This is a genomic window from Pseudomonas sp. AB6, assembly GCF_034314105.1.
Classification (GTDB): Bacteria; Pseudomonadota; Gammaproteobacteria; order Pseudomonadales; family Pseudomonadaceae; genus Aquipseudomonas.
Genome location: NZ_JAVIWJ010000001.1, coordinates 1,693,672 through 2,616,417 on the forward strand (window position 1 = coordinate 1,693,672; position 922,746 = coordinate 2,616,417).

Genomic DNA, 922,746 nt, shown 5'->3' on the forward strand with positions numbered 1-922,746 from the left:
CATTGCAGGCTTCAGCCGTGACAGTAATGGCAATACTTGGGCGGTGGTGGCAATTCTCAATGGATCGCAAGTCGGAGGTACGGCGTCCGTTTTAGACACCGTACTGCTTGATCTGTATCGCCAACCGAAATTGGCCAATACCTCGATCTCACTGCAACGGCCTTGATGGTCCGCTAAGCCGCCGGGCCGCGCCAACACCTGACCCATTCAGCCAGATGATGGGGCGACGATTACTTAGCGCGCAGTAATGCGCCAAGCCCGGTGGATCTTGGTGTTGCGGGCGAAGTCCGGGTCCACGGTTTGTGCGGTAATTTCTTCCACGGAATAACGCTCGCTCAAGTTTTCATCGAGCTGAAACTTGCGGAAGTTGTTAGAGAAATACAACACGCCACCAGGTGCCAAACGCGCCATCGCCAAATCAAGGAGCTGCACCTGATCTCGTTGCACGTCGAAAATCCCTTCCATACGCTTGGAGTTGGAGAACGTCGGCGGATCAATAAATATCAGGTCATATTCATCACGACTCGCGTCCAGCCACGCCATGACGTCGCCCTGCTCAAGTCGGTTTTTATCTGAGAAGCCATTGAGCGACAGATTGCGCCGCGCCCAATCCAGATACGTCTTCGACAGGTCTACGCTGGTGGTGGTCCGTGCTCCGCCTTTGGCCGCGTGCACGCTGGCGGTGCCGGTGTAGCTGTAAAGATTGAGAAAACGCTTACCTGCCGCTTCACGTTGAATACGCATGCGCATCGGACGGTGGTCAAGGAACAGCCCAGTGTCCAAGTAATCCGTCAGATTGACCAGCAACTTGACGCCACCTTCACTGACTTCGCGGAATTGGCCTTGGGCACTTTGACGCTCGTACTGCTTAGTGCCGCTCTGACGCTCGCGGCGCTTGATGACGACACGGCTCTTGTCGATGTTCAACGCTTGGGGAATGGCTGCCAGGGCATCAAACAAACGTGCCGAGGCCTTTTCCGGGTCAATCGACTTAGGCGCGGCGTATTCCTGAACGTGTACCCAGTCGTGATAGAGGTCGATAGCCAGAGAGTATTCCGGCATGTCGGCATCGTAAACGCGGTAGCAGTCAATGCCTTCACGACGCACCCACTTACCTAGCAATTTGAGATTTTTCTGCAGGCGGTTTGCGAACATCTGCCCGCCTTCGCTCAGGCGCGCTTGCTCAACGACTGGCTCAGGAGTTTTAATCGGATTGCCATTCTTGTTGTACTTCTCATATTTACCCGGTGCCTCGACTTCGGCTGACTCATTGGCGTCAGCTTCAACCTGATCGCGCTCGACCTGACGCTGCTCGGGCGTTCGGCGCTCTCCAGTGACGAATTGATCGGGCACCACCTTGATCAGCAGCAATTTGCACGGCAATGCACCGTTCCAAAACGCGTATTGCTTGTGACTGCGGATGCCCATGCGCTTGCCCAGGTCAGGCGCACCGGTAAACACCGCAGCTTCCCAATTTAGGCACGCCTGACGCAAACGCTCACCAAGGTTCTGGTAGAGATAAAGCAGGCTGGCTTCATCGCCCAAACGTTCACCGTAAGGAGGGTTGCAGATCACCAGACCTTTCTGGTTCTGGTCAGGACGCGGCTCAAAAGTCGCGACTTCACCTTGATAAACCTTGATCCATTCGCTTAAACCCGCGCGGTCAATGTTATTGCGCGCAGGCTGGATCAAACGGGGATCAGCTTCATAACCACGAATCCACAAAGGTGGCTTGGCCAAGCCGATGTCAGCCCGTGCCTGTGCTTCGTCGTGCAGTTTTTTCCATGTCGCCGGAATGTGCCCCAGCCAGGCAGAAAAGCCCCAGCGTTCGCGCTTGAGGTTCGGCGCGATGTCCGCCGCGATCATTGCACCTTCCACCAGGAAGGTTCCGACGCCGCACATCGGGTCAGTCAACGCCCCGCCTTGAGCAGCGATGCGCGGCCAACCGGCACGAATCAAAATCGCCGCCGCAAGGTTTTCTTTCAGCGGTGCGGCCCCCTGCTGCAAACGATAACCACGTTGATGCAGGCTGTGCCCGGACAGATCAAGCGACAAAATAGCTTCGCCGCGATCAAGGCGCAGGTGAACGCGTAAGTCCGGATTGAGTTTATCCACCGACGGGCGTAGGCCTGAGGGCGTACGCAGTTTGTCAACGATCGCATCCTTGACCTTTAATGCACCAAAGTGGGTGTTATCAATCCCCGAACCGTTTCCGCTGAACTCCACCGCAAGGCTGCCTTCGGCGTCCAGGTGATCTTCCCATTCAACGTCCAGCACACCGTGATACAAATCCTCGGCGTCTTTCATGGGAAAACGCTTGATGACCAGCAACACGCGGTTAGCCAAGCGCGACCAGAGGCACAGCCTGTAGGCAGTTTCCATGTCTGCCAAGCCGCGAATGGCCGAAGTATGTTCGCGGGTTTCCTCTAGACCAAGCCCAGTCGCTTCTTCAGCGAGCAAGCCCTCCAGGCCTTTGGGACAAGTAAGGAAGAGTTCAAAACGGTCCGACATGATAATCCAACGCCTTTGGCGAGTAGCGGTGAGCAACGCGTTGCTTCACCAGATTTTAAACAAGCGCCTTTCTTGGAGAACGCCTGCCAGGCACACAAATTGTGCCGATCCACCCTGCAGAAACGAATTCATTCGCAAGGCAGTACTGCTGTATATCAGATAAACCGCGTCGTCCGCTTACCAATAGATTCGATTGCGTCGACCCAGCGAAAACTAAAACGTTGCAGCAATACCTTATATTTCGTGACCCTTCGTCGATTAAAAATTGGCGTCGATCCGACATCTTTTAAACGATAAAAGCGCCTCCCATTCCCAATCAAAGCCTCGGTTCAGGGGGGCTGTGGAAAAAATACAGTGCCAGCAACTGGGCTGCTTATGGCCCGAACACCCTTTTCGTTACGTTGTTATGACAAAACGGTCATTCACAGCGTCTTACGCATTCGTTAGAACTCAACACAGGTTGTCACCGCAATGGCGACAGCCCTAAGCCCGCGACGCCGGCAGCGGGTACTCACGGCAGAAGATTCTGCCCGACCTCGACATGAGGTCTCCAGGGACATAACAGTCAACAGACGAGGGCAATACCCTATGAGAAGACTTAAGCGTGATCCGTTGGAAAGAGCATTTTTACGCGGATATCAATTTGGTGTTCATGGTAAATCCCGTGAGCTTTGCCCCTTTACTCTACCGTCAGTACGCCAAGCCTGGATCAATGGCTGGCGAGAAGGACGCGGCGACAACTGGGACGGTATGACCGGCACTGCGGGCATCCACAGACTTAACGAACTTCATGCGGTCGGCTAACCAGGCACACTCCGACCAGATTTTTTAAATATGTTGCACATTTGACTAAACATGCACGCCCCATCCGGGCGGCGGGCTTGCGCCCAGGGGCTCCTTCTCAGGAGTCCCTATTTTTATCCGGCGTTGACCTCGCACTACTGATCAGCGGCGATTTATTGCCGCAATCGCATCAACCGACTGCCCAATTAGCGCCGGCCCTTTATAAATGAAACCAGAATAAATCTGCACCAAACTCGCCCCTGCCGCGATTTTTTCCGCAGCATGCCTGCCTTCGGTAATCCCGCCCGCGGCGATGATTGGTAATCGTCCAGCCAGTTCCCCTGCCAAAACCTTGACCGTATGGGTACTTTTTTCGCGAACCGGCGCTCCCGACAGTCCACCGACCTCATCGGCGTAGGGCATGCCTTCCACCCCTTTGCGGCTGAGCGTAGTGTTGGTAGCAATCACCGCGTCCATGCCCGAATCAATTAACGCAGCGGCCACTAGAACAGTTTCTTCGTCGGTCATGTCCGGTGCGATCTTGATCGCCAGCGGAACACGGCGGCCGTATTTCATGGCGAGGTCTTCCTGGCGCAGGCGCAGTGCTTCGAGCAATTGTTTTAGCGAATCTCCAAACTGCAAACTGCGCAGGCCTGGGGTGTTAGGCGAGCTAACGTTTACCGTCACGTAACTCGCGTGCTCGTAGACCTTATCCAGGCAGATCAGGTAGTCGTCCACGGCCCGCTCGACGGGCGTGTCAACGTTCTTGCCGATGTTGATTCCGAGTATTCCGCCGTACCGAGCGGCCTTGACGCGAGTGATCAGGTGATCGACGCCCAGGTTGTTAAACCCCATGCGGTTAATGATTGCCTCGGCGTGAGGCAAACGAAAAATTCGTGGTTTCGGATTACCAGGCTGAGGGCGTGGCGTCACTGTACCGACCTCAACAAAGCCAAAACCTAACTGCGCAAAACCAACGATGGCCGTACCGTTTTTGTCCAGCCCCGCTGCCAAGCCAACCGGATTCGGAAAGTTCAGACCCATCACCCTGACAGGCAACTGCGCAGGCGCCTTGCTTAACAACCCATTGAGACCCAACCGCCCACCCGCGCCTATTAAATCCAGCGACAGGTCATGGGAAGTTTCCGGGGAAAGTTTGAACAATAACTGGCGGGCCAGGTTATACATGGGCGGGAGTGGCTCGTGAGCGGCTGAATTCAGGGACGAGATTATAGACGGACCCGGCATAGGAGGCGAGACATGCCGCAATGTTTGCCGACGCTCGCGCCGAGAGTGGCATATGCATTGCTTCAAGACGCGTATGAATAAAGAGACGCGCTATGAATAAATCACCTAATAACGCTCTGGATTGGGTCGCAGGCAGCGATGCACCGGAAAAAAACACTATCGACTTAGGCTTTATCGCCCTGACTGATTGCGCACCGCTGGTAGTCGCTGCCACTCAGGGATTCGGTCAACCTTATGGACTCACGATGAACCTGAAACGGCAGTCATCGTGGTCCAATCTACGCGACAAGTTGGTTAACGGTGAACTAGACGCTGCCCACAGCCTCTATGGGCTGATCTACGCCGTACAGTTGGGGATCGGCGGCACCGGCCAGGTCGACATGGCGGTACTAATGGGCCTGAATCAAAACGGACAAAGCATCAATCTTTCAAAGGCCCTAAAAGAAGCCAACGTGGTCAGTCCTGACGCATTAGACAAACGCGTGCACCAAAGCCGTACAAAACTGACCTTCGCTCAAACTTTCCCCACTGGCAATCATGCTATGTGGCTGTATTACTGGCTGGCAAGTCAGGGCATCCACCCCTTGAATGACGTTGACAGCGTTGTGGTGCCTCCTTCGCAAATGGTCGCGCATTTGCAGGCCGGGCGTATTGACGGCTTTTGCGTTGGCGAGCCCTGGGGTGCTAGCGCGGTTAATCAAGGGCTCGGATTTACCCTTGCAACTACTCAGGCCATCTGGCCGGATCACCCGGAAAAAGTTCTGGGTTGCACCCGGGAGTTTGTCGAACAAAATCCGAACACCGCCCGCGCGCTAGTAATGGCGGTGCTCGAAGCCAGCAAGTTCATCGAACAAAACGACGAAAATCGACGTAGCACCGCTCAACTGCTCAGCGGCAGCGACTACTTGAATACGCCAGTGGGCCATATCGAGCCGCGGTTGATGGGCGATTACACAGACGGCCTCAACCATGAATGGCACGATCACCACGCGGTGCGCTTCCACGGCGCTGGCGAGGTAAACATGCCTTACCTGTCGGACGGAATGTGGTTCATGACGCAATTCCGTCGCTGGGGTTTGCTGCGCGAAGAACCTGATTATGTGGCGATCGCCACTCAGGTGCATCGACTAGAGCTCTACGAACAGGCCGCCGAGGCAGTGGGCGTCAAGGTACCTGAGTCGGCCATGCGCAGCAGCCAACTGATCGATGGAAAAATCTGGGATGGCAGTGACCCGACGGCATACGCCCACAGTTTCAAACTACATGCGCTGGTTGATGCTGCCCCCACTTTCATCCGTCGTTGAAGGAGCCTGCGAACATGCTGCGTATCCTGCTGATAAACGACACGCCCAAGAAAGTAGGTCGCCTCAAGGCCGCCCTTATAGAGGCAGGTTTTGAGGTCATTGATGAGTCCGGTTTGATTATTGACTTGCCCGCCCGGGTAGAAGCAGTTCAACCCGATGTAATTCTGATTGACACCGAATCACCGGGCCGCGACGTCATGGAGCAAGTGGTGCTCGTCAGCCGTGATCAGCCCAGACCCATTGTGATGTTCACTGACGAACATGACCCGCTGGTAATGCGCCAAGCAATAAAATCCGGCGTCAGCGCCTACATCGTCGAAGGCATTCTCGCTCAGCGCCTGCAACCGATTTTGGATGTGGCAATGGCCCGTTTTGAGAGCGATCAGGAACTTCGTGCCCAGATACAGGCACGGGATCAGCAGCTGGCTGAGCGCAAGCGCATCGAATTAGCCAAGGGCCTGCTGATGAAGATGAAGAATTGTAAAGAAGAAGAGGCCTACACCCTGATGCGTCGCCAAGCCATGAGCCGTCAGCAAAAGCTTATCCAGGTGGCTGAGCAAATCATCGCAATGAGTGAGTTACTGGGGTAGAAACGTGCCCTATAAGCGACTGAAATGGAAAGATAACTCAGTAAGAGCGCGTCTGGCAGTGATCAGCTACATAACCCTCGAAAATGGGCGATTCGGTTTCTTAGTTGATATCTATTTGAATATTTTTAGACCTTGTTGCCCTTCATTGCGCAAAAGCTCGCCACCTTGGATCGTCGTTATGGCTCGCAACTTGCTTATATCCTCGCACCGGTAGCCAAAGGCGGTTACCCCTTACACGACAAAGACGTCGCATTCCCTTCTCGCTCAGGCGAATCGGGTAGCGGCGTTTTTTGCGTTTTGGCCCATAGGCCGCGATTCTTTGTATGCAGATGAGGTGTTCTATGAATGCAAGCTTCTGGAAAGCGGGTCACCGACCAACGCTGTTCGCAGCCTTTCTGTATTTCGACCTGAGCTTCATGGTCTGGTACCTGCTTGGCCCAATGTCGGTGCAAATCGCCGCGGACTTGCACTTGACCACTCAACAACGCGGCTTAATGGTTGCTACGCCGATTCTGGCCGGCGCGTTTTTGCGAGTGCTGATGGGTCTGTTGGCGGACAAACTGTCGCCAAAGACCGCCGGAATCGTGGGCCAGGTCATCGTAATTGGCGCGTTGCTTGCTGCCTGGCAACTGGGGGTTCACAGCTATGAGCAAGCGCTGTTGCTGGGCTTGTTCCTAGGAATGGCTGGCGCTTCGTTCTCTGTCGCCCTTCCGCTAGCTTCACAATGGTACCCGCCAGAGCATCAAGGCAAAGCGATGGGCATCGCCGGTGCAGGCAACTCCGGCACCGTGTTCGCCGCACTGATCGCGCCGGCATTGGCCGTGGCATTTGGTTGGACCAACGTCTTCGGTTTTGCATTGATCCCACTGGCACTTGTTCTGATCGCCTTCAGCTTAATGGCGCGCAACTCACCACAGCGAGCAAAACCTAAATCCATGGCCGACTACTCAAAAGCGTTGGGTGACCGCGACACTTGGTGGTTCATGTTCTTTTACGCAGTGACCTTTGGTGGCTTCATCGGTTTGGCCAGCGCCCTGCCCGGCTACTTCAACGATCAATACGGCCTGAGCCCCGTAACAGCGGGTTATTACACGGCAGCCTGTGTGTTCGGCGGCAGCATGATGCGCCCTTTGGGCGGCGCTTTGGCGGACCGTTTTGGCGGGATTCGGACCTTGTCGGGCATGTATGGCGTAGCCGCAGTCTGCATCGCTGCTGTTGGCTTCAACCTGCCAAGCTCCTGGGCCGCGCTGGCGCTGTTTGTTGCCGCGATGCTTGGCCTTGGCGCGGGGAATGGTGCAGTGTTTCAATTGGTACCTCAACGCTTTCGTCAAGAGATCGGTGTCATGACCGGCCTGATCGGCATGGCAGGCGGCGTCGGTGGTTTTCTACTGGCGGCGGGTCTGGGTGCAATCAAACAAAACACCGGCGGCTATCAAATGGGCTTGTGGTTATTTGCCAGCCTGGGCGTCTTGGCCTGGTTCGGCTTGCACAACGTTAAGCGTCGCTGGAGAACCACTTGGGGTTCGGCGGCTGTGACCGCTGCTCGGGTATAACCGGTCAATGAGCTTGCAACTGAGTTTCGCCCATTTCAGCGCCAACGGTCCTCGCGCCGAGAATCAGGACGCGAGCCGTCAGATAACTCCGATGCCGGCGCTGGCCGCGAGCAAGGGTTACTTGTTCGCCCTCGCCGATGGGGTAAGTCAGTGCGTCGATGGCGGATTGGCGGCGCGCTCGACCTTGCAGGCATTGGCGCTGGATTACTACGCAACGCCTGAAACCTGGGGCGTTGCACAGTCCCTGGACCGCTTGCTGCTGGCGCAAAATCGCTGGCTGCAAGCCAACGGGTTACTCACTACGTTGAGTGCATTAGTGCTGCGCGGGCGCCGGTTTACCCTCGCCCACGTTGGCGATTGCCGAGCCTACCGTTGGCATGCTGGCCAATTGCAACGAGTGAGCGAAGACCACGTCTGGGATCAGCCCGAGATGCAGCATGTGCTCAAGCGCGCGCTGGGGCTTGATCAGCATTTGGTCATGGACTACCTGGACGGGGAATTGCGCGAGGGTGAACGCTGGTTGCTGCTAAGCGACGGTGTGTGGGCGACCTTGGGTGACGCCACAATTACCTCGATTCTGCGCGAGCAACATGACCTGCAGAGCGCAGTCAACACCTTGGTCGCCGCTGCGCACCTGGCGGGCAGTCAGGACAACGCCAGCGCGCTGCTGATTCAAGTCGACGGCTTGGGTGAAGATAACCTCGGCGATACCTTGGTCCAGTTGCAACAATGGCCGCTGCCCCCTGTCCTGCGACCGGACCAGCTGTTCGAGGGCTGGCAGGTGGAAACCCTGCTCGCGCAGTCGCGACAGTCGTTGTTGTATCGGGTGCGTGATCGGCAGCAGCAACCCTGGCTGTTGAAAACCCTGCCCGCCAGCCGTCATGCCGAAGCTAACGCCGAGCAAAGCCTGTTGCTGGAAGAATGGTTCTTACGCCGGGTCGCGGGGCGATACTTCCCGCAAGTTCATACCGCCACCGAACGTCAGCACCTGTATTACCTGATGCGCCAATACCCCGGCCAGACCTTGGCAGAGCTGTTCAGTAACCATGGCCCGCTGCCAATGGCTCAATGGCAAGGCGTAGCGACCCACTTGTTGCGTGCCGTGGGCTTGTTGCATCGGCGCAACATTTTTCACCGCGACATCAAGCCGGAAAACCTGCTACTCGACGATAACGGCGACCTGCGAATTCTGGATTTTGGCTTGGCTTTTTGTCCAGGGTTGTCGGTGGACACCGCTAACGATCTGCCGGGCACTCCGAGCTTCATTGCGCCCGAGGCGTTCGGCGGTGCCGCTCCCAGCGCGCAACAGGATTTGTACAGCGCCGGGGTGACGTTGTACTTCTTGCTTACCGGGCATTACCCCTACGGCGAAATCGAAGCGTTTCAACACCCGCGCTTCGGCAACGCAGTACCCGCCAGCCGCTACCGACCGGACGTGCCGGACTGGCTGGAACATTGCCTGAGCAAAGCCCTGCAAACCGACCCGGCGCAGCGCTATGAAACCGCCGAAGAGTGGTTAATAAACCTCGAAAAAGCGGAGTTAAACCCTGCCAATACCCGTCCGCGCCCACTGCTGGAGCGAGAACCGCTGAAGGTCTGGAGGACCGTGGCGTTAGTGTCGTTGTTGGTGAATTTGGTAGTGGTTGTGATGATGTTGCATCGGTGATCCCCTGAGGGATTAAACTTGCGCAAGAAGTTGCGCGATGCAATAAAACAAAAGCTGCGCAACATGCGCTCGAACAATCAAGGCAATATAAGTCTGGTTTTATTCTGCAATTGCTTGATTTTCAGACGCGTCCTACATCCTGCCGGATTCACTTTCCAATAAACTACCCTCCCATCAAAAGGAGAGGTAGTTATGGCTAAGCCTGCATACATGACAATTACCGGCAAGGCTCAAGGATTGATTTGGCAGGCTGCTCCAGTAAAGAGTCGATCGGCAACAAACACCAGTCAGCACATACCGACGAAATAATGGTGCTTTCTTATACTCGTAACCTGGCCAATTTTGAAAATAACAACCAGTCAACTCATGGCTTTATCATTATCTCCAAATACATTGATAAATTTTCGCCCTTATTGGAACAAGCACTGACCCGAAGAGAAGAGTTGGACTGCACGTTTGATTTTTATCAAACAACGCCCGCGGCTACCAGCGGCTATAGCTTTTGGGGTGAATAACGATGAGCGCCAGCCGTGATGATATCTGGGATGTCCACCAAGCAGCAGGACAACTGCAAGGACAAGCCATTAGTGTTAGCGCCCGACACCTTGATCAAGGTAATGGGCGCGTGTGGTTTATTCGGGAAGTGTCCTATTACGCCAAGCATATTATTGATGACGTTGAACTCGGTCGTAAAACCCCCACCCAGGGCATAGACGCCCTATTGAAAGAGCACCGCAGTCTCGCGAGTCAATCGCAAGCGTTGGCGCGCAATCGCCAGCGTGCCATAAGCGACAGCGTCAAACGCATCCCGGGGCCACGGCTCACCCAACCGGTTATGCGACCTGATCCCGAGCGCTTACTGCGTTATGTCTTTGCTCAACATCTCAAGGTGAGCAATGAAAAGACCCTGGCTACCCTGCACCTGCCCGTCCCGACGTCCATTTATAAACGTTACAGGCTTTTTCCTCCAGAGCTGCAATCAGAACCCATCGAACTGCACGACCCCGGGTTCTATATTGTCCCCAGAAGCACCACGGTTGAACGACTGGAAGCGCAGTTGTTCACCTCAGCCAGTTCTGCGGTCATTGCTAAATTCAGGATCCTAAACCCTGGGTTGGATCAGATAAAAGCCGGGCAAATGATCGTGCTCAGTGATCCCAATAATGGACAATGCACTGAGGAAGAAGCGCGCCTGATGGACGCGGCAAAAGTGGTGAATATGGCGTTGGAGGATCTTAGTCCTGAAGAAGCCGACTTCATGGTTCGCCACCGCGACGAAATCGAGTCTTTAATCAAGTACGGCTCTATTGGGACCAGCATGGCGGCGGCGGTTTACAAGGACAACATAGACGCGGTAGGAGAAATCCTGGAAGCCATTGAAGACCTGCACAAGCGCACCTTCAACCAACACGGGCACCTGCGATCCCCCGAGTTCTTTGCTGAACGCAAAGAACTGTTTGCTCAACTCGACACCCACCTCACCAAGCTGACCAAAAATACCATCGACTACCCTGACCACCCGAAACTGAAAACCGCCCTGGGTATTTCCAGCCGTAGTTTGGTGCATCGCTGGGGCCGGGCCGGTGCCCATGACATGAACCCTGGATATGCCACTCATCTGGCCAAAGTGGCCAAGGCCTCCAAGTACATAAATTACGGTGGTTGGGTGGGCACCGCTATTGGCGGCGGGGCTTCTTATATGAAAGTGCAGGATGTATGCCGGGCGGGGGATGCTGAGGCGTGTGAGAAGGTGAAATATACGGAGACCGGAGGGTTCGCAGGAGGGGCTGCGGGCGGTTTTGTCGCAGGCGGAGTTTTAAGCGCCGTCGGGACTGGAGCGATCTGCTTTGCTATCGGGGTTCCGACTGCTGGTGAACTGCGCCCCAAATGTTGGACACCCATCCAACTACCGGGGTGTTTTTCATGGGTAAATATTCAACGCAGTTCAAGCGGTCCGCCATCAATGCTTTCCTTGAGCGCGGTCAAGGTTTTCGTCACATAGCCGCTCAATTTCAGATGGACCCTACGTTGCTCCGTCGTTGGGTGGCGGCCTACGAGCTGCACGGGGAAGCCAGCCTGCAGGGGCGTATGAAGGAACATGGTCCCGAGTTCAAACTGTCCGTTGTCCAGCACATGGAGCGTGAGAAGTTGTCATTTCGGCAAACGGCTGCGATTTTCAATCTGGGCAATTCAACGCAGATAGGCAGATGGCAGCAGCAATATTACAGTGGCGGCATCGAAGCCCTGACGTCAGGGAAAAAAGGCCCACGTAACGTTATGCCAAAGCCCCCCGCCAAGCCCCGCAAACCGGCAGTGCTCACCGACGAAGAGCGCGCCCACAAAGAGTTGCTCGACGAACTTCAGTACCTGCGCATGGAGAACGCCTACCTAAAAAAGTTAAAGGTGTTAGGCGAGGAGGCGATGAGGCGGGACAAAGAAGCGAAGAAAAAGCCTGGGTAGTCACTGAGCTGAGGAGCGATTTTCCAATCGACGCCCTGCTCAAGCTGGTCGGCTTGGCACGCAGTACTTACTACTATCAGGTCAAGGTACTGGCTGCCGGGGATAAATTTGCTCCGCTGAAAGCCTCTATTCAGACTATCCAGGACCAGCATAAGGGCCGCTATGGCTATCGCCGGATGACCGCCACGCTGCTCAAGGGCGGGTGGATAGTGAACAGCAAAACGGTACGCAGGCTGATGGCCGAACTAAACCTCAAGTGCACGGTGCGAGCCAAGAAGTATAAATCGTACAAAGGCCCTGAGGGGCAGGTAGCACCTAACACGTTGGCTCGGCAATTCGAGGCCGACCAGCCGAATGAGAAATGGGTGACCGACGTTACCGAGTTCAAGGTAGCCGGTGAAAAGCTCTACCTGTCGCCGATACTGGACTTGTACAACGGAGAGATCGTGGCGTACCAGACAGACACCAGCCCTCGCTACGCCTTGGTGGGCAACATGCTGGAAAAGGCGTTGAAGCGCTTGCCAGAGGGCGCCAAACCGATGGTGCACTCGGATCAGGGCTGGCAGTACCGCTACCACATCTACCGAAATCGTCTGGAAGAAATGAGCTTGGAACAGAGTATGTCGCGCAAGGGTAACTGCCATGACAATGCCACGATGGAGAGCTTTTTCGGCACACTGAAATCAGAGTTTTTCTACCGGGAGCGCTTCGACAGCGTTGCTCAGTTAGAGGCTGGACTGGATGAATACATCCATTACTACAACCACGAACGTATCAAAATGAAGCTCAACGGCTTGAGTCCAGTGGCATACAGAACTCAGGCCGCGTAGCTTATTCAATCACTGTCCAACATTTGGGGCGCAGTTCATGGGGTGGGAGCGCTTGTATGCGGTGTTGTGGTCGTGGGGGGAGTTTCTTTCGCCTCAGGTTATTTAGGGGGAATGGGTGGTGAAAAGGCAGGCGAGTTGATTTACGAGGTCAGAAAATGAGCGTTAGTACCGCCGATAAAATTTACCTCTGTATTTGGTTAGTTTATTTTGCAAGCATGCTTGCTTGGATTGGGGCAGCGATGTATCTCGCCTACACCAAAATGGACCTGATGTTGGGCCACATGAAGAATAGTCCGATAATTATGATTCGCAGGTTTCTGATACACGCGGGTCCTTGGGGGCGGATGCATCTCTTTGGGGTAATAATGGGGATGATGGTCACGCCTGGTATGGCTCTTCGGAGGGGGGCGGTTAGCGCCGAGGATCTGAAGAATTTTCCTGCCGATCTGAAGCGCAAACTGATTGTGATGCAGTGGCTTGGTTGGGGGCTGCTTTTGGTTATGTGTGCACTTGCAGCATATGCAAAATTCGGTAATGCCTAGCTTTGCGGTTAGTTACTCGCCCTCGTCAACCGCGTTGAAGCGATAAGCGAAGTGAATTACGAGATCAGAATGAGCTTGGGTACTGCTGACAAAATATTCCTCACTGTTGGGTTAATAGATTTCAGTGGAGCTGTGATTTGTATTGGGGTTGCAGTACATATCGCCTATACAAAAATGGATATGCTATTGGATTGCTTCAGAAATAGCCCTGCTGTCAAAGCTCTAACGCCTCTACGTTTCGGAGGGGTGGGGGCGACTATTAATAGTTGGAGGGATTTCTGGCTTCGTTACCTTTTCCGATTTTTATATTAAGCGAGGCAGTATTAGTGCTGAGGATCTCAGTGGGTTGCCCGCAAATATTAAATGGAGACTATAGAGGAGCGTTTGTAGGTGGCGTTTTAATTATTGGCGAGGGGGCTTTGCAGCACAGATCTGCTGGAAAGGGATTGAAACGGCAGGCAAAGTGATTTACGAGGTCAGTAAATGAGTGTGAGTACCGCTGACAAAATTTTCCTTGGTGTCGCTCTGGTCGACTGTTGAGATGTTTCTGTTTGATAAGAAGGGTCACCACGTCTTCGACAAGGGGCCCGTCGCGGGCGAGCGCGCTCATCCAGTCCAAGTGTCGATATTTCAATAAATGTCTTGTTTGATGAGAGGGCGTTTTTATTCGCACCAACTCCGCGCAGTGGGCTTCAAAAAGGTGCAAAAAATTGCGAAAAATCTATCACCCGCCCCAATAAAAATAGGATAACCCGACTTGGCACAACCGCTGCATAGGTTGCAGTAAGTAATTACATCGTTGCAGCTTTCAACGTCGAAGGCTGCACTTCCCGAGAGAACGGGACCGGACAAAGGTGTCCTCGCCATTAACTGGCGGGACGCCTTTTTTTGTTTGCGCGGAATTGTCGAGCTTACCCCTAGCGGTTCTCGGAGGCCACATGAAACGACTCAAGCTGGTGATGATTGGGAATGGTATGGCGGGTGTCCGCACCCTTGAAGAGCTGATCAAACTGAGTCCGGACCTATACGACATCACCGTATTCGGCGCCGAGCCGCACCCAAACTACAACCGAATCCTGCTGTCGCCGGTCCTGGCCGGTGAGCAAAACTTTGAAGACATCGTGCTCAACGACCTGAGCTGGTACTTGGAAAACAACATCCACCTCCTGCTAAACCGCAAGGCCGTGAAGATCGACCGGACCAAACGCTTGGTCATCGCCGACGATGGCACCGAGGCCCATTACGATCGCCTGCTGATTGCCACCGGCTCGATACCATTCATATTGCCGATCCCGGGCAACACCTTGCAGGGCGTGATTGGCTACCGTGACATCGCCGACACCCAAACCATGATTAATACCGCCAAAACCCACACCCATGCCGTGGTGATTGGCGGCGGGCTGCTGGGTCTTGAAGCAGCCAACGGCCTCAGGTTGCGCGGCATGGACGTGACCGTGGTGCACATCGGCGAATGGCTGATGGAGCGTCAGCTGGACAAAGTTTCCGGGCAATTGCTGCAAACTGAACTGGAAACACGCGGACTGTCGTTCCGCCTGGAAGAATCGACCCAAGCGTTGCTCGACGACGGCAAAGGCCGCGTGAAGTCAGTGCAATTCAAAAATGGCGACGTGATCCCCGCAGACCTGGTGGTCATGGCGGCCGGTATCCGCCCCGCCACCGAACTCGCTGAGCAGTCAGGCATCCCGTGTAATCGCGGCGTCTTGGTCAGCGATACGATGCAAACCTACGACCCACGGGTCTACGCCATTGGCGAGTGCGCCAGCCATCGCGGCATCGCATACGGGCTGGTCGCTCCACTGTTTGAACAGGCAAAAGTCTGTGCGAACCATTTGGCGCAGCTAGGCTTTGCCCGTTACCAAGGCTCGGTTACCTCAACCAAATTAAAAGTGACAGGCGTCGATTTGTTTTCCGCTGGCGACTTCATGGGCGGCGAAGGCACAGAAACCATCACCCTCTCTGACCCGATTGGCCGGGTCTATAAAAAACTGGTGATCAAGGATGACGTGCTTGTAGGCGCCTGCTTGTATGGCGACACGGCAGATGGCGGCTGGTATTTCCGGCAAATTCGGGAAAACGCGCAGATCAATGAAATTCGCGATCACTTGATGTTTGGTGAAAACGCCTTGGGTGACGTCGGCCACCAAGGCCAAGATAAAGCCATGGGCATGGCAGACACCGCTGAAGTCTGCGGCTGCAACGGCGTGTGTAAAGGCACCATCGTCAAAGCGATTCAGGAACACGGGCTGTTTAGCGTCGACGACGTGAAAAAACACACCAAAGCCGCCAGCTCCTGCGGTTCCTGCGCAGGGCTGGTGGAACAGATTTTGATCAACACCGTCGGCGGCGCAGCGGATGTAAAACCGAAAAGCGAAAAAGCCATCTGCGGTTGCAGCGACTTAAACCACGGCCTGATCCGCGCGGCGATCCGCGAGCAGCATTTACTGACCATCGCCAGTGCGATGAGCTACATGAACTGGCGCACTCCCAACGGCTGCGCTACCTGCCGCCCAGCGCTGAACTACTACCTGATTTCTACTTGGCCGGGGGAAGCGAAGGACGATCCACAGTCGCGCCTGATCAACGAGCGCGCCCACGCCAACATTCAGAAAGACGGCACCTACTCGGTGGTTCCACGGATGTGGGGCGGCGTGACCAACCCGTCCGAACTGCGGCGTATCGCTGACGTGGCCGACAAATACAACGTGCCTATGGTCAAGGTCACCGGCGGTCAACGCATCGACTTGTTGGGGATCAAGAAGGAGGACTTGCCGGGAGTCTGGAAAGACCTCGACATGCCATCCGGCCATGCGTATGGCAAATCGATCCGCACGGTAAAAACCTGTGTCGGCAGCGAGTTTTGCCGCTTCGGCACGCAGAACTCGACGCAACTGGGCATTGAACTGGAACACGACCTGTTCAACATGTGGTCACCGCACAAGGTCAAGCTGGCCGTCTCCGGGTGCCCACGCAACTGTTCGGAAGCCGGCATCAAAGACGTCGGCATCATCGGTGTCGATTCCGGTTGGGAGATGTACATCGGCGGCAACGGCGGGATCAAAACCGAAGTCGCGGAGTTTTTTGTCAAACTCAAGACCGCCGAAGAAGTCCGCGAATACAACGGCGCGTTCCTGCAGCTGTACCGCGAAGAAGCGTTCTACCTCGAACGCACCGTGCATTTCCTGCAACGCGTCGGCATGGACTACATCAAGAAAGCCGTGCTGGAAGACGCTGATAAACGCCAGGCGCTGAACGCGCGCTTGCAGTTCTCGCTGTCGTTCGAACAAGACCCTTGGAAGGAACGCATTTCTCAGCCGCTGCTGAAGAAAGAATTCGAACGTATTCCCGTGGAGCTGCTGGCATGAACTGGTTTGACATCTGCGCCCTTGAAGACATCAACCCACTGGGTTCGCGCATCGTCGAAGGCCCCAAGGGCGACATCGCCATCTTTCGCACCAGCGACGACGACGTTTTTGCCCTCGACGACCGTTGCCCGCACAAGGGTGGTCCGCTGTCCCAAGGCTTGATCTACGGCAAGCGTGTTTCGTGCCCGTTGCATAACTGGCAAATCGACCTGGAAACCGGTGATGCACAAGCGCCTGACATCGGCTGCGCACACAAGCACTTGGCCCGAGTTGAAAATGGCCGGGTGCTGTTATCCCTCAAGGAAGCGGGCTGATGCGCCCGCCAGCTGCGACAGAATCCGCCACGCAGATTACGGCCTCGACCTGCTGCTATTGCGGTGTCGGTTGCGGCGTACTGATCGAACACGATGGCGAGCGCATTCTCGGTGTCAGCGGTGATCCGCAACACCCCGCCAACTTCGGCAAGCTCTGCAGCAAAGGCGCGAGCCTGCACCTGACTGGCGACGTCACGGCCCGAGCGCTGTACCCGGAATTGCGCTTGGGCAAAACCCTCGCGCGCAGCCCAACAGATTGGGACACCGCACTGGAGCATGCGGCCAATGTCTTCGCCGAGACCATTCGTGAGCACGGCCCAGACAGCGTTGCGTTCTATGTGTCAGGGCAACTCCTGACCGAAGACTATTACGCATTCAACAAGCTCGCGCGGGCCTTGGTCGGCACCAACAATATCGACAGTAATTCGCGGCTGTGCATGTCCTCCGCCGTGGTCGGCTACAAGCGCAGCCTGGGCGCGGACTCACCGCCGTGCAATTACGAAGACATCGAACTCAGCGATTGCGTGATGATCGTCGGCAGCAATATGGCCTACGCCCACCCGGTGTTGTTTCGCCGGTTGGAAGAAGCAAAAAGCTTACGGCCCGAGATGAAAATCATCGTCGTTGATCCGCGCCGCACCGACACCTGCGATTTGGCCGATATGCACCTGGCGATTCAGCCCGGCACCGACGTCGCGCTGTTTCACGGTATTTTGCACTTGCTGCTATGGGAAGACTGGGTTGACCGCAGCTTCATCAGTGCCCACACCCAAGGCTACGCCGAGCTGAAAAGCCTGGTCCGCGATTACACCCCACAGATGGTCTCGGAGATATGCGGTATACCGGTTGAGCAACTGCACGCCTGCGCACAATGGGTCGGCACCGCGCCAAGTTTTTTGTCGCTGTGGTGCATGGGATTAAACCAGTCCACCTCAGGCAGCGCGAAGAACAGCGCGCTGATCAATTTACACCTTGCTACCGGTCAGATCGGGCGCCCTGGCGCAGGGCCGTTCTCACTAACCGGTCAGCCTAACGCCATGGGCGGACGCGAAACCGGCAGCCTGTCGAACCTGTTGCCGGGCCACCGCGAAGCCGGCAACGCCGCGCATCGCGAGGAAGTCGCAGCCTACTGGGGCGTCGATGCATTGCCCGAAACACCCGGATTGTCAGCTATCGAGCTATTCGAACAGCTGCAAACCGGCAAAATCAAAGCGTTGTGGATCGCCTGCACTAACCCTGCACAGTCGCTACCGGATCAGCAGAAAATCCGCGAAGCCCTGACCACCTGCCCATTTGTGGTCTTGCAAGAAGCGTATAGAACTACCGAAACCTGCACGTTTGCCGACCTGCTGTTACCCGCCGCCAGTTGGGGCGAAAAAGACGGCACTGCGACTAATTCGGAACGACGCATTTCCCGTGTCCGCAAAGCGATAGCTGCGCCGGGTCAAGCACGCTCGGACTGGGCAATTACGGTTGATTTTGCTCAGCGGCTAGAGCAACGCCTGCGCCCTGGAAAAACCAGCCTGTTTGCTTTCGATGGGCCTCAAGCATTGTTCGATGAATACAAACAGCTGACCCGTGAGCGCGATCTGGACCTGTCAGGCATCAGCTATGCGCTGCTTGAACAGCGTGGCCCCCAACAATGGCCCTTCCCGGTGGGCGCCGAAACCGGGACAGCGCGCTTATACCTTGATGGGATTTTCCCGACGGAGTCCGGCCGCGCCACGTTCGTAACCGAACCCTACCGTGCAGCAAAGGAGCTGCGTGATGCGCGCTTTCCGCTGACCCTGAACACCGGACGCCTGCGTGATCAATGGCACGGCATGAGCCGCACCGGCACCGCTGCGCAGTTGTTCGGCCATGTCAGCGAAGCGGTTTTAAGCCTGCACCCGGATGAATTACGCCGCCATCGTCTACAGGCAGGCGATCTGGTCAGTCTGAAAAGCCGCCGTGGCAGCCTGATCGTGCCGGTCACCATTGATGACAGTATTCGTCCCGGCCAAGCATTCTTGCCCATGCATTGGGGTGATCGTTTCCTCAAGGGCGGTGTGAACATTCTGACCCAACCGGCCTTCGACCCCTTGTCGAAACAGCCGGAACTGAAACACACCGGCGTGCGCATCGAAGCCGTGAGTTTGCCGTGGCAGCTGTTTGCATTGGTGGAAGGTGACGTGCAAACCAAAATTGAGGCACTCAGACCCCTGTGTGAGGCATTTGCCTACGTCAGCCTCAGTTTGGCCGGACGTGAACGTCCAGCGCTGCTGATTCGAGCCGCAGGCGCTCAGGCACCCGACAATCAATTGCTGACCCAGATTGATCAACTACTGGGCCTGAATGAAGGTCCGGTGCTGTCTTACGACGACCCTCGCCGCTCGATTGGCAAGCGGGTGCGGATTGAACACGGCCGCATTATTGCCATTCGCTTGGCCGGAGAGACCATCGCCCGGCATTGGCTGCAAAGCCTTTGGCTCGAAGGCCGCGCCGACGAGCAATTACGCCGCTGGCTGTTGGCACCGATCAGCACTCCACCCGGTAACGCCGCCGCCATGCCGCACAGCAGCAAGGTCGTGTGCAACTGCATGAACGTCAGCGAAAGCGCGGTAGTGGGGGGCATTGGTCGCGGGCTGGATTTGATTCAACTGAAAACACAGCTGGGGTGCGGCAGCCAATGTGGCTCCTGCGTACCGGAAATCAAACGGCTGCTGGCGGTCAACCCGCTAGCGGTCGCGGTCCACCAATGAGGGGTGACGGCATGAGCGCAAAAGTCTGGCTGGTAGGTGCAGGTCCCGGCGACCCTGAGTTGTTGACACTCAAAGCTGTGCGCGCACTGCGCGAAGCGGATGTGGTACTGATCGATGATCTGGTCAACGTCGCGATCCTTGAGCACTGCGCTTCAGCCCGGGTCATTGCGGTCGGCAAACGCGGCGGCTGTCGCTCTACGCCGCAAGCGTTCATCCACCGACTGATGCTGCGTTACGCCCGCCAGGGTAAATGCGTGGTCCGACTGAAAGGGGGTGATCCATGTATTTTTGGACGCGGTGGCGAAGAGGCTGATTGGCTTCGGGCTCAAGGCATTGAAGTCGAACTGGTCAACGGCATAACGGCCGGACTGGCGGGGGCAACTCAATGTGGTATTTCACTGACACTGCGCGGCGTTAGCCGGGGCGTTACGCTGGTCACGGCTCACACTCAGGACGGCAGCAGCCTCAACTGGCAGGCCTTGGCGCAAAGCGGCACCACGCTGGTGGTATACATGGGCGTCGCCAAGCTCTCGGAAATCCGCGACAACCTGATGGCCGGTGGCTTGTCGGCGAACACGCCGGTGGCAATGATCGAAAACGCCTCGCTGCCCCATCAGCGCGAATGCCGTAGCACTCTGGCCGAAATGCAAACAGACGCCCTCGCTTTTGAGCTCAAAAGCCCGGCGATATTAGTGATTGGTGAAGTCGCGGCGAGTGCGGCGGCAGTGGTCGAACAGGCTCAGTTTGGTTAATGCGTCCATAACGTCTTGCGGGACGATTCTATAGCCAACCTGATGGCGAGGCGGGCACCACGGCGTGCTTGAAGCGCTGCGGTGTTTGTTATATCGCCAACAAATTGCAATTTGGTTGGAGACCCTTTACCCGCTTCCCGAATAAATTCGGTCCCACAGATGATGGCGATGCACAGATTCTGTAGGAGTTGTCGAAGGCTGCGATAAGTCCGCAGTACCTTTGTATTCATCAAATCGCACGCAAAGAAAAGCCCGGCCTGAGCCGGGCTTTTCTACGAGGCTTTAGCTACAAATTACTGAGCAGCTTTTGCTTCGACTGCAGCTTCTACGCGACGGTTGATTGCGCGGCCAGCTTCAGTTTTGTTGTCTGCAACTGGACGGGTTTTGCCGTAACCAACCGAGCTCACGCGACCAGCGCCAACACCGTACTGGCTAACCAAAACTTGTTTGACAGCGTTAGCGCGCTTCTCAGACAGTTTTTGGTTGTAAGCGTCAGGACCGACGGAGTCAGTGTGACCTTCAACAGTGGTGCTGGTTTGTGGGTACTGCTTCATGAAGTCAGCGAGGTTCTTGATGTCGGCGTAGCTGTTAGGCTTAACGACAGCTTTGTTGAAGTCAAATTTGACGTCCAACTGAACACGTACGACTTGTGGAGCAGCTTCCATTGGAGCTTCTACAGGCGCTTCAGCAACTGGCTGTGGAGCCGGTGCTGGAGCCGGTGCTGGCTTGGAGCCACCACCAAAGTTAACGCCCAAGCCGATGGTAGGAGCGTAGTCCCACTTGCCGTTATCCAGCTTGTAGTCAGCGTCTACGCCAGCACGTGCATACAAGTTGTCTGTGATGTACCACTTGGCACCAGCACCGATGGTTGCGAAGGTGGACGAGTCACGACCCTTGTAACCGTCAGCTTCAACGCCGGTCATGCTCTGGTGAGCAAAGCCGCCGGAAACGTATGGACGGATAGCATCACCAACGGTACCGAAGTGGTACATACCGGCCAGGGAGCTAGTGTCGCCATGAATCTTCTGGTTGCCGGTATCGCCGTTGGAACGCGTGTAATTAGTTTTGCCATAGCCCAGGATAACTTCAACGTCGTCGGTCAAGAAGTAGCCGATGGAAGCACCAGCGGTGCGGCCGTCTTCTACGTGGTTGACGCTGTCGTTGTAGTTCTTCTGGTAGAAGGCCTCACCCTCGACCGCGCCTTGGCCTTGCGCCAGAACGCCGAACGAAGCTACGGCAACAACAGAACCAATGGCAATGCCCAAGGTGTTTTTCAGTTTCATCCGTTAAATCCCCATCTGGTGATTGTTAAGAAGCCCTTCGTACTGAAGGACAACTCGACGACAAGTCTATCAGAACTTGTCTGCACGTTAGAGATATTTGCCCCGAGTTAAGTTTCGGTAATGCCCGCAAATTTCTCACGTAGTTTATCAAGCGCGCGTTTGTAGCGCATTTTTGTGGCACTCAGGCCCATGTGCATGATGTCCGCAATTTCTTGAAATTCTAGCTCTGCGACAAATCGTAGCACCAGAATTTCCCGATCGATTGGATTCACATGCACAAGCCAGCGATCAAGCCCGCCCTGCTCTTCAGGTGCAGGCGACTTGTCATCTGCCGCCTCCTCAAGTGGGTCCAGACTCAACGCGTCCATTAAGCGACGCTTCCGCCGTTCCTTCCTGTACTGCGTAATACATTCGTTGTAAGTGATGCTGTAGAGCCAGGTTTTGAACTTCGATTTTCCTTCGAAATTTTTCAAGCCATACAACACTTTAAGCATCACTTCCTGACAGACATCATCAGCATCGCGATCGTTCCCTAAATAACGTGCACATACGTTAAAAAGTGTTCGCTGGTAGCGTCGCATCAACTCTTCATATGCCCGAGTCACATGAAACAGCTCGACGTGCGACCGCGCCACCAACTCCTCATCAGAGAGTTCGCGGGGATCGTAGCGCATGGACAGCGATTGGGGCTTATTCAAAAAAACTCATGCCGACAGTAAGGTCTATCAGGTCAATGTCCGCCACTGCCATACTTCCAGCAATTTGTGGCGGCACAGGGTAGCAGAATTTGCCGGGTTAGCGGCTGAACACTTGCTGTTCGAGCAGAATTCGGTTGGACAAGGATACCAACTCCCCTTCATCGGTCAGCAGCGTCGTTTTTACCGTACCCATTTCTTCAATCTGCCCTTCGACTTCACCCACCCGCACTTGTTGCCCCACTTGATATAACTCACGCACATATATTCCCGCAAGAATTTGGCCTGCAATTTCACGACTGCCCAAGCCCATTGCCAGCGCGAATGCCAGACCAACGGTAATCAAGCCGATCACAATTACATGGTTGAGCAGGTCGGTTTTAACCTCTAACTGACTGATCGCGACCGAAATACTGATGATAATAACGAGCCCTTGGGCGATTCGTCCCAAGCCAGCGGAGTAATCAAGCCCTACACCCTCAGCGGCACCGCGTACAAGTCCATTGGCCAGTTGGGCCAAGAGTACCCCTACCAGCAATACCAACGCAGCGCCGAATACCTTTGGCAGATACAACGCCAACATATCCAACGTCGCCGATACCCGTTCAAGACCGAGCGACTCAGCAGCCGAGACAAGGAAAATAAGCAGCACGAACCAATAGACGATTTTGCCAATCAGCGTTGATATCGGCACCTGTACGCCAGCTCGCGCAATCAACTTGGTCAGGCCTGTACCGCCCATCAACCGATCAAGACCGAGTTTAGCCAGCAGTTTCGATAGCAGGGTGTCCAGCAGCTTGGCGACAACAAACCCGAGCAGCACCACAATTAGGGCGCCGAAAAGGTTTGGAATGAAATTAGCGACTTTAGTCCACAACACCGTCATGGCGGTGACTAGGCTCTGCGTCCAGAGGTTGAGTTCCATGTTCAATCAGCCTTATCAGCAGGGCGAGCAGAAGAAAGGGTACGGCGGGAAACCGGACTTACATGCGGTGAACCATTGTTCACTCCAATCATTAGAGCTTGGGACCAGCGACCTAACAGTTTGAATAAATCACCAGCACCTATCTGACGGTTCGCAGTTTTCAAAACGCGGCCCAGGCAAGCATCGTCATCCCTGTTAGAGGATGAGGCGTTGAGCATGTCGCGCAGTGATTTTTCGAAAGGGTCGTGCATAGGTAACCTCACGCAATGTCACTGAATGACGCAATGGAATTTGTTTGAGTCACAAATGGGTCATTCGGTAGCGAAAAAAATCGAACATTTACACCCAGCGTAATCGCCGAAATAGCCAGTACTGACCAATTCCCACGGCGCCCATAATTGAACAGGCGATCAGAAACCCGTAAGGATTAGTTGAGCCGGGAACACCCCCAACGTTCACGCCCAACAACCCTGTCAGAAAGCTCATCGGCAGAAAGATTCCGGTAATAATACCGAACCGGTACATGACCCGATTCATGCGCTCGCTGAGGCGCCTGTCCTCGGTTTCCAAGACCAATCCCACACGCTCGCGGGTCAGTTCAAGCTCTTCAAGGTAGCGAGTCAAACTGTTGTTAAGTTCGTTCCAGTAATTAGCATCATCTACGACAAACCACGGCACTTTATTGCGGGTCAGTTGCGCGTACACCTCGCGTTGCGGCGCTAGAAACCGGCGCAACCCCGCAGCGCGACGACGGATATGCAACATATCGCCATGGTCAGCTGAATACCGCTCGTCAGCGTCTATCTTTTCTTCCTCCACATCGACCAGCTCTGACAACTCGCCGATGAGTGCCTGAACCTTATCGGTGAGGTATTGAGCCAGATAGAGAATTAATTCGGAGGCGGTTTTAGGGCCAACACCAGCAGTGAGGCATTCGATTAGTTCATCGGTGGCGCGCAATTGACGCAGCCGTAGCGAGATAACCTGCTGTGGCGCGGCAAAAATACGGACCGACACCATGTCTTCGGGCTCGGCGTCAGGATTCAGATTGACCCCGCGCAAAAACAGCAGAAGTTCGGCGTCAGGTAATGGCACCAGACGCGGACGGGTATTTTCTTCCAATAACAAGTCACAACTGAACTCACTCAAACCGCTGGCAGTACGCAACCAGTTTTGGGTCTGCGGGTGCCCGCGATCCCAATGCAGCCACACACTTTCGTGCGGCTGCAACTGAAGACCTTCCAACTCGGTTCGAGCAATGAAACGCGCTCCACCCTGACCATCTAGCACCAGGGCATGTACCAGTCCCCACTGCGCGTTTGTTTCGTCGAACATTCGTTGTCCCGTTATTCCGGCATTTTCAGCATAGATGGCGAAACGATCACGCCATTGTTGTCAGCGTACACGTATTCGCCTGGTCGGAAGGTCACGCCAGCGAAGGTCACCGCTACGTTCAGATCACCGATACCGCGTTTGTCGGTTTTCATCGGGTGGCTGGCCAACGCCTGAACACCCAGATCGGTTTGCGCAATCACGTCAACGTCGCGGATGCAGCCATAAATGACCAAACCTTCCCAGCCGTTTTTTGCGGCTTTTTCGGCAAGCATGTCACCCAGCAACGCCCGACGTAGCGACCCGCCGCCGTCGACCACCAACACTTTACCCTTTCCGTCGAGTTCGACCTGGTCCTTGACCAACGAGTTGTCCTCGAAGCATTTTATGGTAACGATCTGGCCACCAAACGAATCACGACCGCCAAAATTGCTGAACATCGGCTCAACGACCTGCACCAGTTCCGGATAGGCGTCGCACAGATCAGGGGTGATGTAATGCATGGGTGAACTCCTTTCAGTGAAAGAACGACCATTTCATAGGATATGGAATGACGAATTAAACATCGACGCCGATCCGATCGCCGTCGTAGCTAAGGGCAAACATTTTCAAGCCCGGGCATAAAGCTCCCAAGGCTTTCCCGCTGGGCAACAGGAACTCTATGCCATGGCGCTGGCACCGCAATACCCTACCCACGAGCGTTCCCGTTCTCAACGCCGCGCCTTGATGCGGGCAGCTGTCTTCGAGCAGTAGCGGCTGGTTGTCGACCACCAATAACAACAGGTCGCGTCCGCCGACCTTAAACGTTTGCCGGTAACCGTCGTTTAGATTAATCAGGCGCTCAAGTGGCACAAACATAAAAAGGGCCGCGATTCGAAAATGAATGAATACCTAATGCGCCATAGCTTAGCCGCATCTCCGCACTGGCGAAACGATTCAAATGCCGACGCCGACCTCGCTTGCGGCAGATTGCGGCTGTGCCTGAGCGGCTAGCGGGACAATCTGGTCCTGCAACCAGCTAACCACCAACGGCCAAACCTGGGTTTGTGCGCCTTTGCTCACCAGCATGTCAACATGACCGAAGTCATCGCTAAAACCCTGGGCGCGACCGAGGCAGAGGAACTGCCGTTGCGCAGATCCGAATTGTTCATACAGTGCGCGACAGGCCCAGGCTGGATCTTGCTGGTCTGCAACAGCAGCAACAACCAGCACTGGCACCTGCACGTCGCTCAAGCCCGACCACCAGTTGCGGTCTTTGTCGCCGAAATGCTTGAACAACCCGAACCAACGCATGCTTTCCACTGCTAGGCCAATAGGCTCATCTTCCGGACCGCGCTTTAAGCGCGAACCGGAAATGTGCGCAAAACGGCTAAGTATCAAGCGAGCGCCCCATTCCACCAGCGGCACTTTCAGCGGCCAATGAACGCGACTGATTTGACTGCCGAACAATGCCACCGAGGCCACGTCCTCTGAACCTAGGTAATGACCACCCAGCGCAGCGGCGAGCGTGGTGCCACCCAGGGAATGGCCGATCCAGTGCGGGACCTGCCCGGTTTGCTCGCACACAAAAGCCGCGATCGCTGGCAAGTCGTAGCGTGCGTAATCCGCCACACGATTGTGTCGGTAGCGCTGATTGCGCGACGAAAGACCGTGACCGCGCATTTCGGGTATCCAGACGTCGAAACCCGTTCGGGCCAAATACGCCCCCAGGCCGACGCCCTTGGGCGAATACCAGAAACGTCTATTGGAAAAACTGCCATGTAACAAAATGACCGGCACGCCTCGCACGTCCGTGCTGTCGGCTCGGCCGAGACGGGTCACGGCCAGCTCGACGCTGATGTCCGGGCTATTGGCTGGTTTTAAACGGTAAACATCCTCGATAAGATCGCCACGACGTTCGGCGCTGATCAAGGCCACAGGAAAGAGGTCGCTGCTGCTTTGCATATTGCTCTTGCACAAAAAAGGCGGCTTCGAGGAAACCGCCCTGCTGAAAAATGACCGACCCACCGAAGTGGGTCAGCGCTTTAGCGTTTCACATCAGACCGGCGCTTGCGCCTCGGCGAGGAAGAACCAGGTTTCCAATACCGAATCCGGGTTCAACGATACGCTTTCAATGCCCTGATCCATCAGCCAACGAGCCAGATCCGGGTGATCGGATGGTCCCTGACCGCAGATGCCGATGTATTTGCCGGCCTTGTTACACGCCTGAATCGCGTTCGACAGCAGCTTTTTCACTGCGGGGTTACGCTCGTCAAACAGGTGCGCGATGATCCCCGAGTCGCGGTCCAGACCCAACGTCAGCTGGGTCAGGTCGTTGGAACCAATCGAGAAGCCGTCGAAGAACTCAAGGAACTCTTCAGCCAGGATCGCGTTGGATGGTAATTCGCACATCATGATGATGCGTAGACCATTTTCACCGCGTGTCAGGCCATTAGCGGCCAGCAGGTCAATGACCTGACTCGCTTCACCTAAGGTCCGCACGAACGGCACCATGATTTCGACGTTGGTCAGGCCCATCTCGTTGCGTACACGCTTGAGGGCGCGGCATTCGAGCTCGAAGCAATCGCGGAAACTTTCGCTGATGTAACGCGATGCGCCACGGAAACCCAGCATTGGGTTTTCTTCTTCCGGCTCGTACAACTTGCCGCCGATCAGGTTGGCGTATTCGTTGGACTTGAAGTCCGACAAACGCACGATGACTTTCTTCGGCGTGAACGCTGCGGCCAAGGTGCTGATGCCTTCGACCAGTTTTTCCACATAGAAACCTACCGGATCGTCATAGCCAGCGATGCGCTTGTCAACGCTGTCTTTGATGTCCTGCGGCAAACCGGCGTAATTCAACAACGCCTTGGGATGCACGCCGATCATGCGGTTGATGATGAATTCCAGTCGCGCCAAGCCGACACCGGCATTGGGCAACTGGGCAAAATCGAAGGCACGGTCAGGATTGCCGACGTTCATCATGATTTTGAACGGCAGATCAGGCATGGCATCGACAGAGTTTTTCTTGATGTCAAAGCCCAGCTCACCTTCGAAGATGTACCCGGTATCGCCTTCTGCACAAGAAACAGTGACGCCCTGCCCGTCTTTCAACAATTCAGTCGCGTTGCCGCAGCCCACGACTGCCGGGATACCCAGCTCGCGAGCGATGATCGCCGCGTGGCAAGTACGGCCACCACGGTTGGTGACAATGGCGCTGGCGCGCTTCATGACCGGTTCCCAATCGGGGTCGGTCATGTCGGACACCAGCACGTCGCCCGGCTGAACCTTGTCCATCTCGGACACATCTTTGATGATCCGCACTTTACCCGCGCCGATGCGCTGGCCAATGGCGCGACCTTCCACCAGCACCGTGCCGGTTTCCTTAAGAAGGTAACGCTCCATGACGTTGGCCGAGGTCCGACTTTTCACCGTTTCAGGACGGGCCTGAACGATGTACAGCTTGCCGTCGTCACCGTCTTTGGCCCACTCAATGTCCATCGGGCACTTGTAGTGCTTTTCGATGATCATCGCTTGTTTGGCCAGCTCGCTGACTTCCGCATCGCTCAAGCAAAAGCGTGCGCGATCTGCGGGGGCGACATCGATAACCTTCACCGATTTACCGGCTTTGGCTTCGTCGCCATAAATCATCATGATCGCTTTGCTGCCCAAGTTGCGGCGCAAGATGGCTGGGCGACCGGCTGCGAGGGTATTTTTGTGAACGTAGAACTCGTCCGGGTTAACCGCTCCCTGGACAACGGTTTCGCCCAGACCGTAAGCACCGGTGATGAACACCACGTCACGGAAGCCGGATTCGGTGTCCAGGGTGAACATCACGCCGGCCGTACCGGTTTCAGACCGGACCATGCGCTGCACGCCCGCCGACAAGGCGACCAACTTATGATCGAAGCCTTGGTGCACACGATAAGAAATGGCACGGTCGTTGAACAACGACGCAAATACTTCCTTGGCCGCACGGATGACGTTTTCAACGCCGCGGATATTCAGGAAGGTTTCTTGCTGGCCGGCAAACGAGGCGTCCGGCAAGTCTTCGGCGGTGGCTGAAGATCGCACAGCTACGGCCAAGTTGGGATTACCGGCCGACAATTCAGCGAAAGCCGTGCGAATTTCCGCGTTGAGCTTCTCGGGAAACTCGGCTTCCATGATCCAGGCGCGGATTTGCGCACCGGTCCTGGCCAATGCGTTGACGTCATCGACGTCAAGCGCATCAAGCGCGGCATGGATCTGATCGTTCAAACCGCTTAACTCAAGAAAATCACGATACGCTTGAGCCGTAGTGGCGAAGCCACCGGGAACCGAAACGCCGGCGCCCGCGAGGTTGCTGATCATCTCGCCGAGGGATGCGTTCTTGCCCCCCACGTGCTCTACATCATGGACGCCGAGCTTATCGAGGGAAACTACGTACTCTACCAAGGTGATCTCTCCACTAACTGTGTTGGGAAAAGCTCAGGGCGCTGAAACTACAGGAGCGGTCTCGAGCGTGTGTGGCCTGGACCTGCAAAATGAGTGAAAATGCCGGCTCTCAAGGACCGCCAGCGGGCCTATCATATCTAACATTCATCATCAGCTTAAGGCCCCGGCGCAAATGAAACGATCTGCCTTCTTTATCTCCGACGGCACAGGTATCACCGCTGAGACCCTCGGCCAAAGCCTGTTGGCTCAATTCGAAAACATTACGTTCAGCAAGTTCACGCGTCCTTATATCGACAGTGTCGAAAAGGCGCGCGCAATGGTACAACAAATCAACGCCGCCGCCGATAAGGATGAACTGCGACCCATCATTTTCGACACCATCGTCAATCAGGAAATTCGCGAAATACTGGCGACATCTAACGGCTTCATGATCGATATTTTTTCGACATTCCTTTCCCCGTTAGAGCTGGAGCTTAGTTCACACTCGTCCTATTCAGTGGGAAAATCCCACTCCATTGGTCACAACTCAAACTATATGGAGCGCATCGAAGCCGTGAATTTCGCCCTCGATAACGACGACGGCGCTCGTACTCATTATTACGACAAGGCTGACTTGATCCTGGTCGGCGTCTCACGCTGCGGAAAAACCCCTACCTGCCTGTATATGGCAATGCAATTCGGCATTCGTGCCGCCAACTATCCGCTGACCGAAGACGACATGGAGCGCCTGCAATTACCCGCTGCGCTCAAGGAACATCGCAACAAATTGTTCGGTCTGACCATCGACCCGGATCGTCTCACCGCCATTCGCCACGAGCGTAAACCCAACAGCCGTTATTCCAGCTACGCGCAATGCGAGTTCGAAGTACGGGAAGTAGAAAGCCTGTTCCGTCGTGAAAATATCCCGCATATAAATTCCACGCATTTTTCGGTAGAAGAAATCTCCGCGAAAATCCTCGTTGAAAAAGGCGTGGAGCGCAGATTCAAATAATTTTCTCGGTAGGAGCCAACGTGTTGGCGAGAAGGCCCGACGCGGTATGTCAGACCTGACGCCTAGCCAACAAGTTGGCAACCGATTAAATAACAAATAAATCCACAAACCTATTCACCGGTGTCGCCTCTAACGTCGCCTGGTCTTTGCATAGCGCCACTATTTCAGCGCTGCGCTGAGCGGTAAACCGTGTCGCCAGGTTGGCTTTGAATTTGTCTTCCAGCAATGGAATGCCGTCCGCCCGACGGCGACGGTGGCCAATTGGGTATTCCACAACCACCTTCTCGGTGCTGGTGCCATCCGTGAAAAAAACCTGAATCGCGTTGGCGATTGAACGTTTGTCGGCTTCGAGGTATTCACGGGTGTAAAGCGGGTCTTCGACGATCACCATCTTCTCGCGCAACTCATCGATTATCGGGTGAGCCGCATGAAAGTCATCCTCATATTGCTCGGCAATCAAGTTGCCAAACACTAAAGGCACAGCGGTCATGTACTGGATGCAATGGTCACGATCCGCCGCATTGGCCAAGGCGCCCTGTTTTGAAATAATTCGAATCGCTGATTCATGGGTAGTGATAACGATTTTATCGATCTCATGCAGACGATTCTTCACCTGCGGGTGCAGGGACACTGCCGCTTCACACGCGGTTTGCGCGTGAAACTCTGCCGGGAAGCTGATTTTGAACAGCACGTTTTCCATCACGTAGCTGCCGTAGGACTGGGACAGGCTAAATTGGCGCTTGTCCTCGGCCTTAAGCGCCAGGTCTTTGTTGGTGTGACTGAACAGCACGTCGTAAAAACCCCATTGCGGCGCGCTCAATACGCCCGGAATGCCCATCTCGCCGCGCATAGCAATGTCAGCCAAACGCACCCCTCGACTCGAAGCATCGCCCGCCGCCCAGGATTTACGCGAGCCGGCGTTCGGCGCATGTCGATACGTCCGTAGCGCCTGACCGTCGACAAACGCGTGGGACAGCGCGACCAACAGTTGTTCTCGATTGGCCCCCATCAGTTTGGCGGTCACCGCCGTTGAGGCCACTTTCACCAGCAACACGTGATCAAGGCCAACACGATTAAAGGAGTTTTCCAACGCAATCACGCCCTGAATCTCATGGGCCATGATCATCGCCTCCAACACCGCGCGCATCGTCAGCGGCGCCTCGCCGTTGGCTACCCGCTTCTGCGAAAGATGATCAGCAATGGCAAGAATTCCGCCGAGATTATCGGAAGGATGGCCCCACTCCGCTGCCAGCCAGGTGTCGTTGTAATCGAGCCAACGCACAATACAACCGATGTCCCAGGCGGCCTTGACCGGGTCCAGACGAAAACTGGTGCCCGGCACACGGGCGCCATACGGTACAACCGTGCCTTCAACGATCGGTCCCAGATGTTTGGTGCACTCCGGAAAACGCAGCGCCAACAACCCACAGCCCAAGGTGTCCATCAAACAATTGCGCGCGGTGTTCAGCGCTTCGTCGGAATCGATCTTGTAATCCAGTACATAGTCGGCAATGTCCTGCAGGACCTTGTCGTAGTCAGGACGGTTGTTCAGTTCAACGTTGGCGCTCATTGCAAGTTCTCCGCTTAGTTGGAAATAGCAAAGTTCAAGTGACAAGCTACATGCGGCAAGCAAGAGCACCGCGCGTCATCTTATAGCTTGCAGCTTGAAGCTTGCCCCGGTGGCACTCGAACCGTGCCTTCCATCAACACCCGAGCACTACGGCTCATGATGGCTTTAGTGACTTTCCATTCGCCGTTTTCCTGGGTGGCTTCGGCGCCGACGCGCAAAGTGCCGGAAGGGTGCCCAAAACGCACGGCGCTGCGCTTAATGCCACCCGCAGCGAGGTTGACCAAAGTGCCGGAAATCGCCGCCGCCGTGCCGATAGCCACGGCCGCCGTGCCCATCATCGCGTGGTGCAGTTTGCCCATGGACATCGCCCGCACCAACAGGTCAACATCACCGGTCGCCACGGGTTTACCGCTGGACGCAGTGTAATCGGCAGGCGCCGCGACAATCGCGACCTTGGGCGTGTGCTGGCGTTTGGCGGCTTCGTCGAGGTGCTGGATCAGCCCCATGCGAAGCGCGCCGTGGGCACGAATGCTTTCGAACATCGCCAGTGCCTTGGGGTCGCTGTTAATGTCGCCCTGCAATTCAGTGCCGGTGTAACCGATGGCTTGAGCATTAACGAAAATCGTCGGAATGCCGGCATTGATCATCGTTACTTTCAGCGTGCCAACGCCGGGCACTTCGAGTTCGTCGATCAGATTGCCGGTGGGGAACATCGCCCCCCCCGCTCCGTCTTCCTCAGCTGCCGGGTTCATGAATTCGAGCTGCACCTCGGCGGCGGGAAAGGTCACGCCGTCGAGTTCGAAGTCACCGGTTTCCTGCACTGCGCCGTCAGTCATTGGCACGTGGGCAATAATCGTCTTGCCGATGTTGGCTTGCCAGATGCGCACAATGGCCACGCCGTTCTGCGGGATACGGATGGCGTCGACCAGACCATTGCTGATGGCAAACGGACCGACCGCGGCAGACAGGTTGCCGCAGTTGCCGCTCCAGTCCACGAATGGCTTGTCGATGGAGACCTGACCGAACAAGTAATCGACATCGTGATCCGCTTTGAGGCTTTTCGACAGGATCACTGTCTTACTGGTGCTCGATGTTGCCGCGCCCATGCCGTCGATTTGCTTGTCATACGGATCGGGGCTGCCGATTACCCGCAGCAGCAGTGCATCCCGCGCCGCGCCGGGAAACTGCGCCGCTTCGGGTAGGTCTTGCAGGCGAAAGAACACGCCTTTGCTGGTGCCGCCACGCATGTAGGTGGCGGCTATCTTGATTTGCGGTGCATGAGCCATGAAGTGGTGTCCTGTTGGCTTAAGCCGTGGCCGATTCTAAGAAGTCTTGTGCAAAACGTTGCAGCACGCCGCCCGCTTCGTAGATCGATACTTCTTCGGCAGTGTCGAGGCGGCAGGTGACGGGCACCTCGACTCGCTCGCCATTCTTGCGATTGATCACCAAGGTCAACGTGGTGCGTGGAATACGTTCGCCGATCACGTCGAAGGTCTCGCTGCCGTCGATACCCAACGTGGTGCGATTGACACCCGGTTTGAACTCCAACGGCAATACGCCCATGCCCACCAGATTGGTCCGGTGAATACGCTCGAAACCTTCTGCGGCGATGGCTTCTACTCCCGCCAAACGTACCCCTTTGGCCGCCCAGTCCCGGGACGAGCCCTGACCGTAGTCAGCGCCGGCAATGATAATCAGCGGCTGCTTACGCTCCATGTAGGTTTCGATGGCTTCCCACATCCGCGTCACTTGGCCTTCAGGCTCAATGCGCGTCAGTGAGCCTTCCTTGAGCTTGCCGTCGACGATCGCCATTTCGTTGCGCAGGCGAGGGTTAGCAAACGTCGCACGCTGCGCGGTCAAATGGTCGCCCCGGTGGGTGGCGTAGGAGTTGAAGTCGACTTCCGGCAAGCCCATTTTCGCCAGGTACTCACCCGCCGCGCTGTCGAGCATGATGGCGTTGGACGGCGACAGGTGGTCAGTGGTGATGTTGTCCGGCAACACCGCCAGTGGGCGCATGCCCGTGAGGGTGCGCTCGCCGGCCAGTGCGCCTTCCCAATACGGCGGACGGCGGATGTAAGTGCTCTGCGGGCGCCAGTTATAAAGAGGGCCGACTTTGATGCCGTCGTCTTCCTGGATGGCGAACATAGGGATGTACACCTGATTGAACTGCGCAGGCTTGACGCTGGTCTTGAACACCGCGTCGATTTCTTCGTCGGCCGGCCAGATGTCTTTCAGGGTGACTGGATTGCCCTGTGGGTCGATGCCCAGTACATCTTTTTCAATGTCAAAACGGATGGTGCCGGCAATGGCATAGGCCACGACCAACGGCGGCGAGGCAAGGAATGCCTGCTGCGCGTAAGGGTGAATCCGCCCGTCGAAGTTGCGGTTACCGGACAACACGGCGGTGGCGTAGAGCTTGCGCTCCACCACTTCCTGTTGAATGACCGGGTCCAACGCGCCGGACATGCCGTTGCACGAGGTGCAGGCATAGGCCACGACACCGAAGCCCAGCTGTTCCAGTTCCGAGAGCAACCCGCCTTCTTGCAGGTACAACGTTACGGTTTTGGAACCTGGCGCCAGGGAGGTTTTCACCCACGGCTTACGGGTCAGGCCCAAGCGGTTCGCGTTACGCGCCAGCAGCCCGGCGGCAATCATGTTGCGCGGGTTGTTGGTGTTGGTGCAGCTGGTGATCGCGGCAATGATCACCGCGCCATCCGGCATCAGGCCGGGTTCATTTTCGACGATGCCGCTGATGCCGCGGGCAGCCAGTTCGGAAGTAGGAACGCGGCTGTGTGGATTCGACGGCCCGGCAATGTTACGCACCACGCTAGAAAGGTCGAATGAGATCACGCGCTCGTATTCGGCGCTCTTTAAGCTGTCAGCCCAAAGCCCGGATTCTTTGGCATATAGTTCGACCAAACGCACTTGTTCGTCATCGCGACCGGTGAGTTTCAAGTAATCGATGGTTTGTTTATCGATGTAGAACATGGCCGCCGTGGCGCCAAACTCCGGGGTCATGTTGGAAATCGTTGCACGGTCGCCCAAGGTCAGGTGTGCGGCGCCGATGCCATAGAACTCCAGGTAGGAGGACACGACTTTTTGACTGCGCAAGAATTCTGTCAGCGCCAGAACAATGTCGGTAGCAGTAATGCCTTCCTGCGGCTTGCCGCTGAGTTCCACACCAATGATGTCCGGCAGGCGCATCCACGAAGCTCGGCCGAGCATGACGCTTTCAGCTTCAAGGCCGCCCACACCGATGGCGATCACGCCCAATGCGTCAACCATGGGCGTATGACTATCGGTTCCGACCAGCGTGTCCGGGAACGCCACGCCGTTGAGCACCTGAATCACCGGTGACATTCGCTCCAGGTTGATCTGGTGCAGGATGCCGTTGCCCGGTGGAATCACGTCGATGTTCTTGAACGCTTTTTTGGTCCAGTTGATGAAGTGAAACCGGTCCTCGTTGCGACGATCTTCGATCTGGCGGTTCTTTTCAAAAGCGTCTTTTTCGAAACCACCGTGTTCGACCGCCAGTGAGTGGTCAACCACCAACTGCGTCGGCACTACCGGGTTGACCAACGACGGGTCTCCACCTTGGGCAGCAATCGCGTCACGCAAACCGGCGAGGTCGACCAGCGCGGTCTGGCCCAAAATGTCGTGGCACACCACCCGCGCCGGGAACCACGGAAAGTCGAGATCACGCTTGCGATCAATCAACTGACCCAGCGATGCCTTCAGCGTAGCCGGGTCACAGCGGCGCACCAGGTTCTCGGCAAACACGCGAGAGGTGTACGGCAGCGTGTCGTAGGACCCCGGCTTGATGGCCTCAACCGCAGCACGCGTGTCGAAAAAATCCAGGCGGGTGCCGGGCAGGGATTTGCGGTATTCACTGTTCATGGCAATGGGGACTCGATCACGGGCTGTTCAAAGGGTCGGGGGACAAAAAATCAGGGAGTGGTGAAACCGGTGTCCACTCCCCCTACTCCTGATCAGCGTTGTTCGATTGGCACGAACTTGCGCTGCTCGACGCCGATGTACTCGGCGCTCGGACGGATGATGCGGTTATTAGCGCGCTGTTCAAAAACGTGCGCTGCCCAGCCAGTCAGGCGCGAGCAGACAAAAATTGGCGTGAAAAGCTTGGTCGGAATACCCATGAAGTGGTAAGCCGAGGCATGGTAGAAGTCGGCATTCGGAAACAGCTTTTTCTGTTCCCACATGGTTTTGTCGATGGCTTCGGAGACCGGATACAGCACGGTATCGCCGGATTCGTCAGCAAGCTTCTTCGACCAACCCTTGATCACCTCATTGCGCGGATCGGACTCCTTATAGATCGCGTGGCCAAAGCCCATGATCTTGTCCTTGCGTTCCAGCATGGCCAGCGTGCCTTTGACCGCATCTTCAGCCGAGCTAAACCGCTCGATCATTTCCATGGCCGCTTCGTTAGCGCCGCCATGCAACGGACCGCGCAAGGTGCCAATGGCCGCTGTCACGCAGGAATACAGGTCCGACAGGGTTGATGCGCAGACCCGCGCGGTAAAGGTTGAGGCGTTGAATTCATGTTCGGCGTACAGAATCAGTGATACATCCATGACTTTGCAGTGCAGTTCGCTGGGTTTCTTATCCAGCAGCAGGTGCAGAAAGTGGCCGCCGATAGAGGCTTCCTCGGTCACGCAATTGAGGCGCACGCCGTCGTGGCTGAAACGGTACCAGTAACACATGATCGCCGGGAACGCCGCGAGCAGACGGTCGGTGCTGTCAAGCTGCTGGTCGAAGCTCGCTTCAGGCTCCAGCGTGCCGAGCATTGACGCGCCAGTACGCATCACGTCCATAGGGTGGGTATCGGCAGGAATGCGTTCCAGCACTTCCTTCAAAGCATGCGGCAAATCACGCAGACCTTGCAGCTTCTTCATATAAGCAGCCAATTGGGTGTGGGTCGGCAATTCGCCGTAGAGCAGCAGATAAGCCACTTCTTCGAACCGCGCCTCAGCGGCCAGTTCGCGAACGTCATAGCCGCGATACGTCAGCCCAGCGCCTTCCTGGCCCACCGTCGACAAGGCCGTTTGGCCGGCAACCTGACCACGCAGGCCAGCGCCGCTCAATACTTTTGCTTCAGCCATTGCTTTCTCCACTCTTGAAATTATTGGGGAGCACCATCGAACTGCATGGCAATTGCCGTCCAGACAAGGTTAGGCCTGGATCGACATCAGGATCACTTTTTGTTGGCAAACAACGCATCGAGCTTTTGCTCGAAGGTGTGGTAATCGATGGCGTCATACAACTCCATGCGGGTTTGCATGGTGTCCACCACGTTCTTTTGGCTGCCATCACGGCGGATCGCGCCGTAAACGTTTTCAGCCGCTTTGTTCATGGCGCGGAATGCAGACAGCGGGTACAGAACCAGCGAAACATCGGCAGAGCGTAATTCGTCGACAGTGAACAGCGGCGTCGCGCCAAATTCAGTGATGTTGGCTAGAATCGGCGCCTTTACCCGAGCGGCGAACAGTTTGTACATGTCCAGCTCGGTGATCGCTTCCGGGAACACCATGTCGGCACCGGCTTCGATACAGGCCGCAGCCCGATCCAATGCCGATTCCAAGCCTTCAACAGCCAGTGCATCGGTCCGCGCCATGATCACAAAGCTGTCATCGGTACGGGCATCAACCGCCGCTTTGATGCGGTCGACCATTTCTTGCAGTGAAACGATTTCTTTACCCGGACGATGGCCGCAGCGCTTGGCGCCGACCTGGTCTTCGATATGGATAGCCGCAGCGCCGAATTTGATCATTGACCGAACCGTGCGCGCCACGTTGAACGCCGACGAACCAAAACCGGTATCGACATCGACCAACAGCGGCAGATCGCAAACATCGGTGATGCGACGCACGTCAGTCAGCACATCGTCCAGACCGGTAATGCCCAAGTCTGGCAAGCCCAGCGAACCTGCTGCCACACCGCCACCCGACAGATAAATAGCTTTGAAACCAGCGCGTTTCGCCAACAAGGCATGGTTAGCATTGATGGCGCCAACGATTTGCAGTGGATGTTCACTGGCAACGGCATCACGGAAACGCTGGCCGGGAGTAGTTTTATTGCTCATTTTTCACCTCGGGCGGTCGATGGGGGAGCGGCCTGATAATGGCGCTCAATATTACGTTTCGATGCGCCGATATGGCGGCGCATCAACAGTTCGGCCAATTCGCCATCACGCTCGGCGATGGCATCTAGAATTCGGTGGTGTTCGGCAAACGCCTGACGCGGGCGATTGGGCGTTGCGGAAAACTGGATGCGGTACATCCGAACCAGTTGGTACATGTCACCGCAGAGCATCTGGGCCAGGGTCTGGTTGCCGCTGCCCTGAATGATCCGGTAGTGAAAGTCGAAGTCCCCTTCCTGCTGGTAGTAGCCGACACCCGCCTGGAATGCCGCGTCACGCTCATGGGTGTCGAGCACCCGGCGCAGCTCATCGATTTCTTCAGTGGTCATGCGTTCAGCGGCAAGGCGGCACGCCATGCCTTCCAGCGATTCACGAATCTCGTACAGCTCGATAAGCTCGGCATGGCTCAGGGAAACCACCCGAGCACCCACGTGGGGAGTACGCACTAACAGCCGCTGACCTTCTAAGCGATGGATAGCCTCACGCAAGGGGCCGCGACTGATGCCATAGGTGCGCGCCAGTTCGGGCTCGGAAATTTTGCTGCCCGGCGCGATATCGCCTTTAACGATAGCCGCCTGGATGCGTCGGAAGACGTTCTCGGATAACGTTTCGGAATCGTCCTGCACCGCGCCTGCTGTTTCGACTGCATCCAACATATTGTCAACACCTTGGTCGCGACTGGCGTTAAAACTAGCCAATAAGCCTGTATACGTCAACAAATAATAAGATACTGTCGACAATCGTCTAACATAGCGTTTACTGCCGAAGAAATTTCCTACAACACCTGCTGCTTAGGTACTTAGCGAAAAAGCTAAAACCTTCATGCTAGAATGCCGCCCGCATTAACCGACTGGAACCGGTTCCACGGCCCGCCTTAACCGCATCTCAGGCCAGCGAGGTTGCGCAAATGTTGCTGCAAGTGTTCGTCATTTATTGCCAGGACTTATGAGACTCAAACCTCTTCTTTTCTTCTGTTTAGCACTGCCCTGCGTTAGCTTGGCCGCTGATAAGACCCTGTACGGCCTCAACGAGTACGCAGCCCTTTCCGATATTGATTTGGAAGTGGCCGCAAAACTCGATACCGGTGCCAAAACCGCTTCCTTGAGCGCTCGGGATATCACACGGTTTAGACGTAATGGTGAGCGCTGGGTGCGCTTCTATCTGGCGATTGATGACGCCCATACACATCCGATTGAAAAACCATTGGCGCGGGTCAGCAAGATTAAGCGCCGTGCCAGTGACTACGATTCTGACGATGACAAGAAATATACGGCGCGCCCGGTTATCAGCCTCGCTGTGTGCATGGGTACTGCGTCACGAACCATCGAAGTGAACTTGACTGACAGAAGTGCATTCCAATACCCGCTTTTGATTGGCTCAGAAGCACTGAAGCATTTTGATGCGCTGGTTGACCCTAGTCTGAAATACGCAGCCGGCAAACCTGCCTGCGCTACCGACGCTCATACTGCAGAGTAATACTGATGCGCTCTATCACCCTTCATCTAAAAATTTTGATCGCCGTGCTGGTGGCGCTCGGGATAGCGATCACCGCGTATCAAATTTTTGTGCTTGGCATTCCGGTGACTGAAAACGAAACCGACAACTTGTGGAACATCGACGCCAAGGTCGAGTTCATCGCCAACCCCAAAGACCCGGTCAAGATTCAAATGTTCGTGCCGCCGCTGAGCCACGATTACGTCAGCCTCAACGAGAGCTTCATCTCCAACAATTACGGCTTCAGCGTTAACCGCGTAGACGGCAACCGTAAAGTGACCTGGTCGGCCCGTCGGGCTACTGGCAACCAGACCCTGTATTACCGCCTGGTGCTAACCAAACGTTACATTAGCGACAAACTCAAGATCAAAGGCCCAACATTTCGGGACAGCATCGCCATCGAAGGTCCAGAAAAAATCGCAGCTGAAGCCTTGCTTGCGCCCATTCGCCAGCACTCTGCGGACACTGAGACGTTCATCACTGAAGCCATAAAGCGGGTCAACAACCTCAGCGACGATAACGTGAAGCTATTGCTAGGGGGTGACACCACCACCTTAAACAAAGCACGAATCACCGAGTTACTACTGTCGATTGCCCATGTCCCCATTGAAAAAATCCATACGCTACTTCTAGTGGCCGGGCAGCCACAAACCCCGGAACTGTGGTTACGAAGTTTTAACGGTAAGGCCTGGCTGTATTTCAACCCGGACACCGGCGAGCAGGGCATGCCGCCGGACCGACTGCTTTGGTGGATTGGCGACGAAAGCCTGATCAGCGTCGAGGGCGGGAAAAAAGTCACGGTCAAATTCACCTTGAATAACAGTGAAATGAACGCCATTCGCCTGGCGAAGATGACAGACGCCAATACCGATGCCAACTTTCTCAGCTATTCGCTTTACGGATTGCCACTGCAAACCCAGCAGACATTCATGATTATGGTGATGATCCCGATTGGCGTGCTGGTTATTTTAATCCTGCGCAACTTGGTTGGCCTTGAAACCCTAGGCACCTTCACGCCGGTGCTGATCGCGCTGGCGTTTCGCGAGACACAACTGGGGTTCGGTATTGTCCTGTTCACAATCATTACTGCGTTAGGCTTGTCGCTGCGCTCTTACCTTGAACATCTGAAACTGCAAATGCTGCCACGGTTGTCTGTGGTACTCACCTTCGTTGTGGTGCTGATTGCCGCGATCAGTTTGTTCAGTCATAAACTGGGTCTGGAGCGTGGCTTATCGGTGGCACTTTTCCCAATGGTGATTCTGACCATGACCATCGAACGGTTATCGATTACTTGGGAAGAGCGCGGCAGCGGCCACGCAATGAAAGTCGCCATCGGGACACTGTTCGCCGCCTCCCTGGCGCACATCATCATGAGTGTGCCGGAGCTGATTTATTTCGTGTTTACCTTTCCCGCCATGCTGCTGATTTTGGTGGGCTTCATGCTGTCCATGGGGCGTTATCGCGGCTACCGTCTGACTGAGCTGATCCGTTTCAAAGCTTTCCTTGGTAAAGAACTCAAGGACGAGAAGGACCAGGTTAAATGATCGGCCTCTGGAAGACCTGGCAGGCCCTTGAAACCCGTGGAATCATGGGTATTAACCGTCGCAATGCGGATTACGTACTCAAGTACAACAAACGTAGCCTGTACCCCATTGTTGACGACAAGATCGTGACCAAGGAGCGGGCAATCCTGGCGGGTATTCATGTGCCCGAAATGTATGGGGTGATTTCCACCGAGAAGGAAATATCGCGCTTGGATGACATCATCGGCGATCATGACGACTTTGTAATCAAGCCTGCCAAAGGCGCAGGAGGAGACGGGATTCTAGTAATTGCCGACCGCTTCGAAGAGCGCTTTCGCACGGTCTCAGGCAAGATCATCAGCCGTGAAGAAATCGAATATCAGATTTCCAGCATTCTCACAGGCCTGTACTCCCTGGGTGGCAATCGAGATCGCGCACTGATCGAATACCGGGTCAAGCCGGACCAGATTTTCAAGAGCATAAGCTTTGAAGGTGTACCCGATATCCGGATCATCGTACTGATGGGTTATCCCATCATGGCCATGCTGAGGTTGCCGACACGTCAGTCCAACGGCAAAGCCAACCTGCATCAAGGCGCCATTGGGGTAGGTGTCGATTTGGCGACGGGTTTAACGCTGCATGGCACTTGGCTCAACAACATCATCCGCAAACATCCCGACACTGCTAATGCCGTGGACGGCGTGCAGCTTCCAAATTGGGATGGCTTCATGAAGCTTGCCGCAGGCTGCTATGAACTTTGCGGGCTAGGCTACATTGGTGTCGACATGGTACTGGATCAGGACAAGGGCCCGCTTATTCTGGAAATTAACGCCCGTCCCGGTCTGAACATTCAGATTGCCAACGACTGTGGCTTGACCCATCGCGCCCATGCCGTCGAAGAGCGTCTGGCCCAACTCGCATTGAACAAAGAGCATGAGTCACCGCAAGAGCGCGTGCGCTTTGTACAAGAGCTTTTCGGTCATGTACCGGCAGCTGCCCTCTAGGAGCCGGCTCTGGGGAAGATTACAATCCCGGCCCCAAGCCGCTGACTGATTCTCTACGCATGCCCATTTGCGCCGTACATCCACTGCCCTATTGCCCCGACCCCGCTGAGTATTTCTCACGTGTGCGCCATGCACCGGGTGCAATGCTGCTCGACAGCGGTCGACCGACCGCCAACCGGGGACGCTTCGATTTACTCAGCGCTTGGCCCTGCGCGGAATTGCTCCCGCAACCCAACGAAACCGGGGGCGACTTTCTCCAGCGCCTGCGCGATAGTCTCGCCGCCTTGGGTCACGCCGAATTACCCGAAGAATCGCAGCTGCCGTTCGCGGGCGGGCTTATGGGGTATCTCGCCTATGACTTCGGCCGACGGTTGGAACCCTTACCCGCGCACGCCCACAATGACCTACAACTACCTGATGCACGGTTGGGTGTTTATACCTGGGCCCTGATGAGCGATCACGTGCTGTGCACTAGCCAACTGGTTTTCCATCCGACGGTGGCTGTCGGAGAACGTCAGCGTTTATTGGCGCTTTTTGCCGAGCCATTCGTCCCAGAACCAAGGGCCTTCACGCTCACATCCCCGTTTGAGGCCAACCTAAGCGCCGATGATTACCGCAGCGCGTTTTTGCGTATCCAGACCTACATTCAGGCCGGGGATTGCTATCAGGTTAATTTCGCCCAGCGTTTTCAAGCGACCTATGCAGGAGATCCATGGGCGGCCTATTGCGCCTTGCGTAGCGCTTGCCCAACACCTTTTTCCGGTTTCCAGGCTCTACCCGAGAACAATGCTGTGCTCAGCCTTTCGCCGGAACGATTCGCCCGTGTCACTGGCAAATACGTCGAAACGCGCCCGATCAAAGGCACCCGCCCCCGCGGCTCTGATCCTGCTGAAGATGCGGCCTACGCCGCCGAGTTATTAGTCAGTACCAAAGATCGGGCGGAAAACGTGATGATCGTCGACCTGCTGCGCAATGATTTGGGGCGAACGTGTCGTATTGGATCGGTGAAAGTGCCGGAATTGTTCAGCTTGGAAACTTATCCAAATGTGCATCACTTGGTCAGCAGCGTTACCGGGGAGCTGGCAGAGGGCAACGACGCGCTGGATCTTATTTCAGGCAGTTTTCCCGGTGGCTCCATTACCGGAGCCCCTAAGATTCGGGCCATGCAAATCATTGACGAATTGGAACCTACGCCCCGTGGGGTGTATTGCGGGTCGTTGCTATACCTGGATGTACGCGGCCAGATGGACAGTTCCATCGCTATTCGCAGCTTGCTGGCTAAAGACGGGGCCGTGTCGTGCTGGGGCGGCGGCGGAATCGTGGCCGATTCAGACTGCGAGGCGGAATATGAGGAATCGATAACTAAAGTGCGGATATTGTTGACGACGTTGCAGGAGCTTTGAACGCTGGTTGGTTCACTGGCACTTTCGCGAATATTCGGTCCTACCGGGTTCAGATCATCCTGTGGGACCGACTCATTCGGGAAGACGTCTTACAGACTCAACTCGCGGTTCGATGCCTTGATAAATTCTTTTTTCAAGTCTTCAAACGTATGCACCGCCGGGAATTGCGGGAATTCTCCAATCACGTTCTCGGGCGCATGGAACAAAATCCCTGCATCCGCTTCGCCGAGCATCGTGGTGTCGTTGTAGGAATCACCCGCCGCTACCACCCGATAGTACAAGCTCTTGAAAGCCAATACTGACTGACGCTTTGGATCCTTCTGACGCAATTGGTAGCTCACAACCCGATCTGTCTCGTCCGTAATCAGGCGATGACACAGCAGCGTGGGAAAGCCCAGCTGACGCATCAACGGCTGTGAAAACTCATAGAACGTGTCGGATAGAATCACCACTTGAAAGCGCTCACGCAGCCAATTGACGAATTCGACGGCCCCGTCCAATGGTTTTAAGGTCGCAATCACGGCCTGAATATCGGAGAGTTTCAAATCGTGTTCATCGAGAATGCGCAGACGCTGCCTCATCAGCACGTCGTAGTCGGGAATATCCCGAGTAGTCGCCCTCAGCGACTCGATCCCGGTTTTTTCGGCAAATGCGATCCAGATTTCAGGGACCAAAACACCTTCAAGGTCGAGACAGGCAATTTCCACAGATCACTCCTAGCACTTCAATTAGGCCACTTCATCCGGCGACTTCAAAACAAGCGGCACTCTAACGGCTTGATCACGGCGACGCCAGCCCGTCAAACCGGGAACTAATGGAGGGTTTTTGTTACTATCGCGCCCATACGAGCGCGCCAAGCGCCACCACTACAGGAAGCCGCCTGATGAGCCAACCCTTCGATGTCGCCGCCCTCGCTGAGACTTACGCCAAAAAGTCTGCGCAGGATATTTTAAAACTGGCCTTTGAGCATTTTGGCGACGACGTCTGGATCTCATTCAGCGGTGCCGAAGATGTGGTGCTGGTGGATATGGCCTGGAAGCTGAATAAAAACGTCAAGGTCTTCAGTCTCGATACTGGTCGTCTGCACCCGGAAACTTATCGTTTTATTGAACATACCCGCGAGCACTACAAAATAGACATCGAGCTGATGGCGCCGGATCAGAAGGCGCTCGAGCCGTTTGTCAAAGAGAAGGGGTTGTTCAGCTTCTATAAAGATGGGCACGGCGAATGCTGCGGTATCCGCAAGATCGAGCCGTTGCGTCGTAAACTTTCCGGGGTCAACGCCTGGGCTACAGGCCAACGCCGGGACCAGAGTCCGAGCACGCGCAGTGACGTGGCGGTGGTGGAAATAGACAGCGCGTTTTCGACGCCGGAGCGCCTTTTGTATAAATTCAACCCGCTGGCGCAGATGACCAGCGAGGAAGTTTGGAACTACATCCGTATGCTGGAGCTTCCATATAACAGCTTGCATGAGCGAGGTTTCATCAGCATCGGCTGCGAACCCTGCACCCGCCCGGTACTACCAAATCAACATGAGCGTGAAGGCCGCTGGTGGTGGGAAGAAGCCACGCAAAAAGAATGCGGGCTGCATTCTGGAAATTTGATTGCCAAGGTGTAAGAAGTTGCTGCAATTTTTGTAGGGCCAACTTGTTGGCGAGAAGCTCAATGCAGTGGCGCTATGCACATCGCTTCGCTAACACGTAAGCCCTACAAAATTCATATCCGGCCGGAGCTGTCAATGCACGGGCAATTCCACCCCGGCGAACAGTTCTTCCAACTCCTGCTTGTTATGACATTGAATCGCTTTTGCCATCACTTCCCGCGTCAAGTGAGGTGCGAATTTTTCGATAAAGTCGCACATGAAACCGCGCAAAAACGTACCGCGACGGAAGCCAATCTTGGTTACGCTGGCTTCGAAAAGATCGCTGGCATCCAGCATCACAAGATCGCTATCGAGCTTGGCATCTACCGCCATTTTCGCCACGATTCCAACGCCAAGGCCCAAGCGCACGTAAGTTTTAATCACGTCGGCATCGGCCGCCGTAAACACCACTTTCGGAGTCAGCCCCCGGTGACTGAACGCCTCGTCCAACTTCGAACGTCCGGTAAAACCGAACACATAAGTGACAATAGGATATTCGGCGAGGACTTCAAGAGTGAGTTTCGAGACCTTGGTCAGCGGGTGGCCATGAGGCACAACGACACAGCGGTTCCAGCGGTAGCAAGGCATCATTACCAAGTCGCCGAAGAGTTCCAGCGCTTCAGTAGCAATAGCAAAATCTACCGTGCCGTCAGCGGCCATTTCGGCAATCTGCATCGGCGACCCTTGATGCATGTGTAACGCCACGTCTGGGTATTGCTTGATGAAATTGCTGATCACCGGAGGTAACGCATAACGAGCTTGGGTGTGGGTGGTGGCAATCGACAGCGTGCCTTTTTTCTCATTGGAAAATTCTTGAGCGATCTGCTTGATGCTCTCAACCTTGCGCAAGATCTCGCCTGCAGTTGTGATGATTCGTTCACCGGCCGGGGTCACGCGCGTCAGGTGTTTACCACTGCGAGCAAATACTTCAACACCCAGTTCGTCTTCGAGTAGACGGATCTGTTTGCTGATGCCCGGCTGAGAGGTGTACAGACTCTGAGCAGTGGCAGAAACGTTGAGGTCGTGGTGCGCCACTTCCCAGATGTAGCGCAATTGTTGAAGCTTCATATGTGTCCCTCAAAGCAGTAGACGCCACGGTCGTCAGCGACGGTATATAACTATATTAAAGGTCAGAAGAATAAAGCTAGAACTTTTCTATCAATTTTGAAAGTCGGATCACGCGAGTTCGCTAACGTACCCGACGCTGGAGCATCGGGACCATGTACACCGGAACTTCGGATAGCTGCAGAACCTTCGCGGCTGTACGCCCCAAAGGGGTGTCGCCTTGAGCGCCGTGACTGTGGCTGCCAACAATCAATAAATCTACTGCCAGCTTCTGAGCCTGTTCCAATATCATGTTTGATGGGTCTCCCTGAATGACCAGAACTGCGCGAATTAGCGCCAGATCCTGATGCCCTTCACCCAACTCATCCCGAAAACCATCCAGCACCCGCTGTTCGATACCCTGCATGACGGTATTCAGCCCCTGACTGCGCAACTCCTTCAAGGCTGCCTCATCAAGATAGCTCTGCAAGACTGACTCCGCGAACAATCCCATAGGCTCGACAACATGGATGACATACAACTCAGCGTTAAATGTTCTAGCCAGCGCCAACGCATGTTGTAAGACGTACGGAGCATAAATACCGAGGTCAGTGGCATAGAGCATGGAGCGAATCATATGACCTCCTCGAGTGCCAATATGGCGGAGATTGACTCAGCTTAGCAGTGCGTTAGCGACTGCGACGGCTGTTACCTCATGAGGCGTCAATGGTCAGATTTTTAGCTCATTGCTGATCCCGTGTGGCACGTGGCCCGTCGCTACAACCTCCCGGGACTTTTCACAATGCCCTGGTTGATCATCAAAAAAAACGTCTGCCGCGAACGCTTCTAGAAACGCTGACTTTTCCAGGCCGCCGAGAAATAGCGACTCATCCAGCCGAATATCCCACTCGCGCAAGGTGCGAATCACTCGCTCATGGGCCGGCGCAGATCGCGCTGTCACCAGCGCCGTGCGAATGGGGCAAGCATTCTCAGGGAACTCGCGCTGCAACAGATTCAGTGCCGCCAAAAAAGGCTTGAATGGACCGCCTCCTAACGGCTCACGTGCTGATTCCCGTTCGCTCGCCTGAAACGCTTCCAGCCCTGCGGATTGATAAATTCGCTCTGACTCATCGGAGAACAACACCGCATCGCCGTCGAAAGCGATACGCAACTCAGAGCTTGCGGCACGCCGTGCTCCTCCCGACAAAATGGTGGCGGCGGCAAAACCGGCATCCAGCGCGCTGCGCACATCATCGGCGTGGGTCGAGAGAAACAGGTGACAGCCAAATGCAGCTAGGTATGGATAAGGGCTGCGTCCGCCAACGAAAGCTGCCCGGGTAATATCCAGGCCGTAATATTGAATCGAATTGAACACCCGCAAGCCGGTATCAGCACTGTTGCGCGATACCAGGATCACTTCGACGCGGGCTTTATCTAACTGCCCATTAAGGCTTAAAAGTTTTTCCACCAACAAGTAAGCGTCACCTTGTTCGAGAATCTCCTCTTCGTGCTCGATTTGATATTGCCGATACGCTTCCACCCCATCGGCCACATAAACCGCATGACTTTCGCCCAAGTCAAAAAGTGCACGCGAAGAAATGGCCAATACCAATTTGTTGCTTAGCCCGATGGTCATGTCGCCCCCTGGGTGATTCAGCCGTTATGCGTATCAATAAATGCTAACGCCTGATGGAGCGCCCGAACTTTAGGCATGTCATGTCCCGCAGTCAGCGCCGCCAAAAGAGGCCTTTCGTAAATCGAAGTCAGCTCCAATGGTCGCTTCTCCTGATAATCGAGATACATGCTAGGCCAGTAATCGGGCATCTTCTCTGTCGCGGCAAACAGTTGCTCGGCGTAACCGTCAGGTAACATCTGCCCGCACGCCAACGCACCTTGCACGACTTCATTCATAAGCGCCTGAACCAGATCGCGGCTATTTGGATCACCCATCAGCCCAGCAGTACTGGCCTTTAGTAATACCGACAAACCGTTATAAGGAATATTCCAAACCAGTTTTTGCCAACGCGCCAAATGCACGTTGGCCATCGTGCGCGACTCAAGACCGGCCTTGCGAAACAATTCAGCGCCCTGCTCGGCAATCATTTGCCCGGCGGCCGGATCGGACACTGAACCGCTGTGATAGCCAAGCGTGACCGCACCAAACGCCTGATGCATCACAACGCCAGGCGCAGTGCGATGCACACAGATAAAGCACAACCCGCCTAGCAAATGCAGTGAATCCGGTAGCAATGGACGCAAGCTGTCCTCAACCTCCAGACCGTTTTGCAGCAGTAACACTTTAGCGCCAGGCGCTGCTGCCTGGATGATCAGGGGAGCAAGACTGGCATTATCGGTGGTTTTGGTGCTCACCAGCAGCCAGTCGCAAGGCGGCATATCCGCAGCCGAGGAATATGCCTGAACGGGATTGAGCGTTAAAACGCCATGCTCGGCGCTATTGATTGTCAGACCTTTTTCCAGCACCACATTGAACTCGCCACGCAGCAGAAAGTGCACATCAAACCCGGCGCGTGCCAGCATCACACCGTAAAACCCACCAATGGCTCCGGTACCAATGATGCCAATCCTAAGCTTTTCCGTTTCAGTCGTCATGCGCACTCCTATCAAGGCAGTTCGTCAGAATTCAAGTTAAGTGCCTGCTGCACTCCTGCGCTCAGCTCGGTCACGGTAAGCCGTGATTGCAACTCTCCATAGAATTTGCCGTCTCGGACCACGAACATTGCGGGCAAACCAAACACCTGATAACGCTGTACCGCGCCGCCGTTGTCCGCAGCATCAATCCAACATAAACGATCTATGGGCAAGTTGAAGACAGGCAACTCACGTCGCGCCCAACGGCAACTAGCGCAACCTGCCGCGGTAAAAATCACTAGTGAAACGCCCGGCAGCGCAAGTAAACGATGGTCTATATCGAAATCTGTCAGTTCCAATGGGCTCACACAGAAAGTTCTGAAGTTGGAATACACACTATCCGTTTTCGCTGCCTCATTTGTAAAATGGTTGACGGCGGTGATGCAAATAAACGACGGAGGGGTATTTGTAGGCCCGCCAGATCTCACAGATTTGGCATCGAATCTTCTCTGGTGAGGTCGAATTGCCGATGAGGTCGAGGTAGCTCGCATCACTGAAAACGGCATAAAACCCGCGTTTACCCATTGTCGAACAACCGAGTAACGCGCTAAGGTTCCTCCCCCGTCGCACTCAATCATGCTCGGCTCCGCCGCACGGGGAATCGTTGGGGGCCGGCACCCGTGACCTGATGAGTAACACGATGGCTGATTTACCGATTGACGACCTCAACGTTTCTTCCAACGAGACTCTGATCACGCCGGATCAGCTCAAGCGCGAAATTCCGTTCTCTGCCGCTGCCTTGCATACGGTGACCAAAGGCCGCGAGGTGATCCGCAACATCCTCGACGGTAAGGATCACCGCCTGTTCGTGGTGATCGGCCCTTGCTCTATTCATGACATCAAAGCCGCTCACGATTATGCCAACCGCCTTAAAGCATTGGCTGCCGAAGTCGGCGACACTTTGTACCTGGTGATGCGCGTGTACTTTGAAAAGCCGCGCACGACCGTCGGCTGGAAAGGTTTGATTAACGACCCGTATCTCGATGACTCGTTCAAAATCGAAGATGGCTTGCACATTGGTCGTCAGCTATTACTTGATCTGGCGGAAATGGGCCTGCCAACCGCCACCGAAGCGCTTGACCCCATCTCCCCACAGTATCTACAGGATTTGATTAGCTGGTCGGCCATTGGTGCGCGCACTACTGAATCGCAAACTCACCGCGAAATGGCTTCAGGGCTGTCTTCTGCTGTTGGTTTTAAAAACGGCACTGATGGGGGTTTGACAGTAGCGATCAACGCACTGCAATCGGTCTCCAGCCCACATCGGTTCCTCGGTATCAATCAGGAAGGTGGTGTGTCTATCGTCACCACCAAAGGCAACGCTTACGGTCACGTGGTGTTGCGCGGTGGCAACGGAAAACCGAATTACGATTCGGTCAGCGTTGCGCTGTGCGAACAAGCGCTACACAAGGCGGGCATTCGTCCAAACATCATGGTCGATTGCAGCCACGCCAACTCTAACAAGGACCCGGCGCTGCAGCCGCTGGTTATGGAAAACGTCGCCAACCAGATTCTCGAAGGTAATCAGTCGATCATCGGCTTGATGGTTGAGAGCCATATCAACTGGGGCGCGCAGTCTATACCCAAAGATTTGGCAGAGCTGCAATACGGCGTGTCAATTACGGACGCCTGTATTGATTGGGAAAGCACTGAGAAAACTCTGCGCAGCATGCACGTAAAACTCAAGGACGTGCTGCCACAGCGCCAACGCGGATAACTTTCCAAGTGGTCTTGCAGCGCACACAAAAACGCCGAGCATATGCTCGGCGTTTTTCGTTGTGGCATAACAAACTGCTTCAATAGCCGATCAGATTTTGGCCATGTGGCGCTGATGGCGTTCCATGTAGCGCTCGACATAGGAACATGAAGGAATCACCGTATAACCCACGCTGTCAGCGTACGCGAGCGCTTGCTCGGTTAAAGCGGCAGCAATACCCCGACCTCTAAGCGCGTTTGGCACGAAGGTTCGATAGATATCCAGAGTCTGCTTACCCAGATCCATATAGGTCAGGTAAGCACGATGACCGTCCACGTTGGTCTCGAATTGATGACCGGCCTGGTCATGGTGGATGGACAACGCCTCGCTCATCACTACTCCTCGCGGGTCTTGAAATTAGACCTCTACCTTACCGATGTTTTTCCGGCGAAGGAACCTCTACGCCACCTGTGCTGGTTATGGATACCGAAATCGGACTGGTTACTTACCAACACAAGCACTCCCAAATAGTAGGCGTCATTGCTGTGTTTGCTCAAGCAGCTTGCAAATGGCCCGACAAAAAGTCCGGAACCACACTGCAATAGTCACAATTACACCGGATGATGCTGACACTTCTGAGGCTCATAGCCGGCTGCTGAGTTTGAGACGAGCCCGCGATGAAAAAGTCACCTCTAATTGTGCGCATAGAAGCAGACTTGTGAAGGGCCAGGGATAATCAACAATTGCCAGGCACAATAGACTCGACAATAAATCAACTATCCTTTTTAATCGTCGGTAAAGGGTGCGCTTGAGCCTTGACCCGAGCGTGAACAGCGACTGGAAGTTGATGCGGTGCTGGCGAACATTTTTCAAAAACGTGGAGAAGTGGGACGCAATAGTTTCAAACCTGAGAAATTTGTCCACTTCTTGCGCTTCCTCAGTTTACTTACTACAAACAATGGGTAGTATGTACGCCGGTCATTTTCTCACTTTCGAGAGATGGCTATTTTTAGAAAGTCCTTTAAGGGGAACACGATGAACAACGTTCTGAAATTCTCTGCTCTGGCTCTGGCTGCAGTATTGGCCACCGGTTGCAGCAGCGTATCCAAAGAAACCGAAGCTCGTCTGACTGCTACTGAAGACGCAGCAGCTCGTTCGCAAGCACGTGCTGATGAAGCCTATCGTAAGGCTGATGAAGCTATGGCTGCTGCTCAAAAAGCTCAGCAAACTGCTGACGAAGCCAACGAGCGCGCTCTGCGTATGTTGGACAAGGCTAGCCGCAAGTAATAATCTCTCGAGATTATTGATAAGCCGATCCAGTTCTGGATCGGCTTTTTAGGGTCTGGACTTTAGCCCAGACACTAAAAAGCCCGTCCGCTCAGCCTTGATATTCATGGCGGTGCGTGCGGGCTTTCTAAAGGACTAACTATTGCGCCACGGTTGGAGCCTTTGAGACTATCGCACTGCTGCCCGGCACCGCTATTTCAACCGGCATACCGTTCTCAGCAGCGACCACGTCCCGCACGACATCCCAATTCATCTGCAGATTTGCAGCCAGGTCGTCACGCTTAAGTAGCGCGTTGATCACTGCGGTGTGCTTGTCATCCGCAGATGGATTGCCATTGCCGTCAAGGGGCGCGTGCGCCTCAAGGTAGACTTTGCCGGCACTCACACCGAACTTGTAAGGGTCGCTCATGATCCGCACGGTGGTGCCGATTGGCACGATGCCGGCTAACTCCAGCACATTGTTGTTGTACATGCGGAAGCAACCGTGGCTGGTACGCATGCCGATACCGAATTTCTTGTTAGAGCCGTGAATCAAGTAACCAGGCAGACCCAGACCGAACTTGAACGGCCCTAAAGGATTATCCGCACCTGCCGGCACCACGTTAGGCAATGGGTCACCGTCCGCCAGGTGCTCAGCCTTAACCGAGGCCGGTGGGGTCCAGGTCGGGTTCGGCGTTTTTGCCGTAATCTTGGTGACTGCGACCGGCGACCCCCACCCCTCACGACCGATACCAAGCGGGTAGGTATCGACAACGTTTTTGCCTTTCGGATAGTAATACAACCGATACTCAGCCAAGTTAATCACTATCCCTTCACGGGGGCCGGGAGGCAGCACGAAGCGGGTGGGCAACACAATTTGAGTGCCTGCACCCGGTAACCACGGATCGACGCCTGGGTTGGCTGCGATCATTTCCAGGTAACCCAAATCGTACTGAGTTCCAAGGTCGGCAAACGTGTCTTCGTATTTGGCGGTGATGGTCTGTACTTGACCCACGATGTCTTCGCCAGGCGGTGGGAGAGGGAATTCTAATGCAGCGACAGGGCCCGCCGCACAAAGCGCAGCAAGCAAAAAACAGCGGGCGACGGCGGGAATACGCGACAACATCCGGAAAATCCTTGGTGTATGCGACGGAAAAGTAGCGCAATTGTACACTGCCACCCTTGAAATCGGGAGTTGCCTAACGATTAGCCGTTTATGCCCTGTTTATTGACTAAAACGCAGTTCTGGCCAGATTGGTCGCGTGCCACGTTTCTGTGCTTCAAGGATCGCGCGACACAGCGAACACAGGCGCTCGTCCCGCAGACTCACTCGATTGACCCCTAGCCAGCGTGGATGCGCAGGCAGCAAGGTTCCGCACAAGGTTCGGTCAATCGTGCCGCCTAACTCCAACTGTCGCGCAACCAGATGTACTCGCGCCTCCTGACACGCGAACAGGTCAAGCTGGTCATCAGGTTCGATGAGTTGGTAAGCAAATAAAGACCAAGCGGGACGAGGCATCGGGCGCTCCAAATCGGGGCGCCACCTTAGCCCAAAGCCTGCAGTTAGAACAGCATCAAAGCAGCGGTCTTAGCGTCGGCCAAACATTGTCCAATAACTTGCCTTGAGCTGCGACCGCAGGATGCAGGCCATCGGCCTGCATCAGCTCCGGGATCCCGCCCACGCCTTCAAGAAAAAACGGTACTAGAGCGACTTTTTTCTGCTTCGCTAAATTGCCATACACCGCCGCAAATGCCTCGGTGTAACGCGGGCCATAATTGGGTGGTATACGCATGCCGAGCAGTAGGACCTTGGCACCCGAGGCTCTAGCGCTATCGATCATCGACGAAAGATTTTGTTGCAAATTAGCTGGTGGCTGCCCGCGCAAGCCGTCGTTGCCGCCCAACTCCAGAATAACTAACTGGGGTTTATGCTCTAAAAGCAGCGCTGGAAGCCGTGCCTGCCCTCCCGCACTGGTGTCGCCGCTGATGGACGCATTGACTACTTTATCGGTAATCCCCTCTTTACGCAGACGCTGATCCAGTAACGATACCCACCCCAAGCGGGTATCCAGCCCGAAAGCTGCGCTGATACTATCCCCAACGATCAGAACAGTGCCTGCCGCAGCTCCTTGAGAGATCAACAACAAACCCAGGCCAGCACATAAAAGCCACGCACGCATCGGATTCTCCATGAGCGAAAGTATTCTTAGTGCTTGGAACCTCACCAAAGTGGTCCCCAGCACAGAAGGTGACCTGACTATCCTGCACGAACTCTCCCTGGAACTGAACAGGGGCGACAGCTTGGCGATTGTTGGCGCCTCAGGTTCTGGCAAATCTACCCTCCTCGGTTTGCTAGCCGGACTGGACCTGCCCAGCGCTGGCACGGTGACGCTGGCGGGGTGTAACCTCAGCGAACTGGATGAAGATCAGCGCGCCCGCATCCGTGCTGAACATGTGGGTTTTGTGTTCCAGTCGTTTCAGTTGCTCGACAGCCTCAATGCATTGGAAAACGTCATGCTGCCTATGGAGTTGGAAGGCCGCAAAGATGCGCGTGCGCAGGCTCGACTGTTGCTTGAGCGGGTAGGCTTGGGCCAGCGACTGACCCATTCGCCGCGTCAGCTATCAGGCGGCGAGCAGCAACGCGTAGCCATCGCCCGCGCCTTTGCTGCCGATCCCGACGTATTATTCGCTGATGAGCCTACCGGCAATCTTGACAGCCACACAGGTGAACGGATCAGCGATCTGTTGTTCGAACTGAACAAGGAGCGGCGCACGACCTTGGTCTTGGTGACGCACGACGAGCGTCTTGCTCACCGCTGCCAACGCCTGATTCGTCTCGAAGGTGGCCGATTGGTCGCCCCTCTGGAGCCTTGATGGCACGTTTGCCGCTTCTACGTCTGCTAAGCCTTGCCACACGACAACTCTTGCGTGACGCACGTGCCGGAGAGTTGCGGGTGTTGTTCTTTGCCTTATTAATTGCGGTGGCGGCTAGCACTGCCATCGGCTACTTTGGTGCCCGCCTGAACGGTGCGATGCTGCTGCGAGCCACCGAGTTTTTAGGCGCTGATTTGATTCTCGAAGGCACCAGCCCTGCGCTACCTGCTCAGATTGAAGCCGGCAAAACGCTAAAACTGGACCACGCTCAAGTCATCGAATTTTCCAGCGTAATCGCCACCGATGCCGGTATTCAGTTGGCGAGCGTAAAAGCCGTGGACGACGAATACCCGTTGCGCGGCGAGCTGAAAAGCGCCGCCGCACCCTATCAAGCAGAAAAACCGGGCAGTAGACCTCAACCGGGCGAAGCCTGGGCCGAGTCGCGGATGTTTGCGGCATTGAATTTGAAAGTCGGCGACAACATCGACGTCGGCTCAAAAACCCTGCGCCTAAGCCGAGTGCTGACCTATGAACCTGACCGCGCCGGAAATTTTTACAGTCTGACGCCACGCGTCATGATCAACTTGGCAGACCTCGCCGCCACAGGCGTCGTCCAGCCTGGCAGCCGGGTCAGTTACAAGGAATTATGGCGCGGCAGCTATAATTCGCTGGAAGTCTACCGTCAACAGATCACCTCGGGACTGGCCCCCAATCAACGCCTGTTGGATGCCCGCGACGGTAATCGGCAAATCGGCGGGGCGCTGGGCAAGGCCGAGCGTTACTTGAACATGGCAAGCTTGGTTGCCGTGTTGTTGTCTGGCGTGGCGGTGGCGCTCTCAGCCGCACGCTTTGCTGCTCGGCGCTTTGACGCTAGCGCACTGCTGCGTTGCCTGGGCTTGTCACGCAATGAAGCGCTGGTGTTGTTTAGCCTTCAATTAGCCATACTCGGTCTTCTGGCCAGCCTCAGCGGCGCTTTATTAGGCTGGCTTGCGCAGTTGGGTTTATTTGCGCTGCTGCAGGATCTGCTACCGACCGATGTCCCCCCAGGAGGGGTACTCCCCGCCATTGCCGGGATCGGCACTGGTCTTGTGGCTCTCGCCGGTTTCGCTTTACCGCCCTTGGCTGCACTTGGCCGGGTTCCGCCGCTGCGGGTGCTGCGTCGAGACATGCTCCCCATTCCGGCCAGTTCATGGCTGGTATATGGCGCAGCGCTACTGGCGTTAGGCTTGATCATGTGGCGTCTGAGCCTGGACCTCATATTGACCTTTGCCCTGCTCGGCGGAGGCATTATCACCGCCGTGTTGCTGGGGGCCGCGTTGCTGTTGGCGCTGCAAAGCTTGCGTCGTCTACTGGCCGGTGCATCGTTGCCTTGGCGATTGGGTTTAGGGCAACTGCTGCGTCATCCGCTGGCCGCCGCGGGGCAAACCCTGGCGTTCGGACTGATTCTGCTGTCCATGGCGCTGATAGCGCTGCTGCGTGGAGAGTTGCTCGACACTTGGCAAAATCAGCTACCCAAAGATGCACCCAATTACTTTGTACTCAACATCCTGCCAGCGGACAAAGACAACTTTACCCAACGCATAGCGGGTCTCTCTACTCACGCGTCGCCGCTGTACCCAATTATCCCTGGGCGCCTGGTCAGCATTAATGAGGAGCCCGTACGCAACATTGTCAGCAAGGACTCCCGGGGCGAAAACGCCACCGAACGAGACCTCAGCTTGACCTGGGCTGCCGAGTTGCCTCAAGGCAATAGCTTGAGTGCTGGCACCTGGTGGACAGCCGACGGCAACGTCGCCGCCGACAAAATCCCTGGTGTGTCAGTAGAATCCAAACTCGCCGAAAGCCTAAAGCTTAAACTCGGCGATCACATGAGTTTCGTGGTCGGTGGTATGACACGCGAAGCTCAGGTCACCAGCTTGCGCGACGTCAGCTGGGATAACTTTCAGCCGAATTTTTTCATGATATTCCAACCGGGCACGCTCCAGGATCTGCCGACCACCTACCTCACCAGTTTTTATCTGGCACCGGGTAACGACCAACAAATCGTCGAGCTATCACGCGCGTTTCCGGCGGTCACCATCCTTCAGGTCGAAGCCTTACTGGAGCAACTACGCAGCATCCTCGCCCAAGTGACGATAGCCGTGGAATACGTGCTGTTATTTGTCCTTGCGGCCGGGCTTGCGGTGTTATTTTCCGGCCTACAAGCGACTCTTGACGAACGTATCCGCCAAGGCGCCCTGCTCCGGGCGCTGGGCGCCGAGCGAGCGCTACTGATCAAGGCGCGACGCATTGAGTTCGGTTTATTAGGTGCGGCAAGCGGTGTGTTGGCGGCGTTGGGTTGCGAATTGGTAAGTTTTGCGCTTTACCGTTACGCCTTCAGTTTGCAATGGCACCCACACGCTTGGCTGCTGTTGTTGCCGGTGATCGGCGCGGCGCTGGTGGGCGGTGCAGGTGTATTCGGCACCCGCCGTGCATTGAACGTCAGTCCGTTGACTGTACTGCGGGAAGGCTGACTAAAAAGCGCCTATCTGAAGTCCGGGAGGTCATATTCCCGGACTACAACATGCGCTGAGGGCAACGCAACTATGTGATGTCGTTTTCCTACGGAGGGATCATTGCAGTTTTAGGCAATTTTAATAATATTGAACGAGTCAAGACACAAGCTGATTGCAGCTTGAAAACAACTGACTGTTTGCCTAAAACCCCAATCAAGGATGATTGAACAATGAACGTGAACCCCAACACCCGTCTGCACAGTTGGATGGGACAGAACGCGGCCTTTGCCACGCTGCGCATCGATCAATTGATACTTCCCGGCTCCCATGACTCTGCTGCCGATAAGATGGCACCGGGTGGTTATTTTTTCGAAACGACTCAGGATGTATCTCCTATCGATCAAGTGAAGGGCGGCGTACGCGTGCTTGATTTGAGGGTAGAATTCCTTCCGCAACATGAGGTTGGCCATCCAAAACGCTTCACACTTTTTCATGTCACCTATACCGGCAGGACCCTGACGACTGACATCTTCGAGCCACTCAATGAGTTTTTAAACGGGGTGAAAAAAGCTGGTGATACCGCGAGAGAGATCATCATTCTGGATTTCCACACCCTCAAAAATTTCACCCCGGACGCTCACGTCGAGCTCAACCAATTAATCACCCACAGCATTGGTCATCGAGTGATTCCTTGGGATTTACGCAAACAAAGCGTCAGTCAGCTTTGGTACAAACACCCGGGTAAAAATATTGTGCTGGCTTATTCTGGCAGACTCTCACCGCAGTTCTGGCCTAGCGTTCAACACCAATGGATAGGAGAGAACTTCCCGAATACGACGACCTTGAAAGCCTTCATGGATACCCGCGCCAACGCACCTAAGTCCGATTACTACTTGCGCTCCATCCAATGCGCCAAGTACGTCATCGCTCCAGATGACTTCAGTCCGTCCATCGATGAGTGGTTTGAATCCGTTGATGAGAACAGCTACATCCAGGGTTTCCACATCATCAACACCGACTGGACCCTGCGCAGCTCAATCGTAAAAAACTGCATACATGCTTGCCTGGTACGAGCGTTAAACCGCTAACGCTTATTTCAGATACTCAATCACGTTGATCCACCAACTCATGGGACCACCCGGAGTCGGCACGATCACATCGTCGCCGACTTTTTTGAGCAGGGCGCGGGCCGTGGGTGAATCGATGGAGATGTAATCCATCCGCCCATAAATTTCACCCACCCCAGGAAAGCGCCCTGTTCGTTTTCGATTTCGATTCGATTCAATCACCGAAATAGACCCGACTTTCTTGCTCGGGCGAATACAACTACCCGCATGTACTCTGACGCTTGCGCAAAAGTCTGAGCAACGAAAGACCCGGGAGTTACTGCCCCGAAATAGGGTATATGAGGTTGATGGGCGGTCTGCCTCCACCGCGACCTTCAAGCTCACAGACGGCGAGCGCGACGCGTTGGAAGACCTGAATTCAGATAGTTTCACAGCAAACATAATCTGAAACGCGGGTCACGGAGCGACATTCTGGGCCTAATGATGAATAACTGTTCTGGCCTGGCACCTTAAGGCTATGGAGAAAGCCCTGAGCATCTTTAACTCAAGAAGTGGGCCGACGCCACGACCATATTTATTGATTAGGCCTCCCGGGGTTTTGGCATAACCCTCTCCCTCGCAGCGTCTTTCATTGGAACTTTGCGCTATAAGCGCCAGGCAAACTTCGGCACGAATGGGCTTAGGTTGTTACGACCAAGCCCCTGCATGTTAGCCTCAGCTTACAGTTCCTGCGCAGGCACCCGATCTGACATGAATTATGGCCCCCTGGCATTGCGAACGCATTGACCTGTGAAAGTAGGCCAGCCCTAATTACTTTGGAGCTAGTATTGCCAACTAACATCATCACTCGCACCGGCTACAACGCATTAAAAGAGGAGTTGGATCACCTCTGGCGCATCTATCGTCCGGAGATCACTCAAAAGGTAGCTTGGGCTGCCTCCCTTGGTGATCGAAGTGAGAACGCAGATTATCAATACAATAAGAAGCTCCTTCGAGAAATTGACCGTCGGATCAGATACCTTCGGAAGCGGTTGGAGGATGTTCGAGTAGTCAACTATGCCCCGGAACAAGAAGGGAGAGTGTTCTTTGGTGCCTGGGTAGAGATTGAAAATGACAAAAGCGAAAGCAAGCGATTCCGAATCGTCGGCTACGATGAAATCTATCACCGAAACGACTATATCTCGATTGACTCGCCAATGGCTCGCGCTCTTCTGAAAAAGCAAGAGGGGGATGAAGTAGCGGTACAGACGCCTTCGGGCGAAGCCGTCTGGTTTATCGAAAGCATAGTTTACGAAAAGACTGACCTAGCATGACAGCAGTGACAATGAAATAAATTACCCTGTCTGATGGCAGTAGTCGCTTGCGCTCAGCATCCCCGAAGTAGCCACTACCGCTTACTACCAGACAATATCTCTACCCTCATCCCTAATCTCATGCCAATGAACATCAACCACGCGCACCAAATTGGTGTCGCTGACGGAGTGGTCGAAACTTTGGGGAAGTAAGGTGCTCTTCCCCCGATGTTCGCTTTGAATGAAGCGTTCATGGGCAATTCTTACGAGCGGCAGCTCGGGCCGATTGCTGCTGGTCTGTCATACCACCAGCGCAACGGACTCAATCACCTCCCTGAACCATTGTTGAGCCGGATTCAAATTGCCACGACGATGCCAGATAAGATGAAAAACGATCTCCGGTAATGCTACTGGCGGTGGGAACAGGGCCAGCTTGCGCCCGGCAGGTGAACTGAAGGCGATTCGTTTCAGGACGGTAGCGGTCATTTGCGAAGAGGCAATGATTGCTGGTACCGCGAACATCTGTGGCAGGGTCAGTGTCAGCTTGCGTTTTTTACCTAGCTGCGCCAGTGCTTGATCCACCAGGCCATAACGCTCGCCTTCAGGAGAGGCCAGCACGTGGGAGAGCGTAAGGAACGTATCCAGGTCCATCCCGCGCCGGGCGGCCGGGTGGTCGTGGGCGATAAGCGTGACGAAAGTGTCGCGCAGGATCGGCCGCGTCAGGATCCGGCCGTCCTGATGGCTCGGCAACACCCCAATCGCTGCATCTATGACGCCGGCATCAAGCAGGTCAACGGCATGGTCGCGGTCGTTGTAAGCGTGGACGTTGATCGTCAGGCCCGGCGCGTGCTCCCTCACCGCCTGCAACAGCTTGGGCAACAACACGAAAGCGGGATAATCCGACAGGCCAAGGTTCACGGTGAGCACCGCCTCTGTCGGCACAAAGTCAGGCCTGGTCACCAGCGCGTTTTCGATTTGCCAGAGTGCCAAGGCGATGGGCTGGGCAAGTTCGCGCGCCCGCGGCGTAGGCAGCAAACCATCGGCGCTGCGTAAAAACAGCGGGTCGCCTACCAGCTTGCGCAGCCGGGAAAGGGCCGCACTCATCGCGGGTTGGCTCACACCGACTTGAGTCGCTGCCCGGGTCACGTTGCGCTCAATTATCAATGCGTTGAAAGCGGCAAGCAGATTCAAATCGATGCCATTAAAATCCATAAATCAAATAAACACCTATATCAATCATTTGTTTTACGGATGTTACCGCACCACTCACACTCTCGCCACACCACACTAAACGACGAGAACAACGCCATGACCCCCAACGAACTTACTGCCCGCCTGCACACCGAGCGCCAAGCAGTAGAAACCCTGTATCGCGCCTTTAGCGAAAAAAATCCGGACCTGGTCGACAGCATTCTGTCCGCCGACTGGGACGATATCCCATTGGCGCCTGGGCAAGTCGCAGGTCCAGAAGGCATTAAGCCAATTATCCGCAGCTTCGGCGAAGCTTTTCCGGATGTGCACATCGTCATCCACGACATGATTCAAGTTTCTGGTCAGATAGCTGTTCGCGCTGAAATCACCGGCACCCATCTGGGCGAATTGTTTGGCATCGCACCCACCGGCAAGCACGTCAGCTTCCGTCTGCATGAATTCCATACGCTGGACGGCGAACGCGTCACCTCCACTTGGCACATGGAAGACTGGTTCGGCCTGTTCCTTCAACTAGGCCATTTCCCTGCCCAACCTTGAGCACTCCACGAGGTTTATCATGAAAGCAGCATCCATTAATGTATTCGGTGGCCCAGAGATCGTCACTGTCGACAACGTTGACTTGGGTCAGCCAGGCAGTGACGAGGCGGTCGTGCGGGTCGAGGCTGCCAGCATCAATCCGCTGGATTTGAAGATGATCGCCGGGTATATGCAGCCAATGTTTCCGGTTGAGTTGCCCTATATTCCGGGCACTGATTTCAGCGGCGTGGTCAGCAGCGTCGGTACGCAGGTCACGCATCTGAAGCCGGGTGATCGCGTGTTCGGTCGCAGCGCGCCCAGTTCTGGAGGCGCATTCTCCCAGCAGTTGCTGGTCGCTGCTTCGGACCTGTGGGTGATTCCGGCCGCCATGAGCTTCGAACAGGCTGCGGCACTACCCACTGCGTTTGGCACGGCCAGCCAGGCATTGTTTGAGGTCGGTCAGCTGAAGCGCGGCGAACGGGTCTTGATCCATGCAGCGGCGGGTGGCGTAGGCAGCATGGCGGTGCAGTTGGCTCATTTTGCGGGCGCCCATGTCATCGCCACAGCCTCCGCGCGCAACATTGAACTGGTCAAAAGCCTGGGCGCGGACGAGGTGATCAACTACCACAATGAGGACTTCACTGCGCTACGTGACATCGATCTGGTGCTCGATACCTTAGGCGGCGACGCCATGGAAAATTCGTGGTCGGTGCTCGGTGCTGGCGGGCGTATCGCGACTTTGGTGGAGTTCGACATCGAGTCCCGCGAGGAGCATGTCGGCCAGTTTGTCTTCTTTGCCAGCGCGACGCCTTTTCTTCAGGAAGCTGTGCGGTATTTCAGCGCTGGGCAATTGCAGATCATCACCGACTCGATCTTTGCACTGGAAGAAACCCGCGCCGCGCTGGAGAAAGTCGCCACTGGTCACGCACGCGGCAAGGTCATCATTCGTACTCGCAACTAATTCGGGAGCCGCACCATGGCACACGATGCACAGCAGGTGGTTCTGGTCACAGGCGCAGGTTCGGGCATCGGCAAAGCAATTGCTTTGGCGCTGGCCCGCGCCGGGCACCACGTCTATGCCAGCCAGCGTGACCCCAGGAAGAAGAACCGGGAGCGCAGCCAGGCTCTGGAGCAGATAGCCCGGCAGGAAAGCCTCGCGCTGGAGGTGTTGGAGCTCGATGTTCTGTGCGAAACCGCCTGCCGTGCAGCGGTCGATCAGATCCTTGCCCGGCACGGCCGTCTGGATGTGGCGGTCAATAACGCCGGTATGTTGATGGCCGGGTTGACCGAGGCGTTCTCAGTGGAGCAGGTCGCGCGAATTATCGACACCAACGCGTTGTCGTGGTTGCGGGTCAATCGCGCGGCGCTGCCAGCGATGCGGCGCCAGGGGCACGGATTGTTAATGTACGTCGGCAGTACGACCTCCCGGCTGCACGAACCTTTCCTGGGGCCCTATATTGCCAGCAAGGTGGCGGGTGATGCTTTGGCCGAAGTTATGGCCATGGAGGTAAGGCCTTCAGGTATCGAAAGCGTGATTTTGGTACCTGGTGCGTTTACGTCTGGCACCGAGCATTTTTCCGATGCGCAGTCTCCTGCTTACCAGGCGATTGAGCAGCAATACGGCGAGCTGTCCAAGCGTATGGCCGGTCTGGAAAAAAAGCTGAATGCTATTGACCTAGCCAATGGCGGTGCGCTGGATGTTTCAGCGGTCGGTCTGGCAGCCGCCAAGGTGCTGGCCATGCCACGTGGTCAGCGACCGTTACGAGTCACTGTTGATGGTCAACACAAAGGCACCGAAGCAATTAATGCGGTGTATTACCAGAAGCAGGCGCAGTTTCTGCGTCAGATGGGTCTGGAAGATTTGATTCTTCCGGTATGAGGGATGGGCGTTTGAACCTGTCAGTCGCTATCCTATCCAGGATAGCGGAGCGTCCATTCTTACTGATTGGAGTTCGTGAAGTAAGCGAACAGCGACGCAGCACCTCGTTGTTTTGAGCGAAACAACGCAATCTTATTAGGTCGACTCAGGGCTGGGGTGCTTGGCAACCACCGCCTGGGACTGCAACGAACACGTGGTTAAGCAGGCTTGAAATCTTATGGTTAGCCATTGAAGGCAAACCAGCTCAGAAAGCTAGGGCGTAAAGCCCTAGCAAATATTACTTTCCCTTTTTCGCTGGCTTTTCTGCCTTCTCTGATTTCTTAGCCTTTTCTGGCTTGCTATCAGCTCTTTTTGCGGATTTTTTTGGTTCGGCATCTTTCTTCTGGTCTTTCTTGTCGGAAGATTTCGAAAGAGCCGATTGCGAAGCTGATTTCTTTGCTGGTGATAACTTTTTGTCTTTCAATTCCTTGCTGGCTTTCGATGTTTCACCTTTGCTTTTTTTCTCGTCTTTAGCCACTTTGACCACCTTTTGGAGTATGCCGGTATTGGCATCGCCTGTGGATGATCCACAAGCTGATCATTAGGCTAGCGCGTCCAAAAGCAGTTCAATTTTTTTATACGTCGATATATGCATCTGGGTAATGCGCCCATAAGTACTGAGGGCCGGGTAGCCTAAATAGGTCATCAGTTATGCCTCAGAGGCGGATGGCTGATCCCAAGTAGAAACTAGTCTTGTTAGATCGACTGGAACCCTACTGGAAGCTATCTCATACATCGTGATTATTCTGTCAGAGAGCGAGAGCTAAAAATTGGGGCCGACAATTTCAGGCAACAAACCTAGCGTGCATTCTGGTACGGGGCGAGCCGGCGCCAGGCCCGGCAGAAGACCGCTCTTGCGGGCAAAGTAAAGCCCGCACCATCACTTCCTGCGTGTGTAAATGAACACTCAACGCGCCATGGGAATCAGGCCTCCTTCGTCGGCACGAAAGTACCCACTGGAGCCTCGTGCGGAATTGACCAACCAAAATAAACCTCGACGTCGGTGATGAGGCCGTTTTTGATCGTCAGCAACTCAGTGTTTCGGAATCGGCGGCTGTTGGCGCGACCCTCGTAGGTGACGAAAACTCGCTCCCCATCGCTAACGAAATGGATGAAGTCGAAACCCTCAGTCGATTCGCTGTTCGGCCAGCAGCGCGTGAAGTACGTCTCGCGGTCTATCCGATTGTCAAGCGGGCTGGTGAAGTGGAAATCGTCGGCGATCAGCGCCTCAATTGCCGCACGGTCTTTCTTGACGTAGGCGTTGTAAGCTATACGCGCAATATCGACAATATCTGCTGCCATGATCACATCCTCACTAGGGCATTTTTACTGAACGTCTCAACGCAAAGATCAGACGGATCTATCGGGATGGCCGGGATCCGGATATTTCGGTGGGCGGAGCTAGTTACCCGGAGCGTTTGGAATTTTTCCCAAACATTTCGAGATGCCACACCTCAGTAAAGTCGTCTGCGGGAAACATGCATTCGACACGCAATTCCTGAGCGGAGATGGTTTGGGGCGTACCCACTGTTGACACCATCGAAAAGTAATTCAGCAGTTTTCCATCCTTGATAAAACCAACCGGTATCACTGGTGAGATGTCGGGTAAATCTGCGGTGCTCCAACCGATGTCCACATCTGGATAAGAAAGAAGTTCGCTCATCAGACGTCTGGTTTTTTCGTCGATCATGCCGCCGACAGCTTCACGGCTAATTCTCTCGAACAATCCTCTTGCGACGGCATCCCAATTATCAATAAACGGTCGCATCCCATCAGGATCAAAAATCAAATGCAGCAGATTGCGTGGTTTTTCTCTTTTTGATAAGTCAATAAAACTTCCAAAAAAACGTGAAGCAAATTCGTTGTTTAGAAGTACATTCCAATACCTATCCATAACGACCGCCGGGTAGGGCTCATGCTGCTTGAGCATGCGTTCCAGTGCTCTATTAACGATCCGCATTTCTGCCGCATTCCATGCAGGATCGGCGTAAATGGGTGCGAATCCAGCGGCGAGAAATAGATTATTCCGGTCGCGTAAGGGAATATTCAACGATTGTGCCAGGGCCATCAGCATCGCCCTGCTCGGTACGCTTCTGCCGCTCTCGATGAAGCTGATGTGCCGTTGAGATACCCCGACCTCAAGCGATAGCTCCAGCTGACTACGGCCATACTTTTTACGCCAGTCACGTAGCAATGCGCCAATAGAATTTCCAGAACTGGCAACGTTATGGTTTGACATGTAATTGAGATTCATCTAATCAGATCCCCGGTACAGATGAGTAAATATATCTTGCACCTTGAGCGGGCGACGTATGAACGATAAACACTTCATCAGTCATTAGTACCCTGCCCATGATCATGATCATGAGTTTTGCATGGAAGTGTGCATCCGTTCTTTATCTCAAATTAATCACTGAAATCCCGCACAGATGCATAGCACAAAGGCCACAAATTATTCATGCCGTTGCTGATATTCATTTGCGGCATGCAGCAATGATTACTGACTCCATGTGTGCGCCTGAAATGATTCTTCCAGGGGTGGATTCGCTACATTTGCGACGTAATTGGTAATGGTCGATGCGGCAATAACATTAATCAGTTCCAAAATCTGTTCTTTATTGAAGCCGGCTTCATAGAATGCTTGCAGAGCTTGTTCACCGGCGTGGCCACGTTTCTCAATAAAATTTTTGGCCAAACCGGACAGTGCTGCGTGCTTTACATTTTTCAGAGCATGGCCAGCGCGAATTGCCTCTACGTCTGCTGGATCTAAGCCTTCTTTCAGCGCTAGGAATGTATGAAAAGCAATTGGCCAGGACGATGCGTTCGTTACGGCATTTGTCAGCAGCACCGCCTGGATTTGATCTTCCGTGAAACTGCCGCTGTGTGCTTTTTGGAACACACCGATGAAACTGCTGATCAATGTCGGAGATCCTGCCATTGCACCCGCGATGTTTGGAATGAAGCCAAAGGTTTCTTGCAAAGCTTCCAGAACAGGTTTCGATTTTTCTGGGGCAGATTTGACTGTGTAAATTTCAAAAGTAGACATTTTTTAGCCTTTAGTAGGTAACAGCACGAGTCATGATTGAATCGCTTGAACTGAATGTTAAAGATTGCATTCGCGCTCATCAATTACGTCAAAGGTAATGATATCTTGCGCGACAGTTCAGTTACCTGATGATGGCTGAGCACGTTCTCCTACCCGTTGGGTGAAGCTTCGACTGCAACTTCGAGCCGCAACGCTATGTTGCATTACCTCTCGACGAGCGGGGAGCACATCAATCTGAACGGTTACTACCAGAGACGAAGCCGCGCCAAGGTTCGCGTAGACAAGTGCAGACCATTGCGTCCTATTCCACCCGCCTAAAGTGCTCTATGTTCCGTTTTCTGATACCACTCAACTACTACATCACCAAAACCCCAAACGGCTGGGCGCTTAGCAAGCAAGGTGCAGAGCGCGCATTTAAACCGCCGCCACTAAAGACGAGATTACGAAGCTCGCAATTAAGTTTCTGAACGGTAAGACGGCTTTGCTCAAAATCTATAAGGAAGATGACACGATTCAAGAGGAACGTACCTACCCACGCACTGCTGATCGACCAAGGCCAAGGGCTAGGGATAGGCGGCTTGGCCCGAATCAGCATCTCCCTCCTCCTTCTATCGTAAGCGCCCAGTAACCGCGAACCGCTACAGAAAACATCTGCTGCAGGGTCTGCGTCACACATGGGACGCCGCACTCAACGGCGTCCCATCGCTTCAAATCGTACTTGACAGTACTTTCTCTGGCGGTTGAGTGCGGCGGCCCAATATTCCAGCTCCAGCAGCCACTACGCCTGAGATCACCAGTGTGATCAACAGAATCCAACTAGCCTGTGAAACTCGCTTGGCTGCCATATCGGCTGCTTCACGCGTTTTCTGCTCAGCATCAACTTTGAGCTGCTGATACTTAGCGTAAGCATCTCGATAGCTCTGTTGGGCCTGATCGACCATTTGATTTGCCTCTTGATCGGATTTGCCTGTTCGCGCTTTTATGAGATTAACCACGGCCTGCCGATCAGCCGCGTCCCATGCTTTATCTCCTTTAGCTTTGATTTTATCCAGCAGACCACTCAAGTTACCCTGCGCCTGCTGCGGTTTGGCCGCGCTATCCTGTGCTGTTTTTTTCGCATCTTGTTGCACATCCTGCGCGTCCTGTTTAACCGCTTCCGGTTGCAGCTCAGGCTTACCTGTCTGCCTCATAGCGGTCTCCAACTGACCCTGGATATCGTCAAGATTGAAATCGATACCCTGTTGGCGGAGCTGATCCTGAATTTTGTTGCCCATGGCGGGCGCAACCTGTGCGATTCCGCTGCCAACGGCAGATAGGCCACTGCCAGCGATATTTAAACCGCCCCTTACAACACCGGTAACAGCACTGGACACTAAGTAAACGGTAATCAAAGAAACGGTAGCCCAGACCAGTAGGCCATGGAGACCACCCTCCCGGTGGGCAAGCCTGCCCGCAGCCCATCCGCCGATAAACAGCGAAAGAACACCGCTTACGACCACCCATATTCCAGCGGACGTACCCATGCCTTGAACCGGATTACCCTCCTGAAGTGGCTCAATCGCAGCGGAGCCAATTGCCGTACCCAACAGGCCTAAAATCAGCGAAACGATCATGGACAGAACAACCCCGGCAAACACGGCACTCCAGGATATTCGTTTAAGGAGAGGAGCGAACGTCTGCGTTCGGTCGTACACGGGTGGTGAAGTGTAAGAAGGTTCGGTAGGTATCATTGTTCTATCCTTTGGAAGCGGTTTTTCCAGAACTACAGCTCTGAAGAGTGTGCTGAAAATGCACGTATCAGGGGTTACTGAGGAGTGCCCCTTACACTGAGTCGACCCGCTTTAAAACGTCGTTGTTTCTTCTAGAACGATGAATGGTCTGAAATCGGCCTACAGCCCAGCTGCGTTGAATTTAAACCGCCGTACCTGTCTTAAAAAAATGTAGATACGGACCTCTTCCCGTTTCATTCATGCATCTACTGATAAAGCTCTTCACCGATTGCACCATTGATCCCCAAGCTGATCGAAATCACTGAACCAAACTCATGATTCAGCGCTCCTTTCTCTAGAGAATAAATTAAAGGCGGATACTCGTATGAGAGCACTTACCTGTCACGGCGCCTATAACGTCAAAGTAGACACTGTTTCAGATCCTGGATTTTTGTTTGGAGATGCATTCGACAAACGGCTGACATTTAAAATGAGACCGATCCATGTTCAGCATTCCTTCCCGAGCTATCGGATACATCGCAACGGGACGGCCCTTTCCAGAGGAGATTATCAGCCATCGAATGTTCCTGGAGCAGGCAGCAGGCGGGTACAAGATTTTTGACAAGAAGCAAGAGAACTGTCGAAAGTTCTTTTGACTCCCCGCTGTGGGCAGTATGTACCTCGCGGGGCACAAACAACGGTTGAGGATGGCCGATTCTGAACGTACCATACGCGACTGGGCCCGCCTTAAACCAATATCTACGGACGCGACGCGATTTCTTCTAAATGATTAAGTAAGTCGAGAGGATCTTCATAAACTCTCAAGGCTCCGGCTCGCTCTAACTCACTGATATCATACCCACCAGATAACAAACCAATGCCCGTTGCCTTGCACCGCCGAGCAGCCAGCATGTCCCAGACTGCATCGCCTATTACAAGGCATTCTTCGATTGCAACATCCATTTTTCCAGACGCAGCCAAGAACAGATCAGGATCGGGCTTACCGTATTTCACGTCATCGCGAGTGATGACATTGATTTTATGGAAGTCCAGGTTCAGAGCTTTTAAATTGATCTTTACCGTCTCGCTACCCCCACTCGATGCAATACACCATTTGAGGCTATTCTCGCTGAGCGCGTCAAGAAGCTGAACCGCACCAGGTAACGCTATGATCTGGCCTTGAAGCCTGTCGTACGCCTTGGCATGCTTCTCGCTGAGCCTGTGCCCTTGATCCGTACTGATATTCAAACCAGTTTCACGTGATAAAGACTTCAGCATTAGCCCACCGCTCATGCCGATTTTTCTATGAATTCGCCACATCGCAAGGTGAATATTTTCAGAATCGAGCGCTTCTTTCCACGCGGCCACATTTTGATAGACGCTATCGGTAAGTGTGCCATCAAGGTCAAATATGAACGATGTTTGCCGTCGCATAAGAATCTCCGGATATGAAATCGTTGTGGCAAGTCTATAAAGGCAAGCCTGCTCAGGTTTTACGTTCCCGTGGCCATGCGCAAATACAGCAAAAAATAACGCTGATTTTCAAAATGTCCGGCGCAAGCCAGGTGGCCAAAACTCGCCCGCTTCTTTATTGATTAAGATTGGCATCAGGCGTTCCCTGTTTCGTGCACATACTCGATACCTAAAGAGAATCGGTGAACGTCCAGGCAACCCGACTTGCAGCGCTCTGCTAGTAGCCAACGATAGTTCATAGTCGTCGTACCCCTTAAAGTGGTACCGGCACACGGATGGCTCAAGCGCCCGGTAGCGGTTCGAGTTTGGCCAAGAGGATGTATATGTGACTCTTCGTTTTAGTACTGCTCTGTAGTACCGGGATTAAACCTGCCGTCAGGGTTGGCCCAATCGACGCCGCCAAAGTTACCTTTTGCTGTGTCCGGGCGTTTAACAGGCCGGAGATAGTCAAGCTCCTGCTTCAGGGCTTCATGACCTTCCTTTGTGATGATTTGTGTACTCAATAGATCGCTTGCTTATGTCAAACAGGCAACTCAAGCCCAGTAGTTAACCGCTCCTACCCGCGAGTTATCAGTCCCTGCCGGGCAATTCGCACCAAATGTTTGATGAATACTTCGGCTTTGTCGGCATTGGGCGATTGCACCACCGCGATGTCGAAACGATCATCGGGAAAGTCTGTTAGGGATTCATTCTGGTCGATGAACTGGACAAGGAACGCAGCAGGCTTGCCGTTGCGCTTGGGCCAGCCTTCCAAATAGCGCAGCAGCGTCGGTTGATGCGAACCACCCAGTAGAATCCTGGGGTTGCGACGCGTCAGGGGTGATGTGAACGGTGACAATCTGATAAGGGGATGCGAACAGCTCATGGTGTTTTGTCTCAGCCTCAGAAATCCCGCTGGGCAGCGGTGAGAGGCAACACCGAACCAGCGCTTTAGCGGTATTTAGAGGTCTGTTCAGACCTCAGAATAGACGAGGATTCAATCCTTGCCTGGCGCCCCGCAAGTAGCTGTTTAAATCGGCGCATGGGCAGCATCCTAGAGAAGCGGCGTAGCCACTGTCAATAAGCACTTAGACTAAAACAACCACGCCCGCACTCAGCGGGCGTAGTTCATGAGGACAAGCTCAGCCGATAATGGCTCGGTCCATCGACACTCTGCCGGCACCTTCGATCAGGATCGCAACTAATGCCCCCAGTAATGCCAACGCGAATTCAAAACCGTTGTTGGCCATGAATAAACCATTGTGAATGTGCACCGAAAGAATGGCGACAATCGTCATGATCGATAAGGCGAACGCCGCCGGACGCGCCAGCAAGCCAATGATTAACCCCAAGCCGCCGAAAAATTCAGCGCCTCCAGACAACGAAGCCATGAGATAACCCGGTGTCAAACCCAGGCTTTCCATGTACTGCGCGGTTCCGGACAGACCATAGCCGCCAAACAGCCCGAAAAGCTTCTGCCCGCCGTGAGCAACGAAGATGATGCCGACGAGTATCCGTAAAACCGTCACGCCGTAACCAGCACGGGTTGAGAATACCGTTTTCATCAGGGTGTTCATCTCAAGCATTCCTTTTTATGAGTGGGCGAATTGGCCGCTATATTAATCACTATTTTTTTAATAAAAAGCGCGCGATACACCGCATAACCATCAGGATTATCGATTATTTTTTGAGACAATCTTTGGTAGCCGTGATTTGGCAGCTGGCCCTTCCAGAGAATCGCGCTCGTGGTCAAACGCCAGATAATACTTGTTCACACTATTAACGTAGCTCACGACACCCATCCCCACCTGCTCCATAGCGATTCTCTCAACCTGAAAAAACCACTGGTTCGGGTTCAGCCCTCGGCGTTTTGCTTCGGCGCGCATAGCTTCTACCCGTTCCGGGCCCAGGTTGTAGGCGGCCATTACAAAAGCCATGCGCTCACGCTCGTTGACCTTGGGACTGGAGAAATACTTGCGTTTGATCATCGCCAGGTACTTCGCTCCGGCAAGCACGTTGCCATCCACGTTGTGAATATTATCGACGCCGACCCGTTGCGCGGCAGAGGGGGTGATTTGCAGCAGTCCTGTGGCTTTCCCCCCGCTTTTAACGCTGGGGTCAAGCGCCGATTCCTTGAAGGCTAACGCGGCAAGGTTCAGCCAATCCATGCCCTGCTCCTGCGCACACCGCTGTAAAACGGGCCGCAGCTTTTCTAGACGCTGACGGTCTTGGCTGGCCAACGGATAGTGCAATTGATACTGACCCTGGTAGGCCTGTTCGAACGCAAAGTCTTCGCCGGCGGGCGCCTGATACTGCTTGATAAACCGGTCAATACTGGCGCGCAGCATGGTGGCGTCCTGACGCACATACCAATTCATGTCGCCACTGTTACTGAGTACCAAAGAGCGCTCCACCCGCAACTTGGGCATGACTTTGACCCATCGCTCGGCAATGGGTTGTTCGACCACGGTCAGGTGGTAAACCCCGGCCTGAACCATCTCCAGCACGTCTTCCACAGCGAGACTGGGATCAACCCATTCAATTTTAACCGGCGGCAGTTTGCGCAAGCCCAGCTTTTGGTTGAGTTGATCAACCGCGTTATCTGCCGCGCTGCCGGTAGCTAGAGTGATCGTTCGGCCCGACAGCTGCTCAATGTGCTTGAAACTGCGGTCGCCCTTGATGCCGACGACAATCAGTGGCACATGACTGACAATAGGCGCGCTGGCATTGACGGCCCGAGCCGCGCTCATGTCGAGTAGTTCACCGGGTGCTACCAAATCACCCTCCCCGCGCTGCAATGCGGCCAGCAACTGGTCCTTGGATTTAGGAATGATCTTTAACGTCAGTTGTTTCCCGTCGCGGGAGTGACTGTTGAGGTACTGCTCGAAAGCACTTAGCCGATGGTATTCAACACCAATTTCTTCGCCCGGAACTTGGCCCGAACTGTTGCGACTTTGATTGACCAGAACACGCAATACTTTGCTACTACGAATCGCCGAGAGGTCTCGCACCTGACTCTTTTTCACTACTACCGGCGGCCCTACAAGGTCTGCAAGTGCTGGCAATGGCGCCAAGGCCAGCATCAACATCACAAGATAAAACGTGGGTCGCATCATGCGGTTTTCCAAGGGAATGCGTGCCAAAAATAAGCCGCAAAGAATCAAAAGCCCAGCGTAGAAGCGAGTAACCAAACTCCTCACTTCTAACAAAGCACCTCAATATCGTGTTTCAACTCACTGTAACTGCGGAGTTTATTTATATCAGTCCAGGTCTGATATTCTCTTCAGCCTTCGGCCCGAGGTAGCACCATGCAACTCATCGACATTGGCGTCAACCTGACCAACTCAAGCTTTGCCCATAAGGAACAGGCGGTCCTCGATCGCGCTTACCAATCCGGCGTCGGGCAGTTAGTGTTGACCGGGACACACGTTGAGAGCAGCGAGCAGTCGCTGGAACTGTGCCTCAGGCTCGACGAGTCCGCCCAGCGGCTGTTTTCCACCGCAGGTATTCATCCGCATTCGGCCAGTGACTGGACCTCTGATAGTGAACGCCAGTTACGGGCGCTGCTGAAGGAAGATCGAGTCCGTGCCGTGGGTGAATGCGGGCTTGATTTCAACCGAGACTTCTCCCCTCGCTCGCAACAAGAAAAAGTGCTCGAAGAGCATTTAGCGTTAGCGGTCGAGCTGCAAATGCCGGTGTTTTTGCACGAGCGCGATGCCAGTCAGCGGCTGTTGGAAATCCTCCGCGACTACCGCGACCGACTGCCAGCTGCCGTTGTCCATTGTTTTACCGGCGAGCAGCGTGCGCTGTTTAGCTACCTCGATCTGGATCTGCACCTCGGTATCACCGGCTGGATTTGCGACGAGCGTCGCGGCACCCATTTGCACCCGTTGGTGAAGGACATCCCCAGGGGCCGGTTGATGCTTGAAAGTGATGCGCCGTACCTGCTGCCACGCAGCTTGCGACCAAAACCGAAAAATGGCCGTAATGAACCGGCTTATCTCACCGAAGTCTTGCAAGAAGTTGCGCTGCACCGCGAAGAAAGTCCGGAAGACGTCGCCGCGCACACCACTGATTGCGCCCGGGCGTTTTTTGGATTGCCGATTGTTACCGATATACCATGTCGTGATATCCCCGAATAAATTCGGTCTCACAGGGAGCGCGGATTACCGGTGGGATTCACCTGACACTCCGCCCTGATCGCCTCGCCAACCCGATGAAGCCTGGCAATTGGCGGCCATACCTCAACGTTCCAACAACCGGTATCCAACCCCCGCTTCGGTCACGATAAACCTGGGATTGGTCGGGTCATCCGCCAATTTCTGCCGTAAATGTCCGACGACTATGCGCAGGTAATGGCTGTCCTCAGTGTGGGTCGGCCCCCAGATATCTTTGAGCAACTGCTGCTGAGTAATCACCCTCCCAGGGTGCCGGGCCAGTTGCGCCAGTACCGCGTACTCCTTACGCGTCAGCCCGACTTCAACCCCATCCAGTAGCACTCGCCGATACGCCAGATCCACTGTCAACGGGCCGAAAATCAGAGCGGCTTCTTGCTGTTCGCCAGCTGGCGCCTGGCGCAGTAACGCCCGGACTCGTGCGAGAAACTCTTGTATCCCAAACGGTTTGGTCACGTAGTCATTGGCGCCGCCATCAAGTGCCTGAACTTTCTGACCTTCGCTGGCACGCACTGAAAGCACCAGCACCGGGGCTGTGGACCACTCACGAAATTCGCGCAACACCTCTTGGCCATCCATGTCTGGCAAACCAAGGTCGAGCACCAGTAAATCGGGCTTGTTCAACGCGGCCTGGCTCAGACCTTCGCTGCCGGTGCCGGCTTCCAGTACCTTATAGCCTTGGGAGACTAGGCTGATGCGTAGAAACTTTCGAATCTGCGGCTCATCATCGATCACTAGGATGGTCGAGGTCTGACTCATGGTTGTCTTGCCATCTCAAATGAAGTGCTGAGCGTAACGCACTGCATGATCAGAGGGTGTGCTCCAATTCAGTTTCGGGTTGCGTTTGCAACGGAAGATACAAGGTTATGCACGTGCCGCGCCCTTCAATGCCCTCGGCGACCGTGATATGCCCGCCATGGGCACCGACCATCCCCAGGCAGATGGCCAATCCAAGACCTGTGCCCTGCCCACCGCGATCGCCTCGGGACGCGGTATAGAACATGTCAAAAATCTTCGCTCGCTCAGCTTCAGGTATGCCGGGGCCTTCGTCACTGACCGAGAAAAACAGCTCGCTGTCGGTCGTCCCCGCGTTAACCTGCAAGCGCCCTTGGGACGCAGAGAAGCGCGCAGCATTCTCCAGCACATTGACCAAAGCCTGCTCGATCAAGGCAGCGTGCACGTAAAGCAATGGTAGTTCCAACGGCACATGAGTGCTGACCTGCAGCGGCGCCAATACTGCGCGCAAGCGGTTAAGTGCGCTGCCGACGATATCGCCCGGTGACACCCAGTCCCGCGCCAGTTTCAACGCACCGTGACCCAGACGAGTCATGTCCAGCAAGTTTTGAATATAACGATCCAGGCGCTCGGCCTCGTCACGGGTGCCTTCGAGCAATTCACGACGATCTTCCAGTGGGATCGCTTCACCTAATGCCAATAGACTGTCGATGCTGCCGCGCATGGCCGTCAGTGGTGTGCGTAAATCGTGTGATACCGACGCCAGCAACGCACTGCGTAATTGCTCGGTTTCACCATGCAATCGCGCGGCCTCCAGCTCTTCTGCCAACTGGGCTCGGGCCAATGCTTGGGCCAAGGGTTGACTGAGTGCGGTTAATAGCCGACGACGCTGATCGGTAAAGGGCTGCCCTTCATGCGGACATACGCCAAGTAGCGCTAACGGCCCCTCCTCCATCGACAACGGCCACCACCACCAATGGCCCAGCGGTAACGTGCCCGTGCCAAAGCCTGCGGCTTGATCATGTTGCCACGCCCAATCGGCTGCCGCTCGTTCGGCTTCGGACAGCTGCAATGCGCTCCCGACTTCGACTTTCCAGGCACCTTGATCGTCGCGATCCAACAAACAGATGTGCAACTCTCTCCAGCCACTGAAATGCTGTTCAGCAGCGCTTAACATCGCCTGCCGATCAGTCGCCGCCGTGAGTTTTCGCGAAAGGTCTAGCAACTCACTTGTTTCCTCCTGGGTATCGCGCAGGGCACGAAGTTGCTGGCGTTGCCGGGCCGCAAGGTTGCCGGTCAAGGCGGCCATCAATAAAAAAAACAGCAACGTCAGCACGTCTTCTTCGCGCTGGATGCTGAACGAAAATTTCGGTGGAATAAACAGAAAATCGTAGGTCAGAAAAGATAACGCCGCGCAGGCCAGCGCAGGGCCGAGACTGCTGCGCACCGCCACCAATAATACGGCGGCGAGAAACACTAGCGAGATATTGGGTAGCGCCAGGACGCTCGATACCGCCCACGCCAAGGCAGTGGCCAATATCGTCGCGATCAGCGCCAGCCCATAATCAAACCAGACTAACGCCCGTGCCGAACGTGAGCGGGGTTGATCGTGCTGCGCTTCACTATCGAGCACATTGATTTCCAGGCCGTGAGCATCTCGCAACAATCGCGCCGCCAGCCCACCGCCCCACAAGCGCCTGCGCAAGCGTGGGCGCGATTGTCCCACCAGTACCAAGCTGGCGCGTCGCTCTGCGGCGTGTTGAATCAGGGTTTTAGCCACCTCTCCCGCCCGCAACAGCACCACTTCGCCACCTAAGCGTTCGGCCAGTTGCTGTGCGCTTTGTAAACGCATGCGCGCCTCTTCATCAACTACCCGACCATTATCGACGTGCACCAAGCTCCACGGCAGATGGCGACGCTGCGCGACGCGACTGGCGTGTCGCACCAGGCGCTCGGCTTGAGGGTCACCGTCAATCCCCACCAACAAGCGGCCTCGAACGGCGGGCGCGGCCTGGCCCAATTGGCGATACCCTTGGGCCAGGTCGTCATCAACCTGCGCCGCCGCGGTTTGCATCGCCAGCTCGCGCAATGCCGTGAGGTTGGTTTGGGTGAAGAAAGCGTCGATGGCAGCCCGAGCTTGTTCGGGCACGTACACTTTGCCGTCACGCAGACGTTCCAACAGCTCCCGAGGAGGCAGGTCGATCAGCACCAGCTCATAGGCTTCCTGCAACACCCAATCGGGTAGGGTTTCGCGAACCTGCACCCCGGTGATGCCGCGAACCTGATCGTTAAGACTTTCAAGGTGCTGAACGTTGACTGTGGTGTAAACATTGATACCGGCCGCCAATAACTCTTGAATATCTTGCCAGCGCTTGGCATGGCGACTACCGGGTGCATTGCTGTGAGCTAGCTCGTCGACAAGGACCAGTTTCGGCGCGGCCATGAGCAGGCCGTCAAGGTCCATTTCTTCCAGGGTCACGCCCCGGTATTCCGAGCGTAATAAAGGTTGCTGAGGCAAGCCGCTGAGCAAAGCTTCGGTTTCAGCCCGGCCGTGGGTTTCCACTACGCCAGCCAATACGTGCGAACCTTGACGCAGTTGGGCGTGGGCCGCCTGAAGCATGGCGTAAGTTTTGCCGACGCCTGGTGCAGCGCCCAAAAACACCTTGAGCCGCCCACGGCCGTCCCGCGGTAGATCGGCTAACAGTGCATCGGCGCGGCGGGTGTCACTCATGGTTCGTACTCAGTGTGTGCAGCAAATTTGCTTTCTGTGGGAGCGAATTCATTCGCGAAGGGATCAACACGGTCCTTCAGATAAACCGCGCCGCCCAATTCCCGAATGAATTCGGTCCCACAGGATTTCGGCATCTGCTCAAAGCTGCGCTGACGGTAACTCATTCAGCGTTTGATTCAAGATCAAAACATTAACCACCGGCGGACCTATCAACGGCCGGTAGGTATTTTCATTGACTAAGCGTTGCACCGTGGTCACCGGCAAGTTACGGGCGTTGGCAACACGGGCCACTTGATAGGCCACGGCTTCTGGTGGCAGGTGTGGATCGAGACCGCTGCCTGAAGTGGTCAGTAACGATAAAGGCACTGCGCCCTGGCCAGGAACCACTTCTTTGGCGACGTCAGCGGCGACCCGTGCAGCCAGTGCCGGATTGCTTGGAGAGAGGTTGCTGGCGCTGCTGGCGACCGTAGCAAAAGCCCCGGCAGATGGCCGCGAGTGGAACCAACCGTCACCGGTAAAACTTTGGGAGATCAACTCAGAACCACGCACCTTACCTGCCTTGTCATACACCAGGCTGCCGTTGGCTTGCGAGGGAAATGCCACTTGGGCGATACCGGTCACTACCAGTGGATATGCCACGCCAGTGATCAGGGTCATTAATACAATCAGGCTCAGGGCCGGACGCAATACGCTAGACATCATCGAATCCTCAATCAGGGTGATCGTCACGCTCCAGAGAGCGTGATGAAAGTGTGCGTTTAGACCAAGTGCAAGCCAGTCAACAGCATATCGATTAGCTTGATGCCTACGAACGGCGCGACAATTCCGCCCAAGCCATAGATCAACAAGTTGCGGCGCAACAGCGCGGCGGCACTGGCGGCCTGAACCCGGACACCACGCAAGGCCAGTGGAATCAGCACCACGATGATCAAGGCATTGAAAACAATCGCCGAGAGTATCGCGCTCTGCGGGCTGGCCAGGTGCATGACGTTCAGCACCCCCAGTTGCGGGTAGATAGAGGCGAACAGCGCGGGCAAGATCGCGAAGTATTTGGCTACGTCGTTAGCGATGGAGAACGTAGTCAACGCGCCACGAGTCACCAGCAACTCTTTACCGATTTGCACTACGTCCAGCAACTTGGTCGGATCGCTGTCGAGGTCCACCATGTTCGCCGCTTCACGGGCCGCTTGAGTACCATCGTTCATCGCCATACCGACGTCGGCCTGGGCCAGTGCCGGGGCGTCATTGGCGCCGTCGCCACACATCGCCACCAGACGACCGTCGTTCTGCTCCAAACGAATCCGCTCCAGTTTTTTCTCTGGGGTGGCTTCGGCCAGCACATCGTCGACCCCCGCTTCAGCCGCAATCGCAGCCGCTGTCAGAGGGTTGTCCCCGGTGACCATTACCGTGCGAATTCCAAGTTTGCGCAGTTCGGCAAACCGTTCGCGAATGCCGGGCTTGACCACGTCTTTGAGGTGGATAGCGCCCAACAGTTTGCCGTTCATGCAAACCAGCAGCGGTGTACCACCGGTTTTGGCGATTTTGTCGACTTCCCGGGCCAGTGCAGGCATCAAGTCGCTACGGGTCATGTCAACGAACGCCAGGACCGAATCCACGGCACCTTTGCGATACACGCGGCCTTGGTAATCGACGCCGGACAGCCGAGTTTCCGCACTGAACGCCACCGGAGTTAATGCCGACGCAGGCGGCTCGGTAATCGGATGCAGCTCACGAAGGTACTCAACAATGGATTTGCCTTCTGCGGTGTCATCTGCCAAAGAGGCCAGTAGCGCTCCCTCGCCCAGCTCCAGAGCGGTAACTCCCGGCGCGGCATACAAGGCCGTGCAGCGGCGGTTGCCGAAGGTGATGGTGCCGGTTTTGTCTAGCAACAACACGTGCACGTCACCCGCAGCCTCAACCGCACGACCGGATTTGGCGATGACGTTGAGGCGCACCAGACGGTCCATGCCAGCAATACCGATGGCGGATAACAAGCCGCCGATGGTGGTCGGAATCAAGGTCACCAACAGCGCCACCAAAAACACCAGCGGCAGACTGCCGCCGGAAAAGTGAGCGAAAGGTTGAAGGGTCACGACCACCAACAGAAAGATCAGGGTCAAGCCGATCAGCAGAATATCCAGCGCGATTTCGTTGGGGGTTTTTTGCCGTTTAGCACCCTCCACCAACGCAATCATGCGGTCCAGTGTCGATTCACCGGGATTGGCGGTGATCCGGATCAGCAGCCAATCGGACACCAGACGTGTGTTGCCCGTAACCGCCGAACGGTCGCCGCCTGACTCACGAATCACTGGCGCTGATTCGCCGGTAATCGCGGCCTCGTTAACCGCAGCAATACCCTCGATGACCTCGCCATCACCAGGAATCATTTCCCCGGCTTCAACGCGGACCACATCGCCACGGCGCAAGCTGCTGGCATTGACCACCCGAAGGCTGCCGTTGTCATCTCGACGGCGTGCCTTCAGGCCTTCGCTGCCAGCTTTAAGGCTGTCAGCGCGGGCCTTACCACGACCTTCGGCCAAGGCTTCGGCGAAATTGGCGAACAACACGGTGAACCACAACCAAATGGCGATCTGTACCGCGACCGAGGTCGGCACCGCCGGGTCAGGCACCAAGCAAAGAATGCTGGTCAGAATAGCGGTCAATTCGACCACCAACATCACCGGCGCGCGCTGCAGCTGACGGGGGTCGAGTTTGATGAACGCTTGCACCACGGCCGGCCGCCACAGCGCAGAGAGCGAGGTTTTGACCGATTCTGGAGCGCCTTGAGGCGCTGCGGTTTTTGAGACAGGAGTCTGCATATGATCTTTATAAATAGACATCATCTAATCCTCAGAAGCCCATGCTCAAATGTTCGGCAATCGGTCCCAGTGCCAGCGTGGGCAGGAACGACAAGCCACCCACTAGCAAAATGGTCATCGTCAGCAACGTCACAAACAACGTGCCGTGAGTCGGGAAGCTATTGAGGCCCAGCGGCGCGGTTTTCTTCGCCGCCAGACTGCCTGCCAGTGCCAGCACCGGCAGGATGTAGCCGAAGCGCCCGAGGAACATAGAGAGGCTGAGCATCAGGTTGTGGAATAACGTGTTAGCACTGAAGCCACCGAAGGCTGAACCATTGTTAGCCGTGGCCGAGGTGTAGGTGTAAAGCAACTGACTGAAGCCGTGGGCGCCAGGGTTGCTGATTCCCGCCGCCGGACCCGGCAAGCTTGCTGCGAGCGCGCCAAATACCAGTACACCGACAGGCATGACCATCAAGGTTGCGACCAGCAACTTGACTTCATAAGCTTGCAGCTTTTTACCTAGGTATTCCGGGGTGCGGCCAATCATCAATCCGGCCAGGAATACCGCAATCAGCACGTTAAGCAGCATGCTGTACATGCCGGCGCCGACACCGCCGAAGATCACTTCACCGACCATCATGTTGGCCAGTGTCACCATGCCGGTCAGTGGGTTCAGGCTGTCGTGCATAGCGTTAACCGAACCGTTTGACGCCGCTGTGGTTGCCGTAGCCCAGAGCACAGTAGCGGTAGTGCCAAAGCGGGTTTCTTTACCTTCAAGGGGTGCAGTCTGCTCAACCGAAGCGATATTCAACGTCGGATTCGGCTGATACTCAGCCCACATCGCCGTTGCGCCGCCCATCAGGAACAGCGTCAGCATGCAGGCCATGATGGCCCGGCTTTGGCGCAGGTCTTTGACGTAGTGTCCAAAGGTGAACACCAGCGCAACCGGGATCAAGATGATCGACACCAGCTCTATAAGGTTGCTCCAGGCCGTCGGGTTCTCGAACGGATGCGCCGAGTTAACCCCGAAAAAACCACCCCCGTTGGTGCCCAATTGTTTGATCGCAATCTGGCTGGCAGCAGGCCCCATCGGCAAGCTTTGATCCGCACCCTGCAATGTCACGGCATCAATGTAATGGGCGAAGGTTTGTGGCACGCCCTGCCAAACCAGGAACAGCGCCAGGATCAGACACAACGGCAGCAGCCCGTAAAGGGTCGCGCGGGTAATATCCGCCCAGAAGTTACCGAGGTTTTGCGTTGAGCGACGGCTGATGCCACGGCAAAACACAATCAGTACCGCGATGCCGGTGGCGGCGCTGACGAAGTTCTGTACGGTCAGGCCGACCATCTGGCTTAGGTAGCTGAGCGATGCTTCACCGCTGTAGCTCTGCCAGTTGGTGTTGGTGACAAAACTCATGGTGGTGTTGAAGGCCAGAGACCATTCCATGCCTGGCAGTTGCTGCGGATTAAGCGGTAAGCTGCCTTGGAACAACAGAATCGCGAACAACACGATAAAGCCCACCAGGTTAAAAGCAAGCAAGGCCAGGGTATAGCTTTTCCAGTTTTGTTCGGTTTTTGGATCAACCCCACACAGGCGATAACAAACGCGCTCAATCGGCCCCAGCACCGGGGTCAAGAAGGTTCGCTCACCCTCCATGACGCGATAGTAAAATCGTCCCAACCAAGGCGCTGGCAATAAAACCAACGCAAAGAAGGCGACGATGAGTAGATAGTCATAACTGTGCATGGCGGCTCCTAGTGCTGGTCGGCGCGTAACAGCGCCACCATCAAGTAAATGAACAACCCTGCGGCCAGTAGCAGTGACACCCCGTCCAGAACGCTCATGAAAATTCTCCGTCGTACGGCAATTGCCGCGTGTGAGTAATTGTCGGTATTGAGGGCGTAAAGGAACGAGATCGACGACTGCTTCTGGGCATAAAGAAAATGTAAAAAGAGGCGTAAAGCGAGGGTTTACAGGCTTGAGATCGCTGGGTGGCGAGACAAATTGATCGGCGCGGTGATTGGCGAAAGCCAGCGACGTATCGCCCTGACATCAAACCGCCAGGTGTGTCAAACCCGAGACATATAGACGATTCCCAAGCCCCGCAGACAGAACAGGCTTCCTGCGTTCTGTATGCGAGTCAGGTCGACGGATCAGAGAAGGGTTGGAGTGCCGGGACGTTTGTTTTTTGAAGCGGTCCAGTCGATCAGAAGGCTGTAGGCAACCGCCAATAATGTTGGACCAATGAACAGCCCGATAAAACCGAACGCTAACAACCCGCCAAATACTCCCAGCAGAACGATCACCAACGGCAAATTTCCTCCCCTACTGATCAAATAGGGCTTGAGGACGTTATCGACGCCGCTAATGATGAACGTGCCCCAAATGCCGAGAAAGATCGCCATGCCGTATTGGCCTTTCCAGGCCAGCCACGCGGTGGCGGGAATCCACAGCAGCGGCGGGCCCATCGGCACCAGGCTGAGCAAAAAGGTACCAATCCCCAGCACCATCGCGCCCGGAACGCCGGCAATCAAAAAGCCAATGAACGCCAATACTGCTTGGGCAGCGGCCGTACCGATAACCCCATTCACCACTCGTTGAACCGTACCGGCCACCAGATCCAAATAATAATGAGCTCGGTCACCAATCAATCGCTCTAACAAGCTGAGGATAAAGGCGGCCAGTCGCGGGCCGTCGCGGTAGAAGAAAAACACGAACACCAGACTCAACGTGGTTTCGAGTATCCCGCCACCGATCTGCGCACTGCGCGCCAACAACCAGTTCCCGACCTGACCCAGGTAGGGCTTGATCGCAATCATTGCCGCAGCACCTTGCTCGTCAATGGTGTTCCAATAACCTACCAGTCGTTCGCCGATGATTGGCAGCCCGGCCAACCACAAGGGAGGCTCTGGCAGGCCATCGACCTGCACATCTTTGATAAAGAGCGTGGCATCACGAAGGTGGTCAGCCAGGTTAAAACCTAGCCATACCAATGGAGCCGCCACCAGCAACATCCATATCAGCGTCAATAATCCTGCCGCCAATGACTCGCGTCCGTTAAGCCAGCGGGTCAGCACACGCATCATTGGCCAGCTGGCGAATGCCAACACCGCGCCCCAGAACAGCGCCGACCAGAATGGCGCCATCACCCAAAGACATGCACCCAGCAGCGCCAGGAGCAGTATCTGCACCAACAGGCGATCATTATTGAGCATGGGTTATCCCGAATAAGTAAGCGGAGGCTGTAAGCATAACGGCGAACACCAACAGCGCCAGTGTTCGAGAGGGGAATAAGGGTTTCAGCGAATAAGCTCGACAACCAAACCCTGTTTGTCAGCGCTACCTGTCTCAAGACGTGCCGCACGGACACTGTTGGCAATTAACGCCTGACGCCAAACCTCACCATGTGCTCCGGATACCGTGACCCGCAAAGTGCTGTCCAGATTGAGCGCACGGGAAATCAAGATCGTCCAAGGGTCCTGCGGTTCACCCTTCAGTTTCGGAAACTCTAGTTTTCCGGTGCTTTTCAATTGACGCAGCAAGGTCGCGGAGGTGGGTAGCAACTCACCCAACGGTGCGTCGGAATCAAACTGTTCAACGTGTAGGTACGCACGACGATTGCCACGGGTAATGCCATACAAGGCCACTAAGGTGTCGTCCTTCGGGGCAGCAAGGCGTAGCAACAAATACGCCTGTTGATCATCGGCACCGAACAACTTGGAGTTACCAAATACTTCATTGGCCCACAAGCTGCTTTCGCCACAATCTCGTGCCTGGCACCAATACAGCAATTCGGCGCCTTGCTTTTGCAACCCCTCCCGCGCGGCGGTGAAAGCCTCGTCGGAGGTATGTCCGGCTGGTAATTCATACGTCACGGCAGTCGCAAGACCTTTGGCGGCGACCTGCCCTTCGAAGCGTAACTGACCGCTAACCTTACGAACGGAACCCAGCGGATAAATCCGCTGCTGGTCCATGGGCGGACGGTAGTCGACGATTTCCGAATCCAGAACCCGTGGAACGATCTCCAAGTCATGGCTGCCCGGAACATCGGCGGCAAATAAAAGGGTACTTAGCAATGAACTGCTGATCGAGGCGGTAAGAACACTCAGTAAACGCATACGTGCTCTTCTTGGGTCGCTAAGGCGGGGGCGGACTGAAAGGGGTTGCAAGTAACGACGGGGCAGTGGTCCATCAAGATCATCTCCTGTTTCAATCCGCCCAGCCTCGGCAGTTGCCTGCCGCAAGTCAAGGATCGGCGTAAAAGCGATTGAAACAGTCTGCAACAGAGCGTGCGCCCTCTTCGTCATTCAAATGCAGATGGTGACCGCCCTCAAGGGTCATGACTTCAAACGGGAGTTGCGACAATAACTCAGGATGTTGCGCGAGCATGCCCTGCCCGGCCACCACCAATTGCGTCGGACAACTAACACGTTTGACGAAGGCCATCGCCTGATCACGGGTCAAACGCATCGGTGACGCCAAGGTCAAGCGGCTGTCACTGCGCCACGTGTAACCGCCGGGTACCGGCATCAATCCACGCTGGGCGAGCAGCTCTGCGGCCTCCCGACTGACGGCCACCACCCCTTTCATTCGGGCCTGTACTGCGCTGTCCAAGTCAGGGTAGACGGGCTTGCGTTTGGTAGACAGATTCAACTTTGCCTGCAACGCCATACCCATTCGCTCGGCGGTGCTGTCCGCTTCGCCGGTGGGCGGGATCACCCCATCAATCAAGGCCAGGCGCGTGACCCGCTCAGGCAGCGCACCGGCCAGTACCACTGAAATAATTGCGCCCAAGGAATGCCCCATGAGCGAGAAGCGTTGCCAGCCGAGCTGTTGTGCCACCTGCAAAACATCATGGGCGTAATCCCACAACGTATAGCCGGAACCCAGCGGACGGTGGTCGGAGTGCCCGTGCCCGGCCAGGTCTAGAGCAACGATGCGCAGCCCTTTTAGGTGCGGCGCCAAGCGCGCGAAACTATTGGCGTTGTCTAGCCAACCGTGCAGGGCAATGACCGGCTGACCGTCCTGCGGCCCGAACAGGTGGGCGGCCAATTCGATATGGGGCAAGCTTAGGCGGACTTCTTCAACAGGCATACTCATGCGCTGGCCTTCGCGGGACGCGCCAGATTCCAACGTGTGAACACCTGCTTAAGCAAGTCAGCGGTTTCCTGAGGACGCTCCAGGGGAAACATGTGACCGCCAGGCATGGATAACGATTCACCCAGCGGCAGGTATTTTACCGAACGGGTGTGGTGACGCATGACGACTCGGCTGTGTTTGCCGCGAACCACGGCAAGCGGCACTTGCAGCTGCTGGGCACGGCCGGGGCTGGTGTGTGGCACGCTGCGGTAAATACTAATTTCCGTTGCCGGGTCGAAACGCAGGCGCAATTGCTCACCGTCTTGCTGTAACCCATGTAGCAGATAGGCATCGAAACATTCGGGATCAAAACGTCGAAAAAGTGTTTTGCCCGCAAAATACTGGCGGGCAGCGGCCATGTCAGCGAACGCTTCCCGACGACCTAGGGTGCGTCCCGCCGGCGTAATGCGATCAATGAAACCAAAGCGTTTAGCCGCGCGGATCATCAGTTGATCGGCCAACGTGAGCACCGGGGAGTCCAGCATCACCACACCGCGATACAACTCAGGACAGCGCAACGCCGCGTGAAAATGCAACACACCACCTAACGAGTGTCCCACGCCCCAAACCGGTTCTGGTTGAAGTTGCAGGTGATAAATCAGCTCATCGACCAAATTCAGCCAGTTGTCGTCCACCGGAAATCGGGGGTCGTGTGCGTGCTGCGGCAAATGCGAAACGACGAACTCCGGGCCCAGCGCGGAAAACAGTTTGCCGTATGTGGCCGACGGGAAACCGTTTGCGTGAGCGAAAAATACCTGTTGCGGCATACGAGCGCGTCCATAACGAAAACCCAGTGGCAATTGTGCGCACCCGCCACGCGCGCGGCAATGACTGTATCCGCCAGGAAGAGTGACAGTTAGGACAGGATTGCACGTTGGGTTAACGAACCGGTGGTTGCTCGCCTATCGGCACTATTGCCATGGTCAAGCGCGAGATACAACTGGCCTTGCCTTCGTCGCTGGTCAGGCGGATGTCCCAGACATGAGTCGTGCGACCTATGTGAACGGGATGGGCGACTGCCGTGACTCGACCGCTGCGTAAACCGCGTAGGTGGTTGGCGTTGATTTCAAGACCGACACAAAAAAATTTGCTCGGGTCGATGCACAGGTAGCTGGCCGTCGAACCCACGGTTTCAGCCAACACCACTGACGCACCGCCGTGCAACAGTCCATACGGCTGATGAGTTCGGTGATCAACCACCATGCTTGCAGTGATCGAATTGTCATCGAGACTTTCGAACCTAATGTCCAACAATTCGCCGATGGTATTCTTCTGCATCGCATTGAGGTGTTCGATATCCGGGGTCTTAAACCACAAGCTCATGTTAAATCCTTGAGTCAGGGCGCTTGATTGACGAGCGCCGAAAATGGAGTCGATTGCGCATAGTAGCGTTTTCGAACGCTCGTTTCATTCTGCAACAATGCCGTTGATTAAGGCCGGTTGTTGGGCCGCATGCCCAGTGCAACACCGATCTCCGCCAGAATGGCTGTATCGTCAATGGTCGACGGCGGTGTAAACACCTCTCCATCGGCAATTTTGCGCAGAACCGCACGCAGTATTTTTCCGGAGCGGGTTTTGGGTAGACGCTTGACCACCACGATCCGTTGCAAACAGGCTAGGGCACCGATTTTTTCACGCACCAGGGCAACCATTTCGCTCTGGAGCTGCGCGCTGCTTTGCTCGACACCGTCCTTGAGCACAATCATCCCTAACGGCACTTGGCCTTTGATCTCGTCATGCACGCCAATCACTGCGCACTCGGCGACGGCCGGATGTTGACCAACCAAGTCCTCCATCTCCCCGGTAGACAGCCGATGGCCCGCGACGTTAATCACATCGTCAGTGCGGCCCATGATGTAAACAAAACCTTCGTCATCAACATAACCACCGTCGCCGGTATGAAAATAACCGGGAAAGCTTTGTAAATAAGCCTCAAGGTAGCGCGAATGATCGTTCCACAGGGTCTGGCTGCAACCCGGAGGCAGCGGTAAGGCAATGACCACTGACCCTTGCTCACCCGGCCCCACCAATTGCCCGTGCTCGTCCATCACTCGAACGTCGTAACCCGGCACCGCGCGGTTGCTTGAACCAGGGCCAGGACGGTGGCCGTCAAGACCCACGCAGGGTGCCGTGACCGGCCAACCGGTTTCGGTCTGCCACCAGTGGTCGAGGACTGGCTTGCCGGTCAGTTGCTCGAGCCACTCATGGGTGCTGGAGTCGAGTTTTTCTCCCGCCAGGAACAAATGGCGAATCGAACTCAGGTCGCGGTTTTTGATCAGCTCGCCGCCGGGGTCGGCCTTGCGAATCGCTCGCATGGCAGTCGGCGCACAAAATAAGGCGTTGATCCGATATTCCTCGACCATCCGCCAGTAGCTTCCCGCATCCGGCGTGCGGACCGGTTTGCCCTCATACAACACCGTCGTACACCCGGCCATCAACGGCCCATAAACAATCAGTGAATGACCCACGACCCAGCCGACGTCGGAAATTCCCCACCAGACATCGCCTCTTTGCATGCCATAAATTGAGGCCATGGTGAAGATCAATGCCACGGCATTGCCGCCGTTTTCGCGCACAATGCCCTTGGGCTTACCCGTGGTGCCTGACGTGTACATGATGTAGAGCGGGTCGGTACTCGCGACAGGCACCGGATCAACCGGCTCAATACCCACTAACGCAACGTCCCAATCCAGGTCACGCCCAGCCTGCAAAATTGCCAAGACCTGCGGACGTTGCAACACCACTACCTGACACGGCTGATGACGGGCTAGCTCTAACGCTTTGTCGACCAGGGGTTTGTATTCAATCACCCGGTCAAATTCGAGGCCGCAAGATGCGGTCAGCAGCAACGTGGGTTTGGCGTCGTCGATGCGCAGCGCCAGTTCATTGGCAGCAAAACCGCCAAAGACCACCGAGTGAACCGCACCCAACCGAGCGCAGGCCAGCATCGCCATTACCGCTTGCGGCACCATTGGCATATAAATAATCACGCCGTCGCCTTTTTCCACACCCAACTGACGCAAGAGTCCGGCCAAACGTGCCACTTCATCGCGTAATTCGAGGTAGCTATAACGAACTTTGTTGTAGCTAACCGGCGAGTCGTAGATCAACGCCGTCTGCTCGCCTCGCCCTTGCTCGATGTGATAATCCAGCGCCAGGTAGCTGCTATTAAGTACGCCATCGCCGAACCAGCGGTGCGTGCCGTCGGCCAAGGTCTCAAGGATATTGCTGGGCTTGCGATACCAAGCCACCTGCTGCGCTTGTTCGGCCCAAAAACTTTCGGGATCGGCAATCGAATGCGCGTGACTTTGGACGTAGTTCATCGGCTGCTGGCTCATCGGTATCCCTGTGATTGTTCTTGTTCTGGGCTTGCGAGAAAGGCCTTACACAGATGAACGTAGCAGATACCCGGCGAATTTCAGCTACGACTTTTGTCGGTCATGTAAGCCGCACTGCAGGGAACGGGTGTTTGCCAACCGTTGGATGAATAAACCGAGTAAAGCCAGGGCCGCCAGCACAATAACGACCAAACCATAGACGTTTGCGGTGGCTATCAGGCCGAAGCGGTGCGCAGACAAGCCTGCAACCAATGCAGGTAGACAAAATGCCAAGTAACTCAGCACATAAAACGTCGACATCAACCCTCCGCGCTCATGGGCATGAGCCAGCGGCATCAGTAAGCGCATGGCACCCAGAAAACCAGAGCCGAAGCCACAGCCAGCGATCACAGTGCCGACGAAAAACAACCACAGCCAACCGCTGTTAATCGCCAGCAAAATCACCGCCACGCCGATGCCCAAGCAAATCGCGCCAACGAACAAAGCCAGTACCGGCGGCCGTCTGCGCAGATTAAGAATTGCCAACACGCCACTTAAGGTGAGCGCTGCCACGGCCAGTCCACCATTCATCACTGAGGTTGAACCCGTTGCCGCCGCCAAGAGCGACGGTGTCAAGGACAGGTAGAACCCGCCCAGTGCCCATGCAGCGATGTCGACTGGGAGAATCAGCCAAAGGGTACGCCGTGCCTGCGGCGGCACACTCAGCGTCGGTTTTAGCGAGGCGAACACCCCGGGTTGCGGACTCACCGTTTCCGGCAATCGCCACAGGTACACCGCTTGCAGCACAAAGGCGGCTAAAAGCACGATAAATGCCAGCGTCAATGGCATCGGGGCGTAGGCCACCAACACGCTGGTTCCTAACGCACCGCCTGCCATCCCCAACAACGGCGCTACGCTATTGACCAGCGGGCCTTGAACCTGATCACAGTCGAGCAACGCAGCTCCCAGTGCGCTGGCCGCCATTCCCGTGGCAAAACCCTGAAGCAACCGCGCCAACAGCAACCAGCTCACGTCTGTAGCGCCGATAAATAACGCCATTGATAGAATTTGTAGCAATAGCGCAGCGAAGATCACCGGACGTCTGCCGAGATAATCCGATAACGAGCCCACTACCAATAATGCAACCAACAAGCTCAATGCATACGCGGCGAATATCAGGGTCAGCATCGCCGCCGAGAAGCCCCAATTTTGCTGATACAGGTGATAAAGCGGGGTTGGTGAACTGGATGCGGCGAAAAAGCTCAGTGTGGTAATGGCCAGAAACCCTAAACTGCTACGACCGCGAGCTGCGTCAGATGGGTTTTGCAAAGGGTGGGACATGGTTACACTCTCCAGACAAATCACGGCACAAAAGCAAATATTTAGCTTTTGTGAGTGTGCAACGCAACACCTCTTAAAGCAAATTCTTTGTGTTAAGGTCTGCCGTATGGCTATTAAAGAAGGTATTCGCACGGGCGGCCGCAGTGCCCGTGTTCAAGAGTCGATCCACGCCGCTATCCGCGATCTGTTGCTTGAGCATGAACGTTCAACTCTTAGCGTACCGATGATTGCGGCCCGCGCAGGGGTGACGCCATCCACCATATATCGGCGTTGGGGCGACCTGACCAGTTTGCTGGCAGACGCTGCGCTAGAGCGCTTGCGCCCGGACGTACCGGTTAATTGCGGCAACCTCCGCGACGATCTGCAGAGCTGGACCGAACAATATTTAGACGATATGAACTCCGTTGCCGGGCGGGAGATGATGCGGGACGTTGTCGCGAGCGCTGCAGGTCGTTCAGGCAAATGTGCGACTATTGTCCGCGATCAGCTTCAAATCATTGTCGATCGTGCAATCGCACGCGGCGAGGCAACACCCCCTGCCGAAGACCTTGTGGACGCGATTGTGGCGCCGATGATTTACCGAATCCTGTACGCAGAGGCGCCCCCCGCCATAGACCGAATGTTTCAGTTAATTGATATCTGTCTGGTCCGGCACTGCTGATGATGGATGCCGATCGTCGACCACACACCCTTGAACGCCTTCGTGCAGGCCAACTTAACGGCATCAAACGCCTTGATTTGTCCTGTGGGCTACTAGAGTTTCCTGTAGAAATTTTCGACCTTGCTGACACACTTGAAATTCTCAACCTGAGTGGTAATGCACTCCGTAATTTGCCAGCGGACCTCTACCGTTTACAAAAACTGCGTGTCTTGTTTTGTTCGGAAAACCAGTTCACCGAGCTGCCGCCGTGTATCGGTCATTGCAGTCAATTGCAAATCATCGGGTTCAAGGCCAATCAAATTCGACACATTCCGGCCCAGGCATTACCACCACTGCTGCGCTGGTTGATCCTGACCGACAATTGCATTGAAACCTTGCCCGAGGCTATCGGTGACTGCGGCGCCTTGCAAAAGCTAATGCTTGCGGGCAACCAGTTGCACACATTACCGGCGTCCCTTGCTCGCTGTACGCAACTCGAATTGGTGCGCATCTCCGCCAATCAGCTAACCGCGCTTCCCGACTGGCTATTAAAATTGCCTGCACTGGCTTGGCTGGCCTACGCGGGTAACCCGCTGCCCACCTACCACGCGGATACGCCCATCCGGCAAATCATTTGGTCGCACCTGGCCGTGCAGCAACTATTGGGCGAAGGCGCTTCCGGAGTTATCCAGCAGGCGCTGTGGCGAGCACCGGAACAACTGGAGACGTTGGTGGCGGTGAAACTTTATAAAGGCAGCATCACCAGCGACGGTTCCCCACTGAACGAGATGGCGGCCTGTATCGCGGCGGGTTCGCACCCGAATCTGATTGGCGTCGAAGGGCAAATCGCAGAACACCCTAGCGATCAAACCGGTTTAGTCATGCAACTCATCGCCCCACACTTCGAAAACCTCGCCGGGCCGCCGAGCCTTGAGTCCTGTACGCGGGATGTCTATCCATTGAATACCGTCTTCACCTTGGAAACCGCGCTACGGCTAGCCCGGGGTATAGCCTCGGCCGCTGAACACCTCCATGCCAGCCACCTCAGCCACGGTGACTTGTACGCTCATAACATTTTGTTCAGCCAAGACGGCGATTGCCTGTTAGGAGACTTCGGTGCAGCGTCATTCCACCCCACTGGACAGACAGAGCAACCGGCACTGCTGGAGCGGATTGAAGTTCGGGCATTTGGAATTTTACTGGATGAACTGACGAAACGCTGCGGATCGCGGGAAGTGGCAGGACTGAACGCTCTTCAACACAAGTGCACTCAGCCAGACGTTCTGGCAAGGCCGTCGTTCGCAGAGGTTAACCGGGTATTGCGAGAGCTTTAATATAGCTGCCTTGCAGCGTTGCGATTGGCAAGTGGGTAAAGCAGCGATCGGTTCCTGGTCGATCGCAGCCTTCGGCAGCTCTTACAGTTATTTTTTAGTCAATAATTTATGCGTCGTTTTCAAATTACGAACCCGGCTGAGCAGCTTAACCGGCCAACCCTACGTACACGTTCTGCACATCGTCATGCCCATCAATCGCTTCAAGAAACGCCTCGACATCCGCCATTTCCTCATCACTTAAGCCATCAACCGTGCTTTTGGGACGATACCCCAACTGCGCCGACTGCACGGTGAAACCAAACTCCGGTAGCGCCTTGCACACAGCGTCCAGGTCGGTTAACTCAGTGAGAAACAGCGTAGCGCCTTCTTCGGCTGGTTCGAAATCCTGAGCACCTGCCTCAATGGCAGCTAATTCAGCGTCGGCGTCCGGCGTCGCGGGCACAGCTTCGATCATTCCCAGATGGTTGAAGTCCCAAGACACCGAGCCTGCGGCACCTAGTTGCCCCTTGCGAAACAACACACGAATTTCAGACACCGTGCGATTAATGTTGTCGGTCAGGCATTCCACGATCACGGGCACCCGATGCGGCGCAAATCCTTCGTAAGTCAGGCGCTCAAATGTAACGCCTTCGCCCAGAAGCCCAGCGCCTTTTTTTATCGCGCGCTCAAGTGTTTCACGTGGCATTGATGCTTTCTTTGCCTGCTCGATGATTAACCGCAATCGTGGGTTCATGTCGGGATCAGCACCGGTTCGGGCAGCGATCATGATTTCCTTGGACAGCTTGCCAAAGATTCGACCTTTGGCATTCGATGCCGCTTCTTTATGCTTGACCTTCCACTGTGCGCCCATGTTTTTCTCTTGGTCCGTGGCTGATAACTACCGCCTTAGCTGTCAGCAGGCAGCTGACGATACGTTGGCAATACGCTGAAATTGGCGCTCATTTTATACGCGATCACGCTAGATGAAACCCCTTCCTGCCCAGCGAGGGCCAAACAGAGTCGGTACGCAAGAAAAACCTGTATTTCATCAAGAACAGTTACGTTTACTTGTAGTCCTTTTCCGAAAAACTGCGCAGCTCTGACGTTCGTCATCGGCATTCCGTACTCTCTGCCGAGGTTTTTTAGAAGTAAGGATGAGCAGTTGAGCCAAGAAAAGGAAACATTGATCACCTTGACCGTCGCCAACGCGCCGTTGGAATTACGCGTCACCCATTTCAGAGGCTGTGAAGCACTAAACCGACCTTACTGGTTTGAAATTGACCTGGTTAGTCCAAACGTTTATCTAGAGGTCAAACTGCTGAAGTCGCGGAGCGCCTTTCTTTGCATAGGTGAAGAGCAAAATGGCGTCCATGGCTTGATAGGCAGCGTCCTACCGCTATACGTTGGTAAAACTATCAGCCATTTTCGGGTAACCCTTGAACCACGCTTGCAAGCGTTGCAGCAGCGGTACCATCAGCGATTGTTTCAAGGTTTGAGCGTACCCCAAATCATTAAGCAGATCCTCGAAGAGCACGGTATCGGGGATGACCATTATCGTTTTGAACCTCTAGTGGGGCTCTATCCACCACGGGAAACCTGTGCTCAATACGACGAAAATAATTTGCACCTCTTACAGCGACTCTGTGCAGAGGAAGGCATTCATTTCCGTTTTGAACACCACCGCAACCAGCACGTTGTAATTTTTGGCGACGATCCGGCCAACTTTTCCGAGTTACCGCGACCAGCCCGTTACCAGAAAACCGGCGATCGCGACGCGACTCACCCAGCCATCAGCCACATGGTAGAAACCTATGCCTTTGACGCGCGTCCTGAACACTGCACGCCCTTTGCGCACCAATCGCCGCACGACGCCGAGGAGGACAGCCTTCCGTCACCGGACTACGGCCATGCAGCCAACCAATCGTGCGATACGTTTAAACCCAGCAAGCCGCCGGAAATAGCCGAAACCAGGCTTCGTCAACTGAGCGAACGCACTTTAGAGCGCATGCGTTGCGAGCGGCGGTATGTGCATGGTGTTAGTAATCAGCCCATGTTGAGCAGCGGACGAATACTGTGGGTGATCGCTCATCCCAATGGCATGTTCAACGATCATTGGTTACTCACTGAACTTCACCACGCGGGCAAGCAACCCCAAGTGTTGGATGGGCTCGACCCACTTGACACTAAAGAGCTCATCGAACAGGCGTCGTTGGACCATGACCAGTGGCCACCAACTTTCGATCTTGAATCTAACGACAGGGGCGTTAAGGATCTTGCACCGCTGACTCGCGGCTATCGAAATCACTTTCGTGCTATCCCATGGGCCATGTCTTATCGCCCGTCGCTTATACCTTACGCGCCAAAAGTTTCCGGTCACCACACTGCCACCTTAATGGGCGAAAACGGCCTTCCGATAACCCGCGACGCGTTAGGCCGTGTTCAGGTGAAGCTACGTTGGCCACAGATTCAGTCAGGTAACGAAGCTTGTGTTTGGCTGCCATTGGCCATTGGAGCTCCCTCGACCAGAACAACGTCAGACTTACTGGCAGGCACCGAAGTGATGTTGAATTATTTCGACGGGGATCTAAATCGACCGGTAATTGTCGACACCGTCAGTGGCCAAGCGACACCGAGGCCGGAGCCGTCGATATGTATCGATGGCCAATCACTGGGCCGCTTGGTGGAGCGCATCCATCTAAGCGCTGGGCAAACGCTACGTGCTGATGCGCCATCGCCCATGACTCTGGCCACTGCAGATACGCGCATTGAGTTGCACACGGATCACATTCGAATCTCTAATCCCAAACGCCTGAGTCGCAGCATCTGCGAGGAAGAACCCACCCTTTACGAGAAGACACCGGAACCTGACCAGCCCGATCCTTCGCCAACCCGGCCCGACTTCAGCGCACTGTTTCAATGGGTGAGCCGGTATTAGCAAGATCCTTCTTCATCAATACCCTTTGAAGTGCGGCTCGCGTTTTTCAATGAACGCTGTCATGCCTTCTTTTTGATCGCTCGTCGCGAAGGCCGCATGGAAAACCCTGCGCTCAAAGCGGATACCTTCGGCGAGACTCACTTCAAAGGCACGATTAACACTTTCCTTGACCATCATCGCCACGGGCAAGGATTTTGCGGCGATTTCAGCCGCTACTTTCAACGCCTCATCCAACAAGTGATCAACCGGCAGCACCCGGGACACCAGCCCAGAACGCTCAGCTTCCACTGCGTCAATCAAACGTCCACTCAGACACATTTCCATGGCCTTGGCTTTCCCCACCGCACGTGTGAGCCGTTGGGTGCCGCCCATGCCGGGCAATACACCCAGTTTGATTTCCGGCTGACCGAATTTTGCGTTATCGGCCGCGAGGATAAAGTCGCACATCAGTGCCAGCTCACAACCTCCGCCCAAGGCAAATCCGGCAACCGCGGCGATCATCGGTTTACGCCGGTTAGCAATGCGATCACTGTCGGAAAACAGATCGTCAAGGTAGATCTGCGGATACGTCAACTCAGACATTTCCTTGATGTCTGCACCTGCGGCGAAGGCTTTTTTAGAGCCTGTCAGGACGATGCAGCCAATGTCACGATTCGCGTCCAATACATCCAGCGCCTGGTTCAACTCATGGACCAATTGAGCGTTCAAGGCATTCAACGCGTGGGGACGGTTCAAGGTAATCAAACCTACACGACCTCGAATCTCTATCAGAATAGATTCATAACTCATTGATTTAATTCCATTTTTAAAATAAATATAAAAAGCGCCATATTCCATAAATAACATTAGATTATCAATTTAAGTAGTTGATAATTAACGATAAAAACTTCTTGAAATGACTATTCGTTGAATATCGCTAGTGCCCTCATAAATCTGGCAGACCCGCACGTCTCGGTAAATACGCTCCAGGGGGAAATCATTCAAATAGCCGTAGCCACCCAAAGTCTGTAAAGCACTGGAGCAGACCTTCTCGGCCATTTCCGAAGCAAACAGTTTGGCCATAGATGCCTCAACCAACGCCGGCTTGCCACTGTCCCGCAGCGCTGCCGCGTAATGCACCATTTGCCGGGCGACCGCTATCGAAGTGGCCATGTCGGCCAGTCGAAAGGCCACGGCCTGGTGTTCGGTCAATGACTTGCCAAAGCTAGTCCGCTCCTTGGCGTAATCACGAGCGACTTCAAACGCCGCGCGGGCCATGCCGATCGATTGAGCAGCGATGCCCACGCGACCGCCTTCCAGATTGGCCAGCGCGATTTTGTAGCCCTCGCCCTCTGCGCCCAGGCGCTGATCAATCGGAACCTTGACGTTTTCAAACAGAATTTCACAGGTATCAGAGGCGTGTTGGCCGAGCTTCTCTTCAACCTTGGCGACGGTGTAACCCGGTGAGTCGGTCGGCACGATAAACGCTGTGATACCGCGCTTACCGGCAGCGGGGTCGGTCACGGCGAAGACGATCACCACCCCGGCGTTTTTCCCGGACGTGATGAACTGCTTACTGCCATTGAGCACGTAATGGTCACCCTCCAACCGCGCGCGGGTGCGCAAATTGCTGGCGTCGGAGCCTGCCTGAGCCTCGGTCAGAGCGAAAGCACCCAGCATCTCGCCGCTGGCCAACGGCGTCAGAAAACGCTGCTTCTGTTGTTCGGTGCCGAACCTGAGGATCGGCACGCAGCCCACTGAGTTGTGCACACTCATGATGGTCGAACACGCGCCATCCCCAGCGGCGATCTCTTCTAACGCCATGGCGTATGCGAGGTAACCCGTATCGCAGCCGCCCCATTGCTCGGGCACCAACATGCCGAAGAAGCCGAGTTCAGCCATTTCACTGATGGCCTGGCGCGGAAAAGCATGATCGCGGTCCCATTGAGCAGAGAACGGCCGGAGCCGCTCTTGGGCGAACTGCCGGGCCGCATCGCTGATTTGTTGTTGTTCTTCGGTGGGAAGCATGTTCGTTTCCTTATTTAACGCTTCAATACAGGCACTCAAGTGCAACCGCTGTCGCCTCGCCGCCGCCAATGCACACCGCTGCTACGCCGCGCTTAAGCCCCTTTTGGCGCAGTGCTGAGATCAGCGTGACCAAAATCCTCGCCCCCGACGCACCAATCGGATGCCCCAACGCACACGCGCCACCGTGGATATTCAACTTGTCGTGAGAAATTTCCAGCGTGCTCATGGCCACCAACGCCACCACGGCGAACGCTTCGTTGATTTCAAACAGGTCTACGTCTGTTAGCGACCACTCGACCTTACTCATCAACTTTTTAATCGCACCTATGGGCGCTGTCGGAAACAACCCTGGCTCATCGGCGAAGGCCGCGTGACCGTGAATCACTGCGAGCGGCTTCAAGCCACGCCGCTGGGCTTCGGAGCGGCGCATCAGTACCAGTGCCGCAGCGCCATCGGAAATCGAACTGGAGTTGGCGGCAGTTACCGTTCCACCTTCGCGAAACGCCGGTTTCAGAGTAGGAATTTTGTCTATACGAGCCTTGGGCGGCTGCTCGTCTTCGCTGATCAGCCGCTGTTCCTTGCCGACGGTAACCTGCACCGGAACGATTTCGGCCGAGAAACGGCCGTTGCTGATGGCCTGTTGGGCCCGCATCAGCGAGTCCACGGCAAAGGCATCTTGCATCTGGCGGCTAATACCATTGAGTTCAGCGCAGTCTTCGGCATAGGTACCCATCAATCGGCCCTTGTCGTAAGCATCTTCCAATCCGTCAAGAAACATATGGTCGAGCACCCGGCCATGCCCCATTCGGTAGCCGCTGCGGGCCCGGTCCAGTAAATACGGGGCATTGGACATGCTTTCCATCCCTCCAGCCACCGCGACCTGGGCGCTACCGGCCAGTAATGAGTCGTGAGCCAGAATGGCTGCCTGCATGCCCGACCCACACATTTTGTTAAGCGTGGTGCACACCGTAGAACGACTCAGACCCGCGCCCAGCGCCGCTTGCCGAGCGGGCGCCTGACCCAACCCCGCCGACAGCACGCAACCGAATAACACTTCGTCGATGTCCTGGGCTTCAACGCCTGCACGCTCGACGGCAGCACGAATTGCCGCAGCGCCCAGTTGTGGCGCGGTCAGACTGGCAAGCACCCCCTGAAACCCACCCATGGGGGTGCGGACAGCACTTACGATGACAATTGGGTCTTGGATAGACATCTCTGGCTTCTCAGTGATGGGAGAATTACTTGGCGGCCATACGCAAGGCACCATCGAGACGGATAACCTCGCCGTTAAGCATGCTGTTTTCAATGATATGCCTGACCAACGCCGCGTACTCTTGCGGCTTGCCCAAGCGCGGCGGGAATGGCACGCCGGCGGCCAGTGATTCCCGCACTTGTTCAGTCATACCGGCCATCATCGGTGTTTCAAAAATACCGGGGGCGATGGTCATCACACGTATACCAAACCGCGCCAGCTCACGCGCAGCGGGCAAAGTCATGCTGACGATAGCGCCTTTAGACGCCGCGTAGGCAGCCTGACCGATCTGACCATCATAGGCCGCCACGGAAGCGGTATTAATAATGACGCCGCGCTCACCACCTGCGTCGGCTTCAGTCTCGGCGATGGCGACGGCGGCTAATCGAAGCAGATTGAAGCTGCCGATCAGATTGATGTTGATCACTCGGCTGAAGCTGTCCAGTCCATGGGGGCCGCTTTTGCCGAGAATCTTCTCGGCGCCGACCACGCCAGCGCAATTAACCAAGCCATGAAGCCCACCAAACGCGGTCACCGCCGCCTCCACAGCAGCTAGTGCCGCCGACTCCTGGCTGACATCGGCCACGGCATAGCGTGCCTGAGCGCCTAATTTTTGCGCCTCAGCGGCGACGGCGGTTTCGTTGATATCCACCAGCATGACCTTGGCGCCAGCGGCCACCAGCATCTGCGCGGTAGCCGCACCTAGCCCCGACGCACCGCCACTGACTAAAAAAACCTTGCCTTCGATCTGCATGAAAATGCCTTCGCTTTTTGGAATAGCGAAATAATCGACGCACAGGAACGTTCGGACAATGGTCAAAGCGCTCAAGTTGGATGACTGGTTTGGCCAATGGCGGCGTTAAGGGGCTATATCGAGATCATCTGTGGGGGCTGCCGCCCGTCTTACAGTGAATACCAGACGTGCAGGAGCATGCTTACGAAGAACCTATGCTTTTATTCAATAAGTTATGTGTTGTTTATAAGGTGATTTCTAGAAAAAAGCGCCTTAAATCCCCACGATTAAACTTCGATAATGCCCCGGGTTAGAGCCGGACCATTTGCGGAAGGCTTTATAAAACGAGCTGGTGTCGGCAAACCCCAGTCGTGCAGCAATGTCGGCAAAGCTGACGTCTGGATCGGCTAACCAGACAATCGCCAACTCCTTACGCAGGCTGTCTTTGATCGCTTGGTAGCTCTGGCCTTCTTCTGCCAAACGCCGCCGCAGGGTAGATGCTGACATGTGCCAAGCCTGGGCTAATGCTTCGGTCTCTGGCCAGGATTCGGCGGGCTGGGTGCGCAGCTCATTTTTGATCCGCTGGGCGACGCTTTCCGGGTCGCGATACTTAACCAAGATATTGCCCGGCGCCCGCGCCAGAAACTGGGCCAATTCCTCGGCACTGCGCTTGATCGGCAGGTCCAGACAGTCGGCAGCGAAAATCATTCGGGTGCGCGGACGGTCGAAGCGCAGGTTCTCAGAAAACATTACCGCGTAGTCTTCGTAAAAATCCGGCTTCGCGCAGCGCAATTCAATGGCCAGGATCGGAATTCTTCGCCCCGCCAGCCAACAGGCTACCCCGTGAACAATCATCCAGTAGGCGAAATAGGTGAACGCCCGCCGGGGAGATTGATCGCGCTCTTCGAGCACAATTTCAGCCAAAGTTTGCTGACGGACCAGGCTCGCCTGAAAACCATCCAGCATTAGCGATAAAAAGCTCAAGCCTGACTCAAGCCCGCACGACACGGTCAACTGAGCCATGGACGAGCGGCACAGAAACGCCAAGCTGCCAGACCGTAACCGGCGTGGGTCCATGCCAAAAAACTCATCATCCAAACGCCGCGCCAGCAAACGCCACAACCGAGCGTAAGCGCTCGCCGATACCCGCGCATTCGGCTGCGCAAAGGATTCAAGCGCAATGCCAACCTTGTTCAGCACCTCATCGGTGGCCGCGCCTGGCGTGCAACACTGCAACAGTGCCTCGCGCACCAGTTGCATGGAGATGGTGTCTTTTTCCGACATGGATGAAGAGTGCCCTGCTAGCCGTTTAGGTGTGTTTGAGAGTCGCCGTTTATCTTAGGGCGCAAAGTTTAAATAGCCAGTACCACTGCAGGAAACGAACCTATGACTGCACGAAGGGTCGCACAGTTGAGCCGATAAGCTTTCACTTTGCTCAATGGAGTGACACTAATGCCGCTACGCCCAGTTCGCATGCTGCTGACTTCTTTATTGATCGTTATGCTGAGCGCTTGCGCGCTATTACCCAACCGCGATCCGCTGAACATCAATGTGGTCGGGATTGAACCGTTGCAAGGTCAGGGCTTGGAGGTGCGCTTTGCGGTCAAACTTCGGCTGCAAAACCCTAATGAAACGGCCATCGAGTATTCCGGGGTCGTCCTCGACCTGGACGTAAATGGCAAGTTATTGGCGTCGGGTGTCAGCGATCAACGCGGCACTATCGGACGATTTTCCGAGGCAGTGCTCGTGGTGCCAGTGACGGTCTCAGCGTTCGCCGCGCTGCGCCAGGCTTTCGGCCTTAGCCAAAGCGAAGGCATCGAGAACCTGCCGTATGTACTGCATGGAAAGCTGGCAGGCGGATTGTTTGGCACGATGCGTTTCAGTGACAGCGGCACCCTCAGCCTACCCCGCGCCGACGGCAGCTGGTAAGCCTATTTGGTCGCCGCTACCAAGCGATTTACTTCACTGCGCACCATATTGGCGTATTCCGGTGGGGACATAAGGTCGAGCTCTGAACGTACCCACTCGGACCATTTGCCCTTGCGCTTGGAGCGTTCACCCATCAGCCTAGCGGCATCACTCTTGGCTTTACCCAAGTTGCTCTGCCAGAGGTCAAACAGTCTGGATTTTTCATCTTCAAGCGCTGTGCGCTCGCTGATAGGCCGGTTGGCAAGGTTGAAGCTCATACGAATCACCTGTGACTGAAAACGGCTGCATCTTACACTGCCGCAGGTTGTTTCTGAGGCGACATTGTTTGTTCAGTTAACAAATGAAAGCAAAAACGCTGCAACTTTTTTGCTCAGTGGAGCTCAATTGCTCACTGTAGTAATTAACTGAAAGGAAGACATCATGGCCCGCAAAACTGCTGCTCAAAACACCGCCGAGCAAATCAAGGATCAGGCATTTAGTGAGTTGCAGGCGCTGATCGAGGAATCAGACAAATTGCTCAACGACAGCGCCGCACTTGTAGGTGACGAAGCTGCAACTTTGCGCAAGCAATTGAGCCAGAAGCTTAAACAAGCGCTGGATTCGGTATCCAGCGTGCGCGAACGCACCAAACCTGCAGTTGATGCTACAGAAACTTACATTGGTGGGCATCCATGGCAGACCGTCGCTGCATCTGCAGGGTTTGGTTTGGTCATCGGCCTGCTGCTTGGGCGTCGTTCTTAGGTCATGCGTTAGCGGTGTGCCCGGCACACCGCTTTGTTATGAGCGCACAGGAACGAGCTGCCGCACAATACTCAGGCTGGATGCTGGGGCACTAATGTTTGCAACTGGCGAGCAAAGTAATCGGCGGTAAATTCATGAGTTGCCGACTCTTTGACTCCGATACGTCGGGTCATCTGCCATTCGCTGGCACCCGCCGCTAATGCTAACGATACCTGCTCCTGCGCATGGACACTCAGACCCGTAGCAGAAATCGAGATTAAGCCTTTAGGGCCCATTGCGTCAGGCACAAATACCACCTGCCGCCCGGCAAATGACAGCGTCATGCGCTGAGTGCGGAACGGCGAGTTTTCGTCCGGGTAACCCTTGCTTTGCGCTTGGTGCGGCTCATATTCAAATTCCATCTGCCCACTGCTTTTAAGCGGAGTCATCCAGCTTTCGATTTGTTCGTATAAGCTCAAAATGCTGGATTCCCAGCGCGCAAGGTCGGTATGGAACTGCTGGTGCTTGTGTTCTTCGTTGCGTTGGTTGGCGCTCAGCAGCTCGCCTAATCGTTGTACTTCGTCCATAAAATTGCTCCCGCAGTCGCTTGCTTGATAAGGCGCAGGTGATAAAACACCCGCCATTGAGTGTCGCGTTGCAACTGAATGTAAACAGGGTATCGAACGCGAGCCAAGTTAATGGCTTATAGCGTGTGATCAACGATGGAAGACTGGTAACTCATCTTAAGTGCCAGTTGCGCGCGTTTCTCTTCGGCAGCGGCCCTGGAATTGAAGGGGCCAAGCAACACGCGCTCTTTTCCGTCACGGACTGCGACGAAAGACGGAAAACCATGCTCGACGAGCCGGTCGGTCAAATCACTGATGGCCTTGGGGTCTTCTACTAACACGTCCCACTGGGGCGCTGAGACCTGAGCCACGGTTGTCGCCTGCACTTTTGCCGGTTTGTCCGCCGCACCTTCGCCACACCCTGCCAACATCAAAACAGCCACCACCATGAGCAATCCGCGCACAATTTTCCCCTCGCGTGTTAAGTGGCAGGAGTTTAACACTCCCACGCTTCCTACAGGCGTGATCGAAACGGCGGTTTTTGTTTGAGCCATTAGGTTTAGCGGACATGCCGACGTCCGTGCGTAAGGCTGACGGTCATCCCTGAGCACTCAGGACCGCCTGGCGGGCAAACAACCAAAACATCGATTTTTAGCACCGTATCAGCGAACCAAAGCATTACCCACCGGGCTCGAACTTGAACACAGTGGCAGAGCCGCGAACATCATGGGCGCTGCGCTATCAGGCGCCCTCACCCGACTCGCGCATGACCGCATACAACGCCGATTTGGCTTCAAAGCCAACGCCTGGAATATCCGGTAGCCCGACGTAACCGTTTTCAACCCCAATACCATCATCGAAGCCGCCAATGGCTGGAACATGTCTGGGTAGGATTCGTGCCGCCCAAATGCAAACCCGTAGCGATGTTCAGCGACATTTGGTGGCCGCCATGGGGCACGACGCGACGCGCTTTCCGAAATGATCAATCGCGGCCAAAACTCGTCAAACGCCTCTTGCATCTGGCTTTCAGCTTCTCAACTTTGTTTCATTTTCACGCGGCATTGAATCAACTTGGCACGGCGCAGAAGCAGGCTTTTGAGCTGTGTATAGGCTTTTGGAGGCGGGCTCCAGATCCTCAGTGTATCGGACCAGTCCGAGTGTTTCGATTATTGATCAGGCCCTTCACTTGGCGTTCTTAACCAGTAACGCGCAGGCATCAACGAAGTTCATCTTCTTTTTACGCATTGCGTCTTGAACGGTTAGCGTGGCTTTTTCCAGGGCTGCGCTGGGTTTGGCCCACTGTTCGGCGGGAATGGGTTGGGACCAACGCTGCACTGCTTCAGGCAAAACGGGCGAACCGGCTTTATGGCCCCATTCTGCGAGCAAGTAAGGCATTTTCCAGAAGGTCAAAACGCGGCGCACGTACCACCAACGCAGTGGCCAGCGGGTGCGGGGTTCCAAGCCTATTTCGGCCATGCGTTCATCACTGATCGGCATATGTAAGCTGCCCGTGTCTTCTTTGATTCGTCGCTCCACGTTCCATGTATGCAGTCCTTCATACGGACGCAACTCATCTTCTGTTAAATCACGGCCTATCATCCATACCGACAGGTCATCCGCCTGGCTTGGTATGCCTTGTTCCATATACCGGCGAATTGCCTCCCACGTACCAATGGCATGAGCTTGGCTGGGCTTACTGGCCAGGACGAACTGCACGGTGTCGTTCTTTTCATCCTCAAGTCCCATGCCGAACTCGAAAAGTTGAACGCTGCCGTATTGACTAATCATTTCAGATTGGGATACCCAAGCGACCACGCTCTCCCATGGCACGATCAACACTTCATGGGTGTCGCTGTCGACAAAACAGACTTCGCGGCGTTGGCGGTTAAAACGTATTGAGTATTGTTTGGCACTTGTGCGGACGCCTTGAAGAGTGGCGTGCCAACATATCCCTAGCAGGGATACTGCCGTCAATACACGCGCTTCAATATGAACCTGAAATCCTAGGCCGACTATTTGCCAGAAATCACGCTCTATATCGACGGGGGAAAAAACCACTACGAACGCTGCCATAAAAAATGGAGATATCACTGTCATGAACAACACAATCCAGATCACGAAAGCCAGCATTTTCCCCTGCTCAACCATGCCATTATTATTCCCTCCTATCTGCAAATATTCTTCGTTCATCTCCGAGAAATTCTGGGTACTAATGGCCGGCTGCCCAGTGAAGACCGGTAGCGGGGACAGGTACAATATTTCTTCCGCACCGTTTTTCCGAACCTCTCCAACGCGGGGCCTGTTGTTTTTTATGTCTGGCTTCGCTAAGGACGGCAGTTTGTTTGGTTTGCGCCGGTACAGTTTATTGAGCATTTTTTTCCAACAGCGCGCAGGCATCAATGAAGTTCATCTTCTTTTTACGCATTGCGTCTTGAACGGTTAGCGTGGCTTTTTCCAGGGCTGCGCTGGGTTTGGCCCACTGTTCGGCGGGAATGGGTTGGGACCAACGTTGCACGGTTTCAGGCAGAACGGGCGAACCGGCTTTATGGCCCCACTCGGCGAGCAGGTAAGGCATTTTCCAGAAGGTCAAAACGCGGCGCACGTACCACCAACGCAGTGGCCAGCGGGTGCGGGGTTCCAAGCCTATTTCGGCCATGCGTTCATCACTGATCGGCATATGTAAGCTGCCCGTGTCTTCTTTGATTCGCCGCTCCACGTTCCATGTATGCAGTCCTTCATACGGACGCAACTCATCTTCTGTTAAATCACGGCCGATCATCCATACCGATAGGTCATCCGCCTGGCTTGGGATGCCTTGCTCCATATACCGGCGAATTGCCTCCCACGTACCAATGGCATGAGCTTGGCTGGGCTTACTGGCCAGGACGAACTGCACGGTGTCGTTCTTTTCATCCTCAAGTCCCATGCCGAACTCGAAAAGTTGAACGCTGCCGTATTGACTAATCATTTCAGATTGGGATACCCAAGCGACCACGCTCTCCCATGGCACGATCAACACTTCATGGGTGTCGCTGTCGACAAAACAGACTTCGCGGCGTTGGCGGTTAAAACGTATTGGGTATTGTTTGGCATTTTTACGAATATCCTGTAGCGAGCCATGCCAACATATGCCAATCAAAACAACTCCTGAAAAACAAATTACATCGAAATTTGCCTGAATGCCTATCCAAAGAAGTTCCCAGAAGAAACGCTCAATGTGCGGAGGTGAAAATACAAGTACCATCGCTGCCATAATCAGCGGAAATATAAACATTGCTATTAATATCAGCAGCATCAACCACGCGAGCAACTTCCCCTGCATTACCATACCAATATTGCTGCCTCCCATCTGTACATAGACCTCGTTCATTTCGGAGAAATTCTGGGTACTAATAGGCTGCTGCCCGGTAAAAACCGGCAGCGGGGCAAGATATAATGTTTCTTCCGCACCGCTCTTCCGAACCTCTCCAACGCGGGGTCTATTGTTTTTTATGTCTGGCTTCGCTACGGACGGCAGTTTGTTTGGTTTGCGCCGGTACAGTTTATTGAGCATTTTTTTCCAACAGCGCGCAGGCATCAATGAAGTTCATCTTCTTTTTACGCATCGCGTCTTGAACGGTCTGTGTGGCTTTTTCCAGGGCGGCGCTGGGTTTGGCCCACTGTTCGGCGGGAATGGGTTGTGACCAACGTTGCACGGTTTCAGGCAGAACGGGCGAGCCGGCTTTATGGCCCCACTCGGCGAGCATGTAAGGCATTTTCCAGAAGGTCAAAACGCGGCGCACGTACCACCAACGCAATGGCCAGCGGGTGCGGGGTTCAAGGCCTATTTCGGCCATGCGTTCATCACTGATCGGCATATGTAAGCTGCCCGTGTCTTCTTTGATTCGTCGCTCCACGTTCCATGTATGCAGTCCTTCATACGGACGCAACTCATCTTCTGTTAAATCACGGCCTATCATCCATACCGACAGGTCATCCGCCTGGCTTGGTATGCCTTGCTCCATGTACAAGCGGATCGCTTCCCATGTACCAATGGCGTGGGCTTGACTGGGCTTACTGGCCAGGACGAACTGCACGGTGTCGTTCTTTTCATCCTCAAGCCCCATGCCGAACTCGAAAAATTGAATGCTGCCGTATTGACCCATCATTTCTGACTGGGACACCCAAGCGACCACGCTCTCCCAAGGCACGATCAACACTTCATAGGTGTCGCTGTCGACAAAACAAACTTCGCGGCGTTGGCGATTGAAACGTAAGGGGTATTGTTTGGCGCTTGTGCGGACGCCTTGAAGAGTAGCGTGCCAACATATACCAAGCAAAACAACCCCCGTAAGTATAACCGCTTCGAGATTAGCCCGAATTGCCATCCAAAGAAGCTCCCAAAAAAAACGCTCGATATCAGGTGGAGAAAACACAACCATCATCGTCGCCGCGATTAGCGGAAATATAAATAACATTATCAAGATTATCCAGATTGTCCACGCCAGTAACTTTCCTTGCATCACCATACCAATATTACTGCCTCCCATCTGCAGATAGACCTCATTCATCTCCGAAAAATTCTGCGAGCTAACAGCTGGTTGCCCTGTGAAGACTGGTAGCGGGGACAAGTACAATGTTTCTTCCGAGCCGCTTCTCCGAACCTCACCTACACGAGGCCGATTATTTTTAATATCAGGATTCGCCACGGGTGGTGCGCTAATTTTTTTGCGCCGAAATAACTTATTCAGCATCACGGTTCCTCAACTCTATAGCTGTTAACGGCCAAGCGTCAGTGGCTTGCAACTTGAAGGGAAGTTCCGTCTCTGGTTTGTATTTAAACACGCCCTTGTGATAAAGGGCCCTACTGTGTACATAGGATTTGTGTATGTCGAGGATAGGGAAAATAGTTCGATGGCGTAAAGGTTGGTGGTCTTCCAGCTTGTAGGACAGCGCAATAACCAAACCGAACGGGTCGGTCAATTCGTATTTTGAAAACGAAAGGCTTAATACCAACGCTTCATGGTTTTGGCTGACGATGCGAAGCTGGCTCGCAAAATACTCACTGCGCCCCTCCCAGTAAGGCGGGATATGTACCGGGCGACCCCACCCCTTCTGTGATTGCTCCCTCTCACGGCGCTGATGCACTTCGATAGACACCTCACGACTGTCCAATTCTGCAGTGCTGACGCCGGGCAATGCGAAGCGGAACTCGGTCACGTCATCGTCTTGGCGGATCATTTCGCACAATGGCTGCTGGACGGCGGTCGCCAACGCGATCCAATCGTCTTCCAGACTGCGGTTGAGGTTGTCCAAACCCCAAACGCTGTGGTGCAGCCATTTTTTTGTATCATCCAAATTAAAGTAGTTGTAGATACCTTGCCCTGCCATTTGCAGCGCCATACCAATGATACCGATCAGGTTGGCACGGGCAGCAATGTTAACTAAGAGCGGGCTTTTTTCAGCCCAGGCCATGGCGCGCAACTCTTTGGGTAAGCGCAGGATGTCTTTGGCTATCAAATAAGTGTGCTTATATCCCCATCCATTCGCACCCATCAATACCGCATCGCCACTCATTTGCATCGATGTTGCTGCGAGTTTCTTCCAATCACCCTCCGCTAGTGCTCGCCCCCATTGGTGGCTATGTTTTATTGAATCAAAAGCGGCTGCAGCAAAACCAAACCCAAAAGCACCAAGCCCAGTTAACGTCGCCCACTTACCCAACCTGCTCATCGCATTAAGCTTGCCTGATGCACTTTCCATTTCTGCGATATGGGCTTGCAGCGCACTAATTGCCAAGCCTTGACTTGTAGAAAATCCGGCTGCGGACATTCCAACAAAGGTATTAAATAAAGGGCCAAAATCACGGAACAAAACTGAACTACGGCTAAGTAGCTCATCCGCAGCACTCACAAAATTAACCGCCTGAAAATAAAACACAACCACCGCAATCTGATTACCTTTAGCCGTCAATGCACCTGCAATCGGTTTTTTAAACGTGCCCGTACTTCGATAATCCCGAACCGTGCGCTGCATCTCGTCGCTTAGCTCGGCGTCCATGTTGCCCAACACCAATCCAATCTGGCCGGGGCCTTTACCGCCAGGCGTAAGCCCCTGAGTAAGACGATCCTCCACAAGTGTAAGATTATTTTTTAGATTAGCGATCTGGCTATTTAAATGATTCGGGGCATGGTGGCGAATCAAAACAAGGCGGCGCTCTTTGTATAGCTGCTTCAGTTCTCGTCGCATTCCGATTGCGATACTGCGGTCGCGGTTGAAGTTTTCAATTTCAAACGACGTCGCTGCTCGAAGCGTCAGCCCACTGGTGGCATACGTACGGAGCAAGCGCAGCCGTGCAGCTGGACCGATGTTACGAATAAAACTGTTGAGATCAATGCGTGTGCCTCGTTCAAAGTCCTGCTTAAAAAGCTCCAATTGATGAGCCGTGGTCATCTGCAGCGCCGGGTCATATGCCCCACCCAACAAACTGTTTAACCCTTCAAACTGGCTCGTCAACGCCATGTAATTAGGCAAGCGCTGGCGCATGAGGCTGTTGAACTGGTTGGCCAACGCATCCATTTCCGCGACAGCGGCTGGGGCGTCGGCGATTTTGATGGAAATATTACTGAGGTCCGCGAGCTCTTTTAATGTCGCGTCCTGTTCGGCACTGCCCAGGGTGTCCAGACCTGGCACTTGTACCAGTGGGTTTTTCTCCAAGTAGGTTTCCAGTTGCTGCCAAGCATCCTGGTCGTCGCAGATGGCGGCAACGCAGAGCAGTTCAGTTTCCAAGCGGTGCTTGATCTGTTCGCTTTGTTGAAAGTCGTAATACCAGGCGGCACGGTGAAAATGCCCTTCGACGATCATCTTCAGGCGGTCGGCGCGGATGCGCTTGAGTTGACCTTGCCAGTGCTGCAACAGGGTTTGCTGCTTGAGCACAAAGGTCTGCATGGCTTGGCGCTGGACTAAATCATCAATACCGCGCTCGCCGGGCTCTGCCCCATGAAGCGATTCATAGGTTTGAAGATTAATTTCGGCGATGGTTTGTTCGTGCTTTTGCCAGCGTTCGCCCCCCAAAGCATCGCGCAAGGCCAATATGGATTCGGCGAACGGAATGGTTTTCGCCATCTCGCGCCATTTGAGCTCGTCGCCATACAGCGTAGGCCCTTGGTACTCACGCTTGTTGTGCAGGTAGCTAACCAGTGTTTCCTGCTCTGATTCGTTGATGTCTTTAAGTAATTCGGTGACGCCCGAATTATCGCGGGCCAGGTCCACAAGGCGTTTTTGATTGACGGTGTACAGAGACTGAATGTAAGAGCCGGTCACGTATTGACGCTGAATGATGTCATCGTCGGCCCATTCACCCATCCAATCGGCAACCTTGAGTTGCGCGGCTGCCAGGTCGCGCATGATGCCAATGTCGTCGCGAACGACCAGAAACAAGAAGTCATTTTTGTGCGCGCCACCGACCTGACTGGTCAGCTCCTCAATCCAGGTATGACGAAACAACGGCGCCTGTTCCCAGAGGTAAGCAGTGTTTTCTTCCGGGTTGGCGCCTTCGGGCAGTTGCGCTGTGGGTGCCTTATCAACCGGACCGCGACCGCCCGCCTCGCAACGATTTTCCGCAACTTCTGCCAACCAGGCGCTGGCTTGGCTCTCGGTCAGTAGATGTTTGGCGGTGCGTTCACTGCTTGCTGAAGCGAGATTCACGCGTTGCATGAACCGTTCACGCTCAGTCGCGGACTGGATCACTTGCGAGCATTTATAGGCGGTCCACTGGATTTCCGAGTAGGCGACATAGACCGCATTGTTTCGGGGGACTATCAGCGTACTTTCATTGCCAACGGCATGTTGACGTACATCACTCGCCACCTCGGCTCCGTCCCAAAGCAGCTTGGAAAGGGAACCCTGCTCAATCAAATACTCATGGAGGAACCCGCTGCTGCTGTCGACAACATACAAGTAGCCATCGCGCAACAATCGAATGCCCATGGCCTTGCTTTGCAAAGTATGGGGCATGGGCAAGTCGGAAGGTGGCGTGAGGTGTTCCACCAATCCGTAGCGCAGCGGCAACAACTGAATCGTGGTTTTGGTCAGCGGGCATGCGCCGCCAGCGCTGGCGCTGTCATGGCTGCGTGACTTGGCAATCAAATTGGCCAAGTGGCCACGTGGGGTCATCAGATTTGTCATGGGAAGCATTTCCGCTCGGCCAACGAGGAGATAAGGTGCATGCGCCGTTCAGGAGACGGTTGCTCCGGCGCCAATAACTGGAGGATTTCCGGGTCTTCACCCATGACCTGATCACCTAGCAACCCGTGAGCGTTGGCGTAAAGCCAGATGTCCGCTTCGCTGTCATGCCCATAGGCCGCCGCGCGTTTGGCTAACCGGTACAGATGGTCCCAGCGTTCGTGCGCGGTCAGGGTTGATTGGTATTCCGGAAAAAACTCGCTCATGTGCTGATAGAGTTCTGACACCATTTTGCTAAAACTGGCGCTTTCCAGCAGCGACCACTGGTGCTCGCTCAGTTGGTACAGCGCCGAGTGGTCCGCACTGGGCGCCTCGCTATGGCGGATGAAATAATCCCAGCCATTGCTAGCCGGATTGATCACAACCACCTGTTGGCAAGGACCGAACAGCCTGACAGTCGATGTTTGTGTATCGCCTAACAGCGCGCGAGCCACTGCCGGATCGGCGATGCGCAATAGCATGTCGGCCCCTGACGGGTGCTTTATGCTTGCCAGCCAACGCAGGTGAGCGACCATTTCCGCCCATGGCGCCTCGCTGCACACGAGATAGCCCCAATGCTCATCAGCGTGGGCCAGAAACTCAATAAGCACCGGATCACTTGGACTTCTCACCCGCACCAGACAGGGTGAAAAATCTCGGAGCTGGGCGAAACGGGTTTGCAGGTAAAGGGGCTCTACCTTCACGGTGCAATCCCACGCGAACAGCTTCGGCAGCAAGTTCTCGACCTGTACGGCGTCAAGCAACAAGCCAACGTTCTGCTTCCACGGAAGATCATCGGGTATTTTCAGCGGGGTCCGTTTAGCCGTTGTCATGGGTTTGCTCCGTGTTAGCTAGTTCGCACACTGGGCAAACCAAGGATTTGTTTTTGAGCGCTTTGATCAGGCCCTCGGGGGCCAACGCCACGCCTGTATCCAGAGGCTGAATGCTCCCAGGAGATAACGGCGCTGCAGGCGTTCCCGGCAGCGGAACCCCACCCAACACAATCGGCACGCTGGAGAAGATTCCCGCAGGGTTGAGCACCAGATGCTGACCATTAATGGACAGGGTCAGGGTGATGCCGCCGTCGATAACGATGTTCTCGCCAGAAATATGTACTTCTTGCGCCGCTTCGATGACCAACGCGCCGCCGACGCGGGTATGGCTGGAGCCGGCCACTTGCAAATGATCCGCCGCTGACAACTGCACCTTACGTGCGCCGGTGACCGTGAGGTTCTGCTCGGCTTTGATAACGGTGGTGCTGTTGCCCTTGATCGTTTCCAAGCGCTGGCCACGCACTTCCAAGCGACTGTCGTTCTGAACCAGTTGCTCCATGTCGCGTTGGGCACGCAGGTAGACCAACTCAGCGCCATCGCGATCTTCAAAAGAGACTTCGTTAAAACCCTGACTGGCCTTGGAGCTGCGGCTACGGAACACGCTTTTGGTTTTGTTCGCCGGTAACTCGTAAGGCACTGGATTTCGGTTGTTCGGCAAGCAGCCCATGACAATCGGCCGGTCGGCGTCGCCTTCCAGGTAGGAAATCAACACTTCCATACCGACCCGAGGCAGGGTCACCGCGCCATGATTGTTGCCTGCCCAGCTTGATGCCACCCGCACCCAGCAACTGCTGGTTTCGTCATCCGGCGTGCGGCGATCCCAGTGAAACTTGACCTTCACCCGGCCGAATTTATCGCAGTGAATTTCTTCGCCTTCAGGACCCGTGACCTTGGCGGTTTGGGTGCTGTGGATCAGCGGTTTGGGATGGCGCAGGGCGGGACGAAACTGGATCGTTTCCGGGATGGCGGTAAAGGAGTTCCGATATCCCTGAGCGATTTTTCCGGCGACGACCGGAACATCCGCGCCCAATTCCTCCAACACCTGCGGCTGACGTCCTTCGTGTCGGATCGAAATCAGCACCCACGGGTTATTCCATTTGAACTGCGGATGCTTTTCTAGCTGGATCACCGTCCCGCTGCGCAACAGCGGTTGATCGCTGGTGCCATCAGCCAGTTGAAAATCAGTGCGATGCCGTTGCAGGTCGTGGGTGGATAGTTTTTTACCGTGATCGTCCTCCAGAAAATGCCCGGGATAGACGTAATGCTCAAGTTTCGGCTCGACATGCAGGACTTCACCCCTTTGCGCTTGGGCTTGCGTCGGCCAGGGTTTTCTCGAGATTTCCAGTAGAGAACCGGCTTTCTGGAAATCGTAATCCCGATGCACCACATGGCTGGTGCGTGCCGCTAAACGCACGCCAAACTCATGGATCGAATACGTTTCGGGCACCATGCCGTTCAGCGGTTTGAACGGCAGCGCCACCTTTGCTTTATGGGGAAACATCCCTTCGTCATCGGCGAAAATCAACCGATGGCCGTCGGCCGAATGCTCGAAACGATAAAACCAGCCGTCTTCTTCGCACAGTCGATTCACGAAGTGCAGGTCGCTTTCGTCGTACTGAACGCAGTATTCACGTGGCGTGGCGCGGCTCACGTCACCGTGGAACTGCACATCCAGGCCGCTAAACAGGCCGTGTTCCTTGAGCACTTCAAGGATGATGTCCGGCACACTCATCTGTTGAAACGAACGGCGATGGCTGCTGTGTTCCAGGTAGGCCAGATAGGGTTTCAGCACCGCGACGTAGTGCGTCAGCCGCGCGCAGGAATTGCTTTTATGGATCGAGTGGATGTGCCCATGCAGACCTTCGCCGTCCGGGCCGAAGCTGAGAAAAGCCGCTTTGTGCAGCACGTCTGAAAGCTCAATATCCCCCACCCGGCTGACCAGTTCGACGCTGATGGCGTAGGGCGTGCTGACGGCTTCTGCGCCCTCAAACGCCAATACCTGCAAGCGAGGATCTTCGAGACCTTTGATGCTTAGGGTGAAGGTCGGGTAAGTGGTCTGAGGCATTGGCAGAGTCTCCGCATCAAAAGATGCGGCAACTTTGCAGGACTGTAACGCGGAGGACTATCGGGCGGCGCCAACAGAAGATGTAGGACGCTTCCCATGACCAAGTAATCCGAGGCCTACCTAGCAAACTTAGGCTTTACCCTCATAAGCCGACACTCGATTGCGACCGCCTTCCTTCGAGACGTACAGCGCCTGGTCGGCCCATTCGATGAGTTGTTTGTACTCTGGAGCCGGCTTGCTTAAGTCTGCAACACCCAGGCTAATGGTGCAGCGGATCGACTTTCCGTCATGCACCACTTCTTGTGCCTCGACCGCTTCGCGCAGGCGTTCGGCGAAGACCATGCCACCCGCCTTCGTCGTGCCCGGCAATAGCACTGCAAACTCTTCTCCGCCGTAACGTCCGGCGATGTCGACATCGCGAATATGCTCAAGCACGGTTTCAGACATGCACTGGATAACTTTGTCACCCGCTTGGTGGCCGTAGGTGTCGTTCACACGTTTGAAGTGATCAATGTCGAACATCACGAGCGTCATTGGTGTGTCGTAGCGACAATGCCGGGCGTATTCAAGCTTGAGCGCCTCTTCCCAATGGCCCCGGTTATACAGGCCGGTAAGTCGATCAGTGCTCGACAGCAGTTGTAATTGACGGTTGGCGGCTTGTAACTGATGGGAATTGGTCGCTACGTCGGTCACGTCGTAAATCACCAGGCAAATGTGACTGATTTCGCTGTTGGTCGAGCGCAACGGAAATAAGGTGGTGTTCTGGTACATAAAGTCTTCCTGGCCAGTGATTGGCTGGTAACTCTTGAAATGCACCAAGTACGGACGTTGCTCCCAGATGGTGAACGCCGGTGTGCCGAGGGTCAACACGCTCTCGACTTTCTTGCGAAACCACGCTTGATTGATCTCGGGAAACAAGTCAAAAAACGATTGGTCATGGGCCACACTTGGCACTACACCGGAGCGGTTTTCCATAAAGGTGTTCCAGACTTGCACCTTGAAATTTCGGTCAAATACCACCACGCCGACGTCGATGCTCTGTGTGATGGTCAGCAGCCAATGAAGTTCTTTAATGTCGATGCGTTCGTTCATGGTCAGCTCATCACGTAGGCGAGTTTTTTTGTGAGCCGCTCTACCGAGTCTTCGGTGAATAACAGCAAGAGATCGAAATGGATATTGTGGCCCTCAAGGCTGTAACTGATCTCCACCGCCAGGGTTTTCTTCCAGCGGCGCTGGTTGGTCTGAATCAACTCTTCAATGCTGCCCAGCACTTGCGGGTGTCCTTGAGAAAAAACCACGTCGATTTGCTCAGCGATTCCGGTCAAACAGGCACCGATCAAAATCGTCGACAGGTCCAGGAGCATTTCCATGTCGGAATAGTCGGTGGAGTCCTGCTCCATCAACTTGGCCATGTCGGCGAGTTCAGAGCCGTGAAAGATCAACAGCGCCTCACCCGCGATGCCGCCACCGATATAGCCCTGACAGACCGCCGTCAATTGCTCGCCACTCTGAGCATCGGCCAACGCCATGTGCAATTCGCCCACTTCCAGCATGTTCACGTTGGGCACAGGCAAATGAACAAACACTCCAAGTACTCGCGCCAAAAGCGCAGCCGCACGGCCCATGGCGACGTTAATAACTTCACGAAATGCATCTTGAAAACTGGTTGCCGACTCAACAACGGACTGCGCAACGGCCACGGAGCGGTTCGACTCGCTCAGTATCCCGAGGTCTTCAAGGAGGCTTTTCAACTGTTCCGGTTCCACCGGCTTTTTCAAAAAAGCCAGTGCACCCAACTCTAAGACACGCCGTACAGCCTCAGCCTGTACATCGCCGGAAACGACGATGACCCGGGCTTTCAGTTGCTCTTCGCGAATAGTTGCCAGTACCTGATAGCCGTCCATTTCCGGCATGGTCAGGTCGAGCAAAACGACTTCCCCAAGCCCTCGGCGTATAGCCTCAACCCCTTCTTTACCATTCGTTGCCAAGGTTACCGAGACATTCAAATCGTCGGGTAACGCTCGCAGTAACTGCTTGCGCGCCATATTGGAGTCGTCGCATATCAGCAGGGAAATCGTGGGCATTGTGTTCTTTTCTCACTGCGTAAAGAGTTTAAGGCCCAAGCCGATGTGCCCATGCACTTTTAAAGTGCGCAGTCGTCGCTCGCCTACTAACGAGAGCTGAGGGAAACGCCCAAATTCCGTATAAGCGCGTGCGCCATCGCCATGCAATTTTTGTGCAATATTAAAAGCTGTTTAACACCCAAACCAGTAAATGCGTCACAGCAACCGTATCCTTTGTGCGCAAGACCAATAAATCCGCCGTCATAGCGAGTGTCCATTTCTCCAGTCGCACTTGGCCGTCGGTCAGAATGTTATTTAGGTCTAAAAAATTGGCTATGCCGGCAACAATACCGTCGGTTATTTGTCACAACGTTAAGCTACTATGCCCAATATTGTAACTGGACTGTTACTTGACGGAACGCGAAGCGAACTTTCGTCACTGCTCGCATGCTGTCCGCCGTATCGAAAACGTGAGATTGTGACCACGTTTGTCTGAGGCACGTTGGCAAAGCACAGTACTCAGATTGAATTTTACCTATACCAACGTACGTTCGAATTTTGCTGACGCTCAGTACCATTCTCTATAACGCGACGTGTTACAACGTCCAAGCGCACAGGCACTTCATAGGCCTGCTACACACCCCCACCCTGCGTCTCCATGATCAAAGTTCCCATCTTCAGTTAAGGGTCATGCATGCCTGGATTCGATCCAAACACCGTCATCTGGATCACCGCTGCCCTGGCAACCTGTTGCGTGATTTTTCGGCCATTTGGCCTACCAGAGTATGTTTGGGCGGTGAGCGCCGCCGTGGTGTTAACCATTTTCGGGTTCATACCTTGGCCCTCTGCATTGGGGGCGATTGCCAAAGGCACCGATGTCTATCTGTTCCTGATCGGCATGATGGTGCTGGCCGAACTGGCGCGTCAGGAGGGCCTTTTCGACTGGCTGGCCATGTACGCCGCGCAGCATGCCAACGGGTCCGGTCAGCGGTTGTTCGATCTGGTGTTCCTGGTCGGGACGCTGGTCACCGTTTTTTTGTCCAACGATGCTACGGCGGTTGTGCTGACGCCGGCGGTGTACGCCGCCGCAAAAGCAGCTAAGGCCGAGCCACTGCCTTATCTGTTTGTCTGCGCTTTTATCGCCAATGCGGCAAGTTTTGTGCTGCCGATTTCCAACCCTGCCAATCTGGTGATTTTTGGCAGCCACATGCCACCGCTGTTGGCTTGGTTGTGGCAGTTCAGCCTGCCGTCGATGGCCGCGATTGGTCTGACCTACATCGTCTTGCGCATTACTCAGCGTAAGCACCTGCGTCAACCTTTGGAAACGGTCATCTCCCTGCAGCCCTTGTCCAGTGGAGCACGGCTGACGGCATTTGGCATCATGCTGACGGCCGCGATATTGCTGCTGGCATCGGCGTTCGACCTGCAACTGGGTTTGCCGACGTTTTGTGCAGGTGTAGCCACCGCCAGCCTGATTCATCTGCGTCAACGCATGAATCCGATGCCGGTGCTCAAGGGAGTTTCCTGGAGCGTATTGCCGCTGGTAGGCGGCTTGTTCGTTTTGGTTGAAGGGCTTGCCCAAACCGGAATTATTAATTCGTTGGCGCATATGTTGGCCTCCCTGGCCGACCATTCCAGCAGCCAGGCAACCTGGGGTGCCGGGATAGTTGTGGCAATTGCCAGCAATCTCATCAATAACCTGCCTGCGGGTTTGATCGCTGGTTCTGTGGGGCATATCGCTCATCTGCCAACGCCTACCATCAGCGCGCTGTTGATCGGCGTTGACCTAGGGCCAAACCTATCGATTACCGGCTCTTTAGCCACGCTGTTGTGGCTGATCGCTGTGCGTCGCGAAGGTGAGCATGTCAGTGCCGTCGACTTCCTGCGGGTCGGGATTCTGGTGATGCCGCCCGCCTTGATCGGCGCACTGGCGGCGTTATTCCTAAACGCGGGTTAGTCGATCATTTGATACAGCGGATGCGGTAAAGCCCGTCTTCTACCTCGACCCCATGAGTATCGTGGGTGAACCCTGGAAAATGCCGGTCGTATTCTTCCAATGCCCTGAGATAGCCGAGTATCGGGCCATCTGCTGCACCCGCGCTTTCGCCGGGCATCAACAGCGGAATTCCGGGCGGATATGGCACCACCCCAGTGGCCACGGTACGCCCGGCCATTTGTTCCAACGTAAGCACTTCAACATTGTCACGGACCAATTGCTCGTAGGCAGCCACCGGGCTGAACCGAGGTTCCGGCAGGGTTGAAAATGCCTGAGACAATGCGTCAGTGGTGCGCAGCTCGGCCATCTTCTGGAACATACTTTCGCACAACGCTCGCAGACCCATGCCTCTATAGCGTTGCGGATGCGCCGCCAACAACGCTGGCAATACGCTGTCCAGCGACGCGTTGGCGTCATAGTCGCGCTTGAAGTCGAGCAGCGTATTGACCAGCGTGCCCCATTTGCCTTTGGTGACGCCGATGGAAAACAGAAACAGAATCGTGAAATCAGTGGTTTTTTCTACCACTATGCCTTGGCGATCCAGATAAGCGGTGAGCACCACAGCCGGAATGCCCTGTTCGCTCATGCCGCCACCGGGCAAAATTCCCGGCGTGATGATCGACACTTTGATCGGGTCCAGCATGCAGTAGCCGTCTTCGATGTCACCGAAGCCATGCCACGCTGCGTTCGGTTTAAGCACCCAACACGCCGGTTCAGTCGACAGCAATTCCTCGTCAGCGGCAAAAAACGGCAGGACCTGAGCGCTTTTCGGGTGGGTGACGGTGTCCGGCTGCCAGACGTTGAAGAACCATTCGCCCTTGGTCTGGAACTCGCTGTTGAGTCGCGCCAGCATTCGCCGAAACGCAATCGCCTCGCGGATCGAATCACCGGTCAGGGCTTTGCCGCTGGGGCCGTCCATCATCGCCGCACTGACGTCGTTGGAGGCGATGATCGCGTAATTGGGCGAGGTCGAAGCATGCATCATGAACGCTTCGTTGAACCGCGCATGCTCAATCGGCCGCCGACCATCGCGGACGTGGATCATCGACGCCTGGGACAGCGCCGCCAGCAGTTTATGGGTCGACTGAGTGGCAAACACCGTCGGCCGATCAGCCGCATAATCAGCAGGTTCGCCATGCATCGCGAAGCGCTCGCGGTAAATCGGGTTAAAGCGTGCGTAACCGAACCAGGCTTCGTCGAAATGCAACCGGTCGACGCTCTGACCCAGCAGCGCTTCGACCCGGGTCACGTTGTAGCAAAGGCCGTCATACGTCGAGTTGGTAATGATCGCGTGCATTGGCGTCGGGTCCAGCCCTTCGCGTAACAGCGGATTATTCGCCACCGCGCTGCTAATCGCCTCGGGGGTTAAGCGCTGCGGTGGAATCGGACCGATCAGACCGTAGTGATTGCGTGAGGGAATCAAATAAGTCGGAATCGCCCCCGACATGGTCATGGCGTGTTCGACTGACTTGTGGCAATTGCGATCACACAGCGTGACCTGATCGCGGGTCACGCTGGCCATCAAGATCACTCGATTGGAGGTCGAGGAGCCGTTGGTCACATGGTAGGTACGGTGCGCCCCGAAAACTCTGGCGGCATACACCTCGCTGGCACCAATTGGGCCGGAATGATCAAGCAGTGATCCCAACTCACCCACCGAAATCGACAAGTCGGAGCGGAATAGGTTTTCGCCAAAAAAATCAAAAAACGCGCGCCCCACAGTGGACTTCAAAAATGCCGTGCCTCCGGTGTGCCCCGGCGTGTGCCAGGAATACTCGTACACCTGGGAAAACCGCACCAGCGCGCCGAACATGGGTGGCAACACCGCCTCACGATAACGCTGAATCGCGGCGACAATCCGGCCGCTGATAAAGCGCGTGGTGTCTTCCAGCAGCCAGATGAAATCGTCGGACTTCTGCATCGCTTCCAGGGGAATGGTGGCAGCGCTACTGCGGTCGGCCAAGAGAAAAATCGGCACGCCTTCGCTGCGCTCGCGCACGGCGTCCAATACCCGGTTAGCGATGGCATGGCTGTCGTCCAGCGCCAGCTCCCAGTCGAGCAACACGCATTGCAGCATCGGGTCCGAATGGATCAGGACAATGGCATCCTCGGCCGACTGGGCCAACAGGACTTCCACTTGGCGCTCTTCCAGCTCCTCAGCGAGTTGTCGGACGGCGCGACCGGCCTGGCTGTTAGCGGCAAGTTCTTCATGAATAAGCAACGCTTTCATGCCGAGACGATGGTGCTGATGAACGGACATGGTGTCCTCCAGACTCGTAGGAATGCGGGTCGACACGCGCTATGGGCGCGTCGAGTCTCGCCTTTTAGGGGGCAGAAGCTGGAGCGGGGGCGACTGCCGGTTGCTGAAGCTCACCGGGCAACGGTACCCGGCGCTGCAAGTTGAGGTCGTCGCGGTTGCCGATAGATACCCAGAACGTGCCAATCAACGCAGCAATGACCATGGTCAATGCCATATAGCGAACCCAGGTAGGCGATATACCGCCGGGATGCAGGTGGCCTTCCTCGATTTCACGGCGACGGGTAATGGCGCCGGAGTAAAAGACAATAGTGGCAATAACGAAGATCAGCGCCCAGCGGGTTTGTGCACCGTCGGAGCCGACCATTGCCCAAATGCTGTAAACCGCACCCACCAGACCGATGAAGGTGTACAGCGCATATTGGTTGGGCGGCATGGCCTTGTAGCCCAGCACCTTGATCGAAATACACGAGTAGATGTAAGGCAGCAGCGTCATGATTACGGCAATCGACGCGATCTTGCCGAACTGTTCACTGGCGGTGGGAGACATGGTCACCAACACCTGGACGCTCATGATCGCCGCAACAATCGCCAGCCCGGCCGCCGGTACACCCTTGGCGTTGACTCGGGAAAAAACGTTTTGGAACAGACCGTCATCCGCAGCGGCTTTGGCGGTTTGTCCTACTAGCAACGTCCAGCCTGCCAGCGAACCGAGGCAACCAATGGCTGCGCACAGGGCGACGATATTGGCGGCGGTGTTGCCAAGTGCCAGCCGTGCAGCATCGGCAAACGGAGCGGAGGACGAGATCAATTCCTTGTTCGGAATCATGCCCATGATCACTGAAGAACTGAGGATGTAGCAGACCGCCGCGATGATCACGCCGCCCACTGTGGCTATGGGTACATTGCGGCGCGGGTTGCGCACCACTGCCGCCGAGACCGACGCACTTTCAACGCCGATAAACGCCCACAGGGTGAAGTTCAGAGTCATGCCGACCGCAGAGAAGTCAGTTTTGCCACTCACGTTCCAGCCGGCCATGTACACATCGCCGCTGAACCAGAACCAGCCAAACAAGGCCATGCCGACAATCGGAAACAACGCAAAAAGGGTGGTGACTGACTGCACTCGACCCACCAGCTTCGGCCCGAGGATGTTGGCGTAGGTCAGCAGCCAAATGACAAAAATCTGCGCAGAGGCAAACACCAGCGGCTCTTTCAGCGACGGAAAGAAATGCGTCAAGTAACCCAACCCGGCAACCGCCAGACCAACGTTGCCCAGCACATTAGCCAGCCAATACACCAGATTGGTCTGGTAGCCCATGTAGTTGCCGAAGGCTTTGCGGGTGTAGGCGTAAGGCCCGCCCGCCGCAGGGTCAATGGAGGCCAGCTTGGCAAAGGTCAGTGCAAGGGCCACTGAACCGACAATGGTGATCAGCCAACCGTACAACGCAATGCTGCCGATACCGGCGAGGTTGGCCGGGAGCATGAATACCCCCGAACCCATCATGTTGCCCGCGACCATCAGGATCGCGGGGGTAAGGCCCATTTTGTTGGAGTCGTCATCTATAGCTGCCATAAACCAGACATCCTTGATAAGGCCAAAAGAGGGAATCACTGCGACCCGCTGGCCGTCTCTCTTGCGTTGTAGAAACCCACAACGGGAGCAGCACAGAGCGTAGTCGAGTTTTTGCGGGGTTCTTATACCAACGATCACTATTACGACGACTGCGCTGGATCAACGAAGCCGTTCGTCAGCTCTTCCAGATAATCAGTCCGACCTCCAGCGGTACGGCCAGACCTGCAGAATCGTTGGCGATGACCCGCGCCGTGTACTCAGCGGCAGGCCGGTCATCGGGCACTTCAACCCTGTAGAGCAACAGCCCGTCCGCCTGAGCCTGCGGGTCGATCTTCAAGTCGACGCTGGTGGCGTCCGCGCCATCCACGCCGTCAACATAGAGCTGCACGCGCACTTGAGACGGAGAAAGGCTGCCCAGATCCATGTGCAGCGCCACGGCATAGCGGCCCGCCTGTCGCTGCAGGTCTAATCGCAGGAAACGAATGTCGTCCCAGTGAGTGCACAACTGTTCATGGTCCTGAGTCAGTTGCAAGGCCAGTCGACTGCCCTCAGCACTGCGTGCGTGGTAGGCGATGGCGGCTGGCAAGTAATAGCGTTGGGTGTATTCACGTACTGCCCGGTCCGCCGAAAACTGTGTCACCAATGTCCCCATGCTGGCGCGCATGCGGCGAATCCATTGGCCTGGAATACCGTCGGCGTCACGCTCATAAAACGCAGGCACCACTTCGCTTTCCAACAGTTTGTAGAGCTGATCGGCATCTGCAGCGTCGTACTCCGCGCCATGTTCGGCACCATCGCCGATGCCCCAGCCCACTTCATCGGTGCAGGCTTCGGCCCACCAACCATCGAGCTGAGACAAGTTCAGGCCGCCGTTAGCCAAGACTTTCATGCCGCTGGTGCCGCTGGCTTCCCACGGCCGACGCGGGGTGTTGACCCACACGTCTACGCCCTGCACCAGATGCCGCGCGACGCGCATGTCGTAGTCTTCGAGAAAAGCCACACGCCCGTTGGTTTCTGGACGTCGTATAAAGCCGTGCCAGTCCCGAATCATTTGCTGTCCGATACTGTCAGCCGGGTGAGCTTTACCAGCAATAAGCAACTGCACGGGTCGAGTGGGGTGGTTGAGAATTCGAAGCAGACGCTCAGGGTCTTGCAGCAATAAATTGGGCCGCTTGTAGGTGGCAAACCGTCTAGCAAAGCCCAAGGTCAATACCTGCGGATCGAACGCCACACCCGCTGATTCGATGGCGTCCAGCGAAGCGCCGTGCACGGCCTCGCTGCGCGCCAAATGAGTACGTACGAACTCAAACAGCAGCGCCCTCGCCTGCCCGCGCAATTGCCACAGATCGGCATCGTCGACCTGTTCTAACAATTCGCTGACCCTGGATTCACTGGTGCCACGCCACGGTAGATCATCACCGTGTAGCGCTTGCCAATGGGCTTCGGCTTCCAATGAGACCCAAGTTGGCAGGTGCACTCCGTTGGTGACGTGACCGATGGGCACAGCGTCATTTGGCCAGCGCGGAAACAGCGGCTGAAAAATATGCCGACTGGTCGCTCCGTGCAAGCGGCTCACGGCGTTTACCGCGCCCGCACAATGAGTCGCCAGAAACGCCATATTGAACAGTTCATCGGCGTCGTTGGCATGTTGCCGGCCTAACGCCAAAATCTTCCCTAGCGGCTGACCCAGCTCATGCTCGACGTACAGGCCTAAGTATTTACTGATCAACTCAGCGGGAAAACGATCAAACCCTGCCTCGACCGGGGTATGAGTGGTAAACAGATTTCCGGCGCGAGTAGCTGTGAGGGCTGCGTTGAAACCTACCTTGTTGGCCTGCATGTAACTGCGGGCTCGTTCCAGCACTGCAAACGCCGCATGCCCATCATTCAGATGAAGCACGTCCGGCGTGTAGCCGGCGGATTCCAACAGGCGCCAGCCGCCGATGCCCAAGACCAGCTCCTGACGCAAGCGCATTTCTACGTCGCCGCCATACAACTCGCCCGTTAGCAAGCGCACTGGAGGTGGATTGGCCGGGTCGTTGCTATCGAGCAGCAATAACCGGTTGCGCCCAACCGTCGCCTGCCAACCGCGCAACCAAACGGTCAATCCAGGCAACTGAATCGCCAATCGCAACAGGCTGCCGTCGGGACGCAGCAGCGGTTCGATGGGTAATTGCCGAGTGTCGTTGACCGGGTACAAAGCCTGTTGGTGCCCGTCGACACCGATTTCCTGGCGGAAATAACCGTGCTGCCACAACATCCCGATGGCAACCACTGGGACGCCCAAATCACTGGCGGCTTTGAGTTGGTCGCCAGCGACATTTCCTAGCCCGCCCGAATAGATGGGTAGTGCTTCGCTGAGCATGTACTCCATGGAGAAATACGCCACTTGGTGCAGCGCCGCATCCGCATGCTCACGCTCGAACCAGGTAGGTTGCGCCAAAATCGAGCGGTGAGTTTGCGCGATGTCGATAACGCGGCCATGAAAGTGACTGTCAGCGAGCAAGACATTAATTCTTTGCTCGGAAACGGCGTTGAGCACCAGGCACGGATTGTGAGTGAGTTCCCACAGTTCGCTGTCGAGGCTGCGCCAGATATCGTCGTTTAATCCTGACCAGCGAACGGTTTGATCGAATGCGAGTCGGCGCAAGGTTTCGATGTTGGACTCAAGCGGCGTGCGATGAAATGGCATGAACTGACCCTATCTCAGTGAAAGCGAATTTATTCGCGAAGCCGCCTGCACATTCAGCAGATTGGGTGCGTAGTAGTCAGCATTCGCAAATAAATTCGCGCCCACGGGGAATTTACCGCGCCTTGTTTCAGGACACATTACGCATCCGTGAAGGTCTGGCCCCTTGGATGTCCTTTGGCCAGAGGCGGTGGGCCGTCCGGTTCGCTGAAATCGGAGGTCCAGTGCCAATTGCGGATCTCGGGCATGTCCTCGAAATGCTCACGGATGTAGGTGTGATGCCGACGCAACTGGCCTTCGAAGTAACTCATGGCGTCGAGGCTGTGGGAGCGCAAGCGTGGCACGTGGCTCAAGGCGTCAATGGCGAGTTGGTAGCGGCTCATGTCATTAAGCACCACCATGTCAAACGGCGTGGTGGTGGTGCCTCGGTCAGAGAAGCCCCGGACATGAAAACGGGCCTCGTTGGCGCGGCCGTGAACCATGGAATGAATCACCCAGGTCGAGCCGTGAAACGCAAACATGACCGGAGCTTCCCGAGTAAACAGCGCGTCGAACGACACATTGTCCATGCCGTGTGGCCGGGTTTGTGGACTGCTGAGGATGCCTAAATCCACCACATTGACCAACCGCACGCGGATGCCGGGCACGTGTTTTTGCAGTAACCAGGAGGCCGCCACCGCTTCGGTAGTGGGTACGTCACCGGCGCAGGCCAGTACGACGTCCGGGTCGTCGCCTTCATCGTTACTGGCGAAGTCCCAAATTGACGCACCTTGGGAGCAGTGTTTAAGCGCCGCGTCGAAATCCAGCCATTGGAAATCCGGTTGCTTGCCGCAGGTCACGACGTTCACGTAATTGCGACTGCGCAGGCAGTGATCGAACACGTTGACCAGACAGTTTGAATCCGGTGGGTAATACACTCGCACCACGTCAGAACGGCGTTGCAGTACATTGTCGACGAAGCCGGTGGATTGATGGCTGAAGCCGTTATGGTCATTGCGCCACGCGTGACTGGTGAGCAATATGTTGAGCGAGGCCAAAGGCCGACGCCAAGCAAACTCGCGGCTTTGCTGCAGCCACTTGGCGTGCTGCGTCACCATAGAGTCAACGACCTGGGCGAACGCCTCATAGGTCGACCACATGCCATGACGGCCGGTGAGCAAATAACCCTCCAGCCAGCCTTCGCATAAATGCTCGCTGAGGACCTCCATGACCCGGCCATCAGCCGCAAGGTGATCGTCGATTTCCAGGACGGGTCCCGCCGCCGTGCGATTGGTGGCCTCGAACACCGCATTCAGACGGTTGGAATTGGTTTCATCCGGGCCGAATACCCGGAAATTGTCGGGGTTTGCACGAATCACGTCCCGCAGGTATTCCCCCAGTTTGCGCGGTGCCTCGGCGATGACTTCCCCCGGGCCCGGCACGTCCACAGCGTAGTCGGCGAAGTTCGGCAGGTCCAACGTGACCAATACGCGGCCGCCATTGACGTGGGGTACGGCGCCCATGCGCAATGCCGACGGCGGCGTCAATGCACGCAATTCAGCCACCAACGTGCCATTCTCATCGAACAGCGTCTGCGGCGAATAACTGCGCATCCAACGTTCAAGTTGAGCCAGATGTTCCGCGTTCTGAATGACATTGGCCAGCGGCACCTGATGCGCACGAAACGTACCTTCCACCGGCATCCCATCGACTGCTTTTGGCCCTGTCCAGCCTTTGGGGCTGCGCAAGATGATCATTGGCCAGCGCGAGCGTCTAACCACACCCTGCTCTCTCGCTCGATGCTGAATATCCCGTATTGCGGCGTAGCAGGAATCGAGGGCCGCCGCGAAACGTTGGTGCATACCGGGCACATCATCGCCAGCTACGATTATCGGCTCGTAGCCACGGCCCTGATACAGCGCAATCAGGTCGGCATCGTCAGTGCGGGCTTCCACCGTAGGGCCGGAAATCTTGTAGCCGTTGAGGTGCAGAATCGGCAGCACCGCGCCGTCGTAGACTGGATTAAGGAAGCGGACACTTTTCCAGCTACCTTCTAGCGGGCAGGTTTCCGCTTCGCCATCACCGATGACACAGGCCACCACCACCTGCGGGTTATCGAACGCGGCGCCGAACGCATGCACCAGTGAATAGCCCAACTCGCCGCCTTCATGCAAAGAGTTGGGGGTATGCGGCCCACAGTGGCTCGGCACACCACCCGGCGTGGAGAAACTGCGAAAAAAACGTAGCATTCCTGGCTCATCAGCAGTGATTTCTGGATGAACGTCACTGTACGTACCTTCCAGCCAGGCACATGCATTTAGTGTCGGGCCGCCGTGACCGGGGCCGGAGATGTAGATCATTTCTATGTGTTGTTCGCTGATAAGCCGGTTCAAATGCACGTAGATAAAATTTTGACCGGCCGACGTACCCCAGTGGCCCAACAGCCGAGGCTTGATGTGCTCTGCGGTCAACGGCTCGCGCAATAACGGGTTAGCCTTGAGGTAGATTTGGCCGACACACAAGTAGTTGGCGGCGTACCAATAGCGGTTCATCCGCTCCAGCAGCTCCGGCGCCAGCGGGCCGGTTTCAATGGAAGGCGGCTCGATAATCGGTGCGGTGGATGGGTTGTCGGCGCTGGACAGCAGTGGGTTGAAGATATACATGGCGACTCCAGTGGAATGGGCGATGTAAAACCCTCGGGCCCAAGCCCGAGTCTCAACTAATGGCTGCTGGTGTCCAGCAACTGCAAGGTATGGCGGGCGATCACGTGATCTTCATCGGTGGGGATCATCCAGGCGGCGACGCGGCTGCTGGACTGGGACAGAAACGGTCCATCAACTTCATTGGCCTGCTCGTCGATTCTCATGCCAAGCCAAGCGCAACCTTCAATTATTCGTGCGCGAATACTGGCTGCGTGCTCACCGATGCCGCCCGTGAACACCAACGCATCAAGCCCACCAAGGACGGCGGCGAATGCGCCAATTTCCCGCACGATGGTGTGAACATACAGATCTATCGCGTCTTTGGCCGCTGGGGCCTCGCTGACCGACAGCTCACGCATGTCGCTGGAGATGCCACCGGACACACCCAGCAAACCACATTCGTGATAAAGCAAGTGCTCAAGTGCCTCAGCGGTCATGCCGCGTTCGCGCAACAAGTACAGGAGAATGCCTGGATCAAGGTGTCCGGGACGCGTACCCATGAGGATGCCGTCGAGCGTCGTAAACCCCATGCTGGTGGCGCAACTGCGGCCGCCGCGCAAGGCACACAGGCTCGCGCCATTGCCCAGATGAGCAACGATAGTCCGGCCCGCCGCCGCTCGTCGATCATAGGCCGGCAAGACGCTCGCGATGTACTCGAACGACAAACCATGGAAGCCATAGCGACGAATGCCTTCCTCGCTCAACGCTCGGGGCAATCCATACAGGGTTTCCATTCGATCCAGCGAATGGTGAAAGGCGGTATCAAAACAGGCCACTTGTTGCAAATGAGCGTGCTCCCGTGCGAGGAAGCGCACCGGCGCCAAGCAGGCTGGTTGATGCAACGGCGCAATGGGAATCAACGCCTCCATTTCGATCATGACGCAGTTGTCGATCAATGCCGCGACCTGCGCGCGCGCCCCGCCATGAACGATTCGATGACCTGCCGCAGAAAGTTTGTCGCCGGTGTGCCGCTCAATCCAATGAATCAGCCGCCCCAGAGTCTCGTCGGATATCAACTCTTCCGACTGTGGCCATTGCTCCTCAATATCCGTCTCACTATTGGCCTCGCGAAAACACAGCCAATAGTGATCCGCGTGTTTTTCCAGGCTGCCGTAGCCGCGAGCAACGGGTTGGCCGTAGTCGTCCAGGCTGGCGCAATAGATCGAAAATTTGATGCTGGACGATCCTGCGTTCACTACCAGAAGCAGCCCGGCGGCGGTTTTATCCAGCGCAACGCTTACCGGTTCAACTAACTGCTCAACCATTCGATCTCCCCGATCGCGAATGTCAGCGCGAACCGCCTAATCAGACAGTTTCACTTCGGCCATGGCAGTTAGTTATAGCAGGGTACTTTTTTTCGACCATTGATTTGGATCAAGGGTCATTCGCGGTATCTCGCGACGACGAAGGCGAAGACTTGTAGCCATAAGGCTCGGTGGTTTTCAGACGTCCACGAATCAGCGCCTCGGGAGGTTGCGTTTGAAGCTGGGCTGGGCGTGGAGTTCGAGTCGTCACGCATGGCAAACCTCGGCATCCCAGACGAGTAAAATCAAATGGACAGGCTAAGGACAACCTACGCCGGGATCTTGTGCCCATTTGCGTGCGGTTACCGCGATTATAGCCGCCAACTGCGCGATGACTTGTTGATGCGCCATGACCACGTCTTGCACCTGTATTCCTGCTGGCTGTCGAAGGGTTGAGCTGCACGTCAAGCTACGACGTTGTTCGGTATCAAGCCTGCGACTGATGCTCCATACCACGTCGATCAGCGCGTACTGACCGGGTATTGAATCGAATCGTCGTACGTCGGTTTGCAGTGAAATGACCGGACGACCTGACACTTTAGGCAAGCCTTCAAGGTTTCGAGTACCGAGTCGCAGTTCCATTTGGTTGGCCAAGGAGTCGTGAAATTCATCAGCAAGCGGCGCGCTCCAGCGTTCGGTTTCAAGGATCGACAACGCCCCGCTGCTGAGCCTCACCACCACCTGAGGCTGATCAACTTGCACCGGTATCAGCACCGGTTGCATCTCGAATTGAAACGCTGGCGCGCCGTTGCTAGGCCGAGCGTCGTTAGCAGTAGGTACCAACGTGTAGTAATGCGTCGGCGCCGACACGCATGCAGCCAAACCCAGCGAAGCGAAGAGGGCAAACAAACGACTTTTCATTGGAATCATTGCGGATCAATCTCTCGAGAAGACGTAGGCGAGGATGTGTAGCCATCAGGCTGAGCGGTTTTCAAACGTCCACGAATCAATGCTTCAGGATGCCGACCGAGGAAATCGGTCAGCACCCGCACCGATCGCGCGGTGCGCTTCACTTCTTGCATGGCCTGACCTAATTCCTGACGCTGCGGAGAATCCTCAGAAAAACTATCGTTGGCCGAAGCCAGGGTTTTTTTGGTTTGCTCCAGGGTGTCGCGCATCTGCGGCAATACGTTGCCATTGACTTGTTTCAAGGTTTTCTGAAGTTCGGTCAAGCTACCGTTGAGATTGTTGGCAATCTGATCAATGGGCAACTTGCTGATCTTGTCGACAATCTGCTGTAACTGCTCCTGAAGTTTGTCCAGGCTTCCGGGTATGGTCGGGATATCCAACGTTTGCGCAGTTGAGTCAAAAGTAACCGCTTTGGCGTTAGGGACGAAATCCAGTGCGATGTACAGTTGTCCGGTTAACAAGTTGCCGCTCCGGGCCTGCGCACGCAGCCCCTGTTTAACAAATTCAGCGATTAACGCTTGGGTTCGAAGGTCGTCAGCTGTGTCAGGGCCAGCCTGCTTCAATAGCGTCTCGTGGGCCTTACCCAGCCTATTGGGGTAAATAACCGCACCGATCATGGTCGGGAAGTCTTTTTTCGCCGCGTCATAATCAAGATCTACGGATACGACACGACCGATGTTGACCCCATGGAACTCAACCGGTGCGTTGACCGATAGGCCACGTAGTGGTTGATCAAAACGCATACGGATAAAGTGCGGATTTCCGTCAGCCGGCGCCATAGCGGTTTGCTGATCGGCAAACAACGAAAACGTGGCATCTTCCTCAGCGACCACCGGATTAGGGCTGTATTTTGGTTCGACGAAAGCGATACCGCCGGCCAGTATCGATGAAACCGATTCGGTATCTACCTTAAGGCCGTTGGCGTCCAGACTGACATTCACACCACTGGCATTCCAGAATCGTGTGTCTTTGGTCACGAACTGGTCATTTGGCGAGTGGACGAAAATTTGCACGTCGACGCCTTTACCATCTTCGGACAACTGATAGGAGACAACCTGACCTACCGCGATACGGCGGTAATAAACGTCCGAACCAATGTCCAGCGACCCTAGGGTGTCGGTGTGTAAGGTATAGCGTTTGCCCTTTTCGCCGTAGGTCACTGGCGGCGGTGTCTCTAGGCCTACAAAATTCTTTTTGGTCTGATCTGAATCAGGCTCGCCCGCGTCGGCACCAATAAAGGAGCCGGACAGCAACGTATCAACCCCCGAAATACCATTCGCGCCAATGCGAGGCCTTACGACCCAGAAGCGTGAACCTTCTGTGGCGAACGACTTGGCAGATGCATCCAGATCAATGGTCGCATCAACGCGATTGCGGTCTTCGCTCAGAGCGATGGCGGTGACTTTTCCAATCACCACATTTTTATATTTGACTTGAGTTTTGTTGACCTCAAGCCCTTGAGCAGTCTGGAAACTGACACTGATTTGAGGCCCCGCCGAAATGATATTGTGCGCGACCATGGACAACCCGACCAACGCCGCCACAATGGGTACAATCCACACCAGCGACACGTTAAAGTTTCGATGTTTAATCTCCGGAGCACCGGGAGACGGTGAGCCCGACGTCGGGTGAACGGTGGAGCGTGGGTGATCAGACATCTTCAACCTCTGTATCCCATATGAGCCGGGGATCAAAACTAATGGCGGCTAACATGGTCAGGACCACCACCAAACCAAAAAACAAAATACCCATGCGCGGGTCAATGGTGCTCAACGAGCGAAACTGCACCAAGGCAGCGATCAAAGCCACCACCAGCACGTCTAGCATCGACCAGTAACCGACTATTTCGATCAGCCGATAAAGCTTGGCTCGCTCCCGCCTGGCCCAGTGACTGCGGCGTTGGCAGGTAATCAGCAGCGTGCCCAACACTAGAAACTTCACACACGGCACTGCCACGCTGGCAATGAAAATCAACAACGCAAGGTCCCAAGAACCGTCGCTCCAGAACTCCATAATGCCGCTAAAAATCGTGTTTTCACTGCCGCTGCTAAAAATGTTGGTGTACATCACCGGCAATAAGTTGGCTGGGATATAGCAGATCAGACTGGCCAGCAAAAAAGCCCAAGTTCGGTTCAGGCTATTAGGTTTGCGTCGATGAACGTTTGAATTACAACGAGGGCAGCGTGCATCGTCCACCGAGCAGGGGTAGCCGCAGGTATGGCACAGGACCAGATTCATTTCGCTGGCATACGGCGGCTGACTCATGGGATGACACCTTCGAGGTCGTTCCACAGCCGGCGAATGCCTTTGCCCGAAATCAGAATGATTAGTACGGTCAATATGCCTAAAGCCCATAGACCAACGCCAGGGTGGACATCGAGCATGCCGGACAATTTAATGATTGCCACCAGAATGCCTAATAAACACACCTCAAGCATGCTCCAGGGCCGCAGGTGTTCCAGCGTGCGCATGCACGCTTTAAAACCAGGTGCCGCTCGCCCGACCAAGGCGAAACCAAGTACCCAGCAGAGCAGGGAAATCTGCAGAAAAGGCGCAAGAATAATCGTCAGTCCTGCCACTGCCGCCATCGGGCTTATTTGCCCTTGCGCCAAGGCTTGCACCGATTGCCACAAGGTTGCTTGATTACTCAAGCCTTGCAGACTGATGGATATGACCGGAAAAGCATTGGCGAAGATAAACAACACTGCGGCGCTGATCGACAATGCCAACAGTTGTTGAATGCTCAGTTGGCCGCCGCGTCCAAGAATGGCAGCACAACGTGTACACCGCGCGGTTTGGCCTGCGGCCAGCGTTGTGAACTCATAAACCGAGTCGCAGTGTTCGCAGATGATCCAGGCTGGGGACGATGTCATAGGCTCGACTGATCATAATGCAAATCCAATCCTTGGAGCCGGGCATTGCCGGCTAGTTCAAGGGACAATTTGCCACAGATGGAATTTCATCCGCGGGCGCTGATTATACCGGCCTAATCACGACTGCCAACACTCAAAAATAGTACGAGACAAAGCCCAACATCTTTGAAGCGAATTCATCCGTGACAGCGACCGTGCATGCAGCACCTTGGGCACCTGACAGACTATATTCGCGCTCAAACGACCTGCGCAGTAAACGTGCTCACACCTATTGAGCCACCGCCACTATCCCGAAGCCGCTCACTGAGTCACTGACGATTCGAAAATATTGACTGGCGCCGCTCTTCAATTGAACAGCCAGCTCACGGTGCAATCGACCTTTGCTGCACATAGAGCCGTCCTGTTCGTCGAGACCAATACCGACAATACGAGCACCGGCCGGTGCTTGAAAGTGGGCTTCTTCGCCGATGCCGATTCGCGCAGCGACTGTGCGGTCAATCGAGAATGCCACGTAGCAGCCGCCACCGAGCATGCCAATGTCACGGTTGACTATGATCTGCCCTCCTGCGCCTTCCACCGGTTGTTGAAACGCGAGTAAGCGCTCTGCTGGCACATGGGTCACTTTGTCTGGATCGGCAGTGAATGAGGAGCAACCCGCCAATAAAAGAGGAATCGCGAAACAGATCAAGCGCATTGAAACTTCCTTGGACAGATGCCAGCAGAGAGGTTGCTGCAACTGTAGCTGACGGGCGCTCGCCGACAAGCCTGACTAACTAAAAACCGCGAACGACCTGCATCAGGTTGATGATGCTGGCGTCGGTCGCTAAGGAGGTGGCGCTTGTCATCCCGTTCAATGACTCGATGAATCAGCCGCAGTAACTGCAGCGCCAGGCGTTTGGCCAGAACCAGGGAATGCCGACGACAACATCAACACTCCCTTCGCTGATTAGCTGCCTTTGGGATAGTTAAACGGGAACAACGCACGCCGCGCTTCCTCGTCCATCTCTTTTTTGAACACATGCTGGTTGCCGACTGCACGGGCGCGTACTACCGCTGGGCGCGCGTCGATGGCCTGGAACCAGCGTTTGAGGTTAGGGAATGCTGCCAACGGATCGGCTTCGCCTTTAAGCACGCGCGAAGCCATGCCCAACCAGCCCCATGCCGAGATGTCGACGATCGTGTAAGTATCACCGACGAGGTAATCACGCCCTGCCAAGCGCTCATCTAATACCTGATAGTGCCGCTCAATTTCACGCCGGTAGCGATTGATCGCGTATTCATTACCTTCTGGCGCCGCGTATTGAAAATGCACCGCTTGGCCCGAAAAAGGTCCCACGCCAGTGCCAATGAAGAACAACCAGGACAGCAGTTCTGGCCGGTCTGCGGGCGAACCCATGAACTGAGCGGTCTTTTCGCCCAGGTAAAACAGAATTGCGCTGGAATCAAATACCCGCGTTTCAACGCCACCCGGTCCATCCGTGTCGACGATGGCGGGAACCTTGCCATTGGGGTTGATGGCCAGATACTCGGCTGTGTGCTGCTCGCCTTTGCTGGTATCAACCGGAACCACCTCGTAGGAGATTCCGGTTTCTTCTAGCATCAGCGCGACTTTTGCCGGATTCGGTGTCGGGTGGAAATAGAAACGGATCATTGCTTCACCTTTGTATTTTAGAACGATTGATTTAGAATAATCGGTAACGAAAAAAGGGGCAACGGCTTCGTTCCCAATGCGAGGAAATACTTAATGGCTCGGCCAAGAGAATTCGACGAAGCCGCGGCACTAGACGCAGCGACTTTGTGCTTTTGGGCCCGTGGCTATGAGGCTACCTCCATTCGAAACCTCACGCAAAGCATGGGGATCACCGGCGCCAGTCTCTACAACGCCTTCGGCGACAAGCGTTCGCTTTACCAGCGCGTGCTGGATCGTTATGTCGAGTGCGGGTCACTGGACTGGATCAAACAACTTGAAGCGCAATTGCCACCGCATCAAGCAATTGCAGCGTTCTTCGAAGAGATCATTGAGCGCTCGCTCGACGATCCGCAGCGCAAAGGCTGCTTATTGGTCAACGCAGCGGTTGAAGTCGCCCCACATGATCTTGGTTTCCAGCAAATCGTTGCGGATGTTCTGATTCAGATCGAAGCGTTTTTCTGCCGCTGCGTCGCCGCCGGCCAACGTGCCGGTAACATTTCTATCGTGCAAACCGCCGAAGATTTGGCCCGCTTGTTATTAGGTCTGTTGTTAGGCATTCGCGTGCTGGCGCGCGTCCGGCCAGAGCGAGACTTATTACAAGGTATGGTACGACCGGCCTTTGCGTTACTCGACTGCCAATTCACTGCACAGGAAACACCTGACCATGATTGAGCTCTACTATTGGCCAACCCCTAACGGCCACAAAATCACGATTTTTCTCGAAGAGTCGGGCCTGGCCTACAACCTTCATCCAATCGACATCAGCGCTGGAGATCAGTTCAAGCCCGAGTTTCTGGCGTTTTCACCCAACAACAGAATGCCAGCGATCATCGACACCGAACCTGCTGACGACGGCGAACCGATCACCGTGTTTGAATCCGGCGCGATTTTGCTGTATCTGGCCGAGAAAACCGGACAGTTTCTGCCCACTGACGTACGGGCACGCAAGACCGTGACTGAGTGGCTGTTCTGGCAAATGGGTGGCCTAGGGCCTATGGCTGGGCAAAATCACCACTTTGGTCTCTATGCGCCCGAAAAGCTTCCTTACGCGATCAATCGCTACGTCAGCGAAACCAATCGTTTGTACGGCGTGCTGAATCGGCGATTGGTGGGCCGTGAGTTCATTGGCGGCGATCACTACAGTATTGCCGACATGGCCGCTTACCCGTGGATCGTGCCGTGGAAAAACCAGCAACAGAACCTGGATGACTTCCCCGACTTGCGCCGCTGGTTCGATGCTATTCATGCCCGACCAGCAACGGTTCGTGCGTATGCCAAGGCCGAACCTTTTTCAAGTCGTCCAGCAGTGACCGAAGAAGGCAAAAAAATCCTGTTTGGACAAACTTCAGTGCCGCGTGCGTAAGCATGTAGGTGCCAAAGGCTGCTATAGAACCGCAGATCGCGGCCTGCGGCAGCGAGCTACAAAAGAGGTGTGAATCGCCCGATCCCTGTGGGATCCGAATTTACTCGGTCCCACAGGAAGCGGCACAAAGCGTTAGCGAGCTGTCGGCATGGCCTGGAATGGCGCTTCTTTATCGGTGCGTTCTTTACTGCCCCATGCCGCTACGCCGACCTTGATCGCGTAGAACAGAATGGCGAACACCACGAACAGGAACAGCGCGGTCAACGTGGCGTTGGTGTACGCGTTGAATATTACGTGCTGCATCTGGTCAATAGTCTTGGCCGGAGCCAGTACCTGGCCTGCATCTAGTGCCGTTTTGTATTTGCTCGCCAAAGCGAGGAAACCCAGCGCCGGGCTTGGGTCGAACAGCTTTATGTAGCCTGCGGTTGTGGTGCAGATTAGCAACCAAACCGCTGGCAGCAGTGGCACCCAAATGTAGCGCTGGCGTTTCATTTTGATCAGGACCACGGTGGCGAGCATCAGCGCGATGCCGGCCAGCATCTGGTTCGAGATACCAAACAACGGCCACAGGGTATTGATCCCGCCCAATGGATCAATCACGCCTTGGTACAACAGATAGCCCCACATCGCGACGCAACCGCCGGTGGCGATCAGGTTGGCTGGCCAGGAATCGGTGCGTTTAAGCGCCGGAACAAAGGTGCCGAGCAAATCCTGAAGCATGAAACGACCCGCTCGGGTGCCAGCATCGACTGCCGTCAAAATGAACAGCGCTTCAAACAGAATCGCGAAGTGGTACCAGAACGCCATGGTGTCTTTGCCTGGCAGCACTTGGTGCAGGATCTGTGCAATACCCACCGCCAGGGTCGGCGCGCCGCCCGCTCGGGCCAGCACTGTGGTTTCGCCGATGTCTTTTGCTACAGCGATCAACGCATCCGGTGTGATGGCAAAGCCCCAACTGCTGACGGTGTGCGCAACAGTTACTACGTCACCGCCGACAATCGCTGCCGGGCTGTTCATGGCGAAGTACACGCCAGGATCGATAACCGAAGCTGCGACCATGGCCATGATGGCGACGAACGACTCCATGAGCATGGCACCGTAACCGATGTAACGGGAATTGGCTTCACTATCGAGCAGCTTCGGCGTAGTCCCCGACGCGATCAGCGCGTGGAAACCCGACACCGCGCCACAGGCAATGGTGATGAAAAGGAATGGGAACAAGCCACCTTTCCACACCGGACCGGTGCCGTCCGTAAACTGAGTCAATGCCGGCATTTTAAGCTCCGGAGCAAGAACCAGGATGCCGATAGCCAACGCGAGAATGGTGCCAATTTTCAGGAACGTCGACAGGTAATCCCGTGGCGCCAACAATAGCCAGACCGGTAATACCGCGGCGACGAAGCCGTAACCCACCAACATCCAGGTGATTTGGATACCGGTAAACGTGAACGCTTTGGCCCACACCGGATCAGCAGCCACGTGACCACCCGCCCAGATCGACGCCAGCAGCAAAACCACGCCGATCACTGAAATCTCACCAATTCGCCCGGGACGTATGTAGCGCATGTACACGCCCATGAACATCGCCAACGGAATGGTTGCCATGACGGTGAACATGCCCCACGGGCTGTCCGCCAGGGCTTTGACCACGATCAGCGCCAGCACCGCGAGGATGATGATCATGATCAGGAAGCAGCCGAACAGTGCAATGGTACCTGGGACTTGGCCCATTTCCTCACGAACCATTTCGCCCAGCGAACGACCGTTGCGCCGGGTCGACATGAACAGCACCAGGAAATCCTGCACCGCACCTGCGAATACCACGCCGGCAATCAGCCACAGGGTTCCAGGCAAGTAACCCATTTGCGCGGCAAGCACCGGGCCGACCAAAGGGCCAGCGCCTGCAATGGCGGCAAAATGGTGACCAAACAGGATGTGTTTGTTGGTCGGCACATAGTCCAGACCATCGTTATTGAGAACTGCGGGGGTGGCGCGATTGGGGTCCAGCCGCATCACTTTCGTAGCGATGAACTTGCTGTAATAGCGGTAGGCAACCAGATAGATTGCGACTGCAGCAACCACGATCCAGAGGGCATTGACGGCTTCACCGCGGCGCAGCGCGACGACACCCAGTGCGAATGCCCCCAAGCAGGCAACGGCAAACCAAGCAAGATGTTTGGTCAGTCGGGTCATTGTGGGTCTCCTGCCGAGGACCGTAATCCTGCGGCGATAATTGTTATTGTGTGCTCTGTGAAATGAGCCCGACTACTATCCGCGCACCGTGCCTGCATAGACATCCGCAATACTACCGGCGCGCCTACGTAGTACTACGTGGATAAAATGCCGGCATATGCAGCTACCTTGTGCCCCTTCACGGCCTATCACCCGGACTTCACCCGTCATGCAGCTCAAACACAAAATTGTCGCGCTCGGCATTCTGCCGCTGATACTCGCCGTCGCGATTATCAGCGCCTTGGTGATTTTTCAGAACCAACGACTGGGCGAGCAGCAAGCGCAATTGATCGAAGACAGCATCCTTGCCAGCAAACGCGCAGAGCTGAAGAACTACGTAGAAATGGCCATGAGCTCACTGGCACCGTTATATAAAAGCGGCCGCGACGACGAGCAAACCAAGCAACAAGTGCTCAACGAATTGGCAAAGCTGAGTTTCGGGATCAACGGCTATTTTTTCGTTTACGACCACAACGGCCGCAGCCTGATGCACCCTCGGCAAGCCGATCTGGTGGGCCGCGATCTGTGGAATATGACCGACCCGCATGGGCTGCTGGTAATTCAGGCGTTGCTGAAAAGCGCACAAAGCGGCGACGGTTTTCAGCCCTATGCGTGGAAGAAACCGTCTACCGGCCAAGTCACCGACAAACTCGCCTACGTGGTCATGCTCGACCGTTGGGGCTGGATGCTTGGCACCGGGATTTACCTGGAAGACGTCGAACACGCCACCCGCCAAACCCGTGAAGAAGTGGCGCGGGGCATACACACCACGATGCTGGCCATCGGCATTGTGGCGTTGATCGCGGTGCTGCTGGTATTTGCCTGCGGCCTGACCTTGAACGCCAGTGAACATCGCTTGGCGGATAAAAAACTCCAAGGCTTGACCCAACGGATCGTTAGCCTGCAAGAAGAAGAGCGTTCAAGACTTTCCCGCGAGCTGCACGACGGCATCAGCCAAGTGCTGGTGTCGATCAAATTTCAATTCGAATTGGCTGGCCTTGAACTGGAAGCGGCGAGCGGCAAAGGCCCGGATATTTTGCGCCAAGGTATAGACCGGCTGGCCGATGCGATCGGCGAAGTCCGAAGTATTTCCCATGATCTGCGCCCTTCCCTGCTGGACACCCTAGGGCTTGCTGCGGCCATCGCGCAGTTGGTGACCGAGTTTGAAGCCCGCAGCGGTTTGACTGTGCATTATCAAAACAACCTCGGCGACTTTCAGTTGGTGGACGGTGCACCCGTGGCAATGTTCCGTATCCTTCAGGAAGCCCTGACCAACATCGAACGCCATGCCCAAGCCAAGAACGTCTACATCGACCTTGGAGGTGACTCGATCCATGTAAAATTGTCGGTCTGCGACGATGGGGTCGGTTTCAAGATCAACCGTTTGGAGTCGATACAGGGGGGCATCGGCTTACGTAACATCCGCGAGCGGGTTGACCATTTCGACGGCCAGTTCAGCCTGACGTCGGTGCCTGGCAGCAGCGAACTGAGCGTGACCCTGCCCACTCGACCCCGTTCATCGTTTCCCCCAACCCGAGTTTACTCATGACCCCTGCACACCCCATTCGTATTGCCCTGGTGGACGATCATGCGTTAGTTCGTGACGGTATACGCGCGCTGTTGGCCGTAAGGCCTTCGTTTAACGTGGTGGGAGAAGCGGAAGATGGCCCCGAAGCCATCGAGCTGTGTGGCCAGGTATCGCCAGATATAGTGCTGGTAGACATCGGTTTGAAGGACATGAACGGGCTGGAATTGACCCGACTGCTGCGAGCCCAGTACCCGGCTATCAAAATCCTGATTTTGAGCATGTACGACAATCAGGAATATATCGCCACCTCAATCCGAGCGGGCGCCAGCGGTTATGTATTGAAAAACGCACCCTCCCGTGAAATCGTCGCCGCCATTGAAGCGATTGCGGCAGGTGGAACGTTTTACAGCGCTGAAGTCGCGCTAAAGCTGGCAAGCAAAAAGCCGGACGAAACGGAACTTACGCCCCGGGAAAGCCAGGTGTTGGTGGGTTTGGCTCGGGGCCTGGACAACAAGACGATCGCCCGGGAACTGGCGATCAGCGTGCGCACCGTCGAGACCCATCGATTGAGTATTCGACGCAAATTGAATGTTGATAAGCCAGCAGGATTGGTCAAATACGCTATGGAGCATGGGTTGCTTTCGCGCTGAAAAGCGCTAAGCAACTTTCGTAACTCCCATCAGGAGCCATAACCTCGTCAACATGTCCGTTGTTGGCATTCACCCCATTTACCGTTCTGAGGTATCACCCCTTTACCACTGCCGTTCGTCGTCATCTCAAGCACTAATTTGATAGCGCAGCACCCAAGTCATGTAACGATCGATAATCACCGGAGACAACTCATGACTGCCAAATATGTGACAACTTTTGCACTCACTGCCCTACTGTTGACTGGCTCGCTGCAGGCGATGGCACAAACAACCGGCACGGCCGATCCGATGAACAAAACGCCGTCAACAACCGGCATGGGCGCTGACCCTACCAATGATGAGGGCACAGTTCCATCGGACAGGACCTTAAATCCGCCCAGTAAGATGAATCAGAACTCCACTCATGTTCCCGGTACCAAAGGGTCGAATAACAACGGCGCAGATCAATCAACATCAACCGGTGTAGGCAAAGGCAGTGGAGCGGACGGCGACACGACTAACGAAATTAAATAAAATTTGGCCCACGCCTAGTACCCCTAAAAAATAATGTTAGTTCCAAGAAATAAGGTGTCTGCGCATTCGGTATAAGGAGTGCCACTTTGCTTAAATGCAAGCTTAACCGATCAAATAAAATGTGCAGATGCCGTTTCTATCCAGGGTCTATGGCACAGTGCCGGATCAATAAATCCTAGCGCTAATCCGGCTCCTTGCCCGAGTCAAATTATTCTGAGCGATCGGTTTCATTGGATTCATCATCATCAGCGCTAGCCACTGATTTTGAATGATCCAAATGTCCGAGTGTTTGAACCTCTTGTTCTTCTTGGTGTTGCTGCTGCATCGCCGTATCGTTCAGCGCCAACATCCGCGCCATGGCCCGGTCGCCGCCACCTTCGGCCATTGCACTTACAGAAGTGCCGAGCAAAGCGATGATAAATAATGTTTTCAAAGTGTTCATAAGATTGCCCAATTAGGTCTGCCGACACCGTTGTGCCAACAGGAGCTTTAAGCTCGATCCCATATTGGGGGCAAAGGGTGTTCAGCCCGATCCCCGCTACATGAATTTTTTGACAGGTTTGTAATTAATTGACCCAGCTGCCGCCGCGCCAGTGCCAGCCATCGGGACGGTGTTCCCAATGCGGGTGTACATAACGATAACCCGGACGCAACGCTTCCCAGTGTCCGCCGATGGCTACGTAACGAGCCCCATCCCATCGCCAATAACCATGTGCCCAGATGAAACCTTCACGACGAATTGGCACCGCTTCGATGATACGTTCAGGAGGGGGTTGTGGCGCGATGACTTCAACGTATTCGGGCTGTACCGGACGCTCGTGAACGACGCGCTCATGGACGACACGTTCAACGCAACCGCTGGTTAAAGCGACCACAGCCATAACGGCAACACAACGTAAAAACATAGCGATCCCTCGATCAAATCTTCAATAATTTTAAGACACAATTTGAAACGTACCGCACTCTGCTCGTCAGTAACAGAAGCTTTACCGGACCATTACATTCGGCTGCAAGCCACGTCTAACGGGCGTGCCAGGCCGCTTGCCGGTGCGTGAATATACGACCACTATGTTTCCAGATGCGCCTGTGATCGTCGGTTCGACGGTACGAAAAACTTATCTGGGAAACTTCTAAAATGTCTGCATCCAGCACCGCGTTACGCCCATTGTGTGTGTCGGTTTGCTTGTTGCTTGCTCCCACCCACGTCACGGCAAGCGCCCCGGTTGCGTTGAATACTGGCGACATCGCATGGCTGCGGCGGGACGGTTTCGATCTTGATGCAGCAAGCTTGGCGCGCTTGCGCTCGATGGGACGTACGGGCCTGCTGGAAGCACAGTTGAGCGACCGCATTCCTGACTCTTTACCATCGGCTATCAATACGTTGCTGCACGGCTACCCAGCCCTGACTTCCTCGCTCCAATCTTCGTTGCTCGCACGCAAGCAGGAGCAGGAGCAGCTCAACGCGATGCCTGACGGCGACGATAAAGTAGCGGCCAAGAATGCCGCGCAACAAGCGGCCAATGAGTTCGGCCAGCAAGCACAGGAAATCGTTATGTTGCGGGCGGTTTATGGCCCTAATCAGTTGAAGGAACAGCTGATTAGCTTTTGGCTTAATCACTTCAGCATCTACATGGGCAAGGGGCGCGTGCGCTGGATGGCGGCGGATTATGAGGAGCAAGTTATCCGCCCGCATGCACTCGGTAAGTTCAAGGACTTAGTGATGGCGACGCTCAAAAGTCCGGCGATGTTAGAGTTTTTGGACAATGCCCAAAACGCGCAAGGTAAAGTTAATGAAAATTATGCCCGTGAGCTGATGGAGTTGCATACGCTCGGTGTGGGTTCGGGATACACCCAGCAGGACGTGCAGCAACTAGCACTAATACTGACCGGCGCCGGACTTGCACCGCTTGATGGCAAGCAACAAAAATTTCCACCTGCAATGGCGCCGTTCGTGGTTCATGAGGGCCTGTTCGAGTTCAATCCTAAGCGTCACGACTTCAGTGACAAGGTTCTGCTGGGGCAGCCCATCAGAGGTTCAGGTTTCAACGAAATCGCCCAGACTGTTGAGCTGATCACTCGCCAGAAAGCGTGTGCCGTGTTTATTTCTCGTCAGTTGGCTCAGTACTTTGTAGCTGACAATCCACCGCAAGCGTTGGTCGACCGCATGGCTGCAACCTTCCAGCGTACAGATGGCGACATAGCCCAGGTTATGCGAACGCTGTTTCAATCCAAGGAGTTGCAGCAGACGGCCGGGACGAAGTTTAAGGATCCGATCCAGTTCGTTGCTTCATCGGTCCGACTGGCATACGACGGTAAACCTCTGGCCAATGCCAGGCCGATGGTCAATTGGCTTAACCAACTGGGTGAACCCGTGTTCGGGCGTGTCACCCCGGACGGATGGCCGCTTAACTCCAGCGGCTGGACCAGTTCGGGGCAGATGTCTAAACGGTTTGAAATTGCCCGAATTATCGGCAGGGGCGACAACCGGCTGTTCACCCCCGACGGCAGCCCAAAAGCAGGTATAGGATTTCCGATGATCACTACCCGACTTTTTTACGACGCGGTGGCCCCAGGCTTGAGTACTGCAACACGAGGGGCGCTGGAACAAGCAGCTTCACAACAGGAATGGAACACGTATTTGCTGTCCTCGCCCGATTTCAACAGCCGATGACAACGCCGATCACCCGAGTATGGCCATGGCAGACTGAATCATTGAAATTCCACCACGACCCATTGCGTCAGGAGGTGCCTAATGAACCGTCGAGAATTCCTGATTGCGACTGCCGCAGCTGCGGCGTTGCCGAGCTTGTCGTTTTCCGGAAAATTATTTGCCGCGCCGCCTTCCGCGCCCCGGTTTCTGTTTGTGTTTCTACGTGGCGGCTATGATTGCAATAACCTGCTAGTGCCGTACAACAGCGATTTCTATTACGAATCGCGGCCAACACTGGCCATTGCCCGACCTGACACAGGCAACCTCGACAGCGCCATCGCCCTCGACTCTAATTGGGGTCTAAACCCAGTGTTGCGCGACTCGATCTACCCGCTATGGCAACGTAAACAAGTCGCCTTTGTCCCGTTTGCAGGCACCGACGACCTATCGCGCAGCCACTTCGAGACCCAAGACAACATCGAATCGGGTGAGCCGAGCCAGCAGCGCAACGGTTACGGCTCGGGCTTTCTCGCCCGACTGGCGCAGGCCGCTCCCGGCAGTGCACCGATTGCATTCACTGACGCATTGCCCCTGAGTTTTCAAGGCGGTAAAGACATCCCGAATCTGTCGTTGCGAGGTGTTTCGAAACCGGCTTTCGATGATCGACAATCCTCGATCCTCGCCAGTATGTACAAAGGCACCCCACTCGCCGCATCGGCGTCTGACGGCCTTGAGCTACGCCAGCACGTGTCAAAAGACCTTGAGGAAGAGATGATGCGGGCCAATCGCGGCGCAGCCACGGCGAAAAATTTCGCCGCCGAAACTCAACGTATTGCCACCTTGATGCGCGACCAATACCGGTTGGGTTTCGTCGATGTCGGTGGTTGGGATACCCACGTTAATCAAGGTAGCACCACGGGCAATCTCGCCAACAACTTGGCCAACCTCGGCCAAGGTTTGGTGGCGTATGCCCAAGCACTGGGTGACGAGTGGAACAACACTACGGTAGTTGTGGTGTCCGAGTTCGGTCGTACGTTTCGCGAAAACGGCAACCGCGGAACCGATCACGGTCATGGCACGGTGTATTGGGTGCTTGGCGGTAGCGTTCGCGGCGGGCGAATCGTTGGTGAGCAAGTAGCGGTGAATCAAAAAACATTGCTGCAAAACCGTGACTATCCGGTGCTCAACAATTACCGCGATTTGCTCGGGGGGTTATTGGGGCGCACTTGGGGTTTATCTAATTCGCAGCTTCAAGCCGTGTTCCCAGGCGCACGACCCAATGCGCTGCAATTGGTCTGACGATGTGTATGTCCGCCAACCCCCAGACCGCAAAAAGCCCGGATCAACCGGGCTTTTTTAGCGTTGAGTCGATCAATAACGCTGATACTGAGAACCGAATTCTTTACGATTTTCTGCAACGATAACGTTGCTGTGCAGGTCGCTGCTCAGACGATCAAAGGTCTTGCCCGAGTTGTCAGCGACGCGAGCCTGTGTCGCTTCAGCAACTGCCGGCTTGGCAACTGAGGTGGTGGTCTGAGGGCTGGCGAAAGCTGAGGTTGCGGCCAGAACCGAAAGGGCAAAGCCGAAAGCAAGGGTACGTTTCATGGTTAAGCTCCAGTAGGTAGTTCAAAGGAAGGTGGGTTCGAGTTGATGGCGCTAAGTTACTGCCAGCACCCTGAAATGAAAAACCACCCGCATAGATACCTACTATCGACGGCGATGATCTGATACTAAAGTCTGAGCAAACGTTTACCGACTAAAGCACCTGCAGCCGTCAAAACAAGCCCATCTGACCACCAATCAACGTGCTGAAGTCGTCATTCACAAACGGCAAGATCGCGTCCGCCACAGGTTGCAGTTGGCGGGTGACGTAGTGGTCGTAGTCGATGGGTGCAGCTTGGGTTTCCAGTGGCTCAGGGCCCGCAGTGGTCATCAGATAGCTGATCCAACCGCCGCTTTGATATTGCCGCGGTCGACCTTGCCGGGCGTTGTATTCGTCGGCGATCCGCGCCGCGCGGACGTGGGGTGGCACGTTACGTTGGTAATCGTCCAGTTTACGCCGCAGCCGCTTACGGTAAATCAACAGGTCATCAAGCTCGCCTTTTAGAGTTTTGCGAACGTAATCGCGAACGTAGTCTTGGTACGGTTGCCGGTTGAAGATTCGCTCATAAAGCTCCTTCTGGAACTGCTGCGCTAATGGCGACCAATCCGTACGGACGGTCTCCAGCCCCTTGTAAACCATCTCGTTGCGACCGTCCGCTCGCGTAACCAAGCCTGCGTAACGTTTCTTACTGCCCTCCTCGGCACCACGAAGGGTCGGCATCAGAAAGCGCCGAAAGTGCGTCTCGAATTGCAGCTCAAGCACGCTCTCCAGTCCAAAAGCCTCCCGCACATGCTTACGCCACCACTGATTCACACGTGCGACCAACGCCCGGCCAATCCGGGCGGCATCTTCCTCGGAGTGGGTGCTACGCAGCCAGACGAAGGTCGAGTCGGTATCGCCATAGATCACGGCATAACCTTCAGCCTCAATCAGCTCGCGAGTCCTGCGCATGATTTCGTGACCGCGCAAGGTGATGGACGACGCCAAACGCGGGTCGAAGAAGCGGCAGCCGCTGGACCCGAGCACGCCATAAAATGCGTTCATGATGATTTTCAGTGCCTGAGACAACGGCGCATTACGCTCACGCTTCGCTATTTCGCGGCCTTCGGACACGCGCGCAATGATCGAAGGTAAACAATGCCGCGTGCGAGAGAAACGTGCGCCACGAAAACCCGGCACCGACTCGGTATCACCGGGGTGGCGCAGGCCTTCAACCAGCCCCACCGGGTCAATCAGGAAGGTGCGGATAATTGACGGGTACAGGCTTTTGTAGTCCAGGACCAATACCGATTCGTAAAGACCCGGTTTCGAGTCCATGACAAATCCCCCAGGGCTGGCTTCAGGTGGGCGCTCACCCAGGTTTGGGGCAACAAATCCTTGGCGGTGCATCAATGGCATATAGAGGTTACTGAAGGCCGCAACTGATCCCCCGCTGCTGTCGACAGGCAAACCCGTCACAGAGGCCCGTTCCAGCAAAAACGTCAGCAACTCGGTTTTGGCGAAGATTCGCGTCACCAGTTCGCAGTCCTTGAGGTTGTAGCGCGCCAACGCCGGCTTGTCCTCGGCAAACATGCGGTTTATTTCGTCCATCTTTTGGTAGGCGTTGTTGATCGCTTTACCCTCACCCAACAAGGTTTGGGCGACGTTTTCCAGGCTGAACGATGGAAAGCTCCAGGTCGCCGAACGCAGCGCTTCAATGCCATCGATGATCAAGCGCCCGGCCGCAGACGCAAAGTAATGATCGTTACGCGTTCCGTGCTCACGCCAACCCATTTCCTCGCCGCCGCGTCCGAGGCGTAACGGCACTTTCAGCCGTTGCGCATGTTCATGCAGCACTCGCAGATCGAATTGCACCAGGTTCCAGCCGATGATTGCGTCAGGGTCGTGTCGGACCAACCACTCGTTGAGTTTTTCCAGCAACTGCGCCCGGGTAGCGCAGTACTCAAACAGAAAATCGACCTCATCATCCACCCCATTGGGTGGCCCGAGCATGTAAACCTGACGCTGGCCACACCCCTCTAGCGCAATGGAATATAGCTCGCCACGGGCGGTGGTTTCGATGTCCAGAGAGACCAGCTTCAGTGACGGTCGATAGTCGGTCGCGGGTTTCATCTGCGCATTGAGCAGCAGGCCCTTAGCGTCTGGCTCTCCACTGAACGCCACGGGTGCAGTGATAAACCGTTCCATCATGTAGCGTTCCGGCGGCCGAACATCCGCCTCGTAAACATCGACCCCGAAAGCGCGTAATTGCTTATCGATATTCATCAACTGCCGGTGCTGCTGGCAATACAAACCGAGCACAGGGCGGTGGCGAAAATCACACAGGCCTAACGGCTTGAATTGGAGGTTAAGTTCGCTGCGCAGTAATGAGGAGGCTCGCTCTTGTTGCTCAGCCGGAATGAACGCCACCGAGGGTTGGTGCGGTAGGCGAAGGTGCCGAGGGCCATCATCGGTAGCCAACCAGAACTCGACTTCGGTACCGGAGGGCGTATCGCGCCAATGCCGGGTCAGAACGAAACCCTGCTGTAAATCCACTGTTGCAACCTCGATCACTTGAATCCACGATGTTTCTCATGCGCTGAGTCATCTGCGTCATAAACGGCCACACTATAAAGATTCGTTACGATTGTGACTGCGTTTTGTTTACTGTGATGCCTTTGCGAACCCATGGAGCGAAACACATGCCGACTATTTCCCACCCAGTGAACATCGCCCAGGCCTTGGCTTCGCTGACCGCGCATTGGTCACCCAAAGTTGTCGGCCGGGTCAACGATCAATACATCAAGGTCGCCAAGCTCAAGGGCGAACTGATGTGGCACGCTCACGACGATGAAGACGAAACATTCATGGTGGTGTACGGCAGCTTGAAAATTCAGCTCCCGGACTCGGAAGTCGTTATCAATCCCGGTGAGTTCTTTACCGTTCCGCGCGGGGTTCGCCACAACCCGGTGGCCGAACAAGAGTGCGGGGTGATGCTGATCGAAACAGTTACCACGCTCCACACCGGCACCGAAATCACTTCACGCAGCGTGCCCATCGACGCGCAACTTTAATCCTGAGGCCCTCCTGCCAACCATGAACGCCCTGCCCCTCGAAACCTTCCTGACCGGGAATACCGTCGAACTTCAACCTTTGCAACTGAGCCACGCCTCGCGATTGCTGGAGGCCGCAGCCGATGGCCAGCTCTGGAACATGACCCTTACCGTAGTGCCCGGACCGGGCACGGTCGAGCAGTATGTTTCGACGGCGCTGGAGGGACGACAGGCTGGCACGGTGATGCCCTTCGCGATCATTCAGCGCGAAACCGGCAGGCTGGTGGGGAGTACACGGTTTTGGAAAATTGACCGCAAGAATCGAAAGCTGGAAATTGGTCACACTTGGTTGAGCGAGTCAGTGCAGCGCTCGGGGATCAATACCGAAGTGAAGCACCTGCTGTTGATGTACGCCTTCGACGTCATGCACTGCGTGCGGGTGCAATTTACCACCGACGAACTAAATGAAAAATCTCGGGCGGCTATCTTGCGCATTGGTGCGACGCAGGAGGGAATCGTCCGTCATGAACGCATCATGCCCGACGGTCGCAAACGCAATTCGGTGCGATTCAGCATCATCGATTCGGAGTGGCCAAATGTGAAAGCATTGCTGGAAGCAAAGATGCGTCGTTAAACATACGAACTGCACTATCGCGCTACTGGCTCATTTAACACCGTTAATTCTTCAGGTCACAGAATTGGAAGTGACTGCAGATCTCAAGCGTTGCGCTGGTGCGGTGCGGCTGGCAGCACCGCATCCAGGCATGCATGCACCGGCAATCCGGCCCTCGATCAGGGCGGCAACCAAGTCAATTTCATTGACCCATTTACCGCCACCATTTCCAGAGCAGGCAAGCGTTCCATCATTGCCTTGGTGATCCCGGTATGGCCGCCGGAAATAACGCCGCGAATATTCGCCGCGTGTTCTTTCAAATAAGCTTCTTTATAGTTTTAGCCCAGTTGCCGCCTAAAACTGAACAACCCCTCCCCCGACGGGTCAGACCCTTCGTGAATGAAACTGCCCTTACACAGGAATTACCCATGATCATCGTCCATCACCTGAACAACTCGCGCTCGCAGCGCATCCTTTGGCTGTTGGAAGAGCTGGCAATTCCTTACGAACTCAAGTGTTACCAACGCGATCCGAAGACCAACTTGGCGCCCCCAGAGCTGAAAGCAATCAACAATCTGGGTAAGTCGCCAGTCATCGAAGACGGTACAAATGTCCTCATCGAGTCTGCTGCGATTATTGATTACTTGATTCGGCGCCACGGCCACGGGCAGCTTCAGCCAGACCCGTCGACAGCGGCGTATGACACATACGTGCAATGGCTGCACTTCGCCGAAGGGTCGGCGATGTTGCCGTTGATGCTTCACCTGTACGTCGCTCGTTTAGGGGGAGCAGGCAAGCCCTTGCACCCACGTATTGATTCGGAAGTGACCAACTACCTGAGCTACATCGACGATGCGTTAAGCCACTCTAACTACCTGCTCGGCGATGAGCTGACCGGCGCCGATGTCCAGTTAAGCTTTATCGGCGACGTGGCCAAGCAATTCGGCAAATTGGGCGCTTACCCACACCTCGCCGCATGGGTAGACCGCACTCAGGCGCGCCCTGCTTATCAAGCCGCGTTGAAGAAAGGCGGCGAATACGTCTTCGCGCGCCGCTGATCAGTCGCAAAGCCGCCGCAAACATGAGTGGCGGCGTTGCGCATTTGACGCGGGTTCCCTGATTCTCCAAGCTGATGCCTTCAAATTTCACCAGGAACACATCGTGTGATTGATTTTTGCTGCCGCTGGCGCCGGTTTTTGTTTTGCGTCGCGCCTCTTTTTGCCCTGCTGGCTGCCTGCGATAATGGCGTCCCGAAAGTCACCCCGCCCGTGGTCACTACCTATGTCAGTGTCAAGTGGGAGGACCTGCCAGCCACCAGCGATGACGACCTGCTCGCGGGCTTCAATGCTTGGTATTCGGCGTGCGCACGGATGGCCAACGATAAAGTCTGGAAAACCACTTGCAGCGCCGCCGCCCAGATTCCACCTAACGCAGCAGCGGTTCGTGAATTCCTTAAGTCAAACCTGCAGGTGTATAGCCTGCGGTCGGCTGACAAAGGTACCAAGGGCTTGATCACCGGTTATTTCGAACCCATTTATAAGGGCAGTCTTGAGCGCACCGATACGACCACGGTGCCGGTATATGGCGTGCCAGATGACCTTGTGGTGGTGGCGCTCGATAGCATTTACCCCGAACTCAAGGGTAAACGGCTGCGTGGACGGCTTGAGGGTCGCACACTTAAGCCGTATGACGACGCCGCAACAATTGACCGTCAGGGAGCAAGCGCGCCGGTCTTGGCATGGCTAAGCAACCCGATGGACTTGCAGTTCCTACAGATCCAAGGTTCCGGCCGCATCCAATTAGACAGTGGCAAACAATTGCGCATAGGTTATGCCGACCAGAATGGTCATCCTTACAAACCCGTAGGACGTTGGCTGGTCGATCATGATCAGCTCAAGAAAGAAGAACTGAGCATGGGCCGCATTCGGGACTGGGCAACGGCCAACCCGGACCAGGTTCCAGAGTTGTTAGCGAGTAATCCAAGCTATGTGTTTTTCGGTATACGGCCCGAGAGCAACGAAGGCCCACGCGGCTCTCTTAACGTGCCTCTGACAGCCGGCTACAGCGTGGCGATTGATCGCAAAGTTATTCCACTGGGCAGCTTGCTTTGGCTCTCGACCACTCGCCCCAACGGCGGCGGCCCTATCGTACGTCCCGTTGCAGCACAGGATACCGGCGGCGCAATTGCCGGCGAAGTCCGCGCGGATTTGTTCACCGGTACCGGTGTGGAAGCAGGCGAACTGGCGGGAAATATGAAACAGGCTGGGCAAATCTGGTTGCTGTGGCCAAAAGACACGGCGATGCCTACGGTTCAATAAGACAGGGCGAGCGCATTGGGACAGCGTTGAACAGGTGCCTCTTCTCGAGTTCAACTCCCAATGCACCAATACCAAAAGGCAAAACCCCATCCTTGTAAGAACAAATCATTCGCGGAGCGTCGTGCCCGACGCACCGCGAAGGATCCTTTGCCAACGCGCTAGCTGCTACTGAGAGCGACTACTACCTGTTTTACTTCAGTGCCCTTCTGGAAAATCAGCGCCCAGTGTGGTGTTTTCCCACGTGTCGAAATCATGACGCAACAATTCGATTTTTTTGCGGGCCAATTCCAGTGCGGCTTTGCCCAGCAGCAAGCGCAGTGGTGGGTTTTTCGAACTGGCAGCGTCGATGATCGCTTGGGCGGCTCGCACCGGATCGCCTGCCTGGCTACCACTGCGTTTAAAGGTCTGGCGGCGGCGTTCTCCGGCGGTGGCGTCATAATCATCAATGACCGTGGCCGATGCCTTGATTGATGGACCGGCCCAGTTGGTGCGAAACGGACCGGGCTCAACGATTAATACATCAATCCCCAACGGTTTGACTTCAATCGCCAGCGATTCGGAAATGCCCTCTACCGCAAATTTGGTGCCGTGGTAATAACCAGTGGCGCCAAAACTGGTGAGGCCGCCGATAGAGGATACGTTGATGATGATCCCACTGCGCTGCTTTCGCATCGTAGGCAACACCGCTTTGATCATGTCCACCAAACCGAAAACGTTGGCCTCGAACATTGCCCGTACGGGCTCGTCCTCGCCCTCTTCAATCGCAGCCAAATAGCCGAAACCGGCATTGTTAACCAGCGCGTCAATGCGGCCAAAGCGTTCGTTCGCTTGGCTCACCGCCTCAATGACCTGCTGTCGATTAGTAACGTCGAGCGCAAGCACCAATGAGGAATCTTCATGGCCTTTGACAATATCAGCAAGCGTCGAGGGATCACGAGCCGTCACCACAGCACGCCAGCCACGCGCCAATACCAACTTCGCCAGTTCGCGACCAAAACCGGTGGAGCAACCCGTAATCAGCCATACGGGCTTATCTTTAGTCATCATAAATTATGGTCCTATAAAATTTCCGTAGCGCTCAAAGGGCGCCGGGTATTAAAAACCTGTATCGGTGGCCGTTAATTGCGTGGACACCCTAAGTAGGCTTGATAGTCAAAACAACCAGAAAGTTCAAAAACAGGCTTACTCTGGTTCCATTTTCTTGCGCAGTACGTAGACCCGCCACATCGCATATAACGGAAGAAAATTCAGGCGATTTTGAATGTCGAAGCCCGCTTGCACGAACTCAGATTCCGCTATCTTTATAGGAATCACGAAGCAGTTTTGATGACCACTTTGTTTTCCCTGCGCCAGTCGTAATTGCTCTTGACGCTTACGCTTCCATGCGCTGAAGTTACCGTCAACCCATAACGAAATGATCACGGTGTCACGAGTGACACGGTTCAATTGTTCAAGTAACGCCGCTCTGTGTCTGGCATCGCCAATGTGATGCAGCAAGTGCATGCAAAAGATACAGTCCACCGAGTTTTCGGGCAGTTCAATATCGAATAACGATATCTGTAATGTACGTATTCGCTTTACCACCGCCAACGGTTGTGAATCGCAGGCCGTTTGCAATATTACTGCCGAACTATCCGCCGCAATAATCACGCGGTTGGCTTTCTCTGCGAGTAACCGCCAGGATCTGCCTAAACCACATGGGAGGTCTAGAACGGTAGTCGGCTCACCCGCTAGCACAAGGGCTTTACGGGCAAGCTGCTCGTCTCGCCAGTGCGACAATCGCCGTACGGCGTCGCCCTGACATCTGCGAAAATAATGCTGCGCATTGGCTTCGCCGTACTTTTGGAGAACGTTGAGCTTTACCGGATTAGTCATGATTCTTCTCCGCTAGTCATTGATAAAAACCGTAACTAACGGAGCGTCACAAAGGAGTTAATCCAGTGTGAAAATTTCATAGAATGACAATCAATTATTTCAAAACGTTACATGAACCTGAAAAACAATACAACTAGGCTGAGGTGTGAATTCTGTAACCGACCCCGTGATAGTTATGCAGCAACGGAATATCGAACCCTTTATCGACAACTTTACGCAGCAAGTAGATATTGCTTCTTAAACTGTCACTGTCCGGCAGATCGCTCCCCCAGACTGCCTCTTCAAGCTCCTGCCGGCGAACGATAGCCGGACTTTTTAGCATCAGAACTGCTAATAATGTGAGGTTTATCGGATTTAACTTTAACGGTCGCCCGGCACGGGTAACCTCAAGCGCGTCCAAATCGTAGATCAAATCATGGATTTGGATAACGCGCTTCTGCACGCCCTTTTTGCGCCGCGCAATGGCTTCAATACGTGCCAACAACTCTGACAATGCAAACGGTTTGACGATGTAATCATCAGCTCCGGACTTGAACCCCTTAAGGCGGTCAGGCAAATCATCTCGGGCAGTCAGCATCAAAATTGGCGTGTCCAATCGCGCATGCTCCCGAAGATTCCTACACAGCTGATTCCCATCCATCCCGGGCAACATGACGTCGAGAATAATCGCGTCAAACGTCTCCGTTGCCGCAAGGTGCAAGCCGGTCAAACCGTCCGCCGCCCCTACTACTTCACAGCCTTTGAGCACCATGTACTCAGAGATACTATCTAAAATATCTTTATGGTCTTCGACAACAAGAATTCGCATGGTTTTTCCTACACTGCTCGTTATACAAGCCACCTTGACGCTTAGTGTTCAGGGTGGCTAATGAAAATAACGTCAAAACTCTTCTTATTTTAGTAATAGGACCGTTGCAAGAGTCGACCACCCCTCCTAAATCAAGCGCTTATCAAGCAGTAGCGGTCCGGTAACGGCAGCACGACGGCGGCGAAAACGATCAAACCAAAGATAAACAACTGGCGTGGTATATAGCGTCAGTACTTGGGATACCAGCAAACCACCCACGATGGCGATGCCCAACGGTTGGCGTAATTCCGAACCAGCTCCGTGTCCGAATGCCAGCGGCACCGCGCCCAGCAACGCCGCCAACGAAGTCATGAGGATCGGCCGCAATCGTAACAAGCACCCTTCGCGCACTGCGTCGGCCGCAGACATCCCTTGTTTTTCGGCTGCCAACGTGAAGTCGACAATCATGATGGCGTTCTTTTTCACGATGCCGATTAACAAAATGATCCCAATCATGCCCAGCACCGATAAGTCTTGACCACAAATGATGAGCGCCAGGAGCGCTCCAAATCCGGCCGATGGCAAGGTGGAGATAATCGTTAGCGGGTGGATGGCGCTTTCATACAGCACTCCCAACACGATGTAGACGGTCAGGATCGCTGCGAGAATCAGCCAGGGTTGGGACTTCAGGGAATCCTGAAAAGCTTGGGCCGTGCCTTGGAAACCGCCGCGAACATTGTCCGGCAAAGCCACTGCTAACGACGCCTGCTGGATAGCATTGACGGCCTCGCTCAATGCATGTCCTGGTGCTAGGTCAAACGACAGGGTGATGGCCGGAAAGATGCCTTGGTGGTTGATAATAATCGGGACCAACTCACTTTTGAGGTCAGCTAACAAATTCAACGGCACCAATGCGCCACTGTTCGACCGCACGTACAAGTGGCCAAGCGTTTCCAGCGACAATTGCCACTTCGGATCGAGTTCCAGGATGACGTGATTTTGGTCCAGCGCAGTGAACATGGTCGCGATCTGGCGCTGACCGAATGCGTCATACAACACGTCATCAATGGCTTGAACTGTGACGCCCATCCGCGAGGCGGTGGCGCGATCGATGACCAATGTCGCTTGGGTAGTGGCGCGTTGCTGATCAGACGTTACGTGTTGCAACTGCGGCAGGGTCTTGAGTTTGGCCAACAATACGCCGCTCCAGTGATCCAGCTCTTGGCTGTCCGGGTCTTGAAGTGTGTATTGATATTGGGTCTTGCTGGCCCTGCCACCAATCTGGATGTCTTGGTTAGCCTGCATGAACATCTTGATGCCGGGAATCTTGTCCAGTTGTGGCTGTAAACGTGCAATGACTTGTTGCGCCGAAGCGGTACGCTGGGCAAATGGCTTGAGGTTGATCATCACTTTACCCTGACTGATAGTCGGGTTAGGCCCTATCCAGAAATAGACCTTTGCCACCGCCGGATCAGCACCCACGATATTCGACAGCAGCGCTACCTGATCACGCATGGCTTTGGGTGATATATCCGGCGCCGCCTCCGCAATGCCCTGAATCAGGCCATTGTCCTGTTGCGGAAAAAAGCCCTTGGGTATGTAAACATAAAGCGCTGCAGTGGCCAGAAATGTCGCCATCGCTACGGCCAGAGTGAGCCGTTGGTGAGCTAATACCCAATCCAGGCTGCGGCTGTAGCTGTCATGAACGCGGTTAAACGCGCTTTCACAAATCCGCGAAAAACGCCCTGGCTCAGGCTCTTCCTCTTCGCGTTTAAGCAGCCATGCACAGAGCATCGGTGTGACCGTCAGAGAGACAATGCATGACATTAAAATGGCAACGCTGACCGTCACCGCAAACTCGCGCATCAGCCGGCCGACAATGCCGCCCATCAACAGAATCGGTAGGAACACGGCAATCAGCGAGATGGTCATTGAAATAATTGTAAAACCTACTTCTTGTAGTCCTTCCACTGCCGCCTGTATTTTCGTTTTGCCCATTTCCAGATGACGAACGATGTTTTCCATCACCACGATGGCATCATCGACCACAAACCCGACTGCAATCGCCAAGCCCATGATCGAGAGGTTATCGAGGCTATAACCCAGCAGATACATAACGGCAAATGTTGCTACCAGCGACAACGGAATAGTCAGCGTCGGTATCAACGTCGCTGTTGCCTTGCGCAGAAATACAAAAATAACTACCACCACCAAGGCGATCGATAGCAACAGCGTAAATTGCACGTCGTTAACCGAGGCCTCGATGGTTTGCGTGCGGTCACCCACCACCTGAACATGGACGTCTTTTGGCAACTGCGCGGTTAAAACCGGCAGCTTTGCTTTGATGGATGCGATGGTTGACAAGACGTTGAAGCCAGGCTGCTTGTGAATGTCGACGATGATGCCGGGTTCGCCCTCAATGGCCGCAGCTTGTTGAGTGTCTTCTGCACCATCAATGACGCTCCCCAAATCGCCCAGCTTGATCGGCACTCCGTTTTTATAAGCGACCACTTGTTCGCGATAGCCTTTGGGATCTAGCAACTGATCGGTTGCGCCTAAGGTGATCGAGCGATATTCGCCATCCAGGCTTCCCTTAGGCTGATCCAGGGTGCTGACCCCTATGATGCTGCGCACGTCTTCAAGTGTCAGACCGCGAGCAGCCAGTGCATCAGGATCGATTTGCACCCGTACTGCAGGTTTTTGTTCGCCATGGAAATCGATCAAGCCGACTCCGGGCATTTGCGACAACTGCTGCGCCAAGTAGTTATCAGCGTAAAGATCCAACTGGTGCAAGGTTTTGGTCGGTGACGTCAGGGCCAATGACAAAACCGTAAATTCAGCAGGATTGACCTTGTTGAAGGTCGGGGCGCTGGTCATGGTTTTCGGCAAGTTAGGGGTAGCGGTGTTGATTGCCGTTTGAACATCTAAAGCAGCACCGTCGATGTCACGGCTCAAATCGAACTGCAACACGATCTGGGTTTTGCCGGCAGCACTGGTCGAGGTCATTGAAGTAACCTGCGGCACTGCTGAGAACGCTCGTTCCAAGGGCGTCGCCACCGAGGTCGCCATGGTGTCCGCGCTGGCGCCGGACAACTTGGCCGTAACTTGAATGGTCGGAAAATCCACCGTCGGTAGCGGTGCAACCGGCAGTTGGAAGTAAGCAAAACCACCGAGCAGCATGATCCCGATAGCCAGAAGGCACAGGCCCACGCGGCGCTTGATCAAACCGGCTAAGGCGTTCATCGACTGACCTCTGCATTGGCCGGAGGTTGAGCGGTCACCACATCAGTCTTTACCACTGAGACTTTCACCCCTGCGGCAATTCTTGACTGACCTTGGACCACCACGGTTTCTCCCGGCGCCAGGCCTTTACGAATCCATTGCTGGCCATTAACTACCGAAGAAGCATCCACCAAGCGTGGTTCTACACGCTGATCGGAATTGACCACGTATACGAATGAACCTTTTTGCCCTTGTTGCACCGCATTGACGGACACAACCGTGGCATCGCGCTGAGTGTGGAGCAAGACTCTGGCGCTCACCAATTGACCCGGCCACAGTTGCGAGGTGTCGTTGTTGAACTGGGCTTTGAGCTGGATTTGGCCGCTGCCGGCAGCGACCTGACTGTCGATAAAGCTGAGCTGGCCGGTTGCAATTTCCTGCTTGCCGTCGCGACTCATTGCAACTACCTGCAGCGGATGACGGGTGTTCTCTTCGAGAATTTCAGCCAAGGCATCCTGGCTGACTGAGAACGCCACGGAAATGGGGTTCATCTGGGTGATGGTGACCAATCCAGTCGCGTCAGCGCCATGGGCGATGGAGCCTACGTCAAGCAAACGCTGGCCGGTGCGGCCGGTCAGCGGTGCGGTAATTTGGGTGAAACTCAACTGTAACTTAGCGTTGTCCAATGCAGCCTGATCGGCCTGAACCGTGGCTTGTTGCGCCGCCAGCTCGGCGCGAAACGTATCAACATCTTGAGTCGGCCCCGCCTTCGCCGCTGCCAGCTTACTGGCCCGGTCCAGATTGACGCGCAGATTGGCAACTTGTGCCTGGTCTTTGGCGACCAACGCTTGGGCTTGCGCCACCTGAGCCTGATAAACCCGTGGGTCAATCTGCGCCAACTGCGCGCCGGATTTCACTATCTGGCCTTCGTTGAAAAATACTTTTTGCAACTCTCCATCGACCCGGACCCGTACGTTGACGGTGTTGAGAGCCTGAACGTTACCAATGGCATCAAGCCAGATCGGTAAGTCTTGCTGCTGCACCTGTTGCTGGGTCACCGGAACCACCGCATCAGCGGGCACGCTTGGGATAGTCTGGACCCTGCCTGGCCAGAACTGGCGAACCAAGACCGCGATGATCACCGCAACGATCAGTGCAATAAGTCGAAATCGACGACGAGAGGAAACAGGTTGCACCGAAGTCATGGACGGGAGGCCTGAAGAGAGGAAAAGGAAGTGGATGGCGTGACGTCGCTAGCAACGCTGGCGGGGCTGAAATCACCGCCCAGAGCCCTAAACAAGCCTACAGCGGCTTGCAAGTGTTGCAGCCTTACTTGCAGCAAAGTGTCTTCAGCTTGGTATTGGGTGCGTTCGACGATCAGCAATGTTTGGAAGTCAGTCGATCCCAGGCGATAGCGAACTTGCGCCAATCTCGCCGCTTCTCGGGCGGAAGTGACGGCCGCCACATTTAACGTATAACTCTGGTCGAGCTGATGTGCCGCGCTCAGTTGAGTCTGTACGTCCTGCAAGGCCTCAATCACCGATTCGCGATAGCTGGAGGTCAACTCCTGAACATGAGCCTGATCCAAATGCAATTGTCCCTTGAGCTGTCCTCCGGCAAACACCGGCTGACCCAAGGTGCCGAGCATGCTCCAGATGTTGCTGCCGCTGAGGGTGTCGATACCGCCTTGAAGATCGAGTGAAAGATTGGGTAGAAAGGCTGCTCGTGCGACGCCGACATCAAAGTTGGCGGATCTCAAACGCGCTTCGGCCGCTTGAATGTCGGGGCGTTGACGCAACAGGCCGACCGGCAGGCCAGCGCGGGGGTTAGGTACGGCCAAATTGTTAAGACCCACTTGAGTGACCTTGAAACCCTGTGGCGGTACCCCAACCAAAACTGCGAGCTGATACAGCGCCATGTCACGTTGCTGCCGCAGTGGTGGGACTGCAGCTTGAAACGTCTGGAGCGCATTACGTTGCTGTTCGACTTCCAGGTTCGAAACGGCGCCTTGGGCCGCTTGAACGTTCACCAGATCCAGCACCTGTTGCGCGTCACCGGCAATCGACTGGGCCAAGCGCAGCCGATCGTCTAGGGACAACACTTGGAAATACGTATTGGCAATATTCGCTCCGAGAGTCATGCGTAACGTTTGAGCATCGAAAGCACTGGCATGGGCTAACGCGGTCGAGGAATCTGCGGCGGCCCGTTGTTTACCCCAGAAATCGACCTCATAGGTCGCATCAGCAAACGCGCTGCGCTTTTGCGTGGTGCCGTAGTTATTCTGGCGCTGAAAGTTGCCGCCCAAGGACAGCAGTGGGTATTTCGCGGCGCCCGTAACTTGAGCTAAGGCTTGCGCTTCGTCGATCCGACTGACCGCCGCCTTAAGCGTGTAATTGTCCGTTAACCCTTTAGCGACAAGGCCATTGAGTTCGTCACTGTGAAACTCTTCCCACCAGGGACCACCCGGCGTCGAGGCGCCAGTCAAACCTTGTACAGCATCCCAAGCGGGTGCAATCGGCACCTGGGGCTGATGATACGAAGGCACCAACGAACAACCACCGAGCAATAATCCTGCGGTGAACGCCAGTGACCTTGGGACTCGCCCTGACGCTAAACGCGTTACAACTCTCGACGGCATAGATGCACCTGACATGTGCTGATCATTCCCAATTTCTTAGTGGGACATCCCACCAACGAATGAAGGATAACCAGCCGCGACTGTCACTGCAGTCCTCGGAACCTAAACATTTATTTAATAAGCCAAGGGCCTAAGTACGGACCTCACAGGCCACAACACTGGAGACTTCGGATGGCCATAAAGGGTCTCGCGCTCGCCCAGACAGGTTTTTAATTCTTCAATCCCACGCTTTTTGTAAAACGCATGCAGCGGGGCATGGCAGAAGAAGCCGACACTCCCAAAGCCGCTGAAAGGGAATATCACCCGTTCAGGTTGCCTCTAAAAAGACTTGATCACTCGTCACACGATTCAAATAGATACCCCGCCCCCGCTACCGTTCGGATCAGAGAGCGGTCGAACCCCTCATCCAGCTTGCGACGCAGGCGATAAATATGTTTATCGATAACATTGTCATTAGGGTCAAACGCGTAATCCCACGCGCTCTCCAATAGCATGTCGCGTGTCACCACTTGGTCGGCATGGCGCATGAGTTTGGCCAAGATCAGCGACTCCCGATATTGCAAAACGATCACCCGACCCTGCCGCGTTACCGAACGCGTGGCGCAGTCAAGCTGCACCTCCCCAACGGATACGATTTGCGAGCTTGGAGCAGGTCTATCAGCGGTGCGGAGCAACGCATCAAGGCGCGCCAATACCTCAACGAAGGCATAAGGTTTGGTCACGTAATCATCGCACCCAGCCTGCAAACCCTCGACACGGTGTTGCGTCGAACCTTGCGCACTAAGCATCAGGATTGGTGTACGCAGGCCCCTATCTCGTAACGTGCGAACTAGTACCAGACCGTCCACGCCCGGCAAACGCCGATCAACGATCAAAGCGTCATAAATACCTTCCAGGGCCATGGCCAAGCCGCTGACGCCTTCGTCGGCAGCATCGGCAACATGCCCGCTCTCATTCAAGCCACGCACCAGGTAAGCCGCAGTGCGAGCGTCGTCTTCAATTACCAGTATCCGCACAATGACCTCAATGGAACCGCAGCTAAACTTTTGTTCATGTTGACGCGACCTTCCCGTTCATCGCGCATTGGCACACTATGCCACCACTGAGGAAAACTGTACCCAATCCTCACCGCCCATCTATCGAGGACGGCATCGCCCATGACCCACGTACTCATCGTCGAGGACGACGCACCTACTGCCAACGAAATCAAGGCCGCGCTGCAAGACCATGGGTTCGAAGCGACCTGCGTTGAAAATGGTCGTGACGGGCTGATGAATGCGTTCAGTGGCGATTTCGACATCATTGTGCTGGACCGAATGCTGCCCGGAGCAGTGGATGGATTGGGTGTGCTAACCGCTTTACGCGCCGCAGGTATTGCCACGCCGGTGTTGATTTTGAGCGCGTTGAATGCGCTGGATGAGCGCGTCCGCGGGTTACGGGCGGGCGGCGATGATTACCTGACCAAGCCCTTCGAGTTTATCGAGCTGACCGCGCGCTTGGATGCTCTGATCCGTCGTCGGGTCTCGCCGCCAGGCCAAGAGCGCGAAAGTCGGTTGAAGGTCGGTCAACTTGACGTCGATCTGTTGGCCCGTACGGTACGGCGGGGCGAGAGAACTATCGACTTGTTACCTCGCGAGTACGCCCTGCTTGAATACCTGATGCGCCATGCTGGGCAAGTCATCACCCGCACCATGCTGTTTGAGGCGGTTTGGAATTACAGTTATGACGAGCGAACCAATGTCATTGAAGTGCATATCGGTCGATTACGTCGAAAGGTCGATGGCGAAGGCGACGATCCAATGATTCATACCGTACGTGGAGCTGGCTATGTTCTCCGTTCACCTGAGTGAAATTCCACGCACTATCAGCTTTCGCACTGGCCTGATGTTTCTGGGTTTGTTCGGCTTTTCGTTTCTGGCGCTATTTGGCTACATCTACTGGCAAACTGCGGTCTACCTCAAGGCCGAGGCGGACACCGCCCTAATACGCCAAGTTGATAATCGAAGCCGACAGACGCCTGAGTTGCGTGAGCAGGAAATCCGCAAACACGACCTTCAAGACGTTAACGCACGCCTCCCCCACTCGTTGTTCGATGGACAAGGCAATCTCATTGCAGGCGCCATAGAAACACTGCCCGCGTTCAAAGCGTACGACCAACCTGACGAGTTTCTCTGGGAAAAACCTAACGGCAGTAAACGCCCCATTCGCTTCATGGTTCATAAACTTGAAGACGGTAAGACGCTTCTGGTCGCCCAGGACATGCACGACATTCATGAATTTGACGAACTACTGGTCAATGCACTGGTATCCGGTGGATGCCTGTTGCTGGTCGTGGGCCTGATCGGATCGATTGGGTTGGGGTACATGGCTCGTCGCAGGCTTGACACCCTCAGCTCCTCGATTAAACAAATCGTAGAAGGTGACCTTAGCCGACGCTTGCCGACCCGGGGCAACCGCGATGACATCGATCGCTTGGCCAATGTGGTCAACGGCATGCTAGATGAGCTAGAACGACTGATGAGCGAAGTCAAGGGTGTCTGTGACGACATTGCTCATGACCTGCGCACGCCATTGACACGGTTGATTGCCGGACTGGAAAGGGCCCAACGACGTGGCCTATTGGAAGAGGATTACGCATTGACCGTGGACTCGGCGCTTAATGAGGCCCGCGGGTTGCTGCTCACCTTTCGTGCGCTGCTAAGGATCTCCGAAATCGAAGACAGTGCACGCCGCAGTAGTTTCGCCAAGGTCGATCTAAACCGCATCGGTGCTGACGCCGCCGAGTTCTTCGAGCCACTGGCCGAAGAGCGAGGTATGACCCTAACGTTCGAACCCGCACCAACGCCTGCAACTCTAGCGGGCGATGCGCAACTGCTATTCGATGCGGCGTGTAATTTGTTGGATAACGCCATTAAGTTTTCACCCGACAACAGCCGTATTCGGGTCACCGTGGGAAGTGCTGTTGGCGGCCCGTGCTTGATCGTCAGCGACAACGGTCCCGGCATTCCAGAAATCGAACGAGAAGCTGTATTCAGGCGGTTGTACCGTTCTGAATCCAGTCGGCATACGCCGGGCAACGGCCTGGGGCTAAGCATGGTCGCGGCGGTGGCTCGTTTGCACGATATGACGCTTGAGGTGTCTGATGCCAAACCGGGGTGTCAGATTATCTTGAGAGGTGCCAAGCGTTAGACGCTTTCACTTTCGCCCAGGTGTTTTTTCAAACGGCCTCACATTTTTTTGACAAAGACTAGAGGATGATTGCGCACGCGATGAATCGCGTTGTCCGCTCGCCTGCATTAATCGTGATTTAAAGGCTCTAATCCGGGCCTCTCGCAACAACTAATCGGTTCAAACGGATACCGATTAGCGATGGACGTTAGTACGAAATCGTTAACGGCTGATTCTTATCCCATACGCGCGAGTCTTTTAATGTCATCGAATTGCACCATGCTCACGCCGCAACAATAAAAAGCATACCCTCCTTCGAATTAGTTATTCGAGACACCCTTGGCGTTGCACAACGTCAACGCCATGCGTAAGGAAACAACAATGCGTGCTTCTCACACCGCACCCCTCCGCTATTTATTCTTATTGACCGCTACCTGGTTCGTGATTTTTTTAATTACTCGCGGCGTGCTCTTGGCCACGCATTTACACGAGGCTGGCAACGGATTCGTGTCTATCTTCGGGATCGGCGCTATTTATGACATAGCGTTCCTTGTGTACGCAGCATTGCCCTTGGCTTTTTATGCGCTTTTCTGCCCTCCGGCTCTGTGGCGCACCCGCGGACACCGTTGGTTTTTGCACGGCGTCATGACCGTCAGCATTTTCGTCATGCTATTTGTTTCAGTGGCCGAATGGTTATTTTGGGATGAGTTCGGCGTTCGCTTCAACTTTATTGCCGTGGATTATTTGGTTTATTCCAAAGAAGTTCTGAACAACATTCTTGAGTCTTACCCCATTGGTGCATTGCTCGGCATTCTTGCTGTCGCTGCTATTGGCCTAAGTACTTTGTTGTACAAACCGGTCAAAGCTGCCGTGAGTGCGCCCTTGCCTAAAGCACGGCAACGGCTGATCAGCTTTGCGGTGCTTCTGGTGCTCGCCGGGCTGAATATGCAGTTCATCGATCAAGAAAGCCCACGCGGCGAAGGCGGCAATGCTTACCAACATGAATTGGGTACCAACGGACCGTTTCAGTTCTTCGCGGCGTTCCGGAATAACGAACTCGATTACAAACAGTTTTTTGCAAGCCTGTCTAACGAAGAAGTCGCTCATCAATTGCGCGCTGAATTGGCTGAGCCCAATGCCACGTTCATTGGCAAAGACCCGCAGGATATTCGCCGCAACATTGCCAACCCCGGCACGCCTCGAACGCCAAACATTATTCTGGTCACCATCGAAAGCCTTAGCGCCAAGTACATGGGCAGCAACGGCGACCCGCATAACTTAACGCCCAATCTCGACGAATTACGAAAGCACAGCCTCTACTTCAATAATTTCTACGCCACCGGGACGCGTACGGATCGCGGGCTGGAAGCCATTACCCTGTCCATTCCACCGACGCCAGGCCGTTCTATCGTCAAGCGTATCGGTCGTGAGAGCGGCTACGGCAGCTTGGGCCAACAACTTAACGCGGTAGGTTACGACAGCGTATTCATGTACGGCGGCCGTGGTTATTTCGACAACATGAACGCGTTTTTCAGCGGCAACGGTTATCGCATTGTTGATCAGAGCAGTATTAAGGAATCAGACATCCACTTTAAAAATGCCTGGGGCATAGCCGACGAAGATCTTTTCCAGCAATCGCTGAACGAGGCGGATGCCGGCTTCGCCAAACACAGGCCATTTTTCCTGCAGTTAATGACGACGTCGAATCACCGCCCTTACACTTATCCTGCGGGTCGGATCGACATTAAATCGGGTGACGGTCGCAACGGTTCGGTGAAATACACCGATTACGCCATTGGCAAATTCCTTGAAGAAGCGCGACAGAAACCTTGGTTCAACAACACTATTTTTGTGTTCGTGGCCGACCATACCGCTGGTAGCGCAGGCCGAGAGGACTTGCCGATCACCAACTATCAAATCCCGCTATTTATTTATGCGCCCACGTTGATAAAAGCGCGCGAATCATCGCAACTGGCAAGCCAAATCGACCTGGCGCCAACCCTCCTCGGGCTATTAAATCAGAGTTATCAGTCAACCTTCTTTGGCCGTAACTTATTACAGGACAACCCGCTGCCCCCTCGCGTGCTAGTAGGTAACTATCAGCATCTTGGGCTGTTTGACGGTACTAACCTGGCCATCCTCAGCCCTCAGAAATTGCTTCGCCGTCATGACCAGGCATTGACCGAGAGCCTAGAGTCAAGGGTCAACGATACAGACCCATTGATCATTCGTGCTATCAGCTATTACCAAGGCGCTAGCTATGACTACAAGCAGCGCTTGCTGAACTGGGTACCCCACACCGCCGCACCGTAAAATATAAAACCGTCGCCACTTGTGACTCAGTGGCGTCGGTTTTTTTATGGACAGTAATAAACTTTCGCTGGACGTTAATGACTTGGCCAGCTTCGCTAAATTTTCACATCTTTTTTACCGCGAAACCACGTCGCACACCCTACGATTCTTGCTATAACGAACTGCACACATTTCCCTTGAAAGCCGACTAACAAGCTTTCAGGGTCGCAAAACCTACGCATCGTAAAATCATTCTCTCGGAGCACTAAGCAGATGAAATCATCAGCTGAAGTACCTGCATCGTCATTAACAACGGCGGCCGCAACTAGGCTTAAAAAGATCGTGGTCGGCATAGTTCTCGTACTGTGCATTGCATTAATTGCAGGATTTTTCTGGTGGCCTAAATCTCCAACAGATCTGGGCAAGCACGAAAACATGATGACTTCTGGCGTCTACAGCCATTGGCAACAAGGTGACATTGTTGCTCTCGTGCGACATGCCGAACGCTGTGATCGGTCTGCTAATCCATGCCTGGGCCCAGAAGACGGCATCACTAAAGCAGGCAGCGACACCGCAGCTTTGGTTGGCAAGGCTTTCAACAGACTGGGCATGGCAAATACAGACGTCATGAGCAGCCCCCTTCACCGCACCCAGCAAACCTCATTCGCCATGTTTGGCAAAGCCAGCCCTGATGAAGAATGGCTGGCCAAGTGCGAGCACGCCATGCTCGACGACTTAGTGGCCCACAAGACCGCTCATCGCAACATGGTATTGGTTACCCACAGCGGTTGCATAAGCACACTGGAAAAAGAATTGGGTTTTGCCCACCCTAAGACCAGCGAGTATGCCAGTACGTTATTTGTGTCCATTAGCGCCGACGGCCACCCGAAAGTGCTCGGCTTGATTAACTATCAGGACTGGGAAGCCACTCTGAATAAGAAACCGTAAGTTTTCAGCGATCAACATCGAGCACGACGTGATGCCCAATTTCATGGTCAAACCCCAGGCCGTTATTCTGTTGTTGCTGGCCTTTGTTATCTTTTATTTGCTACCACTGACGACTCACGGCCTGTGGATACCTGACGAAACTCGCTACGCACAAATCAGTCAGGAGATGCTTCTAAGTGGTAACTGGGCCTCTCCCCATCTGATGGGTCTGCGCTACTTTGAAAAACCTGCGCTTGGCTACTGGATAATTGCCCTTGGCCAATCCCTGTTTGGCGACAACCTATTCGGCGTTCGTATTGCCTCGGCAATAAGTCTCGGACTGAGTACCGTGCTGGCCTACCTGATTGCCCAGCGGTTGTGGAACTCGCCACGCACAAGCTTGGCGTGTGCGACGGTGTACATGAGTTTTGGGCTAATCATTAGCCAAGCCGGTTACGCCAACCTAGATCCGCAGTTTGCCTTATGGGTAAACCTCAGCATTGTCGCGCTGTGGTATGCCATCGACGGTGCAGCACGCCGAACAAAAGTTATTGCGTGGGTCGTGTTGGGATTGGCTTGTGGCATGGGCTTCATGACTAAGGGGTTTCTGGCGCTGTTGCTTCCGGTGTTGATCGCGCTGCCTTACATGATCTGGCAGAGGCGCGTTAAAGAACTGTTGCGGTATGGTGGCATCGCTGTGCTGGTCGCTACGTTAATCTCACTGCCGTGGGTATTGACTATTCATGTGCGCGAGCCTGACTTCTGGCGATTCTTTTTCTGGCACGAACACATCCGCCGTTTCGCAGGCGATGACGCGCAGCATGCCGAGCCTTGGTGGTTCTATGGTCCGCTGCTCATTGCATCGAGCTTGCCATGGGCGCTGCTTTTACCAACCACGTTGAAGCACGCCTGGCAAAACCGACAACAACCGAAGACCGTTTTTCTGCTGATGTGGCTGTGCATACCACTGTTTTTTTTCAGCCTGAGCAAAGGAAAACTCCCACCCTACATCTTGCCGTGCATGTTGCCGTTAGCTTTACTAATTGGCGATGCGCTGATCAATTGGCTCGAACAGGCCAAAACCCTCGCTATACGCACCAATGCCGTCTTCAATTTGGTATTAGGTTTGGCCGCTGTAGTAGCGGTGGTTTATCTGCAAATCAACCATCCCCTCTTCGTCCATGAACCACTGCATTTGGCTCTGCTGATCGTTGCACTGGCTTGCTGGATACTGGCCAATGCGTTGCAAATCAGTAAGCCTGAAATTTTTTACCTCGCCCCGGCGGTAGGTATGTGGTTGGCAGTCGCGCTATTGCCTACGGCGTTGCCTGACAACGTCGTCGACAACAAGACGCCTGGCAAGTTTATAGCCGAGCATGCGCAGGCACTTCGCCTAAGCCACTCGTTGATGAGTAACGATTTGGCTGTTGCGTCGGCACTGGCCTGGAGGACAGCGAATCCCAGAGTGACGCTCTACAACACGGTAGGTGAGGCCAAATATGGCCTTGCCTACCCGGACGTTGCGGACCGAACCGTCAAAACTGCCAATGTGCAGCAATGGCTGACGCAGGCGCGACGTGAAGGGTCAGTTGGTGTAGTGATGCGGGTCAAGAGCGAAGATGAGCGGCATGAGTTCGAACAGCTACCCACCGACGCAACGCGTTATGAGCAAGGCACCGAAGTGATCTTGCTCTACCCGCAAACTGACCCTGCTCACATCACCATAAAGTAATAGGCGCGGTTGCCCACTACAATTTTCTTCAAGATTTTAAGTGGCGCGACCGGGTCAGTCTGACGTTCCATCACCGCGACATTGGTGGGTGACTCCGCGAGGAAGCTATTGAGCTGATCCTCGGATTGAAGAGCCACTAACAAGGTTTGGGTGTAAAACACTCCCGCTCCCGCCAGTCGTTCACTGGGTGTGAACAATACAACCCGTTGACCATTTGCCTGCAACGCCCGGATCTGCTCGGTGATCGGGGTGAAAGCTTCTTTACGATCTTCCCGTGGAATGACCCAGATCGCCACTGACAGATAACTGACAACGATCAGGCCCAGAAGACCCAATATCAATGCGCGCTGGTGATGTACGAGCTTCTGCGCTCTTAATGACGTAGCGGATCGTTCACGCAGTCGCTCCAACAGCACTGACGTGTACTCAGCCGCGATGACCGCGGCAGCTGGTGTCAACGACATCAGATAAACCATGCGTTTGCTGGACGCTAGCGTCAGCAAGGTAAACTGCGCCAACAACCACAGTCCGAAAAAAAGCAGATACGGACTGGCGCGCATTTTTTTGCAAAAGTGCCAGAGGCCGACATAAACCAGAATATTCCAAGGCAGAAATGACTGTGGCAACTTAGCCAAGTAGTAATAGAACGGCTCGAAATGTCCGGCCGCTGAGAACCCGCCACCGAAACGCCCTACGCTGTTAGCCCAGAGCACTTCGTTAATCGCTGATGAACCGCCGGCCTGATACAAAAATCCGAGCCATACCGCCAATGGCACCAAGGCAACCAAGGTAACGCAAGCCGGCCATACCCAATCGGCAAGCACAAAGCGTTTATCGATCAGGCTTTGCGCGACCAGAAACGCAAAAATTACCGCGCCCGGCAGCGCCAACCCCAGTACACCTTTGCTCAAGGTAGCGACGACTATCCCCAGCGCGAACATGGACCAGCGCGCAATCGAATGACGACGCTGCGAAGTCCAATGCCGGTTAGCGAGAAAAAACCCGAGCAGCGCCAAGGTGACGCCTAACGAGAGCAACGAATCTTCCCCGACCTGCCGAACATTGCTCCAGTAGCTGCCCATGGTTGCCAGTAAAACGGCCGCCCCAGCCGATATCATCACCGGACGTCCTAATTTACGCAGCGCGCCATAAAGCACCAGTATGCTCAGCAATCCCGCCAGCGCAGAGGCCAACCTAACCGACCATGTGTTTGCACCGAACACTTTGATGGCGCCCGCGTCCAGCCATAAACTCAGCGGCGGCTTTTCGAGAAACGGTTCTCCGTTTAGCTTCGGTGTCACCCAATCGTTATCTAGGTACATTTCCATGGCGATGCCAGCGACGCGGGGTTCGGCGGAACCTTGCAGTTGGTGATTACCCAACCCGACGAAGAACAACAGACAACCGAGTACAAACAACAGGAAGACGGGACGAATTGACATAGGCGTGTGCGACTCACAAAGACGATCAGCGAAGGATACAGGGGTTTAGCGTAACGCAAAGTGGCTGGATTACGGCGACATCATTGCCTCCACTGGCGATACTGACCCAGATCGGCTCCGCTTGACCGGGCCGATCACTGCCCAAATGCAGCGGCAAACGTTGTCAGGCACTTGCCTGCGGTCTAAGCGCATCTTCCGGTGGCTGTATCCAACGTTTAGCTTATGGGCGGGTGTGTGAAAAAGCGGTGAAGTCCATATGAAGACGATCTGGTCAGGTGGCTTTCTGTTCGGAGGCAGCGACCATATTGAACATAAACCACTGTCTCGACCGCTTCATACTATTGAGCAAGCGAACCCAGTAAATTGCTTAAACCCGGGCTGCTGCGGATTTCGTGGTGAGAACGACATCCTATTGCCAGATAAACGTCTAATCAGATTTTTCTATCCCCTAAGTATCCGTTTCGACCTTGCCCAATTGGCCATACTCTACGATTCTGTAGCGACAATTCGGGCGATTCGCGGTCGCCTCCTTGAAGCCTGCTGGAGAGACCTTAATGAAGACCGTCGCGCAACTACTGAATGCTAAAGCCGAAAACTATCGCCAGGTGTACACCATTGCTCCTCATCAGACTGTATTGATGGCGCTTGGCCTGATGGCAGAGAAAAATGTCGGCGCGTTGCCAGTGGTCGAGAATGACCAAGTGATCGGGGTTATTAGTGAACGCGACTATGCGAGAAAAGTGGCGCTGAAGGGCCGCTCGTCAGCCGATACGCTGGTAAGCACGATTATGAGCGAGCGCATTATTACCGTCAGCCCCAGTGAGAACATCGAAACCTGCATGGGCATCATGACCGATAGCCACCTGCGACATTTACCGGTGGTGAAGGACGGGCAACTAGTAGGATTGTTGTCGATCGGTGACTTGGTTAAGGAAGCAATTGCCGAACAGGCTGATTTGATTCGGCAGTTGGAGCAGTACATTCGGGGTGAATAGAACTATTTTTCTCACCATCAATTTCCAAGTTTATGTTTCGGTCAGGCCTAGCGACAAAACATAATCAGACTGCTGGCGAAACTGAAAAAACGTGCAAATGATATCGGCCCTCGGATTTGCGGTAATACGAGACGCAACCGCTGCGCCGATCATTGCCGATGGCGACTGATACCTGGCCGCACTTATTAACTTCCGCTCTCTTGCGAATGCGTTGTGAACAACTGAAGTGACAGTCGCACACCCCTGCACAGCGCACTAAGGTTCCTATCAAGTTGTTCTCACTTCTTGAAAGTCACCACGGGCTAAAAGCAGACGCCCCACTCGAGGTCATCGGGCGGGGCGCTGAGAAAGTCAGCCAGTTTTAGGCAGGCGTTTTCACGCTTGGACGTTCGCCAACTTTGGCGTTCCACGCGATGAGCGCCGTGCATTCTTCCGGCACTTTGATTTGCGCGTAACCGGCGAAGATCAAGCCAGCCCAGACCGTAATATCCGCCATCGAGAATTGGTCGCCAGCCACGTAAGGCTGGGTTTTCAATACCGAATCAAAGTACTTCATGCCTTTGATGGCCTTGTCCCGATGCATCTCACCCCAGACGGTGCGATCAGTCCACTCAGGACTTTTGTACGGTTTCAAACCCTCGCCCAGGCCGTCCGTGGCGTGGTGAAAGTAGATGCCGATTGCGTCGATGAGTTGGTCATCCGCACGTTTTTGCATCATGTGGATGATGCCCTTTTCTTTTGGCGTGGTGCCGGTAAGCGTCGGGTTGCCATCCAGGTTGTCGAGGTATTCGGTGATGGCAGTGCATTCCGACAAGTAGAAACCGTCGTCAAGTTCCAATACTGGGACGGTGCCGGCCGGGTTCATCGCCAAGAAAGCCGGTTGCTTATGTTCAGCGCCCGGCAAATTAATGTTGATGAACTCGACTCTCGACGCCAGACCTTTTTCGGCCAATACAACTCGGATACGCAAAGGACTAGGGAAGCCGGGGATATCATAAATCTTCATGTGAGCACCAGTTGGTATCTACCTATCGAGTGATAGATACTAGGCGGCGCCTTACACATCGTCAACGATTATCTATCACTAGGTAGGCTTATTTTCATGATTCCATGGGTAGGAGGTGAACCTCCTTAGAAGGCCGACAGCGAAGCCCTGCAGCAGGGCTTCGTCTACACATTTAATATCCTAGCGAAAGCCCCGTGTTACGACGGGGGTCATTTGCACCATAGAACCGATTGTTACCGACCGGCTTGCCACCGAGAGAGGGAGCTCCTACTAGAATGGCTGCCACGTGGTTAGAGGGCTGCGCGCCCGAAAACTTCTGCCCCCAACTCTCGAGAATTTTTTGGGTATCCGGGCTGATCGCGAACGGCTCCAAGTTGGTCTCTTCAGGCAACCACTGCTGATGGAAACGGGGAGCATCGACCGCTTCCTGAATGTTCATCCCGTAGTCAATCACGTTCAGCATTGTTTCCAGCGTAGCCGTGATAATCCGGCTGCCGCCTGGCGTGCCCACCACCATGACCGTCTTCCCGTCTTTGGTAACAATAGTGGGGCTCATTGAAGACAGCGGGGTTTTTCCTGGAGCAATAACGTTGGCCTCTCCTTGCACCAGACCGTACATATTGGGAACACCGATCTTAGACGTAAAATCGTCCATTTCGTCGTTGAGCATCACCCCGGTCTTGCTAGCCATTACCCCTGCACCAAACCAATTATTAAGCGTGTAGGTCACCGAAACGGCATTACCCCACTTGTCTACGATTGAATAGTGAGTGGTGTTCTTACCTTCATGGGGTGCGACGCCAGGTTTAATCTCGCGAGAGATACCGGCTTTATGTGGGTCAATGGCCGCCCTGATTTTTTCCGCATAGTTCTTATCAAGCAAATGCGCGACCGGGTTCTTGATGAAATCCGGGTCGCCCAGATAGCTGTTGCGGTCGACATACGCGTGACGCATGGCTTCGATTTGGTATTGCATACCTTGGGCCGAGCGGAATCCTAGATCCGCCATCGGGTAGCCTTCAAGGATATTCATGATCTCGCATATAACCACCCCTCCCGAACTCGGAGGCGGCGCTGACACTACATGGTAACCACGGTAATCGCACTCAATCGGCGCCAATTCTCGGGTCTGGTATTTATCCAGGTCTGCCTGAGTAATCAGTCCTTTACCGGCATGGCTTGAGGACACGATTGCTTTCGCTACCCAGCCTTTATAGAAGCCATCCGTGCCTTTGCTGGAGATTTCCCTTAGCGTCCTGGCCAAGTCTTTTTGCACCAGTTTCTGGCCAACCTTCAGCGGCTCGCCGTTGCTCAGGAAGATAGAACCCGAGTCGTGGATGTCCTTTTTGAATTCGTCGGTGGCCGTTTCAAGCATATCGACGTCGCCCTGTTCGAGCACGAAACCCTCATTAGCGTATTTGATCGCGGGCGCGATAACTTGCTCGCGCTTCATGGTGCCGTATTTCGTTAGCGCCAATTCCATACCCGACACAGTGCCGGGAACTCCAACCGCCAAGTAGCCCTTGGTGCTTAAATCCGGGATAACGTTGCCGTTTTTATCGAGGTACATGTCCGCAGTGGCCGCCAATGGCGCCCTTTCCCGGAAATCCAAAAACGTCTTACGACCGTCGGCCATCTGGACAGTCATGAATCCACCACCGCCAAGGTTACCCGCTGCGGGATAAACCACCGCCAGCGCATAGCCGACCGCCACTGCGGCATCAATCGCGTTGCCACCTGCCTTCAACACATCAACGCCGACGTGGCTCGCCAAGTGCTGGGCTGTGACCACCATGCCGTTTTCAGCGGCGACTGGGGCTTGTGACGCTGCTTGAACGCAGGTGTAACTAACGGCGAATGCCGTCGCAATAAGCGATTTGGCGAAGGGCTCGAATTTCATGACGTCGATTCTCTTGTTTGAAAATTGGAGTAGTCGTAAGGCAATTCATGACCTGCGATGGTCGGTGCTTGAGACACGTGCTTCAAAGTACCGGCTCTTAGACGCCGAATACAGTGCCTATTCGGAGAAGTGACCGATATCAGGCCCTGTGAGGAATGCCTTTATGAAAATGAAATCATGGGACCGGCAGCCAAAAAACTCTCTATCAGTAGATAGCTATTGACGTTTTAACCTACCAAACTTAATCTACGGCTATCTATCTGTAGATAGAACATCGCTGGGCCGTGGCCCGGGGATCGGCTCTTAAGCCCACGCTCTTTGTAGGCTTTTCAACTTGGCGAATCGCCATGAGCCCTTCCAACTAACGGTAGTTGCGCCTGGTTACTCAATCGCTCCTACTGCCATCTCTACTGGCAGCAGGGTTTATTTTTGATCAAGGAAATCCAATGAAGCGCTTTGTTTTCCGCGCCACCGGTGAGCCGTCAGCAGTCCTCATGCTGGAGAATGCGGAAAAGCCAATTCCGGCGCCCGGCGAGGTTCGGGTACGGGTGCATTTGTCACCGGTTCATCCGGGTGATCTGCACGTGCTGCGGGGTAAATTCGGACGTCAACCTGTGCTACCTGCAAGCCCGGGACTGGAATGCATGGGCACTGTTGATGCGCTCGGCGCCGGGGTGCTCAGTCCAGCCATCGGCACCCGCGTGATTCCACTTAATGTTCCAGGTACGTGGCAAGAGTTCATCGTTGTCCCGGCAGAACGGCTGGTGGTTGTGCCCGACACAATCTCGGACGACGACGCGGCGCAAGCCATGATCAATCCCTTTACAGCACTGGCATTGACTCGGCATTTACGTGGTTTCAAAGCCAGCGACTGGTTGGTGCAAACTGCTGCTGGGTCAACCGTGGGACGCATGGTTTTACAACTGGCACGCAGCGAAGGTTTTCGCACCATCAATCTGATCCGACGCAAAGAGCAAATGGTTCAAATCATTGCCTTGGGTGGTGACGTAGTTATTTGTACCGAAGACGAAGATTGGCCGCAACAGCTACTGGCGGCGACCGCAGGCACAGGCCCGTCATTCGCGATTGACTCGGTGGCTGGGACCGTCGGTGCAACCATTGCCCGCCACTTGGCGCCAGGCGGTCAAATGCTGGTCTACGGCGCACTTTCATCGCACCGACAAACCGAACTCAGAGCATTTGAATTACCGCTCTTCACGCCGCAACTCATCTACAAGAGCATCACCGTTGAAGGCTGGTACCTTTTCCATTGGTTGGCCGTCACGCCCATCGAGCAAACTCGATCACTGCTTGAAGATGTGCTCAACAGGATGGCAACCGGACGTCTGCAACTTCCTCCGGCAAAACGTCACTCGATCAATGATATCGGCCAGGCACTGACTGATGCCGCAAGCAGCCACCGGGAAGGCAAACCCCTGCTGGAGTTTTTCAATTCAGGTTACCAACCGGCATCGCGCGAAAATCGATAGCCCACCGAGTAGATTCGCTAGCGAGCCTCTAGCTTAGGCCCTCTGGCCCGCCTTCGACGGAGTGTAAAATTATGTAGTGCCTTAAAAAAAACACTACATAACGGTTGACGACCCCTATTCGTCCCGGCATGATGGCCCTGTCTCCCCGATCGGGAGCGCCGGCAAAGGTATTCCAAACACACTCGACGAGCCGTCGAGTCGTTAGCGGATGTGTACTGCCCACAAGGCAGATTGATGAAGTTGACTGGCAGGATCGTTCCGCAAGGACGAGATAGCTGGCGAAACGTTCTCATGATGCTTGTGGTTGACCGTATTACTGTCGCCCATCATCTATTTGAATTTCCGCTTGCCCTCCTGCCCTCATCAAACCCCTGCCTGATGTGCCTTCGATCGACCATAGGGTCCATTGAACTAACCACTGACAGATCAACGAATGGTCTAGGGGAATACCGATGAACTTGAACAATCAGCCTACTGTTGACCAACTCGCCCGACTGTTCGCATCACAAAAGGACAGTTTGGACAGCCACATTCTTTGGGTTGGCGAAGCCGGAGACGTTCACATCGACCGGCTGTCGAGTAGCGCAGGGGAAGGTGAATTCGAGCAATGCAACCCGAGCATGCGCGCCAGGCTGAAGATGTACCGCCGGGGCCAAGGTTATGTTGGTAAGAAAGCCGCCGCTGATGAGCATTTCATGGGACAGGTTCTGCAAACACTGACCCGGGAATGGCAGTCCTTAGGTAAAACTGCAGAAGTTCGTGTTGTTGACAGCTACTGCTAAAGCTTGAACTTCGCTTCGCCGGTAACCGCCCCAAGCGCTTACCGGCGAAGTTTTTTTGAGTGTTTGATGGCGCAACTGTAAACCTGATTTCAGGCTCAACCTTCATTGCTGGCACGCTGACTGCCGAGCCTTGTGCGCGACGATCACAAGACGCATGAACTTAAAGAAAATTGACTAAAGCCACGTCGTTTCTCGCATGCAATAAAAAACCCGCCTGAGCGGGTTTATCCAAGACCATCCCAACATCCTGTCGGTGGCCATCCGAGCCATGGTCGACCATCCTTGATCCACTGGCGCTCCAAGCGCCTGCGTTGATGAGTTAATAGTATCGCTCACAGCGGCAACGTGGTTAGAGCGAAATTCCCTTCTTCGTGTAAGCCTTTCGCTATAAAAAAGCTTAAGAAGCGATCTTTTAAGATGTTAGCTCTGGCCTCTTCGACCCACGCTATCGACTGGCCACGATAAATAATCTTGGAAATGGCAACAACACTTTGCCGTCCATCGAAACCGGATAGGCTGCTTCCATGGCAGCCAGGTATTGCGCGAGGAACGCCGCTTTTTCGGCATCGTCCAGCGGACCGAGATACGGGCGCAACGCCGATCCTTTGAACCACTCGACAACCGCTTCTGCGCCGCCAGCAAGTGGGTGGTAATACGTGGTTCGCCACACATCAACCTTGCTGCAATGCTGCGTCAACAGGTTGTAGTAATACTCGGCTTCATGGCGGGGAGGATGCATTTGGCCACTGATTTTTCCGGCCCACGGGCCGTTCGCGGCAATTTCTCGGGCCATTCGGTGAGCGGGTTCTTCCAGGTTGTCCGGGGTTTGAATGGCGATGCTGCCACCGGGTGTAAGCTGTTTGACCAAAAACGGGTATAACCGCTCATGGTCCGGCACCCACTGCAAAGAAGCGTTCGCCAGAATCACGTCGTACTGACGAGTCGGCTTCCAGCCCGCGATGTCGCTGACCTCGAACTGCACTGAGGGCAGTCGTTTATTGGCAGCGGCAACCATGTCCTCAGAACTGTCGATGCCACTTACAAAGGCATCGGGGTAGCGCTTGGCAAGTACTTCGGTTGAATTTCCCGGCCCGCAACCCAAGTCGATGGCGAAACGCACTTCATGGTGTGGAATCGCAGCAACAAGATCACGCACAGGGCGGGTACGTTCACGTTCAAAAGCAGAATATTGTTTGGCTGACCACGTCATCATTGAGCACTCAACTGCGGATCGACTTCGCATCATGCTCATCGTCCTGACGGACCATCAACATCAGAGCATCGCGCTTTTCCAACAAATGAGCTCGCAAGATCGAGCTCAAGCGCTTGCCATCACGAGCCTGAAGCGCTTCGATCATTTGCTCATGATCGTGGACTGCTCGGTCCCATTTTGGGGCTTGGTAATTTGACCGAAACCGCAATGCCTGCAACTTGGAATTAAGCGATTGATAGGCCTGACACAGCGCCGAGTTACGCGCGGCCTGATTGATCAAGTCGTGAATAGCACGGTTGCGTTGGTAATAGCCCGGCAAGTCGTTTTGGTTCTTGCAAACAATCATGGCGGAATGCAGCGCTCTGATTTCCGCCAGTTCTCCATCAGTAATTCGCTCACATGCCAGCTCCCCGGAAAAACCTTCCAGGCCGCTCATCAACTCAAAGGCTTCACGAATTTCCAGCTCCGACATGCGCGCAACACTGGCTCCTCGGTTAGGCGATATTACAATTAGCCCTTCTGCGGCCAATACCTTCAACGCCTCACGCAACGGCGTTCTTGAAATGCCGAGGGTTTCACACAGATCACGCTCGTTCAGTTTCCTGCCTGCTTGTAGCACCCCTTCGGTAATGAAGCTGCGCAGATGCTCGACGACGGTGTCGTGCAAACGCTGACGTTCGACCTTCGGTAACTGCTTAACCTTGTCCTTTTCAGTCATGAAATCTGGATCTTGCATACAGAGTCCTCAAATGGCGGGATGAATGTTAATTCATTTTCAGCGCTTTAAATCGATGACTGCTGACCAAAAACCCGTTTCCATTAAAATTGACGCGACGCAAAGCCCTGCTATTGTATTTTGAATTCAAAATACAATAGCGAGATGATGACAATGGTAAAACTCGATTTTCACCCTGCCGGTCGCCATTTTTTACAGATTCCCGGCCCAAGCTCAGTCCCTGATCGGATTCTTCGTGCGATAAGTTATCCGACCATCGACCACCGTGGCCCTGAGTTCTCAGAGCTTGGCAAGAAGGTGCTGGACGGCATTAAACAGATTTTCAAAACTAGACAACCGGTGGTTATCTACCCGGCCTCAGGCACCGGTGCCTGGGAAGCAGCGCTATGCAACACCCTGAGTACCGGCGACAGCGTATTGATGTTCGAAACAGGCCATTTCGCCACCTTGTGGAAAAAAATGGCAGAAAGCCTTGGCCTGAAACCCGAATTCATTGGGTTGCCCGGTGTTGAAGGATGGCGCCACGGAATCAAGCCTTTCATGATTGAGGCGCGTCTGCGCCAGGATTTGAACCACAGCATCAAAGCCGTCTGCGTTGTGCACAACGAAACCAGTACCGGCGTCACCTCAGACATCGCCGCCGTGCGCAAGGCCATTGACGCCGCCGGCCACCCAGCCTTGTTGCTGGTGGACACAATTTCCGGCTTGGCCTCGGCCGACTATCGCCACGATGAATGGGGCGTAGACGTCACTATTTCCGGTTCGCAAAAAGGCTTGATGCTGCCGCCCGGTATCAGTTTTAACGCCGTCTCGCCCAAGGCTATTGCTGCCAGTAAAACCGCTGGTTTGCCGCGCAGTTTCTGGGCATGGGACGACATCATCGAAATGAACCAGACCGGTTACTGGCCGTATACGCCCAGCACCAACCTGTTATATGGCCTCAGCGAAGCATTGGACATGATTCTGGCCGAAGGCCTGGACAATGTTTTTGCCCGACACAATCGCCTGGCCGAGGCTTGCCGAATCGCCGTCACCGCGTGGGGCTTGAACATTCAGTGCGCCGACCCGAGCGTCTATAGCCCGGTATTGACCGGCGTCATGACCCCTGAAGGCATCGATGCCGACCAGGTGCGCAAGCTCATCTACGAACGCTTCGACATGTCGCTGGGCACCGGCTTGGGCAAAATGAAGGGCCGTATGTTCCGTATTGGTCATTTGGGCGACTGTAACGACCTGACGTTGATGGCCACGCTAACCGGCTGCGAGATGGGCCTGAAAATGGCGGGTGTGAAGCTCAACGGCAGCGGTGTAGTTGCGGCGATGGACTTCCTCGGCGCCCAGGATGTCCCGCTGCGTCGCTCTTGAAGCTCACCGAAAATCTGTGGAGCCAACGGGCTGGCTCCTTGGGAAGCTCTAATTAACAACAAAATTCCCAATGAGTAGAACAATAAAGATCTATCCCGACCTATGTGCATCGGTGCACGGAAAATAAGAAACTGGAGATAGCGTCATGAAACGGTTCCGCTTACGCCCGACGAGTCTGGTGTTACTCATGCTCTGCGTCATGTACTTCATCACTTATCTGGACCGCGTTAACGTCAGTACCGCAGCGTCCGGTTTCGGAGTCGAATTCGGCCTGTCCAATACCCAAATCGGCCTGGTCTTTTCCGCCTTCGCTTACCCTTACCTGGTGTTCCAGGTGATTGGCGGTTGGATAAGCGACAAATACGGCGCTCGGCGCACGCTGATTTTTTGCGGCGCCTTATGGGGTGTGGCAACCATTCTGACCGGCTTCGCTGGCGGCCTGTATTCCATGCTCGCCGCGCGCTTGTTATTGGGTCTGGGCGAAGGCGCAACCTTCCCTGCCGCTACCGCCGCGATGTCGCGCTGGGTGGCTAAAGAAAAACGCGGTTTTGCTCAAGGCATTACCCATTCGGCAGCCCGTATCGGCAACGCGGTTGCACCAACGGTCATCGTTGCCGTGATGGCCACGTATAACTGGCGCATGGCGTTCTATGTGTGTGGCGCCATCAGCTTGATCTGGGTAGTGGTCTGGGCTTTCGTATTTACCGAACACCCCAAAGATCACCCACTGATCACCCAAGCAGAACTGGCAGTGTTGCCAGCACCAAAAGGCCCTGCACCTAAAGTGCCGTGGAAAGCCCTGTTCAAACGCATGGCACCGGTGACCATTGTTTACTTCTGCTATGGCTGGACGCTCTGGTTATTTCTGTCGTGGATCCCTCAGTACTTTTTGCACAGCTACAACATGGACTTGAAGAAATCGGCGGTGTTTGCATCGGCAGTATTCTTCGCCGGTGTGATCGGCGATACGGTGGGTGGCGTCATTACGGACAAGCTGTTGATCAAAACCGGGTCGCTGAAGAAGTCCCGCAGTTGGATGGTTGCGATCTGCATGTTCCTGACCTTGGCGTGCCTGATGCCCGTGATGTTCAACCACAACATGTACATCTCAATGGCCTGCCTGGCGGGTGGTTTCTTCTTCGCCGAAATGATGATTGGTCCAATGTGGGCGATCCCGATGGACATCGCGCCGGAGTTCAGCGGCACCGCGAGCGGCATCATGAGCACCGGCTCTGCCGCCGCCGCAATCCTTTCACCAGTGGTTTCCGGCTATTTGATCGACCGCTATGGCAGCTGGGATTTGCCCTTTGTCGGCAGCATGCTGCTGATGGCCATCGGCGTTATTCTGGCGTTTCGCATGAAGCCCGAGAACAAGTTTGAATGCGTGAGCAATTTGCCCATCGATATTGACGAGCAGCACCCGCAGCGGCCATCGGTTATTGTCGGCGAGTGATCCGAGCGTCTCATCCCCTCGCAGCCTTTGATCGAATCTGCGCGGACTCCACATTCAAGAGTTGAAGGACTGCCCCTCATGACTGATAACGCTCATGCGTCAAACATCGCTCAACTGATTGTCGACGCCGGACGTCATCGTCAGCCCATCGCCCAAGTGTCGGCGGACCAAGTGCCGGGCGACGCGGCGGCGGCCTATAGGTTGCAGCAAGAAGTTCTAAGGCTGCGGGGATCAACCGTCGGCGGCTGGAAGATCGGTTCAAAATCCCATACCGGACCGATTCAGGGCGCGCCTCTTCCCATTGAATGCTTGTTGCCCAGTGGCGTCAGCCTCGAACGTGCCGCGTATTTTCCGCCGGGCCTGGAGCTGGAAATCGCCTTTCGTTTTAACCGCGACTTCGCACCCCGCGCCGACGCCTACTCGGATGAAGAAGTACGTCAGGGCATCGGTTATATGGCGGCGACCATCGAACTGGTTGCTAGCCGATTTGCGGTCTGGCCAAAGGTCGAGCCGCTGTTGCAATTGGGCGACTTGCTGAACCACGGTGCCTTGATCGTGGGCGAATTTGTCGAGTACAGGGAAGATTTCCCGTTTGCCGAACCTGAGATGACCTTCACATACGCCGGCCAAAACATCGTGCCGGGTAAAGCCGCCAACCCAGCCGGGGATCCCCGGCGGTTGCTGGTGTGGTTGGTTAACCATCACACCGGTCAGGGCCTGACGCTGAGCCAGGAAACGGTTATCACTGCCGGTTCTTTTACCGGTATGTATTTCGCCGAAGGCCCGGGTTTAGCCGTTGGCGAGATCAAAGGTTTGCCCGCCGTGTCGTTGAGTCTTACCTGAAATAACCGGCGGTTCGTCAGAATGCAGCGAACCGCCAACGCTCAGGATTGGACCCAGTAATTGGGGCGGTTGTAGACCTCCTTCAAAAAGGCGATGAAAAACCGAACTTTGGCGGGCAGATAATGCTGTTGCGGATAAACCCCTTGAATGTCGTAGCTGGGCAACGCGAATTTATCCAGAACCGTCACCAACTCGGCGCTTTCCAGCGCACTTTGAATTTCCCAGACCGAACGCCAACTGACGCCAAGACCGCGCTTGGCCCAGTCAAACAACAGCTCACCGTCGTTGCAGTACAGATTGCCAGCAACCTTCACCGCGACTTGGCGCCCGTCGCGCTGAAAGGTCCAGCCTCGGTGTTGGCCGCCCTGAAGGTTGAACGTCAGACAGTTGTGCTTCGCCAGGTCTTCCAAGGTGAGCGGGTAGCCGTGGCGATGGAAGTACTGCGGCGCACCGCACACCACCCGTTGATTGGAAAACAATTTAATCGCCACGTAATTGGGGTCCAGCACTTCGCCAATGCGAATCGACAGGTCGTAACCCTCGCGGACCAGATCGATCACGTTGTCGGTCAGATCAAACGACAAATTAAGCTCTGGGAACCGCGCCTGAAACTCCGGCGCATGGGGCGCTACGTGGCGTCGACCAAAACCGGCGGGCGCCGAGACCATCAAGTGGCCACGCACCGCGCTTTGGTTCTCGCTGACGCTTGCGTCGAGTTCCTCGAAGGTTCGCAACAACGCCTTGGCGTTCTCCAGGTAGGACTCGCCCAAGTCGGTCAAGGTCAGGCCCCGGGTGGAACGATGAATCAGCTTGATGCCCAATCGGTCTTCAAGTGCAGTCAGACGACGGCCCATAATGACCGGCGTCACCCCTTCAACCAGCGCCGCGGCCGCGAAGCTGCCCTTGGCGGCGACCAGCACGTAGCTGTGCAATTCGGTGTAGCGGTCCATTCGATACTCCTGATACCGATAGAGAGGATTAAAGCAGCAATTCTCAACGTTATCTTGAAGAAGCAGGATAGTCAGGTACTCAAACTATCGACTTCAGGAGACTACCAAATGACTGTCATGCGCGCTATCGAAGCGGCCGTTCTGGTGATGCAACGCGAGGGAATCGACACTGCGTTCGGGATTCCCGGCGCCGCCATCAATCCTTTGTACGCCGCCCTGAAGAAACTCGGCGGCATCGACCACGTGCTGGCACGTCACGTCGAAGGCGCTTCGCACATGGCAGAGGGTTACACCCGCGCGGTCGCGGGCAATATTGGGGTGTGCATCGGCACCTCAGGCCCGGCCGGAACCGACATGATCACCGGCCTGTACTCCGCCTCGGCAGATTCGATTCCGATCTTGTGCATCACCGGCCAAGCACCCCGCGCCCGCCTGCACAAAGAAGACTTTCAGGCAGTGGACATCGCTAGCATCGCCGCACCAGTGTGCAAATGGGCGACGACGGTCATGGAGCCGGGGCAAGTGCCTTATGTATTCCAGAAAGCCTTCCAACTGATGCGCAGCGGACGGCCTGGTCCGGTGCTTATCGATTTGCCGTTCGACGTGCAAATGGCCGACATCGAATTCGACATCGACGCTTACGAGCCGCTGCCCATCGTCAAACCCAAGGCCAGCCGCAAGCAGGTAGAAAAAGCCTTGGCGATGCTCAATCAGTCCGAGCGCCCGCTGATCGTGGCCGGTGGCGGCATCATCAACGCCGACGCTTCGGCAGCTTTGGTTGAGTTCGCCGAGCTGACCGGTATTCCGGTGATTCCAACGCTGATGGGCTGGGGCACTATTCCTGACGATCACCCCCAAATGGCGGGCATGGTCGGGCTGCAAACGTCGCACCGTTACGGCAACGCCACGATGCTCGAATCGGACCTGGTATTAGGCATCGGCAACCGCTGGGCCAACCGTCACACTGGCACTGTTTCGGTGTACAGCGAAGGCCGTAAATTCATCCATATCGACATTGAACCAACGCAGATTGGTCGAGTGTTGATGCCGGACTTGGGCATCGTTTCCGACGCGGGTGCGGCCTTGGAAATGTTCATCGAAGTCGCCCGGGAAATGCACGTTGCCGGAACGCTCAAGAACCGCAGCGCGTGGTTGCACAGCTGCCAGGAACGCAAGCGCACCCTGCAACGCAAGACCCACTTCGACAACGTGCCGGTCAAGCCGCAACGGGTCTACGAAGAAATGAATCGCTACTTTGGCAAAGACACCTGCTACGTCACCACCATTGGTCTATCGCAAATCGCCGGAGCGCAGTTTCTGCACGTTTACAAGCCACGTCACTGGATCAATTGCGGTCAAGCCGGGCCGCTGGGCTGGACTATTCCAGCGGCGCTGGGCGTGGCCAAAGCTGATCCTGATCGTCAGGTTGTTGCGCTGTCCGGGGACTATGATTTCCAATTCATGATCGAAGAGTTGGCCGTGGGTGCGCAGTTCAAACTGCCGTACATTCATGTCGTGGTAAACAACTCGTATCTGGGTTTGATTCGTCAGGCGCAGCGTGGTTTTGACATGGATTTCTGCGTGCAATTGGCCTTCGACAATATCAACGCACCGGAGCTGGAAGGTTATGGCGTAGACCACGTCGCGGTGGCTGAAGGCTTAGGCTGCAAAGCCATCCGCGTCACTGACCCGGCACACCTTCAAGCGGCGTTTGCTGAAGCCAGCGCCTTGATGCAGCAGCACCGCGTTCCGGTAGTCGTCGAAGTGATTCTGGAGCGAGTGACCAATATCTCCATGGGCACAGAAATTAACGCAATCAATGAATTCGAAGCGCTGGCAGAATCCCGCGCCGATGCCCCTACCTCCGTCAGCCTGATGAACTGAAGCTGATTGACCGACAACCGTTTCGACTGAGGAACGCACCATGCCACGCTTATGCGCCAACCTGTCCATGCTGTTCACCGAACACGACTTCCTGCACCGCTTCGACGCTGCGGCGGCAGCGGGTTTCACCGGTGTTGAATACCTGTTCCCTTACGAGTTCAACTCGGCGCAAATCAAGGGCCAACTGGACGCCAACGGGCTGACCCAAGTGCTGTTTAATTTGCCTGCGGGCGACTGGGCCAACGGCGAACGCGGCATAGCCTGTCATCCGGACCGAGTGCAAGAGTTCCGCAGCGGAGTCGATCTGGCCATCGCTTACGCCCAGGTTCTGGGCAATACACAAATCAATTGCCTGGCCGGGATTCGTCCGGCCGAGGGCAGCGCCGAGCTGATCGAAAACACGTTCATCACCAATCTCAAATACGCCGCCGACAAACTAGAAGCGGTTGGCATTCGGTTGGTCATGGAGATGATCAACACCTTGGATATTCCAGGTTTTTACTTGAACACCACCCGCCAGGCCCTTGATATTCGCGACAAGGTCGGCAGCAAAAACCTGGCACTGCAATACGACATCTACCATATGCAAATCATGGAGGGCGACTTGGCCCGCACGCTGGAAAGCCATCTGCCAGTTATTGAGCATGTGCAGCTAGCCGACAACCCGGGCCGCCACGAACCCGGCACTGGGGAGATCAACTATCACTTTCTGTTCGAACACCTGGACCGCATCGGCTATCAGGGCTGGGTCGGCTGCGAATACAAACCGCTGACCACCACCGAAGCGGGATTGGGCTGGCTGAAAACATACAACGCGATTTAAAGCACAGCTTGTTCCCACAGAATCTCCATGTGCCTGACGCGTTCAAATGGAATCCAGGCGATCAACAATAAAAGGATCACTACCATGGCAACAATCGGATTTATTGGTACCGGCATCATGGGTTTGCCCATGGCGCAGAATCTGCTCAAAGCAGGACATGCACTGATTCTGTCAGACCATCATAGCGCCCCTCCCGGCTCACTGACCGAAGGCGGCGCCCAGGTGGTGCACAGTCCGAAAGCCGTAGCTGAAGCCTCAGAGTTCATCATCGTTATGCTGCCCGACACCCCGTACGTCGACGCCGTGCTGTTTGGCGAAAACGGCATCGCCGAGGGTGTATCAGAGGGCAAGGTCGTTATCGACATGAGTTCGATCTCCCCGTCTGCCACCAAAGTCTTTGCCGAGAAAATCAACGCCACCGGCGCACAATACCTTGACGCGCCGGTGTCTGGTGGTGAGGTCGGCGCCAAAGCAGCCACGTTGAGCATCATGGTCGGCGGCAACCAGGCCACCTTCGACCGCGCCCTGCCGCTGCTGCAAACCATGGGTAAAAACATCACTCTCGTGGGTGGCAATGGCGACGGTCAAACCGCCAAAGTCGCTAACCAGATCATCGTCGCCCTGAACATTCAGGCGGTGGCTGAAGCGCTGCTGTTCGCCGCTAAAAACGGTGCTGATCCCGCTAAGGTCCGTGAGGCACTCATGGGCGGTTTTGCAGGCTCGAAAATCCTCGAAGTACACGGTGAGCGGATGATCAAAGGCACGTTCAACCCCGGCTTCCGTATCGCGCTGCACCAGAAAGACCTGAACCTGGCACTCGAAGGCGCTCGCGAACTGAACCTCAACCTGCCCAACACCGCCAATGCCCAGCAAGTGTTCAGCACCTGCGCCGCCATCGGTGGCAGCCAGTGGGACCATTCGGCACTGATCAAAGGCCTTGAACACATGGCGAATTTTTCTATTCGCAGTGCGGAACTCAACGCGTGAAATGAAAAAAGGTCCGCTCGCGGACCTGGTACCTCTGTTGGGCGTATGCTGCACCCCTGCGCTTTCGCTCGCCGACAAAGGATACTATCAATGTCACAGGCTCCGCTGATAACGCTGAACGATGGTGTACAGATTCCTCAATTGGGACTGGGCGTATGGCAGCTCACCGACGAGCAAGCCTTCACCTCATCGGCTGCGGCACTCGCCGCTGGCTACCGACATATCGACACCGCGATGATTTACGGCAATGAAGCCGGTGTCGGGCGTGCCATCGCTGAAAGCGACGTGCCGCGTGAAGATATTTTCATCACCACCAAGTTGTGGAATGCCGACCACGGTTTCGACAAAACGCTGCGAGCTTATGACGCCAGCCTCAAGCTGCTCGGGCTGGAAAAAGTTGATTTGTACCTGATCCACTGGCCGCTGCCGAGCAAGAATGCTTACCCCGCCAGTTGGCGTGCCTTGGTTCAATTGCAGAAGGAAGGCCGAGTACGTTCGATTGGGGTGTCCAATTTCAACGCTGATCACCTTGAAAGGATTATTGATGACAGCGGCGTAAAACCCTCCGTCAACCAAATTGAGATCCATCCGGATTTCGTGCAGCAGAACTTACTGCAGTTTTGCCAATCCCTGAATATTCACACCGAATCCTGGAGCCCGCTGGGCCAAGGCGGTGAGTTGCTTAACCAACCGATATTGAGGCGTATCGCTGCACGTCAGGCGCGGACGGTGGCGCAAGTGGTTCTGCGCTGGCACTTGCAGGTTGGGCACATCGTCATACCTCGCTCAAGCAACACAGATCGAATTGTCCAAAACTTTAGCGTATTTGATTTTGAGCTGAGCGCTGAAGACATGGCCGAGATCGCCGCCATCGAGCAAGTTAAACGCTTGGGACCTGATCCGGCCACATTCAACTTGGGGGCTTAATATCATCCAAGAGCCGACACATCACTCAAACGCGGTTATGAGTGCATTCTCAGGTAGTATGCAACGCACAGGCGTGTACTAACCTGAACCCAATTATGCCGAGCGAGCCCCAGTCTTCAGCCCGCTCCACTCTCAGCGCCTATTTCCCCGGTAATCAAACCGATGCCTCGCTACAACAATAATCTCAATGAATGTGATCGCGAACCCATTCATAGGCTTGCTCGGGTCCAAACGTTCGGGTTTCTGATAGCGGTGTCCCATGACTGGCAGATAACGCACGCCTCCGTCAATCTCAGCGATTTTCTTCCTTTCACTGCTGAAGCCGTGCTCGGAAGATCCTTGGGCGATATCATTTCATTGTCGACGCTTCACGACCTGCGTAACGGTTTGCAATTCATGGCGACTTCTGATTCGGTCGAGCGCATCTTCGGCAAGCCATTGCTCACTAATCAGCTGTTTGACTTCGCCATTCACTACAGCGGATCAAGTATTGTGATTGAAGCGGAGCCCGCAATCGGCCTTCGCACGGATTCAGCGCCCACGCTGCGCGCAATGATCATGCGCCTTCAGCGACCAGGAGATTTACTGACGCTGTGTAAAGAAGCAGTGCGCCAGATAAGGGCGTTAACCGGTTACGACCGAGTGATGGTGTACCGCTTCGATCAGGACGGGACCGGAGAAGTCATTGCTGAAAAAGCAGCAACCGGCATGGAAAGCTTTCTGGGCCTGCGCTATCCCGCGAGCGATATCCCGCAACAAGCCCGCGCGCTCTACGTGCGCAACAGCCTGCGCATCATCGCGAACGTCAGTGATTCAGGCGCGATGATTCTACAAGACCGCGATAACTCGCCGCTTGATCTGTCACTCAGCTTATTGCGGTCAGTCTCGCCGGTTCACTTAGAGTATTTAGGAAATATGGGCGTGGCGGCCTCGTTATCCATTTCAATCATTCACCAAGGACAGTTGTGGGGCCTCATCGCCTGTCATCACGGGGTATCAGGCCCGCTACCATTGGAGATTCGGACGACGGCCGAGTTGTTCGGGCAAATGTTTTCCCTGATGCTTGAAAGCCGCGAGCGTGATACCGAACTTAAACAATCGTTATATAAGCGCGCGTTGCACGACCAGTTGATTGCGAAACTGGGCACCGTTACCCCAATCTTCAAAAGCCTTAGCAATGCCGTCGATAATTTCGCAGGCCTGATCGATTGCGATGGCGTTGGGTTGTGTATCCACGGCAGGGTTCGCGTCAGCGGCAATATGCCTGACGAACAGGCCTTTTATGCCATGACAAGTTTCCTTAACCAGGTGGGGGCGGCTAATGGATTTTCTACTCACGCGCTGCCAAGCGTCTACCCCGAGGGCAAAAACCTCGTGGACAGCGCCGCAGGCATACTGGCGATTCCGCTATCGCTAACTCCAGGCGATTACCTGGTTTTCTTCCGCCGTCAGTGGCGCCATTCGGTGAATTGGGGGGGTAACCCAGATAAAAATGCCGTGGCTTTAGTTAATGGTGAACGGCTCACGCCTCGTAAAAGTTTTGCGGTGTGGAGCGAACAGGTCGACGGACAGAGCCGCCCGTGGACGGATAGCGATCATGCAGTCGCTCAGCATCTGCGCGCAGCGCTTTTGGAAGTGATTCTCAGGGTCAAAGATCCCAGTAGCATTGAGCGCCAACAAGCCAATGAAAAGCAGGAATTGCTGGTGGATGAACTTAACCATAGGGTGCGCAATATCCTGACCCTGATCCGCGCCGTTGTTGGACAAAGTCGAGATACCGAAACAACTCTTGAACACTTTATTCAGTCGGTTAGCGGCCGGATCCAGGCACTGTCATTGGCCCACGATCAAATTACCGCCGACCAGTGGAGTGCGGCACCTCTGCGCGCCCTTATAGACGCCGAGGGGAAGGCTTACCTTTCCCAAGGTCATGAGCGACTCAAGATTGATGGTCCCGATGTGCTGCTCGATCCCCAAGCCTTTTCAACCGTAGCGCTGGTGGTTCATGAGCTGATGACAAACTCGACAAAGCACGGCGCATTATCAACCGCGCAAGGTGGAATCCACATTGACTGGAGTCTTGATCTGGCCGGACGCTTGACGTTGTCGTGGAAAGAGCATGGCGGACCGGCAGTTTCACCACCTAGCCGTCGCGGCTTCGGCAGTACCATCGTCGAGCGCTCGATACCTTTTGACCTGAAGGGCACTGCCGAGGTGATTTATGCACGGCATGGTCTTGAGGCGAGTTTTGTCATTCCATCAGCTTTTGTGAAACTGGCCAGCAGCCGACCACTGGTAAAAGCGCCTTCACAAGCAGCCTGGCCGTCCACCTATCAAGGGCGGGTATTGGTTCTAGAAGACAATATTATCATTGCACTTGAGGCCGAAGATATTTTGCTCAAGCTAGGCGCGCAGGAAGTCGATATTACGTCCCGGGTGGCTGACGCGCTGCGCATTATTGACCAGACGCCACCTAACTTTGCGTTGCTCGATTTTAATCTGGGGAGCGAAACCAGCTTGCCGGTCGCGCTGATCCTCAAACAAAAAAACATACCGTTTGCGTTCGCCACTGGTTATGGAAATGAGCTTCGTGTACCGGCCGAACTTGCCGACGTCGCTATCATCAAAAAACCATACAGCGTCGAGTCGTTTTTGGTCGCAAAACCCGCTGAGGAGTAACCCTGTAATCATCAAGCCCAGGCCGGTGATCGCCGCCCTCAGCGTGAAAAATTCGATTAAGTTACTCCCGGCATACAACGTTTCAAGACAGAACAGCTGCCGTCAGAGTTCGCTTAGTTGCGGACTTTGACGGCATTAATCCACGTGGGGTCAAATCGAGTCTGATCGGTGTTGATCGCCAGCGCGTTCATCCGCAGTTGGTGTTCATCAATCTCTTGGATCATCTGCAGATGAGCACTGGAATTGGCATCCAACTGATGCATTTCACTAATGCCCAAATGGTAAAACCGCAGCAACTTCATCGCTGCGGGATCATTAACCGCTACGCCAGCGGTCACGTGATGCATCACGTTAGTGACTTTCATCAAGGTGCGTTTAAGCTGCCAACCGTAGACCGCTGGTGCCATCCAGGCTTGCGACCAAAATTTATATCGCACCAAGGCGATGGTCAATAACAGGCCCGTGAAAACGCCCGCCACATTCAAACGAAAATTATCGCCACCCGTTTCGCCAAATAGGTTCACGGCGACGCTGGACAACACAACGGCCAACACCGCAAACGTCAGAGCAATCACTAACGTGCTGCGCCGGGTTTGTCGGCGATAGGTTTCAGGATTCAGGTGTTTTATCTCGAACATGACGTCTGCCGAACTCCAAGGGTAAGGTGAATACAAAATGACAGGGCATTATCGCCTGTACAAAGGGTCACACACACAGTTAATCAATTTCCGGCGCATGCCGTTTGATCCAGTGCCGGAGTAAGATGCGATACCCGCTCGTTTTCACCGCTCAAGGGGCCAAAGACCTTTAGCTGCGGCGCTCACTTATTTGATGTAACTGATCCCTTTCTGGCTTGGTTGCATCGTTTTCAGGAATTCAGAATGGTTTCAAGACACGTAATTAACGCCTCGGTCAGCCCAAAGGGCAGTCTGGAGACATTGTCCCAGCGTGAAGTTCAGCAACTGAGCGAAGCCGGGTCAGGAAGCATTTATAAGTTATTTCGCCAATGCGCCTTGGCTATTCTCAACACAGGCGCCCATGTCGATAACGCCAAGACAATTCTCGAGGCGTATGAAAGTTTCGAAGTTCGCATCCACCAGCAAGACCGTGGAGTGCGCCTGGAATTGCTCAATGCACCGGCCGACGCCTTTGTCGACGGAGAGATGATCGCCAGCACTCGCGAAATGTTGTTCTGCGCCTTGCGCGACATTGTCTACACCGAAAACGAGTTGGACAGCCCGCGCATCGATCTCGAAAGCTCCCAAGGTATTACCGACTATGTTTTTCACCTATTGCGCAATGCACGCACCCTGCGCCCGGCGGTAGAACCAAAGATCGTCGTGTGCTGGGGTGGTCATTCGATCAACACCGAAGAGTACAAATACACTAAGAAAGTCGGCCATGAATTGGGCCTGCGCAGCCTGGACATCTGCACAGGTTGCGGCCCTGGCGTTATGAAGGGTCCGATGAAGGGTGCGACCATTGCCCACGCCAAACAGCGCATCAGCGGCGGTCGCTATTTGGGCCTGACCGAGCCCGGCATCATTGCTGCCGAAGCGCCTAATCCAATTGTCAACGAGCTGGTAATTTTACCGGACATCGAGAAACGTCTGGAGGCCTTCGTAAGGGTTGGTCACGGGATCATCATCTTTCCGGGTGGCGCAGGCACCGCTGAAGAGTTCCTTTACCTGCTCGGCATTTTGATGCACCCAGACAACCAGAACTTGCCGTTTCCGGTGATTCTGACGGGCCCTAAACATGCGGCGCCGTACCTGCAACAGCTGCATAATTTCGTCGGCGCCACCTTGGGCGAAGCCGCACAAAGCCGCTACAAAATTATCATCGACGACCCCGTTCAGGTGGCGCGAGAGATGAGTCTGGGGCTCAAGGAAGTGAAACAGTTCCGCCGCGAGCGCAACGATGCGTTTCACTTCAACTGGCTGCTTAGAATCGACGAAGGCTTTCAACGCCCATTTGATCCGACCCACGCCAATATGGCCAGCTTGCAACTGAGCCGTGACCTGCCGCCTCACGAGCTGGCGGCAAACCTGCGTCGGGCCTTCTCTGGAATTGTGGCTGGCAATGTCAAAGATAAAGGCATCCGCCTGATCGAAGAACATGGCCCGTATGAAATTCATGGAGACGCTGCTGTGATGGAACCGTTGGACCATCTGCTGCAAGCCTTTGTCGCTCAACATCGGATGAAACTTCCCGGCGGCGCGGCGTATGTGCCGTGTTATCGGGTGGTGACTTAAAAAAAGATCCACTGTCAGGCCTAGCGGCCTTAGTGCATGGCACCGAGGCCGCCTCATTCGCCGAGGTCGCCTCCAACTTACGGGCGCCCAGCAAAGAGCAAGAAGCCATCTGGCGGCAGTTACTGGGTAGATTGCGTCACTAAGAGACTGACACATGTCCCATTATCGGGAACGCTTTGGACCCTAAGCAGAACACCTAATTGTTCGGCTATCCGCTTAGTATGGGCGAAGCCAAGGCCGAACGAGTCGGTGTTGGAGCGGGAGTCGTCTGCTCGGTAGAAGACCTGCCCTAACCGCTCCAATTGTTCGCTAGACATTCCAATGCCATTGTCAGTCACGCAAATTTTCACCTCGCTCTGAGAGTAAGCGTGAATCGAAAGCACTACGGTTGCACCATCGGGTGAATACTTGATTGCATTGTCTAGAAGATTGCCCAGCATCACTTCCCAGAGTTCGGCCGTTCCTGGTACATCCACAGGCTTATAGACACTGATGTCTGCCTGAATTGTGATACTGCGAGAGGCTGCATGGCGTTGCCAGCGTTCGACTACCGGATCGGTCACCGTTATTAAATCTATTAAACCGGTGTATTCCACATTGGCGTCCAAACGAGCTAAGTCCAGCAGCGCGATAGACAAACGCTTGAGCGTTTGCATTTCCGCCAGTACATCCTCACAAGTGGCGATGTATTCTTCCAGAGGGCGCCGACGTGCGAGTATGACTTGTAAGGCAGAAGTAACCGCTGCAATAGGTGTTTTAAGCTCGTGAGAGGCGTTGGCAATAAATAATCGCTGGTTCTGAAGCGCATTGCGCACCTCCGCTTCCATTTGCCTGTAGCTGTCGAATAACAGCATTTCTTCTTTACTGTGCGGCTCCGGTGGCGGAACCCCTTGGAAATGTGGAGGCTTGAGCAATCGCAGTTGATGAGCGAATAGCCGCAAATTCCTGGTACTCGCCGATACGACGATGAAGCCTCCTAATGAAGTGAGCAACAGAAGCGCTATCCCGACTAATGCCAAGACTCTTTGGAGGCCCGCGACAGAATTGAGCACGGGTTGCGCGTTGATCGCTACGCGCACATCCACGAGCACTTTGCGCCCGTCTAGCTCGCGGATGATATGGCCAATTTGCAACAACCACTCTCGTTGATCCAATCGAATGAGCCGGGTCTCATCTGAACCCAGCTGAGCAGTGGACAATCGATGTTGCAGTGCTCGGCGATGTTCCGGCTGCGGGCCTTCGGAATCAAAAAGCAGCTGGCCATCCTCGTCGTAGACTGCGAAATAGAGTTCGGGATCATGATCCAACTCGGCGGCGAACTCGCCATGTCGTCGATACACCAGACGACCATTCTCTACCATGATCAACGATTCAATAAAATCCGACTGAGTGTCCAGTCGCTCGGCTAACTCGTTCAGGCGAGCCTGCTCAATCCAATTTGAGAGCCAAAGCAGACTTCCTCCCAGCAGCAGAGCTTGCATCAGGATTAAGAACAGGGCGATTTTGACGTTTAGCGGCCATTTAGACCACATGGAGAATGAACCCTTTGCCACGCACGGTCTCGATCTCTACACCGGAACCAGAAAGCTTGCGTCGCAGGCGTACGAGCAGCACGTCGAGACTGTTGCTATCGGGCTCCATGTCAAATGGATAAAGCAGGCCCAGCAGAGCCGTTCGCATCAACAGCTGCTCTGGCTTGGCGGCAAGTGCTGCCAACAGGTCGTATTCCTTGCCGGTCAGCTCCAACACCTGCCCGTTTCGAGTAACCCTTGCGCTAGATAACTCAAGGCTCAGTTCGCCGAGCCTCAGGATGGATGACCCACGACCGGCAGCGCGGCGATAAAGAGCGTTCACTCGGGCGATCAGCTCCGGCATGTCGAACGGCTTCACTAGGTAGTCGTCGGCACCGCGCTCTAAACCTTCTACGCGGTCGGCAAGCTCACCGCGCGCGGTCAGCATCAGCACCGGCAACTCGCTGCCGGCGGCGCGCAATTGGCGCACCAGATCCAAGCCGGAGAGCTTGGGCAGCATCCAGTCGAACAGCGCCAAATCGTATTCGCTCGACTGCAACAGGTACTGCGCTTCTTCGCCGTCGGTGGCCAAATCAACGATCCAGCCACCCTCCTCCAGACCACGCTTCACGCTCTTTCCCAGCAGAGCATTGTCTTCGACCAGCAGCGCCTTCATGCCTACCTCGCAAGCGAAAATTCCACAACACAATAGCGCAAGGCGAGGTTACGACAAAGCTCACAGATGACCTTAAACAACTCGTTCATGCGCCATTCATTCGCACATCACTATCATTGGGCCATCTTAACCCCGGCCCTCCCGATGCCGCTCTTGAGGAAATCATCTGCATGTCTTCGACCATCTCGACAAACCGTCCAATAGCGTCGGCAAAGCCGACCGAGGGGCTGCATGCGCTGGCCTATCCGGCGCTCTTTATAGCCTTCGCGCTGTTCTTCATTTTCCCGCTGGGCCTCCATGGGCTTTGGGTACCCGATGAAACCCGTTATGCACAGGCGGCTCAGGAGTTGCTGCACAGTGGCAACTGGGTAGTGCCACACTTCTTGGGTCTGCGCTATTTCGAGAAACCAATCGGCGGCTACTGGTTAATCGCAATCGGCCAAGCGGTGTTTGGCGACAACCTGTTCGGCGCGCGAATAGCCTCGGCGCTGACCACCGGTGCGACAGTTCTACTGGTGTATTTATTGGCCCAGCGGATATGGAATGATCCACGCAAAACCTGGACCGCCTGTCTGCTGTATATGACATTTGGCCTTGCCGCCGGACAGGCCGGTTACTCCAACATCGACCCGCAATTGGCGCTGTGGACCACTCTCAGCGTGGCTTCGGCTTGGTTCGGGCTAGAAGGCCGCAATGCGAGAGAGCGCGGCTTTGGCTGGGTGATGCTGGGTGTTGGATGCGCATTGGGCTTTATGACTAAGGGCTTCCTAGCTTGGTTATTGCCGATGATCGTAGTCTTACCGTACGCGGTGCTCAAAGGTCGCTGGCGGGTATTGCTCAAGGGGGGGACGTTGGCGGTTCTGATTGCCATCCTACTCAGCCTGCCGTGGATTCTGGCGGTCAACCATCGCGAGTCGGATTTCTGGAATTTCTTCTTCTGGAACGAGAATATCCGCCGCTTCTCCGGTAACGATGCTCAGCACGCGGCACCCTTCTGGTTCTTCCTGCCTATCCTGTTCGCCGGCACCCTGCCATGGCCTTTGTTGGTAATCCCCAGCCTGAAGCGAGCCTGGGCCGAGCGGAGCGACAGAAATATCGTGTTTTTAGCGTTGTGGTTTGCCATGCCGTTCCTGTTTTTCAGTCTGAGCAAGGGCAAGCTGCCGACCTATATTCTTCCATGCTTCACGCCGTTCGCACTGCTGATGGCCAATACGCTAGTGGACAAACTGCGACAGGGCGACCTGCGAGCCTTGCGCGCCAACGGCTTGTTCAACGTGGCCCTCGGCAGTCTGTCGCTGCTTAGCTTGATCGGTCTGGAACTGGTGAATCCGGTATTTGAAGGTCATACCCTGCGCTTGGTTGGCGCGGCAGTCGTCTGCCTGGTCTGGGCATTGTGTGGTTTTCTACAATGGAAGCGAGCCGCTAAGCATTGGTACGCGCCAGCGCTGGCCATCTGGGTATTGATCGCTATCCTGCCAAACTCGATGCCACAAGTAATCGTCGACAACAAAATGCCAGACCAATTCATTGCTCAACACCTGGAACAACTGCAAGGCACCAAGTCCCTGCTTAGTAATAGCCTGGGAACTGCATCGGCCTTGGCCTGGCGCCTGAACCGGACTGATGTGACTCTGCTTGATGTCGAGGGTGAGCTACGTTACGGGCTTGGATACGCTGATGCACAAGACCGCCGCGTCTTATCCAAAGACGTAGCTGAATGGCTGAAAAAGCAGATGAAGCTGGGCTCTGTCGGGATAGTGCTGAAAGAGTCCGATAAAGCTGATAAAGAGCAGCTCCCGTCATGGCTTCCCGATGGTGCGAAGCTCTTCCGAGAGAATAATCTGCTCATCGTAATCACTCCCTAGAGCCATCCGAGGTTTATTCGAACTCTACCGAGTCTCACGCATATCGAACCTACTGAGTTCGAGCAACTGAAGGGGGCGGGAGCTGGCTAGTTTGTAGCCTGCTCCCGCCCGAATTCGTGATGCGTAGGCGGTATTGCGACAGTTAGAGATTAAGGCTACTTCAAGTACGCCTTAATCTCTCAAGGACGTTATTTAATATTTTGCAGTTTGTGGCCCGCATTAGTTAAACCATCCAGGATCAGATGCGGTTCAACTCCCCAGGGATCAAACTGCACCGCCGGGTCACGATTCACCCACGCACACTTCAAGCCTGAATGCATTGCCCCCAAAACATCAAAAGGATTACTCGACACCAAACAGACTTCTGCGGCTGGCAGTTTACAGATGCCAATGAGATGGTCATATACTTCTGGAGCCGGTTTAAAAGAGCGTACTGACTCCACACTTACGATACCCGTGAAGAATTCGCGGACGTGGGCATGCTGTAGCAGCCGCTCGACAGCTTGCTGACTACCATTTGAAAACGCGTACAAATGCAAGCCACTGTTTACCATCTCTTCAAGCGCGCCGCTTACATCGGCGAAAGCTTCAAGTTCTGAGTAGGTGTCCATAAGCAATTGGATGCTAACACTATCAAGTTCTATCGACTGTTCACGACAGGCGAAGATCAATGCTTGGCGGGTACAGATAGAAAAGTCGCAGTAATCACGCATCAGTCCTCTGCGGAAGCTGTATTCCAGCTGTTTTTGTCGCCAGGTTTTCGCCACAATTAGCGCTTTTTCACCTATCAACTGGGTCAATTGACCTAGCACACCTTGAGTGTCGATCAACGTTCCGTAGATATCGAATGCAATTGCCTTGACCATGGTCGGCTACTCCTGCGTTGAATAAATTAAGAACCTATAAGTGTAAAAACAGTGGGCATGACAACTCGGGGGGGGGCGTGCGTAGACTATCCATTGTGCGATGCTTTAACGTCCCACCCTGTGCAAGTGCCTTATCCGCCAGTGATTTGTTAAAGATTCATACCGGCATTATGGACTGGATAGGAATGGACTGGCCGGATATTTTTAAAGCCTGACCAAGGCAGGCATGATCACTTACCGAATCAGCCTCATTAACCGCAGCCGCTAGGCTCGCGTGATTTGATCAGGACCGCAGATCGACTGATAGGGAGCCATGAGCTGATTAGAATTGTACGGGTACCTAAAACCACATCCGGATGCCCGCCACAAATCTCGTCTGGTTTGAATCACCTCCTTCGTTATTAATCAAGTCGGCCGTGTTGCCATAAGAACGATTCCAGGTCACCCCGATATACGGAGCAAACTCGCGGACAACCTCGTAACGCAGTCGAAACCCTAACTCAGTATCAGCCAATCCTGAACCTATGCCCCGCCCAGGGTCGTTTTTCCCATAAAGGTTCATTTCCAGCCTGGGCTGCAAGATCAGATGATTGGTGAGCAGAATGTCATAGTCGCTTTCTAACCGAGCGGCGGTATGGCCATTCTCGCCGATATAGGCAGTGACCTCCGATTCAAGGTTATACAGAGCCATACCTTGGATGCCGATGGCGCCCCATGTCTGTGGCGAACCAGGTTTGAAGTCTTGACGCACTCCCGTGACAACCTCCCACCAAGGACTTATTGAGTGCCCCCACAGTGCTTGGAGTTCAGCGTGCTCAGTCACCCCGTTGGTGCGTTCACCTTCTGACCGCAGCCATAGCCGATCAACGTCACCGCCGATCCATCCTTTTGCATCCCAATTGAGCGTGCTGCCGCTCATAGAGTCCTGGTACTCAAACTGATCAAGCAGGAAGAAAGTATTGAGTTTTTTATCATGAACACCGTGGCCGGCAACATCGGGAAACGCAGCTTGGCGATCCGCATCGGAAAGCACCGGGATGGGTGTTCGGCTGGTGCTGCGCGATTTCGAGTCGTTCATTTTACTGTGATCCATCGTGTCCATCTGGCCCGAGTCCATATTGTCCATCGAACCATGATCCATCTTTGAGTGATCCATCTGACTGCCGTTGGGCGCTATGGGCGGATTCACTTCCTCAGCTTTTAACGCCGAGCTTAAAAAGGCTGCGCTAACTGAAACAGAGAGTGCAATCAAATATTTACTCATAACCAGCATCCTTTACTCATCAACCCGGACTTCACGGAACATGCCCATTTCCATGTGAAACAACAGATGGCAGTGATAGGCCCAACGCCCTAGCGCGTCGGCGGTTACGCGATAACTGCGCTTAGTACCCGGTGGCATGTCGATGGTGTGTTTGCGCACCATGAAATTACCGTCCTCATCCTCAAGGTCGCTCCACATTCCGTGAAGGTGGATGGGGTGAGTCATCATCGTGTCATTCACCAGTGTGATTCGAACGCGCTCGCCATATTTAAGACGTATAGGCTCCGCATCAGAAAACTTGATGCCGTTGAACGACCAAGCAAATTTTTCCATATGGCCTGTGAGATGCAGCTCGATGGTGCGGCTGGGTGTGCGGCCGTCGGGATCTGGAAAGGTGCTTTTCAGATCGGCATAGGTGAGTACGTGACGTCCATTGTTCCTCAAGCCAATACCAGGATCGGTGAGCTTGGGCGTCACATTCATGGCTTGCATGTCGACTAAGGGATTGTTGGTTTCGGAAGCCGGGTGGGACTGCATTTCTGCTTCCATTCCAGCCATTCCAGCCATTCCAGCCATCCCGGACATCCCGGCCATATCACTGTGCTGCATACTACCGCCGTCCATACCCGTCATCTGGCCGTGATCCATCCCAGACATCGCGGACATACTTCCCGGCTTCATGCCACCGTCGCTCATACCGGCCATGCTGCCGTGATCCATCCCTGCCATACCGGCCATTCCCATGTCATCCATCGTAATGAGTGGGCGTGGATCGGTAGCAGGGACAGGTGCGCTCATTCCTTCGCGCGTTGCCAAGGTTCCGCGTGCATATCCGGTTCGGTCCATGGACTGCGCGAAGATGGTGTAGGCATCTTCGCTAGTCGGCTCGACGATCACGTCATAGGTTTCTGCCACGGCAATGCGGAACTCCTCGACGCTGACAGGATTAACGTGCTGACCATCGGCGGCCACCACGGTCATTTTCAACCCTGGTATACGGACATCGAAGTAACTCATGGAAGAGCCGTTAATGAAGCGAAGACGGAGCTTTTCGCCGCGTTTGAAAATTCCTGTCCAGTTACCGTTGGGCGCCTGACCATTCAGGAGGTAGGTATAAGTGTTCCCGCTCACGTCCGCTAAGTCAGTGGGGTTCATTTTCATCTCGGCCCACATCTTCCGATCAGCCACCGTAGCGGCCCAGCCCTTCTCGCTGACATCCTCAATAAAATCACCAACGGTGCGTTTGTGATGATTGTAGTAATCCGACTGTTTCTTGAGTTTGGCCATGACACGATCGGGCGCTTCATCGGTCCAGTCAGTTAGCATCACCACATAATCACGGCTGTATTGAAACGGTTCGGGCGCTTTCGCATCGACTACGATCGGCCCGTAAACGCCTGCTTGCTCTTGCAAGCCAGAATGGCTGTGGTACCAATACGTACCGTTCTGATGGACCTTGAACTTGTATTCGTACATGCCATCGGGTGCTATGCCATGAAAACTCATTCCTGGCACGCCATCCATATTCGCTGGCAGGATAATTCCGTGCCAATGGATAGAGGTGTCTTGGTCCAGACGATTTTTCACCCGGATCGTGACTGTTTCGCCCTCGCGCCAGTGCAGCAACGGCCCTGGCAAAGAGCCGTTGACCGTCATGGCGGTGCGGGGTGATCCGGTTATATTTACCGGGGTTTCACCGATGAAGAGATCAAATTGGTTGCCGGTCAGTACGCTGGGCATATCGGGGCTGGTCACGGCCCATACAGGCGTGCGCCAGAGGCCAAAGCCGCCGAGAACTCCACCAGCGGCCAAGCCTTTGACGAACGTCCGCCTAGAAGTTTTGGAATGCATACTGTTTATGTCCAATCAGTCAAAGAGAAACCCTGCGAAACAGCCACTTCGGTGCTCACAGGTTGATAGCGCGGTATCGAGTGCAGAAATTGCCACAGTTTAATCACTGCCGCGATTACATTTCTGTCAGCTTAGGGACCAACGCAGTTGCGACGAAGCCACGCGAGAATGACCAAGACCCAGACTGCTCCGACGTGCCGGATGTATGAAATAAGCTTCAGGAACAGTGCTCATGTGGGGCGATGGGGGTAAGCGACCTGTGCCTGAAGCTTGCGAAGCGAATACAGATGTCCTTCTTGTGCTGAGCGGGCTATTTAGCCGTAAAAAACAAGCATCAGCCTTGACTTGGCGGGAAGGTCAAGGAGTGTCTAAGGTTGTGGGTCGAGCAGTTTTTGCTCACTCTATATGGGTGTTCTTCAGTCTTAATGCATTGAAAACGACGGATGCAGAGCTAACGCTCATGGCGATTGCCGCGATCATCGGCGATAACAGATGTCCCGTTATGGGGTATAGCAAGCCCGCCGCGAGAGGGATTCCCATCGAATTGTAGATAAAAGCAAAGCCCAGATTCTGCCGCATGTTTTTTACCGTCGCGACAGAGAGCGCCCGCGCTCGGAGAATCCCCATTAAGTCACCCTTTACTAGCGTGAGCTGTGCACTATTCATCGCAACGTCTGTGCCTGTTCCCATGGCAATGCCTACATCTGCTCGGGCCAGCGCAGGAGCATCATTGATTCCATCGCCGGCCATGGCAACGCGCCTTCCCGATTTCTGCAAGTCTGCGACCAGACGCTCCTTATCCTGAGGTTTCACCTCGCCATGAACCTCTTCAATACCCATTTCCCTGGCAACAGCACGGGCAGTGGTAAGGCCATCTCCAGTGGCCATAATGATCCTTACATGGTCTGCTTTAAGTTTAGTAACAGCCTCCCTGGAAGTCGGCTTGATCGGATCTGAGACTGCCAGCAACCCTGCCAATATTCCATCCACTGCCACGTAGATGATGCTGATCCCCTCAAGGCGCAACTGCTCCGCGCGAGCTTCAAGCGAATCGATGCTTACCCCAGCCACGGCCATTAATGCCGTGTTGCCAAGCTGAATTTTCTTACCATCTACCAAGCCGCTGACACCTATTCCTGAACCGGATTCGAACGACTCCGGTTTGGTCAAAACAAGGTTTTCAGACCGGGCATGATCAACAATTGCATGGGCTAATGGATGTTCACTGCCTTGATCAAGACTGGCAGCGAGTTGGAGTACCTCATTGGCCGCGAACTTGTGGGTGACCTCCACGCTGTGAAATACCGGACGTCCTTCTGTGAGGGTGCCGGTCTTATCGACGATCAGCGTGTCGATCTGGCACAGATTCTCGATAGCGCCAGCATCTCTGAACAGCACGCCCATACTGGCGGCTTTGCCGGTGGAAACCATGATTGACATCGGCGTCGCAAGCCCCAGCGCGCAAGGGCAGGCAACAATTAACACTGCAACCGCGTTTATCAGTCCAAAAACCCAGCTGGGCTCAGGACCAAACAACCCCCACCCCAAAAGAGTGAACATCGCAATAAAAATGACTCCCATCACAAAATAACCGGCAACGGCGTCAGTCATTCGCTGCATCGGCGCTTTAGAACGCTGAGCCAAGGCCACCATTTGAACAATTTGCGACAGCATGGTCTCGGCACCAATTTTCTGCGCCTCCATGATCAAGCTGCCATGGGTATTGAGCGTTGCACCCATGAGGCTATCACCGCCCCTTTTCATTACGGGCAAGGGCTCGCCAGTGAGCATCGATTCATCTACTGCGCTTTCGCCCTCCAGAACGGAACCATCGACAGGAACTTTTTCACCCGGTCTTACCCGCAAATGGTCGCCCTTATGCACATGGGTAAGCGGGACATCTTCCTCTTCGCCATCGGCATTGATCCTGCGCGCGGTTTTCGGAGACAAGCCAAGCAAGGATTTAATCGCCGAAGACGTTTGTGATCGAGCTTTAAGTTCAAGCATCTGTCCGAACAAGGTCAGCGAGATAATCACGGCGGCGGCTTCGAAATAGACGCCAATGCGGCCTTCTCGCACGAAAGCGACGGGGAAGCTCTCAGGAAACAGTGTTGCTGCGACGCTATAGAGATAGGCTGCGGATGTGCCTAGGCTAATCAAGGTCCACATATTGGGACTGCGATGGCGAATCGAATCGATGCCTCTCACAAAAAAAGGCCAACCCGCCCACAAAATGACTGGCGTTGCGAGGCTTAGCTCAATCCAGTTCTGAATAGTCCCGTGAAATAACTGCCATACATGCCCCGTCATCGCGAGTACTGTCACGATTACAGTTAAGGGTAATGAACACCAAAAACGACGGGTGAAATCCTTGAATTCAGGATTTTCATCCTCCTCTAGCGTGGGCATGACCGGTTCCAATGTCATGCCGCATATCGGGCAGGTACCGGGGCCAAGCTGACGTATTTCCGGATGCATAGGGCAGGTGAACTGAGTGACCTCTTGTATTTCAGTGGCTGGGCCGGTGTGACTGGGATAATCGCTATCCAACTGTTCAGGCGCGTAGCGACCAGGTTCCGCTCTAAACTTCTTTTGGCAATTCAAGCTGCAAAACTGATAGGCGTGCCCCTGATAATTCTCGCTGAAAGAGCCCGGAGAGGTAATAGCCATGCCACACACCGGATCGCACCGACTTTCATCCTCCACCCTTGCAGAATGAGTATGACCATGGTCGTTTTTTTCGGTAGGCATGGCTATTTTTCCTTTTTCAACTGGGTGGATTGTGCCAGATCAACAGGTTGACCATGAACCGTGTGCATGTCCGAAAGTAGGCATCCGCCTTAAAAAAAAAATGAAGTATTCATAGTCAATAAAACGCAGCCATTGCAACCAATTGGATAATCTTGATCGAATTGAATACACCTCTTGCTAGACGAATATAGTCTAATCACTTCTGCGGGCCGATCATTTATTGAAGGCCCCTGTGGGCTAAAAGCCGACAGGCGTTCAAGCGGACGAACATTTACCTGACGCAGAGATTACATTTATGTAAGTTTCAAATCAGCGAGACTTATTTGATGCACACTCAACTTAATGGTCCCGTTGAGATTCACCTCATGAAACTTTTAGTCGCTGAAGATGAACCGACATTGGGCATTTATCTACAGCAGGGCCTGACTGAGGCCGGATTTACTGTTGATCGTTTTACCGACGGCGTTGAGGCCCTTCAACACGCGTTAAGCGAGGCCTATGACTTACTGATTCTGGATGTGATGATGCCGGGAATGGATGGATGGGAACTCCTTCGAAAGGTCCGTAAGTCAGGAAAAGAAGTGCCCGTGCTATTTCTGACGGCGCGAGACAGCATTGAAGATAGGGTCAAGGGACTGGAGCTTGGGGCAGACGATTACCTGATCAAACCATTCGCCTTCTCTGAGTTGCTGGCTCGCGTTAGAACCTTGCTACGTCGCGGTAACAGCACCCCTGCGCAAACCCATATAAAAATGGCTGACCTTGAGGTCGACCTGCTCAAACGCAGGGCAATTCGGGGAGGAACGCGCATAGACCTGACGGCTAAGGAGTTTGCGTTGTTAGAGCTACTGCTGCGTCGTAGAGGCGAAGTGCTCTCAAAATCGCTCATCGCCTCGCAAGTCTGGGATATGAATTTCGACAGCGATACCAATGTGATTGAAGTGGCCGTCAGAAGGCTCAGGGCGAAAATTGATGACGACTTCGACGTTAAGCTGATCCAGACCGTCCGAGGTATGGGTTACATGCTCGACTCACCGGACTTGGATCAGAGATGAACCGCCTCTCCCTCACCACCCGCCTGAGCTTGATGTTCATGCTTTCGGTGACCGTCGTGCTGACTGTTGCCGGCGTCAGTTTCAATCATCTAAGTCAGCATCATTTCAAGATGCTGGATCAACAAACCCTGGACGAAAAACTCAGCTCAACCCAACGAATTTTGGGAGAGCTGCACAACATCGATCAATTTAGTGAGTTAAAACCACAACTTGAGGCGTTGCTGGGGGCCCACCGAGATTTGACGGCAATCATCCTGAACAGCGAAGGAAAGTTGTTTTTCGCTAGTCCCGGGCCCGTCACTGTGCCAGAGCAACTGCGCACGCTCGATAGTCAAACAATGTGGGAATGGAAAGACCATGAGCAGACTTACCGCGGCGTGACCGCCCCGGCAATGGTTTCCGGACAGATTAAACCGCTGACCGTGATCTTGATCTTTGATGTGACGCAGCACATGTCTTTCTTCGAAACGCTTCAGCAATGGTTCTGGACAGGATTGGTCATCAGCGCACTGGCCAGTGCCGCACTGGGGTGGATGGTAGCACGCAGCGGTATGCGACCTATTCGGCAGTTGACCATGGTCGCGGCATCTATGTCCGCCGGTTCGCTGAAAGACCACATACCATTGGCACCCGTGCCAAAAGAACTCCAACAGATGGTGACATCGTTCAACGCCATGTTGTCTCGTCTGGACGATGCGTTTGTTCGGCTTTCAAATTTTTCCGCAGACATTGCTCATGAGCTGCGAACGCCCGTCAGTAATCTGATGACGCACACTGAAGTCGTGCTCTCACGAAAAAGAAACATTGAGGACTACGAAGACAATCTGTTTTCAAATCTCGAAGACTTGAAGCGTATGTCTCGCATGATCGATGACATGCTTTTTCTGGCCAAGTCCGACAATAAATTGATCAAGCCAGAAAACACCCAGATAGAGCTGCGGGAGGTGGTGGGAACATTGCTCGAATACTATCGCCTGCTGGCTGACGAGCGAGGCATTGAGCTTCGCGTATTAGGTGCTGGAAGTGTTAGCGGCGACGTATTGATGCTGCGCAGGGCTATCTCGAACTTACTGTCGAATGCGCTACGTTACACGCCAGAGGGAGAAACCATTTGCGTGGACATCTGCCAGACAAAAACCTCGACGGTGCTGACGGTACAAAACCCCGGGACGACTATTGCGCCCAAGCACCTAGATAAACTTTTTGATCGTTTTTACCGCGCAGATCCTGCGAGACGTGAAGGGAGCCCCAGTAACGCAGGACTGGGGTTATCGATTACTCGATCCATCATTGAAGCTCATGAGGGCAGGATATGGTGCACTTCAGCCGATGGAACAACTGTTTTTCATATTGAACTCTCTAGTGCCGGTACCAAACGTGCCTAAGAATGACGATGCTTCGAGCCAACGTTTAGCCCAAGAGCCGATTCCTGAAGTACCAGTAGTAACGGGAGTGCTGTCATGTTTGACGTATATCAACAATCTCCATTCAACCAGCGCTATTGTTTACAGGTGGCCGGGTGGTCAATCAACCAAAGTAGGTTAAGTGGGAAGTAACCTCATCTTGGAAAGCGCTGTTACGGTTGATCCTAGAGTCGGCTGCCATACCCTCTACGCATACTGCTCGACTGCATACTGATTCAGCGCGGTCCAACCGTGCGAACGTTCCCCTTAGTCTGGAGATTTGCCATGCAAGCACCACTGAAATTAGTTTTAGCCGCTCTAATCGCAGCCATCGCCATAGTCGCCAATGCCACGGAAGCTCACCCTCCGGCTGAAGCCCCGCTACCCACCACCGAGACAAGCACTCAGCCCCAGTCTGATGCCGATCATGCCATGACTCAGCAAATGCAGAAGATGCAAGCCGCCCGCGACAAAGTTTCCGCCGCCAAGACGCCTGCCGAGCGCCGGGCCGCTATGCAGGAGAGCATGCAGACCATGAAAAACTCCATAGCCATGATGCGGACTATGCACGCAGGCAAAGGTTGTAATGAAATGGGCATGCCAGGCTCAGCAAATGGCGGTACAGGAATGATGGACATGATGATGAAGATGATGGATCAGCAGTCCAGCATGATGAATATGCAGATGTCCAAATGAAAACTTACTTGATGCAACGGCGCACCTTTCTTGGAGGGTTAGCGTTGACCGGGCTAGCTGGCCCCTGGTTACAGGCATGGTCGGCAGACACCATGACCGCCTCGTCCACACCTCTTGGACTACCGTTGCTGGCACCAGAGCTGCTACCGACTGGCAGCTCACTGCGAGAAATTCCCAAATTAGCCAACACCAGCAGCGTACCAGGCTACTTTGAGGCAACTCTGACCGCTGCGCCTGTCTCAGTTCCCTTTGTTCCCGGAAAAACCGCGACCGAATTCTGGGCCTACAACGGGGGCCTGCCTGGCCCGCTGATCGAGCTGTTTGAGGGGGACAAGGTCGCAATCACCTTCGTCAACAATCTTACACAGCCATCCACTATTCACTGGCACGGCTTGCCAGTACCGTCGGACCAGGACGGTAATCCGCATGATCCTGTACCGCCAGGCGGGCGCCGTACTTACAGTTTCAATTTGCCCGAAGGCAGCGCAGGCACTTATTGGTATCACCCGCATCCGCACCAAAATACCGCGGAACAAGCGTTCCGAGGCTTGGCAGGTCCACTGTTGATAAGGTCGCGGCATGACCCTCTGGCTCATTTACCAGAGAGGTTGCTGGTGGTTTCAGACCTCAAACTCGACAGTTATGCCACCATCGCACCGAACGAAGCCAACGACTGGATGAATGGTCGCGAAGGTCAGTTCGCCTTGGTCAATGCCCAGCACCAACCCGTTTTACCATTCGCCGCCGGAGGTCGTGAGCGCTGGCGCGTCGTGAACGCCTGTAGTGCTCGCTATCTGCAACTCGCGCTGCCCGGTAGCACGCTAACGTTGGTCGGCACCGACGGTGGTCTGCTCGAAAAGCCACAGTCGGGGTTGACCGAATACCTGCTGGCCCCAGCTCAGCGGATCGAACTGATAATCGACGCGGGCAGCCGTCGCGACCGAGTGGAATTGAACGCTAATGTCTATGCGCGCGGCAAGATGGGCAAAGTGGCGCCCGATCACATCATGCCGCTGCTGACAGTTGATTTTACGACAGTCACAGCCACTGGCCAGGCAGCCCTGCCGCTTAAGCTCGGCTCAGTACCCGACCTTGGTGCGGCCACCGCAAGCAAACAGGTGGTATTCAGCGAAAAAATGAGTATGGCCAACGGTCGCCATAGCGTGCAGTTTCTGGTCAACGACCAAGAATACGACATGCAACGTATCGATCTGGTGAGCCGAATCAACGAGGTAGAGCTCTGGGAAATCGTCAATCACTCTGACATGGATCATCCCTTCCACCTGCATGGCAATCAGTTCCAAGTGGTTGAGCGGGAGTTTGACGGCGTTGTCACACCGGTATCTTTCCGTGCATGGCAAGACACCGTCAACCTGCGTTCAAGTGAAATCGTACGCATTAAAACCTTACAGCGATTGCCTGGTCTGCGGATGTTTCACTGCCACATCCTCGAACACGAAGAGATGGGCATGATGGGGCAACTCAATGTGGTTTGATCACGAACGACAATAAAATCTTCGGCCGCAGTCGCTCCAGACGCGAACACACTGAAAGATTGCTCGGACCGTTAGAAGCGTGCACTCCTCGTCGGTTAGCTCGGTCATCGTTCAAAATAAGGAACTGACCGAGCTCGACGTTAGATAAACCTGCGGTTAATCAATGGAAATGCACTTGATATCCAACGAGTGGACGATCGCATCAGTGACATAGGCTGAAACCTGGCGCAGGCGCAAAGCTTACTGAATTGTAATCGACCAACACGCTGTCGTGTGGCATCGTGTCACAGCTTCAGTAAGCAGGCATATTTAATCTATCACTTGAGCCAATCTTTATAATGCGGCAGATACAAAAGCTCGTCTGTTGACGCGAACAAAACCGAACACTATAAATCCAGATAATCCATATAAAATTAAACGACGGCCTGTGCCGTGAGGAGTCTTGCATGTCATTGTTTAAAACTTCAACTCTGGGGGTGGCACTTACTGCCGGAATGCTTTTGAGCGCGGTAGCCCTGGCGCATCCAAAGCTCATATCTTCAATCCCTGCTGATGGTGTTGTCTACGCAGCACCCGCTAAAATTGAACTCCACTTTTCGGAAACCCTTTCGACTCAGTTTTCAGGCGCCAAACTGATAATGACGGATATGCCCGGCATGCCTAACTCACCGATGAGTATTAAAGCTAATATCTCTGGCAGTGGGGATCCTAAGGTCATGATCATAACACCCTCGTCCCCGCTCACCACGGGTTCTTATAAAGTCGAATGGCGGGCAGTTTCTTCCGACACTCATCCAATGACTGGTCACTTTTCTTTTAAAGTGAAATGATACATGAGCGACTCAATCAATATTATTCTTCGCTTCGCTCTTTATATGGACCTGATGCTGTTATTCGGCCTGGCAGTCTTCGGCTTGTATAGTCTTAAGGGAAAAGAGAGGGTATCCGGCGCTGTTCTAAACTTTGAGTCGCTCCTGTTCGGCACCGCCATTATCGCTATACCCCTATCCCTTTTCGCCATGTTATTGCTCGCTAAAATGATGAGTGGCGTCTCTGATTTCATGGAGCTTCATCATCACATTTTCCAAATGATTCTGATGGGCACTGATGTTGGATTGAGCTGGATGGTTAGAATAATATCCCTGACACTGGCGTGCATAGCCGTCGCGTTGAATAGACGCTTCGCGACTCCAAGTTTATGGGCAGTTACCCTATTCAGTGCTATCGCCCTGGCAACTCTCGCATGGACAGGGCACGGCGCCATGGATGAAGGCAGCCGTCGTTACCTGCATTTCACCAGCGATATCCTTCATCTTTTGGCAGCAGGTGGCTGGTTAGGTGCCATCGCAGGATTCTTCCTATTGCTGCGAGCAAAGCCGCTTATGGGCGAACAGGAGGTGCGGATTTTGGCGAGAGCCTTGACCGGATTCGAGTCCGCGGGTGCATTGATTGTAGTGACCCTAGCCCTGTCCGGAATAGTGAACTATCTTTTCATCGTCGGGCCTGTTTTTGACCACGTCATATTTAGCATCTACGGGGTGCTGTTACTTATAAAAATATTACTGTTTGCAGGGATGATTGTATTGGCAATCCTTCATCGTTTTCATTTGAGTCCTTCATTAGCCCGCTCTATTAAAGAAGGCGAATACACCGTTGCCGTTAATGCCCTTAGACGCAGCATGACCTTGGAATTCACATTAGCGATAGTCATTGTGTGCTTGGTTGCGTGGTTAGGAACGTTGAGTCCTGACATGGAACCATTAGCTAACTGAGAAAAAAATCTGAGGTGTGCAGGCGTGGTCGCGAGCTGCTTGCTCCGACCATAAAGCGAAGTTAACGTTAATAAGGATCATTGAATATTTTTCAGGGCATTGGGAATATCTTGGCTTCGATCAGTTGCAGCACCTGAACAGATTTTGTTAGGGACGTAAGTCGGAAAAATTACTTTCACTCTCAGTCCGATACCATTTGGCCCTGTTTCAAGTAAGACCTTGGCACCGTGTTGTTCGGCAATAGTGTTAACAATTGACAGCCCCAGCCCACTGCCAGGGCCTATTTGGTTGCTACCGCGATAAAAGCGCTCAAGCACCCTTTCACGATCCACTTCACTTATTCCTGGGCCATTGTCACTTACTTCAAGGATGACCCCTTGGTCGGTTTCCTTTACCGCCAAGTCGATTTTTGCAAGAGTCCCCGCATACCGAATCGCGTTGTCCACTAAGTTGTTAAGCAAGATACGTAGCGAATCGCTATCCCCCAGAATGCTAAATGACGCATGTTCGGTCAGCCCGAGATCGATATTTGAAGCCTCGGCCCTGCGAACCTGATCAGTGATCACCGACTTGCAAAGAGCGGATAATTCAACAGCCTGCATAGGCGGCGATTGCGCATCAGGCTCCAGGCGAGCCAATGTCAACAACTGTTGTGTCAGATGAGTAAGACGGGTGACGCCCGCCTGGACTTGCGACAGCGATTCCCGACGGTCTACATCTAGCGTAGCCCGCTGCGCCAACTCCACCTGGATGCTAAGCGCTGCCACGGGGGTGCGTAGTTCGTGTGCGGCATCAGCAATAAAGTGTTTTTGCATCATGAAAGCATTTGCCAGGCGCTTTAGTAGGTCGTTGAGGGCGTCAACCAGAGGTTTAACCTCGTCAGGCAGATCTGTCGAAGCAATGGGTTGGAGACTGTTCACGTTGCGCGCCGACAACTCTGTCGCGACAGTTCGCAGCGGTTTAAGTCCGTAGCTGATACCAAACCATAAAAACAGGGCCAGAAAAGGAACCAGCGATACGACCGGCCACAGTAAGTGCAAGGCTAACCCGGCGAGCTCTTCCCATCGTTTATTTTGCGCTTGGGCTACACGAAAAATCTTATCGCCGCGCTGGCTTACGAATGTGTGCCACGTACTGTCCCCGACTCGAACATCACTCAATCCAGTTTCCAGCGGTGGAGGGAGCATGAGTGCTGAGTCGGTCGTGTAGTTCAAGACTCCTGCACTCCAGACCTGAAGCAATACCTCATCAGTATTATCGTCACGCAATGGACTGGGTTTATTCCTCGTCAGCACAACCCGTTCACCAGGGTCCACATTAATGTGTTCTGCGAGATAACGCATTTGCTCATCGAGCAGATCGTTCAACTCAAGTACGGCGCCCCAATAAGTACCGGCGCTTGCCAGCAGTCCTGCCACAAAAGTGGCTGGCAACAGCCATAACAGCAAGCGCCGACGGATCGAACTCATGAGTCTTCTCCTATGTGATAACCGACCCCTCTAACGGTTCGGATCACCTGCGCCCCAAGCTTTTTACGAAGATTGTGAATGTGAACTTCCACCGCATTACTGCCCACTTCGTCTCCCCAACCGTACAGGCGATCCTCCAGCTGCTCGCGGGAGATCACCGCCTCCGACTCTTTCAGCAGTTCGTGCAGTAACGCATATTCCTTGGCCGATACACTGACGGGTTGATCGCGAAGCCACAGAAGGTGTCGCACAGGATCAAGGCGCAATGGGCCGCCTCGAAGTTCGGTCTGCACACGCCCGGATTGACGTCGACTGACGGCGCGGATGCGTGCAACCAACTCCTCGATGGCAAACGGTTTAACCAGGTAATCGTCAGCTCCGTTATCAAGGCCCGCTACACGATCTGGTAGAGAGTCTCGGGCGGTGAGTATGATCACCGGCAAGCTCTGGTCGTGCTGACGTAAAACCTTGAGCACCTGCATTCCATCCTGACGCGGCAGTCCCAGGTCGAGTAACAGCAACCCATAAGGGGTGGTTTCCAAAGCGAGGACAGCGGCCTTGCCGTCCGTGACCCAATCCACTGTGTAACCTTCTTGGCGCAAGCCTTTTTGCAAGCCGCTGCCGATCATCGGGTCGTCTTCTGCCAGTAGTATTCGCATTGCCTGATCCCTTCCCTACATCATTCAGCGCTTCGCCAAATTACCGCGCAGTGTGCCGAAGTCTTGGCTGCGCACATACGGTGCGCAGGTCATAGATGAGTCTGACACAACAAGGCCAGTGCTGAAGCGCGAACTCTGACCACTTCTAGATTGATAAGACTGCCAGCGCCATCCTTAAGGTGGACTTAAGGAAACAACCACTAAGGTGCTCATCATCGGCACCGTGATCACACGTGATGCTTTCAAGTTTCCTGACTGGATCGCCCTATGGAAGAGCTCAATCGCACTTTATTTTTGGCCATCAGTGCCAGCGTGCACTCCTCGGTGGAAATGCGCCTAGTGGCGACTTTTCTGGCGCAGTGGCTCATCACAGTTGTACCGCTTTTGTTAATTGGATTGTGGCTGCGAGGCACACGCCAATACCGAGTTGCTGCAGTAACCGCCACCCTGAGCGTCGTGTTCGCGCTTGGATGCAACCTGCTTATCAGTACCCTTTGGTTCCATCCGCGCCCCTTCATGGTCGGACTAGGACAAAACCTACTCCAGCACGCCCCAGAGTCCTCATTCCCAAGCGATCACGCCACGGTGATGTTCACGCTGGCCTTGGCTCTGATATGGGCATCGCTGCACAGGCTTGGCGTATTGATTTTGCTGCTGGGCACATTGGTCGGCTGGGCACGTGTCTATTTAGGCGCGCATTTCCCATTCGATATTGCCGGGTCGTTGCTGGTCTCGTTGATAAGCGCGTGGCTGATCCCGCAGGCGCTGAGGTTCGGACATCTTGGCGAGCGTTTGCTCGACACGCTTGAGCGCCTTTATCAACGGATGGTCCCACTGGCCAGTCGCCGCAACACTTATTGATACGGGAAACGGTAATGCCTTATCCGCAAAGTCTTACGAGCCCTGCTGCTCGTTCTCAAAGAATATCCCATGCATAAACATTGTTTTATTTCAGTGGTAGTGCTGTTGGTGGGTTGCGTGAGTTACCACCCACATCCGCTAGCGCCCCTGGCAATGATGGGTTCCTATGAAGAGCGGACGCTAACGAATACGCAGCTTCAGCGCTTCATCACTGCACACGACAGCAAAACCACTGGCGTCTGGGGACTGAGCAAATTAACGCTGGCGGCCTATTACTACAGCCCTGAACTGGACGCAGCACGCGCCAAATTTGCTAGCAGTGAGGCGGCGGTAGAAACGGCTGATCAACGAACCAACCCGTCTCTGTCGTTGCCCTTGCAGTATGCCGATCAGCCGATCAAGCCCTGGACTTACGGACTGGCCCTCGACATCCCGATTGAGACTGCGGGTAAACGTGGGTATCGAGTAGCGCAAGCGCAACAGCTTTCAAACGTTGCCCGTCTGAATATCGGCCAAACCGCTTGGGAGGTCAGAAGTCGTCTTCGTAGCGCATTGCTCGATCTTTACGGTGCCAGCCAACACCATTCAATCATCGAGCTTCAGGTCAGCATCCAGCAAAGCATAGTTACCATGCTGAAAGAACAGCTTTCGCTGGGTTCGGTCGCTACGTTCGAGTTGAGCCAGGAACAGATCATTCTGGAGCGTGATCGTAGCGATTTGGCTCAAAGCGAACGGCAAATGCTGGACGCCAAAGCGCTCATCGCTACGACCGTTGGGGTCACTCTAAAAGCGCTTGATTCCATCGATATAAATCTGAGCGATTTCAATAGCCTTACTCTACAGATCCCTGCAAGTACCGCGCGCCGCCAAACCATTCTGAATCGCATGGACATCCTCGGCGCGCTAGCCGACTACAACGCGAGCCAGGCGGCTCTCCAATTGGAAGTTGCACGGCAATATCCGAACCTGTCACTCGGGCTTGGATATTCGTTCGACCAAGGGGTAAACAAGTACAGCATGACACCCGCTGGCTTCACCCTGCCCCTATTCAACCGAAATGAAGGCCCTATCGCGCAAGCCGAAGCGCACCGCAAGGAAGTCGCCATCCATGTCGAAGCACTTCAAGACCAAGCGATCAATCAAACAGACAACGCCCTAAAGCACTATCGCTTGGCCATCGAGAACCTCGCGCTTATCAACACACAAGAGAAGACGCGAACAGCCGTCTTCGATGCTGACCAACGTTCCTTTAATTTAGGCGCGATCAGCCGAATCACACTATCAAGATCACGTCGTGCGGTGAATGTCGATGCAATGACCCACGTCGATGCGGTGGTTCAGGTCCAGCAAGCCATCAGCCAACTTGAAAATGCCATCCAGCAACCGCTCGATGAAACCCCGTTGCACGCCCAGCCATTAGAGGCGGTCATTCGAAAATGAATACACTCCTTCGTAGCAAAACCTCACGAGTCGCGTTGTTGGTGACAGCCCTCATCGGATCAGTTGCTGTAGGTTTTTTTTCTAGCCAAGTCCTGACCGCCACGCCTGCAACTTCGGCCACACCCCCTTTGAAAAGAGTCACGACCGAAGGAGGTCTGACCATCGTCACACTGGATGAAGCAACCCAGACGATCAGCGGTATTCAGAGTGAGCCGATCATTGCGTCAAAGCATCCGGTGGAACGGTTGGTATACGGCACCGTGCTTGATGTACAGGGGCTGAATGATTTGAGCGCTCGTTACGCTATGGCTCAAGCAGATTCAGTGACGGCAAAGTCTGCCATTTCAGCTTCCGGCCAGGATTACGAGCGCAATCTCGCGTTGTTTAAAAGCAACCAAAGCGTGGCGTTGAGTGTGCTGCAAACTTCGCAAGCGGCGTGGATTGCAGACAAGGCCAAATTACAAGTGGCTAGTGCAAGCCTTCGGTCGATCCATAACAGCGCGCGGCAACAATTTGGTGCGCCCTTGGCAAGCATGATTGAGGCGCAGGACGCCCCACTCCTGCAAAAACTGTTAAGCCGCGAGGAAATGCTGTTGCGCATTGCGCTTCCCCTTGGTGCTGATTTAGTGGCCCCTGTACTGATCTCGATTGAGTCCGGCAAACACCTTCGGCAAGCAGCTCAGCTCATTTCAGTCTCCCCTCAGATCGATTCTTCGACTGAAGGCCGCGCATACCTTTACCGAGCGGCAGCAACCCTTCCGGTCGGCAGCAAAGTAGTTGCGTACTTACCGTTGGCCACTCCAGAGAGCACCAGCCTCCTCATTCCTGACGCTGCCATTTTATGGTTTGGCGGTCAGCCGTGGGCCTATGTACAAATCGCAAAAAAACGATTTACCCGCCGCCCTGTCGAAGAGCAAACCCCCTACGAAGATGGGTACTTGGTTAGCTCCGGGTTCAGATCTGGCGATCGCGTCGTGGTACAGGGCGCTCAGCTGCTGTTATCCGAAGAACAGCGGCCATCCGTCACTGCGTCCGCGTGCAAAGACCCTGAATGTGACGACTAATCAGACGACAGCGAATACATCATGTTGAATTCAATTATCCGCTTCGCCGTACGATTGCGCGGGGTCGTTATTGCCCTCGCTTGTTTATTGGCAGGTTATGGCATCTTCACCCTAACCCAGGCCCGACAAGATGTTTTTCCCGAGTTTGCGCCACCCCTTGCGGTTATTCAGACCGAAGCGCCTGGATTATCTTCCGAACAGGTTGAAATGCTGGTTACCCAATCGGTAGAAAATGCAATGGGTGGCACGCTGGACCTTGCAAGCATGCGGTCCAAGTCGCTACCAGGGTTATCGATGGTGACGTTGACCTTCAAGGATGGAGCCGATATTTACCGCGCTAGACAACTCACTGCAGAACGACTCAGCACGCTAACCGGTATTCTTCCTCATGGGGTCAAACCTCCTGCGTTATTACCGCTAACCTCATCGACCAGTGTCACTCTTGTCGCGGGTATCACCTCTGAGACTCGCTCGCTGATGGAACTGCGTACACTGGCGCAGTGGACGATCAAACCGCAATTGTTGCGCGTGCCCGGCGTCGCGGACGTAATCGTATTCGGCGGCGATCTAAAGCAATTTCAAATTCAGGCAAACCCCGAAAAGCTGGTGCAGTACGGTTTGTCTCTCCAAGACATATTGGGTGGTGCGCAGCGCGCAACCGGGGTCAGTGGCGCAGGCTTTCTGGAAACTGCCAACCAGCGCATTGTCTTGAATACCGAGGGTCAGACCGTTACACCAGAGCAGTTGGCTCAAACTGTACTCAACTACCGCAATGGTGTCGCCGTGCGCCTGGGCGACGTCGCCTCGGTCGCCTATGGGGCTGCTCCTGCAGTGGGCGCGGCGGCCATCGAGGGTAAGCCCGCGGTGTCGCTGATGGTCGAAAGCCAATACGGCGCCGATATGATGAGCGTTTCCAGTAGTGTGGAAAGCGCCCTGAACAGTTTGAAACCTGCGCTGGACGCAGAACAGGTGAGCCTACATCCAGACATCTTCCGCCCAGCCAGGTTTATCGAAACCGCGATTGGTCATTTGCAGACAGCACTGCTATTGGGAGGCGTGTTAGTTGTGCTGGTGCTGTTTCTGTTTTTGCTCAATATCCGCACTGCGATCATCTCGGCTACGGCGATTCCGCTGTCCTTGTTAACAGCAGTGATCGTACTCCATCACTTTGGTGTGAGCCTTAACACCATGACCTTGGGCGGCCTGGCCATTGCCTTGGGAGAGGTGGTGGACGATGCCGTGGTCGACGTGGAGAACATCTTCCGTCGACTGCGCCAAAATCAAGCGCTGGAGCATCCTATCTCAGCGGCCTTGGTGGTATTGCGCGCCTCATACGAAGTCCGCAGTGCTGTGGTGTATGCCACTCTGGTAGTTGTGCTGATTTTCCTTCCGGTACTGGCGCTGTCAGGGATCGCTGGAAAACTGTTCGCGCCCTTGGGGCTCGCCTATATTCTGGCGATTTTGGCCTCCCTCGTGGTAGCCCTAACGGTCACGCCAGCACTGGCATTTATGTTGTTGACCACTAAGCGACTCCAATCGGACGAACCAAAGTTGGTGCAGCGACTGAAGACCCGCTACCTGAAATTACTCGCCAGCATCGAATCGCACTCTCGCCCAATCGTCTGGATGATCGTCATTCTCTGCACAATGGCGGCCAGCGCGCTGCCGTTTTTTGGCGGTAACTTCATACCGGAATTGAAGGAGGGACATTACCTGATCCATATGGCGTTGGCCCCAGGCTCCTCTTTGACCGAATCCATGCGTGTGGGCAACCGTGTGGCACAGGAGCTAAGCAAAGTCCCCGGGGTGCGGCTGGTAGCGCAACGCGCAGGGCGAGCCAGCGAAGTAGTCGATCCAACCGGTGTCCACGTCAGTGAGTTCGAGGTGGATTTGAATAGCGTGTCGGCTGCTGAGGAAACCAAAGCCGTGGCGCGCATCCAACAAGTGCTGGCCAGCTTCCCGGGATTGACGACGTCAGTAAACACATTCCTGACTGAGCGGGTGGACGAAAGTATCTCTGGCGTAACAGCACCGGTCGTCATCAATGTCTTTGGTCCTGATCTCGATGTACTGGACAGCAAAGCCCAGGAAATCGCTCAGGTGATAAGCCAAATCCCAGGCAATATCGGCCTGAGAGTTGAGTCCGCCCAGCATGTGCCGCAATTGACAATCAGGCTGCGGCCTGAGCAATTGACGCACTGGGGGTTCGAGCCGGTCGACGTCATGGACGCGATTCAGGTCGCCTATGACGGAGTGACCGCCAGCCAAATCTATCAGGGTAACCAGACTTATGATGTCACCGTCTCGTTGGCTTCCACGGCCCACCACACGATCGCGACTGTCGGGTCACTGCTGCTGCGTAGCAAAACCGGAACAACGGTACCTTTGGATCAGTTAGCGGTAATCACTCAAACCACCAGCCGTTATCAAATCATGCACAGCGGTGCACAACGCCTGCAAACAGTGTCGACCGCCGTGAGGGGTCGGGCGGTGAGCGACTTTGTTCAGGAGGCTAAGCGGCGAATTAACCAAGAGGTTACTCTTCCCAAAGGCACCTACGTTTTGTTTGCTGGGGAAGAGCAAGCACGTGTTCAATCTCAGCAGGATCTAATGGTTTACACCGCGGTTGCTATCGTCGGAATCATCATCCTGCTATTCCTTGCGCTCAAAAGCATACGCGCATTAATTTTGGTGCTTGTAAATCTACCCTTCGCACTGGTAGGTGGCGTCCTGACAGTCCTGATCTACGGTGGAAACCTCTCACTGGGCTCCCTTGTAGGGTTTGTTACCCTGTTCGGTATAACGCTGCGCAACTCGATCATGCTCATCTCGCATTATTCACACCTCGTGAATGAGGAAGGCATGACATGGGGCCCGGAAGCGGCTCGGAGAGGCGCCGCTGAACGCCTGGTGCCGATTCTGATGACGGCCGTTGTGACCGCGCTGGGACTGCTACCTTTGGCGCTCGCCAGTGGTGCAGCGGGTAATGAAATCGAAGGGCCTATGGCTATCGTAATCTTGGGTGGGCTAGTGAGCTCGACCCTACTCAATCTGTTGGTATTACCGACCCTGGCGTTACATTTTGGACGCTTTGAACGGCGCGTTGAAGAATTTCCCGCTGCCGTCGCCACCGCTTCGTAACGCTCGAGCGATTTATCCACAAGACACAAAACATGATTGCTTCATCACCAACATTGCACAGGTAACCTGCTCATGATGACGTCCATGGTCTCATCGGTCATCGAGTTCCTCACGGTGAATCCGCAGGTTGCCTATCTGGCGGTATTTCTTCTGGCACTTTCCGAGTCAATCCCGATTATCGGTGCCGTCGTTCCCGGCACAGCCGTGATCCTTGCGCTCAGTGCCTTGGTACCAAGTGGGGTGCTTTTACTCTGGCCGTTGTTAGTCGCCGCCACGTTAGGTGCAATTGCCGGTGATGGTCTCTCGTTCTGGCTCGGACATCGATACCACCGTGCGATTCTTGGTTTCTGGCCCTTAAACCGCTACCCCGGATTAATTCAGAGCAGCGAGGTCTTTTTTAAGCGTCATGGTGCCAAGAGTGTGTTTCTCGCCCGCTTCGTACCGGGCGTGCGCGCCTTCATCCCACTTCTTGCCGGGATGATGGGAATGGCGGTCAATCGGTTCTATGCCGTCAATGTTGCCTCGGCACTCGCATGGGCTGCGTCGCATATCCTGTCAGGCGTACTGGTAGGCGCAACGTTCAGCATTCTCGGGGCAACCGCCAAGCCACTCGCGATCCTGCTGGTCTTACTACTTGCGGCAGGCTGGGTACTGCTAAATATCGTGCGCTGGGCGTTGCGGCGCGGTGTTCCTTACTTCATCAATGCATGGGGGCGGCTTCGGTGCTGGGTCAGCACCCACGATTCTTGGTTGAGCCGCAGTCTCACGCCCTTGCTCGATCAAACTCGGCCCGAGGCGCGGACGCTCGCAGTATCGGCAGTACTTCTCGTCAGCGCAGCTTGGCTGTTCTTCGGCACCCTTGAAGATGTTGTCACCGGTGACCCATTGCTGCTTGCCGACAGCGCGATATACCGTGCGTTGCAAGATCTTCGCACAGCTCCCGGCGATGCAGTAATGATCGCTATTACTGAACTTGGCGACACCAAGGTCGTGGTGCCGGTCACTGTAGTCGTCTTACTCTGGCTCATGTGGAAACGCGCCCGGCGCACTGCTGCCTATTGGCTGATTGCGATTGCTGGTGCATCGATTCTTAATACAGTCATAAAAGTTGCGTTGCATCGAGCTCGACCTGATGAGCTTCTTTATTCAGGGTGGAGCGCCTTTTCCTTCCCAAGCGGCCATAGCACAGTCAATGCCGTGCTCTACGGTTTCCTGGCGTTTCTCATTGCGCGTGAGATGCGCCCGACATGGCGCCTGGCGATCGCCCTCAGCGCGGTAACCCTGGTATTTCTCATTGCGTTCTCACGTCTTTACCTAGGAGCGCATTGGTTTTCCGACGTGCTCGGGGGACTGGCGTTCGGGTCCGCGTGGCTGGCACTGCTCGGACTGTCCTACTTGGGACGCCCAGCAGGATGCATTGAGCCAAAGGGCCTGCTTGCCGTCGGATTCTCGGCACTGGTCGCCGCTGGAGGATTCAATATCTATCGTAACCATGCGACCGACAGTGTTCGATATGCCGCCTCCGACAGAACTCCATCAATGGCCGCCACCCATTGGTGGGTCTCGGGTTGGCAGTTACTGCCGACGCGGCGTATCGACCTAACCGGCGAGACGAATGAAGCATTAACGTTCCAGTGGGCAGGAGACCTTAATGGCTTGCAAGATGTCCTGCAGCGCAACGGGTGGCGCAGCTCGGCGGACTGGACGCCCTCTAATGCGCTGAATTGGCTTTCAGTCCAGACTGACCCGGCAGCTCTTCCAGCTATTCCACTTTTCGCCAGTGGTCGTCTCCCCAGTCTGACGCTCGTCAGACCGAGTAGTAATGACGCACCCGCCCCCTCGCGCCTCGTGCTTCGAGTGTGGGCCGTCGATTTCAAGCTCACGAACGAGCGTGCGTCAGCGCTGTGGATGGGCTCGGTTGTGGAGGAACGCTTTTATCATCCCCTATCCCTGGTCACGTTGACATCAACCCAGCCCGGAGTGAATGCACCTCGGAGCACGCTAGCTGAGGCGTTAGACGACTCGCGGCTCCTACCTCGCCCCCCTGGAACCGCAGATGAGGATTGGGATGGTGAAGTTCTGTTAGCACGCCGAGGCGGACCCACGTGTTGCGGTCACCCCTTGTAAAACCGGTGACTCGTTCGATCAAAGCGAAACTTCTCCGCTCTTCGCCTGATGAAATGACTGTTTCTTAACAAGCAACAAGACCAGAGCTGTTGCAGCCAGCAATGCCCCCATCAGAAATGTGCTCTCTGACCCAAGGCTTTGCCATAGCCAACCCGCAAGAACGCTGGCGATCAGCATGCATACGCCACTAACCAGATTGAAGATACCGAACGCGGTGCCCTTAAGCTTTCCAGGCGTTTTATCGGCGACCATTGAGGCGAGAATACCTTGGCTGAATCCCATATGAAGCCCCCATAACGCGACGCCTAGCATCATCGTGATGACGGAGTTGGACTGGGCAAGCAGCAAATCCGCGAGGACTAGTAACCCCATACCCACACAGAGCAGCTTCGTGCGACTGATACGGTCAGATAACCAACCGGCAGGGTACGCGGACAACGTATAGAAAAGTGCCATCACTACCATCACCAGCGGAACCCAGGTGGTCGACAAACCTATTTGTTGAGCCCGTAATATCAGAAACGCTTCACTGAACCTGGCAAGTGTAAATACCCCCCCAACAACTACCACCCACCAATATTCATAGGAAAAGTCGTCCAGCACTTTCCAATGAATGGGCGATCGAGGGCTGCCCCCTGGAGAGGTGTGTATGGGCTCTTTTACACTGGTAACAATGAAAACCACCGCTATCGCCGCCGGGATCACTGCAAACCACAGTACAAGCTGGACATCTGCGAGCCATAACATCAACAAAATGGCTAGAGCCGGGCCAAGGACAGCTCCCACTGTATCCATCGATTGGCGCAAACCAAAGCAGGCGCCTCGGATCTCCGGGGGCGAAACATCCGCGATTATGGCATCTCGCGGCGCGCCCCGAATGCCTTTGCCGATGCGATCCAAAATGCGTGCGGCAAAGACCACTTCTACCGAGTGGGCCAGCGGAAAAAGCGGCTTGGTCAGCGCAGCCAGGCCATACCCAAGCAACAGTAGCCCCTTGCGTCGTCCTATCAAATCGCTGATAGCGCCAGAGAAAATCTTCACGATCATTGCGGTTGATTCGGCAATACCTTCGATCACCCCGACGGTCAATGCACTCGCACCTAACGTAGTAACTAAAAATACAGGCAGTAAACTGTGCACCAGCTCAGACGAGAGGTCCATAAACAGGCTGACAAAACCTAACGCCCAGATCGTGCGCGGAATACGAAGGCCCTTAGCGTTAGTGTGTGGACTTTCACTGTTCAATATTTTCATCCTAAAACGCAGACATCGCCCGAGGCGTTGCTAAATTCCTCGAGCTCGATATCAATTGGATTTCGGGAAATCTTTGCCGACCAGGCAGATATAAGCGAGAAAGCAGCGATGTTCGACTCGTCTGCGCCAGATGCACGTTACAGCATCAATAACGCTTCATGCACCTCAATGGAGGGTATCGGCACATCTGAACGCTGCGCATCAAGCCACCTTCGCATTTTTCCCGTGTCGAAAATTTGACCCTGCTCCATAAGTGTCAATACCAAGGCCTGCGAAATTCGGTAGGGGCCGCAATGGGGACAGTTTCGTTGCTCCCACCCCTCTGCACACTCGATAGTTTCAGCATGACCGGCACAAATCAGGCAGCTCATGAGGCCTCCTTTTACTTTGATGTTTGCCTGCAGCAATCAAGTCGAGAATTAACGCTATCTCTATATCCCACGCTATAGCCCGGACGTGTAAAAGCCAAGCCAACTCCCGATGAAATGACAAATGGATAATTTCGGGCTAACGCCAATGTTTGCAGAACAGATCTTCGAAACTTGATGATGCCGCAAAAGGAGATCGAGATCCCTCGCATCGACTGTTACTATTCCCTAATAGTTTGGTGGTAAATTGCCACCACGCCATGGTAGGAATATGAGCAGTGATCCGCCGATCCTTTTCGTCCCTAAACTTTTTAAAGCTGCTGTTGATGACACTGTGCGCAGCCACGTTGGTTTTTCTCTGGGCGTTGTATTTCCAGCAAAAAGCAACTTCCCATCACCAAGCCCTGGCGGCAAAAGCCGCAGAGCATCTGAATCTGGCAACCATCGCAGCGGAGAATCTGAATCAGTTAGTTGATCGGGCTCAAGCTATTGGCAAAGTTACGCGCGGTGACATGGAAGACCCGGTACAAGGTCATCGGCGATTGGTAAGGCTATTTGCCGAAGACCCGGTGTTCAAACGCATGAGCCTCTATACCAATGATGGCCAGCTACTGGTTTCTAGCCACTCGGATGAACCACGTCGGATGCCACCGGCATGGCTGAAGCAGTTGCAACAGCATACTGATCATTACGGCTTCAAAGCGCTTCTGCCCAGCTCGATCCCATCTCAAAGCAGCTCATTGTCCCCACGCTTGCGATTACCGTTCCTACTGCCCCTGCTCAACTCAACGACCGGGCAAATGGATAGCATTCTCGTCGTCCAGCTCGATGTGGACTATCTGGCCGCTCTTTTTGAACATATAGATTTCGGCCAAAGCGGTATGATGCGAGTTCTCGACAGTGACGGTCAGGAACGGTTACGCATCAGCAGCTGCGGGATCGTGGTCCCTGAAATAAGGCTAAGTCCCGAACTGACAAATGCCGGAGAACCATCCGGCTTACTCATCCAGAATACTTCTGCTGGCGAGTATCAGAGTATGTATCTGCGGGTGCCACAACGAGGCTTTAGCGTGATGGTAAGTCAGGCATGCGATGAGATCCTTGCCTCATCCCTGCTTTTCTACCGACAACAACTCTGGTTAAACCTGTGCATGACCTTGCTGCTGCTGGTGAGCCTTTTTTGGACGCTACGTGTATTGCGCAATCGCCAACAGGCCTTCGACGCTGTAGAACATGCTCATCAGGTTAACCAAGAGCTCATTGGTCGACTGGAAGAAGAGCATCAGCGAAGTAGCCACGCTGCTGCAACCGATCATTTGAGTGGCCTGCACAACCGTCGCCAATTTCTCGATATGGGTAAACGGGCGCTGGCCAGTCAGCGCGGCAAACGTCGATTATTGGCGATTCTGTTCATCGACATGGACCGCTTCAAATCGATCAACGACTCTTTGGGACACAAGATAGGCGACATGCTGTTGCAGGCGGTTGCCGGACGAATCAGGCGACTGTTAGAGCCCGGCGACGAAGCGGCGCGCTTCGGGGGTGATGAATTTGTCGTGCTGCTGGCTGGAGATCGCAGTGAGGATCAAATCGACCACTGGGTACGAGCACTGGTACAAAAGCTATGCGCGATTTATTCCCTTAACGAACACGAAGTCAGGACCAGCCCGAGCGTCGGAGTCAGCATTTGTCCACGTGACGGCCAGAATGTAGAAGATCTGATTCGCAGCGCCGACACAGCCATGTATTCGGCCAAGCGAGCGGGCCGTGGCCAGTATCAGTTCTTCGATCCGTCGTTAAATATTGTGGATGTCGAGGAATTCACTCTAGAGCAAGCACTGAGCGCAGCATTAACCGAGCATCAGTTCATTCTCCACTATCAACCGCTAATCCGCCTGGATTCAATGCTTGTGGATGGCTACGAAGCACTGGTTCGCTGGGAACACCCTGAGTTCGGTCTGCTTTATCCAAATCGTTTCATCTCACTGGCTGAGCGCAGTGGATTTATTATTGCGCTTGGTTGGGAAGTGCTTCGTCTTGCCTGTGCGGACCTGGCACTTTGGACGACACAAGGGCGCGAGATACGGCTTGCGATCAACGTATCAGTGATTCAGCTACGTCAGAATGACTTCAGTGAACGGGTGCTCAGGGAGCTTGCGTTTCACGCCATCGAACCGCGCTTTCTGGAGCTGGAAATCACCGCATCTACATTGCTGAATAAGGAGGTGATAGCCATTAACCACCTTGAACGCCTGCGCGATGCAGGCTTGATCATCAGCCTTGATGACTTTGGCAAGGGACACGCAGACTTTGCTCATCTGCAATTGCTGCCGCTAACCAAACTGAAGATCGATCGCGAGTTGATCGCTAGCTTGTCCAACAGCCCCGATGACAGTCCCATTGTTTCGTCCACCATTATTCTGGCTAAACGCTTAGGGCTGGTGGTCGTAGCCGAAGGTGTAGAAACCCGAGAGCAGGTGGTCTGTCTGAAACTGGCTGGCTGCGACATTGCCCAGGGTTATCACTTCAGTCGGCCGATGTCTGCGCAACAACTGCGTGAATACCCGCCCTTCATAAATGCGGCGCAATACAAATAAGCGCGGTGAAAATATCTGGCTGTCAACCTGACGGCCTGGCGACTGACACCCATTAGGTGTCGCAGCCAGGCTTTCAGTCAGACCCTCTCGCCGAGCATCGCAGCAACACCCTGCTCGCCAAGCGCTGGACCTACACTCATACCCACCCCACTGTGCATCAGCGCTACGCTCAACCCCGGCGCGACGTTCAGCAATGAGAACGGGGCTGGTCCCTGAGCTCCGTAGACGCCTTGCCAACGCTCAAGCACATCAAGCTTGCAGCCAAGCGTGTTCTCGGCCAGTTCGAGCAGCCATTTGTCCACCGGTTCGACGTTGAACGGTGAGGCGTCGGTTCCGTAGTCGTGGGAATCTCCGATAATCAACTCGCCGTAGGGAGTCGGACTGACTAGCAAGTGAATTCCATGCTGCTCAAAATGCGGCGTTTCCCGCTGAATCTGCGCGCGAATGGCATCAGCCTCCGGGAGGTCCGAGAAAGCCCCGTAATGAACACAACTTAACCCGGTAAGTATCGAGTGTTGGAGATTCAGCGATGCTTGCGCACGAGCACGAAGCATCTGCAGACGGCATATCTTCGGGTTCAGAGCGGCTATCGGCTCGGCAAGCAGCGTGAGGTAATCATGCCCGGAGCAGACCACGATTTGCCGGCCATGGAAGACGCCGGCGGTGCTTTGCAACCGCCCAGGCTCGACATCACGGACCAGTGTCGAAAAGTGAAACTCGACTCCGAGCTCGCGCTGAAGATAGCTGATCAACTTAGGAATCGCTTCGCGTGAGTACAGTTGTTGATCATCGAAACCATGTAGAGCCGCCCGATGATGGCTAAATTGACCTTCATACAAATCGTCCAGTTGCTGGCCCCGCAGCAGCTCTACTCGGTAGTCAAACGCCTTGGCCCGACCAGCGCAAAAAACTTCTAGCAGGTGTTCTTCCGCCTCGCTGCGAGCGAATAGCAACGAGCCTTTTCGCTTCAGTTCAAAGCCTGCTGGCATACTCCAATCAGCCCAGATATCGCGGCTGGCGCGGGCCAAATCAAGCATCACACCGGGCGGCTGCCCGGTGACCAAGGCTTGGCCGAAATTACGAATCGAGGCACCTACCGGGCTTGCCGAACGCTCAAACAGCCGAACCTTGAGACCGCGCTTTGCCGCCGCGTAAGCGTGGGACAGACCGAGAATCCCGGCCCCTACCACCAGAAAGTCACCGTCGTACTGACTCATGTGCCACTTCCTTATTATTGCTTCGCCGATTTGCCGTCATAGCGCTTGCGCCATTCGGTGAGAATGTTGTCTCGCTCCTTCGACGCCCATGCAAAGTCGTTCTTTATCAGGTGTTGTTCGTAGTCAGCCGGCAACTCGGCAGGTGGTTTGGCAATGCCTGCCTGGGCGAGAACAGCAAAATTCTGCTTGTACAAGTCCATCGCAGCGGTGCTTGCGGAGAAATCGGCCAGGCGTTTTGCGGCGTCGGCATGAGGGCTGCCCTTGATCACAGCAGTAGCTTCGATTTCCCATCCCAGACCCTCATTGGGCAGGATGATGTCCAGCGGTGCTCCTTGGCGCTTCAACTGAATAGCCGGATATTCAAAAGAAATACCTATTGGGAACTCACCGGCCGCTGCCATCTTGCAAGGTTTAGAACCCGAATGAACGTACTGGCCGATGTTTTCATGCAGGGCATCCATGTACTTCCAACCTTTGGCTTGGCCGAAGGTCTGAAGCCAGGCACTGACATCCAGGAATCCGGTGCCAGATGAAGCCGGGTTAGGCATTACGATCTTTGCGCGATATATCGGATTGGTCAGATCTTGCCAACTAACGGGCCGGGGCAAGTGCTGCTTTTCGGCTTCAATGGTGTTGAAGCAAATGGTCGCAGCCCACACATCCATGCCGACCCAAGCTGGCGGATTAGCCGGATCACGGTATTTCGCGCCAATTTTGCTCAGTTCTTGGGGCGCATAAGCGTCCAGCATCCCTTGCTGATCGAGTATCGCCAAGCTGGATGCGGCCAGCCCCCAGATGGCGTCGGCTTGAGGGCGAGCTTTTTCGGCGAGCAATTTAGCGGTAATGATCCCGGTGGAATCACGCACCCACTTGATTTTCACGTCGGGATTCGCCTTTTCGAAGGCCTCTTTATAAGGCTGCAACTGTTCGGCTTCGAGGGCCGTGTACACCGTCAATTCGGTAGCAGCGTTGGCATGCAGACTGAAACCTGCGAGAACAGCGGCAGCAAAGGCTAGAGGCTTGAACATGGTCTATTCCTGAAGGTTTTTGGGTAGGGTTGGTGCGAAAGTTTGCAGGCATTGACCGCTGGGCGTTTCGCCACTGGCCAGGCGTGCATTGATCTGCTCGATTACAGCGGGTAAGTCGGCGATGGTGTCGATCAAATAATGCGCACGCGCCGGAGCAAACAGCGCATCAATGCGCGCTTGATGGTCCTCGCGCTGAGCATGAGTGAGGGTTTGATAGGACGGATAATCCAGCCCTAGAAAATTGCCGGAGAAGCGCAGACCGACAGTCCACATCCCCGCGCTACGACCTTCGAGAATGCCGGGCAAGGTATCGTCGACTTTTACACACGCAGCCACATCGCTGACGCCTAGAGCAATCACGTTAGCCAGTGCTTGTGCCGGCCCGGGGCGGCCGGTAGGTAACTCATCGGCCGCCACCACGTAATCTGGTCGATAACCGGCCACCGCAGCCAGAGCGACAACGTGGTTCATCACCTGTTTCGGATACCCGGACGTGGTGCCGATTTTCAGACCGGCCTGACGTAGTTGATCAATGGCCTGTAGGGCGCCCGGGATAATCGCGCTGTGCTTACCGACGTTAGCAATTTGTAACGGCATGAATAGCTCATAGATCGCGGTCACATCGGTATCGGTGGGCACATGGCCAAAGCGCTGGGCAAACCGCTCGGCGATCGCCGGCTGATCGCACAAACTGCGGATATGCTCCCATTTGCCCATGCCCATTGGACCCCTGGCTTCCTCAAGGCTTAACTCGATATCAAAAGTAGCGAACGCCTCGACAAAGATTTTGGTTGGCGCGAAGGAACCGAAATCGATGACGGTTCCGGCCCAGTCAAGAATGGCGGCCTGCAAGCGCAGTGGCTGTTGGTAGTGCATGATTGATCTCCAGAAAATCAGTGGGACAGTGCTGTTTGGCGCCAGACTTGAGAGCGACGTAACAGACCCCGTGAAGCCCAGGCCAGTAGCAAAGAAACGACCGCGGACGTCAGCAGGATCAAGGTCGACATGGCGGCCGCACCGCCCACATTGCCGGAGTCATCCATGTTCAAGACGGTCACGGCGGCAAGAATGGTGTCAGGGGAATAAAGGAAGATCGCGGCTGAAACAGTGGTCATGGCCGAGACGAACAAGTAGCGAACAATGTCCAGCAAAGCCGGCAAACAGATAGGCACGGTAACTCGCCAGTAATGCTTAAAAATTGGCGCCTTTAGCGACAGGGCGGCGGCTTCGAACTCGCCGTCTAGTTGTCGCAACGCGGTGGTTGCAGTCATTAGAGCGGTCGTCAGGTAGTGCGCGATGGTGCAGAGCACCAGCAGTGCCATGCTGCCGTAGAGGCCGTGCAGAGGATTGTCCGGCAAATTAAAGAAAAAAACGTAGCCAAGGCCTAACACGAGGCCGGGTACCGCCATGGGTATAAAGCTGAGCATGCGTAGCGTCAGATTAAGCCACAGCGGTCCGCGGGTTTTTTCCATCAGATAGGCGCCGGTAAAGATCAGCAGGCTGCCAAATACAGCACTGCTCGTCGCCAACAGAAGGCTGTTGCGATACGCCAACCAACCTCCTCCTGCTGTCTCGTTAAACAGGTAATGCTTGAGCGACAACGACAAGTTATAAGGCCAGAATTTTACCAGCGACGAATACACAGCCATTCCCAACACCACTAACAGCGCCGCACAACTCAGCACAACAATGACCAGATACCAGCTATCGCGCAGCGTTGACGGTTCGGGTTCAAAGACCTGGGCTCGGCCGCTCATGGCGCTACTTTGACGCCGACGTAACCAGGCGTCGACTGCGAAACTTAACAAAGCCGGGATTAACAGCACCATGCCAATCAATGCTCCGCGGCCGAACTGTTGCTGACCAACTACGGCTTTGTAAGCTTCAAGTGCCAATACCTGGTAGTCCCCACCCACCACAACAGGCACGCCAAAATCAGTGATGGTCAAAGTGAACACCAGGCAGAAAGCCGCAAACACTGCTTGGCGGGTAGCGGGCCAGGTAATGCTATGAAACGAGCGCCAAGGTCCGGCTCCCATGCTGGATGCGGCGTCAAACAAACGAGCGTCCGCCAGCGTCAGCGCTGACAGCAGAATCATCAGTGCATGCGGGAAGGTGTAGATCACCTCTCCAACGACGATGCCCCAGAAACCATAGATGTTGTCCGTCAGCAGACCACGTAGCAGACCCTGATTACCAAACAAGTAAATCAACGCAATTCCCGGCAACATCGAAGGCGCCAGTAACGGCAGTAGAGAGATTGCTCGCCACAGGCTTTTGGCCGGAATCAAGGTGCGTTGCAAGGCATAAGCAAACACGTATGCCCACGGCACTACAATAGCCGCGACACTAAATGAAACTTTTAAGCTATTACCCACCAACCATTGAAAATTTGCGCTAGAGAGCATTTCTTTTGCGGCGCCTAGCCCCCCACCCTGACCTGCGTCAGCGCTAAATCCTCGCCAGAAAATCGCCAAGAGTGGAAAGAAGACCGCAACTATCAAAAGGACCAAAAACAGAACTTTACCGCCGCCGACGAACACGCGGTCGCCCCATTCAGCACGGGAAACTATTGGCACTTGGGCTTGGCTGCTCAGCGGCAAACTTGAAGTCGCCATGCTAGGCGAACACCTGCAAACTGTGCGGAGGCAACGCTACCTGAATCTGTCGGGTGCCTGTACAAGGAAGCTGCCTCGAACTGATTTCAGCCCAAAGCTGATGGCCCGGCAATTGGTCGAGCTCGAAGCTCATGCGGCAACGGTTACCCAGAAAGGTCACCTCGCGCATTTGTGCCCTAAACAGATTTTCTTCAGGGGTTGAAGGGTTAACGCTGATCGACTCGGGACGACAAAACAGTCGACCACTAGAACAACGCTGGTCCGTGTCGGTCAGTCGCAGACTCAGCCCGCCCACTTGCACATGACCGTTACCTGTGCGTTTGAACGGTAACCAATTACCTTGGCCTACAAAATTGGCGACAAAAGGGGTTTTAGGTTTCTCATAGATGGTCTGTGGGTTGGCGTACTGCTCTACTCGCCCCTCATTCATCACCGCGATCCGGTCAGCCATTAACATGGCCTCTTCCTGATTGTGGGTGACCATCAATGTGGTCACTCCCAACCTTTGCTGCAGGTCGCGCAACTCTCTACATAGATGCTCGCGCACTTGCGCATCCAACGCCGACATCGGCTCATCCAGCAGTAACAATGAAGGCGCGGGCGCCAAGGCCCGAGCCAGAGCGACACGTTGTTGTTGCCCTCCGGAAAGCTGACTGGGAAACTTCTTCTCACTGCCTGTCAGGCCTACCAGCTCGAGCATCTCGGCAACACGCCGCCGAACAATCTCGCGAGCGCTACCCGCCAACCCGTAGCCGATATTTTGCTCTACGCTCAAATTGGGGAACAGTGCATAGGACTGGAACACAATTCCATAGTCACGGGCTTGCGGCGCCAGGTTTGACACGTCCCGCGAGCCGATGTGGATTACGCCACGGTCTTGTCGTTCGAGGCCGGCGATGCAACGCAATAACGTCGTCTTACCGCACCCGGATGGCCCCAGCAGGCAAATTAACTCCCCAGGTGCAACGTCCAGCGACACATCATCAAGCGCTTTAAATGTACCAAAGCTCTTGTTCACACCGGTGACCCGCATCTGCAGACCAGGATTAGCCTGGGGGATTTGAGTGGAGCGCAGCATGAACACACCTCATTGAGCGATTGAGCATGCACCGCGCGGTGAGCGCGGCCTGTCTCGATAAGGTCAATGTTAGGCAGTAAATGCGAACGAGATGTGGCAAGAAGGCAAAAGCGGGCGATAGTGTCATAGGTGAATTTGCGAAGCACTTTATCGGGCGAGGCTTTCTCGAGCGACCTCTAGAAAAACGGCTGGCAAGCGTGCTTGTCGACGCTCCTTCAGACAGTAGAGGTATTCGGCGATCTGCGGCGCGCCTTCAACGACTATTACCCGCAAATCTGGAGTAACAGGTACTTCCTGGCGAGCAATTATACTAATGCCGATGTTGCGCAATACCGCTTCACGAATTGATTCACGACTGCCAATTTCCAACTGCATGCCAGGGGTGACATGGTGATCACTCAATAATTTTTCAGTGAGCGTACGCGTAGTCGAGCCATGCTCGCGCATTAAAAGACAATGCCCAGCCAGAGCACTGGGCGGTACCGAAGCATGCACTGCCAAGGGGTGTTGGCGATGTACCGCAAGTACCAACGGATCAGTGCCCAATACCAGTCGGGTTAAGCGCGGATCGTCCAGCAGTTGTGACGATGCCGCAAGGTCGACGCGGTAGTCCTCCAAGGCTTCGAGAACCTGCTGCGAATTGCCGATTTCTACAGAAACCTCAATCAGCGGCAAGCGTTCGCGAAAGGCTTTTACCAGGTCAAGAATGTAATAAGGTGCTGTCGCACCAATACGCAATGCACCCTGCATTTGGCCGCAATTACGCAGATGAAATTCGATATCCGCTTCCTGCTGCAGCAGTGTTTTGACTAGAGGAAGCAGGCGTGCACCTTCATCACTGACAGTCAGCCGCCGGCCACCCCGATAGAACAATTCCACTCCATAGTGACTTTCGAGTTGACGAACTTGTGTGGTTACCGTGGGTTGGCTTAGCCCCAGTTTTTTCGCCGCTTGAGTAACGCTACCCAGCCGGGCAACCATATGGAAAGCCTTGAGTTCGGCACTGAGCATGGTCAGGCGCGGACCTCTGACGTATGAGCAGCCGCTTCATTTTTCTCGTTCATCGTTGAACTCCAGGCGTCGTTGCGCAAGTTTATCCATTGGACCAGACAAAATGCAGCGAAATGATTCAACCACCCCCACACCTGTTTAACGGCGGTTCAAAAAGCAGTCTATTGCAGCGGTAGCAAGACTTCTTTCACTCAGTTTTTAATTCTGCTCAATTGCATCCGGCGCAGATTTTAGCCACGGCCCTCCGACGTCGATATCACGGGCGCCTAAACGCTCGGGATGGGCGGCGTAATGGATAACGAAAATACAAGGGCACCGAATTTCGAGGCGTTGGATCATTTCTTTCAATGAGCACATTCATTCATCAATGACTCGGCCACCCTATTGCCTCTGGAGATGCGTCCCAGTAATCTCTAAAACACAAACAAATCATAAAGTCTTATTGTTTTTTGAGATAGGTAATCGTTATGGACGTTGCAGATTTGAAGGTCGTAGACGCAGTCGCTCGACACGGCAGCATGAATAAGGCTGCAAGCGAACTGAACACTGTGCAGTCCAATGTTTCCGCCAAGATCCGATCCTTGGAAGATGAGTTGGGGGTAGCACTGTTTCAGCGCAGTGCCAGAGGCGTGCAGATAACTCCTGCTGGGCGCCGTATCCTGCCGTTTGCCGCGCGGTTGTCGAAACTGCTGTCCGATGCCTCTACCGCTGCGCGCGATGACGGTAATCCGAAGGGTATGTTGGAAATAGGTACCCTTGAGACCACGCTAGCCTTGCGTCTTCCAAAACTAATTGCCAAGTTTGCCAAGGCTTACCCAGAGGTTCGCCCGGTGATTCGTACCGGGACCACTTGTAGCCTGATCCAAAGGGTGGTCGACGGTGAGCTTGAGGGAGCCTTCGTCGTGGGGCCAGTCAACCATCCGCACTTGATAAGCGAAGAGGTATTTCGTGAAGAGCTGGTTTTGGTGACGTCCAGTATTACCTATCGCCTAGAGGATGTAGCCGCGATCGAAAATTTGAAAACTTTAGTGTTTCGCATCGGTTGCTCTTACCGACAACGCCTTGATGCTTTATTAGCCAACCTAGGCATTCCTGCCCCTGAACCATTGGAGTTTGGTTCGATTGAGGCAATTATTGCCTGCGTTTCAGCGGGCATTGGAGTTACGTTACTGCCCAGGGGAGTAGTCACCAACGCCGTGCATGAAGGTTTGGTCAATGCTCACGAACTGCCGACCGAGTTTTCAAAGGTTGACACTGTTTTTGTCCGGCGCAGTGATAGCTATTGCTCTAGCGCACTGATCATTTTTCTCGACAGCGTTCGGCGCAATGAGCTCCTTTTTTTAAGGCAAAAAGATCAATCAAAAACGCCAGCAATATGGCTAAAGAGCCGATAACGAATAGTAAACTGTAATTGCCACTGCTATAGGAAAACAGGAAAGAAAACCCGTAAGCGGCTGTCGCTTGAAATAGGGCAAAACCTACTGTCGCTGTCTGCCACGCCGGAGTTTGTTGAGCAGGATGGTGAGCCAGTATCTCGTGCACGCGCCCCAGCACTAACGGCACAGTGCCGGTCACAAACGCCCCCACGCAAATGCTGGATATAATTAGCCAAACGGTTCCTGGATCAAGAGCCGGAATAGCGACGCAAATGGCTTCAATAATAAAAGACACCCGCAAAGCTCGACTGAAGCCAATTCGATCGGCTAATACGCCTGCTAGTAACGGTCCAACGGTGGCGCCAACGCCGAACAATACCCAGTACTGAGCACCTACTTGTAGTCCCTGCCCTTTACCTCGCGCAACAAAATCCACGAGAAACATCATGTGCGGAACCCAGCCTGCGGCGTTGAGTGCATATTCCACATACAGTGCGTTAAGAGCGCCATTTGGCGTTGGGCTACGATGCTGAGGGGTGAGAACCTGAGCCCCCCGCACGTTTTCCTTTGGCCAAGAGCACCAGGCAATTGCCGTCAACACCAATGACACGATCCCCAATCCGAACCACGTTTGCCGCAGGTCTTGTTGCAGTAAAAGGGGTACGAGAGTTCCGGAAGCTACGATTCCAACACCGACGCCCATAAAAATCACTCCACCGACCAGTCCACGTCGCGACGGAGAAACGTGAGCCAACACGGCGGGGGCTGCCAGCACCATCAGCGCGCCGCCGGAGACACCTGACAGGAATCGCCATGAAAAAAACCATGCAAACGATACCGGATAGGCACAAGCAAAAAACGCCAGACAGGCTAGCAGCATCATGGCTCTGAGAATAAATAGGGTCGAGGTTTTAGCTGCCATTTTACGCCCCGTTAACGCGCCCCCCAGATACCCAGCCAAGTTGGCTGCGCCCAAATACGCAGCCATTGAGGGATCAAACCAGTGAGCCGCGATGATCGCTGGCAACAAGGGTGTATACGCAAATCGCGCAAGTCCAATACCAACGAGGCTAGCGCAAAAGCCTGCTACCGCTGCCCATCCAGACTTGGTTTTTCTCATTGAAGGATCTGCTTCGCCTATTGTAGGCTTAACACCTTTCATCATCTGTCCTTCTCTCTTCAGTTAAGAACAAAGTACTCGAGATCAGACGACTTCAGAAACGCATTAAATAGATAGGGGTATCTTTATTTACGATACCCTACCGTACTTCAATTGCCCTTCAACCGGTTTTTTTTAAACTAAGAGCGGGTCAACAATCGACCAAGGCGAGCAGCTATAAAGTTGCCGATTTATTCTTTCATTAGATATGAACGCCGCCAGCTACTTCTATACGCTGGGCATTGACCCATCCAAACTCGTCAGATAACAGTCCCGCAATAACAGGCCCTACATCCTGAGGTTCACCCGCTCGGCCAAGAGCAGTATGGCTGGCCACCGCTTTATTAACTTCAGGGTTATCTCGCACGATGCCACCGCTAAAGTCAGTGGCTATTGCACCGGGTGCGACCACATTGGCGCTGATTCGGCGAGATGCCAACTCAACAGCCATATACCTTGTCAGCGATTCGACTGCTGCTTTGATTGAACCATAGGCCGCACGGTTGGGCATGGCGAAGCGGGCCAAGCCCGATGAGATGTTGATGATTCTGCCGCCGTCATTCATCAATGGTACAAGCGTCTGCGTAAGCAGAAACGCGCCCTTGAAATGAACGGCGAAAAGAGAATCCAACTCGGCTTCCGTTGTCTGTGCGAAGCTTGAGTTGGAGGAGGTACCCGCGTTGTTAACGAGATAATCAAAGCGGTCAGCCCCTAACTCCGCCAACGCAATCTGAACGTCTTTGGCGAACGCGGCAAACGACTGGGCGTTCCCGACATCCAAGTGTAGAGCAATAGCCTTTGCTCCTGCTTTAGCGGCAAGGGCAACTACTTGATCGGCTTCCCCACGATTTGATTTGTAGGTAAAGATCGAAGTTACTCCGCGCTTCGCAAGGCATAACAGAGTATTGCGACCAATGCCCCGGCTACCACCGGTGATGATGGCGATCTTACCGGTCTGCTTTTCGATATATTCTGACATCAGGATACGCTCTACTTTGAGGGTCAAAAGTCATCATAGGGGGTTAGCCCTCTCGATTTGCATACCAAAACACGCCTTTTATTTGCCTATTCTTCCTCCACTATTTAGGTATCACGCCGTGACGCTTGAAAAGAACCGCTCAATGGCGGAGCAATTGATAGACGCCGTAGTACGTTACACAGAGAGTCAAACGGGAGAGAGCCCCTACTCAACGCCTGTCGATGGTGTGGTGGTCTTGCGAGCAGACCAGAAGAAGCCGCCCGTTCATAGAGTATTTGCCCCGGCAATATGTTTCGTTGCTCAGGGTGCCAAGTGGGCTATGTTTGGCGAAAGCAAGTTTGAGTACAAAGCAGGTGAAGCGTTGGTCGTAGGCATCCAGGCGCCCTCGCTGGGACGTGTCACCCAAGCCAGTCCGGATAAACCGTGTCTCGTACTGGCTCTCAGCCTCGACCTGACTCTCATGAGAAACATCGCCCAAAGGTTAGATGCGTTCCCTCAAACAAACAGTAGGGTCGGGTGTGGGGTTTTTGTTACGGACTTCGATGGACCGCTGACGGATTGCGTCCTGCGTCTGTTCCGACTTTTTGATACCCCAGCAGCTATTCCAATACTTTACCCACTTGTCATGCAGGAAATTTGCTATTGGCTCCTCACAGGGCCACATGGTGCCCAAGTGGCACGACTGACGCTTTTGAATCATCCGTCTCTTCGCATTAAAGATGCTCTTGACACACTTCGCGATCGATTTGCAGAGACCCTTCATCTCGACGAGCTAGCAGCTATTGCGCAACTGAGTCCTTCAGCTTTTCACCGACAATTTAAAGCACTGACGTCCCTTACTCCGTTGCAGTATCAGAAAGAGCTCCGCCTGCTGGAAGCACGTCGCTTAATGGTGTCGCAGGGCGCTAATGTAGAAACGGCAGCGTTCAAAGTCGGGTATGAAAGCCAGTCCCAATTTAGCCGTGAATACAGTCGGATGTTTGGCTCACCCCCCAAAAAGCATCTAAAAAGCAGACTACCCTCAAGTGCAAATTGACACCCATCCCATGTATTCCTAGTGCCCAATCTGCCGACTCAACCCCGGCGGGACACCGTTAACGTCGGTGTCTTGCCACGGTCCACGGCGGGCGGTTGACCAGCTCCAGCCGTTGTCCCAGCGGTAGTAGGTGCGTTGTCGGTAGAAGGTGTCCGGTTGGTCGTCCAGCACATACACCCCGAGCTTTGCGTCCCAGTGACTGTCGCCACCCGGCGGTGGGGCAAAGTGGGCGGATGTTTGCGGTGCGGCAGGTACTGGGCGTTGTGGCGCCTTGTACGGCGAGCTCGGTTCTGACATACCGGGCTGCGGCGCAATCGGTTCGCTGCTCTGCGGCGCCGGTGGCTGCACCGCACACGCACTCAAGCCCAACACCAGACTTAACAAGGTAATGCGTGCGACGGGGTTCATGGTTTTCTCTTTTAGTGATCCGGACTGTCAATGGTCAACGCTTGCAGCTGAGTGGTACTGCTGGCCAGCGGCGCGCTGCGTCCAATCCACTCCCCCGTTGTCGCTTGGCCTGCGCGGGAGATGCGCGCAACCAGTTGGACTTCGGGAAAGTTCGACAGTTTCAGTTGCGGCATCATCGCATCAGCATCAGCCAGTTCGACGTCAGCGGGCAGGTCGGCCACGGTCAGGCGCTTGACCGCCAACGGCATGGGCGGGCCGGACGTGGCGCGGGCAAAGATAAACACGCTGTCGCCGGGTTGGACCTTGGTTTTGAGGGCTTCGGCGAGGTCAACCCGCACTTTGATCAGTGCCGCCACCTTGCTTTCAACCGCTGGCGTCTCCGGCGTTTTGACCGCGACCACGGGTGTCGCAACCACTGGAGCGCCACTGCCGAGCTTCTCCGCAGCACGGGAAATGCCACCTTCCAGCGCTGAGCGGGAAGGATCATCAGTCGGTAACACCGCTAGAAGGCGCTTCCAATAATCCATGGCTTGCTGATAGCGCTCGCCCTCGAAGGCAGCGATGCCCAGCAGCCCGAGGCTGGTAACTTCATTTGGGTCAGCTTTAAGCGCCTCGGTGGTCAGCGCCTGAACTTGCGGCGAGAACTTTTTATCACCGGCAAAATATAGCGCCTGCGCCCACTGCCCGAGGAGCTCTGGTTGACGCCCGGCCAAGCCCACCGAACGTTCAAACAAACCCGCCGCGTCCGCAGGCCGGTCCTGAGCCATGTAAGAACGCGCCAGGAAGTACAGGCCTTCCGCTGAATCCGGCTGAGCCTTCACCGCACGCTCCAAGCGCGTGGTCATTTCCTGAAGGGACGATGGCGCCTGAGCGAATTCGCGGCTCAGTTCGACCTTGTCACTGGCACCGAAATGCAGGTAAAGCGCCATGCCCACTATCGGCACCAGCGCCGCCGCCAATAGCGGCAATGATTTACCCAGACGCGCCGTGCGTGAAACATCAACACCTTCGGTGTCGGCCAGTAACTCACGCGCGGCCTCGGCACGGCCGGAATCCATTTGCGAGACAGAGAGCACGCCCTCCTCCTGCTGACCCACTAGCTCGGCTACACGCTCCTGATATAGGGCAACGTTGAGCGCGGTACGATCCTCTTCACTTTGAGCCCGACGGCCACGCAGAACAGGGATCAACAAAAAACTCAGGGCCACCAGCAACAGCAGGCCGGCAGCTAGCCAGAAATCAATCATTCGTGGTTTTTATCCAACAGGTGGGCGAGGCGCTGACGCTCCTCGTCAGAAAGAACGTCTGTATCGTCCGCACGTTTGCCGCGTCGCCGCGTGACCATGACCCCTATCACCAGCACGCCGCCCAGCAGCAATCCAGCCGGGCCAAACCACAGCAGCCAGGTCCCCGAATTGAGTGCCGGTTTGTAGCGCACGAAATCGCCGTAGCGATCGACCATGAAGTCGATGATCTGCTGATTGCTTTGACCTTCGCCCAGCATCCGGTAAATCTCTTTACGCAGGTCGGCGGCGATGGGCGCATTAGAGTCGGCAATGTCTTGATTCTGGCATTTCGGGCAACGCAGCTCTCGGGTCAGGTCGGCGTAACGCGCGCGCTGAGCTTCGTCCTTGAATTCATATGAATCGATTGCGGCCTGGGCGACACCCGCCAGCCCTACAATGAGAACCCCTGCGGCTAACCAACGCTTCATGGTTTGGCCTCGTCTACCAAGCCCTGATACAAAGCAGCTAGCTGTTCATGCCAAACCACGTCGTCGATCACGCCAACGTGCTTGTAACGAATCACACCTTTGCTATCGATCAGGAAGGTTTCCGGCGCGCCGTACACCCCCAGGTTCAGACCAAGGCTACCGGTCTCATCATTAATGTTGATTTGGTAAGGGTTATGGAAGTCCTTCAACCATTTCAGCGCATCAACGTTGACGTCTTTGTAGTTGATGCCATAAATCACCACGCCTTGCTGCGCCAACTTATTCAGCACTGGATGCTCGACGCGGCAAGAGATACACCACGTACCCCAAACGTTGACCAGCGCCGGTTTACCGAGCAAATCGGCCTGAGTGACCACCTTGCCGCTTTGCACTTCAGGTAGCGAAAACGCCGGGAACGGCTTGCCGATCATCGCGGACGGCAGCTCGGCAGGGTCAAGGTACAGGCCGCGATAAAGGAAAGCCGCCACACCCAAAAATAACGCCAGCGGAATTAACAGAATCCAGCGCTTCATGCGGGGGCCCCTGTCAGACCCAACGCGTCACGCACTTTGCTTTTGACTTTGACCCGATAACGGCGATCCGACGCTGCCATCAGGCCGCCTAACCCTGTAAACAACCCGCCGAACCAAATCCACCGCACGAACGGCTTGACGTGTAAGCGAACCGCCCACGCGCCATTTTCCAATGGTTCGCCAAGGGCCACATACAGATCCCGGCGGAAACCAGCGTCGATACCGGCTTCAGTCATCATCGATTGCTGCACGGTGTACAAACGTTTTTCCGGGTGCAGCAGCGCAACTTGCTTACCGCCTTCGAGCACGCGAATAGTGCCTTGATCAGAGGTGAAGTTCGGACCCTGAATGTGTTTGGCGCCCTCAAACTGGAACACATAACCGCCCAGGTACAACGAATCACCCGGTGCCATGCGCAAATCGCGTTGAGCACTGTTGGAACTGGAGAGCACCACGCCCAAGGCGCACACAGCGATGCCGATGTGCGCAACCTGCATGCCCCAATAACTGCGGGTCAAACCACGAACACCTTTGATCAAACCTTTGTGGCGAGTTTTGTCCAGGATATCGCGGACCCCGGCCAGCAAGACCCAAGCCGCCAGCATGAAGACCGCGAGCGAACCCCATTGCGTGTCATGCAGCACGAACGCTGCGAGTCCCGCCAGCAAAGCGCTACCGACCAATACCGGCGCCAACATGCCCAGCAACCATTTCACCGGGGTGTCTTTCCAGCGCACCAACATGCCCACGGCCATCACCGCCATCAGCAGGGCCATCAACGGTACGAACAGCGCGTTGAAGTAAGGTGGCCCCACCGACATTTTGGTGCCGCTCATCGCGTCCACCGCCAGCGGATACAACGTACCCAACAGGATTGTTGCTGCGGCAACGACCAAGATCAGGTTATTGCCTAACAGCAGAGTTTCTCGGGACCATAACGAGAAACCTACGTGGCTTTTTACCACGGGTGCGCGCAAGGCGAATAACGTCAGCGAACCGCCGACCACGATCAGCAGGAAAACCAGAATGAACACACCACGGGCTGGGTCAGAAGCAAATGCGTGTACCGACGTCACCACCCCGGAACGAACCAGAAAGGTGCCCAACAAACTCAGTGAGAATGCGGCGATTGCCAGCAGCACGGTCCAGCTTTTGAACACGCCGCGTTTCTCAGTAACCGCCAGCGAGTGAATCAGCGCCGTGCCAACCAGCCATGGCATGAACGAGGCGTTTTCCACCGGATCCCAGAACCACCAGCCGCCCCAACCGAGTTCGTAGTACGCCCACCAGGAGCCGAGGGTGATACCCACGCCAAGGAACGCCCAGGCGATAATCGTCCACGGTCGTGACCAACGCGCCCATGCCGCGTCCAGACGCCCGCCGAGCAGCGCAGCGATGGCAAACGCGAACGCTACCGAGAAGCCGACATAGCCCATGTACAGCATCGGCGGGTGCACGATCAGGCCGATGTCTTGCAGCAAGGGGTTAAGATCGTGGCCATCAGCTGGAATTTGCGGGAGTATCCGCGAAAACGGATTAGAGGTAAGAACCAGAAACAGCAGAAAGCCAACGCTGATCATGCCCATCACGGCCAATACCCGCGCCAACATGACCTGCGGCAGTTGCCGAGAGAAGATGGATACCGCAAAGGTCCAACCGCCGAGGATCAGCGCCCACAGTAATAATGAACCTTCATGAGCGCCCCACACCGCACTGAACTTGAAGTACCACGGCAACGCGCTGTTGGAGTTATTGGCCACGTACCCAACCGAAAAGTCATCGGTCATGAACGAATACGTCAAACAGCCGAAGGAAAACACCAAGAAGGCAAACTGCCCCCAAGCGGCTGGCTGGGCCAGGCTCATCCATTGACGATCGCCGCGCCAAGCGCCGATCAATGGCACGCTGGCCTGCACGATGGCAAGGCACAGCGCCAGAATCATGGCCAGATGGCCGAGTTCGGGAATCATGGGTCAGCCCTGTTTCGATGGTAGGGAGGTAGACGAAGACGAAGACGAGACGGGCGCCGACTGGCCGCTGTCTTTCAGCGCTTTCTGGACTTCAGGCGGCATGTATTTCTCATCGTGCTTGGCCAGTACTTCATCGGCGACTACTACGCCATCGGCATTGAGTTTGCCCAAGGCGACGATGCCCTGCCCTTCACGGAACAGGTCAGGAAGAATGCCGCGATAGGTAATGGTCACTGACTTGTTGAAATCGGTAACGATGAATTTGACGTCCAGGGAATCGCCGGAACGTTGCAGCGAACCTTTCTCCACCATGCCACCGGCACGAATACGGGCATCAACGGGCGCCTCGCCGTTGGCGATCTGAGTCGGGGTGTAGAACAGGTTGATGTTCTGTTGCAGCGCACTCAAGGCCAAGCCGACGGCGACACCCACTCCGGCCAGTATTCCGACGATGATCAACAGACGCTTTTTACGAACCGGATTCACTTCTGATTCTCCCAGCGCAGACGTCGCGCCTCTTGTTGCAAGTAACGCCGACGCGCCAAGATCGGCAGCGCCACGTTTAGAGCCAATACCGAAAGGCAAATACCATACGCCGACCAGACATACAGGGCATGGCGACCCATTGCCAAGAAATCACCGAACGAGTCGAAACTCACTGTACGACTCCTTTGACGGGTACCTGATTTAAGCTTTTCAAGATTTCGTCCTTGACCCAACTGCTGCGCGCTTCGCGCTTTAGCACTTCAAGGCGCATGCGCAACAACAGCACTGCACCAAAGAAGCAGTAGAAACCCACCACCATAAACAGCAAAGGCAGCCACATCTCGGCAGGCATCGCCGGTTTTTCCGTGAGGCTAAAGGTCGCGCCTTGGTGCAGGGTGCTCCACCACTCCACTGAATACTTGATGATTGGAATATTGATCACGCCCACGATGGCCAGCACGGCGCAGGCTTTGGCGGCGCTGTCGCGGTTAGTAATGGCGTTGCCAAGGGCAATCAGGCCGAAGTAAAGAAACAGCAAAATCAACATCGAGGTCAGGCGCGCATCCCACACCCACCATGAGCCCCAGGTAGGCTTGCCCCAGATTGCCCCCGTGACCAGCGCCAAGGCGGTCATCCAGGCGCCAACCGGGGCGGCACATTGCAGCGCGACATCCGCAATTTTCATCTTCCAGACCAGCCCGACCACACTGGCCACAGCCAGCATCACGTAGCAGGACTGGGCAACCATAGCGGCCGGGACGTGGATATAAATGATGCGAAAGCTGTTGCCCTGCTGATAGTCGGGCGGCGCGAACACGAGCCCCCATACCAGGCCGATACCGATCAGCAATACAGCGGCAATGCTCAGCCAAGGCAGCATGCGCCCGCTGATGCCGTAGAACCATTTAGGTGAGCCCAGCTTATGGAACCAGGTCCAACTGATGTTGCTTTTCATCACGCTGCCTTTCATCACAGTGCTTTCAGGGGCTTTACTGACCACTGCCATCAGACAGCAATGATCCAACCTCAATTATTCGCCGACGCTGATCTTCAGGCCAGCGGCTATTGCAAAAGGTGTCAGGGTTACTGCCAAAGCGGTCAGGCTGCCAAGCCATAGCAAGTAACCAGTCGCGGGCATGCCTTGCAGCGCCGCTTGTAACGCGCCGCTGCCCAAAATCAAAACCGGGATGTACAACGGCAATATCAACAACGCTAACAACAATCCGCCGCGCTTAAGACCTACAGTCAATGCCGCGCCTACTGCGCCGAGCAAGCTTAAAACCGGTGTGCCCAACAATAACGAAAGCAACAAGACAGGCAGGCACTCGCCGGGCAAACCCAGCATCAATGCCAATAACGGTGCCAATAACACCAAGGCCAGTCCCGAAAACACCCAGTGTGCCAGCACTTTGGCTGAAACGAGAAGAGCCAGGGGGTGCGACGAAAGGACCCACTGTTCCAGCGAACCGTCTTCAAAATCACTGCGAAACAGGCCGTCAAGCGAGAGCAGGACTGACAATAGTGCCGCCACCCAGACTAACCCCGGCGACAAGGTTTGCAACAAATGAGTCTCCGGGCCGACCGCCAGCGGAAATAGGGCGATTACGATCGCAAAAAAAACCAGCGGGTTGGCCAGCTCCGCCGGACGACGAAATAATAACCGCGCTTCACGGGCGACCATCAGGGTAAACACATGACTCATACCGCCCACTGCCCCAGGTCAAGGTCTCGATAACCATCAGGAATGTGACCCAACGTATGGTGAGTGGTCAATACGACCATGCCTCCGCGTTCGCAATGCGCTGCCAGATGCTTTTCCAGTTGGGCCACGCCTTGTTTGTCCAGCGCAGTGAAGGGCTCATCGAGAATCCACAGCGGCGGGCTATCCAGATACAGACGCGCCAACGCGACCCGCCGTTGCTGGCCCGCAGACAGGGTATGGCAAGGTACGTCTTCGAAACCGCGTAAGCCGACCGACTCCAATGCACGCCAAATGTCATCGCGCTGTGCCGGCCGGTGCAAGGCACACAACCAGGTCAAGTTTTCCTCGGCGGTCAGCAAGTCCTTGATTCCAGCGGCATGGCCAATCCACAGCAGATTGCGCGCCAGCTCGGCCCGTTGTGTCGCTAATGGCTGGCCGTTAAGCAGCACATTGCCCGCTGTCGGTTGCATCAGCCCGGCCAATAAACGCAACAGACTGGTTTTGCCGCTGCCGTTGGGGCCGCTTATTTGCAACATATCGCCGGCCGACAGACGCAGTTCGAGGTTCTCGAAGAGCATCCGCCAGTCACGCTCGCAAGCGAGCGCCACGGCTTCTAGAAGCGGGCTGGACATGGCTGACCTTTCTTTGATGATCAAGGGCTAAGCGGTTCAAGTCGGCTAAAAACCGGCCGTTATACTGATGACGTTTAAACGTGTCACCCACCCGAAAGGATGGGTGACCGATATTTCTATCCGCACCTTCGCAGACGGGGCGGCATTATACATGTCATGTCCTACTTTCAAGAGGGCAATTTCGACAGGTTGTAACTCTCCATGACTGGCGACATCAGTAGCCTCCCACCGCTTACCCCCTCCACCGCTCTGATCAAGGCTGGTGTTGCACCGACTGATGTTCTCAAATTGCTTCAACCGGCAGCAGGGTTGTTGGCGGCTGGCGAAACGGTAACGGCGCAAGTCGTCACCACAACGCCAATAGATCAGACGTTTCAGCTGCTGTTACGGCTTAATCTGGCAAGCGGTGGACAAACCCTGATACAGGCCTCCAGCCCGCAGCCGTTGGCGGTAGGCTCCAATTTATTGGTGTCGCAACCCACGCCCAGCAGCCTGGCAATTACCGTGCAACAGAGCTTGAATTCGGCAGTTGCCAGTTTGTTGGCAATCGACACCAAACAACTACCGGTCGGCACCTTGCTGCAAGGCACCGTACAGAGCAGCCAGGCATTGCCCCCCGCCCTTGGCCAGCCTGCGCTGTTTCGCACCATCATCACCTTGATCAACACCGTACTCGCTGGCACTAGCCTGACGATTGACAGCCCTCAGCCGTTGGCGGTTGGCAGCCAGCTCAACGCACAGGTACAAGGTCCGCAGTCCCTGAGTTTCGTGCAATTGAGCTCACGTCTGGATCAGATGGCAGTGTCCCAGCAGCTCAGTACTCAGCAAAGCCGCCAAGGGTCGCTAGACGGCTTGTTTAAGGTGCTGCAAAACGTCCAGCAAAATCAAAGCCTGCCACCGGCCTTGCAGGCGAGTATCAATACGTTATTGGCCAACCTTCCCAATATTCAGCAATTGAGCGACCCCAAAGTTGTTGCGCAAGCGTTGAATGGCAGCGGTGTATTTCTTGAAGCCAATCTCCTGGGCAGCCGAGCCGTGGCGGCCGGTCCAGACCTGAAAGCCAATCTACTGCGGCTGATTTCGCAGATCATTGCGAATGTCCCAGACAACACCGATTACGACGCCGCAGCGGCCGCCAATACCATGGCTCGGGTTATGCCGAGCTTTATCCGCAACGCGCTAGGCACACTTGGCTTAGTCGGCGCACGCCCACAGCACCCCAGTAGTTTTCCTATCCCTTCGCGTTACTTAGGGTCTGAAAACGCGCAAGACCTGGAGACCATCCTGAAGCTCGCGGCGGCAGCCATCTCCCGCCTGCAAAGTCACCAATTGTCTGGACTTGAACAGACCCGAACTACCGCGGACGGCAGCCTGCTGACCACCTGGCAATTGGAAGTCCCGATGCGTAATCTGCAAGACATCGTGCCGCTACAGGTCAAAGTCCAGCGTGAAGAAACATCGGATCAGGATGAGGCTGCTGAGAAATACGACAACCCGAGCAAGCCCGCGAAAGCGAAGCTATGGCGGGTTGAATTAGCATTTGATTTAGAGCCGCTGGGGCCGTTGCAGGTTCAGGTACAGCTGGTACGTGGCAGTCTGTCCAGCCAGCTTTGGGCCGAGCGTTCAGAAAGTGCCGAGCTGATCGCGAGTGAATTGGGTTACCTGCGCGAACGTCTGGTGGCATCGGGCATCGATGTCAGCGAGTTGGCCTGCCATCGCGGTACGCCGCCGCAAGGCCCGCGCACCGCCCTTGAACAACGCTGGATCGACGAGACCGCCTGATGACCCAATCCGAACACCACCCGCGTCAGGCCATCGCCCTCAGCTACAACGGGCAACAAGCACCGACCCTCACAGCCAAAGGCGATGACGAATTGGCGGAGACGATCCTGGCCATCGCCCGGGAATACAACGTCCCTATCTACGAAAACGCCGAGCTGGTCAAACTGCTCGCCCGCATGGAATTAGGCGACAGCATCCCGGAGGTGCTGTACCGCACCATCGCCGAAATAATCGCGTTCGCTTGGCACTTGAAAGGTAAGTTTCCGGAGGGCCGTGACCCGGACGCCGAGCCGGTGGAGCGAGACATCACGCCGACCGCCTGACAAACCGCATTGATCTCTTCGCCCATGAGTTGGCTTCCAAAAAATCGGGGGCACACATTTTCTGCGTAAGATTTTTCAGGTCTCCGACGCCAGCATATGATCAAACAGCAACCGCGCAGTGACCGACAACGCCTCCCGAGAACGCACACACATAATCAGTTCACGGGTGGCCCAGGGCTCGTCCAGCGCGAGGGTTTTTGCATGTTCAATGGCATAAATATCGACGCTGCCCTGAGGCAATATGCCGATCCCGATTCCCGCTTGAACCATCAAGCACAAGGCGTCGTAACTGGACACCTCCATGCGCAGCTTGAGCGATCTGCCTGCATCGCTGGCCGCTTTGATCATCTGAAAATTTAAATGGGTGCCGCTACGTAACGCCACATATTCATAATCAAGGGTGTCGGCGAAGGTCACGCTGTCGCGGGCGGCCAAAGGATGACCATCGGGCACCAGCAATACCAACTGATCCGTGCGGAACGGATACACCTCGACGTCCGAGCCATGCGGTAATCGGGTGAATACCCCAATGTCCGCAAGGTTTTCCGCGATGCCCTTGGTAATCGCCAGACTTTGCTTTTCTTCCAGGGTGATCTGAATCTGCGGATAAAGGTCCATGAAAGACTTTAGCAGCGAGGGCATGAACTGAGTGATGGCCGAGATGTTGGCGAGCACATGGATAGAGCCGCGTCGACCGTGGGAATAATCGTGCATCTGCACGACGATCTCATTCAGGTTGTTGAGCACGCTACGGGCCATGTACAGCAAAGAAATGCCTGCGGCCGTCGGGGTGATGCCCTTGTTGGTGCGTACCAGCAACTGCGAATTGAGCAGCTCTTCCAGCTCACTCAAGCGTTTGCTGACCGCCGCTGCCGCGATGTGTTCGCGCTTGGCGGCGGCGGCAATCGTGCCTTCTTCAATGACACTGACAAACAGGCGTAACGATACGGGATCAAGTTTCATGGGGGCCAGCAGGCTCAACTGTTTGGACTGCGCCGATGGTACCCCTTTACGTCTGTATCAGAACGCGCCTGAAAGCAGATAACCCGCGTTTGGCACTTGGGCTTTGAGGCCCAGGGTTTTCAGTATCTGGTAAACGGTGGCGACTGACGCCGACAGCACCGGCATGTCGATACGGTCTTGAACCACCTGGATAGCCGCCAGCGATGGCATTTGCACACAGGCCGAAAGCACCACGCCGTCCGCTTGGCCGATGTTCAGGCGGTCGGCGTGCGCCACCAGATCCATCGGGTCCAAACGACCTACCGCGAGGTTGTCGGAGACTTCCAAACTGATCGAATCGGTGACTTCAATCCCGGCGGCTTCAATGTAGTCGATCACTTGTTGGGTAAGCGGCTTCATGTAAGGGGTGATCAGTGCGACTTTTTTGTAGCCCAGCACATTCAAACTGTCGATCAGCGCGCCGGCCGAACTCAGCACCGGAGTCGGCGCATTGTTGCTCTTAACGGTTTCGCTCAGACGTGCCTGGGACACTTTGTGATAACCGGCGCCTTGGCACATGATCGCTACCAGGCAGGCATAAGCCATGACGTCGACCCGAGCATCGCTCAGTTCCAGGGCACAGCGATCGCTGTCGACGTCCATTCTTTTAAGCTCTTCAGGGCTCACATTCATCATTCGCATGCGCGCGGAGTGAAAGGTGAAATGCTCCTCTGGGAATAACGAATAACGCGAGGTCAGCATCGCCGGGATTTCGGTTTCCATGGTGGTGTTGGAGCTTGGAACGATTTGGCCGATACGAAAATTTTTCATGGTTCAGTCCTTTTCTAGAAGTCAGTTTCCGCTGGTCAGTTGAGCGCCCTTGGTTTCCTGAAGCGTGAACACCATGACGGCGGCGATCGCATAAGAAACAGAGGCCAGAGAAATGGTCGCGGTGAAGCCCACAAGCGGGATCAAAATAGGCACCAACTTGATCCCGGCAATGGCGCCGACACGACCGAAGTTGAAGCAAAAACCTGACGCGGTGGAGCGAATGCTGGTCGGGAACAGTTCCGAGTACCACGAGCCGAAGCCGCTGAAGTAGCCAGTGAAGAAGCCCAGTAATGCGGCCAGGGAGCCGAGGGTGATTACGTTCTGGGTGGTGAACAGCAGTTTGCCGTCGGTCAATGGCATCAGCGTCGCCGAGTAGGCAAACACCGGCACCATGATCGCCATGCCCGCGAAAAAGATCGCAAATGAAAGACGTCGGCCAATTGCTTCGGCCAAATAGCCATACGCCAGGTAACCAATAGTCGCGCCGATGCCGATCCAGATCACAAACACCGGCGCTTGATCAATACGCACGTTGAGGATGTTCTGCAGATAGGCCGGCATAAAGGTCATGATGATCCAATAGCCATACATACCCAGCACCGAAATGCTTAAGCCCAGCAGGGTCATTTTCAGGTATTGCGGGGTGAAAATTTCCATCAACCGGCCTTTGCTGGCGTTCTTACTCATGAATTCGCGATTGGCCAGCCAGACAGGCGACTCTTTGACGAAGAGCATGATGAATACCAGCGTGAAATAGGCTGGGATCGAGGCGTAAATGAACAGCGAGCGCCATGACTCCGGATCGTTGGTCTTCAGAAAGGTCCAGGCGAATATTGCTGCCAGCAGACCACCGCCCGACCAACCGGTTTGCATCACCGCGAAGGCCTTGGCCCGTCCGGCCGGCGGCCAGATTTCCGATACCAGTGCCGCAGCGGCGGACCACAGGCCGCCTACGGCGATACCGACACAAAAGCGGCAGACGTTAAGTTGCCATAAGCTGTCGGCGTAACCACAGAGCAGGGTTCCAGTACCGTATACAAACACCGACAACAACATGGTTTTTTTTCGGCCTATCTTGTCAGCAAGGTTACCCAGGAAAAAGCCACCAATCCCGGTCGCCAGCAGGAACCAGGCAACGGTGGAAACGACATCACCCATACCGACCGAAAAACTTTTCGCCACGGCCAGCAGGACAAAGCCAAACACCGTGGCGTCCAGCGCGTCGAACAACCAAGCGGCCCAAGAGCCTCCCAGCGTCAGGTAACGTTCACCTTGTGTAAGGCTGTTAACGCCCGTCGTAGCAGAGGGTGCTGCAATCGGTCTCGCGGTCATGGTTTTCATCGCATTCTCTCGTCGTGATCGACTTATTGTTTTTGCGGAATCACTCAGCTTCAGCGGTACTGAATGAGCATTCATGTGAGAGGGATACTAAAAGCGGGGATTTAGCGCGTATATCAGGCATTGACGAGCTTGCCATCGCGTATGGCGATGGCAAGCACTTGAAAAGTATTTTTTGCAGAAGAATTCGAAGCTTTCTAGGCCGTAAAGGTGTGCCCTACCCGCGCCGCGGCGCCTCGTGCATTTTGCTCATCAACTGAGCTTCCGCCTGAGTCAATCCGCAGGATTGGGTCAGTTCGTCGACGCTGGCACCCATGCCGACCAAACGGGCAGCTTGGGCGAAGGACAACGTGGACGGATCACGCTGCTCAAGTTGGCTCAACTTGTCCGGTAACGGCGCTACGATTGAGCGCAATTCATGCAAGTCTTCACCCATACGAACGGTGCCGCTCTGGTAATTATCCAGACGTCTGCCTAAGTCTCGGATGCGTTGATCTCGCACCGCGTCGCCCTCGGCCTGCTGCGTCAGCAATAACCGCTGGCGCTTGGCGTCGGACAAGAACAACACCAACGAGAGCACCCAAAGGATGCCCAGGAAAATAACAGCTGCCTCAAGAATCAATCAGATGTTCTCCAGGTCCGACCACTCTTCTTCCGACATCATTTTGTCCAGCTCAACAAGGATCAGCAGCTCACCGTTCTTGTTGCATACGCCCTGGATAAACTTGGCGGACTCGTCATTTCCTACGTTTGGTGCGGTTTCGACTTCAGACTGACGCAGATAGACCACTTCCGCCACACTGTCGACCAGAATCCCGACCACTTGTTTGTCCGCTTCGATGATCACGACGCGGGTGTTGTCGCTGACTTCAACCGGGGCCAGACCGAAACGCTGGCGGGTATCGATCACGGTCACCACGTTACCGCGCAGGTTGATGATACCCAGCACATAGCTTGGTGCTCCCGGAACCGGTGCGATTTCGGTATAACGCAGCACTTCCTGAACCTGCATCACGTTGATGCCATACGACTCGTTATCCAAGCGGAACGTAACCCACTGCAGGATAGGATCTTCGGAACCTTGTGCTGACGACTTATTCATACCCCTAACCCCTCAAGTGTTTGCTGTACAGACGGCACTGAGCGCCGCCCTATGATTATTTTATAACGCCCATTTGCTTGACCGCGCCACTGGCTATCAGCTCGGCCAATTCGGAAACATCCAACAATGCGCACATGTGTTCAATCACTGTGCCCGCCAACCAAGGGCGTTGGCCACGCTGGCTGCGCCATTTTATTTCGTTGGGGTCCAGGCGTATCGAGCGGCTAACGTGATGCACGGCCAACCCCCACTCATAACCCTGAACAGAAATAACGTATTGCAAGCCCTGGCGGAAATCATCGCGATAGCGGTCCGGCATTACCCAGCGCGCGGTGTCGAGTACCTTCAAGTTGCCGCTTTGGCTGGGCAAGATCCCCAGAAACCAGTCCGGCTGGCCAAACAATGGTGTTAGCTCAGCCCCGGCCAAGGAATAGATCGAGCCCAAGCACACTAACGGCACGGCCAGTGTCAAGCCGGCAACATCGAACAACAAGCATTCGAAGGGCTCGGCAGCCCACGCGGGGCGGTCGTCTTTGGCCAGCGCAGGTGGTGTGCCGTGACCCGAAGGGAGAGAGACGTCCACTGCGGAGTTGAACATGGTCACCGAACGCTCAACAACTGGCTTCGCTTCGATCACCTTGGGCACAAGCGCCACAGGTGCGGGCAACGCCACCTCATGAACCACGCTCGGCACAGGCACGGCAACGACAACCGCCGCCAACGCCGCGCTAACCACCGCATCACGAGCTTGCTCTTCGAGCACCGCAGCCTGGAACTCATCCAGGCCGGAACTGACCGTCAGCTCTTCAGTGGCGTCTTGAAGCAACGCATCCAAATAAGACTGCAGCGCCAGTTGTGGCCGTGTTGCGATATCGACAGGGCGGTTCATGACTCAGATCCGAAAATATTACCTTTATGGTTTATCGGCCGTGCCGGCATCCGACTTGAATGTGTCGGCAACTGAGCCATACGCACCTCAGGCGACCTGCGCGACAAGTTGTTGGGACAGCAAATCTCTGAGCAGCGCTCGATACGCCAGCACGGCCCGACTCTTATTGTCGAACTGCGAAGGGGTCAAGCCCACCCTGCTGGCATCACGCAGTCGGGTATCAATCGGCACATAGGCTTTCCAGATATGTTCCGGGTAGCTGTCGCGCAGCACTTTTAGCGTGCCCATGGACGCCTGAGTGCGGCGATCAAACAATGTCGGGACGATGGTGTAAGGCAGCGCGACTTTGCGTGATCGGTTAATCATTGCCAAGGTGTTAACCATCCGCTCCAAGCCTTTAACGGCGAGGAACTCGGTTTGCACTGGAATCACTAATTGCTGACTGGCCGCAAGAGCATTGACCATCAACACACCCAGCAGCGGCGGACTATCGATGATCGCGTAATCAAAATCTTGCCAGAGTTGCGCCAAGCTTTTGGCGATCACCAGGCCCAAACCACTTTGGCCCGGTGATTGGCGTTCAAGCACCGCTAGGGCAGTGCTCGACGGCATCAATGAGATATTGTTATCGCTGGTAGGTAGCAGCAGTTGACCGGGCAAGCCGTCCGGCACCAACCCCTTGTGTAAAAACAGATCGTAAGCACTGTGCTCGAGCGTGTCCGGATTGTGTCCGAAGTAGCTGGTCATGGAGCCATGGGGATCAAGATCTACAACAACCACGCGCTTACCCGCCTCAGCCAGTAAACCCGCTAAAGCGATTGAAGAAGTGGTCTTACCGACGCCACCCTTTTGATTGGCTACTGCCCAAACTCTCATGGTGCTTTTTCCTCCCGGCATTCCATTGACCCTACCGAGAATTGACTATAAGGCGGGCGGCGGAGAATTGACGGCGTTCGCGCGTACCGGCGGTGTTATTCGGGGCTTTGCAGTTTGTGTGCCAGCACGCCTCAGTGCCGCGTCGGGCTTGGCATTGGCGCTGCCAGAGCCGGTGAGGCTGCGACGAACTTCCAGATTGCGGGAAATAACCAAAACCACCCGACGATTGTGGGCACGTCCTTCAGCGGTGGTGTTGGACGCCACCGGCTGAAACTCTCCGTAGCCGACCGAAGCCATACGAGCCGGATTGATCCCGTCAATCGCCAGCATGCGAACGATGCTAGCTGCTCGGGCGGACGACAACTCCCAGTTCGTTGGGTACTGAGCGGTTCGGATCGGCTGGTCATCGGTGAAGCCTTCGACATGTATCGGGTTGTCAAACGGGCTGATGATCTTCGCAACTTTTTCGATGATATTGAACGCTGCGTCACTGGGCATCGCATCACCGCTGCCGAACAACATACTGGAATTGAGCTCGATCTCGATCCACAACTCGTTGCCCCTGACGGTCATCTGATTTGATTTGATCAGGTCACCAAAACCGTCGCGCACGTCGTTGGCAATGGTTTGCAAGGGTGTAATAGAACTCTGAGCAAGGCCGGCGTCGACCTCCTCGCTGTCTTTGATCAGTGGCAAGGAGGGCGTGATCGTCAGTGGTTTTTGGTCGCCAACAGGAATTGGCTTGAGGCTGCGATCAGGCTCATTAAATGCGCCGATTAGCGCCTGTGACAGCACCTTGTATTTGCCTTCGTTAAGTGAAGATATCGAATACATGACCACAAAAAACGCAAACAGCAAGGTGATGAAGTCCGCGTAGGACACCAGCCAACGTTCATGATTATCGTGCTCTTCAACTCGACGCCGACGGGCCATGGCTAATCCATCACTCCATGAAGCCTTGCAGCTTCAATTCGATCGAACGCGGGTTTTCACCTTCGGCAATAGACAAAATGCCTTCAAGCAACATTTCACGGTACCGTGACTGGCGAATAGCAATCGCTTTAAGCTTGTTGGCAACCGGTAGAAGGATCAAGTTGGCCGAGGCCACGCCGTAAATCGTGGCGACGAAGGCCACTGCAATACCGTTACCCAATTGGCTTGGATCAGCCAAGTTACCCATCACATGGATCAGGCCCATAACCGCGCCAATAATGCCGATGGTCGGCGCGTAGCCGCCCATACTTTCAAATACCTTGGCGGCCTGGATATCACGGGTTTCCTGAGTGATGAAATCCACCTCCAGAATGCTCCGGATCGCTTCGGGCTCAGCACCGTCAACCAGCAACTGCAGGCCTTTGCGCGCGTACTGATCCGGCTCTGAGTCGGCGATGGATTCCAGCCCCAGCAAGCCTTCCTTGCGTGCGGTTAGGCTCCAGTTGACGACGCGATCAATACCGCCAGATAAATCAATCCGTGGCGGAAACAGAATCCAGCCGACAATTTGGATTGCGCGCATGAACGCACTCATTGGCGCCTGCAACAATGCCGCTGCCATGGTGCCGCCTAACACAATCAGGGCTGCTGGACCGTTGAGCAATGCACTCAGGTGGCCGCCTTCGAGGAAGTTACCGCCGATGATCGCGACAAAAGCAAGGATGAGACCAATAAGACTCAGTACATCCATCAGATGCACGCCTCAACGAGGTGCTTGCCAATTTCATCCAAACCGTACACCGCATCGGCGAGGTTAGCTTTGACGATGGCCATTGGCATGCCATAAATCACACAACTCGCCTCGTCCTGCGCCCAGATATGGCTACCACCTTGCTTGAGCAGCCGAGCGCCTTCACGACCGTCAGCGCCCATACCCGTGAGGACCACCGCCAGCACTTTGTCTCCGTAGGATTTGGCTGCAGAACCGAAGGTGATATCGACACACGGCTTGTAGTTCAGACGCTCATCGCCGGGCAGAATCTTTACCGCGCCACGGCCATCAATCATCATCTGCTTGCCACCAGGCGCTAATAAAGCCAGCCCAGGGCGCAAAATATCCCCGTCTTCTGCTTCTTTCACGCTGATCTGGCACAGCTTGTCTAAACGCTCGGCAAACGCCTTGGTGAATGCTGCGGGCATGTGTTGAATCAATACGATCGGTGCCGGGAAGTTCGCCGGCAATTGCGTCAGCACACGCTGCAACGCCACGGGACCACCGGTTGACGTACCAATGGCCACCAACTTGTAGGCTTTGCGCTTGGGGGCAGGTGAATAATGAGCCGCAGGCGTGTGAGGAGTTACCGCCCTAGCCTGCACGCTACGAGGGGCAGCGGATGCGTTACTGAAACCGCTGGCCGTTGAGGTTGAGCCGGACGACGATGAAACAGCCGACCCAGCGGTTGGCGGGGTCGGTGAGCTATAGCCATTAAACCGACTGCGCGACAGAGTGTGGATCTTTTCGCACAGCAGTTGTTTGACCTTCTCTGGATTGCGCGAGATGTCTTCGAAGTTCTTTGGCAGAAAATCAACCGCACCCGCATCCAGCGCGTCCAGGGTGACGCGAGCGCCCTCATGGGTCAGCGAGGAAAACATCAGGACTGGTGTCGGAATGCGCTGCATGATGTGTCGCACGGCCGTGATGCCGTCCATCATTGGCATCTCGTAGTCCATGGTTATCACGTCAGGCTTGAGCACCAGCGCTTGTTCGATTGCTTCCTTGCCGTTAGTTGCAGTACCGACAACCTGAATATTGGGATCAGCAGAAAGAATTTCCGAGACGCGGCGGCGGAAAAAACCAGAATCGTCCACCACAAGCACTTTAACTACCATAAACACTCCGTAGGGTATTGCGGGCGTTTATCACCACCCGCAAACCCAGAATCAAATACGCCGAGCGGCGTAGCGCTTGAGCATGCTCGGTACATCGAGAATCAAGGCAATCCGCCCATCACCGGTAATGGTGGCGCCCGACATGCCCGGCGTTCCCTGTAGCATTTTGCCCAGCGGCTTGATCACCACTTCCTCCTGGCCCACCAGCTGATCGACAACGAAGCCGATGCGCTGAGTACCCACGGAGAGAATCACGACATGACCTTCCCGTTGTTCTTCATGGGCAGCCGAAGCGACGAGCCAGCGTTTGAGGTAGAACAACGGCAAGGCTTTTTCACGAACGATGACCACTTCCTGGCCATCGACGACATTGGTTCGCGACAAGTCGAGATGGAAAATCTCGTTGACGTTGACCAATGGAAAAGCGAATGCCTGGTTGCCCAACATCACCATCAGGGTCGGCATAATCGCCAAGGTCAACGGCACCTTGATGACGATTTTCGAACCTTGGCCCTTGGTCGAGTAGATATTGATCGAACCATTGAGCTGGGCGATTTTGGTTTTCACCACGTCCATGCCCACACCACGCCCTGACACGTCGGAAATCTCGGTTTTGGTCGAAAAACCCGGCGCGAAAATCAAGTTGTAGCAGTCGGTGTCGCTCAAGCGGTCAGCGGCATCTTTGTCCATCACGCCACGCTTCACGGCGATGGCACGCAAAACACCAGGGTCCATACCTTTGCCGTCATCGGAAATCGACAGCAGGATATGGTCGCCTTCTTGTTCCGCCGAAAGAATCACGCGACCGCAACGCGCCTTACCCGACGCCTCTCGCTCCTCCGGGGACTCGATACCATGATCGACCGCGTTGCGCACCAAGTGGACCAACGGGTCTGCAAGCGCCTCAACCAGGTTCTTGTCCAGATCGGTTTCTTCGCCCACCAGTTCCAGGTTGATTTCTTTCTTCAACTGACGCGCAAGATCTCGGACCAACCGCGGGAAGCGTCCGAAAACTTTTTTGATCGGCTGCATCCGCGTTTTCATCACCGCGGTCTGCAAATCTGCGGTAACCACGTCCAGGTTCGACACTGCCTTGGACATGGCTTCATCGCCACTATTGAGGCCCAAACGAACCAAGCGGTTACGCACCAATACCAGCTCGCCCACCATGTTCATGATTTCGTCGAGGCGTGCGGTATCGACTCGCACGGTGGTTTCAGCTTCAGAGGCTGCAGGTTTTTCCGGCGCGGCTTTGGCCGGGGCAGCGACTGCCCTGACAGGCTCGGGCACATGCGCGACAGGAGCAGCGACGGGCACGGGGGCAGCGGCGGGCGTCGATGCGGCGATCTTCGCGACCGCTTCAGGCTCGAACTTGCCCTTGCCATGCAGCTCGTCCAGCAGTGACTCGAATTCGTGATCGGAAATCTGATCGCCACCGGGCGCTTTGTTTGGCGCAGCGACGGCTGCCGGTGCCGTGACTGCCAGTGCATCTGCAGCGAACGCCCCCTTGCCATGCAACTGATCGAGCAACGCTTCGAACTCGTCGTCGCTTATGTCATTGCTAACGGGGGCGGCGACCATAGCCACAGGCGTGATAGGTTTTGCATCGGCGGCAAACTTGCCTTTGCCATGCAACTGATCGAGCAGCGAATCAAATTCAGCGTCGCTGATCTCGTCGCTGGCAGCAGAACCACCGGCATACGCTGCGACCGGAACCGCCACTGTTGGAACTGATGCCGAGGCTTCCGCTTGCGCTTTGACCGCATTGAGCGAATCGAGCAATTGTTCGAATTCGGTATCGGTGATGTCCACAGGGGTGTCGGCCGGTGTCGGCTCAACACTGACTGGCACGGCGGCAATACTTGCTTTGGCGACCGGCTCAGCCAGACGTGCCAATGCGGCGAGCAATTCTGGAGTGGCCGGGGTCACATCGGTACGTTCACGCACTTCGGTGAACATCGCGTTGACTGCATCCAACGCCTCCAAAACTACGTCCATCAATTCCGAGTCGACGCGACGCTCGCCCTTACGCAGGATATCGAAGACGTTCTCGGCGATGTGGCAGCACTCCACCAACTCATGGAGTTGGAGGAAGCCGGCGCCCCCTTTTACAGTGTGAAAACCGCGAAAAATCGCATTGAGCAACTCCGCATCATCAGGACGGCTTTCCAGCTCGACCAGTTGCTCGGACAATTGCTCGAGAATTTCGCCGGCCTCTACCAGAAAATCCTGAAGGATCTCTTCATCGGCGCCGAAGCTCATTGGGTGCTCCCTAAAAATTCAATCAATCGACCTAGAAGCCCAGGCTGGATAGCAGATCGTCAACATCATCCTGACCGGATACAACGTCTTCACGCTTATCGGCATGAATCTGCGGACCTTCACCCTGAGACAGATTTTTTTCTTGATCTTGTTCTGTACGGATCGATTGATGGTCATGTTCGATCCCTGCAAAGCGATCGACTTGGCTGGCCATCAGCACCAGTTTGAGCAAGTTGCTTTCCACTTCCGTAACCAGTTGCGTAACGCGCTTGATCACCTGACCGGTGAGGTCCTGGAAGTCTTGAGCCAGCAAAATATCGTTGAGGTGGGCGGAGACTTCGCGGCTGTCTTTCTCGGTACGCGCCAAGAAACCCTCGACACGTCGAGCCAGTTCGCGAAACTCTTCGGCACCGACTTCGCGACGCATAAAACGCGCCCAATCCTCACTCAAGGCACTGGCTTCAGTACTCAGCCCGCTCATCAGTGGCGTGCTTTCTTCTACCAGATCCATTGTGCGGTTAGCCGCATTTTCAGTCAGCCGGACCACATAAGACAGACGATCAGTAGCATCAGTAATCTGAGAAACTTCTTTGGCTTGCGGCATGTTCGGGTCAATTTGAAAATTGACGATCGCATTGTGCAGCTCACGGGTCAGTTTGCCGACTTCCTGATACAGGCCCCGGTCACGTGTCTGGTTTAGCTCGTGAATAATTTGTACCGCGTCGCCAAAGCGCCCTTTTTCAAGGCTTTCGACCAACTCGTGTGCATGTTTCTTCAGGGTCGACTCGAAGTCGGCCTCGGTTGAATCTGTGTGCTCCATAGAGCCCCCGCGGCGGACATCAGCTATTGACGCGCTCGAAGATCTTTTCGATCTTTTCTTTCAGCACTTGGGCCGTGAAGGGCTTGACCACATAACCATTAACACCAGCCTGAGCGGCTTCGATAATTTGGTCACGTTTGGCCTCGGCCGTCACCATCAATACTGGCAAGTGTTTGAGACGATCATCTGCGCGTACGTGGCGCAACAAATCGATACCGGACATGCCAGGCATATTCCAGTCAGTCACCAGAAAGTCGAAGTTACCGCTTTGCAGCATCGGCAACGCAGTAGTCCCGTCGTCCGCTTCTGCCGTGTTGGTGAACCCAAGGTCACGCAACAAGTTTTTAATGATCCGCCGCATCGTTGAGAAGTCATCAACGATGAGGATTTTCATGTTTTTGTCCAAGTCGACCTCCAAGCAGTCTTTAACGCATTCAGCACCTGAATACGCTGTTCAATCAAAACCGGCACAGCACACCTGGGCTGCACGAAAACGACGACGGGCTTGGTAAATCAACACGCCGGAATCGGCACAGAAAGGCCCAAGGGACTTTCTGACCGGCTTCCGCCTAGTCTTATGCTTCGCACGCAACGCTTTGCACAGCCGGCTTACGGACAATCCGCGACCAATAGGGGTCACGCTTTGCCCATCAACGCGCTCGCCATTCTCCCAAACGCCCTCGCAAACGAGCTGCGCACTGGCTGTGTAACTGACTGACCCGCGATTCGCTAACCCCCAATACCTCACCAATTTCTTTGAGGTTAAGCTCTTCGTCGTAGTACAGCGCCAACACCAGACGCTCACGCTCCGGCAAATTGGCTATGGCATCCGCTAACGCGGCCTGGAAGCGTTCATCCTCCAGATCGCGTGATGGCTCAAGCTGAGCGCTTGCGCCATCCTCGTGCAGCCCTTCGTGTTCGCCGTCCTGTAAAAGGTCGTCGAAACTGAACAATCGACTGCCCAAGGTATCGTTCAAAATCCCGTAATAATCATCAAGACTCAATTGGAGTTCGGCCGCAACTTCGTGATCTTTAGCGTCACGACCTGTTTTAGCTTCAATTGATCTAATCGCGTCACTGACCATGCGCGTATTGCGGTGCACTGAACGCGGGGCCCAATCGCCCTTTCGCACTTCATCGAGCATGGCGCCACGGATACGAATCCCGGCATAAGTCTCGAAACTTGCGCCTTTGGTGGCGTCATATTTGGTCGAAACTTCAAGCAAACCAATCATGCCGGCCTGGATCAGGTCTTCAACTTGTACACTGGCTGGCAAACGGGCCAGCAAGTGATAGGCGATACGTTTCACCAGCGGCGCATACCGCTCGATCAGCTCGTACTGGGAGTCCTTGGACGCCTTGCTGTACATGCGATAGCCGCTGGCTGTCATAGGACCGGTCCTGCACTCGTCTGATGTACGAGCCGTTCAACGAAAAACTCAAGATGTCCACGCGGATTGGCTGGCAACGGCCAGGAATCGACTTTCTGCGCGATGGCCTTGAAAGCCAAGGAGCATTTGGAACGTGGAAAAGCCTCGTAAACTGCCCGTTGCTTTTGCACGGCCTTGCGTACGCACTCGTCGTAGGGCACCGCGCCGACGTATTGTAAGGCAACGTCGAGAAAGCGATCTGTGACCTTGGTCAACTTGGCGAACAAATTGCGGCCTTCCTGAGGGCTTTGTGCCATGTTGGCCAACACTCGGAACCGATTCATGCCGTAGTCGCGGTTCAGCAGCTTGATCAATGCGTAGGCGTCAGTAATAGACGTTGGCTCATCGCACACCACTAGCAGCACTTCTTGAGCTGCGCGCACGAAACTTACCACTGACTCGCCAATACCGGCTGCTGTATCAATCACTAGTACGTCGAGGTTGTCGCCAATATCGCTGAACGCCTGAATCAGCCCGGCGTGTTGCGCAGGCGTCAGGTGAACCATGCTTTGAGTGCCTGAAGCCGCTGGCACGATACGAATCCCGCCAGGACCTTGGAGCAACACATCACGCAGCTCGCAACGCCCCTCAATCACGTCGGCCAGCGTCCGTTTGGGGGTAAGACCCAGCAAGACATCGACGTTTGCCAGACCTAAATCGGCGTCCAGCAACATGACACGGCGGCCAAGCTCTGCCAGCGCCAGTGATAGATTCACTGAAACGTTTGTCTTGCCAACGCCACCCTTGCCGCCGGTTACTGCGATGACCTGTACGGGATGCATGCTACCCATTTTAGTTCTTTACCTTGACTTGCTTAGACCGAGGCCACATCAACGATTGCGCTTGCGTTGTAGGAACAACGTCGGCGCCCCTTGATGCAGGTACATTCCAATGTCTTGCCTTACCCAACCCGCTTGTTCGGGCTGTGATAAAGATCCGCGAACATATCCGCCATAGCTTCTTCGCTTGGTTCTTCCTGCATTTGCACGCTGACCGCACGACTGACCAGCTGGTGCCTACGCGGCAAATGCAAGTCGTCCGGTATACGCGGTCCATCCGTGAGATAAGCCACTGGTAACTCATGACTTATCGCCAAACTCAACACCTCTCCCAGACTGGCAGTTTCGTCCAGCTTGGTGAGGATGCAGCCCGCCAGCCCACAGCGTTTGTAGCTATGGTATGCAGCAGTTAGAACTTGCTTCTGACTGGTAGTTGCTAACACCAGATAATTACGTGCTTTGATACCCCGACCCGCAAGACTTTCCAGCTGCATACGCAGGGCTGGATCGCTGGCTTGCAGGCCGGCGGTATCAATCAACACCACTCGCTTGCGCAATAGTGGTTCCAACGCTTGGCCCAACGACTGGCCAGGGTCAATATGAGTCACCGACACATTGAGGATCCGACCCAGGGTTTTAAGCTGTTCCTGAGCACCAATCCGGTAGCTATCCATGCTCACCAATGCAATGTTCTGAGGACCGTATTTCAAAACATAGCGTGCGGCCAGTTTCGCCAGGGTCGTGGTCTTGCCCATACCAGCCGGGCCTACCATGGCGATCACACCACCTTCTTCCAGCGGCTCTACATCCGGGGTCACAATCATCCGCGCCAGGTGCGCCAACAACATGCGCCAAGCTTGACGCGGCTCTTCAATGTCAGTGGTCATCGCCAGCAAGTCCCGCGACAGCGGACCCGACAAACCAATGCGTTGCAGGCGACGCCACAGGTTGGCCTGCTGCGGCCGACTGCCTTGAAGCTGATTCCAAGCCAGCGAACCAAGCTGCACTTCGAGCAATTCACGCAGGCCGTTCAGCTCTGAACGCATCGACTCATAAGCTTGTAGCCCGATCATCGGCTCGCTGGCAGCGCTTGCCATCGGTGCCGCAGTAGCGCGTCGAGGCTCTTCGAAGGTCGGTTCTATGTGCGTCTCGCCAGAATCCGAGGATGCGCCGGTAAACAAATGGCGGTTGATCAACGAATCATTGTCACCACGGTTACCCAGCTCAGCCTGAGCAGAGACAATGCGCGACTGGGTCTTACGCAATTCGTCTTCAAGCTCAATGTTCGGTACACGTGGCGCCAGTGCGGAAAGCTTGTAATCCAAGGCAGCAGTCAGCTCCACGCCACCCGCAATGCGGCGGTTACCAATGATGGCGGCGTCAGCGCCCAGCTCATCACGAACCAGCTTCATGGCTTGACGCATATCGGCGGCGAAAAAACGCTTAACTTGCATGACTCACTACCTCAGCCGTTTGGCCCGACAGTCGCGACGATCGTGACTTGTTTGTTGTCGGGAATTTCCTGATACGCCAGCACATGCATGTTCGGTACAGCCAGCCGTCCAAACCGTGACAGCATTGCGCGAACCGGTCCTGCGACCAACAAAATCACCGGTTGCCCTTGCATCTCTTGGCGTTGTGCAGCGTCTATCAACGACCGCTGGAGCTTTTCAGCCATGCTTGGCTCAAGAAGAACACCCTCTTCCTGCCCCTGACCAGCCTTCTGAAGACTATTGAGCAATATCTGTTCCAACCTTGGCTCAAGGGTGATCACAGGCAGCTGCGGCTCAGTACCTACAATGCTTTGCACGATTGCGCGGCACAACGCGATGCGTACGGCGGCCACTAGCGCGGCGGTATCTTGACTCCGAGGGGCCGCATTGGCGATCGCTTCAGCGATGCTACGGATATCCCTGACAGGAACCTGTTCCGCCAACAATGCTTGCAGCACTTTGAGCAACGCAGAAAGCGACAAAATTCCCGGGACCAGCTCTTCAGCCAATTTCGGCGAACCTTTAGCCAGCAATTGCATCAACTGCTGCACTTCCTCATGGCCGATCAGTTCATGGGAGTGTTTATACAAAATCTGGTTAAGGTGGGTCGCGACCACGGTACTAGCGTCTACCACGGTATAGCCCAACGATTGCGCTTGGCTGCGCTGACTGACCTCGATCCACACTGCTTCCAGACCAAACGCAGGGTCTTTGGCGGTGATACCGTTGAGCGTACCGAACACTTGCCCAGGATTGATTGCCAGTTCACGGTCCGGGTAGATCTCAGCTTCGGCCAGGGTCACGCCCATCAATGTCAAGCGGTAGGCGCTGGGGGCCAGGTCGAGGTTGTCGCGAATATGCACAGTGGGCATCAAGAAGCCCAACTCTTGCGAGAGCTTCTTACGTACACCTTTGATTCGCGCCAGCAGCTGACCACCTTGATTACGGTCCACTAACGGAATCAGGCGATACCCCACTTCCAGACCGATCATGTCGATGGGCGTAACGTCGTCCCAACCCAACTCCTTGGAGTCCTGCGCGCGCGTCGGCGAAGGCAACAGCTCCTGTTGCCGCTGGACCTCCATCAAGGCATTGACCTTGACCATGTTCTGCTTCTTCCACACCAAGTAGGCAGCACCGCCGGCGATCAGGCCCAAACTGATAAACGACAGGTGCGGCATGCCCGGCACCAAGCCCATTACCACGATCAAGCCGGCAGCCACCGCTAACGCTTTAGGTGAGGTGAACATCTGCCGATTGATTAGCTTACCCATCTCTTCCGATCCGGAAGCACGGGTCACCATGATCGCGGCGGCCGTTGACAGAAGCAGTGACGGCAATTGCGCCACCAAACCGTCACCAATGGTCAACAGGGCGTAAACCTTACCCGCATCAGCAAAAGACATGTTGTGCTGGAAGACACCGACTGCAACACCGCCAATTAAATTGATGAACAGAATCATCAAACCGGCAATGGCGTCGCCGCGTACGAATTTGCTGGCGCCGTCCATCGAACCGTAAAACTCAGCTTCTTGGGCGACTTCCAGACGACGATGCTTGGCTTGAGGTTGATCAATCAAGCCGGCGTTGAGGTCGGCATCAATAGCCATCTGCTTACCGGGCATAGCATCGAGGGTGAAGCGCGCGCTCACCTCGGAAATCCGCCCGGCACCTTTTGTCACAACGACAAAGTTGATGATCATCAGGATCGCGAAAACCACTATACCAACCACATAGTTACCGCCGATTACCACCTCGCCAAACGCTTGAATCACCTTACCGGCAGCAGCGTGACCCTCTTGACCATGAAGCATGACCACGCGGGTAGATGCGACGTTGAGCGCCAATCGCAATAGCGTGGCCACCAACAGGATGGTGGGAAATACCGAGAAATCCAGTGGTCGCAGAGCGTATACGCAGACCAACAAAACCACGATCGACAGCGCAATGTTGAACGTGAAGAATACGTCGAGCAGGAACGGTGGGACAGGCAACATCATCATTGCCAACATGACCAACAGCAGCAGCGGCACACCCAGGTTGCCGCGACCGATGCTAACCAGGTTGCTACGCGCTGCGTTGATTAATTGAGAGCGATCCACCAATTCTTTTCCTGCCCGCTAAATCAAACTTTTGACGCCAAACGCGCCATGGCAAGGGCACTGCAAGAAGCTTTCCAACTATTGGGAATCAGGGAAAAACAAGCTGCTATCGGAGGCCGCGAGACATATTCCAGCCCTCGCCAGCCCTTACAATTGACCAGTGCTTAAACCCAGATCTACCTGGCGGTGAAGTTCGCAGGCATGTCTGACTGGCACAGAGAGAGAGAGTACTCAGTGCTAAGAGTCGCGCTGAAGGTCGGACGGAATCGGCAGGTCGCCGAGGGGATCGGGGCGTTTGCCTTTACCGGCGCGGTATTGGCGGATTTGATAAACGTAGGCCAACACTTGCGCCACCGCCAAGTACAGCCCGGCGGGTATTTCCTGATCCAGTTCGGTAGAGTAGTAGATCGAGCGTGCCAGGGCGGCTGACTCAAGCACCAGAATATTGTGCTCACCCGCAATTTCGCGGATTTTAAGCGCTAGAAAATCATTTCCTTTAGCCAGTAACATTGGCGCCCCGCCCTTCTCGGGATCATATTGCAGCGCCACGGCGTAGTGGGTCGGGTTGGTGATGATGACATCCGCCTTGGGAACTGACGACAGCATGCGTCGCTGAGACATTTCTCGTTGTAACTGACGAATTCGCTGTTTGACCTCAGGTCGACCTTCGCTGTCCTTGTGTTCGTCGCGTATCTCCTGCTTGGTCATCATCAGTTTTTTGTGGGCTTCGTATATCTGAAACGGAACGTCCACCGCCGCAATAATAATCAACCCGCACGCCATCCATAGAGCACTCCAGCCCAACAATACGATGCTGTGGATAATGGCCGACTCCAGAGGTTCGTGGGCGATAGAAATCAGGTCGTTCTTGTCCTTCTCCAACACGAATAACGCCACCATCAGGGTGATGGAAAATTTCGCAATGGACTTCAGGAGCTCGACCAACGCATGAGTCGACACCATCCGTTTGAGGCCCGATAACGGGTTCATTCGGCTAAACTTGGGCGCCATCGAACTGCCCGAGAATATCCAGCCGCCCAGCGTGATAGGGCCTAATACTGCCGCTAACACCATCACCAGCATCAACGGCTGAATGGCGACCAGCGCAGCTTTACCAGCGTTGAGAAAATATAAGCCCATGAAGTGATCGTCCATGATCACTTCGCGCGACAGAGTGAAGTTGGTACGCATCAGATTGAGCATCATTTGTGCGATCTGGCCACCGAACACCAGCAAGCTCCCTGCGCCAGCCATCGTAACGATTAAGGTGTTTAACTCCTTTGAGCGGGCCGTCTCGCCTTTTTCGCGGGATTCTCTGACCCGCTTATCCGTAGGGTCTTCTGTCTTGTCCTGGCCATTCTCGTTCTCAGCCATATCAGCGCGCCCTAACCAGACCGCGTAACAATTCCAGCGCGTTGGCGACTAGCGGCGGAAATTGATTAAGCATGTCGCCTAGGGTCATCCACAGGATCACCATCCCCAGAACCAGAGTCAGCGGAATGCCAATGGAGAACATGTTTAGCTGCGGTGCCGCACGGGTCATGACGCCAAACGCAACACTGACAATCAGCAAGGCGGTAATGGCAGGCAGCACCAGCAACAACCCCGCGCCTAATACCCAGCCAAAACGACCGGCCAGCTCCCAGAGGTGTCCGACGTCAAGGCCGCTGCCAACCGGCAAAGTAGTGAAACTTTCCACCAAGACTTCGAACACCACCAGATGACCATTCATGGAAAGAAACAGCAGGGTGACCAGCATGCTGAAAAACTGCCCGAGAACCGCTACCGAAACGCCGTTAGTGGGGTCCACCATTGAAGCAAAACCCATACCCATCTGGATCGAGACAATTTGCCCGGCGATGACGAAAGCCTGAAAAAACAATTGAAGGGACATGCCCAACATGGCACCGATGATGATCTGCTCCGCAATCAGCAGCAGCGCACTGAGGTCCAGCGCGTGGACTTGCGGCATGGGTGGCAGGCTGGGCGCAATCACGACGGTAATTGCCAGCGAGAAATATAACCGCACCCGCGCTGGCACTAACGTCGTGCCAAAAATCGGCATGGTCATCAACACAGCCGCGACCCGGAATAGCGGAAGCATAAAGCTCGCCACCCAAGTCCCGATCTGCGTGTCGGTCAGGGCAAGTACAGAGGGCATGTCGTCAACCAATCACAGTAGGAATGCTGCCGTACAGCGATTGGATGTACTCCATGAACACCCGAATCAACCAAGGTCCGGCGACAATCAGCGTGATCAACATCACCAGCAAGCGAGGGAGAAAGCTCAAGGTTTGTTCGTTGATCTGGGTCGCCGCCTGGAACATAGCCACCAGCAGTCCGACGATCAGGCTCGGGACTACCAATACCGACACCATCATGGTGGTCAGCCATAACGCGTCGCGAAATAAATCGACGGCAACTTCTGGCGTCATTGCAGGCTCCTTTTTCTCATGGCGATACACCCCCGAAACTGCTGGCCAGCGTGCCGATGATCAAGGCCCAACCATCCACCAGTACGAACAACATGATTTTGAACGGCAATGAAATAATCAGCGGTGACAGCATCATCATCCCCATTGCCATCAACACACTGGCGACGACTAGGTCGATGATGAGAAACGGGATGAATATCATAAAACCGATCTGGAACGCGGTTTTAAGTTCGGAGGTCACAAACGCCGGAACCAAAATCGTTAAGGGCGCCTGATCCGGGCTGGCGATATCGGTGCGTTTGGACAAACGCATAAACAGGTCCAGGTCGCTCTGACGGGTTTGTGCCAACATGAAGTTCTTGATAGGCACTTGCGCCTTCATCACTGCGTCTTGTGCCGTAAGTTTTTCGGCTAGATAAGGCTGCAACGCATCGACGTTCACCCGATCAAAAACCGGCGCCATGATAAATAGGGTCAGGAACAGCGCCATGCCGGTCAAAATTTGATTCGACGGCGTCTGCTGCAAGCCTAAGGCCTGACGCAGAATTGAGAAGACAATGATGATCCGGGTGAAACTGGTCATCAGCATAACGAACGCCGGGATAAAACTCAGCGCGGTCATGATCAGCAGAATCTGCAGATTGACCGAATATTCCTGCGCGCCGTTGGCACCGGTGGACATGCTGATCGCCGGGATCGTCAACGGATCTGCAGCGAACACCAAAGGCGCGGCCATTACCAGCAGCAGCGTCAATACGATGCGCAACGCGGTCATTACTTCTTATCCTTATAATCCTTGCCCAGCAGCTCCATCAGACGCTGGGCGAATTCTGGCGTGGCGTTTGTGCTGTCAGGCGCCTGTACTGGCTCTTTAAGCACATGTAATGGCGTGATTCTCCCCGGTGATATCCCAAGTAAAATCTGTTCCTTGCCGACTTGCACCAACACCAACCGATCACGGGGGCCAAGTGCCCGCGACCCGAGCAATTCGATCAGTTGACCATTGCGCGGACTGGCACCCTGAACCCGACGCAATAGCCAGGCGAGCCCGAAGATCAAGCCGACAACCAACAACAGGCCAAGTACCAACTGCGTCAACTGACTCCCAATGCCGCTGCTGATCATTGTGCTAGCGGGCGTTGCAACCGCCGGCATGACCGGCTCGGCCGCCCACGCACCCACTGTTGTTACCACACTGAGCAACAGGCCGGACGTCACGCTGAGAAGCTTGCTCACTAGCGTAACTTCTTGATGCGTTCGCTAGGGCTGATCACATCCGTCAGGCGGATCCCGAACTTTTCGTTGACCACCACCACTTCACCGTGAGCGATCAACGTGCCGTTAACCAATACGTCCAGCGGCTCACCAGCCAAACGGTCGAGTTCGATCACTGAACCCTGGTTAAGCTGTAGCAGGTTACGAATGTTGATGTCGGTACTGCCCACTTCCATGGAGATGGAAACCGGGATATCCAGAATTACATCCAGGTTCGGACCATCCAGAGACACGGCGGCATTGCTCTTAGCCACGCTGCCGAATTCCTCCATCGGCATGCGATTTGAGGCTGAAGCACTACCGGCATCGGCAGCAAGCAGGGAGTCGATATCGTCTTGGCTGGCGTCACCGGATTCTCCCAGTGCAGCGGCCCACTCATCGGCCAATGCCTGATCTTCAGCAGAGGTTATTTCTTTTTCATCGGCCATCGGTTGTCCTCGGCGAGCTTTGTTTCGTTAAAACAGCACGTAGTTCTGCTGAAATTGATATCAGCGGCGTTCGATCGGTTCGATCACTTGCAACGCCAGGTGTCCTTTGTGTGTTCCCAGTTTGACCTTGAACGCAGGCACGCCGTTGGCGCGCATGATCAGTTCTTCAGGCAACTCCACCGGAATCACATCACCCGGCTGCATGTGCAGGATGTCGCGCAGGCGTATCTGACGACGGGCGACGACGGCGCTCAAAGGCACGGCGACATCAAGCACGTCTTCTTTAAGAGCGTTGACCCAGCGCTCGTCTTGGTCATCCAAATCAGACTGGAAGCCGGCGTCGAGCATTTCGCGTACGGGCTCAATCATCGAGTAAGGCATGGTCACGTGTAAATCGCCGCCACCGCCGTCGAGTTCGATATGGAAGGTGGAGACCACCACCGCTTCGCTCGGGCCAACAATGTTGGCCATGGCCGGGTTAACTTCGGAATTCATGTACTCAAAGCTCACATCCATGATGGCCTGCCAGGCTTCTTTGAGGTCTATAAACGCCTGTTCAAGCACCATCCGCACGACACGTAATTCCGTCGGCGTGAATTCGCGGCCTTCAATTTTGGCGTGTCGCCCGTCGCCACCGAAGAAGTTATCCACCAGCTTGAACACCAGCTTGGCGTCCAGAATAAATAAGGCTGTACCACGCAAAGGTTTGATCTTGACCAGATTCAAACTGGTCGGAACGTACAGCGAGTGCACGTACTCCCCGAACTTCATCACCTGAACGCCGCCCACCGCAACATCGGCCGAGCGCCGCAACATGTTGAACATGCTGATTCGGGTGTAACGGGCAAAACGCTCATTGATCATTTCAAGCGTTGGCATCCGCCCACGGACGATTCGATCCTGACTCGTCAGGTCATAACTTTTTACACTGCCGGCTTCAGCGGCGCTTTCGGTCTGGACCAGACCATCGTCGACGCCATGCAACAGCGCATCAATCTCTTCCTGTGACAGCAGGTCTTGCACGGCCATTGTCGTGGTCCTACTGCAATACGAAGTTGGTGAAAAGCAATTGTTCCACTACGACTTTACCGACTTCTTTCTGCGCCACTTCCTGCACACTGGCAAAGGCTTTTTGCCGCAACAGCTCTTGTCCGATCGGCTGAGTCAGCGATTCGAATGGCTGACCGGAAAACAGCATGACAAGGTTGTTGCGGATGACTGGCATATGGACTTTCAATGCATCCAAGTCAGCCTGATTTCGGCCCAGCAAGGTAATGCTGACTTGCATATAGCGTTGACGGCCACCTTGATTGAAGTTGACCACAAAGGCAGGGGCCATGGGTTCGTAAATAGATGGGAGCCTGACATCGGCCGCTAGCGCCGCATCGGCAGGCTTGGCTTGCGACTTGTGCAGAAAAAACCACGTCGCGCCTACCGAAATACCGACTGCCAACAGCAACCCAAAAATCACCAGGAGAATGAGCTTGAGTTTGCCTTTTACGGCGGGGTCTTTAACTTCTTCGCTCTGCGCCATGCCAATAATCCGTCACTATTCGGGGAGTTCTTAATACGTGACGGAAGAAGAGCAAGTGTTATGCCAGATATACGAGAGCTGTTGTCTAGGGGGCATCGCGGCAGTGGGCGAAACCGCTGCCGCGACAATCAAGCGTAATAATCGACCTGGCTAGTGCCAATGACGGTCATCGGTTGACTTGTGACAGCCACATCTTGAATTGCGCCGTCGTCATGCCCATCATTGCGGTCAGAGCCCATACTGGCAACGCCGCCACTGCTCTGCCCATGGTTTGCCTGCTGTTGGTTTTGACCTTGGCCCTGCCAACCCCGTGACTGATCAAATACACTCACATCGACCTGACCCAAACCTTGCTGAACAAACGAATCTCGCAATTTGGACATCTGTCCTTCCAGCGCTTCGCGCACGCCAACATGCGCGCTCATAAACGTGATCTGCGTCTGCTGGTCCGCAGCCATGTTGATGCGAATATCCAAACGACCCAGCTCAGCCGGGTCCAATTGGATATCTGCAGATTTCAAGTTCTGGCTAGACAGGTACATAACTCGATCCACCACGGCCTCACTCCATCCACTCTGGTGCATTGCTAGCGGTTGGTTCAATGGCGACGCCCCCGTGACAGCTACCGTCTTAGGCTGCACCGCTTGACTCAACGCTGCCAAGCGATTGGCGAAATCATCGATTCGCGTATCAGACGCCACACTTTTAGTGTCTTTCAAACCCTCCTCGATCAGCCCCTTAAAAGCTCTGTCACCGCTTCCAGTGCTGGCGCTATCGGCAGCCAGTGGCTGCGCAGGAACTGCCAGGTTATTGGCGACTGCCAACAACGGGTCAGCATTAGCTTGGGTGGCTGACGTTTTCTTGTCAGCAGACGTCGAGGTTGCACCCTCCGTGGCACTAGTAGTGGTCGTCGCAACTTTAGTATTAAGCTGCACAGCAACTTGTACGGCGGCCAATCCCGCTAACGGGTCCGATGCAGGGTTGAAAACAGGCGCGGTTGCTGGCGTTGATGAGCCAGTGGAACTGACAGAACTTGCAGAGCTTACCGGGATTGCTGGCGGCGCAACTACCAGTGCAACCATGGTCGCCGGGATTTCAATGGGCGGCGGTACGACGGCAACAAGTAGCGCAGGGTCCGGGACGGGCGGCGCAACGGCGGCCGCAATCAGCGTTGGATCAGCAATCGGAATAACGGGCGCAGCGGCTTGCGCCAAAGGATCAGGCGCCTTGTCTTTCGAATCATGACCAGCAGCGCTATTGGACGCATCGTTCTTTTTGCTGACGTCGCCGGCAGGCAACTGTTTGCCGCTATCGGCAACCGCTGGCTTGGAGCCGGCAGATTTGGTGTCCGGCGCAGGCTTGCTGTTGGCGGCTACAGTTTTGTCTTTTACCGGCTTTTGGCGAGTCTCATGGATCACCGCAGGCCTTGGACTCGCCTGTTTGGCGTAAACGTGAGCGAAGCTGGGCGTGCTGTCCTTGCCGGTCTCAACGGGTTTCATCACTGGGGTGGCGACCGCCGGTTGGGATTTGGCTACAGGAGTAGCCAACAGAAGAGGATTAGGGGCAAGGGGCATGGCGATCTCCGTACGGGCGCTAGTACAAAGACACTAAGCAAACGACGGGCCAGCTTTCTGTCCGGCTCTGATTATTCGGTGTACCGCTTGCGCTCTTCACTGAATAAACGGCGAACGGTGGCGAATTCGCGCGCTATCTTACTCACCCACTCCGGCGCGTCATCAATTTCTCCACGTAAGGTGCGCTCTTCAAGCTGCCCACACAGTTCAGCAAGCCGAAGTGCACCCATATTCCCGCAGCTGCCCTTGAAGCTGTGCGCGGCCATGCCCAGTGCTTCCAGGCAAGAGATCCGTGCCAGGAGCGCACGCTGCAACTGCACTAGCCGCTGCTCTGAATCATCGAGAAAGGTATCGATCAGTATCGGGTATTCACTTTCCATTACGTCTTGCAAATTACTCAATACACCGTAGTCCACATGAATGACTGCCACTTGTTCGCTCCTTGATCAAGAATCGGGGAATTATGCCTGAGCCCCCCAGGAAAATTCCACGCATGCCGTGCGCCCGTCCTCAGACCAATGGCAATGTTGACTTAACTTACGCACCAGATCGAGACCGCGTCCCGAAAGCTCATGGTCATCTGCCGATAACGCCATTACACGGTTGACGTCAAACCCTTCGCCACTGTCTTCGATGCGAACACTCAACTGGCCACCGGTTCCTCGTGGCACAACACGCAAATGCAGGCGTACATAGCCGTCTTCAAGATGGGACAAGCGGCTATTACGCTCTCGGTAATATTCGGAAAAACCCGTGGCATCGCGCTTGAGCCCGGAGTCGAGTCCGAGCACCCCATGCTCCAACGCGTTGGTATATAACTCCGCCAGCACACTATAAAGCGCTCCACTTTGACTCCGCAGCCCATGCACCTCCAACAGCAACTGCAACAAATAGGGTAGCGGATCGAATCGTTTCAAGGTCGCCGCGCGGCATTCAAAACTTACGGACCAGTCCAATGGGCTTGACTCGCCACTGTCGGAGTAGGTGACGATTGGGCAGCCCAGCAACCCGGGCTCGACTAAGGTGATTTCGACCATGCTTACGTCATCCCGAACGTCTCCACGGAAATCACTCAACGCCTGCTGAATTTCATCGATCAGCGCATCGGGCTGACGATTGGCGGCAAATACGCGGTTAAGGCGTTCTACACCAAACAGCCGGTCATCCACATCGCTGGTGTCAAGTACACCGTCCGACAGTAGAAAAACCCGGTCGCCTATCTCCAGCGGATGGACTTCGGTCTTGTCGTCAAAACGGCTAGGGTCTAACACACCCAGCGGCAGGTGCCGCGATACTAAAGGCGTGCGCCGCCCTGTCGCAACGTGATGCAGGTAACCGTCGGGCAAGCCACCGTTCCAAACTTCGACTTGATGCAGGTTGAAATTGACGCTTATCAACGTCGCGCAGCAAAACATGTCCACCGGCAAAATTCGCTTGAGCTTAGCGTTCATCTCTCTCAAGGTTTGCGCCAGGCCGTAGCCTTTGGCGGTCATCCCATAAAACACCTCTGCCAATGGCATCGCGCCGACAGCGGCGGGCAGACCATGACCGGTGAAGTCGCCTAGTAAAATGTGCATGTTTCCGGCCGGCGTATAAGCCGCGAGTAGCAAGTCGCCGTTGAACAGCGCGTAAGGCGACTGGAGATAACGAATATTCGACGCATTCAGGCAGCCGGAGTGCGCAACCTGATCGAAGACCGCCTTCGCGACCCGCTGCTCATTAAGCAAATAATCGTGGTGCTTGGTGATTTGGTCGCGCTGCCGCAGCACTGTTTCTTGCAAGCGCCGCAAGCGGTCCATGGCGTTTATTTTGGCGGCAAGGATCACTTGATTGTAGGGCTTGGCAACAAAATCATCGCCCCCCGCATCAAGGCAACGCGCCAACGCTTCGCTTTCGCTCAGCGACGTCAGGAAAATAATTGGCACCAAAGACTCGCCCGCCATGTGCTTGATTCGGCGCGCTGCTTCGAACCCGTCCATGACCGGCATCAAGGCGTCCATCAAGACCAACTGTGGACGTTCCCTTTCAAAAACATCCACCGCTTCTTGCCCGTTGCTGACACTGATTACGCGATGGCCCTGCCGCCGAACGATGGTGGTCAGCAGCAGGCGATCACTGGCATTGTCGTCAGCAATCAAAATGCACAAGCTTTCGGCTACGCCGGTCATCAGTCAGGCGATCTTGAAGAGTTTGGAAAAGTTGGAGATGGTCAGGATGGTACCCACGTCCTTGTTGCAATTGATCAGACTTATCTTTGAGTTTTCTCCGCCGGCATGGTCACGCAGGAGCAGCAACATGCCGAGTGCCGAGCTGTCCAGGTAACTGGTGTCCTTAAGGTCGACCACAAAACGCCGCGGCGTGCCTTCAGACCCTTCATAAGCCCCACGAAAGTCTTGATGCGCGGCGAAGTCAAAGCGGCCCGTGATAGTAATGGTCAGCTCTTCCCCGTCACGGGAGAGCTCGGAGGTAACGGACATGGTTGAATTCCTTCGGTCAGCTAGGGGCGCAATACAAAAAGGCTTTTAGCATTTCTAACGACCTTGCAGCAAATTCCATATCTAGCGGCAACCACGAACCTGGCGCTATAAGGAGTCGTGGCGGGGCAACCGCTGGGACAATTCGTCGAGCAATTTCTGCTCACGTTTGTCCTCCAATTGCCGAGCCTCGTCGATGTAGCGTTGCACTAATTTTCGCAGACCTTCTACCCGCGCGTAGCATTGCTGCCAAGCGCCGCGCGCTTTATCGAGGTTTGTTTGGTGCCAGGTCAAGCTTTGCCGCTGCTGAGACACGGCCGTTTCCAGTTGGTTGAGGAAGTTCTGATAGTTCATTAGCCATTGCCCTGAGACGCCGGTCGCACCCTTTTCAATCCACTGCATTTGGTAGTCAGTACGGAAACGCTCAAGGTCACCAAGCTTGGTCAGCGCTAACTGGACCTGCCCCTGAAAATGCCCGAGACGCTGGACCGCTGCGCGCTCGGCTTTTTCCGCCATGTCGACCACCGGTGCCAAACGCACTGCACGGGGCTGAGCCATGACTAGCCTCCGCCGGCAATAGGATTAAACACCGCCGCCAGCTGCGCGCCACTTTCTTGCAGGCTTTCATTATCATCTAGCCCTTGGCGCAGGTATCGCACCAAGGCGGGCTGCAGGGAGATCGCCATGTCGGTTTCACGGTCGCCGCCTGCCACGTAGGCGCCGACGCTGATCAGATCACGGCTCTGCTGGTAACGTGACCACATCTGCTTGAAGCGCTGTGCCTGCTGCATGTGCTCTGGAGTGACTACCGAAGGCATAACCCGACTGATGGACGCTTCGATATCGATGGCCGGGTAATGACCTTCTTCGGCCAACCGCCTGGACAGCACAATGTGCCCATCGAGCACGCCCCGTGCCGCATCCGCGATGGGGTCTTGCTGATCATCGCCCTCGGACAACACGGTATAGAACGCAGTGATCGATCCACCGCCCGCCTCTGCATTACCGGCGCGCTCAACTAGTTTGGGCAGCTTGGCAAACACCGACGGTGGATAGCCTTTGGTGGCGGGCGGCTCACCGATGGCCAGCGCAATTTCACGCTGGGCTTGCGCAAATCGAGTCAAAGAGTCCATTAACAGCAGTACATTTTTGCCTTTGTCACGGAAATATTCGGCAATTCGCGTGCAATACATAGCCGCCCGCAGCCGCATCAGCGGCGCATCATCAGCAGGCGAAGCAACCACCACCGAGCGCTTGAGGCCTTCTTCGCCAAGAATATTTTCGATAAATTCCTTGACCTCGCGACCGCGCTCGCCAATCAGGCCAACCACGATGATGTCGGCCTCGGTAAAGCGGGTCATCATTCCCAACAGGACACTTTTACCGACACCCGTACCCGCAAACAAACCCAGGCGCTGGCCACGGCCGACCGTCAATAATCCGTTGATGCTGCGAATGCCTACGTCCAACGGCTGGCTAATAGGGTCGCGCTTGAGCGGGTTGATAGTGGGGCCATCCATTGGCACCCAATCTTCGGCTTTCATGCCGCCCTTACCATCGAGTGCACGGCCTGCGCCATCGAGTACCCGACCCAGCATGCCGATGCCCATAGGCAAGCGACCGGTATCGGCCAACGGCACAACGCGGGCCCCGGGCGCAATGCCCGCGACGCTGCCGACGGGCATCAAAAATACCTTAGAGCCGGAAAACCCCATGACCTCGGCTTCGACCTCTACCGGGTGATGGCTGTCGTCGTTGATAACAACACAGCGACTGCCCATGGCGGCGCGCAGGCCTTCGGCTTCCAGGGTCAAGCCGACCATCCGCAATAAACGCCCTTCCACCACCGGCTGCGTTGCCAATTCTATGGCATCGGTGTAAGAGCTCAAACGCTTGCCGAAGCTGGTCCGCTCAAGATACATCGCGGGCTTCTGTATTAACCAAGGGCTCAACAGGCGGCTCGATAACAGCCGGATCAACGCTGGTAAACGCTGGAACCGCGTCGAGATCAATACTCACGTCGGCCGCTGCCGGATGCAGCGCTTGATCGTGCAACTGGTCGAACATCTTCGCCAGCGCTTGGGAAATACGAGTTTCGATGGTGGCGTCAATTCGACTGAATTCAGTTTCAACCCGGCAGCCTCCGGCCTCCAAGGTATCGTCTTCAACGATGCGCCAAGTTTCTTCGTGGCGCTCGCGCAACGCCTTGACCTGCTCGAAGTCTTGAGGGTTGATGAAAATTCGAATGTTTTGCGCGCCCATGGGCAACAACTTCAACGCGTCACGCAGGACCCGGCCGATTTGGCGGGAGTCAGTGACCAGTTCGCGCTGAATGACCTGACGGGTAATGTGTCCAACCAGCTCGATCAGGGATTTTTCAATCTGCGAGTCCTGCTCGGCAATCGGCTCAAGCAAATGAGTCATCAAGTGTTCAAGGCTGTCCAGTTTGGCGGCCAGGGCGACTTCGGCTTCGTGCCGGACTTTGAGTTGCGTGCTGTGGAAGCCTTCCTTTTCGCCGGTCGCAAAACCTTCGTTATACGCCTCCTGGCGAATACCTTCCAACTCTTCGAGCGTCAACGGCTGAACTTCGTCCAGCGGCACTTCTTCCATTTCAGCAGGGGTTTGCAGAGCAGGTTCAGGGGCCGGTGGCGGCTCTTGATACGGGTCGAAGCTGGGCAGCGACCAAATATCAAAACCGCCCACGTCCTTGGCACGAATCAGTTCGCTAGGTGGCTCTTTTTTTGGAGTAAACATGTGTCGATCCTCAGATCATTTCTTCGCCGCCCTTGCCACCGAGAACGATTTCTCCGGCTTCGGCCATACGGCGAGCGATGGTGAGGATTTCTTTCTGGGCCGTCTCAACATCACTGACGCGCACCGGTCCTTTGGCCTCAAGGTCATCGCGCAACAGTTCGGCAGCGCGCTTGGACATGTTCTTGAAAATCTTTTCCTTGATGGCTTCGTCGGAGCCTTTGAGCGCCAACACCAGCACATCGGAAGACACTTCGCGCAGCAACGCTTGGATGCCACGGTCGTCAACATCAGACAGGTTGTTGAAGACGAACATCAGGTCTTCAATCTGCGTCGACAATTCGCCATCGATTTCGCGGATCGCGTCCATCAACTGGCCTTCAATCGAGCTGTCGAGGAAGTTCATTATATCGGCAGCACGCTTGATACCACCCAGGGTGGTGCGCGATGCATTGGAGTTGCCGGAGAACTGCTTCTCTAGAATCTGGTTCAATTCTTTGAGGGCCGCAGGCTGCACTGTATTAAGCGAGGACACGCGCAAAATGATGTCTAGGCGCACTTTTTGATCGAAGTGACCCAGCACTTCACCGGCTTGGTCCGGGTCCAGATAAGCCACTACAATCGCCTGAATCTGCGGGTGCTCGTAGCGAATGACGTCAGCAACGGCTCGAGGCTCCATCCATTTAAGGCTGTCCAGCCCGCTGGTATTTCCGCCCAACAGGATGCGATCGATGAGGCCGTTGGCCTTATCCTCACCAAGAGCCTGGGTGAGCATTTTGCGAATGTAGCCGTCGGCACCCACGCCAAGGCTCGTCTGGTCACCGACGATTTCGACGAATTCGCTCATGACTAGTTCAACTTCCTCGCGGTGTACATTGCGCATTTGCGCCATGGCAACACCGACCCGCTGAACCTCTTTAGGACCCATGTGCCGAAGCACTTGTGCTGCGTCGGTTTCACCGAGGGAGAGCAGTAAAATCGCGGCTTTGTCTACCCGTGTCAGTTTTGTGGGAAGCGCTCGAGTCTCACTCATCTGCATTAATCCACTCTTTCACGACCTGAGCCACACGGCCCGGGTCTTCAGCAACCAGACTCTTGATCGCATTTAATTGCGCGTCGTAACCCTCAGTCGGGCTAGGCAACATTATGCTTTGCGGGCCACCGAGGCTGACGCGGTCGTTGGCCAGTTCGCCACCTAGACCGCCCATGCCGCCAAGCTCGGCATCACCATCAGAACCAAGCTGTTGTCTGCTCTTGCCGCTAGTGATGTTGTTGAGCACTGGCCGCAACACGCCAAACACCAACACCAGAATAAACAGCACGCCTAACACTTGTTTGACGATGTCCCAAAACCAGGGTTGTGAGTAAAACGCGATATCGGGAATCACTTCGCCACGATCGGGGGCGAATGGCACGTTGACCACGCTTACGCTGTCGCCACGGCTGGCGTTGAAACCAACCGCGTCTTGTACTAATCGGGTAAAGCGCGCCAACTCATCGGCATTCCACGGTATGTGGGTGACTTCGCCCGTCTTGGCATCGACCTTGGACTTATCGTCCACCACCACGGCAACGGACAAGCGATTAACGCGACCCTGCTGCTGCTTGGTATGGCTGATGGAACGGTCCAGTTCGAAGTTTTTGGTGGACTGTTGACGCTTGTCTGCCGGGTAAGGAGCAAGCATTGGCTGGCCGGTCGCCGGGTCCATGATTTGCTGGCCATTGGCATCAAGCAACGGCTGGCCTGGCTGAATCGATGCGGTGGCGGAACTGCTCGCCGCACCAGCGGCTTGTGGCGCAGTCGCCGGGCCTGGCGGTTGATTGCTCAGGGCCCCGGGAACACCTGACGATCCTGAACTGGACGTGCGCTGTTCGCTGACCGATTGCTCGCTGCGTAAGGCAGGTTGATCCGGGTTGAAACTTTCAGCGGTGGATTCAACGGCGCTGAAATCTACGTCAGCAGACACTTCAGCCTTGTAACGGTCATTGCCCAAAATCGGCTGCAGGATGCTTTGCACACGCTGTGTCAGCATACTTTCCATGCGACGACTGTAATCAAACTGCTTGCCGGCCATGCTCAATTCGGAGTTCTGGTTCTGATCGGACAACAGCGTGCCCTTCTGATCGACCACAGTGATTTGCGATTTGCTCAATTCAGGAACGGCAGTTGCCACCAAATTCATGATCGCCAGCACTTGGCCTGGCTCCAGTGAGCGGCCAGCATACAACTCGATCAAAACCGAAGCGCTTGGTTTACGCTCATCTCGAACAAACACAGAGCTTTTGGGAATCGCCAAATGCACCCGCGCACCTTTGACGTTGTTCAAGCTGGAGATGGTCCGCGCCAGTTCACCTTCCAGACCACGCCGATAACGCGTGGCCTCCATGAACTGGCTCGTCCCTAGTCCTTGGTCTTTGTCGAGAATTTCGAAGCCGATGTTACCGTCGCTTGGCGCAACACCGGCACCGGCCAGTTTGATCCTGGCGCGCTGCAAATCGTCGGACCTGACCAACAAGGCGCCGGAGCTTGGCTCGACAGTGTATGGAATATCCGCTGCGGACAGGGTTTCCATGACCTGTTTGGTATCCATGCCTGCAAGGCTTGCGTACAGCGGTTTGTAATCAGGCTGTTGCGACCAGAGCACCACGGCAAAACCGATCGCCACACTGGCTGCCAGACCGACCATGAGGCCGACCTGGCGCAGCATGGTCATTTCGGCAAGGTTCTCCAGAAAAGACAAACCAAACAAAGGCGACTTGCCCGCAGCGCCCGACTTAGCGGGCAGGTTGTCGCCGACTGATTCAGCCATGACTCAAATCGTCCTTAAACCGGCATCTGCATGATGTCTTGATACGCTTGAACCAGTTTGTTACGAACCTGGGTCAGCGCGGTGAACGACACGCTGGCTTTTTGCGAGGAGATCATCACGTCGGTGAGGTCTATGCCGCTTTTACCGACTTCGAAAGCACTTGCCAATTGATTGGAGGCTTGCTGGGTATCGTTCACTTTGTTGACCGCCTGGCCGAGCATGTCCGCAAAGCTGCTAGTGCCTACAGCTGGAGTGCCTGCAACCTTCGGCATCGACATGGCATCCATTTGCATGGAACGCATATCCAACATCAAGCGATTAAATTCAACACCTTGGCTCATGACGTCTCTCTCAAAGGGGCCGCAGATTTTTGACACTCAGTGAGCGGTTATCTAAGACTTAGCAACAAGAGTGCCAGATGAGTAATGGCCTTTTGGCATGAAATGCATTGAAGACGATTGAGCTGCCAAATTCTCCTTCAACGGCCAAATCGGCTAACCGCCTCGTCGCCATAAAACAATGCCAACCCACGCTTTTCTGGATTCAAGCGAATAAATACGCTTCGACATCCATCCCGGCATCTCGCATTTGGGCCAACTTGTAACGCAAGGTCCGAGGACTGATGCCCAGCCGTTCGGCAGCCTCTTTGCGACGACCGCGTTCAGCGCGCAGAGTGTCGATAATCATTTGAAACTCACGACGCCGCAGGTCGTCACCCAGCGCACCGGCGGACTCGCTTGCAGGCGGATCGGGTAGCGAACCTTCCAGTGAGGTACGCGCCACCACAAGCAGCCGAGGCTGAGTGGGTACGCCCAACGCCGGCATCGGCGACGCCGTTATCGGACCGGCCAAGCAGAAGTCTTGAGCCTGAATCACTCCGCCCTGTTGCAGTATCAATGCGCGTTGAATCGCGTTGTCCAATTCACGCACATTGCCCGGCCACGGGTAGCTGACCAAGCATGCCTGAGCGTCCGCCGACAATCGAACGCCGGCATGCTTCATTTTATTGACGTGTTTAGACAGCAGCCGCTCAGCCAGCGGCAGAATGTCGGCGGTCCGTTCCCGCAAAGGGCGCCACGCCAAAGGGAATACCGAAATTCGATAGTAAAGATCTTCCCGAAAACGCCCAGCCGCCACTTCGCCAGCGAGATCGCGGTTAGTGGTGGCCAACACACGGATGTCCAAGGTAATGGGCTTGCGCGCACCGACGCGTTCAACTTCTCGCTCCTGCAGGACTCGCAGCAGTTTCGCTTGCAGACCCAAAGGCATTTCCGAGATTTCGTCGAGCAGAATAGTGCCGCCTTCGGCCTGCTCGAACTTGCCGGCCTGCGCCGCTATAGCGCCGGTGAAAGACCCTTTTTCGTGCCCGAACAAAGTCGCCTCAAGCATGTTGTCTGGAATCGCCGCGCAATTAATCGCAATAAACGGCTTGGTGGCGCGAGTCGACTGTTGATGAATGTAGCGGGCCAGCACCTCCTTACCCGTGCCAGATTCGCCGGAAATCAACACCGTAGAATCACTGCGCGCCACACGCGCCGCCAAGTCCAGCAATTGCGCGCTGGCAGGTTCGGCAGCCACCGGCCCTTCACCGTCGACCGGCCCCGGACGTCCCAGTGCATGGAGCGCAACCAGTTCCATCAATGCTTTGGGCTCGAACGGCTTGACCAGATAGTCCACTGCGCCCTGACGCATGGCATCTACGGCACGATCAACCGTCGCGTGCGCCGTCATCAGCAATACCGGCAACTGCGGATGGCGACTGCGCAGCGCAGTCAACAATTGGTGGCCGTCCATGCCGGGCATGTTGACGTCACTGACCACCAAACTGAACAGCTCTTCGGCCGCCGCCTCCAGCGCTTCCTCGGCAGAACCGACCGCGCGAAAATCATGACCGGCCAGCAACAGGGTTTCGCCCAATGCTTCACGCAGCGACGGGTCATCTTCGACCAGTAATACTTTGATCGCCATCAGTTGAGGCCTGTAACGATGGCAGCGGGTATCAATGGCAGGGAAATAATCGCGCAAGTGCCACGGCCCGGACGGGAGAGAAACTGTAACTGCCCCTGATGCGCACGCGTCACTGCATTGACAACCGCCAAGCCCAAACCGGTACCGGTCGCTTTGGTGGTGAAAAACGGCTCGCCAATCCGTGCCAATGCCGCGGCATCAATACCGCTGCCGTTGTCACTGATGCAGACACGAAGGGTATCGCCGCGCCCATACAGGTGTATTTTCAAGCGGGCCTTACCGGCACTGGCTTGGATCGCGTTTTCAATCAGGTTGAGCAGTGCACCCACCAAGGTGTCGCGATTGCAGAGTAATTCGCCCTCAAGCGGATCGCATTGCCAGCGCACCGGCATATCTCGCACCTGATTCTGGGCCGACGCCTGCAAGGCTTGAAACAGCTGTTGCGGTGCAAGGCGGTCGGTCATCGGCAACTCACCGCGAGCGAACACCAGCATGTCGCGCACCTGATGCTCAAGCTCGTGCAAACGCTCTTTCAAGCGGCCGGCGAACCGCTGTTGAGTCGCCACCGGCAACTCTTGCTCAGTCAAATGACTGGCGTAGATCAACGCGGCGGACAGCGGCGTGCGAATTTGATGCGCTAAAGAGGCAACCATTCGGCCCAAGGATGACAGGCGCTCGTGGCGAGCCAGCTGCTCTTGCAAATGGCGGGTTTCAGTGAGGTCGGTCAGCAGCACCAACTGACCTGGTTCAGCGTCGAGTGAACGCGTAGCAATTGACAGTCGCCGCCCGTCTTTGAGCGAAACTTCGTGACCGTCATCGTCACGCGGCGCGAAACAACGACCGATCACTCGCCACCACAATTCGCCAACCAAGGGCTCGCCCAACAAATCGCCAGCCGCCGGGTTGGCTTCACGCACTCTGCCATGGTCGTCGATGACGATCACACCGCCGGGTAACAGCGACAACAGGTTTTGCAAACGATTGGCCAACAACTCTTTCTCAGCTAACTCCTGCATCCGCTGGGCGCTGACCACGGCCAGCTCGCCTTTCAGCTCGGCAACCCGCGCTTCAAGCAAACCGTAGGAATCACTTAATTGGTTCGACATCTGATTGAACAGCGAGAATGCCTGCTCAAGACCGGCCCGACTTTCTGCTTCTAGGGACGGCTGCGCTCCGAGAGGAACGGCAGAAGACAACTGGGCGGCCTGGGGCATAGTGATCTCTCGCATGGCGAACCGTCATTAAACGGTGTGTAGCCAGTGACCTAGCAATACCCATGCCGAAAAAAAACCCCTGTATATTCAGGGGTTTAGTTATCAGGCCAAAATCCGCGCGTCAATCATCTGCCTGCTCATCGCCATCACGACGGCTCATGCCGTACTTACGCATCTTTTCCACCAATGTGGTGCGGCGTATGCGTAGCCTTTCTGCAGCACGGGCCACGATGCCATTGGCGTCGTCCAGCGCCTGTTGAATCAAGCCCTGCTCAAGTCCGCCCAGGTAATCCTTGAGGTCTAAACCTTCCGGCGGCAACAGCGCGCTGGAGGCAAAATTCGGCGTGTGTCCATTGATAGCCACCCGCTCTTCCAGGTCACTGCGCAGGCTGTCAACTAACTGCTCGTCTTCATCATCGACGTAGCGAAACTTCTTGGGCAGCTCAATAACACCGATGACTCCGTAGGGGTGCATGATCGCCATACGCTCTACGAGGTTTGCCAGTTCCCGGACGTTACCCGGCCAAGGGTGGCGGCAAAGCGACATGATGGCGGCGGAATTGAAGCGTATCGAGCCACGCTTTTCATGCTCCATGCGCGAGATCAGCTCGTTCATCAACAGCGGAATGTCTTCTACGCGCTCACGCAGCGGAGCCATTTCGATTGGAAATACGTTCAAGCGGTAATACAGGTCTTCACGGAACGTTCCGACCTCAATCATGCTTTCAAGATTTTTGTGCGTTGCAGCGATGATTCGCACGTCAACACTTTGAGTCTTGTTGCTGCCGACGCGCTCAAATGTGCGTTCTTGCAGAACGCGCAGCAGTTTGACCTGCATGGGCAGCGGCATGTCGCCAATTTCATCGAGGAACAACGTACCGCCATTAGCCAGTTCAAAGCGCCCGGCACGGCTGGTAATCGCACCGGTAAAGGCGCCCTTCTCGTGACCGAACAATTCGCTTTCGAGCAACTCTGCGGGGATCGCACCGCAATTGACCGGCACGAATGGCGCGTCGCGGCGCTTGGAGTGATAGTGCAAATTACGTGCAACCACTTCCTTGCCAGTTCCAGACTCGCCGAGGATCAGCACGCTGGCGTCGGTATCCGCGACCTGCTGCATCATTTGCCGAACATGCTGAATGGCGCGACTGGTGCCTACCAGACTGCGAAACAGGTTCGGCTCACGATGACGACCGCGCTCCCGGGCTTGGTCGTACATTTCACGATAGACCTGGGCGCGGTGCAGAGAGTCCAGCAGCTTGCTGTAGCTCGGGGGCATTTCCAGGGTAGACAGCACTCGCCGACGCAAGTCATCCGGGAGGTCAATAGAGCCCACTTCTCCCATTAACATCACAGGAAGGAACTCATCCCACCCAGCGAGTGTCTTAAGCAGCCCATGGAGAGTACTAGGTGCGCTCACAGCGCCAACCAGCACGCACAGGACTTCGCGGGTTGAGGCAAGAGGAGTAACCACCTGCTGCCAATCCTGGCTTGAACAGGCTAAATTTTCTTCACCAAGAAAATTTAAAATAACCGCCATATCACGGCGGCGCTGGCTATCGTCATCAATTAGTAGAATCTTGATTTCACGCCACATGCAATAGCAACTTCCCTAGTCAACTCAATGCCCATGAAATAAGGCAGCTTGGCGTCTAAAGCCCGTATGACAATTTAGACGTCAGAAAATGGTAAGCATCACTAGTTAAGTCAAAAAACCATACACTGTCAAATTTATGGCGCACTACTTTTCGATCCACCCAGCTTTCAGCCGAACAGATGGTAAACCTTTGTCGCGTTTTTGGCATGCTGGATCTGCGTCATCTCGTCGACTATCGCTTGACGCTCACCCATGGCGACCTCAAGCAGTTGGCGATAAACCCCTAGCAACTCTTCCAAATTACTGCGCACCGCCGTTTCGTCGAGCGGACTTTCGCTGATTACGTCATCGACACAGGCGCGGCACGCCAAGTCCAATTGACCGATAGCATTCCAGTCGCGCTCTGCCAGCGCACCGACCAAGGCTTCACGGGTTTGTTCGATACGCTGCAATGCAAGACTCATGGTGCTTCCCTCAAACAGCAGGCAGTTAGACCGCAATTGCATCCCAGCCATCTTTGACCGTGCGCAGCAGGTCAGTGACTTCATCGAGAATTTTTGGGTCATCTTTTATATTGGCTTCGGCCAAGCGAGTCATCATGTACATGTACAGGTTGTCCTGCGGCCCCAGCAATTGCGCTGAGTTGTGCATGTCCAAACCTTCGCGTAAGCCACCAACAATGTCTATGGCCTTCCCGATCAGCATGCCTTTGCCTGCGGTGTCCTTACGCTCCATGGCGCCCTTAGCCTGGGCAATACGGTCAAGGCCGCCTTCCATCAGCATTTGTACCAGACGGTGCGGACTGGCTTCAGATGTTTGGGCCTGCGCGCCAATTTTCTGATACTGCCGTAGAGCTAACATCGGATTCATGTTCTGCCTCATCACATCTCAAAATGGGTATAAAAGGCTATCGACGCAGCGTGCCGAAACTTTAGACTTCAAATGAAAAACCCGGCATGCGGATTGAACGCAGCCGGGCTTTTTCTTCAAAAGCGAACGATCAGGCTTTTGTCCCGTTCAGCGAGGCAAAGAATGCGGTAATGCTGGTTGCAGTGGCTTTGAGCTGACCAACGATCAAATCCATCGCGTTATATTTCGCGGTCAACTGAGCTGTCAGGCTGGCTGTGCGCGTGTTTAGCGCGGTCTGCCGAGCAGTCAGATCCCTTTGCTCAGAGTTCAAACTGGTAGTACGAGTAGCGAGAATACCGCCCGGTTGTGTGTAAGGCGTGAGGACAGCGGCCATACGTGTCAGCATACCGTTGACGCCTGGTGTACCATCGGCTTTGGGCGTTCCGGAAAACAGGTTCTGAACCTGACCACCCAGATTTTTGTCGTTCATCGCTGATGTAAATTTGGCGGTATCCAAGCTCAACGTCCCATCGGCTTGAGAAGTCTGAATACCCAGCTGCGACAGCACCGACAGCTTGCTGCCCGGCCCAGGCGTTACCAACACGCCCCTAAGAGAGGCAATTAGCGAGCGTGGCAATGGATCGTTCGCCATCGCGCCACCATCGCCCACAGTCCCGTTAGCCGCAATTGCACCAGGCGCTGTCAGCGTATTAATGGTTTTGGTCAACGCGTTGTAGGCACTGATGAACGTTTGCAGGGATGTCTGCAGCCCGGAAGTGTTAGTCGCGACGGCTACCGTTGAAGTTGCACCTGCACCCACCAGCAGTGTCATGCTGATCCCGCTAATAGGGGTTACGGTATTGGTGGCGCTGGACACTGCCAAGCCGTCAACGGTAAATTTCGCGTCCTGAGCAACTGCCCCGATATAACCGGCACTGCCTGAACTGCCATCCATCAACGTAGTGCCATTGATGACCAGCCCCGCAATACCACTGGTACTGAGGTCGCTGCCAGCGCCGGAAGTGGTTGAGCCCAGCACCAGACGAGAGCCATTGGCATCGGTCACGATGTTGGCTGTAACTCCGTTGCTTTTAAGGGTCGAGTTGATGGCATCCCGCGTTGACTGAAGCGTTGAGCCATCCGGAATAGTAACTTTATAAACAGTGCCATTTTGACTGATGTTCAAAGTCCCAGTCGGAATGGCACTGGATGCACCGCCAGAAAATGATGCGCTGGCGACTTTCGATCCAGTAGCCAGTTGCTGCACAGCGATAAGGTAACTGCCACTCACCGCCGTGTTATCCGACTTGGTGGTTAAAGTTGCCGGGGTCGATGAAGTAGCAGAAAAACCGGTAAACGCTGGAGCACTGGGATTGCTAAGACCGGTCAGGGCGGTCTGGAAGGTCGCCATTGCGCTTTTCAGCTGACTAACGCCTGAAAGCTTAGCCGTCACATCAGCGGTTTGAGATTTGATCTGCGTCGTATCGGCAATCGTGTCAGAAGCTACCAATGCAGACACAATCGAGCCAATATCAAGGCCTGAACCAAGGCCAGTGCTGGTAGTAATTGGACTTGCCATGTAGATGGATCTCCTTTCTTTTTACGTACGACAGTCTTTTGACCACTGTGTGGTCAACAGAACTTAACAACACAATTCATGCCAGCTTTATGCTTTGCCGTTGAACAACACGCTGCTCGCATTCTTCAAGCTGTCTGCGAGCTTCAACACTTCTTCCGAAGGGAGCTGCCGGACAACCTCGCCGGTTTCACTGGCAATTACTTTTACCACGATCTTGCCGGACCTTTCGTCGATAGAAAATTTCAGATTACGTTTGGTGGCATCCACAAATTTTTCAATCTGCTGGACGGCCTGCTTCAATTTTTCCGTGTCGGTGCTTTTGTCTGCGTGCACTTCTGCAACAGTAGCGTCCCTTGTAACGACGACCGCAGACGTCGCAGCAGATTTAACAGCGGCCGTAGTAACGGGCACGGGGGTGGGGTAAGTCGAGTTCAGCTTAACGCTCATATCCATGTCCATCACCTCCCTAAAACTAAAAAAGCGAGAAAGCACGTAAACGCACTCCCCCGCCAAAACTCATTCCGAAATTACTGAAGCAGTTTCAGTACAGCGGAAGGCAGTTGGTTAGCCTGAGCCAGAACTGCAGTGGAAGCAGACTGCAGTGTTTGCTGCTTGGTCAGGTTAGCTGTTTCAGCCGCGAAGTCGGTGTCCTGAATACGACCCAGTGCAGCGGTAGCATTCTGGTTTACGTTTTGCAGGTTACGGATGGTGCTGGCTAGACGGTTCTGCGAAGCACCCAGGTTGGCACGTGTGCTGTTGATGGTAGCCAGTGCAGCATCGATCGCGGTGATCGCGTTGTCGATGTTGCCGCTAGCGGTACCCGCAACAGAAGCAGCAGACGCAACCGAAGCAGAAGAGGCGTTTCCGGCGACTGCAGCAGATGAAGGAGAAGAAGCAGTAGATGCTGAGGATGGAACAGCAGCGACTGAAGCACTAGTAGCAGTAGATGCTACGGAAGGAGAACCAGCGTTAGCAGCCGCAGAAGGAGAAGAAGCAGCAGATGCAGCAGATGCAGCAGATGCTACGGAAGCTGAAGACGCTACAGCCTGAGTATCGGAAGTACCCGAAACAGAGACGGAGGCGCTGGCAACAGACAACGAGGCGGCGTCGAACTTGTTACCCAAGGCCAGGTTAATGTGGTTAGCAGAGCCGGTTTCAGAACCGACTTGCAGGATCAGGTTACCCGCTGAGCCGTCCAGCAAATTCTTGCCGTTCAAGCTGGTGCTTGCAGCGATACGGGTCAATTCGTCAGACATTTGACCGAATTCAGCGTTCAGAGCCACACGGTCCGAGCTGCTGTTACTGTCGTTTCGTGACTGAACCGACAATTCACGCATACGCTGCAGAATGTTGGTCGATTCTTGCAGCGCGCCTTCAGCGGTCTGCGCCATCGAGATACCGTCGTTAGCGTTTTTAATTGCTACAGTCTGGCCACGAATTTGGCTGGTTTCACGGTTAGCAATCTGCAGGCCGGCAGCGTCATCTTTAGCGCTGTTGATTTTCAGGCCGGAAGACAGACGAGTCATCGCGGAGGTCAGTGCGTCAGACGCTTTGTTCAGGTTGTTCTGTACTGCCAAGGAGGCAATGTTTGTGTTTACGCCTAACATAATGAATTCCTCATCGATTGGGGTAATGCGGCTTCCGGCCCTGGCAACCGCCGGGTTGGCTAGAGAACCTTCATGATGGTTATCGTCGAGACAGCACGGACCTTGAGGGGTTTTTTAAAAAATATTGCCATTACCCTGACATCCCTACACTTGTCGGGGGCTGCAGCGCTATTTGCCTCGTCGTCCATTACCGGTTCAAACCATCAATTTCCAATCTGTGAGGCCTGACGTCCCAAAAGGACGCCAGGGTTGAAACATATCCGAAGACGTTTTTTTACTGAAGCAACTTCAGAATGGCGGCCGGCAATTGATTGGCTTGCGCCAAAATCGCTGTGGACGCTTGCTGCAGAATTTGCTGCTTAGTGAGTTCGGCGGTTTCTGCGGCGTAGTCGACATCCTGAATCTGCCCCCGAGAAAACGTCGCGTTATGCACCATGTTGGTCAGGTTCGAGATGGTGCTGGTCAGGCGGTTTTGCTTGGCCCCCAACTCGGCGCGGGCGCTGTTGATTTTTTGCAGCGCCGCGTCGATCGCTTTAAGGGTTGAATCCAGGTTGTCGGAAATGGCCTTGTCGATTAAGGGCTTCTTCTTATCCAGGTCAACTTTTAGTGCTGCGTCGGCCACGTTCTTCTCCTCTTGGGCAGCTGCGACTTCGGCTAACTTCGCCTCATAGGCAGCGGCGGCTGGGTCAGGCGCTGGGGGGGTGCCGCCAGGCGGGGTGACGGCTGGCGCGGGCGGGATGGGCAACGCGGCCAGCTCCTCCCTCAGGAGGTCCAGCGCCTTGGTTTTGTCAGCAACAGCGGCCTCCAGCACATCATCGCCCGTGGTCTTGCGACTGCCTTTCCCGTCGATTGAAAACGCCGTGTACTCACCCGCCACGATGCCCTTGGAACCGGTGGTAGTAGCGTCTTCCTGGACCCCAGCGACATTTTTAGCCGCCACAAACAATGACTCTGAGGAAAAGTCGTCGGACAGCGAGAGACTGATCTTCTCGTTAGAACCTGCGTTAGCCCCGACTTGAAAGGTCAAGGTGCCCGCACTGCCGTCCATTACGTTCAAATCGCCACCGAAGGTCACGGACTTAGAAGCCCGGGTGAGTTCCTCCAGATTTTGTTTGAACTCGGCATTAAGGGCGATGCGCTCTTTGGGACCGTTATTGCCGTTTTGAGACTGAATCGTTAACTCGCGCATCCGCTGCAACTGGCTGGCTGATTTGTCCATCGCCCCTTCGGCGGTTTGAGCGATAGAGATGGCGTTGCCTGCGTTTCGGATGGCAACGGTCATGCCTCGAATTTGCGTGGTTAGTCGACTGGCAATCTGCATCCCGGCTGCATCGTCTTTAGCGCTATTAATGCGCAAGCCGGAAGACAAGCGGGACATGGTGGTGTTCACCGAATCAGAGCTCTGGCTCAGACTGTTCTGAACCGACAATGAAGCGGTATTGGTGTTGATAGTTAAAGCCATAGTGATTTCCTCAGATAACGATTGCTGGCGTTCAAAAGCGGGCTGCATCCGGCATGCCCTGAACACCTACAAAGTGTTTATCGGAAGAATAACAAGTGGCTTTAATGTGCTTTTTAAGATTATTTTGGAATTAATAAGCACAAATACCCGACGTATGTAGGGTATTTAGGTTATAAGCACCGATTTTATAAGGATTTATTTTTGGGTGAAAAAATATAAAAAAAGAGAGAGTAAAGCTGGAAAAGGTGAGCTGATAGACACTGATCGATGGTCGCATCAAGCCATTCAAAAATTCATGGGCATAACCCCAACAACTCAACCAATTCAAATTCGAGATAGTCCGCCATACCCAGTACGTCGCGCTTCTCCTGATGGGCCAACATTACTGTCAGCAAAAGGAGCCATTTCTGTTGCACTTTGGCCGGCTCTTCAGAAAACAGCGGCATCAGCCGGGTGAACAGCTCGACCATTTCCGACGCCGCCTCGACATCCCGTCCCAATCGAAACAGCCCAGCGCACTGGCGCGCTGCCAGGATCAGCTCCGGTGCAGCGTTCATTGGCAAAATTCCGGGTCGTAGGTGGTGCCCGCAATCATGGCACCTGCCCTACTGCTGTTGAGAAAGCGCACCTGAGGATGTGCGGCAATGTAACGCTCCAGCACGGCGAGGTAGCCACGGAAGTTGAGCTGCGTCTTGACCCGTTGCCCATGACCATCGAGCACCCAATGTTTGGCCAGGTCCGCGCCGGGGCCCAAATCACCGTCATTCCAACCCGCATGGGTTTTATTCATTGGAAAGGCGAAGTCGGCACCGAACAAAGTGATCTGTGCGGCCCCCATTTTCACCGCCAGGTCCACCGCAGGGTGCATCACGCTGCCGCCCACATTGAGTTGTGCTTTGCTGAGCTGTTGGCGCAGTTCGGCATAGATCGGGCTGACGGAATAGGCGGTGTAGCGCTTCCCTCGCCAGCCCTGCACTACGCTTGGGTTGCTCATGGGCACGTAGACCAGCGGCAGATCGTCTGAGCCCTCTAGCGGCAGATGCCGCAGCGTGATGTTTTTATCGACGGTGACCACCAGGTCCGGCTTGATGCCGTGCTCCAGCAACGGCCGATAGGCCGTATCGACACTGATGAAGAGCGGTCGGGGCGACTGCGCACGGAGAGCCAAGAGCTTTTCAAAGTGCAATTCCAGGGTTGGCCCGGTGCCGATCACGTAAACATCACGCCCCGGCTGCGTAGCGAAAAGCTCAGCGACGTCCGCATCACCGCGCACGCATTCAAGGTTGTCCTGCAAACGCTGGAGGATCTCAGGAGCCTGCGGGTCGAAATGGCGGTTATTGAAGCTCAAGTGCACTTCGCTGATCAGCCGATCGCGAATTCTGGCATTTAGCCCATCCGCCAACTCGAGTTCACCCGGCAACGCAAAGAACGGCAACTGGATATCCGGGCAGTCAGCCGCGTAGCAAAGCGCTACCCGAGGATCATTCAGCCATGCCGTTTGGTCGAGCAGTTCAAGCACCCGCTTGAACAGCCCGCCATTGAGGATATGGACGTGTAAACGCTCAAGGGCTGGACGCTCAAGCAACACCCGTTGCAGATCGCCTAGGCCGGTGCCATAAACGTGCAACAGCGGACTTTCAACAGTAAGGATGGCAGCCTGAAGCCGCGCCTCAGCGTCGCGGTCATGACGACTGGTCAGTTGGATGCCGCCGGTTCTCAGGGTTGAGTCCAGCCCTTGCACCCACTCAATCTGCAATGCCTCACCCTCTTCGGCTACTAGGCGGGACAACACCGTCGGCCAACGACGACCTAGGACTGCGGCATTTTGCTGAAAACATTCGCTCATGCGGCCTCGCTCAAACCCTGCGCAAAAAAATAGCGCTTCAGGTTACCTCACCTGAAGCGCCACTTAGCTGTCGGCTGCCCTTACGGGCGGTGGAGAATCGCCGATCCCCACGACAAGCCCACCCCGAAACCGCTGATTGCCACGCGTCTCCAGGTTGAATTCAATACATGCTTCTCTAGCAACAGCGGAATACTCGACGACACGGTGTTCCCGGTCTCAAGCATGTCCTTGATGAATTTTTCTGGCTCGCCTTCGAAGCGCCGTGCCACGGCATCGACAATGGCCGCACTGCCTTGGTGAATGCAGTAAGCGTCAATGTCGTTGCCTGTCAGGCCTGACTCGTCGAGCAGCTCATGCAAATGCGCAGGGACTTTCACTAACGCGAAATTGAACACTTGACGGCCGTTCATGAAAAACACGCCATTGCTGACTTTCAGATGCGGTGCACCCGAGCCGTCGGTACCAAACTTGGCCTTGCCCAACTGCCAAGCCGCGTCTTCGCCTATCCAGGTCGCGGTGGCCGCGTCACCGAACAGCATGGTGGTGTTGCGGTCTTGCGGGTCGACAATTTTCGAATACGGGTCAGCGGTCACCAGCAGGCCGTTTTTCATGCCCGTGGCCTCCATGAAGCCTTTGATCGCGTAGATGCCGTAGACGTAACCCGAGCAGCCGAGGGAAATATCGAAGGCGGCGACGGTGGTGGGCAACCCCAGCTTGTCCTGAACGATGGCCGCCGTGTGAGGCAGGCCTTCTTCGTCACCGTTCTGGGTGACGACGATCAGTACATCAATGGATTCGCGCTTGAGATCCGGGTTGTTCGCAAACAACGCATTCACCGCTTCCACACACAGGTCCGATGTTTCTTGCTCGGCGTCTTTGCGCGGCAGGAAGGCAGAGCCGATCTTGCCGAGGATGAAGTCTTCGTTCTTATCGAACTTGGCACCTTGTGCGTAGTTATCGACGCCAGCTACGGGCACGTAACTCGCTATGCTTTTTATGCCAATCATTATGGCTTCCCAATCATGAGCTGCTGAATACCACCACTCGCGAATGTCAAGGGTGCTTTCAATCAGAAATTATGTCGTCTCAAGGCGCGACAACGAGAGAGAGTAAAGGGCTACCACTGGACCTTTAGAAGAGCCAGGCGCCATCATCCCCGGTCAATACAATACAGTGAAGATGCGCGTTATGACTCACAGGTCACGCTATTTTGCCGAATGATCGACAAATGCCGTTATTCGACCATCGACCAGTCCAAGGGCGTACCCCGTTTCAACCCATGTTTGGCACGCCGACCGATGACCGCGTCGCTGTGTTTGGGCGCTAATCCGAGGCCGGGGCGGATGGCCCGCAGATTGTCGGCGCTGAACAATTCACCCGCCTCCATGTCTTGGGTGACATACAACGACCGACGATAAACCAGCGACTTACGCTCGGCCTCCGTCACGCCGTAATGCACCTGCCCCATGGCTTGCCAGGCACGCTTGGTTTCAACCACCAGGCTCGCCAACTCCGCCGGTTCCAATGAGAAACTTGCGTCTACCCCGCCCGCAGAGCGATCCAGAGTAAAGTGTTTTTCAATCACCGTTGCCCCGAGCGCCACGGCCGCAACAGAAACGCCAACGCCCATGGAGTGATCGGACAGCCCCACTTCGCAACCGAACAGTTCGCGCAAGTGTGGAATCGTCCGCAGGTGGCTGTTCACTGGCGAAGCGGGGTAAGTGCTGGTGCATTTGAGCAGGATCAAGTCTTTGCACCCGGCCGCACGGGCAGCACGGACGCTTTCGTCCAACTCGGCAACGCTGGCCATGCCGGTGGACATGATCATCGGTTTGCCGGTGGCGGCTACACGACGAATCAACGGCAAATCGGTGTTTTCAAAACTGGCGATTTTGTAGGCCGGAACCTCCAGGCTTTCCAGGAAGTCCACTGCACTTTCATCGAAGGGCGTCGAGAACGCCAGCATGCCCAGCGCTTTGGCCCGGGCGAAAATCGGCGCGTGCCATTCCCAGGGCGTATGGGCTTTTTCGTACAGCGTATACAACGATGAGCCCGCCCACAGACTGTCCGGGTCTTTGATGAAAAACTCGCCGTGATCAAGGTTCAGGGTCATGGTGTCGGCGGTGTAGGTTTGCAGTTTCAGGGCGTGAGCACCGGCTTTTGCCGCCGCCTCAACGATTTGCAGTGCAACCTCCAACGACTGGTTATGGTTACCGCTCATCTCGGCAATGATAAACGGTACCGATCCAGCACCAATCGAGCGTTGGCCAATCTTGATGCTAGTCATCTGAATGATCCTTTAAAACGCGCTCGAAGCGGCAATCGGCTTGGGCGTACCCAGCCTCTCGAAACAGACGGATTGACGCTTGATTGGCGGGCAGTACCCGAGCCTCAATAGCCTGTAATTGAGGCCAATGACACCGAGCGAAGTGTTCACCCTTTAGCAACAGCGCCCGGCCCCAACCGAGCCCAAAGCGGCCGTCGAGCAGATAGACCGAGACCTCGGCTCGCTCGCCAGTGAGATCGTAACGTAAAACCCCTACCGGCCCGTCGCGCGCTTCGGCGATCAACAATACTCGCTGAACATTACTGAGCGTGGCCGCCAGCCAAGCGAGATGTTTGTGCCAGTCGATTAATTGAGAGTGCCCCGAGCGTTGGCGAACAGGCTGCGCGTTGCGTCCGTCAAACAGTAAACGTGCATCGGCCATGGTTGCCAAACGCACCTGCAAAAACTCACCCTCCAGTGCCACCGCGACACGCCTTGCGCCTTGGCCATCAACCATCTGACGCGAGCGCTCGGCAAAGCTCTGGCGTAAGCCGTGATTCGTCACTAGCACACCAATGGCGTCGCGCAGCAGCTCGACCGAAACGCTTTCACACGGCCCCAGATACAAGTGTGCGCCGACGGCGGCCATAGCTTGGGCGTTGGCCTGTTGATTGGCCGCCACCGCAATACAGATAGTCGGCAGCCCTAAAGCCGCTCGCTCCCAACTGGTGCCGCCGCCCGCACCAATAAACAGATCCGCGTGCGCCATTAGTTCAGCAAAGTGCTCGGTATGGGTCTGTAAGCGCCAGGTCGGACGCGTACTGGCCATGGCCTGCATAGAGGACCCTTTTGGGTTGCCGGTGCCTGCGATGAAATCAACCTCCAGCTCATGAAAGTCGACAAGCGCCAACATGGCTTTCCACGTCTCACCCGCCGCATCGAAGCCACCGAAATTCACCAGAATCCGTTTTGCCTGCGGCCGAATCGGTACCGGGGGGCGCTTGAACTCGTCACGAATCATCGCAAAGCGTGGACCCAATAAGCATCGGCATGCGGGGGTAGTCCAGGGATCGTACGCCTCGGGTGTGCCGCTGAAATTCTGGTCGAGCAGTAAATCCGTAGCGTGACGGCGATTGGCCAAGTCATCGATGGCCGCAATTTTTAATCCCCATTGCCGCGCTGCGGTCTGCCACTGATGGTCCAGGCCGTAATGATCGACGATGATCCAATCGAAGCACTCATCCACTGGCAACACCTGTTGCAGCGCTGCAATATCGGCCTGCCAGGGCAATGCAGCTTCAATGTCTTGTCCGGCATCGGACGTTTCGGCATACGCCGCTGGCAAGGCATAGGTGCGCCAACCTTGAGCCGTTAACCGGTCAAGCAAATGCCCCGGCAGTAAACGACAGGCAAAGCTCACCTGCGCACCGCTGTCGCGCAACACCGTTGCCAGGGTCAGGCAGCGCGCAATATGGCCGCTGCCAATGGCATGGGACGCGTCGGCTCGAATCAGGACGTTCACGGCTCCAGCTCCCCGCCCGCAAGCAAGGCGGCGTAAAGGTATTCAGCCCGAGTCCAGTCTTCTTCGTTGTCGATGTCCTGAACCAAATGCCGAGGCAGGATAACCGGCAGACTTTGCTCGGAAAACAACACATCACCACGCAGCCACGCCTCGCTGTGCCCCCAATAAAATTGCCCGGCGTCTTGATAGGCCACGGGCAAATCTTGCGAGCGGGTTTCCCGGAATTGCGGATACATCGATTGCAAGGCGCCCTCCTCGGTCAACCCCAAGGCCCGCTGCACAGCGAAACCAAAACCGCAGACCGAGAAAGCATAGGATTTGTCGGGGTGCTGCTTCAGGAGGGTCAATCCTTCAGCCAGGTAGCGGGCTTGCAGTAACGGCGCGGTGGCATAAATGCAGCACGCATACTCGAAGCGCTGGCCTTGTTCCTGGAGCGTCGTCAGCGAATGAACAATAACCGCTGCCGTGCCCGTGAAATCATCAGCCAGACGTGCCGGGCGCATGAACGGCACCTTCGCACCGTGCCCCCTAGCGACTGCGGCAATCTCTTCGTCGTCGGTGCTAACCACAACCTGATCGAACAACCCGCATTTAAGCGCAGCGCGTATTGACCAAACGATCATCGGCTGACCGTTAAACAGCTTAAGATTCTTGCGCGCAATCCGTTTGCTGCCGCCCCGGGCCGGGATTATCGCCACCGCTGTCATAGGCGTTTTTCCAGCAGAAACCAGTTGATGTCGTCCGTGGGAAATTGCGGATCGCGGTGGTAACTGAAGCCGTAATCCAGCAGTTGCAGATCTGGGTAACTGTCAAGCATTTCACCGGCGAAATCACGCTTGAACAACTTGCCGCTATTGCCGCGATAGGCCACTTCTACCGGCACCGGGTTGTAGTACTCGCAGATTAAAATGTAGCGCTGGCTTAGGCCGTGCAGTTGCGCGTAGGCCGTGGGTAGTAACTCGGGCGCCAAGTGAATCAGCACGCCTTTGCTCAGCGTCAGGTCGAAGGTTCGGTCATGGGGATAGTCGAACAACGAACCGTGCCAGACATCACCAATACCCAGCGCTTGAGCGCAGACGTGAGCGTGTGCGTTGATCTCGACGCCATGCAACTCGCAGCTCGGAAATAATTGATGCAGCGCCTGCAGGTTATTGCCCGTGTTGGTGCCCAGTTCTAACAGGCTGTCGAGCCGCAAAGTGCGCGCCAGCGCCTTGGCGAATAACGCCAGGTTGGCAGCGGTCAGCGGCTGGCCTTGATTGCGCCTCACGTACTGATCACCGAAGTTGCCCTGCCAGAACTGTTCTTGCTCACTCAAGTCACGCATCGATCATTCTCATCAACTAATCGCACAACGCTTAGGCCAAAAGGCGGCGCAGCTGCTCGATTACATAGTCTTGTTGCTCATCGGTCAGATCAGGGAACAGCGGCAAGCTGACTGCTTCACCGAAATAACCTTCGGCCACCGGAAAATCACCCTCGCCAAAGCCTAAGCCTTGGTAATAAGGCTGCAAATGCACTGGAATGTAATGCAAGTTCACGCCGATACCCGCCGCCCGCATAGCGTCGAACAGCTCTCGCTGGCTGAGTGTAAGCCGATCAAAATGTACCCGCACCACATAGAGATGCCACGCTGATTCAGCGCCGGATTGTGAGCTTGGTAATTGCATAGGAAGCCCGGCCAACAGTCGCTCGTAACGAGCCGCCAACTGACGCCGCCGCGCAATAAAACCCTCGATCCGGGCTATTTGCGACAGCCCCAGCGCGGCGTGCAAGTCCGTCATTCGATAGTTGAACCCCAGCTCGACTTGTTGGTAATACCAAAGCCCTTCGCTCGGCACCGACATCTGTGCTGGGTCTGCGGTAATCCCATGGCTGCGCAACCGACGTAAACGCTCGGCCAATTCCGGTCGATTAGTCAGGACCATGCCGCCTTCGCCCGAGGTAATGATTTTCACCGGATGAAAGCTGAAAATGGTCATCGCCGCGTACGCGCCACAGCCTACAGGACGCCCAAGGTACGTCGCGCCGACGGCATGGGATGCGTCTTCAATTAACGTAAATCCATAACGCTCAGCCAGTGCCGCCATCGCGCGCAGGTCACAGCTTTGGCCGGAAAAGGCGACCGCCACCACTACCTTGGGCAATGTCCCAGCGGCCTCGGCAGCGATGAGCTTTTTCGCCAGCACATCCGCATCGAGGTTCCAGGTCAGCGGGTCGATGTCGACAAAATCGACCTTGGCGCCGCAATAGCGTCCGCAGTTGGCGGAGGCCACAAAGGTATTGGGCGTGGTCCATAACCAATCGCCCTCGCTCAACCCCGCAGCCAGACACGCAATGTGCAGCGCTGCGGTGGCATTGCACACCGCCACCGCAAAATCAGCCTCGCAGCGCTCGGCCATTGCCGCTTCAAAGCGTTCAATGGTCGGGCCTTGAGTCAGCCACGGCGATTTAAGAACCGCCACTACGGCGTCGATGTCCGTTTGGTCGATGTTCTGTCGCCCATAAGGAATCGAAAAGGTGCTCATGCCGGTAGCTCGACCGGCAGCTGGGGAGGTGACTCTTCGTGCAGGGCTGAAATCTGCCCCACACTCACAAATTCGGGGTTGATGTCGGAACGGTATTCAAAATCTTCATCCACCGCCACACCCTGCTCGCCCACACCGTCGATGGCAAAATCGACATCGACGCTGGTGAAGCGAATCGACGGTTGAATGGTGTAGTGATCCTTGAACTCTATGGTCATGCGCGCGTCGTCCAACGGCACCATCAGTTCATGAAGCTTTTCACCGGGACGGATACCGACAATCGTGTGCGGCAAATGCGCTGCCATGCCTTTGGCCAAATCCACCACCCGTATCGAGGGAATTTTCGGCACAAACACTTCGCCGCCGTGCATCCGGGCAAAGCTGTCGAGTACAAATTGCACACCATGATCGAGGGTGATCCAGAAGCGTGTCATCCGGACATCAGTGATCGGCAGTTCCCGCGCACCTTCGCTGATCAGCTTGCTGAAAAACGTCACCACTGAGCCTCGGGAACCCGCCACGTTGCCATAACGCACCACCGAGAAACGCGTCGATTGGTCGCCGGCAATATTGTTCGCCGCGACGAACAATTTGTCTGACAGCAACTTGGTTGCGCCATACAAATTGATCGGGCTGGCGGCCTTGTCCGTGGACAAGGCAATCACCCGTTTCACCCCGTTATCAATGGCGGCGGCAATAATATTTTCCGCGCCATTGACGTTGGTTCGGATGAACTCCGTCGGATTGTATTCCGCCGCTGGTACCTGCTTAAGGGCCGCGGCATGTACCACGTAATCGATCCCTCGCATTGCCACCCGCAAACGCTCGGCATCGCGCACATCGCCAAGAAAATAACGCATGCACGGTGCATTGAACGTTTGCTGCATTTCGTACTGCTTGAGCTCGTCGCGTGAAAACACCACGACGCGCTTGGGCTGATACTGCTCTAGCAAGCGGCGAATGAAATTACGGCCGAATGAACCCGTGCCGCCTGAGATAAAAATCGATTTGCCGTTGAACATGCTGTGAGTCCTTCTGCCCGTACCTGACTTAAACCAGCAACGCCGCCCAGTCGACACTGGACGCGTCGCCGAGGGTAAACCCCTTGCCTGTCAGAGACAGGCTGCTGTTGTAGGCTGGGTCGTGGGCAAACTGACTGCTCCACTTATCGCGCAATTTTTCCAGTGCGCCCTCAGACGTCGGCGTCGTACCCGGATGAATGATTTCGACCTGCGGCGTCCAAACGATCAAGTAACCGGCTTGTCCGATTTTCAAGCACACATCGACGTCACTGTAGGCTTCGCTAAAATCGGTTTCATCCAGCCCACCGACCGCGTCGAACAGTTCTTTGCGAACCATCAAACAGTTGGCGGAAACAGCGGAGTAGCTTTGTTCCACGACCAAGCGGTGCAAGTAGCCTTTGGCGTCTTTCTTTTCACCCACAAACGCCGAACCGACGCCGCCGTTCAGGCCTAGAATCAGACCGGCTTGAGTGATTTTTCCGTCACTTTCAATCAGCTTGGCGCCGACGACCCCGACTTCAGGGCGCTGAGCCTGGTTAAGCAGCAGCTCGATCCAGTTCGGACTCACCACCTCAGCCTCGTCCGAGAGCAACACCAGGTACTCGCCGTTAGCCTGACGGCACGCGTCGTTGAGCAACGCTGACGCATTCAGGGCTTGTTCGTTGCGCAGCACCCTTACTCGACTGCCGGCGACATCCTGAAGAGCCAACCAACTGATCGTTTCGTCATCGGTGCTCTGGTCGTCGACGATCAGCACTTCGTAGAACCGGTGGCGGGTTTTCAACAGAACATGGGTCAGGCAACGTTTGAGACACTCAAGATTGTTGTGGCTGTGGACGATGATCGACACCAGAGGTTGCTCGCGGTGACGATAGTCGATTTGATAGGTGCCCGGCACTGCCGAACTCACGTGGGCCTTGTAGCCGCGGCCGGTGAGATGCCGGTTTAACGCCAGGCTTTCATGGCCATTTTCACCGATCCACGGCTGCTCGCAAATGAGCAACGGCTCGTCAAGGTGGGCCAACCAACTCACTCCACCGCGCTCGATAATGCGCAGCAGCAATTCGAAATCCAATGCACTGTCGAAGTCTGCGGAATAACCACCAGCGTCGACAAACACGTCCTTGCGGATCAACCAATGGCGCGACATTAAGGCGGGGAAACTTTGCAACAGATCCAAGTTGAAATCCGGACGGAACACATCGATCAGCGACCCACTCGGCAATCGTTGTACTTCGTCAGCAAATACCGCACGGCAATCAGGCGCTGCTAACAACTCGACACTGGCGCGCAATAATCCGCTGGCGGTGAACTGATCGCCGCCATTGGCCAGTAGTATCCAATCACAGGATGTTTGCCGTGCCACTTGGTTAAGTTTATCGATACAGTTTTCATGGGTGATCTTAACAAAATGCAGCATGTCCTGAGCCGTGGTGGTGGTCGCAGGCATGCCATTCGTAAACACCACGACCTTGAACGCTCTAAACTGACTTTCCATCAAACTGTCGAGGGTTATCTGTAATTTTCTGTTGTCGTTGTTTGCATTCAACAGCAATATACAAACTTGAGGACCACCGTGATGCGCATCAAGGTGTTTAGTAATTAACGTGCCTTGATCCGCACTGGGCGCACGCGCCTCCAGCCAGTTAATCAGGCGACCGGAAGGCATTTTAGCGAGTTGAGTGTTGCGATTCTGAACCGACACCGCGTCCAGTCGCTTTAACCAATCAACCAACGCTCCAGATTCTCCGGGCTCATCCAGTAGCTGGAGATTATGCGAAAGGCTTTCAACGACCTGCTTGTTGAATGGACTACGGTCCATCGCCGGCCACAAACGCCCGGTAATAGTTTTGATGCTATCGGTGTCGTGCTCCAGTGACGCTTCCTGCTGCAATGCCCAGACACCTTCGAGTTCCTCAAGCTGCACGCGGCCAGCGGGCATGGCGTGAAGCAAAAACTCAATCTGCGTCAGTTGGTCGAAAAAAGCCTGGTTGTAGAACGGCAATTCGACGTACTGCATCGGACCGAACTGCCGGGACGGCCCACTGAGCGGACTGGTCCAGCTGGACATAAAGATAGGCTCCATGGTCAAGGCAGTCCCTTTGCACAAGCCGTCCAGCATCTCGTGAAAACTGTCCAGCACTGATTGCTTGATCTGCGCCTGATCGAGGTCAGTAATCGTCGTAGACAGACTGGCGAAAAATTCCGCCTTGTCTTCGCGATCCTGTTCGCCCTTGGCGTCTCTAGGACCCAGCACCGTCGTCACTTCAGTGTTGTGGTCTGACGTAATGTAGTTCAGCTCTCGAACACTGTAAGGAATCGGAAGAATACGAACTTTTGACGAGACTAAAAGATAGTAAGCGTGGCCGATTTCACCCCACTCCACGATGATGTCTAGCGGCGCAGCCTCAAACCACTGGCGCAGCAACTCGGTTCGGGCTACCGAATAGAACGGTGGAATAAATTGGCTAAAGAAGTCCCGAACCCGCTGCTCCGGGTGATCAGACGCGTAATCTTCCTGGACCTTTTTATCGCGACGGTAGTACTGCACAAAGTTGCTGTGTGCCAAGTACATCAAACTGTATCCGTAACAAACACCGTAGTCCGGGTTCGTTTCGAGAAACGCCAACGACTGCCCAATGGCATCGTGCAAAATAAAGTCATCGTCCGCCGCAAACAACATATACGGCGTGGTCACCAAGGTCAGACCGTAGGCTAACTTCCCCTGCAGGCCGGTATACGCAAACTGCGGAAGGTGTTGGTAATTGACATCTGGAAAGCGCTCAGTCAGACCTTCAACAGCATTTGGAGAAGAATCAAGCACGAGGAAGGTGCACGGAAAATCGCTATAGAACTGCAGCGCTCTGAGCAAAAAGGCCGGACGATTATGGGTCATAATCACCAGCGTCAGCCGCTCGGCCAAAGACGAAGGCTCATCAGTACTGTCATTATTTTGCATGCTTTTCCCCAAACGGCGAACGGTCATAAGAAGTTGTATTAATGAGTGTGCAATGGATCAGGGGCCAGCTGGCCGACGCCCCCGTCACAGCATGACCAACTTGGGCACCGCAATGACAAACTGCCCGCCCCACTCACGCACTTGCGCTTGCTGCTCACTGACTTCATTCAATAGATTCCAAGGCAGGACCAACACGTAATCCGGCTTTTCAATGGCCAGCCGCTCAGGCGCCACGACCGGAATCCGACTGCCAGGCAAAAATTTCCCCTGCTTGTGGGGATTGGCATCCGCCACCCATGCCAACAAATCAGGCTTGACCCCGGCGTAGTTGAGCAACGTGTTGCCCTTCGCCGCAGCGCCGTAGCCCACGACGCGTTTGCCGTCGGCTTTGGCCTGAAGCAAGAACCGCAACAGGCCATGTTTGATCCGCTCGGCAGCGGGTGCCAGCGTGGAATAAAACTCCGGGGTTTTCATTCCGGCAGCCAGCTCGACAGCCAGCACCCGTTGCACCGTCGGTTCAATCGTCCGGCGCGGCCCATCGGCACGTTGGACAAACACCCGCAACGACCCGCCGTGAGTCGGCAGCTCACTGATATCAAAAATCGCCAAGCCATTGCGCTCGCATAACAGCTGCACCGCTGTCAGCGACAAATACGAATAGTGCTCGTGGTAAAGCGTATCGAACTGGGCGCCAGCCATCAGTGTCAGCAAGTGCGGAAACTCAAAGGTCGCAACGCCTTCGGGTTTCAACAGCAGAGCAAAACCGCTCAGAAAGTCGTTGATATCAGGAACGTGCGCCAAGACGTTGTTGGCAGCCATCAAGTCTGCGGACCAGCCCTCTGCCACTAACTGCGCAGCAGCCGCCTGACCGAAGAACAGCTCGCGAATCTCCAGGCCTTTTTCTCTTGCTGCCTGCGCCGTGCTGTGCGTCGGCTCGATGCCCAGGCAGGCAATGCCACGTTGAGCCACGTATTGCAGGAGGTAGCCGTCGTTGGCGGCGATTTCCACCACCCGGCTGTCGGTGGTCAAACCAAAGCGCTCAACCATCTCGGCGACGTAACGGTCGGCGTGCGCCAACCAAGTGGTGGAGAACGAGCTGAAATACGCATAATCGGCGTCAAACAGGGTTTCAGCGCTGGTGTAGTCCTCGGTCTGTACCAGCCAACAGGCCTGACACACCTGAACCTTGAGCGGCACCCATTGCTCCGATTGCCCAAGCTGCTGTGGACTTAAATAAGCGTTCGACGGCGGTGCGGTGCCGAGATCGATCAACGGCAAAACCAGTGGAGTGGCGCAACCTCTACACTTCATAGCGAAACTCCAACAAGCCGAGGGTCCAGTGCAGAAGACGAGGGGTCTTGTTCCGACAGCCCTCGATACAAGTTCAATTGGGCCAACGTCACGTCACTCATGTCTGCGCCATTTTTCCAGGCCAGGTGCCAATCCACTGTGTGTTCTAGACACTGTTGTAGGGACCAACGGGGCTGCCAGGCTAACAATTGATGAGCGCGACTGCTGTCCAGGCGTAGCAGGCCGGCTTCATGCAGATCGCTGGGTTCGATGCGCAGCCCTGGCGCTTGCGGCCAGCGTTGGGCGAGTTGATTCACCACTTCACCGACGCTGCACATGTCGCTTTCGCTCGGGCCGAAATTCCATGCCCCGGCAAACTCCGGACCTTTTTCATACAGCGCTGCCGCCAGTTGCAGGTAACCCGCCAAAGGTTCCAGCGCGTGTTGCCAAGGCCTGATGGCCTGTGGATAACGCAACGTGACCGGCTCGCCGGCTGACCATGCTTTAAACACGTCGGGGATTAAACGCTCAGCGGCGAAGTCGCCGCCGCCAAGCACATTGCCTGCCCGCGCGGTGGCTAACGCCAAACCGTGTTCTTCATAGCGACCAGCGGCGAAAAATGACGCCGCATAGGATTGAGCCAACAGCTCGCAGCAGGCTTTGCTGCTGCTGTAAGGATCATGCCCACCCAGCGGCTCGTTCTCGCGGTAAGGCCACAGCCATTCTTTATTGGCGTAAACCTTATCGGTGGTGACCAACACGCAGGCCCGGACGCAGCCGACCTGGCGAATCGCTTCAAGCAGATTAAGGGTGCCCATCACGTTGCTGGAATAGGTGCCTAACGGGTCGCGGTAGCCTTCTCGCACCAGCGGTTGAGCCGCCAGGTGCAAGACGATTTCAGGTTCGACATCCGCCATCACCTCCAGCAAAGCGCCCAAGTCACGCAAGTCACCGCGCCTATCGTTCAAGCCATCGGCAACCCGCGCAAGCGTGTACAGATTCGGCTCGGTCGGAGGTTCCAAGGCGAAACCGGTGACATCGGCACCCAGGCTCTTCAACCACAGCGCTAACCAGCTGCCTTTAAAACCAGTGTGACCGGTCAGCAGAACCCGCTTGCCGCGCCAGAATGGCGGGCTTAGTCCCACTGCTTCCATGGGGCCTCTCCTTTTTGCCACAACTCCTCAAGATGATTCTTGTCGCGCAAGGTATCCATCGGCTGCCAAAAACCGTCGTGCTGGAACGCCATTAAGTGGCCACCAGCCGCAAGGTCGGCTAAAGGTTCAGATTCCCACGCGGTTAAGTCGCCTTTAATAAACGGCAGAACCTTGGGTGAAAGCACAAAAAAACCACCGTTGATCCAACCGCCATCGCCACGGGGTTTTTCGGTAAAACCCTGTACTGAATTGCCTTGGCGATCCAAAGCACCATAACGTCCCGGCGGTTGCACTGCGGTCACGGTCGCTAACTTGCCGTGGGACAGGTGAAAGTCCACCAATGCGCCAATATTCAGATCTGATACACCGTCGCCGTAGGTAAAACAAAAAGCTTCTTCGTTTTCCAAATGGCCGGCAGCCCGCCGTAAACGGCCGCCGGTCTGAGTCTCTTCACCGGTGTCAATCAGCGTCACGCGCCATGGTTCACTGTAATTCTGGTGCACGTCCATCCGATTGGCGACCATATCGAACGTAACGTCGGAGGTATGCAAAAAGTAGTTGGCGAAGAAGTCCTTGATCGCATAGCCCTTGTAGCCGAGGCAGATAATGAAGTCGTTGATACCATGAGCCGAATACTGTTTCATGATGTGCCAAAGAATTGGCTTGCCGCCAATTTCTATCATCGGTTTCGGCTTAAGGTGCGACTCTTCGCTGATACGTGTACCCAGACCGCCCGCCAGAATTACTGCCTTCATCCTGTCCTCTCTTGTTTGGCAAAAGGGCGCACTAAGCGTTATCGACCTCGCGGACCCTATCAATAGATCGCCTGCCTACGACGCGAAGCATTTTGCTACCGCGGCGGGAATAAAGTTTTTTTGGCGATACAGAGAGGTTTTAGCAGGAAGCGTGCCAGCTCAAATTACTCAAGCGGGGATGAGTTTTATAAGAGTTGCCACGGCGTCGGGGAGTGGCTGGGCGTCGGAATTGACGCCCTCCCGAACGAATTGGGCCCTACAGAGAATCACTAAACCCTGTAGGAGTTGCCGAAGGCGACGATAAGGTCGGCACGACCTTCAGCGGTATCACTAAAGCAACCCTTACCCGGTCGAATCGCAGCCTTCGGCAGCGCCTGCAGACTTATGTTTTTGATCCATAAGTTATGCACGTTTTGACAAACTATCGGAATTAATCTGCAATCCAACCGTTTACCCACTGCTGCAAATTATCGCCACGCAACATGTAGTCCCGAAGAACGACTTCGCGCAAGTCATCACCCATGCGGTAGCTGGCATCGGGATCGGACAAATGCATTCGGATAGCCTGCAGCCATTCATCCGTAGTGTTTGTGATGATCCGCGTGCACGGCATATATCCCTGATAGGCTTGGGTGTTAGTGCAAATCACCGGAAAACCGCACGCGCCGTACTCCAACAGCCGCAAGTTGCTCTTACAATCGTTGAAGATATGGAACTCCAACGGAGCCAGCGCAAGGTCCAAGTTCAAACTTGCCAACTTCGCCGGGTACTGATCCATACCCACAATCGGATGAAACTCGTGAAGATAAGGCCGTAGTTCTTTCGGGCACATACCAAAAAACACCCATTCGACCTCGTCCGCCAACTCCCGGATAACCTCAGCAATGATCTCCAAATCACCCGTGTGACTGGTGCCACCGCCCCAACCAATCCGTGGTTTTTTTGACGTCCGGCGATTGCCGCGCAAATTACTCCACAACCGGGGGGCCAACATGTTGGGCACCACTCGAATGTCCGAGTGCATGCTAGACAGTACGTCGCCCAATGCCGCTGTGGAAACAACCACCCGATCGCAATTGACAATACCGCGACGCAGCACCTCGGTCATGTCCGCTGCGGAAGGGGCGTTTCGCATGTGTCCATTTTTCGCCGGGACCTCAATGACGTTGTCATCGAGTTCATAAATACGCCGGGTATTGAAATGCGTCTTCATCGACGCAATTTGCAAAATCCCGCCGTGAAAATACCGCCCTTGAAAGACCGCCACGTCAGGTGATCGACGTTCGATCTCGACCAGCGTAGGCCACTCATAAGATATCTGCCCAACGACCCTGCCTGTCGCCTCCAACCCAAGAAAAGGCTCGCTCATGCGGTAATGCCCAACCGCCGAGGAGTTGATCGGCAAAATCAATAGTTCTGGCAAGCTCGATGAGGTAAATGGACTCCAGCCGGTTCTCAAGCCGGGTTCCAGTCGATAACTGCTACCGTTCATTGAAAAGTTCGGGTTGTAGGCGGGGTCATAGGCGACCAGCGCTAATCGACGATCAAGAAAGGTGGCTTGCTCCAACTCCCGACGATCAAACTGAGCCTGGGTCGGATTCGCGCCACGGCGGCTACCGAGAGCCAATTGCACTTCAGGGGTCCACACCACCAAGTAACCGGCCTCACGCACCCGCAAGCATAAATCGATTTCGTCGAAAATTTGGCTGTATTCGGTGTCGTCCAGTCCGCCAATGCTTTCGAACACGTCCCGGCGCACCATCAGACAATCAGAACCCACCGCACTCAGGTTTTGCGGTATTTGCAGACGGTGCATATAGCCGTTTGCATTCATGTTTTCGCCGTAAAACTGATAACCCGCCGTACCGTCCAGGCCAAGAATAATGCCCGCCTGTAAAACCAGCCCTTGGGGGTTGAACACTTTAGGGCCGACGATTCCGACCTCGGGACGTTGGGCGTGACTGAGCAGACCGTCTAACCATTCAGGCTGAGTGATGACCGTGTAGGTATTGAGGATCAGCAGGTACTCACCCCGAGCATGCACGGCACCGAAATTACGCAACGTAGGAACACAGGCGGCCTCGGGATGATCAAGGATGCGCAACGTGCCCGAGGACATTTTCGCCATGCCACTCAGCCACTCACGGGCCTCAGTGCTAACGCTACCGTTGTCGACAATCAATACTTCGAAATGGGTATAGGCGGTTTTTTCCAGAAGCGTTTCGATGCAACGCTGCAGCGCAAAAAGCTGATCCTTGTGCAGGATAATGATCGACACCAAAGGTCGTTCGGCGTGCTGGTACGTTATTTTATTAACGGACAACTCAACGCCCAACTGAATGTGGTGGTCAATGCCTGAGCGCTGTAAGTGAGCACCCACCACCCGTAGATTTTGCATAACGACTTCTGGCAATGCCAGCCACTGGGAGAAGCTTAACTGCGATTCCAGCACAATCTCGGCAATGTGGTGAACCGAAGTCTCACCTTGTTGTTCATACAATCGCCAGACCAAGTCATGTGGCGCCAACTCCCCGTAGTTTGAATCGAACCCACCGAGTGCCAGGTAACTCTCGCGCTGGAAGGCCACACACCGCCCGATATACGGATAGCTGCGCAGAAAGTCGAGGTTGAAGTCAGGCTTGAATACCGGCTCTGCCGACTCTCCATCACGCAATGCACCTTCGTCAGTGTAAAAACAGCGTGCGGTGTCGTTATTGACGATACGGTCCGCCAACATCAACAGCGCCGACTCGACCAGGCGGTCACCCGCACGCAGCATATAGAACCATTCGGCACCGTCGAGTTGCGCCAGCAGCTCATCGATTTGCGCTATCCAATCGTCCTGCAGCGGCAACGTGCAGACCTTCCCCTCCAAGGCGGTTTCTGTGCAGCTCGCGGATAAAACCAACACCAAATCCGCTGCATAAAGCTGCGTGGCAATACTCTGTAGGGTCATGGCAAGACCGGCACGACTGCCTTTCTCGTCAACGATGATCGGGACGATTTTAGGTCTCTGCTGCCAATGCGTCAGCGTGATCGGTAGCAACTGTCGCTGCCCTACCGATATGGATTTATACGCCAGCCATTCCGCATAGAACTCAGCGAAGCTTTCACTGTAACTACCAACCTTTCCTTGCATGCTGCCCTGTCGCGTGCCCAGGGAACGCATGGTGGCGTGCTCATGCCACGTAATTGGCACTTCATTGGCCGCCGTCAATGGCACATAACGAACATAGCCTTGGGCCGGAGGTAACTCGCCGCCACGGGCCTCTAAAAATTCTATTGCCAGTGGAATCTCGTCCGCCATGGCATCAATCATTAATTGCTGGCGGCTCAACCGATCGTTATGAAGCCGCTCAATAATGAGCACACTTGTAAGGGCGACCATGTTGCCGCGGCGCATCAAACAGCTGTACAGCATCAGATCGAGCAAAGCGACGAACTGGTTACCTTCGGCCAATGTCGGCAGGTATTCCTGCACGACCGAGCTGCGCATCAACGCACTGCTCAAGCCACCAAGGAAGTTGTTCGGGAAATGCTGGAGCACACCAAGCACGTCCTCGCCGTTAAACAGGCTATCGACGTGAGAAAGCGGAATATTACCAATGCGATCCGGCAATTGAACGTCATCCGCGTCCCAAAAATAACGCTGACCCAACACCAAATTAATATTTTTGTAGCCGGTGAAACCCTTCATCTGCGATTCAAGACACAGCGGAAACAACTGATCGTCATCGCATAGAAACTTGATGAACTCACCCGTGGCTTCACTCAGGCATTTAAGCAAGTTAGCGGCAAAACCCAGGCGTTGCGGGTTTTTGATATAACGAACCGGCACAGTGCTGAATCCAGAGAACGAGTCAACCACCACCTTAATCCCATCCGTGCGGCAATCGTCACAAATCACAACCTCGTAATTCGAGTACGTTTGATTCAATGCACTGTGCAATGTCCGCTGAAAAAACCGTGGGTTATAGGCGGGAATCACAATACTGACGAGGGGAAGTGGTTTCACGGCGAGAACTCATAAGCGGCGGGCGCCGCACTTGATCAGCGAGCGCCCTGAACCAATGGATAATGATGACCTGCCTAGTAGCCGGTCGTTACGTTGAGCGAGCGTTTAGACCTTGTTGAACAGACCCAACTGAGAGATTTTGCTGAAGGCCAATTGCGCTGCCGACAACATAGTGGTCTGCAAGGTCAAACGGGTGATAGCCTCAACCGGATCCGAATCACGAATCGCGCCTTGGGCGATTGTGTTGCCTATAACCAAGGTGTCATTGGTAGAACTTTGGTTTGTTAGAATTTTTTGCCGCGCGCCGGAGTTACTGACGGCACTTGATAGCAATGTGTTGGCTGTCGCCAAGTTACCAATGGCCGAGTCCATTGACGCGCTCAGCTTTTGCTGAGCAATGGGGTTGCCGTCGGATGGGACGGCCAATGCAGCCGCCGCAGCCACCAAGGTGTTCAGGATGTTTTGCGATTGATGGGTATTGGCCTGAACCGAAAAAGTGTCAGACGCCGCCGGAGCACCGCTGAGGTTGAAGGTAATCCCGGACGCCGTGGCCGTGATAGTGGTAACAGGCGGCGAACCTGCGCTGGTCGAAGTGACGGTGCCACTTGAAACAGCCTTGCTAGTGCCGGTCATGGGTGCGGCATACAAATCGAATTGGGTGGCGCTGGTGAATTTGAGGACCGCTCCGCCAGGTGGAAAGCTGCTGTTATAAGCGCTGGCGCTGGTCTGAGTCGCACTGGTGATGACTGAAGTCGAGGTGTTGCCAGGGCTGCGTGGTTGTCCGCCGCGCTCAGGTTGGCGTTGAGATTAATTTCAAGCCCACGAAAACCGATGCTTTGGGTGGCCGAACTCGTGGAGCTAAACATACCGTTTCCGCTGGTTTCCGACGTGACGTCGAGGCCAGCACTATCGGCGACGGTGTACTGCGTACTACTAAGGAAGCTGATTTTGTATGGCTGACCACTCGTAAACGCCGAATTGAAAGTCACACTGTTCGTCACCTGACCGGCAGACAGGTTCAACCGACCGTCGTCTGGCGTAGGTGACGTCAAAGTGGTGGCTGTACGGACGGTATTAGTCGCCTGTTCGAATGCCGCCCAACCGGTGGTGTTGGTAGTAATCGACAAGTTGTCGCCGATCGGCACGCTATTGGAGGTTTGGTCGCCGTGGTAACTATAAGTACCGTCTGCGTTTTGGGAATAGGGCGGCGTCGGTGACTTTGAACCAGAAAATATGTACTGCCCGTTGGCATCCTGGCTGTTCATCAATGACAAGACCTGTGCCTGGATCTGGGTCAGCTCTTCGGAGTTAGCCTTGCGGTCGTCGTTGGTATACGTGCCATTAGCACCTGACAGGACCAACTCTTGTGCCCTCGCCACTGCAGTTTGAATGCCTTCCATTGCTGATTGCGACTGAACCATTGTCGCGTTGGCCGCCGTCATGTTGGACGTATACTGACCGAGCAACGAACTCTGTTGACCCAGTTGAAGTAAGCGTGTCGCCCCCGCCGGATCATCAGCGGCCGTATTGAGCTTTACTTGGCTGCTGACTTCCTGGCCAGTGGTAAGCGTGTTGCTGTAGATGCGCTGATAGTTAGCCGCACTCGCGTCGTAAAACTGACCAGTAGAAATACGCATGATGTGTACGACCCCTTAGAGAGCATTGATCAAAGTGGTAAACATCGCTTGTGCAGTCTTGATGATCTGCGAGGAGGCGGTGTAGTACTGTTGATACTTGACCAGGTTGGCTGTTTCTTCATCAAGGTTGACACCCGAGACCGAGTTCCGAGCAGATTTGGCTTGGGTAACGATGGCCGTGGTTGCAGCGCTGTCGCTTTTGGCTTGGGCCGCTTGGGCCCCTACCGCTCCTACCAACTTGCCGTAGGCGTCAGAAAGACTGACGCCGGGGGCGGAACCCGAGACCCCAATCGTCGGCGTCGACTGCAAGGCCGCGGTCGCTGACGCGTTACGGTTATCGGAAGACCCAGCGGCCGTCATCGACAGGCTGTAGCTGTCATTGGCAGCGGGTGTACCAGAAATTGTCATTTGAACGGTGAACGTCTTTTGCACCGGGGGTGGGGCAGTCGTGTTGATCGGATTGCCGCTGGCATCGATCATCGGTACCGTTAGATTCAAAGTATTGGATTGCCCTGGGACGATGGAGCCGGTGCCAATCGAAGTGCCTTGGGCGTTGAACATCGTGTAATTCTGAGAACCACTGGCGACGGCACCGAAGACTAACTTGATCGGCGTAGAGTTGGTGATACCTGTGCGCAGATCGGCGCTGCTTGCGGCGTCGTAGATATTCAGCTGAGTGGTCAAGGTCGGTTGTTGCGAAATCGTTGTGCTGCCTTTGTTGCTGGCGCCCGCCGAAGCCGACAATGGCGCGGCGGCGGCTAGAGCCTGGGGATCGGTCATGGTCGTGCTAATGCCGGAGGCGGCATTGCGCGTTGGCGTCACCTTGAAGCTGTCGCCCGCGCTAAACGCCCCGCCGTTTTGCGCGATGGAAAAACCATCGACAACAAGCGCCGGTTTGGTAGCCAGATCAGAGGAGCCCATAACTTTGCCGTCCGATAGACGTTTAACGTCGTAAGCGGTGGCGCTGGTAAAAGTGACCTGATAGTCGTTGGCCGTAATTTTGCTAGTGTCGGAAATGGTCACATCGAGGTTGCCCGACGGGGCGCTGTTACCCGACGAGGCGATACTGCGCTGGCTGATCTGGGCTGCACTGTTAATGCTGCTAAACAAATTCGAACCAAAGGCGCCGTTAAGGTCCAGGCCCTGATTCAATTGACTGTTGACCTTATCGGAAACCGACAACGCAACACGCCCCAACTCATTCATGGCGGGTGCCAATACGTCACTGCGATAGCGCAACAGGCCGCCAATGCTGCCACCGCTCACTACCGAGGTCACGTCTGATTTACTTTGCCCGTAGCTTACCGACAAGCTGTACTGGGTTGGATCGGTACTACTTGGTCCTGCTGACAAGGTATTGACACTGGTGCCACTGACGAGAGATTGGCCGGTGCCGATAGTGATGTCATAGCTGCCATTGTTGTCGATAACTTTTGCGCCCACCAACGTGTTGAGTTGACGCACAGCTTCGTTGCGCGAATCAAGCATGGCATTAGGGGTCGAGCCAGTGGCTGATGCTTGGGTAATCTGCTTGTTCAATTGAGCAATAGACGCCGACAACGTGTTGACCTGAGTCGCGAGGGTAGTCAATTGGCTGTTGATGTCGGTGTTCTGACTGCCCAGCTGCGATGAAATCGAATTAAAGCGGCTGCTTAGAGAACCTGACGTGGTCAGCAATTGCGAGCGCGCCCCCGCATCGGTGGGGTTGGTCGAGACGGCTTGAAGCTGCGTGAAGAAGGTCTTCAATACACTGGAAACGCCCGTACTGACGCCCGATAGCAGCGTATCGGTAGAACTGACTTGCCCAAGAAAGGCCGTGGTTTCCGAATCCAGGGCAGTACTGCTTTGCAATTGGCTGTCGAGGTAACTGTTATAGATTCGGCGAACGTCCATCAGCGTGGTGCCGGTACCGATGTAGCCGAAACCGAGATTCTGCGGTGATGAAGCACCCGTAATAACCTGCTGACGCGAGTACCCGGCGGTATCAACGTTGGCCATGTTGTTACTGATGGTGTTAAGCGCTGCAGAGTTTGCAGTCAGCCCCGAAAGCCCAATTGAAATCAGTGACATGGTTCAAGCCTTATAAAGTCGTGGAAGAGCTCGCGGCGGCGTAGTTCTGGTAACTCTTCATCTGCTTGGCGATTTGCGAAATCTTGCTGGCGTAGTCCGGATCCGTGGCATAGCCGGCCTTCTGCAGCTCTTTCACAAACTGTTCAGGGTTATCGGCAGATTTCAGCACACCTTGATAGCGATTATTGTTCTGCAACACCGTCACCAAATCGTGGAAGCTGTCTGCATAAGAACCGTATGAACGGAAGTCCGCGGTCTCCTTGATCATCTGCCCGTCACGAAACTCGCTGGTGATCGCTCGCGCTTCTGGACCCTGCCAACCACCTTGGGCCTTGATGCCGAATAAGTTGTGGCTGTTACTGCCGTCCTGCTGACGCATGATTGATTTACCCCAGCCCGTTTCCAGCGCAGCCTGTGCAACCAGAACCGTAGGATCGACACCGATACGCGCGGCGGCGTCCTTGGCCAACGGCAACATGGTGGCGACGAAAGCATCTTGGCTGGCAAAGGTTTTGCTGCTGGGTGCCAGAGGTGGCTGGGCCATCGAGCGACCCAAAATCTGCATCGCGCTCCCGGACGTCGTAAGCGCTGGGTTTTGAGTCCAATCACCATTGCTGAAGTAGGCGGCACCGCTGCGCACCACTGCAGTCGTAGAACCGCTAATCGCACTGCCCGCTCCTGCTTGGCTGAGGGCCGCCGAGGTTGTCGGAACAATGCCAGCCAGCAGGCGATCGGCAAGGCTGCTGGGCAATGCCAGTCGACGGGCATTGAGCTTTGCAACGTCGTTATGCGGGCTCGCGCTGGAGGAGGCCGAAGCTGCCGCCAATCGGTGATCCGCCGCCACCGAGCGCGTCGCCCACAATGGTCGTTGAGTAATTTTCAGCGCCAGACCAGTGACGTTGACAGCGTCAGCATCCGAATCGGTCTTGTCAGCCAAAATGCTCACATCGGGATGAAGCAGGTTCGAGCGTTTCAAGTCGGTATGTTTGCCCGCCAATGCCGTCAGATTGCCAACGGTGTTCGATGGGGCTGTTTCAGAATCCTTGATTTTTGACAACTGCCTCATCAACACGTCTTGCAGACCAATGCCACCGCCCTGCCGGGACATGGTGACCGACAGTTGTTGGTCGTACATTTCTTGGTACTGACGCATTTCCGAGGTATTCATCGGATTGTCTTTGGCCAGCACCTGATTGGCCGAGCGCATGGACTTGAGCATCTGGCTGACGAACAGCGCCTCAAACTCCTGAGCCACTTTTTTCAGGTTACTGGTACTGTCGCGATCACCGGTTTTTAGGGCATTCAGGCGATTAAGGTCAGAGTAAGCACCCGAATCGCTGGCGGTGGGCGCTGCACTGATGGGCAAGTCCATGCGAAGCTCCTTAAATTACAATCAGATCGGCCTGAAGCGCGCCGGCCTGTTTTAACGCTTCAAGAATGGCCATCAAGTCACCCGGGGCAGCACCCACTTGGTTAACCGCGCGGACGATTTCATCCAGCGTTGTGCCCGGACCGAACTTGAACATTGGGTGCAGCTCTTGAGCGGCATTAAGTCGAGATCGGGGGACTACCGCCGTCTGCCCACCGGACAACGCGCCAGGCTGACTGACGATCGGATCTTCAGTAATGGTGACTGTCAAGCTGCCATGGGTAACTGCCGCAGGCGAAACCCGGACGTTCTGACCGATCACGATAGTGCCGGTACGCGAGTTGATGATGACTTTGGCCGAGGCTTGGCCTGGATCGACTTCCAGGTTTTCCAGCACCGACAAGTATTCAACACGCTGGCTCGGGTCCATGGGGGCTGTCACTCGCACCGAACCGCCGTCGAGAGCTTGTGCTACGCCAGGGCCGAGCATGTCGTTGATCTTGTCGACCACCCGCTTGGCTGTGGTGAAGTCAGAACGGTTGAGGTTGAAAGTCAGGCTGTTACCCTGATTGAATCCGCTTGGCACTGACCGCTCGACCGAGGCACCGCCTGGGATACGGCCGGCAGACGGGACATTGACTGTGATCTTCGAGCCGTCGCGACCTTCGGCGTCAAAACCACCCACCACCAGGTTGCCTTGGGCAATCGCATAGACATTGCCATCGACACCTTTCATCGGTGTCATCAGGAGGCTGCCGCCACGTAAGCTTTTCGAGTTACCTATGGACGACACCGTAATGTCGACCATTTGACCGGGCTTGGCGAACGCTGGCAAATCTGCATACACGGCCACCGCTGCAACGTTCTTCAGCTGCACGGTACCGGCCCCCGCAGGAACCTTGATGCCAAACTGAGCCAGCATGTTGTTGAAAGTTTGCAAGGTAAAGGGGGTCTGGGTGGTCTGATCGCCAGTGCCGTTGAGGCCAACCACCAAGCCGTAACCGATCAGTTGGTTAGTCCGCACCCCGGAAATACTGGCGATATCCTTCAAACGCTCGGCTTGTACGCCAAAGGTGGTGCACGAAAGCAGGACCGCCACCCATAAATGTTTGAAATTGCTCATGTCTATCCCGCTATTAGAAAGGGAACAACGGGCTGAGGAAGAAACGATCAAACCACCCCGGCTGACTGGAATCGGCAAATGAACCGGTTCCTGAATATGTGATACGTGCATCCGCAACGCGTGTAGACGACACGGTGTTGTCGGTGGCAATGTCATCGGCGCGGATCAGCCCGGCAATTCGTACCAATTCGTCACCGGTGTTAAGGGTCATCCACTTTTCCCCCCGTACCGCGAGAATGCCGTTGGGCAACACTTCAGCCACCGTCACTGTGACCGAGCCGGTCAAGCTGTTGCTCTGCGCTGCTTTACCGTCGCCTTTAGTTGTACGTGCGCCGTTGTAACCGACGTTCAGGCTCAGATCGGTGTCGCCCACAGGGTTACTAGTGCTCAAGCCCCCACCAAATAATGACGTCAGGCCAATGCTGTTACTGCTGTTTTTTGTGATGCCATTACTGGCCGCTTTACTGGCCGCCGTCCTCTCGGAAAGCGTAATAGTAATGATGTCTCCAATCCGATAAGCCTTGCGGTCGTCGTAGAGGTTTTGCTCAAAACCGGCTTGGTATATCGAGCCGTTATTCGCTGCCGCCGGCAGAGGCGTTCGCGGCAGAACCGGTGCGTAGAAAGGATCATTGGGCTTAGCCACTGGAGCAACACAGCCAGCCACCAATGCGGTTGCGCAAAACGGGGCTACCCACAGAGCAAGCAGTCGGGCAAGTCGTAGTAAAGATAGCCGTTTCATGACACGGTAAACCTCGCGGTGTAACAGGTACTTATCAGGCACCCCTTCCAGGTGATCAAGCAGCATGACAGGCTGAATTGGCGCATCAGGCTTTTACAGATTTTGCGCAATGTGTTGCAGCATCTGGTCGGCAGTGGAGATCACTTTGGAGTTCATTTCATAAGCGCGCTGCGTGGTGATCATATTGACCATCTCCTCAACGGTGCTTACGTTCGACGCTTCCAGGGTGTTCTGCTGGGTAGTACCGAAGCCATTCAAGCCAGGCGTACCTACTTGTGGCGCACCACTGGACGCGGTTTCCAGAAACAAGTTGCCACCTTGCGATTGTAGACCGGCAGGGTTAATGAAATCAGCGGTCTGCACGTTGCCGATGATCTGCGGCGTAGCAGTAGCACCGGCCAAGGTGATTGACACCGTTCCGTCTTGGCCGACAGTGAACGTCTGGGCTTGCTGTGGCACGACGATGGCCGGCTCTAAGGCAAAGCCGTTAGCCGTCACAATCTGACCGTTGGTATCCAAATGGAACGAACCGTCACGTGTGTAGGCAACCGTGCCGCTAGGCTGGCGAATCTGGAAAAAGCCGCGACCGTTGATGGCCAAGTCGAGTGGCTGATCGGTGGTTTGCAAACTGCCGGCGCTAAAGTTCTTTTGCGTACCGACGATACGTACACCCGTACCCAGCTGGAGGCCGGAAGGCAACGAGCTGTCCTGCGTCGACTGGGCGCCCGGTTGCCGCTTGATCTGATACAGCAAGTCTTGAAACTCAGCCCGATCACGCTTGAAACCGGTGGTCGATACGTTTGCCAAGTTGTTGGAAATGGTCGTCAGGTTGATGTCCTGAGCGGCTAGACCGGTTTTGCTGACGTAAAGTGCCGGAAGCATTATTTCTCTCCTCAAGCGCCTGGTAATCGGCGCAAGCTATCAATGGTTAGCTCTGCAAGACTCGCGCCGCCGACTCATCGTTGGTTTCGGCGGTTTTCATCATCTTGATGTGCAATTCGAATTGTCGTGCCAAGGCCAGCACCTGGGTCATTTCTTCCACGGCACTCACGTTGCTTGCGTGCAAGAACCCAGACTCGACTTGAATGGCGCCGTCTGCGGCGGCAACCTTGCCGTCTTTAGTATGAAGCAGGCCATCGGCGCCTTTTTCCATGTTGCCAAGGTCAGGCTTCACCAGCTTGATACGGTCTATCTGCGCCATCACCTTCGGACTTTCGCCCAGCGAGCGAATACTGATGGTGCCATCGGACCCCACTTCAATTTGCTGCTGGGGCGGCACGGCAATCGGCCCGCCATTGCCCATGACCGGCAAACCATTGCCAGTGCGCAGCACGCCTAGTGCGTCGACGTTCATGCTCGCGGTACTTGTATACGCTTCACCGCCGCCAGGAGTTTGCACCGCAATCCAGCCGCCGCCTTTGACGGCGATATCCAGATCACGACCGGTTTCCATCATGGCGCCTTCAGAAAAATCAGTACCTGGACGCTCGCTCAAGGCGTACGCTCGCGAAGGCATTACCTCCCCGTAAACCGGCATAGAACGCGCCTGTTCGAGGTCACGCTGAAAGCCGGTGGTAGTGATGTTCGCCAGGTTGTTGGCGTGAGCCTTCTGCGCTATAGCGTTTTCGGACGCTCCGCTCATGGCCACGTAAAGCAACTTATCCACAGTCTTCCTCCTCTGACAGACGCTTGCCGCCTGTAGCTGTTCTAATCACGCTGAAGCAATATTCGAACCAACTTGTCAGAACAGATACAAAGCATTGATTCATCGTTGGCAACCGGGGGCGACGCTTGTCGTCAGGTGTCAGTGAACGAATACACGTGGCGGTGGATTGCCGCATTTGGCCATCCAGTAAAAAAAACAGCGCCAAAAAAACCTCCTTCAAGTGTGTAAACACGACATTTTCAGGACCGATCAAAAATCCCTACAGGGTTGGAGCGGCCTTGATGAACATCCAACGCCGGCACGGAGCGCTATCCTGGACAGCGGCCACACAAAACTGGACCTAGACCCTTATGCTCTGCAAAACCCAGGTTATTCATTCGTTACTGCTATGCCTGCTAATCGCGTCCGGCGCGGCCGGGGCTGCTCCCGCACCTTGGTATACATGGCAAGGTTCAACGCGAGTGGTTTGCACACAAAACAGCCCTGGACCCGGCTGGGTAAAACTGGGTGGTCCTTTCAAAAAATCCGACTGCAAGGCGTGAACAAAGCAGCACACCCGCTAGAAGCCCCGACGAATCGAGGCTTTTGCCACCTCCCCGCTTAAATGGCTTGTATTAAGGTCTGCATCAATGTCGCCTCGGTCGACAGCGCCTTGGAGTTAGCTTGGTAGGCGGTCTGCGCTTGAATCAACTCCACCAACTCATTAGTCAGCTTGACGTTGGAGCCTTCTAATGACCCAGAGACGATCCCGCCCAACCCTCCCAATCCAGGGGCGTCCATATTGGCTAAGCCAGAAGCACTGGTCTCCTTCCAGCGGGTATTATTATCAGGGACCAGTCCTTGCTCGTTGGCAAATGTGGCAAGCATCAGTTGGCCAATACTCTTGCTTTTACCATTATTGAAACTTGCCTGAATGACCCCATCAGCACCGATGCTGATTACCTCAAGCCGCCCCGCCGCATGGCCGTTCTGTTGCGCGGCAGTGCGGCCCGTCGTTGCGTTATGTTGGCTGATATTATTCAGATCGATAACGGTACCAGCCAAGCTGCCCTGAGCGCCGTTTGTTATCCATTTTTCGCTGCTTTTACCTGCATCAATCAACTTGGCGGGGAGCCAGCTGCTCAGCGTGACCCTGTTATTTTCCACACTCAATCCTTCCTGCGCAGTGATCGATCGAATACTGCCGTTGGAGTTGAAGCTTAGGTTCGCGGTCATTGGCACGTCCCGATCTGGCGATGCTGGGTTTCGCCCGTTGACCAATACATGCATCTTCCAACTGTTGGTATCGTCCTTCACGAAGTACTGCGTCAGTTCGTGCTGGTTACCCAAACTGTCAAAGATTGCCGTGGAAAAAGGCTTGCTGAACGTGGTGATGTCGGCCGCGTTGAATACCGGAGCGCGCCTATTCATCACCACTCCCTTATCATCGACCCCGCTGCCAGCTGCATCGTTGAGCGACAGCACTATTGGCCCATTATTAACGGCAGGACTAGCAGACCAAGTACCGTCAACCTGACGACTAGGCTTCCAGCCAGTCAACGGGAACTCTTTGTCGGAAGTTTTTTTGATCCAGTCGCCTTCGCTGACCAACGAAATACTGCCGTCAGGCTGTTTAGTGATCGTTGCCACCAGCGGTGAAGTTGTGGCGGGATCAATCGGGTGACGACCATTGATCAAGGTGTGCATCGTCCAACGATTCGCGTCGATTTTAACAAAATACTGTTTTAGTTCATGATCTGCCGGAGGGATTGCGGGCGTAGCCGGTATGCGTATCGTCTGATTGCCCTGAACATTCTCTCCTTTGACTTCAGCCTCCCCGGGGGCTCCGCCGTCCTGAATAGTTCTAGTCAGCACACTGGAATAAGTAGCAGGATCACTTGGATTAAAGGACGGCAATGCAGAAAGCGAGGGCAGCGACGCGTCCAGGTTAATAGTCTGGGCAATGGCGGTAGTTACTTTAGCGGGCATGTTACGGGTATCGATTTTCAAATCAGCACGAACACCATTAACAATGACGCCACTGTCATTAACACCGTAGCCCTGCAAACGACTGCCTTCGTTGTCAACAATGTAATCGTCTGTGTCTTTGATAAACGCCCCAGCGCGAGTGTAACTTAATGCCCCATTGTCACTGACCACAAAAAACCCCTTACCCTGTATGCGCAAATCCAATACCCGTTCAGAACTTGAGCCAATTTCCCCTTGACTGAAATCCTGCGAAACATTCGCCAGCCGCACACCGCCGCCTATCGCACTACCGCTATGCCCCAACAGGGCGCCGGAATAGAGCGCAGAGAACTCGGCACGCGATGATTTAAAACCAAGGGTACCAACGTTAGCAATATTATTACTCGCCACTTCCAGTCTTTTATGGGCAGCGTGTAACCCATTCAGCGCAACATTGAATGACATAGAGACTCCCATACCGTCATTGACGGCATTATTGTTAAATGCGTTTTTTTCGCAGTGTCTATCTGCGTTTTTTATTCTCGCATTAACTAAAGTAGGAAATTTCTATAAACATAGTAGGAAATGGCTGATTTATTTACTTGGAAACTCTAAAAAAAAACATAAAAAAAGCCCCTTCGAAAAGAGGCTTTTTAGAGGTAAGTTTAACCAGTCTTAGCCGACCATTTGAATAGTGGTCTGCATAATAGCACTTTGAGTTGATATGGTTTTAGCGTTCGCTTGGTAATTACTTTGCTCACGAATCAAACTCACTAACTCACCAGTCAAGTCAACGTTAGAGTCTTCGAGCGCACTACCGACGATAGAACCCAACGTGCCTGATTCCGGAGCACCCGTGACGGGAACACCGGAGGCGAAAGCTTCTTTCCATCGGCTGCCGCCTACTGAAATCAACCCTTGAGCGTTAGCGAAGTTTGTGATCGATACTTGCCCAATGACTTTGGATTGGGAGTTGGTGTATGTGGCAAACAAAACGCCGGTCGAGTCCACTGACAAACCTGCCAATTGGCCGGTCGCATAACCGTCTTGGCTTTTAGTCGCTACACCGCTGACAGCGTTGGTCTGAGTAGTGGCCAACATATTAATTTTGATCCCGGCGGTATTGGCATTCGCGCCGTTGGCCGCCCATACAACGGGGGTGCCCGATTGCGAGGCGGGTACCCAGTTTTTGAGGGTAAATGTACCGTCCGCGTTAACAACAACATTAGGTGTTGAACTTGTAGATGCAGATGACTTCAACGAACCGTCGGAATTGAACACCAGTTGAGTTTGATCCGCCGTTGGCGGCGAAGTTGCTGGGTTAGCAGCATTTCGACCATCGACCAAGGTGTACATAGTCCAGGTGTTAGTGCCGGTTTTAGCAAAGTACTGGTCCAGTGAATGCTGATTACCCTGACTGTCGAAGACCGGCGTACTGATAGGAAGATTATAGGTAGCAATGTTGGCTGGATCGAATGGAGTAACGGTCGGAATAGTCGCGGTGGAATCCAGGTTTGATGCAATCGTGACCAGACCGCTAGGCTTTGGCGTCAGGTTAGATGAGTCTATAACAAGGTTTGTCGAAACCCCCGTCACCACCTTGCCGTTAGCGTCGACGCTGTAACCCTGCAACTTGTCGCCGCTACTGCTGACGACATTGCCATCTTTATCCGGATAGAACGCTCCGTTACGAGTGTACAACTTCTGGCCGTTGTTACTGACCATGAAAAAGCCATTGCCTTGGATCGCTAAATCTAGGCTGCGGCCGGTACCGGTGGTCAAGTTACCCTGAGTAAACTGCTGCGACACTGTGGCGACCCTTACACCACTGCCAGTGTTGGTAGAGCCCGAAGCGCCACTGATCGCTGCCGAGTATTGGTCCTGAAATTCAGTGCGGGACGATTTGAAGCCCGTGGTCGCAACGTTGGCAATGTTGTTGCCCGTTACGTCGAGGCTTTTATTTGCCGCATAGAGCCCACTGAGACCGATATTGAATGACATGTTTCGCTCCTTCGCCGTCTAGTCGGCTCTATATACCGATCGTTTTAACGTTGGACAGGCCGACGCTAGTGCCACCCGCCAAATTAAGTGTCATTTCCGCGCCAGCCAAGCCCATGGTCACACTGTTGACAGTGGCCGGTAGATAAGTGGTCAACGCGGTAGCCGTACCATCAGCCGTACCTGTGGCCACCACACTGTACTTCCCAGCAGGCGCCACGGAGCCATTACTGGCTTTGCCGTCCCACGTGAAACTGCTTGTGCCTGCCTGTTGGATACCAAGATCAATAGTGCTGACCAGGTTGCCCGAGGCATCATTAATCTTGATCACGGTGGAGCTGGAGGCTGGTACCAAGACCGAGCCTGTCATCCCTTTGGTAGTATCAACCACCGCCGTACCGGTTGCCACGATTACTGACCTTCCTACCAGTGAAGACGCCTGTAGCGCCTGGGAAGACTGGTAAGTGGTAGCAATAGAGCCAACTGACGTGTTGAGATTCTGTGTCGCCTCCAGATTGCTAAACTGGGCTAGCTGGGACACGAACGCAGTGTTGTCCTGCGGGGTGAGCGGGTCTTGGTTTTTCAACTGGGTTACGAGCAGTTGTAAGAACGCATCTTTGCCCAGCGCCGAGGTAGGATTGGTAGTGGCCGAAGTTCCTGATGTTTTTGAAAGCTGGTCCAGGACCGATTGGCCGACGGCGGTAGTAGTTGTCATGAGCTGCGCCTCTTATCACTGACCGAGGGTCAGAACCTTCTGCATCATTGTTTTGGCGGTGTTCATCATGTCCGCGTTGATTTGAAACGAACGACTGGCAGAAATCATGTCAGCCATTTCTTGCACAACGTTGACGTTGGGGTAATAGACGTAGCCGTTTTTGTCGGCTGCCGGATGATTAGGCTCGTAACGCGCGTCGAGGTTACTCTGGTCCTGGACAATACCGGCGACCTGAACACCCTGCCCCGCTTGGTCCTGACTCCCGAATAACGAGCCACTGTCGCCATCGGCTTGACCCTCCATGACGGTTGCAAACACCGGATGACGGGCGCGATAGGTTTGACCGGCGCTCGACGAAACCGTTTCAGCATTGGCAATGTTACTGGCCACAGTGTTAAGCCGTGTGGTTTGCGCACTCATGCCGCTACCGGCAATGCTAAAAACGCTGGCAAGGGACATGAATTACTCTCCTCGCAGGGCTGACATAAGCCCTTTGAATTTGCTGTTGAGAAAGGTAAAGCTAGCCTGAAAGCCTACCGAGTTCTGCGCGTAGTTGGCCTGTTCAACCTGACCGTCAACGGTGTTCTGATCAAGCGAAGGTTGGCTAGGCGTGCGATATAACAAGGTTGCATCCATGCCGCCGGTACCGCCTGCCTCGATGTGTGCCGCATTGGTCGTATTCATTGCAAACGTACCGTTTTTGCTCTTATCGGCTTGCGCCGCGAGCACAGCCGCGAAGTCCAGGTCTCGCGCCTTGTAATTCGGCGTGTCGGCGTTAGCAATATTGTTGGCCAGCACTTCTGCACGCTGGGCGCGGAAGGCAAGCGCCTGCTCATGAATGCCTAGTGCTTTGTCGAAGCTGATGCTCATCTCGAGAAACCTTTAGCGGCTGACCTGTTTTCGTATCAGACACAAAGCAATCAACGTGCCAGTCTTTATATAGCCGTAACTCAAGGGGTTCAGCGATTTGCGCCGGATGGTAAGCCAAAATAGCGGCAACGGATTTCCGCTATCCGCCAGTAAAGCGGCAATTGCGACAGACACCGGTTGCCGCAGGCCTTGATCCCGATCAGTGCTGATTCGCTCATGATAATGGCCTCCGAAAACAAAACACCCTGCGAAAGCGTGGCTCTCGCAGGGTGCAGGGTGACCCTCTCTCTAATGCCCGGTCTTTCGATCAGGTTTTTTCACGCGCCAACCCTTACTTAGCTTGGTAAATAATCCCCGGACTGCATTGCACCATCTGGTAATGGTCCGGCAAACCGTTGAGCGCTTCAGAAGCGCCAAGGAATAGATAGCCGCCCGGCTTGAGCGTGCTATGAATACGCAACAGGATGTCTTTCTTCACTTCTGCCGAGAAGTAAATCAATACGTTTCGACAGAACACAACATCGAACTTACCCAAGCTGGCATAGCTGTCGAGCAAGTTAAATGAGCGAAACTCCACCCGATTTTTAATCGGCGCCTTGATCGCCCAACGCCCTGGTATCTTGACGTCGAAAAATCGTTGCAGTCGCTCAGGAGACAGCCCACGACCGATCGCCAAACTGTCGTATTCGCCCGACTTGCAGTTGGTAAGCATTGCTCCGGATAAGTCCGTGGCAACAATTTGTACGCCACTCTTAAGCTGGCCAATGTTGGTTCTTTCGAATTCGTCTATCGACATTGAGAGCGAATACGGCTCCTGCCCAGAGGAGCATGCCGCCGACCAAATTCTCAGGCGCTGATTGGGACTGCCTTTTATCGCTTCTGGAAGCACTTTGTTTTTAAGCACTTCAAACGGATAGGTATCACGAAACCATAATGTTTCGTTGGTCGTCATGGCGTCCACCACCTGCTCTCGCAAACCGCTTCGCGGCTGTGTCTGAATCCGTTGAATCAGTTCACCCAAGGACTTAATGCCCTGCTGCTCCATCAGTTTGTTGAGACGGCTGGAAACCAAGTATTGCTTATTTTCACCCAGCAAGATGCCACAGGCTTTTTCCAGGAAGACCCGGAACTGTTCGAAATCCAAATTACCCGTAGACAAAGAAACCGCCTCTTAACTTGTATGTATCACCGGAGGCGCTGCCTCCGATAATTATTTCGCTGCGTTAATCCGGGCGACTACCCGGGATGCAAGATCATCAGGTCGGAACTTGGCGAGAAAATCGTCTGCACCGACTTTCTTAACCATCGCCTGATTGAAGACACCCGACAGGGAAGTATGCAGGATGATATGTAATTTTTGCATGCGCGGATCACTGCGAATTTCCGCGGTCAGGGTGTATCCGTCCATTTCAGGCATCTCAATGTCTGAAATCATCATCAAGAATTCTTCTTCGGGCTTCTTGCCCTCCTCAACCATCTTGCGCAGGTAATCCAACGCCTGCCGGCCATCGTTCAAGGCCACTACTTCGACGCCAACTGTTTGCAGACAACGCGAAACTTGCTTGCGTGCGACCGACGAGTCATCCACCGTCAGGACCCTTAGCGTGACTGCTTTCGCCTGGGTCTCAATATCTACCACACCGACAGAAATGTGCTCGGAAGTAGGCGCTACCTCGGCAAGAATTTTCTCCACGTCAATGATTTCAACCAGTTGATTGTCGACCCGAGTCACCGCCGTCAAGTAATGATCGCGCCCAGTTCCCTTGGGTGGCGGATGAATCTCCTCCCAATTCATATTGACGATGCGCTCTACCGAATGCACCAGAAAACCCTGAATCTTGGTGTTGTATTCAGTAATGATCACGAACGTGTTACTAACGTCTTTCAGCGCTTGCGCGCCGGTGGCCATCGCCAGATCAATGATCGGAATGGTCGCCCCACGAATATTTGCAACGCCGCGCACTACTGGATTGGACCTGGGCATGATGGTCAATTTGGGGCATTGCAGCACCTCTTTGACTTTGAACACGTTTATCCCATAGAGCTGTTGGCCGTTGAGCCGGAACAATAAAAGCTCAAGGCGGTTTTGCCCTACCAGTTGAGTGCGCTGGTTCACCGAATCCATTACACCAGCCATGCCGTACTCCTAGACCAAAAGCTTCGAACCGAATCGCACCTACACAAGGAAGCGGCACGGGGCTTGCTTTTTAACTGTTATGAATTCGAAAACGACATTTTCCCGACGCATGGCATCATTTTCCCGCAGCTTACACTGCGCGGTAGCTGCGCTGTGGTTTTTCAGCGTCTGTGAACCTGCGCAGGCCGTGCTTTTAAGCGTGCCTGATCAACTTATCGGCGTGACCCAGGGGTTTCTTGAATTCGCTGTCGAGGACTATCAAGCCACAACCCATTTACAAGGGCGCTATCAGATAGAGGTCAATACACTTGATCCACGTTTGACGCTACCCCAGTGTGACAAGGAATTGACAGCAAGCCTTGAGAGCCCTGCTCAACCCATAGGCCGCGTCACGGTCAAAGTTCGTTGCGAAGGGACGTTGCCGTGGACGGTGTACGTGCCTGCTCAGGTCCATTTGTTTCGCCAAGTCGTGATTGTTAAGCGCCCTCTCAAACGCTCCTCGATCATTGGCGAGGACGATGTTTACATGGCCGAACGGGACATCAGTCAAATGCCTCAGGGCTATATGACCTCAATTGATGACGCCATCGGCCAGAAAATGACCCGGCAAATGATCAACGATCAAATTCTTACGCCACTGCAACTTGAGCAAGCAGAGGTCATCCGCAAGGGCGATCAAGTGATCATTACCGCTAAAAGCGGCACACTCCAGGTACGTATGCCTGGCGAAGCGTTATCCGATGGAGCAATGAGCGAGCAGATCAGGGTACGGAACTTGAACTCACAACGCGTAATCAAAGCTCGGGTAACCGCACCGGGACAAGTTGAAGTCGCCTTGTGATTTGCTGGCGTGTTGGCGCAGAGTTTCCTAGACTGAGTCCAATCTGAGGCGGCCGTCTCCCCCGGTTTATTAAAGCGCTAAAGTTATAGTGGGTTTGGCCGAAAACATGGCAAGCGTCCAAACACCTAGAGGTTTTTAAAAATGGTCATCGACTTTAGTCGTTTAAACAACACAGCTCCCGCTACGAGCAGTTCGCGCTCCGGCACCACTAAGGAGATCGGCACCACCGTTGCAGACTCTTCCAATGCGACGCCCAAGGCCAGTGCCGCCAGCCCGTCCAGCGGAGAGGCTGTACACCTGAGTGACGAGGCTCAGCGATTGCAATCCATTAGCGATAAAGTGCGTAGTCAACCCGTCGTCAATAGCGCCCGGGTCGCTGAGTTAAAGCAAGCCGTGGCCGACGGCAGTTACACCGTCAACAGCGGCCGCGTCGCCAGCAAACTGCTTAATTTCGAAGCCCAGCGCTAGCCAGAGGCTTGCGCCCGGGCTTTTGGACGCCTAAAACCCAGAGCCAGCCATGCACGACACTACTCTGTTGCAACTGATCAACGATGACTTGGCCCCCGCGCAACATTTGCTGGAGTTGCTAAAGTCCGAATCACTCGCCTTACATGGCCGAGACCTGGTTTTGCTGGAGGAAATCCTCGCCCAAAAACAGGCGTTGGTGATCATGCTTGAGCAGCGCGGTCGCAAACGTAGCCAGGTTTTGATCGACCTTAAATTGAGCCCCGACCGCGACGGACTTATTCAACTGGCGAGTCATTCGCCGGTAGGTGAAGTGCTCCTGGCACAGGGCGATTTGCTGGCGAGCCTCATGTCCGATTGCCGAACTTGCAACCAGCACAATGGTGTTTCGATCCAGTTGCAACAGGCAACCACCGCTAATCAGATGAAAATCCTGACGGGGGGAGAGGCTCCAACGCTGTATGACAATCGCGGGTCTACCTCTCGATTCACTAAGCCGCGCCCTCTTAGCCAGGCTTAAATTCCTGTATCAAGGCGTTAAACATGCTGGCAAAATGCTGGCAATTGCGAGCTGTAGTATTTTGCCTGGGATGAATGAACAGTGTTCAATGCCTCAAACGCGGAAGATGCTCCGCAAGCGCCAAAAGTCCTCACTACGCCGCTGGAAATCGCTGCCAATCTGCGCTTACTGCTGGACAGTCATGATCCGCTGATCATCACGTTTCACGAGCGCACCCAGCGTTTCCAAAGCTTTCTGATTGAAGTTGATCGCGACAGCAACCGTCTTGCTCTTGATGAAATGATCCCGCGCGACGGTGAGCGTTTTTTGACCAATGGCGAAGCGTACCGCGTGGAAGGTTTCCATGACGGGGTGCGCATCGCTTGGGAAAGTGTGGACGCTCTAACTATCGACGATGGGGAGCACCGTTGCTACCGAGGCACTCTGCCCAAAGAAGTGGTTTACCACCAACGCCGCAACGCGTTCCGTGCAGCGTTGAAGTTGGCTCAGTTGGTGAGTGTAGAAATCGGTGGCGAAAAGCTTTTGTCACCGATTAATGGAAAGCTGCTGGATATTTCCGCTACTGGGTGCAAGCTTCGTTTTGAAGGTGATATTTCTGATCGACTGCAATTAGGTCAGGTCTATGAGCGGTTTATTGCCGCCCTGCCGTTCGGCAAGATGACTGCGCCTGTGGAGTTGCGTTATCTACACTTCGAGGAGCGCATAGACGTGACGTTTGCCGGTATTCGCTTTCACAACATGAGCGGGCTGGTGCAACGTCAGGTTGAACGCTTCGTGTATCAATTGCAGCGCGAAGCACGGCGATTCGATAAAGACGACGATTTCTGATCAACAACTCGCTAGCAAGTCTGGTGGCCCTGCGTTCCAATCCAACCGCGTGCATGGCCAGTGATTGAACTCGCCCTAACACTGTGCCTAAGCAGTGTTCAATATTATAGGTGCCGCCATACCAAGGACCGGCCTATCGCGCCTACAGGTCGCGAGCTTACTGTCGACACAGCCTCTTTAAACAGTCTCGTTCTCTGGGTTTTCTGCCGGTTGCGGCTCACCCTCGACCGGCGCTTGCATCTGATCTTGAACCACTTGTTCATCCACCCGTGGGTCCAGTGCAACCACCAACGGTGAGCTGGACATACTGTCTGGCATGGCGACGTGGTGCAGCGGAGCATCTTCGACCTGGTGCAGATTGGTTACGGCCTTAGGTCGAATTCTCAATGCCAGCATCAGTGCGGCAAAACAAACGAAGGCGTACAGCATATTGCTGCCAAACATCTTCATCAGCACGCCCGCGACCAACGGACCGATGCTGGCGCCAATGCCGTAGGTCATTAGCAGCATCGCCGTCAACGAAACACGGCGCTCCCCTTCCACGTGATCGTTCGAAAACGCCACAGCCAAGGGATAAAGGCAAAACTGCATCAACGAGGCGAAAAAACCGACGACGAACAGGACTTCCAGAGGCACGTGGGGCATGATCGCCAACGGAAACGCAATCAACGCCAGCGCACCGGCAAAGGCACGAATTAATACAGCTCGATCGTAACGATCAGATAGGCGTCCCAATGGCCATTGAACTAACAGCCCGGCCAGAATACAGCTACCCATGAACAAACCCACCGTCTCGGTAGGTAGTCCCTGCCGGGAGGCGTATAACGGGGCCAAGCCGTAGAACGAACCAATAATTAACCCCGCCGCCAGCACTGTACTCAGCGACTGCGGCACACGCTTGAGGAAAAACCGAGGTTCCAGTGGCGCTGGATGCATGGGCGCCGGGTGGATACTACGGGTCATTGCCACCGGCACCAGGCACAGCGCGAAGCACAATGCGACCAACATCAGCAGCTCAGGCCCCAATGAGGGATGGATGACCAGAATCAACTGACCCAGAACCAGCCCCAGATACGATGCGATCATATAGCCACTGAACACGGCGCCGCGTTGTTTGGCTTGTGCCTGCTCGTTAAGCCAACTTTCGATCACCATGTATTGGCACATCATGCCCAAGCCGACGATCATCCGCAGGAACAACCAGGCCGGTAACCAGTCGATCAGCCCATGCCCCAATACGGCAGCGCTGACGATACCGGCACACGTCGCGTAGGCGCGAATATGCCCAACACGCCCAATCAGTCGGTGACCGATTTTTCCACCCAGTACCAGCCCAAAATAGTTGGCGGCCATCAGCCCACCCACCCAAAGACCGTCGACATTTTCTGCCCCCAGTCGTAGGGCGAGGTAGGTACTTAACAAACCAGAGCCGATTAGCATCATCAGCGAAGCGAAATAAAGCGCTCGAAAAGACTTCCAGATTTGGCGCATTGCGGTCCAGACGTTCCCTAAAAAATGAAGAGTTACCCCCGCGGGGCAACTCTAGAACAATAACCTTTAAGCTTGAGCGGCCAATATGCGCCGTTCCCAAGGCGTGATTTCGTCAAAGAAGCTAGTCAATTCCATACGCTTCGAAGCGACGTATCCATCAATGAACTCAGGGCCAAACAGTTCTTTCGCCAATTGGCTGCGTTTCAGACGCTCCAACGCGGCATGTAAGGTACATGGCAATGACAAGTTATCCGGCACTTCAATTTCACCTTGCATAAACGCTGTGGGTTGCAGCTCATGTTCAATGCCATAAAGACCCGCCGCAAGGCTCGCGGCAATGGCCAGATAAGGATTTGCGTCGGCGCCAGGGAGACGATTCTCTACCCTTCTGGCCACTGGCGCACTCGCTGGAATCCGCAAACCCGCTGCGCGGTTGTCGTAGGACCAACAAGCGTTGTTCGGCGAGGCATAGGGATGACACAAACGCTGATAAGAATTGACGTTGGGCGCAAATAACGCAGTGAAATCGCCCATAGCCGCTTGTTGACCGCCGATAAAATGCTGGAATACCGGTGTCTCGTTGCCTTGTCTGTCACTGAACACGTTGTCGCCTGAGTGCAGATCTACCACGCTTTGATGGATGTGCATCGAGCTGCCTGGGGTATGCGCCAACGGCTTGGCCATGCAGACCACAATCAGACCATGTTTAAGCGCGACCTCCTTGAGCAGGTGCTTGAACAGAAACGTCTGATCGGCCAGCAATAAAGGATCGCCGTGCAGCAGATTAATCTCGAATTGGCTGACGCCCATTTCATGCATGAACGTGTCGCGCGGCAAACCAAGTGCCGCCATGCACGCGTAGACCTCGGTAAAGAAGGGGCGCAAGCCGTTATTGGAACTGATGCTGAAGGCCGAATGACCGTCTTCCCGGCGACCATCTAACCCCGTCGGCGGCTGAAACGGCTGGGCGGGATCGGCATTGGGCGCGAAGACGAAGAACTCTAGCTCAGTTGCCACCACCGGCGCCAGACCGCGAGCGGCATACCGTGCGATCACCCTTTTTAACTGAACACGAGTCGAAAGGCTGGAGCCTCCACCGGCCAAGTCATCAGCGTCACAGATGGCAATGGCCCTGGGCTGCTCGCTCCATGGCAAGCGATGAACCTGGACCGGGTCTGCCACCAGCGCCAGATCACCGTCATCGCTGCCGTAAAACCGCGCCGGTGGATAACCGCCCATGATGCATTGCAACAAGACGCCGCGGGCCAATTGCAGACGCCGGCCTTCGAGAAATCCCTCGGCGGTCATGACCTTACCTCGGGGTACACCATTTAAGTCGGGCGTTACACATTCAATCTCATCAATGCCTGCCAATCGCTCCGCGAATGGACTGTGGTCATTAACTGTCATGATTCAAATCCTTGATAGCGACAAAAGCCGTTAAACGGCAACCTGTATAAAATACGCACCGCCCGTTCGACATTTCAAGCACGCTAAAGAAAAGTTTCAAACGGGCGTGCATCACTGGGCTATGTCAGCTGCGTATAAGATCGTTAATTGACCTATTGATCGACCAGCAGGAGTGAAGTATGGGTCGCCAACACGAACAACATGAAGGTTTTAAATCACTGGGTAAGAACGTGAAGATCTACCCCAGTGCGAAAATAATCGGCCGCGAATACATCAGCGTCGCAGACAACGTCATTATTGATGACTTTGTGTTTATCCATGCTACCGCGCCAATATTTATCGGCAGCTACATCCACATTGCGTCGTTCACCTCAATTACCGGAGGCGGCGTCATCGTCCTGGAAGATTTTTCGACACTCTCTTCAGGCGTGCGCATCTTTAGCGGCTCCGATGATTTTCACGGCGGCGGGATGACCAACTCCACGATTCCAGACAGATACCGCAGTGTCAGCCGAACCCATGTTCACGTCGGCCGTCACGTAATTATTGGTACCAATAGCGTTATTTTACCCAGTGTGAAATTGGCCGAGGGTGTGGCCGTCGGTGCCGGGGCCGTGGTTACCCGCTCACTTGACGCGTGGGGGGTATACGTAGGTTCACCAGCCCACAGGTTAAAGGACCGACCGTCGAAAATTATTCTCGATCATGAACAGGCATTAATAGACGAAGGACTGTTTACCCCGATGAGCGCATCGGTATTTGACAGATTTCTAGCGAGATCGGGTCGCTGAGCCGTTTTGGTCAGCGCCTTCTCATTTACGGATTGCAGCCGATTTTCGTGACTGATAGTGGTAACCGTGATGTCTGAGTACACTGGACGGTCACGTACTTAACGCCGACGCGTATGACGTTGAGCACGGCCGCATGCTTCAAACCCAAACGCTTCTCAGACCCCAAGCGATCCGATGAAAAAAATTCCAGTCAGCATCAGCGACATCGCCAAGCGGGTGAACATGACGCCGACCACGGTGTCACGGGCGTTGAACAAACCTGATCTGGTCAAGCCTGCCACCTTGGCCCGAATCCTTGCGGTGGCCCGAGAACTTGACTACGTGCCGAACGCGTTCGCTCGTGGACTCAAGAGTAGCCAAAGCCTGATCCTCGGAGTTATTACTGCGTCTGTAGATAACCCGTTTTACAGCGTGATGATCAAGGCAATTTCCCGAGAAGCGAAACAGCACGGCTACACCATCATGCTCGTGGACACCGATGGCTTGGATGAGCTGGAAACCAAAGCCGTGGAAACGCTGTTGAGCTACCGAGTGGCCGGGATCATCTTGTCTCCGGTCTCGGATGAACCAGAGTATCAACCGGACTATCTGGCGCGTTTGAGTTCAGGTGAGACACCGGTAGTGTTGCTCGACCGAGTGCTGCACAACACCATGTTCAGCCAGGTGGCCCTGGACAATTATCAAAGCGGCTTCAAGGGCGCACGCTACCTGCTTGAGCAAAACCCAAATATTGAACGCTTGCTGGTATTGACTGGCCCGGAGCACTCGCACATCACCGAACAACGTTTAAGCGGCTTTCGCGCGGGCCTTGAAGGTCACCGCAAACCAGTCCAGGTGGACGTTTACCCCGGTGATTACACTCTTGAGCCTTCCCACCACGCTACCCTCGCCTACTTGGCCCACAGCCGGCCAGATGCGATTTTTGGATTCAATCAGTTGATCACCTTGGGCGCCATGAGCGCATTGCGCGACATGGGTATCGCCCACGACAGCGTTTTGATCTGCGGCATTGACCGTCTGCCGTTCGCCGATATCTTCGGCGTACCGATTGCCTGTATTGCCCATGATGCCGAATTGGCGGGCACCAGCGCCGTGCGTCTGCTGCTCAAACGCATGCACCAGCCCCATGCACCACAGGAACAGGTAGTGATTGTGGGTAAACTTGAAACCGAGATTCAGCGGCTGGTGTAGCCGCCGTCAATGGCAAGGCTGACCCCGCTGATCATCGACGCGGCGTCGCTGAGCAAAAACAAAATCGGTCGCGCAACTTCCGCAGTTTCAGCGAAGCGTCCAAGGGGAATTGCCGCCAAGGCTGGATCGCGTTTTTCCGGGGCACTCCAGACCTGCTGTCCCATAGCCGTCAGGGTTACTGTCGGGTTGACACTGTTGACCCGAATTCCAAACCTGCCCCACTCCGCACATTGCACGCGAGTCATGGCATCCAGTGCCGCTTTTGACGCGCAATAACTCAGATGGTCATCCAGGGCCACCAGTGCCGCCTGGCTTGACACGTTGACGATGCTGCCAGCAATCCCTGCCGAAATCATGCTTTTAGCCACCCGGCCGGCAACGATAGCGGCAGCGCGAGCATTGACCGCCATCACGTGATCAAACGAATCTGCGCAAACTGAATCAGCCGCTTCAAGGCTGGCGATGCCGGCGCAATTGACCAACCCGTGCATCGCCGGATACCTGGCCAGCGCCACTTCCAGGGCCGCGCTGTCGGCGATGTCCAACCTCACGACATGGCAGCCCTGCGCTTGCAACTGCTCCAGCGCCCCAGGTTCGCGACCAATCGCGAATACTTCGGCACCCGCTACGAGAAGCTGCTGGACCACTTCCCAACCAATGCCACTGCTAGCACCTGTCACTAAAATGCGTCGATCACTAAAGTCGAAATGCAATCGATCCATGAGGTAGACCTCTGAGTGGTTTTACTGAGTACCCGATATACGTCCGATGGAGTATTGGCGATGCAATGATCTATATGGATCCTGCCAAAGGCTGCTATACAGCCAAAAATCTTAGCCTTCGGCAGCTCTTACAGAACATCAGCGTACCTGTGACACTCGGTTAAGCCTGTTGCAAACGGTGCATGATCGGTTTAAGAGCCGGGTATAGGTTCAGGTACTCGGCAAATGCAACATCATAGTGGGCGACATTTTCGGCCCCCGGTTCGGCACGAAGACGTAGCTCGATCCACCCTTCATCGACCTGTCGTTCGTCCACCAGACCGACGCTGTGCGCCGCCAACAAGGCTGCGCCCATCGCCGCTTCGACATCCTGAACGATGGTGTAAACCGGGTAATGGGTGATGTCGGCAATAATCTGCATCCACAGATTTGAGTGACTGGCGCCGCCCACCACTATCAATCGAGGGTCCAGGGAATGTGCACCGCGTGCGCCGGCTTCGATGTTGTGCCGCAACGCGAAGCTGACCCCCTCCAGCACCGCTCGATACAGGTGAAAGCGGCTGTGATACAGGGTCAATCCGACGAAACTGCCGCTGGCCTTAGCGTCCCAAATCGGACTGCGCTCGCCCATTAAATACGGCAAGAACAGCAAGCCCTCGCTGCCCGCTGGAATCTTCTGCGCCAAGCGTTCGAGTACTAGGTGGCTGTCTTCCCCGGTGTCCCTGGCCTGTTGCTCTTCGACCTGACAAAACTGTTCACGAAACCAACTGATCGATGCCCCGGCGGTAATCGCGCCGCCGAAGATATACAAGTCCTTTTGACCGTTATAAACATGGGGCATGCTGACCAAGCCATGGCGCGCATCCACCCGCTGATTCAAATAGCCCCAGCACATGCTGGTGCCAATCATCGCCACATGGTTGCCCGGCTGCGTGACTCCAGCGGCAAAGGTCGCCATGGCCGCGTCGACGCCACCGGCCAACACCGGGGTCCCTGGCTGTAACCTCAAACGCTCAGCCCAACCGTCGAGCAATCCACCCACCGCCTCGCCGGAATACAGCAACCGCTCGGGCATCATTTCCGATGGGATGCCCAGCGCCGCGAGCATCTCCTCGGACCATCGACGCTCAGCAACGTCATAAACGCCGCCAATGTTGCCCGCCGAACTGTGGTCCACCGCGATCTCGCCGGTCAGGCAGTAGTTGATGTAACTGTTAGGCGGCAGCAGATAGCGGGCATTCGCCCACACCTCTGGCTGATGTTGCTTGAGCCAGAGAATCTTTGTGAAACCGTAATAACTGTCCACCGAATTACCGGTCACTTCATACAGCCGCTCAAGATCGACGTGTTGCCGAACCCACTCGACCTGCTCTTGCGCACGACGGTCCATCCAGATCAGGCATGGGTGCAAAGGTTCAATATCGGCGTCTACCGCAATCCCGGACCCGCCGTACAGGCTACTGATACACAGCGCTTTGATTTGCTCTTTAGGCACCCCGGCCATTTCCACGCACCGCGCAATGCAGGATTCCACCGCATTGAGCCAGACCTGCGGCCACTGTTCGGCCCAGCGTAAATTTGGCGTGTCGACCCGGTAGCCTTGGCTGTGTTGGGCAATGATCTTGCCCGTGCTGTCGACCAGCAGCGCCTTGGAGCTTTGCGTGCCGATGTCCACGCCGATCACATAGTTCATCATGGCGTTCGCGCTCTAGATTACAGGCTTTAACAGCACTTTGATCGACTTCACAGAGTCGGCCAGGGCGAAGGCTTCGGCGTAGTCATCTAGGCCGAAGTCGTGGGTAACGATGCCTTTGGAAGTGATCAAACCGCGCTCGAACAAGTCGATGGCAATCGGGTAGCAATACGGACCCAAATGCGCGCCACGGACGTCGAGTTCCTTGCGGTCGCCGATGATCGACCAGTCAGCGCTGGTCTCAGCACCAAACACGCTGAACTCAACGAAGCGCCCGAGTTTGCGGATCAGCTCCAGGCCTTGGGTGACGCCCGCAGGTACACCGGTGGTTTCGATGTACACGTCACAACCGTAGTTGTCGGTGAGGCTGTTGATAACCGCCCGGGCGTTGTCCCGGGACGGGTTGATTACGACATCGGCACCGAGTTTCAGTGCCAGTTCCAAGCGCTCGTCGACCATGTCGATGACCACCAGCTTTTTCGGGGTTTTCAGCGCGGCGATCTGCACCATGCACAAGCCAAGGGTGCCTGCCCCAGCGATGACCAGCACGTCGTCGAGTTGAATGTCACCCCGGTTAACCGTGTGAATCGCGCACGACATTGGCTCGATCAGAGCAGAGTCTTCCAAGCTCACCGATTCAGGAATCTTGTGCACGATGGCAGTCTTTGGAATGCGCATATACTGCGCCATGCCGCCCTCAGCCACCTCACGCTGGAAGCCGAAGATGTTGTGCACTTCGCACATCCAATACTTACCGGACTTGCAAAAGCGGCACTTATCGCATGGCACTATCTGTTCAGCGATCACCTTGTCGCCCACCTGCACGCCGAAGAGTTCTTCAGCACCTTCGCCCGCTTCTACTACGTAGCCAAAAAACTCATGGCCCGGCACCACAGGTGCCTTGACCCACGGATTTTCACCGCCCCAAAACATCGCCGCACCTGAATGGCATTTGCAGTCGCTGGCGCAAATCCCGCAGGCGGCGATGCGAATCACCAATTCGTTAATCCGCGCTTGGGGCTTGGCAATTTGCTCCAGACGATAGTCCTTGGGACCGTGGCAGACGACAGCTTGCATGGCATGTTCAGTTTTTTCGTTCATGAGGTTTCTACCTATATCAGCGCGAAGTTGCTAAAAAGTGTTCTGTTGGGAGTTTCTGGAGCCAATGCGCTGGCGAGGCGGCTTTCAGGTAAGCCACATCGACATTCTCGCCAACACGTTGGCGCCTACAATTTGTGTTCTATTTATTTATGCCGTTGGCGGCTGATATAGATTGCCAACAAGATAATTGCGCCCTTGATCACACTCTGGACGTAGGGTGAAACGCCTAACATGTTCAGGCCGTTATTGAGGACGCCCAGCAATAGCGCACCCACCAAAGTGCCGAGAATCACCCCGCGCCCACCGGCGATGGAGGCGCCGCCAAGAACCACGGCGGCAATCGCATCGAGTTCAAACGACACCCCGGCGTTGGGCTGGCCGCTCATTAGACGCGAGGTCAATACCAACCCCGCCACTGCGGCGGTCAGGCCACTGATGCCGTACACCAACAACTTGAAGCGCGCCGCCCGCACACCGGACAAACGCACCGCTTCTTCGTTGCCGCCAATCGCATAGATGTAGCGGCCAATCCGGGTGTGTTGCAGCAGCACGTAGGCCAACAGATAAGTTAGCAACATGATTAAAATCGGTACCTGGACGCCAAACAGACTCTCTCGACCGAAGAAGCCAAACCAGTCTGGCAGGCCGGAAATCGGGTAACCATCGGTGTACATCAAGCCCAATCCGCGTGCGATGCCCATGGTTGCCAAGGTCACAATGATCGGTGGCATTTGCAGGTAAGCGACGAATAAGCCGTTGCCTACTCCGAACGCGATGCCAAGGATTATTCCCGCACCGATGGCTAAAGTCGGTGGCACGCCAGCGGCCATCAGGCCAGCCGTCAAAGTACCGGACAAAGCCATGACCGGACCCACCGACAAGTCGATACCGCCAGTCAAAATCACACAGGTCATGCCCACGGCAATGATCGCGTTGATCGATACCTGACGACCAATATTCGCCAAGTTTGCCGCGGTGAGAAATTTGTCGCTGGCGAAGACCATCACAAGGGTCACGATCACCAGGCCTACAAACGGCAAAAATGCCGGTGAACGCATGGCCCTGGTTAGATTAAGACGCAGCCCCGCGCCACCTAGGGTATTAATGGACGTATTCACGTTGAGTGTTCCCCGTTGCATGACGCATGACCTCCTGCGGATTAACGTCGGACGATTCCAATACGCTGACAATTGCCCCTTTGTGAAACACTGCGACGCGGTCACACATACCAATGATTTCAGGCAGTTCCGAAGAAATCATGATGATTGCGAAACCTTTCTCGGTGAGCTTGCGCATCAGTGCGTAGATCTCGGCCTTGGCACCCACATCAATCCCACGGGTAGGTTCGTCAAACACCAGAATGTCGCAGTGATGGTTTATCCAGCGCGCAATTACGACCTTCTGTTGATTGCCGCCGCTGAGGTTGAACACCCGGCTTTCACAGCTGGGCGCCTTGATTGCCAACTGGCTCATCAGCCCTTGGGTGGTGTGGGTTTCTTTGCCGGTGTCCAGCAAGCCGCCACGGTTTTCGTACTTTTTCAGGTTATTCAGGGAGATGTTTTCGCGGATGCTGAAATCAACAATCAGCCCCTCGCTCTTGCGGCTTTCTGGCAGTAACCCGATACCCAACGCCAAGGCTTCGGCCGGGTCGCGCAATGCCACCGGCTGGCCGCGCAGCAACACACGTTTAACGACGATCGGGATCGCGCCTATGATTCCCAACGCCAGCTCGGTACGCCCCGACCCCACCAGCCCAGCGAAACCCAAAATCTCGCCCTGGTGCAAATCAAAGCGGTTATGCGGACCGCTGCGGGTCAGTTGAATATCCTCCACTTGCAACAGCACCGGCCCCCGCGCGGTTTGCGATTTCGGCGGAAAACTGTTCTCCAGACGGCGACCGACCATCATTTCGACTAAATGATCAATGTCGCTATCAGCCACTTCGGTAACGCCAACGTTCTTACCGTCACGCAGTACACTGATGCGGTCACACACTTGGAAAATCTCTTCCAGATGGTGAGAGATAAATATCACCGCCACGCCCTGACGCTTGAGTTCACGCATGATGTCGAACAGCAACTCCGCTTCGCTGGGCGTCAGGGTGGCCGTGGGTTCGTCGAGCACCAATAACCGCGCATCAAGGTTCAGCGCCTTGGCGATTTCGACAAATTGCTGTTCGGCGACGCTTAGGGCTTTCACTGGGCAGTGCAGATTGATGGTAACCCCCAGGCGTTCGAACAACTCCCGAGCCTTCATCTCCATGTCATGTTTACGCAGCAGTCCGAAACGATTGACCCATTCGTGGCCGAGGAAAATATTTTCCACTGCATCCAGGTAAGGAATCAGACTGAACTCTTGAAAGACGATGCCGATACCAGCAGCAATAGCGTCGTTATAGGTCGCGAACTGCTGCGCCAGACCATCGATCAAAATGCTGCCTTCATCCTGGTGCTCGACGCCTACCAGAATCTTCATCAGGGTTGATTTACCGGCGCCGTTTTCGCCAAGCAAGGCGTGGATTTCTCCACGCTCGACTTGCAGATTTATCGCGCTAAGCGCTTGCACGCCGGGGTAGCGCTTACAGATATTTTCAAGTTTTAGCAGACTGCTCATGCTCAGGTGCTCCGCGCCAATCCTTCGAGGTCGTAAGGCCTTGCTCCGTGAACCGCCACGGAGCAGGCAACGCTTACCAGCTGAAGTCCTTTGCTTTGCTCTGGTCAATCAGCGCGATGTCCACCGGGATAGTGGCTGGCACCTGCGCGCCCCACTTTTTGGCCAAGGCGATACCTAACGCCAGACGCACTTGGTCACGAGGATATTGTGCTGAGGTCGCAATGAACTTGCTGCCCGGTTTGAGGATGGCCTTGATCGCTTCCGGCGCGCCGTCAACGCTCACCAGTTTGACGTCGAGCCCGCTCGCCTCAATGGCTGAAAGCGCGCCCAATGAGCCGGTATCATTGACGCTGAACAAGCCTTTCAGGCCAGGCTGCGCCTGGAGCATGTTTTCAGTTACGGTCAGCGCCTGATCACGCTCTTGCTTGCCGTTTTGGATGCTGACAATTTTGATTTTCGGGTGTTTGGACAGTGCGTCCTTACACCCCTTAACGCGATCAAGAATCGGCACGACCGCAATGCCATCAAGAATACCGACATCACCGGCATCGCCGATGTGCTGGGCCAGGTATTCACAGGCCTGGTAGCCGGCATCAACGTTTTTTGAACCGACGAATGAATCCAGCGGGCCCTTCGCCTGAGCATCTACTGCAACGACTACAACCCCGGCTTTGTGGGCGGCTTCTACAGCCGATTGCACACCTACAGAGTCAGTCGGGTTGATCAGCAGAATATCGATGCCCTGTTGCAGCATGTCTTCGATATCGCTGACCTGTTTGGAGACATCATGACCGGCGTCGGTGACGATCAGCTGCGCACCAATGGTTTTGGTCGCGTCGGTCAACGCGTCCTTCATGGTGACGAAGTAGGGATTGTTAATTTCCTGGAAGGACACGCCGACTTTCAGGGGGCCAGTCTTGCTGTCGGCAAAAGCACCCGTGGCGATGCCACAGCTGATGCTTAACGCCAGTAAACACAGAGCTTTAGGGAGCTTTACCATGGACAATTTCCTTCTTGTTTTTATTTTTTTAGCAAAATGTCATCGTTAACATTTTGAAATAAGGTAGCAAAGGAATTTAAGGTCAGCAAGGTAGAGAAGAGAGGTTTTGTTCGAAAAATAACGGAACCGGGTGAGGTTGCAGCGTGGATTTCAGGATTTTCAACGATTTAGTTTGTAGCGTTAGGGAGAAATATTTTGCGAAATCCGACAGACGCATACGAATGGTGAGCCGCAAAGAATTTATCGGATCGGTTGCGGCTCAGCGTAAAGACAATCGTGGAAAGACGTCGGCTCCGCACACACTAAAATTCTGATATTGCCTGAATTAGTGGACGCGATAACCCTGCGCACAACCTGACTTTCGGTTTCCGGGTTGCTGTCGCATAAATGGCAACCCGTTTAGCTACGCAAGACGGGATGCCCAGACGCATAACGACGTGCTCAATCGTTGATCAATTTACCTGTGCGAATGGGCTCACGCCCCGCCACTTTCGCCAGCCATAAACCTGGCTGCGTATAGCGACCGCGATCGATTGCAAACAGAACGCCGCTGGTACCGGCACAGACCGTTGTGGCGCAATCATTGAGAGGATCGACCACTTCGAACACGGCATCGCCACGTTCTACCCAGTCACCAGCTTCGCGCAGAAAACTGACAACGCCCGCGTGTGGCGGGAACAGGTATTCGGTGCCTTCGAACGGCATGCCTTCGCAGCATTCGCCGGGGGCTTCTGGCCACTGACCATCAATGAATCCATGTTCCGCGAGAAATCCTAGTATCGCTTCTGCATTGGCTTGAGCCTGATCCACACGAGTATCGCCCATGCTCCCCAGTTCCAAAGTAGTCGCCAGACACGCTAAGGGAATCTCGGCGTCAGGGAAGGCCTGGGTGAGGCGCAACCATGGAAGTGAGCAGGACTCGTCAAATGAGCTGCCTCCAGAATCTTCCGCCAATAGCGCCACTCGCGCCTTAAGTCGTGCGGCAAGGGATTGCCATTGCGGCCATTGTTGAGGCAGTGCGTAGATATGGATCGCGGCATCAAAATCGCAGTGCAGATCGAGCGTGATATCGGCATCACAGGCATGTCTTAGCAATAACCGGTGCATAGCCTCAAGCTGCGTCGCAGCGGCCGGTAAACTATCAAGCTCGTCGCGCATGGCTTGGCGGATCAACTCGACGTTAGCCTTGGCGTCGCTTCCAAGCTGATCACCGATCATCGCGCCGACCTGCTTACCAAGTTCGTGGAAACCTCGATTGAAATTTTTGCCGCTGGCCAGTTCGAATCGGCCCAAATGGCTGCCCTGCAGTTGCTGGTCGAGACCCATCGGGTTGGCCACTGGCACCAGTTCGATGATGCCCTTGAGCTGTCCTAGGCTTTCCAATTCGCCTAAGCGTTTCTTGAGCTCCCAAGCGGTACGCATGCCGGGTAACTCATCAGCATGCAAACTCGCTTGAATGTAAACCTTGCGCACTCCACTACCGTAACGGAATACGGTCAGGTTTCGTTGGGTACCTAGATTGCTCCAAGGTAACGAGTGATCAATACGTTGCATGTGAGAACTCCTGCGCAGACAAAACACGCGCAAAAAAAGTGGCATTCGCAGAGCGCTTTATGCGCAGCGAGTGCCACGATTTTCAATCGTTGAGGTTATTTGCCGTACACGTCAAACTTGAAATATTTATCCTGAACCTGTTTGTACTTGCCGTTGGCACGGATATCAGCGATGGCGTCGTTGAACTGCTTCTCAAGTGCGCTATCGCCTTTACGTACGGCAATACCAGCACCGCCGCCGAAGTATTTTGGATCGTTGAACTCTGGGCCGACAAACGCAAAGCCCTTACCGGCGTCGGTTTTAAGAAAACCGTCATCCAGGTTTACCGAATCTGCCATCAAAGCGTCCAGTCGACCAGAGACTATGTCCATATTCGCTTCCTGCTGAGAACCGTAACGCACGACGGTAATACCGGCCGGCGCCAGCACTTCGGTGGCGAAGCGGTCATGGGTGCTCGCACGCAGTACCCCGACCTTCTTACCGTTAAGTTCGGTCAATGGGTCTTTGATGTTACTGCCTTGCTTCATTACGAAGCGCGCAGGCGTGTGGTAGTACTTATTGGTGAAGTCGACGGATTTTTTGCGCTCATCGGTAATGGTCATGGACGACACAATGGCGTCGATTTTCTTGACCTTAAGCGATGGAATCAGACCGTCAAACTCTTGCTCGACCCAGGTACATTTCACCTTCATCTGCTCGCAGAGCGCATCCCCAATATCGACGTCAAAACCGCTCAACTTACCGTCTGGGGTTTTGAACGAGAACGGCGGGTAAGCGGCTTCGATACCAATACGTAGGGGCTTTTCGTTCTCGGCTATTGCGGGCAGGGATAACATCGACAGCGCCAAGGCGCCGACCATTGCTAGCTTTTTCATCTATAACTCCTTCATTTGGGAGAATGTCGATTAGCAGGGATTAAGTGCTCGGCAGTCTAAGACTACGTCAGGTTTGGGAATTACCAAGTTGCGACAATAATTTACGAAATAGTCAGGACTCTGGCAGGTAATCGGTCGAGGGTTATCGCCTCAGCCCGAGGCATCGTAGGCTTGGGTTGTTGGTACCTGTGCGGGTTTCGAAGCCTGCGGTGGCGATTATAATTTTGATCCAGTCGGCACCGCTAATATGGCCAGTTAACAGTTTAAAAGGCACTGTCGTTGTACAGCGGGCCGCGTTCCACGGTTGCTTTCATTTGATACCAATAGCCAACAAGACGAGTACCAGTAATGCGATATAAATGCGTGCATGCAGCTCATCCGGGATTTTTCCTGCGTGAGGCATTGCAAGGCGAACCCCTATTAACGAGCCGACGGTCAACAAACAGAAAGCGGGGAGATAGATGTAGCCCAAAAAAACGTAGCTAAGCTGCTGCGTTTCCATTTGCCCCGTGATCACATACATCAAAGATCCAACAAGCGCTACGGGCATGCTCAGAGGATTAGCCAACGCCGATGATTGGGCCATGCTCAAACCCGTTCTGCGCAACATTGGAACGGTCATTACGCTACCACCTACACCCAGCAAAGTCGCAATTGTGCCAATGGTGATACCTTTAAAAGGTATCCCTCGCAGCGCTTTTTCTGTTTGATCCAAGCCAAGCAGAAAGCCTTTCCGGAAAAGGCAGTCAGTGATAGTCAACAGTAGGTAGACCACAAACGCCATACGAACACCGTCACTAGTCATAAAATTGGCCAGTACTGCCCCAGCCACTGCACCAGTTGCGATATAACCCGACAGCGGCCAGATGTAACCACGGGCCAATTTCTTAGCGTGGTGCTGCTTGAGCGTTGCCATTGACGCGCTAACCACCATGACTGCAGTCGAGGTGGCTACTGCTATTTGCATTGCAGAATCGTAGCCAAAATCACCTGGATTATGGCTGGAAATGAGTAAGTGATAGACCAGAGGAACTACAACAAAGCCGCCGCCAAACCCAAATAGCACGGTAGTAATTCCGGTCATGCAGCCAAACGTTGCCAATATCAAAAGGCTCATCCACTATCTTCCATTGCTCAATATTTTATTGAGCAGGCATCTTAAAGATGCGGCGCTTGAACGACTTCAGCGAACGAGCCAACTGTGTTTTCGTTTCAGCCAAAGCCTCATGGATCATTGACGATGCGTAATGCTTCAATCTCAATTCTGGACTCCACACTTCGTAGCGTTGTGGCAATTGGCACAGATTATGAGTATGGCCATCGCCTACCGATACACAGCCATCGGCGCTCACAATTACTCTATGGATCAAAGGGCGTTATGCAGGTGACTACCGCCCTGGGTACGTGGGTAGTGCCGCCCCAACGTGCCGTGTGGATACCACAGCAGATACCTCACGAAGTGCTATTTCTTGGCGTAACGACTCACAGCTTATACATCGAGCCTGAGGATTCGCCGGTCACAGGAGAAAGATGCCAAGTGATTGAGGTCAGTCAGTTGATGCGCAACTTGCTTCAGGAGGCAGTGGATTTGCCTTTGGAGTACGACGAGGACGGACGGGACGGCGCGATAATGAAGCTCCTGCTACACGAAATACAGCGTGCAAACGAGCTTCCTTTGCATATTCCTATGCCCATGCACGACCGCTTACTGGCAAGCTGTAAAACCTTTCTGATGAAGCCCGACGTCACCCTATCGGCCCAACAGTGGGCTGATTCTATATTCATCAGCGTGCGGACATTTAACCGTCTTTTCCAAGAACAAACCGGCCTGAGCTTTGGACAATGGCGGCAACGAGCTTGCGTGGTCTTAGCTCTTTCGCGGCTCGCCGATGGCAACAGTGTGACGTGTATTGCTCTGGAGATGGGTTATGAAAGTCCCGCTGCATTTGCAACCATGTTTCGCCGAGTACTGGGCTGCGCGCCTTCGACGTATCTCAATAGTTAGCCTTCCTTGCGAACTCGTCCGACGCATTAGCTAGACGAGGAATCACCTTCGCCGTGCTACAAGCAACCGAGATTGGAAAGCCTGTGTATGAGCAAATAGGCTGGATGGGGACCTCGGAAATGGCCAAACCCATCACTTGATAACGACTGCTTTCGGCCGATTCTGTTGAAAAAGTTGAAATTTAAGACTGAAAGACATTGAGGTTGGCTGTCTCTTCAGAACCCATTCGCCACGTTGTCAGCCATACTCCTGCGTCTCTTCGCTCCATTGAAAATCGCTGATAGGGAGGCTGTCGTTCTTGCGTTCGGTTTTGCCCCAAACGGGCACATGTAGCTGGATATTTTTTTCGTCCACCCTCCAGGCCAACATCGGTGCGGTTCAATAAGCGGTCTCGCCGAGTCGACCGGGCTTGATATCGAACTGCTCTTCGACACGCTCAATCATGGTCTTGGTGCTCTCGACCTCGACTGTTCGATGAGCCGGGGTGATTTGCTGGGAAGTGATCTTCAATGTTGAACGAATAAAACAGCTGCTCCTGTCTACTCGACAATTGTCCCATCACGCTGTGAATCCTCCCGCCGGCCGATGACCGTATTTTGCCGCAGGCCAGCAGGATATCTACTTTTTCAACAGAATCGGCCGACTTCTGCCGGTCGCAGTCAGCATCGATAAGTAGCTCCAAGCCGGTCACGGCCAATGACACGGAGGTGTCTTCTAAGCGTACTTGGCAACTAGTGGAGACCATGGTTCTACTTTGACTAGTCTTTGACCTAGTCTCGATGATTAAGCCCCATAAAAGCGCGACAGTTTCGGGAGTCGATACTTCCTTGCTTATATGGCCAGCACGCAAGCTGTTTCATACTGGGCGATTGCCGGACGATCGTTAGCTTTACTTTCTTTGAGAGCTCCTCTCGGGGGAAAAGATCAGAACCAGCGCCGAGGGTAACTACGTTGTCAGCTCCTCTAGGAATGAAGTTCTGATCATTGAAGACGGTTTGTCGAGCCGTGTTGGCTGGTAGATGTATGTCCAATGGTGCTTGAGGCTGCGAGGGCTCGATATCTTGCCTCGGCGACATTTCACTGGCGCGAATCAGCTCCCCTTCTCCCCCGATTGGACTCATCAACCGTTTGTATGCCGAGTCGGTGCTCGGGGCTCGGCTTATCAACTGCAGTGCACCTATCGTGGCTATGCTTCCAACCACCAGACACATGCCCAGGTAAAAAACGCTACGTTTGTGATGTCTTCTGATGACTCGTTCGGGAGCATCGCTGATGTCAGCTTTCATCCATTCTCCGGTTCGCCTTTGAGGAGCGAAAAGCGTCCTTTTCCTACAGGCTTATCTCGCACGATGGCGGGCTTGAGGATGCAGCGGATTTCTCGAACGGATTAAAGCATATAAGAGCGATTCTAAACGACCCACTCTGGCCGACTTTTGCAGCTTGCGACGTGCCGGACTTGGCCAGAAACGGACGGAGACAACAGGCAGAGAACGATCGGGAGCGGAGGGTCGCTCCAAAAAAAACAAGATGCACCGGTGCTTGGGAAAAAGACGAACGGGCTTCTCGCCCGCCCCGGCTTATTTTGACCGGCAGAAGTCGACCCAAAGCTGCCCTTGGCTGACTTACCCAATCACGACCTTACTGTCGGAGCAGACCGCCCCATTCACTTCAGGTTCTGCTCAATCCAAACGGCCATCGTCGTCAGGTCAATACCGTGTGCAGCGTTGAAGGTCTGACTCTTATCCCAAGCGACTCCTTTACCTTCAGCGAATACGGCTCGGTACTTGCTTAGCTGGTCATTCGGAGCAGCATTGAGATCGTCCTTCAATTTGGGAATGCTCCATTCGATGCGAGATACCGTTCGGTTGAGCGTTGCATCAACCGCATCCGCCAACTGTGCGTAGGTCAGGGTGTCTCCGGCCACGAAGACCACCTGATTGGCGAGGCGCGGCTTGGCAAACACAATCTTCGCCGTCAGCATCCCTATATCTTCTGGCGTAGTAACGGTGACCTGAGTATCCCAGCTGCCTAGCGCATGAACAGTATTTTTTGCCAGATCAACCACGCCAAACGCGGGCTCGAATAAGAAGCTTGTAAACATCCCGGTGGAGATGATGATCCATTCGGTAGCGCGTTGCGCACGCAGTAGCTCACGGACTTCAAGTTGCTCATTAAATAAATCCTGCGCACTGCCTTTGCCAATCACGTCGTAGTCCACGCCAAATTGCCACGGCACATAGCGTTTTACGCTCGCCTGAAGCACTGCACGGGTGAGTTTCAGCTGGGTGCCGGCACCGGCTATGAAACCTACGCAACTGATGATCGTGTCGAATCGGGCGAAATGCTCGGCAAGTTCCTCAACTGAATCGTTAATGACGTCAGCCTGCAAAATGTCTATGCCTAGCCCACGGAGTTCTTCAATGGCGCGCGTTTTAGATGCGTCTTGAATCACCGCCACCGGTGGACGCAGAAGCACAGTAATACGAACGCCTGCATCCTTCTTGTTTAACGTAGTCCTAGCCAGCTCGCGTACCACGGACATGCCGAGTTCACCGGCCCCCAGCACCAGAATGTTGTCGGTTTCCACTGGTTTTGGCGTTTGCATAAATTTTCTCCAATGTGCTGATCAAGGTGAGTGAGAGTTATCCTGTCACCATTGGAGCCTGCCCATAAGTAGGTACACGAGTGATCCTGGGGGGCGAATGGATAACGAAGAAATCATTAGGCAGTCGCAAGCTGCGTGCGAAGCACTCAGCGCAGGAGATGATGGTCTGAAGCGGGAAGTTCTCACCCATGCTGGTAATCGTTGGTCGCTGGGAATCGTCCACACACTAGGGGTGGAGGGACGGCTGCGGCATGCGGAGATAGCCAGGCGCATGAGGGGCGTGACGCAGCGGATGTTGACCCGCAGCTTGCGCCAGTTGGAAAGAGACGGCTTGGTTTTACGCCGGGATTACAACGAGGTGCCGCCACGTGTCGACTACGAATTATCCGAGCTGGGGCGGGGCCTACTAGCGCGGATGATTCCATTGTGGATGTGGGTGGCAGAGAATGCTGAAGGTTTTCGCGATGCTCGTATTCTCTACGACTCTGACATTTCGAGTGATACGAAGTGACCGCTTCTGGCCGATGGCTGCGCTTCCTAAATGAGCAGTCATCGGCGCTCTCGCCTCCATTTAGCAACTGGCCAGTCAGACCAGCCTTGCGCCGCCGTCGATATTCAAGGTGGCGCCATTCATAAAACCGTTTCTCATCAGGAAAACAACGGCGGCGCCTGCTTCTGTTGCGCTGCCTAGACGATGCAGCGGCAGCGACTGTTCCAGCGCCGCCACGAACGCATCACGCCCGTCGCCCAGTGCTTTGCTGAAAATGGGGGTGTTGATCGGACCGGGTGACAAGGTGTTGACCCGAATCGGCGCCAACTCCAGGGCGAGGCCCCGCGCCAACGCTTCCATCGCGGCACACGCAGCCGACAACACAGCGGAGCCATTGGCATTGGGTCGCTCCGACAGCATCCCGGAGATAAAGGTGATGGAACCGTCTTTTGCCAGGCGTTCGCCAAGGGCTCGTATGGCATGCACCGAAGCCCATATACGTTCCTCAAATGCCCGGCGCAGGTGGTAAATCTCGGCATCCATTACCTTGCCCACCACACCCCCTACCCACCTCGTGACAACGTTGAGGCAACTTTGCATGCCCTCATCACTGAACGAGACATCTTTTGCGCCTATTCCTTTGCGAAAAACCTTCCCAAGGCAAAGACATCGCCCGCGTACTTGGCGCAACCAAGCGCGGCGACGGGTACCTGATCGGTGATTCGGTCTGCGTGACCTGGTGCATCGGACATTTATTGGAAACTGCGGCTCCTGAGGCCTACGACGCACGTTACAAATCCTGGTCTCTGGACCACTTGCCGATTATTCCCAGCGACTGGAGGGTCCAGGTCAAGCCTAGGACGGCCGCGCAATTCAAGGCCGTGAAAAAACTTCTGGGTGAAGCCAGGGAATTGGTGATTGCCACGGATGCTGATCGTGAAGGCGAGTTGATCGCCCGTGAAATCATAGATTACTGCGGGTATCGCGGACCGGTGCAACGTTTGTGGCTGTCTGCTCTGAACCCTGAATCAATTCGTAAGGCATTAGCTGATTTGAAGCCAGGCGAGGAGACCTTTTTGCTGTATCACGCGGCATTGGCTCGCTCTCGCGCAGATTGGTTGATCGGAATGAACCTGAGTCGCCTGTTTACGCTGATCGCCAGGAGAGGTGGTCATGATCAATTATTCACCGTCGGCAGAGTCCAGACGCCTACGTTGAGCTTGGTTGTGAACAGAGATCGGGCCATATCGGCGTTCGTAAAAAAGCCTTTCTGGGAGGTTGAAGTTCTGCTCTCTGCACAGGGCCAGGCGTTTAGTGCGAAGTGGAAAGCACCACGCGACTTGCTGGACTCCGAAGGCCGCTGTGTGGACCAGGCGCAAGCTCTTCAGGCGTCCCGCCGTATCGCCCAAGGCCAGGCCGTTGTCAGCAATATCGATGTTGAACGCATCACTGAACGACCCCCGTTGCCTTTCGATCTGGCGACGCTGCAAGAACTCTGCGACCGCCAATTGGGCATGGGGGTTGAGGAAACGTTGAACATTGCGCAGTCATTGTATGAAACTCACAAGGCAACACATTACCCGCGCACCGAATGCGCCTACCTTCCGGAAAGCATGCTTGAGGAAGTGCCAGCGGTTTTAGCTGCACTGGGTAAAACCGACCCGTCAATCATCCCGTTGCTACAGAAAATAAATGCTCAGCAGCGTTCACATTGTTGGGATGACAAGAAACTCGTAGGGCCGCATCACGGCATTATTCCGACCACTGAGCCTGCGGACATTTCAAGAATGTCGGACAAAGAATCCAAGGTGTATGACCTCATACGACGTCGGTATATCGCACAGTTCCTGTCCAACCATGAATATGACCGTGCCTCAGTATCACTCTTATGCTCGGACATGGAGCTGCGAGCGGTAGGCAAGCAGATCGCTGTGACAGGATGGAAAACCTTGTTTTCTGGGAATGCCTCAAGCGATGGGACCGATGAAGAAACTATCACCGAAAAAACCCAGCAACTGCCAGTTCTGCATGTGGGCCAAAGTTGTCGTGTCGATGCCGCAGAATTGAAATCGCTGATGACATCGCCGCCACGCCCTTATACAGAAGGTTCACTACTCAAAGCGATGAAGAATATTGCCGAACAAGTCGCACATCCGCGACTCAAGGCCAAGCTGAAGGCCACCACCGGCATTGGTACTCAAGCCACTGGGCGTCGATCATCAAGGGGCTGATGCAACGTGGATATATAGAGAAAAAACGGCGAACGTTGAGTCCTACGGCATCTGCTTTTGCCTTGATCGATGCCATCCCAGCCATCGTCAAAGACCCAGGCATGACCGCAATCTGGGAACAGGCCTCGGATGAGATTGAAGCCGGTCGAATGACTCTGGACAGCTTCCTCAAAAGCCAAGGTCTATGGATCGGAAAACTGGTGGAACAATGCTCGACGGTCACCCTGCGCCTCGATCAACCACCAACACCGCCCTGCCGGCAATGCGGCTCAAACATGAACAATAGAAAAGGCAAAAAAGGACCGTTCCTGTCATGTACACACTACCCAGACTGCAAGGGGGTTTTAAGCATTGGTCCCACCAGCAAGCGGAGCGTTAATCCGAAATCCTACAAATAAATCCCACCTATTGTGTCGGCTGAAGGGAAGGAAAAACGGTATTCCAAGATTCATCGACGTATGAAAGAATCACCCGGCTCCTAATTTTCACCCGCTGGCTACTGGCGGTCATCAGTGGCGTTGGGGGCTCAACACTCCATACCCAAGCACGCTTTACCTCGGGAAGCGCGTGCAGGCTCTCCCTTCGTCTCCCTGTCTGTCCGGGCACGTTGCCGTCACGATCTCCATGCTCGGGATCCACAGGCGTAAAGAGTTCAAGGTCTACTCTCCCTCGGGTCGATGCGCGAAGCACGGCCCCTACTTCTCCTTTATAAGCGACTTTGAAGAGTGCCCTGACCTTCTGCGGTGCGGAATGTGAGGACACCCTTCCGAGGGGCTGATATTCGCTGCCGGTGCCCGCCGGTGAAAAAACGGGCTCCCTTTGTACGCGGATGCGTGCCAGCGAAATTCCGATTCCAGCCACGACAAGAATCGGGTGAGGTGTGAGCAATGACAGTCAATGCCAAGGGGCTGTCGATGCGATCGTTCATAGGTGGTTTTCTGTTCTTGAGCCGAGACGCTGATCTCGGCTTAATTTCCTTGGTCGTTACAACTACAGCGGTGGAATCGGATAAAACTCAACAGTCACGTTCCCATCCCCATCATGAGTGATATCCAAAACCCTATTAAGCATGTCGTCGATGCTGGCCAAATCTTCCAGCACGATATCGAACAGATAAGTTTGTACCTTATAGGTCAATGGCTGTACTGAATTCAGACAGATCAGACCGGGGTGCACGTCCTGAAACAGATATAAGCCGCCAGGGCTGACGTAACCTTTTCCCCGAAAATCCCGAGAATTGGCCGTGACCAAAATAAAATCGTCATTGATCACGCACCTGACCAATTCTGGATCTTTTAAACCCAGCCAACCACGGTCTCTGACGCAGCTGCAATCCAGGCCAGCGTTGTACGCACGTTCGACCAACCTCGGACTCAGACACTCATCCAACAGGAGCCGATGAATCATTTGCCAATCTTAGTGGAAGCGATAACCCTCCGCACAGCCTTACCTTCGGCGGGCTTAGGAACTGAATAAATCTTTGGCCGCCCCCGACGCGGATGCGTCTTCACGTAGATCCGTGCGTCCTCGATAAGCTCAATCGTCAAGAACCCATAGTCCTCTTTAAGCGCCTCGAACGAAGTGCCTTCATCGATCGATGCAATAACGATATCTATCGGTACCCGTGACCCTTTGAAAACAGGGACGCCGCCCATGATGTCCGGGTCTGTAACGACAACAGACTCAGCCTCTCTCAAATGCTCAAGGCGCTCTCTCACGAAGTTCATATGTTTTTCAAAGCTGATTTCGAATAAATCGGTAGAGACACGCAGCGCTTGGGCATCAGGAAACAACTCCATCGTGACCATGCGCTCTGAGCTCGGGGAACTGAGCAATCGATCCGTAAACACCTGGAGAATTTCGACCCGGGTTTTTTTTGAAAATACGTCCTGTGCGGCCCTATTAAAGCTCATGAGTACCGCCGCCAATGGCGCGTAGAGTCGGTACCCCGTCAGCTTCTTTCGATAAACATAGAAAGCCGGCAGGATGTTTTCATCAACCGCTTTGTTGACCTCTTTCTCAGTCAAGCCGCTGAGATAGGCAACCTCGGCCGGCATCATTGACTCACGGACGACAGCGACCATGACGGACCCCTAATAATTATTCCTTAAGCTGGGGAGAATTATAGTCATACCACCGTTCAGCACAACCTAGAACCGACGATCTGTGCCTGCTCTCGCAATCCGTTACTCGTTAGGCTTGACAGGGCATAAGACTTTTTCCACTCTAGCCGCATGTCCGCTGACGTCGTCAGCAGCATGCTCAGGTAGCCAAGATCTTAAAGGCTACGGCGCGATACTCCGCGTTTGATCCCCCCAGAGATCGCCATCAGCATTCGTAATACACAGTATCCGCATCAGTGAATTGATTGATGACAGCACCTTATGTTTGAATTCTAAGGCGTTGGCAGATCGCGATGATCTTGCTCCTGCGTTGAGCAAGTTAGCCGACGCGCTTTCGTGAGTTAATGCTTTCATTGAACTACAGATTCTATGTGTTTATTAAAATAAAAAAGGAGCGCGAAATGGATGTTCCGCAGGATTTCAAACCGTTATTTAGAAGCAGCCCTTTTCTTGATCTTCTAGGCCCCTTCTATTATCGGGAAAATACTGAAGGTTTTACTATTGGGATTCGTGTACAGGAGAAACACGCCAATGCGCGTGGACTCGCCCACGGAGGCCTATTCATGGCACTGGCTGATGTCGCCCTAGGCTACAGCGCAGCTTTCTCGAAAGACCCACCTCTCAAACTTGTGACGACTGCACTGACCACGGATTTTGCCGGTTCCGCCAAGATAGGCGATTGGTTGGAAGCCGTGGTGGATATTCAAAAAACCGGAAGCCGATTGGTTTTTGCTAACAGTTATATTAGCGTTGGAGATGAACGAGTGGTCCGAGCCAGCGCTTCATTTCTAGTGGTTAGCTGAAGCGCGGACGGCGATTATTGATCGAGCTTGTCGATAAAGCTGTCGCGGGTTTCCCTAAGCGCCGTCGAGGACAATTCCATTAGCCCAGAAAACAATGCATCGGGATCCTCATGTACTCGCCCTTTCGGAACGCGCCAGGCTCGGTGCTGCGGGTGGTCTGTCCGGCGAATGAAATAGCCCTGCCGATCCAGAAGCAACCGATTGCTCCCCTCGATGTAAGTCAGCAGCAGGCCATAGTCATAGCCGTCATACACCACTCGTTTCAACAACGTGGGACGTCGTATTTTCATGACGTGGGACTTCTTACTGTGAGAGTTCAACGGAGGATGGTGGTTGGCGATCAGCAGGTAGGACTTTCAGAATGGGCGTCACGACTGCGCGATTTTTTGCTTTGCAGTGAGAGTGATTCCAGTGGAATCATGCTGACAGTTGGGCACTGGCATCAACGCCTTCTGACTCGGATAAGGCGTACTCTTTTGTGGTTCAGTGGTCCAGCCAACGACACGACAACTGCACCTCCGACAAGCCCGAAAGCGCTAAAAGCAAAACCTGCTAGCGACGGCCCTATCACCAATAGAGCGGCCATACCGATAAGCCCCAAGCACACTGACATCCACCCTGATAACGCTGTTAGATTCCAAGCGTTGCTCGTCACTGCAATTTCCTGTTGGTCGTTTTCGTTCATCGGGCTCTCACGTGCCAGCATTGATTTATATTTCGCAGGCTGAACGAGAAGTACAGGTTGGCGATTAGAGGGCAGCTTTCCAGGATCAGCTTCGCGAACAGTGCGATTTTTTTTACCGAAGAGGCTGATTCCAGTGGAATCATGATGGCTAACCACCACTATGATTCCACTGGAATCACCTTGTTCGTCAGCCATCATCCAAACTCAAACTTCTCTATCCGCAACGTTTTTTAAGCTAGCGTTGGTTTCGAGAACGAAGCTTCATACGCCCCAACAGCCTCCCGCATGAGGCGTTTTTTATGCCAACTTATTCTTCATGTTCCGCCGCCGCATGATCAGCCGCTGCGAGCACCACGCTTTCAATCCGGTGCGGCAAGATCCCGATGCGATTGGCCTGCACTTTCATTGCACTGTTCTCTTCCCCGTCGTCGTCCTCCCACTTGTCCATCACCATGCGACCTTGCACCAGCACCCGGACGCCCTTCGCGTACAACTTCGAGTAACGCTCGGCATCCCGATGCCAAAGCTCGACGTTTGCCCAAAAACCACCTCGATCCTCGTATCCGCCGTCGCTCTTGGGTATCGAGTTGTCGAAGTAGACGTTCAGTCGCAGCAGGCGTCGGGGATCCTTGTTGCCGTTTGGGAACTCCTTGAACTCGGGCTTCGTACCAATGTTGCCTTCACCCAGAAATGTTGTGCCCATGGTCAGGCCTCCTTTGCATGGTTGTTATTGATGAGGTCGAGTCGTTGACGGTAGGCAGCTTCAGCCTGACCCATTTTTTTCGAGCACTCCGTCGCTTGCCGGCAGATGCTGTGGGTCAGGCTGATTTGCATATTGATCGCGATCCGCTGCAGTTCTAGCGCGTACAAATCCGCGATCAAGCTGTCAGGGGTGCGTGGGTCGCCGGGAAGTTCGTCCCACAGATCGACCCCCATCTTGCTGCGATCCGTCCGGCTCCATCGCAGGAAGACAGTTCCTGATCCGGTGGACTGGCAGGTCAGTCGAATCGGCAGCAACGTGAAGGGATAACGCTCGGCCTGGGCGAGCACATCACCGACCGCAAGCTGGATCAGGTTGCCTCTCAACTGCCGACACAACAGCGCAAATTGGCTCAGGTCCCCCTTACCCTTAAAAGGTTTTAAAAGCCCTTTAAGGAAGGATGCGTGTTCGAGGGTCGAGAAGGCAGTCTGTTGCAGCGGCAGGAAGGCAGCGTGTTTTGGCCCAGTTCTCGATTTTTGCGACATGTCGTTCGGCTCAGTCTTTTGAAATTCTGACATTGCCTCAGCCCTCCCCGACCTCGGATTCATCAGCGCCTGTTCGCTCTGACGCTTCAACACTGTCGGAGACGGTTTCGATATCCCACTCGCCTGCTGCAGATTGAGCTTTGGCACGGACAATCACCGGTGCGAACTCAGACCGCCGCGTGCCTTCCAGAACATCCTGCGGCAGCTCTCCAAACGCCTCGCGAGCCTCCCGCGCCCTGGCGTTATTGGCCGCAAAGTCGTCTCGCGCAGCACCGGAATATTTGAAGCGCTGTGCCAAGCCAAAGAGGCTTCTCAGCACATGTGCGCCCTCGTTGAGCCAGACCTCCATATCCCGACGGCCAATCAAAGCCGTGTGATGGGCCAACAACAGACGGCGGGCAAGTTCATCGAACTGCGTCAGTAAATAGACGGCCATGAAACCCAGTTGGGCATTGATGAAGAGCGGCAGCTTTACCGGATGGACGCTAAGGTTGTCACCGATATTCAGGGTCGGTGGTAAGCCCGACATGACCTGATCCAGCTTTTCCTGGATCAGGTTCAGCTCCACTTTGCAGGTCGCGATTTTTTCTTCGACTTGGATGATCCACCAATCGGAGTAAGGATCATCAAGCTCGGCACCGCGCTTCATCTTGTTCATTATCCCGACGAAGCCGCTCAGGCCGATGATGCCGTTCTTACCGTCTGAAGCCGTTCGCCCATGCCAAATACGCGCGGCATGGTGGGTATGTAAAGTGAGGTCCATGACGCTACGGAGCGCGCCGAGGTTGAGCTGGATAGGTTCTGCCACGTTGAAGATCCTGATTGGCTTGGATGCAATCAGTGTCGCCAAGGGGTAGGAAGGTTGTCAGCGCTCAAACTGGATCGGGGTGGGTTCTTTTCGGAGGGCGGATGGTGGGAGCTGGTGATTCCAGTGGAATCATAGTGGCAGTTAGGCACCGTGATTCCAGTGGAATCACTTGGTCTGTATCGGCAATCAACTGCCAAAACGGTCGTGTGCTGTCTCGCCCTTTACCGTTGCCGTGATTCTCTGCGTTGCAGGAGCGAGAAAATTTCCAAGTAGCCGCTCATGGCCAAAGTTGCATTGCAACGTGGCACTTCGCAGAAAATATTTAGCTTAAACAGGCTGTTCAGTACGAATGCAAACGGGTAGTTAACTCGATGCAATCTTGTCGGCGAGCAGACACTGGGACAGTCCATGACAGCAGGGCGGCTCATTAGGCTGCATCGCGCCCGTAGCGAATGGTCAGGTGTTTTCTGCTTCTGACAGGGCCTTGGCCACTACGGCAGGTAAGCTTCCGGGCGCCCTTATACGCATCTGCTTGTTCAAATTAAAACGACCGAACACAACCGTGATGTCAGAAACCGAGACGTCAAACTCTCGGGCGAGAAACTTAACCATGTGGTCAGTCGCCCTGCCTGCTACGGGTGCGGCGGTGACACTAATCTTGAGTTGACTTCCTTTCGCCTTGCCGATGGCATCCTTTTTGGCGCTCGGAGTTCCAAGTATGTTCAGAACTAAAATCTCTCCATCCCACCCACAAAACGAGGACATCTCAAACCCACGCCCGGATGATTTCTTTTTGGTAATTGCTTTTGCTGTCTTCACATGGATCCTGCGTAGGTCGGATAAAAAAAGCCTCACTATAATAGACATCAACGGGTGCAGCCCATTTTGGGCGAACGTGCGCTGCCGCTCTAGAGTGAATTGTTTACGAGGAGGGTGGAAGTAAAAAACGGTTGGGCACCATTGCAGCAATTCCTTTTGCGAACGGTGTTTAGCAGGTTCGAGGGTAGCGCATGGCTTGGAGGAAAGACGAACGCCTGATTCTTGCCAGCCCGGGCTATTGTGACAGGTAGAAGTCGACCCAACGCACCCGATCCGGCTCCTTAGATAGTTCGTGGCGTTTCAGCTCAGCGGCAGTACCCCTCGATGGCTTGGGTAAACTTTTTAGACACGCCAGTTACGTAGAGGCCGGTAATATCGATAACTATGTCCGCGCGGGCATTTAGCTCGCTGAGTACGGGCTGACGGAAGTTTGGGTCCAGGGTTTCAAGATCCTCAGCAGTTGCGCCACGAGCACGAAGTTTTTAGGCGCTCCTGCTCGTCGAGCAGAAGTAGGATAGTGATGTCAGGCTGAATCAGGCTTTTGCCGAAAGCCTCCAGGTCGGCTGACACATCGCGAGCGTTGCATAGGCAAGAGTAGAGGCCCAATAGCGATCCATAAAAACCCATTCGCCACGATCCGCCTTATGAGCTTAGAATTTGAATGAAAAAGGATGTCAATATGAGTGGCAATGCCTCCAAGAAGAGCACCCTTAAGCCCCACCCAACAAAAGATGAGATCGTCCTGTTGCCTGCTTTTGAAGGGCTGCAACTTGGTCAGATCGTCATACTTGAATCACATGATCAGTTTACAAACGCCCTGGAATTGATTCAGGCTGCTGGGGTGGTTGGTTTCGATACCGAGTCGAAACCAGTATTTATCAAAGGAGGAAAGAGCGAGGGGCCACACGTGGTGCAGATCGCCCTGAATGACCGGGCTTATATTGTCCCTATCGGTACCAATCCACCAATTGAGTTCCTGACAGCCGTTCTTGGCTCGAAAGACATCGTCAAAGTCGGATTTGGCTTGAAGTCTGATCGAAGCCACCTGAGGCGGAAGCTTGGAGTTCTGATCCAAGGTGATATAGAACTGACTCAATCACTGCGCGCACTCGGGTATCGGCAACGTCTAGGCGCCAAAGCCGCTGTTGCCGTGGTGCTGGGCCAGAACCTGAACAAATCTAAATCTGTGACCACTTCGAACTGGGCAATGTGTCCACTACAGAAGTCTCAGTTGCTGTATGCGGCCAATGATGCTTTCTCAGCACTGAAGATATTCTTGGCACTTGGCTCACCACTTAAACTGAACCACACCAAAACCAAGACAATTCAAGGTACATTTGCGCATGTGATCAGCCCATAGGCCGCAGCCGAACCAAAGCTGCAGATGGTGATAGGCAGAAACCGGCCAGAAGCGGCCATCGGGCTTGATAAGTTTAATCGAGTAAGCCAATCTGAGTTCCCAACAACACAAACATCAAAAATGATCATTTATACACTCTTAAAAATTTTTGAAACGAAGAACTATGCTGAGGAATTCTTGTCGGGCTCCCTTTACATGAATACATTAAAGTATTTCGCGGAGGAGCACGTGGACAACGCTGGAGAGTTACGCGGCGATAGCTATGAAGGACTCATAGGGCACTACCAGCCTAGCCAAATCAGCACTCTATCGGTTAACGAAATTAAGATTTCAGGAGATCAACTTGCGTCGCCGATCCTAGTGCATAGCAACAACCTGCTCGCTAGTAATGTATTCTGCATGTTCGCCGTGAACAGTGGGGCATGTACAGAGCTATCAGATGAAAATCTCGACATTTTTCGTGAGTCGCTCAAGATCCCCCCAGCATGCCATGGCTTAGGTGCGTACTGCGTCGTGCTACTGAACACATCAGAGTTCCTAGCCAGATGTGATGAAGCTCTCGACAAACTGAATCTGCCGTTCCAACGCTCAATGGTCAACTATTTTGATGACCAAACCTTCCATGGCAGAATCCCTGAAGCTGAGCTTGGATTCCACAAAAGAAAAAGATTTTCTGTACAGCAGGAGTACAGGTTGCGAGTAGATCCGGTAAACGAGCTTCCAGGGCCATTGAGGCTAGAAATTGGGAGCCTCAAAGACATTGCAGTGATTGTGACGCCACAACAATTCAATGACGGACTTCAATTCCACCCTGATACGCTGTCAAACACTGAGTAGCAAAAAACGCTGCCAAAATGTGGGAAGCTTTCATCTTCTGAAATTTTATTTAGCGTCTGCTTCGGGTCATGTTCTGCCTCTCACCAAGGGCGGAAAACGGCAAATACCAGTCTGTGGTGTCAACGAAATGTGGCACGATTCATACCGAAGATGGTTGTGAAATTAGGCGCGATTTAGCTAAAAGCCAGATGAAGGCGAAATTAACAGCAATGGAGCAAGGACGCAGCGTGGAAATTACATGTCCAAAATGCAGCAAGTTTACTAATTTTAATGTTACTGATGCGATTAGCTGCGAACACTGCAAAAGTAGTTTTAGTACACTCCGCCTGGCGGTTAAGACCACTTTGCTCCCGGCTGTTGGGGCGCTAGCCATAGGTGGAGCAATTGGCCACCAATTGGACAGTTTTTTTGAGGCGAACCGCTATCCGCTTGAAATCGAGTACGCCCTTGTCGAGAGTTGCGTGCAGGGTGCGAAGCGGTCTGAATACTGGCGGCAGGCTGAACAGAAATTTGTACTGTGTAGCTGCGCGCTCACGCACGCTCAAAAAAATGTCAATTTCAAAAAATTTAAAGAAGCACCAGCCCAATTCAGGCAAGCCATGACAGCGGCAACTCAGAACTGTAGTGCCGGATAGTTATTAGCCCGAGCGCCAACGTTACAGCGCTCGGGCTATCAACAATCAGCCCTTGCTGGGGGCGTTTCCGCGTCCTCCGCCAGACGGATTGCCGGTTGTACTTGGCCAGTTACCACCCTGAGAGCCAGTACCAGGGGCAGTTCCTGAACTGCCCTTGCCGCCAGAACCTTGGCTACTGCCACCTTTGCTGCCGCCGTTACTGCCGTTACCCTTAGCCATATTCTTCTCTCCCTAGTTTTACTTGGTTGTTTTCGGCTTTACTTCTGCCACGGTTTTCTGAACTCGGCTCGTGAACGAGTCAGTACTGACTTTACCGCCATTTTTGATGGCTTCAGCGCTGTGAATTCGGGCAGCGGCCTCTGGTGTCATTGGTGTCTTCTTGCTCATTGATGTTCTCCTTGAGTTAGCACCACGCTTGGTGCAAGGTCGACTTTAAGCAGTGACAAGGGACAAACAGGGACAGCTATGGATGACGTCAGAAAGTTGCAAGCCACGATTAAGCATAAACTCGAAGAGCTTGGAATAAGCCAGGCCGCACTGGCCGAAAAGATTTTTATCGAGGACCATGACGAAGATGATGAGACTGCCTTGGCCCGCTTCACCGAAACCTTAAAAAAGCAGCTGCAAAGAGCATCCACGCCGGCTGAAAAGCTTCATCGTTATCTGGAGATTCTCTTGGCTGATCGACGGGGATTGGAGGCTCGTCACCTGAGCGTTGCGTCATCTTATCTGTCCAAGCAGGTGCTCAACGACATGCACCATCTTTCAGCGTCCATCGATGAGCAACTTCGTAAAAAGCGGCTAACTGAAATTGCGCCCTTTGAAGGAGTGAATCGACCCTGATTTCCTAGACGCTTTTGACTGGCTGCTTTTGGCCGGTTATTGCCTGTCGCGAAGGGCCACAACCGACCCATTGCAGCCAGTCGGCACCGACTGAAGTCGGCCAAAAAATGACACTGAGCTAGCTATGTCACGGTAGACTAAATCGTCACGGATGCGTTACTCCGCGGCACCTGTCGAAAACCATGTGTAAAAAGGAGACTGGATGCGATGAATATTTCCACTTCCTTGGACAATACTTGTATTTATTGCCCTAGCTCAGGGCCGTTCTCAGCCGAACACGTCATACCAGCTGGCATGGGGGGCGACGACAAGCGTTTTATGTTGCAAGATATCGTCTGTAAAAATTGCAATACGAGTATATTTTCACCTCTTGAGGCAGCATTTCTACGGAGTTCACTTGTAGCGATTGGGCGACTATTTATGCAAGGTCAAGGTCGTAATCGAGGTAAAAAGACTACCCCCCCTACACTAGATGCAAAGACAAAGGTTTTAGTGTCCGAGGATGGTTATCCATATGAAATTGAACTTGGTCAAAACGGCAAGCCATTTGTGCTACCACAGTTAATAATTGTTGGGGAAAATGCTGTCAAGAGTACGGCTACGACAAGGGTGGAGCTACTGGAGTTTATTGAGGTTTCTCGAACCCAATTAGATGATTCCGTCACTTGTATTCGGAAAAGTCATGATGAAGTCCCGCCCATCTTCGAGTTAACTCATTTTATATGGCGGGAGGGGGCATATGTTCGGTCCCAAGAGGTAGAGCATTTTGCGAAAGCACCCTCCGGCGGTATTTGGCACGAACAAATGGAAAATTATGAGAGCGAACAGCGGCTTTCTCGTTCTAGACTATTTCGGTCCGCCAGAAATAAAATAGTACTAAGGGTAACAGATGACTTAGCGCTAGAGAAAGCGCTGACTCTTTACAGAAAGTGCCTAGAGCAAACAGACTTTTCAAGTATGGAGGCAGAAGCGCAAACTGTTGAAAATCCCCTTGTGTCTGTAGGTATGTCGGTACGTACCGACGTAACTGATAGAGTTCTGGCTAAAATTGGCATTAATATTTTGGCGCATGTGGCCGGAGCAGCCTATGTTCGTCAGTCCGGATTTAATGAAACTAAGAAATCCATCTTGTCGGGAGAACCAGATCTACATTCAGTAGGCATGGAAGAGCATGATGAGATGCGAAAAATACTTTCACGTTTACCGTCAGGTCACCATTTATTCATGATTTCCGGAGTTCCCCATCCGACTGAAGGAAATATTATGGCGTTGATGGTAAGACTGTATGATTCTCAAATAACGACCATCAAGCTCGGTGTCAACTTGGCCGAGGCGCCAGCACTTTTGCCCATTGTTTTTATTGTTAACTATACAACCCATTCGATCACGCATCTGGGCTTAATCGAGTTTGCAAAGCTCCTTGGGCCATTCGGTAACTCGAAGGCGTGATAGCGGCTCAAAAGACACTCTGACCCCTCGTTGTATGCTGGATGGGCCCGATCTCATAGGGATCGGAGCCCACAGCAGTGTTTACTTTGGGTCAATTTCTGCCAATTGCGAACGACGGCTATGGGTCGAAAGCGGCACTCGCTGACCGACAACTATCATCACCCCATACCGACCAACTGCCACCATGATTCCACTGGAATCACCCCAGCATCAACCACTCCCACCCACCGCCGGCTGACTTCCCACCGTCCCCACTCCCCGCTTACCCATCATCGCCATAATCGCCGCCAATTCCTTGTTCGCTACCGACCTACTTAGCTCAGTCGGTTGATGCTGTTTGAACGCCGGCAAAGGCTCCCGCACTCCGTCATCTGCGACGGCCACCCCTGACGCATCCGAATGAGACCGCCCACCCCCCACCTGACCCACCACATTAAACTCCCCATTCCGCGCTTTCTCGATCATGCCCAGTAAATACCCAAACGGATTCCGTATCTGCCCTTGCCCTACCCGCACATCCCACTGATCAAGCACCGATTGCTGTACCTCTGCCGAAACCAACCCCAGCCCAACCTGCACCTTCCGTCTCTGATCCGGCGCCAAGTTTTCAAACGACGCTGGCCACTTGATTACCGCCCCAGGGCTCGCACGCGGTACAGAGCTTTTACATACAGATGTATTTGTATTAGTACTTGTACTAGATGAGTTCGGATTCCGAACTCGGGGTGCGTAGCCCTGTTTCCGACTGGGTTCGGATTCCGAACGGGGGGCTGCACGATTCCGAACTGGGTGTTTTTTACTGAGTTCGGATTCGCTTTGACTGAGTTCGGATTCACTTGGCCCGAGTTCGGATTGGAGTGGTGCGTCCGAGGGAGGTGTCTGCGTGTTAGATTTGTCATTGAGTGCCTTCGCCCAGCTTTGATTGGCAACCCGCTGCCTCAGGACTTCGAGGTGGCTCGGCAGTGTCTGCTCGCGAAGGTGGGGATCCTGCATGAACTCCTCAAGGGTATTGGCGGCCACTTGGCGTATGGATTTGTTGGCGTGGTCCTGGGAGTTTCCGACCAGTTGCAGGTAGCTGGTGTCCAGCAGCATGGCTTCCGAAATGCTGATGGGTTCGTCATGCAGCAGGTAGATGTTGCCTTTCATTTGTCCGGTGACCTCATCCCGAACTCGCCCGGCCAAGCTCAGCCAGCGAGTCAACCGCAAGGCGGTGAGCGCTTTGGCGACGGTCTCTCGGGATGCAAGCTTGTAAGGCGACGAGGCCAGGTAAGGTCGTAGCTGCTCGTAGGTGGGAAACGACGTCAGGCCGTCATCATTCAGCAAGAGTCTAAAAACCTGCCAGGCGTTGCGCTCCAGTGGCGTCAGCCGGTTATCCAGCAAAAGCCTTCGCGGGAAGGCTTCGTGGGGATTGCCGGTGAACAGGATCCCGGTGTTCTCGGTATCGAGTATGGGCGCCAACGGCTGCGCGCCGGGGCGATCGGGTTTAGGAATTCGGGTCTGCTCTCGACGCTGATCGCTCATTGAGCTGGACGCGGAATCCAGCAACGCGTTCAGCGTCTCGAGATTGCCCGGGGTGAACCGTTTGGAGGCGTGGGGCATCAGATCAAGTCCTGTTCAATCCAGCCCTGAATCGTCGTCCACACCATCGACAGGTTGAGCGCCGGCAGCTTTTCGGTCAGCTGTATTGCCACGTTTAACAAGGCTCGGATTGGTAGATCAGGCTCGCGTCGTTGGTGGCGTCGAGCTTGTTGATCACAATGTTTAACGGCGGCGTATGCACGCCCAGCACCGACAGCGGCTCCAGGTCCTTGAGCAGTTGCTGGGTGCCCCGGTAAAACTCGCGGGTAGCGAGCATGTCCGGGGTGATGGGCGAGATTGCCAGATCGGAACAGAGCAAGGCCATTTCCAACAGCACCGAGCGCGCACCCTGGGTGTCAATCAGAATCAGGTCGAAGTCGTCAGCGAAGGCCGAGACCAGATTTTTCAGGCGTAAGCGCCCGTCAGCGGCATGCAACAGCAGGTTGCTGAGCTGGTTGTAGGGGTCGTTGGAGAGCACCAGTGACAGATTAGGGATGCAGGTCCGGGAAATGATCTGCTCTGACCGGGTATCGTTTTGGGCAATGAGTTGATAGGTCCCGCCTGCCGCTTCGTGGTCGATGCGATAGAACGAGGACAACGACGGTTGTGTGTCGAGATCTATCAGCAGGGTACGGATATTGGCGTCGGCGCAGAACGCGCCCAGGTTTGCGGTCACCGTGGTTTTGCCAGGGCCGCCTTTGGTTGAAACGATTGATGCGATTTTCATGGGTGCTTGCCTCTAAATCAAGTGATTAGAGACAGCGCATTGCTCGCACGAAAACCATATTGAATATCCTGTTACGAGATGTATTTCGAGGCGGTTAAGCGGGTTTTTCGGACCTCAGGTGCCAAATGATCAAAATCATTCGGTCCGGGAAACGTCCTACAACACCCCGCTCAACCCCTTGAAAAATCTGGCTCCACGACCTGGACTCGAACCAGGGACCCAATGATTAACAGTCATTTGCTCTACCAACTGAGCTATCGCGGAATGCGTCGTATGTTACTGATTGAAAAGGCGAAGTCAAGCTTTTCGTAAGCTTGCCTTAGGGCCTTACAATGGGAAATTAGCCTTGAGCGCCGCCAACCCACCTTGATACACACCGTCAAATATTTCAGCGGCTGCTTCGTCAGTAATGCTGGCAGCGGTGAAGGTGCCCGACCAGACAATTTTGGTCGCCTGCTTGCCTGGCACTTCGCTGACTTCTACTTTCGCCAAGTAATCGGTCACCGGAAATGGCCCCTGCTCGATGGAGTAGGTGTACGTCCGTGCGGCATTATCGAAGGTCTGAAGCCGCTCGACAATGACGGCGCCATCGTTGGTTTTCAAGTGACGAACGCGTCCACCCTCGCTCAATTCACATTCCACGATAAACGGCAGCCAATCCGGCAGCGAACCGAAGCCACCCATCAGTTGCCACACTTGGTCAGCAGTTGCCGACACTTCAATCGTTGCAGATGCCTTAGTCACGGTAGATCTCCAAAACTGAATTAAGAATTTAGAACAGCAATGTAAACCAGCCTTTGGACGACTTCATCCCTTTCCGTTGCGCTTAGCCGTTGATGGATCACGCCTCAATAACACTCAAGACCGAGCTTCGGCCAGGCGCGGCGCTCAAACCACCATCCCATCCCTCGCCACAATTACGTTTTCTGGCAACCGATTCCTGGCCTCCATCAACCACGCATCCAGGGTATGGCCGATGTGGGTCAGCACTGCCTGTCCAGGTTTCAAATCGGCAATGCATCCCAGCGCCACATTAAGGTCATTGTGATTACGCGGCGCCTGAGGTTGCGGCGGCATAGAGCAATCCAGCACCAATACATCCAACGCCGTTCCCTGTAGAAACGCCAAGGTCTCCTTGGGCAAACCCACCGTGTCCGTCAGGTAGGCAATCCGCCGTCCCCCACCTTCCAGCACATACCCCAAGGTCGGTTTCGAATGCACCAACGGCACCGCCGTTACACTCAACACCCCAAACTGACGGGTTTCGAAGGCACTGAACGGCTGGCTGAAATCCAGAATCCCCGGATGCTTATACAAATCAGCCAAGCCTTGCGCGTCAACGGGGCCATGCACCGGAATCACCCAGCCCTGCCCCCAACGCAAGTGCAACAATCCTTGCGCATGGTCGGCGTGGTAATGGGTTTGCAGAATGCCGTTGAAGCTGCGGGCTGGGAAACGTTCGGTCAAGTCAGTCAAGCCGGAGTCGATCAACCAGCGCTGATCCCCGCACTCGACCAACGCGCTACAGGGCCGGCGACGCAAGCGTTGATCAGCATGAGCCGCCGCACAGGCCGGGCAAGTGCACCCGTACACCGGGACTTGCCGAGCATCGGCGGTGCCCAGCAATGTCAGGCGCATGCAGGGTCTTTGCCGATTAACGTCATCAAGCGTGCAAGGGTGTGTGCAATAGGCCCGGAGTTGTCCAACAGCCACAGCCCAATGTTCTCGCTGGCCATTAGCGTTGCTGCGAAATCAGCGTTACGCACTAACCGCGCTTCAATCTCGGGCAGGGACTCACGGCCCCGAGCCAACAAGCGTTCACGCAAAATGTCTTGGTCTACTGTTAGCAGCAGCGCGAGCAAATCCGGGTAACGTTGCCGCGCTTGAGCCAAATGCGCACGCGAGCCATTAACGAGCACGTCCAGCCCTGAATCGAGCCAGGTGTTGATCTCGCTGGGAATTCCATAGTGCAGCCCGTTGGCCTGCCAGTTGAGGGCGAATTCGCCCTCAGCCTGCATGGCAATGAATTGATCGACGCTGACGGCTTGCGCCGCCTCGCCAACCGCTTCGGCCGAGCGCGTGATGACCCGGCGCACGATCCGGCAGCCCTGAGCGGACAACGGATCGCGCGCAGCATCCAGCAGGCTGTCTTTGCCCGAACCGGAAGGCCCGATGAGATAGATCAACCTGCCTGCCATCAAAACACCCTCTTCGCTTGTCGCCACACCTGTTGAATGACCGGTAATCCGTCCTGATTTTTTGCCTGAATCAGGTCAGCCTGTAACCCCACGCGGATCTCGCCGCGGTCATCGAGTCCAGCCGCCTGAGCCGGGGCGCGACTGACCATGCCCACCGCTTGCGGCAACTCACAGGCATTGTCTTGCGCGGCTAATAAAAAGGCCGCCTGTAGCAGGCTGGCGGGATAGTAATCGCTGGACAGAATATCCAGTAATCCCTCTTTAGCAAGGTCGGCCGCCGCCACGTTACCCGAGTGAGAACCGCCGCGCACGATGTTCGGCGCCCCCATCAATACCCCCATGCTCAACCGGTGGCTGCCACGCGCGGCTTCCAAAGTGGTTGGGAACTCGGCGATGGTCATGCCGTATCCAGCCGACTCTTCGACGTGAGCCAAAGTCGCGTCGTCGTGACTGGCCACTGACAACCCGCGAGCCAAACAATCTTCAACAATGGCACGCCGATAACGGTCGCTGAACTCGCGAGAGTTCGCCGTCTGAAACACAATAAATTCGTCCATCTGCGTGGTGGTCAGCTGGTATTTACCCATGTAGTACTCGCGGTACTTGGATTCAAGGGCAAATTGGCGCTGGCCCGGCGAATGGTCCATCACCGACACCAATTGCACCAGCGGGTGTTCCACCAAGTCGCGAAACACGCTCAAGGTGTCCGGATGGCAGAGCTCGCAACGCAAATGCAGACGGTGATCGGCGCGAGTCAGGCCCGCTGCACTGGCGCTGGCAATCGCCTCCAACATCCCAGGCAATTTCTTCATGCGATTGCCCTTGGGATTGACGTCGCCGATAGACAGCGCGTCGAACACCGTAGTGATGCCTGCCGCAATGATTTGGGCGTCGTGACTCAGCACCGCCGAGGTTGAGGGCCAGTCCACACCGGGGCGCGGGGTCATGTGTTTTTCCAGATTATCGGTGTGCAGCTCAATCAAGCCTGGTAGCAGATAATCGCCCTGCATGTCCTGCGCCTGGGGCAAGCGACTGCGGCCCTCATCCACCTCGGCGATCATGCCATTGCGCACCACCACCGTTCCGTTGAACACCCGGTCGGCAGTGACCACTTGGGCATTGCTGAGGATCTGTTCAGTCAGCATGGCGCGGTTTCCTGGATGATCACGGCACTGGGCGTCATGTCGAGGTGACGGTCAGCCACCGCTTCACGGGCGGTATGGTCGTGGAATATGCCGATCAAAGCGGCGCCTGCCGCTTTGGCTTCCTGCATCAGTTCCAGCACCACCTGGCGATTTGTGTCGTCCAGCGATGCGGTGGGTTCATCCAACAGCATTACTGGCCACTCGACCATGAAGCCTCGGGCAATATTGATCCGCTGCTGCTCGCCCCCGGAAAACGTGCTGGGCGCCAATTGCCACAGGCGTTGCGGGATGTTCAACCGGGACAACAAATGCTCTGCCCGAGCCTTGGCTTTTTCCTTCGTCCAACCTCGGGCCAGCGCCGGTTCCATCACCACATCCAGACTGGCAACCCGTGGAATCACCCGCAGGAATTGGCTAACGTAACCCAAAGTTTGCTGGCGCACTGCCAATATCTCCCGCGGTTGGGCACCCACCAGTTCCAGCCATTCGCCCGCATGACACAGCCGAATGCTGCCGCCGGCGGGTAGATAATTGCCATACAGCGTGCGCAACAAGGTGCTTTTTCCAGCGCCAGATTGCCCGTGAAGTACCAAACATTCACCGGCACTGACGGTAAAGCTCAGGCCATCAAGAACATTGAGCACCACGCCGTTTTGCTGATGCAGCGTGAAGGTTTTTGAGAGGTCTCGGACCTCAATCAACGTGTTCATCAAGCTCACCTCGAAAAGACGGCGACGACTGAATGCTGACCAGTCGCCAGTTAAATTACGGTTGCAGCACCGACGACACCAGCAGCTGCGAATAAGGGTGCTGCGGATCGTCTAGGATCTGGTCTGTCAGACCCGATTCCACGACGCGTGAACGACGCATCACCATCAACCGATCCGCCAACAGTCGAGCCACCGCCAAATCGTGGGTGACGATCACCACAGCCAGATCCAACTCGCGCACCAGACCGCGCAATAGGTCGAGCAAACGCGCCTGCACCGACACATCAAGGCCGCCGGTTGGCTCATCCATGAACACCAGACGCGGACCAGAAACGAGATTGCGAGCGATCTGCAAGCGTTGTTGCATGCCGCCGGAAAAGGCCCGTGGCAGATCGTCAATGCGCAGAGGGTCAATTTCAACCTGGCTCAGCCAGTCGATTCCGGCCGCCCGCAGCTCGCCGTAGTTGCGAACGCCTTGGGCCATCAGGCGCTCACCAATGTTGGCGCCAGCCGAGACACCCATTCGCAGACCGTCACGCGGGCTTTGCTCGACAAAGCCCCATTCGGTGCGCAGCAACGTGCGGCGTTCGGCTTCGCTGGCGCTATAGAGGTCTAACCAGTCGCCTTCTTTGCGCCGATAAGCGATGGCGCCACTGTCTGGCGGGCAACGGCCGCTTAGCAACGACAACAAGGTCGATTTACCCGAGCCGGACTCGCCGACAATCCCCAACACTTCACCGGGATATAAGTCGAAATCAACACCCTGACAGCCCTTATCCGGGCCATACAAAAACGACAAACCACGGACTTTAAGCAGCGGTTGCGCACGGTCGGCCTGACGGTCGTGTTGAGGCATTTTCGCAGGGCTGTTCATCGGCCAGACTCCTGTTCACGGCTGCGTTGAGCGCAATAATCGGTGTCCGAACAGACGAAGCTTTGGGTGCCTGCGTCGTCGAGGATCAACTCATCGAGGTAGGAATCGCGGCTGCCGCAGATCGCGCAGCATTCATCCCATTTCTGTATTTCGAAAGGGTGGTCTTCGAAGTCCAGGCTCACCACGTTGGTGTATGGCGGGACAGCGTACAGGCGCTTTTCCCGCCCTGCACCGAACAGCATCAGTGCTGGACTCATGTGAAGCTTCGGGTTGTCGAATTTCGGAATCGGCGACGGGTCCATCACGTAGCGCTCATCGACCATCACCGGGTAGGCATAGCTGGTGGCGATATGGCCAAAGGTGGCGATGTCTTCGTACAGCTTTACGTGCATCACCCCATAATCGTTGAGTGCGTGCATCGTCCGGGTCTCGGTTTCCGATGGCTCGATAAAACGCAGCGGTTCCGGGATTGGCACTTGATACACCAGGATTTGATCGAGGTGCAGCGGCATTTCCGGAATTCGGTGACGTGTCTGAATCACCGTTGCTTCCTGCGTGCGCTCAGTGGTGGCAATTCCCGCTGTACGGGCAAAAAAACGCCGAATCGAGACCGCGTTAGTTGTGTCATCCGCCCCTTGGTCGATTACTTTAAGCACGTCATCGGTGTCAAGAATCGCTGCGGTCAATTGCATCCCGCCCGTGCCCCACCCATAAGGCAGCGGCATCTCACGGCCGCCAAATGGCACCTGATAACCCGGAATAGCTACGGCCTTGAGTAGCCCACGGCGAATCATGCGTTTGGTTTGCTCATCCAGGTAAGCAAAGTTGTAAGCCTCGTCCCGCGCCGGGCGGACGTCGGTATGGCTGCTCATCGCTGATTCTCCTGGACGCCGGTTTTGCCTACAGTGAGTGCAACTGCTGCAGGCTTGCGCAGTTTGCGGATCAGTTCGAGTTCGGATTGAAAGTCGACGTAATGCGGCAGTTTCAAATGAGAAACAAAACCAGCCGCTTCGACGTTGTCGCAATGGCTAAGCACAAACTCCTCCTGCTGCGCCGGTGACTCTATTTCTTCGTTGAACTCTGCAGCGCGTAGCGAACGGTCCACCAGCGCCATCCCCATAGCCTTACGCTCGGCTTGGCCAAACGTCAGGCCATAACCGCGAGTGAATTGGGGCAACTCCGTGGCCGAACCGACAAACTGATTGACCATCTCGCACTCGGTGATTTCGATACTGCCGATGTTGATGGGAAAGCCCAACTCTTCAGGGTCTATCCAAACCTCGACCTCGCCGATGCGAATTTCTCCGGCGAATGGATGATTACGACCGTAACCACGTTGTGTGGAATAGCCCAGTGCCAACAAAAAACCTTCGTCACCACGGGCCAACGCCTGCAAGCGCTGGGCACGGCTGGACGGAAACTCCATAGGGTTACGGGTGATATCAGCAATCGCTGCGTCACTACGGGTTTCGTTCTTCACCAAGCCTTCGTTGGCCAGTAACCCCAGTACCCGTGGACAAGGGTCCAAACGTGCCCCGTCTTCCAGTTTTGGCCCCGGATGTTCACCTTCCGCCAATAAGGCAAAGTCGAGCAGACGATGGGTGTAATCAAAGGTTGGGCCGAGCAACTGTCCGCCTGGCACATCCTTGAAAGTTGCCGATAAACGACGGCTCAATTGCATGTCCGAGGTATCAATCGGCAGGCTGCCGGTGAAGCGTGGCAGCGTGGTTCGATAGGCGCGCAGCAGGAAGATCGCTTCAACCAGATCCCCGGCCGCCTGCTTGATCGCCAACGCCGCCAGTTGTTCGTCATAGAGCGAGCCTTCGCTCATGACCCGAGCAACGGCCAGAGGCAATTGCTGACGAATTTGTTCAACGGCCACTTCAGCAATCGAGGTGTCGCCCCGGCGTCTTTTTGCCAACAGACGATGGGCGTTGTCGATGGCCTGTTCGCCACCTTTGACGGCTACGTACATTAGGCAACCTCCCCGGTCACAGTATCGGTTTGCGCCACGCTGACACGGGTGCTTCGCGGCAGGCCAATAACGCCGTTGCCCGCGAGGAAGAACGCGTCCAATCCACGTGGGAAATCATTACGGGCGTCACGTTCGCCCCAGAAGCCGTCAGCCAATGGCAACGCCACTTGGTTTTCGCTTTGAATACCAGGGCCGCGCCAAGTCAGGTGGCGTCCGCCATCCAACTGTTGCAGCTGAATAAAAAGCGTGCAGGACTGATCCGGATAACGATCGTTGCCCAACTCAAAACCACGCAGGTCACCCAATTCGCTGTCGTCGAGCAAGGCAAAGCGCGCCTGCTCGCGGGTGCCGACAATCGGGCAGCCGCAGTGAAAGGTCAGGTTCGCGCGAATGATCGGGGTATCGAAAGCCGGGGCGAGCCATAACGGGGTGTCCACATCCAGCAATGCCAGGCACAGCGCGTAACTGGCCGGCGCCAGGCCTTCCAGCGGCGGAGCATTCATTGGCTGAACAACGCCGGGGCCGGCCAGGGCCTTGAGCGCTGAACGAAAACTGCGCACGGAGTCCAGCACGGAGTCGGCGAACGCCGGTTGCAATAGGGTTGCGTTCATCAGTCTTCTCCTCGCACCAGGGTGAAGAATTCAACCTTAGTGGCAGCGGTTTCGGCCTCTTTGGCGGCGCGGCGAGTGGCGTGCACTTTAGCCAGAGGTTCTATCAACTCACATAACCAGCGCGCCTGTTGCGAGCCCTGCAAATGCGCATCGGCCAGCGCGGCCAGTTCGGCATGTACCTTGTCGCGCCCTGCGACGTAGCTGAAACCGGTGCGGCCATCCGCTAGACGCACTACGCAACGGGTGACAGTCATCTCACCGACGTTGAATGGCGCACCCGTGCCGCCCATGCGACCACGGACCAGAGTCATACCAATTTCGGGAGCACGAATCAGTTGATATTCGGTGTCACGCAAGGCCGTTTCGTGAAGGTTTAAATCGACACGTTGGGCGTGGGCCAGCACGCTGATCCACTGTTGACGGGCAGTGGTCATGGCTAGAGGAGCGGGATTCATTTTCGACATCTCCATTTGGCTCTTCATTTGAACTCTTTATCAGGTCAAGACTTGATACTGAAAACGGTCTGAACGGCTAGTGGATTGTGAGAGCTCCACCGGCTGGCCGGAGTTATCACGGGAAAGGGTCAGGACGCTGAGCACCGGCAAGTGTCGAGGCATCAATAACAAACCCGCCTCTTCACGGCTCGGCAGGCGGGCGCCGATCAGACTGAAAGTACGGGTCAACGGTAGATCATGTTCAGCAAAAAATTTCCGTAGTGAACCGCCGCAGTAGGTTGCTAATAGATCACTGCGGCTGGCGCAATAACGGTGGCGAATCAAGCTCACCGGCTGACCGTCGACCAAACGCAAGGTCTGCAGCTCGATGAGCGGTGCCTGATCAGCCAGTCCTAAATGCGTAACCTCATCGCGATTGGCCAGGCAGATCCGGCGCTGCAATAAACGCGCTTCGACGCCATGGCCCAAGGCGGAAACCGATTGGCTATAGGCGCTTTCGGCAGCCATTGGGTAAATCAATCGACGTTCCAACACCTGCGTACCTTTGCCTTGTTGCCGCAGCAAGCTGCCCTCCAACACCAATTCGTCAATGGCACGCCGTACGGTGTGGCGATTGACTGAAAAACGCGCAGCCAAGCGAATTTCTGCTGGCAGGTATTCCCCTGGCTGATAGTCGTCAAGTTCCCTGCGTAAGGTGTCCGCTAGCTCGCGGTAAACCGGTTCAACTCGTCTAGACAAGTGCATGATTAAAAAAAGCGCCGCCAGGCGCACCCTCTTCGTTAGATGAACTGTTTGCGCAGGCGCTGCGACAGGATGTCGATCACGCTTACCACGAGAATAATGATCAGCAACACAGCGCAAGTTTGGGTGAACTGAAATGAGCGAATGTTCTCCCAAAGAATCACGCCGATTCCCCCGGCCCCGACCATCCCCACCACCGTCGCCGAACGTACATTGGACTCGAAGCGATACAACGCGTATGAAATCCACAGTGGCAATACCTGCGGGATAACCCCATAGATGACTTCTTGCAACGCGCTGGCACCGGTAGCCCGCACACCTTCAACAGGGCCGGGATCGATGGCTTCAACCGCTTCAGCGAACAGCTTGGCAAGCACGCCGGTGGTACCGATCCACAACGCCAGCACACCCGCAAAGGGGCCAAGACCGACAGCCACTACGAACAACATGGCGAACACCATCTCATTGATTGATCGGAACGCGTCCATCACCCGGCGCACCGGCTGATGAACCCACCACGGCGTAATGTTCTCAGCGCAGAGAATGCCCAGCGGCACCGAGCAGATGATCGCCAGTACGGTGCCCCACACAGCGATTTGCACCGTAACCAGCATTTCCCTCAGGTAAGAACGCCATTCATGAAAGTCCGGCGGAAAAAAGTCGGCAGCGAACGTCGCCATGTTTCCGGAATCACGGTACAGCGCCAGCGGGTTCATTTCGGCGCCGTGCCAGGACCAAACCAACAAAGCGAGGACCAAGCCCCATCCTATGTAGCGCGACCAAGTGCGTTTGCCGACGGCGTCGACGTATGCGGCATGGGTAGTCATAAAAAGCTCTCGAACATTAAATATTCAAAGGCAGCGACACGCGACGCCTTCCCTGGCGGTCGGGTCAGCCGCAATTAACCGGCGCTTGCAGTGTTTTTCTTGTCGAGCTCAGTCATGCGCTGTTGCAATTTGGCCAAGCCGCTGTCGATGTCCTTCAAACGTTCAGTTTTTTCCTTGTCGTTCAGCGTGGTACTGGCGACGACTTCGTTGCGTTGTTTGAACAACTCAAGCTGACGAATCGGCAGCAGTTGGTCATCGGAAGACGGTAGGAACTTGCCCAACTGCATGTCTTTAAGAACCGCCTTCTCGTGATCGGTATCGCCATAGGTAGCGAAAAATTCACGGATTTTGGCTTTATCGGCATCAGGCAGACTTTTGCTCCAGACCATTGGATCGGCCGGAATCAAGGGTGATTTCCAGATCACTTTGAGCATCGCGGTCTTGTCCGGCTGCGTAACAGCCAGACGGTCCCAGCTTTCGGTGTTGAAGGTCGCGACATCCAGCTGGCCTTTAACCACGCTCAGGGCATTCACTTCATGGCTTGAATTCAAGGTACGTTTAAACGCAGTGGCCGCATTCACATGGTTCTTGGCGAAGACGTAATAACCCGGGACCAAATAGCCTGAAGTCGAATTCGGATCGCCGTTACCAAAGGTCAGGTTTTTGGCATTTTTCAACATGTCTTCAACGGAATTTATCGGGCTGTCCTTTCGCACAATCAACAGGCTCCAGTAACCGGCGGCACCATTGGCAGCGGCGGTCTGGGCGAAGATTTCACCATTGGAACGATCGACAGCTTCCATCGCACCCTTATTGCCCAACCAGGCGATATCGACCTTATTAAAGCGCATACCCTGAATCAAACCGGCGTAGTCAGAAGCGAAGGTGGCGTTGACTTTCAGGCCGGTTTTTTTCGACATATCGTCGAGAAACGGTTGCCAGATGCTCTTGAGGTTGGTCGATGACTCGGTGGACATAAGGCCGAAATTGATGACTTTCTCTTCCGCCTGAGCAGTGCCCAGACAGAAGGTTGCCAACAAAGCGGTAAACGCGAAAACGCGACCGATACGATTCAACATGGGCAGGTTCCTGAGAGAGAAATAGTCAGTGGGATGGTTTGAACGGCAACATTTCCAAACCCCAATCAAGTTCGGGCAAGGACCAGCTGTGGCGATTTTTCGGCATTGCGCGCCTTGTCGGAGAACAACAGACTGGTGTCCAGGTCTGCGCCGTACAGGCCGTTGAGAAACTCGGTACTGAGGGCCTCGGCGGCGCCATCGAAATGGATTCGGCCACCTTTAAGTGCCACGGCGCGCTGGCAATAACGCACGGCGTAATCCACTTGATGCAAGGTGACAACCACAGTTTTGCCGTCGCGACGGTTGATGTCGGCGAGGATTTCCATGACGTTTCGGGCTGATTCGGGGTCCAGCGAGGCAATCGGTTCGTCGGCCAAAATAACTTCAGCACGCTGGGTCAGCGCCCGGGCGATTGCCACCCGTTGCTGCTGGCCGCCCGATAAGGTAGAGGCGCGCTGATCGGCAAAATCGGCTAAACCTACGCGGTCCAGAGACTCCATTGCCCGTTGTTTTTCCTCAGCGCTGAAAAGCCCTAGATTACCGCGCCAGCCGGGCATGCGACCCAGGCAGCCAAGCAACACGTTGTCCAATACGCTTAGACGATTAACCAGATTGAACTGCTGGAAGATGTAGCCAATATCAGAGCGCAGCCGACGGACATTACCGTTCAAGCGTCCGCATGCCTGCACTTCACGCCCCAAAACCTGAACGCTGCCGCCATTGTGTTTGTCACATCGGGCGAGCCCCGCCATGTGGCGCAATAGCGTGGACTTACCGGAACCAGAAGCACCGATCAGCGCGACCATTTCACCGGGTTGTATAGACAACGCAAGATCGATCAACGCGGTCTTGCGAGCAAAAGTCTTGTTCAGACGGTCGACATGGATAGCGGCTTTCATTGGCTTCTCTCTGTCCGGGTGAACAGCCTTTGCAGGACTGCGTTCGAGTGCGTCAGACATTAGAGAGCCTGTGTTTCAGTCCCATTAACTGAAAATGACAGTACGGTAACGGTTGGCTTACGGTTTGAGATTGGCCCCGATAACGGCGTGCTGAGCCCGTGACTGCCGATCAGCGTATGGTGCTGTAAGGCCCGGCGTACGGGCTTTTTGTCGGAATTGGAGAGTTAGCCACATGTACACCGCGCCGCGTTTCAATGTTCTGTTGGTTATGTTACTGGGTGTTTTCCCTTTGATCGCACAGGCCGTTTCCATGCACCAACCGCCTGCGCAGTCAGCCTCCGAACCGACGTTAGCGGATCGCGGTTCTGCTTATTATCGGTTCGAGCGATTGCACCTCGATTCTATTGACGGCAAACGCCGCTACCGCCTGGAGCTGGCCATCCCCCGACGCGCGCCACCGGCAGCGGGTTATCCGGTGGTCTATTTACTGGACGGCAATAACGTCATGGCTGAACTACGTGACGATTGGCTCAGCGAACTGGATGCGGGCAATCCGCCGCTGCTGGTGATGGTCGGGTATGACATTCAGGGACGCTATGACATGGACCTGCGAACCCGGGATTACACTGGGACCCGTTCGGCAGACTTTTTGAAAACCCTGATCACGCAAATCAAACCGCTGGTTGAAAAACAGCAATCTATCAATCACCTGCAGCAGATGCTGTGGGGGCATTCGTTTGGTGGATTGTTTGTGCTGTATGCGCTGTTTGAACAGCAGGGGGCGTTTCAAACCTGGTTTGCGGCCAGTCCTTCGCTCTGGTATCAACCGCAAACCTACGCTAAAGGTATCGGGTTTGCGGGGGTCGCCCAGGATTCAAAACAGCGGGTAGTGATAATGCGCGGTTCAAAAGAAGGGCGTCCGCCGGTGGCCTCGTTCGATGGCGGATCGTTGGAGCGAAGAAAAGCCATGGCAGCCGTGCCCGCAGACGCTAATCAACAGGTTGCTGAGCACTTGGCGACGTTGCCTGGGATGACAGCGAACTACAAAGAGTTTGAGGGGCTGGCCCATGGCCATATGTTTAATGCCGCCCTTTATCCGGCACTCAGAATGGCGGCGGGGTTGAAATAGCTGTCTCGAACAAGTTCGGTCCCACTGATAAACCGCGATTCTTCGTGGTACCGAATTTATTCTGGAAGCCTTGCCCCTGACGCGAGCAAACGAAGCGGGCTATCAGATCCGAAATGTCCCGACCAAATGCTGCAACTTCGTTGCTTGCTGCTCCAAATCAGCGCACGCCTCCAGCGTCGATTTCAAGTTATCGACCCCGGCTTGATTCAGTGTGTTGATTTGGGAAATATCAATATTGATCGACTCCACTACGGCGGTCTGCTCTTCCGTAGCAGTCGCCACCGACTGGTTCATGCCGTCGATCTCACTAATGCGCCCCGTCACGCTGCTCAACCGGTCACCGGCTTGGTTGGCGATGGTAACGCTGGTTTCACTCTGACGCTGGCTTTCAGTCATAGTCACCACGGCCTGCCGTGCGCCGACTTGCAGCTCTTCAATCATCTTCTGCACTTGCTGCGCCGAATCTTGCGTACGGTGCGCCAAATTCCGCACTTCGTCAGCGACCACAGCAAATCCACGACCTGCTTCACCTGCCCTCGCCGCCTCGATGGCCGCGTTTAACGCCAGCAAATTAGTTTGCTGGGAGATGCTGGTGATCACCTCAAGAATCTGCCCGATGTTAACTGTCTTGTCGTTCAAGCTTTCGATGGTGTTGCAAGACTCGCTGATGTTGACTGACAGCAAGTTCATTGCCTGTATTGTCTGCTGCACTACCTTCTGACCGTCGCCAGCGAGCTGACTGGCGTCGCTGGAATGCTGAGAAGCCAAGGCTGCGTTTTGCGCAATTTCCTGCGCGGCGGCCCCTAGCTCGTTGATGGCGGCGGCAACACTGCTGGTTCGATTGGCTTGTTCGTCCGAGTTGACCATCGACGAGTTCGACGCACAGACCACGCGCGCAGCGACTTCACTGAGATGCGCAGCCGTACCCGCCACTTCTCGAATAGAACCATGGATGCGTCCGACAAAGTGGTTGAACGACTCCGCCAGCGCGCCGAACTCATCCTGAGCCTCGATGGCTAAACGTTTGGTCAAATCACCTTCTCCGTCTGCAATGTCGCGCATGGCGCGACCCATTTGATGCAACGGTTGCATCAGCACCCGGATCAAAAAGCCCAGCAATAACACCACCACAACCACAATGATGATCATTGCCGTCAGTGCGGAGGTGCGAAACTCACTGAGCATCGAATATGCGGCGTCTTGATCGAGCACCAGCGCTACATACCAGTTCGCCGACGACAGGCCCTCAACGTGGGTGAACGAGATAAATTCAGACTTGCCTTGCGCTGTGACCTCGACCACTCCCGGCGCGATTTTCGGGGTGCCGACGGGGTACGCATCGCTAAGATTCTTCAATACCAACTTGCTGTCGGGGTGAATCAATATCTTGCCGTCGCCACTGACGATGAAAGCATAACCATGACCGCCAAAGTTCAGGGCGTTGATAGTGCTACTGATGCTATCCAGCGCGATATCGGCGCCTGCTACACCGACGAACTGGTTGTCATGCTTGACCGGTAACGCCAAGGTGACGACCAACTTGCCAGAAGATGCCGCGATGTAGGGTTCGGTCACAATAGTGCTTTGAGCACTCACCGCCGCCTTATACCAACCGCGCTGGCGCGGATCGTAATCACTCGCGCGATTGCCCGCAGGAACTGAAAACATTACGCCGTCACTGGAACCGAAATAACTTAACTGGAAGTTGTCGGCATACGCAGGCAGACCCACCGCGCGCTGAAGAGTAGGCGTCGCAGTGCCATCGACGGCAATTTGTTGCGCCATGGATTGCAGCAGCTGGGTCCGGCTTTCCAGCCAAGTCTGAATGTTGTGGGTGGTTAGATTGCCCAGCTGTTGCAGTTCCAAAAACACATTGGCCTTCAGCGTTTCGCGTTGTCGGAAGTCGTTCACGACAATGAAAGCGGAAAAGGCGACCACGATAATTAACGTGGCGGCCAGCAGAATTTTCTTGCTGAAGCCCAAATTTTTGATCATACGAAACGTATCCGGCATAAAAGACAGCAATGGCGAGCGCACAAACCATGCGCACACGGAGATTGCGATGCAGCGTTGTACGGCTTTATGTCAACAAAAGGAAGAGTAATCGTCGTTCCCAAGAGGTTCATTCACAGAGGGTGCTTTGGCGCGACCAACACCGTCCTTGCAATCACTTCAAACGGATACGGTGCAGACCATGTGAAAGACGGTCGAGAGTGAATAATTCAATGCGCCACGTAGGATTTAGCACGCCTCAAACGTGCGGATCATTGGGCGGTTTGACGGCTGGAACTGCATATTGCGGTTTCAGCTTGCCGTCTTTGTCGAGCAACCAGGCGTCCAGGATTTGGCGCACCACGGGCCCCGCAACACGGCCCCCGGCCTCACCGTTTTCAATCATCACCGAGACCACTATTTTCGGTTTTTCAGCGGGGGCGAAACCGACGAACAAGGCATTGTCACGGTTACGTTCCAGAGTCTTCAAGCGGTTGTAACGCTCACCCTGTTTGATCGCAACCACTTGCGCTGTACCGCTTTTACCAGCAATTCGATATTGCACACCCACGGCCGCCGCACGGGCGATGCCTCGTGGATCGTGCATCACCATCTGCATACCGTGATTGACCTGCTCCCAATCGGCACTATTGTGCAGGACGATATTGGGCATCGGGTGCTCGTCAATCGGCATTACGCCGCCCACGGTTTTCGCCAAGTGCGGGCGGATCCATACGCCTTTGTTAGCGATGAGCGAGGTGGCCTGAGCCAATTGCAAAGGAGTGACCTGCATATAGCCCTGTCCGATACCAAGAATGACCGTTTCACCGGGAAACCAAACTTGTCGTCGAGTAGCCCGTTTCCATTCACGGGACGGCATCAAGCCCGGCGCTTCTTCGAACATGTCCAGTGAGACCTTCTGTCCAAGGCCAAACATTGTCATGTAGTCATGCATCCGATCGATGCCAAGCTTGTGAGCCAAGGTATAAAAGTAGGTGTCATTGGAGCGCATGATCGCCACATCCATATCCACCCAGCCATCCCCGCTGTGGTTCCAATTACGGTATTTATGGTCGTAATCCGGTAGCTGGAAATATCCGGGGTCAAACACTCGAGCCTGTGGCGTTATTACACCGCTATCGAGTCCGGCAATGGCCACCTCAGGTTTAATCGTCGAACCTGGGGCATACAAACCGCGCAGCACACGGTTGAACAACGGCCGGTCAACCGAATCGCGCAGCGCTGCGTATTCCTTGAAACTGATACCGGTGACGAACAGATTCGGATCGAAACTAGGCTTGCTGACCATCGCCAGCACCTCGCCGGTCTCAGGTTCCAGTGCCACCACCGATCCACGGCGATCGCCCAACGCCTCTTCGGCGGCTTCTTGCAAATGCACGTCCAGGCTCAAAACAATATTTTTGCCGGGGATCGGGTCCGTGTGTTTAAGCACGCGCAGCACCCGGCCTTGGGCATTGGTCTCGACTTCTTCATAGCCCACTCGCCCGTGCAGCTCAGACTCGTAGAATTTTTCAATACCGGTCTTACCGATGGATTGAGTGCCTCGGTATTCAACAGAATCCAGTTGTTTGGATTCTTTTTCGTTGATCCGGCCCACGTAACCAATCGAGTGGGCAAAATGCTCGCCAAACGGATAATGCCGAACGAACTGCGGCTCGACGTCTATACCTGGCAGCCGGAATTGGTTGACGGCAACTAACGCTATTTGCTCTTCGGTCAACTCATACAGCAGTGTCACCGGATCAAAATGGTGGCGCGCCTGCTTCAGGTCTTTGTCGAACAGAATGCGGTCTTCTTCCGGCAAGCTGAGAATACTGATCAGCGAGTCCAATACCTGACTCCAATCCCCGGAACGCTCACGGGTCATGATCAGGTTGAAACTCGGTCGGTTGTCGGCCAGCACAGTACCGTTACGGTCGTAGATGACGCCCCGCTCTGGGGTGATCGGCAGCACATGAACCCGGTTGTTTTCGGAAATGGTTGAGTGGTAGGCGAATTCGGTGACTTGGAGAAAGTACATTCTGCCGACCAGAATGCAGCTCAAAATGGTGACTAACAGACCACAGGCCGCCAATCTTTTATTGACCAGCTGCGTTTCTTTCTCATGGTCTTTTAAAGGAATCGGATCGGGCATTGCTACAGCTTCTCGTATAAAAAGGGGCATTTATCACAAATTGTGACGCACGATACCAAGAAGTACGGACCAATATAGATTCATCTGCCGGACGTATCCTTTGGACGTGGTGCGCCAGCGTGTAAACCATCGTAGTTTTTTGGTTTACACGCACGGTTACGGATGCAGGAACGGTAGGGTGTGGCGCGAATGCCCACGCGAGGATTGTAGGAGTTAAACCGTATTTTAAATCCGTGCTTGCAAATGAAATCTGAAGTTTAAGATCAGCGCCGTTTCATTCGGTCGATGATCACTGCGATCAGCAGAATCGTTCCGCGAATGACGTATTGATAAAAGGTGTCGATGTTCTTCAAGTTCATTGCATTTTCGATGATCGCAAGAATCAGCACCCCGGCGATGACATGCCGAATCATGCCAATGCCGCCGCTCAGGGACACCCCGCCCAGCACGCATGCCGAAATCACCGTCAGCTCAAAGCCTTGACCAATCATCGGTTGACCGGAGGTCATGCGCGAAGCCAATACCACCCCGGCCAACGCACCGATTAAACCATGCACCGCGAAGATGATGATTTTGGTTCGATCAACGTGTACGCCAGCGAGCAGCGCAGCTTCCTGATTACCCCCAATGGCCATGGTGTTGCGCCCGTAGGTGGTGTAATTCAGCAGCCAACCAAAGAACAAGAAGCACAACACGGTGATCACAATCGGCACCGGAACCCCATAGATTTGGCCATTACCAAAAACGAAAAAACCCTCATTCATCACTCCCACCGCTTTACCGTTGGAGAAGATGTAAGCCAAGCCGCGTACGATTTGCATGGTTGCCAACGTCGCAATCAGCGCATTTATGCGCAATTTGGCGATCACAATGCCGTTAACCAATCCCACCACCAAGCCCATGGCGAGGGCCGCGCAAACGCCCAGGAATACGCTGTTGGTGTCGCGAATAACCAAACCCGCTACCACCCCCGCACAGGCAATGACCGACCCTACCGACAAGTCAAAATGTCCGGATGCCAGGCAAAACAACATGGTGCACGCGGCGATCCCGACGGTGGACACCGCCAACCCTAGGCCGCGCATGTTTAAGGACGACATGAAGTTATCGATGAACAGTGCACAAAGCACAAAGATGGTCAGCGCAGCGAGAAGCATGACCCAGTCGTCGAAAAAACGACGCAGATTCAGTCGTAGTCGAGGAGCGGGCAGGCTATTTTCTTGTGACATATGTACCTCGTTTATATTTTTTCTAGTCAGCCACATAAGTAATTACCCGCGTGAGCGCGGAAGTGCCAATTGCAACAACCGCGACTCATCCGCTTGGTCACGAGACAGTTCGCCAGTGATAGCCCCTTCGCTCATCACCAAAATACGGTCGGAAATCCCCATAACTTCCATCAAGTCACTGGAGACGACAATCACTGCGATTCCGCTTGCAGCGAGCTTGTGAATGATTTGGTAAATTTCAGCTTTGGCCCCGATATCGATTCCGCGCGTCGGTTCATCAAGCAGCAATACTTTCATCGGCATCGACAACCAACGGCCCAAAATCACCTTTTGCTGATTGCCACCTGATAGATAGATTATCTGCTGGTCGGGCGATGGGGTTTTGATGTTCAGAGCACGAATTTGTTTGTCGGCGTTTTCACTTTCCCAACGCCCCTGAATCAGGCAACCCAAAGTGGCGTGGTTGCGACGTGCGCCCATATTGATGTTTTCGGCCACACTGGACAGCGGCACGATGCCTTCTTTTTTGCGGTCTTCGGGGCACAACAGCACGCCTGCGGCAATCGCATCGCGGGGCGAGTTCAACGTCAACGGCTTGCCTTCCAGCTGCAATTCGCCGCTTTTGCTGCGGGCCAGCCCTGAGAGTAAACGCAGCAGCTCGGTGCGCCCCGCTCCGACCAGTCCAAAGAAGCCTAGTATTTCGCCCTTGTCCACCGAAAAGCTAACCGGCTCCTGCAAGCCATGGCCCAGCAGACCTTTGACCCGGAGCGCCGTCCCTTGATGCTCCCGAGGCCGATAGTCGTAAATATCCTGAATATCGCGACCCACCATGCAGGTCACTAGTTGGTCATGGCTCAAGTCGCTCATGTGTTCAAAGGTGCGGACGAAACGGCCGTCCTTGAACACCGTAACAGCGTCGCAAATGCGGAAAATTTCTTCCATCCGGTGCGACACATACAAAATCACCCGCCCTTCATCACGCAGCTTGGCGATGATGGCCATCAAACGTTCGATTTCACGCGCCGACAAACTGCTGGTCGGTTCATCAAAGGCGATGACGTGGGCGTTGTGCGACATGGCTTTAGCGATTTCAACCAACTGCCGCTGCCCCAGTGACAAATCACCGAGCCGGGTTGATGGGTCAATTTCATCCGCCAGGCCTGTGAGCAATTCCCGTGCCCGACGCAACATGGCGCGTCGATTGACAACGCCGAAGCGCGACGGCATATGACCCAATAGCAGGTTTTCTGCCACGGTCATTTCCGGAACCAGTTGCAACTCCTGGTGGATCACCGCGACACCGCCAGCAATGCTGTCCGCTGCCGACTTGAAATGCATGGTGCGGTCACCGATCTGCAAGTTACCGCTGTTGGGCTGATAGGAACCGCCGAGAATTTTCAACAGCGTTGACTTGCCCGCGCCATTCTCGCCCATCAGTGCATGTACTTGATGAGGCCGAGCGACAAAACTGATTTCAGAAAGCGCACGCACACCCGGGAAAACCTTGCCGATATCATTGAACCGCAGACTTTCGCCCGCTTGCTGTTGTTCCAACATGAAACCACCTCTTACCTCGCTCCGGCGGCCGGAACGAGGTCTTACAGATGCCAGCCTGAACAGCCAGGCGCGCCAGGACAGAACAGACTCGGCTTACTTATAGAGGCCGATTTTGGTCAATACGTCTTTGAAGTTGGCGCGCGTAATCAGCGTGACATCGGCCAGCGCCGTGTATTTTGGCGGTTCTTTGCCAGTCGTCACCCACTCATACATCGACAGCGCGGTGCCATAGCCTTCTTTGTCCGGGCTTGGCAGCATCGAGCCGAAGAAGCCACTCTCTGGCTTCTTCAATTCGTCGATGGCATCAGTGCCGTTGATACCTATACCAATTACGTGTTTGGCATCGAAACCAGCGCTTTCAGTTGCCCGTACGCCACCCAAAACGGTGTTGTCGTTCATGCCGCCAACGATCAGGTTCTTCGCAGTATTTGGGAGTTTGACCAGTGCCGAATTGGTGGCATCCATGCTGCCTGGAACGTCGAGGGTTTTTTGCGCGGTATAGAGAACATGATCAGCAGGCAGGCCCGCTTTGGTTAGCGCATCCACCGAGCCGTCCGTGCGCTTCTTACCGGTGTCCAACTCGTTGTAGGTGTTAATCACAGCGTAGGTTTCTTTCCAGTCCCAGTTGCGATTTTTCGCTTCGGCTGCCATCGCGTTGCCCTGTTTCTGGCCCACCTCAAACGCAGCCATGCCCAGGTACGGCACGTCTTCCATGAACTTGCCATTGCCATCAACAAAACGGTCATCGACCGTCATGACTTTCAAGCCGTTGCGCTTGGCCTTGGCGACAATAGCGCTACCCAGCCCTACATCAGGTGCGCAGATGACGAAGCCTTTGGCACCGTTGGCGGCCAGACTGTCGATAGCAGAGAGGGTTTTTTCACCGTCGGGGACGGCGATTTTAATGACCGTAAAACCGTGTTCTTTACCGGCTTTTTCAGCGAAGGCCCATTCGGTCTGAAACCAAGGCTCTTCTGCCTGTTTGACCAAAAAACCGATTTTGACTTCTTCAGCAGATGCTGCGGAACCGAGTCCTACTATTGCAGTAGCGACAGCGGCACAGCACAGGGAACGAATCCCGTGACGACTCAACATAGCTAACTCCTTATTTTTATTGAATAGCTACAGCGTGAACGATTTTGGCGCAGCGGCTACCGACCCTCGAAGGGGAGACTGGACCCTTGAGAAAAGTCACAGCCAGAAGCCGATAAAACAGTCATATCATAAGATGAATGAAGCAAAGGTAACGTAGTGTCACCTGCGCTCAACCATCAGCCTGCCGACATCCATGACGAGGTCACCCATTAACCCGCAAACCGATGACAGGCCATACCCGCCACTCCGACCTGAGCCATGAGCAGCGCACCAGCAAGCACACCGTTAGCCGACGCCGGAGCCGCGCTGGTGACGTAAAGCGTAGACAAGTCCGGACCGCCAAAGACGCAACTGGTGGGGTGGCTGACGGGCAATTCCACTACTCGGTCAATGGCGCCGTCCGGGGCGAAACGAATCAGACAATGGCCATCCCATCGCGCGTTCCAGACGTATCCTTCAACATCCATGGCCGAACCATCAGGGTCACCGCGAGAGTGTGCGGCAGCCCAGATGGACCGCGCGCCCAAACGGCCATCGGACGTAATAGAGTAACGATAGATCACGCCATCAAGACTGTCGGCGCTGAACACTGCCGTCGCTTCACTGTTCCAAAGCAAGGTATTGACGATACCCTGCTCCGAAAGCAAGGGCGTGACGCTGGCGTCTGGATCGACGCGAAACAGACCGCCGGAGCGACGTATTACCGGCAGGTCACCGCCATAGGCATCCAGGTTATTTTGCATGCTACCAAGCCATAACCTCCCCTGCGCATCGCAACGCGCTTCATTGGGGCGATTACCCGCCACAGGGTCCACTAAACAGAATAAGGTCAGGTGCGGCTGATCCGACGGGGAACAAAGGTCCAGGCGGTAGACGCCGCTGGCCAGGGTGACTAATGCATCGCCCGATTCGCAGGGGATAAAAGCCGAAACCGGTTCAGCGAAGCGCCACTGGTGGTAGCGGCCATGGCTCAGGCGACAGGCTAGAAAACCCGCGATGTCGACCCAATACAAAGCCTCATGCTCGCGGTCCCAAAAAGGCCCTTCTGCCAGTTTGAAGCGCTTTTCAGACACAGGTAGCCAGTGCATAAATTGTCCTTATTCTTATTTTTTTTGCTGCTTCGTTTACAGCGTCTTCAGCGATCAATCAGCTAGGCTCCATCAAAACCGTTTGAGGCTCCGCAGGGCTTTTATGCGCAGCGTAATACCGCGAAATAGTCACTGAGGCCTGCTCGATCAGGCTCATACACGCCCAAACGCCCCGCGCGGCATCACGTGCGGCAATCGCGTCAGCTAATTCCTTGTGCAGCGGCAATGTTTTACCCAATTCCTGGGGCGCCGCTGACGTCACCTCAAACGACACTGCCAGCAAGGTTCCTAACGCCGGCAGCATTTGCTCGATGAATTGATTATGGCTGGCAGCCAGCACTGCTTCATGGAAACGTTGGTCGGCACGGTTGTATTCCCCCTTGTTATCCAACGAAGCCTCCAGCGCGCGATAGGCCTGCAGGATTTCGACAATCTGCTGCGGGCTTGCACGTTCACAGGCCCACCGCACCGCCATTGGTTCAATGGTGCGTCGCAAATCCAGCAGGTCCAAGACGAAGTTTTCCGGCAACCCTTTCTTTGCCAGCCAACCTACCACCTGCGGATCAAACAAATTCCAACTGCGTATCGGCAGCACTCTGGTCCCGACTTTCGGCCCCACTTCCAGAATACCCTTGGCGACCAGCGTCTTGATAGCCTCGCGGATTACCGTGCGGCTGACCCCCAATTCCTCACACAGCGCGGCTTCAACTTTAAGGGTTTGCCCTGGCAAAACATGGCCCGCTGCAATCCACGTACCCAGCCAATCCACGGTCGACGCATGATAATTACTGCTCATCCCCAGCGCCTCTGTCTGCGGCTACTTCCGCAAATTTAGGCTAATCATCATACGATTAGCTGTCAAACGACTATGCTGCTTTGTCGATGGGCGCTTAGCGTAAGATCGATCACTGCCGAACACTAAATAGTATTACGATTGATTTTTCAAGTGGTGTCTTTTGAGCTATAAAACTCGAATAGTGATTTTATAGAGCTGAATAGTCTGACCAATAGGAGGCGATATCCCCAAAGAAACCGAAACAACCGTCAGGAAAACTGCGTTTTCAAACCCTACTCTGTTCAAAAATAAAAAAGGAAAGGTAGATATGATGCATCGCACATTCACCCTCAGCGGCCTCGGACTGTCCTTGATGATCGCCACTCTTTCTGCGCACGCCGCTGGCCTGACCAGCGAACACAGCACCTTCGGCACCACCACCGACGGCGCGCCCATCGAGAAATACACGCTGCGCAACAGCCACGGCATGCAAGCCAGCATCATTACCTGGGGCGGCGTTTTGCAATCGCTGATCGTTCCGGATAAAAACGGCAAGGCCGACGATGTAGTGTTGGGCTTTGATGATATCCAGGGCTATCAAGCCAACCCAACGGTGTACTTCGGCGCGACAATCGGTCGTTTCGGCAACCGAATCGCCGGGGGCAAATTCTCACTGGACGGCAAGCAATACCAAGTGCCCACCAACGATGGCCCGAATTCGCTGCACGGCGGCAGCCAAGGCTTTGACAAGCGCGTCTGGAAAGCCGAGGACAGCAAAGAAAAAGGTTGGGTAGGCGTCACGTTGACCTACGTTTCTCCGGACGGCGAAATGGGCTTTCCCGGCAAACTGGAAACCCACGTCACCTACAGCCTTAACGAAAAAAACGAGCTGCGCATTCAATATCGCGCCACTACCGATAAACCGACTGTGCTCAATCTGACCAACCACAGCTATTTCAATCTAGCGGGCGCGGGCAACGGCGATGTTCTGAAACAAGTAGCGACGGTGCATGCAAGCACTTACACACCGGTCAACGGCACGCTGATTCCGACTGGAGAATTGGCACCGGTCGCTAGCACCCCAATGGACTTTCGCCACCCAACGGCGTTCGGCAAAAACATTCACGCCGACCACCCGCAGTTGAAATTCGCTGAGCCCAAGCAAGGTGGTTTTGACTTTAACTGGGTACTGGACACTAAAGGCAACGTCGGCAAACTGGCCGCCGAAGTACGCGACCCCCAATCTGGGCGGCATTTGCAGCTCTACACCACAGAGCCCGGTGTGCAGCTTTATACCGGCAATTTTCTCGACGGCACGATCAAGGGCAAAGCAGGAAAGATTTATCCACACTGGGGTGCGTTTACCCTGGAAACCCAGCACTATCCAGACGCCCCGAACCAGCCTGACTTCCTGAGTACACGTCTGGACCCTGGCAAGGTTTACACCCAAACCACGCTGTTCAAGTTTTCAGCCAAATGAAACCGGCTCATCCCGGCTAAACAAGCGTCGAGCTTAGGCATCGCGACCCATCCGCACCGCGATGCCTTACGCGCGCACTAGCAGCTTGGACGCCAGAAACCGATGATCCGCCGAAAACAGCCGTCGATAGGTGAGTAACACCGCGAGTACCGTTCCTAAACCGGAAGCGGCCGCGATCAAAAACATGATGATGATTTGATAGCGTACCGCCTGAATCGGCGACTGGCCCGCCAGTACCTGCCCGGTCATCATCCCCGGCAAGCTGACCAATCCCACCACCGTCATTTGATTCAGCGTCGGAATCATGCCGGCCCGTACCGCTTGCCGAGCGGGGCCTTGCGCCGCTTCCCAGCGCGATGCACCCAGCGCCAAGCTCATCTCCACCACCGTTCGCCCGGCCGTCAATTCTTGGGTCATTCGTTCGATGCCCAGCGAAACGCCGGTCAGAGTGTTGCCCAGAATCATGCCGAGGATCGGGATCGCATACTGCGGCTCATACCACGGATGAATCCGAATGATCGCGAATAACCCCACCGCCGCCACCAGCCACGAACTGAGCCAGATCGACACTATGCTGTCGAGGCGTTGGCCCACGTACGTGCGTCTGCCACGCTCCGACGCGGACAACCCGGCAATCAAGGTCATTGCAGACATCAACGGCAACACCACGTACCACTCGCCGTGGCCGAACACCCAACCCAGCACGTAACCAACGGCCAGTAATTGCACAACTGTACGAACTGCCGCCACCGCAAGCTTGCGCTCCAGATCAAGCTTTAACATCAGCGACAGCACCCCGTTGATCAAGATCAATGAGGACGCAATAGCGATGTCTATCAACGACAGGTTTTGATAATCCATCATGGGAGTTCCTCGCTCAAAATACCGGCCAGCATCGTCAGCTGACGCCCACTCATTCGCTGTGCCTGCGCTTGATCGTGGGACACCCATAAATAGGCCCGCCCACGGTCTTTGGCTGCGTTGAACCAGGCAGTGACCAGCGCTTCAATTTCTTGCGAAGATTCCGGGTCAAGCGCAGCCGTAGGTTCGTCGAGCAGCAGGACATCGGGTTGCAGTTGCAGCACACGGATCAAGGCCGCAATTTGCGCCTCCCCTCCCGACAATTCGCTTGACTGCTTGTCAAGAAAACCATCATCCCTCCCCGCCTGTTTCGCCAGTCGCACCGCCGCTTCGCGACTAAAGTGCAGGTCGCTGTAAACCTTCAGGGTAAACGGATACCGCAGGTTGTCCTCGACCGTACCTTCCAACATAGCCGGACGCTGGGCGATGTAGCTGACATGACGTCGAAAGGCTGGGATGCCCCCACCACTCACCGGTATGTTGCGCCAAAAAACCTGGCCAGCATCGAGTGAATCCAACAATGCCAAGGCACGAAGAAACACGCTTTTCCCCGACCCCGACGGTCCGGTCACCGCCACCCGGTCACCTGCGGCCAAGCTGAAATCCACGCAATTGAGCAAGTGGGCGTGGCTTTTTGCGTTATAGCGCATTAGCCCGGTGGCCTTGAGAAGAATCTGCGCAGGCATCGATGACGATGGTTTGGGTGGAGAAAGCGTCATTGGATTACAGGTTCTCTGTGGTAATCAGCAAGGGTCGCAGCATAAGCGAAGGCAGGCGTGCGTAGCAGCCAACTTGTTGGTGAGGCATTGGTGCGAACACGTTCGCTCCTGTGAGCGTTGGCCTGTATTTGCTGCGCCCCAGCGCTCCATAGAATCGCGCTCTGACTACCGATACCCCCGAGCCTGTAAGTCAAACAACTGCGCGTAGCGACCGCCCGCCGCCACCAAGCTGTCGTGGTCGCCGCGTTCAAGTACCCTGCCCTGGTCCAGTACCATGATGTGGTCCGCGTTGCGCACGCTGGAAAAACGGTGCGAGATCAACAGCGTCATGCGGCTTTTAGCGTGTTCGCGAAAGTGCTCGAACACCGCCGCTTCGGCAGCGGCATCGAGGGCGGCCGTGGGTTCGTCGAGGATGAGGATGTCAGCGTTACGGCGCATGTAAGCCCGAGACAGGGCTATTTTCTGCCATTGACCACCGGATAGCTCTTGGCCTCCGGCAAACCAGCGGCCTAGCTGGGTGGCAAAGCCGCCGTCCAGCGCTTCGATGAATTCTGCCGCCATGCCTTGAGTCGCGGCTTGGCGCCAGCGGGATTCGTCGTTAAAGGCGTCGATATCGCCGACGCCAAGGTTTTCACCCACCGTTAGCTGATAACGGATGTAATCCTGGAATATCACCCCGATCCGCCGCCGCAATGCGTCTTCGCTCCAGTCGTTAAGGTCGCTGCCATCCAGCAGGATGCGGCCTTGATCGGGGCGATATAGCCGGGTCAGCAACTTGATCAAGGTGGTCTTGCCTGAGCCGTTTTCGCCCACCAGAGCCACGCTAAACCCCGGCTGCAAATGCAAATCGATATTTTCCAGGGTGGCGCGCTGGGCGTCCGGGTAAGTGAAACCCACGCCTTCGCAGCGCAGGCCGTCGCCAGGCAGCACGCCGTGGACCAGCCCACCTGTTTCGATGATCACCGGTTGCGCCAGATACTCGTAGAGGTTGGACAGGTACAGGCCGTCTTCATATAAACCGCTGATAGCACTGAGGCTACTGCTCACCGCACTTTGCCCTTGCTTGAACAGCACCAAGTACATTGTCATTTGCCCCAGGCTGATCAAGCCGTTCACCGTATCGATCACGACCCAGGCGTACGCTAGATAAAACGCGCTGGTACCCAGTAGGCCAAGGAGAAAGCCCCAACTATCACGGCGCAGAGTCAAACGACGGTCTTCGCTGTAGAGCTTGGTAAAGGTGTCCCGATAACGCTGCAACAGAAGCGGCGCAAAGCCAAACAGCTTGACCTCTTTGATGTAGGTCTCATGGGAGAGCAGGGTTTCAATATAGTTTTGGTGGCGGGTTTCCGGGGCGCGGCGGCTAAACAAACGAAAGGCATCGCCGGAGAAATGCGCTTCGGCGAAGAACACGGGCAATGCGCCGAGAATCAATATCGCTAGCGCCCAGGGTGAGAAATGCACCAGTAGCACGGCAAAGCTGATCAGAGAAATAAGGTTCTGGATCAGGCCCAGGGATTTGGTGACCAAGGCCAGTGGGCGAGTCGAGGCTTCGCGGCGAACGCGAACCAATTTGTCATAAAATTCGGAATTTTCGAACTGCACCAGCGATAGGGTTTGGGCCTTTTCCAGAATCAGGGTGTTGACCTTCTGCCCCAGTTGCACCCGCAACAGCGACTGTTGAACCGAGAGGCCCCGTTGTGCGCCCGCCAACAGCGCCAGCACACCTGCTTCGAATAATACGTAACGCAACACAGGCCATAACGGAGCGCTGCCTTGACTCGCGTGCAACTGCATGGCCGCAACCACTGCATCGACAATTCGCTGCCCGAGCCATGCGGCTAATGCGGGTAGCACCCCGGCTATCAGGGTTGCCACGACCAAACCGATAAACAGCCCCCGCGAGGTACTCCAGACCAGTTCCAAGGCACGCTTCGCTTGGTCGATAAATGAGGCGAAGCGTCTGACAACTAGCATGCACATAGGGCTCCGAGAATACGTAGCCGCATTGTGGCGTCATTACGCAGGGACATCCAGTTGCCGAACGCACAGCCAATCGATCTAATCGCTTACCTGCACGGCCCTGAACGTATTGCTCCGCATCTCTTCGCGCAGCTCTTCGATCATATTGGCGACATCATCAGCGTCGTTGAGCCTTTCCATTACGATCCCGGTTACCACCAAATCGACACGTCCGGTAACCGGGTCAAAAATCCGGACCGTGAGCGATGCATCGGCACCCAGCGTGCATTCACAGGCCAAGGGCATAAAACTTTTTTTCAGGCAGCGACTTACATAGGACAGAGCAAACACAGGGGCATGCTCCTCTTGAAAAGAGGTTTAAGATTCATAGACGCAATGGCATCCATGCGCGCAATCGTTCATTTGCTATGGGCGAGAGAGTAAGAAATCACGTCCATGGACAAAACCCGAATTTGCACTGGGCGCCTTAGTGCATTTGCACCTTATGATTTGCCGTTTGTTCGCCGCTCACCGCTAAATAAACCGCGTTCTCGGGACCAAACGATAGCTTCGCTACGACTATGAACGTCAAGTTTTGAATACACCGTTGCCACGTGATTACGTACGGTATTGGGTGCAAGTTTGAGTCGAGCGGCGATTTCCTTATCGGCAAGCCCTTCGCAAATCAACCCCAGCACATCACGCTCGCGAGCCGTCAGTTCGGTAAATGAGGTATTTGGTTGATGGGGTGCTTTAGTGCTTTTTACGTTGGCCAGCTTTTCAATCAACGTCTGGCTGAACCACGATGCATCACGCATTACTTCTTCGATGGCCACAATCAGTTCCAACTCGGAACGCTTGCGCTCGGTGATATTCATCAACACCATCAGGTAACAAGGAGCGTCCTGAATAGTTAGGGTGTCCGCCGACACTACGCAATCAATTAGCTCGCCATCTTTTTTGCGAACTCTAAGGTCCTGCTCTCCCACGCTGCCGACCTTTTCGAGGGTCGCAAATAACTGATTGCAGGCACGGGTGTCGTCAATAAAACCGATTTCTGCCGCCGTTTTGCCCAACACTTCCTCAGGATTAAAACCGGTTATTCTGAAAAATGCTTCGTTTACGTCCACTACTTGCTGGCTCTGCGCACTGCACATCAACGTCGGTACCGGATTTAAACGAAAGGTTTTGGCGAAACGCTCTTCGCTCTGACGCAACGCAACCTCGGCTTTGCGGCGCGGTTCCAGGTCGACAAAAGAAAAAAGCATGCAGACTTCATCGTTGATGCTGAGCGGCTGACCGGCAACGATCACCAACTTGCTGCCCCCCGAGGGGAGCTTAAGCTCCGCGTGCATCTGCGGAACGGTCGCGCCTTCACCTAGCCTCTGAACGGCCAGTTCTTTGTTATCGGCCCCCTCCAGCACGTCAACCTCATAAACGGAACGGCCGATAACCTGCTCTCGGGCATAACCGGTCATTTCCAGAAAACCTGGGTTTACCTTGATGTAGCGTAAATCGCTCAGTCTGCAAATTACTGCTGGCGCTGGGTTGGCACCAAAGGTTTTCTCGAAGCGCTCTTCTGCACTGGCCCATTCGGTGACATCAGTCAAAATAATCACCAGCGACTCGGCCTCGCCAGAGATATCGGCCAACGTCATGCTGCGAACTCGGTGCACCCAGATTTTTTCTTCATTGTTGATGGGTCTGACTTCAACCACCACATCACTGAATGTCTCCCCGGCCGCCGCTCGGACAATCGGGTAGTTGTCGTCGGATAACGGGTGGTGGTTGCGATAACGCAAGGTGAATCGCTTGGCGTACGCCTTCGCGTTTACGCCCAACTCACTGACTTGACTGACCCCATGCATAGCCAACGCGGCGTCGTTGGCCCACGCTATGGTCTGATCCACTTCGATCAGAATCACACCGTCGGACAATCCGGAAATGATCTGCTGCAATTGGCGTCGGTTGGTTTCGGTGGCAAGTACGTCTTGGCTCATCGCTTCTCCTGAAAATGCGGCGCCGCACGGTGGGCCCTGGAATTACGACAGCGGGTGAATGCCATCGTGCTGCGGTCGCGCGGTCGGCAGGGGTGCGCGTTAATAAATAACGCTAAAACTGATCGTCTGGGTGCTAAAGCTCAAGTCAGAAACAGAAGCTGAGGTATCATGCGCCGATCCCCCAACTGCCCGGAAACCGCTCAATGTCCACAATGCCTACCGTCGCCCAACCAAGGGGCCTGTCATTCTGGTGGAAGCCAGTTTTGTTCTTGTTGGTGGCGGTCATCGGCCTCTACTACGTCAAATGGTCGCCCTACTACTTGAAATCGTTCGTCGCTGCCGACAACCACAGCATTGGCGCGTCGATCCTTAACGCCCCGCAAGACAACACGTTCAGCGCCGCGCTGGCCTACGCCCAGGTGTACTTTCTGGCAATTTGGAAAGCCGCTGCTTTGGCGGTCATCCTGGGTTCGCTGATGCAAGTGCTGATTCCACGGGACTGGCTGTTGAGTCTGTTCGGCCGCGCCGGTTTTGGTTCGACCTTACGCGGCGGTTTGTTCGCGCTACCAGCGATGATGTGCAGTTGCTGCGCCGCTCCAGTGGCTGCGGGCATGCGCCGGCAACAGGTCTCCGTTGGCGCGGCGCTGGCTTTTTGGATCGCTAACCCAGTACTGAACCCGGCCACGCTGGTGTTCATGGGTTTTGTACTGGGCTGGGAATTCACCGCATTGCGCCTGGTGGCCGGGGTGGTATTAGTGCTGGGTGTCTCGTTGATCGCTCAACGCATCGCCAGCCCAGAACAAGTACCCGAACAAGCGCTGGAAGCCGTTGCAGACGCAAGTTCGACTGATCAAAGTAATTTCTTCACCCGCTGGGGCCGGACCTTGTGGCAACTTTTTTGGAGCACGATTCCGATTTACGTGGTCGCGGTACTGGTACTGGGCGCAGCGCGAGTTTGGCTTTTCCCCCACATCGATGCGTCCATGGGCAACAGCCTGTTATGGATCACGGCGCTGGCCGCAGTCGGTACGTTGTTCGTGATTCCAACCGCTGCCGAAATTCCGATTGTCCAAACCATGATGTCGTTGGGCCTGGGCACCGGCCCTGCCGTCGCGCTATTGATGACCTTGCCCAGCGTGAGCTTGCCGTCGTTGCTGATGCTGCGCCAGTCGTTCGACACCAAGATACTGGTGACCGTGGGCGTGTTGACGATGGTGGTCGGGATTATCAGCGGGTTGGTGGGTGTGGCTATTTTATAAGCCCTGTGCCGTCTGCGCTTGAAACGCATTTGCGAATGAATTCGCTCCGTTTCCGGGCCAAGCGCAGGGGGCTGGGGTACTCCCGACTTAAGCCACACGCAACTGACGGGCCTTCAAATACTCAATCACCGCCGCATGGTTCCCTGAAAACTCGATGCGAGGGCCTTTGCTGTCACGTTGGTACGCGTACATAGGGTCGTAATATTCGCCCAACATCCCGCTTATCCACTCGCGATGCAGGTCCACCGCACCGGAGTTTTCCTGCTCGTCCAGCGCGGCGTCCATCACTGCTGACAGGCGCTGGTAGCGCTCGCCACCCAAGCGTTTGACGATGCTGGCCAGGCTCCGTCGCAGTTGTGCGGCAAACACGCCAAAACCCTGTTCAAGCCCATGCACCTCAAAAAACTCGGCACACAGGTCGACCACGTAGTCTTTCAAAATCCGCTCTACCCGGTTCTCGAATGGCTCTTCAAGCCACACCAACGGGTAGTGCTGCATGCCCTGAAACAAGGTCAACGGAACCGCCCGACTGCCCACCGCCCGGCCCTCATCTTCGATCACAAATTGCGTCGTGCCCGCAGCCCGTTTCTTGAGGATGTCGATGGACAGCGCGTTTTCAAAACTGATCTGGGCCGGTTGCCCCGTGGCATGCTTGCCGAAGCTTGAACCGCGATGGTTGGCGTGGCCCTCCAGGTCCAGAGCGTTGCTAAGTTGGGTCAGCACCTCGGTCTTACCCGACCCCGTCAGCCCCGCCACCAATATAAAATCACATTCCAACACCGCGCTTTCAGTGACGTCCATCAAGTACGTACGCAGCGCTTTGTAACCGTTGAGCACCCGAGGGTATTCAATCCCCGCCTCGTTTTTGAGCCATTGCTGGGTCAGTTGCGAGCGCAGGCCTCCTCGGAAGCAATACAAAAAACCTTGAGGTTGGGAGCGAGCAAACGCGGACCACGCGTCAATCCGGTCCTGCCTGGTCTGGCCGGAGACCAATTGATGGCCCAGTTCGATGGCCGCCTGTTGCCCTTGTTGCTTGTAACAGGTACCGACCCTCTCCCGCTCAAGGTCATTCATTAGCGGCAGATTACACGCCAAAGGGAAAGCACCCTTGTCGAATTCGACCGGGGCACGGACGTCCATCAGCGGGATGTCGTTGAGAAAAATGTGGCGGTAGTCGGCGCTGTTGTCACGCATCAAAACACCTCGACCGCGTGGCTCTGTCGACCGATGAATTCGCCGATCACCGACAAGTTCAAACCCAGCTCTCCAGCCATCGTCAGGAACGCTTCCTGTGCATCAGTCTCGACAGCCACCAACAACCCGCCGCTGGTTTGCGGGTCGCACAGCAACAGTTTCTGAATGGGTGTCAGCGGCGTAAGGCGGCCGCTGTAGCTGTCGAAATTTCGGTGAGTGCCACCCGGCACGCAGTTTTGCTGAAGGTAAAATTCGACGCTGGGCAAACGCGGCACGGCCGCAAAGTCGATACGCGCCGTCAGTTTGGCGCCGTCGGCCATCTCAACCAGATGGCCCAACAGACCAAAGCCGGTAACGTCAGTCATGGCCTTGACTCCTTCGAGTCGGGCGAAGCGGCTGCCCGGCTTGTTCAGCGTGCACATCAAGTCTCGAGCTACGCCTTGATCCTCGGCTCGCAGCACACCTTTCTTTTCGGCGGTGGTGAGAATGCCAATGCCTAGCGGTTTGGTCAGGTACAGCTTGCAGCCTTCGGTAGCAGTGTCGTTGCGCTTCATAAAACGCTTTTCCACCAGCCCCGTTACCGCAAGACCGAAGATCGGTTCCGGCGCATCAATCGAATGTCCGCCTGCCAGTGGAATGCCAGCAGCATCGCAGGCGGCCCGTCCGCCGCGAATCACGTCGCGGGCCACTTCTGGTGCCAGGAGGTTGATTGGCCAACCGAGGATCGCAATCGCCATTAGCGGATCACCGCCCATGGCATAAATGTCGCTGATGGCGTTGGTTGCTGCGATGCGACCAAAATCGAACGGATCATCGACGATTGGCATGAAAAAATCGGTGGTCGAGACCACGCCACGTTCTTCATCGATGGCATATACCGCCGCATCGTCCCGCGAGGCATTGCCGACCCAAAGCTTTGGATCGAGGTTCTGCGCGCCGCTGCCAGTCAGGATCACTGACAGCACTTCGGGGGAGATTTTGCAGCCACAACCGGCGCCATGACTGTATTGGGTAAGGCGGATCGGCTCGCTCATGGGGCACCTCTGAATTCAAATGCGCCGATACTAACAGAGCAAGCCGTAATGAGCCCCGACCAGGCGCTGATCAGCGCCGATCAAGATTGGCTTTGATCACTCGACACGCTGCCAGATCCCATGCCCCGGTGCCCACAGTTTTGAAGACAATGGGTTTTGAGAAGTCGGGTTTGTTGACTAATGCCGATGCCAAGGATTTCACCCTGCCCCACTCTATGTTGGCCAGAATCAGATCGCCCGCCTCATGGGTGGCGCCCAAGGGATCATCGACATAAACGGTGCTGGCATTGATCAATTTGGCTGAAATTTCGGCAGCGTCAGGCGTGAACGCACCGACACCGATGACCAGACAACCGGGTCGGGCTGGCTCAAGGTACACAGGTGTCTTGCTGGTGGTCAGCGTGATGACTACATCTGCATCCGATTGATTGGCCAGGTCTTCGGCCACCAGATTGGGCGCGCGGGCCTTGAACCGCTCAACGAACGCCCGAGCGCTCTGCACAGAGCTGCCGCGAACCCTGATCACTGCGTCGGGGTACACCTCGGCGATCGCCTCCACGTGATTTCCCGCTTGCTTGCCGCCACCAATAACCAACACCGAATTAGGCGATTGTGGCAATAAACAGCTGATGCCCAGCAGGGTGACAGCGGCGGTTCTTCTGCCCGTAACGGTCGGACCATCTACTTGAAACAACATGACGCCGCTTAACGCGTCACAGGCGACCACTTGCCCGTGAATCGTTGGCAGGCCTTCGTTACGGTTGCGCGGATTGACGTTTACGAGTTTGTGGATGGCGATGTCATCCGCAGTCGCTGGCATCGACAGCATCACGCCGCCGTCTTTGAGCGCCACCACCAGCCGTTCAGGACTGACGATGTCGCCATCGACGACCTGCTGAGCAGCAACCCTTAATGCCGCTATCAATTCGCGGATGGGTAACAGCGCGGCTGTTTCAATTTCGTTGAAGACTTTCATGATTTAACTGCACCTGGCTCTTAGCAGGGTTTTTTTTACGCCTGCCCCCGTGTGCCGTCAATCGATTGGTGGCGAATACAGCACTGCGTCAGCGCCCGGTTTCAAGGGCGTAGCGACGGCAATGTTCGAGGTAGCCCTCCTCATGGCTGCCCACTAGCTGCACGACACTGGTCCACAGCCATGACGGCGCATCCAACGTCTTGGAGCGGTTGAGTTGCAAATCAGCCAACCAGCTTTTACGCATATCGTCATCCATCTGCCGGGCATGAGCGATACCCACTATTCGCGCCAAATACCCAGCAGCGCGCATGGCATCGATTTCGTTCAGCGTGTCCAATTCCAGCTTCATGTCTTGCGGTAACAACTCACGAATAAACACACCGTGATCGAGAAAACGGGTGGCCAGCATCCGCTCGCCCAATGCCGGAGACAAATGACGTGCGCCTTCGACCACCCGCCGGGCATTGTCCCGGGGCATATGGGCGCGGGCGGCACGGGGAGCCGCTGCGGCGATGGCTTCTTTAACATCAATCAGGCAGTAATCCTGCTGCTCATTCCCGCCAACCCCCAGCAGTACTGCATAGCGCATTAGCCCCAAAGAGCTGCACCCTTTGACCCAATATGCTGAATCCAACAGCTCAACGCTCGCATCATTGGGTCGGCCTTTAAGCGAGGTCACCAGTTTATGAATCTCTGGAGTGGCGCACAGCAGTTTGATCTCAGCTTTTTCTGCACGGGACAGAGGCCAGAAACTTTTCCCCAGTGGGATCGTCGGGCGTTCGTTTTCGATACGTTCACGCGCCAAATGCTTCCATGTGCGCTGCACGGCAGTGCGCATGCCGCCTTTTACCTGACTAGGCCGTTCGGGATCCTCGCTCTGCTCTTTAACGAACGCCTGTGCATAGCCGCGCATCATCTCTTCAAGCATGCGTGCGGTGGTGACACCCGGCAAGTCCGAACCACGGGCTGCCATTGCCAGAGAAAGCGCCAGCCGAACCAAGTCATGAACCGGATTACCAATGACTGTCTGATCCAGATCGCGAATATGAATATCGATGCGCCCGTGAATATCCCCGGTAGGCCCCAGATTGCCCACGTGACAATCGCCACAAATCCACACATTGGGTCCATGGGGCAAGCGTCGTCCGCGCTGGCTGTGCAGCCATTCATAAAACTGAATGGTGTTACCACGCACATAGGCATGAGCCGAACGGGCCATTTTTTCATTACGGCGGCTGTCGAGCAGCTCGATCCGATCCTGGGGGCGCGGTAGTTTCATGTCGTGTTCTTTCTGAGTGGTCTTGAATTTAATAGACTTAAACGATGAAGCATTCGTTTCATTCTGCTATCAACGACGGCCGCGATAACCGTCTGTGAGTTCCTGAAAGGAAAAAAACATCCATGGGCATTGAATTAGAAATAAAAGACATCCAATTGGGTGCTGGCAAGGAAGTGGTCAAAGGCGCGTTGATCACCACCCACTACACGGGGTACCTACAAGACGGTACGGTATTCGATTCATCCCACGAGCGCGGTAAACCCTTCCAATGCGTGATAGGCACCGGGCGCGTGATCAAAGGCTGGGATCTAGGTCTGATGGGCATGAAAGTCGGTGGCAAGCGCAACCTGTCAGTGCCCGCGCACTTGGCCTATGGCGAACGGCACATGGGGGCACACATTAAACCCAACTCAGACCTGACTTTTGAGATCGAGCTTTTGGAGGTGCTGACGCGGGATGATTAAGACGCCTTCTTCGCCGTTATGGTCTGAAAGCGGTTTAGCGTTTTAGCTGTATATCCATACAGATAAAGCTTGCCTGATTAGCCAACACTGCGCATGCTGCACGCTCTTCCCGCAGCTATGAAAGATCGATAACCATGCGGCTGTTCCTGTGCGAAAAACCTTCTCAGGCCAAAGACATCGCCAAAGTGTTGGGTGCTACCCGACGCGGCGACGGCTGTTGGCTCGGGTCGGATATCACGGTGACTTGGTGCATCGGCCATCTATTGGAGGCTGCACCGCCCGACGCCTATGACGAGCGCTACAAGCGCTGGGCGCTGGCTGATCTGCCGATTATTCCGGCGAAATGGAAGATGCTGGTCAAGCCAAAAACCGCCAACCAGTTCAAAGCCGTCAAACGCTTGCTTGGTGAAGCTCAGGAACTGGTGATCGCCACCGACGCCGACCGTGAGGGCGAAATGATTGCCCGGGAGTTGGTAGAGCATTGCCGTTATCGCGGGTCGATTCAACGCTTGTGGCTCTCGGCGCTGGACGACGCCTCCATTCGCAAAGCCTTGACGACGCTCAAACCCGGTGCCGAAACCTTCAGCCTCTATCACTCAGCCTTGGGCCGGTCCCGTGCCGACTGGTTGATTGGCATGAACATGAGCCGACTGTTCACCCTGCTCGGCCGTCAGTCCGGCTATCAGGGCGTCTTGCCGGTGGGCCGGGTGCAAACGCCAACCCTGCGCCTTGTGGTAGACCGGGACCGGAGCATTGCTGACTTTGTGCCGGTTCCGTATTGGTCCATCGACGTTCAGCTAGTGAGTGACGGCACCTCATTCACCGCACAGTGGGTGGCCCCGGACGATGCCTGTGATGAACACGGCCGCTGCCAGAACCCGGCACTGGCCAACGAGGCGGCAGCGGCATTGCGCGCCGCAGCCACGGCGCGGGTAGCTAAGCTGAAAACCGAACGGATGCGTGAAGCACCGCCGTTGCTGTTTGATTTGGGTACGTTGCAGGAAGTCTGCTCAAAGAAGCTAGGGCTCGGCGCACAGGAAACCCTGGACATCGCCCAGTCGCTTTACGAGCAATACAAAATCGTCACCTACCCACGCAGCGATTGCGGTTATTTGCCCCTGAGCCAACACGCTGAGGCCCCGGCGATATTGGCCGGCCTGGGTCGAGCTGATCCGGGCTTGGCTGACCTGATGAAGCACCTCGACCCAACGCGCCGTTCTCGAGCCTGGAACGACGCCAAGGTCAGCGCCCACCACGGCATTATCCCCACGGCGGCCACCGTGGACCTGAGCCGCTTGGCCAGCAAACAACGTGCGGTTTACACCTTGATCCGTGCGCGTTATCTGGCGCAATTTCTGCCGAACCATGAATTCGACCGAACCCAGGCTGATTTTGAGTGCGCCGGGCAAGGGTTGCGCGCCGTCGGTAAATGCATCGTCGAACCCGGTTGGAAACGCGCCTTGCCGCAAGCCTTGGCGCCGAGCAAAGGCCAGGAAGCGCCCACGCCTCAAGCATTGCCCCCGCTGAGAAAGAGCCAGGAGTGCGCCGTTGAAAACGTGACGTTGAAGGATTTGTGGACTCAACCGCCCAAGCCGTTTACCGAAGGCGATTTGATCAAGGCCATGAAAAACGTGGCCAAGCTGGTCAGCGACCCCCGGCTCAAGCAAAAACTGAAGGACACCACCGGCATTGGTACTGAAGCGACCCGGGCCGGGATTATTCAGGGATTGCTAGACCGCGGTTACCTGAACAAAGTCGGTAAAGCCTTGGCCGCATCCCCCGCCGCATTCAGTCTAATCGACGCGGTACCCCGCGCCATCGCCGATCCAGGGACAACAGCGATCTGGGAGCAGGCGTTGGACATGGTGCAAAACGGCGAAATGACCCTGGAGGATTTTGTCGCTAAACAGTCAGCGTGGATGGCCAAACAGGTAGCACGCTGCACCGAATTAAAGCTGACCATCAGCGGGCCGGCCAGCCCGTCCGGGCGTACAGGAGCGGCCTGGAAGAAAAAACGCAAGCCGACGGTCAAGCCTTCTGCTGCCAAGCGCGAGTCCGTCAGCCGTTCGTAGTCGGTTAGTCATCCAGCGACTTGGCGGGTGTAGGAGACGCCTTCCCGGCTTTGGTTGATTTGCCGACCTTGGTATTTTGCGGCGCTACCGTGTCAGGGGCAGCCACTGGCGCAGAGTTCGAAGTAACGGGCGCGGACGCCTCTTTTTCGCGCATGGGCATTTGATCGATGGTGCTGAAAATCTCCTTCGGATCAATGGGTCCGGAATGCTCGATTTTCTTCTCGCCGTCCTTGCCCACCAGAATGACCTTGGCTTGGCCGCCAGCGCCAATCTTCAACTCGCGAATCAAAGCCATGGTGGTTTGTGCGTCCATGTTTTTGCCGTCGCGCTGGCCTATAAGATTGATCACGGTATACAGGACCATATTACGTTCGTTGAACGCAGCGCGATTGGCCGGTTCGTCTAACGCCTTTTTCAAACTGACCACCGTAGGGTCAACAGAGCTTGAGGCGATAATGATTAACGGTCGCGACCGGCCGCGATCTTGAGCCAAGGGTTCGTCACTGTCAGCCGCCAATGCGTTGCCAATAACAGCCGTGAATAAAGTGGCCAATGCTAAACACCGGATAAGCATGCACAGTTCCTTTTTTGGGTATTCATGCACTAATGATTGCTTATCATGGCGAAAGGTCCAGTCAGCACCTCAAATTATCTGATCGGAACGGCGTAGCCCGTGGGTTTTTGTAGGGACGGGGTTGGCCCCCGTCCCTACAACTCACTTAGGACTTGCGGGCGCCGCCGTGGCTGCTATCACCGCCTTTTTTTCCGGTTTCAGATGTTTTATCGCGATCTTGAGTCGTGTTGCTGGAGCTCTGACCTCCTTTTTTTCCGGCCTCTGAGGCCTTTTCACGATCGTTTGAGAAATTACCCGAGTTAGAATTTCCACTGTTAGGCATGATGCAATCCTCATATTGATTTAGCGAAGCTGTAACGCCCCGCTTTATCTACGAATCCTCGCTCTAAAAATAGTTTTAAAAAAAAGCGCGTAGCTGACAAATGGCATTTTTCTGCTGCGGTTTCAACTAAACGCGATTTAAGAAGAGCCGTTACGCTCCTCAGCCCACGCATGTAATAACTAACAGTTCCACGTTTAAAACCACAATCAGTAGGGCGACGCCCCAGGCGACAAACGTCAGCCAGCGCCCTGTCACGAAATCGCCCATCAGTTTTCGACTTGAGACGAATCGCACCAGTGGAATGACTGCAAATGGTAGCTGCATCGATAGAGCCACCTGACTGAACACCAACAATTTCGTGGCACCGTTTGGCCCGTACAGACTGGTCACTGCAATCACCGGAATAACAGCCAGTCCCCGGGTCAACAGCCGACGCATCCAGTCCGGCACCCGCAACTGGAGAAAACCCTCCATTACGATCTGCCCCGCCAGCGTTGCCGTAACCGTCGAATTGATACCCGATGCCAATAACGCCACCGCGAATAACGTCGATGCCACGCCAACGCCGAGCATTGGCGAGAGCAAGTGGTAGGCTTGTTCGATGTCCAGCACATCGGTGCGACCGGCTTTGTTAAACACCTCGGCCGCCGTAATCAGAATCGCTGCGTTCACGAACAGTGCGAGCATCAGCGCAACACTGCTGTCCACTACCGCCCAATGTAGCCCGAACTTTCTCCCGTCAGAAGTCCGTGGGTAAGCGCGAGTTTGAACGATGGACGAGTGCAGATAAAGGTTATGCGGCATGACCGTGGCGCCAATGATGCCAATAGCCAAATACAAAGCAATCGGATCGGCGACGATCTGAGAGTGAGGAATAGACCCCGCGACAATCTCGCCGATGGACGGATGGACCAACACCATCTGCACCCCAAAGCAGATGAAAATGAGCGTCAGCAAAGTGATTACAAACGCCTCCAGGGCACGAAAACCACGGCCCATGAGCATAAGAATCAAGAATACATCGGCGACCGAGAGGATTACCCCCCATGACAGGGGTAGACCGAACAGCAGATTCAAGGCAATCGCCGTACCGATGACCTCTGCCACATCGCAAGCGATAATGGCACTTTCACATGCCAGCCATAGCGCGATGCATGTTGGCCTGCTGTATTGCTCGCGGCACGCCTGCGCCAAATCCAGCCCGGTAACGATGCCTAACCGCGCCGCGAGCGCCTGTAAGAGGATTGCGATCAGGCTGGATAACAAAATCACCGACAACAGCAGATAGCCAAACTGCGATCCGCCGGCAATGTCTGTAGCCCAGTTGCCAGGGTCCATGTAGCCGACCGCAACCATATAACCCGGTCCGGTAAAGGCTATCAAGCGCCGCAACCAATGCTGGGCGTTGGGCAACGCAATGCTGCCATTGAGTGCGCCAAGACTTAATCTTCGGGCCGGTACCGCTGGCTCACAACCGCTCACGACGGCTGAATCGTTGTTCTCCGGTACGCTCATTGTCCACCCTGTACAATTCGGCCATCGATGGACATCCATTTGGCGCTCCATCGGTGGATGCCGCTCCAGAACGCGAGTTCCGCCGACCTCTATAGCAACCGTCAGTTTCAGCCACAAAGCGCCCCATGGTTCAGGGCGCCTTTTGCGGTAAGGCCTGGGCGGCCCACAACGCTTCGTACACCCCGCCTTGACGCAATAAATCGGCGGGAGGACCGTCCTCCACGACACGCCCCTCTTGCAGAACGATCACACGGTCAAAATTCGCCACCGTGGATAACCGATGAGCGACCGCCAACACGGTACGATTTTTCATAAGATCGCTCAGTGCAGCTTTGATGAACGCTTCGCAATGAGAATCCAGCGCGGAGGTCGCCTCATCCAGGATCAGCACTGGCGCAGCTTTAAGAAATGCCCGCGCAAGACCCAGACGCTGGCGTTGACCGCCAGAAAGCATCACCCCGCGTTCGCCTACCAACGTTTCATAGCCTTGGGGCAGTTGCCGAATAAACTCATCGCAATAAGCATGGCGGGCGGCGGCCAGCACTTCTTCATGGCCAGCGTCTGGACGACCGTATCGAATGTTCTCGTAGACACTGCGGTTAAACAGCGCCGCTTCCTGCGGCACTACTGAAATCTGGCGATGCAGGCTATCTTGGCTGACAGAGCGAATGTCCAGTTGGTCAATGAGGATAACGCCGCCAGACACGTCATCGAGGCGTTGAATCAAGCCGATCAACGTCGATTTCCCCGCCCCAGAAGAACCGACAATGCCGACACGCTGCCCAGCTGGCACAAACAGCGAGAGATGTTCGAGCACCCGCCGACCGTCTGGGTATTGATAACTGACGTCAACCAGCTCGATATTGCCTTTGGAAGTAAACAACTCGACATTGGCGTCCAGCAACGCGTAGGGCTGGATGATGATTCGCAACGTATCGGCTATCGCACCCATTTGCTGCGCTGTATCCACCAGCGCCAACGCCAGGTCTCGAGATCCGTGCAAAATCCTGAAGGTCAACGCACTGACCATCACCACATCACCGGCCGTTACGCTGCCCGCTTGCCAGTCGAGTAAGGCCCACGCCAACATGCCGCCGGCCATTAGTGAGAGACAAACGTCATGCAACATCCGCGCAGACTCAAGGTAGATCCAGCTACGCCGCTGTGCCTTGGCCTCAACTCCGATGGCTTGGGATAAGCGCACGCCTTCGCGAGCCCTGGCGGAGAACGCCTTGATCGTCCAAACGTTAGACACCAGGTCAACGATTTCTCCACCCACCCTGGCCGATTGAGCGGCGAAGCTCATGTGTCGGCTCCGACCCCCGATGCCGAATAAAGTAATCAACGTCGCCACCACTAGCACGCAGCCAACCAATGCGACCGCCATGCCGACATTCACCAGACTCAGCACCGCCACCGCACCGATAAAATCCACACACGGCGGCACTATCTTCCACGCCAAACCGCCATAAATACCCCCCGCAGCGGCACCGGTGGCAGAGATCCGATTACCCAACGCCCCAGCGAAATGCGCTGAAAAGTAATGCATCGGGTGGCCGGTCAGATGATTGAATAAATCGACACGCAAATCTGCACAGCTGGCGATTACCGTACGAGACCCTAACCAACCGCCAAGGCGCCAGAGCAGATTTTCGATGACGATCAGGGTGAGAAAAAGCGCGAACGGTTTCCAGATCAAATCCGTCGAGCGATTGCCCAAGGTCATGATGTCCACCAGCAACTTCATGCCATATTGCACAGCCACCGCGCACACCGCTGCGCCGATCACCAGTGCGAACAGTCCCCCAAACTGCCAGGGCCGCTGCCGAATATAGCGCAGCAAAAAAGCTAGCGGACGTCCAGGTAACGGTCGGTTCACCTCCCGATCACGGCTCATTTAACGGGACTCATTGTCAAATACGTGAGTCTCCATAGCCGGGTTTGCATCCAGCAACGCGAAATGCCGCTGTTGGGCGTGAAGCTCTGACGACAGTGACTCGTCTATCAACCGCCGCCCTTGCTCGTCGGCAAACCCCAACAGCCCGGCCGGGCAGTGCCGATTGTCATCCCATCCCGGGTAATCGAGTATTGGGTACCAGCAAATGCCTTCAATGGGAACGCCGCGAGCCATCGCCAGTGTCGCTTGCTCGCAGATGTACCTCAGCCAACTCGCCCGTTCGTGGCCTTCCGAGCCGGTTTCAGTAATCACGACCGGTCGTTGATAGCGCCGCCAGGTTTCAACCAACATGCCCGCCAGTGGACGGTAACGTGAGTCGCCACGAAAGATTCTCGGGCCGCTGAGAATCCATTGATTGTGCGGGTAATAGTTAACGCCAACGATGTCCAGGTACTCAGGTTTACCACCCAGGCCTGGCCAGCGCTCACCGATCAATAAATCCCAGGCTTCGAACTGAGACATCCGATAGCCTTCGGCCGCAGCCGTATCTTCATGGCGAGAGCTGTCGGCCAGGACGTGAATGATTGGATCGGTCTGGACAAAGCGTGCCCGAGGTTCCACCGCACGGACTGCTTCTATGGCAGCAATGCTGGCCCGCACCAACTGATGTTTGAGCTCCAGCCCCCGCCCGTGTGCACCTGGCTCAAAGTAGCCGACGTCACCGCCAGCCCAAGCCCAGAAAGACATTTCATTCACCAGAGAATAGAACGGAATCTGATCCGACTCATCCCGGACCACGCTCGCCACGGCCCCGGCAAAACGGGCGAACCGATCAACGAATCCCGGGCGCCAGATGTCCAGGCCGTCCGGGCTGCCGTAGTGCGACAGATCCCAAATAACTTGCGTTTTTTGCGCATTGGCAGCCCGCAGCATCGGTAAAAAACTGCTCCAGTCATACCGACCGGATTGCCGCTCGATCAAATGCCAGCGCAACCCATCCCTGACGGTATGGATACCCGCCGTCGCTAACTGCGCGTAATCCTCACGGGCCCATCGGTCATGGGCACTGGAGCGAATGAGATCGAGGCGTTGTCCGTCCCGCCGACGGTGAGTCGAGCACTCGAAACCACCCATAAAAAAACTCTCGAACAGTTTTGCCTGTTGCATGCTCACTCCCCGACAGTGGCAGGCTGTCCTGCCTGTAGCGCCTCACTGGCACTGGTCTCTGCGTCGGCAATGCGCTTGTATAAAGCCAATGCCTGACCCACGACCTGATCCATGTTGTAGTACTTATAAGTCCCTAAACGTCCAAGAAAAGTCACCTCGGGGGTTTCTTCCGCCAACGCTTTATAGCGCGCATACAGCTCAGCATTTTCAGGCCGTGGGATCGGATAGTAGGGGTCGCCATCGTCACACGGAAATTCATAGGTGAGGCTGGTCAGTGGGTGTTCCTGCCCGGTCAAATGTTTGTATTCGGTAATCCGGGTGTAAGGCACCGACTCCGCGGGATAGTTGACCACCGCCACCGACTGGAATTGCTCCTGATTCACGGTTTCATGGAGGAAGCGCAACGACCGATACGGCAATCGACCCAGGCAGTGGCCAAAGAACTCATCAATGGGGCCGCAATACACCAGGTGTCGATAGCTCACGCGCTCACGCACGTCTTCAAAATCGGTGTCGAGCACAATGTCGATGCTCGGGTGATCGAGCATGCGCTCAAACATTTCTGTGTAGCCGTGCAACGGCATCATTTGGAACGTATCGGTGAAATAGCGATCATCCGTGGTGGTGCGGGTCGGAATTCTCGACGTCACTGATTTATCCAGATCGGAGGGGTCCAGGCCCCATTGCTTGCGGGTATAGCCCTGGAAAAACTTCTCATACAGTTCGCGACCGATTTGATTGATAACCACATCTTCCGAGGTACGGATATCGGCCACCGGTTCCGCGCGGCTGGCAAGAAAATCCCGCGCTTGCTCTTCGGTCAGCGATAACCCGTACAAGCCATTAAGCGTCGTCACGTTAATCGGAATCGGCAGCAGCTGCTCATCGACTTTCGCCAACACCCGATGCTCATAGGGACGCCACTCGGTGAAGTCAGACAAGTAATCAACAATGCGCTGGGCGTTGGTATGAAAAATATGAGGCCCGTAACGATGGACCAAAATTCCGGCGTCATTGTAGTGATCGTAAGCATTGCCGCCGACGTGTTCACGTCGATCAATCAACAGCACACGCTTGCCCAGCCCAGCCGCCAACCGCTCGGCCAACACGCTTCCGGCAAACCCCGCTCCGACAATTAAATAGTCGTAGCGGCAAGTTTGCTCAGCCATTTCCAGGGTTATTTTAGGCATTCAATCTGCTCCTTGATTTGGGTCCAGGTCTGATCCCAAGACTTCCCTTCCAACGCTTGATCCGCGTGGCGGTAAAGGGTTTTAAGATCATGGCGATCAAGCAGCGCCGCCTTGATCGCTTGAGCAAAATCCTCGGCCACACCTGCGATGCGCACCACCGGACTGGAGCCATACATGCGTACCACATCGATGATCGGTGTCGACACTACCGGGCAGCCGCCCGCCAGGTATTCAGGGGTTTTGGTCGGGCTAATGAACCGAGTTGATTCATTAATCGCAAACGGCATCAGCGCCACGTCCCAACCACTGAGGTAATCCGGAAGCTGCGTATAACTTTTGCCGCCCAAGTAATGAATGTTGTTCAAGCGCGGCAGGGAAGCAGGATCAATTTTCACCACCGGGCCAATCAACACGAACTGCCATCGCGGGTATTGCACCGCCAACTCTGTCAGTAGCTCAACGTCGAAGCGCTCATCGATAACGCCAAAAAATCCCAAGCGTGGATGACCAATCTCGCGTTGATCCATCGGTTCGGTCTTTATGTTTCGAGCCTCGGCAAAGTGCTCAATATCGACGCTGCTAGGCATAGGATGGACGTTAGCGTGCTGATCGCGTTTGGCTTCCCACAGGCTATACCCGCCGGTAAATACCACGTCGGCGCGCTCCAGCAACTGACGTTCTTTATCAAGCAAGTCGGGTGGAGCGCCCTTGAACGCCGACAACTCATCCATGCAATCGAACACTGTGACCTGGGCATTAAGATGCTCGGTAAACGCCAGACTCATGGGCGTGAAGTACCACAGTAGCAATTCCAGGGGCGGATATTCAGCAAGATACGTGTCGATTAACTCACGCTGTATTCGAGTCACGGCATCGGCAGTCAAACCGGCCGGGACGCGAGGGATCAGTACCTTGACGCCGCTGGCCTGCAACTGCTCTTCAAGCCAGGCAGTCGCTCGGTCCGAGAGCAACGGTTCTTCAAAAAAAAGCACTTGATAGTCCCGGGTAAATCGCGACATCAAATGTTGCGGACGCTGATAAACAAACCCCCAGCGCAAATGCGACAGGCACAACAAGGTCGGTCGCAGGTTGGCTGTGAGTGCCTTGACGGCTTGAGAAATGTTTTGCTGACTATCAACAGCATCGGGGTATTGCGTCTGGGCTTTTTCCATCTTTTCTTCCTCTGCAAAGACGTCTTTACGTACCACCAAGGGTGAAACACCCAAATGAACTTGCTACGGATATGCAGATACCAATGAAGGCAACAACACTGTCAGCCAGACGCAGGACATCCGGTAAAGCCCCTGGTACTTACTATGGGAGTAGGCATCTCGTATAGCCGTTCAGCGCAAATCAAAACGAAGCGACGAAGCGTCACCACCGGTCAGCAACCTGCGCTGAACTCGCGAAGAACCTGGATTTCCCACCCTCAAGAGCAGCGCGATTTCCTGTACTAACCGTAAGCATTGGTTGTCCGGTACGCAGTGGCGCACTGCGCTCGATCAGGCCGTCACGCGGCTTAACTGTTCGCGTTACCGGTCAATGAGGATTGGAAGGTTCGAGGGATACCCAATGATTCTAGTAACTGGGGGGGCGGGCTATATCGGCGCTCATGCAGTGCTTACATTGCTGCAAAACGGATATGAAGTCGTGGTGTTGGACAATTTATGCAATAGCTCGAGAGTCTCCCTGGAACGTGTCGCCCGACTGGCCGGGACTCGACCGCAGTTTGTGTTGGGGGATGTGCGCAATAGACGTTTGCTGGACAAAGTATTCGCCATGTATCCAATCGACGCCGTGATGCATTTTGCCGGTTTAAAAGCCGTGGGTGAAAGCGTCCGCCAACCCCTTCGGTACTTTGAAAACAATGTCAGCGGCAGCGTGACCCTGTGCCAAGCGATGGCCCACGCCGGGGTGTTCACGCTGGTGTTCAGCTCATCGGCCACGGTGTACGGCGAAAGCGAAACCATGCCTATCAGTGAAAGCGCCGAGCTGGGTTCTCCGACCAATCCCTACGGCCACTCCAAACTCATGGCGGAACATGTAATGCGCAGCGTGGCGCATTCTGATCCGCGCTGGGCCATCGGTCTGCTGCGTTACTTCAATCCCATCGGCGCACATCCGTCCGGTCTGCTGGGTGAAGCCCCAAAAAACATCCCGAACAACCTGTTGCCGTATTTACTCCAGGTGGCTCTGAAGCAACTGCCGGCATTGCGCATCTACGGCAACGATTACCCGACACCGGACGGCACCGGAATTCGCGATTACTTGCACGTCGTCGACTTGGCCGAAGGTCATTTGATGGCTTTGAAACGGCTGCGCAATCAACCGGGGATCTCAACCTGGAACCTCGGCACCGGTCGCGGCTACTCGGTCATGGAAGTGCTGCGTGCTTTCGAAAACGTAGTCGGCACGCGTATGCCGATCAGCGTCGAACCAAGGCGCAGCGGTGACATCGCCCAATGCTGGTCAGACCCCAGCAAAGCGCGAAAGGAGCTGGGTTGGAAATCAACCCGGGATTTGAATTGCATGCTTGAGGATGCCTGGCGCTGGCAGTGCTTGAACCCAAATGGGTATGCAGTGGATGCGGTGGCGGTTTAGGTTGGGGTTTCCCAGATTGGTTGTAACCCGGCCAGCAAATAGAGCAGCCGGGCTAACCCACTATCATGCCTTTCTGGTCACGGTCAGGGCGACTGCTGCGATTCGATCCACGTTCTCGTAGCCTTGGGTTGCCAGTTCTTCGCCAAAGACGTCTGGGTCCAGTTCACGGTAGGTCCAAGTGAACTCTGGTTGGCCCAATAAAAGGTTTAACGAGGCAATAAACGGATCGCTGCCGTTAACCATCGCAACTCCGGTGTATAGCAGCAACGAGCCACCCACGGAAAGCCGTGGCAGCGCCTCGTCGACGATTCGCCGTGACAGTTCAGCGCCCAAATTACCCCCGCCGTGGCGGTACGCACGTTGACTAGGGTCTTTCATATAGGGCGGGTTCGCCACGATGAGATCGAACGTGCCGGTGACATTTTGCAGAACATCGCTGTGCTGACAGAACACGTTGGCGACACCGGCCAACGCGGCGTTCACCGACGTCATGCGCAGCGCCACAGGATTGATGTCCGTCGCGAGGACTTGCGCTTCACGCCGAGCTTTAGCAATCAGAATAGCGCCCGCCCCCGAGCCACAACCGATGTCAATCACATGGTTGATTTCATGAAAACTGCTTTGCAGATGAGCTTCGATCACCTGTGCAAACCGATAGGTATCGGGACCGAAAAATACCGCGTCGCTGGCGGTGGTGGGAAAACCGGAATGTACCAGTAGCAAGTCACTTAAGCTCGACCATCGGACCTTGCTTAGCAATCCATTGGGCCGCTCATCAATAACCCCTGCCTGGCGCATCTGCTGCAATTCGTCGGCGGACATCAGGGAGGGCGAAAAGAGTCGGTTCCAACCGAAGACATCGCGCAAGGTGGCCGCCATAGTGGAACCTGCACGCTCATTGACCCGGCGGTGAGTCAGCGGCGTCACGGTGGTGAAGTGATACCCATCTGCCTGTAGCCGTCGGCCCAGTTGTAACAACGCCGTATCAGCAGCTAATTGCTGGTCATCGGTTTGCATCGCATCTCCCTGTTATGAACCTTATTGCCCGATAAATTCGGCGAACAGCCGGGTAGCTAGCAGCCCCGCAGGGGTCGAATGCCGCCCCGGTGCCATACGCTCGATGAGGTACAAAATTTGATGCCGCTGACTGACGCGTTGCAGTTCGGTGCGTAAGCGATCCATATCGGCGTCGACCGTTTTATCGGGAAGGCTGGTGGACATTTGGTGAGGGGGTGACGCTTCACTGGGATTGAAACCAGAGCGAGCCCTGCCGGGCAGCACCCGTGCGCGAGACTGAGTCTGCGCAGGGCACCAACTGCCTGCAATCCAATCGCGCAGAAGTTGTTTTTCATAGGGACTGAACACCCCGAACATTGACGCCCCGGGACCATCGATCAATTGCCAAAACCGGCTGAGCTCCGGGTCTTGGTCACGCTTGATCCAGCCTTTGTTTTGCAACGCTGCCAAGAACTCGGGGATTTTTCCGGGTACCTGCAACCATTGGTTAACCGTCTGACCTTCGAATTTGCAGTAGTCGGAATGCATGTGCTGACCAAAGCTGCGTTTGCGCTCCAACACCTGAATCACCTCGTGCTCAAGGTCGAAGGATTCAATCACTGAAAGTGTATCTAGCCCTAGGTTGTTAAGCCGATAGCCCAACGCAACTCGTCGGTAAAAATCGGCAGGACTGCTGTCCACCGGCATCAATTCCAGGACTGAATGCGCAGCCCTGCGTGCATGGCCGGAACTGGCGTTGTCGATGGTTACGTGCAGCGTGAAGTAATAAGGATCAATGCCCAGCTCGCTGAGTTCATAGGCGGTAATCAGCAGGTGCAACGGTAACTGTTCATAGCCGAGATTGAAGCCGATCACCTCTGGCAAAAAGTGCCGAACGTTATAACCCAGTGCAAGCTGCAACGCGCCCTGAAGATAGTGCTGATTCTGCAAATCGATTGAGGCCTCACAGCCGTGTTCGGCGAGCAACTTGCGGTAGAGAACTACATGGTTCTGCGCGGGGTCACCGTCGCCCAATTCTTCGAGATACGTGCGAACCAAGCCGTCAAAACGATAATCGTCCCAATGCCGCAGCACTCCGTACAGCCAAGCGCCATCCACGGCCTTGCTCGGCGCAACGCATTGCAGGAAATATAGCGCATGCGCCTTGTTAGTGAAGTAGCGGCGATTGCCGCCGTTTTGCCGTGCTTTAAGGTAACGCGCGTACAGTTCACCCACTTGAGATGCCTTGGATTCGACCCAGGTTTCCAAGGTGGATGGATTCTCAGGAAGATCGCAGGGCTGCTCACCCACCAGCGCCAACTGACGATGCAAAAATTCCCGGGCGTCACTGATAACTTCCCCGCCGGGCGTTTGCATCAGTTGATCGTAAAGCCGTTTTATGTCGTCGTTCTCATGGGCAGAATAAAGCGGCGAGACGCTGTGTAAGGCAGTAGTGCGAAAAGTATTCATAGCAACTCCAATGCAAAGGCGGGGGCCTTTTCGGCGCCTCCAGTCAGACCGTCTTTGGCCTGCGCATGTACAACGGAGCCACAGACGTGGCAAAGATTCATTGAATTTGAAATAAGGTAGACGGATGGAGATTTAGCGCGTTCGAGGGGTGGATATGGTTGAAACAAAGCGGATCACTGACATTGAATGGTGGTGATCCCACCATTGCGCGGCGTTAATCTGAATGTGCGGCGTTATATCAGCAAATCTTCGAAAAAGGCGCCATAGGGTTTGCTTGGATGGGCAATCTGGATTTCCAGAATCCACAGCCCTGCTCCGGGCGTGGTCTCAAAGTCGCCAAGATTTCCGCCCCGGTAGATGGCGTGGGGAAAGTCACTGACGCGATGCCCCTTGATGTTCAAGTTCAATTCCCAGCCCATCTCAACTGCCTGTTCTTGGGCAAATGTGTAGAGGGCCTGGCCTGGCGTTTTGTGAGCCTTCCAATAGTGCTCAACACGCGTAAACAAGGTTTTTGCCGCTGCCGCACAAGTTGCCATTTCTGGGTCGTTGCCGGTGGTAAAGGTCATGCCGGCATCCCCTTCGTGGCCTTGCCAGACCGCTCCCATGTCGACGAAAAAAATGTCGTCTTCACCCAATACCGGATCACCCTCGGACGCTTGCTTGAAGGTCTTCAAGGTATTGGCACCAAAACGAATCAACAGCGGGTGCCAGATGCGCTGCGTACCCAGATCAGTGAGGATTTTTTTGCCTAATTCTCGCGCTTCGGATTCGCGCATACCGGGTTTGATCAACACGCCCATTTGTTCAATTGCCCGCCATGTCATTCGCTGAGCGTGCTTCATGGAATCGATATCGTAGAGGTCGCCAACGGCTTCTTTTGCGGTTACGGCGGTCATGGGTGGCTTCCTGAAAGGTTGCGGTTATCCGATACGAACCGGTCAGGCACAACGCTAACTTACTTCTTACACATCGAGCATCTTGTTTTCGGTTACCGACAGCAATAGACCATGGCCAATCCGCACAACTAAGACCTCTCCACTCGACTACCCTCAAGGTACTTATGCCATCAGAAGGTTTTTCGCGTATGCCCATGATCGCTCGAACGTTGCGCACATTGGTGCTTGTGCTAATGGTAGTCGCCGTTCTTTACCTGTTGGCGTGTGGTCTGCTGTTAGCGTTTCAGCGTTCACTTATTTATTTCCCGCAACCGCGTGCGATGGGCAGCGTCTCTACTGTATTAGATTTGCCGCGACCAGACGCCACTATAAAGGTGTCTATCCGAGCTCATAGTGGTCCCAATGCGATGATTTATTTTGGCGGTAATGCCGAGGACGTTTCGCTCAGTTTGCTGCCGTTTTCGCAAGCGTTCCCCGATCAAGCCCTGTATCTGATGCACTACCGAAGCTTTGGCGGCAGTACGGGTTCGCCTTCTGAAGCGGCTATCACTGCCGACGCCGAGGCGTTGTTTGATACCGTTTACAAAGAACATACCCAGGTTACGGTGGTGGGCAGAAGTTTGGGCTCCGGGGTCGCGATTCACCTGGCCAGCAAAAGACCCGCCGCGCGCTTGGTGTTGATCACCCCCTATGACAGCTTGCTGCAAATCGCGATCAAAAGAATGCCGCTGTTCCCAGTAAAATGGCTGTTGCGAGACACCTTTGAGTCGTGGCGCTATGCCCCTTTGATCAGCGTTCCAACGTTGTTTATCGCGGCGCAGGATGACCGAATTATTCCCCGGTCCAGCACTGACGCGCTTTTTGCTCACTTCAAACCCGGTGTTGCCACCCTGCGGGTAATTCCGGACAGCGGTCACAACACCCTCTCCGATAATCCGGTGTATTTGAAACTGCTGGGGGGCGGCTTGTGACGAGCTTAAGAGGCGGCCTCTACTCTAAGCACCTCGGTTACAAATAGGGTGAGCCGATTTGGGGCGATTCGCCCCGTTATACCGGATCAGACTCACTAGAAACCCTTTTCCAGAGCTACTTGGCTGAAATAAAAACTTTACATCTTAATGATAATGATTACCATTGGCGTCTTGTTAGTGCCATGGAATGAAATCAGTGATCCGAACATCATCTGTTTTTTCCCGTCTAAAACACGGCGAAAACGTCTACGGATTACTTAACTCCGTACCTTCTCCACTTCTGTGCGAAATGATCGGTTTTGCAGGCTATAACTTCGTCATTCTTGATATGGAACACCTGCTGCGCAGCGAAGAAGATCTGATGCATTGCTTGCGGGCCTGTGAGTCCGCAGGCATTTCGGCGTGGCTGCGCATTCCGGCCATCGACACCCAATTGATCGGCCGTGCGCTGGATGCGGGCGTCGAAGCCATTGTGCTGCCCCGAGTTGAAAGCGCCGCCGACGTGGCCCGCGCAGTCGCCGCTGCGTATTTCCCGCCACGGGGGAAGCGCGGTATCAGCGGTGGCCGTATCACCGGTTTCGGGCGCGTGCCTTTATCCGATTACATAGACCTTGCCAACCAGCAAAGCCCAATCGTACCGATGATCGAGTCAGCTGCCGGGCTTCGGGCGTTGCCTGAGATTCTCGCACTGCCCGGCGTTGGCATGGTGTTGGAAGGTGCGCTTGATCTAGCCCTGGATTTGCGCTTGGGCCCTGAGCCTTCGCACCCCGATGTCTGGCTGGCGCTTCAGGCGATGGCCGATGCCTGCGCCGCCGCTAACGTCCCTTTCTGCGCAAACCCACGCACACCCGAACAACACGCCTTTTGGCGCGACCGGGGAATCCGCAGCTTTCTAGCTGGCGAAGACCGCGGCTTGCTGAATAACGCCCTGAAAGCACGTCTGGGCAGCCTTAAATCCTCTAACTGAGCCTGAACCTAGCCCCAATGAAAACAACAATCTGTCTGTTTGCGTTTCCCTTCAGCCTTATTTCCTTGAGCGTCGGCCAAATCGCTCTGGCAGACGAGCAAAATGCTCAGGTTTCCTTGGCCCCCATTACGATTAAGGGTGATGTACTCGGCACTGCAAGCGATCCTGAAGTGCGCACGTATTCCGGCAGCCGAAGCGTAATAGACGCCGCCGATCTGAGAAAAGGTAGCGTGCGCGGCATCGACGATGCCTTGCAGCGAGTACCGGGCATTAAGGTTTTCGATGAAACCGGCACCGGGGCCCTGCCGCAAATTTCCGTACGCGGCTTGTACGAAAGCCGCAGTGGACGTATTCAAGCCCTGTCCGATGGCATCCCATTGGCCTTGGCGCCCTATGGCCAGACCGGCTTATCACTGTTTCCCATGACCCTTGCAACCATCGATAGGGTAGACATCGTGCGCGGCGGCGCGGCCGTGCAGTACGGTCCAAATAACGTCGGTGGAGTGATCAACTTCGTCAGCGCACCGATTCCCCGCGAGATGCACACCACGATCTCCGAGCGCACCACGTTTTCAGCGGGTGGGCATCAACTGTTCGATACCTACCTGGGCACCGGCGGTTATCTGACCGATAACTTTGGTCTGCAACTGGACCTCAACACCATTAACGGCGAGTACGGCCGCGAACATTCAGACACCGACATTCAGAACTATCGACTGCGGGGGCAATGGAACATCGATGACGATCACGACTTCAGTTTCGGTGTTCAACACTACAAAGCTGACATAGACCTTGCCGGCGCCTTGAGCGTCAAGGACTACAAAGACGATTCGCGTCAATCGACTCGCCCGCTGGACCGTTTCGAAGGCGACACCGACCGGGTCTGGGGGACTTACACTCAGCAACTGGGCGCGATGGGCCCATTCGATTCCGTGCAGTTCAGCTGGACCAACTTTGCCCACAACAGTTACCGCAATTTTGTCGTCGGCTTGCCGTTCACCCCGGATGGCACGGCGGCGACCAAGCAAGATGGCCCGAGGGACTTCAGGGTCTGGGGCAGCGAACCGCGCTTGAGCATGACCATTGATGGCGATAATGTCGGGCAAACCTGGTTGTTGGGCGCCCGTTATGTCAGCGAAGATATCGACTATCGGGTAGACCGTCAGGCCCTCAATACGGGCGTGACCAGTGTGTTCCGTGATTGGAAATTCGACGACGAAGCCAAAGCTGCTTACTTGAGCAACGCCATCAGCCTGTTCGACCGTCGTCTGACTATTACTCCCGGAATTCGCTACGAAAATGCGCGAATGAACTACAGCGACAGCGTGACCGGATCAACCCACAGTAATTTGGCCGAACAATGGTTACCAGGGCTGACCGTGGGTTTTCAGGCGAACGACGATTGGTACGTGTACGCCAATGCCCAGCGCTCACTGCGTCCGCCGCAAGTCACGCAGATTATTAAAGAAGGGGCCGTGGGTGCGGAGATTGCCTGGAATTACGAAACCGGGGTGCGCTACACCCCATGGAAAGGGCTACGGGTTGATGTGGGCCTGTACCGTATCGATTTCGATGACCAGATCGAATACAACGCCACCACCGATCGCTACGTGAACCTCGGCAGCACCCGTCACCAAGGGATTGAAACCGAGTTGTTCTGGACCCCTGCTGCGACGCCCAACCTGGACCTGCATGCGAGCTATGCGTACTTGGATGCCAAGCAGCGCACGGGCGACAACAAAGGCAACGAAGTACCGTTTGCCTCGAAAAATCAATTCAATGCCGAAGCGCGCTACCGCTTCGCCGAGCATTGGACCTACAGCCTGGACGGCCTCTATGTCAGCAGTGCCTTCACCGACGCCGCCAACAGCGTCGCTGAAAATGCCTCCGCCTCGGTCGGTAGACTTCCGTCCTACGTGGTGTTCAACACTGCGCTGGAACGCGAATTCAAGCTGGATGACAAAAGCGTACTGACCGCATCAGCCGGCATCAGCAACCTGTTCAACCGCGAGTACTACTTCCGCGGCATCGACACCAGCCCGTGGGGTCGCCAGCCAGCCCCGGAGCGCGCCCTCACCCTTGGCGCCAATTACCGCTTCTAACCGCGCAGCCGCGCCCCTGTAAACCAGTCGCCCAATTCCTTGGGACGGGCGACTGCTGCTCCCAGGAATCTTACGATCATGCAATTTCCACTCGTCATTCTCAGCCATGTCCCTCATACCGCGATCACCGAAGGTTTCTTGTCGGCGGCCCGTAAGCGCGGCTTACCGGTAGTGTTGATCAGCGACCACGCCCAAGAACATAGGCGGGTGCTGGCCGCGTGCGACACGCCAGCGCAGGATCTGCAGATTCTCGAATGCGACGTGTTTAATCCGCTGGCGGTGATCGAGCTGATAAATGCTCACGGCCTACGCCCGGTGGCCGTCTTCTCTAATAGCGATCATTTACAGACCGCTACTGCCTTGGTAGCCGAAACATTCAAGGTGCCGGGCAAAGACTGGCGGCTCTGCTATGCGGCAAAAAACAAAGCCGTCATGCGTGAACGTATGCGTGACCTGGGCTTGCCCGGCCCTTGGTTTCACGTGCTGACGGCAGGCAGCGTGGTTCCCGCCGATGCACCCTTTCCGCTGGTAGTAAAACCCACTCAGGGAGTGGCCAGCCTGGACGTCCGCTTGTGCAACAGCGCCCAAGAACTTAAGGATTACTGCGGCCGATTCTGGGAACAACAACCCGGTCGAGCATTGTTGCTGGAGGCCTACATGCAAGGCCCGCTGTTTACCCTCGAAACCCTCGGTGATCAGCAGCGATTTCAGGCCATTGGCGGTTTTGATGTCACCCTTTCGCCTCCACCGCATTTCGTCGAGTTATCCGCACGCTGGAATGGTCCACTGAGCAAAGCTTATCGAGCCAATGCGCTGGCGCAGGTATCTGCCTTCGGCATCCAATTTGGCGTGTGCCACAGCGAATTCATCCTCACTGCCGACGGGCCCATGCTGGTAGAAATCAATTACCGCAGCATTGGTGATGGCCGCGAATTCCTTCTCGACCGCTTGCTGCCACAAGGTTGGTTCGAGCGCATTCTTGGTGTTCACCTCGGCGAGAAACTGCTCGACGCCGAGCCGGTTCACGCCCAAGCACTTGTTCACTATGTGGTCGCCGACACACCCGGGCGCCTGCAGCAGGCATCCGCCAGCTTCAGTGATCTGCAAGACAGCCACTGGCGCGATTACCGGGCCTTGCGGGAAGTGGGCGACGAGATTCAGCTCAGCCATTCAAATAAGGATTACCTGGGTGTTCTGCGCATGATTTCGCCGGACGCTACCAGCCTCAACGCCCGCTTAGCCACCACGCTGGATGACCTGCGCTGGGTGATGGCATGAACACTTTACCCCTCGACGCTGATCAGGCGGCCATCAGCCAACGCATCATTGACTGCTGCCTGCGGGAAAACATTCGCGGGCTACTGAGCCAAGGTCGAGTTCAAAACCTGCCCCCTGAACTGAGGGGAGCGTGGCCCAACTTCATTGATGAGCACTGGTTGCGTATCACCCATTTGGGCGCAGCTGAATTGTGGCTACCGGTTCACCCCTTCGCGCCTTTACAAGCCTGGAGCACCTCCAGCCCTGCATGGATTTGCCGGCAGGACGGGCAGACATTTATCGAGCAAGGCTATCGACGCTGGCTCGAGCACTTGGGCAACGGGCTGGACGCTGACAGTCTTGAGTTGTTTGCAGCCTATAAAGAAGAAGCGGATTGCGCCGTGCAGCATCGCCGCCTGTGCCAAGTCGCTTATCAAGAACATGCCCCCGCGCTGGAGGCCATTCTTGACCATTCCTCTTGGGCACAACGGTTGATCGGGATCGATCAGTTGGCAAGCTACCTGGACCACCCCTTTTACCCCACCGCACGGGCAAAGACTGGCTTTGACCGCGCAGCACTTGAACGCTATGCACCCGAATTTGCACCGCGCTTCTCGCTGAACTGGCTAGCGGTGCCTAAAGTCGCCATGACAATCAGCAGTGCCCCGCCCACGCACTGGCCCAGTTTTGTCGACTTGGGCCTCAAGCAAAGCCTGAGTCTGAGCCACCACTTGATGCCGGTGCACCCAATGACGTGGCAAGCGCTGGAACAATACGGGCTTCCCGAGGGCACGATAAAGGCACCGCGCAGTGCCATGGAGGTCGAGCCCACGCTGTCGGTACGCACCGTGATGTGCGTCGAGCACCCCCACTGGCATCTCAAGTTACCGTTATTGGTCACCACACTGGGTGCGCGCAATCTGCGCTTGATCAAGCCCAGCACGCTGTACGACGGTTATTGGTTCCAGATCACCCTGCAGGCGTTGGCGCAGCGGGATCCACAACTGGGCAAACGCTACTTGCACGTCGACGAAGAACATGGCGGCCATGCCGACGAAAGCCGTCATCTGGCGTACATCGCCCGTCACTACCCCGCACAACTGGGGACCACTACCTTGGTGCCGGTCGCCGCATTGGCCAGTCCACTGGCAGACGGCCGACTGTTTGTTGAACCGCTGATTGAACGCTTCTACGCAGGTTCAATGCAGCATTGGCTCGACGACTATCTCGACCTGCTGTTACAGGTGCACTTGCGCCTATGGCTGGGTTACGGGATTGCCCTGGAGGCCAATCAACAAAATGCCGTACTGATTTTCGAAACCGGACGCCCGCTACGCCTGCTAATGAAAGACAACGACGCCGCTCGCCTCTGGCCCCAACGCTTTGCAGCCGCGTGCCCGGATCTTGCGCAACGCCCTTTGCAATTGCTCGACGAGCGCATTTGTGTCAACGATCCGCAGGCGCTGGCCGAGATGTTCTGCACCATCACGTTGCAGTTGAACATTGTTGCCGTGCTCGAAGCGATCATTGGCGCAGGCCTGGCGCCACGCGAAGCGCTCTACCTCCCGTTACGTCTGCGCCTGCTGAGCTGCTTTGAACAACTGGAAGATGGAGGCACCGATTGCTCGCAGGCTCGACGCTGCTTGCTGGACAGCCCTACGCTGCCGGTGAAATACCTGCTGAGTGCTGGCAGTTTGTTTAGCAAAGCTCACTCCGGCGCCCAAGACATCAACAAGTTTTACGGTTACAGCGCAGCAAACTTCTTACTGGAGGGAAGTTTATGCGCCGCAGATTAATTGCCAGTGTCCTGCTCGGCCATTACCTGTCGGCGTTTACCGCCCTTGGAATTCCCCTGTACTTGCCTCGTATCCTTGCCGATCTGGCGCCTAACGCGCCGGGGTGGAGCATTGGCGTGTTGTTTGTACTTCCCACCTTGTGTACGGCGTTGGCCGCGCCGCTTTGGGGGCGCTGGGCGGATCGACGTGGTTGTCGGCTGTCGCTGTTGCGGGCCCATGCCGGTTTGTTTGCAGGCTTTTTATTAGCGGGGTTCAGCACCAACCTTCCCATGTTCGTGCTGGCACTGATGATTCAAGGCACCTTTGGTGGGGCGATGGCCGCCTCGAATGCGTACCTGTCGACCCAGTTTAAAGACGGCGACCTGTCGCGTGCCCTCAACTGGACGCAGTACTCGGCCCGTTTGGCGATGATCAGCGGCCCTATTCTATTAGGCCTGTTGACGGCCCAAGGATTGGGCTTGGAGTTATACCGGTATTTGGCTTGGCTACCGCTGTTGGCGTTTGTGATGATCTTGCCTCTGCCGGCCGATACCCCCCGCCAAACAATGCGCGCAGCGAACGCTGCGGATTCTCTGAGTCAATTGCCAACCGACCTGCCGCGCCTGCTAACGGTGCAGTTCCTTTTCAGTTTCGCCATGGTGGTGACGTTTCCCTATTTCGTCCCATACGGCGAAGCGTTGGGCATTGGCAACGATGCGGTAATCGGTTTGCTCTACAGCCTGCCGCATCTGGTTTATCTGTTTGCCCTGCCGTGGGTCCAGCGGCATACCGCCAACCTGCTGCTGCCTGGGCTGGGCCTGCTTGCTGTCAGCAATGCCCTGCAATTCTGGAGCACTCAGCCTGAACCGTTGTTCGCCCTGCGGCTACTCAGCGGCGTCGGCATGCTGTTGAGCTTCGTCGGTTTGCATCGCTGCCTGAGCCTGCGCAGTCGCCACGGCAGCGCCGGTCGTATGTTCGGCTGGTTTGACGCCAGCGGAAAATGGGCCGGAACTGCCGCAGGCGGCACTGCCGGGCTGGTCAGTCAGACCTGCGGCATTGAATCACCCTTCCTCGTTGCTTGCCTGGCCGCGGTCGCTGCGATGGCCGTGGCCCGTCCTCTACTTATGACCTCGCGGGAGATGCCAGCATGACCCTTGCTCTGAAGAATGCTTCATTGCATGAATACGCACTCGATGGTGAGGCTGAACGCCATGCCATTGAATGCCTACTCAACTGTTACCTGCGCGAATACGCCTTGCCACGTAACGAAGCGAGCCTTGATGACCGCACTCAAGACCTGCCGATGAGCCTGCGACAGCATAATGGCCAATGCATCAGCATCCGCTTGCCGAGCGGACGTCTCGCAGTACGGGTCGACCGTACCAGTGCATTGGGCCGCTGCCATTTCGTCAGCGCGCCCTATTTCAAGGGCAGCGCTCAAAGTTGGCGTCCCTTGACCGCTACTGAACTGGCGCGGCTACTGTGCGTGCCATTAAGCAAGCCAGAACGGGTAGGCGAAATGCTGCAACAGGTCGATAACAGCCTGCAAATCACCCGCACCTTCCTTCGGCACGCCACGCATGACTCGCCGAGACCGAAAGACAGTCTGTTGAACTCCGAACAACACCAGATATGGGGCCACGCCCTGCACCCTACCCCGAAGAGCCGCGAAGGTATTTCGCGAGCAGCCCTGTTGGCGTGTTCGCCGGAAGTGGGCGCCTGCTTTGAACTGCATTGGTTTCGCGTGGACCCGGCACTGATCCAGCATCAAGGCGACGACCCGCGCAGCACCCTGCAACACCTGTGTGGTGGACGAGACGATCTTTACCCGTGCCATCCCTGGGAAGTCGAACGTATCCTCGTCGACCCGCTGGTCCAGCGTGTGCAACAAAAGGGGCTACTGGAATACTTGGGTCCGCTGGGGATGGCGCTCTACCCTACTTCGTCGGTGCGCACTCTTTACCACCCGGAGCTGGCGTATTTCCTCAAGTTTTCGATGCACGTGCGCCTGACCAATTGCGTGCGTAAAAACGCCTGGTATGAACTGGACAGCGCGGTGGCCTTGACCCGACTGCTGGCCCCCGTCATGGCCGAACTCGCCCATACAATGCCGGACTTTTTGCTGATGCCGGAGCCCGCCGCCAGCACCCTCGACCTGAGCGCCTTCGGCACGCTTGAACAGGCCCGGGAAGTGACTGAATGCTTCGGCATTCTGTACCGGCAAAACCTTAGTGAAGCCACCCGCGCACGCTACCAACCACAAGTCGCCATGGCGCTGTTCACTTGGGATTTGCAAGGTCGCAGTGTCTGCCAGCGCTTGGTTGAGCAGTGCGCCAAACAGCTCGGCATCAACCAGGCAGACGCAACGCTGCGCTGGTTGGACGGTTACGCTCGGCAATTGCTCGGCGGCGTCATGCAGTGCTTGTTTCGACTGGGTGTGGTGCTGGAGCCACACTTGCAAAACACAGTCATTGGTTTCGACAACGATGGCCTGCCTTGCCGCGTTTGGATTCGCGATCTGGAGGGCACCAAGCTCGTTGCGAGTCACTGGCCCATTGAACGCCTTAGCGAACTGAACGAGCGAACTCGGGCCTCGCTGTACTACGACCAGAACAAGGCCTGGCAGCGGGTGGCGTATTGCGCGCTGGTGAACAATTTGGGTGAGGCTATTTTTCATCTGGCCTGTACCGATTCGGTATTGGAAAGCCGACTGTGGTCGCACATCGCCACCCTCTTGCACGCGCAAACAGCGCTGCTCGATAACCCTTCGCAACTAAGTGATTTGTGTGCCGGAGCGCCACTGCCCAGTAAGGAAAACTTCATGACCCGCCTGATGATGCGCGCTGACCGAGAGGCCGGTTATACCGCCTTACCCAACCCGCTGGTCAACATCACAATGAAGGCCATCGCATGACCCTGCCTGCACGTGTCACCACGGCCATCCGCCAACTGCGCGAGCAACAACAGTCACCACTGTGTGCTTACGTCTACGACCTGATGGCCCTTGAGCAACACGTTCGGCAAATGCGCAAAACAATGCCTGCCAATTGCGAACTGTTCTATGCGGCAAAAGCCAACCCTGAGGCACCCATTCTGCAAACCCTGGCGCCACTGGTAGACGGTTTCGAAGCTGCGTCCGGGGGAGAACTTCGTTGGTTGCACGAGCAGTGTCCTGGCCAGCCGCTAATTTTCGGCGGCCCCGGCAAGCTCGAGAGCGAACTGGAAATGGCCATGGGTTATCAGATTTCAGCGTTCCATGTCGAAAGCCTAAACGAGTTGCGCAGCTTGGCGAAGGTGGCGGCTCGCGTTGGTCGTAAAGCACCGATTTTACTGCGGTTGAACCTCACACTTGCGCACGCCCCGGAGGGTCGGCTGGTGATGGGCGGCAAACCGACACCGTTTGGCCTGGATGATGATGCGTTGGAAAAGGCGCTGGTTTTATTGCGTGACGAGCCATGGTTAGAGTTGCAAGGACTGCATTTCCACTTACTGTCTCATCAACTTGATGTAAACGCCCACTTGGAATTGCTTCGCAGCTATTTCAAAACCTTCCGCCAACTGTGCACCGACCAACGGTTACATCTGCCACTGATTAATGTTGGTGGCGGCATGGGCATCAACTATCAAAATCCTAATTGTTCTTTCGATTGGCCGTTATTTTGTAAAGGTCTCGATACACTTATCGTCGAAGAAAACATGGCCACTACGCAAATACGCTTTGAAATAGGTCGATTCATCAGCGCGGCTTGCGGCTATTACCTAATGCAAGTGTTGGACATTAAACGCAACCACGGCCACTACTTCGCCGTAGGTCGGGGCGGCACTCACCACTTTCGGACACCGGCAGCCCAAAACCACGACCACCCGTTCGTCGTATTACGTAGTTTGCAGCCGGCGCAGCTAACCAACGAGCCCGTGACAGTGGTGGGTCAGCTATGCACCCCGAAGGATGTGCTGGCCAGACAGCAGTTGGTAGCCCACCTGGCTATCAACGATCTTCTCGTATTTCCATTGGCTGGGGCCTACGCCTGGAATATTTCACACCGGGACTTTTTAATGCATGAACCACCGGTCATGTTGTTTTTGAACGAATAATCGGACAATTAGCGTCATTACTTAACGTTTGGCATAAAAACAATTCAGCTCAGTACTTTTTTTACACTTATTGAGTGGAACTCGTAGCGCAAACCGGCTCTAACCCATGTGCCCTTCAACTTTTGATTGGGGCAGCGACATTTGTAACCAACTGCTGGCGTGTTGAGTAAAGTTTTCCAGCGTAGCGCTTCAGGCAGGACTATGCTCGCGGAGCAGTTTGATATGTATGGCGTTGCCTTCGAGCAGCATCAAGGGGTATCCGTATGTTGTCTTTTATCTGAACACAAACGGCCCATGTACGCTCAAATCCAAGCGTACGCGTGCACTTTAGGTTCGACCATCGATGACGCATTTTCGATTTATCGCCCCGTCTCTCGGAGTCCGCGATGAAGACTGCTCCTGTCGCCTATAACCGACGTATTTTGATCATCGATGACACCCTGTCGATACATCAGGATTTCCGAAAAATCCTTTGCCCCGAACTCGACAGCGAGCAATCTCTGGCGTCAGCCGAAGCTGCATTGTTTGGTACGGTGAAACCGTCACGTAAGCTCTTTGAGCTCGATTCTGCTTATCAAGGCGAAGAAGCACTAGCCATGGTCGAAAGCGCTTTAGCTGAAGGTCGACCTTATTCCCTGGCCTTTATCGACATGCGCATGCCACCCGGCTGGGATGGCCTGGAAACCATCGAGCGGTTGTGGAAGGTTGATCCGAAGCTGCAAGTAGCGCTGTGTACCGCTTTTTCTGATCACTCATTGGAAGCCATGACCGAGCGTCTTGAATTCGGCGATCAATTGTTAATCCTGAAAAAACCCTTCGACACTTTGGCTATTCGCCAGATGGCCAGCGCGCTAACGGTCAAATGGCAGCTGGCAGAGGAAGTCGCGGCGAAAATGCTTGGGCTGGAGCAAACCATCGCTGAACGGGTACAGGAAGCGATGAAAGTTTCACACCTGTTTCAGTACGATGTGCTGACGGAGCTGCCAAACAGCACGTTGCTGGCAGGTCAATTGGCCTTAGCCATCGCTTTATCTAAACGGCACGATTTGCAATTGGCTATATTTTTTATTGGCTTGGATAGATTCGAGCGAATCAACAACGCCCTCGGCTATCCCACCGGTGATGAAATGCTTAAACAGGTAGCCCACTGTCTGGTCAATACAGTGCGCCAATCTGACGCGGTATTTCGGTACGGCTCCGATGAGTTCGTGGTGATATTGGCCGACATTCATCACCCCCATCAAACCACCGGCATCGCCGAGAAGCTGTTGGCGGCTTTGCGAGTGCCGCATTACATCGCCGGCCACGATCTGACGGTGACCGCGAGCCTTGGGATCAGTATTTTTCCAAACGATGGCGTAGAGCCTATCGAGCTAATCAAAAAAGCTGAAAACGCCATGCGTAACGTCAAAATCATAGGGCCGGATAACTTCTGCTTTTTTGCTGACAACTTGAATGAGCGCGCACGAGAACACCAATCCATCGAGTCGGGCATTCGACTGGGGCTGGAGCGTGATGAGTTCGTGCTCCATTACCAACCCAAACTCAATCTGAAAACTGGAAAGATAGTAGGCGCCGAAGCGTTGATTCGCTGGTTGAAACCCGACCACGGCTGGGTGTTTCCGTCTGAATTCATTCCGGTGGCCGAAGACACTGGATTGATAGTACCGCTGAGTAAATGGGTATTGCGTGAAGCCTGCCGCCAAGCTTGTGCCTGGGAAGCCGACGGACTGCCGACAATTCGTATATCCGTAAACATCTCTGCCACTGAGTTTCGCCAAAAAGGGTTTCTCGAAAGCATCCGCAGCGTACTTGCAGAAACCGGATTGGGCCCTGCTCAATTAGAGTTAGAGATCACCGAAGGCGTGCTAATGCAGAACGCCGACTCGACCATCTTGGTACTGTTGGCAATCAAGGAAATGGGCATTCGTCTGGCCATCGACGATTTTGGCACCGGTTATTCCAGCTTGAGCTACCTGCGCAGATTTCCCATTGATGTTCTGAAAATCGATCAGTCATTTATTCGAGCGCTGGGAACCGACAGCAATGACGAGGCATTGGTTGATGCAATCATCAGCCTGGGTGAAAGCCTAAAGCTCAATATCATCGCTGAAGGTATCGAGACCCAGGCACAGCTGGATTTCCTTCGGGCGCATAATTGCGAAGAGGGCCAAGGTTATTTTTTCAGCCGCGCCATAGAACCTGTGGCTTTTGCCAAAATATTGAGCGCAGGAAAGATGGAAGCGGAGTTTCAAGGGCCGTCCACATCAACTCACTAATTAACAATAAATCAACCTTGCGCTTTATTGCGTTTCTGGCGCTGCTGCTCAGTCCTTATCTTCCAGCAATTTCAGCACAGCTTGATGAACCGCTGAAGCCTTTGCCGGATGTGCAGGTGCACAACCCTGCTCGGGTCGAGTTGGGTCGTCAGCTGTTCAACGAAAAGCGTCTATCGGGGAACAACTCCATGGCCTGCGCCAGTTGCCATCAGCTGAAAAGAGGTGGCGCCGACGACGTACCGTTTTCTATTGGCTTGGATGGCAAACCGATGGGCATCAATACGCCGACGGTATTGAATGCGAGCCTCAATTTCAGGCAATTCTGGAATGGTCGCGCCGACTCTCTGGAGGCGCAGGTTGACGAGTTCATTCGAAGTCCCGTGGCGATGGGAAACACATGGGAGGCCGTTATCCATACCCTTTCCCACAACCCTGATTACAGCTCAGCGTTTAGCCGCGCATATCCGGACGGACTTACTGCCGCCAACGTACAAAACGCTTTAGCCACCTATGAACGAACACTGCTAACCCCTAATTCGCGCTTTGATCGTTATTTGAAGGGTGAGACGGACATCCTGACTCAGGAAGAAAAATACGGTTACCAACGCTTCAAGCAATACGGCTGCATCGCCTGCCATCAAGGCGTCAATATTGGCGGCAATATGTACCAGAAATTTGGCGTGCTGGGCGATTACATCAGCAACAGGGGCCATCCAACGGAGGTCGATCTGGGGCGGTATTCAGTAACTAAAGATGAAGCTGACCGTAACGTCTTTAAAGTCCCCAGCCTACGCAACGTGGCTCTGACGGCTCCCTACTTTCACGACGGATCAGCAAAAACGTTAGATGAGGCCGTTGCGGTGATGTTCAGATATCAGGTGGGGCGTACCCCCTCAGAGCTGGATAAAAGCCTGATTGTTCAGTTCCTGAAAACCTTGACCGGCGAGTTGGCGGGTAAACCTTTATGAAGCTGTCCCGCCGATTTATATCGCTGCTATTGGGCGCTTTGACGCTGATCCTTGCATCGATTCTGCTTTTCCTCTACGTCAAATCCAGTACCGACAACACCACAAACTATATTGAGTCACGGGATCTGATTAGCCAGATCAAGCAACTGGACGCGCAATGGGAAACCGCAATTCTTGAAGCACGAATTACTGCTAATCAAAACTACGACACACTGGTCGAACCGCTCAATGGCATAAACCAACTCTGGGGACAGTTCGTCCTTATGGAGTTGGGCTATCCACGTCATACCGTAAATAGTTGGCGCGATGGACGTGACGCTTACGTGGACGCGATGACTGAAAAAACTCGACTGGTGGAGCAGTTCAAATCGCATAACGCGATTTTACGCAACTCGTTAGCCTTCTTACCCTTGGATGAGGACGACATCCAGTTTCAACTTCAGCAACTGGACAGGAGCGCGCCGCTGCTGCAACCCACCTTGACGGACATGTACGATTTGCTGCTCGATTGTCTTGAGTTTTCCCAGGTAATTTCTGACGAAAAAGCGGCCGATATTCAGGTGGGACTTAACCGACTGGAGATAGACAAAGAACGCTTACCACTCAAACTGCACTTACCGCTGGAGATCCTGCTCAGTCATGTGCGGTTGATCCTGCGTGAACAACCAGTGGTCAATGATCTGGTAGAGCGTATCGGCGCAGTTCCGGTCGCGGCACGCCTGGATGACATAAACAGCCTCCTCAACGGTTATCAGGAGCAAGCCATCGGAGTTAATCGGTTGTATCACCTCTGCTTGTTGATTCTGTCCGCACTGATGTTCGTCTTGATGCTGTATTTGGGAATTCGTCTTTTGCGCAGTTACGCCGAGATCAACCGCCGCATCAATAACACCTTGCACACAGCCAATGAAAGTCTTGAGCAACGAGTGGAAGAGCGTACGCGGGAATTGAAAGACACCCAAAGCGAGTTATTCGATACCGCGCGCCAGGCTGGCATGGCTGAAATTGCCACCAACGTGCTGCATAACGTCGGGAACGTGCTGAACAGCGTGAATATTTCAGCTGAACTGGTCACTCGTACCCTGGCTAGCAGCAAGGCCATCGGCTTAGGCAAAGCGGTGCAATTGATCAACGAGCACGCCCATGACCTCGGTGATTTCATCAGCCACGACCCTAAGGGGAAGCTGCTTCCTGATTACCTCAACCAATTAGACCAAGCCTTGGTCTCAGAGCAGCAGAGCATCACCGAGGAGTTGGCGCGACTGACCCGCAGCGTTGATCACATCAAGGACATCGTTTCGACTCAGCAGTCGTACGCGGGTATCACTACCCTTGCCGAAAGCCTCAATATCAACGATCTGCTAGAAGACGCCCTGCGTATGAACTCAGGCGCGTTGACTCGTCACCGCGTCAAGGTGATCAAGGACTTCAGCAATGTTCCGGATATCATGGCCGACAAACACCGCCTTTTGCTGATCTTGATCAACCTGATCAGTAACGCTAAATATGCGATGTGCAACATGGATGAGCGCTCCAGGAACATGACCATCGGCGTCAAATTCATCGGCAACACAATCTTGCGAATCAGCGTAAGGGATGAAGGCGAAGGCATTCTTACCGAAAACATGACGCGAATTTTCGCCCATGGATTTACCACACGCAAAGAGGGCCATGGCTTTGGCTTGCACAGCTGCGCCCTGGCCGCTATAGAAATGAAAGGTCGCCTCAGTGCCCACAGCGACGGTCCGGGCAAAGGCGCAACATTCGTCCTTGACCTACCGTTGAACATTGCTGTTGATGAGCGCTAAAGCAGAGTCTGAAAGGTGCACACAACCGTACGCAGCCCGTCATCATTTAGCGTGATCATCTAAATCGTTAAAGGTAATTATTTATTTGCTCGTTGCTCGCCGACTATGGCGATCAATTTAATCGTGCGGATAAAAACAAATGTACCTTAACCTTGCCATCGCCTGGACAATCGTCATTTCGTTTTCCATCGCACTGCTGCATCTCTGATACAAAACCTTCCTCCAGAGTAAAAAGGCCGCTCCAGGGAGCTAACCTTCTCGCCCCCATAGTTCCAAGGCGTAGTCGACAAAACTCCTGAGTTTCGGCAAACGGTAACGGTCCTGCGCGTACACCAGGTGCATTGGGCGCCGCGGCAATTGGTAATCCTGCAACAATGCCACCAGTCTGCCGTCGCGCAGGTCTTGCCTGACCAGCATATCGGGCATCATCACCACGCCCATCCCGGCGAGCGCCGCTTGGCGCAAACCTGGCGTGCTGTTGATCGCCATAGGCCCGGAAACCGGAACCACCTCCTGGCCCTGCGCACCTTTCAAGCTCCATTGCTTCGCAGCGGAACGCCATTCATCGCCCGCAGGGTAAGCGAATGCCAGGCAATCGTGATCCTCTAGATCCCGCGGTTTAAGCGGCGTACCTCGACGCTGAAGATAAGCAGCCGAGGCGCAAATGGTCAGGGTGTAATCCTGCAAAGGACGGGCAATAAGACCAGACGGCTCCAGCGTACCCAAACGTATCGCCGCGTCGAACCCGCCATCAATAAGATCGAGGATCTGATTGTTCAATTCCACGTCCAGCTTGACCTCCGGAAAGCGCTGTACAAACCCGCTCATCGCCGGTGCCAAGCACTCGACGCCAAAGGCTGGCGGCGCGGTAATCCGCAATAGCCCACTGGGCACGCCCTGCGCTTGTTCAGCCAAGCGTTCAGAGTCGGCTACTAATCCCAACACTTCGAGGCAGCGTTGGTAATAAGCACTGCCAAACTCGGTGAGGCTTTGACGTCGGGTGCTGCGTTTGAGCAAGCTGACCCCGAGGCGCTGCTCCAATGCGCGCAGGTGATTACCAACCATGGTGGTGGACATTGAGCACTGCTGCGCGGCGGCAGTCATACTGCCCGCCTCCACCACTTTTACATACACCGTCATCGACTGGAACAGGTCCATTATCAAGCTCAGCTTTAAATTGATTGAAATAGGCAGATGTTTATCCAGCATAAGTTGTTAACGATACTGCATATCTCAACAAAGAAGGAGCTCTAGATCATGACCGCCCCGTGCCTGATGACCACCTATCAACCCTTGCCGATCAGCTTTACCCGAGGTTTGGGAACTCGCTTGTGGGATCAGGAGAACCGTGAATACCTGGACGCTGTCGCTGGAGTCGCGGTAACCAATGTCGGTCACTCCCATCCACGCATTGTTGCCGCGATCAGCGAGCAGGCTGGCTTGCTGCTGCACACCTCTAACCTGTACACCATCGACTGGCAGCAGCGCCTGGCGCAAAAACTGACGCGACTGTCCGGGCTGGACCGGGTGTTTTTCAACAACTCAGGGGCTGAAGCCAATGAGACCGCACTGAAACTGGCGCGGCTACACGGGTGGCAAAAAGGCATTGAGCGACCGTTGATAGTGGTCATGGACAAGGCGTTTCACGGCAGGACGCTGGGCACGCTGTCGGCCAGCGACGGACCCGCTGTGCGCTTGGGTTTTCAAACGCTGCCAGGGGATTTTATCAAGGTCAAATTTGGCGACAGCGCAGCGCTAGAGAAAATCGCCGAGGCCTACGGTGACCGAATTACCGCCGTGTTAATAGAGCCCATTCAAGGTGAAGCCGGTGTGCAGGTAGCGCCCGCGGGTTACTTGCAAGCAGTTCGCGACCTCTGTAGCCGTCGTGGCTGGTTACTGGTGCTTGATGAAATCCAGACCGGCATCGGCCGAACCGGTCTGATGTTTGCTTTTGAGCATGAGCGCATCGTGCCAGATGTGCTGACCTTGGCCAAAGCGCTGGGCAACGGCATCCCCATCGGCGCCTGCCTCGCCCGGGAAAAAGTGGCACAACTGTTCACTCCCGGCAGCCACGGCAGCACGTTTGGTGGCAACCCGTTGGCCTGTCGGGTGGGCTGTACCGTGCTGGACATCATCGAAGACCAAGGGCTGTTGAAAAATGCGAAGCGTCAAGGCGAACGGCTGCTCGCCGCCTTGCGGGCCGAACTGGACGATCATCCGAACGTATTGGCGATACGCGGGTTAGGGTTGATGATCGGCATCGAACTCGCCACGCCGTTTAGGGAGTTGACCTTGATTGCCGCCCGTGAGCACGGGTTGTTGATCAATGTCACCCGAGGTCAAACGATTCGGTTATTGCCGCCGTTGACTATTAATGATGACGAAGTGGAGATGATTGTGGGTGGGCTAGTTCGGTTGTTGCATTGACGCAATCGGGGATGACTGTTCGGCGCTGCTGGTGTTCCGAGGCAACCACGCAGACCACGCCAAGGGCTTTGTCACAGACGCCAAGTCCGTCCCGCGCGATTAGGAACCGGGGTTGGTAAAGTACATTCCGCATTCGCCGATACCGCAGCAGGGCTTTAACTGACTACCAAGACCCGGCTCAAAGGTAACGCGAAAAACCGTACCCGTTTCAGCGTATGCAGCCCTAGCCAGAGGGCAGCCAACAGCATCGCGCAGACACCGCCGCCCCATTCAGGGACTAAGCGATCAACGCGAAGCGCGTGAGGAATACCTGAAGAAAGACACGTCGCTGTCAGAAAAAACGTACCAGTGCAGGATGTTCGGGCCATTCTCCGGTTAATAACTGCCGGGGGCTTTCAGGGCCATAACTATAAAGGCCAGGAATTACGAACGGGATAATTGCGCAATAATCGCCTGTACTTTTAAACATCTCCAATGTCACAACTAAAGGCTGCATTTGACAAATATCAATTGGCCAGCATACAATATTCGACGTTTTTCAATGGTTGATACTTAGATCAATAAGTTCGAGTGTGTATAACCTGCATATGAATCATCAGCGCTGCCACTCTCTAGCCTGAATGATTTCTCAAATACCTCTAGTTCAATCAAAAGCCTCTGACAGTTTCGTTTTATCAGTTTATTAACTAAAACCTCACTACGTTCGCATATTTTATGAGCACAACAAAAAAATGGAATTTATCAAGACTTGGCTGAAAATCAGGAGCACTGCGTCTACTGGAATCTCTGGTGCTAAAGGCCAAGTATTTCGGCGTGATATCAATGGACTTCGCGCTTTAGCGGTCACTGCGGTTGTTCTGTATCACTTCAATGTTGGCCGCATCGTTGGCGGCTTTGCTGGTGTGGATGTCTTCTTTGTCATCTCAGGCTTTCTGATGACAGGAATTATTACCAAAGGACTGCAGCAGGGTAATTTTTCAATACTTTCCTTTTACTGGTCGCGGGCGAAACGCATTTTACCGGCGCTGGTTGTCGTTACCGCCGTTTTACTGGCATTGGGTTGGTTTTTCCTAGCGCCCAACGAATACAAGATGCTCGCAAAACATGCGCGCCAATCCTTATTCTTTCTGTCAAATATAAGTTACCTGAGAGAGTCGGGGTATTTCGACAGTGCGAGCCATAGTAAATGGCTACTGCATACGTGGTCATTGTCGGTCGAGTGGCAGTTTTATTTGGCTCTACCCCTCATGCTGGCCATCGTTTGGAAACTGTTTCCCAGCAAGAAGGCACTGATCGTAGCTCATGTGATGGTGCTAGCTTGCTCCTTTATTACATGTATAGCGCTGACGAACACGGTACCGGACAAAGCTTTTTATCTTTTGCAGTCCCGTGCTTGGGAAATGTTGCTTGGCGGTCTCTGCTTTCTGCTTGGGTCAAATCTGAATCTGTCCCCCCTTGCACGCAAAGCGTTGGAAGCTGGTGGGCTGCTGCTGATTGTAGCTTCAACCTTTTTGATTGAGGCTTCCGACGCATGGCCCGGCTATTTAGCACTCATCCCAACTCTAGGTGCAGTAATGGTGCTGACGGCCAAGTGCGAGAGTTCGCTGTGGAGTAACAATCAGTTCACCGAATGGCTCGGTACGCGCTCTTATTCTTTATACCTATGGCACTGGCCATTGGTGGCCGGATTATTCTATTTTTATCAGCAGGACAATGCCCTCTGGATCGCCGTTGCAATTCTGCTGGCGCTGATGCTGAGCGAGCTTTCTTATCGGGTTGTAGAACAGCCAGTAAGAAGAGGGTTGCAGAAACTGACTCTGCCTCGCGCCTTGGCACTGCTGGTTGGTCTAGTGGTATTGACTGGGGGCGTGGCTCAGTTTGTAGTGACTAAGAACGGCTTATCACAGCGCCTGTCTGCAGACATTACCCAGATGATAGAAAAGGCCCAAAGTGGCAATAATCCACGCAACGGTGAATGCCTCGCTAGAGGGGTTCCCTGTGTGTATGGGGGCCATATGATCAAAGTTATGATCATTGGCGACAGTCATGCCGCTACCTTGGTAACAGTCGCACAAGACGCACTTGCCACGCTTGACGAAGGCATCTACTTTCAAGCCGCTCCCGCTTGCTTACCGGTCGACGGCTTGACGGTCAGAGAACACGCCAACAAAGATCCAGAGGATCCGTGCGTCATCATGATGGAGCAACTCACCAAAACGCTCGGAACGGAAATGAGTAATGTGCCGCTGATTGTGATCAACCGGACATCTATTTATCCGCTCGGATACAACGGTATTGATCAAACCCAGAAGCGTAGTCCACAAGCCTACGCCTCAATGCCTGTTGATAATCCAACTCCTGCCTCGCTGAAAGAGTTTGGGCGACTCTATGTTGAGAGTGCATGTGCCATGGCGAAAAACCGCCCGGTGTACCTCATGCGGCCTATACCCGAAATGAGGGTCGACGTTACGGATGCCATCGGCAGGGAAATGCTGTTGGGCAATCCACGCGACTTCACCCTAAGCCGCGAAGACTATAACGCACGCAATGCTTTTGTCTGGAGCATTCAAGATCAGGCCCACGACCAATGCGGCGTGCATATTCTTGATCCCCTTCCCTACCTCTGCGATGACAAAGTCTGTTATGGCAGCAAGGGTGGAGCGCCGCTGTATTTAGACGATAATCATCTTAATGCGCGGGGTGGTTCGTTGCTGGAACCTATGTTCTCCAAGGCGTTTTCAGCGATGCCTTATATGCAGGCTCACGCGGGAGCAGTTGAAGGGGGTCAGGCTTCGGGCAGCAAGAGTCCCCCGAAGACTTGAGTCCGGCTTGTGCGGATGCTTCCAGAATACGAACTGACTTGTACATGTGGTTATGCCAAACACGTTATCGACGAAGAAATCAGCGAACAGCTAGAGATCGTGCCGATGCAAATTCGGGTGATTAAGCACATCCGTAAATCTACGGTTGCCGTGGCTGTGAACGGCCCCAGTCACTGCTGATAAACCCGCGCAGTTGATTGAAAAGAGCATGGCCAGTCCCAGCGTGCTGTATGCGATCCATGAACCCCACATACCGCAAGATTGCCGGCTCGTTTACCCTGGCAATTTGGGTGCGCAGTTCCACGGCAGCAGTGCTTCGTAGTCTTCTACCGAAGCTGTCTGTGGCAAGCGTTCAAGTACGTGGCGCAGCCACGTATAGGGTTCTTGGCCGTTAGCCTTGGCGGTTTCGACCAGACTGTAGATCTGAGCACTCGCGTTTGCCCCGTTAGGTGTGTCGCTGAACATCCAATTTTTTCGGCCAATAACAAACGGCTTTATGGCTCTTTCAGCCGCGTTGTTATCGATAGGTAAAAAGCCAGCTTCCACGTAGCGCTCAAGACGGCTCCAGTTGCTGGCCAAGTAATTAACAGCACGGCCCAACACGCTCTGCGGCGTGACATGTGGCTGCGTTTTATCCAGCCAACTTTTCAGTTGAGCCAGTACCGGCAGGCTTGATTCCTGACGGCCGATAAAACGCTGCTCATCGCTTGCGTCTTTAAGATCACGCTCGATTCCGTACAGCTTATTAATCATCGCCAGCGCCATATCGGCACGTCCGGTCTTGCCCTTGGGCTGCACTTTTTGGGCTTCGACAAACTTGCGTCGTGCATGGGCCATGCAGGCCAAGCGTTCTACGCCGGGCTGTAACGCCAAGGCGTTATAACCTGCGTAATCGTCTGTCATTACATAACCAAGATAACCTTCAAGCAAGCGCAACGGCACCTCCTGCGCTCGGCTGGACGTGTAATCAAACAGCACCACTTTTCGATCCGGCGGGCCGCTAGTTTGTACCCACATCCAGGATTGGTTCGTAGGGTCTCGACCTGGTTCCTTAAGCACTTGCACCCGCGTTTCATCGCAATGGATGATCGGGCTTTCGAGTAACCGGTCTCGCATCAAGTTGAGCAACGGCTGCAAGTGTTCGCCGCACTGGATCACCCAGCGCGCTAACGTCTGACGCGCAATGTCCACGCCGTGCCGGCTCAACACCGTTTCAAAGCGATGCAACGGGAGACCATCGACATACTTGGTAGTTAACAGCATCGCCAGCACGCTCGGACTGGCCATGCTCTTTTCGATCAACTGGGCGGGTTTGTCAGCAGTGACCGGAGCCGTTTCACAGCTACGGCAACCGTACACTTTGCGGATGTGCTTAATCACGCGAATTTGCATCGGTACGATCTCCAGCTGTTCGCTGGTTTCTTCACCAATGATGTGTTTTGCGCAACCGCATGCACAGGTCAGTTCGTGCTCAGTAAGTTCGTGTATCACTTCAACACGAGGCAAATCGGCTGGCAGCGGCTTGCTTTTGCCACGGCGTTTGGCCGGTGCTACAACTTCTTCGTCAGACTCTACGGCGACCGGAGTCACCACGCTTTCAGGCTCGTTGAAGAGCGCAAGTTGCGGCGTCTGCGGGTTAATGGTTTGCTCGGACTTACGTCCGAATAAACGGTCGCGGAGCAACTTGACCTGCTCTTTCAAATCGACGATCTGACCCTTGTCCGCCTGACGCTCACCCAGCATCTGCACAAGCAGTTGCTTAAGCAGAACGGGATCATCAGGGAGGTTTTCAGGCATCAGATTGTCGGGTAGCCCCAGATCATTACTGATCCGGGGCCCCCTTAGAACCGTACGTGCGAGTTTCCCCGCATACGGCTCAAGCTTACGAAAGCCAGTCTATTACTGGCCGGTCACGCGGAAGGTGGTTTTTGCAAACCGCTATGCTTAAGTGGCTCCTTGAATCCCTGCTTGTGGCACTGTAAGTGGCAGTCGGGATGGAGCAGTACACGGTTATTTAGTTTATCCGGGCCGCCATCCACCCGCCTGACAACGTGGTGATCGTGCCAGCCGGTATCCTTGCTGATGGCATGCCCGCATAAAGCACATTTACCCTGTTGCCGCCTGAAAAGACTCAGTACCTGCCGCCGATACCGGAGCTTATGTAGCATCCGTTGAACCCTTAATGCTTCCCACTTGAACTCCTGTTCTGCATCGTACGGCTGATACGCACCCGGCAAGCGCTTGTGACGAACGATTACGGTATCCGCCAGCATGTATAGCTGGCGAAACTTTACTGTCCCGTCGATCCCCTTTACTGGGTATACAAATGCCCGGTGAATTCCGGAACAGTAATATCGTCGTTTAAGCCAACCAACAGACTTCCTCGGATGCCGACGCTTTGCCCACCTCAAGATCCGCCAGAAGATAAGGTCCAGCTTGTTAAAGGTGGCTTTCGCCACAACCGGGGAGTGATATTGCGCCCACCCTCGCAGCACTGGGTTCAGTCGCCCCATCAGTGCGCCCTGAGTAAGGGTTCCGCTGTTTTTTATAATATCTCGCACTTTCCGATAGAACGTTGAAACATTCTTCTTCGCAGGCTTGATAAACAGCTTTGCCTTTCTGTGCGGCGACTTCGGGACGTACTTCCTAAAATTCCACCCAAGAAAATCAAAGCCTTGATGGATGTGTGCGATGCGCGTTTTTTCTTGCGATAATGCAACCCCTCGTACAGACAGAAATTGCTCTATCCAAGGCTTGATTTCGTTTTCAAGCAACTCTTTCGAGTTTGCCAAAACCACAAAGTCATCTGCATAGCGCACAACCTGAACCTTGGTTTTCTTCGCTTCTATGGTGCCAAAGCGTTTTTTCAAGTGATCTTTCAGCAAAAGCTCCAAACCATTCAAGGTGGCGTTTGCCAGACAGGGAGAGATGATACCGCCCTGTGGCGTGCCTGCCTCCGTAGCAACAAATTGCCCCCGGTCAACAACCCCGGTTTTCAGCCATTTGCGCAGTATCGTCTTATCCATTGGGATATTTTGACAAAGCCAATCATGGCTGATGTTATCGAAAAAACCTTTGATGTCCCCTTCCAGAATCCAGACAGGGGCTACTTGGGCGGCCAGCAAATGAAACAGCTCTACCATTGCGTCGGCCGTCGAGCGATCCGGTCGGAAGCCGTAGCTTCGGGGGTCGCTCTGGCTCTCTACAACAGGTTCAATTGCCAGCAGATGAAGCGCTTGCATGGCCCGATCCAACATCGTGGGAATTCCGAGTGGGCGTTTCTCCTGTTTACCAGGTTTCGGTATCCATACCCGCCTCAACGGTTTAGAACAGTAACCCCGCTTGATCGATAGACACATCACCCCTCGAAGTTTGGCTTGGGGCGTCTCCCACGTTTCGCCATCGCCCCCCCGGCGTCCTGCGACCCCGGTCCTCCGTGACTCGCCGCACAGCTAAGCATCGCCCATGAAACGAGTGAGTCAGCATGCGTTGCAGGCGCTTCACCTTTCGCCAGTCGGCCTTCCTTGTTGCCTGCGCAATTTTCAACTGTGTTTTCCGAACGGAGGTTTGAATTCTGGCCCAATCAAGACCGTACCAATTCATGGCCCCATCCAAGGACGCAGACGTAACCGAAGTCGGTGGTTGCGTATTCATACAGTCCTGCTCGAAGTTAGAAACTGTTTGCACAGGATCTCTTAGCGTGTGCCCGTGCCAACTTCATAGTTCGACGGAATCAACAGTTGTATTTGCGCTCGTAAACCAGATGCACGTCAGCCAGGGTTTCCCCTGCCGGTAATGTTGAAACCGGTATGCCATCCGTTACAGACGGTCCTTTGCTTTTTGCATCCTCCTATTCCCCACACTCATCAACGTCCCTTGCGGAAAGTCTGCCGCCGATGTGGCTGGTAAGGCGAGTGGTCAGGATTGCCACGTTCCCTGAATCGCATCAATTCCCCGTTTAGGCTTCGTCTATCCCCCGGCAGCGCTTCTACTACCGCATCCCATTACATGACAGGAATGGCTGGCTACAATGCCATTTTGGCTGGGGCCGATAATTGCCGTAGGCCCGTCAATCCTTACGAGGGTTCTGTCGACGATTCACATATGTTAGCCATGCGGGTTGGGTCACTAGTCCCCGTACTACCGTGCAATTCGGTTGTGCTGCGCATCCCGTTACCGGGTTGCACTCTCTTGCGGGAGGGACATTGTTGATCGGGCTTCACACCCCAAGATTGGCTCCTGACGCATGCCGATCTAGTGAACTGACGGATACACGTCAGGCTCGTTACTCCAGAAAGCGGAGTTGAGCAATGAGATCCAGAGCTTACGACTCGTGTTTGACTGCTAACCTATTGAAGTTAAACAGTTGAACACGCGATCTCGTGTCGCACCATGCCGAGGATTATACCAACTATGCGACAAATCGCGGCGTCAAAACTTGATGTGGACGGTTGCGCCACAGGTCAAAACCATCCAATAACCAGTTCAGTTCCTGAACGGTCAGCACGATGGCTTCGTCAGTGATATCGGGTGAGGTTTTGAAACGTTCGGACTCCAAACGCTTAAGCCACAGGCAAAAGCCGTTGCGTTCCCAATAAAAAATCTTTACTCGATTGCGAGGCTTGTTAAGAAAGACAAAAAGTACCGGGTCGAAAACCGCCACCTTGATATCCAGTTCGACCAAAGCCGAAAGACCGTCAATGGATTTTCGAAAGTCCACCGGCTTGGGGTAGAGGTAGACTTTTTCAACTTTGGCAGCGGGTCGCATCATGGGTGCAGGCTCCAGAAAGAGATCGGGAGCACAGCGTCAGCTAATAAGTGGCGGCTTTGAATGTGGGTGTGATGGATCGCTTACGATTGTCCGGCACCAGGATCTCGGATGTCCCGCCAAGAAAAGCGAAGCAGCGCACGTGCGAGCCCAGCTAGTCCGGCAGTTTTTGCGACCATGTGGCTTCTGCAAAGGTATAGCTGGAGGCGCCCAGCACGGCGACAAAGATCTGGGTCTGGCGGATCTCGCCTGTGTGCCGGTCGATGACCGACACGGTTTGGCCTGCGTAGTCAACGAACAGCTTTTCGTCGGCACGGTGTTCATGGCGCATGACCACGCATCGACGTCCAAGCCATGATTGCGCTGTGGGTCGTATTGCTGTTGTTGTCTTCCGGCGTGTCGAGTACTTATCGGCAGTACCACTGCCACATTCCCTTTTCTCCATTCATTGATATCGTGCACTTTGGCCTTCATAAATCATCTTCGTAAGGGGCACTTATCAATGTATTGTGCACTTCACTTTCTATCCGCTTTCCCCACTCAACGTCAATTGATGCGACGAGGGATATTAGCTTGGCGAAATACAACCTGCGAAAATCTTCGCCATCTACCCGATTTTGCACTTCGTATTGAAGTGCCATGCGGTTTGCAGCTCTAACCATAATCCAATAAAGCAATTCGTCCAGAGAGTTAGTAGTCTTCCTAGAAAACTCAAACCCTCTTTCAGAGTAGATAAAATTGTATTTACTCTCACGGATTTCAACATAGGGACTACCGTCGACAAACGGCAGAGAACCAACGATTAAAAAACAAGTAGGGGCGCAAATCAACTTCCCTAACTCATAAACCTTTAACTGTATGTCATTTATTGATACGTTCATGTCACGGTACCAGCTTTAAATAGTGATTAGCCACGAGCCATTCCACATTAACCCTATCCGCGAAACTAGGCAATATCTGCACACCCCCGCCAACCTCGTCAAAAGCTGGAGCTATCTTCCCCTGAATCACTGGTAGGGGTTTAATTACCTCATACTGGACTGCCCGGATTGCTGGCTCTGTTGGGCTGTACTGATTACAACGTCCCTACCAGCCGAAAGCTCTACGTTCTGTTGTGCGGTAAGGGTTGCGGCTTTAAGGACGATGTCATTGTCCGCTTGCAGATCGATACTTTGTCCATGTAATTAAGTGCTGGTAACCGTCGTCTGGCTAGAAGAACTGCTGTCCGACTTACTGGAAAAGAAACCCTTTTTCGAACTCGCGCTGGCTTCACTACTGGAATTTTCGGCTGCGTCCAGGTTGATGTCGTGGCCCGCGCTGGCTTGCAGTGCACCTGTTGCACTCAGCGTTGCACCTTGGGCATTTATATCTTGAGCAGCAGAGATGACGAGTTTTGTTCCTGCCTGAATCACAGATCCAACTGCCGTATCACTCTCACTTTCGCTCATCGACGAGCTTTTCTTTCCCCATGAGCCTTTTTTGGTTTTCGACAGGTACGAGTAGTCCGTATCCTCAGCCGCCAGCAAGTTCAGGTCCTTCCCGGCATACAAATACGCTTCGTCCGTCGCGCTGACCTTACTGGCAATCACATCCAGATCTTTGCCCGCACTCAACGCAACGCTTCCCCCCGCCGTCACCACCGTCGACACCTGACTGACGTGATCTTCCTGGGCGGTGACCTTCTTGCTCGTGCCATACGAATGCTGTTCATCCGCCGCCGAGGCCAATGTCAGGGCGCCAGCCGCTGCAACGGACACGTTATTTTTTGCACTGATTTGGCTGGCAACTGCCGTCACATTACGCCCGGCCTGAACCGTCAGGTCATGACCCGATGTGACGCTGGAACCGTTTTGAACAATGGTTTTGCTGTTGTTGTCAGTGCCATGAGCGTCGCTGTTCAGCACTTGAGCTGAAGTGATATTGACGTCGCGGCCAGCGGTGAGGCCAAGGTCTCGACCGGACTGAAATACCCCGCCCGAATTGGTGATATCGCGACCGGCACTTGCGGTCAGGTCGTTGCTTGCTTCGACCCGAGCCGCGCTGTCGGCGAATTGTCGTTCTTGGGTATTAGAGCCGTTGCTTCTGTCGTGCGTGGTCCCTAGGAAAAGGGACTGATTTATTTATTAGGAAAAGGGACTTGTAAAAATAAATCCGTCCCGAATGGCACATTGCCCGCTTGCGCAAAGAACACGGCATCACCCAAACCCAACTGGCCGAACGGCTGGGCGTGTCCCAGCAGACTATCCAAGCCTATGAGTCCGGCAAGCGGCGAATCCAGGTAGCGGCGCTGCCAGAGCTGGCCCGGCTGCTCTCGACCACACTTGAAGAGCTATCTGGTCAGCAGCAGGAAACCACTGTGCGTAAGCGTGGCCCTGCTCCGAAATGGCAACAGCAACTGGAAGCCATCGACCAGCTACCTAAGAGCCAGCAGAAATTTGTGGCGCAGATGCTCGATGCCTTGATCGCTCAGGCCACGACCAAAGCGAGCAGCGAAGGACGGGAGGTTTTGCAGTAAGCAGATACAACAACACCGGCGCAGGGCCGGTGTTGAGGGTAAGCAGTGTTCAAGAGAACTCTATTTTGCAATCTGACAGAGGGATCGAACGACCATCGGAAATAATAAATTGATCACCTTCGATTCGGGCCAACAGCAGGCCAAGGCTTTTTGCACCTACCTCAATATCTTTTCTCCAACCTTCAAGATCGCCGTGATAGGACATTGCGTGAAATAGCGAACCATCAGGAAAAACAACATTACAACTATCCGATACCCTTCCGCCTTTTTTGGCGCTACGTGGATTTACGCCATCTAGCAAAGATTTAAACAGCTTCTTTGGCTTTAGTTTTTTGTCATCCTGATAATAGACAAATTCCACTCCTTCAACAGGATTTAAACCGGGTACAGTTCGTGCCCCCCGCTGCTCAATCTCCCCACCCAGAATGCGTTCCAACACCTCCCGATCACTACTCATGACACACCTCACTTCGTTGCCGGGGTAATTACAAACTTAAAGTTTGTGACACCCGCATCAGTAAATACTTTCGAATAATAACTAGCCAACTCTGGACTATTCGTGTGGTAGATAGCGCCACCATCAAAACCAGAAGAGTATTTCTTCGCCTGATCTACCATTTTCGCCTGTTCAGCTACTGACCAAGGTTTCGAACCTGAGGGACTTTCTGGGTTTCGAATAGAACTAGCCCAGTCATCGACGAACTTGGCCTCAATAGCAGTACTCTTCCCTCCAATCGTGGCTACTTCATCGGCGACGCCATTAACAACTTTCCCATCGACAATTGCTTCAAACTGACGCTCCTCAAATGCTGTTGTGCCGCCATACATTCCACGTACGCCACTTTCGTAACTCTGCGCCTTGTCGATGGCTCGACTACCACTCACAACAACGGGATTGGTTGTTTCCAGCGCAGTACCTGCGCCTTTTGCACCAACAAATATTTAGCCTAAAATTTTGAACTTCTCCACAGCTTCATCACGAGACAGCACTGTCAAGCATGGCGCACCTCCGCCGTGCGCACTGCTATTCGGATAGTTCAACTCCCAATAACGACTATCACGCTTATCCAAATAGAGGACAGACCAACCATCACTGGAAATCCCAAGCTCTGTTAGCTCATTCTTTATTAAATGGTCGATACGCTGAGCTACGGTGTCAGCTACAAGTTTTCCGTTTTCAAGAGTCCACTTGCCGACAATAATAGTTTCAGCCGGTTGAATACTCATCATTGTGGAAACCATTGAGTTGCTCCTGATGGAATTGGACCATTAGGAATCACGAACTCAGCCGCGCCTCCTGCAGTTTTACCACCCTGTACAAAACCGGGATTTGTTCTAAATACTGGCGACGCAATCCCGTCCACGGAAGAGCTTGGAAATTCAATCACCCTAAATCCACCAGGAATTTCTGGGATTGTTAGCCTCTCCGCAATCTGCGCATTAGACAAGCCTCGCAATTCGCTGGCATTGGTAACAAATGCGTCCAAATCCCCAGGCTTCGCGAAGTTAGTCGGGTTAAGACCGCTAGGCACTACGCGAGCCAGCGTATCCGAAACCGGGTTTGCTACTCCCTTTGCACCTATAGCACCGCTGCCTTCCGGCAGTTTGACACCAGCCAAACCGCCATCAATTGCAAGCCCGAGACCAACACCGGCCGAAGTAGAGGCCGACTCATTGCCCCTAATGACGTCCGCACCACCGCCCTGCATGATGTATAGATTGTCCAAGTACCCCTTTAAACGCAACTCTTCAGGGATGCTCAGGACCAAGTTCCAAGCATTCTGAATGTCTTCAGCGGCGCAACTCGGGCAATTGACGGCGCCCATTGCCCAAAGCGCTGTTTTCGATGCGCCGCTAGCGGCGCCTTCCAATCCAAGGACAAATCCCTCCTGACTACCTTCCCCTTTGGCGTTCAGCACTTCCCGCATGTACTTGGCGTCTGTTCGATAATCGAGAGGATCGACCAAGGCAACGTTTTTTAGCACTTTATCCAAGGACGCTTTATCCTTGAACAGATCCACCAAGCCAACACGTTCATTGTTGTAGTCCGCCAATGATACTTGGAACAGGTGATCATTTTTGGCTTGAATCAGCTCTGCTCGGAGAAAATCTGCCGCTTTGGCTGTGTTGCCATCCTTTTCACTTAGGACACTGTTCCAGCCGCGATCTACCATTGACGCCGCCGTGCGCAACAGCTCTTGCTGGGCTTGTTCTGGGGTCAATCCGTTCTCGGCTGCAAACCGTTGAACACGCGCATCGTCGCTCGCAAACTCAATTTCATCGGGATGCAATTGCCGATTGTACAGCGTCCCACTCTGCGCAATCGAAGACCCCAGTTGCAGCTTGCCGATGCCTGCAGTGGGGTCCTGAACGGCTGTCGTGAGCACACCAATCAATTGCGCGTTCATCAGCAGCAACTGATCTTTTTCCTCTTTTGGCATCCCTGCATAGGCCGAAGCCAAGCTGTTAACCAATGCTTCGTTGACCCCGGCCGCCATAGCGCCGGTTTTGAAGTCACCCCCGCCAGCAATGGAGGCCAAGCCGCCCATCAGGGCGTGCAGGCCAATTTTTGCAAGCCCTCCGTCTGGCAGGTGGTTGTCCACCCCGATATCACCAACGAGGTTAAAACCATAGGCGGTAAACGCACTCACCAGGCTATTTTGCAACGCATCGCTAAGACTGCCATCACGTCCCAATGCTTTATTGAGCAACGCCGAAGTGGTGTTTTGCAGCAGTTGGTTTTCGGTAAATTGGGTAACACCTTGCAGGCTGCTCAGGCCACCGGGACTGGAAACGATAACCTTGCCGGTGTTGGCTAACGCCCCCTTGGTCGAGTCAGTCACCGCAGCGCCTGAGCCTGTCGAGGTGCTGGTCCAGTCATTGAACAGGCCGGTGGTAAGACCTGCAGCTCCAGCGGCGACAAGGTAGTTCTTCAGATTATCGACGCTGAAGGTGTCTTTTAATGCCGCGCCGACGTTGCCTTTGTTATTGATGGTGCTGACTGCAGCAGTACTTGCTGCAGAAGTCAGTACGGCAGTCAAGGCCGCATTCGCCCAGCCAGCAGCGACTGCTTGTGTTGTTGCTGTCGCGGCTAGCCCCGCTGACATTGCCGAAGTCGAACCTGCGGTTGCACTGGCAGCAGATCCCAGCGCACCTGAGGCCGCCCCTGCCGTGAAATAGGTCACGATGATAATGATGATCAGCATTGCAGGGCCGCCTAGCCCGGAATGACTTTCATCCCAACTATCGTGCAGCTCTTTTACCTGGCGCCAATCCACGTCGTTGCGAGCTTCGACATCTTTCAGCCAAGCCATGCTTGGGTCAGCTTGCACCATGGCGTCTATCGTTTGGCTTATGCTCTGTTGGTTGATGTCCTTGACATCGATGTGCAAGCCATCAACTGCATTGATAAGGGTTTGGCCTTTAGCACTCAGCTGGCTTTGACGCAGGGTTTCATCAACTTGGCCTTTGCTCCCCATGCTGGTCCATGCCCAGCTGTTGCTACTCTTGTTGTGACTTTCCTGGTGTGAATCCTTGACGGCATCAAACGTAATGCTGCCACCACTGTCGATGGTCAGATTCTTGCCACTTTCAATTTTGGCACCCTGATACAACTGATCCCCGCCGCTAACTATCGTGAGGTCTCCACCGGTCTTGATCTGGCTGCCGATGTTTTTAACGTCGGTGACTTCGTCATGCTGAGTTTCCTTGCTGCCGAAGCTGCCGCTTTTCTTCATGTCATACAGCGAGTAATCGCTGTCTTGCGCTGCCAATAAGCCTAGTTTCCCACCAGCGACGAGATACGCTTCTTTACCTGCATTGACATTGCTGGACACCAGCGTCATGTCGTTCCCTGAGTGGAGAACCACATCGCCCCCCGCCGTCACCACCGTCGACACCTGACTGACGTGATCTTCCTGGGCGGTGACCTTCTTGCTCGTGCCATACGAATGCTGTTCATCCGCCGCCGAGGCCAATGTCAGGGCGCCAGCCGCTGCAACGGACACGTTATTTTTTGCACTGATTTGGCTGGCAACTGCCGTCACATTACGCCCGGCCTGAACCGTCAGGTCATGACCCGATGTGACGCTGGAACCGTTTTGAACAATGGTTTTGCTGTTGTTGTCAGTGCCATGAGCGTCGCTGTTCAACACCTGCGCAGAGGTGATATTGACGTCGCGGCCAGCAGTGAGGCCAAGGTCTCGACCGGACTGCAATACCCCGCCCGAATTGCTGATGTCGCGACCCGCCTGAATCGTCAGGTCATTACCCGCTTCGACCCGAGCCGCGCTGTCGGCGAATTGCCGCTCTTGGGTGTTGTAACCGTTGCTGCTGTTGTGGGTAGTCACGGTGCGCTCGTTGATCACATCACCGCTGACTGCGGTGAGGCTCACGTCGCGTCCAGCGATAATGCCGCCCGCTTTGTTGGTCAGGTCGTTGCCCGCCAGCAAACTAAGCCGACCGCCCGCACTCACCAGGCCGCTGTTGACCAGATCATTTCCGGCCATGGCGGCAAGATTATTAGTCGCCTTAAGCGTGCCCGCGTTGTCGAGGTTTTTACCTGCGATCAGGGTAACGTCAGAGCCCTGAATCAACGCCCCATTGGGCGCTAGACGGTTGTTTGCCTGAGCCAGATACAACACAGGCACCAGCACCGTCTGCCCATCAACGACTTCGCTTTCCATCCACACGATGTCGTGAGTCAGCGCCGCGACCTGTTCCGAGGTCAAGCTGACGCCCACACTCAAGTTCAGCGCGTCTTTGCTGGCGATGGCATTGTCCATCAGGTACTTGAGCTGCGCCTCGTTGGAGGTCTGGCCGTCGATGAACGCCTGGCCGGTGCGAGCGACGATGGCTTGTTCGATAAGGCGCTGTTCATAAAGGCCATCACCCAGGCGTTTGGCGCTGTCGTCCGGGTTGTAGCCGAGACCGGCCAGCAAGTAATCCGAGCTCATGAACTGCTTGAGGTCGGTCAGTGCCGGGTTGGTTTCGATCAGGTATTTTTGCGGCTGGGAGGTGCTGGAACTGGTGGGGCACGCTTTTCACGCGGGCATGGTTTGCGCGCCAATGGATGCGGTGACATCAATCACCGAGGACTGCCCAATATGTCGCGACCTTATCGAGCGGCTACGACCAGTTGAGAGGCTGCAACGCTTATCTTGCGTCGCCCACCTATACCTCGCGCTCGATTGTCATTGAAAACACTACTCAGTTTTATTTATCAACGGGCGAAATCAGGGCGTATAACATTTGGCATATCGTCGTATGCCTTCAAGATCGTTAGCAAAGGCGTTAGGGTTGGATCGTCGTGCCAGTGCACAACTTTTAGCCACATTGCAGCGTACGTATATTGGCCCATTCTAAACCATTCACCCTCCAGGTTATCTTTTAACATCCTACGACCGGCCAGAAGCAAGTCTTGGGCTTCAAACTTATTCTCAAGTTAAGCAAAGTAAGTATCCAATTTCACGAGGTTTCAGTGCTCGCTTAAGCGATAGGAAATTTAGATTTTTAGAACCGCTTCGCTCTTCAAATTCCAAAACACCCTGTTCATATTGCCCCGATTGAAAACACAATGACATGTAATCATCCAAGTAATCCAAACGCAATTTATTTTTTGGATATACATTTGCGTCGTGCCTGCCACATACAAAAATAGCTCTAGCTGCATCCAACCACGTTTCCTCTGAGTTAATGCCAGCTTGCATCCACAAACCTAACGCTTTCGCACGATGCAGTTTGAATTGGTGATAATTCAAGCTCAGACCTAACGTCTCTTGATTTTCAATCGCATAATCTAGCCAACCTAGAGCGCGTGGCGTTACATATACAACATCCAAACTCATTCCGACCAAAGACGCACCAACAACGTCACTAATCATTACCGCTGCGATATTCCCCATTGACTTAAGTGGGTCAAACTCTAAACCTTGAAGAAATCCCAATGTAAAATCAATATAAGATTTTCTTTTTACAACAGGGTCAAAAATTCGCATCATTCCTCCAAAAACCTAACACGGATGTCCGCCACATAGCCTAGAAACTATGGAATTCCGGACCTCTCCCGCACCTGCCGTTATGGTAGTGATGTTTTGTTCCAAAACATTTTGGACTGCTTTCAGCTTAGTGCCTGAGTTCAGGTTAGACGACCTTATGACGTCTAGTGCCTCTTCTAACGCAGCTTCACTTGCAGTCGGACTTGTAAAGGTTGTCGATTCTGGGATCGTTTTTGGACTGCTTCGAAACTTAGAGTCCCACAAAATAACTTCTCCTGTAAGGACGTTTACAGATATTACATCAGAACCGTTTCGTCCTATCACATCACCATACTTCAGTACCGTCTGATTAGGCAAGGCGGCTACCTCGTTAGCCAGATTTAGCTCTGCGACATATCCGTTAAGCTGGGAGTTACTTATATTTAAATTAGCATTGTCATGTATGGTAGGTGTACATCCAAATCCCTCGTCTGGCACTGGTAAGCGAGGATCAAGAGTCACTCCATTAAATACACGAAGCGGCGGAAGGCATGCGCGATCATCCGAGACCAAGATTGGGATCGATCCAGCATTCGTCGATTGCGCAGGAAAATTAATATCCTTATTTATTATCGCTCCATCAAAAACTGATCCGAATAGACCCACGCTATTGAAAACCGCTTGATCAACTGCGACAGTCCCGCAGTGAATAGTTTTGCTGCTCTCCTACATCATTCGTAAACGTCTGTGGTGCGGCGTCGAGAAATAATTTCGCGTTGTCGTCATTACCAGCAGACAACTGGGAGCGCCAATATGTATCAACCTCACGAAGCGCCTGCTGAGTTATACGGCCCGCATAGTCGGCGAAGTCATAACAGGTGGTGAAAGCACAGTTGCTAGCCTGATCTTTGGTGACAGTACGCTCGTTGGGAGAATCGTCTCCGACTTCTTGACCGTTTTGTTTCGGCTGAACGTAGCTCGTAAACGTCTTAGCCAGACCGATTGATGCTGTTGTTGACGTTTTAAATTTTTTCTGCAAACCAATTGTGTTCGAAGTTAGAAAGCGAGTTTGGCTCGTATTAGCTCCAGCAAACTCATAGCTTGTTAACAGAACCTTTAGGCACAACAAGCTTACTCCAATTATCGTACGAACCTCGTAGTCTACTTCCGGTTTTCGAACCACGAGCAATACCGCAAGCAAGCACGTTTGCAACTCTTACAGGATTGATAGGAACGACACCTGGGCCAGATATTACAGGTTGCCCAAAATCAGCAAGCTTCATATTAGCTTTTACCTGTTTCCAACTTAGTTTTGGGTTGTTTTTAATAGCCACTTGCCCATAGTACATCCCAATGAATACTGCCAAAGACTTCGTCTCACTGGTCAACTCCCATGTGGCAATTTCTACCGCACTTGTTATTTCGCTTTTAAGTTCGTCAATTTCTTCTGGGCTCAAGTCCCTCGATTCGACTCTTGCTGCAAACCACTCGCCAAGCATATCCAATGATTCCGGCGAAAAATCCGCACTCCAACCTTCAAATCCGGGCGTTTTCCAAACCGCTTGGATTAATTCATCCAAAAAGTAAGGCAAATTAACAATAAACCAGTTATAAAAATCGCTCAGTTCTGCTTCTGTCATTGACGCGAATTTCATCGTGACAGGGGAATAGCTTGTTGTAAATTTCATAATTAATGAACCAATACTTTTATGCCGGCATCGACGAGAGCCTTGAGCAAACTAGGCGAAGGGCCTCCTTGGCCTGTGACTGGACTGGTGAAAAAATTCCATGTTACACCATTGACCACCTCCGTTTTCAGCAGCTCAGCGTCTTTAGATATCTGAAGTGCCGTATTCGTATCAAGCTTGGTGTAGCCCACTTTAGCTTCATTCGCGATGTTATTCGGATCAAGTTGATCGACTACGCGTATTCCCTGGGTTGTTTGGAAGGAAACTTGAGGGCGTCCACCTAGTTCCTTTAGTGCATTTTCCCCGATCTGACCGGTTTCTCCAATGCCCGAAGGTGGGTTGGGTGAAACAATCCTAGTTGAGCTGTCAGCAGTCAAGGTGTAATAGTTACCGTTTCCACCCAAATATACCTGATTCCCATTAGTATCCAGGGTCCCTGTGGCCTTATAGATACCGCCACCCGGTCCGGTCACGCTTCCATCAAGATTTTGCGTGTATCCTTTGGGTACTGCAAAGCTCGCATCGTTAGCCGCTGGTCTACCGTCGCCTACTATTTTTGTGTCACCGGGCAACAAATCGTTCGCGGATCCTTTTACACCAACAGTATCACCCGACGCGAATTTCGTTGTCTACACGTGCAACGCCAGACGTGGCGCGGCCTGCGCGCCGGTCGGCCCAGCTGATTCACGCTCACTGAATAAAACCACCCCGACGCGGGTTTTGAATCCGTTTCAACACACTCAATGCGCTATTTTAAATCTCTGTCACACGAGCCATTTCCCATGCCCGAGCTACTTATGCCATACGATCCAGCGCACGCCATGACCGACCCGCAAGCGGTGGCCATCTTTCTCACGGATGCGCTTCAGACGGGTGATGCAGGTTATGTCGGCAAGGTATTAGGCATGGCGGTACACGCCAAGGGCATCAGTGTAATCGCCGAAGCAACAGGGCTTACACACGATCAGCTGGAAGGTTTTTTCAGCGCCGGTGACACCCTGCGCTTGGACGCGCTGCTGGTGATCGTGCATGCGCTGGGCGTGAAGCTGACCGTCTGCCCTATCGACTCTGATGAGCCTGCATGCTGTGGCGAAGTACCTGGCTGATGCCCGTTCGGTAGCCCCTGACGATGCGGTGGCGTAGCCGCCGTGTCGGCTGTGGCCAACAAGCGCAGCGCGTTAGGCTTTGGATCTAAGGGGTATCGGGACGCTGCCCTGATCGGGGTTTTGTATGGATGGTCTGCGTGCAGGCCGTCCGTACAAAACATTTCCGGTCCGACAGCTCATTCAGATTTATCGCTCGACTCGTAGAGGCGGCTTCTCGGGATTCAAAGGGCACCCCTTTGGCACCGGATGTGTATACATCCATAGCGTGCCTGTATTTTTGCCGTTGATTGAGGCCGATTCGCGGCCTGCGGGGGTGTCAGGTATTGGTTGGGACTTTGCGGGGAGTTTGCAGGCGATTTGTCAGGTCGCTGGGCATCTGTAGGGGACTTGCGGGGTGTTTGTCAGGCCTTTGCAGGCAAGTTGTCAGGCCAACTCGCTTTCTTCATCCGCTTCGGCGTCCAAGGCCGTCAACAGGGCTTCGACGGGGTCATCTGGCAAGGTTTCAGCCGTGGTTTCACTGGCCGAGTGTTGCCGTTGCAACCGTGCCGGATGAGTCGCGGTGTGAATTTCCTTGAGCGCCCGAATACTGACCTGGGTGTAAATCTGCGTGGTGTTCAGACTGACATGTCCAAGCATGGCCTGGATGAAACGAATATCGGCGCCGTTCTCCAGCATCAGGGTGGCCATGGTGTGGCGGAACAAGTGGCAACTGCCACGCTTGCCGATGTTGGCTTTTTCGATGTGTTCGCGCACCAGTTGCGTCAGGCGGTTGGGGCTAAATCCTTCGCCCTGCTGGGTCAGAAACAAGGTGCCATCGTCCTGACCCAAGACAAAATGGGGCCTGACGTCGTCGCGGTATTTGGTGATCCAAGCCAGAGCCCGTTCACCGATGGGAATCATCCGGTCTTTTTTGCCCTTGCCCTGGCGAATCATCACCGTGCCGCGCTCGTAATCGATAGCGCTCCAGCTCAGGCCGATCAACTCCATGCGGCGCATGCCGGTGCTGTAGAGGGTTTCCAGCATGGCCCGGTCGCGCATGCCGGTCGAGGTTTGGGTGTCCGGCACGTTGAGAATACGTTCGGCTTCGTCGCTGCTGAGGATGTGCTTTGGCAACCGCTGTTCCATCCTCGGTAGATCGAGGTCGGAAGCCGGGTTGTACAGGATGCGGTTGGTTTTGGTCAGCCACTTGAACCACACCCGAATCGGCGTGATACGCACCGTTTGGCTGCGGGCCGACAGCGCTTCGCCGTCGGCTTTTCGATAGAGAAAAAGATGCCGCTGGTAGCGCTCTAAAATCGGGCGGGTGATTTCTTGTGGCCGGGTCAGACCTCGTTCGTCACACCAGCGGATAAACGCAATCAGCAGGCTTTCGCGGTTGCCCACGGTGCGTTCGGAGTAGCTGCGTTCGCGTTGGTATTGCAGGAACTGTTTCATCTGAAAATACAGGCTACCGGGATCGCCCAGCGGGCCGATAATTTGTTCCGACACACGCTGCTTTTTGCTCTCGCCTTTTTTCGGCATAACCACCTCGACTTAGACGGCGCTGGACAACGCGGAGTGGTTTTTTTGTGGCGGCTGGATCAGTGGTTTTTCGTTCTGACCGACCGCTTTCGACTCAAGGCCAGAAACAACGTGGCTTTGCGCATGGTTCAGGGTGTCCGACTGAGTACCGGCCATGGCCCGACCTGAGTCCGACCGCTGCTCCTCTTCCCCCGACCGGGCTGATTTGTTGTCGAGTAGGTCGGCATCAATCAGGCCCATCAAGTGCGGTTGATTACCGCTTTTGCCGTCATACGTGAGGGTATATTCATGGGCCAATCCCTTGCGGTGCAGCAGCAAATATTCCAGCTCGGTCAATCGGCCCAGATGGATTTTCAACTGGGTATCCCCCCAGCCAGTGGCCTCGCGCACGTCCTTGCGACCGAACCGAAACTCATTTTCTTTGAGTCCCTGCGCCTGACTTCGGGCCTCGACCCAACCCTGTAGCAACTCCAGTAACCGCCGTGTTTGCGGCGGCAGTTCGTCCAGGGTGCGCCCAAGAATGTCGTGGGCCAGCCGGTTGGCCAGCACGATGTCGCCCTTCGTGACCTCGATGTAAGCCAAGGATTTGCCGCGATGCTCGACGTGTTTGATCGGGCGTTGATGCTGATGCAGCAAGGCAATGCAGCGAATCAACGTCAGGTATTTCATGTGGTCACGCCGGGTCCGGGTTTTGTCCGAAAGAAAGGTCAGTTGGTCAGCAAACGGATTGACCACAGCCACGGTTTTGATCAGCCGCTGGGCGTTCTGGTGCAGGCGAGTAATCGCCTGTTTTTCAGCGTCGGCCAGCAGGCCGTCGAGGGTTTGTTTTTTACGTTGGGCGGCATGAATCGCTTCAGTTTGCTCGCGGCTTTCGTTGATGGTCAGCACCAAACACCGGTTGAGCAGCTCTTCGTCCACGTCGATGGCCGTGGTGGTGAGCATCAGCATCACCGGGCCTTTGACCGTGTATTGTTTGGTGATCAAGTTGCCGGTGGCTTCGTCCTTACCGGTGCTGGCAATGGTCAATTCGCCGTCCGATTGCAGCAGTTTCAGGGCATAAGCCGCTTGGCGAACGCCCTCCTCTTCGGCGATGGCCAGTATCTTGTGTTGCAGATCCGTTTCGCCGAGGTAAAACAGACTCTGGCCGGTCATGGCGCTGTATTGAATGCGTTCTTCTTCCGGCATCAGGTTCAGCACGGCGTCCATCAGCGAGCTTTTGCCCGCCGCGCTCGATGACTGAATCAATACGGCCAAGGGCTGATCCAATTTTCTGGAAACCGCCGCCAAGTACCCGGCCAGCAAGTTGTAGGATTCACCGACCACCCCGCAGCGGGTCAAATCCGCCTCGATGCGCTCGATCAGGTTCGGCGCACGCAACAGGTTCAACGCGGTCAGTTCATCCTCGGCGCTCAGTGTCGGGGTGGGATTTTTCGGGGCCAGTGCTGCCTGGATTGCCGCTTCCTGCAAGCCTTCGAGCTTGAGCAACAGCTTGCCCAGGTCGCGCTTGATGATTTCTTCCGGCACGCCCAGTTCTATGCTGGCCTGTTTCAAATAGCTATACCGGGCTTTGGCCGCATACAAATCAAAACTGTCCACGTAATAGGCCGCTTCTCGGCCCATTACGTGCTCTTCGGCGACCTCGCGGCGTACCTGCACATTGACCCGCATTTGCTCCGGGCCGAGGTTCTTTTTCCAGCCACGTACCCGCCATCGACGGTCGGCCACGGCCAACAAAAGATCGCCCTGGGCGTTTTCGCTGAAAGTTTCCGATTCGGAAACCGGACCCGCGACCGTCAAAGTTTCCGAATCGGAAACACCCGGCACCGGTGGCAACTCAGCGGTTGCCTGCGGCGCAGCGGCTAAAGAAAAAGAGGTTTCTGGCTCGACCAAAACCGGCGTGCCTTTGCCCTGCCACAGTGCCTGTTGCAACAACTCGCCCAGCGCCTGGGCCGGGTTTTCCACCTGCAAGGCGAAAGCGTTAGCGTCCATGCCTTGCGGAAACAACAAACGAAAAACTTCGATGCCGGCTGAGCGCAGTTCCTCGGCCAACTTTTCTGCTGCGGCGTCTCCCGCTGAATCACGGTCGAAAGCAATAATTACCCGCTGGGTGCCGTGGTGTTTCAGGGCCTGCCAATGGTCTTGGGAAAAACCGTTCACGCCATAAGCGCTGATGACGTTGCGAAAACCCGCACACCAAAAAGTCATGGCATCGATCAGCGATTCACAGAGAATAATTTCCAGGCTGGCCAGCAACGCGGCCTCGTTCCAGACCCCGCGTAACAGCGTGGCCAAGTACAAATGCCGTGGCTGGTTGTGCAGCTTGTTGTTCGGCTGCATCCGCCGTCCGTAAAGCTGCATCACCCGCCCGGATTGCTCTGGCTGGGCACCGTCTTCCAGACCCAGCACCGGCACGACCAGACAACCGTTTAAATGTTCATGCCCGGTGGAACGCAAAACACCCAAGGTCTGCAACTGCTGACGCACCTGGCGACCCGCCTGGGTGTGTCCGGCAGGCAAGCGGTAAGTCAGGGTTTTGTTGGCATAGCCCAGCTGAAAATGCTCGATCAGCTCGGGATGGTTCAAGCCGCGAGATTCCAGATAGGTCAGCGCTTCCGGCGATTGCTTGAAATTGCCGTGGTAGAACTCGACCACCGAACGCAACAGAGCCGCATCTTCGACCGCGGAGGTTGAAACAGTAGAAGAGCCCGCAGCTAAAGAAGGGAGGTGTCGAGCATGGCTGCGCGACACACCGACTTTTTCCGTGTTCTCCAGCGGTGCGTCGTTGCGCAGCAGTTGGACCGCGTGCGGCAACGACACGCCCTGGGTTTTCATCACCCAATCGATCACCGAACCAGCCGCCCCGCAGCCAAAGCAGTGATAGAGATTTTTCTCCTCGGAGACCGATAGGCTGGGCGTGCTTTCGTCATGAAACACGCAGCACATCACCCAATCCTTGCCGCGCTTTTTCAGCTCATGGCCCTGCGACTGGATCAGCCGAACCAGTGACACCTCGCGCTTGAGGCGTTCCAGTTCGGCTTCGGGGATGCGGGCCATCGGGTTTTCTCCAAAATACGTCAACGCTCGTTTGAGGTTTTATTTTAATACCTTATACTGTGTCAAAGTCAAACCTTATCAGAGACAGGGCATACAGTTATGGAATCCGAAACGATCTGGTTCCTACCCATGCATTTCCCAACACGCCTAATCCAGCTGCGTAAGGCCGCCGATCTCACCCAGCAAACCCTGGCTGACACCGCGTCAGTACACGTCAATCAGATTCGGCGTTATGAGGCAGGGACGGCTCAACCAACCTTAGAAGCCCTAATTCGGCTTGCTCAGGCTCTGCACGTCAGTTTGGATGATTTGGTTTTCGCTGAAGGAGAACGCGGGCCGTCCGACGATTTGCGCCTGCGTTTCGAGGCCGTCAGCCATATGCCCGAAGCCGAGAAATCGGTTATCAAGGCACTGCTGGATGGGATGATTCTGAAGTATCAGGCATCGCGGATTATGGGAACCAGCAGTAACAACCAAGCGAGCAGTTAAGAAGAAAGGCTAACGCAGATAAAACAACACCGGCGCAAGGCCGGTGTTGAGGATTAGTAATGATCAAGAAAACTCTATTTTGCAATCTGACAGAGGGATCGAGCGGCCATCGGAAATAACCAATTGATCACCTTTGATTTGGGCGAGTAACAGACCAAGGCCAATTGCCCCTGCCTCAATATCTTTTCTCCAACCGTCAAGATCACCATGATAGGAAATCGCGTAAAAAAGAGGCCCCGAGGGCGGGGTGACTTTGCACCCGCGATCATTTACCCCTCCACGAACAGCATTCGGAGGCTCAGAAAAGCACGTAATGTTATTAAATTGTTTTCGGAATTTGTTTTTCCCATCGTCCGAAAAATAAACAACTTGCTGCCCATCCACAACCGTAACACCAGGTACATTTCGAGAGTTCGACTGCTCGATTTTTCCACCCAGAATTTTTTCTAACGTCTCCCGATCACTACTCATTTCACACCTCACTTTGTTGCCGGGGTAATTACAAACTTAAAGTTTGTGACGCCCGCATCGGTAAACACCTTCGAATAGTAACTAGCTAGTTCTGGGCTGTTTGTATGATAAATAGCACCGCCATCGAAACCAGAGGAGTATTTCTTCGCCTGATCTACCATTTTCGTCTGTTCAGCTACTGACCATGGCTTCGAGCCAGCCGGGCTTTCTGGGTTCCGAATAGAACTAGCCCAGTCATCGACAAATTTGGCTTCATCAGCGACACCGTTGACACGTTGCCCATCGACAAGCGCCGTGTATTGACGTTCAGCAAATGGAGTATCCCCATACATCCCACGCACACCACTTTCGTAACTCTGCGCCTTGTCGATTGCCCGACTACCACTCACAACAACGGGATTGGTTGTTTCCAGCGCAGTACCTGCGCCTTTTGCACCAACAGTATCACCCGACGCGAATTTCGTTGTCTACACGTGCAACGCCAGACGTGGCGCGGCCTGCGCGCCGGTCGGCCCAGCTGATTCACGCTCACTGAATAAAACCACCCCGACGCGGGTTTTGAATCCGTTTCAACACACTCAATGCGCTATTTTAAATCTCTGTCACACGAGCCATTTCCCATGCCCGAGCTACTTATGCCATACGATCCAGCGCACGCCATGACCGACCCGCAAGCGGTGGCCATCTTTCTCACGGATGCGCTTCAGACGGGTGATGCAGGTTATGTCGGCAAGGTATTAGGCATGGCGGTACACGCCAAGGGCATCAGTGTAATCGCCGAAGCAACAGGGCTTACACACGATCAGCTGGAAGGTTTTTTCAGCGCCGGTGACACCCTGCGCTTGGACGCGCTGCTGGTGATCGTGCATGCGCTGGGCGTGAAGCTGACCGTCTGCCCTATCGACTCTGATGAGCCTGCATGCTGTGGCGAAGTACCTGGCTGATGCCCGTTCGGTAGCCCCTGACGATGCGGTGGCGTAGCCGCCGTGTCGGCTGTGGCCAACAAGCGCAGCGCGTTAGGCTTTGGATCTAAGGGGTATCGGGACGCTGCCCTGATCGGGGTTTTGTATGGATGGTCTGCGTGCAGGCCGTCCGTACAAAACATTTCCGGTCCGACAGCTCATTCAGATTTATCGCTCGACTCGTAGAGGCGGCTTCTCGGGATTCAAAGGGCACCCCTTTGGCACCGGATGTGTATACATCCATAGCGTGCCTGTATTTTTGCCGTTGATTGAGGCCGATTCGCGGCCTGCGGGGGTGTCAGGTATTGGTTGGGACTTTGCGGGGAGTTTGCAGGCGATTTGTCAGGTCGCTGGGCATCTGTAGGGGACTTGCGGGGTGTTTGTCAGGCCTTTGCAGGCAAGTTGTCAGGCCAACTCGCTTTCTTCATCCGCTTCGGCGTCCAAGGCCGTCAACAGGGCTTCGACGGGGTCATCTGGCAAGGTTTCAGCCGTGGTTTCACTGGCCGAGTGTTGCCGTTGCAACCGTGCCGGATGAGTCGCGGTGTGAATTTCCTTGAGCGCCCGAATACTGACCTGGGTGTAAATCTGCGTGGTGTTCAGACTGACATGTCCAAGCATGGCCTGGATGAAACGAATATCGGCGCCGTTCTCCAGCATCAGGGTGGCCATGGTGTGGCGGAACAAGTGGCAACTGCCACGCTTGCCGATGTTGGCTTTTTCGATGTGTTCGCGCACCAGTTGCGTCAGGCGGTTGGGGCTAAATCCTTCGCCCTGCTGGGTCAGAAACAAGGTGCCATCGTCCTGACCCAAGACAAAATGGGGCCTGACGTCGTCGCGGTATTTGGTGATCCAAGCCAGAGCCCGTTCACCGATGGGAATCATCCGGTCTTTTTTGCCCTTGCCCTGGCGAATCATCACCGTGCCGCGCTCGTAATCGATAGCGCTCCAGCTCAGGCCGATCAACTCCATGCGGCGCATGCCGGTGCTGTAGAGGGTTTCCAGCATGGCCCGGTCGCGCATGCCGGTCGAGGTTTGGGTGTCCGGCACGTTGAGAATACGTTCGGCTTCGTCGCTGCTGAGGATGTGCTTTGGCAACCGCTGTTCCATCCTCGGTAGATCGAGGTCGGAAGCCGGGTTGTACAGGATGCGGTTGGTTTTGGTCAGCCACTTGAACCACACCCGAATCGGCGTGATACGCACCGTTTGGCTGCGGGCCGACAGCGCTTCGCCGTCGGCTTTTCGATAGAGAAAAAGATGCCGCTGGTAGCGCTCTAAAATCGGGCGGGTGATTTCTTGTGGCCGGGTCAGACCTCGTTCGTCACACCAGCGGATAAACGCAATCAGCAGGCTTTCGCGGTTGCCCACGGTGCGTTCGGAGTAGCTGCGTTCGCGTTGGTATTGCAGGAACTGTTTCATCTGAAAATACAGGCTACCGGGATCGCCCAGCGGGCCGATAATTTGTTCCGACACACGCTGCTTTTTGCTCTCGCCTTTTTTCGGCATAACCACCTCGACTTAGACGGCGCTGGACAACGCGGAGTGGTTTTTTTGTGGCGGCTGGATCAGTGGTTTTTCGTTCTGACCGACCGCTTTCGACTCAAGGCCAGAAACAACGTGGCTTTGCGCATGGTTCAGGGTGTCCGACTGAGTACCGGCCATGGCCCGACCTGAGTCCGACCGCTGCTCCTCTTCCCCCGACCGGGCTGATTTGTTGTCGAGTAGGTCGGCATCAATCAGGCCCATCAAGTGCGGTTGATTACCGCTTTTGCCGTCATACGTGAGGGTATATTCATGGGCCAATCCCTTGCGGTGCAGCAGCAAATATTCCAGCTCGGTCAATCGGCCCAGATGGATTTTCAACTGGGTATCCCCCCAGCCAGTGGCCTCGCGCACGTCCTTGCGACCGAACCGAAACTCATTTTCTTTGAGTCCCTGCGCCTGACTTCGGGCCTCGACCCAACCCTGTAGCAACTCCAGTAACCGCCGTGTTTGCGGCGGCAGTTCGTCCAGGGTGCGCCCAAGAATGTCGTGGGCCAGCCGGTTGGCCAGCACGATGTCGCCCTTCGTGACCTCGATGTAAGCCAAGGATTTGCCGCGATGCTCGACGTGTTTGATCGGGCGTTGATGCTGATGCAGCAAGGCAATGCAGCGAATCAACGTCAGGTATTTCATGTGGTCACGCCGGGTCCGGGTTTTGTCCGAAAGAAAGGTCAGTTGGTCAGCAAACGGATTGACCACAGCCACGGTTTTGATCAGCCGCTGGGCGTTCTGGTGCAGGCGAGTAATCGCCTGTTTTTCAGCGTCGGCCAGCAGGCCGTCGAGGGTTTGTTTTTTACGTTGGGCGGCATGAATCGCTTCAGTTTGCTCGCGGCTTTCGTTGATGGTCAGCACCAAACACCGGTTGAGCAGCTCTTCGTCCACGTCGATGGCCGTGGTGGTGAGCATCAGCATCACCGGGCCTTTGACCGTGTATTGTTTGGTGATCAAGTTGCCGGTGGCTTCGTCCTTACCGGTGCTGGCAATGGTCAATTCGCCGTCCGATTGCAGCAGTTTCAGGGCATAAGCCGCTTGGCGAACGCCCTCCTCTTCGGCGATGGCCAGTATCTTGTGTTGCAGATCCGTTTCGCCGAGGTAAAACAGACTCTGGCCGGTCATGGCGCTGTATTGAATGCGTTCTTCTTCCGGCATCAGGTTCAGCACGGCGTCCATCAGCGAGCTTTTGCCCGCCGCGCTCGATGACTGAATCAATACGGCCAAGGGCTGATCCAATTTTCTGGAAACCGCCGCCAAGTACCCGGCCAGCAAGTTGTAGGATTCACCGACCACCCCGCAGCGGGTCAAATCCGCCTCGATGCGCTCGATCAGGTTCGGCGCACGCAACAGGTTCAACGCGGTCAGTTCATCCTCGGCGCTCAGTGTCGGGGTGGGATTTTTCGGGGCCAGTGCTGCCTGGATTGCCGCTTCCTGCAAGCCTTCGAGCTTGAGCAACAGCTTGCCCAGGTCGCGCTTGATGATTTCTTCCGGCACGCCCAGTTCTATGCTGGCCTGTTTCAAATAGCTATACCGGGCTTTGGCCGCATACAAATCAAAACTGTCCACGTAATAGGCCGCTTCTCGGCCCATTACGTGCTCTTCGGCGACCTCGCGGCGTACCTGCACATTGACCCGCATTTGCTCCGGGCCGAGGTTCTTTTTCCAGCCACGTACCCGCCATCGACGGTCGGCCACGGCCAACAAAAGATCGCCCTGGGCGTTTTCGCTGAAAGTTTCCGATTCGGAAACCGGACCCGCGACCGTCAAAGTTTCCGAATCGGAAACACCCGGCACCGGTGGCAACTCAGCGGTTGCCTGCGGCGCAGCGGCTAAAGAAAAAGAGGTTTCTGGCTCGACCAAAACCGGCGTGCCTTTGCCCTGCCACAGTGCCTGTTGCAACAACTCGCCCAGCGCCTGGGCCGGGTTTTCCACCTGCAAGGCGAAAGCGTTAGCGTCCATGCCTTGCGGAAACAACAAACGAAAAACTTCGATGCCGGCTGAGCGCAGTTCCTCGGCCAACTTTTCTGCTGCGGCGTCTCCCGCTGAATCACGGTCGAAAGCAATAATTACCCGCTGGGTGCCGTGGTGTTTCAGGGCCTGCCAATGGTCTTGGGAAAAACCGTTCACGCCATAAGCGCTGATGACGTTGCGAAAACCCGCACACCAAAAAGTCATGGCATCGATCAGCGATTCACAGAGAATAATTTCCAGGCTGGCCAGCAACGCGGCCTCGTTCCAGACCCCGCGTAACAGCGTGGCCAAGTACAAATGCCGTGGCTGGTTGTGCAGCTTGTTGTTCGGCTGCATCCGCCGTCCGTAAAGCTGCATCACCCGCCCGGATTGCTCTGGCTGGGCACCGTCTTCCAGACCCAGCACCGGCACGACCAGACAACCGTTTAAATGTTCATGCCCGGTGGAACGCAAAACACCCAAGGTCTGCAACTGCTGACGCACCTGGCGACCCGCCTGGGTGTGTCCGGCAGGCAAGCGGTAAGTCAGGGTTTTGTTGGCATAGCCCAGCTGAAAATGCTCGATCAGCTCGGGATGGTTCAAGCCGCGAGATTCCAGATAGGTCAGCGCTTCCGGCGATTGCTTGAAATTGCCGTGGTAGAACTCGACCACCGAACGCAACAGAGCCGCATCTTCGACCGCGGAGGTTGAAACAGTAGAAGAGCCCGCAGCTAAAGAAGGGAGGTGTCGAGCATGGCTGCGCGACACACCGACTTTTTCCGTGTTCTCCAGCGGTGCGTCGTTGCGCAGCAGTTGGACCGCGTGCGGCAACGACACGCCCTGGGTTTTCATCACCCAATCGATCACCGAACCAGCCGCCCCGCAGCCAAAGCAGTGATAGAGATTTTTCTCCTCGGAGACCGATAGGCTGGGCGTGCTTTCGTCATGAAACACGCAGCACATCACCCAATCCTTGCCGCGCTTTTTCAGCTCATGGCCCTGCGACTGGATCAGCCGAACCAGTGACACCTCGCGCTTGAGGCGTTCCAGTTCGGCTTCGGGGATGCGGGCCATCGGGTTTTCTCCAAAATACGTCAACGCTCGTTTGAGGTTTTATTTTAATACCTTATACTGTGTCAAAGTCAAACCTTATCAGAGACAGGGCATACAGTTATGGAATCCGAAACGATCTGGTTCCTACCCATGCATTTCCCAACACGCCTAATCCAGCTGCGTAAGGCCGCCGATCTCACCCAGCAAACCCTGGCTGACACCGCGTCAGTACACGTCAATCAGATTCGGCGTTATGAGGCAGGGACGGCTCAACCAACCTTAGAAGCCCTAATTCGGCTTGCTCAGGCTCTGCACGTCAGTTTGGATGATTTGGTTTTCGCTGAAGGAGAACGCGGGCCGTCCGACGATTTGCGCCTGCGTTTCGAGGCCGTCAGCCATATGCCCGAAGCCGAGAAATCGGTTATCAAGGCACTGCTGGATGGGATGATTCTGAAGTATCAGGCATCGCGGATTATGGGAACCAGCAGTAACAACCAAGCGAGCAGTTAAGAAGAAAGGCTAACGCAGATAAAACAACACCGGCGCAAGGCCGGTGTTGAGGATTAGTAATGATCAAGAAAACTCTATTTTGCAATCTGACAGAGGGATCGAGCGGCCATCGGAAATAACCAATTGATCACCTTTGATTTGGGCGAGTAACAGACCAAGGCCAATTGCCCCTGCCTCAATATCTTTTCTCCAACCGTCAAGATCACCATGATAGGAAATCGCGTAAAAAAGAGGCCCCGAGGGCGGGGTGACTTTGCACCCGCGATCATTTACCCCTCCACGAACAGCATTCGGAGGCTCAGAAAAGCACGTAATGTTATTAAATTGTTTTCGGAATTTGTTTTTCCCATCGTCCGAAAAATAAACAACTTGCTGCCCATCCACAACCGTAACACCAGGTACATTTCGAGAGTTCGACTGCTCGATTTTTCCACCCAGAATTTTTTCTAACGTCTCCCGATCACTACTCATTTCACACCTCACTTTGTTGCCGGGGTAATTACAAACTTAAAGTTTGTGACGCCCGCATCGGTAAACACCTTCGAATAGTAACTAGCTAGTTCTGGGCTGTTTGTATGATAAATAGCACCGCCATCGAAACCAGAGGAGTATTTCTTCGCCTGATCTACCATTTTCGTCTGTTCAGCTACTGACCATGGCTTCGAGCCAGCCGGGCTTTCTGGGTTCCGAATAGAACTAGCCCAGTCATCGACAAATTTGGCTTCAATAGCTGTGGGTTTCCCGCCGATCACTGCCACTTCATCAGCGACACCGTTGACACGTTGCCCATCGACAAGCGCCGTGTATTGACGTTCAGCAAATGGAGTATCCCCATACATCCCACGCACACCACTTTCGTAACTCTGCGCCTTGTCGATTGCCCGACTACCACTCACAACAACGGGATTGGTTGTTTCCAGCGCAGTACCTGCGCCTTTTGCACCATCAAATTTTAGGCACTATCGCAAAAAGCCCCTCCGGCATTAAGTAGCTAAAAATATAACTCTTTGCCTTATCTGAACTGCGCTTAGAAAAAACAGAATCAGACTCATCGGGGCCTTGGTCGCAGTACCAACTGTCGTACGTCTGCTCAGCTTTCTCGCCAACCAATTGATATACATCCCCTCCAAGAATCGCAATTCCGAAAGCATCGAGTTCATAAATAGCATGTAAAGCGTCATCACGACCTAGGGCCCAGTTCCGCACCCCCAAATGGTCTAGAGATATACCTCTACTTAGAATAGGATCAATTTGCTCCGACCATATAATACTCATAGATCACTCCGCCGAGGTCGGTTTGAATAGTCGATGATTGATTGACCCGTCCGACTCCTTTATGAACTCGAAAACGCCTTGTTTCCCACGATACTCACCTGGAATTTTCAGCATGTCTCTTACCACACCATCTCCCCCTGTGATCTTCGTCACCTGTCCGGCCCCTTGGAAAGTTGTGACACTTTCCGGGAATCCATGAAGATCGCCAGTCTTGATCTGACCTAACACTTTATCTGTGTATTTCGTACCTGCAAAGAAATCATCCGCTACCGCACTTCCGCCTTTTGCACCAGTGCTGACTGGCTTGGCAACCGCCAACCCTTTCAGCTCTTGGATTTCCGCCAGTACTGTTCCGCTAGCCCCTATGGCACCTACGTTCAACAGTGGCTCCCACTGCGTTACCACTGTGGCAAGATAATTGAGGCTATCAGCGGCTCGTTGCAGCAAGAGACTTTTGTATCCTGCACAGATCTCGGTCGTGCATTCAAGAGACTGGATAGCCAATAGGCCACCCTTGATTGAATTGACCTCCGCCAGTGCGCCGCCAAGGCCACCAATTTTTAAAGCGTTCTCATAGTCCGCCGCGCTTTCTTTGCCAAAACCATTAGCAACCCAAGTATTGGTTTGGCATTTCTCATCTTTAGCACAGGCATTCATGTCTGTGACAAAGTCGCTCATTGCGTCGTGATTCAAATTATTGTATTGCATCGCATTTGCAGCGATCCATGCCGCAGTTTGTGCGCTGTTTCCATCCGCGTCCGGCGACACAATTGCTGCGGTGATGACACCTAACAACTGAGACGATGTTGTAAGCAGCAAATCTCGATTTGCAGGGCTCAGCGCAGTCATCGTTTGACGCAGCTGATTAGCGAACAACTCCGTTGCGCCAGCAGCAATAGCACCCGCAGCGAAGTCACCTCCCGCAGCTTGGGAAATCAAACCTCCGGCCAAAGCATGCAATGCCGCCTTAGATAGAGATCCGGTTTCCAGATCTAAATCCCCGATTGCATTGAAGCTCGTAGCAGCTACCGTATTCAGTAGTGCAGAGGTCAATGCTCGGCTAAAACTTGGATTTTCACCCAAGGCCTTTTCAAGGATAGCCGCGGTCCCACTTTGCAGAACCTGGTTGGTAGCAAAACCGCCAATTCCTCTTAAGCTACTCACATCTAGGACGACTTTACCGTTTGATACCGTCGTCATGTTAAGTGAGTCAAACAGACCAAATGTCAGCCCGGCAGTCACCCCGGAAACCACATAACCTTTTAAGGCGTCGCTGGAGGTCACATCTTTCACAACAGCCGCCAAATTGCCACGGTTGTCAATAAAACTGATAGTTGCGTTAGTTGCTGCGCTTGAAGCCACTGCTCCTGCTACGGCACCAACAGTTTCGCCACCAGCCATACCTGCGACTGCTGGCCCCAGAAAAGCAGCCAGCAAAATCGCAATAACGAGTTGCGCAGCCACGCCTAAACCAGAGCTGCTGTATTTGAAGGAATCATGGATTTCTTGCACTTGCCGCCAATCTACATCGCCGCGCTTGTCGGCTTCTTTCAGCCACGCCAACTGCGGGTCAGCCTGAACCATGGCGTCGATAGTTTGCGAGACGGTGTTCTGGTTGATCTGCCTGATGTCGATGTTCAAGCCGTTTACAGCGTTGATCGTCATCTGGCCTTTGGCGGTCAGTTCGCTTTGACGCAGGGTTTGGTCGGTGCTGCCCTTGCCGGACATCGACATCCAGGCCATGTCGCTGCTGCTTTTTTCGTGGTCCTCCTGATGAAAGTCTTTAACGCCCTGGAAAGTTACAGAGCCGCCGCTGTTGATGGTCAGGTCGTTGCCACTGTTCAGTTTGGCGGCTTGATACAACTGATCGCCGCCGCTTAGCAGTACCAGATCACCGCCAGTGCTGATCTCACTGCCGACGTTGGTTACTTGGGTAGTTTCGTCTTTCCTGCTTCTTTTACTGCCCCACCCACCCTTCTTTTTCATGTCATACAGCGAGTAATCGCTGTCTTGCGCCGCCAGCAAACTCAATTGCCCACCCGCAACCAGATACGCCTCATTGCCCGCCGTCACCTTGCTAGACACCAACGTCATGTCTTGCCCGGAGCTGAGCACAACATCGCCGCCCGCGTTTAGCGTCGTAGCAACTTGGCTGACGTGATCTTTTTGCTCGGTAACGTGACGAGACTTGGAGTCGAAGTGATCCTCGTCCGCCGCTGAGCCCAGGGTCAGGTTTTCCGTGGCCGCCATGGTGATGTTGCGCTTGGCATCAATCTGGCTGGCTACGGCGGTAACGTCGCGGCCAGCAGTGACGGATAAATCACGACCCGCACTAACGGAATCGCTCAGTTGGGTAATGTGTTGGTCTAGGTAGTTGCTGCCCGCGGTATATTTATTGTCGGTTTGTGCGGAGACCAGATTGACGTCACGCCCCGCGCTGATGGTGGTGTCGCGACCGCTTTGCAGTACACCACCGATATTGTTGACGTCGCGGCCTGCCTGAATTGTCAGGTCGTTGGCGGCTTCGATGCGGCCTGCGCTGTCGGCGAAGTCGTAGCGGGTGCTGACGTAACCGTTGCTGGCCTGGGCCTTGGTAACGGTGCGCTCGTTGAGTACATCGCCGCTGACTGCCGTAATGCTGACATCGCGACCGGCGATAATGCCGCCCGCTTTGTTGGTCAAGTCATTACCCGCCAGCAAACTAAGCCGACTGCCCGCACTCACCAGACCGCTGTTGACCAGATCATTACCGGCTGTGGCGGCAAGATTATTAGTCGCTTTAAGCGTGCCTGCGTTGTCGAGGTTTTTACCTGCGATCAGCGTGACGTCAGAGCCTTGAATTAGAGCCCCATTGGGCGCTAGACGGTTGTTTGCCTGAGCCAGATACAACACCGGCACCAGCACTGTCTGCCCATCTACAACTTCACTTTCCATCCACACAATGTCGTGGGTCAATGCCGCGACCTGTTCCGACGTCAGGCTCACGCCCACACTCAGATTCAGCGCGTTCTTGCTGGCGATGGCGTTGTCCATCAAATACTTGAGCTGTGCCTCGTTGGAGGTTTGGCCGTCGATGAACGCCTGGCCGGTGCGAGCGACGATGGCTTGTTCGATAAGGCGTTGTTCGTAGAGGCCGTCACCCAGGCGTTTGGCGCTGTCGTCCGGGTTGTAACCGAGACCGGCCAGCAGGTAATCCGAGCTCATGAACTGTTTGAGGTCGGTCAGTGCCGGGTTGGTTTCGATCCGGTATTTTTGCGGCTGGGAGGTGCTGGAGCTGGTGGGTATGCCTTGTGCGCGAGCGACGGTTTGCGCGCCAGAGGTGGCATTGGTTGCGCCGACGTTAATCGCCGATGCACTGCCCGATACACCGCTGCCTTGTCGAACGTCACCGGCCAGTTGCTGAGAAGCTGACGACGCCTGGCTGACGTTGCCCGGTTGGATGCCGCGACCTTGGGTATCCGAGGCGGTCTGGTCGCGCTGGGCCAGCGAGACGTTGGCGCCGCCGAGGGTCCAACTTTGTGGTGCGGTGCTGGTTTGCGAAGCGTCTACCGTGCTGCCACCCTGCCCGCTCAGTCGGAACAAACCGTTTTGGCCGGTAGGCAAACTGAAACCCGGAAGTGTCAGCGGGTTGACTTGTTGTTGAGCCAGATCCGGCGGTAATTGCGCGTTGAGGTTAACAATCGTCGGGGCAGCTTGACCGCTGATTTGAGTTGAGCCAACTCTTGATGCGCTTGAACCGAGAACGACACCTTCGCGGACAACGCTATTGGTCAGGTTTTGCGAGGCCGTTATGCTGACGGTGCCACCGGCTTGGACCACAGCGTTGGCGTAGCTCGAGGGGTTATTGTAGATGACAGTGTTTTCCACCGGAGTTGCATTCAACAGTGCAACTGGCACGGGGGCCTGAACACCGGGTTGGTAGTTAGGTGCCTGAATCTCCCAATCAATGGTCCGATCATTTTCGACACGTATGGTGCCGAACCCGGAAAAACCTTGGTGATCCCTCCCTAAAAAGTGGCCACTCATGGCGGTCAATGACTGGACGCCATCCTTGTTCCAAAACTCGAATTTTGGGGGCTGCATGTTGTGGTTGGAGTCATAAGGGCCCGGATCATTAGCGTCATAATTTGGATCACTGACCGAGTTGTACTGCATGGCGCCGATCCAAAAGCCAATGTCGTTGTCGAACGATTCCGCATAGGTGCGCTTAACCGAGTAATCCCCAACCGAGGCCCCTTGGTTGGTGAAGTTGGTCAGGTTTAGCGTGAGATTGTTACCAGCGCTAATCGTCGAGTCGGAGTTCAACAGATCCGTGCCTGAGACCAACATGTTACGACCCGCAGTCAAGCTAGCCGATGCGGAATCCTGGACGATGGTGGATTGGTAGTTCTGGACCCAAACAATATGGCCATCGGTATGTTCATCCTCGACACTGGGCACGAACTCACAGGTGTAGCACCCAACACCAATAGCACTGGAAACCAACCCGCCAGTAGTCTCAAAAACATCCTTCCGATTCTCAATATGACTAGCAGCCAGACTCAAATCACCCACGCTTTCAATCGTCGCCGACACGTTAGCAATCGACGAACTCCAACCATTGCTGTCGTCCTTGGCGATGCTGATGTTGCCGAGGCTGTAAATATCCGCGTAGCGGTTGGTGAAGTTGTCTGTGCGCAGCGCCATGTCGCCGCCGCTGAAAATCAAACCGTTTTGATTGAGGATGGTGCTGGCATTGACTCGCAAAGCAGCGGCACTGCCCAAGGTGCCTTGGTTGTTAAGCGATGCGGCGTTGACGGTCAAATCGCCAGCGGAGGTCAGGCGGCCAAAGTTGTTCAGGCTACCGGAGCTACTGACGACACCGGTCGTACCAGCGGTGATGCTGGCGACTGAACTCAGGTCAATTTGCCCTGCACTCAGACCTAGACTACCAACGCTGCTGACTTCGCCATTGCCGCCATACGTCCCAGTCAGGATAAGGCTCAGGCTGCCGCTACTGGCAATCAACCCATCATTACTCCAATTGCCCCCAGTCCCGACAAACGCACCGGATGCCAACAACTGCCCGGCAGCGGTCTGCGTGAAGTTATTGACGTTAACCGTCAAACGCCCGGCCTGGATCACGCTGCTGTTGGTCCAGGTATCGGCATTGAGCGTCAAGCCACCGCGGGTGACGATGCTGCCGCCCGCATTAGTGACGTTGGGCATCGACAAATCAAAGGTGCCAGTGCCCACATGCAGCAACGTGCCGCCCGTGTTCTGAAAGCTGCCCGCTGCGAGGATCAGGTCGCTGTTGGCGCTTTCGACGGTGCCGTTGCGGTTGTCGAACAGGTTGCCGATCTGAAAACGCGTGGCGCCGCTGGTGCCCAGGGCGCGGAGTTTGCCGGTCTGGTTATCGAGGCTGGCGGCGGTGATGTTGAGGGTGTTGTCGCTTTCGATGATGCCCAGACGGTTGTTCAGCGCACCGCTGAGGGTCAAGTCGATCTGGCTGCCGGCGATCTGCCCGTCGTTGTCGCCGCTGTTGTCGAAGGTGTTGCCGGTGAGGTTGATTTTGCCTTTGGCGTACAGGCCGCCGTTGCGGTTATCGAAGTTGCCGGTGGTGATCAATGCATCGCCGGTTTGCGCCGAGATGCGGCCGCCGTAGTTGTCGATGCCGCCCAGCGCGGTGATGCTCAGGTTTTGTGCCTGGGTGATGCCGCCCTGGCGGTTGTTGTTGAGGTCGTAACCGTTTTTCAGCACGCCAGTGAGGTGCGCGGTGAAAGCCCCTTGCAAACTGGAGAGCACCCCGCCACGGCTGTCGACGTTATTGGCGTTGAGAGTGAGGTCACCGTTTTGCGCAATGATGCGGCCGCTTTGGTTGTCGATGTCGCCCGTAACAGTGAGGCCCAGCGCGCCTTGGCTTTGCAGTGCGCCTTTGCCGTTCGCGAGGCTGGCGGCGTGTAATTGAACGTCGGCGTTTTGGCTGTAGATCAAACCATCGGCGTTGTTTTGCACCGCGCCAGTGGCGGTGAGCAGCAGTTGGCCGCTGGCGGCGACGGTGCCGTGGTTGCTGTTGTTCAGGCCGCCAGTGAGCAAGGTCATCAAGCTTTGGCTGGCGAGTTGGCCGCCCTGGTTGTTGATCTGGCTGGCACGTTGAACCAACAACGCACCGGCGCTGGCGAGTTTGCCGTTGGTGTTGGTCAGGGCGCCCAGCAGGTCGAGGGTGACGGCAGCGTTACTCGCCAAGGTACCGCCGCTGTTGTCCAGATCGCTGCCGGTGAAGCTAAGGTTTTGTTGCGCATTAATCACGCCTGCGGCGTTGCCCAGGGTCATGGCTTGCACGATGAGTGCTGCGCCGCTGTCGATCAGGCCGTGCTGGCCGTTGTTCAGCAGGCCGCTGACGGTCAAGATCTGGCCGCTGCCGCTGGACAGAATGCCGCCGCTGTTGTCGAGGCTGGCGGTGCTGACGGTCAGGGCTTTATGGCTGACCAATGCGCCGTTGTTACTGTTGAGCAGCGCACCACTGAGGGTGACGCCCACATCGCCGCTGCGGCTAGACAGCGTGCCGTTATTGCGGTTATCGAGGCTGCCGCCGCTAACGGTCAAACCTTGCCAGCCGGAGATCAAACCGTTTTGGTTGATCAAGCCGATAGCGTTGAGGCCCAACAGGTTGCTGCTGATCAGTTTGCCGTTGGTGTTGTCGAGGGTGCGCCCGCTCAGGTTGAAGCTTTGGCTGCTGGAGATTTCACCGTTGAGATTATTCAGGTCGCGTAGGCGACTCAGGGTCAGCGGTCCTTTGGCGGTGATCAAACCGCCTTGGTTAGCAATATCGCCGCTGCCAAGGTCCAGAGTGATCCCGGCATCGCTTAACAGACGCCCGCCGTTCTGGGTCAGTGCGCTCAGGTTGAGGCCGATATTGCCCTTGGCCGACACTTCGCCGCCATTGTTGGAATTCAAGCTGTTAGCGGTCAGCAGTAAGCTGCCCTGGCTGTTGATCAAGCCATTGGCGCTGTTATCGATGTTTGCGGCGTTGAGGGTCAGTGTGGTGCCGGCCAACAACAGGCCGGCTTGGTTGTTGATGTTTGCAGCGCCGACATTGAATGCCTGAGCTGCGTTAATCAGGCCGCTGCTTTGGTTGGTCAGCGAACCGGTCACGTTCAGCGCAAGGTCGCCGCGACTGGTCAGGGTGCCGCCGCTGTTGTCCAGCGTGCTGGCACTGGCATCAACGCCCGCTGCGGCAATCATGCCCGTGATGTTGCTCAATGCCTGATTAATGCGCAGGGTCAGGCTTTGGTTGCTCAGCAGTTTGCCGTTGCTGTTGTCCAGGGTTTGTGCGGTCAGGTTGAACGCTTGGGCGCTGGATATTTCACCGCCCTGGTTGGCCACGCCATTGAGGTTTTTCAGCTGCAATGGGCCCGGCGCGTTAATCAAGCCGCCCTGGTTGTTCAGTTGACCATGATTGAGGTCAAGGGTCAGCGCGGTGTTGCTGAACAAGCTGCCGTTTTGTTGATCCAGCCCGGTGACGCTGGCGGTCAGCGCATGGTTGCTGCCGATGCTGCCGCCGTCCTGGTTGGTCAGCTGCGCGGCGGTTAAATCGAGGCTGTCGGCACTGCTGACGCGACCACCGTGGCGGTTGTCAAAGGCACCGGTTTGAATCAGCAGCGGTCCTTTGCCGCTGATACTGCCGTGCTGGCTGTTATCGAGGCTGACGCTGTGCAGATCAAGGCTGCCATCGGTAACCAACTGCCCGCCCTGGTTGTGGACCGCGCCGGTGCTGTTGACGCTCAGGACACCCGCGCTGGAAAGACTGCCCGCGCTGTTGATCAATGCGCCAACACGCACGCCTAAAGTGCCTTCACTGCTGAACAGCCCGAGGCTGTTGTCCAGGGTGCCCAGCACGTTGACGTCAATGCTGTGCAAGCTCTGTACACTGCCGCCGCCGTTGTCCAGCGAAGTGCCGGTCAGGCTAAGCCCGGTGTTGCCGGACAGTAGACCTTTGTTGCGATTGATGACGTTATCGACGGCCAGCGACAGGCTGGTTCGGCCGAGTATGTGGCCGCCGTCGCTGTTGTCCAGTTGCTGGCCGGTCAGGCCGATGGCGCCTTGGCTGGATATTTCGCCGCCGCGATTGTCGATGTTTCCTACCGTCAGATTCAGACCCGAGGTGGCGCCGACCAGGCCTTTTTGACGGTTGTCCAGGCTGTCGCCGGTCAGGCTCAAGGCGCCTTGGGCGATCAGTTGCCCGCCTTGTTGCTGCAAGCTGCCAATGTTGGCAATAACGTCCTTTTTGCCGGCGATTTCGCCGAGGCTGTTGTCTGCCGTGGCCGCGTTGAGCAGCAGATTACCGTCGGCAATCACGGTGCCGTTGTGGTTTACCAAGGCGCCGTCGACGCTCAAGGTCAAGCCGTCATGGCTGCTGAGCAAACCGTCGGTGTTGTCCAGACTGGCGCTGTGGGCGTCCAATGCAGCAGCCGAAATCAGACCTTTGATGTTGCTCATCGCCTGGGCCAGACGCAGCGTCAGCGCCTGGTTGCTCAGGACCTTGCCGTTGCTGTTGTCGAGGCTTTGGGCGTCAAGGGTAAAGGCCTGCGCGCTGGAAATTTCACCGTTCTGGTTGGCAACCCCGTTGAGGTTTTTCAGCAGCAGCGCACCGGGAGCATTGATCAGCCCACCCTGGTTGTTCAACTGGCCGTGGTTCAGGTCCAGGCTCAGGGAGGTGTTGCTGAACAGCTCGCCGCCCTGTTGATCAAGACCCGTGAGGTAAGCGGTCAGGGCCATGGCGCTGGCGATACGCCCGGTGTCCTGGTTGATCACGTTGGTGGCGTTGAGGATTAGCGTGTTAGCGCTGGTCAAACGCCCGCCGTGGCTATTGTCGAAGGCTGCGGTGCTCACGCGAGTCGCGCCTTTGCCCGACAGCACACCGCTGTTGCGGTTGTCCAGACTGGCGCTGGTCAGGATCAGACCGGCATCGGTGCTGATAGAGCCACCTTGATTGTTGAGTCCCCCAGTGGCCGCAACTGTTAACGCCCCGCCACTGGAAAGACTGCCCGCGCTGTTGTTCAGGTTGGCGGCGTTGACCGTCAACACGCCATCACTGCTGAGCAGCCCGGCGCTGTTGTTTACATCGCCAGAGAGATTGAGCGCCAGCTGGGTCTTGCTGGAAAAAGTGCCGCCGGTGTTGTCGAGATCTGAGCCCGCAAGACCCAAGGTAGCGCCAATGATCAGCCCCTTGTTCTGATTGATCAGGTGATCGACGGTGAGCCCCAGCGCGGTGCCAGCGAGCAGCTTGCCGCCGTTGCTGTTGTTCAGGTGCTGAGCGATGACGGTGACGTCGACCTGGCTGGAAATTTCCCCGCCACGGTTGTCGACAGTGCCGACGGCAAGGTTTAGCGCTTTTGTCGCCCCGACCAAACCGCCCAGGCTGTTATCCAGCGTGGCGCCGGTGAGGACCAGATTGCCTTGAGCGACCAACTGACCGGCCTGCTGGGTCAAGGCGCCGATGTTGGCGGTCAGGTCGCTTTGACTGGCGATACGACCTGCGTTGTTGAGCACCACGCCCGCCTGTAATTGCAGCAGCCCTACGGCATTGAGCAAGCCGTTCTGGTTATTCAAAAGGCCAGCGACGTTGAGGTTCAGACCACCGTTGCTCAATACCCGGCCGTTATTCTGGTTATCAAGCGTGCCCGCGGTGATTTGCGTACTGCCCTGCCCGCTGATGGTGGCGCCCTGGTTGAACAACGTCTGCGCCACGGTGGCTTGCAGATTACGACTGGCGATCAAGCTGCCGCCGTTGTTGAAGCTGTTGGCGACGACACTGACGTCGCCCGTCGTGTTACGGCTGTTGTCGGCGTTGACCCCGGCTTCGACGATGCCGAGGTTGGTCAACTGCCCGCCGCTGGACAGGCTGATGCTGTTTCGCGCCGCGAGGTTCTGCTGGACGTTGAGGTCGCCTGTGGTGCTGACGGAGAGACTCGAACCGGCGTACACCGGTCCAGTGGCATCGAGGCTCGCGGCCTTGACGTTAACCGCACCACTGGCAGCGGTTTGCGCCAGGCTCAGGTGGCCGTTGACGTCGAGTTGAATATCCCCCGCGCTGGCCGCCAGGTTGCCCGCCAACCTGACCCCGACACCGGCTTCGGTGCCCACCAGCTTGATCGCGCCTGCATACATGCCGCCCAATGCACTGGAGTCGATGGCCAGTGCCGGAGCATCTGCCGGGTTAGGGCTGCGCGGAGTGGCAGCCAGGGTTTGCGCATCGACGTCGTTGCGGCCAGTGATGATGGTCAGCTGTTTGGCGTGCAATTCGGCGTTAAGTTTGGCCGAGCGGGTGACGATCTCGAAGCGGTCGATGTTGGTGGCGTTCAGGCCCGCGCCATCAAGGGTCACGCTGCCGCCATCGACCTGGTAGTGATCCAGCTTACCGTTGCCGTCGAGTATCGGTTTGCCGGTACTCAGGGTCACTTGCGGGCTGTTGATGAAGCCGCAGCCGTTGCAACTGACGCCATACGGGTTGGCGACGATCACATGGGCGGATTGACCCGCCACTTCGGTATAGCCGTTAAGCTGGCTCGGATTGCCGCCGTTAACTTCGTTAAGAATGGTGCTGGCGGCGCTGCCGTGAAAGTTCGGGTTGCCGAGGATAATCCCGCCCAGCTGGGTCGACTGCGTGCTGTTGGTGCCGTTGTTGAGGATCAGGCCCTGGGCGCCGACGTTGTAGTCCTGAAACTGGTTGTGCGACAGACCGCTGCCATTGGGCGCGGCGATGTTGACGATCGGTACGCCGTTGCCCGCTTGCCCGAGTGTGATGCCCGGCGCACTGACCGTAATGCCATCGGCCTGGGCCAACAGCGGCTGCCAGAACATCGCGTTGGCCAGAATCAGCGCAATGCCACGCTTTGACATCCCCCAGAAATGTTTACGCGGCGCAATTTCAGCCGAGGACTGGCGAGCGAGGAAAGCGTACTGATGAACGTCCATGTAAGGGTCTCGATGCGGTAAACAGGTGACAAGGGAAATTCTTTAAAGAAAGAAATCCATCTGGAAGTAGATCGGCGTTTCGTGTTCGCTCAGGGCGCCGGGGCGCTCCAGGGAATGAGCGAACGTCACGCTGGCGGACAGGTGCTGACCCTTGGCAAACAGCTCCACTGAGTCACTGGACACCCGACCGTGTTCCGCGCCGTTGTAACGGTCGCGGCTGATTACGCCCTGGTCGTAACCGAGGCTAGTGCCGTATTCGGCAAGCACCGGTCGCAACCAGCCCCACGCCACCGGGCGACTCCAGCGCAGGTCGTTGCGCCAGTAACCGCCGCTGTCGCCCGACAGGGTTTGGTCCTTGTAGCCACGGATCGACGACAAGCCGCCGAGACTCATGCGCTGCGGGCTGAACAGTACGTCTTCACTGTGCTGGCCAGTCATCAGGCTGCTAAAGCTCAAAGATTCGTCCCACAGCTTGAACGGCTGCAGGTAACTCAAGGTGCCGGTGTATTTTTGATAACGAGCGTCGGGTTGGCTGCCGCTGGTACGGTCATCGCCTTGCGCGCCGAATGCGCCGACGCCGTGTTGAATGCCCAAGTCGATGTTGATGAAGGCGCTGCCGATGCGACGGCCGTGGTTGATGCCAAACTGGGCTTCGCTGAGGCGGTTGCTGCTGACGTCGATGCGACTGTCTTCGATGTAGTTATTGCTGTTCAGATACGCCAGGCCGACGTTGAGTGAAGTCTTGCTGACCGCGTCGCGGTAGATCACCCGCTCGGCGCGCAACTGATGGTTTTCGCTGTCGCCGTTCTGTTTGAAGCTGAAGGTATTGGCTTGGGCTTCTGAGCGGTAATCACTTTGGCTGTAGCTGTAACTGAAATTCCACCAACCCCACGGCAAGTTGTAATTGAGGAAGGCATTTTTCGAGGTGCGGGTGTGATCGCTGACCACGTCATGGCCACCGCGCAGCATCAATTGATCGGACAAGCCCAGCGGGCTGTCCCACTCCAAACCGACTGACGCTTGCTGCTCGCCGGTGCTGCGCTGACCGTTGTTGTTACGCGACAACGAGGCTTGCCACGGTGCACTCGGGGTGTTTTTTACTAAGACTTGGCTGCCGCCGACTTCTTTGCCGGGCGTCAGCTCCATTTGCGCGTGGTTGTTTGGCAGGCGGTTGAGCTGATCGACCATTTGCTCGATCTCTCGCAGGTTGAGCAGGTTGCCTTCGCTGCCGGGGAAACTCATGGCCAGTTCACGGGCCGATAAACCGCTGCCGTCGTCGGCCTTGAGGCCTTCGAGTTTGCCCTCGACCACCAGAATGCTCAGGTTGCCGCTGGACAGATCCTGTTGCGGTAAATAGGCACGAGTGGTGACCATGCCTCGGTCGAGGTACAGGTCGGTGATGACTTTTAACAGTTCATTGAGCTGGCCGACCCCCAGGCATTTGCCAAGAAACGGGCGCGTCAGTTGCTGGCGGTCGGCCTCGGAAAGATGATCGGCGCCTTTGATGTCGATGTGCTGAATGTTGAAGCAGCGGGTTTCGGCAGGCGCTGTCGGCGCGCTGGGCAGGCTTTGTTTACCCGGCAGTTCTTGCAGGTCATCAAGGCGCTTGCGTTGCTCTTCCAGCAAGCGGTCCTGGCGTTCACGAATCAGGTCTTGTTCGCCGGGGGAAGGTCCGGGGGCGGCCGACGCCACGTTTAGCGCACTCAAATACACCAGTAACGCGAAACCACACAACCTCATCCCGAGGGTGAATACCCACATACTTTTCGTTCCTTCGAAGACATGATCAATATCAATATGCCAGCAAGGGTAATTAGTTAGCTTAATGACGTCAATTTATTGCGTCAAAATATTTCAAACTAGAAATATTCCTCTTCCAGATCATTAGCGCACTAAGCAGTTTCGGAGAAACTCGGCAAAAAAATCTTGGCTCCGCAAAACGACAGAGGGGGTCGAAAGCGGGTGGCCCTCGCCCTGGCTGGAATTTGCTTTGGTCAATTAAACAGTATTAACTTTTATCCATAACTGGCCCTTGTTGCCGCTTCAGGTAGACATGATCAAACATACCCTTAGCTGTCTGGAACCTGTCGACCACCAAAGATAGTTTATAAATAGGGTAGGCATACAACAGCCTTTAGTTTATAGAGAACTAGCAATAGGCCAGAGACCACTTGCCAAGTGGATCGATGAGGCCGTTAAACTATGGATACAACGCGATGAATCTAAGGTCTCTCAACATAGCTCTTCGAGCCAGCCTCTGCTTTACTTTGATTACGCTACTTGTGGTCGGGCTTGGTCTTTTTTCATACCTCCAGATGGGAAACCTTAGAAACGCAGAACAGGCTATCGAGACCAACTGGCTACCGAGTATCAGGACCAGTGACGATATTCAGGTAGCCCTTCTTGAGCTGCGGTTAGCCGCCACCCGCCTGCTAAGCTCGCGCAACAGTGACGAGCGCGCCAGCACCACTCAACAGATCAACAAGGCCCGCGCCACGCTGGCTGATCGTATCAATTACTATCGCGCCAACCTGATCTCTAGTGAGGCAGAGCGCACGCTGTTCAATGACGCGTCCGCACTGATGACACGCTATGTCGATGGCACTGTTCAATTAGAGCAAGTGAGTGCCAGCGACCCAGAGCAGGCTGTTGCTTTTGCCAACAACGAATTACGCGATCGGGCACTGGCAATTCAGGCCAAGTTAACGGAGTTGCGCGAACTTAATGCACGTGGCGCCACTCAATCGGGGGTATCGGCTAAAGACGCATATTCAAAGAGCATTATAGTTGTGGGCAGTGTCGTTAGTGTCTCAGTATTTATGACTATTGTGCTCGCCCTGTTGTTAACCCGAAGTATCGTCACACCCATCAATGAGTCGTTGCAACTAGCACAACGCATTGCCGAAGGCGACCTAACTCAGCCTATTATTATTACCGGCACTGATGAGGCTTCTCGTTTAACGGCGGCATTGGCCCAGATGCAGGCAAGTTTGCGAGATACGCTTCAAGAAATCGCCAAGTCCTCCACCCAATTGAGTGAGGCGGCCGTTGAAATGACGACCATCACCGAAGCCGCCAGCAAAACGTTGCGTCAGCAAAATAGCGAGATTGAGCAAGCCGCCACGGCCGTTAACGAGATGAGCGCTGCGGTGGAGGAAGTGGCGCAAAATGCAACCTCCACGTCTGAGGCTGCACGGGAGTCCACCGAGTCCGCCAAATTCGGTAACTTGCGCGTGGGTGATACGTTAAAGGCCATCAATACACTGACGGCGCAGGTGGAAGTGACTTCAGAACAGATCCAGGGTCTTGCTGGTCAAGCGCAAGACATCAGTAAGGTGCTCAGCGTGATACGTGCGATAGCACAGCAAACCAATCTGCTGGCGCTAAACGCTGCAATCGAAGCCGCCCGAGCAGGGGAGCAAGGACGAGGCTTTGCGGTGGTTGCCGATGAAGTCCGTGCATTGGCTCACCGTACGCACACCTCAACCCAGGAAATCGAAGAAATGATTGCCGCTATTCAGCAGCAAAGTGTTTCTGCGGTAACCGCCATGCACCTGAGCGCTACCTTGGCTCATGAGACCAAACAAGCAGCGGACGAGGCCGGACGCTCACTGGAGTCAATTACCCATTCAGTGCGCCAAATTGACGACCGCAACTCGCAAATCGCCACGGCATCCGAAGAGCAGGCCAGCGTCGCACGCGAGGTGGATCGTAATTTAACCAGTATCCGTGACCTGGCCGTGCAAAGTGATCAGGGCACTCGCCAGACACTCCACGCCAGTAATGAGTTGTCACGCCTCGCCGTGGGACTCAGTCAAATGGTACAGCGCTTCAGGGTCTGAATCAGCGCCTCGCACGGTTCGCAAACAGGCCGTCAATATTCGAGTTGTCATTGGCAAACCGGGTTAGCTTGGTGAGGCTAACCCGCTGTGCGCGCACGAGGCATCCATCTATTGAATTCCCTGTTTTTCCATTAACAGAGGGTTCTAACGGCTGTGCAGCGCAAGCGAATTGAAATTGCTATTGTCCTGACCTAGGCAGCCCCGACCCCGCTGCGCAGTTGGCTTTTATGAGGAAAAATCGGATGTCGATTATCAGCAAGAATACCGTTGCCCTGGCGCTGAGCCTGACGGCACTGTTGGTCGGCATGAGCAGTTTCGCCGCGAACAAACCCGCGCACCCTGCAACTGCAGCCACCAAGCTGTCGACGCTGGAGGGTAAATTCGCGTTTAACTTGCCTAAAGGCTACGTCGCGCGAGCCCTTCCACCCGGCGACGCGAAAAATGGGACGGCGGGCGCGACCGGGACGATGTACGTCAATAAGGACGAAAAACGGGTCATTATTGCGGCGCAAAACGCCTTGCCCAATGGGTTAAAGGCAGGTGACAACGACGATGGATTTCTCGACAGCTCGGTGACCGGCTTCGTTCGTCAGCAGAGCGAAGCCCTGCCTGATTTCAAGCAAACCAATGAACACAGAATGACTATCAAGGGGCTTGGTATCCGTGAGATTGACAGTACGGCCACCATGGGCGGCGGTAGTACTCTGAACACCACGTTCCTGTCGGGCTCGGGCAATCACATGTCGGTTGTTCAAATAGTCTCGCGGGCCGATGATCAGGCCGGGCATACCGCCTTGATCAAGCGAATCATCGAAGATTTGAACGCCCGCTGACCTCAGATAAGCCGCTCAAGATCTGGCGTTGAGCAAGGTGTAAAGCGAGGCATCGAATTGTTGCAACGCGTCAACCTGCACCACCCGTTGCCCGTTGATCTCAGCCGCTACTTCAGGCGCAGACTTACTAAGTGCCCACACTGGCGAGAGGTTTTTGCCAGCGTGGCCTTCGGCTTTACCAATGTAGTTCAGTTGCGCATCAAAAAATTCAGCAACGATACTGGCCTGTACGTCAGGGCTGCGTGGCGTCACAAGCACGTTGCTAGTGTCAAGCAACACGATGATATCGGGTCTTGCGGCCATCAGCGCGTCCAGATTGTCGTAGAAATTAACCGATGCAAATTGAGCCTGTAATGAAGTCTTCAACCAGTCGATGGCCAACGCAGGATCGGAACTGGAGACAAATGCTCTCTGTATTTCTTCATCGAGTTGTTGGCTATTTTGCGCAACCGCGTGGTAACGCTCAAGGTAAGCAAGGTTAGTAACGGTGTTCTCACTGAACACTACGCCAACCGATTGAGTATGTTTTAACGCCAAACCCGAAGCCTGGGTCGCCGATCTGAACACCCCGTCTTGATTGTCAGAAGACTGAGCGGCACCGGTAGCGCACCCCGCCAACATGACCACAAGGGCGAGCAACGCTGCAATTCGAATTTTCATGTCACATCTCCAAAGCCTCGGTTGGCAGATAGCCATCCTGAACCTTCTTTGGATAAATCCCGCGTCCCAAACAGTGATGGTCAGTATCGACTAAACAGATAGTGGTTACGTTTGCAATGCGGCGTGCACGCGCACCGCGAACTACGCCCGGATCAGGACCTATTGGTCAAAGGTCCGCTGGTGCTGACCTTCTACCGTGGCGTCTGGTGCCCGTATTGCAACCTTGACCTGCAGGCAATGGAAGAAACCCGCGCTCAGATAGAAGCATTCGGCGCCACGTTGGTTGCCGTGTCACAGCAAACCGCCGCCAACAGCCGCAAATCCCAGCGCGACAATAAACTCGGCTTTCCGATCCTCGGTGACAAGGGCGGCGACCTCGCAGCCGCCTTCGGTATTCGTTGGGATGTTCCGGACTACCTGAAGCCGATCCACAAAGCGGTTGGCGCTGACATCACCGTGTTCAACGGCGAAGACAGCTGGACCCTGCCGATGCCTGCGCGTTACGTCATCGGTCAGGACGGCGTGATCGCCTACGCCGAGGTCAACGCCGATTACACGATGCGCCCAGAGCCATCGGAAGTGTTTCCGACGCTCGAACTGTTACGGACCCACGCCAACTGATTCTTCTCGCTCGCGATCAATGCATAACTCATTGAATTAGAAATACTAATCAACTCTCAGGATTCTAAGCATGTCAGCTCTCTTTCAACCGTTTACCCTCAAAAGCGTGACACTGCGCAATCGCATTGTCGTGTCGCCGATGTGCCAATACTCGGCCATCGAGGGCGTAACCCAAGAGTGGCACCGCGTTCACTATGCCAGCCTGGCCCGAGGCGGCGCCGCGCTAGTGACCGTCGAAGGGACTTCAGTTTCGCCCGAAGCACGGATCAGCATTGGCGACGCAGGCCTGTGGAATGACGAACAAGCACAAGCACTGCGGCCCATCGTTGCGTCGATCAAACACGCGGGTGCCGTACCGGGGATTCAGTTGGGTCACGCTGGCCGTAAAGCCAGCGCCAACCGTCCGTGGGAAGGCGACGACCACATGGCTAAAGACGATCCACGCGGCTGGGAAACTCTATCTGCTTCGGCCATCGCCCTCGGCGGCAGTCTGCCCAAAGTGCCTCGGGCCATGACCCTCGAAGACATCGCCAAGGCCAAAGCAGACCATGTGGCGGCTGTCATACGCGCCCGTGATGTCGGTTTCGAATGGCTTGAATTGCACTTCGCCCACGGTTATCTGGCAATGGGTTTCCTGTCGAAACACTCTAATCAGCGCACCGATGAATACGGCGGCAGCTTCGAAAACCGCGCGCGATTCATGCTCGAAACCCTCACCGCAGTTCGCGAAGTCTGGCCGCAGCATCTTCCGCTGGCCGTTCGTTTGGGGGTGATTGAATACGATGGTCAGGACGAAGAGCATCTGTCGGAGTCGATCGAACTGGCCAAACAGCTCAAGGCGATTGGCGTTGATTTACTCGACGTGAGCATGGGCTTTTCCATTGCCACCCCCGACGTCCCTTGGGGCACGCCAGCGTTTCTTGCGCCTATCGCCCAACGTTTTCGCCGCGAAGTCGGCTTGCCGGTCACGGCGTCTTGGGGCATGGGAACGCCAGAGCTGGCGGAAAAGGCCATTGCTGAAGGCCAACTAGATCTGGTGAGCATCGGCCGCGTCATGCTAGACAACCCGCATTGGCCGTTGCACGCGGCCCGCAAGCTGGGAGTCGAAAACCCTTCCTGGGTCTTGCCTGCGCCATACGCCCATTGGTTGGAGCGTTACAGCGTCGCTTGATCGATAGCGGTGTAAACAAGGAGGCATCCGCAGTAGCGGATGCCTTTTTTTGCTTTTGCCCATGAGAAAGACCTCGGCGTTCAGGCCATTGCGCTTAAACTGCGCGCTTATGAATGAACGATATTTCTCTATGAATTCGGATGCACTGTCCCTTCTGCGCGCCCATCTGCTTGATGCTTTAAATACCGCTCCCGAAGAAGCGCGGCGCCTGTTCCACGGCCGTGGCCGACGTTGGCCAGGCCTGGAAAATGTGACTGCGGACTGGCTGAAAGGCGTAGTGCTGGTGTCGCTGTTCAAAGAACTTGACGCCACTGAAATGACAGCTTTGCGCCAAATGCTCGAAGCACTGACCGTATCGCCGCAATGGCTGGACTGCGGTGCCCACACGCTGTTGCTGCAACATCGGTACTTACAAGACAGCAGCACCGAGTGGTTGCTGGGTGAGCCGTTTGACCATGGCGTTATCATCGAACACGGTCTGCAATTCAAACTGGACTTTGGCCGAAATCAAAACACCGGTTTGTTCCTCGACATGCGCTACGGGCGCAACTGGGTGAGAGCCCACTCCCAAGGCAAGCGGGTGCTCAATCTTTTCGCCTACACTTGCGGGTTTTCCGTGGCGGCGATTGCCGGTGGTGCGCAACAGGTGGTCAACCTCGACATGGCCAAAGCCGCCCTCAGTCGCGGGCGAGAAAACCATAGGCTTAATCAGCACGATCTGAGCCGCGTAGGTTTCCTTGGCCACGACCTGTTCAAATCCTGGGCCAGGGTCAAGCGAGACGGCCCCTATGATCTGATCATCATCGACCCGCCATCGTTTCAGAAAGGCAGCTTTGTCTTGACCAAGGATTATCAAAAAATACTCCGTCGGCTGCCCGGCCTGCTTAACAACCAAGGCATCGTACTGGCGTGCATCAACGATCCGTCCATCGGATCAGATTTTCTCATCGACCACATGGCCATCGAAGCACCCAACCTGACTTTTCAATATCGCCTGGAAAACCCGCCTGAATTCGCCGACGAACAGGTGGAAGGTGGGTTGAAGGCATTGGTATTTATAGTGGAGGCTATAGGTATTTAACTGTCGGAGCACGCTACTGCGAGTTTGGTTTTTTTTAAAAAAATTCGACCCGCCGTGGTACCCCCTGGCTTGACATAAAGCCCTAAAAACAGACTATCGTTATTCACCTTCCCAACCCTGCGCGCATCGCAACGGAGCGTTCCCATGATCGACAGTCTGACCCGAGATGGCGTGGAGACTCTGTGCCGATTGATGGCCGAACGGCCGTTCATAGTGCTGACCGGGGCAGGTATCAGCACCTCTTCCGGGATTCCTGATTACCGGAATAAAGACGGGGTACGCCGGGGCAAAGCACCCATGATGTATCAGGACTTCATCAACGCCCCCAACGCACGCCAACGCTATTGGGCGCGCGCTATGCTGGGCTGGCCTCGGATCCGCCTGGCGCGGCCCAATGCGGCGCATGAAGCCTTGGCGGAGTTGCAGGCGCGGCAGTTGATTAACGGGGTTATTACGCAAAATGTCGACACGCTGCACGATCAAGCCGGCAGCCGCGACGTGATCGAACTGCATGGCAGTTTGCACCGGGTGGTGTGCCTAGAATGTGGACAGCGCACAGATCGCGATGCGATCCAAGTGATTCTGGAAACCCAAAATCCCTACCTGTCAGGTGTCGATGCGGTTCAGGCGCCAGACGGCGACACGTTACTCGACCCTGCGTTTGAAGCGCGCTTCCAAGTACCGCGTTGCCCACATTGCCAAGGCGATCGCTTGAAACCGGACGTGGTATTTTTTGGTGAAAACGTCGCCCAGTTGACCGCGATCAAAGCCATGCGCACGGTTGAACAGGCTCAGGGCCTTTTGGTAGTAGGTTCGTCGTTAATGGCGTTTTCCGCGTTCCGTTTGTGCCGAGCCATGGCCGATCAAAAAAAACCGTTGATCGCCATCAACTTCGGTAAAACCCGTGCCGATGACTTTCTTGATTTGAAAATCGAGGCATCTTGTGAGGTATTGTTGCCGCTGATTGCCGAGCGACTAGACACTTTCGACTGAGCCAGCCTGCGCTAATGCGACAAGGCAGCGCACCCCCCCAATTAAACCGATCAATCCCTGCTTTTGCGTGTCAGATTAAGATGCTCGGCACTCTATCGGGCACCGTTGTTCAAACAGGGGCTGGCCATGTACGAATACCTTGTAGATAGAATGACTATTGCGGATCTGATCAACGGCTGGATTTTTCGAGATCTTGGGCAATGGGAAAGCTTGCGCGAATTATTTCATCCAGAGGGCACCATTGAGGTGACTTGGTTTGAAGGCCTTTTCAGTGAGTTCGTCAACGCCTCGATGCACATGGGCACTTCGGATTTACGAACCAAGCACTTCATTGCCGCGCCTATGGTGACGTTCAATGCGTGCCGAGCCATTGTGGAAACCAACGCGATCATCGTCGGCGAAAACGTCACCCTGGGATTGGGCTGCAGCGTACACAACCGCTTTTATGACTGGGTCGAACAACGCAACGGTGTCTGGAAAATCATTAAACGCCAGAGCATCTACGACCTGGGTTCGTTCACCTTCCCACAGGGCGTGGTCGACATAGACGCCGAGACTTTAGAGCGTTATCCCCGGGAATATGCGCCACTGGCCTATATGTTGGAAAAAAGCGGTTTCCCGGTAACGCGAAAGTTTGCTACCAAAGGCAGCCAGATGGAGACCGACATGAAAACCGCCGGGTTGGCCTGGTTGGCGCGCTGACACCCGTTCGCAAAGGGGCTGCCAGAGGGCAACCCCACACGTGCTATTTTTCCCACTCAGGCTTGGCAATTTCCAAGCCGTGCATGCCCTTATAGGCCGCGCGTTCCGGTTGCTTCCAGCCGTCCAGCAGGCGGTCGTCAAGTTGATAGATTTCCACCCCCAGCGGCCGGCAAACGGTCAGTGGGTCTTGCGCGTCAGGCCCCCACATGGCCAAGGACAAGTCACCCCCCGGACAGGTAGACAGCGCGCACAACAGGTCGATTTCCGCGAAAAACTCAAGATAATCACCTTTCTTCGCCGGACAAGCTTTCATGAAATACATGTCGTCGTGATTAAGGCCGGTGCACTGAAAGATGTTCAACACATCATGCACATCGAACTCGGTCAGCCCATGAGGCAATATTGCCCGGGTCAAGTTCGAATGGCAGTGGTGATGAAAGTCTTCGCCGGTCAGCATCTTGTTCACGTAGGGGTCGCAACGGGTGCCGAGTAAGTCGTGCAGACGGCCGCCGTGCTCATCAATGCCGTACCCGGCAAGACTGTCGTCGGTGATAGTCGCCATCGGCCGCAGAAACGGCAGGTTCGACCATAGCCGATCATAGGTACTAACGTGGGCACCCTGAAGTTGCCGGGTTCGCGCCGCCCACATCCGCTCGCGGGGGTCATGAGCGTTCCAGATATTGAAATCGCCCACCTGTGGTCCTACCGGGGTTGTCACTCGAAACACCTGCCCTGCTGCGACTTTCCAGGCGTGCCCGGTACGGATCGGCACCTCGAATTGCTCGACCAACCTGCGTGCGTGTGTCTGTTCACGGATACGCTGATAAAAAGCTTTATCGACGTTGAGCGCGGAGCCTTTACTGACCTGATAAGCCGCAGGGTAATCTTTGTACATGGGGCAATAGCCTCTCGTTGGAAGAAGGACTGACAGATTTGGCCGAATGAATGTAACAACTTATCGTGCCGAAAACGCCCCCTCCTTCCGCCGATCTGCAAGGCTTCCCGTATGCACACTCTTCCCGTGCGCGGCGCCCGCCCCTGCGCGTGAGCGTAGCCTTGCACCGGAAAACATCACCCGTTTGCCCTTAACTCTGCGCCCATTCAACGTCCGAAATACCAAAATGCTCGGCGTAGGGGCGCGAAACCCGAGGTACTCTTTCCAACCGATACTTTGGAATCCGGCCAATGCCAGCATCCACACTTGCGTGGTGCCAGGCCTCGGTATTGTCCATAAACTCAGCGCTGATATAGAACGATTTGAAACTGCCATTAAGCAAGTAATCGATTCTGTAGTGTTTGGAATGGTTCATCTACTGGCGGCCTCATCAACTCAATCGTAGAGATCAGATGACACACCTCTGTTAAGAAAAATTCCGTGCTTAGTTCCGAGCGGTATAACAACAACTCAAGCGGATACAGTCGGTTACAGAGTGCAGCCAAATGGATGAGTCAAACGTGACAATTTGTCAGCACGCACTTTTAGCGAATACCTAGACGCTTGGCCAGCCGACTCAAATTGGCGCGGTCTATGCCTAATTCTCGTGCCACCTCGGACCATTTTCCTTGGTGCCGGGTCAATGCTTCGACGATTAACGTGTTCTGATAAGCGTCCAGCGCCTCCTTCAAACCTTCGCCCTGACTGAGTCTGACAGCGTCGTTTTTCACCTCCGGCTCTGGTGGTGGTCGCTGTTCTTCTAGCCCCAGGTTTTGGGCCTCAATGGTTAAAATACGTGGCCGCTCGGCATGGCTTGAAAGTGCCTTTAGGGTGGCGCGACTAATCAGGTGTTCCAACTCACGAACGTTTCCCGGCCATTTATAAGCCACCAGAGACTTCTGCGCTTCAGTGTTCAAACGCAAACTGCGCAGGCCCATACGCGCACGATTTTCTTCGAGAAAAAAACCAGCCAGCAACAACACATCTCGCCCTCGCTCACGCAACGAGGGCACCCGCAGCGGATAAACGCTCAGTCGATGATAGAGGTCAGCCCGAAAACGGCCGGCGCGCACCTCGTCGGCGAGGTCGCGGTTGGTCGCCGCAATAATTCGTACATCAACATGGTGTTCTTGGTCAGAACCTACCCGCTGCAGTTGGCCGCTTTGCAATACCCGCAGCAGTTTCGCCTGTACCGCCAGCGGCAACTCCCCGACTTCATCGAGAAAAATAGTGCCACCGTTGGCCAGTTCAAACTTGCCGCTGCGACCGTTAACCGCGCCCGAGAAAGCACCTTTGACATGGCCAAACAACTCGCTCTCGACCAGCAGTTCAGGCAAAGCAGCACAGTTAAGGCTGATCAACGGTCTCTGCGCTCGGGGTGATTGAAGGTGAAGGGCCTCGGCGACCAACTCTTTGCCGACGCCGGTTTCGCCGGTAATTAACACTGATAAGGCACTATTACCAACCAATTGAATTTCATGCTGAAGGCGTTTGTGGATAGGACTCTGGCCCATCAGTTCTCGCGGCCCCCGGCCGCCCGCCGCGCGCTTGTAGACTTCTGCCAACTGACGTTGATCCTCAACATTTCGTGACAACTGGTTGATTCGCTCGCTGGCCATTACCGTGGCGGCAGCCAGGCTGGCAAAGGCCTCAAGGGTGTCGAGGTCGACCCGGCCAAAGGTAGAGGGGTCCAACGCGTCAAGGGTGATCAGGCCCCAGGGTTTGTCCTGTATATACAAAGGGCAGCCGAGGCAGTCGTGGACTTCAAGGTGTCCGTGGTGGCCTTCGACCAAGCCATCGTAGGGGTCGGGTAGTCCGCAATCCGTTGAAAACCGAGTCGGGCTGCGGTTTTCCAAGAGAACTTTCAAACGAGGGTGTTCTTCAACCTTAAAGCGGCGGCCCAGCGTGTCTGGACTTAGCCCTTCCACCGACAGCGGAACCAGCACATCGCCCTCAAGCTTCAGTAAAGCCACCGCATCGCACGGCAACAGCTGACGCAACGAACATAGCAGCCGTCGATAGCGCTCATCGTCGGGTAGATCCCGTGATAAATCGGCCACCAAAGGCACCAGCGCCAGCAGTAAAGGATTAGTCATTGTGACTCCGTGAGTGTGGTCATCAGGACCGCAGTCGCATTATCAGGCACGGCCTCAAAACGTGGTTATCGAATTCGAGAGCATGGAAAAAGCGCTCGCATGTTACTACTCCCCGGAATATCAGGCCGCTAAACTCCAACGCGATGGCAACGAGGTCGCTGATCTGATGATTATCGAAGGCACGGATAACGATGTCGCGTTCAGCCCTGACATCGTTATCCGGTACTAACCGTCATCCACATCGAGGATTACTGAAAATGACGGTCGTTCACAAAGCTGCTCAGGTGGGTTTTTCCAAGGAACGGGCAGGCACCGCCGAGTCCGTGATCATGAACCGCTTCCTGTCAGTGAGTTTCATCGCGGGGTTGCCGGCCGAGGAAAAAGCACAGGTGGCCGAGCAACTGCGTAGCTTGTCGCAACCCATCCGGCGCTGCGCGGACACGACACCATGGAGTTCCCGTACCAAACCCAGGCTTATCACTGCCAGCGCCTGGATTGAAAAAACAAGGCGTTTACCCTGGGTACACCGGGTAATCGGTGAAGCCGACCTCGGTTCCGCCGTAAAGACCCTTGTGATTAAGTGGGTTGAGAGGCCAGCCGTTGATCATCCGTTCTGGCAAGTCGGGATTGGCAATGTAGGGCCGGCCAAAAGCGATGAGATCAGCCAGACCCGCCTCAATGAGCCGAGCGCCGCGTTCGGCAGTATAACGTCCGGCATAGATGATTCGGCCGCTGAATGCACTGCGTACATCGCGGCGGAATTGCTCGGGCAAATCGGGTGCGTTATCCCAGTCAGCTTCGGCGATGGAGACGTAGGCAACACCCGCGTTCTCAAGCACCTTGATCGCTTCAATGTAGGTGTGATGCGGGTCCTCTTCGACGAGCCCGATATACACACGGTCCTCGTCGGTACTGGTGAACAACGGGGAGAAGCGCACGCCCAGACGGTCAGGGCCTACCACCTCGACCACGGCCTGGATAATTTCCCGCAGAAACCGTAGCCGATTCTCCAGCGAACCGCCGTATTCATCATTACGCTGGTTGGCGTGCTCAGAGATGAACTGGTTGACCAAATAGCCGTTTGCCGAATGAATTTCGACACCGTCGAAACCTGCCGCCAAGGCATTGCTTGCCGCTTGTGCGTAGAGACCCACCAGCGCTTTAACCTCACCCGTGCTTAATGCACGCGGCATGGACGGCTCTACCAGGTCGCCAGTGCCTGGAGCGGTTTCGATGAACGCCTTGACTTTCTGCGCCTGAATAGCCGACGGCGCCACTGGGGATTCACCGTCGGGCTGCAAGGCATTATGCGAAACCCGCCCAACGTGCCAGAGTTGCGCGAAGATCACGCCGCCGTCGGCATGCACCGCCTCGGTCACTTTCTTCCAGCCATCGATTTGCGCCTGGGTGTAGATGCCGGGTGTCCAGGCATAACCTTGCCCGCGCGGCTCGATCTGGGTGCCTTCGCTAACCATAAAGCCTGCCGTTGCACGCTGCCGGTAGTACAGCGACATCAAGTCGGTGGCGATGTCACCGGGCTGGGCGCTTCTCTGGCGGGTCAGTGGCGGGAAAACGATACGGTTTTTCAGGGTAAGGCGACCCAACTTAACGTGGGTAAATAGAGCGTCATTGTTCATGCTGGGTATTCCGGATTAAGAAATTAAACACCTGGCCTTGCTAGGTTGAAATCAGGTCGGCCGTGCGTCTAATCCTGTGACACGCTTCGATGCGCAGTGGGAACTGCGCATCTACTGGGTTGAGGTCATGTGTTTGCACACGCTCATGCGGTAAAACTAAGCCACTGGGCTTAAATCAGCGGGTTCAAGCCAACCGATTTAACAGTGCTTTGGCAACACCCTCGGAACTTGCAGGGTTCTGCCCGGTTATCAATTGGCCGTCTTCGATAATAAACGGCTGCCAATCGGCACCTTTCTGGTAATCACCACCCAGTGCCTGGAATTCGTCCTCGATCAGGAACGGCACCACCTCAGTGAGCCCGACCGCCGCTTCTTCCGCGTTGGTAAAGCCGGTAACCCGACGGCCTTTAACCAAGGGTTGACCATTAGCCGCCTTGACGTGACGCAAGGCGCCGGGAGCGTGGCAGACAAAGCCGATAGGCTTACCGGCGCGCTCGAACGCTTCGATCAAGGCGATTGAGGTGCTCGACTCTGCCAAGTCCCACAAGGGCCCGTGGCCACCTGGGTAAAACACCGTATCAAAATCTGCGGCGTTGACTGTTTCCAGCTTCACGGTGCTGGCCAAAGCCTGTTGCGCCTGCGGGTCCGCCTTGAAACGCTTGGTCATTTCAGTCTGAGCGTCGGCGTCATCACTCTTCGGGTCCAGCGGTGGTTGGCCGCCTGCTGGCGATGCCAGCAGCACTTGGGCACCGGCGTCTTTGAAGGTGTAATACGGCGCGGCAAACTCTTCGAGCCAGAATCCGGTTTTTTTCCCGGTGCTGCCCAACGTGTCGTGCGATGTCAAAACCATCAATACTTTCATGTCTGTTTCCTCGGGGTTAGATTTCGATAGGGTTCGGTGCAGCCCAAAAGCTGACTAGTCATCAACAGCGCTTGCTCAAATGGAACCGAGGTACGGGTGATCTTGGCCATAACGCTCGCCCCCAGCCATAACGAATACAAGCGTGATGCCAGCGCTGCGGGTGCTTCATCACTCGTCAGTGAGCGTTGTTCAATGCCACGAGACACGGCGTCCTCCAGGCACTTGATAATCCGCGAAGTGCCCCGATCAAGTGCCGACCTCATGGGTTCAGAAAGATCGGCGACCTCAGCACCCAACTTGACCGCCAGACACTTGCCCGCATCAGTCCCCTTGGTTTGGTTTTCAATCCAGCGTTGCCAATACAGCATTAACTTGTGAACTTCAGATATATCGGACCGCTGGAAAAGCGCTTCGACTCCTTTCAAATAAGTCTCGAAATAGTCATCCAACAGCGCAACACCGAACGCGTCCTTCGAACCGAAGTAATGGTAAAACGAGCCTTTCGGAACGTTAGCGGCTTGAAGCACCTCGTTCAGGCCTACTGCTGAAAAGCCTTTCTTGCTCACAATCAACTGCGCGGCATCAAGGATGCTCTGTTTCACCGGTTTGCTTGCGCTCGTCGTCGTCATCAATCACCGCCACTAAGTAGACCAGTCGTCTACGCCGTTGAGGTGAATGTTAGAGGCCGACAAAAACCTGCGCAATGTCGTATCCGCAATTATTCCGGACATCGGGGCTGACGTGATTGAAGGTCAGCGAGGTGCTGATGGGGATAACGTTTCATTGATCAAAAGTAAGTTGCCAGTTGCCCGGCAGGGACAGACAATTACCCCTATCACACGTCCACCGGAGCGGTTGAATGCATAGCGTTGCGCTGGTTATTTACCCAAATTTTCAATCGCTTAGCCTCTCGTTGGGCTCGGTGTTCGAGTGTGCGAACTTGCTCCGTGGCGAGCAGGCCTATGAGTTTCACCTGGTGTCAGAAACCGGGGGCGCCGTCATGACCTCCGCAGGCTACTCGGTGAACAGCGAGCCTATGCGCGCTGAGGGCTATGACACACTGATTGTTAGCGGTTACCTGGAATTCCGCTTGCCGGAAAAAAACCTGCTCGACTTCGTCAGAGCCGCATCTGCACAGTCGCGGCGGATCGTTTCGCTGTGCATGGGGGTGTTTATCCTCGCCGAGGCCGGTTTGCTCGAAGGCAAACGCGCAACCACGCATTGGCTTCACGCACCGGCGTTTAAAAAGCGCTATCCGGGCATTCGTCTTGAGGAGGATCGATTGTTCGTGGTCGACGGCCAGGTCTGGACCGGTGCCGGGATGAGCGCCGGCGTTGACTTGGCACTGGCGATGGTGGAAAACGACTTGGGCAGCGACCTGGCCCGCAGAATTGCCCGAAAACTGGTCATCTACCAACGGCGCGGCAGCGAACAATCGCAGTTGTCGGCGCTGCTGGAATTGGACCCTAAATCTGATCGTGTGCAGTTGGCGTTAGCCTATGCGCGAGAGAATTTAACCTACGACCTGTCGGTAGAAGCGCTCGCAGCGGTTGCAAGGCTTAGTCCGCGTCAATTCAGCCGAGTGTTTCGCGAGGAAACCGGGCAAACCCCGGCCAAGGCCATCGAGCGCCTGCGTGTCGAAGCGGCTCGAACGATGATGGAGACCAGCCGCCATCCGATAGAGGTGGTCGCCACTGAGACCGGGTTCGGTGATCGGGAACGGATGCGCCAAGCGTTCCTGCGCGCGTTCGGTCAACCGCCGCAGGCCATGCAGAAGCCGCTGTTTAACGCAGCGGCCGGCGTTACCATGAGTTGAAGACGCCTTCGCGCTGCTGACGAGCCCTACAACGTCCGCCCAAAAATCTCTTTCATAATCTGCGACGTCTCACGATAAATCCGCGCCACCCGGTCATCGACCCATACCCGGCTAATCTATATTCGCTCATGAACCCATAGTCGCCATGCAGACGTAACAGCGGCGATCAGCCATTCGCCACCCTCTCCAACGCTTCTTCTTTGTGCATCGCCAGGTGCCCGGTCTTGTCACTTTTCACTTCATATTGCGGCTGTTCTTCGGAGGCATGTCGGGTTTTCCCCATGAATTCAACTTCTTCCACATGCACTTTGGTGATTTTGCCTATGATATGTCCCGCCTCTGAATTCCAGCGAACGTGATCACCCACTTTAAAAACGTGACTCATGACACTCTCCTTTTATTGTTGTTAAGAGAACCGTTCAGGGCTGCCACTGTGTGTCGTCATGGTCTAATTTGCGGTCGAGGAAACTGGCGGCGCTGATCAACGCCAAATGGCTCAACGCTTGTGGGGTATTACCCAAATGGCGCCCGTGAGTATCAAACTCCTCGGCATACAACCCCAAAGGATTTGCATAGCGTAATAGCTGTTCGAATTCCAGATGGGCCTGTTCCACCCGGCCAGCGCGGGCCAGGCATTCGACGTACCAGAACGAACACGCGGTGAAGGCGCCCTCATCCCCTTCCAGCCCATCGTCGTGCGCGTCATCGTTACGATAGCGATAGACCATGCCGTCGCGCACCAAGTGACCTTCAATTGCATCCAACGTCGACAACCAGCGCGGGTCGCTTGCACCGACGAAACGCACCAATGGCATTAACAACATAGAGGCATCCAAGCTGTGACTGCCAATGTGTTGCACAAAATGCCCGAGATCCTTGTCCCAAAAGTTGCTCCAAATATCGTCGTGAATCGCTTGACGCTCTTTGTCCCAACGATCAAACGGAGCGGGCAGAGAGCGTTTGAACGCCAAGCGCAAAGCACGATCCAATGCGACCCAGCACATTAACCGCGAATGCAGAAAGTGCTGGTCCTGGCCGCGCATTTCCCAAATACCGACGTCTTTCTCGCGCCACTTCTCGCACACCTGATCCACAAGGCGTGTTGCGTTTTTCCAGCCGTCGTAAGAAATCGCTTCGCCATATTTATTGACCAAATACACCGCGTCCATTAGTTCGCCATAGATGTCCAGCTGGGTCTGCTGATAAGCCTCGTTGCCGATTCGTACCGGGCTGGCGCCACCGAAACCGGACAGGTGCGAGAGTTCTTCTTCGGGCAAGTGTTCTCGACCATCCAATGCATAAAGAATCCCCAGGTTTTGCGAGTCGTTACAGCAATCGCCTACGCGGCCACGCACCCAGCGCATAAAAGCGTTGGCTTCATCGATATGGCCCAATCGCATAAAGGCGTAGACGGTAAACGATGCATCGCGGATCCATGTGTATCGATAGTCCCAATTGCGGATGCCGCCGCTGGTCTCTGGCAGGCCAAATGTTGCAGCGGCAATGATTCCGCCGTGCTTGCGAGAGGTTAATAACTTCAGCGCTAATGCCGAGCGATTGACCATCTCCCGCCAGCGTCCGCGGTAACTAGACTTGGCGCTCCACGTGCGCCAAAAACTCAGGGTTTCATCCATGTAGCGCTGGCATTTGCCGGCATCCACTTGCGGATCGTCGACCCCCCCCAGAATGAACTCCACGAACTCGCCCTGTTTTAGTTCGAACGAAGCTGTGGCGCTCGCCCCGTCAAGGTGTAACGCCTGGGTACCGGACAACCGCATGCCAGGCTGGCCGGGCGCAGAAAAACAGACGTCATCGCCTACCATCTGAGCCTGGGTGTGCGCTCGGCTGTAGTCTAAACGCACGGTGCAACGCATATGAATCATGGCGCGGCCATAGCGAACGTTGACCCGACGAACAATGCGCGGTAGGTCATCTTCACTGTGGGTAATAGGCATCAGATCAGTGACTTCAATCACCGCCTCTTCGGCGATCCAACGAGTTTGCAGGATGTTGGTTTCTGGCAGGTAAATTTGCTGGCGTCGGGCATCCGCAAGATCCGGGGCTAACTGAAAGATGCCGGCATCAGGCGTGTCGAGCAGAGCCGTAAAAATCGAAGGACTATCAAAGTCCGGCCAGCAACAAAAATCGATGCTACCGGTGTCCGCCACCAGTGCTGCGCTGCGCATGTCACCGATGATGCCATGGTTCTCGATAGGGTTCTGCGCTTCGTGTCGATCAACCATTGTCGCGAAACTCCGGGTACAAACTCATGCCGCCGTCAATGAACAGGGTCGTGCCGTGGACATAATCAGAAGCGTCGGACGCCAGCCACACCACTGCATTGGCGACATCTTCGGCGTCACCGATTCGACCATAGGGAATCAGCTTGAGCAGTTTTTCCGCAGCTGCGCCGTGGGTCGCGGCTTCGTTGATCGCGGTACGGATGGCCCCCGGGGCTATGCTGTTGACACGAATACGCTGCTGCCCCACCTCTTGCGCAATACTGCGCATCAGCATGTCCACGCCGCCTTTGGAGGCTGCGTAATTGGCATGCCCGGCCCAAGGGATCAGTTGATGCACCGAACTCATGTGAATGATTTTACCCGCAGCGCGAGAGACGCCGGGCCTATCGCCTTGTTTGGCAAATTGGCGCAATGCAGCCCGCGCACATAGAAATTGTCCGGTTAGATTGACCTCAATCACGGTGTTCCAGTCAGCCAGGCTCATGTCGGCAATGGGCGAATCCTTCTGCAACCCGGAATTGGCCACCAAAATATCGATAAAACCAAACGCGTTGATTGCCTCGGCAAATAAATGCTCGACTTGGTCTTCTTTCGACACATCGGCCCCGACAGCGATGGCCTGCCCCCCGGCGGCACGAATTTCGTTCACCAACTGCTCGGCAGGCTCCGCATGCGAATTGTAATTGATCACCACCGCTGCACCCGCGGCCGCAAGAGCCCGCGCCGCGCCAGCCCCCAGTCCGGAACTCGCGCCGGTGATTAAAGCAACTTGCTGTTTGAGTGAAATATGCATGAGCGATTCAGTCTCTCAGTGGGTCCATAAAACTGACAGGTGCGGGCAACCCTAAGTTCATTTATCACTACTACTTAAGGGGTACCGGACTAAAGCCGATATAGACGGTAGGACATCAAGCTTCCTAAACTGTCAGCTGTTTGCGTGCGCGCGTTTTTTTCGTCGTTTGGCCGTTTGGCCATATGTAGATGTTCAGAGGACGGCAATAGATGAATCGCAACGAATTGCGCAAAGCTGACATCAATTTGATGGTGGTTTTCGAAACACTCATGCAAGAGCGCAACGTAACCCGTGCTGCGGAAAAGCTGTTTCTCGGCCAACCTACAATCAGCGCAGCGCTGAACCGCTTACGTACACTTCTCAATGATCCGTTGTTTGTTCGAGTTGGCCACCGTATGGAGCCGACCGCCAGAGCCCTTGAGATTATCCAGCACTTGTCGCCGGCATTGGACGCGATGTCCACAGCCTTGAGCCTGACGCGTGACTTTAATCCCGACGAGAGCAACATGACGTTCCGCATCGGGCTGTCCGATGACGTCGAATACGGCCTGTTGCCTGCATTATTGCGCGCTATCCGTATAGAAGCGCCGATGATCGTGATCGTGGTCAAGCACGTTGATCACTGGAATATGTCGGAACTGCTGATGGCCGGTGAAATTACCGTGGGTATAAGCCGCACCGAAGACCTGCCGGCCAACGCCAAGCGCAAAACACTCAGAAACATGTACCCGAACGTGCTGCGAGCAGATGCCTCATCGACACCCTTGACTCTTGATGAGTATTGCTCACGGCCGCACGTGGTGGTCTCGCACACCGCCAACGTCAGCAGCTTCTCGGACGAGTGGCTGCGGGCAATTGGTCGTAAACGGCATGTGGTGTTGTCGATTCCCCAGTACAGCACCTTACCGGCATTGATGGCTGGCACCGATCTGCTGGCGAGCTTGCCAGATTACACGGCTATCGCCATGGCTGCGGCGTCCAGTTCGATGTTTGCAGAGCAGTTGCCCTTCGTCACCCCTACCATGGAGCTGTCCATGGTGTGGCTCAGTCTCAGTGACACCGACCCGGCAGAACGCTGGCTACGCGGAAGGCTTGAGGCGTTCATGAGTGACCGCCCGCAGACGCTCGCCATTTCCGTAACCGTAAATGTCGCCGTTGATACAGCCCTTAACCGAAGCGCCCTGTGATGTAGTCTTCGGTCTGAGTTTTGCTCGGTTTAGTAAAAATCGTATCGGTGTCGCCGTGCTCAATCAGTTCACCCATGAACATGAACGCGGTGTAGTCCGAGACTCGAGCAGCTTGTTGCATGTTGTGAGTGACGATGATCACCGTGAACTGCTCTTTCAGGTCAGTGATCAGTTGCTCGATACGGCCGGTAGAGATCGGGTCGAGGGCTGAAGTCGGTTCGTCGAGCAACAACACTTGAGGGCGCAGGGCGATAGTCCGCGCGATGCACAAGCGCTGTTGCTGACCACCGGACAAGCTTTGCGCGCTGTGCTTGAGTTTGTCTTTGACCTCGTCCCACAAGGCTGCGCCATGCAGAGCTTGTTCGACGCGCTCTTCCATCTCCCGCCGCGACAGTTTCTCGTGGTGACGTACCGCATAAGCGATGTTGTCGAAAATCGACATCGGGAACGGTACCGGTTTTTGAAAAACCATGCCGACATGGCTACGCAGTCGATTCATCGAATAACCCGGCGCCAGAATATTTTCACCGTTGAGCAGCACTTCGCCCTTGGCCTCCTGCTTCGGGTACATCGCATAAATACGGTTAAACACCCGCAGCAGCGTAGATTTCCCACAACCTGAAGGCCCAATGATTGCTGTGATGCGCTTTTCGGGAATGTCCATGTTGATGGACTTCAGCGAGCGTTGGTCGTTGTAGAAGAACTCTAGGTCGCGCACGCGAATTTTAGTTCTTTCATTGGCTAGGGCGAGGTTATTCATCAGGTCAACCTATTGCGCAAAAGGATCAAACGGGACAGCAAGCTGAGGATTAGCACGAATAGCGTCAGGATCAACGCGCCCGCCCAGGCCAGTGAGTGCCAGTCATCAAAGGGGCTCATGGCGTACTGGAAAATCACGACCGGTACGCTGGCAATCGGCTTTAGCAGGTTGCTGCTCCAGAACTGATTGCCGAATGCAGTAAATAATAGCGGCGCGGTTTCGCCGGTAATTCTGGCCAGAGCCAGAAGCACTCCCGTAACCACCCCGGCTTTTGCCGCACGCAGGACAATTTGCAGGGTTAACTTCCATTGCGGGACGCCCAACGCCAAGGCGGCTTCGCGCATGGTCGAGGGTTGCAGTTGCAGCATCTCATCGGTGGTGCGTACCACCACCGGGATCACCAGTAAGGCGAGGGCCAAAGCACCCGCGAGAGCCGAAAACCCGACTTGATGGTTGGTCAGAACATTCAGCGGCAGAATCACACCGGTGTAGATGAACAAACCCAATACGATGGAAGGCGCCGACAGCAAAATGTCGTTGATGAAGCGGATCGCAGTGCCCAAACGGGTGTAGCGCGCAAATTCGGCCAGCCAAATGCCGGCCATCAAGCCAATCGGCGTGCCAATCACCAAAGCAATACCAGACATCAATGCGCTGCCGTAAAACGCGTTGGCTAACCCCCCTTCAGTACCGGGCGGCGGCGTCATTTGAGTGAACAATCTCAGGTTCAAGGCCTGAAATCCGTTGATGATGGTGGTGAGTAGAATCCAAACCAACCACAACAAACCGAACAAGGTGGCGCCACAGCTAAGGCTCATGGCCAGCCAGTTTTTTATATTTCGACGCCTATAGAGGCGCTCGTTGCTGAGCTTATGAGTGTCGGTAGCGTCTGTCATAGCCCCTCCTTACGCGAAAGGCGCATCAACATAAATCGCGCCAAAGCCAGCACGATGAAGGTCACCACAAATAGTAAAAAGCCCAGTGCAATCAATGCCGAACGGTGCAGGTCGGTGTAGGCCTCGCTGAACTCGTTGGCGATCACTGAAGCGATTGAGCTGCTGGGCATCAGCAATGACGCCGAAAATTGTTGAGCATTGCCCAACACGAAGGTCACCGCCATGGTTTCGCCAAGCGCCCGACCCAACCCTAAGAACACTCCGCCAACCACGGCTGATCGGGTGTAGGGCAGAACGATGTCCCAGACCACTTCCCACGTTGTGCTGCCCAGGGCATACGCGGATTCTTTGAGCGTGGTAGGTACGCTGCGAAACACTTCGTGCATCACTGAAGTAATGAACGGCATGATCATGATCGCCAGGACAATGCCTGCAGTCAGCATACCGATACCCAGGGGCGGACCTTGGAACAAGGAGCCAATCAGCGGCAGTGCGCCGAGGTAATCATTAATCCAAGGTGACAGGTACTCCGCCATGAACGGGCCAAATACAAAAAGCCCCCACATGCCGTAAATAATCGAGGGAATCCCGGCTAGCAACTCGACAGCCGAAGCAATCGGCATCCGCAGCCAAGGGGGTGCAACTTCAGTCAGGAAAATTGCAATGCCAAAGCTCACCGGCACGGCAATCAACAGCGCCAAGAACGAGGTGACTAGCGTGCCGTAAATCGGCACAACCGCGCCGAAGTGGCCGTTTACCGCATCCCATTCGGTGCTGGTAAGAAAATCCAGACCGAAGGTTCTAAACGCCAGACTGCCGCCCCACAATGTTGACCCGGCAATGCTGATCAGCAAAAACAGGACCAGCAGTGCAGCGCCCATCATCGAACGTCGAAACCACAGATCGTGACGTTGATCCCGAGCAGCGCGTTTGTCGCCAAGACTGTCGACGCTGGAATGTTTCGTGGACAGGGTTTGGGTGTGTTCAGTCATCAAGGTCCACTCGCAAGAATGCTCCCTGCCACCCCACCTAGACGGCAGGGCGAGAGGGAGCCAAAGGCTTCAAATCAATGGTTGAAGTCAGATTTCCAGTAGCCTTCAATCCGTTGAACCAAAGAACCCGGCAGCGCGACATAGTCTAGAGCGGCAGCTTGTTGTTGGCCGTGCTCCAGAGACCACTTGAAGAAGTCGAACGCCGCTTTGCTTTGCTCGGCGTTCTTCGCTTTTTTGTACATGATAATCCAGGTAGTTGCCGTGATCGGCCACGCATTGTCGCCCGGTGCGTTGGTCATGATCAGGTTAAAGTCTTTGGCACTGGCCCAATCGGCAGTGTCCGCAGCGGCCTGGAAAGCTTTAGCGTTAGGCTCAATAAACTTGCCGGCAGCGTTTTTCAATTGAGCAGAGTTCATTTTGTTGGTCAAAGCGTACGCATATTCAACGTAGCCGATCGAACCTTTGATCTGCTTGACGTATGCCGCAACACCTTCATTACCTTTTCCACCTACACCAACCGGCCATGGCACTGCGGTACCGAAACCTGGACCCGCTTTCCAGTCAGGGCTGACTTTGGACAGGTAATTGGTGAAGTTGAACGAGGTGCCGGAACCGTCTGAACGGTGAACCACAGTGATGTTGGCATCTGGCAGTTTGATGCCCGAGTTCAACGCAACGATGGCTGGATCGTTCCACTTGGTGATTTTGCCTTGAAATATCTTGGCCAAGGTTTCGCCGTCAAGCTTTAACTTACCGGCTTCTACGCCTTCAACGTTGAACACCGGAACAATACCGCCGATCACGCTTGGGAATTGACCAAGGCCAGCAGCCTGCAGGTCTTCGGCAGACAACGGTGCATCGGAAGCGCCGAAATCAACGGTTGCAGCTTTGATCTGAGCAATACCGCCGCCCGATCCAATCGATTGGTAGTTGATGCGATCCGGCGAAGTTTTGCCATAGTCCTGAGACCACTTGGAAAGCACCGGAAAGACAAAACTCGAACCTGCACCGGTTACATCAGTCGCGTGTGCCATGCCGCTCAGGCACAACGTAGCCAGCAAAAGCGACAGACGGTTTTTAGTCAGCAACATGACGGCAACACCTCAGAAAGGGGGGATTTTGTGGTTAGCCCACAAGTAAGGAGCCGTGACGATTTAATGCTTTAAATATTTCCGCTTGATGACAGTAATTCACGGTAGTGCAAAATACCCGTAGTGAGCGCTCTACGCTACCCAAAACCGCTGGTCGGCTTATTGGCACCTATTAATTGCACAGAAGGACCAACGTTCTGTACCAACCTAAAACTACGAGACTACAATCATGATCCATACAAAAATCACCGCCCTGGTCCTGGCAGCTCTGCTTTCCACTGCGGCTCTCGCAGCCACCAGTTCCTCCACCGGGGCCACAGATCCTGAAGACAACGCGCCTAGAACACCGGCGTCGATGGAAAATGGCAAAGTCCCCAATGGCACCTCTAATGGTTCAGGGGCCAATAGTATGGGGACGATGAAAGGCAATGGCGGCGGTGCCGAGGGCGGCGGCGCAAGTAATGGCAGCGGTATGGGTGGAAGCGGCGGCGGTGGCGCGGGTGGTGGAGGGGGCGCCGGGGGGCTGGTGGCAGCGGTAGCAAGTAACTACTTTGCGGTAAAAACGGGTCACTTTTGCACTAGGGCGACCCGTTTTGAAACGTAGTAGAGATGATCGAGGCTGTCATAAGCGTGTGCAAGAACTGGTGCTTCCAGGTCATTGTCGTAGTGGGCTTAATGAAAAAGAACCGGTGCTCAGGCTGCCGGATATATGGCCAGCGACTCTTTTGCCCATTGCACGTAACACACCACCACTGGCATACCATGTTCAGTGCAGAAATCCAGCCAACGCAACTGATTGTCCTGTAGACGGTCGCCGGGCCCTTTGACTTCGATCATGCGGTAACGCTGCTGGGCCGGATAAAACTGGATCAGGTCGGGCATGCCCGTGCGATTGGCTTTGATGTCCATCAGCAACCGCAGAAACCATCGGCGCAGATGCTCGGCGGGCAAGCACTGCAACGCGTGGTCTAACAGCTCTTCAGTCAATGTGCCCCAAAATACAAACGGCGATTGCAGGCCTTGTTTGTTTTGGAAGTGTTGGCGAACAGTAGTCTGATACGCCCCAGAATCCAGCTGTCGCAGGCAATCGTCAAACAATGTTGCTCGGCGTTGATAGAAATCAGGGCTATACAGATCGCTGGGCGCACTGTGAAACGGGTGAAAAAACGCCCCGGGTAGCGGAGCAAAGATGGCCGACCAACAGAGCAATCCAAACAGCGAGTTAATCAGCGTATTTTCGACGTAGTAAACCGGTCCGGCATCATCGGCCAAGTGCCGCTGAATCATTTGCTCAACGCTTAGCTCCAGGTTCTGAGGCACCGTTATATCAAGACGACTCAGCACATTGGCACGGCGTCGGCGCGGGCTCTGCAAACCCAACCGGCGTTGTAGTCGCGGCAATATGCGTAACAAGCCCTGAGCCTCGGCAGCATTTTCAGGCGCTGTTTGGGCGCTCTCGAGCAATGCCATGGCCCCTAGGACGTCAGCACTGCGTTCCAGCACCCGAATCCGTCGCAGTCGGGCACCGGGGTAATTGCCCTGCTCATAAACCGATAAGGCCAGCGCCCAGTCCTGCAACCGTTCGGCCCGTTGACCTATCTGGAACAGCAGCTTGGCTCGGCGCATATTCAGCCACGGACTGCGACTCTCGACCGCGAGCGCTTGCTGGGCCAAAGTTGTCAGCGTTTCCACCGTCAGTGATAGCTCCAACGTTTGCCGACATAGGTGCAGCTGCAAACAGGTGTCGATGTCTGCGCGTTCATTGATACCGCGAGATTCTGCGCTGAATTCGACTTTTTCGTAGCGGTAAACCCCTAGATCGGCGAGCACAAACTCCGACCATTCTTGGTGCAAATTGCCGAAATACAACAGCCGTAACCGTTCGCAGAGCGCCATGACAGTAAGGCCGTACACCGGTTCATTGAACGTGCTGTGCCACTGATCAATCGTTTGCGTTTCGGGATAAAGGCCATGTAACTGTTCAAGCATTACGGTTTTTTTTTCAGTATTTTTTAATCCATGCGCCTTAAAACACGTAACGACCTCGGCCTTGCGCAACAGCCCGAAGAGCTCATCCAGGCTAGTTAGGGGTCGCGGGTTTACCCAGCCATTTTCCAGCAACGGTTGCACGGCCGCCGCTGGGTCGCCAATCTCTGTGTAGCTCAATTTACTGGCGCGAAACAGTGTGCCCTTGCGCATTACCATTCGTACTAGCAAGCCTTGAGCGTTCTGAGGCAGATCGATAAAGTCGCTGATGAACTGGCGCTCGGCGCTGTCCAGCAAATCGGCGTAACGCTCAGCGACCCACTCCAGCACGCGCTGAAAATTGACGAGGTAATAAAACGGGTTGTCTAGGGGAGTACTGTTCACGGAAGTTATTCACAAAGCTGATTTACATTGGCCGATACTGGTTATCCGTACAGATAACAGCGCACGTCCACGGCGGCAAGCTAGAATCGACGCAAGGCGAAAAATTCAAGGTATTTGATATGAAAAAATTATCGGCACCGCAAATCTATCTAGCGGGCTTCGACGTTTTCAGGCCAGACGCCATTGAGCACGGCCACTACCTCAAAGCTCTGTGCGCGAATCAGGGAATAGAGGGTTTGTACCCCTTCGATAACGAAGTCACCGAAGATCGAACGCCAGAGGCCACTGCACAACAGATCTGTGCAATGAACATCGTCATGCTCAGGCGCTGCGAAGGGGTATTGGCCAATTTAAACGTGTTTCGCGGCCTGGAGCCGGACTCGGGCACCGCATTCGAAGTCGGGATGGCGGTAGCACTGGGTAAACCGGTGTGGGCTTATTTCGACCCGATCGGGTCGCTGCGCGAATTGGTAAGTCATGACCCGCAAGGGTTTGATGCAGATGGGTTTATGGTGGAAGACTTCGGCCTGCCGCGCAATTTGATGCTGGCCTGCAGTTGGGCAGGTGTGAGTGCAACGGCCGAAGAAGCGGTGATCGACATGGCGCGGCATATGGCTAAAGGCGGCGCTGTTTGAAATCGCGTCGTCGCCCAGGCAGCACAACGATCTTAGCTCAATGACGACGACCCAACGTCACCGCCATGGGTCGAGTCGAGTTTGTCTGAGTCACTGAATTCTTCAAGTCTCAGGTCTTCCAGATCAAGATCGACGTCGCCGCCGTAGCCGCCGTAACTGTCGTCTTCATCGGCGTCGGCATCGTTAAGCGGCGATTGATCGCCGCCCAATTGAAAAGGTAATGGCTGGATGTGAGTGTCTGCGCAGGCGTTTGCGTTCATCGGGTGTGTCTCCCTCGATCACTGAGATTTGACCACAGGTTAAGCCCATCAGGTGGCGTTAAAAAGCCCTTTGCTGTTACGCAGCACCTAAAGCATGGACGGTGCCGCCGGTAACAAGTAGCCACCAAAGCGCAAAGTCAACGGCGGCGGCTTGCCTGGCAAGTGTTCACTAACGGACAAAAAGACCGCAATGGGCAGTGCAACGCATTGAATCTCTCGCGGCGGCACCTCAAAGCACTGAGAACCCATCTGAGACACCAGCCCATGAACCTGCTTAAGATCGCTACGTTCAATATCAATGGCATTCGCGCACGCCTGCCCATTCTGTTGGAGTGGCTGGCACGTGAAGCACCGGATGTAGTGTGTTTGCAGGAATTGAAAGCAACCGACTTGGCGTTCCCTATCAATGACGTTCGGGAGGCGGGTTATGGGGCGGTCTGGCACGGGCAATCGTCTTGGAATGGCGTGGCCATTCTCGCCAAAGGGATGGACCCGCTAGAGATTCGTCGCGGGTTACCGGACAATGAAAACGACACCCACAGCCGGTATCTTGAAGCTGCCGTGCATGGGATCATCATTGGCTGCTTATACCTGCCTAACGGCAATCCCCAGCCGGGGGCAAAATTCGAGTACAAATTGCACTGGTTCCAAAAGCTGATCGAGCATGCTGCGGGCTTGTATGACAGCGGCCACCCGGTGGTGCTGGCTGGTGACTACAACGTGATACCCACCGATCAAGACATCTACAACACCCGTTCATGGCTAAAAGATGCGCTGCTACAGCCGCAAAGCCGCGAATGCTTCCAACGCCTGCTGGCTCAAGGCTGGACCGATGCCCTGCGCACCCACTACCCGGATGAACGGATCTATACCTTCTGGGATTATTTTCGCAAACACTGGGAAACTAACTCTGGCTTGCGCATTGACCATCTGCTGCTCAACGCCGAGCTTGCGCCAAGATTGAAAAACGCTGGCGTCGACCGCTGGCCGCGAGACCTGCCCCACGCCAGCGATCACGCGCCAACATGGGTTGAACTGACGATTGATGAGTGACACGCCTCACTCTAAGCGCCCTTGGCGAGCACAGGTCTGGCCAACGAATTTTCGCCTGAAAAATTAAGGTCTTTTGAGCTCACCTAATCCGAGCGAGGCCCATGGCCAGGCTGGGTGTCAGTGCCAGCAAGGGCAACAGCGTCGCTTGGTACGCGTGATACAGGTCTGGTTTGCCGGGCCAGATATCGGCGCTGGGCTGGTTATGTGGGTTTAGCTCGTGAAGCCAGCTGCCATTTATGCGGTCGATGAAGAAGGTTTCGTTGAATTCCCAGAACAGCCGATACCAGTCCTCGTACTGTTTTTCGCCGGTACGCTGCAACAACGCCGCTGCTGACGCGCAGGCTTCAGCGTGAGTCCAGTGCAGACGGTGACGCACCACCGGACGGTTTTGCCAGTCCAGGGTGTAGACAATGCCAGGAGCTCCGTCGACATTCCAGCCATTCTGGCAAGCGCCTTTGAACAATAACGTGGCATCTTCAAGCAACCAATGCGGCGTCGGCAGTTTCGCTTGTTGGCGTGCCGCTTCAAGGTGCAGCAACAACCGTGACCATTCGAAAGCGTGGCCCGGGGTCGTGCCGAAAGGCCGAAAACCGTCCGCCGGGTTGTCCTGGTTGTAATCAGGCAGAGCCTGCCAATTCAGACTGAAATGCTCCACCACTTGAAAGCTGTTGGCAGCAGCATGGGTATGAATCACCCTTTCGACAATACTCAGAGCACGGTCCAACCATTTGCTGTCGCCAGTGACATCGGCCAGTGCCAAAAAAGCTTCGGTGCCGTGCATATTGCTGTTAGCGCCGCGATAGGCCTCTTCATGACTCCAGTCGCGGGCAAAGGACTCTCGCAAGGCGCCCTCTTCTGTGCTCCAGAAATGCGTTTCCAACACATCTATAGCGTCCGCCAGCAATTCAGATGCGCCGGGGCGGTCGGCGACTACCGCCGAGCTGGCGGCCAGTGCGACGAACGCATGCAAATAGGCAGCTTTTGCGTCATCAGCGCCACTGGCCAGCGGAGTGGCGAACCAGCCGCCATGCTCGGCGTCGCGAAGCGGGCCACGGAGCGCCGCAATGCCATGATCAATCAACGCGGCACAGCCTGGAATACCGGCGATGTGCGCCAAGGCAAAACTATGAGTCATGCGCGCCGTGTTCATGGTTTCGGCCTGGGCGTGCTCGGGCAGATGCCCTTCATCATCCAGATTGCCGAAACCTTGCGGTAGTTTTGCGGCCTTGGCAAACGCCAATAGTCGATTGCCCTCCCGCGACAACCAATCCGCGTGGCCCGGCGCCTTCAACCAGCTGCTGAAACCGCGACTAACCTCTTCCATCGACAACAGTGCCTCCGTGACAGCAGATTCGGCAGCTGACGGTAAAGCCGTCAGCAAAGGCCAGATCATGCGTGCCGAGACTGGCCGGGTGCAAGCGCGGGAATGTCACCCAGCGTCACCGTTCAGGTAGGGGCGCTTCTCCGACGAACGTAGCCGAGTTCCAGGCAGGCAACGGTCATTTTCACTGAACCTCACCCAAGACGCTGACTCATAAGGGGAACAACCTCCTGGAGAATGCTCATGGCCCTACATCCAGTCGCCCGTTTCGCCGACCTAAGCCATGACGGGGGTACCCAAGTCGAAATTGGCGAGCAGAAATTTTTGTTGCTGCGGCTTGGCGATGAGGTCCGTGCTTATCAAGCTCTATGCCCCCACGCCGGCGCGCCTCTAGTTGATGGAGCAGTGTGCAACGGCAGGCTGATTTGCCCCTGGCACAAAGGGACATTTGCCATCGAAGACGGCACGTTATGTGAACCACCCGCTCTGGATAACCTGAAGCGCTACCCGGCGTATGTAGTGGATGGCGAAGTGCGAATCGACGACAACCCCCTACTGACGTCCGCCGCCGTTGTGAAGGATGAACGCTGCTTTGCAATTATTGGCGCTGGGGCTGCTGGGACCGCCGCGGCGTCTGCATTAAGGGCAAAAGGCTTTGGCGGTCGCCTGCTGTTGATCGACCGTGAGGCCCAACCCGGTTACGACCGCACCGCGCTAAGTAAGTTTGTCATCGCTGGGGAAATGAAACCGGACAAAATCCCGCCCCTGCGCGATGAAGCTTTTTACCGCCAGCACCGTATCGAGCGAATTCATGGCGAGGTCACCCGGCTGGAGGTTGCCAGCAAACGCTTGACCGTGCGCCTGAATGAGACAGGTGAGCAGCCGTTTGAGTACCACGCTGCGCTGTTGGTCACCGGCGCAGAACCCCATTCACTGGACGTGCCCGGCGCCAAGTTGCCAGAGGTGTTGCTACTGCGCACAAGACAGGACGCAGAGTGGATCTTGCACGCAGCGCCTCCTTGCGCTCAAGCGGTGATTATCGGCGACAGCTTTATTGGGTTAGAAGCGGCTTCGGCGTTGCGCAAACGCGGGATGTCGGTGACCGTAATAGCGCGGCATCAAGCACCGTTCAGCGCGCAATTTGGCGAACGTATCGGGCGCGCTATTCGTCACTTGCATGAACAAAACGGCGTGTTGTTTCGTACCCACGTGGACGTGACACGTTTTGAAGGCGCTGGGCATCTTGCGTCGGTGGTACTCGATACCGGCGAGCGGCTCCAAGCTGAATTAGCCCTGATCGGTATCGGTGTCAGCCCGGCGATTGAATGGGTCGAGGGCGTCAATCGAGAACACGACGGTTCCCTACGAGTGGATGGGGGCATGCAAGTCGCCGAGGGCTTATGGGCAGCAGGCGACATCGTTACCTTCCCATTGTCTGGCAAGCCGCATCGCATCGAACATTGGCGACTGGCCCAACAACAGGCGCGGATCGCGGCGCACAACATGCTAGGCGCTCATGAACAATACGCCGACGTGCCGTTTTTCTGGACCTACCACTTTGGCAAACGCTTCGATTACCTGGGCCACGCCGAAACGTGGGACGACATCGTCTTTGAAGGCTCGCCGGAACACTACAACTTCATCGCCCTGCTAAGCCAGAACGGTATGGTTGCTGCCATCGTCGCCTGCCAATATCAACGGGCGATGGCGTTATTTGCCGAACGAATGAAGCAGCCACTAGCGGTCGATGAAGCGCGGCGATTGATTCGCTCTCTTAGCCAGTAACCACCATAGAGGCTCCTAGCATGATTCAAACGACCAAACGCAGCGGCACTACTCAAACACCAAAAGAGGTCGGTGATGTGGGCGAACACAATAAAAAGCTCAACCAACAGGGTGAAAAACCGCGCCCCGCTACCCCACCCGATCCCAAGGACCTTTCCTCGACATAGGCGGATTGGGATTGTCGGTGAATCGTTGGTACGAAGCCCTGTTGCAGCACGCGGAGTTTCCCCCTCAAACATGATAGTTCCTACAAACCCCGAATCCCGTGACGCTCCGCATTGCCTGGACTTGTCTCAACCACCCCTTCAACCCCTAACCACCAGGCATGCCCGCGGGTGGGATAATCCAGGTAGAACGGCTGGCCCATCTGCGGCGTGCTGATGGCAATATTTTTTTCCCAAGCCAGCGCCAGGATGCGATCGAACGGTTCATGCCAGGCGTGCATCGCCAAATCGAAGGTGCCGTTGTGAATCGGCAAGAGCCAACGCCCGCGCAGATCAATGTGCGCTTGCAGTGTTTGCTCGGGCTGCATGTGGACATCGGGCCAGTCGACGTTGTAGGCGCCGGTTTCCATCAGCGTGAGGTCAAATGGGCCAAAGCGGTCGCCGATGTGTTTAAAACCGTTGAAATACCCACTGTCCCCGCTGAAGAAGATTTTCTGGTTGTTATCGACCATCACCCACGATGCCCATAACGTTCTATTGCCGTCGAGCAACGTACGCCCGGAAAAGTGTTGCGATGGCGTGGCCACAAAGGTTAAGCCACCCACTTCAGTGGATTGCCACCAATCCAGTTGCTGCACTTTCTCTGCCGGCACGCCCCACTCAATCAAGGTGTCGCCCACCCCTGTAGGCGCCAGGAAGTGTTCGGTTTTGTGGATAAGCGCCTTGATTGCCATGTGATCGAGGTGGTCGTAATGGTTATGCGAAAGAATCACAGCCTTGATCGGCGGCAGTTCGTCGAGACTGATGGGTGGCTGATGGAAACGCTGCGGGCCGGCCCATTGCACGGGAGATGCACGCTCAGCGAACACCGGATCAGTCAGCCAGAACTGGTCACGCAGCTTGAGCAATACCGTTGAATGACCCAAACGGAACACACTGTTATTAGGCGCCGCTAGCAGTTGCTGACGGGACAGCGGTTGCACCGGGATGTCGCCCGCTGGGCGGGTGTGCGAAGGCTTTCCAAAAAGCGCCATCCAAAATAAACGCAGGGTTTTCAGAAATCCCAATCGGTGTGTTGGGGCGTGGTTACGGTAGCGCCCTTCCTGCTGAAAAGAATCCAACATAGGGGCGGCGACTTTAACGAATTGCGGTGTCTTGGTCATGAGAAGCTGACTCCAAGGAGCAGGACGGGATTCCTGGATCTTGACGAACGAGGATGACAGGTAGAGTGTCCAGCGGGAACAACTACACTACACAGTGTAGTTTTAAGCTTGCAACAACCCGGGTGACAAGTAAACTGCAAAGTGTAAATTTTTCAATCCGCCCGTCTGAAGCGAATTTTTATGAAAGCTCCCCTGCGCCTGACCGACCGTAAACGTGAAGCCATTGTCTTGGCGGCGATTGCCGAATTTCGCGTCAATGGGTTCGACGTCACCAGCATGGACAAAATTGCCGCAGTGGCACAAGTCTCCAAGCGCACGGTGTACAACCACTTTCCGAGCAAGGAGGAACTGTTCTCCGAAATTCTGCAACGGCTATGGACCAGCAGTACCGATCTGCAAGATATGACTTACCACCCCGAGCGCCCGCTACGCGATCAACTCAAGGCATTGTTGGAATCAAAAATGCGAACGCTGGCTGACAGCAACTTCATTGATCTGGCGCGCGTGGCTATTGCTGCCACAATTCATTCTCCAGAGCGCGCGCAAAACATGGTCTCACGCCTAAATGAACGGGAAGAAAGCTTCACTGCCTGGATCCGCGCAGCGCAACTGGACGGCCGTTTCAAAGCCGTTGACCCCAGCTTCGCCGCGACCCAGATTCACGCCCTGATAAAAGCGTTTGCCTTCTGGCCACAGATCACTCAAGGCGCTGAAACGTTGGCTTCCTGCGCTCAAGAATCGGTGATGGAATCCACGCTGAGCCTGTTTCTGGGGTGGTATGAAATCCCGACAGCCCAGTAATTAAGTCTCCTGCACATACTCGCGAAACAACGCCTCAAGCCATTGCATGAAAATTCTCAGCCGCTCCGGTACGTGCTGCTGCCGGGCGTAGAGCAGCGACACCTCCATTGGCGCGGGCACGTAATCAGGTAATATCGACACGAATTCGCCGCTGGCCAGAAACTCGCGCGCGCCCATCCGTGGAACCTGCACCAGACCAAGGCCCGCACGGCAGGCGGATTCGTAGGTTTCGGTGTTATTGACCGTAATACAGCCCGCCATAGGCAGCCGTCGCACTTTACCGTTGTGCAGGTATTCAAACCCATCGGAGCGTGCGCCCAAAACCCCCACGTAATGAACCAGCCGATGCTGGGCCAAATCTTCGAGGGCGATTGGCACCCCATACGCGCGTAGATAACTCGGGCTCGCGCAATTGATCATCGTGACCCGCCCAATCGACCGAGCGATAACCGATTGATCCGGTTGTGCGCCCACTCTCAACACACAATCAAACCCTTCCCGCACTAGATCAACCCGACGATCGGTGCTGCTGATTTCCAGATCGATTTGCGGATGACGGCGAACGAACTCAGGCAGCCGTGGCATAAACAATTTGCGTGCCAATGAACTGGGCATGTCCACCCGCAAACGTCCGGCCAATACCGCACCCTCCTGTCGAAATAAACCTTCGAGTTCGTCCATGTTCGACAGCAAACTTTTGCTACGGTCATACAGCACCAAACCGTCTTGGGTAACCTGCACTTTGCGGGTGGTGCGGTGCAATAACTGCGTGCCCATCAAGACTTCCAGCGCCTGCACGTGCTCGGAAACCGTTGATCGCGGCAGGCCCAGGCTTTCCCCGGCTTGAGTAAAACTCGACAGCTCGGTGACCCTGACGAATGTTTTCAGTAATTCAAGTTTGTTCATCGCCAACCCTTGGATTGTTCGAAATATTCGATCAGTGATTCCGATTTAGCCCTATTTATCATGAAGCGGCGGATAAATACACTACGTCCACCGCATCACTCTTGCGCAAAAGGAACACACAATGACCCGTAAAATCGCACTCATCACCGGAGCCAGCCGTGGCCTCGGCAAAAGCACCGCCCTGCACTTGGCGGCCCAAGGCATCGACATCATTGGTACGTTTCACAGCAACACCACTGAATCTCAAGCCGTTACCAAGGAAATCGAGCGCCTCGGCAGCCGCGCCGTCATGCTGCAACTGGACGTCGGCGACAGCAGCACTTTTGCTGGGTTTACCTCATTGGTCAGTGACGCGCTCAACAGCAATTTTTCTCGGGATTCATTCGACTTTTTGATCAACAACGCCGGTACCGGTATAGACGCCAGCTTCGCCGAGACCAGTGAAGAGCAATTCGACCAGATGATGAATGTTCATCTCAAAGGTCCGTTTTTCCTGACTCAACGTCTGCTCCCGATGATTGCGGACCAGGGCCGGATTGTTAATATTTCCTCAGGTTTGACCCGCTTTTCCATGATCGGCAAAGCGGCCTACGCAATAATGAAAGGCGGTATTGAAGTGCTGACCCGTTATCAAGCGCAAGAGCTGGGGCCACGGGGTATTCGGGTCAACACCTTGGCGCCGGGCGCTATCGCTACCGACTTCGGCGGCGGATTGGTACGTGACAATCCACAGGTTAATCAACATATTGCCTCTGGCACCGCGTTAGGCCGGGTGGGTTTGCCTGACGACATCGGCGGTGCAATTTCCATGCTATTGGCCGATGGCAACGGTTGGGTCAACGGTCAGCGCATCGAAGCCTCCGGTGGCGTTTTCCTGTGATTGAGTGTTCTTGAGCCCGGCGGCGCTGAAGGCTCAGGCGCTGTGCAGTCTGGCGGCAACCCGCGCTATCACCTGCTGACGGTTGGCCAGCGACGCCGCACCGCGTTTGACGGCCAACGCCAGCACCTCAGCGGGCGCCGTCTCGGGATGCCCTGCATTAAACGGCGGCGCAGGCGCATATTCCAGTTGCAGTTGGGTGGCTTGGGCTTCCAGCGCACCGAACAATTCCCCAGCCAAGGTCAGCGCGAAATCGATCCCCGCCGTGATCCCTCCGCCCGTCATCAGGTTGCCATCACGAACCACCCGCGCCTGCACCGGAACCGCCCCGAGCGCTTCGAGCAATCCGTGTGACGCCCAATGCGTGGTCGCGCGCCGGCCCCGCAACAAACCCGCCGCTCCCAACACCAATGCGCCAGTGCAGACCGAGGTCACAAAGCGCGCACCCTGCGCCTGACGTTGAATGAACGCCAGCGTCTCGGCGTCCTCCATCAACGCATCGACACCCTTCCCCCCAGGAATACAAATCACGTCCAGAGGCGGACAGCTTTCAAAAACAGTATCGGGCATTAGGGTCAGTCCGGTGCTGGAACGAATCGGCGCAAGCGTCTTCCAAACCAGGTGCACGGTCACGTCAGGCAACGACGCGAATACTTCATAGGGCCCGGTCAGGTCCAGCTGTTGCACGTTAGGAAATACCAGTAAACCGATGTGAAGCGCCATGCGATGTCTCCTTCTCTGGGTATGCCGTGGTGTGGGTGATGGACGAAACCACTGTAGTCCGCTAGCCTTTGGCAGATACGCCAGACACCCCACATTTTCCGCCAACATGCTTCGTTGGCGCGGAGCCTGCCATGACCACCCCACTTAAAACCGTGCATCTGCTGGCCTTTCCCGACGTGCAATTGCTAGACGTTTGCGGCCCGCTGCAGGTATTTGCCACGGTCAACGACTTGATGCGCAAGCAAGGCCGTGGCCTGGTTTACGCACTTCAGGTGATCGCCGCCGAACCGAACTCGGTGGTTTCATCGGCAGGCTTGGGATTGCTGACCGCGCCGTTGCCCGGAGCTGATGACCCCTCCGATACTTTGATCATCGCGGGCGGTCGGGGCGTTAATGCGGCGGCTGAAAACCTGGAGTTGCTGAGCTGGTTACGTGGGCAAGCGACAACGGCAAGGCGACTGGCGTCGGTGTGCAGCGGTGCGTTTTTGCTGGCGGCGGGCGGGATGCTGGATGGACGGCGGGTGGTTACGCATTGGAGCCGTTGCGATGAACTGGCGCTGCGCTATCCAGCACTGCGAGTAGAGCCTGATCCTATTTTCATCAACGACGGTATGGTCTGGACCTCGGCGGGGGTGACAGCGGGCATTGATCTGGCGTTAGCGCTAGTGGAAGAGGATCTGGGCCAGGAATTGGCGTTGGCCATTGCTCGACATCTAGTGGTATTCCTTAAACGTCCCGGTGGGCAATCGCAGTTCAGCGCGACCCTTGCGTTACAGAAAAGCGCCGGGCGCTTCGCTGAACTTCATGCCTGGATTGCCGACAACCTCAGCGGCGACTTATCAGTCGCCGTCCTTGCCGAACGGGTCGGCATGAGTGAACGCAGTTTCGTCCGTCACTACCGCGCCGAAACAGCAAGCACCCCGGCGCGGGCTATCGAACAGCTTCGCGTAGAAGCTGCACGGCGCCTGCTGAGTGATAGCGTCCTGCCGATCAAACGCATTGCCAACCGCTGTGGATTTGGCACTGAAGAAACATTGCGCCGCAGCTTTTTAAGATCCGTCGCGATTACACCTCAGGCGTACCGTGAACGGTTTTCGACCACAGGGAGACAGACATGCTCTACGACTTACTGATCCGCAACGTACTGGTCATCGACGGCAGCAACAGTCCGGCCTACCCTGCCGACGTGGCCATCCATGGAGGCCGAATTCAACGTATTGGCAAGCTCGATGATGTGTCGGCCAAGGACGAAATTGACGCCAATGGCCGGGTATTGGCACCGGGATTTATCGACGTCCACACCCACGACGACACCGTGGTTATTCGCACACCTCAAATGCTGCCGAAAATCAGCCAAGGTGTCACCACGGTGATCGTTGGCAACTGCGGAATCAGTGCTTCACCTGTGAGTCTGTTGGCTGAGCCGCCGGACCCGATGAACTTGCTGGGCACCGCCGCTGCTTTTATTTACCCGCGTTTCAGCGATTACCGCGCGGCAGTAGACGCCGCCCGCCCCGCCGTCAACGTCGCGGCGCTGATCGGTCATACCGCCTTGCGCAGCAACCATCTGGATGATCTGCACCGCACCGCCACCCCGGCGGAAATCGCTGCCATGCGTACCCAGTTGCGCGAAAGCCTTGAGGCCGGTGCACTGGGGCTTTCTACAGGTTTGGCTTACGCCTCGGCGTTTTCGGCGGACACCGACGAAGTGCTGCAACTGGCCGAAGAGCTGACCGCATTCGGCGCGCTGTATACCACGCATTTACGCAGTGAATTTGAGCCCGTGTTGGAGGCGATGGACGAAGCGTTCCGCATTGCGCGTCACGCCAAAGCGCCGGTAGTGATTTCGCACTTGAAATGCGCTGGTGCCGGTAATTGGGGCCGCAGTCCGCAACTGCTCGCTGCACTGGAAAGCGCCGCACACACCCACCCGGTAGGCTGCGATTGTTACCCGTATGCCGCCAGTTCCTCGACGCTTGATCTCAAACAAGTCACCGACGCCTTCCGCATTACCATTACTTGGTCGACGCCGCATCCTGATCAAGGCGGTCGCGATTTGATCGACATCGCCAATGAGTGGGGCCTTTCATTGCTGGACACCGCACGCACATTGCAGCCTGCGGGCGCGGTGTATTACGGCATGGACGAAAGCGACGTGCAGCGTATTCTGGCGCACCCGTTATCGATGATTGGCTCTGACGGTTTGCCCGAAGACCCGTTTCCGCATCCGCGTTTGTGGGGCGCGTTTCCTAGAGTGCTGGGACACTTCAGCCGCGACCTGGGCCTGTTCCCGTTGCACACCGCCGTACATAAAATGACCGGTCTTTCAGCGGCACGTTTTGGCTTGCATGAGCGGGGAGAAATTCGCGAAGGGTATTGGGCCGATCTGGTCCTGTTTGATCCAACACGCATCCGTGACGTTGCCGACTTTAATGACCCACAACGCGCCGCCGAGGGGATTGATGCCGTGTGGGTCAATGGTCAGTTGAGCTACGCCGAAGGGCAGGTCCAAGGCAATCGGCAAGGACGCTTCTTGCCGCGCAGCGGGTCGTTGAATATTGGGTTTGACCGCGAGTTTTGATTCCCCTGCTTAGCTCCTTCGCAGGCTGGCCTGCGAAGGCCATTTCAAAAGGCACTCCATTCAAGCGCCGAGCACAACACCTCGACATTCGCCAAAGCCAATCGACGCATAACCTTCACGGTGACAGCGCGCGCGGAAGATCACTTCATCGCCGGTTTCCAGGAAGCGCCGCGATTCACCGCTGGCCAATGCCAGCGCGGTTTTTCCGCCGTCGCTGATTTCCAGCAAGCTACCAAACTGCCCCACGTGCGGCCCGGATAACGTCCCGGTACCCAACAAATCACCTGGCTGCAATTTGCACCCATTGACGCTGTGGTGCGCCACCATTTGTGCGACGGTCCAGTACATGTTTTGCGTATTGCTCAAGGCCAGACGCTGAGGCGCTATGCCTTGCTCTTTCATCTGCTGGGTGAGTAGCAACACTTCCAGTTCGATATCCAATGCCCCGTCCCGTTGATCGCCAGCGTCGAACAGGTACGGCAAAGGTTGCGGATCGCCCGCTGGTCGCGCCGGTTGCGCGGTGCGAAACGGAGCCAAAGCCTCTGCCGTCACTACCCAGGCGGAGATACTGGTGGCAAAGCTCTTGGACAAGAACGGCCCCAATGGCTGGTATTCCCAAGCTTGTAAGTCGCGAGCCGACCAGTCATTAAGTAAGCAAAACCCGGCAATATGCTCGGCAGCATCACCGATGGCGATTGCCTCGCCCAACGCATTACCCGGACCTATCCACACGCCCATTTCCAGTTCGTAATCCAGGCGTTTACTCGGGCCAAACTCGGGAACCGTCGCGCCCGGGGCCAAGGTCTGGCCGTTAGGACGTTTGACCGGGGTCTCTGAAATACAAATGGTCGACGCACGACCGTGGTATCCGATAGGCACGTATTTGTAGTTGGGCAGCAGCGGATTATCCGGGCGAAACAGCTTGCCGACGTTCATCGCATGATGGATACCAACGTAAAAATCGGTGTAATCACCGATGCGCGCTGGTACATGCATCACGCAGTCGGCCATGGGGTGCAGCAAGGTTTCAGCCAAGGGCTGCAAGCGGGAAAGTTGCGGGCTCGCATGGTCGAGTAAGTGCAACAGCTCATTGCGCAACGCCCTACGGGCAGGCGAACCCAAGGCAAAAAAGTCATTGAGCTGATCACGACTGGCGGCTTCTGCAGCATCAAAGGCGACGCCGTTAAAAAAGCCCGCACTTAATGCTGCTCGCAGGTCGAAAATCATTTCGCCGATGGCCACGCCACCGCGCTTGCTCAGACCGTCTCGGCTGAACACACCCAGCGGCAAGTTGTGTAACGGGAAATCGCTGTGGCCGTTGGCCGAGATCACCCAGCTAAGGGTATTCGATGGAGACGTCATGCTTGGGTTCCCGAATCAAAGGTTTTGGCCATGCCTGACCAACAGGCATCGTAGTCAGTTTGCAGTTGCGGGCAGTCGAGGGCATGGCGGCTAGGACGCAGCACTTTGCCGGTCTCGAACATGAACGCCATGGTGTTGTCGATTTTCTGCGGCGTTAATTCGGCAGCGATGGCTTTTACTGCGGTGGCATTATCCGGCCCGTGGGCGCTCATACAGTTATGCAACGACGCGCCGCCGGGGATGAAACCCTCGGCCTTGGCATCGTAAGCGCCTTCAATCAACCCCATGAACTCATTCATTAGATTGCGATGGAACCACGGTGGCCGAAAGGTTTTTTCAGCAACCATCCAGCGCGGCGGAAAGATTACAAAATCGACGTTGGCCTGACCCTGAACTGAACTGGGCGCGGTCAACACGGTAAAGATCGACGGGTCCGGATGATCAAAACTCACCGAACCCACGGTATTGAAACGGCGTAAATCGTACTTATACGGCACGTTGTTGCCATGCCACGCCACCACATCGAACGGCGAATGATCAAGTTGCGTAGCCCACAGTTCGCCGAGAAATTTCTGCACCAGCAGTACTGGCTCCTCTCGGTCTTCGAACTGCGCAACAGGTGTCAGAAAATCCCGTGGATTAGCCAAGCCATTGCTGCCAATTGGCCCCAGATCCGGCAGGCGCAACGCGCAGCCATGATTCTCACAAACATAGCCGCGGGCGCTCGCGTCGAGTAGGTGAACACTAAATTTCAAACCACGGGGCAGCACGACAATTTCTTGCGGCTCGATCTCCAGCACGCCCAATTCAGTGATCACTCGTAAGCGACCAACTTGGGGCACGATCAGCCATTCACCGTCAGCATTGAAGAACGCGCGGTCCATTGAGCGGTTGGCGCAGTAGACATACACACTTACGCCTTCGACCTGATCCGCCGCGGCCGTGCTGGCAAGGTTGATTAAGCCATCAAGGAAATCAGTGGGCGCTGACGGGATTTCGAACGCGCCCCAGCGCAGCCTGTTAGGGGTAATCGGGCCAAGCTGTTGCCCGACAATCTGCCTCAGCAAGCGCTCAAAACGGGGGTGTGCCGCCGATGGCTTGATTCGATATAACCAGGTTCGACGGGCTTCGGCACGCGACACGGTGAACGCTGTACCGGAAAATTGCTCGGTGTACAGACCATGGGAATGTTGCTGCGGGGAGTTCTGCCCGCGCGGTAACGCGCCGGGCAGAGCTTCGCTGCTGAACTCATTACCGAAGCCGCTTTGGTAGGCCAAGGATTCAAAAGAGTGGGCTGTGAGCATCTCGACCTCTGTAGAAGATTCTGTAGATACCGTCTTGTTGGCAAAGCGGCAGAAACTGACACACCGCGTAAGCCCTAGCGCCACCCAGGTGGCTCTCAAGACTTTTAACGTAATTGAATTACGCATAACGTAATTTGAGTTTGTGATGAGGTCAAGCTATAAAGCAGCCTTCCCAGACCGGCGCGTACTTGTTCATGACAGCGGAAATCGAAAGTCCAGCAGGCGCACGTCAGCAAAAAGTCCAAGCGGCTGAAGTCGGTGTTGGCATTCTCAAAGCATTGGCTGAGCTGGCGCCTGCGACCTCATTGTCGAAATTGGCTGAGCATGTGGGCATGCCGGCGAGCAAGGTTCATCGTTACCTGCAAGCGTTAGTCGCCAGCGGTTTCGCCGAACAAAACGCCGTCACCAACCACTATGGCCTGGGGCGTGAAGCCTTGCTGGTGGGGCTGGCGGCGCTCGGACAACTGGACGTATTGAAAACCGCTGCGCCGCACCTTTGCGCGTTGCGTGATGACCTCAACGAAACCTGCTTTCTCGCGGTATGGGGCAATAAAGGACCCACCGTGGTCTACGTCGAACAGTCCATAGGCGCGGTGACGCTGGTCACCCAGATCGGCTCGGTGCTGCCACTGCTCAGCTCTTCCACTGGCTTGGTGTTCAACAGTTTTCTACCGGCCAATGAAACAGCGGCGCTGCGTGAGCCGGAGTCAGCCCAACTGAATGCCCGGCAATTGAAAGACGTCGTAAAACACCTCAAGGACATCCGCAGCACTGGGGTGCATCAGATTCACGGGATGTTGATGGCGGGAGTGAATGCCGTATCGTCACCGGTTTTCGCCATGGGCAACAAGCTGGCGGGAGTGGTTACAGTGGTGGGATCGGCTTCGGGGTTCAACGGAGAGGCGCAAGATCAGGCCGCGCAGAAACTGCTGAAAACTGCCCAGGATATAAGCCTGAGAATGGGTGGCAGTTTTCAGCTTTTAAATCTGTAGGGTGGTTAGCGTGGGGCTTAGTCAGCCGTCAGCACCCCACGCCTGACCTGATCGCGCTCAATGGATTCAAACAACGCCTTGAAGTTGCCTTCGCCGAAACCGTCATCGCCTTTGCGCTGGATGAACTCGAAGAACACCGGCCCCATCAGGGTTTCCGAGAATATCTGCAACAGCAATCGTCGCTCGCTGCCGTCTGACGAGCCATCGAGCAATATCCCGCGGGCTTGCAATTGGTCCTGCGGCTCGCCGTGATTTGGCAAACGCCCTTCGAGCATCTCGTAATAGGTACTTGGTGGCGGTGTCATGAAGCGCATGCCGATGGCTTTCAAGGCGTCCCAGGTTTTAATCAAGTCGTCGGTAAAAAACGCGACATGCTGGATGCCTTCGCCATTGAACTGCATCAAAAACTCTTCGATTTGACCAGCGCCTTTCGACGACTCTTCGTTCAACGGGATACGGATCATGCCGTCCGGCGCGCTCATGGCTTTTGAGGTCAGGCCGGTGTACTCGCCTTTGATGTCGAAATAACGAAGTTCGCGGAAATTGAACAGCTTCTCGTAAAAGTTCGCCCAATACGCCATGCGCCCGCGATACACGTTGTGGGTCAAGTGGTCGATGAACTTCAGGCCGGCGCCGGCCGGGTGGCGCTCCACGCCTTCGATGAAGTTGAAGTCGATATCGTAAATCGAGGTCCCTTCACCGAAGCGGTCGATCAAGTACAAAGGTGCACCACCAATGCCCTTGATCGCCGGTAGCCTCAGTTCCATTGGTCCCGTAGCGATTTCTACCGGTTGAGCGCCCAATTCCAAGGCGCGGCTGTAAGCCTGTTGCGCATCCTTGACCCGAAACGCCATGCCGCACACTGACGGGCCATGCTCGGCCGCAAAATAAGACGCGACGCTGTGGGGTTCATTGTTGAGGATGATATTGATCTCGCCCTGGCGGTACAGCGAAACGTTTTTCGAGCGGTGATTGGCAACCTTGGTGAAGCCCATGATCTGGAACACGGGCTCCAAAACGTTCGGAATCGGCGAAGCAAACTCGATAAACTCAAAGCCCATAAGGCCCATCGGGTTCTCGTATACATCAGTGTTGAGATCAGCCATGACATGGCTCCTTGCAGTAGAGAGAAAAAACAAAAACGAATCGTTCTCTACAAAGGCGGCGCGCAAGAGATGCCGCGTACACTGCGGGCGAGAAAATCGCCGAAAATCAGCTGTAAGCCCAGGACTCTCATGTTGAATGGATCACTCTGGCTTGTCGGATTGCGCATCGGGGTGCGCAGACTGGAAAGCAGTATGTTGCAACGCCAGGCGCTCGACTCGGCAGATCTTCGGATAGCCGGTCAAATCGACGTTGAAGCGCCGAGCGGCGTACAGCTGTGGCAGCAAAAATATGTCGGCTAGCCCCGGTTCACCGAAGCAAAACCCCTCTTCGCCTATAAGCGCTTCGACAGCGCTGAAACCCTCGGTAATCCAGTGGTCGATCCACGCGATCACCTCCGGCTCCGGGCTTCCCGACCCACGCAAGCGCTTCAACACCGAGACATTGTGCAGCGGATGAATATCACAGCCGATCAGGGCCGCAACGGCCCGTTGTTGCGCGCGCTGGATCAAATTTGCTGGCAACAAGGGCGGCTGCGGATAGCACTCTTCGAGGTACTCAATGATAGCCGACGACTGAATGATCACTTCGCCGCTGTCCAACCGCAACGCAGGCACCCGACCCTGAGGATCAATGGCGAGGTAATCAGGCTTTAGCTGTTCACCGCCGTCGCGGATCAAGTTAACCGCAATCGACTGGTACGTCAGGCCCTTCAGCGCTAAAGCGATTCGCACTCGATAACTCGAGGTTGAGCGGTAATAGGTAAATAAGTCCACGGGGCGGCCTGCTTCGTTGCACGTTTTTATGTTCGTAATTTGATTACGCAATGCGTAAGTTGATGGAGACAAGGGGGTGATGTCAAGTTGGGAGAATACTGACCCACCCCGGAAGCGTCGCCAATCACGTCCACCCCTCCAACCGCAACGTCGAGCGCACCAAGCGATCTTCCTCGTTCTCGATTTCCTTGAGGTTCTCGCTGATGCTTTGAATGTGCGCAATCGCCGCCTTGCGCGCTTGCTCGGGAAGCCTTCCTGTAACCGCGTTATAAAGTCGCGCATGCTGGCGGTCGATTTGGCGCTTCTGCGGCTCACGGTGGTACAGATTGTTGACCGAAGCGAACACCGTATTGAGTAGCAGGTCCGTCAGCGAGCGCAGGGTCTGGACCAGCACCGGGTTATGCGACGCTTCACAAATTGCCAGGTGAAACGCATGATCCAGTCGCGCATGCCCCGATGCCTCCAGCGGTTGGCCGTGGGCCGCGATCAACGCTTCGTAGCTACGGGTGATCAACACAAAATCGGCGTCGGTGCCGCGCAAGGCTGCCAAGCGTGCGGACTCCCCTTCCAGCAGGCTGCGCACTTCAAACAGGTCGTACAGCGTGCGCGGCTGCGAACCGAACAGGTGCATCAGCGGCGACGTGGCGGTATGGCCCGACAGCTGCGCGACGAACGAACCTTTACCCTGCTCTGTGTCAATAATCCCCCGCGCGCGGAGCAACTTCAGGCCTTCACGCAGCGCCGTGCGAGACACGCCAAGCTTCTCCGTCAAACGCCGCTCGGACGGCAAAATCTGCCCGGTTTTCAACACGCCGTCGACGATCAAGCGTTCGATACGCTCGCACACAACATCGGCCACCTGCGGCGCACGTGGTACAGAAGACATACTCAATCCTGCTCTCCACTGGTATGACCAGTCATAAACATCACAACACCTTTATCAATTCAGCAAGTTAACCACTTGAAAAACAGCATTTTTTTTAATAAACATTGATTCTCCAGTCAAAAAAACTGGTTCGACCACTTCCGTAAGTCATGGACAGTACTGCGCTCACAGCCAATGATGCAAGTCAGTGGATCAGCCACACGATCTCCAATAAAAAACAACACAGGGTTGTCAGCCCACCATGAACATTCTCTACGACGAACGCGTCGACGGTGTATTGCCCCCTTCTGATAAGGCCGGTCTGTACCTGGCATTGCGCGAACAGATGCCAGATTTGGACATTCTCCACCGCGAAGAAGAGCTCAAACCTTACGAATGCGACGGTTTGTCTGCGTATCGCACCGTGCCGATGCTAGTGGTCTTACCCCAGCGCATCGAGCAAGTACAGACCCTGCTCAAGTTGTGTCACCAACGCCAGGTACCGGTTGTGGCCCGAGGCGCTGGCACAGGATTATCCGGTGGCGCATTGCCGCTGGAAAAAGGCGTATTGCTGGTAATGGCGCGTTTCAACCAAATTCTTGAAATCAACCCTGCTGCGCGCTTCGCCCGTGTCCAACCCGGCGTGCGCAATCTGGCGATATCTCAAGCGGCGGCACCGTTCGACCTTTATTACGCGCCAGACCCCTCCTCGCAAATTGCCTGTTCCATTGGCGGCAACGTCGCGGAAAATGCCGGTGGCGTGCACTGCCTAAAATACGGTCTGACCGTGCACAACCTGCTCAAAGTCGAGATCCTCACGGTCGATGGCGAACGCATGACCCTCGGTTCTGAAGCGTTAGACTCACCGGGCTTTGACCTGCTGGCGCTGTTTACCGGCTCCGAAGGCATGCTTGGGATCATCACTGAAGTCACGGTTAAATTGCTGCCTAAACCGCAAGTCGCACGCGTGTTATTGGCCGCGTTTGATTCGGTGGAAAAAGCCGGCCGGGCGGTAGGCGATATTATTGCAGAAGGCATTATCCCCGGTGGTCTGGAGATGATGGACAACCTGGCGATCCGTGCAGCTGAAGATTTTATTCATGCTGGTTATCCGGTGGACGCCGAAGCCATCTTGCTGTGCGAACTGGACGGCGTCGAAGCCGACGTGCATGACGATTGCGAGCGGGTTCGCCGAGTGCTGGAAAACGCCGGTGCCACCGAAGTACGTCTGGCCCGGGATGAAGCCGAACGCGTCAGGTTTTGGGCCGGACGCAAAAATGCCTTCCCGGCCGTCGGGCGTTTGTCTCCAGATTATTACTGCATGGACGGCACGATTCCGCGCCGTGCATTACCCGGAGTGCTAAAAGGCATCACCGCGCTGTCCGAAGAATACGGCTTGCGGGTGGCCAACGTGTTTCACGCCGGCGACGGCAATATGCACCCGTTGATTCTGTTCGATGCCAACCAACCCGGCGAGCTAGACCGTGCCGAAGCGTTGGGTGGCAAAATTCTTGAGCTGTGTGTCAAGGTCGGCGGCAGCATCACAGGTGAACATGGCGTCGGCCGCGAAAAAATCAACCAGATGTGCGCTCAGTTCAACAGCGACGAGCTGACCCTATTTCATGCGGTGAAAGCGGCGTTTGATCCCAGCGGCCTGCTCAACCCCGGCAAAAATATTCCTACCCTGCATCGGTGCGCTGAATTTGGCGCCATGCATGTACACATGGGCAAGTTGCCCTTCCCAGAATTGGAGCGTTTTTAATGCTCGCTCATAAAGATCACACCCAGCCTGATCTCGACGCCAGCGCCACGCTGCTGGAGCAAGTCAATCAGGCCTATCAAAATGGCACACCGCTGCGGATTCAGGGCGGTAACAGCAAATCATTTTTGGGTCGCGAAGTCTTCGGAGAAATTCTCGATACCCGCGCCCATCGCGGTATTGTGACTTACGACCCGACCGAACTGGTGATCACCGCCCGCGCCGGAACCCCGCTGCACGAATTGAACGCCGCGCTGGAAGCGGCTGGGCAAATGCTGCCATGCGAACCACCCAGCTTCAGCCAAAACGGCATCGGTGACGCAACGATTGGCGGCGTGGTGGCGACCGGGCTTTCCGGGCCACGCCGCCCATGGTCGGGTTCAGTGCGTGACTTCGTGCTGGGTACACGGGTGATAACCGGCTTGGGTAAACATTTGCGCTTTGGTGGCGAAGTGATGAAAAACGTCGCCGGTTATGACCTCTCTCGGCTATTGACCGGTAGCTTTGGCTGCCTTGGCCTGCTGACCGAAGTGTCGCTGAAAGTTCTGCCAAAGCCGCGAAAATGCATCAGTATCGCCTTGGAAATGGACACTGAACATGCCCTGCGCAGGCTTGCCGAATGGGGCCAGCAGCCGATTCCGATCAGCGCCGCCAGCCATGACGGTCGTGTATTAAGATTACGACTCGAAGGTGGGGAAGGTTCGGTAGCGGCAGCCCACGATCGCCTCGGCGGTGAATTGCTCGACACCCAGTACTGGAGCGACCTCAACGAGCAGCGCCTGAGCTTTTTCGATGAAGGTCAAACCTTGTGGCGCCTGTCGCTGCCGAACAATACCGGTGCGTTGGCATTGCCCGGAGAACAGTTGGTCGATTGGGGCGGCGCTCAGCGCTGGTTGAAATCCGATGCCGACGCCGAGCACATTCGCGCCGTCGTCAGTAAACACGGAGGCCATGTGACATGCTTTAGCCACGGCGCCATCGACAGCCCGTTCCAGCCGCTGGCCACGCCTTTGTTGCACTACCATCGCCAGTTAAAAGCTCAACTCGACCCGAAGGGGATTTTCAATCCGGGCCGAATGTACGCAGAGATCTGACCATGCAAACGACATTGAGCGAAAAAGCCAAACAGCTGTCCCGCGCTGAGGAGGCTGAAAGCATTCTGCGCAGCTGCGTGCATTGCGGTTTTTGCAATGCCACCTGCCCGACGTACCAATTGCTGGGCGATGAACTGGACGGCCCACGCGGACGCATTTACTTGATCAAGCAAGTGCTTGAAGGCAATGAGGTCACGGAAAAAACCCAGCTTCACTTGGACCGTTGCCTGTCGTGCCGCAACTGTGAGAGCACGTGCCCGTCCGGCGTCGATTATCACAACCTGCTGGATATCGGTCGCGCGGTGGTTGATCAGGCGGTGCCCCGCCCGCTTAATCAACGGTTGCTGCGCACTGGGTTACGCGCTGTGGTTCCTAATGCGGCGCTGTTTAAAACGCTGATTCAGTTAGGTCGAGCATTCCGTCCGCTAATGCCAAGCGCCCTGAAAGCCAAACTGCCCAAAGATATCCACCCGGCCCGCCTGCGCCCGGCCCCGCAGCATGCTAGGCGTGTGTTAATGCTCGAAGGCTGCGTGCAACCAGGCTTATCGCCTAACACTAACGCCGCCACTGCTCGGGTGCTTGATCGTTTGGGCATTAGCGTTACCCCTATCAGCCAGGCCGGTTGCTGTGGCGCGGTGGACTACCATTTGGATGCTCAGGATGCTGGCTTGAACCGCGCCCGGCGTAACATCGATGCGTGGTGGCCCGGTATTGAAAATGGCGCCGAAGCCATCGTTCAAACCGCAAGCGGTTGTGGCGCGTTTGTCAAAGACTACGGCCATTTGCTGCGGGACGACCCAACCTACGCCAGCAAAGCGCAACGCGTCAGCGCGCTGACCAAAGACCTGGTGGAGGTGCTGCGCGAGGAGCCGCTGGAAAAGCTTGGCGTGAACAGCGATGTGCGCTTGGCGTTTCACTGCCCGTGCACCTTGCAACACGCACAAAAGCTCGGTGGCGCGGTTGAAAGCGTGCTGATCCGACTAGGCTTTAACCTGACCGCCGTGCCCGACGGGCATTTGTGTTGCGGCTCATCCGGCACCTACTCTATTACCCAGCCCGAGTTGTCCAAGCAATTGCGCGACAACAAGATGAACGCGCTGGAAAGCGGCAAGCCGGACGTGATTGTCACTGCTAACATCGGCTGCCAGACCCATTTGGACAGCGCCGGCCGAACTCCGGTCAGGCATTGGATTGAACTCGTCGAAGATGCGCTGCATTAATCGACTAATAACGTTTTATTGGAGAATCAGATGAAAACCAAAGCCGTATTGAGCCAGACCGAAGTTGGCCAGATCCTCGCTGCCGCCCGCGCCGAAGCGCTGAAAAACAACTGGGCTGTGTCGATCGCCGTGGTTGACGACGGCGGCCATCCTTTGGCCATGGAACGTCTGGACGGCTGCGCGCCCATTGGCGCCTACATCGCGATGGAAAAAGCCCGCACTTCCGCGCTGGGCCGTCGCGAATCCAAAGGTTATGAAGACATGGTCAACGGTGGCCGCAACGCCTTCCTGTCCGCGCCATTGCTGACGTCTCTCGAAGGTGGCGTGCCGGTAATCGTTGATGGTCAGGTGATTGGCGCCGTGGGCGTGTCCGGGGTCAAAGCTGACCAGGACGCCCAAGTGGCTAAAGCGGGCGCAGATTGCCTGAAGTAATCATCGTTTAGACCAGTAGGTGCTGTGGGCTGCTGCGCAGCTGAACGCAGCACTCGGCGGCCTCCTACAGGGGTTGCTTACGAATTGAATAAGAGAGCCCGACATGACTGATTTTGTGAACTGCCAACGCCTGAAAGTGGCGGCCAACCTTCAACGTTTTGTCGATGACGAAGTGTTGCCGGGTACAGGCCTGGACCGTGACGCCTTCTGGGCTGGCTTCGATGCGCTCGTGCACGAACTGGCGCCAATGAACCGTGCGCTGCTGGCCGAGCGTGATCGCTTGCAGACCGAATTGGACACTTGGCACCGGGCTCACCCTGGTCCAATCAGCGACATGTCGGCGTACCGAGCCTTCCTGACTTCAATTGGCTATTTGCAACCGCAGCCAGCTCGAGTGGAGGCTAGCACCGCTAACGTTGACATCGAAATCAGCAGCCAGGCTGGCCCGCAGTTGGTCGTACCGGCGGTCAACGCCCGTTACGCGCTGAACGCGGCCAACGCCCGTTGGGGCTCGTTGTATGACGCGTTGTACGGCACCGACGCCATCGCCGAAATCGACGGCGCGGAAAAAGGCAGCGGTTACAACCCCGTACGAGGAGCCAAAGTCGTGGCCTTCGCTCGAGCTTTTCTGGACGAGGCCGCTCCGCTGGCCAAGGGCTCCCACGTAGGCGCCCAGCGCTACGCGGTTGATGCCGGAACACTCATGGTCACGTTGGCCGATGGTAGTCAGACCGCACTCAAGCAAGCTGAAAAATACATCGGCTATCAAGGTGAGGCATCTCAACCTGTCGCCATCCTCCTGAAAAACCACGGCCTGCACGTCGAAATTCAATTTGACGCCTCCAGCGCCATTGGCAAGACCGATGCAGCAGGCGTCAAGGATTTACTGCTGGAAGCCGCCGTGTCGACCATCATCGACTGCGAGGATTCGGTCGCAGCCGTCGATGCCGACGACAAGGTCTCGGTGTATCGCAACTGGCTCGGTTTGATGAAGGGCGACCTGACTGAAGACCTGGTCAAAGGTGGCAAAACCATCACTCGCCGCTTGAACGCCGACCGCGAATACATCGCCGCAGACGGTAGCGCACTGAAGCTTCACGGCCGTTCGTTGCTGTTGATCCGTAACGTGGGCCACTTGATGACCAACCCGGCGATTGTCGACGGCGAAGGTCATCAGATTCCCGAAGGTATTCTCGATGGCGTGATCACTAGCCTCATCGCTCTGCATGACCTGGCCCGTCGCGGCAATTCGCGCACTGGCAGTGTCTACATCGTCAAACCAAAAATGCACGGCCCGGCCGAAATCGCATTCGCCGCGCAGATATTCAGCCGTGTCGAAGACCTGCTCAAGCTGCCGCGCAACACCCTGAAAATGGGGATCATGGACGAAGAACGGCGTACCAGCGTCAATCTGAAAGCCTGTATCGCTGAAGCGTCGGCTCGGGTTGCGTTCATCAACACCGGCTTCCTCGACCGTACTGGCGACGAGATGCACAGCTCCATGGAAGCCGGCGCGATGCTGCGTAAAGGCGAGATGAAAAACACTCCATGGATCAAGGCCTACGAGCGCAGCAACGTGCTGGTTGGTCTGGCGTGCGGTTTACGCGGCCGGGCACAGATCGGCAAAGGTATGTGGGCGATGCCGGACCTGATGGCCGATATGCTTGAACAGAAAATCGGCCATCCAAAAGCCGGTGCCAACACCGCGTGGGTACCCTCACCGACCGCCGCGACCTTGCATGCGTTGCACTACCACAAGGTTGACGTCAGGGCGATTCAGGAAGAACTGGAAAAAGTTGATCTGGCCAGCGAGAGCGATCAAATCCTCAACGACCTGCTGACGATTCCGGTATCACCGACCGCCAAATGGACGCCTGAGCAGATTCGTGAAGAGGTCGAAAACAACGCTCAGGGGCTGTTGGGTTATGTCGTGCGCTGGGTGGAACAAGGCGTTGGATGTTCCAAGGTGCCTGACATTCATAACGTCGGGCTGATGGAAGATCGCGCGACGCTACGAATCTCCAGCCAGCATATGGCCAACTGGATGCGCCACGGGGTCATCAGCGAAGCGCAAACCCTGGACACCCTCAAGCGCATGGCAGCAGTGGTTGATCAGCAAAACGCGGGGGATTCGCTGTACAAACCGATGGCGGCGGATTTCGACGGTTCAGTAGCGTTCCAGGCGGCGTGCGCCTTGGTGTTCAAAGGCCGCGAACAACCGAGCGGCTATACCGAACCGTTGCTCCATGAGTTCCGCTTGGCATTTAAACAACAGTAACTGGCCAGGCGGTGTGCCCTGCACACCGCCTTCGCAGGCTTGCCGACCAAAGCTTCAGCACAGACATTTACGTACTTTCCCGCACGACCAATTCAAACCCGAGATCCACTTGCGGTTCCTGGGCGATGCCTTCGATCAATCCCAACAGCAATTGCGCGGCCCGTTGGCCGACGGCCTCCCTTGGGGTGCGAATCGAGGTCAGGCGCGGGACCATGTGCGCCGACCCCGGCAGATCGTTGAAACCGATCAGCGACACTTGCTCTGGAATCTTAATGCCTCGCCTCAGGGCCTCAAGCGATGCGCCTTGGGCCAAGTCGTCGTTGCAGAAAAAAACCGCATCCACGTCCGGGTGTTCTTCAAGCAATTTCGCGAACAATTCACCGCCCAAACCGATGGATGAAGGCAGCGGCGACATCACTTCCAACACCGGGTCGTAAACGCCAGCATCACGCAGCACCCGGCGAAAACCCTCGCCCCGTTGCAACACCCGAGGGTCGAGTTGCACCGCCATGTACGCCAATCGACGGCGACCACGACTCAGCAAATGCCGAGCCGCTTCAGCACCCGCCTGCTCTTGGGAAAACCCCACGCAATAGGCGCCGCGCAAGGGGTCGAGTTCCATCATGTGCACGCAAGGCACACCGCTGGCCGCGAGCAGTTCACGTACAGCCGGGGTGTGATCGAATCCAGTCAGCAACAGCCCACGCGGACGATTCGCCAAATAGCTGCGCAGTAAGTTTTCTTCCTCTGCTGGCGAATAGTGATAGTTACCAATCACCACTTCTAGACCGCGAGTACGCAAAACAGCTTGAATCGCTTCCAGGGTTTCGATGAACAATTGATTGGATAACGACGGCACCAGCACCACCACGGTCTGACTGTGCGCCGACGCCAATGCCCGCGCGGCAGGGTTGGCGACGTAGCCAAGACTCACCGCCGCAGCACGGACTTTCTCCACCAGTTCTGGCGCAACCGTAGCGACACCTCGCAATGCCCGCGACGCGGTGATAGGAGAAACAGTGGCCAGGCGTGCGACCTCATTAAGGGTCGGACGGCCAGTGGAACGGGAACCAATGCGGGTCATGCGCTGCCAATCATTCAGAGGGGTTGCAAAATGTTGCTAATGAGCTCTAAGGTAGCGCTGTCTCGCGCACCCTCGCAATGATTTTCTCGCTACTTATTCGCACCGAAAAAGGGTACGAGCAATGTATGCCGCGTCTGACGATCGATTTGATCTACCCAAAACAATGACAAGAACTGGAAGCAGCCTGGCCAGGCTTTTATTCAAGCCGCCAAAGATAGCGCTGTCTTCAGCTGAGGTGATTATGAATACTGCTATTTCCGCCCTCGTGGTGATGGGTGTTTCCGGCTGCGGCAAAAGTGTAGTCGGGGCTGCCATTGCCTCGCGCAGTGGCGGTCGCCTGATTGAGGGCGACGCCTTTCACCCCGCCGCTAACATTGAAAAGATGAGCGCCGGCATTCCCCTCAATGACGAAGACCGTGCCGGCTGGCTGACCCGTTTAGGCCAAGAGTTGGCGACTGCAGTGCAGAACGGCGAACTCCCGGTGCTGACCTGCTCCGCGCTTAAACACAGTTACCGCGAGACGTTGCGCCATGCAGTGCCAGCACTGGGCTTCGTGTTTCTTGAGTTGACCAGGGAAGTCGCGATTGAACGTTGCGAACACCGTCCTGGACATTTCATGCCTGCGAGCCTGGTCGACAGCCAGTTCGCAACCCTTGAGCCGCCTAACGGCGAACCTCTGACCCTGGCCGTTGACGCTACGCTTCCCATCGAGACGTTGGGCGAACAAGCTGCGGCCTGGTGGAAAGCCTCGCGGCAGTCATAACGCCGCTATAAAAAAAAATACAACTGGAGAGGCACCCATGTTCGGTATGACCCAAGAAACGTACTTGCTCGTCGATGCACTGGTGACCATCATCGGCCTCGTGCTGTTGATCACCCGTTTTAAAGTTCACCCTTTCATCGCACTGACCCTCGCTTCGGGCTTCCTTGGGTTGACCTCGGGCATGCCGGTAGACAAGGTCATGAAGTCCTTCCAGGACGGCTTCGGTGGCGTGCTCGGGTTCGTTGGTATTCTGCTGGCGCTGGGTACTATGCTCGGCAAACTGATGGCCGACTCGGGCGGCGCCGATCAAATTGCGCAAACCCTGGTTCGGGTGTTCGGCAAGAAGCATGTGCATTGGGCGATGATGTTTGCTGCGTTTCTAGTGGGCATCCCGTTATTCTTCGAAATTGGTTTTGTGCTGCTGATTCCGCTGGTGTTCATCGTCGCCCGGCGTACCGGCCTGTCCATCGTTAAAATCGGGATTCCCTTGCTGGCTGGCTTGTCGGCTGTTCACGGTTTGGTACCACCGCACCCAGGCCCGCTGTTGGCCATTGGTGTATACGGCGCCGATATTGGCAAAACCATTTTTTACGGTTTGATCGTGGCATTGCCAACCGCAATGATCGCAGGGCCAATTTATGGCAAATGGATTTCCAAATACGTACCTGGTACGCCCAACCAGGAATTGATGGACCAGCTCGCTCAAGAATCGAAACGTGACAACCTGCCGAGCTTCGGTATCACCGTGGTAACGATCCTGTTGCCGGTATTTTTGATGTTGCTAAAAACGCTGTCCGACATTGCCCTGCCAGACAACAGCGCGATCCGCGTTTGGATGGACTTGATTGGTCATCCGATTACCGCGCTGTTGGCCGCCCTGTTGCTGGCGTTTTACACCTTTGGCGCGGCGCGTGGATTCTCTCGTCAAGAGATTTTAAAACTGCTTGATCAAAGCCTGGCGCCCGTTGCGGCGATTGTGATGATCGTGGGCGCAGGGGGTGGTTTTAAACAAATGTTGGTGGCCAGCGGTATTGGCGACGTGATCGGTCACATGGCCGTCCGTGCTGAAATCTCACCGATACTACTGGCGTGGCTGGTGGCTGCCGTGGTGCGGATTGCCACCGGCTCTGCCACAGTAGCGACTATCACCGGGGCCGGTATCGTTGCGCCCGTAGTCGGCATGATTCCAGGGGTTAACCGTGAATTACTGGTGCTGGCTACCGGCGCCGGCTCGCTGATTCTGTCCCATGTCAACGATGCGGGCTTCTGGCTGGTGAAGCAGTATTTCAATATGACCGTCGCTGAAACCTTTAAAACCTGGACCGCGATGGAAACCATTCTGTCAGTCGTGGGTCTGGTATTCATCTTGCTGCTGTCGCTAGTCGTCTGACGAGGAGATGATCGCGCCTGCGCTCAGGCGGGCGCGATCAGATCAGCGTCACTTCAACCCCAGCCGTTTACGCATGCCAGCGGTAAGGGTTTGGCGAGTGGTGGAATACTCGACCCATGGGTCTTGGTCCTGATCCGCCATGCGCTCAATGGCGTTATGGATGTTCCAACCATTGGCGCCTTTGAGTTCGGCCACTTCATCGCGGTACACCGGCACAGAAATCGGCAACCCCTCGCGGGTGCGTGCCGAGAACGCGCAGACCGTGGTTGCACCTTGGCTATTGCGCAGGTAGTCGATAAAAATTTTCCCGACACGGTTCTTCGGCCCAGACACCGCCGAAAAACGGTCAGGCAGCAACTTAGCCATGTGCTTGACGATGGTTTGGCTGAACACCTTCACTTCTTCCCAACTGGCCTTTGGCGTCAAGGGCACCACAATATGGATGCCTTTGCCGCCGCTGGTTTTCAAAAAAGAGGTCAGGCCCAGTTCGTCAAGAATCGCCAAGGTCAACTGTGTCGCTTCGACCATGTGCTTCCACGGCAACGCGGGGTCCGGGTCCAGGTCCAGGATGAAACGATCCGGGCGCTCCAGATCGTCTGAGGTAGCGTTCCAGGTATGCAGTTCGATGGTGCTCATTTGCACCGCACCGATCAGCGCTTCGGGGTTGTTGATGATCATGACCGGCTGGCCGGAAATTTCCTTGCTCAAGGTAGTAATGCCCGGAATCGCCAGTTTCTCGCCGTTTTTTTGGAAGAACAGCTCGCCGCCGATCCCTTCCGGCGCCCGAACCAACGCCACGGGCCGGTCCTTCAAGTGCGGCAGTATCCAATGCGATGCGCGCGCGTAGTATTGCGCCAGCTGCATTTTGGTCGAACCGCTGCTGGCATCGATCACCCGCTCAGGGTGGGTGATTCTGATTTTACTGGCATCAGCGACGGGAGCTTTCGTTGTGGACTTTTTTTTCGCGGGGACTTTCGGTTTCACCGGCATCTGCACCTCGGTGACTGGTTTAGGTTTTTCTTCGGTGATTTCCAAAGCTGGCTTGTCGTTACGCAGACCATGAAACACAGAGTGTCGGACTGAGCCGTCCTGGGTGATTTGCGCATACGCCACTTCCGCCAACAGCTCGGGCCGCAACCAATGCACGCCTTTTACTTCAAACCCGGTGGGCGGATTGACCACGGCGGGCTTTTTAATCTCCAGCGGCGTGAGCTGCTTGTGAATGCTGCGCAAGGTCACTTCGTTGAATCCGGTCCCGACCTTGCCCGCATAGCGCAATTGGCCACTGTCGGCATCGTGCAGGCCCAACAGCAAGGCTCCGAACGAATGGCGGCTGCCTTTGGGCTCGCTGTAGCCCACCACTACAAACTCTTGGCGATGCTTACACTTGAGCTTGATCCAGTCGCTGCTGCGTCGCGACACATAGGGGCTACCGACTCGTTTGCCAATCAGCCCCTCCATTTTCATCTGACAGACACTCTCGAGCATGCTGTCGGCCGACTCCGTAAAGTCTTCGGAAAACCGCAATACGTTGTCGGGGCTACGTTCCAGAACCGTCGACAACGCTGAACGCCGCTGTTCAACCGGCACTTCGCGCAAGTCCATGCCGTTCAAGTACGGCAGGTCGAACAGGTAAAAAACGATGACGTCACTGCGCTCACTTTCGAAGGCATTTTGCAGCGCCTGGAAATCCGGCATGCCCTCCTCGTTAGCCACCACCACTTCACCATCGAGCCAAGCGGACTCCAACCCTAGCTTGGCCAACGCTTGGGCCTGCCGGGGCATTTTTGCGGTCCAGTCATGGCCATTGCGGGTAAACAGACGAACTTCGCCGTTGTCGATCCGAGCCATGATCCGGTAGCCGTCGAATTTTATTTCGTAACGCCAATCACCTTCGGGGGCGGTATCGACCAGCGTCGCGAGCTCGGGTTTGATTGACTCTGGAAGAGGCAGCGGTTGGGCACCGCTTAAATCCGTAACTGTTTGTTGAGGTTTGGCGCGTGATGCTTTTTTCTTTGGGCTGGCCACCGGTTTTGGCTCGGCCGCTGGCTTGCCGCGCTTTTTACCAATCAGGGTACGGTCGCTGATCACGCTGTCTGGCTGATCGACAACAATGTCGTACTCGGACGCCGGACGCGCCTGCGAATCGTTGGACTTGATCAAAAACCATTGCTCTTGCTTACCCTTGAGATGGGTACGCACCAGATTCCAGCTGCCGTTGAGTTTCTCCCCTTTCAGCTCAAACTTGAGCCTGCCTTTGGCATAGGCTTCAGCTGGATCGCCTTGGGGTAGCCAAATGCCTCGATCCCAAACGATAACGTCCCCGGCCCCGTAGTGACCTTCAGGAATTTGGCCTTCAAAAGATGCGTAGTCGAGGGGGTGGTCCTCAACATGCACAGCCAAGCGCCGAACGCTTGGATCCAGGCTAGGGCCCTTCGGCACTGCCCAACTTTTCAAGGTGCCGTCCAGCTCCAGGCGAAAGTCATAATGTAGACGGGTGGCGGCGTGCTTTTGAATACAAAACTGTAGCGCTTGAGCTATTTTTTTTCGTGCGCCAGAAAGCTTTCCACGAGGCACGCCGGACGGTTCCGGGGTCGCTTCGAAATCACGCTTACGCTGGTAATCGTCAAGGGAAGAGTTCATGAGATAGTCCGATTCCGCAGTGGAAAGCTCAGAACTAAAGATCAGAAATTGGCGGAATTAGTTCAGAGCATTAGCGCGCACCCTGCACTACACCTGACAGTTATCTGACAATTGCCTTGATAGGCGAACGTCGAGGTTCAAAAAATAGTCCGACCTGCGTAAGCTTCTTTAAGCATCGAAACCACAACTTGATGGCAGGTAAAGCGTTCAAAGGAATTAAATATGCCCTTATGACGTCTTATTGATGGACTCATTTGGACGTACTCGGCAACAATCACCCCGCACGGCGCACGCCACCTCTTGGTAGAGGCGCTTCAAGAGGCCATCAAGGAAAAGATTATGTTGATACTCACCCGAAAAGTAGGCGAAAGCATAAACATTGGTGACGAGATCACCGTTACGATTCTTGGCGTTCAGGGCCTTCAGGTCCGGCTCGGCATTAACGCACCCAAAAATGTTTCTGTGCATCGCGAAGAGATTTACAAACGTATCCAGGCCGAGATCGCTCCACAGCAAGATCCACAATGAATTCGTAATCGTTCACACACCCTCTGAGCCATCTGACTCTGTGTCAGATGGACAAATCCGGCGTCTTGGTGACGCCGTTTTTTTGTCTGCCTCCACCTCCCCACATTCGCCAGTGTTTTGCCAATCGATACCATTTGTCTGCCGCCTCGAACTCCGTCGGAAATCCCTCAGTCCATCTTCTGTAAGCCAGAAGACGAGCAGCCCGAAGTGTGAGCTGAACGTTCTCCTTTACTTTTAAAGGCATAAACGACGGTGAATGATGATGGCCACAACCTACGAGAACTCATCCAGCGGTAGCGACCAAGGCGGCAAGCCAGCCGCTACGGAGCATTTGCAACACTTGCAAGACGATGCCAAAGCTGCCCTTCAGGGCGCTAAGGAACACGGTGCAGCTCAGTTCGAACAGTACCGGGATACCGCGGCGGACCAGATCGATCATTTGGCGCAAACCGCCAAATCGGCAGCGGAGCAGTTTGAAGAAAACGACACCTTGGGCTTGTCCCACTACGTCACTGATATTGCTCAAGGCATGACCAGCCTTGCCGACAACCTTCGCGGAAAAAGCGCTGATGAACTGTTACGCCAGGCCGGCCAACTTGCGCGGGAAAATCCAGCCTTGTTCCTCACCGGTAGCATCGCCGTCGGATTTGGCTTGTCGCGCTTTTTGAAAGCATCAAGCTCGGACCCCTCATCGGGTACAGATGCCTCTAAATCACCGTCAAAAGCGCCTGATGCTCATGGCGGGTCCGGCTATAAATCCGAGTCCGACTCGTCTGCCAGCAGCAAGCAAGGTTTTCCGACCCCGCCGCCTCGCACCGATGACGTTTACCACAGCGCACGACCGGGGGTGCCCGATAGCTTTTCAACGTCACCGCTGAATGAAAAAGCTTTTGGTCCCGGCCATTTATCTGACGATTTGCCCAGAGACGGGCTTTCCAAAGGAGAAGTGTGATGCCCACAAGTCAACAGTTCCCACCGTCCGGCGCACCTGAAAACGAGTCGTCAATCATCAGCCTGATTCGTCAATTGGCCCACGAAGTGCCGGCGTTGGTTACCAAAGAGTTGGCCTTGGCCAAAGCAGAAATCAACGAATCGATCAACACCACCAAGACCGGCATTGCTGCCGTTGCAGGCGGCGCCATGGTGCTGTTTGCCGGGTTGATCATTTTGCTGATGTCGGCGGTTTATGCGCTGGCAATGATAATGGCCCCCTGGCTAGCCGCACTGATTGTTGGCGTGGTGGTCATGGTCATCGGCGTGGTTATGCTGCAATCGGGCAAAAAAACCTTTGACGCCACCCACTTCACGCCCGAGCGCACAGTGAACTCCTTGCAAAAGGATAAGGAAGCCATTCAGAGGAAAGTCTCATGAGTACTGACAGCAGTTTTGAAGACAATCGCTATGACAACACCGGTTACCAGACCAGCCCTCCAGGCGCCAGCAGCCTTGACGTCGAGTCGCACAAGAGCCCGGAATCATTGGAGCGTGAAATAGACGCGCAGCGCTCTAGCATCGGCAGCCTGGTTGACGCGCTAGAAAGCAAGCTTTCCCCCGGTCAATTAATCGATCAAGTGATGTCCTTTACTCGCGGCAATGGCGGTGAGTTTTTTAGCAATTTGGGTAATACCATCAAGGCTAATCCGGTACCTACGTTGCTGACCTCGGTTGGCGTGGTGTGGTTGTTGATGGGTTCGAACAAAAGCCCCAGTTACTCTAACGCGTCATCAGGCCCGTCGATGTTTGACGCATTGGGCAACCGCATCAGCAACATGGCTGATAAGGTTTCCGATACGTTGGGCAATGTCAAAGCGAAGGTGCAGGATAAGGCTCACGACCTCCAGGATGGCGCAAGCCGTCTCAAGGATAAGGCCAGCCACTTGACTGATAGCGTGACAGATAAAATGTCGTCGGCCGGGCATCAGGTGAATATGGGCTCCCATGACGCGACTCACGCATTGCACCAGCAATCTGAAAATATAAAGTCGGGCTTCAATTACCTGCTAAACGAGCAACCCTTGGCATTAGCTGCCATCGGTATCGCGCTGGGCGCGTTAGCAGGTGCCGCACTGCCTATCACGGACAAGGAAAATCAGATGATGGGGCACGCCAGCGATTCGCTGACGGACAAGGCAAAACAGATGGCCAGTGAGGGCTACGACAAGGCCGCCGAAATCGGTAAGGACATGGCCAACGAGGTGAAAAAGCCCGTGGAGGATAACGATAAGGATGCATCGTCAAATGGCGCATCGTCTGACCATCAGGCCTTTAGCAGTCAGCAGCCACCCAACAATCAGTCGACTGACACCCCGCAGTCGAACAACTCTCACAGCAACCCGGGTTCTACTCATGGGTTGGGATAGTCCATGCGCGGTGCCTGAGCGTAATGGATAAAAGCGTTTAAGTTGTAGATGAAAGGCCCTGGAGGGGAACGGGGCCTTGCATTCGGGGCGAACCACCTCAATCACTGGGCTACGAACGCTCGACTCCTGCAAACTCATTCAAACGTTCGCCTAGTTTTTCCTTGGACCACGTAATAAATGCCCGGGAGCGAATCGATACCCGCCTTGACGGCAAGTACACCAATGAGACCGGCAGCGGCTCTGGCTGATAATCGATAAGCACTCGTTCCAGCTTTCCTTCATCAATCAGTTGCTGAACCTGATAAGACAGGAAGAAACCTACGCCCACTCCCGACAGACACGCCGAAATGGCTGCATCGCCATTATTAGTAGTCATCCTGATATTGTTCATTTTCACCGTCACCGGTTTGCCGTGATCCTGCAACGTGAGCTGAGCGCCTGACACCAATCCACCCAAGCGAATGAACGGCGCATTGGCAAGGTCCGCCGGGCTTTTGATGGTTCTCAGTATCGCCAGCAACGTGGGGCTCGCACACAGATAACGGCGCACTTGGCCAACTCGCACGACGACCAGATCAGGTGCCGAGACATGACCGATGCGCACCGCGATGTCGATTCCCTCCTCGAGTAAATCCGTTACCCGATCAATCAGATTCAAAGTCACAGTGACATTGGGGAAGCGGGTCATAAACCCGTTTAACACCGGCGCCACATGCAGGCGTCCGAACAATACCGGCGCCGTGATGTTTAACGCACCACTGGGCTCGCTCTCTCTATCGCGAAACACATCTTCGATGTGTCCGATCTCGCGAATCACGGTGCGACACACCTCGGCGTATAACCGCCCCTCTTCAGTGATACGTACTTGCCGAGTAGTACGCTCAAAAAGTCGCACTCCCAAATGCTGCTCGATAGACGCCAAGACCCTGACGACCGTGGGCAGAGAGACATCAAGTTTTTCCGCCGCAGCCGTGAGGCTACCGTGGTCGACAATTCCAAGCACCACCCGCATTGACTGCATAGTGTCCATGGGCATTCCTTTATTAGTCCGTTATATGGAGTAATGATCTTCCGATTTCAGCATTTATTCAACTTGGCCAGTCCTTTAACATCGATTCAGGCAAAACAAACCCACGCTCCAAACGCTCTGAAGGTGCTCGCTATGAAGCTTTATTTTCACCCGCTCTCAGGTCACTCCCATCGCGCACTACTGTTTCTTTCATTGCTGGGCGTCGACCATTCGTTGACTGAAGTCGATTTACTCACCAGAGCTCAAAAAAGCCCGGAGTTCCTGAACATCAATCCCTTCGGACAAGTCCCTGTGCTGGAAGACGGCGACCAGCTGATCAGTGATTCCAATGCAATCCTGGTGTACTTGGCGAAAAAATTTGGCAGAACCGATTGGCTGCCGGAAACCGCTTTGGAAGCCTCGCGTGTTCAGCGTTGGTTATCAGTGGCTGCGGGGGAAATTAACCGGGGCCCGGCTTCGGCTAGATTGGTCAACGTTTTCGGCGCAAAACTTGACGCAGTGGACACGATCAACCGTTCACATGCCATTTTGAAACAGGTTGAAAAGGCGCTCGAGGGCCTTGACTGGATTGTCCCAGGCCTCCATCCAACCGTGGCTGATATCGCACTTTACAGTTACATCGCCAGAGCACCGGAAGGCGACGTGGATCTGGCGGCCTACCCGCTGATTCTTGGCTGGTTGACCCGGGTTGAAAATCTGCCTGGCTTCGTGCCATTCCAAAAAACCTCTGTGGGGCTGACCGCCTAGGCATGTCAGTTGGTAAACCCACTTAATTAGGGCAATAACGAGGGCGATGCCATGATCACAAAATTGGAGCAACAAACAGAATCGCCTTGGCATGCGGGTGAGCTGGCAATTCAACAAAGCCTTAACGTCGCCGAACGCATGGATGGGCTAGGCCGGCGCAACATCCGCGACCACTTGGTTGAGCAACACCGCAATTTTTTTGCTTTGCTGCCCTTCGTAGTGCTGGGAGCAGTAGATGCAGAGGGCGATGTCTGGGCTACCTTGCGCGCCGGTGAGCCGGGGTTCGCCTCTGCGCCCGACCTCAACAACTTAACACTGCAACTGCCACGAGACCTTGCCGACCCGGCAGAAAGCGGCCTGGATCAAAGTCACAACGTCGGCTTGTTGGGAATCGATATGGGAACCCGACGGCGTAACCGCCTAAACGGCTCGATCAACAGAAGTGACGATTCGGGATTTAGCATTGTGGTCGAAGAAAGCTTCGGCAATTGCCCGCAGTATATTCAGCTACGCCAGTTCGGTTTCAATCGGCCTGCTCAAGCGCTAACGTCGGCCTCGGTGTGCTGGCTAGATCGGCTGGATGACCCTGCTCGCGAACTGATCGGCAACGCCGCTACATTCTTCGTAGCGTCTTACGTTGACCATGAAGACGGGCGCCGTAAAGTCGATGTCTCGCACCGTGGCGGCAATCCTGGGTTCGTCCGAGTCGATGATGACGGCACGCTGATGATTCCAGACTTTGCCGGCAATCTATTTTTTTGCACCCTCGGTAATTTTTTGCTTAACCCCAAGGGCGGGCTGGTGTTTGTTGACTTTGCCACCGGAGAGCTACTGCAGATGACCGGGGACGTCGAGGTCATTCTCGATTCGCCACAAATCGCCACATTCCAGGGTGCTGAACGACTATGGCGTTTCACCCCGCGACGTATCGTTCGCCGAGCGGATGCGCTGTCCCTGCGCTGGACGGCGGGACCGCAGTAATCACACATGACCTGCATCGGGTCGGTGGACAGGAACGTGGTGGGAAGTTGGCTTGCCGATAACAGCGTCAATACAAGCGACCCGAGTTCACCGGCTTAAATCAGCGGAGCATGACAGGCCCCGCTTTTGTTACCCGACAACGGGAAAAATCAGTCTGCCAACGTCAGACGCTGGACGATTTTGTCTTTAACCAACAAGCGTTTTTCCTTGAGCTTTTTAAGTTGATCATCGGTTACATATCCCGAGGCTCCGGACTCAGCTTCGACGACTTCGGCGTCAACTGCTTCATACGAATCAAGCAATTGGCTGAGCCTGTCGTCGTTGCTCCTAAGCGCGGCGACGTCTTCCTTTGTAACGTTAAGATCCTTTAACAAATCGTGTTTGACCGGCATGCCTTCACCTCTCCTGAACCTGTGACGAGTCGTCAGAATATGAGACGGGTTCTTGGGAAAGTTTAGGCATAAATGAACACTCTCTTCCTGCGCACCCAGAACTACACGAACCCCATACTCCTGCAAATTGTAGTTTGCAGGACGCATTGCGCTAGTGAGCGTGAGAGGGAAGCAAGACCCGAATGATCAAGTCAGCGTTGGAGCGTTGGACGTGGCGCTGCTGATTGAAGTGCTGGTGCTAAATTATTTCAGGGTATCCGAGCGTCGGCAGCAGGCTTGCCAAGCTGACGCGCAATCTTAAAAATAATCCAGGAGGCAGTTTGCTGGCGAACATTTCTATCCCCGCAAACGCCTTGCCTCATACGCTTTGAGGTGGGTATAAGCGACCCCCAACATCGACAAACCAGCCGTTCCAACGGCATCTGCATCCCGACGTGCAACCAGATCGCCGAGCACATGGTCAACCTCGACCGGCGCGCCACGCTCTATATCACGCAGCATTGAAGCGGTCATTTTGGAGCCTGGCAACGTCAGCATTTTTACAAAGCGCTGGTACACCTCCGGGCGTATCGGATAACCAGCTTTGTCGGCAACTTCAGCGCACTCCCTCAACAAGTTGAGAATCAACGATTCCCCGCCGGCGACCAGCACATCACCGATGGCCGAACGCATAGAGCCGGTGATGCCTGCGCCCGTCGCTATGAAACACCATTTTTCCCACATTTCCTGAAGAATGCTCAAGCTGAGCCTGGCCTCAAAGCCGGCACCAGCCAACGCATTGGCGATCTGCTGGGCCCGTGCGGTCGATTCACCGCCCAGCTCACCAAAAGTAAGCTGATTGGTCTCGTTGAGGTGCACGATAGTGCCCGATGCGTCTCGGTCCAGTGAAATCAGGCATTGTCCGCCTAACACATTGAACTGGCTGAAACGTACGGCCAAACGATCAAGGTGAGCCATACCATTAAGCAGCGGCAAAATAGCTGTATCAGGACCGACCGCCGCGGCGAATGAATCCATCGCTGCATCCAGATCGTAGGCTTTGCAACTCAGCAATATAAGATCATACGGACCGCTCAGCTCCTGACTCGCAATATGCGGGGGCGCGGGATAGTCGATATTGCCTAGCGGACTTCGCACAACCAGGCCGTCACGGTCGAGCTCTTGAGCGCGGCCAGGTCTGACCAAAAACGTCACGTCACGTGCCGCCTCCAATAACCGCCCACCGAAGTAACCGCCTATCGCACCGGCCCCGACAATCAAAATGCGCATCGCTACTGACCTCCTTGCTGAAAGACACAAAGGCTTAATTTAGGCACAAGCCAAAAATTACCTGAGCCGAGAATAGAGGATACAGACCCACCCTTCTATATTAAATTATCATCATCATCTATTAGAAAGCCATCAAAAACAAAGGCCAAAAAAATCCCGAACAGCGTGTGCTACTCGGGATTAATCAGCTATCGGGCTGATGCGTCTTAGAACTTCGCGGAGACCATACTGGGCCAGAAAAACGGCCCATCATCCTCTTGACGTGCTTGGCGCCGGCGATCAGACACCACCATCTGTGCAACGGGTACGCTGAGCCGGGCCGAGACCGACCCGATTGCGACGCGGCTAGCATCGTTATGAAACTGCCAGACCCCATAAATCCGCCCATCGAACGACGGCTCGCTGCCCAAGCGTGGATCGACACCCAAGCCCGAACCGAGCCCAAAAAGATGCAAGCCGTATAAGCGCTGACCATTGGCGTCCAGTGGGCAGCCGGACGGGTCTGAATCCAGCCCTCCTTTTACCTCACGCAATTGAATCGGACTGCCATCGGCATATTTCAACGCAGGAAGCCGGGGTTGGTAGCCGGTGCATTGCACCACGACGCTCGATTCAGCTAACGCCTGACTGGCGAGTTCGTACTGTTGTCCCAAGCCTGGACCTGATTGCAACAAACGAACACGCACACCATTTGGGCTGATTCGGCCGTTTTGAAGAATATTTCGACCAACCTCCAATGCGCCGTACCGCAAGCCGCCAGAGCGATTCACTCGGCCCGATATAGGGCAAACATCATTCACCGGATCGAACACATAACCGCTAGCCAGTGCCTGCTCAACACTTTCATAGAACAGCCGAATCTGCGACCGATGCACCAGCGTCAACTCTTCAAGACCCACGCTTTGCAGGGCCTTGGCGAGGTTTTCGAGGATTGAGAAGGCGCTGTGTGAACCGCCCACCACCGTGAGGCGTCCGCCCTTGGCAATCGTCGGAGCAAAAAGAGCACGTAAATCATGCGAACTCATGCGCAACAACGTGTCAGCGCTTTGCACACTGGAGGCGGGCGGCAATGCCAGGCCCTGATCAGCCAATGCATTCAGCAAATGCTGAGGATCCTGATGCCCCCCCAGGTTAAGTACCAAGGAGCGGCAGCGAATCACTTGGGAGCGCCCGTTATGCTCAACCCATACCTGATACTCATCGGCGCTGCTGACGACTTCGGTAATCGTCGTACTGCTCCAGACTTCTACGGCGAAATGTTCGACCAGGTGGTCTAGCACTAACTTCGACGCTTCGGCGAGCAACTCACCGACTTCTGACAATAACGGGGCAACAAACGCTTGATTGCGAATACGCCAATACGCTGGACTGCGTTCCAGCGGCTCGAAAATATCCCGTAGAGAAGGGTCACGCAGGCAATCGAGAAATACGTCGCCGACTGAGTTAGCCGTAATCTGATAATCCCCTAGCCGGCCAATTCCTGGAAGTGGACTAGCATCGACGATTATCAAACCTTGCCGAACCAACTCCGGCAGACTGCCACTTTTCAACGCATTAAAAATCAACCCCATGCCTGCGGGGCCGGCACCCCCTACTACACAACCGCAAACAGTTTCCAGTTGGTTTCCAAACATGATGTCGTGCTCCGCATTTGAAAAGGACTGTCGGTTCTAGTTTTTATCGACGACACGCGTTGATTCACAGCAAAGGACTGCCGGAAGGCCATTCGAAGTCGGACGAAAGTTATAACGTGGACGGCTGCGAGCAACGTCAACGAGAACAAACATGAGGGGGATGGAATAATGCCGAGCATGGCTACCGCCGGGCTATCCCAAAAAAGTTAATGAAGTTAAATCAGCGACGTTAAACCTAACTGCGCCATTACACCGTTAGCGCAACCATCTACTCGCACGAAGGGCCCCCTGCAAAACCGTTTCCTTCCCTCAAAACAAGGAAAAGCAATGCGGCTTGGATATCCCCAGTGCCCTTTACCAGCGATAGATTGATAATTTCAAAGTTCATGAAAAGTGTCAAATTTATGGTAATACGTAAAATTGTAGGTTTAAGAGCACTAAGACTTTGATAATTATCATGTAATTTTTTTGACGCCGACAATTAAACGCTCAACCAATACAAGTTTAATTTTAATAATCGATTTTGACACTAGCGCCCCTTCGTGCCGGCGAATGAGGCTGTCACCCATCGTCACTAACGAGAACTTTAATATGCAGCGGTAACAGGCTCCCCATGGGAGCCATTCAACTTTAATACCACCCACTGCTTAACCGCACTTCAGTTCATTCCTCGTCGAAATAACAACTCGCTCAGGATTGCTGCAGCGAATAAATGAAGCGGCGCGGGCTATGTCCTCTCCCAAGGGCCGGTCATCGGCGTATACGGCGATCTCCTGCCGTAGCGCTTGGTAAAGCGCCGCAGTTCGCGGTGCGGGGTGCAGTGCACTGTTCAATAGGTCGTAACTTTGGCTAGCGGCCAGCAGCTCGATGGCGAACACATTTTCGAGATTATCGAGTATCAATTGCGCTTTAAGGGCAGCGGGGGTTGCGTGACAGAGGATGTCTTCCTGCAAACCGGAAGTCACCCCGCCGTCAAGACTGGCGGGTGTTGCTAGACGTCGGTTATGCGCCACCAACGAAACAGCGGTGTATTGGGCAATCATAAACCCCGACTCAACGCCACTCTCCCCCGCCAAAAAAGCCGGTAGGTGGTTGATCAGCGGGTTGACCATACGATCAATTCTGCGTTCTGAGATTGAGCCCAATTGCGCCATGGCGATGCCGAGTTGATCCATGGCCAAACCGATGCCCGCGCTGACCGCATGGGCTTGAGAGTAAATTTCCGGTGCTTGGGGAGTGCCACACACCACCGGGTTATCGGTAACACTCGCCAGCTCCTGATCAATTACCACCGCAACTTGATCAAGGACATCGCGAACCGCGCCGTGAACATGGGGAATACTGCGCAAGCTCAAGGCATCTTGGGTTTGTCGGCCGGCAGCCGCTGCCAGAATTTGCGAATCTTCAAGCCAATGGTTCAAACGCTGGGCCACGTATTTCTGCCCCGGCGACGCTCGCAGCGCCATGGGTGCCGGATGCATTGCCCTAATTTGGCAGCGTTGGGTTTCAAAACTCATGGCTGAAATGCAATCTGCCCAGTCCATTAAGTGCCCGGAGCGCTCCAACAGCAGGCACCCAAGGCCGGTCACACAAGGCGAGCCGTTGACCAGGCACAACCCTTCCTTGGCTTCCAGTACAAACGGTTCCAATCCGAGTCGATGTAACGCAGCGCCGGCAGTTAAACGTTCATTACCAAGGCGGCAGTCACCGTGGCCAATCATCACCAAGCCAATGTGCGCCATGTGACTGATATAACCCACCGATCCCTGATGCGGTACTAGCGGGGTACATCGGGCATTGAGCAGCGCAACAAGGCGCTCCACCAGTTGTAGACGCAACCCGGAATAACCGTGGGCGAAATTATTGATAGCGCACACCATGATTGCTCGGGTCTCACTTACCGATAACGGTGTACCCAAGCCCACCGCATGGCTCATCAAGATATTACGTGACAAGGCGCTTTGCTGCGCGGGCGCAACCACCGTGTTGGACAACGCCCCGACCCCGGTATTTACCCCATAAGCGCGGATATTCTTCTCTACCACCGTGCGCACTATGGCGTTTGCCGCCTCGATCCGTGCTTTGGCCGGTAAAGACAACTCCAGAAGCGCCTCCTCCTTTGCCACCTCTACAACCTGTGTCCAAACCAACGACTGATCGAGGATTACGCGCTTCATACAGCTACTCCCAATGAATTCAAGGTTCGTCGCCACGACCACCTCGTCAGCCTAAGCAGATCCATGCGTGAGAGGCTTTTATTGAAGCGGGGACAAAGTACGTTAAGCTCACTGTACTAAGTAGTAAATGCGGTGAATTCTCATGCAATCCATGCTTTTAGCTCATGCAACGGACAAGCCTAATTTTCAACTGCGATTGCCACCGTTGCGCGGCTTGGAAGTGTTCGCAGCAGCGGCGCGTTACGGTACGTTTAGCCGTGCAGCCAAGGAGTTATTTGTCACCCAAAGCGCGGTCAGTCGGCAGATACAACAGCTGGAGGAGCACCTAGGGGTGATCTTGTTTATCCGCCACAAAACCGGCCTGCGGATGACGCCGGAAGCGGAGGCATTGCTGCCTGTGGTGGATGACGCTTTCGCGCGCCTGACTAACATGTGCAACAGCTTGCGCACCTCGAGCCAAGTATTGACCCTGCGCATGCCGCCGACTTTGGCCACCCGCTGGTTTTTGCCATTGCTGCCCAGCCTGCGCCTGTTAATGCCCGACGTAGACGTGCGGGTGACTACCTACGACGCCTGGGAGCCTCGTTTCGAGGACAGCGACATTGATGCTGCGATTATTCACGGGCGTGGCGATTGGAAAGGGGTCGAGGCCATTGCGTTGATGGCGGAGCGACTCACCCCGGTGTGCTCGCCGGAGATGGCCAAGCGCCTGACGCAACCGGCGGACTTGAAGGCGATGCCGCTGCTGCATTGCATACCGGCAAACGGCTGGAGCCGCTGGCTGGAAGCTGCCGGGGTCGGCAGCATCGCCTCCCATCGCGGCCAGACATTCGACACCCTGGACCTTGCATTATCGGCGGCAACCCGTGGACAAGGCGTTGCCTTGGGCGACCTGAATCTGGTGCGAGAGAGTTTGAAAGACGGGGTGTTAGTGGCGCCGTTTGAAACGGAGCTTAATCAGGGCATAGGCTATTACCTGATTTACCCAGCAGCACGGGCGCAGTTGCCAAAAATACGAGCACTAAGGGAGTGGCTGCTAGATGCAGTTTAAGCACCACGCACCAAACGTTTACCAAATGATCTTAGGAACTCATCTAACGCCTATACACGAAACTATACATTTTAAGCGCGGTCGTACAACTCAAATCGGCCTCAACCTATTAGCGCGCTACCCCGCTTTCGCATGGACCTCGCCCCGAAGTCCGACATTATTAGCCAAGTCATAACGCAATTCAGCTACGAGATCAGATATGTCCCTGCTGGTATTAAGTCTATTCAATGAGATACCAGTAACACATAAATCCACTCGTTCGGAGTCAGCATCGGATATCTGAACTGTCATTGAATAATCGGGTGCCACAGTGCAAATGCAGCGTAACGGTAAAAAGGCGCGTTCAATAATGCCACGCAACTCCAACGTGGATAGCCTGTATGCAATCATCACACCCTCCTCAAACGAGACAGTTAATAGCACTCACCCGCTGCGCTCAAATTATAATTTCTGCGATCACATCTAAACGCCGCCAATTAGTCGGCGCCTTATTAATGAACGAATTCAAACTTTATACCGCACCTCTTTACAGATGCAATGAGCATAGGAGGCAGCTTCTTTATTAAAGTTATACCTTTCATTTACAAAACGTATAGAAGAAACGTTTCATCCATCGTTTAGAACACAGCCGATAAAGATTCAATCTTATTGGATGTTTTTTTAGTGGAGGTGGAAAGCACGTCGCTCTTCCCACTTCCCCTCAATCTAGTCTGGCGAGCGTTACTCAGGCGCCCATTCCGGCTTTTCAACCCGCAGGTTAATCAACGCTACCCGCGCGCCATGTGTGTCCACCCGCTCTTCGATGGAAAACGGTCGAAAACCCAGCTTAGGATAAAACAACAAACCCGGCACATTGTGGTTGAAGCACGACGCCGTCAATTCTCGCGCTTCATGTTTATCAAACGCAATGTCCATCATGCAGCCGATCAAATACCTGCCCACGCCACGGGATCGATTGCCCGGCGCAATAATCACGTTGCCTAATGAACATCGTCCCCGGAACTCCCAACGTGACAAATTGGCGAAGCCGACCACCTGATCATCCATCTCAATGACCGTCGAGTCCGAGCGACTTTCGATAGCATCCCTTAGCTGCGCGGGCGTTAGCGGATAGCGTGCTTTGGGAAACATATAAAACAACTCGTCAGTACTCTGCGGAAAACCGCAGATTACCGCGATGTCTTTTTCTTCTAGGGGACGATGAAGAAACATGGGCAGGAAACCTCTTGAAGAACAGGAGCGAATGCTAACGTAAATCAGATGCGATAGATCGCAAACCCGTGGTTAGGAACCGCTTCGAACCCTCCACGACCGCTTTTGGGTAAATGCAGGTGAATTACCTAGAATCCGACAGGCTTGAGCGCTAAGAATTCAAAACAGCGCTGTCAAAAACCGTGCCCGTCCAAAATGGCAGAAATGTTCAACAATGCATATCGCCCGCAAAAATTTCCCTTTCATTGCAAATTGCATGACCTAAAATATTTTTTATAAATATAAGTGCTTGAATAATATAAATTTATTTTTATGTTGCAAGCTGGCACGACGACTGCATTTCTGGTTTTAGAAAGTTGTAACAATCTTATTCATACATGGAAGAGACAACAATGACCTCATCTTCAGGTAATTTCGCATCAGGCTCGCATGAGTCGGCAAGCGTTTCAGGGGTGTCGTGGGGCGCCATCTTCGCCGGTGCGGCGGGTGCTGCGGCGCTCTCGTTGATTCTTGTCATCTTAGGATTTGGCCTTGGCTTTTCGGCAGTATCGCCTTGGTCAGATAGCGGGATGAGCGCCAAAGGGATCGGCATATCAACGATTATTTGGCTGGCAATCACTCAAATCATCGCATCGGGAATGGGTGGATATATCGCCGGACGTCTAAGGGTCAAGTGGGCAAATATGCACGGTGACGAGGTATATTTTCGCGACACCGCTCATGGCTTTCTGGCTTGGGCAGTGGCAACTTTGGTAGCGGCTACGTTAATTGCAAGTTCCGTCGGCAGTATTGTCGGTGGTGGCGTGCAGGCTGGGGCAAGTGCAGTGTCGGGCGTTGCAGGTGTAGCTACTCAAGCAGCAGGCAGTGCGGCCAGTAATAGCGGCGACAACTCGAGCTACTTTATAGACGCTCTGTTTCGCGATGATCGTGCCGCGTCAGTCAGTGATGATGCCGCACACAGTGTTGTGTTACGCATTTTTGCTAAAACCTTAAATAGCAAAGACGGTCAATTGAGCGCCGATGACCGCACGTACCTGGCGCACCTGGTTGCGCAGCGTACGAATCTGAGCCAAGCCGATGCACAGGCACGGGTTGATCACGTTTACGGTCAAGCACGTCAAGCGGTAGAAGATGCAAAAACCACGGCAAAAAATGCAGCTGACACGGCCGCCAAAGTGGCTGCCTGGACCTCGCTGTGGATGTTTGTCGCGCTGCTCTGCGGTGCCTTCTTCGCCAGCTACGCTGCGACTATGGGCGGTCGCCGCCGGGACGCTGTTGTGTACCTGAACGACTCCTCAACCTCGGGTCGGGAAACTTACACTTCCGCCACTAACATGCCACCGGTTCGTTAAGTCGACTTTGACCATAATTTTTAGCCAAGGAGAATCACCATGCGTTCACTACTTCTTTTGTTTCTCGGGGTACCTATCCCAATCATTATTTTGATTGCGCTTTTCATGCACTGATGTGATGTCAGGCTGAACCAAAAAGGCCGCCTCTGCTGATCACAGAGGCGGCCTTTGGGTATCAGGCGTACTCGCAGAAGCTCTCCGTCCACTTCAACCTTGCCAAGCCCCCTGCGTCATCAAGGCATCCCCAACCAATTCGGCAACGCCAGCGATATAAACGGCACGTAGGTCACCAGCACCAGGAACGCCAACAAGATCGTCAACCATGGCAACGCCGCGCGAATGGTTTCGCCCAGGGTCAGGCCAGTCACCGCCGAGGTCACGAACAGGTTGAGCCCCACGGGTGGGTGGACTAAACCGATCTCCATGTTCACCACCATGACGATGCCGAGGTGAACGGGGTCGATGCCGAGCTTCATGGCGATGGGGAAGAAGATCGGCGCGAGGATCAGCACGATGGCGGATGGTTCCATGAAGCTGCCGGCCACTAGCAGCACGATGTTGACCATGATCAGGAAGCCAACCGGCGTCAGACCTTCGGAAACCACCCAGTTGGTGATTTGCTGGGGTATCTGTTCGGTGGTCAGTACGTGGGCGAAGAGCATGGCGTTGGCGATGATAAACATCAGCATCAGCGTCAGCCGCCCTGATTCAACCAGGACGCGTGGGCAGTCGCGGATTTTCATGTCTTTGTAAATAAACAACGAGACGAACGCCGAATACACCGCTGCCACCGCGGCCGCTTCGGTGGGGGTGAACATGCCGCTGTAGATACCACCCAGGATGATCACCAGCAACAGCAATCCCCAGAACGCCCGTCGCGCAGTACGCAGCCATTCACGGAAGGTTACCCGTGGCTGGGCCGGCAATTTCTTGACCCGGGCGACGATATAAATCACCACTATCAACGCCAGGCCGAGGAGGATGCCGGGGACAATACCAGCGATGAACAGCTTGCCGACCGAGGTTTGGGTGGCAGACGCGTAGACCACCATCACAATTGAGGGCGGGATCAGAATGCCCAAGGTACCGGCGTTGCAAATAATCCCGGCGCCGAACGCTTTCGGGTACCCGGACCGGACCATACCCGCAACGGCGATGGAGCCGACCGCTGCCACGGTGGCTGGCGAAGAACCGGACAACGCGGCGAACAACATGCACGCCAGCACAGCAGCAATCGCCAGACCGCCACGAATGTGCCCGACACAGGCATTGGCAAAATCGATCAGCCGTTGTGCCACACCGCCGGTGGTCATGAACGCACCGGAAAGCAGGAAGAATGGAATAGCCAAAAGCGTGTAGGCGTCAGACGTTTCGAACAGCTTGATTGCCAGTGAACTCAAGGAGTCCGGGCTGAACAGCAGGATCGACAGTGCCCCGGACAAACCCAACGAAATAGCAATGGGTACGCCGAGAAACATGAATACGAACAGCAGCAGGAACAGACAAAGAACCGTCATCAGTGTTGCTCCGAGTCAGGACTGGCCAGCTTGCTGGCTTCTGCGGCCTCATCTGCGAGTCCAAGACCGATTTGGCGATGGGTGTACAGACGCCAAAAAATTTCCAGATAGCGGATCACTACCATGGCAAAACCGATGGGCACGATGACCGCAATATCGGACAGTGTGACCCCGAATTGATCAAGGTCTTCGGCACCGATACTGGCGATAAACAACGCGTTCAACCATTTGAAACTGGCCACCACGAACAAACCGGCATAAGCCAGGCAGCACAAGCAGGCAATCATTGCCAGCCAGCGTTGAACCCGGTGCGGGGTCAGTTTGACCAATGCGTCCAAGCCCAAATGCCCGGCGGTGCGCACGCCATAGGACATGCCAAAGAAAATCAACCAGCCAAACATCGCTTTGGTCAGCGCTACGCTCCAGGTCATGTCCTGGGCGTAACCCATCATGTGATCACCCGCACTGGCGAAGAAATCGCGGCTGAAGGCCCACTTGTCGCTTAACGCATAAAAAAGCGTGTAGACGTTGTTGAGCATCACGTAGACGAATGTCACCAGCGTCATGGCGGCCAGCAGGAAGGCGATGAAGGCTTCCTCCAGGTGCTCCCAGAGTCGCATCAGTGATTGCATAAAATGCTCCGAACGTAGAGAAGGCAGCCACTTATTAGAGCGGCTGCGCAGACATCACTGCCTGATAAGGCTTATGGCGCTTTGTTGGAATCGTCGGCAGCCTTGATCAAATCCGGGCCGATTTGTGCCGAGAACTTGTCCCACACCGGGCGCATGGCTTCGCGCCAGGCCGTCCGCTGCTCGGGGGTCAGTTGGATAATTTCGCTGGTGTGGGTGTCGATAATTTTCTGCTTGGCAGTCTGATTCAGCGCTTCGGCCTGCTTGTTCACCTCCACGGTGACCTCAGCCATGATTTTTTCCAACTCGGTACGAATGTCAGGTGGCAGCCCGCTCCAGAATTTGGCATTGGTGATCACCATGTAGTCGATCAAGCCGTGGTTGGATTCAGTGAAGTACTTCTGCACTTCATTGACCTTCTGGCTTTCATAGTTCGACCAAGTGTTCTCGGTACCGTTGACCGTGCCGGTCTGCAAGCCCTGATAGACTTCGTTGAAACCCATTTTGCGCGGGTTGGCGTGCAGTGCGACGAACTGTGCTTCCAGTACGCTGGAAGCCTGTACCCGGAACTTCAAACCACGGGCATCTTTAGGATCATGCAGCGGTTTGTTGGCAGACAGTTGCTTCAAGCCGTTGTGCCAATACGCCAGGCCGTGAATACCTTTGTCGTCCATTGAGCTGAGCAAGGCGACACCTTGAGGACCGTGTTGAAAACGGTCGACAGCGGCCAGATCGTTGAACAGGAATGGCAGATCAAAGACTTGGGTTTTTTTGGTGTACTGCTCGAACTTGGCCAAGGACGGCGCCAGCATTTGCACGTCACCCAGCAACAGCGCTTCCATTTCTTTGCCGTCACCAAACAGCGAGGAGTTGGGGTAAACCTCCACTTTTACTTTGCCCGCCAGACGTTCTTCGACAAGCTTTTTGAAGAGCAAGGCGCCCTGCCCTTTGGGGGTATTTTCCGCCACGACGTGGGAAAACTTGATGACGATAGGGTCGGCTGCCTGGGTCAGGCTGGCCATGGTCATTGCGGCGGCGCATAGCAGCGCCCGGGATACCTTGAACATCGAGTTCACCTTTTTATTGTTGTGATTATTCTTCTGAGAAACGGTGAAGCAGTAGGTTTGACGGTGGGTAGCGGCATAAGCACCCTGCACAAAATCGCGCGTTTAGGGAATCTGCATTTTCGTAAGCCAGCATTCGGTTTTGGTTAACGCTCGAGGTTTAGCGCCAATGCTAGTAATCGCTGGGCGCGCACTAACACCGGCGCATCGACCATTTGGCCATCGATTTGAAACGCGCCAACACCGTGTGCGCTGGCGTCGACCACCCGCTGGGCCCAAGCCAAAGTTGGAGCATCCGGGGCCAATGCCTGATGGATCACTGCGATTTGTTTTGGGTGAATGCACAAAGCGCCAGCGAAACCCATTTCGTAGGCGTGGCGAATGGAGTCGTGCAAGCCTTGCGGGTCATTAATGGCGGGGTGTACGCCGTCCAGTGGCGGCAACAAATGTGCACTGCGCGAATGCAGTAGTAAGGCAACGCGGGCCTGATCAAGGACAAACTGCGCCGCGTGAGAGCCGCTGTGCAAGTTCAGGTCGAGCGCCAAATCCAATGCACCGAATGACAAACGCTGAACCCCTAGAGCGGCGGCAATGTCTGCCAGTGCCAAAAGCCCGCGAGCACTTTCGATGATCGGCCAAATGGGTTTGCCCGCAGCGGCAACGGCAACGACCTGAGCAGCGCTTTCGACTTTAGGCAGCAGTACACCGGCCACGCCAGCTTGCTGTTGGCAGAACAGGATATCGGCGCCATGTTGCGCGTGCTCGGGTGCGTTGATCCGCACCCAGACCGATGCCGAGGGCGTGGCGTGCAGAAACGCCGCGAGGTTGTCCCGGGCCTGGCGCTTGAGGGGTTCTTCTACCGCGTCTTCAAAATCGACGATCACGGCATCGGCGCCCGCCGCCAACGCCTTGGCAAAACGCTCGGGTCGGCTACCGGGCACGAACAGCGCGGAGCGAATAGTGGAGCCGGACATGGGGGGTTCCTCGTTATTATTCGGTATTCAATTCACAAAAATCTAAAGGCCAAACCCGGTCCCCTGTGGGAACGAATTCATTCGCGAAAGGCCCCGACGCGGTAGGTCAGAAAAAACGCCTTCAACCGCTTCCCGAATAAATTCGGTCCCACAGATTTTGGCGCTGCACACATTTCTGTAGGAGCTGCCGAAGGCTGCGATCAGATATGCCTGCTATTTCATGCATGCCGAAATCCTTGTGGGAGTTGGCTTGCCAACGAAAGCGTCATTGCAAGCGACCCAGGTTCCAGGATCTACAACTGCTCGCTGTCTTCAAATCACGCCGTTTGCCTGTAATCGCGCTTGGTCTTCGGTGGAGAATCCCAGTTCGGCCAATATCCCCAAGGTATGTTCACCTAACCCCGGCACGGCATCCATGCGCGGAGTGAAGGCGCTATTGCGCCCCGGCGGCAATAGCGCAGGCAGTTTGCCGGCTGGGCTGTCGACTTCGCGCCAACTGTCGCGGGCCTTGAGTTGCGGGTGGTCCCATACGCCTTGCATGTCGTTGACCCGAGCGCTGGCAATGTGCGCAATTTCCAGACGGGCCACCACTTCATCGGCGGTCAACTGGGAGAAGCCGTCAACGATGATCTGACGCAACTGCACGCGGTTTTCCGAGCGTTTGAAATTCGCCGAGAAACGTTCGTCAGTGACCAGCGCCGGATCCAGCAAGACTTTCTCGCAAAACAGCGCCCATTCGCGCTCGTTCTGCAGACCCAGCATGACCGTGTCGCCGCCCTTGGTGGGAAACGGGCCGTAAGGGTAAATCGTCGAGTGAGCTGCGCCCGCCCGAGGGGGTGGCGCGGCACCGTCGAAGGCGTAATACATCGGGTAGCCCATCCACTCCACCAGACTTTCCAGCATGCTGACGTCGATCCGACTGCCAATGCCGGACTTATCGCGCAGCATCAGCGCCGATAAAATCCCGCTGTAGGCGTACATGCCAGCCGCGATATCGGCGATGGAGCACCCGGCCTTGGCCATTTGCTCTTCGCCTGGCCCACCGGTGACGGACAGAAAACCGCCTTCGCTCTGAATCAACAGGTCGTAGGCCTTCTTCTTTTCATACGGACCGCCTTCGCCATAACCAGAGATGTCACACACGATCAACCGTGGAAAACGCTCATGCAGCGCTTCGAACGACAAGCCCATGCGCGCCGCTGCGCCCGGCGCCAGGTTTTGCACCAGCACATCAGCCTTGCCGAGCAAACCCATGAGAATATCGCCGGCTTCGTCCTGTTTCAGGTCCAGGGTCAGGCTTTCTTTAGAGCGGTTGGTCCAGACAAAATGCGAGGCCAGGCCGTTTACCCGCTCATCGTAGCCACGGGCAAAATCACCGCTGCCGGGGCGTTCGATCTTCACCACCCTGGCGCCGAGATCGGCCAGTTGACGGGTGCAGAACGGGGCGGCAATCGCGTGTTCAAGGCTGATGACGGTGATGCCATCCAAGGGACGCGGGGAGTGTTGGGTGGTCATGTTTCTGTTCCTCAGATGACACCAATCTGTAGGAGCAGACTTGTTGGCGAGAGGCCCGTGAGCCGAAAACATCGCTTCGCCAACAAGCTGGCTCCCACAGAGGATCGTGTTAGATCAGGCTGTTCAATGATTGGGCACTGCGCAGTTGCCAGACTTTCTCGATCAGCGCCTTACCCTGCTCCACCGTCCGCGCCCCGGAAAAGGCCAACAGACGCTGGAATTTGTCTTCCAGTTCCGGCCGCGAAAGCGTGTTGCCCGGATCGCCTTTTGGCTCGTCGATGCCAGCCGTCAAGCTGCGGCCGTCGGTGGTGGTGACCACGACCCGGCCCAGCCAGCGGGCGGGATAGGCGCTGTCCACTTCGCTGTCGAGCTCCATGCTGACTTTTTCGCGAAAAGCCGCCACGTTGGGATCAGTCAATGCCAACTGCTGAAACTCAATCAACTGCGCACTGCCGTGGACCGCGATCAACGCCAGCACCGCGCCCATGGAAAATTTGGCTTGATGCACGGTTTGTGGCACCACGACCCGGCCCAACACATCGATGGCGGCTTGATGCACCAGGGTTCTAACGCTGGCGATCTGCTCGTGACGCAGTCCGTCGCGCTGCATCAAATGCAGCAACGCATCCGCCGCCGGATGGGTATGACGGCAAGACGCGTGAAATTTGAACGAGGTTTCTGCCAACGCCCAACGAGTGCCCAAACGATCCGATAACTTGCTCGGGTCCGAGTCACTGGACATTCCCGCCGCCAGGCCTTGGTCCCCTTCGAGGATATTGCGCGCACCGGTCAGACCGTCGAGGGTCATGTACGCCGCTAGCAACCCATCGGCGGCGGCCTTGGCCGTGTGCAGTTGTTTGGAGTCGGCAGCGTCGCGCAGGAACTCCCACAGCCCAGCGGCCTGAGTGCCCGCGTTGCCCAGCACGTTGATAAATTGCTCTTTGTCGAAGCCGAGTAATTTGCCGACGGCAACCGCTGCCGCCAAGGTGCCGACAGTCGCCGTGGTGTGGAATACGGTGTAGTGCGAGCGGCCCATGAACTCGCCAATACGAATCCCGGCTTCGTAACCGGCCACCGAGGCCAGCAGCAACTCACGACCGGACTTGCCCAAATCTTGTGCCGCTGCCAACACCGCAGGGAACACCACGGTGGCCGGATGTAACACAGAGCTGTTGTGCAGGTCGTCTTGCTCGACCAGGTGCGAGGACGCCGCATTCACCAACGCAGCGAAATAGGCCGAGGTGCCCCGGCCATTGACCAGCATTTTTGCCGGACCATCACTCGGCCCCATACGCTGGGCATAACGTTCAAACAGCGGGATCGGATGGGAGCCCTGGCTGGCCAGCGCGGAGCCGATCCAATCAAGAAAAAAATCTTCGGTACGGCCGAGGACCGCATCCGGAATGTCATCATATTTCAGCTCAGCCAGGAAACCGGCCAGTGCTTGGGTATGGCTCATGATCGGTTCCTCAGAAGCTACGCGGCAGTTCGAGCAAATGCTCGGCGACGTAGGAAAGAATCAGGTTGGTGGAGATCGGCGCGACTTGGTAAAGCCGGGTTTCGCGGAACTTGCGCTCGACGTCGTACTCGCAGGCAAAACCAAAACCACCGTGGGTTTGCAGGCAAGCGTTGGCCGCTTCCCATGAAGCTTTGGCGGCGAGGTATTTGGCCATGTTGGCGCTGGCCCCGGCGTTGACGCCGCTGTCGTATTCCTCGCAGGCTCTCCAGCGCATCAGGTCTGCCGCTTCAATCTCGATGTGCGCTTCGGCAATGGGGAATTGCACGCCTTGGTTCTGCCCGATAGGCCGACCAAACACCACCCGATCACGGGCATAGGCACTGGCTTTTTCGATGAACCAGCGGCCATCACCGATGCACTCGGCGGCGATCAAGGCGCGCTCGGCGTTCAGACCATCAAGGATGTATTTAAAGCCTTTGCCTTCTTCACCGATCAAGCTGTCGAGGGGCAGTTCCAGGTTGTCGAAAAACAGCTCGTTGGTCTCGTGATTGACCATGTTGGCAATAGGCTGAACCGTCATTCCGTTGCCAATTGCCTTGCGCAGGTCCACCAGGAAGATCGACATGCCTTCAGATTTTTTCTTCACCTCGGCCAATGGTGTGGTGCGCGCCAGCAGAATCATCAGGTCGGAATGCTGAACCCGGGAGATCCAGACCTTCTGGCCGTTGATCAGGTAGTTGTCGCCCTGTTTCACCGCAGTGGTTTTGATCTTGGTGGTGTCGGTGCCGGTGCTGGGTTCGGTCACGGCCATGGATTGCAGGCGCAACTCGCCGCTGGCCAGCTTCGGCAGATAGTAACTTTTTTGTGCGTCGCTGCCGTGCCGCAGCAAGGTGAACATGTTGTACATCTGGCCATGCACCGTGCCCGAGTTACCACCGCAGCGGTTAACCTCTTCAAGGATCACCGAGGCTTCGGCCAAGCCCAGGCCTGAACCACCGTATTGCTCGGGGATCATCGCCGACAACCAACCGGCATCGGTCAGAGCTTTGACGAAGGCTTCGGGAAAGCCTTTTTCTTCGTCGATCTTGCGCCAGTAAGCGGCATCAAATTCAGCACACAAAGCGCGCACGCCTTCGCGGATGGCATTGAGTTCTTCGTTGTTATTAGGGTTCATCAATCGGCTCTCGTGAGGTCCGCAACGGCGGATTTAGTCGAACAGCACTTCTGCGCTCTGGGCGATACCGGCGTGATTGCCGGCCCAGAGTTGCGCCTTGCCGGGTTCAAGGATTCGTCCGCCAACGCTGAACGGTTGCGGCGCTATCAATGGCCGAACGCCGCGATAGGAAAAGTGCCGAACACGCGCATTCGGATTGGCTCGGCAAAATGCACGCAAGCTCAGGGTGGCGATCATCGGGCCGTGAACTACCAGACCCGCGTAGCCTTCGGTACCGGTGACGTAGGGGTAGTCGTAATGGATCCGATGGCCGTTGAAGGTCACGGCCGAATAGCGAAACAGCAGGGTTGGGGTAGGCTCAATGCTTTCGTGCCAGTCGCCCTCCTCCAGCGCCTGGCCGCTGCTCTGCTTCGGCGGGTTAGGCTCACGGTAAACGATGTCTTGTTCTTCGCGGATGGCCAGGCGACGGTCTTGGGAATACTCGTGGCGCACGGTGACAAACAACAACGCACCCGTTCGGCCGATCTTTTCTTCAATGTGGGTGATGGTCGACAGGCGATGGGCATCGGCACCCACGCGCAAGGGTTCGAAAAACTCGATGCGGCCACCAGCCCACATCCGGTTGCGGTTGTCGGCCGGGGGCAAGAAACCACCACGCGCTGGATGACCGTCGCTGCCCAACTGAGATTCAGCCAGCGGTTCCTGGAAAAAGCACCACTGCCACAGCGGCGGCAACGCGGCGCCATGGACAGGTGCGTCTTCACCGAAGGTGGCGGCAATACGCTTGATCAGGTTGCAGCTGAACTGGTCCTGGGCCTCTTCGGTACGTCCAAGCCACGCGGTGAAATCTGCAGCACTCATGCGGGTTCCCTCTTTTTTGGGCCAGCTATTGTTCTGGGAAGGATCATGCAAGGTGCTGGGCATTCTGAGAATTTGCATTTGCGTAACCCGGCGTTCATATATGCTGAACGCCCGCCGCTTTTTCAGGAGACGACCATGCACTTTGATTTGGCCGACTTGCGCCTGTTCATCCACATTGGCGAGTCACCGAGCCTGACCCAAGGCGCCCGTCGTGCGTTTTTGTCGCCGGCCGCGGCCAGCGCTCGCATCAAGGCGTTAGAGAGTCAATTTGACACTCGACTGCTGTACCGCGACAGCCGTGGTGTTGAGTTGACGCCTGCCGGGCAACGCTTTCTCAAACATGCGCGACTGATCATGCGCCAAGTGGATTACCTCAAGTCGGAGTTCACCAGTTACGGGGCAGACTCGGCTGGACACATTCGCATCTTTGCCAACACCACGGCGGTGACTGAATTTCTCCCCGAGGTGCTGGCAGGATTCCTGGCGAAAAGGCCCGGCGTGACGGTTGATCTGCAGGAGCGCTTGTCGCGAGACATCGTCCGGGGCGTGTTGGATGGCAGCACCGACATGGGAATTATTGCCGGGCCGGTGGAGGCTGCTGGACTGCAAATCATGCATTTCAGCACAGACCGGCTGGTGTTGGTGGTGGCCGTAGGGCATGCACTGGCTGGGCCAATGCCAGTAACGCTGAAACAGACCTTGGCGTTCCAGCACATTGGGCTGCACGAAGGCAGCACGTTGCTGAGCTTCTTGCGCGATCACGTCGAGCGTTTGGGACAGAACCTGTCGTTACGGATACAGGTATCGAGTTTTGAGGCAATTTGCCGGATGGTTGAAGCGGGCGTGGGGATCGGGATCATTCCTGAATCTGCGGCACTTCGGCACAGTCGCACGATGGAACTGGCGATTATCGAGCTTGATGAACCTTGGGCGATTCGTGAGCGCAGTATTCTGGTGCGGGAGCTGGATGCATTGCCGGGGACCGTGCGTGCGTTGATCGCCACGTTGATGCCGCAGGTTGCTGTGGAGGGTAAGCCGTCTGTGCCGGCCCCTTCGTTGGCAAGCCAACCCCCACAGTTTTAACAGTTGCTGCTAGTTGTGTAAGCAGCTTCCCTGTGGGAGCAGGCTTGCCTGCGAAGGCCCCAACGCCGCCGTGCAGGCTTCACACCCCGGTTTTACTGCTCATTGCCGGCAATTCAAAGCAAAACGATGCGCCCTTTCCCGGTGTTGACAGCAGGTGTATCTCGCACCCATGCAGTTGCAGGATCCGCCGCACGATTAACAGGCCAAGGCCCCCCGTACGGCGATCACCCGTTTGGCTGAACGGTCGGCGGAACAGGCTTTCAAGCAATTCTTCAGGAATACCGGGGCCGCTATCGCTAACCGTGACGATGACGTTCGCCGCTTCGTGCCGGACTTCGACCTCAATGATGCCGCCGGATGGGGTATGGCGAATGGCGTTGTCGATCAGGTTAGTCAGAACACGTTCGATCAAGCCTAGGTCTGCCGAAACCATCGACGACGAACGCGGCAACACTGCCACTAGCCGCGAGTTTTTTTCCTCGGCCATCAGTTCGAATTTCTGGAACACGTCTTGGATCAAATCCGTCAGCGAGAAGTCTTCGATCACCGGCTGTACACCGCCGTGTTCAAGGCGGGCTAGTTCGAACAGTGCCTGCGCCAGTTGCCGCACTTTGTTGCTCTGGGCCAGCGCCACCGCCAAGTAGCGTTGCCGATCGACTTCACTGAGGCTTGCGCCTTTAACCGAGAGCATTTCCAGGTAGCCGTGCATTGAAGCCAAGGGCGTGCGCAGGTCGTGGGAAATGTTCGCCACCACTTCGCGGCGGTCCTGATCCAATTCCACTAACGTCCGCCATTGCTCGGCGATTCGGGTCGCCATTTGCACAAAACTGGCTTCCAACACCGCTATTTCATCCCGGCGACTGACGCCCGTTACAGCCACCATTGGTAGCACGGTCGGCTCTGCCTCAGTGTCGAAATCGCGCATGGTGTCGGTCAACCGGCGCAACGGCCGAGTGATCAAGCGGAAGGCCATCAACCCGGCCACAAGCCCTAACAGTGAGACCAGACCCATGGACCATAACGTGGTGCGCAACACCGAACTGGCAGCTACCTGAGCAGACAATTGATCGTGAGCCTCGCCCAATAGCACCACGTAGATGTAGCCGAGATCCTGATCACCCACGTGCAAAGCGGCGACGCTGAAGACTTTTTCGCCATCCAGGCTGCGCGGGTCGTCGCCCAAAATCGGCAAAGGCTGACCGGCCAACAACCGATGCAACGGCGCGAGGTCGACGTGATCACGCTTGAGGTGTCCGGCCGGAGCGTCATCAGCCGTGACACGTCCGCTGCTGTCGAGTAAATACACTTCGACGCTAGGATTGACGTTCATCAGCTTGCTGAACAGCCCACGCACCACGTCAGCCTTGGCGCCGATCATGTTGTTGTCCCGGGCGATCGTTTGCGCCAAGCCGAGGGACAGGCCTTGCACCACTTCTTTTTCATGCAGGTCGTTGGCGCGAATTTGCAGCCAGGCCGATGCACCGCAACAGGCGAGCAACAGGATGGCGAACGCTACCGATAAGCGCTGGAGCAGCGTCAGGTTCATCCCGCCAATCTCGCGCGGTCCGGGGAGAAGCGATAGCCTTTGCCCCACACGGTCAGGATGCGTGTCGGTTCGGCCGGATCGACCTCGACTTTGGAACGCAAGCGATTGATGTGGGTGTTGACCGTGTGCTCGTACCCGTCGTGCTTATAACCCCATACCTGATTGAGCAGGTCCATGCGCGAGAAGACTTTGCCGGGGTTTTTGACGAAGAAGTACAGCAAATCGAATTCACGCGGCGTGAGTTCAATATATTTGCCATCAACCTCTGCCTGGCGGGTCACCGGGTCTAGGGCCAAGCCGTTGAGCTCGATTTTGCCAGCGACGGTACGCAGGTTTTTTTCCAGCGCGTCGACTCGGCGCAACAATGCTTTGACCCGCGCGCCAAGTTCCAGCATCGAAAACGGTTTGGCGAGGTAATCATCGGCGCCTAGCTCAAGTCCTAACACGCGGTGCATTTCGCTAGAGCGGGCGCTGGTAATAATGATCGGCGTGTAACGCGCCATGGCCCGGGCTTGGCGACAAATTTCTAAACCGTCTACCCCAGGCAGCATCAAATCGAGGATCAGCGCATCCCAGCCGCCTTGTTCCAGGTGCGCCAACCCGGCATTGCCGTCGGCACAATGGGTCACGGCATAGCCTTCGTCCTGCAAATGCAGGCGCAGCAGGCCGGCAATGTGCAGGTCATCTTCGACGATTAATACGCGCTTGGGCACATCCATTATCAGCCTTCGGGGGTCAGTGGCTCGGCGCACGGGGCATGCGCCAGGACGGCCATTGTGCAAGATTGCAGCGTGGCCAATCTTCACAATTAATTTAACTTTGCGTGAAGACTTGGGGACCGTCTGCGCCAAAGAATAGCAGCACACCCACTCCCTCCAAGTGAACGTTATGCAATCCAGACGGTGGTTTCTTTTATACGGCAGCGCCGGCGTAGCCCTCGCCGCCAGCGGTGTACTCGGTTTACGTGCCTTCGCTGCGTCGCCGCTGCCAGCAACAACGGCCCGTGCCGCTGAGGTGTTTGAGGTGACCCATAGCGACGCCGAGTGGCACGCACGGCTGACACCGGTTCAATACGACGTACTGCGTAACAGCGGCACTGAACGGCCTGGTAGCAGTCCGCTAAACAATGAACACCGCACAGGTCGGTTCGCCTGCGCCGGGTGTCAGTTAGAGGCATTTTCTTCCAGCACCAAATTTGAGAGCCACACCGGCTGGCCGAGTTTCACCTCGCCATTGGCCCGTGCGGTGGTGGAAAACCGTGACACCTCGTTTGGCGTGGAGCGCACCGAAGTGCATTGCAAGCGCTGCGGCGGTCACTTGGGCCACGTGTTCGATGACGGCCCCGAACCCACGGGGCTGCGTTATTGCATGAACGGCGTGGCAATGACCTTCGCGCCGGGACAGGCTTGAGTCAGCCCATGGCTCGCGACAATTGAACGGCCTCTTATAAGGAATTGAAGCAATGTTACTGATCATTTTGTCGTACCTGGGCGGGGTACTAACGATCCTGAGCCCCTGCATTCTCCCGGTACTGCCGTTCGTTTTCGCCCGCTCCGGTGAGCCGTTTCGTCGCAGTGGTTTGCCGTTGTTATGCGGCATGGCGTTGACCTTCGCGCTGGTTGCCACCTTGGCCGCTGTCGGCGGTGGCTGGGTGGTACAGGCCAATCAGTACGGCCGTTGGCTGGCAATCGCGCTGATGGCGTTTTTCGGCGTGACCTTATTGTTTCCGCATTTGGCTGATCGCCTTACCCGCCCACTGGTGTCCATGGGGGATCGGCTGTCCAATTCGGCCCGAACCGAGCCCGGTAAATCCAGCGTCAAATCCTCGTTTGTATTGGGAGTTGCCACGGGGCTGTTATGGGCGCCGTGTGCCGGTCCGATTCTCGGGTTGGTTTTGACCGGAGCGGCGCTGCACGGTGCCAGTGTCGGCACCAGCTTTCTGCTATTGGCCTATGCCGCAGGCGCGGCCACCTCATTGGCATTGGCGTTGTTGATCGGCGGCAAGCTGTTCACCGCGATGAAACGCTCGTTGGGCGCAGGGGAATGGCTACGTCGAGGGTTGGGAGTGGCCATGTTGTGCGGCGTAGCCGCCATTGCCTTGGGTCTGGACACCGGTTTGCTGACCAAAGTCTCAACCGTGGCAACTGCTGGGATCGAACAAAAGTTGTTAGATACGCTGTCGCCATCGCCGATCGCGTCTTCATCGCTGTTGCCCCAAACACAAGGCGGCATGATGAACGTCGGCCTGCAGAACATCGCCAATACGCCGCTGTCGTTACCCGTGGAGGGCACGCTGCCTGACCTCTCCGGCGCAGTGGCCTGGCTGAACTCTGCGCCACTGACCGCTGAACAACTGAAGGGTAAAGTGGTAGTCATCGATTTTTGGACGTATTCCTGCATCAACTGCCTGCGCAGCCTGCCTTACGTCAACGCCTGGGCGAAGAAATACCACGACCAGGGCTTAGTGGTCATCGGGATACACGCACCAGAGTTTGCCTTCGAGCGTGACCTTAATAACGTTAAAAAAGCGGTCCACGATTTGGGCATCAACTACCCGGTGGCGCTGGATAACGACTTCGCCATCTGGAAGGGATTTAACAATCAATACTGGCCCGCGCATTACTTTGTCGATGCCAAAGGGCACATTCGTTATCACCATTTCGGCGAGGGCGATTACGCGCAGTCGGAACAGGTTATTCAGCAACTGTTGAACGAAGCCGGTCAGAAAAACGTCTCAAGCGATGTGGTGGTGGCCGACGCCCAAGGCGTGCAGAAGAGCGCAGACGATGCCCAAATGCATTCGCCTGAAACCTACCTCGGTTATGACCGTACTGAAAATTTCGCCTCGGCCAGTGAGCAAGTGATGGACTCGGCGCATACCTACGCGGCACCCGTGCAGCCTAGCCTCAACCAGTGGGGGCTGATGGGTAACTGGACGGCAAAACCCGAGCAAGTCGTGCTCGAAAAAGCACCTGGACGCATCGTCTATCGCTTTCATGCGCGGGACTTGCACTTAGTTCTCGGACCTGGCGCAGACGGCAAACCGGTGCGCTTTCGGGTCAGCGTCGATGGCGCAGCACCGGGCGACAATCACGGCACCGACATTGCCGCCGACGGTAGCGGCACGGTGACTGCGCAACGGCTCTATCAGTTAGTGCGGCAAAACGGTCCAGTGACCGATCACCTTTTCTCTATTGAATTTCTTGACCCCGGCGTACAGGCGTATGCGTTCACCTTCGGTTGATCACAGCCTGTCTTTAACACGTGAGGATTACCTATGAGTACGTTCAGTTTTGCCAAACATAAAGCATCTGTCGCGCTGAGCTGCGCAGGTGCCGTGGCGTTGATGTTGGGCTTGTCATTGCAATCGGCGAACTCTGCCGAACCAGTGGTGGCCCTCGCCCCGCCAACACTGGATGAAGCGGTCGGCACATCCCACAGCGAAGTCGCGGTATTTGCCGGTGGCTGTTTCTGGGGCGTTCAAGGCGTGTTTCAACACGTGATCGGTGTTGAAAATGCGCTGTCCGGTTATGCCGGTGGCGTAGCGAACACCGCCGAGTACGAGCAGGTTGGCTCCGGCGATACCGGGCATGCGGAATCGGTGCAGGTCACGTATGACCCGACGAAGGTGAGTTATGGGCGTTTGCTACAGGTGTTCTTCTCGGTGGCGCACAACCCGACCGAGCTGAACCGCCAAGGCCCTGATCGCGGCACGCAATACCGCTCGACGATTTTCGCGCAGAACCCTGAACAGGAAAAAGTTGCTCAGGCGTACATCGCCCAGTTAGAGAGATCGAAGGCGTTCAACGCACCGATTGTGACCACAATTGAAGACCACAAAAACTTCTTCCCGGCAGAGGGCTATCACCAGAACTACCTGACCTTGCACCCAACCAGCCCATACATTGCGATGAATGATTTGCCCAAAGTGCAGAGTTTGAAAGAACTGGTGCCGACGCTTTATCGCGCCGATCCAGTGTTGGTGGGCAAGCTTTGAGTGGCGACGCCATGACAATTGGCAGATAACACATCTGATCAAGTGGCGTGGCGAGGGTGCACCCGTCGATTAAAAACCCATAGCCCTATCAAGGTCAGGCCCATGCCCGCCATGCTAAACGAGGTCAGTGCATCACCGAATTGCACGTGAGCCCAGAGCATGGTCACGGGGGGTGTCAGGAACAATGCGCTGCTGATGCGTTGCAGGCTGAAGCGTTGTAAGCAAAGCCAATAAAATCCATAACCACCGAGTGTCGACAGTACGACCAACCACACCACCCCTGCCCCGAAGCCGAGGGTTGCAATCGGTCGCAGACTGCCTTCATACGATGCCAACAACGCAAATACGGGCAACGACGCACACACCTGAATAAACAGCCCCAGCAGTGGTGGCATTTTGCTGGGGCGTTGTTTCTGGTAATGGGTGGCGGCGACCAACGAAAGCACACCGGTCAACGGCAAGCTGTAAGCCCACCGCGCCGCAGTTCCGAGCTCAAACCCCGTGCCGCTGGCGATAATCATGCCCAGCACGCAGGTGCTTAACCCACACCATTGCCAGCCTCGGGTACGTTGGCCTGGGTAAATAGCCGTCATCAGCACGATCATCAATGGCAACAGGTTGGCGATCAATGCCGTCATTCCCGGCGCCACCCCACACTCAATCGCTTTGGCGATGGGCGCAATATAACCTGCAATTGCGAACAACCCCGTTAGCGCCTGTCGCAGTCCATTTCCCCACGCCAGCCTGCGCAAGTCGCCAATCACAAACGGCAACAGCACCAGCGCGGCCAGCACAAAGCGCCAGAAGGTCGCCAGAAATACCCCGCCTTGCTCCGCTACATAGCGATAGCCAATAAAGCCCGAACTCCAACTGAGCACCATGGCGGCCAGTAAGAGCGCCAGGGTAATCCACAACACGTTGAACGGATGTCGCTGGGCGCTGGGCGTCAACAAGGGCGCTGTTTGTCGAACGGTCATGAGCAATACCTGTGCAGGGTGTCTGCAATAGGGTATGAATAGAGCGGTAATGCAATCAAACGATACGATTAGCAGCAGTAATGCAGGATTACTCAATCATGGCCAACACCCTGGACATCGATCTGTTGCGTACCTTCCATGCCGTCGTCCGGTTCGGGCAATTTCTGGCGGCCTCGACGTTTCTCAATCGCAGCCCGTCGGCGGTAAGTCTGCATGTGCGACGCCTGGAGGATGTGGCCGGTGGGCGATTATTTGAGCGCGACAACCAGACCGTGACCTTGACCCCGCTGGGGCGGCGTTTCGCGTTGCACACCGCTGAGCTGCTGAGGATGCATGACCAGGTGCTCGACAGCTTCAGTAATCCAGTTGCCAGTGGCCGCGTGCGCTTGGGGATTTCAGAGGAGTACGCCGGGGCTTTGCTGCAATGCACATTGCCGTCATTGACCACGCATTTTCCGCATATTGAATTAGAAATCGAGACGGGTTCAAGTGGGCGTTTGCGGACACGATTGATCCGTGGCCAGCTGGATCTGGCGTTGGTCGTTGAGCCAATAGGCATGCCTTCACCCGACGACCAACCTGCAAAAACCTTTGGCACGACCCAACCGGTGTGGGTGGCTGCACATCAGTACCGGATCGACAGTACCCGACCCGTGCCGTTGGCGCTGCACGGTAGAGGCTGCCCTTATCGTGCCGTGGCGATTGATGCCTTGGCGCACACCCAGCGGCGGTGGCGCACGGTGGTCATGAGTGCGGGGGTGATGGCGCTGGAATTGACGATAAGCGCTGGGCTCGCCATCGGCATCATCGACCGCGCTCGAATCAGCGATGATATGCGCGAGCTGACCATCGACGATGGCTTCCCGGATTTGCCGCTGCATGAATTAAAACTGATCAAAGCGCCGGGAGCCGCCAGTGCAGCGGTTGAAGTATTGACCCAGTTGATAAGCGAACACTTCCGGCTGTAAGTGGCTACAGGCCGCCGATTTCATCCAATACCTCTTTCTGTTCATGGGGTGAAAGCCGATCAATCTTCGCCGCGAACAATGCGGTGAAGCGACGTTTAATTATTTCTACGGTTGTGTCAAACGCCGCTTGAATAGCCTCTTGCTCGCTTTGGACATCCGATGGATCAGCCAAACCCCAATGGCTTTTAATAGCCGGACCCAAGTACACCGGGCACGGCTCACCCGCTGCTTGGTCACAGACCGTGATCACGATATCGGGCGGCGAATCGGCAAACACTTCTGAGCCTTTGCTGTAGAGCCCGTGGACTGTAACCCCCGCTTTTTCCAACGTCGCCAGCGCGCGAAGATTCAGCTGACCGCTGGGAAAGCTGCCAGCGCTAACCGCCTGAAAACCCGCTGGGGCCATATGATTGAACAACGCTTCGGACAGCACGCTGCGACAGCTATTGGCGGTACACATGAACAGAATTTTCATCGGGGCCTCATAAATTCCATGGCAAAACTGAAGGAAATACCGCCTCCTCGACGCCGCAAGACGTGGCACCGCTCACTTAGCTGCGAAAGCTCAAACGAAGCGCCAACGCGGCCAAGGTGACGATGAGAATCGGCAAGGTCAGGAGGCTGCCGACTTTGAAGTAGTAGCCCCAACTGATACGAATATTTTTGCTGGCCAGTACGTGCAGCCATAACAGCGTCGCCAAGCTGCCGATGGGGGTGATTTTTGGACCCAGGTCGCTGCCGATGATGTTGGCGTAAATCAACGCCTGCTGAACCACACCGCTGGTGTGCGTACCCTGAATCGACAGCGCCCCGATAAGTACCGTCGGCATGTTGTTCATGATCGAGGACAGCAGTGCCGAGGTTATTCCTGTGCCCATCGCCGCGCCCCAAACCCCGTGTTCAGCAAAACGCCCAAGCAATGCAGTCAGGGCGTGGGTCAGCCCAGCGTTGTGCAGGCCGTAAACCACCAAATACATCCCCAAGGAGAACACGACGATTTGCCACGGGGCATTTTTTATCACCTTGCGCACCGAAATCACATGCCCACGTGCAGCAATAATCAACAGTAAAACGGCACAGGCCGCCGCCACAGCGCTGACGGGAACCCCCAACGGTTCCAGCGCAAACAGCCCTATCAGTAACAAACCCAATACCCAACCGCCGGCGCGGAACGTTGCGTGATCACGAATCGCTGCGGCGGGGTCTTCTAGCTGCGCGGGGTCGTAGTTGCCGGGAATGTCTTTGCGAAAGTACAGCCACAACATCAACAACGTTGCCGCGACGCTGACCACATTGACCGGCCACATTACGGACGCGTATTCACCGAAACCCAGGTTGAAGATGTCCGCCGAGACAATGTTGACCAGGTTGGACACCACCAACGGCAGGCTCGCTGTGTCTGCGATAAACCCCGCAGCCATGACGAATGCCAAGGTGGCTGCGGGAGAAAAGCGCAACGCTGTCAGCATGGCAATGACAATCGGCGTCAGAATCAATGCCGCACCGTCGTTAGCGAACAGCGCAGAAACCAACGCCCCCAACAGCACCATGAACGCAAATAAACGGACGCCGCTGCCGCGTCCCCAACGGGCAACGTGCAGTGCAGCCCATTTGAAAAAACCGGCCTCATCCAGCAGCAAACTGATGATGATCACGGCAATAAACGTCGCCGTCGCATTCCAGACAATGGCCCATACCGTTGGAATATCTCCCAACTGGACCACCCCGGCGAGCAACGCCAACACCGCACCGATAGCGGCGCTCCAGCCGACGCCGAGGCCTTTGGGTTGCCAGATGACCAATACCAACGTGAACACGAAAATCAATACAGCCAATAACATCCGAGGCACTCAAACAAAGGGTTGAAGATCAGCAGCACGCCACTATACGAACAGGTCGCTCGCCCATGGCGGTCAGACGTTTGCTGTCACTGGCGATCCAGGCCGTGTTGGCTTCTTGCGTTACCCGCAGCACCTCACGTGCCCACTCAGGCAGCCCGGTGTGCAGGCGGTAATAAATCCATTGGCCTTGACGACGGTCTTCCAACAGACCGCATGCGCGTAACTGCGCCAAGTGACGGGAAATTTTGGGCTGGCTGTCGTCAAGCGCGCAGATCAGCTCGCACACACATAACTCGGGTTCACTGCACAACAACAGCATGATCCGCACGCGGGTTTCATCACCCAGGCACTTGAAAAACACAGGGGGCTCGATGTTCATACACCTGCGACCTCCTCTCTAAATATATGAATATTCGAATATACAGATATACGAACGATAAAACAGAACGGACTCTTGATGCCTGACAGAAAACCGATGAGAAGCTTTGCATTAACCGGGTTGCCACCGGCAGACTGGCGGCCAACGGTCCGGGTGCCAGGACCCGCGTCGAAGCGCTACTCACTCAACCTACAAACCCTCTGCGCCGTATCTACACCGGCGCAAAACACCTAGAGCCTGCGTAACATGCCCGATCCATTGACTCACAACCCGCTACGCGGAGAGCAGACATGCCCACTTCATTTCTTTCGCGCGTCAAGGCTCGCCGCTTGATGCTGCTGCTTATGGCCTTGCTGGTCGTCGGTCTGCCAGCGAGCTGTGCGCTGCTTAAGCATGAGGAACGCAAGCTGCTGTTCCAGATCGAGCCTGGCACCGCCAGTTGGTATCACGGCTTGCCTGCCGACGTTCAGGAACTTGAGCTCAAAACCCCGGCCTTTGGCACGTCGCAAAACATTCACGCCTGGTGGTGGCCTGCGGCACAGGCCGGGGCGCCCTCTATCTTGTATTTGCACGGCACACGTTGGAACCTGACGGGCCAGCTGTTCCGCATTGAACAACTGCACGCCATGGGCTTTTCCATTCTGGCCATCGACTACCGGGGTTTTGGCCAAAGCCAAGGCGCGCTGCCATCGGAGCGCACGGTTTATGAAGATGCCCGCATCGCCTGGGCGCGCTTTAAAATCTTGCAGCCGGACGCCAACAAACGCTTGATCTACGGCCATTCATTGGGCGGTGCGGTGGCAATTGATCTGGCGAAAGAATTGGGCAATGACGTAAAGAGCGACGGCAGCGGCAAGCAGGCGCACGGGTTGATTATCGAATCTACTTTTACCTCCCTCGCCGACGTGGCCACCGCTGTGGCCAAAACCTCATTACCGGTGCGCTGGCTGCTGTCGCAAAAATTCGACTCCGTCGACAAAATCGCCGATATCCGTATGCCGGTACTGATTGTCCACGGTACTGCGGACCCGTTTGTGCCGTCGCGCTTCAGCGAGGAGCTTTACCGGGCCGCGCAGGAACCGAAAAGCTTACTTTTGGTTCCGGGCGGTACGCATAACAACAGCATGAGTTTGGGGCGGGAGGCATACAGCCAAGCCATCAAAACCTTATTGCGCTCGAACATCATGCCGATCCACGCAGCAGTTCCGGCAGCCACACCTGTGGCACCAGCGCAGAACAGCGTTTCTGGTTAAATCGGTAACGCCATTCAACTAACGGCCATGCAAATGTCACGGACGCTCACAAAGCGTGTTGTACTAATGACATCTTCATTCTTTGCCGGTACACCCGTGGACACCAAAAAAACCGACCGTATCAAATTGATTCAACAAGCCCTGCAGGACCAAAAAGCCATCCACCTGCGAGAAATGGCGGCTTTGCTGGATGTGTCGGAGATGACCCTACGTCGCGACCTTGGACGCCACACCGACAAATTTCGCCTGCTCGGCGGCCACATCACTCGCGTTTTCGACAGTACGCAAGCCAGCGATTATCGGGTCACTGAGCAGGACGCACGGCATGTTGAGGAGAAACGTCGAATCGGCAAACTGGCAGCCGCCTTCATCCTGCCGGGCGACACGGTATTTTTCGACTGCGGCACCACCATTCCATTTGTGGTGGACTTCATTGCTGACGAGCTGGAATTTACCGCGGTGTGCAACTCACTGAATGTTCTGCTCAAACTCCAACAAAAACCCAACTGCAACATCATCCTGTGTGGCGGCACGTTTCACCGAAAAAACCAGGTGTTTGAAAACAGTGCCGAAAACGGAATTCTCGACAGTATTCGGTTAACTTGGGCCTTCCTTTCCGCCGCCGGAGTTAGCCAGGAATTCGGCGTGACCTGTTTTAACTTCAATGAAGTCGAAATCAAAAAGAAGGTATTGCGCCAAGCCCAACAATGCATGTTGTTGGCCGACCACTCCAAATTTGACGCCGTACGCACCGCGCACTTCGCCTCGCTGGAAGACTTTCAATACGTCATCAGTGACAAGAAAATCCCTAAGCTTTATCGCGATTTGGTAAGCACCCACGGCATGCAACTGGTGGTGTAAAGGAGACATCTACGAACCTATTCGCGAAAGGCGCACCACGGCGTGCTTCCCGACATGAATTAGGCCCTACCTCGATCGCCGCTGGCCGCTACTGGTGCAGTCCTTGCTCCAGCAATCGCCGCTCACCCTCAGTCAAATACCCGGTGGTGAGGCTGAACTGGGCGCCCTCCCCGGCCGCCAGTGAGCGAACATTGCCCTTGGCAGATTCCGCTTTATAACCTTCAGGCTCGCAGGTCGCAGGCAATATAAAGGCAGCTACTTGCTGATCGGCGTTGTGCAGAACCCAGCGCGCCGCATGCTCAAACTGCTCGGGACGATAGCGGGTATAAAACGCCGAACCCTCAGGGTGGGTCAGCAAAAAATGCGCGTTGCCATGGCTATCGGCGCGCACGCCATCGAAAAAGCAAACAATTTCCGGGTCGTATAGCTCAGGCGTATCCAATACCTGCAAACGCGACGGTTCTTGCGTCAATTGCGCCATATAGCGAGCCCACTCCGGAGTCGGTCGAACATGCGCCGGCACGCTGCTGCGCACCCTGGTTTGATCCATGCCCAACGGTTCGACGAAGCGCGCACCTTCCACGTAGGCGTAATTCATGTGCGCCATGTACATCAGGTCCATCGGCACTCCCGCCAGATTCGTCACGTGCATGCTGATATCGAACAGCGCCGAATTCACCCGCAACGTGATGCCGGGACGTGCCCGGTAATGATCACCAAACCCTTGCACGTATTCGTAGTCGCCGCCCAGTCGAAGGAACGTACCGCCACCGTCTTCACCCACTTCCAGCCACGCGCTGTCCATGGGCGCGCAGGGCATTTCACCGTGCAGCGGATGATCATCTTCCGGGCCGGGGCAGCCGTTACGCAGCAGGCCGCTGTGGAACATAAAGCAGCCATAGGTGCCAATCACATGGGCACTGGGTCGTGGCTGGCGGAACATATTGCGCATGGTCAGATCGCAGCCATCGAACACCGCCGACCAAACCATCTGCCCCTGATACGGCAATACCACCACTCGCCCACGGCTATTTTCCAAAGCAAGGGCCAATACGCCAGACGGGTAGGTCCACGCGCTGACCTTAAAATCAGACGACTCCAGCAAGGTCTTTTCAGCGCCCGCGAACAGCTGTGGAAACAGCGTAACGGTTGTGTGCTTCATTGAGTTGACACTCATGAGACTGCCACCGCACCGACCGGCGCTCGCTCGCTTTTCGAATGACGCATGCAGTGCAGGGCATAGCCGACGATGACCACGAAACACACTAACGGCACGCTGTAGGCCAGTTGCATATTGCCGCCGGTGTAATCGGAAAGCAGGCCTTGGAAGATCGGAATGACCCCGCCGCCGACGATGCTCATCACCAACAGCGAACCGCCGACGCCGGTGTCTTCACCCAAGCCATCGATGGTCAGGCCATAAATGGTCGGCCAGCAAGGACCAAGGAAAATACTGACGCCCACAGCGGCGTATATCGCAGAAATATTGGGCACCAGAATCGTGTAAGCCAGCAATACAATGCACAGCACGCCATATAGCGCCAAGACCTTGGCCGGGTGCAGTTTGCGCATCAGCAAGTTGGCAATCACCTTGCCCACAAAGTAAGCAGCAAAAGTGGTCAGCAAAAACCACGACGCGCTACGCTCGTTCATCCCACCCATCTGCATCGCCAGGCGAATGGTAAAACTCCAAACCCCCACTTGCGCGCCGACGTACAGGAACTGCGCCAATACCCCGAACACAAAACGTGGATTACGGCGCAAGCGCGACAGACTTTGGCCGAGGCTGCTGTGTTTGACTTTGGCTTCGACAATGCCCTTACAAGCCGGAAACTTCGTGACTGCGACCAGAATGAACATCAGTACCAGAACGGCGATCATCCATTTGTACGGAAGCAAGGTCGATTGAATCATCTGAAGCTGTTGGACTGCCGCGTCTGCGGGGCTCATTTGCAACAGTTGCGCATGGCTAGCGTCGGTATCCTTGAACATCACGAAGCTGCCAACGTACACCCCGGCCATGGCGCCAAATGGGTGAAAGGTCTGGGAAATATTCAAACGACGAGTGCCGGTTTCCCTCGGCCCCATCAAGGTAGAGTAGGTATTACAGGCGGTTTCCAGGAATGACAGGCCGGCCGCGATCACAAACAACGCGAGCAAAAACATCCCGTACTTAGCGGTGGACGCCGCCGGGAAGAACAGCAAGCAGCCAAACATGTACAGCAGCAATCCGACGAGAATCGTGGTTTTGTAACTGAAGCGCCGAACCACCAAAGCTGCCGGGATCGCAACAAAAAAATAGCCCAGGTAAAACGCCGACTGGACGAACGCAGTCTGGAAATCGCTGAGTAAAAAAGCTTTTTTGAATTGCGCAATTAACACGTCGTTCATGCTGGCGGCCGCCGCCCATAGGGCAAAAATGCTGCACAACAGCAAGAAGGCAAACCAGGGCGTTCGGTTGAGGTAAAACCCGTCCGGCGTCTGTTGAAGCGCAGGCTTAGTCATTATTGTTCTCCGTGAAAAACAGGGTTGAAACAACACCTTCAGGCTTGGCGTTCCGGCAGGTGGTTGTGCAGAAATTCGGCGAACATCAACCCGTCAGGGTAGGAAGTCTGGGTGCCCAGTCCGGTGACCGAACACGCTGAATAGGCCACGGCCAGGGTCATGGCGTGTTTGATATCGCGGGTTTGCGTCCAGTGATGAGCAAAGCAACCAATGAATGCATCGCCCGCACCCGTGGTGTCCACCGCAGAGACGACGTGTCCGGTGACGCGGAACTCACCCTCTTCTCCAACATATAGCGCGCCCTTTTCGCCCAAGGTCACCACGACATGGCGAATACCGTCCGCCACCAGCAACCGCGCGGCTTGCAAGGCAGACTCGGGCGAGGTCACAGGTTGACCACTGATCAATGCCAGTTCGGTTTCGTTGGGGACCAGAAAGTCGAGTTGCACCAGTTGTGAACGGTCCAGCCCCGCGAGTGCCGGGGCCGGATTAAGCAATACTGGAATGCCCTGCTGTTTGCCAAAAGCAATGGCGTGATAGACCGTTTCCAGTTCGATTTCCAGCTGCAGCAAGATCAATGCGCAGTCACGTAAGGCTGGGCGGGCGGCGTCGATATCGGCAGGTTTGAGGTAAGCGTTGGCGCCCTTGATGATCAGGATACTGTTGTGAGAATCGCTTTTAACGAAGATCGGCGCGACGCCGCTGGAAACACCCGGAACTCGGGTTACGTGCTGAGTATCGACACCAAACAGTTGAAAGTTTGCCAGTGTGTTGCCCGCAAACACATCGTCACCGACCTTGCTCACCATCACCACTTCGGCGCCTAACTTCGCAGCAGCCACCGCCTGGTTAGCCCCCTTGCCGCCACAGCCCATGGCAAAACCAGGTGCCTCGATGGTTTCGCCCTGCAAAGGCATTCGATCAATGTAAGTGATCAGATCCACCATATTGCTGCCAATGACCGCAATCTTGCTCATTGTTCTGGCTACCTCATTAACGCCGGGAGAGACCACCCGATGCATTATTATTTTTGTTACTTTAGTAACATATTTTGTGATTATCCAATCTTTTTTTGGCTGGAGGCGCAGTTGCTCGGGGCAGTCCCTATATGAAATGCCAAAAGGTTGCGATTTTTATGGGGTTTCAGGCAGGAAGCATCGCCCTCACGCGGCAACGCAAAGTTAAGTTGGGCATCGGGCAAGGAGGATGCCTGATCGCTAAGAAGTGCCGCCTTCTAAGTAATATCCCGATCAATACAAGAACCTTTTCTGTAAAGCTCGGGTAAAGCTCGTTCCCTTCTCAGGTGTTTTGGATTAATTACTATCAATCGCTTTTCGTTACGCCGGGAGTACGCCATGAGCAATATTCAAATCGGTATGTTTGCCCTGTTTGCCATAGCCGTGTTGGGAGCCCTCAATTTCTATTTGGACTTCCTCCGTACCAGTAAGCCCAAGAAAGACAAAGTAAGCGCTCCCAAGTCCTGAATATCAGACACAACCCAGAAACGGCAGCACGTGTGTCAGCAGCAGTTCCGGTGCCTCTTCAGCGATGTAGTGCCCTGCGGCAATAGGTTTGCCGCGCACATCAGTGGCAACGAGTTGCCATTCCTTGAGCGGATCAAAGCAACGCCCGACAATCCCCTCCTCACCCCACAGCACCATCAACGGCAGCTGTAGCCGATTGCCTGCTGCTATGTCGGCACGGTCATGATCGAGGTCGATACCGGCACTGGCCCGGTAATCTTCGCAAATGCCACGCGCTGCACCCGGCAGTCTCAGGCAGCGCAGGTATTCGCCAAACGCTTCGTCGGTAAACGGTGCCATGCCTGCGCTACGGCTACCCATTACGCTGCGCAGGAATTGTTCGGGATCAGCTTCAATCAAAGTTTCCGGCAGCGGAGCCGGGCGAATTAGAAAAAACCAATGCCAATAGGCACGAGCGAAAGCCTCGTTGGTTTGGCTATACATCGACAGCGTGGGGGCGATGTCCAGCAGCACCATGCGGTTCACGGTCTGTGGATGATCCAACGCCAACCGATGGGCAACCCTGGCGCCACGGTCGTGGGCCAATATCGAAAACGTTGAAAAGCCCAATTTACCCATCAACTCAACGTTGTCGCGGCCCATTTCGCGCTTGGAATAAAGGCTGTGGTCGGCGTCAGCCAACGGCTTGCTGCTGTCGCCGTAACCACGCAGGTCAGCCGCGACCACCGTGAATCGCTTGGCCAGGGTTTCGGCGACTTTGTGCCAGATCACGTGGGTTTGCGGGTGGCCGTGCAGCAGCAATAGGCCGGGGCCAGAACCGCCAATCCGGTAGGCGATTTCAACGCCATTGACCTGACACGCATGCTTTTCAAATCCAGCGAACATGGATGACTCCTTATGATTGTTAGAGACATCCTAGATTGCTATGCGATAACGGCAAGGCGCGAAACGTGGCGCCCCCGTTCATGAAGTGTGTTTGCTCGGCGGAGCCAATCATGCTTGCTGGACAGCGACGTCCCGCTGGGTTGGTTCAGCTCAGACCCTGAGCAACCGGCCACCCAACGCCACACCCAGCAGCAGCAAGGCAATGCTCAGAAACGCCAGGTTCAAGCTGCTGGCATGGGCGATGAACCCGATAACGGCCGGTCCCGCAAGAATGCCGCCGTACCCCAGCGTGGTGACGGCCGGAACCGCCACGTGCTCCGGCATGACGGTTTGCCGTCCGATGGCGCTGTAGAGCACCGGCACGATATTCGAGCACCCAACGCCTACCAACGCGTACCCCAGCAGCGTCGCTTCCCAGGTGGGAATAACTGTTGCCAGTGTTAATCCTGCTGACGCGCACAGGCCGCCCAATATGATCATCCGATTGGCCCCGACCCGACGTACGATGGCATCACCGAAGAGTCGGCCGAGCGTCATCGTCAGGGCGAATACCGCATAACCTAAGCCTGCGTAAGCAGGGTCGACGCCGCGCATCGAACTCAGAAACACGGCGCTCCAGTCAAGCATCGCGCCTTCAGTCAGGAACACCGTCATGCACAGCAAACCGATAAACAACACGGTGCCGTGGGGAACGGCAAACGCCGGTCCTTTGCTTTCACTGCCATAAGTGAGGAAATGCGGCGAGGCCTTAACCAGCGCGATACCAATGATCGCCACGACCACCCACATGGCGATCAACGGGGAAGCGCCAGCACCGAGCAAGCCGCTGACACTGGCTGCGCTGGCGATCCCGCCGAGACTGAATAAGCCATGAAAACCCGACATCATGGTTCTACCGCTCGCCCGCTCGACAATAATCGCCTGAGTGTTTGCCGTGCAATCTAACGCCCCCATGCTGGCGCCGAACACAAACAGGGTCACAATCAGCAGGGGCAAGCTGGAGACCGTCGCCAATAATGGCAGGCATATACAGACCAATACGCTGGACATCACCAAGACCAATCGGCAGCCAAAGCGTGCGGCGAGTATTCCCGCTAAGGGCATCGCGATGATCGAGCCAACGCCCAAGCACAACAGCAATAGCCCGAGCGCGCCGTCGTTTAATCCCAAGCGCGCCTTAGCATAAGGCACCAATGGCGCCCAAGCGGCGACGCTGAAGCCGGCGATGAAAAAGGCAATTCGAGTGGAAAGCTGCTCGCGCCGAGCGCTGATGGCTGGCGCGAGGATATTGATGGAAGTCATGCAACGTCCTTCGAACACGTCAAGCGGGTAGAACCCGGCAATCGAAGTAGCCTAACAAAGGTGGCGGACTAACCAAATGTTTTGCATCGCTTTTAAAATAGCCTTCTCGAATGAATTCGGTTCCACAGGGATGATTTCTCGGTGGGCGCGAATTCATTTGCGAAAGTTTAGACGCAGTTTTGCAGGGTTAAGCCATCCAAGGGGATGTGCGGATGATTTCGACGAAGTTCATTGGTTTGAACTTAGGATCAACGGCCACCAGTACATCAGCGTTCACGGTACCGAACGTAGTATCTGGTTTGTCTTTGAAGCCGTCGGCGAATGCGCAGATGATGCACTCCTTGAAGCCATTACCACGTGGGTGCGCATGCACGACAGCGTCACGCTGTTCAGCGGAGAAGGCCGCGTATTCCATACCCAGCACGTCCATTTCGACCCCCGCAGTCACCAATGCGACGTTCGGACGCAAATGGCGCACAACGTTCGGTGTGGTGTGCAGGGCAATGGATAACCAGACCTGTTCCATGTCGCCTTCCGACAAGCCAAAGGGCTTCACGAACGCGCGTGCAGCATTGGCACTGTCAACTTCAAAACGCTCGTCAGCGCTGCGATGACCTTCAACCAGACCGAGGTCATGGAACATTGCACCGACGTACAGCTGCTCCGCATCGTACTTGAGCCCTTGGCGTTCACCGCTCAATGCGCCGAACAGAAAAACCCGGCGAGAGTGGTGATACAGCAGGTCAGGTTCGTTATCCCGAATGTATTCAGTGGTGGCTTTGGCCAAGGCACTGTCAGGGATTTTAATACCGGCGATGGTAGCGGTCATAGGGACGTTCCTCAGGCTGTCGCACCTGTACGGCGCGGCTGAAACAAGTCTCCGCCGGTGGGGTATTTGCCACAATCCGTGCGAGGTTACGTTATCTGCCAAACGTCCGTCATATCCTGCCACAAGGGATCGGCTAGACTACGCGCCGCTTCTGCCTTGGCTAAAACCAAATCCGGCGCAGAACATCTGCGCAACTAATAAGAATTCATAAAACGTGAGGAAGTTGTGTCAAAAGGCATTGTGCTGTCGGTTCTGGCCTCGATTCTGTTTGCGGTCATGTATTTTTACACGTCATTGCTCAAGCCTCTGGGCGGCAGCGAAATCTTTGGCTGGCGCATGCTGCTGACGGTGCCATGCGTAACGCTGTTTATGCTCTCCAGCGGCGATTGGCGACTGGTACGTGACATTGCCAAGCGCCTGCGGCGATCACCCATTCTATTAACAAGCATGCTGCTGTCATCGTTTTTGCTGGGCGTGCAGCTCTGGCTGTTCATGTGGGCGCCGCTGCATGGGCGCAGTATGGACGTGTCGCTGGGCTATTTTTTGTTGCCACTGACCATGATCGTTACCGGGCGCATCGCTTATGGGGAACACCTGTCACGCTTACAAACCATCGCTGCGTGTTGCGCCTTGGTGGGAGTTGGCAACGAGCTATACCGCGTGGGAAGTTTTTCTTGGGAGACCCTGCTGGTGGCTTTGGGTTACCCGCTTTATTTCGTCCTGCGGCGCAGGCTGAGCACCGATAACCTTGGCGGTCTCTGGTTTGACATGGCACTCATGCTGCCGCTAGGCCTGTGGTTCATTTTCAGCGGCGATCCCAGCGCCCTCTCCCACTTTCCACGCCTGTATGTGTTGATTCCGGTCTTGGGCATGATCAGCGCATCGGCACTGTGCAGCTACATCATCGCCAGCCGTCTGTTGCCCTTCAGCCTGTTTGGCCTGCTGAGTTATGTCGAACCGGTGTTATTGGTCGGCGTGGCGTTGTTGCTGGGTGAAAGCATCAACCGCGATGAATGGCTGACTTACCTGCCGATCTGGTTCGCGGTGCTGATACTGATCGCCGAAGGCAGCAAACACTTGCTGGCCCAGCGCCGAAAGAATCGCGTCCGCGCTGTTTTGTAGAGCAACGTGTTGGCGAGACGCGCTATACGGGGTATCAGTTACGCCGTCTCGCAAACACGTTCGCTGCTACGGATTTGAAAACCGCTCCAATTGCATTTCCTGCAATCGACTCAACGTGCGACGAAACGCAAAAGCTAAATAGCCTTCGTTGTACAACTCATCTAACGGCACCTGCGCCTCTACATACAGCGGTACTCGGCGGTCATAGCACTCGTCAATCAGTGCAATAAAGCGCCGAACACCGTCGTCATTGACTGATAATTGTGGCAGTTCACGATCACCGGCGGCGACTTGCAGGGCCGCGTCTTCAGTCCCCCGCGCGATTTTTCCTGCACGCTGCTTAGCGCTCAGCGCCGGTACTTCGCTGAGCAAAATCGCTGAAAAGCGGTCGCACACCTCGATGAAATCCATGGCCGCTAAGGGTTGTTCGCACACGTCGCGATAACGACACCAAAGAATAGTGTCGCTGTGCCGAATCACGTTGATATTGCGATGGCCAATCGCAACCGGGTCAGTCGAAGAAGACCGGCCCCCGCTCAGTTTTTCAAATACACCGCCCAGCGCACTCGGGCTGCCCGGCTGACTCACCCAATACCGCCGGTGCAATTGACCTGGATGCAGACGATGATCTTCGCCGCCGTCCACCGCGACCACCGCCATGTGATGATTGATGGCGATGATGGCCGGTGCGAAGCGTTCACGGTTGTAACCTTCGGCATACAGCTGGTCGGGTGGTTGATTGGAGGTAGACACCACCACCACGCCCTCTTCGAACATTACCTGGAACAAGCTACCCAGAATGATTGCGTCGCCGATGTCGCTGACGAACAACTCATCGAAACACAGCACCCGCACCTCTTTGCTCAGTTCCCGTGCCAACGCCCGCAAAGGATTAGGGGTGCCGGTAAGTTGGAACAGGCGCCTGTGAACCCAGCGCATGAAGTGATGAAAGTGCTGACGCCGTGCGGGCACGGTCAAGCTTTCGTAGAAACGGTCCATCAACCAGGTTTTGCCACGCCCCACCGGCCCCCACAAGTAAACGCCCTTGATCGCTGACCGACGCTTGCCGTGGTGCAGTGTCAGGAAACAGTCTTGCAGGCACAGTGCAGCATTCAACTGTGCAGCATCGGGGGTAAACCCGTGCTGGTCGATGGCCCGTTGATAGGCGTCCAGGGGAGAAACAACATTCATCTAAAAGTTACCGGCAGGCTCAAGCCCGCATGTTCACACAAAACGCAACGCCCGTACCCGTCGCCGGTTATTCGTGATGAACGCCGGCGCGTTTAAGCATGTGCTTGCAGCGCTCGGACAAGTGAAGCACGCGCAAGTGTTTGCCCACCTTGAGGTAGCGCTCACGCAATGCCTTCAATGCAGCGATCGCTGAATAGTCGACAAAACTCAATCGTCGACAGTCAAGGATCACAAGGGCAGGATCGTTTGCGGGGTCGAACTGGTTGAGGAACGGTGTCGTTGAGGCGAAGAACAGCGTGCCATGCACGCGATAGAGTTTGCTCCCGTCAGCTTCCAGTGAACTGTCGGCGTAGAGTTCGCGTGCCTGCTGCCAAGCGAAATTGAGCGCGGCAATGACAATGCCGCACAACACTGCGGTGGCCAGATCGGTGAACACCGTGATCACCGTCACCGCCAAAATCACCAGCACGTCGTTCAGTGGCACCTTATTCAGCACTCGTAGCGAGGCCCAGGCAAAGGTTTGCTGCGACACCACAAACATCACGCCGACCAACGCGGCCAGCGGGATATGCTCGATCAGCGGCGAAAGAAACAACACGAACAACAGGATCATGACCCCAGCGACCACACCGGAAAAACGTCCGCGGCCATTGGAGCTGAGATTAATCACGGTTTGACCGATCATCGCGCAACCGCCCATGCCGCCAAACAGACCGGAGACCATATTGGCCGCCCCCAGCGCCACGCATTCGCGATCCGGGTAACCACGGCTCTCGGTAATCTCGTCGGTAAGGTTGAGCGTCAGGAGGGTTTCCAGTATGCCAACCAAGGCCATCAATACCGCGTAAGGGCCCACGATGCGCAGGGTGTCAAGGCTCCAAGGCACCTGCGGGAACGCCAGGTCGGGCAAACCTCCGGCAATGTGCGCCATGTCTCCAAGGGTGCGTGTCGGCAGACCAAGCAGGTACACCGCCAGACCGACGCCGAGGATGGCCACCAGCGCTGGCGGCACGGCGCGGGTCAACCGTGGCAGCAGATAAACAGTGGCCATGGTCAATGCCACCAGCCCGATCATCAGGTAAAGCGCTGAACCACTCAGCCAGGTCTCGCCGCTCTTGAACTGCTCCAACTGCGCCAGAGCGATGATAATTGCCAGGCCGTTGACGAAGCCCAGCATCACCGGGTGCGGCACCATACGCACTAACTTACCCAGTCGAAGCAGGCCGAACGCAACCATCAACAACCCACCGATCAACACCGTGGCGAGCAAGTACTGCACGCCGTGTTGTACCACCAGCGCAACGATCACCACGGCCATCGAGCCCGCAGCACCGGAAATCATTCCAGGCCTCCCGCCAAACAAAGCAGTCAGGGTGCAAATGATGAAGGCGCCGTATAAGCCCATCAGCGGATTGAGATGAGCAACCAGAGCAAAAGCAATACATTCGGGCAGCAGGGCGAATGACGTCGTCAATCCAGCCAGAGCATCGGCGCGTAGGCGATTTGATTTCATGGCTTACCTAATAAGTTGGCCAGCGAAGCCGGTCGCAGGAACGCGGGAAAAGAGGGGGGAGAATGGTACGGAGTTGAGACCGGTCCCGCTAGCGGAATGCCACATAAGCACTCATTTCTCGCCAGGGGCTGCTCCGAAATGACACAGCGCTGATATAGGGTGGCGTGTGGTTTGGTCTTAATCAGATCTTTAAATTTCTTCGAAAAGCCGCTCTAGCTCGGGCCATCGGGACATAGCCCCACCCTAAAGCTGACCAAAAGATCAACTTTATGGCGCAATTATTGCCTTATGCAAAGATTCCCCAGCACTTTTCCGTCGTGGTTGTGCGTCCGCTCGTTTTGGAGTTTCCCTATGCCTGTCTGGCGAAAAAGTATTCAGTGGCAACTCACCTTGAGCATGGGTGCTGCATTGGTGATCAGTAGCCTGATTGTGATCGCTATTTACGCCTTCGCCTTAAATCGGTTGACCGATCGTTATTTGCTGCAACAGGCGATGCCCGCCAGTGTCGAGGCAATCCGTAACGACCTTGAACGGCTCCTTGCCTCCCCTCTCACCGCAGCCAGTGATATTGCCGACAACACACTGGTCGAGGATTGGCTGCGCACGGGCGAAGACCCGGCACAACAGGCAACCTTCGTACGCTATCTGGCCAATATCCAGCAAAAACACCACGCATTGACCACCTTTATCGTCGCCAAAGGCAGTGGCCATTATTTCACCAACAGAGGCGTGGACCGCACGTTGCAGCCTGCAACCAAGGAAAACAGCTGGTTCTATGATTTCCTCGCCAGCGGCAAACAGCGCGCGCTGGAAATCGATATTGATAAAAACACTCGGTTACCGACGCTGTTCATCAACCAGCGAATTGAAAGCAACGGTAGCGTTGTTGGCGTGGCAGGCCTTGGCTTTAGCTTGAGCGCCTTGTCAGACATGGTCCGCAACTTCCATTTCGGTGAGCAAGGCCAAGTCTACTTAGTGAGCCCGGACGGCAAGGTCAAGGTTCACCCTAACGCTGATTTCAACGACCGCCAAACACTGGAGCAATTGGTCGGCCCGGGGCCTGCCCACTCTTTACTGGGCGCTACCACCGGTAAAACCCCGGTCGAATTCGAGCGCAACGGCCAGGCTTTTGTCGCCTTGGCTGCTCCGGTGGACTCATTGGGTTGGACCTTGGTCAGTGAAGTGCCGATGGCGGAAGTCTATGGCCCGGCCAAAGACGCTTTGACGATCATTTCCGCCATCAGTCTGGCCGTAGTGCTGTGTTTTCTCGGTTTCGTAGCCTGGATAGCGCGTGGCATCGTGCGCCCCATTCGTCAGGTCACTACTGCCCTGATCGACATTGGTGGCGGCGATGGCGACCTGACCCACCGCCTGGATGATCACCGGCAGAACGAGCTGGGCGACCTGGCCCGAGGCTTCAATCGTTTCATCGCAAGCCTGCGCGAACTGATCGGCGATGCGTTGCAGACCAGCGAACAATTACGCCAAAGCGTGGGGGACGTGGCGCGGGTGGTGGAGAGCACATCGGCACGGGCGGTGCAGCAACAGCAAATGACTGACATGGTCGCCACTGCGGTACATGAGATGGGCCTGACCGTGCAGGAAATTGCCCGAAATGCAGGCGCCGCCGCCCAGGTGTCGCGCAGCACTCAAGACGAAGCCGTGTCCGCCAAAATCATCGTCGGCCAATCGATTGCTCACATTCAGGCGATGTCCGACGGCGTCGGCAACGCAGCGGGCGCGGTCGAAGCGCTGGCGACCAAGATCTCCAACATTGATCAAGTGTTGACGGTAATTCGTAGCATTTCCGAACAGACCAACTTGTTGGCCCTCAACGCAGCCATCGAAGCGGCGCGTGCCGGAGAACTGGGACGCGGGTTTGCCGTGGTAGCCGATGAAGTTCGCACCCTCGCCGGGCGCACCCAGAGCGCCACCGGCGAAATACAGCAGATGATAGGTGAGTTGAAAGGGGGTGCCAGTCAAGCCGTAGCGTCCATGCGCGCAGGTCAAGCCGCCACAGGCACCGGTGTTGAAGCGACCCGCCGCACTGGTAACTCGCTGGATGCCATAGCAGGGCACGTTGAGGAACTCACGGACCGCAACCATCAGGTCGCCGCCGCCACAGAGGAACAAAGTTCGGTCACCGAAGAAATTAACCGTAACGTCCAGGGCATCGCTGACCTTGCTCAGTCGACGGCTAAAGACGTGCAAATTTGTCGCGAGGACTGCCTAAAACTGTCGAGCAAAGCAGAGCATCTGGCCACGCAAATGGCGCGGTTCAAGTTGTAAGCCCTGCTGGCTACGCAACAGCACGGCATCGCAGGGCGGGGCAATCCCTTTGAGCGTTTGGGCGTGGGCACACCGCGCCTAAACTACCTCTTCTTGCTGCCCATTAAATTGCAACGCCGCCAACCTCGCGTACAACGGGTTGCTGGCAATCAGTTGTTGATGAGTACCGACGGCAATCAAACGTCCTTGATCAATCACTGCAATGCGGTCGGCGTTCTGCACGGTGGCCAGCCGGTGGGCAATGACCAAGGTTGTGCGGCCTTTCATCAAGCTTGGCAACGCCTGCTGGATAAGGTGTTCGCTTTGAGCGTCCAATGCGCTGGTCGCCTCATCAAGCAAGAGAATCGGCGCATCGACCAGTAAGGCCCGAGCGATTGCCAAACGTTGACGCTGGCCGCCAGACAAGCCAAGTCCGCCTTCCCCCAAGTGTGTCTGATAACCATCGGGCATCTGCAAAATGAACTCATGTGCATGGGCAATACGCGCGGCGGCCTGCACCTGCTCAATCGTTGCTTTAGGGTTGCCGTAGCGGATGTTGTCCTCAACGGTGCCGAAAAACAGTGCAGGGTTTTGCGAAACCATGGCGAAACAACGTCGCAAGTCCGACGGGTCAAGCTGTGCGATGGGCAGCCCTTCCACCAGCACCCGCCCCTGCTGCGGATCATAAAAACGCAATAGCAAATCGAACAGCGTCGACTTACCGGCGCCAGAAGGTCCGACCAGTGCCAAGGTCTCGCCGGCTTCGATAGTCAGGCTAAACCCATCGACAGCATTGCGCTCCGGGCGAGATGGGTACGCAAAACTAACGTCTTCTAAGGTGATCTGACCACTGACCCGTTCCGGCAGGTGCAGTAAACCCTGGATAGGCGGCTCAATTTCGCTAGGCGCCTGAAGCAGCTCTGCGATTCGTTCAGCCGCACCCGCTGCGCGCTGTAGTTCGCCGATGACTTCACTCAAGGTGCCCAAAGCACTGCCTACGATCAGGCTATAGAACACAAATGCTGCCAGCTCCCCACCGGAAATACGCCCGGCGATGACATCCATCCCACCGACCCACAGCATTACCCCAACCGCGCCCAACACCAAAACGATCACCAGGGTGATCAGCCAGGAGCGCTGCAATATGCGCTTGCGCGCCGTATTAAATGCCTCTTCCGCCGTCGCGGAGAAACGCACTCTGTCCTGCTGCTGATGGTTGTAAGCCTGTACGGTTTTGATCTGCCCCAATGCTTCGGCGACATAGCTTCCGACGTCGGCAATCCGGTCTTGGCTCAAACGCGAGAGACTGCGCACTCGCCGACCGAAAATCAGGATTGGCGCGACCACCAGCGGCAAGGCGACGACGACGATACTGGTGAGCTTTGGATTGGTAAAAAACAACAAGACAATACCGCCGATCACCATCAGCAAGTTGCGCAGGAATAACGAAAGTGACGACCCGATCACCGACTGTAACAGCGTGGTGTCGGTGGTTAGCCGCGACTGAATTTCTGAGCTTCGGTTATTTTCATAAAACCCCGGATGCAAATTAATTAGATGGTTGAATACCTGTTTACGCATGTCAGCAACCACGCGCTCACCAATCCACGACACCAGGTAAAACCGGGCAAATGTACCCATGGCCAGCCCGACAACCAGTATCAGAAAAAAACCGATCGAACGGTTAAGCATGGCCGGGGATTGAGTCATGAAGCCCTGATCGACCATCAGCTTGATGCCTTGCCCCATGGACAAAGTAATGCCCGCAGTAACGATCAATGCCAGTAGCGCCCCCATGGCGGGCCATCGATACGGAGCGACGTAACGCAGGGCCAGACGAACGGCATTGCGCTGACGACTTGATAACATTGAGGCCATACAAGACACCTGCCTGCCGGAAAGACTGAGCCAGAAAGCCTACACCTGTGGCTCAAACGAAGCTTGAAATATGTAAGGGTCGTAAAATACCGCCATTACCTTCAAATCCCTGTGCTTTTATGAGCTCAATAATTCTACTTATACGGTTCGCTCTAAAAACCTTGCTGGAAATTTTCAGACATTTCTGGTGGACTTAGACGTGTGTTGAACGGGCGTTGAAAGATGTCACAGCGCCGTCATAGAACGAGATTAGTTTTAAGCGCACAACCTGATGAGGAGCCAGGCCATGAGTTTGCAAAACAGCACCAATCACGTATCGCTCGTTCGAGCCACTCCGACCTTGGCTGTCGGTGGCGCCATTCTCGACGACGATGGACGCGAGATACTGATCACTGAAGAAATGGTTCAGGCCGCGTGTCAAGAATGCGATAAAAACTGGGTCAAACCTGAAAAAAAAGATTGATGCTGCAATAAGCATATTTTTAAACCCGGCGTTGATGCCGGGTTTTTTCTGTGTGCCCCTTTCATGCAACATCACGTGACAAGCGCTGGTTTGACACGGTGCGGAAAAGCCAATTACTTCGCCGCAGCTTCCTTAAATTGAAGCGAACCCTATCAAACTAATGGAGTGCCACATGATAGAACCTGCTCGTTATCCTTATACTCCCGCCGATGTGCAGTACGCCTATGACACGCTGTTTGCTGACGTATTTACCCGACCCGCAGTGGTCAATATCTCAACCGTATGGCCACCGAAAATTCTTATTGTCGCTGGGGTGCAAGGGTCGGGAAAAACTTACCTACTCGAGAACGCACTGCTACCCTCGGGCAACTACAACAACTACGTTCGATTGTACTTACCGGCATTCAGGGAGCTTCACCCACACTATCAAGCGATGCGACGTCATGGTGTCTTGCATGCCTACGAACACACAGAGAACTTTGTCAGAGCCGTGTGCGGAAAAATATTCAATCAGGCTTTTAGCTTCAAATATAACGTCATTATGGAATGTGCCTTAGACGACATTAACTTTGCAAATGTTCCAGACATGGTGACGGGGTTGGGGTATCAGTTTGATGTTCATTTAATTGCCTGCAAAAAAGAATTTGCTCATCTATCGACTATCAAAAGGGCGCTCAATAGCTTGACCGACCAAACCCTGGAACGCTTTGTCGACATGACCGCAATTGATGCCAGCATGGGCAACGCTCAGGGAATCCTGACCTCATTCGAAAATGCCTGTATGCGGGCGTCAGGCTCAAAACTTACCTTGTATGAACGAGGTCTTGGGGTACTAAAAAACCGACGCGTTGTGTGCAGCAGTGTGTGCACTGATGGCTTCGAATTACTGCCGCAACCCATAACGAACAATCATGGCGACGTGATAAGCCCGGCACAAAATACGGTCAGTATCATTCGAACGCCCACGCTGAATACTCCGTGCAGTTACTCTCGCTATTGCGAAATAGTGAACGCGCCGATTGAAACCAGAACCGAACGAGGTGAAATGCTTAAAGAATGCCACTTGGCGCTCACCCATACGAACGCCCATTCGGACAACGTGCACTTCTCAGTATTTAACGACTTGTACGCCTATATTGCTAAGCATCTTTACCGATACTGAAAAAACTGCAAGGCTCGCGCGCTGCCTTGCAGATGAATCAAATTTAAACCACACGAGCCCCCAGCGCCGTTACTAATTGTCTTAACGGTTCGGACTCACCATTGATCTGCACAAGTAACCCTTCAATCTCGCGACGCGCAGGATAATGCTTACGTAGCGCATCGAAGGCCAAACGCTGGCTCGCAGTATCGCCGACTAAGCTGCGTCGGAAGTCTGCATCGTCCCGACGTGGGTCATACACCCCACGGCATAGCATGGCCAACGCCCACGTCGGGGAACAGCTTGGGTTCAGGGTTACTTGCGTCAGCCAGGTTTGCGGTAACAATTGCTGCAAACTGATAGCGGGCGCACGTTTTAAGTAAGCACAAAGCGCCTCGTAGATTTGCGCGGTTCCCCGCTGCCGACCGTCAAGGCTGTAGCCGGCGATGTGTGGCGTAGCCAGTACACATAAATCGGCCAATGCTACATCGACTTGCGGCTCGCCTTCCCAGACGTCGAGCACGGCTTGTAAATCTTCGCGCCGCAGCAAAACCTCACGCAAAGCGCCGTTGTCCACCACCGCGCCGCGGCTGGCATTGATCAGCCAAGTGCCCGCCTTGAGCTGACTCAGGCGCTGCTGGTCGAACAAGTGCCATGTACGCATTCCACCGTTTTTGGTCAGAGGCGTGTGCAAACTGATTACGTCGCACTGCTCGATAATCTGTTCAAGGCTGACAAAGTCGCCACCCTCTGCCAACTGCCGAGGCGGATCACACACCAACACATTCCAACCCAAGCCACGTAATACCTCGACCAGGCGGCTGCCAACCTGGCCAGCGCCGACCACGCCATACGTGCGCTGGGTCAGTTCGACACCTTCAATCTCAGCCAAGGTCAACAGACTGCCTAGCACGTAATCCACCACCCCACGCGCGTTGCAACCGGGGGCGCTGGACCACTGAATTCCAGCCTGCTTAAAGTAATCCAGATCCAAATGATCAGTGCCAATGGTGCAGGTGCCGACAAAACGTACCGAGCTACCTTCCAACATTGCCCTATTGACGTTGGTCACCGAGCGCACCAGCAGCACGTCAGCCTCTGCCACCGCAGCACGGTCAATGGAACGGCCCGGCAAACGTCGTATGTCCCCGAATTGGGCGAAAAAGGCGTCGAGCAGCGGGATATTTTCATCGGCAACAATGCGCATGATTGGGCTCCATGGGGTCGGCGGCAGTGTAGGCACAGCCCGCCATCCTGCATGGGATCTACCGCCTACACAACTAGGATTCCTGACCCTAGTGTCAAGCAGGTAGAATGCTCGGCTTTCTGTACCCGCTTTTGGACTGACCGTGAATTGTGCAAAGACACTTGCCCCGCCTAAAGATCTACTGCCGCTCAATCGCACAGCTCGCGTTCGTCTAGAACTTCGCTCGCTGATGGCACTGGCATTGCCAATCATCATTGCGCAACTGGCCTATACCGCGATGGGGTTTGTCGATGCCGTGATGGCGGGCAACGTCGGCCCTCGTGACTTGGCGGCCGTGGCCTTGGGCAACTCGATCTGGGTGCCGATCTATTTGCTGATGACCGGCATATTGTTGGCGACCACGCCCAAAGTCGCGCAGCGGCATGGTGCGGGTCAAACTTCGGAAATAGGCTCCTTGGTGCGGCAGGCATTGTGGTTAGCGTCGACGGTGGGTGTTATCGCCGCGCTGCTGCTGTTGAGCGCTGAACCGGTGCTGCATCTGATGAGCGTTGATCCGGTACTGATCGAACCCTGTATGCGATACCTGCGCGGCATCGCTTGCGGCATGCCCGCTACGGCGTTGTTCTACGTATTGCGCTGCCTCAGTGATGCCCTGGGCCGAACCCGTCCGAGCATGGTGCTGGGTCTCTGCGGCCTGGCGTTGAATATTCCGCTGAATTACATCTTCATCTACGGCCACTTCGGCATGCCGGCGCTTGGCGGGGTTGGTTGCGGATGGGCCACTGCCATTGTGATGTGGGGGATTTTTTTGGGCATGATTGCCTGGGTACGCCGAGCGCCGGTCTATAAGCCGAGCGCCGTTTTTAGCCACTTCGAATGGCCGCAATGGGCAGTGATCAAACGCCTGATCGATATCGGTTTACCTATCGGCATCGCCGTGTTTGCCGAGGCCAGTATTTTTGCCGTGATCGCACTGCTGATCGGCAGTCTAGGCTCGAACGTGGTGGCCGGGCATCAAATCGCCCTCAACTTCAGCTCGCTGGTGTTCATGATCCCGTTTTCGCTGGGCATGGCGGTCACCGTGCGGGTCGGCCAGGCCCTAGGCCGCAATGCGCCACGAGACGCACGTTTTACTGCCGGTGTCGGCATGGCGACGGCGTTGTTTTACGCGTGCTTTTCGGCCAGTTTGATGCTGCTTATGCGTGAGCACATCGCCAGGATTTATACTGCCGACCCACTGGTGATAAAGCTGGCCGCTTCGTTGATTGTGTTTTCGGCGCTGTTCCAGTTTTCCGACGCGATTCAGGTCACCGCAGCAGGTGCGTTGCGCGGTTATCAAGACACACGGGTAACAATGATCCTGACATTGTTCGCCTACTGGGGAGTGGGTTTGCCGGTCGGCTACCTTCTCGGCCTGACCGACGTGCTCGGCCCCGCCAGTGGACCCGGCGGCCTGTGGCAGGGGTTGATTGTCGGCCTATCCTGCGCGGCGTTGATGCTGTCGATGCGCTTGGTCAGCAGTGCGCGCAAGCGGATTCGGATGGCGGCAAGGTAATCCCGGCACTGTGGGACCGAATTTATTCGGGAAGGCTTCAGTCCTGACACCCTGCAACCTCAAACCACACAAAAAGTGCCACACAGTTTGCTGTGCGACAGCGCGGCGTCGAAGACGTGGCGGACCCTCCTACAGAATCTGATCAATCAATCTTCTTGCGAATCCAGTACACATACGTCCCGCCGTCAGCCTGTTGCTCGACCAGTTCATGACCCAGGAACACACAAAACTTGGGAATATCGCGACGGGTTGAAGGGTCGGTGGCGATGACTTTGAGCAAGCCGCCCGCATGTAAATCCCGCACCTTTTGGTGCAGCATCATCACCGGCTCTGGGCAACTTAGGCCGCTGGCGTCAAGAACCGCGTCAACCGGCAAAGTATCGATGAGTTCGGGCATAGGTCTCTCCAAAAGCTGGCGGGTATTGTCACCCAATAAGCGAATGCCGCCAATTTCGCCGGGTAGGCTCAGAATTAACGGCGCTTGCCGTCCAGTCGACGCAAATGGCAGGTGACTTCTTCGCGGTCGTGGTACAGCTGTTTGCAGCCAATGCTGACGTTGATCCCACGATCAGCAAAACCTTCTTCGATGCGTAACAACAGGCGACGCACTTCGGCAAAGCGCTGTTTCATTGGCAATTTCAAGTTAACCACGGCTTCACGGCACAAGCCCTCCCCCAGCCAGGTTTCTAACAACGCAGCGTTGCGCGCAGGTTTTTCGACGATGTCACACACCATCCAATCCACCGGATGACGTGGCTTAAACGTAAAGCCGTCGGCCATCAAATGCTGCACTAAACCAGTGTCCATCAGGCTCTCGGCCATCGGCCCGTTATCGATGGCGGTCACGAGCATTCCACGACGCACCAGTTGATAGGTCCAGCCACCTGGCGCGGCACCGAGATCGACAGCGGTCATCTCACCCGACAGGCGCTCATCCCATTGATCACGGGGAATGAAATGATGCCACGCCTCTTCCAGCTTCAAGGTCGAGCGGCTAGGCGATTCACGGGGGAACTTCAAACGTGGGATGCCCATGGGCCACATCGCCGAATTATTAGCCTCTGCCATGCCGAGGAAGACTTCGCGCCCACTCTTGAAGGTCAGCAACAAACGCGGTTTGCTGGCGTCTTCCGTCAGTTTGCCCGCGTTGGCCAATGCCTTGCGCAACGGCGCTTCGAATTTTTTGCAGAAGTTCGACAGTTCTTTGCCGTCGTTGGTATCGACCACCTCCAGCCACAGGCTGCCGAAGACCGGAAAACCTGCCAGCTGCGCCAAAATCACGCTGATACGGTCGGTTTCCGGCAGATCGAGAAACACCCCCCGCGCCCATTGCCGAGGAAAAATCAACTCGGCAAAGCGCTGCCCCTTCATCAAACGTGCGGCGCCGTCTTCTTCGGTGCACACGAACTCGGCACAGGCCGCGTTGGTTTTGGCTTTGGCGTATCCGGCCACGTTCAGGCGAGCGGCATGCTCGGCAATTTCTGAACAGACTTCGCTTTCGAAGCCCGGCCGGCAGTGCATAAACAGGGTGTTCATCTATTTCTCCTGGGCAGTGGCGAAACATTTAGCCACTGCGCGGCGCTTGAGGTGAGCCTCAAGGCTTAAAAGCGGCGCATGATAGCCCAATCATGAACCACTGGCCCCGTTCTGCGGTCCAGTAATACTCAAGCCATTGGCCAGCACCACCCCTCAGACCGCATCAATGTTGGTTTAAGACGCTGTTCAATTCCAAGGTCCGTACCGTGCGGACTCGTCAAGGAGTTATGTCATGCCCTCCCTCGATAGCCTGAAAAGCCTCAAAACATTAGAAATCGATAATAAGACCTACCATTATTTCAGCCTGCCAGAAGCTGCAAAAACCCTGGGCGACCTGGACACGCTGCCGATGTCGTTGAAAGTGCTGCTGGAAAACCTGCTGCGCTGGGAAGACAACAAGACCGTTACCGGCACCGACCTCAAAGCCTTGGCCGCTTGGCTCACCGAGCGCCGTTCGGACCGGGAAATTCAATACCGCCCGGCTCGGGTGCTGATGCAAGACTTTACCGGCGTGCCGGCGGTGGTCGATTTGGCGGCCATGCGCGCCGCCGTGGCCAAAGCGGGGGGTGATCCACAACGTATCAACCCTCTGTCGCCTGTAGATCTGGTGATCGACCACTCGGTGATGGTCGATAAGTTCGGCGATGCCAGCGCCTTTGGCCAGAACGTCGACATCGAAATGCAGCGCAACGGTGAGCGTTACGCGTTCTTGCGTTGGGGTCAAAGCGCCTTCGACAACTTCAGCGTGGTGCCACCGGGCACCGGGATCTGTCACCAGGTCAACCTGGAATACCTCGGGCGCACGGTGTGGACCAAAGACGAGGATGGCCGCACCTACGCCTTCCCGGACACCCTGGTCGGCACGGACTCCCACACCACCATGATCAATGGTTTGGGCGTGCTCGGTTGGGGCGTCGGCGGTATCGAAGCGGAAGCGGCGATGCTCGGGCAACCGGTGTCGATGCTGATTCCGGAGGTCATCGGTTTCAAGCTGATCGGCAAGCTAAAAGAAGGCATTACTGCCACCGACCTGGTACTGACCGTCACGCAGATGCTGCGTAAAAAAGGCGTGGTCGGTAAATTTGTCGAGTTTTACGGCGACGGGCTGGCCGATCTACCACTGGCCGATCGCGCCACTATCGCCAACATGGCGCCGGAATATGGCGCAACTTGCGGCTTCTTCCCGGTCGACGACATCACCCTGAACTACTTGCGCTTGTCCGGGCGTCCTGCCGAAACCGTAAAACTGGTGGAGGCCTACTGCAAAGCCCAAGGCCTATGGCGCCTGCCGGGTAAAGAGCCAGTATTCACCGACAGCCTTGACCTGGACATGAGCACCGTTGAAGCCAGCCTCGCCGGGCCGAAGCGTCCGCAAGATCGAGTCTCGCTGCCCGACGTCGCACAAGCGTTCAGCGATTTTCTGGGCCTGCAAATCGCGCCATCACATAAAGAAGAAGGTCGACTGGAAAGTGAAGGCGGGGGTGGTGTCGCGGTGGGGAACGCCGACCTGATTGGTGAAGCAGACTACGAGTACCAAGGCCATACCTATCGCCTGAAAAACGGCGCGGTCGTTATCGCGGCCATTACCTCCTGCACCAACACCTCAAACCCCAGCGTGATGATGGCGGCGGGACTGGTGGCAAAAAAAGCCGTGGAAAAAGGGTTGAAGAGCAAACCGTGGGTCAAGACGTCATTGGCGCCGGGCTCCAAAGTGGTCACCGACTACTATAAAGCGGCCGGGCTGACCCAATACCTCGATGCGCTGGGCTTTGATTTGGTCGGCTACGGCTGCACCACTTGCATCGGCAACTCCGGACCGTTGGAGGCACCTATTGAGAAAGCTATCCAACAGTCGGACTTGACGGTTGCCTCGGTACTGTCTGGCAACCGCAACTTCGAAGGCCGTGTACACCCGCTGGTCAAGACCAACTGGCTCGCCTCTCCTCCGTTGGTCGTGGCCTATGCCTTGGCGGGCAGCGTGCGTATCGACATCAGCACCGAATCGCTGGGCGACGGCTCGGATGGCAAACCGGTGTACCTGCGCGATATCTGGCCGAGCCAGAAGGAAATCGCTGACGCCGTTGCCCAGGTCAACACCGGTATGTTCCACAAGGAATACGCCGAAGTGTTTGCCGGTGACGCGCAATGGCAATCGATTGAAGTGCCTCAAGCCGCGACTTATGTCTGGCAGGATGACTCCACCTACATCCAGCACCCGCCATTTTTCGACAATATTGCCGGGCCACTGCCGGTGATCGAAGACGTGGGCGGTGCGAGCATCCTGGCGTTGCTGGGTGACTCGGTGACCACCGACCACATCTCCCCTGCCGGAAATATCAAGGCTGACAGCCCAGCCGGTCGCTACCTGCGGCAAAAAGGCGTCGAACCCCGCGACTTCAACTCCTACGGCTCGCGCCGGGGTAACCATGAAGTCATGATGCGCGGCACGTTCGCCAACATCCGCATCCGCAACGAGATGCTGGGTGGCGAAGAAGGCGGCTATACGATCCATATTCCCACCGAGGAAAAACTACCGATCTATGACGCGGCCATGCGTTACCAGACCGAAGGCACGCCGCTGGTGGTGTTTGCCGGTCTGGAATATGGCACTGGCTCTAGCCGAGACTGGGCCGCAAAGGGCACTAACCTCCTAGGCATCAAGGCGGTTATCGCTGAAAGCTTCGAGCGGATTCACCGCTCTAATCTGGTAGGTATGGGCGTATTACCTTTGCAATTCAAAAACGGCCAAAGTCGCAAGACGCTGAAGCTGAAGGGCGATGAAAAAGTCGACATCAGTGGTTTGACCCACGCCGAGTTACGCCCTGGGATGAGTTTGAAACTGACCATCACCCGCACTGACGGCAGCCATGAAGACGTCGAAGTGCTGTGCCGGATCGATACCCTCAATGAAGTTGAATACTTCAAGGCGGGTGGCATTCTGCACTATGTGTTGCGTCAGTTGATTGGCAATACAGGAGGTCCGCAAGCCATCGCAAGCTGATCGGTTCACGTTATTGACCCAGCGTTTGTCGCCATGCGGGCTGCAGGCGCTGGTATTTTTAGCCAAACGGGCTGGCTGGCCCGCGATGGAGTGCAAAGCACGCCCATCGAAAACGAGCCCGGACCCAACTGATCATAAGTCCAATTTCCTTCCGAATAAGTGAGTGTTAGCGTAAAAGGCCGACGGTGATGGGTGCCTGGCACTCACGTTTTTGTTTGGCCGTCCAAATGAACACCTTGAATTGTCGAACAATATGCAGAAATAAGACCCCGCAAACGGGGGTCACAGCACCCGACTCCCATGTTAACGAGGTAAATTTTGAGTGTTCTTTAAAAAAGACGCTTAATTTTTCTACTATTTGGCCGATACCACGCTATAGCCCAGCGGATCGAACAGCCATGCGTAATAACCAGCCCATCACTCAACGCGAACGGACGTTTCCCGCGCAACAACGGTTGATATCAACCACCGATGCCAAGGGCGTAATCACCTACTGCAATGATGCGTTTGTCGAGATCAGCGGATTTTCCCGCGAAGAACTGCTTCGCGCACCGCACAATACGGTCCGCCACCCCGATGTGCCGTCTGCGGTCTTCGACCATATGTGGAGCACCCTAAAGCAAGCGCAGCCCTGGATGGGGATCGTTAAAAATCGTAGCAAAAACGGCGATTTCTATTGGGTGAACGCCTACGTCACGCCGATGTTTGAGAACAATCAGTGCGTAGGTTATGAGTCGGTACGGGTCAAGCCCACTGCGGAACAAATCCGTCGCGCTGAAGCGCTGTACTTGCGCGTGAATCTGGGAAAATCGGCGGTTCCTGGCCGAGATAAATGGCTGCCTGTGTTACAAGACTGGGTTCCATTCATCATGGTCAGCCAGCTAAGTTTTTTGATCGGTGCGTGGCTGAACTCCAATTGGGGCTTCGCACTGGCGGCCGTATTATCGGTACCGCTAGGCCTGCTCGGCTTGACTTGGCAACAACGTGGCATCAAGCGCCTGTTAAAACTGGCCGAGCAAACCACATCTGACCCCTTGATTGCTCAAATGTATACCGACAGCCGTGGACCACAGGCCCGACTGGAAATGTCCATTCTCAGTCAGGAGGCGCGCTTGAGGACGTGCCTGACACGCTTGCAAGACACCGCCGAACAACTGACTGACCAAGCCAAGCAGTCGGACACCCTCGCCCACGCCAGCTCTTCGGGACTGGAGCGTCAACGCGTCGAAACCGAACAGGTGGCCACAGCCGTTAATCAGATGGCGGCGACCACTCAAGAAGTTGCCAGCCATGTGCAACGCACTGCGGAGGCGACCCAGCAAGCCAATGAACTGACGCGACGAGGTCGTAATATTGCTGGCGAAACCCGCGCCGCTATCCAGCGCCTGTCTGCCGCTGTCGGCGAAACAGGGCTGACCGTGACCCAGTTGGCCAGAGACAGCAACGAAATCGGCAGCGTAGTCGATGTGATCAAGGGCATTGCTGATCAAACCAATCTGCTGGCGCTGAACGCCGCCATCGAAGCCGCTCGCGCCGGAGAAATGGGCCGGGGGTTCGCAGTAGTCGCCGATGAAGTTCGCCAACTGGCACAACGCACCGCCGAATCCACCGGACAAATTCACGGCCTCATCGCTAAACTTCAACAAACGGCTACTGCGGCGGTGCAAACCATGGACGCCGGTCATCGCCAGGCAGAAGAAGGCGTTGCCAGGGTAATGGAAGCCGATCAGGCCTTGGCTGGCATCAGCGACGCCGTGGCCAACATTACCGACATGACCACCCAAATCGCCGCAGCAACCGAAGAGCAAAGCGCCGTCGCGGAGGAAATCAGCCGTAATATCAGCACCATTGCCGAACTCGCGGATAAAACCTCAGACGAAGCGCGGCGCTCGGCGCAATTGAGCGGTGAGCTGACCAGTACAGCACATACTCAGTACTCACTAGTTGAGCGCTTTAATCGGTAGTTGCTAATCGTTGTATCAGAAGCCCCGACAGACTTGTTTGTTGGGGTTTTTTATTGGGTGGAATTTAGATCGTAGGAAATTTCACACACTTAACCCATTTAGGATACAAACCACTTTAGTGAAAATTTTTTCACCACAGATTGAACTTGACTTAGTTAGCAAAACGCTATTGGTTGAATAATGATAGGTAGGCCTGTCAAAACGATCACTAACATTAATTAATCTTAGTCAGGAATAAAAATGACCAATCAACCAAAGCATAGCTTAGAGGCCCCTACTGTTCCGGCAGCAGAGCCAGACGGTTTAATTAAAGTTGCCGATCTTCAAAGCGACATTGTCGTTCATTTACCGGTTTGGAGAGGAGCGATATCTCTCGATAGTTACCAACTGTTGGTGAACGGACTCACTATCGGGGATCCCGTTCAATTACCCACCCCCCTTCCAGACGTCGGTAGTTTGTTGACCCGACTCATTCCCATAGCAACTGAGCTCATGAACGATGGAAATTATTCAATCGCCTATCGAACAATTTCGTTCCCAGGACAAAATATATTCGATTCTGAGATGACTGTAATCAAGATCGATCGTACCGCACCGGGCGCAGCCCTGCTGGCTCCAATCATCTTTCCTAACATTACATTCGGTGACTCCCTCGCAGGCTTGATCCCCGGTTATGCCGGGATGGGACGGGGCGACCGTATTCAAACGGTGTGTAATGGAGTGCATGGACCTGTGATTTTGGTAGAGCCTGAGAACCTCACAACTTCATTAATAAAAATTCAGTTCGATAAAGCATTTTTGCTTTCTTTCGAAACCGATAAACTCGTGATCAATTACTCCATCACTGATCGTGCGGGCAATGTATCCATCACCTCTAAAACCATGGAATTAACCATAAACCAATAGTTTTTTGCATATTGTAAAAAACAGGCAGCTGGTCTGCCGGTTTTTTTATTTTTGTCGACGTTAAGTAGATTCCCATGGGCTTGTAGGAATAAATCCGCCCATGTAAGTTTATTCCTACAGCGAATGTTACATATTAGAAAACCCTACCCAAATGGATACGATACTTGACAAATTTCCCGACTAACATTACTTGTAGATGACTCGTTCATTACCTATCGGCCGGAACACCAGCGCCATCACTCCAACCTCACTTTAACTAGAAAAACACGTACGCAGCAGTTAACCTTTGACTAGACGCCGTCGTGCAGTCACACACGGCAATGTATTTCCCAGGATCAAATGATCACCGTGACCTATACATCCAATGCGGCAAAAATTTCAATCTCACTATTCGGAAGGATTATTAAACATGGACGATAACCAGTCGCCTGGCTCTCCTCCCATCAAGAAAAAAAAGCTGCCGACGGAAAGTAACCGTCCAGCTCGGCGAGACAGCCCTAGCAAACCCGGCTTGCCCGCAGGCCCTCAATTTCCGACAGAAACACAAGACAGCCCTAATTTCACTTCGACAACCGAGGAGATGTCACTTAATTACGATCATGAGACAGCGGTTGAATACGCGGCTGCATTGCCAGCCCTGATTTCCGGGCATCTGGCGGCCCCCTCGCTGGAGGACGTCGATCCAACGTCAGTGTCCCTCGACCAAGCCGGAAAAGGTTTCAGGGTGCTGATACCGGGGTCTGCGCACCTCGAACCTGGTGACGAGTTCAACCTGCTATGGGGAGGGGCGGTTTACCCAAAACAAATTATTGATGCGACGAACGCGAACCAAACGGTCATAGGCAGCGAATGGCTGTTTCACAGCCCAAGGTCTCATCTTCAGCAAGGCAAAGTAGAGGTGTGTTACGACGTTTACCGTAACGGCCAAAGGATCGGCACCTCAGCGATTCTGTACGTCAACCTGCACGAGTCCTACACCACAAACGACAAACACAAGAGCCGTAAAACCTCTTTTCAACGCAGAAGTAGACCGAACCGGAAGAAACCCTGACGGCCAAAATCAAAACCCCCAGTGAGTGATCACCAGGGGTTTTTGAGGTACTCGATGCAGAGTAAAAAGCCTTCGATATCAACCCATCAGAAGGCTAACCTGATACCCACATTCGCCCCCCACGGCTGCTCGACGTTATTGCCTTTCATGTAGTCGAAATCAGCGTGTACTTGCAGATTCTTCGACAGCGATACCGCCAACCCGACGCCCAGCTCGGCACGCGACCCGAACAGGTCATTGTCGAAACTCGTTTCATTGACCGACACCCTGTTACTGCGTGCGAACTCATGAGCCACCGCAGCACGAAGGTAAGGTCGGAGCACACCGCCGTCTTTCAGCGCTATGTTACGACCCACGGAGCTACCGACTTTGCCCAAAATCGATTGAGTGCGGTCGTTCTTGGCTTCCAGACCATTATCGAGGCGGTAGTGATCACCTTGCACCACCACAGCCTCCATCTGCGCGAAGGGTTCAATGAAATAGTCGTCGCCGAGCTTGATGTGCTTACCGACTTCCACCGAGCCACCGACAGCGGTGTTGTTGTAATCGCCTTCGGCCTTGGTCTGATCACTCATGGCAACCTTCGATTCGTTTCGAAATTTGTTGAGCTTAAGCACGGCGTCTACGTAGTAACCCTCCTCCGACAACCATGTGCCATAAGCCCCCACGTAGTAGCTGTCAACCTTGCCCGACGTTCCATGGCTAAGGTCCAAATCAGTTGTGCTGTAGCCACCCAGCACACCCAACAGTAAGTGGCCATTGCCAATAGGAACGGGGGCATCCGCACCGAACGACATTCCGCGTTGTTGCTGTTTATATTTAATACCTGCACCCGTGGCAGCGTCGAAACGGCTGCCATAAGCTCGCATCCATCCCCCGCCTTCCTCGCTGCCGCGCACTTCACCCATGCGGCTGCGCAACGTCGTCAGCTCGCTCATAAAAACAGTCGGCGCCGCATTAAACAGTGCCAATACGCTTTGGGTCGACGGACTGATGGTTTTGCCGGAACCGACGATAAACCAGTCATTGCCCTGTTTTTCCAGCTCGTATGAATACGCACCCAAATCCACCTTCTCGCCCAGCAGGTTAAACTGCGCATCACCGCCTTCGGTGTGGACGATCTGCAAGGGTTGCAGGTCTGGTGACACCGGTTCGGTGCCAGTGTTTTTTACTGCTAATGTGAAATTACCGTTGGCCTGACCGTTCACGTTCAACAGGTCACCCAACCCGGCATCAAGATCGATCTTCATGCCAAATACACCGCTCCCGGATAACTGGCCTAACGACAGCGTATGAAAGCCATCGAGACCGAATCTAACCTGGCTGCCATCAAGGCTCATGGTCTTGACAGCGTTATCGCCAACCATCTGCCACTGCGCGCCAGAATTGACGGCTAGATTGTTTCCATTGATCACATCGCCAGTGAGGCTCGCGTTGTTTTGTAGAGTCACATTGAGAGTGCTGGTGTCATCGGCGACCAAATTGCCGGTGAGAGTGCTGTTATCGACTTTGAGGTTGGCGGTGCTAACGTGTTTGACTTCCAGGAGGTTGCCGTTACCGGACAGTAGAGTGGATTCGTTTTGGACAACTATGTTAGCTAAACCACCAATGGAAACATTACCACTATGAATAATCTCATCAACTGTGATAGCCGACCCATACGTGCTCTGTACAATAGAGTTATCAATGGTGATAGCATCCAACTCCGTACTTCGTCCACCTCCGGGCAACTCCCCAGCCGAGGTCAATAACATTCCGACACTATCACCCAGAACATAACTACCTTCCTTCAAGATAACTGTACCGCCCTTCACATCTATGCCTATCCCTTTGCCTACACCGCTCTGAATTCCTACAACATCAGTATTGCTCAATTCTAGGTAACCCAACTTCCCCACCAAAACCCCCTTGCCAACGCCTGATATCTTACTATCGGTTATATATGCTTTTGACGGACCATTTATAATGCCACCCGCACCAAATTCTAACTTAAGCCCGTCTCCTTTAGAGTTAGAAATAACCGTTCCGCCCGCATTTAGTACGCTGGACCGAAGAATGAGTCCACCAGCGCCATATTGACTGATCGATCCACCTTTAATATTTATATATGAACTATCAACAGCAACACGTCCAACATCGGCGCCGCTGATATTAAAGGTCGCCCCTCCAGAAACTTGAAAATCGTTCTCGGTTGATGCACTAATTTCTGTGACGCCCCCCACGATATATTCAGTTTCTGCCCATGCGGCTCCAGCCACCGACATCCCTAAGGCAACTCCCGCCATACTCAAGTTCAGACGATTCAACTGTCGATTACTTTCCAATATCCATGCTCCCACGCTAAAAAATAGAGTGGGTATTGTCTAAAGTTGTAAACCTCAAATCTCCGCACGATATCTATTTAGTGTGTAGGACTTGTCTTGATCTTAGTAATATTTCTCCTACAGACATTTACTTGACGGCGAGGGATTCCTACCTAATGGACATTCTCAGCATCTGTTAACATTAGATTTTAATCGGATAATCGAATTTTACGATGGGCAACATCTACCAACTACGGCGGAGCGGATCAATCAGTGCTTTTTCGGCACAGAAAAAATTCTGTGCAGCTCGGTGATTATTACAAAAATAAAAAATGAAAATAATCAGCGCATTAATGCAGGACAAGTCTTATATCCAAGTAATACTATTCCGACAATCAAAATATTATATATAAAATATAATATTTATTTACCACCCCCTATTGACACAAAGGACGACTTACGATTAGTTCAACCACAGATAGAGAAACCCTCTACCTGATAGTATTTTTCAAACCTTGGACAATATTTGGCCAAACGTTAATTTGTGAAAAATTATCGGTCTTTTATTGCCAATTAAAAAGTAACGAACATTTAAAAAACCTAATGTCGTCTTTAAACCTGGAGAACTACCATGTGTACATCACACCCGCGCTCATTAATAACTCGCAAACGAAACCGTCCACGGGCATTGAATGCCCCGGTTATACCGTTGTCTGATCCCATCGATGGACTATTGACGCTTGATGACCTACAAAACCCCATTGTTGCAACTTTGGTCGTTTGGGACGAAGCCTTACCTGGAGACACATACCAACTGTTATGGAATGAAATCCCTACGGGACAAATCAAAAAAATTGCCGAGAATGAGGAACCCGGCGCTTCAATTTTTCTCAACGTCCCCGCAGCTCTTTTGGTTAACGACGGACGGTATGCTGTTGCTTATCAAGCCAAAAACTCGGGAGGGGGCCTAAGTAACGACTCTGACCCCACCCAGATCATTGTCGACAGAACCGCGCCAGGTGGCAGACTGCTGGCCGGGCTGGTATTCCCGTCAGTTATCAATGACGGTGTACTAACTTCTGCCGAATTGTCAGCTTTGGGCGATGTATTAAACACGAAGGTGCCTGGGTATACCGGCATAGCGTGGGGCGACTATATTCAAACGTTTTGGGGGGAGAAAGCTGGCCCGACGCATACGGTAATGGAAGATGAAGTCACTATGGATGAGGTGATGATCGACTTTAACCGAGCATTTTTGGAGAGTGTTGGCGATGTTACAGAGCCTGTACACTACATTATCACCGACCGTGCTGGAAACGTATCGATTAAATCCCAGACAAAAACATTTAGCCTGCTTCTAACACCCGTACCAAACAACTTCCCTGCGCCACTCTGCGAACAAGCAGAAGACGGTGTGATTGATGACGCGGACGCACGCGCCAATGTAGCCGTGAGTATTTCTAAATATCCCGATGCTCAATCCGGCGACAAAGTGACCCTGTACTGGGGTAATATTGCTTTGCCAGAAGCTGAGCTAAAGCCTGGCGATGAATCACAAGAGCCAATCTTTGATATCAATGTTCGTTATTCAACTATTGCACTGTCTGGGGATGGAGAGGTCGCGCTTCGTTATGAAGTCTTGCGCAATAATATTTTGATCGGTAGCTCTACTGAGCTAATGGTAAATGTCAATTTGAAATTACCAGGCCCCGTTGACCCGGACCCGGAAACCCCAGAAAATGAGAATCTCGATCTACCGATAATCCGAGGAACCAGCAGTAACGCTAATAACGATGACAACGTAATTGATGAAGAAGATTTTTTACTAGAGGCAAAAGCCGTCATTGGCTGGAAGAGTGATTTCGTAATAAGCGACCAAGTCCACTTATTCTGGGGTTCACAACCAACACCGATTACATTCCAGATAAAAACCATCGATCTAAACAAGGATATTACGCTAACCATCCCCAATGAAGTAATGGCTGCCGAGGGATCAGGCGAGGCGATCAAAGTTTACTATACCGTCAGTCATGACGGTAACCCAAACATATCCAAATCCTTCGCCCAATCAGTCGAAGTTCGATCCGAGGGCGATTTACCTGGCGGCGAAGTTGGCTTATCTCAGCCAGTGTATACAAGTGCCAATGAAAATAACGCTATCAGCCCGGTTTTAAGTCCTGACGGTACTCCCATTTTCATTGCTCCCTACGAAAATATCGAGAAATACCCTCGCGTCACCCTGGTGTTTCATGGGTACAACGCAGCCAACGGAAGCACACCTGTACCGGGCGCAAGTCTAGAGGAGACGCATACACTAGACGTTGACGAAATTGTCAACGGTTATAGCTTCCGCGTTCCAGATACCAAGTTACGGTTAATTTGTACAGGCCATGCAGAAGCTTATTACAAAGTCGATGGTCCTAACGGTCCGGTGAATTCCAGAACCGCGTCGGTTTTGATTCGAATGGCCATCCCTGGCGTAGGCTGCTGATGTAATGAACTGGGCGAGTCCTAACGGCTCGCCCTCTAATGAATTAATAAAACCGGAAAACATAATGACAAATTTTTTAAAAACCTTACTCCCTGCGCCCTCTATGCAAAACCTTCATGATCCTAGTGGTATAGGTTATGCGGATACACTTGACCCCAGAGTACCTCTTCTCGTAAAAGTAGGACCTTACTCAGGCATGGCGGTGGGTGATGTCATCGATCTATATTGCGATAGCATCCCTGTTTTAAACTATACGATCAAAGATGGAGATCTCATCCCTGAAACGCCGTCACATATTGTATTGGGACTGGATCAGCAGTACATTCGTCCTGAGCAGATAACCCTACTTTACGAAGTGACCGAACCTATTGGCGGGTTAAAAAATACATCCCACCCTGCCACCATCAGAGTTAAGTTGACATTACCCGGTGGGACTGACATTAACCCGGTCACACCGTGGGAAAACGAAGCCCTGATCAAAGTGGTTATTTCACCGCCAGGTATTATCAATTCGACCAAAGGTGTAAGCGTTACTATTGCGCCGTATCACAATATGGAATTAGGCGACAGAATTACACTTTCGTGGAACGGTGAATTCGTCAAGTATGAATTGAGTCTTGAATCCGAGATTGGCAAACCCGTCGTACTCCCCATTGCCAAGGACATCATTGATGCCGCTGGCGATTCCGACATGTTAGAAGTACGTTATGAACTTCGCGACGTTGTAAACAATTGGTCGCGCTGGTCTCTTCCCACTTACGTCGAAGTCGAAGTCGGCAACTCGACTTTGCCCGCCCCAGTCGCGCCACAGGCCCTGAATATGGAATTGGATCTGGTGACTCTGGCCGGTGCCGACGTACAGGCACTGGTGCTGTCTTATCCGGGTATCAATGCCACGGATGAAATCACACTAACTCTCGAACGCAGCACGGCTGAAGGCATGGGGCTGGAACCTTATGTCTCGAAAAAGGCAGTAGGGACGTCAGTCGGATTTGTGCAGTTCTTGATTCCGAATGAACAATTCGAGCCGATTGCCCAAGGTCGCGCGCGGCTTAAATATAAGGTTAAGACGGCATCCGGCGATGAGTTGCGTTCCAAAAGCCTGCCCCTGTCAATCGTCGGAGAAACTCAGGTATTGGCGCCACCGAAGCTACCTGCGGCGGAGCAGAATAACGGCGTGCTTGATCCTACCGCGCACAACGTAATCGCTCAGGTGCCGGCCTATTACTTTATGGCTGACGGCAACGATGTCACGTTGGTATGGATGGGCAAGACGGCCAGCGGGGCCAATGTTATCCATGAGGAAGTCAAGAATCTCAATAGTGATGACGTCGGGGTGCCGCTGGCGTTTCTGATCCCCGACGAAAAAGTCAGCGCGTTGGCAGGTGGCACGCTAGAGCTGTATTACACAGTGACTACGTTCGCCCGAGCGTTTTTCAAGTCACCTTCGCTGCATGTTCAAGTGAGCGCAGGTGGAAGCACGCTACTGCCGCCTGCGATTGTCGAGGGACTGGGTGCTAACGGTGTACTCGATCCAGCTGACATCGTGTTGGAAGCACTCGTGCGTATTCGACCGTTCGCAGGCATGGCGCCGTTGGACAAAGTTATCCTTCATTGGGATGGCACATCCCCGGGCGGGGCATACAGCACAAGCACTACGCTTAACAGCGGAACATCGGGGAAGGAAGTGCTTTTCCGGGTCAAAAAAATGTATGTGGACGCCAACCTGAACGGCAATGTCAATGTGTCGTACACGGTGGAGCGCGGCACTCAGACGTTCCCCTCGGACGTACTGCTCGTAAAAGTTGCTGCGCATGGCCCTACTTTGCTCCCCAAACCCACCGTCGCCGGTGTAGATCGAAACGACCTCCTGATCCCGGAAAACATCCCTGATTCCGGCGTCATCGTGACGGTCCCTCGCTACACCGACATTGATGGCAAAGACAGCATTATTGTGAAGTGGGCAGGCAGTTTTCCCTATACGACCGCGCCTCAGGTAGCGGGTGACGCGGGAGAGATCGACTTCACATTGCCCAAGTCGTTAGCGGTGGCGAGTGCAGGCAGTGAGGTCAGCGTTAACTACAGCGTCACTCGTGGCGAAGCCGCGCCGGTTGAGTCACCATCGAAGACCTTTAATGTGCAGGCGCTGGCGCCGCCTTTGAATTTGGGCGCCGACCACGCACTGACACTCGGTGGCTATGTAGTATTCGAAGGGCGGCCACCCGCGAATCCGCCAACCAATGCGGTTTACACGCGCGTCGCGGTCGGTGGCCAGCCACCTTACCAATACCAATCCAGTGCCACTGCGGTTGCGCTTGTGGATAACGATGGCAAGGTTATCGCTGCTGGTAACGGCGTTACGACGATCACGGTTACGGACGCGCTGGGTGCCACGGCTAGTTACACACTGACCACCTCGGGTGCACGGGTTTTCGTGGGTTTCCAAGATGTACGCAAAGACTTCTATGGCTATCGGGCTTTTTGCGATCAGCAAGGCGTTCACTCGATGAACGTTGATGACTTCAAACAACTTCGCGCCGTTTATGCAGAGGAAAACCCGTCAGTAGGCCTCCTATTGGGCTGGCATAACGGTTGGGGCTGGTGGACGAATGAACAAGTATCCAGTGGTTCACTCGGCAACTCTCGCTCCTTCAACCTGGACGGTGGCAGCGTGAACTTGGTGTCGAACAATTTGAAATTGAACTGTTTCGGGATTAGAAAGTAAAATCAAGCGCTGTAACAGGTAGGTCCCGGTTTGGGCCCTACCTGCTCTAAACACGCACCAACAGGTATTTAGCGGCCCTTTAAAAATGTCTCAACGGCCTGCGCCGCGCTGTCCAAGTGCTCCTCATGAGTAAACCCCGACGACTTCAACGGTTTCAGATCATGATCACCGCTCGTTAGCCAATAAAGACTGATCAGCGCTGACAACTCATACCCCTCCACTGTCTGGCGATTACCCAGCGCGTCCCGTTCGCCTTGCACGATCAGCGTCGGCGTTTTCAACCCCGCCAAGTGCGCGACCCGGGGCTTTTGCGGCTTACCCGCGGCATAAAACGGATAGCCCAGGCATACCAACCCATCTACCCCCAACTCATCAGCCACCAGACTGGCCATTCTGCCGCCCATGGACTTGCCGCCGATGGCCAGGCGGCCAGCGACCTGTGGTCGCACCTGCGTGTAGACCTGCCGCCAACAGTCAAGTAGCTGCGCTTGCGGGTTGGGCGGGCGCTTGCGGCTATCAACCCGCCGCTGGGCCATGTGGGCGAACTCGAAGCGCAATACGTTGACGCCCCGTGCTGCAAGGCGTTCAGCGATTCCATTCATGAAATCGCTGTCCATTGGCGCACCCGCTCCGTGAGCCAAAATCAGGGTCGCCATAGGGTCTTCAGCCCGCTTCGAAGCAGGCGTCCATAACCAACCATTGTTGTACGCCAGTTGCGCGCATTGATCCTCGTCAATACCGGCCCTTTGCCCATTGCTCATGCTTGCCTCGCTTTTGATCAGTCTGAATAACTCGGCGCTATGACCCGGAGCTCTGTTCCGGAGCTCTGTTGCGAACAAAGCAAGATAGGAACACACCTAAATGACTACAACGAACAGTACCGCCTACAACTACCGGGTGGTCCGCCAATTCGCCATTATGACGGTGGTGTGGGGGATCGTCGGAATGGGGCTCGGTGTATTTATCGCCGCGCAATTGGTTTGGCCCGAACTCAACTTCGACTTACCGTGGACAACATTTGGGCGTCTGCGCCCCTTGCACACCAATGCGGTGATTTTCGCCTTTGGTGGTTGTGCGCTGTTTGCAGCCTCTTACTACTCGGTACAACGCACCTGCCAGACGCAACTGTTCGCCCCGAAACTGGCGCAGTTTACGTTCTGGGGTTGGCAGCTTGTGATCGTACTGGCCGCCATCTCGTTGCCACTCGGTTATACCAGCTCCAAGGAATACGCCGAACTGGAGTGGCCGATCGATATTCTGATCACCATTGTTTGGGTCGCCTACGCGGTCGTGTTTTTTGGCACGCTGAAAAAGCGCACCACTAAACACATTTACGTCGGCAACTGGTTCTTCGGTGCGTTCATCCTCACCGTGGCAATTTTGCACATCGTCAACAACCTTGAAGTACCGATCAGTTTGACCAAGTCCTACTCAATCTACTCCGGGGCGACGGACGCCATGGTGCAGTGGTGGTACGGGCACAACGCAGTAGGGTTTTTCCTCACTGCAGGCTTTTTGGGGATGATGTATTACTTCGTGCCCAAGCAAGCCGAACGTCCGGTGTATTCGTATCGGTTGTCGATCGTTCACTTCTGGGCATTGATCACGCTGTACATCTGGGCCGGTCCTCACCACTTGCACTACACCGCCCTGCCGGATTGGGCCCAGTCGTTGGGCATGGTGATGTCACTGATTTTGCTGGCTCCAAGTTGGGGCGGCATGATCAACGGCATGATGACGTTATCAGGTGCCTGGCATAAGTTGCGCAGCGATCCGATCCTGCGCTTCTTGGTCGTCTCACTCGCGTTCTACGGCATGTCGACGTTTGAAGGGCCGATGATGGCCATCAAAACCGTCAACGCCCTCTCCCACTACACCGACTGGACCATCGGCCACGTACACGCCGGCGCTCTTGGCTGGGTAGCGATGATCTCGATTGGTGCCCTTTACCACATGATCCCGAAAATCTTCGGTCGTCCACAAATGCACAGCATGGGTTTGATCAATGCGCATTTCTGGCTGGCAACCATTGGCACCGTGTTGTACATCGCCTCGATGTGGGTCAACGGCATTGCTCAAGGCCTTATGTGGCGCGCAGTCAACGAAGACGGCACGCTCACTTACTCCTTCGTCGAAACCCTGGTCGCAAGCCACCCCGGCTATGTGGTGCGGCTAATTGGTGGCGCAATTTTTTTCAGCGGCATGCTGCTGATGGCCTACAACACGTGGCGCACCGTGCGGGCTTCAGTGCCTGCCGAAGCCATCGCCGCTGCGCAAATGGCCTGAGGAGTTCGCCATGAAACACGAAGTAATCGAGAAAAACGTTGGCCTTTTAATGCTCCTGATGGTGCTGGCTGTGAGCATCGGCGGTCTGACGCAGATTGTGCCGCTGTTTTTTCAGGACGTGACCAACAAACCGGTCGAAGGCATGAAGCCTTACACCGCGCTGCAACTTGAAGGTCGCGACATCTATATCGCCAACGGCTGTGTGGGTTGTCACTCGCAGATGATTCGGCCGTTCCGGGCTGAAACCGAACGCTATGGGCACTATTCAGTGGCCGGTGAAAGCGTTTGGGATCACCCATTCTTGTGGGGCTCCAAGCGTACAGGGCCGGATTTGGCAAGGGTCGGCGCACGCTATTCGGATGATTGGCACCGCGCGCACTTGTACAACCCGCGCAACGTCGTGCCGGAATCGAAAATGCCCGCCTACCCATGGCTGGTAACGACTCCACTCGACAGTAGCCACACTGAAATCAAGCTCAAAACCATGCGTAATTTTGGCGTGCCATACACCGACGGCGACATCGCCGGGGCCGTCGAATCTGTCAAGGGCAAAACCGAGATGGACGCGCTGGTTGCCTACCTGCAAGTGCTTGGCACTTCGATCAAGAGCAAGAGGTAAGCCATGACAACTTTTTGGAGCACCTACATTTGCGTCCTGACCATTGGCACGCTGATAGCCCTCACTTGGTTGCTGGTCGGCACCCGCAAAGGCGAAACCAAAGGCAGCACCGATCAGACCATGGGTCACAGCTTCGACGGCATTGAGGAATATGACAATCCACTGCCGCAATGGTGGTTCATGTTATTCGCCGGGACGATCGTATTTGCGATCGGTTACTTGATCCTTTATCCGGGTTTAGGTAACTGGAAAGGCGTTTTGCCCGGCTATGAAAATGGCTGGACCGGGGTTAACGAATGGCAGAAGGAAATGGACAAGGCTGACGCCAAGTTCGGACCCATCTTCGCCAAATTCGCTGCCATGCCGGTGGAGGAAGTCGCAAAAGATCCACAGGCATTGAAAATGGGTGGTCGCCTGTTTGCGTCCAACTGCTCGGTTTGCCACGGCTCGGACGCTAAGGGTGCTTACGGCTTTCCTAACCTGGCGGATAAAATTTGGCGCTGGGGCGGCAGTCCCGACACCATCAAGACCACCATCATGGGTGGTCGCATCGCGATGATGCCGGCTTGGGGTCCGATTCTTGGTGACGAAGGGGTGAAGAATGTGGCGGCGTATGTACGTCACGGTCTTGCCGGTCTGCCACGCTCGGCTGACGACACTGCCAACATTGAGGCAGGCCAACAAACGTTCAACACCACCTGTGTTGCTTGCCACGGCCCTGCCGGTAAAGGTACTCAGGCAATGGGCGCGCCGGACTTGACTCAACCTGCCGGTTTCATTTACGGCAGCAGCGTGGCGCAATTGCAACAAACCATCCGTTACGGGCGTCAGGGCCATATGCCTGCGCAAAACGATCTGCTAGGTAATGACAAAGTGCAGTTGTTAGCGGCCTATGTTTACAGCCTATCCCAAGACAATGCACAGACTGGGGAACAAACAGCCAAGGCAAAATAGTCTTTCTGTAAAGAAAATAACCTAAGGCTAAGAAACTGCCACTCTCTGGACAAGAGCGGCAGTTTTCTTATTTTCCGCGACTAAGTGTCGCACCTATTATGAGAACGGCTTCCCACCCTAGTCATTCAGGACTAAGCTTCCCCGCACAGTGGACGCATAACAGTAGGCCACCGAAAAAGTGATACACATTGTGCATTGCAGATTGTTCGACACTGCGCGCAAAACGCCCGGTAATACGGCTCTTCGCCGCTTACTTTGGTATTAGCGGGTAGCTTCTCGTGATGCACACTTTATTTCACTCGCTTGGAACCGTTACTTTGTATGTCTACCTCAGCATTTCTTCAGGATGCCCGATGGCCTCCTGACCATGCTGTAACGGCCGCAGAATAAGCTTCAGGGAGCAATTGCACGGCTTTGGTCGCGTTGCAATGAAAACCTGCTTTCTCCATACTTGCGACCGCTTTTTTATTCCAAAAAAACACTCCAACCGTGGAACCTTAGAATGAGCACAGCAATCAGTCCGACTGCTTATAACTATAAGGTAGTCCGCCAGTTCGCCATTATGACGGTGGTCTGGGGGATCCTTGGCATGGGGCTTGGTGTCTTTATCGCCTCACAGCTTGTATGGCCCGATTTAAATTTGGGTTTGCCGTGGACGACATTCGGACGCTTACGCCCACTGCACACAAACCTGGTGATTTTCGCCTTTGGTGGTTGTGCATTGTTTGCCACTTCTTATTATGTCGTGCAGCGAACCTGCCAGACACGATTGATCTCTGATGGCATGGCTGCTTTCCACTTTTGGGGATGGCAAGCAGTAATCGTCGGCGCAATCATCACTCTGCCGTTGGGCTATACAACGACTAAGGAATACGCCGAACTGGAATGGCCTCTCGCTATTTTGTTGGCCATTGTCTGGGTTACTTACGCGATTGTGTTTTTTGGCACCATCGTTAAGCGCAAGACCAAACACATTTACGTGGGCCTCTGGTTCTATGGCGCGTTTATTCTTGTGACTGCGATGTTGCACATCGTTAACCACGCCTCGTTACCTGTTTCGCTCTTTAAGTCCTATTCGGCTTACGCCGGTGCGACGGATGCAATGATTCAATGGTGGTACGGCCACAACGCGGTAGGGTTCTTCCTTACCACGGGCTTCTTGGGAATGATGTACTACTTCGTTCCGAAGCAGGCCGAGCGGCCGATCTACTCTTATCGTTTGTCGATCGTGCACTTCTGGGCGCTGATTACCCTGTACATCTGGGCCGGTCCGCACCACTTGCACTACACCGCATTACCGGATTGGGCTCAGTCGCTGGGCATGGCGATGTCGATCATTCTCCTGGCGCCTAGCTGGGGCGGGATGATCAACGGGATGATGACCCTCTCAGGTGCATGGCACAAGCTGCGCACCGACCCGATCCTGCGCTTCCTGGTAGTCTCCCTGGCGTTTTACGGCATGTCGACCTTCGAAGGTCCGATGATGGCCATCAAGACCGTCAACTCGCTGTCTCACTACACCGACTGGACAATCGGCCACGTACACGCCGGCGCTCTTGGCTGGGTAGCGATGATCTCGATAGGCGCCTTGTACCATATGATCCCGAAGGTCTTCGGCCGTCCTCAGATGCACAGTGTTGGCCTGATCAACACCCACTTCTGGTTGGCAACTATCGGCACCGTTTTGTACATCGCCTCGATGTGGGTCAATGGTATTACTCAGGGCCTGATGTGGCGTGCGATCAATGATGACGGCACCCTCACCTACTCGTTCGTTGAAGCGTTGCAAGCCAGCCACCCGGGCTACATTGTGCGCGCCATTGGCGGTGCTTTCTTCGCCAGCGGCATGCTGTTCATGGCGTACAACGTGTTTCGCACTGTACGCGCCTCGGACCCGGTTGAAGCTGATGCCGCCGCTCAGATCGCTGTAGTTGGAGCTCACTGATGAGACACGAAGTTCTCGAGAAGAACATTGGCCTGCTGGCCTTTTTCATGGTCATCGCCGTCAGCGTCGGTGGCTTGACCCAGATCGTTCCCTTGTTCTTCCAGGATGTGACCAACAAACCTGTCGAAGGCATGAAGCCGCGCCCGGCACTGGAGCTTGAAGGTCGCGACATCTTCATCGCCAACGGTTGTGTTGGCTGCCACTCGCAAATGATTCGTCCTTTCCGCGCGGAAACAGAACGCTACGGTCACTATTCAGTAGCCGGTGAAAGCGTTTGGGATCACCCGTTTCTGTGGGGTTCCAAGCGTACCGGTCCTGACTTGGCCCGCGTCGGCGGTCGCTACTCTGACGACTGGCACCGCGCCCACCTGTACAACCCTCGTAACGTCGTGCCCGAGTCGAAAATGCCTGCCTACCCGTTCTTGGTAGAAAACAAGCTCGACGGCAAAGACACAGGGAAAAAAATGGAAGTCTTACGCACGCTTGGCGTTCCTTACACTGACGAAGATATCGCCGGTGCAAGCGCTGCCGTGAAAGGCAAAACTGAAATGGATGCGTTGGTCGCTTACCTTCAGGGCCTCGGCACCATCATCAAAAGCAAACGGTGATAGTGATGGATATCGGCATGATTCGAGGCCTTGGCACAGTTGTTGTGCTGGTGGCGTTTATCGGTCTGGCACTGTGGGTATTTAGCGGACGACGTAAGTCCGAGTTCGATGAGGCGACCTTGCTGCCCTTTGCGGATGATCCCGAAGCCATCAAGCACGTCGAGCAAGAACAAGCGTCCAGGAGTAACAAAGAATGACAACGTTCTGGAGCCTGTACGTCACAGTTCTCAGTTTGGGTACCATTTTTGCCCTGACCTGGTTGCTGATGTCGACCCGCAAGGGCCAGCGCAGCGAGCAGACTGAAGAAACAGTGGGCCATTCCTTCGATGGCATCGAGGAATACGACAACCCGCTGCCTAAATGGTGGTTCATGCTGTTTCTCGGCACCATTATTTTTGCATTGGGCTATCTTGCGCTGTACCCAGGCCTAGGCAACTGGAAAGGCCTGTTACCAGGCTACGGTTACCTGGACAACGACAAAAAGACCGAGTTCGCCAATGGCCAAAGCGGCTGGACTGGCGTTCACGAATGGGAGAAGGAGATGGCCAAATCGGACGCTAGATTTGGTCCGATTTTCGCTAAGTTTGCGTCGATGCCCATCGAAGAAGTAGCCAAAGACCCGCAAGCCTTGAAGATGGGGGGCCGCTTGTTCGCCTCCAACTGCTCGGTTTGCCACGGTTCCGATGCGAAAGGTGCTTACGGTTTTCCTAACCTGACCGACGAAGATTGGCGCTGGGGTGGCGACCCGCAAACCATCAAGACCACCATCATGGGTGGCCGCCATGCGGTAATGCCTGCATGGGGTCCGGTGATCGGTGATCAGGGGGTACGGGACGTTTCTGCATTCGTCACCACACAACTGGACGGTCGTAAACTGCCTGCCGATTCGAACGCAGATCCAGTTGCGGGCCAAAAATTGTTCGCCACCAATTGTGTTGCGTGCCACGGACCAGAAGGAAAAGGAACTCCAGCAATGGGCGCCCCAAACCTGACTCATCCGGCGGCGTTCATCTACGGTTCGAGCTTCGCGCAATTGCAGCAGACTATCCGTTACGGCCGTCAGGGCCAGATGCCTGCTCAGGAATTGCTGCAAGGTAACGACAAGGTTCACCTGCTGGCTGCTTACGTTTACAGCCTCTCCCATGGAGAAAAAGCAGCCACTGCCGACTAACGCTTGAGGGCGGCACGCAACGGCCCCGTCAATAAAGTTGACGGGGCCGTTTTGCCTTTTGAGTATGCTCGCTCATTATTATTAAGTCTGCCCTGTGCGGGTCAACGCTAGTGGATCTTCAGCGTTGCAACGGGACGACGAGCTCGCCAGTCGTTTTTCTCCACCACGCTGACAGTTAACGAGGTTTTGTCGTCGGACAGCGTGGCTATCAGGTAACTTTGTCGAAATGCCGCGCCGCTCAAAAATACCGGCACTTCGCCAAACCGCCGGAGATCACCATCGTATTGACCCAACTCTAAATGCTTATGCCCGGCGAATACCGCTACCACCCCATAGCGCTGGATCATATCCCTGAATCGCTGGACCAAATGATCATCGCCACTCCATCTGCCCGGTTTATGCATATTCAAAATAATGATTTTGCCACTCGCCCGTGCGCCTTGCAGGTCGCGTTCGAGCCAGTCCAGCGCGTGGGTGATTTCATACTCGCGTTTGTTAAACAGTAACGCGTTACCGGCAGTGAAGTTAACGTGGTAAGTAGGCTCGTTATTCAACTGCACCCAATGGACTTGCCCCATGGTGCGTGAATACGCCAGGCTGCCGTAGTAAGACCTGCCAAACGTAGCATCCTTGGCGGCGAGGTCCATATTATCGACCTTGCCCCAGTAGCGATCAATGAAATCGCTCACACTCCCGCCTGCGCAGGCATTGAATAAACAGTCATCCACATTGTTGGCATAGTCATGGTTGCCTAACCCGTAGTCATACTGATTGTTCAGCAAGCTCGCCAACGTCTCACGCACGTAGCTACGCTCGGACGCGTGACCGTAAGCCGTCATGTCACCGTTGATCATTACTGGTACTGCATTGCCGCCACCATGCTGGTCGCGAAACGTTTGAATACTGGTGTATTGCGCAACGATGAAAGCGGCCGATCGAGCATCCCTGACCGAACTCGATTCGTTGCTACCATCCTCTGATTTGTCAGTCCACGGGTATTGAGGATCTGACGCAAACACCATGTGAGTGGGTGTATCGCCAGCGTACGTAGCTGGCACAACAACGGCGCATAACAGCAATGCAATACACGCCAAGCGCTTTGTAGTGGGCGGTAAGTTAAAAGATGAATTGGGCATGGAAATCCTTTTCCTAAAGTTTTCAAAAATACAGAATCAACGGCGTTATCCATTGACTCCAGGACAGTAGATAGATGAGTAACAGCGCCGTCCAGAGACCTATGAAGTTCTCGAAACTTTCATCCCGATCTTACGGCCGACAGGCGACAATCCCTTATTGGATCGGGCAAAGGACTACCAATCGTCCATAATTCATCCATTCATTGACTCAGATCACCTACACCAACATTCGTGTTAGCCCAACGCGACCAAAGGCCGCACACTTAGACTTGGGCGACAGGCGTATCATTGATGCCTTGGCGACACTACTTCTGACCTCGGCTGGCACGCACTGGCCAAGGCATTTTTCCACTGCCGTGGGACGCACTAATGAGCAATCAGATTCCGGTACACAACGTTACTCCGCCGTCTAAAAACGACAACAGCACTGTCGACCTCTACGCCTCGCGGGAAAAAATCTACACGCGCGCCTTTACCGGTCTTTTTCGCAATTTGCGAATGGCCGGCGGGGCCGGGTTGTTTCTATTGTATTTCGGCACGGTTTGGCTGAATTGGGGCGGGCATCAAGCGGTCTGGTGGAACCTGCCGGAACGCAAGTTCTATATCTTTGGAGCAACCTTCTGGCCGCAGGACTTCATTCTGCTGTCGGGCATATTGATCGTCAGTGCTTTTGGTCTGTTCTTCATCACCGTGTTCGCCGGTCGTGTCTGGTGCGGGTATACCTGTCCGCAAAGCGTCTGGACCTGGATTTTCATGTGGTGCGAAAAAGTCACCGAGGGTGACCGCAACCAGCGCATCAAGCTGGATAAAGCACCGATATCATCCAACAAGCTCCTGCGCAAAGCCGCAAAGCACAGCCTCTGGCTATTGATTGGTTTCGTTACCGGCCTGACTTTCGTGGGTTATTTCGCGCCGATCCGGGAACTCACCCTCGAGTTCTTCACAGGGCAGGCGGAAGGCTGGTCGTATTTCTGGGTAGGTTTTTTCACCCTTGCCACTTACGGCAACGCTGGCTGGCTGCGCGAGCAAGTGTGCATCTATATGTGCCCGTATGCGCGCTTCCAAAGTGTGATGTTCGATAAAGACACCCTGATCGTTTCCTATGACCCTCGTCGCGGTGAGAAGCGCGGCACGCGGAAAAAGGACATCGATTACAAAGCGCAAGGCTTGGGCGATTGCATCGATTGTACGATGTGCGTACAAGTTTGCCCGACCGGGATCGACATCCGTGACGGCTTGCAAATTGAATGCATCGGTTGCGCCGCGTGCGTCGATGCGTGCGACACGATCATGGATAAAATGAATTACCCCCGCGGGCTTATCAGTTACACCACTGAACACAACCTGTCAGGGCAAAAAACTTATAAACTGCGACCTCGCTTGATCGGCTATGCAGTGGTGCTGCTAATCATGATGGGGCTCCTTGCGAGCGCGTTCTTCATGCGGTCCCTGGTCGGTTTCGACGTGAGTAAGGACCGGGTTCTGTACCGGGAAAACGCTGAAGGCCGGATCGAAAACGTCTACAGCCTAAAAGTCATGAACAAAGATCAAGTCGACCACAGCTATGTGCTCGACGCATCTGGATTACCCGACCTGAAACTGCAGGGTCGCCGCGAGTTCAAGGTAGCCGCAGGTGAGATTTTCACCATGCCGTTCGAGTTATCGAGCGCTCCGGAGCAATTGCCATCGAGCACCAACGAGGTGACCTTCACCCTCAAAGACGCCGATAACAGCAGCACCCACGTTCAAGCCAAGAGCCGTTTCATCGGTCCACAAATTCGATAAGAGACAATTGTCATGCCCGTAGCAACAGCGTCCAGCCCTTGGTACAAGCACATTTGGCCATGGATCATCATCGGAATCCTTGCGTTTTCAACGACCTTGACGCTGGCGATGGTCACCATCGCCGTGAAGAATCCGGACAACCTGGTCAACGATAACTATTACGAGGCTGGCAAGGGCATCAACCGATCGCTGGACCGCGAAATATTGGCTCAAAACATGAAAATGCACGCGGCGATTCATCTCGACGAAGTGACCGGTGAAACCGTGCTGCGCTTGACCGGCGGTAGCCAACCGGAAAAATTGGAGCTGAACCTCATCTCGCCCACCCAACCAGAAAAAGACCGCAAGGTGGCGCTGACTCGCAGCGCTTCACAGCCGGGTCGCTACATCGGTCAACTGCCCGATAAGATTGAGGGTCGGCGCTTCGTTGAAGTACTGGGCGAAGAGCAAGGTCAGACCTGGCGCCTGTTTGAAGAAGAGCAGATCAACCACGACAAAGACCTGACCTTGGGCGACGAGCCGTTGCAAGGCGCGGAAGACATGAAAAACTGATCCATGTCCACCCTCATCCCCTGCTACCACTGCGCGTTGCCGGTCCCAACCGGCAAGCGCTTCACCGCCGTTGTGCTCGGAGAAACCCGCGAGCTCTGTTGTCCGGGTTGTCAGGCGGTGGCCCAAGCCATCGTGGCGGGCGGCCTGGAAAGCTATTACAGCCATCGCAGCGAGGCGTCGGCCAACCCGTCCGAATTACCCGTGCAATTGATCGACGAACTTGCACTGTATGATCGCCCAGACGTTCAAGCGCCGTTCGTGCGCCATGAGGGTGAGCAGGTCGAAACTACCCTGCTCATGGAAGGCATCAGCTGCGCGGCGTGCGGCTGGTTGATCGAACGCCACTTGCGCAGTTTGCCTGCGGTCACCGAAGCTCGATTGAATTTATCCAACCATCGGCTGCAGGTGCGATGGACCCACAGCGAATTGGCCTTGAGCCAAGTGCTCAGCGAATTACGCAGCATCGGTTACGCCGCGCACCCTTATCAGTCAGACCGCGCGGCCGAACAGCTGGCCAGTGAAAACCGCCTCGCCTTGCGTCAACTTGGGGTCGCTGGCCTGCTGTGGTTCCAGGCCATGATGGCAACCATGGCCACCTGGCCAGAGTTCAACATGGACCTCAGCCCGCAGATGCACACCATCTTGCGCTGGGTCGCGATGTTCCTCACAACGCCCATTGTGTTCTACAGTTGCACCCCCTTTTTTCGTGGCGCCCTACGGGATTTCCGTACCCGGCACCTGACCATGGATGTCTCGGTGTCGCTGGCCATCGGCAGTGCCTACATAGCAGGTATCTGGACAGCCATCACCGGAGTTGGGGAGCTGTACTTTGATGCCGTCGGCATGTTTGCGCTGTTCCTGCTGGCCGGACGCTACCTGGAACGGCGTGCTCGCGAGCGCACGGCGGCGGCGACGGCACAGTTGGTGAACCTGTTACCGGCCTCCTGCCTGAGACTGAGCAATGACGGGCAAAGCGAACGCATTTTGCTCAGTGAACTGCGTCTCCATGACCGTGTATTGGTACACCCCGGCGCGGTACTTCCAGCGGATGGCCGTATTCTTGAAGGTATCTCCAGCATTGATGAGTCACTGCTGACCGGCGAATACCTGCCGCAGCCACGATGCGTAGGCGATTCGGTCACTGCCGGCACGCTCAACGTCGAGGGCGCGCTGACGGTGCAGGTGCTGGCGTTAGGGCATGACACCCGGCTGTCGGCCATCGTCCGCTTGCTGGAACGCGCCCAAGCCGAAAAGCCGCGCTTGGCGGAAATCGCTGATCGCGCCGCGCAGTGGTTCCTGTTGTTGTCATTGGTTTCGGCGGCGGTCATTGGCCTGGTCTGGTGGCAGCTCGACCCTTCGCGGGCGTTCTGGATTGTGCTGGCCATGCTGGTCGCAACTTGTCCCTGCGCGCTGTCATTAGCGACCCCGACGGCCCTGACCGCTGCCACCGGCTCGTTACACAAGCTCGGGCTTTTGCTGACCCGCGGCCATGTGCTTGAAGGTCTCAATCAAATCGATACAGTGATTTTCGACAAGACCGGCACCCTCACCGAAGGTCGATTGGCCTTACGCAAGATTCTGCCCTTGGGAATGTTAGACGCCGATCTTTGCCTTGGGCTGGCGGCCGCCTTAGAGAACCGCTCCGAACATCCGATTGCTCGGGCTTTCGGTCGGGCGCCGGTCGCGGCAGAAGATGTTCACAGCACACCGGGGCTGGGTCTGGAAGGTCTTGTTGGCGAGCAGCGCGTGCGTATCGGTCAACCGGCATTCGTCTGTGAACTCAGCGGTTGCGCTGCTCCATCCTTACCTGACGATGCGGGCCAATGGCTGCTACTGGGCGACACTCAGGGGGCGCTGGCGTGGTTCGTCCTGGACGACCGCTTGCGTGCTGACGCCCCTGCGCTGCTGGAAGCGTGCCGGGCACGCGGCTGGAGGACTTTATTATTGTCCGGCGACAGTTCACCCATGGTTGCCAGCGTCGCCGCCGAACTGGGCATCGACGAAGCCCACGGCGGACTGCGCCCGGACGACAAACTCAAAATTCTGCAAGGACTGCATCAACAGGGCCGCAAGGTGATGATGCTCGGTGACGGCGTAAATGATGTGCCGGTACTCGCTGCCGCCGACATCAGTGTCGCCATGGGTTCGGCCACCGACCTGGCCAAAACCAGCGCCGACGCGGTGCTGTTATCCAATCGTTTGCAGGTATTGGTACAAGCCTTCACGCTGGCACGGCGCACTCGTCGGGTAATCATTGAGAACTTGATGTGGGCCACTCTATACAATGGCCTCATGTTGCCATTCGCCGCCCTTGGCTGGATCACTCCAATCTGGGCGGCGATTGGCATGTCCATCAGTTCATTGACCGTGGTCCTCAATGCGTTGCGCCTGACCCGCGTAAAAGCGCTGCCAGACCAAACACCGCACTTCCATAATCGCCCGCTGCCGACATGATTCGGCAATCGGCTTCGGAGGCTTCATGCCGGCTCTTTATGTGATGATCCCAGCAGCGCTGCTGATTGTTGCGGTTGCCATTTACATCTTTTTCTGGGCCGTTGACAGCGGCCAGTACGACGACCTTGACGGCCCGGCCCACAGTGTTTTGTTCGACGATCAAGACCCACAACACCTGGCCGCCATGGAGCAAGCCCAAACTCACAAGCCGTTACCTGACGCCGATAACGCCAATAACAACGGCGAGAAACCACCTCATGCTTGAGCTGGCGCCCCTTTTAGTGTCAGCGCTGATCCTGGGGCTGCTCGGCGGCGGTCATTGTCTGGGCATGTGTGGCGGCCTGATGGGCGCGCTGACCCTGGCGATCCCCAAAGAACAACGCAGCCGCCGTTTCCGCCTGCTGCTGGCGTACAACCTGGGACGAATTCTCAGCTACGCCACAGCTGGTCTGCTGATCGGGCTGGCAGGCTGGGCCGTCGCTAACAGCCCTGGCGCGATGATCATGCGAGTGATCGCTGCCTTACTGCTGATTGCCATGGGTCTGTACCTCGCTGGCTGGTGGAGCGGTCTGACCCGTATCGAAAGCCTCGGACGCGGCCTGTGGCGCTATATACAGCCAGTTGCCAGCCGATTGCTTCCCGTGTCAAGCCTGCCTCGGGCTTTGCTGCTGGGTGCGCTTTGGGGCTGGCTGCCATGCGGGTTGGTCTATAGCACGCTGTTGTGGTCGGCCAGCCAAGGCAATGCCATCGACAGCGCATTGCTGATGCTCGCCTTTGGCCTCGGTACATGGCCCGTATTACTTGCCACAGGCCTGGCCGCCGAACGCACCACGGCCATTTTGCGCAAACGTGGCGTGCGCATGGCGGGCGGCGTGCTGGTCATCCTGTTTGGCCTCTGGACCTTGCCCGGACCCCATCAGCATTGGCTGATGGGCCATTAGCCTTGGCACGACTTCACGCCTGTTTGATGTATATCAACATCAATAAAACCACTCTTCCCTAGACTCCGGACACTGCCAGCCTTTTCGGGGAAATGTCCGCATGCTCGATGCCATCCATTGGGATTCCGATCTGATCCGCCGCTATGATCTGGCGGGGCCACGCTATACGTCCTACCCAACTGCGGTGCAATTTCAGACAAAGGTTAGCGCTTTCGATTTGCTGCACGCCCTTCGCGACAGCCGAAAAGCCCTGCGCCCTCTGTCGCTGTACGTGCATGTGCCGTTCTGCGCCAACATTTGTTACTACTGCGGCTGCAACAAAGTCATCACTAAAGACCGTGGTCGCGCATTGCCGTATTTGCAGCACTTGGAGCAGGAGATCGAGATGATCGCTTGTCACCTTGACCCTCGGCAGCTTGTCGAACAACTGCATTTGGGCGGTGGTACGCCGACGTTCCTCAGCCATGACGAACTGCGTCAACTGATGGCGCATCTGCGCAAGCACTTCAACTTGCTGGATGACGATTCCGGTGACTACGGCATTGAGATAGACCCGCGCGAGGCCGACTGGGCAACCATGGGCCTGCTGCGCGAACTCGGTTTCAACCGGGTCAGCCTCGGCGTGCAGGACCTCGACCCGGACGTTCAGCGTGCGGTCAACCGCCCGCAAAGCCTGGAAGAGACCCGGGCCATTGTCGATGCGGCACACACATTGCAGTTTCGCTCGGTAAACATCGATCTCATTTACGGTTTGCCGAAACAGACACCCGAGTCTTTCGCCCGCACCGTCGATGAGATTATCGCGCTGCAACCAGACCGCCTGTCTGTATTCAACTACGCCCATCTGCCAGAACGCTTTATGCCACAGCGACGGATTAACGCTGAAGACCTACCTTCTTCCGGACAAAAGCTGGAAATGCTTCAGCGCACCATCGATCAGTTGACCGGCGCGGGCTATCGCTACATCGGGATGGACCACTTTGCCCTGCCGGACGATGAATTGGCCATCGCGCAGGAAGAGTCAACGCTGCAACGCAATTTCCAAGGCTATACCACTCACGGTCATTGTGACTTGGTGGGGCTGGGCGTATCAGCTATCAGTCAGATCGGCGATTTATACTGCCAGAACAGCAGCGACTTAAATGACTATCAAACCTTGTTGGCCAGCGATCAACTGGCGACTAAGCGCGGTTTGTTGTGCAACGCCGACGATCGCTTGCGCAGGGCGGTGATTCAACAATTGATCTGCCATTTCAGTCTAAACTTCGCAGGCATCGAATACGCGTTCAATATTGATTTCAGAGGCTATTTCAGCGAGGTATGGCCACAACTCGATGGCATGGCCAGTGATGGGCTGATCGCTGTTGATCATGTGGGTATAACTGTTTTACCCGCAGGACGCCTGTTAGTACGTTCGATATGCATGGTCTTTGATGCATACCTGAATCCGCATAACCGCCAATTGTTCTCTCGGATAATCTAATAACTGCCCCGCCCCATTTCGAGGCAGCACCCTCCTTCTTCGCCACCTCCTGGCGGACACTGAGCGTTGGGGCGTTTGGCTCTGCCGCGCTCTTGACGAACTACGTGCCAACGGCATATCGGCGGGACTTCTAGAAACTTAATTCAAAGTAAAGTGAATAATCGCATTAACTGTCGCAAGAGATTACATCCGCGCTGGCAAGAATTACTCACGCTGGGTTACCCTCACAACCTATGCGTGTTTCCCAAAAGGATTTTTGCGATGTCAGAGCCAGTCAAACTGCGCGCTCATAGTCAGGCCCACTGCAAGGACTGCAGCCTCGCCCCTTTGTGCCTACCACTTTCCTTGAATATGGAAGACATGAATGCCCTTGATGAAATCGTTAAACGAGGCCGCCCGCTGAGAAAGGGCGAGTTTCTGTTTCGACAGGGTGACCCGTTCGGTTCGGTTTACGCAGTACGCTCTGGCGCACTAAAAACTTTCAGCCTGAGCGACGGCGGCGAAGAGCAAATTACCGGCTTCCACTTGCCTAGCGAACTGGTTGGCTTATCCGGTATGGACACTGAGGCTTATCCGGTCTCCGCCCAGGCTCTGGAAACCACTTCGGTGTGTGAAATTCCATTCGAGCGTCTCGATGACTTGTCTGTGCAACTGCCCCAGTTGCGTCGACAATTAATGCGCATCATGAGCCGGGAAATTCGCGACGATCAGCAAATGATGTTGCTGCTGTCGAAAAAAACCGCCGACGAGCGTATTGCCACGTTATTGGTCAATCTCTCGGCCCGTTTCCATGCGCGCGGTTTCTCTGCCAATCAATTTCGATTGAGCATGTCGCGCAATGAAATCGGTAACTTTCTCGGGTTGGCGGTAGAGACCGTGTCCCGCGTTTTTACCCGCTTCCAAGGCAGCAACCTGATTTGCGCCGAAGGTAAAGAAATCCAGATTCTCGACCCGATCCAGCTTTGCGCACTGGCAGGCGGCTCGCTGGAAGGCTGAAACGTGGGATTCCTGGCGGCTGAGCGTTAGACTAGCGCCCAGCCACCCTGCCCAGGATCCTCTCGATGATTTTCGACGAATTCAGCTTTAAATCTCTTATCCGCCCTGTGTTGGACTTCCCTAAGCCCGGCATTATTTTTCGCGACATCACCCCGCTGTTTCAATCGCCAAAAGCACTGCGACTGGTGATAGACAGCTTCGTCCAACGCTATATCGAAGCTGACTTCAGCCATATCGGCGCGATGGACGCACGGGGGTTTTTAATTGGTTCGATTGTCGCTTATGAACTGAACAAGCCACTGATCCTGTTTCGCAAGCAAGGCAAACTCCCCGCAGACGTGCTGTCCGAAGGTTATCAAACCGAATATGGCGAAGCCTTTTTGGAAGTACACGCCGACAGCCTGTGCGAAGGCGATTCGATCCTGATGTTCGATGACTTGATTGCCACAGGTGGCACCCTGATTGCGGCTGCCAATCTGGTCCGGCGCATGGGTGCGCACGTCTATGAAGCCGCTGCGATTATCGATTTGCCTGAATTGGGCGGTTCACAGCGCCTGGAAGGTATGGGTATCCCGACGTTTTGCCTGACCCGTTTTGCATTGAGCGACAAATAAACCTGTGGGAACTGGATTGGAATTGGATGCGCAGCAGCACCGCGTTGAAAACGGTGCGCCTCTGTTGCTTAGCGTTAACTACAACGCGATGGGCTTACGTCCCGCGAATGAATGCGCCAAGGTGCCGCCGTCGACCAATTCCAATTCTCCGCCCAGCGGAACGCCGTGTGCGATTCGCGAGGTAATCAAGCCTTTATTACTCAGCAGCTGAGCAATGTAATGCGCCGTGGCTTCGCCTTCGACCGTGGGGTTGGTGGCCAAAATGATTTCGGTAAATGAGCCTTGCTCTTCAATGCGCGCAACCAGCTGTGGTATCCCAATGGCCTCTGGACCCAGGCCGTCAAGCGGCGACAAATGACCTTTGAGCACGAAGTAACGGCCACGGTAACCCGTTTGTTCCACGGCATAGACATCCATGGGCCCTTCGACCACACACAGAATCGTGTCGTCGCGGCGTACATCGGAGCATTGTGGACACAAGTCATCTTCAGTAAGCGTGCGGCATAGTCGGCAATGGCCAACGCCTTCCATGGCCTGGCTCAAGGCCAATGCCAAACGCGAGCCGCCACTGCGGTCACGCTCTAGCAATTGCAGGGCCATGCGCTGGGCGGTTTTCTGACCGACACCCGGCAATGTGCGCAAGGCATCGATCAATTGGCGAATCAGGGGACTGAAGCTCATGGAGAAAGGTCCGACAAAACAACGAGACGCGGTTTATACCCGCGCCTCCGGTTAGCGTCAATCAAGCGTCAGCGACCCGGACCACCAGCTTGCCGAAGTTACGGCCTTGCAGCATGCCGATGAACGCTTCTGGCGCTTGCTCCAGGCCGTCCACCACGTCCTCACGGAATTTGATTTTGCCCTCTGTCACCAACGGCACCATGGCCGCAAGAAACTCCGCATGACGATCACCGTATTCTTCGAAGACGATAAACCCCTGAATTCGCGCACGCTTGGTCAGCAATGTTCGCATCAGCAATGGCAAGTAATCGGTGCCTTCAGGTAACGCCTGCGCGTTGTATTGCGCGATCAACCCACACAGCGGAATACGTGCACGAGCATTGAGCAGCGGCAATACAGCGCTGAAAACCTTGCCTCCGACCAGCTCGAAGTAGATGTCGATACCATTGCCACAGGCATCGGCCAACTCTTGGGCAAAGTGCTCACTCTTGTGATCGATACAGGCGTCAAAACCTAACTCGTCAACCACGTAACGGCATTTATCGGGACCACCGGCAATGCCCACCACCCGCAGGCCTTTGAGCTTCGCCACTTGACCCACCACCGAACCCACAGCACCCGAGGCTGCAGCCACTACCAATGTCTCACCGGCTTTGGGTTTGCCAATTTCCATCAGGCCCATATAGGCCGTGATGCCCGGCATGCCCAACACGCCCACCGCCATGGAGGGGCTGGGCAAGTCTTTTGGCAACGGCAGCACTTGGGTGCCATCGCAAATGCTATGGGTCTGCCAGCCAGTCATACCCACAACCAGATCACCCTGTTTGAAGCGGACGTTGCGTGATTGCTCGACACAGCTGACGGCGCCCCCGGTCATGACGTTGTTGACCTGAACCGGCTCGGCATAGGACGGCGTATCGTTCATCCGGCCGCGCATATATGGGTCCAGAGACAGATACAAGGTGCGCAGCAGCACTTGGCCCTCTTCCAGGTCAGGCAACGCTTCTCGCTCCAAGCGGAAATTTTCTGGGGTCGGCGCGCCGTTGGGGCGCGAGGCGAGAACAATGCGTTGATTGAGGATCAGTTCTGGCGGCATCGAAGCGGTTCCTTCAGCAATAAGTTGGATCATAGAAGCAGACCGTTTGGGCGCTTGGGGGTTCGGTTCGATTTTTGTAGCGCCAGCGTGTTGGCGAGGGTGGCATATCGGGCACGCCACGCTTGACCCTTCTGCCAACAAGTTGGCTCTAAAGGTGTTGGAGTCGGCAAAAAATCAAAGAAGCCAGACACTGGGCCTGGCTTCTCATAAATACCAAAGCAACTTAGAACGGCAGCTTCATGCCTGGAGGCAACTGCATGCCAGCGGTCATGCCGGACATCTTTTCCTGGCTGTTCTGCTCGACTTTGCGCACGGCGTCGTTAACCGCTGCGGCAATCAAGTCTTCGAGAACTTCTTTGTCTTCTTGCATCAGGCTGTCGTCGAGACTGATACGTTTGACGTCATGACGACCGGTCATGACTACGCTGACCAAACCAGCGCCTGATTGGCCAGTAACTTCGGCGTTGGCGAGCTCTTCCTGCGCCTTGGCCATTTTTTCTTGCATCTGCTGTGCCTGCTTCATCAGGCCGGCCATGCCACCTTTCATCATGAGAATTCACCTCGAACGTTGTGGGGTTTGTCTGCGCAACACCCTGCGGGCACCACGCGCATTAGTTAAAGGGTCTGAGCCACCGGAGTATCTACAGGTTCAATCGTATCCTCTCGGATCACCGCACCAAACTGTTGCAACATTTGTTGGATGAACGGATCGCAATGGATCGATGTGACTGCTTCGCTTTGGCGCTTGGCGCGCAGGCGCGAACCTGCCTGGGCCGGGGTTTCCTGTTCGGGCTTGATCAGCTCGATAGTGAGGGTCAGCGTGCGCCCATGGTATTGATTCAGGGCGTCATTGAGCCGACGTTGCTGAGTGGTGTTGAACAGCGCGCTGTGGGCCGGGTCCAGGTGCATCAACCAATGATCGCCGTCCACTGCCATCAACGTACAGTTGGCGGCGATACTGCCGGTCATGCCTGAGATGGGCAGCTTCGGAAACAGGTTTAGCCAATCCAGCGCCAGCCCGGTCGCGGGCATTAGCGCAGGTAACTGCTCAGGTTCGACGACGTCCGCCACACTGTCGTGGGCCAACTCATCCAGATAACTGTAGGACGCCGGATCAATATCAAGCTCACCATCGAAATTGTCGTCGTCGGGCGGCTCATCGTCACGCTCCATCGGCGCCAAGACCGACGACGATGCATCTGGAATCTGTTCAAGCATGGCCGGCGTCACTTCTGCGACTGGCGCGGCAGGTTCAACCACATCGGGAGCATCCGGGACTGGACTGGCCGGTGCCTGAGCAGGCATTGGCGTCAGATCGGGTTGCTCAGCGACGGTATCGAGCATTGGCTCGGGTATCGACTCGGCAACCGGTTCTGGTTCTGGTTCTGGCTCGACCGCCACGGGTGGACTCGGCGCGCGCTCGATCCACGGCAGATCAACTTCAATTGCAGCAACCGCGACAGGCTCAACGGCTACCGGCACCATAGCCGGTTCAGGTATTGCCACGACCGGCGCCAGCACAGCCACTGGAGTGGCAACAGTTACCGGTACATCGGGCATCGCACCGACCACGGGTTGTATGGAATCAACCGTGGCCGGGTTGATCCCCACTGTCTTTAGTGGTTGCCTGGGTGCATCACTGCTGTCTGCCGGGCGGAACGCCAGCATTCGCAACAGGACCATTTCAAATCCCCCTCGCGGGTCGGGCGCCAGGGGCAAGTCGCGACGACCAATCAGGCCCATTTGGTAATAAAACTGTACGTCTTCGGCGGGCAACGCTTGCGCCAATGCCAACACTCGATCACGGTCACCATGACCGTTATCAACCGCTTCGGGCAGGGCCTGAGCAATCGCTACGCGGTGCAGTACGTTAAGAATCTCCGACAGCACGCCATTCCAGTCCGGCCCTTGCTCGGACAAATGGCGCACGGCTTCGAGCATTGCCCGCGCATCGCCGTCGAGCAATGCCTGCAACAGGTCATAGACTTGCCCGTGGTCCAGCGTGCCGAGCATGGCCCGAACATCCGCCGCCATGACCTTGCCTTCACCGAACGCAATCGCTTGATCGGTCAAGCTCATGGCGTCACGCATCGAGCCATCGGCCGCACGACCTAACAGCCATAGCGCATCGGCTTCAAACGGCACATTTTCGACACCCAGTACATGGGTCAGATGTTCGACCACACGCTCCGGTGTCATGTTTTTCAGGGCAAACTGTAAACAACGCGACAGGATGGTCGGCGGTAGCTTCTGCGGATCGGTGGTTGCCAGGATAAATTTGACGTAGGGCGGTGGCTCTTCCAGGGTCTTCAACAAGGCGTTGAACGAGCTCGTAGAAAGCATGTGCACTTCGTCGATCAGATAGACCTTGAAGCGTCCGCGGCTCGGCGCGTATTGCACGCTTTCCAACAGTTCACGGGTGTCTTCGACCTTGGTCCGGCTTGCCGCATCGATTTCGATCAAATCGACGAAACGCCCTTCGTCAATTTCACAACACACTGAACAGGTGCCGCAGGGAGTAGAAGTAATACCTGTTTCACAATTCAGGCATTTCGCGATAATGCGAGCGATGGTGGTTTTACCCACACCGCGCGTACCGGTAAATAAATAGGCATGATGCAACCGTTGGCTATCCAGCGCATTGATCAGGGCCTTGAGCACATGGGTCTGGCCGACCATTTCGCGGAATGAGCGCGGACGCCATTTGCGTGCAAGAACCTGATAACTCATCGATAACCATCGCGACTGAAAGCGGAAGACCGCTAATGCTAGCGGAGCAGGGGCAAAATTGCATCCGGTGTCCGGCGCTAATATAGCTACGCTCATCAATTGAATGCGTCCAGGAGTTGGGTCTGACTTGAATAGCATCGTAATGCTCACGCCGATAAACCGAATGCGGCTGCTATTGAGTGTCTTGTTGCTAGCGTCCTGCTCAAGTTTCGCGGCGGATGCTCCGTTGCGCTTCTCGATTGCCGACAGCTGGTCTATGCCCATTGTGCTTATTGACGGCGACAAACCCCGCGGCGGCTTTTTGTTCGACATCATGGAAAGCCTAGGCCGCCACATGGGCTTGCCCACCGAATATCACGTTCTGGCGCGTCTACGCGTGCAAAGCGCTTTGGAGAATGGCGAGGTCGATATTCGTTGCTACGCGGCGCAGTCCTGGGTGCCGAACATGTCCGGCGACTACATCTGGAGCTTGCCGCTGATAACTCAGCGCGATTTATTGATCAGCACCGCAGACAACCCAACGCCAGTCGACCCCAAACAACTCGCGAAAGAAAGCGTCGGCACCGTGCTGGGCTACGTCTACCCTACCCTGCAGACGCTGTTTAATAGCCACCAATTGGTGCGCGAAGATGCTCGCAGCCAAGACCTGGTGTTGCAAAAACTTATCGCCGGGCGCTACCGCTATGCGGTGGCCAATCAATGGTCGATGCGTTGGTTCAACCGCAGCCTTGCACCTGACAAACAGCTACGCGAGGTTGCCATCATTCAGGAACAACCGGTAGGCTGCGTCCTTCGCAACGACCCCAGTGTCCCAGTACAGCGAATTCTGAGAACCTTGCTGCGAATGAAAATGTCCGGCGAGATAGATCAGATTCTAGAACGTTATGGCGCTCCAGCGCCGTTGGCCGTTAGACCCGTGTCTGAGTCGCAATCTCGCTGAATGCCGTGTTTTAGCGTTTATACATCCTCACTCTGCGCTGTAGCATCACCGTCACATTGCCTCGCTACGCTCCTTCGAAATCAGCATTTACGATCTCAGTCAAGTACGCAGGTAACCTGTCATGAGCGACAAAAAAGAAGAAGAAACCTCGCAACCACTTGCTGGCGACAATCCTCCTGACGTCAGCAGACGGCGTTTTCTCGGCGGCGTCGCAGCGCTTGGCGTGAGCGCTACCCTCAGCGCTTACGTCAGCGCGGACGACAAGCCCATCGCACCGGATGCTTCACCGCTAACCGGCGCGGCTCTGGACCAGGCGTTGCGTGACAATGTGAAAACGGTCGTCGTGATCTACGCCGAAAATCGCAGCTTCAATAACTTGTTCGGCAACTTTCCCGGCGTTGAAAAGCCGATGGCAGACCTTGATCCTGTCGAGTACCAACAACGTGACCGCGACGGCAAGGTGCTGGAAGGCCTGCCCCCAGTATGGGGCGGTGTATTGCAAATCGGACCGCAGACCGTCGACGGCGTGACCTACCCCGCCGGCACCCAATTCCAGGAACACCTGCTCAACCAACCCTATGCGCTCCAAGGCCCCGACGGCGAAGACCTGCCACTGAGCCTGGTGACCCGCGACTTGTGGCATGTGTTTTACCAAAACCAAATGCAGATTAACGACGGCAAAAATGACAGCTTCGTCGCGTGGGCGGATTCCGGTGGCTTGACCATGGGCCACTACGGGCAGACTGAATACTCCTTACGTCTGTGGGACGTGGCGTCTGAGTTCGTCTTGTGTGACAACTTTTTCCAAGGTGCTTTCGGCGGCTCGTTCCTTAACCATCAATACCTGATCTCCGCTGCCGTACCGTTCTACCCGGACGTAGCCAACTCCCCGGCTAAACAGCAGATTGCCACGTTACAAACTGACAACCCCCGTGACACTCGACTCAAGCCGTTAGAGAAATCTCCCGCCAGCGCCATGACCGGGCCGCCCCAATTTGGTCCCAGCTTGCTGACGCCGGATGGCTATGCCGTCAACACCATGGCCCCGCCGTATTGGCCGACCTGGATTCGTGACCCCGACCGCCCGCAATATGCGAAAGCGGACGTGGCTAATGTGCTGGTGGCGCAAAACCACGACCACATCGGCGACAAGCTGTCGAAGAAAAACGTCGATTGGGCCTGGTATGCCGGCGCGTGGCAGGCCACCATCGACCAGTTCAAAGATTCGGCGGGCATTCCGAAAATCCCGAGTTTCCAGTACCACCATCAGCCGTTTAATTACTTCAAGAAACAAGGACCGGAAAACCCGGGTGAACGCAGCAAGCGCCTGCGTGACGCAGGCTTAGGCGATGAATCCAGCACCAATAAATTCCTCGCGGATGCCCAGGCCGGCAAGCTGCCCGCCGTCACGTTTTATAAACCTCAGGGCAACCTGAACATGCATGCCGGTTACACCGACGTAGCGGCGGGTGATCGCCACATCACCCGCGTCATTAAAGTGCTGCGTAACAGTCCGCAGTGGGAAAACATGGTGATTGTCATCACCGTTGACGAAAACGGTGGCTGGTGGGACCACGTTGCTCCACCCAAAGGTGATCGCTGGGGCCCTGGCACTCGGGTTCCGGCGCTGGTGGTCTCGCCATTTGCCCGACGGGGCACGGTGGACCACACCACGTATGACACCGCTTCGATTTTGCGCTTGATTACCCGGGTGCATGGTCTTGAAAAGCTGGACGGGCTAAAGATGCGAGACGAAGCGATGGCAACCCGAGGCCAAGAGCCCATGGGCGACCTGACCAACGCGCTGCAATTTTTTGGCTGATTGATGGCAATACCCAAAAACCGCCATGCCCATGGCGGTTTTTTTATGGTGCCTTGCCCCCCGCTTCGTTAAGCTGCCGCCAAACTCATTACTGAATGTAAAGGACTACGATGAATTGCGTGCGCTTGCTGATGGCGGCTGTCGTGTTGTGTGCCTTAACCACACGCGCAGACGCTGCAACTCCCACCTCTGGCGATTCTGCCAAACCTCGGCAAACCGCCGCCCAGTTCATGGCAACGCTGAAACCGCAGCACGGCACTGTTGATCTGCCAGGCGGCGTCGCCACACTCAGCCTGAACGACGATTTCTATTACCTCACCCCGCAAGACACTGAGCGTTTGCTCGTTGAAGGCTGGGGCAATCCACCGGGCCATACAACGTTGGGCATGATCGTACCGCAAGCCACCAGTCCGATGTCCCACGGTGGCTGGGGCGTACTGGTCAGTTACAAAGACGATGGGCACGTATCCGATGAGGACGCCGCCAAGATCGACTACACCGAAATGCTTAAGCAAATGCAGGAAGACGATGTAGAGAACAACAACGAGCGGCGCAAACAAGGCTACGCCGGCCTGCAACTATTGGGCTGGGCCGAACCGCCGCACTATGACGATCAGAGCCATAAGATGTATTGGGCGCGCGAACTGAAAGCTGACAACACCGACGAAAACACTCTCAACTACAGCATCCGCGTGCTCGGTCGCCAAGGCGTGCTAGAGCTGAATGCCGTCGCCTCAATGAGCGATCTTGCAACCATTCAGCGGGAAATGCCTCACGTCCTGGCGTTCACCAACTTCACCGACGGCAATCGCTATGCCGACTACGAACCAGGCACCGACAAACTGGCCAAATATGGCTTGGCGGCCCTGGTTGCCGGTGGGCTAGCCGCCAAGGCTGGGCTGTTCGCCAAAATTGGAGTGCTTTTGCTAGCGGCGAAGAAGTTCTTGGTGGTCGGGCTGATGGTTGCAGTGGGGGTCGTTCGCAAGTTTTTTAACCGCAATAAGTAACCACTTAGAGCGGTCTTGTCATGTGTGACGCGAACCCGGATTATGCGGACAGCGACTTGCTCAGCTTTTTATGCCTGCAGATCGACGTCGAACAAATCGACAAACACCATATCAACAGCCTGCCGGATGTCAGATGAGTTATTCCGGTAGCATCCTCTCATCTTCGGCGCCTGGCCTAAACTGACCAAACGCCGACACACGCCCCACTTACCACGAGTAGTCGCTGCCGCCATGACCGCCTCCTTCCGCGTATCCAGACTCGACGCCGCCCATCGGCAACTCAACCTTGCCATTCGCTTATTATTCGCCAGCGCCGACCCAGTGGCGATCCATACGCTGGTGGGGGCAGCAGCGACGATTCTGCACAACGCCTCGCCTGAACATGACAATGGCCTCGCGCCCCCGGAGTTTCACCGGATGACGCACAAGGCACACAACCTGTTTAAACAGGCAGGGATGGACTTGGAAGCGATGTTCGAACTGGACACCAAAGACAGCGAATCGCTGGCGTTTTGGGCCGTGATGAATGCCAGCGAACTTGGGCCGCTGTCGCTGGAAGAGCAGCTGTATCGGCATTGGTATGTCGCCGCGCACCTGTTACGCGGCGAAGCACACGAAACCTTGCTCAGTGCAGCACTTCAGACCTTCGGCAACTTAAGTGCCAAATCCCGCCGCGAGCAAATACAAGCCGGCGCCCGTGGCCTTGCTGAGCTGGACGCCAGTGGTCCTTCGGATTCGACGCATTGGAAGAGTCAGGGCGATTATCAGTAGCTGCGGGGGTACTCCACAGCACAAGGAATGGAGTCGCTGACGATAAAGCGGTTTTGGTCTTACTTGCTCTGCGACTGCTGTCAAAAAACGACCAGAAAGATGGCAATACGACATCATACCACAGCCCACACTAAACGCATCTGACGGTTTTCAGTTGAGAAGGATTGCAGAAGTTTTTAAAACACTCATTGAGAACCAATGAGTAGCGTTATGGAGGCAACCCCACCAGCCACACCCCGGCACACAATGTTCCCGCTGTGGCTGCTTCCTTCCGGATCTGACCAGGTTCACGGGTAATCGTTGCGGGGGGACCGATAGGGTCACCATAACGACGCTCACCTGACGGTGAACGGCGCCATTGTACCGGTCTGGCGGTAACTTACAACCGTTGCTTGCGATTAAAAATACGAGGGAGCTCAGGCACTTGTACGACAAGGGTTGAGCCAAGACACCCTGCATGTAGACCAGCTGCCGAAAAATCCCGGTAAACTCCCCGTCCTGAGCAAACGTAACGCGCTTTTGAAGGATTTCATCGATGCACATTGAACTGGTCTGCTATCAAGACCTGTCAGACATTCAGCGACAGCAGTTAACGAACGTTAAGGTGATGGACGCCCAGCGGTCGTTTTCCGGTGACATCCACGGGGCATTGAACTCACTGTTAGTCAACGCCACGTCGGACATCCGCGGGTTTGCGTTGCTGACAAACGCGGTGCCGGTGGGTTTTTTGCTGCTCAAGCGCGGCATTTATCTACCGGCGTGGGCGGATGCTGATGCGGCAACGTTGCATGCGTTACAGATTGATCGGCGCAAGCAGGGCCAAGGATTGGGCAAGGCTTGTCTGCAGGCCCTCCCGAACACGACGCGGCGAGTTTGGCCTGATATCAAGCAACTGATGTTGTCGGTGGATGAAGATAATACGACGGCGTTAGGTTTGTATTTGAGCCACGGCTGGGTGGATACCGGCGAAGCGTATCGAGGCAGGATTGGGTATGAGCGGCGGTTGGCGTTGAAGCTTTAGGGTTTCGGTTTGGCCCGCTACTAAAACTACTTCGTTTGCAGCGCCTCATCCGCCTTGCCGCCAGCCTGTTGAATAACCAGGTGAATGAAATGCAGCTTGGTGATCACCGCAGGGGACAGGACGAACGGATAGAAATCCGGTTGACCCATGCTGCGGGACAGTTCGTTGAGCATGCCGGCAAGTTCGATCCAGGCGTTGAGGAATGACAGGAACGCCGGACCACCGGGGTGCAGGGGGTCGTAAAGGGTTTCCAGTGTGAACGGCTGATAATCGAAGTCCATGTCCCGGGCGCTCATGCCGAAGCCGAGCGCGGTGTCGACCGAATCCATCATGTGCAGGTAATGCGCCCATGTTTCTGCCCAGTCTTCCCAGGGGTGCATGGTCGCGTAGGCGCTGACATAGTGTTGTTGCCAATCGGCGGGGGCACCATTCTGGTAATGATGTTCGAGGGCGTCTGCATAACTGGCGCGTTCATCGCCGAACAGGTTGCGAAAATTATCCTGCCAGTGGGTGTCAGCGATTAGCCGGTCCCAATAATAGTGGCCGACTTCATGCCGAAAATGCCCAAGCAAGGTGCGATACGGTTCATGCAGCTGGACGCGCATGGCTTCGCGGTGGGCGTCGTCTGCTTCTTCGATGTTAAGGGTGATCAGGCCGTTGGCATGGCCGGTGGTGGGCAGTTTGCCTTCAAGGTCGACGCCGACGAAATCAAACGCCAAGCCGGTGTCTTCGTCTTGGGATTTCGAAATCACTTTCAAACCCAACGATATCAACTGCGCGACCAAGCGCCGCTTGGCGGTTTCGACTTTGCACCAGCGCCCGGCGTTTTCCGGGATCGAGAGATCGGGGATAGTCCGGTTAAGGCTGCAGGCAATGCAGAATTCGCCCGGTTCACTGTCGGGGAACAGCCAATTACAGGCTGCGGGCGTGTCGACGTTGGCACAGCGCCGATAAAGCCCTGCTTGGGGCTCATCGGTCAGGCGCCAATTGTTGGGCTGCGGCCCGCCCTCCAACGTTACCAACCTGCCCTGCTCTGGCACATAGCCCAAGCAGGCCGAGCAGGCCAGGCACTGAGTATTGGCAAAGAAGATCGGCTGCCCGCAGTGACACTGCCAAACCTTGCTGTTGCGCTTGGTCTCGCTCACAAATGGCGCGCAGATACGTGAGCTGAGTTGTTCGAAAAAGCGGAACATGACGATCTCCTTGTGGGTGCCAGCACTAGATCACGTGTCGCTGCGGGGGTTCCTTGTATTTGATCAAGCGCACGGGTGAGGCCTACGGCACCTACCGTGGGCCGCAAACGCTGATCAATTCACGTCGATACCGTGGGTGTTCAAGAACACCACAAACGCCTCTTCATCCAGCACTTTAAGGCCCAGCTCGCTGGCCTTGGTCAGCTTTGAGCCGGCACCCGGACCTGCAACCACGCACTGGGTTTTTGCCGAAACCGAGCCGGACACCTTGGCACCGAGGCTTTCGAGTTTTTCCTTGGCGATGTCGCGGCTCATCAATTCCAGCGAGCCGGTCAATACCCAGGTCTGACCCGCCAGCGGCAAACCTTCGACGACCTTTTTCTCGCTGTGCCAATGCATGCCGAACGCTTTCAACTGCGCCTCTATTTCCAGCGCACGCTCGGCATTGGTTTTGATATCGAAAAAATCACGTACGGCTTTCGCTTGCTTCTCGGCCAACGCCTGACGCATGTCCAGCCAGTCAGCGTCGAGAATGCCCTGCAAGGTGCCAAATTTGTCGGCCAATTTCTGCGCGGCGCCGGGGCCGATGGCCGGGATGTGCAGCTTGTCGATCATCCCGCCCAAGGTGGTGCTGGCTGCGAACTCCGCGCCCAACTCACCCTGTTCTTGAATCTCCAACCCGCGCTCGAGCAGTTGCTCAATGACCGTGATGTTGTGCGCGTCGGTAAAGAAGCTATGGATTTCGTGAGCCACTTCCAACCCGACATCCGGCAGGTAGGTGAGGACTTCCGGCTGCGCTTGTTTGACCCGCTCCAGTGTAGCCAGCGAACGCGCCAACACTTTGGCCGTCTCTTCGCCGACATCGGGGATGCCCAGTGCGTAGATGAAGCGCGCCAGGGTCGGGCGCTTGCTGTCGAGGATCGCCTTAAGCAGCTTGTTACTGGAGACTTCGGCAAAGCCCTCCAGGTCGACGACTTGTTCGAAGGCCAGCGTGTAAAGGTCTGCCGGAGAAGCCACCAGCCCTTCGTCGACCAGTTGTTCGACGCTCTTGTCACCCAGACCTTCGATGTCCATGGCGCGCCGTGAGACGTAGTGGATGATGGCTTGTTTGAGTTGCGCGCCGCAGGCCAGTCGACCGACGCAGCGGTAGACCGCGCCTTCGCTGATGGTTTCTTTGCCTTTGCTACGCTTGACCAGTTGCGTGCGCTCGACATGGGAACCGCACACCGGGCACTTTTCCGGAATCTGCACCGGGCGAGCATTGTCCGGGCGGCGTTCGAGAACTACTTGCACCACTTGCGGGATCACGTCACCGGCGCGACGGATGATAACGGTGTCGCCAATCATCAAGCCCAAACGCGCCACTTCGTCCATGTTGTGCAGCGTAGCGTTGGCAACGGTGACACCGGCAACTTTTACCGGTTTCAAGCGCGCAACTGGGGTGACGGCACCGGTGCGCCCGACCTGGAATTCAACGTCGAGCAATTCGGTCAGCTCTTCCATCGCCGGGAATTTATGGGCGATGGCCCAACGCGGTTCACGGGCACGAAAACCCAGCTCGCGCTGGGACGCTAAATCATTGACTTTGAACACCACGCCATCAATTTCATAGGGCAACGAAAGACGTCGCTCGCCGATGTCGTGATAGTAATCCAGGCATTCACCAATGCCGTTGGCGAGCTTCAATTCACGACTGACTGGCACACCCCACTGCTTGAGCTTTTCCAAGTTCCCAATATGGGTGTCGGCAAACACGTCAGAGACCTGGCCCAGGCCGTAGCAGCAGAATTCCAAGGGCCGGTTAGCGGTAATCTTCGAATCCAACTGACGCAAGCTGCCCGCAGCTGCGTTACGCGGGTTGGCGAAAGTCTTGCCACCGATTTCCAATTGGCTGGCATTGAGCCGTTCGAAGCCGGCTTTGGACATGAACACTTCACCGCGAACCTCCAGCGTTGCTGGCCAGCCGCTGCCATGGAGTTTGAGCGGGATGTTGCGCACGGTGCGCACGTTGACACTGATGTCTTCGCCGGTGGCGCCGTCGCCACGGGTTGCGCCGCGTACCAACGCGCCATCGCGATACAACAAACTGACGGCAAGGCCGTCGAGTTTCGGTTCGCAGCTGTATTGCACTTGCGCGCCTTCGCCGAACAGATCGCCCGCTGGTAAATCCAACCCCTCGGTCACACGGCGGTCGAACTCGCGCATGTCGTTTTCTTCGAATGCATTGCCAAGGCTGAGCATAGGAACTTCGTGGCGCACCTGAGTAAAAGCCGACAGCGCCGCGCTGCCGACCCGCTGAGTCGGTGAGTCGGGAGTGACCAAATGCGGATTTTCGGCTTCCAGCGCCTTGAGTTCATGAAACAGGCGGTCGTATTCAACGTCCGGGATGCTCGGCTGATCAAGCACGTGGTAACGGTAGTTGTGCTGATCCAGCTCGGCACGCAGTTCGAGGATGCGGGTTTCAGCGGCGTTCATACGGTGTTCTCTCAAAAAGCAAAAGAGCAGCCGAAGCTGCTCAATATTGGTTCGGCTTAGCGGGCCTTGCGGCCCCATCACGATCAGGCCTACGCCTACACAGTAATGCAAAATCCCGTAAGAGCGGGCTTGTCCGCGATCAGACGCGCAGTGCCTGTGCGATCAACGACGATGCGTCAATGCACGACGTTCGAACTCGACGATGCGTTGGCGGTAGTGCTCGATGGTTTGCGCAGTCATGACGCTACGCTGGTCATCTTTCAACTCACCGTTCAGTTCGTGGGCCAATTTACGGGCCGCAGCCACCATGACGTCGAACGCTTGTTTCGGATGACGCGGACCCGGCAACCCGAGAAAGAAGCTCACCGCACGAGTGCTGAAGTGATCAATGTCATCGAGATCGAACACGCCCGGTTTGACTGCGTTCGCCATGGAGAACAGTACTTCGCCGTTACCCGCCATGCTTTCGTGGCGGTGAAAAATGTCCATTTCACCAAACCGCAAACCGCTTTCCAAAATATTCTGCAGTAACGCAGGGCCCTTAAAGCCGCTCTCATCACGACAAATCACGCTGATCACCAACACTTCTTCGACCGCCGGCAAGTCTTCAGTGCGGCGCGCTGGTTCTTCCGAGCGACGTCCGGCCTTATCGTCAGGAAAATCTTCATCGCGACCGGTGAACAGGCTTGGCCCGTCGAGGTCGAGGTTCAGATTGAGGTCGCCCTGATGCGGTTCGTCTTTGCGTTTACGCTTGGCATCACGCGGCGCCATGCTCACCGACGGCAAATCATGCTCGTCCAATTTGGGTTCTTTCTGGTCCAGCACACGCGGCGGACCCAGCACCTCAGCCGATGAGGTTTCGTCGTCGTCTGCGGCGTTTGAGAAACTTCGATCGAGCCTGAATTTCAGTTTTCCTTTGCCGCCGCGCATACGGCGCCAGCCATCAAAAAGTATACCGGCAATGACAATAATGCCGATGACGATCAGCCACTCGCGCAGACCGATTTCCATGTAATCCCTTGCCTCTAATAAAAATGCTGAAAATAAGGGCCGAAACCCCTTTAAAACGTGGCGCCAACTCTATGTTCTGACAGGCGTTTTACCCACGCGAATAGAAAAGTGTTGACTAAGCTAGCACGACCAAAGATAACTTTACACCGTCTGTTTCAGCCACTTGGCCACTGTAACGGATATCAAGCACGCCGCTAGCTGTCAAATAGCCACTCATATGATCGCTTCAGCCTAAAACGCTAGCCTTCAACCAAAGCCATCGCCTCCTCCACGTCTACCGCCACTAACCGCGAACACCCTGGCTCGTGCATAGTCACGCCCATCAATTGATCCGCCATTTCCATGGCAATTTTATTGTGGGTGATGTAGATGAATTGCACTGTTTCGGACATTTCTTTCACGAGACGCGCGTACCGTCCAACGTTAGCGTCATCGAGCGGCGCGTCAACTTCGTCGAGCATGCAGAACGGTGCCGGGTTCAGTTTGAAGATGGCAAATACCAGTGCCAAGGCGGTCAGGGCTTTCTCACCACCAGAGAGCAAATGAATGGTGCTGTTTTTCTTGCCGGGTGGACGCGCCATAATTGTCACACCTGTATCGAGTAGATCTTCGCCCGTCAGTTCCAAATAAGCGCTGCCGCCACCGAAAACTTTTGGGAAAAGGGCCTGCAATCCGTTATTTATCTGATCGAAGGTCTCTTTGAATCGGTTACGCGTTTCTTTGTCGATTTTGCGAATCACGTTTTCAAGGGTGTCCAGGGCCTCCGCCAAATCGGCATTTTGGGCATCCAGATAACGCTTGCGCTCGGATTGCTGCTGGTACTCGTCAATAGCCGCCAGGTTGATCGCACCCAAGCGTTGAATACGTCCGGCGATGCGCTCCAGTTCGTCTTCGGCGGACTTTTCATTGGTGTCACGGGTCAGTGTCGCAAGGACGCCGTGCAGGTCATAGCCGTCTTCCAGCAACTGGTCCTGCAAGGTGTTGCGCCGCACGGTGAGTGCCTGCCATTCCATGCGCTGCTGTTCAAGCTGGCCGCGCACGAGTTGCGATTGCTGTTCGGCTTGACTACGACGTTTTTCGACATCACGCAGCTCGCGGTCGGCGTCTTCCAGCGCCAGCTTGGCCAGACGCATTTCGTCGTCCACCGCCATGCGTTTTTCCAGCAGCTCTTCGAGCTTGAGGCGCAGCTCTTCAAGCGGTGCTTCGCCCTCCTCCAGATTGAGGTTCAGTTGTTCGCGTTTCTCGGTGAGGCGCTCGGACTGCAACTCCAGACGTTCAAGGGCCTGCCGAGTGGAGTCGTGCTGCGCTTTAAGCGAGCCAAGACGCACCGCCAGTTGGTGCGCATGGTCTTTATGCTGCCGGGCATCCTGACGCACCCGATCAAGGCGCTCGCGCAGGCTGTCGCGCTGGGCCAGCAGCAATTCACGTTGTTCGGTGTCCAGGGCCATGCTGTCCAGCGCATCCTGCAAATGCAGGCGCGACTCGCCCAACTGCTCGTGTTCAATGGCGCGCTGCTCCCCCAGCTCAGTCAGTTCTTCATCAAGGCGGGTACGGCGCAGGGTCAATTGCTCGACCTTGGCCTTGCTCGCCGACAGTTGAGCCTTGAGTTCGCTTTGCTGGCGCGTTTCGTCCTGGAGTCGACGACGCAACTGTTCGCGGGCGTCCTCTTGCTGAACTTGCTGTTCGCGCTGTGTGAGGAGCTGTTCTTCGAGGGCGGCCAAGTTGGCTTCACGCTCATCGCGTTCAAGGCCCAGCCGAATCAATTCCTGACCACGGGCCAGCACACCGCTTTGCGCTTCACTCGCCCGGCGTACGCGCAGGAAATGCCGCCCGACCCAATAGCCGTCGCGACTGATCAAGCTCTGCCCTGCTCCGAGCTGCGCTCGCAAAGCCAGTGCATCCTCAAGCTGTTCCACCGGCTGCACATCGCCCAGCCAAGCGGACAAATCAACGGATGTTTCGACCTTGTCCAACAGGCTGCCAGGAATACGCGCAACGTCTATTGAAGGGCTGATCAGGCGCAGGTCGCCTTGCTCAAAACCGGCTAAATCCAGTCCGGCAAAACCGTCCACCAGCACCGCTTGCAGGTCGGCACCGAGCACGGTCTCTACCGCCAGCTCCCATCCGGGTTCAACGCGCAAACCTTCTGCCAGACGCGGCCGCTCAGAAAGGTGCTGGTCACGCAGCCATTCAGCCGTGCCGGTGCCCGGATCGAGGGCCGCCTGTTGCAACGCCTCCAGGGAAGCCAGCCGCCCGTTCAGACGCTGCAGCTCACCTTGGGCCTGTTGTTGCGCTTGGTTGGCGCGATGCAGTTCGCTGCGAAGGTGCTCCAGGCGTTCGACCAGTTGCTCTTCGCTGGCGTGCAGTTCTTCGAGGGTCATTTCCCGGGTGGCAAGGTCTTCGCTGAGCTGCAAGATCGCTGCGTCTTCCGGGTCGGCTGCCAGCAATTGACGCTCTTCGGTCAGTCGCCGTTGCCGTTCGCCCAAGCGTTCCATGCTGGTGTCCAACTGCTGGATGCGCGACTGCTGCACTTCGGCCTGACGCCGCGGCTCGGCGGACTCCAGGTTGAAGGCGTCCCACTTCTCCTGCCAGCCGTGCATGGTGGCTTCGGACTCTTCCAGTGCCACAGCGGATTCTTCAGCAGCTGCGCTGGTGATTTCCTGTTCCGGCTCGAGCATTTCCAGCTCTTCGCCGAGGGTCAAGAGCAACGTGCGGTCGTGGCCTAAATGCGATTCGGTCTCTAGGCGCGAGCGCTCGGATTCGCGCAAATCTTCTTGCAGTTGGCGCAGGCGTTGTTGGCCATGCTGGATGCTCTGCTCGATGCGGGCAATATCACCGCCCACCGAGTAAAAACGTCCTTGCACCACATTGAAGCGTTCTGACAGATCGTGGTGCCCGTCGCGTAAGCGTTCGATGCCGGCATCCGCATTACGCTGCTCGGCGACCAAGGCTTCGAAACCGATTTCCTGGGTGCCGATTACCGCTTCGCGCTGGCCGACCTGCTCATTCAACGCCTGCCAGCGCAAGGCCGACAGTTGCGCTTTGAGCTGACGCTCCTCACCTTTGTATTCCTGGTATTTCTCGGCAGCCTGAGCCTGACGCTGGAGTCGATCGAGCTGGCGCTCCAGTTCGTCGCGCAAGTCGGTCAGGCGGGCAAGATTTTCGTGGGTACGGCGAATGCGGTTTTCAGTCTCGCGCCGACGTTCTTTGTACTTGGAAATACCTGCGGCTTCTTCAATGAAGTTGCGCAGATCCTCAGGCTTGGACTCAATCAGCTTGGAGATCATCCCCTGCTCGATGATCGAGTAACTGCGCGGACCAAGGCCGGTGCCGAGGAAGATGTCCGTGATGTCCCGCCGACGGCACTTGGTACCGTTGAGGTAATAGCTGGTCTGGCTGTCGCGGGTGACTTTGCGCCGAATGGAGATTTCCGCGTAGCTGGCGTATTCGCCGACCAAGGTGCCGTCTGAGTTATCGAACACCAACTCGATGCTGGCCTGACTCACCGGTTTACGAGTGGTGGAGCCATTGAAGATGACATCGGTCATCGACTCGCCGCGTAGATTTTTCGCCGAGCTTTCGCCCATCACCCAGCGCACGGCATCAATAATATTGGATTTGCCGCAGCCGTTGGGACCGACCACCGCCGCCATATTGCTCGGAAAATTAACCGTGGTCGGATCGACGAACGATTTGAACCCGGCCAGTTTGATGCACTTGAGACGCATAGGTCAGTCAACTGCCAGTGCGGACAGAATCAACTTGCAGCTGCGCTCACCATAGCTGCCCAGTACTTCGCGAATTCGCACAACGTCGCGCGCCACCACCGCATCGAGCAGTTGGCCGAAGTGCTTGAAGGATTCCCCCATTTCTGCCTTACGCTGATCCAGTGCCAAGTAATAGTTACGGCTCATGGACGGTTGCAGATTTTCAACAGTCTCTTGCAGGTATGGGTTGTCGGCGAATGGATACGCCGCGCGCATGACGTTAAAGCTGTCTTCGACGAAGGCCTTCACATCTTGGCGTTCAAGGCTGTTTTTGAGGCGCTGTTGAATCTGTACGAATGGCGCAAGATCAATCGGCGCCTCCCAGCGATCAGCCACAGCAAGAGCAAGCAGAATGTACAGCTCACTCATCAGCGTGCAGAGGCTTTGAACATTGTGTGCGGTGATCTCCGTCACCTGGGCACCACGGCGCGGCAGGATAACAATCAAATGGCGGCGTTCAAGAATCAGCAGCGCTTCACGCACCGAACCACGACTCACACTGAGTGAGGTCGTTACCTTTTGCTCTTGAATGCGTTCCCCTGGCTTCAATTCGCCACGGATGATTCTCTCTGCAAGGTGGCGAGCGATTTGCTCGGCGAGGCTGTCCGGCGCCTTGAACGTCATGATCTTCCTTCAACTTCAGCTCAATCCTACGAGCCGCGCAGTGTATCGCATGGCGCACGGCCATAAGACTTGAATCTGGCACGAAATAAGCAATTATTTAAACAGCAGTCAAAAAGCTAACCGCTGGCGTGGCACACCGTTAATCGGCAAATAGGGAAAATTCGGGTTTTCTTGACTTATAGGTCAGAAATTTATTGACCATAAAGTCAGAGCTGATAAATTCACCCCCTGTGTTCGATTATAAAAATAGTGCAGAGAGGCCTCCGTGATCCAATTCTTACTTAATCAGGAACTGCGAACTGAGCACGTCCTGGACCCGAATTTGACGGTGCTCAATTATTTACGTGAGCACTTGGGTAAACCCGGCACCAAAGAAGGCTGCGCCAGTGGCGACTGTGGCGCCTGCACGGTGGTGATCGGCGAATTGAATCTCGACGACGGCCAAGAACATCTGCGTTATCGCAGCCTCAACTCATGCCTGACGTTCGTCGCCTCGTTGCACGGTAAACAACTGATCACCGTTGAAGACCTAAAGCATCAAGGTCAACTGCACAGTGTGCAAAAAGCCATGGTCGATTGTCATGGCTCGCAATGCGGCTTCTGCACACCAGGGTTTGTCATGTCGCTGTTCGCGCTGCAAAAGAACAGCACTGAAGCCAACGGTCATCAAGCCCACGAAGCACTGGCCGGTAATTTGTGCCGCTGCACCGGTTATCGCCCGATTCTGGCCGCCGCCGAGCAAGCGTGCGGCGATCAACGCCAACCTGATCAATTCGATCAGCGCGAGGCCGCGACCATTGCCCGCCTGCGCGCCATCGCGCCGAAGGAAACCGCTGAACTCAACAGCGGCGACAAACGTTGCCTGGTGCCGCTGACCGTCAGCGACTTGGCCGAACTGTATGACTCATACCCACAAGCGCGTTTGCTGGCGGGCGGCACCGATCTGGCGCTGGAGGTGACGCAGTTCCATCGCACGCTGCCGGTGATGATCTATGTCGGCAACATCGAAGCCATGAAACGCATTGAACATTTCGACGACCGCCTGGAAATCGGCGCCGCGACCTCGCTCACCGACTGTTACGTCGCACTCAGTGCTCAATACCCGGACTTCGGCGAGCTGTTGCAGCGCTTCGCGTCGCTGCAAATCCGCAATCAAGGCACCCTCGGCGGCAACATCGGCAACGCTTCACCGATTGGTGATTCGCCCCCACTGCTGATCGCCCTCGGCGCCCAACTTGTCCTGTGCAAAGGCCAGACCCGTCGAACCCTGGCGCTGGAAGATTACTTCATCGATTACCGGGTCACGGCGCGGCAGGACAGCGAATTCATCGAGAAAATCATCGTGCCCAAGGCCAACGCCCGGCAGGTATTTCGCGCGTACAAAGTATCCAAGCGCTTGGACGACGATATCTCCGCCGTCTGTGCCGCCTTCCGCTTGCAGGTGGAAAACGGCGCTATCGTTGAAGCACGCGTCGCCTTCGGCGGCATGGCCGCGATTCCGAAACGTGCAGCGGCCTGCGAACAGGCGCTGATCGGTGCGCCGTGGACGTCGGCCACTGTGGAGCGCGCTTGCGTGGCATTGGCGGATGATTTCACCCCGCTCTCAGACTTCCGCGCCAGCAAGGAATACCGCCTGCTCAGCGCGCAAAACCTGCTGCGTAAGTACTTCATCGAGCTGCAATCGCCTCATATCGAAACGCGGGTGACTTCTTATGTCTAATCACGCCCCGGAAAAAACCCAGACCGAAATGATCGCGCTGTTTCAGCAAGACCTGAAGACCGGCGTCGGCCGCAGCGTCAAGCACGACAGCGCCGACAAGCATGTGTCGGGGGAAGCGGTGTACATCGACGACCGCCTGGAATTCCCCAACCAACTGCACGTGTATGCGCGGATGTCTGACCGTGCCCATGCGCGGATCATCAGCATCGACACCGCGCCGTGCTACGCCTTCGAGGGCGTACGTATAGCGATCACCCACGAAGACATTCCCGGCCTCAAGGACATTGGTCCACTGCTGCCCGGCGACCCGTTGCTGGCCATCGATACCGTTGAGTTTGTGGGCCAGCCGGTGATGGCTGTCGCCGCCCGTGATCTGGAAACCGCACGCAAAGCGGCCATGGCCGCGATCATCGAATACGAAGACCTGGTGCCGGTGTTGGACGTGGTTGAAGCGTTCCGCAATAAGCACTTCGTCCTCGACAGCCACACCCACAAACGCGGTGATTCTGTCAGCGCGTTGGACAGCGCCGAACACCGCTTGCAGGGCAGTTTGCACATCGGCGGCCAGGAACACTTTTACCTGGAAACCCAGATCTCGTCGGTGATGCCCACTGAAGACGGCGGCATGATCGTTTACTGCTCGACGCAAAACCCCACCGAAGTGCAAAAACTGGTGGCCGAAGTGCTCGGTGTCTCCATGAACAAGATCGTGGTGGACATGCGCCGCATGGGCGGCGGGTTCGGCGGCAAGGAAACTCAGGCAGCCAGCCCGGCGTGCTTGTGCGCGGTGGTGGCAATGTTGACCGGACAACCGACCAAAATGCGCCTGCCACGGGTCGAAGACATGCTGATGACCGGTAAGCGCCACCCGTTCTACATCGAGTACGACGTTGGCTTCGATAACAGCGGACGCCTGCACGGGATTCGTTTGGAGCTGGCCGGCAACTGCGGCTGCTCGCCGGACTTGTCCAACTCCATCGTCGACCGGGCGATGTTCCATGCTGACAACTCGTATTACCTGGGCGATGCCACCATCAATGGTCATCGCTGCAAGACCAACACGGCGTCGAATACCGCGTATCGCGGTTTCGGCGGGCCACAAGGCATGGTCGCTATCGAAGAAGTCATGGACAACATCGCCCGTCACCTCGGCAAAGACCCGTTGGAGGTGCGCAAGGTTAACTACTACGGCAAGACCGAGCGTAACGTCACCCACTACTACCAAACCGTCGAGCACAACATGCTCGAAGAGATGACCGCCGAGCTAGAAGAAAGCTGCCAGTACGCCGAGCGCCGCGAGTCGATTCGCACCTATAACGCCAGCAGTCCGGTATTGAAAAAAGGCCTGGCGCTGACCCCGGTGAAGTTCGGTATTTCCTTCACCGCCAGCTTCCTCAATCAGGCCGGTGCGTTGATCCATATCTACACCGACGGCAGCATTCACCTGAACCACGGCGGCACGGAGATGGGCCAGGGTTTGAACATCAAGGTCGCGCAAGTGGTGGCCGAGGTGTTTCAGGTGGACATCGACCGAATTCAGATCACCGCAACCAACACCGACAAGGTGCCGAATACTTCACCGACGGCCGCATCCAGCGGTGCGGACTTGAACGGCAAGGCGGCGCAAAACGCGGCCGAAATTCTCAAGCAGCGCTTGGTCGAATTTGCCGCGAAACAGTACAAAGTCGCTGAAGACCAGGTGGAGTTTCGCAACGGTCATGTGCGGGCCGGCGAGTTTGTGTTGTCGTTCGAATCCTTGGCGATGCAGGCATGGGTCGGTCAGGTCTCGCTATCGAGTACCGGTTATTACAAGACACCGAAGATCTACTACGACCGCACCCAGGCCCGTGGCCATCCGTTCTATTACTTTGCCTACGGCGCGGCCTGTTGTGAGGTGATCATCGATACCTTGACCGGCGAATACAAAATGCTCCGCACCGACATCCTCCATGACGTGGGCGCCTCGTTGAACCCGGCCATCGACATGGGTCAGGTAGAGGGCGGGTTCATTCAAGGCATGGGCTGGTTGACCATGGAAGAGTTGGTGTGGAACGCCAAGGGCAAACTGATGACCAACAGTCCGGCCAGCTACAAGGTCCCGGCGGTCAGCGACATGCCGCTGGACCTGCGGGTGAAGCTGGTGGAAAACCGCAAAAACCCGGAAGACACGGTGTTCCACTCCAAGGCCGTGGGCGAACCGCCATTCATGCTCGGCATCGCCGCCTGGTGCGCAATCAAAGACGCCGTGGCCAGCGTCGCCGATTATCGGCATCAGCCAAAGATTGATGCGCCCGCGACCCCGGAGCGGGTGCTGTGGGGCTGTGAGCAGATGAGAAAATTGAATGCATCGGTTCAGGAAGCATTGGATGTCGCGCACGAATTAATCTGAGTCCAACCTGCCTGTAGGAGCGGACGTGTTGGCGAGGCGGTTCAGACATACCGCTCAGAACCTTCGCAACAAGTTGGTTCCTACAGACGATTGTGTCGCCGCAGATGGTTGTTTGGCGGCGTTGAAAGACGATCAGGAGAGAAACATGGATAACTGGATCAGTGCCCTCGCCGATTTGCAAAATCAAGGCGAGCCCTGTGTGTTGGTGACCATCATCGATGAGCGCGGTTCGACGCCGCGCAATGCTGGCTCGAAGATGGTGGTCAGTGCCGAGCGGATCTTCGAAACCATCGGTGGCGGGCATCTGGAATACAAGGCGATGGAAATAGCCCGTGAGATGCTCGCCAGCGGCAGTCAACACACCCGCCTGGAACGCTTCAGCCTCGGTGCAAGTCTGGGCCAGTGTTGCGGTGGGGTAAATGTGTTGCTGTTTGAGCCCATGGGCCATCCACAAGCGCAGATCGCAGTGTTTGGTGCAGGCCATGTGGGGCGCGCGTTGGTGCCGCTGTTGGCGAGCCTGCCGTGCCGGATACGTTGGATTGATTCCCGGGAAAATGAGTTCCCTGCGCAGATTCCCGAAGGTGTGTCACGCATCGTTAACGAAGAGCCTGTGGATGAAGTCGAGCAGTTGCCCAAGGGCAGTTATTGCATCGTCATGACCCACAATCATCAGCTGGATCTGGAACTGACGGCGGCGATCCTAAAGCGCAACGACTTCACCTATTTCGGCTTGATCGGCTCAAAAACCAAACGCATCAAGTTCGAGCATCGCTTGCGTGAACGCGGTTTCGATACCGCGCTGTTGCAACGCATTCGTTGCCCAATGGGCTTGGCCGAAGTCAAAGGCAAATTGCCGATCGAAATTGCCGTGTCCATCGCCGCTGAAGTAATCGCCACCTACAACGCTAATTTCGGCCAGCACAGCGCCGACGCCGTGCCGATTGCCCACTTGCTGCCGGTCTCCCGCCGCAGCCAAGCACAACAATAAATGAGAGTGTTATGAAGTCCGTGTCTGTCAGTACCCATGCAAGCACCATCAAAAAAGCCTACCGCGCCGCGATTCTGCACAGCATCGCTGATCCGGCGGAAGTTGTGATCGAGGCCTCCTATGAGTATTTTTCCGACGGCTTACTGGTGGTCGAGGACGGCAACATAGTCGCCCTTGGGCACGCTGCAGATTTACTTGGCACGCTCGGCAGTGATGTCGAGGTCACGCAATACCCGGACGCGTTGATCACCCCCGGGTTCATCGATACCCACATCCATTTGCCGCAGACCGGGATGGTCGGGTCCTATGGCGAGCAGTTGCTGGACTGGCTGAACACCTACGTTTTCCCCTGCGAAAAGCAGTTTGCCGACGCGGCGCATTCGGCCGAAGTATCAGAGATTTTCATCAAGGAATTGCTGCGCAACGGCACCACCACCGCGCTGGTATTCGGCAGTGTGCACAAGGCCTCGGTGGAGGCTTTTTTCAGCGCGGCAGAGAGGCTCAACTTGAGGATGATCGCCGGCAAGGTGATGATGGACCGCAATGCCCCGGATTACCTGACCGATACCGCAGAGTCCAGCTACGTCGACAGCAAAGCGTTGATCGAACGCTGGCACGGCAAGGGTCGTTTGCACTACGCCGTAACGCCGCGCTTCGCGCCCACCAGCACCCCGGCACAATTGGCGCTGGCCGGGCAACTGCTCGACGAATACCCAGACGTGTATATGCAAACGCACATCAGCGAGAACCTGCAAGAAGTTGAGTGGGTGAAGGCGTTGTTCCCGGAACGCAGCAATTATCTGGATGTGTACGACCACTTCAAATTGCTCGGTGAACGCTCGGTATTTGCCCACGGCGTGCACTTGTGCGACGACGAATGCGCAAGGCTGGCGGAAACCGGTTCGGCGGTGGCGTTCTGCCCGACGTCTAACCTGTTCCTCGGCAGCGGTTTGTTTGATTTGCCCATGGCGGAGAAGCACAAACTGAACATTGGTTTGGGCACCGATGTCGGCGCGGGAACGAGCTTCTCGCTGCTGCACACGCTGAACGAAGCGTACAAGGTGATGCAGCTTCAGGGCGCCAAACTGAGCCCGTTCAAATCGCTGTACCTGGCGACGTTGGGCGGCGCACGGGCGTTGCGTCTTGAAGACAAGATCGGCACGTTGTATCCGGGAACCGAAGCAGACTTCGTGGTGCTTGATTACACCGCTACGCCGCTCCTCGCCTACCGCTTGAAACAGGCGAAGGATATCGAGGAGAAGTTGTTCGTGCTGACCACCCTGGGTGATGACCGGACGGTGCTGGAGACCTACTCGGCCGGGCAGCGAGTGCACAAGCGCGACTAGTCACCGACGCGGATTTTTCTGAAGGACCGCGGCGTGGTCTTCCCGAATAAATTCGGTCCCACAGGATTTCAACCGGTCGATTCCTCAGCTAACTCCTGATACAGCGCGGATCTGTAGGAGCCAACGTGTTGGCTCCTACAGGGACTCCTGACTTAAACCGCCTGATTCCTACCCGGTTTTTTCTTGGTCAGCATCAAGTGCGAGAACACTGCGTGCAGGTCGTCGGAGGCGCTGTCTTCGTCGAGGTTGAGCTTGCTGTCGATGTGGTCCATGTGATGCATCATCAGGTTCACCGCTAATGCCGCGTCGCGCGCTTCTATGGCATCGATCAACTGGTTGTGTTCATCGTAAGAGCAGTGTGAGCGATTGCCGCTTTCGTACTGCGCGATGATCAATGAAGTCTGCGACACCAGGCTGCGCTGGAAGCTGATCAGCGGCGCATTCTTCGCCGCTACGGCCAATTTCAAGTGAAACTCCCCCGATAAACGAATCCCCGCGCCGCGATCCCCGCGGGAAAAACTGTCGCGCTCGTCGCTGACCATCTGTCGCAGTTCGGCGAGTTGCTCAGGCGTTGCATGCTCGACGGCCAGTTCAGTAATCGCCTTCTCCACCATGCGCCGCGCAAAGAACACCTGACGCGCTTCTTCCACACTCGGGCTGGCCACTACCGCGCCACGGTTTGGCCGTAGCAGCACGACCCCTTCGTGGGCCAAACGTGATAGCGCACGACGAATAATCGTGCGGCTGACACCGAAAATTTCCCCCAGCGCTTCCTCACTCAGTTTCGTACCGGGTGCCAGACGTTGCTCCAAAATAGCCTCAAAGATATGCGCATAAACGATATCGTCCTGGGTTCCGGTGCGGCCAGTCTTGAGGGTACGCGGATGCTTTTTGAGGGGCTGCAACTGTTCGTTCATGGGTTCTCGAGGGCAAGTCACAGAAAAGTACCGGGACATTGTACACAGTGCATTGGCGTTGAATAGCGACAGCTATATCGACAGCGTTATGCATACAGTTCTAAATATTTAGCCAACAGCGTAAAAAACATTATTTGCTTTTTTTGTATACAAAAGCATAATCGGCCTCGTGCAAATTCCTGACTTGATGGTCAAAAAAACCATCAACTCAAACGCACCACCTCACTGCGCTATTACTGGCGTGGGAAAAACAATAAAAGTCTTGAGGAGTACCCCTGCTGTGGAAAGTCGAAAATCCGAAGCAACAACGCTGGATCTTACGCCGCCAAGCACAGGCTTGCTTGAACGTGTCTTCAAGCTAAGTGTGCATGGCACAACCGTCAGAACCGAACTGCTAGCGGGCCTGACCACGTTCATCACCATGGCGTACATCATCTTCGTCAACCCCAATATCATGGCCGACGCCGGCATCGACCACGGGGCAGCGTTCGTCGCTACCTGTATCGCCGCCGCGCTAGGCTGCCTGTTGATGGGGTTGTACGCGAACTGGCCCGTAGGTTTGGCGCCGGGTATGGGCTTGAATGCCTTTTTTACCTACACCGTGGTCGGCACCATGGGCTACAGCTGGCAAACCGCGCTGGGTGCTGTGTTTATTTCCGGCTTGATCTTCATGTTTCTGACCCTGTCGCGCATTCGCGAATGGCTGCTCAATAGCATCCCGATCAGTTTGCGTTTCGCCATGGGCGCGGGAGTTGGTTTGTTTCTTGGCATCATTGGCTTGAAAACCGCCGGTATCGTGGTCGCCAGCCCCAGCACGTTGATCAAGCTTGGCTCGCTGCGTGAACCTGGGCCGTTATTGGCTGCGATCTGTTTTCTGATGATTGCCGTGCTGAGCTACCACCGCGTTTTCGGTGCGATTCTGATCAGTATTATTGCGGTGACACTCGCCGGCTGGGGTTTGGGGTTGGTGCAATACAACGGCATTTTTTCTACCCCGCCGAGCTTGGCCCCGACTTGGCTGGCAATGGACGTCAAGGGCGTGTTCAACGTCAGCATGATCAGCGTGGTGTTGGCGTTTCTGTTCGTGCACATGTTCGACACCGCAGGCACCTTGATGGGCGTTGCTCAGCGCGCAGGACTGGTGAAGCCTGACGGAAAAATTGAAAACCTGTCCAAAGCGCTGAAGGCTGACAGTGCCTCCAGCGTATTTGGCGCCCTGGTCGGCGTGCCTCCCGTTACCAGCTATGTCGAAAGCGCCGCAGGTGTTGCGGCAGGAGGACGTACCGGGCTCACCGCAGTTACCGTTGGCGTGCTGTTTATCGTGGCAATGTTTTTTGCACCGCTGGCCGGGATGATCCCCGCCTATGCCACTGCTGGGGCGCTGATCTACGTCGCGATGCTTATGATGGGTGGCATGGCACACATCAACTGGGACGAAGCCACCGACAGCATTCCAGCCATCGTCACCGTGATCATGATGCCGTTGACGTTCTCGGTCGCAGACGGCATTGCCCTTGGCTTTATCACCTACGTGGTGCTCAAGGTCGGCACCGGCAAGCACAAGGAAATCTCCGTCAGCCTGTATGCGCTGTGTGTGATTTTCATCGCCAAGTTCGTATTCCTGTAAGCAGCACACGACATCGGGTGAAGGCAGATCTGTTAGCCGTCGCCCGATAACTCGAAGCCAGTGACCGTTTTTCGCACCAAAAAAAGCCCGCAGTGTGGGCGGGCAAGAGGAAATGAAACAGATTGACCAGCGGCAGTTAACTACCGCGATAGGTCGAATAGCTGTAAGGCGAAATTAACAGCGGCACATGGTAATGATCTTGCGTAGCGTCGATGCCAAACCGCAGTACCACGACGTCGAGAAAGGCTTGATCGGGCAACGTCGTACCTCGAGCCCGGTAATAATCACCGGCCTGGAACTGCAATTGATAAACCCCAGTGCGATAGTCGTCACCTTCCAACAACGGCGCATCACAGCGGCCGTCGCTATTGGTCACGGCCTTGGCGACTGACTCCAGGCGATCACCTTCGACTCGGTACAGTTCAATTTTGATGCAGCTGCCGGGGCAGCCGTGTGCGGCGTCCAGTACATGCGTCGTCAGTCGTCCCATTGTTTGTCTGCCCTGCGCGGTCTGTTAAAGGATAAATACCGCCCCGTTCTAGTGCGCTGACCGGGGCGACGATGTGGAATTAAGACATTTTTTATAAAAATTGTACACAATAAAAACCACACCTTTTCCTGAGTCGCCTGCTACTTCGACACAGCTGCCGTTTTGGCCTTAAATCAAGCGGTTCAAGCATCGCAGGACTAGAAGCTGATCGATTAGGCAAGTTTCTTGCAAACAGATTATTCTGAAAAAGATGAAAAGTCGGGCTTACAAAACGATCAATAAGTTGTATACAATCGATCCATCGCGGTGGCTCATCCCGGATTGACCCGGCAACCACTGCCACTGACAACACGTACAGAAGGAAGAGCGCAGTGAGTGCTGATTATCCACGCGACCTGATCGGTTACGGCAATAACCCACCCCATCCCCACTGGCCAGGGAATGCCCGCATCGCCTTGTCGTTCGTACTGAATTACGAAGAAGGCGGCGAGCGTAATATTTTGCACGGCGATAGCGAATCCGAGTCCTTCCTGTCGGAAATGGTCTCGGCGCAACCGCTGCAGGGCGAGCGCAACTTGAGCATGGAGTCGCTCTACGAATATGGCAGCCGCGCGGGTGTCTGGCGAGTGCTCAAGCTGTTCAAGGCGTTCGATATTCCGCTGACTGTTTTTGCCGTAGCCATGGCCGCGCAGCGTCATCCGGAGGTGATCCGCGCCATGGTTGAAGCCGGTCATGAGATTTGCAGCCACGGCTACCGTTGGATCGACTATCAGTACATGGACCAAGCCCAAGAGCGTGAACACATGCTTGAAGCGGTCCGCATCCTCACCGAGATCAGCGGCGAGCGTCCGCTGGGTTGGTACACCGGTCGTACCGGTCCTAACACCCGTCGGTTGGTCATGGAGGAAGGCGGCTTCTTGTATGACTCGGACACCTATGACGATGACCTGCCCTACTGGGAACCGAACAACCCCACTGACAAGCCGCACCTGGTAATTCCGTACACCCTCGACACCAACGACATGCGTTTTACTCAGGCCCAGGGCTTTAACAACGGCGAGCAGTTTTTTCAGTACCTCAAGGACGCTTTCGATGTGCTGTATGCCGAAGGCGCCGAGGCACCGAAGATGCTCTCGATCGGTTTGCACTGCCGCCTGATCGGGCGCCCGGCCCGCTTGGGCGCGCTGAAACGCTTCCTCGAGTACGCCAAAGGTCACGAGCAGGTTTGGTTCAGTCGCCGGGTAGACATCGCGCGCCATTGGCACGCTGAACATCCGTATCAAGCGACAGCCTGTAAAAAAGGACAGACAGCGAAATGACTCATTTCCAAACCCTGACACCGTCGACCCTGAGCCGCGATGAATTCGTCGCCGCCTTCGCTGACGTTTACGAGCATTCAGCGTGGGTTGCGGAAATGGCCTACGACCTGGGTCACGACGCCGATCTGGACCAGATCGAAACCCTGCACGCCCGCATGAGCGACATCCTGTTAAGTGCTGATCACGCCCGGCAACTGGCGCTGATCAACGCTCACCCGGACCTTGCCGGCAAAGCCGCCGTGCAAGGCCAACTGACCGAAGCCAGCACCCACGAGCAAGCTGGCGCCGGTATCCACCAATGCTCGGCCGAAGAGTTCCAACGCTTCACCGAGCTGAACGACGCCTACAAAGCCTCGTTCGCGTTTCCCTTCATCATGGCGGTGAAAGGCAGTGACCGGCATCAGATCCTCGCCGCCTTCGAAACGCGCATCCATCACTCGGTCGAGACTGAGTTCGCCTGCGCCTTGGCCGAGATCAACAAGATCGCGATGTTCCGCTTGCAAGCCCTCTGACCGCGCCTATCCCACGCCAATTCTAAAAAAGGCAGACAAGATCAATGAAAGCTTACGCCGCACCGTTCGAGAAGTTCGTCAACCTGGCCGATGCCCGTCTGGGCACCACCATTGTCTCGGTGACCGATGACTGGTTCGCCGACGCCAACCGCTTGTTCCAGCCCACCCCTGCGGTGTGGAAAGAAGGCGTGTTTGATGACAACGGCAAATGGATGGACGGCTGGGAGTCACGCCGCAAACGCTTTGAAGGTTACGACACCGCGATCATTCGCTTGGGTGTGCCCGGCTCGATTAAAGGCGTGGACATCGACACCGCATTCTTCACCGGCAATTATCCGCCATCGGCCTCACTGGAAGCCTGCTTCTTGACCTCCGGCGAGCCGGACGAAAAAACCCAATGGACTGAAGTGCTGCCCGCTGTCGAGCTCAAAGGCGACAGCCATCACTACCACGCCATCAACAATGATCAGGCGTACAGCCATTTGCGTTTCAATATTTACCCGGACGGCGGTGTGGCGCGTTTGCGGGTGTATGGCGTGCCGTTTCGTGATTGGTCAACCGTCGGTGATAGCGAACAGATCGACCTCGCCGCAGCATTGAACGGCGGTCGGGCGCTGGCCTGCTCCGATGAACACTTCGGGCGCATGAGCAACATTCTCAATCCTGGCCGTGGCGTGAACATGGGCGACGGCTGGGAGACCGCACGGCGTCGGACACCGGGCAACGATTGGGTGATCATTGCCTTGGGCCATGCTGGGATGATTGAGCAAGTGGTTGTCGACACCCTGCACTTCAAGGGTAATTACCCGGACACCTGCTCGATTCAAGGCGCATTCGTCAAAGGCGGTACCGACAGTCAGATCGAAACCCAGAGCTTGTTCTGGCGTGAACTGCTGCCGGCACAGAAACTGGAAATGCACGCCGAACACAGCTTTGCCGAACAGATCAAGGCCCTGGGCCCAATCACCCACATCCGCCTGAATGTATTCCCGGATGGGGGTGTGAGTCGGTTGCGGGTGCTGGGTAAAGTGGCGAAATAGCGTCGAGCCCCGCGAATAAATTGAACAAACAACAACGTATTCAGAGATAAAACCACCATGCGCACCTTAGTGATCGAGCCCCTGACCAAAGAAGCTTTCGCCCCATTCGGTGATGTTATCGAAACCGATGGCAGCGATCACTTCATGATCAACAACGGCACGACCATGCGTTTTCACAGGCTGGCAGACGTCGAAACCGCCACGCCGGAGGATAAAGCGATCATCAGTATCTTCCGCGCCGAAGCGCTGCCGATGCCGTTGACCGTGTGCATGTTGGAACGGCATCCGCTGGGCAGCCAAGCGTTCATACCGCTGCTCGGCCACCCCTTTCTGATCGTGGTCGCGCCGGTTGGCGATGCACCTGCATCAGAGTTGGTCCGCGCCTTTGTCAGTAATGGCAGGCAGGGCATTAATTACCATCGCGGCGTTTGGCACCACCCGGTGCTGACGATCGAAAAGCGGGATGACTTCCTGGTGGTTGATCGCAGTGGAACAGGCAATAACTGCGACGAGCATTTTTTCGAGGAGGGTCAGAAATTGATCCTCGCCCACCAATAAGAAAGGCCTGAACACCCGTAGTGGTGGCCGGCAAGATTCAGAGGTAGATACCGTGCAAGCACATTTGATGGAATGGCTGAATCTAAGCGTGCGTTGGATTCATATGATTACCGGCGTGGCCTGGATCGGCGCCTCGTTCTATTTTGTCTGGCTGGAAAACAACCTGAACCGGGTTAACCCGCGTGACGGGCTGGCAGGCGACTTGTGGGCGATTCACGGTGGCGGCATCTACCACCTGGAAAAATACAAACTCGCGCCCCCGACCATGCCGGATAACTTGCACTGGTTCAAATGGGAAGCGTATTTCACTTGGATGTCCGGAATCGCGTTGCTGTGCGTGGTGTTTTACGCCAACCCGACCCTGTATTTGCTGGCCCCCGGCAGTGGCCTGACGGGCATTGAAGGCGTGGCTATCGGCATCAGTTCGCTGATCGCCGGTTGGTTCATTTATGAGGCGCTGTGTGATTCTGCGTTGGGCAAACGCCCTGCCCTGCTCGGCCTAGTGCTGTTCGTGCTGCTGATTGCTGCTGCGTTCGGGTTCAGCAAAATATTCAGCGGACGCGGTGCGTATCTGCACGTCGGCGCCATCATCGGCACGATCATGGTCGGTAACGTGTTCCGCGTCATCATGCCGGTGCAAAGAGCATTGGTCGCGGCCATCGCCGAGAACCGCACCCCGGACCCTGCCCTGCCAGCCAAAGGCTTGCTGCGCTCGCGGCACAACAACTATTTCACCTTGCCCGTGCTGTTCATCATGATCAGCAACCACTTTCCGAGCACCTACGGCAGCCAGTACAACTGGTTGATCCTGGCCGGTATCGCGGTGATGGCGGTGTTAGTGCGTCACTATTTCAACACCCGTCACAACAGCCATAAATTTGCCTGGACCTTACCGGTAGCGGCGCTGGGCATGATCTGCATGGCCTATGTCACGGGGCCGACGCCGATATCGAAAGCCCCAGACGTGGCGGGTCCGGCAAAAATCGAATACCAACCTCTACCAGAAACCGCGTTGGGGGGCCATAGAGCCGATCCTGCTGCAGCCGTCGCCGCAGCACCCGTCGCGACCCAAGCAGTTGGACCCGATTTCAACGCTGTTCACAGCGTGATCAAAGAGCGCTGTGCCGTGTGCCACTCTGCCAACCCCACCAGCCCGTTGTTCAGCGCGGCACCGGCCGGAGTGATGTTCGACACCGCACAACAAATCCAGCAAATGGCCCCGCGCATTCAAGCTCAGGCAGTTATTTCGCAAGTCATGCCGCTGGGCAACATCACGCAAATGACCCAAAAAGAACGCGATCTGCTCGGCGCGTGGATCGATCAGGGAGCAAGGACGAACTGAAGGAGCACTAGGCTTTAAGCTGCAAGCGGCAAGAGCGCTACAGATTGGAACGCTTGCCGCTTAGCGCTCCGCTACCCCGCCACTCCCCAAAATAAAAATAACGAGGTGTTGCATGTCCGAGTCAAATCACGCGCGGATTCCAACCGCGCCGCCACGACAGCCTTTGCCCCTGCTGCAAATGATTCTGGTGGGCTTGCAACACGTCTTATTGATGTACGGCGGCGCTGTTGCGGTGCCGTTGATCATCGGCCAGGCGGCTGGTCTGTCCCGTGAAGAAATCGCCTTTTTGATCAACGCCGACCTATTGGTTGCCGGTATTGCCACGGTGGTGCAGTCGCTGGGCATTGGGCCGTTGGGGATTCGCATGCCGATCATGATGGGCGCCAGTTTCGCCGCCGTCGGCAGCATGGTAGCCATGGCGGGCATGCCCGGCGTTGGCCTCACCGGGATCTTCGGCGCGACCATCGCCGCCGGTTTTTTCGGGATGCTGATCGCCCCGTTCATGTCGAAAATCGTGCGCTTCTTTCCGCCGCTGGTGACCGGTACCGTCATTACCTCCATCGGCTTGTCCTTGTTCCCGGTCGCCGTAAACTGGGCCGGGGGTGGCAGCAAAGCGGTGAGCTTCGGTGAACCGGTCTACCTCGCGGTAGCGGCCTTGGTGCTGGCGACTATCCTGCTGATCAACCGCTTCATGCGGGGCTTTTGGGTCAACATTTCGGTGCTGATCGGTATGGGCATGGGTTATGTGCTCTCGGGTTTGATTGGCATGGTCGACCTCACGGGCCTGGCTCAATCGCCATGGGTCAGGGTGGTCACACCGCTGCATTTCGGCATGCCGGAATTTCACCTCGCACCGATCTTATCCATGTGCCTGGTGGTGGTAATTATCTTCGTCGAGTCCACTGGAATGTTTCTCGCGCTGGGCAAAATCACCGACCGCGAAGTCACCCCCGGCATGCTTCGACGCGGCCTGATGTGCGACGCGGCGGCCTCGTTTCTCGCTGGTTTTCTTAATACCTTCACCCACTCGTCGTTCGCCCAAAACATCGGTCTGGTGCAAATGACTGGCGTGCGCTGCCGCTACGTGACGGTGGTGGCGGGCGGCTTCCTGATCAGTTTGAGCTTGCTGCCGAAAGCGGCGTTTCTGGTGGCATCCATTCCACCTGCGGTGCTAGGCGGCGCGGCCATCGCCATGTTTGGCATGGTGGCTGCGACAGGGATTAAGATCCTTCAAGAAGCCGACATCGGTGACCGACGTAACCAATTACTGGTCGCCGTCAGCATCGGCATGGGCTTGATCCCAGTGGTACGACCGGAGTTCTTCGCGCACCTGCCATTATGGATGGGGCCGATTACCCACAGCGGCATCGCCCTCGCCGCACTCAGTGCAGTGTTGTTGAACTTGCTGTTCAACGTACTCGGGGGGGCTGAGCGCGAAGCCATGAACAAGGCTGCGCACCCGCATTGATCGCCTCTAGCTAAACCACCTGAAACAGATCGCCTCGGCTGACGGACCGTTGCTTGTCCGTCGGTCATGGCGAAGCCATGTCAAAAATTCACCCTTGAAACAGCGGAAAAAAAGCGCCGTCACAGAGCGCTACTTAATAAAAACCAAGCCACTCAACCCCTGGGAGCAACCCGCATGACTCTTATTTTTTCTCGCCTGGTCGCCAGCAGCCTGATCGCTGCCGGTATCCTGTTCGCTGCCGGCCAAACCATGGCCGGCGACCTTGTGCAATGGCAAAGCAACAGCCTGACGTATCTGTGGGGCCAGAACTACGCCGTCAACCCGGAAACACAACAGACCTTCACCTTCGAACATGCTGACGGCTGGAAGTACGGCGATAACTTTCTGTTTGTCGACAACACGTTTTACAACGGCAAACCGGACAGCCAAGTCGGTCATTTCGGGATGTATGGCGAGTTCACCCCGCGCCTGTCACTGGGCAAGATTTTTGGTCAGAAATTCGAGTTCGGTCCGATCAAAGACGTGCTGCTAGCGATGACGTATGAGTTTGGCAAAGGCAACGTCGAGTCCTATCTGATAGGTCCGGGTTTCGACCTGGCGATTCCGGGCTTCGACTACTTTCAACTGAACTTCTTCCAGCGTCATCCTGACGGTACGCGACCGGGGAACAATGTGTGGCAGATAACGCCTGTTTGGTCCTACACCATTCCAGTACGCGGGTCGGACATACTAATTGATGGTTTCATGGACTGGGTCGTGGATAACGACAACAACGCTCGCGGTACTTACCACGCTAACTTGCACTTCAATCCGCAGATTAAATATGACTTGGGTAAAGCCATGAGCCTGGGCGAAAAGCAGCTGTATGTCGGTGTCGAATATGACTATTGGAGCAACAAATACGGGATTGAAAATAGCAAGAATTTCGATACTAACCAAAACACAGCGAGCTTATTGGTTAAAGTGATGTTCTGATTCCTGACGCCATTTCGCAGGTAAGCCGACTCCCACAGGATGCGTGCCATTACGCAAACTGTGGGAAATTCTAAGTTGGGAGCGACGCGCAGTGCCGGGCATTCTTGAGACTGCCGTAAAGCCGGTGCTACCATGCGCAACCGTCGGCACTGGCAAGGAATTTTCTGGTTTATGAGCAGCATTCGCGAGCGAAACAAAGAACTGATCCTTAACGCAGCCAGTGAAGAGTTCGCCGACAAGGGCTTCGCCGCCACTAAAACCAGCGACATCGCGGCTAAGGCCGGGCTGCCAAAGCCCAATGTTTACTACTACTTCAAATCCAAAGAAAACCTCTACCGCGAGGTGCTCGAAAGTATCATTGAGCCTATCCTGCAAGCTTCAACGCCCTTTAATCGGGACGGTGTGCCGGCCGAGGTACTCAGCGGCTACATCCGCTCGAAAATTCGGATCTCCCGCGACCTGCCCCACGCTTCAAAAGTATTTGCCAGCGAAATCATGCATGGCGCCCCGCACTTGACCGCCGAACAAGTCGGGCAGCTCAACGAGCAGGCAAAGTACAACATCGAATGCATCCAGTCCTGGATCGACAGCGGCCAAATTGCCCCGCTGGACCCCCACCACCTGATGTTCACCATCTGGGCGGCGACCCAAACCTACGCCGACTTCGACTGGCAAATCTCCACGGTTACCGGCAAACCAAAACTCGAAGACAGCGACTATGACGCCGCCGCCGAGACCATCATCAGGTTGGTGCTCAAGGGTTGTGAGCTCGACAAATAGGCTTATTGATTAAAAGATAATTTTGTAGGAGCTGCCGACGGCTAAGATTCGAGGCCTTGTGTTTACTGCGTGAACACGCGGTGTTGCAGGCGGGGCAGCATTTTCACAGACAGAAAAATGGTTTGACCAAGGTGACTGGTCGTGAATACACTTCGCCCACGACAAATATTGTATACAACTATAAAAATAATTGATCACAAAAAAATATCTCATGAACCAAATTTCTTGCCCGGACTGGGCTGAAGCCATCCTCAATGGCTTCAGCCAAGTTCTACTACAACGTCATCCTTCTTGCGGACTGCTTTGCCTCCTTGCAATTCTTCTCACCGCACCCGCGTTGCTCGGCGGCGCGTTACTCGGTGCGATAGCTGGTTTACTCACCGCACAACAGCGCGGCTATGATAAAGCCGAGCGCCAGGCCGGGCTCTACAGTTATAACGGAGTGTTGATAGGCGTGTTGCTGTGCCATCAACTGCCTTGGTCACCCCTGGTGCCATTGCTGATTATTGCCTGCGGCGGTTTGAGCGCAATGTTCATGCACCACTGGCTGGAGCACACCAAGCAGGCGCACTGCCTGAAGGTTTACACCACGCCGTTTGTGCTGATCAGCTGGCTGCTACTCGCTTTTGTGATGCCGCATATACCCGCAGAAAACACTGGCAGCACATTACTAAACGCCGTGCCTCAGGGCCTGGGCCAAGTATTTTTGCTCGATCAGCCACTGGCAGGGCTGATGATCGGCGCTGGACTGCTCATTGCTGATCGACGCGCAGCCTTTTGGGCCTTGCTTGGCTGCATCGGTGGAATCGCCGTCGCGCTTTTACAAAATGAACCCTCTAGCGCGCTGTTAGGGCTTGCCAGCTATAACCCGGCACTGGCCGGTCTGGCGTTCAGTCATCAGCGCAATAGACCATGGCTGCCTATATTCGCCATCGCTTTGGCGATTGTCTTGCAGCCGGGATTTTCACAGTTGGGACTACCGACCTTGACCGCTCCGTTTGTGCTTGCCTGCTGGCTGGTTCAGGCAAGCGCTCGCTTGCTGCGACAGTCGGCGTCCGATCACCGCTTGCGCTGGTGAGCCGAAAGCTCCAGGCTTTGCGAATATTCACTTTGGAATTGACCCATGGACAGCAACACCGGCTGGCGGGAACAGCTACGCATCATCATTTTCCACACAGACACTGCCGCGGGCCGTCGCTTCGACACGGCCTTGTTGCTGATCATCTTATGCAGCCTATTCATCGTCATCATCGACAGTATCGACAGCATTCATCGCCACTACATCGATTTCTTTTCCTATATCGAGTGGGGCTTTACCATCGTATTCGCTATCGAGTATGCCCTGCGGTTGTATTGCTCACCGAAACCAATGCGTTATGCCTTCAGCTTTTATGGGCTAGTCGATCTGCTGGCAATTTTGCCGGGAATCCTTGCGCTGTATTACGCTGATGCACAATATTTGCTGATCATTCGAATCATTCGGATGCTGCGAATCTTTCGAGTGCTCAAGCTTAGTCCCTACTTGAAACAAGCCAACTTCTTGCTGCTGGCATTGCGCGGCAGCAAGCAAAAAATCATTGTGTTTCTCGCCACGATTTCCACCTTGGTGATCATATTTGGCACGTTAATGTATGTGATCGAAGGGCCGGAGAATGGTTACACCAGTATTCCGGTCGGCATCTATTGGGCCATTGTCACGATGACCACCGTCGGCTTCGGCGATATCGTACCGAAGACGCCAGCAGGACAAATGTTAGCGTCGCTGTTGATGATTACCGGTTATTCAATCATTGCCGTGCCCACTGGCATTTTCACTGCCGAACTGGCCAACGCCATGCGCGGTGGCGACCTTGAACATCAATGCCCGGTGTGTGCCAAATCCAACCACGAAAATGAAGCGTCGTTCTGCGCTCGTTGCGGCAATGCGCTGTTTCCAAAAGTTGAGGAGCAGGTATAAGCACATTCGTTTTTAATATTTTAAAAGCGGCACGGCATCCAGCTATCGTCGCGCGTATCCACTTTGCGGATGACAAAATTTTCGAAGCCAATGAGCGAGACCCTACGCCGACTGTGTGAAACCGTAGCCCGCGAGGGTCGATTTTGTGCAGGTTATTTGCCCCGCATAGCCGCCGTTAATTTATCCACGTTGTAGCGAAACATCTGTGCATAAGTCGCCGCTGGGCCATCCGCAGGGGATAGTGCTTCGACGTAAAGTTCACCGCCGGGTTGGGCGCCGCTGGCGGCTGCGATTTGTTTGACTAGGCGCGGATCACCAGAGTTTTCGAAGAAATAAGCGCTGACGTGCTCGCTCTTGATCTGACGAATCAACTTTGAAACGTCGGCCGCCGACGGCTCCGCTTCGGTTGAAAAACCCACTGGTGAAAGGAAGGTCACGCCGTACGCATCGCCGAAATAACCGAATGCGTCATGGGAAGTCAGAACTTTGCGCTGAGCCGGAGGAATCGCTCGGACTTGAGCGCGAGCGTAGGCATCGAGCTCTTGCAATTGGGCGATATAACGGTCGCCGTTGGCTTGATACACACTGGCGCCATCAGGGTCTGCCTTCTTCAGCGCAGCAATGATATTGCGTGCGTAAACCACACCATTGGCTGCGCTGTTCCAAGCATGCGGGTCAGTGACGCGCTTGCCGTCTTCTTCCATACTGCGGGTTTTAATGCCGGTAGATAGCACCACAGGCTCACCGCGATAACCAGACGCTTTTATCAAGCGATCCAGCCAACCTTCCAGATTCAAACCACTGACGAACGCCAGATCGGCGTTTTTCAGTGCCTGAGCGGCGGCCGGGGTTGGCTCGTACACATGCGGGTCGCCATTGGGGCCAATCAGCGAAGTGACGTGAACCCGATCACCGCCAACGTTGTGCACCATATCGGCAATGACAGTGAAGGAAGCCACCGCTTCTAGCGGTTTGGCCGAAACGAAACTAGAAAAAACGGACAGCATAATGGCTGCCACGGCGCCCGATAGCATTGGTTGTTTCATGTTGATCCTCGAAGTGCGTTAAGAAACAGCGTTAGGACGTTGGGTTAGTTAGCCAAGTGAGGTTTGGGGAACAATCGGCGCAGAATACCGCTGCGTCCGAACAACAACGAGAAGCCATAAAACGCACTTGCAGTCAGCACGATGGCTGGACCCGAAGCGACGCCTAGGTGATAGGACACGATCAGGCCAATGAGACCGGAGAGCGTCGCCACCAGTGTCGAAATCATCATCAATGCGCTCAAGGATGTGGCCCAGAAGCGCGCCGCCGTGGCCGGAAGCATCATCATTCCCACCGCCATTAAGGTGCCTAGCGCCTGGAATCCGGCGACTAGATTGAGCACCACTAACAGCAGAAAGAGCACATGGTAAAGCGAGCCTCGACCGCCCACCGCCCTCAGGAAACCGGGATCAAAACACTCCAACACCAGAGGTCGATAGATGAGTGCGAGCAGGATAAGGGTGAAGGAGGCAATCGCGCCGACCATGTAGATTGCGTTGGAGTCGATGGCGAGAATGGTGCCGAACAGCACGTGCAGTAAGTCGACATTGGAACCGTGGAGGGAAACGATCAGTACGCCTGCCGCCAGCGAGGTCAGGTAGAAGCTGGCAAAACTTGCGTCTTCACGCAAAGCGGTAAGTCGGCTGACCAATCCGGACAACAACGCGACTGCCAAGCCGGCAATTAATCCGCCAAAGCCCATGGCGGGCAAAGAGAGGCCAGCGAATAAAAAGCCCACCGCCGCTCCCGGCAACACTGCGTGACTCATGGCATCGCCGACCAGGCTCATGCGCCGCAACATCAAGAGCACACCCACTGGCCCCGAGCCGATTCCCAGTGCCAGGCACGCGACCAGTGCGCGGCGCATAAAACCGAACTCAACAAAGGGTTCGACCAACGTCGTGTACAACATCATGACCGACCACCTGCGGCATTATCTTCATGGGTATCGCACAGGTCAGCGTCAGCACTCCAGAATTCGGCCATATTACGGGCCTTACGCAGGTTTTCGACGCTAAGTACTTCTGCGGTGGCGCCCCAAGCAATGCTCTCCCGAGCCATCAATAATGTTTGCGGGAAGTGCTGGCGAACTTGCTCCAGGTCGTGAAGAACAGCAATTACCGTACGTCCTTGCCCGTGCCAGACGCGCACCAGCTCCAACAGATCGCGTGTGGTACGAGCATCAATAGCGGTGAATGGCTCGTCCAGCAGGATTACCGCAGCATCTTGCAGTAGCAACCGCGCAAACAGCACCCGTTGAAACTGTCCCGAAGACAGCGAGCCAACGCTGCGTGTCTCAAACCCTTCCAGGCCAACCGCCAGTAGCGCGTCTTGGGTGAGTTTACTTTGATCGCGACTGAGACCACGGAAAGGGCCAATGCTGCGCCACGCTCCCATAGCCACGGTGTCAGAGACGCTTAACGGGAAACTGCGATCAATCTCGGCCGCTTGCGGCAAGTAACCCAGCGTGCGAGTGGCCACTTTGCCGAGGTCGACCCGTCCCGCCGCCGGTTTCATGGTGCCTGCGATGGTTTTGATTAAGGTCGATTTACCCGCGCCATTAGGACCAACGATGGCCGTCAGGCTGCCTGCCTCGAAGCACCCGCTGATGTGGTGCACAGCTGGACGACGCTCGTAAGCGACGGTGAGATTGTCCAAAACAATGGCGGCGCTCATGGAACGGCCACCGCCCAAACGATGGCCACCCACAACAGCACTAGCATGGCCAGCGCCAGAAGCACACGTTTCCAGGCGGATTGAGCCAGCACAGAGCTGGCAATGGAAGGAGCAAGAGGTGCTTTCACGGAATGAGAACCTGACACGATTTGTTATAGTATTACATAACTTATCGAGTTTGGTTCTTGCTGTTTCAAAAAGTTTTTACACACAGCCGACTGGCACGAAGATTATGCCAATCTTTCGCAGGAGCGCCTGTTCCCACAGAATCCCGGCTAACCGAAAATCTGTGATCCTGTGGGAGCTGGCTTGTCGACCAAAGCGGCGTATTAGACTTTAACGATCCAGCCTTCCGGCGCATCAATATCGCCCGATTGAACACCGGTCAGTTCGTTGTAAAGCTTCTGGGTGATCGGCCCCACCTCTTCCTGGCTGAAGAACACGTGGAGAGCGTCGTTGTATTCAATTCCTCCAATAGGGGTGATAACCGCTGCTGTACCGCAAGCCCCCGCTTCTTTGAAATCGCTTAGCTTGTCAATGAATACGTCACCTTCGACAACGTTGAGGCCAAGACGACTTTGCGCCAGTTCGATTAGCGAAAGACGAGTGATGCCTGGTAATACCGACGGCGATTTCGGCGTTACAAACACATCGTCATGGGTAATTGCGAAGAAATTGGCAGAACCGACTTCTTCGATTTTTGAGTGCGTTAACGGATCCAGGTAAATACAATCGGCAAAATTAAGTTTCTTGGCTTGAGAGTTCGGCAATAGGCTAGCTGCATAGTTGCCACCGACCTTAGCCGCACCTGTGCCGTTCGCGGCGGCGCGGTCAAAACTGGATATCTGGAAGTTGTTAGGCTTCAAGCCGCCTTTGAAATAAGCACCCACCGGCATGCAAAAAATCGAGAAAATGAACTGAGGTGCCGTGCGTACACCTATATTGTCACCCACGCCGATCACGAACGGACGCAGATAGAGGGAGCCACCCGTTCCATAGGGTGGAATAAAACGCTCGTTGGCGCGGACGACTTTTTTACAGGCTTCGATGAAATCTTCGGTCGATACATAAGGCATCAACAACCGCGCACAACTACGCTGCATGCGCAGTGCATTCTGGTCAGGGCGGAACAGGTTGATAGAGCCGTCCTTGCAGCGATAGGCCTTAAGACCTTCGAAACACTGCTGCCCATAGTGCAGAGCCGTCGAGCCCTCACTGATATGCAGCACGTTGTCTTCGGTCAGCGTTCCTTTCTGCCAGGCGCCATCACGCCAATGCGACAGATAACGCAGATCTGTTTTGATGTAATCGAAGCCCAGCTTGTCCCAATTGATGCTTTCGTAACTCATGACACCCTCTACCTTTAAAGACCGCCTGAATAACCCAAGCTCTTCGTTTCTATGATGGCAACAACAATACTTTATTCAGGGGCTGGCTCGCATCTACTCAATGGTGTGCCGGCGTTAATCAGCCTACTGACCATAGACACTCGACGACATCCGGCACACCCAAACCTGACGATAAAGCCTATCCTTCATGGCATGCGCGACAAACTCTCAATCTTGACGGCGGGACGAGAATACTTGCGGATGTCCGAAGCGGACCGGAACGAACCAACGCAAATCAGCAAAACGGCCGCGGCAGAAATATGGGGCGAATACCATGAACATCGATTCGATAAAACGTTTTGTCTTGGTGGGTATGGTGGTGGTCGGTCCGGGCTTATCTGTTCCGGCGGCGGCACAATCCTACGGCGGCGATTATCACGGTAGAGGGAACTACCACGGCGGCGGTCATTATTACCATGGCGGTGGCGACTATTATCACGGTGGCGGCCATCACGGCGGCGGCTGGTATGGCAACGGCGCTTGGCTGGGACTCGGTATTGGCTTAGGCGCGGGCTATGCGGCAGGGACTTATGCCAATTCGTATTATTACCGGCCCTATCCAGTCTATTACTACCCAACGCCAAGTTATTATTACCCTTCGACGATTTATTACCCGGTGGCTCAGCCAGCGCCGATGATCGACCCATACTATTCGCAGCAAGTCTCCGAACCCGCAACAGCAGCAACGCCGCCGGTTTCACAAGCATCGAACTGGTATTACTGCATTCCGACCAAGGGGTACTACCCCAATGTGCGCCAGTGTTCAGAGCCTTGGCGCATCGTGCCTGCCACTCCGCCCGGTCCAATCAACTGAAACGGAGCTAATACGTCAAGTGAGCAAAAGTTAACTGACGCTACGCAGTTACCTCTACCTTCCACGCCTTACGTAACACGTATTTACCGTACCGATAACGGCACAACGTTTCGTCGATGCTGTGCCATATATGCCACAACATCATTGAATGGTCGCCCGGATCGTCGCTTCAAACCCGCCTATATCAGGCCATTAACGGCACTGGCCTGATCCTTGCTGAGTGAGCTGTAAGCGCACCGACGCTTGCTCCGATAAAACTTAAAGCTAAGGAGATCTTTTCTATGCGTTCCATTTCGTTCAGTAACGCACTGCCTCGAAGCTTCAGCCGGGATGCCACTTCGCACGCATAACATCACTTACTGCTACTGTCGTTAAGGATTTCTATCATGCAAAAAACAATGAAAGCCGCAGTCGTCCATACCTTCGGCAAACCACTGGAAATTCGTGAAGTACCTGTCCCCACGCCGGGGTACGGCCAAGTTTTGGTAAAAATTGCGGCTTCCGGCGTCTGCCATACCGATCTGCATGCTGCCGAGGGCGATTGGCCGGTTAAACCCAACCCGCCTTTTATCCCTGGTCATGAGGGCGTTGGTTATGTAGTCGGAGTCGGTCCAGGTGTTAAACACGTCAAAGAAGGAGATCGGGTAGGCGTGCCTTGGCTTTATTCTACTTGCGGCCATTGCGAACATTGCCTTGGCGGCTGGGAAACCCTATGTGAGAAGCAGGAAAATAGCGGCTATTCCGTCAACGGCGGATTCGCCGAGTACACCTTAGCGGACGCCAACTTTGTCGGTAAATTGCCCGACAATGTCGGCTTCATTGAAATTGCACCCATACTCTGTGCCGGCGTAACCGTTTACAAAGGGCTGAAAATGACCGAAACCAAGCCTGGCCAGTGGGTGGTGATCTCCGGTATCGGCGGCTTGGGCCATATGGCGGTTCAATACGCTAAAGCGATGGGCATGAACGTCGCTGCCGTCGACATTGACGACAGCAAGCTTGATCTGGCCCGTAGGCTCGGCGCCGAAGTCACCGTAAACGCCCGTCATCATGACCCTGCTACCTTCTTGAAAGACGCCATTGGCGGCGCTCACGGGGCATTGGTTACCGCGGTCTCGCCGATTGCGTTCAAACAAGCCATGGGCATGACCCGTCGCGGTGGCACCATCGCGCTCAATGGCCTGCCAGCAGGTGAGTTTCCAATTTCGATATTCGACATGGTCCTGAACGGCACCACGGTGCGCGGTTCCATAGTCGGCACCCGACAGGACCTGCAGGAGGCGTTGGATTTTGCCGGAGAAGGCAAAGTTAAAGCGACGGTATCAACCGAGAAGCTGGAAAACGTCAATGCGGTTTTTGATCGCATGCGCGAAGGTCAAATTGAGGGACGCGTGGTTATCGACATGCAGGACTGATTAAAACTGGGTCCAAGCTCGACGTAATGTCGGGCTTGGTCAGTTATCAGTTATTTGGTGGCGTGTTTAACCATTTGGTTATAGACCTTAACCCTTCGGTGATTGCGCGCGTAACCACCCCCTGCTGAGACCGTGCCGCTTTGCAGGTGATCAAGGTAACGAAACATCTTTCTGGGCGAGATAAACCTGATCTTATAACCCAGCGTTACCATTCTGTCCTGTAACTCATAACCAGGGTTGCGGTCATCCATTAAAAACTGTAAGCCATGTTTTTTTATCAATCGGACATTCCAAAGCGCACAAAAACTCTTCAGGTGCGTTTCCATGAACGGTTTTGGCTCTTTGGCATCTATGCCCAACGCGCGAAAAATACAGCGTGAGTAGTGTTTTATGCAGCGCGAAACCAGTCGCCAAGCAGATCGACCCAGTCCGCGATTTAATTGTTCTACGCAACCCACAGCCGCCACTTCGCGGGGGCCAGCGCATTGATTTAGCATCATGTGAAATATCGACGGATCGTGCACGAATGTGTCGGTGTGTAACAAAAATACGTATTCCGTATTCACCTTTCCTAAGGCGAGATCCAGTGCTCGGCCATGCGCAACACTGCCCGCTTCCGGCGCGGACTTTTCTCGCTCAATCAACGTGATCCAGCTCAAAGTGCGTAAATATTCAACACTGGCGTCGGCGGAGTAATTATCCACCACCAAAACTGGAACACCCGCGCTTTGAGCGCCTTCGGACAATAAATCAAGGCATGCCTTGGTCAGTTCGAGCGACTTATAATTAACCATCACAATACTGAAAGATGCTTTGAGAGGTTGCATACTAGTCATAGTCTTTTACCGCCTTCGCAGGTACAACATTTTCCACTACGGTACTTACCGCTTGAGGGATAAACGCAACGCTTCCGGATTCACGCGAATGGAACAGGCGCGCACCATTGTTTAATTGAGTGGTAATGACGGTGTGGTCAGCAGCCAGAAAATTCAGGGGTAACTTGCCGTGGTGGTGATATTGCGCAACGATAATGGTGCGCTCAGGGTTCCAATGCTGACCGCTGGCTTTATCGATCCATGCCATGAACGCGGCACTGTCACCTTCTTGCGGAATATTTTCCGAGCCGGTCACGTAGTAGAAAGCGCCACCCTCATTCTGCAAATACATTGGAAGTTTGTTATCCACTTCGACCAGAACCATTCTCCACTGATCCCAAGGTGCACTTTTCGTAGCCTCACCTCGCACGTCTGCCGAGAACTGAACGACCCCCCCGCCGCCATTGGTCCATGGGTAAATAACGCCGAGCACTAAGAACAACACACCGGCAGCGGCAGCAAACCCTTTTACCCAGCCCGGACCGCTAACCTTGCCAGCCGCGCGTTTTTGGGCGATGAAACGGGTCACCCACCATGCACCAATCAATTGGGCAAAGGGTACTAGCGGCAACACGTAGTAGCTGCGACGACTGCCACTGGCGGTAAAGAACAAGAATAAAAGGCCGAGTCCCATTATCAACCAGCGCGTGTTGGGTTCTATTTGTCGCCATTGGCGAGCGGCGACCCACAGACCCAGAATCCAGCAGGGTGCCCAAGGCAAGGTGTAAACCGGTAGATAAATCAAGTAGGTGTAAATTGGGCCAAGGTTGTCGAACGGATGAAAAAACCGGACAAAGTTCTCTTGAAATACCAGGCCTAGACCGCTCTCCCGATAATTTTGGGCGCCGTAGATATGTGACAGAACGAACGGCGCCATGTAGAACAAGCAAGCAATAATCAACGCAAGACACATTCGCAGGTTGAGGTGACGCTTCCAACGTCCTTCGCTCAGCACATGGGGCAGTAATACCAGCGCCGGAAGAATAAAACCGATTAGTCCCTTGAACAACGACGTTACCGCGAGCAACAGAAAGAACACGGTATAGCGACCAAGCCTAGTGTCGTCCGGTCCTCGCCAATACCACCATACAGAGGCCAGCACACCGCACACGGTCAATATATCTGCGGTCGCGACACGTCCCCAGAAGATAAAAAAGAACGTTGTTGCGAGCATCCAACCCGCAATCAAGCCGGTGCTTTTGGTAAACAATTGTCGTCCGATCAAGTAAATCAACCAAACGCTCAGCCACGCCGCTACTACCGATGACAGGCGCAACGACCAGTGACTGAGGCCACCCATCAACTCGGCAGTGGCGGCAATCAACCAGTAGGACGGTAGCGGTTTGTCGTAATACGCTGAGCCTTTGAGGTATGGGTCAAAATAATCTCCGCTTTGCAGCATTTGCAGCGAGATATTGGCCCAGCGCGTTTCGGCGCCCCACAGCTCTCGAGCCCCCAAACCAAACAATAAAACTAATGCGGTGACGCCGAGCAGCAGCCACAGTGCGCCCTTGTCACTTTTGAAGAACTCGATAGCAGTATTTTTCATAGATCGATCGATCAACCAAAATGTTAGGACGCCTGTATTAATCAGCGCATTCAGAACTTAAACGATCATTCGTCATGGCGGCGTCAGGAAAAAGAGAAAATTGTGTCGTAAAGACATCTATCTACTATTAATGCCCGGCATTTCGTGTCGCGTTTGTTAAAACCGTATTCGAGCCATGAGGAGGTTTTTTTTGAAAAAAAAACGGCCACATATCCTTATTGTGCTTAAAACACGTCAGCCCGCACGGAGCGGGCTGAGCCAATAACTTCTTAAAGTTTTATTTAACTAATGGACGTGGCCCATATTTATACCCTTGAATTATTACATTCAGGAGATTGCCATCAATTTACCGCCGCGAACTCGTGTTATCGCAAATATTTTTCAGCCAGTTCGAGCCGCTCAGCGACTCGCCCGGCTGAGAACGGAGCCGTTTTGCATCATGCCCGACAGAATGCTTCGGACAGCGCTTTAGATGAGTCAAGGTGACTTCCCAAAATTTCAGCTTTATTCACCCGCTAGCTACAAGGTTCTGTAAATCAGTGCTGCTGGACGTAGAAAAGCCCTGACAGGACGAACCTGAGCAGGGCTTCTTTTCATCTGGATTTTTTACACGCTTGCCGAGTCCGACGCGCCGTATTCCAACGATGCAACCGGAGCGGTGTTTACATTGGAGTACGACACGTAGTACGCCAAGCCAACAAAAATCGCACCGCCCACCGCGTTGCCAAGGAACACTGCGACAAAATTTTCGAAGAATTGCCCCCAAGTCAAGGCGTCGGCGAAAATTGCGGCCGGGATTAGAAACATGTTAGCAACCACATGCTGGAAACCGATCGCGACAAAGGCCATAACCGGGAACCACATGCCCAAGATCTTACCGGCGGCTTCTTTGCTCGAGTAAGACAGCCAGACGGCCAAGCACACCAGCCAATTGCAGCCGATACCTGAAATAAAGGCATGTCCGAAATCCGCGCTGACTTTAGCTGTTGCTATGGCGACCGTCTTGGCCAAGTAAGCGCCTTCGGTGAGGCCCAGAAAATGGCCGAAGAAATAAGCGACAAACAGCGCGCCGAGCAGATTGGCGACCGTGACCAGCAGCCAGTTGCGCACCACTGCCGAAAGTGGGATTTTTCCGGCAAACATAGCCATGGGCAGGCTCATCATATTGCCGGTGAGCAATTCGCCCCCCGCCAAGACCACCAGAATCAGACCAATGGGAAATACCGCTGCGCCTAGCAGATTACCAAACGATGCCCATTGGGCCGGAATCATTGTGCTCACGTGAATATCTAGTAGAAAACCAAGCGCTATGAAAGCGCCAGCCAGAAAGCCCAAAACTAGAATTGAGAGCATTGGCAGACGAGCTTTTTTCACACCGGCTTCAATAGTCATTTCAGCAACTTGTGGGGGGGTATTGACGGGCATAGTATTGGTCTCAGGCTGGACGGCGCCCTTGGCACGTGCGGATGCAACGTGACCGCGGTTAAGCGCCGTAAAATTGGTTTTTTTAGAGTCCAGTCTTTATGCGCAACTTGTAGCAACCAAGCGGCATGTCCAAGGTGTAACGGGAGGAGAAACAGACTAAAGGGGCGCCCCGCGCATGCAAGGCAGCAAGACGAGAGGGCGATCAATTCATAGACTGTGTCGATCAACACGCTAACTGAGTCGAATTGCCGCAGTCCAATTGCTTGTGCCGATGACATCATCGACCCGGTCTATGGAGCGAATTTTCTGAGCAATATCAGGGAGCTTTGTAGATGATTTTGCTGGGCCTGCCTGAGATTGCTGCCCGTATAAGCTGATCAGCGGATTGGGATCCGATACGGAAAAAAGGCTGAAAATTCATTCGCGATATCTAGTGACCACATGGAGCAGCGACGTAAAGAACTACGTGAAGGTAGGTCTGTAAACCGTAACCCCTCGCTGAAAATGCTGCAGGCACAGGCATGGATTGGATTAAGTGAAAAAGTATCCCATGCCGCCGACAGTTAATGGCAGCAGCGACCGCGCTGTTCGAATCCTACTCATTTCGCTAATCACGCACTGTGTATTCGGGACTGGCCAAGCTGGACGTAGCCGGCCAAGACTAATCGAGGTTACTAGGCGCGACGACTCGCTGTCGAACAGCTCCGCGCGCAACCCTTATAGGGAGAAGCGCTGGAAGCCTCTAAATATATGGTGTCCCAGGGCAGGTTCGAACTGCCAACCTTCCCCTTAGGAGGGGGATGCTCTATCCAATTGAGCTACTGAGACACTGGTGCCAGCACGCAGATAGAGTGCTAGTTAAGACGGCGAGCATGTTAACGGCAAGGCCCGGTTTTGTCATGTCGTCCGTGGCTTTTTAACCTGTAGTATTTTGCCCGCCGACGCTGCCCAGTCACGCCAACGCTTTAATCATCGTGCAAATTGCACTGTTCCATATTGCCATCATTGCAATCTGCAACGCCATGAATGCCACGAACGACAATAAGCCTATGATTTATATGAATATTTCATAATATTTATGTTTGGCATAGAGGATGCTTACTATTAGGGATGCAGACAATCCCGACAAAAGTTCCCAGCGAAGGTGCTTGACATGAACAACGTTGTTCTTTCAATTCTAAACGTCGCTGCATTGGCTGCCCTAGTGACTTTTCAATTTCAAGGCAGTGAGCAGGAAATCGATCATAACCGTTCATTGGCCCTACCTTCTCATGGGGTGCATGAAACCGCGAAGTTGGCGGTAATTCATCAGCGGCGCGGTATGCAGGCAATACTGGCCACTCAGAGCAAGAACGATGACACATCATTCTCAATGGACCGTTCCGAACGGTGGGTGTTTTAAAAGAAGATTGAACAATCCAAAATTTTGAAACCTTTGCTCGGAGAACTGCCATGTCAAAAGCTGCGTTGTCCTTTCTAATCTTGGCGGTGATGGCACTCGCATTGGATATCTCACTGCCCTACGGCGAAAAAGTAGCCGATATGATACTTAAATCAGCCACTGGAATTTTTTTCACCCTTTTCGTCATAGCGCTGATTGTGGGACGTCGAATTAAGTTCGATCCGCTGCTTCGCTAGATTTAACCTCGTCCATCTCCATCCAAATACATCTGCCCACCACCGTTAATACCATCGAACCGGTCCACCCTCAAAACACCGTTACGTCGTGCCTGTAACAGATTTATCCCTTAAAAACCCCGTTTTGATCATCAAAACCGCAATTCGCTGGAATTCTTTGCAAAACAGTCCACATTTTGGATAATTGGTGCTGGCTAAGCGCCTTTATAGAGTTCAATATTTGTCACAGAATTGGCGCCAAGGAACCGGCAAAATTGAGGCATGATGCTGGCCTCTTAACAACCGAGGTTGAACATTTGCCTAAAAGGACTGTCACAAGAGGACGTCTGGCGGCAAATACTAGAAACCGCTCCCTCTGAACTTATCCGGTTAAACTTATGAGCCCAATGAAACAGGCTATCTACTCCAGCCGAACGGCTGATAAATTTGTTGTTCGATTACCTGATGGCATGCGCGATCGTGTCTATCAAGTAGCAAAAAATCATCATCGCAGCATGAATTCCGAGATTATTGCTCGCCTTGAGCAGAGTTTGATTCAGGAAGGGGCGTTGGGTGATGAGCCTAGCTTACGCCTGGACAGTCCTGAGCTGTCTTTGCATGAACGCGAGTTGCTGCAACGGTTTCGTCAACTTTCTCACCGTCAACAAAACGCGCTTGTTTCGTTGATTGCTCATGACACCGAGCTCGCTGCAGACGATGAGTCCTAACAGTCGGTTTACTATTCAGGCCAGCATTTAGCTGGCTTTTTTTATTGTTGCTTAGTTTTTCTCAAGAAACTGTTTTTGACGGCTCCCTGCCACGCTTTGCATAAGCCTGTCGGAGTCAGTGTTTTGGCAACACGGTGCGTTGGGTACAGTGTTTGTACCCTTCGCCAATATGCAGGTTTTTCTAAAATTCGGTAAGACACAGGTCTGCTTGGTCGTTAAATACTGCCCTCTACATCTTCCAGGCTGAAGGTCTCGGTGTTGTCATTGTAGGAAAAAATCTCTGCGTATCGTCCCCAACTGATGACACTGTCCAATGTCTCTCTAGCGATAGACTCGTTAAGCGAGTCCTCCAGTTCTTGCTCAAAACGTACCCGCGGCGCCCAATGCCCGTTTCGCTCTTGCAACACCTGCCGAATCCGCGCAGCCAACGGCACATGTTTGACAAGATGTTCAGCAAAAACTGTTTTGCGCTCCTGCGTTCCGTACTCAGCAAATAATTTACCGGTTTCTGTCAGCGTAATATCAGCCCCCTTGAGTTCGGCAAATCCCAGGTTCTCAAGCATTTCCGCCACGGGGAACAAATCATCGACCTCCAACAGCAACCGCGCGGAGATTTGGGGCAGTCCCGCATGACCATGGTAGGGCTCCGCCGCCAGCGCCTCGATCAACCCCGCCATGAGGTTGGTGGAGACTTCCGGTAGCGGACTACCCATCTGAAGTTCAGGTTTACCAACGGTGGCATCAGCACTACGACGGTGGGTCATCAAGGCGTAGATATCGTCGACCATGTGCCTGAATGTCGGGTCAAGGCGGTTACGCGGATGGCCAAACGGCACTTTGATCTCCGCCACGACCCGGCCGGGGTTCGATGACAAGACCAGAATGCGGTCGCACATCAACACCGCTTCTTCGATGTTGTGGGTCACGATCAGGATGGACTTGATCGGTAACTGCTTGCCGCTCCACAAATCCAGTAAATCAGACCGCAACGTCTCAGCAGTCAACACGTCCAGCGCGGAGAACGGTTCGTCCATCAGCAATAACGTCGGGTTAACCACCAGACCCCGGGCAAAACCCACGCGCTGGCGCATACCACCCGACAACTCTCGCGGGTAAGCGTTTTCAAAGCCGTCAAGACCAATCAAGTCAATGGCGGCAAGCGCGCGTCTACGCGATTCTTTGGGATCTACCTGCAGCGCCTGCAGGCCGGCCTCAACGTTTTCGAGAACGGTTAGCCAGGGGAACAACGCAAAAGTTTGAAAGACCATGGCCACGCCTTCGGCGGGGCCGTTCAAGAGCTCACCGTTATAGCGGACCTCTCCAGACGAAGGCTCTATCAACCCGGCGATAACCCGCAGCAGCGTCGATTTACCAGATCCGGAACGGCCTAACATGCCAACGATCTCGCCTTCACGCAGCTTAAGGTCAACGTTGCTAAGCACCTGCAACTCATCTTTGCCTTTGCCAAAACTGCGACTGACTTCGCTAAGAGAATAAATTTCCCGGGATACGCCGGTGTGTTCGGTGAAAGTATTCATAAGATCGACTCCAATTAGTTCAGACGGAGTTTGTTTTCAGCGATGGCGTACATAGGGCGCCACACCAAGCGATTGAATGCCACGACAAAAAGCGACATCACTACCACGCCTAGCGTGATTTTAGGGAAATCGCCGGCGGCCGTGGTTTCAGCAATATAAGCACCCAGACCATGAGCGACGACTTTGTCTTGGCCCCAAGAAACGTATTCGGAAACGATACTTGCGTTCCATGCGCCGCCCGAGGCTGTGATTGCCCCGGTCACGTAATAAGGAAAAATGCCAGGCAACATGACCTTGCGCCACCACAACCAGCCGCGAATACGGAAGTTGGCAGCCGCCTCTCTGAAGTCATTGGGGAATGCGCTAGCACCGGCAATCACGTTGAACAGGATGTACCACTGCGTCCCCAAAACGATCAGCGGGCTCAGCCAAATATCTGGGTTCAAGTTGTAGTGCAGGATAACGATCACAAATACGGGAAATAAAAGATTTGCCGGAAAGGCCGCCAGAAACTGCGCAAGCGGCTGAATTTTTTCCGCGAGCCGCGGCCGCAAGCCAATCAGCACACCTAGGGGTACCCAAATCAATGACGCTACTACGATCAGCAAAACAACCCGCAGCAAGGTAATCACCGCCAGACCCAGCACGTGCCACACCTCGCTGAACGTCACCTCGGTGCCAACGTATATCGTGATGCGGTACAACACGTACAGCGTGAACGCCGTAATGAAGCTGCCCCAGATAAAATCGATGATCCGCGACCTGGAGGCACTGTGTTTGACGGGCACTGACTTGGAGCGCGGCAGGCTCAGACGCATATGGCCTATGCGGGTAATCGCCCGCGCAAACGGCCGCAACAGACGCTGAATCACCCGGGTACGCTGGATGAGATTAAGCACCCAGGATTCAGGTGATCCGCCTTGGGAGGCGGTGTCTTCCATGCGAAACTTGTCCGCCCAGGCCACCAATGGCCGGAATAGGAACTGGTCATAAATCAGTATCACCGCCACCATCGCCAAAATCACGTAGCCAACGGCATGCAGGTTCTGCTGCTGAATGGCGGTGGCCAGATAAGAACCAACGCCTGGCAGGGTGATGGTTTTGTCGCCAACGGTAATGGCTTCTGAGGCAACCACAAAAAACCAGCCGCCAGACATGCTCATCATCATGTTCCAGATTAGCCCCGGCATCGCGAACGGCACGTCCAGCTTCCAAAATTTTTGCCACCCGGAAAGCTGAATATTTTGCGCCACCTCCTCCAAATCACGGGGCAGCATTCGCAGAGACTGATAGAAGCTGAACGTCATGTTCCACGCTTGGCTGGTAAAAATCGCGAAAATAGCAGCGCATTCCGCACCCAAAACGCGACCCGGAAACAGCAGCAGGAAAAACGTGACGGTAAATGAAATATATCCCAGCACAGGCACTGATTGCAGGATGTCCAAAACCGGCACCAGCAGTTTCTCAGCACGTCGACTTTTCGCAGCCAAGGTCCCGTAAATCAGGGTAAAAATCAACGACGCAACCATCGCGGCCAACATACGCAACGTAGTGCGTATCGCGTATTCCGGGAGGTTGGACGGATCAAGTGAGATCACTTCGCTTTGCAACGTTGATATCGGCGCCCACGTTTCACGTGCACCGATGGAGAAGAACAGCAAAAATCCGATAACCAAAGGCATGGCTATCAAGTCCCAACGGTTAGGTAGCAGCCGCCGAGCTGTTGACGGGATGTAGTGACGGAATACTTTATTCATATTCGGTGGTTCCAGTAGCGTTCCGGCTGTGATCATTGACCACAATCCAACGTCCTCGAGAGCACAATTGCACGTAATTGCCATCAGACAATTGATACAAAGCAATCTGTATTTAACCGGTAAAACGAAGAAGATTGGCCACGCAAACGAACGCTAGCTGGCATTTCAGAGCGTGATAGCGCTATTCAGTAATCAAATCGCTGAACCGCTCCGCACACTCTCTGCATCCCGTTTGGCATTCCACTGTGTGACCCACCGAGAATGGTCGGGGTCCATGGGGGTCTCCTTTGGTGAGGGTTAATACAATATTAATGCCCTACGCCAGCATCACTTGTTTCAGAGCGACGTAGCGGCTAAACGCCTTCGCGGCCAGATGATACTTATCTATATGTTACATAAACATGAATAAAGCTTAATTATTGCCCAGCGAAACTGTCTACAAGCTGTCGTCCTGCCATGCCGCTGCCAAACAATAGAGGCAAGGTCTAAAGCAAGAAAACAGTCGCCAGTCCCAGGAAGATAAAAAACCCACCACTGTCGGTCATGGCGGTGATCATCACGCTTGCACCCATGGCTGGATCCCGACCAAAACGCACGAGGGTCATGGGAATAAACACCCCCATAAACGCGGCCAGTAACAGGTTGAGAGTCATGGCTGCTGTCATAACCACGCCCAGCGACCAACTGCCGTAAAGCAGATAGGCCACAACACCGATCACGCCACCCCAGACCACCCCGTTTATAAGCGCTACGATCAGCTCTTTGCGCATCAGGCGCGAGGTATTGCCGGTGCTGACTTGATCCAGCGCCATTGCGCGGACGATCATCGTTATTGTTTGGTTGCCGGAGTTGCCACCAATGCCCGCGACAATGGGCATCAAGGCGGCCAAAGCCACCAACTTCTCGATCGAGCCCTCGAACAGGCCGATGACCCGCGAGGCGACAAAGGCGGTGATCAGATTGATTGCCAACCACGCCCAACGGTTACGCAGTGACTTCCAGACTGACGCGAAGATGTCTTCTTCCTCACGCAGACCTGCCATGTTGAGGACTTCGCTCTCACTCTCCTCACGGATTAGGTCAACCATTTCGTCGATGGTCAGACGGCCGATCAGCTTGCCGTTTTTGTCGACTACGGGTGCAGAAATCAAGTCATAACGCTCAAATGCCTGAGCGGCGTCGTAACCGTCTTCATCCGGGTGAAAACTGACTGTGTCATTGGCCATGACCGCAGCAACTTGTTTGTCGGGGTCATTGACCAGCAGACGCTTGAGCGGCAGAACACCTTTGAGCACACCGTCGTGGTCGACAACGAATAATTTATCAGTGTGGCCGGGCAGCTCCTTGAGCCGACGCAGATAACGCAAGACCACTTCCAGGCTGACGTTCTCCCGGATCGTTACCATCTCGAAGTCCATCAGGGCACCGACCTGATGGTCTTTGTATGACAACGCTGAACGCACTCGCTCACGCTGCTGGACGTCGAGTGCTTCCATCAACTCATGAACGACGTCACGCGGCAATTCAGGGGTAAGGTCAGCGAGCTCGTCGGCGTCCATTTCCTTCGCCGCAGCCAGTAGCTCTTGATCGTCCATATCGGCGATCAATGTTTCACGAACTGAATCTGAAACTTCGAGAAGAACGTCGCCGTCACGCTCGGATTTGACCAACTGCCAAACCGTCAGACGATCTCCCAGCGGCAAGGCTTCAAGGATGTAGGCCACGTCAGCGGAGTGCAGATCATCGAGCTTGCGCTGCAACTCGACAACGTTCTGCCGATGAACAAGATTTTCAACACGATCGTGGTGCTGGCCTTCCTGACGATGAGTCAGATCTTCGACCACACGCTGCCGCTGCAGCAGCTCAACGACTTGAGCGAGGCGGTCCTGCAGGCTGTCTTGCGATTTTTTTACTTCTATTTCGGTCATAGGCGAACTCCACTCCCAGCAGCGGAGCACGCCAGGGAGATCAATCAGTCAATTCATGATTGGTGAAACGTGTTGCCGAGTTACTACTGGGTAAGTCCATGGAGGTATTCCACAAGCCCCGACGGAGCTGACGGGCGTAATGATACACGCATGCCGCCATCGCGCCCTACAAAATCTTGGCAAGAACAAGCGCTTGCGGAACATAGCTAATCAACAGTGCTGTGACGTTACATCCTGCGAAGAAAACACGCGGATTACACATTAACTAAACGCTAAGCTTTAAGACGAGCGTCATGGAGGACCTCAAATGCCTGTCACTGCCCGAACAACCTTGATCGCTACCCTGCTCTGCTTTCCACTTCAAACACTGGCCACAACGGTTCAGCGCTGCGAGGACCCCGAAGGGCGCGTCAGTTTCACCTATCAAGGCTGCCCCAGCGGCCACCGCATGCAATCGCAAAATGCGTACAACGCCACACCCGGTAGCACGGCTTATCTTTTGCCTGACGCTGAATCTTTTCGAGGTCGGCGCGTAGTCCCGGCAGATAGTCAGCGAGCCAATAAAGAATTGGTCGTTGTAGGGCAGCATTACGATGGCTGCGCAAATGTGTTGAGCCGTGAGCAACGGCGGCGCGCGATCATCCAGCAGCAGGCCCGTGTCGGCATGACGATGCGCGACGTGGAAAGCTCATTGGGCAAACCGGATAAAATTGTGAGTCGAAACGGAGAAACCCGCTACACGTATGAGCCCAAAAATGGTCGCAGTAGCCAAGTTGTTTTCGATGAGGAGGGATGCGTAAAAGGTAAACCCTAGACAGCAAAAAGCCCGCATCAGATGCAGGCTTTTTGGTGTTTGGTGCACTCGACAGGATTCGAACCTGTGACCGCTCGGTTCGTAGCCGAGTACTCTATCCAGCTGAGCTACGAGTGCATTTTGTGTTTGATAAACCAGGCCACCGCTGGTTGAAGCAAGTTACTTACATTGCTGTAAACAACCTTTTAGTTGGTGCACTCGACAGGATTCGAACCTGTGACCGCTCGGTTCGTAGCCGAGTACTCTATCCAGCTGAGCTACGAGTGCATTTGTTGCCGCGCATTATAGGCCGTCAAATCATTTGGTCAAGAACTTTTGCTAGTAAAATCAAACACTTACCGCTCAAGCCAGATTACAACGTACTACATAAATAATGGCGGAGAAGGGGGGATTCGAACCCCCGACACCCTTTTGAGGTGTACTCCCTTAGCAGGGGAGCGCCTTCGGCCACTCGGCCACCTCTCCGCAACACGGGGCGTATAATAACCAGCTTTCCCCCGTTTGCAAAGCCTAAATTTCAATAAAAATTAATGACTTGGTTCTTCGTCCTTCTCTTTCTTAATACGCAGGTAAATTTCCTCACGGTGAACCGCAACCTCTTTCGGAGCGTTGACGCCGATTCGTACTTGATTACCTTTAACGCCGAGCACAGTCACAGTGATTTCGCCATCACCAATGATCAGGCTTTCTGCGCACCGACGAGTCAGAATCAGCATACCTTTCTCCTCACGCCCTATATTTAGGACAACAGCTTTCAGGGACAACAGTCTGCAAAACCACAGGCGCGTCTTATCGCGCCTTATCGCAACGCATCACTCGCCTTGACGGGCCGGTGCGTCCAATTCAAAAGCAGTGTGCAGCGAACGTACTGCCAGCTCCAGATACTTCTCCTCGATGACCACTGAAACCTTGATCTCAGAAGTGGAGATCATCTGAATATTGATGCTCTCCTTGGCCAACGATTCGAACATGCGACTGGCAACACCCGCATGGGACCGCATGCCGACGCCTACGATCGACACCTTGGCGATCTTGGTATCGCCAACGACTTCCCGCGCGCTGATTTCACGTGCGGTATTTTCCAATACCACCAAAGCGGCCTGATAGTCGTTGCGGTGCACGGTGAAGGTGAAATCGGTAGTGTTATCGTACGCAACGTTCTGCACGATCATGTCCACTTCGATGTTCGCGGCGCTGATCGGGCCGAGAATCTTGAAAGCCACACCAGGGTTATCTGGTACGCCACGGATGGTCAGCTTGGCTTCGTCGCGGTTGAAGGCGATGCCGGAAATAATCGGCTGTTCCATGGATTCCTCTTCATCAATAGTAATAAGGGTACCCGGACCCTCCTGGAAGCTGTGCAGTACGCGCAGCGGGACGTTGTATTTGCCGGCGAACTCGACCGCGCGGATTTGAAGCACCTTCGAACCGAGGCTGGCCATTTCCAGCATCTCTTCAAAAGTGATCTTGTCCAGGCGTTGAGCTTGCGCCACCACACGCGGGTCGGTGGTGTAGACGCCATCGACGTCGGTATAAATCTGACACTCATCCGCTTTCAGTGCTGCCGCCAGGGCCACACCAGTCGTGTCTGAACCGCCACGACCCAGGGTCGTGATATTGCCGTGCTCGTCGACACCCTGAAAGCCGGCGACGACCACTACCCTGCCCGCTTTCAGATCAGCACGAATCTTTTGATCATCAATCTGCAGAATACGCGCCTTGTTGTGCGCGCTGTCGGTCAGGATGCGCACCTGGTTGCCGGTGTAGGACACCGCAGGCACTCCACGCTTGATCAGCGCCATAGCTAGCAAGGCAATGGTGACCTGCTCGCCCGTGGAGACAATCACATCCAGCTCACGCGGAACCGGTTGATCGCTGATTTGTTTCGCCAGGCCGATCAGACGGTTGGTTTCGCCGCTCATGGCCGACAACACAACCACCAGCTCGGTACCTGCATCGTGGAACTTCTTAACCTTGTCGGCCACTTGTTCGATTCGCTCGACAGAGCCAACCGAAGTGCCCCCAAATTTCTGTACGATCAAAGCCATCTTAAAGCCGCCTCAGCCCATGAAGGGCGCCCAATAAACATTCATACCCCAAGCGCCAAAGCCTGCCGCCATTGGGCAGGCCTGGAGGACGACTAGATACCCTGCTCGACAAAAGGCACGGTCAACGCCAACGCCGCATCCAGCGCTCCGGCGTCCACGCCGCCACCCTGAGCCATATCAGGACGACCACCGCCTTTACCTCCAACGGCGGCAGCCGCTTGCTTCATTAAATCACCAGCCTTGAGTTGGCCAGTCAGGTCCTTGGTTACGCCTGCAACCAGTACGACCTTATCTTCATGGACACTGCCAAGCAGGATCACTGCGCGGCCGAGTTTGTTCTTCAACTGATCAACCAAAGCCAACAGGGCCTTACCGTCCTGACCGTCTAGGCGCACGGCGAGAACTTTGACCCCTTTGACGTCCAGCGCGGCAGAGGACAGATCGTCACCCGCAGCACTCGCCGCCCTGGCTTGTAATTGTCCCAGCTGCTTTTCCAAAAGACGATTGCGCTCAATGACTGCGAGAAGCTTGTCCAGCAGGTTGTCGCGGCTGCCTTTGACCAGAATTGCGGCTTCCTTGAGTTGATCTTCGGCAGCATTGAGGTACGCCAGTGCCGCAGCCCCTGTCACCGCTTCGATGCGTCGAACCCCCGCAGCCACACCACTTTCATTGGTGATTTTCAGCAGCGCGATGTCACCGGTGCGATTAGCGTGAATACCGCCACACAGCTCAACCGAGAAATCACCGCCCATGCTCAGCACACGGACGTTATCGCCGTACTTCTCGCCGAACAGCGCCATGGCGCCTTTCTTCTTCGCGGTCTCGATATCGGTTTCCACGGTTTCTACCGGAGAATTCTTACGCACTTCGCGGTTGACGATTTCTTCCAGCGCTTTCAACTGCTCTGGCTTGATCGCTTCGAAGTGGCTGAAGTCGAAACGCAAGCGCTGACTGTCGACCAACGAACCTTTCTGCGTCACATGCTCGCCCAACACCTGGCGCAATGCCGCGTGCAGCAAGTGTGTCGCCGAGTGGTTCAAGGAGGTGGCATGACGAACGTCGGCATCAACTTCGGTGGTCAGCTCGGCGCCTGCTTTTAGGCTGCCGGAAGCAAGTACACCGTGGTGCAGGAACGCACCGCCGGTTTTAGTAGTGTCGCGTACGTCAAAGCGCACATTGGCCGCTTCGAGGTAACCGCAATCGCCAATCTGCCCGCCGGACTCAGCATAGAAAGGGGTCTGATCGAGGATCACTACACCCTCTTCGCCCTCGCTCAGCTGATCAACCGCATGGCCGTCCTTATACAGGGCCACCACTTTGGCTCTGCCTCGGGTAGCGCCATATCCCAAAAATTCGGTCGGTATGTCAACTTTGACCAGACTGTTGTAATCCATGCCGAACGCACTGGCCGAACGAGCGCGCACGCGTTGAGCGTCCATTTCGCGCTCAAAGCCTACTTCGTCGAGGGTCAAGTTGCGTTCCCGGGCAATATCACCAGTCAGGTCCATCGGAAAACCGTAGGTGTCATACAGTTTGAACACGACGTCGCCGGGCACCACCGTACCCTTCAACTCAGCCAGATCCAGTTCCAGAATCTTCAGGCCTTGCTCCAGGGTTTTGGCGAACTGCTCTTCTTCAGCTTTCAGCACCCGTTCGATGTGCGACTGGTTCTGGGTCAGCTCCGGGAAGGCACCGCCCATTTCCGCCACCAGTGCGGCGACGATTTGATAGAAGAAACTGCCAGCGGCGCCGAGCTTATTGCCATGACGACACGCGCGACGAATGATTCGACGCAACACGTAACCGCGCCCTTCGTTCGAAGGCAGTACACCATCAGCAATCAGGAAGCCGCATGAACGAATGTGGTCAGCCACGACTTTAAGCGACGGCTGCGCGTCGTTTGTGCAACCGACAGCCTTGGCCGATGCCGCCAGCAGACTCTGAAACAGGTCGATTTCATAGTTGGAATGCACATGCTGCAGAACGGCGCTAATACGTTCCAGACCCATGCCGGTGTCCACCGACGGCGCTGGCAATGGATGCAGCACGCCATCCGCAGTGCGATTGAACTGCATGAACACGTTGTTCCAGATTTCGATGTAACGGTCGCCGTCTTCTTCCGGCGAACCCGGTGGGCCGCCCCAGATGTCGGCACCATGGTCGTAGAAAATCTCTGTGCAGGGACCGCACGGGCCGGTATCGCCCATGGTCCAGAAGTTATCGGACGCGTACGGCGCGCCTTTGTTGTCGCCGATACGGACCATACGCTCGGCCGGCACGCCGATTTCCTTGGTCCAGATATCGTAGGCTTCGTCATCGCTGGCGTAGACCGTCACCCACAGTTTGTCTTTGGGCAAGCCCAACACCGACGTCAGAAAGGTCCAGGCGAAGGTGATCGCGTCGCGCTTGAAATAGTCGCCGAAGCTGAAGTTACCCAGCATCTCGAAAAAAGTGTGGTGACGCGCGGTATAACCGACGTTCTCCAAATCGTTATGCTTGCCACCAGCGCGCACGCATTTTTGGCTGCTGACGGCGCGAGTGTAGGCGCGTTTTTCTTGCCCCAGAAAGCAGTCTTTGAACTGGTTCATGCCTGCGTTAGTGAACAGCAGGGTGGGGTCGTTGCCCGGAATCAACGAGCTGGAAGCTACACGGGTGTGACCTTTCTCTTCGAAGAAGCGAAGGAAGGCTTCACGGATTTCTGCGCTTTTCATAAGTTCTTCCACGGAGACTGCTGCCAAAGGCAAGTGCAAAACGGCCAAAAGAGGGTGCGACTTGCAAAGGGCCGCATTATATAGGCGTTGGACGCTCGATACAGCGTGTTTGTACATTGTCAGCCGGCAAATGGACTGTCGGCGTGTTTAGCGGCGAGTAAAGTCTGCAAATGCCGCGACCACCCGATCAATCTGTGCGGGCGAAACGTTGAGGTGCGTCACCATTCGCAAACGGGGTGCCGCACTAAGCTTGATCTCCCGCTCGGCAAAAAAGTGTTTAAGCGCTTCAGCCCTCTCATCCATCTGCACGTACACCATGTTGGTCTGGACGGGCTCAACTGAAAAGCCCAGATTGCGCAAGCCTTTGGCCAAGGCCGTAGCGTTTGCATGATCGTCTGCCAGCCGCTCGACCTGATGTTCCAGCGCATACAGCCCAGCCGCCGCGAGCCCACCGGCCTGACGCATACCGCCACCGACCATTTTGCGCAGACGTCGAGCCTTGGCGATCAGTTCGGCGGTACCGAGCAGCACCGAGCCAATCGGCGCGCCCAAACCCTTGGACAGACAAACCGAAACCGAATCGAAATGACGGGTAATGTCCCGGGCATCAATACCCAACTTGACTGCCGCGTTATATAACCGCGCGCCGTCCAGGTGCAGCGCTAACCCTTGTTCATCGCATAGCTTGCGCGCAGCGGCAAGGTACGACAGCGGCAACACCTTGCCCTGCATGGTGTTTTCCAGCGCGAGCAAGCGGGTTCGGGCGAAGTGAAAGTCATCGGGTTTGATCGCAGCCAGGACCTGTTTCAGGTCTAGAGATCCGTCACCTTGTACGTCCAGCGGTTGTGGCTGGATCGAACCGAGCACCGCGGCGCCACCCCCCTCGTATTTATAGGTGTGCGCTTGCTGGCCCACAATGTATTCCTCGCCACGTCCACAGTGAGCCATCAAACCAAGCAAATTGCTCATGGTGCCGCTGGGAACAAATAAACCTGCTGCAAAACCCAAGCGCTCAGCGAGGTAAGCTTCAAGGCGGTTGACCGTCGGATCTTCGCCGTACACATCATCGCCCAGTGCTGCGCTGGACATAGCCTCAAGCATCCCGGCAGTGGGCTGGGTCACGGTGTCGCTGCGCAGATCAATAACCGTCACGATGAAGCTCCTGAAAGAGTTAAGACGTTGATGTTAAGTCCAAGGATGAATTGGAGATAGGTCATTACTGAGGTCTCGGGGGGGCATATTCAAGAACTGCACTGAATGAACCGATGGTTGATATAAGAAATGCGAGGGTCGATAGACGAAAGTGTCCGAGCACAACCGGGAAATCTGTGATAAAAACTCACCGCCGACAGAAAATGCTGTTGGCAACGTTCTCAGGGCGGGGCGCAATTCCCCACCGGCGGTAATGGCGCGCAATGCGTCTAGCCCGCGAGCGCTTGTGGTGCATGGAGCTTCGGACTGTGCACTGACAAGGTCAGCAGACCCGGTTTGATTCCGGGGCCGACGGTCATAGTCCGGATGAAGAGAGAACGGGATTGGTATCACCGGGTCGTATTAAGCGCACCGTCGTGACCTTTTTTTGTTGCGGCCGTGATCTTGACGTCCGTGGCATCCCATTCGATCAAAATGCCCTGTTTTTTTCATAAACAGGAGTCAGAACTGATGCAACCCACAGCAATTGATAGCAAAAGCAAAAGCCATCCCAACGAACGCATTGCGTTCATTCAGGCTTGCTGGCACAAGGATATTGTCGATCAAAGCCGTAAAGGTTTTATTGCAGAGATCGCCAACCATGGCTACGCCGAGACCGATATTGATTTCTTCGAAGTCGGCGGCGCGTTTGAAATCCCCCTGCACGCCAAGTTATTGGCCAAAAGTGGCCGCTATACTGGCATCGTGGCAGCCGGGCTAGTGGTCGATGGTGGTTTATATCGCCATGAGTTCGTCGCTCAATCGGTTATCAGCGCGTTGATGCAAGTGCAGCTAGAGACGGAGGTTCCGGTTTTTTCCGTAGTGCTCACCCCACACAACTTCCACGCAGGCGACGAACACCAGCAGTTTTTCTTCAATCACTTCGTGCAAAAAGGCGCAGAAGCGGCTGAAACCTGTGCAGATACCCTAAACAAAATTCGCAGCCTGCGCCGCAACGAATTACCGCAGCGCGTCGCGGTTTAATTGGCGACGCTTCTTCGCGAATAAATTGGCTCCCACAGAAATTCATAACCCCTGAACTGCGCCCCAAATGTTGGACACCCATCCAACTACCGGGGTGTTTTTCATGGGTAAATATTCAACGCAGTTCAAGCGGTCCGCCATCAATGCTTTCCTTGAGCGCGGTCAAGGTTTTCGTCACATAGCCGCTCAATTTCAGATGGACCCTACGTTGCTCCGTCGTTGGGTGGCGGCCTACGAGCTGCACGGGGAAGCCAGCCTGCAGGGGCGTATGAAGGAACATGGTCCCGAGTTCAAACTGTCCGTTGTCCAGCACATGGAGCGTGAGAAGTTGTCATTTCGGCAAACGGCTGCGATTTTCAATCTGGGCAATTCAACGCAGATAGGCAGATGGCAGCAGCAATATTACAGTGGCGGCATCGAAGCCCTGACGTCAGGGAAAAAAGGCCCACGTAACGTTATGCCAAAGCCCCCCGCCAAGCCCCGCAAACCGGCAGTGCTCACCGACGAAGAGCGCGCCCACAAAGAGTTGCTCGACGAACTTCAGTACCTGCGCATGGAGAACGCCTACCTAAAAAAGTTAAAGGTGTTAGGCGAGGAGGCGATGAGGCGGGACAAAGAAGCGAAGAAAAAGCCTGGGTAGTCACTGAGCTGAGGAGCGATTTTCCAATCGACGCCCTGCTCAAGCTGGTCGGCTTGGCACGCAGTACTTACTACTATCAGGTCAAGGTACTGGCTGCCGGGGATAAATTTGCTCCGCTGAAAGCCTCTATTCAGACTATCCAGGACCAGCATAAGGGCCGCTATGGCTATCGCCGGATGACCGCCACGCTGCTCAAGGGCGGGTGGATAGTGAACAGCAAAACGGTACGCAGGCTGATGGCCGAACTAAACCTCAAGTGCACGGTGCGAGCCAAGAAGTATAAATCGTACAAAGGCCCTGAGGGGCAGGTAGCACCTAACACGTTGGCTCGGCAATTCGAGGCCGACCAGCCGAATGAGAAATGGGTGACCGACGTTACCGAGTTCAAGGTAGCCGGTGAAAAGCTCTACCTGTCGCCGATACTGGACTTGTACAACGGAGAGATCGTGGCGTACCAGACAGACACCAGCCCTCGCTACGCCTTGGTGGGCAACATGCTGGAAAAGGCGTTGAAGCGCTTGCCAGAGGGCGCCAAACCGATGGTGCACTCGGATCAGGGCTGGCAGTACCGCTACCACATCTACCGAAATCGTCTGGAAGAAATGAGCTTGGAACAGAGTATGTCGCGCAAGGGTAACTGCCATGACAATGCCACGATGGAGAGCTTTTTCGGCACACTGAAATCAGAGTTTTTCTACCGGGAGCGCTTCGACAGCGTTGCTCAGTTAGAGGCTGGACTGGATGAATACATCCATTACTACAACCACGAACGTATCAAAATGAAGCTCAACGGCTTGAGTCCAGTGGCATACAGAACTCAGGCCGCGTAGCTTATTCAATCACTGTCCAACATTTGGGGCGCAGTTCACCCTGTGGGAGCCCACTTATTCGCGAAAGCGATTTATCAGGCCAACTGATCTGCCGTTGCCGGCACAATCAAAATCCCCGCCCGCAAGCCGTTCTTGACCATGGGATTAGGGAAGATGATTCGTGCACCCTGCTCTTCAACCACCCAGTGGCTGTCGGCCAGGTCATGGGCTAATACAAAACCCTGCTCCAACTCCGAAAAATTCTCGACGTCCGCAGGCAAATTAAGCTGAAACGCATCGCTGTGCTTGATGATTTCCCGCGCAACACTAAAGAGCTGCAACCCCGTCAACGAGACATCTTCGAGCGCTGGCTCTGTGCCTTCGATCAGCTCTGTCAGGCATATTTTCAGCGACGTCAGATTGACCTGCTGGTTATGCCCAAACGGCCGAGCCTTGCCGAGTTCCAACGTGAAGGACTCAGCATCCAATTTCTCGTAGGTGTAAGCACTGAACACGATGGACGATTTGTTTTGCAGCAATACGGCCTGCATACCGGCAGCCTGTAAGCGCGCCAATTCACGGCGTGAATGCTGGCGGCCTTCTTTCCAGGGGTAGAGCGCGAATTGTTCGATCTTCGAACCGCGAATCGCCGTGTGCAGGTCGTAATGCAGACGATATCGGTTCGGCAGACTGAAAAAGCTGGCGGCCAGACGCTCCAGCTCAAACGCGCGAAGCGCCTCGACGCCGCTGACTTGTTGATGTCGACCGTTAAATAGCCTGTTTACATCCTGCTCAATGTAGCGTTCACCCCGCCGCATGGCTTCAGGGTTACCGAACAGAAACAGAATACGCGCCCGAGGCTTCATATCACCGCGAGCAATTTCCCGAAGCAATTGATCCAGCAGCTCAATGGGCGCAGTTTCATTGCCATGAATACCGGCAGACAGCAGCAAATCCATGCCGTTGTCCGACGCGTCGGGCGGACGAACTTCAAGCGCCCCCTCACTGAGCCAACGCATGCGCACGCCATCGACCGTCAGTTGAGTTTTTTCCGCTGGTTCGCGACCGGCCAGCGTCAGTTCCAGCAGCTTGCCGAGAGCGAGCATAGTCGTGCACCTAATTGAGCAACGTCAAAGACGATTGTTTCAGTCGTGATTGCAGTCAGCACCGTGAACGTGTTCTTCGCCGTCGCCGACGTCTGCCGGCTCCATTTCCAATTGCAGGCTCACCAAATTAGTTGCCAGCGGACGCAGCAAGAGATTGGCGTATTCCGCATCGCCTTCTTCAACGTCCACGCCGATCAATAACTGACCACGGCCATCGTGCTGAATCCACAGCTCCTTGCCCTGCCACAGAACCGCAACGCGGGTACACGTAGTTTCCAGCTGGGTGCCGTCAGTGTCTTCCAAGATTAACTGTAGGGTGTCGCTCATGATTCAAGTGCTCTTTAAAAGAATTGAAAGTCAATTGAGTTGAAAAGGATAGACCGAACCCAGTTTAAGCAGCTGAGTCAATTCATCCAGTGCAGTACGGCACTCGACTAATAATGTTGGATCAGCAAGGTCGCTTTCGCTCATGCGGTCGCGGTAATGCTTTTCGACCCAGTGGGTCAAGGTGTCGTAAAGCGGCGCGGTCATGATAACGCCTTGATTCACAGCTGCCAGTTCGGTTTCGTTCAGGGCGACGCGTAAACGTAAGCATGCCGGACCGCCACCGTTCTGCATGCTTTGCTTAAGGTCGAAGACCTTCACTTCAGCTACCGGGCCTTCATCGGCCAGCAGGCGCTGCAAATATTGCCAGACACGCTCGTTGCTGCGGCACTCTTCGGGAACGATGAGCAACATCGATCCATCGGCACGCGACAGCAACTGACTGTTAAACAGGTAAGACCTCACGGCATCTTCTACCGCGACTTCAGCCCGTGGCACACAGATCGCCTGAAAACGGCCGCCGCGACGGCTAAGTTTATCGTGCAGCTCAGCCAGCATGTGCTCGGTATTGAGGAACGCGTCCTGGTGATAGAACAACACTTGGCCGTTACCCACGGCAATCACGTCGTTATGAAACACACCCTGATCGATCATCGCGGGATTTTGCTGAGCAAAAACGACACCTTCCTCGCTCAAGCCATGCAAACGCACCACTGCCTGCGAAGCTTCAAGGGTTTGTCGCGCCGGGTATTTTTGCGGCACAGGATAACGAGTATCGAACGCACTGCGCCCGAACACGAAAAACTCGACGCCGGGTTGTCCGTAATCGTGGCAAAAACGCGTATGGTTTGCCGCGCCTTCATCGCCGAACTGCGCCACGGCAGGTAGCGCCGCGTGGTGCGCAAAGTGCTGCACATTAGCGAACATTGAGCCCAGTACTCGACTCGTTGTCGGATGCTCGATGCTGCGGTGATATTTGCAATTAAGATTAGCGGCGGTGAAATGCACACGACCATCGGCGGTGTCGGCACTTGGACTGACCGTTGCAGCATTGGCTACCCACATGCTCGATGCCGAGCAGCTGGCGACTAGCAAAGGCATGGCGTTTTTAGCCGCTTTTTCGATCACTTGGGCGTCATCGCCGGTAAATCCCAGGGCGCGCAACCCGGCCAGGTCCGGACGTTCTTGAGGTGCTAGAACGCCTTGGGCATAACCCATTTCCATCAGCGCTTTCATCTTTGCCAAGCCCTGCAGCGCCGCTTCTTTGGGATTGGAAGACTGCTGGCAGTTACTTTGCGACGCGACATTGCCGTAGGACAAGCCGCCGTAGTTATGGGTCGGGCCCACTAAACCGTCAAAATTGACTTCATAGGATTTCATCGGCAAGGCTCCGTGAATTTGTTTTTATGGCGACGCCCCCCTGTGGAAGCAGGCTTGCCCACTCCACAGTTATGTTGCGCATTACGAGAGCTTAATGCCCGGCGTCAATGTCCCGGGCAAACTGATCCGCGACGCTTCCAGTGATGCCACCGGATAGGAGCAATAATCGGCGGCGTAGTAGGCGCTGGCGCGGTGATTGCCCGAGGCGCCAATCCCGCCAAACGGAGCGCTGCTAGCGGCGCCGGTCAATTGCTTGTTCCAATTGACAATGCCTGCCCGACTTTCCAGCCAAAACTGCTGATAACGCGCTTCGGAGTCGGACAACAAACCGGCGGCCAGGCCAAATTCAGTGTTGTTGGCTTCGGCGATGGCCGCCGCAAAATCAGCGTAGCGGATCACTTGTAACAGCGGCCCGAACAGCTCCTCATCCACACGGTCAGTTACGTCACTGACGTCGAGTATCCCCGGCGTGAGCAATGCGGCATTCGCCTGCGGCTGAGTCATTTCCAACAACGCCACCGCCCCATTGGCCAAAAGTAACTCTTGGGCATCAAGCAACGCTCGCGCCGCACCCAATGAAATGACCGAACCCATGAACGGCGCCGGTTGCTTATCGAACTCACCGACCTCGATAGTCGCGGTCACTGCCACCAACCGCGCAAGCAATGCATCGCCCCACGCACCTTCGGGTACCAGCAATCGACGGGCGCAGGTACAGCGTTGCCCGGCAGAGATGAAGGCAGACTGAATTATCGTGTACACGGCTGCTTCAATGTCTTCGACGTGATCAACGATCAGCGGGTTGTTGCCACCCATTTCCAGCGCGAGGATCTTGTCTGGGTGCCCGGAAAATTGTTGGTGCAACACATTACCGGTGCGACTGGAACCGGTGAAAAACAAGCCGTCGATACCAGGGTTCGCCGCCAACGCTACACCGGTTTCCCGAGCGCCTTGCAGCAAGTTCAGTACCCCCTCGGGCAAACCGGCTTCGATCCAGCACTTGACTGTCAGTTCGGCAACTTTTGGCGTTAGTTCGCTGGGTTTGAATAGCACCGTGTTGCCCGCCAATAACGCGGGCACGATATGGCCATTGGGCAGGTGCCCAGGAAAATTGTACGGGCCAAATACGGCGACCACGCCATGGGGCTTGTGCCGCAGCACGGCGGTGGCGTCGCCCAGCGGACCGCTCTTCTCACCAGTTCGCTCGCGATAGCTCTGCACCGAAATCGCGATCTTGTTGATCATGCTGGTGACTTCGGTGGCCGATTCCCACAGCGGTTTACCGGTCTCTTCACCAATGCAGCGAGACAAGGCGTCGGCATGGGTTTTCAGGCTCGCGGCAAACGCTTCCAGTATCACGATGCGTTCCTCCAGCGAGCGCTTGGCCCAAGCCGGGAAAGCGTGCCGCGCGGCCTTGATCGCAGTATCAACTTGCTCAGTGCTGGCGCCTTGCCCAGACCAAACAACTGCCTGAGTGACCGGGTTCAACGACTCGAAAGATTCACCGTGCCCGGCGTGCCAGGCACCCGCGATATACAGCGTGCTCATCACACAACCTCCCTTGCAGCGGACAACGGTACTGCTCGCACTTGATCGCCCGCACTCAGTTGCAAGCGTTTTGCGGTCATAGGGTCCACCACCAGCGTGCCTGCAGCGAACCGCGCCGGGGCGGCAGTGATGCGGCAGTCTTCACGTTTGCGGTTATGAATCAGAAACGGCGTCGCATCCTCCCCCGGCGTACCGATGGCCAGGACCAATGCCTGGCTGTCGTGTACGGCCCGAATCTTCGCGGTTTCGCACTCCACAGCAGGCCCGGCGTCGAATATGTCGACATAACCCTGATAGCTGAAGCCCTCGCTCTTGAGCATCGCCAACGCCGGTTCGGTGTCGGTGTGTACGCGGCCAATGATGTTGCGTGCGTCTTCGGAGAGGAAGCAGGTGTAAAGCGGAAACTTAGGCATCAGTTCGGCGATGAACGCTTTGTTGCCCACGCCTGTCAGGTAGTCGGCCTGGCTGAATTCCATCTTGAAGAAGTGCCGTCCCAAGCTTTCCCAGAAAGGTGAACGCCCGGCCTCGTTGGACATACCACGCATCTCGGCAATGATCTTGTTGCCGAACAATTTAGGGAATTCAGCAATGAACAGCAGCCGCGCTTTAGCCAACAGTCGACCGTTAACACCGGTGCGGCTGTCGCTACGCAAAAACAACGAGCACAGCTCGGAATTTCCGGTCAGGTCGTTGGCAAGGAAGAGCGTAGGAATTTCGCGGTAGATATTCAACTCTTGAGACGCACTGACTGTCAGACCTACTCGATAGTTGTACCAGGGTTCACGCAGGCCGACGGCGCCCGCGATCGCAGAAATACCTACCACGTGGCCATCATCGTCCTCCATAACAAACAGGTAGTCGGCGTCGGCGCGCTCGGCTTCGCCACGGAAGGTTTTCTCGGCCCAATTGATTCGGTGCGCCAAGCGCTGTTCATTGGCGGGCAGCGTGGTCAAGCCGGGGCCAGTGGTGTGCGCCAACTCGATCAACTTTGGTAAGTCACTGCTGCGTACGGGACGAACGATCATGCTTTCTCCTCAACCGGACTCCCTTGGAAGCCCGCGATTCTCGCTAAACCTGCAAACCAGACACCAACGGCGCGCCTGTTACACCGCCACAATACGCACGCTGGCGCCTTCACCCACGCCCAGTGCTTCGGCGGCTTCCAGACTCAGGTTGACCGGTTTGCCCGGTGCCCAATCGAGCTCCAACAGCACCGCGCGATAGTCCTGCAACTGTCCGTTAGCAACCAGATAAAGGCGTCCGCCTTTGCTCGTGTCACCGGTTTTAACCGTGTCCAATTTCACCGGGACCAAACGGCTCTGAGCAATCGAACGGATGCCCGACACTCGCGCGTGCAAGGTCGGGCCACCATCGAAAATATCAATATAATGGTCGGTCTCGAAACCTTCGCGCATCAGGATGTCGAAAGTGATCTGCGCTCGCGGATGCACTTGGCCCATAGCCTCCTGCGCAGCGTCGGGCAGCAACGGAACGTAAATCGGGTAATGCGGCATCAATTCGGCGAGAAAGGTCCGGCTTTTCAAACCACATAGACGCTCAGCCTCGGCGTAGTTCAGATCGAAAAAGTTACGTCCAATAGCGTCCCAGAAAGGGGAATCGCCGTGCTCATCGCTGTAACCGACGATTTCGGTCACCACCGAATCGGCAAAGCGCTCCGGATGGCTGGCAACGAACAACAGGCGCCCGCGAGAATTGAGCTCAGACCAATGAGTGCCGACCAGTTCCGGGATCACATAGAAACTGGCGAGCAGGCTGTTGCCTGTCAAGTCGTGACATTGCGACAGCACGTGAATTTTGTTGTGGATCTTAAGTTCGCGAGAAGCGTGAACAAACGTTTCGTTACGAAAGCTATAAAAGGGTTCCGAATAGCCTGCCGACGCAACGATCCCTGAGCACCCCACAAGACGCCCGGAGTCATTGTCTTCGAGCACAAAAAAATAGCTTTCCTCTCCGTTGAAACTGACTTCAGCCGCGAACGACGCTTCCGAAGCGGCGATCTTGTCGGTCAAACGGTCGGCATCGTCCGGTAGGGAAGTGACACCAATCGGGCTGTCTGCGGCTAGACGTTGTACCTCGCCTAGATCAGCCATTTGCGCGGGGCGCATCACCAGCATGGTGTCACTCCTTACCAAAAATACAGGTCGGCGTCGCCGACACAGAAAAAAACCGGCGTTGGCAAAATGACCAACTCCGAGGGGCGTCTCTAAAAATCAATCAGCAACTCATCACGAGTGTGTCAGCTTGGCGATAGCGCGTTCAAAACGGCTTAGACCTTCATCAATATCAACTTCAGTTATCACCAGGCTTGGCGCGAAACGGATTACATCCGGACCCGCTTGCAGGACCATTACGCCTTCTTTTTCGGCAGCGTTAAAGATGTCTTTGGCTTTGCCTTTCCAGGCATCACTGAGCACACACCCAATCAATAAACCCAAGCCGCGCACTTGAGTGAAGACGCCGTATTGCTTGCCGATCTGTTCCAGACGCGCCTGGAAAAGAGCGCGTTTGGCTTTGACGCCCGCCAGTATTTGCGGAGTGTTAACGATATCGATCACCGCTTCTGCCACGGCGCAGGCCAGCGGGTTGCCGCCATACGTTGTGCCGTGGGTGCCGACAGTCAGGTGATTGGCCAACATTTCTGTGGTCAACATCGCTGCAATCGGAAAACCACCGCCCAAGCTCTTGGCGCTGGTGAGGATGTCGGGGACCACGCCGTAGTGCATATAGGCAAACAGCTCGCCTGAACGGCCCATGCCGGTCTGCACTTCGTCGAATATCAACAGCGCTTTGTGTGCATCGCACAGATCGCGCGCGCCTTGCAGATAAGCCAACTCACCCGGAATAACGCCGCTTTCACCTTGTACCGGTTCCAGCACCACGGCGCAGGTTTTGTCGGAAATGGCGGCTTTCAGCGCATTCAGGTCATTGAACGGTACGTGAGTGATACCGACGATTTTCGGACCGAAGCCATCGGAATACTTGGACTGGCCGCCGACGTTCACGGTGAACAAGGTACGGCCATGGAAGCTGTTGAGCGCGGCGATAATTTCGTATTTTTCCGGGCCATACAGGTCGTGAGAAACCCGACGCGCCAGCTTGAAAGCGGCTTCGTTGGCCTCAGCGCCCGAGTTACAGAAAAACGCACGTTCGGCAAAAGTGGCGTCGACCAACTTCTTCGCTAACCGCAGGGCCGGTTCGTTGGTGAAGACGTTAGAAACGTGCCACAAGGTATTGGCTTGCTCTGTCAGTGCACTGACCAATGCCGGATGGGCGTGGCCAAGCACGTTTACCGCGATGCCGCCGGCGAAATCGACCAGCTCGCGACCCGATTGATCCCAGACGCGGGAACCCGCACCGCGCACAGGGATAAAACCCGCAGGCGAATAATTGGGGACCATTACCTGGTCAAAATCGGTGCGTTGCACCTGAGCATGCTCAACGGACATCGGAGTCTCCTGAAGAGGTACGTCTGCCTGAAACTGGCAAACGATGGGAGGATTGTAAGGACTGATGTAGGTCCGACCTTGCCGCCAAGCGACAACTTGTTACAGCGCCAAACCGTGTTTATCAGCGGCTTTCGGCAATGCGACATATAGCGTCGGAAAAAGGTAGTTTAAACGTATTCATGGATGGTCTGACAGGCAGCCTTCACGCAGATAATAGGGGTATCACCCTCGCTCAGACGGCACCGACGACAATTCAAATGGGCTGCTACTGCGGCGTTGGTTGCGATCTTCGCGGGGCGTGGCGCCGAAGAAATTACGGTAAGCGCTGGAGAAATGCGGCCCGGAGGAAAAGCCGCAAGACAAACCGATCTGGATAATCGATTTACTGGTCTGCATCAGCATCTGCCGCGCCTTGTTCAAGCGCAGCTCCAAGTAGTACTGGCTCGGTACGCGGTTTAGGTACTGCTTGAAAATCCGCTCCAATTGTCGACGCGACACGCAAACGTGCTGGGCGATTTCGTCGGTGGTCAGCGGCTCTTCGATATTGGCTTCCATCAGCAACACGGCTTGAGTCAGCTTCGGATGGCTGGAGCCCAAACGGTTTTGCAACGGAATACGTTGGCGTTCGCCACCTTCCCGAATACGTTCCACCACCAATTCTTCCGACACTGCACCAGCCAGTTCTGCGCCGTGATCACGTGCCAGTAACGCTAACAAAAGATCCAATACCGACAAGCCACCACACGCGGTCAACCTGTCACGGTCCCAATCGAACAGATGGCTAGTGGCAATCACTTTTGGAAAGCGCTCGGCGAAATCGTCCTGCCAACGCCAATGCACCGCCGCCCGGTAACCGTCGAGCAAACCCAGCTGAGCCAGCGGATAGACTCCGGCAGACAAGCCGCCGATCACACAACCGGAACGCACCAGTTGTTTGAGCGACGCGCTCAATGCAGAAGTCATCGATGCTGGCGGCTCATCCGCCAGCAGAAACAGTTTTTGGCAACCTTCCAGACGCCCAGTCCAAGGCTCACCTGGCAATTGCCAAGCACCTTCCACAGGCGGTTCGGCCTGTAAAAAAAGTAATTCGTAAACGACTTCTGGATGAACGCGCTGTGCAACACGCAAGGCTTCCTCAGCCAGTGCCAGGGTTAAGGCTTTGGTGCTGGGCCAAATAAGGAAACCAATTCGATGGGCAGTCATAGCGTGCAGTCCGAAACGTATGGCGGTTGTGGGTCGAGCATCAGTACGCTCGATCTCTATCGGGTGGAGCCAAGTAGTGCGGTGACGCGGAGCATGACGTGTTCTGGAGTGAAAGGCATCGTCAAAAACGTGTCGATTATTTCAAACTACCAGACAGGAACTGCTGAAGACGCTCCGACGCAGGTTTGCTTAGCACCTCGCGAGGGTCGCCGCGCTCTTCGACCAAGCCCTTGTGCAAGAAAATCAGCTGGTTTGACACTTCGCGGGCAAATCCCATTTCGTGAGTAACCACCACCATGGTTCGCCCTTCTTGTGCCAGCGCTTGCATCACCTTCAGCACATCCCCGACCAGCTCAGGGTCAAGCGCCGAGGTCGGCTCATCAAACAGCATGACCTCAGGCTCCATCGCCAACGCCCGAGCAATCGCCACGCGCTGCTGCTCGCCACCGGACATATGCCCCGGATACGCGTGCTTACGGTGTGAAACACCGACTTTGGCCAAGTAATGCTCGGCCTTTTCCACGGCGTCTCGTTTCGACAGGCCCAGCACATGAATCGGCGCTTCGATAATGTTTTCCAAGGCGGTCATATGCGACCACAAATTGAAGTGCTGGAACACCATCGACAACCGCGAACGCATGCGTTGCAGTTGTTTCGGGTCAGCCGCTTTCAAGCCGCCCTCCTTGTTCGCCACCAGTTTCAGCTCTTCGTTGTTCAGGACGATTTTGCCGGCATGGGGCTGTTCGAGCAGGTTGATGCAACGCAAAAACGTGCTTTTACCCGAACCGCTGGAACCGATGATACTGATCACATCGCCAGCCTTGGCCGTCAGGGTCACGCCCTTTAGCACTTCATGACTGCCATAGCGTTTGTGCAAGTCGTGGACTTCAAGCTTGTTCATTGTTGGATTCTCAAAAAACGGTTCGCGATGGTCGTCATGGTCACGCCTTGCGCGGGGCGAGGTAGCCCAGCCAGTGACGCTCGGCCAACTTGAACAACCGCACCAAAATGAAGGTCAGGCACAAGTAGAACGCGCCAGCGGTGATGTACGCCTCGAACGGTAAATAGAACTGGGCATTGACCGTACGCGCTGCGCCAGTGATGTCGATCAGGGTCACGATGGACGCCAGGCTGGTGGTTTGCAGCATCATGATGACTTCGTTGCTGTACTGCGGCAGCGCCCGACGCAATGCCGAAGGCAGCAAGATTCGCCGGTACATTTTAGAGCGAGACATGCCCATGGCCCTGGCCGCTTCTATTTCCCCCGCTGGGGTTGACTTAAGGCTGCCCGCAATGATTTCAGCGGTATAGGCGCTGGTATTGATTGCGAATGCCAGGCACGCACAAAACGTCGCGCTGGACAACAAGGGCCAGAGAAAGCTGTCGCGCACGGCCTGAAACTGAGCCAGGCCGTAATAAACCAAAAACAGCTGCACCAGCATCGGCGTACCGCGAATCACATAGGTGTACAGCCACGCCGGAACGTTGACCCATGGGTTTTTCGATACCCGCATCAACCCCAGTGGCAATGCCGCCAGCAGGCCGAACGCCAGGGAAATCCCCAGTAACTTGAGGGTAATCAGCAAACCACCCACGTACAGCGGCAAGCTCTCCCAGACGACGTTGTAATCGAAGATCATAGGTCAGCCGCCTTAATGCCCACTGAATAGCGTTTTTCTAGGTGGCGCAGCACCAGCAACGACACGCTAGTGATCACCAGGTACATCCCGGCCACCGCAAGATAGAAGGTAAACGGTTGGCGAGTTGCATCTGCGGCCTGCTTGGCTTTGAACATCATGTCCTGCAGACCGACCACTGAAATAAGGGCCGTGGCCTTGGTCAAGACCAACCAGTTATTAGTGAACCCAGGGATTGCCAGACGAATCATCTGCGGCACCATAATCCTGAAAAACACCTTGAAGCTACTCATCCCATAGGCCATGCCGGCCTCGGCCTGGCCCTTGGGGATCGCCATGAACGCGCCGCGAAAGGTTTCTGACAGATAGGCGCCGAAGATAAAACCCAAGGTGCCAACGCCGGCCGCGAGGGGGTTCAAATCGATGTAATCGTCGAAACCCAGCAGCGGTGCGACCCGGTTTAGCAAGTCTTGGCCGCCGTAGAAAATCAGCAGGATCAGCACCAGGTCGGGAATTCCGCGAATCACGGTGGAGTACAGATCACCCAGGCTGGCAAGCCAACGTACCGGCGATAACCGCAACGACACCCCAATCAATCCGAGAACGATCGCCAAAGCCATGGACGCCAAGGCAAGTTGCAGCGTGAGCCATGCGCCATCGAGGATGACAGCCCCGTAGCCGTTCAACATGATTCAGGTCCTCCAAGCTCGAAGATGAACAATGGCGCAGGCCGGCAATTCAGCCACCTACGCCATTGCAATGGGTTACGCGAAGGGATTACTCGCCGTAGATATCGAAGTTGAAGTACTTGTCTTGAATCTGCTTGTATTTGCCGTTGGCGCGAATAGCGACGATGGCCGCGTTGATTTTGTCCAGATCAGCCTTGTCACCCTTGCGCACGGCGATACCAATGCCATCACCGAAATATTTTGCATCGGTGAAAGCCGGACCGGCGAAGGCATAACCCTTGCCTGCATCGGTATTGAGGAAGCCGTCTTGCAGCAGAGTGGCGTCAGCCAGGGTGCCATCGAGACGACCGGAAGCAACGTCCAGGTAAATTTCGTTCTGTGAGCCGTAGGGCACAATTTCAGCGCCCAACGGCTTCAAGACTTCCTGAGCGAAACGGTCGTGAATCGAACCGCGCTGCACGCCGATCTTCTTGCCTTTGAGTTCGATCAGATCCGCGCTGACCACGGCGCCGTCTTTCATCACCAGACGTGCTGGCGTGTTGTAGTACTTATTACTGAAATCCACCGATTTCTTGCGGTCCTCAGTGATAGACATCGAGGACAGGATGGCGTCGATTTTGCGCACTTTCAGCGCCGGAATCAGGCCGTCGAACTCTTGCTCTACCCACGTGCACTTGACCTTCATTTCCTCACACAGCGCATTGCCAATGTCGTAATCAAAACCCACGATGCTGCCGTCCGGAGCCTTGGACGCAAACGGTGGATACGCCGCTTCGATGCCAATTTTCATCGGCTTTTCATCAGCAAACGCCGGCTGCACCAACACGGACAGCGCCAAAGCGCCGAGAAGCATGAGTTTTTTCATTATTAGGGCTCCATCGGCGTGAACCGACTTAAGACAGGGGTGAGCCAGCGGCTCAATGGGCAAAGGAAATGAGGACAGCGACGCCTTGGGCGATTGAGGGGCATTTTAGCGGGAGGTCCGAAGTCGATATTTCTTCAATGCGACAACTAATTACAGATGCACTGAAAAACCACCCTGAAATATTGACAGCTCAGAAAATTCGTGAAAAGCAAAAAAACAGTTAACCTTCTGACACAGCAAAGAGCGCGCCGTTTAGTCAGCCAAGGCTCTAATTCAAGGGTTATAACGTTTATATAGGGTTTTACCTGTAGGAAGATACTGCTTAGGGAGAGAGAAACGCTCCCTGTGACCCCGAAGAAATACTCGGCGGTTACACATTCGGTTACCCGCAAACATCCGGGTAACAATCGATAAATATCCTGTGGACGTACTTGCTGCACAACCGTCCAGCGTCCAAGACTGGGCGACCTCTACGAGAAAAAACGCCCCGCTCAGTAGTCACCGGGCAGGGCGTTTTTTATATGCCTGGAATCAGGCGTTCATGGTCTTGTGCGTGTCGATCAGGTGTTGCACCACGCCTGGGTCCGCCAGGGTGGAAATATCACCCAGGGAATCGTATTCGCCGGTGGCAATTTTGCGCAGAATTCGGCGCATGATTTTGCCCGAGCGAGTTTTCGGCAAGCCCGGTGCCCACTGGATAAAATCTGGCGAAGCAATCGGACCGATTTCCTTACGCACCCAGTTCCTCAATTCCAGACGCAGCGCATCACTAGGCTCTTCGCCACCGTTGAGCGTGACGTATACGTAAATGCCCTGCCCTTTGAGGTCGTGCGGCACGCCAACAACTGCGGCTTCGGCCACTTTAGGGTGAGCAACCATGGCGCTTTCGATTTCGGCGGTGCCCATGCGGTGCCCGGAAACGTTAAGTACGTCATCCACACGCCCAGTGATCCAGTAATAGCCATCCTCGTCGCGGCGTGCGCCGTCGCCCGTGAAGTACATGCCACGGAAGGTTTTGAAATAAGTGTCGACGAAGCGGTCATGGTCGCCGAACAAGGTACGGGCCTGGCCTGGCCAAGAATCAAGAATCACCAGATTGCCTTCGGCCGCACCGTCAATCAGATTGCCTAGATTATCGACAAGCGCCGGCACTACGCCGAAGAACGGTCGCGTCGCGGAACCTGGCTTAAGGGCAGTTGCGCCTGGCAGTGGGCTGATCAAAACACCACCCGTTTCGGTTTGCCACCAGGTATCGACAATCGGGCAGCGCTCTTTGCCGACAGTTTTGTAATACCAGTTCCAGGCTTCCGGATTGATCGGTTCACCCACCGAACCCAACAGGCGCAGGCTTGAACCGTCCGCACCTTCCACTGCTTTGGAGCCCTCGGCCATCATGGCGCGAATGGCGGTCGGTGCGGTGTACAGGATATTAACCTTGTGCTTGTCGATGATTTTCGACACGCGGGTAATGTCCGGGTAGTTCGGCACACCTTCAAACAGCAACGTGGTCGCGCCGTTGGCCAAAGGGCCATAAACAATATAGCTGTGACCCGTGACCCAACCCACGTCAGCGGTGCACCAGTAAACTTCACCCGGACGGTAATCGAATACCCGCTCGTGGGTCATCGCTGCGTACACCAGGTACCCGCCCGTGGTGTGCTGCACGCCTTTCGGCTTACCGGTAGAGCCCGAGGTGTAGAGAATAAACAGTGCTTCTTCAGCACCCATTTCTTTCGGCGCGCAATGGCTCGACGCAACCTTCATCAGGTCTTCGTACCAGATGTCACGGTGTTGGTGCCATGCGATATCACCGCCGGTGCGCTTGCACACGATGATCTTCTGAACGCTGGCGGTTTCCGGGTTGGTCAACGCCAGATCGACGTTGCTTTTCAGCGCTGTGCGCTTGCCACCACGCAGACCTTCGTCAGCGGTGATCACGATTTTCGATTTGCAGTCGATGATGCGGCCGGCCAATGCCTCCGGGGAGAAGCCGCCGAAGACTACCGAGTGAATAGCGCCGATGCGGGTACACGCCAACATGGCGACTACAGCTTCAGGAATCATCGGCATATAGATAGTCACAACGTCGCCGCGATGCACATCTTGGCCACGCAGGGCATTGGCGAACTTACAGACTTCTTCATGCAGCTGGCGGTAGGTGATGTTGCGGTGTTCCGAAGGATCGTCGCCTTCCCAGATGATTGCGATCTGATCGCCGCGCTCAGCCAAATGACGGTCAAGGCAGTTGTAGGAAACGTTCAGGGTGCCGTCAGCGAACCATTTGATATCGACATGGTGATCGTCGAAAGAGGTTTGCTTGACTACGGTGAAGGGCTTGATCCAATCAAGACGTTGAGCTTGCTCGCGCCAGAAACCATCGGGATTGACCACCGATTGCTGGTACATGGCCTTGTAGGTCGCCTCGTCGGTCAGCGTTGTCGCTAAAACCTCAGGGCGAACAGGATATAGGGAAGCCGCACTCATCTTTGGTACCTCGGTGGACAGTTGTTTTTATATGGGTCCAGTTGTATCGCGTTCGACCCCAGATAAGCCATTCGACGATGGTCTTACCGGGGCAGCGCTACACATTATCTTACGCGCTCAGTCGGTCCATGACAGCGCGGCCGCCGCCCGCGCCGGCGGCCACAACGGGACCAATAATCAACCGATATTATCGTTTTCGGCGATTGTTGCAGATTTGATCAATAGCTTTATCAGAACCCCTCGTATATGAAGTGGCATAACCCGCATAGAATCAATCTCGCCAACCGGCAACTGATTAACATGTAACGCCCCCACAAAGGCTTGTTAATCCACTTGTACACTTCGTGACACGCCTGGCTTCACAAGGGCCAGGCTTACCCTCACGTTTAATATAGGAAATTTAGTGATGAACGCTGCACTGCTAGTTCTGGCCATGAGTGGTTTTTGCGCATCAGCCTTTGCCGCCGAAACACCTGACGCAACAGCAAGTTCAAACCTTTCTGTTGAACAATATACTTACGCCACACACTTGGACGTTGCGAAAGTTATTTCCATAAGCCCTGCCTCCGACGCCTGCACAGTAGTACCCGCGCGAATGGACTACCTGGACTCTGCCGGTAAAGAACATGTGATTGAATACCGCGCCATGGGCAATGGCTGCATGCAAGGTTAATTAATCTGCTGCACAGCTAATCAACGCCTCGTGGGAGTTATCCCAACGGGGCGTAGTTTTATCCACGCCCTGAAGAATAACCACTCGCCTATTAACTTGATTACCTCAGTTCTCCCTCTCCGTTTTTTTCAACCACTAATTGATAACTGCGCAACTTATTCGCAATCGTAGTATGAGACACGCCCAATCGCTTACCTAACTGCCGACTACTCGGATGTTGTGCGTACAACTGTTCCAGCACAGCCTTTTCAAAGCGTCCGACAATGTCATCCAATCCCCCCTCCAGTGAAAAGCCCGCCAATGGCTGACGTGCCCCGTAATCGGGAAGTCGGATATGCTCGGCCTTAACCGTCCCGCCTTCGCACAGGGAAACCGCCTGAAACAGCGCGTTTCCCAGCTGACGCACATTGCCTGGCCAGTGGTAATGACTCAAACGCTCCATCGCCGCCGGGGAAAATTTTGGCAATGGACAGCCAATTTGACGACTGGCCTGATCAAGGAAGTGATCCACCAGCGTTGGTAAACCGTCCAGGCATTCTCGCAGCGGTGGAATGTGGAGCGACAATACATTGAGCCGGTGATAAAGGTCCTGACGAAACTCACCTCTGGCGCACAGCTCTGAAAGGTCGACTTGGGTAGCGCAAATTACCCGCACGTCCAAGTAAACCTCTTCATCGCTGCCAACCCGATGAAAACAGCCGTCCTGCAGGAAGCGCAGTAACTTCGCTTGTAAGCGCGGGCTCATCTCGCCCACGCCATCAAGGAACAACGTGCCGCCTGTCGTCAATTCAAGTAAACCGAGCTTGCCCTCGGCCCGTGCCCCTTCGAATGCGCCAGGGCCGTAACCGAATAATTCGGTCTCGGCCATGGATTCCGGCAGCCCGGCGCAATTAAGCGCCATCAGCGGTGACTGCCCGCGCGGGCTGGCCAAGTGACAAGCGCGTGCCAACAACTCTTTACCCGTACCGGTTTCGCCCTCGATCAACAACGGCGCATCCAATGGCGCCATGCGCCGCGCTTCACGAACCACGGCAGCCATGAACTTTGAGCTTTGGAAAATACTGTCGAAGCCACGTAATTCCTGCTTACGCACGTGGTAAATCCGCTCGCCCACACGATCCGCCCGGTGCAGGGTCAACACCGCGCCCGCCATTGCTTCGCTGTCATCGTGCTGGGATTGCAACGGCGCGATATCAGCCAGAAACACATCGCCGCAGACTTTGACCCGCAAACCGTTAATCCGAGATTTGTTGGCCCGAACCAGCTCCGGCAAATCAAAATCTTCGGCATAACGGGACAGCGCAATGCCGGGCACTTCGTCGACCCGCACACCTAACAATTGCGCAGCCGCCCGGTTGGCCGCGACGATAGAGCCGCTCATGTCGATGGATAACACCGGAAACTCCAAGGCGCCGAGCAGGGCATTGAGTTCCATGTGCCGACGTTCACTGGGCATCAATCCGACGCGCTTGACCCCAAACACACCGGCAATAGCTTCGAATTTGGGGCGCAGGGTCTGGAACTGAAGATTGATCAGGTTCGGGCAAAGCAGATAAATCGCGTCGCCGCGCTCACCTCCGACTTCCCCGAGGGCAACGTTGACACCGTATTCGACCAATAAGTTGAGAATGTCGCGAAGGATGCCAATTCGGTTTTGGCAGTGCACTTTGATGCGCATGAGCAGTAAGATCCTCGAAGGGGCGGCTTTTTTTGTTTAGGCGCGTTTAATCGTCAAGATTATGTGACAGCTGGCCACTAAATCCCGCCTCGTCCACCGCCGCCTTTCGGCACAATCAAGACCTATCGTAAACTTTTCGTTACGAAAAGACATTTTAGCTTGGCGTTATCTGCTGATTTCTTGCCACAGCGAGCCTTCAAACGCGTTATTTCTAGGGCATCCATAACAAGAAGCTTCCCCCGAGGAGAACGGCATGACGCAGACCTCGTACGTGGCCCGCGAGCCCGACGCAAACGGCTTTATCGACTACCCGCCAGCCGAGCATGCGGTGTGGAACACATTGATCACTCGGCAAATGAAAGTGATTGAAGGGCGTGCCTGCCAGGAATACTTCGACGGCATCGAGCAACTGGGTTTACCCCATGATCGTATTCCACAACTGGCCGAGGTCAATAGCGTGCTAGCTGCCACCACGGGCTGGCAGGTCGCTCGAGTTCCTGCATTGATCCCCTTCCAAAAGTTCTTCGAATTACTGGCGAACAAACAGTTTCCGGTAGCGACCTTTATTCGCAGTGAGCAGGAGCTTGATTACCTGCAAGAGCCTGACATTTTCCATGAAGTGTTTGGCCATTGCCCGCTGCTGACCAATCCGTGGTTTGCTGAATTCACCCACACCTATGGCAAGCTCGGGTTAAGCGCAACCAAAGAACAGCGTGTTTATCTGGCGCGCCTGTATTGGATGACCATTGAGTTCGGGCTGGTAGATACGCCACAGGGCCAACGCATCTATGGGGGCGGGATTCTGTCCTCGCCTAAGGAAACGGTTTACAGCCTGTCTTCAGCACCGGAACATCAGGTGTTCGACGCATTAGAGGCGATGCGCACACCTTACCGAATTGATATTTTGCAACCGCTGTACTTCGTGCTGCCGAGTATGAAACGCCTGTTCGACCTCGCCCACGAAGACATCATGGAGCTGGTTCGACTGGGTATGCAGCTCGGCCTGCACGCTCCAAAATTTTCACCAAAAATCAAAGCTGCCTGATCAGGAATATTTTATGAGTACGCTCAATCAAGCCCACTGCGAAGCCTGTCACGCCAACGCGCCGCAAGTCAGTGATGACGAATTGCCCGTTCTGATCAAGCAGATCCCGGATTGGAACATCGAAGTACGCGACGCAGTGATGCAGCTGGAAAAGGTCTACGTGTTCAAAAATTTCAAGTTCGCGCTTGCGTTCACCAACGCGGTCGGCGAAATTGCCGAAGCCGAGGGTCATCACCCTGGCTTGCTCACCGAATGGGGCAAAGTGACCGTGACGTGGTGGAGCCACTCGATCAAAGGGCTGCACCGCAACGATTTCATTATGGCCGCCCGCACTGACGAAGTGGCCAAAGGTGCCGAGGGCCGCAAGTAATGCATTTCAACGATATCCAGCGCGTACCAGGCGATCCGATCTTGGGTCTGATCGAGGCGTATGCGACTGATTCGAACCCGAACAAATTCGACCTTGGCGTGGGCGTCTATAAAGACGCTGCGGGCCTGACGCCGATTCTGCGCTCGGTCAAACTGGCCGAGCAGCGTCTGGTGGATCAGCAAACCACCAAGACCTATATCGGTGGCCACGGCCAGTCGAATTTCGGCACGCTAATCAGTGAACTGGTACTGGGCAAGGAATCGCCGTTGATCGCGCAAAAGCGTGTCGGCGCCACACAAACCCCAGGCGGTACCGGCGCCCTGCGTCTGTGTGCGGATTTCATCGCCCGTTGTTTGCCGGGGCGCGGTATCTGGTTGAGCGATCCGACCTGGCCGATCCACGAATCAATCTTTGACGCGGCAGGGCTAAACGTCAGTCATTACCCGTATGTGGACAGCGACAACCGCTTGAACGTCGATGCAATGCTTGCCACATTAAATCAGGTGCCACGTGGCGATGTGGTACTGCTGCACGCCTGCTGTCATAACCCGACAGGTTTTGATCTATCCCAAGACGATTGGCGGCAAGTGCTGGAAATTGTGCGCAGCCGCAACTTAATCCCGTTGATTGATTTCGCCTACCAAGGCTTCGGCGACGGCCTGGAGCAGGATGCGTGGTCAGTGCGATTGTTTGCCGACGCATTGCCGGAACTGCTGATTACCAGTTCGTGCTCAAAGAACTTTGGCCTGTATCGCGAGCGCACTGGCGCATTGATTGTGTGCACTGACACCGCAGAAAAGCTCTTGGATGTGCGCAGTCAATTGTCGTCCACTGCCCGCAACTTATGGTCCAATCCGCCGGATCACGGCGCGGCCATCGTCGCTGAAATCCTTGGCGACCCTGAGCTGAAAGGCCTGTGGATGGAGGAAGTGGAAGAGATGCGCGCGCGTATTGCGCAGCTCCGTGCAGGTCTGGTTGAGGCCTTGACGCCGCTGGGCCTGGGCGAACGTTTTGCGCACATTGGCGTGCAACGCGGGATGTTTTCCTACACCGGACTGAACGACGCTCAGGTGGCCAGATTGCGCTATGAACACAGCGTGTATTTGGTAAGCGCTGGACGTGCCAACATTGCCGGCATCGACGCCTCGCGCCTCGGCCTGTTAGCCCAGGCAATCGCCGACGTCTGTCACGACTGACAGGGGTTTGACCGTGTCATCCATCGCGCCCTTCAAGGGCGCGATTGCGTTATGCAAGCAAGGCAGTCTGTCGCCAAATGGCAAAAGAGTGGCAGATAAAGTCTGATTGTCATTTCCAGTGCTGTATCCTGCCCAAGCTTTACATAAGCACGGATCTTTCCAGCACCTTCAATCAGATCTTGCGCGGAGCGACGTCGATGCACGAAATACCGAACTTCCCTTACCCAAGCCTGCACGAACCACAACAACCCCCAAAGGCCCAACAAGCACCCGGCCGACCAGCCGAATTGAAAGCCAATCCGGTCAAAGCTAAAGAAAGCCAAAGCGCTAAAAGCCGAGACTGACGGCAGTTGTTCAGACCGTATGCCAAACCAGTGTTTTGCGCCTGTTTGTATACGGTCTGTTATGCCCCCCCCCCCGCATTCGTGCGTATGCCTGAACAAAAAGTGAACTCTGAAATGGCCCACCTCAGCGACCCCACTGCCAACGTCGTGATGGAAACCACAGAAAAAATGGTCGAAATCTGGTCCCGCCTCAGCACCGAAAAACAGACGGCTTTACTCCAGCGCTTCGGCACCAAAGAAACTGCGCTCGCCGCACTGGTTACGACCCACCTGCTTAACCCCGCTAAAATCTGATCTGCTCTTTTTTCCGCTGGCATAAACCGGCAGTAACATTTTCCGTATTTTTTTAAGCCAATCTCCAGCAATGCCGAAACCACCGCTATCATAAGCAGCCTTGATCGCGCCTAGAGCTGAAACGCTTCTCTGCAACACGTTGCGCGTCACCACTTTTCGCTGAAACCGTGGATTTTTACCATGCCAGACTCCTCGCCCACCGCCGCAGAACGCCCGATGGCGGTCACGCTGCAGGTCGTTTCCATTGTCCTGTTTACCTTCATCGGCTACTTGAACATTGGTATTCCGTTGGCCGTCCTGCCGAGCTATGTCAACACCGACCTAGGCTTTGGCGCCGTGACTGCCGGGCTGGTGATCAGTGTCCAATACTTGGCGACGCTGCTCAGCCGCCCTTACGCCGGCCGGATCATCGACAACCGAGGCAGCAAGAAAGCCGTGCTCTATGGCTTGGCGGGTTGTGGGCTCAGCGGTGTATTCATGCTGGTGTCAGCTTGGCTGCACAGCGCGCCGATGCTCAGCCTGATCTGCTTGTTCATCGGGCGATTGGTGCTGGGCAGCGCTGAAAGCCTGGTGGGTTCCGGGTCGATTGGCTGGGGGATTGGCAAGGTTGGCGCGCTCAACACCGCCAAAGTGATCTCGTGGAACGGCATCGCCAGTTATGGTGCATTGGCAATTGGCGCGCCGCTTGGGGTGGTGTTGGTCCAGCAATTTGGCTTATGGAGCATGGGGTTCAGCATTATTTTACTGGCGGCTTTGGGCCTGAAACTGGCCTGGAACAAAGAGCCTGCACCCATCGTCCACGGTGAGCGCTTGCCATTTATGCACGTACTCGGCCGCGTGCTGCCCCATGGCACTGGGTTGGCATTAGGTTCGATTGGCTTCGGCACCATAGCCACATTCATCACGTTGTATTACGCCAGCCACAGTTGGCCGAATGCAGTGTTGTGTTTGAGCCTGTTTGGCGCCTGCTTCATCGGCGCGCGCTTGCTGTTCGGAAAATTCATCAACCGACTTGGTGGCTTCCGCGTGGCGATTGCTTGTCTTTCGGTCGAGACGCTCGGTTTGGTGCTGTTATGGGTCGCACCCACACCGACACTGGCCCTGGCGGGCGCTGCACTCACCGGCTTCGGATTTTCCCTGGTGTTTCCGGCATTAGGTGTTGAGGCAGTGAACCTGGTACCCGCTTCCAGCCGGGGTGCAGCGGTGGGTGCGTACTCGCTGTTCATCGACCTGTCACTGGGCATCACCGGCCCGGTCGCCGGGGCCATCGCCTCGGGCTTCGGCTTTGCTTCAATCTTCCTCTTCGCAGCCTTGGCGGCGCTGACCGGATTAATCCTCAGCGTTTACCTGTACCGGCAGGCGGTGCATCTTCGGGATTATAAGCCGTAGGCGTTGCGTCCATCTGTAGGAGCCAACGTGTTGGCGATGCAACAGGCGGCGCGGAGAGTCCGTCGCTGCGCCTCGCCAACAAGAGGAACACCACTGGCAGCACCGACGGTAGCGACCGTCCCTAAAAATTCCCGCCCTCGGCATATTTCACCTTTTTACACGCCTCAGTATTTCCCGCTGCGCACATATCTCGAACCTTCATGTACGAGGCGCCACCGCCGATAGAATTAAACAAGACCGAGCTTGGCAACTATACCCATCCCAATCATTACCAATAGAAGTAACCCGCTGGTCCAGTGCAACATGACAAGTTGCAGTCTTAGGTCAGCTGGGAAATTTTTCAAATCCTCGGCACTGGCCCCTCCATCGCGGATGGTGGACACGAGGCATGGTCATCAATCCCATAATTGCACCCAGAAGATGCAACCGCCCCCATGGACCTGCATGCAATAAAAAAGCTCGAATGGTAATAGTGGGGCAATTTTTCAGATGGTTTAACATCAGTTCGACTCTGTTATATGCAAGATACAACGCTATGCCAATGCAAGTGAATACGCCTACAAAACCGATCAAACTTATGTAGAGATAACCGTTTTCACCAGTACTAAGGCTCATTTACTTTTCTCGTAAATGAGTTCGCCCGCTTTTTCACCCGCCATTCCGAGGCCAATGCCAGCTTCAAAAGAGTTAACGACTTCGCGATTGAACTGGAGTCGCAGAATGCCGTCCGTAAGATGTGCATAGCCTGACAACATAGATTGAGATGACAACACCCCAGCCGTATGCTTTACATTCCAGATGTCATAACGATTCGGGTTCATGACTTGCCGCTCTGTTCGTTGGAATGGCCGATCTGATAGTCGGGGCCAATCGCCTCATAGGTGAGCGTCATGTATCCGTGCATAGTCATAAACCCAATTCCTTTTTCGATAGCTATTTAGGCTACTGAAAAACGGACCGAAGGACTGTAGGACGCTTCTGAAAATGCAGGTTGCTGGCACATTTTTGTGGCGCTAAGTGACCTCCAGCTAAAAATCTACCTTCCCACGCCCAGCCTTGATACTGCCGCGTAGCGTCTTGCCTTCCAAACGGCGTTTCTTTGAACCCAGGGTCGGCTTGGTTGGGCGGCGTTTCTTCTCGACTTTGGTTGCGTTGATGATCAACTCAGTCAAACGTTCCAACGCATCGGCGCGGTTTTGCTCTTGGGTTCGGTATTGCTGGGCCTTGAGCACAATCACGCCTTCGCTGGTGATACGACTGTCGCGCAACGCGAGCAAGCGCTCCTTGTAGAACGGCGGCAAGGACGAGGCGTTGATGTCGAAGCGCAAATGCACCGCGCTCGATACCTTGTTGACGTTTTGCCCTCCGGCACCTTGGGCGCGGATGGCCGTCAACTCGATCTCGGCATCGGCGAGCTGCACGTTATTGGAAATCACCAGCATATGAGCATTACATGGTCCTGAAGCGTTCAACGATCTGCAACGAACGAAGTTAAAACGTGGCGCATTGTACACCGCCGCACTCCACCGATTTATTGCAACCGCCTACATGGACCTGCCTCTAGTTCCTGACCGAATGGATGGGAAACGGTCCACACTCACTTCAAACAAATAGCTGACTGTATTTTGGCGCGAAATAAGTTTTGTTCATTCGGAACTGCATTCGGTCCCCGGCTGCCCGTCAAACCTGCACGCTTCAGCGCCTGTAAGTGACTCATTGGCGTTACACCATTCGAAAAATTTATTGCGCATAAAACATTCATAAACTAGTTTTTCTATTGTCTGCTGACCAATCATGGTTAGCGCGATTTTCGGCGGGGACATTTGGAACCAAGCAATTAAAGGCGATAAATGTGCCCGCCGCTTTCAATCAGTCAGCTTTCTAGCACGCCCTCCGGCAGATGCGGTTTGCTTCACCTACCACGCCTGGCTGCCCCTGCTCGCAACGGGATGGATCCATGGACCAGATCAGCGCAATCGAACATTTTTTGCACGACCTGAAACATCACCCGGCCGTCGAATACACGTTTAAACCACAAGTGCTCATCGGCTACACCGACGCCTATTCAGCGCTCGTCAGTAACATCATCGAAACCGCCCTGGAAGACGACTCTTTTCGCTTTAGTGCAATGAATTTGGATACTTCGTCCACGGACTCGCTGATAAGCGCGATCATAGAAAACGATCTGTACATGCTGCTTTATGACGCATCGATCCAGCCTGACCTGCACTCCAATGGCCTTGGATTCATTCAGGAGTTGAAGACTGTTATGAACGAAAATCCGAAGAAGTGGTTGCCGTTCAAAGATTACGGCCGATTTTTCTAGTGAGGTTGTGACACAGCTGTATGCCCCTGTCGCCCATAAAAAAAACGCCAACCTCTCGGTTAGCGTTTTTTTACATCTGCTGCTAAAGCCAGACGATTACTGCGGTTTGCGACGACCAAAGCCTGGACGCTGGCCAGAGCCTGCTGGCGGACCGTTGCGTTTGCCCGAAGGCTTGCCGTTGTCTACCAGAACAATGCCCGCACGCTGCTGTTTAGGCTTGGCTGGGCGCTTGCTCACGTCACTTGGACGTTCTGCGACTGGCGTGCCGCGGCTGTCCGAACGCCCGTTGGCTGGACGCGGAGTGCGAGGTGAATCACCACGCGGCGCACGCGGCGAACGCTCGGCCGAATCACTGCGCGGAGTACGCGGAGCGCTGGCACCGTCTTCACGCGGTTTGCGTGCAGGACGTTCAGCACCTTCGCTGCGGCCACGCAACGGACGATTAGTCTCGCCGCCTGCACCGGAACGCCCGGTGGCAGGACGCGGAGCACGACCCGACGAGTCGGAACGCGGGCCTGACGGACGCGTGTCACGGTTGCCTTCCGAACGAGGACGGTCGCGCTCGCTACCGGTCACTTGCGGCTGACGTGGCGCACGCTCACCAGTCGGTGCCGGAGCGCCCGGGTTGGCCGGACGCAAGGTACGAACGCGCTCGCCTTTGCCCAATGGGCGCGACGATTGACGCTGAAGACGCTCCATCTTGTCTTTGGTCTTGGCGTTCATTTGCGGCTGAGCAACCGGCGTCAGGCCCACTTCGGCGCTGAGGGTGTCGACTTCGTACTGGCTCATTTCGCGCCAGCGACCCATCGGCAGGTCGGAGTTAAGGAAAACCGGACCGTAACGCACACGCTTCAAGCGGCTGACCACCAGGCCCTGGGATTCCCAGAGACGGCGGACTTCGCGGTTACGACCTTCCATCACGACGCAGTGGTACCAATGGTTGAAGCCTTCACCGCCCGGCGCTTGCTGAATGTCGGTGAAACGCGCCGGTCCATCTTCCAGCACTACACCGGTCTTGAGGCGCAGCAGCATGTCGTCATCGACTTCGCCACGCACACGGACCGCGTATTCACGGTCCATCTCGAAAGACGGGTGCATCAGGCGGTTGGCCAATTCACCGTCAGTGGTGAACATCAGCAAACCGGTGGTGTTGATGTCCAGACGACCGATGTTGACCCAGCGGCCCTCTTTCGGGCGCGGCAAGCGATCAAACACCGTCGGGCGACCTTCTGGGTCGTCACGGGTGCAAATTTCACCGTCTGGTTTGTTGTACATGATGACGCGACGTACCGATTCGGCCGTCTCTTCGCGTTTTATCACGCGGCCATCAACGCTGATGGCGTCATGCAGGTCGACGCGTTGACCGAGGGTCGCGTCTTTGCCATTGACCTTGATTCGGCCTTGGCTGATCCAGTCTTCGACGTCACGTCGTGAACCTACGCCAATACGTGCCAGAACCTTTTGCAGTTTTTCGCCTGCTGGGCCGTCTTCTTTGCTGTCAAGCGTGTCTTTGTCACTCATCTGGGCACCTCCCGGTGTGTCGATAACAGGTCGCGCTGAGAAATGGCGCGAGCTGATTGCTGAATCTGAAGCCTATGGCGATGTATGAAATCGCAAAAGGTCGCGAATCATACGCGCAAGGCGCCTACTGCGCACCAAAGACTAGTGCAATTGCGTAGACCTACCTCTTTTTCCGCCGACCGGCGGCCTTCATCTGGATCAAACGCTTCGCAGAATCGGCCAGCACCGTGCGCCTGTCAGCCTTGTCGAGCTTTTTCCAAGCCTTGATTTCATGTTTGCTGCGGCCACACCCCACGCAGATGTCATCATCGAACTTGCAGACACTGATGCAGGGATTTTTGCTGCTCATGGAAGAGTCCTGAAAAAGTGGAGCCTTGGGCATAGGGTGGAGCGAACCTGTTCGCGAAGCAGGCAACTCGGTCTATCTGAGCACCCCGGTGCTGCAGGAATCTCCGCGAACAAGTTCGTCCTACCGAAAATTTGCGAACTCCCTATGAGGGGTCTTTACCGACTTCGTCTGGCTCAGCGAGATCAATCCGCAATAAATCATCAAAGTCTGTCTTGAGACCCAACTCCATGGAGTCAAGTTCGACCAATAAACTGCGGAAGCTGGTTTCGTCCCTTGGCGGCCCTGGTTCAGCGTCCGGGTCGAGGCTGGCGTCGGCCAGGGCTTGCAGGCTGGCGGGTACTGGAGCGTCGTCGAAATCGAGCATGGGCTCAGGTTCTAGTTCGCGTAGTGCAGCCAAAGGCGGCAAGTCATCAAGGTTTTTCAGGTTGAAATGATCGAGGAACGCCTTGGTCGTAGCAAACATCGCGGGCCTGCCCGGCACTTCGCGGTAGCCGACGATCCTGATCCATTCGCGATCCAACAGGGTTTTGACGATGTGGCTGTTAACCGCTACGCCCCGCACATCTTCGATTTCGCCACGGGTAATCGGTTGACGATAAGCAATCAGCGCAATGGTTTCCAGCATCGCCCGGGAATAACGCTGCGGTCGTTCTTCCCACAAGCGCCCCACCCACGGCGAATATTGCGCACGGATTTGCAAGCGATAGCCGGACGCAACTTCCTTGAGTTCAAATGCGCGGCCTTCACAAGATTTTTCCAGCAGCTGCAGCGCTTTTTTAAATATCGGCGGCTCCGGACGCTCGCCGTCCTCAAACAGCTCAAAGAGGCGCTCCAGCGCTTGTGGTTTTCCAGAGGCCAGCAAAAAGGCTTCGAGCAGGGTGACTAGCTCGCGGGGGTCGGTCAAGTTCATGCTTTGGCTCTTTGCTCGGTTATTCGGCTCTTGCGCGGACGTGAATCGCCGCGAAGGCCTCGTTTTGCACTAGATCGACCAAGGATTCTTTAACCAGCTCCAGAATCGCCATGAAGGTCACGACTACACCGAGGCGCCCTTCTTCGGCCTTAAACAGTTCGGAAAACGGCACGAAACCACCGCCTTTGAGGCGTTCAAGCACATCGCTCATGCGTTCACGGGTCGACAGCGCCTCACGACTCACCTGGTGACTTTCAAACATATCGCCTCGGTGCAGCACTTGCGCCATGGACATCAATAACTCTTCAAGGCTGACGTCTGGCAGCAGTCGCCGGGCCCGGGCTTCGGGCGCGTCCAGTTTAGGCACAACAACATCACGCCCAACCCGGCTTAAACCATCAATGCCTTCAGCCGCCGCCTTGAAGCGCTCGTACTGTTGCAGACGCCGGATCAACTCGGCCCGAGGATCATCTTCTTCGGCTTCAATCTCCGCAGAACGCGGCAGCAGCATGCGCGATTTGATTTCGGCCAACATAGCGGCCATTACCAGATACTCCGCCGCCAACTCCAGGCGCACAGTTTTCATCAGCTCGACATACCCCATGTATTGCCGAGTGATTTCGGCCACGGGGATGTCGAGAATATTAATGTTCTGTTTGCGAATCAGGTATAGCAGCAAGTCTAGCGGACCTTCGAACGCATCAAGAAACACTTCCAGCGCGTCCGGCGGAATATAGAGGTCTTGCGGCATGTGCATCACCGCCTGGCCGTAGACCATGGCGAATGGCAACTCTTGCTGAGCGCCTGCCTGGTTGTCCAGGATTGCCGGTTCCACGTTAGCCGCCGCTGCCATTCAGGCTTCAACCTCGAACGGTCGCGGGTCGCCGCAGCCCACGCGGATTATTTGTGCTTCGCCGTCTGCCAAATTAATCACGGTAGACGCCGAGATGCCACCGATACCGCCGTCAATGATCAAGTCAACCTGATGCTCCAGCAGTTGACGCATTTCGTAGGGGTCGCTCAACGGGACGGTCTCGCCGGGCATGATCAAGCTCACGCTCATCAACGGCTCGCCCAGTTCCACTAACAATGCCTGAGCGATGGGGTGGCTAGGCACCCGCAGGCCAATTGTCCGGCGCTTAGGATGCAGGATCAACCGCGGTACTTCGCGGGTGGCATTAAGAATAAACGTGTACGGCCCCGGCGTATGAATTCTAAGCGCGCGAAACGCTGCTGTATCTACTTTAGCGTAAGTACCGAGCTGCGATAAATCACAGCACATCAACGTGAAGTTGTGCTTATCGTCCAATTGGCGCAAACGACGGATGCGCTCAATAGCGCTTTTATCGCCGATCTGACAACCCAGCGCGTAGGACGAGTCCGTGGGATACACCACCAAACCGCCCGCCTTGATGATCTCAGCTGCTTGCTTTATCAGACGCGCCTGCGGGTTTTCCGGGTGCACCTGGAAAAATTGACTCACGGTATCTTCCTGTTCAGACAGCAGTAGGCTGGTCATGTTTGAATCGACACCAAAGTGGCGGTAAATCCTCGGGCAACGGGCGATAAATGCCAATCTCGGACCACGCGCCAGGGGCATGAAAGTCACTACCGGCAGTTACCAGCAGACCAAACTCACGAGCCAAAATAGCCAGACCGCCGACCTGTATTGCAGGCTGCAGGCCGTTGACTACCTCAATAGCGTGACCGCCGGCCTGAAGATAGTTGGCGACCAGTTTACGGCGTTTACTACGGGTGAAATCATAGTGCCAAGGGTGGGCCAGACTGACCCATGCGTTGGCTTCGCGCAGGGTCGCGACGGTCTCCTCCAGCGTTGGCCAATGTTGCTTGACGTCGCCCAGTTTGCCAGCGCCCAGCCATTTACGAAATGCCTCGGCGCGATCCTTGACGAAACCGGCCCTTACCATAAAGTCTGCGAAGTGCGGTCGAGCGGGCGCATTGCCGCTATCACCGAGCTCTTTCTGGATGGATCGAGCCCCTTCCAAGGCTCCAGGCATACCTTTGATCGCCAATTTTCGGCTTATTTCCTCCGCACGCAACCAGCGGCCATGGTGCAAACGCTCAATAGCCGCGATCAATACGGGGGCCTGTATGTCGAAATCGTAGCCTAAAACGTGAATGGTGGCACCGCCCCAAGTGCAGGACAATTCGACACCATTAACCAACTGCATCCCCAGCGCAAGCGCCGCATTACGGGCTTCTTCGAGTCCTTCGAGGGTATCGTGATCGGTCAGGGCGAGCATCCGCACACCGTTTTCATAAGCACGCGCAACAAGAACCGCAGGCGCTAATGCGCCATCGGAAGCGGTGCTGTGGCAGTGCAGGTCAACATTCATAGGTAGCGCTTTCGCAGTCATTGATGTTTGTTATTATGCCGCCACATCCTGCATCTGGCTGCCATTGTGAAACAATTCATCGACTTCATTCCGCTGCTGCTGTTTTTTATCGTGTACAAAATCGAACCTCGTGCCGTCGACATCCTTGGCCATAGCATCATGGTGGGTGGAATTTTCAGCGCCACAGCGATGTTGATCATCAGTTCGATCGTTGTGTATGGCATTTTGTTCATCACTCAGCGTCGGCTGGAAAAAAGCCAATGGCTCACACTGCTTGCTTGCCTGGTGTTTGGCAGCTTGACCTTGGCGTTCCATAGCGAGGCCGTCCTTAAGTGGAAGGCACCAGTGGTCAACTGGGTATTTGCTCTGGCATTTTTCGGCAGTCATTTCATCGGTGATCGTCCGCTGATCCAACGCATAATGGGCCACGCACTGACCTTGCCGCAGGCGATCTGGACTCGATTGAATATCGCCTGGATCATTTTCTTCGTGTTCTGCGGCGCAGCTAACCTGTATGTGGCCTTTACTTATCAGGATTACTGGGTCGACTTCAAAGTGTTCGGCAGTCTTGGCCTGACCTTACTGTTTCTACTGGGTCAAGGGATATTCCTCGCCCGCCACCTGCACGACGCGGACCCTTCAACGCCTGAAACCAAGGAATGAATATGCTCTACGCAATCGTTGCGACCGACGTCGCTAATTCGCTGGAAAAAAGGCTGACTGCAAGACCTGATCATTTGGCGCGCCTGATTGCACTAAAAGATGAAGGCCGAATGGTACTGGCCGGCCCGCACCCGGCTATAGATAGCAACGATCCTGGCAGTGCCGGTTTCTCCGGCAGCTTGATCGTCGCCGAGTTCGAATCCCTAACAGCAGCGCAAACCTGGGCCGACGCTGATCCTTATGTCGCCGCTGGCGTATATGCCAATGTGGTGGTCAAGCCGTTCAAGCAAGTATTGCCTTAAACCACAGCGCCGACGCCGCGTTTACCAAGCGGCGCCAACCGATCAATTCGGTATTGCTCACGATTGCGCTCAACCTGCCGATAACCCGCCGACACTCAAAAAAAATATAGGCGTTCAGATGCGTTCAGGTTCGATGTGCTTGTTGTTGGTTCTATTGAGCGTTGGCATTAACGCCCAGGCTGAAGAAACCTCTACCCCCGCAGGGTCCATAGTGTTACCGCTAAGTACGGGTAACCGGATCGCCGATTTGCAACAGCGCCTCACGGCGAGCGAGCAACAACGCGAAAAATTGAGCCAACAAATTCAAAACACAAACACCGAACCTGAGAGTTCACAACTGAGTCGCCTGCGTCTCGAAAACCAACGCCTCACGTTGCAACTCAAAGAATCGCTGGCAGCTGCGCCGCTGCGCATGTTCACTGAGCAACAGCAATGGTTCGTTACTGGCGGCGGTGTGGCTATGATTGCCCTTCTTTGCGGTATTTTTGCCAGCGGCTGGCGCAGACAACGTCGGCAGTGGCTAAATTGAGTGAGTCATGAGCGAACTGTTACTAATTGATGATGACGAGGAGCTCTGTGAGCTTCTAAGCAGTTGGCTAAGCCAGGAAGGTTTTCACGTACATTTTTGCCACGATGGCAGCAGCGCCCGACGCGCACTCGCGAAACTACCGCCACCAGCGGCCGTCGTATTAGACGTGATGCTCCCTGATGGCAGCGGTCTGGAGTTGCTTAAACAATTACGTACTGATCACCCTGATTTGCCCGTACTGATGCTGTCAGCCCGCGGCGAACCGTTGGACCGTATTCTCGGCCTTGAACTGGGCGCCGACGACTACCTGGCAAAACCTTGTGACCCCAGAGAATTGACGGCCCGATTGCGGGCAGTCCTGCGCCGCAGTCACCCCACAGCGGCGTCAAGCCAGCTCGAACTGGGGGATCTTTGCTTCAGCCCGGTGCGCGGCGTGGTAACTATCGACGAACATGAGTTCACCCTGACTGTTTCAGAGAGCCGGTTGCTTGAGGCGTTGTTGCGTCAACCCGGCGAGCCGCTGGACAAGCAAGAGCTCGCCCAGCTGGCACTGGGTCGTAAGTTAACGCTGTATGACCGTAGCTTGGACATGCACGTCAGCAACCTGCGCAAAAAAATCGGCCCCCACGCCGACGGCCGTCCGAGAATCGTAGCCCTGCGCAGTCGCGGTTATTACTACAGCGCTTGAAACCCCTGCCGTCTGTAGCAGGTCTCTCAGCAAACCGGATGAAAATTTGTGTATTTTTAGGTTTCAGGGTGTCAGAACTGAGGCCTTCGCAAACGAACTCTGTCCACCGATTTGGCGATAGGCAGATTTTGCTACAGAGGCTGCCGAAGGCTCCGAAAACTCAGAAGAGCCTTTGCCGGTAATCGGCTGTAAAAAATCTCGTTTACAGCACGACTCAAGGGCGCAGTGGTCTCTAAAAGATGATTTTGCATCTTTACCCAAGCTTTACTGTCGCCTGACCGCCGTTGACCTTGCTCTCCCTACACTGGCCTCAACCGGCCTCGAGTCGAAAACGAGACAAGGAGATTCACTATGCGTAAGACTTTAATCGCTCTGCTGCTTGCTGCTGCTCTGCCAACCATTGCGATGGCCATGCCTCCTGTAGAGGGTGGTGGTCACGATGATGAAATGCGTCACCACAGCCCCTACAGCCAACTGAACCTGACCCACGATCAACGCCAACAAATCGGGCGAATAATGTTAGAGCAACGGCATAGCCGCAAAGAAATCACCGAGCGTTATCTACAAATGCTGCCACCTGCTCAGCAGAAGAGCATGCAGGATGAGTTGGATGCCAAGCACCTCAAAGCCCAGAGCGACGTTCGGGTGCTGCTAAAGCCTGACCAGCAAAAACAGTTCGACGTGATCCAGCAACAGGAGGCTCAACGTCGGGCCGACCACACCGAATTCCAGGATTGGAAAGCGCAAAAGTCTCAGGAATCTAAATAGACACTGGCTTGGCCCGCCCGACACATGACAATGCGTCGGGTTTTATCGTCCTGAGGAATCTACGTGCGTTCATTGTTTTGGCGAGTTCTGGCGAGTTTCTGGTTAGCTATAGCCTTGGTAGCAGGGCTGTCGATTTTGCTCGGGCACATGCTTAATCAGGACGCTTGGATCCTTAGTCGGCACCCGGGAATTGCCAAGTTGGCGCAGAACTGGACAGAGCTGTATGACGAAAAGGGTCAAGAAACTGCGCAGGAATATCTGCAACAACGGAAACGGCGTTACCACATTGACGTTCAAGTGCTCAACGAAAGCGGTGAGGCGATGGTACGCGGCACATTCCCACCGCGTGCAGCAGCACTTGAAGCTCGCCAGCATAATGACCCCAAGCAATTGCCGTGGCGTCGTTTGACCACCGAGTACACCAGCACAAAAAGCGGCGAAACCTATTTGTTTATTTATCGCATCCCGCACCCGGAGCTGAACGCCTGGCACCGCAATAGCCTGATTTGGCCCCTTAGTGCCCTAGGTATTGCGCTGGTGGTACTGACACTTTTCAGTTTATTGGTCACGTTATCCATCACTCGTCCGCTCAGCCGATTGCGCGGCGCAGTGCATGATTTGGGACAGACCACTTATCAACAAAACAGCTTGGCGCAACTGGCAAACCGCCGCGACGAATTCGGCGTGTTGGCCACAGACTTCAACCGTATGGGCGCCCGCCTGCAAGCATTGATTGGCAGCCAGCGGCAACTACTGCGCGACGTCTCACACGAGTTACGCTCACCCTTGGCGCGCCTGCGCATCGCATTGGCCTTGGCTGAGCGCGCAGAACCAGCCGAGCGCGAGAAGCTCTGGCCGCGATTGGCTCGCGAATGCGACCGGCTGGAAGCATTGATCAGCGAAATATTGGTGCTGGCGCGTCTGGACGCCGATTTTGGAGAGGCCGAACCAGTCGACTTGGGCGAGATGCTGCACCATTTGCAAAGCGATGCACTGCTCAATGCCGCAGATCAGCAGATACAGGTTAGCGCTCGCAATGACGTTGAGCTGCAAGGTTGGCCGGACATGCTTGAGCGCGCACTGGACAACCTGTTACGTAACGCCCTGCGCTTTAATCCTGTGGGAGAAACTATCGAGCTTCTGGCACAGCGTGAGGGTGATAGGTTGCTCATCAGCGTGCGTGACCATGGCCCCGGAGTATCGTCCGAATTTTTACCGCAACTGGGCGAACCCTTCTACCGAGCTCCCGGTCAGACGACGCCTGGCTACGGCTTGGGCCTGGCCATCGCCAAACGCGCAGCAGAACGTCACGGCGGCAACCTAATACTGACCAACCACCCTGAAGGCGGCTTTGTGGCGAGTATCGATTTGCCGTTGGAACCCATTATTGCCGGTGTTTCTTCAGGCGCGCAGCAATCACAATACGTGTAGCAATCGCATTTGCTACAACGCACCCCACTGACTTACAAAATCAGCGGTATCGCGCTTAGGCGCGGTGCGCGGTTCGTTTTGCGGAGTACCCAGGTAGAGAAATGCAACGACCTCCTCGCCAGATTCCAACCCCAGTCCTTTTGCGACATGCGTTGAATAGGCCAACTCACCGGTGCGCCAGACAGCACCCACTCCCAGAGCGAACGCAGCATTCAGAATTGCGTGGGCAGCACAGGCTGCGGTGATCAGTTGTTCTTGCTTGGGCACTTTAAAGTGTTCCTGCAACCTGGCAATAACAACGACCACCAACGGCGCGCGTAGCGGGCTGAGGCGCGCTTTTTCCAAAACCTGAGCGTTCGGTTCAGCGCCACTGAGTTGCAGCGCCTGTGCCAGCAAATCCCCCATCTGCTGTCGGGCATGTCCTTCAACAGTCAAAAAACGAAACGGTCGCAACTGGCCGTGATCGGGTGCACGCAAAGCCGCAGCAAACAATAGTTCTCGCTGAGCGGCGTCGGGTGCCGGATCAATCAGCCGTGGGACTGATACGCGGTTTAGCAAAGCGTCGAGCGCCTCCATCGGGTTTCTCCTGAAAAAATGATCGGCCATTCTAGATGGCGGACGTAGCTTCTAACGAGCGAGCAGCGGATTTAATTACCACCTCTTATATCCGGGCGCGGTACTCGCCCGGAGTTGTGTCAAACCAACGACGAAAGGCACGGAAGAAGTTGCTGGGATCGGCAAAGCCAAGCAAATAGGCGATTTCCAACAGGGTCATTTGCGGCTGCGCCAGATATTGCTCGGCCAGTTCGCGGCGAGTGTCATCGAGCAATATCTGAAAGCTGGTGCCCTCCTCCTGTAACCGTCGCTGCAACGTGCGCTGGGACAAATGTAAACGATGCGCGACCATCTCACGCTTAGGCTCGCCTTGCGGCAGCAACCGACAAAGCGCTTGCCGAACCTGGTGAGTGACACGGCTTTCAGAAAACCGGGCCAAGTATTCACCGGCAAAACGATCATGCAATTGCGCCATGGCCTCATTGGCCGTAGGTAGTGGCGCCTCCATGTCGGCACGATCAAACACGAGAGCGTCGTAGGGAGCATTGAATGTCATCGGCGCATGGAATGCTTGCCTGTACGGCTCCATATTCTTGGGTGGGTCTCCCTGAATCAAAACCCGACGCGGTTGAAGCGTCCGCCCGGTGAGCCAACTGCAAAACGCCAAGGCCGACGCCATCGAAGCTTCTGCGCTTTGCCGGGTGGGCGGAAGGTGGTCGCCATGCACGGTCAAGATCAGCGCATAGCCTTCAGCCAGCAGACGAAAACTTAAGTCAGCACTTTCAGCAATGATTCGCTGGTACCTTACCAGCCGCGCAAATCCGTCCTTGAGCGTTTGACTCGACATCAGTGCATAACCCGCAACGCTGAAGGAGCCTGGACGCACGACTTTGGCCATGTTTAATCCAATCGCTGGATTACCTGACAGCGCAACCGCTCGCTGCCAAAGCCGGGTCAGCGAGTCCTGGGGAAAGCGTGCATCAGGGTTATCGAGCTCGGTGTAATCCAGCTCGAGCTCTTTGAACAGCGCACGGCAATCCAGACCATCCAGTTCCAATGACCTGACGATACCCGTGGCCCAACTGGCAGAAGTCGTTCTTTCGCTCATGATTTCTTATTCGAAGTAAGCCGCGCCCTGCAGCCAGTGCGGCCAAGGATACGCTTGAGCCTTAAACAAGTACCATGAGATGTTGCTGAGAAAGATACGTTTTTAGGGCCCCGCAGGCCTTCCGCGGCGCGCTGGGCCAGCAAAGCGTCCTTGACGGCCACTGTCGGAAAACTTGCAACGCCTAGACTGGACCCTGTCCACTTCTAATAATGACAGGACCGACAATGAACACTCAGGCACGCTTCACCCACATGCAAGACGGCACTCAAGAAGACTGGATGGTTATTGCCAAGGACTTTGCCGCTTATGCCAAGCAACTTCCGGGACGAATCCTGACTCACCTTAGGCTGCTGGATGGAGACTTTGGCGGTTTCCCGGTCGACCGACTGACCCATTCACTGCAAACTGCCACCCGGGCATACCAAGATGGTCGCGATGAGGAATACGTTGTCTGCGCGCTGCTCCACGACATCGGCGATACGCTAGGTTCCTATAACCACCCGGACATCGCGGCGGCTATTCTCAAGCCCTTTGTCAGCGCGGAAAATCTGTGGATGGTCGAGAAGCACGGGATCTTTCAAGGCTATTATTTCTTCCACCACCTAGGCATGGATCGGCTGTTGCGCGAACAATTCAAAGATCACCCGCAGTACCAGCGGACCATCGAATTTTGCGCCAATTACGATGCCGCGGCCTTCGATCCGGACTATAAAACCCTGCCATTAAGCTTTTTCGAACCCATGCTGGAGCGGGTATTCGCCTTCCCCAAAAATTCGATCTATACATCCGCAGTCGAAGAAAACGCTGCATCGGCATAAGTTTAATCAGGCTAGCTGACTAATCTTGCACGCGATCGTTATGCCCAAGGTCGCGTTGCGGGTCGATTTGATCGCGAACGCGTTGCTTGAGCACTTTGGCATCGGGAAAGCCCCCATCGGCCTTGCGCTCCCAAATCTGCACACTGTTGCAGGTAATGCTGAACGCCCCATTTGTCGCCGGCTCCAGAGAAACCCTGCTCAGATCATCGGAAAAAGTACTGAGCAGCTCTTGAGCGAGCCAAGCAGCGCGCAGCAGCCAATGGCACTGCGTGCAATAGGTGATGACAATTTCAGATTTGGCAATGGGCATACGTAGCCTCAGCTGATTCTCGCTAACAAATTTTGGGCTGTGCGTTGGTGTTCTTCGTCACCGCCCTTGATTACTTCCTGCAGCAGTGCACGCGCATCGTCCAACTCGCCGTCATCAATCAGCACTTGCGCCTGGTTGAGTTTGCTCAGGGGCTCATCATTGGCGAGGTCCAGCAAATCAAACTCTTTGGAATCATTGATGAAGCCGTCAAGAAAATCGTCATCCAGCGAATCGTTATTGGATTGAATATTCGGTTCCGGCTCAGCGAAATCGCTAAGAAACAGCTCATTGGGTATTTCGAGAACCTCTGGAAACTCGGTCAGATTGGATGAAAACTCAGGTTCTATTTCCACTGCGTCATCCGTTACCGATTTACTGCGCATGGCGGGCGGGGGTTCGAACGGATCGACAAGATCCCAACCCGCATCCATCGACAAGTCATCCAGATTCAAATGAAATTCATCAACGGGCTGGGCGATTGGAACAGGTGTTTGAGGCTCAATGAAGCGAGAGTCCGATTGCGGGGCTGCCAGCCCCGGCTTCAACACGATCTCTGCTGGCACCTCGGGTAACGGTACTTCAGTCAGCTCGGGCTTGATGAAAAACTGAGGATAGCGCGCACGAACCTCTTGTACGGAATCGGCACTTACACCGTCATCGAGCAAGGCATGCTCTTCCAGAGCAAAACCATCGACGTCACCTTGCTCCGCCAACAACTCCAGAATTCTCAGCCGCAGATCAGTACGTTGCGGCTGCTTTAGCGATGCTTCACGCAAAATACCTAACGCCTCAGAGAACCGGCCATATGCGATATAAATGCTAGCCCCGTCCAATGCATCAGTTGCGACACCCGCAAGGCGCTGGTTTGAAGCGCTTGATGCAACGAGAGCAGGCGCCACGGGAACGACCGTTACTGCGGGCGACTCGACTACTCGCGCAGTCATGGGTGATGGCGTTGTCGGATCGGGTGTCACGTATGCCGCTTGCGCAGGCGGCAGACTTTGCAGTCGCTTGCGCCGGACAGCGTAAGCCAGCCCTAGCAGAAGAAGCAGCAATAACAAGGCGCCAATCAGCAAGGGGATGCTGATGAATGAATTATCTTCGGGGGCAGTCCTTGAAGGCGACGTCCCTACAACGGGCACAGCAGCACTCGGTGCAACCGGCTTGGCTTTGAGTTCAGCCAGCGCAGTTTGCAAGTCGTTTACTTGCTTGTCTTTACCGGTAATCTGATTCTGAAGGCCCTGCAGTTCAACTTTAAGATCTCCCACAGATTTAGTCAGTTGCTGGTTCTCAATGACATCGGCGGCCAACAGTTCAGCAGTTTTCTGTTCTGCACTGACAATGGGTTCCGATGCCGAGCTGTCGGCGGCCGGCAGTGCAGTAGAAGGCGAGACAGGCCCTTCGGGCGAGCGGGCTAACACCACCGTATCCGGCAGCAACAAGCTTTGTCCGATTTTCAGGCGCGTGCCGCTGCCGTTCGAAAACGCCTGAGGGTTAAGCGCTTGTATGCCGCGGGAAAGGTCATTTGCAGAAGATTTACTGCCTGAATCGTGAAACCGTCGGGCAATGGCGCCCAGATTGTCACCGCTAACGACTGTGTAGTGATTACCCTGCACTGCTTGCGGAGGCGCGACTGGCATGCGCGCTTCTACAGGGTTATTGCCTTTAGGCTCAATCCATCGGCCCCGTGATGCAGTCCGGCCCTGAGATGATTCGGGAGGATCGATCAACAGCGTGTAAGCGTGTACAAGATCGCCATTGGGACGTGCCAATCGCACCAGAAAAATCAAATAAGGTTCGATAACCGGCTTTCTCGACACCACGTGCACGACACCATGGCTGCCATTGATAACCGTCGTAAAGTGCAGATCATTCAAAAAGAACAGTCGGTCGACACCCGCTCGGCTAAAGGCATCTTGCGATGCAAGGCCTACATGGATGTCGTCGGCTGTAAGACCAGCGGTTTCAAGCAGTTCTATGTCGGCGTTAAAGGGTTGATCCAACGCCGAATGCAATGTGATCTCACCCAGCCCCAGGGCTGAGGCCAAGGCCGAATATAACAACGAAATGGCGGCAGCAGCCAAACACCAACGACGCACTAACCGCCGCGACGGACGATTAACCCATGCGAGCGCAACCTGAGAACTCTTCAGCATGAAAATCCCTATAGAAACCAACGCTCGCTTCGCGGCACACTCAACCTCTACACATAGATGGCGCAAGTGTGAAGGCAATTTCCGCGCAATACGCTCACGCGTGAAACAATGCCCAAGCTTATAAGAATCACCCCATCGGTGAATACTCGACGCTCAAGATTTCTCGAGGTTTGAGAGAATTTTTGCGTGAACTTGCATGCAAATGCGCAGTTCCTCCTCGTCAACACCCTCAAACAACTCTTTGCGCAACGCCGTAGCAATTGTTTCAATTTTTTCGATCAAGGGACGGGCCGTATCACTCAGCAGGATTTTTTTTGCTCGACGATCTTCAACCACAGCTTGGCGGCGAACCAGCCCTTGGGTTTCCAGGCTGTCCAGCAAGCGCGCGAGAGTCGGCCCTTCTACGCCGACACTTTGCGCCAGCTCGCGCTGAGTCGGCGGTTCATCAAAGCGTGCGAGGTGCAACAACACCAACCAGCGTGCTTGCGACAATCCAAGATCGGCCAAGCGTCGGTCAAGCTCGGCACGCCAGCCGCGGGACATGTGCGCCAATTGCATTCCGAAGCGATGTTGATCAGTTAAGGGCATAGAAAACTCATGATTAAAGGCTTGTACTAATTATTAGTCAGCTAACCATGACATTCGGATGGAGGCAAGTGGCCCGCTTGTAGCGAATCGTCGCAGGACTGGGTAACGCCTACAGTTCATCGTTGTTAAGTTCAGATAAGTTAGACTTCGAATTCAGATTGCAACGCGGCTCGTACGCAATACAACACGCCTTCCGGTACACGTCCGGTGAACTGTGCCGCCACGGCGGATACCGGAGGCAACTCCCCTTCGCCGTCAAGAAACGCGTCCTGCACTTCACTAAGCAAGTCCTCGGGAAGGTCCAATGCCTGTTCCAGCGACAACTGCTGTTTACCGATAGCCTCTGCCAACATCGTATAGACATTCTTTTCCGAGCATTGCAACTGACCAGCAATTTGCAGCGGGGTCATACCCGCCCGCGCCAGGCTAATCAGTTCATGACGCAGGTCAGCGACTACTCTCGGGGCCTCGGCTGCGCCCCCTAGCACTTCGAGAAACGCCTCACCGTAACGCTCCAATTTACGCGCACCTACGCCGCTGACTTGGGCCATTTCTGACATCGAACCAGGTTTGCTGCGAAGCATTTCAAGCAGCGTCGAATCCGGAAAAATCACGTAAGGAGGTACGCCATGCTCTTCGGCCAATTTGCGCCGCAAGGCACGAAGCGCTTCCCACTGTTCTCGCTCTTCGCCACGGACCAATTGGCTCGCCGGGCTGCCAGAACCGCTTTTCGGGGCGGTTTGTGGTTTCAGATCACGACGTAGTTCCAGCGTAACCTCGCCGCGCAACAGCGGCCGACAAGTGTCGCTCAAGCGCAGGCCGCCATAGCCTTCCAGGTCAATATCAGCTAACCCACGAGCCACCAACTGGCGAAACAGCGAACGCCACTCGCTTTCGGCGCGCGCCTTGCCAACGCCAAACACCGCCAAGTGCTGATGGCCAAAGCTTTTCACTTTGTCATTGTCGCGGCCCAGCAGCACGTCTACTAAATGACCGACTCCATAGCGCTGGCCGGTACGGTAGATCGCAGATAAAGCCTGGCGCGCCGGCTCGGTGGCATCCCAGGTTTGCACACCATCAACGCAGTTATCGCAGTGGCCGCAAGGTTTAGGCATGTCTTCGTCGAAATACGCCAATAACGTTTGGCGACGGCAGCGGGTTTCTTCACAGAGAGACAACATGGCGTCGAGTTTGTGTTGCTCAAGGCGTTTATGACGCTCGTCACCTTCAGAGTTTTGCAGCATCTGCTTGAGCATCAAAACATCTTGCAGACCGTAGGCCATCCAGGCATCGGCAGGTAAACCATCGCGACCTGAACGGCCGGTCTCCTGGTAATAGGCTTCCAGTGATTTGGGCAAGTCCATGTGTGCGACGAAACGCACGTTGGGCTTGTCGATGCCCATACCAAAGGCGATTGTGGCGACCATGATCAAGCCTTCCTCATTGAGGAAACGCTTTTGGTTAGCAGCGCGGATTTCATTGGGCAAGCCCGCGTGATAGGGCAACGCCGGGTATTTGTTTTCGCAAAGGAACGCCGCGACTTCATCGACCTTTTTACGCGACAGGCAATAAACGATACCGGCATCGCTGCGTCGCTCGGACAGGAACGCCAACAGTTGTTTGCGCGGCTGTTCCTTGGGCACGATGCGATAAAAGATATTTGGACGATCAAAGCTGGACAAGAACCGCTCAGCCTTCTGCAAATGCAGTCGTTCGACAATCTCTTCTCGGGTCCGTTTATCAGCCGTGGCAGTCAGCGCAATGCGCGGTACGTCCGGGAAGAGTTCAGCGAGTTGCCCCAGCTTCAGGTATTCGGGGCGAAAATCGTGGCCCCATTGCGATACGCAGTGGGCTTCGTCGATGGCGAACAAGGCAATTTGCAGATTCTGTAGAAACGCCAGCATCCGTGGCTGGACAAGCCGTTCAGGTGCCAGATAAAGCATCTTGATTTCGCCCAAACGAATTCGATTGGCCAAATCACGTTGCTGCTCGGCGTTTAGCGTGGAGTTCAGAGCTGCCGCCGAAACGCCCAATTCTTCAAGTGTTGCCACTTGATCATCCATCAACGCAATCAGCGGTGAAACCACCACGGCCAAACCGTTTCGCAACAGCCCAGGCACTTGGAAACACAAGGACTTGCCGCCACCGGTGGGCATTAATACCAAGGCATCGCCGCCGTTAGCAACGCGCTCAATAATGGCACCCTGACGACCACGGAAACTGTCGTAGCCGAAGATGTCTTTAAGTACGCGTTGAGCCTGTTCGAGCATAAAAACCCCACAAATCGCAGAAACAATCCTGCTACAGCCGGTTGCGACCCTTGGCAGCATCGCAAAGCGCGGGATTATACCCGAGGGTTTCCAAGCTAGGGACGGCAGCCACATCAGCGGTTGAAATTAACCCTGTTACCGCTTCTAACACCTGACTTGCTGGCGCGCAGGCCGTACACAGCCTAGAATTCAGCATCGTTTATTCCCAAGGTAGTCTTTCAATGTCCTTCGCTGAGCAACTAACCCGCCTGCAAGTTTTCCTCGACGCCGACGAGCTGCACGACGAAGCGTTGGACTACGTGGCCGCCCACGGCTACCTGACCGCGCTGTCGATCTGTGCTGAAGCGGTGCCGAGCCGTGAATGGATCGACACACTGTTCTCTGAGGTGCCGCATTACACCGACGACGCTCAGCGCGAAGAAATCGAAACCACGTTGATTCAGTTGCAAGCGCACATCGCGCGCCAGCTGGCTTCGGACGAAGAGTTCGAGCTGCCCTGTGACTTGGATCTGGGCGATGACCCCGACGATTCCGAGCTGCGCGGCTGGTGTATCGGATTCATGGAAGGCGTGTTTCTGCGCGAAAACGCCTGGTTTGAAAGCGCTGAAGAAGAAGTCAGCGAAATGCTGCTACCCATAATGGTCGGATCGGGCTTGTTCGATGAACAACCCGAGTTTGAGGACATTGCAAAAGATTCGAACCTGATGGACGACATGATCGTGCAAATTCCAGAGGCACTCACTGCGCTGTACCTGCTATGTCAGGCACCAGACGAGAAGCCTGCTCCAGCGATCCTCAAACCTCGCCATCACTGATAAAACAAAGCTCGCCAGTTCAAATTGGCTCTACAGGAGATGCACCCCTCTGTAGAACCAATTTGTGGCGAAGCCGCAGATCGAATCACGACAGATCCGTGGGATAGAATTCATTCTCGAAGCAAACGGCGCGGTGTGCCAGACACACCGCGCCGTTAACGTTTTCCCGCCTTAACTCACACCGTATCCACTTTCAACGAATGGTCAGTGATCATCCCGGTAATGATCGAGGCTGCGTCATGGCCGCCTGCAACCATTCCGCCCGCCCCAGGCGTAACGCCGTAGTGGCTTGCCAGATCGACCCCGGCCAAGTCGATGGTTTGAGTGGGGGCCTGGCCAACGATGGAATTGATCTCAATGGTGGTGACTACACTTGCGCCGGCGCCACTGACTTTAAAGTGCAAGTAGTCATCCAGTGAGGCCGCGCTCGAATTTTCACCCTGCAACAGTTGTGACAAATCAAGCTTATCGACGCCGATACTGAAGTCCGTCACCAAGTCATGGCCAAAGTTTCCTTGCTCCCATTTGAAGGTGTCGTTGCCGCTGCCACCCGTCAACGTGTTGTTACCCAGTCCACCGATCAATATGTCATCACCGCCCCCACCGTTGAGAATATCGTCGCCCAACCCGCCATTGATGATGTTGCTGCCACTGTCCCCTATCAGCGTGTCGTTGAAGTGCGAGCCTATAAGGTTGTCGATGTTGGCCAGCGTGTCAGTCCCGGCACCGAGGGTGTTCTGCGCAGTTATTATGCTCAAGTCAACGTGTACCCCCGCTGTAGCGTTAGCGTAGCTGGCAGTGTTGTTGCCAGCGCCGCCGTCGAGCAAATCGTTACCCGGTCCGCTGATTAAAATATCATTGCCGTTGTCACCAAACAGCTCGCTATTGCCGCTACCCGCCTGAAGCACGTCATTGCCATCACCACCATGTAGATGAACGCTGCCCGGGCCACCGATCAAAACGTCATTATGGTTGGTGCCTTGCAACGTGTTGCCCGCCTGGTAATGAAGGGTCACATCGGCAACGCTGGTTCCACCGTGGCCGTCATTGGCGGTGTAGGTGCCGTGCGAATCGGACGTTAGGTCTTGCGCGCCGGAGTAATTAACCGTCATCTGCAGTTGATAGCTTTCAGCTGCCGTTGCGCTTGCAGCAGAACCGCTGGTGTTAACGATGTTGGTCACATGCAAGTGATACACACCATCGTCAGTGGCCGTGAAGGAATGACCATTGGCAACCGTGGAGAACACACCATTGATGTCCTGCCACTGCATTGAAACGTGAGTTTCATCCTGGGAATTATGCAGGGTCACAGTTTCGCCTTTGTGCAAGGTCACGTTGTAGAGATCTTGTGCGTTAGCGGCCACAGCATTGGCCGCACCTAAATAGCCGTTAAGCACCACCAACGCGGTAAGCGCACCTGCGCTGTTAAAGAAGTCACTACGCTCTACGGTTTTCAACTCATTAGCGCTGCTGTTGCTGGTACCACCAAAATTAATGGGATTGGCGTTAAGCGCGGTGAAATCGGCGCCTTTTGCCGCCCAACCTGTTGTGAAGGTAGTGGGCGATGCCGTCAGCTTATCGCCATTGGGATCAGTGTCGTTGGCCAGCAGCAACGCTGCAGGCACCGTGATGGTAGGCGACAAAATGTTAGTGATGACGTTATCAGCCACCGCCACGGGAGGGGCATTAGGGTTAACGTTAACCAGCAGATTGGCACCTGCCAGGTCGCCATCGTTGTCGCTCGCCACAAAGCCAAACGTTTCCGTCAGTGCCGTAGTGCCAACTTTTGGAGGGGTATAAGTATATTCGCCGTTGTCCATGTCAACGACCAAGGTGCCTCCATTGTGACTAGCGACCGTAATGCTATTGGTGGTTGTGTCGAACGTGCCGTGGCTGGCACCCACCACGCTAACCCCCCCTTGTCCATGGTTGGCTTTGGAATCGTAGGAATAGGATGTCCCATCGACGACGATCGTTTTGATAAACCCGCCGTCCGCGCCAAAGGTACCTCCGGTCATCAGGCTACCGGTAATGGGCACGCCCTGCACCGTGCCGCTCAGCACCGCATCGAGTGCGCTCAGGTCGGTGACCAGCACCGCATTGGTGTCGGTGTGAGTACTACCGTCATATGCCAAAGGGTCGAGGTAAGTGTTGCTGATGCCTGAGCCGAGGCCAATTGCGTAGGCCTTGATGTCGTTGGCGTCAAGGAAGGCCTTCCAACTGATTTCATCGGCAGTGCCAATGTTTTCGTTATGGGTCGGGTTACCGTCAGACAGAAAGTAGGCAACATTTTGCGCTCCAACTATTGCACCGTCGGTAGCGAACGCTTGCTTGGCCACCGCGACCGCTGCGTCGTAGTTAGTTTCGCCACCGGCAGTCAGCGTGCTGATGATCGCTTTAGCTGTGGCGATATCAACCCAAACTGGTGTTTTATCGGTGGCACCGTTGCTAAAGGTCACAATCTGAACCCTTACATCGCCCAGCTCCTGATACCTGTCGAACAACGCGCTGATCGCCTGCTTCTCCAAGGCCAGACGAGACAAGCCAGAGACGCCCGACGCATCGGCCATGCTGCCGGATACATCAATCACTAGCAGCAGGTTTGAATCAACACCCACTACTGGCGAAGTGCGCTCACTGCAAACCACCGTTGGTACGTCGTCAACAATGTTGATCGTTAAGGAATTAGTCGCCGTATTGCCCGAGGCATCCGTGGCTCTATAGGTGAAGATGTCGTGCTCGACGTTTGCCCCATCGTTAGCAATGGGTGACGTTTTCGGTGCCGAAGTCAGCGTGTAGGTATAGGTGCCATCGCCGTTGAGGTGAATCTCTCCATATTGACTCACCAAGGTTCCGTTATTGCTGCCCACCAAGCTGTAGTTGACTGTGCCCGCAGCGCCTGACACCGAACCCACCAAGGTGCCCGAAGCAGTTTCCGCAGGCGAATCGGGCATGCTGCCAACCACCGTGCCAGGCGCGAGGTCGTGGCCACTTTGGGTCAAATCCAAAGCATTTTCAAACACGGTGACGCCTTGAGCGCAAACGGCTTTAAGGCAGGAGTCAGTCACATTAATGGAGATAGTCGTGGTACTGACATCACCGTCCGCATCGCGAATTGAATAAGTGAACACATCATGTGCGCCTGAACGACCCACCGAGTCAGGATTGCTGTGATAGGTCGCATTGCCTGATGCGTCCAATACTAACGTGCCGTAAATCCCGACTACGGAGGCGCCCAAGCTTCCGTATGCGGCCTGTGAAGTATCACCACCGGCCCGCACGCCCACCACTGCGCCTCCCGCGCCAGGACCGTCAGCTCCGATGACGTCATTGGTCAACACGTTGCCGTGCACCGTGCCGCCCTCCACTACGCCGACTTTATCAGCATGCGCAGTGGGCACATCGTCAACCACATTGACATCAATCACACCCGAAGCCGAACTGCCTTCACCGTCGTTGGCGACCACCGTAAAGTGTTCGCTGATACTGTTGGCGCCGTCACCGTCAGCTTGCAATGCGTTGTGTTGGAGGGTGTAGCTGTAACTGACCACGCCGGTTTCGGCGTTATACCCGGTGACTGTCAACAAACTGCCGATCACCGTCGAAACAGACGCTGGGAAGCCTTGAATCTCGCCGCCGCTAATAACGTCAATCCCACCTACGTTAAGGCTTTGTAAGCCGTCCGGAGCATGCACCACGAATTCACCGTGCTGAGTCAGCGCCGCCGAATTAGGGCTGGAACCGTTACTGAGGTTTTTCTCATAGACAGTCAGCTCGCCGCCACAAACTTCCAGACCGTTGAGCGTTACCGGGTCATCGTTGTTGTGAACCTGCAACACCAGATTTGCCTGGCTGGTGTCGCCGTCCGCATCCTTGAGGGTGTAGGTGAACGTATCAGTGCCATTGCCTCCATCATGCAGCTTGATGAAACTCGGATCATGGGGATTGAGGGTGTAGGTGTAAGAGCCATCCACCGCCAGCACCAACGTGCCATATGTACCGACAAAAGTACCGCCAACAATCGGACCGCTCGGAATGCGATCAGCGCCTTGGATGTCGTTGGTCAGCACGTTACCGGTCAGGGTAAGCAGACTTTCGGACGCTATGTTTAGGTTGCTGTCGTTGATCGCGGTGGGTACGTCATCCACCACACTGACGTTCAACGAAGCATTACTCACCGAGCCTTCCGTGTCGGTGGCAACCACATTGAAATGTTCGATAAGGCTGTTGGCGCCGTCGCCCGTCGGGTGGGTATCGGCGCCGTTCAAGGTGTAGCTGTAAGTGACTACGCCGGTTGCGGTGTTAAAACCGGTGATGGTCAGGGTGTTACCCAACCCGGTGGTTAACGATTGGCCGACACCACTGGCCACCCCCGCCGCCACCACATTAAGGCCGCCGATGGACAGGCTTTGCAGGCCGTCGGCGGCAGTCACGGTGAACGTGCCGGTTTGCGTCAGCGCAGCAGCATCCGGGCTGCTGCCAGTGCCAAGGTTTTTTTCATAAACCGTAGCGTCAGTGCCCTCGCCGTTCAAACCGGTTATCAGTACCGGGTCATCGTTGTTGTGAACCTGCAACACCAGGTTTGCCTGGCTGGTGTCGCCGTCCGCATCCTTGAGGGTGTAGGTGAACGTATCAGTGCCATTGCCTCCATCATGCAGCTTGATGAAACTCGGATCATGGGGATTGAGGGTGTAGGTGTAAGAGCCATCCACCGCCAGCACCAACGTGCCATATGTACCGACAAAAGTACCGCCAACAATCGGACCGCTCGGAATGCGATCAGCGCCTTGGATGTCGTTGGTCAGCACGTTACCGGTCAGGGTAAGCAGACTTTCGGACGCTATGTTTAGGTTGCTGTCGTTGATCGCGGTGGGTACGTCATCCACCACACTGACGTTCAACGAAGCATTACTCACCGAGCCTTCCGTGTCGGTGGCAACCACATTGAAATGTTCGATAAGGCTGTTGGCGCCGTCGCCCGTCGGGTGGGTATCGGCGCCGTTCAAGGTGTAGCTGTAAGTGACTACGCCGGTTGCGGTGTTAAAACCGGTGATGGTCAGGGTGTTACCCAACCCGGTGGTTAACGATTGGCCGACACCACTGGCCACCCCCGCCGCCACCACATTAAGGCCGCCGATGGACAGGCTTTGCAGGCCGTCGGCGGCAGTCACGGTGAACGTGCCGGTTTGCGTCAGCGCAGCAGCATCCGGGCTGCTGCCAGTGCCAAGGTTTTTTTCATAAACCGTAGCGTCAGTGCCCTCGCCGTTCAAACCGGTTATCAGTACCGGGTCATCGTTGTTGTGAACCTGCAACACCAGGTTTGCCTGGCTGGTGTCGCCGTCCGCATCCTTGAGGGTGTAGGTGAACGTATCAGTGCCATTGCCCCCATCATGCAGCTTGATGAAACTCGGATCATGGGGATGGAGGGTGTAGGTGTAAGAGCCATCCACCGCCAGCACCAACGTGCCGTATGTACCGACAAAAGTACCGCCAACAATCGGACCGCTCGGAATGCGATCAGCGCCTTGGATGTCGTTGGTCAGCACGTTACCGGTCAGGGTAAGCAGGCTTTCGGACGCTATGTTTGGGTTGCTGTCGTCAAACGCCTTAGGTACGTCGTCGATGATGTTAACGTCGACACTACCGGTGGCCACATTCCCATCGTTATTGGTCGCTACCACTGGAAGATGGTCGATTATGTCGTTAGTGCCATTGCCGGGAGCATGGGATTGCGCACCATTTAAGGTGTAGGTGTAGGAGACCACGCCAGTTTGGGAGTTATAGCCGGTCACGGTCAGCGTATTGCCCAGCCCGGTATCAATCGCTTGGGGGAAACCACTCGCTTTGCCATTGGTAATTACGTTAACGCCATCAATGGTCAAACCTTTCAACCCGTCCGCAGCGTTAATGGTAAAACTTCCACTTTGGGTCAATGCGCCAGGATTGGCCGCAGAACCGAGGGGCAAATTGGCCTCGTTGACGGTCAGTTCACCGCTACTCACGTTCAATCCAACAATGCTGATACTGGTATCAGGCGGTGCAACGCCCCCTGGGGGACTTCCCGGGCCGTTATCAGGCGGTGCAACGCCCCCTGCGGGATTACCCGAACCGTTATCCGGCGGTGCAATGACCTCTGCGGGAGTGCCCGAGCCGTTATCCGTGAGGGGAGCGACTTGACCTTCAGGGAATATCGGTGCGCTGCTCAAGCCAGCGGTCGGGAAACCGACTACCGGATCGACACGCCCACCCACTTCAGTTAGCAAAACGAAGGAATGTCCGCCCCCCAATGCGCCCGCTACGTCATTAATAGCCGGACCAGCGGCAGCTGGGTCAGCAATCTTTGTCGGGTCACCGCCGGCCGCGATAGCTTGCTGCAACTGTTGAACATCGGTCAATTGCGCCTCGGTAGGCGCTGTCGTGTCCGGGGTGTCGATGTGTGTCGCATGGTTGGCCAGAATTTCAGGGGTCAGCGGCATGCTGCTGTCACGGCCCAACGTCAGCTCACCACCGTCAGTAAGGTGCACCGCAACGGCACCCACTGGACCGGTTTGCAGGCGCTCACCTGCAAATACCTGATCACCCGCTACCAGAGCGCGGTGGGTTCCATCCCCCGTAACCGCGAAAACTTCGCCCACAACGTGCGTGACGGTACCGATCAACTTGGCCATATCCACTCCTCCGTTACCGACGTCTGTCGGCTACTGGACCTGTAAAAGCACCGCACCTCGAAGAACGGCTTTCTTACAAAATCCGATGTAAATACTACATATCGTTCAAGAACCTGTTCATCAAAAGAAACGCAATATCACTAAGCCAGTATGCAGCGACAATAAAACGTCACCTCGTATAACTTTGTTTTTGACCTTTATTGCAGCGCCGCTTTATTTTTTTAATGGTGTTTGAACTTTTCTTAGAATCGTCTAAAACCCCCTATAGCGTTAGCCATTAAGCGATTTACGAGTGAAACAATGTCTGTAAATCAGAACTACGCATAAGTTTTTTTTGGCATAACCGTTATGAAGAAATCGTCTTAATAAAGCGTCAAAAAGTTGTTAACCCTGTTGTTACAATTCTGATACGTTTTCAGCTAAGTTTTTCGCCAATTTATTGGCGATAACGACACACCATCAAGTATTAGGGAGAAGTACATGCGCGTTTTGAACCCCCTCTGCAGCGCAATTTTGTTAGCAATGACCTGTACAACCGCTCATGCCATGTCAATCACCCAAGCGATCCAAAGCACTATCGAATATCACCCGGAGGTTCACTCCAATTCGAATAGTCGACTGGCCGCAGATCAAGACGTCAAAATTGCAAGGGGCGGGTATTTGCCGACGGTGGATTTAATTGCCGGATACGGCCGTGAAGGCATCGACAGCCCAACGACCAGAGCCCTTACCGGCAGAGGTAGAGAGACGCTTAACTACACCCAGTCCGAGCTACGACTGCGGCAAATGTTGTTTGATGGGTTCAACACACCGAACGAAGTTCACCGTACTCAATCGGTGGTTAATTCCCGCGCTTACTATGTTCAAGGCGTCTCGGAAGATGTCGCGTTGCGGGCGATTGAGGTCTACCTGGATGTGCTGAAACGACGTGAGCTGTTGACCCTGGCTAAGAACAACCTTCAAGCACACTTGCGTATCAATGATCAGATCGGTTTACGCAGCAGCAGAGGCGTAGGCACCAATGCTGACCTTGACCAATCCAAAGCCCGTCGCGCATTGGCGCAGGACAATTTTTATACCGCCCAGGTAGACCTGGCTGACGCAGAAGCGAACTTCTTCAGCGCGGTGGGTCGTATGCCTGACGAACTGGAAACGCCACCGACGATCAAGGGTCAGGTACCCAATAACCTTGTGGATGCCCGCCAATCGATGCTGGCGAACAACCCATACTTGAAGTCTGCCCAAGCGGACGTGCAATCGGCCGAAAGCCAATATGAGGTTGCTAAATCACCGTTCTACCCGCGTTTCGATGCCGAGCTGGCAACGGGCGCCAACGAAAACCTGCAAGGCGAGCCCGGCTACGACAATGAATGGCGCGCGGCCGTCGTGATGAACTACAACCTGTTCAACGGCAACCGTGACAAGGCGCGCTTGCAAGGCGACGCTTACCGAATCAATCAGTCAATGGACATTCGCAACAACGCCCTGCGCACGCTTAACGAAAACCTGTCGCTGGCATGGAACGCAATGAACAACGCGCACATCCAAACACCCATTGCGCGCGAATATGCAGAAACCACGACCAAGGTTCGAGCGGCTTATCAGGACCAGTTTGGCTTGGGTCAACGGACCCTGCTCGACTTGCTCGATAGCGAAAACGAACTCTTCAATGCCGCCCGTCGCTATACCGAGGTGCGTTACACCGAGGAATACTCCATGTACCGGGTGCTAGCGACCACCGGCGAACTGTTGCGTCAGTTACGCGTGGTTTTACCCGCAGAAGCAGTGGCGGTCTCGGACGTCAAAAGCGAAGCCCGTTTGCCAGAAATGAAATAAAGGTTGTCGTCTCGGAGTAGCCTAATTTGACCACCATGGAAAACGTATCAGTCGACCCCCGACTGAGTTTCGACGACCCCTTACTCGACGGTTTGCTGATCCTTTGCAAGCTGCACGACTGCACCGTCAGCCGGGCCAGCCTGAGCGCAGGCCTGCCACTGAAACAGCAGCGACTGACCGTCGACCTGCTGCCTCGGGCTGCGGCGCGCGCGGGTTTGCAAGCACGCCTCTTGCGACGTCAACTCAACGATCTGTCGGCCTTAAATTTACCGGTGCTGTTGCTGCTGAAAAACAACCGCTGCGCCGTTCTCAGGCGTTGGTCCGACGATGATCGCGCATTGATTCTGCCCAGCGAGGCCGAAGGCGGCGAGCAATGGGTAAGCCGCGAGGAACTACTGGAAAACTACAGCGGCCAAGCCTTGTTCGCCCGCCCACGCCACGAACTCGAAGAGCTACGCTCGCCACTGGTGCCGAGGGTAGAAGCCTGGTTTCGCGACACCGTGAAACTTTCGCGCTGGTTATACAGCGATGCGATTCTCGCCAGTCTGTGCATTAACGTGCTCGGACTGATGGTGCCTTTGTTCGTCATGCAAACTTATGATCGGGTCGTACCAAACCAGGCCACTTCGACCCTGTGGGTGCTATCAATAGGGTTATTGGTCGGTACGGTTTTCGAGCTGATCTTGCGAGTGGTTCGCGCACACTTACTGGATCAAGCTGGCAAGAAGACCGACATCATCCTGTCGGCAACATTGTTTGAGCGCATTACTGGTATGTCGATGAAGGCCCGCCCCGCGACCATCGGTGGCTTCGCCCAAAGCATCCATGACTTCCAAGGCCTGCGTGAATTTCTAACGGCAGTCACCCTCACCAGTTTGATCGACTTGCCGTTCGCCGTGCTGATGCTGGGCGTAATCGGCCTGCTCGGCGGCTGGCTAGTGGTGATTCCAATAGTGGCGTTTCCCATCACAATCATCTTCGCGTTGTTGATTCAAGCTCGGCTGCGCGACACCGTGCAGCGAAGTTTGTCGTTGGGCGCCGAACGCCAGGCACTCCTCATTGAAACCCTCGGCGGCCTTGAAACCCTCAAGGCCTGTAGCGCCGAGAGTGAGCGCCAACACAAATGGGAAGCCACCCACGGCGCCCTTACCCGCCTCGACAGCCACGCCCGCAACCTCTCGGCGCTAGCCACCAATGGCACGCTGTTCATTCAGCAGTTTTGCGGGATGGCGACCATCGTGGCAGGGGTCTACAGCATCATCGCCGGCAATTTGAGCGTCGGTGCGCTGGTTGCTACTTACATGCTCGGCAGTCGGGTGCTGGCGCCACTCGGGCAAATCGCCGGGCTCATTACGCGCTATCAACAAGCGCAACTGACAATGAAAAGTACCGACGCGCTGATGGCCCTCCCGCAAGAGCGCGACGCCAAGCAAAGACCGCTGGAACGCACCCAACTCAAAGGGGCCTTAGAGGTCCATCACGTGACTTTTCGCTACAACGGGCAAAGCACTCCGGCGCTGCATACGGTCAATTTCGCGGTAAAGCAAGGCGAACGTATTGGCATCATCGGCCGCAGCGGCTCAGGTAAAAGCACCTTGGCGCGGTTGCTCATGGGTTTCTACGCCCCGGAAGAAGGTCAGCTATTGCTCGATGGTCTGGACCTACGGCAATTAGACGTGGCTGACCTGCGGCAACAAATTGGTTATGTGGCCCACGATCTGCCGCTTCTGGCCGGCAGCCTGCGCGACAACCTGACCTTGGGCGCGCGTTACATCAGCGATGCGCGAATGCTCGAAGTGGCGGACATGACCGGCGTAAGCGAACTGGCCCGGCAGCATCCACAAGGCTTTGATCGGCCGGTGGGAGAGCGCGGACAACTGCTGTCCGGCGGGCAACGCCAAGCAGTATTGATGGCTCGGGCACTACTGCTGGACCCACCGATTTTGTTGCTCGACGAACCCACCAGCGCTATGGACAACAGCAGCGAAGAAGCTCTGCGCCAACGCCTGCACGGCTGGATGCAAGGCAAAACCCTATTGTTGGTCACTCACCGCACCTCGATGCTAAGTCTGGTGGACCGATTAGTGGTATTGGACAACGGCAAAGTCGTTGCCGATGGTCCAAAAGACATCGTCATCGAAGCGTTACGCAAGGGCCGCGTCGGCTCGGCAGCGGTCTAGGAAGCCCTCTCATATGTCAGTGACAACCGGCCAGCGCGGCTACTTTCATTTCGGTAAATCTGCCGACACCGAATTCATGCCCGAAGTGGCTGGCGTTGTCGCGCAGGATTCGCCCCGAGGTTCACGCTTGACCGTCTGGATCGCCGCCGCGCTGATCATTTCAGCATTGGTCTGGGCCAAATTTGCGGTACTCGAAGAGGTCACCATGGGTGAAGGCAAAGCCATTCCCTCGAGCAAAGTGCAGGTCATTCAAAACCTGGAAGGTGGGATTGTCACCGAAATTTTTGTCCGCGAGGGGCAAATGGTGAACAAGGGCGACACCTTGCTGCGCCTGGACGACACGCGCTTTCTCTCCAACAAAGGCGAAAGCGAAGCCGACCGTTACGCGCTAATTGCCCAAGTTGAACGCTTGTCGGCTGAATCAGAGGGACGACCGTTCAAACTCTCAGATGACGTGGTTAAAAAAGCGCCTCAAGTGGCCGCCGATGAGCTTTCGCTGTATCAATCTCGGCAGCGGCGCCTGAGCAGCGAACAGCGCACACTGAATCAGCAATTGCTGCAAAAAACTCAAGAGTTGGCTGAGTTCCGTTCCAAGCAGGAGCAATACCGCAACAGTCTGAGTCTGCTTCAACAAGAAATGAGCATGTCGGCGCCGCTGGTGAACACTGGCGCCGTGTCTCCGGTGGAAATTCTGCGCCTCAAACGCAACGCCGTTGAAGCGCGCGGTGCCATGGACGCAACCACTCTAGCGATCCCCCGTGCTGAAGCAGCAATCAACGAAATAAAAAGTAAGGTCCAAGAATCGGAATTCGTATTCCGCTCTGACGCGTCCAAAGATCTCAACGATAAACGCACCGACTTGTCGAAACTTACGGCCACCAGTATCGCCATTGATGACCGGGTCAGCCGCACTACAGTGGTCTCACCGGTACACGGCATCATCAAAGTAATGAAGGTCAATACCATCGGCGGCGTGGTTCAGCCTGGCAGCGACATGGTGGAAGTCGTGCCTTTGGAAGACAACCTGCTGATCGAGGCCAGAGTCCGCCCACAAGACGTGGCCTTTCTGCACCCGGGACAGCCCGCCATGGTCAAATTCAGCGCCTACGACTACACCATTTATGGCGGTCTCAAAGCCAAACTGGAGCTGATCGGTGCCGACACCATCACCGATGACAAGGGCAACAGCTTCTATTTAATCCAGGTCCGCACCGACAAAAACCATCTGGGCAGCGATGCCAAACCGCTGCTGATCATCCCCGGCATGGTGGCCACCGTGGACATCATCACCGGAGAGAAAAGCGTCATGGATTATTTGCTCAAGCCAGTGCTGAAAGCGCATACCGAGGCTATGAGGGAGCGGTAAAACGTCCAGACAGTCAAATTGAACTGCGCCCCAGTAGTCGGACATAGATCCAACCTCTGGGGCGCAGTTGGGCGTGGGACCGAATTTATTCGGGAAGACGCTCCATCGGTTTACTTCACCGCCTCAAACAACCCCGTAGCGCCCATCCCGCCGCCGACGCACATGGTGACGATGCCATAGCGCAGGTTGCGGCGTTGCAGTTCGCGGACCAAGTGGCCGACCTGGCGGGAGCCGGTCATGCCGAAGGGGTGGCCGATGGAGATGGAGCCGCCGCTGAGGTTGTACTTTTCGTTGTCGATGCCCAACCGGTCACGGGCGTACAAGCATTGCGAGGCAAAGGCTTCGTTGAGTTCCCAAAGGTCGATGTCGGCGATTTGCAGGCCCTTGGCTTTCAAAAGTTTGGGCACCGAATACACCGGGCCGATGCCCATTTCATCCGGTTCACACCCGGCCACGGTGAAACCCCTGAAAAACGCCAGGGGTTTCAGACCCAGTTCCAGTGCTTTCTCCAGGCTCATGATCAGGGTCATCGACGCGCCGTCGGACAGTTGCGACGAATTTCCGGCGGTTACCGAACCGTCCTCAGCAAATACCGGCTTGAGGCTAGACAGGCTTTCTAACGTGGTGTCCGGGCGGTTGCAATCGTCGCGATCAACGATGCCTTCTACCAAGCTGCTGGCGCCTGTGGCCTTATCTTCGACGCGGTAGGTCACTTTCATCGGCACGATTTCGTCATCAAACCGTCCGGCAACCTGAGCCGCCGCCGTTCGTTGCTGGCTCTGCAAAGCGTAAAGGTCTTGCTGCTCACGGCTGACGTTGTAGCGCCGCGCGACGATCTCAGCGGTTTGGCCCATGGGGAAGTAAATGCCCGGCACTTGCTCTTTCAGCAACGGATTGATCAGGTTGTCCATGTTGACGCTTTTCATCGTCAGGCTGATGGACTCAACGCCGCCCGCGACGATGACATCGCTGCACCCCGAGGCAATTTGGTTGGCCGCGATCGCAATCGCCTGCAAGCCCGATGAGCAATAACGATTGAGGGTCATGCCGGGCACGTTAATGCCCAACTTTGACAGCACCGCCACGTTACGCCCGATGTTGTAGCCCTGAGCGCCTTCATTGGAGCCCGCGCCAACGATGCAATCTTCCACCAGCGCCGGGTCCAGACCATTTCGCGTCAGCAGCGCATTCACGCAATGGGCCGCCATGTCATCGGGCCGGGTTTGGTTGAACTTGCCGCGAAACGACTTGGCCAGGCCAGTGCGCACGCTGTCGACAATCACCACTTCACGCATGGCATATCTCCGTTCTTATTGGGGGGGCGAGGAAGGTTGCTAAAACTTCCTTGAGCATAAGTCCAGGTCAGTGCGGTCCGCGATGATCATTCATTGGCTGTATGGAAAATCATCTGCTCACTTGGACTTCTTATCCTTGGCGAAGGCCGCTTCTAGTGCTTCGTTGATCGTGCGCAGCACTTTGACCCGCGCCCAGTGCTTGTCGTTGGCTTCAACCAAAGTCCACGGAGCAATTTCAGTGCTGGTACGGTCGACCATGTCATTCACCGCCGCGCGATATTCAGGCCATTTTTTGCGGTTGCGCCAATCGTCGTCGGTAATCTTGAAGCGTTTGAACGGGATTTTCTCTCGCGCCTCAAAGCGCTCCAACTGGGTTTTTTCATCGATGGCCAGCCAAAACTTCACCACCACGATACCCGCTTCGGTGAGTTGCTCTTCGAAATCATTGATCTCGCTGTAGGCACGCATCCAGTCCGCAGGGCTGCAAAAACCTTCGACGCGCTCCACCAGCACTCGGCCATACCAGGAACGATCAAACACTGTGAACTTGCCCCGCGCCGGAATTTGCCGCCAAAACCTCCACAGGTAGGGCTGCGCGCGTTCGTCTTCTGTGGGTGCGGCAATCGGGATAATCGCGTATTGACGCGGGTCCAGCGCCGCCGCAACCCGTCGAATCGCACCGCCCTTCCCCGCAGCGTCGTTACCTTCAAAGACTGCCACCAACGCGTGTTGGCGCATGCGTTTGTCGCGCATGTTCCCTGAAAACCGCGCCTGCTCGGTGATCAACTGTTCTTCGTAATCGTCCTTTTCCAGGTGTTGGGTCATGTCGAGACTGGTCAGCAGGCTCAGTTCGTCGACGGTTGGGGCTTGGGGCTCCAGGGGTGTCGGCATCGGTTTGGCTTTCCCGTTAGCCAACGCGGCCTGCATGCCTTGAAGCAATAAACGCCCGGTGGTCAGGCTGCGGTAATGCGGGTCAACGCCCTCGATCACATACCAAGGCGCGTAATCCCGACTGGTGCGGCGCAGTACGCGTTCACCATAACGAACGAATTTGTCGTAGGTTTTCGATTGCTGCCAATCCAGTGGGCTGATGCGCCAGCTGTGCAGTGGGTCATCCTCAAGCGCCTTGAGCCGAGCCTTCATCTGCTTCTTGGACAGGTGAAACCAGAATTTGAAGATTAGCGCCCCTTCGTCGACGAGCATTTTTTCCAGCCGTTCAGCGCTATTAATCGCCTGATCAAGCTTGGCATCTTTAAACTCACCGTGAACCCGGCCTTGAATCATCTGGCTGTACCAATTGCCGAAAAAAATCCCCATGCGGCCTTTGGCAGGCAATTGCCGCCAATAGCGCCAAGCCGGTGGATGAGCCAATTCCTCGTCAGTCTGCTGATCGAAGGTGCGCACCTCGATCAGCCGAGGGTCCATCCACTCGCTGAGGAGCTTCATCGTTTCGCCCTTGCCTGCGCCCTCAATGCCGTTGATCAAGACGATCACTGGAAAACGCGCCTGCTGTTGCAGTTCGTACTGCACGTCCAGCAATGCTTCGCGCAACGCGGGCACTTCGGCGTCGTAGGTTTCTTTGTCAATGGCGTGACCGATTTCGGCAGATTCGAACATCCACATATTCCTCTTTCAATATCGCCCAAGACTAACGGATCGAGTGAACCAATGTCGGTTAAGACAGCCAATCCTTGCGATGGGTCAACGGAAACACGATTTCCTTCACCGCACCCTTCGCACGCCTTGGCCCGCACGGCGATTACGTTAATATGTCGCGCTTCTGACCTCAGCCGAGTCCGCCATGACCCTCACCCGCCACGCCCAGATCGAATGGGACGAACAGGGCAACCCCCATTCTCCGGCGTTTTCGGATGTCTATTTCTCGACGCAATCGGGCCTTAATGAAACCCGTCACGTCTTCCTGAAACAGAACAACCTTGCGCAGCGCTTTACAGCGTTGGCGGCGGGGGCGCAGCTGGTGATTGGTGAAACCGGCTTTGGCACCGGCTTAAATTTTTTATGTGCCTGGCAGTTGTTTGCCCAATGCGCGCCGGCCACTGCGCGATTGCACTTTGTCAGCGTTGAAAAATTCCCCCTGACCCAAAGCGACTTGCAACGCGCCCTCGGCTTGTGGCCAGAGCTGACGATTCTTGCCGATCAACTCATGACTCAGTACGTGGCTGTACACGAGGGTTTTCAGCGGTTTGTGTTCGACGGCGGGCGAGTGACCTTGACCCTGTTGATCGGTGACGTGCTGGAAATGCTGCCGCAACTGGACGGGCAGATCGACGCATGGTTTCTCGACGGTTTTGCCCCGGCAAAAAATCCAGAGATGTGGACCGCGGAACTGTTCTCTGAGCTGGCCCGACTCTCGGCACCTGACGCAACCATCAGCACCTTTACCAGCACCGGCTGGGTTCGGCGCGCGTTGAACGCAGCCGGATTCAAGATGAAACGTACACCGGGAATCGGCCATAAGTGGGAAGTGCTACGCGGGATATTTGTAGGCTCGCCGCCAGAAACGGTTAAACCGTCGCAGGTCAAGCCTTGGTTCGCCCGACCTGCGCCATTTACCGGGCAACGTAAAGCACTGGTTATTGGTGCGGGCCTGGCCGGATGCGCGACAGCCGCCAGCCTCGCGGCACGGGGGTGGCAAGTGAGTTTGCTGGAGCGTCACAACGACGTCGCGCAGGAAGCCTCGGGTAATCCGCAGGGCGTGTTGTATTTGAAACTGTCGGCCCATGGCACCGCGTTGTCGCAATTGATCGTCAGCGGTTTCGGCCATACGCGGCGGCTGCTGGAGCGCCTGCAACGCGGCCTCGATTGGGACGCCTGCGGCGTTTTGCAACTGGGGTTCAACGACAAGGAAGCCGAGCGTCAAGCGCAGTTGGCCCAGGCGTTTCCTGCCGAACTGTTGCAACTGCTGGACCTACCGGCGGCCCAGGCAAAGGCCGGTATCACACTGGCGTGCGGCGGTTTGTTTTTCCCCGAAGGTGGCTGGGTCAATCCGCCAGCGCTGTGTCGATTCCAGGCGTGGCACCCGAACATTCAATTGCTGACCCACCACGATGTGCTGGAGCTACGCCGCGACGGCGAACAATGGCAAGCGTGGGCCGGCGAGCAAATGCTGGAACAGGCACCGGTGGTGGTGTTGGCCGGGGCTGCTGAGGTCAAACGCTTTGCAGCCAGCGCCGAACTGCCGCTCAAACGCATTCGAGGACAAATCACCCGACTGACTGAAACCCCGGCCAGCGCGGCGCTGAGTACCGTGGTTTGTGCTGAAGGCTACATTGCGCCCGGCCGTTCAGGCGAACACACCCTGGGCGCCAGTTTCAACTTCAAGAGCAATGACCTGACGCCCACCACTGCCGACCATTTAGACAACCTCCAACTGCTACAGGAGATCTCTGTTGACCTGGTGAAACGCCTCGGCGCGGATACGTTACCGCCCGAGGACTTGCTCGGCTTCGCCGGGTTCCGCTGCACCAGCCCGGACTACTTGCCCATCGTCGGTCCGTTGGCAGACAAAAACGCGTTCGTCGAGGCCTACGCTGTATTGGGTAAAGACGCCCGCCAAGTACCGGATATCGAATGCCCATGGCTTGCCGGTTTGTACGTCAACAGCGGCCACGGTTCACGGGGATTGATCACCGCGCCATTGTCTGGCGAACTGCTCGCCGCCTGGCTGGATAACGAACCGTTGCCACTGCCACGCAGCGTCGCCGAAGCCTGCCACCCGAATCGTTTTGCGTTGAGGGAGTTGATACGAGGTAAAGCGTGAGGCGCGAAGCGGTCCAGAAAATGCTGAACGCAAACGAGCGTTTTGGCTTTATCGCAACCTTGCGCAACGACCGCGGACCCACTGACTTCAGAAAAAACAACGGCCCTTTACCCAGCAACACCAGCTATCCTCTCCCCCACCCAATTGCTCAGGCGAACCTTCATGCTGCACGTGCAGGCCGTGTTCAAAAGTTACGCAACACCGCAAGGTCCATTGGCGGTGTTGCAGGGGGTGGATCTAAATCTTGAACACGGCAGCAGCCTGGCGTTGATGGGCGAATCAGGCAGCGGCAAAAGCACCTTGTTGCACCTGATCGCCGGGCTGGACAACGTTGATCGGGGCGTCATCCGTATCGGCGGGCATCGGCTGGATCAAATGAATGAAACCCAACTTGCCCGGTGGCGGCGCACCGAAATTGGTCTGGTGTTTCAACAATTCAACCTGATCAGCAGCCTCAAGGTTGAAGACAACCTGGCGTTTCAAGCACGCCTGGCCGGGCGTTTCGATCCCATCTGGCAAGCCCAATTGATCGAGCGCTTGGGGCTCGGCGATTTGCTCAAGCGCTACCCGGAACAACTCTCGGGCGGGCAGCAACAACGCGTCGCCCTGGGTCGCGCGCTCGCCTCGCGCCCCGGTTTGTTGTTGGCCGATGAACCCACCGGCAACCTCGACGAAGCCACTAGCGATGAAGTTCTTCAATTGCTCCTTGACCTGCTCCGCGACAGCCCTACCAGTCTGCTGATGGTGACCCACTCAACGCGCATCGCAGCTCGTCTAGCAACTAAAGTAGTCCTGCATGGCGGGCGTTTGGCCGCTGCAGGCGAACGCTGAAATGTCGGTTTTTTATTGGACACTGCGAGCGCTACTGAGTCATTGGCGACGACATCCGGTGCAGTTTTTCAGCGTGCTCACCGGGCTGTGGCTGGCGACCAGTTTGCTCACCGGCGTGCTAGCGCTGAACAGTCAGGCACGGGAGAGCTACGCTCGCGCTAGCCAATTGATCGGCGGTGAGCCCCAGGCCAGCCTTAGCGCGCCCAATGGTGCAAGCTTTTCTCAAGCTCTGTTCGTCAACCTACGCCGCGCGGGTTGGCCGGTTTCGCCGGTCTTGCAAGCGCGGGTGACGCTCAAAGGCCACGAAGACCAACGTCTGCAATTGATGGGCATCGAACCGCTGTCACTGCCCGGTGGCGCGGCGGTGGCTGGCAAAGCCTTGGACATTGAACAGATGGTTGGATTTTTCAGCGCGCCGGGCAGCACCTGGATTGCTCCGCAGACTTTGCAGGCACTGGGTTTTCATGAGGGTGATACGCCGCTGACCGACAGCGGCCGCGCATTGCCGCCGCTGCACAGTCAGGCCGACATGGCCCCCGGTTTGTTGTTGGTGGACATCGGTTTCGCCCAACACTTGTTGAACGCGCCGCAACAACTTTCCCGGCTTCTATTACCCAAGGTATTTGCCGACAGCAAGCCAGTGTTACCGGCCAACGTAATCGGCCAATTGGTGCTGAAAACCAGTGGCGAAGAAAACAATCTGACGCGGCTAACCGAAAGCTTTCACCTGAACCTCGATGCCTTGGGGTTCCTATCGTTCGTGGTGGGGTTGTTCATCGTCCACGCCGCCATCGGTTTGGCCCTTGAACAACGCCGGGGCCTGTTGCGAACCCTGCGAGCGTGCGGGGTCAGCGCCCGGTTGTTGATCATCAGCCTGGCTGTCGAACTGGGTGGCCTGGCCGTGCTCGGCGGCCTCGCCGGGGTCATCAGCGGTTACGTGCTCGCCAGCGTCTTGCTGCCCGATGTCGCCGCCAGCTTGAGGGGTTTATACGGCGCAGAAGTGGCCGGGCAGCTGAGTTTGAGCCCATGGTGGTGGGCCAGCGGCGTTGGTTTGAGCCTGCTCGGTGCGCTACTGGCAGGGGCCAACAGTTTGTTGCGAGCCGCACGTATGCCGTTGTTGGCGTTGGCCAACGCGCAAGCCTGGCATCAGGCGCATAGTCGTTGGCTGCGTCGGCAAGCTTGGGTCGCGGCGCTGGCGCTGCTGGTGGCAATGTTCGCTCTGCTGTTGGGCGACAGCCTGACCAGCGGCTTTGTGCTAATGGGCACCTTATTATTAGGCGCGGCGCTGGGGTTGCCTGTGTTGCTCAACGCCCTGCTCAATGGGTTATTGGGCCGTAGCCGTTCGGTGCTCGGTCAATGGTTTCTCGCCGATTGCCGCCAACAATTGCCCGCCTTGAGCCTGGCGTTGATGGCCTTGTTGCTGGCGCTGGCGGCAAATATCGGCGCTGGCAGCATGACCTCGGGGTTCCGCCAGACCTTCACTAACTGGCTGGAGCAACGCCTGACCGCCGAGCTGTACCTCAATCCGGAAAACCCGGCCCAGGCACGGGACATACAAACCTGGCTCAGCCAACAACCGTCAGTCACTGCCGTGCTGCCTAACTGGCAAGTCTCGGTTCAGTTGCAGGGCTGGCCAGCAGATCTGTTCGGCGTGATCGATCACCCCACCTATCGCCAGCACTGGCCCTTGCTGCAATCGGTATCGAGCGATCCCTGGGATCAACTGGTTCACGACGACACGCTGATGCTCAGCGAACAACTGGCGCGACGATTAAGCGTTAACGTCGGTGATCACCTGACGATTCCGACACCCCTAGGCCAATGGACGCCCCGCGTCGTCGCGATCTACGCCGACTACGGCAATCCCAAGGGCCATTTGTTGGTCAACGCTCAACACTTGCTGCGTTACTGGCCGCAACTGTCACCCAACCGATTCAACCTGCGCATCGCCCCGGCAGCGGTACCGTCACTGGTGCATGACCTTCAGTCTCGATTCAAGCTGGATGACAACCGCATCATCGACCAAAGCCAGCTCAAGGGTTGGTCGACGCAAGTGTTCGAACGCACCTTTGCCGCCACCGCCGCGCTGAACAGCCTGACCTTGGGTGTGGCCGGTGTCGCGCTGTTCATTAGTTTGCTGACCCAGAGCCAAAGTCGTCTCGGCCAACTTGCACCGTTATGGGCGCTGGGCGTGACGCGAAGGCAATTGATGCTGCTCAACCTCGGACAAACCTGGTTGCTGGCGGTGCTAACGCTGGTACTCGCGCTGCCGTTGGGGTTGCTGTTGGCCTGGTGTCTGGACGCGGTAATCAATGTGCAAGCCTTCGGCTGGCGCCTGCCGTTGCAGATATTCCCTGCACAGTTAATGCAATTGATGGCGTTGGCGTTGTTGGCCACCTTGCTGGCCTCGACCTGGCCCCTGATCAAGCTGTACCGCAGCCGCCCGGCGGATCTGTTAAGGACGTTCGCCAATGAGAATTAACTGGCTGCTGCTGGCATTAAGTGTCCTGTTGTTGGGCGCCTGCGATGACGATGACAAAACCCCGGCCAACGGCTTTGCCGGGCTGGGCAACGACGCGGCGGCGTTTGCTCAAGTGGTGCCCGGCAAAGTCTTCAGCTTTCCCGAGGACCACGGCCCGCATGACGGTTTTCGCATCGAATGGTGGTACGTCACTGCCAACCTCAAGGATGACCAAGGCCAGGATTTCGGCGTGCAATGGACGCTGTTTCGCAGTGCGCTAAAAGCAGGGCCTGAGCAACCGGGCTGGGCCGATCAAACGATCTGGATGGGCCACGCCGCCGTCACCTCAGCCAACCAGCATTACGCCGCCGAGCGTTATGCCCGTGGTGGGGTCGGGCAAGCCGGGGTCAGCGGCGCGCCATTCAAGGCGTGGATCGACGATTGGACGTTCGACAGCCAATCGACCCGCGACAACCCGCTGACCGACATGCAACTGCATGCCCGAGGGCCGTCTTTTAACTATCAACTGCACCTCACCTCAAGCCAGCCGCTGGTGCTGCAAGGCGCGCAGGGCTTCAGTCAAAAATCCGAACAAGGCCAAGCGTCGTATTACTACAGCCAACCGTTTTTACAGGCCTCTGGCAGCCTCGACATCGACGGCAAAACCTACCACGTCAGCGGTCCCGCCTGGCTCGATCGGGAGTGGAGCAGTCAACCATTGACCGCCAATCAAACCGGCTGGGACTGGTTTTCCGTGCACCTGGAAAGCGGCGCTCAACTAATGCTGTACCGCATGCGGCAGAAGAGCGGCGAGGCTTACCTCACCGGCACCTGGATCGACACCGACGGCAAGACCCAATTGCTCAACGGTTCGCAGATCCAGCTCACGCCCTTGTCCACCAGCGACGTCGCCGACCATGAAATGCCAACTCGCTGGTCAGTCAAGATCCTGAGCAAACAGCTCGATATCGTCACCAATGCGCTGAATCCAAAAGCCTGGATGGACCTGCGAATTCCCTACTGGGAAGGTCCGGTGACGGTAAGCGGAAACCAGGCCGGGATTGGGTATCTGGAGATGACGGGGTATTAACAGCCGCAGCTACAAGAGGGCAGCTGCAAGCGACAAGCTCGACTGCTTGCAGCATGTAGCTTTTAGCTTGCATCTCTTACAGCTGCCCCCGGGGTTTATAACTGATCGATCTAAAACATTCGCAAACCTCACGGGTCAGTTTCTGGTGTAGGCGACTGATCGTCTGCCCTCCCCAACGGACACCCGGTAAGGACTTATGTGCGGATTAGCAGGTGAGCTACGTTTCGACCATCAACCAGCAGACCTCGCTGCGGTTGAGCGGATTACCCATCAATTGGCCCCTCGCGGACCCGACGCCTGGGGCTTTTATTGTCAGGGGCCCATTGCCCTTGGTCATCGTCGGCTGAAAATCATGGACCTGTCGGACGCGTCTGCTCAGCCGATGGTTGATCATTCTCTGGGCCTGTCGCTGGCATTCAATGGCGCTATTTATAACTTCCCGGAATTGCGTACTGAGCTGGAAATCCTCGGCTATACGTTTTATTCCGGTGGCGACACCGAAGTACTGCTCAAGGGCTACCACGCGTGGGGCGCCGACATGCTGCCCAAGCTGAACGGCATGTTCGCCTTCGCCATCTGGGAACGTGACACCGAGGAGTTGTTCATCGCCCGCGACCGCTTGGGCGTCAAACCGCTTTATATGTCGCACACCGACAAGCGTTTGCGTTTCGCCTCCACTTTGCCCGCGCTGCTCAAAGGCGCAGACATCAGCTCACTGCTGGACCCGGTCGCCCTGAATCATTATTTGAATTTCCACTCGGTTGTACCCTCGCCGCGCACGCTGTTGGCTGGCGTTGAAAAACTACCGCCCGCCACCTGGATGCGCATTGATGCCCGCGGTAAATCGGAGCAAAAAGTTTGGTGGCGCCTGCCCTATGGACCACATGCTGATGAAGCCAACTTGACCTTGAACGATTGGCGCGACCGGGTTCTGGACAGCACCCGTGAGGCGGTAGCGATTCGGCAGCGAGCGGCAGTAGATGTCGGTGTCTTGCTTTCGGGCGGTGTCGATTCAAGCTTATTGGTCGGTCTGCTGCGTGAAGTGGGCGTAGAGAATTTATCGACATTCTCCATCGGCTTTCAGGACGCGGGCGGCGAACGGGGCGATGAATTCCAGTATTCGGACCTGATCGCCAAGCACTACGGCACTCAACACCATCAGTTGCGAATCAACGAAAACGAGATCATCGAACAGTTGCCAGCGGCGTTCCGCGCCATGAGCGAGCCGATGGTCAGTCACGATTGCATTGCCTTTTACTTGCTGTCACGGGAAGTCGCCAAGTACTGCAAGGTGGTGCAAAGCGGCCAAGGTGCAGATGAATTGTTTGCCGGTTACCACTGGTACCCGCAAGTGGACGGCGCAAGCGATCCGTATGCGGCCTATCGAGGGGCGTTTTTTGACCGCACTTACGACGAATACGCCGCCACCGTGCAGCCCAAATGGCTGACCGCCCACGACGCTGCGGGCGACTTCGTTCGCGAGCATTTCGCCCAACCGGGGGCCGACGCTGCTGTGGATAAAGCGCTGCGGCTGGACAGCACAGTGATGCTGGTCGATGACCCGGTGAAGCGCGTCGACAACATGACCATGGCCTGGGGACTGGAAGCACGCACGCCGTTTCTGGATTACCGTCTGGTCGAGTTGTCAGCCCGGGTGCCGGGCAAGTTTAAACTGCCCAACGGCGGTAAACAGGTGCTGAAAGAAGCCGCTCGGTTGGTCATTCCGGCAGAAGTGATCGACCGTAAAAAGGGTTATTTCCCAGTTCCGGGATTAAAGCATCTGCAAGGTGACACGCTGAAATGGGTGCGTGAGTTGCTTCTCGACCCGAGCCAGGATCGCGGCTTGTTCAGGCCCGACATGCTCGACAGTCTGCTGACTGATCCTGCCGGTCAACTGACCCCACTGCGCGGCTCCAAGCTGTGGCAACTCGCGGCGCTGAACCTGTGGCTCAGCGAACAAGGACTTTGACCGATGAAACATAACGCCTCCGTGTTTAGCCACCGGCTGTTGCGCGGTCAATCGCCGTCCTATGAACGCTTGCAAGCGCAACTCGCCGAAGATGGCAGCGACCTCGATGCCGAGCCGCTGGCATTGCATTGCGGCTGGGGCCGGTTGCTGATCGGCCACACTTACCGCGACCCAGCGGCGCTGGCCCACGAGCTGCTCAACGAAAAACCCGGCGAACGCGACATCGCGCTGTACGTGGCGGCGCCGCAGCAAGTCTTGGCGCAGGCGCCTCAACAGCTGTTTCTCGATCCGTCTGACACCTTGCGCTTGTGTTTCACTGACTACCGCCCGGCGCAAAAAGTGTTTCGTGGCTATCGCATCCGTCGCGCGCAAAACGAGGCCGATTGGAAATCGATTAACCATTTGTACCTGACCCGTGGAATGTTGCCGATTGATCCGGCCCTACTGACGCCGCGCCACCAAGGCGGGCCGGTGTATTGGCTGGCAGAGGACGAGAGCAACCACGCGATCATCGGCAGCATCATGGGCCTTAACCACCAGAAAGCCTTCAACGACCCCGAGAATGGCAGCAGTTTGTGGTGTCTGGCAGTCGATCCGCAGTGCACGCGGCCTGGAGTGGGTGAAGTACTGGTGCGGCATTTGATTGAGCATTTCATGAGCCGAGGATTGAGCTACCTGGACCTCTCGGTGCTGCACGACAATCAACAGGCAAAAAACCTCTACGCCAAACTCGGTTTTCGCAACCTGCCGACCTTTGCCATCAAACGCAAAAATGGCATCAATGAACGTTTGTTTCTCGGGCCTGGCCCGCAGGCGAACTTCAATCCCTATGCCCGGATCATTGTCGAAGAGGCGCATAAACGCGGTATCGACGTGCAGGTTGATGACGCCGACGCGGGTATGTTTACCCTCAGCCATGGCGGGCGCCGTGTGCGCTGCCGCGAATCGTTAAGCGACCTGACTACGGCAGTAAGCATGACTTTATGTCAGGACAAAAGCCTGACCCACAGGGCGCTTAAGGCTGCGGGCTTACGTCTACCGGCGCAACAGTTGGCCGGTGAAACGGACAACAATCTGGCCTTTCTTGAAGCGCACAAACACATTGTGGTCAAGCCTTTGGACGGCGAGCAAGGCCATGGCGTTGCGGTGGATTTGTGCACGATTGAGGAGGTTCATGCCGCCATCGAACGTGCTCAGGCGTTCGACACGCGGGTGCTGCTTGAAAGCTATCACCATGGCTTGGACCTACGCGTGGTGGTGATAGGTTTTGAAGTGGTCGCCGCTGCGATTCGTCGCCCGGCTGAAGTGGTGGGTGATGGCACTCACACCATTGGCGCATTGATTGACGCCCAAAGTAGACGCCGCTCGGCAGCCACAGGCGGCGAAAGCAGGATCCCGCTGGACGAAGAAACCGAGCGCACATTGCATGATGCCGGGTACGACTACGCCAGCGTATTACCAGCTAATGAACGCCTGGCGGTTCGGCGCACCGCCAACCTGCACACCGGCGGCTGTTTAGAAGACGTCACTGCAATTTTGCACCCAGTGCTAGCCGACGCGTCGATACGCGCTGCCAGGGCCCTAGACATTCCGGTGGTAGGCCTGGACCTGATGGTGCCTGCCGCCGACCAACCGGAGTATGTATTCATCGAAGCCAACGAGCGTGTAGGACTTGCCAACCATGAACCCCAACCCACCGCCGAACGCTTTGTAGACCTGTTGTTCCCCCACAGCTTGCCCGCGCACAGCTGACCTTCAAGACCACAAATATCTGGCCAATTTTGCCGCGTCAACGTCGTCCCGTATTTGGAGCCACCACATGACACCTGCAAACATCCCCGAACCGGATCTGAAGTACCTGCAGAAAGTCCTGCTGGAAATGCTCGCGATTCCCAGCCCCACGGGATTCACCGACACCATAGTGCGTTACATCGCCGAGCGCCTTGAAGAACTGGGTATTCCATTCGAATTGACCCGGCGCGGGACGATTCGCGCCACATTAAAGGGTAAGCAAAACAGCCCGGACCGTGCAGTCTCTGCGCACTTGGACACCATCGGTGCCACGGTCCGGGCGGTGCAAGACAATGGACGTCTTTCGCTGGCGGCGATTGGCTGCTGGTCCAGCCGTTTTGCCGAAGGCAGTCGCGTCAGCGTATTCACTGACACCGGGGTTATTCGCGGCAGTGTCTTGCCGTTGATGGCGTCCGGACACGCCTTCAACACTGCGGTGGATGAGATGCCGATCAGTTGGGACCATGTCGAATTACGCCTGGATGCTTACAGTGCGACCCGCGCCGATTGCGAGTCTCTAGGCGTCAATATTGGGGATTTCGTGGCCTTCGACCCGCTGCCGGAGTTCACCGAAAGCGGCCACATCAGTGCCCGTCATCTGGATGACAAAGCCGGCGTCGCGGCCTTGTTGACCGCCTTGAAGGCGATCGTCGACAGCGGCGCCGAACCCCTTATTGATTGCCATCCCCTGTTCACCATTACTGAAGAAATCGGCACCGGCGCAGCGGGGGTGTTGCCCTGGGACGTGAGTGAATTCGTCGGTATCGACATCGCTCCCGTCGCACCCGGCCAGCATTCCAATGAACACGCGGTCAGCGTGGCCATGCAGGATTCCGGCGGCCCCTACGATTACCACTTGTCCCGGCACTTGCTGCAACTGGGCCTCGAAAATGAACTGCCGATTCGTCGTGACGTGTTCCGCTATTACTTCAGCGACGCTCATTCAGCGGTCACGGCCGGGCATGACATCCGCACCGCCCTTCTCGCTTTTGGCTGCGATGCAACCCACGGCTATGAGCGCACGCACATCGACAGCCTCAGTGCATTGAGCCGATTGTTGGGGGCTTACATCCTCAGCCCACCGGTATTTGCCAGCGACGCGCAACCGGCGAAAAGCTCTCTGGAGCGCTTCAGCCATCAGATAGAACACGATGCGCAGATGGAATCCGATACCCGCGTACCGGCCGTGGAAAGCCTGGTCGGACAGCGGACAGAAGAGACATAAGGCATCGGACGGCGTGAAATCGGCGCGCCGTCTTAACTGAAAGGTCCTCATGGGCTGTAGCCTGTCGACACCAAGCGCGCTAGCATCGCCTGGAATTCATGTGAGAAAACCATGCTGATCCCCTACGACCAACTTGAAGCCGACACCCTCACTCGCTTGATCGAGGACTTCGTCACCCGTGACGGCACCGACAATGGCGACGAGACGCCGCTCGAAACCAGAGTACTCAGGGTGCGCCACGCACTGGGCAAAGGCCAGGCGGTGATCGTCTTCGAACCGGAAAGCGAGCAGTGCCAATTGATGCTCAAGCGCGACGTACCCAAAGAGTGGCTCGACTGAGCTCAAGGGGTGGGTGGCAATGATGCTTTCTCCGCCGCCAGCCGTCGGGAGATGCGGTAGTGCACCTCCATTCGATTGACCTTCACGTCCTTGGGTGCAGTGATTCCGAGTCGAACTTGATTGCCGTTCACCGCCAGAATCTGCACGGTGATGTTGTTGCCAATGGAAAAGGTCTCGCCAACCTCTCGTGTTAATACAAGCATTTTGCCCGCTCTCTTTGTTACAAAGAGAGAAGATTGCCCTGCCGGATCACCCTCTTCAATCCGTCGAAAGCAAATCAGTAACGCCCTTCGATGGCGCCAGACGGTTCCTACGGATTTGCCCTGTTTTTGGCTAAAGATAAGGGAAAAGTCCGTCTGTGCTGCCGGGTCTAGTCGCCTAGGATTGTGAGAGTCGAGGGCCAAACAGGATGACGCTGGCGCCGATCACACACAACGCCGCGCCCAGCCAATCGGATGTCAACGGCCGAACTCGCTCGATTAATCCCAGCCAGCCAATCGACGCTACGATGTAGATTCCGCCATACGCGGCGTAGGCCCGACCGGCATACGTCGCTTCGACCCGCGTCAGTAGCAAGGCAAACAGCGTCAAGCTGACTAGCGCCGGAATCACCCATAGAACGCTTTTGCCCAACCGTAACCACGCCCAGAACGCATAACAGCCAGCAATCTCGAACAATGCTGCGAGGAAAAACCAAAGGTAATTGAGCACGGCGCAATCTCGCTGGGGTGAGTGGCGGTAACCCTAGCGAGATGGGCGCGGTAGAGCAAGGAATGCACGATTTCGAGTTGTTGTCGGACCGAATTCCAACCAACCGTCCGTTCTCCGTGCCAATTTCCGATTACAACTTCGCCCGCATTTTGTCCGACATCGAGGCCATTTCGTCGTACATCAGCTGCGGGGTTTTCTGCTTCAATTGCCATGCCATGCGCCCTTGTTCGTGGGGCAAAATCATGAATTCGCCTTTGGCGACTTGTTTGAAGATGTAGTCCGCGATATCGCTGGCGCTGATCGGAGAGCTTTCCAGCAACTTGCCCACTTGGGCTTTCATCGCCGGTGTCGGGCCCCGAAAAGAATCAAGCAAGTTGGTCTGGAAAAACGACGGGCACACCACATGCACACTCACATCCTGATGCCGCAACTCAATCAGCAAACTTTCCGACAATGCTACTACACCGGCTTTGGCTACGTTGTAGTTGCTCATGGCAGGGCCCTGCATTAACGCCGCCATTGACGCGATGTTAATAATTTTGCCTTTACTCGACTCCAGCAGCGGCAAGAATGCTTTGCAGCCTTTGACCACTCCCATCAGGTTGATCGCAATCTGCCAGTCCCAATCTTCCAACGACAACTCGGCGAAGAACCCACCGGATGCTACACCGGCGTTATTGACGATGATGTCGATGCCACCGAGTTTCTTTTCACACGCTTGGGCAAAAGCCGTAAGTTGGCTGTAATCGCGAACGTCACAGCGCTGTACAAACCCGTCACCGCCTGCCTCGCGCACTAATTTCAGGGTTTCCTGCAGGCCGGGTTCGCTGACATCCGACAACGCCAATTGCCAGCCTTCGCGGGCCCAGCGCAGCGCGATTTCACGACCCAGGCCCGACCCGGCACCGGTGATCATCATGCGATTTTGCATAAGGGACTGCCTTGTTGTTCTGGGGAAGATGAGCCGCAGTGTAGCGAAGGACTTCGCTGCCGCGCCCTACCATCAGAATGCTGAATGCCAAGGGCAAACCCGCAGGTTATAAGGCTTTGTGCCGAGACCGGTAGGCACATAAAACCCAAACATACACCGCCGCATTTATCACCACTACGATAGCGCCCAACCCTAGCTGTAACTGCGGCGTGAGGCCTGCTGGATATATCAGCGCAATCAAGTAATGCTCGATGAAGTCGCCGTTATAGCCCTGCTCACCGGCCCGCAACCGTAACGCGTTTTCAAGTGGAGTAAGGGGGCAATACAGGTGAAAGAATTCCACTACCGCACCCCACACGACGGCCGGGACGTGTAATGCCATCAACCAGCGCCAACGAATGATCAGCACGCCACCCGTTACCACAAAAGCGATGAACAAAAGGTGTAAGACCATTACCGCGTCGGCCGCCAAGCGATAAACCATATTTCACACTCTTCTAAATTTTTACTTAAAAAGTTACGGACTTTTTTAAAACGCCAAGGGTCGGAATATTCACGCAGTACACGTTTACGCCTTGGGCGGGTAGCGTGCGATCTGTAGAAGCCATCCATCAAGAAAAGAAGGAACTCATCATGGGCATCGGCACTATTCTTATCATCATCCTGATCCTCCTGCTCGTTGGCGGTCTACCAGTATTTCCACACTCCAGAAGCTGGGGTTATGGTCCTTCGGGCATCATCGGTACGGTCTTGGTCATCTTATTGATATTGGTCTTGCTCGGCAGGATTTAGTGCCTGTGGAGTCAAAATCCAGATAAAAAACGAAGTAAAAAAAAGCAGCCCTCGGGCTGCTTTTTTCGTTGCTGCTTTAAAGCGTGTTAGTGAGACACCGCACCGGTAGCCCCCAGACCTGTCTGGGAACGTACGAACTGCGGGAAGAACAAGGCACGTTCGCCCTCTGCCGCTTTCGATTTATCAGTCACCGAGAAGAACCAGATACCGGCGAAAGATATGGCGATAGAGAACAGCGCCGGGTATTCATACGGGAAGACCGGCGTAGCGTGGTGCAGGATCTGCACCCAGATGGTAGGGCCGAGGATCATTAGGCCAACCGCTGTAATCAAGCCCATCCAGCCGCCGATCATGGCGCCACGGGTGGTCAGGTTCTTCCAGTACATGGAGAGCAGCAGTACCGGGAAGTTACAGCTTGCCGCGATGGAGAATGCCAAGCCAACCATAAACGCGATGTTCTGGTTTTCGAAGAGAATACCCAGGCCAATCGCTACGACTGCCAATACGATAGTGGTGATCTTCGAAACTCGAATCTCATCCTTCTCGTTGGCCTTGCCTTCTTTGATCACGCTGGCATACAGGTCATGGGACACTGCCGACGCACCGGCCAGGGTCAGACCCGCAACCACTGCCAGGATGGTGGCGAACGCCACTGCCGAGATGAAGCCCAGGAACAGACTGCCACCGACCGCATCGGCCAAGTGGATCGCGGCCATGTTGTTACCGCCCAACAGAGCGCCTGCAGCGTCTTTAAAGGTTGGATTGGTACTGACCAGCAGGATCGCGCCGAAGCCGATGATGAAGGTCAAGATGTAGAAGTAGCCGATGAAACCCGTTGCGTAGAGCACCGATTTACGCGCTTCTTTAGCGTCGCCTACGGTGAAGAAGCGCATCAGGATATGGGGCAGGCCCGCAGTACCAAACATCAACGCCAGGCCCAACGAAATCGCCGAGACCGGATCTTTCACGAGCCCACCTGGGCTCATGATCGCTTCACCTTTAGGGTGAACTTTGATTGCCTCGGAGAACAGGGTGTTGAAGTCGAAGTTGACGTGTTTCATGACCATGATCGCCATGAATGTCGCGCCAGACAGTAGCAGAACGGCCTTGATGATCTGTACCCACGTGGTGGCCAACATGCCGCCAAAGAGTACGTACATGCACATCAGAATTCCGACCAGGATCACCGCGACATAGTAGTCAAGTCCGAACAGCAACTGGATCAGCTTGCCGGCGCCAACCATCTGCGCGATCAAGTAGAACGCAACGACCACCAGCGAACCGCAGGCGGACAGGGTGCGGATTTCTTTTTGCTTGAGGCGATAGGACGCTACGTCAGCAAACGTGTATTTGCCCAAGTTACGCAGGCGCTCGGCGATCAAGAACAGAATGATCGGCCAACCCACCAGGAAGCCAATCGAGTAGATCAAGCCGTCATAGCCAGAGGCGTACACCAGCGCGGAAATACCCAGGAAGGACGCCGCCGACATGTAGTCGCCCGCGATGGCCAAGCCGTTTTGCAAACCGGTGATTTTGCCGCCCGCTGCGTAGTAGTCCGCTGCCGACTTAGTGCGCTTGGAAGCCCAATAAGTAATGCAAAGGGTGATACCCACGAACAGGACGAACATGACGATCGCCGATACGTTTAAGGGTTGTTTTTGCACAGCTCCAGTGAGGGCCTCGGCCGCCCACAGGCTCGGTGCGAATACTGCCAGGCCAAGGGCCGCTAGTAGACGCCGGATCATTGCTGAGCCTCCTTGAGAATTGCCTTGTTGAGGTCGTCAAATTCACCATTAGCGCGGTGAACGTAGATCGCGGTCAGTACAAACGCTGAAAGAATCAGCCCTACACCGATGGGGATTCCCCACGTGATCGATGAACCAGGACTTATTTTCGCCCCGAGTACATGCGGCCCATAAGCAATTAGAAAGATGAAGGCGGCGTAAAGCCCGAGCATGATCGCCGAGAGTATCCAGGCGAAACGTTCTCTCTTCGAAACCAGCTCCTTGAAAAGCGGGCTGTTTTGAATCGAGAGGTAAATGCTGTCGTTCATTATTTTTATCCTCAGCACAGATTAGATGTAACGCATTGCACTTTAGTCTGCTCTAGCCCGCACTCCAGACGACCTTAGTAGTAGAAACACAATCATCGCGAAAGTCGTCAGTGCATGACCAAGCGTAGTGTCTGGGAGGATTTACGAAGGGGATTGACGCGAAGAATTTCAGAATGAAAGCGAAAGGCCATCTGGCGATAACGACAGATGGCCTTCAAAGGCCCTAGTTAGACGCGTTCAGGCGATTACTTGGTCCACTCAGCAACACGATCCGGATGCTTGGCAACCCAGTCCTTGGCGGCGGCTTCAGGCTTGGCGCCGTCTTGAATAGCGAGCATGACTTCACCGATTTCATCTTTAGAAGCCCATTGGAATTTTTTCAGGAACGCGACCACTTCAGGTGCTTTCTTCTCAAGGCCCAGGCTACCGATGCTGTCAACCGTCTCAGCAGCGCCATAAACACCTTTTGGATCTTCAAGGAACTTCAACTTCCACTTGGCAAACATCCAGTGCGGAACCCAGCCGGTCACGGCGATGGATTCATGTTTGTTTTCCGCACGGGTCAGTTCAGAAATCATGGCAGCACCGGAGCTAGCCTGCAGTTTGTAGCCGGTCAGGTCGTAGTCTTTGATCGCCTGATCGGTTTTGAGCATCACACCCGAACCGGCGTCGATCCCGACGATTTTGTTTTTGAAGGAGGTGTCCGTTTTCAGGTCGGCGATGCTATTGGCTTTTACGTACTCAGGAACGATTAGACCGATTTTTGCGTCTTTGAAATTAGGACCGTAATCGACAACCAAGTCCTTGTTCTTGGTCCAATATTCCCCGTGAGTCACGGGCAGCCAAGCCGAAAGCATGGCGTCGAGTTTTCCAGTAGCAATACCTTGCCACATGATCCCGGTCGCAACTGCTTGAAGTTTGACTGGATAACCGAGCTTTTGCTCAATCACCTGGGCGGCTACGTTGGTGGTCGCAACGCTGTCGGACCAGCCATCAACATAGCCGATGGAAAGTTCGGGTTTTGCATCTGCAAGGGCCAGAGTGGAGCTGATCGCCAGTGCCAAAGCAGCACCTGCGCCAAGGATTAGTCGCATCTTCATCGTTACTTCCCCAAATGCTGCGCCCGACGAGTGTCGGGCATCTTTAACGTTTTTTTAAGGGACCGCTGTTATGCCCGGTTCTGGAGCGCTGCCGCCCCTTTACGTCTCACCTGTTCGCCGCTAGCAACAGTAGCGGTGTGCTGGCGCCCTGATAATCAACCTGCGATGGGAACGTTCCTGCTCTGTCAGCGACCTCAAGGCAGCGAGAAACGACATCGCCATGCTACTAACGACAAACCGACGCAAATAAATGATCAGCTCCGCCCGAACCTTGCATGTCTTTTTGCATTACCCCCCTTCACCAAATGCCCAGGGTCTCTCCAGCCTCAGGATAAATACAGGTAACATGCCGGCCTTCGCCCTATTTCGGCCCCGTCATGCCCGCCATTTCACGCTTTCCCGTTGCACCCTATCTATTCGCCTGTGTACTGGCCCTGATCGCCATGAGTGGCTTTTGGTACGGTTTGGGCAAGCCGGTTATCCTGCCCGACGCCGCCACCCCTACGCATAAATTGCAATGCGCGTCGTACACCCCCTTCGATAAAGACCAATCGCCGTTCGATCAACCATTCAAGCTGCGCCCAGAGCGGATGGACGCCGACCTTGCGCTGCTTGCGAAAAACTTCCAATGCATTCGCACCTACTCAATGACTGGTCTGGAAGACATTCCTACGCTGGCGCGTAAACACGGCTTGAAATTGATGATTGGAGCCTGGGTCAATGCTAATCCGGTGGACACCGCAATAGAGATCAAAGCGCTGATCGCTTCGGCTAATACCAACGCTGATGTGGTGACGACGGTAATCGTTGGTAACGAAACCTTACTGCGTAAGGAAGTGACCGGCGCGCAGTTGGTCAAACTCATCCGGGAGGTCAAAAGCCAAGTCAAGCAGCCGGTCACCTACGCCGACGTTTGGGACTTTTGGCTGCAATACCCGGAAGTCGCTCCAGCGGTGGATTTCCTGACGATTCACCTGTTGCCGTACTGGGAAGACAATCCAAGTGGCATTGATGATGCGTTGCAACATGTCGCGCAAGTTCGTGAAACCTTCGGCAAACGCTTTGCCCCCAAAGACATCATGATTGGGGAGACCGGCTGGCCCAGCGAAGGCCGCCAACGAGAAACAGCGCTACCCAGCCGAGCTAACGAAGCACGCTTTATTCGTGGCTTTGTCGCTATGGCAGAAAAGAACGGTTGGCGTTACAACTTGATCGAAGCCTTCGACCAACCCTGGAAGCGCGCCGCCGAAGGCGCGGTGGGTGGTTACTGGGGATTGTTCGACGCAGATCGTCAAGAAAAAGGGGTGCTCGCAGGCCCGGTATCGAATCTGACGTATTGGCCGTTTTGGCTGTCGATCAGTGGCGCACTATTCGTTTTGACCCTGGTGGTGGCCGGACGGGTGTCGACCACCCGTTCAGCGCTGGTCTTGCCATTGCTGGCCGCGTTGGGCGCTTGCTGCATTGGCACTTGGGGTGAGTTGGCGCGGGTCACCGCCCGCTTTGCCGGGGAGTGGGTCTGGGCGACAGCGTTAGTCGGATTGAATCTGATGGTGCTCGCCCACGCGGCGTTGACGCTTTCGGCAAAAGACGGCTGGCGGGGACGTGCATTCATCTGGTTCCAAGCTCGCGCTGGTTGGTGGGTAGCGGCTACAGGCTTTGTCGCGGCCGTTATGATGTTGGCGCTGGTGTTCGACGCGCGTTACCGCAGCTTCCCAACAGCGGCGCTGTTGCTCCCGGCGGTGTTCTATCTATTTCGGCCGGTGGCAGTGCCACGCAGAGAGATTGCCCTGCTGACGTTTATCGTCGGTGCAGGTATCGCGCCGCAGTTGTACCAAGAAGGGTTGCTCAACCAACAGGCTTGGGGTTGGGCGCTGGTCAGCCTGCTTGCTACCGCCGCACTCTGGCGCTGCCTGCGAGTGCGTAACCGACCTTTGTGAAAATTGTGTTACCGGCCCCACAAAGGCCAATGTTTAACCGGGTAATACGGAAACAAACACTGTTGAGTATGATGAGCTGTTAAAGTCTGAATTTTTTAAGTTATTGATTTATATGAAAATTATAAAGTTGGCATGGGTTCTGCTATCTCTACTGCATAACAAAAACAAGAAACGAAGCAGTACCCAATAAAAACAATACGTATCGGCTCTGACATAACAAGAACAACACGGACAGAGGCGTAGCTAACCGATTTTTTTGGAGTGGAAATGCTTTACCGGGGTTTCGATCCCACAACCGGGTAGAGAACAATAAAACTACCGTCAGGTAGCTCCCGAACTGGTTGGATCACGTGAGTGATGAAAGCAGGACAGCGCTCAAAAAAATACGTTTGCTCTTGATCCCGAATGGGGATCGCACGAACTGCAGTAAGGGATTGGTCGCCAAAAACAATAACAGGCCGCCCTAAAATAATAAAAATAGAGCATGCAATACGATTAGAGGGGAGCTCAGGCTCCCCTCAGTGCTGTCTGGGGTTTGAGAAAGAATTCACCGCGCTGTTACCTATCGCCTACAGCGCTTTGGCTCGACTGGCCCTGACTAATCGCAGCCCCGCAATCACCACCGCAAATACTGCAAGGCTCGCGCTGTAAAGTACCAACGCCGCAATACCGAACAGCATCGCCAGCACCGCCATTGCCCATCCCACGCGACCCGGCAAGAATAACGCGATGAGCGACGTTATCAGTGCCGCCCAGCCCAAAGTGCCAAAGTGAATTATCAACCCAAGATTTGACCGCACCTGGCACTGCCAATCCAATGCTTCATTGGCGCAAATGCCGACCCAGCGAGCGTCCTCCATCAACGAAAAGCGCACCCCGTAACTGGCGGCGAACCACAGTGGCAGAATAATAAGCAGCACAATCAGCGGCAAACGGCGGGACATGCGGCACTCCAAAAAACAGCGAACAATCGCCAAATGGCGCCCAGCATAATCGCCCAACGCCGGGATGCAAGACACTGACGCACGTTTGAGACCACGCGCACTGTTTATAGCGTGGGCGGACCGTGTATCTTCGCGACTTGATTAGGGGGCGTTTTCTTGCAAGTGCGGCACTTTGGCACTACACCCGTGGTCATAGCCTGCGTATCTCAACCTGCACTTTCCTAAGGGATCTAGTCATGCCCCGTTTTCAGCGCTTCGCTGCCTTTGTCGGCGGCCTCGTTTTAAGTGCCTCTGCCTTGGCGGTTGATATTGACCCCGCCACCTATGGCTACCCTTTGACGAACCCGTTTGAAGCAACAATCGCCTCAACCCCACCAGATCTGCAACCAAAGCTCCCGGCCGATGCGGACATCAATCAGTCGGACTACACGCTCAACCTGCGTCCAGAGCGTGAGTTCACCCTACCGGATAACTTCTGGGCGGTTAAAAAACTGCATTACCGCCTGGCGAAGCAAAATCACCCTGCCCCTCTGATTTTTTTGATCGCAGGCACCGGGGCGCCCTACACCAGCACCATCAATGAGTTCCTGAAGAAGCTGTATTACGGCGCGGGCTATAACGTTGTGCAGTTATCGTCGCCGACCAGTTACGACTTTATGAGTGCGGCCTCACGATTCGCCACTCCGGGGGTGACCAAAGATGACGCCGAAGACCTGTACAGGGTCATGCAGGCTGTGCGTGCGCAACAACCGGACTTGCAGATCACCGATTATTACTTGACCGGCTACAGCCTGGGCGCACTGGACGCAGCGTTCGTCAGTCATTTGGACGAGACCCGCCATAGCTTCAACTTTAAGCGCGTGCTGCTGCTCAATCCGCCCGTCAACCTTTACACCTCGATCAGCAATCTAGACAAACTGGTACAGACCGAAGTTAAAGGCATCAACAACAGCACCACATTTTATGAGCTGGTGTTAGGCAAGCTGACCCGTTACTTCAAACAAAAAGGCTATATCGACCTTAACGATGCGCTGTTGTTTGATTTCCAACAATCCAAGCAACATTTGACCAATGAGCAGATGGCGATGCTGATCGGCACCTCATTTCGCTTCTCGGCTGCCGACATCGCCTTCACCTCTGACCTGATCAACCGTCGCGGGCTGATTACGCCGCCCAAATACCCGATCACCGAAGGCACCAGCCTGACGCCGTTTCTCAAACGTGCGTTGCAATGCGACTTCGATTGCTACCTGACCAACCAAGTGATTCCAATGTGGCGCGCCCGGACCGACGGCGGAAGCTTGTTGCAACTGGTCGATCAGGTCAGCCTGTATGCGCTTAAAGATTACCTGCACAACAGCCCGAAAATTGCGGTCATGCACAACGCTGACGACGTGATCCTGGGCGCTGGCGACCTCGGTTTTCTGCGCAAGACCTTCGGTGATCGTTTGACCGTTTACCCATACGGCGGCCATTGCGGCAACCTTAATTACCGCGTCAACAGCGACGCCATGCTGGAGTTTTTCCGTGGCTAAACGTCTTTTGTTTATCGCTGCCCTGCTGTGCGCAGGCGTCGCTCATGCGGCCGATGTCACCCCGGCCGCGCATCCGGCGACCGTGGCCAGAGCCTCTGACCCGGACGGTTTTACCGAGCCGTTGAAGTCACTTAAATTCAACCCTGGGCTGGACCAGCGCGAGTTCGAACGGGCCACCCTCAACGCACTCAATGTCTACGATCCCATTGAGTCGTGGAACCGCCGGGTTTACCACTTCAACTATCGCTTTGATGAGTGGGTGTTCTTGCCGGTGGTGAATGGCTATAAATACGTTACCCCGAGCTTCTTGCGCGCAGGCGTTAGCAACTTCTTCGGCAACTTGGGTGATATCTCCAACTTGCTGAACAGCCTGTTCCAGTTCAAGGGCCACCGTTCGCTCCAAACCACAGGGCGCCTGTTGCTTAACACCACCATTGGGATTGCAGGGTTGTGGGACCCTGCAACGGCGATGGGATTGCCGCGCCAGGCCGAGGACTTCGGCCAAACCTTGGGCTTCTATGGAGTCCCAGAGGGTCCTTATCTAGTGCTGCCATTACTGGGTCCATCAAACTTGCGTGACACCGGTGGCCTGGTGTTCGACTTCACCGCCGAATCGCAGATCAACTTCCTGAATGTGTCACAGGTCAGCACGAACCATCCGGAAATCTACCTGCTGCGCGCTATCGACAAGCGTTACACCACCTCGTTCCGTTATGGATCGCTGAACTCGCCGTTCGAGTACGAGAAAGTACGCTACGTTTATACCCAAGCGCGTAAGTTGCAGATAGCAGAATAACCGCCTGTGAATAGCTCTCGGCGGCATGGCAAAAAATGCCGCCGAGGGCTATCAGAACAACCGCGTTAACTTATTCCTGAATAAATTCTGCCCTGCCGATAATCCGATTGAAGGTGGGACCAAGTTTGTTCGCAAAGACCTGAACACATAGCACTACAGCCCAACCCATCGATAAACTCGATCAACCCTTCGCAAAAATCGCGCCCATTGATCGGTCAGTTCGGCATAGCATGTCGGCCATTCCCACTTAATCAGAAGTTGCCGCAATGACTCAATTTCGCACAGTGTTGGCGATCCATACCGGCCAGCCGACTTCCGACGGTGCTGGCGTAAAGTTGACCCGCGTGTTTGGCGGGCAGAGCGCCGAATTGTTTGATCCGTTCTTGATGCTGGATGAGTTCGGCTCGGACACGCCTGACGATTACATCGCCGGCTTCCCGTCGCACCCGCACCGTGGCTTTGAAACCGTGACCTATATGATCGAAGGCCGCATGCGGCACGAAGATCACATGGGCAACGTCGGGCTGCTGCAAGGCGGCGGTGTGCAGTGGATGACCGCGGCGCGCGGGATTATCCACAGCGAGATGCCGGAACAGGAAGAAGGCACGATGCGCGGCTTTCAGCTATGGGTAAATTTGCCTGGCAAAACCAAGCTTGGCCCTGCGAGCTATCAGGACGTACAGCCAGAAAATGTGCCCAAGCTGACCACTGAAGCCGGCGTAAACGTAACGGTGATGGCGGGTATCTTTGACGACGGCCAAGTACAGCAGACCGGTGCCGTACAGCGGCCGGACACTGAGCCGTTTTATTTCGACTTGCACCTGCCCGCCGGTTCCCGCGTCAGCCCGCGCATCCCGCAGGGCCACCGGGTGTTTTTATACGTGTACGAAGGCACCGTTGAGTTGGCAGGTCAGCCGCAAGCGATGGTGGCTGGTCAGATGGCCAGATTGTCCGAAGAAGGTGATGTGCAGCTGCACAGCGCGTCGGGGGCCAAGGTGTTGCTGATTGCCGGTAAGCCACTGCGTGAGCCTATCGTGCAGTACGGGCCGTTTGTGATGAACACCCGGGAAGAGATCGAACAAGCCCTGCGGGATTTTCGTGATGACAAATTGACTGATTGAGTCGCTCACAAAATATTGGCCCACATGTACCGGCCAAGCCTCACCCCAACCGCAAAAACTGCTTCAGTTGATCGCTTTGGGCCAAGGCATCACGGCGACCCAGTTCAATCAGTTCGCTGCAATATCCCGCCTCGAATAGCAAATAACTCAGCACCCCGGCACCACTGGTTTTAGTCGCCCCCGGCCCACGCAGGAACGTGCGCAGCGCAGGGGGCAGCTCATGGCGATGACGGGCGGCGATTTCATCAATAGGCTGACTCGGCGAAATCACCAACACCTCCACCGGCGCCAAGCCCAACGTACGTATTGGTTGCCCCCCCGGCAGCAGATGGCTCAGCATATTTAGCCTTTCCAGCAACTCTATATCGCTTTCGAGGCTATCGATAAACGTACTGTTGAGCATGTGTCCGCCGATCTGCGCGAGGGTCGGTTGCGTGCCGACCTTCACTCGTTGTATCGAGCTATTGGTTTCAATACCGCGCGGGTTACCGCTGACCCCTACCACCAATACTCGGTTCGCCCCTAAGTGCAGCGCCGGACTGATTGGCGCTGATTGCCGCACCGCGCCGTCGCCAAAAAACTCCTGATCGATTTTGACCGGGGCGAACAGCAGAGGAATCGCTGAACTGGCGAGCAGGTGATCCACCGTTAACTGGGTGGGCAAGCCGATCCGGCGATGACGCAGCCACGAATCGATAGTGCCTTTGCCCTGATAAAACGTCACCGCCTGCCCCGACTCGTAACCGAAGGCCGTCACTGCCACTGCGCGCAGATGCTTGGCTACAATGGCGCGATCAATACCCTCCAGGTCCAAACGCGCGTTTAGCAGCTCACGCAGCGGTGAACTGTTTAGCAACGCCACCGGGACTTGCGAGCCCACACCTAACAAACTGTGGCCGACGAAGCGAGTCGCCTGTCGAATCACACCCGCCCAATCACTGCGCAACACTTGATGGCTGCGAAAGCCTTGCCAAAAATCGACCAACTGATGAACCGCTGAACAAAAATGCGCCGCGCCGCTTGCCAGCTTGACTGCGTTAATTGCGCCTGCCGATGTTCCCACGATCACCGGAAAGGGATTGGGCGTACCCGCAGGCATCAGTTCGGAGATCCCAGCAAGGACGCCAACCTGATAGGCCGCACGTGCGCCGCCACCCGATAGAATGAGCCCGGTGATGGGCTCGGATGCGCTATTGATAGCGACCCCACCGGCCAACTCAGCGGGGTTGGGGCTAGTGTGTTCTGCGGCGCGGATCGGCATTTTCTATTGATTAACCTTTCTTTTGAAGATCCCGCCTCTTATACAGCTTCGGCTCCCCCGGTGGTCGGCTTTTGAAGCGTCGATGAGCCCACAGATATTGGGCCGGACATTCCAAGACGGCGCGCTCTACAAACTGGTTGATCCGTAAGCAATCGACCTCATCGCTTTCGCCTGGAAAATCGCTCAACGGCGGATGAATCACCAGCCGATAACCGCTGCCGTCATCCAAACGCTGCTGAGTAAACGGAATCACTATGGCGCGGCCCAGCTTGGCGAACTTGCTGGTGGCCGTTACCGTGGCGGCCGCAATACCAAAGAACGGCACAAACACACTTTGTTTGGCGCCGTAGTCCTGGTCCGGCGCGTACCAGATAGCGCGCCCGGCTCGCAGAACTTTGAACATGCCGCGCACGTCTTCGCGCTCCACAGCGAGAGAGTCCAGATTGTGTCGTTCACGGCCACGACGCTGGATGTAATCAAAGAGTGGGTTGTCATGTTCGCGGTACATGCCATCAATGGTGTGCTTCTGGCCCAACAACGCTGCGCCGATTTCCAGCGTGGTGAAGTGCAGCGCCATGAGGATCACGCCCTTGCCGTCCAGTTGCGCTTGCTTCAGGTGCTGCAAACCTTCGACCTGGGATAACTTGGCCAACCGTGCAGGGGACCACCACCAGCTCATGGCCATTTCAAAAAAAGCGACGCCGGTGGAGGCAAAGTTTTCCTTCAATAACTGTTTACGTTCGTCGGATGAAAGGTGTGGAAAGCACAATTCCAGGTTTCGCCCGGCAATGCGCCGACGGTCATCAGCGAACCGGTACATCACCAGACCCAGAGCCCGGCCCATCGCCACAAGCACCCCAAAAGGTAACTGAACGACCAGCCAGAGCAGGCCCAGGCCTGCCCAGAGCGGCCAGAAGCGTGGATGAAGAAAATGAGCTCGAAATCGCGGGCGGTCCATTAAAGCTTCCGTCAAGACAATGGCCGCGCATTCTACATCGTTCAGCTTGGCTTGCGGCTGGCGGGCGTTCTGGTTATAAGTCTCGGCACTTTTAGTGACAAGCTGCTTAATGCCGACCATGAGCCAAATCGAATTGCACGACCAGGATCCAGTGTTCCAGTTGAAGGGCAGCATGCTCGCCATCACGGTGCTTGAGCTGGCCCGAAACAACCTCGAAGCCCTTGATCGCCAACTGGCGGCAAAGGTCGCCCTGGCCCCCAACTTTTTCAGCAATACGCCGTTGGTATTGGCGCTAGACAAGCTGCCCGCTGGCGAAGGTGCGGTGGACTTGCCGGGCCTGATGCGCGTTTGCCGTCAACATGGCTTACGCACTTTGGCTATTCGCGCCAATCGCATTGAAGACATCGCGGCCGCGATCGCCATTGATCTGCCAGTGTTGCCGCCGTCCGGTGCTCGGGAACGACCGCTGGAGCCTGCCGAGGGCGATACGGTTAAGAAAAAACCCGAAAAACCACCTGAGCCGACGCTCAAACCGACCAAGATCATTACCTCCCCTGTGCGCGGCGGCCAGCAGATTTATGCCCAAGGCTGCGACCTGGTGGTCATCGCCTCGGTCAGCCCCGGCGCGGAACTTCTGGCCGATGGCAACATCCATGTGTATGGCCCAATGCGCGGTAGAGCGCTGGCCGGAATCAAGGGTGACACCAAGGCCCGGATTTTCTGCCAGCAGTTGGGTGCTGAACTGGTCTCCATCGCTGGGCAATACAAGGTGTCCGAGGATCTGCGCAGAGATCCGCTGTGGGGTGCCGGGGTACAGGTAAGCCTGTCCGGTGACGTGTTGAACATCACCCGTCTTTAACGGATACTGCCGCTTTTTTAAAGCATCTCTGATTCGTCGCAAAATCGTAGCAAATGTCGTTGGAAATCGAGAAAACGCGGGATTACCTGCCCGTTAAACCTGTTTTAGCTTTCACGATTTTTAGCGTTGCTCGGCTGTGCCGTTTCAAAGAGGTGCCCTTCAGGGACTAACTGTCCTTTTCCTCTAGGGGTGAAACACCTTGGCCAAGATTCTCGTGGTTACATCCGGCAAGGGTGGTGTGGGTAAGACCACCACCAGCGCCGCTATCGGTACCGGTCTCGCTTTGCGCGGCCACAGAACAGTGATTGTCGACTTCGACGTCGGCTTGCGTAACCTGGATTTGATCATGGGCTGTGAACGCCGTGTGGTGTACGACTTCGTTAACGTGGTAAACGGCGAAGCGACACTTACCCAGGCCTTGATCAAAGACAAGCGCCTGGAAAATCTTTACGTGCTGGCCGCCAGCCAGACTCGCGATAAAGACGCACTGACCCTAGAGGGCGTTGAAAAAATCCTTATGGAGTTGAAGGACACGTTCGAATACGTAGTCTGCGACTCCCCGGCAGGCATCGAAAAAGGCGCGCACCTGGCGATGTATTTCGCCGACGAAGCCATTGTCGTGACCAACCCGGAAGTGTCTTCGGTGCGTGACTCGGACCGTATGCTTGGTCTGCTGGCAAGCAAGTCCCGTCGGGCCGAGAAAGGCGAAGAGCCGATTAAGGAGCACTTGCTGCTGACTCGATACAACCCTGAGCGCGTCACTAAAGGTGAGATGCTCGGCGTTGAAGACGTTGAAGAAATCCTCGCCATCCGCTTGCTGGGCGTGATCCCGGAGTCGCAAGCGGTACTGAAGGCGTCCAACCAGGGCATCCCGGTCATTCTTGATGACCAGAGCGACGCCGGTCAGGCCTACAGCGATGCTGTAGACCGTTTACTGGGCAAAGAAGTGGCACACCGGTTTATTGATGCGCAAAAGAAGGGTTGGTTTCAGCGAGTCTTTGGAGGTCGTGAATGAATATTTTTGACTTCTTTCGTGACCGCAAAAAAGAAAGCACAGCCTCGGTAGCGAAAGAGCGTCTACAGATCATCGTGGCGCATGAACGCGGCCAACGTAGCACCCCGGATTACCTGCCTGCGCTACAAAAAGAGCTGGTAGAAGTGATCCGCAAGTACGTCAACATCGAGTCTGACCAAGTGCATGTCGCTCTGGAAAGCCAAGGCAGTTGTTCCATTCTGGAACTCAATATCACCCTTCCAGATCGTTGATCCGGAAGGTGCCAACGGCGGTAATGCATACCTTCTGATCAAGCAGGTGCGCACTACCGCCGTTGGCGTTTCTAGCGTTTCGAGGTTCGTTGCACATGCCGTTGTCGAACATCCGCTTCATTCATCAGGACGCCGGCGTTCTGGTGGTCGATAAGCCGACCCTGCTGCTTTCCGTCCCCGGCCGTGCCGATGACAACAAGGATTGCCTGATTACCCGCCTGCAGGAAAACGGTTACCCAGAAGCCCGCATCGTCCATCGTCTGGATTGGGAAACCTCGGGCATCATCCTGCTGGCCCGAGACGCCGATACCCATCGCGAGCTGTCGCGGCAGTTTCATGACCGCGAAACCGAAAAGGCTTACACCGCGCTGTGCTGGGGCCAACCGGAGCTGGACAGCGGCAGCATCGATTTACCGTTGCGTTACGACCCCCCGACCAAACCCCGGCACGTGGTTGATCATGAATTCGGAAAGCACGCGCTGACGTTTTGGAAAGTGCTTGAGCGTTGTGGCGATTATTGCCGCGTGGAACTGACGCCTGTTACAGGGCGTTCGCACCAATTACGAGTGCATATGCTGTCAATCGGCCATCCGTTGTTGGGCGATGGGTTGTACGCGCATCCGCAAGCGCTGGCGGCCTTCCCGCGCCTTTGCCTGCACGCCAGCATGCTGAGCTTCACCCATCCACAAACTGGCGAACGTTTGCGTTTTGAGTGCCCTGCGCCGTTTTAAAAACAAACTGATTCCTTCTACAGATCAGATACGCGCAATATGCACCGTGTGACCACACGACGCAGGCCAATACGGTAAACTCGCGCCATCGCTGTCTGGAGTTACTTATGCGCGAAGCGCTGAATCAAGGCCTGATCGATTTTCTCAAGGCCTCCCCTACCCCTTTTCATGCCACCGCCAGCCTAGTCCAACGTCTGGAAGCGGCCGGTTATCAGCGTCTCGATGAGCGCGAGACCTGGACCACCGAAGCCGGCGGGCGGTATTACGTAACCCGTAACGATTCGGCAATTGTCGCGTTCAAGCTGGGCCACCTCTCACCCGTGATCGGCGGCATCCGACTCGTCGGCGCGCACACCGACAGCCCTTGCTTGCGGGTCAAGCCACAGCCTGAGCTGCAACGTCAGGGCTTCTGGCAGTTGGGGGTCGAAGTATATGGAGGTGCGTTGCTCGCCCCGTGGTTCGACCGCGACTTGTCGCTGGCAGGTCGGGTGACCTTCCGCCGTGACGGAAAGGTCGAAAGCCAACTGATCGATTTCCAGCTGCCCATCGCCGTCATTCCAAGCCTTGCGATCCACCTCAACCGCACCGCCAATGAAGGCTGGGCGATCAATGCCCAAAATGAGTTGCCGCCAATTCTGGCACAGGTCGCCGGTGATGAACGCGTAGACTTCCGCGCCTTACTTACCGATCAACTGGCCCGCGAACACGGCTTGAACGCCGATGTGGTGCTGGACTACGAACTGAGTTTCTACGACACCCAAAGTGCGGCTGTTATTGGTCTGCACGGAGATTTTATTGCCGGTGCACGGCTCGACAACCTGCTGTCGTGCTTTGCCGGTTTGCAAGCATTGCTGTCCACCGAAACCGACGAGACGTGCCTGCTGGTGTGTACTGACCACGAGGAAGTCGGCTCGTCCTCTACCTGTGGCGCAGATGGCCCGATGCTGGAGCAGATCCTTCAGCGCCTGATGCCCGATGCCGAAGATTACGTAAGGACAATCCAAAAATCGCTGCTGATCTCGGCGGACAACGCCCATGGCATTCACCCGAACTACGCAGAGAAGCACGACAGCAATCACGGCCCCAAACTCAACGCCGGCCCCGTGATCAAGGTCAACAATAACCAGCGTTACGCCACCAGCAGCGAAACCGCGGGTTTCTTCCGCCATTTGTGCATGGCGCAAGAAGTCCCGGTGCAGAGCTTTGTGATGCGCAGCGACATGGCGTGCGGCTCGACCATCGGGCCGATCACGGCCAGTCATTTGGGAGTTCGCACCGTGGACATCGGCTTGCCAACCTTCGCCATGCACTCGATCCGTGAACTAGCGGGCAGCCAGGACCTGGCGCATCTGGTAAAAGTATTAACGGCGTTTTACGCGAGCCATGATTTGCCATGACGCAGCCCCTGTCACTTCGCTTTTGAGGTTCTCTGCCCAGTGCCTGTTTTTCTTCGCGCGTTCCTGCTCTGCCTTCTGGGTTTGCTGCCCTTCACCACCGCTCATGCGCTAACCCTGCCGGGCATTCTTGCGGAGTCGTCAAAAGCCCAGCCTCAAGCGCAAGAGCCACTAGGGCAATCGCTGGACGATGTGATCAAGACTCTGGAAAACGATCAACAGCGCACTAAGCTGCTCGATGACCTGAAAAAGCTTCGCGACAACACCCGAAAAGCCCAACCCCCGGCAGAGACAGGCGTGCTAGGCCTAATCGGCAGCACCCTCAGCAGCTTCGAGACGCAGTTTTCAGGCGAAGACAGCCCGGCCAATCGTTGGTCCGAAGAACTCTTCTTGGCACGACAGGAGTTCGTCGCGCTTACGCCACCGGCTGATCAATGGTTACCGGTGATCCTAGGTTTCGCGGTTGTGCTCACAATTTGGGGCCTATTGGCGGCGGGGCTGATCTGGTTCGGCCACCGGGTGCGCGTTCGTTATGGTCTGTCAGAAGACCTGCCACAAAACCCGCGAATCTGGGACATGCTGCGCTTCGCCCTGCGAAAGTTGGGGCCGTGGCTGGTGGCACTGATCATCACAGTGTACTTGAGCTATTCGCTGCCCTCCTCGCTGGGCAAAGACCTGGCAATGGTGTTGGCCTACGCGCTGGTGGTCGGCACATTGTTTTCTGCAGTGTGCGTGATTGCCTTCTCGCTGCTGGACGGTCCCCATCGCCACCGCGCACTGTTTATTCTGCGCCATCAAGCGTTTAGGCCGCTGTGGACCATCGGCAGTTTTGCAGCGTTCGGCGAAGCGTTAAGCGACCCACGCTTGATTGCCAGCCTCGGCGAGCATCTGGCGCATACCGCCGCGACGTTCGCCAATGTCATGGCGGCGATCTCCACCGGGCTATTCATTCTGCGTTTCCGCCGACCTATTGCGCACTTGATTCGCAATCAGCCGCTGGCTCGCCGTCTGACTCGCCGAGCGTTGAGCGACACCATTGAAATTCTCGGCACCTATTGGTACGTGCCCGCGCTGATGTTGGTCGGCGTGTCATTGTTTGCGACCTTTTTTTCGGCCGGCGATACCAGCACCGCCTTGCGTGAGGCGTTGATTTGCACGGTACTGCTGGTGCTGTGCATGGTCATCAACGGCTTGGTACGGCGCCATGCATTGCGCCCGCATCACGGCTACAAACGCCATGCGCTGTACTCTGAACGGCTGAAAAACTTCGTCTACACCTTGGCACACCTTTCGGTTTGGCTGCTGTTTACCGAGCTGGGCCTGCGCGTGTGGGGGCTGTCATTGATCCGCTTTGCCGAGGGCGACGGACACGAAATTGTGGTCAAGTTGTTTAGTCTCGGTGGCACCTTGTTGTTCGCATGGCTGGTCTGGATTCTTAGCGACACCGCCGTGCATCACGCACTGACCCGCTCGCGAAAAGGCGTGGCCAACGCCCGAGCACAAACCATGATGCCGCTGATCCGCAACGTGCTGTTCGTGGCCATTTTCATCATCGCGCTGATAGTCGCGCTGGCGAACATGGGCATGAACGTGACCCCGCTGCTGGCCGGCGCGGGCGTCATCGGCCTGGCCATCGGCTTCGGCGCGCAATCATTGGTGGCGGACTTGATCACTGGCCTGTTCATCATCATCGAGGACTCGTTGGCCATCGATGACTACGTGGACGTTGGCGGGCACATGGGCACAGTAGAAGGGCTGACCATTCGCACCGTACGTTTGCGCGACATTGACGGCATTGTTCACACCATCCCGTTCAGCGAAATCAAGAGCATCAAAAACTACTCGCGGGAATTTGGTTACGCGATCTTCCGCATCGCCATTCCGTTCAACATGAACATCGATGACGCCATAAAGATAATCCGCGAGGTCGGACACAAAATGCGCGCCGACCCACTGGAACGACGCAGTATCTGGTCACCGCTAGAGATTCAGGGCATCGAAAGTTTTGAATCTGGCAGTGCCATATTGCGGGCGCGCTTCAAGACGGCGCCGATCAAACAATGGGAAGTGTCGCGGGCGTTCAATTTGATGTTGAAGCGACATCTGGATGAAGCGGGGCTGGATCTGGCGACGCCGAGGTTGAGTGTGCAGGTGAACGCGCTGGCGGGCAACGTGACAACAGTGGAAACATAACCCCGGCAAACAAGTCTTAGCCCTCCACCACCGCGCTCACATGTATCGCATCATGCCGCCAATATTCGATATCGCAGTCAATCAGCCTGCCCTGCTGATCATGGTTAACCCGTTCGATGCGTAAGCCTGGGCTACCCAGCGACACTTTCAACGCCGCTGCCGCGTCGATCTGTAACGCGGTCGGGACCATTTCAAAGCGAACCTTCCCGTACCGAATGCCATAGTGGCTCGCATATAACTCGGTCAGGGATTGATTCAGATCGAAGTTCAGTATCTGTGGAAAATACTCCGGATTGAGGTAGTGCTCCACATACAGCACTAATCGTTGATCGATCCGCCGCGCTCTGCAGATCTGGATCACGCTGGAAAATGCCGGCAGTTGCAGCAACCCGCACATCTGCGCCGACGCCGGTAGCAGGCGCGCAGAAATCACTTGGGTTTCAGCCACCCGGCCCTGAGCCCTAACCATGGCGTGAAAGTGACTACGGCGCATCAAATCATAAGCCAGGCGCGGCGGTGAAATAAACCAGCCACGCCGTTCTTCGCGGTACACCAACCCCTGCGCTTCCAATTGCAACAATGCTTCGCGCACCGTGATGCGTGTGGTGTCGAACAGTTCGCTGAGCTTGCGCTCGGCGGGCAATTTGCTACTGGGTGGTAAAAGACCGTGTTCAATCTGTTCCTGCAAGGCCAGACCGATGGCTGTCACCGCTTTTGGAGCATCTTCGCGCATCAACGTTACCTATCTGGACTAGTCCAGCTCCGTTATTGGGCAGAACCAAGGGTAAATACCGTCCTGCTGCTCTTAACAAGCGTAGTCACTCCTCATGACTGATAGATGACAAGCTGTTGAAATCCGTTATCAAAAACCATTTTTAAAAATACTAACTTAATAAATATCAATTACTTAACTGTGGTCTACGCTTATTCACCACAGCAGGTGGTTAGCTGGGCATCACCATTGCAGAACGGATGCCGACATTAAAGTGTCATGCACTACGCCTAGATTGGCTCATGTATTGCTGACCTAGACCAACCCAACCGCATCACCGTCGATAAAAATGCAGCGTTATAACGCCCTAAGGAGCTTCGGATGAAACATATTTTCCTGGCATCACTGTTAAGTTCGACCATTGCCCTGTGCACCGCAGCCACGGCAGCAGAAACCGACTTGCAAACCCTGGAGGCCGCCGCCAAAGCGGAAGGTGCGGTTAATAGCGTCGGCATGCCCGATGACTGGGCCAACTGGAAAGGCACGTGGGACGACCTGGCCAAAACCTATGGCCTGAAACACATCGACACCGACATGAGCTCGGCGCAAGAAGTCGCCAAGTTTGCGGCGGAAAAAGACAACGCCAGTGCGGACATCGGTGATGTTGGCGCCGCATTCGGGCCTATCGCTGTGAAGCAGGGCGTCACCCAGCCGTACAAACCAAGTACCTGGGCTCAAGTCCCGGATTGGGCTAAAGACAAAGACGGTAACTGGGCCCTGGCCTACACCGGCACCATCGCGTTCATCATCAACAAGAAATTGCTGCACGGTTCCGACGCCCCGAAAAGCTGGGCTGATCTGGAGAAAGGCAAATACAAAGTCTCCATCGGTGACGTAAGCACCGCCGCTCAAGCCGCCAATGGTGTGCTGGCTGCCGCGATTGCCAAAGGTGGCGATGAAAAGAACATCGAACCGGCGCTATTGATGTTCAACAAGCTCGCAAAGGAAGGTCGTTTGTCACTGGCTAACCCGACCATTGCCGCCATGGAAAAAGGCGAAATCGAAGTCGGCGTCGTTTGGGACTTTAACGGTTTGAGCTATCGCAACAAGATGGTCAATAAAGACGACTACGAGGTGCTGATCCCGTCTGACGGCTCAGTAATTTCAGGCTATACCACCATTATCAACAAATACGCCAAGCACCCGAATGCAGCCAAACTAACGCGTGAATACATCTTCAGTGATGCAGGCCAAATCAACTTGGCACGAGGCAATGCGCGTCCAATCCGCGCTGATCACTTGAAGCTGCCCGCTGACGTGCAGGCTAAACTGTTGCCCAACGAGCAATACAAGAACGTGACACCGATCAAAGATGCAGACGCTTGGGAAAAAACCGCCAAGTCGTTGCCGAAGAAGTGGAACGAGCAAGTCATTATTGACATGAAGTAAGACCCTTTCGCGGGCAGGTCTGATTCCACTGGATACATGACGTACATGAATCTACCGGGGAAGCAGGCTTGCCCGCGAACGGATTTGGTGAGTACATCTGCAAACACGGAGCCTTCCCCATGAAACACAACGTCATCCTGGTGCTGCTCGATGGGCTTAATCATAAGGTCGCCCGAAACACTCTGGGCCATCTCCAAGCCTACGCCAGCGCAGGACGCGCGGTGTTATACAAAATGGAGTGTGAGTTACCGGCACTTTCAAGACCGCTTTATGAATGCATCCTTACCGGCGTGAAGCCAATTGACAGCGGCATCGTCCACAACAACGTTACGCGGCTGTCGAACCAACGCAGCATCTTTCATTACGCCACTGAGGCAGGCCTCACTACCGCCGCAGCGGCCTACCATTGGGTCAGCGAGCTGTATAATCGTTCGCCGTTTAACCCGGCCCGGGACCGTCATACCGATGACACCAGCCTGAAGATCCAGCACGGGCACTTCTACTACAACGATCATTACCCGGATTCGCACTTGTTCGTTGACGCCGAAAGCTTGCGTTTACGGCACCTGCCCAACTTCCTGCTGGTGCACTCCATGAACATCGACGACGCCGGGCACAAGCACGGCCTCGACACCCCGCAATACCGCAACAGCGCGCGTACCGTCGACATGATTCTTGCCGAACACCTGAAAAACTGGCTCGACGCCGGTTATCAGGTAATCGTTACGGCCGACCACGGCATGAATAATGACCGTTCGCACAATGGTTTGCTTCCGGAAGAGCGCGAGGTGCCGCTGTTCGTCATCGGAGACGCCTTCAGCCTTGAGCCCAATGCCGCCCCAAAGCAGACAGAAATGTGTGGCACCATCTGCCAATTGCTCGGGATTGCCCACGACAAAACAGTATGCAAGGAGCTGTTGAAGTGAAGTCAGTCCGCGGCAAATGGCTGGCCGCACTCTGCCTGGTGCCCTTCGCCGTATTTTTTATCGTGTTTCAGATCGCACCGCTGGTGTGGGTGCTGATCAACAGCGTGCAGTCGGAAGACGAAGGCTGGGGGCTGGCAAACTTCATCGAAATTTTCAGCTCACGGTTTTATCTGCAAGCCATTGGTCACAGCCTGGAAATCAGTTTTTGGTCCAGTGTGTTCGGGATACTTATCGCGGTACTGGGCAGCTACTCCCTGCGCCGAGTCGATTCGCGGCTGCGCAATTTCGTCAATGCGTTCGCCAACATGACCAGCAACTTTGCCGGTGTGCCGTTGGCGTTTGCCTTCATTATCTTGCTGGGGTTCAACGGCACCATCACCATCATGCTCAAGCAGGCCGGGATTATTCAGGACTTCAACCTGTACTCGGAAACCGGTCTGATTATTCTTTACACCTACTTCCAGATCCCGCTGGGCGTGTTGCTGCTGTATCCGGCTTTTGACGCCCTGCGCGAAGACTGGCGGGAATCGGCTTCGCTGCTCGGGGCCAGTGGCTGGCAGTTTTGGCGGCACATCGGCTTACCGGTGCTGACCCCCGCACTGATCGGTACCTTTGTGATTTTGCTGGCTAACGCCCTTGGCGCCTACGCCACGGTGTACGCGTTGACCACGGGTAACTTCAACGTGCTGCCGATTCGTATTGCGGCCATGGTCTCCGGCGACATCACCCTTGATCCAAACATGGCCAGCGCCCTGGCAGTGATTCTGGTGGGCTTGATGACCTTGGTGACCATCGTCCATCAATGGCTATTGAAGAGGAGCTACCATGTCGCGCGCTGAATCTGGTACCGCCGTCGTGTACCACCGCGTCGTGGTTTATTTGTTATTCATCATTCTGCTGTTGCCACTGGCTGGCACCTTGATTTATTCATTGGCCAGCAGTTGGTCGGCGACCATTCTGCCCAGCGGGTTTACGTTCAAATGGTACGAGCAGCTGTGGAGTGATCCGCGCTTCTTGCATGCGTTTGGCCAATCGCTGCTGGTGTGTGTCGGTTCGCTGATACTCTCGGTGGTACTGATTCTGCCGCTACTGTTCGTGGTGAATTACCACTTTCCCAAGCTTGATGCCCTGATGAACATCCTGATCCTGCTGCCGTTCGCCGTGCCGCCGGTGGTGTCTTCGGTAGGCCTGTTGCAGCTATACGGCTCCGGGCCGTTTGCCATGGTGGGCACTCCGTGGATTTTGATCGGTTGCTACTTCACCGTGGCGTTGCCGTTCATGTACCGGGCGATCACCAATAACCTGCAAGCGATCAACCTGCGCGACCTGATGGACGCCGCCCAATTGCTCGGTGCCAGCACTTGGCAAGCCGCCATTCTGGTGGTACTGCCCAACCTGCGCAAAGGGCTGATGGTCGCGCTGCTGCTGTCATTCTCCTTCCTGTTCGGTGAATTCGTGTTCGCCAACATTCTGGTCGGTACCCGTTACGAAACCTTGCAGGTCTATCTCAATAACATGCGCAACAGCAGCGGCCATTTCACCAGCGCGCTGGTGATCTCGTACTTCATGTTCGTGCTGGTACTGACCTGGGTTGCCAATTTACTGAACAAGGACAAAGACCAATGAGTTTCGTCAGCGTCGAACACCTGCAAAAGAACTACGCCAGCACTGCGGTGTTCAGTGACATCAATTGCGAGATCAAAAAAGGTGAATTCGTCACCCTCCTCGGCCCTTCCGGTTGCGGTAAATCCACCCTGCTGCGCTGTATTGCCGGCCTGACGTCAGTCACCAGTGGGCAGATTTTATTAGATGGCCAAGACCTCGTTCCGGTATCGCCGCAAAAACGCGGTATCGGCATGGTCTTTCAAAGTTATGCGCTGTTTCCCAACATGAACGTCGAGCAAAACGTTGCGTTCGGCTTGCGTATGCAAAAGGTCAACGCTGATGACAGCCGCAAACGCGTCAGCGAGATTCTTCGGCTGGTGGAGCTAACAGACTTCGCCAATCGCTACCCGCATCAGATGTCTGGCGGCCAGTGCCAGCGCGTGGCGTTGGCCCGCTCGTTGGTGACCCAACCACGCTTGTTGCTGCTGGATGAACCGCTGTCAGCGCTGGACGCAAGGATTCGCAAACATCTGCGCGAACAAATCCGCGCTATTCAGCGTGAATTGGGCCTGACCACCATTTTCGTGACCCATGATCAGGAAGAAGCGCTGACCATGTCTGACCGGATTTTCCTGATGAACCAGGGCCGGATCGTGCAGAGCGGCGACGCTGAAACTTTGTACACCGCGCCTATCGATGTGTTCGCAGCAGGCTTCATCGGCAACTACAACCTGCTTGATGCCAACAGCGCCAGCCGTCTGTTGCAACGGCCGATCAACACCCGTCTGGCGATTCGCCCGGAAGCCATCGAACTGAGCCTGAGCGGCGAACTCGACGGCGAAGTACGCAGCCACAGCCTGCTGGGTAACGTCATCCGCTACCGGGTCGAAGCCCGCGGCGTGGAACTGGTGGTCGACGTCCTCAACCGCTCCGCTGACGACCTGCACCCAGACGGTCGGCGCGTAACACTAAGCATCGATCCTTCGGCGCTGTGTGAAGTTGCCTAGAAACAACGCCGCACTAACCAGGGATTGGAACATTTAGAGGACAGCAGTAATGGCTTTAGCAATTTTTGACCTGGACGAAACCTTGATTGGCGGCGATTGCGCCAGCTTGTGGAGCGAACAGATGGCGCGCCTCGGCTGGGTCGACAAAGAATCGTTTATGCGTAAAAACGACGAACTGATGGCCGCTTACAGCAAAGGCGAGCTGGCGATGGAGGACTACATGGCCTTCAGCCTGGAACCCATGGCCGGGCGCACCCCGGAAGAAGTCGATCACTTGGTCGAGCCCTGGGTTGAAGACTTTATCGAACCGATTATTTACAGCGAAGCGTGTACCGCCATTGCCAACCACCGCGCAGCCGGCGACCGGATCCTGGTGATCTCCGCCTCGGGCACGCATCTGGTCAAAGCCATCGCCGCACGGATTGGCATTGATGAAGTGCTGGGTATCGAACTGGAAGTCACTCACGGCGTGTACAGCGGCGCCACCACCGGCGTCTTGACCTACCGCGAAGGCAAAGTCACCCGTTTGATGGAATGGCTCGCACGTGAAGTCGAAACGCTGGACGGCGCGAGCTTTTATTCAGATTCGCGTAATGACTTGGCGCTGTTGTTGAAGGTTGAGCACCCGCATGTGGTTAATCCTGATCCTGCGCTGCGTGAATACGCTGAAAAGGAAGGATGGCCGATTCATCGTTGGTCATAGCGGACTGAGCTTTTGCGCTTGGTTTGAAAAACCACTCCATCCCGGTGTTCGAATACCGGGTTTACTATGTCGGCGATCAACAAGGGCCGGAGTGCGAACGTTGAGTTGTCACGATTGATGGCGCAAACAGAAAGCGCCTCAAACTGATCTTCGTAAACGTACTGGTCCGCCGTGAAGGCTTCGAAAACGATGAACGGTCCGCCTTAACGTGGCCGACAAACGGACCGTTTTTTCGCTAAAACCTGTCATTTCTGACAGTAGGCAGCTCCATAATTTAGGCATTCAATAACGAGGTATCCATCCCCTAGACAGGAAGTCTTACCATGAACACCGACCTCTCTGTTTCACCTGACTCCAGCGTTGAGCCACTTGCCCTCCCCAATCTGGAAATCCCTGGCCACACTGGCCCTCTTCCAGACGGAGCATGGGGCATTAACGTTGCCGCCGCCGCGGATAATTTCCCGGACAGAGGCTTGCAGTTGTACATCGGGCCTTGGACTCCCATGAGCCAGGGCGACAACCTGGAGGTTTTAAGGGGCAGCGATGTTGTCGGATCGGAACGAATCAATCTTGATCAGGAGGGTCAGCGGATCGTCATGTTCATTCCGACGGCACGCTTGACCAACGGCGCCACGACGTTGAGCTATCGAGTAACACGATTGGGAAGTAACCCGGAAACCTCTCAAGAGGTAAAGGTTTACGTCAAACTTGATCGCCCGGGCGGACACGACCAAAACGGTGATACGCCGGGCCACTCTGAACTGCAGTTGTCCCTCCCGATTGAAATCGTTCAGGGTGGCGTGGATAAGGACACTGCCAAGAAAGGGGTGCCCGTCACGATTGAGCCGTACCCGAACATCGCAGAGAATGATGTCATCCGCTTGAGTTGGGGCGGGCAGTTCGTGCCTCACACGGTGACCAAAGACCAAGCCACAACCCCTAAGAGCAATCCCATCGTAATCACTGTGGACGAAACCGTCATTCTCGCGGCCGGTGATTCGGGGTCGGATGGGTTGGCGGTCGCCTTCGAGGTGTACGACGTTGTGGATAACCGGTCCGAGGATTGGAGTGCCGAAATACGCATCGTAGTGGATACCGGCAGTTCACGCGCCGAGGCCCCGATCATCAAGGAGGCCTTCAACAGTGTTTTGGATCTGGATGCGTTGGGTGACTCTCCAGTAACGGCGCAAGTCATCGTCACGGGCGTTAACTTCGCCAAGGACGACCAACTGATCGTGAACCTAAAAGGTACGACAGCGGACGGCACCCCCCTAGACATCATGCTGCCGTCCAAAACCATTACTAGCGTTCCTAGCGTGGTGGAAATCTCGGGATTCAACGCCGAGGTTCGCTCATTGGCCCAAACTCAGGCCGTGTTCACCTACCGGATCATCAAAGCCAATAGCTCCCCCGACATTCTTTCTAAAGGCAGCTTCATTAGCATCATCGGAGAGATCGCACGCTTGAAGCCTCCCGTAGCCCTGGACGCCATGCAGGGCGCACTTGATCCCATGCTACCCACAGCTCGTATAGAAATAGCCTGGGATGATTCCATGGAGGATGGCCAGACCATCGAGCTGAAATGGCTCGGCACCCGCCCGGATTTGAGCATCTACTTACCTGAACTGCCCCTACACCCGATCACCCACAACGAAACCACAAACAAGCTACCCATTGTCATGCGTGTTCAGGGCTTGCATCTCACCGCTATCAAGGGCGGTACGCTGGAGCTCTACTACCTCATCGAGAGCGACGGCCTCCTGCGGGAATCCTTGCACGCCACGCTGTTGACCGTGGGCGAGCCCCTGGCGGAATTACCGGTACCGACGGTCGTCGGCCAGGTTGATGGCATATTGAAGCCTGCGGATGTACCCGATGGCACTCAACTGATCGTGCCCCTGTACAACGGCATTCACAGTGGCGACCAAGTGCACTACGAATGGCAGGGCTCCAAGACCGGGCCCGACTCAGACTGGATAAAGCTCAGTACCGAGACCGCCAAACACCCGGTGCCGTTCGAGATCGGGTTCGATCTGATCGAGGGCAACGACGGCGGTACCGTCCAGGCGTCATATTGGGTAGAGCGTTGGAACAACGGGGGCACCAGTGCCTCCGACGCATTGAGTTTGCAAATCGGCGAAGGGCAGCAGGCGCTGCTGCAAGTGACCCTGGAGGGCGCGAACGACGGCGAATTGAATATCGACGATGTACCCACCGGTGGAGCGCGCGCTGAGGTGGCGGCGTATGACGTCATGGCAGCCGGTGACCAGGTGTATTTCAAGTGGGTCGACGACAAAGGTTCGGCACCTTACGAAAACAGTAAATCGGTCACTGGCAACATGGTTGGTAAACCCGTCGTGTTCACGGTTCCTTATGCAACTGTGACCACTAGTCTTAGGGCTAACGTTACTGTGACCTGTCGATCCGAACTCATTAAAGGCGGCGAGTTGGGTTCAGACCCGCTTAAATTTTCGGTCAGTAAAGGCGCAGGCGCCAAGTTGCCAGCCCCCATTATTGTTGAAGCCAAAGGCACTGACACCCTCAACCCCAATGATGCCTTGAGCGGTGCCACGGTGCTGATTGGCGCCGGCGCCGCGTTGCAAAAGGGGGATACCGTACTACTGGATTGGAGAGGCCAACCAGGGCCGGGTTCGATCAAACTAACGGTTCCGGTGACCGGCAATGGCGAGCTGCGTATCCCCGTGGTCTATGCCACCGTGCACGCCAATGACGGCTTCAGCATTGAACTTGATTACACCGTTCTACGGGCTGCGGGCAGCACAGACGGCCCTTCGAACCTTGCCGAGTACAACGTTTTGAGCCAGGCCGGTTCCGGCACGTTAAACGTCATGGGCGCTCGCTACAGCCGCAGCAGTTACCGAGCATCGGGGGCGGCACGTCTGTTGAGCGCCTTCGACGCCAAGACCCAGCAACCGCTCATGGCGCAATGGCAATATCAGGGCGAGACCACCGAGACAACCGCCACGACCTTGCGTGACAGCCAACCCTGGAAACCCCTGCGAGTAAGTTCGGCTAATGATTCAGTCACGTTGAATCCGGCCAATATCATCGGTAATGGCATCGATACCGAAATTGCCGGCCGCGCTGCGCTGGTTGCACTCCGCAATTCAGGCGATATGGTGGCTTGGGGCCATCCCGATACCGGAGCAAAAATCCCATCAACCATCATCACACTGAGCGACATTGTCGAAGTTCGTAGTACCCGCAGTGCCTACGCGGGGCGACGGATCAATGGTCAGGTAGTCGTCTGGGGCACGGAGGCGGAAGGGGGCGCCATGAACGGCGTCTCACCGGCCGACTTCGTTGAAGTAACCAGCAATAGCTGGGCCTTTGTCGGTATCAAGACCACTGGTCATATGGTGGCTTGGGGCGCTGCTGCCTACGGTGGCGAGGTACCAGCACCGATTAATAGCTACACAGATATCACGCGGATCTGCGGTGCCGGGTCAGCGTTTGCGGCGCTGCGCCGGAGCGGCGAAATGGTGGCCTGGGGGAACGCAGAAATGGGAGGAACGGTTCCTTCAGACATCGCGGAATTGACCGATATCGTGGAGGTCATGGGAAACTACGGGGCATTTGTCGCCTTGCGGGGCAACGGTCGCATTGTCGCTTGGGGCAATGCCACCTGCGGCGGGACAGTCCCCGACGAGATCGCCTCGATGACCGACATTATAGAGTTGAGCTGCGCTAATACCACGGCCTTCGCCGTGCGCCGTGCCACTGGGCAAGTGGTGGCTTGGGGGTTTCCCAGCTTTGGCAACACGCCGCCGCCCTTAATAGCCGCCTTAACCGATATTGTTGCAGTGGCGAGCAACTCGGAGACCTTCGTCGCCATCAGAGGCAACGGCCATGTGGTGGCTTGGGGTGGCAGAGCGGAAAGCGGTAGAGACATTCCTGAGGACATTGCCAGGTTGGACGACATTGTGCAGGTGGCCGGGTCATCGGAAGCCTTTGCAGCGCTGCGCAAAAACGGAACCGTGGTCGCCTGGGGTGACGTCACTTTGGGGGGCGACACCTCGGCGGTCTCCACTCAACTGACCCAGGTGCAAGCCCTATACGGCAACACTCACAGCTTCGTCGCCCTGACCTCCGATGGGCGCGTCGTAACCTGGGGTCATCCTACGGGTGGCGGTGACAGTAGCACCGTGCAAGACCAATTGGTGGGCAAGGTTACCTACTTGGCGAATGCGGCATCGCGCGGCAGAGCCTTGCAGGCAAGTCGATGGTCGGCCCGTAACGCCAGTCCAGCGATCAGAGCCCGATAACGTTCCTGTGACCCTGAATACTCTCGGCACACCACACATGGGCCGAGCGTATTCACGGACATCGACAAGGAGTCGATCATGAAGCGCAACCGCAAAGCCGCTCCTAGACTCACCCTTCTCGCGCCCAGTGTGGACGAGGCGCCGAACGGGGTGCTGGATCCCGCTAACCTGCCAGCAGACGGAGCCACGGTCAGAATCAAACCCTACGACAACATGGCGTACCTTGATCATGTTTATTTAAGTGTCGGCGACTATGCGGACGACATCCGAATCAGCCAATCCGCCGCCGGTAAGGACGTCGCCTTTGCGGTACCTGCCCAGGTGTTCTCAGAAAGCGCGGACAATCCGATTCTGTTGAGTTATGAGGTTCAGCCTTATCAAGGTGAACGGGTATCGTCGCAGCCCTTGGAACTCGCCCTCGGTGGCGGTTTTGAGGGAGAAGTCAATGTCGATCTCAGCGCGGAAAACTACATTGTTTCGAGCATAAAACCGCCCCTAGTAACGCCCGCGTTTGCCCGTATGTCATTCGACGCGACCTGGGGTGTCAGCCCTTATGCCTACAGCAGCAGCGACTTGACTATCGCCAGCGTGAATGCAACCACTGGCGAAGTGACGGCAAACCTCAATGGCTCGTGCCAGATTACGGCGGTCGATGCTGGCGGTGAGTCACGCAGCTATACATTGATCATCAAGGGCATCAAACACCTTCACTTTCTGAGCGGTAGTGCGGACTGGGACGGCTTGCAACGCACTTGCCAGGCGGCGAACTTGAGCCCAGTTTCGCTGGCGCAAATCAGGCGGTTCTGGACCTTGTATTACCCGAGCAGCGGAGCGGTAGCCAGTTACCTGGGATGGCTGAATTACCCCGTCTGGACCGGTGATGTGCTGGGCGCCGATACCGCGTGGGCCTACGACCTCAATGGTTCGCAGGTCAACGAGAATGCGAGCAGCTACAGCGCCGATACCTTTCTCCCGGCCGTGGGCATTTCGTTGGGGTGAATGACGTCTCGGAAAACAAGGAGGTTTAATTGACATGGATATGCACATTCGGCGGATCAAGGGCCTGCTGCTGGTGCTATTACTCAGCAGCAGCACTGTTCACGCCATCACCGGTCCTGAGATCGCGCAGCTTCTCAATACCCGCTATAAAAGCACCCCGGCTGCTTGCGTCGGCAACCATCCCGCTTTTTTTTGCAGTGGCGTGCTGGTCAGAGGCGTACCGTCGGAACCCGCCGGTGGTTTCTGGAAACATACGGCCGATGCCATCACCTTGGGCGCCGAAGATTTTTCCTATCTACGAGCGGATATAGGTACCCGGGCACTCGCGCAAAAAAATGGCGTCGTATTCAGTGATCCATTCACGGCCATCAGCCAGGGTAAGACACTGGAGGTGTTATGCGCCTATCCGTTTGCCACCGGCGTCGAAAGCAACCGCCCTGACAATGGATGCGGATTGCCAGCACGCGCGAACCCGGCGGCAGAGGATCTGTCCTCATGCAGCGCGTTAGGTATTGTCGACGCCTCAGGCGGGCTGGCACACTTTCAACAGCAAAATTATCAGCCAACGCGCCAATGCTCCCTGAGCAGCCGTGTCCCCGAACAATTCAAGGCCAGCCTTGAAGCGCATGAACGCATCGACACTGAGCAGTCAGCCAAACCTAACGAACTGCTGATCAAAAACTGGGACGATCAGGCGCCACTGCTCATCCCCATTGACGCGTTGTTTTATGACCTGACCCAGACCGACGCGCTACTTGGTGCCCAACTGGATCAACGGGATTACTTCAACTCGACAGGCCAGTGGCTGCCGATTTTACGCATGGACCTGACGGATTCTGGCGCCGGAGTCTTCGGTTTCAATCTGCAGGATCAGTTGTATATCGGCTATGAAGTGGCATCCCGGCTCAATGCTCGGTATGCCGACACCTCACCGGAATGTCCTGATGGCCGGGCGAGTTTTTATTGCAATGGCGTCTTGTTTCGCTCTACCGAAGCTACGACAGCCTTCCATGCCTGGGACCCAAGTCCGAGTTCGAATAGCAGCAACGGTGTTTCGTTTTCCTACGGCCGGGTTGATGTGGGATTTACAAACCTGGTTTACAACCGACCGTTCGGCTTTATGTTTAAGGAGTTCTCAACGCCGAGCGCTTATTCCCCAATCCTACGCTGCGCCTACCCTTATGACGCAGGTACTACAGGTTCTCCAGATGCCTGCACGTTTAGAGGTGTTTGCGACGCATTGGGTGTGACGACCCTCGCAGCCTGGCAAGCGCAATATTCAACTACACCAAACCAAAGCTGCGCCTTTACGGCAACTGCTCCGCAATTTCAGTTAAGTATCGAAGTTCGGACCCTATTGCCCAGCCTCCAGCAAAGCTGGAACGAAATCATGATAGCCGCCTGGCCGCAAGACATCCCCAGTCAGCTCCCCCTCGAAGCGCTGTTCTATCAATCGGGGACCACGGGCCTTGAGCCTGCGCAATTCATCCAGCGCGATTACTTCCAACAAACCCGACGCTTCTTGCCTATCGTCACCATGACGTTGACGGCCACGGACGGCCGAATATTCAACTACAACCCGCAGGAGCAAATAGCCGCAGGAAAGCCCTCTGCACAACGCAGTTCCATGGGCTCCAGTGGGTATTAGCTGTTTTTACCCAATCAACTTACACCGCCCGCCCCCCGGGCCGACAAGGACGTTTATCATGACCAGCTTCAAGCCCTTCCTGTTTCCACCGATCAACCGTGACATCACCACCCTCGCGCTGCGCCCGCTGCTGATTGCGGGCATGGTGATGCCCGTCGTCGGCGGCGATGGCGGGGTCAATATTTCCATCGTCACTGACGACCCGGGGGGAGTACTCAGCGTCATCGATCCCTATCAGGAGATGCGAGCAGGCGACCGGCATCGTATTTTCTGGGAGGACGTGGAAATCGCCTTCAAAGAGGTGCTACTTACCGAGGTCAACGAGCGACTGTTCATTTATCTGCCCATTGAAAAAATACTCCCCGACTGGGCCGAAAAAGTGCTCTACCAACTGACCCGAGTCGGCAGTAATGTCCCTGAAGACTCGGTCCCCCTACGGGTGCGGGTCAAGCTCGATCGTCCGGGGGGAACGGATAAAGATCCGCACCTACCCGGGCATTCGGAACTGAAGAAACCCAAACTCCCACAGGACGTCATCGATAACGGCGTCGATGCCGCCTGGGCCGCCAGAGGCGTGCCGGTGGAAATCGAGCACTACCCGTTTCGGGCTGCACGCGACACCGTTTCACTGAAATGGGGCAGCGTTATCCTTCACCAGCAGGTGACTGAAGACCAGGCCAATGGCACCGCACCCATCACTCTGCTGGTCGATCAGGCGGCCATTCTGGCCGGCGGCGACAGCGCTGCGCTGTTGGTGGAGTACGAGGTGTTCGATGAAGTCTGGAACTTCTCCTCAGATTGGTCCCTCAGCACAAACGTGTTGGTCGATGCCGGCGCCTGGCGCCTGGACGCGCCAATCATCAAGGAAGCGGTCAACGGCGACATCGATCTGATCAGCCTGGCCAAGAAGGACGTGACGGTACAAATCATCGCGAGGGGGGGCCCCTATGCGGCGGGCGATACCATTACCCTGACCTGGATCGGCACACCGCAGAGCGGCAAACCCATCGTGCATACCGAGGCGGTGGTCTTGACCAATATACCGACGGTGCTCGAGCTGAAAGTCCCCTATGCCGATATTCGTGCTATCGCACGAGGCACCGGGGATGCGTCCTATGTGCTGACCAAGGCCAACGGCGATCCACCGCAGTCTTCCAAACGCACCTTTGCCCGAGTGATTGGTGACACTTCACAGTTACCGGCCCCCAGCATCATCCAAGTCGTTGGCGAGCTGCTGGACCCGACGACTCCGGTGGCGAATGTTCAGGTCCCCGCGTATCCCGGGATGAACAATGGCGATCTCATCGATGTGATTTGGCTGGGCACCACGGCCAGCGGTACACCTTACTTGCATGAAATGACACACACCGTGACCGAGGGTGAGAAAGGAAAAATCATCACCCTGCCCGTGCGCAATACCCATATTGCGCCGCTGGACCGCGGCACGCTCGACCTCTACTACCGGGTCTCCAATGACAAGTACGCGCTGTTTGCGGTGAGTGAATCCGAACATCTGCTGCTCAAGGTCGAACAGATTCGTGCCGACCTGCCAGCACCCAAGGTAGTCGAGGCCCCTGACGGCGTGCTCGACCCGGCCTTGGTGCCCGACAGCGCCACCTTGCTGGTGGACTACCTTGGCACCGCGACCGGCGATGTGCTGACCTATTACTGGACCGGAAAACCGGGCGACGGCAGCGCCAGTGATTGGGTGCCCATCACCACACCCATTGCCGGGAAGCCAATCACTTTCAGAATTGAACAGGCGCTCATCGCGTCTAATCTCAATAGTCTGGTCAAGGTGCGCTATACCCTCCAACGTGCCGCCACCGGCCAGTTCAGTTATTCGGCCACACTGGAGTTGATCATCGGCTCCTTGATCGGCGAATTGCCTGCTCCTGACGTACTTGAGGCGCCGACGCGAGTGCTGGATCCAATGGCTGCCCTCAACGGCGCCACCGTGCGAGCCCAGTACGAAAGCATGCAAGACATTCCTGCGGACATCATTACGCTGAATTGGTTGGGCACGCCCGGTGCGGGAACCTCCCAAGACCTCGAGCTGCCTGGCAATGCCATCGGCTATGTCGATTTCAAGGTACCGGCCTCGGTGGTCGGCCCCAACATCGGCAAACAGGTCGAGGTCAGCTATGACGTGTCTCGTTCCGGGCAATCGAGTTCATCCGATCTACTGGAGCTGATGGTCAGCACTTTTCAGGATCCGGAAAACCAATTGCCGCGACCTCGCATCACCCAGGCGAATGACGCCAGCAAGGTGTTGATCCTGAGTTCATTCACCGGCAATGCGCAGGTAACAGTGGGCAAATGGCCGTTTAGTGCCGCCCGGCAGCGGGTATGGTTGCGCCTCGAAGGCAAGACCTCTACCGGCGCGATTTACACCATCGTCTTGCTGACGGGGGTCGAAGTGTCCGCCGCCCAGGCCAGCAGCGGCCTTAACGAGACACTGCTGCGAAGTGAGCTTGAAAAGCTGGGGCATGATTCGCAACTGACCGTCGTGTGCAAGGTGACCTTTGACGGTGCCGTTGATGAAAACTCGGCCATCGAATTTCCCAGAGCGGCTTACACCTTCAAAACCTTCGACGATTCAGTTGCGCCAACCATCGCCAGCGTCAAGGATTCCAAAGGCACCGAGATCCCCAATGGCAGTACGACCTTCGACACCAGCGTGACACTGGCGGGCAAGGCGGCCCCCAGCCAACGGGTCGAGATCTTCGACAGCACCACGTCAAAAGGCACCGCCACGGTCAATGCCAGTGGTGACTGGACCCTCTCCCTCACGGGCCTGACACTGACCAGTCACAGCATCACCGCCAAGGCAGTATATGGCAGCAATCCGGTATCCGCCGCGCGCACCTTTACGGTCGCCGTCGCCACCGCGCCAACCATCGCCAGTGTCAAGGATTCCAAAGGCACCGAGATCCCCGCTGGCGGTACCACCTTTGACACCAGCGTGACGCTGGCGGGCAAGGCTGCCCCCAGCCAAAAGGTCGAGATCTTCGATGGCACCACGTCAAAAGGCACCGCGACGGTCAATGCCAGTGGCGACTGGACCCTCGCCCTCACGGCCCTGACAGTGGCCAGCCACAGCATCACCGCCAAGGCCGTATATGGCAGCAATCCGGTGTCCGCCGCGCGCACCTTTACGGTCGCCGTCGCCACCGCGCCAACCATCGCCAGTGTCAAGGATTCCAAAGGTGTCGAGATTCCCGCTGGCGGTACGACCAGGGACACCCAGGTAACAATCACCGGTACAGCATCTGCCAACCAACAGGTGCAGATTCTCGACGGCGCCAGCTCACTAGGCACGGTAACGGCGGCTGGTATTAATTGGACGTATACAATGTCGACAACAGTCATGTCCTACAGCATCAAGGCTCGCGGGCTTTATGGTAGCAATCCGGAGTCTGGTGTAAGGACGTTTACGGTTCAGCCAGCAACGCCGCCTTTTGTTATTGATACCTCGCCAGTCACGCTAGGTGGCAGGGCGTACATTTGGAACGATGGCAAACCGTTGCCAGCCGCGCCTGCGGCAGGGACATCCATTCAACGGTCTGCTAGCGGAGGTATTCCTCCGTATACATACCGAGCCTCCACAACAGCAGTCTCGATCAATGCAACATCAGGGCTAGTGCGAGCGCTCAAGAATGGCGCAGCCACCATAACAGTCAGAGATTCCAGCGGGACCGAGCTGAGCTATCAAGTAACGGTTACCGATGCATGGATAATCGAATACATCGGTGACTTTATTCATCGTGGAGCTTTAGAGTATCAACGCCCTGGTGGACACTTACCGAGTGGAGATGAAAACCAGCAAATTCGTACCCATTACGGAGCATCATGGCCCCATGGAGAGCGGGGTTGGTGGTCTTCTGACGTTAAGGGCGCTGACGCCCTGGTCGTCACTATACCGAGTGGTAGTGCGTTTTTTACCCTGAAAGCCTTTGCTTATGCGTCATTGTCGGTTTATAGATGAAGCCCTTAGGGAAAATTATCATGAATGAGTACATTGCTTCCTGAGCATCTTCACCATAAGAAAAGGCCTCGTGGCTGATTCACGGGGCCTGTCTTACTAGATGCGTTACGCCTGATATTGTTTACCAGCTATACCGAACCCCAACATTCGCCCCAAACGGCTGTTCGATATGTTCGCCGTTGGAGTAATCGAAGTCCGCATGCAACTGCAAACGCTCCGACATGCTGACGGCAACACCGGCGCCCAGTTCTCCGCGCGAGCCGGACAGGTCGTTGTTGAAGCGGTTGCCGTTGACGTTTACCTCATTGGCGTTGACAAACTCATGGGCCATGGCGCCACGAATGTAAGGCTGTACGACGCTACCACTTGCCAGGGTGAAGTTGCGGCCGACGGTCATACCGACTTTGCCCAACAGTGAACGGGCGTGGTCGCCGTTGGCGTCCATGCCGTTATTCAGGTCGTAATTCGCGCCCTGAATCGCCACGGCGGAGAGTTGGGTAAAGGGTTCGATGAAGTACTCGTTATCAAGCTTGATATGGCGACCGAATTCTACCGAGCCCCCCAGACCGATGTTGCTGTAGTTGCCCTTTGCACGCTCGCCATCGCTCATGGTGACGTTCGCGTTGTTCCTGAAGTGGTTGACCTTGACCACGCCATCAAAGTAATAGCCGCTGTCTGGGTCAAGCCAGGTGGTATAGCCCCCTACATACGAACTCTTGACCGCGCCAGTGGTGCCGCGGCTAAGGTCCAGATCAGACTCGCTATACCCGGCGAGTACCCCCACCAGCCAGTGCCCATCGCCCATCGGCAAGGGTGCATCAGCACCCAGCGAGAAACCTTGCTGGTTTTGCTGATACCCCAGACCGTTGGCATCGGCCACGTTGTATTTGTTGCCGTAGGTGCGAACCCAACCGCCGGCCTTACCGCCATTGAAGCGCAATTCACCCATGCGCGTACGCAGCGACGTCAGCTCCCCGTACCAGACGGTCGGGGCGGTGTTGAACAGCGCCAACACTGACTGGGTACCTGGGCTGATGATTTTCGACGACGGGTCGAGGAACCAGTCGGTGCCGCCTGAACCGTTCACCGCCGAGGTCAGGGCATAGGAGAATGCACCGACGTCGACCGGACCGTTCAGCAGCGAAAACTTCGCGTCTCCGGCTGCGGTGTGAACCAGTGTCACGGGGTCTGCCGTCAGCGGATCACGACCGGAACTGGTGACCAGCAGGCTGTGGTCGCCGGTTGCCGTGCCGGTCACGTTCAAGGTGTCGTGCAGGTTCTGCGCGAAGTCCACATTCATGGCGAAGGTGCCGTTACCCGCCAAGGTGCCTACGTTTAACTGATAGAACTGGCCGGCCGGGCCCATCGTCACCCGGCCGCCGTTCATGTTCAGCGCACCAATGGTATTATCGGCCGTCATGTTCCAGTTTGACTGGTTGTTAATGGCCACGTTGCCGACGTTGGTCAGACTGCCGGTGAAAGTCGAGCGGTCATTCAAGGTCAGTGCGCCAGTACTGCCAGCCTCGACATTCAGGTCACCGGTCATCTGGCCCTGGTTGAAGATCAGATTGCCGGTGCTGCCCCCTTGCACCTGAACATTGCCGGTGAGCGTGCTATTGGCAACGGTCATGGTGGCGGTCGAGCCGCCTTGAACTTCCAGCAAGTTGCCGTTGCCGCCGCTCAGGGTCGAGCCGTTGTTGACGTTGATGACTGCGGGCATCGTGCTGGAACTGACTCGAATCGCCGCCCCCGTAACGCCTTGCAGGCTGGCGTTATTCAGCACCAGGCGGTTGTCGCCGACGTTCTGCTGATCACGGGAAAACCGTGCACCGTTGACGTTGCCGGTGATCGTTGTTCCGCTGTTGGCTTCAACATCGCCGCCGATGATGTTCAAACCGGTGCTGCTTGCACCGGTGCCGGTCACGGTTGAGTTGTTAAGCACCAACCTGCTCAAACCCGTAATTTCTGCACCGGCGTCACCACCACTGGCGTTACTCCCTGTAAACGTGACATTCGATCCGCCGGTAGTTGTACCACCTGTTCTATTGACAGAAAGGCCCAAGTACTCACCGTTGATAGTGGCCCCACCTGAGATCGTCGCCGTACTGTCGGTAACGAATATGCCATCCCCTCCTGGGGCGGTCGTCGTGCCGCCGGTCATATTCAGCGTCGAGCCGGATGCAATCTGAATTGCTTCCGTTGTTGCTCCATTACTATTTAGTGTACTGGCACCTGTTACAACATAAAAGTCCGATGCTGTCGTACCATTGATATTCAGCGTTTGCCCGTTGCCGACGATTGCAGCGAGAAGTGTTGGGCTCGCCAACAAGGCTGGGACTACAACACTTAGGCCAAGCAGGTGTCGCGAATAACTACTAAAGTAAGGTGTTGATTTCGTGTTCATAGGCCGTTCATCTCCTTTGTGGAAGTGCGCTCGTTAGTGGACGCATGAGTTTGATGGCGGCGAACGATACAGACCCTCCTCCGGAGTTTATGTAGGACATTTCCTAGGATTGCTCGGAAATTTCCTACAGGCACTCAACGGTCAAACAAGGGCACGCGTCGTTGCAGAACACGCGCTGTTCCACTGACAAACACACTGCAAAACTCCAGTTTGCCTGTTTGGGTATAGTTCGATTTAAAAGAAAGCAGCGAGAAAAGACAAAAAACAGTGATTATTTTGTGCTTAAACGTGAGCACTGAAGTTGTTATAGCCAGAAGAAATAATGATTATGAAGAAGGGAAATGCCACCGGTATTTCCCTTCCTTTAACAGCAGCCTATGGCAATGGAATACGACAGGTGTCACCCCCGCCTATTTCAAAGAATGTCTTGACGATATGCCGTTGCGACGTCACTGGACGGCCATCAATCGTGGCGGTGTACTCAATAGAGCCCCAGTTGGGACTGGATGCCAACATTGCCGGTTCGTACGGGACATAGACGAGAAACCCGTTGGCCGCCTCGTTGGTCGTCGGCGTAAAACGGATCGTAGCAGTGGTGCTGGGTATCAATGTCGACCCTGCCGCGTCTCTCCAGCCCTGGTAGGTAAATACAAGCTCCTGATCCGCTAGTTGTGGTTCGCCGCCAGGCACTGCAATGACGGCTACCACTCCAAAGGGTGCTACGTTACGCAACGAGCTGCAATTGAACCAGTCGGTGAAATCAGTATCCAGGTTCTGGAACAACGGATTGGGAATGCTCGCTGTTTTGATGAGCACATCAACCAGTCTGGGCCGAGAAGTGTCTACGTTGTCATTCACACTGGGATGCGCAATGGTGTAATGCACCGGCAGTTCAGGATCATTGCCGCCGGTGTCGATAGCTGCCCAAGGGATGGTAAAGGGAACCAAAAAGTCATCGGCCTCAGTACCGATAACCCTATATTCGCCTCCGGGCGCGGGTACGGCCACGCCCTTCCAGTACAACTGAACGACGTCACCGGCCTTGTATTTTTCGTAAATAATAACCTCTGCGGTTGCATCTTGACCCGCATCGACCAGTTCCAGTTTGTTGGGCACCGTAGTGACGGCACCCTGAACATCCACCAGTGCCAATGCCGGGTTTTCGGTACCTGGATCAGGGTCGGGGTTGTCGGGCCCGGGTTTTCTCAAATCAACCTGAGGGTCCGCGCCCACGGTTTCAGGGAAGCGATCGGTGCCTCGTAGAATGGCGTAGCTGACATGCACCGTCTTGGGTCCGTCATTACCATTTTTCACCGCAGAGAATGGAATGTTAACGAACACCGGGAATCCCGGAATAGTCACTGGGGGCTGAGCAAGCCCGTCCCAGGTCACCGCGAACTGGTCCTGCCCCGCTTGAAAGTTGTCATATTCGTCTTCGAGTACAACGGCAACCCCCTGATACGCATCTGCCAGGTCGATCAACCCGTCATCAGCCAAGGGAACCGTGGGCGGCCGCAGGTTGGCGGGCGCAGGGTTCAGTCTTACATTCAGGTGTTTGAATCCCGACGCAGGCCCCACATTACCCACGCGGTCAGCCAGTGTGTAATAAATGCCATGTTCGCCCTCCACCGTACCGATATCAGCGGTTGTTAATTCAACAGTTACCACGTTATTAAGGTCAGGGCGAGTGAACTCTGCAAACAACCGGGCCGTGACTTGACTGACGCCATAATACACTCTGATGACGTCGTCTATTTTGGCATCCCCATACTCAGGAATCGTCACTGCAACAAATCCATTCGCATCGAGATATTCTTTGGTAATCCCATCGCGGTCGACTTCAGCCGGTACAATTACCACATTCCCTGCGTTGCCCGAATTGGGGGCGAGGTTATCGATATTGATCGATAGTTCATCAGAATAGTTAGGATTTCCGCCCACGTTAAATCCATAGGTCAAACTATAGCGCCCTGCATTGACCGTTTGACTCGCGGGCAGTTCCAACTCAATCGGGAAAGCGGCGTCCAGAATGGGCAAGCTGCCGGAGTATCGTGGGCCGACGGGCACCCCGCTCCAAAGCAACTGCACATAATAAGGAGTGCCATCTGCATCCGAACCTGGCCGTTCAAAGATAGGGATATTAACCGCTAAGGACACCCCGTGAGGTTGCGGCAACTGGTTTTTCTCATCGTCTGCTGTATCGGGCAGCAACGGGTTAAGTGGACTCATTGCCGGTGCCGGAAGTATCAGTTTAGGCGCGTTGGCCTGTATTTCCCTCGCGTATTTGCGGGCATGGGCCGCGGCTTTTTGCTTTGGCGTTAAACCCTTATCAGTGGTTAACATTTCATAGTCCCTCATGGTAGTTAAGCTGTGTGTCCGCGATGAACTTCAAGTCCATGAAGTTTTCGCGCAGCACGGTTCCATTTCGTACACTTACTGTCACTGACGACGTGCGTACATAGGCCAAACATCGCCGATAGAGGGTGGATAACAGAGAAGCGTGTATCCGATACCCACCGCATTGCCCAGGAACAGCGCGTCATCATTGCGATGACGGCGGCGGCTCATGTTAATCAATCCTCACAAAGATCCTGGGTCGGAGAACACGACTCGCCACTGGGCATCTTGCGGGTGATTTTTACAAAATCCATGTCCGAGCGGCCAAACCCGCCGCTGGTTTTATAAAGTGCGTACTGAGCCGTCGCCGAGCCGTTGTCCTCCATGGGTTCAATCAAGGTGTCGTAGGGCACTACCACAATGTCAAAACCATCGGCCGCCTCGCTGGCGCTTAATGTCTTGATAAAGGTTTGGATCACCCCAGGAATAGGATTACTACCGTTCAAGGAGTTACAGCCCTGCCACGTCAGCTCGACTCGATCATTGGCGCTGAACTCGGCATGGCCTGCGACCCTGACCGTTACGCCTTCCCAAAGCCTGGGCACCGCGCAGCAATTTAGATAACCAAACAGATTGGCATGGGGAAACTCTGGCGCCGGCAACCCTTCAATCAGCACAATCGAAACATCGACCTCGGTGATGCGCGCCTGCTGCTGGTTAACGCCATTGCTGGTGGTGTAATACACCGGTAATGCGCGGTTGTTCAGCTCCGGCTCGATCACTGCCCACGGGATTTCCACGCTGATGAGTTGACCACCGACATCGCCACTTTGAACGCTGTAGCGGGCAGCAGCTTGGCTGATAGAGCCCCAAAACACCTCAATGACCTCAAGGGGCTGGGGGTTGTCATACAGCGCCAAGGTCGCCGTGGCGTCCAGTCCATAATCCAACGCAGTTAGCGTATTAGGGATGTCCGAGATTTTCCCGCGAACGTCCAGTTTCGCCAGGCTGATATTGAGCAGCGCCGGGGCATTGGCATGGTCCTGGCCGGCAATGGTCAAGTTGACCGGCGCGGTGGCCTGCGGTGAGGAGGGTGTCTCTAACGTGCCCCGACGCACGACGTAATCCACCTCGGCCGTCAATGGGCCTAATCCCTTCGCCCTTAATACCGGCCATGGCACATAAGCGCGAAGCGGGAATGCCGCCGGGTCGACGTCCAGTTCGTTGAGTTGCGTACCGTCCCAGTTGATTAGGATCTTCTGAGTACTGTCGGCGTTATCGTATTGATCGATTTCAACCGTCACGCCCCCTTCATTGTTGGCGCCTTCACGGGCCTGTTCACGGTCGATCAAGCCTCGGGCTGACAACGGAATACGCGGCGGCTTGAGGTTTTCCGGCGCGGGGGTCAGATCGACCAGGATCGACGACAAGGTCGACCGTGGCCCTCGGTTGCCCGCCAGGTCCCTGAGCCGATAGTAGGCATAACGTCGGCCCTGGCCTGCGTTGCGAATGTCGGCTTCATAAAAAACGATCGCCATCTGATTGTTATCGATATCTTCCTGACTGAACTCTTGCTCGCGAATCGCCGCTTCATCATCCGGTGGCAGGTTCTTGTCGGTCCAGTAATAAACGGCCCGATCCTGGGCCTGCGGTCCGGTGTAGCGAGGCACCTGAGCACGGACTTCGCCGTACTGGGTCAAGTAGTCATCGGTGATAACGCCGTTCAACTCCGGGGGAAATATCAGCGCAAAGGGGTCCTGGTTATCGTTGGGGGCTTCCCGGTCAACCGTGACCGTTATTTTTAAAGATTCCTTTGCATTGCCTCCGGTTGTTTTGGTGTAGGAGAGGTCATAAACGCCATGCACTAACTTATCCACAGGCACCGTGCACGTCTTGGGGCCTGGAGCGATTGGCGGGTCAAACCGATACTGCTTTACGGAGACAAAGGGCGCACCCGCAAGCCGCCAGCCGATGTCGATGAAATCGGTCAATACGGGATCCATGGAGAAGTCCCAAGGCGGAACAATAAGTTCAAGGTCCTGATCCACGGCGCTGCGAGGCACCAATCCTTGTGCATGTTGGTCGCCGTTACCGTCTTTGATGATCGAGGGTACGTCAGGCGCCAGATAGTCGACCTGAGTGATGTCAATGCGTTGCGTGCCGCCAACGGGGCGCGATCCTACAGGGCCAGCCATTGCGAAATCCCTCCATGGAATTCATATCGATCAGCGACGTACGTCCGGGTTGCCACGTTCGATCTTGTTGAACTGTCACTTCATTCAACGCTAATTAGTGCAGGAGGGGTACTGTCAGAAATGACAGGTTTTGGCCGATAATTCGACCGTTTGTCGGCGGAGCAAAGATGAACCGCAAGGGACTGATTGTTTTAGGCGATTTACCGAAAATCATCTGTCCCCTACGCCAAGTCCCTATACCAGGCTCGCGTCGATCACTAACACCACCTTCCCCGACACCTGATTGGTCGCCAGTTCCGCGAAGGCTTCTTCGGCGTCCGAAATCGGGAACGTTTTGGCCAGTTGCGGCTTCAGGCGCCCTTCGCTAAACAAAGGCCATACGTGCTGCCCCAGATCGCGAAGCAGGTCAGCTTTGAACTGATCGCTACGGCTGCGCAGGGTTGATCCGAGGATATTTACGCGCTTGCTCAATACCTGTGCCAGATCCAGTTGCGCCTCGCGGCCACCCATCAAGCCGATCAGCACCAGGCGTCCATCAACGTTCAGCACCTTCACATTCAGCGCCGCGTAGTTGCCGCCGACCGGGTCAAGGATCACGTCGAACGGGCCGAGGTCTTTCAGGCTGTCCAGGTTGTCGCTGCGCACCACCCCGCCTTGGGCACCTAGCGCCTGGCAATAGGCCAGGCGCTCAGCGGAACCCACGCTGACCCACACCGGGTTGCCAAAGGCTTTGCAAAGCTGAATACCGGCTGAACCAACACCACTTGCGCCGGCGTGCAACAAGACTTTTTCACCGGGTTTCAGCGCTGCAAGCTGAAACAAGTTCAACCAAGCGGTGGCGTACACCTCAGGGATACCGGCAGCTTCGGACAATGACATTCCGTCGGGAACCGGCAATACGTGGTGACCATCGACCACCACTTCTTCAGCCATGCCGCCGCCCGCCAACAGTGCGCAAACCCGGTCGCCGACCTGCCAGGACGAGCCCGCGCCTACCTCACTGATGACCCCGGAACACTCCATTCCAAGGGTCTGGCTCGCGCCCGGCGGCGGTGGATAAAGTCCGGACCGCTGGAGTAAATCAGCGCGATTGAGCCCTGCCGCCGCAACACGAATACGAACTTGTCCCACGTCACACGTCAAGTCGGGCTGTTCAAGCCATTCCACATGTCCTTCAACGCCTTGCAATGCTTTCACGGTGCCTCCATAGTGACTCTGGACTGAGCCGGTGCTATAGACGCACGGGCTTTTTGCATTATGCGACCGGATCCGACGGAACCGGCGATCTCAAAGACGGCCTAATATGCGTTATCAATTGCCCCCGCGTCGAATCAGCATGAAGCATTATCTCCCTAGCACCGCACTCGCCTTATTGATTGGCCTGAGTGCCTTGCCCATGTCCACCCCTGTGTTTGCAGCCAACAGCTGGGATAACCTTCAGCCTGACCGCGAAGAGGTCATTGCGAGCCTGAACATCGTAGAGCTGCTCAAAAGGCACCACTACAGCAAGCCTCCTTTAGACGACAAGCGTTCTGTCATCATCTATGAAAGCTACCTCAAACTGCTCGACCCCTCGCGCAGCTATTTCTTGGCCAGCGATATCGCCGAGTTTGACAAGTGGAAGGTGCAGTTCGACGACTTTCTGAAAAGTGGTGACCTGAACGCTGGCTTCATCATTTATAAGCGCTATCTGGATCGCGTTAAATCGCGTCTGGACTTTGCATTGGCAGAGCTGGGAAAGGGCGTCGACAAGTTCGACTTCACCACCAAGGAAACCTTGCTGATCGACCGCAAGGACAGCCCATGGGCCAAGTCTGACGCTGAGCTGAATGACTTGTGGCGCAAGCGGGTCGAGGATGAAGTGCTGCGATTAAAGATCGCTGGCAAAGAACCCAAGGCCATCCAAGAACTACTGACCAAGCGCTACAAGAATCAGTTGGCGCGACTGGAGCAGACCCGCAGCGAAGATGTGTTTCAGGCCTACATCAACAACTTCGCCATGTCCTATGACCCGCACACCAACTACCTGTCCCCGGACAGCGCGGAAAACTTCGACATCAACATGAGCCTCTCGCTGGAAGGCATTGGCGCGGTGTTGCAAAGCGATAACGACAACGTGAAAGTCGTGCGTCTGGTTCCGGCCGGACCTGCCGCCAAAACCAAACAAGTGGCGCCTTCAGACAAAATTATCGGCGTCGCCCAAGGCGACAAAGAGATGGTCGACGTGATCGGCTGGCGTCTGGACGAAGTGGTCAAACTGATTCGCGGTGCCAAAGGCTCAGTAGTGCGCCTGGAAATCATTCCGCACACCAACGCGCCGAACGACAACACCAGCAAAATCGTGGCCATTACTCGTGAAGCAGTAAAACTTGAAGAACAGGCGGCGAAAAAGTCGATCCTCCACCTTAAGCAAAACGGCCATGACTACACACTCGGCGTGATTGAAATCCCGGCGTTCTATCTGGACTTCAAGGCCTACCGTGCTGGCGATCCGGAATACAAGAGCACCACCCGGGACGTGAAAAAACTGCTGACCGAACTGATGGCCGAGAAAGTCGATGGCGTCGTGATTGATCTGCGTAACAACGGCGGCGGCTCATTGCAGGAAGCCACCGAGCTGACCAGTCTATTCATCGACAAAGGCCCTACCGTGCTGGTGCGTAACGCCGACGGTAAGGTTGATGTGCTTGAAGATGAAGCCACTGGTGCTTTCTACAAAGGCCCGATGGCGCTGCTGGTCAACCGCTTGTCTGCTTCCGCTTCGGAGATTTTTGCCGGCGCACTGCAGGACTATCACCGCGCATTGATCATTGGCGGTCAGACCTTCGGTAAAGGCACCGTGCAGACCATTCAGCCGCTGAACCATGGCGAACTGAAACTGACACTGGCCAAGTTCTACCGGGTCTCCGGTCAGAGCACTCAACATCAAGGCGTGTTGCCGGACATCGCGTACCCCTCGATCATTGATACCAAGGAAATCGGCGAAAGCGCGCTTCCGGAATCAATGGCCTACGACACCATTAAGCCTGCGATCAAACCCGTGGTGGACCCGTTCAAACCGTTCCTTGAGCAGTTGAAGGCACGCCACGATGCGCGTTCGTCGAAAGACCCTGAGTTTGTCTTCATTGAAGACCGTCTGGCTCTTGCTCAGAAGTTGATGCTCGAAAAAACCGTCAGCCTGAACGAAGCCGAACGTCGTGCTCAACACACTGACATTGAAGGCAAGCAACTGGCGCTGGAAAACGCCCGTCGCAAGGCTAAAGGTCAAGACCCGCTCAAAGAGCTGAAGAAAGAAGACGAAGACGCGCTGCCCGCAGAAGACGACAAGACCAAACCCGAGGACGACGCTTACCTGTCGGAGACCGGGCGCATCCTGATCGACTACCTGAACTTAAACGCGGCGGTGGCAAAGAAGTAATCACGCACAATATTGACGTAAAAATGATGGCCAATACGACTAGTTAGTAGCATTTGGTCATCAAACAGTCATGAATCTGTCGTGAAATATAGGGGCTGAGCGCAAATGTGCTCAGCCCCTTTTTCTTATTCCGAGATTGCCATGACCGCCATTGAACAGCTGGGTGCCTTGAGCTCAATTTTGGCTCAACGCGATCTACACAGCTTGTTCCAACCGATAGTCTCACTGTCGGATCGCCGAATTTTAGGCTACGAAGCCTTGACAAGAGGGCCGTCAAACAGCCCGCTACACTCCCCCATCACCCTGTTTGCCATCGCCCGTCAAGCGGGTCGATTGAGTGAATTGGAGATGGCTGCACGCGAGTCCGCTTGCCGACGTTTCAACGACCAGAAACTCGACGGAAAGCTTTTTCTCAATGTCTCACCTGAATCCTTGCTGGAACCTACCCACCCCCCGGGCCGCACTCTGGAGCTGCTGCAGACTTACGGCATCGCACCGAGCCAGGTGGTCATTGAGCTGACCGAGCAAACTCCCACAGAAGATTTCGATCTGCTGTACAAGGCACTGCATCACTACCGCGACATGGGTTTTTCCATCGCACTGGATGATCTCGGTGCGGGCTATTCAAGTCTGCGTTTGTGGTCAGAACTTCGCCCGGACTACGTCAAAATCGATCGACATTTCATCGACGGCATTCATCAAGATGCGGTCAAACGTGAGTTCGTTGGCTCCATGCTGCAAATGGCCAAAGCGTCCCGTGCGCTGGTGATTGCCGAAGGCATTGAGTTGCAGGAAGAACTGGCCGTACTCATCGACATGGGGGTGGATTTGGTTCAGGGCTATTTGCTCTGCCGTCCGCAAGAATACCCCCCGCGCGATGCCCATGCTTTGCTGCCCAAACTTAACCCGGCGGCTCCCGCGCTAAATGAAGACGCCCCGGACTTGCGCGCATTGCTGATTGAGCAACCGGCGGTTAATAAGGCCGCGCCGACAGCAAGCGTACTTGAGTGCTTCCGCAAGCAAGCAAACTTGAACTCGCTGGCGGTGCTTGACGAGTTGTTGCAGCCCTGCGGCATCGTCCATCGACATTCGCTTTCGGACGCGTTGCTTAAGCCCTTCGCCACCGACCTGTTCGCCCGCAAACCCATCAGCCGCTTAATGAACACCGATTTTCTTGCGGTGGAGCTCAGCCAATCGCTGCAACAGGTAAGCCGTCTGTTGACCAGCCGAGCCCGACAGCGCATCGAAGAAGACTTTATCATCACCCTGAACGGTAACTATCTGGGACTGGGCCGGGTAATTGACGTGCTGAAACTGATTACCGAACTGAAAATCCAGCAAGCGCGCTACGCTAACCCATTAACTTTATTACCCGGCAACGTGCCCATCCAGCAATGCCTCACGCGACTGCTGCAACAAGGTCAGGAGTCGATGATTTGTTACGTGGATATCGACAACTTCAAACCATTCAACGACATCTACGGCTATGGCAGGGGCGATGAAGTGCTGCTGTGCCTCGCGCAATGCCTGAACGACCGCATCGACCCAAGCCGAGACTTTGTCGGGCATATCGGTGGTGATGACTTCTTGATGGTGCTGGGCTCAGAAGATTGGCGTAAGCGCTTAAATCTGCTGCTGGAGGATTTTCAGAACCAGTGCCGTCGCTTCTATCGGGCCGAGCACCTGGAGTGCGGTTGTTTCACGGGGTTGAATCGCCAAGGCCAGCGTCAAGAATTCTCGCTGCTGTCGCTGTCCATCGGTGTGGTTCACCTACGCCCCGAAGCCTGCGCACATCTAGATGCCAGTCAATTGGCCGAGTTGGCATCGCAAGCCAAGCATTTTGCCAAAGGTGTGACCGGAGCCAGCGTGCATGTGATCGACAGCCTGGACTCGGTAACCGTGAAAGATTGAACAACGACCCGTAGGGGCTACTCCGCCTCTCCGACGCCGCGTTGTCAGTTAGAGAACAAGCTCGACAGGGTGTTTTTTTCACTCAAAGGCTATGCAATGTTTGCCTAAAACCCATGCGGCTTTCCCATACCCTCAAACTGTTTTGCGCGCTCGGGGTCAGCCGTTAGGCCAGGCCCACCCTTGTTGTATAACTGCGACAACTTGATCGGCGCTAACGGGTGACCGGCCTTAACGGCCATTTCCCAAAAGCGCGCGGTCTCTGCCGCATCTGGAGCGTTACGGGTGTCTCCCGCCAAACTAACCACACCCAGTTGGTACGCAGCCTTGCTGTCTCCACCATGTGCGGCCAGACGCAATAAACGCAGACCTTCTTCCCGCGCGCCCAAGCCCTGACCCCGAAACAGCAGGATATGCCCGTAAAAGCTTTGAGCATCGACATCGCCAAGATTGGCCATACGCGAGAACTGACCTTCTAACCATTGCCAGCTTTTAGGTCGCTCGACAAACCAATGCCAATGAAACAATCGGCGGGCCAGCCGGTAGGTCATTCGTGCCCGCAAATACCATAAAGGTCGAATCATGCTATCTCCGGATAGCTATATTCAAAAACCCGCACCACTTCAGATGCGTGCCAGGAAGCGGCCGCAATACCGTCCGATGGACCGCAGAATCGCCCAAGCCGTTCGACACAGTCGAAAAAGCCAGTGCGCGGCAAGCGGCTGGCACCTTGGCTGATGACCAGTGAACTGCGTAGCGGTTGCTCCGCACGAGCGTCCAATGCAGCCAGGTGCTCAAGTGCGGCGGTAAGTGTTTGCATAGCGGGACTGGGTAGCTGAAGACGTTCGAGCAATGCGCGGTAGGTCAATAGATGGCGTTGTCGGCGAGCCTGATCTAACTCCGCCAATAGCCCTTCCCAGTGCTGACGACTAATGCGAACACTCATGATTCACCTCGCCAACCGGGTACGCCTAGCTCCCAAGCCAAACTCCGTCGAATAGCAGCATCCGGCACCCGCTCACCGCTTTCGATTAAATCCAGGTACGACGGGCTGATTCCAACTGTGCGCGCCAACTGCGCGACCTCCAGACCCTTGGCATCTCGTAGGGCGCCCAGTTGATCCAGGCTTGGAAGATCGCCCGTTAGGACGGCTGAAGAGGGCGTTGTAGCTTTTTGCGTGGATGGAGCGCCAACACCCGCTGCTTTCAACAAAGCCTGGTACTGGGCCCATGGCAATACTGCGTACTCTGGCTCTCCATCACGTGTAATTATTTGAAGATCCATACAACCCCCTGTAGGACTACAACACTTTGCATGTAGGCTTTTTCCGTGTGTCGGCATCTTAACAGTGGACAGAGTGCAGGTGCGTAGTCTCAATGCGCCTGGATTTTATTCATTTACGCGAATTCACTCTATTGGCACGCCCCATCATTCCTTGTGATGCTCAAGCTCAAGCAACGCAGGCGTCGCGGGCAGACGCTCGACTGCTGCAAGTTTTTCAACTGACTGCATGGCACGCCAAGCTCGAAAGGCATCAAGTTCAGCCTCCAGGGTCTTCATGACCCAACCTAACACCACGATGTCATCAAGCATGCCAATCACTGGAATCCAATCAGGAATAAGATCGATGGGGCTTAGGAAATACATCAGTCCCGCCACCACCGAGACCATAGCCTGGGGGCTGATCGCGCGGTACTCGCCGCGCCAATACGCCAGGCACAACGCTTGCAACAACCGCAGATCGTCTTTGAGTTTGCCCAGCCGATTCCCTTCGGCCGCCCCCTTGCGCGCTACCGCGAACAGCAACGCCGGTAAACGCCCAGCGGTAATCAAGCGCTGAGCCATAGGGATAAACCGAAGCAGATTCCAAGGCATTTTCATAATGACTCCCGTTGAATGATTGCGACCTGCTGTAGGAATTCGACTTCAGCGGATGCGCGTCATCAGCAACTTTAACGGCGTATAAATGTTATCCACACAAGTTGTGGATAACCTTGTGAACAGAGCCACTTTTCTGGCCTAAGAATCCCGGATTACAGGGCTTACGCTCAAATCGGGCGTTTTTTACTCACATTAAAAATCGCATAAATTCGTTGACTTGAGACCTGACAGAAGCTACCCCCACTACTTAACCCGGAGCCGAGTTAATCGTCCTACAATCACGCCTCTATCAACACGCCTGTAGACGCTATTACGACTACATTAAAACTAATCTGTTCGCCGACGAACACCAGATACGACAACGCCCCGTCGAGACGGGGCGTTGCGGTCAAACCGGAGAAGCTCTATTACTTGGCGGCTGGCACGTCAGGCGCTTCTGCAGCAGCAGGGTCCTTGATGGCAAGCAGTTCAAGATCGAAAACCAATACTGAGTTGGCGGGAATCGTAGGACTTGGGCTCTGCGCGCCGTAAGCCAGGTCGCTAGGAATGTAAAGTTTGACCTTTTCGCCAACGTGCATCAGTTGCAGACCTTCGACCCAACCTGGAATCACGCCGCTTACTGGCAAATCAATCGGGCTGCCACGCTCAACGGAACTGTCAAAAACTTTCCCGTCAGTCAGCTTGCCGGTGTAATGAACCGTCACTATGTCGGTCGGCTTAGGCTGAGGGCCATCGGCTTTTTTGATGATTTCGTATTGCAAGCCAGAAGCCGTAGTGGTTACTTCCTTACGCTTGCCGTTTTCTTCAAGGAACTTTTTGCCCGCAGTGGCCGACTCTTCGCTCATCTTGGCCATGCGCGCTTCAGCACGTTTCTGCAAGGCAGCAAAAGCTTCAACCAGCTCGTCGTCCTTGAGCTTCTGTTCTTTTTTGCCGACGGCATCTTCGATGCCTTGGGCTACGGCTTTGGAATCCAGATCATCCATGCCTTCTTGAGCCAGGCTTTTGCCCATGTTCAAGCCGATGCCATACGAAGCTTTCTGTGCCGGTGTTTTCAGCTCTACATTGGTATGCGAGTCACAACCCGCCAGTACCAGACCAACCAGGGCTACCGCCGCCGCCAACCGATGCTGTTTCATACTGATTCCTTGTTCATGCGCCAATAGGGCAAACGAGTAAAGCCGCGAGCTTATCAGGCTGCCGCGATCAATGGCTACCGGCATGAGAGGCGACAAAGACAGATAAGTTCAGGTATCCAAACGTTTTATTAGCTTGCCTGTGAGTCGTACAGCATCGGTTCAGCTATACCAAAGAGGCCTTTTGCCTTCTGGGAGCACGTTCGCCAGCGGCCTTTGGGCAATACGGTCAAATCAAAATTATTCTCGCAAGCCCTGTTCAATCAGAGCATGGCGTGATTACGTAGGCCATATTACTGAGAAAATGGCTACTTGCCATCAACGCATTGGCTCAGGCATAAGGGGGCTATCACTCAACAAGGAGGTTTCACGTTGCGCTTTATTTCCCGAGTTTTTCTGCTGATTGCGGTCTTGCTGTGCGCGGCTTTGGCGGTTGTTCTCTACTACGTCGCCAATCCAAAACTGCCGTTCTATGTACCCGCACAACAGCTGCATTACCTTGAGCAATGGAGCGAAGAGGACCGCCAAACGTTTTATTACACACCCCAAGGTACTCAAGTAAAAAACCTGCGCTATGACTGGTTCAGCGCGCTAGAACTGCCCTTCTCTGATAAACGCTTCGCGACGCCGGAGTATTTGGCGCGTTTTGGCTTTCTGGTGGACCCGAAACAAAAGGCGACGACCATTAATCCGGGCAACCTGCCTGTGGGCTTTGCCCAGCATCAAAATCCTGGCAGCAGCGAGCAGTATCTAGAGATCACCTGCTCCGCTTGCCACACCGGGGAATTACGCTTTAAAGGCCAGGCACTGCGCATCGACGGTGGATCGGCTCAGCATGTATTGCCTTCCAGTGTCCCGACGTTGCGCGGTGGCAGTTTCGGTCAGGCGCTGGTCGCCAGCCTGTTTGCAACTTATTACAACCCTTGGAAGTTTGAACGCTTCGCACGCAAGGTTCTTGGTCAAAACTACGACACGCAACGCGAGCGTCTGCGCACCGACTTCAAACAATCACTGGATATCTTTTTACACGCGGCCTGGAACGACACCCACCGTGGGCTTTATCCCACCGAAGAAGGGCCAGGCCGTGCAGACGCTTTCGGGCGCATCGCCAATGCCGCCTTCGGCGACGCGATTTCCGAGAAAAACTACCGTATCGCCAACGCGCCCGTGGATTACCCGCAGCTTTGGGACATTTGGAAATTCGATTGGGTGCAGTGGACCGGTTCAGCTCGCCAACCCATGGCACGTAACATCGGTGAAGCCCTTGGCGTGGGCGCTACGTTGAATTTGTTCAATGTTGAAGGTCACGCTCTGACCGGCGACGCCCGCTATCCCTCGAGTGCAAGGGTTCAGGACCTTCATCGAATAGAAGACACCCTGCAACGGCTCAAACCGCCGAGGTGGCCTGAAGAGTTGCTGGGCGTTGTTGACCGCCCACTTGCCGCGCAGGGAAAGCTACTGTTCCAGAAGAATTGTGCCGGGTGTCACGTACCGCCAACGAAGCAATCCTATGACCGTCCGATACTAGAGCTGACAATGCTGCCTGTCGCGGAGATTGGCACCGACCCCAATACCGCCAATAACATTGCCGATCAGCGTTACGACTTGAGCGCGCTGAAATGGGATCCGCAAGCGCTAACGGCGCTGGACGTCGAGCTGGTTCCTGAATCTGATGTCCCAGTGGACCCAAGTCAGATCTCGATGGCCAAAGGGCTGGCTTATATCACTGCATTCGTCGAAAACCGGGCGTACCGCGACTTAAAAATTTCGCTTGCTGAAAGCCATCGTCTGAACGGCTTTGGCTTGCCGATCAGCGTCCGTGAAGTGCGGGCTTACCGCGCCCGGCCGCTGGAAGGTGTCTGGGCTACCCCACCGTTTTTGCACAACGGCTCGGTTCCTAACCTCTACCAATTGCTGTCGCCACAGGATGAACGCGCCACGACTTTCTATACCGGTAGTTTTGAATACGATCCCAGTCATCTGGGCTACCGCACAGAAGCCTTCGCTGGCGGCTTTTTATTCGACACAAAAAAGTCCGGCAACCACAACAGCGGTCATGAGTTTCGCGCCGGACCCCGTGGCAACGGTGTAATTGGCAGGCAGCTGCAACCCCAAGAACGCTGGGCCCTGTTGGAGTACCTGAAGGTGCTAGGTGGCCCACTCGAATCAGAACTGCCATAAGCGCGTAAGTGCGCCGGATACAAGGATCAACACATGCTGACCAAACTCTGGGTCCGCCTCGGCGCGTTTCTGGGCAAGACCTTGCTCAAGTTGCTGGCACTTGGCCTGATCGGATGGCTGCTGGCAACCACTTGGTATGCATGGCACTACCGCGGGCCGGTGTCGGCGCAGGAGCAGATTCCGCCTGAGGAATCAGCGATGTCCCAAGACATCATCCAGACCGCCATTCAGATCGTCGATCAACACCGCGAAAGTACTCGTTATCTGCGGGATGCCCATGCCAAAGCCCATGGCTGCGTGAATGCACAGGTTCAAGTGCTGAACGATCTCGCTCCGGCACTGCGCCAAGGCGTGTTCGCCGAGCCAGGTAAAATCTGGCAAGCGTCGATGCGCCTGTCCAACGGCAACGCTTTCCCGCAGTTTGACAGCATCAAAGATGCGCGCGGCATGGCCATCAAATTGATGGATGTACCCGGCACGCAGTTGTTAGCCAACCAACAAGGACGCGGCGAGCAGGATTTCGTGATGTTCAGTCATCCGAATTTTTTCGTCAGCGATGTCGCTGAATATCGTCAGAACATCGCTGCCCAGGCCAACGGTCAAACCGGCCTGGCGTTTTTCCCAAACTGGGACCCGAGAACCTGGCAAATCCGCCACCTGTTCATTGCATTGGGCACGCTGGCACCGGCGCCTGATAGCCCGACCCAGGTCACTTACTACTCGGTATCGCCTTACAAGTTCGGCGCCGCCAATGCCAAGTTCCGGGTCGCGCCGGACCCGCAAAACTGTCCCGACTACGCGCTGCCGCTCCAGAATCGGAAAATGCCAAACTTCCTGCGCGGCGCACTGACTCAGCAATTGTCGACAGATAGAGTGCCCGCTTGCTTTGTTCTACAGATCCAGCGGCAAGACTCAAGCAAGTTTATGCCCATCGAAGACACCAGCATTGAATGGAAGGAAAGTGACGCGCCGTTCGAAACGGTCGCCTCAGTGAAAATTCCAGCGCAAGACTTCGACACCCCAGAGCTAAATCTGGCGTGCGATAACGAATCATTCAGTCCCTGGTTTGGTATCACTGACCACCGCCCGATTGGTGGTATCAACCGTCTGCGCAAAGCGGTGTACGACGCGGTAAGCGAGTACCGCCATGCGCGTAACGCCGAACAATAATTGGCGGCGGCAACGTCTGTTCGCACAACGGAGTAGGAGCCGAAGGCTGCGATCAGTCAAAGAGACCTTCGCCAATAAGTTGGCCCCTGCAAAGGGCCTCCTACCGGTAAATTTCGCACAAAAAAAAACGACCCTAAGGTCGCTTTTTTTGCTTCAAGGAGTTCAAGGGCCTTGAAACGTAATATGGCGCAGCGGACGGGACTCGAACCCGCGACCCCCGGCGTGACAGGCCGGTATTCTAACCGACTGAACTACCGCTGCGCGTAACACTAAGAAGGAATTGGTGGGTGATGACGGGATCGAACCGCCGACCCGCTGCTTGTAAGGCAGCTGCTCTCCCAGCTGAGCTAATCACCCTTCACTCTCGGTGTGGCGCGCATTCTATATAGCGACCCTACCTCTGGCAAGCACTTTCTAAAATACTTTTATAATGCCGCCAAAGGCTTAGCGCAGGGTTGGCCGCAGACGCTGAGGAGGGAATAATGCCCCCCTTTGCACATAAGGAGAGCTTTACCCCATGTGGTTCAAAAACCTGCTTGTCTATCGCCTGACCCAAGATCTGCCTTTTGATGCTGAGGCGCTGGAAACCGCATTGGCGACCAAACCCGCGCGCCCATGTGCCAGCCAGGAGTTGACCACTTACGGTTTCGTGGCTCCGTTCGGCAAAGGCGAGGACGCACCCCTTGTCCACGTCAGCGGCGATTTCCTACTGATAGCTGCGCGCAAAGAAGATCGTATTCTGCCCAGCAGCGTTGTGAATGACGCAGTAAGAGAGAAGATCGAAGAGATCGAAGCCGAACAAATGCGCAAGGTCTATAAGAAGGAGCGCGATCAGCTCAAGGACGAAATCATCCAGGCGTTCTTGCCCCGTGCCTTTATTCGTCGCGGCTCGACCTTTGCCGCCATCGCACCGAAGCAGGGTCTGATCCTGGTCAACGCTTCCAGCCCGAAACGCGCAGAAGACCTGCTGTCTACGTTACGTGAAGTGATCGGCTCATTACCGGTGCGCCCTCTGACCGTGAAAGTCTCGCCAAGCGCGACCATGACTGAATGGGTCAAAACCCAAAAAGCGGCTGACCACTTCTTCGTGCTTGATGAATGTGAGCTGCGTGACACCCACGAAGATGGCGGCATTGTTCGATGCAAGCGCCAAGACCTGACCAGCGAAGAAATCCAGCTGCACTTGAGCACCGGAAAAGTGGTCACTCAACTGTCGCTGGCCTGGCAGGACAAACTGTCGTTTGTGCTTGACGACAAGATGGTGATCAAGCGCCTGAAGTTCGAAGATTTGCTGCAAGACCAGGCGGAACAGGACGGCGGCGAAGAAGCCCTTGGCCAGTTGGATGCCAGCTTTACCCTAATGATGCTGACCTTCGGTGAGTTCCTGCCGGAGCTGTTCGAAGCGTTAGGAGGCGAAGAACTGCCGCAGGGCATTTAACGCGTCATACCACTCCGCTGTTTTGCGCTACCGGCAGCGGTAGCGCACGCTTTCTCACTATAAAAACAGGATCAGACCATGCGTGCGCTGGCTGCGTTGAGTCGCTTTGTGGGCAATACTTTCGCTTATTGGGTGCTGTTGTTTGCCGTGTTGGCGTTTGTGCTGCCCCAATGGTTTATAGGGTTGAAAAGCGCCATCGTGCCGTTACTCGGCTTGGTGATGTTCGGCATGGGCCTGACGCTCAAGGTTGATGATTTTTCAGAAGTCGCTCGCCATCCATGGCGTGTGGCCTTGGGCGTTATCGCCCATTTCGTGATCATGCCCGGAGTGGCCTGGTTGTTATGCCGAGTGTTTCATTTGGCCCCAGAAATAGCCGTCGGTGTGATTTTGGTGGGCTGCTGCCCAAGCGGAACCTCTTCCAATGTCATGACCTGGCTGGCCCGGGGCGACTTGGCGTTGTCGGTCGCGATTGCCGCCGTGACCACTCTTCTCGCCCCATTGATGACACCGGCATTGATTTGGTTACTGGCCTCAGCCTGGCTGCCGGTGTCCTTCATGGATATGTTCTGGTCGATTCTGCAATTAGTGCTACTGCCTATCGTTCTCGGCGTCGTTGCACAACGCGTACTCGGACCACGGGTGAAAGCTGCAGAAGAGGTATTGCCGCTGGTGTCTGTGGTCAGCATCGTCATGATCGTCGCCGCCGTGGTCGCCGCGAGCCAAGCGAAAATCGCTGAATCCGGGTTGCTGATCATGGCCGTGGTCATCCTGCACAACAGCTTCGGCTTCGTGCTGGGCTACTTCACTGGCAGGTTGTTCAAGCTGCCTTTGGCTCAACGCAAATCCTTGTCGCTGGAAGTCGGCATGCAAAATTCCGGGCTCGGCGCCGCACTGGCCAGCGCACACTTCACGCCATTGGCTGCTGTGCCAAGCGCCTTGTTCAGTGTTTGGCACAATATTTCCGGGGCGCTGCTTTCTACTTACTTCCGGCGCATGAGTGAGAAGGCGGATCGGGAAGCGGCCAACACTCTGTAGATGCCAACGTGCTGGCCGGCTGCTTGCAAGCTTGCCCTTGGGCCGAGAATGTGCAAAATACTGCCCACAGTCAGGACGACCTGACCGTTACATCAGAAAAACCCATCCGAGGACGACCTCACGTTGGAGGTCATCATGTCTTGGATCATTTTGGTTTTTGCCGGTCTGTTTGAAGTCGGTTGGGCCGTCGGCCTGAAGTACACCGACGGTTTCTCCCGCCCGATTCCCACGGCCCTCACCGTCACAGCGATCATCATCAGCCTCAGCTTGCTGGGCCTCGCCATGAAAGAATTGCCGCTGGGTACCGCCTATGCCATCTGGACTGGCGTTGGCGCAATTGGCACAGTGATCGCGGGAATCATTTTGTTTGGCGAGTCCATGGCGCTGTTTCGGCTGGTCAGTGTTGGGCTGATTCTGTGTGGATTGGTGGGGTTGAAGCTGAGTACTTGAGCCGTTTGCGGCTACCTGACCGCTCCTCTCAACGCCGCCACTTGGGCTTGCAAACTGGCAGGTAACGCGGCGTCGCCGGTCACTGCGGGGCCGGCGACCAAGGTAATGCGCGACCACAGCCGATGAAGTACGCCCTTGTTCGGGTCGCGGCTGAAAAAACTGCCCCATAACCCTTGCAACGCCATCGGTATCACCGGCACCGGGGAATCTTCTAACACCCGCGTCAGGCCACCCTTGAACTCATTGAGTTCGCCATCCGTCGTCAGTTTGCCTTCGGGGAAGATGCACACCAACTCACCGTTTTTCAGGTATTCGGCGATTTTCTTGAACGCTTGATCGTAAATCAGCAGGTCTTCGTTGCGCCCGGCAATCGGGATGGCGCCGGCCGTGCGGAAGATGAAATTCAGTACCGGCAGGTTGTAGATCTTGTAGTAAGTCACGAAGCGGATCGGCCGTCGTACTGCCCCGCCGATCAACAGCGCATCAACGAACGACACATGGTTGCACACCAGCAGCGCAGCACCCTCGTCAGGAATCCGGTCAAGATGGCGGTGTTCAACGCGGTAGAGGGAATGGCTGAGGAGCCAAATCAGAAAACGCATGCTGAACTCGGGAACAATCTTGAAAATATAAACATTCACGGCGATGTTCATTAGCGACACCACCAAAAACAGCTGCGGGATCGATAGCTTGACCACGCTGAGCAGCACAATCGAGACAATCGCCGAAACCACCATGAACAGCGCGTTAAGGATGTTGTTGGCCGCGATGACGCGTGACCGCTCTTTCTCCACGGTGCGCGACTGAATCAATGCGTACAGCGGCACGATATAAAAGCCGCCAAAAATGCCAATACCCAGCACATCTGCCAAGACCCACCACGCTTGGCCATAAGACAACACCGCCAACCAGTCATTAACTTGAACGTTCTGCGCGAATCCCCCTGAATGCCACCACAGCAACAGCCCGAACACCGTCATCCCCATGGAACCAAAGGGCACCAGACCGATTTCGACTTTGCGCCCGGACAAGCGCTCGCAGAGCATCGAACCCGAGGCAATACCGATGGAAAACACAGCGAGAATCAGCGTAACCACGGTCTCATCGCCGTACAGCCACTCTTTGGCATAAGCCGGGATCTGCGTCAGATAAATCGCACCCACAAACCAGAACCAGGAGTTACCGACAATTGAACGCGATACCGCAGGCGTTTGCCCAAGACCCAAGCGCACGGTGGCCCAGGACTCACTGAAAATATTCCAGTGCAGGCGTATTTCCGGAGAGGCCGCAACCGCACGCGGAATGCCACGGCTGGCGATGTAACCCAAACCGGCAACCACCAACAGTACCGTAGCAACGAGGGGTGCGTACTGCGCAGAAGACATCATGATCCCGGCGCAGATAGTCCCGGCCAAAATCGACAAGAAGGTGCCCATTTCCACCAGCCCGTTGCCGCCAACCAGTTCATTCTCATGCAAGTGTTGCGGCAGGATTGAGTATTTCACTGGCCCAAACAACGCCGAGTGAGTGCCCATGGCGAATAGCGATAACAGCATCATCCACAAGTGATTAAGCATAAAGCCCGTTGCCGCCACCAGCATGATCGCGATTTCACCTAGTTTGATAAGGCGGATCAACGCGTCCTTGGGATACTTTTCACCAAACTGCCCCGCCAAGGCCGAGAACAGGAAGAACGGCAGAATGAACAGCAACGCACACAAGTTGACCCAGATCGAACGATCGCCCTCAATCGTGAGCTTGTAGAGTATGGCGAGAATCAACGACTGCTTGAGTACATTGTCGTTAAACGCCCCTAGGGACTGAGTGATGAAAAACGGCAGGAAGCGCCGTTTCCCTAGCAGATTGAATTGCGATTGTTGACTCATAGACCCCGCACCCCATGACGCCTTATCCGGCTTTCAGTGGCCGACATTGAAAACGCTAAACACATGGATGTCGATAGGATGCGTCTGATTCTGTTGCCGTCTATTTCCTGTAACCGTATACCACTGTTATTTACTCAACCCAGCAATGCACGGCGAAACGAATAACTCGCCCCGATAAGCGCCGCGAACGGTGCGGGTCATGACGATCAACCACAACACTGCCAGGCACAACACTAGCAACGTACCCACCACGGAAAAGAACGCAAGATCAAGCCGCGCTGCCAACTTCAACGTGGCCAAGGCATAGACCCCAAGTGGAAAAGTAAAGCCCCACCAGCCCAAGTTAAATGGAATGCCGGTGCGCAGGTAGCGACCAGTGATCAGTACAGCAATCAGCATCCACCACAGACCGAAACCCCACAGCGCAATGCCAGCCACCAGACCAATGCCGTCGGCTATTTCACCGAGGCCTGGCAAACCGTTGGCCGCGAATATCGCCGGAGCGTCGGCGCCCATCACCAGCATGCCCAACGCGCCAGTCCCAATCGGACCCAACGCCAGCCAGCTCGACGCGGCCATACTTTCGTGGGGCAATTTATGCAGCGCCATGCGCAACAGCAAAATGGTCAAAATACTAAACGCCACCGGCACCGAGAACGCCCACAGCACGTAGCTGGTGATCAACATGCTGAACTGCGACGATGCATCCGCCAGATGCGGTGCCAGCAATCCCCCGCTGGCCGCAGCCACTTCGGCAGCCACCACTGGCAGCAGCCACACGGCGGTCATCTGGTCGATGCTGTGTTCCTGCCGGGTGAACATCATGAACGGGATCAGTACGCCACACGCCACGGCCATTGTGACATCCAGCCACCACAGCACGTCGGCGACCGAGATCACCGCATTGCCCCAACGCGGTAGGCCGAACAACAGAAAGCCATTGATGATAGTTGCCAGCCCCATGGGAATGGTGCCGAAAAACATAGAGACGGTTGAATGACCAAATACCCGCCGTGCTTCATCAAAGAACAGCCCCCAGCGCATTGCATACAACACGCCGAACAACAAGAACAGACCCATATTGAATAGCCACAATGCTTCGGCAATCAGGCGCACGCCTGGGATCTGTACGGGCAGCTGAGCCAAAGTCAGGGCGAGAACACCGGTACCCATGGTCGCGCCAAACCAGTTAGGGGTGAACTGGCGAATGACATCACGTGGGTGGTTCAATCGGCTGAGTGGACGAACGGGGTAAAGGGTTGTCATGGTGAGCTCCTGTCCTCTGATGCGGTAACGAAAGCTTATAACGCAACGATCTATCTATATAACGGGTAATTTAGCTATAGGTGATCTGTTTTACCTATATGCACATCTACACGCGTGGCACCAAACCCTGCCGCACCCTTAGTAGTCACTGACGAAGCCCCGGCATCATGCGAGACTACCCCGCCAGGGCTGTTCGAAGTGCTGGCGTTATTTGGAGCTCTACATGTCGTTGTCCAGCGGACTTATCGCTGCGGTCGCTGTTGCTTACATGGCCATTATGTTCGCCATCGCCTTCTATGGGGATCGGCGTAGCAAGCCGTTGTCGCCTAGGCTGCGGGCGTGGGTATACAGCTTGTCACTGGCGGTGTATTGCACCAGCTGGACGTTTTTCGGCGCCGTGGGCCAGGCAGCGGAACAACTCTGGTCATTTCTGCCCATTTATCTCGGACCGATATTGCTACTGATGCTAGCGCCTTGGGTGCTGCAAAAGATGGTGATGATCAGCAAGCAGGAGAACATTACCTCCATCGCTGACTTTATCGCCGCCCGCTACGGTAAATCGCAATCGCTCGCGGTGGTAGTTGCACTGATCTGCATGGTGGGAGTGCTGCCCTACATCGCGTTGCAGCTCAAAGGCATTGTGCTGGGCGTGAACCTGCTCACCGGCGCGGTTGCTGAATCCACTGGCGTCCGCGCTCAAGATACTGCGCTGATCGTTTCGCTGGTCCTCGCCTTATTTACCATTTTGTTCGGTACGCGCAGCCTGGACGTCACCGAACACCACCGCGGCATGGTGCTGGCCATTGCCTTTGAAGCACTGGTCAAGCTGTTTGCATTTCTTGCCGTGGGGGCCTTTGTCACGTTCGGCCTGTATGACGGGTTTGATGACCTATTCAATCAGGCGATGCTCGCACCGCGTCTGGAAGAATACTGGAAAGAAACCGTCAATTGGCCATCTATGGTGGTCCAGACTGGCGTGGCGATGATGGCAATGATCTGCCTGCCCCGGCAGTTTCACGTCATTGTGGTGGAGAATACCGAGCCCCAAGATCTACGCGTGGCCAAATGGGTGTTCCCGGCCTACCTTGCCTTAGCGGCGTTGTTCGTGGTGCCCATCGCCTTGGCCGGGCAAATGCTGTTGCCTAGCTCGGTATTGCCTGACTCTTTCGTGATCAGTTTGCCGCTGGCCCAAGCCCATCCAGCGCTGGCGCTGTTGGCGTTCATCGGCGGCGCGTCAGCGGCCACCGGCATGGTCATTGTCGCCAGTGTCTCCCTGTCGACCATGGTCTCCAACGACATGCTGCTGCCCTGGCTGCTGCGCCGACAAACCGCCGAACGCCCATTCGAGGTGTTTCGCCAGTGGATGCTGTCAGTGCGCCGCGTGAGTATCGTGGTCATTCTGCTACTGGCGTATGTCTGCTACCGACTGCTCGGCTCGACGGCAAGTCTGGCCACCATTGGCCAGGTCGCTTTCGCTGCGATTACCCAGTTGGCGCCCGCCATGCTCGGCGCGTTGTACTGGAAGCAGGCAAATCGCCGGGGGGTATTCGCCGGACTGGCGGCCGGGACGTTCCTCTGGTTCTACACCTTAGTGTTACCCATTGCGGCCAACAGTCTAGGCTGGTCGCTGAGCACTTTTCCGGGGTTGGAGTGGCTGCACGGCAACCCGTTCAATTTACCCATTACTCCGCTGACGCAAGCCGTGGTGCTGTCGCTGGCGGGCAACTTCACGTTGTTTGCCTGGGTCTCGGTGTTATCTCGCACTCGGGTTTCCGAACACTGGCAAGCCGGGCGATTTATCGGTCAAGAAATCAGCGCACGTCCGCGCAGCCGTTCATTGCTGGCGGTGCAGATCGAAGACTTGCTGACACTGTCGGCGCGCTTCGTCGGTGAAGAACGCGCCCGGCAAAGTTTTATCCGTTTCGCTTACCGTCAGGGCAAAGGCTTCAACCCCAATCAAAACGCCGACGGAGAATGGATCGCCCATACCGAACGGCTACTGGCGGGCGTGCTCGGCGCTTCGTCGACCCGAGCTGTGGTTAAAGCCGCCATCGAAGGCCGCGACATGCAGCTTGAAGACGTGGTGCGTATCGCTGACGAAGCGTCGGAAGTGCTGCAATTCAACCGAGCGCTATTGCAGGGCGCGATTGAAAACATCACCCAAGGCATCAGCGTGGTCGATCAATCATTGAAACTGGTGGCCTGGAATCACCGCTATCTGGAAGTGTTCAATTACCCGGAAGGGCTGATCAGTGTGGGTCGACCGATTGCCGACATCATTCGTCATAACGCCGAACGTGGCCTGTGTGGTCCGGGTGAGGCGGAAGTGCACGTGGCGCGTCGCCTACACTGGATGCGTCAAGGCCGGGCACATACCTCTGAACGATTATTCCCCAGCGGACGAGTGATTGAGCTGATTGGTAACCCGATGCCGGGCGGCGGCTTCGTCATGAGCTTCACCGACATTACGGCGTTTCGCGACGCCGAGCACGCGCTCAAGGCCGCCAACGAAAGCCTGGAACAGCGCGTCGCCGAACGTACCCATGAGCTGTCGCAATTGAACGTCGCGCTCACCGAAGCCAAGGGCACCGCAGAGACCGCCAACCAATCAAAAACCCGCTTTCTTGCTGCGGTTAGCCATGACTTGATGCAGCCGCTGAACGCCGCACGGCTTTTTTCTGCTGCGCTGTCTCATCAGGACGAAGGGATTTCCGAAGACGCTCAGCAGTTGATACAGCATATGGACACCTCGCTGCGTTCGGCGGAAGACCTGATCAGTGATCTGCTAGACATGTCCCGCCTGGAAAACGGCAAAATCACTCCCATGCTTCAGCCATTCCCACTCAATGCGCTGTTTGACACCTTGGGCGCCGAATTTAAGGCCTTGGCTAAAGAGCAAGGCGTGAAATTCCGTTTACGCGGCACCCAGTTGCGGATCGACAGCGACATGAAGTTATTACGGCGGATTCTCCAGAACTTCCTGACCAACGCCTTCCGCTATGCGCAAGGGCCGATATTGCTCGGCGTGCGTCGCAAAAAAGGACAACTGTGTCTCGAGGTGTGGGATCGGGGGCCGGGTATTCCCGAGGAGAAACGCCAAGTCATTTTCGAAGAATTCAAGCGCCTGGACAGCCACCAGACCCGCGCTGAAAAAGGCCTCGGCCTTGGCTTGGCAATTGCTGACGGTTTGTGCCGAGTATTGGGGCATGACTTGCAAGTCCGTTCATGGCCAGGCAAAGGCAGCGTGTTTAGCGTAACGGTGCCGCTTGCCAGTAATCAATCGGCAGCGATCGTGATGCCTGCCACACCGAAAGGCGAGCCGCTGAGCGGTACCCACATACTGTGCGTCGATAATGAAGACAGCATTTTGATCGGCATGAACAGCCTGCTGACACGTTGGGGTTGTCAGGTGCGCACAGCCCGCAACCGTAGTGAGTGTGAAGCCCTTTTGAACGAGGGCGTGCGCCCGCAATGGGTATTGGTCGATTACCACCTCGACGAAGGCGAAACCGGCACGGCACTGATGGCCTGGTTACGTACCCGCTTGGGTGAACCCGTGCCAGGGGTCGTTATCAGCGCCGACGGCCGCCCTGAACTGGTGGCGCAAATTCATGCAGCTGGCCTTGATTACCTGTCCAAACCGGTCAAGCCGGCGGCGTTGCGGGCGCTGCTGAGTCGACCGGCGAGTTTGAGTTGATGCAGGAAGGAGACGCAGCGTTAGCAAACGCCGTCGCGACTCCGGCAGCCACAGAACAGTAGGAACATTTATCGCCGCCTCGGCTAAAGACTCGCCCGTCCTTTGCGTCGATACGGAAACACGTCAATGACCTTCCCATCTCTAATCGCTTGCTGGAGGCTTTTCCAGTAGTCAGCGTCGTACAGTTCGCCATGCAATTTGGCGAACAGCCGACGCTGGCCCATGTCGGCGAACAGAAATGGCGGAAACTCTTCCGGGAATACGTCCAGCGGGCCAATGGAGTACCAAGGCTCTGACGACATTTCGTCCTCGGGGGTACGAGGCTCCGGTATTCGGCGGAAGTTGGCTTCGGTCAAAAAGCAGATTTCGTCGTAGTCATAAAACACCACGCGTCCATGGCGGGTGACCCCGAAGTTTTTCAACAGCATGTCGCCGGGAAAAATGTTCGCCGCCGCCAGTTGTTTGATCGCCAGCCCATAATCCTCTAGTGCCTCCTGCACCTGAGCGTCGTTGGCATTTTCCAAATACAGGTTTAGCGGGATCATCCGCCGTTCGGTCCAGCAGTGGCGGATCAACACGCTATCGCCGTCCACCTCGACCGTCCCGGCCGCGACGTCCAAAAGTTCAGCAAGACATTCCGGGGCAAACTTACTCAGCGGGAAACGGAAATCGGCGAACTCTTGGGTATCGGCCATGCGCCCTACGCGATCAACCGTTTTGACCAGCCGATACTTTTCGATCACAGTCGCCCGATCTACGTTTTTCGAAGGTGAGAAACGGTCTTTGATGATCTTGAATACGGTGTTAAATCCCGGCAGCGTAAACACACTCATGACCATACCGCGCACGCCGGGCGCGATGGTGAAGCGGTCGTCGGTGCTGGCCAAGTGATTGATCAAGGCCCGGTAAAACTCGGATTTACCGTGTTTGTAGAAGCCGATTGAGGTGTACAGCTCAGCGATGTGCTTGCCGGGCAAAATACGTTTGAGAAAGCCGACGAATTCGGCTGGAACCGGCACATCGACCATGAAATACGAACGCGTAAACGAGAAGATGATCGACACATCCGCTTCGTCAGTAATCAGCGCATCAATCTGAATACCTTGGCCTTCAGGGTGCAACAACGGAATCACCAGCGGCCATTGCTCGTCGAGGGTGAAAATTCGGCCAACCAGATACGCACCTTTGTTGCGGTACAGAATCGAAGAAAATAACTCAATACTGAGCCTCGGGTCTTTGCATACCCAATCGGGTAAATTCTCACGCAATTGGCGTTCCAGGCGCTGCAAGTCCCCCGGCAAATCAGCAAACGGAACATCAAACCTGTACTCGGCAAAAACCGCCGAGAGCATCTTCAACAAATCGCCTTCGGGTCTGTAGGTGCGGGTTTGCGCGGCTTTGCCCTGATGATGCAGTGACGGACGCGTGGTGTGGATGAACATGCAGCCGTCGCTGATCAGGTCATGGCTGAACAGGCCGCAAAATATCGAATTGAACCAGGTTTCGGCCAACTCGTCGTCGAACCGCAGATCAATCAGGTCGATATAAGCGCTTTTGACCAGCGGCCAGCACGCCACGTCCAATAGGTGCTCGGCGTCAAATTGAGCGCTTAGGCGCTTACCGGTCTCGCTGACCTTCTCTTCGTACAGGCTGATCCGCGCTGCCGAGGCGCGCTGAGCTTCCTGCCACTGCGCTTGCTCGAAACGCACCCGAGCACCGTCGGCGATTTGCCGGAAATGATCCCGATAATCATCGAAGCCATCGAGAATCTTCTGCGCGATATCAGCGGCTGGCCATTTTGGGGGCATAAAAGACCTCGGCAAACATCCAAAAAGTTGAGCTTAGTCAGCGGATTGGAAAGCGGGAGACTGCCCCGCCTTCTTAGGGAATAAATTCGCTCCCACGAGATTTTATTTGCTGATCTGAACCCCGGCAGCGAAATCAGAACGGCCATACCAGCGCCAAAGAGAAACGTACCAGCAGAAAGGCAACGGCGGGGCTGGGGCACGACAAACAGGGTGATCGTGGCCAGTGAGGCCAAAGCGTCGTGTGAAAAAAATATGGGGTAGGTGGTGACTGATGAGCACCGCCGCCGACCATTGCCAGCGTTCGGTGCGTTGTGTAATCAGCTATTTAGCCAAACAGCCAGTAACCCAGCAAGGTGAACACAACAATCGCCAGCACAGGGCGCATAAGGCGGTAGCCCTTAGGGTAACGGCGTTTTAGCTTTTTCACGCCACCGCTGAAGCTGGTGCTGAACCGCTTGCTGTAGGCATAAGCCTGATTGATCCCACCTACCCGTTCATCGTCCAGATTCTGTGGCGCGGTGGCACGGCCCAAAAACGCGCTTATCGAACGATTAATGCGGGTCATGAACTTCGATTTTAAGGGCCGCTCAACGTCACAGAACAAAATTACCCGGGTCTGCGCTGTCTGGTTCTTGACCCAATGTACGTAGGTCTCGTCGAACATCACGTCTTGACCATCGCGCCATGCGTAGATTTGACCGTCCACATAGATGCGGCAGTCATCGGAGTTCGGGGTTGAAAGACCCAAGTGATAACGCAGCGAACCGGCGAACGGGTCGCGGTGCGGGTTGAGGTGACTGTCACCCGGCAACAGGGCAAACATCGCCCCCTTGACGTTGGGTATCCGGTTAACCAACTCCACCGTCTTCGGGCACAGCAACTCGGCAGACGGCAGGGCTTTGTCGTACCACTTGAGGTAAAAACGCTTCCAGCCTTTCTTGAAGAACGAACCGAAGCCAGCGTCGTTGTCCTTGGCGGCAGCGCGTATATAGCCTTCGTCGAACAAATGCATGGCTTCGTCGCGGATGATTTCCCAGTTGTCCTTGAGCAGATCCATTTCAGGAAACTGGCTGCGATCCAGATAGGGCTTGGAGGCCACGCCGGAGAACAGATACATCAAGGCGTTGTAGGGAGCGAACAGCGCAGAATGGTTGACGAACTGACGCAGCAACGGCAACCGGGCCTTACCGCGCAGGTGTACGTACAGTGTGCTCCCCAGGAAGAGCATCAAAATCGATGCCTTGGCAGCAAAAGAAAAGGTCATGAAACACTCCTGAAAAATAGGCAAATAACTGCACTACGCGGCACTGTTCTGATTAGTGATCCCGAGGGCGCTGCCATGGCAGTCGCCTTCCACATTCCGTCTTCGCGAAATGCGCACTGAAGAGGATTCGAAGCCCGCCATGATATGCCTTCAGGAGCCAGGTAAAAAGCGGCCTGTAAGCAACGAACCGTTATTGCTGGTTTTCTTGATCGGTGAACAGGTCGCTGAACAGCATGCTCGAAAGATATCGTTCACCCGAGTCCGGCAAAATCACTACGATGGTTTTGCCCTGCATTTCTGGAGTTTCGGCCATCCGCACCGCCGCGGCCATGGCAGCGCCGCATGAAATACCGCACAAAATCCCTTCTTCTCGCATCAAACGTAAAGCCATGGCCTTGGATTCGTCGTCCGTGACAAGTTCGACCCTATCAACAATGGAAAGATCAAGATTGCCAGGTATAAAACCAGCGCCAATGCCCTGGATCTTGTGAGGGCTTGGGGTGATAACCTCCCCGGCCATCGCCTGGGTAATGATCGGCGATACGCGGGGTTCCACTGCCACCGACAAAATCGGCTTGCCCGCAGTGTGCTTGATGTAGCGCGAGATACCGGTAATCGTGCCACCCGTGCCGACGCCTGCGACCAGTACATCAATGGCACCATCGGTATCGTTCCAGATTTCCGGCCCGGTGGTTTTTTCGTGAATATCAGGATTGGCCGCATTATCGAACTGCCCCGGCATGAAGTATTTGGACGGATCGCTGGCAAGTAATTCTTCGGCTTTCGCAATGGCCCCCTTCATCCCTTTGGCGGCTTCAGTCAGAACCAACTCTGCGCCTAGCGCCTTGAGCACCTTGCGGCGCTCGATACTCATTGACGCGGGCATCGTTAGCACCAACTTATAACCCCGTGCGGCGGCGACGAATGCCAGGCCGATGCCAGTATTACCTGACGTCGGCTCAACGATGGTCATGCCTGGCTTGAGTTTGCCACTGCTTTCAGCGGCCCAAATCATGCTGGCGCCAATGCGACACTTCACCGAATAGCCGGGGTTTCTTCCTTCGATCTTAGCCAGGATTGTGACCCCGCGTGGTGCAATGCGGTTGATCTGCACCAGCGGCGTGTTACCTATGGAATGGGCGTTGTCAGCGTAGATGCGGCTCATGGCAGTGTCCTTATGCGCGATATCGAATGGGCAAAGCCTATGCTGCGAACTTGTGTGCGTCCAGTGCAGCGAACGGATGCGAAACCGGGCAGTCAACAGTTTTAAGGAAACGGAGGCTTTCATCATGAAACGTCGATATAGCGTCGCGCTGTGGACTGTTGTTGGCATCGTCGTCTTGCTAGTTGCGGTGCAAATCGCCTTGCCTTATGTGGTGCGCAACTACCTGAACGAAAAACTCGCCGACATGGGCGATTACCGGGGCCAGGTTACCGACGTCGATCTGGCATTGTGGCGCGGCGCTTATAAAATCAACGGGCTCGACATCGTTAAAGTCTCAGGCAAGGTTCCTGTTCCGTTCGTAAAAATTCCGATCATTGATCTGGCTGTGAGCTGGCATTCGTTGTGGTACGACCATGCTGTGGTTGCCCGCGTGCGCTTTGTCAATCCCGAGCTTAACTTCGTTGACGGCGGCGACAACAAGGAAGCGTCCCAAACCGGTCAAGGTACTGACTGGCGCGCCCAGTTGAATAAGCTATTGCCAATCACCCTCAACGAAGTTCGCATCAGTGACGGTAAAATCACTTTCAACAATTTCACCTCAACCCCGAAAGTCAAAATCGAAGCCGATAAAGTCAATGCAAGTTTTTACAACTTGACCAACGTGGCGGACGCCAAAGGCCAGCGAGAGGCTCGGTTTTCAGGAAAAGCGTTGTTGATGGGCAAGGCGCCGTTGGACACTGCAGCAACGTTTGATCCGTTCAGTAATTTCGAAGACTTCGATTTCCGCCTACGCGCTACTGGAATCGAATTGAAAAGCCTTAACGATTTTGCGTCTGCCTATGGAAAATTCGATTTCAACGCGGGCAACGGCGACCTTGTGATCCAGGCAAAGGCAGTCAAAGGGCAACTCAGCGGCTATATCAAACCGTTGCTGCGCAATGTTGAGGTGTTCAACTGGCAGCAGGATGTAGCGAACCAAAACAAGGGTTTTTTCCGCTCCGTTTGGGAAGCCGTGGTGGGCGCCAGCCAAGCAGTGCTGAAAAACCAGAAAAAAAATCAGTTTGCAACACGCGTTGACCTCAGTGGCAGTGTGCATAACCAGAACATCAGCGCATTTCAGGCGTTTTTGCAGATCCTGCACAATGGCTTTATCCAGGCATTCAATACCCATTACGACAACGGTAAAAACCCTTGATAGCGCTGAGTCAAAATGTGACGCGGCATTCAGAGACTGAATGCCGCGTCTGCGTTCACAGTCGCCCGAACTGCGCGTTATAGTCCCCACATTGAGCTGCCCCTATTTACGCCCTTCGCGGCGACTCCGTTTGAGGATTCCAAGATGAAGTTTGAAGGCACCAGCGCCTACGTCGCCACTGACGACCTGAAGCTTGCGGTCAACGCAGCCATCACTCTGGAACGCCCCCTGCTGGTCAAAGGCGAACCTGGCACCGGCAAAACCATGTTGGCCGAGCAACTGGCCGAATCGTTTGGTGCCCGGCTAATTACTTGGCACATCAAGTCCACCACCAAAGCCCATCAAGGCCTCTACGAGTACGACGCGGTGAGCCGACTGCGCGATTCGCAGTTGGGTGTGGATAAAGTCCACGACGTGCGCAATTACTTGAAGAAAGGCAAATTGTGGGAAGCCTTTGAGGCAGAAGAACGGGTCATTTTGCTGATTGATGAAATCGACAAGGCCGATATCGAATTCCCTAACGACCTGCTGCAAGAACTCGACAAGATGGAGTTCTATGTTTATGAGATCGACGAGACGATCAAAGCGAAAATCCGTCCGATCATCATCATTACCTCCAACAATGAAAAGGAACTGCCAGACGCGTTCTTGCGCCGCTGCTTCTTTCATTACATTGCCTTCCCGGATCGCGTCACGTTGCAAAAAATCGTCGACGTGCATTATCCGAATATCAAAAAAGAGTTAGTTAGCGAAGCCTTGGACGTGTTCTTCGACGTGCGCAAAGTTCCTGGTTTGAAGAAAAAGCCGTCAACCTCGGAACTGGTCGATTGGCTGAAGTTGTTGATGGCCGACAACATTGGCGAAGCGGTATTGCGTGAGCGTGATCCCACCAAAGCGATTCCGCCGCTGGCGGGTGCGCTGGTCAAGAACGAGCAAGACGTGCAATTGCTCGAACGCTTGGCTTTCATGAGCCGTCGCGGCAACCGCTGAATTGAACCACGCTGCCCAAACCGCTCAGCGTTCAGACACACGACATCAAGGGCGACAGTCATGCTGCTCAACCTGTTTAATGAAATGCGTGCAGCCAAAGTGCCGGTCTCGGTCCGTGAGCTGCTCGACCTGATTAACGCCCTTAAACAGCGGGTCACCTTCGCTGACATGGACGAGTTCTACTTTCTCGCCCGCACGATTCTGGTCAAGGATGAACGTCACTTCGACAAGTTCGACCGTGCGTTCGGCGCCTATTTCAACGGCCTGGAAAAACTCGACGATCATCTAAAAGCGTTGATTCCGGAAGATTGGCTGCGCAAGGAGTTCGAGCGTTCGCTGAGTGAAGAAGAACGGGCACAGATCCAGACCTTGGGCGGCCTGGACAAGCTGATCGAGGAGTTTAAGAAACGCCTGGAAGAGCAAAAAGAACGTCACGCCGGTGGCAATAAATGGATCGGCACAGGCGGCACTAGCCCTTTCGGTTCAGGCGGGTATAACCCGGAAGGCATCCGGGTCGGCAACGCGGGCGCACGCCAAGGCAAAGCGGTGAAAGTCTGGGAGCAACGCGAATATAAAAACCTCGACGATTCGGTTGAGCTGGGTACTCGAAACATCAAGATCGCCCTGCGCCGCCTGCGCAAATTTGCCCGCCAGGGTGCCGCTGAAGAGCTGGATATTGACGGCACCATCGATCACACCGCCCGCGACGCCGGTTTGTTAAACATACAAATGCGCCCGGAACGCCGTAACACTATCAAGTTGCTATTGTTGTTCGACATCGGCGGCTCAATGGACGCTCACGTCAAAACCTGTGAAGAACTGTTTTCCGCGTGCAAGACCGAGTTCAAACACTTGGAGTACTTTTATTTTCACAACTTCATTTATGAATCAGTGTGGAAGAACAACTTGCGCCGCAGCTCTGAATCCACTGCCACCCAGGATCTGCTGAACAAATACGGCGCCGATTACAAGGTAATCTTCATCGGCGACGCCGCCATGGCACCCTACGAAATCACTCAGGCTGGCGGCAGCGTCGAACACTGGAATGAAGAGCCCGGCTACGCTTGGATGCAACGCTTCAAAGAGAAATACAAAAAGCTCATCTGGATCAATCCGTACCCGAAAGACACTTGGGCCTACAGCACATCGACCAACATCGTCCGAGACTTGATCGACGATCAGATGTATCCACTGACGTTACGCGGGCTGGAAGAAGGGATGCGGTTTTTGGCAAAGTGAAATGAAAACCCCTTGCAGGAGTGAACTTGTTCGCGAGGCGGTGTCCCTTATCTAAGAAACTATAAGGTCTCGGGGGACGCCGACCGCTACGCCCTTCGTTTCTCCACCCCGGCCATTGGTTTATGTACTCTCAGGGTAATGAGGACCGCGGTATCGGCGGCCTTAAAGGAAATAAAGTCCGCCTCGTACAAACAGTCGAGGAAGATTAATGTGGCCCGCTAAACACCTGCAAATAGCGCACATGTTGCTTATGCGCGGTGTTTTGCACTATTGGCTTTAATCGGATAACGCTGCCCGGCAGGCATTGCGCCAATCTCGCCAACGACAACGGTGTCAACGCGCCCAGTCGGGGATATCCGCCGATGGTTTGTCGGTCGTTGAGCAGGACGATGGGTTGGCCGTCCGGGGGGATTTGTAGGGCGCCCAGCGGAATGCCTTCGGAAATCATCGGCGCACCCAGATAGGTCAACTCCGGCCCGAGTAAGCGAATGCCCATGCGGTCGGCGCGGGTGTCGAGGGTCCAGTCGCTGTTGAAGGCGTCGAACAGGCTTAATCCGCTGAATTGACCAATTTGAGCGCCCAGTACGACGTCTAACAAGGTGTTCACACCAAAATCTGGAATCTGTTGGCTGGGTAACACTCGCAGCACGAAAGCGGCGCCGGAGTAGCTTAGCCGGTCACCTTTGCCCAGCGGCTTACCCAAGCCGTCAAGGCCGCCAAGTTCTTCGCGTACCACGGTCGAGCAACTGCCCAACACCGCTGGCGCCGTGAAACCACCCGGTGCCGCCAAATAGGCACGGGCACCGACGATGGGCCGGTTAAAGCGTAATCGCTGGCCTTTGCCCATAAAAAAACTGCGCCATGGCTTAAGTGGCCGGTTGTCGAGCATGGCGTCGAGATCGGCGCCCGCCAACGCCAGGCAGCAATCCTCCTCGGCGAGCAAGGACAAACCACCCAGGGTCACTTCGATCACGGCGGCGTCCAGCGGGTTGCCCAGCAGCTTATTGGCCCATGACATCGAAACCCAATCCGCCGCCCCGCCCTGGGTTACGCCCAAATGCCGCACGCCGAAACGACCGGCGTCTTGCAGCAGGCACAGCGACGTACTGGTTTCGATCAACAACGCGCTCATGCCTGGCCCGTCAATGGCGTGTCGTCGCCACCCAAGCGAATAAACTCAGCGTGGTCGATAGACGAGAAGCTCACCCTATCCCCAGGCCGCATCAAGCTATATCCCTCGCGCTGCCGATCAAACAGGGTACTAGGCGTGCGGCCAATCAAGTTCCAGCCACCGGGCGACACCACTGGGTAAGCAGCCGTCTGACGTTCAGCGATCCCAACGCTGCCCGCTGCGACGCGTTTGCGCGGGGTGTTTAAACGCGGTGCGGCAATGATTTCCTCGACCAACCCCATGAAGGCGAAGCCCGGGGCGAAGCCTAAGGCAAACACTTGATACTCGCGATGACTGTGACAGGCGATGACATCACGAATGTTCAACCCGCTGCGTTTTGCAAGCAGACCCAGTTCCGGCCCGACGCTCAGGTCGTACCAGACGGGCAACACATGGTGCGTGCCAGTGGCGTGAGGGTCTGGCGCCAAGTGAGCCAGCGCGCCGTGTATCAACTCGCTGGCTTGATTCGGGTTCAGTCGGGTCAGGTCGTAATGAATCATCAGCGTGGTGTAAGACGGCACCAGATCGATCAAATCGCTCGCAAAATGCTCGCGCAAACGTGCCGCAGCAGCGAGCATCCACGGCATGTTAGCTTCGTCGATGACATCGAACAGCCTCACCATGAGGCAGTCGATAGCCGCCACTTCGATCCGCACTTTCATGACAACAGGTGCTCACCCAACGCCTGTCGAATACGTTTCACCGCAGCCACCGAGCTGGCGTTGTCGCCATGCACACACAAGGTGTCGGAGGTCAGTAGCAGGTCGCTGCCATCTGAGGCACGCAGAGGCTGGCCGTGCGCCAGAGTAAGTGCCTGGGCAATTATCGTTTCAGGGTCGTGATGAACGGCGCCCGGCAGTTGCCGTGATACCAAATGGCCCGAGCTGTCGTAGGCCCGGTCAGCAAAGGTTTCGAACCACAACGTCACACCGAACTCATCGCCCACCGCTTGCGCGGTACTGTTGTCGCGAGTGGACAGGAGCATTAGCGGCAATTGGACGTCGTAGCGCGCGATGGCTTGGATGACGGTACGCAACTGCTCGGGTTTGGCCATCATGTCGTTGTACATCGCCCCATGCGGTTTGACGTACTGCACACGACTGCCCTGCGCCCGGCAAATGCCGTCCAACGCGCCGATCTGATAATGCAGGAGATCCTCGAGCTCAGCTGCGCTGCAGGCCATCGACCGCCGGCCAAAACCTACCAAATCGGGATAAGCCGGGTGCGCGCCAATAGTCACGTTATGAGACAACGCCAGGCTAACGGTTTTTCGCATGACACTCGGATCACCGGCGTGGAAGCCGCAAGCGATATTGGCACAGTCGATGAACGGCATAACCTCAGCGTCCAGACCCATAGTCCAGGCGCCGTAGCTTTCACCGATGTCACAATTCAATAACAGGCGACCCAAAGGAAATCTCCAGTGTGCGGTGAACGTTTCAGGTGGCTACCAAGATCACTTCAGGAGCCAATTTGCGGGCGATAAAGGCAGCGCTGCAGCTATTTGGATATACCGCGTTGCCTGCCTCGCCAACAGTTGACGCCTACAGCGGGTTAGATTGCACTCTACCTATCCCGCTCCAGCACCGGCGTTTTGCGCCGTCCGCCGAAGATCACCCAGCCGATCAGCAAGAAGAAGCTTTCTACGACCAGAGCCAGCAGTAAAGCGCAAACGATACCCCAGGCAATCACTTCCGGGACCAATAGCACCTGGTAGGTATAAGCTTTAAACGTTTCCCGACGAATGTCCGGGTTGGCAGATGTCGCCACATGCCACGCACGGGCGTACCACGGGGCTTGCATCGCCTGCCACTCTTGATCTAGTGCCTGATTGCGCATTAACAATTGATTAAGACTGTCGGCATCACTGCGAAAGACCGGGTCATCGCTGGCACGATAGTGCGCAACTAACGCCTGTAGATCACCGTTGAAAAAGTGCTGTGCCGTGTCTGTGTAACCCTTGAGGCCTTGTTGCGCCTCGATCAGGTGCGCTTCGACACGCTTGGTATAGTCGCTGATAAAACCCGGGATTTGCACCCCCATCAACAAGCCCGCAGTGAACAGCACTAATCGCAGATAGCTTCGCAGCATAGGTCCTTCTCCTTCAGGCTTTGCCGTGGGCTACGCGTTCACCGCGACGCCATAAATTCCACTCTCCCGGCTCATACCGCGTCCAGGTTTCATTCTCGGTCAGCGGTTCAGTCGCCATAACTGTGACAACGTCGTTGGCGGTAGTTTCAGCCTGGAAATCGACGATCACATCGACGTCTTTCAATCGCGCCGGACCGAAGGGTGCCCGGCGGGTAATATGAGCCAGTTTGGTGGAGCAGAAACAGAATAACCAATCACCGTCGCTGAGCAGGCAATTGAATACGCCTTTGTTGCGGTAGTCAGCACAAGCGTCGACCAGCGAGGGAAGCAACTGTTCGATCTCGACCGGTTCCGGGAACGCCTCACGCACCCGATTGAGCAGGTCGCAGAACGCCGCTTCGCTGTCGGTATCGCCCACCGGTCGATAGAAAGTAGCGCGAGGTTTGAAGTCCGCCAACTGACCGTTGTGCGCGAAGCACCAATTGCGGCCCCACAACTCACGGGCAAACGGATGGGTATTGGCCAAGCAGACCTTGCCGACATTGGCCTGCCGAATATGGCCAATCACGACTTCACTTTTGATCGGATAACGCTGCACCAGTTGCGCAACTTGCGATTCGCTGCTGGCGGCTGGGTCTTGAAACAGACGCAAACCACGGCCTTCGTAAAAGGCGATGCCCCAACCGTCTCGATGCGGACCGGTTCGGCCGCCGCGCTGCATCAGCCCGGTGAAGCTGAACACGATATCGGTTGGGACGTTGGCGCTCATGCCTAATAGTTCACACATGCTCACTCTCGCTTCAATACGTTTAGCACTGCGGGGTGCGCCTGAGGCGGTCAGGCGCGGTGCCAACGAAGCGATATCTACAGGCGCGGCTCAACCCGTACACGGCTGCTTGCGCTGGGAGGTGCTGCGGGTTTGCGAGCGAATCGGTCATCGTCGACAGCAGCAAAAGGTTCGTCATCGGTCGGCAAAGAAGCTGCGTTTGCGGTGGGAGCCTTAGGCTGGCTGGCCCGGCGGCGCCTTTCTATGGGCCAGCGAATCAGTATGTAAATGATATAAAGACCTGCGGCGATGATGGCGTACATGGCCAAATCCGAGACAGCGCGCCAAATATTTGTGCCAACCTTGAACGCTAGGTCCAACGCCGTGATTGCAACGGCAGGCGCAAACTGTTCTTTCACCGGATCAACGATGGTGGGGCTGAACAACAGCACCGCAACCAGTACGCGCAGAGGTTCGCGTAAAAAGCGCCACATCCAACCGGTCATCTTGAACACTACCAAAAGGCAGCCAACTGCAGCGAAAGCGTAAAAGCCCCAGGCGATCAGGTAGTCGTTCTCGTTCATGACGTTCATGGTAAGCCAGGCAAAGAGGCGCTTATGATAACGGCTTTTCGTTATCCCGGCTTCCCTGACGTCAGTAATCGCTGTCGTCAAGGTAAGAACCGGCCAAGCCTTGGCCTTCCCGCGTTTTCCGGGGCCGATTGTCCTTATAGAGAGCTCAGCATGTCTTCATCCATTAATCGCTCCAACTCACCGATTGCTCGCAAGGACCAGGGCGACGATCCCTATGCTTGGCTGCAAAATCGCGACACCGAAGAGGTACTCGATTACCTCAAGGCGGAAAACGATTACCAACAGGCCGAACTTGCTGACCAGGAAGCCTTGCGCGAATCGCTGTTCCAGGAAATCAAGGCGCGCATTCTTGAAACCGATCTGTCGCTGCCCTCGCCCTGGGGGCCCTTCCTTTATTACACCCGCACCGTCCAAGGTGATGAATACGCACGCCATTACCGATGCCCACGCCCTGCCGACGATTCACTGAACATCGATGAGGGCCAGCAAGCTTTGCTGCTGGACCCTAATGTGTTGGCCGCCGGTGGCTTTTTTTCGTTGGGCACGTTCAGCATCAGCCCCGATCATCAACGGTTGGCCTACAGCCTCGATACCAGCGGCGAAGAGGTGTATCAGCTGTTTGTTAAAGAGTTGAGCACTGGTCAGGTGACAAGCCTGCCCTTCGAAGATTGCGATGGCAGCATGACGTGGGCCAACGACAGCCAGACGCTGTTCTTCGGCGAACTGGACGAAACTCATCGTCCACACAAGCTATATCGTCATCGCTTGGGCAGCAATTCGGCCGATTTAGTCTTCAACGAGCCAGACGGTCGCTTTTTTCTGCACTGTTACCGCAGCAGTTCGCAACGGCAATTGGTGCTTTCGCTTAACAGCAAAACCACGAGCGAGGCCTGGGTGCTGGACGCGGAAAAACCGGATCATGCATTTGTGTGCCTCGCACCCCGCGTCGAGGGGCACGATTATTCTCCGGACCATGGCCAAATTGATGGTGTTTGGGTGTGGCTGACTCGTAGCAATCAGGACGGTATCAACTTCGCCTTATATCAAGCCGCAGAGCAAATCAGCGGCGTGCCGTCCCGCGACCAGTGGAAAACCGTTGTGGCTCACAGCAACACGGTGATGCTTGAGGGCGTTAGCTTGAACGCTCAAGGCATGACCTTGAGCTTGCGCGAAGGCGGGTTACCGATTATCGAAGTACACCCACAAAGTCAGCCTGCTTATCGCGTGCAATTGCCCGACGCGGCCTACAGTTTGCACGTGCAGGACACGCTGGAGTTCAACAGCGACAAGATTCGCCTGCGCTACCAATCGCTCAACCGTCCGTCGCAGGTCCGTCAGTTGACCCTGGCCAGCGGCGAGCAATTGGTGCTCAAAGAAACCCCGGTGCTCGGTCCGTTCGACCCCGAGGCCTACGTCAGCAAACGTTTATGGGCGACGGCAGCCGATGGTACGCAAGTGCCGATCAGCCTGGTTGTCAAACGCGAATTACTCGATCAGGCGACGCCGCTGTACCTTTACGGGTATGGCGCATACGGCGAAAGCCTTGATCCGTGGTTTTCTCATTCACGCTTGAGCCTGCTGGATCGTGGCATCGCGTTTGCCATCGCGCATGTGCGTGGCGGTGGCGAGTTAGGCGAAGCGTGGTACCGCAGCGGCAAGCAGGAACACAAACAAAACACCTTCGGCGACTTCATTGCCTGTGCTGAACACCTGATCGACAACGGCCTTACAAGTGCTGAACAATTGATGATTAGCGGTGGCAGCGCCGGCGGGTTGTTGATCGGGGCCGTCCTCAACCAACGCCCTGAATTATTTAAAGCGGCCATCGCGGAAGTACCATTTGTCGATGTGCTCAACACCATGCTGGATCCCGATCTGCCGCTGACCGTTACTGAGTACGACGAATGGGGTAATCCTCAAGATGCAGACGTGTACGCACGCATCAAGGGCTACGCACCGTATGAAAATATCCGCGCTCAATGTTATCCAGCAACCCTAGTGATTGCCGGCTATAACGATAGCCGTGTGCAGTATTGGGAAGCGGCCAAGTGGGTAGCTAAACTGCGTGCAACAAAGACGGATGACAACCTGCTGCTGTTGAAAACGGAGCTGGACGCCGGGCATGGCGGTATGAGCGGGCGCTATCAAGGCCTGCGCGATGTGGCGCTGGAATATGCCTTTTTGTTCAAGGTATTAGGCCGTTTAGAATAGTATTTAAATTCCTGTAAGCGCCTACTCGTTCGCCGCGCGCCAGCGCAGTTTGTCCTTTTCTTCAAAATAAATCTGGGCAAAGACTCGCTGGACAAGATGTTAAATGAAGCTCCGAAGACCGCCGCAAAAATAATCCGTTCGATCGCCGTCGCACTGTCCCGGCGGCTGCGCGTGGCGGACGGGCAATTGGTTTCGCATCAGGAGTGATCGTTAAGGGCTCTTGGGCGGGCCAACTTTTTCCGAGTTGCTGGATACGTCGTCTTGTAGCCCCGGCAAAGGTTGGTCTCTGGGTGGCCCCGGAATATCTATTTTCGGCAACAGCGGTGGATTACCCTCATTACTGCCGGTGCGGGGAACGCTCGGCGGCGCGACTTGCGGATAGGGTGTCGGTGTAGCGGTGCCAGGCGAGCCAAGCTCAGGTACACCAGGGGCTGTTTGCAGATTATCTGCACCAATAGCAGTTACCGAGAGCGTCATCAGGACAATCGCCGTTAGAATAGAACCCTTCATGTATGGCCTCCGATGTCTGCCTTATTTTAGTCCGGCTCAGGCTACTCCTTGCGCGACAAAGTTGCCCTCTGAAATATCACCCTTTCGATGAGTTCTCCATGAAACGTTTCGTTCTACTCGACACCACTCCGATTCCCGATAACGGCGGTGCCTTATGCCTGTTTGAGTACGGCGAGGATTTTGTTATCAAGATTCAGGGCGGCGATGGTGGCCAGTTGATGAACACCCGCATGCACGGCTCTGAGGACGCCCTGGCAGAAATTCCCTGCAAAAAAGTCACGCACCGCGTACTCCCTCGCGTGCTGATCGGCGGCCTAGGCATGGGTTTTACCTTGGCATCCGCGCTTAAGCATTTAGGCAAAAACTCGGAAGTGGTAGTGGCAGAATTGGTTCCGGGCGTGGTCGAGTGGAATCGCGGAGCGCTGGGTGAAAAAGCCGGAAACCCCCTCCTCGACCCTCGGGCAAAAATCGTCATTGAGGATGTTGCACAGGTACTGAAGCGCGAACCCAACGGCTTCGACGCCATCATGCTTGACGTCGATAACGGCCCGGAAGGCCTGACGCAAAAAGCCAACAGCTGGCTGTATTCGTCCGGGGGTCTAAGTGCGTGCGCCCACGCGTTACGTCCCAAAGGGATACTCGCCGTTTGGTCGGCCAGTGCTGATGCGAAGTTTTCCGACAAGCTACGCAAAGCCGGTTTCAAAGCCGAAGAAGTGCAAGTTTTTGCCCATGGGAACAAAGGCACGCGGCACACCATTTGGATTGCGGAAAAACTCAAAGGTTAAACCGCTTGCCTGGTCTACCGGAAAACCGGTATCCCAGGCGTTTAAGCCATCAGTGCAAGGCGCTTTCCCTGCTTTTTGCTACATCCGCCGGCTTGATCTGCGCATCGTTTTGCCCGAAACGGCGCAATACATAAGTGCTGACTGCCGCCAGCTCGACGTCGCTGTAGGCCCGTGCAAAATCCGGCATTTTTTGATCGACAGACGATTTAGTAGGGTTATGCCCGCTTAACAATGTCGCGACCAAGTTAGTGCCAGCAGGGTCATTGACTGTTTTGAGTCCTGACAGGGTTGCGACAGGGGTCTGATTTCCAGTTCCGTCTAAACGGTGGCAAGCCGAGCACGCGTCACTGAAAATCTTCTGGCCCAGACCGTGACTGCTGTCCATCGACGCCGCCTTGATCGCAATCGCTGGACGCGCCACGCCTTCCGCTCTGGCCGTTGTAGATTTGAGGTAAACCGCTATCGCTTTCAAATCCGCTGGGCTCAGGTACTGCAAGCTGTGCTCGACCACATCCGCCATCGGACCTCCTGCACCGCCATAACCAGGTGCATAACCTTGCGCCATGTAGCTGATTAGCGCTTCATTGGGCCAGGCGCCAATACCTCTTTTTACGTCCGAACTGATGTTGTAAGCCTGCCAATTGCCCAGTAGATTGCCGGCCAGCGAGTGGCTGGAACTTACGGCCTGGAACAGATTGCGGGGCGAGTGGCATTCACCGCAGTGTCCCGGTCCTTGGACCAAATAAGCACCGCGATTCCACTCTGCCGATTGTTTGGCATCGGGCGTGAAGCGCTCATTGGCGTTAAACACCATGTTCCAGAAGAACATGCCCCAACGCTGATTGAACGGAAACGACAGGTCGTTTTCCTGAGTCGGTTGATGGACGGGGGCCAAGCTGAACAAGTACGCCTTGATGGCCAAGATATCTTCACGAGGCATCAACGTGTAGGACGTGTATGGGAAAGCCGGATAGTAGTGCTCCCCATCCTTGCCAACGCCCTGCTGTAACGCACTGACGAACTCGTCGTCTGTCCAATTACCAATCCCGGTTTCCTTGTCGGGTGTGATATTGGGTGAGTACAACGTTCCGAAGGGCAATTTAAAACCAAGGCCGCCTGCGAAGGGTTTACCGCCTGGCACCACGTGGCACGCCACACAATCGGCGGCGCGAGTAAGGTATTCGCCTTTGCTGATCAATGCAGAATCGGCAGCGTTGGCAGAAAACGCCAACCCGGCTGCCACGAAAGCAAACGCATAATTAACAACGTTCATGGCAGCTCCTCAGACGGTGAAATAGCCGGCGCGGCTCAAGGGCAAGCGTCGCACTCGAACTTGCGAGGCTGCATACAGCGCGTTCATCAACGCTGGCGCAGCGGGAACGGCGCCCGTTTCACCGACGCCTCCGGGACTTTCGAGGCTTTTTATCAAGCGCACTTGGACCGGTGGCGCGTCGCTAATGCGAATCTGCCGATACTGGTTAAAGTTGTTTTGCACCACCTGCCCCTTTTCAATGAGGATCTCGTTAAACAGTGCCGCCGACAGGCCAAACAAAGTGCCGCCTTCAACTTGGGCCAAGACCGAAGTCGGATTGGTGACAAAGCCACAATCGATGACCGACGTCAGGCGCTTGATCCGAAACCCATGTTCGCCTTGCATTTCAAGCTCCACAACCGTAGCGATGAAGCTGCCAAACACCGCACTGACCGCCACCCCACGCCCTTGTCCGGCGGGCAGCGGGGTCTTCCAGTCGGCGAGTTCGGCTACCTGTTTCAGCACGGCCTGCGCACGCGGCTGGCCTTGCATCAAACCCATTCGATACTCAATTGGGTCAGCCTTGGCGTTATGGGCCAATTCGTCGATAAAGCACTCAACCGCATAGGTGCTACGTAGCGGGCCGACACCCCGCCACCAAGACACCGGAATGGTTTTCGGCTCTTCTTGGATGTAGCGCACCTGCAAATGAGCAAGCTCATAAAGCGGGTCGATAGCGACTTCGACCGCGTCGGCGTCAACCCCACTGGCGGGTAATTTTCCGAGATAAGCGGCGATGACCGAGGCGCCGGCAATGCGATGCTCCCACCCTATGGGGCGCATATCCGATCCCAACGCGGCATTTATGCGGTCAACGTAATGCGGACGATAACGGTCGTGGGTCATGTCCTCTTCACGGCTCCAGATCAACTTGATCGGGTAGCTCAGCTGGCGGGCGATATCTACGGCTTGAAAAATGAAGTCCGATTCCAAACGACGGCCAAACGCACCGCCAATTAACTGGTTGTGGATAATGACTTTTTCAAGTGGCATACCGCTGATCTTGGCAGCACCGGCCTGGGCGAAACCTGGTGCCTGACAACCAACCCACAACTCACATGCATCGGCGCGCACATGGGCGACGCAGGTCATCGGTTCCAACGGCGAATGGGAGAGAAAGGGCTGCTCGTAAACGGCTTCGAAGTGATGAGGCGCAGACTTCAAGGTGCTTTCGATATCGCCTGTGCGCTTGGCAACGACGCCATCCTTCGCGCTGGCGTCAAGCAATGCTTTGTCCAACCGGGCGGAATCGAATGTTGCGTTTTCGCCCAAATCCCAATCGATCACCAGCGCTTTAAGACCTTGTTGGCACGCCCAAAAATTGCTGCCAGTCACCGCAACCGCGTTACTCAGGCGAATTACATCGCGCACACCCGGTACCTTTCGCGCCGCGCTGTCATCGACATTGCGCAGAGTGCCACCAAATACTGGGCAAGTCAGGGTTGAAGCGATAGACATGTCAGGACGTTGCAGGTCGATGGTGAACAGCGCTTTGCCATTGACCTTGTCCGGGGTGTCGACGCGCCGCGCCGGGGTGCCTAACAACTTGAAATCACTGACAGCTTTGAGCGGTACACTCTGCGGCAGCGGCAGTGCGGACGCGGCGTCGACCAAATCGCCATAATCGGCGGCCTGTCCGTTCGGACCCATGACTCGACCGTTTTCGGCGCGGCACAGGCTCGGCGCAACATTCCAGCGCATCGCCGCAGCCTGCACCAGCAAAATACGTGCGCTCGCACCCGCGCGACGCAGAGGCTCCCAAGTGTAGCGGGTTGAGGACGAGCCTCCGGTGGCCTGAAACTGCAAGACCGTGTCGGTGTACAACGCGGCGTCAGGCGGAGCTTCTTCAAGGTCGATTTTGTCCAGCCCAACCTCAAGCTCTTCGGCCACCATCATCGAGATACCGGTATGGATGCCTTGGCCCATCTCGATTTTTGGCGAAATAACGGTAACCCGGCCATCGTGACCAACACGCACGAAAGCGCCGTAGCCTTTGCCCGCGTTATCACCCAGGCGTGCTGCATCGGTGGCCTGAGCGGCAGCACTGCGCGCCATCAACGGCGGCAGCCAAGTGCTGATGACCAGCCCACCCAGCGAGAGCGCACCGCCTTTGAGCAAGCCACGGCGCGAGACCGTCGAGGCAGGTCGATTTACTTTGGACATTATCGATTCCTCAGGCTTGGCTGACGCTTTTAACGGCGGCGAGAATTCGCGTATAGGTCGCGCAGCGGCAAAGATTTCCGGCCATAGCCGTGACAATCTGCTCATCATCTGCGTGAGGGTTGGCTTGCAGTAACGCCACCGCTGACATGATCTGCCCCGATTGGCAATAACCGCACTGAACCACCTCATGCTCGAGCCAGGCTTTTTGTACCTGCTGGCCGACCGGAATCAATTCGACGGCTTCGATGGTGGTCACGGCATGGCCTACCGCAGCACTGACCGGCAATACACATGAGCGTACCGCCCGACCATCAAGGTGAACCGTGCAAACGCCGCATTGGGCAATACCACAACCGTACTTGGTGCCCGTCATCCCTAGCACATCACGCAAAACCCAAAGCAAAGGCATCTGGGCAGGGACGTCCACTTCATGCGGAACCCCGTTAATCGTAAGTGTTTGCATGGCAACCTCTGATCTCAATCGTATGAGCCAAGCTGACTCAGAGCCAAAGTTTGCCATAAACGTATCGGTCGCATAGAGCGAAAATCGCGCGGTGCAGACCTTTGTTAGTTTTCTTAACCCCCAAAACACGACTTTTCAAACACGTGGCCTGGCAGCGTTCATGCCGTAGCTTCACACCTATTATTGCCATGCCGACGCCACGTAGTGATTATCAGCATCAAAACTGGAAGGCTGACTGCGTCGCAAAGCGCTAGACTTAGACCCATTAAAGAACATGCACGCAGGTGCATACTTGAACAGGTGACATCATGAGCACGGCAAACCCACCCTCCCACACCGCCAAACTGGACCGCATTTTGGCCGACGCCCAGCGTGACCGTGAGATGGGTTATCGCGACAAGGCGCTGAAAATGTACCCCCACGTTTGCGGCCGTTGCGCCCGAGAGTTCGCCGGTAAGCGATTGAGCGAATTAACCGTCCATCACCGCGATCATAACCACGACCATAACCCGCAGGACGGCTCCAATTGGGAGCTGTTGTGTTTGTACTGCCACGATAATGAGCACTCACGTTATACCGATCAACAGTACTTCTCGGAAGGCTCGACTAGCAGCCCCAAGATCGCCAAGGCGATGCACAATCCATTTGCCGCCTTGGCTGGATTAATGAAGAAAGACGAATAACCCATCACTCAGCGCCCGGCGTCCTGGTTCCCAATGTGCCGTATAATCGCTGCCCTTCCTTTAAGAGCACCGGCACGTGGCAAATCAACGGTACAGCTGCATCGGTTTATATAACCCCAAGTCGCCGGAGAACGTTGGCTCGGTCATGCGCGCGGCTGGCTGTTATGGCGTAGCGTCAGTGTTTTACACCGGCACCCGTTATGAGCGAGCTCGTGACTTCATCACCGACACCAAGAAAGTCCATCAGGATATTCCGCTGATCGGCATTGATGACTTGAAAAAGATTCTTCCTTTGGGCTGCGTACCTGTGGCCGTGGAACTGGTCGAAGGCGCGCGTTCGCTGCCTGAATACACCCACCCTGACCGTGCTATCTATATCTTCGGCCCGGAAGACGGCTCGCTGGATAAAAGCATCCGTGATTGGTGCGAAGACGTTATTTACGTCCCCACCAACGGCTGTATGAACCTGGCCGCAACGGTCAACGTCGTGCTGTATGACCGTATGGCCAAAGGCAACAACACCCGTTCTGGTCCGAAGTTTGGAACCCGCTTGGCGACCAGTGACGGCGCTTGTGATTGAACAGTTTTGTACGTGGGCAGTCAGCTTAAGTGAACGTACTCATCTCATCACGGAGAACACACATGAGCGATATTCTCGTTGTTGAACCCATAGACTCGACCCCGTTCCAGACCCATCCCCAACAAAACGTCCATGGTTTGGAGCGCGCTGGTTCGTTGGCCGGTGGCATGTTGATGGTCGGCAAAGGTCTGCGCCGTGGCGGCTTTTTTGGCCTGATTGAATTAGCGATTGGCGGAGCAGTACTGGCCCGCGGGATAACCGGTTATTGCGGTGCAAAAAACCTTGTTGAAAAGAATCGCGACGAAATGAACAAGGTCCGTGCGCGTATAGAGCGAGTCGGCGCAGAGTTGGGGCAATTGAAGACCAAAGCAGAGATCGCCACCGAAACCGCGACAGTGACCGGCAATGACTCACTCAAAAGCCCCGTTACGGGTATATGAGCCGGAGGCGCAACGCGGTATTTCACACGACAGATCGCGTTGCTATTGCAACAGCTTGCTCGCCAGCACTTTAGAGGGCTCGCCTATGACGCTTTCGCTGAGTTGGATGAATATTTTGGTGCTGACCGTATTGAGGCGCATCAAGGCACGGCACACATCATCCAAAGATTTTTCATTGTGGGTCTGTTGACGGATTTCTTCGTCTAATTCACGCAATAACAGCACAGCCCGGGCTGCGGTGGCCGTATCTATCCGGTCGCCGCGCAAGGTCGTGACATTGGCACTTGCTTTAGCCAGGCCCAGTTGGACATTCTGGTAACGCTCATCGCTCATGCCTCCGGCACGTCGCATCACTTCAATGGCGTAATACTCGGCGATGCCCTCGCTAATCCATTCGCTGTGGTGACTGCTGCTAAGCCGATTAAACACATGAACCAATTCTCGCAGCAGCGGGCTGGCGCCAGTTTCGCTGACCACAGGCCGATTGCTATTGAGGTAGATCGAATCGTTAGCCGAAACCGCACCATGTGCCATCTGATCGGCGGCGGCCACTACCAACAATTTCTGCGGATTGCGGGCGAATACTGCCTGCATTTGGGGCCAGACAAAAGTCAACAGTGTCAGCACGTCCATGCGGTGCAGGCCCTGCCCCTGTGGCGCCGTTACGGTCACCTCAGTATCACCAAGGCGCGTGCGACGGCTGCCCAGGGTACCCGCTAACATCCAGCCGGTCGGGCGATCAAACAGCCGTGAAACATTGTCGATGCGAAATCTATTTTTGCCGATGCGTGGCCATGGTGTTTCGACGCTCTTCCAGCCCACCGGCAATTCAAACTCCAGGCGTGAGACCAACTCGACGCCGTCCTGCTGATCCAGTCGCGCGCGGGGTACCAGGTCTTCGCCGCGCATTAATGCCCATTTAGCAGTCATGCGCGTATCATAGTTGATCGCCTTGGATTGAGACGTTAAGGCCGAACCATGCGCATGGCTGATACGCACCCGATAGGTCAGGCTGGCCTTACCGCTCGCGGGATGCCAGATACCCCGACCACTCTGAGCTTGCCACTCGCCGTCCGCCTTGAAATCACTGTAAACGCCCTGATTTCCTAAATCGAAGTCGAAGCTGCGCACCGCAGAACCTTGCCCGAGTGTCAGACTCACTTGCGCCTGATCACTGCCGGGCAGCAATTTAACGTGATAGTCCAAATCGACTTTTTTCGCGGCCCATACGGGGCCGGCAACCAGCATCAACATCAGTGATAACGGTAGCGAAAGACGCACAGATTTACTGCTCCTCGTAAAGTCAGGCTTTGTCAACCTGCGCGAAATATCAGGTGCTCTTCCCAGTCGTCTTCAGACACGCTGTTTTCGCTGAGCATGCGTCCGGATTGAGAAATGCGCTCCCTGTGCACGGCGTCACGATCGCCGCACACCAAGTGGTGCCAAAGCGGTAGGTCTTTGCCTTCACTGACCAAACGGTAGCCGCAGGTGGGCGGCAGCCATTTGAATTCGTCGGCTTGCCCAGGTGTTAGCTGAATGCAATCGGGCACCGTCGCTCTACGGTTGCTGTAATCAGTGCATTGACAGGTTTTAAGGTCCAGTAACTTGCAAGCGATGCGCGTGTAGTAAACGCTGTTATCGTCTTCATCCTCAAGTTTTTGCAGACAGCACAGGCCACAGCCATCACACAGGGACTCCCACTCGTCCTGATCGAGTTGTTCGAGGGTTTTGCGTTTCCAGAAGGGTTCGACTTTAGCGGCCATGGGTTGGGCAATCAGCATTAAAGAGTGAAAAGGCCGCCAGTCTAGTGGCACGCGAGACGTGGGCCAAGCGCTTGCGACTGTCGGTAAGGGCGGACTTGTTATATCGGCAACCGCAACGTAACTTTATGAGCCAATTCGACGCTGCCTTCCGGCCTAGGCCCCTCTCACTGCACCGGGCGCCACCGAAGAAGGCCCAGCGTTGTGGCATACCTTCGACACCGGTTCGGCGTGGGGATACCTGGCGTTGCAGGCCAGCCTAAACGGTTGGCAAGCTCGGCGACAAATCGACCTTGGCTGAGTACCTCCAGGCTCGGAAAGCCCAAGCCCTCGCCGGTTGGTGTCAGAACTGGCAGCGAAAGGCAATTTCAGCCTGTAATGAGAATCGGGATCTGCCTTGAGCTCGCCAGAGCAGATCCCGACGACGGAGACAATCGTTCAATAACCGCGAGAAAAATCCACTTCGCCGCGCAAAGTCTCTCCCGCTTCAAACGCTTTCACGTTTTCGAGAAACAACCGCACCATTGCTGCCGGGGAGGTCGGTGCCGAGCTGTGCCCGGTCAACAACAAGCCCCACGCGGTCCAAAACGGATGACGCTGCGGCAACGGCTCCTGACGACAGACATCGATGACCGCGCCGGCCAAATGCCCGTCCTTAAGCGCCTCAACCAAATCAGCATCGACCACCGCCACCCCACGTCCTACGTTGATGAACAAACCACTGGGCTTGAATTTCGCAAACAGCTTCGCGTCATACAGGTCTTGGGTTTCAGGTGTATTAGGCAGCAAGTTGATAACGTAATCGACTTCGCCTACCAGACGTTCTAAATCAGCCAAACCGCCCACTTCGATGAAAGGTGATTGGGTTCGCGACGTAGATGCAATACCGTACAACTCAACGCCGAACGGCAGCAAAAAATGCGCAACGCTAAGGCCAATATCGCCCGCGCCAACAATTAATGCTTTGCGCCCCGACAGGCTGTGGCTCAAGCGGCTGTCCCATTTTCGCTCGACCTGGCTGACCAGTCGCGCCAGTACCTCACGTTCATGACCCAGCATATAGGTCAGCACAAACTCCGCCATCACTTGGCCGAAGATGCCCACCGCACGGGTGAGTCGGTACGCTTGCGGCAAACCTTCAGCGAGTAACGGCGTGATACCGGCCCAAGTCGATTGCAACCATTGCGGGGTATGCCCTTGCCGCAGCAAGGTGGCCAAGAGGTCGGGCGCGCCCAGCCAGACCGGACATTGTTCGGCCATCCGGGAGAGCTCGGCACCATCGCCAGTGCTCATGACTTCAATATCGGGTGCCCATTGGCGCAGCAGTTGGGTGTAAACCGGGTAATCGTGTTCAGCAATCAGAACGCGCATGGCTCAAAACCTATAAAAACAAATCATGCACCGCCAACAGGAATAATCCCGTTGCTGGGCGCACTCAAAAAACTTCAGACGCGCAAGGTGTTTCGGCGCTCTGGCCCAGCGCCGCTTACAGGGGGTCGTTACGGCGCAGCAGCTCTTCAGGTAGATGCTCGATGTACTCATCCTCCGCCGGAGGCATTTGCAGGTGATAACCCTGCGTATCAAGGTTATTGAGCACTTGATCAATGTCCTCGCGGGACAGCTTGCGTTCAGGGCTGAGCACCAGGTCGAAAGTATGCATCGGCGGCCCAAAAGCGATCAGCAGATCTGCGGGCACTTTCTTGAGTGCGTCGCTTTTAAGGACATACAAATACATCTCGTTTTTTCGCGGACTTTTATATATAGAGCAAATACGTTTCAAGACTGTTCTCCAGCAGCGGCCAGGCTGTCAAGCAACGCTTGGCCCATGAGTTCGCGACGCCAGCCACGCAGCGATTCTGGCAATTGATAGGGACCGTCGGGGTAGCCGCTTTTCAGCAAGGCTTCGAGGGTCTTTTTACGCAACATGAGTTCAGGAGCCATGTTCAATTGCTCGGCGTACTGCTGACCGATCAAGCGCAATGTCTTCAACACAGCGGACGCCTCGATGGGCAATGGTTCGGGCAGCGCGCTTGGCCATTGCTCTGGCGGCAGGCAGGCAGACGTCTTGATCAAGTCGATCAAAAACTCACCGTCCTGGCGCACGGTTTTAGGGTGAATTTCTTCGATTTTCGCCAGCGCAGAGAGGTTGTCCGGCTGGGTCTTGGCCAACGGCCAGAGTGAGTGCTCTCGGACCACGCGGTTACGTGGCAGGTTACGGGATCTCGCCTCACGCTCGCGCCAAGCACATAATTCTCGCAACACCGCCAACTGTGCGCGGGATAACTTCCAAGCCAGCTTGGCATCACGGTACACGTCATACGGGTCGACTTCACGCCGAAGGTTGGCAACCAGTTCAGCGCCGTCGTCGAGCAACCAAGCGTGTTTATCTGTAGTTAGTTTCGGTAGCAGAATGCTGTAAACCTCGGCCAGGTGCACGGCATCTTCAGCGGCGTAACTAATTTGTGTTTCGGTCAGAGGGCGCTGCAGCCAATCAGAGCGGGTTTCGCCCTTGGGCAGGTCGATCCCAAGCACTTCCTGAACCAGACGCGAATAACCCATTGAAAAACCGAGATTGAGGTACGCGGCAGCTAGCTGTGTGTCAAATAATGGCGCGGGCAAACTGCCGGTCAAACGCAATAAAACTTCGAGGTCTTCACTGCAGGCGTGGACAACCTTGATGACGTTGGGGTTTTCCAGCAGTGCCGACAGCGGCGCCCAATTACTGATCAGCAGCGGATCGATCAGGAAGGCACGAGCACCATCTCCAATCTGCAACAACGCGGCGATGGGATAAAAAGTGTCGACCCGCATGAATTCGGTATCGAGGGCGACAAATGGCAAGGTCTGCCATTCGACGCAATGTCGGGCGAGGCTAGCGTCGTCACGAATCCAGTGAATATCAATGGCCACACGGCTCTCCCTTGAAGAATGGCGCGCAGTATATATCGCATCATCGATAACCGGGCATTCACACTGCAAGTCTTGAGCAACTTCCTCCTATACGCCGGACAGAAAACCGGTCATCGAGTTAAGTATCAGGCTTTTTGCAACACATAAACTCGCCACATGGCGTAACCAGGTAATACATCGTGATGGCCAAGGATTTGAAATCCAGCAGCAGCAAACTCACTCTCTATTTGCGAACGATTCACCACGAAGCGATTCATCCGCATCACTTCAGGCTCAACAGACGCACGAGCCCGCTCCAGGCGCTTACGTCGCCATGATTTGATGTTGCCATCGACCCACAACGCAATGATCACAGTGTCGCGGGTAACGCGGTGGAACTCTCGCAAGATAACCGCACGATGATCCCGGTCGGCGAGGTGGTGGAACAAGCGCATGCAAAAAATGCAATCCACTGCGTTTGCAGACAACTCAATGGAGAGTGGAGAGGTCTGGAATGTTTTGATCCGTTTAAGCTTTTCAGCTGAAAAACTAGCCTCCCCCAAGGCGAGCATTTCCGGCGAATGGTCAGCAGCCAAAACGACCCGGTTGCTGTGTTCGGTCAAAACCGACCAAAAACGACCTGCGCCACTGGGCAAGTCGAGCACCAATCCCGGCTCCCCCGCGACTTTCAGCGCTCGTCGAGCCAACTGTTCGTCACGCCAGTGTGCAAGGCGTCCGTAGAAGCCGTGCGGTGGCGCACGCTTGCTGTGGTCAGGTTCAGAGCCTAAAGCTTTAACGTTCAGCATGACACTCTGCTTTAAGGTACCGTTTAATGAAGTAAGAGCCCGTTAGAATGACCGAGTTAATACTTCTCCAAGTGACAAACCTTAATTAGCTGTGCATCAATTTTTTGTGAAAAAAACGCTAACCTATCTACGCGATACTTACTTTTCTGTAAAACGGCTTCCTACCCAGTCACCGCTACATCGCGATTTTATTTTCTAGCGTACCAATGCCCTCGATTTCGATATGCACGGCTGTCCCCCGATTTCAGAAACCGCGGAGGCGCGTCGACCATGACCGGCACGCACTGGCCCTCGGAGGTCTGGATGTTGGTGAATTTCATAAAGGGTCCTTTTTTGAATGCGGCGGCTCTTGCAACGCCGCCGCGATGGCTGCGAGCTGGCGTTACTTAGGCGCGTACTGCATCTCGCCGCCGCCGAACGACCAGTCTTCACGGTTGACCTCGACCAAGCTGATCCATACGTCTTCTTTGCGAATGCCGGTTTTCTCGTGAATACCCTGCGCAACGGCTTTGTAAAATGCCTTTTTGACCTCAACGCTGCGTCCGGTATTCCATGTCACCTGGATAAATACGATGCCCGAGGTGTAGGTCACCCCCAAGTAACCGGCGTGGGGATACACCAGTTCATCTGCGGCGTGCCGGTTCACGATTTGAAACTTATCGTGTTCTGGGACATGGGCGGTTTCGGTCATGGCCTCGTACACCACATCGCCGATTGCTTTAACAATGTCAGGCGATGTATCTGCGGCTAAATCAATTCTGGCTAATGGCATGGTGGGGCCTTCAAGTCATGGGCAGTAAGAGAGGTGCTTTATTCAAGCGCCAAATCTAATCTCGCCGACAGCTCTCTACAAGCGCATAATTATTCCGCTAATTATGAGGAATACGCATGCTATTTGAAAACTTGAAAGCATTCGTTTCGGTGATTGACCACAACTCGCTAACCCGCGCCGCCCAGGCGCTCTGCCTCACGCAGTCGGCGGTGTCGCGCAGGATTCAGCATTTAGAAGCATCTCTTGACGCCAATCTGTTTGATCGCACCAGTCGCCCGCCGAAAGCCACCGCCTTGGCTCAACGGATATATCAGCACGCGGTTGTCCTATTGCGCGATGCCGAGCATCTGCTGGACGTGCCACGCGAGGGAGCCGCCCCCAGTGGCCCATTTCGCTTGGGGTTTACGCAAGTGGTGGCGGACGTGGTGGTGTTCGAGGTGGTCATGAAAATGAAAGCGCAATTTCCCGAACTGGAAGTGCAGCTTCATACCGATTGGAGTTCCGAGCTTCAGTTGCAGATTGATAACGGCACCCTCGATGCCGCGACATTAATGCTGGCCTCCCCCAGCCGCCTTCCTGAAGGGGTGACCGGGCGATTCATCTCCACTCTTGAAGTGCTGGTGGTGCAAAGCAAACACAAGCCATTGATAGATCGTCTTTGCGAGGTTGAAGCTCTCGCCAGCCAGCCGTGGATCTTAAACCCTGAAGGCTGTGGTTATCGTGCGGCGCTGGAGCGTGCCATCGGTGACACAGGGAAAACCATTAGATTGAGCGTTGATACCCACGGCACCGAGATGCAATTGAGGATGGTCGCCGCGGGTTTGGGATTGGGGTTAATCCCTAAAAACGTACTGCGCCAGAGCCGGTCTTACAGCGACCTCACAGTGGTTGAGGTCAAGAGTTTCTCCCTTAGCCTGGACATCTGGTTAGTTCACCCCCATCAGGTGGGCAATCTTAAACGCGCCATGGATATCCTTGGGCAGACCGTGATTGATGGGTTTGTTAAACATCAAGCTGGTACGTAGTTTCGCAATCGGCCACGATCATTTCAGCGGCCTTTTCCGCAATCATCAAGGTCGGCGAGCAAGTGTTCCCCGAGACGATGTTCGGCATGATCGAAGCGTCTACCACCCTTAAACCCGCAATACCGTGCACGCGTAAACGCTCATCCACCACTGCATCTGCGCCCTTCCCCATCTTGCAGGTGCCGACCGGATGGAAAATCGTTGTACCAATACTGCGTGCGGCCTGGCGCAACTCGTCCTCGCTTTGCAGGCTAACGCCGGGCAAATACTCCACCGGTTGAAAGCGGGCCAACGCCGGGGCTGCCGCGATGCGTCGGGTCAGGCGGATGGCGTCGGCAGCGATCCTCAGGTCTTCATCATGACTGAGATAGTTTGGGCGAATCGACGGCGCATCTTCCATCCGTGCAGAACGAATCTCTACCGTACCGCGACTCTGTGGACGAAGGTTGCACACTGAGGCAGTAAACGCGGCGAACGTATGCAGCGGTTCGCCGAAGCGCTCCAGGGATAACGGCTGCACGTGGTATTCAAGATTGGCTGACAACTGTTCGGGGCCCGAACGCGCAAAAGCGCCCAATTGGCTCGGCGCCATGGCCAGCGGACCGCTTCGATTGATCGCGTACCGCAAGCCCATGTTCATCTTGCCCCAGAGGCTGCCTACCATCTGGTTGAGCGTCTTGGCGTTGCTGATTTTGTAGATCAAGCGCAACTGCAAGTGATCTTGCAGATTGCTGCCCACACCCGATAACTCGTGGCGCACGCCGATGCCGAGTTTTTCCAGCAACGGCTGTGGCCCAACCCCGGAACGTTGCAACAACGCGGGAGAGCCAATTGCCCCGCAGCACAGAATAATTTCCCGGCGCGCGCGAAACTGTTCTTCTCGTTGCTCAACGCGCGCGATCACAGCACTGGCGCGGCCATTTTCCAGGTCGATTCGCGAGGCTTCGACACCGGTCAGCACTGTCAGGTTTTTACGCTGGGCAACCGGCCGCAAAAACGCTTTCGACGCATTCCAGCGAACACCGCGTCGTTGGTTGACTTGAAAGTAGCTGCAGCCCTCATTGTCGCCACCGTTGAAATCCTCGACGGACGCGATTCCGGTCTCGGCGGCGGCATCGCGAAATGCATCGAGAATGCCCCACGACAAACGCTGCTGCTCCACTCGCCATTCGCCGTCTGCGCTGTGCGTGTCCGAGTTGCCGGCGTAGTGGTTTTCCGAGCGTTTGAACTGCGGCAGAACGGCGTCCCAGCCCCAACCGGTGTTGCCCTGCGCTGCCCACTCATCGTAATCACGGGCTTGGCCGCGCATGTAGATCATGCCGTTGATTGAGGAGCAGCCGCCCAGCACTCGGCCTCGCGGGTAATTCAGCGAGCGCCCATTCAGGCCCGGTTCGGCTTCGGTTTTGAAGCACCAGTCAGTCCGTGGATTGCCGATGCAGTAGAGGTATCCCACGGGAATATGAATCCAGTGGTAATTATCTTGTCCGCCCGCTTCGAGAAGCAGCACCCGATGCGCCGGGTTTTGTGACAGCCGATTGGCCAGTAAACAGCCGGCAGGTCCGGCACCGACAATCACATAATCGTACAGCTCAGCCGTTGCGTGCATGAATTCCCCGCTGATTTTTTATTGTTATCTAGGGCAAGCTATAAGGTGTTTTCGCGCAAAAAGAAAGGCCGCTGCACGTTGCCGTGCGGCGGCCTTCTCAATCGAAGCCGGTCAGATCAGAAAATAATCAGGCCGAGCGACGACGATAGGTGCGGTAGTTCGGCATCCAGAAGTTACGCTCGATCGCTGCCAGCAACATCTCTTCCGAGGTTTCCAGCGCCAGGCCTTCAGCCTGAGCCTCTTTGGCGACGGCCAATGCGATTTTGCGGCTAACCGCTTGAATGTCCGTCAACGGCGGCAATACCGCGTCTCCCGAACCGGTGACCATCGGCGAGCACTCTGCCAATGCGTTAGATGCGGCCATCAGCATTTTATCGGTGATGCGCGATGCTTTGCTGGCGATCACGCCCAAACCGATGCCTGGGAAAATGTAGGAGTTGTTGCACTGCGCGATGTGAATCGTGCGGCCGTTGAACTCCACCGGTGCGAACGGACTGCCGGTAGCAACCAATGCATTGCCGTCGGTCCAGCGCAGGATTTCTTCCGGGGTGGCTTCGACTTTCGATGTCGGATTGGACATCGGCATGATCAATGGCTTGGCGCAATGCTTGTGCATTTCACGAACCACTTGTTCTGTGAACAGACCGCGCTGCCCCGAAACACCGATCATCACGGTGGCATTGGCGTGACTGACAACATCCAGCAAGGTCGGGAAGCCTTCAGCGCCCCAGCTCGTTACATCTGCGGTTTTCTGTGCCAGACGCGACTGGAAGTCCAACAGACCGTCCATCTTGTCTGTCAGCAAACCGTGGCGATCGACCATGAAGATGCGCTTACGTGCTTCGCTCTCGCTCAGCCCTTCGATCGTCATCGCCGCAATGATGTGTTCGGCAATACCACAACCTGCCGAACCTGCGCCAACGAACACCACCACTTGTTGACCCAGGGTTTCGTTCTTGGCTTTGCAGGCTGCGAGCAAGGTGCCGACGGCTACCGAAGCCGTGCCTTGAATGTCGTCGTTGAAACAGCACAGCTCGTCGCGGTACTTCTCAAGCAACGGCATGGCGTTGGGCTGGGCGAAGTCTTCGAACTGCAACAACACTTCAGGCCAGCGACGTTGTACGGCGTCGATGAACAACGCAACGAAATCGTAGTATTCCTGACCCGTTACACGCTTATTGCGCCAGCCCATGTACATCGGGTCGTCAAGCAATCCCTGATTATTGGTGCCGACATCTAGCACGATCGGCAAGGTGTAAGCGGGGCTGATACCGCCGCACGCGGTGTAAAGCGACAGTTTGCCTATGGGAATACCCATGCCGCCAATGCCTTGGTCACCCAGGCCAAGGATGCGCTCGCTGTCAGTGACCACGATAATCTTGATCTGATCTTTGGTCGCGCTGCGCAGAATGTCATCAATGCGGTCGCGTTCTGGATACGAGATGAACAACCCACGGTGGGTACGGTAAATCTTCGAGAATTCCTGACACGCCTGACCGACCGTCGGGGTGTAGATGATCGGCAGCATTTCATCGAGGTGCGAGTCGAGCAGGCGGAAGAACAACGTTTCATTGTTGTCCTGAATCGAACGCAGGTAGATGTGCTTATCCAGGTCGCTAGCGCATTGGTTGTATTGGCTAAAGACCCGTTCGACTTGTTCTTCGATGGTTTCCACGTTTTGTGGCAGCAGGCCGATGAGGTTGAACTCGACGCGCTCTTGCGGCGTGAAGGCGCTGCCCTTGTTCAGCAGGGGCATCTCCAACAGCGAAGGGCCAGCGTAGGAAATGTATAAAGGACGCGAGGATTTGGTCATTTTCAGTGTTCGCCTTTTTTCGTTTACTCTGAAATTTCTTGGTGAAACCGAGGCGGGCAGTCGGAACTTGGGGGCGCAGCTCGACAGTTCTCTATTCAACCCGACTCAGCGAGGATCGTAAGACGATATCGCGGGGGCTATCTTACTCGCGCTGGGGGTGTTGCGGCATATCAGTGATTAGACGGGCTTTTTTGCCGGATCCGCATCTTTGCGCAGAATGTAGGCGCTGAAGGCCAAAAAGTCGCCAAGGTGCTTCGTGATGATCGCGACGGTAATGGGCAACTGAAGGGTTTGGTATTCGTGCACGGCAATATTGCGGAAGCCGACCATATTTTTAAGCCCAGACACCAACACCGTGTCCACCCATCCGCTACGAGACAACAACTCAAACACATCGCGCGAACTTTGCGGAATACCCAGCCGTTCGCGACGCACCAAATGCTGGCCCATGTCCATCGCGGCTTCGCATGCGCGTTGAATATTCAGGATCGCGGCGTCCTGTCGAGTAAAGTCGGTCGCAAAGCTGGCGGGGTCTTTGTCGTACTCCTCCCGAGCTCGAGCGACGCAGCGCTCAATCGTTGCAGCCTTGTTGATCAGCACATTATCGGCCATAGATGCTTCCGTCCTTTTGAATATCCGCGAGCAATCCAGCCCGAGCGGTATCCAATTCAGTTTTTTCGCTCAATACAAAGCATTCGAAAAGCCCCACTTGCACGTCATCGCCCCAGACCCGTAAGCCGGTGGTAATCACTTGATATTGCATAATCGTCGACGCGGCTCGCATGTCTAGCAAATCGACCGGGATCCCGGCGATATCAGCCAGCTCTCCCGACATTTCCCATAACCGCATTGGGTCGAGCTTGCCAGCCAAAAGCACCGCCACATCCAAGTCGCTCTGCGCAGTGGCATGGTCGGTAACTTGGCTGCCAAAAATGTAAACCGCCAATAATCCGGGAATGTGCGCTTGCAAGTGCGCGACGAGTCTTTCGAAATTCATGACAATGCTCCCGACCCGCGCTGCAGTTCACGCATCATACAGTGTGCGAATAAGACCAAAGGCGATCAGCCTGCGATAGTTTTACACAGACTGGATTACACTCCGCGTCTCCACCCCTCCATAGATCACTCCCCATGTCTGAAAACTTCGAAGTCCCGAGCCCGCATGAGCACCATTTGGAACACGCGACCGAGCATGCTCAGGCGCGCGGGGATAACTTCGCCGGAAAAATCGCGGTAATGACAGCGATCATGGCAACGATAGGTGCCCTGCTCAGTTATCAGGCCGGGTCGACGGAAAGCGAAGCGGCAATGGACAAAAACAACGCCGCCATTAAGAAAACCGAAGCCTCCAATCAGTGGAATTACTACCAGGCCAAATCCAGCCGCCAAAACCTGTCGGAACTGGCGACGCACATCCCCGGCGTCGACGCGGCGCATTACACCGCTGAAGCTGAACGCTACAAAGCTGAAAAAGAAGTGGTCCGCAAGAAAGCCGAGAAACTTGAAGAAGAAGTGACGGCGTGGGATGAAAAATCAGAAATAGCGCTGCATCAGCACCACCGCTGGGCGCAGGCGATGACTGCGATTCAGATCGCCATCTCGCTGGCGGCGATCACGTTACTGACGCGTAAAGAGTGGCTGAAAAAGGTGGCGTATGGCGCGGCCGGGGTTGCCGTGGTGTTGGGGACGCTGGCGTATTTGCATATTTGATCAAATGAAACAGCGTGTTGAGACTGTGGGTCCGTTGGCGATGGCATATCTGAGATACCGATCTTTACCGTTCCCTGCTATCGCGTGTACTACACGCGCCGTGCCGAGGGCGGCTACCTAATACTCTGCGGTGGTGACAAGTCATCGCAGAGGCGCGACAGCGCACTGGGTGTGGAGCTTTTAACCGGTGTTGATATTGATAACGCGGATTACATCAGCTCCAAGGGAGACCTTCCTCAGAGCGCAGAGCCAACCTTACCCCCCGCACAACGCAAAAGCGAAAAACTCCGCAAACGTCAATCTGCGAAGCTTTCTGTTTAAGGCGCAGAGATCTATTTCGCGATCCCCTACACCGGCACAGGCTGCAGTAATGAAGAACAAACCGTCTGCTACGAAAACCCAACCCGGTATGCGACGGTATTGATGATGCGCCCCAATCTGCGCTGATTAAGTTAGGCACCCAAAGACTTCAAAAAATAAACCACTCGCTCGGTCTTTGCGAAGCCCAATGCTTCATGCATGGCATGGCTTCCCTGATTATCCAGCAGTGCATCCGAAGCCAGCTCGGTGCAGCCCATTTCTACGCCCCACTGTTGAACGCCCACCACGAGTTGCCGCGCTATGCCTTGGCCCCGGCTGGTGGGCCGGACGTAAAGACCTTCGAGAAAAGCCACAGGCGAGGAACGGGTACCGTTGACGTAATCCACTCGGATCGACGCCTCGGCAAACCCAACAGCATTGCCGTTCTCACTAACGAAGATCAGCACCAGATAGCGCTCTGGCGCGCTCAGTAGAATCTGTTTTTCATGGTCATTGTCCGGGGCAGAATCAGGCCATAGGGCAACACGCAGGGGAAGCCAACCGTTATGGTCGAGCAAAGTGCAGCGTTTGATCATTGAGGAGACACTCGAATGGCTGCGGAAGATTATTGATCATCCTCCGTCAGGCTCGGAAGGTCAGCTTGCTCTGCGGGGGCTAGTGTTACGGGTAATTACAGCCGAATCCATTTATGGCTGAGATTCGCTCTAAGAAGGTGGCGTAGTGCAACATGGCATCGAGGCACCAGTGTCGGATAAAAACCTATAACCGCTTGAATTATAAATATTTAAATTGTAAGAGCGCGCTTAGCGGGGTCTATTTTTAAATCGATTATCAAATTTGCTGCACGGGACCAGGGTACTGCGCTACCAAAGCATCGACGGTTAGTAATGTAATTCCCTCGACTGTGGCTTGAGCCACGAGTATGCGATCAAAAGGGTCCTTATGGATCGGCGGTAAACTGACGATGGCAACGGCGTGCTCACTGCCAACGGGTAGTTCACTGTAGCCGTTGTCTAGCAAACCACGTCGTAATACACGGGCATCCACCTTAAAGTCCGCACGTCCCAAACCTTGTTTGATGGCAATTTCCCAAAGACTGGCGGCGCTGAAGAAGAGTTCGTTTTCAGGTTCGCTGATCAAAGCGTTGGCGGCCGCTGACAAACGATGAGGTTCACCCGCAGCCCACAGCAGTAGGTGGGTGTCTAGCAGCAGCTTCATGCATCGCCACCGAACATGCGCTCAATGTCATCGTTACCCATCCGATCAAAATCATCGGGAACAGCTATCTGTCCCGTCATGAACCCCAAACGCTTTACCTGACTTGGCTCGGGGGACGTTAACGACATGACTTTGACCAATGGCTTACCGGCTTTTGCGATGATAAAAGGCTCACCCCGAACGGCCAGATCAATCAGGCGCGATAAGTGAGTTTTAGCTTCGTGGATATTGATAGTGAGCATGACCGGCCCCCAAGTAAACTAAGTTGCATTAGTTTAGTTTAAACTCTACCGACACTACACCCTCTTTCTAGATCAATCCGACAATCGCATCTCCCCCACCACCTGCATCTTTGTCGCGAAAGGTAATAAGCAACCCCGTACGCAACGGCTGCAGCTCATCAGCCAGCAACCGATTGGCGGCCAGCACAGCCTCAATCGTGCCGTTTAGATGGCCATAATGCTGGTAGCGCAGAGTGTCGAGCAGGCCCCCGTCAGACGTTCTGCCAGCTGTAGCTAGCTGTTTATGCCCTAAAATGCCCTAATCAGTACACCGGAAACGAAAAAACCCCTGAAATTTTTAACAATTTCAGGGGTTTATCTTGTATCAATAATGGCGGAGAGATAGGGATTCGAACCCTAGGTACTGTCGCCAGTACAACGGATTTCGAATCCGTCCCATTCGGCCACTCTGGCATCTCTCCAACGGCGCGCATGATAACAGTTCATCTGCCGAACGTAACCCCCTTCGGAGGAAATTTTCGCGTGCTATCAGGCGCTTGCGTAGCTTTTTGCGTTAAAGCGGGACGCCGAGGCGTTTGGCGACTTCTTCGTAGGCTTCGATGACACCACCGAGGCCTTGACGGAAGCGGTCTTTGTCCATTTTCTTGCGGGTTTCTTTGTCCCACAGACGGCAGCCGTCTGGGCTGAATTCGTCGCCGAGGACGATTTCGCCGTGGAAAGTGCCGAATTCAAGCTTGAAGTCGACCAGCAGCAGACCCGCGTCGTCGAACAATTTGGTCAGCACTTCGTTGACCTTGAGCGACAGCTCTTTCATGCGGACCAGGTTTTCTGCCGTGCCCCAACCGAACGCCACGACGTGGGATTCGTTGATGAACGGGTCGCCTTTGGCGTCGTCTTTGAGGAACAGTTCGAAGGTGTAAGGGTTGAGCTTGATGCCCTCCTCCACGCCCAGGCGCTTCACCAGGCTGCCCGCTGCGTAGTTACGCACGACGCACTCGACCGGGATCATCTCAAGTTTCTTGACCAGACATTCGGTGTCGCTCAGTAGCGCATCAAATTGGGTAGGAATACCCGCGTCTTCGAGCTTTTGCATGATGAAGGCGTTGAACTTGTTGTTCACCATGCCTTTGCGATCAAGCTGTTCGATGCGCTTGCCGTCGAACGCCGAGGTGTCGTCGCGAAACAACAAAATCAAGCGGTCAGCGTCATCGGTGGTGTAAACCGATTTGGCTTTGCCGCGGTAGAGTTCTTCACGTTTTTCCATGATGGGCTCCGCTTGCTAAGTAGTTGGGCTAGGCGATGTGTCGCCAGTCGAGCCCTGAATCTTGATCGGCCAATTGCAGCCAGTCCGGGTCGCACCCGAGGGTGTCGACAAAACATTGCCGGGCCAGCTGCGGCAGGTTGTTTTTGCTGCTGAGGTGGCCCAGCACTAAATGCTGTAACGACTGCCATCCCAACTCGCTCACCAGGTTGGCAGCCTGATGATTGTTCAAATGTCCCAGTTCGCCGCCTACCCGTTCTTTCAAGAAATACGGGTAGCGACCTCTGGCCAGCATGTCACGGCAATGATTTGCTTCGATCATCAATGCATCCAGTCCGTGATAACTCTGTAACACCGCAGGGCCGTAGGAACCAAGGTCAGTCAGCAACCCGAATCGGCGCCGGCCGTCGCTGAATACAAACTGCGTCGGCTCAAGGGCGTCGTGCGCGACGGACACCACATCGATGTTCAATGCGCCTACTTGCAACGATTGACCGCCTGACAGAAACCCTGTGGCCTCCACAGGTTTGCGCATCCCGCGTAACGTGCCGTTACTGAGGTAGACCGGTAGATTGTAGTGCCGCGACAGCAAACCCACGCCATGCACGTGATCGGCATGTTCGTGGGTCACCAGAATCGCGCTCAACTGATGCGGGCTAACACCTATACGCGCCAGACGCCGCTCGGTTTCCCGCAAGGAGAAACCACAATCCACCAGCACATACGTGTCGTGACTGGCGACCAACGTGCCGTTCCCTCGGCTACCACTGCCTAAAACAGCGAAACGCACTTAACCGAGGTTGTCTTGAATGATACCCAGCACGCGGCGCGCTACATCAGGAGGCGCTACGGTGTTGATATTTTTCTCAACCGTCACTTGCACGTTGTCACCCACTTTGCTCAAGCGGACTTGATAACGTTCGGCACGGGCTTCGATTTGTTCTTTATCCGGAGTGCTGCTGAACAGGCGGCTGAAGAATCCAGGCTCGTTGCCAGGCTTCTTCGCCTTCTCAGCCAGGTTAATGTAGTAAAGACCCAGGCTGCGATTGATATCTTCTACGCGCCAGTCGCCTTGATCCAAGGCACGACCGACGCTGGACCACGCACGGTCCAGGTCGTCAGCAACGTTTAGCACCGGGTTACCACTGCCATCAACGATTAACGCAACGCGCTTCGGGGTATCGAAGTCACGGGCGGCAAGCAGGGAAACCGAACCACCTTTTTCTGCGCTACGACTCATGCTGGCGAGCAAATCGTCAGTGAGCGCTGAGTCGAGGCCCAAGTTGGCGGTATTCGCTGGGAAGTCGCCGTCGGTTTTACTGCCCGCAGGCCGCGTAATGCTGACGACGTAGATTTCACTGGTGTTGCGCTGCACACCCGGTTCGATACGAACACGCACGCGAGTTTCGGTGTCGGCGCTCGCACCGCTGCCGGTCAGGCGCTTGGCCATTGCAGAAGAAAGCTCGTCGATACGCTGCCAGCTAGTGTTGAATTCGCCGGTTTGCGGCCGCTCGTCTCCGATACGGAAACCGTTGTCTTCAAAATACTGATGCGCAATCGGCCAGACTTCGGCAGGGGAGCGCTGAGCCAGGATCGAACGCGAATCACCCGTTTTCTGCAGACTGAAATCGCTGGCGGTCGCGGTCACTGCCAACTGCTGCGGACGAGGTACGATGTACTGACCCTTGGTCGTATTGTTGGCCACATTGCGTGGGATAGGCAGCAATGGGTCAAGCCGTTTTGCACCCGTTATGTCAGGTGGCAACTGCATAGGCGCTACTTGAGTCGCGTCCAGGTAATCACTGCCGCGATCACGGAAGTAGCCATCTGGACCCCAAATCCAGCCGCAACCACTGGTGCTGGAGATAATCAAGGCTAGTGCGGAAAATCCGGCCAATCGCTTCATTGCGTAATACTTCCTCATTAAAGCAATACACCGGACTGGCGCAGGGCCTGACGCAGCGGTTCATGACAGGGCTCGCTGAGCCAGGTGAGCGGCAGACGGATACCGTCCGGCATCATGCCCATCTCATGCAGCGCCCATTTCACGGGAATAGGATTGGATTCAATAAACAAGGTTTTATTAAGCGGCATCAGCTTTTCGTGAATCGCCCGAGCCGAGCTTGCATCGCCACGCATGGCGGCGGCGCACAAATCGGCCATAGCACGTGGCGCCACGTTTGCCGTAACCGAAATATTACCTTTACCACCCATCAACATGAGCTCAACAGCCGTTGCATCGTCACCGGAATACACCAAAAAGTCGCTGCTGACCCGCGCTAGTATGTCTTTGGCGCGTTGCAGGTCGCCGGTTGCTTCTTTGACACCGATGATATTCGGCACCGTCGACAGACGTACAACGGTGTCTGCCAACATGTCGCACGCCGTTCGGCCTGGCACGTTATACAAAATCTGCGCAATATCGACTGATTCAGCGATGAGCTTGAAGTGCTGATAAAGCCCTTCCTGGGTTGGTTTATTGTAATACGGTGTAACCAGCAGGCACGCATCTGCCCCCGCCGTTTTCGCGTTGCGCGTCAGCTCGATCGCTTCGCGAGTAGAGTTCGCGCCTGTTCCCGCGATGACGGGGATACGCCCTGCAACTTGGGCTACCACGCGGCGAATCACTTCTATGTGCTCGCTGACGTCGAGTGTGGCCGACTCACCAGTGGTGCCGACCGCAACAATCGCGTTGGTGCCCTCTTGCAGATGGAAGTCCACCAGTTTGCTAAGGCTGTCCCAGTCAAGACGACCATTTGCATCCATTGGTGTGACCAGTGCCACCATGCTGCCCGCAATCATGCGACCGCTCCTGCCGGAAAAAGAGAGCCGTAATGGTACTGGCGCTATCAGGCTTGCACAAGCGAAGTACCGTGCTGCGAGCATTCCCCTGAGCGATGCTTTTCGCTACCCTTTGCTCTTTGGTCAGTACGGGTCATCTGTGCAGCTCGTTCAAATGATCGATTTTACCGTTCAAACCCTTGTTCCAACGAGGTCGCGCGCTCTCTTGGCCTCGCCATGAAGGCAAGCGGCACCGGGGTTTGAGTTGCGGTCGAAACGAATTGGTTGTCGAATCAGCCGTGCAAGCCCAACGTATGTACTCACCGCTCATCGCCTAGGAATGCTGCATGTCGTCCACCCCCACAGTTCGCGAACAATTCCTTGTAATCAGTGCCCTTGGCGCCAACCCAATGGAGCTGACCAACGTGCTGTGCCGCGCCAGTCATGAAAACCGCTGTTCAGTGGTGAGTTCACGTCTGACTCGTCATGGTGAATACAGCGCGCTGATTCTTCAGATTTCTGGCAGCTGGGATGCCCTTGCTCGTCTGGAAACCGGCTTGCCCAGCCTGTCTAAGAAACACGCGTTCACCGTCAGTGTCGTGCGTAGCGCCAGTCTCGAAAGCCGCCCTGAGGCTCTGCCTTATGTGGCTTACGTCAGCTCGGCTTATCGTCCGGACATCATCAACGAGCTTTGTCAGTTCTTCATTGATCATAACGTCGAGCTGGAAAACCTCATTTGCGACACTTACCAGGCGCCGCAAACAGGCGGCACGATGCTTAATGCGACCTTTACCGTCACATTGCCTGCCGGTATTCAGATCAGCTGGCTGCGTGATCAGTTCTTGGATTTCGCTGACGCACTGAACCTTGATGCGTTGATCGAACCTTGGCGTCCACAGGCTCCCATGTAAGGAAACATTAATGGCCGTTGCTTTGAACCAACCTGTTGCCGACTTTGAGGCGCAGGCCACCAATGGGCAGACGATTAGTCTGACCGGGCTTAAGGGCCGGCAGGTGGTAATTTATTTTTACCCAAAAGACAGCACGCCGGGCTGTACGACCCAGGGTCAAGGTTTTCGGGATCAACACGCTGCGTTCGAGGCGGCCAATACCGTGGTGTTCGGCGTTTCGCGCGACAGCTTGAAGTCCCATGAAAATTTCAAGGCCAAACAGTCGTTTTCGTTTGAGCTAATTTCAGACAAAGACGAAGCGCTGTGCCAGCTATTCGATGTGATCAAACTGAAAAAGCTCTATGGCAAAGAATATCTGGGCATAGATCGCAGTACATTTTTGATCGACAAAGGAGGCGTACTACGCCAGGAATGGCGCGGCGTAAAGGTACCCGGCCATGTGGCTGCGGTACTGGAACAAGCGCAGGGGTTAAACAACAGTTAATTGTTGTCCAGGGATTCGCTGCCGGCACACATTGAAGTAGCTTGCAGCGAAAGCACCTTACATCCCTTATGTCAGAAACCCTATAAAAGCGGTGATACTGTTGGCTCATTTCGAGGCCCAGCGTCGAGCACGGCTTTGAACAGGGTGCCCAAAGGAATTGCGAAAAACACGCCCCCAGAAACCCCACAACCCGCCAAACGACATGACGTTGACCAACAGCGGCAGGCTGGACAGCGAAAACGTCAGCGCCATTGACCAAATTTGCCGGTTTCTCCGCGAGCTACCTCAAGCACCTTGAACATCAAAAATCCTTCAGGCAGTCATCGTCAGTAACGTTCATTCAGAGGGGAAGATTCAAGCCGGCGGCATCAGGCTTTCCGTAACCAGTAAAAATAAACACCCGCCTCAGACTCTTCATGTAACAAGATGTGGCCGGACAGTTTGGCAAAAGTCCGGAAATCGCGTTGTGAACCTGCATCCGTAGCGATCACTTTTAGCACCGAGCCACTGGCCAAACGGTTGAGTTCAAGCTTGGCTTTAAGTAACGGCAGCGGACAATTCAGGCCACTGGCGTCTACTTCGGCATCGCAGGCATCGGGGCGCTCTACAGCGTCAGACATCAGTTCTCTCCAAACAGGCACATCGAAGGCATTGCAACCACCCTAGTGACGCGGCGGATGCCTCAATCAAACCACAAGAATACCTGACTCTGGTCAGCAAGCCACTGAGCCAGCTACAGTAAGGGCTCTTTAACGCCTAGAGCCTTGTGCATGAAATTTTTGCGCCCTACCTTGTTGACGCTCGCTTGCCTGCTCACTTCTCCGAGTTTTGCTGACGATTTGCCATCACTGGGCGATGCCAGCTCTGCCATCGTCTCCCCGCAACAAGAATATCAATTGGGCCGCGCTTGGCTCGGCATGCTTCGCGGCCAGGTATCGCAACTGTCCGACCCGCAGCTCAAGGATTTCGTGGAGACCACGGTGTATCGCATTGCCGAGACCAGTCAGGTGCATAATCCTCGGCTGGAATTCATCCTGATCAACAGTCGCCAGTTGAACGCATTCGCCGCGCCAGGCGGAATTGTCGGAGTCAACGGAGGCCTGTTTCTTTACGCTCAAGACGAAGCCGAATATGCAGCGGTGTTGGCGCATGAACTCGCTCACTTGTCGCAACGCCATTTCGCACGAGGCATTGAGGCGCAGCAACACATGCAGATACCGGTCTTGGCAGCCATGTTAGCGGGTATTGTCATGGCCGCAGCGGGTGCCGGTGACGCAGGTATAGCAACAATTGCGGGAACTCAGGCCGCTGCCATCCAGGAGCAAACGCGTTTCTCGCGGGCAAACGAACAGGAGGCGGACCGTATCGGCATCATCAACCTTCAAAAAGCCGGTTATGACCCTCGAGCGATGCCCAATATGTTTGAGCGGCTGATGCGCCAATACCGATTCGACGCCAAGCCACCCGAATTCTTACTGGATCACCCGATCACCGAGTCTCGGATCGCCGACACCCGTAACCGCGCAGAGCAGGAAAAGGTCGGCGGCAAAGAAGATAGCCTGCAGTACCAATTGATGCGCGCACGTGTTGCCCTGTACTACGAAGAGTCGGCGGGCCTGGCTGCAAAACGTTTTCGCGCGTTGTTGGGTGAAAATCCAAAATCCGAATACGCACGCTATGGGTTGGCGATCGCTCAAATCAAGGGCTCACAACTCAATGATGCCCGCGAAACTCTCAAGCCACTGTTAGCCAAAGATCCAAACAACATTACTTACAACCTTGCGCAGGTAGAAATTGATGTCGCCAATAACAAGACGGTCGACGCCCAGCAACGGCTAGACCGCATGAACGTGCAATTTCCGGACAACTACCCACTGAACCAGGCCCGCGTCGACCTGTTGATCAAACAAAACAAGCCTGCGCAAGCGGAAAAAGTGTTGGATCAATTGCTGAAAAATCGGCCATCCGATCCGGATATCTGGAGCTTGGTCGCAGACGTGCGGGGCCTGTCTGGCAACATGATTGGGTCTAATCAGGCGCGGGCCGAATACTTTGCCCTGACCGGTGATTACACAAAGGCTCAACAGCAGCTCGAAATCGCCAAGCGTCGCGCCAATAACAACTTCCAGCTGGCATCGCGCATTGATGCCCGGCAGAAAGAATTTGCCGAGCAAGAGCGATTGCTGAAAGAAATGATGAACTAGCTTATAGGGAACGATTCATTCGAGATTAGCGGCAACGCGGTCCATTTGAAAAACCGCGCCGTCCGCTACCCAAATGAATTGGGCCCCACACATTTTTGGCCAGCGCTGCGATGCCCTCAGGCATTACCCGCCAGCCTTATACGAGCAGCTTGGGTGAAATCCAACATACGCTGCAACGGACGGATCGCGCGGGGAACCAATGCCGGGTCGACGAATATCTCGTTGCTGCCCTCGCGCAGGCACTGCAAGGTGCGCTCAAGGGTGTTCATCGCCATCCATGGACAATGTGCACAGCTGCGGCACGCAGCGCCGTTACCGGCAGTGGGCGCCTCAATGAAGATTTTGTCCGGGCACAACTGCTGCATCTTGTAAAAAATGCCCCGATCGGTCGCAACGATAAACACTTTATTGGGCAACGACTGCGCAGCAGCGATCAGTTGACTGGTCGACCCGACAGCATCTGCCAGATCAATCACTGACTCGGGCGATTCAGGGTGAACAAGAATTGCGGCGTCGGGATAGAGCGCTTTCATGTCCTCCAACTGTTTGGACTTGAATTCCTCGTGGACGATGCACGCACCATCCCACAACAACATGTCGGCGCCGGTTTCACGTTGAATGTAACGACCCAAATGTTTATCGGGTGCCCAAATGATTTTTTCGCCGTTGTCCATTAAGCTCTCGACGATTTCCAGCGCGCAACTCGACGTCACCACCCAGTCGGCACGAGCCTTCACAGCGGCAGAGGTATTAGCGTAGACGACTACCGTTCGCTCGGGATGCTGATCGCAGAAGGCAGCAAACTCATCAACTGGGCAACCCAAATCCAACGAACAGGTCGCCTCCAGCGTCGGCATCAGGATTCGTTTTTCCGGGTTAAGGATTTTCGCCGTCTCGCCCATGAAACGCACGCCAGCAACCAGCACGGTTTTCGCCGAATGCTGATTTCCGAAGCGTGCCATTTCCAAGGAATCGGACACGCAACCACCGGTTTCCTCAGCCAAGGCCTGGATAACTGGATCACAGTAATAGTGAGCAACCAGGACAGCGTCTTGCGCTTTTAACTCGGTAGCAATCGCCGAGCGATAGTGGGCCTGCTCTTCGAGGTTTAGCGTTTTTGGCTGCTTGGCATCGAGATGGGCCTGGACCAGAAGGCGTTCAGAAATCTGCGTCATGTTCGCTGGACCTAAAAGCGCTTGTGCGCGGATGTCGAAGTTTACACCGCCGGCGCGGACTCCTGAATCCCTTAATGAGAATTGCGCTTTTACGCAGAGGCTTCAACTTAGGACGCAAAGGATTCGGCGACGACAACGCCGCCAAGTTGGGCGAAGAAAATGAAAAGTAGTTGCCCTTGATCGCATGAGCTTCACCCGCTTCGGGGACAAAACCGTCGATGAAGTCTGATGTGTCTGATGCAGCAATGAACATATTACCTTCCTGCCTCGGACGCACTACATCTGCCAAGGGCCGCGCAGTGACACGGCATTTTCGTCCTTCGCAGAATGGCTCATGACGGCGTAGAAATCTCAAGCTATCAGGACAGACTCATTTGAGGCTCAGGCGGTATGGCTATCAACAATCCAAGCCAGCCACAGCCGAGCAACGTGCAGTGTGAACAGCATGTTTTAAGGAGTATCCGTTTTATATGACATCATGATTGTGTCCGTAGGTTGATCGGTCAACGTTCGTTGTATATATAAAGCGACTATTTAAACGCGCCGCGGGAGCAAAAAAGGCAGTTCTGTCGCGGATCTACGGGTTGTTATGTAGATCAACTGAATATCCATGTGGGAGAACGCCGGCTTAACTGAAAGCCATAGGCTAGCGTTGAGCGGTCGAAAGTAAAAATATCGACGCAAAAAAAAAGCCGTAAAGCCTCATTTGCATGGGCCTTACAGCTTTTCAAAACCGTCGAACTTGAAAATGGTGGGTCGTGTGGGATTCGAACCTACGACCAATTGGTTAAAAGCCAACTGCTCTACCAACTGAGCTAACGACCCGACGTGGCGCGTATATTACTGATTTCTATGATTAATTCAACACTTAAGTGAATTTAATTCAAAAATAGCGGGTTGGGTCGGCTACAGCCGCCGTCGCAAAGCCTTCTGCGCGCAAACGACAGCTGTCACATTTGCCGCATGCTTGTCCTTGGTCATTGGCTTGATAACAGGAAACTGTCATTGCGTAATCAACATTCAGGCGCATTCCTGACGAGACGATCTGCGCTTTGCTCATGTTTTGCAGCGGTGCCTGTATTCGGAAGCCATTACCTTCAACACCGGCCTTGGTCGCCAGATTGGCCATACGCTCAAACGCTTCGATGAACTCCGGGCGGCAATCTGGATAACCGGAATAATCGACCGCGTTGACGCCGATAAAGATATCTCGCGCACCCAGCACTTCAGCCCAACCTAACGCCAACGAGAGGAATACGGTGTTACGCGCAGGCACGTAGGTGACCGGGATTCCTTCTACGGGGGATTCAGGTACTGCGATGGAACTGTCGGTCAGTGCTGATCCGCCGATTCCATTCAGATTCAGACCAACGACTTTGTGTTCAGCCACGCCCAGATAATGGGCGACACGTACCGCAGCATCGAGCTCGGCGCGGTGTCGCTGCCCATAATCAAAACTCATGGTATAGCAGGTGTAGCCGTCCGCGCGGGCCATGGCCAGCACAGTGGCTGAATCAAGGCCGCCCGACAGCAAAATTACTGCGCGTTTTTCGATAGTAGTCATTTTCATTCACCTTAGCGTCCCGGCTCATCGTTCCAGAGGTACTTGTGCAGTTGCATTTGCAAGCGTACCGGCAGGTTGTCAGCAACTATCCAATCGGCCAAATCCCGGGCGTTTAAATCATGATGGCTAGGGGAGAACAATACTTCACCCGCGCGACGCTCTAAACCGTACTGAATCAGCTTGGAGACAGCCCAGTTGTAGTCTTCGCGGGAGCAAATCACGAACTTGACCTGGTCGTTCGGCGTCAGCAGTTCGATATTCTCGTAGCGATTGCGCCCAACTTCATTGGAGCCTGGGGTTTTCAGGTCGACCACACGACTGACGCGTGGGTCCACTGCTGAAATATCCAGAGCGCCGCTGGTTTCAAGAGAAACCTCATAACCTGCGTCACAAAGAAGCTTGAGCAGCGCGATCACATTGGGCTGAGCTAACGGTTCCCCGCCGGTCACGCACACATAGCGCGGCCGATAACGGGCTACTTGCTCAACGATAGCGTCTAACGCTTGAATGCTGCCTCCGCTGAACGCGTAAGCGCTGTCGCAATACTGGCACCGCAACGGACAGCCGGTAAGCCGGACAAACACGGTAGGTAAGCCTGCGGTGCGAGTTTCACCCTGCAACGAGTAGAAAATTTCGGTGATTCTTAATGTGTCTTGCATATGAGCCACGGGCGTAATAGCTAAACAGGCCATCCGCCTCCGTTAGGCACTTCAACGAGCCTGCAAACGCATGGCCCATAGAAGCGTATGTATTACCGGGATTTCGGGTGCGAGATTCTAACGAAAAAAGCCGCGACAAGCGCGGCTTTCTTTAATCGGTGGTCAGTCCCGCCTGGTTAGCAGCGCCTTACATGCGCTGCAAATCACGTTGCGCCAACTGCGCAGCGGAGGTGCCTGGGTACTGAGAAACCACTTGCTGCAAGATCCCTTTTACCTTGTCGAGATGGCCGAGACGACGTTCGACGTCTGCAAGTTTGTACAGCGAATCCGGGACCTTGGCGTGTTTCGGATACAGCTGACTTACTTTGGCGAAAGCTTGACCGGCACCTTGAAGGTCACCTTTGGCCAAATTCACTTCACCCAACCAGTACTGGGCATTGCCCGCGTACTGACTGTTTGGATATTTGCGTAGAAAAGCCGTAAAAGCTTGACTCGCTTTGTCGAAATCCTTGGCTTTGATCAGATCGAAGGCAGCATCGTAATAGATCTTTTCCTTCGCCGGATCGCCTGGCTCGGCACTTGCCGCCGGAGCCTGCGCTGCAGGTGCCGTAGGAGCACCACCGGTATTTACATCACCGCTGGCTTGAGAATTATCGGTAGCTGCTGCGGCAGGTGTGCCGCCTAACCCAGCTCCAGCAGTGATCCGTTGATCAAGTTCTTGATAACGTTCCAATGCCTCCTGCTTCATCCGGTCGATATCGTTGCGCTGAACCTCGACCGTACCGCGTAATTTCGCGATCTCGTCCTGCATTTGTTGCAACTGCATGAACAGCTGACCCTGTGCCGAGGCAGGGGTCGCAACCCCTCCCCCGGCATAGGCGCCGGACGTGCCATAACCCGCTGGCGGATAACTGTTGCTGCTGCCAGAGCCAGAATTGTTATCGACCACAGGAACCGCACCCCACGCAAAAAGCGGAAGGGCGAGAGTCAAAACGGTTAGAGCACGACGGCACGTTCGCATGTCAAATTACTTACGCAGTTCGACGCGACGGTTTTGAGCCCAGGATTGCTCGTCGTTGCCAGTAGCAACAGGACGCTCTTCACCATAGGAAACCAGTTCCAGCTGTGCTGGGGAAACACCTTGCAGTACCAGGTAGCGTTGAACGGCTTTCGCGCGACGCTCGCCCAGTGCGATGTTGTACTCACGAGTACCACGTTCGTCGGTGTTGCCTTCCAGAACGACGCGAGCGCCATTTGCTTTCAGGTCTTTAGCGTGAACGTCCAGCGAGCGCATAGCTTCTGGTTTCAGGTCCGAACTGTCGTATTCGAAGTAGAAAGTAGTGATAGCGCGCAGAGCAGCTTCTTCGCTCATGCTGCCATCAACAGCGCCAGTGTTAGCGCCGTAGCCAGCGTTTGGATCTACAGCAGCGCCTTGGCCAGCGTTGTCGCCACCTTTGGACGAGCAACCTACAGCTACAGCCATGGCCAGAGCCAGAGCAGCAAATTTACCAATCTTCAGCATTTCCATCGTGAAACTCCTAATGAACCCCAAGTGTGTTAAGCAAAACGTGTAGCGCCGCGTCAGTTCAGGTAAGGGGACCAGGAAGGTTCTCTGACTTCGCCTTGAGCGGTAGGAAGCGGGAGCCTTACGCGTCCGTTAATGGACACGAGCATCAAGACTCCCCGGCCCTGCTGGCGGGTGGCGTAGATTACCATGGTGCCGTTGGGCGCGACAGTAGGCGACTCATCAAGGTTGCTGTCTGTGAGGATTTTTAATGTACCGCGCTGCAAATCCTGCACTGCCACCTTGAAATTTGTGAAGCCGTCCTGACGGTGAATCATTACCAGCGTCTTTTCATCAGCCGACAATTTCGGGTTGGCGTTGTAGTTGCCGATGAACGTTACACGCTCAGCGCCGCCACCATTGATGCTGGTTTTATAGATCTGTGGCTTGCCACCACGGTCTGACGTGAAGTACAGCGTCGAGCCGTCCTTACCGAAAAATGGTTCGGTATCGATGGCCGAGTCATTGGTCACACGAGTGATTTGGCGAGTGGCCAACGTCATTACGTAAATTTCCGGGTTACCGTCTTTGGAAAGCACGAACGCCAACTTGTTGCCGTCCGGCGACCATGCCGGCGCTCCATTGATGCCTTCGAAATTAGTCACCTGCTCGCGGCGGCCGGTATCAATATGCTGGATAAAGATACGCGGGCGCTTTTGCTCGAACGAGACGTAGGCAATACGCTTACCGTCCGGTGCGAATCGTGGCGACAAAATAGGCTCGCGCGATTGCAACAACGTTACGGCACGGGCGCCATCGTAATCCGATCGTTGCAAGGTATAACGCGTGTTGTCGACCGAAAACCGCTCTGCAGTCACGTAAAGCATGCGCGTTGAAAACGCACCCTTGATGCCCGTGAGCTTTTCGAATGCCTGATCCGCGATGTAGTGCGCCATATCACGCAGTTGATCGGTGGTGCCAGAAACATTACCGGTCATCACTTGCTGCTCAGTCGCCACGTTGAACAACGCGTACTGAATCTGCAAACGGCCGCCCGAGGGAACAATGCTACCCACCATCAAATACTGGGCACCAAGCGCTTTCCAGTCGCGATAAATGATTTCACTGGCCTGGGTCGGCAAGCTGATCATGTTCTGCTTTGCCAACGGCGAGTAATAACCTGAGTTACGCAGGTCGTTACTGATGATGTCGGCCATGTCCTCGGGCAAGACGGCACCGCCTTGCAACCCGAACGGAACAACCGCTATTGGCGCAGCGCGGTCACTACCGGTGGTGACCATGATGTTCTTTTCATCTGCTGCGGCCATTCCCGCCATACAGCAAAGAACGATAAGCAGTCCTCGAAAAATGTTAATCACAAGGCTAGATCCTCAGGTGTGAATGTCATCTTGAATGAACGGTAGGGGTTGAAATCACTCGGTTTCAGACCCTGCATTTCTGTCAATCGACCAATATTTTTAACTGCCGCCACCGCTGAGCTATCAAACGGCGCGTCTCCGCTGGACTTAAGGACACTGACCGAAGTCACTGTTCCGTCAGGCAACATCCCAATGTGCAACACAACGACCATGCCTTTTCTTGCTGAAGGCGGTCGAGCCCAGCCTTCGGCAGCGCGGGAACGTATCAGGTCATCAAAATTGCCCGCCGTCTCGTCGCCCTGCTCATCTGCCAATGCCTGTTGCCGTTCCGTTTTATCGGAAAGCAAATCAGCCAAGGCTGCCGCTTTTTGATCTTCATTAGATTTACGAGCAGCGTCTTGCTGTTTCTTGGCCGCATCGGCTGTGGACTTTTTCTTGGCGTCCGCTATGGCTTTCTTCTTCGCATCGTCAGCCGCTTTTTTCTTCGCGTCTTCCACTGCTTGTTTCTTCGCGTCGTCTGCAGCCTGCTTTTTAGCGTCGTCAACCGCGGCTTTTTTCGCGTCTTCTTCAGCTTTTTTCTTGGCGTCGTCTTCGGCTTTTTTCTTGGCTATATCCGCCGCTTGCTTCTCTTCAACTTTTTTAGCGTCCGCTACCTTTTTGGCTTCATCGGCTTTCTTGGCGTCGTCTGCCTTTTTCGCCTCAGCTTTGGCTGCGTCGGCTTTTTTCGACTCTTCAGCTTTTTGATCTTCGGCTTTTTGAGCCGCGTCTTCTGCGGTTTGTTCCGCAGCTTTCACAGCATCTTGTTTTAACTGCTCGATTTTTTTCTTTTCCAACTGTTCGGTTTCAGTCTGTCGGGCGGCCGTTTTTTGCGCCTCACCCGCAATTTTCTGATTGGTCTGGACTGTCGCTCTACTTTTGGATTTCAACTGATATAGAGTCGCTTGCACAATGGGCTTGGCCTCTGGCAAATCCGGAGTCATGGCGAAGCTGACGAAGAGCATGCCAAATATCAGAATGTGCAGGGCGACGGCCCAAACGCTAGGCCAGAAGAAGCTCTCCGAGGCGGACGGCTCTCGCTGTTGGTGCATCAGGGCGCCTCGGTAATCAAGCCAACATTACCGACCCCTGCTTTCTGCAGCCCGCCCATCGCGCCCATCACAGAGCCATAATCAACGGTTTTGTCGCCACGGATAAAGACCTGCGTCTGCTTGCCACCTTCACGACCGGTCCTGATGATTTTGGTCACCGCGTCCGTCATCTGCGGCAGGGTCAGGGCCTTGTCCTGCTGTTTTTCGGTATCGACTTCACTGCCAAGGTTCCAGTAATAGGTCTTGTCAGCTTTGATCGAAATGGTCAAAACCTGGGTGTTGTTATCCTGCGGCAGGGCCGCACTGGACACTTTGGGCAGGTCAACTTTCACACCCTGATTGAGCATCGGAGCGGTGACCATAAAGATGACCAGCAGTACCAACATCACGTCGATGTAAGGCACTACGTTCATTTCGGCGACCGGCTTGCGGCGTTTGCGACGAACTCGAGCGATTAAAGCCATGAAGGATTACCTGCTCACTCTTCGCTGGTGTGCACTTTACGGTGCAGGATCGCCTGGAACTCATCGGCGAACGTGTAGTAACGGCTGATCAACGTCTCGCTGCGAGCAGAGAAACGGTTGTAGGCGATTACTGCCGGGATAGCGGCGAACAGACCAATAGCAGTAGCAACCAGGGCTTCCGAGATACCCGGAGCAACGGTCGCCAAAGTGGCCTGCTGAGCAGTAGCCAGCCCGCGGAAGGAATTCATGATCCCCCAGACAGTACCGAACAAGCCAATGTAAGGACTGGTGGAGCCCACTGTCGCCAAGAACGGCAAACTTTGTTCGAGCTTTTCTTCCTCGCGCGAGATGGCGACACGCATAGCCCGAGCTACGCCTTCCATCACTGCATCAGGATCGACGCCTGGCTGCTGACGAAGCCGAGAGAACTCCTTGAAACCTGCACGGAAGATTTGCTCAACTCCCGAATCAGGATCCGGGTTGCTGCCAGCCTGACGATAGAGCTTGGACAGATCGATACCCGACCAAAAGCGCTCTTCAAAGCTTTCTAGTGCTCGACGAGCTGCGCGTATCAAATTGCTGCGCTGAAAGATCATGATCCAGGAGGTTATTGAGGCACCTACCAAAATCAGCATAACCAACTGAACAACAATGCTGGCATTGCTGACCATACTCCACATGGAGGAATGGTCGACTACGTTAGCTTCCACGCGCTATCTCCTGCTCTAAATGTGTACCCGCGCCGCTCTGGCCGGCAAAGGCCGTACGCAAAGCTTCGGGAATGGCCCGGGGTTTCAAACTGTCGGCGCTCACACACGCCACCAAAAACTGTCCTTCGCAAAGCAGCTTATCGTCTACAGCCAATCTCACCCGTTGAACAAATCGCAGGCTGGCGCGGTTTAACTCAATAACTTCAACGCTTATCAACAGCTCGTCATCCAATCGCGCCGGCTTGTGGTAACGCGCCTCGCAGGAATGTACGACGAACAGCAGATTCTCGCCTACCAATTGTGACTGGGCAAAACCCAACACTCGAAGCTGCTCGGTTCGAGCTCGCTCCATGAATTTCAGATAGTTGACGTAATAAACGATGCCGCCCGCATCGGTGTCCTCGTAATAAACGCGACAGCGATGGACGAATGACTGAAGCCCGTTTTGCGCGCGCATACTCTAGTGCTTACTCCTCGGAATTCCAATCCGCCAGACAACTGTTTTTCATTTTTTGCCGCTTATTGTCGGCCCGATCAATACGCCTGCCTGTCAGACCACCAAAATCCTGAATAAATCAGCACCTTGTGCGTTTTATTTAATCGTCTTCGTCATCAACAAAATCACTGACGACGGGCATTTCGCCCATTCGCGTTGGAATGTTCAAACCGAAGTGCAGATACGCGTGCCGAGTAACAACCCGGCCACGCGGGGTACGCATGATATAGCCTTGTTGAATCAAATAGGGTTCAAGAACGTCTTCGATGGTATGGCGCTCTTCGCTGATGGCCGCAGCCAGGCTGTCGACGCCCACCGGACCACCGTCGAATTTTTCGATCATGGTCAATAACAGACGCCTGTCCTGATGATCGAAACCACGCTCATCGACATCCAGCAGGTTCAATGCCAGGTCAGCAGTCGCCTTGGATATATGACCATTGCCGCGCACTTCTGCGTAATCTCGCACCCGACGCAGCAATCGGTTGGCAATTCGCGGCGTCCCTCGGGCCCGACGGGCAATTTCAAAAGCGCCCTCCGCTTCAATTGGCAAACCCAAAATGCCCGCCGAACGGGTGACAATCGTGGCCAAGTCTGCGGTGTTATAGAACTCAAGACGCTGGACAATACCGAAGCGGTCACGCAACGGGTTAGTCAACATGCCTGCCCTAGTGGTTGCCCCAACCAGCGTAAACGGCGGCAAATCAAGCTTGATCGAGCGTGCGGCAGGGCCTTCGCCGATCATGATGTCGAGCTGAAAATCTTCCATCGCCGGGTACAGCACTTCCTCGACGATGGGCGATAGCCGATGGATTTCGTCGATGAACAGCACATCGTTCGGTTCGAGATTGGTCAGAATTGCCGCGAGATCACCGGGGCGTTCCAGCACCGGGCCGGAGGTACTCTTGATCGAGACGCCCATTTCCTGGGCAATAATGTGCGCCAACGTAGTTTTGCCCAGACCGGGAGGTCCGAAAATCAAAGTATGGTCCAGCGCTTCGTTGCGTCCACGCGCAGCCTGGATAAACAACTCCATCTGCTCGCGCACCACTGGCTGGCCTATATAGTCGGCTAAACTCAGCGGACGAATTGCACGGTCCAACTGTTCGTCCCGGTCGCGGCCGGTAGCGGTTATCAGGCGGTCAGCGTCGATCACTTAAGCCATTCCCTTCAAAGCACGCCGAATCAGGTCTTCGCTGCTCAAGTTCTTGTCTTTGATTGCCGACACGGCCTTGCTCGCTTCCTGAGGCTTATAGCCCAAGGAGATCAGGGCACTGACCGCATCCGATTCCGCAGTCGCCACCTGTGGCGCGGCGCTAGGACCATTGGAGACCAGAGTGAAACTACCAGGCACCGATTCCCAGGCTTTGAATCGATCCTTGAGTTCGACCAACAAGCGCTCGGCGGTTTTTTTACCAACCCCTGGGATTCGAGTCAGAGCAGATGTGTCTTGCGCTTGAACGCAACGAACCAACTCATCCACTTCCAGCCCGGACATCAGCGCCAACGCCAGTTTCGGTCCAACGCCATTAAGACGGATCAGCTCACGAAACAGCTCACGCTCACGCTTTTCAAAAAAGCCGTACAACAGATGAGCATCCTCACGAACCACTAGATGGGTGTGCAAGGTCACAGGTTCACCCACATGTGGCAGGCGATACAGCGTACTCATCGGCGCTTCCAGCTCATAGCCGACGCCGTTGACATCCAGAACCAGGTGCGGCGGCTGTTTTTCAGCCAGAAAACCGCGTAACCGTCCAATCACGTATCAGTTCCTTTCTAATGGTCAGCCGCAGCTATCACGCTGACACAAATAATGGTCGCCATCATTACAGGAGTAACAGGACCATGGGAAAAAAGTTAAGCAGAGGATGTATCAGAGACGCAACCGACCGCTGCGACTGCGGGCGGCAGTTAATCCATGGGGGATGAGGCTCGAACGGGTATGCGCATGACACAGCGCAATTGCCAGGGCATCCGAAGCATCAACCTGAGGCTTTTGAGTCAGCTTCAATAAATGCATGACCATCATCATCACTTGCTCTTTGTTTGCCCCACCCGTGCCAGCGACAGCCTGCTTGACTTGGGTAGCCGTGTATTCGGCGATCTCCAGACTTTCTTCGGCGCCTGCCACAATTGCAGCGCCTCGCGCCTGCCCAAGCTTGAGCGCCGAATCCGCGTTACGCGCCATAAATACTTTTTCGATGCCCATGGTCACCGGACCGTACGTCTGAATGACTTCCCGAACACCCCGATAGACAATCTGTAAGCGCTCATGCAACAAACCACTGCCGGTCCGAATACAACCCGATGCCACGTACACGCAGCCGCGCCCCGTGTCCCGCACCACGCCATAGCCGGTAATTCGCGAACCGGGGTCGATACCAAGGATAAGAGTCATAACGCCTGCAGCTTAAGAAGCAACGCATAATTAGCGCAGCATAAAGGCAGAAACCGGAAGCCGATAGCGGCGTAAATATTACGGCGTCGTGCCTCCGGCCTCAAGAAACGCACTGAGAGCAATTGATCAGCCAAGCAGCTCCAGAACGTCGTCTGGGATTTCAGCATTGGAGTAGACGCTTTGCACGTCGTCCAGGTCCTCGAGCATGTCGATCAGTTTGAGCACTTTCTCCGCAGTGTCGAGATCAAGCACGGCGCTGGTGGTGGGCAACATGACGATCTCTGCGTCGGCCGCCTTGAAACCGGCAGCCTCCAACGCATTGCGCACAGCATAAAAACCTATGAACGAGGTGAAGACATCGATGGAGCCATCGTCGTTGTTAACCACATCATCGGCGTCCGCCTCCATTGCGGCTTCCATTAGGGCATCTTCATCAATGCCCTTCGCGAAAGAGATTTGCCCTTTGCGGTCGAACAGATAGGCCACCGAGCCATCGGTCCCAAGGTTGCCACCGCATTTAACGAATGCATGTCGTACCGCAGCCGCCGTGCGGTTACGGCTGTCGGTCATGGTTTCGACCATGATTGCCACCCCACCCGGGCCATAACCTTCGTAGCCAAGCTCTTCGACATCGTCACCTTCGGCAGCGCCAGCACCGCGAGCGACAGCACGATCAATAGTGTCGCGGGTCATATTGGCGCCCAACGCTTTGTCCAATGCCAATCGCAAGCGTGGGTTAGTTCCCGGATCACCACCACCCTGACGTGCTGCGACGGTCAGCTCACGGATCCACTTGGTGAAAATCTTGCCTTTTTTGGCATCCTGACGCTCTTTGCGGTGTTTGATGTTCGCCCACTTAGAATGACCTGCCATCTCTCGCTCCGAATTCTTTGAAACGCGTGCTCTATTTGCCCGCTAAAGGCAGGCGAATAGCTTAAATACTCTGTAGCCGGACATATTAAGGACGCATCGACACGGACTTTTAGCCATGCGATGCGCCCGCTCGGCTACTACTCAGCCTTAGGCTGTTCGCGCAGACGAATGTGCAGCTCACGCAGTTGCTTGGCATCAACAACACCCGGTGCCTGGGTCATCACGTCAGCAGCGCTCTGGGTTTTCGGGAATGCGATCACTTCACGGATCGATTGGGCGCCTGTCATCAACATCACCAGGCGGTCCAGGCCGAAAGCCAGGCCGCCATGGGGTGGCGCGCCGTATTTCAGAGCATCAAGCAGGAAGCCGAATTTCTCTTGCTGCTCATCTTCACTGATGCCTAACAGACGGAACACCGCTTGTTGCATTTCCCTGCGGTGAATACGGATCGAACCGCCGCCTAACTCTGTGCCGTTAAGGACCATGTCGTAGGCACGCGACAGCGCGGTCGCCGGATTCGCTTCAAGCTCTTGCGGGCTGCATTTCGGTGCAGTGAACGGGTGGTGCAAAGCAGTGAAGCTGCCGTCGTCGTTCTCTTCGAACATTGGGAAATCAACAACCCACATTGGCGCCCATTCACAGGTATGCAGCTTCAGGTCGTTGCCGATCCTGATCCGCAGCGCGCCCAATGCTTCGCTGACAATCTTGGATTTGTCTGCGCCGAAAAACACAATGTCGCCATCGACGGCGCCAACGCGATCCAGAATGACCTTGAGGTTTTCCTCAGGGATGAACTTGACGATTGGCGACTGCAGGCCTTCGGCGCCTTTAGCGCGGTCGTTGACCTTGATATAGGCCAGGCCCTTGGCGCCATAGATACCGACGAACTTGGTGTAGTCGTCGATCTGGCTGCGCGGCATGCTGGCGGCGCCCGGTACTCGCAACGCGGCAACACGGCCTTTCGGGTCGTTGGCCGGGCCACTGAACACCTTGAATTCCACGGCACTCAACTGGTCGGCAACGTCTACCAATTCCAGCGGGTTACGCAGGTCAGGCTTGTCGGAACCATAACGGCGCATGGCTTCGGCGAAGGTCATGTGTGGGAAGTTACCGAACTCAAGATCCAGAACTTCCTTGAACAGCTGACGGATCATCTTTTCAGTGATGCCGATAATGTCGGCTTCATTGAGGAAGCTGGTCTCGATGTCGATCTGGGTAAATTCCGGCTGACGGTCGGCACGCAGGTCTTCGTCGCGGAAACACTTGGCGATCTGGTAGTAGCGATCAAAACCGGCAACCATCAACAATTGTTTGAACAGCTGCGGCGATTGCGGCAACGCAAAGAAGCTGCCTGGGTGTGTACGGCTAGGCACTAAATAGTCGCGAGCGCCTTCCGGGGTGGCACGTGTCAGAATTGGCGTCTCGACATCGAGGAAGCCATTCTCGTCCAGGTAGCGACGGATGCTAGTAGTTACGCGCGAACGCAGACGAAGCTTCTCAGCCATCTCGGGGCGGCGCAAATCGATAAATCGATAGCGCAAACGCGTCTCTTCGCCCACGTCAGAAAATTCATTCAGCGGGAACGGCGGGGTTTCCGATTCGTTCAGTACTTCAAGTTCATAGCCCAGCACTTCGATAGCACCAGAAGCCATGTTTGCGTTTACCGCACCTGCTGGACGCGCACGAACCTTGCCAGTGACTTTGACCACGTATTCGCTGCGCACACGGTCGGCGGCGGCGAAAGTGTCAGCGCGATCGGGATCGAACACCACCTGAGCCAAGCCTTCACGATCACGTATATCGAGGAAAATCACCCCGCCGTGATCACGGCGACGGTGAACCCATCCACAAAGGGTAATTTCCTGACCTTCCAGGCTCTCGTTTAGTTGGCCGCAATAATGGCTGCGCATCATGATCGTGTTTTCACTTCTCGGAATTCGGAATTCGGTGGAGCTCTCGCCCTTAGCTTTCGCTCAATACTGCAAGAACCCTGGCGTGCAGTTCAACCCGACGGCCTGCGCCCCATAGTAAGGCGGGGGATTATATAGGGTAAATTGACACTGCGCAGCCCGCCCAACCTGATCGCCACGACATAACTGCTCCCCAGACCATAGCCCTGCCCTCAGGCTGGTGACATGGACATCGATTCGGCCTTCAACAGGTAGGCCACGCAGACCACTCGAATCAGGCCGCTAAAATTTTTTACTCCACCATGGCGCAGATGCACTTCTCGATCGACATACGAGAGTACCGCATTAACTGAGCAACTATTGGCGCGGGCAATGTTAGCTAGGATATTCCAATACACCTCCTCTAGGCGCAAACACGTTGCTAGTCCATTCAAGCGAACGGACTTGGAATGAGGCCGTGCTAGATTCATATTAAAATCTTCAACAAAGGGATCATCTTGTATCTTCCCGTAACGACTGAAATCTTTATTGTGAAACCCGCTGCGCTGAACCATTTTCGACTCTCCCCTGTAGTTAGCAAACAATTCCCTTGAGCACAAACAAATGCAAAATCCACTTGCATGTAAAGCCAACGAACGATTTCTAGCCAGTCGAAGATGCATTTCAGATGTGTAGGACAGTGCGACATTTCTAAGAGGATTATAGAAAGTCGATAATCGTTAACTCAAATCATTAAGGTCGATGTCATCAATAGTTATATTTTGACGGCTGCGATACGGAGGGGCTGCCGGTTCGTGCAACGAGGTGCCGCCATTAGTGACAAAAGCTGCAGACCCTCAGGCTGAGGGTGGTTGAGGGCAGTTGAAGACGAAGCGAACACAGTCAGAGCGCCAAAGGTGGCGAGTGACATCAGGGTGTCACTCGCGAATTGTTTATTACTTTGTTTCAAGTAACGAACGAAGCATCCATGCGGTTTTTTCATGAACCTGCATACGTTGGGTCAAGAGATCGGCAGTCGGCTCATCGCTCACCTTGTCGACCAAGGGAAAGATACTGCGAGCGGTACGTGAAATGGCTTCTTGTCCTTGAACCAATTGCTTGATCATGTCTTCAGCACTTGGCACTCCCTCTTCTTCTTTAATAGAAGTAAGGCGCGCGTAGGCCGCATAAGTACCGGGTGCGGGAAAGCCCAGTGCCCGGATTCGCTCAGCAACAAGATCTACCGCCAGAGCAAGTTCATTGTATTGTTCTTCGAACATTAAATGTAAGGTACGGAACATTGGACCACTCACGTTCCAGTGGAAGTTGTGAGTCTTCATATAAAGCACATACGTATCTGCCAGTAGACGAGCAAGACCGTCTACAATTTCTTTGCGATCTTCTTCGCTTATACCGATATCGATTGCCATGCTTTTCCCCTTTATATGATGGTGTAACGTGACACATGCAGCACCACTCTACCAAGAGAACCCAGGCAACGCAGCCACCGATTAGACTATCGCCCACCTCCAAAACGTCGTCATGCCGCTTACACCGCCAGCGAAGTCGGCCAAACGACGAAAGCGCTTGTCATTTTTGAACTGACGTTTTCGCCTTGGCGCTCAACGGACGCTAAAGCGAACTGCCGCTCTAGGGCGGGCACTGGTGACCAACTGCCGTCTTACATTTATGGATCTATAGAACAGCACTGAGCCTGCGCCTAGCGCTTGATTTGAGTAGCCCACAGCTTTGCTGTTAAATACACGCGTGTCGCTACTGACCTGCCGTTTTGATGTAGCGCATAGGCTGACCCCATCGCTCGTGCAGCACGCCTCCTTTTATTTAGAAGCGTACCGAGCGTAATCAGCTATTTCCTCGTGATCCGTCTCAATGTGAGTTATTAAAATGTTGAAAATTGTCCATCTGCTAACGGGAGCAGCGGCCCTGCTGCTTTCCTTTATCCCAAGCCTGCGTAGCGAAGCGCTGTCTTCGTACCTCCTGCAACCCGATGCTCTTTATCTGGCGCTTTTCGGTCTGCTCAACCTGGTGCTGGCTCCAGTAATTCCTTATTGGAACCGGGGCCCACGTCATCAGCTACAAAATTTGGTCAGCGCGCTACTGGTGCTCGCCGTCATCCTCCAAACCTTGACCTTGCTCGTTCCGCTGCAGACTATTGCTGGGCAACCGGCAATCACAGTAAGTCTGCTCAGCGTTTTCATTGGCGTCGTGCTGCATCTGGCCGTCAGCTTCTACCAATCGTCCCCCTCGCCGTCTGCGCTGAGCCATGACATGACCAACCGAGATACCGGAACAGTCAAGTGGTTTAACACATCCAAGGGATTCGGTTTTATCTCCCGAGACTCTGGCGACGACATTTTTGTGCACTTCCGTGCCATCCGAGGCGAGGGCCACCGCGTTCTGGTAGAAGGTCAGCGTGTGGAATTCTCGGTAATGAACCGCGACAAAGGCCTGCAGGCTGAAGATGTAATCGCAGCTTTACCCCGCCGCTAAAACTTTTAACGTATCAACAGAAACACAAAAACCCGCTTATCTCGAGAGAGAGCGGGTTTTTTATCGCACCGAGCAAGTGCGTCAATAATGCGGAGGGGGAGCTTCTTCCTCGAACGTATCGAACTGGCTGCCCATTTCTTCCTGACGCTTGAGCAATGCAGCCATCTGTAATTGCAGGCGCTCGACCACCCGTTGCTGGCTGACCAGCACATCATTTAGAGACTGGATCGTATCGTCCTGAAAAGCCTGACGACTTTCCAGCTCATTAATACGTTGCTCAAGACTCATACCCGCTCCTCTTCAAAACGAAAATCAGTCGTCAACACACTCTGCAGCCGATGCCGAACAGCCGCGAGTTCTTCACGACTATAAGGTTGCGCTGGGTGCTTACCCCAAACAGGGGCAGGCCAAGCCGGGTCACTGCGAAGGCGCACGATAACATGCACGTGGAGTTGACTGACGACATTACCCAGTGTGGCCACGTTGAGTTTGTCGGCACTGAAAGCGTCATTGAGTAACTGTGCCAGCAACGTCGCTTCTTGCCACAGCTGTAATTGATCAGATGCCGCCAACTGGAATAATTCGCTGATACCCGACCGACGCGGTACAAGAATGAACCATGGGTAATTTGAATCGTTGGATAATAATAAACGGCACAACGGAAAGTCTCCGATGGCCACTGTATCTTGCGCAAGACGCGGATCTAAGACGAACACCGCAGGACTCCTGATCAATCGGTTAGTTTTGAGCCCGACTTTTTGAAGCAAGGCAACACTGAACAATGCCGAGCAGGATACTCGCGTATAGTTCATTGATCACTGGCAATCTGACAAGCCACCGAGGTGGGGTGAGCCCTTCACGCACCAGCACTGCACGTTAGCGATACGGCTGCACCGATATAGATCAATTTTTACTCTCCAGGACACTGCGCGATACGCTTCTGAGAACGGTGCAATCCCTACGCAAGCGACCACCTGAAAGCGAACCGGTCGTTTTCGCTGTACGGAAAACTGTTAGCCCATCATTGATCCAGCTGTCCCCATGACCATAGCCCAACATCAAGCACAACCACCGGACTACGCACCAAAACGACTCACATCCGAAGTGGAGCTGTGCTACCCCATCCGCGTTTTACCCAGTTCAAACGTCACTTAGGTAACGTTTCAACGTCTTTTTTTCAAAATCATGGCGGCTTTGTGAAATTTTCATATCACAGAAAAAATAAATAATACTGTTTAAAAACAACAACTTAAAAAATATATTTATTAGTGGATTGACCAAATGTGAAAAAAAAGTGAATGCTTAGGAACTTTGTGCACGGTTGTTGCTATGTCACACATAAGAGTTTGAAGAGGTGCCGACTTAAAGCGAAGCCTTGGATACGGCAAGTAATGGAAGCGCTGGACGCAGGAGTGTGTCGAATGGCTGTTCATAGATTGTTTGTACCTATGCTTAAGCGTTCAAAAATCGCTGTTGTAGTTGCGGAGCTTGTTAGCGGGAATCTGTGTATTTGCGACATGTACAACCTACATTTGCGACATCGCCGTAAAGATAACGAAAGGATAGATTTGCAACTATCGCCAACATGGTCAGCGTGATATAAGTTTGCGCCGACACAAAAAAGAAAGAGCCTCCCAGATAAAAAAACAGGTGGGATGGCGGTAACTTATTAAAAACCAAAGGAGCAAGTCACGATGAAAGTGATGAAGTGGAGCGCAATCGCCTTAGCAGTTACTGCGGGTATGACTCAATTGGCATCGGCGGCAGCGTTCGTCACTGACCAAGCTGATGCGAAGGGTTTTGTAGAAGATACATCGCTGAATCTGTTGCTGCGGAACTACTACTTTAACCGCAACAAAACACACGGCGCAGTAGACGACAAGGATTGGAGCCAAGGCATCCGGGCTAACTTCAGCTCAGGCTTCACTCAGGGTACTGTTGGCTTTGGCGTTGACGCTTTCGGCTACCTTGGTTTGAAATTAGACGGGTCCGACAAATATTCGGGTTCGGGCAACCTGGCAGTCAACTCGGCTGGCGAAAACCAGGACAGCTTCGGCAAAGCCGGTGCAGCACTAAAAGCTCGCTTCTCCAAAACCGAATTGAAATACGGCAACATGCAGCCATCCACTAGCCCAGTCTTCGCAGTCGGCGGTTCTCGTCTCTTGCCACAGACCGCAACTGGCTTTGAATTGCAGAGCAGCGAAATAAAAGGCCTTGACTTGGAAGCCGGCCACTTCACGGCAGCGACTAGCCAAGACCGGACCAAAAGCGATGGCGCGATGTGGGCAACCTACGCCGGCGTCCAAACTAGTTCGGCAGATTATGGCGGTGGTCGATATGCCATTACCGACAGCCTGAGCGCTTCGCTTTACGCCTCCAAGCTCGAAGACATCTGGAACCAGTACTACGCTAACGTGAACTACGTAATGCCGATTGCTGACACCCAATCGCTTGCTTGGGACTTCAACATTTACCGCACCACAGACACCGGCGCATCAAAGGCGGGCGCAATCAGCAACACCGCATGGTCCCTGGCCGCAGCGTACTCGTTCCTGACTGCACACACCGTTACTCTTAGCTTCCAGAAAATCAACGGCGACACGCCGTTCGACTACATCGGTGTTGGCGACAACAACCGTGGCGGCGACTCGATCTTCCTTGCTAACTCCGTTCAATATTCTGACTTTAACGGTCCAGGCGAAAAATCGTGGCAGGCTCGCTACGACCTGAACATGGCGTCTTACGGTGTACCTGGCCTGAGCTTCATGACCCGTTACGTAACCGGTGACAACATCGACGGCACCAAAATGGCGATTGACAGTCCTTATCGCAACTATGGTTACGGCGCAGACGGCAAACACCACGAAACTAACGTTGAAGCCAAGTACGTTGTTCAGACTGGCCCAGCGAAAGATCTTTCCTTCCGCATTCGTCAAGCGTGGCACTCAGGCAACACCGACCAAGCTGACGGCACCATCAGCGAGTTCCGCCTGATCGTCGACTACCCGATCTCGATCTTGTAATCGCAGTCAGCTAACTCGTTTCGAAAAAAACCCGGCAATGCCGGGTTTTTTTATGGGCTCAAAAACCCGCTTTTCCGGATTCGCTGCCCCGCCCCGCCCTGTACGCGATCAAATCACCACCGTACAATGCTCGGTCATTTCTAGTCTCAGCAACCGATAACGGCCTACCATGCGCACCAGTCAATATTTGCTCGCCACAAAGAAAGAAACGCCTTCCGACGCAGTCGTCGTCAGCCATCAGCTAATGCTGCGCGCTGGCATGATTCGCAAACTTGCTTCTGGCCTCTACACCTGGCTCCCCATGGGCTTGCGTGTATTACGCAAGGTCGAAGCGGTCGTTCGTGAGGAAATGAACGCTGCTGGCGCGCTTGAAATACTGATGCCCGGCATTCAACCCGCCGAATTGTGGCAAGAGTCTGGCCGCTGGGAGCAATACGGCCCGGAACTGCTGCGCATGAAAGACCGACATGATCGAGAATTCTGCGCGGGCCCAACCCACGAAGAAGTCATTACGGATCTGGCGCGTAACGAGCTGAATAGCTATAAACAGTTGCCTATCAACATGTATCAGATCCAAACCAAATTTCGTGACGAAATCCGCCCCCGTTTCGGCTTAATGCGCGGTCGCGAATTCATCATGAAAGATGCGTACTCCTTCCACGCCGATCAAGCGTCATTGCAAGCCACGTATGATCGAATGCATCAGGCGTACTGCAACGTATTCACCCGACTGGGCCTGAATTTTCGCCCGGTTGAGGCCGATAACGGTTCCATCGGCGGCGCGGGCTCTCACGAGTTCCATGTATTGGCTGACTCTGGCGAAGACGACATCGTGTTCAGTGACAGCTCCAATTACGCCGCCAACATCGAGAAAGCCGAGGCCGTTCCTCGCGAACACTTGCGTCAGGCCCCCACTGAAGCGATGCGCCTGGTCGATACGCCACATGCAAAAACCATTGCGCAGTTGGTCGAGGGCTTCAATCTGCCCATCGAAAAAACCATCAAGACCCTGGTGGTGCATGCGGCAGAAGAAGGCAAGCTGATTGCACTGATCATTCGTGGCGATCACGAACTCAACGAAATTAAAGCCGCCAATCTGCCCCAAGTCGCCAGCCCTCTGGTCATGGCCTCTGAGTCCGAGCTGCGCGACGCCATTGGCGCGGGCGCGGGTTCACTTGGCCCATTGAATCTGCCATTGCCCTGTGTCATTGACCGCTCTGTCGAACTGATGAGCGACTTCGGCATCGGTGCCAATATCGACGATAAACACTATTTCGGAGTCAACTGGGAACGCGACTTACCTGTTCCAGCGGTAGCCGACCTGCGTAACGTCGTGGCCGGCGACCCAAGCCCTGACGGCAACGGCACGTTGGAAATCAAACGCGGCATCGAAGTCGGGCACATCTTCCAGCTCGGGACGAAATACAGCGAAGCCCTGAAGTGCCAAGTGCTCGGTGAAAACGGAAAGCCTGTCACGTTGACTATGGGCTGTTACGGCATCGGTGTTTCTCGCGTGGTGGCTGCTGCCATCGAACAGAACAACGATGAAAACGGGATCATCTGGAATGATGCCTTGGCACCTTTCCAGATTGCCTTGGTGCCATTGCGCTATGAAACCGAGGCTGTTCGAGAAGCTACAGACACGCTGTATGCCGAACTGACCGCCGCTGGCTTTGAAGTGTTGCTGGACGATCGGGATAAAAAAACCAGTCCGGGCAACAAATTTGCCGATATGGAACTGATCGGCATTCCGCACCGCATTGTCGTCAGCGACCGTGGTTTAGCGGAAGGCAATCTTGAATACAAGGGTCGTACCGAAGCCGAACCTCAAGCACTGCCTGTCGCTGATGCACTGTCCTTTCTTCAAGCTCGTATCCGCCGATAAGCGCTGACGACGCGCACGTCCACAACGTGCGCGTCTCGGCTATTAGCATGACGAATCAAGACTCGCCTTTATGCATCAAGAGATCACATGCTCAAGCGAAGCACTTTAAGCCTACGCTGCGCCGCACTCTGCGGCACTCTGGTCATTAGCGGTTGCGCCAATCATTTGTCTCAACGTAGCGAACACGAAGAGCGCGTTGAGCGAAAATTGCTTGAGCACACTCTGCATGTCGACATCGGCGAACCCAAGTTGCTGGAGTTACCACAACGCCGTATTCGGATCACTGAACAAAAGACGTTCGAAGTCACTGAGTTCGAAGTCACCCGCAATTATGATCGCTACACGCCGTACCAGCCCTGGCGTGAACTGTATGAGATTCCGCTGGGCGCCCTGGCCTTGGTCGCAGGCACGGGAGCTAATATTCTCAATGTATTCATGTTCGGCCACTTGCCCGGCACGGTGACCAAAGACTGGATCGATTTCGGTGTAGCTGGAGTCAATCCGTTCATGAACGTGCAGTCCTATGGACGAGCGCAACAAAATCTCGCCAATATCGATGAAACTCGGCGCAATAAACGCATCGAACACACGAGCCTTCCATGGAATGAACGTCCGGTCGAAATTATGGCCAGCGCGCAAACCTTTAGGTTGGCGACTGATCGCAACGGAGTATTGCGCTTGAATCTGCTGAGTGCTCCGTTTGCCGAGCAAGACCTTACTCGCCTCGCTCGCTTACAAATCAACGTCGAAGATGAGCGCGACAGCGTCCGAGCCGATGCGACCTTACCGATCAGCAGCTCGCTGCGGGGCAAACTGTTCGAAGCTCACGCTCTAATTTACGACGACCTTGAAGAAGACGGCGTCAGTCAATGGGTTCATAGGGTTAAACGGCTTTCAGAATTAGGTCTAGAAGAACAGGCCAGCGAGCTGGAACAAAACCTCATTGAATTGACCCACAACGACCCAGAGCTGCAAAAGCAATTCCTCAGATCGCTAACTCGAGACGCAGGCCGTTTGGTTGCAGACCCACAGGCAGACGATTAAACGGCGAACAGCTCCAACTGCTCGTGAGCCCCCCGCAAGTCCTGCAAACGCACTCCGATACCAAGCAAACGCACCGGCTTGGCACCTCGAGCAAAGGCCTGTGTTAGCAATTGCTCGAAACTCATAAGATCACGCCCTGCCCCGGACTGCTCCAAGGTGGTCTGGGTAAAGTCGTAAAATTTTACTTTGACGAAGGGCTTGCCGGCTCGGTAGCCCTCACCGATTCGCGCAATTCGCCCCGCCAGGGTATCGAGTAGGCCTGGAAGTTTCTCCAGACAACTTTTCAAATCGGGCAAATCCGTGTCGTAGGTATTTTCTACGCTGACGGACTGGCGCCGACTGTCGTTTTGAACAGGTCGCTCATCGATACCCCGCGCTAGATTCCACAACCGTTCACCAAATGCGCCAAATTCACGCACTAATGCCAATTTGTTCCAATCGCGCAGATCGTTGCAACTTACGATTCCCAATCGGCCCATTTTGTCCGCAGTTACTTTGCCCACCCCATGCAGCTTAGTGACCGGCAAGATGGCGACAAAATCTTCTACCTGGTCCGGCGTAATCACAAATAATCCGTTGGGCTTTTTCCAGTCACTGGCAATTTTCGCCAGAAATTTATTGGGCGCTACGCCCGCCGACACTGTGATGTGTAGCTGGTTAGAGACTCGACGGCGAATTTCTTGAGCGATACGAGTGGCGCTGCCTGCAAACAAACCACTTTCTGATACATCAAGAAACGCTTCGTCCAACGACAAGGGCTCAATCAGATCCGTGTAATCGCGAAAAATCATGTGGATCTCGCGAGATGCTTCTTTATAAGCTTCCATTCGGGGCTTGACGATGGTCAAGTCGGGACACAGCTTCAACGCATGCCGAGACGACATCGCCGAACGAACCCCATAAGCACGCGCTTCGTAGTTACACGTCGCAATGACTCCTCGCTGATCCGCTGAACCGCCGACCGCTAAAGGTTTATTGCCTAAACGGGGGTCGTCACGCATTTCAATGGCGGCATAAAAGCAGTCACAGTCGACGTGAATAATTTTGCGCTGCGTCATGGGATGCGGTTTGCAGGCTGTGGGCCGGGCAGTATCTCACCCAGAGAGGACGCTGGCATCCACGATGCTACGAGCGACCTGTCAAAGTGCTGCAATGGGCCATGAATTATCTGACACAGCTTAGTAGCAAGACTCAAAGCCTGCTCTCGAACATAGACATCCGAGCTAAGCAATTGAAGGAAAAGCAGTTTTCTAAAATTAACCATTGACACTCAATCGTTCCACTGTAGAATGCCGACACACAGACGCGGGATGGAGCAGTCTGGTAGCTCGTCGGGCTCATAACCCGAAGGTCGTCGGTTCAAATCCGGCTCCCGCAACCAAACATCGAAAAAGGCTGCTCGAAAGAGTGGCCTTTTTTGTATCTGCGATTTGGCAGCCTTCCCGTCAAGCAATACATACGCCATTGAGCTAATGACTAACTGGAATTGGATGGAGTCCATAAAGTGGGAGTGAACCTGTTCGTAATGAAATACGAAGCGGTCCCGATACGCGACCCGGTTCCAACTGAAAGAATATAAAGCCGACGGTTTTTTACGATTGCCAAGCAGCCAATTTAACCGTCCAGTCAGCTCGTTTTTATTTATTTATCATTTGTTTAGCATTATTGATTGACACCCTGCAATTGGGCTGTAGAATGCCGCCACACAGACGCGGGATGGAGCAGTCTGGTAGCTCGTCGGGCTCATAACCCGAAGGTCGTCGGTTCAAATCCGGCTCCCGCAACCAAACATCGAAAAAGGCTGCTCGAAAGAGTGGCCTTTTTTGTGTCTGCCGGAAAGTCTCAGGAACAGCAGCCCAAAAAGCTTGTCAGAGTGTCGATTCCAAGGATAGGCGTCTACCATCGGTTAAAGTGTCGACTGAAACGAATCCGCTACATTCGCTCGTTAAACTATGACGCGCTAATATTTCGAAAGTATTTTTTGCGTAGGGATTGGTAACTTGGCTGTATACCTCCATCCTGTCGCGCACGATCCAAGGAGTGATTGATGCGCGCCTCGTCCGAAGAAACCAATGAAACTGTCACGCCCCCCCATCCAATCGCGCCCGCGCGCCTAGGCTGGCTGGAGCTGATGAGCAAATATCGCCAGCCATTGGGGCTGGCGGTGACGTTGTTATTGTTCACCATCGCACTTATCGCCTGCCGCCACTTGCTGAGCGAGCTCGACCTGTATGCACTGCACGATTCCTTGCTGAGCGTGCCCAAGGTTGCGCTTGCCGGTGCTTTTGCTGCGGCCGTTGTCGGATTTACTGTGCTGCTGGGCTATGAGTGGTCGGCTAGCCGATACGCCAACATACAACTGCCCACGAAAACCCTGATCCTTGGCGGTTTCACCGCATTCGCAATCGGCAACGCCGTTGGCCTGTCATTGCTTTCAGGGGGCTCTGTCCGTTATCGGCTTTATGCGCGCCATGGGTTAGGTGCGACAGAAGTCGCACGTATGACTTTGTTTGCGAGCCTTTCATTGGGCTGCGCACTGCCGCCGCTGGCAGCGCTGGCAACGCTGAGCAATTTGCCAGCTGCATCGGCTGCCTTGCACCTGTCCGTGACGCTGCTGGCGGTAGTTGCGATCAGTATCCTGTTACTCAGCGCGTTACTGGCAGTCGGTATTTATCGCCGTCGCCTGCCAGAGCAACCGATCCCCCATAACTTACTGGTTCGTGCCGGACGCCGGACGCTTCGCCTGCCGGGTCTGCGCTTGACCTTGATGCAGCTGGTTATCACTGCGCTGGACGTTGCTGCCGCCGCGACAGTGCTTTATTTGCTGCTGCCCGACGCTCCTCCATTTGGCGCGTTTGTGCTGGTTTATCTATTGGCTTTAGCGGCTGGCGTACTTAGCCATGTTCCAGGTGGCGTAGGCGTGTTCGAAGCGATTCTACTGGCCGCTTTTGCCGACCAGTTGGGCTCTGCACCGCTGGCTGCAGCCTTGTTACTCTATCGCCTGATCTACGTGGTGTTGCCTCTGCTGCTGGCATGTCTGGCATTGCTGTACACCGAAGCACAACGCTTGCTGCCTACCCGTCAAGCAATGCGCGTCGCGTCGGGTCTGGCTGCACCCATCCTGGCCCTATTGGTTTTTCTGTCTGGTGTGGTTCTGCTGTTTTCGGGTGCCACGCCAGAAATTGACTCACGCTTGCGCCACCTGGGCTTCTTGATTCCGCATCGTTTAATTGACGCCTCCCACTTCGGTGCCAGCCTGATTGGCGTGTTGTGCCTATTGTTGGCCCAAGGTTTACGTCGGCGCCTTTCTGCGGCGTGGATGCTCACCACTGTGCTGCTGGTGGCCGGTGCTCTGCTGTCATTGCTTAAAGGGTTCGATTGGGAGGAGGCGAGTCTACTGGTCTCCACAGCCGTGCTGCTGGCAATTTTCCGTCGCTCGTTCTATCGCCAAAGCCGACTGCTAGAACTTCCGTTCTCACCGCTTTATCTAGTGGCAAGCGTATGCGTGCTCGCAGCGTCAATCTGGTTACTGCTGTTTGCCTACCAAGACGTGCCTTACAGTCAGGAGCTGTGGTGGCAATTCACGCTTAACTCGGATGCACCGCGCGCCTTGCGATCTGCGCTGGGCAGCGCGGTATTGTTAGTCGTCGTCTCGTTGACCTGGCTACTGCGAACCGCACGTCCCGTGATTACGTTACCCGGCGTAGAGGAACTGGCCAAGGCTGCACAAATCGTGAATGCTTCCGACCAGCCGGACGGCGGGCTTGTAATGACCGGCGATAAGGCGTTACTTCTTCACCCTAGCGGTAAGGCATTTATGATGTACGCCCGTCGTGGTCGAAGCCTGGTGGCGCTGTACGACCCTATTGGCCCTACGCAACAACGCGCAGAACTAATCTGGCAATTTCGCGATTTGTGCGATCTGCACCATGCCCGCCCAGTGTTTTATCAGGTACGCGCAGAGAATCTGCCCTTCTATATGGATATCGGCCTGACCGCGATCAAGTTGGGTGAGGAGGCCCGCGTCGACTTGCAGCGTTTTGACATCGAGTCAAAGGGCAAAGAGATGAAAGACCTGCGTTATACCTGGAACCGAGGTGGCCGTGACGGTTTGTCGCTGAAGATTTATGAGGTCGGCCAGGCACCCCTGGAGGAGCTGAAGGTGATCTCCGACGCATGGCTGACCGGTAAGAATGTTCGGGAAAAAGGCTTCTCTCTAGGACGCTTCAGTGCAGCTTATTTACAACATTTCCGCATTGCGATTATCCATTTCGAAGGCAAGCCAGTAGCATTCGCTAATCTGTTGGAAACCTCAAGGCACGAACTGGCCAGCCTGGATTTGATGCGCGCACACCCAGACGCACCAAAGCTAACCATGGAGTTCATGATGGTCGGCTTGATTTTGCATTACAAAGAACAGGGTTATGGTCGCTTCAGCCTGGGCATGGTGCCACTATCGGGCTTGCAACCTCGTCGTGGCGCTCCTCTAACCCAGCGGCTTGGGTCGATGGTCTTTCGCCGTGGCGAACAACTGTACAATTTCCAAGGTCTGCGCCGCTTCAAAGATAAATTCCAGCCTGACTGGGAACCTCGCTATATGGCCGTACCCGCCGGACTTGATCCGCTCGTGGCATTGGCTGACACCGCCGCCCTGATTGCAGGCGGCCTGACTGGATTGGTGAAACGCTAATGATTCAACGCTACTGGCGCTTTTTGCTTGCAGCCCTGATTGTTCTCGCACTGGTACTTGGCTTTTGGCTGTGGAACCGCCCTGCTCCTCAGCCGGTTCTGGAACATCTGACCCTTGAAGATGGTTCGGCGCTGACCCGTGTTTCCCCCGGCACCCAGCCCAAAGCGTTGGTAGGTCTGGCTGTTTTGGCCGATGAAGGGCTGACCGATAAACAGCTGCTGGCGCTGAGCCTTGACGGCACCGCACAGGTCGTTCAAGTCACGCTGCCCAAGGACAATTGCGCACTGCAGGAAAAGACGCTAGCTGCCGCTTTGACGAAGCTAGACGGTCCGGCGACGCTGGTAGGGGGAGTCGGACCGGGCGCGACCTTAGCCTGGCGTTGGCTGGCAGGGCAAAACGATGACAATGCAAAAGCCGTATCTGTAGGTTTTAGCCTTGACCCGCCTGCATGTGTAGACAACGTGCCAAAAAGTGCGGCGCACGGTCACTGGTTCGTTGCATGGAACGATGGACCGGATGACGCGGCCGCAACTTTGGTGCGTGATCAGCCCAACGCTGAAAACAGCATCAGCGATTACGATGTGCACCTGCCGCAACTATTCAACAGCCAACTGCGCCGACAATTGGTCTTGGATGATCAGAACGGCGGTTTGAAGATCCCTGTAGTCGAGGTTCCGGCAGGAGCTACGACCGACACGGTGACACTTTTCCTCTCAGGCGATGGAGGTTGGCGTGACCTCGACCGAGACGTGGCAGGAGAAATGGCCAAAATGGGCTACCCCGTAGTAGGCATAGATACACTGCGCTATTACTGGGAGCACAAAACGCCGGAGCAAACCGCCCTGGATTTAGCCGAATTGATGGATCACTACCGCCAGAAATGGGGCACTAAGCGCTTCGTACTAATGGGCTACTCGTTCGGTGCCGATGTACTGCCCGCAATTTACAACCGATTGGCGCCGGATGAGCAAAAGCGTGTCGACTCCATCGTATTGTTGGCTTTTGCGCGCAGTGGCAGCTTTGAGATTCAGGTACAAGGCTGGTTGGGTACAGCAGGTAAAGAAGCGCCTACCGGTCCGGAGATGGCCAAACTGCCACCTGAGAAAGTGCTATGCGTGTATGGCGCTGAAGAAACGGCTGAAAGTGGCTGCACTGAAACAACAGCCGTGGGCGAAAAACTCATGCTACCAGGCGGCCACCACTTCGATGAGAACTACCCTGCGCTAGCCAAACGCATGACTAATGCTATCGATAAGCGGCAAGGGAAAGGGCCGAAGGCTTAAAAGCAGCTTCAAGCTTCAAGCGGCAAGTATGAATCCTGCCGCTTCTAACTTGGGGCTTACCGCCTGAAGCTCGCAGCTGCCGAAGGCCCTACATCTCGACTTGGGTACCCAGTTCAATCACTCGGTTAAACGGCAGGTTGAAGAAGCGAAGGTTACCGTTGGCGTTCTTCAGCATGAAGGCGAACAGCGCCTCACGCCAGCGGGCCATGCCATCCAACTTGGAGGCAATGATCGTCTCGCGGCTGAGGAAGTAGGTTGTGCGCATCGGGGCGAAATCCAGCTCGGCCAGGTGGCATAACTTAAGCGCCGCTGGCACGTCCGGCTCATCGATGAACCCAAAGTGCAATACCACACGGTAAAAGCCTTCGCCGTAGGCCTCAACTTCAAATCGGCGGCTCGCCGGCACTCGCGGGGAGTCCTCATAGACTACCGTCAGCAGAACCACTTGCTCGTGAAGTACTTGGTTGTGCAACAGGTTATGCAACAGGGCATGCGGTACAGCATCGGGACGGGCAGTCAGGAACACTGCCGTTCCTTGCACCCTATGGGGCGGCTGTACGCGAATACTGCTGATAAAGATGGGCAGAGGCAGGCCACCCTCCTCCAACCGCTCGACTAGCAACTGCTTACCACGCTTCCACGTAGTCATCAGGATGAACAATACAATCCCAGCCAATACCGGGAACGCGCCACCTTGTACGATTTTTGGCACGTTTGCGGCAAAAAACAGCCCATCGACTAGCAGAAAACAGAGCAAAACCGGTATCGCCAACAGCGGTGGCCATTTCCACAACAATAGAACGACTGCCGCGACCAAAATCGTGGTGATCAACATTGTCCCAGTCACCGCAACACCGTAGGCAGAGGCTAACGCTGTGGAGGACTCAAAACCGAGCACCAGCAAAATCACGCCGATCATCAGTGACCAGTTCACCGCACCAATATAAATCTGTCCTTGGGAGGAACTGGACGTGTGCTGAACGTGCATCCGGGGAATATAACCGAGTTGAATCGCCTGCAGCGTCATGGAAAAAGCCCCCGAAATCACTGCCTGCGAAGCAATTACGGTGGCCAATGTCGATAAAAAAACCAGCGGAATTAACGCCCAGCTCGGCGCCAACAGATAGAACGGGTTACGTGCGGCTTCGGGATTGTCCAACAACAGCGCACCTTGGCCAAAGTAATTCAACACCAGCGCTGGCAACACCAATGCAAACCATGCGCGGGCGATAGGCTTGCGACCGAAGTGCCCCATGTCGGCATACAGTGCTTCAGCGCCCGTCAGTGACAGAACGACTGCGCCCAGAATGGTGACGCCAATGCCCGGATGAGCCACAAAGAACCGCACCGCCCAAATTGGGTTAAGCGCTTTGAGCACTTCGGGGTTCTGCATGATTCCGTAGACACCCAACGCTGCCAAGACCAGGAACCAAATAACCATCACCGGACCGAACAAAATTCCGATCCGCGCCGTACCGTGCCGCTGAATCAGAAATAATCCCACCAGTACAACTAGCGACAGCGGCACAACCCAATGCTCGACGCCTTTGAACGCAAGTTCCAGGCCTTCCACAGCAGACAGTACCGAGATGGCCGGGGTAATCATGCTGTCGCCGTAGAAAAGCGCAGCACCGAACAAGCCGAAGACCACTAAAGTACTGCGCAACTTTGGATACGAAGACGACGCCCTACGCGCCAGCGCGGTCAACGCCATGATTCCGCCTTCACCCTGGTTGTCAGCACGCAGAATGAACAACACGTACTTAAGCGAAACCACCCAAATCAGCGACCAGAAGATCAGCGCCAGAATACCAAGCACACCCACATGGTCGACTTGAACCCCATACCCCCCAGTAAATACCTGCTGAAGGGTATACAACGGGCTGGTGCCGATATCGCCGTAGACCACCCCGACGGCTGCAATCAACAAACTCAACGGCTTTGCCGGATGATGCTCCGCCTCTACCTGACTAATTGCCTGACCCATTAACCACTCCTACCACCAAGACCTGGGCCCCTAAAACACAGTGATGTGCTTAAGCAAGCTCCGTTTTTACAAACACTGATTAACGCCATCGCCATGATTGGACGCAACGCCGCGAAGCATAGCGCAGCACTCGTCGTAATTCTCTGCATAAAGCTGGTCAATCTTCAGTCTCACCGCTAGAATTGCGCACTTTTTGATCAGAGGCGCACCAAGCGCCCGTCGACGCCCGGCCGTTTGCCCGGCGTCATCCCAAATGCCGAGGTTCGCCATGTCCACCGTCACCACGCCGTCCGCCCCCAAGGTTGGCTTCGTTTCTCTGGGTTGCCCGAAGGCTCTGGTCGATTCCGAGCGTATCCTTACCCAGTTGCGCATGGAAGGCTACGAAATCGTCGCCACCTACCAAGACGCCGACGTGGTGGTGGTCAACACCTGCGGGTTTATCGACACAGCCAAAGCAGAATCTCTGGAAGTCATCGGCGAAGCCCTGGCTGAAAACGGCAAAGTGATCGTGACTGGCTGCATGGGCGTCGAAGAAAGCGCGATTCGTTTGGTCCACCCAAGCGTGCTGTCCGTCACCGGGCCGCAACAATACGAACAAGTGGTCATGGCCGTTCACGACGCCGCGCCGCCTAACCTCAATCACAACCCGCTGATTGATCTGGTGCCGCCGCAAGGCATCAAACTGACGCCGCGCCACTACGCCTACCTGAAGATTTCCGAAGGCTGCAACCACAGTTGCAGCTTCTGCATCATCCCGTCCATGCGCGGCAAACTGGTCAGCCGCCCGGTGGGCGATGTGTTGGACGAAGCTCAGCGCCTGGTCAAGTCCGGCGTAAAAGAGCTGTTGGTCATTTCTCAAGACACCAGCGCTTATGGCGTCGACATCAAGTACCGCACCGGTTTCTGGAATGGCCAACCAGTGAAAACCCGGATGACGGAGCTGTGCGAAGCCCTCAGTTCCTTGGGCGTTTGGGTGCGCCTGCACTACGTTTACCCTTACCCCCACGTGGACGAACTGATTCCGTTGATGGCCGCGGGAAAAATTCTGCCGTACCTCGACATCCCGTTCCAGCACGCCAGCCCTAGAATTCTCAAGGCCATGAAGCGTCCAGCCTTTGAAGATAAAACCCTGGCGCGGATCAAAAACTGGCGTGAAATCTGCCCAGACCTGATCATCCGCTCGACCTTTATCGTCGGCTTCCCGGGCGAAACCGAGGAAGATTTCCAATACCTGCTTGAATGGCTGACCGAAGCGCAACTCGACCGCGTAGGCTGCTTTCAATACTCGCCGGTTGAAGGCGCGTCAGCCAACGCCCTGGGCGATCACGTCCCGGATGAGATCAAGCAAGATCGCTGGGATCGCTTCATGGCGCATCAGCAAGAAATAAGCGCTGCTCGCCTGCAAATGAAAGTCGGCCGCGAAATCGAAGTGCTGATTGATGAGGTAGACGAACACGGCGGCGCCGTCGGTCGCTGCTTCTTCGATGCCCCGGAAATCGACGGCACCGTGTACATCGACAGCGACCAAGACCTTAAGCCGGGCGATAAAGTGATGTGCCGGGTGACCGAAGCTGACGAGTACGACTTGTGGGCTGAAACGATCTGATTGTTTCGCTCTGCTGACTAAGCCCTGCCCTGATCGGCGGGGCTTTTTTTGTTCGGAAAAGTCCTACATATCGTATCGCACCCTACCGACATCGTTAGATCAGGAATCCAGCCACAGTCGCTGTTTTCGTCAAATGCGAAGGATTGTGCGCATGAACTCGGCCCCGGCACACACTCACGAACTGCTCTGCCCGACGATATCCCTTGGCATCAAACTGTTGGCTTGCTGCTGGACGCGGTGCAGGTCGAGGATCTATTGAAGCGTCTGTATCAGTGGGTTGACTCTCCTTGCGTCAACGTACTTTACCTCGGTACCCGCTTTGGTGCGCTCAAGGACGTGTCGCCGTGTCTGGTTCAGATCAAAGGGGAATACGATCCAATACTTGCTCAGTTCCTGGAAAACCTTGATCGACACTGGGGTTATCTATTGATCAGTGAGGGGCCATGGGTACAGCTGGTGGCACATTTACGCTGGTTGATCAGCATCGAACATCCCTCGGGCCAAGAGATGCTGCTGCGGATTGCCTCCACGGACGTAGTAGATTTCCCTGTTTGAATCAGCAGACTCTGCGCTATTCGGGCCTTGCCAACGCATCATGACCGCCGCCCTCGTAAACGGAGGATGGCGTCTATACACCCGATAGGGCGAGATCCATAAATCCGACCGGGATATGGGCCAAACCCAGTGAGAAGCTTCAACGCATGAACAAAAAACTCAAAGAGCTGCGCGCAAAGAGCCGCAGGTTTCGTTGATTCAGCATTTTGTTGAGGTGCAAATCGCAGAAACTCGGATTCATTCGTAAACCTGCATCGCCCTTCGCCCCTGCAAACCACCGGTGTGCACGAAGATCAATCGCGTGCCAGAGGGAAACATTCCCGCCGCGACCTGATCGTGCAGCGCCAGCAGCGCTTTGCCGGTATACAGCGGCTCTAACGGCAGGCCACTTTCCGCTTCGCTGGCGACGATGAAGTCCAGCAGGGCCGGATCGGTTTTGGCAAATCCGCCGCGACTGGCGTCGAGCAGGTAATAACCCGCGTTGGCTTGTCCAAGCATCGCAACGACGTTTTCAGCCACACCGTGGTCATCCGGCACGGCCAGCGCGCCGTAAACCGGATGCGCACCATTTTCGGCCAATACTAATCCAGCTAACGTAGTGCCGGTACCTGCCGCCAGCCACCAGCCATGGTAGTCGCTCCAGCCTACTTGACTGATCTGCTCCTGTACCTGATTCAGTAATGACGCACAACCCAAGGCACCGGGCAGGCCACCGCCGCCTTCTGGAATCGGATGCAACTGCGGATAGCGTTTTTGCCATGGCAACCAAAAGCCCGGCGCGTGGCGCTCGCGATAACCGGCGTAACCCAACCAATGCACGCGCATGCCGAACGCCATCAAATCGTTGACCGTCGGCGAGTCCAGCGCATGCCCGCGCAACAGGCCCACCGTGGGAAAGCCGAAACGTTTGCCTGCAGCGGCCAAGGCGTGCAAATGGTTCGAATACGCACCGCCCAAACTGATCACGCCCTCGGCCCCGGCCTGTGCAGCGGCGGTCAGGTGATGGGTCAACTTGAACCATTTGTTGCCGCAGATCAGCGGGTCGATGAGGTCCAGGCGCAAAACCGCCACCTCAATGCCTGCTCGCTTTAGCCACGGCAGATGCAAGGGTTCGAGGGGTGCGTTGGGCGGGTTGGGAATTGCTGGGAACATAGTGGCGGAGTTTACAGAAAGCGGCCATCTGTAGGGGCCAACGTGTTGGCGAGAGGTTTTACGCGGTCAACCTGACACGGCGCCTCGCCAACACGTTGGCTCCTACAGATTTTGGTGCGGAGTCTTACAGCTCCGCAGCCAAACGCGAGCCCTGATTGATCGCCCGCTTGGCATCCAGTTCAGCGGCAATGTCTGCGCCGCCGATCAAGTGCACATTCTGGCCGGCCTCAATGAGCCCGTCATACAGTTCACGCAACGGGTCCTGCCCCGCACAGATGACGATGTTATCCACAGGCAAAATCTGCGGCTCGCCTTCACCGATGCGAATGTGCAGGCCAGCGTCGTCAATTTTCAGGTATTCGACGCCGTTGAGCATTTGCACGTGCTTGTTCTTCAAGCCGGTGCGGTGAATCCAGCCGGTGGTTTTACCCAAGCCGTCGCCGACTTTGGAGGCCTTGCGCTGCAACAGGAACACCTGACGTGCAGGCGCATGCGGCTCGGCTTTGATACCGGCCACGCCACCTCGGGCTTCCAGAGCAACGTCGATGCCCCACTCTTTCCAGAATGCCGTGCGGTCAAGACTGGTGGAGACGCCTTGATGCACCAGGTATTCGCAGACGTCGAAGCCAATCCCACCGGCACCAATCACCGCGACGCTTTTGCCGACGGGTTTACGTTCCAGAATCACGTCGAGGTAATTAAGCACTTTGGCATGCTCGACACCGGGAATGGCCGGTGTACGTGGCGCAATACCTGTGGCCAGAATAATTTCGTCATAGCCAGCCCCGATTAAATCGCTGACCGCTACCCGTGTGTTCAGGCACACCTCAACCCCGGTGGTTTGCAGCTTGCGCGCAAAATAACGCAGGGTTTCAGAGAACTCTTCTTTGCCCGGTACACGCTTGGCAATGTTGAACTGCCCACCAATTTCGCTGGCCGAATCAAACAACGTCACCTGATGCCCGCGCTCTGCAGCCACCGTTGACGCCGCCAATCCCGCAGGACCGGCACCGATCACCGCGATTTTTTTAATTAGCTTTGTCGGCAAGTAATTGAGTTCCGTTTCGTGACACGCCCGTGGATTGACCAGGCAACTGGTGAGCTTGCCACCGAAGGTGTGGTCCAAACAGGCTTGGTTGCAGCCGATACAGGTGTTGATTTCGTCGCTGCGCCCGGCCGCGGCCTTGTTGACGAAATCTGCGTCCGCCAAGAAGGGTCGCGCCATGGAAACCATGTCAGCGTCGCCATCACTGAGGATCTGCTCAGCGACTTCCGGGGTGTTGATACGGTTGGTGGTGATTAGCGGGATCTTCACCGAGCCGCGCAATTTGGCCGTGACTTTGCTGAAGGCCGCGCGCGGCACCTTAGTGGCGATAGTCGGGATCCGCGCTTCGTGCCAGCCAATACCAGTGTTGATAATAGTGGCGCCCGCTTGCTCGATGGCCTGCGCCAGCTGCACGACTTCTTCCCAGACGCTACCGCCAGCGACCAGGTCCAGCATCGACAGGCGAAAAATGATGATGAAATTCGGGCCTACCGCCTTGCGCACCCGGCGGACGATTTCCACCGGTAGGCGCATGCGATTTTCGTAACTTCCACCCCAACGGTCGGTGCGGTGGTTGGTGTGGACGGCAAGAAATTGGTTAATGAAATAACCTTCCGAGCCCATGATTTCGACACCGTCGTATTCGGCGATTTGCGCCAAGGTCGAACAGGTGACGAAATCCTGAATCTGTTTCTCAATGCCTTCCTCGTCCAGCTCTTTGGGCTTGAACGGATTGATCGGCGCCTGAATCGCACTCGGCGCTACTTGTTTCGGGCTGTAGGCATAACGCCCAGCGTGGAGAATCTGCATGCAGATCTTGCCGCCCGCTTCATGCACCGCTTGGGTAACGATGCGGTGTTTTGCAGCCTCCTCGACCGTGGTCAACTTGGCCGCGCCGGAATATACCCCGCCCTCGTCATTGGGACCGATACCGCCGGTAACGATCAGGCCGACACCGCCGCGCGCGCGTTCGGCAAAATAAGCAGCCATGCGTTCAAATCCGCCGGGCTTTTCCTCAAGCCCGGTGTGCATCGAACCCATCAACGTGCGGTTGCGCAACGTGGTAAAGCCGAGGTCCAGCGGGGCCAACAGATGCGGGTACAAGGCGGCGGACATAGAGACTCCATCGAGCGGGATCACGGGATGCGGGAGCCTCAATGAGACCACCGTCAATTATTGGTCTTACGTAACCGTGCGAAAACTGTACACGCGTACCTCACTGGTTCATAACGCTGACATTAAAGAGCTAACGGAACACACTCAATGGCTGAAAGTGACAACTTATTGATCCAATCGTACAGCGAGGGTTGGCAAGCGCCACCAAGCGCCCTAACCTAGTCGGCGAACTCTGCACACGGCTGCTCTTTGTGTCCCCCTTGCATAAAACCTTCAATTTTCTCGTTGGCCTGCTGCTGATCGCGATGATCATCAGCTACGCCGTCTGGACCGGGCAGCGCCCGGTGGGCCTCTATCTCTCCGATTTGCGCATTCAACTGACGGTGAATGAAGGTCAACCCCGCGAGCACGGCAACTTGTTGGGTATCCAGACGGAACTGTCGCCCAGTGACTATCAAAGCCGCGACCATTTAAGACGCAAACTTGCTGCCTATCTTCAGCAAGCCCGCGATCTAGGACTGATCAACAGCAAAACCATCGTGATTCTGCCCGAGCATGTAGGCACTTGGCTGTTTGTCAGCGGCGAAAAGGATCAGCTGTATCAATCGACCACGGTCAAGGAGGCAATGAATTGGCTATCGGTGAGTAATCCGCTGCGATTCCTTTACGCGCTTTATCAGGCCAAGGGACGTAACCGATTCGATGATGCTTATTTGCGGATGAATGCCCAGGCCATGGCGAGGGATTACCAGACGCTATTTGGTGGCTTGGCTAAAACGTTTGGTGTGACCTTGGTGGCGGGCTCTATTGTGCTGCCAGACCCCAGTATCAGCGAGGGCCAACTGCATATCGGGTCCGGTGCGCTTTACAACAGCAGCGTAGTATTTGGCAGTGACGGCTTGCCTATCGGCCAACCCCAGCGCCAGGTATACCCAAGCTTCACCGAACGCGACTACATCAAACCGGCAGCAAACACCGATTTAAATGTCATTGACACACCTGCCGGACGACTTGGAGTGTTGGTGGGTAGCGACAGCTGGTACCCAGACAACTACGCACAATTGAACGCCAAAGGTGCCGAGCTGATCGCGGTACCTGCTTTTGTGGCTGGCAACGGTCTGTGGTCCAAACCGTGGAGGGGGTTTCGCAGCGCATCGACCCCCGCCAGCACCAGCCTCAAACCAGGAGAAATCAGCGAAGGTGACGCTTGGCACCAACTAACGCTAACTGGGGTTGAGCCAGCCAGCACTGCACATGCGGGACTCAGTGTCTTCATGCGTGGTCAGTTCTGGGATAAAGGCAGTTCCGGTCATAGTTTCGCCAGTCGCCATAGCCTGACCGGTGGCGATCAATTCAGCGACGATCAGCCAGGGCATATCGCTCGCCTGATCAACCTGTGGCTATAGGTTAATGACGTCACTACGGGTGCGTTTAGGGGACTTGTCTGTCGGCTTTGTTCATAGCCTGGCAGACGCCGTGCGATGCTATGGCCAAGACCCGCAGCCACTGCTCGAGCAATACGGCCTGGACCCTGCGCGCTTGGCTGAGCTAGGCGCGCGACTGTCGATCCCGCGTTACATGCGTTTGGGCCATGCTGCGATCCAACTGACGGGTGAGCCAGGATTGGGTTTACGCATGGGTCAATTAAGCCGTATCAGCCAAGTCGGATTGGCCGGCGTTACCGCCGCCCAAGCGCCCACCGTGCGTGAGGCGGCTCGCTGCCTTATTCGCTTTGAAGCATTGTATGGCTCCAACTATCGCGGGCAATCCAGCTTTCATGAGGATGCCGGTGGCGCGTGGTTGCGCTTTTACTCCATCAGCCCCTACAACGCCTACAACCGCTTCGTCGTGGACTCGATTCTGGCGAGTTGGATTCAGCAACTGTCGACCCTTTCAGGCCACCCTTTGTTGGCTGAAAAAATCGAAATCGAATTTTCGGAGCCACCTTATGTGGAGGCGTACGGTTATTTAAGCGACAACGCAGTGAGTTTTGGAGCTGAACTGAACCAGTTACGCTTAAGCCAAACAAGCCTGGCGTTGCGTAATCCGGAACATTGCCCCAGCACGTGGCGGCATTTGCTGGTGTTGTGCGAAAAGGAATTAGAGCAATTGACTCGCACTCGGAGCTTGCGTGAACGCATCACTCAATTACTTGGGCCATTGTTGAGCGGAGGACGAGAACCGGATCTGGAGGAAGTGGCCGCACGGCTGAAGCTGCCGACCTGGACCTTGCGCCGCAAGCTGGCCGAAGAAGGCACGCAGTTTCGAGCTATTTTGAATGACACGCGTCGCGACTTGGCGATGACGTATATCCGCGACACCGAACTGGCTTTTGGAGAAATAGCTTATTTGCTGGGCTTTGCCTCCGCCGAGGCGTTTCAACGTGCGTTCAAACGCTGGAACGAGCAAACACCCGGAGAGTTCCGCCGCAGCCAACGTCAAGCCGGTTGACGCTTACAGCTCGGTAGCGTCATCGGCAGGTTCTACTGGGTCGAGTTCTGAAGCCCGGTATTCAAGCAGTTCTTCTTGGTATTCATCCATCGCGCTCACCTTTTTATTGAATTTAAAATCGCTGAAATGACTGACCACGGCTTTCACCTTAAAGTGCCAACGTGACGAAAAAATGAATACGCCTGATCTGACGTCTTCGCGAAGGATCTTGCGGTGAACCCCATCCTGGCTTGACTCGCCCACCGTATCCGGAATACCTTCGGGCCATGAATTCAACTCAGCATTTCGTCGGCAAGATTATTATTACCGCCATTCCAGTCATGGCGGGTTAGCCGACGTTCGCACCCAACCCGCCCACGAGGCGGGTTTTTCTTCTGTCTCCTGAGCCACACAGCTCGCATCTGGAGTCAGACATGTCACCGCCCCTCGATCCCGACCTGCTCAAGCATTACGTCAAAAAAATCCTCACCTCGCGCGTTTACGACGTAGCCGTTGAAACCCCGTTGCAGGCCGCTCGCCAGCTTTCCGAGCGCCTGGGCAATGCGGTACTGCTTAAGCGCGAAGACTTGCAGCCGGTGTTCTCGTTCAAAATTCGCGGCGCTTACAACAAACTCACGTTGCTCAGCGAAGCCGAGTTGGCCCGGGGCGTCGTCACGGCGTCGGCGGGTAACCATGCGCAAGGCTTGGCATTGGCGGCCAAGGTACTGGGCGTCAAAGCCACCATCGTCATGCCCAAAACCACTCCCGAGATCAAGGTCGAAGGCGTGCGCTCGCGAGGCGGCATCGTGGTGTTGCACGGCGACTCGTTCCCCGAAGCACTGGCATTTTCGCTGAAACTGGTCGATGAAAAAGGCTACGTCTACGTTCATCCGTATGACGATCCTGACACCATCGCCGGCCAAGGCACCGTGGCAATGGAGATTCTGCGTCAACAGCCGGGGCGTTTAGACGCGATTTTTGTGCCGGTGGGCGGCGGCGGTTTGATTGCGGGCATCGCGGCCTACGTTAAATACTTGCGGCCAGACATCAAGGTCATCGGCGTCGAACCGGACGATTCCAACTGCCTGCAAGCGGCCATGGCGGCCGGTGAACGCGTGGTCTTGAGTCAGGTCGGGTTGTTTGCCGACGGCGTGGCCGTGGCGCAGATCGGTCAGCACACCTTCGACATCTGCAAAGATTATGTCGACGAAGTGATCACCGTCAGCACCGATGAAATCTGTGCGGCGATCAAAGACATCTACGACGATACTCGCTCCATCACCGAGCCTGCGGGCGCACTGGGTGTGGCCGGGATCAAGAAGTACGTCGAACTGTATGGCGTCAGCGGGCAAACCCTGGTGGCCATTGATTCAGGCGCCAACGTCAACTTCGACCGCCTGCGCCACGTGGCCGAGCGCGCTGAGCTAGGTGAGGGCCGCGAAGCGATCATTGCCGTGACCATTCCCGAAAAGCCGGGCAGCTTCAAGGCGTTCTGCGAAGCCATCGGCAAACGCCAGATCACCGAGTTCAACTACCGCTACCATACCGACCGGGAGGCCCACATCTTCGTTGGTGTGCAAACTCACCCGGATACCGACCCGCGCGCTGCGCTGCTCGCCAGCTTGACTGCGCAGGGCTTTCCAGTGCTGGATTTAACCGATAACGAGCTGGCGAAACTGCATATTCGTCACATGGTCGGCGGCCACGCGGCGCGGGTCAGTGATGAAGTGGTGTTCCGTTTCGAGTTCCCGGAGCGACCGGGTGCGCTGTTCAATTTCCTCGACAAACTCGGCGGGCAGTGGAATATCTCGATGTTCCACTACCGCAACCACGGCGCGGCGGACGGCCGAGTGGTGGCTGGGTTGGTGGTTCCGGAAAACGAGCGGCACCTGATTCCGGCGGCGTTGGCGGAAATCGGCTACCCGTATTGGGATGAAAGCGAAAACCCGGCTTACAAGCTGTTCCTCGGATAGCACCCATGAAAAAGCCGCTGGACAATAACGTCTCAGCAGCTTTTTTTGCCAACTGCCTTTACGGCGAGGTCGTTTTTTCCATCGTAGCAGGTGAGGGCTCAGAGGCAGGTGTTGCTTCAGAAGCCGGTGCCGGACTCGACACTGGCTCTGCGGCAGGAGCAGGCGGTGTCGGCGCTGGCGTAACAATTTCGGTCTTGATCGCTGCGGGCTCAGCTGGCGCGGCGACAGGCTCGCTGGTTTCAGCCGCAGGAGCCGCTTCAGTCGCGGGATCTTTTGCGGGCGCTGGCACCGGCTCTTTTATGGGAGCAGGCTCGGAGGCAGCGTGTTTACCATCAACCATCGCTGCCGCCGGTGTCGCGGCGTGGGCTACTGGTTCTGGCATACCCAGATCAGCTTTGGGCTTTTCAGAAATGTTTGCCGCTTTTTTCACTTCAGGCGGCAAGAAATTCTCCACCAGCACAAAGAAACGGTCATAGAACTTGGGTGATGCCACCGTCTCGCTGGCCACTTTCACCATGGAGTCGTCGGTGGACCCGATAGGCATCGACACCGAACCCAGCACGCCTACGCCGAGGCTCGCAGAGTTATTGACCTTCTTCAGCGCATATCGGTCCTGAAGGGCGTTGGCAAACATGGTGGCGCCTTTAGTAGCGCCCTTGGACGTGCCATCAGCTGCGCAAACCACACTGAAGCTAATCTCCATATGGGTCTCGCCTGTTTGCTGGAAGCTCTTGTGCCCACTGATCACTTTCGGGTCATTGCTGGTGATGATGTAGCCTTGGCTGAGCAAGGCTCGACGCGCTGCCTCGCAAGAGGCAGCGTCGGAGACCGGGTAATTCCTTGAAAACGTTCCCGAATCGTCAAAATTTTCATGCTCATACACCGTCTGTTTGGGCGATGAGCAGCCTGCGGCGGCCAGCAGGGCGGCGGCCCAGCATGCGGTACGAAAGCGCGGTAATTTAGACATTCAAAATCCTGGGAGAAAAAACTGTAGATCTGAAACGCGGGGGTAAGTCTGCATCAAGGCTGACGTGTGATCAACGCCGTTCGGAAACACGGGCGACCCGGACTGACAGTTGGGGATTCTACACCGCAATGCTCATGGCCATCCGGATTACGAACACCAAAAAACTAAAAAGCCCGCACTAGGCGGGCTTTTCAGCGTGTTGATCGTCCGCGAATGAACGTTCGACACATGTATGGCGCAGCGGACGGGACTCGAACCCGCGACCCCCGGCGTGACAGGCCGGTATTCTAACCGACTGAACTACCGCTGCGTGTCGCTCGGACTTGCATCCGATTAACTCTTTTTCGAAACAGACCTTCGGATGCCTGTTTCAGTGAAACCCTAAAAGGACCGCTCTGAAAGCGTTCCAGTCTCAGATCGTACAAGCCGATCTAAAAAATATGGCGCAGCGGACGGGACTCGAACCCGCGACCCCCGGCGTGACAGGCCGGTATTCTAACCGACTGAACTACCGCTGCGCATTGTTGGATTTTCATCCAGCCTTCTTACGAAAGCCTCAAGAAGTGGTGGGTGATGACGGGATCGAACCGCCGACCCGCTGCTTGTAAGGCAGCTGCTCTCCCAGCTGAGCTAATCACCCTTTGCTTCGTTGAGGCCGCGAAATTTACGTGGGTATCGAAGCTAAGTCAATACCCCCGTTGAAGTTTTTTGAAATCAGCTGCACGCTGTAAGCTTCAAGCGGCACGTTAAAAGCAAGACGCACTCTGCTTCTAACTTGCTGCTTACCGCTTGAAGCTTGCAGCTTGTCACTTAAGGCTTGTCGCTTATGTAAGACATTTTTTTTGTCATCCCGCCGTCGACTACAAATTCCTGGCCAGTGACGAAACCGGCATTTTTCGATAGCAGCCAAGCCACCATCGCCGCCACGTCCTCGACGGTCCCTACCCTGCCCGCGGGATGCTGAGCATGGTCGGTATCCGACAGCGGCTCTGCACGGCGCACCGAAGGATCGCGTGCATCAATCCAGCCGGGGCTAACCGCGTTGACCCGGATCTCTGGCCCCAAGCTAATGGCCAATGCATGCGTAAGGGCCAATAGACCGCCCTTGCTCGCGGCATAAGCCTCCGTATCCGCTTCAGACTGCGCGGCTCGGGTCGAGGTCAAATTGACAATGGCGCCACAGTGCGCGCGCAAATAAGGCGTGCAGTGCTTGGCTAATAACATGGGGCCACTGAGGTTGACTGCTAACACGCGATTCCAATACGACAAGGTCAGGGTTTCCAGAATCGTATTGTGCGGATCGGCCACTGCAGCATTACAGACAAGTGCGTCAAGACGACCGAACTGCCCAAGCACTTCAGCGACCCCTGCCTTGACTTGCTCTTCAATAGAGACGTCCATGCCGATGAACCAAGCGTTATCGCCCAGCACTGCCGACACTTTCGCGCCGCGCTCGCGGTCAAGGTCCGTCAGGACCACTTGCCAGTTTTCGGAAATCAGCCACGCGGCAATCCCCAGTCCGATACCGCGCGCCGCGCCAGTGACCAAAGCGACCTTGCCGTTATGGATATTGGTCGCTTGCACCTCCCAATCACTCACAACGCCGCCAGACCACGCGCCAGATCAGCCTGCAGATCGGCGACATCTTCAAGGCCGACTGCAACCCTGATCAAGGTGTCCCGAATACCGGCGGCTTCGCGTTCATGTGGCGCCAAACGTCCGTGGGAAGTGGTGCTTGGATGGGTGATGGTGGTTTTCGTATCGCCCAGGTTGGCCGTGATCGAAATCAATCGCGTAGCGTCGATGAAGCGCCAAGCGCCCTCTTTGCCGCCTCTGACTTCAAAGCTGACCACCGCACCAAAGCCCTTTTGCTGACGCATGGCTAATTCATGCTGCGGGTGGCTTTTGAGTCCCGCATAGTAGACTTTTTCAATACCGTCTTGCTGTTCCAGCCATTCGGCCAGTATTTGAGCGCTGGCACAGTGGGCACGCATACGCAGGTTCAAGGTTTCCAGCCCCTTGAGAAAAATCCAGGCATTGAACGGGCTTAGCGTTGGTCCGGCAGTACGCAGGAAACCGACCACTTCTTTCATTTGCTCGCTGCGACCTGCGACCACCCCGCCCATGCAACGGCCTTGGCCGTCGATAAATTTAGTGGCCGAGTGCATTACCACGTCAGCACCCAATAGCAGTGGCTGTTGCAGTGCAGGCGTACAGAAACAGTTGTCGACAACCAACATCGCGCCTTTGGCGTGGGCGACTTCAGCCAACGCGGCGATATCCACCAGTTCGGCCAAGGGGTTGGACGGCGACTCGACGAACAGTAATTTGGTATTGGCCTTGATGGCTGCGTTCCAGCCGGAAACGTCGGCCAGCGGAACGTAATCCACTTCGATGCCAAAGCGCTTAAAGTACTTTTCAAACAGGCTAATGGTTGAACCGAACACGCTACGCGACACCAGCACATGGTCTCCAGCGCTGCATAGGCTCATAACGATGGCCAGGATCGCCGCCATCCCCGTCGCCGTGGCAACCGCTTGCTCGGCGCCTTCGAGGGCAGCGATACGTTCTTCGAAGGAGCGCACGGTCGGGTTGGTGTAGCGCGAGTAGACGTTGCCCGGCACTTCACCCGAGAACCGTGCCGCCGCGTCGGCAGCACTACGGAACACATAGCTGGAGGTAAAGAACATTGGGTCGCCGTGTTCACTTTCAGGCGTGCGATGTTGACCTGCACGCACGGCGAGGGTGTCGAAACCAACGCCGTCAAGATCACTGTCCAGCCGACCGGCATCCCATTCGTGAGTCATCCCACCTACTCCTTTAGTTGTTGTATAGATCGATGATGGCACTGACTGCCTGGGTCTTGACCTTGGACGCATCATTTCGCGCCTGCTCGATCTTATTCAGATAGAGCTCGTCGATATCGCCGGTAACGTACTCGCCATTGAACACCGAGCAATCGAAGTTATCGATTTTAACCTTGCCGCCACCTACCGCTTCGATCAGGTCACTTAAATCCTGGTAGATCAGCCAATCAGCACCGATCAGATCGGCCACGTCCTGGGTAGTGCGGTTATGCGCAATCAACTCGTGAGCGCTAGGCATGTCGATACCATAAACGTTCGGGTAGCGAACAGCAGGTGCCGCCGAGCAGAAATAGACATTCTTGGCGCCCGCTTCCCGGGCCATCTGAATGATCTGCTTGCAGGTGGTTCCACGCACGATGGAGTCATCCACCAGCATCACGTTTTTACCGCGAAACTCCAGCTCGATGGCATTGAGCTTCTGGCGTACGGATTTTTTCCGTGCGGCCTGCCCCGGCATGATGAATGTACGGCCGATGTAACGATTTTTGACGAAACCTTCACGGAATTTCACGCCCAAGTGATTCGCCAGTTCCAGTGCAGCGGTACGGCTAGTGTCTGGAATTGGGATCACCACGTCGATGTCATGGTGTGGTCGCTCACGAAGGATCTTGTCCGCCAGTCGCTCACCCATGCGCAGACGCGCTTTGTAGACGGAAATACCGTCGATGATGGAATCCGGGCGCGCCAAGTAAACGTGTTCGAAAATGCACGGCGAGTACTTGGGATTTTTCGCGCACTGACGGGTGTGTAGCTTGCCATCTTCAGTGATGTAAACCGCTTCGCCCGGCGCCAGATCGCGGATCAGGGTGAAGCCGAGCACGTCAAGCGCCACGCTTTCCGAAGCGATCATGTATTCGACGCCGCCGTCGGTATGGCGCTGGCCGAAAACGATCGGACGAATAGCGTCCGGGTCACGGAAGCCGACAATGCCATAACCGGTGATCATCGCAACTACGGCGTATCCACCACGGCAGCGGTGGTGCACGTCGCTCACGGCAGCGAACACGTCTTCTTCTGTTGGTTGCAACTTGCCGCGCTGCGCGAGCTCGTGCGCGAAGATGTTAAGCAACACCTCCGAGTCGGAGTTGGTGTTGACATGGCGCAAGTCCGACTCGTAAATCTCCTTGGCCAGTTGCTCAACGTTGGTCAGGTTGCCGTTGTGGGCCAACGTGATGCCATACGGCGAGTTGACATAAAACGGTTGAGCCTCGGCCGAGGTTGAGCTGCCCGCAGTGGGATACCGCACATGGCCAATACCCATGTGACCAACCAAGCGCTGCATATGGCGCTGGTGGAACACATCACGGACCAACCCGTTGTCCTTGCGCAGGAATAACCGGCCGCCATGGCTGGTTACAATACCGGCAGCGTCCTGGCCGCGGTGTTGGAGGACGGTAAGCGCGTCATACAGCGCCTGATTGACGTTCGACTTACCGACGATACCGACGATGCCACACATGCGACACAACCCCTACTGAGTGAAACTGGAAATACCGGGCACTTCTTACGGCTTTGAAGACGGTAAGAGGTGATCCTTGAACGGCAGATCAACCGGCAGGCTGATACCGCTGGCTAGCCACTTACTGGAGAAACCCAGAATCAGGTTTTTCGACCAGTCAGCGACCAATAAAAATTGCGGCAGCAGCTTAGATTGCTGCCACCATTGATCTTGCTGCACCGGTCCCAGGCTCAATAGCCCTACCGCTACAACGACCAGCAAGCCTCCGCGTGCAGCGCCGAAGACCATACCCAGAAAACGATCGGTCCCGGAAAGCCCGGTGACGCGAATCAGCTCGCCGATTAGAAAATTGACCATGGCGCCTACCAGCAGGGTGGCGACAAAAAGGATGGTGCAGCCCGCGATCACGCGCGCAGATGGTGTTTCGATATAAGTGACAAGATACTGCGAAAGCGACCCGCCGAACATCCAGGCAACGGCACCGGCTATGATCCAGGTGAGCAGCGACAATGCTTCCTTTACGAAGCCGCGCTTCAAGCTAATCAAAGCGGAGATGACGATGATCGCGAGGATCGCCCAATCAACCGGAGTAAATGGCACGTTGAGGCCTACAGACACATGAGGCGGCGCATTTTAGCAGAGCGCTTGCCCGTCGGTAAGCAGCGATTACCGACGGGGCAAGAATAGGCGGGAACTTAGTTGTGCTCAGGCTGGAAGCGCACCACAAAACCTTTGAGTTTTTGCTGTTTTCCTAACTGGTCGCGTAACCGATCCGCTTCTGCGCGTTCAATCAAAGGCCCCACAAACACCCGGTTCATACCGTCAGAAGAGCGAATGTAAGCGTTGTAACCTTGAGACCGCAGCGTTTTCTGCATCGCATCGGCACTGTCGCGATTGGACAGGCTGGCCAACTGCACCGACCAACTGACGGACAGGCCATTGACGTCGACATGACTGCTGTCTGCCTCTGCAGACTTGGCCGCAGGCGTTGCAGGTGCAGCTTTGGCGACAGTCGTCTGGGTCTTTGAAACAGGGGTTAACGTCGAGGAAGATTGCACGACGGACGCAAGTCCGGTCTGGGCCGGTGTGCGAGCAAGCTCTTCATCGGTGGGTACCGGCTCCTGGGGCAACGATTGCGGTTCCGGAACCGAAACCGGATCGACCTTGATCTGCGTCGTCGTCGGCGTCTGTGGCGTAGCTGGCACTTCGACATGTATGCGACGGGTTTCGTCCTGACGCGAAAATAGCATGGGCAAGAAAATCACCGCCAATGCGATCAACACCAGCGCACCTACCATTCGCTGCTTGAACAGATTATCCAGCAAAGCCATTTGCGACTTCCTCCTTGACGTGCCGGGCTAGCCATTCCAGGCCCTCGGCAACAGAATAAAAAGATCCGAACAGCAGAATTTCATCTTCAGCCGTCGCGTTGGCACATTGTGCATCCAAGGCCAGCGCGATACTTGAATGAGACGTCACGGTCGCGCCGAGGTTCTGTAATGCGGCCTGCAGGTCGTCCACGGCATAACTGCGAGGCGTTGGTAACGGGGCAACAGCCCACGCCTGGACGCTGGAGTTTAATTCGCCCAACACTCCGGCCAGATCTTTGTCCGATAGCAATCCGAATACCGCCAAACGCCTGCCGTTCAAGGGTCGTGCAGCAAGACGCTGGGCTAGATAATGTGCGGCATGCGGGTTATGGCCGACATCCAGCATCAGTTTGAGCGGTTTGCCATGCCAGACAATCTGACGTCGATCAAGGCGTCCGGTCACTCTGGTACTACTGAGAGCGGCGCATATCTGCAACGACTCCCAAGGCAAATCCAGCAGCGCATAGGCCTGCAGCGCCAATGCCGCGTTTTCCATTGGCAGATCAAGCAGCGGCAAATCATGCAGCTCAATGAATTGGCCTAGGACGTTGCGACCACGCCACTGCCAGGCGCTGCCGCTAACGTCCAGGTCGAAATCCCGGCCACGCAACAACAGCGGGCAGTTGAGTTCCTTGGCGCGACTGAGCAATGGCGCTGGAGGATCGATATCGCCACACAAAGCTGGACGTCCCTCACGAAAGATTCCGGCTTTTTCGAACGCGACAGACTCACGGGTGTTACCTAACCAATCAGCGTGATCGACACCAATACTGGTGACCAACGCCAGATCAGCGTCAACAATATTGACCGTGTCCAATCGGCCACCGAGACCGATTTCCAGCACTGCAACGTCCAACGCCGCACGCTCGAACAGCCAAAGCGCCGCCAGCGTACCCATCTCGAAATACGTCAGAGATACTTTGCCACGAGCCGCTTCAACCGCCGCGAAAGCCTCACACAATTCATTGTCAGTGGCTTCAACGCCACGCACCTGCACCCGCTCGTTGTAGCGCAGTAAATGTGGCGAGCTGTAAACACCTACATTGAGACCCTGCGCCTGGATCAATGAAGCAATAAATGCGCACGTAGAACCTTTGCCGTTTGTACCCGTGACCGTGATAACGCGGGGCGCGGGCCGGGTCAAACCCAGCGCTAGCGCCACCTGCTGCGAACGCTCCAGCCCCATATCGATGGCCGTAGGGTGCAATTGCTCAAGGTAGGCGAGCCAGTCGCCCAAGGTACGCACCGTCATATGGTGGCCGGGACCGGTGGAATATCAATCGGCTCAATCGGCGCGACGACGAACTTGGGCGTCGGCAGATTCATGAACTGAGCCAACAAATTACCCAGGCGTATTCGCAGCTCCTGACGATGAACGATCAGGTCGATGGCACCGTGTGCCAGCAGGAACTCACTGCGCTGGAAGCCTTCTGGCAATTTTTCTCTTACGGTCTGCTCGATCACTCGCGGACCGGCGAACCCGATCAGCGCTTTAGGCTCGGCAACGATCACGTCGCCCAGCATCGCCAGGCTTGCCGATACACCACCGTATACCGGGTCAGTGAGCACCGAGATAAAGGGCAGACCTTCTTCCCGAAGACGCGCCAGCACGGCCGACGTTTTAGCCATCTGCATCAGGGAAATCAGGGCTTCCTGCATTCGCGCGCCGCCGGAAGCAGCAAAACAGACCATCGGGCAGCGATTTTCCAGCGCGTAGTTGGCAGCGCGTACAAAACGCTCGCCCACTATGGCGCCCATAGAACCGCCCATAAACGAAAACTCGAATGCGCAGGCCACGACTGGCATGCCTAACAAAGTCCCGCTCATAGAGACTAAAGCATCTTTCTCACCGGTCTGCTTTTGCGCACCCACCAGGCGATCTTTATACTTTTTGCTGTCGCGAAACTTCAGACGGTCTACAGGTTCCAGCTCGGCGCCAAGCTCCGTGCGGCCCTCAGCGTCGAGAAAGATGTTCAGGCGTGCGCGTGCGCCGATGCGCATGTGGTGATTACACTTGGGGCAGACGTCCAGGGTTTTTTCTAGCTCTGGACGATAAAGCACCGCGTCGCAGGACGGGCATTTATGCCAAAGCCCTTCTGGAACCGAGCTTTTTTTCACCTCGGAACGCATGATCGAAGGGATCAGTTTGTCTACCAACCAGTTGCTCATGCTTTCTTTCTCCAGTACGACGGCTCGAACGCGGTCGATTTAAAACCCGCGTATGCCCTTAAGCTAAATTCATATGTGCAGCGATGATTAGGCAACACAGCGATCGACCAGTGCCGGACCTGCCTGAATTAACCTATCACCTGCCATTGTGACGACGTGCACCGCTTCGTCGCTCGCTTATTAAGTACCAACCGCGCTTTCGCTGCCGGAGGTTTATGGACGGTGGCTATACGCCAACCGTCACATCACTCTAAAACCCTGCTATCAACACCTTGCACCGCATTCATGAATGCGCGGATCTTTTCGTGATCCTTGATTCCCTTAACTGCCTCCACACCGCCGCTTACATCTACTGCGTAAGGCCGAACCTGCGCGATGGCCTGTGCAACATTGGTCGCGCTCAGCCCCCCAGCCAGAATAATGGGCTTGCTCAAGCCGTGCGGTATTAACGACCAGTCGAACGCTTCTCCCGTACCACCGGGTACACCTGCAACATAGGTGTCAAGCAGTATGCCGCTGGCCTTGGGGTAAGCGTGGCAACGCGCGGCTATGTCATCACCAGCCTGCACCCGCAATGCCTTGATGTAAGGCCGATGATAACCGTCACAGTCTTCGGCCGTTTCATCACCGTGAAATTGCAGCAGGTCCAGAGGAACGACCTCCAATATTTCCGTGAGCTCGCAACGGCTGGTATTAACGAACAAACCAACGGTAGTCACAAACGGAGGCAGGGCAGCAATGATTTCTCGCGCCTGAATCACCGAAACTGCCCGAGGGCTTTTGGCATAAAACACAAAACCAATGGCATCCGCACCTGCATCAACGGCGGCCAACGCATCTTCTATGCGGGTAATCCCGCAGATCTTGCTGCGAACGGCTGACATATAGGGAGAACCTCAGGCCTTATTCGGGGAAGTCACGAATGTTAACAAATGCTTTTCCACGCGTCAGCCGTCAAGTTCAGTGAAGCCCGTCAGGAAGTGTGGCCCTATGTATCGTTGCGGCAACGCAAACTCGTCGTGGTACTCCACTTGAACCAAGTAAAGCCCGTAAGGATGCGCCGTGACGCCGCCCGTACGCCGAACCCGGCTGTCCAATACTTCCTTGGCCCACTCAATAGGCCGCTCGCCAGTGCCAATGGTCATCAACACACCAGCAACGTTGCGCACCATATGGTGCAGGAAAGCATTGGCGCGCACGTCAATGACGATCATCTGCCCGTGCCGAGTAACTCGCAGATGATGCAATTGCTTAATCGGCGATTTCGCCTGACATTGCCCCGCCCGAAACGCGCTGAAATCATGGGTACCCACTAGATATTGAGCAGCTTGCGCCATCCGATCGACATCCAGCGGGCGATGATTCCAGGTCACTTGGTCACCCAAATGAGCCGGCCTGATCGGATCGTTATAAATGACATAGCGGTAACGCCGAGCAATCGCCTTGAACCGCGCATGAAAATGCGCCGGCATAACCTTCGCCCAGCTAACACTGATGTCGTGGGGCAGATTTATATTGGCACCCATTACCCAAGCCTTCAGCGAACGCTCAGCCTGAGTATCGAAATGCACCACCTGCCCACAGGCATGAACGCCTGCATCCGTACGACCCGCACACAACAACGAGACGGGCGCGTCAGCCACTTTTGATAGCGCTTTTTCAAGGGTTTCCTGCACGGTCAATACACCGGAAGCCTGACGCTGCCAACCGCAAAAACGCGAACCTTTGTACTCGACGCCCAATGCGATCCTGGAAAAGCCAGCGGCAGCCATTTCGGCCGCCGCATTTTCTGCAGTGCTATATGTTGAAGCCAAGACGTGCAGCCTGTTGGTTAACACAAAGGCGCCATTATAAGAGCTTCACCTGTTCTAAACGCAAACGACCGCAAAAGCGGTCGTTGTGCATTTATCTGCGGCTTGATCAGTGCAGAGTGGCAAGCATTTCCCGTGCTTCGGTTTTCTGGGCCTCATCGCCCTCGCCAACCACCTCATCGAGAATATCCCTAGCGCCGTCGCTGTCGCCCATCTCAATATATGCCCGCGCCAGATCAAGTTTGGTCGCGGCTTCGTCGGTGCCTGCCAGGAAGTCGAACTCGGGCTCGTCATCTTCTGCCAACGCATCCTCAGCGGTAAAGCTTGGCGGCTTGGCAATCGCTGGTTGATCCATCGTCTGGGACAGACGATCCAATTCAGCGTTAACGTCATCAAGCTCGGTGGTGAACGCATTGGGTGTCGCGTCGTCGTCAAGCTCATCCGGCAAGGACAAGTCAAAATCATCAGGCAAGGTCGAGGTATCACCTACAGAGTGTGCCAGCGAAGGTGAATCATCAAACGCCGGCAATTCGTGCAAGTCGTCTTGGAGACTCAGAAGAAAATCATCTTCAGCGCTCAACGCCGGTGATTCTTCCGTCAGGTCTAGGTCGAAGTCGGATAAATCCTCGGGGGACGATAGCTTGGCTTCATTCTGTTGACGCAATACCGACTCAAAACTCAGCTCATCATCTGCCAGTGTATCGGCAGCCATTGACGCCCCAAGACCCGGTTCATCACGTTGCACCTTTCTTGCAGGTACCGGCGCGACAGGTTCTTCAAGAATTGCCGGAGAAACCTCTTCCAGCTCATCCAGGCTTAAGTCGAAATCCTGATCAAACGCCTCTAACTCATCAGATTCAATCGCTGGACCCGGCGCGGGTGCTGGCACCGTAGTAACCGTTGGCACCTCAGACGTATCGAGCAGCAAATCCTTGACGTAGTCCGCATCAAGCTCAGCCGCTAATGCTGCGGCACCCACTCCTGCGCCTGCCATTATCATCAACGGAAAGCGACTTTTCAGCTCGTCGACCTCAGCATGATTCTTACCGTCGGCCGCCAGCTTGCGCTCTAGGGCAGAAAAACCACTTCTGTCGCCCTGCTCTGCATAGATCTCCATCAACTTCAGGCGCAGGTCGCTGCGCTGAGGCTCTTGTTTAATAGCATCTTCCAGAAGCTCGGCAGCTTGGTTGAAGCGACCGTTTGCGACATGGACTGCAGCCTGATCAAGCACATTAAGCGAGCGCTCATGGATCGGCTCTGAAATCACCGGTGCGGGAATAGAGACCGGCACCGGCGCCAGCTTTACGTTGGGGGGCGGAACATCCAGGCCGTCAAAACTGTGTTCCGGCAAGTCCATATCAGCGGCGAAGTCTGATTCTTCGGCCAACGCTCGGGCCATGCGTTTGTGTTTTTCTGCTTCCTGCTGCGCCCTGCGGCGCCGCGTGAAGAACAGTAGCAACAAAAGCAAGATTACTAAGACGCCGCCGCCCACCAAGCCCAGCAGCATCGGGCTGGCGAGAACCTTACTGATCGCACTGTCAGTATCGCCGTTCTCCACTAGACCGCCAGGGTTAGGCGCAATAGGAGCGACGTCCGGAGCCGCTACAGGTTCCGCAGCAGGAGTCAACGCATCTTCCGGTGCGATTTCGCCTGGTCGCTTCGCGGCGCCACTGGCAGCCGGGGTTGCAGCAACTAATGCAGCGGGCAAAGAGGGCGCGCCTGGGGCGGTCTGCGTGACGGGCGGTGCAATGCCGCCCTGGGCCTGCATTTTAGCCAACTGGTCGTTTTTCAGTTCAATTAACCGCTGCAACTTGTCCAACTGGCTTTGCAAATCTGACATTCGACTTTTAAGCTCGGCGTTATCACGACGCGTCGTATCCAGGTTTTCCTTTGCCACCGCCAGCTGATTACTTAAGGCCTTGCTGTCGCCCGACGCTCCACTTTTGCCGACCTTTGAGTTGCCTGAAACCAGACTCAGATTGTCCTTAGCCTCAACGTTGGCAGGCGCAGCGCCAGGTTTGGCGTGACGGGTCGCGTCCACTTGGCGCGCGGCGGAAGGCAGACTGCGTCGCTGGCGCCATGCAAGATTTTGTTCTCTAACTTGAACGATGGCCTGCGGTTGCGGGGTAGCGGCAACTTGTTGCTGATCAGGAAGACGCAGCACTTCACCGATTTTCAATCGGTTAATGTTGCCATTGATAAAGGCCCCAGGATTCAGTGCCTGAATGGCTAGCATAGTTTGCTGAACCGACCCGCTACTTCGTACGCGGGATGCAATTTCCCACAATGTATCGTGTTTGTTCGTGGTGTACTGAGCAGGTTTCGCTTCGACGGCAGGCGTCGGCGCTGGCAATTTGGCAGGCGCCGGAGGTGATGCACCTTCGGGAGCTGACACGGGCACTGGCGCCGGGGCTATCACCGGAAGCTGAGCACTGGAAGCTGAGGCAGCAGCGGCTTGCGGCGTAGCTTTAGGCGGGTCAAGCAGCACACTGTACTCACGCAGCAGCCGACCATTAGGCCAGAGCACTTGCACCAGGAACTTCATGTTCGGATCGCGAATCGGCTTGGTCGACGTGATCCTTAATATACTTTTACCACCGGCATCAATTACCGGTGTAAACGTCAGATCGTCAAGAACCCCGCGCCGATCAACACCTGCCTGCGCAAAATCAGCGGAGGTAGCGAGGCTCGGTACTACCTGCCCAACGGTTACATCCCGCACGTCGAGCAGCTCAATTTCCGCGACAAGCGGCTGATTCAGGGTCGACTTCAGGGTCAAGTCCCCGAGCGCCAATGCGTGCGCCATACCGGATGACAGCGCCGAGGCTGTAGCGATTGCTAATACCAGTTTGCGAACCTGAACCATAGCCCATCCCTTGTCTGAATATTCCTCGGCAACCGAGAAGGTAAAGCCTACGTTAGCCGTCAAGCCGAAGTGATTCGCCCAATTGTTGCCAAGTATCTTTTACACATGGTCTTTTATCAACAATTCAGCCACTTGGACAGCGTTCAACGCTGCCCCCTTGCGAACATTATCTGAGGTAATCCACAAGTTGAGCTCCGAAGGGTCATCAATCCCCAAACGGACTCGACCTATATAGACCACATCCTGGCCCACTGCATCGCCAACGGCGGTAGGGTAATCACCGGCTTCGACCAGCTCGATGCCGGGTGCAACACGCAGTGCGGCATTGACGGCAGCCAAGTCGACTGGCCCTGAAGCCTGCAGCGAAACGCTGAAACTATCGCCAAAAAACACCGGGGCTTGAATGCAGCTGGCGGAAATTTTCAGTGACGGCAGGGCCAGTAGCTCTCGCAACTCCGCAACCAGACGCTTTTCCAGCGGACTGTGCCCTTGCGCATCGGGAGTGCCGACCTGAGCCAAGAGATTGAAGGCCATCTGCCGGTCGAAGAAGCGCGGTTCCATCGGCCGAACATTGAGCAATTCGGCTGTCTGCCGAGCCAACTCAGCAACACCTTCACGTCCTTGACTGGAAACAGCCAGGCATGCCGTTACGTTGATGCGCACCACATCAAGCAGGTCGCGCAATGGCGCCAGGGCCACCGCCAATGCGGTCGCAGACGGACTAGGGCTGGAGACCTGATACGGCTTTTTTAACGCATCCAGCAAGACTGCATTGATTTCCGGGACGACGTTAGGAGCTTGCTCAACGGGCAAGCCGCCGGAGAGATCAATCACCGTACAACCGGCTGCCGTGGCCCGCACGGCGTAGCTACGGGTAATCGCAGGACCTGCGGCAAAGAACACCAACTGGACTTTACTGAAATCGAACTCGTCGACTTCACGCACACGCACGTTCTTGCCGCGGTAAGGCACTGAATGACCTGCCGATTCAACGCTCGCCAACAGGTGCAGATTGGCAACCGGAAAATCACGTTCTTCGAGAATCTGTACGAGGGTTTCGCCGACGGTACCGGTGGCGCCGATCACGGCAATATCAAGGGACTGGGTCATGCAAACGCCTCAAGCAAAACGGGGAGCGGCACTTTAACCGTCGAATTGCTGACAGGCAATTGTGCGTGGAACAGGTGGAGTGCTACTGAAATAACAGCACGTCAGGGTTCCAGGCCTATCCGGAAAAACGTCCCGCTACTCCATACGCCCAGCCAACGCTGCCCGTCGATCTCCCGGGCCTCTGCCAAGTCAACCAGTTGATAAAACACATTGCGGTGAATTAGCGCCTCCAGGTTGACGCGCACGTGGATATAGGGCGCTGGTTCCTGGGTTTCAGGGTCTATTTCCACACGCAAAGGATGTTCAGGGCCCGCTTCGGTCTGATCATCGACATTGGTAGTGAAACGCAGAACTTGCTGCTCGCCTTCACCCTCCACCTCAAGGCTGACGGCAACAAATGGAGCATCGTCGACTTTGATCCGGACCTTTTCCACGGGAGTGATCAGGAAATAATCATCATCGTCACGGCGCATGATCGTGGAAAACAGTCGAACCATAGGTTTACGCCCGATCGGCGTACCCAGGTAATACCACGTACCGTCCCGAGCGATACGCATGTCGATATCGCCACAGAAATCGGGGTTCCACAGGTGAACAGGCGGCAACCCTTTTGACTTGGGAATCTGTGCAAACAGGTCATTGGCCTTGCCCGGATCACTCATTTTCTTGCTCCTTTAAAGGTGCTACCGGCTAACACCCATCAGGCTACGAGCGTAATCCTCCAAAGGCGGCGCTAGCAAATCTTCAGGTTTAGTATTGCGCATCGTCAGCAATCCGCCTCGGGTATGTATGCGGGCGGTGTCGATCAAATAGCGGGTGGTGGTTTCAATCAACATGAGCTGGATCACCCCGCTGTCGACGCCTAACCGATCCACGGCTTGCTGATCAGTCCACTCGTCAGTGTTGCCAATGCGGTCATCAGCCTTGGCGAAACGGGTGTAAAGCAAATAGTTGGCACCCGCGGCTCGCGCTTCAGTCATCGCTTCATCCAGACCCATTGGCGCCTTGGCCCGACGGACCATTGGGAAGTATTCGATAAAGCCCTTAAAGGCTTCTTCGGCGACAACGTTGGGGCGTGGATAGGCATTGCCAGGCGGCACAAACGAACCCTGTGCGATGTAGATGAATGAGTCTGGTTGCAAGCGTCGGTTATTCGCTCGATTGGTGTCACTGTGATCGAGCAAGCCAGCATCGCTTAACTGATCATGAGCCCCCTGCCCCATATCGCTGATACTCATGCAGCCACTTAACGACAACAGCGTCAGTAGCAAAACCAGGCTACGCATCATCCCCTCCAGGTGCCAGTGACGGAAAACCGGCGAATGCGCGACTGATGCAGCTTCCGCGCCACTCATAAAAAAAGAGCTGAGGCGCTACCAAGTTTCGACGAAGGAGTTAAAAATTCACACACTTGCGTCAGAGATCACCCTCCAATAATCTTCATTACCATAGCGCCGCCGGAAAACGCCACTTCCTGCTTATCGCCCAAAGCCCTGACCAGCAGCCTTTGTAACGCCGGCAGGGCTTGATGGCGAGGTTTGTCCAGAAGGTCGCCGATATAATGGCGGTTGCTGGAAGATAGACAGCCATGCAACCAGCCAGTAGAGGACAGGCGCAAACGCGAGCAGGTTCGGCAAAAGGGCACGCTTTCGTTGGCGATGACACCAAAAAAACCTTTGCCGGGGATTTGATAGCGCACCGCCGTGGCATCCACGGGCGCATCGGCCTGAAGGTATTCGTAGTGATCGCCGATTAGCGCCAGCAGTTGCTGCAAGCTGACAAATTGCTGCAAAAACGCGTTCGAGTCGCTGGCCAGGTGGCCCATGCGCATCAGCTCGATAAAGCGCAGTTCATAACCACGCTCAAGACAGTAATCAAGCAAAGGCATCACCTGATCCAGGTTTTGCCCGCGCAACGGCACCATGTTGACTTTAATTTTGATGCCTGCCGCGCTGGCCTGGGTCATGCCGTCAAGCACAGTGAGCAAATCACCGCCACGGGCAATGGTGCGAAATGCCAAGGGGTCTAAGGTGTCGAGAGAAACATTAAGCCGACGAATATTGGCATCCACCAGCAGCGGCAGTTTGCGAGCCAGCAGTTGGCCATTGGTTGTCAGGCTGATTTCGTCGAGACCCAACTGCCCGATCTGAGCCATGAAGGTCTCCAGTTTTGGACTGACCAGAGGCTCGCCACCCGTGATACGCAGACGTTCAATGCCCGCGGCCTCAATCAGGTACGCCACGCCACTCGCCATGGCGTCCGCCGACAACTCATCCTGCGCGGCCACTAAGCGCTTACCATTTGGCACACAGTAAGTGCAGGCGTAATTGCAGGCAGAGGTCAGGCTGATCCGCAGATTGCGAAAACGCCTGCCTTGACGGTCAACGATCATGAATGGCTCCGGCAAAAAAAGGTGGACCGCTAAAACCTGACTCACACATCAATTTTTAGCAAGGCCTATGCCCGAGTATATTACTGGGACTCTTAACAGTGCATTGACTACCTGCAACCATAAAGCCCCCGAATGGCTTAAATGCTGGGCGGGGTATCGGTATCACGCTTGCGCTTGTTGCCCATGCGCACGCCAATATCCATCAGGAATTGAAAGAAGCCTTCCTGATCTTCGAGTACATTGCTCCAGAACGGCGAGTGATACAGCGCTACGGCGCCATGCACCAACGCCCAGGACGCGCAGAAGTGGAAATAAGGAGGCACGTCTTCAAGCTTGCCTTCGTTAATCCGGCCTTCAATCAACAACGTGAGGCGCTCAAAGTTGGAGGCACGAATCTTGTGCAACTCAACGACCATTTCCGGCACCTGGTTGCCCTTGACTACCTTTTCTTCCAAGCGATCAAACAACCGGTACCGTTGTGGATCACGCATACGGAACTCAAAGTAAGCACGGGATAAAGCTTCCTTATCCTTGTCGACGTCGGCAGAGTGCAGCAACTCATTCAAATCCCGCTCATAATCGAGCATCAAGCGCAGATAAATCTCCGCTTTCGACTTGAAATGCTTATAGATAGTGCCTTTGCCGATACCCACGGCATCCGCGATCATCTCGACGGTGACACTGTCTTCACC

The 922,746-nt window shown here is 55.2% G+C and carries 799 protein-coding genes, 14 tRNA genes, 1 other RNA gene, 19 pseudogenes and 1 riboswitch (2 of these 834 cut by a window edge); of the genes and pseudogenes, 306 read left to right on the top strand and 527 right to left on the bottom strand.

All coding sequences use genetic code 11. The features are described 5' to 3' along the window. On the top strand, window positions 1–166 hold the 3' end of the coding sequence (gene dacB / locus RGW60_RS08150; protein WP_322203653.1) for a D-alanyl-D-alanine carboxypeptidase/D-alanyl-D-alanine-endopeptidase. 1,304 nt of this gene lie to the left of the window's left edge; 166 of the gene's 1,470 nt are visible here — the last part of the coding sequence; its start codon lies off the left edge, out of view; it ends in the stop codon at window positions 164–166. 68 nt (window positions 167–234) lie between these two features. On the opposite strand, the gene rlmKL is transcribed toward dacB, so the two are convergent. Further along, window positions 235–2,511, bottom strand: coding sequence for a bifunctional 23S rRNA (guanine(2069)-N(7))-methyltransferase RlmK/23S rRNA (guanine(2445)-N(2))-methyltransferase RlmL (gene rlmKL, locus RGW60_RS08155; protein WP_322203655.1), 2,277 nt, complete (start codon window positions 2,509–2,511; stop codon window positions 235–237). A gap of 588 nt (window positions 2,512–3,099) precedes the next feature. On the opposite strand from rlmKL, the gene rmf reads away from it, so the two are divergent. Next, on the top strand, window positions 3,100–3,315 hold the full coding sequence (rmf, locus tag RGW60_RS08160) for a ribosome modulation factor (RefSeq protein WP_080290409.1): 216 nt from the start codon (window positions 3,100–3,102) through the stop codon (window positions 3,313–3,315). 141 nt (window positions 3,316–3,456) lie between these two features. Here the strand turns inward: rmf and RGW60_RS08165 are convergent, their stop codons facing one another. Next, on the bottom strand, window positions 3,457–4,482 hold the full coding sequence (locus tag RGW60_RS08165; protein WP_322203657.1) for a quinone-dependent dihydroorotate dehydrogenase: 1,026 nt from the start codon (window positions 4,480–4,482) through the stop codon (window positions 3,457–3,459). A gap of 152 nt (window positions 4,483–4,634) precedes the next feature. Between RGW60_RS08165 and RGW60_RS08170 the strand changes: the two genes are divergently transcribed. The 12 genes from RGW60_RS08170 to cobA all read left to right on the top strand — a co-directional run bounded on the left by RGW60_RS08170 (window position 4,635) and on the right by cobA (window position 20,677). Beyond that, window positions 4,635–5,846: a CmpA/NrtA family ABC transporter substrate-binding protein gene (locus RGW60_RS08170; protein WP_322203659.1), complete on the top strand. Its 1,212-nt coding sequence runs from the start codon at window positions 4,635–4,637 to the stop codon at window positions 5,844–5,846. Between the two features lie 14 nt (window positions 5,847–5,860). Next, window positions 5,861–6,436 (top strand): ANTAR domain-containing response regulator, encoded by a 576-nt coding sequence (locus RGW60_RS08175; protein WP_322203660.1) that lies wholly within the window; start codon window positions 5,861–5,863, stop codon window positions 6,434–6,436. Window positions 6,437–6,777: 341 nt separating this feature from the next. Further along, entirely contained in the window at window positions 6,778–7,989 is a 1,212-nt protein-coding gene (locus RGW60_RS08180; protein WP_322203661.1) for a nitrate/nitrite transporter, read from the top strand. 7 nt (window positions 7,990–7,996) lie between these two features. Beyond that, window positions 7,997–9,655, top strand: coding sequence for a bifunctional protein-serine/threonine kinase/phosphatase (locus tag RGW60_RS08185; protein ID WP_322203663.1), 1,659 nt, complete (start codon window positions 7,997–7,999; stop codon window positions 9,653–9,655). A gap of 242 nt (window positions 9,656–9,897) precedes the next feature. After that, window positions 9,898–10,170, top strand: coding sequence for a type VI secretion system tube protein TssD (tssD, locus tag RGW60_RS08190; RefSeq protein WP_322203665.1), 273 nt, complete (start codon window positions 9,898–9,900; stop codon window positions 10,168–10,170). A gap of 2 nt (window positions 10,171–10,172) precedes the next feature. Continuing rightward, window positions 10,173–11,657: a hypothetical protein gene (locus tag RGW60_RS08195; protein ID WP_322203666.1), complete on the top strand. Its 1,485-nt coding sequence runs from the start codon at window positions 10,173–10,175 to the stop codon at window positions 11,655–11,657. Further along, a protein-coding gene (locus RGW60_RS08200) for an IS3 family transposase (protein WP_416194835.1) occupies window positions 11,579–12,945 on the top strand; the annotation gives its coding sequence in 2 pieces (ribosomal slippage) (window positions 11,579–12,055 and window positions 12,058–12,945; 1,365 coding nt in all). Before RGW60_RS08195 ends, RGW60_RS08200 begins: the two co-directional genes overlap by 79 nt. A gap of 155 nt (window positions 12,946–13,100) precedes the next feature. Continuing rightward, a complete protein-coding gene (locus tag RGW60_RS08205) occupies window positions 13,101–13,487 on the top strand; it encodes a hypothetical protein (protein ID WP_322203668.1) in 387 nt (128 codons plus the stop codon). Between the two features lie 938 nt (window positions 13,488–14,425). Continuing rightward, window positions 14,426–16,870, top strand: a complete 2,445-nt coding sequence (nirB, locus tag RGW60_RS08210; protein WP_322203669.1) for a nitrite reductase large subunit NirB — start codon at window positions 14,426–14,428, stop codon at window positions 16,868–16,870. After that, on the top strand, window positions 16,867–17,184 hold the full coding sequence (gene nirD / locus RGW60_RS08215; protein WP_322203671.1) for a nitrite reductase small subunit NirD: 318 nt from the start codon (window positions 16,867–16,869) through the stop codon (window positions 17,182–17,184). The genes nirB and nirD overlap by 4 nt, the downstream gene beginning before the upstream one ends. Beyond that, complete coding sequence (locus tag RGW60_RS08220; RefSeq protein WP_322203673.1) at window positions 17,184–19,925, top strand: molybdopterin-dependent oxidoreductase; 2,742 nt, start codon at window positions 17,184–17,186, stop codon at window positions 19,923–19,925. The genes nirD and RGW60_RS08220 overlap by 1 nt, the downstream gene beginning before the upstream one ends. Window positions 19,926–19,936: 11 nt before the next feature. After that, the gene (gene cobA / locus RGW60_RS08225; RefSeq protein WP_322203675.1) at window positions 19,937–20,677 is read left to right on the top strand and encodes a uroporphyrinogen-III C-methyltransferase; all 741 of its coding nucleotides are present in this window, start codon (window positions 19,937–19,939) and stop codon (window positions 20,675–20,677) included. Between the two features lie 293 nt (window positions 20,678–20,970). Here the strand turns inward: cobA and RGW60_RS08230 are convergent, their stop codons facing one another. The 9 genes from RGW60_RS08230 to ppsA all read right to left on the bottom strand — a co-directional run bounded on the left by RGW60_RS08230 (window position 20,971) and on the right by ppsA (window position 29,325). Beyond that, entirely contained in the window at window positions 20,971–21,960 is a 990-nt protein-coding gene (locus RGW60_RS08230; RefSeq protein ID WP_322203677.1) for an OmpA family protein, read from the bottom strand. 107 nt (window positions 21,961–22,067) lie between these two features. Continuing rightward, complete coding sequence (gene sigX, locus RGW60_RS08235; RefSeq protein WP_322203679.1) at window positions 22,068–22,658, bottom strand: RNA polymerase sigma factor SigX; 591 nt, start codon at window positions 22,656–22,658, stop codon at window positions 22,068–22,070. 97 nt (window positions 22,659–22,755) lie between these two features. Beyond that, a complete protein-coding gene (locus tag RGW60_RS08240) occupies window positions 22,756–23,580 on the bottom strand; it encodes a mechanosensitive ion channel family protein (RefSeq protein ID WP_322203681.1) in 825 nt (274 codons plus the stop codon). 2 nt (window positions 23,581–23,582) lie between these two features. Continuing rightward, complete coding sequence (locus tag RGW60_RS08245) at window positions 23,583–23,831, bottom strand: CrfX protein (RefSeq protein WP_322203683.1); 249 nt, start codon at window positions 23,829–23,831, stop codon at window positions 23,583–23,585. An 88-nt stretch (window positions 23,832–23,919) separates the two neighbouring features. Further along, window positions 23,920–24,915: a zinc transporter ZntB gene (locus RGW60_RS08250; protein ID WP_322203685.1), complete on the bottom strand. Its 996-nt coding sequence runs from the start codon at window positions 24,913–24,915 to the stop codon at window positions 23,920–23,922. 11 nt (window positions 24,916–24,926) lie between these two features. Continuing rightward, on the bottom strand, window positions 24,927–25,415 hold the full coding sequence (rraA, locus tag RGW60_RS08255; RefSeq protein WP_322203687.1) for a ribonuclease E activity regulator RraA: 489 nt from the start codon (window positions 25,413–25,415) through the stop codon (window positions 24,927–24,929). 55 nt (window positions 25,416–25,470) lie between these two features. Further along, complete coding sequence (locus tag RGW60_RS08260; RefSeq protein WP_322203689.1) at window positions 25,471–25,770, bottom strand: Rieske (2Fe-2S) protein; 300 nt, start codon at window positions 25,768–25,770, stop codon at window positions 25,471–25,473. Between the two features lie 78 nt (window positions 25,771–25,848). Continuing rightward, window positions 25,849–26,856 carry an alpha/beta fold hydrolase gene (locus RGW60_RS08265; protein ID WP_322203691.1) on the bottom strand — a complete coding sequence of 336 codons (1,008 nt, stop codon included), beginning with the start codon at window positions 26,854–26,856 and terminating at the stop codon, window positions 25,849–25,851. 93 nt (window positions 26,857–26,949) lie between these two features. After that, the gene (gene ppsA / locus RGW60_RS08270) at window positions 26,950–29,325 is read right to left on the bottom strand and encodes a phosphoenolpyruvate synthase (RefSeq protein ID WP_322203693.1); all 2,376 of its coding nucleotides are present in this window, start codon (window positions 29,323–29,325) and stop codon (window positions 26,950–26,952) included. 172 nt (window positions 29,326–29,497) lie between these two features. On the opposite strand from ppsA, the gene RGW60_RS08275 reads away from it, so the two are divergent. Further along, window positions 29,498–30,316 (top strand): pyruvate, water dikinase regulatory protein, encoded by an 819-nt coding sequence (locus tag RGW60_RS08275; RefSeq protein WP_322203695.1) that lies wholly within the window; start codon window positions 29,498–29,500, stop codon window positions 30,314–30,316. 85 nt (window positions 30,317–30,401) lie between these two features. Here RGW60_RS08275 and prpD read toward each other — a convergent pair whose 3' ends face one another. The 6 genes from prpD to RGW60_RS08305 form a co-directional block, all read right to left on the bottom strand. Next, window positions 30,402–31,886, bottom strand: a complete 1,485-nt coding sequence (prpD, locus tag RGW60_RS08280) for a 2-methylcitrate dehydratase (protein ID WP_322203697.1) — start codon at window positions 31,884–31,886, stop codon at window positions 30,402–30,404. Between the two features lie 80 nt (window positions 31,887–31,966). After that, entirely contained in the window at window positions 31,967–33,172 is a 1,206-nt protein-coding gene (gene prpF / locus RGW60_RS08285) for a 2-methylaconitate cis-trans isomerase PrpF (RefSeq protein ID WP_322203699.1), read from the bottom strand. 19 nt (window positions 33,173–33,191) lie between these two features. Then, window positions 33,192–35,783, bottom strand: coding sequence for a Fe/S-dependent 2-methylisocitrate dehydratase AcnD (gene acnD, locus RGW60_RS08290; RefSeq protein ID WP_322203701.1), 2,592 nt, complete (start codon window positions 35,781–35,783; stop codon window positions 33,192–33,194). 92 nt (window positions 35,784–35,875) lie between these two features. After that, the gene (prpC, locus tag RGW60_RS08295) at window positions 35,876–37,003 is read right to left on the bottom strand and encodes a 2-methylcitrate synthase (RefSeq protein WP_322203703.1); all 1,128 of its coding nucleotides are present in this window, start codon (window positions 37,001–37,003) and stop codon (window positions 35,876–35,878) included. Window positions 37,004–37,095: 92 nt separating this feature from the next. Beyond that, window positions 37,096–37,983, bottom strand: a complete 888-nt coding sequence (gene prpB / locus RGW60_RS08300) for a methylisocitrate lyase (protein WP_322203705.1) — start codon at window positions 37,981–37,983, stop codon at window positions 37,096–37,098. Then, window positions 37,980–38,696 carry a GntR family transcriptional regulator gene (locus tag RGW60_RS08305; protein WP_322203707.1) on the bottom strand — a complete coding sequence of 239 codons (717 nt, stop codon included), beginning with the start codon at window positions 38,694–38,696 and terminating at the stop codon, window positions 37,980–37,982. Before RGW60_RS08305 ends, prpB begins: the two co-directional genes overlap by 4 nt. 289 nt (window positions 38,697–38,985) lie before the next feature. On the opposite strand from RGW60_RS08305, the gene RGW60_RS08310 reads away from it, so the two are divergent. The 4 genes from RGW60_RS08310 to pabB are packed head-to-tail and all read left to right on the top strand — an operon-like array spanning window position 38,986 to window position 43,464. Next, window positions 38,986–39,516, top strand: a complete 531-nt coding sequence (locus tag RGW60_RS08310; RefSeq protein WP_322203708.1) for an ATP-dependent zinc protease — start codon at window positions 38,986–38,988, stop codon at window positions 39,514–39,516. Window positions 39,517–39,521: 5 nt separating this feature from the next. After that, window positions 39,522–41,078 (top strand): inactive transglutaminase family protein, encoded by a 1,557-nt coding sequence (locus tag RGW60_RS08315; protein WP_322203710.1) that lies wholly within the window; start codon window positions 39,522–39,524, stop codon window positions 41,076–41,078. Then, entirely contained in the window at window positions 41,078–42,061 is a 984-nt protein-coding gene (locus RGW60_RS08320) for an alpha-L-glutamate ligase-like protein (protein ID WP_322206871.1), read from the top strand. Before RGW60_RS08315 ends, RGW60_RS08320 begins: the two co-directional genes overlap by 1 nt. Window positions 42,062–42,120: 59 nt before the next feature. Then, the gene (gene pabB / locus RGW60_RS08325; RefSeq protein WP_322203712.1) at window positions 42,121–43,464 is read left to right on the top strand and encodes an aminodeoxychorismate synthase component I; all 1,344 of its coding nucleotides are present in this window, start codon (window positions 42,121–42,123) and stop codon (window positions 43,462–43,464) included. An 89-nt stretch (window positions 43,465–43,553) separates the two neighbouring features. Here pabB and thrH read toward each other — a convergent pair whose 3' ends face one another. Beyond that, window positions 43,554–44,171 carry a bifunctional phosphoserine phosphatase/homoserine phosphotransferase ThrH gene (gene thrH, locus RGW60_RS08330; RefSeq protein ID WP_322203714.1) on the bottom strand — a complete coding sequence of 206 codons (618 nt, stop codon included), beginning with the start codon at window positions 44,169–44,171 and terminating at the stop codon, window positions 43,554–43,556. Between the two features lie 176 nt (window positions 44,172–44,347). On the opposite strand from thrH, the gene RGW60_RS08335 reads away from it, so the two are divergent. Beyond that, the gene (locus tag RGW60_RS08335) at window positions 44,348–45,082 is read left to right on the top strand and encodes a phosphoadenylyl-sulfate reductase (RefSeq protein ID WP_322203716.1); all 735 of its coding nucleotides are present in this window, start codon (window positions 44,348–44,350) and stop codon (window positions 45,080–45,082) included. Between the two features lie 117 nt (window positions 45,083–45,199). Here the strand turns inward: RGW60_RS08335 and cysB are convergent, their stop codons facing one another. From cysB to RGW60_RS08360, 5 genes are all read right to left on the bottom strand, one after another. After that, window positions 45,200–46,174 carry an HTH-type transcriptional regulator CysB gene (gene cysB, locus RGW60_RS08340; RefSeq protein ID WP_322203718.1) on the bottom strand — a complete coding sequence of 325 codons (975 nt, stop codon included), beginning with the start codon at window positions 46,172–46,174 and terminating at the stop codon, window positions 45,200–45,202. A gap of 121 nt (window positions 46,175–46,295) precedes the next feature. Then, on the bottom strand, window positions 46,296–46,787 hold the full coding sequence (locus RGW60_RS08345) for a universal stress protein (protein WP_322203720.1): 492 nt from the start codon (window positions 46,785–46,787) through the stop codon (window positions 46,296–46,298). Between the two features lie 93 nt (window positions 46,788–46,880). After that, the gene (locus tag RGW60_RS08350; RefSeq protein ID WP_322203722.1) at window positions 46,881–47,786 is read right to left on the bottom strand and encodes a 5'-nucleotidase; all 906 of its coding nucleotides are present in this window, start codon (window positions 47,784–47,786) and stop codon (window positions 46,881–46,883) included. Between the two features lie 17 nt (window positions 47,787–47,803). Next, window positions 47,804–48,760 carry a putative 2-dehydropantoate 2-reductase gene (locus tag RGW60_RS08355; RefSeq protein ID WP_322203724.1) on the bottom strand — a complete coding sequence of 319 codons (957 nt, stop codon included), beginning with the start codon at window positions 48,758–48,760 and terminating at the stop codon, window positions 47,804–47,806. An 11-nt stretch (window positions 48,761–48,771) separates the two neighbouring features. Continuing rightward, window positions 48,772–49,107 carry a thioredoxin gene (locus tag RGW60_RS08360; protein ID WP_322206872.1) on the bottom strand — a complete coding sequence of 112 codons (336 nt, stop codon included), beginning with the start codon at window positions 49,105–49,107 and terminating at the stop codon, window positions 48,772–48,774. Window positions 49,108–49,439: 332 nt separating this feature from the next. Between RGW60_RS08360 and RGW60_RS08365 the strand changes: the two genes are divergently transcribed. Next, window positions 49,440–50,516 carry a 3-deoxy-7-phosphoheptulonate synthase gene (locus tag RGW60_RS08365; RefSeq protein WP_322203726.1) on the top strand — a complete coding sequence of 359 codons (1,077 nt, stop codon included), beginning with the start codon at window positions 49,440–49,442 and terminating at the stop codon, window positions 50,514–50,516. 90 nt (window positions 50,517–50,606) lie between these two features. Here the strand turns inward: RGW60_RS08365 and RGW60_RS08370 are convergent, their stop codons facing one another. Continuing rightward, window positions 50,607–50,888 (bottom strand): GNAT family N-acetyltransferase, encoded by a 282-nt coding sequence (locus RGW60_RS08370; RefSeq protein WP_322203728.1) that lies wholly within the window; start codon window positions 50,886–50,888, stop codon window positions 50,607–50,609. A 642-nt stretch (window positions 50,889–51,530) separates the two neighbouring features. Here RGW60_RS08370 and RGW60_RS08375 point away from each other — a divergent pair. After that, window positions 51,531–51,782: an Lpp/OprI family alanine-zipper lipoprotein gene (locus RGW60_RS08375; RefSeq protein ID WP_003347084.1), complete on the top strand. Its 252-nt coding sequence runs from the start codon at window positions 51,531–51,533 to the stop codon at window positions 51,780–51,782. Between the two features lie 139 nt (window positions 51,783–51,921). Here RGW60_RS08375 and RGW60_RS08380 read toward each other — a convergent pair whose 3' ends face one another. The 3 genes from RGW60_RS08380 to RGW60_RS08390 form a co-directional block, all read right to left on the bottom strand. Then, window positions 51,922–52,887: a L,D-transpeptidase family protein gene (locus RGW60_RS08380; RefSeq protein WP_322203730.1), complete on the bottom strand. Its 966-nt coding sequence runs from the start codon at window positions 52,885–52,887 to the stop codon at window positions 51,922–51,924. Between the two features lie 99 nt (window positions 52,888–52,986). After that, window positions 52,987–53,280 (bottom strand): hypothetical protein, encoded by a 294-nt coding sequence (locus RGW60_RS08385; RefSeq protein ID WP_322203732.1) that lies wholly within the window; start codon window positions 53,278–53,280, stop codon window positions 52,987–52,989. A gap of 55 nt (window positions 53,281–53,335) precedes the next feature. After that, on the bottom strand, window positions 53,336–53,941 hold the full coding sequence (locus tag RGW60_RS08390; RefSeq protein WP_322203734.1) for an arylesterase: 606 nt from the start codon (window positions 53,939–53,941) through the stop codon (window positions 53,336–53,338). 10 nt (window positions 53,942–53,951) lie between these two features. Between RGW60_RS08390 and RGW60_RS08395 the strand changes: the two genes are divergently transcribed. From RGW60_RS08395 to RGW60_RS08405, 3 genes are all read left to right on the top strand, one after another. Continuing rightward, entirely contained in the window at window positions 53,952–54,635 is a 684-nt protein-coding gene (locus RGW60_RS08395; RefSeq protein WP_322203735.1) for an ABC transporter ATP-binding protein, read from the top strand. Continuing rightward, entirely contained in the window at window positions 54,635–57,148 is a 2,514-nt protein-coding gene (locus tag RGW60_RS08400) for an ABC transporter permease (protein ID WP_322203736.1), read from the top strand. Before RGW60_RS08395 ends, RGW60_RS08400 begins: the two co-directional genes overlap by 1 nt. A 212-nt stretch (window positions 57,149–57,360) precedes the next feature. Next, entirely contained in the window at window positions 57,361–58,218 is an 858-nt protein-coding gene (locus tag RGW60_RS08405) for a hypothetical protein (RefSeq protein WP_322203738.1), read from the top strand. Between the two features lie 3 nt (window positions 58,219–58,221). Here the strand turns inward: RGW60_RS08405 and RGW60_RS08410 are convergent, their stop codons facing one another. Beyond that, on the bottom strand, window positions 58,222–58,371 hold the full coding sequence (locus RGW60_RS08410) for a GreA/GreB family elongation factor (protein WP_322203739.1): 150 nt from the start codon (window positions 58,369–58,371) through the stop codon (window positions 58,222–58,224). Between the two features lie 653 nt (window positions 58,372–59,024). Here RGW60_RS08410 and greB (RGW60_RS08415) point away from each other — a divergent pair. Next, a complete protein-coding gene (gene greB, locus RGW60_RS08415) occupies window positions 59,025–59,510 on the top strand; it encodes a transcription elongation factor GreB (protein ID WP_322203740.1) in 486 nt (161 codons plus the stop codon). Between the two features lie 279 nt (window positions 59,511–59,789). On the opposite strand, the gene RGW60_RS08420 is transcribed toward greB (RGW60_RS08415), so the two are convergent. Beyond that, window positions 59,790–60,701: a LysR family transcriptional regulator gene (locus RGW60_RS08420; protein WP_322203741.1), complete on the bottom strand. Its 912-nt coding sequence runs from the start codon at window positions 60,699–60,701 to the stop codon at window positions 59,790–59,792. Window positions 60,702–60,797: 96 nt separating this feature from the next. Between RGW60_RS08420 and RGW60_RS08425 the strand changes: the two genes are divergently transcribed. The 3 genes from RGW60_RS08425 to RGW60_RS08435 are packed head-to-tail and all read left to right on the top strand — an operon-like array spanning window position 60,798 to window position 63,096. Beyond that, window positions 60,798–61,238, top strand: coding sequence for an ester cyclase (locus RGW60_RS08425; RefSeq protein WP_322203742.1), 441 nt, complete (start codon window positions 60,798–60,800; stop codon window positions 61,236–61,238). Window positions 61,239–61,257: 19 nt separating this feature from the next. After that, on the top strand, window positions 61,258–62,178 hold the full coding sequence (locus tag RGW60_RS08430; protein WP_322203743.1) for an NADP-dependent oxidoreductase: 921 nt from the start codon (window positions 61,258–61,260) through the stop codon (window positions 62,176–62,178). Window positions 62,179–62,193: 15 nt separating this feature from the next. After that, the gene (locus tag RGW60_RS08435) at window positions 62,194–63,096 is read left to right on the top strand and encodes an SDR family NAD(P)-dependent oxidoreductase (protein ID WP_322203744.1); all 903 of its coding nucleotides are present in this window, start codon (window positions 62,194–62,196) and stop codon (window positions 63,094–63,096) included. A gap of 277 nt (window positions 63,097–63,373) precedes the next feature. Here the strand turns inward: RGW60_RS08435 and RGW60_RS08440 are convergent, their stop codons facing one another. The 4 genes from RGW60_RS08440 to RGW60_RS08455 form a co-directional block, all read right to left on the bottom strand. Then, entirely contained in the window at window positions 63,374–63,622 is a 249-nt protein-coding gene (locus tag RGW60_RS08440; protein ID WP_322203745.1) for a hypothetical protein, read from the bottom strand. 437 nt (window positions 63,623–64,059) lie between these two features. Continuing rightward, on the bottom strand, window positions 64,060–64,437 hold the full coding sequence (locus tag RGW60_RS08445; protein WP_322203746.1) for a nuclear transport factor 2 family protein: 378 nt from the start codon (window positions 64,435–64,437) through the stop codon (window positions 64,060–64,062). Between the two features lie 103 nt (window positions 64,438–64,540). Continuing rightward, window positions 64,541–65,389 carry a helix-turn-helix transcriptional regulator gene (locus RGW60_RS08450; RefSeq protein ID WP_322203747.1) on the bottom strand — a complete coding sequence of 283 codons (849 nt, stop codon included), beginning with the start codon at window positions 65,387–65,389 and terminating at the stop codon, window positions 64,541–64,543. 243 nt (window positions 65,390–65,632) lie between these two features. Continuing rightward, complete coding sequence (locus tag RGW60_RS08455; RefSeq protein ID WP_322203748.1) at window positions 65,633–66,181, bottom strand: carboxymuconolactone decarboxylase family protein; 549 nt, start codon at window positions 66,179–66,181, stop codon at window positions 65,633–65,635. 326 nt (window positions 66,182–66,507) lie between these two features. Between RGW60_RS08455 and RGW60_RS08460 the strand changes: the two are divergent. Beyond that, window positions 66,508–66,728: pseudogene (locus tag RGW60_RS08460) on the top strand (DUF2188 domain-containing protein); the annotation flags it as partial. 160 nt (window positions 66,729–66,888) lie between these two features. On the opposite strand, the gene RGW60_RS08465 reads toward RGW60_RS08460, so the two are convergent. Beyond that, window positions 66,889–67,911 (bottom strand): hypothetical protein, encoded by a 1,023-nt coding sequence (locus RGW60_RS08465; RefSeq protein ID WP_322203749.1) that lies wholly within the window; start codon window positions 67,909–67,911, stop codon window positions 66,889–66,891. Between the two features lie 424 nt (window positions 67,912–68,335). On the opposite strand from RGW60_RS08465, the pseudogene RGW60_RS08470 reads away from it, so the two are divergent. Next, window positions 68,336–68,546, top strand: a pseudogene (locus RGW60_RS08470) (glutathione-dependent formaldehyde dehydrogenase); the annotation flags it as partial. Between the two features lie 103 nt (window positions 68,547–68,649). Here the strand turns inward: RGW60_RS08470 and RGW60_RS08475 are convergent. From RGW60_RS08475 to RGW60_RS08490, 5 genes and pseudogenes are all read right to left on the bottom strand, one after another. Next, complete coding sequence (locus RGW60_RS08475) at window positions 68,650–69,324, bottom strand: HAD family hydrolase (protein ID WP_322203750.1); 675 nt, start codon at window positions 69,322–69,324, stop codon at window positions 68,650–68,652. Window positions 69,325–69,748: 424 nt separating this feature from the next. Next, window positions 69,749–69,866: pseudogene (greB, locus tag RGW60_RS23780) on the bottom strand (transcription elongation factor GreB); the annotation flags it as partial. Between the two features lie 53 nt (window positions 69,867–69,919). Then, window positions 69,920–70,228 carry a class I SAM-dependent methyltransferase gene (locus RGW60_RS08480; RefSeq protein WP_322203752.1) on the bottom strand — a complete coding sequence of 103 codons (309 nt, stop codon included), beginning with the start codon at window positions 70,226–70,228 and terminating at the stop codon, window positions 69,920–69,922. Between the two features lie 256 nt (window positions 70,229–70,484). Continuing rightward, window positions 70,485–70,919: a DoxX family protein gene (locus tag RGW60_RS08485; RefSeq protein WP_322203754.1), complete on the bottom strand. Its 435-nt coding sequence runs from the start codon at window positions 70,917–70,919 to the stop codon at window positions 70,485–70,487. A gap of 96 nt (window positions 70,920–71,015) precedes the next feature. Further along, window positions 71,016–72,458, bottom strand: a complete 1,443-nt coding sequence (locus RGW60_RS08490; protein ID WP_322203756.1) for a transglycosylase SLT domain-containing protein — start codon at window positions 72,456–72,458, stop codon at window positions 71,016–71,018. A 192-nt stretch (window positions 72,459–72,650) separates the two neighbouring features. Between RGW60_RS08490 and RGW60_RS08495 the strand changes: the two genes are divergently transcribed. Then, the gene (locus tag RGW60_RS08495; RefSeq protein WP_322203758.1) at window positions 72,651–73,484 is read left to right on the top strand and encodes a TatD family hydrolase; all 834 of its coding nucleotides are present in this window, start codon (window positions 72,651–72,653) and stop codon (window positions 73,482–73,484) included. Between the two features lie 102 nt (window positions 73,485–73,586). Here the strand turns inward: RGW60_RS08495 and RGW60_RS08500 are convergent, their stop codons facing one another. The 13 genes from RGW60_RS08500 to RGW60_RS08560 all read right to left on the bottom strand — a co-directional run bounded on the left by RGW60_RS08500 (window position 73,587) and on the right by RGW60_RS08560 (window position 89,579). Further along, entirely contained in the window at window positions 73,587–74,276 is a 690-nt protein-coding gene (locus tag RGW60_RS08500) for a response regulator (protein WP_322203760.1), read from the bottom strand. Between the two features lie 49 nt (window positions 74,277–74,325). Further along, a complete protein-coding gene (locus RGW60_RS08505; protein ID WP_322203762.1) occupies window positions 74,326–76,983 on the bottom strand; it encodes a sensor histidine kinase KdpD in 2,658 nt (885 codons plus the stop codon). A 138-nt stretch (window positions 76,984–77,121) separates the two neighbouring features. Beyond that, window positions 77,122–77,682 (bottom strand): potassium-transporting ATPase subunit KdpC, encoded by a 561-nt coding sequence (gene kdpC / locus RGW60_RS08510; RefSeq protein WP_322203764.1) that lies wholly within the window; start codon window positions 77,680–77,682, stop codon window positions 77,122–77,124. Between the two features lie 59 nt (window positions 77,683–77,741). Beyond that, window positions 77,742–79,802: a potassium-transporting ATPase subunit KdpB gene (gene kdpB / locus RGW60_RS08515; RefSeq protein WP_322206873.1), complete on the bottom strand. Its 2,061-nt coding sequence runs from the start codon at window positions 79,800–79,802 to the stop codon at window positions 77,742–77,744. A gap of 31 nt (window positions 79,803–79,833) precedes the next feature. After that, the gene (kdpA, locus tag RGW60_RS08520) at window positions 79,834–81,528 is read right to left on the bottom strand and encodes a potassium-transporting ATPase subunit KdpA (protein ID WP_322203766.1); all 1,695 of its coding nucleotides are present in this window, start codon (window positions 81,526–81,528) and stop codon (window positions 79,834–79,836) included. Between the two features lie 8 nt (window positions 81,529–81,536). After that, window positions 81,537–81,626: a K(+)-transporting ATPase subunit F gene (gene kdpF, locus RGW60_RS08525; protein ID WP_297835929.1), complete on the bottom strand. Its 90-nt coding sequence runs from the start codon at window positions 81,624–81,626 to the stop codon at window positions 81,537–81,539. Window positions 81,627–81,935: 309 nt separating this feature from the next. Next, window positions 81,936–82,997 (bottom strand): AI-2E family transporter, encoded by a 1,062-nt coding sequence (locus tag RGW60_RS08530; RefSeq protein ID WP_322203768.1) that lies wholly within the window; start codon window positions 82,995–82,997, stop codon window positions 81,936–81,938. 84 nt (window positions 82,998–83,081) lie between these two features. Beyond that, window positions 83,082–83,900, bottom strand: a complete 819-nt coding sequence (locus RGW60_RS08535; RefSeq protein WP_322203769.1) for a DUF4892 domain-containing protein — start codon at window positions 83,898–83,900, stop codon at window positions 83,082–83,084. A 127-nt stretch (window positions 83,901–84,027) separates the two neighbouring features. Then, window positions 84,028–84,882: an alpha/beta hydrolase gene (locus tag RGW60_RS08540; RefSeq protein WP_322203771.1), complete on the bottom strand. Its 855-nt coding sequence runs from the start codon at window positions 84,880–84,882 to the stop codon at window positions 84,028–84,030. Continuing rightward, window positions 84,879–85,688, bottom strand: a complete 810-nt coding sequence (locus RGW60_RS08545; RefSeq protein WP_322203773.1) for an alpha/beta hydrolase — start codon at window positions 85,686–85,688, stop codon at window positions 84,879–84,881. Before RGW60_RS08545 ends, RGW60_RS08540 begins: the two co-directional genes overlap by 4 nt. A 112-nt stretch (window positions 85,689–85,800) precedes the next feature. Beyond that, the gene (locus RGW60_RS08550; RefSeq protein WP_322203775.1) at window positions 85,801–86,244 is read right to left on the bottom strand and encodes a hotdog fold thioesterase; all 444 of its coding nucleotides are present in this window, start codon (window positions 86,242–86,244) and stop codon (window positions 85,801–85,803) included. A 107-nt stretch (window positions 86,245–86,351) separates the two neighbouring features. Then, a complete protein-coding gene (locus RGW60_RS08555) occupies window positions 86,352–88,244 on the bottom strand; it encodes a propionyl-CoA synthetase (RefSeq protein ID WP_322206874.1) in 1,893 nt (630 codons plus the stop codon). A gap of 99 nt (window positions 88,245–88,343) precedes the next feature. Beyond that, complete coding sequence (locus RGW60_RS08560; protein ID WP_322203778.1) at window positions 88,344–89,579, bottom strand: MFS transporter; 1,236 nt, start codon at window positions 89,577–89,579, stop codon at window positions 88,344–88,346. 106 nt (window positions 89,580–89,685) lie between these two features. Between RGW60_RS08560 and RGW60_RS08565 the strand changes: the two genes are divergently transcribed. Then, window positions 89,686–90,240 (top strand): TetR/AcrR family transcriptional regulator, encoded by a 555-nt coding sequence (locus tag RGW60_RS08565; RefSeq protein WP_322203779.1) that lies wholly within the window; start codon window positions 89,686–89,688, stop codon window positions 90,238–90,240. Continuing rightward, window positions 90,240–91,553, top strand: a complete 1,314-nt coding sequence (locus tag RGW60_RS08570; protein ID WP_322203780.1) for a leucine-rich repeat-containing protein kinase family protein — start codon at window positions 90,240–90,242, stop codon at window positions 91,551–91,553. The genes RGW60_RS08565 and RGW60_RS08570 overlap by 1 nt, the downstream gene beginning before the upstream one ends. A gap of 145 nt (window positions 91,554–91,698) precedes the next feature. Here RGW60_RS08570 and RGW60_RS08575 read toward each other — a convergent pair whose 3' ends face one another. Continuing rightward, complete coding sequence (locus RGW60_RS08575) at window positions 91,699–92,403, bottom strand: YebC/PmpR family DNA-binding transcriptional regulator (protein WP_322203781.1); 705 nt, start codon at window positions 92,401–92,403, stop codon at window positions 91,699–91,701. Window positions 92,404–92,694: 291 nt separating this feature from the next. Between RGW60_RS08575 and RGW60_RS08580 the strand changes: the two genes are divergently transcribed. Beyond that, the gene (locus RGW60_RS08580; protein WP_322203782.1) at window positions 92,695–94,467 is read left to right on the top strand and encodes a type VI secretion system Vgr family protein; all 1,773 of its coding nucleotides are present in this window, start codon (window positions 92,695–92,697) and stop codon (window positions 94,465–94,467) included. Window positions 94,468–94,482: 15 nt separating this feature from the next. On the opposite strand, the gene RGW60_RS08585 is transcribed toward RGW60_RS08580, so the two are convergent. From RGW60_RS08585 to RGW60_RS08605, 5 genes are all read right to left on the bottom strand, one after another. Continuing rightward, window positions 94,483–95,256, bottom strand: a complete 774-nt coding sequence (locus tag RGW60_RS08585; protein ID WP_322203783.1) for an enoyl-CoA hydratase — start codon at window positions 95,254–95,256, stop codon at window positions 94,483–94,485. A gap of 84 nt (window positions 95,257–95,340) precedes the next feature. After that, entirely contained in the window at window positions 95,341–96,474 is a 1,134-nt protein-coding gene (locus RGW60_RS08590) for an acyl-CoA dehydrogenase (protein ID WP_322203785.1), read from the bottom strand. A gap of 22 nt (window positions 96,475–96,496) precedes the next feature. Continuing rightward, entirely contained in the window at window positions 96,497–97,687 is a 1,191-nt protein-coding gene (locus RGW60_RS08595) for an acetyl-CoA C-acyltransferase (RefSeq protein WP_322203786.1), read from the bottom strand. A gap of 25 nt (window positions 97,688–97,712) precedes the next feature. Beyond that, window positions 97,713–98,480 (bottom strand): 3-hydroxyacyl-CoA dehydrogenase, encoded by a 768-nt coding sequence (locus tag RGW60_RS08600; protein WP_322206875.1) that lies wholly within the window; start codon window positions 98,478–98,480, stop codon window positions 97,713–97,715. Window positions 98,481–98,732: 252 nt separating this feature from the next. Continuing rightward, window positions 98,733–99,743, bottom strand: coding sequence for an AraC family transcriptional regulator (locus RGW60_RS08605; protein WP_322203787.1), 1,011 nt, complete (start codon window positions 99,741–99,743; stop codon window positions 98,733–98,735). 168 nt (window positions 99,744–99,911) lie between these two features. Here RGW60_RS08605 and RGW60_RS08610 point away from each other — a divergent pair, with 168 nt between their 5' ends. Next, a complete protein-coding gene (locus tag RGW60_RS08610) occupies window positions 99,912–100,388 on the top strand; it encodes an LEA type 2 family protein (protein WP_322203789.1) in 477 nt (158 codons plus the stop codon). A 2-nt stretch (window positions 100,389–100,390) separates the two neighbouring features. Here RGW60_RS08610 and RGW60_RS08615 read toward each other — a convergent pair whose 3' ends face one another. Beyond that, window positions 100,391–100,645 carry a hypothetical protein gene (locus tag RGW60_RS08615; RefSeq protein WP_322203791.1) on the bottom strand — a complete coding sequence of 85 codons (255 nt, stop codon included), beginning with the start codon at window positions 100,643–100,645 and terminating at the stop codon, window positions 100,391–100,393. Window positions 100,646–100,808: 163 nt separating this feature from the next. Here RGW60_RS08615 and RGW60_RS08620 point away from each other — a divergent pair, with 163 nt between their 5' ends. After that, the gene (locus RGW60_RS08620) at window positions 100,809–101,129 is read left to right on the top strand and encodes a DUF883 family protein (RefSeq protein ID WP_322203792.1); all 321 of its coding nucleotides are present in this window, start codon (window positions 100,809–100,811) and stop codon (window positions 101,127–101,129) included. A gap of 71 nt (window positions 101,130–101,200) precedes the next feature. On the opposite strand, the gene RGW60_RS08625 is transcribed toward RGW60_RS08620, so the two are convergent. The 11 genes and pseudogenes from RGW60_RS08625 to RGW60_RS08675 form a co-directional block, all read right to left on the bottom strand. Next, window positions 101,201–101,695 (bottom strand): hypothetical protein, encoded by a 495-nt coding sequence (locus RGW60_RS08625; RefSeq protein WP_322203793.1) that lies wholly within the window; start codon window positions 101,693–101,695, stop codon window positions 101,201–101,203. Between the two features lie 116 nt (window positions 101,696–101,811). Further along, a complete protein-coding gene (locus tag RGW60_RS08630; RefSeq protein WP_322203794.1) occupies window positions 101,812–102,138 on the bottom strand; it encodes an SPOR domain-containing protein in 327 nt (108 codons plus the stop codon). 277 nt (window positions 102,139–102,415) lie between these two features. Then, window positions 102,416–102,644, bottom strand: a pseudogene (locus RGW60_RS08635) (mandelate racemase); the annotation flags it as partial. A gap of 212 nt (window positions 102,645–102,856) precedes the next feature. Further along, window positions 102,857–103,864: a hypothetical protein gene (locus tag RGW60_RS08640; RefSeq protein ID WP_322203795.1), complete on the bottom strand. Its 1,008-nt coding sequence runs from the start codon at window positions 103,862–103,864 to the stop codon at window positions 102,857–102,859. A 172-nt stretch (window positions 103,865–104,036) separates the two neighbouring features. Then, the gene (locus RGW60_RS08645) at window positions 104,037–105,227 is read right to left on the bottom strand and encodes a hypothetical protein (protein WP_322203796.1); all 1,191 of its coding nucleotides are present in this window, start codon (window positions 105,225–105,227) and stop codon (window positions 104,037–104,039) included. Beyond that, on the bottom strand, window positions 105,217–106,407 hold the full coding sequence (locus RGW60_RS08650; RefSeq protein WP_322203797.1) for a hypothetical protein: 1,191 nt from the start codon (window positions 106,405–106,407) through the stop codon (window positions 105,217–105,219). The genes RGW60_RS08645 and RGW60_RS08650 overlap by 11 nt, the downstream gene beginning before the upstream one ends. After that, a complete protein-coding gene (locus RGW60_RS08655; protein WP_322203799.1) occupies window positions 106,397–109,840 on the bottom strand; it encodes a toxin VasX in 3,444 nt (1,147 codons plus the stop codon). The genes RGW60_RS08650 and RGW60_RS08655 overlap by 11 nt, the downstream gene beginning before the upstream one ends. Beyond that, window positions 109,837–110,709 (bottom strand): DUF4123 domain-containing protein, encoded by an 873-nt coding sequence (locus tag RGW60_RS08660; protein ID WP_322203800.1) that lies wholly within the window; start codon window positions 110,707–110,709, stop codon window positions 109,837–109,839. Before RGW60_RS08660 ends, RGW60_RS08655 begins: the two co-directional genes overlap by 4 nt. Then, on the bottom strand, window positions 110,696–112,774 hold the full coding sequence (gene tssI, locus RGW60_RS08665; protein ID WP_322203801.1) for a type VI secretion system tip protein TssI/VgrG: 2,079 nt from the start codon (window positions 112,772–112,774) through the stop codon (window positions 110,696–110,698). Before tssI ends, RGW60_RS08660 begins: the two co-directional genes overlap by 14 nt. Before the next feature lie 129 nt (window positions 112,775–112,903). Then, complete coding sequence (locus tag RGW60_RS08670) at window positions 112,904–113,866, bottom strand: diguanylate cyclase (protein ID WP_322203803.1); 963 nt, start codon at window positions 113,864–113,866, stop codon at window positions 112,904–112,906. A gap of 2 nt (window positions 113,867–113,868) precedes the next feature. Next, window positions 113,869–114,858, bottom strand: a complete 990-nt coding sequence (locus RGW60_RS08675) for a response regulator (protein ID WP_322203805.1) — start codon at window positions 114,856–114,858, stop codon at window positions 113,869–113,871. Window positions 114,859–115,531: 673 nt separating this feature from the next. On the opposite strand from RGW60_RS08675, the gene RGW60_RS08680 reads away from it, so the two are divergent. Continuing rightward, on the top strand, window positions 115,532–116,794 hold the full coding sequence (locus RGW60_RS08680; protein ID WP_322203807.1) for an arsenic transporter: 1,263 nt from the start codon (window positions 115,532–115,534) through the stop codon (window positions 116,792–116,794). Window positions 116,795–116,798: 4 nt separating this feature from the next. Here RGW60_RS08680 and RGW60_RS08685 read toward each other — a convergent pair whose 3' ends face one another. From RGW60_RS08685 to RGW60_RS08735, 11 genes are all read right to left on the bottom strand, one after another. Continuing rightward, window positions 116,799–119,093 carry an Orn/Lys/Arg decarboxylase N-terminal domain-containing protein gene (locus RGW60_RS08685; protein ID WP_407074105.1) on the bottom strand — a complete coding sequence of 765 codons (2,295 nt, stop codon included), beginning with the start codon at window positions 119,091–119,093 and terminating at the stop codon, window positions 116,799–116,801. Window positions 119,094–119,157: 64 nt separating this feature from the next. Next, window positions 119,158–120,666: an arginine/agmatine antiporter gene (adiC, locus tag RGW60_RS08690; RefSeq protein ID WP_322203810.1), complete on the bottom strand. Its 1,509-nt coding sequence runs from the start codon at window positions 120,664–120,666 to the stop codon at window positions 119,158–119,160. Window positions 120,667–120,841: 175 nt separating this feature from the next. Further along, window positions 120,842–123,358 carry an alpha-glucan family phosphorylase gene (gene glgP, locus RGW60_RS08695; protein WP_322203811.1) on the bottom strand — a complete coding sequence of 839 codons (2,517 nt, stop codon included), beginning with the start codon at window positions 123,356–123,358 and terminating at the stop codon, window positions 120,842–120,844. 137 nt (window positions 123,359–123,495) lie between these two features. Continuing rightward, window positions 123,496–125,997, bottom strand: a complete 2,502-nt coding sequence (locus RGW60_RS08700) for a phosphoketolase family protein (RefSeq protein ID WP_322203812.1) — start codon at window positions 125,995–125,997, stop codon at window positions 123,496–123,498. A gap of 56 nt (window positions 125,998–126,053) precedes the next feature. Next, window positions 126,054–127,301 (bottom strand): acetate/propionate family kinase, encoded by a 1,248-nt coding sequence (locus RGW60_RS08705; RefSeq protein WP_322203813.1) that lies wholly within the window; start codon window positions 127,299–127,301, stop codon window positions 126,054–126,056. A gap of 297 nt (window positions 127,302–127,598) precedes the next feature. Further along, complete coding sequence (locus RGW60_RS08710; protein ID WP_322203814.1) at window positions 127,599–128,201, bottom strand: PqiC family protein; 603 nt, start codon at window positions 128,199–128,201, stop codon at window positions 127,599–127,601. A 5-nt stretch (window positions 128,202–128,206) separates the two neighbouring features. Continuing rightward, on the bottom strand, window positions 128,207–129,907 hold the full coding sequence (locus tag RGW60_RS08715; RefSeq protein ID WP_322203816.1) for an intermembrane transport protein PqiB: 1,701 nt from the start codon (window positions 129,905–129,907) through the stop codon (window positions 128,207–128,209). Beyond that, the gene (locus RGW60_RS08720) at window positions 129,900–130,514 is read right to left on the bottom strand and encodes a paraquat-inducible protein A (protein ID WP_322203818.1); all 615 of its coding nucleotides are present in this window, start codon (window positions 130,512–130,514) and stop codon (window positions 129,900–129,902) included. The genes RGW60_RS08715 and RGW60_RS08720 overlap by 8 nt, the downstream gene beginning before the upstream one ends. After that, window positions 130,511–131,122, bottom strand: a complete 612-nt coding sequence (locus tag RGW60_RS08725; protein WP_322203820.1) for a paraquat-inducible protein A — start codon at window positions 131,120–131,122, stop codon at window positions 130,511–130,513. The genes RGW60_RS08720 and RGW60_RS08725 overlap by 4 nt, the downstream gene beginning before the upstream one ends. Window positions 131,123–131,390: 268 nt before the next feature. Next, window positions 131,391–131,816: a 3-isopropylmalate dehydratase gene (locus tag RGW60_RS08730; RefSeq protein ID WP_322203822.1), complete on the bottom strand. Its 426-nt coding sequence runs from the start codon at window positions 131,814–131,816 to the stop codon at window positions 131,391–131,393. A gap of 252 nt (window positions 131,817–132,068) precedes the next feature. Further along, window positions 132,069–132,773, bottom strand: coding sequence for a glutathione S-transferase family protein (locus tag RGW60_RS08735; protein WP_322203824.1), 705 nt, complete (start codon window positions 132,771–132,773; stop codon window positions 132,069–132,071). Between the two features lie 93 nt (window positions 132,774–132,866). On the opposite strand from RGW60_RS08735, the gene RGW60_RS08740 reads away from it, so the two are divergent. Then, entirely contained in the window at window positions 132,867–133,484 is a 618-nt protein-coding gene (locus RGW60_RS08740; RefSeq protein ID WP_322203825.1) for a TetR/AcrR family transcriptional regulator, read from the top strand. Next, window positions 133,477–134,175: a glutathione S-transferase N-terminal domain-containing protein gene (locus tag RGW60_RS08745; protein ID WP_322203827.1), complete on the top strand. Its 699-nt coding sequence runs from the start codon at window positions 133,477–133,479 to the stop codon at window positions 134,173–134,175. Before RGW60_RS08740 ends, RGW60_RS08745 begins: the two co-directional genes overlap by 8 nt. A 132-nt stretch (window positions 134,176–134,307) precedes the next feature. Here the strand turns inward: RGW60_RS08745 and RGW60_RS08750 are convergent, their stop codons facing one another. After that, complete coding sequence (locus tag RGW60_RS08750) at window positions 134,308–136,368, bottom strand: carbon starvation CstA family protein (protein WP_322203828.1); 2,061 nt, start codon at window positions 136,366–136,368, stop codon at window positions 134,308–134,310. A 208-nt stretch (window positions 136,369–136,576) separates the two neighbouring features. On the opposite strand from RGW60_RS08750, the gene RGW60_RS08755 reads away from it, so the two are divergent. From RGW60_RS08755 to RGW60_RS08765, 3 genes are all read left to right on the top strand, one after another. Next, complete coding sequence (locus tag RGW60_RS08755) at window positions 136,577–137,956, top strand: cache domain-containing protein (protein WP_322203829.1); 1,380 nt, start codon at window positions 136,577–136,579, stop codon at window positions 137,954–137,956. Then, window positions 137,953–138,585 carry a response regulator transcription factor gene (locus RGW60_RS08760; RefSeq protein ID WP_322203832.1) on the top strand — a complete coding sequence of 211 codons (633 nt, stop codon included), beginning with the start codon at window positions 137,953–137,955 and terminating at the stop codon, window positions 138,583–138,585. The genes RGW60_RS08755 and RGW60_RS08760 overlap by 4 nt, the downstream gene beginning before the upstream one ends. Window positions 138,586–138,777: 192 nt before the next feature. Next, window positions 138,778–139,098, top strand: a complete 321-nt coding sequence (locus RGW60_RS08765) for a hypothetical protein (protein ID WP_322203833.1) — start codon at window positions 138,778–138,780, stop codon at window positions 139,096–139,098. 208 nt (window positions 139,099–139,306) lie between these two features. On the opposite strand, the gene RGW60_RS08770 is transcribed toward RGW60_RS08765, so the two are convergent. Both RGW60_RS08770 and RGW60_RS08775 read right to left on the bottom strand, forming a co-directional pair. Further along, window positions 139,307–139,540: a co-regulatory protein PtrA N-terminal domain-containing protein gene (locus RGW60_RS08770; RefSeq protein ID WP_322203834.1), complete on the bottom strand. Its 234-nt coding sequence runs from the start codon at window positions 139,538–139,540 to the stop codon at window positions 139,307–139,309. A 124-nt stretch (window positions 139,541–139,664) separates the two neighbouring features. After that, entirely contained in the window at window positions 139,665–140,003 is a 339-nt protein-coding gene (locus RGW60_RS08775; RefSeq protein ID WP_322203836.1) for a hypothetical protein, read from the bottom strand. A gap of 230 nt (window positions 140,004–140,233) precedes the next feature. Between RGW60_RS08775 and RGW60_RS08780 the strand changes: the two genes are divergently transcribed. Together RGW60_RS08780 and RGW60_RS08785 are read left to right on the top strand one after the other, a co-directional pair. Then, window positions 140,234–141,769, top strand: a complete 1,536-nt coding sequence (locus tag RGW60_RS08780; protein WP_322203837.1) for a DUF1800 domain-containing protein — start codon at window positions 140,234–140,236, stop codon at window positions 141,767–141,769. 81 nt (window positions 141,770–141,850) lie between these two features. Then, window positions 141,851–143,047 carry a DUF1501 domain-containing protein gene (locus RGW60_RS08785; RefSeq protein ID WP_322203839.1) on the top strand — a complete coding sequence of 399 codons (1,197 nt, stop codon included), beginning with the start codon at window positions 141,851–141,853 and terminating at the stop codon, window positions 143,045–143,047. 72 nt (window positions 143,048–143,119) lie between these two features. Here the strand turns inward: RGW60_RS08785 and RGW60_RS08790 are convergent, their stop codons facing one another. After that, window positions 143,120–143,353, bottom strand: coding sequence for a hypothetical protein (locus tag RGW60_RS08790; protein ID WP_322203841.1), 234 nt, complete (start codon window positions 143,351–143,353; stop codon window positions 143,120–143,122). 169 nt (window positions 143,354–143,522) lie between these two features. Further along, window positions 143,523–145,886, bottom strand: coding sequence for a DNA polymerase II (locus RGW60_RS08795; RefSeq protein WP_322203843.1), 2,364 nt, complete (start codon window positions 145,884–145,886; stop codon window positions 143,523–143,525). 146 nt (window positions 145,887–146,032) lie between these two features. Here RGW60_RS08795 and RGW60_RS08800 point away from each other — a divergent pair, with 146 nt between their 5' ends. Both RGW60_RS08800 and RGW60_RS08805 read left to right on the top strand, forming a co-directional pair. After that, a complete protein-coding gene (locus tag RGW60_RS08800) occupies window positions 146,033–146,404 on the top strand; it encodes a cupin domain-containing protein (RefSeq protein ID WP_322203845.1) in 372 nt (123 codons plus the stop codon). A 22-nt stretch (window positions 146,405–146,426) separates the two neighbouring features. Further along, complete coding sequence (locus RGW60_RS08805; RefSeq protein WP_322203847.1) at window positions 146,427–147,017, top strand: GNAT family protein; 591 nt, start codon at window positions 146,427–146,429, stop codon at window positions 147,015–147,017. Between the two features lie 188 nt (window positions 147,018–147,205). Here the strand turns inward: RGW60_RS08805 and RGW60_RS08810 are convergent. Then, window positions 147,206–147,328, bottom strand: a pseudogene (locus tag RGW60_RS08810) (2-hydroxyacid dehydrogenase); the annotation flags it as partial. A gap of 96 nt (window positions 147,329–147,424) precedes the next feature. On the opposite strand from RGW60_RS08810, the gene RGW60_RS08815 reads away from it, so the two are divergent. Next, window positions 147,425–148,054 carry a glutathione S-transferase gene (locus RGW60_RS08815; protein WP_322203849.1) on the top strand — a complete coding sequence of 210 codons (630 nt, stop codon included), beginning with the start codon at window positions 147,425–147,427 and terminating at the stop codon, window positions 148,052–148,054. Window positions 148,055–148,159: 105 nt separating this feature from the next. Then, window positions 148,160–149,314: a murein transglycosylase A gene (locus RGW60_RS08820; RefSeq protein WP_322203851.1), complete on the top strand. Its 1,155-nt coding sequence runs from the start codon at window positions 148,160–148,162 to the stop codon at window positions 149,312–149,314. 195 nt (window positions 149,315–149,509) lie between these two features. Here RGW60_RS08820 and RGW60_RS08825 read toward each other — a convergent pair whose 3' ends face one another. The 7 genes from RGW60_RS08825 to RGW60_RS08855 form a co-directional block, all read right to left on the bottom strand. Continuing rightward, entirely contained in the window at window positions 149,510–150,361 is an 852-nt protein-coding gene (locus tag RGW60_RS08825; protein ID WP_322203853.1) for an oxidoreductase, read from the bottom strand. Window positions 150,362–150,496: 135 nt separating this feature from the next. Continuing rightward, window positions 150,497–151,189 (bottom strand): class I SAM-dependent methyltransferase, encoded by a 693-nt coding sequence (locus tag RGW60_RS08830; RefSeq protein ID WP_322203855.1) that lies wholly within the window; start codon window positions 151,187–151,189, stop codon window positions 150,497–150,499. A gap of 133 nt (window positions 151,190–151,322) precedes the next feature. Continuing rightward, a complete protein-coding gene (locus RGW60_RS08835; protein ID WP_322203857.1) occupies window positions 151,323–151,997 on the bottom strand; it encodes a response regulator transcription factor in 675 nt (224 codons plus the stop codon). Between the two features lie 126 nt (window positions 151,998–152,123). Further along, on the bottom strand, window positions 152,124–155,219 hold the full coding sequence (locus tag RGW60_RS08840) for an efflux RND transporter permease subunit (protein WP_322203859.1): 3,096 nt from the start codon (window positions 155,217–155,219) through the stop codon (window positions 152,124–152,126). Beyond that, the gene (locus RGW60_RS08845; RefSeq protein WP_322203861.1) at window positions 155,216–156,403 is read right to left on the bottom strand and encodes an efflux RND transporter periplasmic adaptor subunit; all 1,188 of its coding nucleotides are present in this window, start codon (window positions 156,401–156,403) and stop codon (window positions 155,216–155,218) included. The genes RGW60_RS08840 and RGW60_RS08845 overlap by 4 nt, the downstream gene beginning before the upstream one ends. Next, window positions 156,400–157,851 carry an efflux transporter outer membrane subunit gene (locus RGW60_RS08850; protein ID WP_322203863.1) on the bottom strand — a complete coding sequence of 484 codons (1,452 nt, stop codon included), beginning with the start codon at window positions 157,849–157,851 and terminating at the stop codon, window positions 156,400–156,402. The genes RGW60_RS08845 and RGW60_RS08850 overlap by 4 nt, the downstream gene beginning before the upstream one ends. Before the next feature lie 317 nt (window positions 157,852–158,168). Next, window positions 158,169–158,852, bottom strand: a complete 684-nt coding sequence (locus tag RGW60_RS08855) for a response regulator transcription factor (protein ID WP_322203865.1) — start codon at window positions 158,850–158,852, stop codon at window positions 158,169–158,171. 141 nt (window positions 158,853–158,993) lie between these two features. Here RGW60_RS08855 and RGW60_RS08860 point away from each other — a divergent pair, with 141 nt between their 5' ends. From RGW60_RS08860 to arnT (RGW60_RS08880), 5 genes are all read left to right on the top strand, one after another. Beyond that, window positions 158,994–159,686 carry a response regulator transcription factor gene (locus RGW60_RS08860; protein ID WP_322203867.1) on the top strand — a complete coding sequence of 231 codons (693 nt, stop codon included), beginning with the start codon at window positions 158,994–158,996 and terminating at the stop codon, window positions 159,684–159,686. Next, window positions 159,664–161,025: a sensor histidine kinase gene (locus RGW60_RS08865; protein ID WP_322203869.1), complete on the top strand. Its 1,362-nt coding sequence runs from the start codon at window positions 159,664–159,666 to the stop codon at window positions 161,023–161,025. The genes RGW60_RS08860 and RGW60_RS08865 overlap by 23 nt, the downstream gene beginning before the upstream one ends. Before the next feature lie 360 nt (window positions 161,026–161,385). Next, on the top strand, window positions 161,386–163,317 hold the full coding sequence (locus RGW60_RS08870; RefSeq protein ID WP_322203871.1) for an LTA synthase family protein: 1,932 nt from the start codon (window positions 161,386–161,388) through the stop codon (window positions 163,315–163,317). 417 nt (window positions 163,318–163,734) lie between these two features. Next, entirely contained in the window at window positions 163,735–164,244 is a 510-nt protein-coding gene (locus RGW60_RS08875; RefSeq protein WP_322203873.1) for a histidine phosphatase family protein, read from the top strand. 43 nt (window positions 164,245–164,287) lie between these two features. After that, window positions 164,288–165,955: a lipid IV(A) 4-amino-4-deoxy-L-arabinosyltransferase gene (gene arnT / locus RGW60_RS08880; protein ID WP_322206877.1), complete on the top strand. Its 1,668-nt coding sequence runs from the start codon at window positions 164,288–164,290 to the stop codon at window positions 165,953–165,955. Here the strand turns inward: arnT (RGW60_RS08880) and RGW60_RS08885 are convergent. Next, window positions 165,937–167,397: a glycosyltransferase family 39 protein gene (locus RGW60_RS08885; RefSeq protein WP_322203876.1), complete on the bottom strand. Its 1,461-nt coding sequence runs from the start codon at window positions 167,395–167,397 to the stop codon at window positions 165,937–165,939. The two genes, arnT (RGW60_RS08880) and RGW60_RS08885, sit on opposite strands and share 19 nt — an antisense overlap. A 554-nt stretch (window positions 167,398–167,951) precedes the next feature. On the opposite strand from RGW60_RS08885, the gene RGW60_RS08890 reads away from it, so the two are divergent. Beyond that, window positions 167,952–168,392, top strand: a complete 441-nt coding sequence (locus RGW60_RS08890; RefSeq protein ID WP_322203878.1) for a CBS domain-containing protein — start codon at window positions 167,952–167,954, stop codon at window positions 168,390–168,392. A 361-nt stretch (window positions 168,393–168,753) separates the two neighbouring features. Here RGW60_RS08890 and RGW60_RS08895 read toward each other — a convergent pair whose 3' ends face one another. Together RGW60_RS08895 and ggt are read right to left on the bottom strand one after the other, a co-directional pair. Further along, complete coding sequence (locus RGW60_RS08895; RefSeq protein ID WP_322203880.1) at window positions 168,754–169,398, bottom strand: glutathione S-transferase; 645 nt, start codon at window positions 169,396–169,398, stop codon at window positions 168,754–168,756. Between the two features lie 172 nt (window positions 169,399–169,570). After that, entirely contained in the window at window positions 169,571–171,298 is a 1,728-nt protein-coding gene (gene ggt, locus RGW60_RS08900) for a gamma-glutamyltransferase (RefSeq protein WP_322203881.1), read from the bottom strand. A gap of 446 nt (window positions 171,299–171,744) precedes the next feature. Between ggt and RGW60_RS08905 the strand changes: the two genes are divergently transcribed. Both RGW60_RS08905 and RGW60_RS08910 read left to right on the top strand, forming a co-directional pair. Next, window positions 171,745–172,788, top strand: a complete 1,044-nt coding sequence (locus RGW60_RS08905; protein ID WP_322203883.1) for a zinc-dependent alcohol dehydrogenase family protein — start codon at window positions 171,745–171,747, stop codon at window positions 172,786–172,788. A gap of 452 nt (window positions 172,789–173,240) precedes the next feature. After that, window positions 173,241–173,570 (top strand): hypothetical protein, encoded by a 330-nt coding sequence (locus tag RGW60_RS08910; protein WP_322203885.1) that lies wholly within the window; start codon window positions 173,241–173,243, stop codon window positions 173,568–173,570. A gap of 445 nt (window positions 173,571–174,015) precedes the next feature. On the opposite strand, the gene tam is transcribed toward RGW60_RS08910, so the two are convergent. Both tam and RGW60_RS08920 read right to left on the bottom strand, forming a co-directional pair. Continuing rightward, entirely contained in the window at window positions 174,016–174,780 is a 765-nt protein-coding gene (tam, locus tag RGW60_RS08915) for a trans-aconitate 2-methyltransferase (RefSeq protein ID WP_322206878.1), read from the bottom strand. Window positions 174,781–174,790: 10 nt separating this feature from the next. Further along, window positions 174,791–175,519, bottom strand: coding sequence for a GntR family transcriptional regulator (locus tag RGW60_RS08920; RefSeq protein WP_322203887.1), 729 nt, complete (start codon window positions 175,517–175,519; stop codon window positions 174,791–174,793). Between the two features lie 153 nt (window positions 175,520–175,672). Here RGW60_RS08920 and RGW60_RS08925 point away from each other — a divergent pair, with 153 nt between their 5' ends. The 3 genes from RGW60_RS08925 to RGW60_RS08935 all read left to right on the top strand — a co-directional run bounded on the left by RGW60_RS08925 (window position 175,673) and on the right by RGW60_RS08935 (window position 179,180). After that, complete coding sequence (locus tag RGW60_RS08925; protein ID WP_322203889.1) at window positions 175,673–176,884, top strand: pyridoxal-phosphate-dependent aminotransferase family protein; 1,212 nt, start codon at window positions 175,673–175,675, stop codon at window positions 176,882–176,884. 145 nt (window positions 176,885–177,029) lie between these two features. Next, a complete protein-coding gene (locus tag RGW60_RS08930; protein ID WP_322203891.1) occupies window positions 177,030–178,337 on the top strand; it encodes an MFS transporter in 1,308 nt (435 codons plus the stop codon). 78 nt (window positions 178,338–178,415) lie between these two features. Further along, window positions 178,416–179,180 (top strand): 2-keto-4-pentenoate hydratase, encoded by a 765-nt coding sequence (locus tag RGW60_RS08935; RefSeq protein ID WP_322203893.1) that lies wholly within the window; start codon window positions 178,416–178,418, stop codon window positions 179,178–179,180. A 41-nt stretch (window positions 179,181–179,221) separates the two neighbouring features. Here the strand turns inward: RGW60_RS08935 and RGW60_RS08940 are convergent, their stop codons facing one another. Beyond that, window positions 179,222–180,130 carry a LysR family transcriptional regulator gene (locus RGW60_RS08940; protein WP_322203895.1) on the bottom strand — a complete coding sequence of 303 codons (909 nt, stop codon included), beginning with the start codon at window positions 180,128–180,130 and terminating at the stop codon, window positions 179,222–179,224. Window positions 180,131–180,238: 108 nt separating this feature from the next. Between RGW60_RS08940 and gcl the strand changes: the two genes are divergently transcribed. The 5 genes from gcl (at window position 180,239) to RGW60_RS08965 (ending at window position 187,430) form a co-directional block, all read left to right on the top strand. Further along, window positions 180,239–182,014, top strand: a complete 1,776-nt coding sequence (gene gcl / locus RGW60_RS08945; protein ID WP_322203897.1) for a glyoxylate carboligase — start codon at window positions 180,239–180,241, stop codon at window positions 182,012–182,014. 40 nt (window positions 182,015–182,054) lie between these two features. After that, window positions 182,055–182,837, top strand: coding sequence for a hydroxypyruvate isomerase (gene hyi, locus RGW60_RS08950; protein ID WP_322203899.1), 783 nt, complete (start codon window positions 182,055–182,057; stop codon window positions 182,835–182,837). 84 nt (window positions 182,838–182,921) lie between these two features. Further along, window positions 182,922–183,824 (top strand): 2-hydroxy-3-oxopropionate reductase, encoded by a 903-nt coding sequence (locus tag RGW60_RS08955; protein WP_322203901.1) that lies wholly within the window; start codon window positions 182,922–182,924, stop codon window positions 183,822–183,824. Window positions 183,825–183,914: 90 nt separating this feature from the next. Then, window positions 183,915–184,751 carry an aldo/keto reductase gene (locus RGW60_RS08960; RefSeq protein ID WP_322203903.1) on the top strand — a complete coding sequence of 279 codons (837 nt, stop codon included), beginning with the start codon at window positions 183,915–183,917 and terminating at the stop codon, window positions 184,749–184,751. Window positions 184,752–184,913: 162 nt separating this feature from the next. Beyond that, a complete protein-coding gene (locus RGW60_RS08965; protein WP_322203905.1) occupies window positions 184,914–187,430 on the top strand; it encodes an HWE histidine kinase domain-containing protein in 2,517 nt (838 codons plus the stop codon). A gap of 113 nt (window positions 187,431–187,543) precedes the next feature. Here the strand turns inward: RGW60_RS08965 and RGW60_RS08970 are convergent, their stop codons facing one another. After that, entirely contained in the window at window positions 187,544–188,068 is a 525-nt protein-coding gene (locus tag RGW60_RS08970; RefSeq protein WP_322203907.1) for a DUF3087 family protein, read from the bottom strand. Window positions 188,069–188,311: 243 nt separating this feature from the next. On the opposite strand from RGW60_RS08970, the gene ppnN reads away from it, so the two are divergent. Continuing rightward, a complete protein-coding gene (gene ppnN / locus RGW60_RS08975) occupies window positions 188,312–189,685 on the top strand; it encodes a nucleotide 5'-monophosphate nucleosidase PpnN (protein ID WP_322203909.1) in 1,374 nt (457 codons plus the stop codon). 119 nt (window positions 189,686–189,804) lie between these two features. Here ppnN and RGW60_RS08980 read toward each other — a convergent pair whose 3' ends face one another. After that, on the bottom strand, window positions 189,805–191,217 hold the full coding sequence (locus tag RGW60_RS08980; protein ID WP_322203911.1) for a HAMP domain-containing sensor histidine kinase: 1,413 nt from the start codon (window positions 191,215–191,217) through the stop codon (window positions 189,805–189,807). Next, a complete protein-coding gene (locus RGW60_RS08985) occupies window positions 191,207–191,872 on the bottom strand; it encodes a response regulator transcription factor (RefSeq protein WP_322203914.1) in 666 nt (221 codons plus the stop codon). The genes RGW60_RS08980 and RGW60_RS08985 overlap by 11 nt, the downstream gene beginning before the upstream one ends. A 170-nt stretch (window positions 191,873–192,042) precedes the next feature. Here RGW60_RS08985 and arnT (RGW60_RS08990) point away from each other — a divergent pair, with 170 nt between their 5' ends. Next, entirely contained in the window at window positions 192,043–193,737 is a 1,695-nt protein-coding gene (gene arnT, locus RGW60_RS08990; RefSeq protein ID WP_322203916.1) for a lipid IV(A) 4-amino-4-deoxy-L-arabinosyltransferase, read from the top strand. 188 nt (window positions 193,738–193,925) lie between these two features. Here the strand turns inward: arnT (RGW60_RS08990) and RGW60_RS08995 are convergent, their stop codons facing one another. The 4 genes from RGW60_RS08995 to RGW60_RS09010 form a co-directional block, all read right to left on the bottom strand. Then, a complete protein-coding gene (locus RGW60_RS08995; RefSeq protein ID WP_322203918.1) occupies window positions 193,926–194,603 on the bottom strand; it encodes a haloacid dehalogenase type II in 678 nt (225 codons plus the stop codon). Window positions 194,604–194,943: 340 nt separating this feature from the next. Next, window positions 194,944–195,876, bottom strand: coding sequence for a copper resistance protein B (locus RGW60_RS09000; RefSeq protein WP_322203920.1), 933 nt, complete (start codon window positions 195,874–195,876; stop codon window positions 194,944–194,946). A 3-nt stretch (window positions 195,877–195,879) separates the two neighbouring features. Beyond that, entirely contained in the window at window positions 195,880–197,718 is a 1,839-nt protein-coding gene (locus RGW60_RS09005) for a copper resistance system multicopper oxidase (protein WP_322203922.1), read from the bottom strand. 396 nt (window positions 197,719–198,114) lie between these two features. Beyond that, window positions 198,115–200,469, bottom strand: a complete 2,355-nt coding sequence (locus tag RGW60_RS09010) for a heavy metal translocating P-type ATPase (RefSeq protein WP_322203924.1) — start codon at window positions 200,467–200,469, stop codon at window positions 198,115–198,117. 365 nt (window positions 200,470–200,834) lie between these two features. On the opposite strand from RGW60_RS09010, the gene RGW60_RS09015 reads away from it, so the two are divergent. The 6 genes from RGW60_RS09015 (at window position 200,835) to copD (ending at window position 206,891) form a co-directional block, all read left to right on the top strand. Next, window positions 200,835–201,524 carry a heavy metal response regulator transcription factor gene (locus RGW60_RS09015; protein ID WP_322203926.1) on the top strand — a complete coding sequence of 230 codons (690 nt, stop codon included), beginning with the start codon at window positions 200,835–200,837 and terminating at the stop codon, window positions 201,522–201,524. Next, window positions 201,521–202,909: a heavy metal sensor histidine kinase gene (locus RGW60_RS09020; RefSeq protein WP_322203928.1), complete on the top strand. Its 1,389-nt coding sequence runs from the start codon at window positions 201,521–201,523 to the stop codon at window positions 202,907–202,909. The genes RGW60_RS09015 and RGW60_RS09020 overlap by 4 nt, the downstream gene beginning before the upstream one ends. Before the next feature lie 303 nt (window positions 202,910–203,212). Then, window positions 203,213–203,623 carry a hypothetical protein gene (locus tag RGW60_RS09025; protein ID WP_322203930.1) on the top strand — a complete coding sequence of 137 codons (411 nt, stop codon included), beginning with the start codon at window positions 203,213–203,215 and terminating at the stop codon, window positions 203,621–203,623. Further along, window positions 203,620–205,119 (top strand): multicopper oxidase family protein, encoded by a 1,500-nt coding sequence (locus RGW60_RS09030; protein ID WP_322203932.1) that lies wholly within the window; start codon window positions 203,620–203,622, stop codon window positions 205,117–205,119. Before RGW60_RS09025 ends, RGW60_RS09030 begins: the two co-directional genes overlap by 4 nt. A 446-nt stretch (window positions 205,120–205,565) precedes the next feature. After that, window positions 205,566–205,949: a copper homeostasis periplasmic binding protein CopC gene (copC, locus tag RGW60_RS09035; protein WP_322203934.1), complete on the top strand. Its 384-nt coding sequence runs from the start codon at window positions 205,566–205,568 to the stop codon at window positions 205,947–205,949. Window positions 205,950–205,952: 3 nt separating this feature from the next. Next, window positions 205,953–206,891: a copper homeostasis membrane protein CopD gene (copD, locus tag RGW60_RS09040; RefSeq protein WP_322203936.1), complete on the top strand. Its 939-nt coding sequence runs from the start codon at window positions 205,953–205,955 to the stop codon at window positions 206,889–206,891. A 77-nt stretch (window positions 206,892–206,968) separates the two neighbouring features. On the opposite strand, the gene RGW60_RS09045 is transcribed toward copD, so the two are convergent. After that, complete coding sequence (locus RGW60_RS09045) at window positions 206,969–208,258, bottom strand: ATP-binding protein (protein ID WP_322203938.1); 1,290 nt, start codon at window positions 208,256–208,258, stop codon at window positions 206,969–206,971. 98 nt (window positions 208,259–208,356) lie between these two features. Beyond that, complete coding sequence (locus RGW60_RS09050; protein ID WP_322203940.1) at window positions 208,357–209,019, bottom strand: response regulator; 663 nt, start codon at window positions 209,017–209,019, stop codon at window positions 208,357–208,359. Window positions 209,020–209,286: 267 nt separating this feature from the next. On the opposite strand from RGW60_RS09050, the gene RGW60_RS09055 reads away from it, so the two are divergent. From RGW60_RS09055 to RGW60_RS09075, 5 genes are all read left to right on the top strand, one after another. Further along, the gene (locus RGW60_RS09055; RefSeq protein ID WP_322203942.1) at window positions 209,287–209,880 is read left to right on the top strand and encodes an undecaprenyl-diphosphatase; all 594 of its coding nucleotides are present in this window, start codon (window positions 209,287–209,289) and stop codon (window positions 209,878–209,880) included. A gap of 69 nt (window positions 209,881–209,949) precedes the next feature. After that, on the top strand, window positions 209,950–211,320 hold the full coding sequence (locus RGW60_RS09060; protein ID WP_322203944.1) for a TolC family protein: 1,371 nt from the start codon (window positions 209,950–209,952) through the stop codon (window positions 211,318–211,320). After that, window positions 211,317–212,384 (top strand): hypothetical protein, encoded by a 1,068-nt coding sequence (locus RGW60_RS09065; protein ID WP_322203946.1) that lies wholly within the window; start codon window positions 211,317–211,319, stop codon window positions 212,382–212,384. The genes RGW60_RS09060 and RGW60_RS09065 overlap by 4 nt, the downstream gene beginning before the upstream one ends. 21 nt (window positions 212,385–212,405) lie before the next feature. Further along, window positions 212,406–215,525, top strand: a complete 3,120-nt coding sequence (locus RGW60_RS09070) for an efflux RND transporter permease subunit (RefSeq protein ID WP_322203948.1) — start codon at window positions 212,406–212,408, stop codon at window positions 215,523–215,525. A 72-nt stretch (window positions 215,526–215,597) separates the two neighbouring features. Continuing rightward, window positions 215,598–217,652, top strand: coding sequence for a bifunctional DedA family/phosphatase PAP2 family protein (locus tag RGW60_RS09075; RefSeq protein WP_322203950.1), 2,055 nt, complete (start codon window positions 215,598–215,600; stop codon window positions 217,650–217,652). An 18-nt stretch (window positions 217,653–217,670) separates the two neighbouring features. Here the strand turns inward: RGW60_RS09075 and RGW60_RS09080 are convergent, their stop codons facing one another. Together RGW60_RS09080 and RGW60_RS09085 are read right to left on the bottom strand one after the other, a co-directional pair. Next, window positions 217,671–218,897 carry an MFS transporter gene (locus RGW60_RS09080; RefSeq protein ID WP_322203952.1) on the bottom strand — a complete coding sequence of 409 codons (1,227 nt, stop codon included), beginning with the start codon at window positions 218,895–218,897 and terminating at the stop codon, window positions 217,671–217,673. A 146-nt stretch (window positions 218,898–219,043) separates the two neighbouring features. Beyond that, the gene (locus tag RGW60_RS09085) at window positions 219,044–219,277 is read right to left on the bottom strand and encodes a hypothetical protein (protein ID WP_322203954.1); all 234 of its coding nucleotides are present in this window, start codon (window positions 219,275–219,277) and stop codon (window positions 219,044–219,046) included. Window positions 219,278–219,552: 275 nt separating this feature from the next. Here RGW60_RS09085 and RGW60_RS09090 point away from each other — a divergent pair, with 275 nt between their 5' ends. After that, the gene (locus RGW60_RS09090; protein ID WP_322203956.1) at window positions 219,553–221,871 is read left to right on the top strand and encodes an EAL domain-containing protein; all 2,319 of its coding nucleotides are present in this window, start codon (window positions 219,553–219,555) and stop codon (window positions 221,869–221,871) included. A 77-nt stretch (window positions 221,872–221,948) separates the two neighbouring features. On the opposite strand, the gene RGW60_RS09095 is transcribed toward RGW60_RS09090, so the two are convergent. The 6 genes from RGW60_RS09095 to RGW60_RS09120 form a co-directional block, all read right to left on the bottom strand. Continuing rightward, entirely contained in the window at window positions 221,949–223,088 is a 1,140-nt protein-coding gene (locus RGW60_RS09095; RefSeq protein WP_322203958.1) for a TIGR03364 family FAD-dependent oxidoreductase, read from the bottom strand. A 14-nt stretch (window positions 223,089–223,102) separates the two neighbouring features. Further along, window positions 223,103–224,116 (bottom strand): putative 2-aminoethylphosphonate ABC transporter substrate-binding protein, encoded by a 1,014-nt coding sequence (locus RGW60_RS09100; protein ID WP_322203961.1) that lies wholly within the window; start codon window positions 224,114–224,116, stop codon window positions 223,103–223,105. Window positions 224,117–224,119: 3 nt separating this feature from the next. Then, window positions 224,120–224,992, bottom strand: coding sequence for a phosphonoacetaldehyde hydrolase (phnX, locus tag RGW60_RS09105; protein ID WP_322203963.1), 873 nt, complete (start codon window positions 224,990–224,992; stop codon window positions 224,120–224,122). A 17-nt stretch (window positions 224,993–225,009) separates the two neighbouring features. Beyond that, window positions 225,010–226,734 carry a putative 2-aminoethylphosphonate ABC transporter permease subunit gene (locus RGW60_RS09110; protein ID WP_322203965.1) on the bottom strand — a complete coding sequence of 575 codons (1,725 nt, stop codon included), beginning with the start codon at window positions 226,732–226,734 and terminating at the stop codon, window positions 225,010–225,012. A 1-nt stretch (window position 226,735) separates the two neighbouring features. Beyond that, on the bottom strand, window positions 226,736–227,812 hold the full coding sequence (locus RGW60_RS09115; protein WP_322203967.1) for a putative 2-aminoethylphosphonate ABC transporter ATP-binding protein: 1,077 nt from the start codon (window positions 227,810–227,812) through the stop codon (window positions 226,736–226,738). Window positions 227,813–227,959: 147 nt separating this feature from the next. Then, window positions 227,960–228,823, bottom strand: a complete 864-nt coding sequence (locus RGW60_RS09120; protein ID WP_322203969.1) for a LysR family transcriptional regulator — start codon at window positions 228,821–228,823, stop codon at window positions 227,960–227,962. Between the two features lie 467 nt (window positions 228,824–229,290). Between RGW60_RS09120 and RGW60_RS09125 the strand changes: the two genes are divergently transcribed. Then, window positions 229,291–230,217 (top strand): LysR family transcriptional regulator, encoded by a 927-nt coding sequence (locus tag RGW60_RS09125; RefSeq protein WP_322203971.1) that lies wholly within the window; start codon window positions 229,291–229,293, stop codon window positions 230,215–230,217. Here the strand turns inward: RGW60_RS09125 and RGW60_RS09130 are convergent. Together RGW60_RS09130 and RGW60_RS09135 are read right to left on the bottom strand one after the other, a co-directional pair. Then, window positions 230,123–231,364: a YbfB/YjiJ family MFS transporter gene (locus RGW60_RS09130; protein WP_322203973.1), complete on the bottom strand. Its 1,242-nt coding sequence runs from the start codon at window positions 231,362–231,364 to the stop codon at window positions 230,123–230,125. The genes RGW60_RS09125 and RGW60_RS09130 overlap by 95 nt on opposite strands. A gap of 196 nt (window positions 231,365–231,560) precedes the next feature. Further along, a complete protein-coding gene (locus RGW60_RS09135; protein ID WP_322206879.1) occupies window positions 231,561–232,337 on the bottom strand; it encodes an SDR family NAD(P)-dependent oxidoreductase in 777 nt (258 codons plus the stop codon). A gap of 118 nt (window positions 232,338–232,455) precedes the next feature. Here RGW60_RS09135 and RGW60_RS09140 point away from each other — a divergent pair, with 118 nt between their 5' ends. After that, entirely contained in the window at window positions 232,456–233,373 is a 918-nt protein-coding gene (locus RGW60_RS09140) for an AraC family transcriptional regulator (protein WP_322203975.1), read from the top strand. An 18-nt stretch (window positions 233,374–233,391) separates the two neighbouring features. Here the strand turns inward: RGW60_RS09140 and RGW60_RS09145 are convergent, their stop codons facing one another. From RGW60_RS09145 to ccmA, 10 genes are all read right to left on the bottom strand, one after another. Next, window positions 233,392–233,781: a hypothetical protein gene (locus RGW60_RS09145; protein WP_322203977.1), complete on the bottom strand. Its 390-nt coding sequence runs from the start codon at window positions 233,779–233,781 to the stop codon at window positions 233,392–233,394. Between the two features lie 11 nt (window positions 233,782–233,792). Beyond that, window positions 233,793–235,028, bottom strand: a complete 1,236-nt coding sequence (gene ccmI / locus RGW60_RS09150; protein ID WP_322203978.1) for a c-type cytochrome biogenesis protein CcmI — start codon at window positions 235,026–235,028, stop codon at window positions 233,793–233,795. After that, window positions 235,025–235,495 (bottom strand): cytochrome c-type biogenesis protein, encoded by a 471-nt coding sequence (locus RGW60_RS09155; protein ID WP_322203980.1) that lies wholly within the window; start codon window positions 235,493–235,495, stop codon window positions 235,025–235,027. The genes ccmI and RGW60_RS09155 overlap by 4 nt, the downstream gene beginning before the upstream one ends. Next, the gene (locus tag RGW60_RS09160) at window positions 235,492–236,028 is read right to left on the bottom strand and encodes a DsbE family thiol:disulfide interchange protein (protein ID WP_322203982.1); all 537 of its coding nucleotides are present in this window, start codon (window positions 236,026–236,028) and stop codon (window positions 235,492–235,494) included. The genes RGW60_RS09155 and RGW60_RS09160 overlap by 4 nt, the downstream gene beginning before the upstream one ends. After that, window positions 236,025–237,998, bottom strand: a complete 1,974-nt coding sequence (locus RGW60_RS09165; RefSeq protein WP_322203984.1) for a heme lyase CcmF/NrfE family subunit — start codon at window positions 237,996–237,998, stop codon at window positions 236,025–236,027. Before RGW60_RS09165 ends, RGW60_RS09160 begins: the two co-directional genes overlap by 4 nt. Window positions 237,999–238,001: 3 nt before the next feature. Next, window positions 238,002–238,484, bottom strand: a complete 483-nt coding sequence (gene ccmE / locus RGW60_RS09170) for a cytochrome c maturation protein CcmE (RefSeq protein WP_322203986.1) — start codon at window positions 238,482–238,484, stop codon at window positions 238,002–238,004. Further along, window positions 238,481–238,657 carry a heme exporter protein CcmD gene (gene ccmD / locus RGW60_RS09175; protein WP_322203988.1) on the bottom strand — a complete coding sequence of 59 codons (177 nt, stop codon included), beginning with the start codon at window positions 238,655–238,657 and terminating at the stop codon, window positions 238,481–238,483. The genes ccmE and ccmD overlap by 4 nt, the downstream gene beginning before the upstream one ends. Next, window positions 238,654–239,439 carry a heme ABC transporter permease gene (locus tag RGW60_RS09180; protein ID WP_322203990.1) on the bottom strand — a complete coding sequence of 262 codons (786 nt, stop codon included), beginning with the start codon at window positions 239,437–239,439 and terminating at the stop codon, window positions 238,654–238,656. The genes ccmD and RGW60_RS09180 overlap by 4 nt, the downstream gene beginning before the upstream one ends. A 75-nt stretch (window positions 239,440–239,514) precedes the next feature. Beyond that, the gene (gene ccmB / locus RGW60_RS09185; RefSeq protein WP_322203992.1) at window positions 239,515–240,186 is read right to left on the bottom strand and encodes a heme exporter protein CcmB; all 672 of its coding nucleotides are present in this window, start codon (window positions 240,184–240,186) and stop codon (window positions 239,515–239,517) included. Beyond that, the gene (gene ccmA / locus RGW60_RS09190) at window positions 240,183–240,818 is read right to left on the bottom strand and encodes a cytochrome c biogenesis heme-transporting ATPase CcmA (RefSeq protein WP_322203994.1); all 636 of its coding nucleotides are present in this window, start codon (window positions 240,816–240,818) and stop codon (window positions 240,183–240,185) included. Before ccmA ends, ccmB begins: the two co-directional genes overlap by 4 nt. Before the next feature lie 201 nt (window positions 240,819–241,019). On the opposite strand from ccmA, the gene RGW60_RS09195 reads away from it, so the two are divergent. Together RGW60_RS09195 and RGW60_RS09200 are read left to right on the top strand one after the other, a co-directional pair. After that, complete coding sequence (locus RGW60_RS09195) at window positions 241,020–242,600, top strand: flagellar hook-length control protein FliK (protein ID WP_322203996.1); 1,581 nt, start codon at window positions 241,020–241,022, stop codon at window positions 242,598–242,600. Further along, window positions 242,600–242,923: an EscU/YscU/HrcU family type III secretion system export apparatus switch protein gene (locus tag RGW60_RS09200; RefSeq protein WP_322203998.1), complete on the top strand. Its 324-nt coding sequence runs from the start codon at window positions 242,600–242,602 to the stop codon at window positions 242,921–242,923. Before RGW60_RS09195 ends, RGW60_RS09200 begins: the two co-directional genes overlap by 1 nt. Before the next feature lie 75 nt (window positions 242,924–242,998). Here the strand turns inward: RGW60_RS09200 and RGW60_RS09205 are convergent, their stop codons facing one another. From RGW60_RS09205 to RGW60_RS09565, 72 genes and pseudogenes are all read right to left on the bottom strand, one after another. After that, the gene (locus RGW60_RS09205) at window positions 242,999–243,886 is read right to left on the bottom strand and encodes a LysR family transcriptional regulator (protein WP_322204000.1); all 888 of its coding nucleotides are present in this window, start codon (window positions 243,884–243,886) and stop codon (window positions 242,999–243,001) included. A 57-nt stretch (window positions 243,887–243,943) separates the two neighbouring features. Continuing rightward, window positions 243,944–244,696 carry an Asp/Glu racemase gene (locus RGW60_RS09210; protein WP_322204002.1) on the bottom strand — a complete coding sequence of 251 codons (753 nt, stop codon included), beginning with the start codon at window positions 244,694–244,696 and terminating at the stop codon, window positions 243,944–243,946. A 21-nt stretch (window positions 244,697–244,717) separates the two neighbouring features. Next, window positions 244,718–246,037, bottom strand: a complete 1,320-nt coding sequence (locus RGW60_RS09215; protein WP_322204004.1) for an MFS transporter — start codon at window positions 246,035–246,037, stop codon at window positions 244,718–244,720. Between the two features lie 214 nt (window positions 246,038–246,251). Then, on the bottom strand, window positions 246,252–246,656 hold the full coding sequence (locus tag RGW60_RS09220) for a DUF2802 domain-containing protein (RefSeq protein WP_322204006.1): 405 nt from the start codon (window positions 246,654–246,656) through the stop codon (window positions 246,252–246,254). After that, a complete protein-coding gene (locus RGW60_RS09225) occupies window positions 246,657–247,136 on the bottom strand; it encodes a chemotaxis protein CheW (RefSeq protein WP_322168526.1) in 480 nt (159 codons plus the stop codon). It abuts the gene before it with no gap. Between the two features lie 55 nt (window positions 247,137–247,191). Further along, the gene (locus tag RGW60_RS09230) at window positions 247,192–248,025 is read right to left on the bottom strand and encodes a CheW domain-containing protein (RefSeq protein ID WP_322204008.1); all 834 of its coding nucleotides are present in this window, start codon (window positions 248,023–248,025) and stop codon (window positions 247,192–247,194) included. An 87-nt stretch (window positions 248,026–248,112) separates the two neighbouring features. After that, window positions 248,113–248,901, bottom strand: coding sequence for a ParA family protein (locus tag RGW60_RS09235; protein WP_322204010.1), 789 nt, complete (start codon window positions 248,899–248,901; stop codon window positions 248,113–248,115). Window positions 248,902–248,946: 45 nt separating this feature from the next. Beyond that, window positions 248,947–249,834 carry a flagellar motor protein MotD gene (gene motD / locus RGW60_RS09240; protein ID WP_322204012.1) on the bottom strand — a complete coding sequence of 296 codons (888 nt, stop codon included), beginning with the start codon at window positions 249,832–249,834 and terminating at the stop codon, window positions 248,947–248,949. A gap of 10 nt (window positions 249,835–249,844) precedes the next feature. Continuing rightward, a complete protein-coding gene (locus RGW60_RS09245; protein WP_322204014.1) occupies window positions 249,845–250,585 on the bottom strand; it encodes a flagellar motor protein in 741 nt (246 codons plus the stop codon). After that, window positions 250,585–251,724, bottom strand: a complete 1,140-nt coding sequence (locus tag RGW60_RS09250; protein WP_322204016.1) for a chemotaxis response regulator protein-glutamate methylesterase — start codon at window positions 251,722–251,724, stop codon at window positions 250,585–250,587. The genes RGW60_RS09245 and RGW60_RS09250 overlap by 1 nt, the downstream gene beginning before the upstream one ends. A 51-nt stretch (window positions 251,725–251,775) precedes the next feature. Next, window positions 251,776–253,986, bottom strand: a complete 2,211-nt coding sequence (locus tag RGW60_RS09255) for a chemotaxis protein CheA (RefSeq protein WP_322204018.1) — start codon at window positions 253,984–253,986, stop codon at window positions 251,776–251,778. Window positions 253,987–254,017: 31 nt separating this feature from the next. Next, on the bottom strand, window positions 254,018–254,806 hold the full coding sequence (locus RGW60_RS09260; protein ID WP_322204020.1) for a protein phosphatase CheZ: 789 nt from the start codon (window positions 254,804–254,806) through the stop codon (window positions 254,018–254,020). 19 nt (window positions 254,807–254,825) lie between these two features. Continuing rightward, window positions 254,826–255,200, bottom strand: a complete 375-nt coding sequence (locus RGW60_RS09265) for a chemotaxis response regulator CheY (protein WP_322184084.1) — start codon at window positions 255,198–255,200, stop codon at window positions 254,826–254,828. Window positions 255,201–255,456: 256 nt separating this feature from the next. Beyond that, window positions 255,457–256,197, bottom strand: coding sequence for an RNA polymerase sigma factor FliA (fliA, locus tag RGW60_RS09270; protein WP_322168512.1), 741 nt, complete (start codon window positions 256,195–256,197; stop codon window positions 255,457–255,459). Continuing rightward, a complete protein-coding gene (fleN, locus tag RGW60_RS09275) occupies window positions 256,194–257,027 on the bottom strand; it encodes a flagellar synthesis regulator FleN (RefSeq protein ID WP_322204022.1) in 834 nt (277 codons plus the stop codon). The genes fliA and fleN overlap by 4 nt, the downstream gene beginning before the upstream one ends. 110 nt (window positions 257,028–257,137) lie before the next feature. Beyond that, the gene (flhF, locus tag RGW60_RS09280; protein WP_322204024.1) at window positions 257,138–258,469 is read right to left on the bottom strand and encodes a flagellar biosynthesis protein FlhF; all 1,332 of its coding nucleotides are present in this window, start codon (window positions 258,467–258,469) and stop codon (window positions 257,138–257,140) included. Between the two features lie 11 nt (window positions 258,470–258,480). After that, window positions 258,481–260,610 carry a flagellar biosynthesis protein FlhA gene (flhA, locus tag RGW60_RS09285; protein WP_322204026.1) on the bottom strand — a complete coding sequence of 710 codons (2,130 nt, stop codon included), beginning with the start codon at window positions 260,608–260,610 and terminating at the stop codon, window positions 258,481–258,483. A gap of 237 nt (window positions 260,611–260,847) precedes the next feature. After that, entirely contained in the window at window positions 260,848–261,984 is a 1,137-nt protein-coding gene (flhB, locus tag RGW60_RS09290) for a flagellar biosynthesis protein FlhB (protein ID WP_322204028.1), read from the bottom strand. Between the two features lies 1 nt (window position 261,985). Further along, entirely contained in the window at window positions 261,986–262,771 is a 786-nt protein-coding gene (gene fliR / locus RGW60_RS09295) for a flagellar biosynthetic protein FliR (protein ID WP_322204030.1), read from the bottom strand. Between the two features lie 4 nt (window positions 262,772–262,775). After that, window positions 262,776–263,045 (bottom strand): flagellar biosynthesis protein FliQ, encoded by a 270-nt coding sequence (gene fliQ / locus RGW60_RS09300; RefSeq protein WP_322204032.1) that lies wholly within the window; start codon window positions 263,043–263,045, stop codon window positions 262,776–262,778. A gap of 16 nt (window positions 263,046–263,061) precedes the next feature. Continuing rightward, entirely contained in the window at window positions 263,062–263,820 is a 759-nt protein-coding gene (gene fliP / locus RGW60_RS09305) for a flagellar type III secretion system pore protein FliP (protein ID WP_322204034.1), read from the bottom strand. Continuing rightward, entirely contained in the window at window positions 263,820–264,200 is a 381-nt protein-coding gene (gene fliO / locus RGW60_RS09310; RefSeq protein WP_322206880.1) for a flagellar biosynthetic protein FliO, read from the bottom strand. The genes fliP and fliO overlap by 1 nt, the downstream gene beginning before the upstream one ends. Before the next feature lie 80 nt (window positions 264,201–264,280). Continuing rightward, window positions 264,281–264,748 carry a flagellar motor switch protein FliN gene (fliN, locus tag RGW60_RS09315; RefSeq protein ID WP_322204036.1) on the bottom strand — a complete coding sequence of 156 codons (468 nt, stop codon included), beginning with the start codon at window positions 264,746–264,748 and terminating at the stop codon, window positions 264,281–264,283. Between the two features lie 60 nt (window positions 264,749–264,808). Then, window positions 264,809–265,777, bottom strand: a complete 969-nt coding sequence (fliM, locus tag RGW60_RS09320) for a flagellar motor switch protein FliM (protein ID WP_322204038.1) — start codon at window positions 265,775–265,777, stop codon at window positions 264,809–264,811. A 10-nt stretch (window positions 265,778–265,787) separates the two neighbouring features. Beyond that, window positions 265,788–266,282 carry a flagellar basal body-associated protein FliL gene (gene fliL, locus RGW60_RS09325; protein WP_322204040.1) on the bottom strand — a complete coding sequence of 165 codons (495 nt, stop codon included), beginning with the start codon at window positions 266,280–266,282 and terminating at the stop codon, window positions 265,788–265,790. 128 nt (window positions 266,283–266,410) lie between these two features. After that, the gene (locus RGW60_RS09330) at window positions 266,411–267,856 is read right to left on the bottom strand and encodes a flagellar hook-length control protein FliK (protein ID WP_322204042.1); all 1,446 of its coding nucleotides are present in this window, start codon (window positions 267,854–267,856) and stop codon (window positions 266,411–266,413) included. A gap of 71 nt (window positions 267,857–267,927) precedes the next feature. Then, window positions 267,928–268,236: an Hpt domain-containing protein gene (locus tag RGW60_RS09335; RefSeq protein WP_322206881.1), complete on the bottom strand. Its 309-nt coding sequence runs from the start codon at window positions 268,234–268,236 to the stop codon at window positions 267,928–267,930. 81 nt (window positions 268,237–268,317) lie between these two features. Beyond that, window positions 268,318–270,024, bottom strand: a complete 1,707-nt coding sequence (locus RGW60_RS09340) for a fused response regulator/phosphatase (protein ID WP_322204044.1) — start codon at window positions 270,022–270,024, stop codon at window positions 268,318–268,320. 3 nt (window positions 270,025–270,027) lie between these two features. After that, the gene (locus tag RGW60_RS09345; RefSeq protein WP_322204046.1) at window positions 270,028–270,333 is read right to left on the bottom strand and encodes an STAS domain-containing protein; all 306 of its coding nucleotides are present in this window, start codon (window positions 270,331–270,333) and stop codon (window positions 270,028–270,030) included. 105 nt (window positions 270,334–270,438) lie between these two features. Next, complete coding sequence (gene fliJ, locus RGW60_RS09350; protein WP_322204048.1) at window positions 270,439–270,888, bottom strand: flagellar export protein FliJ; 450 nt, start codon at window positions 270,886–270,888, stop codon at window positions 270,439–270,441. A 2-nt stretch (window positions 270,889–270,890) separates the two neighbouring features. Continuing rightward, window positions 270,891–272,252 (bottom strand): flagellar protein export ATPase FliI, encoded by a 1,362-nt coding sequence (gene fliI / locus RGW60_RS09355; protein WP_322204055.1) that lies wholly within the window; start codon window positions 272,250–272,252, stop codon window positions 270,891–270,893. Further along, window positions 272,242–273,084 (bottom strand): flagellar assembly protein FliH, encoded by an 843-nt coding sequence (fliH, locus tag RGW60_RS09360; protein WP_322204057.1) that lies wholly within the window; start codon window positions 273,082–273,084, stop codon window positions 272,242–272,244. Before fliH ends, fliI begins: the two co-directional genes overlap by 11 nt. A gap of 10 nt (window positions 273,085–273,094) precedes the next feature. Next, entirely contained in the window at window positions 273,095–274,114 is a 1,020-nt protein-coding gene (gene fliG, locus RGW60_RS09365; protein ID WP_322204059.1) for a flagellar motor switch protein FliG, read from the bottom strand. Next, complete coding sequence (gene fliF / locus RGW60_RS09370; RefSeq protein WP_322204061.1) at window positions 274,107–275,891, bottom strand: flagellar basal-body MS-ring/collar protein FliF; 1,785 nt, start codon at window positions 275,889–275,891, stop codon at window positions 274,107–274,109. Before fliF ends, fliG begins: the two co-directional genes overlap by 8 nt. A gap of 14 nt (window positions 275,892–275,905) precedes the next feature. Next, the gene (gene fliE / locus RGW60_RS09375; protein ID WP_322204063.1) at window positions 275,906–276,232 is read right to left on the bottom strand and encodes a flagellar hook-basal body complex protein FliE; all 327 of its coding nucleotides are present in this window, start codon (window positions 276,230–276,232) and stop codon (window positions 275,906–275,908) included. 202 nt (window positions 276,233–276,434) lie between these two features. Then, entirely contained in the window at window positions 276,435–277,859 is a 1,425-nt protein-coding gene (locus tag RGW60_RS09380) for a sigma-54 dependent transcriptional regulator (RefSeq protein WP_322204065.1), read from the bottom strand. Continuing rightward, window positions 277,859–279,073: a sensor histidine kinase gene (locus tag RGW60_RS09385; RefSeq protein WP_322204067.1), complete on the bottom strand. Its 1,215-nt coding sequence runs from the start codon at window positions 279,071–279,073 to the stop codon at window positions 277,859–277,861. The genes RGW60_RS09380 and RGW60_RS09385 overlap by 1 nt, the downstream gene beginning before the upstream one ends. A gap of 121 nt (window positions 279,074–279,194) precedes the next feature. Next, complete coding sequence (locus RGW60_RS09390; protein WP_322204069.1) at window positions 279,195–280,670, bottom strand: sigma-54 dependent transcriptional regulator; 1,476 nt, start codon at window positions 280,668–280,670, stop codon at window positions 279,195–279,197. A gap of 167 nt (window positions 280,671–280,837) precedes the next feature. Further along, a complete protein-coding gene (locus RGW60_RS09395; protein WP_322204071.1) occupies window positions 280,838–281,134 on the bottom strand; it encodes a flagellar protein FliT in 297 nt (98 codons plus the stop codon). Window positions 281,135–281,159: 25 nt separating this feature from the next. Further along, window positions 281,160–281,540 (bottom strand): flagellar export chaperone FliS, encoded by a 381-nt coding sequence (gene fliS / locus RGW60_RS09400; RefSeq protein ID WP_322204073.1) that lies wholly within the window; start codon window positions 281,538–281,540, stop codon window positions 281,160–281,162. Between the two features lie 130 nt (window positions 281,541–281,670). Beyond that, window positions 281,671–283,098, bottom strand: a complete 1,428-nt coding sequence (gene fliD / locus RGW60_RS09405) for a flagellar filament capping protein FliD (RefSeq protein ID WP_322204076.1) — start codon at window positions 283,096–283,098, stop codon at window positions 281,671–281,673. Between the two features lie 87 nt (window positions 283,099–283,185). Next, the gene (locus RGW60_RS09410; protein WP_322204078.1) at window positions 283,186–283,551 is read right to left on the bottom strand and encodes a flagellar protein FlaG; all 366 of its coding nucleotides are present in this window, start codon (window positions 283,549–283,551) and stop codon (window positions 283,186–283,188) included. A gap of 74 nt (window positions 283,552–283,625) precedes the next feature. Continuing rightward, window positions 283,626–284,708, bottom strand: coding sequence for a flagellin (locus tag RGW60_RS09415; RefSeq protein WP_322206882.1), 1,083 nt, complete (start codon window positions 284,706–284,708; stop codon window positions 283,626–283,628). 271 nt (window positions 284,709–284,979) lie between these two features. Continuing rightward, complete coding sequence (locus tag RGW60_RS09420; RefSeq protein ID WP_322204080.1) at window positions 284,980–286,167, bottom strand: flagellin; 1,188 nt, start codon at window positions 286,165–286,167, stop codon at window positions 284,980–284,982. Between the two features lie 293 nt (window positions 286,168–286,460). Continuing rightward, on the bottom strand, window positions 286,461–286,724 hold the full coding sequence (locus RGW60_RS09425) for a hypothetical protein (protein WP_322204082.1): 264 nt from the start codon (window positions 286,722–286,724) through the stop codon (window positions 286,461–286,463). Further along, window positions 286,721–288,013 carry a motility associated factor glycosyltransferase family protein gene (locus RGW60_RS09430; protein ID WP_322204084.1) on the bottom strand — a complete coding sequence of 431 codons (1,293 nt, stop codon included), beginning with the start codon at window positions 288,011–288,013 and terminating at the stop codon, window positions 286,721–286,723. Before RGW60_RS09430 ends, RGW60_RS09425 begins: the two co-directional genes overlap by 4 nt. Before the next feature lie 80 nt (window positions 288,014–288,093). Continuing rightward, window positions 288,094–289,020, bottom strand: coding sequence for a ketoacyl-ACP synthase III (locus RGW60_RS09435; RefSeq protein WP_322204086.1), 927 nt, complete (start codon window positions 289,018–289,020; stop codon window positions 288,094–288,096). Window positions 289,021–289,247: 227 nt separating this feature from the next. Further along, the gene (pseI, locus tag RGW60_RS09440; RefSeq protein ID WP_322204088.1) at window positions 289,248–290,300 is read right to left on the bottom strand and encodes a pseudaminic acid synthase; all 1,053 of its coding nucleotides are present in this window, start codon (window positions 290,298–290,300) and stop codon (window positions 289,248–289,250) included. Further along, window positions 290,293–291,801, bottom strand: a complete 1,509-nt coding sequence (gene pseG, locus RGW60_RS09445) for a UDP-2,4-diacetamido-2,4,6-trideoxy-beta-L-altropyranose hydrolase (protein WP_322204090.1) — start codon at window positions 291,799–291,801, stop codon at window positions 290,293–290,295. The genes pseI and pseG overlap by 8 nt, the downstream gene beginning before the upstream one ends. Continuing rightward, window positions 291,798–292,508 carry a pseudaminic acid cytidylyltransferase gene (gene pseF, locus RGW60_RS09450; RefSeq protein ID WP_322204092.1) on the bottom strand — a complete coding sequence of 237 codons (711 nt, stop codon included), beginning with the start codon at window positions 292,506–292,508 and terminating at the stop codon, window positions 291,798–291,800. Before pseF ends, pseG begins: the two co-directional genes overlap by 4 nt. Beyond that, complete coding sequence (locus tag RGW60_RS09455; protein ID WP_322204094.1) at window positions 292,505–293,125, bottom strand: pseudaminic acid biosynthesis-associated methylase; 621 nt, start codon at window positions 293,123–293,125, stop codon at window positions 292,505–292,507. Before RGW60_RS09455 ends, pseF begins: the two co-directional genes overlap by 4 nt. Before the next feature lie 31 nt (window positions 293,126–293,156). Beyond that, window positions 293,157–294,326 carry a UDP-4-amino-4,6-dideoxy-N-acetyl-beta-L-altrosamine transaminase gene (gene pseC / locus RGW60_RS09460; RefSeq protein WP_322204096.1) on the bottom strand — a complete coding sequence of 390 codons (1,170 nt, stop codon included), beginning with the start codon at window positions 294,324–294,326 and terminating at the stop codon, window positions 293,157–293,159. Further along, window positions 294,323–295,348 carry a UDP-N-acetylglucosamine 4,6-dehydratase (inverting) gene (gene pseB / locus RGW60_RS09465; protein WP_322204098.1) on the bottom strand — a complete coding sequence of 342 codons (1,026 nt, stop codon included), beginning with the start codon at window positions 295,346–295,348 and terminating at the stop codon, window positions 294,323–294,325. The genes pseC and pseB overlap by 4 nt, the downstream gene beginning before the upstream one ends. A gap of 28 nt (window positions 295,349–295,376) precedes the next feature. Continuing rightward, entirely contained in the window at window positions 295,377–298,307 is a 2,931-nt protein-coding gene (locus RGW60_RS09470; protein WP_322204100.1) for a TIGR00180 family glycosyltransferase, read from the bottom strand. 84 nt (window positions 298,308–298,391) lie between these two features. Then, entirely contained in the window at window positions 298,392–299,618 is a 1,227-nt protein-coding gene (locus RGW60_RS09475) for a class I SAM-dependent methyltransferase (RefSeq protein WP_322204102.1), read from the bottom strand. Beyond that, complete coding sequence (rfbG, locus tag RGW60_RS09480; RefSeq protein ID WP_322204104.1) at window positions 299,615–300,751, bottom strand: CDP-glucose 4,6-dehydratase; 1,137 nt, start codon at window positions 300,749–300,751, stop codon at window positions 299,615–299,617. Before rfbG ends, RGW60_RS09475 begins: the two co-directional genes overlap by 4 nt. Then, on the bottom strand, window positions 300,733–301,506 hold the full coding sequence (gene rfbF / locus RGW60_RS09485; RefSeq protein WP_322204106.1) for a glucose-1-phosphate cytidylyltransferase: 774 nt from the start codon (window positions 301,504–301,506) through the stop codon (window positions 300,733–300,735). The genes rfbG and rfbF overlap by 19 nt, the downstream gene beginning before the upstream one ends. A gap of 430 nt (window positions 301,507–301,936) precedes the next feature. Then, a complete protein-coding gene (locus tag RGW60_RS09490; protein WP_322204108.1) occupies window positions 301,937–305,521 on the bottom strand; it encodes a glycosyltransferase in 3,585 nt (1,194 codons plus the stop codon). A 105-nt stretch (window positions 305,522–305,626) separates the two neighbouring features. After that, a pseudogene (gene flgL, locus RGW60_RS09495) lies at window positions 305,627–307,158 on the bottom strand (flagellar hook-associated protein FlgL). 15 nt (window positions 307,159–307,173) lie between these two features. Continuing rightward, complete coding sequence (flgK, locus tag RGW60_RS09500) at window positions 307,174–309,228, bottom strand: flagellar hook-associated protein FlgK (RefSeq protein ID WP_322204111.1); 2,055 nt, start codon at window positions 309,226–309,228, stop codon at window positions 307,174–307,176. A 10-nt stretch (window positions 309,229–309,238) separates the two neighbouring features. After that, entirely contained in the window at window positions 309,239–310,600 is a 1,362-nt protein-coding gene (flgJ, locus tag RGW60_RS09505; RefSeq protein ID WP_322204113.1) for a flagellar assembly peptidoglycan hydrolase FlgJ, read from the bottom strand. 10 nt (window positions 310,601–310,610) lie between these two features. Further along, on the bottom strand, window positions 310,611–311,720 hold the full coding sequence (locus RGW60_RS09510; protein WP_322204115.1) for a flagellar basal body P-ring protein FlgI: 1,110 nt from the start codon (window positions 311,718–311,720) through the stop codon (window positions 310,611–310,613). A gap of 13 nt (window positions 311,721–311,733) precedes the next feature. Further along, window positions 311,734–312,459: a flagellar basal body L-ring protein FlgH gene (gene flgH, locus RGW60_RS09515; protein WP_322204117.1), complete on the bottom strand. Its 726-nt coding sequence runs from the start codon at window positions 312,457–312,459 to the stop codon at window positions 311,734–311,736. Window positions 312,460–312,552: 93 nt separating this feature from the next. Further along, a complete protein-coding gene (gene flgG, locus RGW60_RS09520) occupies window positions 312,553–313,341 on the bottom strand; it encodes a flagellar basal-body rod protein FlgG (protein ID WP_322204119.1) in 789 nt (262 codons plus the stop codon). Window positions 313,342–313,387: 46 nt separating this feature from the next. After that, window positions 313,388–314,125, bottom strand: coding sequence for a flagellar basal body rod protein FlgF (locus RGW60_RS09525; RefSeq protein WP_322204121.1), 738 nt, complete (start codon window positions 314,123–314,125; stop codon window positions 313,388–313,390). Between the two features lie 600 nt (window positions 314,126–314,725). Further along, window positions 314,726–316,537 (bottom strand): flagellar hook protein FlgE, encoded by a 1,812-nt coding sequence (locus tag RGW60_RS09535; protein ID WP_322204125.1) that lies wholly within the window; start codon window positions 316,535–316,537, stop codon window positions 314,726–314,728. A 210-nt stretch (window positions 316,538–316,747) separates the two neighbouring features. Further along, window positions 316,748–318,073 (bottom strand): flagellar hook protein FlgE, encoded by a 1,326-nt coding sequence (gene flgE / locus RGW60_RS09540; RefSeq protein WP_322204127.1) that lies wholly within the window; start codon window positions 318,071–318,073, stop codon window positions 316,748–316,750. Window positions 318,074–318,101: 28 nt separating this feature from the next. Continuing rightward, window positions 318,102–318,785: a flagellar hook assembly protein FlgD gene (locus RGW60_RS09545; RefSeq protein ID WP_322204129.1), complete on the bottom strand. Its 684-nt coding sequence runs from the start codon at window positions 318,783–318,785 to the stop codon at window positions 318,102–318,104. 15 nt (window positions 318,786–318,800) lie between these two features. Next, window positions 318,801–319,244 carry a flagellar basal body rod protein FlgC gene (flgC, locus tag RGW60_RS09550; RefSeq protein WP_322204131.1) on the bottom strand — a complete coding sequence of 148 codons (444 nt, stop codon included), beginning with the start codon at window positions 319,242–319,244 and terminating at the stop codon, window positions 318,801–318,803. A 3-nt stretch (window positions 319,245–319,247) separates the two neighbouring features. After that, window positions 319,248–319,655: a flagellar basal body rod protein FlgB gene (flgB, locus tag RGW60_RS09555; RefSeq protein ID WP_322204133.1), complete on the bottom strand. Its 408-nt coding sequence runs from the start codon at window positions 319,653–319,655 to the stop codon at window positions 319,248–319,250. A gap of 331 nt (window positions 319,656–319,986) precedes the next feature. Continuing rightward, on the bottom strand, window positions 319,987–320,814 hold the full coding sequence (gene cheR, locus RGW60_RS09560) for a protein-glutamate O-methyltransferase CheR (RefSeq protein ID WP_322204135.1): 828 nt from the start codon (window positions 320,812–320,814) through the stop codon (window positions 319,987–319,989). A 51-nt stretch (window positions 320,815–320,865) separates the two neighbouring features. Next, window positions 320,866–321,792 carry a chemotaxis protein CheV gene (locus RGW60_RS09565; RefSeq protein WP_322204137.1) on the bottom strand — a complete coding sequence of 309 codons (927 nt, stop codon included), beginning with the start codon at window positions 321,790–321,792 and terminating at the stop codon, window positions 320,866–320,868. Between the two features lie 79 nt (window positions 321,793–321,871). Here RGW60_RS09565 and flgA point away from each other — a divergent pair, with 79 nt between their 5' ends. The 4 genes from flgA (at window position 321,872) to RGW60_RS09585 (ending at window position 324,446) form a co-directional block, all read left to right on the top strand. After that, window positions 321,872–322,633 (top strand): flagellar basal body P-ring formation chaperone FlgA, encoded by a 762-nt coding sequence (gene flgA, locus RGW60_RS09570; RefSeq protein ID WP_322204139.1) that lies wholly within the window; start codon window positions 321,872–321,874, stop codon window positions 322,631–322,633. A 141-nt stretch (window positions 322,634–322,774) separates the two neighbouring features. Then, a complete protein-coding gene (flgM, locus tag RGW60_RS09575; RefSeq protein WP_322204141.1) occupies window positions 322,775–323,101 on the top strand; it encodes a flagellar biosynthesis anti-sigma factor FlgM in 327 nt (108 codons plus the stop codon). A gap of 49 nt (window positions 323,102–323,150) precedes the next feature. Then, complete coding sequence (locus tag RGW60_RS09580) at window positions 323,151–323,618, top strand: flagellar protein FlgN (protein WP_322204143.1); 468 nt, start codon at window positions 323,151–323,153, stop codon at window positions 323,616–323,618. An 81-nt stretch (window positions 323,619–323,699) separates the two neighbouring features. Then, entirely contained in the window at window positions 323,700–324,446 is a 747-nt protein-coding gene (locus RGW60_RS09585) for a flagellar brake protein (RefSeq protein ID WP_322204145.1), read from the top strand. A 177-nt stretch (window positions 324,447–324,623) separates the two neighbouring features. On the opposite strand, the gene RGW60_RS09590 is transcribed toward RGW60_RS09585, so the two are convergent. After that, window positions 324,624–325,937: an MFS transporter gene (locus RGW60_RS09590; RefSeq protein ID WP_322204147.1), complete on the bottom strand. Its 1,314-nt coding sequence runs from the start codon at window positions 325,935–325,937 to the stop codon at window positions 324,624–324,626. A gap of 66 nt (window positions 325,938–326,003) precedes the next feature. Then, on the bottom strand, window positions 326,004–327,245 hold the full coding sequence (locus RGW60_RS09595) for a glutamine synthetase family protein (protein WP_322206883.1): 1,242 nt from the start codon (window positions 327,243–327,245) through the stop codon (window positions 326,004–326,006). A 281-nt stretch (window positions 327,246–327,526) separates the two neighbouring features. Between RGW60_RS09595 and RGW60_RS09600 the strand changes: the two genes are divergently transcribed. Both RGW60_RS09600 and RGW60_RS09605 read left to right on the top strand, forming a co-directional pair. Continuing rightward, window positions 327,527–328,138 carry an acyltransferase gene (locus tag RGW60_RS09600; RefSeq protein WP_322204149.1) on the top strand — a complete coding sequence of 204 codons (612 nt, stop codon included), beginning with the start codon at window positions 327,527–327,529 and terminating at the stop codon, window positions 328,136–328,138. 174 nt (window positions 328,139–328,312) lie between these two features. Next, window positions 328,313–329,329 carry a LacI family DNA-binding transcriptional regulator gene (locus RGW60_RS09605; protein WP_322204151.1) on the top strand — a complete coding sequence of 339 codons (1,017 nt, stop codon included), beginning with the start codon at window positions 328,313–328,315 and terminating at the stop codon, window positions 329,327–329,329. Here the strand turns inward: RGW60_RS09605 and RGW60_RS09610 are convergent. From RGW60_RS09610 to RGW60_RS09650, 9 genes are all read right to left on the bottom strand, one after another. Further along, window positions 329,314–330,051 (bottom strand): SDR family oxidoreductase, encoded by a 738-nt coding sequence (locus RGW60_RS09610; RefSeq protein WP_322204153.1) that lies wholly within the window; start codon window positions 330,049–330,051, stop codon window positions 329,314–329,316. The two genes, RGW60_RS09605 and RGW60_RS09610, sit on opposite strands and share 16 nt — an antisense overlap. Before the next feature lie 160 nt (window positions 330,052–330,211). After that, on the bottom strand, window positions 330,212–331,744 hold the full coding sequence (locus RGW60_RS09615; protein WP_322206884.1) for an FGGY-family carbohydrate kinase: 1,533 nt from the start codon (window positions 331,742–331,744) through the stop codon (window positions 330,212–330,214). A gap of 15 nt (window positions 331,745–331,759) precedes the next feature. After that, complete coding sequence (locus tag RGW60_RS09620) at window positions 331,760–332,845, bottom strand: alcohol dehydrogenase catalytic domain-containing protein (protein ID WP_322204155.1); 1,086 nt, start codon at window positions 332,843–332,845, stop codon at window positions 331,760–331,762. Window positions 332,846–332,988: 143 nt separating this feature from the next. Next, entirely contained in the window at window positions 332,989–333,984 is a 996-nt protein-coding gene (locus tag RGW60_RS09625; RefSeq protein WP_322204156.1) for an ABC transporter permease, read from the bottom strand. Continuing rightward, a complete protein-coding gene (locus RGW60_RS09630) occupies window positions 333,947–335,458 on the bottom strand; it encodes a sugar ABC transporter ATP-binding protein (protein WP_322204157.1) in 1,512 nt (503 codons plus the stop codon). Before RGW60_RS09630 ends, RGW60_RS09625 begins: the two co-directional genes overlap by 38 nt. Before the next feature lie 73 nt (window positions 335,459–335,531). After that, on the bottom strand, window positions 335,532–336,458 hold the full coding sequence (locus RGW60_RS09635) for a substrate-binding domain-containing protein (protein ID WP_322204159.1): 927 nt from the start codon (window positions 336,456–336,458) through the stop codon (window positions 335,532–335,534). A 441-nt stretch (window positions 336,459–336,899) separates the two neighbouring features. Then, complete coding sequence (locus RGW60_RS09640; RefSeq protein ID WP_322204161.1) at window positions 336,900–338,012, bottom strand: succinylglutamate desuccinylase/aspartoacylase family protein; 1,113 nt, start codon at window positions 338,010–338,012, stop codon at window positions 336,900–336,902. A gap of 95 nt (window positions 338,013–338,107) precedes the next feature. Next, entirely contained in the window at window positions 338,108–338,887 is a 780-nt protein-coding gene (locus RGW60_RS09645) for an ABC transporter substrate-binding protein (protein WP_322204163.1), read from the bottom strand. Window positions 338,888–339,197: 310 nt separating this feature from the next. Next, a complete protein-coding gene (locus RGW60_RS09650; protein WP_322204166.1) occupies window positions 339,198–340,004 on the bottom strand; it encodes a sulfite exporter TauE/SafE family protein in 807 nt (268 codons plus the stop codon). 123 nt (window positions 340,005–340,127) lie between these two features. On the opposite strand from RGW60_RS09650, the gene RGW60_RS09655 reads away from it, so the two are divergent. Beyond that, on the top strand, window positions 340,128–340,892 hold the full coding sequence (locus tag RGW60_RS09655; RefSeq protein WP_322204168.1) for a helix-turn-helix transcriptional regulator: 765 nt from the start codon (window positions 340,128–340,130) through the stop codon (window positions 340,890–340,892). Window positions 340,893–341,135: 243 nt separating this feature from the next. Here the strand turns inward: RGW60_RS09655 and RGW60_RS09665 are convergent. Beyond that, window positions 341,136–341,396, bottom strand: a pseudogene (locus RGW60_RS09665) (IS5/IS1182 family transposase); the annotation flags it as partial. 1,159 nt (window positions 341,397–342,555) lie between these two features. After that, complete coding sequence (locus RGW60_RS09670; protein ID WP_322204170.1) at window positions 342,556–343,497, bottom strand: aromatic alcohol reductase; 942 nt, start codon at window positions 343,495–343,497, stop codon at window positions 342,556–342,558. Window positions 343,498–343,594: 97 nt separating this feature from the next. On the opposite strand from RGW60_RS09670, the gene RGW60_RS09675 reads away from it, so the two are divergent. Then, window positions 343,595–344,008, top strand: coding sequence for a helix-turn-helix domain-containing protein (locus RGW60_RS09675; RefSeq protein WP_322204172.1), 414 nt, complete (start codon window positions 343,595–343,597; stop codon window positions 344,006–344,008). 75 nt (window positions 344,009–344,083) lie between these two features. On the opposite strand, the gene RGW60_RS09680 is transcribed toward RGW60_RS09675, so the two are convergent. Beyond that, window positions 344,084–344,530 carry an SDR family oxidoreductase gene (locus RGW60_RS09680; RefSeq protein ID WP_322204174.1) on the bottom strand — a complete coding sequence of 149 codons (447 nt, stop codon included), beginning with the start codon at window positions 344,528–344,530 and terminating at the stop codon, window positions 344,084–344,086. A gap of 83 nt (window positions 344,531–344,613) precedes the next feature. Between RGW60_RS09680 and RGW60_RS09685 the strand changes: the two are divergent. Further along, window positions 344,614–346,616, top strand: a pseudogene (locus RGW60_RS09685) (DNA topoisomerase III). Between the two features lie 592 nt (window positions 346,617–347,208). On the opposite strand, the gene RGW60_RS09690 reads toward RGW60_RS09685, so the two are convergent. Beyond that, complete coding sequence (locus RGW60_RS09690) at window positions 347,209–347,625, bottom strand: DUF5615 family PIN-like protein (RefSeq protein ID WP_322204176.1); 417 nt, start codon at window positions 347,623–347,625, stop codon at window positions 347,209–347,211. After that, on the bottom strand, window positions 347,622–348,275 hold the full coding sequence (locus RGW60_RS09695; protein WP_322204178.1) for a DUF433 domain-containing protein: 654 nt from the start codon (window positions 348,273–348,275) through the stop codon (window positions 347,622–347,624). Before RGW60_RS09695 ends, RGW60_RS09690 begins: the two co-directional genes overlap by 4 nt. 467 nt (window positions 348,276–348,742) lie before the next feature. On the opposite strand from RGW60_RS09695, the gene RGW60_RS09700 reads away from it, so the two are divergent. Continuing rightward, the gene (locus RGW60_RS09700; protein WP_322204181.1) at window positions 348,743–349,144 is read left to right on the top strand and encodes a PaaI family thioesterase; all 402 of its coding nucleotides are present in this window, start codon (window positions 348,743–348,745) and stop codon (window positions 349,142–349,144) included. A 14-nt stretch (window positions 349,145–349,158) separates the two neighbouring features. On the opposite strand, the gene RGW60_RS09705 is transcribed toward RGW60_RS09700, so the two are convergent. The 6 genes from RGW60_RS09705 to RGW60_RS09730 form a co-directional block, all read right to left on the bottom strand. Continuing rightward, window positions 349,159–349,434, bottom strand: coding sequence for a hypothetical protein (locus RGW60_RS09705; RefSeq protein ID WP_322204183.1), 276 nt, complete (start codon window positions 349,432–349,434; stop codon window positions 349,159–349,161). 152 nt (window positions 349,435–349,586) lie between these two features. Then, the gene (locus RGW60_RS09710) at window positions 349,587–350,024 is read right to left on the bottom strand and encodes a hypothetical protein (RefSeq protein WP_322204185.1); all 438 of its coding nucleotides are present in this window, start codon (window positions 350,022–350,024) and stop codon (window positions 349,587–349,589) included. 112 nt (window positions 350,025–350,136) lie between these two features. Continuing rightward, window positions 350,137–350,532 (bottom strand): single-stranded DNA-binding protein, encoded by a 396-nt coding sequence (locus RGW60_RS09715; RefSeq protein WP_322204187.1) that lies wholly within the window; start codon window positions 350,530–350,532, stop codon window positions 350,137–350,139. Between the two features lie 2 nt (window positions 350,533–350,534). Further along, window positions 350,535–351,074, bottom strand: coding sequence for a DUF3158 family protein (locus tag RGW60_RS09720; RefSeq protein ID WP_322204188.1), 540 nt, complete (start codon window positions 351,072–351,074; stop codon window positions 350,535–350,537). A 37-nt stretch (window positions 351,075–351,111) separates the two neighbouring features. Further along, on the bottom strand, window positions 351,112–351,891 hold the full coding sequence (locus tag RGW60_RS09725; RefSeq protein WP_407074112.1) for a PFL_4669 family integrating conjugative element protein: 780 nt from the start codon (window positions 351,889–351,891) through the stop codon (window positions 351,112–351,114). A 447-nt stretch (window positions 351,892–352,338) separates the two neighbouring features. After that, a complete protein-coding gene (locus RGW60_RS09730; RefSeq protein WP_322204192.1) occupies window positions 352,339–352,701 on the bottom strand; it encodes a DUF167 family protein in 363 nt (120 codons plus the stop codon). Between the two features lie 679 nt (window positions 352,702–353,380). Between RGW60_RS09730 and RGW60_RS09735 the strand changes: the two genes are divergently transcribed. From RGW60_RS09735 to RGW60_RS09745, 3 genes are all read left to right on the top strand, one after another. Then, window positions 353,381–354,061 (top strand): 3'-5' exonuclease, encoded by a 681-nt coding sequence (locus RGW60_RS09735; RefSeq protein WP_322204194.1) that lies wholly within the window; start codon window positions 353,381–353,383, stop codon window positions 354,059–354,061. 27 nt (window positions 354,062–354,088) lie between these two features. Further along, window positions 354,089–354,898, top strand: a complete 810-nt coding sequence (locus RGW60_RS09740; RefSeq protein WP_322204196.1) for a hypothetical protein — start codon at window positions 354,089–354,091, stop codon at window positions 354,896–354,898. 68 nt (window positions 354,899–354,966) lie between these two features. Then, window positions 354,967–355,533 (top strand): hypothetical protein, encoded by a 567-nt coding sequence (locus RGW60_RS09745; RefSeq protein WP_322204198.1) that lies wholly within the window; start codon window positions 354,967–354,969, stop codon window positions 355,531–355,533. A gap of 45 nt (window positions 355,534–355,578) precedes the next feature. On the opposite strand, the gene RGW60_RS09750 is transcribed toward RGW60_RS09745, so the two are convergent. After that, window positions 355,579–355,752 carry a hypothetical protein gene (locus tag RGW60_RS09750; RefSeq protein ID WP_322204200.1) on the bottom strand — a complete coding sequence of 58 codons (174 nt, stop codon included), beginning with the start codon at window positions 355,750–355,752 and terminating at the stop codon, window positions 355,579–355,581. 18 nt (window positions 355,753–355,770) lie between these two features. After that, the gene (locus RGW60_RS09755; protein WP_320401928.1) at window positions 355,771–355,920 is read right to left on the bottom strand and encodes a hypothetical protein; all 150 of its coding nucleotides are present in this window, start codon (window positions 355,918–355,920) and stop codon (window positions 355,771–355,773) included. Window positions 355,921–355,998: 78 nt separating this feature from the next. Between RGW60_RS09755 and RGW60_RS09760 the strand changes: the two genes are divergently transcribed. Both RGW60_RS09760 and RGW60_RS09765 read left to right on the top strand, forming a co-directional pair. Further along, complete coding sequence (locus RGW60_RS09760; protein ID WP_322204203.1) at window positions 355,999–356,376, top strand: hypothetical protein; 378 nt, start codon at window positions 355,999–356,001, stop codon at window positions 356,374–356,376. Between the two features lie 207 nt (window positions 356,377–356,583). After that, a complete protein-coding gene (locus RGW60_RS09765; RefSeq protein WP_322204205.1) occupies window positions 356,584–357,825 on the top strand; it encodes a hypothetical protein in 1,242 nt (413 codons plus the stop codon). Between the two features lie 210 nt (window positions 357,826–358,035). Here the strand turns inward: RGW60_RS09765 and RGW60_RS09770 are convergent, their stop codons facing one another. The 17 genes and pseudogenes from RGW60_RS09770 to phnC form a co-directional block, all read right to left on the bottom strand. Continuing rightward, on the bottom strand, window positions 358,036–359,424 hold the full coding sequence (locus RGW60_RS09770) for an STY4528 family pathogenicity island replication protein (protein ID WP_322204207.1): 1,389 nt from the start codon (window positions 359,422–359,424) through the stop codon (window positions 358,036–358,038). Between the two features lie 106 nt (window positions 359,425–359,530). Further along, a pseudogene (locus RGW60_RS09775) lies at window positions 359,531–360,130 on the bottom strand (ParA family protein); the annotation flags it as partial. 188 nt (window positions 360,131–360,318) lie between these two features. Next, a tRNA-Asn gene (locus RGW60_RS09780) sits at window positions 360,319–360,394 on the bottom strand. Between the two features lie 63 nt (window positions 360,395–360,457). Then, a complete protein-coding gene (locus tag RGW60_RS09785) occupies window positions 360,458–360,874 on the bottom strand; it encodes an SRPBCC family protein (RefSeq protein WP_322204209.1) in 417 nt (138 codons plus the stop codon). 144 nt (window positions 360,875–361,018) lie between these two features. Next, entirely contained in the window at window positions 361,019–361,768 is a 750-nt protein-coding gene (gene phnP, locus RGW60_RS09790; protein ID WP_322204211.1) for a phosphonate metabolism protein PhnP, read from the bottom strand. Next, complete coding sequence (phnN, locus tag RGW60_RS09795; RefSeq protein ID WP_322204213.1) at window positions 361,759–362,328, bottom strand: phosphonate metabolism protein/1,5-bisphosphokinase (PRPP-forming) PhnN; 570 nt, start codon at window positions 362,326–362,328, stop codon at window positions 361,759–361,761. The genes phnP and phnN overlap by 10 nt, the downstream gene beginning before the upstream one ends. Continuing rightward, window positions 362,328–363,473 carry an alpha-D-ribose 1-methylphosphonate 5-triphosphate diphosphatase gene (locus RGW60_RS09800; protein ID WP_322204215.1) on the bottom strand — a complete coding sequence of 382 codons (1,146 nt, stop codon included), beginning with the start codon at window positions 363,471–363,473 and terminating at the stop codon, window positions 362,328–362,330. The genes phnN and RGW60_RS09800 overlap by 1 nt, the downstream gene beginning before the upstream one ends. Continuing rightward, complete coding sequence (gene phnL / locus RGW60_RS09805; RefSeq protein WP_322204217.1) at window positions 363,467–364,183, bottom strand: phosphonate C-P lyase system protein PhnL; 717 nt, start codon at window positions 364,181–364,183, stop codon at window positions 363,467–363,469. Before phnL ends, RGW60_RS09800 begins: the two co-directional genes overlap by 7 nt. Window positions 364,184–364,238: 55 nt before the next feature. Next, complete coding sequence (gene phnK, locus RGW60_RS09810; RefSeq protein WP_322206885.1) at window positions 364,239–365,039, bottom strand: phosphonate C-P lyase system protein PhnK; 801 nt, start codon at window positions 365,037–365,039, stop codon at window positions 364,239–364,241. 14 nt (window positions 365,040–365,053) lie between these two features. Next, entirely contained in the window at window positions 365,054–365,929 is an 876-nt protein-coding gene (locus tag RGW60_RS09815; protein WP_322204219.1) for an alpha-D-ribose 1-methylphosphonate 5-phosphate C-P-lyase PhnJ, read from the bottom strand. Then, window positions 365,926–367,032 carry a carbon-phosphorus lyase complex subunit PhnI gene (locus tag RGW60_RS09820; protein WP_322204221.1) on the bottom strand — a complete coding sequence of 369 codons (1,107 nt, stop codon included), beginning with the start codon at window positions 367,030–367,032 and terminating at the stop codon, window positions 365,926–365,928. The genes RGW60_RS09815 and RGW60_RS09820 overlap by 4 nt, the downstream gene beginning before the upstream one ends. Continuing rightward, the gene (phnH, locus tag RGW60_RS09825) at window positions 367,032–367,643 is read right to left on the bottom strand and encodes a phosphonate C-P lyase system protein PhnH (RefSeq protein WP_322204223.1); all 612 of its coding nucleotides are present in this window, start codon (window positions 367,641–367,643) and stop codon (window positions 367,032–367,034) included. Before phnH ends, RGW60_RS09820 begins: the two co-directional genes overlap by 1 nt. Continuing rightward, window positions 367,643–368,098 carry a phosphonate C-P lyase system protein PhnG gene (gene phnG / locus RGW60_RS09830; protein ID WP_322204225.1) on the bottom strand — a complete coding sequence of 152 codons (456 nt, stop codon included), beginning with the start codon at window positions 368,096–368,098 and terminating at the stop codon, window positions 367,643–367,645. Before phnG ends, phnH begins: the two co-directional genes overlap by 1 nt. Window positions 368,099–368,137: 39 nt before the next feature. Beyond that, window positions 368,138–368,842 (bottom strand): phosphonate metabolism transcriptional regulator PhnF, encoded by a 705-nt coding sequence (phnF, locus tag RGW60_RS09835; RefSeq protein WP_322204227.1) that lies wholly within the window; start codon window positions 368,840–368,842, stop codon window positions 368,138–368,140. A 35-nt stretch (window positions 368,843–368,877) separates the two neighbouring features. Next, window positions 368,878–369,666, bottom strand: coding sequence for a phosphonate ABC transporter, permease protein PhnE (gene phnE, locus RGW60_RS09840; RefSeq protein WP_322204229.1), 789 nt, complete (start codon window positions 369,664–369,666; stop codon window positions 368,878–368,880). A gap of 74 nt (window positions 369,667–369,740) precedes the next feature. Further along, window positions 369,741–370,745: a phosphonate ABC transporter substrate-binding protein gene (gene phnD / locus RGW60_RS09845; RefSeq protein WP_322204232.1), complete on the bottom strand. Its 1,005-nt coding sequence runs from the start codon at window positions 370,743–370,745 to the stop codon at window positions 369,741–369,743. 65 nt (window positions 370,746–370,810) lie between these two features. Continuing rightward, window positions 370,811–371,644, bottom strand: a complete 834-nt coding sequence (phnC, locus tag RGW60_RS09850; protein ID WP_322206886.1) for a phosphonate ABC transporter ATP-binding protein — start codon at window positions 371,642–371,644, stop codon at window positions 370,811–370,813. A gap of 232 nt (window positions 371,645–371,876) precedes the next feature. Here phnC and RGW60_RS09855 point away from each other — a divergent pair, with 232 nt between their 5' ends. After that, window positions 371,877–372,773, top strand: a complete 897-nt coding sequence (locus RGW60_RS09855; RefSeq protein ID WP_322204233.1) for an alpha/beta hydrolase — start codon at window positions 371,877–371,879, stop codon at window positions 372,771–372,773. Between the two features lie 102 nt (window positions 372,774–372,875). Here the strand turns inward: RGW60_RS09855 and RGW60_RS23785 are convergent, their stop codons facing one another. From RGW60_RS23785 to RGW60_RS09890, 8 genes and pseudogenes are all read right to left on the bottom strand, one after another. Further along, window positions 372,876–373,640: a methyl-accepting chemotaxis protein gene (locus RGW60_RS23785; protein ID WP_407074524.1), complete on the bottom strand. Its 765-nt coding sequence runs from the start codon at window positions 373,638–373,640 to the stop codon at window positions 372,876–372,878. A 93-nt stretch (window positions 373,641–373,733) separates the two neighbouring features. After that, window positions 373,734–374,786: pseudogene (locus tag RGW60_RS23790) on the bottom strand (cache domain-containing protein); the annotation flags it as partial. A gap of 238 nt (window positions 374,787–375,024) precedes the next feature. Beyond that, a complete protein-coding gene (mrdA, locus tag RGW60_RS09865; RefSeq protein ID WP_322204237.1) occupies window positions 375,025–376,920 on the bottom strand; it encodes a penicillin-binding protein 2 in 1,896 nt (631 codons plus the stop codon). 263 nt (window positions 376,921–377,183) lie between these two features. Then, window positions 377,184–378,149 carry an L-arabinose ABC transporter permease AraH gene (araH, locus tag RGW60_RS09870; RefSeq protein ID WP_322204239.1) on the bottom strand — a complete coding sequence of 322 codons (966 nt, stop codon included), beginning with the start codon at window positions 378,147–378,149 and terminating at the stop codon, window positions 377,184–377,186. A 42-nt stretch (window positions 378,150–378,191) separates the two neighbouring features. After that, entirely contained in the window at window positions 378,192–379,706 is a 1,515-nt protein-coding gene (gene araG, locus RGW60_RS09875) for an L-arabinose ABC transporter ATP-binding protein AraG (protein WP_322204242.1), read from the bottom strand. A 93-nt stretch (window positions 379,707–379,799) separates the two neighbouring features. Further along, entirely contained in the window at window positions 379,800–380,801 is a 1,002-nt protein-coding gene (locus RGW60_RS09880; protein ID WP_322204244.1) for a substrate-binding domain-containing protein, read from the bottom strand. A gap of 209 nt (window positions 380,802–381,010) precedes the next feature. Beyond that, the gene (locus tag RGW60_RS09885; RefSeq protein WP_322204246.1) at window positions 381,011–381,889 is read right to left on the bottom strand and encodes an SMP-30/gluconolactonase/LRE family protein; all 879 of its coding nucleotides are present in this window, start codon (window positions 381,887–381,889) and stop codon (window positions 381,011–381,013) included. A gap of 58 nt (window positions 381,890–381,947) precedes the next feature. Beyond that, a complete protein-coding gene (locus RGW60_RS09890) occupies window positions 381,948–382,685 on the bottom strand; it encodes a FadR/GntR family transcriptional regulator (RefSeq protein WP_322204248.1) in 738 nt (245 codons plus the stop codon). Between the two features lie 310 nt (window positions 382,686–382,995). On the opposite strand from RGW60_RS09890, the gene RGW60_RS09895 reads away from it, so the two are divergent. After that, complete coding sequence (locus tag RGW60_RS09895; protein WP_407074093.1) at window positions 382,996–384,144, top strand: aldose epimerase family protein; 1,149 nt, start codon at window positions 382,996–382,998, stop codon at window positions 384,142–384,144. Between the two features lie 66 nt (window positions 384,145–384,210). Here RGW60_RS09895 and RGW60_RS09900 read toward each other — a convergent pair whose 3' ends face one another. The 5 genes from RGW60_RS09900 to RGW60_RS09920 form a co-directional block, all read right to left on the bottom strand. Further along, window positions 384,211–385,005, bottom strand: a complete 795-nt coding sequence (locus RGW60_RS09900; protein ID WP_322206887.1) for an ABC transporter permease — start codon at window positions 385,003–385,005, stop codon at window positions 384,211–384,213. Then, window positions 385,005–385,724: an ABC transporter ATP-binding protein gene (locus RGW60_RS09905; RefSeq protein ID WP_322204251.1), complete on the bottom strand. Its 720-nt coding sequence runs from the start codon at window positions 385,722–385,724 to the stop codon at window positions 385,005–385,007. Before RGW60_RS09905 ends, RGW60_RS09900 begins: the two co-directional genes overlap by 1 nt. 165 nt (window positions 385,725–385,889) lie before the next feature. Continuing rightward, window positions 385,890–387,701, bottom strand: coding sequence for an ABC transporter ATP-binding protein (locus RGW60_RS09910; protein ID WP_322204253.1), 1,812 nt, complete (start codon window positions 387,699–387,701; stop codon window positions 385,890–385,892). 84 nt (window positions 387,702–387,785) lie between these two features. After that, window positions 387,786–388,037 carry a DUF1652 domain-containing protein gene (locus tag RGW60_RS09915; RefSeq protein WP_322204255.1) on the bottom strand — a complete coding sequence of 84 codons (252 nt, stop codon included), beginning with the start codon at window positions 388,035–388,037 and terminating at the stop codon, window positions 387,786–387,788. Between the two features lie 152 nt (window positions 388,038–388,189). Further along, complete coding sequence (locus RGW60_RS09920; protein ID WP_322204256.1) at window positions 388,190–389,686, bottom strand: helix-turn-helix transcriptional regulator; 1,497 nt, start codon at window positions 389,684–389,686, stop codon at window positions 388,190–388,192. 203 nt (window positions 389,687–389,889) lie between these two features. On the opposite strand from RGW60_RS09920, the gene RGW60_RS09925 reads away from it, so the two are divergent. Then, on the top strand, window positions 389,890–390,945 hold the full coding sequence (locus tag RGW60_RS09925; protein ID WP_322204258.1) for a permease: 1,056 nt from the start codon (window positions 389,890–389,892) through the stop codon (window positions 390,943–390,945). 87 nt (window positions 390,946–391,032) lie between these two features. Here the strand turns inward: RGW60_RS09925 and mnmH are convergent, their stop codons facing one another. From mnmH to RGW60_RS09945, 4 genes are all read right to left on the bottom strand, one after another. Beyond that, window positions 391,033–392,139 carry a tRNA 2-selenouridine(34) synthase MnmH gene (gene mnmH / locus RGW60_RS09930; RefSeq protein ID WP_322204260.1) on the bottom strand — a complete coding sequence of 369 codons (1,107 nt, stop codon included), beginning with the start codon at window positions 392,137–392,139 and terminating at the stop codon, window positions 391,033–391,035. Beyond that, complete coding sequence (selD, locus tag RGW60_RS09935) at window positions 392,139–393,173, bottom strand: selenide, water dikinase SelD (protein ID WP_322204262.1); 1,035 nt, start codon at window positions 393,171–393,173, stop codon at window positions 392,139–392,141. The genes mnmH and selD overlap by 1 nt, the downstream gene beginning before the upstream one ends. A 70-nt stretch (window positions 393,174–393,243) precedes the next feature. Next, window positions 393,244–394,149 (bottom strand): bifunctional Delta(1)-pyrroline-2-carboxylate/Delta(1)-piperideine-2-carboxylate reductase, encoded by a 906-nt coding sequence (gene lhpI / locus RGW60_RS09940; protein ID WP_322204263.1) that lies wholly within the window; start codon window positions 394,147–394,149, stop codon window positions 393,244–393,246. An 88-nt stretch (window positions 394,150–394,237) separates the two neighbouring features. Beyond that, entirely contained in the window at window positions 394,238–395,428 is a 1,191-nt protein-coding gene (locus RGW60_RS09945) for a DUF2252 family protein (RefSeq protein ID WP_322204265.1), read from the bottom strand. Between the two features lie 122 nt (window positions 395,429–395,550). Between RGW60_RS09945 and RGW60_RS09950 the strand changes: the two genes are divergently transcribed. Both RGW60_RS09950 and RGW60_RS09955 read left to right on the top strand, forming a co-directional pair. Beyond that, a complete protein-coding gene (locus RGW60_RS09950) occupies window positions 395,551–395,892 on the top strand; it encodes an FKBP-type peptidyl-prolyl cis-trans isomerase (RefSeq protein WP_322204267.1) in 342 nt (113 codons plus the stop codon). A gap of 134 nt (window positions 395,893–396,026) precedes the next feature. Further along, a complete protein-coding gene (locus RGW60_RS09955; RefSeq protein ID WP_322204269.1) occupies window positions 396,027–397,964 on the top strand; it encodes a DNA topoisomerase III in 1,938 nt (645 codons plus the stop codon). A gap of 4 nt (window positions 397,965–397,968) precedes the next feature. On the opposite strand, the gene RGW60_RS09960 is transcribed toward RGW60_RS09955, so the two are convergent. From RGW60_RS09960 to RGW60_RS09990, 7 genes are all read right to left on the bottom strand, one after another. Next, on the bottom strand, window positions 397,969–398,538 hold the full coding sequence (locus RGW60_RS09960) for a DUF4174 domain-containing protein (RefSeq protein WP_322204271.1): 570 nt from the start codon (window positions 398,536–398,538) through the stop codon (window positions 397,969–397,971). 145 nt (window positions 398,539–398,683) lie between these two features. Continuing rightward, a complete protein-coding gene (locus RGW60_RS09965; protein WP_322204273.1) occupies window positions 398,684–398,860 on the bottom strand; it encodes a general stress protein in 177 nt (58 codons plus the stop codon). Window positions 398,861–399,019: 159 nt separating this feature from the next. Beyond that, a complete protein-coding gene (locus tag RGW60_RS09970; RefSeq protein ID WP_322204275.1) occupies window positions 399,020–400,375 on the bottom strand; it encodes an Nramp family divalent metal transporter in 1,356 nt (451 codons plus the stop codon). A 130-nt stretch (window positions 400,376–400,505) separates the two neighbouring features. Next, entirely contained in the window at window positions 400,506–402,272 is a 1,767-nt protein-coding gene (locus RGW60_RS09975; protein ID WP_322204277.1) for an ABC transporter ATP-binding protein, read from the bottom strand. Further along, a complete protein-coding gene (locus tag RGW60_RS09980) occupies window positions 402,273–403,439 on the bottom strand; it encodes a beta-glucosidase (protein WP_322204279.1) in 1,167 nt (388 codons plus the stop codon). A gap of 2 nt (window positions 403,440–403,441) precedes the next feature. Beyond that, the gene (gene glf, locus RGW60_RS09985; protein WP_322204280.1) at window positions 403,442–404,629 is read right to left on the bottom strand and encodes a UDP-galactopyranose mutase; all 1,188 of its coding nucleotides are present in this window, start codon (window positions 404,627–404,629) and stop codon (window positions 403,442–403,444) included. Beyond that, window positions 404,617–405,801: a glycosyltransferase family 1 protein gene (locus RGW60_RS09990; protein ID WP_322204282.1), complete on the bottom strand. Its 1,185-nt coding sequence runs from the start codon at window positions 405,799–405,801 to the stop codon at window positions 404,617–404,619. The genes glf and RGW60_RS09990 overlap by 13 nt, the downstream gene beginning before the upstream one ends. Window positions 405,802–406,201: 400 nt before the next feature. On the opposite strand from RGW60_RS09990, the gene galE reads away from it, so the two are divergent. Further along, window positions 406,202–407,230, top strand: a complete 1,029-nt coding sequence (galE, locus tag RGW60_RS09995) for a UDP-glucose 4-epimerase GalE (protein WP_322204284.1) — start codon at window positions 406,202–406,204, stop codon at window positions 407,228–407,230. A 63-nt stretch (window positions 407,231–407,293) separates the two neighbouring features. On the opposite strand, the gene RGW60_RS10000 is transcribed toward galE, so the two are convergent. The 3 genes from RGW60_RS10000 to RGW60_RS10010 form a co-directional block, all read right to left on the bottom strand. Beyond that, window positions 407,294–408,247, bottom strand: coding sequence for a class I SAM-dependent methyltransferase (locus RGW60_RS10000; protein ID WP_322204286.1), 954 nt, complete (start codon window positions 408,245–408,247; stop codon window positions 407,294–407,296). A 21-nt stretch (window positions 408,248–408,268) separates the two neighbouring features. Further along, window positions 408,269–409,603: an iron-containing redox enzyme family protein gene (locus RGW60_RS10005; RefSeq protein WP_322206888.1), complete on the bottom strand. Its 1,335-nt coding sequence runs from the start codon at window positions 409,601–409,603 to the stop codon at window positions 408,269–408,271. A gap of 326 nt (window positions 409,604–409,929) precedes the next feature. Further along, entirely contained in the window at window positions 409,930–410,592 is a 663-nt protein-coding gene (locus RGW60_RS10010; RefSeq protein ID WP_322204288.1) for a M24 family metallopeptidase, read from the bottom strand. Window positions 410,593–410,780: 188 nt separating this feature from the next. Between RGW60_RS10010 and RGW60_RS10015 the strand changes: the two genes are divergently transcribed. The 11 genes from RGW60_RS10015 to RGW60_RS10065 all read left to right on the top strand — a co-directional run bounded on the left by RGW60_RS10015 (window position 410,781) and on the right by RGW60_RS10065 (window position 426,814). After that, window positions 410,781–411,563, top strand: coding sequence for a hypothetical protein (locus RGW60_RS10015; RefSeq protein WP_322204290.1), 783 nt, complete (start codon window positions 410,781–410,783; stop codon window positions 411,561–411,563). A 196-nt stretch (window positions 411,564–411,759) separates the two neighbouring features. Then, window positions 411,760–412,530: an HpcH/HpaI aldolase family protein gene (locus RGW60_RS10020; protein WP_322204291.1), complete on the top strand. Its 771-nt coding sequence runs from the start codon at window positions 411,760–411,762 to the stop codon at window positions 412,528–412,530. A 17-nt stretch (window positions 412,531–412,547) separates the two neighbouring features. After that, window positions 412,548–414,632 (top strand): TonB-dependent siderophore receptor, encoded by a 2,085-nt coding sequence (locus RGW60_RS10025; RefSeq protein WP_322204292.1) that lies wholly within the window; start codon window positions 412,548–412,550, stop codon window positions 414,630–414,632. 78 nt (window positions 414,633–414,710) lie between these two features. After that, window positions 414,711–415,910 (top strand): siderophore biosynthesis protein PvsA, encoded by a 1,200-nt coding sequence (locus tag RGW60_RS10030; protein ID WP_322204293.1) that lies wholly within the window; start codon window positions 414,711–414,713, stop codon window positions 415,908–415,910. Then, a complete protein-coding gene (locus RGW60_RS10035) occupies window positions 415,907–417,685 on the top strand; it encodes an IucA/IucC family protein (RefSeq protein WP_322204294.1) in 1,779 nt (592 codons plus the stop codon). Before RGW60_RS10030 ends, RGW60_RS10035 begins: the two co-directional genes overlap by 4 nt. After that, on the top strand, window positions 417,670–418,815 hold the full coding sequence (locus tag RGW60_RS10040; RefSeq protein WP_322204296.1) for an MFS transporter: 1,146 nt from the start codon (window positions 417,670–417,672) through the stop codon (window positions 418,813–418,815). The genes RGW60_RS10035 and RGW60_RS10040 overlap by 16 nt, the downstream gene beginning before the upstream one ends. Next, complete coding sequence (locus RGW60_RS10045) at window positions 418,812–420,578, top strand: IucA/IucC family protein (protein WP_322204297.1); 1,767 nt, start codon at window positions 418,812–418,814, stop codon at window positions 420,576–420,578. Before RGW60_RS10040 ends, RGW60_RS10045 begins: the two co-directional genes overlap by 4 nt. Beyond that, window positions 420,575–421,759 carry a type III PLP-dependent enzyme gene (locus tag RGW60_RS10050; RefSeq protein WP_322204298.1) on the top strand — a complete coding sequence of 395 codons (1,185 nt, stop codon included), beginning with the start codon at window positions 420,575–420,577 and terminating at the stop codon, window positions 421,757–421,759. The genes RGW60_RS10045 and RGW60_RS10050 overlap by 4 nt, the downstream gene beginning before the upstream one ends. Before the next feature lie 386 nt (window positions 421,760–422,145). Continuing rightward, a complete protein-coding gene (locus tag RGW60_RS10055; protein WP_322204299.1) occupies window positions 422,146–424,038 on the top strand; it encodes a putative bifunctional diguanylate cyclase/phosphodiesterase in 1,893 nt (630 codons plus the stop codon). A 17-nt stretch (window positions 424,039–424,055) separates the two neighbouring features. After that, a complete protein-coding gene (locus tag RGW60_RS10060; protein ID WP_322204301.1) occupies window positions 424,056–425,006 on the top strand; it encodes a cytochrome-c peroxidase in 951 nt (316 codons plus the stop codon). Continuing rightward, window positions 425,003–426,814, top strand: coding sequence for a DAHL domain-containing protein (locus tag RGW60_RS10065; protein WP_322204302.1), 1,812 nt, complete (start codon window positions 425,003–425,005; stop codon window positions 426,812–426,814). Before RGW60_RS10060 ends, RGW60_RS10065 begins: the two co-directional genes overlap by 4 nt. Window positions 426,815–427,063: 249 nt before the next feature. On the opposite strand, the gene RGW60_RS10070 is transcribed toward RGW60_RS10065, so the two are convergent. After that, window positions 427,064–427,972, bottom strand: a complete 909-nt coding sequence (locus tag RGW60_RS10070; RefSeq protein WP_322206889.1) for a LysR family transcriptional regulator — start codon at window positions 427,970–427,972, stop codon at window positions 427,064–427,066. A gap of 99 nt (window positions 427,973–428,071) precedes the next feature. Between RGW60_RS10070 and RGW60_RS10075 the strand changes: the two genes are divergently transcribed. The 3 genes and pseudogenes from RGW60_RS10075 to RGW60_RS10085 all read left to right on the top strand — a co-directional run. Continuing rightward, window positions 428,072–429,241 carry an aspartate aminotransferase family protein gene (locus RGW60_RS10075; RefSeq protein ID WP_322204303.1) on the top strand — a complete coding sequence of 390 codons (1,170 nt, stop codon included), beginning with the start codon at window positions 428,072–428,074 and terminating at the stop codon, window positions 429,239–429,241. A 731-nt stretch (window positions 429,242–429,972) separates the two neighbouring features. Continuing rightward, on the top strand, window positions 429,973–432,063 hold the full coding sequence (locus tag RGW60_RS10080; protein ID WP_407074092.1) for an acyltransferase family protein: 2,091 nt from the start codon (window positions 429,973–429,975) through the stop codon (window positions 432,061–432,063). A 15-nt stretch (window positions 432,064–432,078) separates the two neighbouring features. Further along, window positions 432,079–432,292, top strand: a pseudogene (locus RGW60_RS10085) (IS66 family transposase zinc-finger binding domain-containing protein); the annotation flags it as partial. 44 nt (window positions 432,293–432,336) lie between these two features. Here RGW60_RS10085 and tnpC read toward each other — a convergent pair. The 9 genes and pseudogenes from tnpC to RGW60_RS23805 all read right to left on the bottom strand — a co-directional run. Beyond that, window positions 432,337–433,860 carry an IS66 family transposase gene (gene tnpC / locus RGW60_RS10090; protein ID WP_322204305.1) on the bottom strand — a complete coding sequence of 508 codons (1,524 nt, stop codon included), beginning with the start codon at window positions 433,858–433,860 and terminating at the stop codon, window positions 432,337–432,339. Window positions 433,861–433,973: 113 nt separating this feature from the next. Further along, window positions 433,974–435,717: pseudogene (ltrA, locus tag RGW60_RS10095) on the bottom strand (group II intron reverse transcriptase/maturase). A gap of 757 nt (window positions 435,718–436,474) precedes the next feature. Next, on the bottom strand, window positions 436,475–436,834 hold the full coding sequence (gene tnpB / locus RGW60_RS10100; RefSeq protein WP_322204307.1) for an IS66 family insertion sequence element accessory protein TnpB: 360 nt from the start codon (window positions 436,832–436,834) through the stop codon (window positions 436,475–436,477). Between the two features lie 67 nt (window positions 436,835–436,901). Next, window positions 436,902–437,171: pseudogene (locus RGW60_RS10105) on the bottom strand (IS21 family transposase); the annotation flags it as partial. Window positions 437,172–437,301: 130 nt separating this feature from the next. Then, complete coding sequence (locus RGW60_RS10110; protein ID WP_322204308.1) at window positions 437,302–437,712, bottom strand: Imm63 family immunity protein; 411 nt, start codon at window positions 437,710–437,712, stop codon at window positions 437,302–437,304. A gap of 1 nt (window position 437,713) precedes the next feature. Beyond that, a complete protein-coding gene (locus RGW60_RS23795; protein ID WP_369124898.1) occupies window positions 437,714–437,881 on the bottom strand; it encodes a TNT domain-containing protein in 168 nt (55 codons plus the stop codon). Next, a complete protein-coding gene (locus RGW60_RS23800) occupies window positions 437,857–438,000 on the bottom strand; it encodes a hemagglutinin repeat-containing protein (protein ID WP_369124897.1) in 144 nt (47 codons plus the stop codon). The genes RGW60_RS23795 and RGW60_RS23800 overlap by 25 nt, the downstream gene beginning before the upstream one ends. 15 nt (window positions 438,001–438,015) lie before the next feature. Next, complete coding sequence (locus RGW60_RS10115; RefSeq protein ID WP_322204310.1) at window positions 438,016–438,735, bottom strand: hemagglutinin repeat-containing protein; 720 nt, start codon at window positions 438,733–438,735, stop codon at window positions 438,016–438,018. Window positions 438,736–438,747: 12 nt separating this feature from the next. Then, window positions 438,748–438,951 (bottom strand): annotated as a pseudogene (locus RGW60_RS23805) (hypothetical protein); the annotation flags it as partial. Between the two features lie 56 nt (window positions 438,952–439,007). Here RGW60_RS23805 and RGW60_RS10120 point away from each other — a divergent pair. Further along, the gene (locus RGW60_RS10120) at window positions 439,008–439,346 is read left to right on the top strand and encodes a helix-turn-helix transcriptional regulator (RefSeq protein WP_322204311.1); all 339 of its coding nucleotides are present in this window, start codon (window positions 439,008–439,010) and stop codon (window positions 439,344–439,346) included. A 49-nt stretch (window positions 439,347–439,395) separates the two neighbouring features. On the opposite strand, the gene RGW60_RS10125 is transcribed toward RGW60_RS10120, so the two are convergent. The 8 genes from RGW60_RS10125 to RGW60_RS10160 form a co-directional block, all read right to left on the bottom strand. Further along, the gene (locus tag RGW60_RS10125) at window positions 439,396–439,803 is read right to left on the bottom strand and encodes a hypothetical protein (protein WP_322204313.1); all 408 of its coding nucleotides are present in this window, start codon (window positions 439,801–439,803) and stop codon (window positions 439,396–439,398) included. 8 nt (window positions 439,804–439,811) lie between these two features. Beyond that, window positions 439,812–440,174 (bottom strand): hypothetical protein, encoded by a 363-nt coding sequence (locus RGW60_RS10130; RefSeq protein ID WP_322204315.1) that lies wholly within the window; start codon window positions 440,172–440,174, stop codon window positions 439,812–439,814. 114 nt (window positions 440,175–440,288) lie between these two features. Then, window positions 440,289–440,588 carry an Imm27 family immunity protein gene (locus RGW60_RS10135; RefSeq protein ID WP_322204317.1) on the bottom strand — a complete coding sequence of 100 codons (300 nt, stop codon included), beginning with the start codon at window positions 440,586–440,588 and terminating at the stop codon, window positions 440,289–440,291. Continuing rightward, entirely contained in the window at window positions 440,573–444,130 is a 3,558-nt protein-coding gene (locus tag RGW60_RS10140) for a polymorphic toxin type 10 domain-containing protein (RefSeq protein WP_416194846.1), read from the bottom strand. The genes RGW60_RS10135 and RGW60_RS10140 overlap by 16 nt, the downstream gene beginning before the upstream one ends. Window positions 444,131–444,784: 654 nt before the next feature. After that, window positions 444,785–445,342 (bottom strand): hypothetical protein, encoded by a 558-nt coding sequence (locus RGW60_RS10145; protein WP_322204319.1) that lies wholly within the window; start codon window positions 445,340–445,342, stop codon window positions 444,785–444,787. A gap of 664 nt (window positions 445,343–446,006) precedes the next feature. Continuing rightward, the gene (locus tag RGW60_RS10150) at window positions 446,007–446,450 is read right to left on the bottom strand and encodes a hypothetical protein (protein ID WP_322204321.1); all 444 of its coding nucleotides are present in this window, start codon (window positions 446,448–446,450) and stop codon (window positions 446,007–446,009) included. After that, the gene (locus RGW60_RS10155; RefSeq protein ID WP_322204323.1) at window positions 446,416–447,009 is read right to left on the bottom strand and encodes a hypothetical protein; all 594 of its coding nucleotides are present in this window, start codon (window positions 447,007–447,009) and stop codon (window positions 446,416–446,418) included. The genes RGW60_RS10150 and RGW60_RS10155 overlap by 35 nt, the downstream gene beginning before the upstream one ends. A 2-nt stretch (window positions 447,010–447,011) precedes the next feature. Continuing rightward, on the bottom strand, window positions 447,012–447,584 hold the full coding sequence (locus RGW60_RS10160) for a hypothetical protein (RefSeq protein WP_322204325.1): 573 nt from the start codon (window positions 447,582–447,584) through the stop codon (window positions 447,012–447,014). 207 nt (window positions 447,585–447,791) lie between these two features. On the opposite strand from RGW60_RS10160, the gene RGW60_RS10165 reads away from it, so the two are divergent. Continuing rightward, window positions 447,792–448,115 carry an addiction module antidote protein gene (locus tag RGW60_RS10165; protein WP_322204327.1) on the top strand — a complete coding sequence of 108 codons (324 nt, stop codon included), beginning with the start codon at window positions 447,792–447,794 and terminating at the stop codon, window positions 448,113–448,115. A 423-nt stretch (window positions 448,116–448,538) separates the two neighbouring features. On the opposite strand, the gene xerC (RGW60_RS10170) is transcribed toward RGW60_RS10165, so the two are convergent. Both xerC (RGW60_RS10170) and RGW60_RS10175 read right to left on the bottom strand, forming a co-directional pair. After that, window positions 448,539–449,636, bottom strand: a complete 1,098-nt coding sequence (xerC, locus tag RGW60_RS10170; protein ID WP_322204329.1) for a site-specific tyrosine recombinase XerC — start codon at window positions 449,634–449,636, stop codon at window positions 448,539–448,541. Window positions 449,637–449,648: 12 nt separating this feature from the next. After that, complete coding sequence (locus RGW60_RS10175; protein ID WP_322204331.1) at window positions 449,649–452,690, bottom strand: CHC2 zinc finger domain-containing protein; 3,042 nt, start codon at window positions 452,688–452,690, stop codon at window positions 449,649–449,651. 129 nt (window positions 452,691–452,819) lie between these two features. Between RGW60_RS10175 and RGW60_RS10180 the strand changes: the two genes are divergently transcribed. Beyond that, complete coding sequence (locus RGW60_RS10180; RefSeq protein ID WP_322204333.1) at window positions 452,820–453,179, top strand: helix-turn-helix transcriptional regulator; 360 nt, start codon at window positions 452,820–452,822, stop codon at window positions 453,177–453,179. 63 nt (window positions 453,180–453,242) lie between these two features. Here RGW60_RS10180 and RGW60_RS10185 read toward each other — a convergent pair whose 3' ends face one another. Next, window positions 453,243–453,650, bottom strand: coding sequence for a hypothetical protein (locus RGW60_RS10185; protein ID WP_322204335.1), 408 nt, complete (start codon window positions 453,648–453,650; stop codon window positions 453,243–453,245). An 8-nt stretch (window positions 453,651–453,658) separates the two neighbouring features. Next, entirely contained in the window at window positions 453,659–453,982 is a 324-nt protein-coding gene (locus RGW60_RS10190) for a hypothetical protein (protein WP_322204336.1), read from the bottom strand. Between the two features lie 288 nt (window positions 453,983–454,270). Here RGW60_RS10190 and RGW60_RS10195 point away from each other — a divergent pair, with 288 nt between their 5' ends. Further along, window positions 454,271–454,594: an addiction module antidote protein gene (locus tag RGW60_RS10195; RefSeq protein WP_322204327.1), complete on the top strand. Its 324-nt coding sequence runs from the start codon at window positions 454,271–454,273 to the stop codon at window positions 454,592–454,594. Between the two features lie 423 nt (window positions 454,595–455,017). On the opposite strand, the gene xerC (RGW60_RS10200) is transcribed toward RGW60_RS10195, so the two are convergent. Together xerC (RGW60_RS10200) and RGW60_RS10205 are read right to left on the bottom strand one after the other, a co-directional pair. Next, window positions 455,018–456,115 carry a site-specific tyrosine recombinase XerC gene (gene xerC, locus RGW60_RS10200; RefSeq protein ID WP_322204329.1) on the bottom strand — a complete coding sequence of 366 codons (1,098 nt, stop codon included), beginning with the start codon at window positions 456,113–456,115 and terminating at the stop codon, window positions 455,018–455,020. A 12-nt stretch (window positions 456,116–456,127) separates the two neighbouring features. Beyond that, complete coding sequence (locus RGW60_RS10205) at window positions 456,128–459,169, bottom strand: CHC2 zinc finger domain-containing protein (protein ID WP_322204331.1); 3,042 nt, start codon at window positions 459,167–459,169, stop codon at window positions 456,128–456,130. Between the two features lie 129 nt (window positions 459,170–459,298). Between RGW60_RS10205 and RGW60_RS10210 the strand changes: the two genes are divergently transcribed. Further along, window positions 459,299–459,658, top strand: a complete 360-nt coding sequence (locus RGW60_RS10210) for a helix-turn-helix transcriptional regulator (RefSeq protein WP_322204333.1) — start codon at window positions 459,299–459,301, stop codon at window positions 459,656–459,658. Window positions 459,659–459,721: 63 nt separating this feature from the next. Here the strand turns inward: RGW60_RS10210 and RGW60_RS10215 are convergent, their stop codons facing one another. From RGW60_RS10215 to RGW60_RS10235, 5 genes are all read right to left on the bottom strand, one after another. Beyond that, on the bottom strand, window positions 459,722–460,129 hold the full coding sequence (locus tag RGW60_RS10215) for a hypothetical protein (protein WP_322204335.1): 408 nt from the start codon (window positions 460,127–460,129) through the stop codon (window positions 459,722–459,724). Window positions 460,130–460,137: 8 nt separating this feature from the next. Beyond that, window positions 460,138–460,497, bottom strand: coding sequence for a hypothetical protein (locus RGW60_RS10220; protein ID WP_322204338.1), 360 nt, complete (start codon window positions 460,495–460,497; stop codon window positions 460,138–460,140). 106 nt (window positions 460,498–460,603) lie between these two features. After that, on the bottom strand, window positions 460,604–460,933 hold the full coding sequence (gene imm40 / locus RGW60_RS10225) for an Imm40 family immunity protein (RefSeq protein ID WP_140672277.1): 330 nt from the start codon (window positions 460,931–460,933) through the stop codon (window positions 460,604–460,606). A gap of 3 nt (window positions 460,934–460,936) precedes the next feature. Further along, a complete protein-coding gene (locus tag RGW60_RS10230) occupies window positions 460,937–471,889 on the bottom strand; it encodes a filamentous hemagglutinin N-terminal domain-containing protein (RefSeq protein WP_322204341.1) in 10,953 nt (3,650 codons plus the stop codon). Window positions 471,890–471,931: 42 nt separating this feature from the next. After that, on the bottom strand, window positions 471,932–473,650 hold the full coding sequence (locus RGW60_RS10235; protein ID WP_322204343.1) for a ShlB/FhaC/HecB family hemolysin secretion/activation protein: 1,719 nt from the start codon (window positions 473,648–473,650) through the stop codon (window positions 471,932–471,934). Between the two features lie 455 nt (window positions 473,651–474,105). Between RGW60_RS10235 and RGW60_RS10240 the strand changes: the two genes are divergently transcribed. Together RGW60_RS10240 and RGW60_RS10245 are read left to right on the top strand one after the other, a co-directional pair. Then, entirely contained in the window at window positions 474,106–475,731 is a 1,626-nt protein-coding gene (locus RGW60_RS10240) for a methyl-accepting chemotaxis protein (RefSeq protein ID WP_322204344.1), read from the top strand. 242 nt (window positions 475,732–475,973) lie between these two features. Then, window positions 475,974–476,564 carry a hypothetical protein gene (locus RGW60_RS10245; protein WP_322204346.1) on the top strand — a complete coding sequence of 197 codons (591 nt, stop codon included), beginning with the start codon at window positions 475,974–475,976 and terminating at the stop codon, window positions 476,562–476,564. A gap of 15 nt (window positions 476,565–476,579) precedes the next feature. On the opposite strand, the gene RGW60_RS10250 is transcribed toward RGW60_RS10245, so the two are convergent. Further along, window positions 476,580–477,224 (bottom strand): ATPase, encoded by a 645-nt coding sequence (locus tag RGW60_RS10250; RefSeq protein WP_322204347.1) that lies wholly within the window; start codon window positions 477,222–477,224, stop codon window positions 476,580–476,582. Between the two features lie 123 nt (window positions 477,225–477,347). Between RGW60_RS10250 and RGW60_RS10255 the strand changes: the two genes are divergently transcribed. The 5 genes from RGW60_RS10255 to RGW60_RS10275 all read left to right on the top strand — a co-directional run bounded on the left by RGW60_RS10255 (window position 477,348) and on the right by RGW60_RS10275 (window position 481,792). Continuing rightward, window positions 477,348–477,845 carry a peroxiredoxin-like family protein gene (locus RGW60_RS10255; protein ID WP_322204348.1) on the top strand — a complete coding sequence of 166 codons (498 nt, stop codon included), beginning with the start codon at window positions 477,348–477,350 and terminating at the stop codon, window positions 477,843–477,845. A gap of 70 nt (window positions 477,846–477,915) precedes the next feature. Beyond that, window positions 477,916–479,016, top strand: coding sequence for an NADH:flavin oxidoreductase/NADH oxidase (locus RGW60_RS10260; RefSeq protein WP_322204350.1), 1,101 nt, complete (start codon window positions 477,916–477,918; stop codon window positions 479,014–479,016). Window positions 479,017–479,146: 130 nt separating this feature from the next. Continuing rightward, window positions 479,147–480,097, top strand: a complete 951-nt coding sequence (locus RGW60_RS10265; protein ID WP_322204352.1) for a class I SAM-dependent methyltransferase — start codon at window positions 479,147–479,149, stop codon at window positions 480,095–480,097. 144 nt (window positions 480,098–480,241) lie between these two features. Beyond that, window positions 480,242–481,090, top strand: a complete 849-nt coding sequence (locus tag RGW60_RS10270) for an NAD-dependent protein deacetylase (RefSeq protein WP_322204354.1) — start codon at window positions 480,242–480,244, stop codon at window positions 481,088–481,090. 126 nt (window positions 481,091–481,216) lie between these two features. Beyond that, window positions 481,217–481,792 (top strand): nuclear transport factor 2 family protein, encoded by a 576-nt coding sequence (locus RGW60_RS10275; protein ID WP_322204356.1) that lies wholly within the window; start codon window positions 481,217–481,219, stop codon window positions 481,790–481,792. 43 nt (window positions 481,793–481,835) lie between these two features. On the opposite strand, the gene RGW60_RS10280 is transcribed toward RGW60_RS10275, so the two are convergent. The 3 genes from RGW60_RS10280 to norR form a co-directional block, all read right to left on the bottom strand. Next, the gene (locus tag RGW60_RS10280) at window positions 481,836–482,687 is read right to left on the bottom strand and encodes an urea carboxylase-associated family protein (protein WP_322204358.1); all 852 of its coding nucleotides are present in this window, start codon (window positions 482,685–482,687) and stop codon (window positions 481,836–481,838) included. Between the two features lie 190 nt (window positions 482,688–482,877). Beyond that, a complete protein-coding gene (locus tag RGW60_RS10285) occupies window positions 482,878–483,102 on the bottom strand; it encodes a DUF6555 family protein (RefSeq protein ID WP_322204360.1) in 225 nt (74 codons plus the stop codon). A 169-nt stretch (window positions 483,103–483,271) separates the two neighbouring features. Continuing rightward, window positions 483,272–484,822 carry a nitric oxide reductase transcriptional regulator NorR gene (gene norR / locus RGW60_RS10290; RefSeq protein WP_322204362.1) on the bottom strand — a complete coding sequence of 517 codons (1,551 nt, stop codon included), beginning with the start codon at window positions 484,820–484,822 and terminating at the stop codon, window positions 483,272–483,274. Window positions 484,823–484,835: 13 nt separating this feature from the next. On the opposite strand from norR, the gene RGW60_RS10295 reads away from it, so the two are divergent. Both RGW60_RS10295 and RGW60_RS10300 read left to right on the top strand, forming a co-directional pair. Continuing rightward, complete coding sequence (locus RGW60_RS10295; RefSeq protein WP_322204364.1) at window positions 484,836–485,051, top strand: DUF1330 domain-containing protein; 216 nt, start codon at window positions 484,836–484,838, stop codon at window positions 485,049–485,051. 88 nt (window positions 485,052–485,139) lie between these two features. After that, window positions 485,140–485,321, top strand: a pseudogene (locus RGW60_RS10300) (SAM-dependent methyltransferase); the annotation flags it as partial. A gap of 13 nt (window positions 485,322–485,334) precedes the next feature. On the opposite strand, the gene RGW60_RS10305 reads toward RGW60_RS10300, so the two are convergent. The 3 genes from RGW60_RS10305 to RGW60_RS10315 all read right to left on the bottom strand — a co-directional run bounded on the left by RGW60_RS10305 (window position 485,335) and on the right by RGW60_RS10315 (window position 487,950). Further along, complete coding sequence (locus RGW60_RS10305; protein WP_322204366.1) at window positions 485,335–486,459, bottom strand: alkene reductase; 1,125 nt, start codon at window positions 486,457–486,459, stop codon at window positions 485,335–485,337. 184 nt (window positions 486,460–486,643) lie between these two features. Beyond that, complete coding sequence (locus RGW60_RS10310; protein ID WP_322204368.1) at window positions 486,644–487,321, bottom strand: type 1 glutamine amidotransferase domain-containing protein; 678 nt, start codon at window positions 487,319–487,321, stop codon at window positions 486,644–486,646. Then, complete coding sequence (locus RGW60_RS10315) at window positions 487,318–487,950, bottom strand: TetR/AcrR family transcriptional regulator (protein ID WP_322204370.1); 633 nt, start codon at window positions 487,948–487,950, stop codon at window positions 487,318–487,320. Before RGW60_RS10315 ends, RGW60_RS10310 begins: the two co-directional genes overlap by 4 nt. Window positions 487,951–488,180: 230 nt before the next feature. Here RGW60_RS10315 and RGW60_RS10320 point away from each other — a divergent pair, with 230 nt between their 5' ends. Further along, window positions 488,181–489,137, top strand: a complete 957-nt coding sequence (locus RGW60_RS10320; protein WP_322204372.1) for a GlxA family transcriptional regulator — start codon at window positions 488,181–488,183, stop codon at window positions 489,135–489,137. 166 nt (window positions 489,138–489,303) lie between these two features. Here RGW60_RS10320 and RGW60_RS10330 read toward each other — a convergent pair whose 3' ends face one another. Genes RGW60_RS10330 through RGW60_RS10340 form a run of 3 tightly spaced genes read right to left on the bottom strand, consistent with a single transcriptional unit; the run spans window position 489,304 to window position 492,173 of the window. Then, a complete protein-coding gene (locus RGW60_RS10330) occupies window positions 489,304–489,522 on the bottom strand; it encodes a DUF2945 domain-containing protein (protein ID WP_322204374.1) in 219 nt (72 codons plus the stop codon). A gap of 34 nt (window positions 489,523–489,556) precedes the next feature. Beyond that, window positions 489,557–491,380 carry a glycoside hydrolase family 15 protein gene (locus RGW60_RS10335; protein ID WP_322204376.1) on the bottom strand — a complete coding sequence of 608 codons (1,824 nt, stop codon included), beginning with the start codon at window positions 491,378–491,380 and terminating at the stop codon, window positions 489,557–489,559. Continuing rightward, entirely contained in the window at window positions 491,373–492,173 is an 801-nt protein-coding gene (locus RGW60_RS10340; protein WP_322204378.1) for a glucose 1-dehydrogenase, read from the bottom strand. The genes RGW60_RS10335 and RGW60_RS10340 overlap by 8 nt, the downstream gene beginning before the upstream one ends. Window positions 492,174–492,382: 209 nt before the next feature. On the opposite strand from RGW60_RS10340, the gene RGW60_RS10345 reads away from it, so the two are divergent. Continuing rightward, complete coding sequence (locus tag RGW60_RS10345) at window positions 492,383–493,360, top strand: LysR family transcriptional regulator (protein ID WP_322204379.1); 978 nt, start codon at window positions 492,383–492,385, stop codon at window positions 493,358–493,360. Here the strand turns inward: RGW60_RS10345 and pstB are convergent. From pstB to pstS, 4 genes are all read right to left on the bottom strand, one after another. Further along, window positions 493,341–494,120 (bottom strand): phosphate ABC transporter ATP-binding protein PstB, encoded by a 780-nt coding sequence (pstB, locus tag RGW60_RS10350; protein ID WP_322204380.1) that lies wholly within the window; start codon window positions 494,118–494,120, stop codon window positions 493,341–493,343. The two genes, RGW60_RS10345 and pstB, sit on opposite strands and share 20 nt — an antisense overlap. Beyond that, a complete protein-coding gene (pstA, locus tag RGW60_RS10355) occupies window positions 494,120–495,016 on the bottom strand; it encodes a phosphate ABC transporter permease PstA (RefSeq protein WP_322204382.1) in 897 nt (298 codons plus the stop codon). Before pstA ends, pstB begins: the two co-directional genes overlap by 1 nt. Continuing rightward, window positions 495,013–496,008, bottom strand: a complete 996-nt coding sequence (gene pstC, locus RGW60_RS10360) for a phosphate ABC transporter permease subunit PstC (protein WP_322204384.1) — start codon at window positions 496,006–496,008, stop codon at window positions 495,013–495,015. Before pstC ends, pstA begins: the two co-directional genes overlap by 4 nt. Before the next feature lie 74 nt (window positions 496,009–496,082). Continuing rightward, the gene (gene pstS / locus RGW60_RS10365) at window positions 496,083–497,099 is read right to left on the bottom strand and encodes a phosphate ABC transporter substrate-binding protein PstS (protein ID WP_322204386.1); all 1,017 of its coding nucleotides are present in this window, start codon (window positions 497,097–497,099) and stop codon (window positions 496,083–496,085) included. A 229-nt stretch (window positions 497,100–497,328) separates the two neighbouring features. Here pstS and RGW60_RS10370 point away from each other — a divergent pair, with 229 nt between their 5' ends. Further along, window positions 497,329–497,703, top strand: coding sequence for a hypothetical protein (locus tag RGW60_RS10370; RefSeq protein ID WP_322204388.1), 375 nt, complete (start codon window positions 497,329–497,331; stop codon window positions 497,701–497,703). A gap of 89 nt (window positions 497,704–497,792) precedes the next feature. On the opposite strand, the gene RGW60_RS10375 is transcribed toward RGW60_RS10370, so the two are convergent. Continuing rightward, window positions 497,793–499,469 carry a VRR-NUC domain-containing protein gene (locus RGW60_RS10375; protein ID WP_322204390.1) on the bottom strand — a complete coding sequence of 559 codons (1,677 nt, stop codon included), beginning with the start codon at window positions 499,467–499,469 and terminating at the stop codon, window positions 497,793–497,795. Between the two features lie 119 nt (window positions 499,470–499,588). Between RGW60_RS10375 and RGW60_RS10380 the strand changes: the two genes are divergently transcribed. Then, window positions 499,589–500,104 carry a nucleoside 2-deoxyribosyltransferase gene (locus RGW60_RS10380; RefSeq protein ID WP_322204392.1) on the top strand — a complete coding sequence of 172 codons (516 nt, stop codon included), beginning with the start codon at window positions 499,589–499,591 and terminating at the stop codon, window positions 500,102–500,104. A gap of 32 nt (window positions 500,105–500,136) precedes the next feature. On the opposite strand, the gene RGW60_RS10385 is transcribed toward RGW60_RS10380, so the two are convergent. Next, window positions 500,137–500,364, bottom strand: a complete 228-nt coding sequence (locus tag RGW60_RS10385) for a hypothetical protein (RefSeq protein ID WP_322204394.1) — start codon at window positions 500,362–500,364, stop codon at window positions 500,137–500,139. 264 nt (window positions 500,365–500,628) lie between these two features. Here RGW60_RS10385 and xth point away from each other — a divergent pair, with 264 nt between their 5' ends. Further along, window positions 500,629–501,417 (top strand): exodeoxyribonuclease III, encoded by a 789-nt coding sequence (gene xth, locus RGW60_RS10390; protein WP_322204396.1) that lies wholly within the window; start codon window positions 500,629–500,631, stop codon window positions 501,415–501,417. Between the two features lie 79 nt (window positions 501,418–501,496). On the opposite strand, the gene RGW60_RS10395 is transcribed toward xth, so the two are convergent. Continuing rightward, a complete protein-coding gene (locus RGW60_RS10395) occupies window positions 501,497–502,741 on the bottom strand; it encodes an AGE family epimerase/isomerase (protein ID WP_322206890.1) in 1,245 nt (414 codons plus the stop codon). Window positions 502,742–502,981: 240 nt separating this feature from the next. Here RGW60_RS10395 and RGW60_RS10400 point away from each other — a divergent pair, with 240 nt between their 5' ends. Further along, window positions 502,982–504,523 (top strand): FAD-dependent oxidoreductase, encoded by a 1,542-nt coding sequence (locus RGW60_RS10400; protein WP_322204399.1) that lies wholly within the window; start codon window positions 502,982–502,984, stop codon window positions 504,521–504,523. 20 nt (window positions 504,524–504,543) lie between these two features. Continuing rightward, on the top strand, window positions 504,544–504,690 hold the full coding sequence (locus RGW60_RS10405) for a hypothetical protein (RefSeq protein WP_322204401.1): 147 nt from the start codon (window positions 504,544–504,546) through the stop codon (window positions 504,688–504,690). Between the two features lie 80 nt (window positions 504,691–504,770). Here RGW60_RS10405 and RGW60_RS10410 read toward each other — a convergent pair whose 3' ends face one another. Next, entirely contained in the window at window positions 504,771–505,850 is a 1,080-nt protein-coding gene (locus RGW60_RS10410) for an MBL fold metallo-hydrolase (RefSeq protein ID WP_322204403.1), read from the bottom strand. Between the two features lie 180 nt (window positions 505,851–506,030). On the opposite strand from RGW60_RS10410, the gene RGW60_RS10415 reads away from it, so the two are divergent. Then, window positions 506,031–506,651, top strand: a complete 621-nt coding sequence (locus RGW60_RS10415; protein ID WP_322204405.1) for a TetR/AcrR family transcriptional regulator — start codon at window positions 506,031–506,033, stop codon at window positions 506,649–506,651. On the opposite strand, the gene RGW60_RS10420 is transcribed toward RGW60_RS10415, so the two are convergent. Next, the gene (locus RGW60_RS10420; protein WP_322204407.1) at window positions 506,652–507,557 is read right to left on the bottom strand and encodes a LysR family transcriptional regulator; all 906 of its coding nucleotides are present in this window, start codon (window positions 507,555–507,557) and stop codon (window positions 506,652–506,654) included. Between the two features lie 121 nt (window positions 507,558–507,678). On the opposite strand from RGW60_RS10420, the gene RGW60_RS10425 reads away from it, so the two are divergent. Beyond that, window positions 507,679–508,437, top strand: a complete 759-nt coding sequence (locus tag RGW60_RS10425) for an SDR family NAD(P)-dependent oxidoreductase (RefSeq protein WP_322204409.1) — start codon at window positions 507,679–507,681, stop codon at window positions 508,435–508,437. A 33-nt stretch (window positions 508,438–508,470) separates the two neighbouring features. Here the strand turns inward: RGW60_RS10425 and RGW60_RS10430 are convergent, their stop codons facing one another. Beyond that, on the bottom strand, window positions 508,471–509,157 hold the full coding sequence (locus RGW60_RS10430) for a DJ-1/PfpI family protein (RefSeq protein WP_322204411.1): 687 nt from the start codon (window positions 509,155–509,157) through the stop codon (window positions 508,471–508,473). A gap of 131 nt (window positions 509,158–509,288) precedes the next feature. Here RGW60_RS10430 and RGW60_RS10435 point away from each other — a divergent pair, with 131 nt between their 5' ends. Further along, window positions 509,289–510,290: a GlxA family transcriptional regulator gene (locus RGW60_RS10435; protein WP_322204413.1), complete on the top strand. Its 1,002-nt coding sequence runs from the start codon at window positions 509,289–509,291 to the stop codon at window positions 510,288–510,290. Beyond that, entirely contained in the window at window positions 510,272–511,738 is a 1,467-nt protein-coding gene (locus RGW60_RS10440) for a D-aminoacylase (protein ID WP_322204414.1), read from the top strand. Before RGW60_RS10435 ends, RGW60_RS10440 begins: the two co-directional genes overlap by 19 nt. A gap of 60 nt (window positions 511,739–511,798) precedes the next feature. Here RGW60_RS10440 and fahA read toward each other — a convergent pair whose 3' ends face one another. Next, the gene (fahA, locus tag RGW60_RS10445; protein WP_322204416.1) at window positions 511,799–513,100 is read right to left on the bottom strand and encodes a fumarylacetoacetase; all 1,302 of its coding nucleotides are present in this window, start codon (window positions 513,098–513,100) and stop codon (window positions 511,799–511,801) included. After that, the gene (hmgA, locus tag RGW60_RS10450; RefSeq protein ID WP_322204419.1) at window positions 513,097–514,404 is read right to left on the bottom strand and encodes a homogentisate 1,2-dioxygenase; all 1,308 of its coding nucleotides are present in this window, start codon (window positions 514,402–514,404) and stop codon (window positions 513,097–513,099) included. Before hmgA ends, fahA begins: the two co-directional genes overlap by 4 nt. A gap of 194 nt (window positions 514,405–514,598) precedes the next feature. Here hmgA and RGW60_RS10455 point away from each other — a divergent pair, with 194 nt between their 5' ends. Then, complete coding sequence (locus RGW60_RS10455; RefSeq protein WP_322204421.1) at window positions 514,599–515,396, top strand: IclR family transcriptional regulator; 798 nt, start codon at window positions 514,599–514,601, stop codon at window positions 515,394–515,396. A gap of 17 nt (window positions 515,397–515,413) precedes the next feature. On the opposite strand, the gene hppD is transcribed toward RGW60_RS10455, so the two are convergent. The 3 genes from hppD to glcC form a co-directional block, all read right to left on the bottom strand. Next, window positions 515,414–516,502, bottom strand: a complete 1,089-nt coding sequence (gene hppD, locus RGW60_RS10460; protein WP_322204424.1) for a 4-hydroxyphenylpyruvate dioxygenase — start codon at window positions 516,500–516,502, stop codon at window positions 515,414–515,416. A gap of 141 nt (window positions 516,503–516,643) precedes the next feature. After that, window positions 516,644–517,276: a maleylacetoacetate isomerase gene (gene maiA, locus RGW60_RS10465; RefSeq protein ID WP_322204426.1), complete on the bottom strand. Its 633-nt coding sequence runs from the start codon at window positions 517,274–517,276 to the stop codon at window positions 516,644–516,646. Window positions 517,277–517,400: 124 nt separating this feature from the next. Beyond that, window positions 517,401–518,162 (bottom strand): transcriptional regulator GlcC, encoded by a 762-nt coding sequence (glcC, locus tag RGW60_RS10470; protein ID WP_322204428.1) that lies wholly within the window; start codon window positions 518,160–518,162, stop codon window positions 517,401–517,403. Between the two features lie 241 nt (window positions 518,163–518,403). On the opposite strand from glcC, the gene glcD reads away from it, so the two are divergent. The 5 genes from glcD to RGW60_RS10495 all read left to right on the top strand — a co-directional run bounded on the left by glcD (window position 518,404) and on the right by RGW60_RS10495 (window position 524,924). Beyond that, the gene (gene glcD / locus RGW60_RS10475; protein WP_322204430.1) at window positions 518,404–519,903 is read left to right on the top strand and encodes a glycolate oxidase subunit GlcD; all 1,500 of its coding nucleotides are present in this window, start codon (window positions 518,404–518,406) and stop codon (window positions 519,901–519,903) included. Then, window positions 519,903–520,994, top strand: a complete 1,092-nt coding sequence (gene glcE, locus RGW60_RS10480) for a glycolate oxidase subunit GlcE (RefSeq protein ID WP_322204432.1) — start codon at window positions 519,903–519,905, stop codon at window positions 520,992–520,994. The genes glcD and glcE overlap by 1 nt, the downstream gene beginning before the upstream one ends. Window positions 520,995–520,996: 2 nt before the next feature. Continuing rightward, the gene (gene glcF / locus RGW60_RS10485; protein WP_322204434.1) at window positions 520,997–522,214 is read left to right on the top strand and encodes a glycolate oxidase subunit GlcF; all 1,218 of its coding nucleotides are present in this window, start codon (window positions 520,997–520,999) and stop codon (window positions 522,212–522,214) included. Window positions 522,215–522,244: 30 nt separating this feature from the next. Next, window positions 522,245–522,646, top strand: a complete 402-nt coding sequence (locus tag RGW60_RS10490; RefSeq protein ID WP_322164993.1) for a heme-binding protein — start codon at window positions 522,245–522,247, stop codon at window positions 522,644–522,646. A 103-nt stretch (window positions 522,647–522,749) separates the two neighbouring features. Continuing rightward, window positions 522,750–524,924, top strand: a complete 2,175-nt coding sequence (locus RGW60_RS10495; RefSeq protein WP_322204436.1) for a malate synthase G — start codon at window positions 522,750–522,752, stop codon at window positions 524,922–524,924. A gap of 67 nt (window positions 524,925–524,991) precedes the next feature. On the opposite strand, the gene RGW60_RS10500 is transcribed toward RGW60_RS10495, so the two are convergent. Beyond that, on the bottom strand, window positions 524,992–526,008 hold the full coding sequence (locus RGW60_RS10500) for a LacI family DNA-binding transcriptional regulator (protein ID WP_322204438.1): 1,017 nt from the start codon (window positions 526,006–526,008) through the stop codon (window positions 524,992–524,994). Between the two features lie 271 nt (window positions 526,009–526,279). Here RGW60_RS10500 and RGW60_RS10505 point away from each other — a divergent pair, with 271 nt between their 5' ends. Together RGW60_RS10505 and RGW60_RS10510 are read left to right on the top strand one after the other, a co-directional pair. Beyond that, a complete protein-coding gene (locus tag RGW60_RS10505; protein WP_322206891.1) occupies window positions 526,280–526,771 on the top strand; it encodes a gluconokinase in 492 nt (163 codons plus the stop codon). 37 nt (window positions 526,772–526,808) lie between these two features. Continuing rightward, the gene (locus tag RGW60_RS10510; RefSeq protein ID WP_322204440.1) at window positions 526,809–528,161 is read left to right on the top strand and encodes a GntP family permease; all 1,353 of its coding nucleotides are present in this window, start codon (window positions 526,809–526,811) and stop codon (window positions 528,159–528,161) included. A 48-nt stretch (window positions 528,162–528,209) separates the two neighbouring features. Here the strand turns inward: RGW60_RS10510 and ligD are convergent, their stop codons facing one another. Next, a complete protein-coding gene (ligD, locus tag RGW60_RS10515) occupies window positions 528,210–530,804 on the bottom strand; it encodes a DNA ligase D (RefSeq protein ID WP_322204442.1) in 2,595 nt (864 codons plus the stop codon). A gap of 339 nt (window positions 530,805–531,143) precedes the next feature. Between ligD and csrA (RGW60_RS10520) the strand changes: the two genes are divergently transcribed. From csrA (RGW60_RS10520) to RGW60_RS10535, 4 genes are all read left to right on the top strand, one after another. Further along, window positions 531,144–531,332: a carbon storage regulator CsrA gene (gene csrA / locus RGW60_RS10520; RefSeq protein WP_297843550.1), complete on the top strand. Its 189-nt coding sequence runs from the start codon at window positions 531,144–531,146 to the stop codon at window positions 531,330–531,332. A gap of 262 nt (window positions 531,333–531,594) precedes the next feature. Beyond that, a complete protein-coding gene (locus RGW60_RS10525; RefSeq protein ID WP_322204444.1) occupies window positions 531,595–532,284 on the top strand; it encodes a hypothetical protein in 690 nt (229 codons plus the stop codon). Beyond that, window positions 532,284–532,703 (top strand): phage holin family protein, encoded by a 420-nt coding sequence (locus tag RGW60_RS10530; protein WP_322204446.1) that lies wholly within the window; start codon window positions 532,284–532,286, stop codon window positions 532,701–532,703. The genes RGW60_RS10525 and RGW60_RS10530 overlap by 1 nt, the downstream gene beginning before the upstream one ends. Continuing rightward, complete coding sequence (locus tag RGW60_RS10535; protein WP_322204447.1) at window positions 532,700–533,692, top strand: DUF3618 domain-containing protein; 993 nt, start codon at window positions 532,700–532,702, stop codon at window positions 533,690–533,692. The genes RGW60_RS10530 and RGW60_RS10535 overlap by 4 nt, the downstream gene beginning before the upstream one ends. Window positions 533,693–533,801: 109 nt before the next feature. Here RGW60_RS10535 and RGW60_RS10540 read toward each other — a convergent pair whose 3' ends face one another. After that, the gene (locus RGW60_RS10540) at window positions 533,802–534,722 is read right to left on the bottom strand and encodes a LysR family transcriptional regulator (RefSeq protein ID WP_322204448.1); all 921 of its coding nucleotides are present in this window, start codon (window positions 534,720–534,722) and stop codon (window positions 533,802–533,804) included. Between the two features lie 132 nt (window positions 534,723–534,854). Between RGW60_RS10540 and RGW60_RS10545 the strand changes: the two genes are divergently transcribed. After that, window positions 534,855–535,469, top strand: a complete 615-nt coding sequence (locus RGW60_RS10545) for a glutathione S-transferase (RefSeq protein ID WP_322204450.1) — start codon at window positions 534,855–534,857, stop codon at window positions 535,467–535,469. Between the two features lie 51 nt (window positions 535,470–535,520). Then, on the top strand, window positions 535,521–536,450 hold the full coding sequence (locus RGW60_RS10550) for a pyridoxamine 5'-phosphate oxidase family protein (RefSeq protein WP_322204452.1): 930 nt from the start codon (window positions 535,521–535,523) through the stop codon (window positions 536,448–536,450). A gap of 149 nt (window positions 536,451–536,599) precedes the next feature. On the opposite strand, the gene RGW60_RS10555 is transcribed toward RGW60_RS10550, so the two are convergent. The 4 genes from RGW60_RS10555 to RGW60_RS10570 form a co-directional block, all read right to left on the bottom strand. Further along, window positions 536,600–536,842, bottom strand: a complete 243-nt coding sequence (locus RGW60_RS10555; RefSeq protein WP_322204454.1) for a DUF465 domain-containing protein — start codon at window positions 536,840–536,842, stop codon at window positions 536,600–536,602. 336 nt (window positions 536,843–537,178) lie between these two features. Continuing rightward, the gene (locus RGW60_RS10560) at window positions 537,179–538,111 is read right to left on the bottom strand and encodes a ketopantoate reductase family protein (protein WP_322204456.1); all 933 of its coding nucleotides are present in this window, start codon (window positions 538,109–538,111) and stop codon (window positions 537,179–537,181) included. Between the two features lie 206 nt (window positions 538,112–538,317). Further along, window positions 538,318–539,745, bottom strand: coding sequence for a pyridine nucleotide-disulfide oxidoreductase (locus RGW60_RS10565; protein WP_322204458.1), 1,428 nt, complete (start codon window positions 539,743–539,745; stop codon window positions 538,318–538,320). A 647-nt stretch (window positions 539,746–540,392) separates the two neighbouring features. Next, window positions 540,393–541,922, bottom strand: a complete 1,530-nt coding sequence (locus RGW60_RS10570) for a histidine ammonia-lyase (protein WP_322204461.1) — start codon at window positions 541,920–541,922, stop codon at window positions 540,393–540,395. Between the two features lie 142 nt (window positions 541,923–542,064). Here RGW60_RS10570 and RGW60_RS10575 point away from each other — a divergent pair, with 142 nt between their 5' ends. Further along, a complete protein-coding gene (locus RGW60_RS10575) occupies window positions 542,065–542,973 on the top strand; it encodes a LysR substrate-binding domain-containing protein (RefSeq protein WP_322204463.1) in 909 nt (302 codons plus the stop codon). A 117-nt stretch (window positions 542,974–543,090) separates the two neighbouring features. Here RGW60_RS10575 and RGW60_RS10580 read toward each other — a convergent pair whose 3' ends face one another. Both RGW60_RS10580 and RGW60_RS10585 read right to left on the bottom strand, forming a co-directional pair. Continuing rightward, the gene (locus tag RGW60_RS10580) at window positions 543,091–543,363 is read right to left on the bottom strand and encodes a DUF1652 domain-containing protein (protein ID WP_322204465.1); all 273 of its coding nucleotides are present in this window, start codon (window positions 543,361–543,363) and stop codon (window positions 543,091–543,093) included. Window positions 543,364–543,693: 330 nt separating this feature from the next. Beyond that, on the bottom strand, window positions 543,694–544,185 hold the full coding sequence (locus RGW60_RS10585; protein WP_322204467.1) for a GNAT family N-acetyltransferase: 492 nt from the start codon (window positions 544,183–544,185) through the stop codon (window positions 543,694–543,696). A 392-nt stretch (window positions 544,186–544,577) separates the two neighbouring features. Here RGW60_RS10585 and RGW60_RS10590 point away from each other — a divergent pair, with 392 nt between their 5' ends. After that, on the top strand, window positions 544,578–545,537 hold the full coding sequence (locus tag RGW60_RS10590; protein ID WP_322204469.1) for a hypothetical protein: 960 nt from the start codon (window positions 544,578–544,580) through the stop codon (window positions 545,535–545,537). Between the two features lie 233 nt (window positions 545,538–545,770). Here RGW60_RS10590 and dctM read toward each other — a convergent pair whose 3' ends face one another. The 8 genes from dctM to RGW60_RS10630 form a co-directional block, all read right to left on the bottom strand. Then, a complete protein-coding gene (dctM, locus tag RGW60_RS10595) occupies window positions 545,771–547,054 on the bottom strand; it encodes a C4-dicarboxylate TRAP transporter large permease protein DctM (protein WP_322204471.1) in 1,284 nt (427 codons plus the stop codon). Then, window positions 547,054–547,686 (bottom strand): TRAP transporter small permease, encoded by a 633-nt coding sequence (locus RGW60_RS10600; protein WP_322204473.1) that lies wholly within the window; start codon window positions 547,684–547,686, stop codon window positions 547,054–547,056. The genes dctM and RGW60_RS10600 overlap by 1 nt, the downstream gene beginning before the upstream one ends. Window positions 547,687–547,757: 71 nt before the next feature. Then, window positions 547,758–548,750, bottom strand: a complete 993-nt coding sequence (locus tag RGW60_RS10605) for a TRAP transporter substrate-binding protein (RefSeq protein WP_322204475.1) — start codon at window positions 548,748–548,750, stop codon at window positions 547,758–547,760. 143 nt (window positions 548,751–548,893) lie between these two features. Next, complete coding sequence (locus tag RGW60_RS10610; protein ID WP_322204477.1) at window positions 548,894–549,721, bottom strand: CoA ester lyase; 828 nt, start codon at window positions 549,719–549,721, stop codon at window positions 548,894–548,896. A gap of 312 nt (window positions 549,722–550,033) precedes the next feature. Then, complete coding sequence (locus tag RGW60_RS10615; RefSeq protein ID WP_322204479.1) at window positions 550,034–551,236, bottom strand: CaiB/BaiF CoA-transferase family protein; 1,203 nt, start codon at window positions 551,234–551,236, stop codon at window positions 550,034–550,036. Window positions 551,237–551,345: 109 nt separating this feature from the next. Beyond that, a complete protein-coding gene (locus tag RGW60_RS10620) occupies window positions 551,346–552,695 on the bottom strand; it encodes an MmgE/PrpD family protein (RefSeq protein WP_322204481.1) in 1,350 nt (449 codons plus the stop codon). A 10-nt stretch (window positions 552,696–552,705) separates the two neighbouring features. Then, the gene (locus RGW60_RS10625; protein WP_322204483.1) at window positions 552,706–553,869 is read right to left on the bottom strand and encodes an acyl-CoA dehydrogenase family protein; all 1,164 of its coding nucleotides are present in this window, start codon (window positions 553,867–553,869) and stop codon (window positions 552,706–552,708) included. A gap of 33 nt (window positions 553,870–553,902) precedes the next feature. Then, window positions 553,903–554,730, bottom strand: a complete 828-nt coding sequence (locus RGW60_RS10630) for an FAS1-like dehydratase domain-containing protein (protein WP_322204485.1) — start codon at window positions 554,728–554,730, stop codon at window positions 553,903–553,905. A gap of 135 nt (window positions 554,731–554,865) precedes the next feature. On the opposite strand from RGW60_RS10630, the gene RGW60_RS10635 reads away from it, so the two are divergent. Further along, complete coding sequence (locus tag RGW60_RS10635; RefSeq protein ID WP_322204487.1) at window positions 554,866–555,813, top strand: LysR family transcriptional regulator; 948 nt, start codon at window positions 554,866–554,868, stop codon at window positions 555,811–555,813. 79 nt (window positions 555,814–555,892) lie between these two features. Here the strand turns inward: RGW60_RS10635 and RGW60_RS10640 are convergent, their stop codons facing one another. Continuing rightward, the gene (locus RGW60_RS10640; protein WP_322204489.1) at window positions 555,893–557,359 is read right to left on the bottom strand and encodes a HAMP domain-containing sensor histidine kinase; all 1,467 of its coding nucleotides are present in this window, start codon (window positions 557,357–557,359) and stop codon (window positions 555,893–555,895) included. Further along, on the bottom strand, window positions 557,356–558,078 hold the full coding sequence (locus tag RGW60_RS10645; protein WP_322204491.1) for a response regulator transcription factor: 723 nt from the start codon (window positions 558,076–558,078) through the stop codon (window positions 557,356–557,358). The genes RGW60_RS10640 and RGW60_RS10645 overlap by 4 nt, the downstream gene beginning before the upstream one ends. 169 nt (window positions 558,079–558,247) lie before the next feature. On the opposite strand from RGW60_RS10645, the gene msrB reads away from it, so the two are divergent. From msrB to msrA, 3 genes are all read left to right on the top strand, one after another. Next, the gene (msrB, locus tag RGW60_RS10650) at window positions 558,248–558,769 is read left to right on the top strand and encodes a peptide-methionine (R)-S-oxide reductase MsrB (RefSeq protein ID WP_322204493.1); all 522 of its coding nucleotides are present in this window, start codon (window positions 558,248–558,250) and stop codon (window positions 558,767–558,769) included. A 52-nt stretch (window positions 558,770–558,821) separates the two neighbouring features. Continuing rightward, on the top strand, window positions 558,822–560,603 hold the full coding sequence (locus RGW60_RS10655; protein WP_322204495.1) for a cytochrome c biogenesis protein DipZ: 1,782 nt from the start codon (window positions 558,822–558,824) through the stop codon (window positions 560,601–560,603). Between the two features lie 102 nt (window positions 560,604–560,705). Continuing rightward, window positions 560,706–561,356, top strand: a complete 651-nt coding sequence (gene msrA / locus RGW60_RS10660) for a peptide-methionine (S)-S-oxide reductase MsrA (protein WP_322206892.1) — start codon at window positions 560,706–560,708, stop codon at window positions 561,354–561,356. A gap of 38 nt (window positions 561,357–561,394) precedes the next feature. On the opposite strand, the gene RGW60_RS10665 is transcribed toward msrA, so the two are convergent. Next, window positions 561,395–562,333, bottom strand: coding sequence for a DMT family transporter (locus RGW60_RS10665; protein WP_322204497.1), 939 nt, complete (start codon window positions 562,331–562,333; stop codon window positions 561,395–561,397). A gap of 98 nt (window positions 562,334–562,431) precedes the next feature. Between RGW60_RS10665 and RGW60_RS10670 the strand changes: the two genes are divergently transcribed. After that, a complete protein-coding gene (locus RGW60_RS10670) occupies window positions 562,432–563,301 on the top strand; it encodes a LysR family transcriptional regulator (protein ID WP_322204499.1) in 870 nt (289 codons plus the stop codon). Between the two features lie 4 nt (window positions 563,302–563,305). Here RGW60_RS10670 and RGW60_RS10675 read toward each other — a convergent pair whose 3' ends face one another. The 3 genes from RGW60_RS10675 to RGW60_RS10685 all read right to left on the bottom strand — a co-directional run bounded on the left by RGW60_RS10675 (window position 563,306) and on the right by RGW60_RS10685 (window position 565,521). Continuing rightward, window positions 563,306–563,776 carry an arsenate reductase ArsC gene (locus tag RGW60_RS10675; RefSeq protein ID WP_322204501.1) on the bottom strand — a complete coding sequence of 157 codons (471 nt, stop codon included), beginning with the start codon at window positions 563,774–563,776 and terminating at the stop codon, window positions 563,306–563,308. Window positions 563,777–563,852: 76 nt separating this feature from the next. After that, window positions 563,853–565,142, bottom strand: coding sequence for an arsenic transporter (locus RGW60_RS10680; protein ID WP_322204504.1), 1,290 nt, complete (start codon window positions 565,140–565,142; stop codon window positions 563,853–563,855). A gap of 28 nt (window positions 565,143–565,170) precedes the next feature. Then, entirely contained in the window at window positions 565,171–565,521 is a 351-nt protein-coding gene (locus RGW60_RS10685) for a metalloregulator ArsR/SmtB family transcription factor (protein WP_322204506.1), read from the bottom strand. A 290-nt stretch (window positions 565,522–565,811) separates the two neighbouring features. Between RGW60_RS10685 and RGW60_RS10690 the strand changes: the two genes are divergently transcribed. Further along, window positions 565,812–566,774 (top strand): alpha/beta hydrolase, encoded by a 963-nt coding sequence (locus RGW60_RS10690; RefSeq protein WP_322204507.1) that lies wholly within the window; start codon window positions 565,812–565,814, stop codon window positions 566,772–566,774. Between the two features lie 96 nt (window positions 566,775–566,870). Further along, window positions 566,871–567,635, top strand: coding sequence for a DNA-binding transcriptional repressor DeoR (gene deoR, locus RGW60_RS10695; protein WP_322206893.1), 765 nt, complete (start codon window positions 566,871–566,873; stop codon window positions 567,633–567,635). An 88-nt stretch (window positions 567,636–567,723) separates the two neighbouring features. Here the strand turns inward: deoR and RGW60_RS10700 are convergent, their stop codons facing one another. From RGW60_RS10700 to rbsK, 3 genes are read right to left on the bottom strand one after another with little or no spacing between them, the layout of a single operon-like run. Beyond that, window positions 567,724–568,797, bottom strand: a complete 1,074-nt coding sequence (locus RGW60_RS10700; RefSeq protein ID WP_407074085.1) for an aldose 1-epimerase family protein — start codon at window positions 568,795–568,797, stop codon at window positions 567,724–567,726. An 11-nt stretch (window positions 568,798–568,808) separates the two neighbouring features. Further along, the gene (gene fucP, locus RGW60_RS10705; RefSeq protein WP_322204511.1) at window positions 568,809–570,140 is read right to left on the bottom strand and encodes an L-fucose:H+ symporter permease; all 1,332 of its coding nucleotides are present in this window, start codon (window positions 570,138–570,140) and stop codon (window positions 568,809–568,811) included. A 38-nt stretch (window positions 570,141–570,178) separates the two neighbouring features. Beyond that, window positions 570,179–571,117 (bottom strand): ribokinase, encoded by a 939-nt coding sequence (rbsK, locus tag RGW60_RS10710; protein ID WP_322204513.1) that lies wholly within the window; start codon window positions 571,115–571,117, stop codon window positions 570,179–570,181. Between the two features lie 378 nt (window positions 571,118–571,495). Here rbsK and RGW60_RS10715 point away from each other — a divergent pair, with 378 nt between their 5' ends. Then, window positions 571,496–571,624 (top strand): hypothetical protein, encoded by a 129-nt coding sequence (locus RGW60_RS10715; protein ID WP_322204514.1) that lies wholly within the window; start codon window positions 571,496–571,498, stop codon window positions 571,622–571,624. Between the two features lie 3 nt (window positions 571,625–571,627). Here the strand turns inward: RGW60_RS10715 and RGW60_RS10720 are convergent, their stop codons facing one another. The 3 genes from RGW60_RS10720 to RGW60_RS10730 form a co-directional block, all read right to left on the bottom strand. Continuing rightward, complete coding sequence (locus RGW60_RS10720) at window positions 571,628–572,509, bottom strand: alpha/beta hydrolase (protein ID WP_322204515.1); 882 nt, start codon at window positions 572,507–572,509, stop codon at window positions 571,628–571,630. A gap of 150 nt (window positions 572,510–572,659) precedes the next feature. Beyond that, the gene (locus RGW60_RS10725) at window positions 572,660–573,811 is read right to left on the bottom strand and encodes an MFS transporter (RefSeq protein ID WP_322204517.1); all 1,152 of its coding nucleotides are present in this window, start codon (window positions 573,809–573,811) and stop codon (window positions 572,660–572,662) included. A 187-nt stretch (window positions 573,812–573,998) separates the two neighbouring features. Beyond that, complete coding sequence (locus RGW60_RS10730) at window positions 573,999–574,640, bottom strand: HD domain-containing protein (RefSeq protein WP_322204519.1); 642 nt, start codon at window positions 574,638–574,640, stop codon at window positions 573,999–574,001. 225 nt (window positions 574,641–574,865) lie between these two features. On the opposite strand from RGW60_RS10730, the gene rarD reads away from it, so the two are divergent. Next, window positions 574,866–575,762 (top strand): EamA family transporter RarD, encoded by an 897-nt coding sequence (gene rarD / locus RGW60_RS10735; RefSeq protein ID WP_322204521.1) that lies wholly within the window; start codon window positions 574,866–574,868, stop codon window positions 575,760–575,762. A gap of 66 nt (window positions 575,763–575,828) precedes the next feature. On the opposite strand, the gene zapE is transcribed toward rarD, so the two are convergent. Together zapE and RGW60_RS10745 are read right to left on the bottom strand one after the other, a co-directional pair. Beyond that, on the bottom strand, window positions 575,829–576,953 hold the full coding sequence (gene zapE / locus RGW60_RS10740; RefSeq protein WP_322204522.1) for a cell division protein ZapE: 1,125 nt from the start codon (window positions 576,951–576,953) through the stop codon (window positions 575,829–575,831). 67 nt (window positions 576,954–577,020) lie between these two features. Then, window positions 577,021–578,466: a SulP family inorganic anion transporter gene (locus RGW60_RS10745; protein ID WP_322204524.1), complete on the bottom strand. Its 1,446-nt coding sequence runs from the start codon at window positions 578,464–578,466 to the stop codon at window positions 577,021–577,023. A 492-nt stretch (window positions 578,467–578,958) separates the two neighbouring features. On the opposite strand from RGW60_RS10745, the pseudogene RGW60_RS23810 reads away from it, so the two are divergent. Both RGW60_RS23810 and RGW60_RS23815 read left to right on the top strand, forming a co-directional pair. Continuing rightward, window positions 578,959–579,900: pseudogene (locus tag RGW60_RS23810) on the top strand (cache and HAMP domain-containing protein); the annotation flags it as partial. 126 nt (window positions 579,901–580,026) lie between these two features. Next, entirely contained in the window at window positions 580,027–580,755 is a 729-nt protein-coding gene (locus tag RGW60_RS23815) for a methyl-accepting chemotaxis protein (protein ID WP_416194847.1), read from the top strand. A gap of 78 nt (window positions 580,756–580,833) precedes the next feature. Here the strand turns inward: RGW60_RS23815 and RGW60_RS10755 are convergent, their stop codons facing one another. Beyond that, window positions 580,834–582,612, bottom strand: coding sequence for an ABC transporter transmembrane domain-containing protein (locus RGW60_RS10755; RefSeq protein ID WP_322204528.1), 1,779 nt, complete (start codon window positions 582,610–582,612; stop codon window positions 580,834–580,836). Window positions 582,613–582,898: 286 nt separating this feature from the next. Here RGW60_RS10755 and RGW60_RS10760 point away from each other — a divergent pair, with 286 nt between their 5' ends. Then, on the top strand, window positions 582,899–583,075 hold the full coding sequence (locus tag RGW60_RS10760; RefSeq protein WP_322204530.1) for a PA1571 family protein: 177 nt from the start codon (window positions 582,899–582,901) through the stop codon (window positions 583,073–583,075). Window positions 583,076–583,247: 172 nt separating this feature from the next. Next, the gene (locus RGW60_RS10765) at window positions 583,248–584,237 is read left to right on the top strand and encodes a zeta toxin family protein (RefSeq protein WP_322204531.1); all 990 of its coding nucleotides are present in this window, start codon (window positions 583,248–583,250) and stop codon (window positions 584,235–584,237) included. A gap of 43 nt (window positions 584,238–584,280) precedes the next feature. Here the strand turns inward: RGW60_RS10765 and pdxB are convergent, their stop codons facing one another. After that, window positions 584,281–585,423 (bottom strand): 4-phosphoerythronate dehydrogenase PdxB, encoded by a 1,143-nt coding sequence (gene pdxB, locus RGW60_RS10770; RefSeq protein ID WP_322204533.1) that lies wholly within the window; start codon window positions 585,421–585,423, stop codon window positions 584,281–584,283. 142 nt (window positions 585,424–585,565) lie between these two features. On the opposite strand from pdxB, the gene RGW60_RS10775 reads away from it, so the two are divergent. Then, the gene (locus tag RGW60_RS10775) at window positions 585,566–586,978 is read left to right on the top strand and encodes an MATE family efflux transporter (RefSeq protein WP_322204535.1); all 1,413 of its coding nucleotides are present in this window, start codon (window positions 585,566–585,568) and stop codon (window positions 586,976–586,978) included. Between the two features lie 142 nt (window positions 586,979–587,120). Here the strand turns inward: RGW60_RS10775 and tusA are convergent, their stop codons facing one another. Beyond that, window positions 587,121–587,375, bottom strand: a complete 255-nt coding sequence (tusA, locus tag RGW60_RS10780) for a sulfurtransferase TusA (RefSeq protein WP_322204536.1) — start codon at window positions 587,373–587,375, stop codon at window positions 587,121–587,123. Between the two features lie 74 nt (window positions 587,376–587,449). Continuing rightward, entirely contained in the window at window positions 587,450–588,514 is a 1,065-nt protein-coding gene (gene rlmM / locus RGW60_RS10785; RefSeq protein WP_322204538.1) for a 23S rRNA (cytidine(2498)-2'-O)-methyltransferase RlmM, read from the bottom strand. A gap of 232 nt (window positions 588,515–588,746) precedes the next feature. Here rlmM and acnA point away from each other — a divergent pair, with 232 nt between their 5' ends. The 4 genes from acnA to RGW60_RS10805 all read left to right on the top strand — a co-directional run bounded on the left by acnA (window position 588,747) and on the right by RGW60_RS10805 (window position 595,436). Next, complete coding sequence (gene acnA / locus RGW60_RS10790; RefSeq protein ID WP_322204540.1) at window positions 588,747–591,515, top strand: aconitate hydratase AcnA; 2,769 nt, start codon at window positions 588,747–588,749, stop codon at window positions 591,513–591,515. Window positions 591,516–591,913: 398 nt separating this feature from the next. Beyond that, entirely contained in the window at window positions 591,914–593,479 is a 1,566-nt protein-coding gene (locus tag RGW60_RS10795; protein ID WP_322204541.1) for a PAS domain-containing methyl-accepting chemotaxis protein, read from the top strand. A gap of 240 nt (window positions 593,480–593,719) precedes the next feature. Then, complete coding sequence (locus tag RGW60_RS10800) at window positions 593,720–594,385, top strand: hypothetical protein (protein WP_322204542.1); 666 nt, start codon at window positions 593,720–593,722, stop codon at window positions 594,383–594,385. Window positions 594,386–594,794: 409 nt separating this feature from the next. Further along, window positions 594,795–595,436 (top strand): hypothetical protein, encoded by a 642-nt coding sequence (locus RGW60_RS10805; RefSeq protein ID WP_322204544.1) that lies wholly within the window; start codon window positions 594,795–594,797, stop codon window positions 595,434–595,436. Between the two features lie 86 nt (window positions 595,437–595,522). Here the strand turns inward: RGW60_RS10805 and RGW60_RS10810 are convergent, their stop codons facing one another. Beyond that, on the bottom strand, window positions 595,523–597,760 hold the full coding sequence (locus RGW60_RS10810; protein WP_322204545.1) for an autotransporter outer membrane beta-barrel domain-containing protein: 2,238 nt from the start codon (window positions 597,758–597,760) through the stop codon (window positions 595,523–595,525). A gap of 688 nt (window positions 597,761–598,448) precedes the next feature. Between RGW60_RS10810 and RGW60_RS10815 the strand changes: the two genes are divergently transcribed. After that, window positions 598,449–600,230 (top strand): hypothetical protein, encoded by a 1,782-nt coding sequence (locus RGW60_RS10815; protein ID WP_322204547.1) that lies wholly within the window; start codon window positions 598,449–598,451, stop codon window positions 600,228–600,230. 415 nt (window positions 600,231–600,645) lie between these two features. Continuing rightward, window positions 600,646–602,955 (top strand): hypothetical protein, encoded by a 2,310-nt coding sequence (locus RGW60_RS10820; RefSeq protein ID WP_322204549.1) that lies wholly within the window; start codon window positions 600,646–600,648, stop codon window positions 602,953–602,955. A gap of 68 nt (window positions 602,956–603,023) precedes the next feature. Here the strand turns inward: RGW60_RS10820 and RGW60_RS10825 are convergent, their stop codons facing one another. Beyond that, the gene (locus tag RGW60_RS10825) at window positions 603,024–603,716 is read right to left on the bottom strand and encodes an alpha/beta family hydrolase (protein ID WP_322204551.1); all 693 of its coding nucleotides are present in this window, start codon (window positions 603,714–603,716) and stop codon (window positions 603,024–603,026) included. A gap of 100 nt (window positions 603,717–603,816) precedes the next feature. On the opposite strand from RGW60_RS10825, the gene ccoN (RGW60_RS10830) reads away from it, so the two are divergent. The 7 genes from ccoN (RGW60_RS10830) (at window position 603,817) to ccoP (RGW60_RS10860) (ending at window position 610,538) form a co-directional block, all read left to right on the top strand. After that, entirely contained in the window at window positions 603,817–605,241 is a 1,425-nt protein-coding gene (gene ccoN, locus RGW60_RS10830; RefSeq protein ID WP_322204553.1) for a cytochrome-c oxidase, cbb3-type subunit I, read from the top strand. A 10-nt stretch (window positions 605,242–605,251) separates the two neighbouring features. Then, window positions 605,252–605,860: a cytochrome-c oxidase, cbb3-type subunit II gene (ccoO, locus tag RGW60_RS10835; protein WP_322204555.1), complete on the top strand. Its 609-nt coding sequence runs from the start codon at window positions 605,252–605,254 to the stop codon at window positions 605,858–605,860. 3 nt (window positions 605,861–605,863) lie between these two features. After that, entirely contained in the window at window positions 605,864–606,814 is a 951-nt protein-coding gene (gene ccoP / locus RGW60_RS10840; RefSeq protein ID WP_322204556.1) for a cytochrome-c oxidase, cbb3-type subunit III, read from the top strand. Between the two features lie 502 nt (window positions 606,815–607,316). After that, the gene (gene ccoN / locus RGW60_RS10845; protein ID WP_322204558.1) at window positions 607,317–608,759 is read left to right on the top strand and encodes a cytochrome-c oxidase, cbb3-type subunit I; all 1,443 of its coding nucleotides are present in this window, start codon (window positions 607,317–607,319) and stop codon (window positions 608,757–608,759) included. Beyond that, on the top strand, window positions 608,759–609,367 hold the full coding sequence (gene ccoO / locus RGW60_RS10850) for a cytochrome-c oxidase, cbb3-type subunit II (protein ID WP_322204560.1): 609 nt from the start codon (window positions 608,759–608,761) through the stop codon (window positions 609,365–609,367). The genes ccoN (RGW60_RS10845) and ccoO (RGW60_RS10850) overlap by 1 nt, the downstream gene beginning before the upstream one ends. A gap of 5 nt (window positions 609,368–609,372) precedes the next feature. Continuing rightward, window positions 609,373–609,564, top strand: a complete 192-nt coding sequence (locus RGW60_RS10855) for a cbb3-type cytochrome c oxidase subunit 3 (RefSeq protein WP_322165071.1) — start codon at window positions 609,373–609,375, stop codon at window positions 609,562–609,564. Next, window positions 609,561–610,538, top strand: a complete 978-nt coding sequence (gene ccoP / locus RGW60_RS10860) for a cytochrome-c oxidase, cbb3-type subunit III (protein WP_322204562.1) — start codon at window positions 609,561–609,563, stop codon at window positions 610,536–610,538. The genes RGW60_RS10855 and ccoP (RGW60_RS10860) overlap by 4 nt, the downstream gene beginning before the upstream one ends. Window positions 610,539–610,645: 107 nt before the next feature. Here the strand turns inward: ccoP (RGW60_RS10860) and RGW60_RS10865 are convergent, their stop codons facing one another. Then, window positions 610,646–611,674, bottom strand: a complete 1,029-nt coding sequence (locus RGW60_RS10865) for a metallophosphoesterase family protein (RefSeq protein WP_322204563.1) — start codon at window positions 611,672–611,674, stop codon at window positions 610,646–610,648. 369 nt (window positions 611,675–612,043) lie between these two features. Between RGW60_RS10865 and ccoG the strand changes: the two genes are divergently transcribed. The 8 genes from ccoG (at window position 612,044) to RGW60_RS10905 (ending at window position 620,499) form a co-directional block, all read left to right on the top strand. Next, window positions 612,044–613,459: a cytochrome c oxidase accessory protein CcoG gene (gene ccoG / locus RGW60_RS10870; RefSeq protein WP_322204565.1), complete on the top strand. Its 1,416-nt coding sequence runs from the start codon at window positions 612,044–612,046 to the stop codon at window positions 613,457–613,459. Between the two features lie 12 nt (window positions 613,460–613,471). Continuing rightward, window positions 613,472–614,011, top strand: a complete 540-nt coding sequence (locus tag RGW60_RS10875; RefSeq protein ID WP_322204567.1) for a FixH family protein — start codon at window positions 613,472–613,474, stop codon at window positions 614,009–614,011. A gap of 3 nt (window positions 614,012–614,014) precedes the next feature. Beyond that, window positions 614,015–616,465 carry a heavy metal translocating P-type ATPase gene (locus RGW60_RS10880; RefSeq protein ID WP_322204569.1) on the top strand — a complete coding sequence of 817 codons (2,451 nt, stop codon included), beginning with the start codon at window positions 614,015–614,017 and terminating at the stop codon, window positions 616,463–616,465. Window positions 616,466–616,490: 25 nt separating this feature from the next. Further along, on the top strand, window positions 616,491–616,730 hold the full coding sequence (gene ccoS / locus RGW60_RS10885) for a cbb3-type cytochrome oxidase assembly protein CcoS (protein WP_322204571.1): 240 nt from the start codon (window positions 616,491–616,493) through the stop codon (window positions 616,728–616,730). Next, complete coding sequence (locus RGW60_RS10890) at window positions 616,723–617,406, top strand: sulfite exporter TauE/SafE family protein (RefSeq protein WP_322204573.1); 684 nt, start codon at window positions 616,723–616,725, stop codon at window positions 617,404–617,406. The genes ccoS and RGW60_RS10890 overlap by 8 nt, the downstream gene beginning before the upstream one ends. A gap of 100 nt (window positions 617,407–617,506) precedes the next feature. Then, window positions 617,507–618,889, top strand: a complete 1,383-nt coding sequence (gene hemN / locus RGW60_RS10895) for an oxygen-independent coproporphyrinogen III oxidase (RefSeq protein ID WP_322204575.1) — start codon at window positions 617,507–617,509, stop codon at window positions 618,887–618,889. Between the two features lie 261 nt (window positions 618,890–619,150). Next, window positions 619,151–619,885 (top strand): fumarate/nitrate reduction transcriptional regulator Fnr, encoded by a 735-nt coding sequence (gene fnr, locus RGW60_RS10900; RefSeq protein ID WP_322204577.1) that lies wholly within the window; start codon window positions 619,151–619,153, stop codon window positions 619,883–619,885. A 65-nt stretch (window positions 619,886–619,950) separates the two neighbouring features. Next, window positions 619,951–620,499 carry an adenine phosphoribosyltransferase gene (locus RGW60_RS10905; RefSeq protein ID WP_322204579.1) on the top strand — a complete coding sequence of 183 codons (549 nt, stop codon included), beginning with the start codon at window positions 619,951–619,953 and terminating at the stop codon, window positions 620,497–620,499. 78 nt (window positions 620,500–620,577) lie between these two features. Here RGW60_RS10905 and recR read toward each other — a convergent pair whose 3' ends face one another. The 4 genes from recR to dnaX all read right to left on the bottom strand — a co-directional run bounded on the left by recR (window position 620,578) and on the right by dnaX (window position 625,006). Further along, window positions 620,578–621,180, bottom strand: a complete 603-nt coding sequence (gene recR, locus RGW60_RS10910; RefSeq protein ID WP_322165081.1) for a recombination mediator RecR — start codon at window positions 621,178–621,180, stop codon at window positions 620,578–620,580. A gap of 61 nt (window positions 621,181–621,241) precedes the next feature. Beyond that, window positions 621,242–622,276 (bottom strand): NADP-dependent oxidoreductase, encoded by a 1,035-nt coding sequence (locus tag RGW60_RS10915; protein WP_322204581.1) that lies wholly within the window; start codon window positions 622,274–622,276, stop codon window positions 621,242–621,244. 223 nt (window positions 622,277–622,499) lie between these two features. Then, window positions 622,500–622,826, bottom strand: a complete 327-nt coding sequence (locus RGW60_RS10920) for a YbaB/EbfC family nucleoid-associated protein (RefSeq protein ID WP_299831232.1) — start codon at window positions 622,824–622,826, stop codon at window positions 622,500–622,502. Between the two features lie 65 nt (window positions 622,827–622,891). After that, window positions 622,892–625,006, bottom strand: a complete 2,115-nt coding sequence (dnaX, locus tag RGW60_RS10925) for a DNA polymerase III subunit gamma/tau (RefSeq protein ID WP_322204583.1) — start codon at window positions 625,004–625,006, stop codon at window positions 622,892–622,894. Window positions 625,007–625,169: 163 nt separating this feature from the next. Here dnaX and RGW60_RS10930 point away from each other — a divergent pair, with 163 nt between their 5' ends. The 4 genes from RGW60_RS10930 to RGW60_RS10945 all read left to right on the top strand — a co-directional run bounded on the left by RGW60_RS10930 (window position 625,170) and on the right by RGW60_RS10945 (window position 629,546). After that, on the top strand, window positions 625,170–625,946 hold the full coding sequence (locus RGW60_RS10930) for a transporter substrate-binding domain-containing protein (protein WP_322206894.1): 777 nt from the start codon (window positions 625,170–625,172) through the stop codon (window positions 625,944–625,946). Between the two features lie 121 nt (window positions 625,947–626,067). Beyond that, window positions 626,068–627,768: an acid phosphatase gene (locus RGW60_RS10935; protein WP_322204585.1), complete on the top strand. Its 1,701-nt coding sequence runs from the start codon at window positions 626,068–626,070 to the stop codon at window positions 627,766–627,768. 110 nt (window positions 627,769–627,878) lie between these two features. After that, window positions 627,879–628,775 carry a DUF2167 domain-containing protein gene (locus tag RGW60_RS10940; RefSeq protein WP_322204587.1) on the top strand — a complete coding sequence of 299 codons (897 nt, stop codon included), beginning with the start codon at window positions 627,879–627,881 and terminating at the stop codon, window positions 628,773–628,775. Between the two features lie 231 nt (window positions 628,776–629,006). Further along, entirely contained in the window at window positions 629,007–629,546 is a 540-nt protein-coding gene (locus RGW60_RS10945; protein WP_322204589.1) for a hypothetical protein, read from the top strand. 220 nt (window positions 629,547–629,766) lie between these two features. Here RGW60_RS10945 and ffs read toward each other — a convergent pair. Continuing rightward, an RNA gene (gene ffs, locus RGW60_RS10950) (signal recognition particle sRNA small type) lies at window positions 629,767–629,863 on the bottom strand. Window positions 629,864–630,081: 218 nt separating this feature from the next. On the opposite strand from ffs, the gene RGW60_RS10955 reads away from it, so the two are divergent. Continuing rightward, window positions 630,082–630,567 (top strand): GNAT family N-acetyltransferase, encoded by a 486-nt coding sequence (locus RGW60_RS10955; RefSeq protein ID WP_322204591.1) that lies wholly within the window; start codon window positions 630,082–630,084, stop codon window positions 630,565–630,567. Between the two features lie 26 nt (window positions 630,568–630,593). On the opposite strand, the gene RGW60_RS10960 is transcribed toward RGW60_RS10955, so the two are convergent. The 5 genes from RGW60_RS10960 to RGW60_RS10980 form a co-directional block, all read right to left on the bottom strand. Further along, complete coding sequence (locus tag RGW60_RS10960) at window positions 630,594–631,760, bottom strand: zinc-binding metallopeptidase family protein (protein WP_322204593.1); 1,167 nt, start codon at window positions 631,758–631,760, stop codon at window positions 630,594–630,596. A gap of 114 nt (window positions 631,761–631,874) precedes the next feature. Beyond that, entirely contained in the window at window positions 631,875–634,235 is a 2,361-nt protein-coding gene (ligA, locus tag RGW60_RS10965; protein ID WP_322204595.1) for an NAD-dependent DNA ligase LigA, read from the bottom strand. 162 nt (window positions 634,236–634,397) lie between these two features. Beyond that, window positions 634,398–635,246 carry a cell division protein ZipA gene (gene zipA / locus RGW60_RS10970; protein WP_322204597.1) on the bottom strand — a complete coding sequence of 283 codons (849 nt, stop codon included), beginning with the start codon at window positions 635,244–635,246 and terminating at the stop codon, window positions 634,398–634,400. Window positions 635,247–635,485: 239 nt separating this feature from the next. Next, a complete protein-coding gene (gene smc / locus RGW60_RS10975) occupies window positions 635,486–638,974 on the bottom strand; it encodes a chromosome segregation protein SMC (RefSeq protein WP_322204599.1) in 3,489 nt (1,162 codons plus the stop codon). A 3-nt stretch (window positions 638,975–638,977) separates the two neighbouring features. Further along, a complete protein-coding gene (locus RGW60_RS10980; RefSeq protein ID WP_322204600.1) occupies window positions 638,978–639,637 on the bottom strand; it encodes a GntR family transcriptional regulator in 660 nt (219 codons plus the stop codon). A 265-nt stretch (window positions 639,638–639,902) separates the two neighbouring features. Between RGW60_RS10980 and xdhA the strand changes: the two genes are divergently transcribed. The 4 genes from xdhA (at window position 639,903) to guaD (ending at window position 646,080) form a co-directional block, all read left to right on the top strand. After that, the gene (xdhA, locus tag RGW60_RS10985; RefSeq protein ID WP_322204602.1) at window positions 639,903–641,357 is read left to right on the top strand and encodes a xanthine dehydrogenase small subunit; all 1,455 of its coding nucleotides are present in this window, start codon (window positions 639,903–639,905) and stop codon (window positions 641,355–641,357) included. Further along, window positions 641,350–643,746, top strand: a complete 2,397-nt coding sequence (gene xdhB / locus RGW60_RS10990; protein WP_322204605.1) for a xanthine dehydrogenase molybdopterin binding subunit — start codon at window positions 641,350–641,352, stop codon at window positions 643,744–643,746. The genes xdhA and xdhB overlap by 8 nt, the downstream gene beginning before the upstream one ends. Window positions 643,747–643,891: 145 nt before the next feature. Continuing rightward, the gene (gene xdhC / locus RGW60_RS10995; protein ID WP_322204607.1) at window positions 643,892–644,734 is read left to right on the top strand and encodes a xanthine dehydrogenase accessory protein XdhC; all 843 of its coding nucleotides are present in this window, start codon (window positions 643,892–643,894) and stop codon (window positions 644,732–644,734) included. An 11-nt stretch (window positions 644,735–644,745) separates the two neighbouring features. Next, window positions 644,746–646,080 (top strand): guanine deaminase, encoded by a 1,335-nt coding sequence (guaD, locus tag RGW60_RS11000; RefSeq protein ID WP_322204609.1) that lies wholly within the window; start codon window positions 644,746–644,748, stop codon window positions 646,078–646,080. A gap of 152 nt (window positions 646,081–646,232) precedes the next feature. Here the strand turns inward: guaD and RGW60_RS11005 are convergent, their stop codons facing one another. After that, window positions 646,233–646,997 carry a GntR family transcriptional regulator gene (locus RGW60_RS11005; protein WP_322204611.1) on the bottom strand — a complete coding sequence of 255 codons (765 nt, stop codon included), beginning with the start codon at window positions 646,995–646,997 and terminating at the stop codon, window positions 646,233–646,235. A gap of 280 nt (window positions 646,998–647,277) precedes the next feature. On the opposite strand from RGW60_RS11005, the gene RGW60_RS11010 reads away from it, so the two are divergent. Beyond that, window positions 647,278–648,624, top strand: a complete 1,347-nt coding sequence (locus RGW60_RS11010) for an NCS2 family permease (RefSeq protein WP_322204613.1) — start codon at window positions 647,278–647,280, stop codon at window positions 648,622–648,624. Between the two features lie 136 nt (window positions 648,625–648,760). On the opposite strand, the gene uraH is transcribed toward RGW60_RS11010, so the two are convergent. After that, window positions 648,761–649,114, bottom strand: a complete 354-nt coding sequence (uraH, locus tag RGW60_RS11015; protein WP_322204615.1) for a hydroxyisourate hydrolase — start codon at window positions 649,112–649,114, stop codon at window positions 648,761–648,763. A 371-nt stretch (window positions 649,115–649,485) separates the two neighbouring features. On the opposite strand from uraH, the gene puuE reads away from it, so the two are divergent. The 10 genes from puuE to RGW60_RS11065 all read left to right on the top strand — a co-directional run bounded on the left by puuE (window position 649,486) and on the right by RGW60_RS11065 (window position 659,065). Beyond that, window positions 649,486–650,433, top strand: coding sequence for an allantoinase PuuE (puuE, locus tag RGW60_RS11020; RefSeq protein ID WP_322204617.1), 948 nt, complete (start codon window positions 649,486–649,488; stop codon window positions 650,431–650,433). Beyond that, entirely contained in the window at window positions 650,430–650,945 is a 516-nt protein-coding gene (uraD, locus tag RGW60_RS11025) for a 2-oxo-4-hydroxy-4-carboxy-5-ureidoimidazoline decarboxylase (protein ID WP_322204619.1), read from the top strand. Before puuE ends, uraD begins: the two co-directional genes overlap by 4 nt. Before the next feature lie 44 nt (window positions 650,946–650,989). Continuing rightward, on the top strand, window positions 650,990–651,985 hold the full coding sequence (alc, locus tag RGW60_RS11030; RefSeq protein ID WP_322204620.1) for an allantoicase: 996 nt from the start codon (window positions 650,990–650,992) through the stop codon (window positions 651,983–651,985). A 57-nt stretch (window positions 651,986–652,042) separates the two neighbouring features. Then, window positions 652,043–652,543: an ureidoglycolate lyase gene (locus tag RGW60_RS11035; RefSeq protein ID WP_322204623.1), complete on the top strand. Its 501-nt coding sequence runs from the start codon at window positions 652,043–652,045 to the stop codon at window positions 652,541–652,543. Between the two features lie 52 nt (window positions 652,544–652,595). After that, window positions 652,596–653,885 (top strand): urate hydroxylase PuuD, encoded by a 1,290-nt coding sequence (locus RGW60_RS11040; RefSeq protein ID WP_322204625.1) that lies wholly within the window; start codon window positions 652,596–652,598, stop codon window positions 653,883–653,885. A 112-nt stretch (window positions 653,886–653,997) separates the two neighbouring features. Continuing rightward, window positions 653,998–655,353, top strand: a complete 1,356-nt coding sequence (locus RGW60_RS11045; RefSeq protein ID WP_322204627.1) for a nucleobase:cation symporter-2 family protein — start codon at window positions 653,998–654,000, stop codon at window positions 655,351–655,353. 174 nt (window positions 655,354–655,527) lie between these two features. Beyond that, on the top strand, window positions 655,528–656,328 hold the full coding sequence (locus RGW60_RS11050) for an outer membrane protein OmpK (RefSeq protein WP_322204628.1): 801 nt from the start codon (window positions 655,528–655,530) through the stop codon (window positions 656,326–656,328). Window positions 656,329–656,499: 171 nt separating this feature from the next. Further along, window positions 656,500–657,108 carry a TetR/AcrR family transcriptional regulator gene (locus tag RGW60_RS11055; protein WP_322204630.1) on the top strand — a complete coding sequence of 203 codons (609 nt, stop codon included), beginning with the start codon at window positions 656,500–656,502 and terminating at the stop codon, window positions 657,106–657,108. A gap of 211 nt (window positions 657,109–657,319) precedes the next feature. Then, a complete protein-coding gene (locus RGW60_RS11060) occupies window positions 657,320–658,186 on the top strand; it encodes an urea transporter (RefSeq protein ID WP_322204631.1) in 867 nt (288 codons plus the stop codon). Window positions 658,187–658,231: 45 nt separating this feature from the next. Then, entirely contained in the window at window positions 658,232–659,065 is an 834-nt protein-coding gene (locus RGW60_RS11065) for an ion transporter (protein WP_322204632.1), read from the top strand. A 152-nt stretch (window positions 659,066–659,217) separates the two neighbouring features. Here RGW60_RS11065 and RGW60_RS11070 read toward each other — a convergent pair whose 3' ends face one another. The 5 genes from RGW60_RS11070 to RGW60_RS11090 form a co-directional block, all read right to left on the bottom strand. Further along, on the bottom strand, window positions 659,218–660,111 hold the full coding sequence (locus RGW60_RS11070; RefSeq protein WP_322204634.1) for a metal ABC transporter substrate-binding protein: 894 nt from the start codon (window positions 660,109–660,111) through the stop codon (window positions 659,218–659,220). A gap of 44 nt (window positions 660,112–660,155) precedes the next feature. Beyond that, the gene (locus RGW60_RS11075; protein ID WP_322204636.1) at window positions 660,156–661,025 is read right to left on the bottom strand and encodes a metal ABC transporter permease; all 870 of its coding nucleotides are present in this window, start codon (window positions 661,023–661,025) and stop codon (window positions 660,156–660,158) included. Then, entirely contained in the window at window positions 661,022–661,786 is a 765-nt protein-coding gene (locus RGW60_RS11080) for an ABC transporter ATP-binding protein (RefSeq protein WP_322204638.1), read from the bottom strand. The genes RGW60_RS11075 and RGW60_RS11080 overlap by 4 nt, the downstream gene beginning before the upstream one ends. Next, the gene (locus tag RGW60_RS11085; RefSeq protein WP_322204640.1) at window positions 661,783–661,914 is read right to left on the bottom strand and encodes a hypothetical protein; all 132 of its coding nucleotides are present in this window, start codon (window positions 661,912–661,914) and stop codon (window positions 661,783–661,785) included. Before RGW60_RS11085 ends, RGW60_RS11080 begins: the two co-directional genes overlap by 4 nt. Window positions 661,915–662,115: 201 nt before the next feature. Then, window positions 662,116–663,135, bottom strand: a complete 1,020-nt coding sequence (locus RGW60_RS11090; protein ID WP_322204642.1) for a branched-chain amino acid aminotransferase — start codon at window positions 663,133–663,135, stop codon at window positions 662,116–662,118. Window positions 663,136–663,448: 313 nt separating this feature from the next. Here RGW60_RS11090 and RGW60_RS11095 point away from each other — a divergent pair, with 313 nt between their 5' ends. Together RGW60_RS11095 and adhP are read left to right on the top strand one after the other, a co-directional pair. Continuing rightward, entirely contained in the window at window positions 663,449–663,988 is a 540-nt protein-coding gene (locus tag RGW60_RS11095) for a hypothetical protein (protein ID WP_322204644.1), read from the top strand. Between the two features lie 386 nt (window positions 663,989–664,374). Continuing rightward, entirely contained in the window at window positions 664,375–665,403 is a 1,029-nt protein-coding gene (gene adhP / locus RGW60_RS11100; RefSeq protein WP_322204646.1) for an alcohol dehydrogenase AdhP, read from the top strand. Between the two features lie 50 nt (window positions 665,404–665,453). Here adhP and RGW60_RS11105 read toward each other — a convergent pair whose 3' ends face one another. From RGW60_RS11105 to RGW60_RS11120, 4 genes are all read right to left on the bottom strand, one after another. Beyond that, a complete protein-coding gene (locus tag RGW60_RS11105; RefSeq protein WP_323551040.1) occupies window positions 665,454–666,239 on the bottom strand; it encodes a glycosyltransferase in 786 nt (261 codons plus the stop codon). Further along, the gene (locus RGW60_RS11110) at window positions 666,232–667,827 is read right to left on the bottom strand and encodes an ArnT family glycosyltransferase (protein ID WP_322204650.1); all 1,596 of its coding nucleotides are present in this window, start codon (window positions 667,825–667,827) and stop codon (window positions 666,232–666,234) included. Before RGW60_RS11110 ends, RGW60_RS11105 begins: the two co-directional genes overlap by 8 nt. Window positions 667,828–668,433: 606 nt before the next feature. Continuing rightward, window positions 668,434–669,252, bottom strand: a complete 819-nt coding sequence (locus RGW60_RS11115; RefSeq protein WP_322204653.1) for a formate/nitrite transporter family protein — start codon at window positions 669,250–669,252, stop codon at window positions 668,434–668,436. A gap of 751 nt (window positions 669,253–670,003) precedes the next feature. Continuing rightward, window positions 670,004–670,080, bottom strand: a tRNA-Arg gene (locus RGW60_RS11120). Between the two features lie 325 nt (window positions 670,081–670,405). Here RGW60_RS11120 and RGW60_RS11125 point away from each other — a divergent pair. The 3 genes from RGW60_RS11125 to RGW60_RS11135 all read left to right on the top strand — a co-directional run bounded on the left by RGW60_RS11125 (window position 670,406) and on the right by RGW60_RS11135 (window position 671,597). Beyond that, complete coding sequence (locus RGW60_RS11125) at window positions 670,406–670,654, top strand: hypothetical protein (RefSeq protein ID WP_322204655.1); 249 nt, start codon at window positions 670,406–670,408, stop codon at window positions 670,652–670,654. A gap of 50 nt (window positions 670,655–670,704) precedes the next feature. Continuing rightward, the gene (locus RGW60_RS11130) at window positions 670,705–670,890 is read left to right on the top strand and encodes a PA3371 family protein (protein ID WP_322204658.1); all 186 of its coding nucleotides are present in this window, start codon (window positions 670,705–670,707) and stop codon (window positions 670,888–670,890) included. Between the two features lie 377 nt (window positions 670,891–671,267). After that, window positions 671,268–671,597: an Arc family DNA-binding protein gene (locus tag RGW60_RS11135; RefSeq protein WP_297842157.1), complete on the top strand. Its 330-nt coding sequence runs from the start codon at window positions 671,268–671,270 to the stop codon at window positions 671,595–671,597. Window positions 671,598–671,812: 215 nt separating this feature from the next. On the opposite strand, the gene RGW60_RS11140 is transcribed toward RGW60_RS11135, so the two are convergent. From RGW60_RS11140 to mgtE, 3 genes are all read right to left on the bottom strand, one after another. Continuing rightward, a complete protein-coding gene (locus tag RGW60_RS11140; protein WP_322204660.1) occupies window positions 671,813–673,135 on the bottom strand; it encodes a nitrate/sulfonate/bicarbonate ABC transporter ATP-binding protein in 1,323 nt (440 codons plus the stop codon). Window positions 673,136–673,149: 14 nt separating this feature from the next. Beyond that, a complete protein-coding gene (locus RGW60_RS11145) occupies window positions 673,150–674,892 on the bottom strand; it encodes an ABC transporter permease subunit (RefSeq protein WP_322204662.1) in 1,743 nt (580 codons plus the stop codon). Window positions 674,893–675,377: 485 nt separating this feature from the next. Continuing rightward, complete coding sequence (gene mgtE / locus RGW60_RS11150; RefSeq protein ID WP_322204664.1) at window positions 675,378–676,820, bottom strand: magnesium transporter; 1,443 nt, start codon at window positions 676,818–676,820, stop codon at window positions 675,378–675,380. A gap of 307 nt (window positions 676,821–677,127) precedes the next feature. On the opposite strand from mgtE, the gene RGW60_RS11155 reads away from it, so the two are divergent. Continuing rightward, window positions 677,128–677,634, top strand: a complete 507-nt coding sequence (locus RGW60_RS11155) for a cell envelope protein SmpA (protein ID WP_322204666.1) — start codon at window positions 677,128–677,130, stop codon at window positions 677,632–677,634. A gap of 40 nt (window positions 677,635–677,674) precedes the next feature. On the opposite strand, the gene RGW60_RS11160 is transcribed toward RGW60_RS11155, so the two are convergent. From RGW60_RS11160 to ltaE, 7 genes are all read right to left on the bottom strand, one after another. Beyond that, a tRNA-Arg gene (locus tag RGW60_RS11160) sits at window positions 677,675–677,751 on the bottom strand. A 73-nt stretch (window positions 677,752–677,824) separates the two neighbouring features. Then, window positions 677,825–677,901 (bottom strand) — tRNA-Arg (locus RGW60_RS11165). A 107-nt stretch (window positions 677,902–678,008) separates the two neighbouring features. Next, window positions 678,009–678,099 (bottom strand) — tRNA-Ser (locus tag RGW60_RS11170). 62 nt (window positions 678,100–678,161) lie between these two features. Beyond that, window positions 678,162–678,350, bottom strand: a complete 189-nt coding sequence (csrA, locus tag RGW60_RS11175) for a carbon storage regulator CsrA (RefSeq protein ID WP_002554426.1) — start codon at window positions 678,348–678,350, stop codon at window positions 678,162–678,164. 96 nt (window positions 678,351–678,446) lie between these two features. Next, window positions 678,447–679,682, bottom strand: coding sequence for an aspartate kinase (locus RGW60_RS11180; protein WP_322204668.1), 1,236 nt, complete (start codon window positions 679,680–679,682; stop codon window positions 678,447–678,449). A 92-nt stretch (window positions 679,683–679,774) separates the two neighbouring features. Further along, a complete protein-coding gene (gene alaS, locus RGW60_RS11185) occupies window positions 679,775–682,393 on the bottom strand; it encodes an alanine--tRNA ligase (protein ID WP_322204670.1) in 2,619 nt (872 codons plus the stop codon). 147 nt (window positions 682,394–682,540) lie between these two features. After that, complete coding sequence (gene ltaE, locus RGW60_RS11190) at window positions 682,541–683,545, bottom strand: low-specificity L-threonine aldolase (RefSeq protein ID WP_322204671.1); 1,005 nt, start codon at window positions 683,543–683,545, stop codon at window positions 682,541–682,543. Window positions 683,546–683,758: 213 nt separating this feature from the next. Further along, window positions 683,759–683,928: riboswitch (FMN riboswitch) on the top strand. Window positions 683,929–684,055: 127 nt separating this feature from the next. On the opposite strand from ltaE, the gene RGW60_RS11195 reads away from it, so the two are divergent. Then, window positions 684,056–684,568, top strand: coding sequence for a 6,7-dimethyl-8-ribityllumazine synthase (locus tag RGW60_RS11195; protein WP_322204673.1), 513 nt, complete (start codon window positions 684,056–684,058; stop codon window positions 684,566–684,568). A 103-nt stretch (window positions 684,569–684,671) separates the two neighbouring features. Beyond that, a protein-coding gene (locus RGW60_RS11200) for an IS3 family transposase (protein ID WP_416194835.1) occupies window positions 684,672–686,038 on the top strand; the annotation gives its coding sequence in 2 pieces (ribosomal slippage) (window positions 684,672–685,148 and window positions 685,151–686,038; 1,365 coding nt in all). A 74-nt stretch (window positions 686,039–686,112) separates the two neighbouring features. On the opposite strand, the gene astE is transcribed toward RGW60_RS11200, so the two are convergent. The 13 genes from astE to acs form a co-directional block, all read right to left on the bottom strand. Beyond that, a complete protein-coding gene (gene astE, locus RGW60_RS11205) occupies window positions 686,113–687,123 on the bottom strand; it encodes a succinylglutamate desuccinylase (protein WP_322204674.1) in 1,011 nt (336 codons plus the stop codon). Between the two features lie 39 nt (window positions 687,124–687,162). Further along, window positions 687,163–687,450, bottom strand: coding sequence for a topoisomerase II (locus RGW60_RS11210; protein WP_322204675.1), 288 nt, complete (start codon window positions 687,448–687,450; stop codon window positions 687,163–687,165). A gap of 30 nt (window positions 687,451–687,480) precedes the next feature. Next, window positions 687,481–688,827: an N-succinylarginine dihydrolase gene (gene astB / locus RGW60_RS11215; protein ID WP_322204676.1), complete on the bottom strand. Its 1,347-nt coding sequence runs from the start codon at window positions 688,825–688,827 to the stop codon at window positions 687,481–687,483. A gap of 81 nt (window positions 688,828–688,908) precedes the next feature. After that, window positions 688,909–690,378, bottom strand: coding sequence for a succinylglutamate-semialdehyde dehydrogenase (gene astD / locus RGW60_RS11220; protein ID WP_322204677.1), 1,470 nt, complete (start codon window positions 690,376–690,378; stop codon window positions 688,909–688,911). Further along, a complete protein-coding gene (astA, locus tag RGW60_RS11225) occupies window positions 690,375–691,400 on the bottom strand; it encodes an arginine N-succinyltransferase (protein ID WP_322204678.1) in 1,026 nt (341 codons plus the stop codon). The genes astD and astA overlap by 4 nt, the downstream gene beginning before the upstream one ends. Before the next feature lie 78 nt (window positions 691,401–691,478). Continuing rightward, a complete protein-coding gene (gene aruF, locus RGW60_RS11230) occupies window positions 691,479–692,510 on the bottom strand; it encodes an arginine/ornithine succinyltransferase subunit alpha (protein WP_322204679.1) in 1,032 nt (343 codons plus the stop codon). Window positions 692,511–692,621: 111 nt separating this feature from the next. Then, complete coding sequence (locus RGW60_RS11235) at window positions 692,622–693,842, bottom strand: aspartate aminotransferase family protein (RefSeq protein ID WP_322204680.1); 1,221 nt, start codon at window positions 693,840–693,842, stop codon at window positions 692,622–692,624. A 222-nt stretch (window positions 693,843–694,064) separates the two neighbouring features. Then, a complete protein-coding gene (gene argR, locus RGW60_RS11240) occupies window positions 694,065–695,045 on the bottom strand; it encodes a transcriptional regulator ArgR (protein WP_322204681.1) in 981 nt (326 codons plus the stop codon). 136 nt (window positions 695,046–695,181) lie between these two features. Further along, window positions 695,182–695,946, bottom strand: coding sequence for an ABC transporter ATP-binding protein (locus tag RGW60_RS11245; protein WP_322204682.1), 765 nt, complete (start codon window positions 695,944–695,946; stop codon window positions 695,182–695,184). A gap of 40 nt (window positions 695,947–695,986) precedes the next feature. Further along, a complete protein-coding gene (locus tag RGW60_RS11250; protein ID WP_322204683.1) occupies window positions 695,987–696,685 on the bottom strand; it encodes an ABC transporter permease in 699 nt (232 codons plus the stop codon). Beyond that, window positions 696,682–697,371 carry an ABC transporter permease gene (locus RGW60_RS11255; protein WP_322204684.1) on the bottom strand — a complete coding sequence of 230 codons (690 nt, stop codon included), beginning with the start codon at window positions 697,369–697,371 and terminating at the stop codon, window positions 696,682–696,684. The genes RGW60_RS11250 and RGW60_RS11255 overlap by 4 nt, the downstream gene beginning before the upstream one ends. An 88-nt stretch (window positions 697,372–697,459) precedes the next feature. Beyond that, window positions 697,460–698,236: an ABC transporter substrate-binding protein gene (locus tag RGW60_RS11260; RefSeq protein ID WP_322204685.1), complete on the bottom strand. Its 777-nt coding sequence runs from the start codon at window positions 698,234–698,236 to the stop codon at window positions 697,460–697,462. A gap of 531 nt (window positions 698,237–698,767) precedes the next feature. Beyond that, on the bottom strand, window positions 698,768–700,720 hold the full coding sequence (acs, locus tag RGW60_RS11265) for an acetate--CoA ligase (protein WP_322204686.1): 1,953 nt from the start codon (window positions 700,718–700,720) through the stop codon (window positions 698,768–698,770). 406 nt (window positions 700,721–701,126) lie between these two features. Here acs and RGW60_RS11270 point away from each other — a divergent pair, with 406 nt between their 5' ends. Continuing rightward, window positions 701,127–701,393: a DUF2790 domain-containing protein gene (locus RGW60_RS11270; RefSeq protein ID WP_322204687.1), complete on the top strand. Its 267-nt coding sequence runs from the start codon at window positions 701,127–701,129 to the stop codon at window positions 701,391–701,393. Window positions 701,394–701,493: 100 nt separating this feature from the next. On the opposite strand, the gene RGW60_RS11275 is transcribed toward RGW60_RS11270, so the two are convergent. After that, entirely contained in the window at window positions 701,494–703,071 is a 1,578-nt protein-coding gene (locus RGW60_RS11275; protein WP_322204688.1) for a sigma-54-dependent transcriptional regulator, read from the bottom strand. 253 nt (window positions 703,072–703,324) lie between these two features. Between RGW60_RS11275 and phhA the strand changes: the two genes are divergently transcribed. The 6 genes from phhA to RGW60_RS11305 all read left to right on the top strand — a co-directional run bounded on the left by phhA (window position 703,325) and on the right by RGW60_RS11305 (window position 707,709). Then, a complete protein-coding gene (gene phhA, locus RGW60_RS11280; protein WP_322204689.1) occupies window positions 703,325–704,116 on the top strand; it encodes a phenylalanine 4-monooxygenase in 792 nt (263 codons plus the stop codon). Window positions 704,117–704,129: 13 nt separating this feature from the next. Then, window positions 704,130–704,486, top strand: coding sequence for a 4a-hydroxytetrahydrobiopterin dehydratase (locus RGW60_RS11285; RefSeq protein ID WP_322204690.1), 357 nt, complete (start codon window positions 704,130–704,132; stop codon window positions 704,484–704,486). Beyond that, window positions 704,486–705,682, top strand: a complete 1,197-nt coding sequence (locus RGW60_RS11290) for an amino acid aminotransferase (RefSeq protein WP_322204691.1) — start codon at window positions 704,486–704,488, stop codon at window positions 705,680–705,682. The genes RGW60_RS11285 and RGW60_RS11290 overlap by 1 nt, the downstream gene beginning before the upstream one ends. 197 nt (window positions 705,683–705,879) lie before the next feature. Further along, complete coding sequence (locus RGW60_RS11295) at window positions 705,880–706,026, top strand: hypothetical protein (protein WP_322204692.1); 147 nt, start codon at window positions 705,880–705,882, stop codon at window positions 706,024–706,026. 114 nt (window positions 706,027–706,140) lie between these two features. Further along, window positions 706,141–706,320, top strand: coding sequence for a hypothetical protein (locus RGW60_RS11300; protein WP_322206895.1), 180 nt, complete (start codon window positions 706,141–706,143; stop codon window positions 706,318–706,320). 180 nt (window positions 706,321–706,500) lie between these two features. Beyond that, on the top strand, window positions 706,501–707,709 hold the full coding sequence (locus tag RGW60_RS11305) for an MFS transporter (RefSeq protein WP_322204693.1): 1,209 nt from the start codon (window positions 706,501–706,503) through the stop codon (window positions 707,707–707,709). Between the two features lie 611 nt (window positions 707,710–708,320). On the opposite strand, the gene RGW60_RS11310 is transcribed toward RGW60_RS11305, so the two are convergent. Further along, window positions 708,321–708,530: a hypothetical protein gene (locus tag RGW60_RS11310; protein WP_322204694.1), complete on the bottom strand. Its 210-nt coding sequence runs from the start codon at window positions 708,528–708,530 to the stop codon at window positions 708,321–708,323. Window positions 708,531–708,737: 207 nt separating this feature from the next. Continuing rightward, window positions 708,738–709,151, bottom strand: coding sequence for an alternative ribosome rescue aminoacyl-tRNA hydrolase ArfB (arfB, locus tag RGW60_RS11315; protein WP_322204695.1), 414 nt, complete (start codon window positions 709,149–709,151; stop codon window positions 708,738–708,740). 515 nt (window positions 709,152–709,666) lie between these two features. Here arfB and RGW60_RS11320 point away from each other — a divergent pair. After that, on the top strand, window positions 709,667–710,035 hold the full coding sequence (locus RGW60_RS11320; RefSeq protein ID WP_322204696.1) for a hypothetical protein: 369 nt from the start codon (window positions 709,667–709,669) through the stop codon (window positions 710,033–710,035). Window positions 710,036–710,131: 96 nt separating this feature from the next. On the opposite strand, the gene rluB is transcribed toward RGW60_RS11320, so the two are convergent. The 6 genes from rluB to RGW60_RS11350 form a co-directional block, all read right to left on the bottom strand. Beyond that, on the bottom strand, window positions 710,132–711,556 hold the full coding sequence (gene rluB / locus RGW60_RS11325) for a 23S rRNA pseudouridine(2605) synthase RluB (protein ID WP_322204697.1): 1,425 nt from the start codon (window positions 711,554–711,556) through the stop codon (window positions 710,132–710,134). A gap of 160 nt (window positions 711,557–711,716) precedes the next feature. After that, window positions 711,717–711,905, bottom strand: coding sequence for a DUF1289 domain-containing protein (locus tag RGW60_RS11330; protein WP_322204698.1), 189 nt, complete (start codon window positions 711,903–711,905; stop codon window positions 711,717–711,719). A gap of 142 nt (window positions 711,906–712,047) precedes the next feature. Beyond that, on the bottom strand, window positions 712,048–712,815 hold the full coding sequence (scpB, locus tag RGW60_RS11335; RefSeq protein ID WP_322204699.1) for an SMC-Scp complex subunit ScpB: 768 nt from the start codon (window positions 712,813–712,815) through the stop codon (window positions 712,048–712,050). Window positions 712,816–712,834: 19 nt separating this feature from the next. Next, complete coding sequence (locus RGW60_RS11340) at window positions 712,835–713,533, bottom strand: ScpA family protein (RefSeq protein ID WP_322206896.1); 699 nt, start codon at window positions 713,531–713,533, stop codon at window positions 712,835–712,837. A 135-nt stretch (window positions 713,534–713,668) separates the two neighbouring features. Further along, on the bottom strand, window positions 713,669–714,298 hold the full coding sequence (locus RGW60_RS11345; RefSeq protein WP_322204700.1) for an L-threonylcarbamoyladenylate synthase: 630 nt from the start codon (window positions 714,296–714,298) through the stop codon (window positions 713,669–713,671). A gap of 13 nt (window positions 714,299–714,311) precedes the next feature. Next, on the bottom strand, window positions 714,312–715,172 hold the full coding sequence (locus RGW60_RS11350; RefSeq protein WP_322204701.1) for a PHP domain-containing protein: 861 nt from the start codon (window positions 715,170–715,172) through the stop codon (window positions 714,312–714,314). Window positions 715,173–715,238: 66 nt separating this feature from the next. Between RGW60_RS11350 and RGW60_RS11355 the strand changes: the two genes are divergently transcribed. The 6 genes from RGW60_RS11355 to RGW60_RS11380 all read left to right on the top strand — a co-directional run bounded on the left by RGW60_RS11355 (window position 715,239) and on the right by RGW60_RS11380 (window position 719,553). After that, window positions 715,239–715,835, top strand: a complete 597-nt coding sequence (locus RGW60_RS11355) for a septation protein A (protein WP_322204702.1) — start codon at window positions 715,239–715,241, stop codon at window positions 715,833–715,835. Between the two features lie 2 nt (window positions 715,836–715,837). Beyond that, window positions 715,838–716,137, top strand: coding sequence for a YciI family protein (locus RGW60_RS11360; protein ID WP_322204703.1), 300 nt, complete (start codon window positions 715,838–715,840; stop codon window positions 716,135–716,137). A gap of 118 nt (window positions 716,138–716,255) precedes the next feature. Further along, window positions 716,256–716,666 carry a translation initiation factor 2 gene (locus tag RGW60_RS11365; RefSeq protein WP_322206897.1) on the top strand — a complete coding sequence of 137 codons (411 nt, stop codon included), beginning with the start codon at window positions 716,256–716,258 and terminating at the stop codon, window positions 716,664–716,666. A gap of 7 nt (window positions 716,667–716,673) precedes the next feature. Further along, window positions 716,674–717,354, top strand: a complete 681-nt coding sequence (locus RGW60_RS11370; RefSeq protein ID WP_322204704.1) for a response regulator transcription factor — start codon at window positions 716,674–716,676, stop codon at window positions 717,352–717,354. A gap of 351 nt (window positions 717,355–717,705) precedes the next feature. Beyond that, window positions 717,706–718,122, top strand: a complete 417-nt coding sequence (locus RGW60_RS11375) for an LTXXQ domain protein (RefSeq protein ID WP_322204705.1) — start codon at window positions 717,706–717,708, stop codon at window positions 718,120–718,122. A 63-nt stretch (window positions 718,123–718,185) separates the two neighbouring features. Then, on the top strand, window positions 718,186–719,553 hold the full coding sequence (locus RGW60_RS11380) for a HAMP domain-containing sensor histidine kinase (protein WP_322204706.1): 1,368 nt from the start codon (window positions 718,186–718,188) through the stop codon (window positions 719,551–719,553). Window positions 719,554–719,565: 12 nt separating this feature from the next. Here RGW60_RS11380 and RGW60_RS11385 read toward each other — a convergent pair whose 3' ends face one another. Further along, window positions 719,566–720,129: a nitroreductase family protein gene (locus RGW60_RS11385; protein ID WP_322204707.1), complete on the bottom strand. Its 564-nt coding sequence runs from the start codon at window positions 720,127–720,129 to the stop codon at window positions 719,566–719,568. Between the two features lie 85 nt (window positions 720,130–720,214). Next, entirely contained in the window at window positions 720,215–721,216 is a 1,002-nt protein-coding gene (locus RGW60_RS11390; RefSeq protein ID WP_322204708.1) for an AraC family transcriptional regulator, read from the bottom strand. A gap of 224 nt (window positions 721,217–721,440) precedes the next feature. On the opposite strand from RGW60_RS11390, the gene RGW60_RS11395 reads away from it, so the two are divergent. Further along, window positions 721,441–722,034 (top strand): HD domain-containing protein, encoded by a 594-nt coding sequence (locus RGW60_RS11395; protein ID WP_322204709.1) that lies wholly within the window; start codon window positions 721,441–721,443, stop codon window positions 722,032–722,034. 19 nt (window positions 722,035–722,053) lie between these two features. Here the strand turns inward: RGW60_RS11395 and RGW60_RS11400 are convergent, their stop codons facing one another. The 4 genes from RGW60_RS11400 to recQ all read right to left on the bottom strand — a co-directional run bounded on the left by RGW60_RS11400 (window position 722,054) and on the right by recQ (window position 727,358). Then, window positions 722,054–722,344 (bottom strand): SelT/SelW/SelH family protein, encoded by a 291-nt coding sequence (locus RGW60_RS11400; RefSeq protein ID WP_322204710.1) that lies wholly within the window; start codon window positions 722,342–722,344, stop codon window positions 722,054–722,056. An 8-nt stretch (window positions 722,345–722,352) separates the two neighbouring features. Further along, the gene (locus RGW60_RS11405) at window positions 722,353–724,500 is read right to left on the bottom strand and encodes a FimV/HubP family polar landmark protein (protein WP_322204711.1); all 2,148 of its coding nucleotides are present in this window, start codon (window positions 724,498–724,500) and stop codon (window positions 722,353–722,355) included. A 153-nt stretch (window positions 724,501–724,653) separates the two neighbouring features. Then, the gene (locus RGW60_RS11410; protein WP_322204712.1) at window positions 724,654–725,088 is read right to left on the bottom strand and encodes a MarR family transcriptional regulator; all 435 of its coding nucleotides are present in this window, start codon (window positions 725,086–725,088) and stop codon (window positions 724,654–724,656) included. A 140-nt stretch (window positions 725,089–725,228) separates the two neighbouring features. After that, window positions 725,229–727,358 carry a DNA helicase RecQ gene (recQ, locus tag RGW60_RS11415; protein ID WP_322204713.1) on the bottom strand — a complete coding sequence of 710 codons (2,130 nt, stop codon included), beginning with the start codon at window positions 727,356–727,358 and terminating at the stop codon, window positions 725,229–725,231. A gap of 221 nt (window positions 727,359–727,579) precedes the next feature. Here recQ and RGW60_RS11420 point away from each other — a divergent pair, with 221 nt between their 5' ends. Continuing rightward, entirely contained in the window at window positions 727,580–728,173 is a 594-nt protein-coding gene (locus tag RGW60_RS11420; protein WP_322204714.1) for a YecA family protein, read from the top strand. Window positions 728,174–728,349: 176 nt separating this feature from the next. Here RGW60_RS11420 and RGW60_RS11425 read toward each other — a convergent pair whose 3' ends face one another. Next, window positions 728,350–734,841, bottom strand: coding sequence for a retention module-containing protein (locus tag RGW60_RS11425; protein WP_322204715.1), 6,492 nt, complete (start codon window positions 734,839–734,841; stop codon window positions 728,350–728,352). Between the two features lie 480 nt (window positions 734,842–735,321). Here RGW60_RS11425 and RGW60_RS11430 point away from each other — a divergent pair, with 480 nt between their 5' ends. From RGW60_RS11430 to RGW60_RS11440, 3 genes are read left to right on the top strand one after another with little or no spacing between them, the layout of a single operon-like run. Continuing rightward, window positions 735,322–736,677: a TolC family outer membrane protein gene (locus RGW60_RS11430; RefSeq protein WP_322204716.1), complete on the top strand. Its 1,356-nt coding sequence runs from the start codon at window positions 735,322–735,324 to the stop codon at window positions 736,675–736,677. 35 nt (window positions 736,678–736,712) lie between these two features. Then, entirely contained in the window at window positions 736,713–738,857 is a 2,145-nt protein-coding gene (locus RGW60_RS11435) for a type I secretion system permease/ATPase (RefSeq protein ID WP_407074122.1), read from the top strand. A 13-nt stretch (window positions 738,858–738,870) separates the two neighbouring features. Next, complete coding sequence (locus RGW60_RS11440; protein ID WP_322204718.1) at window positions 738,871–740,223, top strand: HlyD family type I secretion periplasmic adaptor subunit; 1,353 nt, start codon at window positions 738,871–738,873, stop codon at window positions 740,221–740,223. Window positions 740,224–740,333: 110 nt separating this feature from the next. Here RGW60_RS11440 and RGW60_RS11445 read toward each other — a convergent pair whose 3' ends face one another. Both RGW60_RS11445 and pap read right to left on the bottom strand, forming a co-directional pair. After that, window positions 740,334–741,518, bottom strand: coding sequence for a thiolase family protein (locus RGW60_RS11445; RefSeq protein ID WP_322204719.1), 1,185 nt, complete (start codon window positions 741,516–741,518; stop codon window positions 740,334–740,336). A 117-nt stretch (window positions 741,519–741,635) separates the two neighbouring features. After that, window positions 741,636–743,135, bottom strand: coding sequence for a polyphosphate:AMP phosphotransferase (gene pap, locus RGW60_RS11450; RefSeq protein ID WP_322204720.1), 1,500 nt, complete (start codon window positions 743,133–743,135; stop codon window positions 741,636–741,638). Between the two features lie 184 nt (window positions 743,136–743,319). Between pap and mnmC the strand changes: the two genes are divergently transcribed. The 8 genes from mnmC to RGW60_RS11490 all read left to right on the top strand — a co-directional run bounded on the left by mnmC (window position 743,320) and on the right by RGW60_RS11490 (window position 755,005). After that, window positions 743,320–745,299: a bifunctional tRNA (5-methylaminomethyl-2-thiouridine)(34)-methyltransferase MnmD/FAD-dependent 5-carboxymethylaminomethyl-2-thiouridine(34) oxidoreductase MnmC gene (gene mnmC, locus RGW60_RS11455; protein WP_322204721.1), complete on the top strand. Its 1,980-nt coding sequence runs from the start codon at window positions 743,320–743,322 to the stop codon at window positions 745,297–745,299. A gap of 162 nt (window positions 745,300–745,461) precedes the next feature. After that, a complete protein-coding gene (locus RGW60_RS11460; RefSeq protein ID WP_322204722.1) occupies window positions 745,462–746,130 on the top strand; it encodes an ABC transporter ATP-binding protein in 669 nt (222 codons plus the stop codon). 1 nt (window position 746,131) lies between these two features. Continuing rightward, on the top strand, window positions 746,132–748,612 hold the full coding sequence (locus tag RGW60_RS11465) for an ABC transporter permease (RefSeq protein WP_322204723.1): 2,481 nt from the start codon (window positions 746,132–746,134) through the stop codon (window positions 748,610–748,612). Then, a complete protein-coding gene (locus tag RGW60_RS11470) occupies window positions 748,602–749,681 on the top strand; it encodes a lipocalin-like domain-containing protein (protein WP_322204724.1) in 1,080 nt (359 codons plus the stop codon). Before RGW60_RS11465 ends, RGW60_RS11470 begins: the two co-directional genes overlap by 11 nt. A 196-nt stretch (window positions 749,682–749,877) precedes the next feature. Further along, the gene (locus RGW60_RS11475) at window positions 749,878–751,650 is read left to right on the top strand and encodes an N-acetylglutaminylglutamine amidotransferase (RefSeq protein WP_322204725.1); all 1,773 of its coding nucleotides are present in this window, start codon (window positions 749,878–749,880) and stop codon (window positions 751,648–751,650) included. Window positions 751,651–751,653: 3 nt separating this feature from the next. Then, a complete protein-coding gene (ngg, locus tag RGW60_RS11480; protein WP_322204726.1) occupies window positions 751,654–753,402 on the top strand; it encodes an N-acetylglutaminylglutamine synthetase in 1,749 nt (582 codons plus the stop codon). A gap of 67 nt (window positions 753,403–753,469) precedes the next feature. After that, window positions 753,470–754,666 carry an osmoprotectant NAGGN system M42 family peptidase gene (locus tag RGW60_RS11485; RefSeq protein WP_322204727.1) on the top strand — a complete coding sequence of 399 codons (1,197 nt, stop codon included), beginning with the start codon at window positions 753,470–753,472 and terminating at the stop codon, window positions 754,664–754,666. A 111-nt stretch (window positions 754,667–754,777) separates the two neighbouring features. Continuing rightward, entirely contained in the window at window positions 754,778–755,005 is a 228-nt protein-coding gene (locus tag RGW60_RS11490) for a YheU family protein (protein WP_297844929.1), read from the top strand. A gap of 2 nt (window positions 755,006–755,007) precedes the next feature. Here the strand turns inward: RGW60_RS11490 and csrA (RGW60_RS11495) are convergent, their stop codons facing one another. The 4 genes from csrA (RGW60_RS11495) to RGW60_RS11510 all read right to left on the bottom strand — a co-directional run bounded on the left by csrA (RGW60_RS11495) (window position 755,008) and on the right by RGW60_RS11510 (window position 757,131). Further along, on the bottom strand, window positions 755,008–755,208 hold the full coding sequence (gene csrA / locus RGW60_RS11495) for a carbon storage regulator CsrA (protein ID WP_322204728.1): 201 nt from the start codon (window positions 755,206–755,208) through the stop codon (window positions 755,008–755,010). 175 nt (window positions 755,209–755,383) lie between these two features. Then, on the bottom strand, window positions 755,384–755,716 hold the full coding sequence (locus tag RGW60_RS11500) for a YnfA family protein (RefSeq protein ID WP_322204729.1): 333 nt from the start codon (window positions 755,714–755,716) through the stop codon (window positions 755,384–755,386). Between the two features lie 130 nt (window positions 755,717–755,846). Then, on the bottom strand, window positions 755,847–756,647 hold the full coding sequence (locus RGW60_RS11505; RefSeq protein ID WP_322204730.1) for an SDR family oxidoreductase: 801 nt from the start codon (window positions 756,645–756,647) through the stop codon (window positions 755,847–755,849). 106 nt (window positions 756,648–756,753) lie between these two features. Beyond that, window positions 756,754–757,131, bottom strand: a complete 378-nt coding sequence (locus RGW60_RS11510) for a DUF2784 domain-containing protein (protein ID WP_322204731.1) — start codon at window positions 757,129–757,131, stop codon at window positions 756,754–756,756. A gap of 149 nt (window positions 757,132–757,280) precedes the next feature. On the opposite strand from RGW60_RS11510, the gene RGW60_RS11515 reads away from it, so the two are divergent. Further along, window positions 757,281–757,439 (top strand): DUF3309 family protein, encoded by a 159-nt coding sequence (locus RGW60_RS11515; protein ID WP_322168252.1) that lies wholly within the window; start codon window positions 757,281–757,283, stop codon window positions 757,437–757,439. Window positions 757,440–757,525: 86 nt separating this feature from the next. On the opposite strand, the gene RGW60_RS11520 is transcribed toward RGW60_RS11515, so the two are convergent. The 3 genes from RGW60_RS11520 to RGW60_RS11530 all read right to left on the bottom strand — a co-directional run bounded on the left by RGW60_RS11520 (window position 757,526) and on the right by RGW60_RS11530 (window position 760,592). Then, window positions 757,526–759,184, bottom strand: coding sequence for a cation acetate symporter (locus tag RGW60_RS11520; RefSeq protein WP_322204732.1), 1,659 nt, complete (start codon window positions 759,182–759,184; stop codon window positions 757,526–757,528). Then, window positions 759,181–759,492 (bottom strand): DUF485 domain-containing protein, encoded by a 312-nt coding sequence (locus RGW60_RS11525; RefSeq protein ID WP_322204733.1) that lies wholly within the window; start codon window positions 759,490–759,492, stop codon window positions 759,181–759,183. The genes RGW60_RS11520 and RGW60_RS11525 overlap by 4 nt, the downstream gene beginning before the upstream one ends. 245 nt (window positions 759,493–759,737) lie before the next feature. Then, window positions 759,738–760,592 carry a glycine betaine ABC transporter substrate-binding protein gene (locus RGW60_RS11530; protein WP_322204734.1) on the bottom strand — a complete coding sequence of 285 codons (855 nt, stop codon included), beginning with the start codon at window positions 760,590–760,592 and terminating at the stop codon, window positions 759,738–759,740. A gap of 335 nt (window positions 760,593–760,927) precedes the next feature. Here RGW60_RS11530 and RGW60_RS11535 point away from each other — a divergent pair, with 335 nt between their 5' ends. After that, a complete protein-coding gene (locus tag RGW60_RS11535) occupies window positions 760,928–762,529 on the top strand; it encodes a glycosyl hydrolase family 17 protein (protein ID WP_407074090.1) in 1,602 nt (533 codons plus the stop codon). Between the two features lie 569 nt (window positions 762,530–763,098). On the opposite strand, the gene RGW60_RS11540 is transcribed toward RGW60_RS11535, so the two are convergent. Further along, entirely contained in the window at window positions 763,099–763,473 is a 375-nt protein-coding gene (locus tag RGW60_RS11540; RefSeq protein WP_322204736.1) for a hypothetical protein, read from the bottom strand. 236 nt (window positions 763,474–763,709) lie between these two features. Between RGW60_RS11540 and RGW60_RS11545 the strand changes: the two genes are divergently transcribed. From RGW60_RS11545 to RGW60_RS11555, 3 genes are all read left to right on the top strand, one after another. Further along, window positions 763,710–765,008: a serine/threonine protein kinase gene (locus RGW60_RS11545; RefSeq protein ID WP_322204737.1), complete on the top strand. Its 1,299-nt coding sequence runs from the start codon at window positions 763,710–763,712 to the stop codon at window positions 765,006–765,008. After that, entirely contained in the window at window positions 765,001–765,804 is an 804-nt protein-coding gene (locus RGW60_RS11550) for a VacJ family lipoprotein (RefSeq protein WP_322204738.1), read from the top strand. The genes RGW60_RS11545 and RGW60_RS11550 overlap by 8 nt, the downstream gene beginning before the upstream one ends. Before the next feature lie 266 nt (window positions 765,805–766,070). Further along, window positions 766,071–766,925 (top strand): pirin family protein, encoded by an 855-nt coding sequence (locus tag RGW60_RS11555; protein WP_322204739.1) that lies wholly within the window; start codon window positions 766,071–766,073, stop codon window positions 766,923–766,925. A gap of 40 nt (window positions 766,926–766,965) precedes the next feature. On the opposite strand, the gene RGW60_RS11560 is transcribed toward RGW60_RS11555, so the two are convergent. Together RGW60_RS11560 and RGW60_RS11565 are read right to left on the bottom strand one after the other, a co-directional pair. Further along, complete coding sequence (locus tag RGW60_RS11560; protein WP_322204740.1) at window positions 766,966–768,186, bottom strand: patatin-like phospholipase family protein; 1,221 nt, start codon at window positions 768,184–768,186, stop codon at window positions 766,966–766,968. Between the two features lie 10 nt (window positions 768,187–768,196). After that, a complete protein-coding gene (locus tag RGW60_RS11565) occupies window positions 768,197–769,144 on the bottom strand; it encodes a lipid A biosynthesis lauroyl acyltransferase (RefSeq protein WP_322206898.1) in 948 nt (315 codons plus the stop codon). Window positions 769,145–769,262: 118 nt separating this feature from the next. Between RGW60_RS11565 and minC the strand changes: the two genes are divergently transcribed. The 6 genes from minC (at window position 769,263) to RGW60_RS11595 (ending at window position 775,587) form a co-directional block, all read left to right on the top strand. Continuing rightward, window positions 769,263–770,003, top strand: coding sequence for a septum site-determining protein MinC (gene minC, locus RGW60_RS11570; RefSeq protein ID WP_322204741.1), 741 nt, complete (start codon window positions 769,263–769,265; stop codon window positions 770,001–770,003). A gap of 199 nt (window positions 770,004–770,202) precedes the next feature. Further along, window positions 770,203–771,018 (top strand): septum site-determining protein MinD, encoded by an 816-nt coding sequence (gene minD, locus RGW60_RS11575; RefSeq protein WP_322204742.1) that lies wholly within the window; start codon window positions 770,203–770,205, stop codon window positions 771,016–771,018. After that, the gene (gene minE, locus RGW60_RS11580; protein ID WP_322168238.1) at window positions 771,015–771,269 is read left to right on the top strand and encodes a cell division topological specificity factor MinE; all 255 of its coding nucleotides are present in this window, start codon (window positions 771,015–771,017) and stop codon (window positions 771,267–771,269) included. Before minD ends, minE begins: the two co-directional genes overlap by 4 nt. Before the next feature lie 95 nt (window positions 771,270–771,364). After that, complete coding sequence (locus RGW60_RS11585) at window positions 771,365–772,000, top strand: RluA family pseudouridine synthase (protein ID WP_322204743.1); 636 nt, start codon at window positions 771,365–771,367, stop codon at window positions 771,998–772,000. Between the two features lie 107 nt (window positions 772,001–772,107). After that, entirely contained in the window at window positions 772,108–773,397 is a 1,290-nt protein-coding gene (locus RGW60_RS11590) for a M18 family aminopeptidase (protein ID WP_322204744.1), read from the top strand. Between the two features lie 39 nt (window positions 773,398–773,436). Continuing rightward, on the top strand, window positions 773,437–775,587 hold the full coding sequence (locus RGW60_RS11595) for a mechanosensitive ion channel domain-containing protein (protein ID WP_322204745.1): 2,151 nt from the start codon (window positions 773,437–773,439) through the stop codon (window positions 775,585–775,587). Between the two features lie 16 nt (window positions 775,588–775,603). Here the strand turns inward: RGW60_RS11595 and RGW60_RS11600 are convergent, their stop codons facing one another. Beyond that, window positions 775,604–776,320: a UTRA domain-containing protein gene (locus tag RGW60_RS11600; RefSeq protein WP_322204746.1), complete on the bottom strand. Its 717-nt coding sequence runs from the start codon at window positions 776,318–776,320 to the stop codon at window positions 775,604–775,606. 360 nt (window positions 776,321–776,680) lie between these two features. Here RGW60_RS11600 and RGW60_RS11605 point away from each other — a divergent pair, with 360 nt between their 5' ends. The 10 genes from RGW60_RS11605 (at window position 776,681) to RGW60_RS11650 (ending at window position 792,910) form a co-directional block, all read left to right on the top strand. Beyond that, complete coding sequence (locus RGW60_RS11605) at window positions 776,681–777,748, top strand: ABC transporter substrate-binding protein (RefSeq protein WP_322204747.1); 1,068 nt, start codon at window positions 776,681–776,683, stop codon at window positions 777,746–777,748. A gap of 119 nt (window positions 777,749–777,867) precedes the next feature. Beyond that, the gene (locus RGW60_RS11610; RefSeq protein WP_322204748.1) at window positions 777,868–778,674 is read left to right on the top strand and encodes an alkaline phosphatase family protein; all 807 of its coding nucleotides are present in this window, start codon (window positions 777,868–777,870) and stop codon (window positions 778,672–778,674) included. After that, window positions 778,671–779,513, top strand: a complete 843-nt coding sequence (locus RGW60_RS11615; protein ID WP_322204749.1) for an ABC transporter permease subunit — start codon at window positions 778,671–778,673, stop codon at window positions 779,511–779,513. Before RGW60_RS11610 ends, RGW60_RS11615 begins: the two co-directional genes overlap by 4 nt. Then, a complete protein-coding gene (locus RGW60_RS11620) occupies window positions 779,500–780,300 on the top strand; it encodes an ABC transporter permease (RefSeq protein WP_322204750.1) in 801 nt (266 codons plus the stop codon). The genes RGW60_RS11615 and RGW60_RS11620 overlap by 14 nt, the downstream gene beginning before the upstream one ends. Beyond that, window positions 780,297–781,286: an ABC transporter ATP-binding protein gene (locus RGW60_RS11625; protein WP_322204751.1), complete on the top strand. Its 990-nt coding sequence runs from the start codon at window positions 780,297–780,299 to the stop codon at window positions 781,284–781,286. The genes RGW60_RS11620 and RGW60_RS11625 overlap by 4 nt, the downstream gene beginning before the upstream one ends. Window positions 781,287–781,335: 49 nt before the next feature. Continuing rightward, on the top strand, window positions 781,336–781,989 hold the full coding sequence (locus RGW60_RS11630) for an HAD family hydrolase (RefSeq protein ID WP_322204752.1): 654 nt from the start codon (window positions 781,336–781,338) through the stop codon (window positions 781,987–781,989). Between the two features lie 323 nt (window positions 781,990–782,312). Continuing rightward, window positions 782,313–786,275 (top strand): hypothetical protein, encoded by a 3,963-nt coding sequence (locus RGW60_RS11635; protein WP_322204753.1) that lies wholly within the window; start codon window positions 782,313–782,315, stop codon window positions 786,273–786,275. 78 nt (window positions 786,276–786,353) lie between these two features. Then, window positions 786,354–787,274 carry a hypothetical protein gene (locus RGW60_RS11640; RefSeq protein WP_322204754.1) on the top strand — a complete coding sequence of 307 codons (921 nt, stop codon included), beginning with the start codon at window positions 786,354–786,356 and terminating at the stop codon, window positions 787,272–787,274. 34 nt (window positions 787,275–787,308) lie between these two features. Further along, complete coding sequence (locus RGW60_RS11645; RefSeq protein WP_322204755.1) at window positions 787,309–788,922, top strand: hypothetical protein; 1,614 nt, start codon at window positions 787,309–787,311, stop codon at window positions 788,920–788,922. A 58-nt stretch (window positions 788,923–788,980) separates the two neighbouring features. Further along, the gene (locus tag RGW60_RS11650; protein WP_322204756.1) at window positions 788,981–792,910 is read left to right on the top strand and encodes an Ig-like domain repeat protein; all 3,930 of its coding nucleotides are present in this window, start codon (window positions 788,981–788,983) and stop codon (window positions 792,908–792,910) included. Window positions 792,911–793,031: 121 nt separating this feature from the next. On the opposite strand, the gene RGW60_RS11655 is transcribed toward RGW60_RS11650, so the two are convergent. From RGW60_RS11655 to RGW60_RS11675, 5 genes are all read right to left on the bottom strand, one after another. Next, window positions 793,032–795,314, bottom strand: coding sequence for an autotransporter outer membrane beta-barrel domain-containing protein (locus tag RGW60_RS11655; protein WP_322204757.1), 2,283 nt, complete (start codon window positions 795,312–795,314; stop codon window positions 793,032–793,034). 375 nt (window positions 795,315–795,689) lie between these two features. Beyond that, window positions 795,690–797,543, bottom strand: a complete 1,854-nt coding sequence (locus RGW60_RS11660; protein ID WP_322204758.1) for a hypothetical protein — start codon at window positions 797,541–797,543, stop codon at window positions 795,690–795,692. 210 nt (window positions 797,544–797,753) lie between these two features. After that, window positions 797,754–797,882 carry a hypothetical protein gene (locus RGW60_RS11665; RefSeq protein ID WP_322204759.1) on the bottom strand — a complete coding sequence of 43 codons (129 nt, stop codon included), beginning with the start codon at window positions 797,880–797,882 and terminating at the stop codon, window positions 797,754–797,756. A 5-nt stretch (window positions 797,883–797,887) separates the two neighbouring features. After that, a complete protein-coding gene (locus RGW60_RS11670) occupies window positions 797,888–799,846 on the bottom strand; it encodes a hypothetical protein (protein ID WP_322204760.1) in 1,959 nt (652 codons plus the stop codon). 234 nt (window positions 799,847–800,080) lie between these two features. Next, a complete protein-coding gene (locus RGW60_RS11675) occupies window positions 800,081–801,043 on the bottom strand; it encodes a zinc-binding dehydrogenase (protein WP_322204761.1) in 963 nt (320 codons plus the stop codon). Between the two features lie 139 nt (window positions 801,044–801,182). Between RGW60_RS11675 and RGW60_RS11680 the strand changes: the two genes are divergently transcribed. Further along, window positions 801,183–803,264 (top strand): carboxy terminal-processing peptidase, encoded by a 2,082-nt coding sequence (locus RGW60_RS11680; RefSeq protein WP_322204762.1) that lies wholly within the window; start codon window positions 801,183–801,185, stop codon window positions 803,262–803,264. Between the two features lie 141 nt (window positions 803,265–803,405). Continuing rightward, on the top strand, window positions 803,406–805,175 hold the full coding sequence (locus RGW60_RS11685) for a bifunctional diguanylate cyclase/phosphodiesterase (RefSeq protein WP_322204763.1): 1,770 nt from the start codon (window positions 803,406–803,408) through the stop codon (window positions 805,173–805,175). Between the two features lie 104 nt (window positions 805,176–805,279). Here RGW60_RS11685 and RGW60_RS11690 read toward each other — a convergent pair whose 3' ends face one another. The 5 genes from RGW60_RS11690 to RGW60_RS11710 all read right to left on the bottom strand — a co-directional run bounded on the left by RGW60_RS11690 (window position 805,280) and on the right by RGW60_RS11710 (window position 808,189). After that, window positions 805,280–805,756 carry a sel1 repeat family protein gene (locus tag RGW60_RS11690; protein ID WP_322204764.1) on the bottom strand — a complete coding sequence of 159 codons (477 nt, stop codon included), beginning with the start codon at window positions 805,754–805,756 and terminating at the stop codon, window positions 805,280–805,282. Continuing rightward, on the bottom strand, window positions 805,753–806,118 hold the full coding sequence (locus tag RGW60_RS11695) for a hypothetical protein (protein ID WP_322204765.1): 366 nt from the start codon (window positions 806,116–806,118) through the stop codon (window positions 805,753–805,755). Before RGW60_RS11695 ends, RGW60_RS11690 begins: the two co-directional genes overlap by 4 nt. Next, window positions 806,115–806,456, bottom strand: coding sequence for a helix-turn-helix transcriptional regulator (locus tag RGW60_RS11700; RefSeq protein WP_322204766.1), 342 nt, complete (start codon window positions 806,454–806,456; stop codon window positions 806,115–806,117). The genes RGW60_RS11695 and RGW60_RS11700 overlap by 4 nt, the downstream gene beginning before the upstream one ends. Window positions 806,457–806,600: 144 nt before the next feature. Then, complete coding sequence (locus RGW60_RS11705; RefSeq protein ID WP_322204767.1) at window positions 806,601–807,053, bottom strand: YkvA family protein; 453 nt, start codon at window positions 807,051–807,053, stop codon at window positions 806,601–806,603. A gap of 407 nt (window positions 807,054–807,460) precedes the next feature. Beyond that, window positions 807,461–808,189 (bottom strand): FKBP-type peptidyl-prolyl cis-trans isomerase, encoded by a 729-nt coding sequence (locus RGW60_RS11710; RefSeq protein ID WP_322204768.1) that lies wholly within the window; start codon window positions 808,187–808,189, stop codon window positions 807,461–807,463. A gap of 369 nt (window positions 808,190–808,558) precedes the next feature. Between RGW60_RS11710 and RGW60_RS11715 the strand changes: the two genes are divergently transcribed. Both RGW60_RS11715 and RGW60_RS11720 read left to right on the top strand, forming a co-directional pair. After that, the gene (locus RGW60_RS11715) at window positions 808,559–810,367 is read left to right on the top strand and encodes a di-heme-cytochrome C peroxidase (RefSeq protein WP_322204769.1); all 1,809 of its coding nucleotides are present in this window, start codon (window positions 808,559–808,561) and stop codon (window positions 810,365–810,367) included. 33 nt (window positions 810,368–810,400) lie between these two features. After that, window positions 810,401–811,537, top strand: coding sequence for a catalase family protein (locus RGW60_RS11720; RefSeq protein WP_322204770.1), 1,137 nt, complete (start codon window positions 810,401–810,403; stop codon window positions 811,535–811,537). A gap of 184 nt (window positions 811,538–811,721) precedes the next feature. Here RGW60_RS11720 and RGW60_RS11725 read toward each other — a convergent pair. After that, window positions 811,722–811,798, bottom strand: a tRNA-Asp gene (locus RGW60_RS11725). 20 nt (window positions 811,799–811,818) lie between these two features. Further along, window positions 811,819–811,894 (bottom strand) — tRNA-Val (locus RGW60_RS11730). 160 nt (window positions 811,895–812,054) lie between these two features. Between RGW60_RS11730 and rdgC the strand changes: the two genes are divergently transcribed. The 3 genes from rdgC (at window position 812,055) to sugE (ending at window position 814,460) form a co-directional block, all read left to right on the top strand. Next, window positions 812,055–812,975 (top strand): recombination-associated protein RdgC, encoded by a 921-nt coding sequence (gene rdgC / locus RGW60_RS11735; RefSeq protein WP_322204771.1) that lies wholly within the window; start codon window positions 812,055–812,057, stop codon window positions 812,973–812,975. 78 nt (window positions 812,976–813,053) lie between these two features. Continuing rightward, entirely contained in the window at window positions 813,054–814,010 is a 957-nt protein-coding gene (locus RGW60_RS11740; RefSeq protein ID WP_322204772.1) for a bile acid:sodium symporter family protein, read from the top strand. A 135-nt stretch (window positions 814,011–814,145) separates the two neighbouring features. Further along, window positions 814,146–814,460, top strand: a complete 315-nt coding sequence (gene sugE / locus RGW60_RS11745; protein WP_322204773.1) for a quaternary ammonium compound efflux SMR transporter SugE — start codon at window positions 814,146–814,148, stop codon at window positions 814,458–814,460. An 11-nt stretch (window positions 814,461–814,471) separates the two neighbouring features. Here the strand turns inward: sugE and RGW60_RS11750 are convergent, their stop codons facing one another. Both RGW60_RS11750 and RGW60_RS11755 read right to left on the bottom strand, forming a co-directional pair. Then, window positions 814,472–816,346, bottom strand: a complete 1,875-nt coding sequence (locus RGW60_RS11750; RefSeq protein ID WP_322204774.1) for an MFS transporter — start codon at window positions 816,344–816,346, stop codon at window positions 814,472–814,474. 126 nt (window positions 816,347–816,472) lie between these two features. After that, window positions 816,473–817,612 carry a TDT family transporter gene (locus RGW60_RS11755; protein WP_322204775.1) on the bottom strand — a complete coding sequence of 380 codons (1,140 nt, stop codon included), beginning with the start codon at window positions 817,610–817,612 and terminating at the stop codon, window positions 816,473–816,475. A gap of 223 nt (window positions 817,613–817,835) precedes the next feature. Here RGW60_RS11755 and RGW60_RS11760 point away from each other — a divergent pair, with 223 nt between their 5' ends. Then, on the top strand, window positions 817,836–821,309 hold the full coding sequence (locus RGW60_RS11760) for a PAS domain-containing hybrid sensor histidine kinase/response regulator (protein ID WP_322204776.1): 3,474 nt from the start codon (window positions 817,836–817,838) through the stop codon (window positions 821,307–821,309). A gap of 83 nt (window positions 821,310–821,392) precedes the next feature. Here RGW60_RS11760 and aceK read toward each other — a convergent pair whose 3' ends face one another. The 3 genes from aceK to cysK all read right to left on the bottom strand — a co-directional run bounded on the left by aceK (window position 821,393) and on the right by cysK (window position 825,546). Next, window positions 821,393–823,117, bottom strand: coding sequence for a bifunctional isocitrate dehydrogenase kinase/phosphatase (gene aceK, locus RGW60_RS11765; protein WP_322204777.1), 1,725 nt, complete (start codon window positions 823,115–823,117; stop codon window positions 821,393–821,395). 325 nt (window positions 823,118–823,442) lie between these two features. Further along, a complete protein-coding gene (locus RGW60_RS11770) occupies window positions 823,443–824,381 on the bottom strand; it encodes an aspartyl/asparaginyl beta-hydroxylase domain-containing protein (RefSeq protein ID WP_322204778.1) in 939 nt (312 codons plus the stop codon). Between the two features lie 190 nt (window positions 824,382–824,571). After that, entirely contained in the window at window positions 824,572–825,546 is a 975-nt protein-coding gene (cysK, locus tag RGW60_RS11775; protein WP_322204779.1) for a cysteine synthase A, read from the bottom strand. A 124-nt stretch (window positions 825,547–825,670) separates the two neighbouring features. Here cysK and RGW60_RS11780 point away from each other — a divergent pair, with 124 nt between their 5' ends. The 3 genes from RGW60_RS11780 (at window position 825,671) to RGW60_RS11790 (ending at window position 828,970) form a co-directional block, all read left to right on the top strand. Then, window positions 825,671–826,741 carry a DUF748 domain-containing protein gene (locus RGW60_RS11780; protein WP_322204780.1) on the top strand — a complete coding sequence of 357 codons (1,071 nt, stop codon included), beginning with the start codon at window positions 825,671–825,673 and terminating at the stop codon, window positions 826,739–826,741. A 144-nt stretch (window positions 826,742–826,885) separates the two neighbouring features. Further along, window positions 826,886–827,731, top strand: coding sequence for an AAA family ATPase (locus RGW60_RS11785; RefSeq protein WP_299831843.1), 846 nt, complete (start codon window positions 826,886–826,888; stop codon window positions 827,729–827,731). A 60-nt stretch (window positions 827,732–827,791) separates the two neighbouring features. Next, the gene (locus RGW60_RS11790; protein WP_322204781.1) at window positions 827,792–828,970 is read left to right on the top strand and encodes a VWA domain-containing protein; all 1,179 of its coding nucleotides are present in this window, start codon (window positions 827,792–827,794) and stop codon (window positions 828,968–828,970) included. A gap of 205 nt (window positions 828,971–829,175) precedes the next feature. Here RGW60_RS11790 and RGW60_RS11795 read toward each other — a convergent pair whose 3' ends face one another. From RGW60_RS11795 to RGW60_RS11820, 6 genes are all read right to left on the bottom strand, one after another. Further along, a complete protein-coding gene (locus RGW60_RS11795; RefSeq protein ID WP_322204782.1) occupies window positions 829,176–830,102 on the bottom strand; it encodes a biotin-dependent carboxyltransferase family protein in 927 nt (308 codons plus the stop codon). Then, window positions 830,099–830,803: an allophanate hydrolase subunit 1 gene (locus RGW60_RS11800; RefSeq protein WP_322204783.1), complete on the bottom strand. Its 705-nt coding sequence runs from the start codon at window positions 830,801–830,803 to the stop codon at window positions 830,099–830,101. The genes RGW60_RS11795 and RGW60_RS11800 overlap by 4 nt, the downstream gene beginning before the upstream one ends. Continuing rightward, window positions 830,800–831,552: a 5-oxoprolinase subunit PxpA gene (locus tag RGW60_RS11805; protein WP_322204784.1), complete on the bottom strand. Its 753-nt coding sequence runs from the start codon at window positions 831,550–831,552 to the stop codon at window positions 830,800–830,802. The genes RGW60_RS11800 and RGW60_RS11805 overlap by 4 nt, the downstream gene beginning before the upstream one ends. A 155-nt stretch (window positions 831,553–831,707) precedes the next feature. Next, on the bottom strand, window positions 831,708–832,232 hold the full coding sequence (locus tag RGW60_RS11810; protein ID WP_322204785.1) for a DUF2937 family protein: 525 nt from the start codon (window positions 832,230–832,232) through the stop codon (window positions 831,708–831,710). Window positions 832,233–832,245: 13 nt separating this feature from the next. Then, on the bottom strand, window positions 832,246–833,019 hold the full coding sequence (locus tag RGW60_RS11815) for a class II glutamine amidotransferase (protein ID WP_322204786.1): 774 nt from the start codon (window positions 833,017–833,019) through the stop codon (window positions 832,246–832,248). A 77-nt stretch (window positions 833,020–833,096) separates the two neighbouring features. Beyond that, window positions 833,097–833,591: an MFS transporter gene (locus tag RGW60_RS11820; RefSeq protein ID WP_322204787.1), complete on the bottom strand. Its 495-nt coding sequence runs from the start codon at window positions 833,589–833,591 to the stop codon at window positions 833,097–833,099. A 150-nt stretch (window positions 833,592–833,741) separates the two neighbouring features. On the opposite strand from RGW60_RS11820, the gene RGW60_RS11825 reads away from it, so the two are divergent. Then, entirely contained in the window at window positions 833,742–835,802 is a 2,061-nt protein-coding gene (locus tag RGW60_RS11825) for a S9 family peptidase (protein WP_322204788.1), read from the top strand. Between the two features lie 66 nt (window positions 835,803–835,868). Further along, window positions 835,869–836,009 (top strand): annotated as a pseudogene (locus RGW60_RS11830) (cyclic nucleotide-binding domain-containing protein); the annotation flags it as partial. Between the two features lie 3 nt (window positions 836,010–836,012). Here the strand turns inward: RGW60_RS11830 and RGW60_RS11835 are convergent. Beyond that, on the bottom strand, window positions 836,013–836,312 hold the full coding sequence (locus RGW60_RS11835; protein ID WP_322204789.1) for a hypothetical protein: 300 nt from the start codon (window positions 836,310–836,312) through the stop codon (window positions 836,013–836,015). A gap of 98 nt (window positions 836,313–836,410) precedes the next feature. On the opposite strand from RGW60_RS11835, the gene RGW60_RS11840 reads away from it, so the two are divergent. After that, the gene (locus RGW60_RS11840; RefSeq protein WP_322204790.1) at window positions 836,411–837,097 is read left to right on the top strand and encodes an MnmC family methyltransferase; all 687 of its coding nucleotides are present in this window, start codon (window positions 836,411–836,413) and stop codon (window positions 837,095–837,097) included. A gap of 49 nt (window positions 837,098–837,146) precedes the next feature. Here the strand turns inward: RGW60_RS11840 and RGW60_RS11845 are convergent, their stop codons facing one another. The 3 genes from RGW60_RS11845 to RGW60_RS11855 are packed head-to-tail and all read right to left on the bottom strand — an operon-like array spanning window position 837,147 to window position 841,035. After that, window positions 837,147–838,370, bottom strand: coding sequence for a cytochrome c (locus RGW60_RS11845; RefSeq protein WP_322204791.1), 1,224 nt, complete (start codon window positions 838,368–838,370; stop codon window positions 837,147–837,149). A gap of 9 nt (window positions 838,371–838,379) precedes the next feature. Continuing rightward, entirely contained in the window at window positions 838,380–840,572 is a 2,193-nt protein-coding gene (locus RGW60_RS11850) for a xanthine dehydrogenase family protein molybdopterin-binding subunit (RefSeq protein ID WP_322204792.1), read from the bottom strand. Between the two features lie 10 nt (window positions 840,573–840,582). Further along, window positions 840,583–841,035, bottom strand: coding sequence for a (2Fe-2S)-binding protein (locus tag RGW60_RS11855; protein ID WP_322204793.1), 453 nt, complete (start codon window positions 841,033–841,035; stop codon window positions 840,583–840,585). Between the two features lie 308 nt (window positions 841,036–841,343). On the opposite strand from RGW60_RS11855, the gene RGW60_RS11860 reads away from it, so the two are divergent. The 3 genes from RGW60_RS11860 to RGW60_RS11870 all read left to right on the top strand — a co-directional run bounded on the left by RGW60_RS11860 (window position 841,344) and on the right by RGW60_RS11870 (window position 842,738). Further along, entirely contained in the window at window positions 841,344–841,718 is a 375-nt protein-coding gene (locus RGW60_RS11860; RefSeq protein WP_322204794.1) for a YajD family HNH nuclease, read from the top strand. Window positions 841,719–841,794: 76 nt separating this feature from the next. Beyond that, on the top strand, window positions 841,795–842,298 hold the full coding sequence (locus tag RGW60_RS11865) for an RNA methyltransferase (RefSeq protein WP_322204795.1): 504 nt from the start codon (window positions 841,795–841,797) through the stop codon (window positions 842,296–842,298). Between the two features lie 62 nt (window positions 842,299–842,360). After that, a complete protein-coding gene (locus tag RGW60_RS11870; RefSeq protein ID WP_322204796.1) occupies window positions 842,361–842,738 on the top strand; it encodes a DUF2892 domain-containing protein in 378 nt (125 codons plus the stop codon). Between the two features lie 42 nt (window positions 842,739–842,780). On the opposite strand, the gene RGW60_RS11875 is transcribed toward RGW60_RS11870, so the two are convergent. Together RGW60_RS11875 and RGW60_RS11880 are read right to left on the bottom strand one after the other, a co-directional pair. Next, on the bottom strand, window positions 842,781–843,992 hold the full coding sequence (locus RGW60_RS11875) for a hypothetical protein (protein ID WP_322206899.1): 1,212 nt from the start codon (window positions 843,990–843,992) through the stop codon (window positions 842,781–842,783). 59 nt (window positions 843,993–844,051) lie between these two features. Further along, the gene (locus RGW60_RS11880; protein ID WP_322204797.1) at window positions 844,052–844,501 is read right to left on the bottom strand and encodes a YcgN family cysteine cluster protein; all 450 of its coding nucleotides are present in this window, start codon (window positions 844,499–844,501) and stop codon (window positions 844,052–844,054) included. A 166-nt stretch (window positions 844,502–844,667) separates the two neighbouring features. Here RGW60_RS11880 and RGW60_RS11885 point away from each other — a divergent pair. Beyond that, a pseudogene (locus RGW60_RS11885) lies at window positions 844,668–844,877 on the top strand (nitroreductase family protein); the annotation flags it as partial. Window positions 844,878–844,936: 59 nt separating this feature from the next. Here the strand turns inward: RGW60_RS11885 and RGW60_RS11890 are convergent. The 5 genes from RGW60_RS11890 to RGW60_RS11910 all read right to left on the bottom strand — a co-directional run bounded on the left by RGW60_RS11890 (window position 844,937) and on the right by RGW60_RS11910 (window position 848,965). After that, window positions 844,937–845,869, bottom strand: coding sequence for a D-2-hydroxyacid dehydrogenase (locus RGW60_RS11890; protein WP_322204798.1), 933 nt, complete (start codon window positions 845,867–845,869; stop codon window positions 844,937–844,939). A gap of 115 nt (window positions 845,870–845,984) precedes the next feature. Continuing rightward, window positions 845,985–846,278 carry a YcgL domain-containing protein gene (locus RGW60_RS11895; RefSeq protein WP_322204799.1) on the bottom strand — a complete coding sequence of 98 codons (294 nt, stop codon included), beginning with the start codon at window positions 846,276–846,278 and terminating at the stop codon, window positions 845,985–845,987. Then, window positions 846,275–847,408 carry a ribonuclease D gene (gene rnd / locus RGW60_RS11900; protein ID WP_322204800.1) on the bottom strand — a complete coding sequence of 378 codons (1,134 nt, stop codon included), beginning with the start codon at window positions 847,406–847,408 and terminating at the stop codon, window positions 846,275–846,277. Before rnd ends, RGW60_RS11895 begins: the two co-directional genes overlap by 4 nt. Before the next feature lie 125 nt (window positions 847,409–847,533). After that, window positions 847,534–848,193, bottom strand: coding sequence for a class I SAM-dependent methyltransferase (locus RGW60_RS11905; RefSeq protein WP_322204801.1), 660 nt, complete (start codon window positions 848,191–848,193; stop codon window positions 847,534–847,536). A 382-nt stretch (window positions 848,194–848,575) separates the two neighbouring features. Continuing rightward, entirely contained in the window at window positions 848,576–848,965 is a 390-nt protein-coding gene (locus RGW60_RS11910) for a tautomerase family protein (protein WP_322204802.1), read from the bottom strand. A gap of 116 nt (window positions 848,966–849,081) precedes the next feature. Between RGW60_RS11910 and RGW60_RS11915 the strand changes: the two genes are divergently transcribed. Further along, window positions 849,082–849,990: a LysR family transcriptional regulator gene (locus RGW60_RS11915; RefSeq protein ID WP_322204803.1), complete on the top strand. Its 909-nt coding sequence runs from the start codon at window positions 849,082–849,084 to the stop codon at window positions 849,988–849,990. On the opposite strand, the gene RGW60_RS11920 is transcribed toward RGW60_RS11915, so the two are convergent. The 4 genes from RGW60_RS11920 to mntA all read right to left on the bottom strand — a co-directional run bounded on the left by RGW60_RS11920 (window position 849,968) and on the right by mntA (window position 854,406). Beyond that, window positions 849,968–851,596, bottom strand: a complete 1,629-nt coding sequence (locus RGW60_RS11920) for a GMC family oxidoreductase (RefSeq protein WP_322204804.1) — start codon at window positions 851,594–851,596, stop codon at window positions 849,968–849,970. The genes RGW60_RS11915 and RGW60_RS11920 overlap by 23 nt on opposite strands. 127 nt (window positions 851,597–851,723) lie before the next feature. After that, complete coding sequence (locus tag RGW60_RS11925; protein WP_322204805.1) at window positions 851,724–853,409, bottom strand: NAD-dependent malic enzyme; 1,686 nt, start codon at window positions 853,407–853,409, stop codon at window positions 851,724–851,726. 177 nt (window positions 853,410–853,586) lie between these two features. Beyond that, window positions 853,587–854,021, bottom strand: a complete 435-nt coding sequence (gene hepT, locus RGW60_RS11930) for a type VII toxin-antitoxin system HepT family RNase toxin (RefSeq protein WP_322204806.1) — start codon at window positions 854,019–854,021, stop codon at window positions 853,587–853,589. Beyond that, the gene (gene mntA, locus RGW60_RS11935) at window positions 854,011–854,406 is read right to left on the bottom strand and encodes a type VII toxin-antitoxin system MntA family adenylyltransferase antitoxin (protein WP_322168164.1); all 396 of its coding nucleotides are present in this window, start codon (window positions 854,404–854,406) and stop codon (window positions 854,011–854,013) included. The genes hepT and mntA overlap by 11 nt, the downstream gene beginning before the upstream one ends. A gap of 134 nt (window positions 854,407–854,540) precedes the next feature. Here mntA and RGW60_RS11940 point away from each other — a divergent pair, with 134 nt between their 5' ends. Beyond that, window positions 854,541–855,119 (top strand): DUF4337 domain-containing protein, encoded by a 579-nt coding sequence (locus RGW60_RS11940; RefSeq protein WP_322204807.1) that lies wholly within the window; start codon window positions 854,541–854,543, stop codon window positions 855,117–855,119. Window positions 855,120–855,571: 452 nt separating this feature from the next. Here RGW60_RS11940 and aac(6') read toward each other — a convergent pair whose 3' ends face one another. From aac(6') to dapA, 9 genes are all read right to left on the bottom strand, one after another. Beyond that, a complete protein-coding gene (gene aac(6'), locus RGW60_RS11945) occupies window positions 855,572–856,015 on the bottom strand; it encodes an aminoglycoside 6'-N-acetyltransferase (RefSeq protein ID WP_322204808.1) in 444 nt (147 codons plus the stop codon). Between the two features lie 256 nt (window positions 856,016–856,271). Beyond that, the gene (locus RGW60_RS11950) at window positions 856,272–856,658 is read right to left on the bottom strand and encodes a type II toxin-antitoxin system VapC family toxin (protein ID WP_322204809.1); all 387 of its coding nucleotides are present in this window, start codon (window positions 856,656–856,658) and stop codon (window positions 856,272–856,274) included. Beyond that, complete coding sequence (locus RGW60_RS11955) at window positions 856,655–856,900, bottom strand: type II toxin-antitoxin system prevent-host-death family antitoxin (RefSeq protein ID WP_322204810.1); 246 nt, start codon at window positions 856,898–856,900, stop codon at window positions 856,655–856,657. The genes RGW60_RS11950 and RGW60_RS11955 overlap by 4 nt, the downstream gene beginning before the upstream one ends. Before the next feature lie 67 nt (window positions 856,901–856,967). Then, window positions 856,968–857,195, bottom strand: a complete 228-nt coding sequence (locus RGW60_RS11960) for a tail protein X (RefSeq protein ID WP_322206900.1) — start codon at window positions 857,193–857,195, stop codon at window positions 856,968–856,970. A 76-nt stretch (window positions 857,196–857,271) separates the two neighbouring features. After that, window positions 857,272–857,361, bottom strand: a tRNA-Ser gene (locus RGW60_RS11965). Between the two features lie 92 nt (window positions 857,362–857,453). After that, window positions 857,454–858,164 (bottom strand): phosphoribosylaminoimidazolesuccinocarboxamide synthase, encoded by a 711-nt coding sequence (gene purC / locus RGW60_RS11970; protein WP_322204811.1) that lies wholly within the window; start codon window positions 858,162–858,164, stop codon window positions 857,454–857,456. A 28-nt stretch (window positions 858,165–858,192) separates the two neighbouring features. Then, window positions 858,193–858,951, bottom strand: coding sequence for an MBL fold metallo-hydrolase (locus RGW60_RS11975; RefSeq protein ID WP_322204812.1), 759 nt, complete (start codon window positions 858,949–858,951; stop codon window positions 858,193–858,195). Then, a complete protein-coding gene (gene bamC, locus RGW60_RS11980) occupies window positions 858,952–860,067 on the bottom strand; it encodes an outer membrane protein assembly factor BamC (protein WP_322204813.1) in 1,116 nt (371 codons plus the stop codon). Between the two features lie 17 nt (window positions 860,068–860,084). Beyond that, window positions 860,085–860,963, bottom strand: coding sequence for a 4-hydroxy-tetrahydrodipicolinate synthase (gene dapA, locus RGW60_RS11985; protein WP_322204814.1), 879 nt, complete (start codon window positions 860,961–860,963; stop codon window positions 860,085–860,087). A gap of 326 nt (window positions 860,964–861,289) precedes the next feature. On the opposite strand from dapA, the gene RGW60_RS11990 reads away from it, so the two are divergent. Together RGW60_RS11990 and RGW60_RS11995 are read left to right on the top strand one after the other, a co-directional pair. Next, window positions 861,290–861,853, top strand: a complete 564-nt coding sequence (locus RGW60_RS11990; protein ID WP_322204815.1) for a glycine cleavage system protein R — start codon at window positions 861,290–861,292, stop codon at window positions 861,851–861,853. 10 nt (window positions 861,854–861,863) lie between these two features. After that, window positions 861,864–862,337, top strand: coding sequence for a peroxiredoxin (locus RGW60_RS11995; RefSeq protein ID WP_322204816.1), 474 nt, complete (start codon window positions 861,864–861,866; stop codon window positions 862,335–862,337). A gap of 80 nt (window positions 862,338–862,417) precedes the next feature. Here the strand turns inward: RGW60_RS11995 and RGW60_RS12000 are convergent. Both RGW60_RS12000 and RGW60_RS12005 read right to left on the bottom strand, forming a co-directional pair. Next, window positions 862,418–862,544 (bottom strand): annotated as a pseudogene (locus RGW60_RS12000) (AI-2E family transporter); the annotation flags it as partial. Window positions 862,545–862,705: 161 nt separating this feature from the next. Continuing rightward, window positions 862,706–862,957: a sulfurtransferase TusA family protein gene (locus RGW60_RS12005; RefSeq protein ID WP_322204817.1), complete on the bottom strand. Its 252-nt coding sequence runs from the start codon at window positions 862,955–862,957 to the stop codon at window positions 862,706–862,708. 150 nt (window positions 862,958–863,107) lie between these two features. On the opposite strand from RGW60_RS12005, the gene RGW60_RS12010 reads away from it, so the two are divergent. Continuing rightward, the gene (locus RGW60_RS12010; protein ID WP_322204818.1) at window positions 863,108–864,541 is read left to right on the top strand and encodes a M48 family metalloprotease; all 1,434 of its coding nucleotides are present in this window, start codon (window positions 863,108–863,110) and stop codon (window positions 864,539–864,541) included. A gap of 116 nt (window positions 864,542–864,657) precedes the next feature. Here RGW60_RS12010 and nadA read toward each other — a convergent pair whose 3' ends face one another. From nadA to RGW60_RS12100, 18 genes are all read right to left on the bottom strand, one after another. Beyond that, a complete protein-coding gene (gene nadA / locus RGW60_RS12015; protein WP_322204819.1) occupies window positions 864,658–865,716 on the bottom strand; it encodes a quinolinate synthase NadA in 1,059 nt (352 codons plus the stop codon). A 749-nt stretch (window positions 865,717–866,465) separates the two neighbouring features. Continuing rightward, window positions 866,466–866,541: transfer RNA gene (locus RGW60_RS12020), tRNA-Lys, on the bottom strand. 58 nt (window positions 866,542–866,599) lie between these two features. Continuing rightward, complete coding sequence (gene queC / locus RGW60_RS12025) at window positions 866,600–867,280, bottom strand: 7-cyano-7-deazaguanine synthase QueC (RefSeq protein WP_322204820.1); 681 nt, start codon at window positions 867,278–867,280, stop codon at window positions 866,600–866,602. Window positions 867,281–867,291: 11 nt separating this feature from the next. Continuing rightward, window positions 867,292–867,939, bottom strand: coding sequence for a 7-carboxy-7-deazaguanine synthase QueE (queE, locus tag RGW60_RS12030; protein WP_322204821.1), 648 nt, complete (start codon window positions 867,937–867,939; stop codon window positions 867,292–867,294). Between the two features lie 187 nt (window positions 867,940–868,126). Then, window positions 868,127–868,960 carry a tol-pal system protein YbgF gene (gene ybgF, locus RGW60_RS12035; protein ID WP_322204822.1) on the bottom strand — a complete coding sequence of 278 codons (834 nt, stop codon included), beginning with the start codon at window positions 868,958–868,960 and terminating at the stop codon, window positions 868,127–868,129. 6 nt (window positions 868,961–868,966) lie between these two features. Then, on the bottom strand, window positions 868,967–869,467 hold the full coding sequence (gene pal, locus RGW60_RS12040) for a peptidoglycan-associated lipoprotein Pal (protein WP_322204823.1): 501 nt from the start codon (window positions 869,465–869,467) through the stop codon (window positions 868,967–868,969). A gap of 53 nt (window positions 869,468–869,520) precedes the next feature. After that, complete coding sequence (tolB, locus tag RGW60_RS12045; RefSeq protein WP_322206901.1) at window positions 869,521–870,780, bottom strand: Tol-Pal system beta propeller repeat protein TolB; 1,260 nt, start codon at window positions 870,778–870,780, stop codon at window positions 869,521–869,523. Between the two features lie 38 nt (window positions 870,781–870,818). Then, entirely contained in the window at window positions 870,819–871,910 is a 1,092-nt protein-coding gene (gene tolA, locus RGW60_RS12050) for a cell envelope integrity protein TolA (RefSeq protein WP_322204824.1), read from the bottom strand. Then, entirely contained in the window at window positions 871,910–872,365 is a 456-nt protein-coding gene (gene tolR / locus RGW60_RS12055; RefSeq protein ID WP_322206902.1) for a protein TolR, read from the bottom strand. The genes tolA and tolR overlap by 1 nt, the downstream gene beginning before the upstream one ends. A gap of 23 nt (window positions 872,366–872,388) precedes the next feature. Continuing rightward, entirely contained in the window at window positions 872,389–873,084 is a 696-nt protein-coding gene (tolQ, locus tag RGW60_RS12060; protein ID WP_322204825.1) for a protein TolQ, read from the bottom strand. Beyond that, window positions 873,074–873,541: a tol-pal system-associated acyl-CoA thioesterase gene (gene ybgC / locus RGW60_RS12065; protein WP_322204826.1), complete on the bottom strand. Its 468-nt coding sequence runs from the start codon at window positions 873,539–873,541 to the stop codon at window positions 873,074–873,076. The genes tolQ and ybgC overlap by 11 nt, the downstream gene beginning before the upstream one ends. Before the next feature lie 139 nt (window positions 873,542–873,680). Then, window positions 873,681–874,736, bottom strand: a complete 1,056-nt coding sequence (gene ruvB / locus RGW60_RS12070; RefSeq protein ID WP_322204827.1) for a Holliday junction branch migration DNA helicase RuvB — start codon at window positions 874,734–874,736, stop codon at window positions 873,681–873,683. Continuing rightward, entirely contained in the window at window positions 874,737–875,345 is a 609-nt protein-coding gene (gene ruvA / locus RGW60_RS12075) for a Holliday junction branch migration protein RuvA (RefSeq protein WP_322204828.1), read from the bottom strand. A gap of 111 nt (window positions 875,346–875,456) precedes the next feature. Beyond that, entirely contained in the window at window positions 875,457–875,981 is a 525-nt protein-coding gene (ruvC, locus tag RGW60_RS12080) for a crossover junction endodeoxyribonuclease RuvC (protein WP_322204829.1), read from the bottom strand. Between the two features lie 126 nt (window positions 875,982–876,107). Next, window positions 876,108–876,854: a YebC/PmpR family DNA-binding transcriptional regulator gene (locus tag RGW60_RS12085; RefSeq protein ID WP_322204830.1), complete on the bottom strand. Its 747-nt coding sequence runs from the start codon at window positions 876,852–876,854 to the stop codon at window positions 876,108–876,110. Window positions 876,855–876,991: 137 nt separating this feature from the next. Further along, window positions 876,992–878,767 carry an aspartate--tRNA ligase gene (gene aspS / locus RGW60_RS12090; RefSeq protein ID WP_322204831.1) on the bottom strand — a complete coding sequence of 592 codons (1,776 nt, stop codon included), beginning with the start codon at window positions 878,765–878,767 and terminating at the stop codon, window positions 876,992–876,994. A gap of 209 nt (window positions 878,768–878,976) precedes the next feature. Continuing rightward, window positions 878,977–879,318 carry a ribbon-helix-helix domain-containing protein gene (locus RGW60_RS12095; protein WP_322204832.1) on the bottom strand — a complete coding sequence of 114 codons (342 nt, stop codon included), beginning with the start codon at window positions 879,316–879,318 and terminating at the stop codon, window positions 878,977–878,979. Between the two features lie 381 nt (window positions 879,319–879,699). Continuing rightward, window positions 879,700–880,173 (bottom strand): Dps family protein, encoded by a 474-nt coding sequence (locus RGW60_RS12100; RefSeq protein WP_322204833.1) that lies wholly within the window; start codon window positions 880,171–880,173, stop codon window positions 879,700–879,702. 475 nt (window positions 880,174–880,648) lie between these two features. Between RGW60_RS12100 and RGW60_RS12105 the strand changes: the two genes are divergently transcribed. Further along, on the top strand, window positions 880,649–881,254 hold the full coding sequence (locus RGW60_RS12105) for a cold-shock protein (RefSeq protein WP_322204834.1): 606 nt from the start codon (window positions 880,649–880,651) through the stop codon (window positions 881,252–881,254). An 81-nt stretch (window positions 881,255–881,335) separates the two neighbouring features. Here RGW60_RS12105 and RGW60_RS12110 read toward each other — a convergent pair whose 3' ends face one another. Then, complete coding sequence (locus RGW60_RS12110; protein ID WP_322204835.1) at window positions 881,336–881,542, bottom strand: SlyX family protein; 207 nt, start codon at window positions 881,540–881,542, stop codon at window positions 881,336–881,338. Next, window positions 881,539–881,970, bottom strand: coding sequence for an HIT domain-containing protein (locus RGW60_RS12115; RefSeq protein ID WP_322204836.1), 432 nt, complete (start codon window positions 881,968–881,970; stop codon window positions 881,539–881,541). The genes RGW60_RS12110 and RGW60_RS12115 overlap by 4 nt, the downstream gene beginning before the upstream one ends. 978 nt (window positions 881,971–882,948) lie before the next feature. On the opposite strand from RGW60_RS12115, the gene RGW60_RS12120 reads away from it, so the two are divergent. The 3 genes from RGW60_RS12120 (at window position 882,949) to RGW60_RS12130 (ending at window position 887,206) form a co-directional block, all read left to right on the top strand. Beyond that, complete coding sequence (locus RGW60_RS12120) at window positions 882,949–884,277, top strand: OprD family porin (RefSeq protein WP_322204837.1); 1,329 nt, start codon at window positions 882,949–882,951, stop codon at window positions 884,275–884,277. Between the two features lie 169 nt (window positions 884,278–884,446). Continuing rightward, window positions 884,447–886,162, top strand: a complete 1,716-nt coding sequence (locus RGW60_RS12125) for a proline--tRNA ligase (RefSeq protein WP_322204838.1) — start codon at window positions 884,447–884,449, stop codon at window positions 886,160–886,162. An 87-nt stretch (window positions 886,163–886,249) separates the two neighbouring features. Next, entirely contained in the window at window positions 886,250–887,206 is a 957-nt protein-coding gene (locus RGW60_RS12130; protein ID WP_322204839.1) for a hypothetical protein, read from the top strand. On the opposite strand, the gene dinB is transcribed toward RGW60_RS12130, so the two are convergent. Then, window positions 887,203–888,264: a DNA polymerase IV gene (gene dinB / locus RGW60_RS12135; protein WP_322204840.1), complete on the bottom strand. Its 1,062-nt coding sequence runs from the start codon at window positions 888,262–888,264 to the stop codon at window positions 887,203–887,205. The two genes, RGW60_RS12130 and dinB, sit on opposite strands and share 4 nt — an antisense overlap. Before the next feature lie 246 nt (window positions 888,265–888,510). Between dinB and RGW60_RS12140 the strand changes: the two genes are divergently transcribed. From RGW60_RS12140 to RGW60_RS12155, 4 genes are all read left to right on the top strand, one after another. Next, window positions 888,511–888,587, top strand: a tRNA-Met gene (locus RGW60_RS12140). A gap of 329 nt (window positions 888,588–888,916) precedes the next feature. Continuing rightward, window positions 888,917–888,993, top strand: a tRNA-Met gene (locus RGW60_RS12145). Between the two features lie 344 nt (window positions 888,994–889,337). Beyond that, on the top strand, window positions 889,338–891,896 hold the full coding sequence (mprF, locus tag RGW60_RS12150; protein ID WP_407074079.1) for a bifunctional lysylphosphatidylglycerol flippase/synthetase MprF: 2,559 nt from the start codon (window positions 889,338–889,340) through the stop codon (window positions 891,894–891,896). Further along, complete coding sequence (locus RGW60_RS12155) at window positions 891,896–893,179, top strand: virulence factor family protein (protein ID WP_322204842.1); 1,284 nt, start codon at window positions 891,896–891,898, stop codon at window positions 893,177–893,179. Before mprF ends, RGW60_RS12155 begins: the two co-directional genes overlap by 1 nt. A gap of 88 nt (window positions 893,180–893,267) precedes the next feature. Here the strand turns inward: RGW60_RS12155 and RGW60_RS12160 are convergent, their stop codons facing one another. After that, window positions 893,268–895,166, bottom strand: coding sequence for a potassium transporter Kup (locus tag RGW60_RS12160; protein ID WP_322204843.1), 1,899 nt, complete (start codon window positions 895,164–895,166; stop codon window positions 893,268–893,270). Between the two features lie 268 nt (window positions 895,167–895,434). Here RGW60_RS12160 and rimO point away from each other — a divergent pair, with 268 nt between their 5' ends. Further along, entirely contained in the window at window positions 895,435–896,772 is a 1,338-nt protein-coding gene (rimO, locus tag RGW60_RS12165; RefSeq protein WP_322204844.1) for a 30S ribosomal protein S12 methylthiotransferase RimO, read from the top strand. Window positions 896,773–896,820: 48 nt separating this feature from the next. Next, window positions 896,821–897,327 carry a DUF4123 domain-containing protein gene (locus tag RGW60_RS12170; protein WP_322204845.1) on the top strand — a complete coding sequence of 169 codons (507 nt, stop codon included), beginning with the start codon at window positions 896,821–896,823 and terminating at the stop codon, window positions 897,325–897,327. A gap of 237 nt (window positions 897,328–897,564) precedes the next feature. Here RGW60_RS12170 and RGW60_RS12175 read toward each other — a convergent pair whose 3' ends face one another. Both RGW60_RS12175 and RGW60_RS12180 read right to left on the bottom strand, forming a co-directional pair. Next, window positions 897,565–898,479, bottom strand: coding sequence for a 1-aminocyclopropane-1-carboxylate deaminase/D-cysteine desulfhydrase (locus tag RGW60_RS12175; protein ID WP_322204846.1), 915 nt, complete (start codon window positions 898,477–898,479; stop codon window positions 897,565–897,567). A 124-nt stretch (window positions 898,480–898,603) separates the two neighbouring features. After that, window positions 898,604–900,640, bottom strand: coding sequence for an NADPH-dependent 2,4-dienoyl-CoA reductase (locus RGW60_RS12180; RefSeq protein ID WP_322204847.1), 2,037 nt, complete (start codon window positions 900,638–900,640; stop codon window positions 898,604–898,606). 260 nt (window positions 900,641–900,900) lie between these two features. On the opposite strand from RGW60_RS12180, the gene RGW60_RS12185 reads away from it, so the two are divergent. Together RGW60_RS12185 and RGW60_RS12190 are read left to right on the top strand one after the other, a co-directional pair. Beyond that, window positions 900,901–902,046 carry a carbon-nitrogen hydrolase family protein gene (locus RGW60_RS12185; RefSeq protein WP_407074078.1) on the top strand — a complete coding sequence of 382 codons (1,146 nt, stop codon included), beginning with the start codon at window positions 900,901–900,903 and terminating at the stop codon, window positions 902,044–902,046. Between the two features lie 4 nt (window positions 902,047–902,050). Next, window positions 902,051–903,091 carry an AraC family transcriptional regulator gene (locus RGW60_RS12190; RefSeq protein WP_322204848.1) on the top strand — a complete coding sequence of 347 codons (1,041 nt, stop codon included), beginning with the start codon at window positions 902,051–902,053 and terminating at the stop codon, window positions 903,089–903,091. Window positions 903,092–903,094: 3 nt separating this feature from the next. On the opposite strand, the gene RGW60_RS12195 is transcribed toward RGW60_RS12190, so the two are convergent. Beyond that, window positions 903,095–903,367 carry a hypothetical protein gene (locus RGW60_RS12195; RefSeq protein WP_322204849.1) on the bottom strand — a complete coding sequence of 91 codons (273 nt, stop codon included), beginning with the start codon at window positions 903,365–903,367 and terminating at the stop codon, window positions 903,095–903,097. A 161-nt stretch (window positions 903,368–903,528) separates the two neighbouring features. Between RGW60_RS12195 and ilvA the strand changes: the two genes are divergently transcribed. After that, complete coding sequence (ilvA, locus tag RGW60_RS12200; protein WP_322206904.1) at window positions 903,529–905,043, top strand: threonine ammonia-lyase, biosynthetic; 1,515 nt, start codon at window positions 903,529–903,531, stop codon at window positions 905,041–905,043. Window positions 905,044–905,101: 58 nt separating this feature from the next. On the opposite strand, the gene RGW60_RS12205 is transcribed toward ilvA, so the two are convergent. The 19 genes from RGW60_RS12205 to RGW60_RS12295 form a co-directional block, all read right to left on the bottom strand. After that, the gene (locus tag RGW60_RS12205) at window positions 905,102–906,010 is read right to left on the bottom strand and encodes a DUF2242 domain-containing protein (protein WP_322204850.1); all 909 of its coding nucleotides are present in this window, start codon (window positions 906,008–906,010) and stop codon (window positions 905,102–905,104) included. A gap of 233 nt (window positions 906,011–906,243) precedes the next feature. Continuing rightward, window positions 906,244–906,320 (bottom strand) — tRNA-Asp (locus RGW60_RS12210). A gap of 131 nt (window positions 906,321–906,451) precedes the next feature. Next, window positions 906,452–906,528: transfer RNA gene (locus RGW60_RS12215), tRNA-Asp, on the bottom strand. 46 nt (window positions 906,529–906,574) lie between these two features. Next, window positions 906,575–906,650, bottom strand: a tRNA-Val gene (locus tag RGW60_RS12220). Between the two features lie 170 nt (window positions 906,651–906,820). Then, window positions 906,821–907,609, bottom strand: a complete 789-nt coding sequence (locus RGW60_RS12225) for an SDR family oxidoreductase (protein ID WP_322204851.1) — start codon at window positions 907,607–907,609, stop codon at window positions 906,821–906,823. Next, a complete protein-coding gene (locus RGW60_RS12230; protein WP_322204852.1) occupies window positions 907,606–908,817 on the bottom strand; it encodes an O-succinylhomoserine sulfhydrylase in 1,212 nt (403 codons plus the stop codon). Before RGW60_RS12230 ends, RGW60_RS12225 begins: the two co-directional genes overlap by 4 nt. A 13-nt stretch (window positions 908,818–908,830) precedes the next feature. Continuing rightward, window positions 908,831–910,336: an amidophosphoribosyltransferase gene (gene purF, locus RGW60_RS12235; RefSeq protein WP_322204853.1), complete on the bottom strand. Its 1,506-nt coding sequence runs from the start codon at window positions 910,334–910,336 to the stop codon at window positions 908,831–908,833. Between the two features lie 45 nt (window positions 910,337–910,381). Further along, window positions 910,382–910,936 (bottom strand): CvpA family protein, encoded by a 555-nt coding sequence (locus RGW60_RS12240; protein WP_322204854.1) that lies wholly within the window; start codon window positions 910,934–910,936, stop codon window positions 910,382–910,384. A 95-nt stretch (window positions 910,937–911,031) separates the two neighbouring features. Continuing rightward, complete coding sequence (locus RGW60_RS12245; protein WP_322204855.1) at window positions 911,032–911,667, bottom strand: SPOR domain-containing protein; 636 nt, start codon at window positions 911,665–911,667, stop codon at window positions 911,032–911,034. Continuing rightward, entirely contained in the window at window positions 911,651–912,958 is a 1,308-nt protein-coding gene (folC, locus tag RGW60_RS12250; RefSeq protein WP_322204856.1) for a bifunctional tetrahydrofolate synthase/dihydrofolate synthase, read from the bottom strand. Before folC ends, RGW60_RS12245 begins: the two co-directional genes overlap by 17 nt. Then, on the bottom strand, window positions 912,955–913,875 hold the full coding sequence (accD, locus tag RGW60_RS12255; RefSeq protein ID WP_322204857.1) for an acetyl-CoA carboxylase, carboxyltransferase subunit beta: 921 nt from the start codon (window positions 913,873–913,875) through the stop codon (window positions 912,955–912,957). The genes folC and accD overlap by 4 nt, the downstream gene beginning before the upstream one ends. Before the next feature lie 245 nt (window positions 913,876–914,120). Beyond that, window positions 914,121–914,759, bottom strand: a complete 639-nt coding sequence (locus tag RGW60_RS12260; protein ID WP_322204858.1) for a phosphoribosylanthranilate isomerase — start codon at window positions 914,757–914,759, stop codon at window positions 914,121–914,123. 63 nt (window positions 914,760–914,822) lie between these two features. After that, window positions 914,823–915,647, bottom strand: coding sequence for a tRNA pseudouridine(38-40) synthase TruA (gene truA, locus RGW60_RS12265; RefSeq protein WP_322206905.1), 825 nt, complete (start codon window positions 915,645–915,647; stop codon window positions 914,823–914,825). Window positions 915,648–915,795: 148 nt separating this feature from the next. Next, the gene (locus RGW60_RS12270; protein ID WP_322204859.1) at window positions 915,796–918,552 is read right to left on the bottom strand and encodes a FimV/HubP family polar landmark protein; all 2,757 of its coding nucleotides are present in this window, start codon (window positions 918,550–918,552) and stop codon (window positions 915,796–915,798) included. Window positions 918,553–918,651: 99 nt separating this feature from the next. After that, window positions 918,652–919,662, bottom strand: coding sequence for an aspartate-semialdehyde dehydrogenase (locus RGW60_RS12275; RefSeq protein ID WP_322204860.1), 1,011 nt, complete (start codon window positions 919,660–919,662; stop codon window positions 918,652–918,654). A gap of 101 nt (window positions 919,663–919,763) precedes the next feature. After that, window positions 919,764–920,324 (bottom strand): DUF1285 domain-containing protein, encoded by a 561-nt coding sequence (locus tag RGW60_RS12280; RefSeq protein ID WP_322204861.1) that lies wholly within the window; start codon window positions 920,322–920,324, stop codon window positions 919,764–919,766. A gap of 21 nt (window positions 920,325–920,345) precedes the next feature. Continuing rightward, a complete protein-coding gene (locus RGW60_RS12285) occupies window positions 920,346–920,948 on the bottom strand; it encodes a DUF4823 domain-containing protein (protein WP_322204862.1) in 603 nt (200 codons plus the stop codon). Window positions 920,949–921,085: 137 nt separating this feature from the next. After that, the gene (locus tag RGW60_RS12290; RefSeq protein WP_322204863.1) at window positions 921,086–922,054 is read right to left on the bottom strand and encodes a GTP 3',8-cyclase MoaA; all 969 of its coding nucleotides are present in this window, start codon (window positions 922,052–922,054) and stop codon (window positions 921,086–921,088) included. A 137-nt stretch (window positions 922,055–922,191) separates the two neighbouring features. Beyond that, on the bottom strand, window positions 922,192–922,746 hold the 3' portion of the coding sequence (locus RGW60_RS12295; protein WP_322204864.1) for a TetR/AcrR family transcriptional regulator. Its footprint extends 87 nt past the window's final position; the window shows 555 of its 642 coding nt (coding positions 88–642); its start codon lies beyond the right edge, outside the window — the gene reads right to left on this strand; its stop codon occupies window positions 922,192–922,194.

Excerpts from the sequence above, each read along its gene's own strand:
- RGW60_RS11530 (WP_322204734.1), bottom strand. The coding sequence starts at position 760,592 with ATGAAGATGCGACTAATCCTTGGCGCAGGTGCTGCTTTGGCACTGGCG.
- RGW60_RS11995 (WP_322204816.1), top strand. The coding sequence starts at position 861,864 with ATGGCCGTTGCTTTGAACCAACCTGTTGCCGACTTTGAGGCGCAGGCC.
- cobA (WP_322203675.1), top strand. The coding sequence starts at position 19,937 with ATGAGCGCAAAAGTCTGGCTGGTAGGTGCAGGTCCCGGCGACCCTGAG.
- RGW60_RS11755 (WP_322204775.1), bottom strand. The coding sequence starts at position 817,612 with ATGACAACCCTTTACCCCGTTCGTCCACTCAGCCGATTGAACCACCCA.
- adiC (WP_322203810.1), bottom strand. The coding sequence starts at position 120,666 with ATGGCAGCTATAGATGACGACTCCAACAAAATGGGCCTTACCCCCGCG.
- prpD (WP_322203697.1), bottom strand. The coding sequence starts at position 31,886 with ATGAGCGCCAACGTTGAACTGAACAACCGTCCTGACTACGACAAGGTC.
- RGW60_RS10435 (WP_322204413.1), top strand. The coding sequence starts at position 509,289 with ATGACCACCCCACTTAAAACCGTGCATCTGCTGGCCTTTCCCGACGTG.
- hyi (WP_322203899.1), top strand. The coding sequence starts at position 182,055 with ATGCCACGCTTATGCGCCAACCTGTCCATGCTGTTCACCGAACACGAC.
- RGW60_RS11155 (WP_322204666.1), top strand. The coding sequence starts at position 677,128 with ATGCCTGTCACTGCCCGAACAACCTTGATCGCTACCCTGCTCTGCTTT.
- RGW60_RS09470 (WP_322204100.1), bottom strand. The coding sequence starts at position 298,307 with ATGCAAAATAATGACAGTACTGATGAGCCTTCGTCTTTGGCCGAGCGG.
- RGW60_RS08395 (WP_322203735.1), top strand. The coding sequence starts at position 53,952 with ATGAGCGAAAGTATTCTTAGTGCTTGGAACCTCACCAAAGTGGTCCCC.
- RGW60_RS10005 (WP_322206888.1), bottom strand. The coding sequence starts at position 409,603 with ATGCAAACGCCCGGCGGGGAAGTTATCAGTGACGCCCGGGAATTTTTG.
- RGW60_RS11005 (WP_322204611.1), bottom strand. The coding sequence starts at position 646,997 with ATGAACGAACAGTTGCAGCCCCTCAAAAAGCATCCGCGTACCCTCAAG.
- RGW60_RS10585 (WP_322204467.1), bottom strand. The coding sequence starts at position 544,185 with ATGTTTCTTCATCGTCCCCTAGAAGAAAAAGACATCGCGGTAATCTGC.
- RGW60_RS08485 (WP_322203754.1), bottom strand. The coding sequence starts at position 70,919 with ATGAACACCCTGATGAAAACGGTATTCTCAACCCGTGCTGGTTACGGC.
- glf (WP_322204280.1), bottom strand. The coding sequence starts at position 404,629 with ATGCCTAAAATAACCCTGGAAATGGCTGAGCAAACTTGCCGCTACGAC.
- RGW60_RS11610 (WP_322204748.1), top strand. The coding sequence starts at position 777,868 with ATGAAACACAACGTCATCCTGGTGCTGCTCGATGGGCTTAATCATAAG.
- imm40 (WP_140672277.1), bottom strand. The coding sequence starts at position 460,933 with ATGAGTATTATATGGTCGGAGCAAATTGATCCTATTCTAAGTAGAGGT.
- RGW60_RS11300 (WP_322206895.1), top strand. The coding sequence starts at position 706,141 with ATGGCCCACCTCAGCGACCCCACTGCCAACGTCGTGATGGAAACCACA.
- RGW60_RS09120 (WP_322203969.1), bottom strand. The coding sequence starts at position 228,823 with ATGCTCAGTGCCGAACTCAAGGCTTTCCATATGGTTGCCCGGCTGGGT.
- prpB (WP_322203705.1), bottom strand. The coding sequence starts at position 37,983 with ATGAGCAATAAAACTACTCCCGGCCAGCGTTTCCGTGATGCCGTTGCC.
- RGW60_RS12005 (WP_322204817.1), bottom strand. The coding sequence starts at position 862,957 with ATGTCTGACGCTGTAGAGCGCCCCGATGCCTGCGATGCCGAAGTAGAC.
- RGW60_RS08970 (WP_322203907.1), bottom strand. The coding sequence starts at position 188,068 with ATGTTCGAGATAAAACACCTGAATCCTGAAACCTATCGCCGACAAACC.
- RGW60_RS11820 (WP_322204787.1), bottom strand. The coding sequence starts at position 833,591 with ATGAACGTCATGAACGAGAACGACTACCTGATCGCCTGGGGCTTTTAC.
- RGW60_RS09225 (WP_322168526.1), bottom strand. The coding sequence starts at position 247,136 with ATGAATAAGTCGTCAGCACAAGGTTCCGAAGATCCTATCCTGCAGTGG.
- RGW60_RS10680 (WP_322204504.1), bottom strand. The coding sequence starts at position 565,142 with ATGTTATTGGCTGTATTGATTTTCGTGTTCACGTTGGTATTGGTCATC.
- RGW60_RS10565 (WP_322204458.1), bottom strand. The coding sequence starts at position 539,745 with ATGTTTGGAAACCAACTGGAAACTGTTTGCGGTTGTGTAGTAGGGGGT.
- RGW60_RS09820 (WP_322204221.1), bottom strand. The coding sequence starts at position 367,032 with ATGTACGTAGCCGTCAAAGGTGGCGAACAGGCCATCGACAACGCCCAT.
- RGW60_RS11060 (WP_322204631.1), top strand. The coding sequence starts at position 657,320 with ATGAACCAAATTTCTTGCCCGGACTGGGCTGAAGCCATCCTCAATGGC.
- hemN (WP_322204575.1), top strand. The coding sequence starts at position 617,507 with ATGCTCGATGCCATCCATTGGGATTCCGATCTGATCCGCCGCTATGAT.
- RGW60_RS08835 (WP_322203857.1), bottom strand. The coding sequence starts at position 151,997 with ATGCGAATTCTTGTTGTCGAAGACCATAAAGATATTTTAGATAGTATC.
- RGW60_RS09510 (WP_322204115.1), bottom strand. The coding sequence starts at position 311,720 with ATGAGCAATTTCAAACATTTATGGGTGGCGGTCCTGCTTTCGTGCACC.
- phnC (WP_322206886.1), bottom strand. The coding sequence starts at position 371,644 with ATGAAAGCCGCTATCCATGTCGACCGTCTGAACAAGACTTTTGCTCGC.
- RGW60_RS10270 (WP_322204354.1), top strand. The coding sequence starts at position 480,242 with ATGATCGACAGTCTGACCCGAGATGGCGTGGAGACTCTGTGCCGATTG.
- RGW60_RS10580 (WP_322204465.1), bottom strand. The coding sequence starts at position 543,363 with ATGATTGCATACAGGCTATCCACGTTGGAGTTGCGTGGCATTATTGAA.
- RGW60_RS09475 (WP_322204102.1), bottom strand. The coding sequence starts at position 299,618 with ATGAAGTGTAGAGGTTGCGCCACTCCACTGGTTTTGCCGTTGATCGAT.
- RGW60_RS10545 (WP_322204450.1), top strand. The coding sequence starts at position 534,855 with ATGAAGCTTTATTTTCACCCGCTCTCAGGTCACTCCCATCGCGCACTA.
- ccoP (WP_322204562.1), top strand. The coding sequence starts at position 609,561 with ATGACAACGTTCTGGAGCCTGTACGTCACAGTTCTCAGTTTGGGTACC.
- RGW60_RS08920 (WP_322203887.1), bottom strand. The coding sequence starts at position 175,519 with ATGCAAGATCCAGATTTCATGACTGAAAAGGACAAGGTTAAGCAGTTA.
- RGW60_RS09255 (WP_322204018.1), bottom strand. The coding sequence starts at position 253,986 with ATGAGCTTCGGCGCCGATGAAGAGATCCTTCAGGATTTTCTGGTAGAG.
- tolA (WP_322204824.1), bottom strand. The coding sequence starts at position 871,910 with ATGCACCAACAGCGAGAGCCGTCCGCCTCGGAGAGCTTCTTCTGGCCT.
- RGW60_RS11660 (WP_322204758.1), bottom strand. The coding sequence starts at position 797,543 with ATGAGTCCACTTAACCCGTTGCTGCCCGATACAGCAGACGATGAGAAA.
- RGW60_RS11685 (WP_322204763.1), top strand. The coding sequence starts at position 803,406 with ATGACCGCCATTGAACAGCTGGGTGCCTTGAGCTCAATTTTGGCTCAA.
- RGW60_RS08390 (WP_322203734.1), bottom strand. The coding sequence starts at position 53,941 with ATGCGTGCGTGGCTTTTATGTGCTGGCCTGGGTTTGTTGTTGATCTCT.
- RGW60_RS09265 (WP_322184084.1), bottom strand. The coding sequence starts at position 255,200 with ATGAAAATCCTCATCGTTGATGACTTCTCAACGATGCGGCGGATCATT.
- RGW60_RS11090 (WP_322204642.1), bottom strand. The coding sequence starts at position 663,135 with ATGAGTTACGAAAGCATCAATTGGGACAAGCTGGGCTTCGATTACATC.
- RGW60_RS08725 (WP_322203820.1), bottom strand. The coding sequence starts at position 131,122 with ATGACATCGTCCCCAGCCTGGATCATCTGCGAACACTGCGACTCGGTT.
- RGW60_RS12095 (WP_322204832.1), bottom strand. The coding sequence starts at position 879,318 with ATGGTTCAGCGCAGCGGGTTTCACAATAAAGATTTCAGTCGTTACGGG.
- RGW60_RS09655 (WP_322204168.1), top strand. The coding sequence starts at position 340,128 with ATGCGTAATGCTTCAATCTCAATTCTGGACTCCACACTTCGTAGCGTT.
- RGW60_RS10440 (WP_322204414.1), top strand. The coding sequence starts at position 510,272 with ATGCTCTACGACTTACTGATCCGCAACGTACTGGTCATCGACGGCAGC.
- RGW60_RS09395 (WP_322204071.1), bottom strand. The coding sequence starts at position 281,134 with ATGAGTCTTGCATTGCAGCGTATCGAACAAACCCGTGAAGCCTTGGTC.
- RGW60_RS09050 (WP_322203940.1), bottom strand. The coding sequence starts at position 209,019 with ATGCGAATACTACTGGCAGAAGACGACCCGATGATCGGCAGCGGCTTG.
- RGW60_RS10795 (WP_322204541.1), top strand. The coding sequence starts at position 591,914 with ATGCGTAATAACCAGCCCATCACTCAACGCGAACGGACGTTTCCCGCG.
- RGW60_RS10645 (WP_322204491.1), bottom strand. The coding sequence starts at position 558,078 with ATGGATGTGCCCAAGCGCGTATTAATCGTCGAAGATGACCTGCACATT.
- RGW60_RS10285 (WP_322204360.1), bottom strand. The coding sequence starts at position 483,102 with ATGAACCATTCCAAACACTACAGAATCGATTACTTGCTTAATGGCAGT.
- RGW60_RS09890 (WP_322204248.1), bottom strand. The coding sequence starts at position 382,685 with ATGAGCAGTAATTATCATGCGTCGACCGTGGATTGGCTGGGTACGTGG.
- RGW60_RS09755 (WP_320401928.1), bottom strand. The coding sequence starts at position 355,920 with ATGAGCAAGAAGACACCAATGACACCAGAGGCCGCTGCCCGAATTCAC.
- prpC (WP_322203703.1), bottom strand. The coding sequence starts at position 37,003 with ATGGCTGAAGCAAAAGTATTGAGCGGCGCTGGCCTGCGTGGTCAGGTT.
- RGW60_RS09065 (WP_322203946.1), top strand. The coding sequence starts at position 211,317 with ATGAATACACTCCTTCGTAGCAAAACCTCACGAGTCGCGTTGTTGGTG.
- RGW60_RS10535 (WP_322204447.1), top strand. The coding sequence starts at position 532,700 with ATGAGTACTGACAGCAGTTTTGAAGACAATCGCTATGACAACACCGGT.
- RGW60_RS08380 (WP_322203730.1), bottom strand. The coding sequence starts at position 52,887 with ATGTTGTCGCGTATTCCCGCCGTCGCCCGCTGTTTTTTGCTTGCTGCG.
- RGW60_RS10205 (WP_322204331.1), bottom strand. The coding sequence starts at position 459,169 with ATGGCCCGCATCCCCGAAGCCGAACTGGAACGCCTCAAGCGCGAGGTG.
- RGW60_RS08230 (WP_322203677.1), bottom strand. The coding sequence starts at position 21,960 with ATGAAACTGAAAAACACCTTGGGCATTGCCATTGGTTCTGTTGTTGCC.
- phnX (WP_322203963.1), bottom strand. The coding sequence starts at position 224,992 with ATGCACTACCAACAGCCACTGCGCTTGCAGGCCGCCATTCTTGACTGG.
- RGW60_RS11145 (WP_322204662.1), bottom strand. The coding sequence starts at position 674,892 with ATGAATAAAGTATTCCGTCACTACATCCCGTCAACAGCTCGGCGGCTG.
- RGW60_RS08785 (WP_322203839.1), top strand. The coding sequence starts at position 141,851 with ATGAACCGTCGAGAATTCCTGATTGCGACTGCCGCAGCTGCGGCGTTG.
- RGW60_RS11210 (WP_322204675.1), bottom strand. The coding sequence starts at position 687,450 with ATGAGCGACACCCTACAGTTAATCTTGGAAGACACTGACGGCACCCAG.
- RGW60_RS11645 (WP_322204755.1), top strand. The coding sequence starts at position 787,309 with ATGGATATGCACATTCGGCGGATCAAGGGCCTGCTGCTGGTGCTATTA.
- RGW60_RS11195 (WP_322204673.1), top strand. The coding sequence starts at position 684,056 with ATGCAACCCACAGCAATTGATAGCAAAAGCAAAAGCCATCCCAACGAA.
- RGW60_RS10245 (WP_322204346.1), top strand. The coding sequence starts at position 475,974 with ATGTCGATTATCAGCAAGAATACCGTTGCCCTGGCGCTGAGCCTGACG.
- RGW60_RS08590 (WP_322203785.1), bottom strand. The coding sequence starts at position 96,474 with ATGCTTCCCACCGAAGAACAACAACAAATCAGCGATGCGGCCCGGCAG.
- RGW60_RS08455 (WP_322203748.1), bottom strand. The coding sequence starts at position 66,181 with ATGTCTACTTTTGAAATTTACACAGTCAAATCTGCCCCAGAAAAATCG.
- RGW60_RS08655 (WP_322203799.1), bottom strand. The coding sequence starts at position 109,840 with ATGACAAATCTGATGACCCCACGTGGCCACTTGGCCAATTTGATTGCC.
- ccoG (WP_322204565.1), top strand. The coding sequence starts at position 612,044 with ATGAGCAATCAGATTCCGGTACACAACGTTACTCCGCCGTCTAAAAAC.
- RGW60_RS11855 (WP_322204793.1), bottom strand. The coding sequence starts at position 841,035 with ATGCAAACACTTACGATTAACGGGGTTCCGCATGAAGTGGACGTCCCT.
- RGW60_RS09590 (WP_322204147.1), bottom strand. The coding sequence starts at position 325,937 with ATGCGCCAAATCTGGAAGTCTTTTCGAGCGCTTTATTTCGCTTCGCTG.
- RGW60_RS08205 (WP_322203668.1), top strand. The coding sequence starts at position 13,101 with ATGAGCGTTAGTACCGCCGATAAAATTTACCTCTGTATTTGGTTAGTT.
- RGW60_RS08940 (WP_322203895.1), bottom strand. The coding sequence starts at position 180,130 with ATGGACCGCTACACCGAATTGCACAGCTACGTGCTGGTCGCCGCCAAG.
- RGW60_RS12245 (WP_322204855.1), bottom strand. The coding sequence starts at position 911,667 with ATGGCTTTGCTGGATAATCTGTTCAAGCAGCGAATGGTAGGTGCGCTG.
- RGW60_RS11605 (WP_322204747.1), top strand. The coding sequence starts at position 776,681 with ATGAAACATATTTTCCTGGCATCACTGTTAAGTTCGACCATTGCCCTG.
- RGW60_RS12270 (WP_322204859.1), bottom strand. The coding sequence starts at position 918,552 with ATGGTTCAGGTTCGCAAACTGGTATTAGCAATCGCTACAGCCTCGGCG.
- RGW60_RS10935 (WP_322204585.1), top strand. The coding sequence starts at position 626,068 with ATGAGCGACAAAAAAGAAGAAGAAACCTCGCAACCACTTGCTGGCGAC.
- fliG (WP_322204059.1), bottom strand. The coding sequence starts at position 274,114 with ATGAGTGAGACTCGAGCGCTTCCCACAAAACTGACACGGGTAGACAAA.
- RGW60_RS10145 (WP_322204319.1), bottom strand. The coding sequence starts at position 445,342 with ATGCGAATTTTTGACCCTGTTGTAAAAAGAAAATCTTATATTGATTTT.
- dinB (WP_322204840.1), bottom strand. The coding sequence starts at position 888,264 with ATGACGCAGCGCAAAATTATTCACGTCGACTGTGACTGCTTTTATGCC.
- RGW60_RS11510 (WP_322204731.1), bottom strand. The coding sequence starts at position 757,131 with ATGGTTTATCGCTTGGCGGCCGACGCGGTAATGGTCTTACACCTTTTG.
- ybgF (WP_322204822.1), bottom strand. The coding sequence starts at position 868,960 with ATGCGAACGTGCCGTCGTGCTCTAACCGTTTTGACTCTCGCCCTTCCG.
- uraD (WP_322204619.1), top strand. The coding sequence starts at position 650,430 with ATGACTCATTTCCAAACCCTGACACCGTCGACCCTGAGCCGCGATGAA.
- RGW60_RS08555 (WP_322206874.1), bottom strand. The coding sequence starts at position 88,244 with ATGAACTACGTCCAAAGTCACGCGCATTCGATTGCCGATCCCGAAAGT.
- RGW60_RS10080 (WP_407074092.1), top strand. The coding sequence starts at position 429,973 with ATGGAATTTATCAAGACTTGGCTGAAAATCAGGAGCACTGCGTCTACT.
- RGW60_RS09885 (WP_322204246.1), bottom strand. The coding sequence starts at position 381,889 with ATGCACTGGCTACCTGTGTCTGAAAAGCGCTTCAAACTGGCAGAAGGG.
- RGW60_RS08660 (WP_322203800.1), bottom strand. The coding sequence starts at position 110,709 with ATGACAACGGCTAAACGGACCCCGCTGAAAATACCCGATGATCTTCCG.
- RGW60_RS11790 (WP_322204781.1), top strand. The coding sequence starts at position 827,792 with ATGCTGCTCAACCTGTTTAATGAAATGCGTGCAGCCAAAGTGCCGGTC.
- RGW60_RS10345 (WP_322204379.1), top strand. The coding sequence starts at position 492,383 with ATGAATCGCAACGAATTGCGCAAAGCTGACATCAATTTGATGGTGGTT.
- RGW60_RS08560 (WP_322203778.1), bottom strand. The coding sequence starts at position 89,579 with ATGTCCCACCCTTTGCAAAACCCATCTGACGCAGCTCGCGGTCGTAGC.
- RGW60_RS11795 (WP_322204782.1), bottom strand. The coding sequence starts at position 830,102 with ATGAGCGCGTTGTTGATCGAAACCAGTACGTCGCTGTGCCTGCTGCAA.
- RGW60_RS10855 (WP_322165071.1), top strand. The coding sequence starts at position 609,373 with ATGGATATCGGCATGATTCGAGGCCTTGGCACAGTTGTTGTGCTGGTG.
- flgK (WP_322204111.1), bottom strand. The coding sequence starts at position 309,228 with ATGTCACTGATTTCAATTGGGCTTTCGGGGCTGACTGCAAACTCTGCA.
- RGW60_RS10155 (WP_322204323.1), bottom strand. The coding sequence starts at position 447,009 with ATGAAATTTACAACAAGCTATTCCCCTGTCACGATGAAATTCGCGTCA.
- RGW60_RS11390 (WP_322204708.1), bottom strand. The coding sequence starts at position 721,216 with ATGAGCGAAAGAACGACTTCTGCCAGTTGGGCCACGGGTATCGTCAGG.
- RGW60_RS09620 (WP_322204155.1), bottom strand. The coding sequence starts at position 332,845 with ATGAACGAAAAAACTGAACATGCCATGCAAGCTGTCGTCTGCCACGGT.
- csrA (WP_002554426.1), bottom strand. The coding sequence starts at position 678,350 with ATGCTGATTCTGACTCGTCGGTGCGCAGAAAGCCTGATCATTGGTGAT.
- RGW60_RS11290 (WP_322204691.1), top strand. The coding sequence starts at position 704,486 with ATGCATTTCAACGATATCCAGCGCGTACCAGGCGATCCGATCTTGGGT.
- RGW60_RS10530 (WP_322204446.1), top strand. The coding sequence starts at position 532,284 with ATGCCCACAAGTCAACAGTTCCCACCGTCCGGCGCACCTGAAAACGAG.
- RGW60_RS10880 (WP_322204569.1), top strand. The coding sequence starts at position 614,015 with ATGTCCACCCTCATCCCCTGCTACCACTGCGCGTTGCCGGTCCCAACC.
- RGW60_RS09715 (WP_322204187.1), bottom strand. The coding sequence starts at position 350,532 with ATGGGCACAACATTTCTGGGTGAAGGCAACATTGGTACGAAGCCCGAG.
- RGW60_RS08780 (WP_322203837.1), top strand. The coding sequence starts at position 140,234 with ATGTCTGCATCCAGCACCGCGTTACGCCCATTGTGTGTGTCGGTTTGC.
- RGW60_RS10395 (WP_322206890.1), bottom strand. The coding sequence starts at position 502,741 with ATGGAAGAGGTTAGTCGCGGTTTCAGCAGCTGGTTGAAGGCGCCGGGC.
- norR (WP_322204362.1), bottom strand. The coding sequence starts at position 484,822 with ATGACTAATCCTTTACTGCTGGCGCTGGTGCCTTTGGTGGCCGATTTA.
- RGW60_RS09700 (WP_322204181.1), top strand. The coding sequence starts at position 348,743 with ATGGATGTTCCGCAGGATTTCAAACCGTTATTTAGAAGCAGCCCTTTT.
- alc (WP_322204620.1), top strand. The coding sequence starts at position 650,990 with ATGAAAGCTTACGCCGCACCGTTCGAGAAGTTCGTCAACCTGGCCGAT.
- RGW60_RS08935 (WP_322203893.1), top strand. The coding sequence starts at position 178,416 with ATGACTGATAACGCTCATGCGTCAAACATCGCTCAACTGATTGTCGAC.
- RGW60_RS11515 (WP_322168252.1), top strand. The coding sequence starts at position 757,281 with ATGGGCATCGGCACTATTCTTATCATCATCCTGATCCTCCTGCTCGTT.
- RGW60_RS09670 (WP_322204170.1), bottom strand. The coding sequence starts at position 343,497 with ATGCAAACGCCAAAACCAGTGGAAACCGACAACATTCTGGTGCTGGGG.
- pstS (WP_322204386.1), bottom strand. The coding sequence starts at position 497,099 with ATGTTGCTGACTAAAAACCGTCTGTCGCTTTTGCTGGCTACGTTGTGC.
- RGW60_RS08585 (WP_322203783.1), bottom strand. The coding sequence starts at position 95,256 with ATGAGTTATGAATCTATTCTGATAGAGATTCGAGGTCGTGTAGGTTTG.
- RGW60_RS09800 (WP_322204215.1), bottom strand. The coding sequence starts at position 363,473 with ATGCTGACTGAACAGATCCTCAGCAATGCCCAAGTGGTCACTGCCGAC.
- RGW60_RS11810 (WP_322204785.1), bottom strand. The coding sequence starts at position 832,232 with ATGCTGCGAAGCTATCTGCGATTAGTGCTGTTCACTGCGGGCTTGTTG.
- RGW60_RS09410 (WP_322204078.1), bottom strand. The coding sequence starts at position 283,551 with ATGGATATGAGCGTTAAGCTGAACTCGACTTACCCCACCCCCGTGCCC.
- RGW60_RS10050 (WP_322204298.1), top strand. The coding sequence starts at position 420,575 with ATGACCCTGCCTGCACGTGTCACCACGGCCATCCGCCAACTGCGCGAG.
- ybgC (WP_322204826.1), bottom strand. The coding sequence starts at position 873,541 with ATGCGCGCGCAAAACGGGCTTCAGTCATTCGTCCATCGCTGTCGCGTT.
- RGW60_RS08715 (WP_322203816.1), bottom strand. The coding sequence starts at position 129,907 with ATGTCTGATCACCCACGCTCCACCGTTCACCCGACGTCGGGCTCACCG.
- RGW60_RS09630 (WP_322204157.1), bottom strand. The coding sequence starts at position 335,458 with ATGAGCAGTCTGCTAAAACTTGAAAATATCTGTAAGCGCTACCCCGGC.
- RGW60_RS11055 (WP_322204630.1), top strand. The coding sequence starts at position 656,500 with ATGAGCAGCATTCGCGAGCGAAACAAAGAACTGATCCTTAACGCAGCC.
- RGW60_RS09650 (WP_322204166.1), bottom strand. The coding sequence starts at position 340,004 with ATGAGCCTTTTGATATTGGCAACGTTTGGCTGCATGACCGGAATTACT.
- RGW60_RS11540 (WP_322204736.1), bottom strand. The coding sequence starts at position 763,473 with ATGTCCCGCCGTTTGCCGCTGATTGTGCTGCTTATTATTCTGCCACTG.
- tnpC (WP_322204305.1), bottom strand. The coding sequence starts at position 433,860 with ATGCCTGAAAACCTCCCTGATGATCCCGTTCTGCTTAAGCAACTGCTT.
- RGW60_RS08995 (WP_322203918.1), bottom strand. The coding sequence starts at position 194,603 with ATGGTCAAGGCAATTGCATTCGATATCTACGGAACGTTGATCGACACT.
- RGW60_RS09975 (WP_322204277.1), bottom strand. The coding sequence starts at position 402,272 with ATGAGCCGTGATCGGGAGGTGAACCGACCGTTACCTGGACGTCCGCTA.
- RGW60_RS10615 (WP_322204479.1), bottom strand. The coding sequence starts at position 551,236 with ATGACCACCCAACACTCCCCGCGTCCCTTGGATGGCATCACCGTCATC.
- RGW60_RS08445 (WP_322203746.1), bottom strand. The coding sequence starts at position 64,437 with ATGGCAGCAGATATTGTCGATATTGCGCGTATAGCTTACAACGCCTAC.
- RGW60_RS09230 (WP_322204008.1), bottom strand. The coding sequence starts at position 248,025 with ATGAACCGCCCTGTCGATATCGCAACACGGCCACAACTGGCGCTGCAG.
- msrA (WP_322206892.1), top strand. The coding sequence starts at position 560,706 with ATGTTGGGCTTGTCATTGCAATCGGCGAACTCTGCCGAACCAGTGGTG.
- pal (WP_322204823.1), bottom strand. The coding sequence starts at position 869,467 with ATGGAAATGCTGAAGATTGGTAAATTTGCTGCTCTGGCTCTGGCCATG.
- RGW60_RS10265 (WP_322204352.1), top strand. The coding sequence starts at position 479,147 with ATGAATTCGGATGCACTGTCCCTTCTGCGCGCCCATCTGCTTGATGCT.
- scpB (WP_322204699.1), bottom strand. The coding sequence starts at position 712,815 with ATGAACTTGACCGACCCCCGCGAGCTAGTCACCCTGCTCGAAGCCTTT.
- RGW60_RS08305 (WP_322203707.1), bottom strand. The coding sequence starts at position 38,696 with ATGTTGGATGCAGTCGAAACAGCAGGCGCGGTGCAGGACGATTCCGAA.
- RGW60_RS11950 (WP_322204809.1), bottom strand. The coding sequence starts at position 856,658 with ATGAAGCTGCTGCTAGACACCCACCTACTGCTGTGGGCTGCGGGTGAA.
- lhpI (WP_322204263.1), bottom strand. The coding sequence starts at position 394,149 with ATGAAAGTCTTCAACGAAATTGAAACAGCCGCGCTGTTACCCATCCGC.
- RGW60_RS08770 (WP_322203834.1), bottom strand. The coding sequence starts at position 139,540 with ATGAACACTTTGAAAACATTATTTATCATCGCTTTGCTCGGCACTTCT.
- RGW60_RS10945 (WP_322204589.1), top strand. The coding sequence starts at position 629,007 with ATGACCGCCTCCTTCCGCGTATCCAGACTCGACGCCGCCCATCGGCAA.
- RGW60_RS09675 (WP_322204172.1), top strand. The coding sequence starts at position 343,595 with ATGGATAACGAAGAAATCATTAGGCAGTCGCAAGCTGCGTGCGAAGCA.
- RGW60_RS11080 (WP_322204638.1), bottom strand. The coding sequence starts at position 661,786 with ATGAGCGCCGCCATTGTTTTGGACAATCTCACCGTCGCTTACGAGCGT.
- RGW60_RS11050 (WP_322204628.1), top strand. The coding sequence starts at position 655,528 with ATGACTCTTATTTTTTCTCGCCTGGTCGCCAGCAGCCTGATCGCTGCC.
- RGW60_RS11915 (WP_322204803.1), top strand. The coding sequence starts at position 849,082 with ATGCTATTTGAAAACTTGAAAGCATTCGTTTCGGTGATTGACCACAAC.
- RGW60_RS09130 (WP_322203973.1), bottom strand. The coding sequence starts at position 231,364 with ATGATGAAAGGTGTTAAGCCTACAATAGGCGAAGCAGATCCTTCAATG.
- RGW60_RS08700 (WP_322203812.1), bottom strand. The coding sequence starts at position 125,997 with ATGTATATCTTCAACCCACTGCTGTCCAGCGCCGACAACCCATCCACC.
- ccoN (WP_322204553.1), top strand. The coding sequence starts at position 603,817 with ATGACTACAACGAACAGTACCGCCTACAACTACCGGGTGGTCCGCCAA.
- RGW60_RS10335 (WP_322204376.1), bottom strand. The coding sequence starts at position 491,380 with ATGGTTGATCGACACGAAGCGCAGAACCCTATCGAGAACCATGGCATC.
- csrA (WP_322204728.1), bottom strand. The coding sequence starts at position 755,208 with ATGCTTGTATTAACACGAGAGGTTGGCGAGACCTTTTCCATTGGCAAC.
- RGW60_RS09950 (WP_322204267.1), top strand. The coding sequence starts at position 395,551 with ATGGGCATTGAATTAGAAATAAAAGACATCCAATTGGGTGCTGGCAAG.
- pabB (WP_322203712.1), top strand. The coding sequence starts at position 42,121 with ATGCCCATTTGCGCCGTACATCCACTGCCCTATTGCCCCGACCCCGCT.
- RGW60_RS10025 (WP_322204292.1), top strand. The coding sequence starts at position 412,548 with ATGAAAACAACAATCTGTCTGTTTGCGTTTCCCTTCAGCCTTATTTCC.
- RGW60_RS08400 (WP_322203736.1), top strand. The coding sequence starts at position 54,635 with ATGGCACGTTTGCCGCTTCTACGTCTGCTAAGCCTTGCCACACGACAA.
- xdhB (WP_322204605.1), top strand. The coding sequence starts at position 641,350 with ATGTCTAATCACGCCCCGGAAAAAACCCAGACCGAAATGATCGCGCTG.
- RGW60_RS08565 (WP_322203779.1), top strand. The coding sequence starts at position 89,686 with ATGGCTATTAAAGAAGGTATTCGCACGGGCGGCCGCAGTGCCCGTGTT.
- RGW60_RS23815 (WP_416194847.1), top strand. The coding sequence starts at position 580,027 with ATGGTCGCCACTGCGGTACATGAGATGGGCCTGACCGTGCAGGAAATT.
- RGW60_RS08965 (WP_322203905.1), top strand. The coding sequence starts at position 184,914 with ATGCCTCGCTACAACAATAATCTCAATGAATGTGATCGCGAACCCATT.
- rraA (WP_322203687.1), bottom strand. The coding sequence starts at position 25,415 with ATGCATTACATCACCCCTGATCTGTGCGACGCCTATCCGGAACTGGTG.
- RGW60_RS09260 (WP_322204020.1), bottom strand. The coding sequence starts at position 254,806 with ATGGAGCACACAGATTCAACCGAGGCCGACTTCGAGTCGACCCTGAAG.
- RGW60_RS08830 (WP_322203855.1), bottom strand. The coding sequence starts at position 151,189 with ATGACTAATCCGGTAAAGCTCAACGTTCTCCAAAAGTACGGCGAAGCC.
- RGW60_RS23785 (WP_407074524.1), bottom strand. The coding sequence starts at position 373,640 with ATGGTCAACTCGGACGAACAAGCCAATCGAACCAGCAGTGTTGCCGCC.
- RGW60_RS08960 (WP_322203903.1), top strand. The coding sequence starts at position 183,915 with ATGTCACAGGCTCCGCTGATAACGCTGAACGATGGTGTACAGATTCCT.
- RGW60_RS09695 (WP_322204178.1), bottom strand. The coding sequence starts at position 348,275 with ATGCCGGCCGAGGTTGCCTATCTCAGCGGCTTGACTGAGAAAGAGGTC.
- RGW60_RS08250 (WP_322203685.1), bottom strand. The coding sequence starts at position 24,915 with ATGTTCGACGAAACAAACGCGCAGTGGGGACTGGTACATGCCCTGGTG.
- RGW60_RS10760 (WP_322204530.1), top strand. The coding sequence starts at position 582,899 with ATGAGTTTGCAAAACAGCACCAATCACGTATCGCTCGTTCGAGCCACT.
- glcC (WP_322204428.1), bottom strand. The coding sequence starts at position 518,162 with ATGTCTTCTGTACCACGTGCGCCGCAGGTGGCCGATGTTGTGTGCGAG.
- RGW60_RS11105 (WP_323551040.1), bottom strand. The coding sequence starts at position 666,239 with ATGACTAGTATGCAACCTCTCAAAGCATCTTTCAGTATTGTGATGGTT.
- RGW60_RS09610 (WP_322204153.1), bottom strand. The coding sequence starts at position 330,051 with ATGGATCGATTGCATTTCGACTTTAGTGATCGACGCATTTTAGTGACA.
- RGW60_RS10500 (WP_322204438.1), bottom strand. The coding sequence starts at position 526,008 with ATGACCCGCATTGGTTCCCGTTCCACTGGCCGTCCGACCCTTAATGAG.
- RGW60_RS08640 (WP_322203795.1), bottom strand. The coding sequence starts at position 103,864 with ATGAACGAAGAATATTTGCAGATAGGAGGGAATAATAATGGCATGGTT.
- RGW60_RS08350 (WP_322203722.1), bottom strand. The coding sequence starts at position 47,786 with ATGACCATCGGGCTAAGCAACAAATTGGTATTGGCCATTTCTTCGCGT.
- RGW60_RS09880 (WP_322204244.1), bottom strand. The coding sequence starts at position 380,801 with ATGTTGAGTCGTCACGGGATTCGTTCCCTGTGCTGTGCCGCTGTCGCT.
- RGW60_RS10135 (WP_322204317.1), bottom strand. The coding sequence starts at position 440,588 with ATGGTTTCCACAATGATGAGTATTCAACCGGCTGAAACTATTATTGTC.
- RGW60_RS12260 (WP_322204858.1), bottom strand. The coding sequence starts at position 914,759 with ATGTCAGCCGTTCGCAGCAAGATCTGCGGGATTACCCGCATAGAAGAT.
- RGW60_RS11435 (WP_407074122.1), top strand. The coding sequence starts at position 736,713 with ATGGAAAACGTATCAGTCGACCCCCGACTGAGTTTCGACGACCCCTTA.
- RGW60_RS10765 (WP_322204531.1), top strand. The coding sequence starts at position 583,248 with ATGATAGAACCTGCTCGTTATCCTTATACTCCCGCCGATGTGCAGTAC.
- RGW60_RS09390 (WP_322204069.1), bottom strand. The coding sequence starts at position 280,670 with ATGTGGCGTGAAATCAAGATTCTACTAATTGATGACGATAGCCAGCGC.
- RGW60_RS08865 (WP_322203869.1), top strand. The coding sequence starts at position 159,664 with ATGTTCTCCGTTCACCTGAGTGAAATTCCACGCACTATCAGCTTTCGC.
- RGW60_RS10960 (WP_322204593.1), bottom strand. The coding sequence starts at position 631,760 with ATGTTCCGCTTTTTCGAACAACTCAGCTCACGTATCTGCGCGCCATTT.
- RGW60_RS10505 (WP_322206891.1), top strand. The coding sequence starts at position 526,280 with ATGGGTGTTTCCGGCTGCGGCAAAAGTGTAGTCGGGGCTGCCATTGCC.
- RGW60_RS08530 (WP_322203768.1), bottom strand. The coding sequence starts at position 82,997 with ATGCTCAATAATGATCGCCTGTTGGTGCAGATACTGCTCCTGGCGCTG.
- flgM (WP_322204141.1), top strand. The coding sequence starts at position 322,775 with ATGGTCATCGACTTTAGTCGTTTAAACAACACAGCTCCCGCTACGAGC.
- RGW60_RS09025 (WP_322203930.1), top strand. The coding sequence starts at position 203,213 with ATGCAAGCACCACTGAAATTAGTTTTAGCCGCTCTAATCGCAGCCATC.
- RGW60_RS09235 (WP_322204010.1), bottom strand. The coding sequence starts at position 248,901 with ATGAGAGTTTGGGCAGTAGCCAATCAAAAGGGTGGCGTCGGTAAGACC.
- RGW60_RS08405 (WP_322203738.1), top strand. The coding sequence starts at position 57,361 with ATGAACGTGAACCCCAACACCCGTCTGCACAGTTGGATGGGACAGAAC.
- pstC (WP_322204384.1), bottom strand. The coding sequence starts at position 496,008 with ATGACTGAACACACCCAAACCCTGTCCACGAAACATTCCAGCGTCGAC.
- RGW60_RS12190 (WP_322204848.1), top strand. The coding sequence starts at position 902,051 with ATGACGTCACTACGGGTGCGTTTAGGGGACTTGTCTGTCGGCTTTGTT.
- RGW60_RS10240 (WP_322204344.1), top strand. The coding sequence starts at position 474,106 with ATGAATCTAAGGTCTCTCAACATAGCTCTTCGAGCCAGCCTCTGCTTT.
- fliR (WP_322204030.1), bottom strand. The coding sequence starts at position 262,771 with ATGCCCTCTGTACTTGCCCTGACCGACACGCAGATCGGGACTTGGGTG.
- phnN (WP_322204213.1), bottom strand. The coding sequence starts at position 362,328 with ATGGCAGGCAGGTTGATCTATCTCATCGGGCCTTCCGGTTCGGGCAAA.
- RGW60_RS12285 (WP_322204862.1), bottom strand. The coding sequence starts at position 920,948 with ATGCGTAGCCTGGTTTTGCTACTGACGCTGTTGTCGTTAAGTGGCTGC.
- RGW60_RS08175 (WP_322203660.1), top strand. The coding sequence starts at position 5,861 with ATGCTGCGTATCCTGCTGATAAACGACACGCCCAAGAAAGTAGGTCGC.
- purC (WP_322204811.1), bottom strand. The coding sequence starts at position 858,164 with ATGGAAAAACGTGAAGAACTCTACCGCGGCAAAGCCAAATCGGTTTAC.
- RGW60_RS10510 (WP_322204440.1), top strand. The coding sequence starts at position 526,809 with ATGTTCGGTATGACCCAAGAAACGTACTTGCTCGTCGATGCACTGGTG.
- RGW60_RS11680 (WP_322204762.1), top strand. The coding sequence starts at position 801,183 with ATGAAGCATTATCTCCCTAGCACCGCACTCGCCTTATTGATTGGCCTG.
- RGW60_RS11600 (WP_322204746.1), bottom strand. The coding sequence starts at position 776,320 with ATGCGCGAAGATGCTCCAAAAGCGGTGACAGCCATCGGTCTGGCCTTG.
- RGW60_RS11460 (WP_322204722.1), top strand. The coding sequence starts at position 745,462 with ATGCTGCACGTGCAGGCCGTGTTCAAAAGTTACGCAACACCGCAAGGT.
- RGW60_RS10800 (WP_322204542.1), top strand. The coding sequence starts at position 593,720 with ATGACCAATCAACCAAAGCATAGCTTAGAGGCCCCTACTGTTCCGGCA.
- RGW60_RS10865 (WP_322204563.1), bottom strand. The coding sequence starts at position 611,674 with ATGCCCAATTCATCTTTTAACTTACCGCCCACTACAAAGCGCTTGGCG.
- RGW60_RS10065 (WP_322204302.1), top strand. The coding sequence starts at position 425,003 with ATGAAGCTGTCCCGCCGATTTATATCGCTGCTATTGGGCGCTTTGACG.
- RGW60_RS11800 (WP_322204783.1), bottom strand. The coding sequence starts at position 830,803 with ATGAAAGTGCGGATCGAAGTGGCGGCTATCGACTGCCTCATGGTGAGG.
- RGW60_RS11115 (WP_322204653.1), bottom strand. The coding sequence starts at position 669,252 with ATGCCCGTCAATACCCCCCCACAAGTTGCTGAAATGACTATTGAAGCC.
- RGW60_RS08875 (WP_322203873.1), top strand. The coding sequence starts at position 163,735 with ATGACTTCTGGCGTCTACAGCCATTGGCAACAAGGTGACATTGTTGCT.
- RGW60_RS08605 (WP_322203787.1), bottom strand. The coding sequence starts at position 99,743 with ATGTCGGAAAAAGACACCATCTCCATGCAACTGGTGCGCGAGGCACTG.
- RGW60_RS09205 (WP_322204000.1), bottom strand. The coding sequence starts at position 243,886 with ATGAAACTTGATCCCGTATCGTTACGCCTGTTTGTCAGTGTCATTGAA.
- RGW60_RS11245 (WP_322204682.1), bottom strand. The coding sequence starts at position 695,946 with ATGAACAAGCTTGAAGTCCACGACTTGCACAAACGCTATGGCAGTCAT.
- RGW60_RS08545 (WP_322203773.1), bottom strand. The coding sequence starts at position 85,688 with ATGCCGCAACAGGTATTTTTCGCTCACGCAAACGGTTTCCCGTCGGCC.
- RGW60_RS11445 (WP_322204719.1), bottom strand. The coding sequence starts at position 741,518 with ATGCGTGAAGTGGTGATTGTCGACAGCGTGCGCACTGGCCTGGCCAAG.
- RGW60_RS09990 (WP_322204282.1), bottom strand. The coding sequence starts at position 405,801 with ATGGAAAAAGCCCAGACGCAATACCCCGATGCTGTTGATAGTCAGCAA.
- RGW60_RS11490 (WP_297844929.1), top strand. The coding sequence starts at position 754,778 with ATGCTGATCCCCTACGACCAACTTGAAGCCGACACCCTCACTCGCTTG.
- RGW60_RS11905 (WP_322204801.1), bottom strand. The coding sequence starts at position 848,193 with ATGCTGAACGTTAAAGCTTTAGGCTCTGAACCTGACCACAGCAAGCGT.
- RGW60_RS08850 (WP_322203863.1), bottom strand. The coding sequence starts at position 157,851 with ATGTCAGGTGCATCTATGCCGTCGAGAGTTGTAACGCGTTTAGCGTCA.
- RGW60_RS11690 (WP_322204764.1), bottom strand. The coding sequence starts at position 805,756 with ATGATTCGACCTTTATGGTATTTGCGGGCACGAATGACCTACCGGCTG.
- phnK (WP_322206885.1), bottom strand. The coding sequence starts at position 365,039 with ATGCCTCAACACGACCGTCAGGCCGACCGTGCGCAACCGCTGCTTAAA.
- RGW60_RS08265 (WP_322203691.1), bottom strand. The coding sequence starts at position 26,856 with ATGCAAAGCAGCAGCGACCTCTTTCCTGTGGCCTTGATCAGCGCCGAA.
- RGW60_RS08860 (WP_322203867.1), top strand. The coding sequence starts at position 158,994 with ATGACCCACGTACTCATCGTCGAGGACGACGCACCTACTGCCAACGAA.
- RGW60_RS09565 (WP_322204137.1), bottom strand. The coding sequence starts at position 321,792 with ATGGCTGGTGTAATGGATTCGGTGAACCAGCGCACTCAACTGGTAGGG.
- RGW60_RS11760 (WP_322204776.1), top strand. The coding sequence starts at position 817,836 with ATGTCGTTGTCCAGCGGACTTATCGCTGCGGTCGCTGTTGCTTACATG.
- RGW60_RS08625 (WP_322203793.1), bottom strand. The coding sequence starts at position 101,695 with ATGGACGAAGTACAACGATTAGGCGAGCTGCTGAGCGCCAACCAACGC.
- ruvC (WP_322204829.1), bottom strand. The coding sequence starts at position 875,981 with ATGACTCTTATCCTTGGTATCGACCCCGGTTCGCGAATTACCGGCTAT.
- astA (WP_322204678.1), bottom strand. The coding sequence starts at position 691,400 with ATGATCGTTCGTCCCGTACGCAGCAGTGACTTACCAAAGTTGATCGAG.
- minC (WP_322204741.1), top strand. The coding sequence starts at position 769,263 with ATGAGCCAAATCGAATTGCACGACCAGGATCCAGTGTTCCAGTTGAAG.
- RGW60_RS11135 (WP_297842157.1), top strand. The coding sequence starts at position 671,268 with ATGAGCCCAATGAAACAGGCTATCTACTCCAGCCGAACGGCTGATAAA.
- RGW60_RS08885 (WP_322203876.1), bottom strand. The coding sequence starts at position 167,397 with ATGTCAATTCGTCCCGTCTTCCTGTTGTTTGTACTCGGTTGTCTGTTG.
- phnD (WP_322204232.1), bottom strand. The coding sequence starts at position 370,745 with ATGTTGAATCGTATCGGTCGCGTTTTCGCGTTTACCGCTTTGTTGGCA.
- RGW60_RS08800 (WP_322203845.1), top strand. The coding sequence starts at position 146,033 with ATGCCGACTATTTCCCACCCAGTGAACATCGCCCAGGCCTTGGCTTCG.
- RGW60_RS11465 (WP_322204723.1), top strand. The coding sequence starts at position 746,132 with ATGTCGGTTTTTTATTGGACACTGCGAGCGCTACTGAGTCATTGGCGA.
- RGW60_RS11770 (WP_322204778.1), bottom strand. The coding sequence starts at position 824,381 with ATGACCTTTTCTTTTGCTGCCAAGGCATCGATTTTGATGCTCTTCCTG.
- RGW60_RS11275 (WP_322204688.1), bottom strand. The coding sequence starts at position 703,071 with ATGCGCATCAAAGTGCACTGCCAAAACCGAATTGGCATCCTTCGCGAC.
- RGW60_RS09955 (WP_322204269.1), top strand. The coding sequence starts at position 396,027 with ATGCGGCTGTTCCTGTGCGAAAAACCTTCTCAGGCCAAAGACATCGCC.
- rfbF (WP_322204106.1), bottom strand. The coding sequence starts at position 301,506 with ATGAAGGCAGTAATTCTGGCGGGCGGTCTGGGTACACGTATCAGCGAA.
- kdpA (WP_322203766.1), bottom strand. The coding sequence starts at position 81,528 with ATGCACAGTTATGACTATCTACTCATCGTCGCCTTCTTTGCGTTGGTT.
- RGW60_RS10000 (WP_322204286.1), bottom strand. The coding sequence starts at position 408,247 with ATGCAAACCGATGACCAGCAATTAGCTGCTGATACGGCGTTGTTACAA.
- RGW60_RS11710 (WP_322204768.1), bottom strand. The coding sequence starts at position 808,189 with ATGAAACAGCATCGGTTGGCGGCGGCGGTAGCCCTGGTTGGTCTGGTA.
- fliI (WP_322204055.1), bottom strand. The coding sequence starts at position 272,252 with ATGTATCTTGAGCGGACCAGCTTCGGCAAGCGTTTGAGCTCTTACACC.
- RGW60_RS11695 (WP_322204765.1), bottom strand. The coding sequence starts at position 806,118 with ATGAGTGTTCGCATTAGTCGTCAGCACTGGGAAGGGCTATTGGCGGAG.
- ligA (WP_322204595.1), bottom strand. The coding sequence starts at position 634,235 with ATGAACGCCGCTGAAACCCGCATCCTCGAACTGCGTGCCGAGCTGGAT.
- RGW60_RS09180 (WP_322203990.1), bottom strand. The coding sequence starts at position 239,439 with ATGAAAAGCAACATCAGTTGGACCTGGTTCCATAAGCTGGGCTCACCT.
- RGW60_RS11475 (WP_322204725.1), top strand. The coding sequence starts at position 749,878 with ATGTGCGGATTAGCAGGTGAGCTACGTTTCGACCATCAACCAGCAGAC.
- RGW60_RS08170 (WP_322203659.1), top strand. The coding sequence starts at position 4,635 with ATGAATAAATCACCTAATAACGCTCTGGATTGGGTCGCAGGCAGCGAT.
- RGW60_RS09210 (WP_322204002.1), bottom strand. The coding sequence starts at position 244,696 with ATGAAAAATTTTCGTATCGGCCAAATCGTTCCAAGCTCCAACACCACC.
- RGW60_RS08370 (WP_322203728.1), bottom strand. The coding sequence starts at position 50,888 with ATGAGCGAGGCGTTGTCCATCCACCATGACCAGGCCGGTCATCAATTC.
- RGW60_RS09135 (WP_322206879.1), bottom strand. The coding sequence starts at position 232,337 with ATGTCAGAATATATCGAAAAGCAGACCGGTAAGATCGCCATCATCACC.
- RGW60_RS09195 (WP_322203996.1), top strand. The coding sequence starts at position 241,020 with ATGACTGGCGACATCAGTAGCCTCCCACCGCTTACCCCCTCCACCGCT.
- RGW60_RS08650 (WP_322203797.1), bottom strand. The coding sequence starts at position 106,407 with ATGCTGAATAAGTTATTTCGGCGCAAAAAAATTAGCGCACCACCCGTG.
- RGW60_RS08375 (WP_003347084.1), top strand. The coding sequence starts at position 51,531 with ATGAACAACGTTCTGAAATTCTCTGCTCTGGCTCTGGCTGCAGTATTG.
- RGW60_RS12180 (WP_322204847.1), bottom strand. The coding sequence starts at position 900,640 with ATGTCCGCCGCCTTGTACCCGCATCTGTTGGCCCCGCTGGACCTCGGC.
- RGW60_RS11045 (WP_322204627.1), top strand. The coding sequence starts at position 653,998 with ATGTCCGAGTCAAATCACGCGCGGATTCCAACCGCGCCGCCACGACAG.
- RGW60_RS10605 (WP_322204475.1), bottom strand. The coding sequence starts at position 548,750 with ATGTTCAAGGTATCCCGGGCGCTGCTATGCGCCGCCGCAATGACCATG.
- kdpC (WP_322203764.1), bottom strand. The coding sequence starts at position 77,682 with ATGTCTAGCGTATTGCGTCCGGCCCTGAGCCTGATTGTATTAATGACC.
- RGW60_RS11520 (WP_322204732.1), bottom strand. The coding sequence starts at position 759,184 with ATGATCCGGCGTCTACTAGCGGCCCTTGGCCTGGCAGTATTCGCACCG.
- glcE (WP_322204432.1), top strand. The coding sequence starts at position 519,903 with ATGCTCGCTCATAAAGATCACACCCAGCCTGATCTCGACGCCAGCGCC.
- mnmC (WP_322204721.1), top strand. The coding sequence starts at position 743,320 with ATGACCCTCACCCGCCACGCCCAGATCGAATGGGACGAACAGGGCAAC.
- RGW60_RS11665 (WP_322204759.1), bottom strand. The coding sequence starts at position 797,882 with ATGAGCCGCCGCCGTCATCGCAATGATGACGCGCTGTTCCTGGGCAAT.
- RGW60_RS08705 (WP_322203813.1), bottom strand. The coding sequence starts at position 127,301 with ATGGTTGAGCAGTTAGTTGAACCGGTAAGCGTTGCGCTGGATAAAACC.
- RGW60_RS11910 (WP_322204802.1), bottom strand. The coding sequence starts at position 848,965 with ATGCCATTAGCCAGAATTGATTTAGCCGCAGATACATCGCCTGACATT.
- RGW60_RS09960 (WP_322204271.1), bottom strand. The coding sequence starts at position 398,538 with ATGCTTATCCGGTGTTTAGCATTGGCCACTTTATTCACGGCTGTTATT.
- RGW60_RS08185 (WP_322203663.1), top strand. The coding sequence starts at position 7,997 with ATGAGCTTGCAACTGAGTTTCGCCCATTTCAGCGCCAACGGTCCTCGC.
- RGW60_RS11875 (WP_322206899.1), bottom strand. The coding sequence starts at position 843,992 with ATGTTGATGCTGGTTGCCGGCCCCGTATGGGCCGCGAAAAAAGTCGAT.
- RGW60_RS09095 (WP_322203958.1), bottom strand. The coding sequence starts at position 223,088 with ATGAGTCAGTACGACGGTGACTTTCTGGTGGTAGGGGCCGGGATTCTC.
- arnT (WP_322203916.1), top strand. The coding sequence starts at position 192,043 with ATGTCTTCGACCATCTCGACAAACCGTCCAATAGCGTCGGCAAAGCCG.
- RGW60_RS10210 (WP_322204333.1), top strand. The coding sequence starts at position 459,299 with ATGCATTTCCCAACACGCCTAATCCAGCTGCGTAAGGCCGCCGATCTC.
- RGW60_RS11920 (WP_322204804.1), bottom strand. The coding sequence starts at position 851,596 with ATGCACGCAACGGCTGAGCTGTACGATTATGTGATTGTCGGTGCCGGA.
- RGW60_RS11405 (WP_322204711.1), bottom strand. The coding sequence starts at position 724,500 with ATGCTGAAGAGTTCTCAGGTTGCGCTCGCATGGGTTAATCGTCCGTCG.
- RGW60_RS10590 (WP_322204469.1), top strand. The coding sequence starts at position 544,578 with ATGACCTCATCTTCAGGTAATTTCGCATCAGGCTCGCATGAGTCGGCA.
- RGW60_RS08815 (WP_322203849.1), top strand. The coding sequence starts at position 147,425 with ATGATCATCGTCCATCACCTGAACAACTCGCGCTCGCAGCGCATCCTT.
- RGW60_RS11720 (WP_322204770.1), top strand. The coding sequence starts at position 810,401 with ATGCTGACCAAACTCTGGGTCCGCCTCGGCGCGTTTCTGGGCAAGACC.
- dapA (WP_322204814.1), bottom strand. The coding sequence starts at position 860,963 with ATGATTGCGGGCAGCATGGTGGCACTGGTCACACCAATGGATGCAAAT.
- RGW60_RS09345 (WP_322204046.1), bottom strand. The coding sequence starts at position 270,333 with ATGTCCGTTACCTCCGAGCTCTCCCGTGACGGGGAAGAGCTGACCATT.
- RGW60_RS08260 (WP_322203689.1), bottom strand. The coding sequence starts at position 25,770 with ATGTTTGTGCCACTTGAGCGCCTGATTAATCTAAACGACGGTTACCGG.
- RGW60_RS09640 (WP_322204161.1), bottom strand. The coding sequence starts at position 338,012 with ATGCAACGTATTGATCACTCGTTACCTTGGAGCAATCTAGGTACCCAA.
- RGW60_RS10560 (WP_322204456.1), bottom strand. The coding sequence starts at position 538,111 with ATGCGCATTTTGATTGTCGGGGCCGGTGCGATAGGCGGTTACTTCGGT.
- ppnN (WP_322203909.1), top strand. The coding sequence starts at position 188,312 with ATGGTTTCAAGACACGTAATTAACGCCTCGGTCAGCCCAAAGGGCAGT.
- RGW60_RS09905 (WP_322204251.1), bottom strand. The coding sequence starts at position 385,724 with ATGACGCTTTCTCCACCCAAACCATCGTCATCGATGCCTGCGCAGATT.
- RGW60_RS09455 (WP_322204094.1), bottom strand. The coding sequence starts at position 293,125 with ATGCGTGACTTGAGTGAGCAAGAACAGTTCTGGCAGGGCAACTTCGGT.
- fliQ (WP_322204032.1), bottom strand. The coding sequence starts at position 263,045 with ATGACGCCAGAAGTTGCCGTCGATTTATTTCGCGACGCGTTATGGCTG.
- RGW60_RS09030 (WP_322203932.1), top strand. The coding sequence starts at position 203,620 with ATGAAAACTTACTTGATGCAACGGCGCACCTTTCTTGGAGGGTTAGCG.
- RGW60_RS10685 (WP_322204506.1), bottom strand. The coding sequence starts at position 565,521 with ATGAACATCGAGCCCCCTGTGTTTTTCAAGTGCCTGGGTGATGAAACC.
- RGW60_RS08750 (WP_322203828.1), bottom strand. The coding sequence starts at position 136,368 with ATGACCCGACTGACCAAACATCTTGCTTGGTTTGCCGTTGCCTGCTTG.
- RGW60_RS11235 (WP_322204680.1), bottom strand. The coding sequence starts at position 693,842 with ATGTCCGTTGAGCATGCTCAGGTGCAACGCACCGATTTTGACCAGGTA.
- RGW60_RS09965 (WP_322204273.1), bottom strand. The coding sequence starts at position 398,860 with ATGCCTAACAGTGGAAATTCTAACTCGGGTAATTTCTCAAACGATCGT.
- RGW60_RS08775 (WP_322203836.1), bottom strand. The coding sequence starts at position 140,003 with ATGTTTTTACGTTGTGTTGCCGTTATGGCTGTGGTCGCTTTAACCAGC.
- RGW60_RS09580 (WP_322204143.1), top strand. The coding sequence starts at position 323,151 with ATGCACGACACTACTCTGTTGCAACTGATCAACGATGACTTGGCCCCC.
- RGW60_RS11110 (WP_322204650.1), bottom strand. The coding sequence starts at position 667,827 with ATGAAAAATACTGCTATCGAGTTCTTCAAAAGTGACAAGGGCGCACTG.
- RGW60_RS10030 (WP_322204293.1), top strand. The coding sequence starts at position 414,711 with ATGCAATTTCCACTCGTCATTCTCAGCCATGTCCCTCATACCGCGATC.
- RGW60_RS10280 (WP_322204358.1), bottom strand. The coding sequence starts at position 482,687 with ATGTACAAAGATTACCCTGCGGCTTATCAGGTCAGTAAAGGCTCCGCG.
- RGW60_RS08435 (WP_322203744.1), top strand. The coding sequence starts at position 62,194 with ATGGCACACGATGCACAGCAGGTGGTTCTGGTCACAGGCGCAGGTTCG.
- RGW60_RS09980 (WP_322204279.1), bottom strand. The coding sequence starts at position 403,439 with ATGCAACAGGCAAAACTGTTCGAGAGTTTTTTTATGGGTGGTTTCGAG.
- RGW60_RS08760 (WP_322203832.1), top strand. The coding sequence starts at position 137,953 with ATGACCCCTGCACACCCCATTCGTATTGCCCTGGTGGACGATCATGCG.
- RGW60_RS10310 (WP_322204368.1), bottom strand. The coding sequence starts at position 487,321 with ATGAAAGTATTGATGGTTTTGACATCGCACGACACGTTGGGCAGCACC.
- RGW60_RS10665 (WP_322204497.1), bottom strand. The coding sequence starts at position 562,333 with ATGACCGTTCGACAAACAGCGCCCTTGTTGACGCCCAGCGCCCAGCGA.
- RGW60_RS10010 (WP_322204288.1), bottom strand. The coding sequence starts at position 410,592 with ATGACCGCCGTAACCGCAAAAGAAGCCGTTGGCGACCTCTACGATATC.
- RGW60_RS09750 (WP_322204200.1), bottom strand. The coding sequence starts at position 355,752 with ATGGCTAAGGGTAACGGCAGTAACGGCGGCAGCAAAGGTGGCAGTAGC.
- RGW60_RS11035 (WP_322204623.1), top strand. The coding sequence starts at position 652,043 with ATGCGCACCTTAGTGATCGAGCCCCTGACCAAAGAAGCTTTCGCCCCA.
- RGW60_RS09100 (WP_322203961.1), bottom strand. The coding sequence starts at position 224,116 with ATGTTCAAGCCTCTAGCCTTTGCTGCCGCTGTTCTCGCAGGTTTCAGT.
- RGW60_RS09385 (WP_322204067.1), bottom strand. The coding sequence starts at position 279,073 with ATGCCCCAGGCCGCCCAGTTGTCTTCTGCCGTTCCTCTCGGAGCGCAG.
- tusA (WP_322204536.1), bottom strand. The coding sequence starts at position 587,375 with ATGCCCGAACTCATCGATACTTTGCCGGTTGACGCGGTTCTTGACGCC.
- guaD (WP_322204609.1), top strand. The coding sequence starts at position 644,746 with ATGAAGTCCGTGTCTGTCAGTACCCATGCAAGCACCATCAAAAAAGCC.
- RGW60_RS10700 (WP_407074085.1), bottom strand. The coding sequence starts at position 568,797 with ATGAAGCACACAACCGTTACGCTGTTTCCACAGCTGTTCGCGGGCGCT.
- RGW60_RS09690 (WP_322204176.1), bottom strand. The coding sequence starts at position 347,625 with ATGATTCATCGGCTCCTGTTGGATGAGTGTCTGAGTCCGAGGTTGGTC.
- RGW60_RS08895 (WP_322203880.1), bottom strand. The coding sequence starts at position 169,398 with ATGAAGATTTATGATATCCCCGGCTTCCCTAGTCCTTTGCGTATCCGA.
- RGW60_RS10675 (WP_322204501.1), bottom strand. The coding sequence starts at position 563,776 with ATGAAAATTCTGTTCATGTGTACCGCCAATAGCTGTCGCAGCGTGCTG.
- RGW60_RS08180 (WP_322203661.1), top strand. The coding sequence starts at position 6,778 with ATGAATGCAAGCTTCTGGAAAGCGGGTCACCGACCAACGCTGTTCGCA.
- RGW60_RS09160 (WP_322203982.1), bottom strand. The coding sequence starts at position 236,028 with ATGAAGCGCTGGATTCTGTTAATTCCGCTGGCGTTATTTTTGGGTGTG.
- RGW60_RS09710 (WP_322204185.1), bottom strand. The coding sequence starts at position 350,024 with ATGGCTGACGAACAAGGTGATTCCAGTGGAATCATAGTGGTGGTTAGC.
- RGW60_RS09070 (WP_322203948.1), top strand. The coding sequence starts at position 212,406 with ATGTTGAATTCAATTATCCGCTTCGCCGTACGATTGCGCGGGGTCGTT.
- galE (WP_322204284.1), top strand. The coding sequence starts at position 406,202 with ATGATTCTAGTAACTGGGGGGGCGGGCTATATCGGCGCTCATGCAGTG.
- mntA (WP_322168164.1), bottom strand. The coding sequence starts at position 854,406 with ATGAATTTCGAAAGACTCGTCGCGCACTTGCAAGCGCACATTCCCGGA.
- smc (WP_322204599.1), bottom strand. The coding sequence starts at position 638,974 with ATGCGTCTCAAGTGCATCAAACTGGCCGGGTTCAAATCGTTCGTCGAT.
- glgP (WP_322203811.1), bottom strand. The coding sequence starts at position 123,358 with ATGCCATTTCATCGCACGCCGCTTGAGTCCAACATCGAAACCTTGCGC.
- glcD (WP_322204430.1), top strand. The coding sequence starts at position 518,404 with ATGAACATTCTCTACGACGAACGCGTCGACGGTGTATTGCCCCCTTCT.
- RGW60_RS11890 (WP_322204798.1), bottom strand. The coding sequence starts at position 845,869 with ATGCGCGTTCTGATTGCTGAACACGATTACCCGGTTTACACCCAACTG.
- RGW60_RS11470 (WP_322204724.1), top strand. The coding sequence starts at position 748,602 with ATGAGAATTAACTGGCTGCTGCTGGCATTAAGTGTCCTGTTGTTGGGC.
- tnpB (WP_322204307.1), bottom strand. The coding sequence starts at position 436,834 with ATGATGCGACCCGCTGCCAAAGTTGAAAAAGTCTACCTCTACCCCAAG.
- RGW60_RS11285 (WP_322204690.1), top strand. The coding sequence starts at position 704,130 with ATGAGTACGCTCAATCAAGCCCACTGCGAAGCCTGTCACGCCAACGCG.
- RGW60_RS08550 (WP_322203775.1), bottom strand. The coding sequence starts at position 86,244 with ATGAGCTTGTGGTTTAAGACCCCGGATATCGAACACCTCAATGCGATG.
- RGW60_RS10715 (WP_322204514.1), top strand. The coding sequence starts at position 571,496 with ATGAGCAATATTCAAATCGGTATGTTTGCCCTGTTTGCCATAGCCGTG.
- RGW60_RS10555 (WP_322204454.1), bottom strand. The coding sequence starts at position 536,842 with ATGCCGGTCAAACACGATTTGTTAAAGGATCTTAACGTTACAAAGGAA.
- fliE (WP_322204063.1), bottom strand. The coding sequence starts at position 276,232 with ATGAGCCAAGGTGTTGAATTTAATCGCTTGATGTTGGATATGCGTTCC.
- RGW60_RS11780 (WP_322204780.1), top strand. The coding sequence starts at position 825,671 with ATGAAACGTCGATATAGCGTCGCGCTGTGGACTGTTGTTGGCATCGTC.
- RGW60_RS10040 (WP_322204296.1), top strand. The coding sequence starts at position 417,670 with ATGCGCCGCAGATTAATTGCCAGTGTCCTGCTCGGCCATTACCTGTCG.
- RGW60_RS11655 (WP_322204757.1), bottom strand. The coding sequence starts at position 795,314 with ATGAACACGAAATCAACACCTTACTTTAGTAGTTATTCGCGACACCTG.
- RGW60_RS09815 (WP_322204219.1), bottom strand. The coding sequence starts at position 365,929 with ATGAGCAGCCATACCGACGTCCGCCCGGCGCGGGACGAGGCTTACAAC.
- RGW60_RS10125 (WP_322204313.1), bottom strand. The coding sequence starts at position 439,803 with ATGAGTAGTGATCGGGAGGTGTTGGAACGCATTCTGGGTGGGGAGATT.
- RGW60_RS09200 (WP_322203998.1), top strand. The coding sequence starts at position 242,600 with ATGACCCAATCCGAACACCACCCGCGTCAGGCCATCGCCCTCAGCTAC.
- RGW60_RS08740 (WP_322203825.1), top strand. The coding sequence starts at position 132,867 with ATGGCTCGGCCAAGAGAATTCGACGAAGCCGCGGCACTAGACGCAGCG.
- RGW60_RS10495 (WP_322204436.1), top strand. The coding sequence starts at position 522,750 with ATGACTGATTTTGTGAACTGCCAACGCCTGAAAGTGGCGGCCAACCTT.
- RGW60_RS10550 (WP_322204452.1), top strand. The coding sequence starts at position 535,521 with ATGATCACAAAATTGGAGCAACAAACAGAATCGCCTTGGCATGCGGGT.
- RGW60_RS11825 (WP_322204788.1), top strand. The coding sequence starts at position 833,742 with ATGTCTTCATCCATTAATCGCTCCAACTCACCGATTGCTCGCAAGGAC.
- RGW60_RS09430 (WP_322204084.1), bottom strand. The coding sequence starts at position 288,013 with ATGAGCGAATGTTTTCAGCAAAATGCCGCAGTCCTAGGTCGTCGTTGG.
- RGW60_RS08680 (WP_322203807.1), top strand. The coding sequence starts at position 115,532 with ATGCCTGGATTCGATCCAAACACCGTCATCTGGATCACCGCTGCCCTG.
- RGW60_RS08710 (WP_322203814.1), bottom strand. The coding sequence starts at position 128,201 with ATGAAAAGTCGTTTGTTTGCCCTCTTCGCTTCGCTGGGTTTGGCTGCA.
- RGW60_RS12275 (WP_322204860.1), bottom strand. The coding sequence starts at position 919,662 with ATGACCCAGTCCCTTGATATTGCCGTGATCGGCGCCACCGGTACCGTC.
- RGW60_RS09075 (WP_322203950.1), top strand. The coding sequence starts at position 215,598 with ATGATGACGTCCATGGTCTCATCGGTCATCGAGTTCCTCACGGTGAAT.
- fliA (WP_322168512.1), bottom strand. The coding sequence starts at position 256,197 with ATGACAGCCAGCGGCTATCGCATGTACAGCAAGGCGTCCAAGGACTCC.
- RGW60_RS10380 (WP_322204392.1), top strand. The coding sequence starts at position 499,589 with ATGAAAAAATTATCGGCACCGCAAATCTATCTAGCGGGCTTCGACGTT.
- RGW60_RS08675 (WP_322203805.1), bottom strand. The coding sequence starts at position 114,858 with ATGCCCACGATTTCCCTGCTGATATGCGACGACTCCAATATGGCGCGC.
- RGW60_RS10110 (WP_322204308.1), bottom strand. The coding sequence starts at position 437,712 with ATGAACGTATCAATAAATGACATACAGTTAAAGGTTTATGAGTTAGGG.
- accD (WP_322204857.1), bottom strand. The coding sequence starts at position 913,875 with ATGAGCAACTGGTTGGTAGACAAACTGATCCCTTCGATCATGCGTTCC.
- RGW60_RS11505 (WP_322204730.1), bottom strand. The coding sequence starts at position 756,647 with ATGCAAAATCGCATGATGATCACCGGTGCCGGGTCGGGCCTGGGTCGT.
- RGW60_RS09145 (WP_322203977.1), bottom strand. The coding sequence starts at position 233,781 with ATGAACCCCGTCGCACGCATTACCTTGTTAAGTCTGGTGTTGGGCTTG.
- RGW60_RS08335 (WP_322203716.1), top strand. The coding sequence starts at position 44,348 with ATGAGCCAACCCTTCGATGTCGCCGCCCTCGCTGAGACTTACGCCAAA.
- RGW60_RS10725 (WP_322204517.1), bottom strand. The coding sequence starts at position 573,811 with ATGACTTCCATCAATATCCTCGCGCCAGCCATCAGCGCTCGGCGCGAG.
- RGW60_RS11955 (WP_322204810.1), bottom strand. The coding sequence starts at position 856,900 with ATGCTCACTATCAATATCCACGAAGCTAAAACTCACTTATCGCGCCTG.
- RGW60_RS11130 (WP_322204658.1), top strand. The coding sequence starts at position 670,705 with ATGTCAAAAGCTGCGTTGTCCTTTCTAATCTTGGCGGTGATGGCACTC.
- RGW60_RS10940 (WP_322204587.1), top strand. The coding sequence starts at position 627,879 with ATGAATTGCGTGCGCTTGCTGATGGCGGCTGTCGTGTTGTGTGCCTTA.
- RGW60_RS09545 (WP_322204129.1), bottom strand. The coding sequence starts at position 318,785 with ATGACAACTACTACCGCCGTCGGCCAATCGGTCCTGGACCAGCTTTCA.
- RGW60_RS10630 (WP_322204485.1), bottom strand. The coding sequence starts at position 554,730 with ATGAGTGCTGCAGATTTCACCGCGTGGCTTGGACGTACCGAAGAGGCC.
- RGW60_RS08805 (WP_322203847.1), top strand. The coding sequence starts at position 146,427 with ATGAACGCCCTGCCCCTCGAAACCTTCCTGACCGGGAATACCGTCGAA.
- uraH (WP_322204615.1), bottom strand. The coding sequence starts at position 649,114 with ATGGGACGACTGACGACGCATGTACTGGACGCCGCACACGGCTGCCCC.
- ccoN (WP_322204558.1), top strand. The coding sequence starts at position 607,317 with ATGAGCACAGCAATCAGTCCGACTGCTTATAACTATAAGGTAGTCCGC.
- RGW60_RS10930 (WP_322206894.1), top strand. The coding sequence starts at position 625,170 with ATGCGGCTGCTATTGAGTGTCTTGTTGCTAGCGTCCTGCTCAAGTTTC.
- RGW60_RS09425 (WP_322204082.1), bottom strand. The coding sequence starts at position 286,724 with ATGAACGCTGCACCGGAGCTGATCCTGGCAGCGCGCCAGTGCGCTGGG.
- RGW60_RS11870 (WP_322204796.1), top strand. The coding sequence starts at position 842,361 with ATGAGCGATATTCTCGTTGTTGAACCCATAGACTCGACCCCGTTCCAG.
- RGW60_RS11320 (WP_322204696.1), top strand. The coding sequence starts at position 709,667 with ATGGACCAGATCAGCGCAATCGAACATTTTTTGCACGACCTGAAACAT.
- pseB (WP_322204098.1), bottom strand. The coding sequence starts at position 295,348 with ATGTTCAACGGCAAATCGATTTTTATCTCAGGCGGCACGGGTTCATTC.
- RGW60_RS11180 (WP_322204668.1), bottom strand. The coding sequence starts at position 679,682 with ATGGCTTTGATCGTACAGAAATTTGGGGGCACTTCGGTTGGCTCTGTC.
- RGW60_RS10600 (WP_322204473.1), bottom strand. The coding sequence starts at position 547,686 with ATGCAATCACTGATGCGACTCTGGGAGCACCTGGAGGAAGCCTTCATC.
- msrB (WP_322204493.1), top strand. The coding sequence starts at position 558,248 with ATGCAATCCAGACGGTGGTTTCTTTTATACGGCAGCGCCGGCGTAGCC.
- motD (WP_322204012.1), bottom strand. The coding sequence starts at position 249,834 with ATGGCCCGTCGGCGTCGAGTTGAAGAGCACGATAATCATGAACGTTGG.
- RGW60_RS11375 (WP_322204705.1), top strand. The coding sequence starts at position 717,706 with ATGCGTAAGACTTTAATCGCTCTGCTGCTTGCTGCTGCTCTGCCAACC.
- fliN (WP_322204036.1), bottom strand. The coding sequence starts at position 264,748 with ATGGCCGATGAAAAAGAAATAACCTCTGCTGAAGATCAGGCATTGGCC.
- flgB (WP_322204133.1), bottom strand. The coding sequence starts at position 319,655 with ATGAGCATCAGCTTCGACAAAGCACTAGGCATTCATGAGCAGGCGCTT.
- copD (WP_322203936.1), top strand. The coding sequence starts at position 205,953 with ATGAGCGACTCAATCAATATTATTCTTCGCTTCGCTCTTTATATGGAC.
- RGW60_RS09340 (WP_322204044.1), bottom strand. The coding sequence starts at position 270,024 with ATGACCGGCGTAGCCGAAAGCTTGTGCATTTTGATTGCTGACGACAAT.
- RGW60_RS08365 (WP_322203726.1), top strand. The coding sequence starts at position 49,440 with ATGGCTGATTTACCGATTGACGACCTCAACGTTTCTTCCAACGAGACT.
- araG (WP_322204242.1), bottom strand. The coding sequence starts at position 379,706 with ATGTTGGAACAACAGCAAGCGGGCGAAAGTCTGCGGTTCAATGATATC.
- queC (WP_322204820.1), bottom strand. The coding sequence starts at position 867,280 with ATGACTACTATCGAAAAACGCGCAGTAATTTTGCTGTCGGGCGGCCTT.
- RGW60_RS10625 (WP_322204483.1), bottom strand. The coding sequence starts at position 553,869 with ATGAACCCTAATAACAACGAAGAACTCAATGCCATCCGCGAAGGCGTG.
- RGW60_RS08790 (WP_322203841.1), bottom strand. The coding sequence starts at position 143,353 with ATGAAACGTACCCTTGCTTTCGGCTTTGCCCTTTCGGTTCTGGCCGCA.
- RGW60_RS09925 (WP_322204258.1), top strand. The coding sequence starts at position 389,890 with ATGTCCACAATGCCTACCGTCGCCCAACCAAGGGGCCTGTCATTCTGG.
- bamC (WP_322204813.1), bottom strand. The coding sequence starts at position 860,067 with ATGAAGCGATTGGCCGGATTTTCCGCACTAGCCTTGATTATCTCCAGC.
- arnT (WP_322206877.1), top strand. The coding sequence starts at position 164,288 with ATGGTCAAACCCCAGGCCGTTATTCTGTTGTTGCTGGCCTTTGTTATC.
- RGW60_RS09605 (WP_322204151.1), top strand. The coding sequence starts at position 328,313 with ATGAAAAAAATTCCAGTCAGCATCAGCGACATCGCCAAGCGGGTGAAC.
- sugE (WP_322204773.1), top strand. The coding sequence starts at position 814,146 with ATGTCTTGGATCATTTTGGTTTTTGCCGGTCTGTTTGAAGTCGGTTGG.
- fliH (WP_322204057.1), bottom strand. The coding sequence starts at position 273,084 with ATGTTTACTCCAAAAAAAGAGCCACCTAGCGAACTGATTCGTGCCAAG.
- RGW60_RS09010 (WP_322203924.1), bottom strand. The coding sequence starts at position 200,469 with ATGCCTACCGAAAAAAACGACCATGGTCATACTCATTCTGCAAGGGTG.
- hmgA (WP_322204419.1), bottom strand. The coding sequence starts at position 514,404 with ATGCTCACAGCCCACTCTTTTGAATCCTTGGCCTACCAAAGCGGCTTC.
- RGW60_RS09735 (WP_322204194.1), top strand. The coding sequence starts at position 353,381 with ATGAGTGGCAATGCCTCCAAGAAGAGCACCCTTAAGCCCCACCCAACA.
- RGW60_RS11555 (WP_322204739.1), top strand. The coding sequence starts at position 766,071 with ATGACTCAATTTCGCACAGTGTTGGCGATCCATACCGGCCAGCCGACT.
- fliM (WP_322204038.1), bottom strand. The coding sequence starts at position 265,777 with ATGGCCGTGCAAGACCTGCTGTCACAGGAAGAGATTGATGCGCTGTTG.
- kdpB (WP_322206873.1), bottom strand. The coding sequence starts at position 79,802 with ATGCAGACTCCTGTCTCAAAAACCGCAGCGCCTCAAGGCGCTCCAGAA.
- RGW60_RS11260 (WP_322204685.1), bottom strand. The coding sequence starts at position 698,236 with ATGAAAAAACTCATGCTTCTCGGCGCTTTGGCGCTGTCCGTGTTGGTG.
- RGW60_RS10410 (WP_322204403.1), bottom strand. The coding sequence starts at position 505,850 with ATGACCAAGACACCGCAATTCGTTAAAGTCGCCGCCCCTATGTTGGAT.
- RGW60_RS10175 (WP_322204331.1), bottom strand. The coding sequence starts at position 452,690 with ATGGCCCGCATCCCCGAAGCCGAACTGGAACGCCTCAAGCGCGAGGTG.
- RGW60_RS11850 (WP_322204792.1), bottom strand. The coding sequence starts at position 840,572 with ATGTCCAAAGTAAATCGACCTGCCTCGACGGTCTCGCGCCGTGGCTTG.
- rlmKL (WP_322203655.1), bottom strand. The coding sequence starts at position 2,511 with ATGTCGGACCGTTTTGAACTCTTCCTTACTTGTCCCAAAGGCCTGGAG.
- RGW60_RS08475 (WP_322203750.1), bottom strand. The coding sequence starts at position 69,324 with ATGCGACGGCAAACATCGTTCATATTTGACCTTGATGGCACACTTACC.
- RGW60_RS08840 (WP_322203859.1), bottom strand. The coding sequence starts at position 155,219 with ATGAACGCCTTAGCCGGTTTGATCAAGCGCCGCGTGGGCCTGTGCCTT.
- RGW60_RS08985 (WP_322203914.1), bottom strand. The coding sequence starts at position 191,872 with ATGAAGGCGCTGCTGGTCGAAGACAATGCTCTGCTGGGAAAGAGCGTG.
- fliF (WP_322204061.1), bottom strand. The coding sequence starts at position 275,891 with ATGGCTGAATCAGTCGGCGACAACCTGCCCGCTAAGTCGGGCGCTGCG.
- RGW60_RS08765 (WP_322203833.1), top strand. The coding sequence starts at position 138,778 with ATGACTGCCAAATATGTGACAACTTTTGCACTCACTGCCCTACTGTTG.
- ngg (WP_322204726.1), top strand. The coding sequence starts at position 751,654 with ATGAAACATAACGCCTCCGTGTTTAGCCACCGGCTGTTGCGCGGTCAA.
- RGW60_RS10755 (WP_322204528.1), bottom strand. The coding sequence starts at position 582,612 with ATGGCCTCAATGTTATCAAGTCGTCAGCGCAATGCCGTTCGTCTGGCC.
- RGW60_RS08575 (WP_322203781.1), bottom strand. The coding sequence starts at position 92,403 with ATGGGCGCACAGTGGAAGGTCAAGCATAAAGAAGCGGCATCGAATGCC.
- rmf (WP_080290409.1), top strand. The coding sequence starts at position 3,100 with ATGAGAAGACTTAAGCGTGATCCGTTGGAAAGAGCATTTTTACGCGGA.
- RGW60_RS09680 (WP_322204174.1), bottom strand. The coding sequence starts at position 344,530 with ATGGATGCCGAGATTTACCACCTGCGCCGGGCATTTGAGGAACGTATA.
- RGW60_RS10490 (WP_322164993.1), top strand. The coding sequence starts at position 522,245 with ATGAAAACCAAAGCCGTATTGAGCCAGACCGAAGTTGGCCAGATCCTC.
- mprF (WP_407074079.1), top strand. The coding sequence starts at position 889,338 with ATGAGCAAATATCGCCAGCCATTGGGGCTGGCGGTGACGTTGTTATTG.
- RGW60_RS08955 (WP_322203901.1), top strand. The coding sequence starts at position 182,922 with ATGGCAACAATCGGATTTATTGGTACCGGCATCATGGGTTTGCCCATG.
- fliL (WP_322204040.1), bottom strand. The coding sequence starts at position 266,282 with ATGGCGCAGAGCGAAGAAGTTAAAGACCCCGCCGTAAAAGGCAAACTC.
- astB (WP_322204676.1), bottom strand. The coding sequence starts at position 688,827 with ATGAAATCCTATGAAGTCAATTTTGACGGTTTAGTGGGCCCGACCCAT.
- RGW60_RS09945 (WP_322204265.1), bottom strand. The coding sequence starts at position 395,428 with ATGAAACTACCGCGCCCCCAGGATCGGATCGAGCTGCTCGACAGCCGC.
- RGW60_RS11295 (WP_322204692.1), top strand. The coding sequence starts at position 705,880 with ATGCACGAAATACCGAACTTCCCTTACCCAAGCCTGCACGAACCACAA.
- RGW60_RS11065 (WP_322204632.1), top strand. The coding sequence starts at position 658,232 with ATGGACAGCAACACCGGCTGGCGGGAACAGCTACGCATCATCATTTTC.
- RGW60_RS12280 (WP_322204861.1), bottom strand. The coding sequence starts at position 920,324 with ATGAGTGATCCGGGCAAGGCCAATGACCTGTTTGCACAGATTCCCAAG.
- recQ (WP_322204713.1), bottom strand. The coding sequence starts at position 727,358 with ATGCTCGAACAGGCTCAACGCGTACTTAAAGACATCTTCGGCTACGAC.
- aceK (WP_322204777.1), bottom strand. The coding sequence starts at position 823,117 with ATGCCCCCAAAATGGCCAGCCGCTGATATCGCGCAGAAGATTCTCGAT.
- RGW60_RS10320 (WP_322204372.1), top strand. The coding sequence starts at position 488,181 with ATGCATAGCGTTGCGCTGGTTATTTACCCAAATTTTCAATCGCTTAGC.
- RGW60_RS10045 (WP_322204297.1), top strand. The coding sequence starts at position 418,812 with ATGACCCTTGCTCTGAAGAATGCTTCATTGCATGAATACGCACTCGAT.
- dctM (WP_322204471.1), bottom strand. The coding sequence starts at position 547,054 with ATGACGGTTCTTTGTCTGTTCCTGCTGCTGTTCGTATTCATGTTTCTC.
- RGW60_RS10400 (WP_322204399.1), top strand. The coding sequence starts at position 502,982 with ATGGCCCTACATCCAGTCGCCCGTTTCGCCGACCTAAGCCATGACGGG.
- flhB (WP_322204028.1), bottom strand. The coding sequence starts at position 261,984 with ATGGCTGAGAACGAGAATGGCCAGGACAAGACAGAAGACCCTACGGAT.
- RGW60_RS11565 (WP_322206898.1), bottom strand. The coding sequence starts at position 769,144 with ATGGACCGCCCGCGATTTCGAGCTCATTTTCTTCATCCACGCTTCTGG.
- RGW60_RS10690 (WP_322204507.1), top strand. The coding sequence starts at position 565,812 with ATGCCCACTTCATTTCTTTCGCGCGTCAAGGCTCGCCGCTTGATGCTG.
- flgH (WP_322204117.1), bottom strand. The coding sequence starts at position 312,459 with ATGAAACGGCTATCTTTACTACGACTTGCCCGACTGCTTGCTCTGTGG.
- queE (WP_322204821.1), bottom strand. The coding sequence starts at position 867,939 with ATGCAAGACACATTAAGAATCACCGAAATTTTCTACTCGTTGCAGGGT.
- xerC (WP_322204329.1), bottom strand. The coding sequence starts at position 456,115 with ATGCCGAAAAAAGGCGAGAGCAAAAAGCAGCGTGTGTCGGAACAAATT.
- RGW60_RS09600 (WP_322204149.1), top strand. The coding sequence starts at position 327,527 with ATGGGTCGCCAACACGAACAACATGAAGGTTTTAAATCACTGGGTAAG.
- RGW60_RS10620 (WP_322204481.1), bottom strand. The coding sequence starts at position 552,695 with ATGAGCCATACCCAAGCACTGGCCGGTTTCCTGGCTGAGCTGAAATAT.
- RGW60_RS11330 (WP_322204698.1), bottom strand. The coding sequence starts at position 711,905 with ATGAGCAGCAAAAATCCCTGCATCAGTGTCTGCAAGTTCGATGATGAC.
- phnF (WP_322204227.1), bottom strand. The coding sequence starts at position 368,842 with ATGCACTTGTCTAGACGAGTTGAACCGGTTTACCGCGAGCTAGCGGAC.
- RGW60_RS11370 (WP_322204704.1), top strand. The coding sequence starts at position 716,674 with ATGAGCGAACTGTTACTAATTGATGATGACGAGGAGCTCTGTGAGCTT.
- tssI (WP_322203801.1), bottom strand. The coding sequence starts at position 112,774 with ATGCCTCAGACCACTTACCCGACCTTCACCCTAAGCATCAAAGGTCTC.
- RGW60_RS11425 (WP_322204715.1), bottom strand. The coding sequence starts at position 734,841 with ATGGCCAAGTTGATCGGTACCGTCACGCACGTTGTGGGCGAAGTTTTC.
- RGW60_RS10525 (WP_322204444.1), top strand. The coding sequence starts at position 531,595 with ATGGCCACAACCTACGAGAACTCATCCAGCGGTAGCGACCAAGGCGGC.
- RGW60_RS10905 (WP_322204579.1), top strand. The coding sequence starts at position 619,951 with ATGATTTTCGACGAATTCAGCTTTAAATCTCTTATCCGCCCTGTGTTG.
- fnr (WP_322204577.1), top strand. The coding sequence starts at position 619,151 with ATGTCAGAGCCAGTCAAACTGCGCGCTCATAGTCAGGCCCACTGCAAG.
- ccoS (WP_322204571.1), top strand. The coding sequence starts at position 616,491 with ATGCCGGCTCTTTATGTGATGATCCCAGCAGCGCTGCTGATTGTTGCG.
- RGW60_RS09110 (WP_322203965.1), bottom strand. The coding sequence starts at position 226,734 with ATGGCGACTTCAAGTTTGCCGCTGAGCAGCCAAGCCCAAGTGCCAATA.
- rimO (WP_322204844.1), top strand. The coding sequence starts at position 895,435 with ATGTCCACCGTCACCACGCCGTCCGCCCCCAAGGTTGGCTTCGTTTCT.
- RGW60_RS10070 (WP_322206889.1), bottom strand. The coding sequence starts at position 427,972 with ATGGACCTGTTCCAGTCGATGACGGTGTATGTAAAAGTGGTGGAGGCG.
- RGW60_RS10415 (WP_322204405.1), top strand. The coding sequence starts at position 506,031 with ATGAAAGCTCCCCTGCGCCTGACCGACCGTAAACGTGAAGCCATTGTC.
- RGW60_RS09060 (WP_322203944.1), top strand. The coding sequence starts at position 209,950 with ATGCATAAACATTGTTTTATTTCAGTGGTAGTGCTGTTGGTGGGTTGC.
- arfB (WP_322204695.1), bottom strand. The coding sequence starts at position 709,151 with ATGCTGGTGATTTCCAATAACGTGCAGCTCGCCGATGCCGAGATCGAG.
- ccoP (WP_322204556.1), top strand. The coding sequence starts at position 605,864 with ATGACAACTTTTTGGAGCACCTACATTTGCGTCCTGACCATTGGCACG.
- phnE (WP_322204229.1), bottom strand. The coding sequence starts at position 369,666 with ATGACTACCCATGCCGCATACGTCGACGCCGTCGGCAAACGCACTTGG.
- nadA (WP_322204819.1), bottom strand. The coding sequence starts at position 865,716 with ATGACGCAGATTTCTGAACGCCTTCTGGTCCAGGCCCATCTCGATGCC.
- phnP (WP_322204211.1), bottom strand. The coding sequence starts at position 361,768 with ATGCGCCTGACATTGCTGGGCACCGCCGATGCTCGGCAAGTCCCGGTG.
- pstB (WP_322204380.1), bottom strand. The coding sequence starts at position 494,120 with ATGAATAACCTCGCCCTAGCCAATGAAAGAACTAAAATTCGCGTGCGC.
- RGW60_RS12155 (WP_322204842.1), top strand. The coding sequence starts at position 891,896 with ATGATTCAACGCTACTGGCGCTTTTTGCTTGCAGCCCTGATTGTTCTC.
- tolB (WP_322206901.1), bottom strand. The coding sequence starts at position 870,780 with ATGGCGGGAATGGCCGCAGCAGATGAAAAGAACATCATGGTCACCACC.
- RGW60_RS09745 (WP_322204198.1), top strand. The coding sequence starts at position 354,967 with ATGTTCTGCCTCTCACCAAGGGCGGAAAACGGCAAATACCAGTCTGTG.
- RGW60_RS12085 (WP_322204830.1), bottom strand. The coding sequence starts at position 876,854 with ATGGCAGGTCATTCTAAGTGGGCGAACATCAAACACCGCAAAGAGCGT.
- gcl (WP_322203897.1), top strand. The coding sequence starts at position 180,239 with ATGACTGTCATGCGCGCTATCGAAGCGGCCGTTCTGGTGATGCAACGC.
- RGW60_RS11095 (WP_322204644.1), top strand. The coding sequence starts at position 663,449 with ATGAACATCGATTCGATAAAACGTTTTGTCTTGGTGGGTATGGTGGTG.
- rdgC (WP_322204771.1), top strand. The coding sequence starts at position 812,055 with ATGTGGTTCAAAAACCTGCTTGTCTATCGCCTGACCCAAGATCTGCCT.
- ccmI (WP_322203978.1), bottom strand. The coding sequence starts at position 235,028 with ATGATTGATTTCTGGCTAGCTGCCGGCCTGCTGTTGCTGGTGGCCCTG.
- RGW60_RS10980 (WP_322204600.1), bottom strand. The coding sequence starts at position 639,637 with ATGACGTTCAAGGCGCCGGACAGCCTCGCCGAGCAAATCGCTCGCCAC.
- RGW60_RS11585 (WP_322204743.1), top strand. The coding sequence starts at position 771,365 with ATGCCGTTGTCGAACATCCGCTTCATTCATCAGGACGCCGGCGTTCTG.
- RGW60_RS10610 (WP_322204477.1), bottom strand. The coding sequence starts at position 549,721 with ATGTCCGGCTCCACTATTCGCTCCGCGCTGTTCGTGCCCGGTAGCCGA.
- fliD (WP_322204076.1), bottom strand. The coding sequence starts at position 283,098 with ATGGCAAGTCCAATTACTACCAGCACTGGCCTTGGTTCAGGCCTTGAT.
- RGW60_RS08540 (WP_322203771.1), bottom strand. The coding sequence starts at position 84,882 with ATGAGTATGCCTGTTGAAGAAGTCCGCCTAAGCTTGCCCCATATCGAA.
- ccmB (WP_322203992.1), bottom strand. The coding sequence starts at position 240,186 with ATGAGTCATGTGTTTACCCTGATGGTCGCCCGTGAAGCGCGGTTATTA.
- RGW60_RS11255 (WP_322204684.1), bottom strand. The coding sequence starts at position 697,371 with ATGTTGAACGGCTACGGGGCTGTCATCCTCGATGGCGCATGGCTCACG.
- RGW60_RS09535 (WP_322204125.1), bottom strand. The coding sequence starts at position 316,537 with ATGTCATTCAATGTTGCGCTGAATGGGTTACACGCTGCCCATAAAAGA.
- RGW60_RS10035 (WP_322204294.1), top strand. The coding sequence starts at position 415,907 with ATGAACACTTTACCCCTCGACGCTGATCAGGCGGCCATCAGCCAACGC.
- RGW60_RS09920 (WP_322204256.1), bottom strand. The coding sequence starts at position 389,686 with ATGAGCCAAGACGTACTTGCCACCGAAACCAACCGACGCCAATTGCAG.
- RGW60_RS11270 (WP_322204687.1), top strand. The coding sequence starts at position 701,127 with ATGAACGCTGCACTGCTAGTTCTGGCCATGAGTGGTTTTTGCGCATCA.
- RGW60_RS11925 (WP_322204805.1), bottom strand. The coding sequence starts at position 853,409 with ATGACCAAATCCTCGCGTCCTTTATACATTTCCTACGCTGGCCCTTCG.
- RGW60_RS11350 (WP_322204701.1), bottom strand. The coding sequence starts at position 715,172 with ATGAATGTTGACCTGCACTGCCACAGCACCGCTTCCGATGGCGCATTA.
- RGW60_RS11140 (WP_322204660.1), bottom strand. The coding sequence starts at position 673,135 with ATGAATACTTTCACCGAACACACCGGCGTATCCCGGGAAATTTATTCT.
- RGW60_RS11310 (WP_322204694.1), bottom strand. The coding sequence starts at position 708,530 with ATGAACCCGAATCGTTATGACATCTGGAATGTAAAGCATACGGCTGGG.
- rluB (WP_322204697.1), bottom strand. The coding sequence starts at position 711,556 with ATGAGTGACAAAGACACGCTTGACAGCAAAGAAGACGGCCCAGCAGGC.
- RGW60_RS08195 (WP_322203666.1), top strand. The coding sequence starts at position 10,173 with ATGAGCGCCAGCCGTGATGATATCTGGGATGTCCACCAAGCAGCAGGA.
- RGW60_RS09900 (WP_322206887.1), bottom strand. The coding sequence starts at position 385,005 with ATGGATTATCAAAACCTGTCGTTGATAGACATCGCTATTGCGTCCTCA.
- RGW60_RS10275 (WP_322204356.1), top strand. The coding sequence starts at position 481,217 with ATGTACGAATACCTTGTAGATAGAATGACTATTGCGGATCTGATCAAC.
- RGW60_RS09635 (WP_322204159.1), bottom strand. The coding sequence starts at position 336,458 with ATGGTAAAGCTCCCTAAAGCTCTGTGTTTACTGGCGTTAAGCATCAGC.
- RGW60_RS12125 (WP_322204838.1), top strand. The coding sequence starts at position 884,447 with ATGCGCACCAGTCAATATTTGCTCGCCACAAAGAAAGAAACGCCTTCC.
- selD (WP_322204262.1), bottom strand. The coding sequence starts at position 393,173 with ATGAGCGAGCCGATCCGCCTTACCCAATACAGTCATGGCGCCGGTTGT.
- cysK (WP_322204779.1), bottom strand. The coding sequence starts at position 825,546 with ATGAGCCGCATCTACGCTGACAACGCCCATTCCATAGGTAACACGCCG.
- RGW60_RS08615 (WP_322203791.1), bottom strand. The coding sequence starts at position 100,645 with ATGAGCTTCAACCTTGCCAACCGGCCTATCAGCGAGCGCACAGCGCTT.
- RGW60_RS12110 (WP_322204835.1), bottom strand. The coding sequence starts at position 881,542 with ATGAGTCTTGAGCAACGTATTAATGAGCTGGAAAGTCGTCAGGCTTTT.
- ggt (WP_322203881.1), bottom strand. The coding sequence starts at position 171,298 with ATGAAATTCGAGCCCTTCGCCAAATCGCTTATTGCGACGGCATTCGCC.
- RGW60_RS11635 (WP_322204753.1), top strand. The coding sequence starts at position 782,313 with ATGAACACCGACCTCTCTGTTTCACCTGACTCCAGCGTTGAGCCACTT.
- purF (WP_322204853.1), bottom strand. The coding sequence starts at position 910,336 with ATGTGTGGCATCGTCGGTATCGTCGGTAAGTCGAACGTCAATCAGGCG.
- RGW60_RS12120 (WP_322204837.1), top strand. The coding sequence starts at position 882,949 with ATGAAAGTGATGAAGTGGAGCGCAATCGCCTTAGCAGTTACTGCGGGT.
- RGW60_RS11525 (WP_322204733.1), bottom strand. The coding sequence starts at position 759,492 with ATGAACGACAGCATTTACCTCTCGATTCAAAACAGCCCGCTTTTCAAG.
- RGW60_RS11365 (WP_322206897.1), top strand. The coding sequence starts at position 716,256 with ATGCGTTCAGGTTCGATGTGCTTGTTGTTGGTTCTATTGAGCGTTGGC.
- RGW60_RS11845 (WP_322204791.1), bottom strand. The coding sequence starts at position 838,370 with ATGAACGTTGTTAATTATGCGTTTGCTTTCGTGGCAGCCGGGTTGGCG.
- nirD (WP_322203671.1), top strand. The coding sequence starts at position 16,867 with ATGAACTGGTTTGACATCTGCGCCCTTGAAGACATCAACCCACTGGGT.
- RGW60_RS11360 (WP_322204703.1), top strand. The coding sequence starts at position 715,838 with ATGCTCTACGCAATCGTTGCGACCGACGTCGCTAATTCGCTGGAAAAA.
- RGW60_RS11395 (WP_322204709.1), top strand. The coding sequence starts at position 721,441 with ATGAACACTCAGGCACGCTTCACCCACATGCAAGACGGCACTCAAGAA.
- truA (WP_322206905.1), bottom strand. The coding sequence starts at position 915,647 with ATGGCTGCCGCTGGCTTTTCCAGGATCGCATTGGGCGTCGAGTACAAA.
- prpF (WP_322203699.1), bottom strand. The coding sequence starts at position 33,172 with ATGGCTCATGCACCGCAAATCAAGATAGCCGCCACCTACATGCGTGGC.
- flgA (WP_322204139.1), top strand. The coding sequence starts at position 321,872 with ATGAATTCGAAAACGACATTTTCCCGACGCATGGCATCATTTTCCCGC.
- RGW60_RS08980 (WP_322203911.1), bottom strand. The coding sequence starts at position 191,217 with ATGTGGTCTAAATGGCCGCTAAACGTCAAAATCGCCCTGTTCTTAATC.
- cysB (WP_322203718.1), bottom strand. The coding sequence starts at position 46,174 with ATGAAGCTTCAACAATTGCGCTACATCTGGGAAGTGGCGCACCACGAC.
- xdhC (WP_322204607.1), top strand. The coding sequence starts at position 643,892 with ATGGATAACTGGATCAGTGCCCTCGCCGATTTGCAAAATCAAGGCGAG.
- RGW60_RS11590 (WP_322204744.1), top strand. The coding sequence starts at position 772,108 with ATGCGCGAAGCGCTGAATCAAGGCCTGATCGATTTTCTCAAGGCCTCC.
- RGW60_RS10920 (WP_299831232.1), bottom strand. The coding sequence starts at position 622,826 with ATGATGAAAGGTGGCATGGCCGGCCTGATGAAGCAGGCACAGCAGATG.
- RGW60_RS08910 (WP_322203885.1), top strand. The coding sequence starts at position 173,241 with ATGAACTTGAACAATCAGCCTACTGTTGACCAACTCGCCCGACTGTTC.
- RGW60_RS08745 (WP_322203827.1), top strand. The coding sequence starts at position 133,477 with ATGATTGAGCTCTACTATTGGCCAACCCCTAACGGCCACAAAATCACG.
- RGW60_RS08870 (WP_322203871.1), top strand. The coding sequence starts at position 161,386 with ATGCGTGCTTCTCACACCGCACCCCTCCGCTATTTATTCTTATTGACC.
- aruF (WP_322204679.1), bottom strand. The coding sequence starts at position 692,510 with ATGCTGGTGATGCGCCCCGCGCAAATGGCTGATCTAGGCGAGGTACAA.
- RGW60_RS09420 (WP_322204080.1), bottom strand. The coding sequence starts at position 286,167 with ATGGCTTTAACTATCAACACCAATACCGCTTCATTGTCGGTTCAGAAC.
- RGW60_RS09895 (WP_407074093.1), top strand. The coding sequence starts at position 382,996 with ATGCATCGCACATTCACCCTCAGCGGCCTCGGACTGTCCTTGATGATC.
- phnH (WP_322204223.1), bottom strand. The coding sequence starts at position 367,643 with ATGAACGCAACCCTATTGCAACCGGCGTTCGCCGACTCCGTGCTGGAC.
- RGW60_RS10825 (WP_322204551.1), bottom strand. The coding sequence starts at position 603,716 with ATGAGCAATGGGCAAAGGGCCGGTATTGACGAGGATCAATGCGCGCAA.
- RGW60_RS09760 (WP_322204203.1), top strand. The coding sequence starts at position 355,999 with ATGGATGACGTCAGAAAGTTGCAAGCCACGATTAAGCATAAACTCGAA.
- RGW60_RS10875 (WP_322204567.1), top strand. The coding sequence starts at position 613,472 with ATGCCCGTAGCAACAGCGTCCAGCCCTTGGTACAAGCACATTTGGCCA.
- recR (WP_322165081.1), bottom strand. The coding sequence starts at position 621,180 with ATGAGCTTCAGTCCCCTGATTCGCCAATTGATCGATGCCTTGCGCACA.
- RGW60_RS08430 (WP_322203743.1), top strand. The coding sequence starts at position 61,258 with ATGAAAGCAGCATCCATTAATGTATTCGGTGGCCCAGAGATCGTCACT.
- RGW60_RS08315 (WP_322203710.1), top strand. The coding sequence starts at position 39,522 with ATGCGCTCTATCACCCTTCATCTAAAAATTTTGATCGCCGTGCTGGTG.
- RGW60_RS08890 (WP_322203878.1), top strand. The coding sequence starts at position 167,952 with ATGAAGACCGTCGCGCAACTACTGAATGCTAAAGCCGAAAACTATCGC.
- RGW60_RS11420 (WP_322204714.1), top strand. The coding sequence starts at position 727,580 with ATGTCCTTCGCTGAGCAACTAACCCGCCTGCAAGTTTTCCTCGACGCC.
- RGW60_RS10015 (WP_322204290.1), top strand. The coding sequence starts at position 410,781 with ATGCCCATGATCGCTCGAACGTTGCGCACATTGGTGCTTGTGCTAATG.
- glcF (WP_322204434.1), top strand. The coding sequence starts at position 520,997 with ATGCAAACGACATTGAGCGAAAAAGCCAAACAGCTGTCCCGCGCTGAG.
- mnmH (WP_322204260.1), bottom strand. The coding sequence starts at position 392,139 with ATGCGTGACAACAGCGCCGACTACCGCCACATTTTTCTCAACGACATC.
- RGW60_RS11075 (WP_322204636.1), bottom strand. The coding sequence starts at position 661,025 with ATGATGTTGTACACGACGTTGGTCGAACCCTTTGTTGAGTTCGGTTTT.
- RGW60_RS09855 (WP_322204233.1), top strand. The coding sequence starts at position 371,877 with ATGTACACCGCGCCGCGTTTCAATGTTCTGTTGGTTATGTTACTGGGT.
- RGW60_RS11430 (WP_322204716.1), top strand. The coding sequence starts at position 735,322 with ATGCGCGTTTTGAACCCCCTCTGCAGCGCAATTTTGTTAGCAATGACC.
- RGW60_RS12290 (WP_322204863.1), bottom strand. The coding sequence starts at position 922,054 with ATGATCGTTGACCGTCAAGGCAGGCGTTTTCGCAATCTGCGGATCAGC.
- RGW60_RS10720 (WP_322204515.1), bottom strand. The coding sequence starts at position 572,509 with ATGTTCGCTGGATTTGAAAAGCATGCGTGTCAGGTCAATGGCGTTGAA.
- RGW60_RS12230 (WP_322204852.1), bottom strand. The coding sequence starts at position 908,817 with ATGACTCACGAATGGGATGCCGGTCGGCTGGACAGTGATCTTGACGGC.
- astE (WP_322204674.1), bottom strand. The coding sequence starts at position 687,123 with ATGCTCGCTCTCGGCAAGCTGCTGGAACTGACGCTGGCCGGTCGCGAA.
- RGW60_RS09720 (WP_322204188.1), bottom strand. The coding sequence starts at position 351,074 with ATGTCGCAAAAATCGAGAACTGGGCCAAAACACGCTGCCTTCCTGCCG.
- phhA (WP_322204689.1), top strand. The coding sequence starts at position 703,325 with ATGACGCAGACCTCGTACGTGGCCCGCGAGCCCGACGCAAACGGCTTT.
- RGW60_RS09125 (WP_322203971.1), top strand. The coding sequence starts at position 229,291 with ATGGACGTTGCAGATTTGAAGGTCGTAGACGCAGTCGCTCGACACGGC.
- RGW60_RS10805 (WP_322204544.1), top strand. The coding sequence starts at position 594,795 with ATGGACGATAACCAGTCGCCTGGCTCTCCTCCCATCAAGAAAAAAAAG.
- RGW60_RS09055 (WP_322203942.1), top strand. The coding sequence starts at position 209,287 with ATGGAAGAGCTCAATCGCACTTTATTTTTGGCCATCAGTGCCAGCGTG.
- RGW60_RS11440 (WP_322204718.1), top strand. The coding sequence starts at position 738,871 with ATGTCAGTGACAACCGGCCAGCGCGGCTACTTTCATTTCGGTAAATCT.
- RGW60_RS08500 (WP_322203760.1), bottom strand. The coding sequence starts at position 74,276 with ATGAGTCAGACCTCGACCATCCTAGTGATCGATGATGAGCCGCAGATT.
- RGW60_RS08620 (WP_322203792.1), top strand. The coding sequence starts at position 100,809 with ATGGCCCGCAAAACTGCTGCTCAAAACACCGCCGAGCAAATCAAGGAT.
- minE (WP_322168238.1), top strand. The coding sequence starts at position 771,015 with ATGAATATTTTTGACTTCTTTCGTGACCGCAAAAAAGAAAGCACAGCC.
- RGW60_RS11990 (WP_322204815.1), top strand. The coding sequence starts at position 861,290 with ATGTCGTCCACCCCCACAGTTCGCGAACAATTCCTTGTAATCAGTGCC.
- RGW60_RS11650 (WP_322204756.1), top strand. The coding sequence starts at position 788,981 with ATGACCAGCTTCAAGCCCTTCCTGTTTCCACCGATCAACCGTGACATC.
- RGW60_RS09765 (WP_322204205.1), top strand. The coding sequence starts at position 356,584 with ATGAATATTTCCACTTCCTTGGACAATACTTGTATTTATTGCCCTAGC.
- RGW60_RS08425 (WP_322203742.1), top strand. The coding sequence starts at position 60,798 with ATGACCCCCAACGAACTTACTGCCCGCCTGCACACCGAGCGCCAAGCA.
- RGW60_RS09085 (WP_322203954.1), bottom strand. The coding sequence starts at position 219,277 with ATGAGCTGCCTGATTTGTGCCGGTCATGCTGAAACTATCGAGTGTGCA.
- RGW60_RS09005 (WP_322203922.1), bottom strand. The coding sequence starts at position 197,718 with ATGCATTCCAAAACTTCTAGGCGGACGTTCGTCAAAGGCTTGGCCGCT.
- rlmM (WP_322204538.1), bottom strand. The coding sequence starts at position 588,514 with ATGAACACCCTGTTTATGCACTGCCGGCCGGGCTTCGAAAGCGAAGTC.
- RGW60_RS09615 (WP_322206884.1), bottom strand. The coding sequence starts at position 331,744 with ATGAACTATGTGATCGGCGTGGACATCGGCACGCAAAGCTCCAAGGCG.
- fleN (WP_322204022.1), bottom strand. The coding sequence starts at position 257,027 with ATGGGTAGCATGCATCCCGTACAGGTCATCGCAGTAACCGGCGGCAAG.
- flgJ (WP_322204113.1), bottom strand. The coding sequence starts at position 310,600 with ATGGACTTGCCCATCAGTGCAGCGCCCACCGCCAGCGATTCGGGTGCT.
- RGW60_RS11750 (WP_322204774.1), bottom strand. The coding sequence starts at position 816,346 with ATGAGTCAACAATCGCAATTCAATCTGCTAGGGAAACGGCGCTTCCTG.
- RGW60_RS10185 (WP_322204335.1), bottom strand. The coding sequence starts at position 453,650 with ATGAGTAGTGATCGGGAGACGTTAGAAAAAATTCTGGGTGGAAAAATC.
- RGW60_RS08490 (WP_322203756.1), bottom strand. The coding sequence starts at position 72,458 with ATGATGCGACCCACGTTTTATCTTGTGATGTTGATGCTGGCCTTGGCG.
- RGW60_RS10455 (WP_322204421.1), top strand. The coding sequence starts at position 514,599 with ATGACAGCGGAAATCGAAAGTCCAGCAGGCGCACGTCAGCAAAAAGTC.
- pdxB (WP_322204533.1), bottom strand. The coding sequence starts at position 585,423 with ATGCGCATTGTTGCCGATGAAAATATCCCGCTGCTCGACGCCTTTTTC.
- RGW60_RS08480 (WP_322203752.1), bottom strand. The coding sequence starts at position 70,228 with ATGAGCTGTTCGCATCCCCTTATCAGATTGTCACCGTTCACATCACCC.
- RGW60_RS09770 (WP_322204207.1), bottom strand. The coding sequence starts at position 359,424 with ATGCCCCACGCCTCCAAACGGTTCACCCCGGGCAATCTCGAGACGCTG.
- RGW60_RS11835 (WP_322204789.1), bottom strand. The coding sequence starts at position 836,312 with ATGAAGGGTTCTATTCTAACGGCGATTGTCCTGATGACGCTCTCGGTA.
- RGW60_RS10330 (WP_322204374.1), bottom strand. The coding sequence starts at position 489,522 with ATGAGTCACGTTTTTAAAGTGGGTGATCACGTTCGCTGGAATTCAGAG.
- RGW60_RS09330 (WP_322204042.1), bottom strand. The coding sequence starts at position 267,856 with ATGCCCCTTGCCCCTAATCCTCTTCTGTTGGCTACTCCTGTAGCCAAA.
- RGW60_RS08845 (WP_322203861.1), bottom strand. The coding sequence starts at position 156,403 with ATGACTTCGGTGCAACCTGTTTCCTCTCGTCGTCGATTTCGACTTATT.
- RGW60_RS09645 (WP_322204163.1), bottom strand. The coding sequence starts at position 338,887 with ATGAAAAAGCTAGCAATGGTCGGCGCCTTGGCGCTGTCGATGTTATCC.
- RGW60_RS11410 (WP_322204712.1), bottom strand. The coding sequence starts at position 725,088 with ATGCCCTTAACTGATCAACATCGCTTCGGAATGCAATTGGCGCACATG.
- dnaX (WP_322204583.1), bottom strand. The coding sequence starts at position 625,006 with ATGAGTTATCAGGTTCTTGCACGCAAATGGCGTCCGCGCTCATTCCGC.
- RGW60_RS11700 (WP_322204766.1), bottom strand. The coding sequence starts at position 806,456 with ATGGATCTTCAAATAATTACACGTGATGGAGAGCCAGAGTACGCAGTA.
- RGW60_RS09015 (WP_322203926.1), top strand. The coding sequence starts at position 200,835 with ATGAAACTTTTAGTCGCTGAAGATGAACCGACATTGGGCATTTATCTA.
- RGW60_RS08220 (WP_322203673.1), top strand. The coding sequence starts at position 17,184 with ATGCGCCCGCCAGCTGCGACAGAATCCGCCACGCAGATTACGGCCTCG.
- RGW60_RS10670 (WP_322204499.1), top strand. The coding sequence starts at position 562,432 with ATGGCCAACACCCTGGACATCGATCTGTTGCGTACCTTCCATGCCGTC.
- kdpF (WP_297835929.1), bottom strand. The coding sequence starts at position 81,626 with ATGAGCGTTCTGGACGGGGTGTCACTGCTACTGGCCGCAGGGTTGTTC.
- fahA (WP_322204416.1), bottom strand. The coding sequence starts at position 513,100 with ATGACGTCTCCATCGAATACCCTTAGCTGGGTGATCTCGGCCAACGGC.
- RGW60_RS10250 (WP_322204347.1), bottom strand. The coding sequence starts at position 477,224 with ATGAAAATTCGAATTGCAGCGTTGCTCGCCCTTGTGGTCATGTTGGCG.
- RGW60_RS11670 (WP_322204760.1), bottom strand. The coding sequence starts at position 799,846 with ATGGCTGGCCCTGTAGGATCGCGCCCCGTTGGCGGCACGCAACGCATT.
- pseF (WP_322204092.1), bottom strand. The coding sequence starts at position 292,508 with ATGACAGCGGTGGCGATAATCCCGGCCCGGGGCGGCAGCAAACGGATT.
- nirB (WP_322203669.1), top strand. The coding sequence starts at position 14,426 with ATGAAACGACTCAAGCTGGTGATGATTGGGAATGGTATGGCGGGTGTC.
- pap (WP_322204720.1), bottom strand. The coding sequence starts at position 743,135 with ATGTTCGAATCTGCCGAAATCGGTCACGCCATTGACAAAGAAACCTAC.
- RGW60_RS09115 (WP_322203967.1), bottom strand. The coding sequence starts at position 227,812 with ATGCTGCGCTCCACTCAAATCCCCCAGGCTAATCCTGGTCTGCAGATG.
- RGW60_RS09595 (WP_322206883.1), bottom strand. The coding sequence starts at position 327,245 with ATGACCGCCGAGGGATTTCTCGAAGGCCGGCGTCTGCAATTGGCCCGC.
- RGW60_RS08310 (WP_322203708.1), top strand. The coding sequence starts at position 38,986 with ATGAGACTCAAACCTCTTCTTTTCTTCTGTTTAGCACTGCCCTGCGTT.
- RGW60_RS08825 (WP_322203853.1), bottom strand. The coding sequence starts at position 150,361 with ATGATGACTAAAGATAAGCCCGTATGGCTGATTACGGGTTGCTCCACC.
- RGW60_RS11640 (WP_322204754.1), top strand. The coding sequence starts at position 786,354 with ATGAAGCGCAACCGCAAAGCCGCTCCTAGACTCACCCTTCTCGCGCCC.
- argR (WP_322204681.1), bottom strand. The coding sequence starts at position 695,045 with ATGACTGCCCATCGAATTGGTTTCCTTATTTGGCCCAGCACCAAAGCC.
- RGW60_RS10640 (WP_322204489.1), bottom strand. The coding sequence starts at position 557,359 with ATGAACCTGACGCTGCTCCAGCGCTTATCGGTAGCGTTCGCCATCCTG.
- RGW60_RS08610 (WP_322203789.1), top strand. The coding sequence starts at position 99,912 with ATGCCGCTACGCCCAGTTCGCATGCTGCTGACTTCTTTATTGATCGTT.
- RGW60_RS11125 (WP_322204655.1), top strand. The coding sequence starts at position 670,406 with ATGAACAACGTTGTTCTTTCAATTCTAAACGTCGCTGCATTGGCTGCC.
- RGW60_RS08600 (WP_322206875.1), bottom strand. The coding sequence starts at position 98,480 with ATGCAGATCGAAGGCAAGGTTTTTTTAGTCAGTGGCGGTGCGTCGGGG.
- RGW60_RS09165 (WP_322203984.1), bottom strand. The coding sequence starts at position 237,998 with ATGATTCCCGAACTCGGCCATCTGGCCATGATTCTGGCGCTGTGCCTT.
- RGW60_RS08930 (WP_322203891.1), top strand. The coding sequence starts at position 177,030 with ATGAAACGGTTCCGCTTACGCCCGACGAGTCTGGTGTTACTCATGCTC.
- RGW60_RS08535 (WP_322203769.1), bottom strand. The coding sequence starts at position 83,900 with ATGCGTTTACTGAGTGTTCTTACCGCCTCGATCAGCAGTTCATTGCTA.
- RGW60_RS10570 (WP_322204461.1), bottom strand. The coding sequence starts at position 541,922 with ATGAAGCGCGTAATCCTCGATCAGTCGTTGGTTTGGACACAGGTTGTA.
- rbsK (WP_322204513.1), bottom strand. The coding sequence starts at position 571,117 with ATGAGCAAGATTGCGGTCATTGGCAGCAATATGGTGGATCTGATCACT.
- alaS (WP_322204670.1), bottom strand. The coding sequence starts at position 682,393 with ATGAAAAGCGCAGAAATCCGTGAAGCCTTCCTTCGCTTCTTCGAAGAG.
- RGW60_RS11630 (WP_322204752.1), top strand. The coding sequence starts at position 781,336 with ATGGCTTTAGCAATTTTTGACCTGGACGAAACCTTGATTGGCGGCGAT.
- RGW60_RS11840 (WP_322204790.1), top strand. The coding sequence starts at position 836,411 with ATGAAACGTTTCGTTCTACTCGACACCACTCCGATTCCCGATAACGGC.
- RGW60_RS08720 (WP_322203818.1), bottom strand. The coding sequence starts at position 130,514 with ATGAGTCAGCCGCCGTATGCCAGCGAAATGAATCTGGTCCTGTGCCAT.
- RGW60_RS10305 (WP_322204366.1), bottom strand. The coding sequence starts at position 486,459 with ATGAACAATGACGCTCTATTTACCCACGTTAAGTTGGGTCGCCTTACC.
- RGW60_RS10430 (WP_322204411.1), bottom strand. The coding sequence starts at position 509,157 with ATGGCGCTTCACATCGGTTTACTGGTATTTCCTAACGTGCAACAGCTG.
- pstA (WP_322204382.1), bottom strand. The coding sequence starts at position 495,016 with ATGACAGACGCTACCGACACTCATAAGCTCAGCAACGAGCGCCTCTAT.
- fliP (WP_322204034.1), bottom strand. The coding sequence starts at position 263,820 with ATGACCGCGTTGCGCATCGTATTGACGCTGCTGCTGGTAATGGCCGCG.
- RGW60_RS09910 (WP_322204253.1), bottom strand. The coding sequence starts at position 387,701 with ATGCTAGTTGTCAGACGCTTCGCCTCATTTATCGACCAAGCGAAGCGT.
- xerC (WP_322204329.1), bottom strand. The coding sequence starts at position 449,636 with ATGCCGAAAAAAGGCGAGAGCAAAAAGCAGCGTGTGTCGGAACAAATT.
- RGW60_RS10745 (WP_322204524.1), bottom strand. The coding sequence starts at position 578,466 with ATGAAATCAAATCGCCTACGCGCCGATGCTCTGGCTGGATTGACGACG.
- flgG (WP_322204119.1), bottom strand. The coding sequence starts at position 313,341 with ATGCTTCCGGCACTTTACGTCAGCAAAACCGGTCTAGCCGCTCAGGAC.
- folC (WP_322204856.1), bottom strand. The coding sequence starts at position 912,958 with ATGACGGTGCGTACCTTGGGCGACTGGCTCGCCTACCTTGAGCAATTG.
- RGW60_RS08275 (WP_322203695.1), top strand. The coding sequence starts at position 29,498 with ATGAAACGATCTGCCTTCTTTATCTCCGACGGCACAGGTATCACCGCT.
- RGW60_RS12205 (WP_322204850.1), bottom strand. The coding sequence starts at position 906,010 with ATGTCTAAATTACCGCGCTTTCGTACCGCATGCTGGGCCGCCGCCCTG.
- RGW60_RS08245 (WP_322203683.1), bottom strand. The coding sequence starts at position 23,831 with ATGCACGACCCTTTCGAAAAATCACTGCGCGACATGCTCAACGCCTCA.
- RGW60_RS08165 (WP_322203657.1), bottom strand. The coding sequence starts at position 4,482 with ATGTATAACCTGGCCCGCCAGTTATTGTTCAAACTTTCCCCGGAAACT.
- RGW60_RS10140 (WP_416194846.1), bottom strand. The coding sequence starts at position 444,130 with ATGGACAATGCCATCGCCAGCAAAGACGCGCTGAACTTGAGTGTGGGC.
- RGW60_RS11385 (WP_322204707.1), bottom strand. The coding sequence starts at position 720,129 with ATGGAGGCGCTCGACGCTTTGCTAAACCGCGTATCAGTCCCACGGCTG.
- RGW60_RS10370 (WP_322204388.1), top strand. The coding sequence starts at position 497,329 with ATGATCCATACAAAAATCACCGCCCTGGTCCTGGCAGCTCTGCTTTCC.
- RGW60_RS11070 (WP_322204634.1), bottom strand. The coding sequence starts at position 660,111 with ATGAAACAACCAATGCTATCGGGCGCCGTGGCAGCCATTATGCTGTCC.
- phnG (WP_322204225.1), bottom strand. The coding sequence starts at position 368,098 with ATGAATCCCGCTCCTCTAGCCATGACCACTGCCCGTCAACAGTGGATC.
- RGW60_RS11545 (WP_322204737.1), top strand. The coding sequence starts at position 763,710 with ATGCCCCGTTTTCAGCGCTTCGCTGCCTTTGTCGGCGGCCTCGTTTTA.
- phnL (WP_322204217.1), bottom strand. The coding sequence starts at position 364,183 with ATGAACACGTTGATTGAGGTCCGAGACCTCTCAAAAACCTTCACGCTG.
- RGW60_RS10575 (WP_322204463.1), top strand. The coding sequence starts at position 542,065 with ATGCAATCCATGCTTTTAGCTCATGCAACGGACAAGCCTAATTTTCAA.
- RGW60_RS12160 (WP_322204843.1), bottom strand. The coding sequence starts at position 895,166 with ATGGGTCAGGCAATTAGTCAGGTAGAGGCGGAGCATCATCCGGCAAAG.
- adhP (WP_322204646.1), top strand. The coding sequence starts at position 664,375 with ATGCAAAAAACAATGAAAGCCGCAGTCGTCCATACCTTCGGCAAACCA.
- fliO (WP_322206880.1), bottom strand. The coding sequence starts at position 264,200 with ATGCCGGCGGTTGCAACGCCCGCTAGCACAATGATCAGCAGCGGCATT.
- RGW60_RS11560 (WP_322204740.1), bottom strand. The coding sequence starts at position 768,186 with ATGCCGATCCGCGCCGCAGAACACACTAGCCCCAACCCCGCTGAGTTG.
- RGW60_RS08420 (WP_322203741.1), bottom strand. The coding sequence starts at position 60,701 with ATGGATTTTAATGGCATCGATTTGAATCTGCTTGCCGCTTTCAACGCA.
- RGW60_RS10230 (WP_322204341.1), bottom strand. The coding sequence starts at position 471,889 with ATGGACGTTCATCAGTACGCTTTCCTCGCTCGCCAGTCCTCGGCTGAA.
- RGW60_RS09435 (WP_322204086.1), bottom strand. The coding sequence starts at position 289,020 with ATGATTGGCATAAAAAGCATAGCGAGTTACGTGCCCGTAGCTGGCGTC.
- RGW60_RS09705 (WP_322204183.1), bottom strand. The coding sequence starts at position 349,434 with ATGAAAATACGACGTCCCACGTTGTTGAAACGAGTGGTGTATGACGGC.
- ligD (WP_322204442.1), bottom strand. The coding sequence starts at position 530,804 with ATGAACTCTTCCCTTGACGATTACCAGCGTAAGCGTGATTTCGAAGCG.
- RGW60_RS09970 (WP_322204275.1), bottom strand. The coding sequence starts at position 400,375 with ATGAGCGTACCGGAGAACAACGATTCAGCCGTCGTGAGCGGTTGTGAG.
- RGW60_RS10385 (WP_322204394.1), bottom strand. The coding sequence starts at position 500,364 with ATGAACGCAAACGCCTGCGCAGACACTCACATCCAGCCATTACCTTTT.
- RGW60_RS08240 (WP_322203681.1), bottom strand. The coding sequence starts at position 23,580 with ATGGAACTCAACCTCTGGACGCAGAGCCTAGTCACCGCCATGACGGTG.
- RGW60_RS10215 (WP_322204335.1), bottom strand. The coding sequence starts at position 460,129 with ATGAGTAGTGATCGGGAGACGTTAGAAAAAATTCTGGGTGGAAAAATC.
- RGW60_RS09625 (WP_322204156.1), bottom strand. The coding sequence starts at position 333,984 with ATGCAACGGGGAACACTCAACGTGAATACGTCCATTAATACCCTAGGT.
- RGW60_RS09020 (WP_322203928.1), top strand. The coding sequence starts at position 201,521 with ATGAACCGCCTCTCCCTCACCACCCGCCTGAGCTTGATGTTCATGCTT.
- RGW60_RS11625 (WP_322204751.1), top strand. The coding sequence starts at position 780,297 with ATGAGTTTCGTCAGCGTCGAACACCTGCAAAAGAACTACGCCAGCACT.
- copC (WP_322203934.1), top strand. The coding sequence starts at position 205,566 with ATGTCATTGTTTAAAACTTCAACTCTGGGGGTGGCACTTACTGCCGGA.
- RGW60_RS10955 (WP_322204591.1), top strand. The coding sequence starts at position 630,082 with ATGCACATTGAACTGGTCTGCTATCAAGACCTGTCAGACATTCAGCGA.
- fliS (WP_322204073.1), bottom strand. The coding sequence starts at position 281,540 with ATGAATCCGATGTTAGCTCTACGGCAGTATCAGAAAATTGGCGCGCAG.
- ccoO (WP_322204560.1), top strand. The coding sequence starts at position 608,759 with ATGAGACACGAAGTTCTCGAGAAGAACATTGGCCTGCTGGCCTTTTTC.
- RGW60_RS12175 (WP_322204846.1), bottom strand. The coding sequence starts at position 898,479 with ATGTTCCCAGCAATTCCCAACCCGCCCAACGCACCCCTCGAACCCTTG.
- RGW60_RS10220 (WP_322204338.1), bottom strand. The coding sequence starts at position 460,497 with ATGTATGGGGATACTCCATTTGCTGAACGTCAATACACGGCGCTTGTC.
- RGW60_RS08450 (WP_322203747.1), bottom strand. The coding sequence starts at position 65,389 with ATGAATCTCAATTACATGTCAAACCATAACGTTGCCAGTTCTGGAAAT.
- zapE (WP_322204522.1), bottom strand. The coding sequence starts at position 576,953 with ATGAATGTTGTTTCTCCCCTGGACGCCTATCAACGGGCCATCGACCAG.
- RGW60_RS11485 (WP_322204727.1), top strand. The coding sequence starts at position 753,470 with ATGACACCTGCAAACATCCCCGAACCGGATCTGAAGTACCTGCAGAAA.
- RGW60_RS08570 (WP_322203780.1), top strand. The coding sequence starts at position 90,240 with ATGATGGATGCCGATCGTCGACCACACACCCTTGAACGCCTTCGTGCA.
- RGW60_RS11620 (WP_322204750.1), top strand. The coding sequence starts at position 779,500 with ATGTCGCGCGCTGAATCTGGTACCGCCGTCGTGTACCACCGCGTCGTG.
- RGW60_RS11815 (WP_322204786.1), bottom strand. The coding sequence starts at position 833,019 with ATGTGTGAACTATTAGGCATGAGCGCCAACGTCCCAACCGATATCGTG.
- mrdA (WP_322204237.1), bottom strand. The coding sequence starts at position 376,920 with ATGCCCGATCCGATTCCTTTAAAAGACCATGAGAAAGAAACGCAGCTG.
- fliJ (WP_322204048.1), bottom strand. The coding sequence starts at position 270,888 with ATGGCTCAGCCCCGTGCAGTGCGTTTGGCACCGGTGGTCGACATGGCG.
- RGW60_RS12100 (WP_322204833.1), bottom strand. The coding sequence starts at position 880,173 with ATGGCAATCGATATCGGTATAAGCGAAGAAGATCGCAAAGAAATTGTA.
- rfbG (WP_322204104.1), bottom strand. The coding sequence starts at position 300,751 with ATGGAAGCAGTGGGACTAAGCCCGCCATTCTGGCGCGGCAAGCGGGTT.
- RGW60_RS10540 (WP_322204448.1), bottom strand. The coding sequence starts at position 534,722 with ATGGACACTATGCAGTCAATGCGGGTGGTGCTTGGAATTGTCGACCAC.
- RGW60_RS10405 (WP_322204401.1), top strand. The coding sequence starts at position 504,544 with ATGATTCAAACGACCAAACGCAGCGGCACTACTCAAACACCAAAAGAG.
- RGW60_RS10420 (WP_322204407.1), bottom strand. The coding sequence starts at position 507,557 with ATGAACAAACTTGAATTACTGAAAACATTCGTCAGGGTCACCGAGCTG.
- RGW60_RS10915 (WP_322204581.1), bottom strand. The coding sequence starts at position 622,276 with ATGCCGCCAGAACTGATCCTCAATCAACGCATTGTTCTCGCCTCGCGC.
- RGW60_RS08465 (WP_322203749.1), bottom strand. The coding sequence starts at position 67,911 with ATGATACCTACCGAACCTTCTTACACTTCACCACCCGTGTACGACCGA.
- RGW60_RS10890 (WP_322204573.1), top strand. The coding sequence starts at position 616,723 with ATGCTTGAGCTGGCGCCCCTTTTAGTGTCAGCGCTGATCCTGGGGCTG.
- RGW60_RS10180 (WP_322204333.1), top strand. The coding sequence starts at position 452,820 with ATGCATTTCCCAACACGCCTAATCCAGCTGCGTAAGGCCGCCGATCTC.
- RGW60_RS08595 (WP_322203786.1), bottom strand. The coding sequence starts at position 97,687 with ATGTCTATCCAAGACCCAATTGTCATCGTAAGTGCTGTCCGCACCCCC.
- RGW60_RS11305 (WP_322204693.1), top strand. The coding sequence starts at position 706,501 with ATGCCAGACTCCTCGCCCACCGCCGCAGAACGCCCGATGGCGGTCACG.
- RGW60_RS08670 (WP_322203803.1), bottom strand. The coding sequence starts at position 113,866 with ATGAACGAACGCATCGACATTAAAGAACTTCATTGGCTGCTGACCATC.
- RGW60_RS10055 (WP_322204299.1), top strand. The coding sequence starts at position 422,146 with ATGAAGACTGCTCCTGTCGCCTATAACCGACGTATTTTGATCATCGAT.
- csrA (WP_297843550.1), top strand. The coding sequence starts at position 531,144 with ATGTTGATACTCACCCGAAAAGTAGGCGAAAGCATAAACATTGGTGAC.
- RGW60_RS09245 (WP_322204014.1), bottom strand. The coding sequence starts at position 250,585 with ATGGATGTACTGAGTCTTATTGGTCTCATCCTTGCTTTTGTCGCGATC.
- RGW60_RS08645 (WP_322203796.1), bottom strand. The coding sequence starts at position 105,227 with ATGCTCAATAAACTGTACCGGCGCAAACCAAACAAACTGCCGTCCGTA.
- pseI (WP_322204088.1), bottom strand. The coding sequence starts at position 290,300 with ATGACTAGCATCAAGATTGGCCAACGCTCGATTGGTGCTGGATCGGTA.
- RGW60_RS08495 (WP_322203758.1), top strand. The coding sequence starts at position 72,651 with ATGCAACTCATCGACATTGGCGTCAACCTGACCAACTCAAGCTTTGCC.
- pseC (WP_322204096.1), bottom strand. The coding sequence starts at position 294,326 with ATGAGCACCTTTTCGATTCCTTATGGGCGACAGAACATCGACCAAACG.
- RGW60_RS11860 (WP_322204794.1), top strand. The coding sequence starts at position 841,344 with ATGAGCACGGCAAACCCACCCTCCCACACCGCCAAACTGGACCGCATT.
- RGW60_RS11250 (WP_322204683.1), bottom strand. The coding sequence starts at position 696,685 with ATGATCTTCGATTACAACGTCGTCTGGGAGAGCTTGCCGCTGTACGTG.
- hepT (WP_322204806.1), bottom strand. The coding sequence starts at position 854,021 with ATGGCCGATAATGTGCTGATCAACAAGGCTGCAACGATTGAGCGCTGC.
- RGW60_RS09335 (WP_322206881.1), bottom strand. The coding sequence starts at position 268,236 with ATGGAAAGTGAATACCCGATACTGATCGATACCTTTCTCGATGATTCA.
- hppD (WP_322204424.1), bottom strand. The coding sequence starts at position 516,502 with ATGGCTGATCTCAACACTGATGTATACGAGAACCCGATGGGCCTTATG.
- RGW60_RS11705 (WP_322204767.1), bottom strand. The coding sequence starts at position 807,053 with ATGAAAATGCCTTGGAATCTGCTTCGGTTTATCCCTATGGCTCAGCGC.
- RGW60_RS10235 (WP_322204343.1), bottom strand. The coding sequence starts at position 473,650 with ATGTGGGTATTCACCCTCGGGATGAGGTTGTGTGGTTTCGCGTTACTG.
- RGW60_RS12130 (WP_322204839.1), top strand. The coding sequence starts at position 886,250 with ATGCTCAAGCGAAGCACTTTAAGCCTACGCTGCGCCGCACTCTGCGGC.
- RGW60_RS11740 (WP_322204772.1), top strand. The coding sequence starts at position 813,054 with ATGCGTGCGCTGGCTGCGTTGAGTCGCTTTGTGGGCAATACTTTCGCT.
- RGW60_RS09380 (WP_322204065.1), bottom strand. The coding sequence starts at position 277,859 with ATGGCGATCAAAGTATTACTGGTCGAAGATGACCCGTCGCTGCGTGAA.
- RGW60_RS12105 (WP_322204834.1), top strand. The coding sequence starts at position 880,649 with ATGTTGAAAATTGTCCATCTGCTAACGGGAGCAGCGGCCCTGCTGCTT.
- tam (WP_322206878.1), bottom strand. The coding sequence starts at position 174,780 with ATGACGTGGTCAGCCAAACAATATTCTGCTTTTGAACGTGAACGTACC.
- RGW60_RS08505 (WP_322203762.1), bottom strand. The coding sequence starts at position 76,983 with ATGAGTGACACCCGCCGCGCCGATGCACTGTTAGCCGATCTACCGCGG.
- flgE (WP_322204127.1), bottom strand. The coding sequence starts at position 318,073 with ATGTCATTCAATATCGGTCTCAGTGGGCTCTATGCGGCAAATAAAAGC.
- RGW60_RS08345 (WP_322203720.1), bottom strand. The coding sequence starts at position 46,787 with ATGATTCGCTCCATGCTCTATGCCACTGACCTCGGTATTTATGCTCCG.
- RGW60_RS10075 (WP_322204303.1), top strand. The coding sequence starts at position 428,072 with ATGACCGCCCCGTGCCTGATGACCACCTATCAACCCTTGCCGATCAGC.
- RGW60_RS08925 (WP_322203889.1), top strand. The coding sequence starts at position 175,673 with ATGGTAAAACTCGATTTTCACCCTGCCGGTCGCCATTTTTTACAGATT.
- RGW60_RS11940 (WP_322204807.1), top strand. The coding sequence starts at position 854,541 with ATGTCTGAAAACTTCGAAGTCCCGAGCCCGCATGAGCACCATTTGGAA.
- fucP (WP_322204511.1), bottom strand. The coding sequence starts at position 570,140 with ATGACTAAGCCTGCGCTTCAACAGACGCCGGACGGGTTTTACCTCAAC.
- acnD (WP_322203701.1), bottom strand. The coding sequence starts at position 35,783 with ATGAACAGTGAATACCGCAAATCCCTGCCCGGCACCCGCCTGGATTTT.
- acs (WP_322204686.1), bottom strand. The coding sequence starts at position 700,720 with ATGAGTGCGGCTTCCCTATATCCTGTTCGCCCTGAGGTTTTAGCGACA.
- RGW60_RS12010 (WP_322204818.1), top strand. The coding sequence starts at position 863,108 with ATGAAATTTTTGCGCCCTACCTTGTTGACGCTCGCTTGCCTGCTCACT.
- acnA (WP_322204540.1), top strand. The coding sequence starts at position 588,747 with ATGCCCTCCCTCGATAGCCTGAAAAGCCTCAAAACATTAGAAATCGAT.
- RGW60_RS09155 (WP_322203980.1), bottom strand. The coding sequence starts at position 235,495 with ATGAAGCGTTGGTTAGCCGCAGGGGTTCTCATTGTAGGGCTGGCGGGT.
- RGW60_RS10165 (WP_322204327.1), top strand. The coding sequence starts at position 447,792 with ATGCCCGAGCTACTTATGCCATACGATCCAGCGCACGCCATGACCGAC.
- RGW60_RS10190 (WP_322204336.1), bottom strand. The coding sequence starts at position 453,982 with ATGTATGGGGATACTCCATTTGCTGAACGTCAATACACGGCGCTTGTC.
- flhF (WP_322204024.1), bottom strand. The coding sequence starts at position 258,469 with ATGCAAGTTAAGCGTTTTTTCGCCGCCGATATGCGTCAAGCCATGAAG.
- RGW60_RS10635 (WP_322204487.1), top strand. The coding sequence starts at position 554,866 with ATGCACTTTGATTTGGCCGACTTGCGCCTGTTCATCCACATTGGCGAG.
- RGW60_RS10340 (WP_322204378.1), bottom strand. The coding sequence starts at position 492,173 with ATGCATATTTCACTCAAACAGCAAGTTGCTTTAATCACCGGCGCGAGT.
- RGW60_RS10260 (WP_322204350.1), top strand. The coding sequence starts at position 477,916 with ATGTCAGCTCTCTTTCAACCGTTTACCCTCAAAAGCGTGACACTGCGC.
- flgC (WP_322204131.1), bottom strand. The coding sequence starts at position 319,244 with ATGTCCCTTGCCAGCGTTTTTAGCATTGCCGGTAGCGGCATGAGTGCG.
- RGW60_RS08355 (WP_322203724.1), bottom strand. The coding sequence starts at position 48,760 with ATGACGACTGAAACGGAAAAGCTTAGGATTGGCATCATTGGTACCGGA.
- ccmA (WP_322203994.1), bottom strand. The coding sequence starts at position 240,818 with ATGTCCAGCCCGCTTCTAGAAGCCGTGGCGCTCGCTTGCGAGCGTGAC.
- RGW60_RS10655 (WP_322204495.1), top strand. The coding sequence starts at position 558,822 with ATGTTACTGATCATTTTGTCGTACCTGGGCGGGGTACTAACGATCCTG.
- RGW60_RS08755 (WP_322203829.1), top strand. The coding sequence starts at position 136,577 with ATGCAGCTCAAACACAAAATTGTCGCGCTCGGCATTCTGCCGCTGATA.
- RGW60_RS08735 (WP_322203824.1), bottom strand. The coding sequence starts at position 132,773 with ATGATCCGTTTCTATTTCCACCCGACACCGAATCCGGCAAAAGTCGCG.
- RGW60_RS11880 (WP_322204797.1), bottom strand. The coding sequence starts at position 844,501 with ATGGCCGCTAAAGTCGAACCCTTCTGGAAACGCAAAACCCTCGAACAA.
- RGW60_RS09000 (WP_322203920.1), bottom strand. The coding sequence starts at position 195,876 with ATGCTGGTTATGAGTAAATATTTGATTGCACTCTCTGTTTCAGTTAGC.
- RGW60_RS09215 (WP_322204004.1), bottom strand. The coding sequence starts at position 246,037 with ATGAAAACCATGACCGCGAGACCGATTGCAGCACCCTCTGCTACGACG.
- araH (WP_322204239.1), bottom strand. The coding sequence starts at position 378,149 with ATGTCACAAGAAAATAGCCTGCCCGCTCCTCGACTACGACTGAATCTG.
- RGW60_RS08730 (WP_322203822.1), bottom strand. The coding sequence starts at position 131,816 with ATGCGCTTGATCTGTTTCGCGATTCCTCTTTTATTGGCGGGTTGCTCC.
- RGW60_RS10425 (WP_322204409.1), top strand. The coding sequence starts at position 507,679 with ATGACCCGTAAAATCGCACTCATCACCGGAGCCAGCCGTGGCCTCGGC.
- RGW60_RS08685 (WP_407074105.1), bottom strand. The coding sequence starts at position 119,093 with ATGTCCGTTCATCAGCACCATCGTCTCGGCATGAAAGCGTTGCTTATT.
- zipA (WP_322204597.1), bottom strand. The coding sequence starts at position 635,246 with ATGGAAATCGGTCTGCGCGAGTGGCTGATCGTCATCGGCATTATTGTC.
- RGW60_RS08905 (WP_322203883.1), top strand. The coding sequence starts at position 171,745 with ATGAAGCGCTTTGTTTTCCGCGCCACCGGTGAGCCGTCAGCAGTCCTC.
- RGW60_RS08385 (WP_322203732.1), bottom strand. The coding sequence starts at position 53,280 with ATGCCTCGTCCCGCTTGGTCTTTATTTGCTTACCAACTCATCGAACCT.
- RGW60_RS10315 (WP_322204370.1), bottom strand. The coding sequence starts at position 487,950 with ATGACGACGACGAGCGCAAGCAAACCGGTGAAACAGAGCATCCTTGAT.
- xth (WP_322204396.1), top strand. The coding sequence starts at position 500,629 with ATGAACCTGCTTAAGATCGCTACGTTCAATATCAATGGCATTCGCGCA.
- RGW60_RS11400 (WP_322204710.1), bottom strand. The coding sequence starts at position 722,344 with ATGCCCATTGCCAAATCTGAAATTGTCATCACCTATTGCACGCAGTGC.
- RGW60_RS10130 (WP_322204315.1), bottom strand. The coding sequence starts at position 440,174 with ATGTATGGCGGCACAACAGCATTTGAGGAGCGTCAGTTTGAAGCAATT.
- aspS (WP_322204831.1), bottom strand. The coding sequence starts at position 878,767 with ATGATGCGCAGCCATTATTGCGGCCAACTAAACGAGAGCCTGGAAGGT.
- RGW60_RS09250 (WP_322204016.1), bottom strand. The coding sequence starts at position 251,724 with ATGGTAGTTAAAGTGCTTGTGGTGGACGATTCTGGTTTTTTCCGCCGC.
- RGW60_RS10195 (WP_322204327.1), top strand. The coding sequence starts at position 454,271 with ATGCCCGAGCTACTTATGCCATACGATCCAGCGCACGCCATGACCGAC.
- RGW60_RS10730 (WP_322204519.1), bottom strand. The coding sequence starts at position 574,640 with ATGACCGCTACCATCGCCGGTATTAAAATCCCTGACAGTGCCTTGGCC.
- mgtE (WP_322204664.1), bottom strand. The coding sequence starts at position 676,820 with ATGACCGAAATAGAAGTAAAAAAATCGCAAGACAGCCTGCAGGACCGC.
- ccoO (WP_322204555.1), top strand. The coding sequence starts at position 605,252 with ATGAAACACGAAGTAATCGAGAAAAACGTTGGCCTTTTAATGCTCCTG.
- RGW60_RS11785 (WP_299831843.1), top strand. The coding sequence starts at position 826,886 with ATGAAGTTTGAAGGCACCAGCGCCTACGTCGCCACTGACGACCTGAAG.